Annotated in this window: 863 protein-coding genes, 8 tRNA genes, 1 other RNA gene, 8 pseudogenes and 4 riboswitches (1 of these 884 running past the window's edge); of the genes and pseudogenes, 414 read left to right on the top strand and 466 right to left on the bottom strand. The window is 59.4% G+C overall.

Annotated elements, in window-relative coordinates:
* Window positions 1–1,255, bottom strand: the 5' portion of a protein-coding gene (locus AC1DNI_RS04400) for a terminase large subunit (RefSeq protein WP_477690964.1). It extends 419 nt beyond the left edge of the window; 1,255 of the gene's 1,674 nt are visible here — the first part of the coding sequence; the start codon lies at window positions 1,253–1,255; its stop codon lies off the left edge, out of view.
* The gene (locus tag AC1DNI_RS04395; RefSeq protein ID WP_477690963.1) at window positions 1,255–1,683 is read right to left on the bottom strand and encodes a hypothetical protein; all 429 of its coding nucleotides are present in this window, start codon (window positions 1,681–1,683) and stop codon (window positions 1,255–1,257) included. The genes AC1DNI_RS04400 and AC1DNI_RS04395 overlap by 1 nt, the downstream gene beginning before the upstream one ends.
* A 166-nt stretch (window positions 1,684–1,849) precedes the next feature.
* Between AC1DNI_RS04395 and AC1DNI_RS04390 the strand changes: the two genes are divergently transcribed.
* The gene (locus AC1DNI_RS04390) at window positions 1,850–2,041 is read left to right on the top strand and encodes a DUF3606 domain-containing protein (protein ID WP_477690962.1); all 192 of its coding nucleotides are present in this window, start codon (window positions 1,850–1,852) and stop codon (window positions 2,039–2,041) included.
* A 513-nt stretch (window positions 2,042–2,554) separates the two neighbouring features.
* Here AC1DNI_RS04390 and AC1DNI_RS04385 read toward each other — a convergent pair.
* The 13 genes from AC1DNI_RS04385 to AC1DNI_RS04325 all read right to left on the bottom strand — a co-directional run bounded on the left by AC1DNI_RS04385 (window position 2,555) and on the right by AC1DNI_RS04325 (window position 10,309).
* Window positions 2,555–2,995 carry a hypothetical protein gene (locus AC1DNI_RS04385; RefSeq protein WP_477690961.1) on the bottom strand — a complete coding sequence of 147 codons (441 nt, stop codon included), beginning with the start codon at window positions 2,993–2,995 and terminating at the stop codon, window positions 2,555–2,557.
* A gap of 36 nt (window positions 2,996–3,031) precedes the next feature.
* The gene (locus AC1DNI_RS04380) at window positions 3,032–3,634 is read right to left on the bottom strand and encodes a DUF6362 family protein (RefSeq protein ID WP_477690960.1); all 603 of its coding nucleotides are present in this window, start codon (window positions 3,632–3,634) and stop codon (window positions 3,032–3,034) included.
* Window positions 3,606–4,022 (bottom strand): hypothetical protein, encoded by a 417-nt coding sequence (locus AC1DNI_RS04375; protein WP_477690959.1) that lies wholly within the window; start codon window positions 4,020–4,022, stop codon window positions 3,606–3,608. Before AC1DNI_RS04375 ends, AC1DNI_RS04380 begins: the two co-directional genes overlap by 29 nt.
* 492 nt (window positions 4,023–4,514) lie before the next feature.
* A complete protein-coding gene (locus tag AC1DNI_RS04370) occupies window positions 4,515–5,975 on the bottom strand; it encodes a replicative DNA helicase (protein ID WP_477690958.1) in 1,461 nt (486 codons plus the stop codon).
* The gene (locus tag AC1DNI_RS04365; protein WP_477690957.1) at window positions 5,972–6,610 is read right to left on the bottom strand and encodes a hypothetical protein; all 639 of its coding nucleotides are present in this window, start codon (window positions 6,608–6,610) and stop codon (window positions 5,972–5,974) included. The genes AC1DNI_RS04370 and AC1DNI_RS04365 overlap by 4 nt, the downstream gene beginning before the upstream one ends.
* Window positions 6,607–7,239 (bottom strand): hypothetical protein, encoded by a 633-nt coding sequence (locus AC1DNI_RS04360; RefSeq protein ID WP_477690956.1) that lies wholly within the window; start codon window positions 7,237–7,239, stop codon window positions 6,607–6,609. Before AC1DNI_RS04360 ends, AC1DNI_RS04365 begins: the two co-directional genes overlap by 4 nt.
* Window positions 7,220–7,516, bottom strand: a complete 297-nt coding sequence (locus AC1DNI_RS04355; protein WP_477690955.1) for a hypothetical protein — start codon at window positions 7,514–7,516, stop codon at window positions 7,220–7,222. Before AC1DNI_RS04355 ends, AC1DNI_RS04360 begins: the two co-directional genes overlap by 20 nt.
* Window positions 7,513–7,743, bottom strand: coding sequence for a hypothetical protein (locus AC1DNI_RS04350; RefSeq protein WP_477690954.1), 231 nt, complete (start codon window positions 7,741–7,743; stop codon window positions 7,513–7,515). The genes AC1DNI_RS04355 and AC1DNI_RS04350 overlap by 4 nt, the downstream gene beginning before the upstream one ends.
* Entirely contained in the window at window positions 7,740–8,429 is a 690-nt protein-coding gene (locus tag AC1DNI_RS04345; RefSeq protein WP_477690953.1) for a hypothetical protein, read from the bottom strand. Before AC1DNI_RS04345 ends, AC1DNI_RS04350 begins: the two co-directional genes overlap by 4 nt.
* A 109-nt stretch (window positions 8,430–8,538) precedes the next feature.
* The gene (locus tag AC1DNI_RS04340) at window positions 8,539–8,844 is read right to left on the bottom strand and encodes a LexA family protein (RefSeq protein ID WP_477690952.1); all 306 of its coding nucleotides are present in this window, start codon (window positions 8,842–8,844) and stop codon (window positions 8,539–8,541) included.
* Window positions 8,845–8,849: 5 nt separating this feature from the next.
* On the bottom strand, window positions 8,850–9,398 hold the full coding sequence (locus AC1DNI_RS04335) for a hypothetical protein (RefSeq protein WP_477690951.1): 549 nt from the start codon (window positions 9,396–9,398) through the stop codon (window positions 8,850–8,852).
* A gap of 63 nt (window positions 9,399–9,461) precedes the next feature.
* Complete coding sequence (locus AC1DNI_RS04330; protein ID WP_477690950.1) at window positions 9,462–9,824, bottom strand: hypothetical protein; 363 nt, start codon at window positions 9,822–9,824, stop codon at window positions 9,462–9,464.
* A gap of 257 nt (window positions 9,825–10,081) precedes the next feature.
* Window positions 10,082–10,309: a carph-isopro domain-containing protein gene (locus AC1DNI_RS04325; RefSeq protein WP_477690949.1), complete on the bottom strand. Its 228-nt coding sequence runs from the start codon at window positions 10,307–10,309 to the stop codon at window positions 10,082–10,084.
* Window positions 10,310–10,477: 168 nt separating this feature from the next.
* Here AC1DNI_RS04325 and AC1DNI_RS04320 point away from each other — a divergent pair, with 168 nt between their 5' ends.
* The 11 genes from AC1DNI_RS04320 to AC1DNI_RS04270 all read left to right on the top strand — a co-directional run bounded on the left by AC1DNI_RS04320 (window position 10,478) and on the right by AC1DNI_RS04270 (window position 18,222).
* Entirely contained in the window at window positions 10,478–11,260 is a 783-nt protein-coding gene (locus AC1DNI_RS04320) for a S24 family peptidase (RefSeq protein WP_477690948.1), read from the top strand.
* Window positions 11,261–11,271: 11 nt separating this feature from the next.
* Window positions 11,272–11,547: a hypothetical protein gene (locus AC1DNI_RS04315; RefSeq protein ID WP_477690947.1), complete on the top strand. Its 276-nt coding sequence runs from the start codon at window positions 11,272–11,274 to the stop codon at window positions 11,545–11,547.
* A gap of 831 nt (window positions 11,548–12,378) precedes the next feature.
* Window positions 12,379–12,684: a hypothetical protein gene (locus AC1DNI_RS04310; RefSeq protein WP_477690946.1), complete on the top strand. Its 306-nt coding sequence runs from the start codon at window positions 12,379–12,381 to the stop codon at window positions 12,682–12,684.
* A gap of 106 nt (window positions 12,685–12,790) precedes the next feature.
* Window positions 12,791–12,940, top strand: a complete 150-nt coding sequence (locus AC1DNI_RS04305) for a hypothetical protein (protein ID WP_477690945.1) — start codon at window positions 12,791–12,793, stop codon at window positions 12,938–12,940.
* Window positions 12,941–12,967: 27 nt separating this feature from the next.
* Window positions 12,968–13,966, top strand: coding sequence for a hypothetical protein (locus AC1DNI_RS04300; protein WP_477690944.1), 999 nt, complete (start codon window positions 12,968–12,970; stop codon window positions 13,964–13,966).
* Window positions 13,963–14,874, top strand: coding sequence for a recombinase family protein (locus AC1DNI_RS04295; RefSeq protein ID WP_477690943.1), 912 nt, complete (start codon window positions 13,963–13,965; stop codon window positions 14,872–14,874). The genes AC1DNI_RS04300 and AC1DNI_RS04295 overlap by 4 nt, the downstream gene beginning before the upstream one ends.
* 1 nt (window position 14,875) lies before the next feature.
* Entirely contained in the window at window positions 14,876–15,730 is an 855-nt protein-coding gene (locus tag AC1DNI_RS04290; RefSeq protein WP_477690942.1) for a hypothetical protein, read from the top strand.
* A complete protein-coding gene (locus AC1DNI_RS04285; protein ID WP_477690941.1) occupies window positions 15,727–16,419 on the top strand; it encodes a hypothetical protein in 693 nt (230 codons plus the stop codon). Before AC1DNI_RS04290 ends, AC1DNI_RS04285 begins: the two co-directional genes overlap by 4 nt.
* The gene (locus tag AC1DNI_RS04280) at window positions 16,419–16,823 is read left to right on the top strand and encodes an HNH endonuclease (protein WP_477690940.1); all 405 of its coding nucleotides are present in this window, start codon (window positions 16,419–16,421) and stop codon (window positions 16,821–16,823) included. The genes AC1DNI_RS04285 and AC1DNI_RS04280 overlap by 1 nt, the downstream gene beginning before the upstream one ends.
* Before the next feature lie 156 nt (window positions 16,824–16,979).
* Complete coding sequence (locus AC1DNI_RS04275; protein WP_477690939.1) at window positions 16,980–17,186, top strand: hypothetical protein; 207 nt, start codon at window positions 16,980–16,982, stop codon at window positions 17,184–17,186.
* On the top strand, window positions 17,173–18,222 hold the full coding sequence (locus AC1DNI_RS04270; RefSeq protein WP_477690938.1) for a tyrosine-type recombinase/integrase: 1,050 nt from the start codon (window positions 17,173–17,175) through the stop codon (window positions 18,220–18,222). Before AC1DNI_RS04275 ends, AC1DNI_RS04270 begins: the two co-directional genes overlap by 14 nt.
* A gap of 73 nt (window positions 18,223–18,295) precedes the next feature.
* On the opposite strand, the gene AC1DNI_RS04265 is transcribed toward AC1DNI_RS04270, so the two are convergent.
* Both AC1DNI_RS04265 and AC1DNI_RS04260 read right to left on the bottom strand, forming a co-directional pair.
* A tRNA-Gly gene (locus AC1DNI_RS04265) sits at window positions 18,296–18,369 on the bottom strand.
* A gap of 62 nt (window positions 18,370–18,431) precedes the next feature.
* The gene (locus AC1DNI_RS04260) at window positions 18,432–19,523 is read right to left on the bottom strand and encodes a 2'-deoxycytidine 5'-triphosphate deaminase (protein ID WP_477690937.1); all 1,092 of its coding nucleotides are present in this window, start codon (window positions 19,521–19,523) and stop codon (window positions 18,432–18,434) included.
* A gap of 77 nt (window positions 19,524–19,600) precedes the next feature.
* Window positions 19,601–19,680, top strand: a riboswitch (SAM riboswitch).
* 63 nt (window positions 19,681–19,743) lie between these two features.
* Between AC1DNI_RS04260 and AC1DNI_RS04255 the strand changes: the two genes are divergently transcribed.
* Window positions 19,744–20,937, top strand: a complete 1,194-nt coding sequence (locus AC1DNI_RS04255; protein WP_477690936.1) for an O-succinylhomoserine sulfhydrylase — start codon at window positions 19,744–19,746, stop codon at window positions 20,935–20,937.
* Between the two features lie 7 nt (window positions 20,938–20,944).
* On the opposite strand, the gene AC1DNI_RS04250 is transcribed toward AC1DNI_RS04255, so the two are convergent.
* A complete protein-coding gene (locus AC1DNI_RS04250; RefSeq protein ID WP_477690935.1) occupies window positions 20,945–21,283 on the bottom strand; it encodes an MmcQ/YjbR family DNA-binding protein in 339 nt (112 codons plus the stop codon).
* A gap of 134 nt (window positions 21,284–21,417) precedes the next feature.
* Here AC1DNI_RS04250 and apaG point away from each other — a divergent pair, with 134 nt between their 5' ends.
* On the top strand, window positions 21,418–21,810 hold the full coding sequence (gene apaG / locus AC1DNI_RS04245; protein ID WP_477690934.1) for a Co2+/Mg2+ efflux protein ApaG: 393 nt from the start codon (window positions 21,418–21,420) through the stop codon (window positions 21,808–21,810).
* Complete coding sequence (locus AC1DNI_RS04240) at window positions 21,810–22,106, top strand: hypothetical protein (protein ID WP_477690933.1); 297 nt, start codon at window positions 21,810–21,812, stop codon at window positions 22,104–22,106. Before apaG ends, AC1DNI_RS04240 begins: the two co-directional genes overlap by 1 nt.
* A gap of 12 nt (window positions 22,107–22,118) precedes the next feature.
* Here the strand turns inward: AC1DNI_RS04240 and AC1DNI_RS04235 are convergent, their stop codons facing one another.
* The 3 genes from AC1DNI_RS04235 to AC1DNI_RS04225 are packed head-to-tail and all read right to left on the bottom strand — an operon-like array spanning window position 22,119 to window position 25,261.
* Window positions 22,119–23,114, bottom strand: coding sequence for an Hsp33 family molecular chaperone (locus AC1DNI_RS04235; protein WP_477690932.1), 996 nt, complete (start codon window positions 23,112–23,114; stop codon window positions 22,119–22,121).
* Window positions 23,107–24,045: an ornithine carbamoyltransferase gene (gene argF / locus AC1DNI_RS04230; protein ID WP_027230345.1), complete on the bottom strand. Its 939-nt coding sequence runs from the start codon at window positions 24,043–24,045 to the stop codon at window positions 23,107–23,109. The genes AC1DNI_RS04235 and argF overlap by 8 nt, the downstream gene beginning before the upstream one ends.
* A gap of 10 nt (window positions 24,046–24,055) precedes the next feature.
* The gene (locus tag AC1DNI_RS04225) at window positions 24,056–25,261 is read right to left on the bottom strand and encodes an acetylornithine transaminase (RefSeq protein ID WP_477690931.1); all 1,206 of its coding nucleotides are present in this window, start codon (window positions 25,259–25,261) and stop codon (window positions 24,056–24,058) included.
* A gap of 503 nt (window positions 25,262–25,764) precedes the next feature.
* Here AC1DNI_RS04225 and AC1DNI_RS04220 point away from each other — a divergent pair.
* Window positions 25,765–26,280, top strand: a complete 516-nt coding sequence (locus AC1DNI_RS04220; RefSeq protein ID WP_477690930.1) for a GcrA family cell cycle regulator — start codon at window positions 25,765–25,767, stop codon at window positions 26,278–26,280.
* A 78-nt stretch (window positions 26,281–26,358) separates the two neighbouring features.
* On the opposite strand, the gene AC1DNI_RS04215 is transcribed toward AC1DNI_RS04220, so the two are convergent.
* Complete coding sequence (locus AC1DNI_RS04215; RefSeq protein ID WP_477690929.1) at window positions 26,359–27,624, bottom strand: ATP-binding protein; 1,266 nt, start codon at window positions 27,622–27,624, stop codon at window positions 26,359–26,361.
* A 138-nt stretch (window positions 27,625–27,762) separates the two neighbouring features.
* Between AC1DNI_RS04215 and ppk2 the strand changes: the two genes are divergently transcribed.
* Window positions 27,763–28,626 carry a polyphosphate kinase 2 gene (ppk2, locus tag AC1DNI_RS04210; RefSeq protein ID WP_477691478.1) on the top strand — a complete coding sequence of 288 codons (864 nt, stop codon included), beginning with the start codon at window positions 27,763–27,765 and terminating at the stop codon, window positions 28,624–28,626.
* A gap of 272 nt (window positions 28,627–28,898) precedes the next feature.
* Here ppk2 and AC1DNI_RS04205 read toward each other — a convergent pair.
* Window positions 28,899–29,741: pseudogene (locus AC1DNI_RS04205) on the bottom strand (glycosyltransferase family 2 protein); the annotation flags it as partial.
* 1,021 nt (window positions 29,742–30,762) lie between these two features.
* Between AC1DNI_RS04205 and AC1DNI_RS04200 the strand changes: the two are divergent.
* The 3 genes from AC1DNI_RS04200 to AC1DNI_RS04190 all read left to right on the top strand — a co-directional run bounded on the left by AC1DNI_RS04200 (window position 30,763) and on the right by AC1DNI_RS04190 (window position 33,789).
* A complete protein-coding gene (locus AC1DNI_RS04200) occupies window positions 30,763–31,602 on the top strand; it encodes a transporter substrate-binding domain-containing protein (RefSeq protein WP_477690928.1) in 840 nt (279 codons plus the stop codon).
* A 120-nt stretch (window positions 31,603–31,722) separates the two neighbouring features.
* Window positions 31,723–33,378, top strand: a complete 1,656-nt coding sequence (locus tag AC1DNI_RS04195) for a lysine--tRNA ligase (protein ID WP_477690927.1) — start codon at window positions 31,723–31,725, stop codon at window positions 33,376–33,378.
* 27 nt (window positions 33,379–33,405) lie between these two features.
* Entirely contained in the window at window positions 33,406–33,789 is a 384-nt protein-coding gene (locus AC1DNI_RS04190; protein ID WP_477690926.1) for a VOC family protein, read from the top strand.
* Window positions 33,790–33,909: 120 nt separating this feature from the next.
* Here AC1DNI_RS04190 and AC1DNI_RS04185 read toward each other — a convergent pair whose 3' ends face one another.
* From AC1DNI_RS04185 to AC1DNI_RS04160, 6 genes are all read right to left on the bottom strand, one after another.
* Window positions 33,910–34,827: a thermonuclease family protein gene (locus AC1DNI_RS04185; RefSeq protein ID WP_477690925.1), complete on the bottom strand. Its 918-nt coding sequence runs from the start codon at window positions 34,825–34,827 to the stop codon at window positions 33,910–33,912.
* An 11-nt stretch (window positions 34,828–34,838) separates the two neighbouring features.
* On the bottom strand, window positions 34,839–35,480 hold the full coding sequence (locus tag AC1DNI_RS04180) for a LexA family transcriptional regulator (protein WP_027230353.1): 642 nt from the start codon (window positions 35,478–35,480) through the stop codon (window positions 34,839–34,841).
* Window positions 35,481–35,630: 150 nt separating this feature from the next.
* Complete coding sequence (locus tag AC1DNI_RS04175) at window positions 35,631–37,850, bottom strand: 3-hydroxyacyl-CoA dehydrogenase NAD-binding domain-containing protein (protein WP_477690924.1); 2,220 nt, start codon at window positions 37,848–37,850, stop codon at window positions 35,631–35,633.
* A 14-nt stretch (window positions 37,851–37,864) separates the two neighbouring features.
* Complete coding sequence (locus AC1DNI_RS04170; protein ID WP_477690923.1) at window positions 37,865–39,073, bottom strand: acetyl-CoA C-acetyltransferase; 1,209 nt, start codon at window positions 39,071–39,073, stop codon at window positions 37,865–37,867.
* A 27-nt stretch (window positions 39,074–39,100) separates the two neighbouring features.
* Window positions 39,101–40,273 (bottom strand): acyl-CoA dehydrogenase family protein, encoded by a 1,173-nt coding sequence (locus AC1DNI_RS04165; RefSeq protein WP_477690922.1) that lies wholly within the window; start codon window positions 40,271–40,273, stop codon window positions 39,101–39,103.
* A 68-nt stretch (window positions 40,274–40,341) separates the two neighbouring features.
* Window positions 40,342–42,135 carry an acyl-CoA dehydrogenase C-terminal domain-containing protein gene (locus AC1DNI_RS04160; protein ID WP_477690921.1) on the bottom strand — a complete coding sequence of 598 codons (1,794 nt, stop codon included), beginning with the start codon at window positions 42,133–42,135 and terminating at the stop codon, window positions 40,342–40,344.
* Between the two features lie 458 nt (window positions 42,136–42,593).
* Here AC1DNI_RS04160 and AC1DNI_RS04155 point away from each other — a divergent pair, with 458 nt between their 5' ends.
* From AC1DNI_RS04155 to AC1DNI_RS04145, 3 genes are all read left to right on the top strand, one after another.
* A complete protein-coding gene (locus tag AC1DNI_RS04155) occupies window positions 42,594–45,935 on the top strand; it encodes an SEL1-like repeat protein (protein ID WP_477690920.1) in 3,342 nt (1,113 codons plus the stop codon).
* 223 nt (window positions 45,936–46,158) lie between these two features.
* Window positions 46,159–47,109 (top strand): sulfite exporter TauE/SafE family protein, encoded by a 951-nt coding sequence (locus AC1DNI_RS04150; RefSeq protein WP_172982534.1) that lies wholly within the window; start codon window positions 46,159–46,161, stop codon window positions 47,107–47,109.
* 23 nt (window positions 47,110–47,132) lie between these two features.
* Window positions 47,133–47,903, top strand: a complete 771-nt coding sequence (locus AC1DNI_RS04145; RefSeq protein WP_477691477.1) for a TIGR02186 family protein — start codon at window positions 47,133–47,135, stop codon at window positions 47,901–47,903.
* On the opposite strand, the gene AC1DNI_RS04140 is transcribed toward AC1DNI_RS04145, so the two are convergent.
* Both AC1DNI_RS04140 and AC1DNI_RS04135 read right to left on the bottom strand, forming a co-directional pair.
* Window positions 47,904–48,824, bottom strand: coding sequence for a methyltransferase domain-containing protein (locus AC1DNI_RS04140; protein WP_477690919.1), 921 nt, complete (start codon window positions 48,822–48,824; stop codon window positions 47,904–47,906).
* The gene (locus AC1DNI_RS04135; protein WP_477690918.1) at window positions 48,821–49,885 is read right to left on the bottom strand and encodes a hypothetical protein; all 1,065 of its coding nucleotides are present in this window, start codon (window positions 49,883–49,885) and stop codon (window positions 48,821–48,823) included. Before AC1DNI_RS04135 ends, AC1DNI_RS04140 begins: the two co-directional genes overlap by 4 nt.
* A 307-nt stretch (window positions 49,886–50,192) precedes the next feature.
* On the opposite strand from AC1DNI_RS04135, the gene AC1DNI_RS04130 reads away from it, so the two are divergent.
* The gene (locus AC1DNI_RS04130) at window positions 50,193–51,146 is read left to right on the top strand and encodes an NAD(P)H-dependent flavin oxidoreductase (protein ID WP_477690917.1); all 954 of its coding nucleotides are present in this window, start codon (window positions 50,193–50,195) and stop codon (window positions 51,144–51,146) included.
* Window positions 51,147–51,200: 54 nt separating this feature from the next.
* Here AC1DNI_RS04130 and AC1DNI_RS04125 read toward each other — a convergent pair whose 3' ends face one another.
* The 3 genes from AC1DNI_RS04125 to AC1DNI_RS04115 form a co-directional block, all read right to left on the bottom strand.
* Window positions 51,201–52,010 carry an FAD binding domain-containing protein gene (locus tag AC1DNI_RS04125; RefSeq protein WP_027230364.1) on the bottom strand — a complete coding sequence of 270 codons (810 nt, stop codon included), beginning with the start codon at window positions 52,008–52,010 and terminating at the stop codon, window positions 51,201–51,203.
* Between the two features lie 12 nt (window positions 52,011–52,022).
* Window positions 52,023–54,368 (bottom strand): xanthine dehydrogenase family protein molybdopterin-binding subunit, encoded by a 2,346-nt coding sequence (locus AC1DNI_RS04120; RefSeq protein ID WP_477690916.1) that lies wholly within the window; start codon window positions 54,366–54,368, stop codon window positions 52,023–52,025.
* 85 nt (window positions 54,369–54,453) lie between these two features.
* Window positions 54,454–54,942: a (2Fe-2S)-binding protein gene (locus AC1DNI_RS04115; protein WP_091919843.1), complete on the bottom strand. Its 489-nt coding sequence runs from the start codon at window positions 54,940–54,942 to the stop codon at window positions 54,454–54,456.
* Window positions 54,943–55,230: 288 nt separating this feature from the next.
* Here AC1DNI_RS04115 and AC1DNI_RS04110 point away from each other — a divergent pair.
* Both AC1DNI_RS04110 and AC1DNI_RS04105 read left to right on the top strand, forming a co-directional pair.
* Window positions 55,231–55,306, top strand: a tRNA-Thr gene (locus tag AC1DNI_RS04110).
* A 146-nt stretch (window positions 55,307–55,452) separates the two neighbouring features.
* Window positions 55,453–56,022 carry a hypothetical protein gene (locus tag AC1DNI_RS04105; RefSeq protein ID WP_477690915.1) on the top strand — a complete coding sequence of 190 codons (570 nt, stop codon included), beginning with the start codon at window positions 55,453–55,455 and terminating at the stop codon, window positions 56,020–56,022.
* Between the two features lie 13 nt (window positions 56,023–56,035).
* On the opposite strand, the gene AC1DNI_RS04100 is transcribed toward AC1DNI_RS04105, so the two are convergent.
* On the bottom strand, window positions 56,036–56,251 hold the full coding sequence (locus tag AC1DNI_RS04100; RefSeq protein WP_477690914.1) for a DUF3102 domain-containing protein: 216 nt from the start codon (window positions 56,249–56,251) through the stop codon (window positions 56,036–56,038).
* Window positions 56,252–56,800: 549 nt separating this feature from the next.
* Here AC1DNI_RS04100 and AC1DNI_RS04095 point away from each other — a divergent pair.
* Window positions 56,801–57,118: a DUF982 domain-containing protein gene (locus tag AC1DNI_RS04095; protein ID WP_477691476.1), complete on the top strand. Its 318-nt coding sequence runs from the start codon at window positions 56,801–56,803 to the stop codon at window positions 57,116–57,118.
* 13 nt (window positions 57,119–57,131) lie between these two features.
* Here AC1DNI_RS04095 and AC1DNI_RS04090 read toward each other — a convergent pair whose 3' ends face one another.
* Both AC1DNI_RS04090 and AC1DNI_RS04085 read right to left on the bottom strand, forming a co-directional pair.
* Window positions 57,132–58,649 (bottom strand): DUF1254 domain-containing protein, encoded by a 1,518-nt coding sequence (locus AC1DNI_RS04090; RefSeq protein ID WP_477690913.1) that lies wholly within the window; start codon window positions 58,647–58,649, stop codon window positions 57,132–57,134.
* Between the two features lie 389 nt (window positions 58,650–59,038).
* A complete protein-coding gene (locus AC1DNI_RS04085) occupies window positions 59,039–60,472 on the bottom strand; it encodes a DUF1254 domain-containing protein (protein WP_477690912.1) in 1,434 nt (477 codons plus the stop codon).
* Between the two features lie 1,460 nt (window positions 60,473–61,932).
* Between AC1DNI_RS04085 and AC1DNI_RS04080 the strand changes: the two genes are divergently transcribed.
* The 4 genes from AC1DNI_RS04080 (at window position 61,933) to AC1DNI_RS04065 (ending at window position 65,085) form a co-directional block, all read left to right on the top strand.
* Window positions 61,933–63,579, top strand: a complete 1,647-nt coding sequence (locus tag AC1DNI_RS04080; protein WP_477690911.1) for a GMC family oxidoreductase — start codon at window positions 61,933–61,935, stop codon at window positions 63,577–63,579.
* Window positions 63,580–63,958: 379 nt separating this feature from the next.
* Window positions 63,959–64,294 (top strand): hypothetical protein, encoded by a 336-nt coding sequence (locus AC1DNI_RS04075; protein ID WP_477690910.1) that lies wholly within the window; start codon window positions 63,959–63,961, stop codon window positions 64,292–64,294.
* Window position 64,295: 1 nt separating this feature from the next.
* Window positions 64,296–64,457: a hypothetical protein gene (locus AC1DNI_RS04070; RefSeq protein WP_477690909.1), complete on the top strand. Its 162-nt coding sequence runs from the start codon at window positions 64,296–64,298 to the stop codon at window positions 64,455–64,457.
* Window positions 64,458–64,866: 409 nt separating this feature from the next.
* Entirely contained in the window at window positions 64,867–65,085 is a 219-nt protein-coding gene (locus tag AC1DNI_RS04065) for a hypothetical protein (protein ID WP_477690908.1), read from the top strand.
* A 172-nt stretch (window positions 65,086–65,257) separates the two neighbouring features.
* On the opposite strand, the gene AC1DNI_RS04060 is transcribed toward AC1DNI_RS04065, so the two are convergent.
* Entirely contained in the window at window positions 65,258–65,488 is a 231-nt protein-coding gene (locus AC1DNI_RS04060; RefSeq protein WP_477690907.1) for a DUF6894 family protein, read from the bottom strand.
* 1,142 nt (window positions 65,489–66,630) lie between these two features.
* On the opposite strand from AC1DNI_RS04060, the gene AC1DNI_RS04055 reads away from it, so the two are divergent.
* The 3 genes from AC1DNI_RS04055 (at window position 66,631) to AC1DNI_RS04045 (ending at window position 70,072) form a co-directional block, all read left to right on the top strand.
* Window positions 66,631–66,858: an isochorismatase family protein gene (locus AC1DNI_RS04055; RefSeq protein ID WP_477690906.1), complete on the top strand. Its 228-nt coding sequence runs from the start codon at window positions 66,631–66,633 to the stop codon at window positions 66,856–66,858.
* Window positions 66,859–68,021: 1,163 nt separating this feature from the next.
* Entirely contained in the window at window positions 68,022–69,413 is a 1,392-nt protein-coding gene (locus tag AC1DNI_RS04050; RefSeq protein ID WP_477690905.1) for a sensor histidine kinase, read from the top strand.
* Window positions 69,413–70,072: a response regulator gene (locus AC1DNI_RS04045; protein WP_477690904.1), complete on the top strand. Its 660-nt coding sequence runs from the start codon at window positions 69,413–69,415 to the stop codon at window positions 70,070–70,072. The genes AC1DNI_RS04050 and AC1DNI_RS04045 overlap by 1 nt, the downstream gene beginning before the upstream one ends.
* Before the next feature lie 20 nt (window positions 70,073–70,092).
* Here AC1DNI_RS04045 and AC1DNI_RS04040 read toward each other — a convergent pair whose 3' ends face one another.
* The 6 genes from AC1DNI_RS04040 to AC1DNI_RS04015 form a co-directional block, all read right to left on the bottom strand.
* Window positions 70,093–70,566: a hypothetical protein gene (locus tag AC1DNI_RS04040; RefSeq protein ID WP_477690903.1), complete on the bottom strand. Its 474-nt coding sequence runs from the start codon at window positions 70,564–70,566 to the stop codon at window positions 70,093–70,095.
* A 308-nt stretch (window positions 70,567–70,874) separates the two neighbouring features.
* On the bottom strand, window positions 70,875–71,564 hold the full coding sequence (locus tag AC1DNI_RS04035; RefSeq protein ID WP_477690902.1) for a Crp/Fnr family transcriptional regulator: 690 nt from the start codon (window positions 71,562–71,564) through the stop codon (window positions 70,875–70,877).
* A 368-nt stretch (window positions 71,565–71,932) separates the two neighbouring features.
* Window positions 71,933–72,697, bottom strand: a complete 765-nt coding sequence (locus tag AC1DNI_RS04030; protein WP_477691475.1) for a glycoside hydrolase family 16 protein — start codon at window positions 72,695–72,697, stop codon at window positions 71,933–71,935.
* Window positions 72,698–72,801: 104 nt separating this feature from the next.
* The gene (locus AC1DNI_RS04025; protein WP_477690901.1) at window positions 72,802–74,283 is read right to left on the bottom strand and encodes a lipopolysaccharide biosynthesis protein; all 1,482 of its coding nucleotides are present in this window, start codon (window positions 74,281–74,283) and stop codon (window positions 72,802–72,804) included.
* Window positions 74,284–74,416: 133 nt separating this feature from the next.
* Window positions 74,417–75,661 (bottom strand): glycosyltransferase family 4 protein, encoded by a 1,245-nt coding sequence (locus tag AC1DNI_RS04020; protein WP_477690900.1) that lies wholly within the window; start codon window positions 75,659–75,661, stop codon window positions 74,417–74,419.
* Window positions 75,658–77,040: a glycosyltransferase family 4 protein gene (locus tag AC1DNI_RS04015; protein ID WP_477690899.1), complete on the bottom strand. Its 1,383-nt coding sequence runs from the start codon at window positions 77,038–77,040 to the stop codon at window positions 75,658–75,660. Before AC1DNI_RS04015 ends, AC1DNI_RS04020 begins: the two co-directional genes overlap by 4 nt.
* Window positions 77,041–77,350: 310 nt before the next feature.
* Here AC1DNI_RS04015 and AC1DNI_RS04010 point away from each other — a divergent pair, with 310 nt between their 5' ends.
* The 5 genes from AC1DNI_RS04010 (at window position 77,351) to AC1DNI_RS03990 (ending at window position 83,889) form a co-directional block, all read left to right on the top strand.
* Window positions 77,351–78,061 (top strand): sugar transferase, encoded by a 711-nt coding sequence (locus AC1DNI_RS04010; RefSeq protein ID WP_477690898.1) that lies wholly within the window; start codon window positions 77,351–77,353, stop codon window positions 78,059–78,061.
* A 91-nt stretch (window positions 78,062–78,152) separates the two neighbouring features.
* Window positions 78,153–79,892, top strand: a complete 1,740-nt coding sequence (locus AC1DNI_RS04005; protein ID WP_477691474.1) for a GumC family protein — start codon at window positions 78,153–78,155, stop codon at window positions 79,890–79,892.
* A complete protein-coding gene (locus AC1DNI_RS04000; protein WP_477690897.1) occupies window positions 79,889–80,893 on the top strand; it encodes a glycosyltransferase family 2 protein in 1,005 nt (334 codons plus the stop codon). The genes AC1DNI_RS04005 and AC1DNI_RS04000 overlap by 4 nt, the downstream gene beginning before the upstream one ends.
* Before the next feature lie 8 nt (window positions 80,894–80,901).
* A complete protein-coding gene (locus tag AC1DNI_RS03995) occupies window positions 80,902–82,353 on the top strand; it encodes a polysaccharide biosynthesis/export family protein (RefSeq protein ID WP_477690896.1) in 1,452 nt (483 codons plus the stop codon).
* 84 nt (window positions 82,354–82,437) lie between these two features.
* Window positions 82,438–83,889 (top strand): hypothetical protein, encoded by a 1,452-nt coding sequence (locus AC1DNI_RS03990; protein WP_477690895.1) that lies wholly within the window; start codon window positions 82,438–82,440, stop codon window positions 83,887–83,889.
* Window positions 83,890–83,915: 26 nt separating this feature from the next.
* Here AC1DNI_RS03990 and AC1DNI_RS03985 read toward each other — a convergent pair whose 3' ends face one another.
* Complete coding sequence (locus AC1DNI_RS03985) at window positions 83,916–84,221, bottom strand: hypothetical protein (protein ID WP_477690894.1); 306 nt, start codon at window positions 84,219–84,221, stop codon at window positions 83,916–83,918.
* A gap of 225 nt (window positions 84,222–84,446) precedes the next feature.
* On the opposite strand from AC1DNI_RS03985, the gene AC1DNI_RS03980 reads away from it, so the two are divergent.
* A complete protein-coding gene (locus tag AC1DNI_RS03980; RefSeq protein ID WP_477690893.1) occupies window positions 84,447–85,358 on the top strand; it encodes a glycosyltransferase family 8 protein in 912 nt (303 codons plus the stop codon).
* 161 nt (window positions 85,359–85,519) lie between these two features.
* The gene (locus AC1DNI_RS03975; protein ID WP_477690892.1) at window positions 85,520–85,879 is read left to right on the top strand and encodes a hypothetical protein; all 360 of its coding nucleotides are present in this window, start codon (window positions 85,520–85,522) and stop codon (window positions 85,877–85,879) included.
* A 103-nt stretch (window positions 85,880–85,982) separates the two neighbouring features.
* Here the strand turns inward: AC1DNI_RS03975 and AC1DNI_RS03970 are convergent, their stop codons facing one another.
* From AC1DNI_RS03970 to AC1DNI_RS03940, 7 genes are all read right to left on the bottom strand, one after another.
* Window positions 85,983–86,768, bottom strand: coding sequence for an FkbM family methyltransferase (locus tag AC1DNI_RS03970; RefSeq protein WP_477690891.1), 786 nt, complete (start codon window positions 86,766–86,768; stop codon window positions 85,983–85,985).
* 938 nt (window positions 86,769–87,706) lie between these two features.
* Window positions 87,707–87,946 carry a hypothetical protein gene (locus AC1DNI_RS03965; RefSeq protein WP_477690890.1) on the bottom strand — a complete coding sequence of 80 codons (240 nt, stop codon included), beginning with the start codon at window positions 87,944–87,946 and terminating at the stop codon, window positions 87,707–87,709.
* Window positions 87,947–88,355: 409 nt separating this feature from the next.
* Window positions 88,356–88,643 carry a DUF6074 family protein gene (locus tag AC1DNI_RS03960; protein WP_477690889.1) on the bottom strand — a complete coding sequence of 96 codons (288 nt, stop codon included), beginning with the start codon at window positions 88,641–88,643 and terminating at the stop codon, window positions 88,356–88,358.
* The gene (locus AC1DNI_RS03955) at window positions 88,630–89,172 is read right to left on the bottom strand and encodes a hypothetical protein (RefSeq protein WP_477690888.1); all 543 of its coding nucleotides are present in this window, start codon (window positions 89,170–89,172) and stop codon (window positions 88,630–88,632) included. The genes AC1DNI_RS03960 and AC1DNI_RS03955 overlap by 14 nt, the downstream gene beginning before the upstream one ends.
* A gap of 68 nt (window positions 89,173–89,240) precedes the next feature.
* Window positions 89,241–89,432 (bottom strand): hypothetical protein, encoded by a 192-nt coding sequence (locus AC1DNI_RS03950; RefSeq protein WP_477690887.1) that lies wholly within the window; start codon window positions 89,430–89,432, stop codon window positions 89,241–89,243.
* Between the two features lie 100 nt (window positions 89,433–89,532).
* Window positions 89,533–89,793 (bottom strand): hypothetical protein, encoded by a 261-nt coding sequence (locus AC1DNI_RS03945; protein WP_477690886.1) that lies wholly within the window; start codon window positions 89,791–89,793, stop codon window positions 89,533–89,535.
* Window positions 89,794–89,878: 85 nt separating this feature from the next.
* Window positions 89,879–90,118: a hypothetical protein gene (locus AC1DNI_RS03940; protein ID WP_477690885.1), complete on the bottom strand. Its 240-nt coding sequence runs from the start codon at window positions 90,116–90,118 to the stop codon at window positions 89,879–89,881.
* Window positions 90,119–90,241: 123 nt separating this feature from the next.
* Between AC1DNI_RS03940 and AC1DNI_RS03935 the strand changes: the two genes are divergently transcribed.
* Window positions 90,242–90,721 carry an Arc family DNA-binding protein gene (locus AC1DNI_RS03935; RefSeq protein ID WP_477690884.1) on the top strand — a complete coding sequence of 160 codons (480 nt, stop codon included), beginning with the start codon at window positions 90,242–90,244 and terminating at the stop codon, window positions 90,719–90,721.
* A 2-nt stretch (window positions 90,722–90,723) separates the two neighbouring features.
* On the opposite strand, the gene AC1DNI_RS03930 is transcribed toward AC1DNI_RS03935, so the two are convergent.
* A complete protein-coding gene (locus AC1DNI_RS03930; RefSeq protein ID WP_477690883.1) occupies window positions 90,724–91,971 on the bottom strand; it encodes a tyrosine-type recombinase/integrase in 1,248 nt (415 codons plus the stop codon).
* A 340-nt stretch (window positions 91,972–92,311) separates the two neighbouring features.
* On the opposite strand from AC1DNI_RS03930, the gene AC1DNI_RS03925 reads away from it, so the two are divergent.
* On the top strand, window positions 92,312–94,741 hold the full coding sequence (locus AC1DNI_RS03925; protein ID WP_477690882.1) for a glycosyl hydrolase family 28-related protein: 2,430 nt from the start codon (window positions 92,312–92,314) through the stop codon (window positions 94,739–94,741).
* Window positions 94,742–94,744: 3 nt separating this feature from the next.
* On the opposite strand, the gene AC1DNI_RS03920 is transcribed toward AC1DNI_RS03925, so the two are convergent.
* Window positions 94,745–96,316, bottom strand: a complete 1,572-nt coding sequence (locus AC1DNI_RS03920) for a CYTH and CHAD domain-containing protein (RefSeq protein ID WP_477690881.1) — start codon at window positions 96,314–96,316, stop codon at window positions 94,745–94,747.
* A 141-nt stretch (window positions 96,317–96,457) separates the two neighbouring features.
* Between AC1DNI_RS03920 and AC1DNI_RS03915 the strand changes: the two genes are divergently transcribed.
* The 4 genes from AC1DNI_RS03915 to AC1DNI_RS03900 all read left to right on the top strand — a co-directional run bounded on the left by AC1DNI_RS03915 (window position 96,458) and on the right by AC1DNI_RS03900 (window position 100,760).
* A complete protein-coding gene (locus AC1DNI_RS03915; RefSeq protein ID WP_477690880.1) occupies window positions 96,458–97,381 on the top strand; it encodes a bifunctional helix-turn-helix transcriptional regulator/GNAT family N-acetyltransferase in 924 nt (307 codons plus the stop codon).
* 155 nt (window positions 97,382–97,536) lie between these two features.
* Window positions 97,537–98,001, top strand: a complete 465-nt coding sequence (locus AC1DNI_RS03910; RefSeq protein ID WP_027230392.1) for a MarR family winged helix-turn-helix transcriptional regulator — start codon at window positions 97,537–97,539, stop codon at window positions 97,999–98,001.
* A complete protein-coding gene (locus AC1DNI_RS03905) occupies window positions 97,994–99,214 on the top strand; it encodes an HlyD family secretion protein (RefSeq protein WP_113279754.1) in 1,221 nt (406 codons plus the stop codon). The genes AC1DNI_RS03910 and AC1DNI_RS03905 overlap by 8 nt, the downstream gene beginning before the upstream one ends.
* The gene (locus AC1DNI_RS03900; RefSeq protein ID WP_027230394.1) at window positions 99,207–100,760 is read left to right on the top strand and encodes an MDR family MFS transporter; all 1,554 of its coding nucleotides are present in this window, start codon (window positions 99,207–99,209) and stop codon (window positions 100,758–100,760) included. Before AC1DNI_RS03905 ends, AC1DNI_RS03900 begins: the two co-directional genes overlap by 8 nt.
* Before the next feature lie 25 nt (window positions 100,761–100,785).
* Here the strand turns inward: AC1DNI_RS03900 and AC1DNI_RS03895 are convergent, their stop codons facing one another.
* The gene (locus tag AC1DNI_RS03895) at window positions 100,786–102,162 is read right to left on the bottom strand and encodes an FAD-containing oxidoreductase (protein ID WP_477690879.1); all 1,377 of its coding nucleotides are present in this window, start codon (window positions 102,160–102,162) and stop codon (window positions 100,786–100,788) included.
* A gap of 208 nt (window positions 102,163–102,370) precedes the next feature.
* Between AC1DNI_RS03895 and AC1DNI_RS03890 the strand changes: the two genes are divergently transcribed.
* Complete coding sequence (locus tag AC1DNI_RS03890; RefSeq protein WP_153666448.1) at window positions 102,371–102,511, top strand: hypothetical protein; 141 nt, start codon at window positions 102,371–102,373, stop codon at window positions 102,509–102,511.
* A 4-nt stretch (window positions 102,512–102,515) separates the two neighbouring features.
* Here the strand turns inward: AC1DNI_RS03890 and AC1DNI_RS03885 are convergent, their stop codons facing one another.
* Entirely contained in the window at window positions 102,516–102,692 is a 177-nt protein-coding gene (locus AC1DNI_RS03885) for a hypothetical protein (protein WP_153666449.1), read from the bottom strand.
* Window positions 102,693–102,959: 267 nt separating this feature from the next.
* Between AC1DNI_RS03885 and AC1DNI_RS03880 the strand changes: the two genes are divergently transcribed.
* The 3 genes from AC1DNI_RS03880 (at window position 102,960) to AC1DNI_RS03870 (ending at window position 104,637) form a co-directional block, all read left to right on the top strand.
* Window positions 102,960–103,886, top strand: a complete 927-nt coding sequence (locus AC1DNI_RS03880; RefSeq protein WP_477690878.1) for a transglutaminase-like domain-containing protein — start codon at window positions 102,960–102,962, stop codon at window positions 103,884–103,886.
* Window positions 103,887–104,075: 189 nt separating this feature from the next.
* Window positions 104,076–104,342 carry a hypothetical protein gene (locus AC1DNI_RS03875; protein WP_027230397.1) on the top strand — a complete coding sequence of 89 codons (267 nt, stop codon included), beginning with the start codon at window positions 104,076–104,078 and terminating at the stop codon, window positions 104,340–104,342.
* A 106-nt stretch (window positions 104,343–104,448) separates the two neighbouring features.
* On the top strand, window positions 104,449–104,637 hold the full coding sequence (locus AC1DNI_RS03870; RefSeq protein WP_027230398.1) for a hypothetical protein: 189 nt from the start codon (window positions 104,449–104,451) through the stop codon (window positions 104,635–104,637).
* 3 nt (window positions 104,638–104,640) lie between these two features.
* Here AC1DNI_RS03870 and AC1DNI_RS03865 read toward each other — a convergent pair whose 3' ends face one another.
* The 10 genes and pseudogenes from AC1DNI_RS03865 to ffs all read right to left on the bottom strand — a co-directional run bounded on the left by AC1DNI_RS03865 (window position 104,641) and on the right by ffs (window position 115,106).
* A complete protein-coding gene (locus AC1DNI_RS03865) occupies window positions 104,641–105,753 on the bottom strand; it encodes an extracellular solute-binding protein (protein ID WP_477691473.1) in 1,113 nt (370 codons plus the stop codon).
* Between the two features lie 20 nt (window positions 105,754–105,773).
* The gene (locus AC1DNI_RS03860) at window positions 105,774–106,934 is read right to left on the bottom strand and encodes a CaiB/BaiF CoA transferase family protein (RefSeq protein ID WP_091950555.1); all 1,161 of its coding nucleotides are present in this window, start codon (window positions 106,932–106,934) and stop codon (window positions 105,774–105,776) included.
* Window positions 106,931–107,482: a MaoC family dehydratase gene (locus AC1DNI_RS03855; RefSeq protein ID WP_477691472.1), complete on the bottom strand. Its 552-nt coding sequence runs from the start codon at window positions 107,480–107,482 to the stop codon at window positions 106,931–106,933. The genes AC1DNI_RS03860 and AC1DNI_RS03855 overlap by 4 nt, the downstream gene beginning before the upstream one ends.
* Before the next feature lie 116 nt (window positions 107,483–107,598).
* Window positions 107,599–108,597 carry a glutathione S-transferase family protein gene (locus AC1DNI_RS03850; RefSeq protein WP_477690877.1) on the bottom strand — a complete coding sequence of 333 codons (999 nt, stop codon included), beginning with the start codon at window positions 108,595–108,597 and terminating at the stop codon, window positions 107,599–107,601.
* 107 nt (window positions 108,598–108,704) lie between these two features.
* Window positions 108,705–110,378, bottom strand: a complete 1,674-nt coding sequence (gene ilvD / locus AC1DNI_RS03845) for a dihydroxy-acid dehydratase (RefSeq protein ID WP_477690876.1) — start codon at window positions 110,376–110,378, stop codon at window positions 108,705–108,707.
* 82 nt (window positions 110,379–110,460) lie between these two features.
* Complete coding sequence (locus tag AC1DNI_RS03840; RefSeq protein WP_477691471.1) at window positions 110,461–111,711, bottom strand: lytic murein transglycosylase; 1,251 nt, start codon at window positions 111,709–111,711, stop codon at window positions 110,461–110,463.
* A gap of 14 nt (window positions 111,712–111,725) precedes the next feature.
* Window positions 111,726–112,331: a recombination mediator RecR gene (gene recR, locus AC1DNI_RS03835; RefSeq protein WP_477690875.1), complete on the bottom strand. Its 606-nt coding sequence runs from the start codon at window positions 112,329–112,331 to the stop codon at window positions 111,726–111,728.
* Window positions 112,332–112,738: 407 nt separating this feature from the next.
* Window positions 112,739–113,062: a YbaB/EbfC family nucleoid-associated protein gene (locus AC1DNI_RS03830; protein WP_027230406.1), complete on the bottom strand. Its 324-nt coding sequence runs from the start codon at window positions 113,060–113,062 to the stop codon at window positions 112,739–112,741.
* 18 nt (window positions 113,063–113,080) lie between these two features.
* A pseudogene (locus tag AC1DNI_RS03825) lies at window positions 113,081–114,934 on the bottom strand (DNA polymerase III subunit gamma/tau); the annotation flags it as partial.
* Between the two features lie 75 nt (window positions 114,935–115,009).
* Window positions 115,010–115,106: signal recognition particle sRNA small type (gene ffs / locus AC1DNI_RS03820), an RNA gene on the bottom strand.
* Window positions 115,107–115,175: 69 nt separating this feature from the next.
* Here ffs and AC1DNI_RS03815 point away from each other — a divergent pair.
* Together AC1DNI_RS03815 and nudC are read left to right on the top strand one after the other, a co-directional pair.
* Window positions 115,176–115,580, top strand: coding sequence for an HIT domain-containing protein (locus AC1DNI_RS03815; protein ID WP_091921432.1), 405 nt, complete (start codon window positions 115,176–115,178; stop codon window positions 115,578–115,580).
* A gap of 54 nt (window positions 115,581–115,634) precedes the next feature.
* A complete protein-coding gene (gene nudC, locus AC1DNI_RS03810) occupies window positions 115,635–116,561 on the top strand; it encodes an NAD(+) diphosphatase (protein WP_477690874.1) in 927 nt (308 codons plus the stop codon).
* A 7-nt stretch (window positions 116,562–116,568) separates the two neighbouring features.
* On the opposite strand, the gene AC1DNI_RS03805 is transcribed toward nudC, so the two are convergent.
* Window positions 116,569–117,432 carry a prephenate dehydratase gene (locus tag AC1DNI_RS03805; protein WP_027230409.1) on the bottom strand — a complete coding sequence of 288 codons (864 nt, stop codon included), beginning with the start codon at window positions 117,430–117,432 and terminating at the stop codon, window positions 116,569–116,571.
* A gap of 2 nt (window positions 117,433–117,434) precedes the next feature.
* On the bottom strand, window positions 117,435–118,175 hold the full coding sequence (locus AC1DNI_RS03800; protein WP_477690873.1) for a 3-deoxy-manno-octulosonate cytidylyltransferase: 741 nt from the start codon (window positions 118,173–118,175) through the stop codon (window positions 117,435–117,437).
* A 260-nt stretch (window positions 118,176–118,435) separates the two neighbouring features.
* Between AC1DNI_RS03800 and AC1DNI_RS03795 the strand changes: the two genes are divergently transcribed.
* The 8 genes from AC1DNI_RS03795 (at window position 118,436) to AC1DNI_RS03760 (ending at window position 128,702) form a co-directional block, all read left to right on the top strand.
* Window positions 118,436–119,125 carry a c-type cytochrome gene (locus AC1DNI_RS03795; protein ID WP_091919876.1) on the top strand — a complete coding sequence of 230 codons (690 nt, stop codon included), beginning with the start codon at window positions 118,436–118,438 and terminating at the stop codon, window positions 119,123–119,125.
* A 140-nt stretch (window positions 119,126–119,265) separates the two neighbouring features.
* Complete coding sequence (locus tag AC1DNI_RS03790) at window positions 119,266–121,149, top strand: extracellular solute-binding protein (protein ID WP_477690872.1); 1,884 nt, start codon at window positions 119,266–119,268, stop codon at window positions 121,147–121,149.
* A complete protein-coding gene (locus AC1DNI_RS03785; protein WP_477690871.1) occupies window positions 121,146–123,017 on the top strand; it encodes an extracellular solute-binding protein in 1,872 nt (623 codons plus the stop codon). Before AC1DNI_RS03790 ends, AC1DNI_RS03785 begins: the two co-directional genes overlap by 4 nt.
* A gap of 63 nt (window positions 123,018–123,080) precedes the next feature.
* Window positions 123,081–124,184 (top strand): microcin C ABC transporter permease YejB, encoded by a 1,104-nt coding sequence (locus tag AC1DNI_RS03780; RefSeq protein WP_091919882.1) that lies wholly within the window; start codon window positions 123,081–123,083, stop codon window positions 124,182–124,184.
* A complete protein-coding gene (locus AC1DNI_RS03775) occupies window positions 124,184–125,323 on the top strand; it encodes an ABC transporter permease (protein WP_477690870.1) in 1,140 nt (379 codons plus the stop codon). The genes AC1DNI_RS03780 and AC1DNI_RS03775 overlap by 1 nt, the downstream gene beginning before the upstream one ends.
* Window positions 125,320–126,948 carry an ABC transporter ATP-binding protein gene (locus tag AC1DNI_RS03770; protein WP_477690869.1) on the top strand — a complete coding sequence of 543 codons (1,629 nt, stop codon included), beginning with the start codon at window positions 125,320–125,322 and terminating at the stop codon, window positions 126,946–126,948. The genes AC1DNI_RS03775 and AC1DNI_RS03770 overlap by 4 nt, the downstream gene beginning before the upstream one ends.
* Window positions 126,945–127,901 carry a 2-hydroxyacid dehydrogenase gene (locus AC1DNI_RS03765; protein ID WP_477690868.1) on the top strand — a complete coding sequence of 319 codons (957 nt, stop codon included), beginning with the start codon at window positions 126,945–126,947 and terminating at the stop codon, window positions 127,899–127,901. The genes AC1DNI_RS03770 and AC1DNI_RS03765 overlap by 4 nt, the downstream gene beginning before the upstream one ends.
* 67 nt (window positions 127,902–127,968) lie before the next feature.
* A riboswitch (FMN riboswitch) is annotated at window positions 127,969–128,131 on the top strand.
* A 79-nt stretch (window positions 128,132–128,210) separates the two neighbouring features.
* Window positions 128,211–128,702, top strand: a complete 492-nt coding sequence (locus tag AC1DNI_RS03760; protein ID WP_477690867.1) for a 6,7-dimethyl-8-ribityllumazine synthase — start codon at window positions 128,211–128,213, stop codon at window positions 128,700–128,702.
* Window positions 128,703–128,744: 42 nt separating this feature from the next.
* Here the strand turns inward: AC1DNI_RS03760 and AC1DNI_RS03755 are convergent, their stop codons facing one another.
* The 3 genes from AC1DNI_RS03755 to AC1DNI_RS03745 all read right to left on the bottom strand — a co-directional run bounded on the left by AC1DNI_RS03755 (window position 128,745) and on the right by AC1DNI_RS03745 (window position 131,404).
* Complete coding sequence (locus AC1DNI_RS03755) at window positions 128,745–129,620, bottom strand: C40 family peptidase (protein WP_477690866.1); 876 nt, start codon at window positions 129,618–129,620, stop codon at window positions 128,745–128,747.
* Window positions 129,617–129,967, bottom strand: coding sequence for a MarR family transcriptional regulator (locus tag AC1DNI_RS03750; RefSeq protein ID WP_477690865.1), 351 nt, complete (start codon window positions 129,965–129,967; stop codon window positions 129,617–129,619). Before AC1DNI_RS03750 ends, AC1DNI_RS03755 begins: the two co-directional genes overlap by 4 nt.
* A 66-nt stretch (window positions 129,968–130,033) precedes the next feature.
* Window positions 130,034–131,404, bottom strand: a complete 1,371-nt coding sequence (locus AC1DNI_RS03745) for a leucyl aminopeptidase family protein (protein ID WP_477690864.1) — start codon at window positions 131,402–131,404, stop codon at window positions 130,034–130,036.
* 164 nt (window positions 131,405–131,568) lie between these two features.
* On the opposite strand from AC1DNI_RS03745, the gene AC1DNI_RS03740 reads away from it, so the two are divergent.
* Window positions 131,569–132,372 (top strand): tetratricopeptide repeat protein, encoded by an 804-nt coding sequence (locus AC1DNI_RS03740; protein WP_244506739.1) that lies wholly within the window; start codon window positions 131,569–131,571, stop codon window positions 132,370–132,372.
* A gap of 74 nt (window positions 132,373–132,446) precedes the next feature.
* Here AC1DNI_RS03740 and AC1DNI_RS03735 read toward each other — a convergent pair whose 3' ends face one another.
* The 10 genes from AC1DNI_RS03735 to AC1DNI_RS03690 all read right to left on the bottom strand — a co-directional run bounded on the left by AC1DNI_RS03735 (window position 132,447) and on the right by AC1DNI_RS03690 (window position 141,987).
* Window positions 132,447–133,472, bottom strand: coding sequence for a type II secretion system F family protein (locus AC1DNI_RS03735; protein WP_027230424.1), 1,026 nt, complete (start codon window positions 133,470–133,472; stop codon window positions 132,447–132,449).
* A gap of 22 nt (window positions 133,473–133,494) precedes the next feature.
* Window positions 133,495–134,508, bottom strand: a complete 1,014-nt coding sequence (locus tag AC1DNI_RS03730; protein WP_477690863.1) for a type II secretion system F family protein — start codon at window positions 134,506–134,508, stop codon at window positions 133,495–133,497.
* Window positions 134,509–134,529: 21 nt separating this feature from the next.
* Entirely contained in the window at window positions 134,530–135,993 is a 1,464-nt protein-coding gene (locus AC1DNI_RS03725) for a TadA family conjugal transfer-associated ATPase (RefSeq protein ID WP_027230426.1), read from the bottom strand.
* A gap of 18 nt (window positions 135,994–136,011) precedes the next feature.
* Window positions 136,012–137,286, bottom strand: coding sequence for a CpaE/TadZ family protein (locus tag AC1DNI_RS03720; RefSeq protein WP_477690862.1), 1,275 nt, complete (start codon window positions 137,284–137,286; stop codon window positions 136,012–136,014).
* 28 nt (window positions 137,287–137,314) lie between these two features.
* Window positions 137,315–138,004 (bottom strand): CpaD family pilus assembly protein, encoded by a 690-nt coding sequence (locus tag AC1DNI_RS03715; protein ID WP_091919896.1) that lies wholly within the window; start codon window positions 138,002–138,004, stop codon window positions 137,315–137,317.
* 14 nt (window positions 138,005–138,018) lie between these two features.
* On the bottom strand, window positions 138,019–139,581 hold the full coding sequence (locus AC1DNI_RS03710; protein WP_477691470.1) for a type II and III secretion system protein family protein: 1,563 nt from the start codon (window positions 139,579–139,581) through the stop codon (window positions 138,019–138,021).
* 49 nt (window positions 139,582–139,630) lie between these two features.
* On the bottom strand, window positions 139,631–140,434 hold the full coding sequence (gene cpaB, locus AC1DNI_RS03705; RefSeq protein WP_027230430.1) for a Flp pilus assembly protein CpaB: 804 nt from the start codon (window positions 140,432–140,434) through the stop codon (window positions 139,631–139,633).
* A gap of 288 nt (window positions 140,435–140,722) precedes the next feature.
* Window positions 140,723–141,160 (bottom strand): VOC family protein, encoded by a 438-nt coding sequence (locus AC1DNI_RS03700; RefSeq protein WP_477690861.1) that lies wholly within the window; start codon window positions 141,158–141,160, stop codon window positions 140,723–140,725.
* A gap of 97 nt (window positions 141,161–141,257) precedes the next feature.
* On the bottom strand, window positions 141,258–141,782 hold the full coding sequence (locus AC1DNI_RS03695; RefSeq protein ID WP_477690860.1) for an A24 family peptidase: 525 nt from the start codon (window positions 141,780–141,782) through the stop codon (window positions 141,258–141,260).
* 4 nt (window positions 141,783–141,786) lie between these two features.
* Window positions 141,787–141,987: a Flp family type IVb pilin gene (locus AC1DNI_RS03690; RefSeq protein WP_228017117.1), complete on the bottom strand. Its 201-nt coding sequence runs from the start codon at window positions 141,985–141,987 to the stop codon at window positions 141,787–141,789.
* 279 nt (window positions 141,988–142,266) lie between these two features.
* Between AC1DNI_RS03690 and AC1DNI_RS03685 the strand changes: the two genes are divergently transcribed.
* The 10 genes from AC1DNI_RS03685 (at window position 142,267) to recF (ending at window position 152,476) form a co-directional block, all read left to right on the top strand.
* Complete coding sequence (locus AC1DNI_RS03685; protein ID WP_477690859.1) at window positions 142,267–142,707, top strand: pilus assembly protein N-terminal domain-containing protein; 441 nt, start codon at window positions 142,267–142,269, stop codon at window positions 142,705–142,707.
* Window positions 142,708–142,833: 126 nt separating this feature from the next.
* On the top strand, window positions 142,834–143,451 hold the full coding sequence (locus tag AC1DNI_RS03680) for a TadE/TadG family type IV pilus assembly protein (protein ID WP_477690858.1): 618 nt from the start codon (window positions 142,834–142,836) through the stop codon (window positions 143,449–143,451).
* 35 nt (window positions 143,452–143,486) lie between these two features.
* Window positions 143,487–144,104 carry a TadE/TadG family type IV pilus assembly protein gene (locus AC1DNI_RS03675; protein ID WP_477690857.1) on the top strand — a complete coding sequence of 206 codons (618 nt, stop codon included), beginning with the start codon at window positions 143,487–143,489 and terminating at the stop codon, window positions 144,102–144,104.
* Window positions 144,105–144,182: 78 nt separating this feature from the next.
* Window positions 144,183–145,427, top strand: a complete 1,245-nt coding sequence (locus tag AC1DNI_RS03670; protein ID WP_477690856.1) for a phosphopentomutase — start codon at window positions 144,183–144,185, stop codon at window positions 145,425–145,427.
* The gene (mutM, locus tag AC1DNI_RS03665; protein ID WP_477690855.1) at window positions 145,420–146,313 is read left to right on the top strand and encodes a bifunctional DNA-formamidopyrimidine glycosylase/DNA-(apurinic or apyrimidinic site) lyase; all 894 of its coding nucleotides are present in this window, start codon (window positions 145,420–145,422) and stop codon (window positions 146,311–146,313) included. Before AC1DNI_RS03670 ends, mutM begins: the two co-directional genes overlap by 8 nt.
* A 19-nt stretch (window positions 146,314–146,332) precedes the next feature.
* Entirely contained in the window at window positions 146,333–147,106 is a 774-nt protein-coding gene (locus AC1DNI_RS03660) for an enoyl-CoA hydratase (RefSeq protein ID WP_477690854.1), read from the top strand.
* A gap of 155 nt (window positions 147,107–147,261) precedes the next feature.
* Window positions 147,262–147,528 carry a 30S ribosomal protein S20 gene (gene rpsT, locus AC1DNI_RS03655; RefSeq protein ID WP_027230438.1) on the top strand — a complete coding sequence of 89 codons (267 nt, stop codon included), beginning with the start codon at window positions 147,262–147,264 and terminating at the stop codon, window positions 147,526–147,528.
* Between the two features lie 876 nt (window positions 147,529–148,404).
* Window positions 148,405–149,916 (top strand): chromosomal replication initiator protein DnaA, encoded by a 1,512-nt coding sequence (gene dnaA / locus AC1DNI_RS03650; RefSeq protein WP_051614816.1) that lies wholly within the window; start codon window positions 148,405–148,407, stop codon window positions 149,914–149,916.
* A 179-nt stretch (window positions 149,917–150,095) separates the two neighbouring features.
* Window positions 150,096–151,214 (top strand): DNA polymerase III subunit beta, encoded by a 1,119-nt coding sequence (dnaN, locus tag AC1DNI_RS03645; protein ID WP_113279731.1) that lies wholly within the window; start codon window positions 150,096–150,098, stop codon window positions 151,212–151,214.
* Between the two features lie 113 nt (window positions 151,215–151,327).
* Window positions 151,328–152,476, top strand: a complete 1,149-nt coding sequence (gene recF, locus AC1DNI_RS03640; RefSeq protein WP_477690853.1) for a DNA replication/repair protein RecF — start codon at window positions 151,328–151,330, stop codon at window positions 152,474–152,476.
* 3 nt (window positions 152,477–152,479) lie between these two features.
* Here recF and AC1DNI_RS03635 read toward each other — a convergent pair whose 3' ends face one another.
* Together AC1DNI_RS03635 and AC1DNI_RS03630 are read right to left on the bottom strand one after the other, a co-directional pair.
* On the bottom strand, window positions 152,480–153,643 hold the full coding sequence (locus tag AC1DNI_RS03635; protein ID WP_477690852.1) for an FUSC family protein: 1,164 nt from the start codon (window positions 153,641–153,643) through the stop codon (window positions 152,480–152,482).
* Between the two features lie 92 nt (window positions 153,644–153,735).
* The gene (locus AC1DNI_RS03630; RefSeq protein ID WP_477690851.1) at window positions 153,736–155,169 is read right to left on the bottom strand and encodes a DUF1254 domain-containing protein; all 1,434 of its coding nucleotides are present in this window, start codon (window positions 155,167–155,169) and stop codon (window positions 153,736–153,738) included.
* Window positions 155,170–155,553: 384 nt separating this feature from the next.
* Here AC1DNI_RS03630 and AC1DNI_RS03625 point away from each other — a divergent pair, with 384 nt between their 5' ends.
* A complete protein-coding gene (locus AC1DNI_RS03625) occupies window positions 155,554–157,215 on the top strand; it encodes an L-lactate permease (protein WP_477690850.1) in 1,662 nt (553 codons plus the stop codon).
* Between the two features lie 345 nt (window positions 157,216–157,560).
* On the opposite strand, the gene AC1DNI_RS03620 is transcribed toward AC1DNI_RS03625, so the two are convergent.
* Window positions 157,561–158,325: an SDR family oxidoreductase gene (locus tag AC1DNI_RS03620; protein WP_477690849.1), complete on the bottom strand. Its 765-nt coding sequence runs from the start codon at window positions 158,323–158,325 to the stop codon at window positions 157,561–157,563.
* A 210-nt stretch (window positions 158,326–158,535) separates the two neighbouring features.
* On the opposite strand from AC1DNI_RS03620, the gene AC1DNI_RS03615 reads away from it, so the two are divergent.
* Both AC1DNI_RS03615 and AC1DNI_RS03610 read left to right on the top strand, forming a co-directional pair.
* Window positions 158,536–159,246, top strand: coding sequence for a glutathione S-transferase family protein (locus tag AC1DNI_RS03615; RefSeq protein WP_477690848.1), 711 nt, complete (start codon window positions 158,536–158,538; stop codon window positions 159,244–159,246).
* 24 nt (window positions 159,247–159,270) lie between these two features.
* A complete protein-coding gene (locus AC1DNI_RS03610; RefSeq protein ID WP_477690847.1) occupies window positions 159,271–160,317 on the top strand; it encodes a LacI family DNA-binding transcriptional regulator in 1,047 nt (348 codons plus the stop codon).
* Here AC1DNI_RS03610 and AC1DNI_RS03605 read toward each other — a convergent pair.
* The 3 genes from AC1DNI_RS03605 to AC1DNI_RS03595 form a co-directional block, all read right to left on the bottom strand.
* Window positions 160,314–160,640: a MocE family 2Fe-2S type ferredoxin gene (locus AC1DNI_RS03605; protein ID WP_477690846.1), complete on the bottom strand. Its 327-nt coding sequence runs from the start codon at window positions 160,638–160,640 to the stop codon at window positions 160,314–160,316. The two genes, AC1DNI_RS03610 and AC1DNI_RS03605, sit on opposite strands and share 4 nt — an antisense overlap.
* Window positions 160,641–160,665: 25 nt before the next feature.
* Entirely contained in the window at window positions 160,666–161,742 is a 1,077-nt protein-coding gene (locus tag AC1DNI_RS03600) for a fatty acid desaturase (protein ID WP_477690845.1), read from the bottom strand.
* Between the two features lie 206 nt (window positions 161,743–161,948).
* On the bottom strand, window positions 161,949–162,221 hold the full coding sequence (locus tag AC1DNI_RS03595; RefSeq protein ID WP_027230449.1) for an usg protein: 273 nt from the start codon (window positions 162,219–162,221) through the stop codon (window positions 161,949–161,951).
* Between the two features lie 106 nt (window positions 162,222–162,327).
* Here AC1DNI_RS03595 and groL point away from each other — a divergent pair, with 106 nt between their 5' ends.
* Both groL and AC1DNI_RS03585 read left to right on the top strand, forming a co-directional pair.
* On the top strand, window positions 162,328–163,956 hold the full coding sequence (groL, locus tag AC1DNI_RS03590; protein ID WP_477690844.1) for a chaperonin GroEL: 1,629 nt from the start codon (window positions 162,328–162,330) through the stop codon (window positions 163,954–163,956).
* A gap of 135 nt (window positions 163,957–164,091) precedes the next feature.
* The gene (locus tag AC1DNI_RS03585; RefSeq protein WP_027230451.1) at window positions 164,092–164,385 is read left to right on the top strand and encodes a GYD domain-containing protein; all 294 of its coding nucleotides are present in this window, start codon (window positions 164,092–164,094) and stop codon (window positions 164,383–164,385) included.
* A 64-nt stretch (window positions 164,386–164,449) separates the two neighbouring features.
* On the opposite strand, the gene AC1DNI_RS03580 is transcribed toward AC1DNI_RS03585, so the two are convergent.
* Window positions 164,450–165,142, bottom strand: coding sequence for a winged helix-turn-helix transcriptional regulator (locus AC1DNI_RS03580; protein WP_477690843.1), 693 nt, complete (start codon window positions 165,140–165,142; stop codon window positions 164,450–164,452).
* Between the two features lie 162 nt (window positions 165,143–165,304).
* Between AC1DNI_RS03580 and AC1DNI_RS03575 the strand changes: the two genes are divergently transcribed.
* The 3 genes from AC1DNI_RS03575 to AC1DNI_RS03565 all read left to right on the top strand — a co-directional run bounded on the left by AC1DNI_RS03575 (window position 165,305) and on the right by AC1DNI_RS03565 (window position 167,561).
* On the top strand, window positions 165,305–165,829 hold the full coding sequence (locus AC1DNI_RS03575) for a DUF1801 domain-containing protein (RefSeq protein ID WP_477690842.1): 525 nt from the start codon (window positions 165,305–165,307) through the stop codon (window positions 165,827–165,829).
* Window positions 165,830–165,891: 62 nt separating this feature from the next.
* The gene (locus AC1DNI_RS03570; RefSeq protein ID WP_113279723.1) at window positions 165,892–166,314 is read left to right on the top strand and encodes a DUF1801 domain-containing protein; all 423 of its coding nucleotides are present in this window, start codon (window positions 165,892–165,894) and stop codon (window positions 166,312–166,314) included.
* Window positions 166,315–166,406: 92 nt separating this feature from the next.
* Window positions 166,407–167,561: an acyl-CoA dehydrogenase family protein gene (locus tag AC1DNI_RS03565; protein WP_477690841.1), complete on the top strand. Its 1,155-nt coding sequence runs from the start codon at window positions 166,407–166,409 to the stop codon at window positions 167,559–167,561.
* Window positions 167,562–167,620: 59 nt separating this feature from the next.
* On the opposite strand, the gene AC1DNI_RS03560 is transcribed toward AC1DNI_RS03565, so the two are convergent.
* Window positions 167,621–168,691 carry a DUF2778 domain-containing protein gene (locus tag AC1DNI_RS03560; RefSeq protein WP_477690840.1) on the bottom strand — a complete coding sequence of 357 codons (1,071 nt, stop codon included), beginning with the start codon at window positions 168,689–168,691 and terminating at the stop codon, window positions 167,621–167,623.
* 409 nt (window positions 168,692–169,100) lie between these two features.
* Entirely contained in the window at window positions 169,101–169,718 is a 618-nt protein-coding gene (locus tag AC1DNI_RS03555) for an ankyrin repeat domain-containing protein (RefSeq protein ID WP_477690839.1), read from the bottom strand.
* Between the two features lie 285 nt (window positions 169,719–170,003).
* On the opposite strand from AC1DNI_RS03555, the gene sugE reads away from it, so the two are divergent.
* The 4 genes from sugE to AC1DNI_RS03535 all read left to right on the top strand — a co-directional run bounded on the left by sugE (window position 170,004) and on the right by AC1DNI_RS03535 (window position 172,872).
* On the top strand, window positions 170,004–170,318 hold the full coding sequence (sugE, locus tag AC1DNI_RS03550) for a quaternary ammonium compound efflux SMR transporter SugE (RefSeq protein ID WP_027230456.1): 315 nt from the start codon (window positions 170,004–170,006) through the stop codon (window positions 170,316–170,318).
* Between the two features lie 118 nt (window positions 170,319–170,436).
* The gene (gene moeB, locus AC1DNI_RS03545) at window positions 170,437–171,222 is read left to right on the top strand and encodes a molybdopterin-synthase adenylyltransferase MoeB (protein WP_477690838.1); all 786 of its coding nucleotides are present in this window, start codon (window positions 170,437–170,439) and stop codon (window positions 171,220–171,222) included.
* The gene (locus AC1DNI_RS03540; RefSeq protein ID WP_477690837.1) at window positions 171,209–172,468 is read left to right on the top strand and encodes an aconitase X; all 1,260 of its coding nucleotides are present in this window, start codon (window positions 171,209–171,211) and stop codon (window positions 172,466–172,468) included. Before moeB ends, AC1DNI_RS03540 begins: the two co-directional genes overlap by 14 nt.
* Entirely contained in the window at window positions 172,465–172,872 is a 408-nt protein-coding gene (locus AC1DNI_RS03535) for an aconitase X swivel domain-containing protein (protein ID WP_477690836.1), read from the top strand. Before AC1DNI_RS03540 ends, AC1DNI_RS03535 begins: the two co-directional genes overlap by 4 nt.
* Window positions 172,873–172,881: 9 nt before the next feature.
* Here the strand turns inward: AC1DNI_RS03535 and AC1DNI_RS03530 are convergent, their stop codons facing one another.
* Window positions 172,882–173,883, bottom strand: a complete 1,002-nt coding sequence (locus AC1DNI_RS03530) for a 2-hydroxyacid dehydrogenase (RefSeq protein ID WP_027230460.1) — start codon at window positions 173,881–173,883, stop codon at window positions 172,882–172,884.
* Between the two features lie 182 nt (window positions 173,884–174,065).
* Between AC1DNI_RS03530 and AC1DNI_RS03525 the strand changes: the two genes are divergently transcribed.
* From AC1DNI_RS03525 to AC1DNI_RS03515, 3 genes are all read left to right on the top strand, one after another.
* Window positions 174,066–174,626 carry an SH3 domain-containing protein gene (locus tag AC1DNI_RS03525; protein ID WP_477690835.1) on the top strand — a complete coding sequence of 187 codons (561 nt, stop codon included), beginning with the start codon at window positions 174,066–174,068 and terminating at the stop codon, window positions 174,624–174,626.
* 66 nt (window positions 174,627–174,692) lie between these two features.
* A complete protein-coding gene (locus tag AC1DNI_RS03520) occupies window positions 174,693–174,938 on the top strand; it encodes a type II toxin-antitoxin system Phd/YefM family antitoxin (RefSeq protein ID WP_477690834.1) in 246 nt (81 codons plus the stop codon).
* Entirely contained in the window at window positions 174,935–175,321 is a 387-nt protein-coding gene (locus tag AC1DNI_RS03515; RefSeq protein ID WP_477690833.1) for a type II toxin-antitoxin system VapC family toxin, read from the top strand. Before AC1DNI_RS03520 ends, AC1DNI_RS03515 begins: the two co-directional genes overlap by 4 nt.
* A 59-nt stretch (window positions 175,322–175,380) precedes the next feature.
* On the opposite strand, the gene irrA is transcribed toward AC1DNI_RS03515, so the two are convergent.
* Window positions 175,381–175,812 carry an iron response transcriptional regulator IrrA gene (gene irrA, locus AC1DNI_RS03510; RefSeq protein ID WP_027230464.1) on the bottom strand — a complete coding sequence of 144 codons (432 nt, stop codon included), beginning with the start codon at window positions 175,810–175,812 and terminating at the stop codon, window positions 175,381–175,383.
* 315 nt (window positions 175,813–176,127) lie between these two features.
* Here irrA and fabA point away from each other — a divergent pair, with 315 nt between their 5' ends.
* From fabA to fabI, 3 genes are all read left to right on the top strand, one after another.
* Window positions 176,128–176,643: a 3-hydroxyacyl-[acyl-carrier-protein] dehydratase FabA gene (fabA, locus tag AC1DNI_RS03505; protein WP_027230465.1), complete on the top strand. Its 516-nt coding sequence runs from the start codon at window positions 176,128–176,130 to the stop codon at window positions 176,641–176,643.
* Between the two features lie 36 nt (window positions 176,644–176,679).
* A complete protein-coding gene (fabB, locus tag AC1DNI_RS03500) occupies window positions 176,680–177,906 on the top strand; it encodes a beta-ketoacyl-ACP synthase I (protein WP_091919939.1) in 1,227 nt (408 codons plus the stop codon).
* A 74-nt stretch (window positions 177,907–177,980) separates the two neighbouring features.
* Window positions 177,981–178,796, top strand: coding sequence for an enoyl-ACP reductase FabI (gene fabI, locus AC1DNI_RS03495; protein WP_477690832.1), 816 nt, complete (start codon window positions 177,981–177,983; stop codon window positions 178,794–178,796).
* Between the two features lie 65 nt (window positions 178,797–178,861).
* Here fabI and AC1DNI_RS03490 read toward each other — a convergent pair whose 3' ends face one another.
* From AC1DNI_RS03490 to rimP, 10 genes are all read right to left on the bottom strand, one after another.
* Window positions 178,862–179,878 (bottom strand): class I SAM-dependent methyltransferase, encoded by a 1,017-nt coding sequence (locus AC1DNI_RS03490; RefSeq protein ID WP_477690831.1) that lies wholly within the window; start codon window positions 179,876–179,878, stop codon window positions 178,862–178,864.
* A gap of 76 nt (window positions 179,879–179,954) precedes the next feature.
* The gene (pnp, locus tag AC1DNI_RS03485; protein ID WP_091919943.1) at window positions 179,955–182,099 is read right to left on the bottom strand and encodes a polyribonucleotide nucleotidyltransferase; all 2,145 of its coding nucleotides are present in this window, start codon (window positions 182,097–182,099) and stop codon (window positions 179,955–179,957) included.
* A 207-nt stretch (window positions 182,100–182,306) separates the two neighbouring features.
* Window positions 182,307–182,576: a 30S ribosomal protein S15 gene (gene rpsO / locus AC1DNI_RS03480; RefSeq protein WP_027230470.1), complete on the bottom strand. Its 270-nt coding sequence runs from the start codon at window positions 182,574–182,576 to the stop codon at window positions 182,307–182,309.
* A 208-nt stretch (window positions 182,577–182,784) separates the two neighbouring features.
* The gene (locus AC1DNI_RS03475) at window positions 182,785–184,035 is read right to left on the bottom strand and encodes a hypothetical protein (RefSeq protein WP_477690830.1); all 1,251 of its coding nucleotides are present in this window, start codon (window positions 184,033–184,035) and stop codon (window positions 182,785–182,787) included.
* An 86-nt stretch (window positions 184,036–184,121) separates the two neighbouring features.
* Window positions 184,122–185,093: a tRNA pseudouridine(55) synthase TruB gene (gene truB, locus AC1DNI_RS03470; RefSeq protein ID WP_477690829.1), complete on the bottom strand. Its 972-nt coding sequence runs from the start codon at window positions 185,091–185,093 to the stop codon at window positions 184,122–184,124.
* Window position 185,094: 1 nt separating this feature from the next.
* Window positions 185,095–185,547, bottom strand: a complete 453-nt coding sequence (rbfA, locus tag AC1DNI_RS03465) for a 30S ribosome-binding factor RbfA (RefSeq protein ID WP_027230472.1) — start codon at window positions 185,545–185,547, stop codon at window positions 185,095–185,097.
* A 77-nt stretch (window positions 185,548–185,624) separates the two neighbouring features.
* Window positions 185,625–188,357 carry a translation initiation factor IF-2 gene (gene infB, locus AC1DNI_RS03460; RefSeq protein ID WP_113279719.1) on the bottom strand — a complete coding sequence of 911 codons (2,733 nt, stop codon included), beginning with the start codon at window positions 188,355–188,357 and terminating at the stop codon, window positions 185,625–185,627.
* Window positions 188,354–188,995, bottom strand: coding sequence for an RNA-binding protein (locus AC1DNI_RS03455; RefSeq protein WP_036813405.1), 642 nt, complete (start codon window positions 188,993–188,995; stop codon window positions 188,354–188,356). The genes infB and AC1DNI_RS03455 overlap by 4 nt, the downstream gene beginning before the upstream one ends.
* Window positions 188,996–189,076: 81 nt before the next feature.
* Window positions 189,077–190,681: a transcription termination factor NusA gene (nusA, locus tag AC1DNI_RS03450; RefSeq protein WP_027230474.1), complete on the bottom strand. Its 1,605-nt coding sequence runs from the start codon at window positions 190,679–190,681 to the stop codon at window positions 189,077–189,079.
* A 51-nt stretch (window positions 190,682–190,732) separates the two neighbouring features.
* Window positions 190,733–191,404 carry a ribosome maturation factor RimP gene (rimP, locus tag AC1DNI_RS03445; protein WP_477690828.1) on the bottom strand — a complete coding sequence of 224 codons (672 nt, stop codon included), beginning with the start codon at window positions 191,402–191,404 and terminating at the stop codon, window positions 190,733–190,735.
* Between the two features lie 271 nt (window positions 191,405–191,675).
* On the opposite strand from rimP, the gene AC1DNI_RS03440 reads away from it, so the two are divergent.
* Entirely contained in the window at window positions 191,676–191,840 is a 165-nt protein-coding gene (locus AC1DNI_RS03440; protein ID WP_477690827.1) for a hypothetical protein, read from the top strand.
* Window positions 191,841–191,870: 30 nt separating this feature from the next.
* On the opposite strand, the gene AC1DNI_RS03435 is transcribed toward AC1DNI_RS03440, so the two are convergent.
* The 19 genes from AC1DNI_RS03435 to AC1DNI_RS03345 all read right to left on the bottom strand — a co-directional run bounded on the left by AC1DNI_RS03435 (window position 191,871) and on the right by AC1DNI_RS03345 (window position 211,841).
* A complete protein-coding gene (locus AC1DNI_RS03435) occupies window positions 191,871–193,388 on the bottom strand; it encodes a tripartite tricarboxylate transporter permease (RefSeq protein WP_153666505.1) in 1,518 nt (505 codons plus the stop codon).
* Window positions 193,389–193,402: 14 nt separating this feature from the next.
* On the bottom strand, window positions 193,403–193,885 hold the full coding sequence (locus tag AC1DNI_RS03430; protein WP_477690826.1) for a tripartite tricarboxylate transporter TctB family protein: 483 nt from the start codon (window positions 193,883–193,885) through the stop codon (window positions 193,403–193,405).
* Window positions 193,882–194,832, bottom strand: coding sequence for a Bug family tripartite tricarboxylate transporter substrate binding protein (locus AC1DNI_RS03425; protein ID WP_091919954.1), 951 nt, complete (start codon window positions 194,830–194,832; stop codon window positions 193,882–193,884). Before AC1DNI_RS03425 ends, AC1DNI_RS03430 begins: the two co-directional genes overlap by 4 nt.
* A 257-nt stretch (window positions 194,833–195,089) precedes the next feature.
* Entirely contained in the window at window positions 195,090–195,788 is a 699-nt protein-coding gene (trmB, locus tag AC1DNI_RS03420; protein WP_477690825.1) for a tRNA (guanine(46)-N(7))-methyltransferase TrmB, read from the bottom strand.
* 19 nt (window positions 195,789–195,807) lie between these two features.
* Window positions 195,808–197,073, bottom strand: coding sequence for a methionine adenosyltransferase (metK, locus tag AC1DNI_RS03415; RefSeq protein WP_477690824.1), 1,266 nt, complete (start codon window positions 197,071–197,073; stop codon window positions 195,808–195,810).
* Between the two features lie 176 nt (window positions 197,074–197,249).
* A complete protein-coding gene (locus AC1DNI_RS03410) occupies window positions 197,250–197,660 on the bottom strand; it encodes a helix-turn-helix domain-containing protein (RefSeq protein ID WP_027230482.1) in 411 nt (136 codons plus the stop codon).
* Window positions 197,661–197,760: 100 nt separating this feature from the next.
* Window positions 197,761–199,350, bottom strand: coding sequence for an apolipoprotein N-acyltransferase (lnt, locus tag AC1DNI_RS03405; RefSeq protein ID WP_477690823.1), 1,590 nt, complete (start codon window positions 199,348–199,350; stop codon window positions 197,761–197,763).
* Window positions 199,351–199,407: 57 nt separating this feature from the next.
* Entirely contained in the window at window positions 199,408–200,493 is a 1,086-nt protein-coding gene (locus AC1DNI_RS03400; protein ID WP_091950646.1) for a hemolysin family protein, read from the bottom strand.
* Window positions 200,494–200,498: 5 nt separating this feature from the next.
* A complete protein-coding gene (gene ybeY, locus AC1DNI_RS03395) occupies window positions 200,499–200,996 on the bottom strand; it encodes an rRNA maturation RNase YbeY (RefSeq protein ID WP_477690822.1) in 498 nt (165 codons plus the stop codon).
* A gap of 16 nt (window positions 200,997–201,012) precedes the next feature.
* On the bottom strand, window positions 201,013–202,032 hold the full coding sequence (locus AC1DNI_RS03390; protein ID WP_027230486.1) for a PhoH family protein: 1,020 nt from the start codon (window positions 202,030–202,032) through the stop codon (window positions 201,013–201,015).
* A gap of 27 nt (window positions 202,033–202,059) precedes the next feature.
* The gene (gene miaB, locus AC1DNI_RS03385) at window positions 202,060–203,499 is read right to left on the bottom strand and encodes a tRNA (N6-isopentenyl adenosine(37)-C2)-methylthiotransferase MiaB (RefSeq protein WP_477690821.1); all 1,440 of its coding nucleotides are present in this window, start codon (window positions 203,497–203,499) and stop codon (window positions 202,060–202,062) included.
* 11 nt (window positions 203,500–203,510) lie between these two features.
* On the bottom strand, window positions 203,511–204,356 hold the full coding sequence (olsA, locus tag AC1DNI_RS03380) for a lyso-ornithine lipid O-acyltransferase (RefSeq protein ID WP_477690820.1): 846 nt from the start codon (window positions 204,354–204,356) through the stop codon (window positions 203,511–203,513).
* Window position 204,357: 1 nt separating this feature from the next.
* Window positions 204,358–204,861 (bottom strand): ribosomal protein S18-alanine N-acetyltransferase, encoded by a 504-nt coding sequence (gene rimI, locus AC1DNI_RS03375; RefSeq protein WP_027230489.1) that lies wholly within the window; start codon window positions 204,859–204,861, stop codon window positions 204,358–204,360.
* Window positions 204,858–205,541 (bottom strand): tRNA (adenosine(37)-N6)-threonylcarbamoyltransferase complex dimerization subunit type 1 TsaB, encoded by a 684-nt coding sequence (gene tsaB, locus AC1DNI_RS03370; protein WP_477690819.1) that lies wholly within the window; start codon window positions 205,539–205,541, stop codon window positions 204,858–204,860. The genes rimI and tsaB overlap by 4 nt, the downstream gene beginning before the upstream one ends.
* A gap of 372 nt (window positions 205,542–205,913) precedes the next feature.
* Window positions 205,914–206,117 (bottom strand): type II toxin-antitoxin system VapB family antitoxin, encoded by a 204-nt coding sequence (locus AC1DNI_RS03365; RefSeq protein ID WP_228017173.1) that lies wholly within the window; start codon window positions 206,115–206,117, stop codon window positions 205,914–205,916.
* A 56-nt stretch (window positions 206,118–206,173) separates the two neighbouring features.
* On the bottom strand, window positions 206,174–206,989 hold the full coding sequence (locus AC1DNI_RS03360) for a DUF2066 domain-containing protein (RefSeq protein WP_477690818.1): 816 nt from the start codon (window positions 206,987–206,989) through the stop codon (window positions 206,174–206,176).
* Window positions 206,990–207,023: 34 nt separating this feature from the next.
* Window positions 207,024–207,533: a DUF3859 domain-containing protein gene (locus tag AC1DNI_RS03355; RefSeq protein ID WP_477690817.1), complete on the bottom strand. Its 510-nt coding sequence runs from the start codon at window positions 207,531–207,533 to the stop codon at window positions 207,024–207,026.
* A gap of 10 nt (window positions 207,534–207,543) precedes the next feature.
* Window positions 207,544–209,721, bottom strand: coding sequence for a malate synthase G (locus AC1DNI_RS03350; RefSeq protein ID WP_477690816.1), 2,178 nt, complete (start codon window positions 209,719–209,721; stop codon window positions 207,544–207,546).
* A gap of 101 nt (window positions 209,722–209,822) precedes the next feature.
* Window positions 209,823–211,841, bottom strand: coding sequence for a hydantoinase/oxoprolinase N-terminal domain-containing protein (locus tag AC1DNI_RS03345; protein ID WP_477690815.1), 2,019 nt, complete (start codon window positions 211,839–211,841; stop codon window positions 209,823–209,825).
* A gap of 151 nt (window positions 211,842–211,992) precedes the next feature.
* On the opposite strand from AC1DNI_RS03345, the gene AC1DNI_RS03340 reads away from it, so the two are divergent.
* The gene (locus AC1DNI_RS03340) at window positions 211,993–212,952 is read left to right on the top strand and encodes a cation diffusion facilitator family transporter (protein WP_477690814.1); all 960 of its coding nucleotides are present in this window, start codon (window positions 211,993–211,995) and stop codon (window positions 212,950–212,952) included.
* 20 nt (window positions 212,953–212,972) lie between these two features.
* On the opposite strand, the gene AC1DNI_RS03335 is transcribed toward AC1DNI_RS03340, so the two are convergent.
* Window positions 212,973–214,202, bottom strand: coding sequence for a DNA recombination protein RmuC (locus AC1DNI_RS03335; protein ID WP_477690813.1), 1,230 nt, complete (start codon window positions 214,200–214,202; stop codon window positions 212,973–212,975).
* Window positions 214,203–214,316: 114 nt separating this feature from the next.
* Here AC1DNI_RS03335 and def point away from each other — a divergent pair, with 114 nt between their 5' ends.
* The 4 genes from def to truA are packed head-to-tail and all read left to right on the top strand — an operon-like array spanning window position 214,317 to window position 217,059.
* A complete protein-coding gene (gene def, locus AC1DNI_RS03330) occupies window positions 214,317–214,847 on the top strand; it encodes a peptide deformylase (RefSeq protein WP_477690812.1) in 531 nt (176 codons plus the stop codon).
* A 9-nt stretch (window positions 214,848–214,856) separates the two neighbouring features.
* Window positions 214,857–215,786 carry a methionyl-tRNA formyltransferase gene (gene fmt / locus AC1DNI_RS03325; RefSeq protein WP_477691469.1) on the top strand — a complete coding sequence of 310 codons (930 nt, stop codon included), beginning with the start codon at window positions 214,857–214,859 and terminating at the stop codon, window positions 215,784–215,786.
* Window positions 215,783–216,274, top strand: a complete 492-nt coding sequence (locus tag AC1DNI_RS03320; RefSeq protein ID WP_477690811.1) for a GNAT family N-acetyltransferase — start codon at window positions 215,783–215,785, stop codon at window positions 216,272–216,274. Before fmt ends, AC1DNI_RS03320 begins: the two co-directional genes overlap by 4 nt.
* Window positions 216,274–217,059, top strand: coding sequence for a tRNA pseudouridine(38-40) synthase TruA (gene truA, locus AC1DNI_RS03315; protein WP_477690810.1), 786 nt, complete (start codon window positions 216,274–216,276; stop codon window positions 217,057–217,059). Before AC1DNI_RS03320 ends, truA begins: the two co-directional genes overlap by 1 nt.
* Here truA and AC1DNI_RS03310 read toward each other — a convergent pair.
* Together AC1DNI_RS03310 and dapE are read right to left on the bottom strand one after the other, a co-directional pair.
* Window positions 217,011–217,622 (bottom strand): hypothetical protein, encoded by a 612-nt coding sequence (locus tag AC1DNI_RS03310; RefSeq protein ID WP_153666522.1) that lies wholly within the window; start codon window positions 217,620–217,622, stop codon window positions 217,011–217,013. The genes truA and AC1DNI_RS03310 overlap by 49 nt on opposite strands.
* 13 nt (window positions 217,623–217,635) lie before the next feature.
* Window positions 217,636–218,823: a succinyl-diaminopimelate desuccinylase gene (dapE, locus tag AC1DNI_RS03305; protein WP_477690809.1), complete on the bottom strand. Its 1,188-nt coding sequence runs from the start codon at window positions 218,821–218,823 to the stop codon at window positions 217,636–217,638.
* A gap of 143 nt (window positions 218,824–218,966) precedes the next feature.
* Here dapE and AC1DNI_RS03300 point away from each other — a divergent pair, with 143 nt between their 5' ends.
* Window positions 218,967–219,992: a 2-dehydropantoate 2-reductase gene (locus tag AC1DNI_RS03300; protein ID WP_477690808.1), complete on the top strand. Its 1,026-nt coding sequence runs from the start codon at window positions 218,967–218,969 to the stop codon at window positions 219,990–219,992.
* A 5-nt stretch (window positions 219,993–219,997) separates the two neighbouring features.
* Here AC1DNI_RS03300 and dapD read toward each other — a convergent pair whose 3' ends face one another.
* Window positions 219,998–220,852: a 2,3,4,5-tetrahydropyridine-2,6-dicarboxylate N-succinyltransferase gene (dapD, locus tag AC1DNI_RS03295; protein WP_477690807.1), complete on the bottom strand. Its 855-nt coding sequence runs from the start codon at window positions 220,850–220,852 to the stop codon at window positions 219,998–220,000.
* A 128-nt stretch (window positions 220,853–220,980) separates the two neighbouring features.
* On the opposite strand from dapD, the gene AC1DNI_RS03290 reads away from it, so the two are divergent.
* Window positions 220,981–221,823 (top strand): LOG family protein, encoded by an 843-nt coding sequence (locus AC1DNI_RS03290; protein ID WP_477690806.1) that lies wholly within the window; start codon window positions 220,981–220,983, stop codon window positions 221,821–221,823.
* Window positions 221,824–221,827: 4 nt separating this feature from the next.
* Here the strand turns inward: AC1DNI_RS03290 and AC1DNI_RS03285 are convergent, their stop codons facing one another.
* On the bottom strand, window positions 221,828–222,553 hold the full coding sequence (locus AC1DNI_RS03285; RefSeq protein ID WP_027230506.1) for a pyrimidine 5'-nucleotidase: 726 nt from the start codon (window positions 222,551–222,553) through the stop codon (window positions 221,828–221,830).
* Window positions 222,554–222,711: 158 nt separating this feature from the next.
* On the opposite strand from AC1DNI_RS03285, the gene AC1DNI_RS03280 reads away from it, so the two are divergent.
* Complete coding sequence (locus AC1DNI_RS03280) at window positions 222,712–223,467, top strand: GGDEF domain-containing protein (protein ID WP_477690805.1); 756 nt, start codon at window positions 222,712–222,714, stop codon at window positions 223,465–223,467.
* 14 nt (window positions 223,468–223,481) lie between these two features.
* On the opposite strand, the gene phhA is transcribed toward AC1DNI_RS03280, so the two are convergent.
* Entirely contained in the window at window positions 223,482–224,315 is an 834-nt protein-coding gene (phhA, locus tag AC1DNI_RS03275; protein WP_477690804.1) for a phenylalanine 4-monooxygenase, read from the bottom strand.
* A 123-nt stretch (window positions 224,316–224,438) separates the two neighbouring features.
* On the opposite strand from phhA, the gene AC1DNI_RS03270 reads away from it, so the two are divergent.
* A complete protein-coding gene (locus AC1DNI_RS03270; RefSeq protein ID WP_477690803.1) occupies window positions 224,439–224,921 on the top strand; it encodes an Lrp/AsnC family transcriptional regulator in 483 nt (160 codons plus the stop codon).
* Here AC1DNI_RS03270 and argB read toward each other — a convergent pair whose 3' ends face one another.
* On the bottom strand, window positions 224,922–225,821 hold the full coding sequence (gene argB / locus AC1DNI_RS03265) for an acetylglutamate kinase (RefSeq protein WP_477690802.1): 900 nt from the start codon (window positions 225,819–225,821) through the stop codon (window positions 224,922–224,924).
* A gap of 163 nt (window positions 225,822–225,984) precedes the next feature.
* Between argB and AC1DNI_RS03260 the strand changes: the two genes are divergently transcribed.
* From AC1DNI_RS03260 to AC1DNI_RS03250, 3 genes are all read left to right on the top strand, one after another.
* Window positions 225,985–226,524: a sigma-70 family RNA polymerase sigma factor gene (locus AC1DNI_RS03260; RefSeq protein WP_091919986.1), complete on the top strand. Its 540-nt coding sequence runs from the start codon at window positions 225,985–225,987 to the stop codon at window positions 226,522–226,524.
* Complete coding sequence (locus AC1DNI_RS03255) at window positions 226,521–227,228, top strand: anti-sigma factor (RefSeq protein WP_477690801.1); 708 nt, start codon at window positions 226,521–226,523, stop codon at window positions 227,226–227,228. Before AC1DNI_RS03260 ends, AC1DNI_RS03255 begins: the two co-directional genes overlap by 4 nt.
* 89 nt (window positions 227,229–227,317) lie before the next feature.
* Window positions 227,318–227,869 (top strand): fasciclin domain-containing protein, encoded by a 552-nt coding sequence (locus AC1DNI_RS03250; RefSeq protein WP_477690800.1) that lies wholly within the window; start codon window positions 227,318–227,320, stop codon window positions 227,867–227,869.
* An 82-nt stretch (window positions 227,870–227,951) separates the two neighbouring features.
* Here the strand turns inward: AC1DNI_RS03250 and yihA are convergent, their stop codons facing one another.
* The 4 genes from yihA to rpmH all read right to left on the bottom strand — a co-directional run bounded on the left by yihA (window position 227,952) and on the right by rpmH (window position 231,284).
* Entirely contained in the window at window positions 227,952–228,635 is a 684-nt protein-coding gene (gene yihA / locus AC1DNI_RS03245; protein WP_477690799.1) for a ribosome biogenesis GTP-binding protein YihA/YsxC, read from the bottom strand.
* Between the two features lie 219 nt (window positions 228,636–228,854).
* A complete protein-coding gene (gene yidC / locus AC1DNI_RS03240; protein WP_113280274.1) occupies window positions 228,855–230,708 on the bottom strand; it encodes a membrane protein insertase YidC in 1,854 nt (617 codons plus the stop codon).
* A gap of 30 nt (window positions 230,709–230,738) precedes the next feature.
* The gene (rnpA, locus tag AC1DNI_RS03235; protein ID WP_113280273.1) at window positions 230,739–231,101 is read right to left on the bottom strand and encodes a ribonuclease P protein component; all 363 of its coding nucleotides are present in this window, start codon (window positions 231,099–231,101) and stop codon (window positions 230,739–230,741) included.
* Window positions 231,102–231,149: 48 nt separating this feature from the next.
* Window positions 231,150–231,284: a 50S ribosomal protein L34 gene (rpmH, locus tag AC1DNI_RS03230; protein ID WP_040853797.1), complete on the bottom strand. Its 135-nt coding sequence runs from the start codon at window positions 231,282–231,284 to the stop codon at window positions 231,150–231,152.
* Window positions 231,285–231,524: 240 nt separating this feature from the next.
* Here rpmH and AC1DNI_RS03225 point away from each other — a divergent pair, with 240 nt between their 5' ends.
* Window positions 231,525–233,024, top strand: a complete 1,500-nt coding sequence (locus AC1DNI_RS03225; protein WP_477690798.1) for a sensor histidine kinase — start codon at window positions 231,525–231,527, stop codon at window positions 233,022–233,024.
* A gap of 14 nt (window positions 233,025–233,038) precedes the next feature.
* The gene (locus tag AC1DNI_RS03220; RefSeq protein WP_477690797.1) at window positions 233,039–234,499 is read left to right on the top strand and encodes a phospholipase D-like domain-containing protein; all 1,461 of its coding nucleotides are present in this window, start codon (window positions 233,039–233,041) and stop codon (window positions 234,497–234,499) included.
* Here the strand turns inward: AC1DNI_RS03220 and AC1DNI_RS03215 are convergent.
* The 5 genes from AC1DNI_RS03215 to AC1DNI_RS03195 all read right to left on the bottom strand — a co-directional run bounded on the left by AC1DNI_RS03215 (window position 234,471) and on the right by AC1DNI_RS03195 (window position 240,389).
* A complete protein-coding gene (locus AC1DNI_RS03215) occupies window positions 234,471–235,334 on the bottom strand; it encodes an endonuclease/exonuclease/phosphatase family protein (RefSeq protein ID WP_477690796.1) in 864 nt (287 codons plus the stop codon). The genes AC1DNI_RS03220 and AC1DNI_RS03215 overlap by 29 nt on opposite strands.
* A 161-nt stretch (window positions 235,335–235,495) precedes the next feature.
* Window positions 235,496–235,870 (bottom strand): EF-hand domain-containing protein, encoded by a 375-nt coding sequence (locus tag AC1DNI_RS03210; protein WP_477690795.1) that lies wholly within the window; start codon window positions 235,868–235,870, stop codon window positions 235,496–235,498.
* Window positions 235,871–235,932: 62 nt separating this feature from the next.
* Entirely contained in the window at window positions 235,933–237,957 is a 2,025-nt protein-coding gene (locus AC1DNI_RS03205) for a S10 family serine carboxypeptidase-like protein (RefSeq protein ID WP_477690794.1), read from the bottom strand.
* Between the two features lie 123 nt (window positions 237,958–238,080).
* Window positions 238,081–239,364: an NAD(P)/FAD-dependent oxidoreductase gene (locus AC1DNI_RS03200; RefSeq protein ID WP_477690793.1), complete on the bottom strand. Its 1,284-nt coding sequence runs from the start codon at window positions 239,362–239,364 to the stop codon at window positions 238,081–238,083.
* Window positions 239,365–239,462: 98 nt separating this feature from the next.
* A complete protein-coding gene (locus AC1DNI_RS03195) occupies window positions 239,463–240,389 on the bottom strand; it encodes a LysR family transcriptional regulator (RefSeq protein WP_477690792.1) in 927 nt (308 codons plus the stop codon).
* Window positions 240,390–240,510: 121 nt separating this feature from the next.
* On the opposite strand from AC1DNI_RS03195, the gene hglS reads away from it, so the two are divergent.
* Together hglS and amaB are read left to right on the top strand one after the other, a co-directional pair.
* Complete coding sequence (gene hglS / locus AC1DNI_RS03190) at window positions 240,511–241,917, top strand: 2-oxoadipate dioxygenase/decarboxylase HglS (RefSeq protein WP_477690791.1); 1,407 nt, start codon at window positions 240,511–240,513, stop codon at window positions 241,915–241,917.
* A 122-nt stretch (window positions 241,918–242,039) separates the two neighbouring features.
* Entirely contained in the window at window positions 242,040–243,551 is a 1,512-nt protein-coding gene (gene amaB, locus AC1DNI_RS03185) for an L-piperidine-6-carboxylate dehydrogenase (RefSeq protein WP_477690790.1), read from the top strand.
* Between the two features lie 70 nt (window positions 243,552–243,621).
* On the opposite strand, the gene AC1DNI_RS03180 is transcribed toward amaB, so the two are convergent.
* Complete coding sequence (locus AC1DNI_RS03180; RefSeq protein WP_027230524.1) at window positions 243,622–243,855, bottom strand: hypothetical protein; 234 nt, start codon at window positions 243,853–243,855, stop codon at window positions 243,622–243,624.
* A 267-nt stretch (window positions 243,856–244,122) separates the two neighbouring features.
* Here AC1DNI_RS03180 and AC1DNI_RS03175 point away from each other — a divergent pair.
* A tRNA-Arg gene (locus AC1DNI_RS03175) sits at window positions 244,123–244,199 on the top strand.
* A 16-nt stretch (window positions 244,200–244,215) separates the two neighbouring features.
* Here AC1DNI_RS03175 and AC1DNI_RS03170 read toward each other — a convergent pair.
* The gene (locus AC1DNI_RS03170; RefSeq protein WP_477690789.1) at window positions 244,216–244,473 is read right to left on the bottom strand and encodes a DUF1127 domain-containing protein; all 258 of its coding nucleotides are present in this window, start codon (window positions 244,471–244,473) and stop codon (window positions 244,216–244,218) included.
* 330 nt (window positions 244,474–244,803) lie between these two features.
* Between AC1DNI_RS03170 and AC1DNI_RS03165 the strand changes: the two genes are divergently transcribed.
* Window positions 244,804–246,312 carry a winged helix-turn-helix domain-containing tetratricopeptide repeat protein gene (locus AC1DNI_RS03165; protein WP_477691468.1) on the top strand — a complete coding sequence of 503 codons (1,509 nt, stop codon included), beginning with the start codon at window positions 244,804–244,806 and terminating at the stop codon, window positions 246,310–246,312.
* Window positions 246,313–246,325: 13 nt separating this feature from the next.
* On the opposite strand, the gene AC1DNI_RS03160 is transcribed toward AC1DNI_RS03165, so the two are convergent.
* Window positions 246,326–246,718, bottom strand: a complete 393-nt coding sequence (locus AC1DNI_RS03160) for a GFA family protein (protein ID WP_477690788.1) — start codon at window positions 246,716–246,718, stop codon at window positions 246,326–246,328.
* A 166-nt stretch (window positions 246,719–246,884) separates the two neighbouring features.
* On the opposite strand from AC1DNI_RS03160, the gene AC1DNI_RS03155 reads away from it, so the two are divergent.
* Complete coding sequence (locus AC1DNI_RS03155; protein WP_477690787.1) at window positions 246,885–247,394, top strand: GNAT family acetyltransferase; 510 nt, start codon at window positions 246,885–246,887, stop codon at window positions 247,392–247,394.
* Window positions 247,395–247,573: 179 nt separating this feature from the next.
* The gene (locus AC1DNI_RS03150; protein ID WP_477690786.1) at window positions 247,574–248,833 is read left to right on the top strand and encodes a hypothetical protein; all 1,260 of its coding nucleotides are present in this window, start codon (window positions 247,574–247,576) and stop codon (window positions 248,831–248,833) included.
* 7 nt (window positions 248,834–248,840) lie between these two features.
* On the opposite strand, the gene AC1DNI_RS03145 is transcribed toward AC1DNI_RS03150, so the two are convergent.
* From AC1DNI_RS03145 to rfbA, 5 genes are all read right to left on the bottom strand, one after another.
* Window positions 248,841–250,253, bottom strand: a complete 1,413-nt coding sequence (locus AC1DNI_RS03145; protein ID WP_477690785.1) for a phosphomannomutase — start codon at window positions 250,251–250,253, stop codon at window positions 248,841–248,843.
* A gap of 105 nt (window positions 250,254–250,358) precedes the next feature.
* On the bottom strand, window positions 250,359–251,252 hold the full coding sequence (gene rfbD / locus AC1DNI_RS03140; protein WP_477690784.1) for a dTDP-4-dehydrorhamnose reductase: 894 nt from the start codon (window positions 251,250–251,252) through the stop codon (window positions 250,359–250,361).
* Window positions 251,249–252,319: a dTDP-glucose 4,6-dehydratase gene (rfbB, locus tag AC1DNI_RS03135; protein WP_477690783.1), complete on the bottom strand. Its 1,071-nt coding sequence runs from the start codon at window positions 252,317–252,319 to the stop codon at window positions 251,249–251,251. The genes rfbD and rfbB overlap by 4 nt, the downstream gene beginning before the upstream one ends.
* Window positions 252,320–252,332: 13 nt before the next feature.
* Entirely contained in the window at window positions 252,333–252,890 is a 558-nt protein-coding gene (gene rfbC, locus AC1DNI_RS03130; protein ID WP_477690782.1) for a dTDP-4-dehydrorhamnose 3,5-epimerase, read from the bottom strand.
* Window positions 252,883–253,767, bottom strand: a complete 885-nt coding sequence (rfbA, locus tag AC1DNI_RS03125; protein ID WP_153666569.1) for a glucose-1-phosphate thymidylyltransferase RfbA — start codon at window positions 253,765–253,767, stop codon at window positions 252,883–252,885. The genes rfbC (AC1DNI_RS03130) and rfbA overlap by 8 nt, the downstream gene beginning before the upstream one ends.
* A 258-nt stretch (window positions 253,768–254,025) precedes the next feature.
* Here rfbA and AC1DNI_RS03120 point away from each other — a divergent pair, with 258 nt between their 5' ends.
* Window positions 254,026–254,835, top strand: a complete 810-nt coding sequence (locus AC1DNI_RS03120) for an ABC transporter permease (protein ID WP_477690781.1) — start codon at window positions 254,026–254,028, stop codon at window positions 254,833–254,835.
* A gap of 35 nt (window positions 254,836–254,870) precedes the next feature.
* The gene (locus tag AC1DNI_RS03115; protein ID WP_477691467.1) at window positions 254,871–255,617 is read left to right on the top strand and encodes an ABC transporter ATP-binding protein; all 747 of its coding nucleotides are present in this window, start codon (window positions 254,871–254,873) and stop codon (window positions 255,615–255,617) included.
* Between the two features lie 17 nt (window positions 255,618–255,634).
* Here AC1DNI_RS03115 and AC1DNI_RS03110 read toward each other — a convergent pair whose 3' ends face one another.
* Window positions 255,635–256,549: a glycosyltransferase family 2 protein gene (locus tag AC1DNI_RS03110; RefSeq protein WP_477690780.1), complete on the bottom strand. Its 915-nt coding sequence runs from the start codon at window positions 256,547–256,549 to the stop codon at window positions 255,635–255,637.
* Window positions 256,550–256,789: 240 nt separating this feature from the next.
* On the opposite strand from AC1DNI_RS03110, the gene AC1DNI_RS03105 reads away from it, so the two are divergent.
* A tRNA-Gln gene (locus AC1DNI_RS03105) sits at window positions 256,790–256,863 on the top strand.
* A 171-nt stretch (window positions 256,864–257,034) separates the two neighbouring features.
* On the opposite strand, the gene AC1DNI_RS03100 is transcribed toward AC1DNI_RS03105, so the two are convergent.
* From AC1DNI_RS03100 to AC1DNI_RS03090, 3 genes are all read right to left on the bottom strand, one after another.
* A complete protein-coding gene (locus AC1DNI_RS03100) occupies window positions 257,035–257,250 on the bottom strand; it encodes a hypothetical protein (protein ID WP_477690779.1) in 216 nt (71 codons plus the stop codon).
* A gap of 267 nt (window positions 257,251–257,517) precedes the next feature.
* Window positions 257,518–258,633, bottom strand: a complete 1,116-nt coding sequence (locus AC1DNI_RS03095; RefSeq protein ID WP_477690778.1) for an NAD(P)/FAD-dependent oxidoreductase — start codon at window positions 258,631–258,633, stop codon at window positions 257,518–257,520.
* A 6-nt stretch (window positions 258,634–258,639) separates the two neighbouring features.
* Window positions 258,640–258,939 carry a hypothetical protein gene (locus AC1DNI_RS03090; protein ID WP_027230538.1) on the bottom strand — a complete coding sequence of 100 codons (300 nt, stop codon included), beginning with the start codon at window positions 258,937–258,939 and terminating at the stop codon, window positions 258,640–258,642.
* Window positions 258,940–259,290: 351 nt separating this feature from the next.
* On the opposite strand from AC1DNI_RS03090, the gene AC1DNI_RS03085 reads away from it, so the two are divergent.
* Together AC1DNI_RS03085 and AC1DNI_RS03080 are read left to right on the top strand one after the other, a co-directional pair.
* Window positions 259,291–260,811, top strand: a complete 1,521-nt coding sequence (locus AC1DNI_RS03085) for an oligosaccharide flippase family protein (RefSeq protein ID WP_477690777.1) — start codon at window positions 259,291–259,293, stop codon at window positions 260,809–260,811.
* Window positions 260,812–260,848: 37 nt separating this feature from the next.
* Entirely contained in the window at window positions 260,849–261,844 is a 996-nt protein-coding gene (locus tag AC1DNI_RS03080) for a glycosyltransferase family A protein (protein WP_477690776.1), read from the top strand.
* A gap of 23 nt (window positions 261,845–261,867) precedes the next feature.
* Here AC1DNI_RS03080 and AC1DNI_RS03075 read toward each other — a convergent pair whose 3' ends face one another.
* Complete coding sequence (locus tag AC1DNI_RS03075) at window positions 261,868–263,073, bottom strand: polysaccharide pyruvyl transferase family protein (protein WP_477690775.1); 1,206 nt, start codon at window positions 263,071–263,073, stop codon at window positions 261,868–261,870.
* Between the two features lie 306 nt (window positions 263,074–263,379).
* Here AC1DNI_RS03075 and AC1DNI_RS03070 point away from each other — a divergent pair, with 306 nt between their 5' ends.
* The 5 genes from AC1DNI_RS03070 to AC1DNI_RS03050 all read left to right on the top strand — a co-directional run bounded on the left by AC1DNI_RS03070 (window position 263,380) and on the right by AC1DNI_RS03050 (window position 269,973).
* Complete coding sequence (locus AC1DNI_RS03070) at window positions 263,380–264,576, top strand: glycosyltransferase family 4 protein (RefSeq protein ID WP_477690774.1); 1,197 nt, start codon at window positions 263,380–263,382, stop codon at window positions 264,574–264,576.
* Between the two features lie 123 nt (window positions 264,577–264,699).
* The gene (locus tag AC1DNI_RS03065; RefSeq protein ID WP_477690773.1) at window positions 264,700–266,070 is read left to right on the top strand and encodes a glutamate-1-semialdehyde 2,1-aminomutase; all 1,371 of its coding nucleotides are present in this window, start codon (window positions 264,700–264,702) and stop codon (window positions 266,068–266,070) included.
* Window positions 266,063–267,391 carry a glycoside hydrolase family 140 protein gene (locus AC1DNI_RS03060; RefSeq protein WP_477690772.1) on the top strand — a complete coding sequence of 443 codons (1,329 nt, stop codon included), beginning with the start codon at window positions 266,063–266,065 and terminating at the stop codon, window positions 267,389–267,391. The genes AC1DNI_RS03065 and AC1DNI_RS03060 overlap by 8 nt, the downstream gene beginning before the upstream one ends.
* 163 nt (window positions 267,392–267,554) lie before the next feature.
* Complete coding sequence (locus tag AC1DNI_RS03055; protein ID WP_153666578.1) at window positions 267,555–268,625, top strand: NAD-dependent epimerase/dehydratase family protein; 1,071 nt, start codon at window positions 267,555–267,557, stop codon at window positions 268,623–268,625.
* Window positions 268,626–268,671: 46 nt separating this feature from the next.
* The gene (locus tag AC1DNI_RS03050; protein WP_477691466.1) at window positions 268,672–269,973 is read left to right on the top strand and encodes a DUF4910 domain-containing protein; all 1,302 of its coding nucleotides are present in this window, start codon (window positions 268,672–268,674) and stop codon (window positions 269,971–269,973) included.
* 5 nt (window positions 269,974–269,978) lie between these two features.
* On the opposite strand, the gene rfbC (AC1DNI_RS03045) is transcribed toward AC1DNI_RS03050, so the two are convergent.
* Window positions 269,979–270,518: a dTDP-4-dehydrorhamnose 3,5-epimerase gene (gene rfbC, locus AC1DNI_RS03045; RefSeq protein ID WP_477690771.1), complete on the bottom strand. Its 540-nt coding sequence runs from the start codon at window positions 270,516–270,518 to the stop codon at window positions 269,979–269,981.
* 329 nt (window positions 270,519–270,847) lie between these two features.
* Here rfbC (AC1DNI_RS03045) and AC1DNI_RS03040 point away from each other — a divergent pair, with 329 nt between their 5' ends.
* The 6 genes from AC1DNI_RS03040 (at window position 270,848) to AC1DNI_RS03015 (ending at window position 278,295) form a co-directional block, all read left to right on the top strand.
* Window positions 270,848–272,143 carry a methyltransferase domain-containing protein gene (locus AC1DNI_RS03040; RefSeq protein WP_477690770.1) on the top strand — a complete coding sequence of 432 codons (1,296 nt, stop codon included), beginning with the start codon at window positions 270,848–270,850 and terminating at the stop codon, window positions 272,141–272,143.
* Window positions 272,140–272,952 carry a sugar phosphate nucleotidyltransferase gene (locus AC1DNI_RS03035; protein ID WP_091950741.1) on the top strand — a complete coding sequence of 271 codons (813 nt, stop codon included), beginning with the start codon at window positions 272,140–272,142 and terminating at the stop codon, window positions 272,950–272,952. The genes AC1DNI_RS03040 and AC1DNI_RS03035 overlap by 4 nt, the downstream gene beginning before the upstream one ends.
* Window positions 272,949–273,608 carry a PIG-L deacetylase family protein gene (locus tag AC1DNI_RS03030; protein WP_477690769.1) on the top strand — a complete coding sequence of 220 codons (660 nt, stop codon included), beginning with the start codon at window positions 272,949–272,951 and terminating at the stop codon, window positions 273,606–273,608. Before AC1DNI_RS03035 ends, AC1DNI_RS03030 begins: the two co-directional genes overlap by 4 nt.
* Window positions 273,609–273,978: 370 nt before the next feature.
* Entirely contained in the window at window positions 273,979–274,770 is a 792-nt protein-coding gene (locus AC1DNI_RS03025; protein WP_477690768.1) for a response regulator transcription factor, read from the top strand.
* Window positions 274,771–274,819: 49 nt separating this feature from the next.
* Window positions 274,820–277,024, top strand: coding sequence for a GumC family protein (locus tag AC1DNI_RS03020; protein WP_228017263.1), 2,205 nt, complete (start codon window positions 274,820–274,822; stop codon window positions 277,022–277,024).
* 8 nt (window positions 277,025–277,032) lie between these two features.
* Window positions 277,033–278,295 carry a polysaccharide biosynthesis/export family protein gene (locus tag AC1DNI_RS03015; RefSeq protein WP_477690767.1) on the top strand — a complete coding sequence of 421 codons (1,263 nt, stop codon included), beginning with the start codon at window positions 277,033–277,035 and terminating at the stop codon, window positions 278,293–278,295.
* 131 nt (window positions 278,296–278,426) lie between these two features.
* On the opposite strand, the gene AC1DNI_RS03010 is transcribed toward AC1DNI_RS03015, so the two are convergent.
* Window positions 278,427–279,416, bottom strand: a complete 990-nt coding sequence (locus AC1DNI_RS03010; protein ID WP_477690766.1) for a GDP-L-fucose synthase family protein — start codon at window positions 279,414–279,416, stop codon at window positions 278,427–278,429.
* The gene (gmd, locus tag AC1DNI_RS03005; RefSeq protein WP_153666584.1) at window positions 279,409–280,479 is read right to left on the bottom strand and encodes a GDP-mannose 4,6-dehydratase; all 1,071 of its coding nucleotides are present in this window, start codon (window positions 280,477–280,479) and stop codon (window positions 279,409–279,411) included. Before gmd ends, AC1DNI_RS03010 begins: the two co-directional genes overlap by 8 nt.
* A 370-nt stretch (window positions 280,480–280,849) precedes the next feature.
* On the opposite strand from gmd, the gene AC1DNI_RS03000 reads away from it, so the two are divergent.
* Genes AC1DNI_RS03000 through AC1DNI_RS02990 form a run of 3 tightly spaced genes read left to right on the top strand, consistent with a single transcriptional unit; the run spans window position 280,850 to window position 284,567 of the window.
* A complete protein-coding gene (locus tag AC1DNI_RS03000) occupies window positions 280,850–282,109 on the top strand; it encodes a glycosyltransferase family 4 protein (RefSeq protein ID WP_477690765.1) in 1,260 nt (419 codons plus the stop codon).
* Entirely contained in the window at window positions 282,106–283,362 is a 1,257-nt protein-coding gene (locus AC1DNI_RS02995; protein ID WP_477690764.1) for a glycosyltransferase family 4 protein, read from the top strand. Before AC1DNI_RS03000 ends, AC1DNI_RS02995 begins: the two co-directional genes overlap by 4 nt.
* Window positions 283,359–284,567 carry a glycosyltransferase gene (locus AC1DNI_RS02990; protein ID WP_477690763.1) on the top strand — a complete coding sequence of 403 codons (1,209 nt, stop codon included), beginning with the start codon at window positions 283,359–283,361 and terminating at the stop codon, window positions 284,565–284,567. Before AC1DNI_RS02995 ends, AC1DNI_RS02990 begins: the two co-directional genes overlap by 4 nt.
* 25 nt (window positions 284,568–284,592) lie before the next feature.
* Here AC1DNI_RS02990 and AC1DNI_RS02985 read toward each other — a convergent pair whose 3' ends face one another.
* The 4 genes from AC1DNI_RS02985 to AC1DNI_RS02970 form a co-directional block, all read right to left on the bottom strand.
* Window positions 284,593–285,183 (bottom strand): LbetaH domain-containing protein, encoded by a 591-nt coding sequence (locus AC1DNI_RS02985; protein WP_477690762.1) that lies wholly within the window; start codon window positions 285,181–285,183, stop codon window positions 284,593–284,595.
* A 61-nt stretch (window positions 285,184–285,244) separates the two neighbouring features.
* On the bottom strand, window positions 285,245–285,916 hold the full coding sequence (locus AC1DNI_RS02980) for a YdcF family protein (RefSeq protein ID WP_477690761.1): 672 nt from the start codon (window positions 285,914–285,916) through the stop codon (window positions 285,245–285,247).
* Window positions 285,913–286,725, bottom strand: a complete 813-nt coding sequence (locus AC1DNI_RS02975; protein ID WP_477691465.1) for a glycosyltransferase family 2 protein — start codon at window positions 286,723–286,725, stop codon at window positions 285,913–285,915. Before AC1DNI_RS02975 ends, AC1DNI_RS02980 begins: the two co-directional genes overlap by 4 nt.
* 43 nt (window positions 286,726–286,768) lie before the next feature.
* A complete protein-coding gene (locus tag AC1DNI_RS02970) occupies window positions 286,769–287,878 on the bottom strand; it encodes an MraY family glycosyltransferase (RefSeq protein ID WP_477690760.1) in 1,110 nt (369 codons plus the stop codon).
* A 541-nt stretch (window positions 287,879–288,419) separates the two neighbouring features.
* Here AC1DNI_RS02970 and AC1DNI_RS02965 point away from each other — a divergent pair.
* Window positions 288,420–289,187 carry a helix-turn-helix domain-containing protein gene (locus tag AC1DNI_RS02965; protein ID WP_477690759.1) on the top strand — a complete coding sequence of 256 codons (768 nt, stop codon included), beginning with the start codon at window positions 288,420–288,422 and terminating at the stop codon, window positions 289,185–289,187.
* A 15-nt stretch (window positions 289,188–289,202) separates the two neighbouring features.
* On the opposite strand, the gene AC1DNI_RS02960 is transcribed toward AC1DNI_RS02965, so the two are convergent.
* Window positions 289,203–290,387, bottom strand: a complete 1,185-nt coding sequence (locus tag AC1DNI_RS02960; protein WP_477690758.1) for an MFS transporter — start codon at window positions 290,385–290,387, stop codon at window positions 289,203–289,205.
* Window positions 290,388–290,506: 119 nt separating this feature from the next.
* Here AC1DNI_RS02960 and AC1DNI_RS02955 point away from each other — a divergent pair, with 119 nt between their 5' ends.
* Genes AC1DNI_RS02955 through AC1DNI_RS02945 form a run of 3 tightly spaced genes read left to right on the top strand, consistent with a single transcriptional unit; the run spans window position 290,507 to window position 291,511 of the window.
* On the top strand, window positions 290,507–290,878 hold the full coding sequence (locus tag AC1DNI_RS02955; RefSeq protein WP_228017277.1) for an ArsR/SmtB family transcription factor: 372 nt from the start codon (window positions 290,507–290,509) through the stop codon (window positions 290,876–290,878).
* Window positions 290,878–291,279 (top strand): (R)-mandelonitrile lyase, encoded by a 402-nt coding sequence (locus tag AC1DNI_RS02950; RefSeq protein WP_477690757.1) that lies wholly within the window; start codon window positions 290,878–290,880, stop codon window positions 291,277–291,279. The genes AC1DNI_RS02955 and AC1DNI_RS02950 overlap by 1 nt, the downstream gene beginning before the upstream one ends.
* 43 nt (window positions 291,280–291,322) lie before the next feature.
* Window positions 291,323–291,511: a hypothetical protein gene (locus tag AC1DNI_RS02945; RefSeq protein WP_027230559.1), complete on the top strand. Its 189-nt coding sequence runs from the start codon at window positions 291,323–291,325 to the stop codon at window positions 291,509–291,511.
* Window positions 291,512–291,514: 3 nt separating this feature from the next.
* Here AC1DNI_RS02945 and AC1DNI_RS02940 read toward each other — a convergent pair whose 3' ends face one another.
* Complete coding sequence (locus AC1DNI_RS02940; protein WP_477690756.1) at window positions 291,515–291,757, bottom strand: hypothetical protein; 243 nt, start codon at window positions 291,755–291,757, stop codon at window positions 291,515–291,517.
* A gap of 116 nt (window positions 291,758–291,873) precedes the next feature.
* Here AC1DNI_RS02940 and AC1DNI_RS02935 point away from each other — a divergent pair, with 116 nt between their 5' ends.
* Window positions 291,874–292,767 carry a LysR substrate-binding domain-containing protein gene (locus AC1DNI_RS02935; protein WP_113280240.1) on the top strand — a complete coding sequence of 298 codons (894 nt, stop codon included), beginning with the start codon at window positions 291,874–291,876 and terminating at the stop codon, window positions 292,765–292,767.
* On the opposite strand, the gene AC1DNI_RS02930 is transcribed toward AC1DNI_RS02935, so the two are convergent.
* A complete protein-coding gene (locus AC1DNI_RS02930) occupies window positions 292,764–292,925 on the bottom strand; it encodes a Thivi_2564 family membrane protein (RefSeq protein ID WP_091920228.1) in 162 nt (53 codons plus the stop codon). The genes AC1DNI_RS02935 and AC1DNI_RS02930 overlap by 4 nt on opposite strands.
* 164 nt (window positions 292,926–293,089) lie before the next feature.
* Here AC1DNI_RS02930 and AC1DNI_RS02925 point away from each other — a divergent pair, with 164 nt between their 5' ends.
* Both AC1DNI_RS02925 and AC1DNI_RS02920 read left to right on the top strand, forming a co-directional pair.
* Entirely contained in the window at window positions 293,090–293,506 is a 417-nt protein-coding gene (locus AC1DNI_RS02925) for a VOC family protein (protein ID WP_113280239.1), read from the top strand.
* A 6-nt stretch (window positions 293,507–293,512) separates the two neighbouring features.
* Entirely contained in the window at window positions 293,513–294,400 is an 888-nt protein-coding gene (locus tag AC1DNI_RS02920) for a DMT family transporter (protein ID WP_477690755.1), read from the top strand.
* Here AC1DNI_RS02920 and AC1DNI_RS02915 read toward each other — a convergent pair.
* Window positions 294,391–295,257 (bottom strand): protein-L-isoaspartate O-methyltransferase family protein, encoded by an 867-nt coding sequence (locus AC1DNI_RS02915; RefSeq protein WP_477690754.1) that lies wholly within the window; start codon window positions 295,255–295,257, stop codon window positions 294,391–294,393. The two genes, AC1DNI_RS02920 and AC1DNI_RS02915, sit on opposite strands and share 10 nt — an antisense overlap.
* A gap of 14 nt (window positions 295,258–295,271) precedes the next feature.
* A pseudogene (locus AC1DNI_RS02910) lies at window positions 295,272–296,208 on the bottom strand (LysR family transcriptional regulator).
* Window positions 296,209–296,371: 163 nt separating this feature from the next.
* Between AC1DNI_RS02910 and AC1DNI_RS02905 the strand changes: the two are divergent.
* Complete coding sequence (locus AC1DNI_RS02905) at window positions 296,372–297,556, top strand: MFS transporter (protein WP_477690753.1); 1,185 nt, start codon at window positions 296,372–296,374, stop codon at window positions 297,554–297,556.
* Between the two features lie 15 nt (window positions 297,557–297,571).
* Window positions 297,572–298,396 (top strand): aldo/keto reductase, encoded by an 825-nt coding sequence (locus tag AC1DNI_RS02900; RefSeq protein WP_477690752.1) that lies wholly within the window; start codon window positions 297,572–297,574, stop codon window positions 298,394–298,396.
* A gap of 115 nt (window positions 298,397–298,511) precedes the next feature.
* On the opposite strand, the gene AC1DNI_RS02895 is transcribed toward AC1DNI_RS02900, so the two are convergent.
* The 6 genes from AC1DNI_RS02895 to AC1DNI_RS02870 form a co-directional block, all read right to left on the bottom strand.
* Window positions 298,512–299,339: a D-alanyl-D-alanine carboxypeptidase family protein gene (locus tag AC1DNI_RS02895; protein ID WP_051614826.1), complete on the bottom strand. Its 828-nt coding sequence runs from the start codon at window positions 299,337–299,339 to the stop codon at window positions 298,512–298,514.
* Window positions 299,340–299,531: 192 nt separating this feature from the next.
* On the bottom strand, window positions 299,532–300,578 hold the full coding sequence (locus AC1DNI_RS02890) for an L-idonate 5-dehydrogenase (protein ID WP_477690751.1): 1,047 nt from the start codon (window positions 300,576–300,578) through the stop codon (window positions 299,532–299,534).
* Window positions 300,575–301,981 carry a TRAP transporter large permease gene (locus AC1DNI_RS02885; RefSeq protein ID WP_153666600.1) on the bottom strand — a complete coding sequence of 469 codons (1,407 nt, stop codon included), beginning with the start codon at window positions 301,979–301,981 and terminating at the stop codon, window positions 300,575–300,577. The genes AC1DNI_RS02890 and AC1DNI_RS02885 overlap by 4 nt, the downstream gene beginning before the upstream one ends.
* Window positions 301,982–301,984: 3 nt before the next feature.
* Window positions 301,985–302,557 (bottom strand): TRAP transporter small permease, encoded by a 573-nt coding sequence (locus AC1DNI_RS02880; RefSeq protein ID WP_091920240.1) that lies wholly within the window; start codon window positions 302,555–302,557, stop codon window positions 301,985–301,987.
* Between the two features lie 69 nt (window positions 302,558–302,626).
* Window positions 302,627–303,604, bottom strand: coding sequence for a sialic acid TRAP transporter substrate-binding protein SiaP (locus tag AC1DNI_RS02875; RefSeq protein ID WP_113280231.1), 978 nt, complete (start codon window positions 303,602–303,604; stop codon window positions 302,627–302,629).
* Window positions 303,605–303,627: 23 nt separating this feature from the next.
* Complete coding sequence (locus AC1DNI_RS02870; protein ID WP_027230571.1) at window positions 303,628–304,380, bottom strand: FadR/GntR family transcriptional regulator; 753 nt, start codon at window positions 304,378–304,380, stop codon at window positions 303,628–303,630.
* Between the two features lie 397 nt (window positions 304,381–304,777).
* On the opposite strand from AC1DNI_RS02870, the pseudogene AC1DNI_RS02865 reads away from it, so the two are divergent.
* A pseudogene (locus AC1DNI_RS02865) lies at window positions 304,778–305,099 on the top strand (transglycosylase SLT domain-containing protein); the annotation flags it as partial.
* Between the two features lie 201 nt (window positions 305,100–305,300).
* Here the strand turns inward: AC1DNI_RS02865 and thiD are convergent.
* The 11 genes from thiD to AC1DNI_RS02810 form a co-directional block, all read right to left on the bottom strand.
* Entirely contained in the window at window positions 305,301–306,095 is a 795-nt protein-coding gene (thiD, locus tag AC1DNI_RS02860; RefSeq protein WP_477690750.1) for a bifunctional hydroxymethylpyrimidine kinase/phosphomethylpyrimidine kinase, read from the bottom strand.
* On the bottom strand, window positions 306,092–306,754 hold the full coding sequence (gene thiE / locus AC1DNI_RS02855) for a thiamine phosphate synthase (RefSeq protein ID WP_477690749.1): 663 nt from the start codon (window positions 306,752–306,754) through the stop codon (window positions 306,092–306,094). The genes thiD and thiE overlap by 4 nt, the downstream gene beginning before the upstream one ends.
* A gap of 14 nt (window positions 306,755–306,768) precedes the next feature.
* The gene (locus AC1DNI_RS02850; RefSeq protein WP_477690748.1) at window positions 306,769–307,731 is read right to left on the bottom strand and encodes an ABC transporter substrate-binding protein; all 963 of its coding nucleotides are present in this window, start codon (window positions 307,729–307,731) and stop codon (window positions 306,769–306,771) included.
* Window positions 307,732–307,764: 33 nt separating this feature from the next.
* A complete protein-coding gene (locus AC1DNI_RS02845; RefSeq protein WP_477690747.1) occupies window positions 307,765–308,508 on the bottom strand; it encodes an ABC transporter permease in 744 nt (247 codons plus the stop codon).
* A gap of 108 nt (window positions 308,509–308,616) precedes the next feature.
* Window positions 308,617–308,719, bottom strand: a riboswitch (TPP riboswitch).
* A 48-nt stretch (window positions 308,720–308,767) separates the two neighbouring features.
* Window positions 308,768–309,727 carry a TadE/TadG family type IV pilus assembly protein gene (locus AC1DNI_RS02840; RefSeq protein WP_477690746.1) on the bottom strand — a complete coding sequence of 320 codons (960 nt, stop codon included), beginning with the start codon at window positions 309,725–309,727 and terminating at the stop codon, window positions 308,768–308,770.
* A gap of 147 nt (window positions 309,728–309,874) precedes the next feature.
* Window positions 309,875–310,636: an ABC transporter ATP-binding protein gene (locus tag AC1DNI_RS02835; RefSeq protein ID WP_153666608.1), complete on the bottom strand. Its 762-nt coding sequence runs from the start codon at window positions 310,634–310,636 to the stop codon at window positions 309,875–309,877.
* The gene (locus AC1DNI_RS02830; protein ID WP_027230578.1) at window positions 310,633–311,466 is read right to left on the bottom strand and encodes an ABC transporter ATP-binding protein; all 834 of its coding nucleotides are present in this window, start codon (window positions 311,464–311,466) and stop codon (window positions 310,633–310,635) included. The genes AC1DNI_RS02835 and AC1DNI_RS02830 overlap by 4 nt, the downstream gene beginning before the upstream one ends.
* Window positions 311,463–312,395 (bottom strand): nickel transporter permease, encoded by a 933-nt coding sequence (gene nikC / locus AC1DNI_RS02825; RefSeq protein ID WP_477690745.1) that lies wholly within the window; start codon window positions 312,393–312,395, stop codon window positions 311,463–311,465. The genes AC1DNI_RS02830 and nikC overlap by 4 nt, the downstream gene beginning before the upstream one ends.
* Window positions 312,392–313,459 (bottom strand): ABC transporter permease, encoded by a 1,068-nt coding sequence (locus tag AC1DNI_RS02820; RefSeq protein WP_027230580.1) that lies wholly within the window; start codon window positions 313,457–313,459, stop codon window positions 312,392–312,394. Before AC1DNI_RS02820 ends, nikC begins: the two co-directional genes overlap by 4 nt.
* A 22-nt stretch (window positions 313,460–313,481) precedes the next feature.
* Window positions 313,482–315,092: an ABC transporter substrate-binding protein gene (locus AC1DNI_RS02815; RefSeq protein ID WP_477690744.1), complete on the bottom strand. Its 1,611-nt coding sequence runs from the start codon at window positions 315,090–315,092 to the stop codon at window positions 313,482–313,484.
* Between the two features lie 35 nt (window positions 315,093–315,127).
* Complete coding sequence (locus AC1DNI_RS02810; protein ID WP_477690743.1) at window positions 315,128–316,183, bottom strand: dipeptidase; 1,056 nt, start codon at window positions 316,181–316,183, stop codon at window positions 315,128–315,130.
* A 341-nt stretch (window positions 316,184–316,524) separates the two neighbouring features.
* Here AC1DNI_RS02810 and AC1DNI_RS02805 point away from each other — a divergent pair, with 341 nt between their 5' ends.
* Both AC1DNI_RS02805 and AC1DNI_RS02800 read left to right on the top strand, forming a co-directional pair.
* Window positions 316,525–316,755, top strand: coding sequence for a toxin-antitoxin system TumE family protein (locus tag AC1DNI_RS02805; protein WP_477690742.1), 231 nt, complete (start codon window positions 316,525–316,527; stop codon window positions 316,753–316,755).
* Between the two features lie 73 nt (window positions 316,756–316,828).
* The gene (locus AC1DNI_RS02800; protein WP_477690741.1) at window positions 316,829–317,113 is read left to right on the top strand and encodes an HVO_A0114 family putative DNA-binding protein; all 285 of its coding nucleotides are present in this window, start codon (window positions 316,829–316,831) and stop codon (window positions 317,111–317,113) included.
* Between the two features lie 23 nt (window positions 317,114–317,136).
* Here AC1DNI_RS02800 and gyrB read toward each other — a convergent pair whose 3' ends face one another.
* From gyrB to AC1DNI_RS02785, 3 genes are all read right to left on the bottom strand, one after another.
* Entirely contained in the window at window positions 317,137–319,578 is a 2,442-nt protein-coding gene (gene gyrB, locus AC1DNI_RS02795; RefSeq protein ID WP_477690740.1) for a DNA topoisomerase (ATP-hydrolyzing) subunit B, read from the bottom strand.
* Between the two features lie 259 nt (window positions 319,579–319,837).
* On the bottom strand, window positions 319,838–320,260 hold the full coding sequence (locus AC1DNI_RS02790) for a hypothetical protein (RefSeq protein WP_477690739.1): 423 nt from the start codon (window positions 320,258–320,260) through the stop codon (window positions 319,838–319,840).
* Window positions 320,257–322,104, bottom strand: coding sequence for a S10 family serine carboxypeptidase-like protein (locus tag AC1DNI_RS02785; RefSeq protein WP_477690738.1), 1,848 nt, complete (start codon window positions 322,102–322,104; stop codon window positions 320,257–320,259). The genes AC1DNI_RS02790 and AC1DNI_RS02785 overlap by 4 nt, the downstream gene beginning before the upstream one ends.
* A 131-nt stretch (window positions 322,105–322,235) precedes the next feature.
* On the opposite strand from AC1DNI_RS02785, the gene AC1DNI_RS02780 reads away from it, so the two are divergent.
* The 3 genes from AC1DNI_RS02780 to AC1DNI_RS02770 are packed head-to-tail and all read left to right on the top strand — an operon-like array spanning window position 322,236 to window position 324,773.
* Window positions 322,236–323,615, top strand: a complete 1,380-nt coding sequence (locus AC1DNI_RS02780) for a cytochrome P450 (RefSeq protein WP_477690737.1) — start codon at window positions 322,236–322,238, stop codon at window positions 323,613–323,615.
* Between the two features lie 53 nt (window positions 323,616–323,668).
* On the top strand, window positions 323,669–324,052 hold the full coding sequence (locus AC1DNI_RS02775; RefSeq protein ID WP_477690736.1) for an antitoxin Xre/MbcA/ParS toxin-binding domain-containing protein: 384 nt from the start codon (window positions 323,669–323,671) through the stop codon (window positions 324,050–324,052).
* Entirely contained in the window at window positions 324,012–324,773 is a 762-nt protein-coding gene (locus tag AC1DNI_RS02770; protein ID WP_477690735.1) for an RES family NAD+ phosphorylase, read from the top strand. The genes AC1DNI_RS02775 and AC1DNI_RS02770 overlap by 41 nt, the downstream gene beginning before the upstream one ends.
* Here the strand turns inward: AC1DNI_RS02770 and AC1DNI_RS02765 are convergent, their stop codons facing one another.
* The gene (locus AC1DNI_RS02765; RefSeq protein ID WP_477691464.1) at window positions 324,774–326,405 is read right to left on the bottom strand and encodes an alpha-D-glucose phosphate-specific phosphoglucomutase; all 1,632 of its coding nucleotides are present in this window, start codon (window positions 326,403–326,405) and stop codon (window positions 324,774–324,776) included. It lies immediately after the preceding gene.
* A gap of 271 nt (window positions 326,406–326,676) precedes the next feature.
* On the opposite strand from AC1DNI_RS02765, the gene AC1DNI_RS02760 reads away from it, so the two are divergent.
* On the top strand, window positions 326,677–330,021 hold the full coding sequence (locus AC1DNI_RS02760; protein WP_477690734.1) for a GH92 family glycosyl hydrolase: 3,345 nt from the start codon (window positions 326,677–326,679) through the stop codon (window positions 330,019–330,021).
* A 76-nt stretch (window positions 330,022–330,097) separates the two neighbouring features.
* Here AC1DNI_RS02760 and AC1DNI_RS02755 read toward each other — a convergent pair whose 3' ends face one another.
* Window positions 330,098–330,715, bottom strand: coding sequence for a L,D-transpeptidase (locus AC1DNI_RS02755; protein WP_027230592.1), 618 nt, complete (start codon window positions 330,713–330,715; stop codon window positions 330,098–330,100).
* Window positions 330,716–330,895: 180 nt separating this feature from the next.
* Here AC1DNI_RS02755 and AC1DNI_RS02750 point away from each other — a divergent pair, with 180 nt between their 5' ends.
* Entirely contained in the window at window positions 330,896–331,390 is a 495-nt protein-coding gene (locus AC1DNI_RS02750; RefSeq protein WP_477690733.1) for an MmcB family DNA repair protein, read from the top strand.
* Between the two features lie 56 nt (window positions 331,391–331,446).
* Here AC1DNI_RS02750 and AC1DNI_RS02745 read toward each other — a convergent pair whose 3' ends face one another.
* The 4 genes from AC1DNI_RS02745 to AC1DNI_RS02730 form a co-directional block, all read right to left on the bottom strand.
* Window positions 331,447–332,010: an ActR/PrrA/RegA family redox response regulator transcription factor gene (locus AC1DNI_RS02745; protein ID WP_027230594.1), complete on the bottom strand. Its 564-nt coding sequence runs from the start codon at window positions 332,008–332,010 to the stop codon at window positions 331,447–331,449.
* Between the two features lie 67 nt (window positions 332,011–332,077).
* Window positions 332,078–333,379: an ActS/PrrB/RegB family redox-sensitive histidine kinase gene (locus AC1DNI_RS02740; protein ID WP_477690732.1), complete on the bottom strand. Its 1,302-nt coding sequence runs from the start codon at window positions 333,377–333,379 to the stop codon at window positions 332,078–332,080.
* A gap of 83 nt (window positions 333,380–333,462) precedes the next feature.
* A complete protein-coding gene (gene hrpB / locus AC1DNI_RS02735) occupies window positions 333,463–335,910 on the bottom strand; it encodes an ATP-dependent helicase HrpB (RefSeq protein WP_477690731.1) in 2,448 nt (815 codons plus the stop codon).
* Window positions 335,911–336,132: 222 nt separating this feature from the next.
* Entirely contained in the window at window positions 336,133–337,344 is a 1,212-nt protein-coding gene (locus tag AC1DNI_RS02730) for a hypothetical protein (protein ID WP_477690730.1), read from the bottom strand.
* Between AC1DNI_RS02730 and AC1DNI_RS02725 the strand changes: the two genes are divergently transcribed.
* From AC1DNI_RS02725 to fghA, 5 genes are all read left to right on the top strand, one after another.
* Window positions 337,316–339,052 (top strand): S10 family serine carboxypeptidase-like protein, encoded by a 1,737-nt coding sequence (locus AC1DNI_RS02725; RefSeq protein WP_477690729.1) that lies wholly within the window; start codon window positions 337,316–337,318, stop codon window positions 339,050–339,052. The two genes, AC1DNI_RS02730 and AC1DNI_RS02725, sit on opposite strands and share 29 nt — an antisense overlap.
* A 156-nt stretch (window positions 339,053–339,208) precedes the next feature.
* The gene (locus AC1DNI_RS02720; protein WP_477690728.1) at window positions 339,209–340,321 is read left to right on the top strand and encodes an S-(hydroxymethyl)glutathione dehydrogenase/class III alcohol dehydrogenase; all 1,113 of its coding nucleotides are present in this window, start codon (window positions 339,209–339,211) and stop codon (window positions 340,319–340,321) included.
* Window positions 340,321–340,794 carry a GNAT family N-acetyltransferase gene (locus AC1DNI_RS02715; protein WP_477690727.1) on the top strand — a complete coding sequence of 158 codons (474 nt, stop codon included), beginning with the start codon at window positions 340,321–340,323 and terminating at the stop codon, window positions 340,792–340,794. Before AC1DNI_RS02720 ends, AC1DNI_RS02715 begins: the two co-directional genes overlap by 1 nt.
* Before the next feature lie 23 nt (window positions 340,795–340,817).
* Window positions 340,818–341,477 carry a DUF1345 domain-containing protein gene (locus tag AC1DNI_RS02710; protein WP_477690726.1) on the top strand — a complete coding sequence of 220 codons (660 nt, stop codon included), beginning with the start codon at window positions 340,818–340,820 and terminating at the stop codon, window positions 341,475–341,477.
* Window positions 341,478–341,490: 13 nt separating this feature from the next.
* Entirely contained in the window at window positions 341,491–342,327 is an 837-nt protein-coding gene (gene fghA, locus AC1DNI_RS02705) for an S-formylglutathione hydrolase (RefSeq protein ID WP_477690725.1), read from the top strand.
* A gap of 299 nt (window positions 342,328–342,626) precedes the next feature.
* On the opposite strand, the gene AC1DNI_RS02700 is transcribed toward fghA, so the two are convergent.
* From AC1DNI_RS02700 to AC1DNI_RS02690, 3 genes are all read right to left on the bottom strand, one after another.
* On the bottom strand, window positions 342,627–343,826 hold the full coding sequence (locus AC1DNI_RS02700) for an Mrp/NBP35 family ATP-binding protein (RefSeq protein ID WP_477690724.1): 1,200 nt from the start codon (window positions 343,824–343,826) through the stop codon (window positions 342,627–342,629).
* 98 nt (window positions 343,827–343,924) lie between these two features.
* On the bottom strand, window positions 343,925–344,626 hold the full coding sequence (locus AC1DNI_RS02695) for a GntR family transcriptional regulator (protein WP_477690723.1): 702 nt from the start codon (window positions 344,624–344,626) through the stop codon (window positions 343,925–343,927).
* Window positions 344,623–346,005 (bottom strand): formimidoylglutamate deiminase, encoded by a 1,383-nt coding sequence (locus AC1DNI_RS02690; protein WP_477690722.1) that lies wholly within the window; start codon window positions 346,003–346,005, stop codon window positions 344,623–344,625. Before AC1DNI_RS02690 ends, AC1DNI_RS02695 begins: the two co-directional genes overlap by 4 nt.
* 84 nt (window positions 346,006–346,089) lie before the next feature.
* On the opposite strand from AC1DNI_RS02690, the gene hutI reads away from it, so the two are divergent.
* From hutI to AC1DNI_RS02605, 17 genes are all read left to right on the top strand, one after another.
* Entirely contained in the window at window positions 346,090–347,283 is a 1,194-nt protein-coding gene (gene hutI, locus AC1DNI_RS02685; protein WP_477690721.1) for an imidazolonepropionase, read from the top strand.
* Window positions 347,284–347,285: 2 nt separating this feature from the next.
* Entirely contained in the window at window positions 347,286–348,827 is a 1,542-nt protein-coding gene (hutH, locus tag AC1DNI_RS02680; RefSeq protein ID WP_477690720.1) for a histidine ammonia-lyase, read from the top strand.
* Window positions 348,824–349,627 carry an N-formylglutamate deformylase gene (gene hutG, locus AC1DNI_RS02675; RefSeq protein WP_477690719.1) on the top strand — a complete coding sequence of 268 codons (804 nt, stop codon included), beginning with the start codon at window positions 348,824–348,826 and terminating at the stop codon, window positions 349,625–349,627. The genes hutH and hutG overlap by 4 nt, the downstream gene beginning before the upstream one ends.
* On the top strand, window positions 349,627–351,297 hold the full coding sequence (gene hutU / locus AC1DNI_RS02670) for a urocanate hydratase (protein ID WP_091946833.1): 1,671 nt from the start codon (window positions 349,627–349,629) through the stop codon (window positions 351,295–351,297). Before hutG ends, hutU begins: the two co-directional genes overlap by 1 nt.
* The gene (locus AC1DNI_RS02665) at window positions 351,297–351,842 is read left to right on the top strand and encodes a HutD/Ves family protein (RefSeq protein WP_477690718.1); all 546 of its coding nucleotides are present in this window, start codon (window positions 351,297–351,299) and stop codon (window positions 351,840–351,842) included. Before hutU ends, AC1DNI_RS02665 begins: the two co-directional genes overlap by 1 nt.
* 78 nt (window positions 351,843–351,920) lie before the next feature.
* A complete protein-coding gene (locus AC1DNI_RS02660) occupies window positions 351,921–352,301 on the top strand; it encodes a hypothetical protein (RefSeq protein ID WP_477690717.1) in 381 nt (126 codons plus the stop codon).
* Window positions 352,302–352,383: 82 nt separating this feature from the next.
* Entirely contained in the window at window positions 352,384–353,745 is a 1,362-nt protein-coding gene (locus tag AC1DNI_RS02655) for a PepSY-associated TM helix domain-containing protein (RefSeq protein ID WP_477690716.1), read from the top strand.
* 23 nt (window positions 353,746–353,768) lie between these two features.
* Entirely contained in the window at window positions 353,769–354,293 is a 525-nt protein-coding gene (locus AC1DNI_RS02650) for a copper chaperone PCu(A)C (RefSeq protein WP_477690715.1), read from the top strand.
* Window position 354,294: 1 nt separating this feature from the next.
* Complete coding sequence (locus AC1DNI_RS02645) at window positions 354,295–354,885, top strand: SCO family protein (protein WP_477690714.1); 591 nt, start codon at window positions 354,295–354,297, stop codon at window positions 354,883–354,885.
* Window positions 354,886–355,320: 435 nt separating this feature from the next.
* Window positions 355,321–355,827 carry a hypothetical protein gene (locus AC1DNI_RS02640; RefSeq protein ID WP_027230612.1) on the top strand — a complete coding sequence of 169 codons (507 nt, stop codon included), beginning with the start codon at window positions 355,321–355,323 and terminating at the stop codon, window positions 355,825–355,827.
* Between the two features lie 12 nt (window positions 355,828–355,839).
* Window positions 355,840–356,034, top strand: a complete 195-nt coding sequence (locus AC1DNI_RS02635) for a hypothetical protein (RefSeq protein ID WP_027230613.1) — start codon at window positions 355,840–355,842, stop codon at window positions 356,032–356,034.
* 301 nt (window positions 356,035–356,335) lie between these two features.
* A complete protein-coding gene (locus AC1DNI_RS02630; protein ID WP_477690713.1) occupies window positions 356,336–357,367 on the top strand; it encodes a sulfate ABC transporter substrate-binding protein in 1,032 nt (343 codons plus the stop codon).
* A gap of 4 nt (window positions 357,368–357,371) precedes the next feature.
* Window positions 357,372–358,232, top strand: coding sequence for a sulfate ABC transporter permease subunit CysT (cysT, locus tag AC1DNI_RS02625; RefSeq protein ID WP_027230615.1), 861 nt, complete (start codon window positions 357,372–357,374; stop codon window positions 358,230–358,232).
* A complete protein-coding gene (gene cysW, locus AC1DNI_RS02620; RefSeq protein WP_027230616.1) occupies window positions 358,222–359,106 on the top strand; it encodes a sulfate ABC transporter permease subunit CysW in 885 nt (294 codons plus the stop codon). Before cysT ends, cysW begins: the two co-directional genes overlap by 11 nt.
* An 11-nt stretch (window positions 359,107–359,117) precedes the next feature.
* Window positions 359,118–360,155, top strand: coding sequence for a sulfate/molybdate ABC transporter ATP-binding protein (locus AC1DNI_RS02615; protein WP_477690712.1), 1,038 nt, complete (start codon window positions 359,118–359,120; stop codon window positions 360,153–360,155).
* A gap of 283 nt (window positions 360,156–360,438) precedes the next feature.
* A complete protein-coding gene (locus tag AC1DNI_RS02610; RefSeq protein ID WP_477690711.1) occupies window positions 360,439–369,072 on the top strand; it encodes a GH36-type glycosyl hydrolase domain-containing protein in 8,634 nt (2,877 codons plus the stop codon).
* A 113-nt stretch (window positions 369,073–369,185) separates the two neighbouring features.
* Entirely contained in the window at window positions 369,186–369,620 is a 435-nt protein-coding gene (locus AC1DNI_RS02605; RefSeq protein ID WP_027230617.1) for a Fur family transcriptional regulator, read from the top strand.
* 82 nt (window positions 369,621–369,702) lie between these two features.
* On the opposite strand, the gene ptsN is transcribed toward AC1DNI_RS02605, so the two are convergent.
* From ptsN to lptC, 6 genes and pseudogenes are all read right to left on the bottom strand, one after another.
* The gene (gene ptsN, locus AC1DNI_RS02600) at window positions 369,703–370,167 is read right to left on the bottom strand and encodes a PTS IIA-like nitrogen regulatory protein PtsN (RefSeq protein WP_027230619.1); all 465 of its coding nucleotides are present in this window, start codon (window positions 370,165–370,167) and stop codon (window positions 369,703–369,705) included.
* Window positions 370,168–370,230: 63 nt separating this feature from the next.
* The gene (gene hpf, locus AC1DNI_RS02595) at window positions 370,231–370,824 is read right to left on the bottom strand and encodes a ribosome hibernation-promoting factor, HPF/YfiA family (RefSeq protein WP_036813481.1); all 594 of its coding nucleotides are present in this window, start codon (window positions 370,822–370,824) and stop codon (window positions 370,231–370,233) included.
* 215 nt (window positions 370,825–371,039) lie between these two features.
* Window positions 371,040–372,671: an RNA polymerase factor sigma-54 gene (gene rpoN, locus AC1DNI_RS02590; RefSeq protein WP_477690710.1), complete on the bottom strand. Its 1,632-nt coding sequence runs from the start codon at window positions 372,669–372,671 to the stop codon at window positions 371,040–371,042.
* A 154-nt stretch (window positions 372,672–372,825) separates the two neighbouring features.
* Window positions 372,826–373,554: pseudogene (gene lptB / locus AC1DNI_RS02585) on the bottom strand (LPS export ABC transporter ATP-binding protein); the annotation flags it as partial.
* A 118-nt stretch (window positions 373,555–373,672) separates the two neighbouring features.
* On the bottom strand, window positions 373,673–374,269 hold the full coding sequence (locus AC1DNI_RS02580; RefSeq protein ID WP_153666650.1) for an LptA/OstA family protein: 597 nt from the start codon (window positions 374,267–374,269) through the stop codon (window positions 373,673–373,675).
* Window positions 374,270–374,325: 56 nt separating this feature from the next.
* Window positions 374,326–375,063, bottom strand: a complete 738-nt coding sequence (gene lptC, locus AC1DNI_RS02575; protein WP_091946859.1) for an LPS export ABC transporter periplasmic protein LptC — start codon at window positions 375,061–375,063, stop codon at window positions 374,326–374,328.
* 258 nt (window positions 375,064–375,321) lie between these two features.
* Between lptC and sppA the strand changes: the two genes are divergently transcribed.
* The 15 genes from sppA to AC1DNI_RS02500 all read left to right on the top strand — a co-directional run bounded on the left by sppA (window position 375,322) and on the right by AC1DNI_RS02500 (window position 391,863).
* Entirely contained in the window at window positions 375,322–376,308 is a 987-nt protein-coding gene (gene sppA / locus AC1DNI_RS02570; protein WP_477690709.1) for a signal peptide peptidase SppA, read from the top strand.
* 85 nt (window positions 376,309–376,393) lie between these two features.
* Window positions 376,394–376,678 carry an integration host factor subunit beta gene (locus tag AC1DNI_RS02565; RefSeq protein ID WP_027230624.1) on the top strand — a complete coding sequence of 95 codons (285 nt, stop codon included), beginning with the start codon at window positions 376,394–376,396 and terminating at the stop codon, window positions 376,676–376,678.
* A gap of 41 nt (window positions 376,679–376,719) precedes the next feature.
* On the top strand, window positions 376,720–377,052 hold the full coding sequence (locus tag AC1DNI_RS02560; protein ID WP_027230625.1) for a lipopolysaccharide assembly protein LapA domain-containing protein: 333 nt from the start codon (window positions 376,720–376,722) through the stop codon (window positions 377,050–377,052).
* A 33-nt stretch (window positions 377,053–377,085) separates the two neighbouring features.
* Window positions 377,086–378,063 (top strand): bifunctional Delta(1)-pyrroline-2-carboxylate/Delta(1)-piperideine-2-carboxylate reductase, encoded by a 978-nt coding sequence (gene lhpI / locus AC1DNI_RS02555; RefSeq protein ID WP_477690708.1) that lies wholly within the window; start codon window positions 377,086–377,088, stop codon window positions 378,061–378,063.
* A gap of 144 nt (window positions 378,064–378,207) precedes the next feature.
* Window positions 378,208–379,242 (top strand): RsmD family RNA methyltransferase, encoded by a 1,035-nt coding sequence (locus tag AC1DNI_RS02550; RefSeq protein ID WP_477691463.1) that lies wholly within the window; start codon window positions 378,208–378,210, stop codon window positions 379,240–379,242.
* Window positions 379,239–380,108, top strand: coding sequence for a TrmH family RNA methyltransferase (locus AC1DNI_RS02545; RefSeq protein ID WP_477690707.1), 870 nt, complete (start codon window positions 379,239–379,241; stop codon window positions 380,106–380,108). The genes AC1DNI_RS02550 and AC1DNI_RS02545 overlap by 4 nt, the downstream gene beginning before the upstream one ends.
* A gap of 12 nt (window positions 380,109–380,120) precedes the next feature.
* Window positions 380,121–380,624 (top strand): signal peptidase II, encoded by a 504-nt coding sequence (lspA, locus tag AC1DNI_RS02540; protein ID WP_027230629.1) that lies wholly within the window; start codon window positions 380,121–380,123, stop codon window positions 380,622–380,624.
* Between the two features lie 278 nt (window positions 380,625–380,902).
* Window positions 380,903–381,745 (top strand): l-ornithine N(alpha)-acyltransferase, encoded by an 843-nt coding sequence (olsB, locus tag AC1DNI_RS02535; protein ID WP_477690706.1) that lies wholly within the window; start codon window positions 380,903–380,905, stop codon window positions 381,743–381,745.
* Window positions 381,746–381,920: 175 nt separating this feature from the next.
* Complete coding sequence (gene mutS, locus AC1DNI_RS02530; protein ID WP_477691462.1) at window positions 381,921–384,578, top strand: DNA mismatch repair protein MutS; 2,658 nt, start codon at window positions 381,921–381,923, stop codon at window positions 384,576–384,578.
* An 87-nt stretch (window positions 384,579–384,665) separates the two neighbouring features.
* A complete protein-coding gene (locus tag AC1DNI_RS02525; protein ID WP_477690705.1) occupies window positions 384,666–387,479 on the top strand; it encodes a [protein-PII] uridylyltransferase in 2,814 nt (937 codons plus the stop codon).
* Window positions 387,480–389,078 carry a murein biosynthesis integral membrane protein MurJ gene (murJ, locus tag AC1DNI_RS02520; protein WP_477690704.1) on the top strand — a complete coding sequence of 533 codons (1,599 nt, stop codon included), beginning with the start codon at window positions 387,480–387,482 and terminating at the stop codon, window positions 389,076–389,078. It abuts the gene before it with no gap.
* Complete coding sequence (locus AC1DNI_RS02515; RefSeq protein ID WP_477690703.1) at window positions 389,075–389,473, top strand: VOC family protein; 399 nt, start codon at window positions 389,075–389,077, stop codon at window positions 389,471–389,473. Before murJ ends, AC1DNI_RS02515 begins: the two co-directional genes overlap by 4 nt.
* A 90-nt stretch (window positions 389,474–389,563) precedes the next feature.
* Window positions 389,564–390,643 (top strand): tryptophan--tRNA ligase, encoded by a 1,080-nt coding sequence (trpS, locus tag AC1DNI_RS02510; RefSeq protein WP_477690702.1) that lies wholly within the window; start codon window positions 389,564–389,566, stop codon window positions 390,641–390,643.
* A 54-nt stretch (window positions 390,644–390,697) separates the two neighbouring features.
* Window positions 390,698–391,186 carry a universal stress protein gene (locus AC1DNI_RS02505; RefSeq protein WP_477690701.1) on the top strand — a complete coding sequence of 163 codons (489 nt, stop codon included), beginning with the start codon at window positions 390,698–390,700 and terminating at the stop codon, window positions 391,184–391,186.
* A 98-nt stretch (window positions 391,187–391,284) separates the two neighbouring features.
* Window positions 391,285–391,863 carry a NifU family protein gene (locus tag AC1DNI_RS02500; protein ID WP_091946887.1) on the top strand — a complete coding sequence of 193 codons (579 nt, stop codon included), beginning with the start codon at window positions 391,285–391,287 and terminating at the stop codon, window positions 391,861–391,863.
* Window positions 391,864–391,907: 44 nt separating this feature from the next.
* Here AC1DNI_RS02500 and AC1DNI_RS02495 read toward each other — a convergent pair whose 3' ends face one another.
* The 5 genes from AC1DNI_RS02495 to xylF all read right to left on the bottom strand — a co-directional run bounded on the left by AC1DNI_RS02495 (window position 391,908) and on the right by xylF (window position 395,921).
* Window positions 391,908–392,327: a PIN domain-containing protein gene (locus tag AC1DNI_RS02495; RefSeq protein ID WP_477690700.1), complete on the bottom strand. Its 420-nt coding sequence runs from the start codon at window positions 392,325–392,327 to the stop codon at window positions 391,908–391,910.
* Window positions 392,324–392,572: a FitA-like ribbon-helix-helix domain-containing protein gene (locus AC1DNI_RS02490; RefSeq protein WP_477690699.1), complete on the bottom strand. Its 249-nt coding sequence runs from the start codon at window positions 392,570–392,572 to the stop codon at window positions 392,324–392,326. The genes AC1DNI_RS02495 and AC1DNI_RS02490 overlap by 4 nt, the downstream gene beginning before the upstream one ends.
* A gap of 109 nt (window positions 392,573–392,681) precedes the next feature.
* Complete coding sequence (locus AC1DNI_RS02485; protein WP_027230638.1) at window positions 392,682–393,461, bottom strand: ATP-binding cassette domain-containing protein; 780 nt, start codon at window positions 393,459–393,461, stop codon at window positions 392,682–392,684.
* 13 nt (window positions 393,462–393,474) lie between these two features.
* Complete coding sequence (locus tag AC1DNI_RS02480) at window positions 393,475–394,794, bottom strand: sugar ABC transporter permease (RefSeq protein WP_477690698.1); 1,320 nt, start codon at window positions 394,792–394,794, stop codon at window positions 393,475–393,477.
* Between the two features lie 83 nt (window positions 394,795–394,877).
* On the bottom strand, window positions 394,878–395,921 hold the full coding sequence (xylF, locus tag AC1DNI_RS02475; RefSeq protein ID WP_027230640.1) for a D-xylose ABC transporter substrate-binding protein: 1,044 nt from the start codon (window positions 395,919–395,921) through the stop codon (window positions 394,878–394,880).
* A 213-nt stretch (window positions 395,922–396,134) separates the two neighbouring features.
* Between xylF and AC1DNI_RS02470 the strand changes: the two genes are divergently transcribed.
* Genes AC1DNI_RS02470 through xylA form a run of 3 tightly spaced genes read left to right on the top strand, consistent with a single transcriptional unit; the run spans window position 396,135 to window position 400,163 of the window.
* Window positions 396,135–397,379, top strand: a complete 1,245-nt coding sequence (locus tag AC1DNI_RS02470; protein ID WP_477690697.1) for an ROK family protein — start codon at window positions 396,135–396,137, stop codon at window positions 397,377–397,379.
* 22 nt (window positions 397,380–397,401) lie between these two features.
* Entirely contained in the window at window positions 397,402–398,856 is a 1,455-nt protein-coding gene (gene xylB, locus AC1DNI_RS02465) for a xylulokinase (protein WP_477690696.1), read from the top strand.
* Window positions 398,853–400,163, top strand: coding sequence for a xylose isomerase (gene xylA, locus AC1DNI_RS02460; protein ID WP_477690695.1), 1,311 nt, complete (start codon window positions 398,853–398,855; stop codon window positions 400,161–400,163). Before xylB ends, xylA begins: the two co-directional genes overlap by 4 nt.
* A gap of 132 nt (window positions 400,164–400,295) precedes the next feature.
* Here xylA and AC1DNI_RS02455 read toward each other — a convergent pair whose 3' ends face one another.
* The gene (locus tag AC1DNI_RS02455; RefSeq protein WP_027230644.1) at window positions 400,296–401,045 is read right to left on the bottom strand and encodes an SDR family NAD(P)-dependent oxidoreductase; all 750 of its coding nucleotides are present in this window, start codon (window positions 401,043–401,045) and stop codon (window positions 400,296–400,298) included.
* Window positions 401,046–401,165: 120 nt separating this feature from the next.
* On the opposite strand from AC1DNI_RS02455, the gene glpK reads away from it, so the two are divergent.
* Window positions 401,166–402,656, top strand: a complete 1,491-nt coding sequence (glpK, locus tag AC1DNI_RS02450) for a glycerol kinase GlpK (protein WP_477690694.1) — start codon at window positions 401,166–401,168, stop codon at window positions 402,654–402,656.
* Window positions 402,657–402,701: 45 nt separating this feature from the next.
* Here glpK and AC1DNI_RS02445 read toward each other — a convergent pair whose 3' ends face one another.
* Window positions 402,702–404,885: a transglycosylase domain-containing protein gene (locus AC1DNI_RS02445; RefSeq protein WP_477690693.1), complete on the bottom strand. Its 2,184-nt coding sequence runs from the start codon at window positions 404,883–404,885 to the stop codon at window positions 402,702–402,704.
* A gap of 180 nt (window positions 404,886–405,065) precedes the next feature.
* On the opposite strand from AC1DNI_RS02445, the gene AC1DNI_RS02440 reads away from it, so the two are divergent.
* On the top strand, window positions 405,066–405,224 hold the full coding sequence (locus AC1DNI_RS02440) for a hypothetical protein (RefSeq protein WP_477690692.1): 159 nt from the start codon (window positions 405,066–405,068) through the stop codon (window positions 405,222–405,224).
* Window positions 405,225–405,569: 345 nt separating this feature from the next.
* Complete coding sequence (locus AC1DNI_RS02435) at window positions 405,570–406,685, top strand: acyltransferase family protein (protein WP_477690691.1); 1,116 nt, start codon at window positions 405,570–405,572, stop codon at window positions 406,683–406,685.
* A 24-nt stretch (window positions 406,686–406,709) separates the two neighbouring features.
* Here AC1DNI_RS02435 and AC1DNI_RS02430 read toward each other — a convergent pair whose 3' ends face one another.
* A complete protein-coding gene (locus AC1DNI_RS02430) occupies window positions 406,710–407,327 on the bottom strand; it encodes a ribonuclease D (RefSeq protein WP_477690690.1) in 618 nt (205 codons plus the stop codon).
* Window positions 407,328–407,344: 17 nt separating this feature from the next.
* Window positions 407,345–408,733, bottom strand: coding sequence for a M20/M25/M40 family metallo-hydrolase (locus tag AC1DNI_RS02425; protein ID WP_477690689.1), 1,389 nt, complete (start codon window positions 408,731–408,733; stop codon window positions 407,345–407,347).
* A gap of 479 nt (window positions 408,734–409,212) precedes the next feature.
* Here AC1DNI_RS02425 and polA point away from each other — a divergent pair, with 479 nt between their 5' ends.
* On the top strand, window positions 409,213–412,164 hold the full coding sequence (polA, locus tag AC1DNI_RS02420) for a DNA polymerase I (RefSeq protein WP_477690688.1): 2,952 nt from the start codon (window positions 409,213–409,215) through the stop codon (window positions 412,162–412,164).
* Window positions 412,165–412,176: 12 nt separating this feature from the next.
* On the opposite strand, the gene AC1DNI_RS02415 is transcribed toward polA, so the two are convergent.
* From AC1DNI_RS02415 to AC1DNI_RS02370, 10 genes are all read right to left on the bottom strand, one after another.
* Complete coding sequence (locus AC1DNI_RS02415; protein ID WP_477690687.1) at window positions 412,177–413,760, bottom strand: FGGY-family carbohydrate kinase; 1,584 nt, start codon at window positions 413,758–413,760, stop codon at window positions 412,177–412,179.
* Window positions 413,757–414,443: an HAD family hydrolase gene (locus AC1DNI_RS02410; RefSeq protein WP_477690686.1), complete on the bottom strand. Its 687-nt coding sequence runs from the start codon at window positions 414,441–414,443 to the stop codon at window positions 413,757–413,759. The genes AC1DNI_RS02415 and AC1DNI_RS02410 overlap by 4 nt, the downstream gene beginning before the upstream one ends.
* Before the next feature lies 1 nt (window position 414,444).
* Window positions 414,445–415,923 carry a mannitol dehydrogenase family protein gene (locus tag AC1DNI_RS02405; protein WP_477690685.1) on the bottom strand — a complete coding sequence of 493 codons (1,479 nt, stop codon included), beginning with the start codon at window positions 415,921–415,923 and terminating at the stop codon, window positions 414,445–414,447.
* A 55-nt stretch (window positions 415,924–415,978) separates the two neighbouring features.
* A complete protein-coding gene (locus AC1DNI_RS02400; RefSeq protein ID WP_091920346.1) occupies window positions 415,979–416,755 on the bottom strand; it encodes an L-iditol 2-dehydrogenase in 777 nt (258 codons plus the stop codon).
* A gap of 15 nt (window positions 416,756–416,770) precedes the next feature.
* Window positions 416,771–417,772 carry an ABC transporter ATP-binding protein gene (locus AC1DNI_RS02395; protein ID WP_477690684.1) on the bottom strand — a complete coding sequence of 334 codons (1,002 nt, stop codon included), beginning with the start codon at window positions 417,770–417,772 and terminating at the stop codon, window positions 416,771–416,773.
* A gap of 18 nt (window positions 417,773–417,790) precedes the next feature.
* Window positions 417,791–418,621: a carbohydrate ABC transporter permease gene (locus tag AC1DNI_RS02390; RefSeq protein ID WP_477690683.1), complete on the bottom strand. Its 831-nt coding sequence runs from the start codon at window positions 418,619–418,621 to the stop codon at window positions 417,791–417,793.
* Between the two features lie 4 nt (window positions 418,622–418,625).
* Window positions 418,626–419,498: a carbohydrate ABC transporter permease gene (locus tag AC1DNI_RS02385; RefSeq protein ID WP_477690682.1), complete on the bottom strand. Its 873-nt coding sequence runs from the start codon at window positions 419,496–419,498 to the stop codon at window positions 418,626–418,628.
* A 98-nt stretch (window positions 419,499–419,596) separates the two neighbouring features.
* On the bottom strand, window positions 419,597–420,916 hold the full coding sequence (locus AC1DNI_RS02380; RefSeq protein WP_477690681.1) for an ABC transporter substrate-binding protein: 1,320 nt from the start codon (window positions 420,914–420,916) through the stop codon (window positions 419,597–419,599).
* 121 nt (window positions 420,917–421,037) lie between these two features.
* Window positions 421,038–421,994 carry a sugar-binding transcriptional regulator gene (locus AC1DNI_RS02375; protein WP_153666682.1) on the bottom strand — a complete coding sequence of 319 codons (957 nt, stop codon included), beginning with the start codon at window positions 421,992–421,994 and terminating at the stop codon, window positions 421,038–421,040.
* The gene (locus AC1DNI_RS02370) at window positions 421,987–422,319 is read right to left on the bottom strand and encodes an Rdx family protein (protein ID WP_477690680.1); all 333 of its coding nucleotides are present in this window, start codon (window positions 422,317–422,319) and stop codon (window positions 421,987–421,989) included. The genes AC1DNI_RS02375 and AC1DNI_RS02370 overlap by 8 nt, the downstream gene beginning before the upstream one ends.
* Before the next feature lie 224 nt (window positions 422,320–422,543).
* Between AC1DNI_RS02370 and AC1DNI_RS02365 the strand changes: the two genes are divergently transcribed.
* A complete protein-coding gene (locus AC1DNI_RS02365; protein ID WP_477690679.1) occupies window positions 422,544–423,026 on the top strand; it encodes a hypothetical protein in 483 nt (160 codons plus the stop codon).
* Window positions 423,027–423,108: 82 nt separating this feature from the next.
* On the opposite strand, the gene AC1DNI_RS02360 is transcribed toward AC1DNI_RS02365, so the two are convergent.
* A complete protein-coding gene (locus tag AC1DNI_RS02360; protein WP_477690678.1) occupies window positions 423,109–423,327 on the bottom strand; it encodes a hypothetical protein in 219 nt (72 codons plus the stop codon).
* Window positions 423,328–423,332: 5 nt separating this feature from the next.
* The gene (gene lepA, locus AC1DNI_RS02355; RefSeq protein WP_477690677.1) at window positions 423,333–425,141 is read right to left on the bottom strand and encodes a translation elongation factor 4; all 1,809 of its coding nucleotides are present in this window, start codon (window positions 425,139–425,141) and stop codon (window positions 423,333–423,335) included.
* Window positions 425,142–425,282: 141 nt separating this feature from the next.
* Between lepA and AC1DNI_RS02350 the strand changes: the two genes are divergently transcribed.
* Complete coding sequence (locus AC1DNI_RS02350) at window positions 425,283–425,852, top strand: DUF2239 family protein (protein WP_477690676.1); 570 nt, start codon at window positions 425,283–425,285, stop codon at window positions 425,850–425,852.
* A 52-nt stretch (window positions 425,853–425,904) separates the two neighbouring features.
* On the opposite strand, the gene AC1DNI_RS02345 is transcribed toward AC1DNI_RS02350, so the two are convergent.
* The 5 genes from AC1DNI_RS02345 to pgi all read right to left on the bottom strand — a co-directional run bounded on the left by AC1DNI_RS02345 (window position 425,905) and on the right by pgi (window position 432,580).
* Window positions 425,905–427,887: a PhoX family protein gene (locus AC1DNI_RS02345; protein WP_477690675.1), complete on the bottom strand. Its 1,983-nt coding sequence runs from the start codon at window positions 427,885–427,887 to the stop codon at window positions 425,905–425,907.
* 91 nt (window positions 427,888–427,978) lie between these two features.
* Window positions 427,979–428,968: a threonine/serine dehydratase gene (locus AC1DNI_RS02340; protein ID WP_027230668.1), complete on the bottom strand. Its 990-nt coding sequence runs from the start codon at window positions 428,966–428,968 to the stop codon at window positions 427,979–427,981.
* A 115-nt stretch (window positions 428,969–429,083) separates the two neighbouring features.
* Window positions 429,084–429,824 (bottom strand): HAD family hydrolase, encoded by a 741-nt coding sequence (locus AC1DNI_RS02335; protein ID WP_477690674.1) that lies wholly within the window; start codon window positions 429,822–429,824, stop codon window positions 429,084–429,086.
* Complete coding sequence (locus tag AC1DNI_RS02330) at window positions 429,824–430,882, bottom strand: M14 family metallopeptidase (protein ID WP_477690673.1); 1,059 nt, start codon at window positions 430,880–430,882, stop codon at window positions 429,824–429,826. The genes AC1DNI_RS02335 and AC1DNI_RS02330 overlap by 1 nt, the downstream gene beginning before the upstream one ends.
* 45 nt (window positions 430,883–430,927) lie before the next feature.
* Window positions 430,928–432,580: a glucose-6-phosphate isomerase gene (pgi, locus tag AC1DNI_RS02325; protein ID WP_477690672.1), complete on the bottom strand. Its 1,653-nt coding sequence runs from the start codon at window positions 432,578–432,580 to the stop codon at window positions 430,928–430,930.
* Window positions 432,581–432,775: 195 nt separating this feature from the next.
* Between pgi and AC1DNI_RS02320 the strand changes: the two genes are divergently transcribed.
* Both AC1DNI_RS02320 and AC1DNI_RS02315 read left to right on the top strand, forming a co-directional pair.
* The gene (locus AC1DNI_RS02320; protein WP_477690671.1) at window positions 432,776–433,219 is read left to right on the top strand and encodes a CoxG family protein; all 444 of its coding nucleotides are present in this window, start codon (window positions 432,776–432,778) and stop codon (window positions 433,217–433,219) included.
* Between the two features lie 130 nt (window positions 433,220–433,349).
* On the top strand, window positions 433,350–434,963 hold the full coding sequence (locus AC1DNI_RS02315; RefSeq protein ID WP_477690670.1) for a GMC family oxidoreductase: 1,614 nt from the start codon (window positions 433,350–433,352) through the stop codon (window positions 434,961–434,963).
* A 5-nt stretch (window positions 434,964–434,968) separates the two neighbouring features.
* On the opposite strand, the gene AC1DNI_RS02310 is transcribed toward AC1DNI_RS02315, so the two are convergent.
* Complete coding sequence (locus tag AC1DNI_RS02310; RefSeq protein WP_027230674.1) at window positions 434,969–436,603, bottom strand: Na+/H+ antiporter; 1,635 nt, start codon at window positions 436,601–436,603, stop codon at window positions 434,969–434,971.
* A 257-nt stretch (window positions 436,604–436,860) separates the two neighbouring features.
* Between AC1DNI_RS02310 and AC1DNI_RS02305 the strand changes: the two genes are divergently transcribed.
* A complete protein-coding gene (locus tag AC1DNI_RS02305) occupies window positions 436,861–438,849 on the top strand; it encodes a long-chain-fatty-acid--CoA ligase (protein ID WP_477690669.1) in 1,989 nt (662 codons plus the stop codon).
* A gap of 15 nt (window positions 438,850–438,864) precedes the next feature.
* Here the strand turns inward: AC1DNI_RS02305 and AC1DNI_RS02300 are convergent, their stop codons facing one another.
* Complete coding sequence (locus AC1DNI_RS02300) at window positions 438,865–440,454, bottom strand: peptide chain release factor 3 (RefSeq protein ID WP_477690668.1); 1,590 nt, start codon at window positions 440,452–440,454, stop codon at window positions 438,865–438,867.
* Window positions 440,455–440,626: 172 nt separating this feature from the next.
* On the opposite strand from AC1DNI_RS02300, the gene AC1DNI_RS02295 reads away from it, so the two are divergent.
* Window positions 440,627–440,908 carry a type II toxin-antitoxin system RelE/ParE family toxin gene (locus tag AC1DNI_RS02295; RefSeq protein WP_153667298.1) on the top strand — a complete coding sequence of 94 codons (282 nt, stop codon included), beginning with the start codon at window positions 440,627–440,629 and terminating at the stop codon, window positions 440,906–440,908.
* A gap of 20 nt (window positions 440,909–440,928) precedes the next feature.
* The gene (locus AC1DNI_RS02290) at window positions 440,929–441,252 is read left to right on the top strand and encodes a HigA family addiction module antitoxin (protein ID WP_244506656.1); all 324 of its coding nucleotides are present in this window, start codon (window positions 440,929–440,931) and stop codon (window positions 441,250–441,252) included.
* A 141-nt stretch (window positions 441,253–441,393) separates the two neighbouring features.
* Here AC1DNI_RS02290 and AC1DNI_RS02285 read toward each other — a convergent pair whose 3' ends face one another.
* Entirely contained in the window at window positions 441,394–442,200 is an 807-nt protein-coding gene (locus tag AC1DNI_RS02285) for a class II glutamine amidotransferase (protein ID WP_477690667.1), read from the bottom strand.
* A gap of 163 nt (window positions 442,201–442,363) precedes the next feature.
* Here AC1DNI_RS02285 and dut point away from each other — a divergent pair, with 163 nt between their 5' ends.
* The 6 genes from dut (at window position 442,364) to AC1DNI_RS02255 (ending at window position 446,369) form a co-directional block, all read left to right on the top strand.
* On the top strand, window positions 442,364–442,849 hold the full coding sequence (gene dut / locus AC1DNI_RS02280) for a dUTP diphosphatase (RefSeq protein WP_477690666.1): 486 nt from the start codon (window positions 442,364–442,366) through the stop codon (window positions 442,847–442,849).
* Window positions 442,850–442,885: 36 nt separating this feature from the next.
* Window positions 442,886–443,704: an isocitrate lyase/PEP mutase family protein gene (locus AC1DNI_RS02275; protein ID WP_477690665.1), complete on the top strand. Its 819-nt coding sequence runs from the start codon at window positions 442,886–442,888 to the stop codon at window positions 443,702–443,704.
* Window positions 443,705–444,361, top strand: a complete 657-nt coding sequence (locus tag AC1DNI_RS02270) for an HAD family hydrolase (RefSeq protein ID WP_477690664.1) — start codon at window positions 443,705–443,707, stop codon at window positions 444,359–444,361.
* Entirely contained in the window at window positions 444,361–445,365 is a 1,005-nt protein-coding gene (locus AC1DNI_RS02265; protein ID WP_477690663.1) for a proline racemase family protein, read from the top strand. The genes AC1DNI_RS02270 and AC1DNI_RS02265 overlap by 1 nt, the downstream gene beginning before the upstream one ends.
* 63 nt (window positions 445,366–445,428) lie before the next feature.
* A complete protein-coding gene (locus AC1DNI_RS02260) occupies window positions 445,429–445,809 on the top strand; it encodes an ArsR/SmtB family transcription factor (RefSeq protein ID WP_477690662.1) in 381 nt (126 codons plus the stop codon).
* 17 nt (window positions 445,810–445,826) lie between these two features.
* Entirely contained in the window at window positions 445,827–446,369 is a 543-nt protein-coding gene (locus AC1DNI_RS02255; RefSeq protein ID WP_477690661.1) for an SRPBCC family protein, read from the top strand.
* Between the two features lie 16 nt (window positions 446,370–446,385).
* On the opposite strand, the gene AC1DNI_RS02250 is transcribed toward AC1DNI_RS02255, so the two are convergent.
* From AC1DNI_RS02250 to ubiE, 4 genes are all read right to left on the bottom strand, one after another.
* A complete protein-coding gene (locus tag AC1DNI_RS02250; RefSeq protein ID WP_477690660.1) occupies window positions 446,386–446,964 on the bottom strand; it encodes a GNAT family N-acetyltransferase in 579 nt (192 codons plus the stop codon).
* Between the two features lie 6 nt (window positions 446,965–446,970).
* Window positions 446,971–448,368, bottom strand: a complete 1,398-nt coding sequence (gene coaBC, locus AC1DNI_RS02245) for a bifunctional phosphopantothenoylcysteine decarboxylase/phosphopantothenate--cysteine ligase CoaBC (protein WP_477690659.1) — start codon at window positions 448,366–448,368, stop codon at window positions 446,971–446,973.
* A 68-nt stretch (window positions 448,369–448,436) separates the two neighbouring features.
* Window positions 448,437–450,014 carry a 2-polyprenylphenol 6-hydroxylase gene (gene ubiB, locus AC1DNI_RS02240; RefSeq protein WP_091947009.1) on the bottom strand — a complete coding sequence of 526 codons (1,578 nt, stop codon included), beginning with the start codon at window positions 450,012–450,014 and terminating at the stop codon, window positions 448,437–448,439.
* Between the two features lie 7 nt (window positions 450,015–450,021).
* A complete protein-coding gene (ubiE, locus tag AC1DNI_RS02235; protein ID WP_477690658.1) occupies window positions 450,022–450,798 on the bottom strand; it encodes a bifunctional demethylmenaquinone methyltransferase/2-methoxy-6-polyprenyl-1,4-benzoquinol methylase UbiE in 777 nt (258 codons plus the stop codon).
* Between the two features lie 102 nt (window positions 450,799–450,900).
* Between ubiE and AC1DNI_RS02230 the strand changes: the two genes are divergently transcribed.
* The gene (locus AC1DNI_RS02230) at window positions 450,901–451,920 is read left to right on the top strand and encodes an adenosine deaminase (protein ID WP_477690657.1); all 1,020 of its coding nucleotides are present in this window, start codon (window positions 450,901–450,903) and stop codon (window positions 451,918–451,920) included.
* A gap of 32 nt (window positions 451,921–451,952) precedes the next feature.
* Window positions 451,953–452,579 carry a uracil phosphoribosyltransferase gene (gene upp / locus AC1DNI_RS02225; protein WP_027230687.1) on the top strand — a complete coding sequence of 209 codons (627 nt, stop codon included), beginning with the start codon at window positions 451,953–451,955 and terminating at the stop codon, window positions 452,577–452,579.
* Between the two features lie 66 nt (window positions 452,580–452,645).
* On the opposite strand, the gene deoA is transcribed toward upp, so the two are convergent.
* The 7 genes from deoA to AC1DNI_RS02190 are packed head-to-tail and all read right to left on the bottom strand — an operon-like array spanning window position 452,646 to window position 459,410.
* Window positions 452,646–453,959 carry a thymidine phosphorylase gene (deoA, locus tag AC1DNI_RS02220; protein WP_477691461.1) on the bottom strand — a complete coding sequence of 438 codons (1,314 nt, stop codon included), beginning with the start codon at window positions 453,957–453,959 and terminating at the stop codon, window positions 452,646–452,648.
* Between the two features lie 6 nt (window positions 453,960–453,965).
* Window positions 453,966–454,766, bottom strand: coding sequence for a purine-nucleoside phosphorylase (locus tag AC1DNI_RS02215; RefSeq protein ID WP_477690656.1), 801 nt, complete (start codon window positions 454,764–454,766; stop codon window positions 453,966–453,968).
* Window positions 454,767–454,806: 40 nt separating this feature from the next.
* The gene (locus AC1DNI_RS02210) at window positions 454,807–455,217 is read right to left on the bottom strand and encodes a cytidine deaminase (RefSeq protein WP_477691460.1); all 411 of its coding nucleotides are present in this window, start codon (window positions 455,215–455,217) and stop codon (window positions 454,807–454,809) included.
* Window positions 455,217–456,188: an ABC transporter permease gene (locus tag AC1DNI_RS02205; protein WP_477690655.1), complete on the bottom strand. Its 972-nt coding sequence runs from the start codon at window positions 456,186–456,188 to the stop codon at window positions 455,217–455,219. Before AC1DNI_RS02205 ends, AC1DNI_RS02210 begins: the two co-directional genes overlap by 1 nt.
* Window positions 456,188–457,333: an ABC transporter permease gene (locus tag AC1DNI_RS02200; RefSeq protein ID WP_091947021.1), complete on the bottom strand. Its 1,146-nt coding sequence runs from the start codon at window positions 457,331–457,333 to the stop codon at window positions 456,188–456,190. The genes AC1DNI_RS02205 and AC1DNI_RS02200 overlap by 1 nt, the downstream gene beginning before the upstream one ends.
* The gene (locus tag AC1DNI_RS02195) at window positions 457,330–457,881 is read right to left on the bottom strand and encodes a cysteine hydrolase family protein (RefSeq protein ID WP_477690654.1); all 552 of its coding nucleotides are present in this window, start codon (window positions 457,879–457,881) and stop codon (window positions 457,330–457,332) included. Before AC1DNI_RS02195 ends, AC1DNI_RS02200 begins: the two co-directional genes overlap by 4 nt.
* Window positions 457,878–459,410 (bottom strand): ABC transporter ATP-binding protein, encoded by a 1,533-nt coding sequence (locus AC1DNI_RS02190; protein ID WP_091947024.1) that lies wholly within the window; start codon window positions 459,408–459,410, stop codon window positions 457,878–457,880. The genes AC1DNI_RS02195 and AC1DNI_RS02190 overlap by 4 nt, the downstream gene beginning before the upstream one ends.
* A 172-nt stretch (window positions 459,411–459,582) precedes the next feature.
* Between AC1DNI_RS02190 and AC1DNI_RS02185 the strand changes: the two genes are divergently transcribed.
* The gene (locus AC1DNI_RS02185; protein WP_027230695.1) at window positions 459,583–459,798 is read left to right on the top strand and encodes a SlyX family protein; all 216 of its coding nucleotides are present in this window, start codon (window positions 459,583–459,585) and stop codon (window positions 459,796–459,798) included.
* 10 nt (window positions 459,799–459,808) lie between these two features.
* Here the strand turns inward: AC1DNI_RS02185 and AC1DNI_RS02180 are convergent, their stop codons facing one another.
* From AC1DNI_RS02180 to AC1DNI_RS02170, 3 genes are all read right to left on the bottom strand, one after another.
* Window positions 459,809–460,450 (bottom strand): LysE family translocator, encoded by a 642-nt coding sequence (locus AC1DNI_RS02180; protein ID WP_477690653.1) that lies wholly within the window; start codon window positions 460,448–460,450, stop codon window positions 459,809–459,811.
* A gap of 93 nt (window positions 460,451–460,543) precedes the next feature.
* The gene (locus AC1DNI_RS02175; protein WP_027230697.1) at window positions 460,544–461,539 is read right to left on the bottom strand and encodes a BMP family lipoprotein; all 996 of its coding nucleotides are present in this window, start codon (window positions 461,537–461,539) and stop codon (window positions 460,544–460,546) included.
* A gap of 190 nt (window positions 461,540–461,729) precedes the next feature.
* On the bottom strand, window positions 461,730–462,053 hold the full coding sequence (locus AC1DNI_RS02170; protein ID WP_477690652.1) for a hypothetical protein: 324 nt from the start codon (window positions 462,051–462,053) through the stop codon (window positions 461,730–461,732).
* A gap of 366 nt (window positions 462,054–462,419) precedes the next feature.
* Between AC1DNI_RS02170 and AC1DNI_RS02165 the strand changes: the two genes are divergently transcribed.
* A tRNA-Ser gene (locus tag AC1DNI_RS02165) sits at window positions 462,420–462,510 on the top strand.
* 544 nt (window positions 462,511–463,054) lie between these two features.
* Window positions 463,055–464,023, top strand: a complete 969-nt coding sequence (locus AC1DNI_RS02160) for a DUF4238 domain-containing protein (protein WP_477690651.1) — start codon at window positions 463,055–463,057, stop codon at window positions 464,021–464,023.
* Window positions 464,024–464,480: 457 nt separating this feature from the next.
* Here the strand turns inward: AC1DNI_RS02160 and AC1DNI_RS02155 are convergent, their stop codons facing one another.
* The 9 genes from AC1DNI_RS02155 to AC1DNI_RS02115 form a co-directional block, all read right to left on the bottom strand.
* Window positions 464,481–464,816 carry a hypothetical protein gene (locus AC1DNI_RS02155; RefSeq protein ID WP_477690650.1) on the bottom strand — a complete coding sequence of 112 codons (336 nt, stop codon included), beginning with the start codon at window positions 464,814–464,816 and terminating at the stop codon, window positions 464,481–464,483.
* Window positions 464,817–464,985: 169 nt separating this feature from the next.
* Window positions 464,986–465,237, bottom strand: coding sequence for a hypothetical protein (locus AC1DNI_RS02150; protein ID WP_477690649.1), 252 nt, complete (start codon window positions 465,235–465,237; stop codon window positions 464,986–464,988).
* Between the two features lie 91 nt (window positions 465,238–465,328).
* Complete coding sequence (locus AC1DNI_RS02145) at window positions 465,329–465,613, bottom strand: hypothetical protein (protein WP_477690648.1); 285 nt, start codon at window positions 465,611–465,613, stop codon at window positions 465,329–465,331.
* Window positions 465,610–465,876, bottom strand: coding sequence for a hypothetical protein (locus AC1DNI_RS02140; protein WP_477690647.1), 267 nt, complete (start codon window positions 465,874–465,876; stop codon window positions 465,610–465,612). Before AC1DNI_RS02140 ends, AC1DNI_RS02145 begins: the two co-directional genes overlap by 4 nt.
* A 514-nt stretch (window positions 465,877–466,390) precedes the next feature.
* Window positions 466,391–468,079 carry an arylsulfatase gene (locus AC1DNI_RS02135; protein WP_228017428.1) on the bottom strand — a complete coding sequence of 563 codons (1,689 nt, stop codon included), beginning with the start codon at window positions 468,077–468,079 and terminating at the stop codon, window positions 466,391–466,393.
* 150 nt (window positions 468,080–468,229) lie between these two features.
* Window positions 468,230–468,418, bottom strand: coding sequence for a hypothetical protein (locus AC1DNI_RS02130; protein WP_091920409.1), 189 nt, complete (start codon window positions 468,416–468,418; stop codon window positions 468,230–468,232).
* A 103-nt stretch (window positions 468,419–468,521) separates the two neighbouring features.
* The gene (locus AC1DNI_RS02125; protein WP_477690646.1) at window positions 468,522–469,124 is read right to left on the bottom strand and encodes a DUF922 domain-containing Zn-dependent protease; all 603 of its coding nucleotides are present in this window, start codon (window positions 469,122–469,124) and stop codon (window positions 468,522–468,524) included.
* 68 nt (window positions 469,125–469,192) lie between these two features.
* Window positions 469,193–469,708: a DUF992 domain-containing protein gene (locus tag AC1DNI_RS02120; protein ID WP_153666715.1), complete on the bottom strand. Its 516-nt coding sequence runs from the start codon at window positions 469,706–469,708 to the stop codon at window positions 469,193–469,195.
* A gap of 236 nt (window positions 469,709–469,944) precedes the next feature.
* Window positions 469,945–470,730 carry an LssY C-terminal domain-containing protein gene (locus AC1DNI_RS02115; RefSeq protein WP_477690645.1) on the bottom strand — a complete coding sequence of 262 codons (786 nt, stop codon included), beginning with the start codon at window positions 470,728–470,730 and terminating at the stop codon, window positions 469,945–469,947.
* A gap of 149 nt (window positions 470,731–470,879) precedes the next feature.
* On the opposite strand from AC1DNI_RS02115, the gene AC1DNI_RS02110 reads away from it, so the two are divergent.
* Together AC1DNI_RS02110 and AC1DNI_RS02105 are read left to right on the top strand one after the other, a co-directional pair.
* Window positions 470,880–471,992, top strand: coding sequence for a calcium:cation antiporter (locus tag AC1DNI_RS02110; RefSeq protein ID WP_477690644.1), 1,113 nt, complete (start codon window positions 470,880–470,882; stop codon window positions 471,990–471,992).
* 10 nt (window positions 471,993–472,002) lie between these two features.
* Window positions 472,003–472,644: an alpha/beta hydrolase family protein gene (locus AC1DNI_RS02105; RefSeq protein ID WP_477690643.1), complete on the top strand. Its 642-nt coding sequence runs from the start codon at window positions 472,003–472,005 to the stop codon at window positions 472,642–472,644.
* Window positions 472,645–472,650: 6 nt separating this feature from the next.
* Here AC1DNI_RS02105 and AC1DNI_RS02100 read toward each other — a convergent pair whose 3' ends face one another.
* Window positions 472,651–473,430, bottom strand: coding sequence for an SDR family NAD(P)-dependent oxidoreductase (locus AC1DNI_RS02100; protein ID WP_477690642.1), 780 nt, complete (start codon window positions 473,428–473,430; stop codon window positions 472,651–472,653).
* Window positions 473,431–473,496: 66 nt separating this feature from the next.
* Complete coding sequence (locus AC1DNI_RS02095; RefSeq protein ID WP_051614672.1) at window positions 473,497–474,138, bottom strand: TetR/AcrR family transcriptional regulator; 642 nt, start codon at window positions 474,136–474,138, stop codon at window positions 473,497–473,499.
* 228 nt (window positions 474,139–474,366) lie between these two features.
* On the opposite strand from AC1DNI_RS02095, the gene AC1DNI_RS02090 reads away from it, so the two are divergent.
* From AC1DNI_RS02090 to AC1DNI_RS02035, 12 genes are all read left to right on the top strand, one after another.
* Window positions 474,367–476,466 (top strand): oxidoreductase, encoded by a 2,100-nt coding sequence (locus tag AC1DNI_RS02090; protein WP_477690641.1) that lies wholly within the window; start codon window positions 474,367–474,369, stop codon window positions 476,464–476,466.
* A 6-nt stretch (window positions 476,467–476,472) separates the two neighbouring features.
* The gene (locus AC1DNI_RS02085) at window positions 476,473–477,759 is read left to right on the top strand and encodes an MFS transporter (protein ID WP_091920436.1); all 1,287 of its coding nucleotides are present in this window, start codon (window positions 476,473–476,475) and stop codon (window positions 477,757–477,759) included.
* Window positions 477,756–479,774 (top strand): CocE/NonD family hydrolase, encoded by a 2,019-nt coding sequence (locus tag AC1DNI_RS02080; RefSeq protein ID WP_477690640.1) that lies wholly within the window; start codon window positions 477,756–477,758, stop codon window positions 479,772–479,774. The genes AC1DNI_RS02085 and AC1DNI_RS02080 overlap by 4 nt, the downstream gene beginning before the upstream one ends.
* A 37-nt stretch (window positions 479,775–479,811) precedes the next feature.
* Window positions 479,812–480,774, top strand: a complete 963-nt coding sequence (locus AC1DNI_RS02075) for an ABC transporter permease (protein WP_477690639.1) — start codon at window positions 479,812–479,814, stop codon at window positions 480,772–480,774.
* 1 nt (window position 480,775) lies between these two features.
* The gene (locus tag AC1DNI_RS02070) at window positions 480,776–481,687 is read left to right on the top strand and encodes an ABC transporter permease (protein ID WP_477690638.1); all 912 of its coding nucleotides are present in this window, start codon (window positions 480,776–480,778) and stop codon (window positions 481,685–481,687) included.
* Window positions 481,684–482,682 (top strand): ABC transporter ATP-binding protein, encoded by a 999-nt coding sequence (locus AC1DNI_RS02065; protein WP_477690637.1) that lies wholly within the window; start codon window positions 481,684–481,686, stop codon window positions 482,680–482,682. Before AC1DNI_RS02070 ends, AC1DNI_RS02065 begins: the two co-directional genes overlap by 4 nt.
* Window positions 482,679–483,704 (top strand): ABC transporter ATP-binding protein, encoded by a 1,026-nt coding sequence (locus tag AC1DNI_RS02060; protein WP_477690636.1) that lies wholly within the window; start codon window positions 482,679–482,681, stop codon window positions 483,702–483,704. Before AC1DNI_RS02065 ends, AC1DNI_RS02060 begins: the two co-directional genes overlap by 4 nt.
* 31 nt (window positions 483,705–483,735) lie before the next feature.
* Window positions 483,736–485,295 carry an ABC transporter substrate-binding protein gene (locus AC1DNI_RS02055; RefSeq protein ID WP_477690635.1) on the top strand — a complete coding sequence of 520 codons (1,560 nt, stop codon included), beginning with the start codon at window positions 483,736–483,738 and terminating at the stop codon, window positions 485,293–485,295.
* 44 nt (window positions 485,296–485,339) lie between these two features.
* Window positions 485,340–486,872, top strand: a complete 1,533-nt coding sequence (locus tag AC1DNI_RS02050; protein ID WP_477690634.1) for a trimethylamine methyltransferase family protein — start codon at window positions 485,340–485,342, stop codon at window positions 486,870–486,872.
* Window positions 486,873–487,046: 174 nt separating this feature from the next.
* Entirely contained in the window at window positions 487,047–488,225 is a 1,179-nt protein-coding gene (locus AC1DNI_RS02045) for a patatin-like phospholipase family protein (RefSeq protein ID WP_477690633.1), read from the top strand.
* A 39-nt stretch (window positions 488,226–488,264) separates the two neighbouring features.
* Window positions 488,265–489,023: an acetoacetate decarboxylase gene (locus AC1DNI_RS02040; protein ID WP_477690632.1), complete on the top strand. Its 759-nt coding sequence runs from the start codon at window positions 488,265–488,267 to the stop codon at window positions 489,021–489,023.
* Window positions 489,024–489,048: 25 nt separating this feature from the next.
* Window positions 489,049–489,831, top strand: a complete 783-nt coding sequence (locus AC1DNI_RS02035; RefSeq protein WP_477690631.1) for a 3-hydroxybutyrate dehydrogenase — start codon at window positions 489,049–489,051, stop codon at window positions 489,829–489,831.
* Between the two features lie 50 nt (window positions 489,832–489,881).
* On the opposite strand, the gene AC1DNI_RS02030 is transcribed toward AC1DNI_RS02035, so the two are convergent.
* Window positions 489,882–490,190: an MliC family protein gene (locus tag AC1DNI_RS02030; RefSeq protein ID WP_477690630.1), complete on the bottom strand. Its 309-nt coding sequence runs from the start codon at window positions 490,188–490,190 to the stop codon at window positions 489,882–489,884.
* A 35-nt stretch (window positions 490,191–490,225) separates the two neighbouring features.
* Window positions 490,226–490,672, bottom strand: coding sequence for a DUF1810 domain-containing protein (locus AC1DNI_RS02025; protein WP_477690629.1), 447 nt, complete (start codon window positions 490,670–490,672; stop codon window positions 490,226–490,228).
* Window positions 490,673–490,753: 81 nt separating this feature from the next.
* Between AC1DNI_RS02025 and AC1DNI_RS02020 the strand changes: the two genes are divergently transcribed.
* Complete coding sequence (locus AC1DNI_RS02020) at window positions 490,754–491,221, top strand: DUF2721 domain-containing protein (RefSeq protein ID WP_477690628.1); 468 nt, start codon at window positions 490,754–490,756, stop codon at window positions 491,219–491,221.
* Window positions 491,222–491,249: 28 nt separating this feature from the next.
* On the opposite strand, the gene AC1DNI_RS02015 is transcribed toward AC1DNI_RS02020, so the two are convergent.
* Window positions 491,250–491,651 (bottom strand): YybH family protein, encoded by a 402-nt coding sequence (locus AC1DNI_RS02015; protein WP_477690627.1) that lies wholly within the window; start codon window positions 491,649–491,651, stop codon window positions 491,250–491,252.
* 183 nt (window positions 491,652–491,834) lie between these two features.
* Between AC1DNI_RS02015 and AC1DNI_RS02010 the strand changes: the two genes are divergently transcribed.
* Entirely contained in the window at window positions 491,835–491,966 is a 132-nt protein-coding gene (locus tag AC1DNI_RS02010) for a hypothetical protein (protein ID WP_255453086.1), read from the top strand.
* 120 nt (window positions 491,967–492,086) lie between these two features.
* Here the strand turns inward: AC1DNI_RS02010 and AC1DNI_RS02005 are convergent, their stop codons facing one another.
* A complete protein-coding gene (locus AC1DNI_RS02005) occupies window positions 492,087–492,854 on the bottom strand; it encodes a hypothetical protein (RefSeq protein ID WP_477690626.1) in 768 nt (255 codons plus the stop codon).
* Window positions 492,855–493,517: 663 nt separating this feature from the next.
* Between AC1DNI_RS02005 and AC1DNI_RS02000 the strand changes: the two genes are divergently transcribed.
* On the top strand, window positions 493,518–494,153 hold the full coding sequence (locus tag AC1DNI_RS02000) for a transglutaminase-like cysteine peptidase (RefSeq protein ID WP_477690625.1): 636 nt from the start codon (window positions 493,518–493,520) through the stop codon (window positions 494,151–494,153).
* Here the strand turns inward: AC1DNI_RS02000 and AC1DNI_RS01995 are convergent.
* Window positions 494,146–494,568, bottom strand: coding sequence for a DUF4864 domain-containing protein (locus AC1DNI_RS01995; RefSeq protein WP_477690624.1), 423 nt, complete (start codon window positions 494,566–494,568; stop codon window positions 494,146–494,148). The two genes, AC1DNI_RS02000 and AC1DNI_RS01995, sit on opposite strands and share 8 nt — an antisense overlap.
* Window positions 494,569–494,796: 228 nt before the next feature.
* Here AC1DNI_RS01995 and AC1DNI_RS01990 point away from each other — a divergent pair, with 228 nt between their 5' ends.
* Window positions 494,797–496,020, top strand: a complete 1,224-nt coding sequence (locus AC1DNI_RS01990) for an MFS transporter (RefSeq protein WP_477690623.1) — start codon at window positions 494,797–494,799, stop codon at window positions 496,018–496,020.
* 157 nt (window positions 496,021–496,177) lie between these two features.
* Complete coding sequence (locus AC1DNI_RS01985) at window positions 496,178–496,432, top strand: DUF982 domain-containing protein (protein ID WP_036813520.1); 255 nt, start codon at window positions 496,178–496,180, stop codon at window positions 496,430–496,432.
* A gap of 51 nt (window positions 496,433–496,483) precedes the next feature.
* Here AC1DNI_RS01985 and AC1DNI_RS01980 read toward each other — a convergent pair whose 3' ends face one another.
* The 12 genes from AC1DNI_RS01980 to AC1DNI_RS01925 form a co-directional block, all read right to left on the bottom strand.
* A complete protein-coding gene (locus tag AC1DNI_RS01980) occupies window positions 496,484–498,139 on the bottom strand; it encodes a GMC family oxidoreductase (RefSeq protein ID WP_477690622.1) in 1,656 nt (551 codons plus the stop codon).
* 1 nt (window position 498,140) lies between these two features.
* A complete protein-coding gene (locus AC1DNI_RS01975) occupies window positions 498,141–498,905 on the bottom strand; it encodes a 3-ketoacyl-ACP reductase (protein ID WP_477690621.1) in 765 nt (254 codons plus the stop codon).
* Window positions 498,902–500,425 (bottom strand): GMC oxidoreductase, encoded by a 1,524-nt coding sequence (locus tag AC1DNI_RS01970; protein WP_477690620.1) that lies wholly within the window; start codon window positions 500,423–500,425, stop codon window positions 498,902–498,904. The genes AC1DNI_RS01975 and AC1DNI_RS01970 overlap by 4 nt, the downstream gene beginning before the upstream one ends.
* A gap of 12 nt (window positions 500,426–500,437) precedes the next feature.
* Window positions 500,438–501,553 carry an ABC transporter ATP-binding protein gene (locus tag AC1DNI_RS01965; RefSeq protein WP_027230744.1) on the bottom strand — a complete coding sequence of 372 codons (1,116 nt, stop codon included), beginning with the start codon at window positions 501,551–501,553 and terminating at the stop codon, window positions 500,438–500,440.
* A gap of 4 nt (window positions 501,554–501,557) precedes the next feature.
* Entirely contained in the window at window positions 501,558–502,439 is an 882-nt protein-coding gene (locus tag AC1DNI_RS01960; protein WP_027230745.1) for a carbohydrate ABC transporter permease, read from the bottom strand.
* Window positions 502,436–503,314 (bottom strand): carbohydrate ABC transporter permease, encoded by an 879-nt coding sequence (locus AC1DNI_RS01955; RefSeq protein ID WP_027230746.1) that lies wholly within the window; start codon window positions 503,312–503,314, stop codon window positions 502,436–502,438. The genes AC1DNI_RS01960 and AC1DNI_RS01955 overlap by 4 nt, the downstream gene beginning before the upstream one ends.
* Window positions 503,315–503,411: 97 nt before the next feature.
* Window positions 503,412–504,659 carry an ABC transporter substrate-binding protein gene (locus AC1DNI_RS01950; protein WP_477690619.1) on the bottom strand — a complete coding sequence of 416 codons (1,248 nt, stop codon included), beginning with the start codon at window positions 504,657–504,659 and terminating at the stop codon, window positions 503,412–503,414.
* Between the two features lie 107 nt (window positions 504,660–504,766).
* Complete coding sequence (locus AC1DNI_RS01945) at window positions 504,767–506,272, bottom strand: aldehyde dehydrogenase family protein (protein ID WP_477690618.1); 1,506 nt, start codon at window positions 506,270–506,272, stop codon at window positions 504,767–504,769.
* On the bottom strand, window positions 506,272–507,051 hold the full coding sequence (locus AC1DNI_RS01940; protein WP_477690617.1) for an enoyl-CoA hydratase/isomerase family protein: 780 nt from the start codon (window positions 507,049–507,051) through the stop codon (window positions 506,272–506,274). The genes AC1DNI_RS01945 and AC1DNI_RS01940 overlap by 1 nt, the downstream gene beginning before the upstream one ends.
* Window positions 507,044–508,645: an acyl CoA:acetate/3-ketoacid CoA transferase gene (locus AC1DNI_RS01935; protein WP_113281110.1), complete on the bottom strand. Its 1,602-nt coding sequence runs from the start codon at window positions 508,643–508,645 to the stop codon at window positions 507,044–507,046. The genes AC1DNI_RS01940 and AC1DNI_RS01935 overlap by 8 nt, the downstream gene beginning before the upstream one ends.
* A 17-nt stretch (window positions 508,646–508,662) precedes the next feature.
* A complete protein-coding gene (locus AC1DNI_RS01930; RefSeq protein ID WP_477690616.1) occupies window positions 508,663–509,664 on the bottom strand; it encodes a Gfo/Idh/MocA family protein in 1,002 nt (333 codons plus the stop codon).
* Window positions 509,661–510,698 (bottom strand): LacI family DNA-binding transcriptional regulator, encoded by a 1,038-nt coding sequence (locus AC1DNI_RS01925; RefSeq protein WP_477690615.1) that lies wholly within the window; start codon window positions 510,696–510,698, stop codon window positions 509,661–509,663. The genes AC1DNI_RS01930 and AC1DNI_RS01925 overlap by 4 nt, the downstream gene beginning before the upstream one ends.
* A gap of 217 nt (window positions 510,699–510,915) precedes the next feature.
* On the opposite strand from AC1DNI_RS01925, the gene AC1DNI_RS01920 reads away from it, so the two are divergent.
* Window positions 510,916–512,079, top strand: a complete 1,164-nt coding sequence (locus AC1DNI_RS01920; protein WP_477690614.1) for a dihydrodipicolinate synthase family protein — start codon at window positions 510,916–510,918, stop codon at window positions 512,077–512,079.
* A gap of 109 nt (window positions 512,080–512,188) precedes the next feature.
* Here the strand turns inward: AC1DNI_RS01920 and AC1DNI_RS01915 are convergent, their stop codons facing one another.
* The 9 genes from AC1DNI_RS01915 to AC1DNI_RS01875 form a co-directional block, all read right to left on the bottom strand.
* Complete coding sequence (locus tag AC1DNI_RS01915; protein ID WP_091947143.1) at window positions 512,189–513,913, bottom strand: ABC transporter substrate-binding protein; 1,725 nt, start codon at window positions 513,911–513,913, stop codon at window positions 512,189–512,191.
* Between the two features lie 71 nt (window positions 513,914–513,984).
* Window positions 513,985–514,266: a DUF2160 domain-containing protein gene (locus AC1DNI_RS01910; RefSeq protein WP_027230755.1), complete on the bottom strand. Its 282-nt coding sequence runs from the start codon at window positions 514,264–514,266 to the stop codon at window positions 513,985–513,987.
* A 111-nt stretch (window positions 514,267–514,377) separates the two neighbouring features.
* The gene (locus tag AC1DNI_RS01905; RefSeq protein ID WP_477690613.1) at window positions 514,378–515,283 is read right to left on the bottom strand and encodes a carbohydrate ABC transporter permease; all 906 of its coding nucleotides are present in this window, start codon (window positions 515,281–515,283) and stop codon (window positions 514,378–514,380) included.
* A gap of 1 nt (window position 515,284) precedes the next feature.
* Window positions 515,285–516,151 (bottom strand): carbohydrate ABC transporter permease, encoded by an 867-nt coding sequence (locus AC1DNI_RS01900; protein ID WP_153666749.1) that lies wholly within the window; start codon window positions 516,149–516,151, stop codon window positions 515,285–515,287.
* Between the two features lie 60 nt (window positions 516,152–516,211).
* On the bottom strand, window positions 516,212–517,276 hold the full coding sequence (locus AC1DNI_RS01895; RefSeq protein ID WP_477690612.1) for an ABC transporter ATP-binding protein: 1,065 nt from the start codon (window positions 517,274–517,276) through the stop codon (window positions 516,212–516,214).
* 9 nt (window positions 517,277–517,285) lie between these two features.
* On the bottom strand, window positions 517,286–518,368 hold the full coding sequence (locus AC1DNI_RS01890) for an ABC transporter ATP-binding protein (protein ID WP_027230759.1): 1,083 nt from the start codon (window positions 518,366–518,368) through the stop codon (window positions 517,286–517,288).
* Between the two features lie 77 nt (window positions 518,369–518,445).
* A complete protein-coding gene (gene glpD, locus AC1DNI_RS01885; RefSeq protein ID WP_477690611.1) occupies window positions 518,446–520,035 on the bottom strand; it encodes a glycerol-3-phosphate dehydrogenase in 1,590 nt (529 codons plus the stop codon).
* Between the two features lie 73 nt (window positions 520,036–520,108).
* The gene (locus AC1DNI_RS01880; protein ID WP_027230761.1) at window positions 520,109–520,873 is read right to left on the bottom strand and encodes a DeoR/GlpR family DNA-binding transcription regulator; all 765 of its coding nucleotides are present in this window, start codon (window positions 520,871–520,873) and stop codon (window positions 520,109–520,111) included.
* 92 nt (window positions 520,874–520,965) lie between these two features.
* Entirely contained in the window at window positions 520,966–521,991 is a 1,026-nt protein-coding gene (locus tag AC1DNI_RS01875) for a LacI family DNA-binding transcriptional regulator (RefSeq protein WP_091920505.1), read from the bottom strand.
* A 152-nt stretch (window positions 521,992–522,143) separates the two neighbouring features.
* Between AC1DNI_RS01875 and denD the strand changes: the two genes are divergently transcribed.
* The 9 genes from denD to AC1DNI_RS01830 all read left to right on the top strand — a co-directional run bounded on the left by denD (window position 522,144) and on the right by AC1DNI_RS01830 (window position 531,856).
* On the top strand, window positions 522,144–523,127 hold the full coding sequence (gene denD, locus AC1DNI_RS01870; protein WP_477690610.1) for a D-erythronate dehydrogenase: 984 nt from the start codon (window positions 522,144–522,146) through the stop codon (window positions 523,125–523,127).
* A gap of 3 nt (window positions 523,128–523,130) precedes the next feature.
* On the top strand, window positions 523,131–523,907 hold the full coding sequence (locus AC1DNI_RS01865) for an SDR family oxidoreductase (protein ID WP_477690609.1): 777 nt from the start codon (window positions 523,131–523,133) through the stop codon (window positions 523,905–523,907).
* A gap of 64 nt (window positions 523,908–523,971) precedes the next feature.
* A complete protein-coding gene (locus tag AC1DNI_RS01860) occupies window positions 523,972–525,036 on the top strand; it encodes an ABC transporter ATP-binding protein (RefSeq protein ID WP_091920511.1) in 1,065 nt (354 codons plus the stop codon).
* Between the two features lie 114 nt (window positions 525,037–525,150).
* A complete protein-coding gene (locus AC1DNI_RS01855) occupies window positions 525,151–526,464 on the top strand; it encodes an ABC transporter substrate-binding protein (protein ID WP_091920513.1) in 1,314 nt (437 codons plus the stop codon).
* 81 nt (window positions 526,465–526,545) lie between these two features.
* Complete coding sequence (locus AC1DNI_RS01850; protein ID WP_477691459.1) at window positions 526,546–527,472, top strand: carbohydrate ABC transporter permease; 927 nt, start codon at window positions 526,546–526,548, stop codon at window positions 527,470–527,472.
* 22 nt (window positions 527,473–527,494) lie between these two features.
* Entirely contained in the window at window positions 527,495–528,394 is a 900-nt protein-coding gene (locus AC1DNI_RS01845) for a carbohydrate ABC transporter permease (RefSeq protein ID WP_027230768.1), read from the top strand.
* 21 nt (window positions 528,395–528,415) lie between these two features.
* Entirely contained in the window at window positions 528,416–530,218 is a 1,803-nt protein-coding gene (locus AC1DNI_RS01840) for an IlvD/Edd family dehydratase (protein WP_027230769.1), read from the top strand.
* A gap of 18 nt (window positions 530,219–530,236) precedes the next feature.
* The gene (locus AC1DNI_RS01835) at window positions 530,237–530,989 is read left to right on the top strand and encodes an SDR family NAD(P)-dependent oxidoreductase (RefSeq protein ID WP_477690608.1); all 753 of its coding nucleotides are present in this window, start codon (window positions 530,237–530,239) and stop codon (window positions 530,987–530,989) included.
* A 27-nt stretch (window positions 530,990–531,016) separates the two neighbouring features.
* Entirely contained in the window at window positions 531,017–531,856 is an 840-nt protein-coding gene (locus tag AC1DNI_RS01830; RefSeq protein ID WP_477690607.1) for a fumarylacetoacetate hydrolase family protein, read from the top strand.
* Between the two features lie 631 nt (window positions 531,857–532,487).
* Here the strand turns inward: AC1DNI_RS01830 and AC1DNI_RS01825 are convergent.
* From AC1DNI_RS01825 to AC1DNI_RS01815, 3 genes are all read right to left on the bottom strand, one after another.
* The gene (locus AC1DNI_RS01825; protein WP_477690606.1) at window positions 532,488–537,092 is read right to left on the bottom strand and encodes a translocation/assembly module TamB domain-containing protein; all 4,605 of its coding nucleotides are present in this window, start codon (window positions 537,090–537,092) and stop codon (window positions 532,488–532,490) included.
* On the bottom strand, window positions 537,089–539,017 hold the full coding sequence (locus tag AC1DNI_RS01820; RefSeq protein ID WP_477690605.1) for an autotransporter assembly complex protein TamA: 1,929 nt from the start codon (window positions 539,015–539,017) through the stop codon (window positions 537,089–537,091). Before AC1DNI_RS01820 ends, AC1DNI_RS01825 begins: the two co-directional genes overlap by 4 nt.
* A gap of 283 nt (window positions 539,018–539,300) precedes the next feature.
* Complete coding sequence (locus AC1DNI_RS01815; RefSeq protein WP_477690604.1) at window positions 539,301–540,575, bottom strand: D-amino acid dehydrogenase; 1,275 nt, start codon at window positions 540,573–540,575, stop codon at window positions 539,301–539,303.
* Window positions 540,576–540,782: 207 nt separating this feature from the next.
* A riboswitch (glycine riboswitch) is annotated at window positions 540,783–540,869 on the bottom strand.
* Between the two features lie 104 nt (window positions 540,870–540,973).
* On the opposite strand from AC1DNI_RS01815, the gene AC1DNI_RS01810 reads away from it, so the two are divergent.
* Window positions 540,974–541,210, top strand: a complete 237-nt coding sequence (locus AC1DNI_RS01810) for an Lrp/AsnC ligand binding domain-containing protein (RefSeq protein ID WP_477690603.1) — start codon at window positions 540,974–540,976, stop codon at window positions 541,208–541,210.
* A gap of 164 nt (window positions 541,211–541,374) precedes the next feature.
* A complete protein-coding gene (gene ilvD, locus AC1DNI_RS01805; RefSeq protein ID WP_477690602.1) occupies window positions 541,375–543,228 on the top strand; it encodes a dihydroxy-acid dehydratase in 1,854 nt (617 codons plus the stop codon).
* A gap of 40 nt (window positions 543,229–543,268) precedes the next feature.
* Here the strand turns inward: ilvD (AC1DNI_RS01805) and AC1DNI_RS01800 are convergent, their stop codons facing one another.
* From AC1DNI_RS01800 to aptA, 9 genes are all read right to left on the bottom strand, one after another.
* Window positions 543,269–544,255, bottom strand: coding sequence for an ABC transporter substrate-binding protein (locus AC1DNI_RS01800; protein ID WP_153666764.1), 987 nt, complete (start codon window positions 544,253–544,255; stop codon window positions 543,269–543,271).
* Window positions 544,256–544,282: 27 nt separating this feature from the next.
* Window positions 544,283–545,407 (bottom strand): ABC transporter permease, encoded by a 1,125-nt coding sequence (locus AC1DNI_RS01795; protein WP_477690601.1) that lies wholly within the window; start codon window positions 545,405–545,407, stop codon window positions 544,283–544,285.
* Window positions 545,408–545,678: 271 nt separating this feature from the next.
* A complete protein-coding gene (locus AC1DNI_RS01790) occupies window positions 545,679–546,554 on the bottom strand; it encodes an ABC transporter permease (RefSeq protein WP_477690600.1) in 876 nt (291 codons plus the stop codon).
* Window positions 546,551–547,054, bottom strand: a complete 504-nt coding sequence (locus AC1DNI_RS01785; protein WP_477690599.1) for an N-acetyltransferase family protein — start codon at window positions 547,052–547,054, stop codon at window positions 546,551–546,553. Before AC1DNI_RS01785 ends, AC1DNI_RS01790 begins: the two co-directional genes overlap by 4 nt.
* Window positions 547,023–547,862 carry an ABC transporter ATP-binding protein gene (locus AC1DNI_RS01780; protein ID WP_477690598.1) on the bottom strand — a complete coding sequence of 280 codons (840 nt, stop codon included), beginning with the start codon at window positions 547,860–547,862 and terminating at the stop codon, window positions 547,023–547,025. The genes AC1DNI_RS01785 and AC1DNI_RS01780 overlap by 32 nt, the downstream gene beginning before the upstream one ends.
* The gene (gene hydA, locus AC1DNI_RS01775; protein ID WP_477690597.1) at window positions 547,862–549,316 is read right to left on the bottom strand and encodes a dihydropyrimidinase; all 1,455 of its coding nucleotides are present in this window, start codon (window positions 549,314–549,316) and stop codon (window positions 547,862–547,864) included. The genes AC1DNI_RS01780 and hydA overlap by 1 nt, the downstream gene beginning before the upstream one ends.
* A 48-nt stretch (window positions 549,317–549,364) precedes the next feature.
* On the bottom strand, window positions 549,365–549,826 hold the full coding sequence (locus AC1DNI_RS01770; RefSeq protein WP_477690596.1) for an endonuclease domain-containing protein: 462 nt from the start codon (window positions 549,824–549,826) through the stop codon (window positions 549,365–549,367).
* Window positions 549,827–549,829: 3 nt separating this feature from the next.
* Entirely contained in the window at window positions 549,830–551,077 is a 1,248-nt protein-coding gene (locus AC1DNI_RS01765) for a Zn-dependent hydrolase (protein WP_477690595.1), read from the bottom strand.
* Between the two features lie 11 nt (window positions 551,078–551,088).
* Window positions 551,089–552,414, bottom strand: coding sequence for an omega-aminotransferase AptA (gene aptA / locus AC1DNI_RS01760; RefSeq protein WP_091947194.1), 1,326 nt, complete (start codon window positions 552,412–552,414; stop codon window positions 551,089–551,091).
* 216 nt (window positions 552,415–552,630) lie between these two features.
* Here aptA and rutR point away from each other — a divergent pair, with 216 nt between their 5' ends.
* Window positions 552,631–553,284 (top strand): HTH-type transcriptional regulator RutR, encoded by a 654-nt coding sequence (rutR, locus tag AC1DNI_RS01755; protein ID WP_477690594.1) that lies wholly within the window; start codon window positions 552,631–552,633, stop codon window positions 553,282–553,284.
* A 4-nt stretch (window positions 553,285–553,288) separates the two neighbouring features.
* Here rutR and preA read toward each other — a convergent pair whose 3' ends face one another.
* From preA to AC1DNI_RS01735, 4 genes are all read right to left on the bottom strand, one after another.
* A complete protein-coding gene (gene preA / locus AC1DNI_RS01750) occupies window positions 553,289–554,599 on the bottom strand; it encodes an NAD-dependent dihydropyrimidine dehydrogenase subunit PreA (protein ID WP_477690593.1) in 1,311 nt (436 codons plus the stop codon).
* An 11-nt stretch (window positions 554,600–554,610) separates the two neighbouring features.
* Complete coding sequence (locus AC1DNI_RS01745; RefSeq protein ID WP_477690592.1) at window positions 554,611–556,065, bottom strand: NAD(P)-dependent oxidoreductase; 1,455 nt, start codon at window positions 556,063–556,065, stop codon at window positions 554,611–554,613.
* A gap of 206 nt (window positions 556,066–556,271) precedes the next feature.
* A complete protein-coding gene (locus AC1DNI_RS01740) occupies window positions 556,272–559,403 on the bottom strand; it encodes an efflux RND transporter permease subunit (protein WP_477690591.1) in 3,132 nt (1,043 codons plus the stop codon).
* A gap of 9 nt (window positions 559,404–559,412) precedes the next feature.
* Window positions 559,413–560,576: an efflux RND transporter periplasmic adaptor subunit gene (locus AC1DNI_RS01735; protein WP_477690590.1), complete on the bottom strand. Its 1,164-nt coding sequence runs from the start codon at window positions 560,574–560,576 to the stop codon at window positions 559,413–559,415.
* Window positions 560,577–560,832: 256 nt separating this feature from the next.
* On the opposite strand from AC1DNI_RS01735, the gene pncB reads away from it, so the two are divergent.
* Complete coding sequence (gene pncB / locus AC1DNI_RS01730; protein WP_036813531.1) at window positions 560,833–562,140, top strand: nicotinate phosphoribosyltransferase; 1,308 nt, start codon at window positions 560,833–560,835, stop codon at window positions 562,138–562,140.
* Between the two features lie 18 nt (window positions 562,141–562,158).
* On the opposite strand, the gene AC1DNI_RS01725 is transcribed toward pncB, so the two are convergent.
* Window positions 562,159–562,416, bottom strand: coding sequence for a BQ00720 family protein (locus tag AC1DNI_RS01725; protein WP_051614838.1), 258 nt, complete (start codon window positions 562,414–562,416; stop codon window positions 562,159–562,161).
* 56 nt (window positions 562,417–562,472) lie between these two features.
* The gene (locus AC1DNI_RS01720; RefSeq protein ID WP_027230792.1) at window positions 562,473–562,895 is read right to left on the bottom strand and encodes an Hsp20 family protein; all 423 of its coding nucleotides are present in this window, start codon (window positions 562,893–562,895) and stop codon (window positions 562,473–562,475) included.
* 134 nt (window positions 562,896–563,029) lie between these two features.
* On the opposite strand from AC1DNI_RS01720, the gene AC1DNI_RS01715 reads away from it, so the two are divergent.
* On the top strand, window positions 563,030–563,968 hold the full coding sequence (locus AC1DNI_RS01715) for a nucleoside hydrolase (protein WP_477690589.1): 939 nt from the start codon (window positions 563,030–563,032) through the stop codon (window positions 563,966–563,968).
* 141 nt (window positions 563,969–564,109) lie between these two features.
* Complete coding sequence (locus AC1DNI_RS01710) at window positions 564,110–564,673, top strand: L,D-transpeptidase (protein WP_477690588.1); 564 nt, start codon at window positions 564,110–564,112, stop codon at window positions 564,671–564,673.
* Between the two features lie 3 nt (window positions 564,674–564,676).
* Here AC1DNI_RS01710 and AC1DNI_RS01705 read toward each other — a convergent pair whose 3' ends face one another.
* From AC1DNI_RS01705 to rph, 13 genes are all read right to left on the bottom strand, one after another.
* Window positions 564,677–565,024, bottom strand: coding sequence for a 2Fe-2S iron-sulfur cluster-binding protein (locus AC1DNI_RS01705; protein WP_027230795.1), 348 nt, complete (start codon window positions 565,022–565,024; stop codon window positions 564,677–564,679).
* A gap of 5 nt (window positions 565,025–565,029) precedes the next feature.
* A complete protein-coding gene (locus tag AC1DNI_RS01700; protein ID WP_113279862.1) occupies window positions 565,030–566,055 on the bottom strand; it encodes an NAD(P)/FAD-dependent oxidoreductase in 1,026 nt (341 codons plus the stop codon).
* Window positions 566,056–566,086: 31 nt separating this feature from the next.
* Window positions 566,087–566,614 carry a DUF934 domain-containing protein gene (locus AC1DNI_RS01695; RefSeq protein WP_477691458.1) on the bottom strand — a complete coding sequence of 176 codons (528 nt, stop codon included), beginning with the start codon at window positions 566,612–566,614 and terminating at the stop codon, window positions 566,087–566,089.
* Window positions 566,615–566,619: 5 nt separating this feature from the next.
* Complete coding sequence (locus tag AC1DNI_RS01690) at window positions 566,620–567,375, bottom strand: phosphoadenylyl-sulfate reductase (RefSeq protein WP_477690587.1); 756 nt, start codon at window positions 567,373–567,375, stop codon at window positions 566,620–566,622.
* Window positions 567,365–569,035, bottom strand: coding sequence for a nitrite/sulfite reductase (locus AC1DNI_RS01685; protein ID WP_091947219.1), 1,671 nt, complete (start codon window positions 569,033–569,035; stop codon window positions 567,365–567,367). The genes AC1DNI_RS01690 and AC1DNI_RS01685 overlap by 11 nt, the downstream gene beginning before the upstream one ends.
* A 19-nt stretch (window positions 569,036–569,054) precedes the next feature.
* Entirely contained in the window at window positions 569,055–569,369 is a 315-nt protein-coding gene (locus AC1DNI_RS01680; RefSeq protein ID WP_027230800.1) for a DUF2849 domain-containing protein, read from the bottom strand.
* A gap of 18 nt (window positions 569,370–569,387) precedes the next feature.
* Entirely contained in the window at window positions 569,388–570,839 is a 1,452-nt protein-coding gene (gene cysG, locus AC1DNI_RS01675; RefSeq protein WP_477690586.1) for a siroheme synthase CysG, read from the bottom strand.
* A 377-nt stretch (window positions 570,840–571,216) separates the two neighbouring features.
* Window positions 571,217–571,582 (bottom strand): YraN family protein, encoded by a 366-nt coding sequence (locus AC1DNI_RS01670; protein WP_477690585.1) that lies wholly within the window; start codon window positions 571,580–571,582, stop codon window positions 571,217–571,219.
* Window positions 571,579–572,478 (bottom strand): 16S rRNA (cytidine(1402)-2'-O)-methyltransferase, encoded by a 900-nt coding sequence (rsmI, locus tag AC1DNI_RS01665; protein ID WP_477690584.1) that lies wholly within the window; start codon window positions 572,476–572,478, stop codon window positions 571,579–571,581. The genes AC1DNI_RS01670 and rsmI overlap by 4 nt, the downstream gene beginning before the upstream one ends.
* An 11-nt stretch (window positions 572,479–572,489) precedes the next feature.
* Window positions 572,490–573,650, bottom strand: coding sequence for a radical SAM family heme chaperone HemW (hemW, locus tag AC1DNI_RS01660; protein WP_477691457.1), 1,161 nt, complete (start codon window positions 573,648–573,650; stop codon window positions 572,490–572,492).
* A gap of 187 nt (window positions 573,651–573,837) precedes the next feature.
* Window positions 573,838–574,485: an RdgB/HAM1 family non-canonical purine NTP pyrophosphatase gene (gene rdgB, locus AC1DNI_RS01655; protein WP_477690583.1), complete on the bottom strand. Its 648-nt coding sequence runs from the start codon at window positions 574,483–574,485 to the stop codon at window positions 573,838–573,840.
* Window positions 574,482–574,889 carry a VOC family protein gene (locus tag AC1DNI_RS01650; RefSeq protein ID WP_477690582.1) on the bottom strand — a complete coding sequence of 136 codons (408 nt, stop codon included), beginning with the start codon at window positions 574,887–574,889 and terminating at the stop codon, window positions 574,482–574,484. Before AC1DNI_RS01650 ends, rdgB begins: the two co-directional genes overlap by 4 nt.
* Before the next feature lie 11 nt (window positions 574,890–574,900).
* Window positions 574,901–575,617 (bottom strand): ribonuclease PH, encoded by a 717-nt coding sequence (gene rph / locus AC1DNI_RS01645; protein WP_113279869.1) that lies wholly within the window; start codon window positions 575,615–575,617, stop codon window positions 574,901–574,903.
* Between the two features lie 127 nt (window positions 575,618–575,744).
* On the opposite strand from rph, the gene hrcA reads away from it, so the two are divergent.
* The 3 genes from hrcA (at window position 575,745) to AC1DNI_RS01630 (ending at window position 578,379) form a co-directional block, all read left to right on the top strand.
* On the top strand, window positions 575,745–576,815 hold the full coding sequence (gene hrcA / locus AC1DNI_RS01640; protein WP_091920566.1) for a heat-inducible transcriptional repressor HrcA: 1,071 nt from the start codon (window positions 575,745–575,747) through the stop codon (window positions 576,813–576,815).
* A gap of 66 nt (window positions 576,816–576,881) precedes the next feature.
* Window positions 576,882–577,586: a nucleotide exchange factor GrpE gene (gene grpE, locus AC1DNI_RS01635; protein WP_477690581.1), complete on the top strand. Its 705-nt coding sequence runs from the start codon at window positions 576,882–576,884 to the stop codon at window positions 577,584–577,586.
* A gap of 112 nt (window positions 577,587–577,698) precedes the next feature.
* Window positions 577,699–578,379: a trimeric intracellular cation channel family protein gene (locus AC1DNI_RS01630; protein ID WP_477690580.1), complete on the top strand. Its 681-nt coding sequence runs from the start codon at window positions 577,699–577,701 to the stop codon at window positions 578,377–578,379.
* Here AC1DNI_RS01630 and AC1DNI_RS01625 read toward each other — a convergent pair.
* Entirely contained in the window at window positions 578,339–579,331 is a 993-nt protein-coding gene (locus AC1DNI_RS01625; protein ID WP_091920569.1) for an adenosine kinase, read from the bottom strand. The genes AC1DNI_RS01630 and AC1DNI_RS01625 overlap by 41 nt on opposite strands.
* Window positions 579,332–579,485: 154 nt before the next feature.
* Here AC1DNI_RS01625 and AC1DNI_RS01620 point away from each other — a divergent pair, with 154 nt between their 5' ends.
* Window positions 579,486–580,202, top strand: a complete 717-nt coding sequence (locus AC1DNI_RS01620) for a sulfate transporter family protein (protein WP_477690579.1) — start codon at window positions 579,486–579,488, stop codon at window positions 580,200–580,202.
* Here AC1DNI_RS01620 and nth read toward each other — a convergent pair.
* The gene (gene nth, locus AC1DNI_RS01615; RefSeq protein WP_477690578.1) at window positions 580,195–580,953 is read right to left on the bottom strand and encodes an endonuclease III; all 759 of its coding nucleotides are present in this window, start codon (window positions 580,951–580,953) and stop codon (window positions 580,195–580,197) included. The genes AC1DNI_RS01620 and nth overlap by 8 nt on opposite strands.
* A gap of 22 nt (window positions 580,954–580,975) precedes the next feature.
* Here nth and AC1DNI_RS01610 point away from each other — a divergent pair, with 22 nt between their 5' ends.
* The 4 genes from AC1DNI_RS01610 to cueR all read left to right on the top strand — a co-directional run bounded on the left by AC1DNI_RS01610 (window position 580,976) and on the right by cueR (window position 585,515).
* The gene (locus AC1DNI_RS01610) at window positions 580,976–581,482 is read left to right on the top strand and encodes a DUF2244 domain-containing protein (RefSeq protein WP_477690577.1); all 507 of its coding nucleotides are present in this window, start codon (window positions 580,976–580,978) and stop codon (window positions 581,480–581,482) included.
* Between the two features lie 88 nt (window positions 581,483–581,570).
* On the top strand, window positions 581,571–582,470 hold the full coding sequence (locus AC1DNI_RS01605; protein WP_027230814.1) for a methylated-DNA--[protein]-cysteine S-methyltransferase: 900 nt from the start codon (window positions 581,571–581,573) through the stop codon (window positions 582,468–582,470).
* 146 nt (window positions 582,471–582,616) lie between these two features.
* Window positions 582,617–585,118: a heavy metal translocating P-type ATPase gene (locus AC1DNI_RS01600; protein WP_477690576.1), complete on the top strand. Its 2,502-nt coding sequence runs from the start codon at window positions 582,617–582,619 to the stop codon at window positions 585,116–585,118.
* A 7-nt stretch (window positions 585,119–585,125) separates the two neighbouring features.
* Complete coding sequence (gene cueR / locus AC1DNI_RS01595; RefSeq protein ID WP_477690575.1) at window positions 585,126–585,515, top strand: Cu(I)-responsive transcriptional regulator; 390 nt, start codon at window positions 585,126–585,128, stop codon at window positions 585,513–585,515.
* 7 nt (window positions 585,516–585,522) lie between these two features.
* Here cueR and AC1DNI_RS01590 read toward each other — a convergent pair whose 3' ends face one another.
* Entirely contained in the window at window positions 585,523–585,816 is a 294-nt protein-coding gene (locus tag AC1DNI_RS01590) for a Dabb family protein (RefSeq protein WP_091947242.1), read from the bottom strand.
* A 150-nt stretch (window positions 585,817–585,966) separates the two neighbouring features.
* On the opposite strand from AC1DNI_RS01590, the gene AC1DNI_RS01585 reads away from it, so the two are divergent.
* Both AC1DNI_RS01585 and AC1DNI_RS01580 read left to right on the top strand, forming a co-directional pair.
* Window positions 585,967–588,675 carry an ATP-binding protein gene (locus AC1DNI_RS01585; RefSeq protein WP_477690574.1) on the top strand — a complete coding sequence of 903 codons (2,709 nt, stop codon included), beginning with the start codon at window positions 585,967–585,969 and terminating at the stop codon, window positions 588,673–588,675.
* The gene (locus AC1DNI_RS01580) at window positions 588,672–589,358 is read left to right on the top strand and encodes a response regulator (RefSeq protein WP_477690573.1); all 687 of its coding nucleotides are present in this window, start codon (window positions 588,672–588,674) and stop codon (window positions 589,356–589,358) included. The genes AC1DNI_RS01585 and AC1DNI_RS01580 overlap by 4 nt, the downstream gene beginning before the upstream one ends.
* Here AC1DNI_RS01580 and AC1DNI_RS01575 read toward each other — a convergent pair whose 3' ends face one another.
* On the bottom strand, window positions 589,359–590,141 hold the full coding sequence (locus AC1DNI_RS01575) for an SDR family oxidoreductase (protein ID WP_477690572.1): 783 nt from the start codon (window positions 590,139–590,141) through the stop codon (window positions 589,359–589,361). It lies immediately after the preceding gene.
* Window positions 590,142–590,245: 104 nt separating this feature from the next.
* On the opposite strand from AC1DNI_RS01575, the gene AC1DNI_RS01570 reads away from it, so the two are divergent.
* The 4 genes from AC1DNI_RS01570 to AC1DNI_RS01555 all read left to right on the top strand — a co-directional run bounded on the left by AC1DNI_RS01570 (window position 590,246) and on the right by AC1DNI_RS01555 (window position 591,820).
* Complete coding sequence (locus tag AC1DNI_RS01570; RefSeq protein ID WP_477690571.1) at window positions 590,246–590,737, top strand: OsmC family protein; 492 nt, start codon at window positions 590,246–590,248, stop codon at window positions 590,735–590,737.
* Complete coding sequence (locus tag AC1DNI_RS01565) at window positions 590,730–590,924, top strand: eL24 family ribosomal protein (RefSeq protein ID WP_036813545.1); 195 nt, start codon at window positions 590,730–590,732, stop codon at window positions 590,922–590,924. The genes AC1DNI_RS01570 and AC1DNI_RS01565 overlap by 8 nt, the downstream gene beginning before the upstream one ends.
* Before the next feature lie 85 nt (window positions 590,925–591,009).
* Window positions 591,010–591,342 (top strand): ArsR/SmtB family transcription factor, encoded by a 333-nt coding sequence (locus AC1DNI_RS01560; protein WP_027230823.1) that lies wholly within the window; start codon window positions 591,010–591,012, stop codon window positions 591,340–591,342.
* 4 nt (window positions 591,343–591,346) lie between these two features.
* On the top strand, window positions 591,347–591,820 hold the full coding sequence (locus tag AC1DNI_RS01555) for an SRPBCC family protein (RefSeq protein WP_027230824.1): 474 nt from the start codon (window positions 591,347–591,349) through the stop codon (window positions 591,818–591,820).
* 9 nt (window positions 591,821–591,829) lie between these two features.
* Here the strand turns inward: AC1DNI_RS01555 and AC1DNI_RS01550 are convergent, their stop codons facing one another.
* Window positions 591,830–592,795 carry a DMT family transporter gene (locus AC1DNI_RS01550; RefSeq protein ID WP_477690570.1) on the bottom strand — a complete coding sequence of 322 codons (966 nt, stop codon included), beginning with the start codon at window positions 592,793–592,795 and terminating at the stop codon, window positions 591,830–591,832.
* A 395-nt stretch (window positions 592,796–593,190) separates the two neighbouring features.
* Between AC1DNI_RS01550 and AC1DNI_RS01545 the strand changes: the two genes are divergently transcribed.
* The gene (locus AC1DNI_RS01545) at window positions 593,191–595,032 is read left to right on the top strand and encodes a peptidoglycan L,D-endopeptidase MepK (RefSeq protein ID WP_477691456.1); all 1,842 of its coding nucleotides are present in this window, start codon (window positions 593,191–593,193) and stop codon (window positions 595,030–595,032) included.
* 61 nt (window positions 595,033–595,093) lie between these two features.
* Here AC1DNI_RS01545 and AC1DNI_RS01540 read toward each other — a convergent pair whose 3' ends face one another.
* The gene (locus AC1DNI_RS01540) at window positions 595,094–595,834 is read right to left on the bottom strand and encodes an SDR family oxidoreductase (RefSeq protein WP_477690569.1); all 741 of its coding nucleotides are present in this window, start codon (window positions 595,832–595,834) and stop codon (window positions 595,094–595,096) included.
* 124 nt (window positions 595,835–595,958) lie between these two features.
* Here AC1DNI_RS01540 and AC1DNI_RS01535 point away from each other — a divergent pair, with 124 nt between their 5' ends.
* Window positions 595,959–596,852 carry a LysR family transcriptional regulator gene (locus tag AC1DNI_RS01535; protein ID WP_477690568.1) on the top strand — a complete coding sequence of 298 codons (894 nt, stop codon included), beginning with the start codon at window positions 595,959–595,961 and terminating at the stop codon, window positions 596,850–596,852.
* Here the strand turns inward: AC1DNI_RS01535 and AC1DNI_RS01530 are convergent.
* Window positions 596,849–597,526, bottom strand: coding sequence for a TetR/AcrR family transcriptional regulator (locus AC1DNI_RS01530; protein ID WP_477690567.1), 678 nt, complete (start codon window positions 597,524–597,526; stop codon window positions 596,849–596,851). The genes AC1DNI_RS01535 and AC1DNI_RS01530 overlap by 4 nt on opposite strands.
* Window positions 597,527–597,559: 33 nt before the next feature.
* Here AC1DNI_RS01530 and AC1DNI_RS01525 point away from each other — a divergent pair, with 33 nt between their 5' ends.
* A complete protein-coding gene (locus AC1DNI_RS01525) occupies window positions 597,560–598,384 on the top strand; it encodes an NIPSNAP family protein (protein ID WP_477690566.1) in 825 nt (274 codons plus the stop codon).
* Here the strand turns inward: AC1DNI_RS01525 and AC1DNI_RS01520 are convergent.
* The 4 genes from AC1DNI_RS01520 to AC1DNI_RS01505 all read right to left on the bottom strand — a co-directional run bounded on the left by AC1DNI_RS01520 (window position 598,321) and on the right by AC1DNI_RS01505 (window position 600,982).
* Window positions 598,321–599,577, bottom strand: coding sequence for an acyltransferase family protein (locus AC1DNI_RS01520; protein WP_477690565.1), 1,257 nt, complete (start codon window positions 599,575–599,577; stop codon window positions 598,321–598,323). The genes AC1DNI_RS01525 and AC1DNI_RS01520 overlap by 64 nt on opposite strands.
* 289 nt (window positions 599,578–599,866) lie before the next feature.
* On the bottom strand, window positions 599,867–600,223 hold the full coding sequence (locus tag AC1DNI_RS01515; RefSeq protein WP_477690564.1) for a hypothetical protein: 357 nt from the start codon (window positions 600,221–600,223) through the stop codon (window positions 599,867–599,869).
* Between the two features lie 144 nt (window positions 600,224–600,367).
* Window positions 600,368–600,443, bottom strand: a tRNA-Ala gene (locus AC1DNI_RS01510).
* Between the two features lie 149 nt (window positions 600,444–600,592).
* On the bottom strand, window positions 600,593–600,982 hold the full coding sequence (locus AC1DNI_RS01505; protein ID WP_027230833.1) for a TIGR02300 family protein: 390 nt from the start codon (window positions 600,980–600,982) through the stop codon (window positions 600,593–600,595).
* Between the two features lie 234 nt (window positions 600,983–601,216).
* Between AC1DNI_RS01505 and aroA the strand changes: the two genes are divergently transcribed.
* From aroA to rpsA, 4 genes are all read left to right on the top strand, one after another.
* Complete coding sequence (gene aroA / locus AC1DNI_RS01500; protein WP_477690563.1) at window positions 601,217–602,572, top strand: 3-phosphoshikimate 1-carboxyvinyltransferase; 1,356 nt, start codon at window positions 601,217–601,219, stop codon at window positions 602,570–602,572.
* 85 nt (window positions 602,573–602,657) lie between these two features.
* Window positions 602,658–603,002: a hypothetical protein gene (locus AC1DNI_RS01495; RefSeq protein WP_477690562.1), complete on the top strand. Its 345-nt coding sequence runs from the start codon at window positions 602,658–602,660 to the stop codon at window positions 603,000–603,002.
* A 347-nt stretch (window positions 603,003–603,349) separates the two neighbouring features.
* Window positions 603,350–603,988 carry a (d)CMP kinase gene (gene cmk, locus AC1DNI_RS01490; protein ID WP_027230836.1) on the top strand — a complete coding sequence of 213 codons (639 nt, stop codon included), beginning with the start codon at window positions 603,350–603,352 and terminating at the stop codon, window positions 603,986–603,988.
* Between the two features lie 121 nt (window positions 603,989–604,109).
* Window positions 604,110–605,810, top strand: coding sequence for a 30S ribosomal protein S1 (rpsA, locus tag AC1DNI_RS01485; protein WP_027230837.1), 1,701 nt, complete (start codon window positions 604,110–604,112; stop codon window positions 605,808–605,810).
* 73 nt (window positions 605,811–605,883) lie between these two features.
* Here rpsA and AC1DNI_RS01480 read toward each other — a convergent pair whose 3' ends face one another.
* Complete coding sequence (locus AC1DNI_RS01480) at window positions 605,884–606,471, bottom strand: hypothetical protein (protein WP_091920608.1); 588 nt, start codon at window positions 606,469–606,471, stop codon at window positions 605,884–605,886.
* 425 nt (window positions 606,472–606,896) lie between these two features.
* On the opposite strand from AC1DNI_RS01480, the gene AC1DNI_RS01475 reads away from it, so the two are divergent.
* Entirely contained in the window at window positions 606,897–607,913 is a 1,017-nt protein-coding gene (locus AC1DNI_RS01475; protein WP_477691455.1) for a LacI family DNA-binding transcriptional regulator, read from the top strand.
* Between the two features lie 123 nt (window positions 607,914–608,036).
* The gene (locus AC1DNI_RS01470) at window positions 608,037–609,005 is read left to right on the top strand and encodes a complex I NDUFA9 subunit family protein (protein ID WP_477690561.1); all 969 of its coding nucleotides are present in this window, start codon (window positions 608,037–608,039) and stop codon (window positions 609,003–609,005) included.
* Window positions 609,006–609,043: 38 nt separating this feature from the next.
* Here the strand turns inward: AC1DNI_RS01470 and AC1DNI_RS01465 are convergent, their stop codons facing one another.
* Window positions 609,044–609,850, bottom strand: coding sequence for an undecaprenyl-diphosphate phosphatase (locus AC1DNI_RS01465; protein WP_027230841.1), 807 nt, complete (start codon window positions 609,848–609,850; stop codon window positions 609,044–609,046).
* 173 nt (window positions 609,851–610,023) lie between these two features.
* Here AC1DNI_RS01465 and AC1DNI_RS01460 point away from each other — a divergent pair, with 173 nt between their 5' ends.
* From AC1DNI_RS01460 to AC1DNI_RS01450, 3 genes are read left to right on the top strand one after another with little or no spacing between them, the layout of a single operon-like run.
* Complete coding sequence (locus AC1DNI_RS01460) at window positions 610,024–610,716, top strand: glutathione S-transferase family protein (RefSeq protein ID WP_027230842.1); 693 nt, start codon at window positions 610,024–610,026, stop codon at window positions 610,714–610,716.
* A gap of 50 nt (window positions 610,717–610,766) precedes the next feature.
* Window positions 610,767–611,909 (top strand): tRNA epoxyqueuosine(34) reductase QueG, encoded by a 1,143-nt coding sequence (gene queG, locus AC1DNI_RS01455; protein ID WP_477690560.1) that lies wholly within the window; start codon window positions 610,767–610,769, stop codon window positions 611,907–611,909.
* Window positions 611,909–612,778: an SDR family oxidoreductase gene (locus AC1DNI_RS01450; protein ID WP_477690559.1), complete on the top strand. Its 870-nt coding sequence runs from the start codon at window positions 611,909–611,911 to the stop codon at window positions 612,776–612,778. Before queG ends, AC1DNI_RS01450 begins: the two co-directional genes overlap by 1 nt.
* A gap of 9 nt (window positions 612,779–612,787) precedes the next feature.
* Here the strand turns inward: AC1DNI_RS01450 and AC1DNI_RS01445 are convergent, their stop codons facing one another.
* A complete protein-coding gene (locus AC1DNI_RS01445) occupies window positions 612,788–613,828 on the bottom strand; it encodes a zinc-dependent alcohol dehydrogenase family protein (RefSeq protein ID WP_477690558.1) in 1,041 nt (346 codons plus the stop codon).
* Window positions 613,829–614,007: 179 nt separating this feature from the next.
* Between AC1DNI_RS01445 and mepA the strand changes: the two genes are divergently transcribed.
* From mepA to AC1DNI_RS01405, 8 genes are all read left to right on the top strand, one after another.
* Complete coding sequence (mepA, locus tag AC1DNI_RS01440) at window positions 614,008–614,973, top strand: penicillin-insensitive murein endopeptidase (RefSeq protein WP_245273413.1); 966 nt, start codon at window positions 614,008–614,010, stop codon at window positions 614,971–614,973.
* Between the two features lie 115 nt (window positions 614,974–615,088).
* Entirely contained in the window at window positions 615,089–615,517 is a 429-nt protein-coding gene (locus AC1DNI_RS01435) for a methylglyoxal synthase (protein WP_091947299.1), read from the top strand.
* 79 nt (window positions 615,518–615,596) lie between these two features.
* The gene (locus AC1DNI_RS01430) at window positions 615,597–616,625 is read left to right on the top strand and encodes a glucokinase (RefSeq protein ID WP_027230848.1); all 1,029 of its coding nucleotides are present in this window, start codon (window positions 615,597–615,599) and stop codon (window positions 616,623–616,625) included.
* 183 nt (window positions 616,626–616,808) lie between these two features.
* Window positions 616,809–618,638 (top strand): ABC transporter ATP-binding protein, encoded by a 1,830-nt coding sequence (locus tag AC1DNI_RS01425; protein WP_477691454.1) that lies wholly within the window; start codon window positions 616,809–616,811, stop codon window positions 618,636–618,638.
* Window positions 618,635–619,468 carry a 4-hydroxy-tetrahydrodipicolinate reductase gene (gene dapB, locus AC1DNI_RS01420; protein WP_477690557.1) on the top strand — a complete coding sequence of 278 codons (834 nt, stop codon included), beginning with the start codon at window positions 618,635–618,637 and terminating at the stop codon, window positions 619,466–619,468. The genes AC1DNI_RS01425 and dapB overlap by 4 nt, the downstream gene beginning before the upstream one ends.
* Window positions 619,469–619,492: 24 nt before the next feature.
* Window positions 619,493–620,113, top strand: coding sequence for a 2,3-bisphosphoglycerate-dependent phosphoglycerate mutase (locus tag AC1DNI_RS01415; protein WP_477690556.1), 621 nt, complete (start codon window positions 619,493–619,495; stop codon window positions 620,111–620,113).
* Between the two features lie 169 nt (window positions 620,114–620,282).
* Window positions 620,283–620,367: transfer RNA gene (locus AC1DNI_RS01410), tRNA-Leu, on the top strand.
* A 213-nt stretch (window positions 620,368–620,580) separates the two neighbouring features.
* A complete protein-coding gene (locus AC1DNI_RS01405; protein ID WP_477690555.1) occupies window positions 620,581–621,525 on the top strand; it encodes an adenylate/guanylate cyclase domain-containing protein in 945 nt (314 codons plus the stop codon).
* A 4-nt stretch (window positions 621,526–621,529) separates the two neighbouring features.
* On the opposite strand, the gene AC1DNI_RS01400 is transcribed toward AC1DNI_RS01405, so the two are convergent.
* Complete coding sequence (locus tag AC1DNI_RS01400) at window positions 621,530–622,165, bottom strand: LysE family translocator (RefSeq protein ID WP_477690554.1); 636 nt, start codon at window positions 622,163–622,165, stop codon at window positions 621,530–621,532.
* Window positions 622,166–622,216: 51 nt separating this feature from the next.
* Window positions 622,217–623,182, bottom strand: coding sequence for an NAD-dependent epimerase/dehydratase family protein (locus tag AC1DNI_RS01395; protein WP_477690553.1), 966 nt, complete (start codon window positions 623,180–623,182; stop codon window positions 622,217–622,219).
* 287 nt (window positions 623,183–623,469) lie between these two features.
* Between AC1DNI_RS01395 and AC1DNI_RS01390 the strand changes: the two genes are divergently transcribed.
* The 3 genes from AC1DNI_RS01390 (at window position 623,470) to AC1DNI_RS01380 (ending at window position 630,802) form a co-directional block, all read left to right on the top strand.
* A complete protein-coding gene (locus AC1DNI_RS01390; RefSeq protein WP_477690552.1) occupies window positions 623,470–627,192 on the top strand; it encodes a glycoside hydrolase domain-containing protein in 3,723 nt (1,240 codons plus the stop codon).
* A 209-nt stretch (window positions 627,193–627,401) separates the two neighbouring features.
* The gene (locus AC1DNI_RS01385) at window positions 627,402–629,144 is read left to right on the top strand and encodes a cation:proton antiporter domain-containing protein (RefSeq protein WP_477690551.1); all 1,743 of its coding nucleotides are present in this window, start codon (window positions 627,402–627,404) and stop codon (window positions 629,142–629,144) included.
* Between the two features lie 131 nt (window positions 629,145–629,275).
* Window positions 629,276–630,802 (top strand): UxaA family hydrolase, encoded by a 1,527-nt coding sequence (locus tag AC1DNI_RS01380; RefSeq protein ID WP_477690550.1) that lies wholly within the window; start codon window positions 629,276–629,278, stop codon window positions 630,800–630,802.
* A 73-nt stretch (window positions 630,803–630,875) separates the two neighbouring features.
* On the opposite strand, the gene AC1DNI_RS01375 is transcribed toward AC1DNI_RS01380, so the two are convergent.
* From AC1DNI_RS01375 to uxaC, 6 genes are all read right to left on the bottom strand, one after another.
* Window positions 630,876–631,721 carry an ABC transporter permease gene (locus tag AC1DNI_RS01375; protein ID WP_027230858.1) on the bottom strand — a complete coding sequence of 282 codons (846 nt, stop codon included), beginning with the start codon at window positions 631,719–631,721 and terminating at the stop codon, window positions 630,876–630,878.
* Between the two features lie 3 nt (window positions 631,722–631,724).
* The gene (locus AC1DNI_RS01370; protein ID WP_477690549.1) at window positions 631,725–632,636 is read right to left on the bottom strand and encodes an ABC transporter permease; all 912 of its coding nucleotides are present in this window, start codon (window positions 632,634–632,636) and stop codon (window positions 631,725–631,727) included.
* Window positions 632,637–632,641: 5 nt separating this feature from the next.
* Window positions 632,642–633,709 carry an ABC transporter ATP-binding protein gene (locus AC1DNI_RS01365; RefSeq protein ID WP_477690548.1) on the bottom strand — a complete coding sequence of 356 codons (1,068 nt, stop codon included), beginning with the start codon at window positions 633,707–633,709 and terminating at the stop codon, window positions 632,642–632,644.
* Window positions 633,710–633,770: 61 nt separating this feature from the next.
* Entirely contained in the window at window positions 633,771–634,949 is a 1,179-nt protein-coding gene (locus tag AC1DNI_RS01360) for an ABC transporter substrate-binding protein (RefSeq protein ID WP_113280022.1), read from the bottom strand.
* 117 nt (window positions 634,950–635,066) lie between these two features.
* Window positions 635,067–636,551 carry a mannitol dehydrogenase family protein gene (locus AC1DNI_RS01355; RefSeq protein WP_477690547.1) on the bottom strand — a complete coding sequence of 495 codons (1,485 nt, stop codon included), beginning with the start codon at window positions 636,549–636,551 and terminating at the stop codon, window positions 635,067–635,069.
* 8 nt (window positions 636,552–636,559) lie between these two features.
* Window positions 636,560–637,957, bottom strand: coding sequence for a glucuronate isomerase (gene uxaC / locus AC1DNI_RS01350; RefSeq protein WP_477690546.1), 1,398 nt, complete (start codon window positions 637,955–637,957; stop codon window positions 636,560–636,562).
* A gap of 254 nt (window positions 637,958–638,211) precedes the next feature.
* Here uxaC and AC1DNI_RS01345 point away from each other — a divergent pair, with 254 nt between their 5' ends.
* The 5 genes from AC1DNI_RS01345 (at window position 638,212) to AC1DNI_RS01325 (ending at window position 645,352) form a co-directional block, all read left to right on the top strand.
* Window positions 638,212–638,982, top strand: a complete 771-nt coding sequence (locus AC1DNI_RS01345; protein ID WP_477690545.1) for a GntR family transcriptional regulator — start codon at window positions 638,212–638,214, stop codon at window positions 638,980–638,982.
* Between the two features lie 34 nt (window positions 638,983–639,016).
* A complete protein-coding gene (gene uxuA, locus AC1DNI_RS01340) occupies window positions 639,017–640,207 on the top strand; it encodes a mannonate dehydratase (protein ID WP_477690544.1) in 1,191 nt (396 codons plus the stop codon).
* Between the two features lie 488 nt (window positions 640,208–640,695).
* On the top strand, window positions 640,696–641,001 hold the full coding sequence (locus AC1DNI_RS01335) for a septal ring lytic transglycosylase RlpA family protein (RefSeq protein ID WP_051614846.1): 306 nt from the start codon (window positions 640,696–640,698) through the stop codon (window positions 640,999–641,001).
* Window positions 641,002–641,111: 110 nt separating this feature from the next.
* Window positions 641,112–642,053: a glutathione synthase gene (gene gshB, locus AC1DNI_RS01330; RefSeq protein WP_477690543.1), complete on the top strand. Its 942-nt coding sequence runs from the start codon at window positions 641,112–641,114 to the stop codon at window positions 642,051–642,053.
* A 1,766-nt stretch (window positions 642,054–643,819) separates the two neighbouring features.
* Entirely contained in the window at window positions 643,820–645,352 is a 1,533-nt protein-coding gene (locus AC1DNI_RS01325) for a YifB family Mg chelatase-like AAA ATPase (RefSeq protein ID WP_477690542.1), read from the top strand.
* Window positions 645,353–645,538: 186 nt separating this feature from the next.
* On the opposite strand, the gene AC1DNI_RS01320 is transcribed toward AC1DNI_RS01325, so the two are convergent.
* From AC1DNI_RS01320 to dnaK, 9 genes and pseudogenes are all read right to left on the bottom strand, one after another.
* Complete coding sequence (locus AC1DNI_RS01320) at window positions 645,539–646,153, bottom strand: transglutaminase-like cysteine peptidase (RefSeq protein ID WP_477690541.1); 615 nt, start codon at window positions 646,151–646,153, stop codon at window positions 645,539–645,541.
* Between the two features lie 318 nt (window positions 646,154–646,471).
* Window positions 646,472–647,752 (bottom strand): polyhydroxyalkanoate depolymerase, encoded by a 1,281-nt coding sequence (locus AC1DNI_RS01315; protein WP_477690540.1) that lies wholly within the window; start codon window positions 647,750–647,752, stop codon window positions 646,472–646,474.
* Between the two features lie 164 nt (window positions 647,753–647,916).
* Window positions 647,917–648,213 carry a DUF1330 domain-containing protein gene (locus tag AC1DNI_RS01310; RefSeq protein WP_027230871.1) on the bottom strand — a complete coding sequence of 99 codons (297 nt, stop codon included), beginning with the start codon at window positions 648,211–648,213 and terminating at the stop codon, window positions 647,917–647,919.
* A gap of 24 nt (window positions 648,214–648,237) precedes the next feature.
* Window positions 648,238–648,936 (bottom strand): orotidine-5'-phosphate decarboxylase, encoded by a 699-nt coding sequence (pyrF, locus tag AC1DNI_RS01305; RefSeq protein ID WP_477690539.1) that lies wholly within the window; start codon window positions 648,934–648,936, stop codon window positions 648,238–648,240.
* Between the two features lie 92 nt (window positions 648,937–649,028).
* A complete protein-coding gene (locus tag AC1DNI_RS01300; protein ID WP_091920643.1) occupies window positions 649,029–649,613 on the bottom strand; it encodes an NADPH-dependent FMN reductase in 585 nt (194 codons plus the stop codon).
* Window positions 649,614–649,657: 44 nt separating this feature from the next.
* Window positions 649,658–650,254, bottom strand: a complete 597-nt coding sequence (gene pmtA / locus AC1DNI_RS01295) for a phospholipid N-methyltransferase PmtA (protein ID WP_477690538.1) — start codon at window positions 650,252–650,254, stop codon at window positions 649,658–649,660.
* Window positions 650,255–650,338: 84 nt separating this feature from the next.
* Window positions 650,339–651,466 (bottom strand): molecular chaperone DnaJ, encoded by a 1,128-nt coding sequence (gene dnaJ, locus AC1DNI_RS01290; RefSeq protein ID WP_027230874.1) that lies wholly within the window; start codon window positions 651,464–651,466, stop codon window positions 650,339–650,341.
* A gap of 349 nt (window positions 651,467–651,815) precedes the next feature.
* Window positions 651,816–654,857: pseudogene (locus AC1DNI_RS01285) on the bottom strand (GH92 family glycosyl hydrolase).
* 1,003 nt (window positions 654,858–655,860) lie between these two features.
* Entirely contained in the window at window positions 655,861–657,783 is a 1,923-nt protein-coding gene (gene dnaK, locus AC1DNI_RS01280) for a molecular chaperone DnaK (protein ID WP_113279893.1), read from the bottom strand.
* 254 nt (window positions 657,784–658,037) lie between these two features.
* Between dnaK and AC1DNI_RS01275 the strand changes: the two genes are divergently transcribed.
* A complete protein-coding gene (locus tag AC1DNI_RS01275; RefSeq protein ID WP_477690537.1) occupies window positions 658,038–659,198 on the top strand; it encodes a zinc metalloprotease HtpX in 1,161 nt (386 codons plus the stop codon).
* A gap of 118 nt (window positions 659,199–659,316) precedes the next feature.
* Window positions 659,317–662,196 carry a S10 family serine carboxypeptidase-like protein gene (locus tag AC1DNI_RS01270; protein WP_477690536.1) on the top strand — a complete coding sequence of 960 codons (2,880 nt, stop codon included), beginning with the start codon at window positions 659,317–659,319 and terminating at the stop codon, window positions 662,194–662,196.
* A 72-nt stretch (window positions 662,197–662,268) separates the two neighbouring features.
* On the opposite strand, the gene AC1DNI_RS01265 is transcribed toward AC1DNI_RS01270, so the two are convergent.
* Window positions 662,269–663,255, bottom strand: coding sequence for a Gfo/Idh/MocA family protein (locus AC1DNI_RS01265; protein ID WP_477690535.1), 987 nt, complete (start codon window positions 663,253–663,255; stop codon window positions 662,269–662,271).
* 37 nt (window positions 663,256–663,292) lie between these two features.
* Window positions 663,293–664,183, bottom strand: coding sequence for a LysR family transcriptional regulator (locus tag AC1DNI_RS01260; RefSeq protein ID WP_477690534.1), 891 nt, complete (start codon window positions 664,181–664,183; stop codon window positions 663,293–663,295).
* 100 nt (window positions 664,184–664,283) lie between these two features.
* Between AC1DNI_RS01260 and AC1DNI_RS01255 the strand changes: the two genes are divergently transcribed.
* Window positions 664,284–665,279 (top strand): aldo/keto reductase, encoded by a 996-nt coding sequence (locus AC1DNI_RS01255; RefSeq protein ID WP_477690533.1) that lies wholly within the window; start codon window positions 664,284–664,286, stop codon window positions 665,277–665,279.
* Window positions 665,280–665,478: 199 nt separating this feature from the next.
* Window positions 665,479–666,291 (top strand): aspartyl/asparaginyl beta-hydroxylase domain-containing protein, encoded by an 813-nt coding sequence (locus tag AC1DNI_RS01250; RefSeq protein ID WP_477690532.1) that lies wholly within the window; start codon window positions 665,479–665,481, stop codon window positions 666,289–666,291.
* Between the two features lie 130 nt (window positions 666,292–666,421).
* On the opposite strand, the gene pheT is transcribed toward AC1DNI_RS01250, so the two are convergent.
* The 5 genes from pheT to infC form a co-directional block, all read right to left on the bottom strand.
* Window positions 666,422–668,830 (bottom strand): phenylalanine--tRNA ligase subunit beta, encoded by a 2,409-nt coding sequence (pheT, locus tag AC1DNI_RS01245; protein WP_477690531.1) that lies wholly within the window; start codon window positions 668,828–668,830, stop codon window positions 666,422–666,424.
* A gap of 86 nt (window positions 668,831–668,916) precedes the next feature.
* The gene (gene pheS, locus AC1DNI_RS01240; RefSeq protein ID WP_477690530.1) at window positions 668,917–669,999 is read right to left on the bottom strand and encodes a phenylalanine--tRNA ligase subunit alpha; all 1,083 of its coding nucleotides are present in this window, start codon (window positions 669,997–669,999) and stop codon (window positions 668,917–668,919) included.
* 111 nt (window positions 670,000–670,110) lie between these two features.
* Window positions 670,111–670,512 carry a 50S ribosomal protein L20 gene (rplT, locus tag AC1DNI_RS01235; RefSeq protein WP_027230884.1) on the bottom strand — a complete coding sequence of 134 codons (402 nt, stop codon included), beginning with the start codon at window positions 670,510–670,512 and terminating at the stop codon, window positions 670,111–670,113.
* Window positions 670,513–670,553: 41 nt separating this feature from the next.
* A complete protein-coding gene (gene rpmI, locus AC1DNI_RS01230) occupies window positions 670,554–670,754 on the bottom strand; it encodes a 50S ribosomal protein L35 (RefSeq protein WP_027230885.1) in 201 nt (66 codons plus the stop codon).
* Window positions 670,755–670,995: 241 nt separating this feature from the next.
* Window positions 670,996–671,532, bottom strand: coding sequence for a translation initiation factor IF-3 (gene infC, locus AC1DNI_RS01225; protein ID WP_036813559.1), 537 nt, complete (start codon window positions 671,530–671,532; stop codon window positions 670,996–670,998).
* Between the two features lie 219 nt (window positions 671,533–671,751).
* On the opposite strand from infC, the gene AC1DNI_RS01220 reads away from it, so the two are divergent.
* The 10 genes from AC1DNI_RS01220 to AC1DNI_RS01175 all read left to right on the top strand — a co-directional run bounded on the left by AC1DNI_RS01220 (window position 671,752) and on the right by AC1DNI_RS01175 (window position 680,966).
* Entirely contained in the window at window positions 671,752–672,552 is an 801-nt protein-coding gene (locus AC1DNI_RS01220) for an alpha/beta hydrolase (RefSeq protein WP_477691453.1), read from the top strand.
* 9 nt (window positions 672,553–672,561) lie between these two features.
* On the top strand, window positions 672,562–673,707 hold the full coding sequence (locus tag AC1DNI_RS01215; RefSeq protein WP_228017528.1) for a benzoate/H(+) symporter BenE family transporter: 1,146 nt from the start codon (window positions 672,562–672,564) through the stop codon (window positions 673,705–673,707).
* Window positions 673,708–673,824: 117 nt separating this feature from the next.
* Window positions 673,825–674,271: a DUF2852 domain-containing protein gene (locus tag AC1DNI_RS01210; protein ID WP_027230889.1), complete on the top strand. Its 447-nt coding sequence runs from the start codon at window positions 673,825–673,827 to the stop codon at window positions 674,269–674,271.
* A gap of 102 nt (window positions 674,272–674,373) precedes the next feature.
* Complete coding sequence (locus tag AC1DNI_RS01205) at window positions 674,374–675,132, top strand: M48 family metallopeptidase (protein WP_477690529.1); 759 nt, start codon at window positions 674,374–674,376, stop codon at window positions 675,130–675,132.
* Window positions 675,132–675,773 carry a YdcF family protein gene (locus AC1DNI_RS01200; RefSeq protein WP_477690528.1) on the top strand — a complete coding sequence of 214 codons (642 nt, stop codon included), beginning with the start codon at window positions 675,132–675,134 and terminating at the stop codon, window positions 675,771–675,773. The genes AC1DNI_RS01205 and AC1DNI_RS01200 overlap by 1 nt, the downstream gene beginning before the upstream one ends.
* Window positions 675,774–675,828: 55 nt before the next feature.
* Window positions 675,829–676,488: a phosphoribosylanthranilate isomerase gene (locus AC1DNI_RS01195; RefSeq protein ID WP_477690527.1), complete on the top strand. Its 660-nt coding sequence runs from the start codon at window positions 675,829–675,831 to the stop codon at window positions 676,486–676,488.
* Window positions 676,489–676,533: 45 nt separating this feature from the next.
* The gene (trpB, locus tag AC1DNI_RS01190) at window positions 676,534–677,784 is read left to right on the top strand and encodes a tryptophan synthase subunit beta (RefSeq protein ID WP_477690526.1); all 1,251 of its coding nucleotides are present in this window, start codon (window positions 676,534–676,536) and stop codon (window positions 677,782–677,784) included.
* Window positions 677,785–677,786: 2 nt separating this feature from the next.
* Window positions 677,787–678,626 carry a tryptophan synthase subunit alpha gene (trpA, locus tag AC1DNI_RS01185; RefSeq protein ID WP_477690525.1) on the top strand — a complete coding sequence of 280 codons (840 nt, stop codon included), beginning with the start codon at window positions 677,787–677,789 and terminating at the stop codon, window positions 678,624–678,626.
* A gap of 45 nt (window positions 678,627–678,671) precedes the next feature.
* A complete protein-coding gene (gene accD, locus AC1DNI_RS01180; RefSeq protein WP_477690524.1) occupies window positions 678,672–679,604 on the top strand; it encodes an acetyl-CoA carboxylase, carboxyltransferase subunit beta in 933 nt (310 codons plus the stop codon).
* Window positions 679,605–679,637: 33 nt separating this feature from the next.
* Window positions 679,638–680,966, top strand: a complete 1,329-nt coding sequence (locus AC1DNI_RS01175; RefSeq protein ID WP_113279908.1) for a bifunctional folylpolyglutamate synthase/dihydrofolate synthase — start codon at window positions 679,638–679,640, stop codon at window positions 680,964–680,966.
* A gap of 46 nt (window positions 680,967–681,012) precedes the next feature.
* Here the strand turns inward: AC1DNI_RS01175 and trxA (AC1DNI_RS01170) are convergent, their stop codons facing one another.
* The 12 genes from trxA (AC1DNI_RS01170) to AC1DNI_RS01115 form a co-directional block, all read right to left on the bottom strand.
* Window positions 681,013–681,336 carry a thioredoxin gene (gene trxA, locus AC1DNI_RS01170; RefSeq protein WP_027230897.1) on the bottom strand — a complete coding sequence of 108 codons (324 nt, stop codon included), beginning with the start codon at window positions 681,334–681,336 and terminating at the stop codon, window positions 681,013–681,015.
* A gap of 110 nt (window positions 681,337–681,446) precedes the next feature.
* The gene (addA, locus tag AC1DNI_RS01165) at window positions 681,447–684,944 is read right to left on the bottom strand and encodes a double-strand break repair helicase AddA (RefSeq protein WP_477690523.1); all 3,498 of its coding nucleotides are present in this window, start codon (window positions 684,942–684,944) and stop codon (window positions 681,447–681,449) included.
* Window positions 684,941–688,069 (bottom strand): double-strand break repair protein AddB, encoded by a 3,129-nt coding sequence (gene addB, locus AC1DNI_RS01160; RefSeq protein WP_477690522.1) that lies wholly within the window; start codon window positions 688,067–688,069, stop codon window positions 684,941–684,943. Before addB ends, addA begins: the two co-directional genes overlap by 4 nt.
* On the bottom strand, window positions 688,062–688,787 hold the full coding sequence (locus AC1DNI_RS01155) for a nucleotidyltransferase family protein (protein ID WP_477690521.1): 726 nt from the start codon (window positions 688,785–688,787) through the stop codon (window positions 688,062–688,064). The genes addB and AC1DNI_RS01155 overlap by 8 nt, the downstream gene beginning before the upstream one ends.
* Window positions 688,787–690,298 carry a tRNA (adenosine(37)-N6)-threonylcarbamoyltransferase complex ATPase subunit type 1 TsaE gene (tsaE, locus tag AC1DNI_RS01150; RefSeq protein ID WP_477690520.1) on the bottom strand — a complete coding sequence of 504 codons (1,512 nt, stop codon included), beginning with the start codon at window positions 690,296–690,298 and terminating at the stop codon, window positions 688,787–688,789. The genes AC1DNI_RS01155 and tsaE overlap by 1 nt, the downstream gene beginning before the upstream one ends.
* Before the next feature lie 7 nt (window positions 690,299–690,305).
* Complete coding sequence (locus AC1DNI_RS01145) at window positions 690,306–692,834, bottom strand: sensor histidine kinase (RefSeq protein ID WP_477690519.1); 2,529 nt, start codon at window positions 692,832–692,834, stop codon at window positions 690,306–690,308.
* 204 nt (window positions 692,835–693,038) lie between these two features.
* Window positions 693,039–694,439: an adenosylhomocysteinase gene (gene ahcY / locus AC1DNI_RS01140; protein WP_091921542.1), complete on the bottom strand. Its 1,401-nt coding sequence runs from the start codon at window positions 694,437–694,439 to the stop codon at window positions 693,039–693,041.
* A 160-nt stretch (window positions 694,440–694,599) separates the two neighbouring features.
* Complete coding sequence (locus AC1DNI_RS01135) at window positions 694,600–694,914, bottom strand: HPr family phosphocarrier protein (RefSeq protein WP_027230904.1); 315 nt, start codon at window positions 694,912–694,914, stop codon at window positions 694,600–694,602.
* Between the two features lie 9 nt (window positions 694,915–694,923).
* Window positions 694,924–695,325, bottom strand: a complete 402-nt coding sequence (locus tag AC1DNI_RS01130) for a PTS sugar transporter subunit IIA (protein WP_027230905.1) — start codon at window positions 695,323–695,325, stop codon at window positions 694,924–694,926.
* A gap of 175 nt (window positions 695,326–695,500) precedes the next feature.
* Window positions 695,501–695,968, bottom strand: a complete 468-nt coding sequence (locus tag AC1DNI_RS01125) for an HPr kinase/phosphorylase (protein ID WP_477690518.1) — start codon at window positions 695,966–695,968, stop codon at window positions 695,501–695,503.
* Window positions 695,968–697,755, bottom strand: a complete 1,788-nt coding sequence (locus AC1DNI_RS01120; RefSeq protein ID WP_477690517.1) for a stimulus-sensing domain-containing protein — start codon at window positions 697,753–697,755, stop codon at window positions 695,968–695,970. Before AC1DNI_RS01120 ends, AC1DNI_RS01125 begins: the two co-directional genes overlap by 1 nt.
* 146 nt (window positions 697,756–697,901) lie before the next feature.
* A complete protein-coding gene (locus AC1DNI_RS01115; protein ID WP_027230908.1) occupies window positions 697,902–698,621 on the bottom strand; it encodes a response regulator transcription factor in 720 nt (239 codons plus the stop codon).
* 296 nt (window positions 698,622–698,917) lie between these two features.
* On the opposite strand from AC1DNI_RS01115, the gene AC1DNI_RS01110 reads away from it, so the two are divergent.
* From AC1DNI_RS01110 to AC1DNI_RS01095, 4 genes are all read left to right on the top strand, one after another.
* Window positions 698,918–700,531, top strand: a complete 1,614-nt coding sequence (locus tag AC1DNI_RS01110; RefSeq protein ID WP_477690516.1) for a phosphoenolpyruvate carboxykinase — start codon at window positions 698,918–698,920, stop codon at window positions 700,529–700,531.
* A gap of 91 nt (window positions 700,532–700,622) precedes the next feature.
* Window positions 700,623–701,060, top strand: coding sequence for an alternative ribosome rescue aminoacyl-tRNA hydrolase ArfB (gene arfB / locus AC1DNI_RS01105; RefSeq protein ID WP_477691452.1), 438 nt, complete (start codon window positions 700,623–700,625; stop codon window positions 701,058–701,060).
* Window positions 701,061–701,179: 119 nt separating this feature from the next.
* The gene (gene lysM, locus AC1DNI_RS01100) at window positions 701,180–701,638 is read left to right on the top strand and encodes a peptidoglycan-binding protein LysM (RefSeq protein ID WP_477690515.1); all 459 of its coding nucleotides are present in this window, start codon (window positions 701,180–701,182) and stop codon (window positions 701,636–701,638) included.
* Window positions 701,639–701,696: 58 nt separating this feature from the next.
* Entirely contained in the window at window positions 701,697–702,311 is a 615-nt protein-coding gene (locus AC1DNI_RS01095; RefSeq protein WP_477690514.1) for an alpha-ketoglutarate-dependent dioxygenase AlkB family protein, read from the top strand.
* On the opposite strand, the gene coaA is transcribed toward AC1DNI_RS01095, so the two are convergent.
* The 7 genes from coaA to hisB are packed head-to-tail and all read right to left on the bottom strand — an operon-like array spanning window position 702,298 to window position 706,932.
* Window positions 702,298–703,254, bottom strand: coding sequence for a type I pantothenate kinase (gene coaA / locus AC1DNI_RS01090; RefSeq protein WP_027230913.1), 957 nt, complete (start codon window positions 703,252–703,254; stop codon window positions 702,298–702,300). The two genes, AC1DNI_RS01095 and coaA, sit on opposite strands and share 14 nt — an antisense overlap.
* A 47-nt stretch (window positions 703,255–703,301) precedes the next feature.
* Window positions 703,302–703,625 (bottom strand): phosphoribosyl-ATP diphosphatase, encoded by a 324-nt coding sequence (locus AC1DNI_RS01085; RefSeq protein ID WP_174208269.1) that lies wholly within the window; start codon window positions 703,623–703,625, stop codon window positions 703,302–703,304.
* A gap of 14 nt (window positions 703,626–703,639) precedes the next feature.
* Window positions 703,640–704,425 carry an imidazole glycerol phosphate synthase subunit HisF gene (hisF, locus tag AC1DNI_RS01080; RefSeq protein WP_477690513.1) on the bottom strand — a complete coding sequence of 262 codons (786 nt, stop codon included), beginning with the start codon at window positions 704,423–704,425 and terminating at the stop codon, window positions 703,640–703,642.
* On the bottom strand, window positions 704,422–705,165 hold the full coding sequence (gene hisA / locus AC1DNI_RS01075) for a 1-(5-phosphoribosyl)-5-[(5-phosphoribosylamino)methylideneamino]imidazole-4-carboxamide isomerase (protein ID WP_477690512.1): 744 nt from the start codon (window positions 705,163–705,165) through the stop codon (window positions 704,422–704,424). Before hisA ends, hisF begins: the two co-directional genes overlap by 4 nt.
* The gene (hisH, locus tag AC1DNI_RS01070; protein ID WP_477690511.1) at window positions 705,162–705,812 is read right to left on the bottom strand and encodes an imidazole glycerol phosphate synthase subunit HisH; all 651 of its coding nucleotides are present in this window, start codon (window positions 705,810–705,812) and stop codon (window positions 705,162–705,164) included. Before hisH ends, hisA begins: the two co-directional genes overlap by 4 nt.
* Before the next feature lie 2 nt (window positions 705,813–705,814).
* Window positions 705,815–706,309: a DUF2628 domain-containing protein gene (locus tag AC1DNI_RS01065; protein ID WP_477690510.1), complete on the bottom strand. Its 495-nt coding sequence runs from the start codon at window positions 706,307–706,309 to the stop codon at window positions 705,815–705,817.
* Between the two features lie 14 nt (window positions 706,310–706,323).
* The gene (hisB, locus tag AC1DNI_RS01060) at window positions 706,324–706,932 is read right to left on the bottom strand and encodes an imidazoleglycerol-phosphate dehydratase HisB (protein WP_477690509.1); all 609 of its coding nucleotides are present in this window, start codon (window positions 706,930–706,932) and stop codon (window positions 706,324–706,326) included.
* A gap of 204 nt (window positions 706,933–707,136) precedes the next feature.
* Between hisB and hslV the strand changes: the two genes are divergently transcribed.
* From hslV to AC1DNI_RS01040, 4 genes are all read left to right on the top strand, one after another.
* Complete coding sequence (hslV, locus tag AC1DNI_RS01055; RefSeq protein WP_027230920.1) at window positions 707,137–707,691, top strand: ATP-dependent protease subunit HslV; 555 nt, start codon at window positions 707,137–707,139, stop codon at window positions 707,689–707,691.
* Window positions 707,681–708,217, top strand: a complete 537-nt coding sequence (locus AC1DNI_RS01050; protein ID WP_477690508.1) for a GNAT family N-acetyltransferase — start codon at window positions 707,681–707,683, stop codon at window positions 708,215–708,217. Before hslV ends, AC1DNI_RS01050 begins: the two co-directional genes overlap by 11 nt.
* A complete protein-coding gene (hslU, locus tag AC1DNI_RS01045; RefSeq protein ID WP_027230922.1) occupies window positions 708,214–709,521 on the top strand; it encodes an ATP-dependent protease ATPase subunit HslU in 1,308 nt (435 codons plus the stop codon). The genes AC1DNI_RS01050 and hslU overlap by 4 nt, the downstream gene beginning before the upstream one ends.
* A gap of 163 nt (window positions 709,522–709,684) precedes the next feature.
* Window positions 709,685–710,653, top strand: a complete 969-nt coding sequence (locus tag AC1DNI_RS01040; protein WP_477690507.1) for a DUF1402 family protein — start codon at window positions 709,685–709,687, stop codon at window positions 710,651–710,653.
* Between the two features lie 9 nt (window positions 710,654–710,662).
* On the opposite strand, the gene AC1DNI_RS01035 is transcribed toward AC1DNI_RS01040, so the two are convergent.
* Genes AC1DNI_RS01035 through AC1DNI_RS01020 form a run of 4 tightly spaced genes read right to left on the bottom strand, consistent with a single transcriptional unit; the run spans window position 710,663 to window position 713,389 of the window.
* Window positions 710,663–711,025 carry a helix-turn-helix domain-containing protein gene (locus tag AC1DNI_RS01035; protein ID WP_477690506.1) on the bottom strand — a complete coding sequence of 121 codons (363 nt, stop codon included), beginning with the start codon at window positions 711,023–711,025 and terminating at the stop codon, window positions 710,663–710,665.
* Entirely contained in the window at window positions 711,022–711,576 is a 555-nt protein-coding gene (locus AC1DNI_RS01030; RefSeq protein ID WP_477690505.1) for a Smr/MutS family protein, read from the bottom strand. Before AC1DNI_RS01030 ends, AC1DNI_RS01035 begins: the two co-directional genes overlap by 4 nt.
* The gene (gene mltA, locus AC1DNI_RS01025; RefSeq protein WP_477690504.1) at window positions 711,573–712,673 is read right to left on the bottom strand and encodes a murein transglycosylase A; all 1,101 of its coding nucleotides are present in this window, start codon (window positions 712,671–712,673) and stop codon (window positions 711,573–711,575) included. Before mltA ends, AC1DNI_RS01030 begins: the two co-directional genes overlap by 4 nt.
* A 20-nt stretch (window positions 712,674–712,693) precedes the next feature.
* Window positions 712,694–713,389, bottom strand: a complete 696-nt coding sequence (locus AC1DNI_RS01020) for a Tim44/TimA family putative adaptor protein (RefSeq protein WP_027230927.1) — start codon at window positions 713,387–713,389, stop codon at window positions 712,694–712,696.
* A gap of 178 nt (window positions 713,390–713,567) precedes the next feature.
* On the opposite strand from AC1DNI_RS01020, the gene AC1DNI_RS01015 reads away from it, so the two are divergent.
* Both AC1DNI_RS01015 and secB read left to right on the top strand, forming a co-directional pair.
* Window positions 713,568–714,053 carry an FxsA family protein gene (locus AC1DNI_RS01015; RefSeq protein WP_477690503.1) on the top strand — a complete coding sequence of 162 codons (486 nt, stop codon included), beginning with the start codon at window positions 713,568–713,570 and terminating at the stop codon, window positions 714,051–714,053.
* Between the two features lie 147 nt (window positions 714,054–714,200).
* Entirely contained in the window at window positions 714,201–714,707 is a 507-nt protein-coding gene (gene secB / locus AC1DNI_RS01010; RefSeq protein ID WP_477690502.1) for a protein-export chaperone SecB, read from the top strand.
* 47 nt (window positions 714,708–714,754) lie between these two features.
* Here secB and dnaQ read toward each other — a convergent pair whose 3' ends face one another.
* The 5 genes from dnaQ to AC1DNI_RS00985 form a co-directional block, all read right to left on the bottom strand.
* Window positions 714,755–715,465 (bottom strand): DNA polymerase III subunit epsilon, encoded by a 711-nt coding sequence (dnaQ, locus tag AC1DNI_RS01005; protein ID WP_477690501.1) that lies wholly within the window; start codon window positions 715,463–715,465, stop codon window positions 714,755–714,757.
* Between the two features lie 85 nt (window positions 715,466–715,550).
* Window positions 715,551–716,138, bottom strand: a complete 588-nt coding sequence (coaE, locus tag AC1DNI_RS01000) for a dephospho-CoA kinase (RefSeq protein ID WP_477690500.1) — start codon at window positions 716,136–716,138, stop codon at window positions 715,551–715,553.
* Window positions 716,135–716,971, bottom strand: a complete 837-nt coding sequence (locus AC1DNI_RS00995; RefSeq protein ID WP_477690499.1) for a shikimate dehydrogenase — start codon at window positions 716,969–716,971, stop codon at window positions 716,135–716,137. Before AC1DNI_RS00995 ends, coaE begins: the two co-directional genes overlap by 4 nt.
* Window positions 716,964–717,557: a Maf-like protein gene (locus AC1DNI_RS00990; protein ID WP_477690498.1), complete on the bottom strand. Its 594-nt coding sequence runs from the start codon at window positions 717,555–717,557 to the stop codon at window positions 716,964–716,966. The genes AC1DNI_RS00995 and AC1DNI_RS00990 overlap by 8 nt, the downstream gene beginning before the upstream one ends.
* Before the next feature lie 34 nt (window positions 717,558–717,591).
* On the bottom strand, window positions 717,592–718,380 hold the full coding sequence (locus tag AC1DNI_RS00985) for a pyruvate, water dikinase regulatory protein (protein WP_477691451.1): 789 nt from the start codon (window positions 718,378–718,380) through the stop codon (window positions 717,592–717,594).
* Between the two features lie 444 nt (window positions 718,381–718,824).
* On the opposite strand from AC1DNI_RS00985, the gene hemE reads away from it, so the two are divergent.
* The 3 genes from hemE (at window position 718,825) to rho (ending at window position 721,888) form a co-directional block, all read left to right on the top strand.
* Entirely contained in the window at window positions 718,825–719,856 is a 1,032-nt protein-coding gene (gene hemE, locus AC1DNI_RS00980) for a uroporphyrinogen decarboxylase (RefSeq protein WP_477690497.1), read from the top strand.
* Between the two features lie 24 nt (window positions 719,857–719,880).
* Complete coding sequence (gene hemJ, locus AC1DNI_RS00975; RefSeq protein WP_477690496.1) at window positions 719,881–720,420, top strand: protoporphyrinogen oxidase HemJ; 540 nt, start codon at window positions 719,881–719,883, stop codon at window positions 720,418–720,420.
* Window positions 720,421–720,622: 202 nt separating this feature from the next.
* Window positions 720,623–721,888, top strand: coding sequence for a transcription termination factor Rho (gene rho / locus AC1DNI_RS00970; protein WP_027230937.1), 1,266 nt, complete (start codon window positions 720,623–720,625; stop codon window positions 721,886–721,888).
* Window position 721,889: 1 nt separating this feature from the next.
* Here rho and AC1DNI_RS00965 read toward each other — a convergent pair whose 3' ends face one another.
* Entirely contained in the window at window positions 721,890–723,896 is a 2,007-nt protein-coding gene (locus AC1DNI_RS00965; protein WP_477690495.1) for a thioredoxin domain-containing protein, read from the bottom strand.
* 69 nt (window positions 723,897–723,965) lie between these two features.
* Here AC1DNI_RS00965 and mnmE point away from each other — a divergent pair, with 69 nt between their 5' ends.
* The 5 genes from mnmE (at window position 723,966) to AC1DNI_RS00940 (ending at window position 729,719) form a co-directional block, all read left to right on the top strand.
* Window positions 723,966–725,297 carry a tRNA uridine-5-carboxymethylaminomethyl(34) synthesis GTPase MnmE gene (mnmE, locus tag AC1DNI_RS00960; RefSeq protein WP_477691450.1) on the top strand — a complete coding sequence of 444 codons (1,332 nt, stop codon included), beginning with the start codon at window positions 723,966–723,968 and terminating at the stop codon, window positions 725,295–725,297.
* Between the two features lie 139 nt (window positions 725,298–725,436).
* On the top strand, window positions 725,437–727,308 hold the full coding sequence (mnmG, locus tag AC1DNI_RS00955; protein WP_477690494.1) for a tRNA uridine-5-carboxymethylaminomethyl(34) synthesis enzyme MnmG: 1,872 nt from the start codon (window positions 725,437–725,439) through the stop codon (window positions 727,306–727,308).
* Complete coding sequence (gene rsmG / locus AC1DNI_RS00950) at window positions 727,305–727,949, top strand: 16S rRNA (guanine(527)-N(7))-methyltransferase RsmG (RefSeq protein ID WP_477690493.1); 645 nt, start codon at window positions 727,305–727,307, stop codon at window positions 727,947–727,949. The genes mnmG and rsmG overlap by 4 nt, the downstream gene beginning before the upstream one ends.
* A 49-nt stretch (window positions 727,950–727,998) precedes the next feature.
* Window positions 727,999–728,793, top strand: a complete 795-nt coding sequence (locus AC1DNI_RS00945; protein WP_477690492.1) for a ParA family protein — start codon at window positions 727,999–728,001, stop codon at window positions 728,791–728,793.
* Between the two features lie 41 nt (window positions 728,794–728,834).
* A complete protein-coding gene (locus tag AC1DNI_RS00940; RefSeq protein ID WP_027230943.1) occupies window positions 728,835–729,719 on the top strand; it encodes a ParB/RepB/Spo0J family partition protein in 885 nt (294 codons plus the stop codon).
* Window positions 729,720–729,737: 18 nt separating this feature from the next.
* On the opposite strand, the gene holA is transcribed toward AC1DNI_RS00940, so the two are convergent.
* The 4 genes from holA to AC1DNI_RS00920 all read right to left on the bottom strand — a co-directional run bounded on the left by holA (window position 729,738) and on the right by AC1DNI_RS00920 (window position 732,331).
* On the bottom strand, window positions 729,738–730,787 hold the full coding sequence (gene holA / locus AC1DNI_RS00935) for a DNA polymerase III subunit delta (protein WP_477690491.1): 1,050 nt from the start codon (window positions 730,785–730,787) through the stop codon (window positions 729,738–729,740).
* A gap of 138 nt (window positions 730,788–730,925) precedes the next feature.
* A complete protein-coding gene (locus AC1DNI_RS00930) occupies window positions 730,926–731,345 on the bottom strand; it encodes a PIN-like domain-containing protein (RefSeq protein ID WP_477690490.1) in 420 nt (139 codons plus the stop codon).
* On the bottom strand, window positions 731,342–732,034 hold the full coding sequence (locus AC1DNI_RS00925) for a hypothetical protein (RefSeq protein WP_477690489.1): 693 nt from the start codon (window positions 732,032–732,034) through the stop codon (window positions 731,342–731,344). Before AC1DNI_RS00925 ends, AC1DNI_RS00930 begins: the two co-directional genes overlap by 4 nt.
* Before the next feature lie 222 nt (window positions 732,035–732,256).
* Window positions 732,257–732,331: transfer RNA gene (locus tag AC1DNI_RS00920), tRNA-Gly, on the bottom strand.
* A gap of 200 nt (window positions 732,332–732,531) precedes the next feature.
* Between AC1DNI_RS00920 and AC1DNI_RS00915 the strand changes: the two genes are divergently transcribed.
* From AC1DNI_RS00915 to AC1DNI_RS00890, 6 genes are all read left to right on the top strand, one after another.
* Complete coding sequence (locus AC1DNI_RS00915) at window positions 732,532–733,041, top strand: prolyl-tRNA synthetase associated domain-containing protein (RefSeq protein WP_477690488.1); 510 nt, start codon at window positions 732,532–732,534, stop codon at window positions 733,039–733,041.
* 53 nt (window positions 733,042–733,094) lie between these two features.
* Entirely contained in the window at window positions 733,095–734,075 is a 981-nt protein-coding gene (gene trxA / locus AC1DNI_RS00910; protein WP_477690487.1) for a thioredoxin, read from the top strand.
* Window positions 734,076–734,134: 59 nt separating this feature from the next.
* The gene (locus tag AC1DNI_RS00905) at window positions 734,135–734,797 is read left to right on the top strand and encodes an LON peptidase substrate-binding domain-containing protein (protein WP_477691449.1); all 663 of its coding nucleotides are present in this window, start codon (window positions 734,135–734,137) and stop codon (window positions 734,795–734,797) included.
* Between the two features lie 15 nt (window positions 734,798–734,812).
* Window positions 734,813–735,007 carry a Trm112 family protein gene (locus AC1DNI_RS00900; protein WP_477690486.1) on the top strand — a complete coding sequence of 65 codons (195 nt, stop codon included), beginning with the start codon at window positions 734,813–734,815 and terminating at the stop codon, window positions 735,005–735,007.
* 74 nt (window positions 735,008–735,081) lie between these two features.
* Complete coding sequence (locus AC1DNI_RS00895; protein WP_477690485.1) at window positions 735,082–735,678, top strand: TetR/AcrR family transcriptional regulator; 597 nt, start codon at window positions 735,082–735,084, stop codon at window positions 735,676–735,678.
* A gap of 75 nt (window positions 735,679–735,753) precedes the next feature.
* Window positions 735,754–736,179, top strand: coding sequence for a metallopeptidase family protein (locus AC1DNI_RS00890; protein ID WP_091921544.1), 426 nt, complete (start codon window positions 735,754–735,756; stop codon window positions 736,177–736,179).
* 44 nt (window positions 736,180–736,223) lie between these two features.
* On the opposite strand, the gene AC1DNI_RS00885 is transcribed toward AC1DNI_RS00890, so the two are convergent.
* Complete coding sequence (locus AC1DNI_RS00885) at window positions 736,224–736,430, bottom strand: DUF1737 domain-containing protein (protein ID WP_027230952.1); 207 nt, start codon at window positions 736,428–736,430, stop codon at window positions 736,224–736,226.
* Between the two features lie 45 nt (window positions 736,431–736,475).
* The gene (locus tag AC1DNI_RS00880) at window positions 736,476–737,357 is read right to left on the bottom strand and encodes an HpcH/HpaI aldolase/citrate lyase family protein (RefSeq protein WP_477690484.1); all 882 of its coding nucleotides are present in this window, start codon (window positions 737,355–737,357) and stop codon (window positions 736,476–736,478) included.
* Between the two features lie 156 nt (window positions 737,358–737,513).
* On the opposite strand from AC1DNI_RS00880, the gene leuD reads away from it, so the two are divergent.
* Together leuD and leuB are read left to right on the top strand one after the other, a co-directional pair.
* Window positions 737,514–738,119, top strand: a complete 606-nt coding sequence (gene leuD / locus AC1DNI_RS00875; RefSeq protein WP_153666947.1) for a 3-isopropylmalate dehydratase small subunit — start codon at window positions 737,514–737,516, stop codon at window positions 738,117–738,119.
* A gap of 156 nt (window positions 738,120–738,275) precedes the next feature.
* Window positions 738,276–739,388 (top strand): 3-isopropylmalate dehydrogenase, encoded by a 1,113-nt coding sequence (leuB, locus tag AC1DNI_RS00870; RefSeq protein ID WP_477690483.1) that lies wholly within the window; start codon window positions 738,276–738,278, stop codon window positions 739,386–739,388.
* Window positions 739,389–739,458: 70 nt separating this feature from the next.
* On the opposite strand, the gene AC1DNI_RS00865 is transcribed toward leuB, so the two are convergent.
* Entirely contained in the window at window positions 739,459–741,345 is a 1,887-nt protein-coding gene (locus AC1DNI_RS00865) for an MFS transporter (RefSeq protein ID WP_477690482.1), read from the bottom strand.
* A gap of 337 nt (window positions 741,346–741,682) precedes the next feature.
* Between AC1DNI_RS00865 and AC1DNI_RS00860 the strand changes: the two genes are divergently transcribed.
* The 3 genes from AC1DNI_RS00860 (at window position 741,683) to AC1DNI_RS00850 (ending at window position 744,422) form a co-directional block, all read left to right on the top strand.
* Window positions 741,683–741,814 carry a hypothetical protein gene (locus AC1DNI_RS00860; RefSeq protein ID WP_255695232.1) on the top strand — a complete coding sequence of 44 codons (132 nt, stop codon included), beginning with the start codon at window positions 741,683–741,685 and terminating at the stop codon, window positions 741,812–741,814.
* Window positions 741,815–741,918: 104 nt separating this feature from the next.
* The gene (locus AC1DNI_RS00855) at window positions 741,919–742,953 is read left to right on the top strand and encodes an aspartate-semialdehyde dehydrogenase (protein ID WP_091947501.1); all 1,035 of its coding nucleotides are present in this window, start codon (window positions 741,919–741,921) and stop codon (window positions 742,951–742,953) included.
* A gap of 99 nt (window positions 742,954–743,052) precedes the next feature.
* A protein-coding gene (locus tag AC1DNI_RS00850; RefSeq protein WP_477690481.1) for an IS1182 family transposase occupies window positions 743,053–744,422 on the top strand; the annotation gives its coding sequence in 2 pieces (ribosomal slippage) (window positions 743,053–743,584 and window positions 743,584–744,422; 1,371 coding nt in all).
* A gap of 138 nt (window positions 744,423–744,560) precedes the next feature.
* Here AC1DNI_RS00850 and AC1DNI_RS00845 read toward each other — a convergent pair.
* Together AC1DNI_RS00845 and AC1DNI_RS00840 are read right to left on the bottom strand one after the other, a co-directional pair.
* Window positions 744,561–745,298 carry a haloacid dehalogenase type II gene (locus AC1DNI_RS00845; RefSeq protein WP_477690480.1) on the bottom strand — a complete coding sequence of 246 codons (738 nt, stop codon included), beginning with the start codon at window positions 745,296–745,298 and terminating at the stop codon, window positions 744,561–744,563.
* A 4-nt stretch (window positions 745,299–745,302) separates the two neighbouring features.
* A complete protein-coding gene (locus tag AC1DNI_RS00840; protein WP_477690479.1) occupies window positions 745,303–745,773 on the bottom strand; it encodes a MarR family winged helix-turn-helix transcriptional regulator in 471 nt (156 codons plus the stop codon).
* Window positions 745,774–745,933: 160 nt separating this feature from the next.
* On the opposite strand from AC1DNI_RS00840, the gene AC1DNI_RS00835 reads away from it, so the two are divergent.
* A complete protein-coding gene (locus tag AC1DNI_RS00835) occupies window positions 745,934–746,356 on the top strand; it encodes an organic hydroperoxide resistance protein (RefSeq protein ID WP_091947509.1) in 423 nt (140 codons plus the stop codon).
* Window positions 746,357–746,363: 7 nt separating this feature from the next.
* Here the strand turns inward: AC1DNI_RS00835 and AC1DNI_RS00830 are convergent, their stop codons facing one another.
* The 4 genes from AC1DNI_RS00830 to AC1DNI_RS00815 form a co-directional block, all read right to left on the bottom strand.
* Window positions 746,364–748,415, bottom strand: coding sequence for a M3 family metallopeptidase (locus tag AC1DNI_RS00830; protein ID WP_477690478.1), 2,052 nt, complete (start codon window positions 748,413–748,415; stop codon window positions 746,364–746,366).
* 136 nt (window positions 748,416–748,551) lie between these two features.
* On the bottom strand, window positions 748,552–749,775 hold the full coding sequence (locus tag AC1DNI_RS00825) for an argininosuccinate synthase (protein ID WP_477690477.1): 1,224 nt from the start codon (window positions 749,773–749,775) through the stop codon (window positions 748,552–748,554).
* 100 nt (window positions 749,776–749,875) lie between these two features.
* Complete coding sequence (locus tag AC1DNI_RS00820; protein ID WP_477690476.1) at window positions 749,876–751,579, bottom strand: ArnT family glycosyltransferase; 1,704 nt, start codon at window positions 751,577–751,579, stop codon at window positions 749,876–749,878.
* 80 nt (window positions 751,580–751,659) lie between these two features.
* Window positions 751,660–752,478, bottom strand: coding sequence for a phosphatase PAP2 family protein (locus tag AC1DNI_RS00815; RefSeq protein WP_477690475.1), 819 nt, complete (start codon window positions 752,476–752,478; stop codon window positions 751,660–751,662).
* A gap of 164 nt (window positions 752,479–752,642) precedes the next feature.
* Here AC1DNI_RS00815 and AC1DNI_RS00810 point away from each other — a divergent pair, with 164 nt between their 5' ends.
* A complete protein-coding gene (locus tag AC1DNI_RS00810) occupies window positions 752,643–753,284 on the top strand; it encodes a LysE family translocator (RefSeq protein ID WP_027230964.1) in 642 nt (213 codons plus the stop codon).
* Here AC1DNI_RS00810 and AC1DNI_RS00805 read toward each other — a convergent pair whose 3' ends face one another.
* From AC1DNI_RS00805 to AC1DNI_RS00790, 4 genes are all read right to left on the bottom strand, one after another.
* Window positions 753,285–753,719 carry a hypothetical protein gene (locus AC1DNI_RS00805; RefSeq protein WP_091947521.1) on the bottom strand — a complete coding sequence of 145 codons (435 nt, stop codon included), beginning with the start codon at window positions 753,717–753,719 and terminating at the stop codon, window positions 753,285–753,287. It abuts the gene before it with no gap.
* Window positions 753,716–754,954, bottom strand: a complete 1,239-nt coding sequence (rlmN, locus tag AC1DNI_RS00800) for a dual-specificity RNA methyltransferase RlmN (protein ID WP_228017565.1) — start codon at window positions 754,952–754,954, stop codon at window positions 753,716–753,718. The genes AC1DNI_RS00805 and rlmN overlap by 4 nt, the downstream gene beginning before the upstream one ends.
* A 112-nt stretch (window positions 754,955–755,066) precedes the next feature.
* Window positions 755,067–755,570, bottom strand: a complete 504-nt coding sequence (locus AC1DNI_RS00795; RefSeq protein ID WP_174208260.1) for an invasion associated locus B family protein — start codon at window positions 755,568–755,570, stop codon at window positions 755,067–755,069.
* Between the two features lie 265 nt (window positions 755,571–755,835).
* Window positions 755,836–756,225, bottom strand: coding sequence for a YkvA family protein (locus AC1DNI_RS00790; RefSeq protein ID WP_091947527.1), 390 nt, complete (start codon window positions 756,223–756,225; stop codon window positions 755,836–755,838).
* Window positions 756,226–756,359: 134 nt separating this feature from the next.
* Here AC1DNI_RS00790 and AC1DNI_RS00785 point away from each other — a divergent pair, with 134 nt between their 5' ends.
* On the top strand, window positions 756,360–756,830 hold the full coding sequence (locus AC1DNI_RS00785) for a low molecular weight protein-tyrosine-phosphatase (RefSeq protein ID WP_477690474.1): 471 nt from the start codon (window positions 756,360–756,362) through the stop codon (window positions 756,828–756,830).
* Here the strand turns inward: AC1DNI_RS00785 and thpR are convergent.
* Complete coding sequence (thpR, locus tag AC1DNI_RS00780; protein WP_091920792.1) at window positions 756,782–757,378, bottom strand: RNA 2',3'-cyclic phosphodiesterase; 597 nt, start codon at window positions 757,376–757,378, stop codon at window positions 756,782–756,784. The genes AC1DNI_RS00785 and thpR overlap by 49 nt on opposite strands.
* Before the next feature lie 171 nt (window positions 757,379–757,549).
* Entirely contained in the window at window positions 757,550–758,221 is a 672-nt protein-coding gene (locus AC1DNI_RS00775; RefSeq protein WP_477690473.1) for an arylesterase, read from the bottom strand.
* Window positions 758,222–758,300: 79 nt separating this feature from the next.
* Between AC1DNI_RS00775 and AC1DNI_RS00770 the strand changes: the two genes are divergently transcribed.
* From AC1DNI_RS00770 to AC1DNI_RS00755, 4 genes are all read left to right on the top strand, one after another.
* Complete coding sequence (locus AC1DNI_RS00770) at window positions 758,301–758,993, top strand: ABC transporter ATP-binding protein (RefSeq protein ID WP_477691448.1); 693 nt, start codon at window positions 758,301–758,303, stop codon at window positions 758,991–758,993.
* Window positions 758,990–761,557 (top strand): ABC transporter permease, encoded by a 2,568-nt coding sequence (locus AC1DNI_RS00765; protein ID WP_477690472.1) that lies wholly within the window; start codon window positions 758,990–758,992, stop codon window positions 761,555–761,557. The genes AC1DNI_RS00770 and AC1DNI_RS00765 overlap by 4 nt, the downstream gene beginning before the upstream one ends.
* A gap of 191 nt (window positions 761,558–761,748) precedes the next feature.
* A complete protein-coding gene (locus AC1DNI_RS00760) occupies window positions 761,749–762,525 on the top strand; it encodes a Bax inhibitor-1/YccA family protein (RefSeq protein ID WP_027230973.1) in 777 nt (258 codons plus the stop codon).
* Between the two features lie 153 nt (window positions 762,526–762,678).
* On the top strand, window positions 762,679–763,236 hold the full coding sequence (locus AC1DNI_RS00755) for a GNAT family N-acetyltransferase (RefSeq protein WP_027230974.1): 558 nt from the start codon (window positions 762,679–762,681) through the stop codon (window positions 763,234–763,236).
* A gap of 6 nt (window positions 763,237–763,242) precedes the next feature.
* Here the strand turns inward: AC1DNI_RS00755 and AC1DNI_RS00750 are convergent, their stop codons facing one another.
* The 3 genes from AC1DNI_RS00750 to acnA form a co-directional block, all read right to left on the bottom strand.
* The gene (locus AC1DNI_RS00750) at window positions 763,243–763,614 is read right to left on the bottom strand and encodes a DUF2794 domain-containing protein (protein WP_027230975.1); all 372 of its coding nucleotides are present in this window, start codon (window positions 763,612–763,614) and stop codon (window positions 763,243–763,245) included.
* A gap of 389 nt (window positions 763,615–764,003) precedes the next feature.
* Entirely contained in the window at window positions 764,004–764,777 is a 774-nt protein-coding gene (locus AC1DNI_RS00745) for a DUF1223 domain-containing protein (protein ID WP_477690471.1), read from the bottom strand.
* A gap of 187 nt (window positions 764,778–764,964) precedes the next feature.
* Window positions 764,965–767,652 carry an aconitate hydratase AcnA gene (acnA, locus tag AC1DNI_RS00740; protein ID WP_477690470.1) on the bottom strand — a complete coding sequence of 896 codons (2,688 nt, stop codon included), beginning with the start codon at window positions 767,650–767,652 and terminating at the stop codon, window positions 764,965–764,967.
* Window positions 767,653–767,941: 289 nt separating this feature from the next.
* On the opposite strand from acnA, the gene ccmA reads away from it, so the two are divergent.
* Genes ccmA through AC1DNI_RS00715 form a run of 5 tightly spaced genes read left to right on the top strand, consistent with a single transcriptional unit; the run spans window position 767,942 to window position 770,796 of the window.
* Window positions 767,942–768,550: a heme ABC exporter ATP-binding protein CcmA gene (gene ccmA, locus AC1DNI_RS00735; protein WP_477690469.1), complete on the top strand. Its 609-nt coding sequence runs from the start codon at window positions 767,942–767,944 to the stop codon at window positions 768,548–768,550.
* Window positions 768,550–769,215 carry a heme exporter protein CcmB gene (gene ccmB / locus AC1DNI_RS00730; protein WP_113279968.1) on the top strand — a complete coding sequence of 222 codons (666 nt, stop codon included), beginning with the start codon at window positions 768,550–768,552 and terminating at the stop codon, window positions 769,213–769,215. Before ccmA ends, ccmB begins: the two co-directional genes overlap by 1 nt.
* A gap of 47 nt (window positions 769,216–769,262) precedes the next feature.
* Window positions 769,263–770,030: a heme ABC transporter permease gene (locus AC1DNI_RS00725; protein WP_477690468.1), complete on the top strand. Its 768-nt coding sequence runs from the start codon at window positions 769,263–769,265 to the stop codon at window positions 770,028–770,030.
* Window positions 770,027–770,197 (top strand): heme exporter protein CcmD, encoded by a 171-nt coding sequence (ccmD, locus tag AC1DNI_RS00720; RefSeq protein WP_477690467.1) that lies wholly within the window; start codon window positions 770,027–770,029, stop codon window positions 770,195–770,197. Before AC1DNI_RS00725 ends, ccmD begins: the two co-directional genes overlap by 4 nt.
* Window positions 770,194–770,796: a DsbE family thiol:disulfide interchange protein gene (locus AC1DNI_RS00715; RefSeq protein WP_477690466.1), complete on the top strand. Its 603-nt coding sequence runs from the start codon at window positions 770,194–770,196 to the stop codon at window positions 770,794–770,796. Before ccmD ends, AC1DNI_RS00715 begins: the two co-directional genes overlap by 4 nt.
* 50 nt (window positions 770,797–770,846) lie before the next feature.
* Here the strand turns inward: AC1DNI_RS00715 and AC1DNI_RS00710 are convergent, their stop codons facing one another.
* From AC1DNI_RS00710 to dapF, 4 genes are all read right to left on the bottom strand, one after another.
* Window positions 770,847–771,515, bottom strand: a complete 669-nt coding sequence (locus tag AC1DNI_RS00710) for a septation protein A (RefSeq protein ID WP_477690465.1) — start codon at window positions 771,513–771,515, stop codon at window positions 770,847–770,849.
* The gene (gene ftsY / locus AC1DNI_RS00705) at window positions 771,515–772,936 is read right to left on the bottom strand and encodes a signal recognition particle-docking protein FtsY (protein ID WP_477691447.1); all 1,422 of its coding nucleotides are present in this window, start codon (window positions 772,934–772,936) and stop codon (window positions 771,515–771,517) included. Before ftsY ends, AC1DNI_RS00710 begins: the two co-directional genes overlap by 1 nt.
* Window positions 772,937–773,109: 173 nt before the next feature.
* A complete protein-coding gene (gene mtaB / locus AC1DNI_RS00700) occupies window positions 773,110–774,393 on the bottom strand; it encodes a tRNA (N(6)-L-threonylcarbamoyladenosine(37)-C(2))-methylthiotransferase MtaB (protein WP_477690464.1) in 1,284 nt (427 codons plus the stop codon).
* Window positions 774,393–775,286, bottom strand: a complete 894-nt coding sequence (gene dapF, locus AC1DNI_RS00695; protein WP_477690463.1) for a diaminopimelate epimerase — start codon at window positions 775,284–775,286, stop codon at window positions 774,393–774,395. The genes mtaB and dapF overlap by 1 nt, the downstream gene beginning before the upstream one ends.
* A 391-nt stretch (window positions 775,287–775,677) precedes the next feature.
* Between dapF and AC1DNI_RS00690 the strand changes: the two genes are divergently transcribed.
* From AC1DNI_RS00690 to lpdA, 9 genes are all read left to right on the top strand, one after another.
* Window positions 775,678–776,214: an AprI/Inh family metalloprotease inhibitor gene (locus AC1DNI_RS00690; protein ID WP_027230987.1), complete on the top strand. Its 537-nt coding sequence runs from the start codon at window positions 775,678–775,680 to the stop codon at window positions 776,212–776,214.
* 51 nt (window positions 776,215–776,265) lie between these two features.
* The gene (gene zapE / locus AC1DNI_RS00685; protein WP_477690462.1) at window positions 776,266–777,453 is read left to right on the top strand and encodes a cell division protein ZapE; all 1,188 of its coding nucleotides are present in this window, start codon (window positions 776,266–776,268) and stop codon (window positions 777,451–777,453) included.
* A 301-nt stretch (window positions 777,454–777,754) separates the two neighbouring features.
* Entirely contained in the window at window positions 777,755–778,717 is a 963-nt protein-coding gene (mdh, locus tag AC1DNI_RS00680; RefSeq protein WP_027230988.1) for a malate dehydrogenase, read from the top strand.
* A gap of 64 nt (window positions 778,718–778,781) precedes the next feature.
* Window positions 778,782–779,978, top strand: coding sequence for an ADP-forming succinate--CoA ligase subunit beta (sucC, locus tag AC1DNI_RS00675; RefSeq protein ID WP_477690461.1), 1,197 nt, complete (start codon window positions 778,782–778,784; stop codon window positions 779,976–779,978).
* A 3-nt stretch (window positions 779,979–779,981) separates the two neighbouring features.
* Complete coding sequence (gene sucD, locus AC1DNI_RS00670; protein ID WP_027230990.1) at window positions 779,982–780,896, top strand: succinate--CoA ligase subunit alpha; 915 nt, start codon at window positions 779,982–779,984, stop codon at window positions 780,894–780,896.
* A gap of 165 nt (window positions 780,897–781,061) precedes the next feature.
* The gene (locus AC1DNI_RS00665) at window positions 781,062–784,076 is read left to right on the top strand and encodes a 2-oxoglutarate dehydrogenase E1 component (RefSeq protein ID WP_477690460.1); all 3,015 of its coding nucleotides are present in this window, start codon (window positions 781,062–781,064) and stop codon (window positions 784,074–784,076) included.
* A gap of 30 nt (window positions 784,077–784,106) precedes the next feature.
* Window positions 784,107–785,402, top strand: a complete 1,296-nt coding sequence (gene odhB, locus AC1DNI_RS00660; RefSeq protein WP_477690459.1) for a 2-oxoglutarate dehydrogenase complex dihydrolipoyllysine-residue succinyltransferase — start codon at window positions 784,107–784,109, stop codon at window positions 785,400–785,402.
* Window positions 785,403–785,555: 153 nt separating this feature from the next.
* Window positions 785,556–786,080, top strand: coding sequence for a hypothetical protein (locus tag AC1DNI_RS00655; protein ID WP_477690458.1), 525 nt, complete (start codon window positions 785,556–785,558; stop codon window positions 786,078–786,080).
* 47 nt (window positions 786,081–786,127) lie between these two features.
* On the top strand, window positions 786,128–787,531 hold the full coding sequence (gene lpdA / locus AC1DNI_RS00650) for a dihydrolipoyl dehydrogenase (RefSeq protein WP_477690457.1): 1,404 nt from the start codon (window positions 786,128–786,130) through the stop codon (window positions 787,529–787,531).
* A 70-nt stretch (window positions 787,532–787,601) separates the two neighbouring features.
* Here the strand turns inward: lpdA and AC1DNI_RS00645 are convergent, their stop codons facing one another.
* The 3 genes from AC1DNI_RS00645 to AC1DNI_RS00635 all read right to left on the bottom strand — a co-directional run bounded on the left by AC1DNI_RS00645 (window position 787,602) and on the right by AC1DNI_RS00635 (window position 790,153).
* Window positions 787,602–787,928 (bottom strand): hypothetical protein, encoded by a 327-nt coding sequence (locus tag AC1DNI_RS00645; protein WP_175585032.1) that lies wholly within the window; start codon window positions 787,926–787,928, stop codon window positions 787,602–787,604.
* Window positions 787,929–788,046: 118 nt separating this feature from the next.
* Window positions 788,047–789,114, bottom strand: coding sequence for a TraB/GumN family protein (locus AC1DNI_RS00640; protein ID WP_477690456.1), 1,068 nt, complete (start codon window positions 789,112–789,114; stop codon window positions 788,047–788,049).
* 82 nt (window positions 789,115–789,196) lie between these two features.
* Window positions 789,197–790,153: a tyrosine recombinase XerC gene (locus tag AC1DNI_RS00635; RefSeq protein ID WP_477690455.1), complete on the bottom strand. Its 957-nt coding sequence runs from the start codon at window positions 790,151–790,153 to the stop codon at window positions 789,197–789,199.
* Between the two features lie 128 nt (window positions 790,154–790,281).
* On the opposite strand from AC1DNI_RS00635, the gene rimM reads away from it, so the two are divergent.
* The 6 genes from rimM (at window position 790,282) to leuC (ending at window position 795,532) form a co-directional block, all read left to right on the top strand.
* Window positions 790,282–790,863 carry a ribosome maturation factor RimM gene (rimM, locus tag AC1DNI_RS00630; protein WP_477690454.1) on the top strand — a complete coding sequence of 194 codons (582 nt, stop codon included), beginning with the start codon at window positions 790,282–790,284 and terminating at the stop codon, window positions 790,861–790,863.
* Window positions 790,860–791,564 carry a tRNA (guanosine(37)-N1)-methyltransferase TrmD gene (gene trmD / locus AC1DNI_RS00625; protein WP_477690453.1) on the top strand — a complete coding sequence of 235 codons (705 nt, stop codon included), beginning with the start codon at window positions 790,860–790,862 and terminating at the stop codon, window positions 791,562–791,564. The genes rimM and trmD overlap by 4 nt, the downstream gene beginning before the upstream one ends.
* Window positions 791,565–791,769: 205 nt before the next feature.
* Window positions 791,770–792,216 (top strand): 50S ribosomal protein L19, encoded by a 447-nt coding sequence (gene rplS / locus AC1DNI_RS00620; protein ID WP_027230999.1) that lies wholly within the window; start codon window positions 791,770–791,772, stop codon window positions 792,214–792,216.
* 169 nt (window positions 792,217–792,385) lie between these two features.
* Window positions 792,386–793,177, top strand: a complete 792-nt coding sequence (locus AC1DNI_RS00615) for a transporter substrate-binding domain-containing protein (RefSeq protein WP_477690452.1) — start codon at window positions 792,386–792,388, stop codon at window positions 793,175–793,177.
* On the top strand, window positions 793,174–793,992 hold the full coding sequence (locus AC1DNI_RS00610) for an amino acid ABC transporter permease (RefSeq protein ID WP_477690451.1): 819 nt from the start codon (window positions 793,174–793,176) through the stop codon (window positions 793,990–793,992). Before AC1DNI_RS00615 ends, AC1DNI_RS00610 begins: the two co-directional genes overlap by 4 nt.
* Window positions 793,993–794,122: 130 nt before the next feature.
* Complete coding sequence (gene leuC / locus AC1DNI_RS00605; RefSeq protein WP_477690450.1) at window positions 794,123–795,532, top strand: 3-isopropylmalate dehydratase large subunit; 1,410 nt, start codon at window positions 794,123–794,125, stop codon at window positions 795,530–795,532.
* Between the two features lie 66 nt (window positions 795,533–795,598).
* On the opposite strand, the gene queF is transcribed toward leuC, so the two are convergent.
* From queF to AC1DNI_RS00590, 3 genes are all read right to left on the bottom strand, one after another.
* A complete protein-coding gene (gene queF / locus AC1DNI_RS00600) occupies window positions 795,599–796,033 on the bottom strand; it encodes a preQ(1) synthase (protein WP_477691446.1) in 435 nt (144 codons plus the stop codon).
* Window positions 796,034–796,056: 23 nt separating this feature from the next.
* Window positions 796,057–796,245: a hypothetical protein gene (locus AC1DNI_RS00595; RefSeq protein ID WP_477690449.1), complete on the bottom strand. Its 189-nt coding sequence runs from the start codon at window positions 796,243–796,245 to the stop codon at window positions 796,057–796,059.
* 371 nt (window positions 796,246–796,616) lie between these two features.
* Window positions 796,617–797,003, bottom strand: a complete 387-nt coding sequence (locus AC1DNI_RS00590) for a hypothetical protein (protein ID WP_477690448.1) — start codon at window positions 797,001–797,003, stop codon at window positions 796,617–796,619.
* 209 nt (window positions 797,004–797,212) lie between these two features.
* Here AC1DNI_RS00590 and AC1DNI_RS00585 point away from each other — a divergent pair, with 209 nt between their 5' ends.
* From AC1DNI_RS00585 to AC1DNI_RS00565, 5 genes are all read left to right on the top strand, one after another.
* Entirely contained in the window at window positions 797,213–797,686 is a 474-nt protein-coding gene (locus AC1DNI_RS00585) for a GNAT family N-acetyltransferase (RefSeq protein ID WP_027231006.1), read from the top strand.
* A 370-nt stretch (window positions 797,687–798,056) separates the two neighbouring features.
* Window positions 798,057–798,455 (top strand): succinate dehydrogenase, cytochrome b556 subunit, encoded by a 399-nt coding sequence (gene sdhC, locus AC1DNI_RS00580; RefSeq protein ID WP_091920850.1) that lies wholly within the window; start codon window positions 798,057–798,059, stop codon window positions 798,453–798,455.
* Window positions 798,456–798,472: 17 nt separating this feature from the next.
* Window positions 798,473–798,856, top strand: coding sequence for a succinate dehydrogenase, hydrophobic membrane anchor protein (gene sdhD / locus AC1DNI_RS00575; RefSeq protein ID WP_477690447.1), 384 nt, complete (start codon window positions 798,473–798,475; stop codon window positions 798,854–798,856).
* An 8-nt stretch (window positions 798,857–798,864) separates the two neighbouring features.
* The gene (sdhA, locus tag AC1DNI_RS00570; protein ID WP_477690446.1) at window positions 798,865–800,697 is read left to right on the top strand and encodes a succinate dehydrogenase flavoprotein subunit; all 1,833 of its coding nucleotides are present in this window, start codon (window positions 798,865–798,867) and stop codon (window positions 800,695–800,697) included.
* 24 nt (window positions 800,698–800,721) lie between these two features.
* Window positions 800,722–801,501: a succinate dehydrogenase iron-sulfur subunit gene (locus AC1DNI_RS00565; protein ID WP_091920854.1), complete on the top strand. Its 780-nt coding sequence runs from the start codon at window positions 800,722–800,724 to the stop codon at window positions 801,499–801,501.
* A gap of 68 nt (window positions 801,502–801,569) precedes the next feature.
* On the opposite strand, the gene AC1DNI_RS00560 is transcribed toward AC1DNI_RS00565, so the two are convergent.
* Window positions 801,570–802,007: an OsmC family protein gene (locus AC1DNI_RS00560; RefSeq protein ID WP_027231011.1), complete on the bottom strand. Its 438-nt coding sequence runs from the start codon at window positions 802,005–802,007 to the stop codon at window positions 801,570–801,572.
* A 223-nt stretch (window positions 802,008–802,230) separates the two neighbouring features.
* Here AC1DNI_RS00560 and AC1DNI_RS00555 point away from each other — a divergent pair, with 223 nt between their 5' ends.
* The gene (locus AC1DNI_RS00555; protein WP_477690445.1) at window positions 802,231–802,692 is read left to right on the top strand and encodes a hypothetical protein; all 462 of its coding nucleotides are present in this window, start codon (window positions 802,231–802,233) and stop codon (window positions 802,690–802,692) included.
* Window positions 802,693–802,718: 26 nt separating this feature from the next.
* Window positions 802,719–803,759 (top strand): aldo/keto reductase, encoded by a 1,041-nt coding sequence (locus tag AC1DNI_RS00550; RefSeq protein WP_477690444.1) that lies wholly within the window; start codon window positions 802,719–802,721, stop codon window positions 803,757–803,759.
* A 41-nt stretch (window positions 803,760–803,800) separates the two neighbouring features.
* Here AC1DNI_RS00550 and AC1DNI_RS00545 read toward each other — a convergent pair whose 3' ends face one another.
* Window positions 803,801–805,024, bottom strand: coding sequence for a ubiquinone biosynthesis hydroxylase (locus AC1DNI_RS00545; protein WP_477690443.1), 1,224 nt, complete (start codon window positions 805,022–805,024; stop codon window positions 803,801–803,803).
* A gap of 96 nt (window positions 805,025–805,120) precedes the next feature.
* Here AC1DNI_RS00545 and tesB point away from each other — a divergent pair, with 96 nt between their 5' ends.
* The 6 genes from tesB (at window position 805,121) to AC1DNI_RS00515 (ending at window position 812,635) form a co-directional block, all read left to right on the top strand.
* Window positions 805,121–805,990, top strand: a complete 870-nt coding sequence (tesB, locus tag AC1DNI_RS00540) for an acyl-CoA thioesterase II (RefSeq protein WP_477690442.1) — start codon at window positions 805,121–805,123, stop codon at window positions 805,988–805,990.
* Between the two features lie 247 nt (window positions 805,991–806,237).
* Window positions 806,238–806,576, top strand: coding sequence for a P-II family nitrogen regulator (locus AC1DNI_RS00535; RefSeq protein ID WP_027231016.1), 339 nt, complete (start codon window positions 806,238–806,240; stop codon window positions 806,574–806,576).
* A gap of 23 nt (window positions 806,577–806,599) precedes the next feature.
* Window positions 806,600–808,012: an ammonium transporter gene (locus AC1DNI_RS00530; RefSeq protein WP_027231017.1), complete on the top strand. Its 1,413-nt coding sequence runs from the start codon at window positions 806,600–806,602 to the stop codon at window positions 808,010–808,012.
* A gap of 225 nt (window positions 808,013–808,237) precedes the next feature.
* Complete coding sequence (locus AC1DNI_RS00525) at window positions 808,238–810,862, top strand: DNA translocase FtsK (RefSeq protein WP_477690441.1); 2,625 nt, start codon at window positions 808,238–808,240, stop codon at window positions 810,860–810,862.
* A gap of 277 nt (window positions 810,863–811,139) precedes the next feature.
* Entirely contained in the window at window positions 811,140–811,742 is a 603-nt protein-coding gene (locus AC1DNI_RS00520; protein ID WP_477691445.1) for an outer membrane lipoprotein carrier protein LolA, read from the top strand.
* Window positions 811,743–811,828: 86 nt separating this feature from the next.
* Window positions 811,829–812,635, top strand: a complete 807-nt coding sequence (locus AC1DNI_RS00515) for an exodeoxyribonuclease III (RefSeq protein ID WP_477690440.1) — start codon at window positions 811,829–811,831, stop codon at window positions 812,633–812,635.
* A 10-nt stretch (window positions 812,636–812,645) separates the two neighbouring features.
* Here AC1DNI_RS00515 and AC1DNI_RS00510 read toward each other — a convergent pair whose 3' ends face one another.
* Both AC1DNI_RS00510 and AC1DNI_RS00505 read right to left on the bottom strand, forming a co-directional pair.
* Window positions 812,646–813,104, bottom strand: coding sequence for a cyclic nucleotide-binding domain-containing protein (locus AC1DNI_RS00510; protein WP_027231021.1), 459 nt, complete (start codon window positions 813,102–813,104; stop codon window positions 812,646–812,648).
* Window positions 813,105–813,142: 38 nt separating this feature from the next.
* Entirely contained in the window at window positions 813,143–813,826 is a 684-nt protein-coding gene (locus tag AC1DNI_RS00505; RefSeq protein ID WP_027231022.1) for a response regulator transcription factor, read from the bottom strand.
* A 129-nt stretch (window positions 813,827–813,955) separates the two neighbouring features.
* On the opposite strand from AC1DNI_RS00505, the gene AC1DNI_RS00500 reads away from it, so the two are divergent.
* Window positions 813,956–814,489: a L,D-transpeptidase family protein gene (locus AC1DNI_RS00500; RefSeq protein ID WP_477690439.1), complete on the top strand. Its 534-nt coding sequence runs from the start codon at window positions 813,956–813,958 to the stop codon at window positions 814,487–814,489.
* A gap of 3 nt (window positions 814,490–814,492) precedes the next feature.
* Here the strand turns inward: AC1DNI_RS00500 and AC1DNI_RS00495 are convergent, their stop codons facing one another.
* Genes AC1DNI_RS00495 through tsaD form a run of 5 tightly spaced genes read right to left on the bottom strand, consistent with a single transcriptional unit; the run spans window position 814,493 to window position 818,002 of the window.
* The gene (locus tag AC1DNI_RS00495) at window positions 814,493–815,170 is read right to left on the bottom strand and encodes a class I SAM-dependent methyltransferase (RefSeq protein WP_477691444.1); all 678 of its coding nucleotides are present in this window, start codon (window positions 815,168–815,170) and stop codon (window positions 814,493–814,495) included.
* Window positions 815,167–815,595: an EVE domain-containing protein gene (locus AC1DNI_RS00490; protein ID WP_091947655.1), complete on the bottom strand. Its 429-nt coding sequence runs from the start codon at window positions 815,593–815,595 to the stop codon at window positions 815,167–815,169. The genes AC1DNI_RS00495 and AC1DNI_RS00490 overlap by 4 nt, the downstream gene beginning before the upstream one ends.
* 12 nt (window positions 815,596–815,607) lie before the next feature.
* Entirely contained in the window at window positions 815,608–815,898 is a 291-nt protein-coding gene (locus tag AC1DNI_RS00485) for a YciI-like protein (RefSeq protein ID WP_027231026.1), read from the bottom strand.
* A gap of 41 nt (window positions 815,899–815,939) precedes the next feature.
* Entirely contained in the window at window positions 815,940–816,926 is a 987-nt protein-coding gene (locus AC1DNI_RS00480) for an NAD(P)H-dependent glycerol-3-phosphate dehydrogenase (protein ID WP_477690438.1), read from the bottom strand.
* A complete protein-coding gene (gene tsaD, locus AC1DNI_RS00475; RefSeq protein WP_477690437.1) occupies window positions 816,923–818,002 on the bottom strand; it encodes a tRNA (adenosine(37)-N6)-threonylcarbamoyltransferase complex transferase subunit TsaD in 1,080 nt (359 codons plus the stop codon). Before tsaD ends, AC1DNI_RS00480 begins: the two co-directional genes overlap by 4 nt.
* A gap of 95 nt (window positions 818,003–818,097) precedes the next feature.
* On the opposite strand from tsaD, the gene hemC reads away from it, so the two are divergent.
* The 6 genes from hemC (at window position 818,098) to AC1DNI_RS00445 (ending at window position 824,163) form a co-directional block, all read left to right on the top strand.
* Window positions 818,098–819,027 carry a hydroxymethylbilane synthase gene (gene hemC, locus AC1DNI_RS00470; RefSeq protein ID WP_477690436.1) on the top strand — a complete coding sequence of 310 codons (930 nt, stop codon included), beginning with the start codon at window positions 818,098–818,100 and terminating at the stop codon, window positions 819,025–819,027.
* Between the two features lie 86 nt (window positions 819,028–819,113).
* Window positions 819,114–819,737: a uroporphyrinogen-III synthase gene (locus tag AC1DNI_RS00465; protein WP_477691443.1), complete on the top strand. Its 624-nt coding sequence runs from the start codon at window positions 819,114–819,116 to the stop codon at window positions 819,735–819,737.
* Window positions 819,738–819,837: 100 nt separating this feature from the next.
* Window positions 819,838–821,121 (top strand): COG4223 family protein, encoded by a 1,284-nt coding sequence (locus AC1DNI_RS00460; protein WP_477690435.1) that lies wholly within the window; start codon window positions 819,838–819,840, stop codon window positions 821,119–821,121.
* Window positions 821,122–821,136: 15 nt separating this feature from the next.
* On the top strand, window positions 821,137–822,798 hold the full coding sequence (locus AC1DNI_RS00455; RefSeq protein WP_477690434.1) for a heme biosynthesis HemY N-terminal domain-containing protein: 1,662 nt from the start codon (window positions 821,137–821,139) through the stop codon (window positions 822,796–822,798).
* A gap of 115 nt (window positions 822,799–822,913) precedes the next feature.
* Window positions 822,914–823,390 carry a tellurite resistance TerB family protein gene (locus tag AC1DNI_RS00450; RefSeq protein WP_477690433.1) on the top strand — a complete coding sequence of 159 codons (477 nt, stop codon included), beginning with the start codon at window positions 822,914–822,916 and terminating at the stop codon, window positions 823,388–823,390.
* Between the two features lie 11 nt (window positions 823,391–823,401).
* Window positions 823,402–824,163 carry a glutamine amidotransferase gene (locus AC1DNI_RS00445; RefSeq protein ID WP_477690432.1) on the top strand — a complete coding sequence of 254 codons (762 nt, stop codon included), beginning with the start codon at window positions 823,402–823,404 and terminating at the stop codon, window positions 824,161–824,163.
* Here the strand turns inward: AC1DNI_RS00445 and AC1DNI_RS00440 are convergent.
* Complete coding sequence (locus AC1DNI_RS00440; protein ID WP_027231034.1) at window positions 824,160–825,401, bottom strand: MFS transporter; 1,242 nt, start codon at window positions 825,399–825,401, stop codon at window positions 824,160–824,162. The two genes, AC1DNI_RS00445 and AC1DNI_RS00440, sit on opposite strands and share 4 nt — an antisense overlap.
* 122 nt (window positions 825,402–825,523) lie before the next feature.
* Window positions 825,524–826,210, bottom strand: coding sequence for an aquaporin Z (aqpZ, locus tag AC1DNI_RS00435; protein WP_477690431.1), 687 nt, complete (start codon window positions 826,208–826,210; stop codon window positions 825,524–825,526).
* A gap of 251 nt (window positions 826,211–826,461) precedes the next feature.
* Between aqpZ and AC1DNI_RS00430 the strand changes: the two genes are divergently transcribed.
* Both AC1DNI_RS00430 and AC1DNI_RS00425 read left to right on the top strand, forming a co-directional pair.
* Window positions 826,462–826,752 (top strand): YggT family protein, encoded by a 291-nt coding sequence (locus AC1DNI_RS00430; protein ID WP_027231036.1) that lies wholly within the window; start codon window positions 826,462–826,464, stop codon window positions 826,750–826,752.
* Window positions 826,749–827,078, top strand: coding sequence for a DUF167 family protein (locus AC1DNI_RS00425; protein ID WP_477691442.1), 330 nt, complete (start codon window positions 826,749–826,751; stop codon window positions 827,076–827,078). The genes AC1DNI_RS00430 and AC1DNI_RS00425 overlap by 4 nt, the downstream gene beginning before the upstream one ends.
* A gap of 2 nt (window positions 827,079–827,080) precedes the next feature.
* Here AC1DNI_RS00425 and ppa read toward each other — a convergent pair whose 3' ends face one another.
* The 6 genes from ppa to AC1DNI_RS00395 form a co-directional block, all read right to left on the bottom strand.
* Window positions 827,081–827,620: an inorganic diphosphatase gene (gene ppa, locus AC1DNI_RS00420; RefSeq protein ID WP_027231038.1), complete on the bottom strand. Its 540-nt coding sequence runs from the start codon at window positions 827,618–827,620 to the stop codon at window positions 827,081–827,083.
* A gap of 161 nt (window positions 827,621–827,781) precedes the next feature.
* Complete coding sequence (locus tag AC1DNI_RS00415; RefSeq protein WP_477690430.1) at window positions 827,782–828,288, bottom strand: N-acetyltransferase family protein; 507 nt, start codon at window positions 828,286–828,288, stop codon at window positions 827,782–827,784.
* A 130-nt stretch (window positions 828,289–828,418) separates the two neighbouring features.
* Window positions 828,419–830,245, bottom strand: coding sequence for a translational GTPase TypA (typA, locus tag AC1DNI_RS00410; protein WP_477690429.1), 1,827 nt, complete (start codon window positions 830,243–830,245; stop codon window positions 828,419–828,421).
* Window positions 830,246–830,431: 186 nt separating this feature from the next.
* Window positions 830,432–831,817, bottom strand: coding sequence for a magnesium transporter (gene mgtE / locus AC1DNI_RS00405; RefSeq protein ID WP_477690428.1), 1,386 nt, complete (start codon window positions 831,815–831,817; stop codon window positions 830,432–830,434).
* A gap of 248 nt (window positions 831,818–832,065) precedes the next feature.
* Window positions 832,066–834,507 (bottom strand): GcvT family protein, encoded by a 2,442-nt coding sequence (locus tag AC1DNI_RS00400; protein WP_477690427.1) that lies wholly within the window; start codon window positions 834,505–834,507, stop codon window positions 832,066–832,068.
* Complete coding sequence (locus tag AC1DNI_RS00395; RefSeq protein ID WP_477690426.1) at window positions 834,504–835,421, bottom strand: phosphotransferase; 918 nt, start codon at window positions 835,419–835,421, stop codon at window positions 834,504–834,506. Before AC1DNI_RS00395 ends, AC1DNI_RS00400 begins: the two co-directional genes overlap by 4 nt.
* Before the next feature lie 375 nt (window positions 835,422–835,796).
* Between AC1DNI_RS00395 and AC1DNI_RS00390 the strand changes: the two genes are divergently transcribed.
* Together AC1DNI_RS00390 and AC1DNI_RS00385 are read left to right on the top strand one after the other, a co-directional pair.
* Window positions 835,797–836,570: a DeoR/GlpR family DNA-binding transcription regulator gene (locus tag AC1DNI_RS00390; protein WP_477690425.1), complete on the top strand. Its 774-nt coding sequence runs from the start codon at window positions 835,797–835,799 to the stop codon at window positions 836,568–836,570.
* Window positions 836,571–836,634: 64 nt separating this feature from the next.
* Entirely contained in the window at window positions 836,635–837,204 is a 570-nt protein-coding gene (locus AC1DNI_RS00385) for a methylated-DNA--[protein]-cysteine S-methyltransferase (RefSeq protein ID WP_477690424.1), read from the top strand.
* Window positions 837,205–837,219: 15 nt separating this feature from the next.
* Here AC1DNI_RS00385 and AC1DNI_RS00380 read toward each other — a convergent pair whose 3' ends face one another.
* The gene (locus AC1DNI_RS00380) at window positions 837,220–838,590 is read right to left on the bottom strand and encodes an aminotransferase-like domain-containing protein (protein ID WP_477690423.1); all 1,371 of its coding nucleotides are present in this window, start codon (window positions 838,588–838,590) and stop codon (window positions 837,220–837,222) included.
* 192 nt (window positions 838,591–838,782) lie between these two features.
* Between AC1DNI_RS00380 and AC1DNI_RS00375 the strand changes: the two genes are divergently transcribed.
* Window positions 838,783–839,172, top strand: coding sequence for a DUF983 domain-containing protein (locus AC1DNI_RS00375; protein ID WP_027231046.1), 390 nt, complete (start codon window positions 838,783–838,785; stop codon window positions 839,170–839,172).
* A 9-nt stretch (window positions 839,173–839,181) separates the two neighbouring features.
* Here the strand turns inward: AC1DNI_RS00375 and AC1DNI_RS00370 are convergent, their stop codons facing one another.
* Window positions 839,182–839,922, bottom strand: a complete 741-nt coding sequence (locus tag AC1DNI_RS00370) for an SDR family oxidoreductase (protein ID WP_477690422.1) — start codon at window positions 839,920–839,922, stop codon at window positions 839,182–839,184.
* 101 nt (window positions 839,923–840,023) lie between these two features.
* Between AC1DNI_RS00370 and AC1DNI_RS00365 the strand changes: the two genes are divergently transcribed.
* Window positions 840,024–840,632 (top strand): TetR/AcrR family transcriptional regulator, encoded by a 609-nt coding sequence (locus tag AC1DNI_RS00365; RefSeq protein ID WP_477690421.1) that lies wholly within the window; start codon window positions 840,024–840,026, stop codon window positions 840,630–840,632.
* A 3-nt stretch (window positions 840,633–840,635) separates the two neighbouring features.
* Here the strand turns inward: AC1DNI_RS00365 and AC1DNI_RS00360 are convergent, their stop codons facing one another.
* From AC1DNI_RS00360 to AC1DNI_RS00335, 6 genes and pseudogenes are all read right to left on the bottom strand, one after another.
* A complete protein-coding gene (locus AC1DNI_RS00360; RefSeq protein ID WP_477690420.1) occupies window positions 840,636–842,213 on the bottom strand; it encodes an alkaline phosphatase D family protein in 1,578 nt (525 codons plus the stop codon).
* 155 nt (window positions 842,214–842,368) lie between these two features.
* Complete coding sequence (gene rpsP, locus AC1DNI_RS00355) at window positions 842,369–842,788, bottom strand: 30S ribosomal protein S16 (RefSeq protein WP_027231050.1); 420 nt, start codon at window positions 842,786–842,788, stop codon at window positions 842,369–842,371.
* An 11-nt stretch (window positions 842,789–842,799) separates the two neighbouring features.
* Entirely contained in the window at window positions 842,800–843,117 is a 318-nt protein-coding gene (locus AC1DNI_RS00350) for a chorismate mutase (protein WP_027231051.1), read from the bottom strand.
* A 2-nt stretch (window positions 843,118–843,119) separates the two neighbouring features.
* On the bottom strand, window positions 843,120–844,697 hold the full coding sequence (ffh, locus tag AC1DNI_RS00345) for a signal recognition particle protein (protein ID WP_477690419.1): 1,578 nt from the start codon (window positions 844,695–844,697) through the stop codon (window positions 843,120–843,122).
* 247 nt (window positions 844,698–844,944) lie between these two features.
* Window positions 844,945–845,241: a BrnA antitoxin family protein gene (locus tag AC1DNI_RS00340; RefSeq protein WP_174208241.1), complete on the bottom strand. Its 297-nt coding sequence runs from the start codon at window positions 845,239–845,241 to the stop codon at window positions 844,945–844,947.
* Window positions 845,234–845,422: pseudogene (locus AC1DNI_RS00335) on the bottom strand (BrnT family toxin); the annotation flags it as partial. The gene AC1DNI_RS00340 and the pseudogene AC1DNI_RS00335, both read right to left, overlap by 8 nt.
* Window positions 845,423–845,832: 410 nt before the next feature.
* Between AC1DNI_RS00335 and AC1DNI_RS00330 the strand changes: the two are divergent.
* The gene (locus tag AC1DNI_RS00330) at window positions 845,833–846,651 is read left to right on the top strand and encodes a lytic murein transglycosylase (RefSeq protein WP_153667016.1); all 819 of its coding nucleotides are present in this window, start codon (window positions 845,833–845,835) and stop codon (window positions 846,649–846,651) included.
* Window positions 846,652–846,705: 54 nt separating this feature from the next.
* On the opposite strand, the gene AC1DNI_RS00325 is transcribed toward AC1DNI_RS00330, so the two are convergent.
* From AC1DNI_RS00325 to AC1DNI_RS00310, 4 genes are read right to left on the bottom strand one after another with little or no spacing between them, the layout of a single operon-like run.
* Entirely contained in the window at window positions 846,706–847,122 is a 417-nt protein-coding gene (locus AC1DNI_RS00325) for a DUF4440 domain-containing protein (RefSeq protein ID WP_477690418.1), read from the bottom strand.
* Between the two features lie 8 nt (window positions 847,123–847,130).
* A complete protein-coding gene (locus tag AC1DNI_RS00320; RefSeq protein WP_153667018.1) occupies window positions 847,131–847,799 on the bottom strand; it encodes a carbonic anhydrase in 669 nt (222 codons plus the stop codon).
* Between the two features lie 60 nt (window positions 847,800–847,859).
* On the bottom strand, window positions 847,860–848,741 hold the full coding sequence (pdxY, locus tag AC1DNI_RS00315; protein WP_228017607.1) for a pyridoxal kinase PdxY: 882 nt from the start codon (window positions 848,739–848,741) through the stop codon (window positions 847,860–847,862).
* A 55-nt stretch (window positions 848,742–848,796) separates the two neighbouring features.
* Window positions 848,797–849,045: a hypothetical protein gene (locus AC1DNI_RS00310; protein ID WP_027231059.1), complete on the bottom strand. Its 249-nt coding sequence runs from the start codon at window positions 849,043–849,045 to the stop codon at window positions 848,797–848,799.
* 137 nt (window positions 849,046–849,182) lie between these two features.
* On the opposite strand from AC1DNI_RS00310, the gene AC1DNI_RS00305 reads away from it, so the two are divergent.
* The 5 genes from AC1DNI_RS00305 (at window position 849,183) to AC1DNI_RS00285 (ending at window position 857,902) form a co-directional block, all read left to right on the top strand.
* Window positions 849,183–849,797 (top strand): LemA family protein, encoded by a 615-nt coding sequence (locus AC1DNI_RS00305; RefSeq protein ID WP_477690417.1) that lies wholly within the window; start codon window positions 849,183–849,185, stop codon window positions 849,795–849,797.
* A gap of 28 nt (window positions 849,798–849,825) precedes the next feature.
* Window positions 849,826–850,716 carry a TPM domain-containing protein gene (locus tag AC1DNI_RS00300; protein ID WP_477690416.1) on the top strand — a complete coding sequence of 297 codons (891 nt, stop codon included), beginning with the start codon at window positions 849,826–849,828 and terminating at the stop codon, window positions 850,714–850,716.
* 3 nt (window positions 850,717–850,719) lie between these two features.
* Window positions 850,720–851,352, top strand: coding sequence for a TPM domain-containing protein (locus tag AC1DNI_RS00295; protein WP_477690415.1), 633 nt, complete (start codon window positions 850,720–850,722; stop codon window positions 851,350–851,352).
* A 104-nt stretch (window positions 851,353–851,456) separates the two neighbouring features.
* Window positions 851,457–856,250 (top strand): NAD-glutamate dehydrogenase, encoded by a 4,794-nt coding sequence (locus AC1DNI_RS00290; protein ID WP_477690414.1) that lies wholly within the window; start codon window positions 851,457–851,459, stop codon window positions 856,248–856,250.
* Between the two features lie 257 nt (window positions 856,251–856,507).
* Window positions 856,508–857,902, top strand: coding sequence for an MFS transporter (locus AC1DNI_RS00285; protein WP_477690413.1), 1,395 nt, complete (start codon window positions 856,508–856,510; stop codon window positions 857,900–857,902).
* Between the two features lie 12 nt (window positions 857,903–857,914).
* Here the strand turns inward: AC1DNI_RS00285 and purH are convergent, their stop codons facing one another.
* A complete protein-coding gene (gene purH / locus AC1DNI_RS00280; RefSeq protein ID WP_477690412.1) occupies window positions 857,915–859,531 on the bottom strand; it encodes a bifunctional phosphoribosylaminoimidazolecarboxamide formyltransferase/IMP cyclohydrolase in 1,617 nt (538 codons plus the stop codon).
* A gap of 241 nt (window positions 859,532–859,772) precedes the next feature.
* On the opposite strand from purH, the gene AC1DNI_RS00275 reads away from it, so the two are divergent.
* Complete coding sequence (locus AC1DNI_RS00275; protein WP_477690411.1) at window positions 859,773–860,999, top strand: aminotransferase-like domain-containing protein; 1,227 nt, start codon at window positions 859,773–859,775, stop codon at window positions 860,997–860,999.
* Here AC1DNI_RS00275 and AC1DNI_RS00270 read toward each other — a convergent pair.
* From AC1DNI_RS00270 to htpX, 3 genes are read right to left on the bottom strand one after another with little or no spacing between them, the layout of a single operon-like run.
* A complete protein-coding gene (locus AC1DNI_RS00270; protein WP_091947752.1) occupies window positions 860,996–862,699 on the bottom strand; it encodes a heparinase II/III family protein in 1,704 nt (567 codons plus the stop codon). The genes AC1DNI_RS00275 and AC1DNI_RS00270 overlap by 4 nt on opposite strands.
* A 60-nt stretch (window positions 862,700–862,759) precedes the next feature.
* The gene (locus AC1DNI_RS00265) at window positions 862,760–864,142 is read right to left on the bottom strand and encodes an RsmB/NOP family class I SAM-dependent RNA methyltransferase (protein WP_477690410.1); all 1,383 of its coding nucleotides are present in this window, start codon (window positions 864,140–864,142) and stop codon (window positions 862,760–862,762) included.
* Window positions 864,139–865,113 carry a zinc metalloprotease HtpX gene (gene htpX / locus AC1DNI_RS00260; RefSeq protein ID WP_477690409.1) on the bottom strand — a complete coding sequence of 325 codons (975 nt, stop codon included), beginning with the start codon at window positions 865,111–865,113 and terminating at the stop codon, window positions 864,139–864,141. Before htpX ends, AC1DNI_RS00265 begins: the two co-directional genes overlap by 4 nt.
* A gap of 124 nt (window positions 865,114–865,237) precedes the next feature.
* On the opposite strand from htpX, the gene AC1DNI_RS00255 reads away from it, so the two are divergent.
* Entirely contained in the window at window positions 865,238–865,471 is a 234-nt protein-coding gene (locus AC1DNI_RS00255; RefSeq protein ID WP_477690408.1) for a DUF1674 domain-containing protein, read from the top strand.
* Here the strand turns inward: AC1DNI_RS00255 and AC1DNI_RS00250 are convergent.
* On the bottom strand, window positions 865,468–866,868 hold the full coding sequence (locus AC1DNI_RS00250; RefSeq protein WP_244506667.1) for an MATE family efflux transporter: 1,401 nt from the start codon (window positions 866,866–866,868) through the stop codon (window positions 865,468–865,470). The two genes, AC1DNI_RS00255 and AC1DNI_RS00250, sit on opposite strands and share 4 nt — an antisense overlap.
* A 187-nt stretch (window positions 866,869–867,055) precedes the next feature.
* On the opposite strand from AC1DNI_RS00250, the gene AC1DNI_RS00245 reads away from it, so the two are divergent.
* From AC1DNI_RS00245 to AC1DNI_RS00235, 3 genes are all read left to right on the top strand, one after another.
* On the top strand, window positions 867,056–867,367 hold the full coding sequence (locus AC1DNI_RS00245; protein WP_477690407.1) for a type II toxin-antitoxin system RelE/ParE family toxin: 312 nt from the start codon (window positions 867,056–867,058) through the stop codon (window positions 867,365–867,367).
* On the top strand, window positions 867,348–867,635 hold the full coding sequence (locus AC1DNI_RS00240) for an addiction module antidote protein (RefSeq protein ID WP_477690406.1): 288 nt from the start codon (window positions 867,348–867,350) through the stop codon (window positions 867,633–867,635). Before AC1DNI_RS00245 ends, AC1DNI_RS00240 begins: the two co-directional genes overlap by 20 nt.
* Window positions 867,636–867,984: 349 nt before the next feature.
* Window positions 867,985–869,250 carry a class I SAM-dependent methyltransferase gene (locus AC1DNI_RS00235; protein ID WP_477690405.1) on the top strand — a complete coding sequence of 422 codons (1,266 nt, stop codon included), beginning with the start codon at window positions 867,985–867,987 and terminating at the stop codon, window positions 869,248–869,250.
* Window positions 869,251–869,290: 40 nt separating this feature from the next.
* Here AC1DNI_RS00235 and acs read toward each other — a convergent pair whose 3' ends face one another.
* On the bottom strand, window positions 869,291–871,243 hold the full coding sequence (acs, locus tag AC1DNI_RS00230) for an acetate--CoA ligase (RefSeq protein WP_477690404.1): 1,953 nt from the start codon (window positions 871,241–871,243) through the stop codon (window positions 869,291–869,293).
* A gap of 293 nt (window positions 871,244–871,536) precedes the next feature.
* Between acs and AC1DNI_RS00225 the strand changes: the two genes are divergently transcribed.
* Window positions 871,537–872,073 carry a YcbK family protein gene (locus AC1DNI_RS00225; protein WP_477690403.1) on the top strand — a complete coding sequence of 179 codons (537 nt, stop codon included), beginning with the start codon at window positions 871,537–871,539 and terminating at the stop codon, window positions 872,071–872,073.
* Here the strand turns inward: AC1DNI_RS00225 and AC1DNI_RS00220 are convergent, their stop codons facing one another.
* Window positions 872,074–872,736, bottom strand: coding sequence for a YggS family pyridoxal phosphate-dependent enzyme (locus tag AC1DNI_RS00220; protein ID WP_477690402.1), 663 nt, complete (start codon window positions 872,734–872,736; stop codon window positions 872,074–872,076). It lies immediately after the preceding gene.
* A gap of 131 nt (window positions 872,737–872,867) precedes the next feature.
* On the opposite strand from AC1DNI_RS00220, the gene leuS reads away from it, so the two are divergent.
* Complete coding sequence (leuS, locus tag AC1DNI_RS00215) at window positions 872,868–875,486, top strand: leucine--tRNA ligase (RefSeq protein WP_477690401.1); 2,619 nt, start codon at window positions 872,868–872,870, stop codon at window positions 875,484–875,486.
* Entirely contained in the window at window positions 875,473–876,057 is a 585-nt protein-coding gene (gene lptE / locus AC1DNI_RS00210) for an LPS assembly lipoprotein LptE (RefSeq protein WP_027231076.1), read from the top strand. The genes leuS and lptE overlap by 14 nt, the downstream gene beginning before the upstream one ends.
* A gap of 146 nt (window positions 876,058–876,203) precedes the next feature.
* On the opposite strand, the gene fsa is transcribed toward lptE, so the two are convergent.
* Entirely contained in the window at window positions 876,204–876,857 is a 654-nt protein-coding gene (gene fsa / locus AC1DNI_RS00205) for a fructose-6-phosphate aldolase (RefSeq protein WP_027231077.1), read from the bottom strand.
* Between the two features lie 104 nt (window positions 876,858–876,961).
* On the opposite strand from fsa, the gene AC1DNI_RS00200 reads away from it, so the two are divergent.
* The 7 genes from AC1DNI_RS00200 to AC1DNI_RS00170 all read left to right on the top strand — a co-directional run bounded on the left by AC1DNI_RS00200 (window position 876,962) and on the right by AC1DNI_RS00170 (window position 884,911).
* Window positions 876,962–879,145, top strand: coding sequence for a primosomal protein N' (locus AC1DNI_RS00200; RefSeq protein ID WP_477690400.1), 2,184 nt, complete (start codon window positions 876,962–876,964; stop codon window positions 879,143–879,145).
* A 44-nt stretch (window positions 879,146–879,189) separates the two neighbouring features.
* Window positions 879,190–879,579, top strand: coding sequence for an AGROH133_08824 family phage infection protein (locus tag AC1DNI_RS00195; RefSeq protein ID WP_477690399.1), 390 nt, complete (start codon window positions 879,190–879,192; stop codon window positions 879,577–879,579).
* Between the two features lie 246 nt (window positions 879,580–879,825).
* Window positions 879,826–880,386, top strand: a complete 561-nt coding sequence (locus tag AC1DNI_RS00190; protein ID WP_477690398.1) for a F0F1 ATP synthase subunit delta — start codon at window positions 879,826–879,828, stop codon at window positions 880,384–880,386.
* A complete protein-coding gene (gene atpA / locus AC1DNI_RS00185; RefSeq protein WP_027231081.1) occupies window positions 880,386–881,915 on the top strand; it encodes a F0F1 ATP synthase subunit alpha in 1,530 nt (509 codons plus the stop codon). Before AC1DNI_RS00190 ends, atpA begins: the two co-directional genes overlap by 1 nt.
* A gap of 22 nt (window positions 881,916–881,937) precedes the next feature.
* Entirely contained in the window at window positions 881,938–882,816 is an 879-nt protein-coding gene (locus AC1DNI_RS00180) for a F0F1 ATP synthase subunit gamma (protein WP_027231082.1), read from the top strand.
* Between the two features lie 18 nt (window positions 882,817–882,834).
* Window positions 882,835–884,430, top strand: coding sequence for a F0F1 ATP synthase subunit beta (gene atpD / locus AC1DNI_RS00175; RefSeq protein ID WP_027231083.1), 1,596 nt, complete (start codon window positions 882,835–882,837; stop codon window positions 884,428–884,430).
* A gap of 73 nt (window positions 884,431–884,503) precedes the next feature.
* Window positions 884,504–884,911, top strand: coding sequence for a F0F1 ATP synthase subunit epsilon (locus AC1DNI_RS00170; protein WP_027231084.1), 408 nt, complete (start codon window positions 884,504–884,506; stop codon window positions 884,909–884,911).
* A gap of 66 nt (window positions 884,912–884,977) precedes the next feature.
* Here the strand turns inward: AC1DNI_RS00170 and AC1DNI_RS00165 are convergent, their stop codons facing one another.
* The 4 genes from AC1DNI_RS00165 to AC1DNI_RS00150 form a co-directional block, all read right to left on the bottom strand.
* On the bottom strand, window positions 884,978–885,496 hold the full coding sequence (locus tag AC1DNI_RS00165; RefSeq protein WP_113281644.1) for an RNA pyrophosphohydrolase: 519 nt from the start codon (window positions 885,494–885,496) through the stop codon (window positions 884,978–884,980).
* Window positions 885,497–885,528: 32 nt separating this feature from the next.
* Window positions 885,529–886,578: a divergent polysaccharide deacetylase family protein gene (locus tag AC1DNI_RS00160; protein ID WP_246272688.1), complete on the bottom strand. Its 1,050-nt coding sequence runs from the start codon at window positions 886,576–886,578 to the stop codon at window positions 885,529–885,531.
* 192 nt (window positions 886,579–886,770) lie between these two features.
* The gene (locus AC1DNI_RS00155) at window positions 886,771–888,096 is read right to left on the bottom strand and encodes a S41 family peptidase (RefSeq protein ID WP_027231087.1); all 1,326 of its coding nucleotides are present in this window, start codon (window positions 888,094–888,096) and stop codon (window positions 886,771–886,773) included.
* The gene (locus AC1DNI_RS00150) at window positions 888,086–889,456 is read right to left on the bottom strand and encodes a murein hydrolase activator EnvC family protein (protein ID WP_477690397.1); all 1,371 of its coding nucleotides are present in this window, start codon (window positions 889,454–889,456) and stop codon (window positions 888,086–888,088) included. Before AC1DNI_RS00150 ends, AC1DNI_RS00155 begins: the two co-directional genes overlap by 11 nt.
* 263 nt (window positions 889,457–889,719) lie before the next feature.
* Here AC1DNI_RS00150 and AC1DNI_RS00145 point away from each other — a divergent pair, with 263 nt between their 5' ends.
* Window positions 889,720–890,439 carry a glycosyltransferase family 2 protein gene (locus AC1DNI_RS00145; RefSeq protein ID WP_477690396.1) on the top strand — a complete coding sequence of 240 codons (720 nt, stop codon included), beginning with the start codon at window positions 889,720–889,722 and terminating at the stop codon, window positions 890,437–890,439.
* Here the strand turns inward: AC1DNI_RS00145 and AC1DNI_RS00140 are convergent.
* The 3 genes from AC1DNI_RS00140 to AC1DNI_RS00130 form a co-directional block, all read right to left on the bottom strand.
* A complete protein-coding gene (locus AC1DNI_RS00140; RefSeq protein WP_477690395.1) occupies window positions 890,381–891,862 on the bottom strand; it encodes a glycosyltransferase family 39 protein in 1,482 nt (493 codons plus the stop codon). The genes AC1DNI_RS00145 and AC1DNI_RS00140 overlap by 59 nt on opposite strands.
* 140 nt (window positions 891,863–892,002) lie before the next feature.
* Window positions 892,003–892,167 (bottom strand): DUF1328 domain-containing protein, encoded by a 165-nt coding sequence (locus AC1DNI_RS00135; RefSeq protein ID WP_027231091.1) that lies wholly within the window; start codon window positions 892,165–892,167, stop codon window positions 892,003–892,005.
* Between the two features lie 74 nt (window positions 892,168–892,241).
* Window positions 892,242–893,036, bottom strand: coding sequence for a response regulator (locus AC1DNI_RS00130; protein ID WP_477690394.1), 795 nt, complete (start codon window positions 893,034–893,036; stop codon window positions 892,242–892,244).
* Window positions 893,037–893,224: 188 nt separating this feature from the next.
* On the opposite strand from AC1DNI_RS00130, the gene AC1DNI_RS00125 reads away from it, so the two are divergent.
* Together AC1DNI_RS00125 and AC1DNI_RS00120 are read left to right on the top strand one after the other, a co-directional pair.
* Window positions 893,225–893,428: a NepR family anti-sigma factor gene (locus AC1DNI_RS00125; RefSeq protein WP_036813618.1), complete on the top strand. Its 204-nt coding sequence runs from the start codon at window positions 893,225–893,227 to the stop codon at window positions 893,426–893,428.
* An 11-nt stretch (window positions 893,429–893,439) separates the two neighbouring features.
* A complete protein-coding gene (locus AC1DNI_RS00120) occupies window positions 893,440–893,991 on the top strand; it encodes an RNA polymerase sigma factor (RefSeq protein WP_027231094.1) in 552 nt (183 codons plus the stop codon).
* Here AC1DNI_RS00120 and AC1DNI_RS00115 read toward each other — a convergent pair.
* The gene (locus tag AC1DNI_RS00115; protein WP_477690393.1) at window positions 893,974–894,390 is read right to left on the bottom strand and encodes a response regulator; all 417 of its coding nucleotides are present in this window, start codon (window positions 894,388–894,390) and stop codon (window positions 893,974–893,976) included. The two genes, AC1DNI_RS00120 and AC1DNI_RS00115, sit on opposite strands and share 18 nt — an antisense overlap.
* Before the next feature lie 136 nt (window positions 894,391–894,526).
* Here AC1DNI_RS00115 and AC1DNI_RS00110 point away from each other — a divergent pair, with 136 nt between their 5' ends.
* Entirely contained in the window at window positions 894,527–895,279 is a 753-nt protein-coding gene (locus AC1DNI_RS00110; RefSeq protein ID WP_477691441.1) for a Crp/Fnr family transcriptional regulator, read from the top strand.
* A 32-nt stretch (window positions 895,280–895,311) separates the two neighbouring features.
* Here the strand turns inward: AC1DNI_RS00110 and AC1DNI_RS00105 are convergent, their stop codons facing one another.
* Window positions 895,312–895,533, bottom strand: a complete 222-nt coding sequence (locus AC1DNI_RS00105) for a hypothetical protein (protein ID WP_477690392.1) — start codon at window positions 895,531–895,533, stop codon at window positions 895,312–895,314.
* Between the two features lie 164 nt (window positions 895,534–895,697).
* On the opposite strand from AC1DNI_RS00105, the gene AC1DNI_RS00100 reads away from it, so the two are divergent.
* Window positions 895,698–897,218 carry an HWE histidine kinase domain-containing protein gene (locus tag AC1DNI_RS00100; protein WP_477690391.1) on the top strand — a complete coding sequence of 507 codons (1,521 nt, stop codon included), beginning with the start codon at window positions 895,698–895,700 and terminating at the stop codon, window positions 897,216–897,218.
* On the opposite strand, the gene AC1DNI_RS00095 is transcribed toward AC1DNI_RS00100, so the two are convergent.
* The 3 genes from AC1DNI_RS00095 to AC1DNI_RS00085 form a co-directional block, all read right to left on the bottom strand.
* On the bottom strand, window positions 897,198–897,665 hold the full coding sequence (locus AC1DNI_RS00095; protein ID WP_027231099.1) for a hypothetical protein: 468 nt from the start codon (window positions 897,663–897,665) through the stop codon (window positions 897,198–897,200). The two genes, AC1DNI_RS00100 and AC1DNI_RS00095, sit on opposite strands and share 21 nt — an antisense overlap.
* A 1-nt stretch (window position 897,666) precedes the next feature.
* On the bottom strand, window positions 897,667–898,005 hold the full coding sequence (locus AC1DNI_RS00090) for an ElaB/YgaM/YqjD family protein (RefSeq protein WP_091920951.1): 339 nt from the start codon (window positions 898,003–898,005) through the stop codon (window positions 897,667–897,669).
* 258 nt (window positions 898,006–898,263) lie between these two features.
* A complete protein-coding gene (locus AC1DNI_RS00085) occupies window positions 898,264–898,422 on the bottom strand; it encodes a DUF3309 family protein (protein WP_036813626.1) in 159 nt (52 codons plus the stop codon).
* A 184-nt stretch (window positions 898,423–898,606) separates the two neighbouring features.
* On the opposite strand from AC1DNI_RS00085, the gene AC1DNI_RS00080 reads away from it, so the two are divergent.
* The 3 genes from AC1DNI_RS00080 to AC1DNI_RS00070 all read left to right on the top strand — a co-directional run bounded on the left by AC1DNI_RS00080 (window position 898,607) and on the right by AC1DNI_RS00070 (window position 901,446).
* Window positions 898,607–900,610 carry an AI-2E family transporter gene (locus AC1DNI_RS00080; RefSeq protein ID WP_477690390.1) on the top strand — a complete coding sequence of 668 codons (2,004 nt, stop codon included), beginning with the start codon at window positions 898,607–898,609 and terminating at the stop codon, window positions 900,608–900,610.
* A 254-nt stretch (window positions 900,611–900,864) separates the two neighbouring features.
* Complete coding sequence (locus AC1DNI_RS00075; RefSeq protein ID WP_027231102.1) at window positions 900,865–901,056, top strand: CsbD family protein; 192 nt, start codon at window positions 900,865–900,867, stop codon at window positions 901,054–901,056.
* Window positions 901,057–901,203: 147 nt separating this feature from the next.
* Window positions 901,204–901,446: a DUF768 domain-containing protein gene (locus tag AC1DNI_RS00070; RefSeq protein WP_027231103.1), complete on the top strand. Its 243-nt coding sequence runs from the start codon at window positions 901,204–901,206 to the stop codon at window positions 901,444–901,446.
* An 8-nt stretch (window positions 901,447–901,454) separates the two neighbouring features.
* Here AC1DNI_RS00070 and AC1DNI_RS00065 read toward each other — a convergent pair whose 3' ends face one another.
* The 4 genes from AC1DNI_RS00065 to AC1DNI_RS00050 form a co-directional block, all read right to left on the bottom strand.
* Entirely contained in the window at window positions 901,455–904,694 is a 3,240-nt protein-coding gene (locus AC1DNI_RS00065; protein WP_477690389.1) for an error-prone DNA polymerase, read from the bottom strand.
* Complete coding sequence (locus AC1DNI_RS00060; protein ID WP_477691440.1) at window positions 904,691–906,133, bottom strand: Y-family DNA polymerase; 1,443 nt, start codon at window positions 906,131–906,133, stop codon at window positions 904,691–904,693. Before AC1DNI_RS00060 ends, AC1DNI_RS00065 begins: the two co-directional genes overlap by 4 nt.
* Before the next feature lie 13 nt (window positions 906,134–906,146).
* Window positions 906,147–906,935 carry an ImuA family protein gene (locus AC1DNI_RS00055; protein WP_477690388.1) on the bottom strand — a complete coding sequence of 263 codons (789 nt, stop codon included), beginning with the start codon at window positions 906,933–906,935 and terminating at the stop codon, window positions 906,147–906,149.
* Window positions 906,936–907,020: 85 nt separating this feature from the next.
* Entirely contained in the window at window positions 907,021–907,449 is a 429-nt protein-coding gene (locus AC1DNI_RS00050) for an Lrp/AsnC family transcriptional regulator (protein ID WP_477690387.1), read from the bottom strand.
* A gap of 123 nt (window positions 907,450–907,572) precedes the next feature.
* On the opposite strand from AC1DNI_RS00050, the gene AC1DNI_RS00045 reads away from it, so the two are divergent.
* Window positions 907,573–908,676 carry a saccharopine dehydrogenase family protein gene (locus AC1DNI_RS00045; RefSeq protein ID WP_477690386.1) on the top strand — a complete coding sequence of 368 codons (1,104 nt, stop codon included), beginning with the start codon at window positions 907,573–907,575 and terminating at the stop codon, window positions 908,674–908,676.
* A 113-nt stretch (window positions 908,677–908,789) separates the two neighbouring features.
* On the opposite strand, the gene AC1DNI_RS00040 is transcribed toward AC1DNI_RS00045, so the two are convergent.
* The 3 genes from AC1DNI_RS00040 to AC1DNI_RS00030 form a co-directional block, all read right to left on the bottom strand.
* Window positions 908,790–910,040: an aminopeptidase gene (locus AC1DNI_RS00040; RefSeq protein WP_477690385.1), complete on the bottom strand. Its 1,251-nt coding sequence runs from the start codon at window positions 910,038–910,040 to the stop codon at window positions 908,790–908,792.
* A gap of 123 nt (window positions 910,041–910,163) precedes the next feature.
* Window positions 910,164–911,009 (bottom strand): SDR family NAD(P)-dependent oxidoreductase, encoded by an 846-nt coding sequence (locus tag AC1DNI_RS00035; protein WP_477690384.1) that lies wholly within the window; start codon window positions 911,007–911,009, stop codon window positions 910,164–910,166.
* A 74-nt stretch (window positions 911,010–911,083) separates the two neighbouring features.
* The gene (locus tag AC1DNI_RS00030; RefSeq protein WP_477690383.1) at window positions 911,084–911,512 is read right to left on the bottom strand and encodes a hypothetical protein; all 429 of its coding nucleotides are present in this window, start codon (window positions 911,510–911,512) and stop codon (window positions 911,084–911,086) included.
* Between the two features lie 259 nt (window positions 911,513–911,771).
* On the opposite strand from AC1DNI_RS00030, the gene AC1DNI_RS00025 reads away from it, so the two are divergent.
* Window positions 911,772–912,065, top strand: coding sequence for a DUF6074 family protein (locus tag AC1DNI_RS00025; RefSeq protein WP_153667059.1), 294 nt, complete (start codon window positions 911,772–911,774; stop codon window positions 912,063–912,065).
* A 52-nt stretch (window positions 912,066–912,117) separates the two neighbouring features.
* Window positions 912,118–912,396, top strand: coding sequence for a hypothetical protein (locus AC1DNI_RS00020; protein ID WP_477690382.1), 279 nt, complete (start codon window positions 912,118–912,120; stop codon window positions 912,394–912,396).
* A gap of 255 nt (window positions 912,397–912,651) precedes the next feature.
* On the opposite strand, the gene AC1DNI_RS00015 is transcribed toward AC1DNI_RS00020, so the two are convergent.
* From AC1DNI_RS00015 to AC1DNI_RS00005, 3 genes and pseudogenes are all read right to left on the bottom strand, one after another.
* Window positions 912,652–913,068, bottom strand: coding sequence for an HD domain-containing protein (locus tag AC1DNI_RS00015; RefSeq protein WP_477690381.1), 417 nt, complete (start codon window positions 913,066–913,068; stop codon window positions 912,652–912,654).
* Window positions 913,069–913,192: 124 nt separating this feature from the next.
* Window positions 913,193–913,897, bottom strand: coding sequence for a DUF899 family protein (locus AC1DNI_RS00010; RefSeq protein ID WP_477690380.1), 705 nt, complete (start codon window positions 913,895–913,897; stop codon window positions 913,193–913,195).
* Between the two features lie 485 nt (window positions 913,898–914,382).
* Window positions 914,383–914,522, bottom strand: a pseudogene (locus AC1DNI_RS00005) (IS110 family transposase); the annotation flags it as partial.

The following is a 914,522-nucleotide window of genomic DNA, read 5'->3' as shown; positions in this document are numbered from 1 at the left end:
CGTCGAGTTTGTCGTCGACGATGGTCAACTCTCCGGCGCTCTCAAAGTCCCGTAGCTTTGAAGCAATAGACTTGCGCCGATCGAGCACGCCGACATGGCACCAGGCATGAGACCAGCAGAGCCAATCTTTCGTCACGCGATGACGCCCGACAAGTGTCAGGCCGAACAAGTCGTCGAGACCCCCGCCGTCGACGCCGGGAACGATGACCTCGCACACCTCAAGAATGTGCTCGAGCGTGATGGTTTTGTCCGCCCGAGCCTCCCAGAAGTCGGCGCCCGGCCAACGATTGGCCCGCAAGTTCATGCCGATTTCGACGTTCAGGTGCTTGGCGAGGAACGTTCGCTTTGTGTCGCCGTCGCCGTTAAGTTCCTTTACCATCTCCTCCTCGAGCCATTCCCGGCTTACGGAGCGCTCGATATTCGGGTTCGTGATGTAGAAATTATCAGGGTCGAGGTAAGTCTCCGCCTCGACCATCCCCTTCGGAAACTCATAGAGCACGCCGAGGCTCTTGCGATCTGGGATTTTCCCGTCCCGAACGTCGCGGAAATAATCGAGTTTGGCCTTGAACACGCCAGCCGGCGGCGCGTCCGATTGCGTCGACAGGTAGATTACAAACCCCTCGGGTTTCGAGATCAGGCCGCCGGTCGCTTCTCGCAGCATCGCGTCGGCGTTCGGCTTCTTGCCGAACAGCCAAAGCTCGTCGACGAGGACGAATGCTGCCTTCTTGCCGCCGACCGTATCGGTGTCGGCCGCGACTACCTTTAAAGTCGCCTTGGTCAACCGGTGGGTGATCTGGCGAAAGTTGTCCTGAATGTGCAGGAGGTCCGTCAATTCAGGATCCGCCCGCACCATGTCGGCGGCCGGCTTATAACTGTTGTTCGCGACTTCAAGCGTCGGCGCGAGGATGAGCAATTCGCAGGAATGCCGCCAATTGCGTATCAACGCCGTGACCATGATTCCGGCGGCGATCGTTGACTTGCTGTTCTTCTTGCTGATGAGCAGGAAGAATTCGCGAATATGCCGCTTGGCCGCTTCGTGGTCATAGGCTCCGAAAATAGCCCGAACGAAGTCGAACGCCCATTCCTCGCAAGCCTCGCCAAACGTCGGCTGTCCAGGCGCATCAACAATCTTGAGCGACTTGAACACCGCGAGCGCTGCTTCCGCCTCGTCGGGAAACAGCGGCTCGAACGGTATCAGGGACTGCCGGGCAACAATGCGCTCCTCCCAATCGAGACAGCCAGTACTCCACTCCATCACTTGTTATGGACAACCAGTTTCGGTGCCGAAGGAGGAGCAAACTTGCCGCCGACGCCCTTCGCGGCCAACTGCTGCTCTTCTTTCTTGCCGAGTTTCGACCGCTTTGGCTCTTCACCTCCCTTGACCGCCTCGATAGCGTCGGCAGTCCTGCCCATCTCCTCGAGCTTTTTTTGTGCCGCGACGTTGCCCTCGCGTGCAGACTTAAACAGAAGTCCGATTACTTCTTTTCGGCGCTGCGCATGGCCGTCAGCCAACTCATCTGCGAAATGCTTTCGAAGGGTGTCAGGATCGATCCCCAGGGCGCGAGCAATCACGTTGTCGCTTTCGCCCACGAACTTCAATTCCTCGACCGTTTGCCGATCCGCGAGAGAAGGCCGATACGACGGGCGCCCTCTCTTGTCAGATGCTTTGCTTTTTTCGGTCATTTCGGTCCTTTGCCGGAAATTTCGATGTGGCGGAAAAAATTGTGCGAATGCGGGGCACGCGGGTCTAGCCGCAGGAGGGCATTGGACTTTCACCCACCCCCCGGGGCTTGTCATTGCTTCAGTTCCATTGTTCATTTGCGCTTTCATGCCGTTATGGAGGAAGCAAATGGCTGATGATCCGAACAAACGAGGCCGACAGGACCGAAACAAGATTGCTGCAAATCAGCCCTACGAAGTGAACTATTTCAAGAACAAGCACGGCATCACGAAGGAGCAGGCTCTCAAGATCATCGAAAGGCATGGCAACGATAGGGATGCAGCCAATGAGGCCGCAGATAGATTGAAGAAGAAGAAGTGATCTAGATGGAGGGGCTTCTCCGCCTCTCTTCCTTCTGCTTGGTGCTGTCATGGCATGGCTTGCATAGGGTCTGGAATGGACCTGACCAGAATGCTTCCTCGTTACCGTGATGCTGCTCTTTGTGGTCACACACCAACTGCGAGGTGTTGATCTCCAGTTTCTTGCACATCTGGCAGGTGAATAGATCACGGACGAGGATAGTCATTCGCAGCTTTTGCCAACGAGCCGTCTTGTACCACTTACGCCAAGGCTGGGTGTCATCCCTATACTGAGAGCGCTCTGCTTCGTTGCCTGGTGCATATCGCTTGAGGCGAGGAGCTATCATCCCGACCTTAGGCTTGAGGGTGGTCAATGCCATCTGGTTTAATCCCACTTTCCCAATTCACAGCCCGTACATGAATGTTCGCGGCGGCTGTTTCCGGCGATCCGGTACGATTGAAAGACTTGTTCCTATCGTGGGTTGGGTAGGTCAAAGGAGCGCCGCTTATTTATTAGGTGGAGACGACGACCGTTTCATGCTGCCTCCAGCCAATCGAGTTTCGCGAACTCTTCGTCTCCCGTAAGTCGGAAGATAACAGCAGCAGATGGATAATCTTCAGGATACGCGCCGATCGACTGCAGCCAGCGGCATTGAACCTCAATGGCCTGCTTTTCGCAGAATGGCCGATCGTTGAACTGCTGGACGTAGTGCGCCAGTTCGTGAACGACGACGCCCTGATCGAAGCATCCGCCGTTCCAGCGCTTGAGCGCGACCACCTGAATGTCGAAGATGAACTGACCAAGGCTGGTCATTCCCGTATCAAGCCTGATCTGCGGCAGCACCGCCGGACTCTGCATCCGAAGCAGTCTTGCAACGAAAGCCATCATCTCGGCGGCCTGATCAATGGTCAGGCGTTCAGCATGTTTGAGTGACACCCATAGTTCGAGCCTGGCAAGCGCTTCAAAGAAGTTCATGCCACTACTCCAAAAAGAAACCCCGCCGAAGCGGGGCTATTTCACCTGTCTGAGATGGGCGTGGCCCTTGGGCTTGGCGTCATCGGCCATCCAATGCACAGATGACCTCATCTTATCCAAATCACTAGCCTGATTTGGCATCAGTGGCGACACCCTAAACCAGTTAGGTGCTTGTAACGATTGACTATTTTTTCTTATCGCGGCTGAAATCTCAATGATCTGAGTATCTATGCGCCGCTCTGCCGTCCTACGAACTCTGCCCGTTTTCTTGCAGAATTCTCTGAACGAGCCGGCCACTCGGGGCACTGCTATGCACATAGCCCATTTGCCGAGGACTATGCGACGTTCATCATCATGCACATATTTCAGCATCCAGCCATAGCTCACTTCCTCGGCGCGGGAGATTGCATCACTGGAAGGCCGATACGGAACGACAAAATCGTTGTATCCGTAAGAGGCCGGGTCTGGCGTGATCGCTGGCCAGAAAGTGCGCATCTTTGCCGGACGTAGGCCACCGATGTCCATGTGTGCAATTGTATCGGCAGCCTCCAGAATACGACCTTTGACGATAAGGCTCATGTCGGAAAGTTCGGCCATCTGCTCGGAGATGTCATACTGCAAGGCGGTGCTCTGGCTCATCGAGAATGCTCTCCAATTGTTTGTAAATCAGGACGCGGAGTGATGGTCTAACTGGCCATGGACGTCTTGCCACCGCTTCACCACGCAGGACACCTAAACGGATGTTGTCGAAGGCATTGAGCAGCTCACCTGCCCTTTCCGCCCAATCGGGACGCTGAATGATGATATCGGAGATTGCACCGATGGTCTCACTCCACAGCTCATCGCGATTGTTCTTTGTCTGCTTTATGCACCGAAGAACGAAGATGAGGTGGCCGTCACCGTATTGATTCCGGATCTCATGCATCGTGCCGCGGGCGTGGCTTTGAGCCGCGGCACGACGGCGATATACCGGCACGAGCTTGATCCCCAAGCCATCAAGGAGCGCATCGAGCTTTCCTTTAGCCATCAGCGACCTCAAGCGGAAACCGCTCGCGCAGTCTTCCGAACATCGGCTCCCCGTCGCTTCCAATGCAATCGGCCGGGACGCGGACCAACGACGATCGCACGCGTTCATCGAGCAACGGTCCCCCGAAATTGGTCCTATAGACCACAGCTTCCCAAACGCCATTGTCAGAAAGCTCATAGCAAAACATCATCACGCCTTTACGTTCGTCCGTTCGATCGGGATGACCTTGCCGCCACCCACGAATATTCTCTCTGCTCGACGGATATTCGCCTCCCGCTTCGAGATCGTCTCCCCGCACCTCAGATAGTCTCCATTGAAATATGCAATGACTTCTCGGTGAAGCGCTCGATACGCCTCGGGCTCGGATCTGTAGATTTCCGGCTTATTGCCCTTCGCCATGATGGGATTTGGCTGCCCATCCTTAGCAAACCGCACCATCGCCCGCCATTGGCCGGGCAGTAGCTCTTGAACATAGAATGCGTATCGGTTCATTTATAGAAGCCCCATGGGATTGACCAAAACTTCGTTGCGGTAGCTGCTGGGCTCACTCGACATCGAGCCCACCTCGTAAAACGTGGTCGTTGGGCCGTCCCAGCCCACGTCGACATCGGCCGGCCATCTGGCTTCCCGAGACAGCGCCAGGACGAGCTTTGCCTTTGCCTGCTGGTCGGCGACCATCAATTCCCATATGCCGTGCAATTCAGTGCCTGGTGACGGCTCATGCTCCATAAGGAACACCGAGGGACGGAACGGGATGACGACGTGATCAGCATCTCGCTCGACGGCGCCGATCAGGTCGGTGTAGCGCGGCCGGCGCTGGAGTATCTGCTGGAGGAATTTCTCATTGAGCGGGCCGCGGTTCTCGCTGAACACGTTCTTTTTCAACTGAGCGCAGCCGATGACGGGACAATCCAACTCTCGCGCCAACTGCTTGAGCCGCATTGTGGCAACCTGGCCGAACTCCCAATCCGCCATGTTCTTCTCGTTCTTGCTCCGATCGAGCAGGCCTATGTGATCGATGATGATCAGGCCTTTGCCTTTCTTCTGGACGAAGTTGCGACACCGCTCGACCAGCATGTCGAGCGTCAAGCGCTTTTGTTGAATGTAAATTGGCTTGTCCCGGTTGTCGTTCCGGAACTGCATGAGGCGCTCGTACTCTGCCTCCTGCACCTTGCCGCGCTTCTGGCGGTTGACCGATATCTTCGTCTCGCGGCTGGATTCGCGCATGGCAAGTTCCATCGCCGTCATTTCTCCGGAATACCACCACACCGGCGTGCCCTCGGTGGCCGCGCCCATGGCAATCTGACCAGCGAGCGCCGATTTACCCTGCTTCGTGGCGCCGCCGAGAATGATCAACTGGCCGCCGCAAAGCGGGCCGACGAGGCGCTCGAGTGGTGGTAGCCGATACGTGACGCCGACCGCTTTCTTTCCGCTGTAGGCCGTGCTTGTGCCTGCCAACGCGTCGTCGAGAGCATCCGCGAACGAAGTCGCACCATAGATCGTGTCTTCATCCGACAGGGCGCTCGAGATTGCCGACATCGCCTGCTCGCCGAGTTCCTTCGGGCTCACATTGGGCGCGCGGTTCCGGACTGCCTTTATGAGATCCTCGGCACCATTGATCAGCGACCGATCGACAGCGAGATCGTAAATCTCGTTGGCATAAGTCGGCGCCATCATTGCCGGCATGGCCTCTGCCGCCATCTTGGCGAGGTATTGCGCCAGGCTAAGACCACCGACCTTTGCGTTCTCGTCGAGATACGACTTGATCGTGATCGGGTTCGCTACCTTGCCTGCGCGGATCATCTTCGACGCATTGTCGTAGATGGCTCGATGCAGCGGCTCATAGAAATGCTCGGGGAGGAGTTGCCTTGAGATAAGACCGAAGGCCTCGTTATTGATCAGGAGCGCGCCGAGGAGAAGCTGTTCAACCTCGATGTTGCAAATCTCGTTCATGCGGCTGCCTCAAACAAGTCTGTCGGGAATGGTCTGCCCCACTGGTCGGCCATCGCTTCGGCAATGCCGGGGAAGAAGCGGGAGCGCTCGCGCCAACGATCGGGACTGGGCGGCATGCGGTGAACGCGCTGCTCGCGGCCTTCAACTACATTCGTCGGTGTCAGTGGGGGAAGGTTCTTGAGCCAAAAGCATGTGCGCTTGGTTTCGCCATGGCCGAACTGCCACGGCTGGACCGATTGCGCTGGCTCCTGATAATTCTCGATGAGTGCTTTCGCATGCCGATGCATGACGGGATTTTCAACGCATATCCGGTCGATCGGTGCATTCCAGAATGCCGAGAACAGCGAAGCACCTTCGCGAAGCTCTTCCTGCATCTGTTCGGCAGTCTTACCCGGTGGCGGCACTGAAAGCCAGCGAACTCCTGAATTGCACAGTCGAGTGCAAGGTGGATGGGCGACCATCAGCAAATCCCAGCCATCATTCAGTATGTGGCGAGCATCGCCGACTATATGTTTGTTGCTGCAGTCATCGGCCGGCAGCAGATCGCATGACCAAGCATCATGCCCTCTTGCGGCAAATGCCCGACGCACCGTTCCAGAAAACTCGCAAGCGACGAGAACGCGAAGCTCTTTCATGCCGCCACCGCCAGGTCGAGTTTCTTCTGGGCCCGCTTCTCGGCAGTCTTGGCCTTCTTTTCAGCCTTGAGCCGGTCCTGGCGCTTCTTCCCGCCTTGGACCATCCAGAACATGATTCCGATCGCGTCGGCCTCGTTGTCGTTCTTGGGGAACAGCCGGCGCCGCTCACATTCTGCGAGAACGGCCTTCTTGAGCCAGTCGCGCCGTTCCTTTGTGTCTCTGATAGCCTTCGGCGCCTGAGTGACACCGATAAATGCCGCGCGCCAACCGGTTGTCGTAACCGTGCGGGGATAGGTGAGCCGCCGGCGCTCGGAGATAATCTCGAGGGTGGTCAGCCATCCCCCCGCCATCTGTCTGGACGCTTCCGAGCGCTGGGCGCCGTAAGCCTCGGCCTCGAGGACAATCTCGAGATCCTGCTCGTCGATGCCATGTGACCGGCGAAGGTCGGCGAGGCATTCCCAGAGCTTGAGATAGAACTGACCGCGGCGAAGGTTTTTCCCGAGGTTCCATGTCCCATAGAACAGGAGTTCATTGATTGCGTAGGGCTCGTCGCGCTCGGGCATCTCGTTTTTATCGAGGTAGAGACACCAGCCGAAGGCCGTTGATGGATCAAGCGCCAGTTTGTGCACCGTAATACTCCACTGCGTTTTGAAGGCTGAAAAAGTCGAGAGCGTCTTCCGACCGGATGAGGCTCAGGCCGTGATAAGCGATCTCGCGATTTATGCGGTTGACCGAGTGCGCGAACTGGACGTATGCGCCGACCGGATGCTCTGTCGGGCTGTCGAACCCGCAGGCTTTCATCGCCACGTTGCTATCAATCCACTTGCCTTTGCGGTCATAGAAGTAGGCCAGCAACGAGCGGTCGAGAGGATGATCAAGACGGTTCTGGTTGTAAGCGAGGTTCAAAGCTGCTTCTCCCCTTCAATCGTGAGGGTTTCCAAACCGGGAAGTGAAATGTTCAAGGTGACGGTGCATTTGAGCAGGCATGCCCAATTGGGGCCGCGCTCGATGATTGCGTGAAGGTCTGCTATTTCTTCGAAGAAATGCTCGACGTCGACCACGCCATGATCGGAGCGATATTCAAGCACCGCCCTCCAGCGCTTATCAGTGTGGAGTTGATTGTCGGTGCTCATGCGGCGTCCTCCCCGAAAAGGCTGCTTTGGCGAGCATCGGAATGGCGATCAAGCATGCGGAGAACGGTCTCGCCCTTATGCTTGCGATCCCAGACAAACCAGGCGTTGAGCATCGGCGGAGCGCCCTGCCCGGTGAAATCGACCTTCCAACGCATCAGGTAGACACGCGCCGGTGGATGCTGCGCCCAGAGCCGTTCGTGGCCGCCCGCGCCGGGCCATGACCAATTCATCAAGAGGGCCATATATTCGACCTGCAGCGTCTCCAACGCGTGCCAAATCCAACGGCCCTTGCCGTCGCGGCTGTTGCACTCATTGAAAGGTGGATTGGTCACGATCGCGTATGACGGGAACGTCTCGAGAGTGAAGTCGTAGAAATTCTTGATCACCGCGCCGAACCCGCGATCGACCAGATCGGACGCAAATACATCGAGGCCGAGGGCTTCCATCTCGCGGACCATGGCGCCATCGCCGGCGGCCGGCTCAGCTATGGTGCGGAAGTCACGCAGCCGCTCGATCTCGGCGTGAAGCAGTGCTCGGGTAGGCTCTGGCGGCGTCGGGTAAAAATCCTCAGTCTCGCGCTCGAGGTGCTCAACCTTTTCATAGGAGCCGTCGAGACTGCGCTGGACAACCGGCTTTGACTTCTTGCCGGTGGCGCGAAACAGCCCGCGTGCGGAAGGCGCGTTCATAGCTGCATCTCGAGCGCGACATATGGGAGGAGGATGAGGCTGGCGAGAATTGCGGATGCGATCAGTAAAACGACAATCTCCCAGGCTCTAACTGGCGTGCGATTGTCGTTCATGCCGCGTCCTCGCGCAGAACGATCGACCGACAACGATTCGACATAAGTTGGATATGCCCGCGCTCCTCGAGCCGATGAACCATGTTGAACGCCGCCGAAGGCGCAACGCCGAGCGCCTCCGCGGTTTCCCGGAAGGTTGGCGCGATGCCGTGTTTGTCGTGGAAGTCCTTTAAGAACTGCAGCGCGTTGGCTTGGCGCTTGGTCAATCCGACAGGTTCATGGCGATATTGCTTCACGATCTCTCGGGCCAGCGCTGGACTGACAGCTACGATGCGCTTGGCCCGTTCCTGAATGTCGTCCATTGCCGCTACTCCGCTGCGGCCGGAAAGTCCGGATCACCGGCCTCGTCGTCGTCTTCATCTTCGCCAGCGATCTTGGCGTTGATTTTCTCCATCGCGCTCTGGAGGTTGTCGCGCATGATGGCTTGGCCCTTGTCCCAGCCGCGAAGCCAGGCGAGATCCTCATTAGATCCCTTGTCGTAGGGGCTGATCGCATCCTTGCCAGCAAGACCAGCGAGCTCGCCCTCGCCTTCGATACGCTCGATCGCCGGCGCCCGGTCGCGGAGCAAGTCGGACTGAAAGCCGGGAATGACATTGAGCCATGTCAGCACCTCGCCGTGGGCAAGGAAGCGATCGGTAATCGTAACTCTGTCCTCGGCATTGAGGGTCTTGATCGCGTAATCGAGATCGCCGACCACGATCTTGTCAGCCTGGGCGAGCTTGGCGTCGGCCTTTTTCGCCGCGTTCACTTCCTCGATGACTGCATTGTGCGCGATGCGCTTGCGCATATGGTGGAAGAACAAAGCCTTCCGTTCGGTTTCGGTGAGTTCCTTCGAATTGTGTCCAGTCGTCGACATGCTCAATCCCTTCTACGTTGTTGCCGCTTCTCCCATTCGAGCAGCAGCCATTCTCGAGCCCGCTTAAGCAGACTTTTGATTAGCCTCATTGGTGATCCTTAGTGTCTGCCGCTGCTCGCGCATCGCGTCGGCGGCCTTCTCATTTCGCTCACACATATCCTCGTATGCGAGCATCAGTGACCGGTAGACTGAACCGGCCACGTCCTTCATCTCTGCAGTCTTGTATTGAAGTCGGTAGAGATAGCTTTCGGGAACGCCCGTCTTCTTTGAAAGCCGGTATCTGACAGGCCCGTCACGGTCTTTGCGACCGCGCCATTCGGCTTCCATCAGTGCATCAGCCCATTGTTTTGCTTCGGTTAACGCGGTTGTACTCATGCTGTCCTCGGAAATCCTTTTTCCGTTTTCGGAAACTCTTTTGCCGTACATTCTTCCCATCCTTCGATACGTTCTGAGGCATCGAAACGATGGGGTTTTGAAAGGAACTGAGATGAAGCTGCAGCGGACAAACGGTCGCCAAACTCAAAAGCCGATGCAGTTGGAATTGTTTTCACGGGCGGAACCTCGCCCGAGCAAAATGGAAAACTTGCGCGTGCCCTGCGGATCAAACGTTGCCGAGGCTCCTGTTCGGAGCCATCCCGGCGCTCTCGCAGCGGCACGCTGCATCTTCTTTCGCGCTTTGTTGCTCACGCCGCCACCTCGGAGGATGGAACTTCATGATCATTCAAAAAGTCAGTCACCTCGATCGTCATGCCGCAATCGCGAGCAGCATCAATCATCGGCAGCCAATGCTCTTGAGGAACCTTGCCTCGCTCTTTCCATCCCTGAACTGTGGAGATCGGTACGCCGATCGCCCTGGCCGTCTTGGTCAGACCTCCGAACTTTCCGATCACATATTCTGCGGGAGTTTGCATAGATGGTTTCCTGTCGTCGCACATCTTATGCGTACATATACGCATTAACCGTAAAGCATGTCAACGTGGAAAACGTAAAAACTGTGTGCGCACATACGCACCATGGATAATTCAGCGGAATCAATCACCGGACGGGTCAGAGCACTCCGAACGCGGGCCGGGCTAAATATGACCGAGTTCGCCAAGGCTCTCGGATATAAGAACGCATCCAGTGTTCAACGTTACGAAAGTGCGGTTGAGTATTCCGGCGGCTACTTGAAGCGCGATCTCGTGTCCAAGATAGAAAATGCTGTTTTGGGTAAAGGGGATCCTGCGATCCGCAAAGAAGAGGTTTGGGAGTTGGCCGGTCCTGAATTTGCGACGCGACCCATTTCGTCTCGACCCAGATTGGTATCGAGCTTTGATCCCGACGATCATCATCATCCCAATCGCGAACATGATGAAGGAATGACCATTGGATCTGAAACAGGATTCAATGGTGCTCCGGACGGGAGCTCCCCTCAGATCGACATAACAGCAGGTATGGGCGCCGGCGGGTTGGCCATCACTAATGAAGGCGTGCCCGGCAAACACGGAATGACCTTCTCTGCAGAATCAGTGAAGGACTACTGGAAACTTCCGCCTGCGATTCTCGTTACGCTGGGACTCGCCGCAAAGGATATCGCGATATTCCCCGTTCAAGGCGATTCTATGCAACCTACGCTTGATGAAGGCGACGTCGTATTTATCGACACTCGTCATCGCCGCCCTTCGCCCGATGGCCTTTACGCGATCATTGATGAGATCGGCGGCCTCGCTATTAAACGTCTTGAAGTTTCAAGTGAACCTGGTGCCGAGGAAACACTCGTATCCGTCATCTCGGACAATCCGCGCCATAAGACAAAATCCTGGAAGGCGGACGAACTCTACGTTGTTGGGCGAGTAATGAGGAAATTTGGCACGGTGAGGTAGGGGGAGATATCGTGAAATTGAACGCTATCGCATGGTCGAAGTATACAGGCTTCAACCATAAAATATTTGAGGGTGAAATCCCTGAAGCTGTTACTGTTTCACAAGACGGTAGCACGCTGTTTATGGTGAAAACCAGAAAACTTGAGATGACTGGCAATTTTCAATTATACCTTGAACTCACGAAAGCCGAAACATCGCGACTTAATGAGATGTCATTAATCGGGAAACTTAACGACCGCATTTCAGAGTTAGAACGAACGATCGCGGCTCTAAAACCTGTTAAATAGACACACATCGCCCTATCAAGACGTTCACCCTCAAGCACGAGGGGTTCCGCCCTTTCGCCCTGCCCTATGCTGGCAGACCGGGATGCTATGAAGTCCGGATATCCTGAGCTGCCTTTTTCACCAGTAGGCCAAACTGTCTCAAGCTTGAGGGTATGTTGCTCAGTTTACTCGTCAGACCGCATCCAAATCATTCAGACGGCGTCTACCCGTCCGGACCGCGTGATTAGCCTGGAATCACAAACCGCTTGGGAATTCATGCGCCGGATGATCGGTGCTGCGGGTCAATGCCCAGAAAAAGACCGCCGCCTCTGCGCTCCGACTGCTTTATCTTGGCGGGAACCTCCGAGCAGACCCAAGATATCGCGGCTTTCACGCACCTGAACGGTCACTTTTCCTTGCCGCTTCACTTGTAATGTGATACTTAAGGATTGACTTAAATGACGCCTCAGGCGCCGGCAGGATCATCCCTCCGGCGCTTTTCTTTTACGCGCCGTACGCATCGCGGTCAAATTTACTTTACGCACTGTTCGTAAATAATTCTTGCTTTTACGTTTCATGCGTATACAGTAGGCCCATCAACTCAGATGGGCCGACGATGACCAACCCTCACCAATACCTCTTAGGAACGGCGTTTGTCGTCGCCGCTGTCACTGCTTCGCTGCAGTTGAGCGGCCGCTCGACGATCGGTGACTACAAGCCCGACGCAAATGACAAGTGCATTGAGACCTACGTTTGGAACACAACTGCGAACAGCGGCGGTGGGCCATTGCTCTGCCCCGGCTGGTATCGCGAGCGCCAGACTTTAGACCGGAAGGTCGCGAGGGCCAGCAAATGAATACTGTTCTCGCCAATTCAGCGTTTCACGCCATCAGCGGTGCTTTGAAGCCCGTTACGATCGAGATGATCTGCTCAAAGTTGAGCAACGGTCGCCACACTCTCACAGTGCTTGAGCAAGCTTTCAACATGCCGCGGGATACCGAGGTCAATGTTGCGTTGCGCTGGCTCGATCGCCTGATCGAATCTCAGGTCGCTCTCAGGCAGGCAGGTCATCAAGCATACGACAGTCTGCGCCTCAAGAACCTTGTCGATCACAAGAACGCCCTCGGTATCGGGCTGCTGATGAGGAGTAAGCACTGATGGAACTCCTCCCAATCCTTATCGCCCTCGCCGGTCTGTTCGCTGCGGTTGTTTTCGCAGGCGACGTGGATGCGGCCTACGAAGCTTCAAAAGTGGAGATCGACCAATGAACCGCCGGTTCGAGCAGCAGCACGATCGCATCCTTATTCACGAAATCAGAGAGAACCGCGCTCACCGCGCCGCCTGGTGCTTTCACATCGCGATTGCGGTCATGGGGCTCTGCTTCATCGCCGGCTCGCTGGTGAAGATGCCGTAAGCCACTGCCCCGAAGAAGGAAATCAACATGACAGACACATTTCAATCCATCGGTGGCCTTTCGGCTGTCGTCGTCACGCGCTGGGCCTGGTGGCAGGAAGCTTTGAAGGGCAGATTTGGCCCGATCCATTCCGAGCCCGAACAGGGATATTTCCGCACCCGCAAGAAAGACGGCCCATGGGAGCCGGTTGCAATCTGGTGGGATGAGGAGGTCGGCGGCTGGCTGGCATATCGCAATGGCCGCGACGTACCGGCCGATGAGATTTGGACGTGGTGCTGCCGCAACCCGATCACCCATGAGGCCTATGAAAAGGCAATGGCCGGCGGCGGGTTTGACGACGAGCCGCAACAGGCCGCCGCGCCAGTCGGCCACAATTCCGGCGATGCTGATCCGTTCGAGGCGATCAAGATTGAGCTCGCCGGCGAAAAGGAAATGGCCGAATCCTTCCTCAAAAGCGAGGTGAAGACGCAGGCGCAAGCCGACAAGGCCGGCATCTGGGCGAAGCGGATGACCGATCTCGCCAAGCGCGCCGACAACCTCCGTGTCATCGAGAAGGAGCCGCATCTGGCAGCGTCGCGAGAGGTCGACGATAAATGGCGGGATCCGATCGCCGATGCGAAGGACTTTGCGAACACGCTCAAGCGCCACGTTGAGCCTTTCCTGATCGCCGAGAAGCGCAAGCAGGAGGAACAGCAGCGCAAGGCCCGCGAGGAAGCCGAGAAGCAGCGCCAGCAGGTGGCCCAGGCCGAGAGCGAGGAACAGCGCGTCGAAGCGCTCCAGAAGGCGGAACAAGCCGAAAAGCAGGCCGAGGCGCGCAACGCCAGCGCCGGGCGCACCGGTGCCCGCGTGTCGGTTCGGGTCGAGAAGGTCGGCGCCGTCACTGATTACGCCAAGGCCGCCGCCGCCCTCGTCGCCATGAACCATAAGGATCTCCTCACGGTGATCGACACTCTGGCCCAGCGAGCCGCCAAGGCCGGGATGCCCTTCGACGGCATGGAAATCAAGCAAGTGGAGAAAGTCGTATGAACGCGCTAGTCGAACACGAAACCCCGAGGCTTCCCTCGCTGCAGTCAGGCGGCCAGGTTCGAGCGATCGTCCCGCAGGACTTCGAAGGTGCATGGCGCATCGCAACGGCGGTCTGCAAGGCCGGGATGGCGCCGAAAGGCCTCGACACCCCAGAGAAGGCGATGGTCGCCATCATGCACGGAATGGAAGTCGGCATGACGCCGATGGCCGCCCTGCAGTCGATCGCGGTCGTCAATGGCCGCCCCACGATCTGGGGTGATGGGGCGATCGGCCTAGTGCGAGGATCCGGCAAGTGTGAATGGATCAAGGAGCGCATCGAGGGCGAAGGCGACAAGATGGTTGCCATCTGCGAGGCCAAGCGCAAGGGCGAGGCAGACCCGCTCAAGGGCCGGTTCTCGATCGACGATGCGAAAAAGGCCGGTCTCTGGGGTAAGTCAGGGCCATGGCAGCAGTATCCGAAACGTATGCTTTCCATGCGCGCCCGAGCCTTTGCGCTCCGCGACGGATTTGCCGATGTGCTTCGCGGCCTTGGAATTGCCGAGGAGGTTCAAGACCACCAGCCCATCCGCGAAGTCACGCCAGCCACGGCCCAGCGCACGCCACCTAAGCCGCCGGCGCCGCCCGCGATCGAACAGGAGGAGCAACCCGCCACCGTCGTTGACGCCGAGGTCGAGACCACTGTCGAGCAAGAGGACTTCAACGGAGACATCACCGAGAATGGCGAGATAGTCGACGACACCGCATTTTTCAAGCGCCTCGAGGAGGACCTGGCAGTCGCGCAGGACGAGGCAAGCATCGAGGAGGTCTGGACCGAAGCAGACCCGATGGCCCGCTTTGAAGGCGACGAGACCAGCCAGTCGATCGCGATGGCAATCGAGAAGCGCGCCTTGAAGCGGATCGGAGGCTGATGTGACCAAGCACGAAGCCCCGCCGTTCAACATGGTGATCGAGGCAGGCCGGTTGATTCCGGCCACGCCATACGATGCCGAACGCCTCGACAGCTATCGTCGCGGCACCAGGGTGAAGGTTCGCTTTACCGAGGAGAAAGACCGCGTTCTCGTGCGCAAGTGGTGGGCGATCGTCGGCAAAGCCGTGAAAGAGTGCAACACGCCTTGGAAGACGCGCGACGAGGCCAGCGAGGCGATCAAGCTTGCGCTGGGAATCGTCAATCTGGCGAAGACGGTCAGCGGCGCTTTCATGCATTATCCGAAGAGCCTCACCGAATTGACGGATCCTGAATTGCAGGAAGCCGTCGAGCAGATGATGGCGCTTATCCATCGCATCACTGGAGTCGATCCGGACGAGTGGCGCAAGGAAGTTGGCGACCTCGGCCGCGATGATGAACCCAATATCGAACCGTCGGAGACTCCCCATGCCTCCGATGCAGGAAACGATGCTGCCCCAAACGGCGTCGTTTCCGACCATTCCGCGCAAGCGGCCACAGAGCCCGGCGATTCCTCATCTCCTCCCACCGCGGAATTGTCGGGCTCTACCTCTCTAACCGATGAAGATAAGGGCCATCTCCTCGCCTTCATCCGGCGATTGAAAGCCTCGATCGGCGACGACGAGACTGTTGTTCTCGCGACCGGTCACAGTTTCGCGGCAGAGGGCCGAAAGCTTTCCCCATTGGGTGTCGCGAAGGCCAAGAAGCTCGTTGAGCTTTTCAAAGCTGTCTGCCGTGGCGGTCGCCGGGAAGCCGAGGTCATCGAGGAAGCCTGCGGCATTGCTCAAGTCGACGTGCTCGAATTGGGGATGAACCTATGACTGACCGTCCAATCCTTTTCAGCGCTCCGATGGTCCAAGCACTTCTTGCCGGCCGGAAGACGCAGACACGGCGGGTCATCAAGCCACGCGGTCACGCAAGCCTGTTCGATGGATCGTGGACGGATGACTATGTGCTCGATCCCGATAACGCCTCATGGCGCGCGAGCGAATTGCGGTTCGCCATTGGCGACCGGCTCTATGTCCGCGAGCATTGGCGCACGTTTGCCAGTCTCGACGTCACGCCACCTCGCGATCTATGGTCACCTAACTGCGGCCATGAGGCCGGCATCCTCTATATTGCGGATGGCTTCGGACTCGCGGTTACCCGAGAAGGTCAGCGTTGGTCTGGCGATCGAGACGATCCAGCAGCATTCGGCAAGCATCGGCACGCCATGCATATGCCGCGTTGGGCTTCCCGTCTCACGCTCATCGTCACCGATGTTCGCGTGGAGCGGCTGCAGGATTATAGTGAGGCGGACGCCCGGGATGAAGGCATCGACATCGTTGAGCATGACGATGGTAGCTGGGTTTTTCCCGTGCCGGGAACGGAAGACTACGAGCGCGATGCGGTGAAGGCGTACGCGTCCCTTTGGGACCGAATAAACGGCGCGGGATCATGGGAATCCAATCCATGGGTGGTCGCTGTCACCTTCGATGTCCTCAAGCAGAACATTGACGAGGTGCGCTGATGGCCCGCCAAGTCAACGAGTGGATCGGAAAGTCGGATGACACGAGGGCCCCGCCCCGCGTGCGCCAGCGCATCTATGACCGGGACAGTGGCGTCTGCCATCTCTGCAAGCTGCAGATCAAGACGGGCGAGACGTGGCAAGCCGATCACGTTGTGGCCCTGATCAATGGCGGGAAGAATGCCGAGAGCAATCTCGCGCCGGCGCATTCTCATTGTCACCTCGGCAAGACAGCGCTGGACGTCAAGGAGAAGGCCAAGGTCGCTAAGGTGCGCGCCAAGCACACCGGCGTCACTCGGCCGAAGGGCTCGGTCAAATCCGCCGGATTCGCGAAGGTTGTCAAAGCCAAGCCGGCTCACACCAAGTCCCTCACGCCTCGCCGTTTATTCGAAAGGATCGAACCATGATGTACGGGCAGCGCTTCAAAGGCTGGCTTACCGACTTCACCGTGATCGCCGGGCCGTTCGTTGTCGTCGGCCTTATCCTGCTGGCTGCTTTTGTGAGGTGCGTAGGATGAAAATCACCGATGCCCTTCGCGTTCTCATTTCGGAGGGGAAGCCCGAATGACAGAAAAACTCCGCTTCACCCGAGCCCAGATTCGCTGCGTAGCCTCGATCGCGAGGACTGAAGGTGTTGGGGTAAAGCTCAATCCTGACGGGTCGATTGTTGTTTTCCCCGATGTTCACAAACCGGAAACGGTTGACGAGAGCGACGATAAAGACCTTGATCGCGAATTGGCTGCGTTCGAGGCAAAGCATGATTACAATTAAATTGAAGGGCATCCATAAGGTTAAAGCCAAGGGGCGCGACTATTATTACGCCTGGCGTGGCGGCCCGAAGCTTGATGGCGAGCCGGGATCAGCCGAGTTCATGGACTCCTATAACGAGGCCATCGCAAGCCGGACTATGCCAGACACGGCAAAATTTCGCTCTCTGGTTGTAATCTACAAAGGAAGTCCAGATTATGCGAAGCTTGCCGATAGCACGAAACGCCAATGGTCGCGCTGGCTCGATCGCATCGCTAATCATTTCGGGACCTTGAGCATCGCTCAATTTGACCGGCCCCAGAAAATCCGTCCGATTATCCGAAAGTGGCGCGGGACGTATGCCCAGACGCCACGGACGGCCGATTATGGCATGCAGGTGCTATCGCGCGTCCTATCCTATGCGGTTGACCCCCTCGGAAAAATTACATCGAACCCGTGTGAAGGCATCAAACAGATTTATGGCAATGACCGCGCTGCTATCATCTGGACTGATGAGGATATCAAGCAGCTAAAGACTGCAACCGATGACAAGGGCAACGCGACTTGCTCGCTTGAGGTTGGGCTTGCTGTAGATCTTGCAGCGCATACCGGCTTACGAGTTAGTGATCTGGTGCGCCTGTCCTGGTCACATGTCGGCGAGGACGCAATCGTCATCACAACCGGAAAGAGCAATCACAAGCGCGAGGCCGTTATCCCGCTATACGAGGATCTCCGGACGCTGCTCGATCGCGTTCCTAAACGTTCACCCGTCATATTGACAAGCAGCCGTGGAACGCCTTGGACGAACGACGGCCTGGCATCGTCGTTCCACACGGCGAAGACTGATGCTGGGATGAAGGGAAAGGACCTTCACTTCCATGACTTGCGGGGCACGGCTGCGACAAAATTCTATACCGCCGGCCTACCGGAGCGTGTTATTGCTGAGATTCTAGGTTGGGAAGAGGACTCGGTGGCGAAAATTATTCGTCGCTATGTGGACAGGACAGCCGCCACAAAAGCCATCATTCGACAGATCGATGAGGCCAGAAAGAGAACATAGGTTGTAAAACTTTGTGTAAAACTCCCCCAAAAGGGGCATCGTAAAATATCAGTTAAATCATTGAAAAGATTGGTGGAGCGGGTGAAGGGAATCGAACCCTCGTATTCAGCTTGGGAAGCTGCTGCTCTACCATTGAGCTACACCCGCATTTTACTATCAGTGACCGTTGATAGCGGTCTTTGTCAAGGGGTCGCGAGCGGGCTCCGCCGTCACCGGAAGTGCTTTGAAAGCTTCAGGCCCTGCGCCTGGTAGTTGGAGCCGAGATCAGTTCCATAGAGGGCGCGCGGGCGCTCCAGCATATGCTCGTAGATCAGGCGTCCGACGATTTGTCCGTGTTCGAGAATGAACGGCACTTCATGGCTGCGCACTTCGAGCACCGCGCGGCTGCCGGTGCCACCCGCCGCCGTGTGGCCGAAGCCCGGATCGAAGAAACCGGCATAGTGCACGCGGAATTCGCCCACCAGCGGGTCGAACGGCGTCATCTCGGCGGCATAGAGCGGCGGCACGTGAACCGCTTCGCGCGAGACGAGGATATAGAACTCATCGGGATCGAGCACGAGTTCCCGGGCGCCGCGATCATGGATCGGCTCCCAGAAGTCGAAGAGATCGTGGACGCCGCGCCGGTCGACATCGACGACACTTGTATGATGCTTGCCGCGATAGCCGACAAGGCCATTCTGGTCGCCGGTCAGGTCGATTGAAAGGGCAATGCCACCCCCGGAAATATTGGGGGTTTCGGAGGCAACGAGCGTCTCGGCGGCGTGAAGTTCCGCAAGCTCTGTTTCCTCCAGTTGCGCGCGCCCGGTCCGGAAGCGGATCTGCGACAGGCGCGAGCCGGTGCGGGCAACGATCGGAAAGGTGCGCGGGCTGACTTCAAGGTAAAGCGGGCCATGGTAGCCGGCCGGAACCTTGTCGAACTCCTGCGCGCCATCGACGATGACCCGTGTGAAGATATCGAGGCGCCCGGTCGAACTCTTCGGATTGGCGGAGGCTGAAACCTCGCCAGGCAGCGCCAGGCTTTCAAGGAGCGGAACGATATAGACGCAGCCGGTCTCGAGGACCGCGCCCTCGGTCAGATCGATTTCGTGCAGTTTCAGGCGGTCGAGCTTGTCGATGACCGGCGTGCCCGGGCCCGGCATGAAGCTCGCGCGTACGCGGTAGGCGCGCTTGCCGAGGCGCAGATCGAGGCTCGCAGGCTGGATCTGGTCGACGTCGAATTCGCGCTCGGTCTTGAGTGCTCGCGCCTCAAACAGCGCCCTGATGCCGCTATCGGCCAATATGCCCGCTTCTCGTCTCGCCATGTCGACCATCCATACAAAGAGACGAAAAGCTTTAGCGCCTCACCCGATTGACGCAAGCGGCCAAGAGGATTAAAGCACTTTTATCCCGTGGTGATTTGGCCGGCCGGCTTGCAGCCACGTAAAATAATTTGCTAAAAGAGGCCCGGTCTCGTCCGGCCTTTTTGCGATACCCGCAAGGCCGGTTTTTTATTGGCCAGTTTTCTGGCAGATTGAGACAGCGATGACCAAGGATACCACCCGCAAACTGCGTCCCGCCACCCAGCTCGTCCATGCCGGCACCCTGCGTTCCGGCTTCGGGGAAACCTCCGAAGCCCTGTTCCTGACGCAAGGCTTCGTTTACCCGTCCGCAGAAGCGGCCGAGGCGCGTTTCAAGGGCGAAGAGCCCGGATTCATCTATTCGCGCTATGCCAATCCCACGACCGACATGTTCGAAAAGCGCATGTGCGCCCTTGAAGGCGCGGAAGATGCGCGCGCCACCGCTTCGGGGATGGCCGCCGTTGCTGCCGCAATCCTCTGCCAGGTGCGAGCCGGTGACCACGTGCTTGCCGCACGGGCGATGTTCGGCTCCTGTCGCTACATCATCGAGACCATGCTGCCGCGCTATGGCGTTGACTTCACGCTGATCGACGGCTCCAGGATCGAGAATTGGGAAAAGGCGGTTCGCCCCAACACCAAGGTGATGTTCCTCGAAAGCCCGACCAATCCGACGCTCGAAGTCATCGATATTGCAGCCGTCGCCAGGGTCGCGAACTCCGTTGGCGCCAAGCTGATCGTCGACAATGTGTTCGCAACGCCGCTCTTTCAAAAGCCGCTCGAACTCGGCGCCCACATCGTCATCTATTCGACGACCAAGCATATTGACGGCCACGGCCGCTGCCTCGGCGGCATGATCCTATCGGACAAGCAGTGGATCGACGAAAACCTGCACGAATATTTCCGCCACACGGGACCCGGGCTTAGCCCGTTCAATTCCTGGGTCATGCTGAAGGGGCTCGAAACGCTTGCCGTGCGCGTACACCAGCAGACGAACAATGCAGCCAAGATTGCCGACTTCCTTGCCGGACATCAGGCCGTCTCGAAAGTGCTTTATCCCGGCCGCGCCGATCACCCGCAGGCAGATATCGTCGCCAAGCAGATGAGCGGTGGCTCGACGCTGATCGCCTTCGAGGTCAAGGGCGGCAAGAAGGCTACGTTTGCGGTCGAAAATGCACTGGAGATCATCCAGATCTCCAACAATCTCGGCGATTCAAAGAGCCTTATCACCCACCCGACAACGACGACGCACAAGAACCTGACGGACGAGGCCCGTGCCGAGCTCGGCATATCCGATGGACTGCTGCGGCTTTCCGTCGGTCTCGAAGACGTCGATGATCTCATCGACGATCTCGATACGGCACTGAACGCATCGCGCTAGGGCCTGGCTATAGCTGGTGGCGCACCGACACTGATTTTGGCGCGGCCTTCCGCCACGCCATGGCCATGGCATGGCGCACGACATCTGGCTCGGCCATGGCGAGGATGACAAAGGTCGCACCTTTCTCGCCCCAGCCGCCCGGCACCTGTTCGAACATGTCTGCAGAGGTCTCGCGCATCATGGCCTGGTCGTCTCGCGTCAGCATCAGAACCCCGCGCTGCTTTTCCGGACGCAAGGTGGCGAAGATTTTGTTGCTCACACGAAAATCGGTTGTGCCAAAGTGGCTGCGTTGCGTGCTTTCCGGAAATGAGTGCGCCATGGCGGCGAAGGCTTCCAGGGTCATCATGACTGGCTCCTTTTGCATCCCCGATCCTACCAAATGAACCGTGACCGACGAAGGTTTTAGTTCGATCCGTGACCAGTAATGGTTGACGCATCGGCCGTGAGTGGCGATATCAAGGAGTGAAATCGAGAGCAGGCATGTACAAGGCGACAACGCGCGATATCGAAGTGACGGTCGAGCCGTTCTATCTGGAGGATCAATCCAACCCGGAGGAAAATCGCTATGTCTGGGGCTACCGGATAACCATTGCCAATGACTCGGACCTGACGGTGCAATTGCGCGCCCGCTACTGGAGGATCACCGATGGCAACGGCCATATCGAGGAGGTCCGCGGACCGGGCGTCATCGGCGAGCAACCCATTCTCGATCCGGGCGACTCCTTCCAATATTCATCCGGCTGTCCGCTGACGACGACATCAGGGGTCATGGTCGGGCGCTATTCGATGCAGACAACGTCAGGCGAGCGCTTCGATATCGAAATTCCGGCCTTCTCGCTCGACCTTCCCGATCAATTGCGGACCTTGAACTGATGGCCGAAACCGAACGCACCAACGCGCCCTATCTGAAGGCCCTCACCTGCTCCGCTATCGTCTTCGCACTGGCGATCGGCGCCTATTTCCTCGGCTATACCCTACCGAGTTTCACCAGCGCCTCCGACGCGGCCAGCCGATTGTTCGGCCTTGCCCTGGTCCCCGGACTGATTGTCGGCCTGTTTGCCAAGAAATCGCCAAAGCCATGGCCGTTATGGCTGATTATCGGCGGGTTCGTCGTTGTTCTGATCGCCGTCACCGTCATCCATGAAATGACGGCTTCGATGCGGGTCTGACCGCCGGATCGGTCAGTTTTTCGGCAGGAACTCGCCCGGATCGAACTCGTAGTGCGTCGAGCAGAATTCGCAGGTGACGCTGATCTTGCCGTCTTCGATACTGTCCTCGATCTCTTCGGCCGTGAAGCCTGAGAGCACGCCGGCAATCTTCTCGCGCGAACAGGAGCAGTCGTCGTTGACGCGGACCGCATCGAAGACGCGGACGCCGCGCTCGTGGAACAGCCGATAGAGCAGACGTTCCGCGCCAACCTGCGGATCGGTCAGTTCAGAGCTCTCGATCGTCGCGACCAGCGCCTTGATTTCGGCCCAGTCGTCATCCTCGAAAAACTCGTCCTCCTCATTGCTCGGCGCATCGCCGGCCGGCAGGTCCCGCTGGCGCATGCGAAGCTCGGATTCCGGCAGGAACTGCACGATGAGACCGCCGGCGCGCCATTGTTCGACAGGCTTGCCGTCCGGGCCTCGCTCCACGAGCTTGGCGACGGAGAGGCGCACATCGGTCGGAATCTGCTCCGACTGGCGGAAGTAGGTCTTGGCAATCTCTTCGAGGTTCGAGCCGTCGAGTGCGACGATGCCCTGGTAGCGTTGTGTGTATTCGCCCTGGTCCACGGTCAGCGCGAGCGTGCCGCTGCCGATCAATTCCTCCTGGGCGGTACGGTGCTCGGCAATCGCCTCCGCCAGACGTTCCTCGTCGTAGCGCGCATAGGCGCGCACGGAATTTGGCGTGCGGAAATCGACGACCAGCATGTCGACGGGGCCATCCGACTGCGACTGGAAGATGAACTTGCCGTCGAACTTCAGCGAGGTACCAAGCAGCACGGTCAAAACGATGGCTTCGGCGAGCAGCTTTGCAACGGGTTCGGGATAGTCGTGGCGATTGAGGATCTCATCGAGCGTCGGCCCCAATTGCACCGCACGGCCGCGGGCATCGAGATCCGCAACCTGAAACGGCACAACGGCGTCGTCGCCGGCAAATACATATTCGTCGGAACGAATTCCGGTATCAGACACTGGAACGTCCTCCTTCAAGACACCATGCGAGAATTGCCTTCTGCGCGTGCAGCCGGTTTTCCGCCTCATCAAAGACCACCGAATGCGGTCCGTCGATGACGGAGTCGGTTACCTCTTCGCCGCGATGCGCGGGCAGGCAGTGCATGAACAGAGCGTCGGGATTGGCATGCTGCATCAATGCATCGTTGACCTGATAGGGCATGAACACGTTATGGCCGCGGGCACGCCCTTCCTGTCCCATCGACACCCAGGTGTCGGTGACGATGCAATCGACGTCCTTGACCGCAGCGACCGGGTCGGTGGTTAGCTTGATCTTGCCGCCGGCGCCGCGGGCCCAGTCAAGATATTTGCTGCTGGGTTCGCTGCCATCCGGCGTTGCGATATTGAGATTGAAATCGAAACGGGCTGCCGCCTCGACCAGCGAGTGCAGTACATTGTTGCCGTCGCCCGTCCAGGCGAACGTCTTGCCCTGCACCGGCCCGCGATGTTCCTCGAACGTCATGATATCCGCCATGATCTGGCAGGGATGCGTGTCATCCGTCAAAGCATTGATGACGGGCACCGTGGCGTTTTGCGCCATTTCGGTCAGGCGGTCATGCGTCGTCGTGCGCATCATGATGATGTCGACATAGCGCGATAGCACCTTTGCCGTATCGGCAATGGTTTCGCTGCGGCCAAGCTGCATCTCCGAACCGGTCAGCATGATGGTTTCGCCGCCGAGCTGGCGCATGCCGACATCGAAGGAAACGCGTGTGCGCGTCGACGGCTTGTCGAAGATCATAGCCAATACTTTGCCGGCAAATGGCTTTTCGATATTGCCGGCTTTCAGCCGTGTCTTGCGTTCGCGGGCGTCGTCAAGGATCGTGCGCAGATCGCCGGACGAGAGCGCTGAAAGGTCGGTAAAATGCCGGAGGTCCTGCTTGATTGTCATGGCTGGCCCCTCACGCGCTCTTCTGTCTGGCGGCAACCGAAAGGCGTTCGGCCGCGGTCTCGATGCGTGAAAGCGCCTCGCGCGCCTCTTCTTCAGATGCAACCAGAGGTGGAAGCAGGCGAATGACGTTGTCACCGGCGCCGACCGTCAGAAAATGCTCGTCGCGCAATGCCTGGACCAGCGTCGTATTGGGCACGACGCTTTTAAGGCCAATCAAGAGGCCGCGGCCGCGCACTTCCGAAATTACGGCCGGATAGCGGTCGGCAATGGACGCAAGGCCCTGCTTCATCGTGAGGGCAATCTTCTGGACGTGTTCGAGGAAGCCCTCCTCCAGGATGACGTCGAGCACGGCGTTGCCGACGGCCATGGCAAGCGGATTGCCGCCGTAGGTCGTCCCATGAACCCCCGCGGTCATGCCCTTTGCGGCTTCGGCCGTGGCAAGGCAGGCGCCAAGCGGAAAGCCGCCGCCGATGCCCTTTGCGACCGCCATGATATCCGGCCTGATGCCCGACCACTCATGGGCGAACAGCTTGCCGGTTCGACCGACGCCGGTCTGCACTTCATCGAGGATCAGCAAAATACCCTCATCGTCGCAGAGCTTGCGCAGAGCGCGCAGATCTTCATCCGGGACGGGGCGTACGCCGCCCTCTCCCTGGATCGGCTCGATCAAGATGGCAGCCGTCTCCGGCCCGATGGCAGCCTTCAAGGCCTTTTCGTCACCGAAAGGCACCTGGTCGAAACCCTCGACCTTGGGTCCAAAACCTTCAAGGTATTTTTCCTGGCCGCCAGCCGCGATCGTTGCCAGCGTGCGGCCATGGAACGCGCCTTCGAAGGTGATGATGCGAAACCGTTCGGGATTGCCGTTGACATAGTGGTAGCGCCGCGCGGTCTTGATCGCGCATTCAAGCGCTTCCGCACCGGAATTGGTAAAGAACACCTTGTCGGCGAAAGTCGCGTCGACAAGACGCTGGCCGAGACGGCGCTGGCCGGGGATCTCGTAGACGTTGGAGACGTGCCACAGTTTTTCGCCCTGGCTCTTCAGCGCTTCGACGAGATGGGGATGCGAATGGCCGAGCGAATTAACGGCAATGCCTGCGGCGAAGTCGAGATAGCGCTCGCCGGTTTCGGTCACCAGCCACACACCCTCACCTCGCTCAAAGCGCAGATCCGCACGAGCAAAAGTGTCGTAAAGCGGTTGCGCGATTGCGTCCGTCATATCGTTACGGGCCTCCAATACCCTGTTTGCCGAAACTGCTGATTACAAAGAAGAAACGGCCGTGTTGAAATCAAAAAGCCGCCCCACAATGCCATTTTGAGGGCGGCCATATGCCAGTAATATCGTCATTCGAACCCCAATTGTCAAATGAACACTTTTGATCCCATTCATCACCAACACGAACCGGATGAGCCGATCCATTAACTACAACTTCTGCGCGTATTCGCTGGAATATTTGCCACCGACTCTGCAATTCGTCATTTCTGCAACAGTCTATCGCGCAAGTTGGGGAAAACCCAAAAAAGCACCCCTGGGATCGGCGCCCGACTCTTGTCACAGAGTCATCGCATATTGTAGCTTGGTAATCGAAAAAGCTAGATTTCGTACGGCGTCCTCGTCATCTGAATAGATATGGTATCGAACCAATCTGGAGCAATCCAGATGCGAGGAAGGATTCAGTCCGGAGTCTACATAAACAAGCCCCATATGGAGCTAGGAAAACGATGAACTGGACAGATGAGCGCGTAGAACAGCTGAAGAAACTTTGGGCCGAAGGTCTGAGTGCAAGCCAGATCGCAGCACAGCTGGGCGGTGTCAGCCGCAATGCGGTCATCGGCAAGGTTCACAGGCTGAAGCTGTCCGGGCGGGGCAAGACCACGTCCACCCAGACACGCAGCAAGAAGATCAACACGGGGTCATCCGGCGCGCGCAGCGGCGGTTCGTCGGGGCATGTCGCGACCCGCGTCGTCAGCCGCAGCATCGGCGCGACCGCTTTGCAGACCGAATACAGCACGGAACTCGTGCCGGTCATGAAGACTGTCACGGATGTCGTCGTGCCGATCTCGAGGCGCCTCGAACTGGTGCAGCTCAACGAGCGCACCTGCAAATGGCCGATGGGAGATCCGCTGCAGCCGGACTTCAATTTCTGCGGCAACGATGTCGGCGAGTCCGGGCCCTATTGCGGCTATCACTCCCGCCTAGCCTATCAGCCGGCGTCCGATCGCAGGCGCGTCCGCTGATCTCAGCTCCTTCTGACTGGGGCGCCATTCGGCGCCCTTTTTTTGTTGCGGTGCACCAAGCTCAACGAGCGGTTGGCGTCAGGCCTTCTGAGGTCCGAAGACGACGGTGAAGGTCGAGCCCTCGCCCACCCGCGAGCGAACGACCAGGCGGGCCCGATGCCGCGTCAGTATGTGCTTGACGATCGCAAGTCCGAGGCCGGTGCCTTTCTGAGCCCGGCTGGTTTCAAGATTGACGCGGTAGAAGCGTTCAGTCAGGCGCGGGATATGTTCCTCCGGTATGCCAGGGCCGAAATCCTGTACCATGGCCTTGATGCCATCGTCGCCGCGCTTGAGCTCAACGATGATGCGCTTGCCCGACTGGCCGTATTTCAAGCCGTTTTCGACAAGGTTCTGGAAGACTTGCGTCAGCTCATCCCTGTCGCCAAGCACGATGACGGGATCGGGATCGATTTTGCGTTCGATTTCGACGCCGAGATCATCCGCAAGCGGGCGCAACGAATCCACCACATGATTGATCAACGTCGTCAGGTCCACCTGGTCCTTGACCGCGATATGCGCCTTCATTTCGATCCGCGACAGTGACAACAGGTCATCGATCAGGCGGGCCATGCGCTCCGCCTGCTTCTGCATGATCTCGAGGAAATTGTCGCGCGCCGCCTCGTCGCGGCGGGCCGGCCCGCGCAGCGTCTCGATAAACCCGGTCAAGGATGCGAGGGGCGTGCGCAACTCATGGCTGGCATTGGCGATGAAGTCACTGCGCATGCGTTCAAGGCGATGCGCTTCAGTTTGATCGCGAAAGGAGAGAAGATATTGCCGGTCCTTGCCACCGGCCCGGTCGAGGAGGAGGACCGTCGCGCGATACCAGCGCTCGACCGGCACCCTTTCGGCAAAGTCTACCGACCGGGCTACACCATCGGCCATGACTGACTGAACCAGTGCTTGCAGTTCGGGGGCCCGGAAATGCAGGAGCAAAGCCCCGCCGCGCGCCAGCGGCCCGAACGCGCCATTGGCGACGGGATTGACGTAAAGGATCGTCCCGCCATGGTCGAAGATGATAAGGGGGTCGGGCAATTGCGCGGCAAGCTGCTGGCCGGACAGACGGAAAATTGCCGGATCGCTGGCGGGAGATTCCGCTGGTGCATCGCTGCGCGGCAGCGTCGCAGAAAGCGCAACGACCGCCAGGAGGACGAGCATGAGGACGGCAAAGCTCAGCCACCATGTCGCCTGAGTGCTGAGGACAAGAGCGGTAATGAAGGCGGCGGCGCCGAGCACGAAGCGTGCCTGGATCACACGCTCGACGGCCTTTTGACGAAACGTACGGCCCTCCTGCCCCAAAATGCTCATGCACTAAACTCCTGGCCCGGCGTCCTTTTTTGGCTCTGGACGATACAACGCTCTCTCAATAACATGCCATTGTGTCAATTGAGGACGATTGCTGTGGGTAAAGATTCGAAAAAGAAAACCGATAAACCCGTAGCGGGGATAGACACCACTCTCAAACTCAAGATCGACGGCAAGAAACGCACTTTCAATATAGACGATCCCAAACTGCCGGACTGGATCGATGACGGCGATCTTGCTTCAGGGGGTTATCCCTATAACGACAAGATGCCGAACGACGAATACGAGAAGACTGTCGAGCGGCTGCAGATCGAACTCGTCAAAATGCAGTACTGGCTGCAGGACACCGGCAATCGCGTCATCTGCGCGTTCGAGGGGCGTGATGCCGCCGGAAAGGGCGGCACAATCTTCACGCTGCGCCAATATATGAACCCGCGCTCGGCCCGCAATGTCGCCCTGCCGAAGCCCAGCGAGATCGAGCGCGGCCAATGGTATTTCCAGCGCTATATCTCGCATTTCCCGACGACAGGCGAGTTCGTCACGTTCGACCGTTCCTGGTACAACAGGGCCGGCGTTGAAAAAGTGCTGGGGTTCTGCACGCCCGAGCAGCATGAATCCTTTTTGGAAGAAGTGCCGGGATTTGAACGCCTTCTCGTTGCGGATGGCATTCATTTCTTCAAGTTCTGGCTCGATATCGGTCAACTCATGCAGCTGAAGCGATTTCACGACCGCAGGCACAGTCCGTTGAAGAACTGGAAGTTCTCGCCCATCGACATCGAAGGGGCCAAGCGCTGGGACGACTACACGAAGGCGCGCGACGAAATGCTGGCACGCACGCACACGGCCTATGCCCCATGGACGATTGTCAGGTCCAACGACAAGCGGCGCGCCCGCATCGCCGTCATCCGCAGAATTCTCTTGAGCCTGCCATATAAGGGCCGGGACATGGATGTGGTCGGCAATGAAGACGCGCTGATCATCGGCTCCGGCCATGAGTTTCTGTGAGGGCGCGGGCTGATTTTCTCCGGCAATAATGTCCCTGAAGGGTCGTGCGGCGTCTTTTCCCAAAGCGAGGGCGCTCGGCCGAGCTGCCAAATGGCACGCCATGCCGCCATGGCGGTAAGCAGCCAATAGAGCGGCAGCCACTGCAGGATCGATCCAGAAATCGAGGCGGCGACCGGTGTTCTTTGGCCGAGCCTGTGGAATGACAGGAAGCCCATGACAACGCACACGAGATCGAGGGCGAGTATCGCATTGTGCCAGGTAAAGGCGTCATCGCGCGCGATGTGGACAATCCCAAAGCCTATCCAGAGCAGCATGAACGGATAGACGATCGATGAGACGATGATCCCCGCAACCAGCGTCTGGAACACCATGAAGCGTTGCAATCCTACGTCGCGCAGGAAAGCTCTTGGATTGCGCATTTCGACGAGCCATGTGTGCGCCCATCCTTTCAGCCATCTCGTCCTTTGCCGCAGCCAGATATCGACGCGGACCGGTGCGTCCTCAAGGGTTGGTCTGGTGATCACACCCACATCATAGCCACAGCGCGCCAAGCGCGCGCCGAGCTCGGCATCCTCGGTGACGTTGTATGGATCCCAGCCGCGCACCGCTTCAAGGCAATGGCGCCTGAAATGATTGGAGCTTCCTCCGAGCGGCAGAATGAAGCCGTGGCGGGCCAGCCATGGAAGCAGGCCGCCGAAATGGGCTGCATACTCGAAGGCAAACAGCCGCGCCAGCAGACAGCTGCCTGCATTCGAAATGATCAGCGGCGCCTGCAGGCAAGCGAGCCTCACGTCGGATATGCCGAAGCGGCGCCAGGCCTCCAGCAACTGGTCGGGATGAGGCCGATCTTCCGCATCGTAGACCACGACAAATTCGCCCTTCGCCAATTGCAGCCCATAGTTGAGCGCCTTTGGCTTGGTTCGTGGGCCGAAATTGGCAACGGGGACGATCTTGAAACCCGGCGGTAAGGTCTGGTCTGCCAAAGCCTTCAATGTTGACGTGTCGTCTGCCTCGCAGAGAAAAAGCACTTCAAGCCTCGACTTTGGCCAATGGAGCCGCTGCATCGCCCTTACCAGTTGGGGCACCACCGCCGCTTCCTTATAAAGTGCGATCATGACGGTGTAGAACGGAAGTTCACCATGTCGTTGTGCAAGACAGCCGGTTTCGGCGGAAATTTCGCCGGTCCTGCCAGCTGCCAGGAAGCGAAGCGCTATGCATGCAAAGAAGAAGGGCAGCGAAAAATAGTGATAGCCATCCCAGAGGGTGGAAAGATGGAACATCAGTCCGATGATGCCGAGGCTTATCGCAATGCCTAGCATGATCCCCTGATTGCCACTCAGGACCACCCGGGACGTACGCTCAAGCCCGCCGATCTCCATCCTGTTCACGCAGTTCAGCAACAGTTCGCGCTCGCGGTAGGAATGGATGAATTCATGCAGCTGTGTTGGCGTTGTTATTCTTGTGCGCGCCTTCGCCGCCGGATCGGAAGTCAGGCTGTGCTTCAGGTCGCCTATCTCGGTAAGCGTCGGCGCCGCGAACAGCAAAAGTTCGCCTTCAGCTGTCACCACCATCAGCCGGCGTGAATGCAGATCCGGTGCAACAGCCGAACTTTTGCCGATGACTATCGCTCCCTCCGGAATTGAGGCAAAGCTCAGCCCAAGTTCCCCCGCTATGGCCCGACCAATCGCCGCCTCGTCCGCTACGCCGTATGCCGCAACTTCTTCGAGCAGCGAGGTGCGGTTGGCAACCGCCTCGCGAAAGGCCGCGATAATGGCGTGTTTCGCCGTTCCCGCCTGGCATAGTCTTGCAGCGAGGGCAGCCTCGATCTGCCGCATTGCGGCGCCCGCCTAAAGTAAGGGCCGATGATCAGGCCGACCGTTCTCGTTTCGGGATGCAATTCGCAATATATACAATAATACCATGATTAATTCTTTCAATTATAGATTGAATTTATAAATTGAAGTATACTCTTGGTAGTAATATATGAGATATATTGCAATTAGTAGAGATCAATGCGTGAAGCAAGTCAATATACCCAGCATGTTTTGCTTGCGAAGGCCCGCCAGCCAATTGCGCTTTTTGAGGTGAAGAGATCGTGTTAGCTTGGCTCCAAATCAAATCGCATCAAGGTATCGCATGCCTTTCCGCAAGATCGCCTCGTTTCTCGCCGCCTTCATTTTGGCAGTCCTGCCAGCTATGGCCGCGGAATCCGATTTTCCGCACTACTGGGATGGACGCGAGCATGTCGCCAAGCCCGATCTTTCGACCGTCGAGCGCATTCGCTTCGTGACGACCGTCGACTATCCGCCTTTTAACTTCGTCGATGCGACGGGGCGCATCTCGGGATTCAATGTCGATCTGGCGCGGGCACTTTGCAACGAGCTCGGCGTGACCGCCATCTGCCAGATTGAGGCTCGTCCGTGGAACGAGTTGCAACCAACGCTTGAAAGCGGCGAAGCCGAGGCGATCATCGCCGGCCTAAAGCCAACCGCAGCGCTGCGCGAGAAGTTTGCCTTTACGGCTCCCTATATCCGCCTGCCTGCGCGCTTCATGGCGCTCAAGGAAACGTCCTTTGCCGAACCCTTCGCAGATACGCTGAAGCAAAAGACCATCGGCGTAATTGCGGGTTCAGTGCACCAGGCGATTTTTGCCGATTATTTTCCAAACAGTCATTGGGTTGGTTTTCCGACGCGCGAACTCATGTTCAGGGATCTGCAGGCCAAGAAGATCGATGCCGTATTTGGCGACGGCTCGGACCTTTCCTTCTGGATCGGCAGCCCCGAGGCAAAGGATTGCTGCGCCTTTGTCGGCGGCCCCTACATTGCGCCGCAGTTCTTGGGTGAAGGGATGATGATCGCAACCACGCTCGAAAATAAAAAACTTGTCGATGCATTCGATTTCGCACTGAAGGCGATCGAGGAAAAAGGCATCACATCGGAACTCTATCTGCGATACTTTCCCGTCGATTTCTACTAATTGATCGTCTAAATCCCGAAATTATTGCCGATTGCGCCTCCGCGCGGCCCGTGCGATTGACGCGGACGACCCGCGGACGTAGAGCGTTTCATTAAATCCAAGCGTTAACAGGAATAACGAATGAACCCGCGCCTAAACACCGAAATCGAACTGACCCCCGAATTGATCGCGGCGGGGGCAGAGGCCAAAGCATGGCCGTTCGAAGAGGCGCAGAAGATCATCAAGCGTTACGCCAAATCCGGCTTTCCTGAAACGGTGTTGTTCGAGACCGGCTATGGCCCTTCGGGACTGCCGCATATCGGCACCTTCGGCGAAGTGGCGCGTACCTCAATGGTGCGCCATGCTTTCCGCGTTCTGACCGGCGACAAGGTAAAGACCAAGCTTCTCTGCTTCTCCGACGACATGGACGGCATGCGCAAAATACCGGACAACGTGCCGGATCCAGCATTTCTGGCGCCGTACCTGCACATGCCGCTCTCGGCAGTGCCTAACCCGTTCGGCGGCGACTACAAGAGTTTTGCCGACCACAACAATGTCATGCTGTGCCGGTTCCTCGATACGTTCGGCTTCGACTATGAGTTTGCGAGCGCAACGGAATATTACAAAGCGGGCCGCTTCGACGCCGTCCTGCTGCGTGCCGCCGAGCGCTACGACGATATCATGAAGGTCATGCTGCCGACGCTCGGGGAAGAGCGCCAGGCGACCTATAGCCCGTTCCTGCCGATTTCGCCGACAAGCGGGCGCGTGCTCTATGTGCCGATGAAGAAGATCGACGCGGGGAACGGCACGATCACCTTTGATGATGAGAACGGTGAAGAGACGACGCTCCCGGTCACCGGCGGCAATGTCAAGCTGCAATGGAAGCCCGACTTCGGTATGCGCTGGGCAGCGCTCGGCGTCGATTTCGAGATGTTCGGCAAGGACCACCAGACAAATGCGATCATCTATGACCGCATTTGCGAGATACTGGGTGGCCGGGCCCCCGAACATTTCGTCTACGAGCTTTTCCTCGACGAGATCGGCCAAAAGATTTCCAAGTCGAAGGGCAACGGCCTCAGCATTGACGAATGGCTGACCTACGCCCCGACCGAAAGTCTCGGCCTCTACATGTTCCAGAAGCCGCGCACGGCAAAACGGCTCTATTTCGACGTCATTCCCAAGGCGGTCGATGAATATTTCACCTATCTTTCGGCCTATGGACGTCAAAGCTGGAGGGACCGGCTGAACAACCCTGTCTGGCATCTCCATGACGGCAACCCGCCGACCGTGGACCTGCCGGTGCCCTTCGCACTGCTGCTGAACCTCGTCAGCGCCTCCAATGCTGAAAACAGCAGCGTGCTCTGGGGTTTCATTTCGCGCCATGCCAGGAATGTGACTCCGGCAAACAATCCGGAACTCGACGCGCTGGTCGGCTATGCGATCCGCTACTTCAACGATTTCGTCAAGCCGACCAAGAAATTCCGCGCGCCCGACGAGGTGGAACGCGGCGCCCTCGCTGCCATGGACGAGAAACTCGCGACGCTCGCGGACGATGCCGACGGGACCGACATCCAGAACGCCATTCTCGATGTCGCCCGCAGCATCGAGCGCTATCAGGACCACACGAAGAAAAGCCCGGAAGGCGGTCCAGGCGTCTCGGTGTCGTTCTTCCAGATGCTCTATGAGGTACTGATCGGCCAGGAGCGCGGCCCGCGCTTCGGCTCCTTCGTCGCCCTCTATGGCATCCCGGAAACGCGTGCCCTCATTGCAAAGGCCCTGGCCGGCGATCTGTCGTAGTCAGGGGCAAACCAGCGGGAGTCCTCTATGCTTGATCATACTGGAGTTTCAGTCAGCGATTTCGAAAAGAGCAAGGCGTTCTATCGCCATTTGTTCGCGTCAATCGGCTATGAGTTGATCCTTGAATTTCCGGCCTCGGTGACCGGCAGTTCGGACGTTGCGGGCTTTGGTGAGGGCGGCAAGCCGGATTTCTGGATCGCCAGCGGCGAACCCAACAGGCCAACGGTCCACGTGGCGTTTCGTGTTGGCAGCCGGAACATCGTCGATGCCTTCTATAATGCGGGAATTGCCGCCGGCGGAACCGACAATGGCGCGCCGGGGCTGCGGCCGCACTACCATCCCAACTATTACGGCGCCTTCGTTCGCGATCCCGACGGACATAATATCGAGGCCGTCTGCCACGAGGGTTGACAGGCGGGTTATTGCGACACCCCCTCATGGCTGCCCCATTTCCTCACAAGGGTCCTAAGGACAAATCGAGCCGCAAGTCTTTACCCGGGGGTCCTCACGGCTTGATCAGCCCTTGCACCCCTACTGCTGCGGTGGCGGCGGGAACGGCGCGCCCGGGACCGGCAACGGCGCAGGGACAGCCGGCGCCGCCAATTCCTCCGGCGGTAAACTATCCTGGAGCGGAGGCACCGGCAGTTCCTGCGTAATCGGGAGCGCTGGGGGTGGACTGCCGAATATGCCGAGCTTCGCCTCTTGCGCCTTCTTCATCGTTTCCGACTGGGGCGAACCATCCGGTGCGCGAGCCCAGCCGTTCTCGACCAGCCATTGCGCAAGATCGGTACCACCGAGCCGGCAATGGGTCGCAATGACAGCTTCGGGCGGCTGGCCCGGCACGTCGCATTCGACCGCACGCTGGCGTAGCCAGTTGCGAAACGCGGTGCGGGCCGCCATTCCGCAGGGCCAGGTCGTACCCTCGCTGGTGCAAGTCTCGTTCGGCCTGACCTCATCAATGCCGTCGAGCGTGATGCGATAGCCCGAAACTTCGAGCGAACCGGCCGCGACTGCAACGGGCCGGTAGAGCAAGGTCGGCTTTGCCGTATCGTCTACCGGCACCGGCGGTGGCGGGGGTGTGAGCGATGGCGGCGGTTCCGGTGGCGCCGGCGGTTTAGGCGGCAGGGCCTGGCCGAGTTCGCTCAAGGGCTGGCGCGGCGCGACCCTCTGCAATGGCGTTGCGTCACCGATCGAAGGCGACATCAGGTCCGGCTTGACCGTACGGGCCGCCTTCGGCGCTGCCTTTGGCTCATCCGGCGCCGGGCTCGCCTCATCGCTTTGCGCGTCCTGCATTTCCGCGGGCAATTCGAAATTCTCGGTCGTTACCGTTGGCTCGTCCCCGCTGGCTGGCCGCGCAGTCTCCAGCGCGCCGTTGAATGGGGCAACGAAGGCGTAAACAAGCGTCAGGGCAACCAGAACCGTCAGGATATAAAGCGGCAGCTGGCGCATGCGGATCAGTCCTATTGGCTTGCCCACAGGATCCTCGCGATCCAGTCGATATGGACCGCGTCAAAGGTGCGATTGGGATGTTCGGGATTCATCGACTGCAACTCGATCGTTCGGGCGGTCTGGCGGGCCAGAATCTTGGCCATGACCTCACCGTCCCTGGTGCGGACCACGACGCGGTCGCCGCGGCGAACCGCAGCACCCGGCGCGACGATGATCGTATCGCCGTCACGGTAAAGCGGCAGCATCGAATCCCCCGACACCTCCAGCGCATAGACGGAATCGCCTGAACCCACGGGAAATTCGACCACGTCCCAACCCTGCCCGACCGGAAAGCCGCCATCATCGAAGAATCCGCCGGCGCCGGCCTGCGCAAAGCCGAGAAGCGGTATCGAACGGATGGCCGTGCCGCCCGCCCGCACAGCCTTGCCCACGACCAGCATCATGAACTCATCGAGCGAGGCACCCGTGGCCTCCATGATCTTGGCGAGGGATTCGGTCGAGGGCCAGCGAGCCCGCCCGTCGACCGCAAAACGCTTTGATTTGTTGAAGGTCGTCGGATCAAGCCCCGCGCGCTTCGCCAATCCTGAAACGGAAAGCGAATGGCGTTCTGCCAATGCGTCTATGGCCGCCCAAATGCGGTCATGTGAGAACATGTTGGGTCTCGGATAAAAGGAAAAAATACCTTCAGAGGTGTTTTAAGAAGGAATTTTGGAAAAGTCGAGGGGAATTACGGAAAACTTTCTTATTATCCAAAGAAAAGTGGGCATAAGCTGCCCACTCTTTTCAGATTCATGCAGACGCCGTCAAGCAGCCTGCTTTTTCTCATCGACCGGATAAGGATTGAACCTTTCGTAGAAGGTCTCGCCCTTTTCCGCCATGTCGAGAAGGAGTTTCGGCGCCTTGAACTGGGCGCCATACTTTCGCTGCAGACCCTTGGCGATCTCGACGAACCTGGCTGCGCCCATCCCGTCGATATAGGAGAGCGTTCCGCCCGTATAAGGGGCAAACCCGAAGGCAAGGATCGAGCCGACGTCCGCTTCACGCGGGTCGGTAACAATGCCTTCCTCCATCACGCGGGCAGCTTCCAGGGCGATCGCAACGAGGAAGCGCTGCTTCAGCACCTCGATATCGATCTTGTCCGGGTCCTGCTGCGGGTAGAGCGTCTTCAATTCCGGCCAGAGCTGCTTCTTTGCGGGCTTCGCAGGATAGTCGTAAAAGCCCTTGGCGTTCTTGCGCCCGCGGCGGTCGTATTTGTCGACCAAGGTATTGACCAGTTCAACGTGGCGGGGATCGATCGCCTTGGGCCCGAGATCGGCGAGCGTCGCCTTCAGGATCTTCTGCGACAGATCAATCGCCGTTTCGTCGTTGAGCGCCAGCGGCCCGACCGGCATGCCGGCCATGCGCGCGACGTTTTCGATCATCACCGGCGGCACGCCCTCGATCAGCATGTTGTAGGCCTCGGCCATGTAGCGCAGCACGCAGCGGTTGACGTAGAACCCGCGCGTGTCATTGACGACAATCGGCGTCTTCTTGATTGCACGCACGTAGTCGAGCGCCACCGCAAGCGCCTTGTCCGAGGTCTTCTTGCCGAGAATGACCTCGACCAGCATCATCTTGTCGACGGGAGAGAAGAAATGGATCCCGACGAAATTCTTCGGGCGCTGCGAGACCTTGGCAAGCCCGGTGATCGGCAGCGTCGAGGTGTTGGATGCGAATACCGCGGCAGGCTTCAGTACGGCCTCGGCCTTCTCGGTCACCACACGCTTGACCTCACGGTCTTCGAACACCGCCTCGATGACAAGGTCTGCGCCTTCGAGATCGGCATAGTCGGAAGAAGGCGTTATCAAGGCGAGAAGCTTCTCCTTGTCCTCGGCCGTCGCCTTGCCCCGCTGCACATCCTTGGTGACAAGATCGGCGGAATGGGCCTTGCCCTTTTCGGCGGCATCGAGGCTCTGGTCGAGAAGCACCACCGGAATGCCGGCCTTGGCAGTGACATAGGCGATGCCGGCGCCCATGAAGCCGGCGCCGACGACGCCGACCTTTTTGAACTTTGTAGGCTTCACGTCCACCGGTCGGCGCGCACCCTTGTTCAGTTCCTGCAGCGAGACGAAGAGCGAGCGGATCATCATTCCGGCTGCGGTCGATTGCAGGATCTTGGTGAAATAGCGCTGTTCGATCTTCAAGGCGGTATCGAACGGGACCAGCAGTCCCTCATAGACAGCCTTGAGAATGGAGGCTGCGCCCGGATAATTGCCGTAGGTTTCACGGCGCAGGATCGCAGTTGCGGCTGGCCACAAATTGGCGCCTGCCGGCGAATAGATGGCGCCGCCTGGAAGCTTGAAGCCCTTTTCGTCCCAGGGCTGAACCGGCTTCAGGCCGCCTTTGATCATCTTCTTTGCGGCCTCCACAAGCTTCTTGGCCGGAGCGATCTCGTGCACCAGGCCCATGGCCTTGGCGCGCGATGCGGTCAGGCTGGAGCCAGTGGTCATCATCTGCAGAGCATCTTGCTGGTTTGTCAGGCGCGGGACGCGCTGCGTGCCGCCGGCGCCCGGGAAAATACCGACTTTGACTTCCGGCAGCGCCATCTTCACCGACGGATCGTCGGAGACGACACGGCCATGACAGGCCAGCGACATTTCGAATGCGCCGCCCATGCAGGTGCCGTTGATCGCCGAGACCCAGGGCTTGCCACAGGTTTCGAGCTTGCGGAAGAGCCCGCCCATCCTGCCGGTGTTCTCGAACAGCAGTTCGACCGCTTTCTTCGGGTCCCTTGCCTTTTCGGCCTGGAACATCTGGAACATGCGCTTCAGCATGGTGAGGTCGGCGCCGCCGGAAAAGGTATCCTTGCCGGAGGTGATCACCGCGCCCTTGACCGTATCGTCCTTGGTCACGCGATCGACGATCTGGTCGAGTTCCTTCATCACCTCTTCGGTGAAGACGTTCATCGACTTGTCAGGCATGTCCCAGGTGACGAGTGCAATGCCGTCCGCGTCGACGTCGAATTTGAAGTTGGTATAGCTCATAAGTCCGTTCTCCCTCAGACGCGTTCGATGATTGTTGCCGTGCCCATGCCCGCACCGATGCACAGGGTAACGAGGGCGACATTGAGATCGCGGCGTTCGAGTTCATCGAGAACCGTGCCGAGGATCATCGCGCCGGTTGCACCGAGCGGATGGCCCATGGCGATGGCCCCGCCATTGACGTTGATCTTGTCGCGGGGGATGTCGAATGCCTGCATGTAGCGGAGCACGACTGCGGCAAAGGCTTCATTGAGTTCAAAGAGGTCGATATCCGAGATTTTCATCTTGGCGCGCTTCAGGAGCTTGTGCGTCACATCCACCGGCCCGGTAAGCATCAATGCAGGGTCGGAACCGATATTGGCAAAGGCGCGGATACGCGCGCGAGGCTTGGCGCCAAGCGCCTTGCCAGCACTTTTCGAGCCGAGGAGAACGCCGGCCGCGCCATCGACGATACCGGAGGAATTGCCGGCATGGTGCACATGGTTGATCGTCTCGACCTCGGGGTGCGCCTGAATGCCGACCGCATTGAAGCCGCCCATTTCGCCGGGCATGACAAACGAGGGGTTGAGCGCGGCGAGCGCCTGCATATCGGTCGACGGGCGCATGTGTTCGTCATGATCGAGAATGGTCAGGCCGTTCTGATCCTTGATCTCGAGCACCGAATTCTTGAAATAGCCTTTCTTCCAGGCCTCGCCCGCACGCTTCTGGCTCTCGACGGCATAGGCATCCACATCGTCGCGGCTGAAGCCGTATTTGGTGGCGATCAGATCGGCGGAAACGCCCTGCGGCATGAAATAGCCGGGGAGCCCTACGGACGGGTCCATGTACCAGGCGCCGCCGGACATGCCCATGCCGACGCGCGACATGGATTCGACCCCGCCGGCGATAACGATATCGTCCGCGCCCTGCATGATCTTCGCAGCGCCGAAATTCACCGCATCGAGGCCGGAGGCGCAAAAGCGCGATATCTGCATGCCGGGGGCCTTGAAATCATAGCCGGCTTCAAAAGCCGAGGAGCGCGGAATGACGGCGCCCGCTTCGCCGACCGGATCGACGCAGCCATAGATAATGTCGTCGACCAACCCCGTGTCGAGGCCGTTGCGGTCGCGCAGCGCCTCGAGAACATGGGCGCCAAGGCGGACGGCAGGCACTTCGTGCAGGCTGCCATCCTTCTTGCCTCTGCCGCGCGGCGTGCGCACGTGGTCGTAAATATATGCCTCAGTCATTTCATTCTCCCTGTTCGAACCCGCGGCTCACAGGCTGCGGGCGATCAAAAGCTTCATGATTTCGTTGGTGCCGCCATAAATCCGCTGGACGCGGGCGTCGCGGAACATGCGGGCGATCGGGAATTCGTTCATGTACCCATAGCCGCCATGCAGTTGCAGGCATTCGTCGACGACCTTGTTCTGCAGATCGCTCAGCCAGTATTTCGCCATGGATGCGGTAAAGGGGTCGAGACCGCCGTTCACATGACGCTCGACGCAATGATTGTAGAAAACCCGGCCGATGGTCGCCTCGGTCTTGAGTTCGGCGAGCTTGAACTGCGTGTTCTGAAACTCCATGACCGACTTGCCGAACGCCTTGCGCTCCTTCACATAATCGATGGTCAACGCGATGGCGCGTTCGGCCATGGCAATCGCCGAACCGCCGATCTGCAGGCGCTCCTGCGGCAATTGCTGCATCAACTGGACGAAGCCCTGCCCTTCTTCGGTTCCGAGAAGGTTGGAGGTTGGCACGCGCACTTCGTTGAAAAACAGCTCCGAAGTGTCGTTGGACTTGAGGCCGACCTTGTCGAGGTTGCGGCCCCGCTCGAAGCCTTCCTGGCCATCGGTTTCAACGACGATGAGCGACGTGCCCTTGGCGCCCTGCGACGGATCGGTCTTGGTCACGACGATGATCAGATTGGCGAGCTGGCCATTGGTGATGAACGTCTTCGATCCATTGATGACGTAGTGGTTGCCGTCCTTCTTGGCGCTGGTCTTGACGCCCTGGAGATCGGAGCCTGCTCCCGGTTCCGTCATTGCAATGGCACCGATAAGCTCACCGGTCGCCATTTTCGGCAGCCATTTGCGCTTCTGCTCTTCCGAGCCATAGTGGAGGATATAGGGCGCGACGATGGAATTGTGGAGTGCAATGCCAAACCCGTCGGTACCGACGTGGCTGATCGCTTCGAGGATTGCGGTTTCATGGGCGTAGGTACCGCCGGCGCCGCCATATTCCTCCGGCATCGAAGCACAGAGCAAGCCATTCTGCCCGGCGAGTTCCCAGATGGAACGGTCGAAAATCTCCTGCTTTTCGAAGCGGTCGTAGTGGGGCACCACCTCGGCCTCAAGGAACCTTGTGGCCATATCCTCCAGCATTACGACATCATCGGTCTTCCACGCAGGCTTCGGAACACCCAATACTTCTTCCGGTCGCAGACCCATCACTAACCTCCCGATTTCGGTTACAGGAGCCGCGTGAGGCGCGGCTCGGAAAAGCGTTCGCCGGCAGCTTAGAATGCTTCGGCGGGCAGCGCCATCATCGTATCCGCTCCGGTCTGGATACGGGCGAGATGCGCCGACGTCTCCGGCATCACTCGCTCCATGAAGAATTTGCCGGTGGAGAGCTTCGTCTCGAAGAACGCCTTGTTCTCGGTGCCTTCCGCGAGCTTCGCATGCGACGCCTTCGCCATGCGGGCCCACATATAGCCGAGGCTGACAAGACCGAAGAGGTGCATGTAATCGGTCGATGCCGCGCCGGCATTGTCCGGATTGGCCATGCCATTCTGCATCAGCCACATGGAGGCGGCCTGCAGGTCGTTCAAGCCCTTCTTCAGGTGCTTGGTGAAGAAGGCGAGATTATCGTCGCTGCGATTTTCCTCGCAGAAGTCGCCGACTTCCTTGAAGAAGGCCATGACGGCGCGGCCGCCATTGAGGCCGAGTTTGCGTCCGACCAGATCCATTGCCTGAATGCCGTTCGCGCCCTCGTAAATCATGGCGATGCGCGCGTCGCGCACATACTGGCTCATGCCGTGTTCTTCGATGTAGCCGTGGCCACCGAACACCTGCTGTGCCATGCAGGCATGTTCGAAGCCCTTGTCGGTGAGGACACCCTTGAGAACCGGTGTCATTAGGCCGAGCATGTCATCGGCAAGCTGGCGCTCGGCCTCATCGCCGGAGCGATGCGCGACGTCGGATTTCAGCGCAGACCATAGAATGAAGGCGCGGCCCGCTTCATTGAACGACTTGATCGTCAAAAGGATACGGCGGATGTCGGGGTGGACGATGATCGGATCAGCCTTCTTGTCCGGCTCCTTGGGGCCGGTCAGCGCGCGGCCCTGAATACGGTCGCGGGCATAAATGGCGGCGTTCTGGTAGGCGACTTCACCGATCGACAGACCCTGCAGCGCGACGCCGAGCCGTGCTTCGTTCATCATGGTGAACATGGCGCGCAGGCCCTTGTTCTCCCCGCCAAGGAGGTAGCCGGTCGCCTCATCATAATTCATGACGCAGGTCGAATTGCCGTGAATGCCCATCTTTTCTTCGATGGAGCCACAGGAAACGCCGTTGCGTTCGCCCGGATTGCCGTTCGCATCGGGAATGAACTTCGGCACGATGAACAGCGAAATGCCCTTCACGCCCTCCGGCGCTCCTTCGATGCGGGCGAGAACGAGGTGAATGATATTCTCGGCCATGTCGTGTTCGCCGGCCGAGATGAAGATCTTCTGGCCGGAAATCTTGTACGAGCCGTCGCCATTCGGTACCGCCTTGCTACGCAAGAGCCCGAGATCCGTTCCGCAATGCGGCTCGGTGAGATTCATCGTGCCGGTCCAGATGCCGTCGGTCATCTTGGGAAGGTAGGCCTGCTTCTGCTCGTCGGTGCCATGCGTGACGATGGCAGCAATCGCGCCCTGGGTTAGGCCGGGATACATGACCAGCGCCATGTTGGCGGATGCCATGTATTCGCCGGCTGCGACATGCAGCGTATAGGGAAGGCCCTGGCCGCCGAATTCTTGCGGAACGGCAAGCCCAACCCAGCCACCTTCGCGATAGGCATCGAAAGCCTGCTTGAAGCCCTTGGGCGTCGTGACCGAACCATCATCGTGGCGCACGCAGCCCTCATGATCGCCGATCTGGTTCACTGGAAACAACGTGTTCTCGGCGAGCTTGGCGCCTTCGCCAAGGATGGCTTCCACGATATCCGGCGACGCATCGGCAAAACCCGGGAGGTTGTTGTAGCGTTCAAATCCCAGGACATCGTTCAGGACAAACAACGTATCTTCAACGGGCGCGCGGTAACTCGGCATCAGGTTTCCTCCAAAACATAAACGAGCAGATGCGGCGCCCACACGCGGCACCGCCGTATTTATATTTGTCTAGCAAACTTTGACGTTTCCGTAAACGTCAAAGTTTGTCGAAGTTCACAGGCAGTGCCAAGACTTGGGTGCACCCGTACAATTCCCAGTTGCAAACAAGGGCGCAACCGCGACGGCAGTAGCCAAGCAGATTTTTAACCTTTTAGCGCCTAATCTTAACGAGTTGTTTACCACGTTTCGCCAATGTCAACGTGTCGGTGATCCGTGTCTATGTGTGGTTGGTTTTTCACGGCTTGTCGGACTGTGTGGGGCAAAGGTCCCGGCTTTCCGAATTGGCCCGAATGATCGTCTTGCGGCGCATTCGCTTTTCGGCAGACCAAGGCCACCTTTTCCGCCCAGTCGAATCTGGAAGCGCCAGGCCGGCGCGTCAACTCGGGCAGCAGACATCCATGACAAACCAAAGGTCATTAATGGAACAGGTCAATGTGAACCGCGCACGCCGCGATGCGACGTCGCTCGACAGCCTCAACCGCACATTAGAAACCCTTGAAGCGCAGTTGCGCGGCTCGATGCAGCCGGAGGTCGGCGAGGAAACGCCCGACATCGCCGACCGTTTCGCCGCCCTCGCCTCACGCGCAGGACAATCGGCCCTGCCCGAACGCATCGCGCAGGCAGCACAACCTGCCACCTCTTCCGCGAGCCTACCTTCGGAAGAGAAGCACGACCTGTCCGCAATCGCCGCCCAATTGAAGCAATTGCGCGACGAGATGCGCGACGATATCGAGACTACTTCGCGCGGAGAGCTTCATGGCGAGACCATGAACCGGCTGCGCCATTCGACCACGCATGAGCGCGCGCCCTATGGCCGCAGCACTTCTTATGCGAATGAGGCCGAGGCTGCGCTGGGTTCGCTGGAACGCCGCCTCAATGAAATGCATCGCACCGTCGATGCGCCGTCGCACATGCTGCCGCTGCATAACGTCGAGGAAAAGCTCAACCTCCTCACCGGGGCCGTTGAGCAGATGTCGCGTCGCCACGGCTCCGGCATCCCGACGCAGTTCATGCAACAGATGGACGAGCGCCTTGACGAGATCAGCCGCGCCATCGTCGCCACCGCGCGGCCGGCTGCATTGCAATATGCCGAGGCCGATGCATTCGAACGCGTCGAGGCACGTATTTCGTCGCTTGCCTCGACAATTGAGTCAGCCACGCACGACAGAACCTCGGACGTTATTCTCAAGCGGATGGGTGAACTCGCGCATCATATCGAGCAACTCAACAAGCAGCATGGGACGACGACGCAGAATCTCGACATTCTGGCCGAACAGCTTTCGGCCGTGGCGCGGCATTTGCAGAGTGCGCCCGCCGCGATCAGCATTTCGGACTTCCGCGACCTGGAGGGCCGCGTACTGCAGATCATCAGCAAGCTCGATGCCGCGCGACAGCAGGAGGCGGTTGACCCGGCCTTCATCGAGAAGATGGATCAACGCTTCGAGGAACTCACCCGCCGCCTCGACCAGCATCATACGCTCGTCGAGCACAATGATATCCGCCTGACCGACAATCTCGAAGCACGCTTCGATGACATGGCCCGCTACTTTGCCGAGAACCTGCCGCAAGCAGACGGCACCAAGGACGCCATACGCAATCTCGAACTGCAGATTGCCGGTCTTGCCGAACGTCTCGCCCAATCCAACGATCGCGATGCTGAAATCGCGAAGATTTCGCCGCGCCTTGAAGCCATCGAAGTCGCCATCGCCGGCAATCGCGATCTCGTCGTCGAGGCAGCCCGTAATGCGGCGGCCGAGGCAATCCGCAATACAGCGAACTTCGGCAGCGATCATGACAATTCGATCGCGCGCGAGCTCGCCGACGACCTGAAGACGCTGGAGAAGCTGGCGCGACGGTCCGACGAGCGCAACGGCCGCACCTTCGAGGCCATTCACGATACGCTGCTCAAGATCGTCGATCGCCTGGCTTCGCTCGAAAGCGGCGCTGTTCCGATCTACAAGAATTTTGGACCCGCCGAAAGCACGGCGATCGCCGCTCCGGACGCGCCGCTGGCCGAAACAGCAGCGTTCACCAAGGAGACTGTCGCAGAAAGTGCGCCTGCCTTCGATGCGCCGCTTATATCCGCCCGGGAAGAACAGCCTGCGTATGACGAAATCGTCGACGCCGAAATTGCAACGGAAACGCCGCGGGAGCGCAAATCACTCTTCGGCAGCCTCGCACGCAGCCTCAAGGTACGCGGCAAGCGCGAGGCAGCGGCACAGGAACCGTCACTCGACCTATCGGACGACATCAAGGAAGAGCCGGCGACAGAGATCGACGCCGACATTCTTAACCGCCCGCTCGAGCCCGGGTCTGGCATGCCCGACCTCAATTCCATCCTCAAACGCGTCCGTGACGAACGGCGCGACATGTCGGCTGCGACTGACATCGCCGGCGGCAAGGCCGATTTCATTACGGCGGCCCGCCGCGCAGCGCAGGCAGCCGCCACAGAGGCCGAAAATCAGAAACGCGGCATCGCATTCGGTGACGGCGCGACCGACGGCACTGCAAAGAGCGGAATCTTCTCGCGTCAGCGCAAGCCCATCCTGCTCGCCATTGGTGCGATCATGATCGCGATTGCCGGTCTGCAGCTGAAAAATGCCTTTGTCGATCATCCGGGAACGGACCTCGCTTCCAAGGCACCGGAGCCAGCTACGCCGGAAGAGCCCGCGATCACGCAGGAGCAGCCACAGGCAGAGCCTCACACCAATGCTGCACCCGAAACACCTGCCGAAAACAATGCGTCGGCAGTGTCGCAGCCTGCGCCCGTCCAGGACCCGGTAGCCGGCGTCATCAATTCCGAGCGTATGATCGATCCGGTGCCCGCGACCGTGCCGGCAACCGGCGCGTCCTCCGCCGTGCTGCCGTTCATCCCGGTCGAGGCGGGACCGGAGCCGCTGCGCGATGCTGCGACCAAGGGCGACAGCCGTGCGCTGTTCGAGATTGGCAACCGCTACATGGAAGGTCGTGGTGTCGAAAGCGATTACGCCAAGGCCATCGAGTGGTACGATCGCGCTGCGGAACGTGGCTTTGCTCCGGCGGAATACCGGCTTGGCAACTTCTACGAAAAGGGCCTTGGGGTCACGCGCGATCTTGCCAAGGCGAAGTCCTATTACGAATTGGCGGCCGGAAAGGGCAATGCCAGCGCGATGCACAATCTGGCGGTGCTCTTTGCAGGCGGCGCCGATGGCGCCCCTGACAACGAGGCAGCCGCGCGCTGGTTTGCCCAGGCGGCGGAACTCGGTGTCAAGGACAGCCAGTTCAACCTTGCCATCCTTTCCGCCAAAGGCATGGGCGTGCCCCAGAACCTTGAGGAAAGCTACAAATGGTTCGCGCTTGCAGCCAAGGCTGGTGATGTCGACGCTGCGCAGAAGCGTGAGGACGTAGCGAAAGTCATGAAACCCGAGCAGCTCGAGCGAGCCCGGGCTGCTGTCGAACTCTGGAACGCCAAGCCCCTCAATCCCGACGCGAACGCCACCAATGTTCCGGCGGAATGGCGCGATTCCCCGGCTGTTACCGGCTCCGTGACCTCAGGAGCGCTCGACATGGAGAAGGCCATCCGCAACGTTCAGTTGATCCTCAACAAGAACGGCTATGATGCGGGCGGCTCGGATGGCAAGATCGGCACGAAGACACGCGATGCGATCATGGCCTTCCAGAAGGACAACGGCTTGAAGCCGACCGGCAATATCGACAAGGATTTCGTCAGGAACCTTCTGCAGAAAAACAAGCAGATCTGAACTGCGTTTCCCCTCCCGGTTCGACCGGGAGGGGAGCGCGTTTCAAGCGGCCTCCAAGTCAATCGGAAATGCGCTTCGTTTTAACGAAGCGACACGCATCTTCGCATTTGAACCGGCCCAATGCGCGCCGTTAAGTCAAAGTTTGACGTGAAGCCCGCAAGTGGGCAAGAAACCTTAAAGAATTACTGTCATTGTGCTGTCACGCCGCAGGCGTAGCACCGCAATGGTTTCGGGGTTTGAATTGGGCGTCTACCTGCCAATAGCCGAGATTTCGGTCAACATCTTCGTGCTTTTCTTCATGGGCGCGGCGGTCGGCTTTCTGTCGGGCATGTTCGGCGTTGGCGGCGGATTCCTGATCACGCCGCTGCTGATCTTCTACAATATTCCCCCCGCTGTCGCGGTGGCCACCGGCGCCAACCAGGTCATCGCCTCGTCCTTCAGCGGCGCGCTTACCCATTTCAAGCGCGGCTCGCTCGACGTGAAACTCGGGTCGCTGCTCGTTGTCGGCGGTATCGTCGGCTCGGCGATAGGCATCTATGTCTTCGTACTCCTGCGCCAGCTCGGTCAGCTCGATCTCATTGTTTCGCTGCTCTATGTCGTGTTCCTGAGCACGATCGGCGGGCTGATGCTCTATGAAAGCATCAAGGCGATGCGCCGTACCCGCGCTGGCCAGCTTGCGACGTTGAAGCGGCCCGGCCAGCACAACTGGGTGCACAAGCTGCCGTTCAAGATGCGTTTTCGCGCCTCCAAGATCTATGTCAGCATCATTCCGGTGCTCGTGCTTGGCGGTGCCATCGGCTTTCTTTCCTCGATCATGGGCGTTGGCGGCGGCTTCATCATGGTCCCCGCCATGATCTACCTCCTCAAGGTTCCGACCAATGTCGTTATCGGGACCTCGCTCTATCAGATCGTTTTCGTGACTGCGTTCACCACAGTCATGCAGGCGACGACCAACCAGTCGGTGGATATCGTTCTGGCGATGCTGCTGATGAGCGGCGGTGTCGTTGGAGCGCAATATGGCACACGCATAGGCCAGAAGCTCAGGGGCGAACAGCTGCGCGCACTCCTTGCAACGCTGGTGCTGGCAGTCGGTCTTCGCCTCGCCATCGAACTCTTCGTCACCCCGGACGACATCTATTCGGTAACGCTCGCCCTGGTCTCGGGAGGCTCATAATGCGCCTTGCCGTGATCCCGCTCATGATGCTGTGCCTGGTTGCCGGCCGGACTGCCCAGGCGCAGCAACCGGTCCCGGCCAGCAAGGAAACGATCGAGATCGGACTTTCCACCGACACGATCTCGATTACGTCGGGATTTCGGGGCACTGACCTTACCGTATTCGGCGCGCTAGACAATGCCGATCCGCTCATCCAGCGGCAGGGCCGCTACGATGTAGTCGTCATTCTTGAGGGTCCGCCCCGGAACTTTGTCGTCCGGCGCAAGGACAGGTATTTCGGCATCTGGGTAAATACCGAATCCGTTTCGTTCCAGAACATTCCCGCATCCTACTCACTGGCATCGACGCGCAGCCTGCAGGACATCACGACGCCGAAGATCTTCGCCCAGCTCAGCCTTGGCGTAAACAACATCTATTACGAACCGATGCCGGAAGGCTTCGATTCGAGCGCATCGTTGCGGGAGTTCACCAAGGAATTGCCGCGACTGAAACAGAAACAGCTCCTCTATAACCAGCGTGTCGGGGATGTGCAGTTTCTCTCCTCGACGCTGTTTCGCGCGACGCTGTCGCTCCCGGCCAATGTGCCCGTTGGCAAGCACGTGGCGCGCGCCTACCTCTTCCGCAACGGCGAGTTCCTGCGTGAAAGCTCGACCAGCCTCAACATCGTCAAGGCCGGACTGGAATTCCGCATCTTCCGTGCCGCCAACCAGCACAGCCTGCTCTATGGCCTCTTTGCAGTGTTTCTTGCTGTCGTCACCGGCTGGGCCGGACGCCTCGTCTTCCGCAAGGATTGATCAAAAGTGTTTCGCAACGACAATGAGCCCGCTAAGCGGCTCGCCGCGATCCATGCGAATCGTCTGGCGGTCAATGCTCACCGGCGTCATCGAATAGACCGCCAGAAGCCGGCGCACGTAAGCTTCGGAGTGCGTGTAGCGCAGCGAGTGCTGCAACACCAACCCGTCATCGCCGTCATGCGTCTCGACCGAGAAGGCAAACAGCCCATTCGCCGCAAGAGCAGAGGCAATCTTCGCGAAGGCGCGGTCGAGCGCTCCGACATAGACGAAGACGTCGGCGGCGATGATGAGATCAGCCTCATTCGCTGGAACATCGAGTTCGTTGACGTTGCCCTTGGCGAGGCTGTCGTAGACGTTCTTTTCCGCGGCACGTTGCAGCATGACCTCGGATAGGTCGATCCCGACGAGATGTTGGCACCTGGCACGCAGCAAAGGGCCCATCAAACCGGTGCCACAGCCGAGGTCGAGCACTGAGGCGAAGCGCCTGCCGGGCGCGGCGTTTTCCACCGCCGCTGCCAGAAGCCCCGGCACCCTGTAGTCGAGCTTTTCGAGGAGTGCGCTTTCGAAGGTTGGCGCATAGGCGTCAAAAAGTGTTTCGACATAGGCGCTAGGCGGCGTAACCGGGATGTCGCCTCTGCCGGAAGCGGCCAGCTTGAGGCGGGCGCCGAAACGGTCTTCGACGTCAAGTTCGACCAGCCTTTTCCAGACGATGGCCGCAGCATTGCCATTTCCGGCCGCTTCTTCCATTTCACCGAGGCGGAACAATCCCGCCGCCCATTCGGGGACAATCTCCAGCGCCTGCCGCATCAGATCCGCGGCGGCCGCATGCTCGCCGCTCTCGAACAGCATGTCCGCGTAGGAAGCACGACGATCCGCGATCAGATCGCCGGACGAAAGAAACGCCCGCGCCAGCTTGCTCAATTGGCGACCTGGGCGCGAATGGCGATGATATTGACAGATTTCCCTGACTGCGTGACATCCGAATTGAGCTTGATCACGCCGCCTTCGGCAGGCGCATTGCCCTGCGGGAACTGCACCTGCACCAGATATTCCTTGCTCGCATCCGAAACATCAAAGCGCTTGCGCCCGCAATCACCGAGATTGCCGAAGTCGCAACTCACGGCAATCTGCGAGTTCTTGCCGTCGTCAGTCTTGGCAATGATATCGAACACGGCGGTCTTGCCGGCGAGTTGGTCGAGTACGCCCTGTCCGACCTTGAAGCTGATCGTATCGGCATCCTCCGGCGACTGGATGCGCACGAATTTCTCCAGTTGGTCGCCTGCGATCGTCGCCGTCGCGCGGCCCTCGAGGGCAACCTGCGACATGTCAGCGGGATTGAACACCTCGATCCAGTTGCCCGTCGCCGACATCTGGCCTTCCTTCATCGGCTCCTGGCTGTTGCTGGAGGCCGGCGCGCTCGTGGTGTTCGATGCCCCCATGTTCGGAACCGGCTTGATGATGCCGGAAGCGACGACCCAGAAAAGGCCGATGGCCACAGCCAGCAGGGCCAAAAGGATCAGCGCCTTGGAAAAGCCGCTCGCCTTGCGCCGCTCGGCGTCCCGACGCACTTTCCGGCGTGTCTTGCCCGGCCGATAATTGTCGGAGCTCGGCTCCTCGGACGCAAGAGCGGGTCCTTCCACTTCTGGCGGGTCCATGTCGATCGATGGCTCGATCCGCTCATCGACCCCGTGTTGGCGCGCCGGATTTGCGACGAACATCGCTTCGCGCGGCTCCGCAACGGGCTCGGGCGCCGGCGGCGGGGTAATCGCGCCGGTTGCCTGCACTTCGTCCTCGATCCGCGTAATGGCCGCCTTCAGCATTTCGCGACGGTCGTCGCGCTGGCTCTCTTCGAGCGCGCCATTGGCCGCGAGCGAGCGCTCATGCGCACCCCATGCTGATTCGTAGATTTTCTGACGAATGGCAGGGTTCCTCGCGTCGGCTTTCGCCAATGCGTTCCGGATCGCTTGTTCGATCGCTTCCAACAGCCGCTTCCTTCAAATCATTTCGTCATGAATGGCTAGCCATAGCGCATTCGACTGCTTATTCAAGACTTTGACGGCGCAATGATGGCACTTCGCCCGCTGCCTGGAGGGTACAGGCCGCGGAGCCCCAGATACACCCCATAAAAGGGTTGAGGCGCCTTGCGACAAGAACAGACGCTTATTCATTAAGATCACTGCCTGCGGCGATGCGGCTTGATCCCATGGTTCTGGTTTCGCTTGCCGAATATCGCAGGTCTGGTACAAGAGTTACGTTTACGCAAACGTCAAAATTTTCTGGGAGTGGTCGATGGCTTTGCCGGATGTACTTAAGTCGAAATTACGCATTCCCGTCGTTGGGGCGCCGCTGTTCATCGTTTCGCATCCGCCACTGGTTCTTGCGCAATGCAAGGCCGGCATTGTCGGCTCATTTCCGGCGCTCAATGCGCGGCCCGAAGCGCAGCTAGATGATTGGCTCGCAGAGATCACCGAAGAATTGCGCAATCACGACGAAAAGAACCCGGACCGCCCCGCCGCGCCGTTCGCGGTCAACCAGATCGTCCATCGCTCCAACAAGCGCCTCGAACATGACCTCGGCATGTGCGTCAAATATAAGGTTCCGATCGTCATCTCCTCCTTGGGAGCAGTGCCCGAGGTAAACGACGCGATCCACTCCTATGGCGGAATTGTCCTCCACGACATCATCAACAACCGCCACGCCAATTCCGCAATCCGCAAGGGCGCCGACGGGCTGATCGCCGTGGCGGCAGGCGCCGGCGGGCATGCCGGCCCGCTGTCGCCATTCGCCCTCGTCCAGGAAATCCGCGAATGGTTCGACGGTCCGCTACTGCTCTCGGGCGCGATCGCCAATGGCGGCGCAATCCTCGCCGCACAGGCCATGGGCGCGGATCTCGCCTATATCGGCTCGCCATTCATCGCCACGGACGAAGCGCGGGCCATCGACGGCTACAAGCAGATGATCGTCGATTCGACCTCGACGGACATCGTCTATTCCAACTATTTTACCGGCATCCATGGCAACTATCTCAAGCCCTCGATCGCGAAGGCCGGAATGGATCCCGAGCACCTGCCGGAAGCCGATCCGTCGAAGATGGACTTCGAAGCGGCAACGACAGGTGCCAAGGCCTGGAAGGACATCTGGGGCTGCGGCCAGGGCATCGCAGCCATCAAGGAGATCGTTCCTGCCGGCGAACTTGTTACGCGGCTGGAGCGGGAATACCACGAGGCGAAGGCGAAGCTCTGAGCCGGGTGAATATGGCAACCGCCGCAACCACCCGATGAGTTGAAGTAAGGCAGGCTACATCGGCCGGCTGGCGATTTCGGCAACGGCGCGCTTGGCCATCACCTTCACCAGATTGGCGCGGTATTCCGCCGAGGCGTGCAGGTCGGACAGCAATCCGTTCGGATCGACTGTCAAATTGTCCAGCGCCGATGCGTGAAAATCCGCCGCAAGCGCCGTTTCGGCATCTTCCAGGCGGAACACACCGTTCTCGCCGGCGCCCGTCACCGCGACCCTCACCGTATCGCCGGATTTGGCGACGAACACACCGGCCATCGCGTAGAGCGACGCGGGGTTGGGGAACTTCTTGTAGGCAGCCCGGTCCGGCGCCGTGAACTCGACTGCCGTGATAATTTCGTCGGGTTCAAGCGCTGTTTCGAAGAGGCCGGTAAAATAGTCCGCTGCAGCTATCGAGCGGCGGTTCGTCACAATCGTCGCATCCAGCGCGAGAAGCGCCGAGGGATAGTCGGCAGCCGGGTCATTATTAGCGATCGACCCGCCGATCGTCCCCATGTTGCGAACCTGCGGATCGCCGATATGGCCGGCAAGGCTGGTAATCGCCGGACAGATTTTTGCCAGTTCCACGTTTGTCGATACGTCATAATGGCTGGTGACCGCCCCGATACGGACGGTGCGGCCGGTAATTTTTACGCCCTTCAACGCTTCGATACGGCGCAAATCTACAAGATCGCTCGGTGAGGCCAGGCGTTGTTTCATCGTCGGGATGAGCGTCATGCCGCCGGCAAGATACTTGCCATCCTCGGCCTCGCCCATCTGCCGGGCAGCGCCTTCGACGGAGGTGGCGCGATGATATTGTGTCTCATACATGGCGTGCCTCTTCTATTTCGCCGCCTGCAGTGCAGCCCAGACATTTTGCGGGGTCGCCGGCATGGCCAGATTATTGTTGTTGATGGCATCGGTTACAGCGTTGATGACGGCGGGAGGCGAGCCTATGGCGCCTGCTTCCCCGCATCCCTTGACCCCAAGCGGGTTGGAAGGACAGGCTGTCACGGTGTTCGTGACGGTGAAGGATGGCAGGTCGACGGCGCGGGGCATCGTATAGTCCATGTAGCTTGCCGTTAGAAGCTGCCCGCTCGCATCGTAGTGCGTGGCTTCGAGCAATGCCTGGCCTATGCCTTGCGCAAGACCGCCATGCACCTGCCCCTCGACGATCATCGGATTGATGATGTTGCCGAAATCGTCGGCAGCCACAAACTGGACGATTTCGGTCGTGCCGGTCTCGGGGTCGATCTCGACCTCGCAGATGTGGCAACCGCCCGGGAAGGTGAAATTCGACGGATCGTAGAATGCGCCTTCCTTCAAGCCCGGCTCCATGCCGGATGGAAGGTTGTGCGCCGTATAGGCGGCAAGCGCCACCTGGAACCACGGCACGCTCTTGTCCGTGCCGGCAACGCGCACATCGCCGTTCTTGATTTCGATGTCGGCTTCGTCAGCTTCAAGCAAATGGGCGGCAATCTTCTTGGCCTTGGCTTCGACCTTGTCGAGCGCCTTGGCGATCGCCGACATGCCGACGGCACCGGAGCGCGAACCATAGGTGCCCATGCCCATCTGCACCTTGTCCGTATCGCCGTGGACGATGGAAACACTATCGATGGGCACGCCGAACCGCTCGGCCGCTAGCTGGGCGAAGGTGGTTTCGTGGCCTTGGCCGTGCGAATGCGATCCGGTCAATATCTCGATCGTGCCGACAGCATTGACCCTCACCTCCGCGCTCTCCCAGAGCCCGACGCCCGCACCCAGCGAGCCGACAGCGGAAGAGGGCGCTAGGCCGCAAGCCTCGATATAGCAGCTCATGCCGATGCCGCGCAGCTTGCCGCGTTTTGCTGCCTCCTGCCGGCGATTCTCAAATCCGGCATAATCGGCGGCATTCATGGCCGCGTCGAGCGTCGCATCGAAATCGCCGGCGTCGTAGCACATGATCACCGGCGTCTGGTGCGGGAACGATTTTACGAAGTTCTTGCGCCGCAGTTCGGCGGGGGAAATTTTAAGTTCGCGGGCCGCTGTCTCCATGATGCGCTCAAGCACATAGGTCGCCTCCGGCCGCCCCGCGCCGCGATAGGCGTCGACGGGCGCAGTATTGGTATAGACGGTCTTCACATTGGCGTGGATTGCCGGAATGGCGTATTGCCCGGAGAGCAGCGTCGCATAGAGATAAGTCGGGACGCAGCTCGAAAACAGCGACATATAGGCGCCGAGATTGGCGATCGTCGCAACCTTGAGGCCAAGAATCCTTTGGTCGCTGTCGAAGGCGATTTCCGCGTGGGTGACGTGATCGCGCCCATGCGCATCGGTGAGAAAGCTCTCGGTGCGGTCAGCCACCCATTTGACGGGAACGCCGGCTTTCTTCGATGCCCACAGGCAGGTGATTTCTTCGGGATAAATGTAAATCTTCGAACCGAAACCACCACCGACATCCGGCGCAATCACACGCAGCTTGTTTTCTGGCGCGACATTATAAAATGCACTCATCACCAGGCGGGCAACGTGCGGATTTTGCGAGGTCGTCCAGCAGGTGTAGTGATCCTCACCGGAATCGTAGACGCCGAGCGTTGCCCTCGGCTCCATCGCATTTGGCACAAGGCGATTATTGACGATGTCCATGCTGGTGACGTGTGCCGCCTTGGCGAAGGCCGCATTCGTTGCTGCTTCATCGCCAAGATCCCAGTCGAAAATCAGATTGTCAGGCGCTTCCGCATGAATCTCCGGCGCGCCCTGCTGCATCGCGTCGAGCGCGTTGACGACGACAGGCAATTCCTCATAGGTCACCTCGACTGCCTCGGCAGCATCGCGGGCCTCGCCTTTTGTGTCGGCAATGACGATGGCGACAGCGTCGCCAACATAACGCACCTTGTCGGTTGCGAGCGGCGACCAGGCGCCCATTTTCATCGGCGTGCCGTCCTTGGAGTGGATCATCCACCCACAGATGAGGTTGCCTATGCCGTCGGCCTTGAGTTCGCTGCCCGTCAGCACCGCGACGACGCCGGACATCGCCTTCGCCGCATCGACATTAATGCCGGTGATCCTGGCGTGGGCGTGGGGGCTGCGCACGAAAGTCGCATGCTTCATGCCGGAGACGACCATGTCGTCGGTGTATTTGCCCTTGCCGGTGATAAACCTCTTGTCCTCCTTGCGAAGAACCCGTGCTCCGATACCTTCAACGCCCATGGTTAGTTCTCCCTGTCGCAGGCGGCCTGGCTGGAGAGATAATAGCGCTCCGGGGCGACGCCGCTGCTACACTTGAATCCGCTGATCAGGCAGCCTTTTCGGCGCCCTTCCCCATTTTTTCCGATGCGTCGAGCACGGCCTTGACGATGTTGTGGTAGCCGGTGCAGCGGCAGATATTGCCTTCAAGTTCGAGACGCACCGTGGCTTCATCGAGCCCGTCCGGGTGCCGCCGGATCAGGTCCGCCGAACTCATGAGCATGCCTGGCGTACAGAAGCCGCATTGCAACGCATGATGCTCGCGGAAGGCGGCCTGCAACGGGTGCAACTCGCCATTGAGGCCGAGCCCTTCGATGGTGGTGACCGTAGAGCCCGACGCCTGCGCCGCCAGCATCGTGCAGGATTTGACCGCCCTGCCATCGACATGGACGATACAGGTACCGCATTGCGACGTGTCACAGCCGACATGGGTGCCGGTCAATCCAAGATTTTCACGCAGGAAATGTACGAGCAGTGTTCGATCTTCGGCTTCGCCCTTGACGGCTCGCCCGTTCACGACCAGTTCAACCTTCGCCATAGGTTCCTCCCAGACCGTTGACTTGGCAGCAGACCGGCCTTCTCCCGAGACCCATCTGCGCGAAGAAGAGATTAATCGCTCCTACGCACTTGTCTATCGGCAAATAGAAAAATTCTAATGTGCGCCTTGTTGCATGCATCACATGGTGGAATCGCGCGCGCTTCTTCGAACGCCCCAAAAAAGCAGCGATCTCAAGGCTTGCATTCGGCGCGCAATGCGGGTATCAGGCGCGTCATCCTTCGGCATGATTGTCTCTGCCGAATTCAGGGATCGGGAAGCATCTTCCCTGCCGCTTTAGCTCAGTCGGTAGAGCACATCATTCGTAATGATGGGGTCGCGTGTTCGAGTCACGCAAGCGGCACCAATCTTTTCAGGTACTTAGTACAGATATCGGTCTCTCATTGAGTGGACGTGTCACCAACGTGTCACCACGCTGGACCATATGGCGTTCTCAATCGAATCTCTTCAACATGAGCGCGATATGGAAATGGGGCATGGGGAACACATTGAATGATGGAAACGGCCAAAGAGTTGCTGAACAACTCGATCGTGCAAGCGTTATTAATCGCTGCGGTAACAGCTATCTGCGCAAGGTTCTGGAGAAGCAAGGGCAAACTGGTTTGGTCTGTATCCCATCAGCATTTTTATGCCATGCCTCGCATCGACGAGAAGGGCTTATTTCCAGTCAGGACTCAACAGATTTGGGTTCAAAATGTCGGCGGCCTCCCCGTCGAGAAGATTGAGGTCGTGCTTAATTGGAAGCCTCAGCATTTCGAGGTTTGGGATCCAAGGCACTTCGACTCTGTCATTCTACCAGATGGCCGGTTAGCAGTGACATTCCCGACCCTCTCCAACGGAGAGTTCTTCACAATTTCGATGATCGACACGATCCAGGATTTGCCAGTGGTCCTAAACGTTCGGTGGCTTGGAGGAACGGCGAAGCAGATCCCTATGGGACCTCAACGCATCTGGCCCCATTGGTGGTTATTGTCGATGACAAGCATATGGTTCATCGGAATTATCACCATATTGTACTTATTGCTTCAGGTCGTTCTTAAGTACTGGCCCGCTGCTCAATGACCTGGCGAGGGCCTCACGCGGCCTCTTTGGCGGCGAGGCGCATGTATTTCATCGCAGTGCTGTGACAGACACCTGATTTCTTTTCGAGCCAGGGGCCAAACTGACCATGAGGCAATGAGGCCTTCACCTTGAGCAGCTTTCGCCCGGCCTCGATGGCCTCGTCGGGCGTGAGCTTCACCCGGCCAAATGCGCGGCGTATAAGGTCTGCAGATGGCTCTCGCTCGCTCATGCCCTCCCGGCTATATTGCGCAAGCACGAAATAGATGGCGCCGGCCCGTAATGGGCCTTCGGTGGTACACGGGGTGAATCAAATCGATCATGTGAATGCTCCCCCGGTTCCTTGATCCAAGGTGGCCCGTCGTTGAACACTTGCAACGGCGGGCTTTACATTGGAACTTCGTCTCGGAGACCATCGGCAGTAACCATCAGGTCACTCTTCTGTAGATTGAAAACGCACCGCAACGGTTCCCACAAGGTTATCCTCGTCATCGTGGACGCGAACGATAAACTCGATTGGGTCAAGAGACCTGATTCTTCTATCCTTGAGATTGTCCCATACTGCCTCGGCCGCAGCTTCAAGTGCGGCTTTGCCGTCAGCAACGGCAAATGTACGACCTCTTCTTCCAGTCGTCCTTGTTCTTGGAAAGTGAATTGAAAAAGTGGCATTTACCTCTCTCTGTGTCGCACGCCTGTGAAAGCAAGAGATGCGGGTAAAGTTCCCCAAATATGCAAATTGATTTATTCGGAATCTCAAAACACCGCTCCTATATTCCCGGCCATGGTTTACGAGGATTGTAAACATTCCCGCGAGTGCAGATTTTGGGCCGGCAGCCAAGCCCAATTGGTCAGCGTGTCGTCAGCGTATGACGCTGCAAGGTTCGTGCTCGAGCAATGGCCGGACACGACGGGCCCGAAGCATCTCATGGCGCGGGAAATATTGCTGAAGTGCCTTGAAGGCAATTGTTCGGCCACGGTGGCGCGTGTTGCCTTTATCGAGGCAGCGCGTGAAGCGGGTATACATGGAAGCACAACCCCGGCGGACGCCGTTTACCGGCAAATCTCATCCGAAGCGGGAAAAAAGCGCCCGCTAGACTGAAATAAAGATCGCATCACTGCATTAGCTCGATCTCGCCCGGCTTCCAAGCCTTGTTGAACCACGGTTCCAGCGGGCCATAGAGGCGAAGGATCATGAACCATCCTTTGCCCGGAATCGTCTGCACCCAGTTCTTCTCCATTCCTGTCGGCGCCTCGGGTCCGAAGTAGACGTCCACCGAACCATCCGCATTGACCTTGACGCCCTTGTTCTGGCTACTGACGCTTGGGGCTTGCTGGTCGGTTTGCACCATCGAGCGGGTCTGGTTGTCGTAGACAATGACCGACCAGAAATCGTTGACCGGGACATTTGGCGGCAGGCGCAGCTTATAAGTCTTGCCGCCATCAAAGGGATTGCCCTGTGAATCCTGAACCGACCAGGGATATTGCGAGCCCTTGCCCACCATCTTCTCTTCCATCGCCGGTGTGACGCCGATGGCGAAGTAATAGTAGAAGACAGCACCGTCCAAGTTGCTGACACCGGGCGCCGACTCGAACTTGTAGCCGCCGAAAAACGGCAGGCGCCACGTGCTTTCCGGATAGAAATACGCATCCTTCGCTCGAACCTTGAAGGCGATCGTCCGCGCCGTCACGGCGCCGATGTTGGCGGCGTCGGTGAGGATCTTCTTCATCCGCTCATCGGGATTGAAGGGCTGGCCCTTGACGATGCCGATCGAGGCGAACAGGCCTAGGGTAGTGGGATCGGAACCGTCCGCGGGCTCTTCCTGGATGACTTGGTTCAATAGGTTCCAAAACGAGTAGTCACCCGGGGCGACGAAGTTCGATGGAATTCCCGAGGCATTGACGAATTTCATCGGTGGCGGATTGGCGGCCTCGTCCAGACGATAGATCCGCAAATTTTTCTTGACCGAGTCAACCCCGGGTTTGGTGGAACCGTCCTCAACGAAGGCGCGGAATACTAGGTAGTTGCCGAAGGTGTTCGGCCGCAAAACATGATACCCCGGTGGTACGTCGCCCTTGAATCCAGGCGGCAACAGGAGGTACTTGCCGCCTTGGCCCTTGTCGGCCCCGGTGATGCCGATGTCGGCCACCCACTTGTACCAGAAGTCGTCGACCATCCCCAGGACCTTGGGCGGAATCTCGGCCACCAACGGTCCCTTGCTCGTGTCGACCCAAACGTAGTTGTAGATCGTGTTGTCGTTGGCCGTCAGCTCCACGGACTTCGGATCGACCAGATTTTCCCAGATCACGTCGGTCTGGTTATCAGGCCCGAACTTGCGTATCGAGTCACGCATGCCCGCCTGATTTACGATCGGAATCGCCAGGAGATAAGCCTGTAGCGCGCGCGAGCGATCCAGGTTGTCGTAGATTTTGTCAACGGTATCGGTCGACGGGTAGCCATAATCGAGATTCAGCGTGCCGATCGAGGAGTCGATCTTATCGGGCACGGCGACGCCAGACGAGAAAGGCGTCGTCATCTTGTAGGTCTTCGGCGCTGTATCGGCGGAAGCGGCGCCCAAACCCGTCAGGATCACCGCAGCGGTGGCACACAGCAATCTCGTCGTTCCTATCATTGCTCTCTCCTCATCGACATCCGGCACCGCGGATCATTCGCGAATAAATATTGCGGCACAATCGCCGGCGACTACCGATCATCATTTCTGAAGCGTCACGTCACGAGGCTACACGTCAGGTTGGATGGGGCCTATAACTACGCGCAATTGTTACTGTAAATTACTGTTTCGCATTAATCGCCATCCCTTATCGAAATGCCTTGGAGGTGGGTGGTTACTCATGCCGCTGTTGCCTTCGTCGAGCCGGCGAGGGAAGCCGGCATTTACATGGAGGCCGAGCCCTCGCGGACGGCCCACACGTGAAGGCAGACCCCAAAAAGGCGGCCCGCCGATGAAAACGATACCGCTCCAAGAGTACTATGTCCGTGCCTTCCGAGCGAACCTGAAGTTTACGAATTCACTACGACCGCCGGTGGCTCCCAGCTGCCTTCGCCGGGCGGCAGTATGGACGGTGCTTCCGTCTTCGGCCAGTACAAGCGCATTACAAGATAGATTGTGTCATCGGGCGCAGGCAGCCAATTTGGTTCCTTGTCCGCGCCAGGACTATCCTTCTGGAGATAGAGGGTGAGCGAACCATCCTCGTTCTTTTTCATGCCCGGCAACATCGGTGAGTTGATCAGGTAGCGGTTGATCGGATTCTTGATCAGAAGCTGGCTCTTGCCGTCGTACATCGTAACCGACCAGAAGGAGTTCACCGGCGGTAAGTGCCCTGCCGGAAAGGTGATCGTGTAGTCGTGCTTGCTGGCGTCGAGAGCCTCACCTTTGGCATTCGTTCGGGTAAAGGGGTACATCGCTTCTACGGCATCGTTTCCGTAAAGGCCTGCCTTAGCAGCTGCGGCACGCTTCAGCCAGTCTCCACTGTAAAATGAGCGATCGCCAAAAAACGAACCCACACTCCAGCCGTTAATGGTTTTCGTTCCGGTCGCGGCGAACTTGGCGACCTTATCATCGCCCTCCTTCATGCCAAGGCCGATTTCCAATTTGTGAGCGATCGGAAGGTCCTTGAAATCGAATGATCGACCCGGACCGACGCCGATGCGTGCGAGCTTCGCACGAATGGCCTTGTCCTCTTCCGTCGGCGGCACGAACTCGAGGGCAGCATCGAGATAATCGAAGAAGTTGTCTTTAATGCCCTGCGTTGTGGCCGGCACGAAGTCGATCTTTGCAGCAGCGGGCGGAGTCGGCTGCTTGAGGTGCACCGAAAGTGGCCTCACATTGTAGCCGGCCTGCACCTTTTCCACGTTCGGCATATCTTCGGCGTTGATAAGTTGGGTCCGAAAGTTAGCGAATACGAACGGGGTGGTGGAAGAAAAGACCTGCTTGATGCCGGTGGGCTTCTCGCCCTTCCAGCCAGGACCGACAACGAGATAGGAGCCCGAACCGCCCCCAGTAGCGCGACTGCCAATGTAACCGAAGTTGTAGGTATTGCCGTCTATCAATTGCACCGAATAATAGCGGTCCTTTGCCACCTCCGGCACAGAGATCACCATAGGCTCAGCACGCAAATCCAGCCACAGTATCGAGTATGGCGTGTCGCTGTTCGGCGTGACGACCGCGGTATCTTTGTAGGTCGCCACGTGATTGAGGTTGGCGATCTTGTTGAACGGCGCTTTGAATTGGCTGGACTTAGGATCGACTGCGAACTCATACATGACCGCATAATTCATCACGAGCGGCAGGCCGTAGATGAAACCTTCCTCGGCGATGTCCTTGGCCTCGACAATGTCTGGGTAGCTCTGCGCCATCAGAAGGCTTGGCTTTGCAATCGTTGCGACAGCTGCGATCGCCGCGGCGGAACGGAGTAGATCTCGCTTCGTCAACATTTGCAGTGTGCTCCTGTGGTGGCTGTCAGCAGCAAGTCCCGTCTTGTCGTCATGATGTTCCCCCATTTGAAAAATGTAACCGCGCAATATTCAGAAACCACTTGCGCCACCGATCGTGTGAAGCGCCACGCAAGGTGACAGCACCAAGTATGGATAGGTGGGGTTTGCAGGCTTGCCTAGGCCGGGACTATCGATGTTACGGTAAATTACTGTTTGCAATTAACCTCAATCTCTTGCTGAATTGCCTCAAAAGCGGTTCCTCAGCGGGCCTTGCATGCGTTGCTTTGTTGAGGCTGCAAGGGAAGCCGCCATCTATATGGAAGCAGAACGCTGCGGCCCGCTTGTACGGGTAAGCCTGATCCGAAATGGGGCAAAAGGAAAGCGTCAAGACGATGAGCGACGATCCTGCTGTGCAGTCCGCAACGTCTGTGGCTCTATCGACGTCAGCTAGCCTTGCGGCGCTAGTGTCCCACCTGAAGCGAAAGGACCTCATATCCGAGCAGGACGAGCGGGAGGTTTACGAGTTCGCACTCCAGTTGCTGGAACAGAACCAACCAGAGGGACCGGCAACAGTGTTCGAAATGGCGCGGAAAGTAATCGAGGAGCAACTGAGACCACGCCCTTCTTAAAAAAAGCCCGCCGGTTATCCGGCGGGAGTGGGTTTTGGCAACGCTAGCGGGAACAATATAATGAAAAATGAGTTGGAGCCTCCATCACCGGAAGGCGTCGCGTGTGATACAGAACTTGCGCGACCATTAGCAGAACGCTTAGCAATAAAACCGCATGAAGGCCCGCTAAAGAGAAAGCGGACTTGGTTTAAGCGAGGAATGAAACATCCAGAGTATGCTGACTTTGCTCTAACAGTGACCATCGACTTTGCCTACGGCGGGATGACATCCTTTTCACTGAAACCGGGCGAGAGTTGGCTAGTGCGCAGAGTCATCGATACTTTCCTGTGTGACCGTGTCCGCGCCCCGGTCCACCGTCACGACCACCACCTCGCTGGCTTGACATATCAACGGAAGGGCATCCACGACTGCACGGCAGGCCTCGCGCGTATCCTTCCACGCAATGAGGGCGGTATTGGTAGGAATGCGCTTTGCTCCCTTTGCCGCAACGAGGACAGGCCGACCAGCTTGCAGCACGAAATCTGAAAGCCAATTAAACTCATTCGCCCTGTAGCAACGCCGGCCATCATTTTCGTCGGTGACCCTTAACGCGATTAAGATAGAAAACGCGAACACTTGGAAACGTGTCGTTATCAGCAGCGATGAATTGCACCAAGAACGTGCTTAATAGGGCGACGCCGCCACCGTTCAGCCCTGGCGCATTCTGCCAATCCACGACTAGCACACCTGCCCAAACGGATGATTTGCCCAATGGTGTCGCGTTCAACTATACTCAGCGAGCCTTCAGGCTCAAATGCGCACTGAAGACCGAGAACAGAACTGGGGGATTTCATGTTCGTCGGTGATATAACCAACCTTCTGTCGAAGGTACACAATATTTGTGTGGTCGGTTCAGGACCGGTAGGAATCGTAACAGCATTGGAACTTGCGCGGCTCGGGCAATCGATAACGCTCATCGAGTCCGGCCTGTTCAAGCCTGATGCCGCCGCACAGGCGCTGTCGGATGCAGAACGCGCGGACATCCGACGCAACAGCGACATGACGCTTTCAGTTCAAAGAAGCTTTGGCGGGACATCAAATCTTTGGGGAGCGGGCTGCGTTCCACTTGATCCGATCGACTTTGCCTACCGTCCAATTACTGCAGACGCGATATGGCCAATAGCCTACAGTGAGTTTGCCGATTATCTGAAGATTGCCTGCCGTTATGCCAATTGCGGCGAGTCATTCCAGCAGCCTGTTCGCGGGCTGGAGCTCGTGGATAATAGCTTTTCTACCGGCAATTTGATGCGCTATGCTCAGCCTGTCAGCTTCGGCGTGGCCTATCGTAAGGAAATCGAGCGATCGCCTTTGATCACGGCATGCCTCGGTGCGACGGTGACCGATATGTGCTTCGCGCATGATGACGGTATAGAAGCAATCAAAGTCAGGGGCCGCGATGGCTCGATGGGGTTGCTTAAAGCCAAGGCTTACATCTTTGCTTGCGGTGGGGTCGAAACGACCCGTCTCCTACTGGCTGCACAAGCGGAAGCACCAAAACGTTTTGGGGGAGAAGAGGGTCCGCTCGGCAGATTCTATATGGGACATCTTTCCGGCGATGTTGCCGATATACATTTTTCTCATGCTGGACTCGACAAAGCATTGGATTTCTTCCGCGGGCCGGACGGTGCTTTCGGGCGCCGGCGGATTACCGGCAGCGGTGAGTTTCAGGCAAAGGAAAACCTGACCAATATTTCGTTCTGGCCGAAGCTTCCCGCCATGGCCGATGCAAGCCATCGAGATGCAGTCTTGTCGCTAGCCTATCTCACTCTATCCGTACCACCGGTGGGACGTGTTTTGGTAAGTGAGTCGCTGCGCCGCATTAATGTGGGCGACGGTGGGCATAAAGCGGCGCACGCACTCAATGTCGCTCGCGGTTTGCCGGCGATCGCGAAATTTCTCCCACGCTTCATATACGGGAGGTCGCTTTCCAACCGAAGGCTCCCTGGGCTGCATCTGCTCAACGGTGCTCGGCGTTACCCTTTGCATTATCACGCCGAGCATCTTCCCAACGTAGATTCGCGCATCCGTCTTGTTAATGAACGCGATGCGCTCGGTTTAAGAAAGGTGATTCTTGACCTGCGTTTTCAGTCGAAAGACGCCGAAGCCGTAGTCGACACTCATAATCACCTTGACCGTTGGATGAAATCAACCGGACTAGGAGAACTGATCTGGCATGGCCCACCGGAAGAACGTCAACCGAGTGTCATGGATCAGGCCGGTGATGGCGTCCATCAGATTGGAACCGCCCGAATGGCACTAAGCCCAAAGACCGGTATCGTCGATCGTAATTGTCGCGTATTCGGGGTCAGGAATCTGTTTCTTGCCAGCAGCGCCGTATTCCCCACTTCCGGGCAAGCTAATCCGACTTTAAGCGCCATCACGTTGGCCGCTCGCTTGGCACACACGATAGCAACCGAAATAACCACTCACCTGGTTTGAGCGTGTGACGCACCGGTTCGCGATTTCTGCGGAAGAGTTCTTGCAACTGGCGCTTCGCGTTATGTCGTCCGAAGAGGCTCGCCAAGTTCGGAGGACGAACAGGTACCTCGCGCTGGTGCTTCTGGGCATTATGTTGGGCGTTTTTCTTGCTTGGCTTTTAAAAAGAAAACCGATGTCTGAGACAGGACCGCCAAAGCCTACCTACCCGCAGAACGTGGACAAAGGCCCAGCGTCCATCGTCGAGCACTATTGCAAGCATCCTGGTTGTAGGGCTCATTCGGATTTGAAAAGCGATTTTGACTGGAATGGTATTGCGTGAGCACAAGCGGGATGGAGAAGAATAAGAACTCCGCAGCGACGGCGTAGCGAGCAGGAAGACATGAGCAAAAGTGCTGAAGAAAAAGCTGCCCTTCGCAAAGCGAAGAACGCCGAGAAGATGAGGCAGTGGCGTGCCCAGAATCCGCTCTCGGTCGAAAAGAAAGCAGAGGAAGCCGAGCGAGCAAAACAATGGCGGCTTGCAAATCCGGATAAATATCGAGAGCAGCAAAACGCGTGGTATGCTAAAAATCGCGAGCGGATACTGGCCCAGGACCGTGCGAAAAAACGCCGTACCGTGACGGATGATGGGAGCGCTTCACATGAAGATCGAAAGACCACGCAAGCCATCCGGCCACAAGGATCGATTGAGCGACTGCCAGAGAGCGATCGAAGATAAGTTGCTTGAACTCTTCGGTGAAGCGGTTGCAGCCGGATGGGCCGAAGACGAAGTCTTTGCTGCCATCGTTGCGGTTGCGGATACTACCCAACTTGCGATGCATCGCGAGCAATTACTTTCGGTCGAGACCCAATTGCAAAAAGTGATGAAGCGACGCACATGATACCCGCATTATTGACGCGACCAAGTCGGTTTAACGTTGTCTGTTACGATGACGGCGCTCTGCCTCGTCAAGCTGGTCGAGAAGTTTTTTGAAGCGCTCATCGCCAGGCACATTGCCGCACCGAGACCGCAAAGCCACTTTAAATGCCGGGTTCAGTAGGTGCTTTCTCACAACCCTGATCCGTTCATCTTTGCCGTCTTCATCCGCCATCTGTCGAAACTTTGGCGGAAGCAATGCGCTTCCTCACGACTACGTTCCGATACTTTTAATCTCCCATCGCCAATGTTCGAAGTGCACTCAAAATCTTGCGTGGGGCCGTGGTTAGCGTACATTATAAACGTCGCCAGGGATACAACGGCCGCTGGTGCTTGGGAGATGAGCTGAGCTCTCGCCTCTTGGAGAAGAAAGCGTGCCGCAAAAGCTGGACTTCGAGCTGACCTGCCCCAAGTGCGGAAAGATTTATCTGCGCATTCCGAAGACGCTGACCTATACGACAATGATCCATTGCAGCCTTTGCGAGACGCCGCTGGGAACGTGGCGTGAACTCGAAGATTCGTTCATTATCCAAGGCGGCTATGACGGAGTATTCGAATTGAAGAATGGCCAGATTGTGAAAAAGGACGACTAGGCTACGGAAATCGCAGGCGCTTCCCGTTGGCAGCCTGTTGGAACCATAGGATCTGCTTGATGCCACCCTTGCTCATCAAGCAGCAATGGGCTCGGACATGCGACCCTCGTCGTGTCCGAGCCCATTTTCATTTCCTTAACCATGTGAGCGTGCGCGACTATCACCCACCCGTTTATGTCATAACGTCGGAAATGCGCATCGTTCCGATAAGCCGGTTCGTATCGTCATATACATGAACCAGGAACTTGGAAGGATCGATATTCTTCCCGACAGCCTCACGAATGTTGTCGCGTGCGGCTTCTACGGCGGCGCGAAGGGCGGCCTCACCGTCGGCACATTCTATTTCGACCACATCAATAGGGAGCCCGTCTCCCTCGTGATAGGCGAACTGAAAGATTGGCATTGTGCCATAGCTCCCGTTGAAATGACCGCAAATCAACAAGCGTCCAGACAGGCTGCTGTTCCCTCGATAAATAAATTGATTGATGCGGAATCCTGTAACCCGCCAGGCGCGCCAAATACACCCCAGAAGAGGGCCAGCCTTCGAATCGAGACTGGCCTATTTCTTTTTGCGCTCCTCCGCTTCATCCAGGCGTCGCAGCAATTCTTTGAACTTCTCATCATTGGGTAACGGCTTGTGATATGCGCGGAGAGCTTCCGTGTAATCGGGCCTCACACATCTGACGTCGGAGCGCTCTGGTTTTTCGTCCTCACCAGTCATAAGCCACCTCCGCTCTAGCCTACACCCGTAACTTACGCCCCTCCGCATTGGTTCCGGGGCAATCGCCGCGGCGTCGTTCTTCCGATAGGTTTAACTGTACAAGATTAGAGACCAACAATATCATTAGTGTTGGTGATTTGCTGACAGTAGCGGGTATTGCCATGGAACGCTTGGATCACAAATTAGACTGTAAATCCTGCGGTACGATCTATCTAAAGATTCCTGACGATGTGCGCAGCGTCACGCCGATAAATTGCTCGACCTGCGGCCAATTCCTTGGCTACTGGGGAGAGCTCGAACGCGACTTCAATAGACAGGGTGGCCAAGATGGAGTGTTCGAAATGAAGAACGGCCAAATCCTACGAAAGACATAGGAACTATTCCAAAGACTTGATGGTGTGACTAATCTAGCACCGGCCTCCACACAGGCTTCTTTTTCGGGGTGGGCTCGGTTGACCCACCATCCCGAAAGGTCAACGGCAAATAAAATCAATCAGCAACGTTTGCTCTTTCCACGCAGTAAAAAAAAACCCTTCGATCCCGAACTAAAATGCCCTGAAAAGCAGGGTTTTTCGGTCATTTTGCCGTTTCCGCCAAAATTTCGTTTCAGGCAAAAAAATTGTGCGCATTGCAGGGACGCGGGTGCGGCGCGGCGAGAGGTTGTTAAGGGTTCAACCGCCCCCTCATCGGTACAGTCCTCTCCGCTTGTCCTCGCGATGCTTCTCGCTGTCGTGGTAGGCCTTACTAACCGTTGGGAGGTTGGAAGGATCGAAGATAGGGTCTCATCACCACCATGCAGACGGATGTGATCCGCTACTGGAGATTTGGATGCTGGCCAGGTTGATATCGTTCGTGAGCTTGCGCGGCATGTTCCGCCCGCGCGGACCTTTGACAAGGTTGTGTATTCGCTTTGGCAATCCGGCGAACTGTTTTTGCAGCTCAATCGGGTAGCTATCCGAACCCTTATCGTAAATGGCGGCGAAACCGATGTCTGTGTCCTCGCTTCGGTGCTGGCAATTGATCTCGGCTATTGTCGTCAGTCCCCGGTTTGATCGTTTGGCGCTTCAACAGGCTTTGATTCAGGCGAGCCACGATAAGGGCCGCTGCCGCATTTGATCCAGGTTGGCTATAGCCCTGCGCAACAAGACCGTGGTTAACCCGGCGACAACGGCACCGAGCCGCACTCCTATGACTCCGATTGCCAGCACCAAGCGAGGGGCCAGGGCTTGGATGCCGCCGAGCGCCAGCGCCCCACGTTGTAGGCGAGAAGGGTCGCATTAAAATTACTGCGCGGATGACCGTTCTAAAACGGCGGTGAGCTTACACCACCGCCAAGTCTTGAGCCCGAGGCCTCGGATGGCACTGAGCCAAGGGCGCCCAGCCGACCTGGATGCTCCGTCAGCAGCCAATAAACGTACCAAAAATTGATGATGTTCCGCGTTTGTCTGGAAATGGACCGTCGGACATAAAAACGGGCTCGGAAAGACGGGGGCGCAAATCCGAGCCCGATGCTGCTTGATGACAAAGGGGTAGTAGGCTATCAAGCAGATGCTGTTATCCCCAGCTTGCCTCAGAACGGCAAATTGGCCCAATAGTTCCATGACGTCCAGAGCAAACCTGATGCCTTACGAGGAGCAGAGGGCAATGATAAGAAGAAGCGTGTCATCTGGCGTCCGGTGAAGGAGTGAAGAGCGATAACGACGCGATTTGCGGGACGACCGACAACGATATGCCTTGTCGGCCAGGATCGCCGTCATTTTCGCAAGATTGATATTGAGAAACTGATCGCGAGGCTCGCGCACGATCAACCGCCTTATGCGCCCCGATTTGGTGCCCAAACTTTGAGAGCGAGGCTCGACGCGTGGGTTGGACGGCTAAGGGGTTGCCTGCTGCCGAACACTCTTGTGTCTTCCAAATAAAATGACGAAATCTTGCGAATGACGAAATGTTTGGAACCAAATCCCCCTAGGATCGGTTCATGGAATTGGGACTGCTTTAGTGCAACACCTGTTGTATGGCTTCGTGTTGCAAATGTCTGAAATTGACACTTAGCCCGTTGCCGTCGGCTTTTTTGTATTCCTTTGACTAAACGCAAGGGGATGGAGGAGACCATGAATGAGTGAGCAAGTTTGGGTACCGCGTCCGAAGTGGACATGAGGGGAAATCGGCACATGCAGATACCAACTGTCCATAGGCAAGACCATAGCGCGTTCTGATGCATCCGCTGGCTCGGTGGCACTCCCAGTCTCTAGCCAGGCAGTTTTTGCTAGCAGGAGGATTGGTGGCGCTGGGGGCGCTTTTCCTTGTAGGTATTTTCGTGACGACGCTCGTTGAAGCTGCTGTTACCCGCAATTCCGCTGCGGCTACTGCACTGTACGTTGACAGCGTCATCGCACCCATCCTACCGGACATGCAAACCAATCAGATACTAGACGAAACAGTTAACCGCGCCTTGGACGAAACGCTGGGGCACGGGCCTTTGGCAAGTAGACTTTTTTCTTTCCGACTTTGGCGTAGCGACGGACTAATACTCTATTCCAGCGACAAGAGCCTTATGGGCAAAACCATTCCTGTCAATGAAGATCTTAAGATGGCTTTCGCTGGCAAAATGGTCGCGAATTTCAATGAGATCGATGATGCCGAGAGCAGTGCCGAACGCGCCAGTGGTAAACCACTTCTGGAAATCTACAATCCGATCCTGCAACCATGGTCTGGCAAGGTCGTTGCCGTATCGGAGTTTTATGAAATTGCTGATGAGTTCCAGCACAGTCTAGATCAGGTGCGCTTGCGCAGTTGGTTAGCTGTGGTCCTTTTCACACTGGCATTTTTCCTTGTGCTGTCAGCTATAGTTTTTCGTGGGAGCAAGACAATCGACCGCCAAGGCCGAGACCTGAGGCGGCGGATCGGCGAACTTTCTGACCTGCTCATACAAAACAGGAAACTGCATGCCCGCGTTCAGCGAGCCTCGCAACGAACGGCTGCGTTAAACGAAAGTTACCTCAGACGTACCGGCGCCGACTTGCATGATGGACCTGCCCAGCTCATCTCCTTTGCCGCCCTTCGCTTGGACAGCGAAATTCTATTGGACGCTTCGGTAACACGCGAAGTTCGAGAGCGCGAAGTCAAGGCGATCAAGGAGAGCCTCGATGAAGCGATGCGCGATATCCGAAACATTTGCGAAGGTTTGGTGCTTCCACACCTCGAAAGCGCTGATCTAAAAGAGGTCCTTCAACGCACGGTTTCGGCGCACGAGTATCACACGGGAACCAGCGTGAGCTTGTCCACGTCCAAAAGCGTGACACAACTTGGGCCCTCGGCCAAAATTTGTATCTATCGCTTCGTACAAGAGGCGTTGAATAACAGTTTCCGCCACGGCGGCGGCATCAACCAACGTGTGGTGCAAGATTGGAAGGCGGAGTACCTTGTCATTGAGGTCGCCGACGATGGGCCCGGATTCGACCCAAAGTTGGTAGGCCACGGCAATATTGGGCTAGCTGCTTTGAAAGACCGGGTTGAGAGCCTAGGGGGGCATTTCGCCCTCGAAACTTCGAAAAATGGAACGATTGTTCGCATGTCACTCAACATAAATGCGATGGAGCAGGTGTGATGGCAATAAGAATAGCGGTGATCGACGACCATCCATTGTTTAGAGAGGGGGTCAAACGTAGCTTGAACGAATTTGACGACTTTCAGATTGTGGCTGAGGGTTGTAAGAGGGATGATGCAATCCGCATCGCGCGGGACCAGCGCCCGGACGTCATACTGATGGACATTTCCATGCCAGGTGGAGGGCTAAGTGCGATCTCACCGATACTTGATCTGTGCCCCGACCAGAAGATCATAATCCTGACTGTGTCAGAGGCGAGAGATGACCTGACCAAGGCGCTGAAGAGTGGTGCGAAGGGTTATGTACTCAAAGGCGTCGGGTCGCGCGCGTTGGCCGAAATAATCCACACAGTTGCATTTGGCGAAAGCTACATTTCCCTGGAGTTGTCGGCGCGACTGCTCTCCGACCTATCTTTGTCCGGCGGGCTAGAAACCGCTGACCCAATCGCAGATCTCACCGATCGAGAATCTGAAGTCTTAAACCTTGTGGCGGCGGGTCTAAGCAATAAACGTATCGCTTTAAGGCTCGACGTGCACGAAAAGACCGTGAAACACCATATGGGACGAATTCTTGCGAAGCTGAATGTTACAAACCGAACAGAGGCCGCTATGCTGTTACGCGACGCCACTTCAGTCAGCGAGGATAGATTAGGCGCATAAGGGTAACAAAAGGCCGCCGGCTATTGAGTAAGTGTTCGCAGCCTCAGTTGATCGGAGGGTGTTGCCTTGCGGTCGATTATAGTCCGGTTTTTTGCATCCTTCATCAGGTAGCGGCCGTTTACAATTGCTTCCATCATACCATTGGCGTGTTGAAACTTTCTGTCGGGTGTTCCATTCTCTAGGTTATCGATGGATTTGGGCGAAGATCCGCTAAAAGCTTTCCCTGCTCCCGTTAAGCCGCCACTGTTAGGAGCACTATCGTTTGCGCCGCGTTGATCGTTGGTGTTGCCCTTGTTGCTACTTTGCCCGTTGCCATTATTGCCGCTTTGACCCTTGCCATTGCCACTGTTGCCGTTTTGACCCTTGCCATTGCTGCCCCCTGCATCCTTCGCCCACGCAGATTGGATATGCAGATAGATCGTTCCATTATCGGAGTTCATCGCGTAAGGAGCCATTACGGTAGATACCGCCAGAAGGATCTTAAGAAAAGCCAAAAGCGGTTTGTCTACTCCAACATTGGGGCGCCCCCTAGGCCGCCCAGCCGAGTTATTGGATATTGGTATTATCATAGCAGTTCTGCTCCGCATGTCAGAAGTCGTCCCCAACCCTGCATAAAGTCATTTTTGGTCTGACCGCACAAGATCAACGCCGCAAGGCACAAGCGGGTTCAATCTCAATAGCATATCCGTCAAATCGCCCGCTAAGGGAGATAATAAAACGTTCGACGCAAAGGCGCTTGTAAAACTGGCCTGCCACGCAGTTGCGACGACTTCTTCGCCCAGCTCGCTAAGCTGCAGAATTTTTACTGGCATCCGCCCTCGGCATAGGCCTCTAGCGCCCTACGGTTGAGAACGTGTATCTTGCCTTGAGCGGCTTCGATAATCTTTTTCTCCCGGAAGCGACGCAGGCACTGATTGACCTTTTCGCGGGACGCCGGAAGCGTTGCGGCAAGATCGTGCTGCGAGATGGTTAGTTCGTCAGGACCTCTCGTCGTTTCATTGCCGTAAACTACGCAGAGGCGCAGCAGCACGCTTGCGAGCCGCGACTGCAATGACGCTGCTGCATTAGAAACGATGCGTAGCTCGAGTTCATAAACGCGCGCAAGTGCCCGGGAAAAAACCTTCGCTTGAAAGTTCGGGTCGGTTGCGCAGGCTTCGCGCAGAGTCCGACCTTCGAAAAAGTGCAGGTCGCAATCGGTACTAGCCTGGTATTCGAGATTTGATTCCTGACGGTGCAACACCTCGAGTTCACCGATTAGCCCGCCTTTAGGAACAATTTCGACAATGAATTCACGTCCGTCGGCTAAAGTCGTTCTGGCGCTGACAAAGCCGCGCTCCACGCGAGCAAACATGTCTATTAGGACACCCGCCCTCGCTATGACTTCCCCGCGGCGGAAACTGCGAGCGCTCGAATGCAAGAAAGGCAACTCCACGACTTCTGATATCGCTGAGCTGGCAGTGCCGTACTCTAGCGTGTGAATCGATCCGTCCATGGACAAACTCCCAAAATCAATTTGGTGGCCCTGGCGGATGCTTCAAAGCATCCACCATAGGTTGAGTGTCCCCTGTGGTGCGATCCCTCGGCAAGTTCCAATGCAAAAGCCGGCCAACGACCGAAATTGCAGGTATTGTTCTTGCGGATTTCTACCAAATATTTTTCGTCCCGAAATCGGACTTTAGTCCGACTAGCCATGCGGCATCGGTCCTACACTATCAGTCGGAACGCGACGGTGCGAAAACGTCACCGTCGCGGCAAAAGCGCCGCGAATGAGCCGGATGCTGCACTCGGCGAAATCGCCGTTCCTTTTCCGCGGATCGTCGCAACAAGAGGGAAGTTGGCGCTCATCGTCCAGCGGTAAGGTCACCGCTCGGTAACTGGCGCCTTTCGCTTGTAGACGTGAATGTAGTCGATGAGCAAATAGGACGGGTTTGGCGTTTCGTCCAGAGGCCATCCCGGTCCCAGCGCTAGATTTACTAAGGGGTAGAATGGCATATGGAACTCGCCCGGGGTAGCGAAACTCCATATGGACTTGCGATCAAGGTAGATCGTTGTTTTATCCGGTTTAATTTCTACGCCATAGTTATGAAACTCGGTGCTTAATGTTCCGCCTTCAACCGTAGTCCAATGGCCGTCCGTAGAATCTTTACCACCGTGACTCGCGCGCCATATGTGATATCCGCTACTGAATTCGTAGGGAGCCCTACCGTAATATTCCAGCACATCAATTTCTGCGGTTAGCTTCGAACGGTCGATCCCAATCAGCCAGAAGGCCGGCCAGACTCCCTTGCCTGGTGGTAATTTCATGCGCGCCTCAAAGTAACCGAATTGCTGCGAGAAGCCCTGCCCCTTAGGATTGGTTGACGCCAGAAGGCCCGAACGCCATTTTCCATCGGGTCCTTTGTTGGCCTCGATACGCAGGATTCCATTATCAACGGTGAAGGGAAATCCATCCGAAGGGTCGGTGAAACGGGCATCACCGAAATCGCCGTTCCAAGGTGTGTGAGCAATCCATCGCGAGCCATTCTCGCCCCAGGCGGATACGTTCAATTGGTCAAAGTTTTCCTCGAACGTCATCTCGAACTTGGCGATGTCGATCTGCTCCTGCGTTCTGGCGGGCTCGTTCATCGCGACCAGGAGAATGAAGGCAGCAACAATCATATTCCGTTTTGCGGACAGAGAGCTATGCATCTTTTTCGCCTCCCAGGCTAAGCGAACGTTACTTATTTCGATCATGGTGTGATCGCTCTCTTCTTCAGCGGCGAAAGCTTCTTAGCAACGATGGCTTCAAGGCCATCGGGTCTTTCGGTGCGTTGCCAAATCACCAAGGCACAGGCCCAAAAGATCATCAGAGCAGCGGCACCGCACAGTGCCAAACCTCCGACAAGATTGAAGCCAACCGGCAGGGACGCCAGGATGGGCTGCACGCAGGCCAGAAAGCCGATCATTGGCAAGCTGGCGGCTAGTGGCCTAACGAAGGCATTGAGTTGTGCGCCCAACGTCACTCCAATCAGCCGTTTTGCGATGAGCATTGACGCCGCATAGGCCACGAACATGGCCATGAGCCGAGAAACGATGGCTCCCACAAGGCCGAAATAGGCTAGGGCCACGAGCGTCACGGGAGCTCTTATGGCGAATTCCACTAACATTCTCAATGCGACGTAGCGTGTATTGTCCATTACCATGGCCAGCGCGGGCATCATGGTTGATGGTAGACCAATTAGGCTGACGACACAGAGCCATCGTAGGATCGGCGCTGCAAGGGACCAGTTTTCCCCGACAGTGATGCGCACGATCGGTTCGGCAAGAAAGGCTATAATTAAAAGAACGGGAGCAGCGACCAACGTGATGGCGCTTGTCGCTTTAAGATAGGCCGTCTCCAGTTTGCGATATTCTCCTACACTCGAAAACGCGGCCATCAGGGGTCGCATCAATGGTCCCACAAATGTCTGGTGTGGAATTCCGGCAAGATTGTCGGCCACGCTGAAAGCGCCAAACGTGGATAGGCTCGTAAAGCGGGGAAGCAGTAGCCTATCCAATTGCCAGTTAATGGAGCTCAGGACTTGAGAGACGGTGTTCCAACCAATCATGTCCCGAAAGCGGCTCCATTCAGACAGGGTCAAGTGCGGACGCATGGGTGCAAAGATATACGAGGTAACGGCCGCGGCAGATGGCCCCGCGATCGCTCCTACAGCCAACCCCCAATAACTGCTAGTCTTCAAGACAACAGTTAATGCGAACACGAGGGACGCTGCCTTAGTAACGATATCCAGGGCGAATTCGCGTTTGAAATCAAAACGCTGCATGAAAAGTACCATGCGAGGACTGATGAGGCTGCGCATGGAGGGCGCGATAGAAAGAGCGGCGACAAGCGAGACAAGTCGTGGGTCGCCATAGAAAAAAGCAATCGGCCAGGAGATGATGACCATTGTGAGGCTGATGGCCAATCCCCGAAGGACGCTCAGGGTAAAGGCGGTGTCAAGCATTCGATCTGTGAGGGCAGGTTGACGGATCAAAGCCTGATTTAGCGGAAGGTCGAGAATGGCTTCGACGATTACCAACACCGACGTTGCTATGGCGACCAGGCCAAAATCTTCCGGCCTTAGAAGTCTCGCCAGCACCAGCAGACTTACGAAATCCAGCATTCGGGCAAGTAGTTTTCCACCAATGGTCCACAAACTCGCCATCGCGGTCCGGTGCGATACGCTTGACACGGCTAACCTCGTCGATTGTACCAGCGAATGGATGGCGAAAAAGCTGCCAATCTCACGGACCTGCGAACGGGTGCGAGCACACCCCGGGTCCTATCAAGATCAACAATGCCCCGACCGCGGGATGTGCAGGCCATCAGCTGTGCCACCTTCGCAAAGAATGAGCGGAAGGTTCCCTTTGCCTGGACAACTCATTCTCGATCAAGGCGTTGAGCTGATTGCGGAATACCGCTGAGGCGAATTTCTCGGCATGGGCGCGGATAGCACGCGGATCGAAATCGTCTTCGACCGCCTCGAACGCTGCCATCGTTTCGATCAAGCCTTCCTTGCTCTGCGGTGCGAAGCGAAAACCGACATGGGGGGATGAGACGGTTTCCCGTGCACCGCCAGCGTCGTAAGCCAAAACTGGGCGCCCGGATGCCATGGCCTCGACGGGGAGGATTCCGAAATCTTCCGTTCCGGGAAACAACAGAGCCCTGCACCGTGCGAGATGGTCGCCGAGGACGTGGAAGGGTTGGTGGCCGAGAAATTCGACATTGGGTCCGGCGATCGACTTCAGGAAACCCACTTGCTCACCCTCGCCTATCACGACCAATTTCCTGCCGGTTTCGGTACAGGCCTGAACGGCAATATCGGCGCGCTTGTAGGCCGTCAGCTGCCCCGCATAGAGATAGAACTCACCCTTGCCTTCTTGAATCGCAAAATCTTCGATTGCAACTGGTGGATGGATGACCGCAGCACCGCGATCGTAAAAGCGTCGTATCCGGCTCGCCACGTAGTCGGAATTCGCCACGAAGACATCTACCCTTGAAGCGGTGGTCACGTCCCACGCACGCAATATTGGAGCAGTGACGGACATCAATACCCGACCCAGCCACGGAAGGCCACGTCGGTACACATGGAATTGATCCCAAATGTAACGCATCGGCGAATGGCAATAGCAAACATGAAGGGCATCGGCGCGCGTGATAACGCCTTTTGCTGGCCCAGATTCGCTCGACAGCACCAGATCGTAATCCTGCAGATCAAATTGCTCGAGTGCGAACGGCATCAGCGGCAGCATCTTTGCGTAGTGCCGTTTCGCGCCGGGAATCTTTTGCAGAAAGGAGGTGCGAATGTTGCGCCTTTTCAGGCGGTCGCTGAGCCGCTCCGGGTCGCATACAAGCGTGAAAATATCGGCTTGCGGAAACATTCGGCAAAGTTCCTCAACAACCTTCTCGCCGCCCCGCATTGATACGAGCCAATAATGCACAATGGCCACGCGAAGATGCTCGGTGTCGCCTTGGCTGCGGATTTTGCCGGCCGAACGTTTTGCCACCGTTTGTGTATCTGCCAGAAACGGCATTGCTGTCGGCAGGGGTGATCTCGCGTTGAAGGTCATATCGAGGCTCCCGATAAAATTAGAGCGTCCGACAGCCGGAGCCCCTTGCTTTCCGAAGTCAGGCTGTTGTATTGCGCGAGAAGAGCGTCGCGCCATTCTTCATGCGTCGATGCGAGGTTCCGCGACAGCCGGAAAGCCCGCTCGCTCATCAGGCGAACCTCGTTATTTGGCATTCGCCGGAACGTCGTCAAAGTGTCTGAGAAGGATTGCTCGTCCTGCGTATTGCAGGAAAGGGCTATGCCTGCAGTCACCATTTCCTCGGCCAGGAATGCACTTTCAGACATTATGACGGGGACACCGCACGCGGCAGCTTCAATCGCGACGAGGCCAAAGGGTTCAGGATAGCGCGAGGGCATTAAAAGTGCGCTCGCCTGGCGAATGATCGGTCCGATCTCCGCATGCGACTTCCACCCGAGAGCCCTCACATGTTCTCCAGCCGTTGCGACCCGCTTCATGAGAGGCCCGTCGCCAACCACGCATAGCCTCGCGCCTGCTTTGCGCGTTGCTGCCACAGCGTCTTCCACGCCCTTTTCCTCGTCAAGGCGACCGACAAATATGAACTCGTCATTGCTCTCCGCACAAACGCGTTCGGCAGAAAGTCTAGTGACGGGGTTCCGGACTGTTTTCAGGCGCTGGGCCCGATAGCCGGCCTTGAGGAAGAAGCTCGCCATTTTTTCGTGCGGCAGAATAATTCTGCCGAATTCGCCACGATTTCTCAGAAGGCGGACGATATTCGAGCTGCGGGCCGCTCTCCACAACTTGTGCCGATAGCTTCGCTTGTCGCAGGCAGTCGCCATGCAGCTAATGCTAAGCGGACGTCGGATACAGGTCTCTTGCGCCTGGTAGTCAAAGAACGCGCCGTTGGGGCAAGCCATGAAGAAATCGTGGGCGTGCACCACACATCGTCTGGCCACAGGCACCAGCGCATTGAAGATCGCAGGCGATAGGATCTTGGACCAACCGTGAACGTGATAAGCCGTGTTCGGAGTGTCGTTTGCAAGAATAAACGCTGCGATCATCCGTGCCGCATAAACGTTGTAGATGCCGGAAAAAAAGGCTTTGGTGCGTTCGGCGTTCATCAGATCGCGGCCGTGAAGTGGCATGACAGAGACCCCGATGTCGGCGAGCTCTGGATTCACGCCGTCGTCGCCGCAAATATAAGTCACGGAGATATCGAGGCCCCGAAAGAGTTTGGCAGAAAGCAGCGACAGCGCGGTCGCTCCACCTCGAGCGGTGGAGTAGTCATCAATAATGACCACACGGTCAAGACCAGTATTGAGCAAGTCCTGTCTGCGATCGCGCTGATAAGTTTCCAGTGGCAGTATGGTCGGATAAGCAGAGCGAACTGGATCCTCGTAGATTTGGCTTTTATCGTTCATCCTCTGTTCTCCAACAAATATTTTCATTCATCCTTGCACCAAATTCGAAAATACATTTCATCAAAGCGGCTAACTTATAAGTCCACTATTTTTAATTCTCCTAAAGATCCATTTAATATTACTGGACCAAGCCTAACTATTTTCATAGAACAAATGCAATCTAGTCTTGGCTGAGCTATTGGGGTATTTACTGTGGTTTGATTGCATTAGTAGCATCAATTTTTATCATCGATTATGACCCCGGTCACAGACAACCCTGTTGCGCTGCATCAAACTCTGCTTCTAACCGGATCATTCTGGGAGACGATTCATGACGTGGGAAGCACAGCGAATTGAAGTAGGCAAATCCTGGTCAGGTGTCGAAAAGACCGTACAAGGAAACGGCCAGCGAGCGTCTATATCTGAACCGATCGGCAAATCGTCCAAGCGTTTTGTAGACGTTATTTTAGCAAGTACCGCGCTGCTACTGCTGTCGCCGCTTCTCCTGATAGTCGCGCTTATCGTGAAGTTTAGTGATGGTGGCCCGGTGTTTTATTCTCACAGCCGGGTTGGCTTGGGCGGGGGTACATTTAGATGTCTCAAGTTTCGCACGATGAAACAAGATGCAGGCGCTCGTCTCACGGAATTGCTGAAAGCCAATCCAACAGCGAGGATGGAATGGGAGGCTACCAGAAAGCTAAAGAACGATCCGAGGATTACCGTCGTTGGCGCGATCCTTCGTGAATCGAGCATCGATGAACTGCCACAGCTGATCAACATCGTGCGCGGCGAGATGAGTCTTGTGGGCCCACGGCCGATCACCTCTGAGGAACTCCCGTTCTATGGAGAGCACGCTTCGTCCTATATGGCCGGCCGTCCAGGCCTGACGGGGCACTGGCAAATCAACGGACGTAACGATGTCAGCTACGAGCAACGTGTCAGTCTTGATGTTCAGTACCTGCAGAACTGGTCGCTCGCTTGGGACTTTGTGATCATGGCGAAGACGGTTCCAGTCCTGTTTTCACACCGCGGATCCTACTAACCCCAGCTCCAGGAAGAACGCCCCTCTTCCTGTCGAGTTCTCACCGTTTTTTTGCGGCGCAGATGGGCACCAGCGATTGGATGACAATGAAATGACTTCCAGCCACACATTCAGCGGTGTTTCATCGATATCCTTGCCCAGCGCGAGCACAGGGGAGAGCTCGCAGCTGACTCTCCGGGACATTCAGTTTTTCCTACGGATGCGGTGGCGTTGGATTGTCATTACAACCAGCATCTTCCTCGCAGGGGCCGTGATTTACGTCCTGACTGCCCAGCCCACCTATATTGCGACCACACAGCTGTACATCTCTCCTCAATTGAACAGTTCTGAAGCGCAAAAGGCATTCGCCGAAGACGCATTTTTGGAGGCCCAGTTGGAAATTGCTAGATCCAACGACGTATTCGGTGCAACGGCGAAATCGCTCGACCTTGTCAACGATCCCGATTTTGCCCGCAGTGCACCGTCGCTGCTTGACATCGGAAAGGATTGGCTGGCGCGCAGTTTGACCGTCGATCGGGATTCGCGTGGGACGACAGGCCCTGCCTCAGGGGCAACTGACAAATCAGATCGCGCCATCGCAAGATTACAAAACAACGTGGCGATGCGTCAGATCGGGCGTTCGATGATCCTCGAGATATCGGCCTCCGCATCCACCGCCAGGAAGGCTGTGGCAATTGCCGATACGGTTGCGCGCGAATACATCCGGAAAAACGTTCTTATGAAGGCCCAGGCCGCTCACCAGTATAGCGATTGGCTGGAAAAGTTCCTGGTCGAGCAACAGCGGGGACTAACCGATGCTGCCAACGACCTTGCCGACTTCAAGAGCAGCCCGCGTGATCAGTTTAAGCTCGTCCAACTGCAAAGTGCGGCTGCGGCCCGCCGCGCGCTTTATGAAAATACTCTTACGCAATATTCCGAAGCCAAGCAGCGAATATCCGATCCCGTATCCGATGCCACGATCGTCTCACCGGCAACCTCGCCGCTTTCCAAGGCAAGGCCGCGCAGTGCGCTCATCATCGGCTTTGCGGCGGTGTTGGGAGCGAGTGCAGGCGCGATGCTTGGCATGATTCGCCACGCCGGGGACCGCCGTATCATTCGGGTGCAACGGTTTGCGGATGCAGCAGGCTTGCCCTTCGTTACATCACTGGCGAAATCAGGGAAAACCCGGAAGGGCCGACCCGGTGGGCCTGTGGCTGCTGAGGCAGATAGTGGTAGCGCCATCACCTATCCGTTCATACCGGGCATGGCGGAATTAAGTGCAACGATGGTAGGGCTGCGGCGTAAACGGAAGGTTGTGGTCATTGGAATTGTCGGTGTCAATCGGGGGGGCGGAGCATCGACGATAGCCTGCGAACTTGCATTCTTGTGCGCCAAATCGGGGTCCCGAACACTTCTCATCGATGCGGCGGCCGACAAATCGTCCCTCAGCGGTTCGATTGCGCCCCACAGCACGATTGGCCTTAGCGACGTTCTCGAAGATGCGCACCTTCTTCATGACGCAATGTTGGCTGTTACACCAACATTGAGGTTTCTCCCCCTCGGCACTGTGCAGGGGGTTACCCCAGCTATTCGCTTGAGTTCCAACCGCACGCAGTTGAACTTCGACAGCCTGAAAAAAGTATTTGACGCCGTGTTCGTCGATATCTCGCCCTTGTCTCAATCACCCGACGCCAATGCAATCGCACCTGTGCTGGATGGCGTCTTGGTCGTTGCCTGGCACGGGCGCACATCCATCGATGAGGCAGTCAGAGCAATCGATAGTCTGCGCAATGTTGGCGCCGAGGTGCTTGGCGCTGTCATCAACAAGGCACCGCTGAGAATGCAGTCATGACCGTCACTATTTCAGATATTACCGGACAAGGGGCTTCAATTGAGCCATTCGTCCCTGCTGCGGAGCGCGCAGGCCCCCAGATCAGGACTGTCGTTGGCATAGCTTCGGCGGGACGCCCGACGGTTTTGCGAACGACTGTCGACTATCTTACGAACTTGGAAAATCGCCCCGAATCGATCTTCGTTTGCGTGCCAGACAGTGACGATGCTGCTGGTCTTGCCGATCGCCCCGGCGTCGTACTCATGATTGGCGCAAGAGGCTTGACCTGCCAGCGTAACCGGATTGTCCAGGCAGCGGTCCGCGACGCCGACATTCTTGTCTTTTTCGATGACGATTTCATCCCTGCCCCGCATTTCATACCCCGCATGGAGGCTGTGTTCGCTCGGGAACCAAATGTGATGATCGCGACGGGCGAGGTCTTAGCCGATGGCATCCTTGGTATGGGCATTTCCCTGTCCGATGCGCTGAAAGTCATTACAACCACCGCCGAGCGGCCTTTATTGGTCACGGATACTTACAACGCTTACGGGTGTAACATGGTCATCCGCTTGTCATGCGTGGTTCACCACCGCCTTGCCTTTGACGAGCAGCTCCCACTTCATGGCTGGCTCGAGGACGTCGACTTCAGCAGAATCATGGCCCGTTACGGACGATCCGTTCGTGTCGAGGGCGCGTACGGCGTTCATCTTGGAGTCAAATCCGGTCGCCAGCCTGGGCTGAGGCTTGGTTATTCCCAGATTGCCAATCCCACCTATCTCATCAGGAAGGGCACCATGTCGAGGACTCGCGCATGGGCCCAAATGGGCCGCAACATTGCAGCAAATGCTTTTGGCACGCTGTTTGGCGACGGCTCAATCGATCGGTGGGGGCGCATCAGCGGTAACATAATCGCTCTGGCGGATTTGCTTAGAGGGCGCGCGCATCCATCTAAGATCCTTAAATTCGATAATTTCCCGCTTCAGGAAACGGATTCATTATCCAGCGTAACAAGGCGGAGGTAGGAGACGCCATGCAATGCATTTCTTCGCTCAAACTCGATCGCCAGCCAACCGCAACGCCCTGTCCAGCACGCTCGAAATTTCGGATCGTGTCAGATAGCTTGGCCATTGTCTGCCATGTCCTGCTTGTTTTTTCCTCCATCACCTTTTGGGGAGTAGCGCACGCCGATCCTTACACGCTTGTCACCGAGGACAAGGTTAAATTGCGTGTTGTCGATTGGCAAACTTCTGAAACCCCTCAATATACTGGCTGGGAGGCGCTTCAGGGCGACTATCAAGTTGATGACACAGGCAGTTTGTCGATCCCGATAGCAGGACACATAAGGGCGGCAGGGAAAACAACTGAAAAAGTAGCGGACGAGATTGCTAACGCGTTGGCAGGAAATGCGAATCTTCCCGGAAAGCCATTTGTAGCCTTGGAGATCGCAGAACATGCCCCGATCTTTGTAACCGGATACGTGCAGACCCCAGGGCGCTACCCCTTTGAAACAAATATGACTGTAATGAAGGCGGTGAGCCTGGCGGGCGGTTTCATGCGCCCACGCGAAGGCAACGCCGCTTACTTCGAGCGCGACCGCATTCAGGCAGCGGGTGACTATCAGGCCGCCAACCTCAAATGGCGCGATCTGCTGATGCAACAGGCGCGTCTGCGGGCCGAGGCCGCTGGCCAACAGGATTTCGCGATTCCCCCTGAACTTGCGGGTACGCCCGATGTTGAGAAACTGAAGACTGAAGAGGCCAATTTGATGCGGCTCCGGCGTGTCGAAGCGGAGAGTCAGATCGCTGCAGCAGATGATCTCAGCCGCCTCTATAGCCAGGAAATCAAGTCGCTCGAAGCCAAGGTCGTCACGCAAACGCGACAGATCTCCCTTGCACAGGAGGAGCTGGACGCCGTCAGCAGCCTTACCCGCAAGGGCTTGTCGAACAATGCCCGTCAGTTTTCTTCGGACAGAAACCTGGCCGACGCCCAAAGCGCGATGCTCGATATCGAAGTCGCTCTGACAAAAGCCCGCCAGGAGCTCAGAGACAGCGAACGCGAAAAGGCCAAGATCATTGACAAGCAAAATTCCGACACCCAACAACAGCTGAACGCGACCGATCTGGCCATCAGAAAGGCCGCTGTCGAAATGCAGGTCGCACAATTGTTGGGCGAACATGCGGGATACAGTGCCGAACCAGCCCGGGCTGGAGCGGACGCCATGCCCCTCGGAAAAGCACAAAAGACTTTCAAAGTGACACGGCGCAGTGAGGATGGGACCAATCGCGATATAAAGGCAACTGAGACAACTGCCTTGCTGCCGCACGACCTCGTTGAAATCGGGGTTGGCGCGAGAGCTGATGAGTTGTCTTCGTCGCTGCCATCGAGTTCGTCGCAGTCCGTTGCCTCCAATTTGGCCCGACAGGACCCGCCATCTCGCGCTGATGTTTCAAGCGCTATCGAAGGAGGCGGCGGCCGTGATTGAAGCTTTGGGAGTCCTCTGGCTTAGCCCCATCATAGCGGCACCAACGAGGTCGGCGACGTTGCTTTCCAAATGGGATTGTGAAGCATGATAATAGAACCGCTTGGGTATATTGTCGTGCTGTTGGGCATGTTCGGTGTTGCCTATGGAGCGCCCTTGTCCATCGGGGCACTGTGTTTGTCGACGCTGTTCGGGGCCGCGGCCGCGCTCCAGCTACCTTGGCTCGGCGGTGCCAGCATCCAACCTGGCCATCTTATGGTCCTCTTTTTCATCGCAAGCGTGTCACTGCGCCCCGTCCAAGCTCAGGCATCCTTGGCCAGTGTTGCTTATCCGGGGCCGGGATTCTGGTTTGCCGCCTATGTCCTGTTCTCCGTCGCAACGGCTTTCTTTCTGCCGCGGATTTTTGCCGGAACCACCTTGGTTTATTCCTCAGCCCGCAACGTGCTGGGCACAATGTCGACGGTTGCCTCGCCGCTAGCGCCAGGTTCGTCCAATGTTACCCAGGCCATATATCTCCTCAGCGACCTTGCCTGTTTTGCCGCCGCCGGCGGGCTCGCTCGGCTCGGCTATGCGCCGGTGATTGCAAGAAGCTTGGTCGTAACGACAATGGCCTGCGTCGTCCTGGCGATTGTGGATATTGCGACGTTTCTGACCGACCAGTCGCAGTTGCTCGATTTCATACGCAATGCCAACTATACGATGCATACGGCCGAGACGATCGCCGGTTTTAAGCGCATTGTCGGCTCCTTTCCCGAAGCAAGCACGTATGCTGGCGCCGCATTGGCCCTCTTCTCATTCACGTTCATGCTTTGGCTAGAACGCTTTCCGACCCGCCTGGCGGGACTGGCGGCTGTGTCCATTGGCGTCACAATCCTGATCTCCACATCGACAACGGCATATGTTGGCGCTCTATTTGTTCTCTCTATCCTCGTGCTCTACTGCGTGAAACGTTTGCTCGGCGGCCGGGCCGGTCGCCCCCATGCGAGTTTCCTGATCATCACGCTGTTCATTGTTCCCTGTGTAGTCGCCACTATCATGCAGATGCCAGATGTCTGGAATACCATTACGGAACTTGTTGATGCTACCTTCACGGACAAACTCGATTCTCAATCGGGCGAAGAACGCACCGCATGGAACACCTTGGCACTGATCTCCTTCGTGGACACCTCGACTTTCGGCGCAGGGTTAGGGACAGTGCGGGCATCAAGCTTCATCGCCGCTTTGCTGTCCAATGTCGGACTATGCGGCTCGCTGCTTTTTGGCGCCTTCCTGTACAGCCTCTTGACTACCGCACGCCTGCAGCCATCCGGTAACCGGCAGCACCGAGCGATCGGAATTGCTGCTGTGTTTGCGTCGTTCGCACAGATCGTTGTGGCAATGATATCCGGAAGCGGTACTGATCTCGGCTTGCTGTTCAGCATTACGGCCGGACTGGCAACAGGTTGCTTGGCAGCGCCGCAGCCCCCATCGCAATTTGTGAGAGGATGGCCGAAAAGCGCGCGTACCCGGGAGGCATCGCCGATGCTCGTTGTCCGATGACCTGCCCTATGATCCCTTCTTCGGCCTTAACTACGGCGGTGCTTGCTTGTCGCCTGCGCCGGATCGGCCACCGAACCATCTTTCGGAACCTTGCGTGCACGGCGACAAAGTCCCGACACGAAGACTCCCACCAAATACGAGATTTCCATCAGCACAAGGACGCCGATGCTATAGATCGTCGCTGCAATCAGGGAAAAGCCCCCTGCGTAAGATACGCCCCCCCAGCCGGCCGACACGAGAAAAGCAAAGATTGCAAAACCCCAGACAGGGACGGCACTGCCGGCTGCGATCGAAATCAACACGACGATAATAGCGCCGTTCAGTATCGTCATTATCCCTCGCTGTGCAGGTCCGCCAACAGCGGCCCGATGATAATAAAGGGCTCTTGTCAACTTGCCATAGTTAAGCGCCCGAAAATCGTCGTCAACCAGCCACTTTTATCTGGGCGCGCTCACGCTTGCATTGGCAAGAATATGACGGACCACATTTCAATACGACAATATATTGATGCGTGCAATCACGAGCGCATCGGCAATCAACTATAGGCAGGTGGTGTCATGAATAGCCAATGTGTCGTCTATGTTACAGATCTCGAATACTCGTTTCCGACTATTCTTTCGGCGCTTCAGGCCCGAAAATTCACCAGCGAAGCGACCGACGTTTTAATCCTCCTGTCGGAGGGCCTCGACAATTTTGAACAGCTGAAAGGCCTTCTTGCCACTAGCCGGGTCTGTCTGGTCGATGCCACAGCCGCATTACGAGAGGCGCTTGGAAAGCTTGATACCACGTTTTTCCAGGGACGCATCAGCATCAGCACGATGGCCAAGCTAGTCCTTGGCGACGTTCTGCCTGCCAACTACACCCAGATCATCTATCTTGATGGCGACACGCAAGTAATCAGTGATTTGTCCCAGCTCGAGAACGCCAACGCCCCGGAAGGAAAGTTCTTTGCGGCCCGGGACTACACGGCGGTGATTGATTACCTGCGCACAGGAGTAGACAGACCCTATTTCAATGCAGGCGTGCTGAAGTTTCACCGTAACGGTTGGATTGGGCCGGAAGCACTGCAGATATTCTTGGAGCAACCGGAGGTCTGCGAAGGCAAGCACGATCAGGGAGCGCTGAACTACGTAGGCGGCTCCGCGCTCGTCATGATGTCGAATCGTTGGAATTTCCCTAAACAATTCCTCCATCTTGCGAACATGTCCTCCCTGTCCATTGTCCACTATATGGCACATCCAAAGCCATGGCATGGCACGTTCTTTCCATGGAGCGATGCTCAAAGCCGGGTGTACCGCGACTTGCGAAAGTCCGACCCGCTCTACGAGGCGCTCTATCACGGATTAACATTCGATCGTCTGATGCTATACAAATATCGCTCGATGGTGGAACGGCTGAAACACGCACTGCAGTCGGATTATTCTCAGCCACGCCTGCAACGGTTGCTCGTCGGAGACTACGCCATATGATCGTGACTCTTTTCGAACTGTGCCCTGGGGATACCGTCAGATCCGGGAATATTGGAGGAATTATCCCTAGACAAGGACACGGCAGTGAAACCGACCCTGATGGATTTCTATCTAGCGATGGTATCGTCATTGCGGACAGTTGGGTGAGCAGGGAGTGATCGATGGCTTTATTCGGCTTCCGTACAAGGAACCCTGAAAGGGATCGTCAAACGGACATCACGCGATTCCACAACGCCAGAGGGGCGATTAGGCGCGCCATTTCCGAAATTGAGCTGGAGCGAAGCGGCTTTCGCCGCCGATACGACGACACTGCTGCCGCCGCTGCTTTTTCCTTCGAGAACATGCAGAACGAAGGTGAAACACATCAGACGGCAGTTGACAAACTAGCTCATACTCTCATCCGGTTCTCCGAGCGCATCAATTTCCTTGAGAAGCAGATTGCTTTCATGCAGGAAATCGATGAAGCCATGACGAAATTTGAGAGCGAGAATGGTCTGGGACAAGACACCCTCCAGACTTGATGGCAAACACAACGGATCCAATTCGAGGCCCGTAGCTCCAGCACTTAGCAAGAAGTCTCAGCTTGCCGTAAATTTGCAGGGTCGCGGATCACATTAACTCTTGTTAGCCAGTTCCGAGAACTTGTGTATCAAAAAACATCAAGTTTTCGCCTTTTATGAGGGTATCAATCGGTCTGTCAGCTAAAATGGAGTATAAGCCCGAAATTGTATTCCTTCCAGGAAGCATGAAATCGTGCGGCTCGATTACAATACAGGGAAATTTGCTCACGACCGCTGCAGAACTTCGAAGAACCTCAGCCTCGGCGCCCTCGATATCCAGCTTTAGGATCAAAGGGTCCGCATTGGGGATCTCGGAGACGAGGGCTTCAATTGTGAAAGAAGGTGTTGTTCCTTCGTTTTCAACTGTTCTAGACCATGATGCCTTTGCAGTACTGCTAAGCCTCACACCATTTTGATGGTTCCAAATCGCCCCATAGATGGGCGAGATATTGCTAAAGGCTGAGCAATTGCTTTTCATTATAGCGAACGTTACTGGATCGGGTTCGACGGCTATAATGTGGGCTCCAGGATATGTTATTGCAAAGTATACCGCGCTATAGCCAACATTTCCGCCACCATCGATAATAAGAGGGGTTTTCCCGTTCCCAACGGATCTTTGCATCAAGCCCTTGAGCGCACGCTCGTTCCGCTCTCCTACGGAGTATTCTTCGGCGCCGAAAACCTGGCCGTAGACGAAAAGATCAGAATCTCGGCAACGCAGCTGGAGTTTATGAGGACCAACTCTAGTTGCGGCGTTGACTTTCAATGTTCGCTTTAACAGAATTTCCGCCGTTTTAGACCAGCCAACGCCGCGGACCAAATTCGAAATGTGTTTAATTATCCCAGGCACTGGCTCCTCCCGTTTGCATAATCGAATTACAAAACTAGGATGCTTTTTGGGCAATAAGGCGTCGAATGAACCGCCGTATCGTGTAGGGATGGACAACTCGCAACTTTCTCTCGCGCTAGGCTGGCGAAAAGAGCCGGGAAACATCGCTCATGCCGAAGTTGCGACGCCTGTGTTTAACGTCAAAGCGCCTTGCCTCCTATCGGTACAGAGGATGGTTGTCGAAGCAGAATAAGACACTTTCGCAAACCCTCCGCTCGATTTCGAACTGTCCATATAGGCGACGATGCCGAGCCAAAACTCCAGCCTGTCATCGACCAGCACCGGCTGCTTCCACTCACACTCTTTGATACTAAAAGCGATTTGCTCCACCTGATTCTCCGAGCGCGTTCGAGCATAGTCTTGTACGGCCTCAGAGCCGATACAACGCGGCCCAACCGGGTAAAGCAGCCATTCAACACTTATCACGGACAGGAAAAACCTCAATTAGATTGATGGCCGATTTTTTTCAGCAGGAAAAATTCTGTGCGTGCGGGGGGTGCGGCTTGAAACAGCTTCTAGAGATTTGCCGCCGGCTCATGCAAACAGACCCCTGCGTCTGTCCTGCTTCTGCTTCTCGGAGTCGTGGTATTCTTTCGACACAGCCTGCAGGTTTGTAGGGTCAAAGAAAAGCGTCTCGTCACCGTTGTGAGGCATGATGTGATCTACCACCGGGCTGTTGGGGGATCGGGCCTTGCCAATCAACAACACGCCTGTTTGCCGGCAAGTGTAGTTGTCCCTGATGAGGATCTGCAGGCGGAGCTTCTGCCAACGTGCTGAGTGATACCAGGCGCGCCAGTGTTGAGTTTTCTCTCGATGTCTGTCCCGCGCCTTACTGTCGCCAGGCGTGGGGCCGAGGCGTGGTGCAAAGGTACCGAGGCGGGGCTTAAGCAACTTGACCATCAAAGCATGCCCTCGTCCTTGAGGTATTGACGTATGTTTCGCTCGAGCTCGATCAATACCTGCGCCTTTTGGAGCGCAGTAAAGGCCTGCAGTTCGGCCGACGTTGCAGCTATGGTCTCGCGGCCTTTGCCATTCGCGATCATGCGATCGATGGACGCCTGCACCATTTCCTTCGACTTCTCATCGAAATGCCGGCTGTCCACTAGTAGGGCCTCGTAGATGAACTGTTTATTGTTCATTGATCAGCTCTCCCGCTAGGAACCCGATAACGCGGCTTCTGCTTTTTGACGCCAAGCTGCTGTTCGATGAGAAGCATCTCATGCTCAAGATGTTCGATCCGCTCAATCAACGCGTTACCTTGCGCTCCAGGTATCCTGGGGAATGCCGAATCGTTGCTCCGCGCACCAAGTTTCGATCATCTCATCCTCACGTCGCGGCTGCTGGGGCAAAGCGGGTGTCAGCGACGCCCTTAGCACCTGTAGCTCGGCAATGATCCCGTCTAGCTTGGCAAGTGGCGAGGTCAAGCGGCACCGCCATCGGTCATTTCTCTTCGAGATGCAGGGGTCTCACCCCCGCACCCCTGATTGGGGGATGATCCCCCAAACCCACACGACCCGCTGCGCGGCTCGTTTTTCGCTCTGAGGATGATCATGCCGCTCCATCCGTGCCGCGGTAATGCTGGCAAATATTAACTTCACGAGAGACGGCATCTGCAAATGCAGCAATCTCGGTTTCGATCATTGGGGCGCTGAGACCAGAAGCATGCATTTCTTTCCAAAGCCGATTTACAAGGCGTGTCCAATGCGACTTGCCCTGCAAGTAGCTTTTGGCGTTCAAGGCCCCAGCTGCATCAGTGACAAGTTTCCGTCTACGCGCGAGCGGGAATACGTGAACCGTTGCCGGCTTTCGATGTGTGAAAAGATCAAGCTGCATCATCGCCTCTCTCTTCTTGAGTATCTTCAAGGGTGAAGGGACAACTGGTGTCACCATGAATTGGACAACTGGTGTCACCATGATCGTTCGCGACCGGCAGCAATTCGTAGTGACAACTGGTGTCACCATGAATCTCACCGGGGATCCATGTTTTGACGGGAAGGTCTTTGGGTATAGCTAGCCGAATCAACCTCGATCGAACAAGTTTTCCATTGCGCGAACGCCTCCATCCTCGCTCGACAATGAACAGTCCGAGTGCGCAAATTGACGCCATATCGCGCTTGATGGTTCGCTCCGAGCATCTGCCGGCGCGCATCGCTATTGTCTCGTTTGTCGCCCAGAAAGTACCTGTATTCCAATGGACGAAGCGCTCCACAATGGCCATTACCCGAAAGCTCACGCCAGCTTGATTGCAGACCTGCATGGCTACGGCATGCCAGGCTTCGAAAGCTTCTTTCCGTGCTTTGCTTTCCTTGGGCCAGTTTATCGGTAAACGTGCCCGCGGAGCCAGGGTCGTGGCATTCTTTGGCACCTCGACTTGCCTTGGCAACGGAACGAAGACACGCTGTGCGGCCCCCTTCGTGGATTTTTGCCTATGGGTCATAACGCCCTCGCTTTGATCAGATGGGCCATCTTGGGCGCTTCACATGCCTGCAGGGCCGTGAGGCCAAAACGTTCGCGCAGTAGCACGACGCCGGGCGTGTTGAAGTCGCGAGGGGTGGTGGCGTACCAGCGGGCCGCCTCGTCGACGATATCGCTATGCTCATGCTCGGGAGGAGTAAGGTCAGTCATGAACCCTTCCTTTCCATACGATCGATGAGCCGGTCGGCGATCCTGTGACAACGGTTGCCGAGGTGGAGGAGTCCAATGGCGAGGTAAGCGCGGAACAGTCTCATGCGTGCACATCCTTCTGGTCCAGTGCAGCGAAATACTTCTTTTTCAGCGCTTCTGCCCGGCTGGTCGCGTCGTGAAAGGCGAATGACGCAAGATCATTCTCGATGCAGAGTAGTTCTTGATATTTTTGCAGGTCTTCGAACAAATTTTCAGCGATATTCGCCATGCTGACCAAGGCGTTAATATCGTATTCCATATCCTTGAATGCCTCGACGATTGTCACGTTCTGGGCATGTGTGCTATCAATCGACGTGTTCATAGACATTTTCCTTCCTGGGAAATTGAGAACGATGGCTCGGACGAGGTTGCTGCCTCTCCGAGCTTTTCTGTTTGAGCGGTGCGGCTCATGCTGCTGCGCTCCGTTCGGATGTCGATCGCACCGGCTGGGAAAGGCGTTCAGCCGCCCAGGCGTCGAGGTCTTCCGGGCGATACAGTGGAATGCGCCCAGCGTATTGCATGGCGGGCCCACCGCCGGTCGATGCGAGCTTGTTAAGCGTTGCGACTGCAACTGGGATGCCATGATTTTCCAGCATGTAGGCCGGCACCTCAGTGCGACGAAGGCGGGGACGTTCAAAATTCATCATGGGTTAACCACCTGACTAACTTATCATAGCATTAATGCTATGATTGGATTAAGAGAGATAATTGTGGTTAAGTCAAGCGCGATATATCATGCTTGCTATGATTAATGAAAAGGACCGGGGATAGTGAAGAGCCAGACAAGAGTTAAAGACTATGATCAGTTCCAACTGCGCCTCCCGCCGGGAATGCGAGAGCGCATCAAATCCAAAGCCGACCGGGCTGGCATGTCTATGAACGATGCAATTCTTTGGTGCTTGGAGCGGCACTTCCCAGCCCCCGCCACTCTCGAGGCCAAGATCAGTCATTTATCGACGCTTGTAGCGCTTCTGAAGCGCGGCAACGACTTCGAGCAACAGATTGACACTCTTATTGACGATCTGGATTCCACCCTGCGCGACGTTGCCAACGGAAAAATAAAGACATCAACTGATTTTCGCGCAAATGTTTTTTCGCAGATTGATGAGTGGGATGGCGATGCTGCCGAAGATGCGACCGATCCTTTTGATGACGAAAATTGGTCTTCCTATCGATCGGATGAGACACCCGAGTATGTTCCGGTAGCGGATGACGATCCATTTGCGGACCCCCCGAAAAAACAGAAATAGGTTCACAGCCCCCGCATCTGCTTCTCAACCTCTTTGGCAATCTTGTCCGCGGCAGCAATCAGAACCGTGTCCAGTCGGTGTGTATAGCGACTTGTGATGCCCACTCCGGAATGGCCCAGAATGGCGCCGATTGTGCTGTCGGAAAAGCCAATGTCAGCGCCGACGCTGGCAAACGAATGGCGAAGGACGTGCGGCGTCACGTCAGTTAGCCCGGCCGATTTGAAGATGTCGCGGTAGAAGCGTTTGATCCCAGCATAAGGCCTTTTGTCGAGAGTGACGGCCGGAAACACGAAGGGATTGCCCTCCTGCTGGCTGAGGCGCTTAAGCACCGCCTTGGCGGCCTTAGCCAATGGTCGAACTGACTTTCCCGTCTTCGTGTCGTCGAGGCGCAGGATACCCAACGAGAGATCGACCTCGGTCCACCTGAGGTTTTCAATCTCGCCTATGCGGCAGCCGGTAAGAGCGGCGAGCCTCAGCATGGCGCTTCCCTGCCATGCCTTCGTTTCGTCGTGCTCAGCGGCGCTCAGTTCCTTGCCAAACACCTTGTATTCATCAGGGGAGAGCCGGCGCTCTCGCTTACCTATGGCCGGCCGCTTAACGCCGTGTGTCGGATTGGTCGGGATGACGCCTTCGGACACGGCGTAGGATAGTATTGCTCCGAATGAGGCAACCGCGCGTGTTGCGGAACCGCCGCCACCCGAGACCCGTACTCGCCCCCGCAGCTTACCGGACAGTGTCTTTTCCTTGGCTGTTTTCCCGGCCGTCACGTCGCGGATGAACTTCACGATATCAGTCGGCTTCAAATCGATCACCAGTCGTTTGCCGAGCAATGGCCGCACATGCGCGCTCGTCATGCTCCGATCGGTATCAATGGAGGCCTTCTTTTTGGGTTTGCCCCCTCGCCCTATGAGAAGCCCTTTGTCCGCTGCTTCGAAATAGTGATCGCACAACTGGTCGACAGTGAGCGATTTCCGGCGGGTCTTTCGCTCCAGATGAGGATCCTCGCCTTTCAGCACATCGCCAAGAGTGATCTTGGCCATCTTGCGGGCGTCGTCGACCGTGAGCTTGCCATAGCTGCCCAGCGACATGCGCGTTCGCTGACCGTCCTGGTTGTAATAGTCGGCATAGAAGGAAATGCGGCCCGAGGGGAACACTCGAGCGCCGAATCCGGCCAAATCGCTGCACCAAAGAAAGTATGGCTTTTCTCGTTTTTCGACGTTGTCTATGATTGTTTTTGTGAGCTTCGGCACTGCGACCCCATCATTCAATTTTCCAAGTGTCACCACAGTGTCACCATAAAATAGAAAACTTGGGAAGAGGTACGGGCACACAAGCGAGCACAATACAGCAATAAGATGCTGATTTACCTAAGATAATATCGCATCATACAAAAGTGGATAACTTGCGCAAAGGGCGCATTCTGGCATTCGTAATGATGGGGTCGCGTGTTCGAGTCACGCAAGCGGCACCAGTTTCTCCTCGCCGCGCTTCTGTTGCACACGAACAATCACGTTCAATTTATCGAGCGCCTTCTATCAAATCGCCGCGTGCTCTGGCTTCATGCACGAACAACAGGGGGCGGAGTTCGGCATGCGCCATTTTCCACGGTCGATCATGGCGCTGATTGCGGGTTCCGTATTGGTGTTGGGCCTGATGGCCGGCGCCGCTGCGGCCCCCGCAGGAAACGCTGCATCGGCAGCGGCCGGCACCGGAACTGCAGAACCGGCGGATTTTGGCTTTCCCCTTCCGAACCCGGAACCGTCCTTGCCACCCGAAATCGATCGTTTTGCGCCACCGGTATTTGCCGCCGGCGCCGGCGCGCCCGCAATTGCCGAAATCTCGCGCACTGCCGGACCCGATGAAATCATCTCGATGACGGGTGTCGGGCTGGAAAAGCAAACCGGCTTTGGAATTTTCGCGCAGGCGCCCACCGCAATCGAGGGCACCCTCTCCTCGTCCAGGCCGCTACGCGCCGATGCGAGCGCAGCAACGCTGCTGCTCCCCGCCTCCCTGCCGGCATGGTCGATGTATCTCGTTTGGCCGGAACGCGACGGCGCGCGCGGCAAGCCCTTTGCCGTCAACCGTACCGAAGCCTGGTGGCTCGGCCCGGACAATACAACGGCTGGGACGGCCATTTCGCTCTACGGACGCAACCTTGCGCATATGAACGGCACGTCGACGGCCTTTATCTACATCAAGCCTGCGAACGCGCCCGGCCTGTTCGTCGCCCCCACATCCGTCAACCCCTTCCGGGTCGAGTTCAAGGTCCCGGATCTCGCGGCTGGCTCCTACGAAGTCTGGGTCCATAACGGCCATGGCGGCCGCTTCGGCTGGAGTGGGCCGCTGCCGCTGCGGGTACTCGGCAAGTCGCCCTGGGCGGGACAGGAAGAGCGCATCCTTGATGTAAAATCGTTTGGCGCGACAGGCAACGGCACCAGCGACGACACCAGCGCTATCAAAGAGACGCTCGAGGCTGCAGCAGCAAGCGCGCCCGCAACGGTACATCTTCCCGCCGGGACCTATCGCGTTTCTTCCACGCTGACCGCACCGGTCAATGTCCGTTGGCTTGGCGACGGCATGGACCAGACCGTCATAAGGCTCGATGCCAATACGGGCGCGAGCATGATCGACCAGGCGGAGCGCAGTGTGCAGTTCGAGCGGCTGACCTTCGACGCCAATGGCAATACCGGTTCGAAGCCGCTCATGAACCTCGGCGCCGTCTCGAATTTGCGGCTGCAATCGGTGCGGCTCATTGCATGGAACATTCCGGCGCTGGAAACGGACCGTTCGTCTGGCATCTACATCGATGGTTCCGAGCTTATCGAGAATGGATCATTTTATGGCAGCAGCAACCAGCTGTTCATGACCAATAACCGGTTCCGCATGACCGGCTATGGCGAATCGGTTGCTGCGCTCTGGGGCGGCCGCGACTTTTCGATGATCGGCAACGATCTTGCCAACGCCGATGAGACCCGCGACCACGGCCACGGCATTGGCCGTTTCTTCGTCGCGCAGGGGCATTTCGGCAACCTTCGGAACATGTATTGGGAGGGCAATCGCTCCCACAATGCCGCGCCGCACGACTGCAACACCGTCGATTGCAACAAGGGCGAACAGATCTGCTTCGAAATGGTCGGCAGTGAGCTCAAGGATGGCTTCATCGGAGCGACGCCGACCAGCGTCACGTTCGCCGAGTTGGCTGCAACCGATGAGCGGAGCGGCCGCGATCTGGTGATCGTCGGCGGCACTGGCGCAGGGCAACGTCGCCATATTGTTGACGTGAAAGCCAATACGGCGATGTTGGACCGACCCTGGAACGTCGTTCCCGACCGGTCGAGCCGGTTTGCATTCGCCGCCACCGCATCGCAGATCGCCGTCTACAACAACAGCTTTGAAGGCCGCGCGAGCTACGCCGAGCACGACTCGGATTCGACGGCGGTCCTGCTCTACGGCAATGTTTACGATGCCGTGGTGGACAGCAACCGGATTTCGCAAATGCGCCACGCCATGATGACCGTCGCATTGACGTCAACGTCGGGCCTCAGCCCCTACTTCCTGCAATATTCGAACAACAACATCTCCGACAGCAATAGTGGGCTCTATGTCGGAACGACATTCACGGATGCAGGAACAGCCGGGGTCTGGGGCGGTCTCGGCAATATCTACCGCAACAACACATTCGATCGGCTTGCCCATATCGGCGTCGAATACGAAAGCTGGAGCTACGAGGGCGCCGACTATAATGGCACGGTGTTTGAGAAGAACAGGTTTACCAACCTTCCCTTCGGGTTCATCGATGGCTTCCGCCTGATGTGGACCTATGATGGAAATTTTAAGGAAGCGCCGCCGCGCAGTTCGCGCAAATACAATACCATTCTCTATCGCAACAGCTTTGATCGCGGGGCCGCCCCCTTGCCGCGCAGCGTCGGTTTCAAGTCGCTGCAGCCGGCCAACACATGGCTGAATATCGATTCCACCTGGACCGGCTTTGCTGCCGACAATAGCGGTCCATCCCAATGAGACCTAATCCGAAAACAGCGGCTGGCGCTCGAAGTTTTTCCAATCGCTCAGCAATTGATCTGCCTTGCCGATTTGATAGCAGCGCTGCCAGCCTGCCACGGCACCAATCGCGCGGTGAACGCCGGGATCGGTCGTTGCCTCGGTGAGTTGGTGCAGCAGTTCGCGTGACGTCGCGATATCGTTTTCGGCGCCAAGGGAATCCTGCAAATGCGAGAGGCGCTTCAGATACTTGCCCGTCGCTCCATGACCCGCATAGAGCGGTAGGAAGAACTCCAGCGCATAGCGCAGCTTTTTCAGCGTGATTCGTACTTTGTGCCTTTGCTCGGGCGCCAAATGGCGGAAATGACGGCCAAGCTTGAGCGCCTTGCGCTCGATGCGGCCAAGGACGCGCGCACCAAGCTTGCCCACCGGCTCCGACAGAACGCCAAGGGTTCCCGCGCTGATGTCATTGCGCCAGTTGCGCTGCTCGATCACCAGACCGAGTGAAAGCAGGAAGCGATTGACGCCCGGCGAGGCGAGCACTTCACGCACCTTCACATAGGCCTCGTCCCTGAAGGGATGCGCAGCCATCCTCAGGCCGGAAAAGTCGATATCTTCGAGTTCGACCGTCTCGAGGTTGGCGATGGTCGATGAGATGAAGACCTCCCAATTGCGGGCAGGTCCAAGATTGCTGGCAAGCTGCTTGGCCTCGGCTTCGAGTACAGCCAGCGCCGGGGCGCCGATTTCGTGGCGCAGCAGCCAAAGCAATGTGCGCAGCCGGCGCAGTCCCACCCGCAACTGATGGACGCCATCCGGCACTTCGGAGAGCTCGGCGGGAACGAGATTGGCGAGAATCTGCTGGTGGCAATTGGCCAGGAGAGCCGCGATGGCATCGTCAACAATATCGTCGCGGCCGATCCCGGACTGCGTTGCCTTGAACGCCTTGGGCGTCTTGATGCAGGCGAGTGCATAGCCGCGATCCGATTTCGTCTGGACGCCGAGCCGGAGCGGCTCGGTTTCCATGAGGCTGAGGCCAAGTTCATAAAGCGCCGCGGGGCGCCCCTGCTTCAGCTCGAGTTCCACTTCCGAAATCGGCTGCTGCCAGGCGCCTGCCTCGACTTTCCCGTCATCGAAAGCGACCTCGATCTGGGCGCCCGGAACATCGACCATGAGTGCGTGCCGGCGAACATTGGTGGCGAATGCAGGAACGAGCGATTGCGGATCAAGCTTGTCGAATGGCGCGCCGATTTCCAGAAGCGGCAATGAACCCAGATCGGGCGCCATCGCATGGACTGGCGATTCCCATTCGTGGCGCGAAAGGGCTCCGTTGGAAGCCGTGCGCTTGACCGTCTGGGTGAAGCTCCGGCCGGTGCGCCTGACGCGCAATGTCAGTCCGGCGTCGAACAATGCATGCTCTGGGGTGTCGAAGTAGATCGCGTCGAGCCGGCGGATGATACCCTTGTTCCGCGCGGACAGGCGCTGCAAGGCACTTTCGCGAAAGGCAGCGAATCGTTCGACTGCCACGAGCAGTTTCAGTTCGGTCTCGACCGGCGGCTTCTGCTCACTGGTCCGAGGTTTATCGGTGATTGTTTCCACGCTTGCCACTTTCACGCCTTTTGGACCGAAACTAAACATATCACCGGTTGAACGACAATGCCGCATACCTCCGGTTGCAACTCACTTGCCTAAAGCCGACGACCCATTATATGTTGTCACCGACAACATTGAGGTCCAGCCATGAATGCCATCGAAGAATTCCGCCAGTTCAACCGATTTTTCACCAAGGAGATCGGCCTTCTCGACAAGCACCTGCTGGCCAGCGACTATACGCTCGCCGAGGCGCGCGTGCTCTACGAACTCGCCAATAATGGCGAGCAGACCGCGGCCGAGCTCGGTCGCAGCCTGGGGATGGACAAGGCGCATCTCAGCCGGATTGTCGCCCGATTTGCCAAGCGCAAGCTCATTGGTGTGCGCGTCAGTCCGGCACACGGCAAGCACCGCTTGATCGCTTTGACTCCGGCAGGAAAGAAAGCGTTCGCCGCGCTGGACCTCGGCTCGCAACAACAGATCGAAGGGCTGCTGGCGCCACTCGCTGCGGAGGCGCGCACGCAGCTCGTCGCCGCGATGCGCCATATTCATGCGCTTCTCGATTCAAGCGAGGCTGAGCGGAATGCAGTTACCTACCGTGGCCTGCGGCCAGGCGATATCGGATGGATCATCCACCGGCAGATGGCGCTTTATCATGCCGAGTATGGCTGGGACTGGACCTATGAGGGGCTTGTTTGCGACATCTTCGGCAAATTCGTCGCGCATTTCGATCCGGAGCGGGAGGCTGCGTGGGTAGCCGAACATAATGGCGCGATCGCCGGGTCGATCTTCCTCGTCAAAGGCGATGAAGAAGGCGTTGCCAAATTGCGGCTGCTCTATGTCGAACCTTCCGCACGTGGCTTGGGCATTGGCCGGGAACTCGTTGCAATGTGCATTGAAGAGGCGCGGGCCAAGGGATACCGCCAACTCAAATTGTGGACCAACGACGTACTGATTTCAGCACGCCGCATCTACGAAGCTGCCGGCTTCCGGTTGATCGATGAGGAGAAGCACCATTCATTCGGCCACGACCTTATCGGGCAGACATGGCTGCTGGAACTCCACCAGGACTGACCGTTAAACCGAGCCCCCCCGGGGCGCCTTCACAACAAATTGAGGGCAAAGCCCAAATTTTTGCAGGCTGAGGCAAGCTGTCATCTTTTTATTGCCTAGCATCATTGTTATATGCACCAATGTAATAAGCACCCTTATGAAATGCTTTCACACCCATGAACAACACAAAGACGCTTGGCTTCCTGCTGCACGACGTCGCGCGCCTGCTACGCAAGCGCTTCGAACAGCGTGCGAAGCATCTCGGATTGACGCGGTCGCAGTGGCAGACGCTGGCGTACCTTGCCAATAATGAAGGTATCCACCAGGCGGGACTTGCCGAGATACTCGAAATCGAACCGATCACGCTTGTCCGCATTCTCGACAAGCTCGAAGAGCGCGGCCTGGTCGAGCGCCGCCGTCATCCGACGGATCGGCGCATATGGCTGCTCTTCCTGCGCGACGAGACGCGCCCGCTTCTCGCCGACATGCGCGTGATTGGTGAAGCTACGCGGGGCGAGGCGCTCGCCGGCGTTTCGGTGGAAGATCGCGATCACCTCATCCGCACCCTTACCCTTATGAAGACGAACTTGATCGACGCATGCCAGACGCCGGTCGATGACAGAGAGAAAAATCATGGCTGATGGTTCACCTTCCATGCGCATTCCCGCCAATTCGGATCAGGCTCCTGCTCCTTCACAGCGCAGCGAGACAGTCCTGGAAAAGCGCGACACGACAATCGAGACGCCAGCAATCCCGGTGACCAAGGAAGCGCCGCCAGCACCGGCCCGGCCGCGCCGCAGCCTGAAGCGGCCGCTCCTGTTCGCGGTGCTGCCGCTCGCATTGATCGTCGGCGGTTATTTCTACGTTACCGGCGGCCAAGTCATGTCCACGGACAACGCCTATGTGCAGGCCGACATGGTCGGCGTCTCGACCGATGTTTCCGGGATGGTGCAGTCGATCGAGGTCCACGACAACCAGGTGGTCAAACAAGGCGACGTGCTCTTCCGGCTCGATCCAAGCGCCTATGAAATCGCCCTTGCCGGCGCGAAGGCTCAGCTTGGTGTCGTTCGCAACCAGATCCTGAACCTCGAGGCGAGCTACAAGCAATCGCTCGCGGAAATCACGCAGGCGGAAGCCGACATCCCCTTCTACAACAAGACGCTGCAGCGGCAGCAGGACTTGACCGCAACGGCGGCGGTTTCCAAGGCTGCCTATGACCAGGCGAAGCACGACCTCGACGCCGCCCAGCAGAAAGTGGACGTTGCCAAGGCGGAAGCCGCTGCCACGTTGGCACAGCTCGGCAATGACCCGAACCAGCCGGTCGAACAGAATCCGTCCTATCTTCAGGCTCAGTCGGCTGTTGACAATGCCCAGCGCAACCTCGACCGCACCATCGTGCGCGCGCCGTTTGACGGTATAGTCACCAATGTTTCCGCGCTGCAGGTCGGCGCCTATCTGCAGGCATCGCAGGCCGGGTTCAGCCTGGTCTCGACCACGCATATGTGGGTTGCGGCCAGCCCGAAGGAAACCGAACTCACCTATGTTCGCGAGGGCCAGCCGGTGACGATCAGTGTCGACACCTATCCGGGCGTCGAGTGGAAGGGCAAGGTTGCCAGCATCAGCCCGGCATCGGGTTCGAGCTTCTCGCTTCTGCCTGCCCAGAATACTTCGGGCAACTGGGTGAAGGTCGTCCAGCGCATTCCCATGCTCGTCAGTATCGACGATCTTTCCGGCAAGCCGCCGCTGCGCGTCGGCATGAGCGTCACCGCTGACGTCGAAACCGGCCACGCCCGCGGCATGCCTAAATTCATCTCAGATCTCTTTGGGGGCTTTGGTAGCAAGAGCCATGGCTAACACTGTCGCGCTTTCAGGTCCGGCCCCCGTGGTGGCGAACCGCGGGGCAATCACGGCCTGCGTTATCCTCGCCGTCATCATGCAGGCGCTGGATACGACGATCGCCAACGTTGCGCTGCCCTATATCCAGGGCAGCGTCTCGGCGAGCGCCGACCAAATCAATTGGGTTTTGACGTCCTATATCGTCGCCGCCGCCATCATGACGCCGCCCTCGGGGTTCCTCGCGGCGCGGTTCGGCCGCAAGAATGTGCTCCTGACGGCGATTGTCGGCTTCGTCGTTGCATCGGTCCTGTGCGGGCTCGCCCAGACGCTGCCGCAAATTGTGGTCTTCCGCCTGATGCAGGGCCTGTTCGGCGCCGCATTGGTGCCGCTCTCCCAGGGCATTCTCCTCGACATCTACGAAGTGCACGAGCGCGGCAAGGCGATGGCGCTCTTCGGCGTCTCGGTCATGGTCGGCCCTGTGCTTGGCCCCGTCATCGGCGGCTGGCTCACCGACAATATCAGCTGGCGCTGGGTGTTCTATATCAACGTGCCCATCGGCATGCTCGCCTTCTTCGGCATCGTCGCCTTCGTCTCCGAGACCAAGCGCGACATCGGCGCCAAGCTCGACTGGTTCGGCTTCGGCATGCTCAGCCTTGCGATTGCTACGCTGCAGCTTTTCCTCGACCGCGGCGAGCAGCTGAACTGGTTCTCCTCCGGCGAAATCCAGGTTGAGGCGCTAATCAGCGCCGGAGCCTTTTATCTTTTGCTCGTGCATACGTTCACGGCGAAGAAATCCTTCGTCAATCCGCGCCTTTTCCTCGACCGGAACTTCTCCGTCAGCATGTTCTTCATCTTCGTCATCGGCGTCACCTACCTCGCTTCGCTCGCCCTGATGACGCCTTATCTGCAGACGCTGATGGGTTATCCCGTCATTACCGCCGGCATCGTCATGGGGCCGCGTGGCGTCGGCACGATGATTTCGATGTTCATCGTCGGGCGCCTGATCGGCAAGATCGACACGCGTGCGTTGCTGATCTTCGGCTTTTCGCTCACCGCCTGGGCCATGTACGACATGACTGGCTGGACACCCGACATTTCACAATGGACGATCATTTCGGTCGGCTTCATCCAGGGTGCCGGGCTTGGCTTCCTGTTCGTGCCCTTGACGACGATCGCCTTTGCCACCCTGCCCGCCCATATGCGCGGCGAGGGCACAGGTCTCTACAATCTGTCGCGAAATATCGGATCGAGCGTCGGCATCGCCATCGTCTCGGCGCTGTTGACGGAGAACGTCCAGATCAACCACGCCTCCATCGCCGCCTATGTGACGCCGTTCAACCACGCATTCAATGCACCGGCCGTGATGCAGCATCTCGACCCGATGAAAGCTGCCGGCCGCGCCGCGCTCGACGGCATGATCACCGAGCAGGCGACGATCATCGCCTATATCGATGATTTCAAGCTGTTGATGATCATGTCGATCATCTCCATTCCGCTGGTCATGCTGCTGCGCAAGCCCGGTTCGGATGCGGCCCCGCCTGACCACAGCGCCGTCATGGAATGACCTTGCCGAAGCTGCAGATGCCCTATCAAGCAGGCTTCAGGTCGCCAAGCAGTGTCGGAATGAGTTCCGACACTGTTGGATGGATCGGCACCGCCCATTTCAACTGCGGATAGCCGACATCGGCATTCATCGTGTCGAGTATACCGTGGATCGCTTCGTCGCCGCTGGTGCCGAGAATCGCCGCGCCGAGGATCTTTTGCGTTTCGGCGTCCGCTATCACTTTCATGAAACCCAGCGTTTCATCCTTTTCTACAGCGCGCCCGACACGGGTCATCGGACGCTTTGATACGAGGAGGGATCGGCCAGACGTGCGGGCCTGGCTCTCGGTCATGCCGACGCGCCCAAGCGGCGGATCGATATAAAGTGCATAACCTGGAATACGCTCGCTGACCTTTCGGTTCTCACCATCCAAAAGATTGGCCGCGACGATCTCATAGTCATTATAGGCCGTGTGGGTAAACGCTCCGCGTCCGTTGCAATCACCGAGCGCCCAGATACCATCGACGTTTGTCGCAAGATGATCATCGACCTTGATAAAGCCGCGCTCGTCCACGGCGACGCCCGTCTTGTCGAGGGCAAGATCATCCGTGTTGGGACGCCGGCCGATTGCCATGAGCACGCGCGACCCAACGACGCTCGGGGCGCCATTTGTGCAATCCACGCCGACCTCGACGCCGTTCGGATGCGGCTTGAACGATATGCACTCGGCATTGAGCCGCATGGAGATGCCTTCTGCCTCGAGAATATTCTTGATGGCGTCGGAGACGTCCTCGTCTTCGCGGCTGACAAGGCGCGGTCCCTTTTCGACCACCGTCACCTCGGCGCCAAATCTGCGGTACATTTGCGCAAATTCGAGGCCGATATAGCTGCCGCCAACAACGACCAGATGTTCGGGCAGCTCATCCAGTTGAAGGATCGAGGTGTTGGTAAGATACTCGATGTCGTTGATCCCGGGCATGTCAGGTATGTTTGCCCGCCCGCCCACATTGAGGAAGATGCGGGGCGCCGTATACGTCTCGCTGCCGATTGCGATTTCGTGTGGAGCAGTGAAGCGCGCGTGGCCCTCGATCACCGTACAGTTTTCCATGCCGCGCAACCATTTTTCGACGCCGGTGCGCGCGTTGTAGGAGACCGTGTCGGCCCGCTGTTTCACCCGCTTCATGTCGATGCCAACTTCGGCGCCGACCAATATGCCAAAGTCGGAGGCGCGTCGCGCAAGGTGGGCAGCGTAAGCGCTGGCGACGAGGGTTTTGGTCGGCATGCACCCGGTGTTGACGCAGGTGCCGCCGAACAGCTTGCGCTCGACCATCAGCACTTTCATCCCGGCTCCGGTGAGCCGGCTGACAAGCGATGGGCCAGCTTGTCCTGCCCCGATGACGATGGCGTCGAATGACTTGCTCATGCCGGAACCTCCCTTGCCTGCGGGCTTCAAAGCGATGGATCATACAACTTTGGCGCAAAGCATAGATCAGCGGCGTTTCAGCGTCACGGTCGGAGCGCCCAACGTGTGAAGAATTCGGCAATCATTTGAACCGCCAGGTGAATGGATGGTTCAGCCAGCGTTCAGATGCCCTTGTCTAGTTTCAAGCAGTCACTGGGGAAATTTTGTCATGCTTGTTCAACGTCTTGGCATCGTATTTGCCATTTTCCTTGTCTTCGCATTGGGGTTTGGCAGCTTTATCAATTACACGAAATCGGGGCGCATCGCCCATCCGGACATGCACGGTAACCTTGTCTATCGTCAGGGCTAAGCGATCAGCTGCGCTTCTTGTTGCGGGTTTCGGCGATGTCGAGTTGTTCCAGCAAGTCGAGAAATTGCTTGGGCATCTTCTTTTCAACCCTGGCGGCGCTTGTCGTGCGGATAGCGTGCTGGAATTCCGGGCGCTGAAGCTGGTCGCGGACGACGCTTGCCGTAGGATGAGGCTTAGCCACTCGTTTTCCAGTCATAATACTTCCAATCGGCTCTGAAGCTGGCGCCATCATTTTCACTCCATGCTTCGACATCCATGACCCTATAAAGGGGTCGGAAGGCTTTTGTTTCAAATCCTATGGGTCTATGGTCAATAAATGCTGAATATGACCGGCGGGACCGGAATCCGAGCCGCATTCGCTCTTCAGCTTGCCATCGTATTTTAATGATCGGGTGCGGAACTCTAACGGAAAAGCGGCGTTGTCCTCCAAACATTAAAGGATATGCCAATGTTGATACGTGTCGGTTATGAGATTGCCATTAGGTGCAACCAGCCCACTCCAATGACCACCTATCTCAATCTCGAATCGGCGCGGACTGCCGACATCAAGTGCGAGAATGGGCCGGTAGCGAGCCCGGAACTGAAGCTTGAAAAATTCAAGGATCTGTTCGGCAATACCGCTATCCGCCTTCTCGCGCCGGCTGGCAATCTCACCTTGACCTATGATGCCGTGGTCAAGGACGACGGCCTGCCGGATCCGGTCCATGAAGATGCGGCCGAGATCACGGTCGACAAGCTTCCGACCGAATGCCTCGCCTACCTTTCCGCGAGCCGCTACTGCGAGACGGACGAGTTGAGCCAGCTTGCCTGGAACCTTTTCGGCCATATAAAGCCGGGCTGGACCCGCGTTCAGTCGATCTGCGACTACGTCAACCAGCGGCTAACCTTCAGCTATGGCTTTGCCCGCTCGACACGCACCGCCGCCCAGGCACATGAGGAACGGGTTGGCGTTTGCCGTGACTTCGCTCACCTTGCCGTTGCGCTTTGCCGCTGCATGAATATTCCTGCACGCTATGTGAACGGCTATATGGGCGATATCGGCGTGCCGGCCGATCCCGCACCAATGGATTTCAACGCCTGGATCGAGGTTTTCCTCGGCGACCGGTGGCACACCTTCGATGCCCGTCACAACCAGCGTCGCATCGGTCGCATCGTGGTCGCGCGCGGCCGCGACGCTGCCGATATCCCGCTGATCCATACGTTCGGACCGCATGAGTTGACCAATTTCAAGGTCTGGACGTTCGAGGAGCACGACCCTTCCTTCAACCGCCAGCGCTTCGATAAAGTGTCGTTGCTGACCCCATGGTTCAGCCCGCGCTGGTCGCGCCTGTCCCGTGCCATCCGTGAGCGCACCGAAGCCGAGCCGACGCTTTAGCGTCGGTTCCCCTTGTAATCAATTCGATTGAATGAGCGCGTCTGCCACATTTCGCAGCGCGCATTTCATTGCTGCTTTGCGGTAACTCCTTTAAATGACCTGAAAATCCGTTTCGATTTGCCATGCCACAATCCAGCGATTACGATTCTGGCCGTCGCTGGAGCAATAATAATGAAGAGGAACACCTCCATGGCTTTCGATAACCCTCTGAATCCAATGTACTCTCAAGACGACTGGGACATCATGCAAGCAGCCTACGACAAGGCCGCTGCGACGCTCGTGGTCAAGTCCAGTTCGGATGAAGAGGCGAAGGTCATTGCCGAGACCGTAATGACTGCTTTCAACCGCGGCAATCGCGATATCAATTCGCTTGCTGCGCTGGCGGTTGTGATTGCGGTGAACTCGCATCCAACGGTCAGCGGAACCAAGGATGGCACCGAGCAGCGCGTCGCATAATGCCTTCAGGCCCACCTTGGGTAGAGCGCGCTACTAATTGCAACTTTGACTTTCAACGCAGTTTCCGGCTATCAGGCTGCGAGGAATCTTGCAGCCGAGGCCGAGAATGAAATTTATGACCCTTGCCACTTTGCTCAGCAGTCTCGTCTTGAGCGCCTGCGGCGGTGGAACCTATGCGTCCTGGTCGCCGCGGCCGCCGGATGTGGCCCAGTCAAGCCCGGTCGATTGCCAGCGCGGCATCGGCATCTGCCCTGGCGCATACGGGCGCGCGGGCCAAATGCGCCGGAACATGTAGCCCTTAAGCCGAGAAGCTGTCCCGGAACAGTCGGTTTAAATCCGCGACAACGGCTGCCGCCTCATGTCCATTCATGAGCCCAGCATTGATCCGGTCGGAGGCCTTCTGTTGAAATGCCATGTAGCCATTGTGCCGGGGTCTGACCCAGGCGGACTCGAGTGTCCTTCGGGTTGCGGCGTAAAAATCGGTCGAAGCGGCATTTACCGCAGCATCCTCCCAGGCCGCGGCGTGGCCCGGTTGCCCGCCGGCCGCGGCATAGGGACCCCGCTGAACGTCGCCGCTTGCGATCCAATAGGCAAAGTCGCTCGCGGCATCGCGATGTGCCGAAAATGCGGAAACGGCAATGCCGGTACCGCCAAGCGCTGATCCAATGGGACCATTTCCACCCGCATCTGCGATGTCAGCGAAAGCAATCAGCGAGGGCCTGAAGCCTTCGATCGCATAACTGACATAGCCGTAAATCAGTGGCGAACAGGCAATGTGCGCCTCCGTTTGCGCCATCCGTTCGAGTACCGCGATCGGATCCATGTCGAAGCAGGCGGGATCGATCAGCGCTGAAATCTCGCGCATCATCTCGAATGTCCTGGCTCCTGCGTCTGGTGCTACGAGGTCACCGAATGTGGTCGCGCAATGCGAACCCAGATTGGAGCACAGCGTATAGTACGTCATCAGCGTATGTGGCGGGCGCAGCGGCAGCAGAACCTTGCCTTCGCGGGCGAGCCGCATCACCTCTGCCCATGTCGTTGGCGGCCGCTCGAGCAGGTCCGGGCGCCACGCCAGAACCTGGCTTGCCGTATCAATCGGGAACGCCCATTGGCGATCCTGCCAGCAATAGCTCTGGTAAGATTGTCCGACGCTGCCGGCAAGGAGCGCGTCCCGCTCCGCATCACGGCCCGGGACGTCCAGCGGGTGGAGGCAGTTCTCCGCGGTGATCTGCCCGACATGCGGATGATCGATCACGATCAGATCGTAGGCGCGGGCAAGCTCATCCACGGGAAAGGATTCGAAATCCTGCAGCGAGCGTTTTTCCCACTCGACGGTTACGCCGGATTTCTCTTTCCACATTTGCGAGCAAGCCACCATCGGGTCGTAGCCGCGCGGATGGCTCCACGTCATTCCCTTGAGAACAATGCCGCTCACAGCCCGAATTCCTTGCGAATCCGGTCGCTATGCTCGCCGATGCGTGGCGCGGCTCGATCGAACTTGGCCCGCTTGCCATTGACGCGGATCGGCGATCTCGTTGTCTCGATCGACACATTGTCGTCGCGCTCGACCGTCTGCAGCATATCGAGCACCTTGAACCCTTCGCTTTGCAGGAGCTCTTCCCAGTTCAACACCTTTGCGCACCATATATCCGCAGGTTCGAGGATGGCGAGCCAGTGATCGGTTGGCTCGGTCGCCAGCTTCTCAGCGATAATGCGTTTGATCGCATCACGTGCCGTAAACCAGGTTGCAGGTTGATCGCGGTAGGGAGCAAGCGCATCGAGACCAAGGAGATCCGCGAGCTTGGGCAAAGGTGTCATGGCGAGCGCGAGATAGCTGTCTTTTGTCTGATAGACGCCATAGGGTGCCGAGAGATAGGCGTGCGCGCTGCGGAAATCCGAGCGTTTCGGCAATCGGCGGCCATCATTGAGGTGCGTCGTCAGCACTTCGAACTGGAAATCGATCAATGATTCCATCAGGCTCGTCTCGATATGGGCGCCCTCGCCGCTGATCCCCCGCCGCACGAGGGCCGCGAGGATGCCCTGCACAATCGCCGCCCCCGCAAGCATGTCGCCGACGGCGAGGCCGAAGGGCACAGGTCCCTGGCTTTCATCACCGTTGAGCCACATCAGGCCGGAGCGCGACTGCGCCAGCAGGTCCTGACCGGGACGCGACACCCATGGCCCCTCCTCGCCGTAACCGCTGATGCTGGCATAGACCAGACGCGGGTTGATCGCCTTTACTGCCTCATAATCGAGGCCCAGCCGCTGGATGACGCCGGGCCTGAAGTTCTGGATGAGCACATCGGCACGCGCGAGCAACGCCTTAAGCGCCTTAAGGTCAGCCTCGTTCTTCAAATCGATCGCGAGGCTTTCCTTGGCGCGGTTGATCGCATGGAAAATCGTCGAATCCCCGCCGATTTCGGTGTCGCTGAGATAAAGGCGCCGTGAAAGGTCGCCCCCATCGGGCCGCTCGATCTTGATGACACGCGCGCCAAGATCCATCAGGCGCAGGGACGCATAGGGTCCCGACAGAAACTGGCTCATATCGACGACAAGCAGGCCTGTCAGGGGCAATTCGTTCGCAGTCATTATTTTTCGGTCTTTCCAACAAAATCAGCAGGATTCTTGTATTTCACCGTTTGCAGGTGTTCGCAGTAGAGGACGAGCTCCCCCTCATTCTTGAAGACTTCATAGCTGGCGCGGATAAGGCCAAGGTCCATGTAGCGCGGCCGTTTGTCGAGGTTGGTGCGGATGGTGTAGATCGTGTCATTCAGGAAGACGGGCTTGATGAACCGCAGCTTGTCATAGCCGTACGAGAAGGCGTTGACGCAATTGGTGGCTACCAGACCGAGGCCGGCGGAAAAGACAAAGGCACCCGCGACCAGACGCGTGCCAAACATGCCTTCGGTTTCCGCGAACATCTGGTCCTGGACATAGGGGTGGATGTCGGTGACGAGGACGTTGAAAAGATGGCTGTCGCTTTCGGATATTGTCCGCCGCAGCGATCTTATCTTCTGACCAACAGGCCAATCCTCATAATACCAGTTTTCCGCGTTCCATACGGGCAGGGCTGCATGGGCCTCCGGCATGTTTCTTGGATGCGTCGAGGATACGCCGACTGTAGGCGTAAGGCCGGTCATCGCCGCACGCTTTCCACGTGCGGATTGCTCCAGTTGCGTCCCATGATTGCCTCCCATATCTTCTCTTGTGAATAATATTTTCACATATGAGTGGAAATGGCAAGCGGTCTGGCTTACTAACCTTTGAAAATGCCCTTGCCCAAAAGGTGCTCGCGGTCGTGCGGCGCATCGAAATTCTGGTCCGGTCCAAGCGGAACAATGAGTGTCGGGTTGATGTGGGCAATCGAATAGTAGCCGGCCTTGATGTGGTCGATCTTCACAGTCGTGCGCACGTCCTGCCATTGGTATAGTTCGCGCATATAGTTGGAAAGGTTGTGGTAGTCGGCGATCCGCCGAATGTTGCACTTGAAGACGCCATGATAGGCAGCGTCAAACCGCACAAGCGTTACAAACAGCCGCCAGTCTGCTTCCGTGAGATATTGCCCGGCGAGATAGCGATGATCGGCAAGACGTGCCTCGATCTTGTCGAGGGCCTTGAAAACACTTTTGGCAGCATCTTCATAAGCCGCCTGCGATTTGGCAAAGCCGGCGCGATAGACGCCATTATTGACATTGTCATAGACGAGCCCGTTCCAGCGGTCGATTTCCGCGCGGAGAGGTTCGGGATAGAAATCCTGGTGGTCGCCGGTGAGTTCGTTGAATGCCGTATTGAGGATGCGGATGATATCGGCTGACTCGTTGTTGACGATCCGCCCTTCCTTACGGTCCCAAAGCACCGGAACAGAAACCTTGCCGGTATAGTTGGGCTCGCTCGCCGTATAGAGCTGGTGCAGGTAGCGAATGGGCGGCGCCTTCGGCCCTGCGTCCTGCGGGTCCGCGAAGGTCCAGCCATTTTCGCCAATTGCCGGCTCCGCGACGGATATCCGGATGATTTCGCGCAAGCCCTTCAAACTGCGGAAGATCAGTGTGCGCGACGCCCAGGGGCAGAGGTAAGAGACAAAAAGCTGATAGCGTCCGGGTTCGGCAGGCAGACCGGGTTGGCCGGACGGACCCGGCGCGCCATCCGGAGTGATCCAGCTATGGAAATGCGTCGCCTCACGATGGAACGCGCCATCCTTCATTTCGCTGGCGGCAACGTCGCCCTTGACCCATTCTCCATTCACCAATGCCGGCATGTGCTAAATCCTGATCTTCTGTTGAAAAGACCAAGATTGCACGTCGCGCGCGCGTTTCCTACCGGCGCCGTTTTGACAGACTGTATTCCGGCAAGGAACAGTGGCTGCTAACCCGTTACCGCGCCTTCGCTTGCCGATTTCGCCAATTGCGCGAATTTGGCGAGGACACCGCGCGTATAACGCGGCGGTGGCTGCTTCCAGTTGCTGCGGCGGCGTTCGATCTCGTCGTCGCTGACCTCAAGTTGCAGCAACTGCTTATGCGCATCGATGGTGATAGTGTCGCCTTCCTCGACAAGCGCGATGGTGCCGCCTTCGAAGGCTTCCGGCGTCACATGCCCGACCACCATGCCCCAGGTTCCGCCCGAAAAGCGCCCATCCGTAATGAAACCAACGCTTTCTCCGAGGCCCCGGCCGATGATCGCCGATGTCGGCGCCAGCATTTCCGGCATGCCTGGACCACCGCGCGGGCCAAGATAGCGCAGCACGAGGACATCCCCCGGTTTGATTTTGTCGGAGAGTATGGCGTCCATTGCCGAATGTTCGTCGTCGAAGACCCGTGCAGGTCCCTTGATGACGGGATTTTTCAGCCCGGTGATCTTGGCGACCGCTCCGCCCGTTGCAAGGTTGCCCTTGAGGATCGCAAGATGGCCTTCACTGTAGAGTGCCTTGGCGATCGGCCGGATAATGTCCTGGCCCTCGGGCGGCGCGTCGGGAACATTGGCGAGTTCTTCGGCCAATGTGCGCCCCGTGATCGTCAGGCACTCGCCGTGCAACAGGCCGGCATTGAGCAACAGCTTCAGGACCTGCGGTATGCCGCCGGCCTTGTGCAGGTCGACCGCCATGTACTGGCCGGAGGGACGCAGGTTGCACAGGACCGGAACCTTGCGGCGCACGCGCTCGAAATCGTCGAGCGTCCATTCGACTTCCGCAGCATGGGCAATGGCAAGAAAATGCAGGACGCCATTGGTGGAACCGCCTGTCGCCATGATCAATGCCACCGCATTTTCGATGGACTTGCGGGTGATGATGTCGCGAGGGCGAATATTCTTGCGGACCGCCTCGATGAGCACCCGCGCTGATTCCGCCGTGCTGTCGATCTTCTCCGCGTCCGGATTCGCCATGGTCGACGAATACATCAGCGACATGCCGAGCGCCTCGAAGGCCGAACTCATGGTGTTGGCCGTATACATGCCGCCGCATGAGCCCGTCGACGGGCAGGCATGACGCTCTATGCCCTCGAAATCCTCCTCGCTCATCTTGCCGGCCATGTATGAGCCCACCGCCTCGAAGGCCGAGACGATGGAAAGATCCTTGCCCTTCCATCTGCCGGGCTTGATCGTACCGCCATAGACATAGATTGCCGGGACATTGGTGCGGGCAATGGCAATCATGCCGCCCGGCATGTTCTTGTCGCAGCCGCCGATGACGAGCACGCCATCCATCCACTGGCCGTTGACGCACGTCTCGATGCAGTCGGCGATGACCTCGCGCGATATCAGCGAATATTTCATCCCCTCGGTGCCCATGGCCATGCCGTCGGAAATGGTCGGCGTGCCGAACAGCTGGGGATTGCCGCCTGCCGCCTTTACTGCGGCGACGGCCGCGTCGGCGAGCGGCTGCAGGCCGGCATTGCAGGGAGTAATGGTCGAATGGCCATTGGCGATGCCGATCATCGGCTTGGCGAAGTCTGATTTTTCATAGCCGAGCGCATAATACATCGCGCGATTCGGCGACCGCGCTATACCCTCGGTGATGTGCTTGGAACGCTCATTGGCTGCCATGGCCGCACCTCCTGTTCAGGCAAGCGATTTGACGCTCCTTGAGGACGGCTGTCAAACGGCAGACCGGCAATGTGCGATGGCATTAGCGGATCGCGGCAACCAGCGCCTTGTCGGGGAAGCATGTGGCCGCCATGCCCTGCTTCGATTGCCAATCGCCAATCGAGCGGCGCGTCTTGAACCCTGGAAATCCGTCGGCGCCGCCAGCGTCGTAACCCTTCTTTTCCAGCGCCCGTTGCAGGGCGGCAATGTCGGACCGGTAGAGCCCGCCGACATCGCCCCACCCTGCGGTAAAGTTCGCCGCGCCATTCGCGATGCGGTCGCTGACATGCCCGATGAACAGCGCATAGAGATCGCTCATATTGTACTCCTTGAGTACGTAGAAATTCTTTGTGACGATGAACGCCGGGCCGTGCCTCCCGGCCGGCATCAGAAGAAACCCTTCGCCCTTGGCTTCCGCCGCAGGAAATGGCTTGCCGTTGACGCGCTTGATGCCGAGCTTTCCCCAGGTGCTGAACGGCTTGCCCTGGTCCGGACCTTCCAGTGCACAACTGACGCTCTCGGGAACGCTCACCTCATAGCCCCAGTCACGGCCGCGCTGCCAGCCATATTGGGCAAGGTAGTGCGCGATCGACCCCAGCGTATCGGGCACCGAGTTCCAGATCTCGCGCTTGCCGTCGCCGTCGAAATCAACGGCATGCTCGAGGTAGGACGTCGGCATGAATTGCGGCTGGCCAAGGGCTCCTGCCCACGAACTCTTCATGCTGCCGGCGCCAATATAGCCTTTCTCGACAATTTCAAGCGCAGCAAGCAGCTCCTTGCGGAACATGTCCTTGCGCGTTGCGAGAAAAGCCTTCGTCCCCAGGACGGCAAAGGCATTGTACGGAATCTTGACGCTGCCAAAGCCGCTTTCGCGGCCCCATATGGCGAGGACAATCTCGCCGGGCACGCCATATGTCTTTTCGACCGATTGCAATATCCGCGCATATTGGCCAGCACGCGCCGTCCCGCCGGAAGTTACGTTGTTGACGGTCTTGTCGTTAAAGTACTTTCCCGGGGAGCCGAATTCGCTCTGTGCCTGCTTTTGCGGTGTCTGCGGCTTCTCGCCCGGCATGACAAGATCGGGCAGATCGAAGTTAAGCGTCACGCCTTTCAGGGCCTGGTCAAATGTCGCCCTGGATATCCCCTTGGCCTTGGCTTCCGGCCAAAGATCGTTGTCCAGCCATTGTTGGAACTCGGCTTCTACCTGGGGCCTGGACGCAGCGAGGCCTGCCGGCGTGTAAAGCATGACGATCAGTCCGATCAGCGCCCAGAGGGCATTCATCCATGGGCGCATGATCAAGTCATCTCCTATAGCGACGTTCGGGCCCGCAAGGCTGCGGCCAGGGTTCCTTCATCAAGGTAATCGAGTTCGCCGCCCACCGGAACACCGTGGGCAAGGCGGGTAATCCGCACATCGAAGCCGGCCAGTTGATCGGTGATGTAATGGGCGGTGGTCTGTCCCTCCACCGTGGCGTTGACAGCGAGGATGACTTCCTTGATTTCGCCCTCAGCGACCCGCCCGACAAGCGAAGCGATGTTGAGATCATCGGGGCCAATTCCATCAAGTGGGGACAGCCGTCCGCCGAGCACGTGGTAGCGCACGTTCATCGAACCCGCCCGCTCGAGCGCCCAGAGGTCGGACACGTCTTCGACGACGATCAGCGTCGAGGGTTCGCGACGCGGATCGGTGCAGATCATGCACGGATCCGCGGTATCGACATTGCCGCAGGTCGAGCAGACACGCACCTTTTCGGCGGCGTCCTGCATGGCCGAACCCAACGGGATGAGCAAGACTTCCTTCTTCTTGATGAGATGCAGCGCCGCCCTGCGCGCCGATCGTGGCCCTAGCCCCGGCACCTTGGCGAGGAGCTGGATCAGGCGTTCGATTTCGGGACCGGCGATTCGTTTCGACATAGCGTCGGTTTAGAGCAATTTGACGATTTATGGAATTGGCGGGCGCACAACCTCGACGGCCCGAATGCCAAAAGCGATAGAACCCTGCATTCGTTGCCATTCCGAATTGCACCACGATGATGCCGCGGTTCGAAGGCGAAAGCAGCAGTGCCGCACCAGCCGGCGCATCGGTAGAATGGGCTCCCCGACTGCGGCAACAGCCTTGCTTTCGAACTTGGAGTGAAACGATGCGGAAATTTCCGGGGAGTATCAGCCTTATCATGAGAAACCCGGACGAGCTGGTCATGGACCGTCCGGGTTCAATTCAGATAAAGCAAAAGGGAACGGGCGAAAGCTCGTTCCCGCTCCAAACTCGATATAGCTGAGTTGATCTCGCTTTCCAATAAGCTTCCAGTTGTGGACCGCGCTTAGAACGGAAGCTTGAAACCGGGAGGTATCGGAAGCCCGGCCGTCAAAGCTTGAGTCTTTTCAGCCATGATCGCCTCGACTTTCGATTTTGCCTCGTTGTGCGCGGCAATGATGAGGTCTTCTATGACTTCGATATCGTCTTCCTTAAAAAGGGAAGGATCGATGCTGAGCGCCGTCATCGCGCCCTTGCCGGAAAGCTTGACGGTAACAAGGCCGCCGCCAGCATGACCTTCGGCCTCCAGAGCCGCGATCTCTTCCTGCATGGCTGCCATCTTGGCCTGCATTTCCTTGGCCTGCTTCATCATGCCCATAATGTCACGCATGGGGAAAACTCCTGTTCGTCAATCGTCTTCTTCGACCGGTGCGAGCGTATCATCTCCCGCTGCGACGGCATCATCCATCTGTCCAGCCGGGGCAGTAATGCGCACGTTGATGATCTTGGCGCCCGGAAATTTTGCAAGGACCGCCGCGACATCCGGGTCGGAGCGCGCATCGCTGAGCAGCGTATCGCGCTTGGCCGTTTCTGTCTCGTTGACCGTAGCGTTTCCCGGTTCCCGCGACAGCGACACCATCCAGCGAATACCGGTCCATTCGCTGAGCTTTTGCGAAAGATCCGTCAGCAAGGACTTTGGAGCGTTTTCGGTCAGGTTGATTTCGAGCCGCCCGGGCTTCATGCTGACAAGCCGTACGCAATTCTTGACCATGATCTTGAATTGCATGTCGCGGTGCTTGTCGGCGAGCGCCACGATATCTTCGATGTTTTCAACGGGTACGGCTGGAGACTGCGGCTGCTCGACAACCACCGGAGGAGCGACACTCGGTTCGGACTTCGGCGCAGGCTCGACAAGACGCATCGTCGCGCCGCCATTCGAAGTGACGACACCACGTTGCGATGCCATCGCATCGACCTGGCCTGCGCGCGCGGTCGGCGCACCGCCATTTCCCGGACGTGATCCCTCGCTGCGATTCGGCGATGCCGGAATGCCGCCGTCCTCAAGGGACTTCAGCGCCTCGTCGAGCGTCGGAAGATCGGCGGCATGGGCAATGCGGATCAGCAACATCTCTGCCGCCTGGACAGGACGGCTTGATTCCTCGACCTCGGTGATCCCCTTCAGCAGCATCTGCCAGGTGCGCGAGAGGACGCGGATCGACAGCTTTTCGGCAAAATCCCTGCCGCGCAGCCTTTCGTCTTCCAAAAGCGAAATGTCGTCGGCGACATCGGGCGTGAACCGGATGCGGGTTACCAGGTGATTGAAATCCGCAAGGTCCGTCAGCACCACGGCAGGATCGGCGCCGACATCATACTGGGCACGAAATTCCCTAAGTGCCGAAGCGACGTCGCCGCGCATCAGCATTTCGAAGAGATCGATGATGCGGGCGCGATCGGCAAGGCCGAGCATCGAACGCACCTCTTCCGCCTCGACACGGCCCGCACCATGGGCAATGGCCTGATCGAAGATCGACAATGAATCACGCACCGAACCCTCGCCGGCACGCGCGATCATGCTGAGCGAAACGTCATCGACGGCAATCGATTCAAGGTCGGCGATTTTCTGCAGGTGGCGAACGAGGACACTGGTATCGATGCGCCGAAGATCGAACCGCTGACAGCGCGAAAGCACGGTAATCGGCACTTTGCGTATTTCAGTCGTTGCAAAAATGAACTTCACATGCGGCGGCGGTTCTTCAAGCGTCTTCAACAGGCCATTGAAGGCCTGGTTCGACAGCATGTGCACTTCGTCGATGATATAGACCTTGTAGCGCGCCGAGACCGGGCGATAGCGCACCTGCTCGATGATCTCACGAATGTCGTCGATGCCCGTGTGCGACGCCGCGTCCATCTCAATGACATCGACGTGACGGCCTTCCATGATCGCCTGGCAATGTTCGCCCGGAACGGTGAGGTCGATCGTCGGCTTGTCGATATCGGCGGTCTGGTAGTTGAGCGCGCGCGCCAGAATGCGCGCCGTCGTCGTCTTGCCAACGCCCCGAACACCGGTGAGCATCCAGGCCTGGGCAATGCGCCCCGTTTCGAACGCATTGGTCAGCGTGCGGACCATCGGCTCCTGGCCGATCAGATCGTTGAAATTCTGCGGGCGGTATTTGCGGGCGAGCACGCGATAGGCGCTGTCTGGCGTTCTTGTATCCATCGCGTCCTGTTTGGCTCCTGCGCTAAGGCTCCCGACCCTTGCCCTTCACGAAGTCTAACCGCATGCGCTGCAGCGTCAATGCCGGGGACGGCTTTGACACAGGCAAGGTGACAGGAAAAGGTGGGAGGCTGGCACGGCGACCCGTGCCTGGCTCGTTGGGGCTGCTTCCTTCCGGACCTGACCCGGTTGGCGAGTGGCTCGTCCACCACCAACCTCCCGAGGCTCATATCGTCAATCCGCGCGCAAAAAGCAAGCGAAACCGCGAAAAAACTGTTATCTCTTATCGATCATGACTTTTGTTCTGGATAACAAACTTGCAGCAGACACCTATTCAATTGCAAGGCTGGGCCTCTGCGATCTGCGCCTTATGAATGACCGTCGCTGGCCGTGGCTCATCCTCGTGCCGCAGCGGCCGGGGATATGCGAGATTCATGAATTGACCCCGCTCGACCAGACCATTCTGACTTTCGAGGCGGGCATTGCCGCGCAAGCCCTGAAATCCGTTGTGAATTGCGAAAAGATCAACACCGGCGCACTAGGTAATATCGTGCGTCAACTGCATCTTCATGTGATCGCCCGCAACAGTGGCGATCCCGCCTGGCCTGGCCCGGTCTGGGGCCATGGCACCCGTGAGCCCTACGGCGAAAAAGATGCCCGGGCCTTTGCCAGCGCCATACTCAACGCTATTTAATCCATCAACATCATCAATGCCCTGTCCCCCGGGTCCGTTTCTGGAGCTCCAAGCATGTCGTTTCGCCTTTTCGATATCCCGGAAAAGGAACCCAGCCATTTCGTCGGATTTGCCGGCAACCGGATCAACCGCCACGCTGAAAAGCGCAGCGATGACGCAGTCGATGTTGCGCTTGCCAATGCCGACGCACGGATGCTCCTGATCGGGCAAGGCAAGGTGTTGGTGGCTGACGGCAATGCTTTCTTTACGCTAAAGGACGCAGCGTCTTATCTGCCCGCGCAGTCTTCCACAGTTTATCTCGGCCTGCAGGACGGCGCGCCCATTCTTGCTGCACCGAGCGCTTTTGATTTCACCGCGCTGCCCGAGGCGGTCCAGGCAATCGACTACCGCTCCGTTTATACGCAGGGCATCATCCCGCCCGACCAGCTCGGCGCCATGGCGCACGCGGTTTCGCTCCTGACCTGGAACGAGAATCACAAATACTGCGGGCGCTGCGGCACAGAGACCCTGATGCGCGACGGCGGCTACCGGCGAACCTGCCCCAACTGCGAGGCGCAACACTTTCCCCGGACCGATCCCGTGGCGATCATGATGGTGGTGCGTGGCGACAAGTGCCTCCTGGCGCGCGGGGCGCATTTTGGTCCGGGCATGTATTCCTGTCTGGCCGGCTTTATCGAACCCGGCGAGACGATCGAAAACGCCGTGCGACGCGAAACGTTCGAAGAGACGAACCTCAAGATCGGCCGGGTGCTGTATCACGCGAGCCAGCCCTGGCCATTTCCCTACTCCCTGATGATCGGCTGTCATGCCGAGGCGCTTTCGGATGACTTTATCCTGGACCGGGCCGAGCTGGAGGACGGGCGCTGGTTCTCACGCGACGAGGTGGTGTCGATGCTCGACCGGACCCATCCGGACGGCCTGATCACCCCTCCTCCCGGCGCCATCGCCGCTCATCTCATTCGCAGCTGGGTGGAAGGTTGAGGGTACGCTACTCTTCCTCGGCCTGCGAACTGCGGAAGGTGGTGTCGGCCGGATAGACGCCGAGGATGCGGACTTCCTTCGAGAAGAATTCGAGTTCATCGAGCGCGTGTGCCACGTTCTTGTCGTCCGGATGACCCTCGATATCCGCGTAAAACTGCGTCGCGGTGAACTTTCCGTCGATCTGGTAGCTTTCAAGCTTCGTCATGTTGACCCCGTTCGTCGCAAATCCGCCCATGGCCTTGTAAAGCGCCGCGGGCACGTTGCGCACGCGGAAGACGAAAGTCGTCATCATCAGTTCATCAGAGGCCCGCGGGGCCCATTTCTTGGTCTTGTTGAGAACGACGAAGCGCGTGACGTTGTTTTCGGTGTCCTCCACATCCTCTTCGAGAATGTCGAGGCCGTACAAAGAGGCGGCAAGGCGGGGGGCGAGCGCCGCCATCGTCTTGTCCTTTACATCGGCAACGAGCCGGGCTGCGCCGGCCGTGTCGCCGGCGATCACCGGCTTCCAGTTGTTCTTGCGGATGTATTTCCGGCACTGGCCGAGCGCATGGATATGACTGTGCACGGAAGTGATGTCGCTGCGCTTGGTGCCGGGCAGTACCATCAATTGAAAATGAATGGGCAGGAAGTATTCGCCGACGATGTGCAGCCGTGATTCCGGCAGGAGGTGATGGATATCGGCGACGCGCCCCGCGATCGTGTTTTCAATCGGAATCATCGCAAGGTCGGCGGCGCCGCTCTCGACTGCATTGAACGCATCTTCAAAAGTCGGGCACGGCAGTGGTTCCATGTCAGGAAACATGTTGCGGCAGGCCGTATCGGAGTTTGCGCCGGGTTCGCCCTGGAACGAGATGCGGTTGGTCGTTGCCATTATTATCTGCCTTTTGAGGAAGTGAGGATTTCTCGCGCCCGTTCGAGATCTTCCGGCGTATCGACGCCGAGCGGCACCGAATCGACGATCTCGACGTCAATGCGCATGCCCGCTTCGAGCGCGCGCAGCTGTTCAAGACGCTCCCGGCGCTCCAGAGGCGAAGGCCCGAGGCTGACAAACCGCTCGAGCGCAGATCTCCGATAAGCGTAGAGCCCAATGTGATGGTAGAGCGGCCCCTCACCCCACGGCGCTGTGGCGCGGGTGAAATAGAGTGCCCGCATCTGGTCGGGACCAATCGGCGAACCGATGATCTTGACCACGTTCGGATTGGTCTTCTCGTCCTCGCGGCGGATTTCGACGCCGAGCGTCGCTATATCGGCAGGGCCGGATTGCAGGGGCTTGAGCGAGCGCCGGATGATATCGGCCTCGATGGTCGGAAGATCGCCCTGGACATTGACAACTGCATCGACGCTGCCGTCAGGATCGAGAGCGAGAAGCGCCTCGTGGATACGATCCGAACCCGATTCGTGGTCGGCCCGCGTCATGATCGCCTCGATGCCGTGCGCTTCTATGGCCGATTTGACGTCGGGACTATCTGTCGCAACGACGGTTCGCCCGAGACCGGCGGCGATCGCGCGCTCGGCGACATGCACGATCATCGGCTTTCCCGCAATATCGGCCAGTGGCTTGTTGGGCAGCCGGGTCGAGGCCATCCGGGCAGGGATCAGGGTCAATATTTTCATCGTTGCACACGGTCTAAGGTGTCAAAAAGTCTCAGGCAGAAGCGCCCTTATATGTGTTGCAAGTCTTCAGCAAAAGACCTAGTTTCCGCGCGATCACGAGGGGACTCTTGTCAAGAAATGCAGCGCACTGCATTGACCAGATATTGAGAACCTCCGCAAGTGTGCTGAACATCGAGCCCTGCAATTGCTCCAGGCAAGCGTCAGAGTGGACTTGATATTGAGCGCACTTGAACAGGACACAAGTGGAGCACTGATCGACGATGGAATCGACCCCGTTCAACAAATATGCCATGGCGTTTCTGGCAACCGTGTTCGTTGTCATGACGGCAGGTATCCTGTCCGATTCTATTTTCGACTCGCATGCGCCAGAAAAGCCCGGCTTCATCATCCAAGCCGCCGAGGCCGGTGGTGAAGGCGAAGCCGGCGCTGCTGCACCCGCTGCAGAAGCCGTGCCGATCGCGACGCTGCTGGCTTCAGCTGATGCAACCCGCGGCGAAGCCGTTTTCAAGCGCTGCGCTGCCTGCCACACCGGCGAAAAGGGTGGCCCGAACAAGGTCGGTCCGAACCTCTGGGACATCGTCGATCGCCCAATCGCGACACATGAAGGCTTCAGCTATTCCGCGGCCATCAAGGATTTCTCCAAGGGCGGACAGGAAAAGTGGACTTTCGACCATCTCAACCACTTCCTGACGTCGCCGAAGGGCTACATCAAGGGCACGGCAATGGGCTTTGCCGGCGACAAGAAGGATAATGAGCGCGCCGACCTCATTGCCTATCTGCGCACGCTGTCCGACAGTCCGAAGCCGCTTCCGACCGCTGATGCCGCACCTGCAGGCGGCGATGCCGCCAAGCCTGCCGACGCAGCAGCACCTGCCGCTCCTGCCGCGCCCGCTGCGGAGAAGCCGGCCGACGGCGCCGCTCCCGCTGCTCCGGAAGCACCGAAGAACTAAATCCGTCACTATTGCTTTCAAAAAGCCGGGCCTGCGCCCGGCTTTTTTGTATCAACTGCGCGTGTTTTTAACGTGAAGGCCTGTTCTCCGCCGCAATTTCTCTTAGACTTACGACTGTAGAGAACCCGTGGAGACCTGATTTGCGATTTCGCCCCCTCGTTGCCAGCCTTGCCCTTTTCGCCGCTTTCACCGTTGCTACCCATCAAAGTGTCCAGGCTGCGGAAACCGAATGGAGAAAGGCCGCGAGCGTCCTCGGCGAACCGAAATACGGCGACGATTTCAAGCACTACGACTACGTCAATCCCGATGCCCCGAAAGGCGGCACGCTCAACCAGACCGCCTACGGATCGTTTGACAGTCTCAACCCCTTTGTCGTGCAGGGAACGCCAGCAGCGGGGCTGCCTGCTACCGTCGGCGGCGGCTTGCTTTACGATACGCTGCTCAGCCAATCCCTCGATCAGCCAGCGACAAATTACGGGCTCATCGCCGAGGCTATCGCCTATCCGGATGACTATTCCTCGGTAAAATTTCAGCTGAACCCCGCTGCAATGTGGCACGACGGCCAGCCGATCACCGTGGACGATGTCATCTGGTCGTTCGACACGCTGAAGGCCCAAAGCCCCCTGTACAATAAGTATTATCACGATGTGACCAAAGCGGAGAAAACCGGCGACCACGAGGTAACGTTCACATTTTCGAGCGGCGGCAACCGCGAACTGCCGAGTATCATGGGCGATTTCCCGATCCTTCCCAAGCATTGGTGGGAGGGTAACGACGCGAGCGGCAAGAAGCGCGATATAAGCAAGCCAACGACAGAAATCCCGCTTGGCTCATCCGCCTACAAGATCGAGAGCGCCTCACCCGGCAATACCATCGTCTGGAGCCGTGTGGCGGACTATTGGGGCAAGGACTTGCCGGTAAATATCGGCCGCAACAATTTCGATCGTATTCGCTACGAGTATTTCCGCGACCAGAATGCCGAGTGGGAAGCCTTCAAGAAGGGAGGCTTCGAGGACTACCGCCCGGAAGCCAGTATTGGCAAATGGATGCGCGGTTATGACTTTCCGGCGTTCCAGCGCGGCGATGTGGTCAAGGCCGTGTTTCCGCTGCGTTCATCCGGGCGCATGCAGGGTTTCCTGATCAACACCCGGCGCGACAAATTCAAGGATCCGCGCGTCCGCCAGGCTCTGACCTGGGCCTATGATTTCGAGAGCATGAGCAAAAATCTCTTCTTCGGGCAATACAAGCGCATAAACAGCTATTTCTCCGGTTCGGAACTCGCATCGAGCGGCCTGCCGACGGGCAAGGAGCTTGAAATTCTCGAAACAGTGAAGGGCGACGTGCCGGAAGAAGTTTTCACCAAGGAGTTCAAGCTGCCCGTATACGATACGCCCCAATCCCAGCGGGACAATCTGCGCCAGGCCGTCACGCTGCTGCGCGACGCGGGTTACGAACAGAAGAACGGCAAGCTCGTCAATGCCAAGACCGGCGAACCATTCACCATCGAATTCCTGGCGGATGATCCGGCGGATGAGCGCTTTATCGGGCCTTTCATGGCCAGCCTTCGAAAGCTCGGCATCGATGCTCAGATCAGGGTCGTGGACAACGCCCAATATACCGCCCGGGTCAATGATTTCGATTTCGATATCACCACCCCGAACGTCGTTCTTTCCCAAAGCCTGTCGCCGGGCAACGAGCAACGCGATTTCTGGGGTTCGGGCGCTGCCGACACACCGGGCAGCCGCAACTATATGGGCATCAAGAATCCGGCCGTCGACAAGCTCATCGACCGAATCATCTTTGCCAAGGACAGGGATGAACTCGTCGCCGCCACCCACGCACTCGACCGGGTACTGTTGTGGAACTACTACGCCGTCCCGCAATGGTATGACGATCGCATCAAGATCGCCTACTGGAACAAGTTCGGCATGCCGGCAAAACAGCCGGACTATGCAGGTATCGACCCGTTTTCCTGGTGGATCGACACGGCCAAGGAGCAGGCGTTGAAAGCGCGCGCCGAATGACGCAGCTCAACCGGCGCGATCTTCTCAAGTTTTCGAGCGCAACACTTCTGACCGCTTTTTCGCCGCGCATCGCACTCGCCGAGATTGCCACCGGCGTGCCGCTGCACGGTCTATCGGCGTTTGGCGAGTTGAAATACCCGAAGGATTTCAAAAACTTCGACTATGCCAACCCGGATGCGCCGAAGGGCGGGACCTTCGCCTTTTCTCCGGCGAACTGGCTCTATAATCAGTCGCCACAGACCTTCAACACGCTCAATACCTATTCGGCCAAGGGTGATGCGCCGCCGCGCATGGAAATCTGCTACGACACGCTGATGGAGGAAGCGCTCGACGAGCCGGACTCGATCTACGGCCTCGTCGCGGAGAGCGTCACTGTCACGGCCGATCGCAAAACATTCACCTTCAAACTGCGCCCCGCAGCGCGTTTCCACGATGGGTCTCCCCTAACGGCCCACGACGTCGTCTTCAGTTTCCAGTCGATCAAGGAGAAAGGGCATCCGGAGCTTCTGCTGTTGCTGACCGAGATGAAGGAGATCGTCGCCGAGGATGACCAAACGCTGCGCATCGCGTTTACCGGCAAACATTCCGACCGCGCGATTCTCGATATCGCCAGCAACATGCCGATTCTTTCGAAGGCGTGGTTTGCGGGCCGCGCGTTCGATGCATCGACGCTCGAGACACCGCTCGGCTCCGGCCCTTATCGTGTCGGCCGGATGGCACCGGGCAAGGGCATCGAATACGAGCGTGTGGATGAATACTGGGCGAAGGACCTTCCGGTACGGCGCGGCCTGAATCACTTCGATACGATCAAGATTGAGTTCTACCGCGACCGCCAGCCCGAGTTCGAAGCCTTCAAGAAGGGTGACATATTCTGGCGCATGGAGCACACGGCAAAGACTTGGGTCACCGAGTATAATTTCCCGGCCATCCAGCAGAAGCGCGTGATCCAGCGCGAGTTTCCCGACGAGAAACGTCCGCACTTGCAAGCATGGGCGGTCAACCAGCGGCGGGAGCGCTTTCGCAATCCGAAGGTGCGGGAGGCCATTGCGCTGTGCTTCGACTTCGCGTGGACCCGGAAGAACCTGTTCTATGGCATGTACGAGCAGTCGCAGTCGCTGTTCGAGATGTCGGACTTTCGTTCGAACGGCATGCCCTCCCCGCAGGAACTTGCCATAATGGAGCCGCTGCGCGATCGCCTGCCGGAGGGCATTTTCGGCGAAGCGGTGATCCAGTCGACGACCGATGGCTCAGGGCGCGACCGCAAGAATTTACGCCGCGCTGTCGAGCTTCTACAGGAAGCAGGGTTCAAACGTGAGAACAACCGATTTGTCGACGGTGCCGGCAAATCGTTCGACCTCGAAATACTGATCCAGGCGGAGGTATTCACCCGCTCTTATTCGCCTTTCATCAACAATCTCCAGGCAATCGGCGTCAATGCCTCCCTGCGTCTTGTCGATCCGGCTCAATACCAGCTTCGAGTTCAGGATTTCGATTTCGACATTATCGGTGTGGCCGTCATGCTGAACGCGACCCCGACGTCGGAGTCGCTCACATCGATGTTTGGCTCGCGGTCCGCCTCGGCGCCGGGTTCCTATAACCTTCCCGGAATCGCCGATCCCGTTATCGACGCGCTGATCGAAAAGGTTGGCGAAGCGCGTTCCCGCGACGATTTGGTCACAGTCATGCGTGTTCTCGATCGACTCTTGCGTATAAGACGCGACTGGATTCCAAATTGGTACTCAGCGAATCACCTCGTCGCCTATTGGGACATGTTCGGCTTCAAGGAGCCCAACCCCGATTATGGCTTTCCGGTTGAGTCGCTGTGGTGGTTCGATGAAGCAAAGGCAAAGGCTATTGGCAAGGCTTGAAGATCAAGGGGACGTCCCGCGCGTTTCGTCTATCGATTTAATCTTGGGCGGAGCCGTTGCCTGATGGGAGCCTATATTCTCCGCCGCCTCCTGTTGATGGTTCCCACACTTTTCGGCGTCCTGCTTGTCTGCTTCGTGATCGTGCAATTCGTGCCAGGCGGCCCGGTCGAGCGCATCATCGGCCAGCTAACCGGCCAGGGCGGCAATGCCATGGACCGCATCGGCGGCGGTGGCGCTGACCTTGGCCAGTCACAGGAACAGCTTGGCCTCGGCGAAGGCAATTCGAAATACCGCGGCGCGCAGGGGCTCGACCCTGCATTCATCGCCAGCCTCGAGAAGCAGTTCGGACTCGACAGGCCCCCGCTCGAGCGGTTCGGGCTGCTGGTATGGAACTATGTGCGCTTCGATTTCGGCAAGAGCTATTTCCGCGATATCAGCGTCGTGAATCTGATCAAGGAGAAGCTGCCGGTATCGATATCGCTCGGATTGTGGATGACGCTGCTCTCCTACATGATCTCGATACCGCTCGGCATACGCAAGGCCATCAAGGACGGCTCGTCATTCGACATATGGACGAGCGGCATCATCATCGTCGGCTACGCTATACCAGGCTTCCTCTTCGGCATCGCGCTGATCGTATTCTTTGCCGGCGGGTCCTTCTTTGACTGGTTTCCAATTCGCGGGCTGACATCGAACGATTTTGAACAGCTGTCGCTGGGCGGAAAAATCATCGACTACGCATGGCACCTCGCCCTGCCGCTGACGGCCATGCTGCTTTCCGCCTTTGCGACGACGACGCTTCTGACCAAGAACTCGTTCCTCGACGAAATCCGCAAACAATATGTGACGACGGCGCGCGCCAAGGGCCTCAGTGAACGCCGTATTCTTTACGGCCATGTCTTCCGCAATGCGATGCTCATTGTCATTTCCGGATTTCCGAGCGCCTTCATCTCGATCTTCTTTACCGGCCAGCTCCTGATCGAGGCGATTTTTTCGCTCGATGGACTTGGCCTTCTCGGCTACGAATCGATTATCAACCGCGATTATCCCGTGGTGATCGCGACCGTCTACATCTTCGCCCTTGTCGGCGTCGTCGTCAGCCTGCTATCCGATCTTCTCTATACATGGATCGATCCGCGCATCGACTTTGAGCGGAGGGATGTCTGATGACCGATATTATCGGCACGAGCCCAACCCTTCCCGCCAAACGACCGCGACTTTCGCCACTAAATGCCCGGCGCTGGCAGAACTTCAAGGCGAACCGGCGCGGCTGGTGGGCCCTGTGGATCTTCCTCTTCCTGTTCGTTGCTTCGCTCCTTGCCGAGTTCATCGCCAACGACAAGCCGATCTTTGTTTCCTACAAGGGCGAGATCCTGTTTCCAGTCCTCGTCGATTATCCGGAAGAGAAATTCGGCGGCTTTTACGCCGTGACTGACTATCGCGATCCGGTGATCCAGGAGGAGATCAACCGCAATGGCTGGTCGATCTGGCCACCGGTCCGCTATTCCTATCGGACGGTCAATAATGAACTGCCCGATACGGCGCCATCCAAGCCGTTCTGGCTGTTTACGCCGGAGGAGCGCTGCGCCCGCTATCCGCAAGGCGTGGACGATCCAAACTGTGTTTTCGGCAACATGAATATTCTCGGCACGGACGATCAGGCGCGCGACGTCTTTGCCAGGGCACTCTACGGGTTCCGCATCTCGGTGCTCTTCGGCCTGATCCTGACCGCAGCCTCTGCCGTGATCGGCGTCACCGCCGGCGCACTGCAGGGCTATTTCGGCGGCTGGCTCGACCTCACCGCGCAGCGTTTCATCGAGATATGGTCTTCGGTGCCGACGCTTTACCTGCTTCTGATCATGGCTTCGATCCTGCCGCCGGGCTTCTGGATCCTCTTGTGCATCATGCTGCTGTTCTCGTGGGTGAGCTTCGTCGGCATCGTCCGCGCCGAGTTTCTGCGCGCCCGCAACTTCGAATATGTCAACGCCGCACGGGCGCTTGGCGTGCGCAACCGGACCATCATGTTCCGCCACCTTTTGCCGAACGCCATGGTAACGACGCTGACCTTCCTGCCGTTCATTCTCAACGGATCGATCACGACATTGACTTCGCTCGACTTCCTCGGCTTCGGCCTGCCCCCGGGATCGCCCTCGCTCGGCGAATTGCTCGCACAGGGCAAGAACAATCTGCAGGCGCCCTGGCTGGGGCTTACCGGCTTCATCGTGATTTCGCTGATGCTGTCCTTGCTCATCTTCGTCGGCGAAGCCACGCGCGATGCCTTTGACCCGCGCAAGGCATTCAAATGACCGCCCCGCTTCTTTCAGTTCGCGATCTTTCCGTAGCCTTCTCGCAGGGCGGCAAGGAGACGCTTGCCGTGGATCGCATATCCTTCGATATCGGCGAGCGCGAGACCGTGGCGCTCGTCGGCGAATCCGGCTCCGGCAAATCGGTCACGGCCCTGTCGGTCCTGAAGCTTCTGCCCTATCCGCCGGCGTCGCACCCGTCAGGACAAATTCTGTTCGGCGGCAAGGATCTTCTTGCGAGTAGCGAGAACGAGCTGCGCCGGGTGCGCGGTAACGACATCACCATGATCTTCCAGGAGCCGATGACGTCGCTCAATCCGCTCCACACGATCGAGGACCAGATCAGCGAAATCCTCAAGCTGCACCAGGGCATGGCTGACAAGGCGGCGCGGCAGCGCACCCTTGCGCTGCTGGAGGAAGTCGGCATTCGCGACCCGGAAAAGCGCATGAACGCCTATCCGCACCAATTGTCCGGCGGGCAGCGCCAGCGCGTGATGATCGCCATGGCGCTTGCCAACAAGCCGAAGCTCCTGATCGCCGACGAGCCGACCACCGCCCTCGATGTCACCGTGCAGGCGCAGATTTTGAAGCTTCTTGCCGATCTCAAGTCAGCGCAGGGCATGTCGATGCTGTTCATCACCCACGACCTCGGCATCGTGCGCAAGATCGCAGATCGCGTCTGCGTGATGACCGGCGGGAAGATCGTCGAAACCGGCCCGACGCGGGAGATATTCGAAAACCCGCAGCACCCCTATACGCGCCACCTTCTCGCCGCCGAGCCGAAGGGCAACCCGCCGGCGGCAAATGCTGCGGCGGCGCCGGTCATGCGCGGCGAAAATATCAAGGTCTGGTTCCCGATCAAGCAGGGCTTCCTGCGTAAGACGGTCGATCATGTAAAGGCGGTCGACGGCATCGATGTAACGATCCGCGCCGGCCAGACTCTTGGCGTCGTTGGCGAATCCGGGTCGGGCAAGACCACGCTCGGCCTGGCCCTGTCGCGCATGATATCGTCGGAAGGGGTCATCCGCTTCGGCGAGACGGACATCAACAAATTTTCATTCCGCGAGATGCGGCCGCTGCGCCGCGAATTGCAGATCGTTTTTCAGGATCCCTATGGATCGTTGTCGCCGCGCATGTCGGTGGCCGATATCATTGCAGAGGGTCTTGAAGTGCACGAACCAAAGCTCTCCGCCGATGAGCGCGACGCGCGGGTCGTCGCCGCCCTGAAGGAGGTCAACCTCGACCCGGAGAATCGCTTCCGCTATCCGCACGAGTTTTCCGGGGGCCAGCGCCAGCGTATCGCCCTCGCACGCGCCATGGTGCTCAACCCGCGCTTCGTCATGCTCGACGAGCCAACATCGGCGCTCGACATGAGCGTCCAGGAGCAGGTTGTCGACCTTTTGCGCACATTGCAGCAGAAGCACAATCTGGCTTATCTTTTCATCAGCCACGATCTCAAGGTGGTGAAGGCGCTTGCCAATGAGGTGCTGGTGATGCGCAATGGCAAGGCAGTGGAATACGGGCCGTCGGAGGAGATTTTTGCGCGGCCCAAGACCGAGTATACGAGAGCCCTGATAGCGGCGGCCTTCAGGATAGAAACTGCCGAACAGGGAGCGGTGAGTGAATGACTGGCAATGCAACCGATACGATCCTTTTGGCCGTGACGGGATGGGACCCGGACGTTTGGGTGTCCGAATTTGCCAAGGCCGCGCCGAAACGCAAACTGGTTCTCAACTCGACGGACAAGGATAAGATCCGCTACGCGCTCGTCTGGAAACAGCGCCAGGGCTCGCTGGCCGGCTTGCCTAACCTCGATGTTATTTTCTCGCTCGGTGCCGGCGTCGATCACATTTTCCACGACCAGCAGATACCGGACGTGCCGATCGTAAGAATCGTCTCACCGGACCTGACCATGCGCATGAGCGAATATGTGGTGTGGCAGGTACTCGACCATCACCGGCTCGGCATGCGCTATCGCCAGCAGCAGGGCCAGCGCGTCTGGCATGAAGATCGGCGCCAGCCCGCGGCGCACGAGGTGAATGTCGGCATTCTCGGGCTCGGCGTGCTTGGCCGCGATGCGGCGCAGAAGCTGCGCGCGCTCGGCTTCCGCGTCAGCGGATGGAGCCGCCGCCTGCAGACCATGGAAGGTATTACGACCTATTACGGCAAGGACGGCCTCAAGGACTTCCTCAAGGATGTCGATATCGTCGTCAGCCTCCTGCCGCTGACGCCCGACACCAAGAGCATTCTTTCCATGACCATGTTCGCGCAGATGAAGCAGCACGGGCCGCTAGGCGCACCGACGCTGATCAATGCCGGACGCGGCGGGCTGCAGAACGAGCCCGATATTCTCGCGGCGCTCGACCGGGGCATGCTTTCAGCGGTGACGCTCGATGTGTTCAACCGCGAGCCCCTGCCGAAGGACAGCCCGCTGTGGACGCATCCGCAGGTAACGATCACTCCGCACGCGGCGGCAAGCTCCAGCCCGCAGGCACTCGTTCCGGAGATCGTTGCCCAGATCGAATCCTTCGAACGCGGCGAACCGTTGAAGAATATCGTCGACCGCGCCGCCCAATACTAGAGTACCCGTGTTGCTCTAGGCAGCTTCGAGCTTGACCACCCGGACCAATTCACTAGGGTGCAACCGTTAGTGTTCTCAGGGCGGGGTGAGATTCCCCACCGGCGGTAATCACCTGGCATCACCCGATGTCTGGTGCGAGCCCGCGAGCGCCTCCCGGTCATCCGGAAGGGTCAGCAGATTTCGGTGCAATTCCGAAGCCGACGGTATAGTCCGGATGAAAGAGAACAATCGAAAGTGAAGGCTGGCCCCGTGTCAGCCTTGCGCCTTTTTGGTTGTGCCCTGATTCACGTCCACTCGAAGGAGAAAGACATGGATCAGTTCCAGAATAACGTTCCCCAAGACCCAGCCCCGCGTATCGCCTTTGTGCAGGCGCGATGGCATGCAAACATTGTCGACCAGTGCCGCCTCGGCTTCGAGGAAGAACTGCTCAGGCAAGGTGTGACACCGGCCCGCTTCGATGTCTTCGACGTGCCCGGCTCGTTTGACATCCCGCTCCTCGCCAAAAAACTTGCTGAAAGCGGCCGTTACGACGCCATTATCGCTACCGGGCTCGTCGTCGATGGCGGCATCTACCGGCACGATTTCGTCGCCGGCTCGGTCGTTAGCGCGCTTTTGACCGCGCAGATGCAAACAGGCGTGCCGATGCTGTCGGCCGTTCTGACGCCGCACCACTTCCAGGAGACCGAGCAGCATATCGATTTCTTCACGCGGCACTTCCTCGTGAAGGGTCAGGAGGCGGCGCGGGCCTGCCTCCAGATCATCCGCACCTTGCGGCAGGTGAGCGAACTCACCGCCGCCTGATTGCGCGAACGGGTTGTGCCCGCTGCGCAGGTGGCGGGCATATCACGTGAGGCGACGGACCACGGTCGGCTTGCCGTAGAGATAAGCGATGCGTTCGATCGCGTCGCGCAATGGCTCAAGCGTTACGGTCATCGTATGTCCGCTGGCGTGGAGCAGCGTCGAGTGGCTTGCCATCATTGCGGCGTGGCCCTTCCAGAAGACGAAATCGCCGCGCCTGAGATTGTGGTAGTCCGGGTCCGGTTCGATCGCCTGGCCGATCGAGGCGGCCTGCATGTCCGAATCCCGCAGGACGCCCTGCCCGGTCATGAGCAATGCCAGCTGAACGAGGCCCGAGCAATCGATGCCGAAGCCTGAAACGCCACCCCAGAGATAGGGCGTGTGCATCAGCGTCTCGGCGACGGCCACGTGGTCTTCCGCAACCTCGTCGATCGGCACCAGATGCTTGGCGATGATCGCCTCACCGCTCGGCAGCATGGCATAGAGTGTGCCCCGCCGTTCCTCACCGCCCGTAATCGTAACAAGCGAACCCATCGACAGGGCTTTGGTGCGCGGGAATTTCAGATCGGATCCGGGATAGACGAAGGTGCGCGGGGCAATGACGATATGCGTGGGATCGCCGGTTCGCCGGTCGAGACTCGTATCGACCACATAGCCCACATAGCCGTCGCGCTCATTCTGTATCCAGCACCAGCCATTGTCGTCCTCGAAAACGAGGACGTCGTCGCCATAAAGGAATTGCGTGGTGATGGGGGCATCGCCGCGCGGCTCGGATCTCACATCGACCACCGGGTCGGCAATGCGCATGGGCTTGCCGGGAACAAAGCGTTCCGCCTGCACCAGCCCACGCAGGCTTTCGTCGGCGAGGTCGGGCCGGTATGCATTCAGTCGTTTGTCGAGCGAGACTGTGGGATCTGTCAAAGCGGTAATCCTCTTGCCTTGGCGATCACGAGATCGCCAAGCTTTTCAACATAAAGCGCACCTTTTACCGTTCTCTTGACGAGAACGTTGCGCTTGTCCTTCTCATCGCGATGACGGTCAACCAGACCATAACCGCCCATCGTATCGAGCGCGCGGGTTATAACCGGCTTGGTAACGCCGAGTTTCACCGCCATGCCGCGTATCGTGTGCGGCGGCGGCTCGAGATACACCGTCAACAAGACAGCCATCTGCCGCAACGTAAGGTCATGCGCATCATCGCGCACCTCCGAGATCGCGATTTCCTTCCACAGCGTCAATGCCTGGATAGGCTTCAGTTCGATGAACATGGACGGCATCCGAGATCATTTCGGTTCCGTTCCATTTTACCCCCTTGGCCGACCCAGGCAAGCCGTTCATTTGCTGGGATAACGATGCTTCAGAAGATGGTAAAGGGCGCGTATCGCCTGGGCCTCGCCACCAACCGGGGAATGCGGTTTCTCGACGGGATTCCAGCCATAAATATCGAAATGCGCCCACACCTTGGCCTTGCCGACGAATTTCTGCAGGAAGAGCGCCGCGGTAATCGATCCGGCAAAGCCATCGGTGGTGACATTGTTGGTGTCCGCCACGCGGGAGGACAGTTTGCTTTCGTAGGCCTGCCACAACGGCATGCGCCAGACAGGATCGGCAACGGTGTCCGCGGCCCGCGCGACCTCGGCGGCGAACGTTTCATCATTGGTGTAGAACGGCGGAAGGTCCGGGCCAAGCGCGACGCGGGCTGCGCCGGTCAGGGTTGCCATGTCGATCAGGATTTCCGGTTCCTCGTCATCCGCAAGCGCCAACGCATCAGCGAGAACGAGGCGTCCTTCCGCATCGGTGTTGCCGATCTCGACAGTCAAACCCTTGCGGCTTGCAAGGATATCGCTTGGTCGGAATGCATTGGCCGAGATCGAATTCTCGACAGCCGGGATCAGGACGCGCAGCCGCACCGGCAACTTCGCATCCATGATGAGGCTCGCAAGCGCCAGGACATTGGCCGCTCCACCCATGTCCTTCTTCATCAAAAGCATGCTGCTCGAGGGCTTGATATCGAGCCCGCCGGTATCGAAGCAAACGCCCTTGCCCACAAGGGTCACACGCGGCGCATCCTTCTTGCCCCATTCGACGTCGATCAGGCGGGGTTCCTCGCTCCCCGCACGACCGACGGCATGGATCATCGGAAAGTTCTGCTTGAGAAGTGCGTCGCCCTTGATGACGTTCACCGAAGCCTTGTAGCTATCGGCAACCTTGCGGACTGCCTGTTCCAGCGCCTCGGGGCCCATATCGTTCGTCGGCGTGTTGATCAGATCGCGAGCCAGGGTGACGGCATTGGCAAGACGCCTCACATCGACCTTGTCGGCGCCTGCAGGCGAGGCAAGCGTCACATCCAGCTCGTCCTTTTTGCCATATTTTGTGAACTTGTAACCGCCGAGTAGAAAGCCGAGCGCGGCAAGGTTGGGCTCGCCCACGACATTGGCAAAATGCCAGCTCCCCTTGGGCAGTCCCGTTGCAAGCTTGCCGGCCACGAGACGTGCATCGTCTTTGCCGGTACCGAGCAACGCTCCGGCAACTTCACCCTTGTCGTTGGGAATGATTAACAGGCGCGCGGACTGACCATCAAAACCGTTTGCCTTGGCCCAGTTCAGCGCACGGTCGTCTAGTCCCGCATCGTTCAGTCCGCCGCTTCGCACCAGCCAGACGGGTTTGCTGCCATCGGGCATTTTGCCTTTGATTTCAATCGGCATCGGCGAATTTCTCCTTGGTCATTCTTGTGCTGCACCGCGCGTCGTTAACGGTCCGTTAGGGTTAACAGAATATTTCTAGTCCTGGGATTGGGTTAACACAGCTGATTTGTGTGGGTACGGGGCAAACTATGGTAATCGCAGGCATTATTCAACGTAATCGCCGCATGCTTTTCTCTGTGGCGATAGCGGGGCTCGTGGCAGGCATATCGGGCTGCACGACGACCGACAAGACGACGACAGGTTCCATTTCACCCGCTGTAGCGGCGACGGCAACGAGCGCGAGCGGCGATTTCGACCAGATGAACGAACAGCAGTTGATGCAGGCATCGACCAGCCTCGGTTCGCGCTATCAGGCTAATCCAAAGGACAAGGTCACGGCGATGAAGTTTGCCGCGGTCCTCAGGATGACCAACCGCAGCGATCAGGCCCTTGCCGTCATGCGCAGCCTCGCCATCGCCTACCCGCAGGATCGGGACGTGCTCGCCGCCTACGGCAAGGCGCTGGCAAGCGCCGGCGAGTTCGAAGCAGCGCTTGATGCGTTGCGACGGGCGCAGACGCCGGAATATCCGGACTGGAAGCTCTTGTCGGCGCAAGGCGCTATCCTCGACCAGTTGGGCAAGGAAAGCGAAGCCCGCGACCTCTATCGGCAGGCGCTGCAGATCAACCCCAACGAAGCCTCGATCCTTTCGAATCTCGGCATGTCCTACGTCCTCTCGGGCGATCTTGCCAGTGCCGAAAACTACATGCGCCAGGCGGTGAAGGCACCGGGGTCCGACAGCCGCGTCCGCCAGAACCTTGCGCTCGTGGTCGGTCTCCAGGGTCGCTTCGACGAAGCCGAGACCATTGCCAACCAGGAATTGTCGCCGCAACAGGCGCAAGCCAACGTCAAATATCTGCGCACCATGCTGGCCCAGCAGAATTCCTGGACCATGCTGAAAGACAAGGATAAGGCAAAGCCGAAAGGCTGAGTGCCACCAGGCCGACCAATAAAAAGAAAGCCGCCTGTATCGGGCGGCTTTTTCGTTGATGGAAACGCTTCGATTTATTTCGGTGTTGCGTCCCCAAAGATACCGCCTTGGGCGGAAATCTGGATGAAGGCCGGCCCCAGGATCACAGCGAATAGCACCGGCAGCAGGAAGACGATCATCGGTACGGTGAGCTTCGGCGGCAGCGCCGCAGCTTTCTTCTCGGCTTCCATCAGGCGGGCGTCGCGGCTTTCATCGGAAAGGACGCGCAGCGCACCGCCGATCGAAGTACCGTAGCGTTCCGATTGGGTCAGTGCCTGGACGACGGATTTGACCGGTTCGAGCCCGGTGCGGTTGGCAAGGTTCTCATACGCCTGCCGGCGCTCCGGCAGGAACGACAGTTCGGCATTTGTCAGTACCAGTTCTTCGGCAAGTTCTGCGGATTGCGCGCCGATTTCCTCGGAAACCTTCTTGAACGCTGCCTCGATCGACATGCCGGATTCGACGCAGATCAACATCAGATCGAGTGCATCCGGCCAGGCAAGCTTGATCGACTGCTGCCGCTTGGATCCGACGTTCTTGACGTAGAGATTGGGCAAGTAGAAGCCGACATAGGCACCGGCGAAGCAGGCGGCCATCCGTATCATGGTCGACTGTGCGGCAAGGCCGTCCATGCCGAAGATCCACAATGTCGTCAGGCCGAGCGTGACAAAGGGCAGGCCGAAGCGAGCCGCAAGGAAGATATTGAGGGCGTTTTGCCCGCGAAAGCCGGCAATACGCAGAGAGTTGACGGTGTTCTCGTCGGCAAGCGCGCGCTGGAGATCAAGCCGCTCGACCAGTTGCCTGACGCCCTGCCGCTCGGTCACGCGCAATGAACTTGCTCCATTCTTACGCCGCGTCTCCGCATCCGCGGCCATTCGGGCCCGTTCGCGCGACCTGATCTGGTCGCGTTCCAGGGCAACCGACTTCATCCGCGTCTTCAGGCTGGTGCCGGAGAACATCGGCATCAGAAAAGTCATGAGCGTAGCAAATATCGATATGCCAACGAGCACCGCAAAGATAAAGGCGGGGTTGTGCATGGCTTTGGCGATGGTGGTGATCATTGATGGGCCTCGACTTTCCCGCTCAGAACTTGAAGTTGATCATTTTTTTCATGACCAGGATCCCGAGTGACATCCAGACGGCGGCGCAGCCCATGATGACGTGACCAGTGTCGGTCGTGAACAGAACCATGATGTAATCGGGGCTCGACAGGTAGACGAGCAAGGCAACCGCAAAGGGCAGTGAACCGATGATATAGGCAGAGGCCTTGGCCTCCATGGACAGCGCCTGAACCTTGGCCGCCATCTTCTTGCGATCGCGGAGCACGCGGGAAAGATTGCCGAGCGCTTCGGATAGGTTGCCACCGGCCTGCGACTGAATCTGGATCACGATCCCGAAAAAACTCGCTTCTGGACAAGGCATGTATTCGGCCATTCGCATCGCGGATTCCGGGATGCTCACGCCGACCTGCTGCGCATCGACCATGCGGCGAAACTCGGCCTTGACCGGCTCTTGCGCCTCCTGGGCAATGAGCCGGATACCGTCATTGAGCGGCAGGCCGGATCGAAGCGCTCGCACGATGACATCGATCGCGTTCGGAAACTCCTTGAGAAACGCCTTTATCCGGCGGCCGCGGCGATAATAGACGAACCAGCGTGGCAGGCCGAAGATGCCGGCAAGCAGCAAGCCCGGTGCAAGATAGAGCGGCGAGCCGAGGAAAAGCCCGGCGAAAGTGACGACAACGCCAACCACTGCGGAGTAGATATAAAAGCGCTGAACAGTCACCTTCATCCCGGCCTGCATGAGCAGCATCTTCAAGGGCGGCGACTTGGCGTTCTTGTCCCGCTGTTTCTGGCGCTTCTCGATATCCTTGAGCGTATCCTGAACGGACCTCCGGCGCTTCTGCGCCTCTGCTAGCTTGTCGCGGACCACAAACTTGCCCATGCTTTCGCTGGCAGAGAGTTTCACGGAGTTCAGCCGTTCCTCCGTCCGCTTCTGCGATGCGATCGAATCGAAGAAGAAGACGTAGGCAAGTGCTGCGAAGGTCAACGCTACCAGGGCAACGAAGACGATCTGCGGAAGGCTAAGCCCAAACATGGTGGAATTCTCCCGGCGTCGTCATCCCTGCATGATTTCCATGGAATCAAGCGCCTGGGCGAGGCGGCGATCTTCGTTGAAATAGCGCGCGCGCTCCCAGAAATGCGGCCTCGCAATACCCGTCGAAACATGCTTGCCGATAAGGCGGCCATTCGCATCCTCGCCGGTGATCTGGTAGACGACGAGGTCCTGCGTGATGATGACGTCGCCTTCCATGCCGATGACTTCGGTCACATGCGTGATGCGCCGCGAGCCGTCCCGCAGACGCGCCGCCTGGATGATGACATCGACCGAGCCGACGATGATTTCTCGCACTGTCCTTTGCGGCAGCGAAAAGCCGCCCATGGCGATCATGGATTCGATACGGCTCAGGCACTCGCGCGGACTGTTCGAGTGGATCGTTCCCATCGAACCGTCGTGACCGGTGTTCATCGCGGAAAGCAGATCGAATACCTCCGGTCCGCGCACCTCGCCGACGATGATCCGCTCGGGGCGCATGCGCAGGCAGTTCTTGACGAGATCGCGCATCGTGACCTCGCCCTCGCCCTCAAGATTGGGCGGGCGTGTTTCGAGACGCACCACATGCGGCTGCTGCAGTTGCAATTCGGCCGAGTCCTCGCAGGTGATGACGCGCTCGTCCTTGTCGATATAATTCGTCAGGCAGTTGAGGAGCGTCGTCTTGCCCGAGCCGGTACCGCCGGAAATGACGAGATTGCAGCGGACGCGGCCAATGATCTGCAGCAGTTCGGCACCGGCCGGCGAAATCGCGCCGAAGCGCACGAGTTGATCGAGCGTCAGCTTGTCCTTCTTGAATTTACGAATGGTGAGGACCGGCCCGTCGATTGCGAGCGGAGGCGCAATCACGTTGACGCGCGAGCCATCCGGCAGGCGCGCGTCGCATATGGGGCTTGATTCATCGACGCGGCGGCCGACCTGGCTCACGATGCGCTGGCAAATATTGAGAAGCTGCTGATTGTCGCGGAATCTTACACCTGATTCCTGCACCTTGCCCTGCACTTCGATATAGGTCTTGCGCGCGCCATTGACCATGATGTCGGCGATGTCGTCGCGTGCGAGCAATGGTTCGAGCGGTCCATAGCCGAGTACGTCGTTGCAGATATCGTCGAGCAGTTCCTCCTGCTCGGAGATCGACATGGCAAAGTTCTTGATCGCGATGATGTCGTTGACGATATCGCGAATTTCCTCGCGTGCGACATCGGGATCGAGTTTCGACAATTGCGCAAGATCGATCGTGTCGATCAGCGCCGTGAAGACCTGCGATTTCGTGTCGTAATAGGCTTCGTTCTTCTCGCGGAGCACGACGATCGGCTTTGCGGCTTCAGCCGGTTGGCGTTTCGGCTCCAATATGTCGCGCGGCAAGCGGGATGCCTCGGCCGCAATATTGCCAAGCGGCAGCGCCGCTTCCATCGCCGGGGCACGAAACTCCTGGACCTGTTGATTTCCTCCACCGCGCTTACCGAACATGATGCCTCTTCGATCTCGCTATTTCTTGCGCGTCAGCTTGGAGAAGACGGCTTTCAGTCCCGGCTTCTTCCTGGCTTTGTGCGTCATGCGGCCCGTCAAGATATGGGCCATTTCATTGATGGTCTGAACAATGGGATTGGCCGCGTCCGTCTCAGCAAGCATCCGTCCATTGTTGGCGGCACTGCCGAACAGTGCCGGTTCAAAAGGAAGGGTCGCCATCGCCGGGATGCCGAGCGGACCACAGAATTCGAGCGGCGCAATTTCGGGACGCTTCGGCACGCCGACCTGATTGAGGATGAGCCGTGGCGGCGCATCGTTAGGGCGAAGCTGCTTAAGCGTGTCGAGGAGGTTCTTGGTGTTGCGCAGATTGGCAAGTTCCGGCGAGGCAACAATCACAACCTCGTCGGCACGGGCAAGCGTCGTGCGCGTCCAGCCGTTCCAGGAGTGCGGCACATCGAGGATGACATGCGGGACCGAACGCTGCGCGACATCGATCAGATGTGCAAAGGAGTCATCGCGGAAGTCGAAGACGCGATCGAGCGTCGATGGTGCCGCGAGGAGCGAGAGATTTTCAGCGCATTGCGCAAGCAGCCTGTCGAGGTAGACGTCGTCGATGCGTTCCGGCGAAAACACGGCTTCGGCAATGCCCTGTGCCGGGTCCTGGTCGAAATTGATGTTCGCAGTGCCATAGGGCAGGTCCATGTCAACGATGACGACCTCGCTTTTGAACAGTGAGGAAATCGACCACGCGATATTGTGCGCGAGCGTCGAGGCGCCGACGCCTCCCTTTGCACCTATGAAGGCTATTGCACTGCCCAGCGGCTTAGCCTCGGGATCGACGAACAGCGTGCCGATGACGCCGATGATGTCGGCCAGCTCGATCGGCGCGATCATATATTCGGAAATACCGTTCCTGATCAGCTCGCGGTAGAGGGCGACGTCGTTGAAATGACCGATAATGACGACCTTGGTGCTGGGGTCGCACACTTCCGACAGGGTGGAAAGGCTTTGCAGCATGTCCCGCGGCGCTGCCGAGGTTTCGAGGAGGATCAGATTGGGCGTCGGCACCGTCTGGAACATTTCAACGGCAGTCGCGACACCTCCCATGTGAATCTGGGCATGGGTCTTGGCCATGCGCCGGTCTTCATTGGCCTTGGCGATCTGGCGTGCGACCGCATCGGTCTCGCAAAAAGCTTCGATCGATATGCGCGGGACCGGACGATAGGCATGCAGGCCCGCTGACCGCTCTGTACCTCCGCCTGCCGGGTCTTCTATGTCAAAGGCTAGACTCATCTTCAGATTCCGCGTTTCAGGGAGTTGGTCACCACGAATAATCGACTTCTGCTGCGCTTGGCGTATGCGGCCTGTCGGACGGAACCCCGCGATAATCCTCGATCACGATGTTGCGGCGCTCCGCATCGATCGGCGAAGATGCCCGTGGTCCAAGAAGGTCGGCAGGGTTTGCAATCTGGGCGGCGAGATTATTCTGGCTGGCGCAGCCGAAATTCGCGTAGTGGCGATTATCGGCCGTCTCGAGCAAATCCTTCGGCCATTGACCGCAGGGGTGCGTGGAGGCCGTCATTGCCGAATAAGAAAGCCTGATCGGCGCTGAGTCCGAGGAGCCTGCGCTGTAGCGCTCACTGTTTATGTTGAACGGCTTGACCCCGCCCTTGCGCAGAACTGCGGCGATATCGTCGCGCAGGCCGGCCGCAGCGCGTTCGTTGGGCGAACCCGCCGGCAACAGGATGTGAACCATGCCGGAACCGTTGGCCCGATAATTGGCGATGACCTGTTCGACGATGCTTCGCTGCGTAATCGATAGTTTGCGGTCAGCATGGCCGACCGGAATATCGGCGACCTGCTCCTTCTCGGAGATGATTATCGGATGGTTGGTGCGATAGTCGTCCGGAATGCTCCCCGTCATCTCGCGTGGTGCGCAACCTGCAAGCAGGGTTACGGCGAGCAATGCAAGGACGGGCTTTATACGACGAATGGTGGTTGTGTCAGACATGTCCGCGTCCCTGCTTACTTGTAAATGTAACCGATGGTGCCTTCGTATCGACCTTCAGGCAGGCTGGCTTCCTTCGTGCCGTAGACACGATTGACCTTGCCGAGGAAGATGCCGGCGGCATCGCTGGCTGGATTGAGATTGTCGTCAGGCCTTGCAAGCGCTGTGCGGGCGACCGGACGCACCAGATAAGGCGTGATGATAATCACGAGTTCGCTCTCGTTGCGAATGAAGTCGCGGCTGCGGAACAAGGTCCCGAGGACTGGAATCTTGGAAATTCCAGGCAGTCCCGAGATCGCGGCGCGGTTGTCGTCGCGCATTAGGCCGGCGATCATCATCGAGCCGCCCGAGGGCAGTTCCACGGTGGTGTCGGCAAGACGTTTGCGCAGTGAGATGATGTTGGTGGCGAGGTTCTGGGCCTGGTTCTTGTTCGTCGTTCCGTTGTAGGTCGGATTGACGCCTGCACCGAGCGGGATCGATTGTTCAAGTGTCGGTTCGGAAACCGAGGTCCGTACCTTCAAGCTTATGCGTCCGGGTGAGAGGACGACGGGCAGGAACTCGAGGCCGATGCCGTATTCGATCTTGGTAAGCTGATACTGTGCACCCTGCGCATTCGAGGTTTGGCCGGTGATCATGTTGTATTCGCCGCCGACCTTGAACGTCGCCTGTTCGCCCGAGATGGCGGTCAAGGACGGTTCTGCGAGCGTCTTCATGACCCCCGCCACTTCCATGGCATTCAGGTAGGAATCGATGGTTGCGCTGCCGATCGATATCGGCACGGTAACGCCGGACGTTGTCAGGCTTTTGCCGGCCAGCGATGCGATGTTGGTCGAGCTGAAGAATATCCCGTCCGACTTGGTCTTGCCGACGAGATTGACACCAAGCTGCTTCATTACCGTGCGGCTGACTTCAGCCACTGTTACCTTCAAGGTAACCTGGTCGTCGCCGGCAATTTGAATGAGATTGACGATCTTGCTTTTCTGGCGCGCCTCGTCCGGGTCGCTGATGGCAACGTCCGACCCGCCGCCGCCATTGGTGCCGCCCTGGCCGGAGGCGGTGATCGCATATTGTCCCGTCGTTGCTTCACCGCCGGAAACGAGAAGGTTGGCGAGATCGCTTGCCCGCTTGGCGTCGAGCGGCGTTTGAACCGTTCCGGTGAGGATGACGTTGTCGTTCATCAACTCGACCTTGATGTCGGAGTCGGGAATATATTTCCGCAGGCTTTCCTCTAGCCCCGCAACATCGCGTTCGATGACGAGATCGAAGCTTGCGAGCTGCTCGCCATTCGGGCCAAAGACGAAGATGTTGGTCTGCCCGACCATCTTGCCGAAAAGGTATATCCGCCGCGCCGTACGGGTGACGGCATCGGCAACGGACGGATTGGCCACGAGAATGTCATAGGCATCCGCCGGCAGATCGATGACGAGCGACTTGCTCAGTCCGAGATTGATCCGCTTGCCAGCGGTCTGGCTGTGGTTGAGCCTTACGACAGCGTCTTCCGCAGCCGCCGTATTCTGCAAGGGCAGAACGGCGATGCTGCAGCCGAGCAGCACGCGGGCCGCCTTCATCAGCGGCGACATAGGGGATGCGCATTTGAGCTGCATGATGTTGATTTCGTGCCCCATTTTTTTATTTCCGCCCCATGACTTCGACCATGGTTCCAGACTTGATCAGTTTCACATTGCCGCTACGGCCCGGCGAATTGACGAGATATTCGGCGCCGGGTCCGGTCTGTTCCTGGGCGTCCTGAACCGAGCGGAGAACGAGCGACAGGCGCGCCGCCATCTGTTGCGCGACGGTGATGACTTCCGCCTGTTCCGGCGTCAGCTCGAGCGTTGCGGTGGACCCCAGCTTCGTCTTTTCACCGTTCTCGTCTTCTTGGATCGTCTGATCGATCGCCAGCACGCGAATGTTGCGAAGGACGGTTTCCGTAATGTATTGCTTCGCCTGGCCCTGTGTTTCGATCTCGTGGACCATGATGACATCGACATAGTCATCGGGAAGAATGAAGCCGCCCGCCGACGTCTCGGAGGCAATCTGCGTCGCCACAGCGCGCATACCGGCCGGGAGCTGCGCCGACATAAAGCTCTGACCCTTGCCAATGAGCTTTGCTTCACGAACCGGTTCGCCCGTGAATATGCGCAGTCGAACCGTGGAGCCCTTGAGTTCCTCGACGGCGTTCGGACGGTCGGCACGCTTGATATATCCGTCGGCAAGGGCATCGACCGGCCAAGGCTGCCAGCGCAGCTGGCCGTTCAGTTCCGTGCCGACGCCGAGATTGTCCGTGGCAACGAGAATATCCTGCAATTTCATCTGTGGTTGGGGTGCTGACTGCACGACGGTAACGTCGGGCTTCATCTGCGTCGCGATATAGCCCGCGGCGCCCGCGGCAGCGACCGCGACGGTCAAAATGACAAGTCGTGCTCTTTGCATTCAATGCACCCCGTTAGACTTTTGTCTAAGATTACCCACGGTTGCACTTTGACTTGCCAATCGTGTAATTATGGTTAACGCATTGCTTAAATCTATGCTTAACGGCGTTTAACCGTTAGACTTTCGATCTATGAATACTCAGCGGGTCAATTTGAGAACGTCAGTAGCTGGTCCGACGCAGCAGAACGTCGCGCATGGCGACATGGATCATGGCTTCTGAAACGTCGATGCGGGCCGCGTGGCTATCGTCATCCAGCCCGCTCCTCACGGTCTTATTTGTATCGCCGTTCAGCTTAGTTCTTGGGCAAGCCCGATGAGAAGCCCTTCAGGCCCGCGAATGTAGCAGAGCCGATACGCGTCTTTATACTGGACCACTTCGCCGACGAGTTGCGCGCCGTGGGCACTCAGTCTTTCAAGCGTCTCGTCGACGTCGTCCACGGTAAACATGGCGCGCAGGTAGCCCAGCGCGTTGACCGGCGCTTTCCGGTGATCTGCGACGACGGGCGGTGAAATGAAGCGCGAGAGCTCGAGCCGGCTGTGACCGTCCGGCGTGCGCATCATGGCAATCTCGACGTGCTGATCGCCCAGTCCGGTGACGCGTCCGGCCCATTCTCCTTCGATCGTCGCCCGCCCTTCGAGTTCGAGGCCAAGGTCGCGAAAGAAATCGATCGTCGCTTCGAGGTCTTCGACGACGATTCCGACATTGTCCATCCGCTTTAGCGCCATGTTCAAATCTCCAGGGTGTCGTTCCAATCTACAAGGTGACGCCTGGTCTAACAATGCACGCTCGGTTTGTATCCAAGAAAGACCCCTGATAGGTCAATCAGAGGTGGGCCAGGCGATCGATAACCCATTGGCACAGGGGAGAGCTTGGAAATGCAAGGAGGCCGGCGCCGCCAAGGGCGATGCCATAGGGGACGCCCTCTTCCTTGCGCGCGAGCCGCCGCATGAACTCGATCCGGTCCGCATACATTATTGCAGCATGGGAATTGCGGTAGTTGAGAATTGCGAGGGTAAGCAGGCCGCCCAGCACAGACATCATCAACAAATATTCGGCAAGGCCCATGTTCCAGCCGAGCCAAAGCGCCGTCGCCGACATCAGCTTGGCGTCGCCGCCGCCCATTGTGCCGGTCGCGAAAAGGCCGAATGTTACCGTGAGAACCGCAGCGCCCGCGGCAAAATGCATTGCATAGGCTTCCCAGCCCATGCCGGTCAGCGGCGCCAAAATCACAAACGAAACGACAAGGATGAGCGAAACGCGATTTTGAATTGTCATCGACAGGAGATCGGAGATCCCCGCAAAGGCCATTGCAAATGGAAAGATGACAAGGATGGCGGCTTCAATCATGACCTTACCTGTTTGGCGCCTGGGCAACCTTGTCTGCAAGGGAGCCGTAAAGGGTTTGTACCGATGATCCCAGCACGTTCGCGCCGGCCAGAATGGCGATACTTAGGATCGAAGCGATAAGCGTATATTCAATAGCCGTAGCGCCGCACCGGTTGTGCAGGAAGCGAGCGAACACGTCGAGGATCGCATTCATCGTGCCTGTCATCTGGAATGTCCTCGCTCGTACCACTGGTTGCGCTTGATCGAACGCTAGTGGCAGCGAATTTCATTCATCTTAAGGAACACCGTTACAAAATAGTAAAGCTTTGGCAACTCGAAATAGAGGTGACTAAAAGGTAAATCGTATAGTTAGATTTTGCATAAAATTTTATCGTTTGTACGTTGTCTCGCGCCGTTATGATTAACAAAAGCTTTGCGGGTTTAAGCTTTCCTTCACCAATCCACGCCATGTTTGAGAAGCATTCGTTTCGAGGGGCTCTTATCCATGGTCGGCACTAAATTCCACACTGTTTCTGCGTACGGATTGACCATCGCCTTGGCGCTTGTCGCCCTTGCGCTCGCCCCCGCCCCGGCGAGCGCCGATACGGGCATCCATGTGATCATGAACCAGGCAAGAATATTGAGGCTCGCGCGCCCGGCGGATACGGTCGTCGTCGGCGATCCCGCCATTGCCGATGCGGTCGTCAAGGATGCACGCACCGTAATTTTGACGGGGAAAGGCTTCGGCATGACCAATATTGTCATTCTGGACGCCGATGGCAGCCCGATTGTCGATGATCAGGTCATGGTGAGCCGCAGCGTTGCCAACACGACGCGCGTCTATCGGCGTGCTTTCGTGCAGACACTTTCCTGTACGCCCTATTGCGAAACGGCCCAGAAGACGACTGCCGAAACCGAATCCGATCAAAAGATCGGCGGCAACTGAGCTGGCGCTACTCACGGTTGAAAAATCGTGAAGGAATTTACTGCAATTTCCACCGCGGTTCGAACGGGATTCTAACTTCTGAATGCTAGGAATTTTCTTGCCTTAAGTGGTCGGGGAATTCCATCCATGTTCTACAACGATAAAAACAATCAATCGCATGAAGGTGTCGCGGCAGCCTCTGCAGCTCAATACGGCACAGGGCGCGTCAGGCAAAGCCGTCTCGTGGCCCTGCTTGCCCGCTTCAGGCGCAACCGACGCGGCACGGTTGCCATCGAATTCGCGATGATCGCGCTGCCATTCTTCCTGCTGATCTTCGTCATATTCGAAGTAGGAATGACCTTCATGGCGCAGCAGGTCATGGCAAACGCTACCGATGAAATCGCAAGGCGCTTGCGTACCGGCGAGTTAAGGGCAGCAAATATCTCGGGGAACCAGCTGCGCGATCGCATTTGCGCAAAGCTTATCCTGCCCGAAGCCGGCTGCGCCAACCTCGTCGTGGACCTGAAGACCTATGCGAACTTCACCAACGTTCCTGTCACCATCCCGCTAAGGCCGAATGGAGACGTCGATTCGACGGGTTTCAAGAACAATGTAGGCGGCGCGGGCACGATCAACCAGCTGCGCGTTTTCTATCGCTGGCCAATCCTCACCAATCTCATGCGCAATCGTATCGAGACAATCGACGGAACGGGGAGGACCCTGCTGTTCTCTACCGCGACCTGGAGAAACGAACCGTTCGTCTGATGCTCAATTCCGGCATAGCTTCGAAAGTGTGACGCATGAACAACCAAAAACAACAAAAGACCGCCAAACATCTGGCCCTCCTGGCGAAGCGCTTTATCGGCGACAAGCGAGGCGTCGCAGCGCTTGAATTCGCACTCATTGCCCCCGTCCTCATCCTGCTCTACCTCGGCACGGTCGAAACGACCGAGGGGATAAACGTCAACAAGGACCTCGGCCGGGCGGCGACGATGGTGGCCGACCTCGTCACGCAACAAACGACTGTGACGACTGCCCAGCTCGGCGACATCATGAAGATCGGGCAGGCGACGGTGCTGCCCTATCGCCGGGATACGCCGCAGATCACAATAACCTCCATCGATATATCCGCGGCCGGCAATGCGACCGTGCTCTGGTCGCGGCGGGTGGTAAATGGCACCGAGTCAAGGCCGTTCAACGCCGGCAGCGCCGCCACGCTCGACGCCAATCTGCGCATCCCCAGCACCACCGTGGTCCAGGTGAAGGCCGAACTTGCCTATGTGCCGATCATCCCCTGGACGATCACCGGACAAACGAACACCGCCGCCGGTGCTTCGGTTATCGGAATTCACATGTCGAAGAACACCTATGGCCGCATCCGGCAGGGTTCAAACGCGGTTACCTGCACCAACTGCTGAGGACGCTCCGCCACCATTGATTTGTCACGGCGCGCTGTTTGACCTATCTGTGATGTCTGATTTTACTCGGAGTATCGCATGGCTCGCGCTTTCCTTTTCGTTCTCGACTCCTTCGGCATCGGCGGCGCACCGGATGCCAAGGCTTTCGGCGACGAAGGTTCAAATACGTTTGCGCACATCGTCGAACGATGTGCCGCCGGCGAGGCCGACAAGGAAGGCCTGCGCCAGGGTCCTCTGCTTGTTCCCAATATGAGTTCGCTCGGCCTCTTCCACGCCGCCAATATCGCCTCGACTTTTCCGGTATCATCGCGGGCCCCTGCCCCGGTCGGTTTGTGGGGGGCGGCCGAAGAAACATCGAAGGGAAAGGATACCCCTTCCGGTCACTGGGAAATTGCAGGCGTTCCGGTGGCGTTCGATTGGGGCTATTTTCCCCAGACGGTTCCGACATTCCCCGAAACCTTAATCGCCGACACGGTTCGGCTTGCACAGCTTCCAGGCATCCTCGGTAACAAACACGCCTCGGGAACTGACGTGATCGAGGAACTGGGCGAAGAACACATCCGCACGGGCATGCCCATCTTCTATACGTCTACTGATTCTGTGGTCCAGATTGCCGCGCATGAGACGCATTTCGGACTGGAACGTTTGTACAAGCTTTGCGAAACCGTTCGCGAGCTGGTCGATCCGCTGAATATTGGCCGCGTTATTGCCCGGCCATTCATCGGTGAGGCGAAGGAAACATTCGAGCGCACCGGCAATCGCCGCGATTATTCCGTTCCGCCACCTGAGGCGACGCTGCTGGACCGCCTTACCGATGCCGGCCGCATGGTCATCGCCATCGGCAAGATCGGCGACATCTATGCGCATAAGGGCGTTGGTCAGGTGCGCAAGGCCAACGGCAACATGGCGCTCTTCGACGAAACCCTGGTCGCGATGGACGACGCACAGGATGGCGACCTCGTGTTTACCAATTTTGTCGATTTCGACATGCTCTACGGCCACCGGCGCGATGTCGCGGGCTATGCGGCAGCGATCGAGGCCTTCGACATGCGCCTTCCCGAGGCCATCGCAAAGCTGCGTCCCGGCGATCTTATGATTCTTACCGCCGATCATGGCTGCGACCCGACCTATAAGGGCACGGACCACACGCGCGAACGGGTTCCGGTGCTTTGCTACGGTCCGGACCTGCCCAAAGGCTCGTTCGGCGTACGCCCGACCTTCGCTGATATTGGCGAGACGGTCGCCGCCCATCTCGGCATTGCCCCCGGCCTCCACGGCAAGAGCTTCCTCAAGGGCACGGGAGAGCGCAGCCCAGATGCCTGAACTACCTGAGGTTGAAACCGTCCGGCGCGGTCTCCAGCCCGTCATGGAGGGCGCGACCATACTTGCCGTGGAGCAGCGGCGTCCCGACCTGCGCTTTCCCTTCCCCGAGCGCTTCGCCGAGCGTTTGACGGGCCGGCGCATCGAAGCGCTCGAACGGCGCGCCAAATATCTCATCCTTCATCTCGATAACGGTCTCGGCGTCATCAGCCACCTTGGCATGTCGGGATCCTATCGCATCGAGCAAGGCGAAGCGGCGGAAACGCCCGGCGATTTTGCCCATGAGCGCTCGAAGAACGCGCTGCACGACCACGTCGTGCTGCAGCTCGGTGCCAAGGATGGCAAGACGAGCCGTGTCGTTTATAATGACCCGCGGCGCTTTGGCTTCATGCTCTTTGCCGAGCCCGGCGAACTCAACAACCATCCGCTGATCAAGGGCCTTGGCACCGAACCGACGGGCAACCGCCTCGACGGCGCCTTGCTGGCGAAGCTCTTTCACAAGAAGGCGGCGCCCTTGAAGGCGGCACTTCTCGACCAGAGGTTGATAGCCGGGCTTGGCAACATCTATGTATGCGAAGCGCTGTGGCGCGCGGAACTCTCGCCATTGCGGCCGGCAGGGAGCATTTCCGGCACGGATGGCGCGCCGACCGATGATGCAAAACGACTCGCGACAGCAATCCGGGCTGTCATCGTTGACGCGATCAAGGCCGGCGGATCGAGCCTCAAGGATTACCGGCAAGCCGATGGCGAACTTGGCTATTTCCAGCATTCGTTCTCGGTCTATGACCGTGAAGGCGCCCCGTGCCCACGCAAGGGTTGCAGTGGCACGGTGTCGCGTATTGTCCAAAGCGGGCGCTCGACCTTCTATTGCCCCGTGTGCCAGCATTAGCGATTGAGGAGGATCAACCATGACCTATGAAAACATCATCGTCGAGACGCGCGAAAAGGTGGGCTTCATCCAGCTCAATCGTCCGCAAGCGCTCAATGCGTTGAATTCGGCGCTGCTCGCGGACCTTGCAGGCGCACTTGAAGCGTTCGACAAGGACAACGATATCGGCGCGATCGTCATCACCGGATCCGAAAAGGCTTTTGCCGCCGGCGCCGACATCAAGGAAATGCAGACGCTTGCATTCGCCGACGCCTATCTCGGCGACTATTTCAGCGAGTGGGAGCGCGTGACCCGGCTGCGCAAGCCGTTGATTGCTGCGGTCGCTGGCTATGCACTTGGCGGAGGCTGCGAACTCGCCATGATGTGCGACTTCATAATCGCCGCCGACACCGCGAAATTCGGCCAGCCCGAGATCACTCTCGGCGTAATGCCGGGAATGGGGGGATCGCAGCGCCTCACCCGTTCGGTCGGCAAGTCGAAGGCAATGGACCTGTGCCTGACCGGGCGCATGATGGATGCGGCCGAGGCCGAGCGTTGCGGCCTGGTATCCCGGGTGGTTCCTGCGGCAGACCTTGTGGCCGAGGCCGTCAAGGCGGCCGCGAAGATTGCCTCCTTCTCGCTGCCCGTCGTGATGATGACCAAGGAGACCGTCAACCGCGCCTATGAAACGACGCTCTCGGAAGGCTTGCGCTTCGAGCGCCGGGTGTTCCACTCGATGTTTGCGCTCGAGGACCAGAAGGAAGGCATGGCGGCCTTTGCCGAAAAGCGGCCGCCGTCCTTTAAAAATCGCTGAACGAAAATATCCCCGAATTCATCAGCGATTCCAAGTTGACGCAAAAGCAAACGTCATCTATAAGCCCCCCAACGTTCGGTGGCCCCTCGGCCACCCTATTATTTTGTGACGGCTGCTTTCAGGCTGCCGATTAGCTGACAGAAAAGAGAGGCATCATGGCCAACACTCCTTCGGCCAAGAAAGCGGCGCGCAAGATCGAAGCCCGCACCGAAGTCAACAAATCCCGCCGTTCGCGCGTGCGCACCTTCCTGCGCAAGTTCGAAGATGCGGTTGCAAGCGGCGACCAGGCGGCTGCCGCCATCGCCTTCCAGGCTGTCGAGCCGGAAGTCATGCGCGCTGCCTCGAAGGGCGTCCTTCACAAGAATACTGCCTCGCGCAAAGTATCTCGCCTCTCGGCTCGCCTGAAGGGCATGTCTGCTTAATCAGACCTTCATATTTATATTTGAAAACCCGGCATCTATTTAGCCGGGTTTTTTTATTTGGGCCTGATTCTGGGAATAAATTCGTTACCCGGGGAAAAGATTGTGGCTTATCAAAACCATGACATCTGGTGGTCACAAATCGATTAGGACAAAAAGCGTCAATCATCAATTTGTGTGTTTTTTCAACGAGTTATAAAAGGTAGTAATTATAACTCGGGACCGTCCGGTGGAATCTCCGACCACACCCGCTGTCAAGCGTAAATTTATAAATTTTTTTTCTGTGTGTCTGGTCGCAGTGCAACAAAATCTGAGCCTCAAAAAAAGCCTTGAATCCGAACGGTTTTTCCAAGTTGAGCCGGGGACACTTAAAAAAAATCAAATTCCATTAACCTTTTATTCATCAAAAAACCCTTGGGCCGGACTTGCTCTTCCTGCAAAGGTTTTTGTAAGGTCCAAGACATCGAAGGGGTGGGCAAAACCCATTTAACAGGCTTATTAAATAGTGGGTTCGGGCGCAGATTTGACCGTTTGCGTAACGAGTGGTTTTTGTCAGTACTCAGCCCATCGGGGTTGGGTTGTTTCATAAATCGAGCGGGTTGGCGACGCTGGCGTGAGCCGGGCGTAAGGCTTGACGCGCCTAACGAGAGGGATGCGAACGTGGTTGTGACAGATATTCTGAACAAGTCTTATTCAGTACAACACTGCGTGATCGCCAAATCCTCAATCTGTTAGTTACGGCATTAACCAGACGGGCCACTGGGGCGGCTCGTCGGTCATCACTGCCTGACGGTGATACGTCGGCAAATATAAAACACGGGCGTCTCTACGACCCGAATGAAATACCAGGATGAGGCGATGACAATGACCAGCGGAATAATGGAAAACGGCACAAATGCCATGGTCCCGCTCCATGTGGATGAGGGGAAAGACATGGCTTCGGCCGGCAGCGAAATGATATTCGAGCGTGTCAAAAGCAAGCTCAAGGCGAAACTCGGCAGCGAGGTCTATTCGAGCTGGTTCGGCCGCTTGAAACTCGACGAAACGTCGAAGAGCATCGTCCGGCTGTCCGTGCCGACCGCCTTCCTGCGCTCGTGGATCAACAATCATTATTCCGACATGATCACCGCGCTCTGGCGCGAGGAAGAAGAGCAGGTTCTGAAGGTCGAGATCGTCTTCCGCAGCGCCAGCCGTGCCATCCGGCCGATCTGTGACGCCGAGGCACCCCAGCGTGCCGAGACCCGTGCGCTGGCCCGTGAGAAGCCGGTGTTCCCGGTCGGCACCACCTCGCAGGAAAAGAAGGCTCCAGCGCATTTCGCCGATCGCTCGCAGAACTCGGTTTTCGGCTCGCCGCTTGATCCGCGCTATACGTTCGAGACATTCGTCGACGGTACGCCAAACCGCGTGGCGCTTGCTGCCGCGCGCACCATCGCCGATGCCGGCGCCAGCGCCGTCCGCTTCAATCCGCTGTTCATCCATGCGTCAGTCGGGCTCGGCAAGACCCATCTCCTGCAGGCTATCGCCGCAGAGGCGCTGAAGCGCCCGGAGCGCGCCCGCGTCGTCTATCTCACCGCCGAATATTTCATGTGGCGCTTTGCGACAGCAATCCGCGACAACAATGCGTTGTCTTTCAAGGAACAGCTTCGCGATATCGACCTTCTGATCATCGACGACATGCAGTTCCTGCAGGGTAAGTCGATCCAGCACGAATTCTGCCACCTGATCAATACGCTGCTCGACAGTGCCAAGCAGGTCGTCGTTGCTGCCGACCGTCCGCCTTCCGAGCTTGAATCGCTCGATGCACGCGTGCGTTCACGGCTGCAGGGCGGCGTTGCCCTGGAAATGATTTCGCCGGACTATGCGATGCGTCTCGAAATCCTCAAGCGGCGTCTCGCTGCTGCCCAGCTCGAAGATCATTCGCTGGATATTTCCATGGAAATTCTCGACCACGTCGCCCAGTCCGTGACCGGCAGCGGCCGCGAACTTGAAGGCGCGTTCAACCAGTTGCTGTTCCGCCAGACGTTCGAACCGAACCTTTCCGTCGACCGCGTTGATGAACTCCTCAGCCATCTCATGCGGGGCGGCGATGCCAAGCGCATCCGCATCGAGGAAATCCAGCGCATCGTCGCTCGCCACTACAACGTATCGAAGCAGGACCTCTTGTCGAACCGGCGTACACGCACGATCGTCAAGCCGCGCCAGATCGCCATGTACCTCGCCAAAATGCTGACGCCGCGTTCCCTGCCGGAAATCGGCCGTCGTTTCGGCGGTCGCGATCACACCACTGTCCTTCATGCCGTGCGCAAGATCGAGGACATCGTCGGCAAGGACCAGAAACTCTCGCAGGAACTCGAACTGTTGAAGCGCCTGATCAACGAACAGGCCCAATAGGACACATCTTATCAACAGAAAGCCTGTGGTATGGTACGCTGATGCCTGCCGCAGGCTTGCTTTTTAAGGCGAAGTTCTGCCAATTTGCTTGACCCTGGGGAATAAGCACCCCGCACCGGAGGAGGATTGCAGATACGCCGCCCTCCTGCCGGAATAGAAGTCAGCGAGACCGGTTTATCATGCGTGTAACTCTTGAACGTTCCAACCTTCTGAAGTCGCTCAATCATGTCCACCGCGTGGTCGAACGGCGCAATACCATTCCGATCCTGTCGAATGTCCTGCTCAATGCCGACGGCGCCAGCCTCGCCTTGAAGGCTACCGATCTCGATCTCGAAGTGACGGAAGCAACAAGCGCGCAAATCGAGCAATCCGGTGCGACGACTGTTCCGGCCCACCTCCTCTACGACATTGTCCGTAAGTTGCCGGACGGTGCCGAGGTGATGCTGGCCACCAATACGGATGGCAATTCCATGGCCGTCACGTCCGGCCGCTCGAACTTCCGCCTGCAGTGCCTGCCACAGTCCGACTTTCCGGAGCTGACCGCTGGCTCGTTCAGCCACACCTTCCGCATGCCGTCGAGCGCGCTGAAAAGCCTTATCGAGCGCACGCAATTTGCCATCTCCACCGAAGAGACGCGATATTATCTCAACGGCATCTATTTTCATGCCATCGAGAGCGACGGCAAGCTGAAGCTGCGCGCTGTCGCCACCGACGGCCATCGCCTTGCCCGCGCCGAACTCGAAGCGCCCGCCGGGGCCGAGGGCATGCCGGGGATCATCATCCCGCGCAAGACCGTCGCTGAATTGCAGAAGCTCGTCGACGATCCGGATATTACCGTGACGGTCGAACTCTCCGAAACCAAGATCCGCTTCACCATAGGATCGGTCGTCCTTACCTCGAAGCTCATCGACGGTACGTTCCCCGACTATCAGCGCGTCATCCCCTCGGGTAATGACAAGAAGCTGTCGATCGACAGGCAAAGCTTTGCTTCGGCTGTCGACCGTGTCTCGACGATCTCGAGCGAGCGTGGCCGTGCCGTAAAGCTCACCATCGGCGATGGGCTGCTGACGCTGACCGTCAACAACCCGGACTCCGGCAGTGCGACCGATGAGATTGCAGCAGATTACGACGCCGATCCGATCGAGATCGGCTTCAATGCCAAGTACCTTCTCGATATTACCGCGCAGTTGACCGGTACGGAGGCAGTGTTCATGCTGGCCGATGCGGGTTCGCCGACACTGGTGCGCGATACGGGCGATGAAAATGCGCTCTATGTCCTCATGCCGATGCGGGTTTAGGGCGATCGCCGCAGCATCCAATGGGTGATCTTGTCATAGTCCCATCACCCCCTTCTGCGGGGAAACGCAGTCGGGGGTCGAGCGGCCTTCTAGGGGGCATACAGTAGGCCTCCATGGAAAATAGTCTCGCACCTGCCCGCGTTTCGATCAGCCGGCTGAAGCTTGCCAATTTCCGCAATTATGAAAGCCTCTCGCTGCGGCTCGGGCCATCGCATGTGGTGTTGACGGGTGAAAACGGTGCGGGGAAAACCAATCTACTCGAAGCAATTTCGTTTCTTTCGCCTGGTCGTGGATTGCGGCGCGCCGTTTATACGGATGTAACCCGCAACGGAGCGCCTGACGGTTTTGCCATCCATGCCGCCATTGAGACGGAGGAAGGCTCGGTCGATGTCGGAACCGGCCTTGCCGGCAATGCGCCGGGCGAAAGCGGACGGCGCGTCCGCGTCAACGGTGTCACCGCCGCAAGCGCCGATGAACTTCTCGACTACGCGCGTATCCTCTGGCTCGTTCCGGCGATGGACGGCCTCTTTACTGGCCCTTCCGCCGACAGGCGTCGTTTTCTCGACCGCATGGTTCTCGCCATCGACCCCGCCCACGGCAAGCGCGTTCTCGATTATGAAAAGGCGATGCGCAGCCGTAATCGACTGCTTACCGAAGAGCGTGCCGACGACGCCTGGCTCGATGCAATAGAGACGCCGATGGCCGAACTCGGCATAGCGATTGCCGCAGCGCGCGCCGAACTGATGCGTCTGATCAATGACATGATCGAACGTTCGCCCGACGGCAGTCCCTTCCCCAAGGCCGATTGCCTCATCGAGGGCACACTTGAGCAGCGCATCGGCATCGAGGCGGCAACGGACGTGGAGGAGATCTTCAGGCGAGCGCTTCGTGATGGCAGAAGCCGCGACCGCGCTGCCGGGCGCACGCTCGACGGGCCGCACCGCTCCGATCTCCTCGTCCGCCACCGGCCAAAAGCGATGCCCGCTGAGCTATGCTCGACAGGTGAGCAGAAGGCGCTGCTGATCGGTCTTATCCTTGCGCATGCGCGGCTGACCGGAAAGCTTGCCGGCATGGCGCCCATCCTGCTGCTCGATGAAATAGCCGCGCATCTCGACGAGGGCCGCCGGGCCGCCCTGTTCGACATTATCGAGGAACTTGGCGGCCAGGCATTCATGACTGGCACGGACACTTCGCTGTTCGACAGCCTTCGCGGACGGGCGCAATTCTTCAACGTGTCGCATGGGGCAGTCGCGCCGAATTGATCGCTATTCCCTCGGCATGTTGTCGGGTTCGGTCGCCATTCCAACTTTCGGCGGCGATTTATCAGCGAAAAGCAGATGCCAGGCGAGCAGAACTGGTTCGAGGATTACGATACCGAGCAAAATTCCAGCCAGGCGGTTCAAACCCGGCTCTGGCGCGGCATTCACGTAGTTGTCGGGAACGAGAACGACAAGGAAAGCAAGCGCGAACTGGATGCCGATATAGCTCGTCGCCGGATTGCCGTTCTCGACGTGCCGTCCGATGATCACGGCAACGCAAAGGGCAAGCGTCATCAGCAACGGCGAGTGATGGCTGCTCAACAGTACAGCGATGGCAAGCACGCCGCCGGCGGCGCAACCGACAAAGCGCATCGCAATCTTCGAGCTGACCGGGTTCAATACGCTTGATTCAAGCGTTGCCACGGGCAACAGCATGACGGCCATGATGGTTACGCTCGACTGGCTGAGCGAGGCAAAGCCGGTCCACCGCCAGATGAACGGAATGAACGCCAGCGCGATCCCGGCCTGGAGCGCGTGGAGCGCAGCGCCCTTGTGCCAAAGCGTTGCAGCCGGCGTCGACAGGTGTGTCGCAGTCTTCGGCTCGTCTCGCCGCAGCGCCCGGCGAATGGTCAAATTGGACAAGGCGCTGACAATGATGCAGGCAAATGTGCCTGCAAGGATTTCGACGATGCGCGACCGGGCAAAGGGAAAGACCGAGCTCGCGGGCTGCATCATGCCTTCGATCAGGATCATGCAGAAGGTAAGTCCCGTGAAAAGCCAGGCATAGCTGCGCCGGCTGACAAGCGCGAAATAGAGCGTCGTTGACCCGATCAGCGCCAAAGCCATGGCGAGCGGAAAGGGTTTGTCGGCGATTAGCGGCGCGAGGATAAGCGCAACGATCGCGCCTGCTATCGTTCCCGTAATCCGCAGCGTCCCGCGCATGACACTTTCCGACAGCCGCGAGCGCATGACGGCATAGCCGCTGAATGCCGCCCATCCGACATATTGCGCCCCAAGCGCATGGGCGAAGACAATTGCAAGCAACACCGACAGGACGCATTCAAGCTCGTCGACGAGCCGGGGCCCCGGGCGGCCGACTGAACGGAGTTCATCCGTGATCGCCTTCCAAAGGCTGCGACAGACACCGAAGAGATGCCGAATGAAGTTCATGAGGGTGTTTTAGAGTTTTGCGCACTTAAATAGAAGCGCTCCAGAGATACAAACGCGCGGCGCCGTTTCCAGCGCCGCGGGCTGAGTTGCTGTTACTGCGTCACCAAGGGCTGCAAGGCAGGCGCGACAATGACGGCCGGCGGGTTCCATTTTCCCGTGAGGGCCTCGGATCGCGGCCCATAGAGCCGCATCGTCAGGTTGAACGGACCTTCAGGCGCGGGCAACCAGTTGGCTTCCTTGTCGGCGCCGGGGCTCGTGTTCTGGAAGTAGAGATCGAGCGAACCGTCTGCATTATAGCTGAACGGCATCCAGCTACTGACAGCAAAGCGATTGAGCGGATTGCCAACCTGGAAGCCTTCCATATCATAGAGCGTGACCGACCAGAATGCATCGACCGGCGGGAGTGATTGCTTGTCGAAATGCAGGGTGTAATTCCGGGCGCCGGTCAGAGGATCGCCTTTTTCATCAGCGAGATTGAGCGGATAGATCGCATCCTCGGGCAGGTTTGCACCGAGGCCAAGCTGGGCCACAATCGCCCGCTTCAGGTAGTAATTGCCGTAAACGCCCATCGTATCGGTATTCATCGACCAATAATTGGCGACGCGAGCAAGCGTCGGCACCTTCCACTCCATGAGCTTTCGCGCTTGGGCGGGCACGTTTTGCAGCCCTTTCGCAACGGCCGCATCGAGCTTATCCGCGTCGAAGCTCTTGCCGGGCTCGATGCCTATCCGCTTCATGCGTGCGATGATCGGCTGATCGGTGATATGCGGCGGATTGACTTTCAAGACGTCGGCCGCGTAGGCGAAGAATTCGTCTGCGGACATGCTGTCCACTGTCTTTTTCGGCGGCGTCTTCATATCGACCGAGGGATCGACGGTCACCTTGGCGGGTTCTGCAGTCTTGCCCCATTGCGATAGCGGAGTGATCTTGTAGCCCGCCTGGATCTTGTGAACCGCATCGTAGTCTTCGGGTCCATCGGTCTTGGTGCGGCCGATGATCCAGACATGGGGTGTCGGCGCGTCTATCCGCTGGAGGCCATCTGGCAGATCTTTGCCTTGCCAGCCGGGTGGCACCAGCACGTAGTCGGCCTTGGCCGTACCGGTGGTCCGCCAGCCGGGTGATGCGAAGACGTCCGACCACAGGTCGAGCATGGGAAGGAGATAATAGCGCCCGCCGGTGTCGGGTGCGGATACGACCATAGGCTCCTTGGTCATGTCGAGCCAGGCGGAAGAATAGAGCGTGTCGAAGTTGGGCCTCACCACATCGCGGTAGTCGGCGGTCGGAAATTCCGGAACGTTGACGAAGGTGTTGGCCGGCCCTCGCCCCATAACTTTACCGGGCTCGATATTTGTTGCTTGCCGCCGCGTCACGTCCATCGTCACCATGGGATAGAAGTAGACATAGGCATCTATGCCGATCGTCGCGGCCTCCTCCTCGGTAATGGCGTCAGCTGCTGCTGCGCCATGAACCAATGCGCCCATAACAATGAGCGCGGCAGCCACTTGGCTTATTATTCTCACTTTCATGTTGGCCTCCGTTGGAAGTCCGCGCGCCATTCATTGGTTCCAAGCAATGGGCTTGCGTCCGGTTTTCTTGAGATCATCTGTCCGCGTCACAAGCTGCGATGCCGATGCGGCATGAAACTGCGTGGAAGATTTGCGTGAGTTGGAACTGCATCCCCAGCAAAAGCATTCTGCTTCCATTGGTGACCAGCAACCCGTTTACACGCAAGTATGTTACGGTAACACACGTCTGGATTGTGTTGAGTTGCTTCGAGACGTCGGCGAAAGGCGCCAGACTTATCAAACGCTTTGTGAGTAAGTCGCCTTGCAATATTGGACTTTCGACGTACCAACTAGGGACAAGACCGATTCATCTGCCACATACATTCGTCATGGAGCGTATTCAACATGTGGAATCAGGTTTACAACCCCTTCAATAACGCCGTCCTATCGACTATCGCCGCATCGATACCCGTTGTCGTGCTGCTTGCGATGATCGCATCGAACAAGGTCAAGGTGCACATCGCCGCGATCATCGCCCTGGTCGTTGCCAATCTTGTCGCCATCTTCATCTTCACCATGCCTGCCGGCATGTCGGTCAGGGCATCGCTGCTTGGCGTTGTAACCGGCTTCTTTCCGATTGGCTGGATCGTCCTCAACGTCATATTTCTCTACAGACTGACCGTCGAGAAGGGCATCTTCGAGACGCTGCAAAACACGATCGGCGGCGTTACCCGTGACAGGCGCCTGCAGATCCTGCTGATCGCCTTTTCTTTCGGCGCCTTCTTCGAGGGCGCGTCGGGATTTGGCACGCCCGTCGCAGTCACCGCGGCGATCCTTATCGGCCTCGGCTTTTCGCCGCTTGCCGCATCAGGCCTGTCGCTAATTGCCAATACGGCCCCGGTCGCCTATGGCGCGCTCGGCACACCCATCGCCGGCCTGTCGAGCGTGACGGGCATTGACCCGTTTCTGCTCGGCGCCATGGTGGGACGGCAATTGCCGTTTTTCTCGCTGATCATACCATTCTGGGTCGTCTGGGCGTTTGCCGGCTGGCGAGGCATGAAGGAAGTCTGGCCTGCCATTCTCGTCACCGGCGTTTCCTTCGCCGTGCCCCAATTCCTGATTTCCAATTTCGTCAACCCCTGGATCGTCGATATCGGCGCTTCCCTGATCTCCATGGCCTGCCTCATAGGCTTTCTTCGCATCTGGCAGCCGCAAGTCATCTGGACCTCGGCCAAGCTGCGTATTCGCGACGACTCGGCAAAACAGGTCCCACCGGTGAAGACAACCAAACGCGAGCCGACGCGCAAGGAGGTCTGGGCCTCGCTGACGCCGTGGATCATCGTCTGCGCAGTGCTTCTGCTTTGGGGTACTGATTGGTTCAAGGGCATGGTCAATCCATGGGCGACGTTGAGCTACGAGGTGCCGGGCCTTAACAACCAGATCATGAAAGTCGCGCCGATTGCTGCCACTCCGACGCCGGAAAAAGCAGTCTTCGCCTTCACCTGGCTCTCCTTCACAGGGTCCGGCATGCTGATTGCAGCCATCATTTCCGGCTTCATCATGGGTTACAAACCACTTGAATTGATCACGGCCTATGGCCGCACGATCAAGCTGTGCGCCTACTCGCTGATCACGATCTCGGCGATGCTTGCCATCGGCACGCTCACCCGCCTCTCCGGCATCGATGCGACGCTCGGCCTCGCCTTCGCCGCGACCGGTGTGCTCTATCCCTTCTTCGGAACGTTGCTCGGCTGGCTGGGCGTCGCCCTGACGGGTTCGGATACCGCCTCCAACGTGCTCTTCGGCAATCTGCAGAAGATTACCTCCGAACAACTCGGCCTTTCGCCGATCTTGATGAGCGCGGCCAATTCCTCAGGCGGCGTCATGGGCAAGATGATTGATGCACAGTCGATCGTCGTCGCCTCCACCGCTACCAACTGGTACGGGCACGAGGGGACGATCCTGCGATTTGTCTTCAAGCATTCAATCGTGCTGGCCTGCCTCGTCGGTATTCTGGTCATGCTCCAGGCCTATGTGTTCACCTGGATGATTGTCACACCGCCTTGATTTCGGTCCTCGGGCCTGACCAGTGCGGGCCCGTTAGGCAAACCCGTGAAGCAGGCTGATCTCCCCCTTGTGGGGGAGATATCCGGCAGGACAGAGGGCGGTGAGTGGATCATCGGCCAATGATTTTCGAATGCAGGGCGCCGCCTTTCCCTCCCCCTTGTGGGGAGGGTGGCTGCGCAGCGGCCGGGAGGGGCGTGCCTGGTAGGAAACAAATCGCTTCGCTGTCGAAAGGACCCCGCCCCGGACCTTCGGTCCGACCCTTTCCACAAGGGGGAGGGAAGCACGGAACCCGCAGAGCCCAAGAATTTGACTTGTGAGACGGTCAGGATCAACGTCATGAGCACTTTACGTCCGTGTGATCGAGACACCGCCATCGACCAGCGAGGCCGTGCCGGTCACGAACGAAGCGTCGTCGGAGGCCAGGTAGAGGACCGAGCGCGCCAGTTCCTCCGCGGTCGCGACCCGCTTCAAGGCATGAAGGTTGGTGATGAATGCCTTTGACTCAGGTGTATTGTTCATCTCGCGGTACATGTCCGTATCCACGGCACCCGGCAGGATCGCATTGACGCGTATATTCTGCGGTCCGTACTCCGCGGCCAGCGACTGGGTGAGGCCTATAATTCCGGATTTGCTGGCGGCATAGGCAGCAACGCCCGGAAATGCGAAACTGTAGCCGACGAAGGTGGACGTGAAGATGATCGATCCGCCACCGTGCTTCAGCATCTCCGCGACCTGATGCTTGGCGGCAAGGAAAGAGCCAGTCAGGTTGATCGCAATGGCATCGTTCCAGCCTGCTTCAGAAACGCCGGTTGTTGGGCCCGCTTCTCCCATAACGCCGGCGTTGTTGAAGGCGATGTCGAGCCTGCCGTAATGTTCCGCGGCGAGTTGGACGAGGCCCTTGGCATAATCTTCCGAACGCACGTCGCCGGCAAGGGCAACGGCTTCGCCGCCATCGCTTTGGATTTCGCGCACCAATGCGTCAAGCTCTTCCTTGCGCCGCGCGCCGACGACAAGCTTTGCGCCCTCCTTGGCAAACAGTTTTGCCGTCGCCCGACCGATACCGGCGCTCGCACCGGTAACGATCGCCACTTTTCCAGATAGTCTGCTCATGTTCTTCTCCTAATGTCTGATACCGGCTGAGGTTCAGCCGCTTTTGTTGGACTTAATAGTGGCGATTGGCCTCAGTTCGAAGTAGGTGGCAGATGGCGGAACTGGTTTTCGGAAAAGCCGAACAATCACAGGAACCCGGCAACGTGGATGCGCGTTCGGCTGCATGCTAGCCTACCCGCTCCAGAATCAAATCCCCCCAAGGAGACGTGAATGTCCGATCTATCCGCTTTCCCCATTGCCAGCCGTTGGCCGGCACAATATCCGGACCGGCTACAGCTTTATTCTTTTCCGACCCCGAACGGGGTCAAGGTGTCGATCGCGCTGGAAGAACTTGGGCTGCCCTACGAGCCGCATGCGGTCAACATCGGCAAGAATGAAAGCTGGACGCCGGAGTTCCTGTCGCTCAACCCCAACGGCAAGATCCCCGCGATCATCGATCCCGATGGTCCGGGCGGCAAGCCGCTCGGCCTCTTCGAATCCGGCGCCATCCTGCTTTATCTCGCCGAGAAGACCGGCAAGCTCATTCCCGCGGACCCGAGACTGCGATACGATACCATCCAGTGGGTTTTCTTCCAGATGGCAGCAATCGGGCCGATGTTCGGACAGGTCGGATTCTTTCACAAGTTCGCGGGCCGCGAGATCGAGGACAAGCGGCCGCTCCAACGCTACGTCGATGAATCTAAGCGCCTGCTCGGCGTAATCGAGACGCGGCTCAGCGGGCGTGAATGGATCATGGGCGACGAATACAGCATAGCCGATATCTCCATGCTCGGCTGGGTGCGCAACCTTGTCGGGTTCTATGGCGCGCGGGAAATCGTTGATTTCGACAGTCTGAAACATGTCCCTGCCTGGCTGGAGCGCGGACTTGCCCGGCCCGCCGTGCAACGTGGCCTTGATATTCCGCAGCGTCCGGCAGCCTAGCGGCATCCAGCCTCGGAGCGGGTAATGTCGCGCAAGAAGGTCATACTGAGCGAGGTTGCCGAGCTTGCCGGCGTTGGTATCGCTACGGTCGATCGTCTGTTCAACGAGCGCGGCAACGTCAAACCGGAAACGGCGTTGAAGATCATTCGGGCTGCGCGACAGCTCGGTCTGCAGCGCATCCTGCCCGCGACCTATCATAAGGGCCTGCGCCTGGAGGTAATCCTGGCGCGGCCCTATTTGCCCCTGATCAAGCGCATGAACGAGGCGTTCATGCAGCTTGCACCCAGCCTCGACCGCTCGGTTACCATTCAGCGTAGCTTGCTCAAGGACGACAAGGCGGAACACATTGCCGAGCGTATCCGCGCCACGACTTGCAATGCGGTGATCATCTATGCGCAGGAGGATCCCGCGATCATCGGCGCCGTCGGCGCCATAACCGCAGCGGGTATTCCGGTGATAACCGTCATCTCCGACCTGCCAACCTCAGCGCGCTTCGCCTATGCCGGAATAGACCATTACGCTGCCGGGCGGACGGCGGGCTACTTCATGGCTAAGTTTGCGCGGCAACCGGGTCGAGTCATAGCCCTGTGCTATGACCTCGGAATCAGGGGCCATGCCGACCGCATTCGGGGTTTGACAGATGCAATGAATGTCCACGGCGCCGGGCTTACACTGGCGGAGCGTCTTGAGGGGCGCGACGATTCTGAAATTTCCGAGCGGCTCCTGGTCGATGCACTGAAGCGTCACCGCGATATTGTCGGCGTCTATAATGCCGGTGCCCCGAATGACGCCGTTGAACTCGCCCTTCGCAAGAGCGCGCTGCAGAACCAACCCATCTTCATCGGTCACGAGCTGACCCCGCAATCGTGTAAAATGTTGCGCGAGGGGACGATGACGCTCGCCATCGACCAGAACCCGCAGCAGCAGGCGCGGCTCGCGGTCGACATCCTGCTGCACCACTTCGGCTATGCCGAGCATCCCGAACTCAAGACACCCTATAGTGCGACGATCGACTTCACGCTGCACGGACCGGAGAATATCGGGAAGACATCTGATCGCACGGCGAGTTAACCAACGGAGATGAGGACTTTCCCGTCTTCGACTTTGACCGGATAGGTACGCAGGTTCACGCAGACGGGAGCGCCCTTGGCCGCGCCGGTTCGGTAATCGAAGCGGCCATTGTGCTTCGGGCACTCAATGACATGTTCCATGACCAGCCCGTCAGCAAGATGCACCTTCTCATGGGTGCAGAGGCCATCGGTGGCATAATACTCGTCGTCCGGCGAGCGGAAGATCGCGAAAGTGCGGCCGCCATGGTCAAAGCGGATAACATCCTCCGCGTCGATGTCATCGGCGTCGCACGCTTCGATCCAGGTCTTCGAGACAGCATTCATCGTCAGTTCTCCTCAAAATTATTGCTCACTCGGCGGGCGCAGCAAAGCGCATATCGGGTGCGGCCAGAATAGTTCCCGGCAGCGGCCGCTGGACAAAATAGCCGGGGTCCTTCACCTGCCTGATCAGCGCCGGGATGATTTCGCGGTAAACGGCCCAGATGGACGGATAGACCGGAGGGCACTGGTGCTTGATCATGGCATGCAGTTGCGGGAGGGCATAAAACGGCACCATAGGGAACATGTGGTGCTCGATGTGGTAGTTCATGTTGATGTAGAGGAAGCGGAACACAGGATTGGTGTCGAATGTTCGCGTGTTGAGCCGGTGGTCGTAGACATCCTCGTCGAGCCCCGCATGCTGCGTGATGTTGAAGAGCTGCGCCAGCGGACCGCCATAAAAGCGCGGCAGGACGATGAACAGGGCAGGCAGGATCGAGGCAAAATACCAGCAGGCGGCTCCGGTCGCGACGAAGATCGCAACGTAGATGCGTGACGACCAGAACACTTTCGGCTTTTCGCTGTCAGGAACGAAGTGACAGCCTTCCTCGTTCAGGCTGCCACAGGCGTGGCGCAGGATCGACGCCATCTGGATCAGGCCGGACTTCAGGAAGAAGAAATCGAGAATGATACCTGGAATATCGGGCGGACGCGGCACTGCAATTTCGGGGTCGCGGCCGACGATGATCGTGTCTGTATGATGCCGCGAATGGCTCCAGCGCCAGTAAAAACCCTCATGCAGGGTCATGAAGCCGTTGAGGTGGTAAAGCGCCTCATTGATCCAGCGCGTCTTGAATGGCGTGCCGTGCGAGAGTTCATGAGCGCGATGGTCGCTGGCAGCGTAGAGAACACCATAGACGGCGAAAAACGGAACGCACCAAAGCGTGCCCCATGTCAGAAAAGCGCCGGCACCCGATGCGGCAAGCAATGCGAGCCCGAGCCCAAAATGGCGCAGCGAGACCAGGTCTGAACGCTTCATCAGCTGCTTGAAGACCTTGCGGTCGACTTTTGCGGAAAACCATTCGGATTCGACGCGGTTCTCAAAGCCATCGTCGGTCAGTACCGCGGCTCGTGCTGCGTCGCCAACAAGCGCATAGCTTTTCGTCATTTGATTATCCTCCGCAATTACGCCCCGCCGGCCTCTTATTGCCTGTGCGTCGAAAATACCTTTACGGATGCCCCAGGGTCCATTTGGATATTGATGGTTTTCCATCATCTCGCCTGTGGCGGGCGGGATGGTCGGAGGATATTCAAACGGGGAGAACAAGCCCGATGCACCCTTATCGGCGCTCATGCTTTCGAAGAGCGCCGCAGTCAATGCAGCGATATGATGCCGTCCACGGCGCGCCATTCGCGCGGCGAAATCAGGTGCTGGTGGACGATCCGGACTGAGTGCAGCGGCCCCTCGATGTCCTTGCACCAGAAATCAAGAAAGCCTTTCAATTCCGGGAAAGACGGAGCAAGATCGTATTCCTGCCAAATGTAAAGCTGCAGAAAGCTCGGGTGGTCGGGAAGGCGATAATGTATCTCGGCCGTTGTCAGACCGTAGCCTTTTAGCTGAAGTTCGAATGCTCTGCTTGTTGTCATGAATATTTCCCTTGTGGATCAACTCATGCGTCACTGTGAATCTTGTCAGATTCCGCTGTGTTTTCAAGGAAAATTACAGAACTTGTAAAAGGGAGGAGTGAGGACCATGGCTGCAAAAGAAGTCAAATTCAGCGCCGAAGCGCGGGATCGCATGATGCGCGGCGTCGATATACTTGCCAATGCCGTCAAAGTGACACTCGGTCCCAAGGGCCGCAACGTCGTGATCGAGAAATCTTTCGGAGCGCCGCGCATCACCAAGGATGGCGTCACTGTCGCCAAGGAAATCGAACTCGAGGATAAATTCGAGAACATGGGGGCCCAGCTGCTGCGCGAAGTCGCTTCGAGGACGAGCGACGTTGCCGGCGACGGTACGACGACAGCCACCGTTCTTGCCCAGGCCATCGTGCGCGAGGGCGCGAGAGCTGAAGCTGCAGGCATGAATCCGATGGATTTGAAGCGCGGCATAGATATCGCCGTGGAAGCAGTTGTTGCGGAACTGAAGCGCAATGCCCGTAAAATCTCCAATAATTCCGAAATTGCCCAGGTGGGAACCATCTCCGCCAACGGTGACATAGAAATCGGTCAATATCTGGCCGACGCCATGGGGAAGGTCGGGCACGAAGGCGTCATCACTGTCGAGGAGGCAAAAACCGCCGAGACCGAACTCGAAATCGTCGAAGGCATGCAGTTCGACCGCGGCTACCTCTCCCCTTATTTCGTCACCGACCAGGACAAGATGCGGGTCGAATTCGAAGACCCCTATATTCTCATCCACGAGAAGAAGCTCTCGAACCTTCAGGCAATGCTGCCCATTCTCGAAGCCGTGATCCAGTCGGGAAGTCCGCTGCTGATCATCGCAGAAGATGTGGAGGGCGAGGCATTGGCAACGCTCGTCGTCAACAAATTGCGCGGCGGGTTGAAGGTCGCAGCGGTCAAGGCGCCGGGCTTCGGCGATCGGCGCAAGGCAATGCTCGAGGACATAGCGATCCTCACCGGCGGCACCGCGATCAGCGAGGACCTCGGCATCAAGCTCGAGAACGTCACACTCGACATGCTCGGCCGTGCCAAGAAGACGATCGTCGAGAAGGAAACGACGATCATCGTCAACGGCGGCGGCTCGAAAGCCGATATCGATGCACGAATTGTGCAGATCAAGGCCCAGATCGAGGATACGACATCCGACTATGACAAGGAAAAGCTGCAGGAACGGCTTGCCAAACTTGCCGGCGGCGTGGCCGTGATCCGGGTTGGCGGCTCGACCGAGGTCGAGGTGCGCGAACGCAAGGATCGCGTCGATGACGCGCTCCACGCGACGCGCGCGGCCGTGGAAGAAGGAATACTTCCCGGTGGCGGCGTTGCGCTCCTGCGCTCAGCCAAAGCGCTTGAGGGGCTGCAGGTCAAGAATGCGGACCAGCGCGTCGGTATCGAGATCGTGCGGCGGGCCATCGAGATGCCCGTGCGCCAGATTGCGGAGAATGCCGGGGCGGAGGGCTCGCTGATCGTCGGCAAATTGCGCGAGAATAGCGACTTTGCATATGGGTGGAACGCCCAGACCGGCCAGTATGGCAATCTTTACGAGATGGGCGTGATCGATCCGGCAAAGGTGGTGCGCAGTGCGCTTCAAGGGGCCGCGTCGGTTGCGGGTCTCCTCGTCACGACCGAAGCGATGGTCGCCGATATTCCCAAGAAGCCCGGGGCTCCGGCCATGCCTGCGGGCGGCGGCATGGACTACTGATAACTTCTGGGCCGGTGGGCGTGTCGCAGGCCTTGCATTGTTCCACCCTGCCAACAGGACTATAGTTAAACCGGGGATGCGGAGGGAGCAAAATCGCGGCCACCGGCACGAGCCGTGCCGCGGGGGAGGTTAGCGATGACCACGTATGTTGTTCTCTTGAACTGGACCGAACTTGGCCTCAAGAACGCGGGGGACTCGCCCAACAGGCTCGATGGTGCGAAGAAAATGCTCAAGGAAATGGGCGGTTCATTCGATCAGTTTTTTCTGACGATGGGCGAATATGACATGGTCGGCATTATGACGGCGCCCGACGACGCGGTCATGGCGCGCTTCACGCTGGGCCTTGGGCAGAAGGGCTTTGTGCGCACGCGGACGCTGAAGGCATTCCCGGAAGCGGCCTATCGCGAAATCATCAAATCGCTGGGCTGATTGTTTTCTGAAAGGCACAAAGGAAGCCGCAAGTCATTCTTGCGGTTTCCGCGCGGCGGCAATCCTATGAGACCATGCGTTGCTGTGGGGCGAATGTGCTGAGGCCGAGCCATTGCTGCATGGCGTTCGCAATGCTGGGGTCGCCGTCGAATTCGACGCGGCCTGCTTCGACCTCGCGCCTGACGGCTGAAAGCCCCATCCAGATCGCCGTCATGCTCTTCAGCGAGCTTGTGACCAGTAGATCGACATCGAAACCCGGATCGAAGCCGCAAAGGTCTATGGAACTGCCGTCGACAACCAGCCAGAAATTCTGCCTGGTTTCCGGCAGCTCGGGGTACAGAAACTGAATCGTGCAGCGCCGTTTCGGCAGCGGCTTCGGATTGAGGTTGCGGCGCATGTCCCACATCAGCAGGGAGGGGTCGAGATTGCGCAGCGACAGTTCCGATTCAACCCAGCGCTGCCCCCAGGAGCCAATGCCGAGCACGATTGCCCGCAGGTCTTCCCCAGCGGGCGACAAATGATATTCGGTCGTGCCGTTGGCGTTGGTTACGACCTCTACCACCCCCGCACGTTCAAGCTCTTTCAAACGTTTGGACAAAAGCGCAGGCGACATGCGCGGCACGCCGCGGCGCAGATCGTTGAAACGCGTCGTCCCCATCAGCATTTCGCGTATCACGAGTGTCGTCCAGCGCGAGCACAATATCTCCGACGCCATCGCAACCGGACAGAACTGCCCGTATCCTCCACGTTGTTCCATTGTTCCCACCGGTCTTCCTGACCCTTTTCTTAAGGCAAGAATACCCTAAAACGCGGTCGAATCCTACCGGCTGGACATTTCGGGTCGGAACGTTGCCTTGGGCCCAAGTCTGCGGATAAAACTACGCCCTGTCTTTTAAACGCTGCTCGAAAGGTTGGACGTATGACCGATACTTCGAATGAACCGCGTACGGTTGCCCAAAAGAAACCGGGCAAGACCGTCAAGAAGAAAGCGAAAGAACTCACCGCCAAATCACCGGCCCGCAAGCCCCAAGGCACTCCCGCTGAGCCGAAGCTCTTGTCCGGCGGAAACCCCCAGATTGCGAAAGCTGACGGCGACGCCCCCGTTCAGGCCTATATCGCGGCGATGCCCGGCTGGAAGAGCGAGGCCGGCCGACGCCTGGACGCGCTGATCGCTCGCACCGTTCCTGATGTGCGAAAGGCGGTGAAATGGAACTCGCCGCTCTACGGTATTGAGCGCCAGGGATTCTTCCTCGGCGTCCATTGCTTCGACAAATACATAAAGGTCGCCTTCTTCCACGGCGCGTCGCTGAACCCGATGCCGCCTGTCGCATCCAAGGACAAGAACACCCGCTACTTTCACATCCATGAGAACGACGCGATCAATGAGGAGGAACTGGCGGCGTGGATCCGTCAGGCCGCCGACCTGCCCGGCTGGGTCCCCTGATTTGATCAAGTAATATAGGCTTGCCTGCACGAATCGGGTCCGGAACTGGAGGAACAGTACCCATGAATCCCTCGGAACATATTGACCAGCTTATCGAAAAACTCGGCGACTGGCGCGGCGAGATGCTCGCAAGCCTCCGCAAGACTTTCCTTGAAGCCGATAAGGAGATCGTCGAGGAATGGAAGTGGATGGGTAGCCCTGTCTGGGAGCGCGACGGGATCATCGCGGTGGGCAATGCCCACAAGGAAAAGGTGAAGCTGACGTTCTCGCACGGCGCAAGCCTTCCCGACCCGGATAAGCTTTTCAACAATGGCTTCGGGGGCAAAGTGTGGCGCGCGATCGACGTCCACGAGGGCGACAAGGTTGACAAGGACGCTTTGAAAAAGCTCATTCGCGCCGCCGTCGAATTCAACCAAGCCAAGAAACTGGCAAAGAAAGCCACGCCACGCACACGGGCGAAAACGGCTAAGGGCGAAGCCGAATAGGCTAGTACATTTCCTGAACTGGACGAATTGCAGCGTTGAGAGGATCCTTTGCGCATGGGCTGTTGAAGCCCCAAGGAGGACCTATGAACAGCATGGCACATACATCATCCATTGCGGACGAAGCTTCGTCCGGGAGTGCCGTAGATATCGCGCACTCTTTGACACCAGCTCTCGCTGCGAGGGCAGCGGAATTTGACGAGACCGACACTTTCGTTGCGGAGAACTATAAGCTCCTCAAGGAGGCCGGCCTCGTCCATGCCGGTGTTCCCCAAGAACTTGGCGGGGGCGGCGCCGACGTTGGCGAGCTTGCCGAAATGCTGCGCGTGCTCGCGCATGGCTGCTCTTCGACCGCGCTCGCTTTCTCGATGCACACGCATCAGGTCGCGATCCCTGCCTGGCGCTGGCGCCACCAGAAGGCTTTGGCCGTCGAGCCCCTTCTGAAGCGTATTGCCGCTGAAAAGCTGATCCTGTTGTCGAGCGGGGGCTCGGACTGGATCGGCGGCTCAGGCGACGCAACGAAGGTCGAGGGCGGCTACCGCATCAAGGCGCGCAAGGTGTTCACCTCAGGCGCCAATGCCGGAGACATCCTGATGACCGGCGCGATCCTTCGCGGGGAAGACGGTTCGGCTCAGGTGATCCACTTTGGCGTTCCCATGAAGTCAGCCGAAGTCAAGGTTGTAGATACCTGGAAAGCCCTCGGAATGCGAGGAACCGGCTCCAACGATGTTGCGATCGAGGACTTCTTTGTGCCTGACGCCAGCGTCGCGTTTTCGCGCAAGGCGGGCGAATGGCATCCGGTTTTCCAGATCATCGCAACAACGGCATTTCCGCTGATCTATGCTGTGTATCTCGGCGTTGCCGAAAGCGCGCGGGACATTGCCATCCATCTTGCCAAGAAGAAGCAGCCGACCGAAACCTCCATGAACCTCGCAGGTCGCATGGACACCTCGCTGCGCGCCGCCCAGCTTGCACATCAGTGGATGGTGAAAATTGTCGAGCGCAATTCGCCTTCCGCCGAAAGCGTCAACGAGGTCATGATCGGACGTTCGCTGGTGGCGGAACATGCAATCAAGACAGTGGAGCTTGCTCTCGAGTTGGCGGGTGGTGCCGGTTTCTATCGTTCGAACGGGCTTGAACAGCGTTTCCGGGATATCCAGGGCGCGCGGTTCCACCCGCTCCAGCAAGGCCCGCAAGCGCGGTACGCCGGAGCGATGGCGCTCGGACAGTCGGTGAATACCGTATTCTAGAGTGCCCTACAAAGACGGGCGTTGGCAGGCGTGGGGTCGGCTTCCAGGCAGGAAGCGGATTACCGCGAGGCAACGCTCGTCGTCGATGCCGGCATCCGGGCGACGACGACAAGCTGCGTGACCTCACCCCGCTTGAAGGCCGCAAGGAACCGGCGGTAATCCTTGAACGACACGCAGCCATTTGAATCGCCGCGCGGGCCAAGCATGTAGGTATGGGCTAGCAGTCCGTCGCGGCCAAAAAGCTTGCTTGGATCGAGGGGATTGAGCCGGATCGCCTCGACGCCGTGGAAGAGGGCCTCGCGCATCGTCAGCCGGTAGGTATGTGGTGGCGTTGCGCCGCGCATCTTCTTGTGCACGGAGCGTGGATCGTCACGCAGCGGACCAAGTCCGGAATGCGCCTCAAGACGCTCGCCATTCGGCATGTAGACGGTCTTGGCCGAGATATCGTAGATCGCGGTGCGATTACGGGTAAAGAGCCGGGTCGCCGGCGGTTCGTAGGACGGCGCAACATCGCGAATGTCGTTGTCCTGCGGTGCATAGGCAAGAAGCTGCGGCGTTGCGCGCTTGGCCAGCCGCGCCGGACGGTTGGGACGGATGCCGGGCAGCGGGACTTCGGCCGCATCGTCGGCATCGTCAAGCCCCGGGTCCTTCTCAGCCAATACCAGGCTGAACGGACCGTCTGACGGATAACCCGCAGCGGCGGGCGCACCGGCCAAGGCGACTTGCGGTGAAGGCGGCTCATCGAAGGTGCTGTAGGACCGTACGGAAGCGACATGCATTGTATCGAGGCCCGACGCCCGGACGCCGAACGCATCCTCTTCAAGCGGTGACGTTGCCGCCAGAACGAACTTCGGCTTCGGCGGCGTGATGACGACGATTTCGCCGGTAGCCGAGATCACCGAGCCCTCGTCCATATCGGTAGCCTGCCAGGCCGTGCCGGTGAGTTCCGGAACGCGGGGATATTTGGGATTGACGCGAACCGGGACGAGGTTGGGTGCGAGCGCGATGCTGCTCGGGCCAAACGCCCGTTCACCCGGCCTGTAGCTGTCAGCGAGCGCGCTGCCCTCGGACCGCGAGGCCACGGCATGGTGCAGTGTAACGGCAAGAATGATCGCGCCGATCGCAGTCATGATTCCGAGACTTGCAAGAAAGGCGGCGGAGGTTAGTCCGGGACCCCGACGACGGCCATTTTTTTGCGAAGGCTTTCCGCCCGCCCCGACTGCAAACGCCATGATACTCGTACCCACACTGCTCAACCCACGCGACAGTCCGCGCAAAACCACGCTTACCGTGGCAAAACTGAGGCTGCGGGCAACAAAACCGCGTCCTCAATCCGCGACTGTCCTGCATGAACAATGAAGAATCTTGGTTACCAATTGATTGAGAGGGACAAGGATTTTTTCCATTTCCCGCGGCAGCGCTAACGCACATCCGCGATGGATCCTCGGGTCAGGCCCGAGGATGGTGGCAGGGGGTGTGCCGGCTGGCGGAGAGGTCGCTAGGAGGTAGCTGTGGCGAGCACAATGAGCAGCATGCCGTTTACTGCAGCAGCGTCACGATCTGCGCATAGCCTTTCGCGCGTGCGTGCTGCAGCGCCGTGACACCGTCTCTGTCGGCAAGCGCCTTGTTCGCACCGGCATCCACAAGCAGCTTGACGATCGCAATATGGCGGGGACCGCCGTCGCCGAGAATGACCGCTTCGAGGAGTGCTGTCCAGCCGAGCTTGTTGACATGGTCGACATCAACGCCGGCCTCGATAAGCGTGCGGACGGTTTCGATGTGACCGCGCTCCGACGCCGGGATCAGTGCCGTGCCGCCGTAGCGATTGGTGCTCTTTAGATCCGCACCATGGGCGAGCGTCATGCGAAGGATTTCGAGGTGACCGCGCGCACCGGCATAAAGATAGGGACTATCCTCGATCCTGTCCTTGGCATTCACATCGGCGCCGGCATCGATCAGCATGCGTGCTGCCTCGATGCGGTTGGCATGCGTTGCGACGAGCAGCGCCGTTTCGCCGCGTTCGTTCCGCACATCGGGATCAACCCCTTGGGCGAGCAACGACCGCAAGGTCGTCGTGTCGCCGCCATGCGCGGCTTCAATCAGTTCAAGTGCCTTCGTGTCAGCCATCGCAACTCCCCGCGTAGATATCAGCGTCATGCATACTAGGAGCGCCCGCCGGGTTAAACCGTTCGGGAGCTTCCGATTATTGTTCATCCTTATTTTTCTCCATGCTGTTGCGTGCCGGAACAGGTGAATGTGGCTCCCTGTCGCCGTTCATCCGCCTTGAACATAAACAACAAAATTAGTCATCGCGCGACAGGCTTGCCATTCACATTGCCGTTTCCTAAATAGACCTCGTGAGGACGACCTCAACGCCGCTGGATTTCCGGCGCTTCCAGACAAATCCGGGACGGCCCGAGCAAATATGTGAAGGAGGTCGTCATGGCCTGGATAATACTCGTCGCTGCGGGACTCTTTGAAATCGGTTGGGCCATCGGGCTCAAATATACCGATGGCTTTACCCGCCTTACTCCCTCGATCCTTACCGCCGGCAGCATGGTCATCAGCGTTGTGTTGCTTGGCCTGGCACTGCGCGATCTTCCCGTCGGCAGTGCCTATGCGGTCTGGACGGGGATCGGCACGGTCGGCACTGCGCTTCTTGGCATGTATCTTTTTGCCGAGCCCGCGACGGTCGTCCGTCTTGTCTGCATCGGCTTGATCGTTGCCGGCATCGGCGGGCTGAAATTTCTCGCCTGAGTGCAAATCGGCCGTGCATTTCGAGACGTTCTTGCTCTAGTGTCGATCTGGACGAGCGCCTCCAATCGCACCAATCGCATTGGAGGCTGACCGGCAAAGTGGATAGCCAGCGCAGAAAATGATCGACGAGCAAAACACCGCCCTCTCCCAAGCTGAAATCGAACGCTATGCGCGCCATATCATCCTTGGCGAGATCGGCGGTCCCGGCCAGCAGAAGCTGAAACGTGCCCGGGTGCTCGTTGTCGGTGCCGGCGGCCTCGGCGCTCCGGTGCTGCAGTATCTCGCCGCCTCAGGCGTCGGCACGCTCGGGATCATTGACGATGATCGCGTTTCACTCTCAAACCTGCAGCGCCAGATCATACATAGCTCCGACCTCGTCGGATCGGCCAAGGTCGAAAGTGCCGCGCGGGCCATCGCCGCGATCAACCCGCATGTCACCGTCGAGACCCATGAGACGCGTATCGCCAGGGAGAATGCCGCCGATCTCGTGCGCCGCTACGATATCATCGTCGACGGATCGGACAATTTCGACACGCGCTATCTGTTGGCCGACGTTTGCCTTGAGGAAAAGCGGCCGCTGATTTCGGCAGCGCTTGGACGGTTCGACGGTTCGGTCACGACTTTGATGCCCTATGCCGCGAACCCTGCCGGCGAGGCCAATCCATCCTATCGCGATCTCTTTCCCAATCCGCCACCACCGGGACTGCTTCCGGCCTGTGCCGAGGCCGGCGTACTCGGTGTCCTGCCAGGCGTCATTGGCACCTTGCAGGCGACGGAAGTCATCAAGCTCATTACCGGAATTGGTGAACCGCTGGTCGGACGGCTCCTGCTCTATGATGCGCTGACCTCGCGTTTCGAAACGATCAAGTACAAGGCGCGCAAGCGTTCGGATGATGCCGCTTGAACTGACTGCGGAACAGCGATCGATTGCCGAAGGTGCGGGCGGTGACGGCGCCGCGATGGCGATGCGGATCGTTGCAGCAACTGCGCGGCTGATGGGCGCGCCCTCCCTCATCCCCATTGCTTCAGCCCATATTGACGGTGCGCTTTACCACGGTGACTCCGGAACGCTTTTTGCCGAAAAGCTCGTTGAAGGCAGGGCAAAAGTCGCCGTGCGCGCTACACTCAATGTCGGCTCCATCGATCTTACCGGCTGTTCAAGGAACCGGCTGCCGCCTCACGAGCGGCTAATGGCGCGGCGCATGATGGACGCCTATCGCAAGCTCGGCTGCGAGCCGAGCTGGACCTGCGCGCCCTATCAGGCGGGCCATCGTCCGGCCCCCGGCACGGACGTCGCCTGGGGCGAATCCAATGCGGTCGTGTTCTGCAATTCGGTGCTGGGCGCCCGCACCAACCGCTATGGCGATTTTCTCGACATCGCCTGCGCGATTGCCGGCTTTGCGCCCTACTACGGTTTTCACCTCCGGGAGAACCGCCGCGCAACCGTGGTGTTCGATGTGTCGGGTCTCGACCCTGCCTTTCTGGCTTCCGAAGTGGCCTTTCCCATTCTTGGCAGCCTCTACGGCCGTGAGCTTGGCGGCGCGGTCGGCGTCGTTTCGGGGATTGCCCGCCATCCCGGCGAAGACGCTTTGAAAGCCTTTGGCGCCGCGGCCGCTTCAGCGGGAGCGGTCGGGCTTTTTCACGTGTCGGGCGTGACACCGGAAGCACCCGATCTTGACACCGCGCTCCAGCATCAGCCGCCGGAGATGACTATCCATGTCAGCGAGGAAATGGTCGCAGATTCGCGCCGGCGGCTCTCCACCGTTTCAGGCACAGACAGGCTCGATGCCGTCGCCATCGGCAGCCCGCATCTGTCGGGTGAGGAGTTCAACCAGCTTCAACAGCTCGTCGCCGGCCGGAAGCTTAAAATCCCGCTCTATGCCTGCACCGGCCGCCACGCATTGGCGGAGCTGGAAGCCAATGGCGGCCGCAAGTCTCTCGAAGACGCGGGGGTTGTCATCGTTGCTGATACCTGCGTCGTCGTCACGCCCATCTTGCCGGAGGCAGAAGGTGCTGTGCTCATGACCAACTCCGGCAAGTTCGCCCACTATGCGCCGGGCAATACCGGTTATGGCGTGCTCTATGGGTCGATGGCCGAATGTGTGGAAAGCGCCGTTGCGGGTCGGCCGCGTTTCGGAGCCGCGTCATGAAGGCGAAGGTTCTGGTTGCGGGCGCCGCAGCCGAGGGCCCGGCACTCGTCCTTTCTGCGGCGATCAGTTTCTGGGGCGGGGTCAATCCCAAGACGGGATTGATCGAAGACGTGCGCCATCCCGAGCACGGTGCCTCGATTGCCGGAACGATTCTTTGCCTGCCCGGGACAATCGGTTCCTCATCGGCCGCTGCAGTGCTGCTTGAGCTGGTTTCCGTCAATCTTGCGCCGGCGGCAATCATTCTGCACGAACCGGATGCTATTCTCCTTCTCGGGCTCATCGTGGCACAGGAGATGGGCTACCAAACGCCGATCGCCGTTGAACTCGACCGCGAGAAATTCGAAGGGCTGAATGGGGAGAAGGTCCGGATCGCCGTCGATGGTGATATCGCTGTCGCTGCGTGAATTCCGCCGTCAAACGCGATCGGGCAAGACGCGATCCGGTGGGCGGTGACCATCGATAAAGGTGCGGATATTGATGATCACCTTCTCGCCCATGTCGATGCGCCCTTCGAGAGTCGCCGAGCCCATATGCGGCAGGATGACCACCTTTCCCTGTTTGGCGAGCTTGCGCAGCTTGGAATTCACTGCGGGTTCGTGCTCGAACACGTCGAGCGCCGCCCCGGCGAGCTTGCCCTGTTCCAGCTGCTCGATAAGTGCGTGCTCATCGATGATCTGGCCGCGCGCCGTATTGACGATAAACGCCGTCGGCTGCATCAGCGCCAGGCGTCTTGCCGAAAGCAGGTGGAACGTGGCCGGGGTCGAAGGGCAATTGACCGAGATGATGTCCATGCGGGCCAGCATCTGGTCGAGGCTCTCCCAATAGGTCGCCTCTAGTTCCTCTTCGGTACGCGGATTGACCGGCTTGCGGTTGTGGTAATGTATGGAAAGGCCAAAAGCCTTGGCGCGGCGCGCCACCGCAGTGCCGATGCGGCCCATGCCGACGATGCCGAGGCGCTTGCCCCAGATGCGGCGGCCTAGCATCCAGGTCGGACCCCAGCCCTCCCACTTGCCATCGTCGAGAAGGATCGATGCGCCTTCGACCAGGCGGCGCGGGGCGGCGAGCAGAAGAGCCATGGTCATGTCGGCCGTGTCTTCCGTCAGAACGTTCGGCGTGTTGGTAACGGTAATGCCGCGCTTGCCGGCGGCAACGACGTCGATATTGTCGGTGCCGTTGCCGAAGTTGGCGATCAACCGGAGGTTGGGTCCAGCGGCAGCAATAATCTCTTCGCTGATGTGGTCGGTGATGGTGGGGACGAGCACATTGGCAGTTTTGACCGCCTCGATCAATTCGGCCTTGGTCAGCCGCCGGTCATCGACATTCAGCCGGGCCTCAAAAAGCTCGCGCATGCGGGTTTCAATGGGATCCGGCAATTTGCGAGTTATGACGACCAGAGGCTTCTTGCTCACCAATATTCCCCTCCCATTTGACAGCGCTATTGAGACCTCTTTAACCAAGTCATTGCAAACTGCAATTGCTCTTTGCGCTCCTCCACTTGTCTATCAAGGCGGCGCATCAAAGACAAAGAAAAATAGGGATCGTCCGCCATTCTGCCGAAAAACGCGCGGATTGAGGCCCGGACGACGAAGGACCGACCTTGTTGAATATTGGAACTTTTCGCCGTTTCCTGACTGCCGCCAGCCTCGCTGCAGCCGTGACGCTGGGGCTGCCATTCACCTTGCCGGCTTTCGCACCGGCGCAGGCAGCGCAGGTCGGGCCCAGCGGCCTGCCCCTGCCGCGATTCGTCAGCCTGAAGCCCGGTCGCGTCAATCTGCGCGTTGGCCCGGGCCGCGACTATGCGGTGACGTGGCTCTTCCTGAAGTCTGGCCTCCCGGTCGAGATCGTCCAAGAATTCGACAACTGGCGTCGCATCCGCGATTCCGAAGGCACGGAAGGCTGGGTCTATCAGTCATTGCTCTCGGGCAAGCGAACGGCTCTGACGGCACCATGGCAACGGGACAAGGACGGCGCCATGCTCAATGTCTATCGCAGCGCCGACGATCAATCCGCGCTCGTCGCCAAGGTCCAGCCGGGCGTGCTTGGAACTTTGAAAGCCTGTAACGGCACCTATTGCCGCGTCGTTTTCAGCGGTGCCAGCGGCTGGATAAAGCAGCCTGACATCTGGGGCGCCTACCCGGACGAGAAATTCGACGATTAAAACGTGTACTTGTTTCGCCCAAACGAGTAGACTAAGTCTAATAGACTAAGTCCGACAGGTGACACAATGCGAACTGTTAATATTCATGAAGCAAAGACGCACCTTTCGCGTCTTGTCGAACAGGCCTCAAACGGGGAACCGTTCATCATTGCCAAGGCCGGAAAGCCGATGGTCAAGGTGAGCGCAGTCGACCTTCAAGATACGCCGCAACCAAAGCGCCTTGGGTTTCTGGCTGGCCAGATCGATGTCCCCGACGATTTCAACGAGATGGGCAAAGAGGAAATAGAGGCTCTATTCAGCATTGCCAAATGAGGTTGCTGCTCGATACACATCTTATCCTTTGGGCGGCGGCGTTCGCCGACAGACTTTCCGTTGATGCACGATCGCTCTTCACGAATCCGGAGAACCAACTGGTCTTCAGCGCCGCCAGTCTATGGGAAATCGCGATAAAGCAGGGATTGGAACGCTCCGACTTTCGGGTGGATGCGCGCATCCTCCGTCGCGGTTTATTGGACAATGGCTATGCCGAGTTGGCGATCACGAGCGAACACACCGTTGCCGTCGCAGCGTTGCCGCAGATCCACAAGGACCCGTTTGACCGCATACTTGTGGCACAGGCCATGTCTGAGGGAATAACGCTCGTAACTTCGGATCCGATCGTTGCGCGCTATCCCGGTCCGATACGGCTGGTTTAAAGCTCGGCGGCCGGCGCTTTCGTCGACCTTCTGCTTCGCAGGGTGTATTGATAGATCGTTTAGCCGCGCTTCTTGCGCAGGCGGATCACGATATCGACGTTGACGATTTCCATTCCCTCTGGCACGGGCGGCAGGTGCCCGACCATCGCCGAACCATCGGGAATATCGATGACCTCATTGGCGCCTTCGACGAAGAAGTGATGATGGTCCGAAACATTGGTGTCGAAATAGGTCTTCGCACCCTCAACGGCGAGGATGCGCAGCATTCCCGCCTGGGTGAACTGGTGCAGGGTGTTATAGACGGTTGCCAGCGAAACCGGCACATTGGCGCCCTGTGCCTCTTCGTGCAGTTCCTCGGCTGAAAGGTGCCTGTCGCCCTTCGAGAAGATCAGGCTGGCAAGTGCGATGCGCTGACGGGTCGGCCTCAGACCAGCAAAGCGCAAGCGCTCCTGCAAGGAAACATCAGCTTCTATTTCGTAAGAAACATGCATGGCCCGTCTGCCACTCCGTTAACCACATCCAAAACCACACCACCGGCAAAGTGCCCCTCATGCGCACTATTTGATATATGCTGTCTTGCGAAATCGATCAATAGGCAGCATTTAGGCCATTCGTCTAAGTCGGATTCCGGCCGATATTCTGTCATAAGAATTTCACAGAAGGCACAACGAAGCCAAGGGTTCCATTTGACTTCGGATTGCTCTAGAGAGCGTTTTCAGGCGGAAACAGTCTGTGATAGGGTCCGCATGCGCAGGAGCGTCTTGCATTCCGTGCGCCAACGTCAAAAGCAGTCGATGGGAGAAAGAATGCCAGAACAGAAATCAAGCTACGGGTATGAGGAGCTTCTTGCCTGTGCCCGCGGAGAGATGTTCGGTCAGGGCAATGCGCAGTTGCCGGCTCCGCCCATGCTGATGTTCGACCGCATCACTGAGATTTCTGAGACAGGCGGCGAAAACGGCAAGGGCTATATCCGCGCCGAGTTCGATATCAAACCCGACCTCTGGTTCTTCCCCTGCCACTTCATCGGCGATCCAGTCATGCCCGGCTGCCTCGGCCTCGATGCCATGTGGCAATTGACCGGCTTTTACCTCGGCTGGCTGGGCGAGCCCGGCAAGGGCCGCGCGCTCTCGACAGGTGAAGTCAAATTTACCGGCATGGTCACACCAAAGACCAAACTTGTCGAATATGGTATCGACTTCAAGCGCGTCATGCGCGGTCGTCTCGTCCTTGGCATTGCCGATGGCTGGCTAAAGGCCGACGGCGAAACTATCTATAAGGCAACCGACCTGCGGGTTGGCCTGTTCAAGGAAAGCGCTGCCTGAGCCTTCAGCCAGCGCAACACCTTCAAGGAGATCGCGATGCGGCGAGTGGTTGTGACGGGCATGGGTATCGTGTCCTCTATCGGCAATAACACGCAGGAAGTGCTGGAATCCCTGCGGACTGCAAAGTCAGGCATCGTCTTTGCCGAAGAATATGCGAAGTATGGATTCCGCAGCCAGGTTCACGGCGCTCCGACACTCGATCCATCGACCCTGGTCGACCGCCGCGCCATGCGCTTCCACGGAGGCGGGACGGCATGGAACCATGTCGCCATGGACCAGGCAATCGCCGATGCCGGTCTCGAGGCGGACCTGATCTCCAACGAACGCACGGGAATCATCATGGGATCCGGCGGTTCATCGACGCGCACCATCGTCGAGGCCGCCGAGAAGACCATCGAATCCGGATCGAGCAAGAAGGTCGGCCCATTCGCCGTACCGAAAGCCATGTCTTCGACAGCTTCGGCAACACTCGCCACCTGGTTCAAGATCAAGGGCGTCAACTATTCGATCTCTTCCGCCTGTGCCACGTCCAATCATTGCGTCGGCAATGCGTTTGAGATGATCCAGTATGGCAAGCAGGACATGATGTTCGCCGGCGGCTGCGAAGACCTTGACTGGACCCTCTCGGTCCTCTTCGACGGCATGGGGGCGATGTCCTCGAAGTTCAACGATCGTCCGGCGGTCGCCTCGCGCGCATACGACAAGAATCGCGACGGCTTCGTCATCTCCGGCGGTGCGGGCGTGCTTGTTCTCGAAGAACTCGAACATGCCAAGGCCCGGGGCGCCAAGATCTATGGCGAACTCGTCGGCTATGGCGTCACCTCCGACGGCGCTGACATGGTCGCGCCAAGCGGCGAAGGCGCAGCCCGGTGCATGCGCATGGCGATTGCCAATGTCAAAGGACCGATCGACTACATCAATCCGCACGCCACATCGACGCCAGTCGGCGATCTTAAGGAAATCGAGGCCATTCGCGAGGTCTTCGGGTCCGGCAATCAGTGCCCGCCAATCTCGGCGACGAAGTCGTTGACCGGCCACTCGCAAGGCGCAACTGGCGTGCATGAGTCGATCTATTCGCTTCTTATGATGAACCACGACTTCATCGCCGAGAGCGCCAATATCGAGGAGATCGATCCCGCCTTCGGCGACATGCCTATTGCGCGCAAGCGGATCGACAATGTCAAATTGAACACGGTTCTCACCAATTCCTTCGGATTTGGCGGCACGAACGCTTCGCTGGTGTTCCAGCGCTACGACGGTTAAGGGGAGAGCCGAATGGATCGTCTCGTCAGCCGAGCAACAGAATGCGGCCAGCGTGGCCAGGAAAGGCTCTGAACATGGGTGATTTGATGAAAGGCAAGCGCGGTCTCATCATGGGGGTCGCGAACAGCCATTCCATTGCCTGGGGAATTGCCAAGGAACTTGCGGCCAATGGCGCCGAGCTTGCCTTTACCTATCAGGGCGAAGCGTTCGGCAAGCGCGTCGCGCCGCTGGCGGAACAGCTCGGATCAAAATTCCTGCTGCCCTGCGATGTGGAAGATATCGCCACGGTGGATGCTGTATTCGACACGCTGGAAAAGGAATGGGGCTCGCTTGATTTCGTGGTGCACGCCATCGGCTTTTCCGACAAGGCGCAGCTCAAGGGACGCTATGCCGATGTGACGACGCGCGACAATTTCAGCCGCACGATGGTCATATCCGCCTATTCCTTTACCGAAGTTGCCCAGCGCGCCTCCAAGCTCATGAAGGAGGGCGGCTCGATTCTGACCCTGACCTATGGTGGTTCGACGCGCGTCATGCCCAACTACAATGTCATGGGCGTCGCCAAGGCCGCGCTGGAAGCGATGGTGCGCTATCTCGCCGCCGACTACGGACCGGAAGGTATTCGCGTCAACGCAATCTCGGCGGGTCCTGTGCGCACGCTTGCCGGTGCCGGCATCGGCGATGCCCGCGCCATGTTCTCCTACCAGAAGCGCAATGCGCCCCTGCGGCGCACTGTCGACATCGAGGATGTCGGCCGCTCGGCGCTCTACCTTCTGTCGAATCTTTCGAACGGCGTTACCGGCGAAATCCACTACGTCGATTCCGGCTACAACATCGTCTCGATGCCGACGCTGGAAGAACTGAAGAAGTCCGACGACGACAAGGAATAAGATAAGGTTTGAGGTATTCAGAAAGGCCCGCCGGCGATGCGCTGGCGGGCCTTTCTGTTTCTATGTCACTTCTTTGCTTCGATGATCTTGTAGCCGGCATTGTCCTCCAGCGGTGTCACCGTGCGAAACAGCGCCTTCAGCCCGGCTTCGTAAGGCATCTGGCGGTTGGCGACGAGAAGGAGGCGACCGCCTGGCTTCAATCGCTTGGCCGCCGCCGCGATGAACCCCTGCCCCATGGTCGGATCGGCGCTGCGTGCGGCATGGAAAGGCGGGTTCATGACGATGGTGTCGTAGATATCCGCAATTGCTTCGCGGTTGACGTCGTGCCAACGGAACGACACCGGAATGTCGGCAAGTCCAACCACATTCTGGCGTGCCGCTTCCACCGCCTCGAAATCGGCTTCATAAAGCGCCAGCGACTTCATTTTGTCGGCGTGACCGAGAAGTTCGCTGGCAAGATAGCCCCATCCTGCACCGAAATCCGCAACATGGCCGCTGATGCGTCCTTCGAAATGCTTTGCAAGAAGCGCCGACCCCTTGTCGATCGCCATGTGCGAGAACATGCCCGGCGCTGTGGTGTATCGGTCTTCGACTCGAACAGAGAGCGGCTTCAGCGCTTCGACGCTATCGCTGGCCAGCTTTTCGGGGCGCGTCAGCCAGAAGGCGACGGCGTGGTGCTTGGAAAGGCGGTCCATGACTGGCGCAAAAGTCTCGACCGTCCTGCGGAAACTGTCGATACCCAGCTTCTTGTCGCCGGCGACGACAATCGTGCCTCCGGGCCTGACGTGGGTGAAAGCCTGGGCGAGCCAGGCTTCGTTACGGCCGCGGTGCTTCCCGATCAGGATCAGCGCACCATCAAATGTCTGCGGGCCGTCAAGGCGCGGAACCGTATTGAACCCGGCCTTTTCAAGGTCGATGAAATCCGGCCTGATAGGCTGGAGACAGGTCAGGATATCGCGCCATGCGAGAGCAATGTCCCGGTTCGCTTCGGCGCCGAGAAACAGCCAGCGTTGGCCCTCGGGAACCGGTAAGATTTCGTTTTCAAAGGGTAGAAAAAGCGTTTTGAGTGCGCCGTCGGTCATCGCCTTATCCATTCTGGTCGTTCAAGAAAAAAGCGCGCCACAAGGGCGCGCTCTTCAATTGCGTTCGCTCGAGAAGTTACTCTGCGTCTTCTTCCGCAGGCTTCTTTTCCTGAACGATTTCCTTGCCGGTTTCCTGATCGACGACCTTCATCGAGAGGCGAACCTTGCCGCGCTCGTCAAAGCCCATGAGCTTGACCCAGACCTTCTGGCCTTCCTTGACCACATCGGAGGTCTTGGCAACACGCTCGGAAGCGAGCTGCGAGATATGGACCAGGCCATCGCGCGGGCCGAAGAAGTTGACGAAAGCGCCGAAGTCGGCGGTCTTGACGACCGTGCCCTCGTAGATTTCGCCGACTTCCGGTTCAGCAACGATCGAATGGATCCACTTGCGCGCAGCTTCGATTTCCTTGGCCGAGGACGAGGCGATCTTGACCGTACCGTCATCTTCGATGTTGATCTTCGCGCCGGTCTTTTCGACGATTTCGCGAATGACCTTGCCGCCAGAGCCGATGACATCACGAATCTTGTCGGTCGGGATGTTCATGACTTCGATGCGCGGCGCGAACTCGCCGAGTTCCGAACGGCCTTCGGTGATGGCCTTCGCCATTTCGCCGAGGATGTGGACGCGGCCGTCCTTGGCCTGAGCCAATGCAACCTTCATGATCTCTTCGGTGATGCCGTCGATCTTGATGTCCATCTGCAGGGCGGTGATGCCACCTTCCGTGCCGGCGACCTTGAAGTCCATGTCGCCAAGATGATCCTCGTCACCAAGGATATCGGAGAGAACTGCGAACTTTTCGCCTTCGAGGATCAGGCCCATGGCAATACCTGCAACCGGACGAAGCAGCGGGACGCCTGCATCCATCAGGGCCAGCGAGGTACCGCAAACCGTTGCCATCGACGAGGAACCGTTGGATTCCGTGATCTCCGAAACGGTGCGCAGCGTGTAGGGGAACTGTTCCTTGGCCGGGAGCACCGGATGGATGGCACGCCAGGCAAGCTTGCCATGGCCGATTTCACGACGGCCGGGCGAACCCATGCGTCCCGTTTCACCGACCGAATAGGGCGGGAAATTGTAGTGGAGCATGAAGGTTTCTTTGTACATGCCGGTGAGCGAGTCGACATACTGTTCGTCTTCGCCGGTGCCGAGCGTGGCAACGACGATGGCCTGGGTCTCACCACGGGTGAACAGGGCCGAACCATGTGTGCGCGGCAGGATACCGACTTCCGAGACGATCGGACGAACGGTCTTCAGATCACGGCCATCGATACGGCTGCCCGTGTCGAGGATGTTCCAGCGAACGATCTTGGCCTGAACCGACTTGAAAACAGTCGCAATCTCTTCAGCCGAAAATTCCGGCTCCTCGACGCCTTCCGGGAAGAAATGCGCCTTGACCTTGGTCTTGGCGGCATCGACGGCTGCATAACGCTGCTGCTTGTCGGTGATCTTGTAGGCGGCGCGCAGATCGTCTTCGGCGACTTTCAGAACGGCGGCTTCTACGGCCGAAAGGTCTTCGGAGACGAAATCGCGCGGCTCCTTCGCAGCAACTTCAGCCAGCTTGATGATCGCGTCGATCACCGGCTGGAAGCTGCGATGACCGAACATGACTGCGCCGAGCATGACGTCTTCGCCGAGTTCCTGTGCTTCCGATTCAACCATCAGAACCGCATCGCCTGTGCCGGCAACGACGAGGTCGAGCTTGGATTCGACCATCTCATCGACCGTCGGGTTCAGCTTGTACTCGCCGCCGATATAGCCGACGCGTGCGCCGCCGATCGGTCCCATGAAGGGAACGCCGGAAAGCGTGAGCGCCGCCGAGGCGCCGATCATCGAGACGATATCGGGATTGTTTTCGAGGTCATGCTGGATGACGGTAAGGACGACCTGCGTGTCGTTCTTGTAGCCATCGGCAAAGAGCGGGCGGATCGGGCGGTCGATGAGACGCGAAACAAGCGTTTCGTTCTCGCTCGGACGGCCTTCGCGCTTGAAATAGCCGCCTGGTATCTTGCCGGCGGCATAGGTCTTTTCCTGGTAGTTGACCGTCAGCGGGAAGAAGTCCTGGCCCGGCTTCGGTTCCTTGGCGGAAACGACGGTGGCAAGGACCACGGTCTCGCCATAGGTGGCAAGCACGGCGCCGTCGGCCTGACGGGCGATCTTGCCGGTTTCAAGAATGAGCGGACGACCGCCCCATTCGATTTCAACCTTGTGTTGATTAAACATGTCTTGTCCTTCATTGGAAGGCAACGCGCACCCTTTGGTGCCGCGATGATCTTCCGTTTCGTTTCAGACCAATCACGGGCAAGACAACGTGCAACTCCCCAAGCCGAGTTGCCAGCAATCCTGCCCCATGATCTGTCTCATGGTAGTTTCACCCCGCGAGGGATGAAAAGAACCGGCGGCGCAAGGAGCGACCGCCGGTCCAGTCTGTTAGCGGCGCAGGCCGAGCTTTCCGATCAGCGTCTGGTAGCGCGTCTCATCAACCTTCTTGAGATAATCGAGAAGGCTGCGGCGCGTCGAGACCAGCTTGAGCAGACCACGGCGGGAATGGTTATCCTTCTTGTGGTCTTTGAAATGGTCGGTCAAATTGACAATGCGTTCCGTCAGCACCGCAACCTGGACTTCCGGAGAACCGGTATCGCCTGGCTTGGTTGCATATTCGGAGATCACTGCCTGCTTGCGTTCAGCGGTAATCGACATCGTATATCCTTTCTTTGGAAGGGAAAAACAGGATGCCCACGGCCGGGATGTCGTCCAGCGGGGGCCGGTTAAAGCGAGAGCAATGCTTGTCGCTGGGGGCCGTATAGTCGAAAACGCGGCAAATTACCAGCCGCAAATGATTCGATGGACAGGTGGTCCCAAGCGTGGGCCGGCGAAGGCACGTGTCATCGCTTTTTCCAGCTTTTAACTACGGCAGCTTCGCCACCCAGGGGGTCGGCCAGATAGGAACTTCGCAGGGCCGTTGGCATTTCGCGATTGCCTCACTCCAGGACGGATAGCCAGCCATGTCAGAACGCAGACGTGAGGTTGACAGCACGCCTTGCACGAGGATCAGCAACAGCAGACAAACTGTAGCCGGCCTCAATGCGCTCCTCGACGCGAGCAATATGAGGATAATTAGGGCGAGAAATCCTGTGGCAAAATATCTTGAACCGCCCAAGGCCGATATCTGCGCGATTTTAGCCTCTATGGTCCCGATGGAACCGAGCGTCTGGATGAGACTTACGAAAGCCCATATGCCCAATATCAACATGGCCTGTTTGCTGAATTTGTTGGCGACCAGCAAGAGCCACACAAAGCAGGCGGCGATAGCGGCGACTGCAAGCAATGCAACGCTACCAGACGGACCTCTTATAAGTGAACCAATCGCGTCTGTTGTCCGCACACCCAATATCGGGGTGAAAATGGTCTGCAACAGCATTGGAGCCAACAGGACTCTTGGGCCAAAGGTTGGGTCGCGGCTGCTAAGCCCGAATTCGATCATGACGCCCAATTGCACCAATGCACATAGTCCGAGTAGGACGCCCAATAAAAAGTGGTTTTTTGATCGGGTCAGGAACGCCTGTAAAATGTAGAAAGGCGCCAATAAAACGGACGGAATACCTGTAAGGCCACATGCAATGACCCAGGCGGAGACCCAGAAAACCCATGCTGGGCTTTTACCTTTGAGGTCCGAGAGGCAAAGGATCAGAATCGAGAGCGCGGCAATCCATTGCATATTTGTGGCCGTCGCATAAATCTCGACGAACGACGGCGATGTGGTCCAGGCCAACATCGCTAAAACGCAGAGCCAATAAGGAACTCCATTGGCTCTAAGAAAAAGTCCAAACTGCAGGACGACGCCAGCGAAAATGCCAACAGAAGTATAAGTCGTCACCCATGGGGCGTAGCCTGGCGTGACGGCAGCAGCCAATCCCGTCAGAAGATTGGTGAGAAACTGATAGTTTCCATTAAACACGAACGTAAAGACGTAGGGGAGAAAGTCAGTTTGAAGGGCGGCAGGATAGTAGCTGCTACCTTCTTCAGCCCAAAAACGGGGATCCGTGAACAGCTGTGGGGCAAGAAGGATCTGTCCCAGCAAGAACAGAATCGGTAGCAAGAACCAGATTGGCTCCCACAGCTTTTCGACAGTTTTGTTGGAAGAAAGGTCGATAAGCATCACTCTTTTCAAACGTAAGTTGGCATGCGCGAATAGCTGCGCGCTTGAATGCAAGATGGGTTTAGTAATGTCAATTGGCCTTGATGCTAAGCCGTAAACACCCGCTTCGGCTTGAACTGGCCCTGCTCGATGAAACCGATCGCAAGCAGCTTGCCGCGGCTCGTGACACAAGCTTCGTCAGCCTCGACCGGCGCGTCGCGGCCGCGCAGTATAACTGGATTGCCCATGCGGATGCGGTGCGCCTGATCGTCGGAAACCGCCACCTGCGGCAGGCAGTCGAGCGCAGCGCCTGTCTCGATGAGGAAGGCATCCATCACGGCAAAGCGCTCGGCGATTGCCTGATAGGATTGCTCGCCGGCCTCTTCGCCTTCGGGTACAGGCGGGTGCGCCGCCTCAAGTTCGGCCAAGGTCACGAAATCCTGTTCGTCGAACGGCGCGACTTCGATGCGGCGCAGATCCGCAATATGGCCATAGCAGCCCAGATCGCGTCCCATGTCGCGTGCGAGCGAGCGCACATAGGTGCCCTTGCCGCACTCGACTTCGAATATTGCCGTCGAATCGTCGGGCCGCTCTATGAGTTCGAGCCGGTCGATCTCGACTTCGCGGGCGGGTATTTCGATTTCCTCGCCGCCGCGGGCAAGGTCATAGGCACGTTCGCCAGCGATCTTGATCGCGGAGAACTTTGGCGGGACTTGCTCGATCACGCCGGTATATTTGGGCAGGATCGCCTTGATCGCGGCCTCGTCCGGCCGATCGGCCGACGTCAGCGTTACTTCGCCTTCAAGGTCGTCGGTCGTGCGTTCTGCACCCCAAGTGACCGTGAAGCGATACATCTTGGTTCCGTCCATCACATAGGGAACCGTCTTCGTCGCTTCACCAAGGGCAATGGGCAGCATACCGGAGGCAAGCGGATCAAGCGTTCCGGCGTGTCCGGCCTTTTCCGCCTTGAAAAGCCATTTGATCTTGGAAACGGCTTCGGTCGAACCCATGCCTTTCGGCTTGTCGAATATCAGCCAGCCGGATACCGGGCGGCCCTTCTTCTTACGCTGTCTTGCCATCCTAGTCGTTACCGTCGTGTCCGGGAACATCGCCGGGATTTGGCTCGCCGCCATCATCGTCATCATCGGCATGAAGGTCGCGGGTTACTTCCGGCTTGCGCAAAAGCGCATCGATCTTCGCGTAATTATCGAAGCTGGTATCGATGCGGAAGCGGAACTCCGGCATGTACTTCATCTGCTTCAGGTACGGCGCGGCGCGGCCGCGAATGAACTTGGCGCTCTTGTTGAGCGCCGTGATAACGCCTTCGCTGTCGGTGGCGCCGACCGGCGAGACGAAGCACGTCGCGATCTTCAAGTCCGGCGACATGCGCACTTCCGAGACGGCAACCACGGCATTTTCGAGCGTCGGATCACGAACCTCGCCGCGCTGGAGCACCTGCGCAACTGCGTGGCGCACCTGCTCGCTGACGCGCAACTGGCGTTGTGAGGGACCTGATGATGCAAAACGAGACATAACGATCTTATCCAAATAACGATAACGGACCGCCGGCTTTCATCCCGGCGGTCCCATCGATCTTAACAAAGACGCTTTTACAGCGTGCGGGTGACGTGCTCGACGCGGAAAGCTTCGATCGTATCGCCTGCGCGAATGTCGTCGTAGTTTTCGAACGCCATACCGCATTCCTGGCCCGCCGGCACTTCGGAAACTTCGTCCTTGAAGCGCTTGAGCGTCTTGAGCTTGCCTTCATGGATGACAACGTTGTCGCGGATGAGGCGTACGCCTGCACCACGTTCGACCTTGCCTTCCGTAACGCGGCAACCGGCAACCTTGCCGACCTTGGTGATGTTGAAGACTTCGAGGATCTCCGCGTTGCCGAGGAAGGTCTCGCGCCGTTCTGGCGACAGAAGTCCCGACATGGCTGCTTTCACATCGTCCACGAGATCGTAGATGATGTTGTAGTAGCGGATTTCGATGCCTTCGCGCTCGGCAAGGTCACGTGCCTGCTTGTTGGCACGCACGTTGAAGCCGATGATCGCAGCATTGGAGGCCTCGGCAAGCGCGATATCGCTTTCCGTAATACCGCCCGCGCCAGAATGGATGATCCGGGCACGGACTTCGTCGGTGCCGAGCTTATCCAGCGCGCCGGAAATGGCTTCGATCGAGCCCTGCACGTCACCCTTGATCAAGAGCGGGAACTCCTTCTGGCCTGACACCTGCAACTGGCTCATCATCTGCTCGAGCGAGCCGCGCGAACCTGCCTGCTTGGCCACGGCCTTTTCACGGGCAAGGCGCGTACGGTATTCCGAGATCTCACGTGCTTTGGCTTCGTTCTCGACAACCGCGAAGCGATCGCCTGCCTGGGGCGGACCCTGCAGACCGAGCACTTCCACCGGTGTTGCCGGACCTGCTTCCTTCATGTTCTCGCCGCGATCGTTGACCAGCGCGCGAACGCGGCCCCACTCGCTGCCGGCAACAATGATATCGCCAGGATGCAAGGTACCCTTCTGGACGAGCACGGTGGCAACGGAGCCACGGCCGCGCTCGAGCTTGGCTTCAATGACCACGCCCTCGGCGGTCCGGTGTGGATCGGCCCTCAGGTCGAGAATTTCGGCCTGGAGCAAGATGGCTTCAAGCAGCTTTTCGAGACCGGCGCCGGTCTTTGCCGACACTTCCACGTCGAGCGTTTCACCGCCCATCGATTCCACGAAAACTTCGTGCTGCAGCAGGCCATTGCGCACCTTCTGCGGATCAGCGGAAGGCTTGTCGATCTTGTTGATCGCCACGATGATCGGAACACCGGCCGCCTTGGCGTGATTGATCGATTCGATCGTCTGCGGCATGACGCTGTCGTCGGCCGCGACGACAAGGATCGCAATGTCCGTCGCCTGAGCACCGCGGGCACGCATTGCCGTGAAGGCGGCGTGGCCGGGCGTATCGATGAAGGTGATCTTCTGGCCGTTCTGCTCGACCTGGTATGCGCCGATATGCTGGGTGATGCCGCCAGCTTCGCCGGAGACGACGTTGGCATGGCGGATGGCATCGAGCAGCGAGGTCTTGCCGTGGTCGACGTGACCCATGATGGTGACGACCGGCGGACGTGGCTCCAGTGCTGCAGCGTCATCCTCAACGTTGAAGATGCCCTCTTCGACATCGGACTCGGCAACGCGGCGAACCGTGTGGCCGAATTCCTCGGCGATGAGCTGTGCCGTATCGGCATCGATCAGATCGCCCGGCTTCATCATCTGGCCTTCCTTCATCAGGAACTTGATAACGTCGACCGATCGCTCGGCCATGCGCTGGGCAAGTTCCTGAATGGTAATCGTTTCAGGCAGAATAACTTCACGCGCGATCTTCTCACGCGTTTCCTGTTGCATCCCGCGCTTGAACTTCTCCTGACGGCGACGCATCGCCGAGAGAGAACGGTTGCGGCCGCCTTCATCGTCAAGGGCAGCGCCCAGTGTCAGCTTGCCGCGACGGCGTTCGTCTTCACCACGAACAACCTTCGGCGCGCGCACTTCCGGCTTGGCCGGCACGGCGCTGGTACCGCGGCGGGCACCTGCTGGTCCACGGCGATCGTCTTCTTCCTCGGTAGCATTGGTCTTGCGCGCCGGAGCCTTCAGCGCCGAATCGTCGGCGGTCTTGAGCTCGGGCTGGCGCTTGCGCGATTCTTCCTCGGCCTTCTGCTTGGCTTCGGCCTCGCGGCGCAAACGCTCTTCTTCCTCGGCCTGGCGGCGGGCGGATTCCTCACGCTCCTTGGCGCGCAATGCATCTTCTTCCGCACGGCGCGTGGCTTCGAGCGCAGCTTTGGCGCGGTCTTCGGCGTCACGCGCCTTCGAACCTTCGAGCGCCTTGCGACGCGCTTCGAGCTCGGCGCTGGAGAGCGTGTTCAGCACCATGCCGGAACGGTCGTTCGGACGCTGGCCGGCGGGACGGTACGGCTGCTGCTGGCCGGAAGGACGCTGCTGCGGCTGCGCCGGGCGGGCGGTGGGCTGAGCGGCCGGCGCGGCAGTTGCCGTCGCTGCCGGACGCGGTGCAGCCGCAGGCGCGCTCACCGGCGCTGCCGCAGGCTGAACGGCTGGGCGAACCTGGGCCGGTGCGGGCGAAGGTGCAGGCGCCGGCGCGGCGGCAGCAGGAGGCGCGACCTCCGGCTTGTGATCCGGAAGATTAAACTTGCGCTTCTTGGTTTCAACCACAACAGACTTCGTCCGCCCATGGCTGAAGTTCTGGCGCACCGTGCTCTGTTCAACGCCGGGCCGCTTCAGGGTCAGGGTTTTCTTATTGACGCCAAGCGTCTTGTCGTCTGTCGATTTCGTATCGCTCATTCCGTTTCCGTTTCCTTCGCGGCAAATGCCGTTTTTGCGATGGCCTGATCCTCGGGGCCACCGCGAAAATGCTGAAGCAACCAGGCCCGCTTAACGAACCCGGCAGCTGCCATTCCCTTGAGTACGGCAGCATGTATCACATTTACCCCGCCCAATGCCAAATCCATTTCACTGCTTTCGAACAATGAAAGAGCGGGTATTTCCGGTCCGCCCGCATAAACTACCGAACGGCGGGCCTGGTCAAGCTTGCGAACACCATCTTCCGCCGCTTCATGGGCATGAAGAACGAGTGCGGCAGTACCGTTGCGGATGGCGGCGTCGACTTTTGCCGCCCCTGTTACCACAACCCCGGCCTTGCGCGCCAACCCAAAACTTCCCAGCGCGGATTTTGCGAGCATACGATCAACGACCGCTCCGAAATCGTCGGGGACGACAACGGCACCCTTCAATGCGCGCGGAAACAGCTTGCGCTTGACCGCTTCATCCAAATAGCGCCGCTCGGCCTTCACCCAGCATCCCCGGCCGGGAAGGCTGCGCTTCAGATCCGGCACAACCGTTCCGTCAGGGCCGGCGACAAACCGGATCATGTCGTCGACAGAACCGCTGTCACGCGTGACGATGCACGTCCTGTCGTTCATTTCCGGTTCCACGCCTCAATCGCCCTTCGATAATCCCGCATGACCCTTCCCGAATAGTCATGCAACTTTCGGGATCGAAGGTCAGCCGGCGACCTCTTCGTCGGAGGTGGCTTCCGCCGCCTCTTCCACAGCAAGGTCCTCTTCCGTGATCCAGCCTGCCTTCAGACGCGCGGCGAGGACCATTTGTTCCGCATCGGCGCGGCTGACATCAAACTGCGACAGGATGCCGGGGTAGTTGACCGTTTCGCCATCCTTGCGTTCGCGCCAGCCGGTGAGTTCGTCGACCGCATAGCCGGCGAAATCCTCGACCGTCTTGACGCCGTCTTCGCCGACCGCAACGAGAATGGCATTCGTCATTCCCGGCAGGTCGCGCAATTCATCGGAAACACCGAGTTCCTTGCGGCGCACATCCCGCTCTTCTTCGATGCGGGCAAGATATTCCTGGGCGCGCTGCTGAATTTCAGCCGCCGTTTCCTCGTCGAAGCCGTCGATTGAGGAAATGTCGTCGCTATCGACGTAGGCAATTTCCTCGACGCTGGCAAAGCCCTCGGAAGCAAGAACCTGGCCGACCATTTCATCGACGTCGAGCGCCTCCATGAAGAGGTTCGAACGTTCGACGAATTCCTTCTGGCGGCGCTCGGATTCTTCCTGCTCGGTGAGGATGTCGATATCCCAGCCTGTCAGCTGTGAAGCAAGGCGGACGTTCTGGCCACGACGACCGATCGCAAGTGATAGTTGGTCATCCGGGACCACAACTTCAATACGTTCGGCATCTTCATCGAGAACAACCTTGGCGACTTCGGCCGGCTGCAGCGCGTTGACGATGAAGGATGCAGGCTCCGGCGACCACGGAATGATGTCGATCTTCTCGCCCTGCAACTCGCCGACGACCGCCTGAACGCGCGAACCGCGCATGCCGACGCAAGCGCCGACGGGGTCGATGGACGAATCGCGCGAGATCACGGCGATCTTGGCGCGCGAACCCGGATCACGGGCAACCGACTTGATTTCGATGATGCCGTCATAGATTTCCGGCACTTCCATGGTGAAAAGCTTTGCCATGAACTGCGGATGCGTGCGGCTCAGGAAGATCTGTGGGCCGCGCTGTTCACGGCGCACATCGTAGACATAGGCGCGGACGCGGTCGCCATAGCGGAAGGTCTCGCGAGGGATGAGTTCGTCGCGGCGAATGATGGCTTCACCGCGGCCGAGATCGACGATCACATTGCCGTACTCGACGCGCTTGACGCTGCCGTTGATTATTTCGCCGACACGATCCTTGTACTCGTCATACTGACGATCGCGCTCGGCTTCGCGAACCTTTTGCACGATGACCTGCTTGGCGGACTGGGCAGCAATACGGCCGAAATCCATGGGCGGCAGCTGATCGGCGAGGAAATCGCCGACCTGCGCATCGGGATTGCGGTCGCGCGCTGCATCCATGCCGATCTGGGTGACCGGGTCTTCTACCGCATCGACCACTTCGAGGAGGCGCTGCAGCTTGATTTCGCCGGTCTTAGCGTTGATGTCGGCGCGGATATTGGTTTCCTGGCCATAACGCGAGCGGGCGGCCTTCTGGATGGCATCGGCCATTGCCGCAATGACGATCTCGCGGTCAATCGACTTCTCGCGCGCTACCGCGTCAGCGATCTGCAGAAGTTCTAGCCTGTTAGCACTGACTGCCATTTTCTTCTCCTTGGGTTCACCGCCGCGCTTCTCCCGCTGGCGTATGAAAGATCAATTCTTCTTTGTTTGTTCCTGGTCGGCGGCGGGCGTCGCATCGCTCGCTTCAGCCGCGTCCGCGTCGTCACCCGCGATGCGGCCTTCGCGCAGATCCTTGTCACGCCGCAGCGCGTCGCGGATAAGGTCGTCGGTCAATACCAGCCGCGCATCCGCGATCAATTCGAACGGGATTTCGACCACTGGACTGTCGCCATAGCTTGCCTGATCGCTTTCGACGGTAACCGCTTCATCAGATACCGCAGCGATGCGGCCGCGAAACTTCTTGCGCCCCTGGTGGATCGCCGAGGTATCGACCTTGACGATATGACCGGCCCAGGTGGTGAAATCCGACTTGCGGACCAGCGGGCGATCGATGCCGGGCGATGAAACCTCGAGATGGTAGTGGCGATCGATCGGATCCTCGACATCAAGCACCGGCGACAAGGTGCGGCTGACCAGTTCGCAATCCTCGACGGTCATGGTGCCGTCATTGCGCTCGGTCATGATCTGCAGGGTCAAGCCGTTAAGGCCCGTCAGACGGACCCGGACCAGCCGGAAGCCTATCGAAGTCAGGACCGGCTCGATGATACCGGCGACGCGCGCATCAACCCCGGTCTCGGTAATGATCCGCTCGTCGGTCGCGCCGCTTGCGGCTGCTTCCTGTTGTGTATTGGCGCTTTCAGTCACGCAGAAATGTTCCTTGTTTCGGCCTTAAGAAACAAAAAAGAGCGGGACCGGTCTGGACCCACTCCTGTTCTATCGACCAAGAATATGACTTCTATATACCGAATTGCCGTTAAGGTTTCAAGCGCCGAGACGCATTTCATCTTCTGGTACACGGCAGCGTGCATTGCAATGCATTTGCGCATGGCTGCCTTGCAGCGGTGGGCCTAACGGCGAAGGCTCAGCGTTCCTATCTTTGTTGCATCGCAGCATGGATGCGAGAAGGATGGAAAAAATGACCAGGAAAAATGAAACCAGCAGGATCGGCCGCTTCTTCAATGTATGGGGCAGTGCTGTCGCGGTGGCATCGGCCACGCGCACCGGCTACCAGCCGGCCGCCTCGGATCTGCGTGCGCTCGGCATCGATCCGGTCCAGTTCAACGCGATCCACCGGAACTAAAAAGTCCCGGCGGATCATCGATGACGCTGATCAGTCCTCGTTAGCCGCGAGGGCCGACAGGACCTTGCCTTTGCCGCGTGCCCGCATGATGAGCGGCACCACGACGGCGCAGACTGCGAGCAGCAGCAGTATCACCGCGATCGGCGAGTGCACGAGCACCGTCGGATCGCCCTGGCTGATGGCGAGAGCGCGGCGAAGCTGCTGCTCGGCCATCGGCCCGAGGATAAGCCCGACGACGACTGGCGCGATCGGATAGCCGAAGAGGCGCAGCACATAGCCGAGCACGCCGAAGGCCAGGAGCATGCCGAGCTCGAAAGTAGACGGGTTTGCCCCAATCGTGCCAAGCGTCGCGAAGACCAGGATGCCTGCATAGAGCCAATGCCGCGGGATCGACAGCAATCGTACCCACAGCCCGACGAGCGGTAGGTTCAAGACGAGCAGCATGAAGTTGGCAACGAGCAGGCTCGCAATCAAACCCCAGACGATCTGCGGATTGTTCGCAAACAAGAGCGGTCCTGGCTGCAGGCCGAACTGCTGGAAGCCGGCGAGCATGATAGCCGCCGTCGCGCTCGTCGGCAGGCCGAGGGTCAGAAGTGGTACGAGCGTACCGGCGGCGGATGCATTATTGGCAGCCTCCGGACCGGCCACGCCTTCAATAGCGCCCTTGCCAAACTCCTCCGGCCGTTTTGCCAGCTGTTTTTCCACCGAATAGGACAGGAATGTGCCGATCTCGGCACCGCCGGCTGGCATGGCGCCAATCGGGAAGCCGATGGCGGTTCCGCGCAGCCATGGTTTCCACGAACGCGACCAATCCTCGCGGCTCATCCACACAGAGCCCTTGACCGGCTCGATCTTCTCTTCGGCCGTGCTGCGCGAGGCGGCAACGGCCAGGGTTTCGCCGATGGCAAAGAGCGCGACCGCAAGTGTCGTCACCTCGATGCCGTCGAGAAGATCCGGAATGCCGAAGGCGAGACGCGCCTGCCCGGTTTGCAGATCGATGCCGACCAGTCCCATCGCAAGGCCGAGGAACAGCGCCGTCAAGCCGCGCAACGTCGAATCGCCGAACGCGGCCGAGACGGTCATGAAGGCAAGGATCATCAGGGCAAAATATTCCGCTGGGCCGAACGACAGCGCGAATTTGACAATGGTCGGCGCAATCAGCGCCAGCGCCATTGTCGCTATGAAGCCGGCAACGAACGAACCGATGGCGGCTGTCGCGAGCGCCGGACCACCGCGCCCGGCCCGCGCCATCTTGTTGCCCTCGAGCGCAGTGACGATCGAGGCGCTTTCGCCGGGCGTGTTCAGGAGGATCGACGTCGTCGAACCACCATACATGCCGCCATAGTAGATGCCGGCGAACATAATCAGCGAGCCGGCTGGATCGAGCTTGTAGGTAACGGGAAGCAGAAGCGCCACGGTAAGCGCCGGTCCGATGCCGGGAAGAACGCCGACGGCAGTGCCGAGTGTTACGCCGATCAACGCGTAGAGCAGATTGAGCGGCTGCAGGGCAACGGCGAAACCATTTGCCAGAAGAGTAAAACTATCCATAGCCGAACCTGCTTCTAAATGAGGCGTTCAAGGGGTCCCGCGGGCAGCGACAATTGCAGTCCCTTGGCGAAGATGACCCAGATAACGAAAGACAGAACAATGCCGATAGGAATGGTGAGCCAAAGCGGTCCGCGCCCGAATCCCCGCGCCGTCGCCGCAAAGAGCAGCCCTGTCGCAATGGCAAATCCGGTAATGTGGAGGAGCAGCATCTGCGCCGCGAGACCGCCAACGATCCAGATGATCGGGCCAACCTTTTGTTCTTCCCGCTCGGGAAAATCACCGCGAACCGCTTCAAATGCCGTCCAGATCGCCAAGACGAAGAGGCACGCGGCGATTGCATAGGGAAATGCTCCCGGACCTATCCGGGTCGCGCTGCCGCCACGAGCGGTGGCGGTGCTGTAGACGATCACAGCCGCAATGATTGCCAGGACGGCTGCGATTACCAGCGCCGCCCGGTCAGGGCGGCGCGTTTCGGTGCTCGGTGGCTGTTGCGTCATTTGACGAGACCAATGTCTTTCAGGATCGTGGAGGTTGCCTCGGTATCCTTCGCCAGCTGCGCCTTGAATGCGTCACCGGCGAGATAGGTGTCAGCCCAGCCCTTGGCCTTCAGCTGCTCCTGCCAGGTCTTCGACTTCACCAGCTTTTCGATATCGGCATTGATCGCAGCTTCCTGTTCGGCCGAGATGCCGGGAGCTGCGGCGACCATGCGCCAGTTCTGGATCGCGACGTCGACGCCGCCTTCCTTGAAGGTCGGCGCATCGATGCCTTCGACCTTCTGTTCGCTGGAAATGCCGATGATGCGCAGCTGACCGGCCTTGATCTGCGATTCAAATTCGCCGTAGCCGGAAATACCAACGGTTACCTGGCCGCCAAGAATCGCTGCCAAGGCTTCACCGCCACCGGAGAATGCGATGTAGTTGACCTTGGTCGGATCGACACCGGCCGCCTTGGCGATGAGGCCTGCGGTGATGTGGTCGGTACCGCCGGCCGAGCCGCCGCCCCATGATACTGAGCCGGGGTCAGCCTTGAGCTTGGCAACGAGATCGGCCATCGACTTGATGGGCGATGCCGCCGGCACAACCAGCGCCTCATATTCGCCGGTCAGGCGGGCGATTGGCGTCACCTGGTCGAGCGTAACGGGCGAAGCATTGGTGAGGATCGCGCCCACCATGACGTAGCCGCCGACGATCAGCTGCGAAGGATCACCCTTGGCCGAATTTGCGAACTGTGCGAGGCCAATCGTGCCGCCCGCGCCCGGGACATTCACGACCTGAACGCTGCCGGAAATCTTCTCGTCCTGCAGGGCCGTCTGCAAGGTGCGCGCGGTCTGGTCCCAACCACCGCCCGGCGCTGCCGGCGCCATGATCTTGTAGTCGGCCGCAAAGGCCTGACCGGAAAGCGCCAGCGCCCCGGCTGCAACAAAAGCGAGCAATATCTTACGCATTATGTAGTTCCTCCCATGACGGCCATCAGCCATCTGCGCCTATCGATTTCGAGGTCGCGGGAAGATATCGACAATCGAGCCCCTGAATTGACGGTCAGTCAAATCCAAACGCTCAACAATAAAAGCTGACAGCCTCCCAGCGGTCTCCTCACCGTCAAAATGATACTAGAAAACTGTCAGGAAGCTGTCACGCGAAATGGCGGCCGGTCGGCGGATCAGGGCGTTTCTTGCCTGAACAGAACCGTTGACGGCCTGCTCTAGACCCGGACGAATGTCAGATAGGCGCCGATGCGGCCCTCGCGATGCGCTTTCTGCTCGTAACGCGTGCCCGGCCAGGCCTCGTAGGGCGTATGCCAGTCGGCCGCGGTTTCCGCCTGCCAATCGAACCCGCCATGGGCCTGGCAATGCTGCAATGTCCAATTGACGTAGGTATCTATGTCGGAGGCGAAGCGAAATTTGCTGCCTGGCTTCAGGACCCGGGCAAAGCGGTCGAGGTTTTTCTGGCTGACGAAACGCCGCTTCCAGTGCTTCTTCTTTGGCCATGGATCGGGGTAGAAGAGGTCGATGCCGTCGAGGGATGCCTCCGGCAGCCAGTCGAGCACTTGCGTCGCGTCGTCATCATAGAGGCGGATGTTCCGCAACGGTTCGTCATGGAGATCGACCACAAGCTTCGCCATACTGTTGACAAAGGGCTCGACGCCGATGAATCCCGCCTTCGGATGCCTTGCTGCTTCGTGCAGCAGATGTTCGCCGCCACCAAAGCCAATTTCCATCCGCACTGCGTCGACCTCCGCAGTAAACAGCGTGCGGAGGTCGTCAGGTGCAGGTGAACCAAGATCGAGTTTCAGGAGCGGCAGCAACTCGTCGCGAATGGCTCGCTGCATCGGGCGAAGCGTCTTGCCGGCTCTTCTGCCGAAGAATGCCTCAGTTGAACGTTCTCGCCTTGGCTCGGTCATGGTAGGCAATGCTGGCCGCTCAGACGGCCAGTGCTGACTTCAATTGCTTGGCGAGATCGGTCTTCTCCCAGGAGAAGGACCCATCGCGGCCGGGCTTACGACCGAAATGACCGTATGCCGAAGTCTTGGCATAGATCGGCTTGTTGAGGTCGAGGTGCTTGCGGATACCCGACGGCGAAAGGTCCATGACCTTGCGCAGCGCTTCCTCAACCGCATCTTCCTTTACCTTGCCAGTACCGTGCAGATCGACATAGATCGACAGCGGCTGCGCCACGCCGATAGCGTAGGAAAGCTGGATCGTGCAGCGATCGGCAAAGCCGGCAGCGACGACATTCTTGGCCAGATAGCGGGCTGCATAGGCAGCGGAACGGTCGACCTTGGTCGTGTCCTTGCCCGAGAAAGCGCCGCCGCCATGCGGCGCAGCACCGCCATAGGTGTCGACGATGATCTTGCGGCCGGTCAGCCCAGCGTCGCCATCGGGACCGCCGATGACGAACTTGCCCGTCGGGTTGATGTACCAGGCGCAATCATCGGCGATCTTGAGATCACCCAGCGCTTCACGGATGTAGGGCTCGACGACCTTGCGAACCTTTTTCGAGTCCCAGCTTTCATCAAGATGCTGGGTCGAGAGCACGATCTGCGTCGTCTCGGCGGCAACGCCGTCGATATAACGCACGGTCACCTGGCTTTTCGCATCCGGGCCGAGCTTGGCGGCATCGCCTTCACCCTTATGACGGGCAGCGGCAAGAATCTCGAGGATCTTGTGGGAATAATAGATCGGAGCCGGCATCAGGTCAGGGGTCTCGCGGCAGGCGTAGCCGAACATGATACCCTGGTCGCCAGCGCCCTCTTCGCCCTGGCGGTCGGATGCATTGTCCACGCCCTGGGCAATGTCGGCGGACTGCGGATGCAAGAGGACGTCAATCTTCGCCGTCCTCCAGTTGAAACCGTCCTGCTCGTAGCCGATGTCGCGGATGGCGCGGCGTGCTGCCGCGCGGAAGCGGGACGGATTGATGACAGGATGCCCCTTGGCGTCCTTTACCACTGCGCCGCTCTTGTCTTTCTTCAACAGCGTGTCCGGAACACGTACTTCACCGGCAATGACCACGCGATTGGTGGTTGCCAGGGTCTCGCAAGCAATTCGCACAGTCCACGGGTCAACGCCCGTCTTCTTTGCCTCTTTATAGATCATGTCGACGATTTCGTCGGAGATGCGGTCACAGACCTTGTCTGGATGTCCTTCCGATACGGACTCACTGGTAAAAAGATAAGAACTGCGTGTCACGGGGAACCCCTCTTGAAAGCAAACGAAAGCCCACCAGACCAAGTCCAGTCTGGGCCGCATAGTCTTTGCCAAGCCAAAGTGGATCAGTCAATTGCTTTCATTTTCAAACATTCGGGGGACCGGGAATTTTTTTCCCGCCCCCTCCCGCCCCCAAAAGGCGTAATGCGTCGATGAAATCAATCTTCCTCTAGGCCGAGTGTGCGCACGAGATCGAGAATTTTGCGCCTGACCTTGGCATCGGTGATCTTGGCGAAGGCCCGCGCAAGCTGAATCCCTTCAGAACTGTTCAGCAGGCCGACCACATAGGTCGTCTCGCTCTCCTCGTCGAACCCCTTGGGCTTGTCATCCTGCCCGGGCATGTCGTCGAAGAAAAACGTTACGGGAACGTTGAGGACGTTGCCGATCGCCTGCAACCTGCTGGCACCGACGCGGTTCATCCCCTTCTCGTATTTCTGAATTTGCTGAAAGGTTATTCCGAGGCTGTCGCCAAGCTTTTCCTGGCTCAAACCGATCATATTGCGACGCAATCGAATCCTTGCGCCAACATGTACATCTACCGGATTTGGTCTCTTCTTATTATCAGACATGAAAATCTCATTCGTATTTAAATTGAACTAAAAAAGAATTTTATCACTAATGTATCAACGCACCAAATGGCGCATCATTGACAGGACAGGGCTTAAAATGTCAACCAATCCTTGTCCTCTGGCGCGAAAAATACGCCAGCGTTGCAAGCAAAGCAAGCCCCAGCACAATCGGAAATTGCAGCTTGCGAGCGCGCTCACCAAGCGGTAGCGCGACCTTTGACGGGAGGATCGAATCCGCCACACCCACGGCATCCAGCGCCAACCCGTCGATAATGCGGCCATAGGGGTCGACGGTCGCCGAAAGCCCGTTATTCGCCGCCCGGATCATCGGCAATCCCTGTTCCACTGCGCGCAATTGCGCCTGGCGAAAATGCTGGTAGGGGCCGGGCGTATCGCCATACCAGGCGTCGTTGGTGACATTGACGATCGCGTCGGCGCGCGGGCCGTCATAGCCCATTTCGGCCGGGAAGATCGCTTCATAGCAAACGAGCGGCAGGATTTGGAAACCGTCCTTCACGGCCAGCGAGCGACGGCTCGAGGCAGCGCTAAAGCCGCCCGGAAGTTCCACGACTTCACTCACGCCCAGCCTGCGCAGTACGTTCTCCATCGGCACATACTCGCCGAAAGGCACGAGATGGACCTTGTCGGCGGCGCCAATGATTTCACCATCGCTGTTGATGGCGTAGATCGCGTTATAATAGAGGGGGTCTACCCCTTCTCCCCTACTCTCCATGCGGACCGCTCCGGCAAGCAGGATCTGGCCGTCGTCGAGCTTGTCGGCAATCGCACCGAGCACTTCCGGCGACTGCGGCAGGACGTATGGAACAGCGGTTTCCGGCCAGACAATGATCTGCGGCTTCGCCTTGCCGTCCTTCGGCGCTTGCGCCGTCAGGGCAAGGTGCTGGTCGAAGATACTGCGCCGCGCGTCATCGTCCCATTTCAGATCCTGCTCGATCGAAGGTTGGACGATACGCACGAGCGGCCCTTTTGCATCTACGGTCGCTGTCGACAGCCGCCAGGCGCCATAGCCCACATGCGCGGCAACGAGGAGAAGTGCGAGCCCCAGTCCGGTCTTCAGGTCGCGGCGGCCGGAAAGCAGAGCCGGCATGGCGAAGACGATCACGGCAAGCACGTTCATTGCAAGAAGGCCGACGATCACCGACGACTGCATGAGCAGTGGTACGGGCATCGCCGCGTAGCCTATGGCGTTCCAGGGGAATCCGGTGAGCACAAACGAGCGCAGCCACTCGGCAATGCCAAATCCGACGGCCAGCGCAAAAATTCGCCCTAGTCCGTCGCTCCACAACAGCCGGGCGATCGCGGCGGCAAGGGCATAGAAGATCGCGAGAACCGCAGGCAGGCCGAGAAGGGCGAGAGGCACGGCCCAGGCGAAATTCTCCGCATCGACAAGGAGCGCGTTCCCGATCCACCAGAGGCCAAGCACAAAATAGCCGAAGCCGAACCACCAGCCGACCATGGCAGCCGGGAGCAGGCGGCGAATGGGGCCGGCGTCAGCATTGTCGACAGCGCCATCGATCAGCCAGACCAATACGGGAAACGAAATGAGGCAGACCGCAAAGAAGTCATAGGGCGGCAAGGCAAAGCTTGCGAGCCCGCCCATGAGAAACGCCAGCAGGACACGCTTCCAGCCCGACAGCAGAATGATTGTTCCGGCCAGACGCTCGATCATGCCTTGCCCCACGACTTCCGATTCGACGTCAGTCTTAAAAGGTGAGGCTTGCGTCAATCATTCGTCCGTTTCTGCGGGTTGGTCTGCTGCATCCTGCCGTACGGTGCGCGGTCGGCGGTCCGCGTGGCGCAGGGGCACGATGCGCACCTTGCGAATGCGGCGCGGATCGGCCTCAAGCACATGGAATTCATAATCGGGGACGGCCTGCAGCATCTCGCCGCGAACCGGGATGCGGCCGAGGATCGAGAAGATCAAGCCGCCGACCGTATCGACGTCCTCACCGTGCTCGCCGACGACAAAAGCAGGCCCTATTTTCTGCGACACTTCATCGAGGTCGGCGCGTGCATCGGCAACGAAAACACCTTCTGGCTCCTCGACGATCATCACCTCGTCGTCGTCGTGCTCGTCCTCGATATTGCCGACCACCATCTCGACGATGTCCTCGAGCGATACCAGCCCATCGGTGCCGCCATACTCATCGATGACGAGTGCGATCTGAATACGCTGCGCCTGCATGCGTGCCATCAAGTCGTTGGCAAGCATGGACGGCGGAACGAAGAGAATTGGCCGCATCAGGCTGAGGTCTGCAATCGTCTTGCCAAGATCGACATGGGACAGATCAAGCTTCGCCGACACGGGCGGTTTAGCGCGAGCGGCACCACGCCGCGGCGCCTTTACGCGCGAACTCCGGGTTATGTGATTCACCACGTCGCGGATATGGACCATGCCGCGCGGGTCATCGAGCGTTTCGGAAAAGACCGGCATACGCGAATGGCCGGATTTCTCGAACACTTCGAGGAGATCGCCGAGAGTCGTTGATATATCGACTGCCTCAATATCGGCGCGGGGGATCATCACGTCCTCGACGCGCAATTCGCGCAGCCGCAGGATATTGTGCAGCATGGCGCGTTCTTCCGGCGAAAACGCCGTGTCGCCGCTATGATCTTCCGCCAGCGCCGCGTCGAGATCTTCTCGCAAGGTCGTGCCCGGGCGGGCGCGCAGGAAAGGAAATATGGTTGAAAGGAGCGAGCGCTTTTCTGGGCCTTGCGCTCTGGTGCTACTTTGCCCTTCGGCATCACTCTCCTGCCCCGTAACCCCTCGTGCAGGCGCGGCAGGATCGTTCTGGTGCGACGTGTCAGACATGGTCCTCAATCGGATTGATCGTCAATGACGGATAGCGCATATGGGTCCGGGATTGCAAGACGCGCCAGAATTTTGCGCTCCAATCCCTCCATTTCCTCGGCTTCCGCATCGGAGAGGTGATCATACCCCAGGAGATGCAGAAATCCATGCACGACAAGATGGGTCAGATGGTGGTCGAAAGACTTTTCCTCATCGGAGGCTTCCCGCGCCACGGTTTCGCGGGCAATGACGATATCGCCAAGCATAGGCCCGGGCTTCTGTCCCGGTTTGAGGGTGAATGCCGGAAACGACAGCACGTTGGTCGGCTTGTCCTTGTCCCGCCAGTCGCTGTTCAGTTCCCTGATCGCGGCGTCGTCGGTAAAGACAAGGCTGAGTTCGCTCACCGGCTGCTCGCCGCCGTCAAGCTCGTCCCAGGCGGCCGCGATGGCGCTTGCCGATAATCGGCGAAGGCTGGACTCGTCGGCCCAGCCTTCCGTTTCCACCAATATGTCGATATCGATCACGATTGTGTCGCCAAGCTCAGGGCTTCGCGCCTTCCTTGTCGTAGGCCCGTACGATTGCCGCAACCAGCGGATGGCGCACCACGTCGACATCCGTAAAGCGAACGGTCACGATGCCGCTGACGCCGTCGAGGATACGCAAGGCTTCCACGAGACCCGACTTCTGGCCGGGCGGCAGATCGATCTGGCTTGGATCTCCAGTGATGATCATGCGGGCATTTTCACCAAGGCGCGTCAGAAACATCTTCATCTGCATCGATGTCGTATTCTGCGCTTCATCGAGAATGATGGCAGAATGGCCAAGCGTGCGCCCGCGCATGAAGGCGAGCGGGGCGATTTCGATGACCCCGGCGGCGATGGCCCGCTCGACCTTGTCGGCCGGCATCATGTCATAGAGCGCATCGTAGAGCGGGCGCAGATAGGGATCGACTTTTTCCTTCATGTCGCCGGGCAGGAAGCCGAGACGTTCGCCCGCTTCGACTGCCGGACGCGAAAGAATAATGCGGTCGACAAGGCCGCGCTCAAGCAGCATCGCGGCATGGGCGACGGCAAGATAGGTCTTGCCCGTGCCCGCCGGCCCGACGCCGAAGACCAGTTCAGACCGGTCGAGCGCGCGCATATAGGCGTCCTGCGTCGGCGTGCGCGCGAAAATCGTCTTCTTGCGGGTCGATATCTGGGCAGCAGCCATCTTGCTTTTGTTTTCCATGGTCGGGAGCGTCAACTGATCGTCGGCGGCGATCGCCATGCGCAGCGCGCCATCGACATCGGAAGCAGAAATATCATGTCCCTTCTGCAATTGCTCGTAGAGATGGTCCAGCGTCCGGCGCGCCTGCTCGGTTGCGGTGGGCTCACCGCGAATGGCAAGCTGGTTGCCTTTCGAGCGGACATCGACGCCAAGCTTTTGTTCTATACGGGCGAGATTTTCATCGAATTGACCGAAAAGCGCACTTGCCAACCGGTTATTGTCGAATGTCAGTACGATATGGGCCAGATCCGAGGCCCCTGAGGGAGCGGGTTTCAGCTTTTCGGTGGCGTTCAAACGGCTCTCCTAAAGAAGTGTTCAGCCCTATATAGTCCCATTCCTCTGCGAGTTCATCTCCCGCACGCCAATCAGGCTGTTCGTGCCCGTGTCGATGATTCGTACATTGATAATGTCGCCGATTCGACCGCCGTGTACATCGATAATTACAGGTTGTAACCAGGGAGATCGTCCGACCATCTGTCCAGGCAAGCGGCCAGCCTTTTCGATCAGAACATTCATGTTTTTGCCGATGAGGCTGCGCTGAAAGGCATATTGCTGTTCCGTGAGGAGGTTCTGCAACCGCTGCAACCGTTCATCCTTGACGCTTTCCTCGACGTGATCCTCCATGTCGGCGCCGGGAGTGCCGGGGCGCGGCGAATATTTGAACGAATAGGCGGCAGCGTATGTCACGTCGCGTACGATCTGCATCGTCGCCTCGAAATCTTCTTCGGTCTCCCCGGGGAAGCCGACGATGAAATCGCCCGATAGGGCAATATCCGGCCGTGCCTGGCGGATGCGCTCGATAAGCCGCAAATAGTCCTCGCCCGTGTGCTTGCGGTTCATCGTCTTGAGGATGCGATCTGAGCCCGACTGAACCGGAAGATGCAGATAGGGCATCAGCATATCGAGATCGCGGTGCGCCTCGATCAGGGCACCATCCATGTCGCGCGGGTGGCTGGTGACATAACGCAGGCGGGCAATGCCGGGGATTTCGGCAAGGCGGTAGAGAAGTTCGCCAAGTCCCCATTCGCGCCCGTCGGCGCCTTCGCCGTGCCAGGCATTCACATTTTGCCCGAGGAGCGTCAGTTCGCGCACGCCCGCATCGGCAAGTTTCTCGGCTTCCTTCACAATCTGGGCGACGGGCCGCGACACTTCCGAGCCGCGCGTATAGGGCACGACGCAGAAGGTACAGAACTTGTCGCAACCTTCCTGGACCGTGAGGAAAGCGGTGACGCCGCGGCTCCGGGTCTGCTCCTTGGGCGGCGCCGGCAAGTGGTCGAACTTGTCCTCGATCGCGTATTCGGTCTCGACGACGCGCTCGCCCTGGCGCACCCGCGCCAGCGCCTGCGGCAGCCGGTGATAGGTTTGCGGTCCGACCACCAGATCGACGACCGGTGCACGGCGGGTGATTTCGTTGCCCTCCGCCTGCGCGACGCATCCCGCGACCCCGACGGTCAATTCGCGGCCTTCCCTGGCGCGTGCATCCTTCATCTTGCGCAGCCGCCCGAGCGCCGAGTAAAGCTTTTCCGAAGCCTTCTCGCGGATGTGGCAGGTGTTGATGAGCACCAGATCGGCGTCTTCGGCGCTGTCGGTCTGGCTATAGCCCTCGGCGGCAAGGCTGTCGGCCATTCGCTGACTGTCGTAGACGTTCATCTGACAGCCATAGGTCTTCACAAAGACCTTGCGCGTGTTCGGCTGCGCCGACGAATGCGTCGTTGCTCCGGAAGCGGTCTCCGGCTCGTGATTGATACTGATATCGTCCATGGGCGAGGCTTCTAGCCGTTTTTGGCCGCCTTGAGAATAGGCTCGGCGTCGCTTTCCGACACGTCGAGGTAGTCGCGTCCCATCAGCGAAGTGTGTACCATGGCGCGCACGCGCTCTTCGGCTGTTCGCGCTAATGCCTTGCGGTCGCTCCTGGCATCGATCACCACCGGCTCGCCGAACCAGACATCGACATCGACCGCGCCTTCCTTCAGAAGGCCTATGAGGCTCGGACCAAGTGCGACATCGCCCGGCCACGCGACGATCGGACGATGGGTGCGGCCCATCGGCATGCCATGGATGCGCGTATAGGCGACGGCTACGGGTTGCACGGTCACGGTTTCGGCATCGGTATCGCGAATTGCCACTTGCGCCGCGCCGAAGAGCGAAGTCTTGAAGGGCAATACGCGGTTGCCATCGGATGTCGTACCCTCGGCGAAAAGCACCATGGCATCGCCCGCGGCAAGGCGCAGCGCGATTTCGCTCGCCTGATGGTGGGTCTTGCCGCGTTTCTCCCGCTCGATGAAGACCGTGCGTTGCAGCTTGGCGAGCATGCCGAAGAGCGGCCACTTCGCTACCTCGGCCTTGGCGATGAAGGCCATCTTGCGCAGCGAGCCGAGAATGACGATATCGGTCCACGAAGTATGATTGGCCGCCAGAAGAAGCGGACGGCCTTTTGCCATATCGCCATGAACATGGATGCGAAAGCCAAGCAGGCGGCATACGATGCGGTGGAACAGCATTGGGGTCCCGGCGCTCGGCCCGACACCTGTCTTCAGAAAGATGAATTGCGCCGGCACCAGCAGAATAATGGCGAGAACGAAGACGGTAGACGTCAGGGCGAAGCGCAACCAAGCCATTTCAACGTCCCGGCTTGAGATCGCGGCGCATCGTCAGGGCCGATGAGCGGCCGCTCGACGTTTCGTAATATCCCGGCCGCTTGCCGACCTGCTTGAACCCGAGGCGGCGGTAAAGTGCAACGGCCGGGCCATTGAGTTCGTCGACTTCAAGAAAAAGCATGCTGGCGCGCGCATTGTGGAGATGGCGGAGGATCGCATCCATCAAGGCATGGCCAAGGCCCCGCCGCTGTGCTGCGGGCGCGACGGCAATCGTCAATATTTCGGCTTCGTCCAGCACCAGGCGCGCGAGAACGAAGCCGCCCGGCTGGGCACGGCGATTGCCCTCCTCGCGGGCGACGAACCCGAACACATTCTCATCGACCAGGAGAGCGTGAAAATCTTCATCGCTCCAGGGCTGACGGAAGGTCAGTCCGTGAATATTCGCGATCGCGGCAGCGTCGGCCCGCGCGAGCGGCTCGATGACGAAACTGCGCGGACGCAGATTGTCGAACGGAAAGCCGATCATTCGGTTACCTTCCTCTGCATGACGAAACCCTGCTGCGGCTTGACGTCGAGCCCGCGCAGATAAAGCGGCTTAGGCGCCTCCGCCGGTGGCTCGCCTGCCGCGCCAAGGCGGGCAAAGGCTTCGATGCTTCCAGTCGCCGCCGTTGTTGCGACATCGAAGGGCTTATCCCGCCCCTCATTGACGAGCAGAGCGCCCGAGCCGGAAAGCACCATGTCACGCCCCGCCAATTCATCCAATATTGCCGGCAAGTCCGTCACGAGCGGTTTGGATATTGCCACCCCGTCTTTGCCGTAGAATTGGGCATAGACCTCGTCGCGCCGGGCATCGATGATCGACAGGACCGGTCTTCCGGGAAACGCACGGGCGCCGTCGAATGCGAGCGCCTGCAAGGTGCTGATGCCGATAACCGGGCATTTAAGCACAAGCGCAAAGCCCCGTGCCGTCGAGACCCCCACCCGAACGCCAGTAAACGAACCGGGGCCGACGCTGACAGCAATCCTGCCGATGTCTGTAAGCTCGACAGCGGCCCTGTGCAAAGTCTGCTCGATTGCGCCCATGAGCCGTTCGGCATGACCTTTGCCGATATCCTCGCTGTTCGAAGCCAGCACCACTCCCGTTTCGACATCGAAAACGGCAACGGAGCACAGATTGGCAGCGGTATCGAGCGCAAGCAATTTCATGCGCCTTCGCCTAAACAAGAATCAACCAGCAAACAAGTGGGCGCGGTGCGTGCATTCCTTCATTCGCTGCGAGGTCAGGTCAGATTTGCGTCCAGCTGCATTTCCACTGCAAGTCTCGCCAAGCGTTTATCTCTTGTCCATATCACGGCTCCGGGCGTCAGCCGCACCGCTGCAAGCAAGTGGGCGTCGACATATCCAACGCCAGGGCCGTAAATTCCTTCTTTTTCGATGAATCCCAGAACCTCCGCGTCATTGGCGATCTCTGCTCGAGGCAGTTCCAGGAGCACGGTTAGTGTCGCTGCTCGGGCCCTCGACTGACCAAGGAGCACGTTCACCAATAATCGGCCCAAATGGACGTGTCGACGAGACACATCAGTCAGGTGAGTGGTCGGGTCGGCGGCGAGGCGTAATATCTAGATCGGGCATGCTTCCGCCGAGGCGAGCAAGGCGTCGCGCGCTTTCCCGCTCAATTAGGGCGCGAAGCGCTTCGCGAACCAAGGCTGACTTCTCATTTAACCCAGTATAGGCTTGGGCTTTTGCAATCAGTTCATCGTCCAAAGCAATTGTGGTTCGCATCGTTGCCTCTAGAAGGCACATTATCAGCATCGAATGATGCCACAAACAATGCCGCGCTACGGCGGCCCGTTCCCTGACAATATCTGCGCTGCGCCGCGCATGCCATTGCGAAACGCATCGTCGAAGCCGACGCCTTTGATCTGCCAGCGGAAGGGCGTGCCACGATAGTCCATACGCCAATCGGCGATCCATCCGAGTGCGGAATCGCTCCAGCGCAGATCGCCGGCAAGCGCGACATCGCCCCCGGCATTGCGCGCCGCGCCATCGAGCGCGGAAAGTTCGGCGCTCGGCAGGGTCTCGACGGTCAGTTCGTACTTTTTGAGTTGCGCAACAGTCGGCAAGGCAACAGGCAAGCCGACCTTCCCGGCGGCCGCTGCCAGCGAACTGCGCATATCCGGTTCCTTCGAACCATCCTCAGCGAGCGCAAAACTTTCCTTTCGTCCGACAACATCGAGAAAGACAACGATACGCGGGCGCGGATCAAGCCAGGCTTTTCGTCCGAGCGAGTGCAACAGCGCATCGATCCTGGCCGGATCGAAACTGACGGTCAGGTCATGCGGGCGGTCATATGTCCCTTGCTCGTCATGGATCGGCACGCCGGACATGCGGTCGCGATACTGATAGGTCGCGACGAACTGCGCCGCTTGCTGTTTCAGCGCCGCGATCTTCGGGTCGCCCATCAGCCTTGGGTCGCCAGAGACCTTGACGAGCACATCCTCGAAAGTCTGCGCAAGCCCGATTGACCGGCCGGCTTCGCCCTGCCCCGAAACGACTGCGCTTGCCTGATAGAGATCGCCGTTGGCGGCCGGCGCCGCACCGCAAGCGAGCATGACCGTCAGGAACAGGCCGATTGGGCTCCACTGGCGAAACATCGCGGCCACCACCCTCCACATTTTCGGCATTCTATCAGGAAATGGGGCAGCTCCCAGTCGAAACGGTGAAGGTCTTCGATGCGAGTTCGATGCCCGCAAGATCCCGCAGCGAGATCGTCCAGCGGCCAGGCACCAGCTCGAAATTTTCTTCAAACACCCAGCCGGCGTAGCGGCGGGCGAGGATGGCACTGTCCGGCCAGCTGCTGTGTTCCATTGCCCGGCCGTCCGGGGTCCTGATGAGCGGATGATCCACAACGACCTTAATCGGAACCACAGACGCCTCGCCCGTATAGGCCGCCCGATAGATAATACCGAAGCTCGTTCCGATACAGGCGTGAATTTCGTTCGCTCGCGTCACATCGACCGGTCCTTCGACGAGGCGGTTGACGCCCGTCGGCGTATCCGGCGAAACCTCGGAACCAACCTCTTTTGCTGCGGTCAGGCCCCAATCGACAATCTCGATGACAGGTTCTTCCGCCGCGCCAACCGGTCCGGCCATCAAAAGGATGGCCCCAGCAAGCAAAGCGCGGCGGAAAGTTTCCATCGTTTCCCGTCTATGCCGCCTTTGCCTTGGCTTTCAGTTCGAGGCGGCGACGATGCAAGACCGGTTCCGTATAGCCGTTCGGCTGTTCGCGGCCCTTGAAGACGAGGTCGCAGGCGGCCTGGAATGCCACGGAGCCATCAAAATCGGCGGCCATCGGCTGATAATGCGGGTCGCCAGCATTTTGTTCATCAACGATCGCGGCCATGCGCTTCAGCGTGTCGAGCACCTGCTTGTCGCTGGCAACCCCGTGGTGCAGCCAGTTGGCGATGTGCTGCGCGGATATGCGCAGCGTCGCACGGTCTTCCATCAGGCCGACATTATTGATGTCAGGCACCTTCGAGCAGCCGACGCCCTGGTCCACCCAGCGCACGACATAGCCGAGGATGCCCTGGGCATTGTTGTCGAGTTCGTGCTGGATGTCTTCCGGCGTCCAGTTCGGTCGCGATGCGACCGGAACCGAGAGGATGTCACTGAGCTTTGCCCGCGCGCGCTGCTTCAGTTTGGCCTGAACCTCGGCCACATTGACCTTGTGATAGTGGGTCGCGTGCAGCGTCGCTGCGGTCGGCGACGGCACCCAGGCGGTATTAGCTCCGGCCTTCGGATGTGCGATCTTCTGCTCGAGCATGGCGGCCATGAGGTCGGGCATGGCCCACATGCCCTTGCCGATCTGCGCATGGCCGGAGAGGCCGCATTCGAGACCGACATCGACGTTCCAGTTCTCATAGGCGCCGATCCACGACGCCTGCTTCATGTCACCCTTGCGGATCATCGGACCCGCCTCCATGGAAGTGTGTATTTCATCGCCGGTGCGGTCGAGGAAACCGGTATTGATGAACACGACGCGTTCCCTGGCAGCGCGGATCGACTCCTTGAGGTTCACCGTAGTGCGACGTTCCTCGTCCATAATGCCCATCTTGATCGTATTCGGTTGAAGGCCAAGCAGCGCTTCGACGCGGCCGAACAATTCCGCCGCAAACGCGACTTCTTCCGGTCCGTGCATCTTCGGCTTGACCACATAGATCGAGCCGGCGCGTGAATTCATGTGGCGACCGTCCTTGCCGATATCATGCAGGGCAGCGAGCGTCGTGATCGCCGCGTCCATGATGCCTTCGGGGACCTCGTTGCCGTCACGGTCGAGGATGGCGGGGTTGGTCATCAGGTGCCCGACATTGCGGACAAGCATCAGCGAGCGGCCCGGCAATGCGAGCTTCTTGCCATCCGGGCCGATATATTCGCGGTCGGGATTGAGCTTGCGTGTAACGGTCTTGCCGCCCTTCTCGAACGTATCGGAAAGGTCGCCGTTCATCAGTCCCAGCCAGTTGCGATAGACGACGACCTTATCTTCCGCATCTACAGCGGCGACGGAATCCTCGCAGTCCTGAATTGTCGTTACCGCGGACTCGAGAACCACGTCGGCGATGTGCGCAGGGTCGGTCTTGCCGATGGAATGGTCGGCGTTGATAACGATCTCGACGTGGAGACCATTCTTGACGAGCAACACTGAAGTCGGGTTCGTCGATTCGCCTCGATAGCCCGCGAACTGGGTAGCGTCGACGAGTTGTACCTTTTTGTCCTTTGCCGTCAGCACCAGCTTGCCGCCTTCGATGGCGAGGCCCGTGACATCGGCCCATTGTGCACCCGCCAGCGGGGCGCTTTCATCAAGAAACGCTTTCGCCCATGCGATGACCTTCGCACCGCGCGCCGGATTGAATGCCTTGCCCTTCTCGGCGCCGCCATCGTCGGATATGGCGTCGGTTCCGTAGAGGGCATCATACAGCGAACCCCAACGCGCATTGGCGGCATTGAGGGCGTAGCGCGCATTCATGACGGGTACGACCAGCTGGGGACCGGCAATGACTGCGATTTCCGGATCGACATTATCTGTCGTCACCGTAAAGGCGCCACCTTCCGGCAGGAGGTAGCCGATTTCCTTGAGGAACGCCTCGTATTCTTCCTGGCTGTATCCGCTGTCACGCTTTTCCTTGTAGAAGGCGTCGAGCTTCGCCTGGAATGCATCGCGCTTGGCCAGGAGCTCGCGGTTTTTTGGCGCAAGATCGCTGACGATCTGCGCAAAGCCGGCCCAGAACTTCGCCGCATCGACGCCCGTTCCCGGGATGGCCTCATCGACCACGAAGTCATAGAGCTCCTTCGCTACCTTCAAGCCATTGATTTCGATGCTTTCGCTCATGATCGGTTCCTCGTCTTTACGTGATCCTACCCTTGATCATATAGAAGCATTCCCCGTCAATTCATCAATAGTGCACAGGATTTGTGCCGTAGCGGATAAAATCAAACGTAATGCGCGATTCTGGGCCTGCCGGAAGCTGTGGCGATAAGGACCGCCTCGATGAATTTGCGCTGATCTTCGACTGTCGCGGCGCTGATGTCCCTTGAAACAACGATCTGGCCTTCGTCGGTACCTGCTTGCAGGGCAAGGTCGGAAACTTGTTGGCGCAAGACGGTTTCTGCAAAGGCGATAGCATCCTCCTCGAAGGGCAAATCCTTCAACACTTCGCCGGCCATCACCCGGAATACGCCCTCGGCCGGCTGGCTGACATGCGCTTCCACCGAAACCCGCACCTGACCGACGACGGCCCCGAGCGCATTGGCAACATCCGTATCGGTCGGGACAACGCACTCTGCTCCAAGCATGGCGCCGACCGCGGGGTAATAGACCGGCGCCGAGGCGCCGAGACCAATGATCGGCCGGTCGATGGCGAGTTTGACACCGGCGATGCGCCCGTCGCCCGACAGCGCACGCTGGACAAGTGGGCTCGCAGCCGTCTCCGGGCCGTCAAGCTCGTCTTCGGCAAATGCCGTCTCCAGGACGACCTCGGACGAGCGCCGTATCAGGGCGTCATAGGTGCGATGCGCCACTTCCTCGGGCGTATCGCAGAGGGGCCGTCCGGCGCCATCCTTGCGCCGGGCATAAAGGATCGCACCATAGCGCGCGGCTTCAGCGTTCCAATTGTCCTGCAGGCCGAGCACGTGGCACGCATCCGAAGGCGTAAAGCCGGACACATGAACCAGACCGCGGGCCACGAGGCGATTGACGGTCGCAGCCTGTGAAATCGAAGCGAGAAGCCGGTCGAGCGGCTGCGGCTCGCTGGTTATGCGCTCGTAAAGTTCGGCTTCGCTCTTGCTCAGGCCGGAAGCGAGTTGGGCGGGAACCCCCGTGCGCAGGGCGAAACGGCCGTCGAGCCGCCCGACATTGGCTGCCTTGACCTGACGCTCAAGGTGGGCAAGCACGCTCTCGCCATGGTTGGCAGCAAGCAGCGACAGCGGCACCAGCCTGCGCGGTCCAAGCTTGATGCTTGGTGCCATGGCATTATCGTCGAGCGACACTTCGGAATCGCCACCGAGGCCGAAGGTGCGCATCGCCACGGCTTCCACCATCGTGCGAAATCCGCCAACCGTCGCGCCATTCGGATCGAGCCGTGGACGGCCCTTGTCAAGCACGGCGACGTCCGTCGTCGTGCCGCCAATGTCCGAAACGATGGCGTTGTCGAGTCCGGTCATATGACGCGCCCCGACCAGGCTGGCAGCAGGGCCGGAGAGGATCGTCTCGATCGGACGGTGGCGCGCAAAGGCCGCAGTGACGAGTGCGCCGTCACCACGGACCACCATCAAGGGGGCGTGGATGCCGCTGCGGTCGAGAAACCCTTCCGTCGCTGCCACGAGCCGGTCGATCATGGCGATCAGGCGTGCGTTGAGGACCGTCGTAAGCGCGCGGCGCGGTCCATTCAGCTTGGCGGAGAGTTCATGGCTGCAGGTGACGGGGAGCCCGGTCACGTTGCGGATGAGATCGCGCACGGCAATCTCGTGCTCGGGATTGCGGACCGCAAAATAGGCGCAGATGGCGAATCCCGTCACTTCACGGGCGAGGTTCGGCAGCGCCTCGGAAAGAGCAACCGTATCGAGCAGTTGTGGCCTGCCATAGACATCGTGACCGCCGGGGACAAAGACGACCGGGTCGGAACCAAGCGCGGTCTTGAGGTCCGCCTTTTCGAGATCCGCTTGCGAGAACCCGATCATGACAAGGGCGATGCGGCCCCCCTGCCCTTCGACGAGGGCATTGGTTGCGAGGGTCGTCGACATGGAAACAAGGCGAATATCCGCTGGGCGGATCGCGGTTTCTTCAACGATACGCTCGACGGCGCCGGCAATGCCGACGCTGAGATCATGCCGGGTCGTCAGCGCCTTGGCTTTCGCGATAACGCCATCTCTTTCCGACCACAGCACCGCATCCGTATAGGTGCCGCCGGTGTCGATGCCGAGAAAGATTGCCGTTTCAGTGGTGTCTGCCATGATGTCCTGCCTTGTTCGAGCAGGGTTAGCGCATGACGTCGGCAAGAGCTAGCGTCATTCCGACCAGATGCTGACGCATCGGCGCGGTTGAACGTTTCACGAGGAACCTGTTCAATCAAAAGACGTTTCGTCGGGCAGAAGGGGATAGTCGATGGCATCACAATCGGGAACACATGCCGGTTCGAAAAAAGTGATCTATGCCGCCATCCTTGGCAATCTCCTGATCGCAGCAACAAAATTCATCGCCGCCTTCTTTACCGGCAGTTCCGCCATGCTGTCGGAGGGTGTTCACTCTCTTGTCGACACCGGCAATGGTGCCTTGCTGCTTTATGGCTTGCGCCGTGCGGCGCGACCTGCGGACAAGTCGCATCCTTTCGGGCATGGGCGTGAGCTTTATTTCTGGAGCTTTATCGTGGCGCTCCTGGTTTTCGCCGTCGGCGCCGGCGTTTCCTTCTACGAAGGCGTCATCCACATCATGCGGCCGGAACCAGTTGCCAATCCGATCGTGAACTACGTCGTCATCGGCCTTGCGATGATCTTTGAAGGCGCGTCGTGGTTCGTGGCACTCAAGGAATTCCGGACGATGAAGGGCAAACTCGGCTATGTAGAGGCTGTGCAGGAAAGCAAGGATCCGAGCGTCTTCACGGTGCTGTTCGAGGATACGGCCGCGCTGCTCGGACTGATCATCGCGCTTGTTGCGATTTCGGCGGCGCAGATATTCGACATGCCGGCACTTGATGGCGTGGGCTCCATCGGTATCTCCATCATTCTCGCCGCGACGGCGATATTTCTCGCCCGCGAAAGCAAGGGCCTGCTCATGGGCGAGGCAGCGCTTCCTGAAGTGGAACAGCAGATCCTCCATCTTGCCAACAGGGATCCGGACATCCAGAAGGCAAACGGCGTGTTGACGGTCCATATGGGTCCGAAGCAGATCGTCGCCGGATTGAGCGTCGAGTTCGAAGACCATATCCAGGCTCCGCAGATCGAAGCCTGCGTCGAACGGCTCGAGGCGGTGTTGAAAACCGCCAATCCCGATATCGTCACATTGTTCGTCAAGCCGCAAACGGCACGAACATGGGAAGTTCGGCGCAAGAAGATCGAGGCGGCTTAAGCCGTTACCCCGCCTTTCTTCTATTCCTCGCCATCGACGACACGCAGGCGCAATTGCCCGGTTGACGAAGCGGCGGCGGCACGGTTGGGCTCGGTCTCCTTCGTGGGCGCCTCCGCAAATTCGAGCGCCTCGATCTTCTGGCCGCGCCTCGTGACCTTGCTCGAAGAGACAAGAATGTCATCGATATCCTTGTTCGCCTGGCCGAAATGCGTTTGCAGGCGGCGCACGCGGTCGTCAAGGCGGCCGACATCTTCCATCAGCCGGATCACCTCGCCCTGGATGAGATGCGCCTGTTCGCGCATGCGCACATCCTTGAGGACGGCCTGGATGACCTGGATCGAAAGCATCAGCAGCGAAGGCGAAACGATGACGATGCGCGAGCGATGGGCCTTTTGCACCACACCTTCGAAATTCTCATGAATCTCGGCGAAAATCGATTCCGACGGCACGAAGAGAAACGCCGTATCCTGGGTTTCGCCGTTGATCAGATATTTCTCCGCGACGTCGCGAATGTGAATCTCAACGTCACGGCGGAACTGCCCAAGAGCAACCTTCTTGGCTTCCGGGTTGTCGGCCTGGCGAATGGCGTTCCAGGCTTCCAGCGGAAACTTGGCATCGATCACGAGGTTCGGCGCTCCATTGGGCATGTGGACCACACAGTCGGGCCGGCTGCCATTGGAAAGCGTAGCCTGGAACTCATAGGCGCCCTGCGGAAGGCCGTCGGCGATGATCGCCTCCATGCGCGCCTGCCCGAAAGCGCCGCGGGTCTGCTTGTTGGCGAGAATGGCTTGCAACTGTACGACCTGGCCGGCCAGCGCCTGGATATTGTTCTGCGCCGTATCGATGACCGCGAGCCGCTCCTGCAGCTTCGCAAGATTCTCGTGGGTGGAACGGGTCTGCTCGGTCATGGTCTGCCCGATGCGGCTCGTCATACCGTCAAGGCGTTCGCGGATCGACTGGTTGAGTTCGGCCTGCCGCGAGCCGAAAAGCTCAGCCATCGTCTGCATACGGCCCTGCATTTCCGCCTGGCTCTTGAGAATCTCGCCCATGCGGAACTCGGCGTCGCGGGCGCGGTCCTCGGCCTGGAGTTCGGCAGTCAGCCGTATCTTCGACGAACGCCACAGGACGATAAGCGCGAGCAGCACGGCGCCCCCCGCAACCACAGCCCCGGCAATGAGCGCCGAACCCAGCGAAATTGAGCTCGCACCGAGATGCATAAGTGTTTGATCGAATGAAATTGATGTTTCCATACGAACCAGACTAGCCGATTCGGGCGACAAATGTGAGATCAAAACAAGAACATTTTTGCAAATGGATTTTGCGTCGGATTGACGGTTTATGGATGAACTATTAGGTGATGTTGCATGTCTATCAAACCACTTGTCATTCTTCCTGATCCGCTGCTGCGTCAGGTTTCAAAACCAGTCGAACGCTTCGATGCGGATTTGCGCAAGTTCGCCGCCGATATGCTCGACACCATGTATGACGCACCGGGTATCGGCCTTGCAGCGATCCAGATCGGCGAGCCCCTCCGCATGCTCGTTATCGACCTTGCCAAGGAAGACGAGCCCAAGGCGCCGCAGACGTTCATCAATCCGCGGATTCTCGCATCGAGCGAACAGCGCAATGTCTACGAAGAAGGCTGTCTTTCGATCCCGGACTATTATGCCGAGGTGGAGCGGCCGGCGGAGGTGCGCATTGCCTATTTCGATCTCGACGGCAAGGCGCAGGAAGTAGCCGCCGACGGGCTACTCGCCACCTGCCTCCAGCATGAGATCGACCATCTCAACGGCATCCTGTTCATCGATCATATTTCCCGCCTGAAGCGCGAGATGGTCGTCAAGAAATTCAAGAAGCTCGCCAAGGATCGTCCGCCGAGCCGGCTGGCGGTGTAGGCGATGAGTTTGCGCATTGTTTTCATGGGAACGCCGGACTTCGCCGTCCCCATTCTCACCGCCTTGATTGGCCAGGGTCACGAGATTGTTGCAGTCTACAGCCGGCCGCCGCGCCCCGCGGGGCGCAGGGGTCTGGAACTCACGCCCTCGCCGGTCCAGCGCAACGCCGAGCAGTTCGGCATCGAGGTGCGGACGCCGACAAGCCTCAAAAGCGAAGAAGAGCAGCAAGCCTTTCGCGACCTCAACGCCGATGTTGCGATCGTCGTCGCCTATGGGTTGATCCTGCCGCGCGCAATCCTCGATGGCACGCGGCTTGGCTGTTACAACGGTCACGCCTCGCTCTTGCCGCGCTGGCGCGGCGCGGCGCCGATTCAGCGGGCAATCATGGCCGGAGATCTCGAAACCGGGATCATGATCATGAAGATGGACGAGGGTCTTGATACCGGACCAGTCGCCATGGTCGAAAAGGTCAAGATCACCGCCGATATGACGGCGGGCGAATTGCACGACCAGTTGAGCGCGGCAGGGGCGGATTTGATGGTGCGCGCCATGGCCGCGCTTGAACGGGACAGCCTCACGCTTACGCCGCAAGCGGAAGACGGCGTCACCTATGCGTCCAAGATCACCAAAGCCGAAACACGCATCGACTGGAGCGAACCGGCAATCGACGTTCACAACCGTATTCGCGGGCTTGCGCCCTTTCCCGGCACCTGGTGCGAGATGGAGATCGGCGGCTCGCTCGAGCGCATCAAGCTGCTCCGCTCGGTGCTTGCGACCGGCGTCGGCGATGCGGGCACAGTGCTCGACGATAGCCTGCGCATCGCCTGCGGCGAAGGCGCGGTGCGCCTGCGTTCGCTGCAGCGGGCCGGCGGCAAGGTCATGGACAGTATCGAATTCCAGCGTGGAGCCAAGATCGCCCAGGGCACACGGCTGCCATGAGCGGCGTCGCGGTGCGACCTGCGCGGCCTGAAGACCATCCGGCTATCTCCACGCTGCTGAACGCCGCCTTCGGCGGTGCAGAGGAAGCCGAACTCGTGGAGAGCCTTCGCGGCGCCGGCGACGTGATCCTCGAACTGGTGGCGGTCGCGGGTGACGCGATTGTCGGGCAGATCCTGTTTTCCCGCCTCACCGTGGGCGATGATTTCGATGCTGTCGCACTCGCACCACTCGCGGTTCTCCCCGCAAATCAGCGCCATGGCGTAGGTACAGCGCTGGTAAAGGCGGCCCATGATCAACTCCAGGCCACCGGCGAAAGCCTTTCCATCGTCCTTGGCGATACTGCCTATTACGGACGTTTCGGCTACACGCATGCACGTGCCGCCGGCTACGACAGCACCTACCAAGGCGAGCATTTGCAGGCGCTGGCGTTTCGTGAGGCGCCGATAGCGGGCGCCCTGACCTATGCGCCCGCGTTCGGAGCGCTCTGATGCCCCGCTACAAGCTTCTGGTCGAATATGATGGGACGCCCTATGCGGGCTGGCAGCGCCAGGAAAACGGCCATACGGTGCAGGCGGCTATCGAGCAGGCAATCTTCAATTTTTGCGGCGATACGATTTCTCTGGGGGCGGCGGGTCGCACCGACTCGGGCGTGCACGCCTGCGCTCAGGTCGCTCATGCCGATCTTACCAAGAACTGGAGCAGTTCGAAGATCCGCGAGGCGCTCAACGCCCATCTCGTCATTGCCGGCGAAGCTGTCAGCATTCTCAATGTTGAACTCGTCAGCGATGGATTCGATGCGCGCTTCTCGGCAACGGGCCGCCACTATCTTTATCGAATCATCAACCGCCGCCCCCCTGCCCCGCTGGAGGCGCATCGCGCGTGGTGGGTGAAGAAGCCGCTCGATGCCGAGGCCATGCACGACGCGGCGCAGCGCCTGATCGGCACGCATGATTTCACCACGTTTCGCGCGACGCAGTGCCAGTCGAAAAGCCCGGTAAAAACGCTGGACCGCCTCGACGTAACGCGCAATGGGGAGATCATCGAGATCAGGGCGTCGGCGCGCTCGTTCCTGCACAACCAGATCCGTTCTTTCGCGGGAACGCTCAACGAAGTGGGATGCGGGCGCTGGGACGCGGACGATGTGAGCGCCGCGCTCGAAGCGCGCGACCGCCGGGCCTGCGGTCCGGTTGCGCCGCCCCACGGGCTCTATCTCATTGGTGTCGATTACCCGATCGTAACCGGGTCCGGCAGGGAGATGCCGAGGGCGCCCTGAAGCAGGATCATAACGAAAAGCGAACCGACCATCAGGACCACGAAAAACGCCGCCGTATAGGCGTGTGATCGTTTCAGGGCGATATGTGTGAGACGGTAGGTCAGGAACATGATGCCCGCATAGAGCAAAAGGCTGATCGCAGTCGTGAAGCCCGGCCAATCCGGCACGATCACCCGCACCAACGTGGCCGGGACCATGAGCCAGGCGCCAATTGCCGTTCCCCAGTTGCTGGCGACGACATAGGGGCTGAAGCGCTTGCTGAGACCGAGGCGGCGCGCACTGAAAGCAAGAACGACAAGAGGCGCGACCCAGGCGGCGAGATCGACGAAGGCGACGCGGCCCATGATCGAGAAGCGGTTTCCGGTTTCGGGCCGCAGCGCAATCATATCGTTGGCGAAGATGATCCAGCCAAGGATGAGCGGGGGCAGCGAGATCGTTATGGCGTGAAAGGATTGCCAGAAGCCGTCTTCGGAAAAATCGAGCATGTCGAGGCCGTCGGCATGACCGTTCATCATCCGCCATGCGCCCCACAAATATTGCTGAGTTTCATCGAAATCCGGCATTGTCACTCATGCTCTACGCAAGAAAATCCTCGATGAAGCGTTCATATATTTGGGTAAGCGTTTCAAGATCGGCAATGTCCACCCTTTCGTCAACCATGTGCATGGTTTTGCCGACAAGTCCAAACTCGACGACAGGGCAATAGTCCTTGATGAAGCGGGCATCGGACGTGCCGCCCGACGTTGAAAGCTGCGGGCGCCGGCCGATGACCGCTTCGACGGACTTCGTCAGCGTGCCGACGAGTTTGTCATCGTGGGTCAGGAACACGTGGCTCGGCCGGTCGCGCCAGGTCAACTCGTAGTTCACGGGCGTTTTCCGCCCGGGGCGGAGCTTGCGCCGTCCGGCGGCACGGTCGAGCCGGTTGTGGATCTCGGCCATCAGCGTTTCGTCGGTCCAGCTATCGTTGTAGCGGATGTTGAACGTTGCCGTCGCTTTGGCCGGTATGACGTTGACCGCAGGATTGCCGACATCCATCGTCGTGACTTCCAGATTGGTCGCCTGGAAATCTTTGGTGCCCTTGTCGAGCGCGGGATAAAGCAGGCTGTCGAGCAAGGTGACGAGCCCCCGCACCGGATTGTCGGCGAGGTGCGGATAGGCTGCGTGACCCTGAACGCCATTGACGGTTATCGTGCCGGAGAGCGAGCCGCGTCTTCCGATCTTTATCATGTCGCCGAGCTTGTCGGGATTGGTGGGCTCGCCGACGATCGCGGCATCCCAGCTTTCGCCCTTGGCCTTTGCCCATTCAAGAAGCTTGCCGGTCCCGTTGATCGACGGACCCTCCTCGTCGCCGGTGATCAGAAACGAAATCGACCCCTTGAGGCTGCCGTGCTTCGTGATGTGACGCGCGACGGCAGCGGTGAAACAGGCGACCCCGCCCTTCATGTCGACAGCGCCGCGGCCATACATCTGGCCATTGTGAATGGCGGCGGAAAAGGGCGGGAACTTCCATGCGGCCTCGTCGCCGACAGGCACCACATCCGTATGACCCGCGAACATTAGATGAGGTCCATTGCCTGAACGTCTCGCATAAAGATTCTCGACGTCGGGCGTGCCCTCCTCGCTGAAAACCGGTCTCTCGACCGAAAAACCGAGGGGCGCAAGAATGGATTCAAGAGCAGTCAGCGCACCGGCCTCGGCGGGCGTTACCGACGGGCAAGCGATGAGCTGGGCGAGGTTTTGTACGGGATCTGTCGCGGATTTCATGCAAGAAGCGATAATGGAAAAGGAAAGGCCTGTCACCTACTACTGCGGCGCGTGCCGGGGCACTGCGGTTCCCGGCATCGGGCGCTGGATTGAAGCACCCGCATCTGTTTAAATGCCGCGACCGATGAACCGGGAACAGCAACATGACCGAAAACGGAAGCCGTATCGTCATCGCTGGAGCCGGATCGATAGGGTGTTATGTCGGTGGTTGTCTCGCCGCTGCCGACAAGAACGTGGTTTTTCTTGTACGACCACGGGTCGATGAAGCGCTTCGCCAAGGGGGCCTCAACATCGTCGATCTCGACGGAACCGAGCGCCTCGTCAACCCGGAGAAGCTTCAGCTTGCAGTCGATCCTGCCGCAGCCTTTGCCTCGGCCGAGATTATTCTCGTCACGGTCAAGAGCGGCGCGACTGAAGAGATGGCAAAGCTGATTGCCGCGCACGCCCCTTCCAGCGCCGTCGTTGTAAGCCTGCAGAACGGCGTCGACAACGCAAAGGTGCTGCGTCGCACCCTCCCCAAGGGTTTCACGGTTGCTGCAGGCATGGTTCCCTTCAACGTCGTGCAATCGGAACCAGGAGAGGTGCCGCTCACTGTCCGGCGGACCACGGAAGGCACGATTCTCATCGATGACAAGCCCGGAGACCTTGCCGATGAACTCTCAGTCCCCGGTCTTAAGGTCGCAAATGACGAAGACATGCAGGGCGTTCTCTGGGGCAAGCTGTTGATGAACCTCAACAACGCAGCCAATGCCCTGTCGAACCTCCCGCTTGCGACCGAGCTGTCCGATCGCAACTGGCGCCGGCTGCTGGCGGACCAGATGAACGAAGGCATCAAGGTGCTCAAGGCCCATAAAATCGCGCCGGCAAAGATACAGGGCCTTCCGCCGGCGCTTCTGCCGTGGATATTGCGGTTGCCGGACTTCCTCTTCGGAATTCTCGCACGGAAAATGCTGAGCGTCGGGCCACACGCGCGATCGTCCATGTGGGAGGATCTGTCACGGGGGCGTCCGACCGAAATCGACTATCTGCAAGGCGTGATCCTTCGCCTGGCGCAGGAGAAGAACATCGACGTCCCCCTGACGCGCCGGATTATCGCCCGTATCAAGGAGGCGGAGGGCAAGCCGCTCCGCTCTCACACTGTCGAGGAAATCCGCAACGCGCCTGTGTGAGCGGCTCAGTCCCGCAACAATTCGTTGATCGACGTTTTCGAGCGGGTCTGTTCGTCGACCCGCTTGACGATCACGGCGCAATAGAGGCTCGGACTAGGCTGGCCGTTAGGGAAAGGCTTGCCGGGAAGCGAGCCGGCGACGACCACCGAATAGGGCGGCACTTCGCCGTAGAAGATTTCGCCCGTTGCACGGTCGATAATCTTCGTCGACTTGCCGATGAAAACGCCCATGCCGAGGACACAGCCTTCGCGAACGATGCAGCCCTCGACCACTTCGGAGCGGGCGCCGATGAAGCAATTATCCTCGATGATGGTCGGACCGGCCTGCATGGGCTCGAGCACGCCGCCAATGCCGACGCCACCCGATAGATGCACGTGCTTGCCGATCTGCGCGCACGAACCGACGCCGGCCCAGGTGTCAACCATTGTTCCCTCGCCGACATAGGCGCCGAGGTTGACGAAGGATGGCATCAGGATCGCGCCCGGCGCGATATAGGCCGAGCGGCGGACGATGGCGTTGGGCACCGTCCTGATGCCCGCCTTGGCGAACTCCGTCGCACCCCAGCCGTCAAACTTCGACGGCACCTTGTCCCACCAGACAGCGCCGCCTGGGGCTCCTTCGATGATCCCCATCGGATTGAGACGGAACGACAGAAGCACTGCCTTCTTCAGCCACTGATTGACTTTCCAGTTTCCGTCAGCCTGCTTCTCAGCGACACGAGCCTCGCCGCCGTCGAGCAGGAGAAGCGCTGCCTCGACAGCGTCGCGAACTTCGCCGCGCGTATCGGTATTGATGGCATCGCGTTCATCGAAGGCCTTCTCGATGGTCATTTCGAGGCTGGTGAGGTCAGGCTTGGACATTTGCAGGTCACTCCATTACACGGGCGGTTTAATTTAAGTCTGTGAGAGGGTCAATCTCACCATTACCATGCTGGACCGCGAAAGAATGTCTCAGAACGTCATAAGTGTCCGCACGAGGAGAAGCCGAATTGAACACCGATGAAAAAGACAGCTGGACACCGTTTTCTCATTCTTCCGAAGCGGTACGCCGTGTCGAGACTGCGCCGGAAACGCCGCAGACCCTGTCCAGCACCTATAAGCTGGCCTTCGCCGATCCGGAATTCATGACGCGGCGCGAGTTGCGTGCCGTGCGCCTGCAGCTCGAACTGTTGAAGCCGGAAATGGCGCTCGCCGAGCGCGGCATCCGCTCGACCGTGGTCCTGTTCGGCGGAGCGCGCATCCCCGAACCCGGCGGCGCCGCCTGGGCAGCGAAGAACGCGACCCAGAAAAAGAACCTCGAGGCCAATTCACGCTATTACGCCGAGGCGCGCAAGTTCGCCGAACTCTGCTCTACCTATTCGTCAACGACCTATTATCGCGAGTTCGTCGTCGTCACCGGTGGCGGTCCCGGCGTGATGGAAGCCGGCAACCGCGGCGCATCGGATGTGGGCGCGCCGACGATCGGGCTCAATATTGTCCTGCCGCACGAGCAGACGCCGAACTCTTATGTATCGCCGGATCTGTGCTTCAATTTCCATTACTTCGCCATTCGCAAGATGCACTTTTTGATGCGGGCGAAGGCCATGGCGATATTTCCCGGCGGTTTCGGAACCATGGACGAAACCTTCGAGACGCTCACCCTTATTCAGACCGGACGCATGGAACGCATCCCGCTTCTGCTCTTCGGCAAGTCTTTCTGGGAGAAGGCGATCAATTTCGACTTCCTCGCCGAGCAAGGCGTGATCTCGCCGTCGGATCGCGAACTCATCACCTTCGTCGATACCGCCGAGGAAGCCTGGGATGTGATCCAGGCCTTCTACAAGCTGGATTGACGCCTCAGACCGGCTCGCTCCTCTTGACCTGCCTTGGCAGGATCGCGTCGAGGAATGCGGCAAGTTCATCGGTCACGTAATCGACGTGGTCGGTGTTGCCGGGATCGCGCTCCCATATCTCGGAATAGGTCGGTTCGAAATTATGCGGAACGATGAGGACCGTGGTCATGCCGAGCGCCTTCGGCACGACGAGGTTGCGTGCCAGATCCTCGAACATGACGCAGCTCGCAGCGTCGATCTTGTGCATCGCCAGAAACCGATCATAGGTCTCGCGCGCCGGTTTGGGTGTCAGCTCCGCTGCCCTGATATCGAAAATGTCATCGAACTGCTCGAGCACGCCGAGCTGGCGCGCTGCGCGTTCAGCGTGGCCCCGGTCGCCATTGGTGAAGATGAATTTCCGTCCCGGCAGCTGCTTGATCGCCGTGGAGAGCGAGGGATCCGGCACCAGCCAGGAATAGTCGATGTCGTGGACCTTTTGCAGAAAATCATCGGGATCGATATCGTAGCGGTCCATCAAGCCTTTGAGCGTCGTTCCATATTCCTTGTAGAATCGCTTCTGGAGATCGCGTGCATCCGTATGCGAAAGCTTCAGCAGATCAGCGACATAGCCTGTCATCTTGACATCGATCTGCGAAAAGAGATTGGAATGATGCGGGTATAGCGTATTGTCCAGATCGAAGACCCAGTCCGTTATATGCGCAAAGTTTAATGGATCAGGCTGGTTTGTCATCCGGTACGGTTTCCGCTATTTATCTGCGCTGTTTATGCATCGATTTTATTAGTGCGTCTCATCAATAGACGAAAATGGTCGTAACTACGACCGATTTTAGATTTATCGCTTGCCTGCATTTTCCCAATTTCTAGCTTGATGCATTTTCCAGAGAAACGATGTCCAAAGTCATTTTCAAGTGCATATTGGTGACGATTGTCATGACTGCCTCCTGTGTGGTGATTATCAACGCGGTGCACGAGGCCCTACATTTGCCCGATAGCGTTACGAACCTTATCGCTATTGTCTGCCCGGTTCTGATCACGCCTCCAATGATCTATCTGTGTTTGCGCCAATCGGAAAAGTTGCGAGGAACGCTGAGCGAACTCAATCGCATCATGGAGGAACTTGAAACAACCAACGCCCGTCTGTTCGAGGCATCCCTGCGCGACAACATGACGGGGCTTCTCAACCGTGAAACGTTCTTCGACCGGATGGAGGCTTTGCGCAGGCAAGGACCGGGCTCCTTGCTGATCGTCGATGCCGACCACTTTAAGAAGATCAACGATAACCATGGTCACTACACCGGTGACGCGGCGCTCATTGCTATTGCACAGTGCATATTGCGTTGTATCGGTGAAAACGACTGCGCCGGCCGTATCGGTGGCGAGGAGTTCGCCATATTCCTCGCGACGGCGGATGAAACCGAGGTGCGCGGCGTGGCCGAATGCATTCGCGCGGAGGTTTGCAGCCACGCGTTGAAATCGGCGGATGGCGCCGAGGTACCACTCAGTGTCAGCATTGGCGGCGTTGCCGGCGTTGCCGCCGGCACGGTCAAGGAACACTTCCGGACAGCCGACCGGCGGCTCTACGACGCCAAACGTCGCGGCCGCAATTGCGTCAGCGTGCGCTCGCCTGCCAAGAACAGCGCCTGAACGCGGCGCGCGCATCAGACCGTCGCGGGTTCGAGCGGTTCCGCGTCCTTCCACCGCGACATCAGCGCAGGCATGTCCGCCCTCTCGAAAGCGTCGCGAAGGGCGGCGAAGGACGGCAGCACAAAATACGCCCGCTGAAACTTGTCGATCTCGTATCCTGTCCGCATGACCGTCTCGATGTCGAAGGGGACGTGGTGCGCATCGGGGCTCGTGACCGCGAATTGCAACTCACTGAAAGACGACATCAGCCCCGCGCCAAAGGCCTTAACCGGAGCGCCTTCCTCTTGCATCAAGCCGAACTCGGCGCTGTACCAGTAGAGACGAGCCGCCAGTTGCTCACCGCCCATCCGCGATGCTGCTCCACCCTTGACCCCGTACAGCTGCATGAAATCGGCAAACACGGGTTGGCTCAGAATAGGCACGTGGCCGAAGAAATCGTGAAACATATCGGGCTCGACGATGTAGTCGAGTTCCTTCTTCCTGCGCAGCCAGTTGGTAACGGGAAAACGCTTGTTGGCGAGATGATCGAAGAACGGCTCGTTCGGGATGAGGCCCGGCACCGCTACGATTTCCCAGCCGGTCAACTTGCGCAGCCGGTCACTGACTTCATGGAAATCCGGGATGCGATCCAGTAGGCCGAGCGCTTCCACGCCGTCGAGATAACTGCGATGCGCAAGCTTTTCCGTCAGCTTCGTCTGGCGATCGCACAGGGTACGCCAGACCTCCTGGTCTTCGTCCGAATAGTCATATTGCTGTTCGACCGTGAAGTCGGTGTTGCACACCGTATAGTCGCCGCGCAGACCCAGCTCAGCGCATTCGCGCGCATAGGCTTCAACACTGATCGTCATATTTTTCTCCTCCACAAGAATCTGCTACATGCACGATACCTTGAGGAGAGGAGAGGATTTGACCTAATCATCTCAAAAACGCATGCTCTCAGGCGAGATTTGATCTTTTTTGGAGGAAATCGGGTGACATCCCCTCAATTGAATGAGTTCGAGATCAAAATGCTGCAGATCCTGCAGGCCAACGGCCGGGTTGCCATCACCGATCTGGCGCAGATGATCGGGCTGTCCGCGACGCCGTGCGCGCGGCGTTTCGAGCATCTCCAGGAGAGCGGCGTGATCAAGGGTTTCGCAGCGGCGATAGACCGCCGCGCCATCGGCCTCATGGTCGAGGTGTTCATCCAGGTTCGCCTCAATACACACAGCGACGACTCGCCAGAGCGCTTCGTCGGAGAGATAGAGCGCATGGACGAAGTGTCGTCATGCTGGACCATGACGGGCGAACACGATTTTCTGCTGCATGTCATGGTACCGACGGTCGACGATCTCAACGATTTCGTCATGCATCGGCTGATGCGGCTGAAGGGCGTGCGCGACGTGCACACCCAACTCGTCCTGCAGAACATCAAGGGGCCAGGAAAGATCCCGCTCGAACACCTGAAGCGGTGATCAGGGAACGATCAACGTGCCGGCGCCGCGCTCGGTGAAAAGTTCGAGCAGAACCGAATGCGGCGTCTTGCCATTGAGGATGACGACGCCTTCGACGCCGCGCGTTATCGCATCGATGCAGGTTTCGACCTTGGGAATCATGCCGCCCGAAATGGTGCCATCCTTGATGAGCGCGCGCGCCTGGCCGATCGAAAGCTCCTTGATAAGCTCCTTGTTGGCGTCAAGCACGCCCGGAACATCGGTGAGGAACAGAAGGCGCGAGGCTTTCAGCGCGCCGGCGATGGCTCCCGCGAAAGTATCCGCATTAATGTTATAGGTATGCCCGTCGCGTCCCGGGGCAACGGGTGCGATCACCGGGATCATCTCGGAACGCGCCAGAAGGTCGAGCAGCGTGCGGTCGATCTCGACCGGTTCGCCGACGAAGCCCAGATCGACGATTTTTTCAATATTGGAGTCGGGATCGATGACGGTCTTCTTGGCCTTCTCGGCAAAGACCATGTTCCCGTCCTTGCCGCACAGGCCGATTGCCCATTCGCCTTCGGCGTTGATGAGCGCCACGATCTCCTTGTTGATCGAGCCCGCAAGGACCATCTCGACAATCTCGAGGGTCTTTTCGTCGGTGACGCGCAGACCGCCCTCGAACTTCGATTCGATCCCCATGCGCGCCAGCATCGAAGCAATTTGCGGTCCGCCGCCGTGAACGACGATGGGATTGATGCCAGATTGTTTCAGCAAGGCTATGTCCCGCGCGAACGCCTTGCCCAGCGCGGCATCGCCCATGGCATGGCCGCCATATTTCACGACGACGGTCTTGTTTTCATAGCGCTGCATATAGGGAAGAGCAGCCGAAAGCAGATTTGCCTGAATTTCGGCGGTTTGGTCGTCGGGCGTCAGGGACATGCGCGGGCTCCGGCTTTGGAAGGTCGTGGGGTTCTTAGCGCCAAAGGCGATCCCGGGCAAACATGATTTCGGCTTGCCGCCAAGGTTTTTGCCCGAAGCCATTGACAGCCTGCCGCACCGCCGGATTTAAATCATGCAACCAGCAGTTGGAAACGCCCTTCACATGACGCCCGAAGGCATATCGGAACTGATCTCACGCGTCTCCCTGCGGGACCGGGCGGCTTTCGATGCGCTCTATGCCTCCACCAGCGCGAAACTTTTCGGCGTGTGCCTGCGTGTCTTGGGTAACCGCACGGAGGCCGAAGACGCGCTGCAGGACATCTACGTCAAGATCTGGAACAAGGCGGACCGCTTTGCTGTCGCCGGCACCAGCCCGATTTCTTGGCTCGTCGCCGTTGCCAGGAACCACTGCATCGACCGCCTGCGGGCGCGCAAGGGCCGAACGGAGGATCTCGACGAGGCATCGGATATCGCCGAGCCTTCCGCCGATCCCGAACAATCCGCCATTGCGACGGGAGAGGCGCGCCGCCTTGGAGATTGCCTCGACCAGCTCGACGCTCCACGTGCGGCGGCCGTGCGCGGCGCCTACCTTAATGGCGACAGCTACGAGTTGCTGGCGCAGCGTCATAAAGTGCCTTTGAATACAATGCGAACCTGGCTGCGACGCAGCCTTTTGAAACTGAAGGAATGCCTGGAAGGATGAGCGCGACACCACCCGACGACACTGTTCCGGACGGCGACGATCTCGTTGCCGCCGAATATGTGTTGGGCGTGCTGCCCGAAGAGGAGCGCCGCGATGCCGCGCGCCGCATCGAAACGGACCCGGTATTCGCCCGCCTTGTCACCCGGTGGCAGGAATATTTCAGCGCACTCGATGAGGGGTTCACGCCGGTTTCGCCGCCGCACCATATCAAGTCCCAGGTCGATCATCGCCTGTTCGGAACCGATGCGCCGGCGCCGGCTATGCCGCTATGGACCAGCCTCGTATTCTGGCGCGGGCTTGCACTCGCGGCCCTGGTGCTGGCGATGATCGGTTTCGGCCGCGACCTTATTTTGCAGCGTCCCGCGCCCGCCCAGCTGGTGGCATCCATGGCTGCTGACAACAGCAAGGTTCGCACAGTCGCAGTTTATGACGAGCAGACCAAGCGCCTGAAAGTGAGCCTGGTTGCCGGTGATATGCCTGCCGACCGTTCGCTCGAACTCTGGCTGATTGCCGGGAATGAAGCGCCAGTCTCGCTCGGGCTGATGAAGTCGCCGCAAGTCACCGAATTCAATGTCCCGCAGGGTTTGGCCGACAAACTGCGTGACGGTACGACGCTTGCCATTTCGGTCGAACCGCTTGGCGGTTCGCCAAGTGGAGCCCCCACCGGTGCAGTCGTCGCCGCCGGTACGATCCGCGCAATCTGAAAAAATATCCCGCCGCTGAAACTTTGCCCTCAGCACTCCCGTATCTCCACCGACCTCTCAAGAGAGGCAATGCAACAGTGGAGATAGAGATGTTACGCAAATCACTGAGCCTGATCGCACTTTCGACGGTCCTGATTGCCGGAACTGCGTTCGCCAAGAATCCGACTGTGGGCGGTGCGTCCATGTATCCAAACAAGAACATCATCGAGAATGCGGTGAACTCGAAGGATCACACGACGCTCGTCGCTGCCGTCAAGGCTGCAGGCCTCGTCGAGACGCTCGAAGGCAAGGGGCCCTTCACGGTGTTCGCGCCAACCAATGAGGCCTTCGCGGCGCTGCCGAAGGGAACCGTCGAGACGCTGCTGAAGCCCGAAAACAAGGACAAGCTGGCCAAGATCCTGACCTGCCATGTCGTCGCTGCCGACGCATCGTCAAAGACGATCATGAAGATGATCGATGATGATGAAGGCGCGCATCCGGTGAAGACCGTGGGCGGCTGCGTCTGGACCGCGAAGTACAAGGGAAAGAACCTGACATTGACAGATGAAAACGGCACCGTCGCTCACGTGACGATCGCCAATGTCAAACAGTCGAACGGCGTCATCCATGTAATCGACAAGGTGCTGCTGCCAAAAATGTAAACCGCAGCACTGAAATGCGCAGACGGCATCTGCGCATCTTGCCCCGCGGCGATCTCCTAGCCCTAGGTCGTGCGGGGCCCTTTTATTTCTGGTTTTCTTCGAGCAGAAGCGCGATTGCACCGCGCAGTTCATCAAGCCCGGCGCCCTTCTCGGAAGACGTTGCCAGGATTTCGGGATAGGCGGCAGCGCGCTTTTTGATCGCCTGCGCCGTCTCCTCCATTAACCGGGGCACACCGGCCGCCTTGATCTTGTCGATCTTGGTGAGAACAAGCTGGTATGAAACCGCGGCCCGGTCGAGAAGATCGAGCACTTCGGCATCGTTTTTCTTGACGCCGTGACGCGCATCGATCAGCACATAGACCCGCTTCAAGGTCGAACGCCCGCGCAGATAGTCGAACACCAGACGGGTCCAGGCGTCGACCTGTTCCTTCGGCGCTTCTGCAAAGCCATAGCCCGGCATATCGACGACAGCGATCGGCGGCAGGTCCCTGCCCTCGCCCGAATAGCCATCGGGAACGAAGTAGTTGAGTTCCTGGGTGCGGCCGGGCGTATTCGAGGTGCGCGCCAGCTTCTGGCCGAGGATCGCATTGATAAGGGATGATTTGCCGACGTTGGAGCGGCCGGCGAATGCGATTTCAAGCGGTCCTTCAGGCGGCAGGAATTTCATCGACGGCACACCGCGAATGAATACCCAGCCCTGCGCGAAGAGCATCCTGCCCCTCTCGATCAACCCGTTGGTCCTGTCCTCGGCTTCAGTCACGTTCATTCCATTCCATTGCGCGTGCGGGATTGAGAAATGTGCATCAAGGTTTATCCTCGCCTTGTCAACACAGCAGGGGCAGACCGGCGCAACAGCTTATACCCTTATTGCGTCATGGCTTGCGTTCGGCTGCCGTCAATGTCCAGCGAAACCAGGCGCTGAAACGAGATCAGCCGGACCCTGTGAGGCCCGGCCGATGCAAAGAATTTCGCGAAATTCCGGCCGCTACTCGGCCGGTTTCGGTTTCTTCTTGAACATACCCGCCAGATTATCCCAGAGCTCAATCTTGACGCCCTGGCGCTTCATGATGACGCCTTGCTGGATGATCGACAGCGTGTTGTTCCACGCCCAGTAGATCACGAGACCTGCAGGGAAGCTTGCCAGCATGAAGGTGAAGATCAGCGGCATCCAGTTGAAAATCATCTGCTGCGTCGGATCGGGCGGCGTCGGGTTCATGCGCATCTGCAGGAACATCGTCACGCCCATGATCAACGGCCAGACGCCGATCATCAGGAAGGCCGGAACCGCCCAAGGCATAAGCCCGAAGAGGTTGAATACCGAGGTTGGATCGGGCGCGGCAAGGTCCTGAATCCAGCCAAAGAACGGCGCGTGGCGCATTTCGATGGTCACGTAAAGGACCTTGTAGAGCGCGAAGAAGACGGGGATCTGGATCAGGATCGGCCAGCAACCGGCGATCGGATTGATCTTTTCCGTCTTGTAGAGCTCCATTAGCGCCTGCTGCTGCTTGACCTTGTCATCCGCATATTTCTCGCGGATTTCGGTCATCTTCGGCTGCACCAGTTTCATCCGCGCCATGGAGGCGTAGGACTTGTTGGCGAGCGGGAAGAACAGGCCCTTGAGGATAACGGTGACGAGGAGGATGGCGATGCCGAAATTGCCGATCGCCTTGTAGAGCGTGTCGATCAGGTAGAACATCGGCTTGGTGATGAAATAGAACCAGCCCCAATCGATCAGGAGATCGAACTGGCGGATGCTGCGTTCCTTTTCATAGGCATTGATCGTTCCGACTTCCTTGGCACCGGCGAAGAGCAGGTTCTCAATCGTCGCAGACTGACCGGGCTCGATCGTCGTCGGGTCAGAGAGGTAGTCGCTCTGATAGCGCGGGCGTCCGTCGTCGAAATAGGACATGCGCGCCTGGAACGGCTTTGCTGCCGAGGGAACGAGGGTTGCTGCCCAATATTTGTCGGTGATGCCGATCCAGCCGCCGGTCGTCGCCTTGGGCGGGGACACTTCGCGCGCCTTTTCGATGGCGGCGAACTTGTATTCCACCAGACCTTCGTCGCCGATCACGCCGATCGGACCTTCGTGCAAAACATAGGTGCTCGGATGAAGCGGCTTGGAGAAGCGCGTAACGCGGCCATAGGAGGCGAGCGAAACGGGAGCGGACGTGCTGTTGGTTACCGTGTCCTTGACCGTGAACATGTAACGGTCGTCCACTGTAAAGGTGCGCTTGAACGTCAAGCCCTTCTCGTTGGTGAAGGAGAGCGTCACCGGATTTGCCGGCGTCAGCGTGCTGTTGCCCTCGACCGTCCATACGGTGCCCGGCCCAGGGACCGTACCGGTCAACTCGTTGCCGGTAAAGCCGATCTCGGCGAACTGGCCGTCCGCCATCTGCGCCGGGCTCAGAAGCTGGATGGCCGGCGAGTTGTCGTCAACGGTCTCGTGGTACTTTTTCAGCTGCAGGTCGTCGAGCCGGGCGCCGGTCAGGCTGATCGAGCCGCCGAGGCTCGGCGTGTCGATCTTTATGCGGGAGGTCTGGCCGAGCGCGGCGTCACGGGTCAGGCTGCCTGCCTGGGCGCCATCCTGGGATTGGCCGGGGATATTGGCGCCAGGCGTTGCCGGCGTCGACGACGGCAGGTTTGCCGCGGTGCCGGTGGTTGGCGTTCCGGCCGGCGTGCTCGCCTGTCCGTCAACGCGCGTCTGTCCTTGCCGCGTGGCCTCGATCTGGGCCTGTTCGCGCTGCGCTTCGATCTTGGGGTTCATGTAGAACACCTGCCAAAGCGTCAGGATCACAATGGACAAGGCAATGGTGATAAAGAAATTACGATTGGTTTCCATTGTAGTCCTTGGGTCGGGTCGGGTGCGCCATCAGGGCTTTGTCGAACGCCGGGTCTGTGTTTTCCTGGAAACCCGTTTTGAGAGTTCCCGTGTCAGGTCCGCGAACGGCGCGTCGAGCGCGTCACGGCGAGCAACGATCACATAATCGGTTCCCGCCTGCATGTCATCAGCAACATTGACGCGCACGGCCTCTTTCAGGCGGCGTTTGATGCGATTGCGGATGACAGCATTGCCGTTCTTTTTGGTGACGGTGAAACCGACGCGCGGTGGACCGGCCTGGTCCTCGCGCTCCTTGACCTCGAGCAGGAAGTAGGCGCCGCGGCGCTTTTCTCCGTTCCGAACAGTCAAAAACTCCGCTCTCTTGCGAAGGCGGAGTGGTTTTTGCTCATTCATCGTGTAGTGCCAACTTTGGCAACCGCACCAAGTCGCGCGGTTTTGCCTTTATGCCGACAACCGCTTGCGACCGCGGGCGCGGCGCGCTGCGATTACCTTGCGGCCGCCAGCCGTAGCCATACGGGCGCGAAACCCGTGGCGACGTGCGCGGACAAGCTTGGATGGCTGATAAGTACGCTTCATTTGTTAAATACCGCGGTGTGCGGCCCTTCTTGTGGTCTGTTCTTTGACAGGAGCATATCAGGACCGCCATTAGCGCATAAAAACACGCCGCCGGGGCGGTCAACCCGGACGTGCGCGGCTTATAGAGGCCCGATGCCGAGAAGTCAATTCGTTGCCGTGATTCAAAATAGGCAAAAACGGCCAAGTGAATTATTGTGCTAATTCGTCAGGCGGCTTACACCGCCTGACGACGGAGATCAAATGGCTGCACCGGAACAAAAGTCTGCCGAAACAAGCGTCACACGGCACGCCGGACGACGCTTGCCCGTCTTCAAGCGCCTTTCGGGCAAGCTGCTGCTGCTCACCCTGCTCTTCGGCCTCGTCGCCGAAGTTATGATCTTCGTGCCGACCATGGCCGACATGCGCATTCGCTGGCTGTCGGATCGCCTCAATACCGTCGCCGCCGCGAGCGTGGTCCTTGCGGCAAACGACAGCGAGGAAATTCCGCGCACGGTGCAGGACGACGTGCTCCTCGCCACGGGCACGAAAGCAATCGCCTTGCGCGAAAAAGGCGCCTCGCGCCTGCTCGCCGTAGCGGAAATGCCGTCGAAGGTCGATCGCCATGTCGATATCACGGTGACCGACCCGATCACCGTAATTCGCGACGCTTTCGATACGGTAATCAACGGCGGCAACCGGATCATTCGCGTCTACGGGCCGATCGGCGACACCGGCAAGGTCATCGAACTGCTGACCTCCGACGGGCCGCTGCGCAATGCCATGCTGCGCTATGCCGGCAATGTGGCGCTCATCTCGCTATTCATCTCGGCGATCACCGCCGGTCTCGTCTTCCTTGCCATAAGCCGTCTGCTGATCCGGCCAATCCAGCGCATGAGCGACAATATGCTCGCCTTTGCGCGCTCACCGGACGATCCGCAAAAAATCATCAAGCCCGAGAACCGCCAGGACGAACTCGGCATTGCCCAGCGCGAGCTTGCCGACATGCAGCGCCAGCTCCAGCGCACCCTTTCTGAACAGAAGCATCTCGCCGATCTTGGCCTAGCCGTCTCCAAGATCAATCACGATATGCGCAATATCCTCGCCTCGGCGCAGCTGATGTCCGATCATCTCGCCAACACCAGCGATCCGGCGATCCAGCGCTTCGTCCCCAAGCTCGTACGCACGATCGACCGCGCGATCAATTATTCACAGACGGTTCTCGCTTATGGCGGGACGCAGGAGCCCCCGCCGCAACGCCGGCGCGTGAAGCTGCGCACGCTCGTCAACGAAGTTGAGGAAATGCTCAGCATCGACCCTAAATCCGGTATTGAATTCAAGAATCTCGTGCCGGAATCCTTCGAGTTCGATGCCGATCCGGATCAGTTTTTCCGGATCATTCTCAACCTCTGCCGCAATTCGGTACAGGCCATGACCGGCGATACGCGCGATGACGACGCCATTATCAAGCGGTTGACAATAACGGCGGGCCAGATCGGGACGACATCGATCATCGGCGTCGAAGACACGGGGCCAGGCCTTCCCGCCAAGGCGCGGGAGAATTTGTTCAGGGCATTCAGGGGATCGGCACGCTCCGGGGGTACCGGACTTGGCCTTGCAATCGTACACGAGCTGGTACGGGCACATGGGGGAACAATTGAATTGCGTGACAATGAAGGGGCGGGAACGAGTTTCGAAATTCGCATTCCCGACCAGCCGATCTCGCTGGCCGAATGGCGTTCGCGTCGGGATTCGATTTCCTGATATGATGCGTTCGCATGTCTAATTTCATAACAACCTATTGGCCGCACATCTTTTTCGTGCTGTCGGTTCTTCTCGGTGTGCCCGCCGCTATCCATGCGACGATGACCAAGGAGGAGGTGCGCGCGGCGATTGGCTGGGTCGGCGTCATCATTCTCTCGCCGGTCATTGGCGCCGTCATCTATGCCGTTGCCGGGATTAATCGCATCCGGCGCTCGACCATCTCGTCGCAGCGCGAATTCCTGCGCGAGATCGGTCAGGATCAGCTCGTGCGCTTTCACGCGCGCGACCAGGATGTCCTTGCGCATTTCGAAAAGCGCCTCGCCACGATGAAGACGCTCGGCGATAGGGTCAGCCGCTGCCGACTCACCACGGCGAACGATATCGACATGCTGCAGGGCGGCGACGAAGCCTACCATGCGATGCTTGCGGAAATTCAGGGCGCGCAACGCAGCGTCCTCGTCGAAACCTATATTTTCGACCGCGACAAGATCGGTCTGCGCCTCGCCGACGCGCTCATTGCCGCAAAGAAGCGCGGGGTGGAAGTCAGGGTGCTTATCGATGCCGTCGGCGCGCGTTATTCGATACCGACGATCGTCGGCTATCTGGCGAAGCACGGGGTCAAGGTCGACGTCTTCAACGGCAACATCATCATCGGCCTGCGCCTGCCCTACGCCAACCTTCGCACCCACAGGAAGATACTGGTCGTCGACGGCAGGGTTGCCTTTACCGGGGGCATGAATATCCGCGCCGGCTTCTCGCGCGAAATTTTCGGCGAAGACAATGCGCGCGACACGCACTTCCGGCTGACAGGGCCGATCGTCACCGATCTTTTCCACGTGGCGGCAGAAGACTGGCGCTTCACCACGCGTGAGCACCTTGGCGGCGAGGCCTGGGCCATCGAGCCGCCGGCAAAGCAACCGGGCGAGCCGGTGTTCATCCGGGTGGTGCCGTCCGGTCCCGATCGCAGCGTCGAAGCCAATCATCGCATGCTAATGGGCGCTTTTTCGGTGGCGCAGCAACACATCCGCATCATGTCGCCCTATTTCCTGCCGGACCGAGAGTTGATCAGCGCGCTCGTGACCGCGGCGCGGCGCGGCGTCGAGGTCGATATCGTCGTGCCGTCGGTCAATAATCTCAAGCTGGTCGATCGGGCCATGACCGCGCAGTTCGATCAGATATTGAAGAGCCATTGCCGCATCTGGCGTGCATCCGGCAACTTCAACCATTCGAAACTGCTCGCAATCGACGGCGCCTGGTCCTATGTCGGATCGTCGAACCTCGATCCGCGCTCGCTGCGGCTGAATTTCGAGGTCGATCTTGAAGTCATCGATGCGCCATTCGCTGCCGAAGTGGAGGCGCTGATCGACACGGCAATCGCCTCAGCGAAACCGGTGCTCCTGCAAAAGCTGCGGGCCCGCTCGTTCTGGGCGAGGCTGATCGACCGGATTATCTGGCTAGGTTCGCCCTATCTTTAATGGCGTTCGTCTCGGCAATGGCTGCCTTCAGATCGATATGCGCCTTGATGGGAAGGTGATCGGAGGCGACGCGCGCAAGCGGCGTATCGTGCACTTCGATCGCCGTAACCAGGCTGTGCGGATGGCCGAGGACACGGTCGAGCGCGAGCACCGGAAAGCGCGACGGAAAACTTGGAACAGCATTCCTCGCCGGATCGAAGATCGGCTTCAGGAAGTGCAGGGACGATCCCTTGCCGACGCGCCATTCATTAAGGTCGCCGAGCAGGAGCGTCGGGCGCGAGGGGTCGGCATGCACCGCATCGAGGATCGCTTCCGTCTGCTGCTGGCGCGAATGCTTGAGCAGGCCAAGGTGGGCGGCAATAATGCGCAAGGGCCCCGCCTGAAGGTCGATATCGGCAACCAGCGCGCCCCTAGGCTCGAGCCCTGGCAGCACCAGTTGCTGTACGCGCTGCACGACGCCGGCGCGAAACAGCAGCAGATTGCCGTGCCAGCCATGGCCTTTCGGATAGAGTGACGCCACGGGCACGGGGATCAGCTTGTTCTCCCGTTCGAGGCGCGCCAGGTCGAGAAGGCCGCTGCGTTCGCCAAAGCGCTTGTCGGCCTCCTGGATAGCGACGACATCCGCGCCAATCTCGCTGATGACGTGCGCAATGCGGTCCGGGTCGAACTTCTTATCGATGCCGACGCATTTGTGAACATTATAGGAAGCGATGAGCAGATCGCTGCGCACGACCTTGGTCGCTCCGCTGGAGCGCTTGTTGCGGTTCCTGACCGCTGCGAGAATGCTGGCGGAGACGCTCGGTCTGAATGGCCGCGTCGGCTTCTTGCTATCCATCCGCTAGGAATATGTCGCAACGCGCAAGATGGCAAGCAAATGCGGACGAATGCACGCCGAACCGGTTTTCCACGGCAACGCGCCGGGCGAGGCGGAGCCATCAAAGTCGCCGCCGCAAAAAGCTGGCCTTCTCGCGGCGGCATTTTTCGTTACCAGTTACATCATTCGATGATCTGGATCGGCTTCTCGCTTGGCTTTTTCACGGGCGAACGCTCGTCCATGAAGTCCGACATTTCGGCGAAGGTGACAAAACCATCGCTATCCCGGTCGATCTCGGCAAAATGACTGACCGCGAAGCCCCAATTTGCCTCCCTTGCCACTTCGGGCGTCAGAAGGTGATTGGAGCGAGCGGTTGCTGCGTCAAATTTGGTCCGAAGCCGCTGCGTCAAGGCCGTCGCTATGTCGATGTCACCGGTACTCGGCGCCATCGGAAAGCGAGGACCATCGCCGGCAAGCATGACGGTATTGCGCGCCAGGGCGCCTTCCGTGACAATTGCAAAAGCGTGGGCCGGAGCAGCAATAGTCGTGCCCAGCATTGCGGCAGATAAGATTATGCCTCCACAGGTTCTCCTGCGCAGTTCTCGAATACAACAAGCCATCATTTTGCGGCAACCTCCGCAGGCGCAGGCGCATAGAACTCGGCGAATGCCTGCTTCAGCTTGGGGCGGGCAACCTCGGAGTAATACGACATGTGTCCGCCTTCGAATAATTTGACCGGGATCAGTTTATCGAGACCGGTGAGCCTCAATTGAGATTTAGTCGTAATAAAAGACGTTGCGCGATCGTAATACCCGTGCATGGCAACGATCCGGATAGACCTGTCGGTCAGAATCTGGGCGAGTTCAGTATAACCACCTATTTGCCCATCATAAATGTTCTGTCCGCTGCCTGAATAGGCCCGGTCAGGTACGCCCGAATCCGGCTTTGTGCTGCCGTTGACGACATAATTCATGTAGTCCGGTAAATGCTTAGTTAGCCTGTCCACCAGGACTTCCTCGTCGAAATTGTCGACACTGTAGTCATCGGCCACCATCCGTTGATCATAACGGCCCCCCCGTTTTCCGGCGGGAAGAGAGTTGAGCCACTTGGAGGTGTCGGTCCACATCATGTTCGGGTTGCCGGTTATACCGCGCAGTTCCCTCAGATCCGGTTCAAGCTGATAGTCGGTCTTTGGGGTGGGTGAGGCGGCGTATCTCTCCTTTGCAGGCAGATAGCGGAATTTGACGAACCCTTGGACATAGTCTGCATAGGCATCGACAGTCGGAATGCGCTTTATCGCGCTCCAACTCGTCAGAGGATTTTTGAGGTTCTGGAAGTATTGTTCCGTTAACGCGTCAATGGCGAGCCAACTGGGTTCGTCGGTGATGGGGCCCCTCATATATGGCGAGAACAGCACGATGCCCGACAACAGCTTTGCCGGGCGGCCGCTCGGATCGGGGTCGTAGTTGAGGTCGCCGGCCTCGATCATGAGCGATCCGGCAAGCGCAACGCGGGAAGCGCCCCACGATTCGCCGAACAGGTATTTAGGTGAACTGCGCCGGCTGTACTTGTTGCTGTAGCGCGTCACGAAATCGCGGACGATTTCCGCATCTGCTTGAGAATTGGCAAAATCGTTGTCAATATAAGGATCGATCGCGGTGGAAAATCCCGTGCTGACCGGATCGACAAAAACGAGATCGGAATATTCGAGTAGCGTTTCCATGTTGTCCATGGTCGGGAATTTGAGATCGGCCTTCTTGGGAGGCAGATACGGCACGTCGATTTTTGTCCGCACGGGCCCGAAACCTCCAAGATGCAGATAAATTGAGGAAGCTCCGGGGCCGCCGTTGAAGAAGAAAGTAACCGGGCGGTTTTCCGCCGGCAGATCATCGCGCGTATAGGCCATGTAGAAGATCGCTGCCCTGGCGTCTTTCTTCCCGTCCTTGTCCTTCGGGCTGTACGCGATCAAATGCCCTGCCCGGGCCGTGAACCGTATCGTCTTGCCGTCCAGCACAATTGAATGGCGCGCCGACGAGGCCTGCTCGCTTACATTCGGCGAATTGAACGGCGGATAATCCTTGCCGTTGAAGACAAAATCCGCCGGCGCAAAGACGCCATAGGCTTCATCATCGAGCCCGACGCTCTTCAGCAGATTGGACGCGTCGTCGCGCTTGCCGGCCTTGACGAGCTCCGCCGCCTGAATACGGGCGGCATCTTGCGATAGCGGCTCCGGTTCAACCGATGGAGTTACCGTAACCCGTCTGACCGGCGTGGACGCTTCCGGCTTGACGAGTTCCGCCGCCTGACTGCGGCCGGCAATTTCCGATAGCGGCTCAGGCTCAGCCGGTTGAGTTACCGTAACCTGTCTGACCGACGTGGGCCCTTCCGGCCTGACGAGTACCGCCGCCTGACTGCGGCCGGCAACTTTCGATTGCGGCTCAGGTTCAGCCGGTCGAGTTACCGTAACCTGGCTGACTATCCCTGGCTCTTCCGGCTGGACGAAGGTAGGAGAAGGCGCGGTCGCAACCGTCTGATCGGGCGCTCCTAAACTTGCTTCAGCCTTCGAAGTCTCGTGATCGTCACAGGCAGCAAGCGCCATTGCGGACAGCAGCGAGGCCGCCCGCGCCAAATGTAAAAATCTCATTTATTGAAATCCTAATCTTTAAAAACATACTCAAATCACATGGCAATAAATCAATGCATCATTGACATACGCTTAAATGCTAGGCGAAAAAACATGTCGAGTAAATAGTGGGCAGCCGGTTTTTTAGAACCGGTTCCCGACGAAATGCGCGAGTTGCGCGCCGACTTCGTAATAGCCTTCGCGAACGGTGCGGAGGCCCTGCTCCCGCGGCTTGGTGACTGGCAGCGGCAGGTCCGTTTCGTTGACCTTCCCTGCAATGTGCTCGGCAAGAATGCGGCCGAAGACCGTCCCGGGCGCGATGCCCCGACCGTTGTAACCGCTGAAACTGATGATCTTCGGAGCGAGCGTGTGGAAGCGGGGTAGGCTGTCGCTGGTCATGCCGATCTGGCCGTACCAGCCGGCTTCGAATTGCACATTCTTGATCTGCGGAAAAATCTTGCGGATCGAGCGCGCCGCCCAAGCCTTGTGCACGGCCATGCCGGTGCCGCGCAGGGCGCCGACGCTGCCAAACACCAGGCGTCCTGCCCTGTCCATGCGGAAGGAGCTCAAAATCTCCTTCGTATCCCAGCCACCCTGCCGCTCGGGAAGGACAGTTTTCCGAACGTCTTCGGGCAAGGGTATGGTCGCAAAGTTGAAATAGGGCAGATGCAGGAGTTCCGCCCGCAATTGCGGCCATGGCGAGGTCGTATAAGCGTTGGTCGCAACGATGATCCACTCGGCCGAGACGGTGCCCGTTGGCGTGCGCACCAGCCAGCGATCGCCGCTCCGCTCGGTGGCAGTGACGGGAGAGCCCGAATAGATCGCCGCGCCTCTGGAGAGCGCCGCACGCGCGAGCCCGCGCACATAGCCGAGGGGCTGGATCGTGCCCGCCCGGCTATCAAGAAGCGATGCGGCATAGGCGGTCGAGCCGACCTTTGCGGCGGTTTCCGCGGCGTTCAGCAGCCGCACGGCCGCTCCGCGCGCCAGCCATTGCTCAGCCCGCTGTTCGAGTTGTTTCACGCCATCATCGCCGACGGCACAGTGCAGCGTACCATTGCGTTCGAGCTCGCAATCGATTTCGAACCGGTCGACAAGGTTGAACACCGATTGCGGCGCATTGCCGAGAAGTTCGAGCAACCTTTCGCCGTGGACCTGCCCCAGAACGCCCGGCAGATCATTCGGCATCACCCACATGCCGGCATTGACCAGGCCGACATTACGGCCCGAGCCGCCGAAGCCAATCTCCACGGCATCGACGACCGCAACCTTGGCGCCGACATCGGCAAGGTGGAGGGCGGCAGAGAGGCCGGTAAAGCCCGCGCCGATGACCGCGACATCGACTGAAATATCGCCGCGCAAAGCATCCGTCCGAGGCGCAGGCGGGGCGGTCTTTTCCCACAGGCCGTGGGAGCGTTCGTCATTGAGCATGGGATCACCTGAACAGTCGGCCGAGGGGGCGCGGCACAATTACCTATGGTGGTTATAAAGCGCAATCTTGCAACCTGAAGTGAAATTCTTCGAAGACATTATGCGTTGAGCGAATGACCGGGCCCCGCGCGTTCGGACACCTGCTCGGCGATCCAGGTGACGAAGCTCTGCATCAGCGGATTTTCCTTCTTGTGGTCCGGCACGACGAGGTAGTAGCTGTTTTCCGTCCGCAAGGGCTGATCGAAGAGGACGATGAGCCGGCCGGATGCAAGCTCCTGTTCGATCAGGTAGCGCGGAAGGAGAGCAAATCCGAGCCCGGCAAGCGCAGCCTCGATAACCATGGAAAAATGCTCGAACCGGTGGCCCTTATAGGGACTTGCGACGCTCACCTGCGCCGCTTCGAACCAGGAGGCCCACGATTTCGGCCGCGTCGAAATATGCAAAAGCGGCGCATCGGCAAGTTGGGCCGCTGCCCTGATCGGATTGGCCGTGCAGAGTTCGGGACTGCCCACCGGCACGATCAACTCGCTGCACAGATAGGTGCAGGTGGCATGCGCCCATACCGGCTGGCCATAATGGATGGCGAGATCGAACGGCTCGTCCTCGAAATCGAAGGGCCGCGAGCGCGAGGCGACGCTCAGCGCCATTTCCGGGTTCCTGCGCACGAAATCCGGAAGGCGCGGCATCAGCCAGCGGCTGCCGAAGGTCGGCAGCGTGGCGATGCTCAGCGACGAGGCGGATTGCGAGGCGGCCATGGCCCGCAACATCGTCTCCTCGGTAAGACCGAGCAAGTGCCGGACCTCGGGCAGGAATTTCTGCCCTGCCTCGGAAAGCACCACGCGCTGGCGAACGCGCTCGAACAGCAGCACGCCGATCTGGCTTTCGAGTTCGCTCATCTGGCGGCTCACCGCGCTCTGGGTCAGGGAAAGCTCTTTCGCCGCCTGCGTGAAGCTGCCATGGCGCGCAGCGCATTCGAACGTCTGGAGTATGTCAATATCCGGGATCAATCGGCGGCTTAACTTCATTCCAATCTCGCATTAACACAGTTTGATTCTTCGCAATCCGCAGGCAAGTGACCACTCTATAATCCATAACATGCATGAACGGAAAGAAATTGCCGTCGCAAACAATAACGGAAGCAGAGTTATGAATTCAGCCACGTTTACTTCAACGGACGTGATCCGCGCATCCTTTTCGACAGCGATGTCGGCCATGTACAGGACCGAGGTTCCTGCCTACGGAACGCTTCTCGAGCTCGTGGCGCAGGTGAACGACGATACGCTCGCCGCTTCGCCGAAACTGCGCCACCGGCTGGAACAGACCGAGACGCTCGACCGCATCTCCGAAGAGCGGCATGGCGCTATCCGGGTCGGAACCCCCGCCGAACTTGCCATGCTGCGCCGCGCCTTTGCCGTCATGGGCATGTATCCGGTCGGCTATTACGATCTCAGCGAAGCCGGCGTGCCGGTCCATTCGACAGCTTTTCGGCCTGTCGGTGACGAAGCGCTGAAAATCAATCCATTCCGCGTATTCACCTCGCTCCTTCGCCTCGATCTGATCGACGACGGCGCATTGCGGGAGGAAGCGCGCAAGACCCTCGCAGCGCGCCAGATATTCACGGACAAGGCGATTCTCCTGATCGAAAAGGCTGAAGCCGCGGGCGGCCTCGACGCCGCGGACGCCACCCTGTTCGTCAAGGAAATCCTCGAGACGTTCCGCTGGCACGACCAGGCGAGCGTCAGCAGCGACCTCTACCGCCGCCTGCACGATGCGCACCGGCTGATCGCCGACGTCGTGTCGTTCAAGGGACCGCATATCAATCATCTGACCCCGCGCACGCTCGACATCGATGCTGTACAGAAGCTGATGCCGGCCCACGGTATCGCGCCCAAGGCCGTAATCGAGGGCCCGCCCACCCGCGAATGTCCCATCCTGTTGCGGCAGACCTCATTCAAGGCGCTCGAGGAAGCCGTGTCGTTCCGAGATGCCGAGGGCACGTGGGCAAAGGGTTCGCACACGGCTCGCTTTGGCGAAATCGAACAGCGCGGCGTTGCGCTGACGCCGAAGGGCCGCGCGCTCTATGACCGGCTGCTTGCGCAGGCACGCGAGGTCGTGCGTCCTGCTCCCGACGGTTCGAACGCGGCCGCCTACATCGCCGCCCTCGGCGAAGCCTTCAAAGCGTTCCCGGACGATTGGAACACGATCCGCCAGCAGGGCCTCGGCTATTTCCGGTATACGCCCGTCGAAGGGTTCCCCCGGGCAGCGCTGTCGACGCGCGAGCCGGCGAGCCTCGAAACGCTGGTCGCCATGGGCGCCGTCGTTTTCGATCCGATCGTCTATGAAGACTTTCTCCCCGTCAGCGCCGCCGGCATTTTCCAGTCGAACCTTGGCGATAACGGTGCGCAGAAATTTGCGGCGAGCCCGAGCCAGCAGGAGTTCGAAGCACATCTCGGCATGCCGGTCCTCGACGAATTCGCCCATTACGAAGGCCTCGAGAAGGCGTCGATCGCCCACTGCCGCCGCTATCTCCAGCCAGTCGCACTTGTAGATTGAGAAACTAAAACTTGGGGTCAGGACCTGCTAAGGTGGCTGACCCTCGAACATGACTGGCAAAAGCCCGTCACGCAGCCAATATCTCTGCCAGCCCGGCAGAAAGACAAATTAAGGGAAGCAAGATGACCATTGCTCAAGAAGTAAAGACCCTCCTTTCCAAGCTCGGCGTCGCCGAGGCCGCCTATACGGGCGGTGCGATGCCATCGTTCAGCCCGGTCACGGGCGAGAAGATCGCCGACATTGCCGTCCACTCGGCCGACGACGCCGCAAAGATCATCGACAAGGCCGATGCCGCATTCCGCGAATGGCGCCTTGTCCCCGCTCCGAAGCGCGGCGAACTTGTCCGCCTCTTCGGTGAGGAACTGCGCGCCCTGAAGAACGAACTCGGCCGCCTGGTTTCGATCGAAGCCGGAAAGATCCCCTCCGAAGGTCTCGGCGAAGTGCAGGAGATGATCGACATCTGCGATTTCGCCGTCGGTCTTTCGCGCCAGCTTTACGGTCTCACCATTGCCACCGAGCGCCCCGGCCACCGCATGATGGAAACCTGGCACCCGCTCGGCGTCGTCGGCGTGATTTCGGCCTTCAACTTCCCGGTCGCCGTCTGGTCGTGGAATACGGCGCTGGCCCTCGTCTGCGGCAATGCCGTCGTGTGGAAGCCATCGGAGAAGACCCCGCTCACCGCTCTCGCCTGCGCAGCCATCTTCGAGCGTGCCGCAGCCCGTTTCGGAGAGGTTCCGGCCGGCCTTTCGCAGACGCTGATGGGCGACCGCACGATCGGCGAAGCCCTTGTCGACAACCGTAAGGTTGCGCTCGTTTCGGCAACCGGTTCCACGCGGATGGGCCGCGAGGTCGGTCCGCGTCTTGCAAAACGTTTTGCCCGCTCGATCCTCGAGCTCGGCGGCAACAATGCCGGCATCGTCTGCCCCTCGGCCGATCTCGACATGGCGCTGCGCGCCATCGCTTTCGGCGCCATGGGAACGGCCGGTCAGCGCTGCACCACGCTGCGCCGCCTTTTCGTTCACGAGAGTGTCTATGACGCCTTGGTGCCGCGCCTGAAGAAGGCCTATGAGAGCGTGAGCGTCGGCAGCCCGCTGGAGACTTCGGCTCTGGTTGGCCCGCTGATCGACAAGGGCGCCTATGACAACATGCAGAACGCCCTCAGCGAAGCACGCGACCATGGCGGCAAGGTCACCGGTGGCAACCGCATCGAAAACGGCCATGCCAATGCCTATTATGTCCGTCCTGCCCTCGTCGAAATGCCCAAGCAAGCCGGTCCTGTTCTCGAAGAAACCTTCGCGCCGATCCTCTATGTCATGAAATATGATGATTTCGACGCAGCGATCGCCGACCACAATGCGGTTGGCGCCGGCCTCTCCTCCTCGATCTTCACGCTGAACCTGCAAGAGGCAGAGCGCTTCCTCAGCGCCGATGGCTCGGACTGCGGCATTGCCAATGTCAATATCGGCACGTCAGGGGCGGAAATCGGTGGCGCGTTCGGCGGCGAAAAGGAAACCGGCGGCGGCCGCGAATCGGGTTCGGACGCGTGGAAGGCCTATATGCGCCGCGCGACCAATACGGTGAACTATTCGACGGCACTGCCGCTCGCCCAGGGCGTCTCCTTCGACATCGAATAAGCCCAGGGCACAACAAGCCGTTCCCGGTTTCATGACCGGGGGCGGCTCTCGCAGCGGAAATTCTGTCGGCTTATTCGACGATGGTGACAGGCGCCTCGAGCTTGGCGTGCTCGCTGGCGATCTTGGCCTGCCGCGCTGCGACGATTTCCGCATTGCTCGGCTTGAACCGGCCCTGCACGTCGAGAAATGTCGAATAGAAAAGACCTGCCAGAAGCAGTATCGCCACGCCGTAGTCACACACCTTTACCAGGAACGAGCGCGCGTCTCTGCTGTCATCATCATAGTAGTCTCGAGTTTTTTTCATGGCCCCAGTGCCTTATTGTTATACCCGCATCTATATTTTACGCCTCGCCATGACATCGGACAATTAATCAGTTAGGGGGGCATCAGCGGTGGCCGGGGTATCCCATCGACTACTATTTGGATTGGGACAGGAGTTAGGGCCTAATACTGCGTGACCTCAAGCCGGCCCCTCGCGCGGTCGATGAGGACAATGCAAAATTCGCCATTGAAGCCTTGGCCCGCATCGGCTAGAAACGCTTCGCGCATGTAAGGCCAACGCCTTGTATCAGCACCCGTAGCTCAGCTGGATAGAGTGCTGCCCTCCGAAGGCAGAGGTCACAGGTTCGAATCCTGTCGGGTGCGCCATTCTTCGATCCCCACCTCAACGTCTCCAGAAGCGCTTGGCGATCTCTTCCTCGACCTGCCAACTCGTCAGGCCGATATCGTCGATCAAATGTGGATTGTCCTTCGCCATTTGCGCAAGTGCCCAGCGAAAGCGGGCCCGCTCGCTCCAGGCCGCCATGGTGCTGCGCAGCGCCGCGAGGCTGTAGTATCGGCGCGGTGCTTCCGCGGGCGCAAAGCGCGCTAGCTTCCGTACTAGCTGATGCGGGACCGGGGTAAAGGTGCGAATATCGTCCATGACAACCTCCTGATGGCTTCAGGACCTGATGGCCCTCGACCTCTAGTGGAGAATTGATTGTGCAGGATGCGGATGGCGCCGTAATTAAGCCCTGCCAAATAGTTCTCAAAACTTCCAAACGGAGCTGTAGCGGCGTGTTTGGCCATCGTTCGACTGCTGCTCAACGTTGTCGGCATCCAACGTCTTCCGCTTAGACACGTATAATTTCGGGCGGGCATCGGGAGCGCAAAGGTGCCAAGGGCGACGCTCGGAGGCCTCGTCAACGATGCGGTCTCTTTAAGGCGTGCCCAAAGAGTTCTCAAAAAGTTCCAAACCGGTTATATCCGCCATATGCAGGGATCGCGTTTTGCCTTTGGTCCATTCGTGCTTGATCCGGGTGCGGGAACGCTCCTTCGGAACAATGATCCTGTTGCCGTTGGCTACCGCGGGATAAAGCTGCTTGCGGCGCTCGCCGAACGGCCGGGCGAAATCCTCGGCAAGGCCGAATTGATGGACGCGGCATGGCCAGGCATGGCCGTTGAGGAAGGCAACCTTACCGTCCAGATCGCGCAGTTGCGGAAACTGCTTGGACCAGCAACGGATGGCGGCGAATGGATCTCCACCGTGCCGCGCGTCGGCTACCGCTTTACCGGCGCCATCGAAAGGCTCGATGGCCCGGCGCGAAAACCCCTGGCACTGCCCGATAAACCTTCGATAGCCGTGCTGCCCTTCGTCAATCTCAGCAACGATCCCGCGCAGGAATCCTTCGCTGACGGGCTGGCCGAAGACTTGACCACGGACCTCTCCAGAATCTCGGGCCTTTTCGTCATCGCCCGCAACTCGGCCTTTGCCTACAAGGGAAAGGCGACGAATGTGCGCGAGATCGCGCAGGAGCTTGGCGTGCGCTATCTTCTTGAGGGGAGTGCACGCCATGCCGGGGGGCGCGTGCGCATCAACGCCCAGCTGGTTGATGCCGTCAATGGCGATCACCTTTGGGCGGAACGCTTCGATCGCGGCCTCGAGGACATCTTTGCCGTCCAGGACGAGGTCACCGCCAAGATCGTCGAGGCCTTGCTCGGGCGGCTGCGCGCACCGCCGCCACGCAATCGGCCCAAGAGTCTCGAGGCGTACGATCTGTGCGTGCGCGCGCGCAAGCTGATCGACGATTCGCCGCAGACGGCGCGGGAAGCGCATCTTATGCTGACGCGCGCGATTTCGCTCGATCCGGAATATGCGGAAGCCTATCGCTGGCTTGCCATGAACCACTGGATGGGATGGGTGCATTGGGGCGATCCCATTGAACCGACGCGCCGCCTCGCCCTGGATCTGGCCCGCAAGGCCGTCGCGATCGACCCCAACGACGCCGGCTGCCGCTGGGTCCTCGCCAACCTGCTGGCCTACGAGCGCTGCTTTGCCGAGGCCGATGCGGAATTCGCCAGGGCGATCGAGCTTGACCCGAACGAGGCGGACACCTGGGCGACATTATCAGACATCGCGGTTCTGGCCGGGCGGGTCGAGGAAGGCCTTGAGTATATCCGCAAGGCGTTCCGCCTCAACCCGTTTCCGTCGGGCTGGTACTATCTGACGCTCGGCCAGGCGCAATATGCGGCCGGCGACTACGAAGCGGCTGTCGAGACGCTGCGCCGGGACGAGACGTATCGCACGAGCTCAAGGCGGTTCCTCGCCGCAAGCCTTGCGCAACTCGGCCGGCTCGACGAAGCGCGATCCGAGGTCCAACTCTTCCTTGTCGCCAATCCGCATTTCACGACAAGCCGCTGGGCCGCGACTGAGCCGTTTCGCGATGACGCGACACGTGCGCATTTTGTCGATGGCTATCTTAAAGCCGGCCTTCCGGAGTAACGCACCGACAGACCTAGTCCTCGGATCGGCTTGTAGCGTTGCGACCGCGTTCGTACCGCCTGGCGACCGGAAATGGCGGCAACCAGGACTCGCGCCGCAGCGTCCAGCTTTCGTAGGTCGGCATCAGTTGGTCGGGGGCATCGAGCGACCCGAGATGCACTTCGATCTCGTCTTTGGTGCGCGCGAAGACCGACGAGCCGCAGCGGGGACAGAAAAACCGTCCGCCATAGTCGCGCGTTTCGCCATCGATCGTTACTGCGTCCTCAGGGTACACCGCAGCAGCGTAAAACAGGGCGCCATGATGCTTGCGGCAGTCGAGGCAATGACAAATCCCGACCCGGTATGGGAGCCCTGATGCCACAATTCGGACGCTGCCGCACAGGCAACCGCCGGTGAATCGCTGCATGCCTTGCCTCCTTTTGAAATCAAGCCGCCAGAATGGTTACAACGAACCCTATCGAGCGTCCATGCACGATCCACCGCTCATCATGGCTGGTGCCCATTTTTTTGCTGTTCTGCAATGGCGAGAAATGCTTAAATATTCAATGGGATAGGAGAAGGGAACGTGGCCGATGATGTTTGACCGGATTACGCGCGTTGCGTTCGGTGTCGCAAGCGCATTCCTGATGCTTCTCGCGTTCGGGCTGATCGCCTATGCGGCCTATGAAGTCGTGCGCTCCCTCCTGATCGACAGAACCGACATTGGAGCAACGCTGCTCGAAGCCGTCGGTTATACGGTCATTGCCATTGCGGTGTTCGATGTCGGAAAATATCTTCTTGAGGAAGAGGCGATCCGTGGCCGCGAGATGCGGCAGGCCGCTGAAGCGCGCCGCAGCCTGACGAAGTTCATTTCCACGATCGCTATTGCCGTGTTCCTTGAGGGTCTCGTCGCCGTCTTCGAGGCCGGCAAGGAGGATCTGCGGATGATGATCTATCCGACGCTTCTGCTTTTTACCGGCGTCGCGCTTATCATCGGCCTTGGCATCTACCAGCGCTTGAGCGCCATGGTCGAGAACGAAACCAGCGATCCGGAGAGTTCAAAGAAGACACCGAAGGCAAGGACGGCGCGCGGAACGGCCTGACCGGCTAGCCCTTCAGGCATCACATATCGGAAGTCCTAACCCATTCGGCTAAGATTGCGGTCGGATCACCTAGCCTTCCGGCGCAGAAGGCGGTCTTTCGGTTTCCGTTACCCCTTATGGACAAATTGATTCCGGCTCCCGGCTGCGGTTGATTCAACGCTGCAACCGAGATTGGAAATATGGACTGGTCGGCGCTCTGGATTCTCACTCTGCTTTGTCTTGGAATGCTGGTTTACGGCCTGCTTGTGCCGGGGCGGTTCTATCATTTTCCATTTTTCGCAGCTGGCATCTTCCTCAGCTTCATCCTTCCGCAATTGCCCGGGCTTGCCAATAGCCGCTTCATTTCGGACGAGGCACTGACAAAAACCCTCCTGTTCTCGACGCTCTGCCTTGCTATGTGCGCCATAGGCTGGCGCTATGGCATGCGCGCCAGGCCGATGAAGGACCACGTTTACAGCGAAGACCATCTTTTGAAGGCTGCCGCAGTCCTCTCGGTGATCGGCGCCTATTTCTTCTATAAGTTCGGTCACCTTCCCGATGATCTTCGGCTGAAGGGCCAGCTTACGGGTCTTCCCGTCGCCTACCTGTTCTTTGCGCGGCTTCTCACCTACGGCCTCGCCATAGCGCTGGTCTGCTACGCACGGCGCAGTTCGCCGCTCGCGCTCGGCATCATACTCTTCGACACGATCTTTTACCTCGACCGCATCGTTATTGCGGGACGGCGCGGCGAGACGGCTGAATTTTGCCTGATGATCGCGCTGGCCTTCTGGTTCCAGAAGCGTTGGGTGGTGCCGCGTATCGCTGTCGTCGCCGGCCTATTCTTCGCTATCGTCGGCATGCTTGGCGCCGCCGAATACCGGCAGGCGACCTATTACGGGGCAACGCGCGACTGGAGCGCGGTGGCCGATATCAATCTTGCGGAAAACTGGAACCGTCTCCTCAAGGAGGGCGGACCGGAAATGACCAACGCCTTGATCGCCATCAACTACATCGATGAGACGCATGAATTCGACTATGGCATCGAACACTGGAACAGCATGGTCTTCACCTTCGTTCCGGCACAGATCTTTGGGCCCGAGTTCAAGAAATCGCTGATGATCCCGCAGGACTCCATGTTCGGGCGCTATACGCCGGGCGTCGGCGAAACGCCCACGGGCATGGCGGACGCCTTTGCATCATTCTGGTGGTTCGGATGCCTGAAATTCTTCCTGGTCGCCTATCTCATGGCGCGGCTCTATATGTCGGCGATGAAAGGCAACACCACCGCCCAGACAATCTACATGCTCTCGGCAGTGCAATCGATTCTCGTCATCACGCACTTTACCAACGAGATCGTCATCGCATGGGTCCATATGGCTATTTTCCTAGGGCCGGCGCTCTACTATGCGCGCATTCCCAATGCGCCGTTCTCCAAGTTCGCGGTGAACCCCGGTTGGTAGTCTTGCCCTATAGGGCAGTGGCCGCGCTCCTCAGTCCCCAGGCCAGAAGCTCCTCCGCGCGCGCGTCGGAGGACGCTTCGGCATAACAGCGCAATTCCGGCGCATTCCCCGACGCACGAAAATGGATGACCTCACCGCTCGCGAGGACGACGCGAACGCCATCGATCGAATCGCATTCCCGAATGGTCCCGACTTCGGCAAAGAACCGCTCGCGGGCCTCGCCGTCGAGGAGACCCTGGAGGAACGGACCGCTGGCGGTTGCGGAAACATGTTCAAGCCGCCCGCTGCGCGTGAAACGCGAAGGCAGGCCACCCAGAAGCTGCGATATCGTCGATCCGGTTCGTGCCGCGATACCGAGAACGCTCATGACCGGGAGCACCGCATCGCGGGTCGGGAGCGCGTCGAGCCTGTGGCCATCGAGGTCTGCCGGAGAGCCGAGAAGCACGCCGCCATTCGCCTCAAAGCCCACGACGCTCTGGTAACCGTCGTTGAGCGCCTGCTGCATGCCCTCAATGACGTAGGGCGAGCCGACCTTCGTCCGATAGACCCGCTTGAACAAGCCGCAAAGCTCGATCGCCGTATTCGACGTAACAGGCGTAACGACCGCATCCGCGCCGAGAAAATGCGCGGTCAGCAATCCAACACTGTCGCCACGCAAAAAGTTGCCGTGCTCGTCGGCGATAAGCGGACGGTCGGCATCGCCATCCGTCGATACCAGAGCATCGAGCGAGTTTTCTTTCGTTGCTGCGGCAGCAAGGTCCACATCCTCAGGACGCAGCGCCTCCGTATCCACGGGAATGAAAACGTCAGAGCGTCCTATCGCAACGACCGTGGCGCCTGCATTCGCGAGAAGATCGACGAGCACGTCGCGCGCAACCGAACTATGCTGGTAGACGCCTATGCGCTTGCCCGCCAGGGTTCCTTTTCCGAGGATTGCACGGCCTCGCGCCATATAATTCTGCAGCGCTTCCGGTGAGATAGCAGGGATGTCCGCCGGACCCGGAGTGGCTGTCTGGTCGACGTCGAGGACCGCGAGAATGCCCGCTTCGTCGGCCTTGTCGATTTCGCCGTCCGGACGATAGAATTTCAAACCATTGCGGTCGTCGGGTATGTGGCTGCCCGTCACCATAATGGCGGGTACCCCAACCCTCATCGCGCGAAGCGCCAGCGCCGGGGTTGGCAGCGGTCCGCAGTTTTCGGCCCGCATCCCGGCATCCGTTACGGCCGCCATGCAGGCGCCGGCGATACGCGGGCTGCTTGAGCGCAAATCATATCCGACAAGAACGGTGGCATCGGTAGCCGTGCCGAATGTGCGCTGCATATGTTGCAGGAAGGCGCACGTATAGGCCATGCAAACTGAATCGGTCAGATCAGTTACCAGTCCGCGCAGACCGCTCGTTCCAAATTTGAGACTGCTCATGGTTTTTCACGTTGGGGAAGAGGGTGACTATGGAAACGCTACTATATGCAGCATTTTCTCCCTTGGACACCCAGACGTGCGTCTACGACGGCCTAACAAGGCGTCTCAGCCCTTTGCCTCCGCCAGGAGCCGCGACACGGTGGCCTCGGTTGAAACCTGCCAATCCGGCGCGCGCCAACCGAAAACCTTGAAAAACTTGTCCGTAGAAAGCCGCGAATTGAAGGGGCGCTTGGCCTTGGTCGGATAATCGGCACTGGCAATGTCGGCGACCTCGGCAAAAGGTCCGCCGTTGTTGCGGCTCGATGCAAAGATTGCCCGGGCAAAGCCGCTCCAATTGATATTGCCGGTCCCCGCGAGATGATAGATGCCATAGCCTGTAAACGACGGTTCAACGTCGATGCGCCTGGCCGTCTCAATGATCGCGTCGGCAATATCGATTGCCGAGGTGGGGTTGCCCCATTGATCGCTGACGACCGAGACCTGGTCGCGCGTTTCGGCAAGGCGCAGCATTGTCTTGACGAAGTTCTTGCCGAAAGGGCTGTAGACCCAGGCCGTGCGCAGGATGATGTGCCGCGGATTGGCGGCGATTACAGTAGCCTCGCCATCAAGCTTGGTCCTGCCATAGACGCCCTGCGGACCTGTCGCGTCCGTCTCGGTGTAGGGCGCTTCACCGTCGCCCGCGAAAACATAGTCGGTTGAAAGATGGATAACCGGAACGCCGAGGTCGGCAGCGGCCCGCGCTACAGCACCGGCGCCAAGGGCATTGATTGCGTGGGCGAGATCAGGCTCGTCTTCTGCCTGATCGACCGCCGTGTAGGCGGCAGCCGAAACGACAATATCCGGCTTCGCCTCGGCAATGGCTGTGGCCACGGTTGACGGCACGGCAAGGTCGAGACCAGGGCGTCCGAGGGCAATGATTTCGATATCGCTATGGCCCGCAGCACGCTCGACGAGGCTGCGTACGACCTGCCCCTCGGTGCCGGTGGCAACGATCCTCATGCGCTCGCCTTGATGTCCGCGCCGAGACGCTCGCCTGCATACCGGCCGCTGCGGATCGGCTCCCACCACCATTCATTGGCGAGGTACCAGTCGATCGTCTTGGCAAGACCCGTCTCGAACGATTCCTGCGGGATCCAGCCGAGGTCGCGCTCGATCTTCGAGGCATCGATGGCATAGCGGCGATCATGGCCGGGCCGATCGGAAACGAAGGTGATTAGGTCGCGGTAGCGCCCGCCACCCTTGCGCGGCCGCTTCTGATCCAGAATATCGCAGATCGTTTCGACGACGTTCAGGTTGGTCTTTTCGTTGTGGCCGCCGATATTATAACTCTCGCCGACGGCGCCCTTGGTAACGACGGTCTCGAGCGCGCGCGCGTGGTCCTCGACATAGAGCCAGTCGCGGACATTGGCGCCCTTGCCGTAGACGGGCAATGGCTTGCCATCGAGGGCGTTCAGGATGACCAGTGGAATCAGCTTCTCCGGAAAATGGAACGGCCCGTAATTGTTCGAGCAGTTGGATAGCACCACCGGCAGGCCATAGGTCTCGTGCCAGGCGCGCACCAGATGGTCGGATGCCGCCTTCGATGCCGAATAGGGGGACGACGGTGCATAGGGCGTCTCTTCGGTGAAGATGCCGCTGTCGAAGGGCAGGTCGCCGAATACCTCATCCGTCGAGATGTGGTGAAAGCGGAAGGCGCTCTTTGCGTCAGCCGGCAGTTCGCGCCAATAGGCCAACGCGGCGTTGAGCAGGCGGAATGTGCCGACGATGTTCGTCTCGATGAAAGCGCCCGGGCCATCGATGGAGCGATCGACATGGCTCTCCGCTGCAAGATGCATGACAGCGTCGATGTTCTCGCTCCGCAGCAGGTCCAGCATCGTCGCATCGTCGCAAATATCGGCCTGCACGAAGCGGTAGTTCGGATAGTTTTCGATCTGGCGCAGCGATGTGAGATTGCCGGCATAGGTCAGCTTGTCGACGTTGACCACATGATTGCCCGGATTGGCTGCAAGCTGGCGACAAACCGCCGAGCCGATAAATCCAGCACCCCCCGTAACGAGAATCCGCATCAAATATACTCCGTTAAAAAATGAAGGTTTCAGCGTCGGCGAGCCGCGGCGCCCCGCGATCCTTGTCCGAAAGCTGGATCAAATCTGTGGCGACAGGCCAGTCGATGCCGATCTCCGGATCATCGAAGCGGATCGAACGGTCATGTGCCGGCGAATAATAATCGGTGACCTTGTAGACTACCTCGGTATTCTCCTCGAGCGTCATGAAGCCGTGGGCAAAGCCCTTCGGAACGAAAATCTGGTTCCATTTCGCAGCGGAAAGTTCGAGCGCAACCCACTTGCCGAAGGTCGGCGAGCCTTTGCGAATATCGACCGCAACGTCGATGATCGAGCCGCGAACGACGCGCACCAGCTTGTCCTGCGCCTTCGGCGGCAATTGGTAATGCAGCCCGCGCAGCACGCCCTTGGCAACCGAGAGCGAGTGGTTGTCCTGAACGAAGACGAGGTCAATTCCGGCATCCTTGAACAGGGACGCGTTATAGGTTTCCGAAAAGAAGCCGCGGTCGTCGCCGAAACGCTTCGGCGCGATCTCGAGGACGCCGTCGAGGCCGAGGGGGCGTATATCAAGCATCTGTCGCAAGCTCCGCAATACGCCGGCGCAGGTAGGCGGCATAGCCGGTCTTTCCAAGCTGCGCGGCCCGAGCCAGAACCTGCTCATCGTTGATCCAGCGGTTCTGATACGCAATCTCCTCCGGGCAGGCGATCATGACGCCCTGGCGGTGCTCGATCGTCCTGACGAAGGATGAGGCCTCGTGCAGGCTGTCGTGGGTACCGGTGTCCAGCCAGGCATAGCCGCGCCCCAACCTTTGCACGTGCAGATCGCCGCGCTCGAGGTAAATATTGTTGACGGCGGTGATCTCCAGTTCGCCGCGCGCCGACGGCTTGATGTTGGCCGCAATGTCGACAACGTCGTTGTCGTAGAAATAAAGGCCTGTGACTGCCCAATTGGATTTTGGCTTCTGCGGCTTTTCCTCAATCGAGATCGCCCGCTTGGTTGCGCGGTCAAACTCGACCACGCCATAGCGTTCGGGATCCTCGACGTGATAGGCGAAAACCGAAGCGCCCTTTTTGCGGTCGGCCGCCTCCTTGCACAATCGCGACAGGCCGTCGCCGTAATAGATATTGTCGCCGAGTACCATGGCGACAGGGTCGTTGCCGATGAATTCGCGCCCGATGATGAAGGCTTCCGCGAGGCCGTTGGGCTCCGGCTGCTCGGCAAATGTCAAATTGAGGCCAAAATCGCTGCCGTCGCCGAAAAGGTCGCGGAATACAGGCAGATCGCGCGGTGTCGATATAATCAGAATGTCTCGGATGCCCGCGAGCATGAGCACGCTCAGCGGGTAGAAGATCATCGGCTTGTCGTAGATCGGCAAAATCTGCTTTGACACCGCAATCGTCAGTGGATAAAGCCGCGTTCCGCTGCCGCCAGCTAAAATAATACCCTTCATGTAAGCAAAATTCCTACGTTATCGATAGCTTGGAACCGTTATCCTATCCGCTTGGCTAGGACAACTCCTCAATGGGCGATCGCCCGCCAAGAGGAGGTATGCCGCTTAAGGGGGAAAAGCGGCATGAAATCGACCGCACCGCCAAGCCGTCGCCATTTCCCGGTTCCGAATTGCGACAGGCAGTCACTATTAAGTCCCAATCTAATGTGCTAACCGCGAGGCTCTGCAAAAGGACGACAGAAGAGAGACTGCAATTCGATGGCCACAGCGACCTCGCAAAAGATGACGGCATGGCAAGATATTTCCGCGTCCCTTGCCAATTTTCGACTGGCGGCGCTGCTCGGATGGCAGGACGTTGCCCAGCGCTACCGCAGATCGAGCGTCGGCGCTTTCTGGCTCACGATCAACATGGGTGTGCTTATCGGCGCGCTCGGATTGGTCTTCGGCACGATCTTCAACACGCCCATGTCGGAGTTCCTGCCGTTCATATGCGTCGGCCTGATCATGTGGGGTTATTTCTCGAGCCTCGTGACCGAGGGTTGCGGCAGCTTCGTTGCCAATACCGAGACAATGCTACAGCTTCCGATCCCGTTTTTCACCTATATCCTGCGGACCTGGTGGCGCAATACCATCATCCTCGCCCACAACATCATCATCTTCCCTCTGGTCCTCTTGATCTTTGGCAAGTTCGTCAATTTCGACGCACTATTGGCCATTCCCGGCTTCATCCTGGTGTCGGTCAATCTGCTTTGGGTGATGGTCATTCTCGCGGTTCTGTGCACGCGCTATCGCGATTTGACGCAGATCGTCCAGAATATCATGCAGGTCGGCATGTATGTGACGCCGATCATGTGGATGCCGAAAAATCTTCCGGGCGGCGCGCGCTCGCAGCTCATGCTCGACTACAATCCATTCTATCATCTCATCAGCATTGTGCGCGAACCGCTGCTCGGCGGCGTTGCAACACCGCTCAACTGGATCGTCTCGATCGGCATGGCCCTTATCGGTTGGGTCATCGCACTGCTGTTTCTTAATCGTTACCGCACCCGGATTACTTATTGGCTATGAACATTACATCCCCGCTCCAATTTGCGCAGGCAGACATGACGTCGATGCACCTTGAAAATGTGACCGTGGATTTTCCGATCTACAACACGCGCAGCAGATCGCTGAAGAACCAGGTCATGAGCCTGGCGACGGGTGGCACCATCGGCTCGAACCCGGAAGGTCATGTCGTCATTCGCGGGCTCGAGAATGTTACGCTCAGCCTCAAGGAGGGCGAGCGGCTCGGGCTGATCGGCCATAATGGATCCGGCAAGACAACGCTCCTGCGCGTCATGAGCGGCGTCTACTACCCATCCCGCGGCAAGATCACCATCAATGGCAAGTGCACGTCGCTCATCAACATTTCGCTCGGCATCGACCCCGAGGCGACGGGCCGGGAAAATATCGGAATTCGCGGCGCGCTGCTCGGCTTCAAGAAAAAGGAACTGGCGGAACGGTTGGCGGAGATCGAGGAATTCTCGGAACTCGGCAACTTCCTCGACATGCCGGTGCGCACCTATTCAACCGGCATGCAGCTACGCCTTGCCTTCTCGATCTCGACAGTGATTCAGCCGGAGATCCTGATCATGGACGAATGGCTGGCGACCGGCGACGAAGGGTTCCAGCAAAAGGCCAATGAGCGCCTGCACGATCTCGTCAACAAGACCAAAATCCTGATCATTGCCAGCCATTCAAGAGACCTGCTCGTGAAGAACTGCACACGCATTGTCTGGCTTGAACATGGGCGGGTCAAGATGGACGGCGATGCCGAGACCGTGGCCAACGCCTATTTCGGCCATCACTGACAGCTGCATACCTTCGATCAGATCTTACCGAGAATCGCTGCCACATAGAGGCCAAGCTGCCCGAGCGCAGTCTGCCGATAGACACCGGATCGAACGAAATAATAGAGCCGTCGCAAGGGCCCGCGTCCTCGCGCTTTGCTGAACTCGTCGAGGATACCGCGCGATTCTGAGGTAAGAAGGTCGCGGCTTCGCTCAAGTCCTTGCAAGTTGAGGTCGGTCCACTCGGAAAGACGTCCCTTGAAGAGCAGGCGCAACCGCTGCATAGCGGCCATGACGCCTATATTGGTTCCGAACTGATTGCGCACATGCTGGCGGTAGCGCATGAGCATTTCCGGGCAATAGCGAACCTCGCCGCCCGCCCCCGAAACGATCAGGTAGATCCACCAATCATGGCTGACGAAGCCGGTGCGCCGTGAAGCGTCGGCAAGCAAGAGACGCGCTGCATGATTGAAGAGCATGGTGTTGCCGCCCGCGAGGCTCTGCGCCAGCGCATTTCTGAAGCTGGGTGAGCGCCTGAACAGCGCTGAAGGCGCGATGGTTTCGCCGTCTTCGGTTATCGCGAGGGTTCGCGAGCAGAACAAGGCGGGCGTCGACAAGGGAATTTGCTCGATCGAAGCCACTGACTTGGCTATCTTTTCTGGCTCCCAGATGTCGTCCTGATCGGAAAATCCGTAATAGTCGGAGATGATACCGGGATTGACGATCAGGGAGCGAAAGTTCTCCGCGTAACCCTTGCACGGTCCGGGCAGGATAGTGAACCTGCCCTTCGGCCACTTGCCGCGCCATACTTCCAGCACCTCCAAGGTGGTGTCGGTCGATCCGTCGTCCGAAACCCATATATCGATCGCGGGGTAGGTCTGGTTTTCGATCGAGGCCAGTTGCTCGTCCAGAAACTTGGCGCCGTTATAGGTTGCAAGGAGGATTGAAACCACTCCGGTGGATGGGGCGCCTGGCAATGCGTTAAAATCCCTGCTGAAGAATGTTCTGGCTGTCTCATGCAGATACAGCTTTTTTCCGTCGCGCATAGCCCAAAATCGCGATCGCCCCTCCTCGCCCCGCCGCCTGTTCCCGGCATTCGGCAAAACAAATGCCAAAAACATGCGATCGGGGGTTTGCATCCTCCAAGAATTCAACTATATGACGACCCGCACCGGCCGCTGCCGGTCGGCTGTTGGGGAATAGGTTAACGGTAGACCCACGGACTCTGACTCCGTTAGTCCTGGTTCGAATCCAGGTTCCCCAGCCAACTGATTTCAACACATTTTCTGATAATTGCAGCGCCAGGCTGTGCACTGCTCCGTGCACCACGTCTGTGCGATCTCCCCTGAAGTGAGCGCGCCATGGACAGGCGGGAAACCCGACCGAAACGGCGGCGGCACGGGCATCGGCGATCCACTGTTCCCACATTTATTGGAAACTAAACAACGGATTGGCCCTTCGCCTGTCTCAACGAAGTTGACCCTATCGTCACGTCGGAAGCCTGCTGTAAGTCAATAGTCGAACCGTACACAAGCGATTGCGCGTTGCCGTCGTTATTGGCGCTACGCAGGCTTATCACTCTTGCCAGTTCGGGCAGGAGGCCATCGCCGCGCCGCGCAGCGATTGCGTGCATGCCGGTCAACAGGTTCTCCATGGGTCTCCACTCCAGCTTGGATATGCCTTACCGTTGCACTCGCTCAAGCAGTGTGCCACCCGATTCCTGCACATGCCGGGAATTCAACCTGGGGAAACTGCACGCTACCGCCGCAACGGCGATGGACAGCACGGCTTTTGCCACCGCTCCGATAACCGTTGCCGGTAAAGTGGCGAGCGTGGCCTCGATAAGGACGGGCGCTGTTGCCTTACTGCAAATACGCTGGACGGGTCCGCCGGGCGTATCCGGCTTCCCAGCCAACAAATTTCAGGAAATTTCTATCATCTTCGAGACGTGCCTCGCGATGGCGAGGCAGGATGTGAGGCCAGGGCTCTCAATGCCGAAGAGATTGACGAGGCCCTTCACGCCGTGCGTTTCTGGACCTTCGATGACGAAGTCTGCAGCCGGCTCGCCATCGATCACAAGCTTTGGCCGTATGCCGCAATAGGCCGGCTGCAAGGCATCGTCCGCAAGCTCCGGCCAGTATTTGCGGATTTCGGCGTAGAAGCGATCGGCGCGCTGCGGGTCGACGGAATAATCGATCTCTTCGACCCATTCGACGTCCGGGCCAAACCGCATGCGCCCGTCGAGATCAAGGGTAAGATGCACGCCAAGCCCTCCCTCTTCCGGCACCGGATAGATCAAATGCCTGAAGGGCGTCCTGCCGGGTGCCGAAAAGTAGTTTCCCTTGGCATAGCGGGCCCGCGGAACGAACCTCTGCGGCAGGCCGGCAATCGTTGACGCCACCGCCGGCGCGTCGAGGCCGCAGGCGTTGACGAAGATCGACGTGTGCAATTCGTAGCGCCGGTCGTTCTCGACGCCGATGGTCTCGAGCCGCAGCCCGATATCATCGACCTCGCCGCCCACCACTCGTGTGCCAAAGGCAATCGCTGCACCGTGGTCCTGCGCGTCGCCAAGCAGCGCGAGCATCAGTCCATGGCTATCGATGATGCCCGTCGAGGGCGAAAGCAGCGCTCCATTGCAGGAAAGGTCCGGCTCCCGGCTTTTGGCCTCCGCTGCCGACAGTTCGACAAGATCGTCAACTCCGTTGGCGCGGGCGCGCGAGGCTATCGTCGCCAAAGTCCCGATCTGGTCCTCGTTGGTTGCGACGATCAGCTTGCCGCAGCGCTTGTGCGCAACCCCATGACTTTCGGCGAAAGCATAGAGCGCCCTGCTCCCAGCAACGCAAAACCGCGCCTTGAAGCTATCTTGCGGGTAATAGATACCCGCATGGATGACCTCGGAATTGCGTGAGCTGGTCCCGGTACCGATGGTTTCCGTCGCCTCGACAACGAGCGTCTCGATGCCGCGCAGCGCAAGTTCCCGGGCAATCGCCAGGCCGATGACACCGCCGCCAGCAATGACGCATTCGACGCGTTCCAACGTTTTTCAGTGCCTTCCATGCGTTGCGAGCGGAGCAAGCTTGCGTTCGAGGCTTTGCAGCGTTTCCATGATCTGCAGCCCGACCCGTTCATAGCATGGATAATGCAAAAGATGCTCGTTGTCCCAATCGGCAGGCGACAGGCCGTGGGGGCAGCAATCCTGGGGCGCGGAGTTCTTGAGTTCTGTAAGGTATTCCTGGACTGAAAAGGAGCTCGGCGGCGTGCCCGTTGCCACATGCATGAAAAGTGCACGCAGCCAGAACTGGGTGGCCATAAGTTCGATGCGTATTTGTTCGTCTTCGATCATTAAAATTCAGATCCCGCCGCAAGGGTTTAAAGCCATCTAACTAAAGACCTTTTTGTTATTGATTGATAATTCGGCTTGACGGATAGAGGACGCATCCAAAAGCGGACTGTCTGCATGCCCGCCACGGCAGTATTATAGCCGCGGTGCACGTTCGACCGATGTCAAGTGGCGTCTCGCTACATCCGATTGATCGCGCGGTCAGCCAGATTTCGCACGGCTTACCTCAAACGGCTTAGCGTGCGCTATCTCATTAGGCATCTTAAATGCCGTCCCTGCTACAGTTACCTTCGTTGGATCACGGGAGGCAAATCATCTCCTATTGCTGTGCGATCGCAAAACAATCAACAATCAATGCCCTTCGCACATGCGGCATCGAAGCGACATACAGGAGCGCATCAATTGGGCACAGTACGCCGGGCTTTTTTCATGGCGACCTTGGAGCAATATTCCCAAGTGATCGTAAGCTTGGCAATGATCGCCGTTCTTTCGCGTCTGTTGGACACGACAGCAATCGGTATTGCGGTCATAGGCCTCGGAATTGGTACGATTGCGTTCAATATCCGCGAGTTTGCCACCTCGGAGTATCTCATTCAGCGCATCGACGTTTCGCGTGAGGATATCCGCACCGCTTTTACGCTGATGTTCGGCACATCGCTTCTTATCTGCTGCTGCCTGTCTGCCTTCGCCCCGTGGATCGCGGAGTTCTACGCTCAGCCGGCCCTGAAGATGTTCATCATTATTCTGGCATTCTCCGGCGTTATCGATTCGTCCGTCAGCACCATCGCCGCCTTGCTGAAGCGGGATATGCAATTTGGAGCGATGACCCGTATCAACGCCCTCGGCGTCATCACCAATGCCGCCGTCACGGTCACGCTGGCCTGGTTCGATTTCGGCTTCATGAGCTATGCCTGGGGTACGCTGGTTTCCGCCTTGGTGCGGATGGTTCTTGCGTTTCACGCACGCCCCATTCTCTGGATGTATCGCCCATGCCTCAAGGGTTGGCGGTCCTTCTTCGTCTTCGGCGGTTATAAGGGAGCCTCGACCGTCCTCGACCGAACCTACGAAGCGCTGCCCCAACTCGTTCTCGGACATTTCATGCCGCTCACCGCCGTCGGCCTGTTCAACCGCGCCAATCTCGTATGCGGGCTCCCCGACAAGTTCATGCTGTCGGCGCTGTTCTCCATTGCTTTCCCGGCCTTTGCCGCTGAGGTTCGACAAAATCGCAGCGTAAAGGAAGCCTATCTCAGGTTGATCAGCTATATCACCGCCCTTTACTGGCCGGCTCAGCTTGTCCTCGCAATCCTGGCCTACCCCATCGTCCATATCGCCCTCGGACCGGCGTGGGATGGAGCGGTGCCACTCGTCCAGCTCCTGTCACTGGCCGCGATATTCTGGTTTCCGAATATTCTGACGTTCCCGGTTCTTGTTGCCTTGGGCGCCAACAGGGAGGCATTCGAGGCGAACTTCATCGGTCGAGGTCTGGCGATGGTGGTTATCTGCGTCGCAAGCTTCTATGGCCTTTACGCACTCGTCTTCAGCCAGTTCATCGTCCTGCCCTTCCAAATGGCGATTTCATTGATCTATGTGCGCCGGCATGTACCGTTCGCATGGACTGAGTTCGCTGCGATACTTTGCAACAGCGCGCTTGTCACCTTCGGGGCTGTCATAGGGCCACTCGGCGTATTGGCGGCACACGGTTTCGCATTCGACCTGTCGATCGGTCTTGCGCTCGTCGCGACCCTCCTTTCTGCGGCCGGGTGGCTAACGGCACTCGTCCTGACGAAACATCCTCTCCTTGACGAAATCATCCACATGGTCGAGCTGTTCATGCCCCGGCTGCTCGCAAACAGGCCAGGGGTCCCCGCCGAATGATGACCTGGCACCGACATCCGTTTCATAGGATCAATCGATGAAATCGGTCGATGTCGTCATACCGAACTATAACTATGCCCGTTACCTGCGAGGTTGTGTCGAAAGTGCCTTGAACCAGAATGTCGATGTAATTCGCGTGTTGATCATCGACAATGCTTCGACCGACGGCAGCCAACAGATAGCGCGCGATATCGCAGCGCAAGATCCACGCGTCGAACTCCTGCTTCGCGAAAAGAACATGGGACCTCATGCCTCATTCAATGATGGAATCGAGTGGGCCCAGTCGGACTATTTCCTCATCCTCTGCTCGGACGATCTCCTTGCCCCCGGGACACTCGAAAACGCGGTCGGTTGCATGGAGGCGAACCCGAACGTTCACCTGACGCATGGGGCAACGTTCTTCCAGATCGAGGGCAGAGGCAGCGATACCGCGCCGAACATTGGCGCAAGGGCGCAGTGGACGATCAAGGATGGCCCGACTTTTCTGAAAGACATTTGCCAGGCCGGCCTCAACTACGTGAGCGGGCCGACCGTCGTGGTCCGTACGTCTGTCCAGAAGCAAGTCGGATACTACAACCCCGAATTGAGCCACACTGACGATATGGAAATGTGGATGAGATTTGCATTGCGTGGCTCGATTGCATCCACCGAGGCGGTTCAGGCCATCGCGCGTGTCCATTCGAACAACCAGTCTGCGACTGTTGGAAACATTCGTCAATGGAGCATTGAGTTTGAGGATGCTTACAACGCGTTCTTCAATGGTGTCGGCGCGCACCTCGACAATTCCGAGGAACTGTTGCGCACGGCGCGTCTCGCGCTCAGCGACCGGGCCTACTGGTCGGCCATCGCTCTGATATGCCGCGGCGAACCCGGCGGACGCGAACTGTTTGCCAGGGCCTTGCACCTGCATCCGGCCGCCGCATTGTTGCCGCCCGTGGGATATCTGTGGAAGCGTGCTGGCGCCTGGTCTTTGGCCAAAGCCAGTATTGCATCGCTAACGCGGCGGATGACTGGAACTGCGATTGCAGATTGAAGCTCCGGCGGGCTACGCGCCGATCACCCGGCGATGACGCGATGTAGCAGGACGGCTTCCTGTTCCGCCAGCTTTTCTTGAAGCGAACGATTGACCCCCGCTATCTCTTGCTTGACGGCATCCACGTTGCCAAGCACCTGGTTGGTCTGCTGTTTGAGCTTTTCGACATCAAAGGTTTCAATGTGTTGGCAATAATGAGCCTGTCTGAACTGGGACAGCAGATAGTCGTTCTTTAAATTATAGCTCAAGGAAATTGTCGGCCGGCCCGATTTCAGCGCACAGACCACGTTGTGATAACGTGAGACAACGACGATGTCCGTCTGTGCGATTTCGCCCATCAGCTCGTGCAACGACCCGCCGTGACCGACCGCGATGCGCTCCATGGGAATATCGGGCCGTGTCGAGGAAATTGACTTCATCAACTGCTTTACGGCTCTGCCATCGCGCAGATCGCCGGTCAGAAGGCGTGCGTTATGTCCTTCGTCAATCAGCCAGCAAATATATTGGGTCAGTTTCGCAATATAGTCGTTGTGGATACGTTCGCCTTCCGCATTGTCTGCATTCGCCTTCTTCCATCCATGGTAATCCATCACACCGACCCCGACGGTCGTGCGCGCCGTGTCTTTCGCGGGTACCGAGACAGGCAAGGGAAGCCGAAAGGCAATGTCCGGATAGCGCAGGTCCGGCGTCACGTCGAGCCCAATCCCCTTCATGTATTCCAGTGAGAAATCATCGCGATACGACCTGTATTGCGCCATTCTGGCCGCAGATTTCAAAAACCAGCGACTTAAGGGGTTTTCAATGGGACCCGCTCCAATACTGACGAAGGCGATGCGCGCATTTTGCAGACGCGCAGCGAGGCACCAGCGAAATACAACGAAAGGCCAACCGAACGCGGTCTCCTGAAAGTCATCGAGAATCCCCGTGCCGGGGATGATCAGGACACTCACGCCGCGCAGTCCACTGATGACGGCATAAAGGCTGCCCAGCCTGCGTGGAAAATCCGCGAGCAACCGATTGAGCCTGTTGGACCAATTGCCTTCAAGCTTGACGCCGCCGATGCTGATTGCATCGACCTTGTAGCGTTCCGTGACGGCAGCTGGATTGGAACAGACGCAAAGCAGCGTGGCCTCCTGTTTGGAAGCGCGCAGGAAATCGAGCATGGCTTCGAGCGAACCGTCATTGCCGGTGTTTCCGCTGCCAAACTGACCTAGCAAGCCGATTTTCATTCAAGCCCTCAATTGTACATTTGCTCGGACCACCGATCGACGCATACTCAACACCTGACCCAAATTCTGTGGCGTGCCGTTGTTCGAACAAGCGGGGTCGATTGGGCACCGGATTTGATCTTGCTGCGCTGCGATGCAAAAAAACACATGGCTCTTGGAACACCGGGGGCACCCGAACGATGAAGGTGTTCCCCCAAAAGGCTACGGCATCTGCCCATCGCGGCAGGTACAGTCGCGAGCCAAATTGCCACTATTATTGCATTGTGGCCGGGCGATGTGGCGCGGACCCCAGCAGGATGAAGTGGAATGAAGTTCGCCTATTTTGTACGCCCGCATATCGGCGGAACCTACACGGTCTTCAAGCAGTTGCGCGAGGGGCTCGCGCCCTACGGCATCGAGGTCTGCTGGATGTCGATGGGCCATGCCGAAGCGCTGAAGGACCCGGAATGGTTCCCGGAATTTGCGCTTGGCACGGCAATCAGTACGGATGGACTGGCGAACGAGCGCGATCAAGCCCGGGCTCTCGCGGCCGCAATTGAAGCAGGCGGCTTCGACGGCGTATTCATCAACGTGCTCAGCGATCGAATCCAAACCAACATCGCGCGCTACCTGCCGGAAGCGATCACGCGTATCATGATCGTGCACAACATCACCGCCGGCACCTATGCAGCTGCGGTCGCCGTGCGTGATCATGTGCATGCCGCAATCGGTGTTTCGGATCGGATCCAGTCCGATCTCGTCAGGACCATGGGTTTTGATGCAGACCATACGTTCGCGATTCCGCACGCAGCCGAGACCCGATTGTCGAGACTGCTCAATCGTACGCCGCGAGCCACGGAACCGCTTCGCCTCGTGTTCCTCGGCCGCGTCGAGGACGCTTCCAAAGGCGTATTCTGGCTCGCCGACATTCTCGACCATCTCGACGCCTCCATTCACCTGACCATCGCGGGGGATGGCCCAGACCTACAGGCGCTGAAGCTCAAGCTTGCCCGCCATGGCAAGCGCGTCACCTTTCTCGGAGCCGTACACCCGAAAGAGGTTCACAGGGTCCTAATCCATCAGGATGTGATGATCATGCCGTCGCGGTTTGAGGGCTTTGGCCTCACGCTGACAGAGGCGATGGCAGTCGGCTGCATCCCCGTCGTTTCGCGCATCCGGGGCGTCACCGACACGATCATCGACGATGGCATCAATGGTTTTCTCTTTCAGATCGGCAACAGCGCAGAGGCCGCTCGGATCATTACCGGCATTGCGGCGAATCCGGAGGCGGCGCAGCTCCTTTCGAGTGCCGCACGAGACAAGGCGGAGCATGTCTTCACCCTCGATGCGATGGCGCGTCGCTATGTCGAGGTCATCCGGAACATCGGGGCCGCCCCCCCCGAAATCGCGCCTCCGCTCAGCTTTGCCGACTGGTCGTTCCCGAGAGGGCTTCGTCCGGGCCTGCGCACCTATATCCCGACTCCGATCAAGAACTGGCTGCGCGTCATGCGGGAAAGAACTTGAAGTCTAGGTCCCTACCCCTTTTGACGCTGCTGCTGACTGAATTGCCGAAGTGAATTTTCCCGGCGCCGCCGTCATATTTGATCGTGGGAGAAAACGCCCGCGTCGTGGTTATGAGGTTAGCAAATGTCGACATTGATCGAGAGCTTCGAAAAATCGGACCAGTTGCGCGGGCCGGCGCATCACCTCATCCCGGGCGGCGCCCATACTTACGCGAAGGGCGATGATCAATATCCGGTGCTATCCCCTGGCTTCATAGCGCGCGGGCTCGGCAGCCATATCTGGGACGTCGATGGCAACGAATATATCGAATATGGCATGGGCAACCGGGCCGTCGGGCTTGGCCATGCATACGCCCCGGTGCTCGAAGCGGTCACCCGGCAGTTACAGCGCGGCTGTAACTTTGTCCGTCCAGCAGATATCGAAGTCGAATGTGCCGAGACCTTTCTTGAAACAATCCCGACGGCCGACATGGTCAAGTTCTGCAAGGACGGATCCCACGCAACGTCAGGCGCGGTCCGTCTGGCACGAGCGGTCACGGGCCGGGACTATATTGCCCGCTGCAGTGACCATCCATTCTTTTCGACCGATGACTGGTTCATCGGTACGACGGAAATGAATGCCGGCATACCGCGAGCCATCCAGGAACTGACACTCGGGTTCAAGTATAATGACATTGCAAGCGTCAAGGCGCTGTTCGAGAACCATCCGGGAAAGATCGCCGGATTGATTCTCGAGGCATCGCGCGGAGACGATCCGGAAAACAATTTCCTGCATGAAGTGCGCAATCTTTGCCACCGCAACGGCGCGCTCTTCATTCTCGACGAGATGATCACCGGTTTTCGTTGGCATGTCGGCGGCGCTCAACAGTTCTATCGTATCGAGCCCGACCTCTCCTGTTTCGGTAAGGCACTCGGCAACGGCTTCTCCGTCTCCGCACTTGCCGGCAAGCGCGAATTCATGCGTCTCGGCGGGCTGGAAGAGACGGGCAAGCCCCGGGTATTCCTTCTGTCGACCACGCACGGGGCGGAAACGCACGCCTTGGCGGCGGCGATCGCCACGATGCGCATCTATCGGAACGAACCGGTCATCGAACATCTCTACGATCAGGGCCAGGCCTTGCGCGCCGGGATCGCGCAGGCAACGACGCGTCATGGTCTCAGCGCCTACGTCAAGGTAACCGGCCGCGCCTGCTGTCTGGCCTATGCGACGCTTGATCAGGATCGAGCCCCTTCCCAGGCATTCCGCACCCTGTTCCTTCAGGAAACCATCAAGCGCGGCATCCTCATGCCGTCGCTGGTGGTGAGCTACACCCATAGCGAAGAAGACGTGGCCCGCACGATCGATGCAGTTGACGGGGCGTTGGGCGTCTACAAGCAGGCGCTCGAAAACGGCGTCGAGAACTACCTCGTCGGACGCCCGTCAGACGTCGTCTTCCGTCGGTTCAACACCGGACCTGTGGAGCACCGCCAACTGGAACGTGCATCGAATGGCTGAATATATCCGGCGATGGGCATGCCTGTTGCTGGTGCTTTTTCCATTTACTAGCCATGCAGATCCGGTGGCATTTCCGCTGCGCGTTTCAGAAAATCACCGCTATCTCGAGGATGCTTCCGGCAAGCCATTCCTCGTCACCGGGGATGCCGCCTGGTCGCTGATTGGCGAACTGTCGCGCGAAGAGGCGGACAAGTATCTCGCGGACCGGCAAAAACGTGGTTTCAACACGATCCTCGTATCGTTGATTGAACACCGCTTCAGCCGCAAGGCACCGCGCAATTTCTATGACCGCGATCCGTTCCTCGCGAAGGGCGACTTCAGCCGGCCAAACGACGCCTATTTCGACGATGCCGACTTTATCCTGCAGAAAGCCCAGGAGCGCGGTTTTCTTGTCCTTCTCGTGCCGTCCTATCTCGGAGCAGGCGGTGGTGACGAAGGCTGGTACAAGGAAATGGAGGATGCAGGACCGGCAGCCCTCAAATCGTACGGGCGCTATCTCGGCCAGCGTTTTCGAAAGTACAAGAACATCGTTTGGGTTCAGGGTGGAGACTACAACCCGCCAGACCCCGTACTGGTCAATGCGGTCGCGGAGGGGCTGGCCGAAACAAATCCCGAAGCTCTCCAAACCGTTCACGGAAGTCCGGATACCGATATTCAGCGGATGTGGGCGGAGGCGAAATGGCTCAGTTTCGATACACTCTACACGTATGACGAGGTAGAGGACAAAGCGCTCGAACGCTACACTTCCAACGCAAAAACCCCATTCCTGTTCGTCGAAGGCGCTTATGAGGGGGAACACGACTCGACCGAGCAGAGCCTTCGTGAGATCGCATACGATGCCCTCCTCGGCGGCGCCTGCGGCCAGATATTCGGCAACAACCCCATCTGGCATTTTTCCGGGCCTGGACTTTTTGACACCAAGGACAATTGGGAAGTGGCCCTCGGAAGCCGCGGAGCACAAAGCATCGGCTATTTGAAGCAGTTCTTTGACGCATTGCCATGGTGGAAACTCGAGCCCGAACAGGGAAGGCTTCTGGTGTATCGGGACACACTATTTCCGGGCACCGCGTTTGGAAGCATGTCGAAGGACGGTAGCCTCGCCGTGATCTATGTTTCAGGGCGCAGCGACGTCGCCATCAATTCGGCGGCACTTGCGTCCCACGCCAAGCGCGCCCGCTGGTATGACCCTGCATCCGGCAAATATACGGATGCCGCCGAGCAGAAAACCCAGCGGCGTGAAACGGTAACATTTGAAGTTCCGGCTGCGCAAAATGCGGCCGGTTATACGGATTGGCTCCTCGTGTTTGAGGATCGCGGCTAGAGTCCGGTTTCGGTGAAAGTGCAATCGGGCAAAAGGCGTAGAGAGCCTCCCCAAAGTGTAGCCCTTGTTACACCCTGATCCACCGAACTCCTCTCTCGCTGTCGAACGCGCCGGGAAGTACCGTTTTTTACAAATCGAACGTAAATTTCAAAAGGATTGCGACATGAAAGTACTCGTGACAGGGCATCGGGGTTACATCGGAACGGTCATGGTGCCTTTCCTGATGAAGGCTGGCCACGACGTTCATGGCTATGACGCCGAACTCTATCGCAGCTGCGGCTATGCGCCGGGCGGCTCGATCAAGGATGTTCCGGGGCTCTGCAAGGACGTGCGCGACGTCGAGGTAAGCGACTTGAAGGGTTTCGATGCGGTCATCCATCTTGCCGCGTTGTCGAACGACCCCTTGAGCAACCTCAATCCGGATATCACCTACGAGATCAATCACCGTGGCAGCGTCAAATTTGCCGAGACCGCCAAGAAGGCTGGCGTTTCGCGCTTCCTCTTTGCGTCTTCCTGCAGCAATTACGGCAAGTCCGGCGAGGGCATGATCGACGAGACGGGCGAACTCAATCCGGTAACGGCCTATGGTTCGTCCAAGGTGCTTGCGGAAAAAGACATAGCCAAGCTTGCCGATGACAATTTCACCCCGACTTACCTGCGCCCGGCAACAGCCTATGGCCTTTCGCCGATGCTGCGCTTCGATATCGTCCTCAACAACCTTGTTGCATGGGCAGTGACCGAAGGCGTGATCCTCCTGAAGTCCGATGGTTCGCCATGGCGTCCGATCGTTCATATCGAGGATATTTCGCGTGCCTTCCTCGCCGCCATGGAAGCGCCGAAGGACAAGGTGCACAACGAAGCGTTCAATGTCGGCCAGTCGGCTCACAACTATCGCATCCGTGAAATCGCCGAAATCGTTTCCGAGGTCGTTCCGGGCTGCAAGCTCGAATTTGCTGCCGATGCCGGGCCGGACACGCGCTCCTATCGCGTCAGCTTCGAAAAGATTGCGCGCGTTCTCCCGGCTTTCAAGCCGGTCTGGGATGCGCGCGCGGGCGCCGAGCAGTTGCACGCGGCCTATGCGACTTCCGGCCTGACGTTGCAGGAGTTCGAGGGACCGCGCTACCAGCGCATCGCCAATATCCGCAAGTCACTGGAGGAAGGTACGCTCAACCAGAGCTTGCGCCGCGTTCCGTCCTCGAGCCGACATCCTGCCCTGGCAGATGCTGTCGTCTAAACGCAAAGCGCATGACATGAACACATTTATGGTCTCGTTCGAAAATATGCGGCCGGCGGCCGACGCGGAAGTGGATGTGGGTATCCGCATCTACGCGCTGGCGGCTCGCCTCTACCCGATCTGCCGCAGCATAACGGGCGAGGGCGTTCGCAAGACATTGCAGGTCCTTGGCCAGCAGATCGACCTGACCCAGCACGAGGTTCCGACAGGAACCCCGGCGCTGGACTGGACGGTGCCGCAGGAATGGAACATCCGGGGCGGTTATATCAAGGACGCCTCGGGGCGAAAGGTCGTCGATTTCGCCGACCATAATCTTCATGTCCTCGGATACAGCGCGCCGATACATCGGACGATGCCGCTGAGCGAACTCAAGGCGCATATCTACACCCTGCCAGACCAGCCCGATCTCATCCCCTACCGCACCTCCTATTACAGCGAACAGTGGGGGTTCTGCATAACGCATAACCGCTTCCTCGCCATGGAGGACGGGGAATATGAGGTCATGATCGATTCGCAGAAGGCCGACGGACACCTAACCTACGGCGAATATGTCCATAAGGGAGAGACCGGCCGCGACGTGCTGCTATCGGCGCATATCTGCCATCCCTCGCTCGCCAACGACAATTGCTCCGGCCTCGCGCTGCTTGCCTGCCTCGCCAAGGCGATGCGCGGGCGCAAGACCCGCTATAACTACCGCTTCCTCTTTGCCCCCGGCACGATCGGGGCGCTCACCTGGCTCGCGCATAATGAGGCAAATGCCGCCCGGATCGATCATGGCCTGATCGTCTCCTGCGTGGGTGACGGCGGCGGACCGAACTACAAACGCAGCCGGCGCGGCAATGCCACGATCGACAAGGCGATGGAATATGTGCTCAACCGGGAAGATCGCAAGGGCACGATCAAGGAGTTCAGCCCTTACGGCTATGACGAGCGGCAATATTGTTCGCCAGGCTACAATCTTCCTGTCGGCCTGTTTCAGCGCAGCGCGTTCGGCACGTTTCCGCAATACCACACATCCGCGGACAATCTCGATTTCATCGCGCCGGAGCATCTTGCCTCGTCCTACAGGATGATCATGGAGGCAATCGATATCCTCGAACTGAACTGGACGCCGCTCAATCTCTTTCCCAAGGGTGAGCCGCAGCTCGGACGCCGCGGCCTCTATTCGGCGCTCGGCGGCGACAAATCCGCAGGCGAAACAGCCATGGCCTATCTCTGGGTTCTCAACCTCGCCGATGGTCAGCACTCGCTGCTCGATATGGCCGAACGTTCGGGGATGGCCTTCAGCGATATCGTGCGCGCAGCGCAGTTGCTGAGGGAGAACGACCTTCTCGCTGAAGCTGCCTGATCCGGTCAGGCCGGCAATTTATTGAGGAGCGGCCAGGCCTGATCCTTCTCCGAAAGCACAGTCGGTTCAGCTGGCCAGGCGATAGCGAAGGCGGGATCGTTCCAGCGGACGCCGGTCGAGGCCTGCGGATTATAGAATTCCGAAATCAGATAGGCGACAACAGCATCCTCGGTGAGGGTCTGAAATCCATGAGCGAAACCCTTGGGGATGTAGAGCCGGCGATTATTGCTCGCCGTGAGCTCACAGGCGGTCCAGCGGCGATATGTCGGCGAGTTCGGACGCAGATCGACAATCACGTCGAGGATCGCGCCGCCAATGCATGACACAACCTTTACTTCGGCGTGCGGCGCGCTCTGGAAGTGCATGCCCCGCAGCGTGTGCTTCTTGACCGAATGCGAGACGCTGTGCTGAACGAAATTGGTCTCAAGGCCATGCTCGGCATATTCCGCGGCACAGAACGTCCGGGCAAACGAGCCGCGCTCGTCGGATATCGGCAGAGCCTCGATCAGCCAGGCGCCGTTCAGTTCTGTCTCGGTGAATCGCATGCTCAAGCCTCGCATCGGTTACGTTTCGCAAGGCCAATTCTGTCAAACTCTTGGCCCGCGCGAAACTCACAATTAGGGGTAGAATTTGCCGTCGGCTCTGGCGCCACAAGGCTCTGCAACCGCCAGTCTACGGCCGTTTTCCGTCAGATGCTGCCTCCGTTTGAACGACCTGATCCGCCTACGTTCCACCTTCGGATGACCCCACTGGTCGCATAGTCATATCGCCCCTGAAGCGCCGACGCCGTACCTTCTAGCCATGAACAGCAGTGATCGGTCCGCCGGGAACGTCTCCTTTGCGCGGATCGTGGCCAGTGACCGGGAGCGACCGCATGAACATTCAAACCAGCACGCTTTTGTTGGCAAACCGCCCGAGTGACAAAATTCACCATTGTCGCCTGTGCGGCACCGGTTTGAAGCACACCTTCATCGATCTTGGCATGCAACCGCCCTGCGAAAGCTTCGTGCCGCGCGAACACATCGACTCGATGGAAGCCTACTATCCACTGCATGTCTTCGTTTGCGAAGAATGCTTCCTGGTGCAGCTTGCTGAATATGTAAGCCCCCAGGCGATCTTCGAGGAATACGCATATTTCTCCTCCTACTCGACGAGCTGGGTCGCTCACGCCAAGAAGTACTGCCACCAGATGGCACGGCAGCTCGACCTCAATCGCAACAGCCTGGTCGTGGAACTGGCCAGCAATGACGGGTACCTGCTGCAACATTTTCTGCCGCTCGACATTCCCGTGCTCGGCGTCGAACCCGCAGCCAACGTCGCCAAGGTCGCGATCGAAAAGGGCGTACCGACACGCGTCGAATTCTTTGGCGAGAACTATGCACGTGAACTCGTTGCCGAGGGGCTGCGTGCCGATCTCATCGTCGGCAACAACGTCCTGGCACAGGTTCCGGACCTCAACGACTTCGTTGCCGGCATGAAGGTCCTGCTGAAGCCCGAAGGCGTCATTACGCTCGAGTTTCCGCATATCGAAAAGCTGATCGCCGAAAACCAGTTCGATACGATCTACCACGAACACTTCTCCTATTTCTCGCTGCTGACCATCGAGCATATGGCGAAACGCCATGGCCTCAGGGTCATCGATGTCGAAGAACTTGTCACGCACGGCGGCTCGCTGCGCATCCATTTCGCTCACGAAGACAGTGCACGCGAGATACAGCCGAGCGTTGCCCGCGTCCGCGACAACGAACTGAAGGCAGGCCTCGACACGCTCAAAGTCTACACGTCGTTTGTCGAGCGGGCGCGCAAGGTAAAGCGCGAACTTCTCTCCTTCCTGATCAAGGCCAAGGAAGAAGGCAAGTCGATCTGCGGCTACGGCGCGCCGGGCAAGGGCAACACGCTGCTCAACTATTGCGGCATTGGCACCGATTTCCTCGACTTCACCGTCGACAGGAACCCTTACAAGCATGGGCGCTATACGCCAGGCATGCATATCCCGATCGAACCTGTCGAAGCCATCGACCTGATGCAGCCAGACTACATCCTGATCCTGCCTTGGAACCTCAAAAAAGAGATCGTCAATCAAATGCGCCATGTCGCCGAATGGGGCGCGAAGTTCATCGTCCCGATCCCCGGCGTCAGCATCATCGATCCGAAGGAGTTGCAGCCATGAAAGTCGTCCTTTTCTGCGGCGGTATGGGAACGCGCATCCGCGAATACTCCGAGAACGTCCCGAAACCGATGATTCCGCTGGGCTCGCAACCGATCCTCCGGCATGTGATGCAGTACTATGCCGATTACGGTCATGACGACTTCGTCCTGTGCCTCGGCTACAAGGCCAATGTCGTCAAGGACTTTTTCCTCAACGTCCGGCCGCAGACCTTCTCGGACTGCGTGGTGTCCGGCAACGGCAATGTCGAACTTCTGGGCGAGTCGCAGAAGGATTGGCGGATTTCGCTGATCGATACCGGCATCTGGCGCAATATCGGCGAGCGCCTGTGGGCCGTGCGCGACCAGGTGAAGAGCGAGCCCATCTTTCTCGCCAATTACAGCGACGGCCTTTCCAATGTCGATCTCGACGACATGATCGCCAAGTTCGAGGCAAGCGGCAAGATTGGCTGCTTCCTCGCTGTACGCCCGCCCCTCACCTATCATCTTGCAGACATTGCCGAAGACGGGCGCGTGCGCGAATTCCGTTCATCCGACCGCTCGGATATCTGGATCAACGGCGGCTATTTCCTCTTCCGCAACGAGATCTTCGACTATATGCGCGAAGGGGAAGAACTCGTGCTTGAGCCCTTTACCCGCCTCATCGCCGAGGACAAGCTGATGGCCTACAAGCATGAAGGCTTCTGGCGATCCATGGACACCCTGCGCGATTGGCAGTCGCTCCAGGAGATGGTGGAACGGGGCGACATGCCTTGGACGGCCCATGGTGCTGCGCGAGACGGAACGAATATCCGAGTGGTCAAGGCACTATGAAGCAACTGCCTCTGGCAAAACGCGGTGAACGCCTGTCGATACTTTGCCTCGGCGCCCATTCCGATGACATCGAGATCGGCGCCGGAGGCACCATTCTAACGCTGATCGCGGATGGAGTGCTCGTCGATGTTCACTGGTGTGTGCTGAGCGCATCCGGGGTCCGGGCACGCGAGGCCAATGATTCTGCTGTGTCGTTCCTCCAGGGCGCTGCATCCTACATGATCGACCTCGGCCAGTTCGAGGACAGTTACTTTCCCGACCAGAGCCGGGAGATCAAGCAGTGGCTGACGGCGCTGCGCGACCGTGTTTCACCCGATGTGATCTTTACGCATGCGCGCGACGACGCGCATCAGGATCATCGCGAAGTCAATCGCCTCACCACCAACATCTTCCGCGATCATCTCGTGCTGGAATACGAGATCCCCAAATGGGATGGCGATGTCGGACAACCGAACACCTATGTGCCCCTGACCTCGAACATCATGGATCGCAAGGTGGAGCTGCTGATGAAGCATTTCGGCACGCAGCGTTCCAAGGACTGGTTCGATGAACTGACCTTCAAGGGCCTCGCGAGGCTGCGCGGCATGGAATGCCGGGCCACCGATCGCTTTGCCGAGGGCTTCACCGTTCGCAAGCTCGCGATCACATTCAAGTGAGCTTTCACGCTTGCAAACAGCAAGCCCACGATTCGGAGGCCATTGGCGACCGAATCGCCCTTCCCGCACGCCTCTGCTGTGCGTAAATTGATTATCCGTAAGTATAACCCGTGTAATTAAGTATTTAGCCCGTCCGATTCTTCGCAGTTTTATGACTAAACACCGCCTAAGTCGAACTAATCCTGACTAGGCCTAGATCTGGGCGCTGCCTAGATCGGCCCGTTTGCCCCAATCGAATGAATTATTCGAGGATTAAAGACACCCCGAAATAATCGGCGTAAATTGAAAACCGTGAAAAGAAGTGCGGCTGGGCGTGGTTAACACGTTCAATATATCAACTCGCAACAAATATAAAAACTGGGGTAGTAAAATGGAGAATACGCATCCGTCCCTTATGGGGAAACTCGAGAATGAATCCTTTACCCGCGAAATCGTTGTAAACAACAATCAGCACCATCACTCAGTATATAGCAACGATCGCCATTTCCAAAAGTATCAGCCTGAAGATTATCTCGCAATCGTCGACAAACGCGCCCTCGAACGCGAATGTCTTGCTCAGGCTCTTCACAATCATCACATCGGTCTTAAAGTATATACTTTCGGTAGCCTCGAAGAATGGCGCGCGTCAAAGCGCAGTGTTTCCCATCTTCGCGCTGTCCTGGTAAACGCCGGCAACCGCAACATGGATGATACCGATCTGACGGCGGAAATCAGCGAACTCGTCGCAACATTCGACAGCGCGGCTGTCGTCATCGTCGCCGAAAATGACGACCTCAACTATGTTCTGAAGGCGCTCGAAATCGGTGTTCGCGGTTATATTCCGACAACATGCGGCATCGAGATCTGCATGCAAGCCATCGAGCTTGCCATTGCCGGCGGCAAGTTCGTACCGGCAAGCAGCGTCCTTGCACTGCGCAAGATGCTCGGCAACCGGAACGACGAATTCCGCCACATCGCAACCTCGTTCACAGCTCGCCAGTCGGCCGTCGCCGAAGGTCTGCGCCGCGGCAAGGCCAACAAGATCATCGCTTACGAGCTGAACTTGTGCGAAAGCACGGTCAAGGTGCACATCCGCAATATCATGAAGAAGCTCGGCGCGACGAACCGGACCGAGGTTGCCTACAAGATTAGCGACATGATCCCGCATGAGACCAGATTCTGACCTGACCTGGGCCAGTTAACCGAAATCTGAACTTGCAGGGGGGTCAATCATGATCGTATCCGAAGTACCGTCCACCCATGGCAGCGGCATGGCGCTGCCTCGCATCGCCTCGCTACTGTGGCGCCGAAAGCTCGTTGTTCTGGCGGGAGTTGCAACAGCCGTCGGCGTGGCGCTCGTCGGCTATATGCTCACACCGGCACAGTATAGTTCCGAAGCGATCCTCGCCCTCAATGTACGTAAACTCCAAGCCTTGCCAACGGAGTCCGTGGTTTCCCCCTTGCCGCAGGAAAGTCCGGTGTTGCGGACGGAACTCGACATCATAACCTCGCGAACGATGGCAGAGAACGTCCTGGCCCGGCTCGATCGAGAGGGCTTCAACGCCAACGGGAGGCTTGTTCCCGAGGCGGAGCGAGCCGCATCGCGAGTGGAACCGCCAGTTCCGGACAGCGCCAATGCGGCGACGCTGGAGGATCAGAACCGCGATCGCATCGACAGGCTTCTGTCGGATGTGAATGTTGCCAATGACGGCCGTTCCTACACAATCTATATCAGCTACCGCTCGGATAACCCCGTCTATTCCGCAGCAGTGGCCAACGCCTTCGGCGAAGCCTATCTCGACTACCAGGTCGATGTTCAGACATCCGCCACGCGGCGCGTCGGCGACTGGCTTGGCGGCAAGATCGTCAGCCTGCGTGCAACGCTTGAACAATCCGAACGGGCCGCCGCTGACTTTCGTGAGAAGTCAGGCCTTGTGAAGGCCAATGGCATGACATTGCAGTCCCAGCAGATCGCTGCACTCAATGGCGAGTTGGCCAACCTTCGGGCAAAGCTTGCAGGGACGGAAGCCCGGCTTGCCACGGCGATCGACGCAGCAAACAACAAGGCCGGCGTCGCATTGACCGAAGTCCTGAATTCCCCGGCAATCCTGGCGTTGCGAACCGAGCAGTCCCGCGTCGAACGCGCCATTCTGGAAATCAAGCAGAGCGGCGCCACGCAAAGCGCACAGCTGCCGCAACTGAACTCTCAGCTGGATTCGCTGAACGTTCAGATCAATGAAGGGATCCAGCAGATCATCAACAGCCTTCGAAGCGAGATTGATGTGACGCATCGGCAACAGGCGGCGGTGGAAGCCAACCTGAAGGAGATTCAGGATAGCATGTCCACGGCCAACCAGGCGCTGGTACACGCGGACCAACTCGACCGCGAGGCGGCCGCCAATCGCGCCATCTATGAAAGCTACCTGACACGCTACAAACAGACGATCGAGCAGGATGGCATTGCCTCGGCTGACGCCCGCATGATCTCGCGCGCGCAGCCGGCATCGTCCAAATCGAGCCCGCGCCTCAAGAGCTGGCTCCTGCTCGGCATCATTGCCGGCACGGGTCTGGGCTTCCTCGGAGCATTCCTGATCGAATGGTTCGACCGGTCGATCCGCTCGCCTGAATCGCTCGAAACGATTACCCGCCTGCCGATCATTGGCCGTATTCCCGAGCTCACGCATCGCGAGCGCCAGGAAGTCGCCCGCATGGTCAGGGATGGCCACTCGAGTTTCGGACGAGCCATCGCTGATCTTCAGGCCCACTTGCTATTGTCGTCTTCGCCGAAAGCATCGCGAGCCATCGCAATTACCTCGGCCGGCGATCAGGAAGGCAAGACGCTGATCGTTGCCGGCCTGGCCCGGTCCCTGTCTGCGACTGGCATCCGGACCGTCGTTGTTGACGCCAATTTCCGTAACCCGATGGTCGCTCAGGAATTTGGCGACCAGTTCGGTCCCTATCTCGAAGAGGTCATCCGCGGCAGGCAGACATTGGAAGCTGCGGTTCAACACGATCTTGCATCCACCATCGATTTCGTCGCTTCGCAAAGCTGCGAAGTTCCAGCCGAGTATCTGCTTGGCCACGAACAATTCGCCAAGATGATCGCCCAGTTGAAGCGTCAGTATGATATCGTGCTGATCGATACGCCTGCCCTCAATAACGGCGCAGACGCGATCCGCGTCTCGGCGCTGGTCGATACGACAATCGTCGTCGTACGGCGCGACACGGCAAGAACCGATATGGTGGTTGCCGCCGTCAACAGGCTGCGTGCGGATGGCCGCAAGATCAGTGGCATCGTGCTCAACAGCGATCGCCGCAAAGGCAAGGCTGGCCATATCGATACCTCCCTCCCGAAGATCAAGCTTGCATCGCCTCAGGTGATCAAGAAGATCGCCGGGCATGTCAAGAAATCCCGCTCCTTCACAGCGAAGGCATGAGGTGAACCATGTCAATCAAACAAAAGAACAAAAGTAACGGCATCGGCTTTCGCATCAATCGCACCGTGGCAGCCTGGACTTTTTCGTCACTGTTGCTGCTCTCTTCGACGATGTCCCCGGCCTGGGCTGAAGAGCCTTACAAGATTGCGTCCGGAGATGTGCTGCAGATCACCGTCTATGGCGACGCGGGCCTCTCCGGGGTATTCCCGGTCGGTGTCGACGGAACGATCGGCTATCCGATCCTCGGCAACATTGCGGTCGCCGATCACAGCATCCCGGAAGTTACCGGCAGCATCAGCCAGGCGCTCCTGCAACACATACCAGGCCTTTCGGTATCGGTGGCGGTCAAGGAATATGCTCCGGTGTTCGTTATCGGCGACGTGCAGAAGCCGGGAAAATATGAGTATCGCCCGGGCATGATTGCGCTCGAACTCTTCGCCTTGAGCGGGGGGCTGAAACAGGAGGCGGGCAGGATCGACGCTGCCGGCGTGCAGCTTGTGGCGGCCCGCCAGGATTATTCCGACACCAGCCTCCAGCTCTTCGCGCAAGAAGTAAGGGAGGCGCGTCTGAAAGCGGAACTCGACGACAAGCCTTTCGAATATGTGCTCTCAAGCGATACGCCAACCGAGGACAGGGATGCCCGCCAAGGCGTAGTCGATTCGGAACGCAGACTTTTCGACCTGAGGCTTGCAACACTTGCGAGCCAGGAACAGGCGCTGAAAGCCCAGACGCAGAACTACCGCGAGGAGATTCAGACGCTCGAAGAAAGCACACGGCTGCGCAACGACGAAATTTCGCTCCTGGAGAAGAATGTCAACGCCTCGCAGACTCTGGTCGACAAGGGCCTTACGTCGCAATCGTCGCTGCGCGATACCCAACGCCAGCTCTCGGCAATGCGCCGCGACTCGCTGGAGTTTGGTTCGTTCCTCGCCCGGGCGAAGCAAAACGAGAATGCCATCCAGCAGAACCTGCTTGCACTGCGCGAGCAGCGCTCGAACGATGCAGCCAGTCAGTTGCGGGACATCGACCTCGACATTATGAGGTTGCGCAAGAAGCTCTCCTTCATCGTCCAGACCATGTCTGAAATCGGAGCAAGCGCGCAGCGTGCAAGCACCCGCGAGGAATCCATCAAACTGACGTTCAGTGTGCTTCGCAATGTGAATGGCGATTACAAGGAAACCGAACTTTCCGAGCATGATCCGATCAAGGCGGGCGATATCCTGCGCGCGCAGCTGACCATGCCGGGGCAGGTCGAAAAGAAAATCAATTAGCCAAGTAATTAAACCGAAGAAGCCCGCCGGCGGTTATTAACCCCGGCGGGCTTCTTCGTTCGATCGAGAGTGCAAAAAAAGATCAACCCGCCGGCGCAGGAAGCGCAGGCGGGTTGATCGAATTTTAGTTATTAAGCGGCAGTAACGATGCGCTTTTCGCTGAGAGATACGTGCATGGATTGCTGCCAGCGCAGATAGAGGTCGCTGATGCCGGCCTCGAGCGCCACGCTCGGACGCCAGCCCATGCTCTCGAGCCGCGCCGGATCAACCAGTTTGCGCGGGGTTCCATCGGGCTTGGTCGTATCGAAGACGATCGTGCCTTCGTAGCCCACTATCCCGGCTATGAGCCTTGCGAGTTCGCCGATCGAGACCTCGCGGCCAGAGCCGATATTGATGATCTCAGGACCGGCATGGTTTTTCATGATGAACACGCAGGCGTCGGCGAGATCATCGACATGGAGAAATTCACGCTTCGGCGTTCCGGTACCCCAGACGATTGCCTTGGGACTTCCCGCGATCTTCGCCTCATGCATCTTGCGGATCAATGCCGGCAGCACATGTGCGTTCTGCAGGTCAAAATTGTCGTTCGGACCGTAGAGATTGGTCGGCATCGCCGTAATGAACCGCTGGCCATATTGGCGCGCATAGGCCTCGGCAAGCTTCAGGCCGGCGATTTTCGCGACTGCGTAGGCCTCGTTGGTTGGCTCAAGCGCGCCGGTGAGCAGCGAGTCTTCGCTGATCGGCTGCTCCGCAAATTTCGGATAGACGCAGCTTGAGCCGAGCCACAACAGCTTCTGCACGCCGAGCTGATGCGCGGCGTGCATGATGTTCATGGCAATCATGGCATTGTCGTAGAGGAAATCGGCCGGATAGGTGGAGTTGGCGATAATGCCGCCAACCTTGGCCGCGGCAATGAAAATCGCGTCCGGGCGGGCTCTGGCCATCCAGGCCTCGGTATCTGCCTGGCGCGTGAGGTCGAGTTCATCATGCGAGACCTGCAGGAGGTCGCATCCCTCGTTCTGCAGGCGCCGCACCAGCGCGGAGCCCACCATACCCGTATGCCCCGCCACCCAGATGCGCTTGCCGCGCAGGTCAAAATGATGATCGCCGGTCTCAGCCATAGAAATCGTTCCGCCCTTCTTCGCGCATGATGTTCCTCAGATCAGATTCTACCATTTCCGTCACCAGCGAGTCGAACGAGACCGTATGCGTCCAGCCGAGTTTTTCCCGCGCCTTCGCAGGATTGCCGAGGAGCAGTTCGACTTCGGTCGGTCGGAAATAGCGCGGATCGATTTCGATGAGTTCCTTGCCCGACTTGCGGTCATAACCGATCTCGTCGACGCCGGAACCCGTCCACTCGATTTCCTTGCCGACGGCGCCAAAAGCCTTTTCGACGAATTCGCGCACAGTGTGGGTTTCGCCGGTTGCGAGAACATAGTCATCTGGCTGGTCCTGCTGCAGGATGCGCCACATGCCATCGACATAGTCCCGCGCGTGACCCCAGTCGCGCTTGGCTTCGAGGTTGCCGAGGCGGAGCTTCTCCTGGAGGCCGCGTTCGATTGCGGCAACCGCGCGCGTGATCTTGCGGGTGACGAAGGTTTCGCCGCGCAGCGGGCTTTCATGGTTGAAAAGGATGCCGTTGGACGCATGCATGCCGTAGGCTTCACGGTAATTGACGGTTATCCAGTAGGCATAAAGCTTGGCGGCGGCGTAGGGGCTGCGCGGATAGAAAGGCGTTTGTTCGTTTTGCGGCGCCTCTTTGCTCTTGCCGAACAGTTCGGAAGTCGAAGCCTGGTAGAACCGGCAGGTCTTTTCGATCTTCATGATGCGCATGGCTTCGAGCAGGCGCAAGGTGCCCAGCGCATCCGAATTGGCGGTGTATTCGGGGGTTTCGAAACTGACCTGAACGTGGCTTTGCGCACCGAGATTGTAGATTTCGTCCGGCTGGATTTCCTGGACGACACGGCAGAGGTTCGTTGCATCCGTCAGGTCGCCGAAATGCAGACGAAAGCGAATGTCTTCCTCATGCGGGTCCTGGTAGAGATGATCGATACGCGCAGTATTGAACGAGGAGGAGCGCCTCTTCAGGCCGTGAACGATATAGCCCTTCTTGAGCAGGAATTCACTCAGATAGGCGCCGTCCTGGCCTGTAACGCCAATGATCAAAGCGGTCTTCGCGGTCATATCTTATCCCCGGTCTCGTGCTCTCAGAGCTTCTTTTCATTTTGGCCTCCGGACCGGCTCCCCGAATGGAAACGGCAACCGAAAACAGTGAAGAATCCTCGTTTCACTATAGAGACCGCGGGCCGGGAGACACTTCGGCAATAGGTATAGGCGCGGCATCCAGGGCGATGGAACATAAGGCGTAGCGGGCTGATTCCGGTCGATAAAAGGGGCGACTATGGATGATGGCTTCTACGGAAGTGGTAGATCCGGGAAACGGGGCACCGACATTGGTAGTGCCTTTGTTGAACTGTCCGTGCCCGCTGCGAACTGCAACAATCGCAGCCAAGTTTTCAGGGCTGGGCACAGCCATGGCTCGAGGCAGGTCTACATGAAGATCGTATTTGCAAATCGCTACTTCTCACCCGATCAATCGGCGACGAGCCGCATGGTGTCAGGGCTCGCGTTTGCGTTGCGACGGCGCGGCTTCGACGTTGCCGCCATCGCCAGCCGCACCATGCACGACAATCCCAATATCGAGCTGCCCGCCGATGAGGTGGTCGGTGGGGTTACCGTCAAACGCCTCTGGGCAACGCGATTTGGGCGCAGCAACATTCTTGGCCGGGCAATCGACTACCTGACCTTCCATGTTTCCGCGTTCTTCTGGTGTCTCGCCAATCTGGAAAAGGGAGATATCTGCGTCGTCTGCACTGACCCGCCGCTTCTGTCCGTGACGACAGCGCTGCCAATCCGCTGGCGCGGCGCACGCATGGTCAACTGGGTCATGGACCTGTTTCCGGAAGTGGCGATGGAACTCGGCATGCTGTCGGAAAAGGGCATCGCCGGCAGGCTGAGCAAGGTTGCGCGCGACTGGTCGATGCGCAAATCCACCATGATCGTCTGTCCCACCGCTTCGATGGCGTCCTACCTTGCCGAACATGGGCTTAACGAGGACCGCCTAAGCGTCATGCATCACTGGTCCGACGGGGAAGAAATCTATCCGGTCTTTCCCGCCGACAACACTCTGCGCACACGCTGGGGACTCCAGGAAAAGTTCGTCGTCGGCTACTCGGGCAATTTCGGCCGTGCCCACGACTTCTCGACCCTGATCGAAGCCGCCGTGCTGCTCAGCGACCATGACGACATCCGGTTCCTCCTGATCGGTGGCGGCCAACAGCGCGCCCATGTCGAAGAAATCGTCCGCAACCGCGACCTCAAGAACGTAACGTTCAAACCGCTCCAGCCGTCCGAACACATCGCTGAAAGCCTCAGCACGGCCGACGCGCATATCGTCTCGCTCATTCCAAGGCTCGAACACTGCATCGTTCCGAGCAAGTTCTACGGCGTCCTTGCTGCCGGTCGTCCGACGCTGTTCATCGGCGACGGCAATGGCGAGGTCGCGCGTGTCGTTGCTTCGGCAGATTGCGGGGCGGCGGTCAGGATCGGCGAGGGCCAAAGGCTCGCCGATCACATTCTCAGATTGAAGAACGAGCCCGCGCACCGCGCGCAGATGGGGATCAATGCCAGGCACACGCTCGACACCGTATTCTCGCGCGACCGGGCGGTCGGAGCCTGGTCCGACGTCATGCACCAGTTCCGCCAGCAATCGGCGGCTTCATCACAAACCTCAGTTTTCGGGCCAGCAGAATGAGCGGTAGCGTCGTCGTCAGTCAGCTCGGTGCGCGCATGCATTACGCAGTGCCACGCATCTTCGCCTCGGAGGGGCGGCTGGCGCATTTCTATACGGATATCTGTGCCACCCAGGGATGGCCCCGGCTCGTGAACAAGCTGCCCCGGCGTCTGCTTCCGTCATCGGTCAAGCGCCTGACAGGGCGGATCCCGAAAGGCGTTCCGGCCGAACTCATCTCGACCTTCCCGAACTTCGGTGCCCGGTCGGCGGTTCGCCGGTTGCGGCAAAAGAACAGTATCGAGCACATGGCCCATACGGTCTGGGCCGGTTCCGAGTTTTCGCGCCTGGTGGCGTCCAGCGGCTTCCACGGCGCCGACGGCCTCTATGCCTTTGCCGGCGATGCATTGGAGCAAATGCAGGCCGCGAAACGGCAGGGAATGTGGACTGCGGTCGAGCAGATGATCGCGCCTTGGGACACCGTCGAAGAACTCGTCGCCGGCGAACACGCGCGCTTTTCCGATTGGGCGGGTCCCTATAGTGAGAATCAATATGCGCGGGCATTTGCCGAACGGGAAAAAGCCGAATGGGCGCTTGCCGACGTGATCGTCTGCCCTTCGGAATTTGTCCGGCGCAACGTCATTGCGCGCGGTGGCAGCGCGGAACGATGCGTCGTCGTGCCATATGGGATTGATCCGCAATTTCCGGCGCAGGACATTATCCGTATCGGCGGTCCCTTGCGCGTCCTGACCGTAGGCGAAGTCGGCCTGCGCAAAGGTTCGCCCTATGTCGCCGAGGCGGCACGCATGCTCGGCAAGTCCGCTACCTTCAGAATGGCTGGCCCAAGCAGACTGTCACCGGACGTCAAGGCCGAGATTGGCCGATCCGTCGAATTGCGCGGTATCGTGCCGCGCACTGAAATGGCCAAGGAATATGAATGGGCCGACGTGTTCCTCCTGCCATCCGTATGCGAAGGTTCGGCTACCGCCATCTATGAGGCGCTCGCCGCAGGTCTGCCAGTCATCTGTACCGAAAATGCCGGCAGCGTCGTGCGGGACGGCGTGGACGGCTTCATCGTGCCTATACGTGACAGTGAAGCCATCGCCAAAGCGGTGACTGATCTGAGCGAACACCCCGGCACCCGAGCCGCGATGTCCGAAAGCGCGGTGACACGGGCCGCAGAGTTTACGGTCAAGCGCTATGGCGAGCGCTTGCTCGAAGCACTTTCCCTGCTTCCATCGCAACAGCAGACAGTCAACCAGGCCGCGCTTTCATGAAAATTTATCACGTCGTCAGTTCGATCGATCCAGCGCAGGGCGGACCACAAGCCGGCTGCTTGCGCCTCGCCGCAGCACAGGCAGCCCTCGGCCACGAGGTCGAGATCATCAGCTATGGCGGGAGCGACATCCGGCAACGCGCGTTAAGCGCGGCACACGACGTGCCGCATCTTGCAAAAGTCCGTTGGCACCTTCTAGCCGACCCGGACAGAATCGAGCGCGTTCTCGGGCTCAGCGCAGCAAGAGTGCTTCGGAACGTATTGAAGGACGCGTCTTTCGTCCACATTCATGGCGTTTGGGAACCAATCCTGAAGCATGCCGCGCGCATTGCCCGGAGTTTGAAGGTACCATATTGCGTTCAACCGCATGGGATGCTCGATGTCTGGAGCATGCGGCAGAAGCGCCTGAAGAAGCGCGTCGCGCTGCTGCTTGGCTACCGCAAGATGTTGAATGGGGCAAAGTTCATCCACGCCCTCAACACGGACGAAGCAAACCTGCTCGACCCGTTGGGACTAACCCCGCCACGGCTGGTCATCCCGAACGGCATATTTCTCGAAGAGTTCGCCGATTTGCCAGGCAAGGGATATTTTGCCGAGCGCTTTCCGCAGTTGCAAGGCAAGCGGGTCGTATTGTTCCTGTCGCGCCTTCATACGAAAAAGGGGCTCGATATTCTGGCCGCGGCGTTTTCCATGTTGGCCAAATCCCACCCCGATGTCGATCTTGCCGTTGCGGGACCGGATGGCGGCGCGAAGGATGGTTTCGTCAGCCTCGTTAAGGACCTCGGAATTACGGACCGGGTTCATCTTACCGGACCGATCTATGGCGCGGAGAAGTTACGGGCGCTGATGGATGCGGCTTGCTTCTGCCTGCCGAGCCGCCAGGAAGGCTTTAGCGTCGCCATTACCGAAGCCCTCGCCTGCGGCCTGCCCGTGGTAATCAGCGAGCCTTGTCATTTTCCCGAAGTCAGGACGGCCCACGCCGGCGCAGTCGTTGCACTCGAGCCCGCGAATGTTGCCGCGGCGATCGGCGATATCCTCGACAATCCGGATATGGCCGCGATCATGGGCGAGAACGGCAAGCGTCTCGTGCACGAGAATTATACGTGGCCGCGCGTTGCGGAACTGACGCTCCAGGGCTACGCATCGCCGAGCTTCAGCGCAGCGACCGGTTCTGCCAATCTCCGCGTCGCTCCCGACCATTCATAGCAGCTTGGATATGCAGGGATGACACTCAGCCGTTGGCTGGTTGTTTGCGCGCCCTGACCGGCTGTGCCGGATTGCCGACATAGATCATCCAGGGCTCGAGCTTGCGCATGGCAACGCCCCGTGCACCAAGGACGGCACCTTCGCCGACGACGACGCCGGGGCCGACAAAAGCTTCGGACGCGATCCAGGCGTTGGTCTTGATTGTGATCGGCCGGCTCTTCAGCGGAAAATCCGCATCGTCCACGTCGTGCGTCCCGGTGCAGAGATGTGTGCGCTGCGAGACGATGGCGAAATCCTCGATCGTGATCTCGGCGACGTTGTAGCAGATCACGCCCGGCCCCATGGATGCGTGCTTGCCCATGATGAGGTTGCCGGGCCACCAGATCTTCGCGCTGCTCCTGACAATGGCAGAAGGGTCGATCCTGGCGCCGAACTTGCGCAGCAGCCAACCCCGCCATGGACTGAGCGGCGAAGGCGTCCACGATGCAAGGAGGGTCCACGATATCATCCAAAGGAGGCGCATGAGGCGGAACCTGAGAGCAAACGTCGCTCCGCCAAGACGCGGCAATGGCGCGCTCGCTGCGTCGAATGCCGGATCGTTGTACCGTGAACGCATTGTCTTACCCCGCCTTACCAAATTCTGTTTGATACCCTGTGCCACGTTTGCCGAGTTACGTTCATGCCCGGACCTCCCGGGACGGGAACGGCGCCGGCACGAATGTCGAATTGAGCCCCAGCCAACCGCGCACGGTATACCAGATCAATTTCGGGAATTCCTTTTGTAGGTAGGTGTCGGTGCCGATTGCCAGTTTCCACATGGGCTGCCGATTTGTCACCGGGACGGACAGCCAGCGAACATCCGGCGACGCGGCGTCGAAGCTTGTGATCGCGCGCCGCGAAGCATACCAGCTTGTCACCACGATTCCGCTGCGAGCGCCCATCTGTTTCACGTAGGGAGCCGAATAGAGCGCGTTTTCCCATGTCGTACCGGACTGACACTCAACGTCAATGGCCTTCTCATCGACGCCGCGCTCGACCATTGCGGTCTTGATCCAGTAGCAATCGCCATCGCCGCTGATAAGGACGCGCGGCGCAAACTTGCCGAGCCACAGGCTGGCCGCAAGCTTGGCGCGCGCCGGGCCGTCGCCGCCAAGGACGACGATCACATCGACTTTGGCCGGCTGGTCCTGAATGGTCAGGAACTTCTGCGCGAGGAGCGGAAGCGACAGCACGAACAGAACTGTCAGAACCGCAACAAGCCCGATGGCCGGAAAGAAATACTCCCGTAACGGCAGGCGTCGCACGCGCTCGTCCGATACCGTCACGGAATGCGCGTTGACTGCGGTCATATCGAAAGGCCAAGCTCTCGCCGCTGCAGTTCCCGCATTTTAATGACGATCATATATTCGTAGGACGCAATGAGGCGGCAGTAATGATAACCCTGCCATCCGTCGAGAAATCCGCCGCGCAGGAAGTACATGTAGGCAAATCGTGCCAGCGGCCGGAAAGGCAGGCGATAGGAGAATTCCTTGAGCGCCCTGCGCCTTGCTTCCGGCGTGGCGCTGAAGAAGCTGTGCCAGGGGATACTTTTGCTCCGCAGGATCTGCAGGGATTCGCGCGCTTCAAAGCCGGAATAGCGGTTGTGCTTGTCGAACCAGGCCGCCATGCCCTTGGTGAAGCTGTAGTGGATGAAATGCGACTTCAGGCGGCCTGTCGGGCCATCGCCAACCGGTCGGGAGTGGCACTCGCGCTCATATTGGATGCGTTCAGGACGGGCTAGCCGCGTGATCCAGGTCGGATAGAGGCTCGAGTGCTTGACCCAGCGCCCCATGAACATGTTCTTGTAGCGAGCGCTGAACATCGCCTCAGGACGGTTCGGATCAGCGGCGATCGCCAGCATCTCGTCGCGCAAATCGTCAGGCGTTATCTCGTCGGCATCGGGCATATAGACCCACTCGTGCTTGAACTCGATCTCCTTCAGCCCATACATGCGCTGCTTGGTTTCGGTTTCATATTTGTGCTGATAGACGCGGGCTCCAGCTGCCTTGGCGATCTCGACGGTGCGGTCGGTGCTGAACGAATCCAGCACGACGATATCGTCACACCAGCTGAGGGATGCCAGGCAGGCCGGCAGGCACTCTTCTTCGTTGAGGGTCATGATCAATGCAGAAATCACTGTCTCGCTCCGGTTTCTTAGGTCGTCAAACTGCGTCCGAAAGGATGCCAGGCCGGGTGGGCTTGGCCGGTTGCACGGACGTGTGGGTTAAATTGAGGTCGGGCCGAATAGCGCTTGCCGAAATGGCCGACATTTTCTGCACCGGCGCCAGCGGGCGCTGAACTGCCGTTGAGCGCCCCAACAACGTTACGTAGACGAAGGCGCTGTGCACGAGGAACGGCACCACCAGCGCCAGTGTCATGGCAAGGTTCGAGACACCGAGAATGATGCCGAGGCACCCTACGCCCCCGCACACCGCCGAAGCTGCAACGATCGTCAGTGTGGTTTTCGCAGGCGGGATCGCGCGGTCGAGCAGGAGATGGTGGAGATGCCAGCGATCAGCGGCAAGCGGGCTGCGGCCGGCATGGACCCTGCGCACGATCAGGCTCAACGTATCGATGACGGGAACAATGACGATCCAGAGCAGCACGGTGAACGCTATGTTGGCGTGGATGGACAGGGTTATGATGAAATAGGCAATGACCGCTCCAAGTGCGGTGCTTCCGGCATCGCCGAGAAATATCTTGGCGCGCGCGAGCCACGGGCTACGCATGTTGAAGGCCAGAAACCCTCCCACAGCCGCAAGAAGCACCAGCATTGGCAGGATCAGCTCCGTCACGCCCTTAAAGCCAGCAATAACCGACAGCCATAACAGGGCGACTGCGGCGCAGCCGCCAGCAAGGCCATCGACGCCGTCGATCATGTTCCAGGCATTGATAAGACCTATGACGAAGAGAATCGCGACGATGGTCAGAAGCGGAAACGATATGGCCAGCAGCGCGGGCGGCAGGGCAATGCCGGTGACAATGGTGACTCCGGAAAAAGGATTGACCAGCGTCAGGGCAACCAGAAACTGCGCAGCCAGGCGACGCACGGCCGGCAGATCGACGCGGTCATCGGTTATTCCGACCACCAACGTTACGAAAAGGCCTGCCCAAAAATTGACGGGAAGCGACGGCGCGTGGTCGTGCAACATCATGACGAGCGCAAAGGTTGCAAAGATAGCAATGCCGCCGCAGAGCGGAACGACGCCATCGTGCAACTTGCGCCGGTCGGGATGATCGACGAGGGCGAACACAGGTGAGACCCGTTTCAAGATTACGACAAGCGCAGCACTTACAATCAATGCTGCAAAACAATTGGTGATCCATGCAAACAAGGCGCACCCCCGCGAATTGAACACTCGCCATGCAAGGTGTGTTCACCTGTCACGGCCAAACCGAGTGGATTTTGGAAAACAGTACCGGCGGGAGTGATTCCGCGCCATTTAGGAGAAGTGAGAAGAGGTTCCACCTGATGGATGAACCCGGCTCGAACTTGTGTGTCCCTTTGGTGGAGTGAAACAACGTCGCCCGTGGGAAAACAAGCGCTTCCCGTGACCTGTTAGCCGAACGCGTCAACCCCGAAATGATCGGATTCTATGTGTCCGGCCTCGCGCGCGCGTACATCGCACCTTCGCGTCACGCCCGCGTCACGTTTGGTCCATTACCCTTGCCGATTAACATGAAATACAAGGGGTTAGCCGCAACGAATCGGCCTTGGGACTGGGGCGATTCCAATAGAATCATAACAAAATCTGGCGGCTTTTTTCTCATCAAATGGCGTAGGGTAGGATCATGAGTGTGACGGTGGCGCGTATGAGGACTGACCAAATCCAAAGCGGCTCCCCGAACGAGGGTGGAGCGAATTTCAAGAGCGGCATCCTCATCTATGCCGAGGCTGGAGTCGTTTTCCAGGGACTTGTGCAATCACTCGAACGAACGTTTCCCGATCTCAAGGTCGACCTTTCAAACAAGCTTGTCGACTCCGGCGAAAACGACGACGCAATCGGTCTGGTCATGATCCACGCCGATTTTGTCTCCGACCTCATCGACTGTATCGCGCGCTGCAAAATGCGCTTTCCCGATGCTTACGTGACATTGATGATCGATGACACGAGTGCGTCCATTCCAGAATTCAATACGCTCTTCGACAATAATCTGGTGCAGGGCCTCCTGCCTTTCAGCCTGAAGCTTGATGCGTGGCTGGCGGTCGTCTGGCTGATGCTCAACGGCGGCGAATATTATCCGTCAACGATTGTTCGCTCGATGGCAAAGGCTGCAAACGGCACACAGGTCAAGGCTCAGACGCCGTTCAGCGCCCAGCCGAAGCATACTTCAATGAATGCCTGGCCGGTAAAGACCCTGACCCTGCGCGAACATGAGATTTTGCAGCTTCTCTCCGAGGGCTTGCAGAACAAGATCATTGCCGACCGCCTTGCCCTTTCGGTGCATACGGTCAAGGTGCATGTTCACAACCTCATCCGCAAATTGCGCGCGCACAACCGCACCCAGGCGACGGCGATCTATCGCGACAGCATGGAGCATCACGGTCTGAAGCCCTTCGATACGACGGTCGTTCACTAGAGAACGAGGGCTGCGCTAGCCAAATCGAGCCATCGACAGTTTCTCCTTGCGGGACGTCGCGCCCGCAAACCGGAGCACTGCAAGCCCCAGCACCGGGAAGAGCGCGCCCAGCCAGCAAAGATGGACCAGCCCGACATGGGAAAGGATCTGGCCGCCTATCATCGATCCGAATGCGACGCCGAGGTAGAGCGCGGAGAAGTTGAGCGAGAGCGCCAATGGCGCGCTTTCCGGCGCGATGGTCAGGATCCGGCTCGCCTGCGCCGGCGGGAACATCCAGGCGATCACGCCCCAGACGAACATGTGCGCGATGAGAACGGGACCGGCGATTTCGTGCGGCAATTGCATGATCCAGCTTACAGTCGCCAGCACCGCGGCATTGAGGACCGAGGCAGCGACGACAGTGCGGGTCGCACCGAGCCGGTCAGCCAACTGGCCTCCCAAAAAATTACCGATGGCCGCGCCGATACCGAACGACAAGAGGACCACGGGCAGCATCGACTTGCCAAGGCCGACGCCGTCAACGGCAATCGCTGCAATATAGGTGTAAACCGCAAAAGCGCCGGTCATGTAAAGGAGCGTGGTCAGCAGCGCCGGCATGAGGCCGGGGTGGCGGATCACTGAAAGGCGCTGAGACAGCGTGAGTCGGTCTGCATAAAGTCCGCGGGGCAATAGCGACCAGACGACGACCGCCGCAATCAGGCCGATCAGCGCGATGAAGGCATAGGTGCCGCGCCATCCCGCGAAAGCGCTGATAGCAGCGCCAAGCGGCGCGCCGAACGCGACAGCAAGGGTGGTGCCACCGACGACGGCAGCAACCGCGCGGGCACGATGATGGGCTTCCGAAATGGCGACTGCCGTTGCCTGTGCCGTGGCCGCGTATAGACCTGCGGTCACCGCAATCAGAAGGCGTGCAAGCAGGAGAAGCAGATATGTCGGCGCAACGGCGGCGCACAGCGCGCCAATCACGAAAACCGTCGCGCTGCCAGCCAGAATCGTGCGGCGGTCGAGCGAGCCGGTGAGCGCGGCAATAGCCGGCGCTCCGATCGCATAGGCAAACGCATAAGCCACGACAAGATAGCCGGCCTGGACCAAAGTGACGCCCGTATCGCCGGCGATCTGCGGCAGAAGACTAGCCGCGACGAATGCCTCGATACCGATGGCGAATGCACCAAGCGCTAATCCGAAAAGACGAATGTCCATGGAGTCACCTAAATGTTCAATGAACGTTGAACTAACGCCTGGGCCTTGCAGGAGTCAAGCCTAAAGTTCAACAAATATTGAACATTGAAAACTCTCCTGCCAATTGCTATTAAATTCGTATGACAGAATATCTCGATCACCCCACGGCCGAAGACATCGCCCTGCCGGCCGTCCTGACTGCTCTTGGCGACGAAACCCGTCTTGCCATCATCGCCATTCTTGCCCGCAACGGCGAAAAGGCGATGACTTGCGGGCAGTTTCTGCAACTGGGTTCCAAGACGGCCATCAGTTATCATGTGGCAAAGCTGCGCGAGGCCGGCATTATTCATGTGCGCCCGGACGGCACACGCCGCCTCCTGACATTGCGCCGCGACGACCTGGAGCATCGGTTTCCGGGATTTCTCGATTCGGTGGTCACGTCGGCTGTGGCAATGCAAACGCCTGAGGTTTTGGACTATCCGGCAGCACCGGAAACTGCGCGAGGTATGTGATGGAAATCAAAGCAATTGGCTCGGTCGCTTCGCGTCGTGCCCCCGAGGAATATTTCACCGGAACGGTCTGGCAGGACCCGATCATCGAAACGCCAGCCCCGGCGCGGCTTCAAGCCGTTCTGGTGCGCTTCGAGCCCGGAGCCAGGACCGCCTGGCACACCCATCCGCTAGGACAAACGCTGCACGTGGTTTCGGGAAAAGGGCTCGTGCAGGTGTGGGGCGAACCGATCCGCGAAATCCGGGCCGGCGATACGGTGTGGATTCCGCCGGGCGAAAAGCATTGGCATGGCGCCGCGCCCGATACCTATATGGTGCACCTTGCCATGCAGGAGAGGCTTGAAGGCAAGGCTGCGGAGTGGATGGAAAAGGTCTCCGACAGCCAATACTCCGGCCAGGAATAATCTGTTATCATAACCTTCAGTGTACGGCGTGAAAGGACACAACATGGCATTCGAAGACATCAAGGCACAAATTGCCCTCTTGCTCGAAGCGATGGTCCAGCGGCCCACCGATGCCCATGAAATTCACGAGAACCTGCGTGAAAAGCTCAACGAACTCCGGGCCATGGGCATGCCCTTGCCCGATGACCTTGTTGCACTGGAAAAGCAGCTCGAAACCGATTTCGACTCCTAGACTCTAAAGAAACCGCTTCGGACCTTCTCGCAGCAACGCGCCAAGATCATCCTCCCCCGCGCGCTCGCCGCGGGCCGGACGTCCGTCAATCACGCCGATATCGCGCAGCATGTGATCGGAAAACTCTTCGGCGTCGATTCTGACGGGGCGGCGTTCGACCGGGTTTTGGCGCCCGGGCTTGGTCAGAAGGCCGCGAAGCGTCAAGTGGCCGACGGTACGAGCGGCGTGGGTTGTCATCGTGGTCATTGTCTCAACTCCAATGGCGATTTTAGTCTTGGGTGATGCGAACATGCGCCCGTTCCGCCTTGTTTTCCAACAAAACGCCAAGTAGCATGCATAAGCAGAGCTTATGTGAGACGTGAATGAACCTACCTCCGCTTGCTTCCATCCGGGTGTTTGAGGCCGCCGCCCGCCACGGCAGTTTCACCAAGGCCGCGGAAGAACTCGGCATGACCCAGGCTGCGGTCAGCTATCAGATCAAGCTTCTCGAGGAGCGCATCGGCGCGCAATTGTTCCTGCGCCGCCCGCGCCAAGTCACCCTGACGGAGGTCGGCGCCCGCTTGTCGCCGGTCATCAGCGACGCGTTCGACATGATGCGGGCGGCCATAGCTGCGACGCGCGAGAATGCCGACGGCGTATTGACCATCAGCACGATCCCGACATTCGCTGCGAACTGGCTCGTGCCACGGCTTGGATCATTCCAACTCGCGCAACCAAACCTGGCGGTGCGCCTTCAGGCGAACCGGGAAATCATTGATTTTTCAAGGCAAGACGCCGATATCGGCATACGTTCCGGCAGCGGCAAATGGCCGGGCCTCGTCGCGCACCGTATTTTCGATGCCGATTTCACGCCGATGCTCAGTCCCAAGCTTGCCGCGTCGATTGGTGGGGTGAAATCACCGGAGGATCTTCTGAGGCTGACGATCGTCGATCCCGGGGATCCGTGGTGGCGCCTGTGGTTCAATGCGGCGGGAATTGCCAATCCCGATCTGCGCGGCGATCCCCGCAGCCGTTTCGGCGATCAGCACCTTGAAGGCAAAGCGGTCATTGCCGGCCAAGGGGTCGGCATTCTTACCCCGGCCTTCTACGAGACCGAGCTTGCACAAGGCCTGCTTATCCAGCCGTTCAATATTGTCGGCACTGCCGACCACTATTACTGGCTTGTTTATCCGGAGGCGCGGCGCAACGTGCCCAAAATCCGCGCCTTCCGGGACTGGCTTCTCGGCCAGTTGGAGCCTGTTGCTGAAGAGGCTTAGAAGACCGCGAGATACTTCAGCAGCGAAATGATGCCGATCACAATGACGATGACCTGGGCGATCTGCTTCGCGCGCCCGTCAAGCGGCAGCATCTGGATGAGGTAAAGAACGAGGAAGATCACCAGAACGGTGATCAAGAGACTGATCAAAATCGACATTATAAACTTCCTGTTTTTGGGGAACCATATGAGTGTAGCCTCAGATAACTCCTTGCTTTCTATATTGGTTCCATGAAATCCATGACTTGGCAGCGGAATAGGTTTGTTTGGCTGCTTTTTTGCTGTTAGCGTCCGCCGCACCCCGCTATTGATCAGGATTTCCCATGCGCTCGTTGTTTCACCTTGCCTACCACGTCACCGATCTCGACGAGGCGAGGCGTTTTTACGGATCAATCCTCGGTTGCGAGGAAGGACGAAGCACGGACACGTGGGTCGATTTCGATTTTTTCGGCCATCAGATTTCGCTGCACCTCGGCAAGCCGTTCGAAACCACCAACACGGGCAAGGTAGGCGACCACATGGTGCCGATGCCGCATCTCGGCGTCATCCTGCCGCTTGACGCCTGGAACGATCTGGCCGCGCGCCTCGCCAAGGCGGATGTAGAGTTCGTCATGCCGCCGACCGTGCGCTTCAAGGGCGAGTCGGGTGAGCAATGGACCATGTTCTTCCGCGATCCTTCGGGCAATCCGATCGAAGTCAAAGGTTTTGCGGATTTCGCCGGAATTTACGCCAAGCAATAATTCATCATGCCGCAATCCACACTGAAGGCTGCCCTCTGGATGATGGGATCGCTCACGGCGATCCTCATGATGGCCATATCCGGCCGCGAGGCCTCTCGCGAGCTCAATGTCTTCCAGATCATGGAGATGCGCTCGCTGATCGGTCTTGCCATGCTTTATCCGCTCGTCCGTTCTTCGGGCGGCATCCGGGCCATGAAGACGAGCCGCATCTGGCAGCATCTCGGCCGCAACGCCGCGCATTATGCCGGACAATTCGCCTGGCTCCAGGCCCTGTCGATGATTCCGCTGGCGCAGGTCATCGCTATCGAGTTCACGACGCCGGCCTGGACCGCGCTGATGGCCGTGGCCTTCCTCGGCGAGCGCCTCAATATCTGGCGCATCCTCACAATCATCCTCGGCATTATCGGCGTGGTCATCATCGTCCGCCCGGGTATCGGTTCGGTCGAAACCGGACAATTGATCGTGCTTGGCGCGGCTTTCACCTTCGGCATTTCCTTTACGATGGTGAAATCATTGACGCGAACTGACAGCGTCGTGAAGATTATTTTCTGGATGCTGATCATCCAATCGGCGATCGGCCTCCTGCCCGCCCTGCACGTGTGGCAGTGGCCATCCTTGCACGTCCTCCCGTGGGTGGTCATCATCGCCTTTACCGGCACGTTTTCGCACTTCTGCATGGCGAAGGCGCTGCAATATGCCGACGCAACGGTGGTGATCCCGATGGACTTCCTGCGGGTGCCCCTGATGGCTGTTCTCGGCTGGCTGATCTATGCCGAGCGCGTGGATATGTTCACCGCACTTGGCGCAGTCCTCATTCTCTGCGGTAATCTTCTCAATCTCAAGAACCGAACGTCTGTCCGCAACAAGGATGCCGTTTCACTGTCTCAATCGTAGGCGAGACACCAGCCCTTTCCCTCAAGCCAGCAACGCTCGGGGGGTACATCGTTTGAACGGTAGAGGCGCGTCACGCGCTTGAGCTCGCCATTGCCGAATGCGATGGCAAGAGCTCTTTCGGACTCTGGATCCCGCATCCCTGCGCAGGGATAAATCGCTACGCCCGAGACCGCCCGCGCAGCGTACGCATCGCCTTTGCGGGTAATGAGGAATACGGCGCCGCGGGGACGCGAGCCACGGCCGATCAGGGTGAAGCCATCGTCGGTCGTGAGCGGCAGAAGAAGCCGGCCCCCGTCCTTGAGACGATCGAGCCAGCCATCATCAAGCCTGGTTGCGCCGGCATTGACGTAGATCACATCGGCGGGCTCGAACGATCGTTTCGTGCCATCCCCCCGAACGATCTCGACGTTGCGGTAACCGGCGAGATATTCCTTCGCGCGCGCCGCAAGATCCGCTTCGATTTCAATGCCGAGAACGCGTCCTGAAAGTCCCGCGAGATGCGCCATGATCGCGGTATAATAGCCCGTGCCGGTGCCGATATGAACGACACGCTCGCCTTCGGCAATGTTTGCGTGACAGAGGAGGTGGGCATGCAATGACGGTTCGCCATTGTTGATGTGCCGCTCCGGCGCGATGCCAACAAGATCATCCGTATAAAGGTGAACCGGATCGTCATCGGCGCTGAGACCAAAGCCCAGTCCGTACCTGATGATCGGCCATGGACCCGGACCGAGAAAGTCCTCCCGCGGCACCTCGGCAAAGGCCCGCTCGATGCGCGGGTCGTCCACGCCAACGCTTGCCAGCACCTTGCCGGCATAGGCTCGCCTTATGCGTTTCAAGTCTTCGGAATCAGTCATGGGCATGATCTCGATCAGCCAGCTTTCGCTGCTTCAGGAACTGAGAGTTCATCGCACGGTCCAATATTCTCTACCAGAAAATCGACGAAACTGCGGACTCTTGCCGCCAGATATTCATGACCGACGAAGACCGCATGGATGAGTTCAAGGTCGCCGGCATTATATGCCTCGAGAAGCACCTTCAGACGGCCTGCACGAAGGTCATCGATCACATGAAACAGGCCGAGCCGCGCAATTCCAAGTCCGGCGACACACATCTGCTGGGCCGTTTCACCGTTATTGGAGATGAAATTGCCAGAAACGGCCGAGTTCCGTTTCCTTTGACTGCGGGTTATGGAAAGGCCACTCGTTCAAGGTGCGGCGAAAGTTGAAATTCAGGCAATTGTGGTGCTGCAGGTCACTTGGACGCTCCGGTATGCCATGCCTGTCGAGATAGTCCGGCGAGGCGATGACCACGACGCGGCTTTCGAAGAGTTTGCGCGCCTTCAATGCCGAATTGCGCATGGGGCCGACGCGGATCGCTATGTCTGCCCGCTCCTCGATAAGGTCGACAACGCCGTCGCTCAGCGACACATCCAGCCTGACATCGGGATATTGCTCGAGAAACTTCGGCACGAGCGGCAAAACGCAGGTGACGCCAACAGGCACAGAGGAATTGACGCGCAGCAGTCCGCGCGGCTTGGCGGATGCACCATGGGCGACCGCCCGCTCCGCCTCCTCGATCTCGGCGACGATGCGCATTGCACGCTGATGATAGACCTCGCCTTCAGGCGTCAGTTGCAAGGTGCGGGTTGAGCGGACGAGAAGCCGTGTGCCAAGCCTCTCCTCGATGCGGCTGATCATCTTGCTGACGGCAGACGGTGACAGACCAAGGCGTCGTCCCGCCGCAGAGAAGCTGTTGAGCTCCACGGCTTGAACGAAGACGTCCATTTCTCCAGCCCGGTTATCCATCTAGAATCGCGCCATTTGTGAACTCACGTCACAAGTATTGCGCGTTGCACCCCGATTATCAAGGTAATCGCCGCAAGCCATATTCACTGCAACGAACTCAAGGTTCGACATACTCAATTTCGCGGCCGGTTCCCAAGATCGCCGTTTTGAAAAGGACAGCACAATGCCTCTTGCTCTTCTGGCGTTGACGATCAGCGCCTATGCCATCGGGACGACGGAGTTCGTCATCGTTGGCCTACTACCCACGGTCGCCAACGATCTCAACATCTCCCTGCCGCTCGCGGGGCTTATTGTCAGCGTCTACGCGCTCGGCGTGACCTTTGGCGCGCCGATCCTCACCGCTCTCACCGGTCGCATCGAGCGTAAGCCGCTGTTGCTCGGGCTGATGGTGCTCTTTATCATCGGCAACACGGCCGCGGCACTTGCGCCAAGCTATGAGCTGCTTCTCGTCGCGCGCGTGCTCAGCGCTTTCGCACACGGGGTTTTCTTCTCCGTAGGAGCGACCATTGCCGCCGATCTCGTTGCCCCCAACCGTCGCGCTTCCGCCATCGCCATGATGTTTCTCGGCCTTACCGTCGCGATCGTCACCGGCGTCCCGCTCGGTACCTTCATCGGCCAGCAGCTTGGCTGGCGCGCCACATTCTGGGCCGTATCTGGCCTCGGCGTCATCGCTTTCGCGGCGATCGCCATCCTCCTGCCTTCGCAGATCGCCAAGGCGGCGCCTGCCCGCCTGATCGACCAGGTGCGTGTCCTTGCGAACGGCCGTCTGCTGCTCGCTTTCGGCATGACCGCACTCGGCTATGGCGGCACCTTCGTCATGTTTACATTTCTCGCTCCGGTGCTGCAGCAGATCACGGGCTTCGGCGAATCTACCGTCAGCCTCATTCTCGTGCTCTATGGCCTCGCGATCGCGGTCGGCAACATGGTGGGCGGACGTATTGCCGACGGCAATCCGGTCGGCGCGCTGGTGGTCATGTTCGGCCTGCAGGCTGCCGTGCTTGCCCTTTTCACCATCACGGCCGTATCGCCGATCTGGTCGCTGGTGACGCTCGCCGCCCTTGGCGCGCTCTCCTTCTCCAATGTTCCGGGGTTGCAACTCTACGTAGTACAGCTTGCAAAGGTACACACGCCCGATACAGTCGATGTCGCCTCGGCGCTCAACATTGCCGCCTTCAACCTCGGCATAGCCGGCGGCGCATTCCTTGGCGGCACCATCGTCGCTTCCCCGCTCGGCCTTGGCGCAACGCCATGGGTCGGTGCAATTCTCGTCGTCGGAGCCCTCGGCCTGACGCTCTGGAGCCAGATGCTCGACCGGCGTGCTTCGGCCGCAGTACTGGCCACCTGTTAAGTCAAAGGAAGAACCATGTTCAACGTTAATGCCAATGGCGCAGAAATCCCCGCAATCGGCTTCGGCACCTTCCGCATGCCGGGCAGCGATGTGCTGCGCATGGTGCCGGCCGCATTGAAGCTTGGCTACCGCCACGTCGATACCGCACAGATATACGGCAACGAGGCCGAAGTTGGCGAAGCCATTGCCAATTCGGACGTCGCTCGCGGCGATGTCTTCCTGACCACGAAGGTGTGGGTGGACAAGTATCGTCACGACGCCTTCGTCAGGTCGGTGGACGAGAGCCTCAAAAAGCTGAAGACCGACTATGTCGATCTTCTTCTCCTGCACTGGCCGCAAAGCGATGTGCCGCTTGCCGAGCGCATCGGCGCGCTCAACGAAGTGCGCGATGCGGGCAAGGTTCGCCACATCGGCGTCAGCAATTTCAACACGGCGCTCATGGCTGAAGCGGTCAAGCTCAGCAAGGCGCCGATCGTCACCAACCAGGTCGAATACCATCCCTATCTCGACCAGAGCCCCGTGCTCGACGCGGCGCGCAAAGCCGGCATGAGCATCACCGCCTATTATGCCATGGCGGACGGCAAGGTCATCGATGACCCGGCAATCAAGGCGATCGCGGCTGCCCACGACAAGAGCGCGGCACAGGTGGTGCTGCGTTGGCTGGTGCAGCAGCAAGGCGTGGTCGCGCTGTCGAAAACGGTGAGCGCGGAACGGGCAAAGGCCAATTTCGACATCTTCGACTTCGAGCTTTCAAACGAGGAGATGCAAGCGCTGCATGCCCTGGCCCGTCCGAACGGGCGAATCGTCAATCCCGGCCATCTCGCGCCGAAATGGGATTGATCGGGCGCGCATTTTGCGTCCCTTCATGCTCTGGATAAGCCAATGGCGGCCCCTAAGGGACCGCCATTCGCGTTTAGCGACCATCCTGCCGCGTCTGCGGCGGCTGACCTCTCGATTATCGCGATGCCACTTGGGGAAGGTACTGGTTCACGAGGTTCACGACCTGCGCGTCGCGGCTTCTCGCGGTATCACCGCCCATCACGACGGCAACGAGCTGGCGCCCATTGTCGCTGACCGAGGTGACGATGTTGAAGCCGGAGGCCCGCACATAACCGGTCTTGATGCCGTCGGCGCCGTTGACCTGATCGAGGACGCGGTTGTGCCCGCGGATCAGTTTGCCGTTGAAGGCGAACTCATGCACGGCAAAGTAATAGTACTGGCCCGGATAGTGCCGTCGCAAGGCAAGGCCGAGCAGGGCCATGTCGCGCGCAGTGGTGATCTGCTGCGGATCAGGCAGGCCGGATGCGTTGTGGAAGTTGGTGCCCTTCATACCGAGGCGGCGCGCCTTCTCGGTCATCAGCGCCGCAAACTGCTCTTCGCTGCCACCGAGATATTCGGCAAGCGCGACCGCGACGTCGTTGGCCGATTTTACCACGATCGCCTTGATCGCCGTATCGACATCGATGGCCTGACCCGGGCGGACGCCGAGCTTGCTGGGCGCCTGCGAGGCGGCATGAGCCGACATCGGAATAAGCGTCGACTTCGTGATGCGACCCGACTGCAGGGCTTCGAATGTGAGGTAGAGCGTCATCATCTTGGTCAATGATGCCGGAATGCGCGGCAGATCGGCGTTGGCCGAATAAAGCACGACCCCGGTACTGCCATCGACGACGACAGAAGCATATTTCTCGGAATTCAGCGGCAGGACCGCTACTGCGGACGGCGTCGGATCAAGCGTCGCTGCAGTGGTGCAACCGCTTGCGACACCGAGGATCACACCCATCAAAGCCACGGATTTCGAAAACGAATACAAAGCCCTAAGAACTCGCCCCACGTTTGTCTTCCGGATCGTTCCACTCGCGACAGAAGCAGAATTCTATCGCGGGATCGTTAATAAATCGGCGTTACCGGCGCTTGGTAACCGATTTCATCGGCTTCGCCAAGCGCCGTAATGGGCACAAATCGCCGCTGCCGCCTACGCGGTCAAAACGACCTTGACGCTGCGCGAGCGGTCGAGCGCGGTCAGAAACGCCTCCGGAGCACCGCTGAGCGGATATTGAGCCGTCACCAGCCGCAGCACGTCGATCTTGCCCTCGACAATGAGTTCGACCGCCTCGAAGAACTCTTCGCCGAAGCGGAAGGTGCCGACGAGATCAAGTTCCTTGGCCATGACCGCGTTGGCAGGCACCGGGATGGTGCCGCCCGCAAGATTGCCGACCTGGACCACGGTTCCGCCGCGCCGCACGGTGCGGATCGCCGATGCAAGCCCCGCGGCGGTCCCGGAAATTTCGAAGGCGATATCGAACGGGGTCGCCTTGGCCAGCGCCGCCAGTTGCTCTTCGCCCTTCGACAGGTCGACGATCTGGTCGGCGCCGAGTTCTTCGGCAAATTTAAGCGGCGCTGCCGCCACATCGACCATCGTCACCGACCCCGCCTCGGCATGTTTCAACGCGAGCATTGTCAGAAGTCCGATCGGCCCCGCCCCGAAGACGATGGTCGAGAAACCCTTGACGTGGCCGGCGCGCCGCACCGCGTGCAGGCACACGGCAAGCGGCTCAGCCAGGGCGGCGGCCTCAAACGGCAAATCGGCAGGCACCTTGACGCATTGTGCGGCCGTCGCATCGAAGACGCTGGCAAATCCACCCTGCATGTGCGGGGTCTTCGAAGCCGAGCCCATGAAGTAGATATTCTCACACAGGTTGGGGCGCCCCTCATGGCAGTAGACGCATTTTTCGCACCAGCGCGACGGGTTGACCGCAACGTGATCGCCGACAGCCACCGAAGTGACGCCGCTGCCAACGGCGATCACTTCGCCAGCGATCTCATGGCCAAGGACGAGCGGTGAAGTAACGATGAAATCGCCGGTCCGCGCGTGGCGGTAATAGTGCATGTCCGAACCGCAGATACCGCCGGCGCCGAACTTGACCCGGACCATGTTCGGTGCGAGCTCGCCAAGATCGATGTCAACGACGCGCAGATCCTCCGCGCCGAAGAGTGTTGCAGCTATGCCTTTCATACTCATCGGATCAGACCCAATTGTGTTGGCAGCCAAAGCGTAATCGCCGGGATGAAGGTTATGGCGATCAAGGCGATAAAGAGCGGAACGAGCCAGGGCAGAATCGCCATGGTGGTGCGTTCCACGGAAAGTTTTGCGACCCGCGACAGGACAAACAATACCATGCCGAGCGGCGGATGCAGAAGTCCGATCATCAGGTTGAGCGTCATGATCAGGCCGAAATGCACGGGGTCGATGCCGAATTTGAGAACGAGCGGCAAAAGGATCGGCACAAGGATCGTGATCGCTGCGATCGTATCGAGGAAACAGCCGACGAAGAGCATCAACAGGTTGACGAGGATGAGGAACACCCATTTGTTTTCCGTGATGGAGAGGATCGCCGTTGACAGGAGCTGCGCTGCCTGGCTCACGGTCAACAGCCACGCGAATACCGACGCCGCCGTGACGATGAACAGCACCGATGCCGTTGTCTCGATGGTGTCGAAGCTTGCCTTGGCAAGGCTCGACAGGGTCATGGTGCGGTAGCGGACGAGCCCGAGGAACAGCGACCAGAGCACCGCGGCAACAGCCGCCTCCGTGGGCGTGAACCAGCCCATGGTCATGCCGCCGATCAGGATAACCGGGGTCATCAGGGCCATGACCGCCGAGAAGTCGAAATACCAGTCGGCGGCAAGAAGCAGCACGAGAGCGATGCCGACGGAGGCGTTGACCGATAGCCCAGTCAGGGTCAGGAGATAGATGACAAGCGGTACGCTGAAGACGACGACGATCTCAAGCGAGGCTTCGAGAAGCTGCTTGATTTCGAACGGCGCGTCGGAGCCCCAGCGCTTGACATAGGCGAAGATGGCGACCGTGAGCATCATCAGGACTGTCATTACAACGCCGGGCAGGATACCGGCCATGAACAGCGCGCCGATCGACACATTGGCCATCATGCCGTAGATGACGAAGGGCAGCGAGGGCGGAAAGATCGGGCCAAGGGTCGCAGAGGCGGCGGTCACGCCGACGGCCGCTTCAATCGGATAACCGTGATCTTTCATCGCCTTGATCTCGATGGTGCCAATGCCAGCAGCGTCGGCAAGAGCCGTCCCCGACATGCCTGAGAAAATGACCGAGCCGATGATGTTGACCTGCGCCAGGCCTCCCTTCATCCAGCCGACAAGCGCGACCGCAAAGGAGTAGATGCGTCCGGTGACGCCTGCCGAGTTCATCAGATTGCCTGCGAGGATAAAAAACGGCACGGCGAGCAAGGGAAAGCTCTCGACGCCGGCAATCATGCGCTGCGCGACGATGATGTCCGGCGCAACGCCAAAGAAGACGAGATAAAGCACCGACGCGACCGCCATGGAGATCGCCACCGGCACGCCGACGAGCATGAGGAAAAGAAATGTTCCGACGAGCAACAACATCGATCAATCCTCTACCTTGTGAAATTCTTCGGGCCGCTCGAGCACCGAATAGCCCCGGCGCATATTGGCGATGAAAACCTGAACCGAGCGGAAGAGCATCAATACGAATGCGACGAATACGGCGTAAAAGACCATATTGCGCGGCAGGTCGACGGTGACCATACGCTCCTCGGCAACGATCTGCGTGTAACGCCACATCAGCCACACGGCGTAGGCGAAAAAGCCGATGCGGACGATGTCGACGAAAGTCGACAGGGCCCGGGCAACGGAAGCCGGAAGATAGTGATAGAGCACGTCGACCTGGATGTGGCGGGACAGGCGCACGCACATCACAGAGCCGAGGAAGACGACCGCGATGAGACAGTTGGTAGCTATCTCCTCGGTCCAGGCGTAGCTGTTGTTAAGGACGTAGCGGGTGAAGAACTGCAGAAACACGCAGCCTGTCATGAGCCAGAATACGGCGAGCGTCAGCCAGTCTTCGATCGCATAATCCGAAACGTCGGCCACCGGCGCCGCATCCTCGAAGGAATGGGCGATCTCCTCGGCCGTAACCTGTGTGTGGACTTCCTTTGCCATTGGCATTCTCCGGTCTTCGCATCCAGGTGATGGAATGCCGGGCGGACCTACCGCCCGGCCCCCCGCGGATTATTCCTTGATGGCGCGAATGGCTTCCCAGTCGGACTTCTCGTAGCCGAAGTCCTCAAACTTCACCTTCTCCATCACCGTCTTTTCGAAGTCGGCCTTGTCGACCTCGGTCACGTTGATGCCCTTTTCCTTGAATGTCGCCACGAGCGCCTTTTCCTTCTCCTCGATATTCTTGGTCGTACGCTCGGCCGCTTCCTGCATGACGTCGCCGAAGATCTTCTTGTCCTCGTCGGAGAGGCTCGACCAGAGCTGCTTGGAGACGACCGTATTGAGATGATCGACAATATGGCCGGTCAGAACGATGTTCTTCTGCACCTCGTAGAACTTCTTGGCTTCGATCGTTGTCAGCGGATTTTCCTGGGCCTCGACCGTGCCGTTCTGCAGGGCGAGATAGACTTCAGCGAAGGCGATCGGCGTCGTATTGGCGCCGCAAGCGCGCGGCATGGCGAGATAGGCGGGAACATCCGGCACGCGGATCTTTAGGCCCTGCATGTCAGAACACTTGCTGATGGGCTTGTTGGACGTGGTCTGGCGGGTGCCGTAATAGCTGACGGCAGCGATGTGGTTGCCGGTCTTTTCCTCATAGCCAGCGGCGAGACGCTTGAAGACGTCACTTTTCGTATAGGCGATCAAATGCTCGGGACCGCGGAAAATATAGGGGAAATAGGTCACGCCGATCGGCTTGAAATCACGCGCTGCGAAGCTCGATCCCGAAATGATGATATCGACGGTGCCGAGCTTCAGGCCCTGGTTGATATCTGCTTCCTTGCCGAGCTGTGAGGCCGGAAAGACATCGATCTTGTAGCGCCCATTGGTACGCTTGTTGATTTCTTCGGCGGCCCAGACGGATTCCGTGTGGAACGGCTCCGAGGTTTCATAGACGTGGGCCCATTTCAGAGCGGTCTGGGCCTGTGCCGCCGCAGCCGAAAGTGCGAGCGCGGCCACCGCTCCCATAATGGCCATAAGCTTGATCTTCATGTCCTTCTCCTCCCAGATTGAAATCAGATCGTGGTGTTTCGTGTCGAGCCTTTCGGCGGATGACCTTTCTCGCTTTCGAGTTCCTCCTCGAAGCTCCTGGAAAATCTCGATTGTGATTGCTGCAGATGGAACTGCATCGCCGCCTTGGCGCGAGCAGGATCGCCCGAAGCGATCGCATCTCGAATTGCCCGGTGTTCGGCAAATGCCTCACGCCAGGAAACCGCGCTCTCGAAGTAGCTCGCAAGCCGCTCGAAAAACGGTGTCATGCGCTGGTCGAAGAGCTGCCCGACGAACCGCTCGAGCACGGCATTTTCTATGATGCCGGCGATGGTGGTGTGAAACGTCCGGTCGAGCGCAATCGAAGCATGCGGATTATTGAAGGTTTTCGCCATCCTGGTCAGAACGGCATCCATGGCTTCGACCTGAACCGGCGTCACCACTTTGGCGGCTTCCTCGACGATCGCACATTCGATGAGCGAACGGGCACGCAGCAGTTCGAACGGGCCTTCAAGGTCGTCCGAAGGGGCGAGCACAGGCTTTTCTTTGCGTTGATTGGTGACGTAAACGCCCGAACCCATGCGGATATGGATCAGTCCTTCGACTTCCAGCGCAATGAGAGCTTCGCGGATTGTCGGGCGGGAAACACCAAGTTCCTCGGCAAGTTCGCGTTCGCCGGGCAATCGTTCGCCAACGGCGAATGAACCGCATTCGATCAAATCACGGATCTGTTCCGCGACCTGCTGATACAGGCGGCGCGGCTGGATCGCTGCGAACATTGGACCTCCCCGCACGGCTCCTCTCCGCGCATGACTGGTAAACTGGCCTTACCAATCATTAACTGATACATTGATATATATGTTCGAGTCAACCCGTCAGACCTCGCGCCTCTACCTCAGGCAATTGTTACACATTGTATCGGAAAGTGATTGCCGTCGGCACACGCGAACAAGCTAAGAGAAATCTCGATACTCTGACTTCTTCGACCGGTGACCAATGCTGCCTCAAAACCGATTGCCGCGCGCCTTCGCCGCCCTGAGCCTTGCCTTGGTTCTGAGTGCTTGCTCGACAACCGATCCGAAGCTTCCGACCGCGGCGTCGATCCCGGTTCCCGAGGCTGCGCCACGCGTGGCGGCAACTGACTCTCGGCTTTTAGCCAAGACATCCGACAAATCCGTCGATGGCCTGATCACAAAATACTCGGTCGCCTATGCTGTGCCGGAATCCCTGGTCCGCCGTGTCGTGAAGCGTGAAAGCCGTTTCAATCCCCAGGCACGCAACGGGCCCTATTGGGGGCTTATGCAGTTGCTTCCAGCGACTGCACGCGGCCTCGGCCATGATGGCAACGCCAAGGATCTGCTCGATGCGGAGACCAACCTTAAATACGGGGTGAAATATCTCGCGGGCGCCTATAAAGTGGCGGACAACAATCCCGACCAGGCAGTCCGCCTCTATTCACGCGGGTATTACTATCAGGCCAAGCAGAAGGGCATGCTCGACGTGCTCGAACCTTCGGCAGAGCCCGTACAGACCGCTCTTGTTGCGACGTCATCGGAAGCAAGCACGCCCCCTGCCGCGCAGGCGACGAGCGCCCTCATGACGCCGACCGAACTTGCCTATGCCGACGGCAAGGTGGTGTTTCCGGCGGTGATCCCGCTGCCCTTCGAGCGGCAGGATTTGCTGGCCTCCACGATCGTGCCTACCACCACCGGTGGAAATGGTGCACGGGTCCGCGTCCCCGCCCCACTTTGAGCCCACTGCCCGCGAGCATCGCTGACGTCACGTAATCCTTGGCGTGCGCCACGGCATCGGCCAGAATCTCGCCCTTGGCCAGTTCAGCCGCGATGGCCGAAGCAAGCGTGCAGCCGGTTCCATGATCGTTATGGGTGGCGATGCGGGGGCTCGAAAACCATTCTTGCGTTTTTCCGTCGCACAGAAGATCGCTGCTCTCCGCTCCGCTGCCATGGCCGCCCTTGATCAAGACTGCTGAAGGACCGAAAGCCAGCAGAAGCTCGGCCTGGCGCACCATTTCGGCCGCATCGCCTGCGATGGGCCGCCCGGTCAGCAGGGCCGCTTCCGCAAGGTTGGGTGTAACGAGGACTGCGTTGGGGAGAAGCACCTGCCGCAACGCATCGATGGCTCCGGGGTCGAGTAGCTGATCACCTGAGGTCGCGACCATGACCGGGTCGATAACGAGCGCCCGGTCCCAGCCACGCAGGCCATTGGCAATGCTCTCGATCGCTGCCACTGCGGAGACCATGCCGATCTTGATCGCGGCGACGTCAATATCTGACAGAACGGCGTCGATCTGGGCGCTTATGATCGAAGGCGAGAGATTTTCGATTGCTGTCACGCCCTTTGTGTTCTGGGCGGTGATGGCTGTGATGACGCTCGCCCCATAGACGCCAAGCGCCGAGAAGGTTTTCAGATCCGCCTGGATACCCGCGCCGCCGCCGCTGTCCGAGCCGGCGATGGTCAATGCGATCGCGGTCATCGCCGCGCCTCGAGCGCTTTGTCCACGGCCTCGCGCAGTACTTGCGCAGCAGCTTTCGGGTCCACCTGCCGGAAAATCGCCGAAATGACCGCTATGCCATCGGCCCCGGCTTCGATGGCCGGTGCGGTGCGCGCGAGATCGAGGCCGGCAATAGCGCCGATCGGCAGGTCGGGCTTCTTCGCCCGAATGATCTGCGCCAGACGTTGATAGCCGTCAAAGCCGATGGGACCGTCGGGATTGTGCTTGGCCGGCGTTTCGAACAACCCGCCGATGCAAGCATAGTCGATATCGCCAGCGATGGCGGCTTCGGCATCGGATTCGTTCTTCACCGTCAAACCGATGATCGCATCCGGGCCAAGCAGACGACGGACGTCGGCGACCAGCATGTCCTCGCGCCCGACATGGACCCCGTCGGCACCCGTGGCAAGCGCCACGTCGACCCGGTCGTTGACGACGAAAGGAACGCCGCTGCCGCCCAGCGCTGCCCTGATCGCATTGGCACGTTCCACCATCTTTCGTGTTGGCGAATTCTTGTCGCGATACTGGATGATCGTGGCGCCGCCTCGCGCCGCAGCGAGCGCCAGAGCACCAAGGTCTTGCCCGCCGCCGATGGCGTCGACATCAACAATGGCATTCAGCCGGAAATCTACTTTTGGCATGATCTTCTCTTTCATTAGAGCGAAGGAGGTTGGGAGAGTTCGACGGCGAGATCGCCGACGGCGGGGATCGATTTGATAAGCCCTGCTTCGTGCAGGAAGACACCGAGGCGTTCGTAGCGGCTGCGATCGAGAGCCGCCGGCCGTTTGGCGAAGCGTGGAAGCGTGTCCGTCCACGCTTGCCTGTTCAGCGGATTGTCGAGATCCGGATAGGCCTTGATGAAAATCTGCCAGCTCTCGTCCGGGTGATTGGTCAGATAGATCGCCCCCTTTTCGACAGCGCCAAGAAAGCGGGGCAGGCGATTGTCGGTGACGAGATCCCGGTTTGTGACGAAGATGAGTTCGTCATAGACCGGCACGCCGTGCTCCTCGGGAAAGAAGGCGCGGCCGCTATGACCCTCCTGTGTCATCTGGGTCAGTTCGAAGTTGCGGTAGGCTCCGACAGTCGCATCGACCTGTCCCGCGATCAGCGAGGCCGAGAGGGCGAAATTGACGTTGATCAGTTCTACATCCTTGATGGACATGCCTTCGGACTTGAGCATTGCGCCGAGCATCGCGTCCTCAAACCCGGCGACCGAGAAGCCGACTTTCTTGCCCTTCAAATCCTTGAGGCTTTTGATCGGACCATCGGCCAGTGTCATCACCGTGTTGAGTGGTGTTTCCACCAGCGTCCCGAAGCGCACCAGCGGCAGGCCGGCGTCATGGTCGAGATAGAGATTGGGCTGGTAGTGAATGGCGATGTCGGCCTGCTTTGCCGCGATAAGGCGTGGCGGCGCGGCCGGGTCTGCTGGCGGCATCAGATTCACATCAAGACCTGCATCGGCGAAGAATCCCTTCTCGCGGGCGATGACAAGAGGGGCGTGGTCCGGATTGACGAACCATTCGAGCAGAACCGTCAACTTGTCGGCGGCTCTGGCAGGTGCGGTTGCGGCGCAGAGCGCAAGGCATATGGTGAGGATCAATGAGCGTATGCGGAACATCGGTTGTCCTTTGTTGCATCGATGAGGGAGAGGTCATGTTTCCGGCGCCCAAGGGGTAAGGCGGCGCGTCAGGGCGTCGACGAGAAAGCGCAGGATCACGGTGAGGGCGGCGAGGATCATCAGTGCCGCGAACATGGTTTCGGTCTGCATGCGGGCATTGGCTTGGAGCATGACAAAACCGAGCCCGCGCGACGAGCCGACCCATTCGCCAATCACGGCGCCGATCGGGGCAAAGACGGCGGCGACGCGCAGGCCCGATCCGAGCGAGGGCAAGGCGCTCGGAACCCGAACGAGAACAAGCGTTGCGAGCGGCGTCGCTTGCGTGAGCGAAGCCGCATCGAGCAGGTCGCGGTTGGTCCGCTGCAGGCCATCGGCAAAGGCCGACGCCACGGGAAAGAAGATGATGAGGCTTGCCATCACCACCTTGGAGGCAAGTCCAAAGCCGAACCACAGAACAAGCAGCGGCGCGATGGCAAACACCGGGAGTGCCTGCAAGACAAGAAGGAGCGGCCAGACGACATGGCGGAAGGCAGGAATGGCGGCGACGAGCAGCGCGATGACAATGCCGGCGAGCGCGCCGAATGCCAGTCCAAGCAGGATCTCGATGAGCGTGATCGATGCGTTGACGCCAAGATATTGCCGCTGTTCGACCAGTGCCGACACCACCGCAATTGGCCCAGGCAGAATGAATCGCGGAGGCTGGAACAGCCAGACCGCCACTTGCCAGCAAGCAGCGACGGCGGCAAGCGCCGCGACCATGCGAATAACGAGGCGCATGGTTGGCAGCTACCGCCGCAGTTCAAATGTCAGGATGTATGGCACGCTCTGGACTCCATTGCTTTTGAAGATCCGGTCATGCGCGAAGGTGAAGCTGAAAAGGCGCGAACTATGCTCAATTCCCGTTCCTACGCCGGCATGACCCGGATCAGGTTCAAGGGTCCAGCTCGACGCTATCTCAGCACTGTACAGTGCCCCCCTCGGAATGAAGCGATGATGGAGCGGCGCGAGATCAAAGTCAATCGCGCCGCGTCAGGTCCTAGTGGGTCAGGCGGACGTTCTCGCCATCGACCGATTTACAGGCGGCCGTGATCTTGTAGTAGAAGTCCTGGTTGGCCCAGCCGCCGCCGTCTTCCCACGCATGGCTATGGGGCGTGTTGTCACAATTCATCAGGTCGTCCAGTGGCGGCTTGGATCCCAATGGCAGTTGGACGCCATCGACGAACAGATGGTTGACCGTGTTCGGGTCGTCGGTTTTTAGCGTGGAATTGTATTTCGAATAGCCCGACTCATTTGTGGCAATGCAGTCGACGTATCGCGATTTTCCGGCGTTCTTGTCCTTGTAGCCGACATCGCAACCGTCATTTTTGATTTCCATCTTTAGGTACAGCTTGGTGTAGTCACCGAGATCGAATGTGATCGGAACATTGATATCCGGGTCTGTTTTACCGCCGCCGTTACCGTTGTAGAGGTTATGGTCGGTCGCGGTGTATTTGATGGTGCCGACAACAACGTCCTTGCCATTGCGCACGACGATGATGGAAACTTTCTTGAACCAGTAGCCCGTAACCTTGTCGATCGTGATCTTGGCCGTCGTCGGCTTCAATGGCGCCAGCGCCGTGGCGTTGACGTTGATCGGCATGTTGTCCTTGTTGAGAACATGCATGAACAGGGTGCTGGTCTGGCCGCCAAGGGTGATGGAAACCTTTTGATTTTCGGTACTGAAGTTCAAATTGATATCTTCGGCGCGCAGGCCGAGATTGGCCTGGAGGAAGGCACGTGCCCTCGCCTCGGCGGCCGCTTTGTTGGACCCGGTGAAAACCGAGGCTGCCGCAAGCGCCGCAGCGTCGGCCGCATTCTGCAGCCGCGAACGGTCATTGCTGGCGCGGCTATAATCCACGGCGAGCCCGGCAAACCCCAGGAGCGGTACAAGCAGCAAACCGAATGTGATCGCGGTTGCGCCGCGGCGGTCTTTTATGAATTGACGTAGATAGTTCATGGCCCCACTCCAGTCGATGAGCGCAACCATCAGTTGTCCGGCGTAAATGACGGCTTATGAAATTCGTTCAGATTTTCACGATCTGCCCTGGAACGGGCGTCGGTGAAGAAATGCGTCTGCAAATGGTAAATGTTTGATGAAGCTGCATTAGGCGTTTTGAACGACAGGGCGGACAAAACCCTGGCTCGCGACAAGGAGGTTGCGCGTGTAGTCCTGCGTTACATGGCGCCGGGCAAGTTCCGACGCGGTGAGCCGTTCGACCTCTGCGCCATGTTGCATTACCATCAGCCGGTCGCACATGTGCGTTACGACTGCGAGATCATGGCTGACCATGACGAATGTCAGCTTGCGGTCGCGGCGGATCTGCTCGAGAAGATTCAGCACCTCCGCCTGCACCGATGCGTCGAGCGCAGAGGTTGGCTCGTCCAGCAACAGGATCGATGGTTCGAGAATCAGGGCGCGGGCGATGGCGACACGCTGGCGCTGGCCGCCCGACAGCTGATGCGAGTAGCGGAAGCGAAAACTGGAACCGAGCCCGACCTCGTCAAGCGCCCGCAAGATGCGCCGCTCGATATCGCCGAACCCATGTACGGCGAGCGGCTCAAGGAGCAATCGGTCCACGGTCTGGCGCGGATGCAGCGAACCATAGGGGTCCTGGAACACCATTTGCACTTCGCGGTAAAAGGCCTTTGTGCGCGATGCGCCGAGCAAATTGCCATTGACCTCGATCGTCCCCGCGGTCACGGGTGCCAGACCCGCCACGGCGCGCAACAACGTCGATTTGCCCGAACCGGATTCGCCGACGAGACCGAAGGACTCGCCGGGCACCACCTCGAGGCTGACGCCGCGCAGCGCGCGAAAGCGATTGAACGTCACTTCGAGATTGTCGATCTTCAGCGCCGGCGTCATGCTGCCCACTCCGGTTTGCGGTCGAGCGTCGGCAGTGGATGCCGGTCGGCACCTATTTCAGGCATGCAGTTCAGCAGTCCCTGCGTATAGGGGTGCTTGGCATTACGCAGGTCCGTCGCGGCAATTTCTTCGACGATGCGGCCAGCATACATGACGATGACCCTGTCGCAGAACGACGAAACCAGCCGCAGATCGTGCGAGATGAAAATGAGGCCCATGCCCCTGTCGCGCACCAGATTGTCGAGAATGCCGAGCACGTCGAGCTGGACCGTAACATCGAGCGCGGAGGTCGGCTCGTCCGCAATCAGCAGTTCCGGTCCGGTGATCAGCATCATCGCGATCATCGCGCGTTGCCCCATGCCGCCCGATACTTCGTGCGGATGGAGATCGTAGACGCGCTCGGGATCGCGTATTTGGACCGCGGCCAGCATATCGAGCGCGCGTCTGCGCGCCTCGCGCTTGCTGACCTTCTCGTGGGTCCGGAGCGTTTCGACGATTTGCCTGCCGATGCTCATGACCGGATTGAGCGAATATTTCGGATCCTGCAGGATCATGGAGATGCGATTGCCGCGCAGCGCCCGCCGTTCCTTGACGGACGTCTCCAGCAGATCGATACCGTCGAAGTTCAGGGTCTTTGCGGTGATGGTTGCATGCGGCGGGGTGAGGCCCATGATGGCGCGGCCGGTCTGCGACTTGCCGGAGCCCGATTCACCGACAATGCCGAGGCGTTCGCGCCCCAGCGTGAAGGACACGCCGCGCACCGCGTTGACGGCGCCCGTGCGGGTCGGAAATGTGACGCGGAGGTCGTCAACCGTCAGCATCGTGCTCATTGGTTGTTGCCTCGCGGATCAAGCGCGTCGCGCAGCCCGTCGCCAAGAAGATTGAAACCAAGGCTGACGATGAGGATGGCAAAGCCCGGCATGGCGGCGACCCACCATTGGTCCATGATGAAACGTCTTCCCGATGCGATCATGGCACCCCACTCGGGCAAGGGTGGCTGTGCACCGAGCCCAAGAAAGCCGAGGCCAGCTGCGGTCAGGATGATACCTGCCATATCGAGCGTTACACGGACAATCAGCGACGACAGGCAGAGCGGCATGATGTGACGCAGCACGATGCGGGTCGGCGATGCGCCCATCAGCCGTACGGCGGCGATGTAATCGGAGTTGCGCACCGTCAGCGTCTCGGCGCGGGCAATGCGGGCATAGGGCGGCCACGAGGTTATCGCTATGGCGATAACGGCATTCTCAATGCCCGGCCCAAGCGCGGCGACGAACGCCAGGGCCAGGATGAGCTTGGGGAAGGCAAGGAAAATATCGGTGATGCGCATCAACACGGCATCGACCCAACCGCCGGCGTAACCGGCGATCGTACCGACGAGCAGCCCGATTGGCGCCGCTATGATCGCGACGAGGATGACGACATAAAGCGTCAGGCGCGAGCCATAGATGAGCCTTGAGAGGATATCGCGGCCCTGATCGTCGGTACCAAGCAGATATTCACCACCGGGTGGCAGCAGGCGGGCGTTGCGCAGGTCGCCAGCAACGGGAGAATGCGGCGCCAGCAGCGGCGCGAAGGCAGCAACCAGCAGCAGGGCGATGATGATGGCGAGCCCGACAACCGCAAGGCGGTTGCTGGCGAAACGGCTCCAGACGAGATAGGCGCGGCCAAGTCGCGCCTGCGTCCGCGATTGCGGGCGGTCGCTCATCAGCCATTCGCGGCGCGTAAGGGGCCGCGAGGTGTTGATTGCGTCTGTCATCGTGCGCGCGTCCGTGGGTCGAGGGCCCGATAAAGCAGATCGGACAGGAGATTGATGGCAACGAAGACTGTGCCGATGACGATGGTTCCGCCGAGCACCGCATTCATGTCGGCGTTCTGCAGGGAGTTGGTGATGTACATGCCGAGCCCTGGCCATGAGAAAACGGTCTCGGTGAGGACAGAGCCTTCGAGCAGGCCGGCATAAGAAAGCGCAATGACGGTGACGAGCGGAACGGCGGCATTGCGCAAGGCGTGACCCCAGATGATGCGCGTTTCGGAAAGACCTTTTGCGCGTGCGGCAACGATATATTCCTGCTCGAGTTCGTTCAGCATGAAGCTGCGGGTCATGCGGCTGATATAGGCCAGCGAAAAATAGCCGAGCAAAGATGCCGGCAGGATGATGAAACTGAAGATGTTGCGGAACGCTTCCCAATTGCCCTGGATCACTGCGTCGAGCAGATAGAAGCCGGTAATCGGTGTGAAGGTATATTCATAAACCACATCGATGCGGCCGGGACCCGAGGTCCAGCCAAGCTTGGCATAGAAAACCAGCAATGCGAGAAGGCCGAGCCAGAAGATCGGCACGGAATAGCCGATCAGGCCAATGATGCGGACGAACTGGTCAATCAGGCTGCCACGCTTGACGGCGGCGAGTACGCCGAGCGGAACGCCGATACATGCACCGATGAGCGTGCCCATTGTTGCAAGTTCCATCGTTGCCGGAAAAACCCGCCTGATATCAGTCATGACGGGGTTGGTCGTCAGGACAGAATTGCCGAAGTCGCCCTGCAATATGCCCTTTATGTAGAGAAAGAACTGCTCATAGAGCGGCAGGTTCAGCCCGAGCTCCTCCCGCACCCGTTCCACCACATGCGCGGGGGCACGGTCGCCGACGATTGCCAGCGCCGGGTCGATCGGTATTACCCGCCCAATAAAGAAGGTGACTGCGAGGAGGCCCAAAAACGTGATGACTCCGATCAGCAGGAAACGTCCGACTGCCCAGAGAAAATTACCAGCCCAGGCGCCGGAACGCCTGGACTCCATTTGTGTGTCGGTACTGCTCATTGCATCAGCCCTTGGGGCCCGATCACTTTGATACGTTGAAGACGTAGTTGGTGTCGAACGACGGTCCGAGCTTGAAGCCTTTGAGGTTCGAGCGCAGGGCCGAGACTTCCGTTTGCTGGAAGATCAGGACGAACGGGCTGGTCGCCAGCACCTTCTTCTGCAGATCCTGGTACATGGCTGCGCGCTTGGCATTGTCGCGTTCGAGCAGGGCAGCTTTGGTTTCCTTGGTCAGATCCGGCACATCCCAGGCGTTGCGCCATGCGAGGGTCTTGTTGGTGCCTTCATCCGAATTGTTGGGGTTGTTGGTGAAGGTGTCGGCATTCGAATTTGGATCCCAGTAATCGACGCCCCACTGACCGATATAAGAGTCGTGGGTACGAGCGCGATACTTTGTAAGCGTCTGCTTACCGTCACCCGGTATGATCTCCATCTTTACGCCGGCCTGCGCCATGGTCTGCTGAATGGATTCGGCGATGCCCGTCACCGGCTGGTTGTTGCGCACATCCATCGTGAAGGAGAAACCATCCTTCAACCCGGCCTTTTCCAGAAGCCCCTTGGCCTTGGCGACGTCGAGCTTGTAGGGGTTTTCGTCGAGTTCGCCGAGAATGCCCTTGGGCAGGAAGGTCTGGTGAATCTCGCCGATACCCTTGATCAGCTTTTCGCCGATCGCATCGTAATCGACGAGATATTTCAGGGCTTCGAGCACTTCCGGCTTGGCGAGGTTCGGGTTCTTCTGGTTGAGGCTGAAGTAATAGATCGTGCCCTTCGGGGCGCTCGTCGTGGTGATCTCGCCGTTCTTGACGACCTGTTCGAGATCGTTCGGCTCGAGATTGCGAGCAACGTCGATATCACCCTTTTCGAGCAGCAGGCGCTGCGCGGCGCTTTCCTTCACGTGACGATAAATAACGCGGTTCAGCGGCGCCTTGGTACCGTAATAATTGTCATTGCGCTCGAGGACGATGATTTCGTTGGCGCGCCAGTCGCGAATCTTCATCGGGCCGGAACCAGCGTATGCGGTCTTCAACCAGGCATAGCCGAAATCGTCATTGACGACATGTTCGGAGACGAGCTTCTTGTCGACCACCGAAGCGACCGTGGCCGTCAGACAGTTGAGGACGAAGCTCGGTGCATAGGCCTGATCAACCGTGAACACGAAGGTCGACGGGTCGGTTGCCTTGGCTTTTTCCGTGATATTGTCAGGCTTCAGGCCAAACTGCGTGAGGATAAACGCCGGGCTCTTGTCGAGCTTGACGGCGCGCTCGAACGACCAGGCGACATCCTCGGCGGTGATCGGATTGCCCGAGGCAAATTTCAGATCCGGCTTGATCTTGAACGTGTAGGTCAGGCCATCATCGGATACTGTCCAGCTTGAGGCAATATCAGCGACGATCTTCGAAGGGTCGTTGATGTCGAGCCGAACGAGCTTGTCATAGGTATTGCCATTGATTTCGCCGGTGGTGAGCTCGAACGCTTCAGCCGGATCGAGTGTGATCACGTCGTCGATGGCAAAGGCTTCGACAAGCGTATCGGCGGGCGTTGCGGCAAATGCCGGCACGCCGGACACCAGGATCGCGGAAAGTGCAGCGCCCCCGAGCAGAAGGCGGAATTTGGAGTCGATCTTGTTCATCAGCATTGGTCAGTTCCCTGTTCTAGAGCGATGTCGTCTTGTTATTGTTCTTCATGCCAGGCGGAACGCAGCACGCGCAGCCAGTTGTCGCGGCATATCTTGGCAAGATCCTCGCCTGCGTAGCCGGCATCGCGCAGGGCAGCAACGAGGTTCTGGTTGCCGCTCGCATCGCCGATCTCGCCGGGGATCTTGGCGCCGTCAAAATCGGAGCCCAGCGCCACGCAATCGATGCCCATGCGGTTCACCATGTAATCGATGTGGCGGATCATATCCGAAAGTGGGGTATCGGCATTTTCGCGCGCGTCAGGTCGCAACATGGCAACCGCGTAATTCAGGCCCACCAGCCCCTTGCTCTCGCGAATAGCATCGAGTTGCCTGTCGGTCAGATTGCGCGCGACCGGGGTCAGCGCATGCACGTTGGAGTGGCTCGCAACGAGCGGCTGATCGCTGATCCGCGCGACATCCCAGAAGCCTTTTTCGGTGATGTGGGCAAGGTCGATGAGAATACCCAGCCTGTTGCAGGCCAGGACCAACGCCTCACCCTCGGCGGTAAGGCCGGGGCCGGTGTCGGGCGACATCGGATAAGCGAAGGGCACGCCATGGGCAAAGATATTGTTGCGGCTCCAGACCGGACCAAGCGTGCGCAGCCCCGCCGCATAAAAAACGTCAAGCGCCGCCAGATCAGCGCCTATCGCCTCGCAGCCTTCCATGTGCAGGACAGCAGCAAAGGTGCCGTCGCGCATGCACGCTTCGATTTCGGCCGTCGTGCGGCAGAGTTTCCAGCCGCCGCTACGCTCCAGGCGCCAAGCGATGGACGCCATTTCGAGCGCGACATCCAATGAGGGAGCCCGATCGAGCGGCGCGGCCAAGGGCGTCGAGTAATGCCCATTGGCATCGGGGGCCTTGAATGCGAGATCGCCCGAGGGAACATAGATGGCGCAGAGCCCGCCCGCGAGCCCGCCCTTCTGTGCCCTTATCTTGTCGATGTGTCCGTAGGTCGTCCCCTTGACGAATTCTTCCACGGGATCGGCGCCGTCTCTCGAATGTTTCCACAACCGGTAAAGCACATCGTTGTGACCATCGAAGACAGGCTGCATTTCAATTCCCGATCAGGTTGGCAAAAAGCGACATTTTCGTCGGGCAAGCATCCCGCCATCCCGAGCCGACGTCGCCGAGTGACAAAAAATCATGACGCCAGCGAACAGGCAATAGCGTTGTTGTACAAAAGTATAAAGACTGTGAGTTGCACCCCAGAAAGTATTCAACGTCCGGCCGGTGGAGCCCCGCCGTCCTTAGCGCTACCGTCCAAAATTTAGAGAACTCCAAAACCGCTTGAGTGTTGGCATGATTGACAACGACCGGTCCCTCTTAGATGATTAGACGAGGCGCTTCGGAACTTCTGTTTAAAACCAAAAGCATGTTTTCCGATGGTTCAATCATGGAAATGTTCCTTTGGAAGGTTCCGGCGCCGATCGCGGGCGGTCGTCACACCTATAAGTACCGACTCTATTGGGGTCGCGACGGCATGCGGATCGTCGGCTTTGACAACGAACGTGGCAAAGGCGACCATTGTCATTTGGACGGCAAAGAGTATGCGTATGCATTCATATCACCAGAGGCCTTGATCGAAGACTTCTACGCGGAAATTCGCAGGAGAATGTCAAAATGAAAAAGGCGACCATCCGGATAAGAAGCAGCACGGACGAGACCCTCCGCGACGCGGCGCACGGTTTTGTAAGAGCATGGGAGAGCGGAGAATCCGATCCTGTTGCCACGTTTACATTCAGTTCGCCGGCTCAGCTACCATTCTCACGCCCAAGCGTTGGGAACTTATCGAACATCTGCCAAAAATCGGACCATCAAGCATTCGCGGACTCGCTCGATCACTTGGTCGCGATGTGAAGCGTGTGCATGAGTATGTAACGACGCTCATCGATTGGGGAATTGTCGAGGGAGTAAAGGACGCCAAGGTTTGCGTCCCTTTTGATGTGATCCATGCGGACTTCGATTTGCGCGCCGTCGCCTAGGGTTCGTTCCCAGGAATTAGCGCTTAAACGTCGAGGTTCGCCACACTCAGCGCATTGTCCTGAATGAATTCGCGCCGCGGCTCGACATCATCGCCCATGAGCCGCGAGAACAGGCTGTCGGCGTCGGTGGCGTCATTGACCTTGACCTGCAGCAGGGAGCGCGCGTTCGGATCGAGCGTCGTCTCCCAGAGTTGCTCCGCGTTCATCTCGCCAAGACCCTTGTAGCGCTGTAGCGAGAGGCCCTTGCGCCCCGCTGCAAAGACGGCGTCGAGGAGAGCCATCGGCCCGGCGACCGCGTCGGCCTTTTCCTTGCGGCGAAGCACTGGCGGCTGCGAATAGATATCATGGAGGCGGGAGGCGTAGCGATCGAGTTGGCGCGCATCGGCCGAACCGAGCAGGGCCATATCGAGGGTCACCGTCTCCTTGACGCCGCGCAAAGACCGCTCGAAGACGAAGCCGTCAACACCATCGTCAGGGGTGGCAAGGCGGCCGGTCCAGCCCTTTTCGGTTTCCTCGGCGATGAGGTCAAGCCGGGCGGCAACTTCGGCGACCAGTTCCTGCGCCTTGGCGGTATCGGATATCGCTTCCGGGTTGAGCGCGCCGGCGATGGTTGCCTGTTCGACGACCGCGCGGTCGTAACGCGTGTTCAGGCCCTGCAAGAGATGGCGAACTGCCAGCGCGTCATTGATGACAACGCGCAGGTCGTTGGTGGTGCGCACTTCCCCTGAAACCAGCTCCAACGAGGTTTCATCGAGCCCCGAGTCGATCAGATATTCCTCAAAGGCGGTTTCGTTCTTGATGTATTGCGAGGACTTGCCGCGCGTCACCTTGTAAAGCGGCGGCTGGGCGATATAGACGTGGCCCCGCTCAATCAGTTCCGGCATCTGGCGGAAGAAGAACGTCAAAAGCAGCGTACGGATGTGGGCGCCATCGACGTCGGCGTCGGTCATGATGATGATCTTGTGATAGCGCAGTTTGTCCGGATTGAACTCGTCCTTGCCGATGCTGGTGCCGAGCGCAAGGATCAGCGTGCCGATCTGGTCGGAAGAGAGCATCCGATCGAGTTTCACGCGCTCGACATTCAGGATTTTGCCGCGCAGCGGCAGGATCGCCTGGTTCTGGCGCGAGCGTCCGCCCTTGGCCGATCCGCCGGCGGAATCACCCTCGACGATGAAGATTTCAGACTTGGCCGGGTCGCGCTCCTGGCAATCGGCAAGCTTGCCGGGCAGCGAGCTGATGCTCAGCGAGTTTTTGCGGGTGATGTCGCGCGCCTTGCGGGCCGCTTCGCGTGCGGAAGCCGCCTGGATCACCTTCTCGACAAGCACCTTGCCTTCGGCCGGGTGCTCTTCAAGCCAGTTCGACAGCGCCTCGTTGACGAGACTTTCAACGACCGGGCGCACTTCGGACGAGACGAGCTTGTCCTTGGTCTGCGACGAAAACTTGGGATCGGGGACCTTGACGGACAGGACCGCGGTCAGGCCTTCGCGGCAGTCATCGCCGGTCAGCGTGACCTTCGACTTCTTGGTCTGGCCCGAGGCGTCGGCATAGCTGGTCATCTGGCGGGTCAGGGCACCACGGAAACCCGCAAGATGCGTGCCGCCATCGCGCTGGGGAATGTTGTTGGTGAAGCACAGAACATTCTCGTGGTAGCTGTCGTTCCACCACATGGCGACTTCGACCGTCGTACCGTCCTTCTCACCGCGAATGTAGATCGGGTCTGCGACAAGTTCCTTCTTGGTGCGGTCGAGATAGCGCACATAGGCGGTAAGTCCGCCTTCGTAGAAGAGCTCGAGTTCGACCGGATCGGCATGGCGGCGGTCGGCGAGCAGAATGCGTACGCCCGAATTCAGGAAAGCGAGTTCGCGCAGACGATGTTCGAGCGTGTTGAAATCGAACTCGACCATCGAGAACGTGTCCGTCGACGGCAGGAAGGTCACTTCCGTACCGGTCGCATCGCCGGCATCGCCTGTCACCACGAGCGGCGCGTCGGCCACGCCATGGGTAAAGCTCATTTCATGGATCTTGCCCTGGCGGCGAATCTTGAGTTTCAGCCAGACAGAAAGCGCATTGACCACCGAAACGCCGACGCCGTGCAGACCGCCGGAAACCTTATAGGAATTCTGGTCGAATTTACCGCCAGCATGCAGCTGGGTCATGATGACTTCGGCGGCGGAGACCCCCTCGGAGTGCATGTCCGTCGGAATGCCGCGGCCATTATCCGTGACCGTGCACGAACCGTCGGGATTGAGCGTGACGGTGACGCGGGTCGCGTGGCCGGCGAGCGCCTCGTCGATGGCGTTATCGACGACTTCGTATACCATGTGGTGAAGGCCGGAACCGTCGTCCGTATCGCCGATATACATGCCCGGGCGCTTGCGAACCGCATCCAATCCCTTGAGAACCTTGATGGACTCCGCACCGTATTCTGGCGAGGTTTCAACTGTCAGTTCCGGTGTATCGCTCATGTAGATTCAATCTTTTCTCGGGTCGCCAGGATCGGCGCGCCGTATTTATAGCAGAACCGGGCGAATCATGCCCGGTCCTTGGCCTAGATATAGTGCTTATCGCACGCTTTTCCAATTCTAAGGGGTGTGAATATCCACGGATCATGGCCAAATTGGCTCATCCGGGCGAGAAATACGACCAGAGGTCCGCACCCAGCAGCGCGCCTGATCCGGCGGGCTGTTAGTCACCCGCCAGACAGAGTCAAAGCCGCAATGCGCACTACTCGATGATCTGGACCGATCCCGACGCAGGTTTTGCGACAGGCGAGCGCGCGTCGAGGAAGTCCTTGACTTCGCTGAACTTCAAGCTGCCGTCGCGGTCGCGGTCAATCTCGGCGAAGTGATCGACAAAAAAGCCGAGCCCGGACTTTGAAGCGGATTCCTGCGTGACAAGATGGGTCGCGGGATCCGCGGCCCGGTCGAAGAGCGAGGCCGTGCGCTGGTCGACTTCGGTCGCGACGCTTGCCCGGGTCAACGGAGCCGCCGCCATCCGCGATGGCGCCTGACGCGGCGCGAAGCCCCGCTGCATTCTCATCAGGCCGCGCTGATGCCGTGACTCGCTGGCGAAATCACCCGCACTGGCGAGCGAGGCGCTGCAAATGACGCCAATCAGGATCGACGCACAGATATGATGTCGTTTCATTGTTTCACCTGTTCAAATGCGGGCGGGTTGGATGCTGCGAACATTGTCGCCAACGGCCCATCGTAGAAGGCGCCCAGATCTTGCATCAGGGTGGCATAAGAGCGGGTGTAAAAAGGCGCTACTCCGTGGCCACCCTCGTAAACCTTGACCGGCACCTTGTCGGTGAGGCCGCCTATTTGAAGGTCAACTTCCGACCGATTGAATGGCGTATTCAGATCGTAGTAGCCGTGCTGAACCAGAACCTTCAAGTTCGGATTGAGCGTTATGCTGAATGTCAAATGCGGAACGCTATTACCTGCCCGTTCCTTGTTGTCTCCGATCGTTTGAGGATCGGGTCGATAATCCCAGATATCGATGATCTTACCGTTGAAGCCAACATAAGGAGATTGAGATTCATAGCCGACGAACTTGGCGTGGTAATCTTTTCGCCAGGCGAAGTAATCGCTCGTGCGATCAAAGGCCGGATCTACCGCTTCCGGCTCATCAAAGTAGCGTCCATCATTGAGATAAAGCCGGCCCGTTCCAGGTGCAAATATATGAGTAAAGTCGACCGGGTTCAAATTAGGCGTCGCAATCCAAGGATTGTTATTGGCATTGTCGCCCGGCTGATATTGTTTGCCTATCCCTGTAAACGCATAAAGCTTGTCAAGAAACGCGCCACCTTCCGGCTGCCTAATATAAGCTTCCCAAGACTTTCTGTCGGGTATATTCGCATCCGTCTCTTTGAAAACCTTGTTATAGAGTCCATCGAACTCCCTGCCGAATGCGCGAGCACTGACCAAAAACTGTTCGGTTGACTGACCTTCACGAGCCGTCGACTTCTCATGAAAGTCCGCCACCATCGCGTAGGTCGGGATCGCACCGCCACAGCTTGTGTAGAACCGGTAGCAGCCGCTCGTTTGATTCAATGTCGGGGAATTCAGGACGAGCCCGGAAAGGACGTTTTTGCTCGTGGTGAATGTCGTGTATTGGCTGGTGCCGCTCTCCAGCAGCAGACGCGCCATGATTGGCGCCCGAAATCCGCCATAAGAGACGCCGTAAATATATTTGGGCGAGTTCTGGCGGTTGTACACGTTCACATAGCGCGTAATGAAATCCCGCAAGACTTTGGCATCGCTATCGACGCCCCAAAAATCACTGTTCCTGTTCGGCCAGATGGCGAGGGAATTGCCGGTCCCGACGGGATCGACGAAAACGAGATCCGTCTTGTCCAAAATCGTGTTGGGATTGTCTTTCAACGGCCCGATGACGTCCTCCGATGGGGCCGGTCCGTCTTGCTGCATGGGCCCAAGGAAGCCAATATCCAGTTCGGCGGATGAGCCGCCGGGCCCTCCGTTGAACACGAAGGTTATTGGGCGCGCATCCCGCGCCTGGTCGTCGCGCGTATAGGCCGTGTAGGAGATCACCGCTTCAGCATTGAACAGACCTGAGCCAGGTTTGGATGCAATCAGCTGACCGGCGGTCGCCGTGAAGGGAATGGAGGTTCCCTTAAGGGCGATCGTGTGCGCTTTGGCGGCCGAGACTTCGCGAGCGTCCGAATGATCCAGTCTTCCATCGGGGTCATAATCTGCAGCCGTTATCGGTTTGACCGGAATGGATGCGGGCGGAGGCGCTGGAACAGTCGACGTCGGCGCCTGCTGAGGCTTGACTGGCGCGGGTTGATTGAACGTCGGCGTCGCATCGGCGCTGTTGGAATCCGATCCTCCGTCGCACGATGCCAGGAAAACAGCCAGCAAAAGCCAGCAAAGGCGAAAATTCATAATTAAAAACCTCACAATATGGACCGGAACGATATCAGTGCAGGCGGTAAAAAAGAGGCAGTAGAAATCGGAATTTAAAATCACGTCGCAAGCTCGAGGCGGAGCACACCTTATCCAGTTTGCGACGTCAAGTACAAAATGGCTGGTGCCGCCCCAAAGAAACCATTGGCATTTCTGCACCCACATGCCCACATGGTCGGCAGGAGCCTGCTAATATGAATACTGTTCAAAGCGCCTTTATTCCTCCAGCGCCCATCCCGCGTACCGGGCCGGTCGGAACCTTGCGCCTTATTCGAACCATCTATCGCAACCCGCTCGAACTATGGGGCGAGCCTTCCTATAATGAGCCGTGGGTGTCGATCGACTGGTCCTTTGCCCACACGATCATCGCCAATGATCCCGGCCTCATCCGCCACGTCCTCGTCGACAATGCCAAGAACTACAAGATGGCGGCGGTTCGCCAGCGGATCCTCCGCCCCATCTTGCGCGCTGGTCTCCTAACGGCGGAAGGCGAAACGTGGCGCCGTTCTCGCAAGGCCATGGCGCCGGTATTTACGCCTCGCCACATCAATGGTTTTGCCGAGGCGATGAAGCGGACGAGCGAGACTTTCGCCAAGCGCTACGAGAACCTTTCCGGTCCTACGGACGTATCGCGCGACATGACCATGCTGACCTATGACATTTTGGCCGAGACGCTGTTCTCCGGCGAGATTGCGGGCGATCCGGACCAGTTTTCGCACGAGGTCGACCGCCTGTTTGAAACCATGGGCCGCGTCGATCCGCTCGACCTGCTTGGGGCGCCGAACTGGATGCCGCGCTTCACCCAAATCCGGGGCAGACGCGCCCTCGCCTTCTTCCGGCAGATCGTTGCCAACACCATGGAAATGCGTCGCAAGCGCATGGACCGGGAAGGCGACAAGGTTCCCAACGATTTTCTGACCCTGCTGCTCAAGGCGGAGGGCCCGAAGGGACTTTCGCGCGCCGAAATCGAGGACAATATTATCACGTTCATAGGGGCCGGGCATGAAACCACGGCGCGCGCACTGGGCTGGACGCTCTATCTCCTCGCCAAGGCGCCTTGGGAACGCGATCTGATCGAAGCCGAGATCGACGCCTTTATGGCGCAGGCGGACGTGCCGCCCCCGCATGCCTGGCTCGACGCATTGCCGCTCACCCGCGCCGCTTTCGAAGAAGCAATGCGGCTTTATCCCCCGGCTCCCTCCATCAACCGCGAACCGATCGAAGACGATCAATATATGGACCTGAAATTGCCCAAGGGGGCGGCTGTATTGGTTATGCCATGGACGGTCCATCGCCATCGGCTCTATTGGGACAATCCCGATGCGTTCATGCCGTCGCGTTTTCACCCGGAAAATCGCGACAAGATCGACCGTTTCCAATACTTGCCGTTCGGCGCCGGGTCGCGCGTGTGCATCGGCGCAAGTTTTGCGCTCCAGGAAGCGATCATCGCGCTCGCCACGCTGTTGCACCGCTTCAGATTCGATGTCGCCGGCGTCTACAAGCCCTGGCCGGTGCAGAAATTGACGACGCAACCCGATGGCGGGTTGCCAATGACCGTGCAGGCGCGGCGCTAACTTGATTTCCTAGGAAATATTCTATATATTTCTTTCCATTCAAAGGAATATTCATGGGAATCGCTGCTCAGCCGCTTTCAGAAATCCCGGATCGAACCGCCGTCGTTTCCAAGGCGCTGTTGCGGTCATCGGAACTGCTGGGCCTCACCGCAAAGGAACTCGCCCATATTGTCGGGCTTTCGGAGCCAAGCATATCGCGCTTGAAGCGTAGCCTCGATGGCGCGCCGCTCACCGGCAAGAGTTACGAACTCGCGCTGCTTTTCATCCGCCTCTATCGCTCGCTCGACGCTATCGTCGGCGGCGACGATGCGGTGGCGCGCACATGGATGCGAACTGACAACAGCATGCTCGGCGGCAAGCCGCTCAACCGGATCAAAACCATTGACGGCCTCACCCATGTCCTCGCCTATCTGGACGCCCGACGCGCTCCGATCTGAAGCCAGGGACAGCCATGGCGGCTGCTGGCGTCTGGTCGAAGCGCAACATCGCGTTTCAACGATGAAACTCGTCGATACGCTCGACGAGCAGGCCCTGCTTGAAGATGAACTCGAAGCCACGAAGCCGCCGCTGCCGCCCGCCTGCATTCATCTCGACTATCTGCTCGCGACCCCGTTTCGCTACGGGCGCTATCCAGGCAATTCGCGTTTTCGCCGCGAAGGCTATTCGCCGGGCGTTTTCTATTCGAGCGAGATGGTTGAAACGGCGGTTGCCGAAACCGCTTTTTACCGCCTGCTGTTTTTCATCGAAAGTCCGGGCACACCCTGGCCGCGCAATGCGCTCGAATTCACCGCGTTCGTAGCGCGCTACGCCACGACCCATGCCATCGATCTGACGGTCGCGCCCTTTGCCGAACATCGACGCCGCTGGACACATCCAACCGACTATTCCGCCTGCCTCGCCCTTGCCGACGCGGCGCTTGCGGCGGGCATCGATCTCATTCGCTACCAGTCCGTGCGCGATCCTCAAGGCGGCGCCAATCTCGCCCTGCTCTCCTGCGCCTGCTTCGCCATGCCCAACCCCGTGCGCAAGACGACATGGCGGCTGCATTTCTCCGACTACGGCGTCAATGCCATATGCGACATGCCGGACCTGCGGCTGGGCTTCACTCTCGCGACTTTTGGCGACGATCCGCGCGTTAAAGGTGCGGCGCGGCAATAATCAAGTGATCACGCTCGGCTTGTCGCGGCCCGTGTGAGCCTTGATCCCGGCAAGATCCTCCGCAGCGCGAATAAGGTCGGCAAGCGCGCTCTGTGTCTCCAGATCGTGGCGCTTCGGATCGGGCTCATAGCGTTCCACGTAGACACGGACGGTCGCGCCCGACGTTCCGGTGCCAGACAGGCGGAAGACGACGCGCGAGCCGCCTTCGAAGAGTACGCGTATGCCCTGGTTTTCGCTCACCGACTTGTCGACCGGGTCGTGATAGGCAAAGTCGTCGGCGGTTGCGATGGTCAGACCCTGGACCTTCGTGCCGGGAAGCGAAGCGAGTTTGCCGCGCAGATCGTCCATCATCTTGTTGGCGCCAGCCGTATCGACGCCTTCATAGTCATGACGCGAATAATAGTTGCGCCCGTAGGTCGCCCAATGTTCCCCGGCTATGTCAATGACGCTCATGCGGCGCACGGCAAGTATGTTGAGCCAGAGCAGCACGGCCCAAAGCCCGTCCTTCTCGCGCACGTGATTCGAGCCGGTGCCAGCGCTTTCCTCGCCGCAGATCGTCGCCATACCAGCGTCGAGCAGATTGCCGAAGAATTTCCAGCCCGTCGGCGTTTCGTACATGCCGATGCCGAGCTTTTCGGCGACACGGTCCGCGGCACCGCTGGTCGGCATCGAGCGCGCGATACCTTTGAGGCCGGCCTTGTAGCCGGGGGCCAGGTGGGCATTGGCCGCAAGCATCGCCAGCGAATCGGATGGAGTGATGAAGATGCCCTTGCCGATGATCAGGTTGCGGTCGCCGTCACCGTCGGACGCGGCGCCGAAATCCGGGCCGTCCGGCGACATAAGAAGGTCGTAGAGATCCTTGGCGTAGACGAGATTGGGATCGGGATGATGCCCGCCGAAATCGGGCAACGGTACGAAGTTGACGCATGTGCCTTCCGGCGCGCCGAGGCGCTTCTCGAGAATCTCCTTGCCGTAGGGGCCGGTTACCGCGTGCATCGAATCGAAGCGGAAGGTGAAACCGGACTTGATGAGATCGCGGATGGCGTCGAAGTCGAACAACTGTTCCATAAGCGCCGCATAGTCGGCAACCGAATCGATGATTTCGACCTGCATGCCGGCGATTTCGCGCTTGCCGATCGTATCGATATCGATATCTGCAGCTTCCGCGATGACATATTGCTTGATCGCCTTCGAGCGAGCAAAAATCGCCTCGGTGATCTTCTCCGGCGCCGGCCCGCCATTGCCGATATTGTACTTGATGCCGAAATCCTCGTTCGGGCCGCCGGGATTGTGGCTGGCCGAAAGAACGAGGCCGCCAAAAGCCTTGTACTTACGGATCACGTTCGATGCCGCAGGCGTCGAGAGGATGCCACCCTGCCCGACGAGCACGCGGCCGAAGCCGTTGGCGGCCGCCATTTTCAAGGCAATCTGCACCACGTCGCGGTTGTAGTAACGGCCGTCGCCGCCGATGACGAGCGTCTCCCCCTTATATCCTTCAAGCGCATCGAACACCGCCTGGATGAAGTTCTCGACATAGTTCTTCTGCTGGAAGACCGGGACTTTCTTGCGCAAGCCGGACGTTCCGGGCTTCTGGTCGTCGAATGGTGTGGTGGCAATGGTTTTGAACATGATGACCTTCCAGTTTCTGCGCATCTGCCTCAATCTATTGGGGCGGGACGTAGCAGGTCAACATGACGATTTTCAGATGAGCCGAGCATGTTTACGACCTTCGTAGAATTGACAGGCCATGCGCCTTAATGCCTTACACCAAGCAGGAGGTAAATTGGCTAAGCGCCCGTCCGGTCGCAGATTTGGCACCGGCCAACATATGGATGTTATCCGGCGATTAATGCCGGCGGATTTTGATCGTTGCACATCATATTTAATTCATTGGGAGGTAATTATGAGATCACGGACCGCATTCGCGGCGGGTCTGGTTGGAGTATCGTTGTTGGCGGGTTGCAACAACGACAGCAAGACAGACAGCAACAACGACACAAGCAGTTTCGAACAGACGATTGCCCAGCAGGCCGGCGAGATTCAAGGCCTGAAGGATGGCCAGAGCAAGCTCGAGGCGGCGGCCGGCAGTTTGGGCACAACGCTAACGCAAGGCGTTGCCGAACTGGAGCACGCGCAGACCGTCATCACCGAGATGCAGGCAAAACTTGCAGCCAAACCTGACGGCGATCCGGAGGCCATCAAGGCGCTGCAGGCGACGCTGACGCAATTGCAGAACGACCTTGCGGCAAAACCTGCCGGTGATCCGAAGGCGGTCAAGGCGCTTCAGGACACAATTACCCAGATTCAGAAAGACCTCGCAGCGAAACCTGCGGGCGATCCGGAAACGTTGAAGACTCTGCAGGCAACTCTGACGCAGGTTCAAGAAGACCTCCTGGCAAAGCCTGACGGCGATCCAGTCGCTGTCAAGGCGCTTCAGGACACACTTGCCGAGGTGCAGGCGAAACTTGCAGCCAAACCGGACGGCGATCCCGTCGCTCTCAAGGCGCTTCAGGACACACTTGCCGAAGTGCAGGCAAAACTTGCAGCCAAACCGGACGGCGATCCTGTCGCTATCAAGGCACTTCAGGACACACTTGCCGAGGTGCAGGCGAAACTTGCAGCCAAACCGGACGGCGATCCCGTCGCTCTCAAAGCGCTTCAGGACACAATTGCCGAGCTGCAGGCAAAACTTGCAGCCAAACCGGACGGCGATCCAGTCGCGGTCAAGGCGTTGCAGGACGCGCTTGCCCAGGTCCAGAAGGACCTTTTGACCAAATCAAGTGGCGACCCGGAAGCCATCAAGGCGCTGCAGGCGACGCTCGCGCAGTTGCAGAAGGATCTTGCAGCCAAACCGGCGGGCGATCCTGCGGCACTGAAGAACATCCTGGCGCGTCTTGCCGAAATCGAGGTGGCGTTACGCGTTAGCGAGGGCACCGATCTGGCCTTGACGCAATATGCCGATCCGATGATCGGAACCGGAATGGGTCTGATGTTCGATACGGACGCCCCTGAAGAAAAGAAGAAGGAGGATTGGAGCGGCATCTTTACCACGCCCGCGGCGACCGCACCGTTCGGGATGATGGCCTGGGGGCCGGACACGCCGAAAATGCCAAGCCCTATCTATAGCATTCCAGGTTACTATTATACGCGACCCGAGATCACAGGCTTCAGCACCACGCATCTCAGCGGCGTTGGCTGCAACGGCGGCGGCGTATTTAACATCATGCCGCAGATTGACAAAGCCGTCTCACAAGTGGCGTTCAGCCACAACGACGAACTTGCCAGACCCGGCTATTATCGGGTGAAGATGGCAAATGCCGTCGAGACCGAGTTGACTGCCACGACGCGCAGCGGCGTCGGCCGTTTCAGCTATCCGAGCGGCAGTCCGGCCTTGCTGAAAATCGACGCGAAAAGCTTCTATACGTCGTCGTCATCCTCCATCACCTATAATGAGCAGGACCGTATCGTGTCCGGCAAGGCAAGGAGCGGCAATTTCTGCAGCAATGGCCAGACATACCAAGTCTATTTTTATGCCACCTTCGACCAGCCGTTCACTACCCAAGTCTCAGGCAGCACCGCACTGCTTGCATTCAAGTCGCCATCCGCGACCGAGGCAACCAAGGTAACGATGAAAATCGGCCTGTCCTATGTCAGCGAGGCGAACGCAAAAAAGAACCTCGAAGCGGAGGTCGGGCCCTCCACCTTCGAACAGCTGCGTGCCAAGACGGATGCGGACTGGAACAAGCGCCTCAACACCGTCCAGGTGACCGGGGGATCGAAGGAGGACAAGGTCAAATTCTATACGGCCATGTATCACTCGTTCATCGCGCCTTCGGTGTTCAGTGACGTCAACGGCGAATATGTCAGCTTCAGCGATGCCGCGTCGACGAAGCAATCACCCGAGGGACACGTTCAATACACGACCTTCTCCACCTGGGATACCTACCGCTCATTAATGCCGCTTCAAGCGCTTCTTGCCCCTGAAGAGGCCGCCGATATGATGCAATCCCTGGTCCACGACGCGGAAGATTGTGGCGGCACATTCCCCATGTGGGCGGAAGGCAATACCAACAGCAACATCATGCCCGGCGACTCCACATCGATACTCGTCGCCCAGGCCGGCGCCTATGGCGTGGCCGGTTTCGACCGGCAGAAGGCCCGCAAGATCATGCTCGACACCGCCTTCGGGCGCGCCACCAAATGCCGCAGCAAAACCACTCTTCCGGGGCTCGCCGGTTACATCGAACTTGGCTACCTGACCATGGGCGGCGGCGAACGTCAGCCGACGTCGACGAACATGGAATATGCAAGCACCGATTTCGCGGTATCGCGTTTCGCAACCGCCGTTCCAGCCGCCGATCCCCAGATCGTCGCCGGAGCAGCAGCAGACGAACCGAAGACGCTGCTGAAGCGTTCCGGCAACTGGGCCAACCTGTTCAACCCGAACTGGCGCGATGTTGCCGGGCAGCCCTATCCGCAGTTGCAGCCACGCAACAAGGATGGAACGTGGGGTCCGTACCTGCCGGTATCGACCTGGGATAATGACTACCGCGAAGGCAATGCCGAGCAATACACGTTCATGGTCCCGCATGACATACGGGGCTTGCTGGCTAAGCTTGTGATCGACACCGACAAGGACAAAGGCACCGACAAGGACGGCCTTGCCCGGCTCGACGAGTTCACCAAGAATCTGAATTCGGGCTGGAAATATCAGCCTAGCCGGTTGTGGATGGGCAACCAGCCCGGGTTCCTGGTGCCCTGGCTCTACAACTGGACGAGCCAACCATACAAGACGCAGGCGCTCGTCCGCCGGGTACTCGACGAACTGTTCGCGGCATCTCCTTCCGGCCTTCCCGGCAGCGATGACGAGGGCGCCATGTCGAGCCTCCATATCTGGGGAGCCCTCGGCCTTTATCCGGAAATCCCGGCCGTGCCTGGATTTGCGATCAACAGTCCGATCTTCCCGGAAGCGCGGATCAAGCTCGGCAGCGGCAAGATCGTGACGATCGCGGCCGACAAGACACCGCTCAAATATATCCAGAAACTGACGGTGAATGGTGCAGCCCATGACAGTCCATGGATCGACCTCGACAAGCTATCATCGGGTGCGCGCCTGGAGTTCACGTTGAGCGACAAGCCAAGTTGCTGGGGTTCAAACCCACCGGCCGCGCTGCTGCCGCCATCCTTCGCACCGGACGGCACACAGACGCCGCGGCTGAAGCCGGAGAAGGAGTGCGCCCTCAACTGACGCACAAAGCGTTCGCAGGACAAAAAAGAGGGCTCCGACCGTGTCGGAGCCCTTCGCTTTTTATATGCCGGGAATGCTAGCGGACGATGACCTTGGCGCCAACTTCGGCGCGATTGTAGAGGTCGATGATGTCCTGGTTCATCAGGCGGATGCAGCCCGACGACATCGCCTTGCCGATCGACCACCATTCCGGTGTGCCATGAAGGCGATAGCCAGTGTCGCCGCCCTTGTTGAACAGATAGAGGGCGCGGGCGCCGAGAGGATTGCTCAGGCCCGGATCCATGCCGTCGCGGAACTCGGCAAGCTTCGGCTGGCGCGCGATCATTTCCCTCGGAGGGGTCCATGTCGGCCATTCGCGCTTCAAGGCAATACGGGCGCTGCCTGACCATTCGAATCCTTGCTTGCCGACCCCGATACCGTAGCGCATGGCGCGGCCGTCGCCGAGGACGTAGTAGAGGTATTTTGCCTTGGTATCGACAATGATCGTTCCCGGCGCTTCGCCGCCGTCATAATTGACTTCCTGGCGCAGATATTGCGGCGGGATCTTGGTGCGCGGAACCGCTGGAATGACGTATCCCGCGTCGACGACGGAGTTATAGGACGCGGTCGAATAGCTGAGCCCGATTGTCGAACAACCGGTCAAGGCGGTTGCACTCATCAGTCCAACCGCAAGGACGATAGTCTTCAGTTGCATGGTCACCCCAGTGAATAATTGTGCGCGAATCGGCGTTTGGTTTAGCTGTTGCCTCTCTTGCGCCAATATTGTTAATGCCTGATTAACTGTAAAGCGCAGTGTTTCGTTAACCATGTTTTGCTCAACCTGGCGATTGGTTTTCCTACCCATGGTTGCAGTTTTGTCGGTATTGTCTCGTTTATGCCACTCGTCTCCCTAGGTCAGACAAGTCCCCTGATAGATGGCCGCCAGTCGGAAAACGCCATGCTGGTGCGCCGCGGGGTGCAGCGGCTGTTCCTTGAACTCGGCCTCGCGGTCATGCCGGAACTGCCGCTCGCCTCTGGCCGGCGCGCAGATCTCGTTGCCCTGACGCGCAGTGGTGAAATCTGGATCGTCGAGATCAAATCCTCGATCGAGGATTTCCGGGTCGATCGCAAATGGCCGGTTTACCGCCAGCATTGCGACCGGCTGTTTTTCGCGACCCACCCCGGCGTTCCTGCCGATATTTTTCCGGACGATTGCGGATTCATCCTTTCGGACGGTTATGGCGCCGAGATCATTCGCGACGCTCCCGAGCACAAATTGCCCGGCGCTACCCGCAAGGCCATGACCCTGCGCTTTGCGCGGGTCAGTGCTGCGCGCATGACGCTCGCAGAACTCGCCGGCATCGAGTTGCCCGAGACCGACGTGGAATAGGCCGTTTCGTTTCAGATAGCTAAAGAACCAGTGAGTGCTTTAATCGTCACGACGATCTAACGCGGGGCGCGCTTGGCGAGGATGCGCTGCAGCGTGCGGCGATGCATGTTTAGGCGCCGCGCCGTTTCCGAAACATTGCGGTCGCACATTTCATAAACCCGCTGAATATGCTCCCAGCGCACCCTGTCGGCCGACATCGGATTTTCCGGCGGTGCTACTTTCTCACCGGTTCGGCGCGTCAACGCGGCAAAGACTTCGTCAGCATCGGCCGGCTTTGAAAGATAGTCTATCGCCCCGATTTTGACGGCGTTTACCGCCGTCGCGATATTGCCATAGCCGGTCAGGACGATCGCGCGCGTATCCTCGCGGCGGGCGCGGATCGCCTCGATAATATCAAGGCCGTTGCCGTCGCCAAGGCGCATATCGACGACCGCATAGGCCGGCGCATTGACCTTGACGCTCGCAAGACCCGCCTCGACCGAATCGGCAATGGCGACAACGAAGCCGCGTGACTCCATGGCACGTGCCAGCCGCTGCAAGAAGGGCTTGTCGTCATCGACCAGAAGAAGTGTTCGATCGCCGCCGATCGCTTCAATATCGTCCTGATCCGTGTTTTCCATCAGGTATTCCTGCTCATTCACTGTAAATATGGATGTTAATGGTTCGCAATGAACAAAAAGTCAAAGATTATCCATCAGTAAGCAATTGATGGCGAGGCCAGATAACAACGACTTCTGCCCCCTGCCCCGGATCGTTGCGATTGCGGAAGGTAATTGTCGCGCCTGAGCGTTCGAGCAATGTCTTGGCGATGAAGAGGCCAAGGCCGAGACCGCCACCATGCTCGTTGATCGCGCGGTCGCGGCCGGTGGTGTACGGCTCGCCGATGCGATCGAGGATATCGGGTGCAAAACCCTTGCCGTCATCGCTGATGACGATCTCGACGGTCCTGTCGCTCCACCCCCAATTGACGTTGATGGTTTCGCGGGCGAAATCGACGGCATTTTCGACGAGATTGCCAAGACCGTAGATAATGCCGGGATTGCGGCGGATAACCGGCTCACTGCCTTCGCCGCGCATCTTCGAGACGACGATGTTGACGCCGAAATTGCGGTTGGGTTCAATGACCTCCTCGATCAGCGAAGAAATCTTGAGGCGCGACATGTGCTCTTCACTGGTCGACGACAGGCTCGTCAGCCGCTTGAGAATTTCGCGGCAACGCTCGGTCTGCGAGCGGAGAAGCTCGATATCCTCGGCGAACCGGTCATCCTTCTTGAGACTGCGCTCCATCTCCTTGGCAACGAGTGCGATGGTTGCCAGTGGTGTGCCGAGCTCATGCGCGGCAGCGGCGGCAAGTCCATCGAGCGCGGAGAGATGCTGCTCACGCTGCAGGATGAGTTCGGTGGCGTTGAGCGCATCGGCGAGGAGACGGGCTTCCTCGGCGACGCGGTAGGCATAGACCGCGGTGAATGCCAGGGCCGAAACCACTGAACACCAGACGCCGGCGATCAGAACGAAAGGCAGTTGCATCGTCTCGCCCTCGTACCAGGGCAAGGGCAGGTAGACATAGGCGAGCAACGTTGCGCAGGCCGTTACCAGAAGGCCAAGTGCGGTCGTTGCATAGGCCGGCAGCGACGTCGCGGAGATGATGACCGGTACGATCATCAGCACGGCGAAGGGGTTCTGCAGACCTCCGGTCATGTAAAGCAGTCCCGCCACCTGCAATATGTCGAAGGCAAGCACGGTGATGGCGGCCCGCGGTTCAAGGCGATGATTTATCGGATAGCGGAACGACATGAGGAGGTTCAGCCAGGCCGAACAGGCGATCAGCGCGAAGCATATGCTGACGGGAAACGGAAACTTCAGGTAGAGCGCGACGAAGAGCACGGCGATGCTCTGTCCTGCCACCGCAAGCCAGCGCAGCCGGATCAGCGTCGTCAGCCGCAGCCGGCGCGAGAGATAGGATGAGCGTGTCTGGAAATCCTGGACCATGGGGGTGATTTAGAACAAAGCTCACGCAAATGGAAACATGATTCCTGTGAGCCGCTTCAGCGTTAATCGTTGGTTGTGACCGCTCAGGTTCCCCGCGGTTTCACGCGGGCAGTGGGCGCCGCATTGGCGGGGTCGTCCGGCCAGACATGCTTGGGGTAGCGGCCACGCATGTCGGAGCGCACATCGGCCCAGGAGCCCTTCCAGAAGCCCGGTAGATCGCGGGTGATCTGGATTGGCCTATGGGCCGGCGATAGCAACTCCAGCAGCAGGGGCACCGTTCCGCTGGCGATGGCCGGGTGTGCCCCGAGCCCGAACAATTCCTGCACGCGCACGGCGAGCACAGGCGCTTCCGCCTCATAGCGGATCGGAATGTTCGAGCCGGTCGGCACCTCGAAATGCGTTGGCGCCAAGGCATCGATCTTGCGCTGCAAATCATAGGGCACCAGCGCACGCAGCCCCTCGGCGATCGCATGTCCCGATATCTGGCCGAGCTGCGCCGCTCCCTTGAGATAAGGCAACAGCCAGTCTTCGAGTTTCACTTGCAACGACGCATCGTCCATCGCCGGCCAAGGATCGCCAAGACCCTGATGCAGCCAGGTGAGGCGACGCCGCAGGATCGCCGCTTCCCTGGACCATGGCAGGATGTCGAGGCCGTGGTCCCTGACGGCCGCAATGACGCCTCGGTCGGCTTCTTCGCCAGTCGGCGCCGGCAAGGTCTTCTCCGACAACGCGATGGCGCCGATACGCGTAACTTCGCGCGCCTGCAAGGCGTTGCGGGCTGGATCATAACTGACCTGCCTGCCATTGACGATGCGATCGCCGAGGGCGGCGCGTATGTCGGATTCGGAGATTTCCGCTGCCGAAAGAATGCGTGCGCGGCCCGCCCGCCCCGCAAGATCGGCGACGACGAGCCATGGCGATTTTGCCAGCGAGGTGGCGGGGTCGAGTTCGCCGCCACGGCCATTGGCGAGCGTGAACTGGCCATTGCCGCGCGCCTTGGCGATACGGTCCGGGTAAGCATCTATGAGAAGCCGCCCTGCATTCTCCTGCGCATCTGCCCGGCCTGTATCCTTGCCAGCGAGGCGTTTCGCCAGTCCGCGCGCGCGTGCCGCCCGCTCGCCGCGCTCGCGTTCAAAGCGCGCCAGTCGCGTTTCGATGTCGACGTCGTTGCCGCCGAGGCCGCGCTCCGTCAAAAGCATAGCGATTTCGGCAGCGCGCATGCCTTGTCCGCGGTCACGTGCCGCGAGCACCATATGGGCCAAGCGGACGGGCAAAGCGAGATTGCGCATGGCTTCGCCCATCGGCGTGATGCGATCATCGTGGAGCGCCCCAAGTTCGTTGAGCAGGGCCTTTGCTTCTTTAACCGCGGGCGCCGGCGGCAAATCGAGGAATGAAAGGCTGGCTGGATTAGTTACGCCCCAAGCGGCGCAATCGAGGACAAGGCCGGAAAGATCAGCCTCAAGTATTTCCGGCGGCGAGAAGGCTTCGAGTGCCGCAGTCTGTTCTGCACGCCACAGACGCAACGCAACGCCGGGCTCCGTGCGTCCGGCACGCCCGGCGCGTTGCTCGACGGCGGCGCGCGACGCCCGCACCGTTTCCAATCGGGTGAGGCCGGTGGCCGGTTCGAATTTCGGCCGCCGCGCCAGGCCGCTGTCGATAACGGCGCGCACGCCATCGATCGTTATCGACGTTTCGGCAATCGACGTCGCGAGCACCACCTTGCGTTTGCCGGGAGGCGGCGGGCTGATGGCGGCATCCTGGTCACGGCCCTCGAGCGCGCCATAGAGCGGCGTGACAAAGGTGTCCGCGGGAACACGCCCCTCGAGCGCTGCGATGGTCCGTTCGATTTCACGTTGTCCGGGGAGGAAAGCGAGAATGCTGCCACTCTCCCCGGCGAGCGTGTCCCGCACCGCCCGCGCCATTGCATCTTCGATCTTTTCATCGGGCTTGCGCTCGCGATAGCGGATATCGACGGGGAAGGACCTGCCCTTGCTTTCGAGGACCGGCGCACTGCCGAGGAGTTTGGCCACGCGCGCGCCATCGAGCGTCGCCGACATCACCAGAAGCTTCAAGCCGGGGCGCAATGCAGCCTGCACATCGAGCGCCAGGGCCAGACCGAAATCCGCATCGAGGCTACGCTCGTGAAACTCATCGAAAAGCACGACGGAAATGCCCGAGAGCCCCGGATCATCGAGGATCATGCGGGCGAACATACCTTCCGTCACGACGAGTATGCGCGTCTTCGCCGAGACCTTGTTTTCAAGCCGCATGCGATAGCCGACGGTTTGACCCACGCTCTCGCCAAGGAGGCTCGCCATGCGGTTGGCGGCAGCGCGGGCAGCGAGGCGGCGCGGCTCAAGCAGGACGATCGTGCCATCCCCCCGCCATGACGCACCAAGCAGGTGCAGCGGCACGAGCGTGGTCTTGCCCGCGCCGGGAGGGGCAACGAGCACGGCAGCGCTTCCATGCGCCAGCGCATCATCGAGCGCCGGCAGGATTTCGGTGACAGGAAGGGGCGGCAGTTCTTTCAATTGGGAGCATCTCACAATGTTGCTGAAGCGCTATTGCCAGCGTTTTATTGCATAGGCCAGCCGATCCGCATTCGATGTTGTTTCACAACACCAAATTCGGGCCCCAAAGCAAGCTAATATTCGTCGTTTAGACATTCGTCTAATTGTCATAATTCGCTCCTTCGAAAATAGTGCAAACGTTGCGCTGAAATTGAAACTTGCAGCAATTTCAAGAAAATCTTTTCAGAGGGAATATTTTAATGAAGTATCGTACCCTGTTTTTAATGGGGCTTGTAGCGCTTGCCGCGTGTGACGGTTCCGACTCGTCCACTGACCAAACTTCAGACGCAGCAATATCAGGCCAAAGCTCAACATTCGCACAGCCGGCAACGCCGTCCCCGGCGGTGGCGCAGACGTCCACGCCGCTGGTCGCGCCGGTCGTGGTGGCAACATCAGTTCCAGCCCACCGACCCCTTCTACAGAACCGCTCGAAGTAGTTTCGTCGAGGGTTTCCACGAAAGACTCGGCGAGGGCTTCGACCGCAACGGTAACTGATCCGGCGAAGCCTGCAACACCGGTCGTCGATCCGGTGAAGCCTGCCACGCCAGCCCAACCGGCCCCCTCAACGATACCGCTCGAAGCAGTTTCGACGCGGACTTCGACGAAAGATTCGGCGAGGGCTTCGACCGCAACGGTAACTGAACCGGCGAAGCCTGCCACGCCGGTCGTCGATCCGGCGAAGCCTACCACGCCAGCCCAACCGGCCCCCTCAACGATACCGCTCGAAGTAGTTTCGACGCGGGTTTCGGCAAAAGATTCGGCAAGGGCTTCGACCGCAACAGTAACTGACCCGGCGAAGTCTGCCACGCCGGTCGTCGATCCGGCGAAGCCTACCACGCCAGCCCAACCGGCCCCCTCAACGATACCGCTCGAAGTAGTTTCGACGCGGGTTTCGGCAAAAGATTCGGCAAGGGCTTCGACCGCAGTGGTAACTGACCCGGCCAAGTCCGCCACACGGGTCGTCGATCCGGTTAAACCTACCACGCCAGCCCAACCGGCCCCCTCAACGATACCGCTCGAAGTAGTTTCGACGCGGGTTTCGGCAAAAGATTCGGCAAGGGCTTCGACCGCGACGGTGACTGACCCGGCGAAGTCCGCCATACCGGTGGTCGAGCCGGTGAAGCCTGCCGCTCCAGCCCAACCGACCCCTTCAACGACACCGCTCGAAGCAGTTTTGACGCGGGCTTCGACGAAAGATTCGGCAAGGGCTTCGACCGCAATGGTAACTGACCCGGCGAAGTCCGCCACGCCGGTCGTCGATCCGGCAAAGCCTGCCACGCCAGCCCAACCGGCCCCCTCAATGACACCGCTCGAAGCAGTTTTGACGCGGACTTCGACGAAAGATTCGGCAAGGGCTTCGACCGCAATGGCAACTGAACCGGCGAAGCCTGCCACACCGGTCGTCGATCCGGCGAAGATCGCTCAAGCCGCAAGACTCGTCCGCGACGGAAAATCGAGTGAAGCTGCGGACCTAGTGAAAACCGCTGGCCCTTCCGGGTCGTTGGGATCGGTCCTTGCGACCGCGGGCTATGAGACAGAAGCTTTCCAGGTGCTGGCCCCTGCAGATCACGTCGTCGATGACAAGAACGTGTACGACACCACTATCAAGGGTTCGATCGCTGCCGAACTTGTCAATGAAGCCACCTCGGTCAAACGCCACACGCTCAAAATGGACGGCAAAACCGTGCCTTTCACTGCGAATGCCGGACACCTTGTCGCCAAGGGACCGAAAGGCGAGCCTGAGGTCGCAATCTTCTATACAGCCTACATCCGCGACGGCCTGCCCAAGGAGAATCGCCCCGTTACGTTCTTCTGGAATGGAGGCCCAGGCTCATCGTCGATTTGGCTACACCTCGGGTCATGGGCACCTTGGCGGATAAAGTCGGATGCGCCTAACATGCCGTCTGCGACGCAACCCGAGAGCCTGCCATTTGAAGAAAACGCCATCACGCTGCTCGACAAATCCGATCTCGTTTTTGTTGATCCCGCCGGAACCGGTTATTCGACCGCTATCGCGCCGCACACGAACAACGACTTCTGGGGCATTGACAGCGATCCTCGATCGGTCGCTGATTTCATTCTCCGCTACGTCAACGTCAACAACCGTCAGAGTTCTCCGAAGTATCTTTACGGCGAATCCTACGGCGGCATCCGCACGCCGATCGTTGCCGATATCCTGACACAGGCCGGTGTCAGCCGCTACGAACCTGATCCTTCCGGCAAGCCGGCCAAAACGTTGTCCGGCTTGGTTTTGAACTCGCCGATCCTGAATTATAATTCCAGTTGCGATCCATCCATGTTCTATACGAGTTGCGCAGGCTTCATCCCATCCTATGGTTTGGTGGCCGACGCTCTCGGCAAATCCACGGTGCGCGGCACAAGGTCGAGAAGCGAATATCTGGACTACCTGCGCGAATATACCAAGACGACATTTGCGCCAATCGCCGCGAAGTACGGATACGAATCCGAGTACGGCGTTGAGTGGGAAGATTATGCGCCGACCGACGAGGGGAAAGCATTTCTTGCTGAACTAAGCAGCTTGACCGGAATTAGCAGCAAGTCGTGGTCAGAGGATCCGGTCTATGGGCTTGTCTTCCGTCCAATACGATTTCGAGAAGGGCTTATTCCAGGATTCAAGCTCGGCCGGTATGACGCACGCATGATGGTTCCGGTGGACAGCAAGTTCGCCGCGGACGACTATATCGACGTGGCTTTCCTCAATCGGGCGAAAACATTCTTCCCCGACTATACCAACTATAAGACCAAGTCGGAATATGTCACCACAAACGAGGACGATACGTGGGACTGGAAGCACCGTGACCAATTCGTATCGCCCTCAAGCCTTGGCGACATGACCGAGGCGCTCCGCTACGAGCCGAAGCTCAAATTGCTCACCCTTCATGGATACGATGATATCGCAACGCCGGGGTATCAGACCGAACTCGATCTCATCAGCGCCGGCCTTGAGACTCGCATGCCCGTTAAGTGGTTCGAGGGCGGGCACATGATCTATAATACAGAGGAGTCGCGCGCGCCGCTCAAGACTGAACTCGACAAATACTATGACGATCCGAACTATAGTCTCCCACCGGCGACGAACTAGCTGACAGCTAGGCCCTGACAAATGGACCGGGCGGGTTGGCAGCTTCGCCTTCCCGCCCGGAAAATGTCGCGGTTCGGATTGACGACCCTGTGCCCCTTCCCGATAGTGCGCCAAAGCAAATCACATTGCTGATCGAGACGCATCAGGGAGAATTTCATGAAATCGCGCGCCGCCGTCGCCTGGGAGGCCAAAAGGCCGCTCACCATCGAAACGATCGAGATCAGCGGCCCCAAGCCCGGTGAAGTGCTCGTCGAGATCATGGCGACCGGGGTATGCCACACCGATGCCTACACGCTTTCAGGGCTGGATTCCGAAGGGAAATTCCCGGCTATTCTCGGGCATGAAGGCGCAGGCATCGTGCGCGAGATTGGCGCGGGCGTGACCTCGCTGAAGGTCGGCGACCATGTCATTCCGCTCTACACGCCCGAATGCCGCCAGTGCAAGACGTGCCTTTCGCAGCGCTCGAACCTTTGCACGGCCATCCGCTCGACGCAGGGGCAAGGCGTCATGCCCGACGGCACCAGCCGCTTTTCCTGCGACGGCGGTGAGGTCTTCCACTATATGGGCTGCTCGACTTTCTCCAACTTCACCGTGCTACCCGAAATCGCCCTTGCCAGGGTGCGCGAGGATGCGCCATTCGACAAGATCTGTTACATCGGCTGCGGTGTCACAACCGGCATCGGCGCCGTCATCTATACGGGCAAGGTGTGGCCCGGCGCGAACGTCGTCGTGTTCGGGCTCGGGGGCATCGGCCTTAATGTCATCCAGGGTGCACGCATGGTCGGCGCCGACAAGATCATCGGTGTCGACATCAATCCCGGCAAGGTGGCGATGGCGAAGAAATTCGGCATGACCGATTTCGTCAATCCGAACGAAGTGGGCAATGACAAGGTCGTGCAGGCAATCCAGGAGCTAACCGACGGTGGCGCCGATTTCTCCTTCGATGCCACCGGCAATACCAATGTCATGCGTCAGGCGCTCGAATGCTGCCATCGCGGCTGGGGCACCAGCATCGTCATCGGGGTTGCCGAGGCCGGCAAGGAAATTTCGACGCGGCCGTTCCAGCTCGTTACCGGGCGGAACTGGCGCGGCACGGCCTTTGGCGGTGCGCGCGGTCGCACCGATGTGCCGAAGATCGTCGACTGGTACATGGAGGGCAAGATCGATATCGACTCGTTGATCACTCACACAATGCCGCTCGACGAAATCAATACCGCATTCGATCTCATGCATGAGGGCAAGTCGATCCGTTCGGTCGTCACTTTCTGATGCAACCCGGTCCGTATAAAGTGATCCTCAGCGGGCTGGACGAACTCAGCCCGCGCGAACTCTATGATATGCTCAAGATGCGGGTGGACGTCTTCGTCGTCGAGCAGAAATGTCCCTACCCCGAGCTCGACGGCAAGGATGTCGATGCGCTGCACCTGCGCCTGATGGATGGCAAGACGCTCGTCGGTAGCGCCCGCATCCGCAAGCCGGAAAAGGACGAGCCTGCCGCCCGGATCGGCCGCGTCGTCGTCTCTCCGGACCATCGCGGCAAGCGTCTTGGCGAGCGGCTGATGGTCGAGGCCATTGCCCAATGCGAGCGGCTTTATGCCGAACGCCCGATCAATCTTTCGGCGCAGAGCCACCTCAAGGGTTTCTACGAATCCTTCGGTTTCGTGCCGGTGTCGGAGGAATATCTCGAGGACGACATTCCGCATATCGACATGCAGCGCCCCGCTGCGGTCGCAACAGACTAGCTGTCGTTCGACAAAGGCCCCACATGTGGAAACGCCATAATCCCTTTTACATTGCCGCCGTCGTCGGGATCGCCGTATTCGCAGTTGCGGTGTTTTTGCTTTCGTCGCGCATTGCCGCTGTCGTTGCTGCCAACGCGTTTTTCGTCATCTACCTGCTCCTGTCGGCCTTCAAGGTTCACAGGCTCACGCCCGACTACCTTCGCAACAATGCGGCCAAATCGGACGAGCCTGTGGGCATCATCTTCGCCGTCACTTTTTGCACTGTGCTCGTCGCCGTCGGCTCGCTGTTTGCGCTGATCAATTCCGGTCAGGACAAGCACCCGCTCGACCTGACGCTGACGCTATTCGCAGTCCCGCTCGGCTGGCTGACGATCCACATGATGACGGCGATCCACTATGCCCATATGTACTGGCAGCCGGAAGAAGACGCCGATGGCGTGAAAGACAAGCCGCGCCACCATGCCGGCGGTCTCGACTTTCCGGGCGACAAGGAACCCGGCGGCATCGAATTCGTCTACTTCTCCTATATCATCGGCATGACGGCGCAGACATCCGACACGGCGATCACCAGTTCGCAGATGCGTCGGATCAATCTCGTCCATGCCATCGTTTCGTTCTTCTTCAATACGGTCCTGGTCGCAGCTGCGGTGAATGTCGCCGTAGCCCTCGGCCAACCGCAATAAATCGGGATCACCCATGGAAACGCTATCGACCGCCAGAAGCTTTGAGGGAATTCAGGGCATCTATCGCCATCGCAGCGAAGCCTGCCAATGCGACATGACCTTTGCCGTATTCCTGCCGCCGCAGGCGAAGGACGGTCCGGTGCCGCTCCTCTGGTACCTCTCGGGGCTTACCTGCACGCATCAGAACGTGATGGACAAGGGCGAATATCGCCGCGCCGCCGCCGAACATGGCGTTGCCATCATCTGCCCGGACACGAGCCCGCGCGGCGAGAATGTGCCGGACGAAAAAGACAACTGGCAATTCGGCAGCGGCGCCGGCTTTTATCTCGACGCCACGCAAGCGCCCTGGTCGACCAACTATCGGATGGCCAGCTATATCGGCGACGAACTTCCGGCGCTGGTGGCGGCCAACTTCCCCGTGGATATGCAGCGTCAGGGTATATTCGGTCATTCCATGGGCGGTCATGGCGCGATCACACAAGCCCTGAAGCACAAGGGACGTTTCAAATCCGTTTCAGCGTTCGCGCCGATCGCGCGGCCCATGGTCGCCGGCTGGTCACGCCCGGCCTTCGAGAAATATCTCGGGCCAGACGAAGCTGCGTGGCGGGCCTATGACAGCGTTGCGCTCATCGAGGATGGCGCGCGCGTGGCGGAGTTACTGGTCGACCAGGGCAAGGCAGACGGATTTCTTGACGATGGTCTGCGCCCCTGGCTGCTGGAAGAAGCCTGCGCCGAGGCCGGCATTCCGCTGACGCTCAATATGCGCGACGGCTACGACCATTCGTACTTTTTCATCTCAACCTTCATGGCTGATCACATTGCCTGGCACGCGAAGCGCGTGAAGGGCTGAGAGTTTTAGCTTCAAAGCGGCGTAACGGCGCTGAACCGCCTCATTGCCGATAATTTGCTCGGCCGGCGCCGGCTAGGTCAGCTTCGATGAAATCCAGGCGGTCATACAGAGCCTAATCTGCACTCTAAGTCCCCATTGAATTCAACTTAGCCCTACCGGCACCCTCGGTTTTGACCCGAGGAGCCCGCGGCGGCAGCGTATGAGCGGAGAATTTGTAACGGAGGCGAGCGGGCGTCGGTATCCCGTGCCAAAGTCCGCAAATACCGAGCGGGCTTAAATGCGCCCTCAAGGAAACCGACCTACTCGAACACGATCGACGGGGCGGTGCGTCCGCCCTTGGCCGATTGCAACTCATCCCAGACTTTCGCCGCGATCTCGCGGTAGGCCTTGGCATGCGGACCATCGGGGTTGCTGACGACAACCGGCCTTCCGCTGTCGGATGTTTCGCGGATCTCCATAACCAGCGGCACTTCGCCGAGGAAGGGCACGCCAAGGCGTTCGGCCTCCTTGCGCGCGCCGCCATGGCCGAAAATATCGTAGCGCGCGCCGGTATCCGGAGCGATGAAATAGCTCATGTTCTCGACGATGCCGAGAAGCGGCACGTCGACCTTCTTGAACATGTTGAGGCCCTTGCGCGCATCTATCAGCGCCAGATCCTGCGGCGTCGAGACGATGACGGCGCCGGCAAGCGGCACCTGCTGCGCCATGGTCAATTGCGCGTCGCCGGTGCCCGGCGGCATATCGACGACCAGCACATCGAGATCGCCCCACTCCACCTCGCGCAGCATCTGCGTCAGTGCCGACATCACCATCGGCCCGCGCCAGATCATCGGCGTTTCCTCCTCGACGAGGAAGCCGATCGACATGACCTTGAGCCCATAGCCTTGCATCGGCTTCAGCACCCGGCCGGAAACCACTTCCGGCCTGCCATGCAGATTGAGGAGGCGCGGCATGGACGGCCCGTAAATATCAGCATCGAGAATGCCGACACGATGGCCATTGGCGCTGAGGCCGAGTGCGAGATTGACCGCGGTGGTCGACTTGCCGACGCCACCCTTGCCGGAGGCCACCGCGATGATCGCGCCAACGCCGGGCACGCCGGCCTTCACCGGCGCGGCTCCATGCGTGTGCGGCTGTGCGCCTTGCGCGGGAACGCGCGGCGGCGGCGTGGCCCCGGCGGGTGCGGAACGTTGCACGGGACGGGGTGACGGCGTTGCCTGCGGTGCGTCATCACTGGTCGGGCCGCCTTTCTTTTCTGCGGTCAAGGCGACGACTGCACCGGCAACGCCGGGCATCGCCTTGACGACGCGCTCAGCAGCGGACCGCAGCGGTTCCAGTTCCTGGGCGCGGGCAGCGGGCACAGTGATCGAGAAGAACACCTTGTTGTCGGCAATGAAGATATCCGAAACGAGGCCGAGTTCGACGATGTTGCTGTTGAAATCGGGGCCCGTCACTGTCTTCAGCTGTTCGAGAACCTGCTCTTTCGTCACGCCTGCCATTTAAAATTCCATCCCTGTCGTTCCTTGGGGACTCAAATAGTGCAGTTGGGACCAAACGCCAATGATCATTTGCATTGGAGCAGACGCGGCGGCGCCGATCAGAGCTGTGTCACCATGCGGTGCGAGCCGGGATGGATCATGCGAACGAAAGTGATTGGCTTTTGCGGCAGGTAGGTCAGGCGCTCGATGACGAACACGGGATCGTTCACGCCAAGATCGAGCATGTCGGCTTCGTCCGGGTCGGCGAGCCCAGCATGGAACACGATTTCAGCCTGCGAAAACGGCGAGTGGGTGACAAGCCATTCGTTCGGGCTGACGGTCTCGAAAGTCTCGTGGCGAATGGCCGGCACTGCGTCCAGATTGATCCAGCGGTCTTCATACTGGTAGGGCTTTTCATCGGAAAGGTGCAGACAGCGCACATGCAGCATGTCCTTGGCTTTGGTGATGCCAAGGCGCTTCGTCACGCCTGCCGGCGCCTTTTCCACCACATTGGAAACGAGGCGAAATTGATAGGCGCCGCCCTTGTTCTCGATCTCCTGGCGCACGATGGGGATGACGAAACGTGCCTCGCGCATCGGATGCAGCGCAACACGCGTGCCGGCCTTGCGCTTGCGCACCAGAACGCCGCCGCGCGCAAGCTCCTGCAGCGCCCGGTTTACGGTGGCACGGGCGCAGCCAAACTCGACTGCAAGCACCTCCTCGCCGGGTATCAGCGCGCCGGGCGCCCAGACACGCTCGGCGATGCGGCGCGCCATCTCGGCCTTGATCGCATGGAACGATTTGCGCGCGGTTGCCGTCACACTCTCTCCAGAATCGACCCAAGGCGCGCCTTGTAGGACTTGAATATTGCGGCGCGATCACGATGCCTGCCTTCGCGCACGACATGGCGTCCGGCCGACCAGACGTCGCTGACTGCCTCTCTGTCGCCGGCAAATATCCAGCCGTCAAGCAGCCTGTCGCCGGTAAGGCCTATAACGGCTGCGTTATCAACTTCAAGGGCAATCATATCCGCCCATTTGCCGGCTTCGAGGCTGCCACTCGCCCGCCCGAGTGCCTGAGCTCCGCCCTGCAGGGCGGCGTCGTAAAGCGTGCGGCCGCAGGATTTTCCGTCGCGCGAAAGCGTGACGCGTGAGACGTCGCGCAGACGCTGGCTGTATTCGAGCTGGCGCAGCTCCTCGGAAGGCGCAATACGAATATTGGAATCGGATCCGGTGCCGAACCGTCCGCCAGCGTTCAGATATTGGACGCCGTTGAAAATGCCGTCGCCAAGATTTGCTTCGGTGATCGGACACAGGCCGACAACCGCGCCGCTCGCCGCGACGCGCAGCGTCTCATCCTCATTCATGTGGGTCGAATGGATGAGGCACCAGCGCTCGGCGACGGGCAGATGATCGAGCAACCAGCTCATCGAGCGCTGGCCATAGGCGGCCTCGACTTCCTGAAGTTCTGGAATCTGCTCGGCAATATGGATATGGAAAGGAACGCCCGGAAAATGGTGTTCCAGCGCCTTTAAGTCGCGTTCGTTCACTGCGCGGATGGAGTGGGGCGCGACACCGAAGCCAGCATCGGGGCTGACGCTGGCCGCAGCTTTCTTTGCCTCTTCAGCCAGCCGCACATAGCGGTCGAGCTGGTTTCCGAACCGAAGCTGACCGCCGGCGAGCGCACGGCCATCGACGCCGCCCTGCATATAGGCGACGGGTAAAATCGTCAGCCCGATACCGGTTGCGCTGGCGGCGGCGGCGATGCGTTCCGACAATTCCCCGAGCTTTGCATAAGTCGCACCGCCGGGCTGATGGTGCACATAATGAAACTCGGCGACGCTGGAATAACCGGACTCCAGCATTTCGACGAAAGCGAAGGCGGCAATCGCCTCAATGTCCTCAGGATCGAGAATATCGAGAAAGCGATACATGACTTCGCGCCACGTCCAGAAGCTGTCGCGCCCGGCGGGGCTGCGTGCCTCCGACAAGCCCGCCATGGCGCGCTGGAAGGTGTGACTGTGCAGGTTGCTTTGCGCGGGGAGCAACGCGTCGACGGTATAAGCATCTGATTCTGCGATGGTTTCCGGTGTCACCGACGCGATGCGTCCGCTCGCGTCCACGCGGATGAGAACGTTGTTTTCCCAACCATTGGCGGTCAGGGCCCTGCGCGCAAAAACTGATTTCGTGGCCTCGCTCATTTCTTCTCCTGCACCCGATTGACATAATATGTATATACATAATAATGGTATGAGCAAGACCATAATGGGACACGGCCAACGCCAATGAGAAAAATCCTTTCGGGACTTCGGATCGCAACGCTGGAAGGCATCGGAGCGCCTTACGGCTTGATCGAGGAGGGCGTAATCGGCGTGGAAGGCGACCGCATCGCCTGGGTTGGCAAAGACGTTCCGGGCGACTGGAACCATGTAGAAATCGAGAATTTCGGTGGCAGGCTGGCAACGCCGGCGCTTGTCGATTGTCACACCCACCTCGTTTTCGGCGGCAACCGCGCCCGCGAGTTCGAAATGCGCCTTGAGGGCGCAACCTATGAGGAAATCGCGCGCGCCGGTGGCGGCATCGTGTCGTCGGTCAAGTCAACTAATGCGCTCAGCGAGGATGAACTGGTGGCGCAAAGCCTGCCGCGCCTCGACACGCTGCTGGCCGAGGGGATTTCGACGATCGAGATCAAGTCCGGTTATGGCCTGAATATCGAAGCCGAACTCAAGATGCTGCGCGTTGCGCGAAGGCTCGCGACGCTGCGCCCGGTTCGGATCAAGACGAGCTATCTTGGCGCGCACGCTGTGCCGCCCGAATATAAGGGACGTGCGGACGATTACATCGCCGAGGTCGCCCTGCCGGGTCTCGAAGCGGCACACGCGGAAGGACTGGTCGATGCGGTGGACGGTTTTTGCGAAGGCATCGCCTTTTCGCCGGCACAGATCGCGCGCGTGTTCGACAAGGCCAAAAGCCTTGGCCTGCCAGTAAAACTTCATGCCGAGCAATTGTCCAATCTCGGCGGCGCAAAGCTTGCGGCATCCTACGGCGCCCTGTCGGCCGACCATCTTGAATATCTCGACGCCGAGGGCGCCAATGCCATGGCCGAAGCCGGTACCGTTGCCGTGCTCCTGCCCGGCGCCTTCTATGCCCTGCGCGAGGAACGGGCCCCGCCCGTGAAGCTTTTACGAGAAGCAGGCGTGCGTATCGCCGTCGCCACCGACTGCAATCCCGGCACGTCGCCGCTCACCTCCTTGCTTTTGACGATGAACATGGCGTGCACTCTGTTTCGCCTCACCGTCGAGGAAGCACTCGCCGGCGCTACCCGCGAGGCAGCGCGCGCACTCGGCCTTCACAAGGATATCGGCACGATCGCGCCCGGAAAACGGGCCGAGATTGCGATCTGGAATGCAGAGCAACCGGCGGAGCTCTGTTACCGCATTGGCTTCAACCCGCTTCACCAGCTCTTCTTGAAAGCGTAACCATGACTGTTGTTCTCCACCCCGGCTCCGTGCCTATTTCAGTATTGGAAACCATCTATTGGCAGGGCGAGGCCGTACGGCTGGACCAGTCGTTCAAGGCCGGGATCGAGGCTGCAGCGGCACGCATTGCCGAGATTGCGCGGGGCAATGCTCCCGTTTACGGGATCAATACGGGCTTCGGAAAGCTTGCCAGCATCAAGATCGATGCGGCCGATGTGGCGACCCTGCAACGCAATCTCATCCTTTCCCATTGCTGCGGCGTCGGCAACGCGCTGCCCGAAAACATCGTGCGCCTGATCATGGCGCTGAAGCTGATCTCGCTCGGCCGCGGCGCCTCCGGCGTCCGTCCTGAGCTCATCAGCCTGATTGAGGGAATGCTCGACAAGGGCGTCATCCCCGTCATTCCGGAAAAGGGCTCGGTCGGCGCATCGGGCGACCTCGCTCCGCTCGCGCACATGGCCGCAGCCATGATCGGCGAAGGCGACGTCGTCTTCGGCGGCGAGCGTATGCCGGCGGGCGATGGCCTTGCCAAGGCCGGGCTGAAACCGGTCGTACTTGCCGCCAAGGAAGGGCTCGCGCTGATCAACGGCACCCAGGTTTCTACCGCGCTGGCTCTCGCAGGTTTGTTCCGTGCTCACCGGGCTGCCCAGTCGGCCTTGATCACCGGGGCGCTCTCGACCGACGCGGCAATGGGCTCGTCCGCGCCGTTTCACCCTGATATCCATACCTTGCGCGGGCATCGCGGCCAGATCGACACCGGGGCAGCGCTGCGCCGCCTCCTCGAAAATTCACCAATTCGCGAAAGTCACATCGAAGGCGACGAGCGCGTGCAGGACCCCTATTGCATCCGCTGCCAGCCGCAGGTTGACGGGGCGTGCCTCGATCTCTTGCGCATGGCCGCACGCACGCTCGAAATCGAGGCCAATGCCGTCACCGACAACCCGCTGGTCCTCAGCGATGGTTCCGTCGTCTCGGGCGGCAACTTCCATGCTGAGCCCGTGGCGTTCGCTGCGGACCAGATCGCGCTTGCCATCTGCGAAATCGGCGCGATCGCCCAGCGCCGTATCGCATTGCTGGTCGATCCAGCCTTGAGCTACGGCCTGCCGGCATTTCTTGCGCGCAAGCCCGGCCTCAATTCCGGATTGATGATCGCGGAGGTCACCTCCGCAGCGCTCATGTCAGAAAACAAGCAGATGTCGCATCCGGCTTCGGTGGATTCGACGCCTACATCGGCCAACCAGGAAGATCACGTTTCCATGGCCTGCCATGGAGCCCGACGGCTTCTGCAGATGACCGATAATCTGTTCTCGATCATCGGCATCGAGGCGCTGACGGCGGCGCAAGGCATCGACCTGCGCAGTCCGCTCGCGACGAGCCCGGAACTCACCCGCGCCCACAGCGTTATCCGCTCAGCGGTGCCGACACTTGACGACGACCGCTATATGGCGCCGGACCTTCAGGCCGTAAGCGAGCTTGTTGCCTCAGGCGCACTGAACGCCGCGATTTCGGCCGAAATTCTCCCAGTTCTGGATACGCGTCTATGAGCATTGTCGAGGTCAAACAGGGATCGCTGCCGATCATCCTCGGATTTCCGCACACAGGCACGGATGTGCCTGCCGAAATCTGGTCGCGTCTCAACGAGAACGGCCAGCGTCTCGCCGACACCGATTGGCATGTGGACCAACTCTATGATGGCCTCCTGCCAGGCGTCTCGACAGTCAGGGCGACGTTCCACCGCTACGTCATCGATGCGAATCGCGATCCTGCGGGTGGCAGTCTCTATCCAGGCCAGAACACCACGGCGCTCATTCCGGAAACTGATTTCGACGGGAAGGCCATATGGCGCGACGGCGAAATGCCGACGTCAGCCGATACGAAGCTGAGGCTCGAACAGTTTCATCGCCCGTATCATGAGGCCCTGTTTGAGGAAATCCAGCGGGTGCGCAAGACGCATGGGCTGGCCATCCTCTACGATTGCCATTCCATCCGCTCGCATATCCCGTTCCTGTTTGCAGGGAAGCTGCCGGATTTCAACATCGGGACCAATGAGGGCACAAGCTGCTCGCCGGAAATTGCCTCTGCGGTTGGCCGCATTGCTTTTGCCGCCCGCGGCTACGACGCCGTGATCAACGGCCGCTTCAAGGGCGGCTGGACGACACGCCATTATGGCAAGCCCTCCTCGAATATTCACGCCATCCAGATGGAACTGACGCAATCGTCGCATCTTGCGACTGAAGTGCCACCGTTCGACTATGACGAAGGCAAGGCCGAGAAGTTGCGCAGGCATCTTAAGGACATACTCGAAATCATCGCACAGACCGCCATTAAACTGGGGAGCAAGTAATGAACAATCCGCGGCACAATATCCGGGAAATCCGCAGTCCCCGGGGCAATGAGCTCAACACCAAATCCTGGATGACCGAAGCGCCCCTGCGGATGCTGATGAACAATCTCGATCCGGACGTTGCCGAGAACCCCAACGAACTCGTCGTCTACGGCGGCATTGGTCGCGCTGCGCGCACCTGGGACGACTTCGACAAGATTGTTTCGACGCTGAAGACCCTCAACGAGGACGAAACGCTGCTCGTCCAGTCCGGCAAGCCCGTTGGCGTATTCAAGACGCACTCCAACGCGCCGCGTGTTCTCATTGCCAATTCAAATCTGGTGCCGCATTGGGCGACCTGGGATCATTTCAACGAACTCGACAAGAAGGGTCTCGCCATGTACGGGCAGATGACCGCGGGTTCGTGGATCTACATTGGCACGCAGGGCATCGTGCAGGGTACCTATGAAACCTTCGTCGAGGCCGGCCGGCAGCATTATGACGGCAACCTCAAGGGCAAATGGATCCTCACGGGTGGCCTTGGCGGTATGGGCGGCGCACAACCGCTCGCCGCGGTCATGGCCGGCGCCTGCTGCCTCGCCGTCGAGTGCAATCCGGATTCGATCGATTTCCGCCTGCGCACCCGCTATGTCGACGCCAAGGCGGAGACGCTCGACGAGGCGCTGGAAATGATCGATCGCTGGACCAAGGCCGGCGAAGCCAAATCGGTTGGTCTTCTCGGCAATGCCGCGGATGTTCTGCCGGAACTCGTACGTCGCGGCGTACGGCCTGACATGGTGACCGACCAGACCTCGGCGCACGATCCGATCAACGGTTATCTGCCCAAGGGCTGGACCCTTGCCGAATGGCGTGAGAAGCGCGAGAGCGACCCTAAGGCCGTAGAAAAGGCCGCGAGGGCCTCCATGCGCGTACATGTGGAAGCCATGCTCGCGTTCTGGAACCAGGGCATTCCCACGCTCGACTACGGCAATAATATCCGACAGGTCGCCAAGGATGAAGGCCTTGAAAACGCCTTTGCTTTCCCCGGCTTCGTGCCGGCCTATATCCGTCCGCTCTTCTGCCGCGGCATCGGTCCCTTCCGCTGGGCCGCCCTGTCGGGTGATCCGGAAGACATCTACAAGACGGACGCCAAGGTGAAGGAACTGACGCCAGGCAATACGCACCTGCACAACTGGCTCGACATGGCACGCGATCGCATCGCCTTCCAGGGGCTGCCGGCGCGCATCTGCTGGGTCGGTCTCGGCGATCGCCACCGTCTCGGCCTTGCCTTCAACGAAATGGTGCGAAACGGCGAACTGAAAGCACCGATCGTCATCGGCCGCGATCACCTCGATTCCGGTTCCGTCGCTTCGCCGAACCGCGAGACGGAAGCGATGAAGGACGGCTCTGACGCCGTCTCGGACTGGCCACTGCTCAATGCGCTCCTCAACACCGCGTCGGGCGCCACCTGGGTGTCGTTGCATCACGGCGGCGGTGTCGGGATGGGCTATTCGCAGCATTCCGGCATGGTGATCTGCTGTGACGGCACGGACGACGCCGCGGAGCGGATCGGCCGCGTGCTCTGGAACGACCCGGCCACCGGCGTCATGCGCCACGCCGATGCGGGCTACGAGATCGCAATCGAATGCGCCAAGGAAAAGGGTCTTAACCTGCCCGGTATCCTCGGCTGATGCGTATATTGCGCGCCGGCGCCCACAAGCGCATGCCGTGGAAGAATGGCGCCGGCGTGACCACCGAGATCGCCATAGCGCCGAAAGGGGCTGCAATCGACAGCTTCGATTGGCGCATCAGCATGGCGAAGGTGCCGGATTCCGGCCCCTTCTCCGCCTTTGCCGGCATCGACAGGGTACTGGCGGTGCTTGACGGCGCCATGAATTTACAAGTTGGCGCCGGCACGCCCGTGAAACTGGACTCAACCTCACCGGCACTACCGTTTCCCGGTGATATACCGACGCGCGCCGATGTCATTGAGACAGTAACCGATCTCAACGTCATGGTGCGCCGCGGCCGTTTTGCCGCCCGTGTTACACCGCTCGAACGCCAGGAACTGACAGCGGAAGCCAAGGAAACATTTCTGCTGCTTCGCTCAAAAGCTACGTTGCATGCGGGCGAAACCGTCGAAATCGACGATGTGATCCACCTTGCTCGCGGTGAAACGCTGGCCTTCGTCCGCAAACCCGAAAGTTGCTGGCTGATCGAGATCGACGCCTCCTGATTTCATTGTCGCTTTGCCGCATAGATTTTGGGCTCACGCTGATGTATTTGATTGGCTCGAACTGGAATCGGGGCGTTGATGCGCGGAATTTGGCACGACTGGCGAACGGCATTGCGCATACTTTGCGCCATTGCGCTCGTATGCGTTGCCTTCGCGCATAAGCCGGTTGCCGCCGAAGCCCAGCCAATCGATCTTGCCGCCTATACGCTTCCCGACGGCACCGTTCCTGTTCTCTGCCTCCCCGGCAGCGGCGGCGAGGACAGCCACAAAAGCGTCTGGCATGGCACGGGCTGCGAAGCGTGCCGACTCGCCGCATCGTTTATTCTGGCGGTTCCGCCATTTGTATCGGAAGCGAAATTCCAGCCGGCGCAATCGATAGCGATAGCGCGCAAATCGATCCTGATCGCGCGCAGCCTCTATCCGCCTTCGGCGCCGCCGCAAGCCCCACCTTTCGCCTGACACAGTTCGTGCCGTAGCGGCACGTCACGACGGCCTGCGTTTGCAGTTCGTCATGCTTTATCGTCAGACGATTGGATTACCAATGACCATTTCGAGCGTGGCTTCCGCGAAGCCCAATACAATTAGCCTCTCCCTTTACCGGGCCGTGTGGCGCTGGCATTTCTTTGCCGGCCTGCTGGTCATCCCCTTCATGCTCAACCTCGCCATCACCGGCGGCCTTTATCTGTTCAATGACGAGATCGACAATACGGTCTTTGCCTATCGCAATGTCGTCGAGCCGACGGGGACCGCTCTTGCTCCCTCGCTCTTGACTGAAACCGCCAAGGCAGCCGTGCCGGGCTCCAAGGTCCTGCGCTATCGCGCGCCCGCCGAGCCAAGCAAGTCGGTGCGCGTCATTGTTGGCACGAAAGCTGGAAAAACCTACGTCTTTCTCAACCCATATACCGGCGCTGTTCTCGGTACGGTTGCAGAGAAGGAAGAGTTCAACTGGGTCGTCAAGAAGATCCACAGCCTCGAATATTTCGGCCTACCCTTCAATCGTATCGTCGAAGCGGTGGGCGGCCTCGCCCTCATTCTCGTCGTCACCGGTTTCTACCTCTGGTGGCCGCGCAAACAGACCGGCGGCGTCGTCAGTGTTCGCGGCACACCGCAGAAGCGCGTGTTCTGGCGCGACCTGCATGCCGTGACCGGAGCTGGCGCAGGGGCGTTGATCTTCTTCCTTGCGATCTCCGGCATGCCCTGGTCCGGCTATTGGGGCGATAAAGCCAACTCCGTCCTTGCCAATGCCGGCCTCGGTTATCCGACCCAGCTTTGGGACGAGGTTCCGAGTTCTGAGGTGCCGACCAAGGATGTCCTGACCAATGCCGGTTGGACGGTCGAAAACGCGCCAGTTCCGACATCCTCGCCGAGCAGTGCTTCGCCGGTAGGTCTCGACAGCATCGTGGCGTCGGCCAACGCGGCTGGCCTGACCCCGGGATTCGAGGTGTCGCTGCCCTCAGGCAAGACCGGCGTCTACACCGCTGCGATCTTCCCAGACGATATCGCAAAGCAGCGGACCATTCACTACGACCAGTACAGCGGCAAGCCCCTCATCGACCTGAAATTCGGCGATTATGGCGCGGGCGCCAAGGCGATGGAATTCGGCATCGGCGTTCACATGGGCCAGTATTACGGGGTCGCCAACCAGATCGTCATGCTCATGACCTGCCTCGCCATCGTCCTGACCTCGGTGACCGCTGTCGTCATGTGGTGGAAGCGCCGCCCGTCCGGTCGGCTCGGCCTACCGCCCATGCCCACGCAGAAAAGTGTTTTCGCTGTCCTGACCCTTGTGATCCTTGGCTTCGGCGTACTCTTTCCCCTCACCGGGTTCGCCATTCTCGCAATGTTGATCCTGGATCAGTTGCTCACGCGCATACCCTCGCCCCTCAAACGTGTATTCTCTTGAAATCCGAAGTGGAGACCCATTCCATGAAAACACTATCAACAATTGCCGCGGCGCTTCTCGTGTCCGCTTCTTTCGCCCTCACGGCGGCCGCCCATGATCACTCGGCAATGCAGGCTGGCACGGAAATGACTGACGCCGGCGCGATGGAGCCGGTAAAGGCCGGCGACCTCACCTTGAGCGATGCGTTCACGCGCGCCACGCTGCCCGGAGCCAAGGTTGGCGGCGGCTATGTGACGATCGCCAACGGATCGAAGGAAGCCGACCGCCTTATCGGCGGCTCCACGCCTGTTGCGGAACGGGTCGAGGTTCATGAAATGAAGATGGATGGCAGCGTCATGAAGATGCGCCAGCTGAAGGAAGGCCTCGAAATTCCGGCTGGCGAGACGGTAAAGCTGGCACCCGGCGGCCTGCACCTCATGATGATGGGGCTGAAATCGCCGCTCAAGGAGGGCGACATGGTTCCTGTTACCCTGGAGTTCGCCAAGGCCGGCAAGGTGGACCTGCAATTGATGGTCGGCGCGGCCAACGCCACCGACATGGGACATTGAAATGGGGATTCGGCTTCTGCGCTATGGGCTGTGGGCGGCTATTGCCGTCCTCTCCCTTTTGCTGATCATCACCTATGTCAATACCCGTCTCGGCAGCCAATCTGCGGGGGTGAAACTCGGCACGCCCTTCAACCTCACCGACCAGAATGGAGCGCCCATCACCGAAGCCGCATTCGAAGGCCATCCAAGCGTGCTCTTTTTTGGCTTCACGCATTGTCCCGAAGTCTGCCCGACAACTCTTTTCGAGATGTCGGGCTGGCTGAAGGACCTTGGCGAAGAGGGCAAGGACCTGCGGGTTTTCTTCATCTCCGTCGATCCAGAGCGTGACACACCGGATGTCATGAAAGGCTACACCACGGCTTTCACCGACAGGATCACCGGCATTACCGGCAAGCCGGACGAAATCGAGAAGGTGCTGAAAGCATGGAAGATCTATGCTCGCAAGGTGCCGACCGAGAACGGCGACTACACGATGGACCATACGGCCTCGGTAATCCTGCTCGATCGCGATGGAAGACTGAAGAGCACGATTGACTACAAGGAGAGCAAGGACGTCGCCCTCAAGAAGTTGCGCCTGCTCATCGAAAGCTGATGGCACGTGGTTTCTCGTCGCGCTTTTTCTGGCCCGGCGAGAAATCTTGCCACAGGAAGACCGTTCCAGATTTTGTGGCGTTTGGAACAATTGTATACTAAAATACTCATAATTTCCTAGAATAATTCTAACCTATTGATATTTTTAATAGTTTTAAAGATTTAGTGTTTGACTTTATCAGGTTCGCCAGCCTTTATGCGAACTGGCGCGAGGTGCGCCGGCATCCCACGGATGCATCCCTTTGATGTCTGGGCCTTGAACCCTTTCGATTGGAGGACCTTATGATTGGTCTTTTTCTGCCACGCCTGCGCGTGGTTTCCCTGCTGCCACGGCAGCAACTGCTTTTGTCCTCCAGTCCGAAGCGGCTGGCCGATATTCTTCCGGGTCGCCGCAAAGGCTCTTTCGCTGCAACACGCAATCACGAAAGGGCAGGCGATGTATCCGCATCTGACTGAATCGCATGGCGGCAACGGCTGCTATTTCGATCGAACTCCGGAAAAGCTCGTTCTCGAAGGTTATCGCCGTTGGACTGCGGGCTTCGAAACCGGATCGGTAATCGCCTGGGAGATGGCTTTCGGTCTCTACAGCGAACTGCTCGGCAGTCGCAACGGCAATCGGGCGCTCTCGGAACTGTCGTATTTCATCCGCACCCTGCGCCATTGCGCACTGTGCCCGTTGAAGACATTTCCATTCGGTTCGCACCATGTATGCCGGGAGGAATGCCTGACTTTGGGGCTGATCGCGGGCTTACAAAATTGTGACATGGTTGCGGCCAGAACTTGCCTCAATGCCATGGCATGTCCTTCCCGTCAGGAGGATGTGGAGAACGCTGCGATCACCTTTGCCGAAACGCTGGTCGAATTGGACCAAGTGCTTTTGCCGATACCGAAATTCGCAATCGACGACATTATTTCGCGCCCGCAGCGCGCGAGCCTGCACTAAAGGGACGAGACAATGATCATCAGTTCACGGCTGGAACGCCGCCTTTCCATCACTGCGACTGCGCTTCTGACGGCAGCCGCCTTCGCCATGCCGATCAAGACCCGGACATTCACTGAAAGCCGGCCATCCGCAAACTACGTGAATGTCGCCGAGGCCGGGACGAGCGACAGAACCTACCGCGACCACGGCAGGGCGCGGCCACGTTAAGAGCGGTTCGGCCCCGTGAATTGCGGGGCCGCTTCCGTAACGTCCGGCATCCCGTTAGACAACTATTCCACGATAGTATGATTTTTCAGGAACGGGGCGAAATCGGGCGCCGCGTTCCCAATTTTCCGATCGTGCCCGGCCCATCAGGAATCCTGTGCTCCGGCCCATTAGACGACCGTTTCGATAGACTAAGGCGCTTGCGGTAGAATATTCTAATTTTTCCCTGTAAAAGGAATTCTTTCTAACGCCCTTAATTTTGGGGCCTCTGCTACGCTTCAGTTCTCATCATACGGAGGCAGGCATGAAAGATTCCCGATTTTCCCTAACATTCGCGGCAGCGTTGCTTGCAGCAACGATCGCCGTCCAGCCGATGTCTGCTGCCTTTGCGGACACCACCCTTCTCAACGTCTCCTACGATCCGACGCGCGAGTTCTACAAGGATTTCAACGCGGCGTTCGCGGCGAAGTGGAAAGCCGACACCGGCGAGACGATCACCATCCAGAGTTCGCATGGCGGATCGGGCAAGCAAGCCCGCGCAGTGATCGACGGACTCGATGCCGATGTTGTGACGCTCGCCCTTGAAAGCGACATTACGGCGATTGCCGAGGCGACGAAGAAAATCAATCCCGATTGGCGCACCAAATATCCGCACAATGCAGCGCCCTACACCTCGACCATCGTGTTTCTGGTTCGCAAGGGAAACCCCAAGGGCATCAAGGACTGGGGCGACCTGATCAAGGATGACGTACAGGTCATCACTCCAAATCCGAAGACTTCGGGCGGCGCACGCTGGAATTATCTGGCAGCCTGGGCCTGGGCCTATGGCCAGTACGGCGGCGACGAAGCCAAGATCAAGGAATATATCGCGACGTTGTTCCAGCACGTTCCGGTCCTCGATACCGGCGCCCGCGGCTCGACGACGACCTTCGCCCAGCGCGAACTTGGCGACGTCCTGCTTGCCTGGGAAAACGAAGCCTATCTGTCGCTGGCTGAATTCGGCGAGGACAAATTCGATATCGTCGTTCCGCCGCAGTCGATCCTTGCCGAACCGCCGGTTGCTGTCGTCGATGGCAATGTCGATGCCAAGGGCACGCGCAAGGCTGCCGAGGCCTATCTCCAGTATCTCTACTCCGAAGAGGGCCAGACCCTCGCCGCCAAGCATTTCTATCGTCCGGCCGAACCGGAACTGGTCGCTCCAGATCTCATCAAGAAATTGCCGGAGTTGAAACTGGTGAAGATCGATGATCCTATCTTCGGCGGTTGGGCCAAGGCGCAGCCCTACCACTTCGGAGATGGCGGAACGTTTGACCAGATTTACAAGCCGAAACAGTAACAGCATGATTTCCAACCTCGCGAAAGCAGGTTGGCGGTTTAAGAGGCCGAGTGTCATTCCGGGATTTGGAATGACACTCGGCTTCACTCTTGCCTACCTCGCATTAATTGTTCTTATTCCTTTAACGGGTCTCGCATGGCGTTCCGCATCCCTTGGCTGGGCCGGGCTATGGCATGTCGCGACCGATCCCCGCACCCTCAACGCACTCAAGATCAGCTTTGGCACGGCCTTTGTCGCGGCGCTGATCAACGTCTTTTTCGGCGTCGTCGTTGCCTGGGTGCTGGTGCGCTATCGTTTTCCGGGTCGCCGCATCATCGATGCCATTGTCGATCTCCCCTTCGCCCTACCGACAGCAGTGGCCGGTATCGCGCTGACGTCGATCTACGCCAAGAACGGCTGGATCGGACGCTGGCTTGATCCGCTCGGCATCAAGGTTGCGTTCACGCCGATCGGCATCACCATCGCGCTGATCTTCGTCGGCCTGCCTTTCGTGGTGCGCACTGTGCAGCCGGTGATGGAAGAAATCCGAACGGAGGTCGAGGAGGCTGCGGCCACGCTCGGCGCCAACCGGTTCCAGACGATCACGCGTGTGTTGCTGCCCGGTCTTCAACCGGCGATTCTCACCGGCTTTGCCCTCGCCTTCGCCCGGGCAGTCGGCGAATATGGTTCGGTGATCTTCATCGCCGGCAACCTGCCTTACGTATCGGAAATCGCACCGCTCCTCATCGTCATCCGACTTGAGGAATTCGACTATGCCGGCGCGACGGCGATCGCAGCGATTATGCTGCTGATCTCGTTCGCCATGCTCTTCATCATCAATCTCATTCAGGCGTGGAGCCGCAGGAGGTATGGCTATGGTACATGACCTGTCCCAGACCGCAGCCCCCGCAGCGGCGACCTGGCACCCGGCAACGACCGAGAGCCGCGGCTCACGCTATGTGCTGATCGGCATCACACTGGTGTTTCTCGGATTGTTCCTCGTCCTGCCGCTCGTTTCGGTTTTCGTCGAGGCATTCCGCAAGGGACCGGCCGAATATTTCACCGCGCTCATAGAACCCGACGCGCAGGCTGCCATCCGCCTGACGCTGCTCGTCGCCGCTATCGCCGTGCCGCTTAATCTTGTCTTCGGCGTGGTCGCCGCATGGACCATCGCCAAGTTCGAATTCAAGGGCAAGGCGTTCCTGACAACGCTTATTGACCTGCCGTTCTCGGTCTCGCCGGTAATTTCGGGCCTGGTTTATGTGCTGCTATTCAGCTCGCACAGCTTGCTTGGGCCATGGTTCAAATCGCATGGCATCGAGATCCTCTTTGCCGTGCCCGGCATCGTGCTTGCGACGGTTTTCGTGACCTTCCCCTTCGTTGCCCGTGAATTGATCCCGCTGATGCAGCATCAGGGCACGACCGACGAGGAAGCCGCGCTCTCGCTCGGGGCGAATGGCTGGCAGACTTTCTGGCACGTGACATTGCCGAACATCAAATGGGGCTTGCTCTACGGCGTGCTTTTGTGCAACGCCCGCGCCATGGGGGAATTCGGCGCCGTGTCCGTCGTATCAGGCCACATTCGCGGGCTGACCAATACGATGCCGCTGCATGTCGAAATTCTTTATAACGAATATAATTTTGTCGCTGCGTTCGCGGTGGCTTCGCTTCTGGCGCTGCTGGCGCTGGTCACGCTTATTCTCAAGTCATTGCTTGAGATGCGATACGGCGCGGAGCTGCGGGCAGCAGGCGGACACTGAGAGGGTTTGAAATGGATGTTCGCGTAAGTGGTGTGCGCAAGGAATTCGATCGCTTTCCGGCGCTGCACGACGTTTCACTGGAAATAAAGTCGGGCGAACTTATCGCCCTGCTTGGCCCGTCCGGGTCGGGCAAGACAACTCTGCTGCGCCTGATCGCCGGGCTGGAATCCCCCACCGAGGGCAAGGTGTTCTTCGGCGATGAAGACGCATCGCTGAAGTCGGTCCAGGAGCGCAATGTCGGTTTCGTGTTCCAGCATTATGCTCTGTTCCGGCACATGACGGTGATCGACAATGTTGGTTTCGGGCTGAAGGTACGGCCCTCGAACACGCGGCCCGCCAAGGACGAGATCCGGCGCCGTTCATCGGAGCTTCTCGACTTCGTCCAGCTTTCAGGTCTGGAAAAGCGCTACCCCGCGCAGCTGTCGGGCGGCCAGCGCCAGCGCGTCGCCCTCGCTCGCGCGATGGCAATCGAGCCGCGCGTTCTGCTGCTCGACGAGCCTTTCGGCGCCCTCGACGCCAAAGTTCGCAAGGAACTCCGGCGCTGGCTGCGCGAAATCCACGACAAGACCAAGCATACGACCGTCTTCGTGACCCATGATCAGGATGAGGCGCTTGAACTTGCCGATCGGGTCGTGGTGATGAGCCAGGGCAGCATCGAGCAGGTCGGCACGCCGGACGAAGTCTACGACAAGCCAAACTCGCCGTTCGTCTATGGCTTCATCGGTGAATCGAGCCGCCTGCCGGTTCGTATCGAGAGCGGAACTGTCTGGATTGGCGAGAAGTCACTTGGCCTTAAGGCCGACCGGCCCGATGGCGACGGCATGCTCTATTTCCGCCCGCACGATGTCGAGCTGGTGGACGGCTCCAACGGCTGCATCGCGGGTACGGTCGTCGCGAGCCGCCGTGTCGGCGCAACGCGGCGCGTCGAACTGATGGTCGCGGGTGCTGACGAGCGTATCGAAATCGGCATTGATGCCGACCACCCTGCGACTGAACTCTCCGGCATCGCTTTCAGGCCGAGACATTTTCGGGTCTTTGCCCGCGATTGAAGCAGGTAATGCGGCGTTGGCGGGATCAATGCGATCCCGCCTTTTTTGTTTGGGGCCACCCCTTGCAACCAAAGCCTGCCTTAACAGTTTCCGGCTGAAATACGCCAAAAGCCCAATGGAAATCTGACTCATTTTCATCAAAACTGATCGCTAGAGGCGAAAGTGCTTCTAGCGTCATTGCCTTGAGCCGATTAGATCGTAAACTGTTCGTGAGGGGGAACGATCCCGAGCGAACCTTGTGCTGTAATCAGAAGATTATTTCTTCCAACCGAAATGATGGCAAATGCCCGCATTGAGTTTCATTCAAGCTTTCACATCCCAGAAAAACACAGCCGGCCAGGTCCTTTCTGCCCAGCCGAACCCTATCAGGGCTCATTACAAATCGATCGATGACTTGCGGGATCTGGGAGCGCGGGTAGCGAAGGGCGAAGACGTCCGCCTGCCCGACTATGAACCGATGGTGTTCGAGCAGCGCACCGTCGAAAACGCCAAGCTCATTCTGCATTCCTATCGCTCGTCCGATGCGGCAGCACGCAAAGGTGAAACGATCACGCCAGCCGCTCAGTGGCTGCTCGATAATTATTATCTCGTCGACCAGAATATCCAGCAGGTTGAGCGCGATCTGCCGAAGAAGTTCTTCCGGCAACTGCCGCCGCTCGCCAACAATCCCGGCATTCCGCGCGTCATGGCGCTTGCCTGGCTCTATGTCGCCCATACGGACAGCCAGTTTTCGCTGAACAGTCTCAGCGCAATCGTCGAAGGCTTCCAGACGGTCGAGCCGCTGCATATCGGCGAACTCTGGGCATTGCCCTCTGCGGTGCGGTTCATCCTTATCGAAAATGCCCGCCGGCTCTCCCTGCGCGTCGAGCGCGCCCGCCGCATGCGCGCCTTCGCCAACACGGTTGCCGACGAGATCACCCTTTACGCTGACAAGGACGCGCTGCCGCAGCTGCTTGCGCAATATGCGCCGGCGGCACGTGACAGCACCTTCGCCACGCACCTCCTCTATCGTCTGCGCGGCGGCGCGACCCATTCGGGCGCCGCTGTTGCATGGCTGGAAGAAGAGCTTGAGAAGAACGGCAGCGATGCCGAAGACGCCATCATCCAGGAACATACGCGCCAGTCCACCGGCGGCGTGACCATGGGCAACCTGATCCGGAGCCTCAAGTCCATCGACGACGTCGACTGGATCACATGGTTCGAGACGGTCAGCGGTGTCGATGCCGTCCTGCGCGAGAATTCGAATTTCGACGCGCTCGACTTCCATTCACGCAATGCCTACCGCGTCGCCATCGAAAAAATCGCCCGCCGCTCCGGCAAGAGCGAGCATGATATCACCCTCGAAGCGCTGGACCTTGCCCAAAAGAGCGCCGAAGAGACCGGCGGCGGCGATGCCGTCACCGAGCAGCGCAAGCGCGACGTCGGCTACTACCTCTCCGGCGATGGGCGGCCCGAACTCGAGGCGAAGTGCGATTATTCACCGACGGTGCTTGAGCGCTGGGTCCGCTTCTATCGGAAGCTGGGCCTTGCCGGGCTCTGGGTGCCGGCATCTTTCTTTTCGATCGCCATCCTGCTTCTGATCCACTACTGGCTCCGTCAGGCCGGTCTGTCGCACGGCATGACGCTGCTTTTCACGGTGCTTGCGGTTTTCCCGGCGATGGAAACGGCCAACGGCTTCGTCAACTGGATCATACCGATGTTCATGCCGCCGACGCGGCTTATCGGCTTCGAATACAAGAACGGACTGCCGCCCGAGGCAAAAACCCTTGTCGCCGTGCCGACATTGATCACCTCGCGCGACTCCGTCGACGAGCATATCCGCAACCTCGAAGTGCACTACCTTACCAACCCGCGCGGCGAGGTCTATTTCGCCCTCCTTACCGACTGGAAAGACAGCCAGAACGAGCAGACGGACGACGATCTCGACATATTCGACTATGCGCGCGAGAAGATCACCGCGCTGAACGAACATTATACGCAGGCCAATCCGCGCTTCTTCCTGCTTCACCGCAAGCGGCTCTACAACCCGCAGGAAGTCTGCTGGATGGGCTGGGAGCGCAAGCGCGGCAAGCTGCACGAACTCAACCTGCTGCTGCGCGGCGATAAGGACACGACCTATTTCCCCTCAAACGAGGAACTGCCGACCGACATCAAGTTTGTCATGACGCTCGATTCCGACACGCGCCTGACGCCGGATTCGGTCAATCGCCTCGCCGGCAAGCTGGTGCATCCGCTCAATCGCCCGATCTACCGGGCAAAATCCGGCCGTGTCGTCAGCGGCTATTCGGTTCTGCAACCGCGCGTGACGCCCTCGCTCACCACCGGTGACGACGCCTCGTTCCTGCAGCGCGTCTTTTCGGTCAACCGCGGCATCGACCCTTATGTCTTCGCGGTATCAGACGTCTATCAGGACGTGCTCGGCGAAGGCACCTTCACGGGCAAGGGCCTCTATGATGTCGATTTCTTCGAAGCGTCGCTCGACGGCAAGATCGGCGAGAACTCGGTGCTCAGCCACGATCTTCTCGAAGGCGGCTACGCGCGTGCCGCGCTCGTCAGCGACGTTGAAGTCGTGGAAGATTATCCCACCGGCTACAATGTCGATATTTCGCGCCATCATCGCTGGACCCGCGGCGACTGGCAGCTGTTGCCCTATCTCTTCAGCACCAAGCCGGGCGTTACGGCCGTAACGCGCTGGAAGATGGTCGACAATTTGCGCCGTTCGCTTGCGCCGATCTTTTGGTTGATTGCTGCCATTGCCGGCTGGACGTTGCTGCCGCCCGGTCTTGCCACGCTCTGGCTGTGCTTCCTCATCTTCAGCATGTTTATCGTGCCGACGATGATCCTGTTCACCAATCTTGTGCCGACAGACATGAACCTGTCGCTCAAGGGCCACTTCCAGGCGATTCTGACCGACATCTTCTCCGGCGCGGCCGATATTGCGCTTCGCATCACCTTCCTCGCTAATATGGCGGTGTTGATGGGCGATGCGATCGTGCGCACGCTTTATCGCCTCTTCGTCACGCGCAAGCACCTCCTCGAATGGCGGGCTGCCGCCCAGGCGAAGACGAGTTCGCCCGATACGCTGCAGTACTATATGCAACTGATGTGGCCAGCGACGGTCGTCGCGATCATCGCCATCGGCCTGCCCCTCGCCGGTCATAGCCGCGCATGGTTCCTGGCGGTGCCTTTCGCCTTAATCTGGTTCCTGTCGCCGATGATCGCCTGGCTCGTCAGCCGTTCCGCCAAGCCACTCGACGATCTCGCCGTCCGATCGTCCGACAAGAGCGAGCTGCGCCGCATCGCGCGCCGCACATGGCATTACTACGATACGTTCGTGACCAAGGAGCAGAACTACATTCCGCCGGACAATTTCCAGGAGGATCCGCATCCGGTCATTGCTACGCGCACGTCTCCGACCAATATCGGCATGTATCTGCTGTCGACGGTCGCGGCACGCGATTTCGGCTGGATCGGCTTCCATGAAACGCTGACGCGGATCGACCAGACGCTCAGCACGCTCGAGAAGATGGAGAAGTATCGGGGCCATCTCTACAACTGGTACGAGACGACGACGCTGCGGCCGCTGCTGCCGCTCTACGTCTCGGCTGTCGACAGCGGCAATCTCGCCGGCCATCTGGTTGCGCTTTCGTCGGCCCTCGAAAAATGGGCGGAAGCGCCTTCCGTCTATCTCCAGAGCGATCTCGACGGCATTCTCGATGTAAGCGACATTCTCGAAGAGGCGATCAACGATATTCCTGATGATCGCCGCGTGCTGCGGCCGCTGCGCCGCCGCCTTGAGGAGCGCGTCGCAAACTTCCGCCGTGCCATCACCACCATCAAGGAGGAGCCGGAGACGGCTTCGCTGCGCACCATCAACCTTTCCCTCTTTGCCGGCGATATCCAGCGCCTCACCGAGGAGTTGCATGGCGAGCTCGAAAGCCCCGCCAGCGTCACCGCCAATGAATGGGCGCTGCTGCTGGTCAAGACCTGTCAGGCCCACACGGATGACGCCATCGGCTCGCATGAGGGCACGGATGTCCTGCGCGAACGGCTGGTAACGCTCGCAACCCGCGCGCGCCAGCTGGCGTTCGATACCGACTTCACCTTCCTCGAGCGCAAGGAGCGCCGCCTGCTGTCGATCGGTTTCCGCGTCGAAAGCAACGAACTCGACGCAAGCTGCTACGACCTTTTGGCCTCGGAAGCCCGACTTGCGAGCCTCTTTGCCATTGCCAAGGGCGATATTCCAGTCGATCACTGGTTCCGCCTTGGGCGCCTGCTGGTTCCCGTCGGCTGGCGCGGCGCCCTGATCTCATGGTCGGGCTCGATGTTCGAATATCTCATGCCGCCGCTCGTCATGATCGAGCCGCTCGGCAGCATGCTCGACCAGACCAACAAGCTGATCGTCCAGCGCCAGATCGAATATGGCGCGTCGAAAGACCTGCCCTGGGGTATATCGGAAGCCGCCTATAATGCGCGCGACCCGGAGATGAACTACCAGTACACCAACTTCGGCGTGCCGACGCTCGGTTTGAAGCGCGGCCTGTCGAAGAACTATGTGGTGGCGCCCTATGCCAGCATCATGGCCAGCCAATATCAGCCGGCAGAAGCTGTAAAGAACCTGAAGCGCCTGCGCGCGCTTGGCGCCCTTGGCCAGTATGGTTTCTACGATGCCGTCGACTTCACCAAGTCGCGCGTTCGCGAAGGCGAGGACTACGCGGTGGTGCGCAACTACATGGCTCACCATCACGGCATGTCGATCGTCGCGGTGAACAATGTCGTATTCGAAGGGCGTATGCGCGAACGCTTCCACTCGGACCCGGTCATTGAAGCCGCCGAACTCCTGCTCCAGGAAAAGGCGCCGCGGGAAATCCCGGTTCTCCAGGCCAAGGCCGAGAACCCGATGCGCAAGGCCGTTGAAAGCAGCGAAGAAACTCCCTCGATCCACATCATCGACAATCCGCTCGGCGCTCCGCGCGCAACGCAGGTCATGTCCAACGGCCATTATTCAGTGATGGTCACCGCCAATGGTGGCGGTTACAGCCGCTGGAACGGGCTCGCAATAACACGTTTCCAGCCGGATATTCTCGAAAGCGGCTACGGCACCTTCCTCTTCCTGCGCGATATGGAGAGCGGCGACTGGTGGTCGGCGACTGGCGATCCCGTGCGGGCCACCGGCGAAAAGAGCATGACGATCTTCGCCGACTACAAGGCCGAATTCATCAAGGAGGCGGGCACGCTGCACACGACGGTGGAAACCATCGTCGCGTCGGATTCCGACGGCGAAGGCCGGCGCATCGTCATCACCAATACGGGCAGCAAGGATCGCATCATCGAAGTGACCTCCTATGCCGAACTCGTATTGACCAATGACGACGCGGATACGGCCCACCCGGCATTCGCCAAGATGTTCGTCGAGACCGAAATCGACAAGCGCGGCGATACTATCTATGCGACACGTCGCAAGCGCAACAATGACGAACCGGACATCCACGTCGCCCACATGGTCAGCGACAGTTCCGGAACCATGCGCGAAGTTCAAGCGGAAACCGACCGGCGGGCCTTCATCGGCCGCGGCCGTACGCTGCGCAACCCCGCCGCATTCGACGAGGGCGCGACGCTTACGGGCTCGCAGGGCTTCGTGCTCGATCCCATCGCGTCGCTGCGCTGCCGCGTCCGCGTGCCCGCCCACAAGAAGGTGACGCTCGTCTTCTGGACGCTCGTGCGCCCCAACCGCCAGGAACTCGAGGACGTCGTCGGCCGCTTCCGCCATCCGGATTGCTTCGCACGCGAATTCTCGCTGTCATGGACAAGCTCGCAGGTGCGTCTGCATCACATCGGCATCAACCCCGATGAAGCGCAGGTTTTCCAGCGTGTCGCAACTAGCCTGATCTATCCGGACAAGGCACTGCGGATGCCATCCGAAAGCATCGCCAGCGGCCTCGGCAGCCAGTCCGAACTCTGGCCGATGTCCATTTCCGGCGACTTCCCCATCCTTGCCCTGCGCATCGATGACGAAGCCGATATGGAAACGCTCAAGAATCTGTTGCGCGCCCACGAGTACTGGCGCGCGAAGGGCCTGGTCGTCGATGTCGTCGTCATCAACGAACGCTCCTTCTCCTATGCGCAGGATTTCCAGCGGGGTCTTGAAGCGATCTGCGAGAACAGCCGGGCGCGCGGCGCGCAGCTCGGACCGCGCGTTCATATATTCACGGTCCGCCGCGACCAGATGAGCGATGCCGGCTATAATACATTGCTCGCCTCGGCGCGCATCGTCATGCATGCGCAGAACGGCTCTCTGTCCGAACAGCTGAAGCGCATGGAGGGCCTCAGCGCCGACCTCGCGCCCACAGCGGACGCAGCCGCCGGCAAGGTCAACGCGACGGTCGACACGGGCAGCATCGAGGAGATGCGCAATATCGCGCCGGCGCCGACGCAATTGATGCGGACGCGCAACCCGAAGATATCGGGCGACGATCTGGCATTCTGGAACGGCTTTGGCGGTTTTGACCTTGCAAGCGGTGAATATGTGGTCCGCCTCGGAGCGATCACCCAGACCCCTCAACCCTGGATCAACGTCATTTCGAATTCCAGCTTCGGCTTCCACGTTGCCGCGGAGGGTGCTGGCTTTACCTGGTCCGGCAATAGCCGCGACTACCAGTTGACCCAGTGGTCGAACGACCCCGTCAGCAACCGTTCCGGCGAAGCGATCTATATTGTCGATCTTGACAAGAACGTCGCGTTCGCTCCCACGGCTTCGGTATTGCGTGATCCGTCCGTTCAGTACGAAGCGCGCCACGGCCAGGGCTATTCGACGTTCACGTCGCGCCACGGCAATGTCGGGCTTGAACTTACCCACACCATCCATGTCGAACTGCCCGTGCGCGTGTCGCGGCTGAAGCTCACCAACCATGGCGGCTCGGCGAAGCGCCTGCGCGTCTACGGCTTTGTCGAATGGATGCTCGGCAATTCCCGCGCCAAGACCGCTCCGTTTATCGTACCGTCCTGGGATGCCGAAACCGGCGTGCTCATGGCGCGCAATCCCTATGGTATCGACCGTCGCAACAATGTCGCCTTCTATGCAACGAGCGTGAAGCCGAATTCAGTGACGTCGGATCGCGCCGAGTTCTTTGGAACGCTCGGCTCCGTCGATCGCCCGGCTGCGGTTCTGCAGGCAAGGACGCTCTCCAACGTCGTCGAGGCAGGCGGAGACCCCTGCGCTGCGCTCAACGTCGATATCACGCTTGCGGCCGGCGAGACGAAGGAACTGCTGTTCTATATGGGCGATGCCGGTAGTGCCGACGAGGCACGGCGTATCCTGCGCGAACAGAGCAAACAGGGCTTCGACGAGACGCTCGGCGCCTCCAGAGCGCTGTGGTCGAACTTCCTCGGCGGCCTGCAGGTCGAAACGCCCGACGAAGCGTTCAACCTTATGGTCAATCGCTGGTTGCCCTATCAGAGCCTAGCCTGCCGCATCTGGGCGCGGTCGGCCTTCTATCAGGCAAGCGGCGCCTTCGGCTTCCGCGACCAGCTGCAGGATACGCTGTCGATGCTGATCCTCGATCCGTCGCTGGCAAGGAAGCAGATTCTCAACGTATCGGCGCGCCAGTTCAAGGAGGGAGATGTCCAGCATTGGTGGCTGCCGACGAGCGGTGCCGGCGTTAGAACGAAAATCTCCGACGATGTCGTCTGGCTCGGCTACGCGATCGCACATTATACGACGGTCACCGGCGACATGAGCATTCTCAACGAGCAGATTGCCTTCATCGACGGTCCGGCGCTTAACGAGGGCCAGCACGACGCCTTCTACCAGCCGACCATCACCAGCGAGAAGGTAAGCGTCTACGAACATGCTGCGCGCGCACTCGATCTCGCGGTGGCGCGGACCGGCGCACACGGCCTGCCGCTGATGCTCACCGGCGACTGGAACGACGGCATGAACCGGGTCGGCGAAGACGGCAAGGGCGAGAGCGTCTGGCTCGGCTGGTTCCTGATCAGCACGCTGCGCGACGTGATCCCGATTGCCAAAACCTTCAAGGACACGGCCCGCGTCGAGCGTTGGGAGGCCCACATAGAGCGCCTCAAGGCAGCCCTCGAAAAGGATGGCTGGGACGGCGAATGGTATCGCCGCGGCTATTTCGACGACGGTGCGCCGCTCGGCTCCAAGAAGAGCGAGGAATGCAGGATCGACTCCATCGCGCAATCCTGGAGCGTTCTTTCCGGCTATGGCGATCCGTCGCGGGCGCGCCAAGCCATGAAATCGGTGGCCACGCATCTGATAGATGACGAGGCCGAAATCATCAAGCTGTTCACTCCGCCGTTCAACAAGTCGCGGCATGATCCAGGCTATATCAAGAGCTATCCCGTCGGCGTTCGCGAGAACGGCGGCCAGTACACGCATGCCGCGACCTGGGCGGTGCTTGCCATGGCGAGACTCGGCGACGCCGACGAAGCCTATCGCTGGTTCAAGAAGCTTAACCCTGTGAACCATGCGCTGAGCGCCGAAAAGGCCGAGTTCTACCGTGTGGAACCCTATGTCGTGGCAGCCGATGTCTATTCGGTCGATCCAATGCGCGGACGCGGCGGCTGGACCTGGTATACGGGTTCGGCCGGCTGGCTCTACCGCGTTGCCACCGAGGGCATTCTCGGCATCACGCGGCAGAACGACCGCCTGTTCGTCGATCCCGCCCTTCCCTCGGATTGGGATGGTTTCAGCTTCGTGCTGCGTAATGGCGACGCCCGGTACTCGATCGAGGTCCGGCCTGCGGGCAAGGGTGGCAAGAAGATTACGGTCAACGGCAAGAAACTCACCAAGGCGGAAGGCGGCATTCCGCTTGAGACCAAGGGCGAACACAAGGTCGTTGTCGAGGTCCCGGCGGGCGGCGTATCGATCGACGCCGTCTCGACCGCGGCAAAATGAATTCTGACGTGCCGCCGGCTCAACGCCGGCGGCACACTTACCCAGCGGTTTACTCGCAAAATTCCAGTTGAGAATCTTTGCAACTGACGCGGATCTGACGCATAATCGCAGCCATGAAAAATATCATGAATCAGAAGCCGGATTACGAAAAGGAGTTGCGCAACGCTGGCATCCGCATCACCCGCCCGCGGCGCATCATTCTCGATATCCTGACATCGACCGAAGACCATCCGGACGCGATGAAGATTTTCCATCGCGCCAGCGAGATCGATGACAGCATCTCGCTCTCGACTGTCTATCGAACGATGAACTTGCTCGAAGAGATGGGTGCGATACACCGGCACGCATTCAGCGGTGGCCCATCACGTTTCGAACAGGCGCATGGCGAGCATCACGACCACCTGATCGATATCGATACGGGCGCCGTCATCGAGTTCAAATCGGAGAAAATCGAGCAGTTGCAGGAAGAAATCGCCCGCTCGCTCGGATACGATATCGTGCATCACCGGCTTGAGCTTTACGCGCGGAAGATCAACCGATCTTCATAGGAAATAGCTCGCCAATCCTCCACATGGCGTGGTCGACCGTCTTAGTCTGCGATTACCGCAATCCACTAAAGATCCGTCACTATCACGCCGCGTTCGACGTTGGCTGGTCCGTGAGAAGCTCATAGAGCAGGCTTGCATCGTGGGCCGTGCGCAGCTTGGCGACACGTTCCGGGTCGCGCAGCGTCCGGGCGATGCGCGACAGGGCCTTCAGGTGATCCGCGCCGGCATTTTCCGGGGCAAGCAGCAGAAAGACAATATCAACGGGCTGGTCGTCCAGCGCCTCGAAATCGATCGGCGCATCGAGCTGCGCAAAGACGCCGGTGATGCGCTTCACGCTATTGAGCTTGCCGTGAGGGATCGCAATTCCGTTGCCGACGCCGGTCGAACCGAGGCGCTCGCGCTGCAAGACCGTATCAAACACTTCGCGCTCGCTCAGGCCAGTCAAGGCGGCTGCCTTTTCCGACATGGCTTGCAGGAGTTGCTTCTTGGAGTTGACTTTCAATGCGGGCAGGACAGCATCGGGCTGAATGAGATCACCCAGATCCATTATCTCTCTTCCTTCCAGTTACCGTCCGCGCCCATTTCGGGCGCGGGCAGTAGTTCACGTTTGTTATCCACGGGCCGCACTTTGACCCGCTACGGTCGATGGATCGATCCAACCGATATTTCCGTCAGGGCGGCGATATACGATATTTACCTGCGTACTTCCAGAGTTGCGGAAGACGACCACAGGGCTGTCCTTCAAATCGAGCTCGACCACCGCCGAAGCCACACTCATGCTGCGAAGCGCCATCGACGTTTCGGCTACGATCGTCGGCGCGTAATCTTCAGGAAATTCCTCGTCATCGTCGGGTACCGGCGCCATGACGCGATAGGACACGTCATCGAAGACACCATTCGATCCCGGCGCCTGATGTGACTTCAAGCGTCGCTTATAGCGGCGCAGCCGCTTGTCCACGCGTTCGCCCGCAGCGTCGAAGGCAAGCAATGGATCCTGGGCTTCACCGGCCGCCTGGAGAACCGTGCCGGTATCCAGACGGACAAGGCAGTCTGCGATGAATCTCGAACCCTGTTTTTCCACTGTGACGTGGCCGGTATATCCGCCATCGAAGTACTTGGCCACCATCTCTCCGATCCGCTCTTCGATGCGGATGCGGAATGCGTCGCCAATGTCCATATGTTTCCCAGATACACGCAGACTCATGATAGCTCACCTTCATTGTGATTTCCGTTTACCAAATCAATCTACACCGATGTTGGAAGACGAGCAAAGCCATCCCGCACAATCCGTGCGAGCGCTCCATCACATTTCGCTTGCTGATTCTTCATGTCCAAACGCGCGCTTTCGCTCCGACCGTCGCAAAGTACCGGCGCTTCTCTCTCCCTGACCAGGCTTCTTTGGCCCAGTTCATTGCCCACTCAAAACGAGTCTACACCCGAGTGATGGAGTAATCTAGAGCCAGGATCTTTCTTGCGCACAGAAGCCTGCGCTTTCTTCTCGCGCCGCCTTTGCACCGAGGAGGCAATGTTCATCGCCTCGCGATACTTGGCGACCGTGCGCCGGGCGATGTCGATCCCCTGCTCTTTCAGCAGATCCACAAGCGTATCGTCTGAAAGGATCTCGCTTGGCGTCTCGGCATCGATGAGCTGGCGAATCTGGTGTCGAACCGACTGCGAGGAATGCTGCTCGCCGCCCTCGGTCGCCGATATGCCCGCGTTGAAGAAATAGCGAAGCTCGAAAACGCCGCGCTTGGTCAGCATGTATTTATTCGCGGTGACACGGCTTACCGTCGATTCGTGCATGCCGATGGCGTCGGCCACGGTACGCAGGTTCAAGGGGCGCAAATATGCTATACCCTGGAGGAGAAACTGTTCCTGCTGCCGCACGATTTCACTTGCAACCTTGAGGATCGTCTGGGCGCGCTGATCGAGGCTACGGGTCAACCAGTTGGCGGTCTGCAGGCATTCGCTCAGGAACGTCTTTTCCAGCGGCGAAGCCTTGGCCTTCGACAGGGTTGCGTAATAGCTGTTGTTGACCAGCACGCGCGGCAGTGCGTCAGGGTTGAGTTCGATCCGCCAGGTTCCATCGGCCGCCATGTCGACGATCACGTCGGGGACAATGCTGTCGGCGATCCCCGAGGAAAACGCCGTGCCCGGCTTCGGGTCAAGTTGCTGGATTTCCCGGAGCATATCGAGAATGTCGGCTTCGCTGACCTGGCAAAGTTTTTTCAAGGTGTGGAAATCGCGCTTGGCCAGGAGCTCAAGATTTTGCAGGAGCGCCTGCATGGCAGGATCAAAGCGATTTTTTGCGCGCAGCTGGATCGCAAGGCATTCGGCGAGGTCGCGGGCAAACAGTCCGACCGGCTCGAAGCCCTGCATGGCGCTGATCAATCGCTCCACATGTCCCGCCTCGACACCCAGCCTTTCGGCGATCTCGTCGATATCGGCGCGCAGATAACCCATTTCATCGAGATGGTCGACAAGTTCCGCGGCAATGAGGCGGTCGGCAGCGCTCTCGAAGGTAAAAATAATCTGCTCGCCGACATGATCCCTCAGCGTCAGCGGCGATGCCGTTACCTGTTCGATATTGTAGCCCTCGCCGGAAGACACATAGCCGTCTCCCACCGATGACTTCCACTGGGAGGCGAGATCGCCGCCGATCAGATCATGCGTACCGGGATCATCCGGGAAAATATTCTCAAGGGAACTATCGAAGGTTTCGGACATGGAGCCGGCGCTGATCGTTTCGCCGCTTTCGAGCCAATGATCGCCCTGACCGTTGGAGTGTTCGCCCGCGTCCCCATCTCCGGTGACGCTCTTACCACCGTCCTCACCGGAACTACGGTCGGAACTACTGGCCCGCTCCTCCATGCCAAGGTAGTCGCCGTTGGCCTCATCGCGATCAAGCAGAGGGTTCTTCTCGATCTCCTGTTCGATGAATTGTTCGAGCTCGACGTGGGTCAGCTGCAGCAGTCGAATCGACTGCATGAGCAGCGGTGTCATCACCAGTGCCTGGGTTTGCCTGAGATCGAGTTTTGGCGATAAAGCCATGAGGATGGGAGCACTCCTGTACCGAAGTACAAAACTGGCCCAATCCTTGCTTGTCAATCGCAAGGCGCTCAAAAATCGCTGGCTGCGGCATTTTTGAAGCGGTGAATTGGCAGTACGACAAAATTTTGCGCTGAATCGCGTATAAGTTGAAGCGTCAGAGGCTGAACTGGTCGCCGAGGTAAAGCCGCCGGACGTCCGGATTGGCAATAATTTCATCCGGGCGCCCATGGGTCAGAACTTGCCCGGCGTGGATGATATAGGCCCGGTCGATCAGCTTCAGCGTCTCCCGCACATTGTGGTCGGTAATGAGCACACCGATGCCACGTCCCGTGAGATGCCGCACCAATTGCTGAATATCCGCCACGGCAATTGGATCGACGCCGGCAAACGGTTCGTCGAGCAGCATGAAATTCGGGCGGGATGCCAATGCACGGGCGATTTCAAGACGGCGTCGCTCGCCGCCGGAAAGTGAAATGGCGGGGGCCTTGCGCAGATGGGCAATATGAAACTCTTCGAGCAGGGAATCGAGTTCCTGCGCCCGGGCGCTACGATCCTTCTCGACAATTTCGAGGACCGCCTTGATGTTGTTTTCTACCGATAGGCCGCGAAAGATCGACGCTTCCTGCGGCAGGTAACCAATGCCAAGGCGGGAACGGCGATACATCGGCATGGTCGTAACATCAAAACCGTCGATCTCGATCGTGCCCTTATCGACCGGAACAAGCCCGGTCACCATATAGAAGCATGTGGTCTTGCCCGCCCCGTTTGGACCAAGAATGCCGACCGCCTCGCCCGCGCGCACGCCAAACGACACGCCGTTGACGACCTGACGGCCATTATAACCCTTGGTTATGCCGCGCGCGACGAGCGTGCCCTTCATGCGGTCGATGGCTGCCGGATCGGCAGGACGCATCTCATGCGAAAGACTGGATTCCGGCCGCGCGGTGCTGTTGGCTTTTGTGCGACGTGAAAAAAATGACACTTACAGCTGTTCCGCCGGTTCAGTTCTTTGGTTGGTTGTTGGGGGCGACCACAATCGAGACGCGCCCGGTCTGGCCGCTCTTGCAGCTTTCAAGCTGGGCTTCGCCGGTCTTGAGTTGCGCGGTCAGCTTGCAGCCTACGGCGACATTGTCGCCCTGGGTCAGAACCACCTTATTGCCCGTCAGCACAAGCACCTCCGACTTCATGTCGAACGTGCCGTGATCGCCGGTTGCCACCTGGTCATTGGATTTGACGTAGACCTTGTCATTGACCTCGAGGTGATCGATATCCTGCGAACCGCCAAGTCCGCCCGTCTTCGGCGCATCCGCGGCGGGGGCCGGGTCGCCCTCTTTCTTCTTGACATAGTAGACGATCATGGAGCCGGCCTTGAGCAGGGTCGCGCCCTGGACGACGGTGACGTTGCCCGTGAAGGTAGCTGTCCCCTCCTTGTCATGGACGACGAGCTTGTCGGCGTCGATCTGGATCGGCTGATCGCCGGAGAGCTTGATGCCGCCGCCGGGCGCATTTTCCTGCGCGACGGCGGATGCGACCATCGATGATGCCAACAATCCCAATGCAACAGTCGAAATGCCTATCAGTCTTGCCCCGCGCGACATCGTTCTCTCCTAAAAATTCGGATATTCCCACAACCCTCAGTGAGCGAGCATCAATACTACTCGACTGATTTGACTGCGTCTGTACCTTCTTGCCGTTTTGTGGGCTGAATGACAAGCCTTACTCGCTTCTCAAAGGTCATTACCTTGCCGCTTTCGCTGATCTGCATCGTATCGGCGGTAATACTTGAAGTGCCGTTGCGTATAGTGACCGGATCTTTGGTGGACATGGAATTGCCGGCAATATCGATATCCGCCGATTTCATCTGGGCACTGATGCCATCAGACGTCGTGAAATTGATCTCGCTGTCGAGTTTCAACTGCCGGTTGGCATTGTCGAATACGCCGGACTTGGCCTGGACATTGGCGCGCATATCCTTACCGAGCGGAAGCTCGGCGCTGATGCCCTGCAGCGAGATGACGTTGGTGTTGCCAACTTCCTGCAACGCCTTGACCGCGCTCATCTTGTAGGGAAGCTTGTCCTTGGTGAAGCCGTCGAGTTTGGGGTTCGTCATGACGAGCTTGCCGTTTTCCAGCGCGGCATTCTCCAGCGAGATGTTGCTCGGCATGTTGGTCGTCGAAAAGAACGTGAACCAGGAAAAGATGGCCGCGCCGACGATCGCCGCTGCTGGGAGCGCAAATTTCAGGATTCGCACGCGGCGCGAATGGCGTTCCGCCGCACGAAAAACACCGGAATCCTTGTCGGACGCCGCAAATTGACGTGCCACCTCTGCGTGGTGATCGGCACCAGCGGCAGCCTGGACGTGCGGATGCGTATCGTTTCTCTGAACTGACATGGCCTGGCTGTTACTACGTAATGACAATAGTATGGCTACTTGGCGCCAATATGGTTATTTTTCGATGAAACGGGCGAATAGATAAACGCGCGAGTTGCACCGCACCACAAGTATGACGTTGGCGTGCGAGATACAAGGTCCTAGCGCATTTCTAATGAAGTGCGAGGAGATGCCGGCGCAGGAACCTTACCCTAGACTTCCCTCTCGTGATGTCGCAGAGATTGTTTTTACCGACGTTGAGAACGAATGGACAAAACGATGGCAAACACGGCTGACGCGATTATTGACAGACGGCGCCTACGCCGAAAACTGACATTCTGGCGCATCCTGGCGCTGTTGATTGTCGCTCTCGCACTGATTTTGTTTTATTTTTCGGTGGCAGGATCCGATGCGTTTTCCAGCAGGTCATCGCCGCACATTGCCAAGGTCCGCATTGAAGGCACGATCTTCGAGAACGAGGAACTGCTGAAGCGGCTCAAGGACGTGACCGATTCCAACGCCGTAAGGGGCGTCATCCTGTCGGTCGATTCCCCCGGCGGAACGACAGCGGGCGGAGAGGCGATCTATGAGGCCGTGCGCAAGCTTGCCGTTAAAAAGCCGGTGGTCGCGCAAGTCGGAACGCTCGCAGCGTCGGCGGGCTACATGATCGCCAGCGCATCCGACCATATCGTCGCGCGCCAGTCGTCGATCGTCGGCTCCATTGGCGTGTTGTTCCAATACCCCGACATTTCGCAGCTTCTGACCAAGCTCGGCGTCAAAGTCGAGACTATCAAGTCGAGTCCACTGAAGGCCGAACCCAATTTCTTCAATCCGGCAAGCGACGAAGCCAAGGAAATGATCCACCGCATGATCATCGATTCCTATGACTGGTTCGTCGGGCTCGTGCAGGAAAGGCGCAAGTTCACGCATGAGCAGGCGCTGGCGCTGGCGGATGGATCGGTCTTCACCGGCCGGCAGGCTATCGCCAACAAACTCATTGACGAACTCGGCGGCGAGGATACGGCGATCGCCTGGCTGAAGACCAAAGGCGTCAACGACAAACTACCGGTTGTCGAATGGAAGCCCGTGGAAAAATCCTCGCTCGGCCTGTTCTTCTCAAATTCAGCGACAAAAATGCTCGCCCGCTATCTCGGCCTGCCGGAGGAGAGCGCCGGAATTGTGAATCAGCTCACCGGAGACCGCATGTTCCTTGACGGACTCGTTTCTGTTTGGCACGTTGACGGCAAGCCTGCCGGGGCGCAATAAAAGAATATTAAACATATAAGATCAGTGACATAGTCTTGAGGTGGGGCCTATGTCCTCCTGGTCTTGAACCGAAAGGGAACTCGCTGTGATCAAATCAGAGCTCGTGCAGATCATTGCCAACCGCAACCCGCATCTGTTTCAGCGCGACGTCGAGAATATAGTCGGCGCGATCTTCGATGAGATCACGGATGCACTGGCAGAGGGCAATCGCGTCGAGCTTCGGGGTTTCGGTGCATTCTCGGTCAAAAACCGCCCTGCACGCAGTGGCCGAAACCCGCGTACCGGCGAAAGCGTCGAGGTTGAAGAAAAATGGGTGCCCTTTTTCAAGACCGGCAAGGAACTTCGCGACCGTCTCAATGCCAATAGCTGAGGTTCATCGAACGGGCGGGTGAAGCGCGCCGGGAGGAATACATGATCAATCGCATTATCATCGTCCTCGTGCTGGTGCCGCTTGCAATCGTTCTCATAGCGCTGTCGGTTGCGAACCGCGGGCCCGTTCAACTGACGATCGATCCGTTCAATCCCGGAAACCCCGCGCTTTCCTACACGGCCCCGCTCTTCGTGTGGCTGTTCGCTGCCTTGATCGCCGGACTCATCCTGGGCAGTTTTGCTACCTGGTTCAACCAAGGGAAACATAGGAAACTGTCGCGCCAGCGTAAACTCGAAGCGGAACTCCTGCGCAAGGAAGCCAAGAAAGCGTCGGTCGATAGCGGGGCGACGCCGAACCTGCCCTCGCTCCACTAGGGCACAATTACAAGAAAACCCAAGGAACAAGACATGAAACTGATCTCCCCGGCCGAGGTCGACAGGCTATTGAATTGGCCGGATATGATTGATGCCATCGAACAGGCGTTCCGCCAGGGCGTCATTCAGCCCGTACGCCACCACCACACGGTCGAGCGGCCGGATGGCGCAGCATCGACCTTGCTGCTCATGCCGGCCTGGTCGGATTTCGATGCCCTCGGTGACTCCTCCAAGGGCTATATGGGCGTCAAGATCGTCACCGTATCGCCCGACAACGGCGCCGTGGCGAAGCCCGCGGTCATGGGCGTTTACCTGCTTCTCGACGGCAAGACCGGCGAACCCAAGGCACTCATAGATGGGCAGCGGCTGACCATCTGGCGCACGGCCGGGGCATCGGCGCTCGCCGCACGCTACCTTGCGCGCGAAGACGCATCGAAGCTCGTCGTCCTCGGCGCCGGCGCGCTGTCGGGCTTTCTTGCCCGTGCCCACAGCGCCGTACGGCCGATCAAGGAAATCTCGATCTGGAACCGCAATTTCGCCAATGCCGAAAAGGTGGCGGCGGACCTTGCCGCCGACGGCTTCAATGCAAAAGCCGTTTCGGACAAGGATGCGGCAATCGCAGAGGCGGACATCATCACCGCCGGGACGCTCTCGACCGAACCGCTTGTCCTCGGCAGGCACCTGAAGCCAGGCGCACATGTCGATCTCATCGGCGCGTTCACCCCGACCATGCGGGAGAGCGACGATGAGTGCGTCCGCCGCGCCCGGGTGTTTGTCGACACCAGGGATGGCGCACTCAAGGAAGGCGGCGACATCGTACAGCCGATCAAAGCTGGTGTTGTCAGTAAGGAGCATGTCATCGGCGACCTGTTCGACCTGACACGCGGCACGATGAAAGGCCGTCAGTCCGACGAGGAAATCACGCTGTTCAAATCGGTCGGTGCCGCACTTGAGGATTTGGCGGCCGGAATCCTCGTTTTCGAGAAGGCAAACGCTGCATCACAAGCCTAACGGCTCGGATTTCGCTTTCGCCCTGCAACGTCTTGGCTTAGAGCGTTCTAGCCAAGACAGGGAAAGCGAGACTTGAAACCATCCGGCGGAAAAACGAGAAAGACCAAGGGCGCTGCCAGCAAGGCCAACCCCGCTAAGGGCGCTGTGCAATGGCAAAGCCCGGTAAAGCCGCGACCGCAATTTGCCAAGCAGGTGCGCACGCCCGCCATCGACGCTCCCGCGCAGGGTGGCGCACGCCAGGACGCGTCGCCACGACGCGTGCTCGTCCGCCGGTCCGGAGCACGTCCGGATGAGCGAACCGGCCTTATCCTCGAAACCCTGCCTTCGGAGGACTACGCGCTCCTCGATAGTGGCAATGGCCTGAAGCTGGAGCAATATGGCCCCTACCGCATCGTGCGTCCCGAGGGCCAGGCGATCTGGCTGCCGGCCTGGGACAAGGCCGAATGGGACAAAGCGGATGCGGTCTTTACCGGCAATACGGATGAGGAAGGCGTCGGCCGCTGGCACTTTCCTAAAGTGCCGCTCGGTGAAACCTGGCCGCTCGCTTTCGACGAGCTGCCGTTCTATGGCCGTTTCACTTCCTTCCGGCATGTCGGCGTTTTTCCCGAGCAGGGCACCCATTGGGCGCATATGGACAGGCTGATCCGAAACGCGAAACGGCCGGTCAAGGTGCTCAATCTCTTCGGCTATACCGGCGTTGCCTCGCTCGTTGCCGCGCGGGCCGGGGCAGAGGTCACCCATGTGGACGCCTCGAAGAAAGCCATCGCCTGGGCGCGCGAAAACCAGGAAATGGCCGGCCTTTCCAGCAAGCCCATCCGCTGGATCTGCGAAGACGCGATGAAATTCGTCATGCGCGAGGAACGGCGCGGCAGCACCTACGACATCATCCTGCTCGACCCCCCGGCCTATGGCCGCGGGCCGGGCGGCGAGGTCTGGCAACTTTTCGACAATCTCCCCGACATGGTCGATATCTGCCGCTCCATCCTCTCCCCCGATGCGCTCAGCGTCGTGTTGACCGCCTATTCGATCCGCGCCTCGTTTTTCGCGATCCACGAATTGATGCGCGATGCGTTCACCGGCCTCGGCGGTACGGTGGAGTCGGGCGAACTTATCCTGCGTGAACGTTCCTCCGGACGCGCGCTTTCCACCTCGCTGTTCAGCCGTTGGGAAAATACATGACGCGACACGACGACCACACCCGAGGCACCGGACTCGCGCGGCCCGGCAGGGTCAAGGAAGTGACCAGCCTCACCAACCCGATCGTGAAGGATTTGCGCGCACTCGCGATGAAAAAATATCGCGATCAGGAGGGTGTCTTTCTCGCCGAAGGGCTGAAGTTGATCATCGACGCGCTCGATCTCGGCTGGACGATTCGCACGCTTGTCTTTTCCAAGGCAGGCAAGGGCAATTCACTTGTCGAACAGGTGGCGGCGCGCACCATCGCCAAGGGCGGCGATGTCCTCGAAGTCAGTGAGAAGGTCATTGCCGCCATTACCCGGCGCGACAATCCGCAAATGGTAGTCGGCGTCCTCGAGCAGCGGAGCCAGCCGCTTGCTGCACTGAGGCCGCAAGGCAACGACGTCTATGTGGCGCTGGACCGGGTCCGCGATCCCGGCAATCTAGGGACGATCATTCGCACCGCCGACGCCGTCGGCGCCAAGGGCATCATCCTGATCGGCGATACGACCGATCCATTCTCGCTCGAAACCGTGCGCGCCACCATGGGTTCGGTCTTCGCGGTACCGCTCATGCGCGCCACCGAGGCCGAGTTCCTGGCCTGGCGCAAAGGCTTTGCCGGGCTGGTCGTTGGTACGCACCTCAAAGGGGCCGTCGATTACCGCACCATTCCTTATGCGAACCGCCCCGTTGTGCTCTTGATGGGCAATGAGCAGCAGGGACTGCCGGACCAACTCGCTGCCGGCTGTGACAAGCTTGCCCGGATACCGCAGGAGGGCCGCGCGGATTCGCTTAATCTTGCCATTGCAACCGGGATCATGCTGTTCGAGATAAGGCGCGACGCGCTCAAGCTCGATGGCGGAAACTGAAACAAGAGAACGATGAAAACCAAAGCCCTTTACAATCTATTGGCCGTCGTCGCCTTTGCGGTCGTCAGCGACCAGATCATCAAATATCTGGTCGAGACCGGGATGGACTACCAGCAGCAGATCGACGTGTTGCCGTTCCTCGCACTGTTTCGCGTTCACAACAATGGCATTGCCTTTTCCATGCTCAGCGGTCTGCACGACCTTGCGCTGATTGCGCTGACGCTCGTCATCATCTGCTTCGTCAGCTATCTCTGGTGGACGACGGCTGCGACCCGCTGGATTTCGCGCTTCGGCTTCGCCCTGATCATCGGCGGCGCGCTCGGCAATCTGATCGACAGGAGCATTCACGGTTACGTTATCGATTACGTTCTTTTCCATCTGCCGACCTGGTCGTTTGCCGTCTTCAATCTCGCCGATGCCTATATTTCAGTCGGCGCGGCGCTGGTCGTGCTTGAGGAAGTGCTCGCCTGGCTGCGCGAGCGCCGGGCTTCGAAGGGTGAACCCGGGAAGAACTGAGATAGGGGGTTCCTTGCGCTTGGCCCAAGGATCCGGGCCGGTGCTCTCGGGTCATCTTCCGATGCTTCCTTCTCCGTATTCCTTCGACCACAGGTCGTGTGATCCGAGGATTCACGTGGCGGCACGATAGGCCCCAAGCCTGCCACGGTCACGTCATGCTGCCGTCATCGATTTGTAGTATTCAGGAGGCGACCGAACCACCGATCAACCTCCCTTAAGAGCGAATCGACATGAGCATCGCCTTGCTTGAACGTGCTTCACCTACTAAAGATCAGCGCATGGTTTCGCAGGTTGATTCAACGCCCTCGCCTCTTGTGGCGCCTCACCTTGTTTCGGTGCTCGGTCGCATCGGCACGATGGAGGTCTGCCTTGCCCAGACCGAGGACGAGATCGAGTCGGCGCAGCAGCTTCGCTTCAAGGTTTTCTTCGACGAACTCGGCGCCAAGGGATCGGCGACGCTCGAACAGCGCGATGCGGACCGTTTCGATCCAGTCTGCGACCATCTTCTGGTCTATGATACCTCGATCGCCGGCCCCAAGCACAAGCAGATCGTCGGGACATACCGCCTGCTTCGTTCAGAGCGGGCTTCCGCATCGGGCGGATTCTATTCAGCCAGCGAATATTCAATCGAAAGCCTCGTCGACGCCAAGCCGGATCTGCGCTTCCTTGAACTCGGGCGCTCCTGCGTTCTGCCGGAATACCGCTCGAAGCGCACCGTGGAGCTCCTGTGGCAGGGGATCTGGACCTATTGCCGCCATCATTCGATCGGGGTGATGTTCGGATGCGCCTCATTCCAGGGAACCGTTCCTGCAGCCCATGCGCTGCAACTTTCGTTCCTGCAGCATAATTTCCGCGCGACGCCCGATTGGGACGTGCGCGCCTTGCCTGACCGTTACCAGGCAATGGACCTCGTTCCGGCCGAGGCGATCAACCCGCGTGTCGCCATGTTTGCCATGCCGCCGCTCATCAAGGGCTACCTTCGCCTTGGCGCGATGATCGGGGACGGCGCCGTCATCGATCACGATTTCGGCACGACAGATGTGTTGATCATCCTGCCGGTCAGCCGCATCGCTGAACGCTATGTCAGCCACTACGCCGCGGAAGCAAAGCGCTTCGCTTGAGATCATCTGTGGAGAAGAATGCAGGAAACCCGCTACAGAGGTGGGTAAATCCTGCGTTTGCGCATAGATTGCTCCAGACTGGACAAGGGTCTATCAGGAGAGCGCATTGGCGGAACTTGCAACCATAATCGAAACGGCTGCCTACGATGCCGAGCCATCGGCGCGGCCGACGCCGATGATGGAGCAATATATCGAGATCAAGGCGACGAATCCCGACAGCCTCCTGTTTTATCGGATGGGCGATTTCTACGAGTTGTTCTTCGACGATGCCGTCGCAGCATCGCGGGCGCTCGGCATTACGCTGACCAAGCGCGGCAAGCACCTCGGCGACGACATCCCGATGTGCGGCGTGCCCGTCCATGCCGCCGATGATTATTTGCAGAAGCTCATCGCGCGCGGCTTTCGCGTCGCTGTCTGCGAGCAGATCGAAGATCCAGCCGAAGCAAAGAAACGCGGCTCGAAATCGGTCGTCAAGCGCGATGTCGTCCGCCTGGTAACGCCGGGGACGATCACCGAGGAAAAGCTGCTCGATCCATCCGAGGCCAATTATCTGATGACGCTCGGCCGTGTGAAGGGCGCAGGCCAAGGCCAGTTCGCGCTCGCCTGGATCGATATTTCCACCGGCACCTTCCGCGTCGGCGAAACCGACCCGTCCCGCATGCTCGCCGATATATTGCGGGTCGAACCGCGCGAACTCATCGTCGCCGATCCCGTTTTCCACGATCCGGACCTTCGTCCGATCTTCGACATTCTCGGTCGCTCAGTCACGCCGCAGCCGCCAAGCCTTTTCGACAGCGCAACGGCGGAAAACCGCATCCAACGCTATTTCGATGTCGGCACGCTCGACGGGTTCGGCCAGTTTTCGCGGGCCGAACTTTCGGCGATTTCCGGCGCCATAGCCTACGTGGAAAAGACGCAGATCGCGGAGCGTCCGCCGCTGATGCGCCCGGAGCGCGAGTCGGAAGGCTCCTCGCTCTTCATCGATCCCGCGACGCGCGCCAACCTCGAACTCCTGCGCACCCTTTCCGGTAATCGCGATGGCAGTTTGCTCAAGGCCATCGACCGGACGGTTACCGGCGGCGGCGCGCGATTGCTATCCGAACGGCTCACCGCGCCGCTGACCGACCCGGAGGCCATTTCCACGCGTCTCGATTCTGTCTCCTTCTTTCTGCTGCAGCAATCGCTTGCCGACATTGTCCGGGAAACGCTCAAAGGGGTGCCGGATATGCCGCGCGCTCTCTCGCGGCTCGCCGTCGGACGGGGTGGCCCCCGGGACCTCGGCGCGCTCGCACGCGGGTTTGAAGCCGCCGACGAGATCGGCCGCGTCATCGGAACCGAGATCCTGCCGAGCGAGCTTGCGAGGGTCCGCGATTGCCTCGCCGGGTTGCCGCGCAATTTCCTCAGCCATCTGGAAGCGGCGCTTGCCGATGAACTGCCGCTCCTCAAGCGCGACGGCGGTTTCGTGCGGCCCGGCTACAATGCCGAGCTTGACGAAATGCGCGCCCTTCGCGACCACTCACGCCGCATCATTGCCGGCCTCCAGGCCGACTATATGGAGACGACGGGCATCAGGTCGCTGAAGATCAAGCACAATAATGTGCTGGGTTATTTCATCGAGGTGACGGCCAACAATGCGTCGGTGATGACCGATACGGATGCGGCCAAGGCAAAGTTCATTCATCGCCAGACCATCGCCAATGCAATGCGCTTCACGACGACCGAGCTTGCGGAACTCGAAACCAAGATCGCCAATGCGGCGGACCGCGCGCTCGGCATCGAACTTGATGTTTTTGAGCAGCTGACGCGGGAGACCGTCGAAAATGCCGAAGCGATACGCGCCGGGGCGGCGGCACTGGCGGCGCTCGACGTCTCGGTGTCGCTCGCGGTCCTTGCGGAGGAACAGGGCTATTGCCGTCCGCTGGTGGATGACAGCCTGGCCTTCGCGATCATCGCCGGACGCCATCCCGTTGTCGAACAGTCGCTACGGCGCCAGGCCGCAAACCCGTTTGTGGCCAATGACTGTACGCTATCTCCCGAGGGAACCAGCAAAGGCGCGATCTGGTTGCTGACCGGACCGAACATGGGCGGTAAATCGACGTTCCTGCGCCAGAACGCGCTGATCGCGATCCTAGCTCAGATGGGCTCGTTCGTGCCGGCGGGCTCGGCCCATATCGGCATCGTCGACCGCCTGTTTTCGCGGGTCGGCGCATCCGATGATCTCGCCCGCGGCCGCTCGACCTTCATGGTGGAGATGGTGGAAACCGCAGCGATCCTCAATCAGGCGAGCGACCGCTCGCTCGTTATTCTTGATGAGATCGGGCGCGGTACGGCGACCTTCGACGGCCTATCCATCGCCTGGGCCGCGGTCGAATATCTGCATGAGAAGAACCAGTGCCGGGCGATCTTCGCCACGCATTTTCACGAGATGACGGCGCTTTCCGAGAAGCTGCCGCGCCTCGGCAACGTCACGATGCGGGTCAAGGAATGGGACGGCGATGTCGTCTTCCTGCACGAGGTCGCCAAGGGCGCGGCTGACCGGTCCTATGGCGTTCAGGTCGCCCGCCTCGCCGGCCTGCCGGAAGCGGTCGTCAGCCGGGCCCGCGACGTTCTGCACCAGCTCGAGGCAGGCAATACGTCGGGCAAGGCCGATAAGCTGATCGACGATCTGCCACTGTTTTCTGTTGAAGTGAAGCGCCAGGCACCCAAGCCGGCACAGGGAAAAGACAGCGCCCTGCTCGCCGCGCTCACCGGCGTCAATCCCGATGAAATGACGCCACGCGAGGCGCTTGAAGTGCTCTACCGCCTGAAAGGCATTGCAGCAACGAATTCATGAAGGGCGTGTTTGACCTGTTTCAAATGAAGTCATTCCGTTTGAATTGATTTCGCGCTATAGCGAGCCATCATCCATAAAGTCGTGTTCATGAACGCCTCAGACCTGAAACTGGAACAGATCGTCAACCCCACCATACTTCATCGGCAGTTTGAAGATCTGGTCAAGGCGGCGAAGGACAATGGGGCAGCATCCGTCGATCGCAACGACGTGCTGCAGCTTGTCAAGCAAACGCTCGCATCCGGCCGCAAGAAGGCGGAAGAGCTGCTGATGAACGATGCCGGGGGCACGCGTTGCGCCATGCGGCTTTCCTTTCTGATGGATCAGATCATTTCGGCGCTCTACGAATTCGCGGTTGCTCATGTCTATCCTGCGGTAAACCCTTCGACAGCGGAGCGCATGAGCATCGTCGCGGTCGGCGGCTATGGACGCGGCGCCCTGGCGCCGGGCTCGGATATCGATCTTCTGTTTCTCTTGCCCTACAAGCAAACGCCGTGGGGCGAACAGGTTGTAGAGTATATCCTCTACATGCTGTGGGACGCCGGGCTCAAGGTCGGGCACGCCACCCGCAATCTCGATGAATGCATTCGTCTGTCGCTGGCGGACATGACTATACGCACCAGCATTCTCGAGGCGCGTTATGTCTGTGGCAATGAGGAGCTGTTCACTTCGCTGGAAAAGCGGTTCGACGACGAAGTGGTCAAGGGAACGGGTCCGCAATTCATCGAGGCCAAGCTTGCCGAACGCGATGCGCGCAACCGCAAGGCCGGCGCCACGCGCTACCTGGTCGAGCCCAACGTCAAGGAGGGCAAGGGCGGCCAGCGCGACCTGCATACGCTGTTCTGGATCGCCAAATACTACTACCGCGTCAAAACCAGCGATGAGCTGGTCAAGCTCGGTGTGCTGTCGCGGTCGGAGCACAACAAGTTCCGCAAGGCCGAGGACCTTCTATGGGCGGTGCGCTGCCACATGCATTTTTTGACCGGCAAGGCCGAGGAACGGCTCTCTTTCGATATCCAGAGCGAGATCGCACGGCGACTTGGCTATACGGCGCATCCCGGCCAGCGTGACGTCGAACGCTTCATGAAGCACTACTTCCTCGTTGCCAAGGAGGTCGGCGACCTGACGCGCATCATTTGCGCGGCACTCGAGGAAGAACAGGCCAAGCATGTGCCCGGCTTCAACAGGATTTTCCTGACCTTTTCCCGTCGCAAGCGCAAGATCGCCGGGACAAGCGATTTCGTCATCGACAACCATCGCATCACCATAGCCAATGACGGTGTCTTCGAGAAGGACCCTGTAAACCTCATCCGCCTGTTTCACTATGCGGACCAGCAGGGCCTCGAGTTTCATCCCGATGCGATGCAGCTCGTCACCCGTTCGCTGTCGCTGATCAATAGCGAATTGCGGGAGAACCCGGAAGCGAACCGGCTCTTTCTCGAAATCCTGACTTCCGAGCGCAATCCCGAGCTGATCTTGCGGCGCATGAACGAATCCGGCGTGCTGGGTAAGTTCATCCCGGATTTTGGCAAGATCGTCGCGATGATGCAGTTCAACATGTATCATCACTATACGGTCGACGAACACCTCCTGCGCTGCATCGCGGTGATGTCGGAGATCGACCATGGCGATCTTGGCCAGGAACACCCGCTGGCCAACCAGATCATGCCGGGGCTCAAGAAGGATCGCAAGATCCTCTACGTGGCGCTGCTCCTGCACGACATCGCCAAGGGACGTCCCGAAGATCATTCGACTGCAGGCGCCCGCATCGCAAGGCGGCTAGGACCCCGGCTTGGCCTCTCCAAGGCTGATACGGAGACCGTCGCCTGGCTCGTCGAGCAGCACCTGACCATGAGCCGGGTTGCGCAATCGCGTGATCTCAACGATCGGAAGACAATCGAGGATTTCGCCGAAATCGTGCAATCGCTCGACCGCATGAAGCTGCTGTTGATCCTCACCATCTGCGACATCAAGGCGGTGGGTCCGGGCGTATGGAACGGCTGGAAAGGGCAGCTGCTCCGCAATCTCTTCTATGAGACAGAATTGCTGCTGACCGGCGGCTTCTCGGAGGTTCCGCGCAAGGAACGCACCGAACATGCACGGTCTCAGCTCGAACACGCACTGTCTTCCTGGCCGCAGATCGAGCGCCAGTCCTACCTGGCGCTGCACTACCAGAACTATCTCCTGACCGTCAGCCTCGACGACCAGATCCGCCACGCGAACTTCATTCGCGAATCCGATGCGGCCGGCAAGACGCTGTCCACCATGATCAAGACCCATGATTTCGAAGGCGTCACTGAGATTACGGTTCTATCGCCGGACCATCCACGCCTGCTCTCGATCATTGCCGGCGCCTGCGCCGCGGCGGGCGCCAACATCGTCGATGCGCAGATCTTCACGACCAGCGACGGGCGGGCGCTCGATACGATCCTGATCAGCCGCGAATTTCCGACCGATGACGACGAGCGGAGGCGGGCGAAGAATGTCGGCCGCCTGATCGAGGATGTGCTTTCCGGCCGCAGCTATCTTCCCGAAATGCTGGCGGCGCGCACCAAGCCGAAGCGGGCGGTTCGCGCCTTCCGTATCGAACCCGGCGTCGAAATCAACAATACGCTCTCCAACAAGTTCACCGTCATCGAGGTGGAGGGGCTCGACCGGCCCGGCCTTCTTTCAGAGATCACCGGGATCATTTCCGATCTTTCGCTCGATATCGCCTCGGCGCATGTGACGACTTTCGGCGAAAAGGTCATCGACGTGTTTTACGTGACGGACCTCGTCGGCCAGAAAGTCACCAACACGGCGCGGCAAAACCGCATTCGCAAGAAGCTGCTCGCGCTCTTCGGCGAAGGCGACATAACCACCGCCCAGCCGCAGCGGCAAAACATCCTCATGACGGCGGAATAAATGAGTCTCGTCAAGAAATTTGCAACTGTCGCATCCGGCACGCTGATGAGCCGCGTCTTCGGCTTCACCCGCGAAATGCTGATGGCGAGCGCGCTCGGCACAGGGCCGATCGCCGACGCTTTCAACGCGGCCTTCCGCTTCCCCAATACATTTCGCCGGCTCTTTGCCGAAGGCGCTTTCAACGCTGCCTTCGTTCCGCTTTTTGCCAAGGAGATCGAGGCAAACGGTCTTGATGGGGCGCGGCGCTTCTCCGAAGAGGTATTCGGCGTCCTCTTCACGGTGTTGCTGACGCTGACGATCCTGATGGAAGTGTCGATGCCGCTGATCGTGCGCTATGTCATCGCGCCGGGCTTTGTCGAGGATCCGATGAAGTTCGACAATACGGTGCGCATGGCGATCATCATGTTCCCATATCTCGCCTGCATGTCGCTGGCGGCGATGATGAGCGGGATGCTGAATTCGCTGCACCGCTATTTTGCCGCTGCGATCGCCCCGGTCTTTCTCAATGTCATTCTGATCGGCGTCCTTGCCTATGCCTGGTATACGGGCCAGGACGGCAGGCAGGTCGGCTACGCCCTCTCCTGGGGTGTCATGGTCTCCGGCCTCGTGCAACTTGCGATCGTGTGGATTGCGGTGCGCAATGCCGGCATCACCATCGGTTTCCGCCTGCCGCATCTTACCAAGAACGTGAAACGCCTGCTGGTTCTGGCACTTCCCGCGGCGGTGACCGGGGGCATCACGCAGATCAACCTTCTGATCAACACCAACATTGCCTCGGCGAAATCCGGGGCCATTTCCTCGCTCGCCTATGCCGACCGCATCTACCAGCTGCCGCTCGGCGTCGTAGGCATTGCCGTCGCTACCGTGCTTTTGCCGGAGCTTGCACGCGCGCTGCGCTCGGGCAACCTCAAGGAAGCGTCGAGCCTGCAGAACCGCTCGGTGGAATTCACCCTGTTTCTGACGCTGCCGGCAGCAGCGGCACTGCTCGTCATGTCCGAACCGATCGTTCGCATGCTTTACGAGCGCGGCAATTTCTCCCCCACCTCGACGCATACGGTCGGCAATATCCTTGCCGTCTACGGGTTGGGGCTTCCGGCTTTCGTGCTGATCAAGGCGTTCCTTCCCGGGTTCTTCGCCCGTGAGGACACCCGCACACCGATGATCTTTGCGGCAATTGCCGTGGCGGTAAATGTCTCCCTCGCCCTCACGCTCTTCCCGATCATGTACGAGACCGGCATCGCCACCGCCGAGATCGTCGCTGGTTGGGTCAACGCCATCCTGCTCTTTGCGACCTTGGTTTGGCGCGGCCACTGGGGACGCGACATCCCTCTCCTCACCCGCATCCCGCGACTGTTCATATCCGCGGCTATCATGGCGGTCGGCCTTCATTACGCGATTATCTGGATGGGCCCTGCGCTTGCACCGCATGCGCCGCTCCACACGCAGGCCGTTGCCGTGCTGACGTTGGTCATCCTTGCGATGATCTCCTACTTTGCCCTTGCCTTCGGCACGGGCGGTGCCAGCCTTGCCATGATCCGCCGCAACGTGAAGCGCGGCGCGAAGGCCGCTGAAGCAACGCCGACGGATGCCGCACCATGAGCCGCCGCATCGGATTGATCACGCTTGTCGTGCGCGACTATGATGAAGCCATCGCCTGGTACACGCAGAAGCTCGGTTTTCGCCTCGTCGAGGATACGGCGCTTTCTGAATCAAAGCGCTGGGTGGTCGTGGCGCCTGGCGACGGCGGAACGCGTATCCTCCTTGCAAAAGCGGACGGACAAGCCCAGGAAGCCGCCACCGGCAACCAGACGGGCGGACGGGTTGCTTTCTTTCTTCACACGGACGACTTCGAGCGCGATCATTCGGCGATGGTCAAATCAGGCGTCATCTTCCTTGAAGAGCCACGCCATGAGCCATATGGCAGCGTCGCCGTGTTCCAGGATCTCTACGGCAACAAGTGGGACTTGCTCGAACTGAAGCAGCCAACGATATAGGGCTTGAATACTGCGTGTGGCTCTGCCAAAACCGCGCTTCACTGCCATCGGCGCCTGCAAGCCCGATCCCCGAACGATCAAGGACGATTAATGAGCACGTTTGAACAGCTCGTCTTTTCCGGTGTCCAGCCAACCGGCAACCTGCATCTCGGCAATTATCTTGGGGCTATCCGGCGCTGGATCGCTCTGCAGGAAGACTATAACTGCATCTATTGCGTGGTCGACCAGCATGCCATCACGCAGGCCATGTCCGTGTGGGGCGGCCCGGCCGAGCTGATGCGCAACACGCGCGAGGTGACAGCGGCGTTTCTGGCTTCAGGTATCGACCCGAAGAAGCACATCGTCTTCAACCAGAGCCGCGTGCGCCAGCACGCCGAGCTCGCCTGGGTGTTCAATTGTATTGCCCGCATGGGGTGGCTCAACCGGATGACCCAGTTCAAGGACAAGGCCGGCAAGGACCGCGAAAACGCGTCCGTCGGGCTCTTCACTTATCCGAACCTGATGGCGGCCGACATCCTCGCCTATCGCGCTACCCATGTGCCGGTGGGCGAAGATCAGAAGCAGCATCTCGAACTCACGCGCGACATTGCGCAGAAATTCAATACGGATTTCTCCGGCCGCATCGCCGAACTCGGTCTCGGCGTCGAGACGCAATCGGGCGACGAGACCATAGCCAGCTTCTTCCCGCTGACGGAACCTGTCATCGGCGGGCCGGCTGCGCGCGTCATGAGCCTGCGCGATGGCACCAAGAAAATGTCCAAATCCGATCCCTCGGATCTGTCCCGCATCAATCTCATCGACGATGCCGATACGATCTCGAAGAAGATCCGCAAAGCCAAGACCGACGCCGAACCGCTGCCGTCCGATGTCGAGGGTCTCAAGGACCGCCCGGAAGCGGACAACCTCGTCGGCATCTATGCGGCCTTGATCGATGCGGACAAGGAAAAGGTAATCGGCGATTTCGGCGGCCAGCAATTTTCCGTGTTCAAGCCGGCACTTGCCGACCTCGCAGTCGAGCGTCTCGCGCCGATCGCCGCGGAGATGCGGCGTATTTCGGCCGATCCGAGCTATGTCGACTCCGTCTTGAAGGACGGCGGCGAGCGGGCAGCCGTTCTCGCCGAGAAGACGCTGCGCAATGTGCGTGATATTATCGGCTTCCTGCAGGACTAGGACCGAGTGCTGCAAGGGGTGGACGATCACATCGGTTAGGGCAGGAACGGGCACATGGTATCGAGACGTCTCAGCCGGGAAGCGGGCCATCGCCGCAAATTTCTAGCCGTTATCGACGAGACGCCCGAATGCGAGCGGGCGGTAGCCTATGCCTCGCGCCGCGCCAAGACGACAGGCGGCGTGCTGCTCCTCCTTTTCGTCATCGACACGGCCGATTTCCAGGCTTTTCTCGGCGTCGAGCAGATCATGCGGGCGGAAGCGCAGGAGCGGGCAAGCGCGACGCTGAGCAAGTTCGCTGCCACTGTGCGCGGGACGATCGGTATCGAATCCGAACTCGTCGTGCGCGAAGGGCTCACATCGGAAGAGATCCAGAAGCTGATCGAGGAAGACCAGGACATTGCCATCCTCGTCCTTGCGGCAGGCTCGGGCAAGGAAGGCCCGGGGCCCCTCGTTCAGTCGCTGGCGGGACGCGAATCCTTCCCCATTCCTGTCACGGTTGTCCCATACAATCTCTCCGACGAGGATATCGACGCGATTACGTGATCCCGCCGCGAAACGTGATACAATCCTGACTTGAACAGTTGAGTTTTAAGGCCTATATCGCCTTTGAACAATTCTAAACTAGACACGCGAGATCCGTCATGTTTATCCAGACCGAAGCAACGCCCAATCCGGCGACCCTCAAGTTCCTGCCTGGGAAGGTGGTTCTGGACCAGGGGACGGCCGATTTCCGCGATGCCCAAAGCGCGGGCGCAGCTTCTCCGCTTGCCGGCAAGATCTTTGCAATCCCCGGCGTATCCGGGGTCTTCTTCGGCTATGACTTCGTCACCGTCACCAAGAGCGACGGTCCGGAATGGCAACACCTGAAGCCGGCCATCCTCGGCGCCATCATGGAGCATTTCATGTCCGGTGCACCGATCATGACGAGCGCCACGCAGGTTGCCGACGATGCTGAACGCGATTCCGAAGACGAGTTTTTCGACAGCGCGGACGCCGAAATCGTCGATACCATCAAGGAACTGCTTGAGACGCGGGTGCGCCCGGCAGTTGCGCAGGACGGCGGCGATATCACCTTCCGCGGCTATGAGAACGGCACGGTTTTCCTCAATATGCGCGGTGCATGCTCCGGCTGCCCCTCATCGACGGCGACCCTGAAGCACGGCATCCAGAACCTGCTTAAGCATTTCGTACCGGAAGTCCAGCACGTCGAATCCGTCTGAGCTTCCACGCTTTAATGTAAAAAAGGCCGCCTCGAGCGGCCTTTTTATCGGCGCCCCGGATCGACGGTGTCGATGCCGGAATCAATGAAATCTTTGACGTTCCTTGTCGCAAGCTTCGCTCCTCGCGACTGCGCGATGGCCGCAATTTGTGCGTCAAATTGGGACATGGTCTTACCCACACGGCGACGTTCACCAAGAATGTCGGAATACGACATCGCCGCAGACGCATCGAACGACAAAATCCGGTCGGCCAGGTCTTCGATAAACATAAGGTTGGCCGCTTCCAAAAGCGCCTGCTTCCTCCTGCCCTCGGGCAAGAGCGAGAGCCCGTAAAAGATTTCGGCCTGTGTGATGGTCGTCGTAAAGAGGGAAGCGACGGGCTGTTGGCCGAGCCAGGCAATTACCTGCTCGTCAGGTTCAGCCTTCATCAACTCCGAAACGACATTCGTATCGAGGATAATCATTCGCTGAAGTCGATAGGCTTTCGCACGCCCTCACGGGGAACAACAGGCAAATCCACCCCGCCGAGCCCTTTGAAGCGTTCAGCGATAATCTCCGCGAGATTTTTCGAAGGATTGCTTTCCTGTGCGAGGGCCGCGCGCAATATATCACGCGCCTCATCTTCCATGGATTTCCCATGCTGGGCAGCGCGAATGCGGAGACGAGATTTCAACTTCTCATCGAGGTTTCTGATCGTCATGCTCGCCACGTCTGCCTCCATCACCTCTCATGCCATATTAATCATTGATTGCAAATCAATCAATGATTGCATTTGCGTGGGAGACAGGGTGTCATTGGCTTTACACGCGGGGCTTGAGCTAGTTCACCGCGCCAGGCCCTGGAATTGCCCCGGGTGGGCATTTGCCGAGAATGATCATGCCGAGGACTTCATCCTCGGTCACGTCGGTGACCTTCGCCGTGCCGACGACCTGACCATTCTTCATCACCGCCACACGATCGGCGAGGTGGAACACGTCGTGAATATCGTGGCTGATCAGGAAAATGCCGATACCTTCGCTCTTGAGCTGCTTGATGAGTTCCCCGACTTGCGCCGTCTCCTGCGGCCCCAGGGCCGCCGTCGGCTCATCCATGATGAGAATGCGGGCATTGAAGAGGATGGCGCGGGCAATCGCCACCGATTGGCGCTGGCCGCCTGAAAGCGCCTTGACCGGGTCCTTGAAGCGTTGGAACCGCGGATTGAGCCGGCCCATCACTTCGCGGGCGCTGTGCTCCATTGCAACATCGTCGAGCGTTCCCCACGGCGTCATCAACTCGCGGCCAAGATAGAGATTGGCAGCCGTATCGACGTTGTCGGCAAGGGCAAGCGTCTGGTAGATCGTCTCGATGCCATAGGCCTTGGCATCGCGCGGATTGTTGATCGTTGCCTCCTCGCCATTGACGCGGATTGTGCCACTGTCGCGCTTGTAGGCGCCGGAGAGCACCTTGATCAGCGTCGACTTGCCGGCGCCATTGTGGCCAAGCAGTGCCACGACTTCGCCCGGATACAGGTCGACCGAGGCGCCATCTACGGCGCGTATGCCGCCAAAGGCGATCGAGACGTTTTCGATATCGACGAGAGGGGTTTGTGCATCGGTCATGTTTTAATCTCCCTCAAGCGGTACGGCGGCGATAGATCGTGTCGAGCCAGACGGCAACGACAAGCACGATGCCGACAACGATATTCTGCAGCGGCGTTTCGAGACCGAGCATGACCATGCCCGAATTCAGCGACTGCATCAGCAGCGCGCCGATCATCGCGCCGGCAATGGTGCCGACGCCGCCGGCGAGCGAGGTTCCGCCGATGACAGCGGCTGCGATCGTCATCAATTCATCGAGCGTGCCTTGCGCATTGGTGGCAGCGTTGAGGCGGGCGGTCGATATCGCGCCGGCGATGGCGCACAGAATGCCCATGATGATGAAGATTTTCATCGTCACCCAGCGCGTGTTGATGCCGGCAAGATCAGCGGCTTCCGGGTTGCCGCCCATGGCGAAAACGTAGCGGCCGAAACGCGTGCGCGTCGTCACGAAGGTCATGATGATGCCCGTTGCGACCGCGATCAGCACGGGGATGGCGATGCCATGCGGGATGAACAGGCCGCCATCCGGAATGGTGATGTTGCTGGCCTCGGCATATTTGCGGACGATACCGATCGGCCAATAGTAATGATTGGCGATCGAAACTGCGCCGAGGACGAGAAAACAGGCGATCGCCGCCATGAAGGCCTCGGCCCAGACCGGACGGCGGGGAAAGTTGAAACGCTTGCGCTGCCGCCGGCCGTTGACGATCATGCCGACAATGGCAAGGCAGGCGACAATGCCGACAACCCAGCTCCAGGTCGCCCCGATCGACCCTTCCGGCCCGCCGCCCATGAGGCGGAAGGTCGAATCCATCGGTGCCACCGTGCGACCTGACGTGACCCACCAGGCAGCACCGCGCCAGACGAGCAAGCCGCCAAGTGTAACGATGAAGGCCGGAACGCCGAGGAAGGCGATGACGAAACCCTGAAAGCCGCCGATGAGCGCGCCGACGACAATACCGAGCCCGAGTGCAATAACCCAGGTGAACGGCTGTTCGAAGCCGATCAGTTTCGGCAGGATTTCGGCCTGCGTCACGCCCATCACCATACCGACAAACCCAAGCACCGAGCCGACGGAAAGATCGATATTGCGTGTGACGATGATAAGGACCATGCCGGTCGCCATGACGGCGATGGAAGAGGTCTGGACCGAGAGGTTCCACAGATTGCGTGGTGTCAGGAACTGGCCGTTGACGAGGCCGCCGGTTAAAAACTGGAAGGCAAGCCAGATGATGACGAGCGCTCCGATCATGCCGAGGAGGCGGGTATCGAGCTCGGTCGCCTTGAAGAACCTGGCAACGAGACCGAGTTCGGAAGCGCGAGCCCGGTCAAGACTGATGGCCGGATCACTCATGTTAATCTCCCAGTTTTATTTTCTTTTAGAACGCCGCCGATCCAGTGGACCAGCGGCGCTCAATTCTATCAGACTTGAAGGTGTTAGTTGCAGGCCGGTACCGAGCCAGCCTTCACGCCCTGGCAGACGACGTCCTTCGTCACCCAGCCGGCATCAATGACGACGCCGAGATTATCCTTGGTGACCGGAACGGGCGTCAGGAACACGGCGCTGACCTCGACCTTGTTGGCGCCGCCGGCAAACTTCTGAACGTTCGGGATCTCTTCCATCTTCTTCCCGTCGGCAAGAGCCGAAGCGATGCCGGCAGCCTGCTTGCCGAGTTCGCGGGAGTCCTTCCAGATCGTTACCGTCTGGGTGCCAAGGGCAACACGGTTAAGCGCGGCAAAGTCGGCATCCTGCCCGGAAACCGGAACGGTGCCAGCAAGGCCCTGCGCCTGGAGAGCGGCAATGGCGCCCCCTGCGGTACCATCATTTGCCGCAACGACTGCGTCGACCTTGTTGTCGTTGGCGGTCAGGAACTGCTCCATGTTCTTCTGGGCATTGGCCGGCAGCCAGCCGTCGGTATAGGCTTCGCCGACATTCTTGATCTTGCCGCTGTCGATCGCTTCCTTCAGCACTTCCTGCGCGCCGGAAAAGAGGAAATCGGCATTCGGGTCAGCCGAAGAACCCTTGATGAAGACGTAGTTGCCTTCCGGCTTGACGGCGAAGACGCCGCGCGCCTGCATGCGGCCGACTTCCTTGTTGTCGAAGGTGATGTAGAAGGCATCCTTGTTCTCGATGAGACGGTCATAGCCGACGACCGGAATACCTTCGGCAACCGCCTTTTCGACGGCCGGGCCGATGGCGCTCGAATCCTGTGCAAGGATGATCAGCGCGTTGGCGCCCTGCGAGATCAGGCTCTCGACATCGGTGAGCTGCTTGGCGGCAGAGGATTGCGCGTCGGCGGAAATGTACTTGTCGCCATTTGCCTCGAGCGCCTTCTTGATCGCTGCCTCGTCGGTCTTCCAACGCTCTTCCTGGAAATTCGACCAGGACACACCGACGATCTTGTCTTTGGCCAGAACAGGCCCCGCGAAAGAGACAGCAAGGACAGCAGCGCCCGCGAGAGCGGTTGCATATTTCTTCATGGTAATCCTCCCAGTGCACACAGCACGATGACTGATGAACGAGGGCCTACACCTCCGACCCGCGTCTAAACCCCTTTTATTTCGAGGCTCGAAAAAAATAGTGACTTAAAAGCATTTCCATGTCAACATGGATTTTGATAGGCATAACCCATTGCAACGCAACAACATTTTTGCATTGCACAAAAAGTGGGTTATGGGGAGGAGTGGAGTTTGTTGATCGATGAGATCGCGCGTCCCGACGATGTCAGGCGCCAGAATCGTAGACTTGCGCTGATGGCTTTGCGCCGTCACGGCCTCCTGTCGCGCACCGATATCGTGGCCCAGACCGGGCTCAGCCCCTCGACTGTTTCCGCCATCACGACCTCGCTGATTTCCGAGGGCATTATCATCGAAGCGCGCGAGGGCGACCTCGGATCCAACCGGCGCGGGCGCCCGCAAATTGCCTTGGTGCTCAACCCCGACGTTGCGAGCGTGGTGACCGTGGAGCTCGCGCTTAACCTCGTCCATGCGGTTCTCTACGATTACAAGGGCCAGGTCGTCGCTGAAATTTCGGAGCGGGTGCCGACCCTTGAAATGTCGGCGGACGCGCTGTTTCAATCGATCATCGCCATGCTGGACAGCCTCATCGATACACGCCCTTCAGGGACCGGCCCGTTGATGCACATTTCCATGGGGGTCCAGGGCGTTACCGACGCCACGGGCGCCACCATGCTGTGGTCGCCGATCACGCCGGACACGAACATCGCCTTCGGCAAGGTCCTGTCGCAGCGTTATGGCGTGGATGTTTCGGTCGCCAATGATTGCAACATGATAGCTGAAGCGTTGCGCTGGACCGATCCAGAACACTACACGGAGAATTTCGCAGCAATCCTGCTGTCGCATGGCATCGGCATGGGCCTCTATCTCAAGGGCAAGCCCTTCGTCGGGGCGCACTCTTCGGCCGCAGAGTTCGGGCACATGTTGCACATCCCTAAAGGCGCGCTGTGCCGATGCGGCCGGCGGGGCTGCATCGAGGCCTATGCCAGCGACTATGCCATACTGCGGACGATATCGGGCGAGAATGAATCCACCCCGCCGCCGCAGGATATAGATCCCTCGACGTTCGCGGCCGCCGCCGTCCGGGCCCGTACCGGTGGCGGCGATGAGGGTGCCGCCTTCCGCAAGGCCGGCCAGGCGATCGGCGCAGGCCTTCGCAGCTTGTTTTCATTGATTGATCCCGTGCCGGTGGCATTGGTTGGACCCGGGGCCGGCGTGTTCGATCTCATGGAAGAGGAATTGCGCGGCGTCATTTCCGGCACTTCCGGCTGGGGCGCGACGCAGGATCTCAGCATACGCTGTTATCCGGACGAACATCCGCTTATCGTACAGGGCTGCCTGATGACGTCCTTGCTGCACCTCGACACGCAAATCTTCGCGCCGGGCGACCTCAAAGAACCTCAATTGAAGCACGCCCTCTAACACCCCAAGGAAGGAAGGCAGCATGTATCTCGGGCTCGACCTCGGCACATCCGGTGTCAAAGCACTTCTGATCGACGAGAACCAAAAGATCGTCGGCTCCGGCACGGGACATCTCGACGTTTCGCGCCCGCATTCAGGCTGGTCGGAACAGGATCCTTCGCGCTGGATCCGGGCGACGGAAGACGCTGTTGCCGCCCTCAAGGCGAACCATGGCCGCGAACTCTCTGCCGTCAAGGGCATTGGGCTCTCCGGACAGATGCACGGCGCCACACTGCTCGATGCCGGCGATCAGGTGCTTCGGCCCTGCATCCTTTGGAACGACACCCGCAGCCACGCGGAAGCGGCCGAGCTCGACGCCAACCCGAAATTCCGTAGCCTCAGCGGCAACATCGTCTTCCCCGGTTTCACCGCCCCGAAGATCGCCTGGGTTCGCAACAACGAGCCCGATATTTTTGCGCGGCTGCAGCGCGTTCTGTTGCCGAAGGACTATTTGCGTTTCTGGCTGACGGGCGAACATGTGTCCGAAATGTCCGACGCGGCCGGCACGTCCTGGCTCGATGTCGGCAAGCGCGCGTGGTCGCCGGAACTGCTTGCCGCAACCGGCCTCGATGAAAGCTACATGCCCTCGCTGGTCGAGGGAACCGAGGTGTCCGGCATCCTGAAGCCCGATGTTGCGGCGCGCTGGGGCATGGGCGACAAGGTGGTGGTAGCAGGCGGAGCCGGGGACAATGCGGCATCGGCCTGCGGCATGGGCACTGTCGGAGAAGGCCATGCCTTCGTTTCGCTCGGGACTTCCGGGGTGCTCTTTGCCGCCAATCGTGCCTATCTGCCCAATCCCGAAAGCGCCGTGCACACATTCTGCCATGCGCTGCCGGACACATGGCACCAGATGGGCGTTATTCTTTCGGCGACCGACGCCCTGAACTGGTATGCCGGAATCGTTTCCCGCAAAGCCGCCGAACTCACGGACGAACTTGGAGCAGATCTGCGCACTCCATCGGGCGTGACGTTCCTGCCCTATCTCTCAGGCGAACGCACCCCGCTCAACGATTCAGCGATCCGCGGGTCGTTCCAGGGGCTCGAACATGCGAGCGACCGGGCAGTTCTGACGCAGGCCGTGCTCGAAGGTGTCGCTTTCGCCTTCCGCGACTGCCTTCATGCCCTGGCCGCCGCCGGCACCAGGCTTGAGCGCGTCACGGCTGTCGGCGGCGGATCACGCTCCACCTACTGGCTTAAAGCCATTGCCACCGCGCTCAACATACCGGTCGACGTACCGGCGGATGGGGATTTCGGCGCGGCCTTTGGTGCTGCTCGCCTCGGGCTTATCGCTGCCGAAGGCGCGGACCCGCATGCCATCTGCGTCGCGCCGGCAACGGACACGACCATCGAACCGGACGCGAACCTGATCGGGGCCTTCGACGCGGCCTACAATCGCTATCACAACCTCTATCCAGCACTAAAGGGAGTTCAATCATGAGCAGCGGGTTTTTCGGAGATATCAAGCCAGTCAAATATGAGGGGCCGGACAGCAACAATCCGCTCGCCTACCGCTTTTACAATCCCGACGAGAAGGTCCTTGGCAAGCGCCTCGAGGACCATCTTCGCTTCGCCGTCGCCTACTGGCACTCCTTCGTCTGGCCAGGCGGCGATCCTTTCGGCGGCCAGACCTTCGAACGCCCCTGGTTCAACGACACCATGGAAGGCGCCAAACTTAAGGCCGACGTTGCCTTCGAAATGTTCTCCATCCTCGGCGCGCCCTATTTCTGCTTCCATGATGCCGACGTGCGTCCCGAAGGCGACACCATCAGCGAGAGCAACAGCCGCCTGCACGAGATCGCCGACTATTTCGCCGGCAAGATGGAAAAGACCGGCACCAAATTGCTCTGGGGCACGGCCAACCTCTTCTCCAACCGCCGCTATATGTCGGGCGCAGCCACGAACCCCGATCCGGATGTCTTTGCCTATGCGGCAGCCACCGTCAAAAGCTGTATCGACGTGACGCAGAAGCTTGGCGGTGAAAATTACGTGCTATGGGGCGGACGCGAGGGCTATGAGACCCTGCTCAACACCGACATGAAGCGTGAACTCGACCAGATGGGCCGGTTCCTGAGCCTCGTCGTCGAGTACAAGCACAAGATCGGCTTCAAGGGCACGATCCTCATTGAACCCAAGCCACAGGAACCCACCAAGCACCAGTACGATTACGATGCGGCGACGGTCTACGGCTTCCTGAAGCGTTTCGGCCTGGAGAACGAAGTGAAGGTCAACCTCGAACAGGGCCATGCCATCCTTGCCGGCCATTCGTTCGAACATGAGCTGGCGACAGCGGCGGCGCTCGGCATATTCGGCTCCATCGACATGAACCGCAACGACTACCAGTCGGGCTGGGACACGGACCAGTTCCCGAACAATGTTCCGGAAATCGCGCTCGCCTACTACGAGGTGCTGAAGGCCGGCGGCTTCACCACAGGCGGCACGAATTTCGACGCCAAGCTGCGCCGCCAGTCGATAGACCCGCAGGATCTTCTGATCGCCCATATTGGCGGCATGGATACCTGCGCGCGCGGCCTCAAGGCAGCGGCAAAGATGATCGAGGACAAGGCGCTGACGAGCTTCGTCGACGATCGCTATGCCGGATGGTCGACGCCCGAGGCTAAGGCGATGCTCTCGGGCAAGGAATCGCTCGACGCGATCGCCAAACGGGTCGAGGACAAGAACATCCAGCCGCAGCCGCGCTCCGGCCGTCAGGAATATCTGGAAAATATCGTCAACCGCTACGTTTGACCGTTCGAAGCCTTCGGTACGGTTGGTCGCCGACAACACTGCGGTGCCCGCTCCCTTCCCTCCCCCTTGTGGGGAGGGTCGGACGGAGGTCCGGGGTGGGATGAAACTTTCCCCCGCCCCATCGTACCTGCACTAAACGTGCTGGCCGCCGTTGATATGAATCTCTGAGCCGGTCACATAGGAAGAGGATTCGGTGCAGAGGAAATAGATCGTCTCGGCGACCTCGGCGGTCTTGCCGAGCCGGCGCAATGGCAGTTGCTCGACGAGCTTATCCGTCCCCGGTGACAGGATCGCCGTGTCGATCTCGCCCGGCGCGATCGCATTGACCCTTATGCCGTGAGGCCCGAAATCCGAAGCCATTTCGCGAGTCAGCGAAGCAAGCGCGGCCTTCGACGTGGCATAGGCCGTACCGGCAAACGGATGGACGCGGCTGCCAGCAATCGACGTGACGTTGACCACTGAACCTTGGGCAGCCTCGAGTTCATTGAACAGGCCGCGCGCGAGCATGATCGGCGCGAAGAAATTGACCTGGAACACCGTCATCCACGTCTGCATCGGCGTAACGATCGAATCGAGCCGGTCGCCGGCACTATTCTTCGGCGATATGCCGGCATTGTTGACGAGTGCGTTAAGCCTGCCGCCCTCGGCCGCGAGGCGGCTGCGGATCTCCGCGACAGCGTGATCGACGTCGGCAGGATCGGCAAGATCGACCTTGATATGGTCGTCAGGACCCGCAGGCCAAGGGCAGTTTTCGGAAAAATCCTGGCGCGAGCAAGTGATCACGCGCCAGCCGGCGCGCGAAAAGCGCTTGACAGTAGCGTGGCCGATACCGCGGCTTGCTCCGGTAAGGACAAGGACCTTGCGTGGCTCATCATTGGACATGGCGATACTCCGTTGCATCAGCCTTAGAGCAATGTCAGCCTAAATTCGAGGCTTATCATGTCGCAGCGATTGATCTGGCCCAACCAAGCAAATATCTTGGCGCCAAATCAGGGGGGAAGCATGAACGGATATGTTTTGGCCATCGACCAGGGCACGACTTCGAGTCGCGCCATCGTCTTCGATCACAATCGCCACGTGGTCGGTAAAAGCCAGCAGGAATTCACCCAAATCTACCCGCAGTCGGGCTGGGTCGAGCATGATCCCGACGAAATCTGGCAGTCGGTGCTCAGCACATGCGAAGTCGCCATCGAAAATGCCCGGATTCAGGCCGGCGATGTCGCCGCCATCGGCATAACCAACCAGCGCGAGACAGTTATCGTCTGGGATCGGACGACCGGCAAACCGATCCATAACGCCATCGTCTGGCAGGACCGCCGGACGGCGTCATTGTGCCAGAAGCTGAAGAAGCAAGGGCTGGAGAAGACGTTCACGCGCAAGACCGGGCTGCTGCTCGACCCCTATTTTTCCGGCACCAAGCTCGCCTGGCTGCTCGACAAGGTACCCGGTGCCCGCAAGCGCGCGGCCAATGGCGAGCTGTTGTTCGGCACCATCGACAGTTTCCTCATCTGGCGCTTGACCGGCGGCAAGGTGCACGCGACCGACGCCACCAATGCGTCGCGCACGCTGCTCTTCAATATCGCGAGCAATGCGTGGGATGACGAGCTTCTTGATATTCTGCGCATTCCGCGCGCGATGCTCCCGGAGGTGAAGGACTGCGCCGCCAATTACGGCGCTGCCGAAGCCTCGCTGCTCGGCGCGGCGATTCCGATACTCGGCGTTGCCGGCGATCAGCACGCGGCGACCATTGGCCAGGCCTGTTTCGAACCCGGCATGTTCAAATCGACCTTCGGAACCGGCTGCTTTGCCCTGCTCAACACCGGAAGCGATATGGTCCTTTCGAAGAACCGGCTGTTGACGACGATCGCCTACCGCCTCAACGGCAAGACCACCTATGCGCTCGAAGGCTCGATCTTCATTGCCGGCGCGGCCGTCCAGTGGTTGCGTGACGGCCTCAAGATCATCGGCTCGGCGCCGGAGACCGGCAAACTAGCCGATCAGGCCGATCCGAGCCAGGACGTCTATCTCGTGCCGGCCTTCGTCGGGCTCGGCGCACCGCATTGGGACGCGGAAGCGCGCGGCGCGATCTATGGCCTCACCCGCAACAGCGGCCCGGCCGAGTTTGCCCGCGCGGCGCTTGAATCCGTCGCGTACCAGACGCGCGATCTCCTCGACGCCATGCGCAAGGACTGGAAGGCATCGGACAAGAAGACGGTGCTGCGCGTCGATGGCGGCATGGTCGCTTCGGACTGGACCATGCAGAGACTTGCCGACATCCTGGATGCGCCCGTGGACCGGCCGGTAATCCTCGAAACAACAGCGCTTGGAGCCGCATGGCTCGCAGGGTCGAAAGCAGGCATCTGGCCCAACCGGCGCGATTTCGCCAAGACCTGGGAACGCGAGACGCAGTTCACGCCGAAGATGGACGAGAAGACCCGCAAGGCGAAGATCGCCGGCTGGAAAACAGCCGTCAAGCGGACCTTGAGCCAGTAACCAGTCATTGATGCTTGCGCGATGCAAAACCGCGCAAAACATCGATCAATTGCCCATGATCAGATCGAACAGGGTTGTCTTGCGCCCCTTGCCGCCACTGACACTGCCGGGCGGCACGGGATGGGTCGATCCAGTCTGATCGCCAAGGTCGGCTGGCGGCATCTGGCCTGCCGGATCGAGCTGGGCCGACGGCACGCCCTCGGCAGCGGGAACGCTGTCGCCTGATCCGGGAAGAACGTCATTGCCCTCGATGACCTGCTGATGCAGCTGATAATCGCCGGGAAGCTGCGCCACCGGCACGCCCTTATGCGCGGCGACCATGAAATCTTTCCAAGCGATGGCGGGCAGCGAACCGCCGGTGATCTTCTTGGTCGGCTTGCCGTCATCATTGCCGAACCATACGCCGGTGGTCAGGTTTGACGTATAGCCGATGAACCAGGCATCGCGAAAATTCTGGCTTGTGCCGGTCTTGCCCGCCGCCGGCCAGCCGAACTTCGCCTTGGTGGCGGTTCCGCTGTCAACGGTCTGGCGCAGCATGGCATTCATCATGCCGACATTGCGCTCCTCGATAACGCGAGACGGCTGCGGACGCTTGAACTCGTAGAGCACCTTGCCCTCGTTGGTCGTCACGCGGCGGATGATGTGGATCGGCGCCTTGTAGCCGCCATTGGCAAAGGGCACGAAGGAATCGGTGAGTTCGAGGAGGGTCACTTCGGACGTGCCGAGCGCGAGCGATGCATTGGCGGTAAGGTTCGATTCAATGCCGAGCCGATGCGCCGTCGACACAACCGTGCTCGGTCCAACTTCCATGACAAGCTGCGCCGATACCGAGTTCAGCGAGCGCGCCAGGGCTTCCGCAAGCGTCACCTTGCCGAAATACTTGCCGTTGAAGTTGCCTGGGGTCCAGTTGCCGATGCGGATTGGCGCGTCGTTGCGCACCGATTCCGGTGTGAATCCCTGCTCCAGGGCGGAGAGGTAAACGAAGGGCTTGAAGGCCGAGCCCGGCTGCCGCTTGGCCTCGCTGGCGCGGTCGAACTGGCTGTTGGCGTAGTCATAGCCGCCGATCAGCGCACGCACGGCGCCGGTGCCGTCGATCGACACCATCGCGCCCTGCGAAACATTGAGCTTTTCGCCGTTCTTGCTGATGAGGTCGCGTATCGACGCTTCGCCGAGCTTCTGCAACCCGAGATCGACCGTCGTATCGACAATGACATCGCTGCGCACGTCGCCGATCAGGCCCGGCAATTCCTCCATGACGCGATCAGCGACATATTGCTCCGAGCCGCTCCAATAGGAGGCGGCCCGGGTGGCCGGCTGCTTCATGGCAAAATTGAGCTCCTTGTCGCCGATCATGCCCTGTTCGCGCATGGCCGCGAGCACGAGTTGCGACCGCTCGCGGGCGGCTTTCGGGTCACGCGCCGGCGAAAGGCGTGACGGCGCCTTGAGGAGCCCGGCGATGAGCGCCGCCTCCTGCAGCGTCACCTCCTTGGCGGATTTGTTGAAATAGCGCCGGGACGCGGCCGCGACGCCATAGGAACCCGAGCCCAGATAGACCCGGTTCAAATACATTTCGAGGATTTGATCCTTGGTGTATTTGCGCTCCAGCCACAGCGCGAGCAGCACTTCCTGTACCTTGCGCTCGATGGTCCGGTCGGGCGTCAGGAACAGGTTCTTGGCAAGCTGCTGGGTAATGGTCGAGCCGCCCTGCACAAGCCGTCCGGAAATCAGATTGGTTGCCATCGCGCGGGCAAACCCGATCGGATCGACGCCGAAATGCGAATAGAACCGCCGGTCCTCGATGGCGACGACGGCCTCGGGAATATAGGGCGACATATCGTGCAGGCTGATGGCCTCGCCGCCGGAAGCGCCGCGATTGGCAATGAGATCGCCCTCAACCGAAACGATTTTCACGTTTGGCGGACGATCCGGGATGGCCCAGGTCGTCGTCTGCGGCATCTTCGCGGCAAAATAGATGACAGTGCCGGCAAGGCTGATACCGCCCCACAGGCAAAGAACCATCGACCAGTAGACCATACGGCGCAGGAGGCCGATGAAGCCGCCGCCACCTCCGCTACGACGCGTCTTGCGCCGCCTGGATGCGGCGGGCTTGCGCGTCGTCTTGCGTTTTGCCACTGGCCTGTCCTCCGGATCTGCGCGCAAATCGTCGCCCGAACGGCGATCCGAACCAAAGCGCGGTTCGATACGTTGCTTGCCCGTGCCGCGTGCCATGAATGAGTAGTCTCGCCCCGTATGCGTTCGAAGAATGATCCCGCGACCCGTTGCAGGGTAAATGCGGCGATTTAAGGTGCGGTTAAATTGTGCGTGATGTGGGAAAATCGCAGCCACGGGGTGGTTGAGAATGCTGTGGGCGATCGTTACGGTCGGGAAAGCATCACTCGGAGCATACACATGCGTCTTTTCATTCTGGCCGCACTTGGCATCCTGTTGAGCGGCTGTGGCGGCGGGGCTATCGAACGGCTGAACCCCAGGCCCGACGCGGAAGCGCAATACCGTCTTGGCGGTTGCCAGCTGCGCGGGCATGGCGTGTGCAAGGACCTGCCGCAATAGCGCCGAGGGCGCTCTAGAGAGAGCTTATGACTTGGGATCAAAGCCCCGCAGACCCTCTTCGCGATTTCCAAATAATGCCACGCGTAAAATATTATCTTGCGGCCCTTGAAAAGATTTGGGCCCGGTTCTATTTTAATTCTTGCGTAACGAGTGGTTCTCCTCCCATTTTTCGCTCGTTGCGTGTTCCCCTCTGGACGCATTAGCGTTCACAATTCGCCGGGCTCTTAGCCCGGCTCTTTTGTTTTTGGGGCTTGTTTGCAATCAGCTTCTGCTCATCACCTGAATTTTATTTCGATTTTTGTTTTTTCCTATATGTAGGTGCCAGTTGGCTCGGGAAGAACATTCATGAATACTGTTAAAAAGACGCGCGTCGATTGGGTCGATATTGCCAAGGGCATCTGCATAATCTTCGTTGTGATGATGCATTCGGTGCTCGGCGTCGAGAACGAGGCGGGCGCGCGCGGCTGGATGCATGCGGTTGTCGCCTTTGCCCAGCCCTTCCGCATGCCGGACTTTTTCATGATCTCCGGTCTTTTCCTCGGCCTTGTCATCGATCGCCCGTGGTTGCGCTATGCCGACCGCAAAATCGTGCATTTTGCCTATTTCTACGTGCTCTGGCTGACGATCCAGTTCCTGTTCAAGGCGCCGGGTATCGTTGCGGAAAGCGGCGGCGACGGCGCGATCTCCGCGTATCTCCTGTCCTTCATCCAGCCATTTGGAACCTTGTGGTTCATCTATCTGCTGCCATTATTCTTCGTCGTGACGCGCCTTATCAGACACGTGAATGTCTGGGTCGTGCTTATCATTGCCGCCGCTCTGGAGACGCTGCCGATTCACACCGGATGGCTGGTCATCGATGAATTCTGCAGCCGCTACGTCTATTTCTTTGCAGGCTACGCCTTCGCGCCTGTCATCTTCCATCTTGCTGCCTGGCTGCGGGAGCGTCCGGCAACGGCGCTCGGCGTGCTCGGCGTCTGGGCGCTCGTCAATGGCTGGCTCGTCTTTCACCCGGCAACGCAACCGTTCGCAGCGTGGATCCCGGAAGAATCCTATACGTCCGGCGGCCTTGGCGGCTGGAGCAGCGTGCCGATAATCTCGCTCGCCGCCGGCTTTGCCGGAGCGCTTGCCATCGTATCGGTTTCGGCACTGCTCGCCAGATTGGGCGCTTCGCAAGCCTGGCTGGTCAAACCGCTACGCTGGCTCGGCGCGCACTCGATCGTCGTTTACCTCGCCTTCTTCCTGCCGATGGCGCTTGCCCGCACGATCCTGTTGAAGCTTGACATCATCACCGATATCGGCACGATTTCGCTCCTCACCGTGATTTGCGGCGTGATCGGCCCGGTCATCCTCTATGGATTGATCCAGTGGACTGGCTACGGGCAATTCCTGTTCAAGCGGCCGCAATGGGCCCATATCGACCGCGCCCCCGCCCCACGTGAGGCGATGGCTTCGGCCGAATAGGTAAAAGCTGCGAACAGCTTTTATTCAGCTGTGGGCGAAAATATCCTGCTCATCCCAACCCATGAGGTCGAGCTTGGCGCGGGTCGGCAGGAATTCGAAGCAGGCCGCCGCCTCTTCCGCCCGCCCGTCGCGCACGAGACGCTGCTGCAGGATGGTGCGCAACCGATGCAGGTAAAGAACATCGGACGCAGCATATTCCAATTGGGCCTGCGACAAATCCGGCGCCGCCCAATCGGACGATTGCTGCTGTTTTGACAGGTTGACCTCGAGCAGTTCGCTGCACAGGTCCTTGAGGCCGTGCCGATCCGTATAGGTGCGCGACAGCCGCGATGCGATCTTGGTGCAGTATACGGGTTTTGGCATCACGCCGAAGGTGTGGAACAACACCGCAAGATCAAACCGTCCGTAGTGGAAAATCTTGGTAATGGCATCGTCGCCCAGAATCTTGACAAGATTCGGCGCCGTCTTCTGGTCCCGGTCGATCTGGATGACGTCGGCCGACCCGTCCCCGGGTGATATCTGCACGACACACAGGCGGTCGCGATGCGGATTGAGGCCCAGCGTCTCCGTATCTATGCCAACCGCATCGACCTGGTAGCGGCTGAGATCGGGAAGGTCGTTGCGGTGGAAGCGAATTGTCATCGGCCTGTCTCTTTCAATTAGCGGGCCAGCGCATCGAGGATGCGCGCCCAGGACCTCTGTCCCTTGTGGAACGAGGTGAGTTCGTATTTTTCGTTGGGGGAGTGAATTCGGTCATCCTCCAGGCCGTAGCCAACGAGCAGGGAATCCATGCCCAGCATGCGCTGGAAATCGCCGACGATCGGGATGGATCCCCCCATGGCGATGAGCACAGCCGGCTTCGGCCATTCGTCGCTCAACGCATTCTTCGCCTTGGTCAAAAGCGGTGATTCATAGGCAAGCTGGATCGCCGGCGAGCCGCCATGTTCGTGGAACTCCACCTTGCAGTCAGCGGGAATCCGCTCGCGGACAAAAGCGCGGAAGGCCTCGCGGATCTTCGCCGGATCCTGCTTGTGAACGAGGCGGAACGACACCTTCGCCGACGCTTCCGCCGCAATCACGGTCTTGAAGCCGGCACCGGTATAGCCACCGGTAATGCCGTTGATTTCGGCCGTCGGGCGCGCCCATACGAGTTCGAGGACCGAGCGGCCCTTTTCGCCGGAAGGGATCGAAAGACCGACCGGTCCGAGGAAGTTTTCCGGCGTGGTGCCAAGACCTTTCCACATCTGCAGGATCTGCGTCGGTGTTTCTTCGACGCCGTCATAAAAGCCGGGGACAGTCACCGCGCCGTTCTCATCGTGCAGATCGGCGAGAGCCTTCGCAAGAATGTGAATCGGATTGGCGGCGACGCCGCCGAACATGCCGGAGTGGAGATCACGATCAGCCGCCTTGACGGTGATGTTTTCGCCGACGAGGCCGCGCAGCCCAACTGAGATGGCCGGCGTTTCCACGTTCCACATGCCGGTGTCGCAGACCAGCGCGAAATCCGCCTTGAGCTCATCCTTGTGGGCCGTCAGGAACGGCTTCAGCGAAGGCGAGCCGGATTCTTCCTCGCCTTCGAAGAGGATCGACACCCTTACCGGCAGTTGGCCGTGCACTTGCTTGTAAGCGCGGCATGCCTCGACGAAGGTCATCAACTGGCCCTTGTCGTCGGACGTGCCGCGGCCCGTCAGTATCTTGCGGCCATTGCCGGCATCCTTGATCGCCGGGTCAAAGGGATCGTTTTCCCAAAGCTCCAACGGATCGACGGGCTGCACATCGTAGTGGCCGTAAAACAGCACGTGGGGCGCATCAGCGTCTGGACCATCGTGATGCGCGACGACCATCGGGTGCCCCGGCGTATCGCGCACGCTCGCGTCAAAGCCTATGGATTTGAGGTCGGCGACGAGCCACTCCGCCGCCTTGCGGCATTCATCCTTGTAGGCCGGATCCGTAGAGATCGACTTGATCCGCAACAGGTCGAAAAGCCGCTCCAGGCTGTTGTCGAGATTGTTATCAAGTGCGTTCAAGACGGGTTCGAGAGCTGGCATGGCATTTCCTGATTATCTGTGGACCGGGACTCGTAGAGGGAGCTCTTATTAGCGCATTTTATCAGGAGGGGCAGAAAAAACTGGCCATCCAGAAGGCCAAAAAGAAATGGTCGCCGTGGCGGGGGGACCACAGGCGACCAGATCACTACACTCATTTGCGGTCAACCCTGGAGAGGGGGATGAGGTTGGCCCGCAGTCCGGGGTCAGGCGGGGGACGAGCCTTAAATCCGGACATCGATCTAACGTCGACACCCTGAATTTGGGAGGCAAACCGTGGCAATTCAAGGGCACGGAAGATTACATCTTTGTAACAAACGCGTGATGGTCTGGTGAGCCGCCTCAGGCCCCGCTGGATGCCCTTGCTGGCTGTGGGAAGAACCGCACTCCTGTCAGGATGCGTCAGGTGCCTCCGGATCTTTCGTTGAAAGAAATCGCCATGTCATTCCATTTTCGAGGATCATCATTTAATCCTATCGCCCATGAAAAAAGGTGATCATCTCTTCCTCGTCGACGGCTCCGGCTACATCTTCCGGGCCTATCATGCTCTCCCTCCCCTGACGCGCAAATCCGACGGCCTTCCCGTTGGCGCGGTAGCGGGCTTCTGCAACATGTTGTGGAAGCTGTTGCGCGAGGCGCGCGACACGTCGGTGCGCGATACCCCGACACATTTTGCCGTCATCTTCGACTATTCCTCGGACACCTTCCGCAAGGAGATTTATCCGGAATACAAGGCCAATCGTTCGGCGCCGCCGGAGGACCTCATTCCGCAATTCGGTCTCATCCGCCAGGCGACCAAGGCCTTCAACCTGCCCTGCATCGAAATGAACGGCTACGAGGCCGATGACCTCATCGCCACCTATGCGCGCATGGCCGAGGAAGCCGGCGCCGAAGTCACCATCATTTCCTCGGACAAGGATCTGATGCAACTCGTGACGCCGAACGTGTCCATGTATGACAGCATGAAGGACAAGCAGATCGGCATCCCGGACGTCATCGAAAAGTGGGGCGTGCCACCGGAGAAAATGATCGACCTCCAGGCGCTGACCGGCGATTCGACCGACAATGTGCCGGGCATACCCGGCATTGGGCCAAAGACGGCCGCGCAACTGCTGGAAGAGTTCGGCGATCTCGATACGCTTTTGGCGCGCGCTGGGGACATCAAGCAGCAGAAGCGCCGCGAAAACATCATCGAGCACGCCGAGCAGGCGCGCATTTCGCGCCAGCTCGTCACGCTGAAAAAGGACACGCCCGTCGAGGTCGGGATCGAGGAATTCGGCCTCGAGCCGCAGGACGGAAAGAAACTCATCGCTTTCCTCAAGGCGATGGAATTCAACGCGCTGACGCGCCGCGCCGCGGAAGCGACCGGCGTAGACGCCAGCGCGATTGCCCCCGCTCAATTGAAAATCGAAGCGGTTGCCGAAGCCCATGGCCCGGATCTCGACGTCGAGGCTGGAGATTTCGAGCCTGTGGAGATCAAGTCGCCGTCGGCGGCATCGCCCACGGCGCGGTCGGGTACGGAGAATTTCACGGCAACGCCGGCTGACCTGGTCAAGTCGCGCACCGACGAGGCGCTTGCGGCGCGCTTCGACAGGAGCGCCTATGTTACCATCCGCGATGTCGCCACCTTGCAGGTCTGGATCGACGAGGCCATGACCTCCGGCATCATCGCCTTCGATACGGAAACGAATTCACCTGATCCCATGCAGGCCGATGTCGTGGGCATTTCATTGGCCACACGTCCGGGCCGTGCTGCCTATATACCGATCAACCATAAATCAGGCGACGGCGATCTTCTTGGCGGCGGACTGGTCGAGCGGCAGATACCCGAGCAGGAGGTGTTTGCCAGGCTGAAGCCACTCCTCGAAGACCGTTCTGTTCTGAAGATCGCGCATGGGATGAAGTATGAATGGCTGATAATGCATCGCCATGGCATCGACCTTCACCCGCTCGACGACACGATGCTTATTTCCTACGTGCTCGACGCCGGCGAGGGCAGCCATTCGATGGATGCGCTGTGCGATCGCTGGCTCGGTCACAAGCCCATGGCATACAAGGAGTTGATCGGCTCTGGTAAGTCATCGGTTACATTCGACAAGGTGCCTATCGAGCGCGCCGCCGAATATGCAGGCGAGGATGCCGATGTCACCTTAAGGCTATGGCGTCTTTTGAAGCCGCGCCTTGCGGCCGACAGCATCGCTTCGGTCTACGAACGTCTGGAGCGGCCGCTCATTCCCGTGCTTGCACGCATGGAAGAGCGCGGCATTTCGGTCGACCGGCAAATCCTTTCCCGCCTCTCCGGCGATTTTGCCCAGACGGCCGCAGCGATCGAGGACGATATCTACAAGCTCGCAGGCGAGCGGATCAATATCGGCTCGCCCAAGCAGATGGGCGATATCCTCTTCGGCAAGATGGGCCTTCCAGGCGGAACCAAGACCAAGACCGGCCAATGGTCGACAACGGCGCAATTGCTCGAGGAACTGGCTGCAGAAGGCCACGAACTCCCCCGCAAGATCGTCGATTGGCGCCAGCTGACGAAACTCAAATCGACCTATACGGACGCCCTCCCCGGTTATATCCATCCGCGCACCAAGCGCGTCCACACATCCTATGCGCTCGCCGCGACATCGACAGGCCGTCTCTCCTCATCCGAGCCGAACCTGCAGAATATTCCGGTGCGGACGGCTGAAGGTCGCAAGATCCGCACCGCCTTCATTGCAGAGCCCGGCAACAAGCTGATTTCGGCCGACTACAGCCAGATCGAATTGCGCGTGCTCGCACATGTTGCGGAGATTCCGCAGCTTACCCAGGCCTTTGCGGATGGCATCGACATCCACGCAATGACCGCTTCGGAAATGTTCGGCGTTCCGGTCAAGGACATGCCGGCGGAAGTGCGCCGCCGCGCCAAGGCGATCAATTTCGGCATCATCTACGGCATTTCCGCGTTTGGTCTTGCCAACCAGTTGTCGATCCCGCGCGAGGAAGCCGGCCAATATATCCGCACCTATTTCGAGCGATTTCCCGGAATCAGGGACTATATGGAGTCGACCAAGGCCTTTGCCCGCCAATACGGCTATGTGGAGACGATCTTCGGACGCCGCGCGCATTATCCCGAAATCCGCTCGTCGAATCCGCAGCACCGCGCCTTCAACGAGCGCGCCGCTATCAATGCACCGATACAAGGATCGGCTGCCGATATCATCCGCCGCGCCATGGTGCGGATGGAATCCGCCCTTGACGAAGCCAAGCTTTCAGCGCGGATGCTGCTGCAGGTGCACGACGAACTGATCTTCGAAACCGCGGAAGCGGAGGTCGAGGCGACGATACCGGTGATCCGCGACGTGATGGAGAACGCGGCAATGCCTGCCGTCTCGCTGTCCGTGCCGCTCAAGGTCGATGCGCGGGCGGCGCACAATTGGGATGAAGCGCATTAGAGCGCTGCCTGCCTAAAGCGAATCAAGTACGCGCCGCTGCGCGTGCATTTCAAGGAAGATGCGATAGTCACGGTCGAAACGCCGGCGGGCATCTGGATTTGGTTGCCGTTCGCGGCCGCCTTGCTTCATGGCGAGGCACGCCGACGGCAGATCCGGGTAAAGGCCAGCCGCCGTGGCGGCGACCATCGCAGTGCCAAGCAGCACCGCATCCTCGGCAGCCGATGTCACGACCGTGCAACCGGTGGCATCTGCGTATAGCTCCATGAGCAGCGGGTTCTTGATGTGGCCGCCGGTGACATGCATCGTGTCGATCGCATAGCCCTTGTCGTTCAGCGCATCGAGGATATGGCGCACTCCAAGGGCGATTGCGACGCAGGTGCGCCAGTACAGCCGGCAAAGACTGTCGAAGGAGGTGTCGAGCGTCAGGCCGCTGATGACGCCCACCGCATGCGGATCGGCAAGCGGCGAACGATTTCCATGGAAGTCCGGGAGCACGTGCAAGCGTCCCGCAAGATCCAGGCCTTCGCCGGCGCGCAGTTCCATGACACGGTCCGTTATTTTCTTGTGAAGCGCGGCATTCGGCTCGCCGACGGCGCCATGCCAGCGGATCATGTGGTCGAGCAGCGCGCCCGCGACGGATTGGCCGCCCTCGCTCAGCCAGCAATCCGGCAAGGCGACGCCGTAATAGGGGCCCCATCCGCCGCTGAAGGAGATCGGCTCCGGCGACAGCGCCATAAGGCAACTCGAGGTCCCGGCAATCAGCGCCAGGTGGCGGTCGATCTGCGACAGGTCGCCGGCGAACCCGGCAAGAACACCAAGCGCGCCCGCGTAAGCATCGATCAACCCCGCCCCAACGTGACATTGCGTCGTCAGTCCGAGCGCATCGGCGGCATGTTGCGTCAAGCCGCCGACATCGGTCCCGACGGGACTCGCGCGCTTCGGCAGGCTGCCGCGCTCGAGCATGTCGGCAATACCCATGGCCTCGAAAAAGTCCGGCTGCCAGCCCGGCTCCTCATGTGCCAGATAGGCCCACTTGCAGGTCAGCGTACATTGGGAACGGGCGAGCGAGCCTGTTGCCTTCCAGGTCAGATAGTCGGCAAGGTCGAAAAAGTAGCCAGCTTTCTTCCATGTTTCCGGAAGGTGCCGCTTAAGCCACATCAGCTTCGGCGTCTCCATCTCCGGCGACATGACGCCGCCCAGATGCTCCAGCACCTTGTGACGGCTTGCGGTGCATTCATCAGCCTCCGCGAGCGCCCTGTGATCGAGCCAGACGATCGTATCCCAGCGGTTTTCGCCCGATGTCGATACCGTGAGCGGAGCGCCGTCCGCGTTGCGGACCACAAGCGAGCAGGTTGCGTCGAAGCTTATGCCGGCGACATCCGAGCGACTGACACCCGATTGCACGATGGCGCCCTGGACGGCGATGCAAACGGACTTCCAGATGTCTTCCGAATCGTGCTCGGCATGGTCGCCAACAGGCCGGTTCATCAGGATCGGATGTTCGACACGCCCGAGCAGATTGCCCTTTACGTCAAGAATACCCGCGCGGGCGCTTCCGGTACCAACATCGACCGCACAGACGAATTTCGGCATCAACGAACTTTCGGTGTGGCTTCCTGCGAGGCGAGCAAGCCGGGCAATTGCAACATGTCGTTGAATATACGGTCTGGGCCGAGAGACGCAAGTGCCGCCTCCAGCCGGCCCCCGCGTGAGTGTGTGCCGCCGGTGAAGGCGAAGACCCGCATTCCGGCGCTTTTTGCCGCCTCGATGCCGGCGGGACTGTCTTCCACCACCACGCAATCTTCCGGATCAGCGTTCATGGTGCGTGCGGCGAGGAGAAAGAGGTCGGGCGCAGGCTTGCCATTCTTCACCATGGTAGCGCTGAAAATATGGGGGTCAAGCAGATCGATCAGCCCGGTCAGTTGCAGCGACAGGCGGATCCGATCGGGCTGGCTCGACGACGCGACGCAACGCGGTATGTCGAGCACCCGCAACGTATCGGCTATCCCGGGGATCGGCTTGAGGTCACGTTTGAATCGCGCGAAGAGATTTGCCCGCATCTCATCGAGATCGGCATCGCTTGCGGCAAAGCCGTAATCCTCGTGCAGGATCTTGCTAATCGTCGTCATGCTGCGCCCGAGGAAGCGATCATAAGCATCGTCCTCGGACAATGCCGTCCCACTCTTGGCTATCATATCGAGCAGGACCGCGATGGAAATGGGCTCGCTGTCGACGAGCACTCCATCGCAATCGAAGATGACGAGTGCGGGCTTGCCCATCTCAGAGCTTGCCCTGGAGATAGAGCGTCAGCGTCTCGCGCGTGCCCTTGTCCCAGAGTGTGCGCAGGTGGCGGGTAAAGGTTTCAACGAAAATCGGAGCGGTCCCGACCTCGCCGAAAATGTCGCTCATTGCGAGGAACGCCTTGGGGTCGTCCTTTGCCTTGAGCGCCTCTACCTTCAGCCGCTCGGCGCTGGCATCGAGATAATTCGTCGGCTTTCCCGTGTCAGTGGTACCCGCGCAAAAGCGGCACCAGAGCGCTGAAACCAGCGCAAGCCCGGTGATGCTTTTGCCGGCCCTCAACCGGTCGGCGGTGGTCGGCAGGATGAATTTCGGTTGCCGGTTGGAACCATCCTGGCAAAGGCGTTGGATCGTGTCGCCGATCTTGGGATTGGAGAAGCGCCGGACGATCAGGTCGAAATACTCGTCGAACGGCATGCCGGGTACCGGCGGCAGGACGGGAATGATCTCATCGCGCTCGAGCTTGGTGAGGAAATCACGGATCAGTGGCTCCTCCATGGCTTCGTGAACGAAATGAATGTCCATCAACGCGGCCGGATAGGCGATTGCCGCGTGACCGCCATTGAGGATGCGGATTTTCATGAGCTCATACGGCGCGACATCCTTGACGAAGGTAACCCCGACCTTTTCGAGTGCCGGGCGGCCGGTGGGGAAGTGATCTTCGAGCACCCATTGCTTGAACGGCTCACAGAATACCGGCCAATTATCCTCCACGCCGAAATCCGTCGCCAGCATCTGGCGCTCGCGGTCGGTCGTTGCCGGCGTGATGCGGTCGACCATGCTGTTCGGGAAAGCCACATTGTCCTTGACCCACTTCGCAAGGCCCGGATCGATCAGAGCTGCAAGTCCGCTCACCGCATCGCTGGTCACATGACCGTTGCCCGGAATATTGTCACAGGACATGACTGTGAATGGCTCGGTGCCCTCGTCGCGGCGACGCATCAACCCGGCAAGAATAAGGCCGAAGACAGTCTTGGGGCTCTTGATATTCGCCGCATCCGCCACGATCGCGGGATGTTTGGGATTGAACACGCCCGAGGCCGGATCGATGAAATAGCCGCCTTCGGTGATCGTCATCGACACGATGCGGATTATCGGGTCCGCAAGGCGCGAAATCGTAGCTTCCGTGTCAGCCGGTTCAAGATAGTCGATCATCGATGCCGTGATATGGGCGATGCGGTGGCCGCTATCCTGCTCGACAACGGTCGTCAGCCAATCCTGGTCGGAAAGCTTCTGGCGCATGGTTTCGTCTGAAGGAAGAACGCCCGCGCCGACGATGGCCCATTCGTGATCCGAACCGCCATTGAACAACTCGTCGAGATAGACCGCCTGGTGTGCGCGATGGAAATTGCCGATGCCGAAATGAACGATACCTGCCTTCAGATTGGCCTGGTCATAGCGTGGAACGCCGACATTCTGCGGCATCTGCTTGAGCGCTGCTTGCGAGAGTTTAACAGTCATCGGGCTTAACCCCTCTTCTTGTGTCATTTGAGCCGGCAAATCAGCGCCGGGAAAATCAGCTCATCCAGTTACCGCCATCGACATTGTAGGTCTGGGCAACGATGTAATCGCTCTCGCTGCTGGCAAGAAATATCGCCATTCCTGTCAGATCGTCGGCAGTGCCCATGCGCCCATAGGGCACCGCTTCACCAACGAGCTTCTTTTTTTCGCCGCGCGGGCGGTTTTCATATTTTGCGAACAGAGCATCGACACCGTCCCAATGCTCGCCGTCGACAACGCCGGGCGCAATGGCGTTCACATTGATGCCATGCTCGATAAGGTTGAGCCCGGCAGACTGCGTCAGGCTGATCACCGCAGCCTTTGTCGCACAGTAGATCGCAACGAGCGGCTCGCCGCGTCGGCCCGCCTGGCTCGCCATGTTGATGATCTTGCCGCCCTTGCCGCGTGCGATCATCGCCCTGGCGACAGCCTGCAAGGTAAACAGCGTGCCGGCAAAATTGACGGCAAACAGCTTGTCATAGCTTTGGCGCGTTATGTCGACGATCGGGGCCAGGTCGAAAAGCGCGGCGTTGTTGATAAGCACGTCGATCCCGCCAAACTTGTCGACGGCTTCCTTGACGGCGGCATCGATCGAAGCCTGGTCGGTTACGTCGAGGCGAACGGCATGGGCACGTTCACCAAGCTCGCTTGCCGTCTGCCGGGCCCGGTCGAGATCGATATCGGCAATCACCACATGAGCCGCGCCCTCGCGCAGATAGGCCTCGGCGAATGATCGCCCGATGCCGCGGGCCGACCCGGTGATGAATGCTGTCTTTCCTTGCAGTCTGTTCATTGGATATGCTCTTGGTTACTGGATGGCCTGTCCGTTCGCATCGAAGCGATGGACGCGACGCTCCTCAGGCGTGATGAAGACTTTCTGCCCGTGCTCGACCGGAAAATCGCCGTCGGTCCGCACCGTAATCTTGCCGATCCCGTCGGACTGAACATGAATCAAGGTGTCGGAGCCGAGATGCTCGGTGACGCCGACAGTACCCGGCCATGTGCCTTCGCTCGTCGAGATACGCATATGTTCGGGACGTATGCCCACCGTCGCGGCATTAAGCGTGGCGGCATGGGCGCCTTCGATGAAGTTCATGCGCGGCGAGCCGATGAAACCGGCGACGAACAGATTGCGCGGATTCCGGTAGAGTTCGAGCGGCGACCCCACCTGCTCGATCCGGCCGGCATTGAGCACCACGATCTTGTCGGCCATGGTCATCGCCTCGATCTGGTCATGCGTCACATAGATCATCGTCGTCTTCAGCTGATGATGCAGGTCGCTGATTTCGAGGCGCATGTTACCGCGCAATGCAGCGTCGAGGTTCGACAGAGGTTCGTCAAAAAGGAACGCCTTGGGCTGGCGCACGATCGCGCGGCCGATGGCGACGCGCTGGCGCTGACCGCCCGAGAGTTGGCCTGGCCGGCGATCGAGATAGTTGGTGAGGTTAAGAATGTTCGCCGCGTCGCGCACCTTCTTGTCGATAGCGGCCTTGTCCTGCCCATCCATCTTGAGTGGAAAGGCGATGTTGCCGTAAACGCTCATATGCGGGTAAAGCGCATAGGACTGGAACACCATGGATAGCCCGCGCTTGGCCGGAGCTTCGTTGGACATGTCCTTGCCGTCGATGATGATCCGCCCGCCGCTCAAGTCTTCGAGGCCGGCGATCATGCGCAGCAACGTGGACTTTCCGCAGCCTGACGGCCCGACGAAGACGACAAACTCGCCATCATTGATATCCAGGTCGATTTCCGGAATGACCGATGTCGTTCCAAACGACTTCGATACTTTCTGCAGTGTGATGCTTCCCATCATGTCCTCCCTGAAATCTTATTTCACCGCGCCGAATGTCAGGCCGCGTACCAATTGCTTTTGCGAGAACCAGCCCATGATCAGAATGGGGGCGATCGCCATTGTGGATGCAGCCGACAGCTTGGCCCAGAACAAGCCTTCGGGACTGGAGTAGGACGCAATGAATGCTGTAAGCGGCGCAGCATTCGCGGCGGAGAGATTGAGGGTCCAGAACGCCTCGTTCCATGCGAGAATGATATTGAGCAGCATGGTCGAGGCAATGCCGGGCACCGCCATGGGTGTCAGCACATAGACGATTTCCTTCATAAGCGATGCGCCGTCCATCCGCGCCGCCTCAAGGATCTCGCCGGGGATTTCCTTGAAATAAGTGTAGAGCATCCACACGATGATCGGCAGGTTGATCATGGTCAGGACCGCAACAAGACCAAGCCGCGTATCGAGCAGGCCCCAATCGCGGAAGATCAGGTAGAGCGGCACCAGAACGCCGACCGGCGGCATCATCTTCGTGGACAGCATCCACATCAGGACGTCCTTGGTACGCTTTGTTGGCGAAAACGCCATGGCCCAGGCGGCCGGTATGGCGAGCGCGAGGCCGATCAGGGTCGAACCCACCGATATCACGATCGAATTGGTCACATGCTTCATATAATTGGAGCGCGCCTGCACCTCGTGATAGTTCTCGAGCGTCCAGTCGAAGAACAGGAACTGCGGGGGCGTTGCAATGGCGGTGCCCTCGGTCTTGAAGCTTGTCAGGAACGTCCACAGGATCGGGAAGAAGATCAGAAGTCCGATCGCCCAGCCAAGAAAGGAGAAGGTCAGTTTGCGGCGTGTCGAGATTGCTCTGGCCATGATCTTACCTCTCGAGGTTCTTGCCGATGAGGCGAATGAGGAAGAAGGCGACGATATTGGCGAGGATCACCGCGACGATACCGCCTGCCGAGGCGCCGCCGACGTCGAACTGCAGCAGTGCCTGCGCGTAGATCAGGTAGGTGATGTTCATCGTCTGGATGCCCGGTCCGCCATTGGTCGTGACGAGGATTTCGGCAAAGACGCTCAAAAGGAAGATCGTCTGGATGAGGATCACCACGGTGATCGCACGCGACATGTGCGGCAGTACCAGATAGAAGAAGCGCGACAAGGCGCCGGCGCCATCCATTTCAGCCGCTTCGATCTGCTCGCCATCCAGTGATTGCAGTGCGGTCAGAAGGATAAGCGTCGCAAACGGCAGCCACTGCCAGGCGACGATGAGAATGATCGAAAATAGCGGGACTTCAGCGAACCAGTCGATCGGCTGAAAGCCGAACGATCGAGCGATCCAGGCAAAGAGCCCGTTCACCGGATGCATCAGCATGTTCTTCCACACGAGCGCCGAGACGGTCGGCATGACGAAGAACGGCGCGATGACGAGAAGCCGCACGATGCCCTGGCCGAAAAACGGCTGATCGAGCACCAATGCGAGAAGGATCCCGCCGATAACCGTGATGAGGAGCGTGCCACCGACAAGGGTGAGCGTATTTCCGAGCGCCGTGAAGAATGAGGGGTCGGTCAGAAAGTATTTGTAATTGAGGAAACCGACGAATTCCTCAGTTCCCGGCATGAGAAGATTGTAGCGCAGGAACGAGAAATACAGCGTCATGACGAGCGGCACGATCATCCAGAGAAACAGAAGGATGACAGCCGGTGACATCATGATACGGGCAGTTGCGCGCGTCTGGTGCGTGGCCATGGTCAGGTTCCGATGCGTTTGCCGTTACGATAAGCAAAGGAGGCTCGGGCGGCCCGCCGACATTTGCGTCAGCGAACCGTCCGAGGCCAGGAGGATCCCTATTTGATATAGCCGCCCTTGGTCATTTCGCGGGTGGTGAGCTGCTGGGCGCTCGTCAGTGCCTGATCGACCTTGACGGAGCCGGCAAGCGCTGCCGAGAACTGCTGGCCCACGGCCGTACCGATGCCCTGGAATTCAGGGATGGCTACGAACTGGCCGCCCGTATAGGGCACAGGCTTGACGGTCGGCTTGCTGGTATTTGCCGCATTCATCGCGTCGAGTGTGATCTTGGCAAAGGGCGCCGCCTTTTCATATTCCGGGTTGGCATAGAGCGACTTGCGCGTGCCCGGGGGAACGTTGGCCCAGCCTTCCTTGCTGGCGACGAGCTCCGTATAGGCCTTGTCGGTCGCCCAGGAGACGAACTTCTGCGCGGCTTCCGCTTTCTGGGTGCCGGCAGGAATGCCGAGATTCCAGGCCCAGAGCCAGTTGCCGTGATTGTCCGGCCCCGCATCACCGGTGGGGAACAGCGCATAACCTACCTTGTCGGCAACCTTCGAGTCCTTCGGATTGGTCACGAAGGACGCAGCAACCGTGGCGTCGATCCAGATACCGCACTTGCCGGTCTGGAACAGTGCAAGGTTTTCGTTAAAGCCGTTCGACGATGCTCCGGGAGGTCCGGCTTCCTTCATCAGGTCGACGTAGAAGGTAAGCGCCTTCTTCCATTCCGGCTGATCGAACTGCGGCTGCCACTTTTCGTCAAACCAGCGCGCACCGAAGGAATTGGCCATGGCGGTCAAAAGCGCCATGTTCTCGCCCCAGCCGGCCTTGCCGCGCAGGCAGATGCCGTAAGTCTCGGTGGACTTGTCCGTCATCTTCTTGGCGGCTTCGGCGATCTGGTCCCAGGTCGGCTTTTCAGGAATCGTGACGCCCGCCTTTTCGGCGAGATCCTTTCGGTACATGACCATGGCGCTCTCGCCATAGAACGGCGAGGCATAGAGTTTGCCGTCGACCGAGACAGCATCGCTGATGGCAGGCAAAAGGTCGGACTTGTCGTAGGCATCGCCAAGACCCTCGAGCGGCAGGAGCCAGCCCTGCTTGGCCCAGATCGGCGTTTCATAGGTGCCGATGGTCATGATGTCATACTGGCCGCCCTTGGTGGCGATGTCGGTGGTAACACGCTGACGAAGGACGTTCTCCTCGAGTGTTACCCATTCGAGCTTGATATCCGGATTTTTCGTCAAAAAGTCATCGGTCAATTTCTGCATGCGCACCATGTCGGCATTGTTGACGGTGGCGATGGTCAGCGTGGTTTCCGCGTGCGCGAAACTCGCCATGGCGAGCACCGATGCAGCGCCGAGCAGAAGCGTTCTCGTTAACATCTCATTCCTCCCGAATGTTATGAGCATTTGCTAGCTTGTTGAGCAAATACTCACACAACGGCAAAACAAGTCAAGCGCAATTCGTCGCTGCGTTGCAACATAAGACCAAGCAGAGTGATATTTACTTTTCGCCGAGAAGCATTTCCGCCGTTTGCTCATCGGTAATCAAGCCGTTGATAAGCCTGCCTTTTATGGCCGCGGAAATCCCTTGCATCTTGCGCGCGCCCATAGCCGTGGCGATTACCATGGCGGTCTCGCAAGAAGGTATCGGCGCGCTGGCCACGCGCTCGTTCGTCAGCCCTGCAATGGGCGATCCATTACGGTCGAAAGCGCGGCCGATGATCTCGCAGACGCCTCCAGCGCGGCGCAGGGCGTCGAGTTCCTCGCGCGAAATGAAGCCGTCGACAAAAAGCGGCGCCTCGTCGCCAAGATCACCGATGCCAAGAAACGCGACGTTGGCCATGGCGGCAAGTTCCAGCACGGGACGGATCATCGCCTGCGCATGCAGAAGTTCGCGCTCCTCCGGGGAAGAGGCAATGACCGGGAGCGGCATTGGGAAGGACCGCGCCTTGATCTTGTCGGCAATATTGAAAATGACGTTGTAATAGGCGGCCGAGCCATCCGGCGAAATATTACCGGTCAGTGAGACCACCTTGTGTTGCGGGCATTCGATCGGCGACAGCTGCTCGATCGCCGCCTTGAGCGTGCGCCCGGTGCCGATGCCGAGCACGATCGGGGTTTCTGATTTCAGCCAGCGCGTCATTTCGGCTGCGGCCGCATCGGCGACACCGAGTGTCGTCGAGGTCGAGCCCGGATCGGTCGGCACAACCTCCGTCATCTTCAGGCCGAAACGCTCGCGCAGTTGCGCGGCGAGGTCGAGGCAGCGCGCGATCGGATGGTCAAGCCTTACCTTTACGAGACCTTCCGAGACGGCGAGCGAGACCATGCGCTGCGCCGACTGGCGCGAAATGCCGAGCTTGGCTGCGATCTCATCCTGCGTATTGCCGGCCACATAATAGAGCCAGCCGGCACGGGCCGCATCGTCGAGCCGCGTTGTGGTAACCTCCGGCTTACTCATTGGCTGCCCCGCCCTTAAGCTCCTCGCTTTGCTCGGGGGCCTGGTGATGCCCATCTGAGTGACCGAGATCACGCTCGGGCCAGACAATGTCGCGCACGCGCTGCTTCAGGACTTTTGCCTCGGGAAAGCCGCCATCGCGCTTGCGCTCCCAGATGCATTTGCCATCGACCTGGATCTCGAAAATGCCACCGGTTCCTGGAACAAGCGCCACCTCACCAAGATCGGCGCCGAAGGTCGACAGGAGTTCCTGTGCCATCCAGGCGGAACGCAGGAGCCAGTTGCACTGAGTACAATATTGAATGGTGATGCGTGGTTTTGACGTCATGCTTCTTTAGATATCACTTTCCTTTCCTATTGGAAGCAGCAGCATGAAAAGGGGCACCCGATGGGGCGGGTTCGCTTATCGGTGCCTCCCCTCGCCAGCGCGTCCACCCACACGTAATCCCCGCCCGCAATTCCCAACTGTTCTTCCCGCCACCTCCTGACAGGAGGTTGTCAGGAGGCCTGCGCTATATTTCAGTTCAAAGATACCACGAGCGGGAGGGAACGATGATGGACGCGAGGCCCGAGACAATCGGCAGTGCCGCTGATTTCGATTTCCTCATCGGCGACTGGAGCATCCGCAATCAGCGGCTCAAGCATCGTTTTGTCGGCTCGGATGAGTGGGATGAGTTCCCGGCGACATCGCGCGTCCGCAAGCTCTTGCAGGACACCGCCAATATCGACGAGATGGATATTCCGGAGAAGGGCTTTGCCGGCCTGACGCTGCGCCTCTTCAACCCGCGCGATGGTTCCTGGTCGCTGCATTGGGCCGACAGCCGCAGTAATTGCCTGTTTCCGCCGGTCATCGGCCATTTCGATGGCGGCAAGGGTATCTTTTACGGTGACGACACGGATGACGGCGTGCCGGTTCGCGTCCGCTTCCTTTGGACCCCATCCCCCGAAAAGCCGCTGTGGGCTCAGGCCTTTTCCGCGGATGGCGGCGAGACCTGGGAAACCAACTGGCTGATGGAATTCACAAAGCGCGGCTGAACCGAGCCGCGTTTACGCCGAGCCTGACCGAAGTCGCGGACATCCTCCCAAGCCCGCACTTCGGCCGGCTTGGTGTAGAACCTCAACTGCCGCTCACCTGCTCTTCCTGTTCCACCGTCAGCGGCTTGATGCCGGGTGTCGGAGGTTCGGGGCGGTCGCCTTGGATGACCGGCGCGGGCGGTGGGGCAACGTTATTTACCGTCGTACAGGCGGAAAGCGCGGCGAAGATGAGCCCAACCGCTGCGACATGGCGGGCTTGCCGTAGCGCCGTTCCGAAATTGCCGCTGGCGCTGTCGCTCACCTTGCTCAGTTGTCGCTCATCTTCAGCGCCTGGATGAACGCTTCCTGCGGAATCTCCACCTTGCCGAACTGGCGCATGCGCTTCTTGCCTTCCTTCTGCTTTTCCAGAAGCTTGCGCTTGCGCGTCACGTCGCCGCCATAGCACTTGGCTGTCACGTCCTTACGCAGCGCCGAGATGGTCTCGCGCGCGATGACCGTGCCGCCGATAGCCGCCTGAATCGGGATCTTGAACATGTGCTTTGGGATGAGATCCTTCAGCTTCTCGCAAAGGTCGCGGCCGCGCTTTTCTGCCGCTGAACGGTGCACCATCATCGACAGCGCATCGACCGGCTCGGCGTTGACGAGCACCGACATTTTGACGAGATTGCCCTCGCGATAGTCAGACAGGTGATAATCGAACGAGGCATAGCCCTTGGAGATCGATTTCAGGCGATCGTAGAAGTCGAACACCACTTCGTTGAGCGGCAGGTCATAGGTGACCATGGCGCGCTTGCCGACATAGTTCAGATCGATCTGGATGCCGCGCCGGTCCTGGCACACCTTGAGGATCGCCCCGAGATAATCATCCGGCGTCAGGATCGTTGCGCGGATCCACGGCTCCTCGATCGAGGCGATCTTCATCACTTCCGGCATATCGGCGGGATTGTGCAGTTCACGCTGCGTGCCGTCGGTCATGTTGAGCTTGTAGACGACGCTCGGCGCCGTGGCGATGAGATCGAGATTGAACTCGCGCTCCAGCCGCTCCTGGATGATTTCGAGGTGGAGCAGCCCGAGGAAACCGCAGCGGAAGCCGAAACCGAGCGCTGCCGAGCTTTCCATTTCGAAGGAGAACGAAGCGTCGTTGAGGCGCAGCTTGCCCATGGCGGCGCGCAAATCCTCGAAATCCGCCGCATCGACCGGGAAGAGGCCGCAGAAGACGACCGGCTGCGCCGGCTTGAAGCCGGGCAGGATCTCGGCGGTCGGGCGCTTGTCCTCGGTGATCGTATCGCCGACGCGCGTATCGGCGACTTCCTTGATCGAAGCGGTGATGAAGCCGAATTCGCCGGGGCCGAGCTCATCGACAGCCAGCATCTTCGGCGTGAACACGCCGGTCCGCTCCACGGGATATCTGGCGTCCGTTCCCATCATGCGGATGGTCTGGCCCTTCTTCAGCACGCCGTCGATGATGCGCACGAGAACGATGACGCCGAGATAGGCGTCATACCAACTATCGACCAGCATCGCCTTCAGCGGCTTGTTGCGGTCGCCCTCGCGTGGCGGCGGCAGCTGGTTGACGATGGCTTCAAGCACATCCGGAATGCCAAGGCCGGTCTTGGCCGAGATCAGCACCGCCTGGCTTGCATCGATGCCGATGACTTCCTCGACCTGCTCGCGGATGCGCTCGGGCTCGGCGGCCGGCAGATCGACCTTGTTCAACACCACGACGATTTCGTGATTGTTGTCGATGGCCTGGTAGACATTGGCGAGCGTCTGCGCCTCGACGCCCTGGCTGGCATCGACGACGAGCAGCGAGCCCTCGCAGGCCGAAAGTGACCGCGACACCTCATAGGCGAAATCGACGTGGCCGGGCGTATCGATGAGGTTGAGGACGTAGTCCTCGCCGTTCTTTGCCTTGTAATTGAGGCGTACGGTCTGCGCCTTGATAGTAATGCCGCGCTCGCGCTCGATATCCATCGAGTCGAGCACCTGCTCCTTCATGTCGCGCAGATCGAGCCCGCCGGTCGATTGGATCAGGCGGTCGGCAAGAGTGGATTTGCCATGGTCGATATGGGCGACGATGGAGAAATTGCGAATGTGATCAAGTGGTGTGGTCATGAGCGCCACATAGAGCATTTCCCGCCGATTTGGAAGGGCGCGGCGGCAAGGCGGCATGGTTCAGCGCAGATAATTTTACCCGGGTATATTGACGACGCTATTTTACCCGGGTAAAAGAAGCCGTCGAACAAGGAAACAGTCATGGAAATTGCGCAAGAAACATACACAGCCTTCAAGGGCGTGGAGAAAATCGCCAGCGGGGCAGCGGCCGAAGTCGCGCTGAAGGCAAAGGGCGCAGGCAGCGACGGCGCCGCAGTCCTGATCTTCGAGGACTCCACGGGCCGGCAGGTAGACTTCGACCTCTCGGGGACTGAGGCGGAGACCGTCGCGCGGCTCGATCCCACCGCGCAGCGTGGACCCGGCCGGCCGAAGCTCGGCGTTACTGCCCGAGAAGTGACACTCCTGCCCCGGCAATGGGAATGGCTCGCACGCCAGCCCGGGGGCGCATCGGTTACGCTGCGCAAGCTCGTCGATGCCGCGCGCAACTCAACCTCGGCGCGCGAGCGCAAGCGGCAGGCGCAGGAAGCCGCCGACCGGTTCATGATGGCGATGGCCGGGGATCTTCCACACTATGAGGAGGCTGCGCGCGCGCTGTATGCAGCTGATTTTGCGCGGTTTAGCGAGCTCACCGAGGTCTGGGCTGAAGACATTCGCAACCATGCGCGACGGCTGGCCGAACCAGCGTTCGACTGGCCCGATGCCGCCGTGTAGTGGCAAAGGGGCGCCGGCGCCAGTGGGCGTCGGCGCCGAGCGCCACTAACGGTCAAACGCCGATCTTGCCCCCGCCCTTTTTGGTGATGGCAACGACGGAAGGGCGAACCGGCATATCATCTTTGAAATCCGGCCAGCGCGTCGACAGGTCCTCATAGTAGGAGGGGCGGCCGAAGCCTTCCCAGTCCTCGCCGCCATCGCCAGGATGCTGCACCGCCACCATCATCGTTGCCATGTCCGGCAGCATCAGCGGGCCGCACATTTCCGCGCCGACTGGCACACGGAAAAAGAGTTTCGATGTGGTGCGGGCCGGGCCAGCGATATCAACCGCCCAGATACCGTCGGTGCGGCCGGTTTCCTTCGGCGAGTTGCCGTCCGTCGCGACCCAGAGCCGGCCGTCGGCATCGACAGCGCAATTATCAGGCATGCCGAACCAGCCATTCTTGGTCGTGTCGGTAGAGAAGGACGCGCCGACACCCGCAACCGATGGATCGCCGCATTTCAACAGGATTTCCCACTTGCCCTTGGTGGCGGCAAAATCGCCGCCGTCCTCGGTGATTTCGATGATGTGGCCGAAGGCGTTCTTGGCGCGTGGATTGGCGGCGTCGATCTGGTCGTCCTTGCGCTTGGTGTTGTTGGTCAGCATCACATAGACCTTGCCGTTGACGCTGTTCGGCTGGATATCTTCGGGTCGATCCATCTTGGTCGCCCCAAGCAGATCGCCGGCGCGGCGTGTCTCGATGAGCACGTCGGCCTGCGAGGCAAAACCGTTCTCCGCGTTGAGCGGACCCGAGCCATGGACGATGGGAAGCCATTCTACGCCGCCTTCCGCATCGAATTTCGCGACATAGAGCGTGCCATCGTTGAGAAGGTCCATATTGGCGGCACGATCGTCCGGATTGAATTTGCCGGACGTGACGAATTTGTAGACATAGTCGAAGCGGGAATCATCGCCGAGATAAAAGACGACCTGACCGCCCTTCGCGACGATCGATTCAGCGCCCTCATGCTTGAAACGGCCCATCGTCGTGCGCTTCTTCGGTACCGACGTTGGGTCGTTGACATCCACCTCGACGACCCAGCCGAAGCGGTTGGCCTCGTTCGGCTCCTTGGCAAGATCGAAGCGATCGTGGAACTTGCCCCACTCATAGGCGGTTTCGGGAATGCCGAGCCGCTTGTAGTTTTCAGCTTCCTTGCTGTCCTTCGGCAGTTCACCGCTGAAGTAGCCGTTGAAATTCTCCTCCGACATCACATAGGTGCCCCAGGGCGTGACGCCGCCGGCGCAGTTGTTCATCGTGCCGAAGACCTTGGTACCGGAGGGATCGGCGTTGGTCTTGACGCGGTCATGGCCGGCAACGGGACCGGTAAGCTGCATTTCGGTATTGGCCGTGATGCGGCGGTTCAGCTTGCCATCCTTCACCACCTGCCACTTGCCTTCGACTTTCTTGATTTCGACAATGGTGCCGCCGTGGGCCGCCATTTCGATATCGACGCGTTTCCGGTCGGCCGGCGCGACTTCGATCTTGCCCTCGACGACCTTGACGATGCCGGGGAACATCAGATGCTCGTTCGTATATTCGTGGTTGACCACAAGCAGGCCGTGCTCGGAAGAGCCGTCGATCGGGATAAACCCGACATAGTCATTGTTGTAGCCGAACTGCTTCGCTTGGGCTTCGGGGCTCTGGTTCTTCGGGTCGAACTCCGGTGAATCGGGGAAGAGGGCGTCGCCCCAGCGCAGCAGCACATCCGCATCGTAACCGGAAGCCACATGGTGCTTCTGATCGATGCCGGCCTCGACTTCCTCAAAGACAAAAGCCGATTTTTCCTCGGCGCGGGCATCGTCAGCAAGCATGAGGGCCATCGGGCTGACGGTCGCCGCGATGGCCGAAACCGCGAGCGAGCCTTTCAGGAAACCGCGGCGCGAAAAACGCGAAGCGATGATCTCGCCCATCGTAGGGTTGTCGGTCTGGTTATGACCCGGCCCGTCGTTTTCTTCGAGCAGGCTGGTGCGAAACGGTTGGGATTGGTCGTTCATGGCTCACCTCTGGCTATCTGGCTGGGGGGACGAAACCCGAGCCTACCGCCCTCTTGTGACGACCAAGTAACAACCGCACCGGTCTTTTGCCTCAAGCCGCTGCGATCATCCCGCCATAGATGTCGAGATCGACATTTCCGCCCGAAAGGACGACGACGACGGTTCTGCCTTCGATATCGACCTCGCCGCTGGCGAGCGCCGCGAAGGCCGCACAGCCGCCCGGTTCGACGATCAGTTTCAGGTGATTGGCGGCGTCGCGCATGGCTCCGCGCACCGCGCTGTCCGACACTGCGATGGCGCCGGCGAGATTGTGCTTGTTGATCGGGAAGGTGAGTTCGCCCGGCTGCGGCGTCAGGATGGCGTCGCAGATCGAACGGTGGCCGGCCTCGTTGGTGACGCGCTCTCCGGCAATAAGCGAGCGGCGCAAATCATCGAAATGCTCCGGTTCCGCACCCCAGATTCGCGTCCTCGGCGAACCGGCCTTAACCGCGACCGAGATGCCGCTGATCAGGCCACCGCCCCCGGTCGGCACGAAGAGGTCATCGATTTCAAATCCGCGTTCCTTCGCTTCCGCCACGAGTTCGAGACCGATCGTGCCCTGCCCGGCCATGATCGAGGGGTCGTCGTAGGGTGGCACGAGAATCATGCCACGGTCCTCGATGAAGGGTGTCGCTACATCGTCGCGGTTCTGGTTGTAGCGGTCGTAGAGGACGACTTCAGCGCCATATGAGCGCGTATTGGCGATCTTGGTCTGTGGCGCATCGCTCGGCATGATGATTACTGCGTTGATGCCAAAGAGCTTTGCGGAGCTCGCAACGCCCTGCGCGTGATTGCCGGAGGAATAGGCGATGATGCCCCGTTCGCGCTCGGCTTCGTTAAACTGGCTTATGCGGTTATAGGCGCCACGAAACTTGAACGAACCGGTTCGTTGAAGGCATTCCGGCTTGAACAGGATGCGCGCCTTGTATTTGGCATTGAGCGCTTCCGATTCGACAAGCCGCGTCGATGCCAACTGTCCCTGAAGCCGCCCGGCCGCGGCCTTTACATCTTCTATACCAACGGCAAAATCCTGACTGTCCATGCGGCCCTCGCTGGCGAATAATGGCAATGGCGAATTCATAGCACTGCGATCGGCTCACAGCACCCAAATCATTGTCATCATTGTAGCAGGATCGGCGCTGGCGCGCCGGGGCTTCTCAAGCCCGATCGGCTTCGGCCCGACGCGCAAGAAACGCCGGCAGTTCGGCGATGGAACCGAGAATGGCGTCGCTCAACGGACCGAGATCATCGAGCGTGCTGTTGCCCGAGAGAACGCCGATTGCGAGGCCCGCGCCCGCGGCATGCGCCATCTCGAGATCATGCGCATTGTCGCCAACCATGGCGATGGCGGCGGGAGCGATACCGGTACGCTCGGCGAAGAGATGCAGCTGGTCGGCATGGGGTTTGGCGCGGGCGACAGAATCGTAACCGATTATAAGGGTAAACAGGGCAGTCAGCCCGAGTGCCTCGGCTGTTGCGCGTGCGCCGGCCTCGGAATCATTGGTGGCGATGCCGAGCACGTAGCCTTGCGCCACCAGCGCTTCCAGGGTTTCGCGCAAGCCGTCAATGCCGACAGCGCGGCGGGAGCCTTCGCTCACCGCATAATCGTCGTAGGCGCGAATGCGTTCGCGCTTTTCCTCAAGCGTCAGTTCGGGATGCCAAAGGTCGACGATATCGTGAATCGTTCCGGCAGCGACAACAGAGCCGCCGCGGAACTTTTCCATCTCCCAATCGTACCCGCCCGCCTCGACGAGCGCCCGCGCCTTTGCTTCATCGCCTGCAGCCGCCTCGCGGGCAATCTCCATGGTGATGCCGAACCAGGTGCGGTTGAAATCGACAAGCGTTCCGTCCTTGTCGAACAGAATTCCACGAATCTGCGCCGAGCGGGTGGTTGCCATCATGCCTCCAGGGAGCCCGGACGCGCCGTCTCCGAGCGCTTCGAGCCGAGGAGCTTCAGCAGGTCGTCGCCACGCCGGGTATAGCGGTGGCTGCGCCGCGTCAGAATCCGCCCGGCCTGCGGCGCGGTGAGGACAATGTCGCCGCCTGCATCGCCCGGAATGGTGACAACCGTCACGAGCTTGTCGCCCTCCTTAACCTCTGCGCCGATCTCGACGTGGAAGAGGATCATGCCGCCCTGCGGGGCGCGGATCATTTCGACATTTTCGAGCGGGGTCACCGGCCCTTTGAAATCGACATCGAGTTTTACTGCCGCATCGGTGATGACGCCGCGGTGCACGAGGAAACGGTAGAGACCAAGGGCATCCGACCTGCCCGTCTCAACGCCAACATCGGCAATTCCGCGAAACTCGACGGTCGTGACCGCCCGGCGATTCACATTGCGTTCCTCTTTTGACAGCTGGATCACCGGATGGGCGCAGGCCTCCTCGAATGCGGCATCTGCGGTGCTGCTCCAGGAAAGGATGACGGTCGATCCGAGCGCCGAGGCCAGATCGTACATTTCAGGCAGAAATGCCTGATGGATATAGACATAGCTTTCGCTTTCGTCATCGCAATGGAGATCGAGGACGATTTCATGCGGCAGCGCGAGGCGCAGAAGCTGGGCTTTCAGCCTTTCAGCCAGAGATTTTGGCGCATCCACGCCCGGAAGACCCGACGTGTCGAAGCCTTCAAGCAAGGGAAAGGAGCGGTTGAAATTCACGCTCGAGAAATAGTCGAAGCGGCCAAGATGCTCGTGCGCCAGCCATTGTGCCGAGGCGATCGGATTGGCTTGGGGGACGACCGTGATGTTGCCGGCTAGGCGACCATCGCGCTCGGCCTTCTCCAGCATCGGAATGAGAAAATGCAAGGCAGCCTGACCGGGAAGCTCGGAGCCGTGCAATGATGATTGCAGATAGGCAGTGACGGCCTTGTCGTCCTTGCCCTCAAAGCGCAAGACGCGCAGTTCAATGCTGTTGCCCGGCACATCACCGGCCAGCGTGATCGTTTCGGTCTTCATCGTTCTCTCCCGAGTATGCTTGGTATGATTGTTGGAACCTTAGGCCTATTTGCCACGCCTCTTGCGCAGGTGGGCGACAAGACCTTGCGTCGAAGCGTCCTTGTCCTTTGCCGTTTCCGCACCGGAAACCACGGGCAGCAACTCTGTCGCCAGTTCCTTGCCGAGCTCAACGCCCCATTGATCGAAGGCGTTGATCCCGAAAATCTGCGCCTCGACAAAAACGCGGTGCTCGTAGAGCGCGATCAGCCGGCCAAGCGTATAGGGATCGAGCTTGTCGTGAATGATGGTGATCGAAGGCCGGTTGCCGGTAAAAACGCGGTGCGGCGCAAGCCGCTTGACTTCGGATTTCGACAGGTTTTTGGCGGCAAGCTGCGCTGCCGCCTCCTCCAACGTGCGTCCCTTCATCAGCGCTTCCGACTGGGCAAGGCAGTTCGCCATCAACATCTCATGCTGGTTGTCGAGATTGGGCTCGTGCCCCTTGGCCGCAACGATAAATTCCACCGGAATCGTATCGGTTCCCTGATGCAGAAGCTGGAAGAACGCATGCTGTCCATTCGTGCCGGGCTCGCCCCACACGACAGGGCCGGTCGGACCGGCGACCGGCTTGCCGTCGATCGTCACACCCTTGCCGTTCGATTCCATGTCGAGCTGCTGCAAATAGGCCGGGAGCCGGGCGAGGCGTTGATCGTAGGGAATGACCGCGCGGCTCGTATACCCGGATATGGCGCGATGCCAGTAGCCGACAAGGCCGAGCATGATCGGCAGGTTTTTCTTCAACGGCGTCTTGCGGAAATGCTCGTCCATGGCGTGGGCGCCATCGAGAAAACGGCCGAAATTCTCCGGTCCTATCGCGATCATCAGCGGCAGGCCGATTGCCGACCAGATCGAATAGCGGCCGCCGACCCAATCCCAGAAACCGAAGATGCGATCGGCCGGAATGCCGAAAGCGTCGACCTTGTCGAGCGCTGTCGATACGGCCGCAAAATGCTGTCCGACAGCCTCTTCGCCAAGCGCATCGGCGATCCATTTGCGTGCCGCCTTGGCATTGGTCATGGTTTCGATGGTCGTGAAGGTTTTCGACGCAACGATGATCAGTGTCGTTGCGGGATCGAGTTTAGCGAGCGTATCGGCAATATGGGCGCCATCGACGTTGGAGACGAAATGAGCGCGAGGGCCGTCATGATAGGGCGATAGCGCAAGTGTCGCCATGGCGGGGCCGAGATCCGACCCGCCTATGCCGATATTGACGATATCGGTGATCGGCTTGCCCTTCGAACCCTTGATCGCACCCGAACGCAAGCCATCGGCAAACGCGCCCATACGGTCAAGTACATCCTTGACGCCGGGCATGACGTCTTCACCGTCGACCTTGATCGGCTTGCCGGACCGGTTGCGCAGGGCGACATGCAGCACCGCGCGGCCCTCGGTATTGTTTATTGGTTTGCCGGCAAACATCGCGTCGCGACGCTCTTCGACCTTCGCCGCCCTGGCGACGTCAGCAAGCAGAGCCATCGTATCGTCGTTGACAAGACACTTCGACCAATCGAGCAGGAGATCATCGAGTTCGAGGGAATAGCGGGAAAAGCGCTTCGGATCCTTGGCGAAGGCGCTGCGCATATTGCGCGGGGCGCCGTTTTTCCAGTGATCCTTGAGAGCCTTGACCGAACGTTTTACTTCGTTCGCTTGTTCTGACGCCATTTTCGTCTCCTGCAACAATGCTTCGGGCGTGGGCAAACTGCCACTCAAACGGTTTGAATTCAATTCATCGAAGGGAGAATCTCATGCTTTCTTCGCTGCGGCGAACATGCCTTGCCAATTGCGGGAAAACTGCGGCACGCGCCGCTTCATTTTCATCGCAAAACCATCTAGCCTCCGCTTCGGGAGGAGCCAATCATGGATTTGACTGGAGAGGAACGGATCGTCGCACCGCGCGATGCCGTATGGAAAGCGCTGAACGATCCGGAGATTTTGAAAGCGTGCATCCCGGGCTGTGAAAGTCTGGAGAGGATCTCAGATACCGAGCTTGCAGCAGTTGTCGGCGTCAAGATGGGACCGGTCAAGGCACGCTTCAAAGGCAAGGTCGAGCTTTCCAATCTCAATCCGCCCCAATCCTATACGATCTCCGGTGAAGGCACCGGCGGGATTGCGGGTTTTGCCAAGGGCGGAGCCGACGTAACGCTTATCGACGAGGGCGCGGAGACCGTGCTCGCCTACGTCGTCAATGCCGATGTCGGCGGCAAGATCGCCCAACTCGGCAGCCGCCTGATCGCATCGACCTCGAAAAAGCTCGCGACACAGTTCTTCGAGAACTTCAATGCGGCGGTGAGCGGCGGGTAGAGCAGGCAAGAAATGCGCGGATCCTTCTTCCTGTCGCATTTTCCATAGGCCGTGACGGAAAGCCGTTTGGGTTTAGGGGATCGAAGGCGGGTATCTTTCCCGGACATATTCGCATTCGGGCAAGGCAACTATGCGCTCCTTTGACTTCATCATCGTCGGTTCCGGTTCTGCCGGCTCAGTCGTTGCCAATCGCCTCTCGGAGAATGGGCGCTACTCCGTGCTCGTGCTCGAGGCGGGCGGCTCCGATCGGCGATTCTTCATCGCCATGCCGCTCGGCTACGGCAAGACCTTCTATGACAAATCCGTCAACTGGATGTACCGCGCCGAACCGGACCCCGGCCTTGCAGGCAATGCCGACTACTGGCCACGCGGCAAGGTGCTCGGCGGATCGAGTTCGATCAATGCCATGGTTTATGTCCGGGGCGCCCGCGAGGATTTCGACGAGTGGCGCGACCGCGGCAATCGGGGTTGGGGCGCTGCCGATGTCTGGCCGATCTTCAAGGCATTGGAGGACCATGACGGCCCGTCGGATACTCTCGGCCGTGGCGGGCCGCTGCATGTCAGCGATTGCTCCAAATTGTTTCACCCGCTTGCCAACAAGCTGATTATCGCGGCGCAGGAGGCAGGCCTCGCCTACAATCCCGATTTCAACGGCGCGAGCCAGGAGGGCGTCGGCGCCTTTCAGCTGACGACGAAGGGTGGCCGGCGCATGTCGGCGGCGCGGGCCTTTTTGCGTCCGGCGATGAAACGGCCCAATGTGACGGTACTGACCGGCGCCTTGGTGACCCGCATCCTCTTCGAGGGCAAGCGGGCCGTGGGCGTGGCATTTACGAGGAATGGCCGCAGCGAAACGGTTAAGGCGGGCCGCGAGGTCATTCTTGCCGGCGGGTCGGTGAACACGCCGCAGCTGCTCGAAATTTCCGGCATCGGCGATCCGGCGCGGCTTTCGCAACTTGGCATCGACGTCGTTTACGCAAACCCGAATGTCGGCGAAAACCTGCAGGACCATCTCGGCATAAATTATACCTATCGCGCCAACGTTCCGTCGCTCAATCAGGTGCTGCGGCCATGGTGGGGCAAGGCGATTGCCGGTATCGAGTATCTCCTGCTGCGCACGGGACCGCTTTCGATCAGCATGAACCAGGGGGGCGGGTTCTTCCGCACCGATCCGTCACGGACGCGTGCGAATATGCAGCTCTATTTTCAGGCGTTCTCGACAATTGTGCCGAAAAATGGCGAGCGTCCTATACTGACGCCAGACCCCTGGCCGGGATTTTCCATTGGCCTGTCGAACTGCCGCCCGACCAGCACCGGCTCGATTCACATCCGTTCGGCCGATCCGCTGCAAGCGCCGCAGATCGTGGCGAATGCCTTCTCGACCGAGCATGACGTTGCCGAAATGCTCGACGCGGTTAAATTCCTGCGCAAGGTAGCGGCGACGCCTACCATGTCGAAGCTGATCGTCGAGGAATTATTGCCGGGACCCGGCTGCCGAAGCGACGAGGAGTTGATCGCCGATTTTCGCAAGCGCAGCGGCACGGTCTACCATCCGGTTTCGACCTGCCGCATGGGACCGGATCCGGCCCGGTCGGTCGTCGATCCGCGGCTGAAAGTGCATGGCGTGGATGGCCTCAGGGTCATCGACTGCTCGATCTTTCCGAACATCATCAGCGGCAACACCAACGCCGCCGCGATGATGGTTGGCGCCAAGGGCGCGGCGCTGGTGCTCGAGGATTTGCAGTAAATCGCCTACCCGTACCGCGCCTCGAGCAAATCGATATCGCGCACCATCTTCGTTGCGACGGCAGTCTCTAGCCGCCGGGCGCGCACCAGCCGATAGATTTCCTGGCGCTCGGCTTTCAGCGCGGTGGTGAACAGCACTTTCTCAACTTCGTCGGTCTGCGCGGTCTGCTCGCGCTCTTCGCCGAGACGCATGCGGCCGTCAATGCGCTTGCGGTAGAGTTCCATGATCTGCGCCGCCACATCCGCGTAGAGATCGGCATCCGGCCGGCCAGCGGCGAGATCGTGCTGCGCGCGCTCGACCGCCATGATGGCCGCTTCTGCGGCGGCGATTCGGGCGTAATCTTCCTCCTTGCGATGCGAGGCCTCGACAGGAACCTCGATATTGTTCAGCAGGCGTGGAAGGGCGATGCTGGCAACCACAAGCGAGAGGATGATGACGCCGGCCGCAAGGAAAATAACGAGATCGCGTGCCGGAAACAGGCTGCCATCATAGAGGAAAAGCGGCAACGTCAGTATGCCGGCAAGCGTTATGGCACCGCGTACGCCGGCAACCGACATGGTGGCGACAAGTCGCCAGCTCGGCCGCACGAGGATCTGCTCGCGCGTTCCTGCCGTTCGTGAGAGGGTAATACTCCATGACGCCCAGACCCAGGCAAATCGCAGCGCGCCGAGCGCAAGCGTGATGACCACGATATACACGACTAGCCACCAGGGCGACGAGCGACCCGCGGCGATGTTCTCGACCGCTCCGGAAAAGATGCCGGGAAGCTGTTCGCCGAGCAGGACGAAGATTGCGCCATTGGCGGCGAACTGCACCGTATCCCAGACAGCCGTGCGGCGCACGCGCGTGACGGCCAGCGCCTGACCGGTGATCTCGGCATAGCTCATGGTGATGCCGGCGGCGACGGCGGCGAGGATGCCCGAGGCATGGACATGCTCGGCGAGAAGATAGGCGCCGAATGGAATGAGCAGGCTGATCAGGATCTGCGAGCCGCTTTCTTCACCGAGATGGCGGGCGAGAAAGGCCTTGCCCCTCGTTACGCCGAGCGTGACGCCGACGCCAATGGCGATGCCGCCGATCGCCAGCCAAAGGAAGGTGAAGAATGCGTCCGAAATGGAGAAAGCACCGGTCAGCATGGCCGCGACGGCAAAGCGCATGCAGACGAGGCCGGACGCATCGTTCAACAGCGATTCGCCCTCGAGAATGTGCATCATGCGCGACGGTATCGGCACCCGCGCGGCAATGCCCGACACGGCAATCGGGTCCGTGGGCGATACGATTGCCGCGAGCGCAAAGGCGACGGGAAGCGGGATCGAGGGAATCATCCAGTAAATGAGATAGCCGAGGCCTACCACCGTGAAGACAACAAGGCCGAGCGCCATTTCGAGGATAATGCCCTTATCGCGAAAGAGCCCCTCCTTCGGGATGCGCCAGCCATCGAGGAAGAGCAGCGGCGGCAGAAACAGGAGGAAGAAGATATCCGGATCGAGTTCCACGCGTATGGTCGTCACCGAGGCGATGAGTGCACCGAGCCCGATCTGCACCAGCGGCAGCGGCACTGGCAGGGGCAGCGCGCGCACGATGGAGTCGCTGACCACAACGGCAAGGAGCATCAACAGGATGACGGTAATGGTTTCCACAGTTGATCCGATTCGATCCGGTGATTTCAGGTTGCCACTGCTTTGTCGAGACGAACCTTGGCAACTTTGTGCCCGGATGTCACCAAATCGATGAATCGCCAGACTTGGGTAGAATGCCGGACATCCAGTTTTTACGTTTACGTTAATGTAAATACTTGCCAGCGCAGCGCCTCTCGCAATAGATAGCAGAGTTGGGTAGCATCGAACGCGGTGGGGAGATTGCGTTCGGGTTTGGGAAGCAAGCAGGGAGGTTTAGTGTGGCCAAAGAGACAACACGCAGGAGCAAATCCGCGCCGTCCACGGACCGTGAAGCAGCGAAGACTGCTACGGCGTCCGTAAAAAGGACGTCCGGAACCGCCGCCAAGGCGAGTGCCGATGGTGTGGCCAAGGCCGCGGGCAAACCGGCAGCGAGGACGAAGGCTGCCGCCAATACGACGAAGCCGAAGGCAGCTGCCAAGCCTGGCACGGCCGCGAAGAAGGCGGCCCCGAAAGCCGCGTCAAAACCTGTTGACGAAAAGCCGGCGGCGCGGCCGAAACAGGCAAAGCAGGCAGCGCAGCCAGTCGCCCACGCCCCGGCTCAGCCGACACCCAAGTTCTGGGTGAGCAATTATCCCGACGGCGTGCCGGCCGAAGTGACCTCGCCGTACGAATCGGTCGCCGATCTTTTCACGCGCGTATTCAGCGACTATGCCGAAAGGCCTGCTTTCAACTGCATGGGCGTGAGCATCACCTACACGCAGCTAAAGAATTATTCCCGTGCGCTTGGGGCATGGTTTCAGTCACGCGGGCTCGAAAAGGGCGACCGCATCGCGGTGATGATGCCCAACATACTGCAATACCCGATCACCATCGCCGCCATACTTCGGGCCGGCTATACGGTGGTCAATATCAATCCGCTCTACACGCCGCGCGAGCTCGAGCATCAGCTCAAGGACAGCGGCGCCAAGGCGATCGTCATTCTCGAAAATTTCGCGGCAACGCTGCAGAAAGTCATCACCAAAACGCCGGTCCAGCACGTCGTCGTCGCCGCCATGGGCGACATGATGGGTCTCAAGGGTCACGTCGTTAATCTCGTCGTGCGCCGGGTAAAGAAGATGGTGCCGACCTGGTCGCTGCCGGGGCATGTGCCGTTCAAGACAGCGCTCGCCAAGGGCGGCGCCCAAAGCATGCGGCATGTGGAACTCAAGGCGACGGATATTGCCTTCCTGCAATATACCGGCGGCACGACCGGCATCTCAAAAGGCGCGATCCTCACCCATGGCAATATCGTCGCCAATGTGGCGCAGATGAACGTCTGGTGCGACGTTGCCTATCGCCTCAAGGGCCGTCCGAAGGATCTCACCTTCATCTGCGCGCTGCCCCTTTATCACATATTCGCCCTGACGGTGAACGCGATGATGGGCATGCAGCATGGCGCGGTGAATATTCTCATTCCCAATCCGCGTGACATACCGGGCTTCGTCAAGGAACTGCGCAAGCACAAGATGCACATCTTTCCCGGCCTCAACACGCTCTTCAACGGCCTCATGAACAATGAGGATTTCCGCAAGCTCGACTTCAGGGAGCTTATCCTTTCGCTCGGCGGCGGCATGGCTGTGCAAAAGCCCGTTGCCGATCGCTGGAAGGAGATTACCGGATGCGTGATCACCGAGGGCTACGGCCTTTCGGAAACCTCGCCCGTTGCATCGGCCAACCGGCTCGATGCCACCGAATTTTCCGGAACGATCGGCCTCCCCGTCCCTTCCACCGACATTTCGATCCGCAATGACGACGGCAAGGAGCTTGCCCTGCACGATGTCGGCGAGATCTGTATTCGCGGCCCGCAGGTGATGGCGGGCTACTGGAACCGGCCTGACGAAACCGCAAAGGTGATGACGGCGGACGGTTTCTTCCGCTCAGGTGACATGGGTTTCATGGATGAGCGCGGCTTCACCAAGATCGTCGACCGCAAGAAGGATATGATCCTGGTTTCCGGGTTCAATGTCTACCCGAACGAGATCGAGGAAGTTGCGATGGAGCATCCCGGTATCCGCGAAGCGGCAGCGATCGGCGTTCCCAACGATCATTCCGGCGAAAGCGTAAAGCTCTTCATCGTGCGCAAGGACCCTGCCCTCACCGAGGAAGCCGTGCGCGCCTTCTGCGCCGAGCGGCTGACAAACTACAAGCGCCCGCGCTCCGTCGAATTTCGCGACGAATTGCCGAAGAGCAATGTCGGCAAGATTTTGCGGCGGGAACTGCGCGGCTAGAGCCTTGGCGGCCGGTTAGGCCGCCTTCTCGCGCACCTGATAGTCCTTGATCGCCGTGAAGCGGATCGCCTTCCAGCGTTCCGCCTCATAGGACAGCGAGAAGCTGTTTTGAGCGAGGAACACCGGATCATTATCCAGATCATGGGCGATATCGGCGCGGTGCGCATTGATGAAGCGCTGCAACTCAGCCGGATCGTCGGCCGATATCCAGCGCGCAACGGTAAAGCGTGCCGGCTCGAATCCGACCGGCAGGGTATATTCCACCTTCAGCCGCTCGGTAAGGACGTCGATCTGCAGCGCCCCGACCACGCCGACGATGGCCGGCGAGCCGTCATCGGGCAGGAACAGCTGCACGACGCCTTCTTCCGCCATCTGCTGCAGGGCTTCGCGCAATTTCTTGGCCTTCATCGCATCGTCGAGCCGCACCCGGCGCAGGATCTCCGGCGCAAAGTTGGGCACGCCACGGAAGAGAAGATCCTCGCCTTCCGTGAGGGTATCACCGATGCGCAGCGTGCCGTGATTGGGAATGCCAACGACGTCGCCGGCCCAGGCCTCGTCGGCGATCTGGCGGCTGCGCGCAAAGAAGAATTGCGGCGCCGACAAGCTCATCGGCTTGCCTGTGCGCACGAGCTTCGCCTTCATGCCACGGGAAAGCTTGCCCGAACACACGCGCAGGAACGCGATGCGGTCGCGATGGTTCGGATCCATATTTGCCTGAATCTTGAAGACGAAGCCGGTCATCTTCTCTTCTTCGGCCGCGACCTTGCGCGTATCGGCGTCCTGGTCGCGCGGGCTTGGACCGAAATCGCAGAAGGCTTCGATCAAATCGCGCACGCCGTAATTGCGCAGCGCCGAGCCGAAATAGACCGGGGTCAGATGGCCTTCGCGAAAGGCCTGGAGATCGAAGGCGTTGCAGGCGTCGCGGGCCAGCGTCACCTCGTCGATCCAGTCCCGGCGCTCATTTTCGGGCAAGAGCCCCGAGGCCGCATCCGCTTCAGGGCCGTTGACCGGCGTCGGCACTTCTTCCTCGTCGCGGCGGCGCACCGTATTGTCCTTGAGATTATAGGTGCCGGCAAAGCTCTTGCCGCGCCCGATCGGCCAGGTGATCGGCGCCGTGTCGAGCGCAAGCTTCTGCTCGATCTCATCGAGAATTTCGTACGGATCGCGGCTCTCGCGGTCCATCTTGTTGATGAAAGTTACGATCGGGATGTCGCGCATACGGCAGACCTCGAAGAGCTTCAAGGTCCGCGACTCGATACCCTTGGCGGCGTCGATGACCATGACGGCGCTGTCGACAGCGGTCAGCGTGCGGTAGGTGTCGTCGGCGAAATCCTCGTGGCCTGGCGTATCCAGGAGGTTGAAGATGCAATCCTTGTACTCGAAGGTCATCACCGAGGTAACGACGGAAATGCCGCGGTCGCGTTCGATATTCATCCAGTCGGAGCGCGTCTGCATGCGGTCCTTCTTGGCCTTGACCTCGCCGGCAAGCTGGATCGCCCCGCCGAACAGCAGCAGCTTTTCGGTGAGGGTGGTTTTACCGGCGTCAGGGTGCGCAATAATCGCGAAGGTACGGCGCTTGGTGACAGGATGGTCGGCAGAAGACATGAGGAAGGCTCGAACTTTATAGTGAAAGGATTGCGCGCCTTCTATCAGCCAATGCCTTCCACGTCGACACTTGGATTTGGCGAAGGGGTTACAGCAATATTGTATCACGGCGTGATACTCGGCCCTTGACCGCAACTTGTATCACGATATGATACATCTATTTGAGGCGGTGATGATATGTTCGTTCAAGGACAAGCAGACCGAGGCTATTGCATCAGGGAAAAATCCAAAAGGCTTTCCACCGGACATTGTGCGGCGCGCTCATCGGAAACTGACCATGATTGAGTTTGCAACGTCATTGGACGACCTCCGGTCGCCGCCGGCGAACCGGCTGGAAGCCTTGAAAGGTGCGAGGTCCGGCCAGCATTCTATCCGCATCAATGACCAATGGCGTATATGCTTCCGATGGACTCGCGCCGGCGCCATTGACGTGGAGATCATCGACTATCACTAGTTAACGCGGAGACCAGGACCATGACAATCAAGCACTCCTCGCCGCGTCCGGGTGACATGTTGCCCCCTATTCATCCGGGCGAAATCCTGCGCGAGGAATATCTCGTCCCGCTCGATATGAGCGCCGGCGCATTGGCCAAGGCACTTCATGTGCCCCGGACACGCATAGAGCGTCTCGTAGCGGAACAGACCTCGATAACGCCGGACACGGCGTTGCGTTTGGGAAAGTTTTTCAGCACCGCCCCGGAATTCTGGATGAATTTGCAGACGGGCTATGACCTCAAGATTGAGGCTCGTGCAAAGAGGGACGAAATCGAACAGATATTATCGTTGCAGGCCGCGTAGACAGCGAGGTGGAGTGGAGGATAACGGTGGAGAGGGCCGAGCCCCGACCGCGTGTGTGCTCCAGAGGTACTACAAGAAAAGCCGCAAGGTACTCCCGCCCGCTCGAATGCGCTTAAACTGCCGTCTCCTGCCTTGGCAGCGCTACACGACCTCGACACGCCTTGCCGCTTCTTCGGCCATGAATGGCTCGATGGCGATGCGCTTCGTGTTTCGCACAGTCACGAAACTGTTGGGTGGCACCGGCATCCAGTTGCCGGCCTCGCCGTCGAGCGGCTCGGAGACGACGCAGAGCCCGGCGCTCGGCGCAAGGCTAGCGGTATAGAGCGAAGGAGCGAAGCGGTCCGTGGCATAGCGCACGGCGTAAAGCTGCCGGCCGTCGGAAAAGGCGGCCGTCAGTCGGATGAAGGCGGGCACGCCCGCCCGCTCGGCTTCGGCAGTGATGGCGTTGACGGTGCCCGTCAGGGCCGTCGGGGCGTCATCGTCGAGACCGTGTTGCAGCATGAGCAGGAAGATCAGCTCTGAATCCGTGGAGCCCAGCTTTTGCGCATAGAGGCCATCGTCGAGACGCGCCTCCAACCCGCGCCGAAGCTTGTCGAAATGGCCTATCTGGCCATTGTGCATGAAGCTCCATCGACCCGACACGAAGGGATGGCAATTGGCGCGGCTCGTCGCCCCGCCGGTCGAGGCACGCACGTGGGCGAGGAAAAGGTGCGAGCGGATCTGCCGCGACAGGCTTTTCAGGTTCTGGTCCGACCAGGCGGGAAGGATATCGCGGTAGAGGCCGGGCTCGTCGCGTTCGCCATACCAGGCAACGCCGAAACCGTCGCCGTTGGTGCGGGTCTTGGCCTCGTGCGCATCATGGCTCTGTGCGATCAGGGAATGGCAGGGAGAAGCGATGACATCTTCAAGATAGAGCTGCGGTCCAAGATAGGCTGCCCAACGACACATGAATCACCTGGTTAAGAGCAAGTCGGCTCACAATAGCCTGCAATTGCGCCATTGTGAATCGCCTCGATTGGAGTAGCTCGGTAGAAGGGGATTGTGTGCAAAGGATGGATGCTGCAAATCTTGTGAGTTGACGCGTGCCGCCCACTGGTGAAAAAGGTCTCTCATGTCCCAAGAAAACGATTCCGTTCGCCCAAAAAATCCTGCTCTCGGCCTGGTCAGGCTGCCGCACGGTCAGGATATCGACCTGCCCGCCTATGAAACATCGGGATCTGCCGGAATGGATCTGCGCGCAGCGGTTCCGGCCGATCGTCCGCTCCTGCTGTTACCGGGGCGGAGGGCGCTGGTGCCGACCGGGCTGATCTTCGAGGTACCGCAGGGCTTCGAGGCGCAGGTGCGCCCGCGATCGGGCCTTGCCCTCAAGCACGGAATTACCTGCCTCAACACCCCGGGAACGATTGATTCCGACTATCGTGGTGAGGTAAAAGTAATCCTGATCAACCTCGGCGAAGACGACTTCTATGTGGAGCGCGGCATGCGCATCGCGCAGGTCGTCGTGGCGCCGGTGGTGCAGCTTTCGATCGAAGAGCGGCAACATGCCAGCGAGACGGCACGGGGTGCCGGCGGCTTCGGATCAACGGGAACATCATAACAGGACGAGACTCTCAGCGTCCAATTGGAGGCCGGTATGGACAAGGGTTTGGTTTTCCGTCAGCTGCATGAAAGTCCCGAGACCTTCATCATGCCCAACCCATGGGATCCGGGAACCGCTAAATTCCTTGCCTCCATGGGGTTCAAGGCGCTGGCGACCAGCAGCGCCGGGTTTGCCTTTTCGCGCGGCCTCCCCGATGGGGCGATCACCTTCGATGTGATGATGCAGCATTGCCGCGATCTCGTGGCGGCAACTGACCTGCCCATTTCCGGCGACCTTGAAAAGGGCAAGGGCGACAGTGCCGACAGCGCTGGAGAAACCATCTTTGCGGCGGAAGCCGCAGGGCTCGCCGGTTGCTCGCTCGAGGATTTTTCCGGCGATCCGGCACAGCCGATCTACGAGTTTTCCCATGCGGTCGAGCGCGTGGCCGCCGCCGCGGAAGCGGCGCGCGCCCTGAAGGGTGATTTCGTCTTCACCGCGCGGGCCGAAAACTTCCTGCACGGGCGCAACGATCTCGACGATACGATCAGGCGGCTGCAGGCATTCGAAGCGGCCGGCGCCGACGTGCTCTTTGCGCCCGGCATTTCCGACCGTGAAAGCATAGAAACGATCTGCAAATCCGTCTCGAAGCCGGTGAGCGTGCTTGCCCCGGCACCCTTGTCGGTCAGCGAACTCGCATCCATCGGCGTGCGGCGCATATCGCTCGGACCGCGCCTGACGACCGCCGCCTTCACCGCGATCCGGGATGCCGTGCGCGAGGTTCTCGACAAGGGCACCTTCGGGTTCTCTCAAGCGGGTGTGCCTTTCGGCGACCTGCAGCGGCTCTTCTCTCAAGGTATGGACAAGGACAACTGAATGACGCGCCCCGATCTGGTGATTTTCGACTGTGACGGGGTTCTGGTCGATACAGAAACGCTTGCAAACCGGCACCTCGTTAAGATGCTCAACGCCTGCGGCTATGGCATTACCTTCGAGGAAGCGCGCAAGAACCTGTGCGGCATGCCGATGCGCGCAGTCAAGGAGAGGGTTGAAGCCGAAGGCCATCTTCTCGGCGATGATTTTGTCGAGCGCTGGTACGGAGCCATGCCGATCATCTTCGAAGCGGGCGTCGAAGCTATCCCGCATATTGAAACCGTCATAACCGCCGTCAAGAAGGCCGATCTTTCCTACTGCGTCGCCTCATCCGCCAATGTCGAAAAGATGCACCTCACACTCGGCAAGAGCGGGCTGATCGCGCATTTCGCAGAGGTCCTCTACAGCGCCTCCATGGTGGCGCGCGGCAAGCCTTTTCCCGATCTCTTCCTGCATGCCGCGAGCGAAATGGGCGTCGAACCCGGCCGTGCGGTCGTGATCGAAGACAGTGTCGCGGGGACCACCGCCGGCACGGCGGCGGGCATGCGGGTATTCTCCTATTGCGGCGATGAGCATGCCGACCATGAGGGGCTGGCAGCGGCTGGCGGCATTCTCTTTGACGATATGCGAAAATTGCCGACGCTCCTGGGGATTGCCTGATGGCGGACCTCCTCAAAGTCATCGATATGCACACCGGCGGCGAACCCTTGCGGATCGTGACGTCGGGCTATCCCGCCTTGCCGAAAAGCACAATTCTAGAAAAGCGCGCCCAGGTCCGGGATGGCTACGACAATTTGCGCAAGATCCTGATTTTCGAACCGCGCGGTCACTTCGACATGTATGGCGCTGTTCTCGTGGAACCAAACCTGCCGGGGGCGGACCTTGCGGTCCTGTTCATGCACAATGAGGGCTATTCAACCATGTGCGGCCACGCGATCATCGCGCTCGGCCGCTATGCTGTCGATTACGGCCTGGTGCCCAAGGTCGAACCTGTGACGACCGTACATATCGAATGCCCCTGCGGCATGGTGGTTGCTTCCGTAGAAGTAAACGACGGCAAGTCCGGCGGGGTTTCCTTCGAAAGCGTTCCGGCCTTCCTTTTTGCCGCCGACCAGGAGGTGGACCTGCCAGCCTTCGGACCCGTAAAATTCGACGTCGCTTATGGCGGCGCGTTTTACGCGCTTGCCGATGCGACCCAGTTCGGCCTCGAATTCGGACGCCACCCGGCACGCAGGTTCATCGATGCGGCGACCGCCTTGACCGAAGCTGTCAAGGAAGGCGTCCCGCTCGATCATCCCGATCACAAGGACCTTGCTTTTCTTTATGGCTCGATCCTCACCGACGGCAACGACATGTGGAATGAGGCGCCGACGAAGAACGTCTGCATCTTTGCCGATGCGCAGCTCGATCGTTCGCCCACGGGTTCTGGCGTGACGGCCCGGCTTGCCGCCATGCACGCCAAGGGTCAAATCCGCGAGGGCAATGCGCGCATCTTCGAAAGCATCGTCGGATCGCGCTTTGCCGGATTTGTCGCCTCGCAGACAAAAGCGGGCAATTTCGATGCCATCACCGCTCGCGTCTCCGGCCACGCCTATTACAGCGGCAAGGCCGAATTCCTTGTCGAGGCGGACGATCCGCTCGGACAAGGATTCCTCGTTCTTTAACGAAGCACCAATATTATTAAACCAACTGGTTGACTATTATTTTCCGCACTGATATTAAACCGTATGGTTGAATTTCAGACGCCCCATCTCGACGCGATATTCCACGCTCTTTCCGATCCAACACGGCGGGCAATGCTGCACCGGCTTTCAAATGGCGAACACACGGTCAGCGAGCTGGCCACGCCATTCAACATGTCGCTGGCGGGAGCGTCGAAACATATCCGGGTGTTGGAATCGGCCGGGCTCGTGCGCCGCAATGTCCGGGGCCGCACCCATATATGCGAGCTTCAGGCGGCGCGGCTCGCCGAAGCTCAGGAATGGTTGCGGCATTACGAGCGGTTCTGGACGACGCGACTCGACGATCTCGAAAAGCTGCTTCGCGACGAAGATCGAACATCGGCGGGAGCAACTGGACCAACGCCGACCAAACCGGCAGAACCTTGAAATCAAAGGAGAACGAAATGCACCAGCATATTGGAAATGATCGTCTCGGCGTTGTCACCGCACCGCGAACGCTTCGCCTCGAACGTCTGCTGCCGGGCCCGTTGGAGCGAGTTTGGGCCTATCTTACCGAATCCGACAAGCGCGCCAAATGGCTGGCGAGCGGGCCCATGGCCGACTTTGTCGGTGGGCCAGTCAAGCTGACCTTCCAACATTCGCATTTGTCGCACGAAAACACGCCGGCAGAATTTCAGAAATATGAAGGCTCGGGCTTTGAGAGCAAGGTGCTGCGCTATGAGCCGCCGCATCTGCTCGTCATCACCTGGCCCGATGGTGGCCAGGATTCTGAAGTGACGTTCGAACTTTCAGCAAGTGGCAGCGATACGCTTCTGAAACTTACGCATACGCGCCTCGCCAGCACCGATTCGATGGTCAGCGTCGCAAGCGGATGGCACGCGCATCTCGGTGTCCTCATCGACCACCTTGAGGGCAAAGCACCAGTCGGTTTCTGGAGCAATTACCAGCGCGTTCGCGACGAATACAGCCAAGTCATCAAAAATTAATTGCGTTAGCTTCGACTTACCTAGCCGCAGGAGCCGGTGACAGGCCGGCTTCTGCTCCATTCACAAACTGGAACTTGCGCTCCAGAAGGAAAACCGGCTCGTCGGTATAGGTGGTCTCCAGAACCTTCACAAATCCATTCTTCGCCGCGAGCCGCTGAGAGGCAGTATTTTTCGGTGAAATGATGCACACCGCGCGCTCCTGGTTGAAGAACGTGTCGCCCCACGCCACGACGCGTGACAGCGCCTCGCTCGCGTAGCCCTTGCCGTGTGCGTTGGGCGCGAGAACCCAACCCATTTCCGGTGCGTCGCCGAAACCGGGCGTAATCTCGCGCCTGAAATCGGCATAGCCCATCTCACCGATGAATTCCCCGCTCGCCTTGTCTTCCATGGCCCAGAAGCCAAAGCCGATCATGTTCCACAGCCCGCCATAGCGCAGAAGCCGCGCCCAGGATTGCTCGCGGGTCGACAGCTTGCCCGTGATCTGTTCGTAGATCGCCGGATGCTGCCACATGGCATGCACTGCGTCGAAATCCTCGCTGCGGTGCGCGCGCAGGATGATACGATCGGTTTCGAGGATGGGAACTTCGATGGCCATGGGAATTTACTTTCGTCTGTCTAGACATCCACCGTTTGTAAGGCGGGCTGCGATCCTTGCGGCCAGCCGTTCTGCGACTTCATCCTTGCTCATGTCGGGCCATTCTTCGACGCCCGTGCGGGTGACAATGCGCACAGCATTGCGGTCGCCGCCCATGACGCCGGTTTCGTGGCTGACATCATTGGCGACGATCCAGTCCGCGCCCTTCTTGTCAAGTTTCACGCGCGCATTGGTCAGCAAATCCTGCGTTTCAGCGGCAAATCCGACGACGAGGCGCGGTCGCAACTTGCTATGACCAATGCCGGCCAGAATGTCGGGGTTCTCGACCATCTGCAGCGCCGGCGCGGTTTCACCCGGCTTCTTCTTGATCTTTTCGCCGGCCTCGTTCGCCGTGCGCCAATCGGCAACTGCCGCAACCATGACCGCTGCGTCGGCAGGCAAAAACTGCTCAACCGCATCCCGCATTTCCCGCGCCGATTCGACGTGAACAACGCTGACGCCTTCCGGATCCGGAATGGTGACGGGACCGGAAACCAGACGCACGGTGGCCCCAAGGCGCGCAAGCGCCGCGGCTATGGCGTGGCCCTGCTTGCCCGAAGACCGATTGGCGATGTAGCGAACGGGATCGATAGGCTCATGCGTCGGACCCGACGTCATGATAATCGTCTTGCCGGCAAGAGGCTTCGGCCTCCTGTCCAGCAATTTCTCGATTGCCGCCACGATTTCCAGCGGTTCGGCCATGCGGCCGGCGCCGCTCTCGCCGCTTTCGGCCATTTCTCCTGTGCCGGGTCCGACAAAGTGGATGCCGTCTTTTGCGAGGGTTGCGCGGTTGCGCCTGGTTGCCGGATGGTCCCACATCTTCGGATTCATCGCCGGCGCAATCAGCACGCGTTTGTCGGTCGCCATCAGTACAGCCGAGGCCAGATCATTTGCCAGACCATTGGCCATCTTCGCCATGAGATCCGCGGTTGCAGGCGCGACCACAATAAGGTCCGCCTCACGCGACAGGCGGATATGGCCGACGTCGTGTTCGTCCTCGCGCGAAAAAAGCTCGGTGAAAACCTTGTCGGCGGCAAGCGCGCCGACAGCAAGCGGGGTGACGAATTCCTCCGCCGCCTTGGTCAGCACTGGCTGGACGCGTGCACCGCGTTCCCGAAGCCGACGGATCAGATCAAGGCATTTATAAGCGGCAATGCCCCCGCCGAAAATGAGGAGGATTCGCCGGCCCGACAGCGAACCACGCTGGATCGGCGTCTCCGCAGCCACTGTCGTGGGAGCGTGCTCCACCAGATCGCCGAGGATGATACGTGCCTCCTCTTCCATAGAACGGCCATGGGCTGCGGCGCGCACCCGCAATCTTTCCTTGATGGAATCATCCAGATTGCGAATGGTGATACTGGCCATTTGATTGCACTCATTGGATCGCACGGATCGAATATGCAATCATTGCTATCACAAAACGCGGCGAAGGCTCAAGCAAAGAGCTTGTAGGTGATCAAAACAAAGCAGAGTGCAATCACCCAGAGCGCGATTCGCCCAGACCGCGTGTGACGCGCCTCGGCCTTGCCTATTGCCTTGGCGGTCTGCTCGTCAAAGCGAAGGCCGTTTGCCGCCATCGTATCGAGTTCGCGCGAAAGGCGATCGGCGCGCGCCACCAGATCCGGTGCCTGACGGGCAAGGTGCAGGATCGCGTGGGCGCCATCCCGCGCATCGATAAGGATGCCTTGCGGCCCGAGATTCTGTCTTATCCAGCCTCCCACAACCGGCTCCGACGCCTTCCACATGTTGAAATGCGGGTCGAGCGTGCGCGAAACGCCCTCCACCACCACCATTGTTTTCTGCAACATGACGAGTTCTGGACGAGTTTCCATGTCGAAGAGTTCCGTAACCTCGAAGAGCAAGGTCAAGAGCTTCGCCATGGAGATCGTCTCGGCCGGCTGGCCGTGGATCGGCTCGCCAATGGCGCGGATCGCCTGAGCGAAGCTCGCAACGTCATGGTGGTGCGGGACGTAGCCGGCCTCGAAATGAACTTCGGCGACGCGGGCGTAATCGCGGGTGATGAAGCCATAGAGGATTTCGGCGAGAAACCGCCGTTCCTTCTTGCCGAGCCGGCCGGTGATGCCGAAATCCACGGCGACGATATGGCCTTCGTCATCGACGAAAAGATTTCCCGGATGCATGTCGGCATGAAAGAAGCCGTCGCGCAGCGTGTGGCGCAGGAAGGACTGGATCAGCGTTTCGGCGAGGCCGATCAGATTGTGACCGGCCGCCCGCAGCCCCTCGATGTCCGACATCTTGATACCGTCGATCCATTCGAGCGTCAGCACATCCCGGCCTGTCCGCTCCCAGTCAACCTTCGGCACGCGAAAGCCAGGATCATCCTTGGTGTTCTCGCCGATCTCCGAAAGGGCGGCGGCTTCGAGACGCAGGTCCATTTCTATGCGCGTGGTCTGGGCGAGCGTGCGGGTTACCTCGATGGGCCGCAGGCGGCGCGTCGCCGGCACGTAGCGTTCCTGCCACTGCGCGACCAGGAAAAAACTCTCAAGATCGTTGTTGAAGCGCTGCCGCACGCCCGGCCGTACAACCTTGACCGCAACCTTCTCAACCGCGCCAGCAACATTGACATAAGCGGGATGAACCTGCGCAATAGATGCCGCCGCTATTGGTGCGTCAAAGCTTACATAAAGATCGTCGAGCCTCCGGCCGAGTGAACCTTCGATGGCCTTGACCGAGGCTTCCATCGGGAAGAAATCCAGCTGGTCCTGCAGCAACGCCAGATCGTCTGCAACCTCCGTGCCGACCACATCGGGACGCGTGGCCAGAAATTGCCCGAGCTTTACGTAGGATGGTCCAAGCTTGTTGATGGCCCGTGACATGCGCTCCGAGCGGCGCGCGGTCATGGCGCGCCGGCGTGCCAGAAGGCCGGCGACGCGATGGCCAAAGGCGGGAAGACCGCTGAGGCCGTCCGCGGGCAGGGCTGAAATCACGCCTTCACGCGTCATGATCCATCCGGCCCGCATCAGGCGGAATGTCGCTGCTAGCTTACTCATTCAGAATTCACAACTTCCAGCCGGAATGCAGGGCGGCCACTCCACCGGTGAAATTGCGCCAGGTAACGCGCTCAAAGCCTGCCTTGCGGATCATTTCGCCGAAATCGGCCTGGCGCGGAAACTTGCGGATCGATTCGACAAGATACTGGTAGCTGTCGGCATCGCCGGTCACCGCCTTGCCGATCTTCGGGATGGCGTTGAACGACCAGGCATCATAGACCTTGTCGAGGATCGGCAGTTCCACCTCGGAAAACTCAAGGCACATGAAGCGCCCGCCCGGCTTCAGGACACGGAAGGCCTCGGCAAGGGCACGATCAATGTGCGGAACGTTGCGGATACCGAAGGCAATCGTATAGGCATCGAAGTTCGCATCGGCAAAGGGAAGCTCTTCCGCATTGGCTTCGACAAACTCGAGATTCTCCGCGAGGCCCTTCTTCACGGCACGGTCGCGCCCGACGCCGAGCATTGAACCATTGATGTCGAGCACGGTTGCATGGGCGTTGCGGCCGGAGGCTTCCACGATCCGGAACGCGATGTCTCCGGTACCGCCGGCAACGTCAAGGACTTTCCAGTTGGCCGTGCGCGAGGGGGACAGCCAGGCAATCATCGAGTCCTTCCAGACCCGGTGCATGCCGCCCGACATGAGATCGTTCATCACGTCGTAGCGCTTGGCAACGCGGTGAAATAAATCGTTGACACGCGACTGCTTTTCGCCGTCGCTGACGTCCTGAAACCCGAATGAAGTTTCCATGCCGCCATGGGCGCCGGTGCGTTGCTGGCTCATCTCGATTACCTGATCTACTCTATTTGCGGCGAACCATAGAAGATTAGTTCGCGCAACGCTATTGTCCTCTTGCGCGATGAAGCGACGCGTTTGGGTGGCTTGATGGTTCTGAAAGCTGAGTTGCACTGCCATATAGAAGGCGCCGCGTCCGTGCCGCTGGTGCAGCGGAAGGCGGCAAAATACGGCGTCGATGTTTCCGGCTTCATACAGGACGAAAAATTCGTATGGGACGATTTCACGTCTTTCCTTCAGGCCTATGACCAGGCATCCATGCTGTTTCGCACGGAAGAAGACTATGCCGACCTCGCCGAAGATTACCTTTTAGCGCTGAGCCGGCACGATTGCATCTATTCCGAAGTGTTCATTTCCACTGATCACGCGATCAGCGCCGGTCTCGATCCGCGCGCCTACATCGAGGGCCTTGCCGAGGGCACGAGCCGCGCCAAGGCAGCAACCGGAATTGAGGGGCGCCTGATCGCGACGGGCCTGCGCCACAAGGGTCCCGAAGCCGTATTGGCGGCGGCCCGCTATATCGTGGAGAACCCGCATCCGCTGGTCACCGGCTTCGGCATGGCCGGAGACGAACGTATGCATCGCCCGGGTGATTTTGCCGCCGCGTTCAATCTCGCTCGCGATGCAGGCCTCGGCATAACTGTGCATGCGGGCGAGCTTTGCGGCTGGGAAAGCGTGGCCGCCGCGCTCGATGCCATCAAGCCCACGCGCATCGGCCATGGAGTGCGGGCCATCGAGAATCCGGACCTCGTCAAGCGCCTTGCCGCCGAGCAGATCGTCCTTGAATGCTGCCCGGGATCGAACATCGCGCTCGGCGTCTATCCTGACTTTGCCGCCCATCCCTTGCCGGCGCTGGCTCGCGCCGGCGTCCCGGTAACGCTCAATGCCGACGATCCGCCCTATTTCCATACGGATCTTACCCGCGAATATGCCATCGCGGCCAACAATTTTGGCTATGACGAGGCGGGCCTCGTCGCCGTGACCGAGACGGCCCTCAAGGCGGCATTCATCGACGAGGATACGAGGCGTTCATTGATCCAACGTCTCGCAGCGGACAAAACTGTGCGCGCTTCGGTTGAGATCTTTGCGGGACCGGCGCCGAAAGGCTAAGATCGCCGCGTAAAAGAGTGAAGGGGATTTCCATGGGCGTGACGCTCGTTTCTCATCCGCTTGTCCAGCACAAGCTAACCATCATGCGCGACAAGGATACCTCGACCGCCGGCTTCCGGCGGCTCCTGAAGGAAATTTCCCTGCTGCTCTGCTATGAAGTGACGCGCGACCTGCAATTGACCACGATCAAGATCCAGACGCCGCTGGCCGAGATGGATGCGCCGGTGATCGAGGGCAAGAAACTGGTCTTCGCCTCCATCCTGCGCGCCGGCAACGGCCTTCTCGAAGGCATGCTCGATCTCGTCCCGGCAGCGCGCGTTGCACATATCGGGCTCTACCGCGATCACGAAACGCTGCAGCCGGTCGAATATTACTTCAAAGCGCCGGAAGACATCGTTAACCGGCTTATTATTGTCGTCGATCCGATGCTCGCAACGGCAAACTCCGCCATTGCCGCGATTCAGAAGCTGAAGGACCGCGGCGCGAGCAACATCCGCTTCCTGTGCCTCCTCGCGGCCCCCGAAGGTATCGAGCGCTTCACTACGGCGCATCCCGACGTGCAGGTCTTTACTGCGGCGATCGACGATCATTTGAACGAAAAGGGCTACATCGTGCCGGGTCTCGGCGATGCCGGCGATCGCATGTACGGGACGAAATAGCCTTCCGGGGAACCTCGCCCCCTGCAAGGGTGAGCGTGAGATCACAAACTTCTGAAAGTTTGGTGCTTAACCGCCGACGCGCCGCAGGACGGGGCTTACGGTCCGCGGCTTGCGTTCCGAAAAGCTGAACGCCTGCTCGATGGCGCGAACGCCTGCTGCCGCATCGTCGTCGCTGCGTGCATGGACCAATGCAATCGGCTCGCCCGCTTCCATCCTGGCACCGATCGGCTGCAGATCAGTGATGCCTACGGCATGGTCGATGGGATCCTGGGGGCGGATGCGCCCGCCGCCGAGCGCGACCACAGCGACGCCGATGCCGCGCGTATCGATTGACGAGACGAAGCCCGGGGCCGGCGCTTTCACTTCACGGGTAATTGGCGCAATCGGCAAATAGTGGCGGGGCCGCGCCATCAAATCGGTTGGACCGCCGAGGGCAGCCACCATGCGCCCGAAGATCTCCGCCGCCTTGCCGCTGTGAAGCGCTTCGCGGGCCTTCTCCATTGCGAGCTTGTGGTTGGCAGCCAGTTTGCCCGAAACCAGCATTTCGGCGGCAAGCGCAAGCGTCACATCCTCGAGCCGGCTGTCGCGCTTGTCGCCGGTCAGGAAATCGACGGCAATCTTGACCTCCACGGCATTTCCAGCCGCCAGTGCCAACGGCTCGTTCATGTCGGTAAGCAGCGCCGTCGTCATGAGCCCGGCGCCCTGCGCCACCCCCACGATGCTTTCCGCGAGAGCAACCGCGTCGCGGGTCTTCGCCATGAAAGCGCCATTGCCAGCCTTGACGTCCAGCACAAGCGCGTTAAGCCCAGCCGACAGTTTCTTCGACAGGATCGAGGCGGTGATCAGCGGGATCGATTCCACCGTCGCGGTGACGTCGCGGATCGAATAAAAGCGCTTGTCGGCGGGCGCCAGGTTTGCCGTCTGGCCAATAATGGCGCAGCCCACGCTGTGCACCACCCTGCGAAACAAGGCATTGTCCGGCTGGCTGCGATAACCCGGGATCGCGTCCATCTTGTCGAGAGTGCCGCCCGTGTGGCCAAGCCCACGGCCGGAGATCATCGGCACATAGGCGCCGCAGGCCGCAGCGATCGGCGCCAGCATCAGCGAGACATTGTCGCCGACGCCGCCGGTCGAGTGCTTGTCGACAGCGGGCCCGGGCAAATCGGACCAGTCCAGAATATCGCCGGAATCGCGCATGGCGAGGGTCAACGCCACAGCTTCGTCGCGCTTCATGCCGTTGAAGAAAACGGCCATGGCGAATGCAGCGACCTGGCCCTCGGTGATTGAGCCCGAACTCATGGCATTGACGAAAGCGGTGATGTCCGCGGCGTCGAGTGTCTCGCCATCGCGCTTGCGGCGAATGATTTCCTGGGGCAACAGCATGGGTCAGCCAATCTCCCGGATCAGCACCCGGATAATCTTCTGCAGGCGCGCGCCACCCATCGGTGCGATGTCCTTGGTTTCCTCGTGCGAGAGTTCAGCGCCGGTCATGCCGGCACCGTAATTGGTGACGACCGAGCAGGCCGCAACGCGCAGGCCGAAGAACCGCGCGAGAATGACTTCCGGTACTGTCGACATGCCGACCGCATCGGCGCCGAGCGTGCGAGCCATGCGAATTTCGGCGGGCGTTTCGAAGGATGGGCCAGAAAACCACATATAGACGCCGGAGGTGATCTTCTCTCCCGCCTCGCTGGCGGCAAGGATGATGGCGTCCCTGAGCTTCTGGTCATAGGCTGTGGTCATGCCGACAAAGCGTTGATCAGAGGGTTCCCCGATCAGCGGATTGAGCCCCGAATAGTTGATGTGATCGTCGATCAGCATGACGCCGCCCGGCGCGATATCGTGGCGCACTGAACCTGCGGCATTGGTGAGGATCAACATCTCGATGCCGAGGTCCGCAAGCGCTGCAATTACCGGGCGCATGACCGATGCATCGCCCTTCTCGTAGTAATGCGATCGCCCAGCTAGCATAAGGACCGGCTTGCCGGACAAATAACCGGCAACGACTTCTCCGGCATGGCCGGAGACGCCGCTATGCGGGAAGCCCGGCAGGTCGGCATAGGGGATACGGACCGGATTTTCGACGGCATCGACCAACGAGCCGAGCCCCGAACCGAGCACCAGTGCCACGCGTGGCGCAAGGCCGTTGAGCTTCTTGATGAGAGCGCCGGTTGCTGGTGCGATCATGCGGCACCCACAGGGGCGAGAGCAACGTGATGGATGTTCATCATTCCTTTGCTCCTCCGAGGACTTCCGCTTCAAAGCCGAAGGGGAAAATCTCCTTCATCGTCAAAGTCTCGACAATCCCGTCATTGTCGCAAAGGTGGAGCAGCACATCGGGGCCGGCAAACTCCGCTAGCCGCTGGCGGCAGCCCCCACAGGGGGTGCATTTCGCCTTCTTCTCGGCGACGACAGCGATTTCGGTGATCGTGCCGCCGCCGCCCATGACGAAGTGCGAGAGCGCCGTCGTTTCGGCGCACCAGCCTTCCGGGTAGGAGACAACCTCGATGTTACAACCCGAATAGATGCGCCCGTCGCTGGTGCGGATCGCTGCGCCGACCGGGAACTGCGAATAAGGCGAATGCGTCTTCTGCATCGCGGCATAGGCCGCGTCGAAAAGGTCGTTGCTGTTGGTCATCATCTTTCTTTCACGTAGGCAACGCCCCCGGCCTTGGGCGGGATCGCCTTGCCGATAAAGCCGGCGAGCAGCACGATGGTCAAAATATAGGGAAGCGCCTGCATCAATTGCACGGGCACCTCGCCGATCAGGGGCATGGGATGGCCCTGCATGCGAATAGCAACGGCATCGAGAAAGCCGAAGAGCAGGCAAGCGAACATTGCCTGCACCGGACGCCATTTGGCGAAGATCAATGCCGCAAGCGCTATGTAGCCCTTGCCGGCCGTCATGTCCTTGACGAAGCCGGCGCCCTGGGCGGTGGCAAGATAGGCACCGGCAACGCCGCAAAGCACGCCGCAGCAGATGACGGCGCGATAGCGCAGCCAGGGTACAGATACGCCCGCGGTATCGACCGCCGCCGGGTTTTCGCCCACGGCACGCAGACGCAGGCCGAAGCGCGTGCGGTAGAGCACCCACCAGGTGAAGGGGACAAGCAGGAAGGCGAGATAGACCAGGATAGAATGACCAGAGATCAGTTCGTAATAGATCGGGCCGATGATCGGGACGCTTCGCATTGCCTCGGCGCCCGGAAGATTGATCGGATTGAAACGTGCCGTATTCGGCAGGGACGGCGTGCGCCCGCCCTGGCTGAACCATGCCTGTCCGAGGATGACGGTGGTTCCCGCCGCGATGAAGTTGATGGCAACGCCCGACACAATCTGGTTGCCGCGATGCGTGATCGAGGCAAAACCATGCACAAGACCGAGCGCGACGGATACGAGGACGGCAGCGAGAAGCCCCGCCCAGGCGGAGCCGTACCAGGCCGCAACCGTGCCGGCCGCAAAGGCTCCGGCGAGCATCTTGCCCTCAAGCCCGATATCGAAGATCCCTGATCGCTCGGAATAGAGACCCGCCAGGCAGGCGAGCAGCAGCGGCACCGAGAGGCGGATCGTTGAATCAAAGAGCTGCAGCAGGGTGATCAGAAAATCCATTATTGCCCGCCCCCAGCTGTGACCACCGATGCAGTCTCCCGCTTCACCCGGCCCACGCGCTGGAAAATGCGCTGCAACGACGGGCGGAACATATGCTCGAGCGCGCCGGCAAAAAGAATGACGAGACCCTGGATGATGACGATCATATCGCGCGAGATATTGGGCATGTCGAAAGCGATTTCCGCGCCGCCCTGATAGAGCATACCGAAGAGAATTGCCGCGAGCACGATGCCGACCGGATGGGAACGTCCCATCAGCGCGACGGCGATGCCAACGAAACCCGCGCCTTGCACGAAATCGAGCTGCATGCGGTGCTGGGCGCCCATGATCGGGTTCAGCGCCATCATCCCGGCGAGGGCGCCGGAAATCATCATGGTGATGATGATGATCCGCAACTCGCTGATGCCTGCATAGCGGGCAGCCTTCGGGCTGAAGCCCATGGTGCGAATTTCATAGCCGAGCTTGGTGCGCCAGATCAGCAGCCAAACCAGGAAGGCGGCCAGAAGCGCGAGCAGGAAACTGATGTTGAGAGGGGCCGAGCGCATGTCGAGGCCGATGATATTGAGCAGCCAGCCGAGGCCCGGCAATTGCCCGCCATCGCCGAAGACCCGGGTTTCCGGAGCCTGGCTGCCGAGCGGCTTCAGAACGCCGACCAGAAGGTAGACCATGATGCTGGCGGCAATGAAGTTGAACATGATCGTGGTGATGACGACATGCGAGCCGCGCTTTGCCTGCAGCCATGCCGGGATCAGAGCCCAGAGAGCGCCGACCAGTGCCGAGGCGAGGATCGCGAGCGGAAATACCAGCCACCAGGGCAGGGAATTGCCAAGTCCAAGGCCGACAATGGTCACGCCCAGGCCGCCAATATAGGCCTGACCCTCGCCGCCGATATTGAAGAGGCCGCAATGAAACGCGACCGCAACGCAGAGCCCGGTAAAGATGAAGTTGGTGGCGTAGTAGAGCGTGTAGCCGACACCGTCGCCGGAGCCGAAGGCGCCCTTTACCATCAGAACCGCCGCGTCGATCGGGCTTTCGCCGACAAGCATCACAACGAGGCCTGCCACAAGGAATGCAACGATCAGATTGATCAGCGGCAGAAGCCCGTAATCGGCCCAGGCAGGCAATTTGGCGAAGGGCTGGCTCATGGCAAGGTCTCGATGATGGCGTCAGTTATTGAAATGCGGGCATATTCGCCATCGAGAATGGCCAGTGACAGCGCATGCACGTCTTCGGCGCTCCACACTTTGCCGTTCCGATCCTTGCGGTCGATGCTTGCGACCGCATCCTCGGGGATCGTCACCTCGAACCCGAGGTTGCTGGCCATGCGCACCGTGGCATCGACAGAGTTTTCGAGAAGCACGCCGGCAATGACCAGGCTGCGGACCTGCAATTCGTCCAGCACATCCATGAGATCGGTGCCGATGAAGGCATTGTTGGTGCGTTTGTCGACGACGGGCTCGCCCAATTGCGGTTCGACCTCCGGCTTGAAGTCATTGCCGTCAGTGCCGGGCCGGTAGGGGGACTGCGGATCGGTGGAATCGTGGCGGATGTGGATGACTGGCAAACGCCGCTCGCGCCATGCGGCAAGCAAACGTGCTATCGCTGCCTCCGCACCGGGTTGGCCGCGCCGGCCCCATTTCGGATCATCGATCGCTTTTTGAACGTCGATGATGAGGAGTGCCTGGGTCGTCATTCGGCTGCTTCCTTCGCTTCGACACCCGCCATCAACAGTCCGAGCTCGCCTTCGCTGGCATCGGAATCCCTTTCGCCGACAATGCGGCCGGCGAACATCACAAGAATACGGTCCGACAGGGAACGTATCTCGTCGAGCTCAACGGAAACAAGAAGCACCGCCTTGCCGGCGTCGCGCATTTCGATGATGCGCTTGTGGATGAATTCGATGGCGCCGACATCGACGCCGCGCGTCGGCTGGCCGATAATGAGCACACCGGGATCGCGCTCCATCTCACGCGCGAGCACAATCTTCTGCTGGTTGCCGCCGGAGAAGTTCGCCGTCTTCAGGCGCGGATCGCCGGGACGGATATCGTATTTCTCGATCTTCTTGCGTGCGTCCGCCTGGATCGCCTCGATATCGAGAAACGGTCCGCGAAGATAAAGCGGGTCGTCATGGTAGCCGAGGATCGAGTTTTCATATTCCTCAAAGGCAAGAACAAGACCCATATGGTGCCGGTCTTCCGGCACATGCGCGAGGCCGCGATCGCGCAGTTCGCCAGGGTCGGCGGCGCCGGTGATGTCGATGACCTGGCCGTCGAGCAGCACGCGGCCCGAAACTGCCGTTCGAATCCCGGCGATGGTTTCGATAAGCTGCGACTGGCCGTTGCCGGCGACACCGGCAATGCCAACGATCTCGCCGGCGCGTACGGTGAAGGATGCGTCGTCCACCATGACGACGCCGCGGCTGTCGCGCACGGTAAGGTGCTCGACCGAAAGCTTGATCTCGCCCGGCTTTGCCTCGCCCTTCTTGACGCGCAGGAGCACGCGGCGGCCAACCATCAGTTCAGCGAGTTCCTCCACCGTCGTCTCGTCGGTCTTTCGCGTTGCCACGACGGAGCCCTGGCGCATGACCGACACATTATCCGTCACCGCCATGATCTCGCGCAGCTTGTGCGTGATGAGCACGATGGTTTTGCCCTGATCCTTCAATTGTTCGAGAATGCGAAAAAGGTGATCCGCCTCGGGCGGCGTCAGAACCCCAGTCGGTTCGTCGAGAACCAGAATTTCCGCGCCGCGATAGAGCGCCTTCAAAATTTCCACCCGCTGCTGCAAGCCAACGGGCAGTTCCTCGATCAGCGCGTCCGGATCGACATCGAGCTGGTATTCGCGCTCGAGCCGCTTCAGTTCCGCCCTTGCCTTGGCAATGCCGTTCTTCAGGAGGGGCGCGCCCTCGACGCCGAGCATGACATTTTCGAGGACCGTGAAGTTCTCGACCAGCATGAAGTGTTGATGCACCATGCCGATACCAAGGCCGATGGCGGCGTTCGGATCCGGTATCTTCACCGGCACGCCGTTAATGCGGATCTCGCCACTGTCAGCCTGGTAAAAACCATAGAGAATCGACATCAGTGTCGATTTGCCGGCGCCGTTCTCGCCGATAATGCCGTGGATCGTGCCCTTTTCGACAAGCATATGGATGTCGCGATTGGCGTGAACCGCACCAAAGCGCTTATCAATTCCAACAAGTTCGATTGCCGGTTCGGCCATATCCCCATCCGCTGTTTTGCAGCTTTTATCGTCTTTTCGCGTTTCGACCCTAACACGGGATTTTTTTCTTTCCAGTCAAGAAACGCAAGATTCAACAGCCATCGGGCGACGAGCCTTGCACCGGGATCGCCCACCGCCTAGAGAGTAAACCGCACGGCAATGGAGACGAGCCATGACGACGGAAGACCGGCCAGATCGTTTGACGCGCCTCGAGATTATCGTCACCGAGCAGGAGAAGACCATTGAGGAACTTTCCGGCCAGATCACCGAGCAGTGGAAGACAATCGAAGCCATGCGCCGCCAGCTCGGGGCGTTGACCGACCGCTTCCTTGTTCTCGAAGAACAGGCGACACCGGATATCCCAATTACCAAGCCGCCGCATTATTGAGGATTGACAATCAGGCCTTGGCCTTGATCGCTTCCGCCATCAACTTCACGCCGAGGGCGCCCATGACTGCGCCGGCGCCGCGGTCGATCCAGCGTTTCAAACGCATGTAGACGACGCGGGCGCGCGTACCGGAAAAGGCGAGCGCCACGATCGTGTACCATCCGGCCTCGACGCAAAAGAGCATGGGCGGAAGAGCGAGAAGCAGCCAGAGAGGCGGCGATTGCGGCATCAGAGCGGCAAAGATGCTGGCATAGACGATCGACGTCTTCGGATTGCTGAGCTGGGTGAAAAGGCCGACGAGAAATGCCCGCCGTACGGAAAGACCTCTACCCTCGCCGCTCGGACCCGGCACAGCGAGCGGTTCGGATGCGCCGCGCCAAATCTTGACGGCGAGGTAGACAAGATATGCCCCGCCAAGAAGCTTCAATACCGTGTAGAGCCATTCGAACTTCAGTAGCAGCGCAGTCAGTCCAAGGACGGCGAGCGCCGCAAAGAACGCGCCCCCGACGCCCATGCCGAGCGCCGATGCGAGCCCATGGCTTCGCGATGAGGCGACGGATATGCGCGAGACGAGGACAAAACTCGGGCCTGGGCTCATGGCGCCCATGGCGATGGCGGCGAGAATGCTGAGGAGTACGGCAAAAGCAGTCACGGCGAGCTCCCGGGGTTTGAATGCGTCCAGTACTAACGACGAAGCCGCCGGATGTCACCATCGGCGGCTTCTGAAGTGCTTATGGGTCAAGGCTTACTTGTAGGGGCAGGCATTGTCGGTGTTGTAATTGTGGACCTTAATCTTGCCCGAGATGATATCGGCCTTGGCCGCCTCGACCGCCGTCTTGACGTCGTCGGTCAAAAGCTTGGCGTTGTTTTCATCGGCCGCATAATCGACGCCGCCTTCCTTGACGCCAAGGACATTGACGCCTGCGGTGAATTTGCCGTCAGCGCCGTCCTTGAAGGCATTATAGGTTGCAACGTCGACGCGCTTCATCATCGATGTCAAAACTTTGCCCGGATGGAGACCGTTCTGGTTGGAATCGACACCAATTGCGAGCTTGTCCGCATCAGCGGCGGCCTGCAGCACACCGATGCCGGTGCCGCCAGCGGCAGCAAAGACCACATCCGAGCCCTGGTCGATCTGTGACTTGGCGATTTCGCCGCCCTTGGCCGGATCGTTCCATGCAGCCGGGGTATCACCGGTCATGTTCTGGATGACCTTTGCATCCGGGTTCGTGGCCTTGACGCCGCCGACATAGCCGCAGGCGAAATTGCGGATGAGCGGAACGTCCATGCCGCCGATGAAGCTGACCGTCCCGGTCTTCGAAGCCTTGGCGGCGATCACACCGACGAGGTAGGAGCCTTCATTGTCATTGAAGACGACGGAGCGAACATTGGGCTTCTCGACGACCGCATCGATGATGACGAACTTGGTGTCAGGAAATTCCGTTGCGACCTTTTCGATGGCGGCTGCGGCCGAGAAACCGGCGATGACAATCGGCGAGTTGCCGTCCGAAGCAAACTTGCGCAGGGCCTGTTCGCGCTGTGCCTCGTTCTGGATTTCGAACTCGCGATATTTGACGCCCGAGTCCGTCTTGTACTTCTCGGCGCCGTTGAACGCGGCCTCGTTGAATGATTTGTCGAACTTGCCGCCCAGATCATAGATCACGGCCGGCTTGTCATCGGCGGCAAAAGCCGAGACTGACAATGCTGTGGCGGCCATGAGACCGAGAAGAATGCGCTTCATTTGAACCAACCCTCTGGATTTTTGTTGAAAGAACCAACCTGCCGTCGATCCTCGAAATCGTGGCGGCAACCCAGGATGGCCCCCGCCCCAAAATTCAATCTGGCATGCCCGCAGGCAAAATTCACGCGGAATTTTGCTGACCGGTCAAATATTGCGCAAATATCGAGTTATGTCAGTTGGTTAGATCGGATCAGCGGGCTGCAAATCGCCCTGCCCGCTGCTCGCGCCGGTGGCCGAGCACGTAAAGCACAAAAGCCAGCGCCGCGAAGATGATGAAGGTCGGCGTTTCGAAGATCCACAGCATCAGGGGATCCCATAGCATGGGATAGAGATGCGAGCGGATATAGTCTTCGGTTGGGACAAGGGTTGAAGGCGAGAAGGACTGCCAGCTGTCGCGCAGCGATGTCATGACCAGACGCGACGCCCCGACGGAACGGGCAGCGTCCAGGACTGCGGCGATAATCGCCAGGCTCAGGGAAATATAGGCAAGCAGCCTTAGAAACGCACGGATCACTCAACCACTCCAGAATCTTGCGCCCTGATCGCGATCGGGCCGACAGGCATCGCCGGCGATCATAAGAGGACACGAATGAACGCGACCTTACCGGCATTTTGACGGCACGTGATGAAATTTTCGCGAAAACTCCCAGTAAAATCAGCGTCAAATTTGAGAAATTGCGGCAAAGCGCGATAAAACTGAAATAGGTGTTGAACAAGTGCCTGTTCTGACTATATTGCGCGCCGCACGGGGTCGCTGTCGGCTAACCATCGACAGCGCCGTGCATGCTTCAAAAAAGAGTGACCGATGGTTTGACGGTGCTCACGGCCGGCATTTGCGGCCGATATTATCGACCCGCCCGGCAGATGCCGGACGTTCTGCGGAGAGGTGGCCGAGTGGTTGAAGGCGCACGCCTGGAAAGTGTGTTTACGTCAAAAGCGTAACGCGGGTTCGAATCCCGCTCTCTCCGCCAGTTTCCATATTTTGCATATTTATTATGAAAATCATTAGCATAGAAAATATTTGCTCGATCATTTAGACCACTATTTATAGCAATATTCTAGACCTGCTCACGACATCAGTAACTCTCCCGGACATCAATTCTACTCACTGAGTAGTCCGTGTTTTGAACGGGGGATGTCCTTCGCCCAGTTCCCGTCAAGGTCGTGATACTACTTGTACCACTTCTCCTTGAACCCCAACTGTGAGCGCGGGTCTCAAGTACGAGAGAAAATCGGGGGATTGGTTTCTAAGGCATCGCTATGTGTTCCCTTACTGAATAGCTAAATCCGCAACAAGCGGATATCGGACGGACTCCTGCAAATCGAGCACAGTAGCAAATATTATTATTTCATTCCATATAGTTATGACACTTTAGAGCTGCTCGACCAAGGGATAGATTCTTTTGCGGTGGCGCTCCCGTCAATCGTGTGAGGTAACCGATACCTGTGGACTTTACATGCACCTGAAAGCGCCTGTAGGACGGTGGAAATGACTGAATTCTAGGCAACCCATCCATGAACGCTCCGGACAAACATCACTATATTCCTGCCTTCTACACCAAGAGGTGGGCGGGACCGGACGAACTAATCTGTGAGTTCAGTAGGCCGTACAAAACAGTGGTCCCCAAGCGGGTACACTCCAACGCGACAGGATTTTTGCGCCGGTTGTACACGCTCCGAGATTTTGAACCGGGCCTCGCGCAGCAAGTAGAAGAGAACTTTTTCAAACCTGTCGATGGATGGGCAGCAGACGCATTGGCTTTACTAGAAGGCGGGCCTCAGAAGCTTAGATGGAACAGCCACAATCGAAGTGCTTGGACCAGATTTATCTTATCGCTCCTATTGCGTTGTCCTGAGGATATCGATCACTTCAGAGCCCTCTGGTACGAAGACTTCAGAACAACGGATACTGACAGCGAGGCGCGGTACGCTGGGGTTCGAGAACACGACGATCCTCCAACGTTTGCAGATTTTTTGGCGGCTCAACCAATTGCCATGTTAGAGAAGACGCTGTTCGAGGTCTTCTTTGGATTAGTCGATAACACTTCAATCGGCGGGACAATCAACGAGATGCGGTGGAAGGTCCTCGACACTTCCTTTACCGGGTTAGAGCTTCTAACCTCGGACCGTCCGGTCATCCGAACTCACAATCTAAAAGCGCCGGGCGGACATATCGCCCTTCCCATCGGACCGACACGTCTGTTTATCGCTTCGCTGCATCCATCCACCATTCAGAGCATTGTGAATGTACCTCGACGCGAACTTGTAAAAGAATCCAACCGACAAGTGGTCAGTGGCGCCAAGCGCTTCGTATATGGCACGAACGATAAGCAGCTTAGTTTCGTGCAGAAATGGTTTGGTATCAGGCCACAAATCCGGATCATGGAACAGGTTGCTGTAGAACGCCGAAAGCGAAATCAGCCTACCGACACTCTAGAGATTAACAATAATGGTAACTACCCTCGAACGAGCTTGGTCGAGTAGTTGCAGCGCATCGTGACTTCACGGGGGGATGCTTGGGGAGATTACTAATATTCAACTTAGGCAAGAGCACCAATCGCCCATCGCTTCCCGAACATCCCGTTCGCGACAGATGCCTCGGCGGCTAGGGTCCGCGTCGCGGTGTCTTGCCATAAAACTCGATGCGGATGATTTGACCATTCGACAATTCGAACACGCCGTTTTGGCCGCCTTGCGCGGAAAATTCCGATCGGACATCCCGCCAACGCCCCATATATGCTCCGCATTCGCTGCAAAAGACCGGGCCGTCATCGTTGTCTATTCGGGGGATGCTCAGGTAGATCGTGCGGCATTCCTCGCACTGGAGTTTCCCGTCAATTTTTTGGGCCATGATGCGCCTCTAACACCGTGATCGCGCGGGCCTAGCCCACTTCTTTAGAAGTGGATGCCTGCCGCCAGCGACCAGTAAAAACCGGAACAGTCAGTGGTAACCGTCAAGGCTCTGCCCGCAGCCGGACAACCGGTATTGCCGCGCCTGCTCATTCGCGGGAACGAGCGTCAGAATCTTGTTCAGGCTGTACGAATGCTGGGCCTGGGCCCGTTCCGTCTGTGCGGCGACTGCCGCGATGATGGCTATGTCGCGATGCCCCAATTCAAACAGGCGTAAAACCTGCCTGGCCAAGCGGTCAGAGTAGCGGTGACCGTTCGGCGATCGACCAAGGTTCTTCGATGCGCTTTCATGGGCAGCCTGCAGCACAAGCCAGTCGGCGGCGCGCAGGTGATGGGGGCTGGTTATGGAATGATAGATAGGGAACATGTCTGTCTCCTCGCGGTTAAAAGGCGGGAGCAGATACTCTCAAGCGTCAGCGGCCATTGCATGCCTGACGACCACTGACTAACGCGCTCAAATCACCGTTAAGTCAATCATGCGTCGATCACATTGCTGTCGTTGGGTTTCCTGTGACCACGCGCTTTGGCATACCGGTTCAAAGTTTCGGCTGGACTTTGCGTGTCTGCTCATTCTCGAAGCGCAGGACGACGGCCTTATAGTGCGAGATGAGTTGCTTGTAGTGTGCCGCCGTTTCGACCGAAATGTCTACGCCTCCGTACTTTCCGGTGCTGAACACCTGATCGGTTCCGGCAATAAGGCGCTCCCTTGTTGCCTGGTACTCGGCAATGACAAGCCTTAGGTTTTCGATGAAAGTGTGGCGGGCTGTCCGCACGGTATTCCTCGCCAAAATACTAGTCCTTTCGCCATGATCTCCGCGTTGGATAAACCGCGCAGCAGTGTCCGCGCATCGGCTTTTTAAATGCCTGCTGTTGGGCCATTCATGAACGTACGTCTGCAAGTGCCCGCAGACTGTCGCGGTCGCCGCTGCTCCAGATATCGATGGCTTCAAGATTATCTTCAGTGGCCATCCGTTCGTGTTTCTCTGCTGCGTCACGGATACGATACTGGAACGAGCCACCCAGGGGCGGAAGCCTCGCCAGAATCTCGAAGGTGGCAGTGCTCTTCATCGCTGCGCCGCCGCCGCTGCGCAGGCGGACTTGCTGGCCGATTGCAAACCGATGCGGCGGGGTTACCGGCAACTTGTAGCGTCGGTGGATATTCATCTGTTTGTTTCCTGTTCTTTTTTCAGTGCCATTTCGAGTTCGTCATAATCGATTGCAACAAGCTGCGTTCGATGCGCTTTCGAGCCCCTTGCCGGAACGTGGACAAACGTCGCCACGCGGTGATAAGCGAGCCGGGACAGGCCCTCGATCATTTCCTCGTCTACATCGACATCGTATTCACCGGCGGGCTGAACGCCGTCCAATCCGCGCAAGGCGAAGGGTTCCCGAAAATGAGCAATCAAACGTTTGGTACGCGGGTTCATGCCAATTCCCCCATCACAAGCTGCACTCGGCGATTTGGAGGCAATGGCGGGTCGAGGATTTGCGCGAAGAGCCAGATTGTGGCCAATAGACGAGAGCAGCAGCCTGAGCGTCAATTGCGCTTTAATTGCGGTTTGTGGCCAAAAGATTCAATAATAAACCAAATATTGTAGACATGAATTTCAATTTTACTTGCAAGGCGGAACGGAACAAAAGTCTGATTGCTCAGTTTGAAATATGACATGCGCCGAATTCAAAAGCATAATTGTGAAAAATTCTAAAATGGCGCGATTATTTCCAAGATTGCAAAAACAATGATGACTTATTCAGCCAATGTCTTCTCGACAAATATTCTGAGCTACGCATTCGGCGCGATGTTTTTGATCGTGCTCGTTTGGGCCTTTTTCATCGTCCGGCGGCGAATGCGAGGACGACCTTCCAACGACGAATAGGCTACTGCGTGCACAGGCAACGGGCGGCCTTTTGAGCCGCCCGCCGCACACAATCCAGACCGGCCTAGTTGCCTGGTTTGTTCTTGATTGCGGCATCGATCTGCCGCTTGACAGCATCGAGGTTGAATGACGCCGGGTCCTGCATTGGCGGGTAGTCGACCGCCGTCAGCGCGAGTTTTCCGACCTCCTGCTGAACACTGACGAACCTCCAGAACTCGCGGGCGAAGAAGTCGTTCATATAGCCTCCGCCGAGATCGTTGAGGCTTTGCTCGCCAATCGACGGTGTCCGCTCGAACGGGTCCTGGCGGATATTGACCATGGTCGGCATGTCGGTCGTAACCTTTGCACCGGGCCAACCTTGTGGTTGCTGGAAGAACTGGAACTTGAAATCATCAATGCGTACTGCACCGAGTTGGGGTCCGCCGAAATAAAAGAATTCGTGCCGTGCGGAGGGGCCTTTGCCCAGCAAGAGATCCATCTGATTGTAGCCATCGAGATGGTTCTTGTAGGTAGTTTCACCCAGTTTCACACCCTTGAGCAACTGGTCGGTAATATCGGGGTTTCCAGCTGCCGCCACCAGCGTCGGGAACCAATCAAGCGCGGAATAGATGCCATTCTCGACCGTCCCGGGCTTGACCTTCCCCGGCCAACGGATAATGGCCGGTGCCCGGAAGCCGCCTTCCATCACGGTGCCTTTCGTGCCTTTGAAAGGCGTCATGCCCCCATCAGGCCAGGTAAATACTTCCGCACCATTGTCAGTCGTAAAGAGGACGATGGTATTGTCTGCCTCGCCCGAATCCTGGATGCATTTCAGGATGGCGCCGACGCTGTCATCCAGTTGCGCCATTCCGGCCTCTTCGAGCCCATAGTTGGACGTGCTGTTCATGAGCGCCTGGTATTTTGGCGACAGAAACGTCCAGACGTGCATGCGCGTCGTGTTGTGCCAAACGAAGAACGGTTTGTTTTCGGTCTTGGCCTTGTCCATGAAGTCGCACGAAGCCTTGACCAGCACTTCGTCAAACGTTCCCATGTCGTACTTCGCCTTGGGCGTTATGTCGTGCATGTTCGGCACATTGGACATGTCCGGGTAAGGCGCCAGTGGACCCTCGTCGACGATGCGCTGCTTGCCGACCTTGCCCCAACGCGGCTGCTCGGTCGCGTCATCGGTGTCCGTCGCAAAGCTATGCACGAGATTACGGGGCCCGACCTTGTCGCGGTATGACTGATCGTCGGGGAAGGAATACCAGTAGGGATCAGACATGGCATCAAGATGATAGAGATAGCCGAAGAACTCATCGAAGCCATGCAGCGTCGGCAGGAACTTGTTCAGATCGCCGAGATGGTTCTTCCCAAATTGACCCGTTGCATAGCCTTCGGTCTTGAGGGCGGCAGCAATGGTCGCGGCCTTGTCGGGCATCCCGACATCTGCCCCGGCCTGGCCAACCGTCGTCAGCCCGGTACGCAATGGTATTTCACCGGTAATGAAACTTGCCCGGCCGGCCGTGCAACTCGCTTCAGCATAGTAGTCGGTGAACATCATGCCCTCGGACGCCAGCTTGTCGAGATTGGGCGTTTTTCCGGACATGATGCCCCGGTGATAGGCGCCGATGTTGAACCAGCCCACATCGTCGCCCATGATGACGACAATATTGGGCTTGCTGTTTTGAGCCTGCGCCGTATTTGCGACCGGCGATAGAAACGTACCAGTCAATGCCACTGCCGCGGCAAAGTATTTGAGCCTACTTGAACCCATGACCGTAACCTCCGTTGGCGGCGGGCCCACGCTGCCGGGCAGAGGCTTTGGCTATGATGGGCCACGCGCATGGAAAGGTTACTGCAATAAGGAAGGCCAGACAGGTAACTTACGGTAGGCTACACCCGGAGCGCGCCCCCGCGTACCTTGTCACGGGTACTTTTTGATGCAGACAGCAGCCTTCCCATGGCCGTTGACCGCCGGCAAGCAACGTCCTGCCAGCCTTGCCTGCGGTGCCCCATAGATCGATGATTGCGGCGTGATATAGGGCGGTTCGATCTTGTTTCCCATGCAGCCGACGAGCGCGAGCGCTGCAAGCGTCAAGGCAAAGGCTTTCATTCGTGTATCCCCCGATCAAAACTTGATCGGGCTCAGAATATCACGCCGGCAAAGTGCCGTCAGGGCATCCCTTTGGGCAGGGTGGATTGACGAGCCGCGTGTCTCAGGACCCGTTTACGAGTTGCAGGATGAGACGGTGAACATTGCCGCCCTCGCTCATTTCGTCCTTGTCGAAATCCCGGCTCTTCTGCCGCTGCGCCAGCGACAATGCGGAAAGCCGTCTGGTCATCTCGGACCTGATCTTCTGGCATTTGGGATCATCGGGCACGGACAGTCCGACGGTAGATGCCTCGATTGCCTTGACCATGTCCTTGATTGTATCGCCATGGACCCTTTCATGGGTCTCGATGCCGCTTAAGAAGGTCTCCCAACCGGCTCGCACTGAAGGCGGCAGAGGTTCGGCAGGCTTCGGAAGCGTATAGGTGATGATCAGCTTCGGCTGCGCCGACACCAGCGTGCAGGCGGTGCCCTGATTCTGGTAGTTTCGCCGCCATGTCAGCTTGAAGTTGGTATGGGCGATGGTGCGGACCTTGCCACCCCCAAGTTGCGGACCGCGCTCTCCAATAGAGGCGTAGAGTTCGGCGCCCGACTTACCCCTGATTGCATAGGTTTCGACCTGTTCGACCGCCTGCCAGGCAGCGTTGGCCGTCGCTGGAAGCACAATAAGGCATACGGCAACGAGCGCGCGCTGGACGATCCTGTTCACGTGAGCCCCCGCTCAATTCGATATCGATGGAAATGCCCCTTCCGGCGAGCGGAAGGGGCAACTGAAGGTCAGTTCGCCGAAGCGAGCGTCATCGACGTTCCCGTTGCGGCCAGGTTCAAGCCAATCTGCCCGGTCACGCTGATCGCCTGCAAGTGAATTGAACCTGCGGTGCCGCCAAAGAGCACATTGGTGCCGATACCCGCGCCGATGGTGGCCTCCGCTGTCGCGCCGCTGTAGACGCCAGCCAGCGAGCCGCGATGATAGCCGGCCGTTGGTGCAAACACCGCCCACAGCAAGCGGCTTTGTGTCGTGAAGCCGAGGTCGACGCCGAGTTTCCTGATCGCACCGGAGTAGCGCTCCGAACGATCGCCGGTCAGGCTGGAACGGAAAATGCAGTCGATCTCTTTCGCCGAGCCTAGAAGATAGCCGACACCGCCGCCGATCGTGCAGTCGAGAAAGCCGATCCTGACACCGCCGCGCGCATCCGGGCTCTGGTAGCGCGCCATATCAGCGGCATTGGCGGAGCCCGCTCCAACACCTGCCAGCAAAGCTCCAGTAAGCACCATTGCAAAGGTCTTTTTCATGATTTTCTCCTTAAGATTCGGCCTGCGGACCTTGGGTATTTGATCGTCGGCTACGGTTGGGGCAACGGTTTCCACGCAGAACGGTTCCAATTGGGACAATTGGAACGGATGATGTCAACAGCATGTTTGGATGCGCAAATTTCAGACACTTGATGGTACCTCCTCCTTTGGGTCAATTTGAAGGCATCGCGTTGATAAGCTGCGGTAATTTGATTCGAGAAGCGCAACATCACGCATCAAAAGCCGAGCATGTTCTTGACGCCGTGCCAGGCCTGGTCCTTCGCCTCGATGAAAGGCGGAGGCGGCAGCACCTGCGGCGGCGCCGTGCGCTTCTGCCCGTCCTTGACCAGATCCAGCATGTGAATTTCACCGTCTGTGAAATATCGGCTGCCTTCGCCATTGCGCCCATTCAGCGTCGGGCCGACCCCGGAAACCTCGTAGATGGCGTTGACCATCCCGGCCTCGCTGAGACTGCCCGCGAAAAAGTCCCGCTCCCGGTCGACATCGGGTGAAATGTCATGCGTCACCTGGCCGGTATATTCGCTGACGCCAACATGCGCATCATACGTCGCAGAACCGAGCCATACCGGGCGTCCTTCCTCGCCCGACTGCAGCACTTCCCACAGGCGCACATGGTGGCGATGGCGGGCGCTGTCCCCCACGGGTTTTTCGTACGCAAGGTCCTCATGGCGCCCATCATAGAACAGCAGGCTTACGGGCGCGCTCTTATATGCCCGGTCGAAGACGACGCTGCCGATGATATCGATGCTCGAGCGCAGGGTGACCGGATCGGCAGGATACCATCCGGCAGCGTGCATGACGCGAACGACATCCTCGCGGCTGCCGATCAGTCCAACATTCAAGGGGTCGCCAGGCATTCCGCCGGCCGTCATCGTCACCATGGGGCGCCGTGCAAGACCGGGCTGGCGCTCGTAATGGGTCCAGGCGGCTGGCAGGATCACATAGGCCAGCAGGAGGTAAACCGCGACCACGACTCCAAGCCCGATGAGCAAGCGCTTCATGTTTCCCCCGCGTGGTTCCCCTAGATACGCAGATCGATCTTCGCACGGCTTGGCAAAATACGAAATGCAATCTCTGGATGCAGGTCGGGCTAGGCCTGTTCCGGGAGGAGTGGTAGGAATAGCGTGCACTCGCTTGACCCGGATCGTTCATGGCCCCACGACCCATTTCAATCCATCGCTATCTGATTCCGATTGCCTGCCTTGCCCTTGCGGTCGGCATTCAAGTGGCGAAGGTGCCGGTCGGCGCGGGGCGTCACGGCATCGGCATCGTCGTTTCCGCGCTTGCAATCGCCTTGCTCCTCGCCACCGTGTTTGTCGTCCTGCAGCATGCGGAAGGCCTGGCGCTACGCCTCGGGCAACCTTACGGCACATTGCTCCTTACCTTTGCCGTTACCACTGTGGAAGTTTCAATCATCCTCGCCATGATGCTGCATGGGGAAAACAACCCGACTCTGGCGCGGGAATCGGTGTTCTCGACGGTCATGATCGTTTGTGCCGGGGTCGTGGGTCTTTGCCTTACGCTTGGCAGTATGCAGCACCGCCAGCAGGAGATGAAACGGCAAGGCACGAGCGCGATTCTTTCCGTGCTTACGGCGCTTGCCGTCCTGACGCTGATCCTGCCGAATTTCACCCTGCATGACGCACCCGGCACATTTTCGCGTTTGCAGCTCACCTTCGTGAGCATTTGCTCTGCCTTGCTCTACGGAAGCTTCGTCTTCGCGCAGACGGTTCGGCACCCCGATGATTTCGTCGATGACATCGGTGACGCCGAAGGCACACACGCCGGGCACGCACATCCCGGCGAAGGTTCGTGGATCAACGCCGTCCTTTTGATGATCGGGCTTTTCGGCATTGTCCTCCTCGCTGAACGGGTGGCAATCGGCGTCGAGAACGGTCTCGATGCGATCGGCGTCCAGCAGGCGGACGCCATTGTCGGCGCACTCATTGCAACGCTTGTCCTCTTGCCCGAGGCCCTGTCGGCAATCCGCGCCGCCATGAACAACGAATTGCAGCGTAGTCTCAACATTGCACTCGGATCGGCGCTCGCGACGATCGGTCTGACAATACCGTCCATCGGCATTGCCAGCGTCATTACCGGCCGCGAACTGACGCTCGGCCTGCCAGGGGGCGACTCGGTGTTGCTTGCTCTTATTCTCGGCATCAGCATCCACAGTTTCGGAACGGGACGAACCAACGTGTTGACGGGTCTCGTTCATCTCGTGGTTTTCGTGGCCTTCATCCTCCTCGTCACCACCAAATAGGCAGACTGAAATGCAGGGCAGGTTCCTCTTCAACGGCAGTGACGATGCGCCGGTCACCATTCTCCTCGCACATGGCGCCGGCGCGCCGATGGACTCTGCTTCGATGACCGCAACGGCCAAGGCTCTCGCCGAAGCGGGCTTTCGGGTGGCGCGGTTCGAGTTTTCTTATATGGCGGCGCGACGCACCTCGGCAGGACGCAAGCCGCCACCGCGTGCCGAGACGCTCAAACCCGAATATGTCGACGCCATCGCCGCGCTCGGCAAACCGAAGCGCCTGATCATCGGCGGCAAATCGATGGGCGGCAGGGTTGCCAGCATGATCGCCGATGAACTCCATGCGGCTGGCGCGATCAGCGGATTGCTCTGCCTCGGCTATCCATTCCACCCGCCGGCCAAACCGCACCAATTGCGTACGAAGCATCTTGCAGGATTGATGACGCCGACCTTGATCTGCCAGGGAACGCGCGACGAATTCGGCAAGAGGGAGGAGGTTGCGGGTTATGACCTTTCCGACAAGATCGAAATCCTCTGGCTTGAAGATGGCGATCACGATCTCAAGCCGCGCAAGAGCATATCCGGCTTTTCGGCCGCCGATCACCTGAACACACTGGCCACCACAGTTGCGGGCTGGGCAGAGGGCCTGAAGCGTTAGGTCGTTTCAGGCGATTGACCAGCCGCCGTCGACGAGCAGGTTCAAACCCGTGACCATCGATGCGGCCGGTGATGCCAGGAAAACGACGGCGCCCACCACATCGCGGGTTTCGCCGATCCGTCCGAGTGGGATGTGCGCGAGCGTCTGGTCGTGGAAATCCTTGTCGGCAAGCGCGGGCCTGGTCCCGTCTGTCCAGATGAAGGTTGGTGCGACCGTGTTGACGGTTATGCCATAGGGCGCCCATTCGGCGGCAAGGCACCGGCTCAGATGGTTGATCGCGGCCTTGCTCATGCAATAGATCGCCTCGCCGCGCAGCGTAACGGTTCCCGCCTGCGAACTGATGCTGATGATGCGGCCTGCCTTGCGGTCGATCATGTGGCGGGCAACAGTCTGGGTCATCAGGAACGTGCCCTTGATATTGACCTGCAGAATCTCGTCAACCGCCGCTTCCGAGACGCGTTCGGCAAGATCGCCCGGCGCAACGCCGACATTGTTGACGAGCACATCGATGCGCCCGAATTGTTGCAGAGCGGCCTCGACCGCACTTTCTATGTCCGCGCGCTGCGAAATATCGAGTCGGACCGGCAGGACCTTGCGTCCCATGGCCTCGATTTCGGTGATCAGATCGGATGAACCCGAAATGTCGCGCAAGCCGAGGACGATGTCGGAGCCAGCGGCAGCACAGGCAAGTGCGCAGGCTCTGCCTATGCCGCGCGATGCGCCGGTGACCAGCGTTACCTTGCCGTCCAGACTGAAATTGGGTGCATGTTCACTCGGCTGTGCCACGATTTATCCTCCTCGTTCTCCCAAGGCCGACCATAGCATGGAGGTGTGAAATCGGCCTAGAGACGGTCAGGCGAAGGCACCGAGCCGCAATCCCTCGATCCAGTTCTTGCCGATCCGGATGCCTTCCTCAGGCTGGAATGCCTCGGGATTCAAGCACCAGGCGAGCCAGAGGCCGTCCATCAGCGCCGTGAAGCCAATCGCGGCAAGACGCGGACTGGCTATCGCGCAGCCCTCCGCCTCGGCATAGTCCGTAATCAGTTTCTCGACGGTGACGACATAGGCGGTATATTCGCCCTTCTGCGAGGCGCTCATGCGCGGCGAGTGCAGGATCAGGCCCCAGAAAACGACCCAAACGCCAAGCACGTCGCGATCGAACAGCGCCGGCGAGAATGAGTTCTCGACAAAGGCCTCCAGCCTCGCTTTGGGCTCGGGCAAAGCGCTGTCAACGGCCGTCATGACCGTATCAAGCATGCCATCGGACATGATGTCGAAGGCATGGGCCACCAATTCGTTTATCTCGCCGAAATGATGGGTGATCAGCCCTTGCGTGACGCCGGCCTCCATGGCGATCTGCCGCGCCGACACCCCGGCATTTCCATGCCGGACGATGCAGCGCAGAGCCGCCTCGGCCAATTGCCGGCGGCGATCCTCCGGAGCTTCACGGCGGAACCCGGCTCGCGTTCTGACACCTGATTTGGACTTGGCCAAAGTCATTTTCCCATTGCTTTATCACATCGATGAATCAGGGGCGAAGAGGTGAAAATCTTAACCAACCGACTCATCTGCTTCACGCTTATTATCAAAATAACATAACTAATTCAAATACTAATAGAGAAATTATACGATCATATAATTTCTCTTGCGGAACCGGCAATTCCTGCATATCCTTTTTCCAACGATCCGCCCCAGATGCGGACAATGGGAACGAGGTTTGGCATGAAGCGGGATCCCCGATACGACGTCCTATTTGAGCCGGTGAAGATCGGGCCGGTCACCGCGCCCAACCGTTTCTACCAGGTGCCGCATGCCAGTGGCATGACCAATGCGCTGCCCCGCGTTCGCGCTGCATTTCGCGAAACCAAGGCCGAGGGCGGCTGGGGTGTCATCTGCACCGGCGCATGCTCCACCGATCCGAGTTCCGACGATTCTCCGCTTCCCTTCGCTACCATGTGGGACACGAATGATATCCGCGCCCATGCGATGATGACGGAGGCTGTCCACCGCCACGGCTCTCTCGCCGGTGTCGAACTCTGGCATGGCGGTGCCTCGGTGATGAACCGCACCAGCCGCATTCCGCCCCTATCGCCCTCCGGCATTCCGTGGATGGCGACGCATGTGGGGTTTATGGGCAATGCGCGGCCGAAGACGATGGATAAGTCGGACATTCGCGATGTCCTGCGTTGGCAGGCCGAAGGCGCGCGGAAGTCGCGCACCGCGGGCTTCGACATCGTCTATGTCTATGCCGGCATGGGCTATCTCGGTTATGAATTCCTGCTGCCCGAATATAATCATCGCACCGACGAATATGGCGGTTCGCTGGAAAACCGCGTGCGCTTCGTCCGCGAGCTTCTCGACGTGACGCGCGATTCCGTTGGCAAGGATTGCGGCGTTGCTCTGCGCATCAGCCTTGAAGAGCTGCGGGGCCGCCCGGGCACGCACCAGCCCTCCGAGGCGCACGAGGTGATCGAACTCCTCGCCGACTACGCCGATCTCTTCGACGTCAAGATGGATTCGAGCCCGACTGACTGCTCCGCATCGCGTTTCACCGGCGAAGGCAGCCACGAACCGGTGATCGATTTCGTCAAGTCGCTGACCAAGAAGCCCGTCGTCGGGGTCGGGCGCTTTACGTCGCCCGATACGATGGTCTCGCAAATCCGGCGCGGCGTCCTCGATCTCATCGGCGGGGCGCGTCCATCGATCGCCGATCCCTTCCTGCCGGTGAAGATCCAGGAAGGCCGCCACGACGAGATCCGCGAATGCATCGGCTGCAATATCTGCATTTCCAGCTGGCATGACGGTGTACCGGTGCGCTGTACCCAGAACCCGACGGCGGGCGAGGAGTGGCGGCGCGGCTGGCATCCTGAACGGGTGGACGCAGCCAAGAAGCCGGAAAAGGTACTGATCGTCGGCGGCGGGCCTGCCGGCCTCGAATGTGCGCTCACCCTCGGCCGTCGCGGCCACGAGGTGACGCTCGCCGACAAGGGCACGAGCTTCGGCGGCCGGCTCACATTTGAGACACGGCTTCCGGGGCTCTCCACCTGGAACCGCGTCGCAGAATACCGGCTCGGCCGTCTCAACGAGATGACCAATGTGTCGATGTACCTCGAGAGCGATATTGGCGTCGACGAAATCATCGATCTCGCGCCCGATCACCTCGTCCTCGCGACCGGCGCCCGCTGGACCCGCATGCTCTACTCGTCCATGGAAATACCGGTTGGTGAGCTCGATCATCCGCGCGTCTATACGCCCGACGACATCGCGGCGGGGCGCCTGCCGGAAGGGCCGACGCTGGTCTTTGATTTCGACAACTACTACATGGGCGGCGTTCTCACCGAATATCTTGCGCAGCAGGGCAATGAGGTCACCTATGTGACGCCCGCCGGGCAGGCATCGGCGTGGACGATAATGACCAACGAATTGCCATTGGTGCATCGGGCGCTGGCGCGGCGCAATGTCCGGGTGACGACGCTGCACATGCTCACCGCCTTCGACGGTGCGATGGCAACGCTTACCCACCTCTTCACCGGCGAAACGTTCCGCATCAAATGCCGGTCGGTCCTTGTCGTCGGCCTGCGCATGCCGCGCAACGAACTCTTCGAGGCCCTGACCGCGCGTAGCGAAGACGTTTCGGCGGCAGGTATCAAAAGCATTCGCCGCATCGGCGACGGCCTTGCGCCCGGCGCTATCGCCCATGCGGTCCATAGCGGCCATACTTGCGCCCAGGAGCTTGGTGGCAGGCAATACGCGCCATATCGGCGCGATACGCCGATCGTCGATGCCGAGCCCGAATTCAAATCTCGCGCAGCGGCGGAATAGGCGGCCATGAGCGAGCGTCCCGCCCTTTCCCCCTGGTCGATCGCTTCGCCGCTTGCCGGCGGGGCGCTGCATGCCGCGGGGTCGGGGTTATTCCACACGTTGCTGCCGTTGCGCCTGATCGAGAACGGCTACGGCGCCGACGCCGTCGGTCTCGTGGTCATGGCCGAGGGTGCAGGCTTCCTCATCGGCTGCATCGGCTCGGTGCGGCTCATTCGCTCGGTCGGCGAGGTCCGCGCCTATGCGGCGCTCTCCGCTTCATCCTCCGTACTTGTGCTTGCGCTTGGAGCTGGGCCGGAACTCGCCGTGATGATGGCAATACAGGCGGTCGTCGGCTTCGCCAATGCCGGCCAGTCGGTCGTGATCGAAAGCTGGCTCAATGCGATGGTGCCCAATGAGGGCCGCGGCCGTGCGCTGACCCTCTATGTTCTGGTGCTCGGTCTCTTCTACGGTCTCGGGCAGTTGCTTGCCCGGGATATCGCGCCTGCCGGCAATGCCATGTTGATGATTACCGCGGCATTCTATGCCCTGGCGCTGGTCCCGGTAACGGCGATATGGGTCGGGGAGCCGCAACTCCATGCGCCGTTGGGCATCGATCTCCTCGGCGCCTTTCGCACCTCGCCGCTCGGCGCCCTCGCCTGCCTGCTGACCGGTCTCGTATCATCGACCTTCTCGAGCATCGGCCCGCTCTACGGGCTGGAACTCGGCTTCAGCCAAGACAGGATCGTCATCCTGATGGCGGCCGTCGCCCTTGGCGCTCTCTTTCTCCAGTTCCCGCTCGGCTACCTTTCCGACCGGCTCGACCGGCGCGGCATGATGTTGTGGCTTGCGCTCATCCTCGCCGGCGTCTGCGGCATGTTCCTGCTCGTCGACAGCAACACGCCGCTTTGGGCCTTCCTCATCCTGTTCTCGGTTTTCGGCGGCATTTCGGAAATATTTTACCCTCTCGGCGTGGCGCACGCCAATGACCGCGCCTCGTCGTCGCAATTCGTCACGCTCTCATCAAACCTTCTGCTGATCTGGGCCTTTGGCGGCACCATCGGGCCGGCCATCGCCGCGACCGGCGTCGAACATCTCGGCGCGCATTCCTTCTTCTGGTACGGGATTGGACTCTCGCTCACTTTCGCATCCTTCGCCCTCTGGCGGCAGTTCCGCCAGCCAATCGTCGGCACGCGCGATGAGTTCGTCACCTATCCCCAGACATCACCGGCGGTCTACGAGTGGGTGCCGCGCAAGGAGATCGGTTCCCCTGCCGAAACGGATGCCCCAGAATCCAGCGAGACATCAAAGCCATGACGCGCGTCATCGAGACATTCCCGCACAAGGTGCGCTGCATCGACCCTGTCTTCATACCGATGCCGGACGGAACGCGGCTCGCAGCGACGATCTGGCTGCCCGAGGATGCCGAGACGAAGAAGGTTCCGGCAATCCTCGAACTCATTCCTTACCGTCGTCGCGACGGCACGGTGTTTCGCGACCTCAAGATGCATCCCTATCTTGCCGGCCACGGCTTTGCCTGCTGCAGGGTCGATATTCGCGGCTCCGGCGATTCGGAAGGGCTGCTTGCCGACGAATATACCGAACAGGAGTTTGACGACGCCTGTGCGATCATCGATTGGCTGGCACATCAATCCTGGTCAACGGGCGCGGTAGGCATGACCGGCATTTCGTGGGGCGGGTTCAATGCGCTACAGGTGGCTGCACGCCGCCCGCCTGCGCTGAAAGCGATCATCGCGCTCTGTTGTTCCGACGATCGCTTTGCCGACGACGTGCACTATTTCGGCGGCTGTCTTTTGACCGAGGACGCCATGTGGTCCTCGTTCATCCTCGGGCTGGGCGCATTGCCGCCGGACCCGCAGATCGTCGGTGATCGCTGGCGCGACATGTGGCGGGAACGGCTCGACGCGACCACATGCTGGTCGTCCGAGTGGATGCGGCACCAGCGCCGCGACGCCTATTGGAAGCGCGGCTCGGTCTGCGAGGATTTTTCCGCAATCGACATCCCGGTCTATGCGATCAGCGGCTGGGACGACACCTATTCGAACGCGGTGCCACGGCTGCTTGAAGGTCTCACCGCGCCGTGCAAGGGACTGGTGGGTCCGTGGACGCACGCCTATCCGTTCCTTGGCGAACCCGGCCCTGCCATCAACTATCTGCAGGAAGCCATACGCTGGTGGCGCCATTGGCTCGAAGGCATCGACACCGGCATCATGGACGAGCCGAAATACACGGCCTGGATCAACGACCCGCACGCGCCTGCGCCGTTTTACGAAGAACACCCCGGACATTTCGTTGCGGAGGCGTCGTGGCCCTCGCCGAACATCAAGGAAAGCCGCCTCTATCTCAATCGCGGCGCCCTCGAGGAGGTTGCCGAGGTCGGGACGAGCATGGTCCTGCGCTCGCCGGTGACCGCCGGTCGGGATTGCGGGCGCTATGGCGGCTACGGCGGCATCGTGCCGGATCTTGCCGTCGACCAGCGGCGCGAGGACGGGATTGGACTGCAGTTCGAGACCGCGCCCTTGACGCAGGATATCGATCTCCTCGGCGCGCCAAGCATTTCGCTGGTCCTGACTTCCGACGCTCCGCAGGGCTTTGTCGTGGCACGGCTTTGCGATGTCGCTCCCGACGGAGCATCGACCCTCGTCACCTGGGGCGTTCTGAACCTCGCGCACCGCAACGGACATGAGCATCCGCAAGCGGTTGTTCCGGGCGAGCCGCTAACGGTGAGGCTCGAGCTCAATCATGTCGGCCGTCGCTTTGCCGCGGGCAGCCGCATTCGTCTCATTCTATCCAACCAGCACTGGCCGATCCTGTGGCCATCACCGACGATGCCGACATTTGCCATCGACACCGGCATCTCGACGCTCTGCCTGCCTTTGCGTCATGCGCCGGCAAACGATGTGCATCCGACCTTTGCGCCGGCAGAGATTGCGACGCCGGTGCAGATGATCGAACTCAGCAGCGAAGCGCATCGCCGCGACATTGCCATCGATGTCGGCGCATGCAGGGAAACGATCACGCTGACAAGCGACTTCGGTAGCCAGCAATTGACCGACCGCGCCATTGTCACATCGGCCTGTGTTGTTGACAGGATGGAAATCGTGGACGGCGACCCACTCTCGGCACGGCTCGATACCGGCTGGGTGCTTGGTTTCAAAAGCAGCGAAGCCGACACGGAAACACGCTCCTCGGTGACGCTTACGGCGGATGCCGAACGTTTCCGCCTGCAGTGGCGGCTCGAAGCCTATGAGCGCAACGAATTGATTTTTGAACGGGAGGGGGACGAATGGATCGACCGCGATCACCTGTAGCCCCCGATCGTGCAGGGGCCCATTGCGGATCCGCCCCTTGGCGGAGGGTCCGCCGGTGACGAGCTTCATCATGCGTCGCATTGGCCTTGCCGCCATCATCCTGCTGATCGTGGCAATACTTCTGTTTTCGATGATGCACCTTATTCCCGGCGATCCAACCGTGGTCGCGCTCGGGCCCCGCTCGACACCGGAAATGCGCGAGGCTTTTCGCGAGATGATGGGACTCGACCAGCCCATCCTGAAACAGCTCGCACTCTTCCTCGGCCGGCTCGCGGAAGGCAATCTCGGCGAAGACGTCTGGAGCAAGCGGCCGGTGCTGACCATGATCTTCGAGGTCCTGCCCTATACGGCGACGCTTGCCGTGGCAAGCTTCCTGTGGGCGGTAACGCTCGGCATATTGCTCGGCTGCTTTGCCGTCGTCCATCACGGCAAGTGGCCGGACTGGCTGATCGGCATCCTTTCGGTCGGTTTCGTCGCCGTTCCCTCCTTCGTCGTCGCGCTCTATTCGCTGCTGATCTTCGCGGTCAGCCTCAACTGGCTCCCGGCGATCGGCGCCGGCGCGCCCGGCGATATCGTCAGCCAGTTGAAGGCGCTCGTCCTGCCCTCCTTCGCCATAGGCCTCGGCTGGGTTGGCTACGTGGCGCGGCTGGTGCGCGCTGCGATGATCGAAGCCATGGGCGAAAACTATACCCGCACGCTGCGTTCCTTCGGCGTTTCCGAACGCCGCATCATTTTCCGCTACGCCTTGCGGCAAGCGCTGATTGCCGTGCTTTCGGTGATCGCGATCGGATTTGGCGGCCTGCTGACAGGCTCCGTATTTGCCGAAATCGTCTTTTCGAGGCCCGGGCTCGGCAAGATGACCTATGACGCGGTAATGTCGCGCAATTATCCGCTGGTCATGGGCACCGTACTGGTGACCTCCGGCCTTTACGTCACCTGCATGATCATCGCCGACGTCGTTACCGCCTGGATCGACCCTCGCGTCAGGAGCGCGCTCTGACATGGCGGTCATCGGCATAGATACGAACCCGCTCCAATCGCAAACCAGAGAGCCCGGCTGGCTGCGCCGATCGGGCCGCGTTGTCTCGGACATTTTTCACACGCCGCTTGGCGGCATCGGCATCACCCTCGTTGTCCTGATCCTTGTCGTCGCGGTCTTCGCCCAATGGATCGCGCCATACAATCCGACTGCAATCAGCGTCAAGGAACGCCTCGCCGGTCCGTCCTTCACCCACCTTCTCGGCACCGATCAATTGGGACGCGACCTCTTCTCACGGGTCATCGTCGGCACGCAAACGGCTATGATGGTTGCGATATCGGCGCTTACCATCGCCCTTGTCGCCGCGTTGCCGCTCGGGCTCATCGCCGGCTATGGACCGCGCTGGCTTGACGCCGCGCTGATCCTCGTCTTCGACAGTCTGAGTTCGCTGCCGATGATCATGCTCGGGCTCGCCATCGTCGTTCTTCTCGGCCCCGGCATCCCGACCGTCATCCTCGTAATCGTGCTCTATTCCGTTCCGAGCTATGCGCGCCTCGTGCGCACGCAGACGCTGAGCCTCAAGTCGCGCGATTTCATCAAGGCGGAGCAGGCCATGAATGCCTCGACGCCGCGCATCCTGTTCAACCATCTCCTGCCGAATGTCATCGGCCCGCTGCTCATCCTCGCTTGCCTCGATATTTCCACTGTCATCACGCTGGAGGCCGGGCTCTCGTTCCTCGGTCTTGGCGTCAAACCGCAGGTGCCAAGCTGGGGCAACATCCTGAGCGACGGGTTCTCGGTCATACGCTCGACCGCGCTCCCGGTCATTGCCGGCGGCGCACCGCTTATCCTCGCGACGATCGGCTTCACCTTCTTTGGCGAGGCGCTGCGCGATGCTCTCGATCCGAAGCTTGCCCGGGAGCGCAAGCCATGACACCTGGCCCTGCAACCGCAACGCCCGTCAACCCGGCACCCGTGCTCGAGCTTGCCGATGTCTCAATCAGCTATAGCGGCATCGTACCTGCCGTCGTCGGCGTCGATCTCAAGGTCATGCCCGGTGAAATCGTCGGCATCATCGGCGAAAGCGGTTCTGGCAAGTCGACGCTGGCACATTCGGTCCTTGGCCTCCTGCCAGACTCCGCCCAGATCTCCGGCAAGACACTTTCATTGAACGGCATCGACATGCTCGGCGCGCCGGAACAAGCCATGCGCCAGTTGCGCGGCCCGGCGGCGGCGATGATATTCCAGAATCCGATGACGACCTTCAGCCCCATGCATAAACTCGGTCGCCAGCTCATGGATCTGCTCTGGCGCGAGCGCGGCCTTTCAAATCAGGAAAAACGCCAGAAGATCCTGAAGGCCTTGCAGGACGTCGGCCTTCCTGACCCGGCCGCGCGGCTCGAAGCCTACCCGTTCCAGCTCTCCGGCGGCATGCTCCAGCGCGTTGCGATTGCCGCGGCGTTACTCATGCGCCCTTCGCTGCTTGTTGCCGATGAGCCGACCACCGCCCTCGACGTGACCATGGAAGCGCAAATCCTGCATCTCATGCGCGAGATTCGCCGCAGCGCCGGCGTTTCCATCCTGATGATTTCGCATCATCTCGGCGTCATTGCCGAAATCTGCGACCGCGTCGCGGTAATGTATGCCGGACGCATCGTCGAAGAGGGTCCGGTCGATGTCATTTTCGCCGATCCGCGCCATCCGTACACGAAGGCGCTGTTTGCCTGCGAGCCGGCGCTCATCGAAACAGGTGCGACGCGGCTTCCGGTAATCGGTGGCGAAGTGCCCCGCCCCGTTCGGATCGGGTGTGGTTTTGCGGGGCGCTGCCCGCAGGTGCTCGAATGCTGCTGCAACGCGACGCCTCCATGGGTCGCTGTCGGCGCGGGCAACGTCTCCCACTTCTCACGTTGCCACCGGAGCACGCCATGATTCGGGAGACGGCACTGATCGAGGCAAACAATCTTTCGGTCGCGGTGCCGCGATCATCGCGCTGGTTCCCCTCGAGAAAGCCGGATCTCGACATTCTGGTCGATGTCTCCGTCGCGGTAAAACCCGGTGAGATCGTTTGCATGGTCGGCGAGAGCGGCTCGGGCAAGACGACTTTCGGCCGGGCTCTGCTCGGCCTCGTGCGTCCCTCGGCGGGACAGATTGTCTTCGACGGCACGCCTCTGCCGGATTTCTCGCCTGCAAGTTTCAAGCGTATCCGGCGCGAGGCTTCACTCTTGTTCCAGGACCCGGTGACCTCGTTCGATCCGCGCCAGCGCATCGGGTCGATCCTCGCCGAACCACGCCGCATCGCCCGCAGCGGCAGTGTTGCGCGATCGGAGATTGAGGAGCTTGCGCGCAAGGCCGGGCTTGCGAGCCCGCTTCTATCGAAATTTCCGCATGCACTGAGCGGCGGTCAGGCAAGGCGGGCGGCGGTGGCGCGGGCCCTTTCGGTCGTGCCGCGGCTTATCGTTGCCGACGAGCCCACGGCCGGGCTCGACGTTTCGGTTCAGGGCGGCGTCCTCAACCTCTTCCTCGACATTCGCGAAGAATTTCGCACGTCGTTCCTTATCATCACGCACAACCTGTCCATCGCCCGCCATGTCTCGGACCGCATCGTCATTCTCTATCTCGGCCGCGTGCTCGAAAGCGGGCCGGCCCGCGAGATCTTTCGCGCGCCGCGCCATCCCTATACGCGCGCGTTGCTCGACTCCGAGCCTATACCCAACCCGGCGAAGCGGCGCGAAGCGCCCCCGGTGATCGGCGAGGTGCCTGGTCTCGCGGCACGTCCAAGCGGCTGCGAATTTCACACCCGCTGTGCCTTCGCACAGGATCGCTGCCGCCATGAACGGCCACTCCAGACGACGATTTCGGCAGAGCACGAAGTGGCTTGTCACTATCCGCTGACGCCGCGGCTGACCGTCGTCGGTCCGCCACAGCGCCTGCCGAAGACCGCAAACAGATAAAATCAAGCATAACAAAAGAGGGATCAGAACAATGCATGCAGTTTCGCTCAATCGCAGACACTTCCTTCTCGGCGCCGCGGCGGGCATGTCCGCCCTCGCCATGCGGCCGGGTCTTTCCTATGCCGTGGAGGGTGACACGCTCGTCGTACGCGGCGCGTCGGACATCGAAGTTCTTGACCCGGCTTTCCAGAACGGGCTGCTCGAGGAGGAGATCGGCCGTTGCCTCTTCGTCTCGCTCAATCGCCTCGATGATGTGCGCTCAGGCGCGGCGAACTGGACGCTTTATGGCGCAAGCGAACTCAACCAGAAGTCCCCGACCGAAATCGAGTTCAAGCTCAACGACTGGCTGGAATGGACCGGCGATTTCGGTCCTGTGACGGCGGAAGATGTCAAGTTCTCGTTCGAACGTGTCGCCAATCCCGAAAACAAATCCGCCTGGGCCTACGCCTTCGATGCACTGGACAAGGTGGAGGTGACAGGCGAGCGGTCCGGCATCATCCACCTGAAAGCGCCGTCAGCGCCGTTCTTCGTTACGACATTGCCCTATTACATGGGCCATATCGTCTGCAAGAAGGCTGTCGAGGCTGCCGGCGGTAAGTTTACCACCGAAGCTCCTGCCACCGCCGGTCCCTACATCATCGAGAAATGGGTACCTAAGCAGAACATCACCCTCGCGCCCAACCCGAAGTGGAAAGGGCCTGCTCCGACATTCCCGAAGGTGCGCTTCGAGATCGTGACGGACGACGACTCTGCCGCCCTCGCCTATGAATCGAAGTCGCTGCAATACACGAAGATCAGCCTCAATACGCTCGCGAACTATCGCGAAAAACTTCCCGCCGATACGGAACTCATCGAGATGAACGGCAATCGCTTCGTCTGGCTCGCGATCAATCTCGGCAACCCGAAGTTTGCCGACGAAAAGGTTCGGCGCGCCCTGCAATATGCCCTCGACGTCAACCAGATCATGGACGGTTCCTATTCCGGGCTGGCGGCCCCGGCGACGGGTGTCGTGCCGCCTTCGATGATAGGTCATCGGGAGGCGATTCTCTTCCCCGCCGACGCCGCCAAGGCGCAGGCCCTGCTCGAAGAAGCCGGTGTTTCCGATCTGAAGATCGAGCTTGCTGCGCAAAACCACAAGACCAGCCAGCTGACGTGCCAGATTATCCAGGCGGTGTTCGGTGCCGTGGGCGTAACCGTCGACATCAAGACCTATGATGATGGCGTCTACTGGACACTCGGCGACAAGAGTTCGGGCGATACCTACAAGACGCTCGAGATGGTGCTGATGAGTTTTGCCGGCGGCGTCGATCCATCCGAGAACCTTACCTGGTTCCGCCCGTCGCAGATCGGCGTCTACAACTGGTCGCAGTTCGACAGCCCGGAGTTCGAACAGCTTTACCTCGACGGCATGAAGGAAACCGACAAGGACAAGCGCTCGGTCATCTACAAGAAGATGCAGGACATCATGGAGCAATCCGGCGGCTTCATCTTCCTCACGCACGAGACTTTTGCTGCGGTCGTGCGCAAGGGGTTGAAGCCCTGCATCATGGCTGACGGCTATCTCGACGTAACGCGGTTCGGCAAGAGCTGATCCCCCCAGGGTTCGGGGCAACCCGGCATGAAAAGGAGGCCATCATGGCCCGGAGCATGTTGAACAGGCGCGAGCGCCGCCTTGCGAGCGCGGGGTCGGTGCGGCAGATGCCGTTTGGCGGTGTTACCAACCGCTACCCGCCGATTGCGATCATGAGCACGGACGAGATCGAAGCGATCCACCGCGCTTCATTGCGGCTTCTGTCGGAGACCGGTATCGAGATCCTGCACGACGAAAGCCGCACGCTTCTCAAAGCTGCGGGAGCGGACATCGACATGTCCAATCTGCGGGTGCGGTTCGATCCGGCGATGGTCGAGGAAAAAATACGGACCGTACCTTCCAGCTTTACGCTGCAGGCGCGCAATCCGGCACGCAATCTGACCGTCGGCGATGGCAGCCTGATCTTTGCCGCGACCGGCGGTCCGGCCTTCGTCCACGATACCGACCGGGGCCGGCGCGCCGGCAATTATGCGGATATGTGCGATTATATCCGGGTCGTCCAGCAACTGAATGTGATTCATCAGGAGGGCGGGTGTCCGTGCGAGCCGACCGATCTGCCGCCTGATTCGCGCCACCTCGATTTCTACCTTGCCGCGATCCGGCTCACCGACAAGAACTGGCAGTGCTGGGCGCTTGGCGGCTACCGCGTCGAGGATGCGATCGAAATGCTCTGCATCACGCTCGGCCAGACGCGCGAGGAACTGCGGGCAAATCCGGCGGCGCTCACCGTCGTCAACTCCAACTCGCCACTGCGGCTCGATATTCCAATGGGCGAGGGTCTCTGCGCCATGGCCCGCGCCGGCCAGCCGGTGGCGCTCACGCCTTTCACCCTTTCGGGTGCCATGAGTCCAGTGACGATCGCCGGCGCCCTGACCCAGCAAAATGCCGAAGCGCTTGCCCTGATGACGCTGTCGCAGGTCGTCGCACCAGGCGCGCCGGTGCTTTACGGCGGTTTCACCTCCAATGTCGACATGCGTACCGGTTCACCGGCGTTCGGTACGCCGGAATATGCCAAGGCGCAGATTGCGTCTGGCCAACTGGCGCGGCGCTATGACGTGCCCTTCCGCTCATCGAATGTGACAGCCTCAAATCTGGTCGACGTGCAGGCCGCCTATGAGAGTGGCATGTCGCTATGGAGTACGATCATGGGCGGAGTAAGCCTGATCGAACACGCCGCCGGATGGCTCGAAGGCGGGCTGACGGCTTCGTTCGAGAAGCTCATTCTCGATGCTGAAATGCTGCAGATGATGCGCAGCTTCCTCGATCCTATTCTCGTCGATGAGGACAGTCTTGCGGTCGATGCCATCAGCGAGGTCGGACCCGGTGGTCACTTCTTCGGCACGGGCCATACGCTCGCGCGCTTCGAGAACGCGTTCTACGAGCCGATGCTCTCGGACTGGCGTAATTTCGAAAACTGGTCGGAAAGCGGGGGGCGCAGCGGCACGGACCGCGCCAATGCGATCTGGAAAGACCTTTTGCGCACCTATGAGCAGCCGCCGCTCGACCCCGGTGTCGATGAAGCGCTGGACGCCTATGTGGCAAGGCGCAAGGAGGAAATCCACGCCGGCAAGTTTTGACCGTCGCGAGCCGATAGCAGCGAACAGGTCGCATCGATGTGGCCTGTTCGGCTTTTGATTTCCTGTATATAGTCCTGACAGTCTTGTGGGATCGATGCCGGCTGTCATCACACCAGCCGCAAACCTTTCCGCGGGCGTGATCGAAGCGACCTCTCATAAACCGGATTGGCCCGCATGACCGTCAATCGCACGCCGAGAAAAAAGACCCACCATACAAGCAAGCGTCCACCCTTCGAGCGGATCGCCCTGCTCCTTCAGGGCGGGGGCGCGCTCGGCTCCTATCAGGCCGGCGTCTACCAGGCGCTCGCCGAATCGGACCTTCACCCCGACTGGGTCGCCGGCATTTCGATTGGCGCCATCAATTCGGCTCTCATTGCCGGCAATGCGCCCGAGCGGCGCGTCGATGCGCTGCGCAAATTCTGGGAAGCGGTCACCGAGCCGCCGCTTGGCGTCGCGTCACTGGCTTCGGCCTGGCTCGGCAAGCTTGCTGCAAGGGGCGACATGGCCCATGGCTTCGTCAACCAGGCGCAGGCCTTTGCCACCATGGTGGGCGGCGCGCCGGGCTTTTTCATCCCGCGGCCGCTGCCGCCCTTCATCTCGCCAGCCGGAAGCATGGAGGCCGAGAGCTTCTATGATGTCGCGCCACTCAGGGCAACGCTCGAAGAGCTTGTCGATTTCGACCGGATCAATGAAGGGGGAACACGCTTCAGCGTCGGCGCGGTCAATGTTCGCTCTGGAAACTTCGAATATTTCGACAGCACGACCCACCACATCACGCCCGACCATATCATGGCGAGCGGCGCGCTTCCGCCGGGCTTCCCGGCGACGCGGATCGAAGGGGAATATTATTGGGATGGCGGGCTGATCTCCAACACCCCGCTGCAATGGGTGCTCGAGAGCTATCCGCGCAAGGATACATTGGCTTTTCAGGTCGACCTCTGGAGCGCACGCGGTGAAATCCCGCGCGACCTCGTAGGCATCGAGCTGCGCCAGAAGGAAATACGCTTTTCGAGCCGTACCCGCGCCGCCACGGACCAGTTCAAGCGGGCGCAGCGCCTGCGCCGGGCACTCAAGCATCTGCTCAAGATGGTGCCCAAGGAAACGCTGGCCGCCGCTGATGACGAGACCAAGCTTCTGATCGAGCAGGCCGATGAAACCGTCTACAACATCGTGCAACTGATCTATCGCGCACGATCCTATGAGGGAACATCCAAGGACTATGAATTCTCCCGCCTGACGATGGAGGAGCACTGGGCTTCGGGGTACAACGACGCGGTTCGTACGCTGCGGCACCCCGAAGTGCTGGAACGCCCGGATACGCCGGACGGTGTCGCCACGTTTGACTTAGCCTAAACTATCAAACCCGTCTCCCAACGAGCAGCGAGCACACCCATGAATATCGAAGATGTCCGCGCCAAAGCCTTCGCCATGCCGCTCAACGATCCGGCATATCCTAAGCCGCCTTACAAATTCTACAACCGCGAGTTTGTTGTCATCAATTACAGGACTGATCCTGACGCCTTGCGCGCCGTGGTGCCCGAACCGCTAGAAGTCATCGGCGATACTGTCGCCTATGAATTCATCCGCATGCCGGACTCGACCGGCTTTGGCGACTACACCGAAACCGGCCAGGTTATTCCTGTTCGTTTCAGGACTCCATCCGGCGAGGTGCAGGAAGGCGGCTATGTTCACGCCATGTATCTCGACGACAACTCGCCGATTGCCGGCGGGCGCGAGATATGGGGTTTTCCGAAAAAGCTTGCATCGCCAAAGCTAAGCCATGAACAAGAGACAATCGTCGGCACGCTGCAATATGGCAGCGTCCTCTGTGTCACCGCAACGATGGGCTACAAACACAGGGAACTCGATCTCGAGCCTTTGAGGAAGGCGCTCACCAAACCGGCCTTCATGATCAAGATCATTCCGCATGTCGATTGCACGCCGCGCATTTGCGAACTGGTGCGCTACTATTTCGAGGATGTGACCCTGAAAGGCGCATGGTCTGGCCCGGCAGCCCTGCAGCTCTACGAACACGCGATGTGCGACGTCGCCCGGCTTCCGGTGCGCGAAGTGATCTCGGCGAGCCATTATGTTGCCGACCTGACCCTTGGCCTCGGCGAAGTCGTTTTCGATTATCTGAAACAGGATTGATTTCCGAACAGCAAAGAGGTGGAGCATGTCTCGCTTTACAGGAAGAGTTGCAATCATAACGGGCGCTGCAAGCGGCATTGGCAAGGAGATCGCTCTGCGCTTTGCCGCTGAGGGCGGCACTCCCGTGATTGCCGATCTCAACATTGACGCCGCCAACGCCGCCGCCGATGAGTTCAAGGCAAATGGCGGTGACGCCTTTGCAGTGGCAATGAATGTGACCGACGAAGCGGAAGTGGAAAAGGGCGTTGCCGACGTCATCGCCAAATATGGCAAGATCGACATTCTCGTCAGCAATGCCGGCATCCAGATCGTCAAGCCGATTGTCGATTTTCCATTTGCCGACTGGAAGAAGCTCCTGTCGATCCATCTCGACGGAGCATTCCTGACGACAAGAGCCTGTCTCAAGCACATGTACGCAGCCAATTACGGCCGGGTCATCTACATGGGTTCCGTCCATTCCAAGGAAGCATCCAAACTCAAGGCGCCTTACATCACGGCCAAACACGGCCTTATCGGTCTTGCCAAGGTGGTGGCCAAGGAGGGTGCCGAGCACAATGTCAGCGCCAATGTCGTATGCCCCGGTTTCGTGCGCACGCCGCTGGTCGAGAAGCAGATACCCGAACAGGCCAAGGAACTCGGCATAACCGAGGAGCAAGTCATCAAGAATGTCATGCTGAAGGATACGGTCGACGGCGAATTTACGACCACCGACGACGTGGCGGACGCCGTACTTTACTTTGCCGGCTCCAAGACAAATGCTTTGACCGGACAATCGCTGGTGGTGAGCCACGGCTGGTACATGCAATAGATCGGGAAAGTGGGTCTTTCCAGTTCATGGGGAAGACTCCACGCGGGGTTCTACTCCTCCTGGCAGGTCGTGCTGCTGCCGTTGCGCGTTAGTTTCGCTTCCCTGCCCTTGGTCCAGAACTCGGTATTTTCATCGGCATAGCGTCCGCCGTCGGCCGAGAGCGCCTGCGGCAGGGTATAGGTATCGCCGCTGCCGGAGAAGACGAGATCGACCGTGCCGAAGCCATCGCCCGGTGGCGTGAAGCTGGCTGTCAGGTGGGAGCCGTCAGTGCACTTGTATTTCACGTCCTTTGCAAGCGCCGCTACCGGCACGAACGCCAGAGCAAACCCGCAGATCCCGAAGATCAACCTTGAATTCATACGCAATACCCCTCGGCTTAGATGTAAAAGGCGAGCTATCCGCCGTTGCCGTTGTCGATCAACGCCAGCGTGTATTTATCAGGTACACCGTCGCACCAATAGTCAAGCGCCCGTTGGTAGGGACTGTCGGTGTCGGGCGCTGCCAGCGAAAACAATGTCATGCTCGAGCGAAACTTTATGTCGTCGGGCGAACCGAATATCCCATGCAAGGTCGTCCCGCGGATAGCAAGGACCGTGTTGGTGCATTCTACGAGCCGGCTGCCGAGGAGCGGGTGGTCGAGATAGGAGCGCGCCTCATCAAGCGAAGCGACGCCATAGAATTTTGCAGTCGATGAACGGCCAAGTTCGCGCAGTTGCGGGAAGATGAACCACATCCAGTGGCTCTCCTTAAGTCCCGCACGCAATTCAAGCAGCACGTGCTGATAGACGGGGGCCTGCGCTGTCACAAATCGCGCGAGTTTGAAGGGATCCTCCGGCGGCATATGAACCTCCTCCGTGTTGCCCAAGCCATCTTGACTGGAATAATGTGCGGCGGCAACGATGTATACATTGGGGGAATGCTTATGGATGCCACGTCGTCGCCTGTCATCGTATCAATCGTCAACACGCTCGAGACGGCGCTGACGCCGGTCTTCCTGCTTGCCGGTACCGCGGGCTTCCTCAATGCCTTTATCTCCCGCCTCGCCCGGCTCTCCGATCGCGTCAATCAAATCTCGGACTTGATCGGCACCGACCACGAACTCAATACAGCACGGCTGACGCAACTCAGTTACCTGCGCTTCCGCACGCTCGCGCTGGAAATCGCCGTGGTTTTTGGCACTCTCGCCGGCGTGTTGACCTGCCTTGCGATCGTGTCGCTGCTCGGCGGTGCCATCGGGCGCTCAGGCTTTCGCGAACACGTGCTCTACTGGCTTTTTGCCGGAGCCGTCTTCGCCCTGGTCGGCGCACTCATCGCATTCCTGTTCGAAATTCTGACAGCAAGCCAAAGCATGTTGCGCCAGATAGCCCGCGACCAGCGCCAGCGCCGATAGGAGGACGCAGCGCAAATCCCATTCACTATCAGGCGAACGTGGAATAGGCCTCCTCCCGGCTGAGAAGATTGGCGTCGCGCGCCAAACGCCACCGGCCATCGCTTTCCTTGCGCAGGATCGTCAGCGTATAGCCGGAACGATGGACGGTAGCTCCGTCGGCAGGCGTAACTTCCAGCCTGATATAGTTACGCAAGTATGCCCATTCGCCAAGCACATTGACTTCCTGAATGTGATAGGCGCCGTCCATGCGAACCTGCTTCATCGATTTCATCGTCGCAGCAAATGCGGCTTTGCCAAACGGCTTTTGCCCGGAAACCATGAAGATAACATCGTCGGTCATGAGATCGAGAATGGTCGCGGTATCGCCAGATTTGCTTGCAGAAAACCAGGTTTCCACGAGGGTGCGAATCGCCTGCTCGTCGTCGCTCATCTGTCTCTCCCAGTCCACGTTAGCTCGGTCCTAAGAAATTATAGCGAGACGGCGATTAATTGAAGGGGCACCGACATGCGTGCACACTCAAACGGCTGATTGACCCCAGCAGGGGCCCGGTTTCCCATACCCCCTGAATATTTGCCTGGCCGGGCCTCTTTCATTCTTTTCGAGGTAGTGGAGATGGAACCGGATGATCCCACTCCGCCAAGGGCGGAGTACGAACCCTACCTTACGCCGGTGCTTCCCTACGTCATCGTCTTCATCATAACAACGACGCTCGTCATCTCCGCGGGGTGGATGCTTCGCCCGTAGGTCGTGCCGGCTGCGATCCTTCGCGGCGATTTCCGTGTTTGATAGTCGCAGTAAAAAAGCCCCGTCGCGAGAACGGGGCTTTTCTATTTTTCAAGCCTTATCGACCGACTGGATTAGCAATCAGTGACCGCCATTGCCGTGGCCGCCACCACCGCTGTTACCACCGCGGCCATTGTTGTCGCCCCGGCCGTTGTCACTCTTGCCGTTATCGCCTTTGCCGCGATCGTCCTTATCCTTGTCGTTCTTGTCGTTCTTGTCGTTCTTATCGTTCTTGTCGTTCTTGTCGTGGTTGTCCTTGTCCTTGTCGCCCTTGTGGTCACGATCATCGCCCTTGTGGTCCTTGTCGTCACCCTTGTGGTCTTTGTCGCCCCAGCCGCCCTTGTCGCCTCGGTCGCCCTTATGACCACGATCGCCATGGTCGCCCTTGCCGTGACCGTGCTTGCCGCCGTGTTCGCCCGGTCCGCAATTGCCTGGATCGCCGCCATTGTCGCCGGTACCACCGGTTCCGCCAGTGCCACCGTCACCACCCGTGCCACCCGTTCCGCCAGTACCGCCCGTTCCGCCAGTACCACCAGTGCCGCCGGTACCACCAGTGCCACCCGTTCCGCCAGTACCGCCCGTTCCGCCAGTGCCAGTGCCGCCTGTTCCGCCGGTGCCAGTGCCACCCGTTCCGCCAGTACCAGCACCGCCGGTGCCACCTGTTCCACCGGTACCGCTCGGGCTACCACCCGTACCGCCACCATTATTGCTTGCCGAATTCGTACCGCCGGACGTGCCTGAACCGCCCTTGCCGGCGCCGCCCTTTGAACGACCGCTGCGGCTATTGTCCGATACGTTGCCATTGTCATGGGTCCAGCTGGATGGCTGGCTGATGGCCGCCGTGGTCATGGGCGGGCACATGTCAAGTTGCTGCTTGCTGAGGATTGACCGTTTGTTCAAGGCATAGCAGCAGAGCCCAACATTACCGTCGTTGAGCTGCCTGCACTGTGCGGCGCTTGCAAACAATGCGCGCCGGCCCTCAGCATAGCTTGGCGCCGTCTGAAGGAGAGTTGAAACCAGACCCAAGGTTGAAATCGTCATAACGGCGAATAAAACGCTGCGTCTGCTTTGGTTTTTATTGTTGTTTGTTATACGCATGTGACATTTCCCCAAGTGTTATTGTTATTAAGCAACTCCACACATCAGGGTAATGTTGTTATCTATCACCTAGCCATTGATGGCTTTATTGCTTGCCAAATATGTAAACTTAAGGTTGTGGTATTGATACATAACAATGCTGCTTATAAACGATGTAAAAAGATTGATGCAAAACGGGGGGTTATACCGTATTATCTAACCCGGGAGTAAGCGCCGGGTAATGAGGCGTCCTGTGTTCCAGTACATACTTTCGTAACCATAAATAAGTACGTTTAAGAAAAAGACGGCGTCAAAGTCGCGACGATCAGTGCGTAACGCCGTGTTAACCATTGAATCACACATTCAGGATCTTAGACACGATTTTACCGCCCTGACGCGCCAATTCGTCCCTGCCGATCTTTGGGAGAACACAGCATGTTGCGCAAATTTTCGCTCGTGATCCTGTCCGCAGGCTGTTGCCTGGGGGTCTTTGCTTCAATACCCGCCCGTGCCGACGGGACCGAAATGGAACTCAAGGGCAAGGGATTTGGCCCGCCTGCCTTCCAGTCGTTCTGCAATCACTATGCGAGGCTTTGCAACACGCGCTCAGGCGCCAAGGTGGTGCAACTTACAGGTGAAAAGCGTAAGCAGTTGCAAGCCGTCAACATGAGCGTCAACTCCTCGATCCGACAACAGAGCGACATGCAGACGAACGGCGTCGACGATGTCTGGACGATCCCGACCAAGGCGGGTGATTGCGAGGATTTCGCCATCCTGAAGAAGCGCGAACTGATGCGGCGCGGTTGGCCCGCGGCCTCGTTGCTGCTGACCGTCGCGCGGCTGCCATTCAGCAATGAAGGCCATGTCGTCCTGACGGCGCGCACCTCCGACGGCGATCTCATTCTCGACAGCCGCAGCAATTCGGTGCGTGACTGGTCAAGCACGTCCTATCGCTACTATGCGCGCCAGTCGCAGACATCGGCAGGCTGGGAACGTATTGGAAGAGCAATTCCTGTGACGACCACCGCCAAGGTCAAACTCGACTACACCACCACCGCCAGCATCAAATAGCAGGGCCGGGTGCGGATTGGAGGATCTGCACCCCGTTGATCTTGTAGCCGCCGTCCGGTTGCTTCACCAGTTGGTAGATGGCGGTCCAGTCTTTGCCGTCCGGGCCAGTGATCAAGACTTCCTGTATGACCTGGTCGCCCTCGATCCTGCTGCGTCCAAACGCGAAGTTTCCCGGCCGGAAAACCGGCTGGTAAGCGCGCTTCACCATATCGAAGAAGAGGTTCTGGTTGAGAAACTTCTCCTGGATCGTGGGTGACGCAAACGAATAGGCGGTAGCTGCATCGTTGCTGAGGAAGGCGGCGATCTGGTTCCTGATGATAAGCTGCGCCGAATCGACAGGTTCCTCGGCCCGCAGCGGTCCGGCCAGGACAAGAGCAGCGCGTAAAGCCGCGCTAAAGCCGAATGCCCTGATCATTATGGTCTCCTCCTTACATCCCAGTGCCACTTGAAGTAGATGCGCGTATCACTGCCGCTGCTGGGTCTTGCGATTTGTTGCCGCCGAGAGCGCCAACTGCGATTGCTATTTGCGGCGCAGTGGTGAAAAACTACGCCCACAATCACGCTCTTGCAACGAGAGGCGCGCCAGGCTCCCGGCGCGAACTTGTTTCTCCATGCCCACCCGCACAAAGCCGCTTCACAGATCATGACTGACAATCGCCCGTCTTTGGGCCAAAGCGTAACGGAATCGCGTTATTGGCGGCAGAACCTCCTTGTCTGCCTGCTTGGCTCGTTTACCACCATCGTTGCAATGACGCTCATCCTGCCGTTTCTGCCGCTCTACGTCGAAGAGCTCGGCGTCAGCGACCACGCGGCGATCGTGCAATGGTCCGGCATCGCCTATGGCGCGACATTCTTCACCGCCGCACTCGTTGCGCCGCTGTGGGGCCGGCTCGCCGATCTCTATGGGCGCAAGCTGATGCTCATCCGTGCCAGCCTCGGCATGGCGATCGCGATGTCGCTGATCGGAATGGCGACAAACATCTGGATGCTCGTGTTCCTGCGCCTGCTCACGGGTCTTCTCGGCGGCTATGCCTCGGGCTCGACGGTCCTCGTTGCGACGCAAACACCAAAGGCGCGCACCGCCTGGGCACTCGGGACGCTTTCCGCCGGCATCATGGCAGGCAATCTCGTCGGTCCGCTCATCGGCGGCGCGCTGCCGCCGCTCATCGGCATTCGCCAGACTTTCTGGCTGGCTGGCGGGGTGATTTTCATTACCTTCCTCGCCACAAGCTTCTTCATCAAGGAAGAGTGGCGGCCGCCCAAGGCCCGGTCAGAAAAACGGTCAGGCGGATGGAGTACCATTCCCGACAAGCGGCCCGTTGTCGTGATGCTGCTTGCCGGCATGCTGCTGATGCTCGCCAATATGTCGATCGAACCGATCATCACCGTCTACGTGGCGCAGCTAGTCGCCGATCCGGCCAAGATCACGCTCGTCTCCGGCGTCGTCATGTCGGCGGCGGCGCTGGGCAGCATCCTTTCAGCGTCGAGGCTCGGAAAACTGGCTGACCGGGTGGGCCATTGGAACATCATCGTCGGGGCGCTCGGCGTATCGGCGCTGCTTCTCGTTCCCCAGGCCTTCGTAACCGAGAGCTGGCAGTTGATCGTGCTGCGGTTCCTGATGGGACTTTCCCTGGGCGGATTGTTGCCGTGCATCACCGCGGTGATCCGCCATAATGTCCCCGATAATGCGGCTGGCAGCATCCTCGGCTATGCCACCTCGTCGCAATATATAGGACAGGTTGTGGGACCACTGGCCGGTGGCTTCGTCGGCGGTCACATCGGCATGCGCGCGGTGTTCCTCGGCACAAGTTTGCTCCTCGCCGGTGCGGCCGTCTATGGCTGGTTGGTACGCCCCAAAGAACGGTGATACGCTCGCCGAAGTACCGAGTGATTCGTAAGCGATGACGATCACGAAAAATTCGCCAGATTGTCATGGAACCAGACTGACTCCCGACGCATTACCGTGGTCAGTTTAGCCTGCAACTTGTTGCAACTAGACTGTCCTACATTCCATGGAGGAAGTAATGAACGACAAGCGGTTTCCCATCCCCGTCATGATCACAGTCGGAGCGGCCGGACAACGCGCCGTGTCCACGGTATGGGAAGCGATAGAATGCCTGCGAACATACTGGCCCACGAAAAAGGGACCAAGTTACAGGCGGGCATTGCAAGCCTGCCTCGACGCACTCGACGGCTGGAAGCCTGCGCACAAGGCGCGGCATGCCTTCATCAGCGCCGCGCGTGAAGCCGGCGTTTTCCTCGACCCACATTTGCATTGATAAGGCGTTCGAGCCGATAAATGCGGGCGGCATCGGCCGCCCGACTCCCGTTCAGCGAATATCTGCCCGCGCCCGCGGACGCCTTTCATTCATTTCATGGCTGAAGATCGCCGGCGGCAATGGTGTGCGCTGGCGGATAATGTCTGAACCCTTCTCGCCCATCATGATCGTCGGCGCATTGGTATTGCACGAGGGAACGCGCGGCATCACCGAACTGTCGCACACGCGCAGGCCCTCGATGCCGCGGACTTTCAGTTCGAGATCGACCACAGCCATGTTGTCCGAACCCATCTTGCAGGTACCGACAGGGTGATGGTCGGTCTTCGCATTGGCGCACCCATATTCGAAGAGTTCCTCGTCGGAATTATACTTCGGCCCCGGCAGGCGTTCCGCCATCACGTAAGGCTTCAGGGCCGCCTGGCTCATGATCTCGCGGGCGATCTTCAGGCCTTCGATCGACATTTTCCGGTCATGCGGATCGCTCCAGTAATTGGGGTCGATCAGGGGAGCGGCATTCGGATCGGAAGACTGCAACCGCACCGTCCCGCGCGATCGGGGATGAAGATAGGCGGAGTTCAGGGTGACGCCGGCGTTCTTGAGCCGCTCGACGCCAGCTTCGATACCCGAGCCCAGTCCGAGATGGAACTGGATGTCCGGGGAGCGCGCATCGGGATCCGCATACCAGAAGCCGCCCGTTTCAAACAGGCTCGACGCAACCGGACCGGTCCGGAAAAGCACGTACTGGATGCCCGCCCACAGTGTGCGGTGCAGCTTGGCGACACCATCATAGGTGTGATCGCCCGTGCATTCGCAAATGACGAAAAGGTCGAGGTGATCCTGCATGTTCTCGCCGACGCCGGGCAGATCATGCGTTACCGGCACCCCTACGCTCTTCAGATGATCGGCCGGGCCGATACCGGACTGGAGCAGCAGCTTAGGCGATCCGATTGCACCCGAACTGACGAGAACCTCGCGTTCGGCGCGGATTGTCTCGCGCGCATTGCCCTTGATGATCTCGACGCCGACCGCCCGCCCCTTCTCGACAAGGATCCGGGACACCTGCGCGCCCAAGCGGATCGTCAGGTTCTTGCGCTCGCTGATTGGAGCGAGATAGGCCATCGACGCCGATGAGCGGCGGCGATTGCGCTGCGTCAATTGGTAGAACCCGACGCCCGCTTGCTGCTGGCCGTTGAAATCGTGGTTGTAGGGAATGCCGAGTTCCTGTCCTGCCCGGATATAGGCATCGCAGATCGGCAGGGTGGCGGCGGGCATCGAGACGCCGAGCGGCCCACCATAGGCGTGATAATCGTCGGCGTAGCGCTGATTGTCCTCGGCGCGCTTGAAATAAGGCAGAACGTCGCGATAACTCCACCCAGTACAACCATCCTCCCGTGCCCACAGGTCGTAGTCGGTTGCATTTCCGCGCGTATAAAGCTGGGCATTGATGCTTGACCCGCCACCAATGACTTTTGCTTGCGTATAGCGCAAGACGCGGTTGTTCATGTGCTTCTGCGGCACCGTCGACCAGCCCCAGCTAGCGACACCCTTGGTCATCTTCGCGAAGCCGGCAGGCATATGGAAAAGCGGGTTCCAGTCCCCGCCCCCTGCTTCAAGCAACAGCACCGAAACGTCCGGATCTTCGCTCAGGCGATTGGCGAGAACGCAGCCTGCGGGTCCGGCGCCAGTTATGATGTAATCATAGGTCATTCTAGAGCCTGCTTATCGAAAGGGCGCCATCGGCATTGATGATCGAGCCCGTGGCAAAGTTGAAATCGCCGCTGGCAAGAGCGGCCACGATACGGCCGAGATCGTCCGGCTCGCCCCAGCGCTTCATCGGAACAAGGCCCTCGGCAATAAGCTTGTCGTATTTTGCAGCGGCAACGGCGGTCATGTCGGAACGGATGATCCCGGGACGCACATCGAAAACGCTGATTCCCTGATCGGCAAGACGCACCGCGAGCCCCTGCGTGAAGGACGCGAGCGCCGCCTTCGTCAGGCAATAGTCGAGACGTTCGGGCGAAGTCATCTCGGCGGAAACCGAGGTAACGTTGATTATGGTGCGCGATGTGGCGCTTTCCTGTTGCGCCAGCATGACGCGCAAGGTGGCTTGCGTGAAGAAAACGGTGCCGCGCAGATTGACGGAGACGATGGCGTCGAAATTAGCCGGCTCAAGGTCGAGGAAGTCACCCCGGACCTTTGAACCGATGCCGGCATTGTTGACGAGACAGTCGATGCGGCCATGGGTGTCGAGCACGCCCTCAATCGTCGCGGCATGGCCGGCGAGATCGGCAATGTCGGCCGTGTGAAACGAGACCTTCGCCCCAAGGCCTGCCAGTGTGGCGACCGCCGCCTCAGCTGTTTCATCATTTGCGATATCCGTGATGGCGAGATCGAAACCCTTGCCCGCCAGCGCCCTGGCGATGCCAAGGCCGATCCCGCGGCGCGCTCCGGTGACGAGTGCGACCGGCTTCATGACAATTCCTTTCGGACGATATGATCCGCGACGCGCAGGGCCTGGGCCGCGATCGTCAGCGCCGGGTTGACCGCTGCCGACGTCGGCAGGAACGCGGCATCGACAACGAACAGATTAGGGTGGTCAAAAGCCCGGCAATAAATATCGAGCGGCGCGGTCGCGGGGTCGTTGCCCATTCGAACGGTGCCACACTGATGCGACGGCGTCTTGCGGTCGAAGGCCTTGGAAAGCACTAGCGGGAAGCCGGCCGCGCGCAGGGTCGACTTGATCCGCGCCACCAGCCTCAAATGGGCCGGCCAGTTGCTGCGGATCCACTCGAGAATGATCTTGTCGCCTTCAATGCGCACCCGGCTTTCGGGCTTTGGCACATCCTCGCTCATGGCAAGGAAATCCACCGTATGCGCGCAAAATCGGTCGAGCGCCCATTCCGGCACCATCCGAAGATCGGATTTCAAAACCGCGCCGCTGATCCGACCGAGCAATTGCACATTGCCGAGCGGCGCGCCGCCAAGGCCATCGGACAGATAGAAATCATTGAAGCCGAACGTCTTCTGGTAGACGCTGTCATTTTTGAAGCGTGGATCGAACCCGATGACGGCCGAAAGGTTGTGGTTCATAAAGTTGCGGCCAACCTGATCCGAGCGATTGGCGAGCCCGGCGGGATTGGCATCGTCGGCCGAGCGCAGCAGGAGTACGGCGGACTGGACCGCTCCGGCCGAGAGCACGACGAGCTTCGGTCGCGCGATATGCCTTGCGCCATTCTGCTCGTAATGCACTGCTGCGATTGACTTGCCATCCGCCGCGGTTTCGAGGCGGGTGACCCGCGCATTCGTTTCCAGCCGGACATTCTCGTGTTTCAGGGCGGCGGCGAGCGCGGTCGTTTCCGCGTCCATCTTGCCATTGAAGCTGTTCGGATGGGCATCCCAAGGCGTTTTTCCGTGCTTCAGCCAGGTGTCGATGTCGACGCCCAATGGCAGGGATGCCGGATGAACGCCAACCTTCTTCAACCGGGAGCGAAGCGCGGCGATGGGCGCTTCGTCTGGCACGGGTGGGAAGTTGTAGGGTGCTGAATGAAACGGCTCGGTCGGGTCTTCGCCGAGTGTTCCTCTCACCTGAAACAATTGTTCGGCCTTGCTGTACCAGGGCTCGAGTTCCTCGTAAGCAAAAGGCCATGCCGGGGAGACACCTTCGAGATGCTGCATCTCCGCGAAATCCTCGGCGCGGTAACGCGTCAGCACAGCTCCATAGAATTTCGAATTGCCACCGACATTGTAGTAATTGCCGGGGTTGAAGGGTTTGCCGAACTCGTCGTACCAGCTTTCCTTCGGCCGAAAGAATCCTCGCTGGAATATGGCGCGCGGATCGCGGTTCTCCGGCCGGTCCGCCAGGTGATCGCCCGCTTCCAGAATGATGATATTTGCTCCCGAACCGGCGAGCCCGGCGGCCATCGTGGCGCCGCCGATGCCTGAGCCGATGATAACGATATCTGCGGCCGCGTTCGGTGTGGGGCTGGTGGTCATGACGCGGGTCGATCAGGCCCCGATGCGCAATTGCGATTGCGGATCGAAGAAAACCGCCTTGTCGAGATTGAAGGCGAGCGCCGTTCTCGTGCCGGCGGATATTGGCGCATCCGCACGCAGACGTGCAACGACCTCCTTGCCGCCGAGCTTGGTGACCGCGAAAGTGTCGGAGCCTGCAGGCTCAACCACTTCGATGAAGCATTCGCCTTCGACGAGTGAACCCGCGTTGCGATCCGCGCCATCGGGATCGGTCAACGCTTCCGGGCGGATGCCGAAAATCACATCCTTGCCCGTGAACGCAACGAGGGCGCTATTGGTCTTGATCGGCAGGCGCAACGGTTCCATGTCGGGCCGCTCGAGCACGACCGCGAGGTCGTTGGCTCCGCCCTCGATCTTAGCCTTGAGCAGGTTCATGGCCGGTGAGCCCATGAAGTCGGCGACGAAGATGTTGGTAGGGTTGTTGTAGATTTCCGCCGGTGTACCGAACTGCTGCAATACGCCGTCTTTCAGGACAGCGATTTTTGTTGCCAGCGTCATCGCCTCGATCTGGTCGTGGGTCACGTAGACGATCGTCGTCTTCATGCGCTGGTGCAGGCGCTTGATCTCGGTACGCATATCGACGCGCAGCTTGGCGTCGAGGTTGGAGAGCGGCTCGTCGAAGAGGAACACCTGCGGATTGCGCACGAGCGCACGCCCCATCGCCACGCGCTGGCGTTGCCCGCCGGAAAGCTGGCTCGGCTTGCGGTTGAGCAGATGCCCGATCTGCAGCATGTCGGCGACCTGCTTGATGGCCTTTTCTCGCTCCTCCTTGGCGATGCCGCGAATTTCCATGCCGAATGCGATGTTTCCGGCCACGGTCATGTTCGGGTAGAGCGCATAGGATTGGAACACCATCGCGATGTCGCGCTTGGAGGGGTGCAGTCCGCTGATCGACTTGCCCTTGATCGAGATGTCGCCTGACGTGATCGGTTCCAGCCCGGCAATGGTGTTGAGCAGGGTCGACTTGCCGCATCCGGAGGGTCCGACGAGGACGAGGAAGCCGCCTTCATCGATCTCGATATTGATGTCCTTCAGGATCGGCACGTTGCCGTAGGACTTATGCAGGTCTTGGATCTTGAGAAATGACATTGATTTATCCCTTCACGGCGCCGGACATGAGGCCGCGGACGAAATACCGCCCGGAAACGATGTAGACGATGAGAGTTGGCAGGGCGGCGAGAATGGCGCCGGCGAAATGCACGTTGTATTCCTTCACGCCCGTCGACGAGTTGACGAGATTGTTGAGCGCAACAGTCATGGGCGTACTGCTGAAGCCGGAGAACGATGCGCCGAAAAGGAAGTCGTTCCAGATGTTGGTGAACTGCCAGATCACGGATACGACGATGATCGGCCCAGACGACGGCAGGAGGATGCGCCAGAATATCTGGAAGAAGTTTGCACCATCGATCTGCGCCGCGCGCACCAGTTCGGTCGGAAATGCCTCGTAGTAATTGCGGAAATAGAGCGTCGTGAAGCCGAGGCCATAGACGATATGGACGAGGATCAGGCCTTGGATGGTTCCGGCCATGCCGAGAAAGCCGAGGACACGCGCCATCGGTATGAGCACGATCTGGAACGGGATGAAACAGCCGAGCAGCAACATGCCGAACATGACGTTCGAGCCGCGGAAGCGCCATTTCGTCAGGACATAGCCGTTGAGCGCGCCGATCACCGTCGAGATGGCGACTGCGGGAATGACCATCAGGATCGAGTTGATGAAATAGGGGCGCAGACCCGTCGGCTGCACGCCGATTTGCGCGGTTGACCAGGCCGAGAGCCAGGGCTGGATCGTCCATTCATGCGGCGGCGACAGCATGCCGCCCTGACGAATTTCGTCGAGCGTCTTCAGCGAGTTCACCACCATTACGTAGAGTGGCAGCAGGTAGTAGAACGCGAAAACCAGAAGGGCGATATAGATGACGACGCGGGTGAGTTTGCCGCTGTTGATTACATTGTCGGGGCTTGGAGCGCTCATTTATTGCCTCCCCTGATTTCGGAATAAAGGTAGGGGATGATGATCGCAAATATCGTGATCAGCATGATGATGGCCGATGAGGCGCCGATGCCCATGGAATTGCGGGTGAACGTGTAGGAATACATGAACGTCGCCGGCAATTCGGTTGCCTGGCCAGGCCCGCCGCCGGTCAGGGCGATGACCAGATCGTATGCCTTGATCGCAAGATGCGCGAGCACGACGAAGGCGGAAAGAAACACGGGCCGCATCAGTGGAATGATGATGCGCCGGTAGATCATGCCGGTCGATGCGCCGTCGATCTGTGCCGCCTTGATGATCTCATTGTCGACGCCGCGCAAGCCGGCAAGAAACATGGCCATGACGAAGCCGGAGGATTGCCAGACAGCGGCGATAACGACCGTATAGATCGCCATCTTCGAGTCCTTGATCCAGTTGAACTGAAAGCTTTCCCAGCCCCACTGGTGCATGGTGTTTTCAAGACCGATGCCGGGATCGAGAAACCATTTCCAGGCGACGCCGGTAACGATGAACGACAGCGCCATGGGATAGAGATAGATGGGACGCAGGACACCTTCGATGCGGATCTTCTGGTCGAGAAGGATGGCGAGACCCAGACCGAGCACCGTGCAGATGATGATGTAGAGCGAGGCAAATATGCCAAGGTTGGTAATAGCCCGCCACCAATGCGGCAGAGCCCACAGCTTGCGGTAGTTTTCAAAGCCGACAAATCCATAGGACGGCAACATCTTGCTGTCCGTGAACGACAGAATGCCGGTATAGATGATAAAGCCATAGACGAAGATCAGGACGATCAGAAAGCTCGGTCCGAGAACCAGCTTGGGTATAAGGTCCTGTATGCGGCTGCGGGTATCCATAGCCTCACCTCTTAAATCAATATCGTTTTATATCGTTGCCGCGACGGGGCGGAGAATTCTATCCGGGGCATGTGCTGCCCCGGATAGAGGACCAAGCTTATTTCGCAGCGTCAACGGCGGAAACGAGTTCCTTCACCGCGTCTTCGGAGCTCAGTTCACCGTTGAATTCACGCGTGACGACGTCATAGATCGCGTTCTTCACGGCAGCAGGCACCGCATAGCCATGGGCCATGGAGCCGTAGAGCGTGCCGCCCTTGCTGGCTTCGGCAAGATCCTTGATGGCCTTCTTGCCGCAAGCGTCAAAAGCGGTATCCGGAACGTCCGTGCGAGCCGGAGCCGACCCCTTGACCACGTTGAACGCCGACTGGAAGGCAGGGCTCTCGATGGCCGATGCCATTACCAGCTGGTTCTTGTGGTCAGCATCGCTCTTCTTGAAGAAGAGGAACTGGTCGGAGTTGAAGGTTACCGACCCCTGGGTGCCCGGGAAGCGCATGCAGACGAAGTCCACGCCGGGCTCCTTCTTTGCCTTCACGAATTCACCCTTGGCCCAGTCACCCATGAACTGCATGCCGGCCTTGCCTTCGATAACCATGGTCGAAGCAAGGTTCCAGTCGCGACCGGAGAAATTGTCGTCGACATAGCTGCGCAGCTTGGTCATGCGGTCGAAAGCTTCCTTCATCTTGTCGCCGCCCAAGGCCTTGGGGTCGAGATCGATGAACGCCGCCTTGTAGAAGTCGTTGCCGAGGGAAAGAACGACGGCATCAAAGATGGTCGCATCCTGCCAGGGCTGACCGCCATGGGCGATCGGCGTGATGCCCTGTTCCTTGAACTTGTCGAGGAGAGCGATCAGTTCGTCCCAATTGGCAGGTTCCTTGCCGCCGGCCTTGTCGAGGGCCGCCTTGTTGATCCATACCCAGTTGGTCGAGTGAACATTGACCGGCGCGGCGATCCAGTGGCCGTCATACTTGGAGAACTTCTGCAGTGCCTCCGGAATGACGTCGCCCCACTTTTCCTTGTCAGCAACGTCATCGACATTGGTCAGTGCGCCCTGCTTTGCCCAGTCGGTGATGTCGAAACCGAGCGACTGCACCGACGTCGGCGGATTGCCGGCGGTAACACGAGCGCGCAGCACGGTCATGGCTTCTGAACCGCCACCACCGGCGACGGGCATGTCAGACCAGGTGATGCCCTTGGTCTCGAGATCCTTCTTCAGGACTTCGAGCGCCGTTGCTTCACCGCCGGAAGTCCACCAATGCAGAACCTCGACGTTTTCAGCAGCGCGGGCCGCCGTTGCAGTCCCGAGCAGCATCGCTGCGGCGGCGACCGTATTCATCCACTTTTTCATTTCAGGCCTCCCATTTGAAAAAAGAAAATATCCAAAATATCCGACTGAGATTCCTCAAGTCCGGAGCATTCTTACAATAGGCGGAAGGGGCTTTACAATCGATTTAATCAGCTCGCCCATACGACTTTCCTCCTACCCAGATGCATGTTGAGTGTCTTCGTTTCCGTGTAATCCTCAACCGCATGCCTGCCCAGTTCCCGGCCGAGACCGGACTGCTTGTAGCCGCCGAACGGCAATTCCGAAGCGCCGTCCATGAAGGTGTTCATCCAGATCGTCCCGGCACGAACCTGGCGCCCGATCGTCAGGCACGTATCAAAATCGCGGCTCCAAACGCCGGCTGACAGACCATAATCGATGGAATTGGCGATGCGAACCGCTTCATCGAGCGTTTCGAAGGTCAGGACGGAGAGTACCGGGCCAAAAACCTCCTCGCGTGCGACAGCCATGTCCGGCTGCACCGCCGACAGGATTGTCGGCGACATGAACTGTCCCATGCCGAGTTCCAGCGGCTCGCCGCCATGGCAGATATTCGCTCCGGTGGTTGCTGCATTGCGCACATAGCCGTCGATCTTCGCCAGGTGCTCCGGCGTGATGATGGCACCGACCTTGGTCTGCGGATCGAGCGGATCGCCGACCTTTACCTTGGCGGAATGAGCGGCGATGCGGGCGACGACGTCGTCAGCAATATCGCGGTGTACGATCAGGCGCGAACCGGCATTGCAGCATTCGCCGGCATTGAAATAGGCGCCGAAGACCGCCGCGTCGATGAAATCATCGAGTTCCGCGTCGGGAAACACAATCTGTGGGTTCTTGCCGCCGAGTTCCAGCGAGACCTTTTTCAAGGTCTGCGCGGCATTGGCCATGGTGAGCTTGCCGACCAGCGTGGAGCCGGTGAAGGACACCATGTCGACGTCAGGATGGACGGTCATGGGCGCACCGACTTCCGCGCCGGTTCCCGTCACGATATTGACGACACCGGCAGGAACGCCGGCTTCCATCAGGATCTCGCCAAGCACAAGCGTCGAGCCGGAAGTAAGTTCCGATGGCTTGACCACGGCCGTGCAACCAGCCGCCAGGGCGAAAGGCAGTTTCTGGCTGACGATAAGGAACGGAAAATTCCACGGCGTTATGATCGAGACGACGCCGATTGCTTCGCGCAGGACCACGCCAAGTGTGCATTCGCCGAGCGTATTATAGCTCTCGCCATGGAGATCCCGGCCGAGCGCAGCGGCATAGCGCCAAATATCCACGGCGCCGCCGAGCTCGGCCTTGGCCTGGCTGATCGGCTTGCCCGACTCGATGCAATCGAGATAGGCGAGTTCATCGGAACGCGCGGCAATCAGTTCGGCAGCCTTGAGCAGAATGTTCGAGCGCTCTGCGCCGGTCATGCGGGACCAGGTACCCGTATCGAAGGCGCGGCGAGCTGCGGCGATGGCGCGTTCCGCGTCGGCTTTCGTTGCGGCCTGATAGCGGGAGACGACGACACCATGTCCCGGGCTCTTGCGCTCGATGGAAGCGCCGCTGGAACCATCGACCCACCGGCCATCGATCAACAGCTGAAATTCGCGCACCTTGAAATCTTCGAGCGCCCGTGGGCGCACCAGAATCGTCATTACCATTCTCCTTTGAATGCGGGCTCGCGCTTTTCGGCAAAGGCCGAAACACCTTCCTTAAGGTCCGCTGTCTTTGCGACGAGGATCGAGCCCAGCGCTTCGACCGCCGTTCCATTGTCTTCGCCATTGGCCGAGGCAATCATGAGTTTAGCCACTTCGACGGCAGCCGGTCCGCGCTTGGCAATACGTTCCGCATAGGCCGTTGCCATTGCGACCGCGGCGCCGGTTTCGGCCACGTGGTCGACAAGGCCGAGGCCCAAGCCTTCGCCTGCACTGAAGATTTCACCGCCGAGCGCCATGCGGCGCACGACTTGCGCGCCGAAGCGCCGGACAAGGCGCTGCGTTCCCGACCAGCCCGGCACCATGCCTAGGCCGGTTTCCGGCAGGCCAAGCTTGATCTGGGCTTCCGCGATGCGGATATCAGCAGTTGCGGCAAGCTCGAGCCCGCCGCCCAGCGCATGACCATTGAGCGCGGCGATAAGCGGCACGCGCAAGGTCGCAAGGCGCTCGAACACGCGGTGGCCGAAGCGCACCCAGGCATGGCCGAACTCATTGGGCGTCATCGCTGCCCAAGCCTTGATATCGCCGCCGGCCGAGAACGCCTTGCCGGCGCCCGTCAGGATCGCGACGCGCGTTTCGGCGTTGGCTTCGACAGCGTCGCAGGCCGCACTCAGATCCTTCAGCATATCGAGATCGAAGGCATTCAGCTTTTCCGGGCGCGACACGGTGATCGTGGCGACGTGACCGGCGAAAGTGACGGTGATGCGCGGGTCAGCCATGGATCGTCCTCTGTGGCTTGTGCGGCAATTCGAGGCCGAGCGGCTGCGGCTGGAAGAGCCGGGCATCCATCTGTTTCAGGTCGCGCGCGACAACCAGAGGGAATTCGGACTGGTCAAGAATATGCGCCTGCAGATCGACGCCGGGAGCGATTTCAGTCAGCACGACGCCTTCGGGACGCAGCGCCATGACGCAGCGCTCGGTCACGTAGGTGATGTCCTGTCCCTGCTCGATGGCGCGGCGACCGGAGAAGGTGACGTGTTCAACCTCGTTGACCAGCTTCTTGAGCTTGCCTTCCTTTTCGATAACCAGCTTTCCGCCTTCGACATGTACTTTCGCCCCGGCATTGAACATGCCCGAGAAGACGATCTTGCGAGCGCGCGCCGTGATATCGACGAAGCCGCCGGCGCCAGCAGTCACATGCGGGCGGAAACTCAGCTTCGATACGTTGACAGAACCGCTCTTGTCGATTTCCAGAAACGAGAGCAGCGACGCATCGAAACCAGCGCCCTGGAAATAGGTGAACTGGTGCGGCGAGGGCACAAAAGCTTCGGCATTCGAGGCGCAACCGAAGGCAAAGTCGAGGAGCGGAATGCCGCCGACCGGACCCTGCTCGATGACCCAGGTGACGGCCCCGTGCAAACCCTCTTCGAGCAGGATGCGCGGCACGTTTGCCGAGATGCCGAAGCCGAGATTGACGGCACTGCCCGCCTCGAGTTCCGTCGCGACCCGTCGCGCGATAACCTTCTGGATATTGAAATCCGGCAGTTCGAAATCTTCGAGCGGATGGAAGATCTCGCCGGAAATGGCCGGATCATACAGCGTCTGTGTTGTCTGCTTCTGTTCCGGATCGACCACGACATAATCGACAAGGATGCCGGGAACGCGCACGTCGTGCGGCTTCATCGAGCCGCTCTTGGTGATCCGCTTGACCTGCGCAATGACGATGCCGCCATTGTTGCGCACTGCGAGCGCCTGGTCGAAGCCGCCGAGATAGGCGCCTTCATGCTCGTAGGTGAGATTGCCGCGCTCGTCGGCGGTCGTTGCACGGATGATGGCGACCTGCGGCACGATCGGCTTGAAGAACAACCATTCTTCGCCATCGAATTCAATCTTGCGCACCAACGGTTCCTTCGCGGCGGATGCATTCATGGCGCAACCCTGGCGGTCGGGATCGACGAATGTGTCGAGCCCGACCTTGGTCAAGACGCCCGGACGCTTGGCGGCAGCCTCACGGTGCATGTCGAAGAGAATGCCTGAGGGCACATTATATGCGGCAACCTCGTCATTGCCGATCATCTGCCAGATCAATGGAGGTTCGGCGCTGGACGGACCCGACGGGTAGGAGCCGCCGACGATCTTCTTCAAAAGGCCCTTCCTGGCAATGTAGTCGACGCCCTTGATCCCGCTCATGTCGCCGGCGGCTATCGGATGCAGGGTCGTCAGATCACGCGGGTGACCCGTAGCCTCGAAGCGCGCGCCGATCGCCTTCAGCATCAGGTCGGGGCAACCGAGCCCGCTCGACGATGAGACGGAGACGATGGCTTCGTCAGGAATGAGGTTCGCGGCCTCTTCGGGGGTTATGTGCTTGTTCATGCTCTTGGATCGTGCTTTCAAAGGCCTGGATTGATCTTTTGGGCGGTTCCCATCCGCGCCGCTTCCGTAACGGCGATGCCGGCAGCAAGCGACCAGACACCGTCCTCGCCCGACGCCGCAGGTCTGCCGTCGCCGGCAATGGCGGCGTGGAATTTGGCAAGGCCCGTCTCGTAGAGATTCTTGTGGTCGAGCTTGAGTTCGCTTTCGCCGTCTGCGTTGCGGAGTATGACCGTGCCGACCGGCTTTTGCGTCATGACATTATGCCCGACCAGCGAGCCTTCCGTGCCGTGCACTTCGAAGCCCGTTTCGGAGTATTTCGTGGTGAAGCCGTCATGAAACAGAGCAATCAGCCCCGACTTGAAGCGCATGACGCCCATCACACCGTCCTCGAGGCCCTCTTTGGCAAGTCCGCTCTTCTGGCCGAAGGCAACGGCCTCGACCGGGTCGTCGCCAAGCACGTAACGCAGCGTATCGGTGTCGTGGACCGTAATATCGAGAATCACGCCACCGCCTGCTTCCGGGCGATCCAGGCGCCAGCCCTGCAGATGCGGCGGAAGATAGACGGCATGGAAGACCTTGGCGGCGAGCGGCTTGCCGATCTTGCCCGCAGCAATGGCATCGCGCATCGCCGTATGGCTTGCCGCGTTGCGCAGGTGGTGGTTGGTGGCAAAGACGATATTGGCGGCGCGGCAGGCCTCGACCATGGCACGCGCATCCTCAAGGCTCGTTGCAAGCGGCTTTTCGCACAGTACATGCTTTCCCGCCTTCGCTGCGGCGAGCACCTGGTCCTTGTGCAGTTCATTGGTCGTCGAAATATAGACCGCATCGATCGGCTGTTCACTGAACAACGCGTCGAGCGTTGTGACCGAATGAGGAATTGCATGATCGTCGGCATATTTGCGCCCGCGCTCGGCATTGGTGCTCATGACCGAGACAATCTCGCCGCCACTGGCGCGGATCGCATCGATGACCCATTCATGCGCGATGGTGCTCGCACCAATCAGACCCCAGCGTATCATGCCAATTCCTCCGTTTGCCTGACAGGCGCGCCGCAGCTTTGGCGCACGACGAGACGCACCGACGTAACCAGTGTTTCCTGGTCGACCTGCCCGGCATTGATCTGCTTCATCAAAAGCTGTGCCGCCCGCTGGCCCATGCCCTGCGGATCGACCGAGACGGTCGTCAGGGCGGGAACCGCTGTCTTTGCCTCGATGACATCGTCGAATCCGATGACTGCAAAACCCTTGCCCGGCTCGATATTGTTGGAGCGAAGGCCATCGCACACGCCGAAGGCGACTGCATCGTTGAAGCACAGCGCCGCAGTGGGGCGCTCGTCAAAGAACATCATGCGTTCTACCGCGGTGGCGCCGCCGGCGCGCGAGGGCGCAGAATGAATGACGAAGTTCTGGTTGAGGGGAATACCGGCTTCCATCAGGGCATCCCGATAACCCCGCACCCGGTCGGATGACACGGCCGTGTCGGCAAAACCGCCCATGAAGGCGATGCGCCGGTGCCCGAGATTGATGAGGTGGCGGACTGCCGCTTTCGCGCCGGCGTAATTGTCGGAAAGCAGCGTCGATACCTTCGCACCCGGCAGATTGCGCACGACGACCACAACGGGAATGCCGCTGTCGGCGAGCGGCTTGACGTCACTTGCCTCGGTTCCGCGCGCCGGCGACAGGATAAGGCCAGCGATGCCGTTTTCACGCATCGAGGCGATGACCTGGCGCTGCCTGTCGACGCTTTCGCCGCTATGGGCGAGGAATTGCACATAGCCTGCCGACTGCACCACCATGTCGACGCCGACAGCCAGTTCCGCAAAGAAACTATTGGTCAGATCGTTGACGACGATGCCGATGATTTTCGATTTCGACTGGCGCAAATTGGCAGCCCCGCGATTGTAGACATAGCCCAGATCATTGATGAGCGCGCTGACCTTTTCGCGGGTCTTTTCATTAACCAGCGGACTGCCCTGGAGGACCAGCGACACGGTGGATTTCGACACGCCGGCGGCGCGCGCAATGTCCACAATACTTGTCCGTGTCTTGCTCAAGGTGATCTCTCCCAGTCGCCGCACAGTTAATTGGAACGTTCCAAATATGTCAAGAGATTTCTTTATGATGCCGTAAGGGCGCTGTTCTACGCGGGTTTTGCCCTCACCGCACCTCTTTCTGGGGGTTAGTCTGGCTCTTCCGATAATTTTTCGGCTTGGCTCTTGTATTTTGGAACGTTCCAAATTAAAAAGCCGACGTCAGTATGGGAGCGAACGCATGACAATCAGCCTCAACCTGCCGACCTCAGATGGAGCAAGCGCTGCCTATAGCCTGCGCGGCGAGCCGCTTGCCAAACCATCGTCCCCGCCCTCGTTCAATCGCATCGCCTATGCCGCGGCGCATGTCGTTTCCGATCCGCGCCGCGATGCCAATCCCTGGACCTCGCCCGTGATCGACTGGGATGCGACGATGGCATTTCGCCATCACCTGTGGTCGCTCGGCTTCAAGATTGCCGAGGCCATGGACACGGCGCAGCGCGGCATGGGGGTCGACTGGGCCACCGCGCAGGAGCTAATCCGCCGCTCCCTCGCGGAGGCGCGGACCGTTTCGGGCGCGGATCTTGCCTGCGGTGGCGGAACGGACCAGTTGTTGCCCCAGGATGCGAAGTCGCTTCAGGATGTCATCGACGCCTACGAGACCCAGATCGGCTTCATTGAAGGCGAAGGCGGACGCTCGGTGATGATGGCGAGCCGTGCGCTTGCTCGTGTCGCCCGCTCTGCCGATGACTACCGTACCGTCTATAATACCATCCTCTCGCAGACGCGGGAAAAGGTGACCCTGCATTGGCTTGGCGACATGTTCGATCCCCATCTTGCCGGCTATTGGGGTTCGGCAAGTTTTGAAGACGCGCTCGAAACTGTCCTTGCCGTCATCAACGACAATAGAGCCAAGGTGGAAGGCATCAAGATTTCGCTGCTCGACAATGCGAAGGAGATCGAGCTGCGCAAGCGCCTGCCCGACGACGTCCTCTGTTTTACCGGCGACGACTTCAACTATGCCGAGTTGATCGAGGGCGACGGAGAGCGCTACAGCCACGCTCTACTCGGTATTTTCGACGCCGTTGCCCCATCGGCATCGAAGGCTCTCGCGCACCTCGCAGCCGGCGATGCCGAGGCGTTTCGCGAGACGATCGAGCCGACCGTGCCGCTCTCACGCAAGATATTCGAGGCACCGACGCAATACTACAAAGCCGGTGTCGTCTTCCTCGCCTGGCTCAATGGCCACCAAAGCCACTTTGTCATGCCGGCCGGCATGCAGTCTGCGCGTGGCATCGTGCACTACGCCGACATCTTCCGGCTAGCGGATGCGGCCAATGTGCTCGACAAGCCTGACCTTGCGGTGGCCCGGATGAAGAGCCTTTTGCAGGTTTATGGGGTGTAATACACTTCCTCATGGGTTCTCGGGACAAGCCTGAGCACCCATTGCCACCCTATGATAGAAAAGGGACGGTGCCGGAGCACCGTCCCCTCCCCGCTCCAATCTTTGAAGCTTACTTGTTCCAGCTCTTGACCAGTTCGTCGTAGTTGACGGTCTGCGGCTTTTCCTTTTCGTTTTCGATCTTCAGCTGCGGCGCGAGATTGCCAGCCTTGACCGCTTCCGCGTTCCAGTAGGCAAGGTCATGCTCCTCGGCCAGCTTCGGACCGATATCACCCTGGACGCCTGATTTCTCGAGGCGGCCGAGCACCTTTTCCTGTTCCTCGCAAAGCGAGTCCATGGCTTCCTGAGCGGTCTTTGCACCGGAAGATGCGTCACCCACGGCCTGCCACCAGAGCTGTGCCAGCTTCGGATAGTCAGGAACGTTGGTGCCCGTCGGCGACCACTGCACGCGAGCCGGCGAACGATAGAACTCGATCAGACCGCCGAGTTCAGGCGCACGCTTGGTGAAGCTCTTGTCCTGGATGGTCGATTCGCGGATGAAGGTGAGGCCGACATGGCTCTTCTTCACGTCCACGGTTTTTGAGGTGACGAACTGCGCATAGAGCCATGCGGCCTTGGCACGATCCTCCGGCGTCGACTTCATCAGCGTCCATGAGCCGACGTCCTGGTAGCCGAGCTTCATGCCGTCTTTCCAGTAGACACCATGCGGCGAGGGCGCCATGCGCCATCTCGGGGTGCCATCTGCATTGACGACGGGAAGGCCTGGCTTGACCATGTCGGCGGTGAAGGCGGTGTACCAGAAAATCTGCTGGGCGATATTGCCCTGCGCCGGAACCGGACCCGATTCGGAGAAGGTCATGCCCTGAGCTTCCGGCGGTGCATAAGCCTTCAGCCAGTCGAGATATTTCTGGATCGAATAGACCGCAGCCGGTCCGTTGGTATCGCCGCCCCGGGCAACGCACGAGCCGACCGGACGTGACTGCGCATCGACCTTGATGCCCCATTCATCGACCGGGAGACCGTTCGGCAGGCCCTTGTCACCATTGCCAGCCATGGAAAGCCAAGCATCGGTGAAGCGCCAGCCGAGCGACGGGTCCTTCTTGCCATAGTCCATGTGACCATAGACCTTCTTGCCATCGATCTCGCGACCGTTGAAGAATTCGGCAATGTCCTCATAGGCCGACCAGTTGACCGGAACGCCGAGATCGTAGCCGTATTTCGCCTTGAAATCGGCCTTGTTCTTCTCGTCGTTGAACCAATCGTAGCGGAACCAATAGAGGTTGGCGAACTGCTGATCGGGAAGCTGATAAAGCTTCTTGTCCGGCGCAGTCGTGAACTTGGTGCCGATGAAGTCGTCGACGTCGAGACCGGGATTGGTCACGTCCTTGCCTTCATTGGCCATCCAGTCGGTCAGGTTGCGCACCTGCTGGTAGCGCCAGTGCGTGCCGATCAGATCCGAGTCGTTGACCCAGGCGTCGTAGAGGTTCTGGCCCGTCTGCATCTGCGTCTGGATCTTTTCGACGACGTCACCTTCCTGGATGATGTCGTGAGTGACCTTGATGCCGGTGATCGCGGTGAAGGCCGGGGCCAGCGTCTGCGATTCATAGCTGTGGGTCGTCAGTGACTCCGACACCACCTTGATTTCCATGCCCGCGAAGGGCTTGGCGGCATCGATGAACCACTGCATCTCCTTTTCCTGAGCAGCGCGATCAAGGGTCGACATGTCGCCGATTTCCTTGTCGAGGAACGCCTTGGCCTCATCGATTCCGGCCCAGGCACTGCCTGCGCCGAACAACAGCACCATTGCTGTCGTTGTCGTCAATAATCGCGTTCGCATGGTTGTCCTCCCAGAGTTGCTGCGATTGCATTGTTGGGACAGGGCGGAATGCCCTGTCTCAATTTCATAAGTCAGACGAAGCGGAACACGCCTATGGCGTAGACCACCGAAATTGCCAGAGCCCACCAGAGGTTGGGACCAACGAGGCCGAGCCAGGCAAGATGGATATAGGCGGCGCCGAGCAGCGACACGAAGAGCCGGTCGCCTCGCGTCGTTTCAAAGCGCAATATGCCGATGCGCGGATTGCCGCCCGGCGAGAAGTATTCCCACACCGCCATGCCGATCAGCAGAAGGAAGATCGTCATGAAGAACAGCGCGGTCGGCACGGTCCATGCCATCCATGAAAGGTCCATGTCAGGCCTCCTTCCGTGCAAATCTAAAGTCAGAACGGGATGCTATCCCTGGCGCATTCTCGGGCACGCGTGCCTCCGCTATCCGCAGCGCACGCTTCTCCAAGCCCGTCATTATACCCTCCCCAGGGCGAAGCCCTTGGCGATATAGTTGCGGACGAAGTAGATGACGATGGCGCCCGGGATCAGCGTCAACACGCCGGCGGCGGCCAACAGCCCCCAATCCATGCCAGACGCTGAAACCGTACGTGTCATCGTTGCCGCAATCGGCTTGGCATCGGTGGTCGTCAGCGTACGGGCGATCAGGAGCTCCACCCAAGAGAACATGAAGCAGAAGAACGCGGCGACGCCGATACCGCTCGCGATGAGCGGCACGAAGATCTTCACGAAAAAGCGCGGGAACGAATAGCCGTCGATATAGGCGGTCTCGTCGATCTCCTTCGGCACGCCTGACATGAAGCCCTCGAGGATCCAGACGGCGAGCGGCACGTTGAACAGGCAGTGTGCCAGGGCCACCGCGATATGCGTGTCTATGAGGCCGAATGCCGAATAGAGCTGGAAAAACGGCAGCGCAAACACCGCAGGCGGCGCCATGCGGTTGGTCAGCAGCCAGAAGAACAGGTGCTTGTCGCCAAGGAAGCGGTAGCGCGAGAAGGCATAGGCCGCAGGCAGGGCAACCAGCACCGAAATCACCATGTTCATGACGACATAGATGATCGAATTGATGTAGCCGCGATACCATGACGGATCGGTGAAAATCACCGCGTAGTTGTGAAGTGTCGGATTTTGCGGCCAGAGCGTGAAAGTGGTCAAAATCTCCTGATTGGTCTTGAAGCTCATGTTGACGAGCCAATAGATCGGAAGCAGCAGGAAGATGATGTACACCGTCGGGACCAGCCACCAGAATTTCGACTCGTCCCCACGCCGCCGCATCCTGCGGGCCAGCGCCTTGTCGATCTGCCGCTGCTCGGCAGCAGGCCGTCCGCTTGTGCGTGCAAGGGTTTCGTTCTGCACCGACATGTCAGCGCTCCGCATCGTAGTTGGTCATGACGGTATAGAATATCCATGACAGGAGAAGGATGATCAGGAAGTAGATGATCGACATTGCTGCTGCCGGCCCCAGATCGAACTGGCCAATGGCGATCTTGACGAGGTCGATCGACAGGAATGTCGTGGAATTGCCGGGACCGCCGCCGGTGACGACGAAGGGCTCGGTGTAGATCATGAAACTGTCCATGAAGCGCAGGAGCACGGCGATGAGCAGCACGCGGTTCATCTTCGGCAGTTGGATGTAGCGGAAGACCGCCCAGCGCGACGCGCCATCGATCTTGGCAGCCTGGTAGAAGGCATCGGGGATCGAGACGAGACCGGCATAGCAAAGGAGTACGACGAGGCTCGTCCAGTGCCACACGTCCATGATAATGACCGTGAACCAGGCGTGCAGCGGGTTCTGCACATAATTGTACTTAATACCAAGGCTTTCCAGCGTATGCCCGAGAAGGCCGATATCGTTGCGGCCGAAGACCTGCCAGATCGTTCCGACGACATTCCAGGGAATGAGCAGCGGCAGCGCCATCAGGACGAGGCAGACAGGAACGCCCCAGCCACGGCGAGGCATGTTCAGGGCGATGACGATGCCGAGCGGCACCTCAATGGCGAGGATGATGAAAGAAAAGACAAGATTGCGACCGAGCGCTGCGTGAAAGCGGTCCGAATGCAGGATTTCCTCGTACCATTCGGTGCCGGCCCAGAAGAACTGATTGTTGCCGAACGTATCCTGCACCGAATAGTTGACGACGGTCATCAACGGAATGACGGCCGAAAACGCCACCAGCAGCAGCATCGGCAGCACCATGAGCCAGGCCTTGTTGTTCCAGGTCTTATCCATGGCTGTTGCCTCCTGCCAGTGTGCGGAGGGTCGCGGACCAAAAGGTCATACCATGCATTGTCAGTTCCCTCCCACGCGCCAGGAATCGGCGTAGATATTGATGCCCTTCGGATCGAAGGCGATGTGCGGTTCGGCCGGAATTTCCTGGCCCTCGCCGACGATAACGGCGATCTCCTGAGTACCGAGGCGGGTGCGCACGATCTTGTGGCGACCAATATCCTCGACCTTGGCGATTTGGACGGGCATGCCAAGGCGGCCGAGCCGCACATATTCCGGGCGGATGCCGAGTTCGACCTTGCCTGCTATGGGAGCCGATGGCGACGGCAGCTGAATCTGATGCTCGCCAATGCGGGCGGCGCCGGACTCGATCTCGACCGGCATCACATTCATGCCGGGAGAGCCGATAAAATAGCCGACGAAAGTATGTTTCGGCCGCTCGAACAACTCTTCCGGCGTGCCGATCTGCACGATCTCGCCATCATACATGACCACCACCTTCTGGGCGAAGGTGAGGGCTTCGGTCTGGTCGTGGGTGACATAGACCATTGTGTAGCCGAAGCGCTGATGCAGCACCTTCAACTGGGAGCGCAGCACCCACTTCATGTGCGGATCGATGACCGTGAGCGGCTCGTCGAAAAGGATGGCATTGACGTCGGAACGGACAAGGCCGCGTCCCAGCGAAATCTTCTGCTTCTGGTCCGCCGTCAGGCCGCGCGCCTTCTTGTTGGCCCAACTCGCCAGATCGATCATCTCCAGCGTTTCCTTGACCTTGCGGTCGACTTCGGCTGCTGGAACGCCGCGGTTGCGCAGGGGAAAGGCGAGGTTGTCGTATACGGTCATCGTGTCGTAGATGACCGGAAACTGGAACACCTGGGCGATATTGCGTTCCTGCGTCGACAGATTGGTTACGTCCTCGCCATCGAACAGCAATTGTCCATGCGAGGGATGGAGGAGGCCCGAGATAATGTTGAGGAGGGTGGTCTTGCCGCAGCCGGAGGGTCCGAGCAGGGCATAGGCGCCGCCGTCCTCCCAGCTGTGGTGCACTTCCTTCAGTGCATAATCCTTGTCCGACTTCGGGTTGGGGACGTAGGCGTGGCGAATATGATTGAGGTCGATGCGTGCCATGGCCAGCCCCTATGCCGCGCGTTTCTGACCGCGGGTGACGGAATTGCCGGCCGCGTCAAAAATCATCAGGTTGCGTGGGTCGATGAAAATGTCGATCTGCTCATCGGGTGCGTAGATATGAATGCCGTGGGTCAGCATGGTCCAGCGCGCATCGGCGAAGGAAAGGTGCACGAAACTCTCAGAACCGGTGATCTCTGTCGCCGTGACCGTCGCCTTCAGGGCGATCTCATCTGGATGCGCCCGCGTCGTCTCGACATGGTGCGGCTGGAAACCGATCGTATAGGTCCCGTCGGCGAAATCCGCGAGATGCGGCGGCACCGGCAGTGTCACCCCGCCCTCGAGCTGGAAGGCCTTGCCGAACTTTGCCAGCGCGATGGTATTGAGCGGCGGGTCGGCAAAAGTCTGGGCAGTGATCAAATCATCCGGGCGGCGGAAGACATCGATGGTCGGCCCGAACTGGGTGATGCGGCCTTCAGCCAGCGTAGCCGTATTTCCGCCAAGCAGGAGCGCCTCATGCGGTTCGGTTGTCGCGTAGACGAAGATCGTGCCCGACTCCGCGAAAATCTTCGGCAGTTCCTGGCGCAGTTCCTCGCGCAGCTTGTAGTCGAGATTGGCCAGCGGTTCATCAAGGAGCACGAGCTTGGCATTCTTGACGATGGCACGCGCGAGCGCGGTGCGCTGCTGCTGGCCGCCCGAAAGATTGAGCGGCGTGCGGTCGAGATATGGCGTCAGCTTCAACAGCTCGGCCGCCTTGCGCACTTCGCGATCGATGGTCTTGGCGTCCAGACCGGCAACGCGCATCGGCGAGGCAATGTTCTCATAGACGGTGAAGGCCGGATAATTGATGAACTGTTGATAGACCATCGCAACCGAGCGCTTTTGCACCGGAATACCCGTCACATCCTTGCCATCGAACCAGACCGAACCCGAGGTCGGCACGTCAAGGCCGGCCATGATGCGCATCAGGCTGGTCTTGCCCGACAGCGTAGGCCCCAGCAGCACGTTTAGCGTGGCGTGTTGCAAAGTCAGCGAAATATCGCTGAGATGGGGCTTGCCTCCCACCACCTTCGATACATCGCGCAATTCAAGCATTCGTGGTCCTCCCTTTGAGCGACGCTTGCCGCCCCGGCGATGTGGACCCTCCGTCCCATCGCCCGATTTCATCCAGTCTATTCCGCCGCCAGCCTGCGCCGCCGGTCCACCGCATCTTCCATGAAGCGGTCGAGCGCGGCAGCCTCGTCGGCAGTCAGGTGCAAACCCTTCTTGGTTCGGCGCCACAGCACGTCCTGCGCCGTGACCGCCCATTCATGTGCAATCTGGTAGCGTACTTCGGCCTCGTAGAGATCGGAACCGAAATTCTTGCCCAGGTCCTCGATCGACGTGGCCTTGCCAAGCAGCGTGCGTGCCTTGGTGCCGTAAAGGCGGAACAGCCGCCGTGCATGCGCCGCATCAAGAAAGGGGTAGTCGGTTTTCAGTTTCTGCAATTCTGCGTCGAACGCCGTCGCGGCAAAATTACCACCGGGCAGCTTGCCGGCAGCGGTCCAGGGCTGGCCGCGCTTGCCGAGAAACGCTTCGATCTTTTCCAGCATATGTTCCGACAGCCGGCGATAGGTGGTGATCTTGCCGCCAAAGATGTTGAGAAGCGGCGCCTTGCCTTCCACCGCGTCGGCCTTGAGGACGTAGTCGCGGGTCGCTTCCTGCGCCTTGGACGCACCGTCGTCATAAAGCGGCCGCACGCCGGAATAGGTCCACACGACATGTTCGCGCTTGACCGGTTCGACGAAGTACTCGCTCGCCGCGGCGCAAAGATAATCGATCTCGGCGTCGCTGATTTTCACCTCGGCGGGATTGCCGTGATAATCCTGGTCGGTGGTGCCGATAAGGGTAAAATCCTGCTCGTAGGGAATGGCGAATATGATGCGGCCATCGGTGTTCTGGAAGAAATAGGCACGCGGATCGTCGAACTTCTTGCGCACGACGATGTGGCTGCCCTGCACGAGCCGCACATTGTGAGCGTCATTGGCGCCGACGACGCCCGTCAACACTTCATCAACCCAGGGCCCCGCGGCATTGACGACGAGGCGGGCGCGAACCTCCTCCGTCTCGCCGGTCAAACCGTCCTTCAGGGTCAAGGTCCAAGTCTCGGCGTCGCGCCGGGCGCTGACGACGCGGGTGCGGGTACGCACGACAGCGCCGCGATCCGCGGCATCGCGCGCATTGAGCGCAACGAAGCGCGCATCATTGACCCAGCAATCCGAATATTCGAAGGCGCGTGTATAGAGCGACTTAAGCGGCTTGGCTGCCGGGTCGCGGGTCATGTCAAGCGTGCGCGTTGCCGGCAGCTTCTTGCGCCCGCCAATATGGTCGTAGAGGAAGAGGCCCAGCCGCAACAGCCAGGCAGGGCGCAGGCCCGCATGGTGTGGCAACACGAAACGCATTGGCCAGATGATATGCGGCGCGTTGGCCCAAAGCACCTCGCGTTCCATCAGGGATTCCCGCACGAGCCGGAATTCGTAATATTCGAGGTACCGCAGACCGCCGTGGATGAGCTTGGTCGAACCGGAGGACGTGCCGCTGGCAAGATCGTTCATCTCGGCGAGGAACACCGAAAACCCACGGCCAACGGCATCACGGGCTATGCCGCATCCATTGATGCCACCGCCGATCACGAAGATATCGTAGATCTGTTCAGCCAAGCCCGGCAATCCCCACCCATGATTTCGCAGCGCACCATCTGTTCGCAATTGCGAAACATACATGAGGCGATTACGAAAGCAATACGAAACTGAAATGAACTATATAGCGCAACTGCTACGCGCACAAGAGCCCCAATCAAGCCGATGTTTCAATCAGGCGTACGTCGGCATCCGCGCAAATCCTGCGGATTGCCTCGCTTTCGCAGCGATCGGTGATGAAGGTGTGGACCTGCGAAAGATGCCCGATCCGTACCGGCGCAGTGCGCTCGAACTTGGTCGAATCGGAAACGAGAATCACATGACGCGCATTCGCCATTATGGCCTGCGCCACCTTCACCTCGCGAAAATCGAAGTCGAGAAGCGCGCCGTCGGCATCGATCGCGGAGGTGCCGATGACGGCAAAATCCACCTTGAACTGGCGGATGAAATCGACCGCCGCCTCACCGACAATGCCGCCATCCGAGCCCCGGACGACGCCGCCTGCGATGACTACCTCGATATCCGGGTAGACACGCAACTTATTGGCAACATTGATGTTATTGGTGATTATCATGAGGCCCTTGCGATCAAGCAGGGCCTGTCCGACCGCTTCCGTGGTAGTCCCGATGTTGACGAAGAGCGATGCATTGTCAGGTATCAGGCCGGCGGCGGCGCGTCCGATTGCTTCCTTCTCCGCTGCGGCAATCAGGCGGCGCGATTCATATTCCAGGTTCTGAATGCCTGACGGAAAAAGAGCGCCGCCATGAATACGGTTGAGCAGGCGCTGGTCGCAGAGGTCGTTCAGATCTTTACGGATCGTCTGCGGGGTCACATTGAAATGAAGCGCGAGATCGTCAACGAGGACGCGCCCATGTTCCTTGGCCATTTCGATGATTTCGGCGTGCCGGGAGGACAGGAACATGGACGTGGACTTTCATTTTCGTTTTTTCACGCATCATACGAAAACGAAAATGATCACATGTCAATCGAGCCCAATGCGAAACTGCGCCTTTTTCAGGCAGTGGCGCCCTCGATAATGTCGAAGCCCGTGTTGATAATCGTCTTTTCCTGCGGCCTTTCACGGCTTTCAATGAGTTTCTCGGCAGCAGTGAGCCCGATGAGAAAACGCCGGGACAGGATGGTCGAGAGTGGCATCGGCATGGCCTGCCCTATGTCGAGCCCGTTGAAGCCAAAGATACCGAGCTTTTCCCTGACTGCGATCCCGCTGTGCATGCAATGGAAAATGCCGCCCATCGCCATATCGTCGTTGGGAAAGACCACGACGTCGAGGGAAGGCTCGGCACCAAGGAGAATTTCCAGCGACTCCCGCCCCGCCTTCGTCGAACTCGGACCAGGCTGTCTGTGCTCGGCAATCAGCGAAAGCCCGGCCTCGCGCAAAGAGGTGCAAAGCCCTTCGTAGCGGGCGCTGGCGCGATCATCCGTAGCGACGCTATGCCCGGCATAGCCGAACCGGCGATAGCCGCGCTGAACCAGATGGCGGCCGGTTTCATAGCCAGCCTGCCGGTGTGACATGCCGACGGCGATATCGACAGGGTCGCCGTCTATGTCCATGAGTTCGGCGACGCGAAACCGTCCATGTTCGAGGTGACGGCGCGCGGTCGGAGTATGGTGCAACCCCGCGAGGATCACTGCCGCAGGCTGCCAGGCGAGGAACGATAGAAGGATACGTTCTTCGATTAGCGGATCGTAGTCCGTCACGCCGATGACGGGCTGATAGGCCGTATGGGTCAGCGCCGAATGAATTCCGCGCAGAACGTCTGGAAAGACGATGTTGGAGAGGGACGGCAGCAGCACGCTCATCAGTGTCGAGCCGGCAGAGGCGAGGCTGCCGGCGGCGCGGTTTGGAATATAGCCTAGCTCGGCGATCGCGGTGAGGACGCGCGTGCGGGTGGAATCGGCGATCGGTCCACGATCGCGAACGACACGCGATGCCGTGATTTCGCTGACGCCGGCAAGGCGCGCGACATCTGCCAGGGTCGGCAGGTCAGGGCTGCGATGAGCGTTGCGTTTGCGCGGCATGTGTCAATCCGGACGGCTGACGAAATTTATTTTATGACAGCGCTACCATAAAACGCTTGATGAATGCTAGTCAGTGTGCATAACTTTATGACAGCGCTGTCATTGTTAAGTGTTTCGGGTCTTGGGAGAGGCCCTTCGGAGGATTCTTGCCCATGCACGTACTGGTCATCGGTGCAGCCGGAATGGTTGGCCGCAAATTGCTCGACAAGATCGCATCGCAGCCCGGCGCGCTTGGCAGGGATATTGAAAAGCTCATTCTCGTCGATGTCATCAAGCCTGATGCCCCAGCTTCGCTCGCAAGCATTTCGACCTCGCGTGCTGCCGACCTTTCGGAACCCGGCGTCGCCGAATCACTGATTGCGAGCCGCCCCGACCTCATCTTTCATCTCGCTGCGATCGTTTCGGGCGAAGCGGAAGCCGATTTCGAAAAGGGCTACAAGGTAAACCTTGATGGGACCCGGCAGTTGTTCGAAGCGATCAGGCTCGAGAGCGCCAAGTCGCCCTACAAGCCACGCGTCGTCTTTGCTTCGTCCATCGCGGTCTTTGGCCAGCCCTTTCCGGAAAAGATCGGCGACGAGTTCTTCACGACACCGCTGACGAGCTATGGCACGCAGAAGGCGATTTGCGAACTTCTGCTCTCCGACTATAGCCGTCGCGGCTTCTTCGATGGCATAGGCATTCGCCTGCCGACGATCTGCATCCGCCCGGCCAAGCCCAACAAGGCGGCGTCCGGCTTCTTTTCCAATATCCTGCGCGAACCGCTTGTCGGCCAGGAAGCGGTATTGCCCGTGGACGAAAACGTTCGCCACTGGTTCGCAAGCCCGCGTTCCGCCGTCGGGTTCTTCCTTCACGCTGCAAGCCTTGATCTCGAAAAGGTCGGCGACCGGCGCAATCTTTCCATGCCTGGCCTCTCCGCCCTGGTAGGCGAGGAAATTGCGGCTCTGCAACGCGTTGCCGGGGAAAAAGCTGTAAGGTTGATCCGGCGCGAGCCGGATGCAACAATCCAGAAGATCGTTGCCGGCTGGGCCACGGATTTCGATACGAAACGGGCCACAGCATTAGGCTTCAAGGCTGAAACGGCCTTCGATGACATCATCAAGGCGCATATCGAAGACGAACTCGGCGGGAATATTTAGGGCATGGCTTACAATCAGGAATCCGGCAAGGGCAAGATTGCCCTCGTCACCGGCGGCGGCACAGGTGTTGGCCGGGCAATTTCCGCAGCGCTTCTCGGTGCGGGCTATACGGTCGTCATCTCGGGGCGGCGCGAGGATGTGCTTGAGGATACGGCAAAGGCGCTCGCCGCCGAGTCAGGCGGCAAAGTCAAGGCGATCGCGGCGGATGTCAGCGAACCACAATCGGTTTCGGATCTCTTCGATGCAATCAAATCGGAGTTCGGACGCCTCGATCTCCTCGTCAACAATGCCGGTGTGAATGTTCCGAACATTCCGATGGAAGAACTTACGTTCGATCATTGGAGCGCCATTGTTGGGGCAAACCTGACCGGCGTGTTCCTCTGCACGCAACAGGCCATGAAACTGATGAAGGCCCAGACGCCGCGCGGCGGACGTATCATCAACAATGGCTCGATCTCCGCGCAGACGCCCAGGCCCCATTCGGCGCCCTATACCGCGACAAAGCACGCCGTGACGGGCCTTACCAAAGCAACCGCGCTTGACGGCCGTCCGTTCGACATTGCCTGCGGGCAGATCGATATCGGCAATGCCGGCACGGAAATGACGTCGAAAATGTCCAGCGGCGTCCTGCAGGCGAACGGCGAGACGGCGAGCGAGCCGACGATCCCTGCCCACCATATTGGCGACGCCGTCGTGCACATGGCGAGCCTGCCGCTCGAAGCAAACGTGCTGACAATGACGATCATGGCAACGAAGATGCCGCTCGTCGGACGCGGCTAATACAATATCGACGGCGGCGGTCGGGAGAATCGCCGCCACAGGGACAAAATTTGGAGGAGAACGCATGGCATCGGTTGAATTCGCCAACGTACGAAAATCATTCGGGACGCACCCGGTCATCAAGGGCGTCGATATCGAGATTGCCGATGGCGAATTCGTTATTCTTGTCGGCCCGTCCGGCTGCGGCAAGTCCACGTTGCTGCGCATGCTGGCCGGACTTGAAAACATCTCGGCCGGCGAAATCCGCATTGGCGGCCAGGTCGTCAACGGCCTCGCGCCTAAAGAGCGCGATATCGCCATGGTATTCCAGAATTATGCGCTCTATCCGCATATGACGGTTGCCGACAACATGGCTTTCTCGCTCAAGCTCAAGGGCGCACCAAAGTCGGAGATCGACAAGCGGGTGAAGCCCGCTGCGGAAATCCTCGGCCTGTCGCATCTTCTGGAACGTTTTCCGCGGCAGCTTTCAGGCGGCCAGCGCCAGCGTGTCGCGATGGGGCGCGCCATCGTTCGCGACCCGCAGGTCTTTCTTTTCGACGAGCCCCTGTCGAACCTCGACGCGAAGCTGCGCGTTGCCATGCGCGCGGAAATCAAGGAACTGCACCAGCGCCTGAAGACCACGACAGTCTATGTAACGCACGACCAGATTGAAGCCATGACCATGGCCGACAAGATCGTCGTCATGCATGACGGTATCGTCGAGCAGATCGGTGCGCCGCTTGAGCTGTATGATCAGCCGGCTAATCTGTTTGTGGCAAGCTTCATCGGCTCGCCTGCAATGAACATGATCAAGGGCAAGCTCGACCCGAACGACAATGCGAAGTTCGTGACCGACAAGGGCATCGTCCTCCCCGTCGCGAAGGCGCCGGAGAGCGCCAAGGGACGCGCGTTGATTTATGGTCTGCGCCCCGAACACATGACCATCAGCAGCGGTGGCATCCCGGCAGAGGTTGTGGTCATCGAGCCGACCGGCTCGGAAACGCAGATGATCATGCGTATTGGCGGCGATGACATTACCGGCGTCTTTCACCAGCGCGTCAGCGCCAAGCCCGGTGAGACAATCGGGCTCTCCATCCATGCGGAAGCCACGTATCTGTTCGACGCGGAAACGGGCCAGCGCCTGGTTTGACAGCGGCTGCCTGCCGTTCGGGGCAGCAGGCGCCGTGCATAATTGTCCCCGAATGCAATTTGCCGGGAACGTGGGAGCGTTCCGGGAGAGGACTTAAACCATGGAGGAGAATCAATGACCATCAATAGAAGACATCTTCTTGGCGCGTCAGCAGGGCTCGTCGCGGCTGCCGGGCTCAATCGCTTCGGCCTCACCCCAGCCTTCGCCCAGTCGGCGCCGGCATACAAGCCGGAGGAAGGCGCCACGCTGCGTCTGTTGCGCTGGGTGCCGTTCGTTCCGGCCGAAGAGGCGGCCTGGCTCGCAAACACCAAGAAGTTCACCGACGCCACCGGCGTTCAGGTGCGCATCGACAAGGAAAGCTGGGAAGACGTCCGCCCGAAAGCCGCCGTTGCCGCCAATGTCGGCTCCGGTCCCGACATGGTCATGAGCTGGTTTGACGATCCGCAGCAATATCCTGACAAGCTCGTCGACGTGACGGAGCTTGGCGAATATCTCGGCTCGGCGCATGGCGGCTGGTATCCGGGTCTTGAAGGCTATGCCAAGCGCGATGGCAAGTTCATCGCGCTGCCGCTCTGCGCCATCGGCAACGCCGTCGTTTATCGCGACAGCCACATGAAGGCTGCGGGTTTCAGCGAGTTTCCGAAAGACACGGCGGGCTTCCTCGAGCTCTGCAAGGCCTTGCATGCCAAGGGAACGCCCGCCGGCTTCCCGCACGGCAAGGCTGTCGGCGACGGCAACAACTACGCCCACTGGCTGCTGTGGAGCCATGGTGGCAAGATGGTCGACGAGAGTGGCAAGGTTGTCATCAACAGCCCAGAGACGCTCGCATCGGTCAAGTACGCGCAGGAGCTGTACAAAACCTTCATTCCGGGCACCGAAAGCTGGCAGGACGTCAACAACAACCGTGCATTCCTTGCCGGCCAGGTATCGCTGACCGCCAACGGCGTTTCGGTGTATTATGCCGCGATCAAGGATCCGGCCATGAAGGCGATTGCCGACGACATGCGCTCGGTCAACCTGCCGATCGGTCCGGTCGGACAGTCGGTCGAGTTGCACCAGACTTCGACGATCTCGATCTTCAAGCACACCAAATATCCGGAAGCAGCAAAAGCCTATCTGCAGTTCATGTATCAGGCCGACAATATGAACGCCTGGATCACGGGGGCCAGTGCCTATTGCTGCCAGCCGTTGAAGGAATTTGCAGCAAATCCGGTTTGGACATCGAACCCGATCCATGCCGCCTATGCCAAGGCATCCGAGACGCTGCGGCCGAACGGCTATGCCGGTCCGCTCGGAACCGCTTCGGCCGGCGTGATGGCCGACTACGTGCTCGTCGACATGTATGCGACGGCCGTAACCGGCCAGATGTCGCCGGAAGACGCCATCGCCCAGGCGGAAAAGCGCGCCAACCGCTACTACACGCTTTAGGCATGACAGCGATCTTCCGCCGCCAACGCGCGGCGGAAGGTCCTCCAGCGCTGACGAGGAAACCGGAGACTTCCGATGACAATGACGCAAACCGAAAAGCAGGAATCCGCCTTCCGCTCCTTCGCGCGCAGCAATACCGCCATCGGCGCACTGTTCATGCTGCCTGCCGCGGTCTTTCTCCTGTGCTTTCTGACCTATCCGCTCGGCCTCGGGGTCTGGCTCGGCTTCACCGATGCGAAGATCGGGCGCGACGGCGTCTTCATCGGCCTTGAAAACTACGAGGCGCTGGCGGGCGACTCGGTGTTCTGGATGGCCGTCAGCAACACCGTCTTCTACACGCTCTTCGCCTCGATCCTGAAATTCATCCTTGGCCTGTGGCTCGCGCTCATTCTCAACGAGAACCTGCCGTTCAAGTCGTTTTTCCGGGCGATCATCCTTCTGCCCTGGGTCGTGCCGACCGTCCTTTCCGCCCTCGCCTTCTGGTGGATCTATGATGCGCAGTTCTCGATCATCTCCTGGTCGCTCATGCAGCTCGGCTGGATCGACACCCCGATCAACTTCCTCGGCGAGCCCAATAATGCGCGCGCTTCCGTGATCGCCGCCAATGTCTGGCGCGGCATTCCCTTCGTCGCCATCTCGCTGCTTGCCGGCTTGCAGACGATCCCGCAGTCGCTGCACGAGGCGGCCTCGCTCGATGGGGCAACGCCGTGGCAGCGTTTCCGCTTCATCACACTGCCCATGCTGACACCGATCATCGCGGTGGTGATGACCTTCTCGGTGCTCTTTACCTTCACCGATTTCCAGCTGATCTACGTTCTGACCAAGGGCGGCCCGGTTAATGCCACGCACCTCATGGCAACGCTGTCGTTCCAGCGCGGCATCCCCGGCGGCCAGCTCGGCGAGGGAGCCGCGATTGCGGTCGCCATGATCCCGTTCCTGCTTGCTTCGATCCTGTTCAGCTTCTTCGGCTTGCAGCGCCGCAAGTGGCAACAGGGCGGACAGGATTGAGCGGAACAAGGAGGACAGCATCATGAGCATTACCGAACAGAGCAACGCCCAGCCGCTTACCGACGATGCGCAGGGCATGAGCTATCTCAATCGCCTGCCGCGACGCATTGTGGTGCTGTACCTGCCGCTTGCGGTCTTCGTCTTCGTGCTGCTTTTCCCGTTCTACTGGATGGCGATCACCGCGGTGAAGCCGAATTCGCAGCTGACCGACTACAGCAATTTCAGCCCGTTCTGGGTGGTCGGCCCGACGCTCGACCACATCAAGTACCTCTTGTTCGAGACCTCCTATCCAGGCTGGCTGTGGAACACGGTGGTGATTTCCGTATGCGCAACCTTCCTTTCACTCGCCGCTTCGGTCTTCGCCGCCTATGCCATCGAACGCATCCGGTTTTCGGGGTCACGCTCGGTCGGCCTGATGATCTTCCTTGCCTACCTGGTTCCGCCTTCGATCCTCTTCATTCCCCTTGCCGTTATCGTCTTCAAGTTCGGCATCTACGACACGCGCTGGGCCTTGATCTTCACCTATCCGACGTTCCTCATTCCTTTCTGCACCTGGCTGCTCATGGGCTATTTCCGCTCCATACCCTTCGAGCTCGAAGAGAGCGCACTCGTCGATGGCGCGTCCCGCTGGCAGATCCTCGTCAGGGTCATATTGCCGCTGGCGGTGCCGGGAATGATCTCGGCGGGCATTTTTGCCTTCACATTGTCGTGGAATGAGTTCATCTATGCACTCACCTTCATCCAATCCTCGGAAAACAAGACTGTCCCAGTCGGTGTCCTGACGGAGCTGGTTCGAGGCGATGTCTTCGAGTGGGGATCACTGATGGCGGGCGCCCTTTTCGGGTCGCTGCCCGTCGTCATTCTCTACTCGTTCTTCGTTGACTATTACGTTTCCTCCATGACCGGCGCGGTCAAGGAGTAACTCACCAGGAGTTCTTTCAAAATGACGACGTCCAGCACCCCGAAAAAGCTCCGTTCGCAGGAATGGTGGGATAATCCCGACAATCCGGGGATGACCGCGCTCTATCTCGAACGCTATTTGAACTATGGCCTGACGCGCGAGGAATTGCAGTCGGGCAAGCCGATCATCGGCATTGCCCAGACCGGCTCCGACCTTTCGCCCTGTAACCGCCACCATATCGAACTCGCCAAGCGCGTGCGCGACGGCATCATTGCGGCCGGCGGCATTCCCTTTGAATTTCCGGTGCATCCAATCCAGGAGACCGGCAAGCGTCCGGGCGCTGCGCTCGACCGCAACCTCGCCTATCTCGGCCTCGTCGAAGTGCTTTTCGGCTATCCGCTGGATGGCGTCGTCCTTACCATCGGCTGCGACAAGACCACGCCCGCCATGCTGATGGGCGCTGCTACAGTCAACATTCCTGCGATTGCGCTCTCCGTTGGCCCCATGCTCAACGGCTGGCATCGCGGCGAGCGCACAGGCTCTGGAACCATCGTCTGGAAATCGCGCGAGAAGCTCGCCGAAGGCGAAATCGACTACAACGAGTTCATGGATATCGTGGCCTCGTCGGCGCCGTCCGTTGGTTATTGCAATACGATGGGTACGGCGACCACGATGAACTCGCTCGCCGAGGCGCTCGGCATGGAACTGCCCGGTTGTGCGGCAATTCCAGCGCCATATCGCGAGCGCGGCCAGATCTCCTACGATACCGGCAAGCGTATCGTTGAAATGGTGCGCGAGGACCTGAAGCCCTCCGACATCATGACGCGGCAGGCTTTCGAGAATGCCATCGTCATCAACTCGGCCATCGGCGGTTCCACCAATGCCCCGATCCACTTGAACGCAATTGCGCGCCACCTCGACGTGCCGCTCGACAATGACGACTGGCAGACACTGGGCCACGACGTTCCGCTGCTCGTCAACCTGCAGCCCGCCGGTGAATATCTCGGCGAGGACTACCATAGGGCGGGGGGCGTTCCGGCAGTCGTCGCCGAGCTGATGAAGGCAGGCAAGCTGCCGCATCCCGGCGCGCTGACCGTCAACGGCAAGAGCATCGGCAGCAATTGCGAGAATGCCGAGAACCTGAATACCGAAGTGATCAAGCCGTTCGAGGCGCCGCTCAAGAAGAAGGCCGGGTTCATCAATCTCAAGGGCAATCTCTTCGACAGCGCCATCATGAAGACCAGCGTGATCTCGGAAGAATTTCGTGAGCGCTATCTATCCAACCCGGATGATCCGGAAGCTTTCGAAGGCATCGCCGAGGTATTCGAAGGTCCCGAGGACTATCACCATCGCATCGACGATCCGAAGCTCGCGCTCAACGAGCACAGCATCCTGATCATGCGCGGTACCGGGCCTATCGGCTATCCGGGAGCGGCCGAAGTCGTGAACATGCAGCCACCGGCCTATCTGTTGAAGAAGGGTATCCATGCGCTTCCGTGTCTTGGCGATGGCCGCCAGTCCGGAACGTCCGGCTCGCCATCCATTCTCAATGCTTCCCCGGAAGCCGCGGTAAACGGCGGGCTCGCACTGGTACGCTCCGGCGATCATCTACGTATCGATCTCCTCAAGGGCACGGCCGATATCCTTATAGACGACGAGGAACTTCAGAAGCGCAAGGACGACCTGAAGGCCGCCGGCGGATACAAATATCCGGCGAGCCAGACGCCCTGGCAGGAAATCCAGCGCGGCATGGTCGGTCAGCTCGACGAAGGCATGGTGCTGAAGCCTGCGGTCAATTACCAGCGCATTGCCCAGACGAAGGGGTTGCCGCGAGACAACCATTGAGCGTTCAGGGAGGACACCATGGCGAATGCAATAAGGCGCTATGAAGGGCGGCATGCGGTCATTACCGGCGGCGCTTCGGGCATCGGCTTGACCACGGCGGCGCGCATTGTCTCGGAAGGCGGCACGGTCAGCCTGTGGGATGTCGACGCCGGCAAAATCGATGAAGCCCGCGCGGCGCTCGGCGATGGCGCCCACGGTATCAGGGTTGACGTCTCGGTTCCGGACGAAGTGGAAGCGGCTGCAAAGTCGACGGCAGAGAAGTTCGGCAAGATTGACGTGTTGATCTGCTCTGCCGGCATTACCGGTCCCAATGCCAAGGTCGCCGATTATCCGATTGACGCATGGAAGCGCGTGTTCGACATCAACGTCAACGGGCTCTTCTATTGCAACCGCTTCGTCGTTCCGATCATGCAGAAGAACGGCTATGGTCGCATCGTCAATGTCGCCTCGATCGCCGGCAAGGAGGGCAACCCCAATGCCTCCGCCTACAGCGCTTCCAAGGCGGCTGTGATCGGTCTCACCAAGTCGCTCGGCAAGGAGCTGGTCAAGGATGGCATTACCGTCAATGCGATCACGCCAGCGACGGTCGACACGCCGATCCTCCAGCAACTGCAACCGAGTTTCATCGACTATATGCTTTCGAAGATCCCGATGCAGCGTTTTGGCAAGGTCGATGAACTTGCCTCGCTGATCACATGGATCGCGAGCGAGGAATGCTCATTCACCACGGGCGCCGTATTCGATATTTCGGGTGGCCGCGCCACCTATTGACGCCCTCAGCCAGGAAAAGGTAAACCCATGAAACTCTTGCGCTATGGTCCTGCGGGCCAGGAAAAGCCGGGCCTTGTCGACAAGGACGGCAAGGTCCGCGATCTTTCTGCCCACGTGAAGGATATCGCTGGCGACGCCATATCACCGGAAGGCTTGAAGAAGCTTGCCGCAATTGATCCGGCGTCGCTGCCGTTGGTCGAGGCCGACCGCTACGGCCCTTGTGTGGCGGGAACCGGTAAATTCATCTGCATCGGTCTCAACTATTCCGATCACGCTGCCGAAACCGGCGCCAAGGTGCCGCCGGAACCGATCATCTTTATGAAAGCGACGTCGGCGATCGTCGGCCCGAACGACGATGTCGAGATTCCGCGCGGCTCGGAAAAGACCGACTGGGAGGTCGAGCTTGGCGTCGTCATCGGCAAGCACGCAAAATATGTGAGTGAGGTTGAGGCTCTCGATTACGTTGCCGGCTATTGCCTGATCAACGACGTGTCCGAGCGGGCGTTCCAGGCAGAGCGTCAGGGCCAGTGGACGAAGGGCAAGAGCTGCGACACGTTCGGCCCAACCGGTCCATGGCTCGTTACCAAGGACGAAGTCGCCGATCCGCAGAACCTCAAAATGTGGCTCGATGTCAACGGCCACCGCTACCAGAACGGTTCATCGGCGACGATGGTCTACGGCGTCAAGTACCTTGTCTCGTACCTGTCACAGTTCATGAGCCTGCATCCGGGCGACATCATTTCGACCGGCACACCACCCGGCGTCGGCCTCGGCCAGAAGCCGAACGTGTTTCTCAAGGCCGGAGACGTGATCGCACTCGGGATCGAAGGCCTCGGCGAACAGCATCAGAAGGTCGTCCAGGGTTAGTCCGGCGGATCGTCGCTTATCGCTTGGATCCTCGTGCTCTTGTCCCGAGGATCCACTCTTTGCATCGTGGCTCAGCCAGTGGCATGGATCCTCGGGACAAGGGCCCGAGGATGACGTCAGTGTGGTGGCGAGGATGACGGAGCGAGCCATGGCAGTAGCCGTGGCGGTGAGTCGTAGAAGACAGTCGCTAGGGATGCCGGCGCTTTGAAACACCCGCGATAATACCTATCAGCCGTCATTCTCGGCTGCATTTAACGGCGCCGGATACAGATGCGCACTTCTTATCCTCCCCCCATTGGCAACACTCAACCGCGAGACGCTAACCTCGCCGTCATCCTCTCCACGCCTTTAGCCAGTTGAAACAACGGTGCGGAGAACCGTGTGCTTATTTCCGTAGCCTCCTTCGCCCGTCATCAACTCTGTTGAACGAGTTTGTCCTGAGTCTCGCATTGAGCACGACAACGAGCTTTCACGTGACGGCCGCATGTCGAGCACGACGCTAGCCGTTGTGGACAAGGATGGCCACGGCAATGGTGGTGAACGAGGCTCGTAAAAATCGCGATGGACGAGGTGGGACGGCACAGAACGAAGGTGGAACGGCGGTGTGATGTGGACGCTGGCTGGTCAGCCCTCAATAATCCTTTTCGTAGAACAGGCCTGCGCCCGAATCGCCGTCGGCACCGACCGAGCCTCGCGCCTTCAGGTTCGGCGTGATGTCGAGATTGACGGTACCCTTGCTCGATCCACCCGAACCCGCCTCAACACCGAGGTAGACATTGTCGCGGATATAGCGCCCGGCGCGCACGCCTGTATTGCCCTTAGCGTCGGTAACGACGTCGAGATCATCAAGGCCCGTACTCTTGCGCAAATTATCCAGCAACGACGAACGCTGGCCGCCGGCGAGTTCCGCCGCGGCAGCAGCGAGGCGCGCCACCTGCAGCGGTGACAATTCGCCGATCGAACGCTTGAATATCAATCGGGCAAGAACCTCGTCCTGCGGCAGTTCCGGCTGCGACGAGAAGGTGATCTTGAGATCGGATACCCGGCCCCTCACCATGACATTGACGGTAATGTCGGACCCTTGAGTCGTTGCAACAAAGTTTATTTCGGGGTCGAGGTCGCCGACGAGCGTGACCTGGCCTTCGGTAAAGGTAATGCGCTGGCCAAGAATGCCAAGCCGGCCGCGGATAAGATCGAATGCGCCGACCGGCTGGATATCGGTGGCAGGACCAGTCAGGCGCACCGAACCGCCGATTTCGGCATCGAGACCGCGACCGCGAATGAAGATCTTGTTCGGCGCGTTCACGTTGATATCGAGACGAACGATGCTCGGCCGCGCAGTGGATGCGCCAGCCTTCCTCGTTCCATCGACGCCGGCGCGGCGCAACGTTTTCACCACCGCCTTCGAAGGGTCCTTGTGGCGCACATCGATCATGGCGGCCGAGCCACCGAAGTTTTCCGGCACGGTGATCTCGGCACGATTGACATCGATGTTGCCGGCAATGACCGGATCGCGTGTGAGCGGACCGCGGACTGTAAGCGCGCCCGTAACGGACGCAACGAGCAGGTCGTCGTCGACATAGCGCGCCTTATCCAGCCGGATATCGATATTGGCAGGGAAGTTTGCCGCAGCGTCCGTTGAAATAGTGCCGCTGGCGCTGATCGAGCCGCCGGTCGAAAGCGCGGCGTTGAAGGTGCGGATCGTCACCGTCGTTCCCGCCATATCGCCAAGCAACGTGATGCGTTGCAGCCGAAGATTCGTCTGCGGATCGAGCACCTCGGCGCCATTGGCGGAGAAGTTGCCGCGAATCTGCGGCTGGCTGAAGCTTCCCGAAACAGCGGCCGACACTTCAATGGTGCCCTTGGCCTGCGTCCCGCGCTCGGCAAGGGAGCGATTGACCAGCGAAAGCGGAATCCGGCCGGTGACGTTGACGCCCAGACCGGATCCGGAGAGCGGAACATTGCCGTCGGCCGATACGGTCAGTCCTTGCGGCCCGTCCACCTTGGCGGAAGAAAGGTTCAGCACATTGTTGGCAAAACGGCCCGCGGCGGCAAGCTGCAATGGCGCCAGTCCGTTATCCTGCAGGGGACGTGCGGTAAGGCCGGCACCCTTCAGGTTGAACTCCAGATCGGGCCGGCTCAATGTGCCGGTGACACGGCCGCTGCCCGAGATATCGCCGCCAAGATTCTGGTCCCTGACGACGCCGTTGAGCGCCCGCAGCGGCAGGCTGCGCAGGTTGAAATCAACGCCGAGCTGGCCACCGGCAAGCGGAACGGAGCCTTTTGCCGACGCATCGATACCGCCGGCGCCTGTCACATGTGCGTCGACGTTCAACTGGTCGGTGGTCGAGGTCCCCTTGGCATCGATATTGACTGCGTCGACACCCGCCTGCTTCAGCGCGGCAGCTGTAATGCCGCGTGCCTGCACATCGAAATTCACATCGGGTTTCTGGCGTGTGCCGCCGATCCGGGCCTGGCCGTTGATCTCGCCACCGAGCCCAAGGTCGGGCTTGATCAGATTGGCGATGCTGAGCGGCAATCGCTGTGCGGCGACGGTCAAGCTCAGCGTTTCGGCAACATCACCGCTGACGGTGACCTTGCCCCCGTCAATATCGAGCAGGATATCGCCAAAGGAAATATTGCTGCCAGCCACATTGATCGCGGCCGGCGCGGTCAGCCTCGCGGCAACGTCGCCGCGTGTGAGTTCCGCCTTGGCAAGCGACAACAGGAAGCCGTTGTCCGTGGGTTGCAGTGCGCCGGTCGTGGCGATGTGCGCGCTGTTGGCTAGGCTTGCGCCCACAACGAAATTGGTCGTTCGACCCGACTGCATGGCGCGCGCTTCGGCCACGGTGATGTCGATGCCGGCCGCCGATACATCGGTCGCAGTCACCGAACCATTGGCTGAAGGAACTTTGAAAATGTCCTGCGCCGTCAGGGCGACCGCTGCCTTGCCGACACGGATATCATTGGCCTTCAGGCCGTTGACCTGCCCCTTGACCTCGACATTCTGTTTCTCGTCATCGTGGGTAAGCGCAATCGTTGCATCCGCCTTACCGGTGGCGTTGACGAGGAACAGGGCCGCTGCCGTCGAAAGATCCGTCGAAGCAAGGGTAAAATTACCCTGCAGCAGCCCTTTCGGGTTCTGCGTGACATCGCCGCGCAGCCGGGTCCCGCCGGCGATGAACTGGATATCGCTCAAGCGCTTCTCGTCAGCACGGATTGCGATATTCGTGCTGAGGTCTGCCCGCTTGTCGTCGAGGAAGGCGAGACCGGAAACCCTGCCGTCGACATTGCCATTGAACAGCGTGCCATTGAAGGTCAGGGCTCCATCGGTCAGCTTGCGCCCCGAGAGCGCGCCTTGCGGCACGCCGGCATTGAAGGCGAGCGCTATGATATTGTCCTGGCCGCGTGCGCTGCCCTTCACCTTGAGAGCGCCCTTCGCCTTTTCGGAAAGCAGGGCGAGATCGCTCAGATCGAGGCCGAAATCGAAGTTCGCCGCGCCAGTCGCGAAGGTTCCGTTAGCCGTGAGAAGCGTTTGTGGATTCTCGACGCGGAAGTTCCTGGCGCTAAGACCGGCTTCGCCGCGGGCAAGGCCGCCGGTGAGGCGCGTCTCGCCGGCAAGCACCTTGTCGGCAGCGTCGATGCCGAGCTTCATGCCAGTTGCCTGCCCGTCGAGCATGAGATCGAACCCGCCCTTCAACATCTCGATCAAGCCATTGGCCTTGAGGTCGAGCGAGCCGGCAAGGTCACGCCCGGCAAGGGCGGAGAACGGTGCAAGGCTCGATGCCTTCACCACAATATCGCCCTGGTAGGCGAAATTCTGGATCGTGCCTTCAAGGCCAGCGCTGAACCCGTTCGCCGCGATGAGAGCCTGGCTGAGGTTGACAGGGGTACCTGCCTTCCAGTCGCCATTGATCTTGAGCTGGATCTTGTCGCCGAGCGCTTTGGCAACATCGGCGCGCGTCGCGGTAATGCCGGAAACGTCGCCCGTTACGTCAAAGGTGAGCGAGCGAGCGGTCGGGCTGTCGAGATTCTCGGCAATGCCCTTGCCGAGAAGATTGACGTTACGGGCGGCAAAGCTCTCAGTCGTCAGGTTGGTGATCTCGATGCTGCTCGTCCAGTCGTTGGTGGCGCTGGCGCCGAACGAGACGGCAAGCACGGCCTTGTCGACGGTGGTCTGCCCGCCTTTGACCGGAAGGATCACCTTCTTGCCGGACGGATCGGCAATAGTGCCATCGATCTTCAGGCGGCGCGGGAAGAGATCGTCGGTCGTATCGCCAGTGGCGTTGAGCGTGAGCGAATTGCTCCTGATGCTGAGCTGATCGAGCGCCACACCGCCACCGTCACGGGCGACGCCATCGACGACGAGTGCGGTCTCGTTGCCGAAGAAATCGCGGAAGATGGGCGGCACCAGCGTGGCGATTTCGCCGTTCATCGTTGCCTTGAAGGCGAGGCCATCCGGCTGGCGGTCGAATTTGGTATCGCCGGTGAGAACGCGCTTGCCAGCCGCGTCGAGCGTCAACTGCAGAGCAAGGTCGCTTACCGGGCCCGATCCCTTCAGCGCCAGCGCCACGGGGGGCCTGCCTTCAATATTGAGAAGATTGGCAACGATGCCGTTCTGCGGCTCGTTCAGGGTCAGATCGAGGTCGAGCTGCTGGCTCTGATTGGCATACGCCGCCTTGATGTTAAACTCGCCGCCGGGCCCATCCAGGCGTTTGACGGCAAGCGTCGTATCAAGCGATCCGCTTTCAAGCTTCAGGTTGCCCGCGATGGAGATTTCCGACCGAAGCCCGAATACGCCGTCGCCGAAGGCAATGCGCGCTACCTGCAAATCCTGGAGGATGACGGCAAGCGGGAGTTCCGGCAGACTGAAACCCTTGGCTTCCGGCGAAGGCAAGCTGTTGTCGGGAAGCGGCTTGCGGAAGACGTCGATACGGTCGGCGGCAAGCGTGTTGATATCGAGCCGGCCTCTCAGAAGCGCAAGGCGGCTCCAGACAATGCGGGCATTGGTGATCTTGAGCCAGACCCCTTCGCGGTCCGCCACAGTTATGCTGCCGATGCTCGCTTCGGAGGAAAGCACGCCCTGGATGTCCGAAATGACAATCTGCCGGTTAGGGGTCGAAAGCTGGTTTTGAACGAAGCTCAGGAAGTAGGACTTCTCCGCCTCGGCGCTATCCTGCGCCAGGGCCGGCGCTGCAAAAAGCAGCAGGAAGAGACTTACGAGGAACCGGGTCAAAACGCTTGTCCTATGCCAACATAGAGAGCAAAATCGGGGTCGTCGTGGGTGCGGTCGAGCGGTACCGCAAAGTCGAGGCGGATCGGTCCAAGGCCGGTATTGTAGCGCAAGCCTGCGCCAACGCCGACACGGAGCTGTTCGGAAAAGTCCGGATAGGACTGTTCGCCGACATAGCCTGCATCGACGAAGCCGACGACACCGATCGTATCGGTCATGCGTACCCGCGCTTCGACCGAGCTTTCGACGAGCGAACGCCCGCCAATGACGAAATCCTCGCCGTCGCGCGTCACGTTCACGCCTACATTGCGGTAGGCATAGCCGCGAATCGAGCCGCCGCCGCCGGCAAAGAACAACTGATCTGGCGGCAATTCGGCGATGTCGGCTCCTACAATGCTGCCGAGCTTCAAGCGTCCCGCCAGGATGAAGCGCTTGTCGGCATCGAAACTGTAATAGGTGCGGCCTTCAGCGGTGAACTTGCTGGCGAAATTGCCGTACTCGAACTCGTAGAAGGGGGTGATCAGGCCTTCGAGGTAATATCCCTTCGAAGGATCGACCTTGTTGTCACGGCTGTCATAGGTAAGCCCACCGATGAAGCCCGCCGTCAGAAAATCGCGCTTGCCGAAAAAGTCGTCGTCGAAACGGGATTTCGCGACGTTGGCCATGATCTTGCCGGTCAGTTCATCGGAGAAAATCCGCGTGAACCCGCCCTGCGCCGTAATCGACGTCTGCGTATAGGCATCGAGAACCTGGCGCTCGCCGATGAGCGACGTGACGAAATCAGTATCCGGATTGAAAACGCCGGGCTTGGTGAAGGTCACGCCAAGAAGATAATTATAGTCCTGCGGATTGAACGACTGGCCGCCAATGCCGCCGATCTTCGCATCGAAGCGCAATCGTTCTGCGTGACCGAAGAGATTGCGGTGCAGCCAATAGGCCTCGAAACCGGCGCCGTCGAGCGTCGAATAGCTGCCGCCGAGGCCGAACCGGCGCAGCTTCTGTTCCTGCACGGCGACGGTGATCGGCAGCAGCCCGTTCGGTGTGATCGCGTCGGCTTCTTCAATGCGGGCGGAGCGGAACACTTCGAGGCGGGAGAGCCGCTTCTTGGCGCGCTCGATCTCGTCCGGATCATACTCCACCCCCGGCTGCAATCCGGTGATGAAGGCCACGAACTCCGGATCCATCCGTTCGGTACCCCTTACGGTCACCGGACCGAAGGCGGCGCGGCGATCGGGATTAACATCAATGGTGGCATCTATCCTGTTGTCATCGTGATTGGCGACGACGTCGCGCGATACGATCCGGGCCTTGGGGTGGCCCTGTTCCCGCCATGCGTCAACCGCAAGGCGTTCGGCCTTGAGGATCGCCGTCGATGTCGCAACATCGCCTGGTGCGAAGCCTTGATCTTCGGGCCTGTCCACGACGTCCTTGGGGTCTATAGGCAGCGGCGCCATATTCTTTATGCGCGTCGATGCAAACAGAAATTGCGGTCCGGGATCGACGGCGATCACGACCGTGGAAGGATTGGGCAAATCGGCATCGGGCTGAATATCCGCAGCCTCCCTACCGTCGATCTTGATGCTGATCGTGCCGCCATAGCGGCCATCGGCATAAAGCGCGCCCAGAATGCGGCGGTAGTCTCCCCGCGCCTTGGCGATCAGGCCCGCTGCGCCGGAGGCAGGCTTATCCTCATCCTCGACAAGGCTCGATGCCCCCGCGACGAGCTTGGTTGTAGCCTTGTCCTCGCCTTGCGCATTTTCGACGCTGTAACGGTGGGGGTCGGCAATGACGGCATCCGCGTCATCGGTCTTCCGCTCGCCCCAAAGATGAATGCCGAAGAGGTCAAACGCCTGCGCCGGCGAAACAAGCGCGGTGAAGGCCAGCAAAGCGGCGCCGAAAAGCTTGGCCTGTGGGCGCCTCAATTCCATCAACCAGCAAAATCCTTACTCAAAAAATGACACACATTACGCCGCAGGCACGGAGACACATCCCCACGGATTGTTAAAAATCCTCTCCCGAGCTTAAGAAATTGATAACATGCCGGTCAGGGTGGGCCAACCCGCTAAGACCACGCTCTGGTCGCCTAGGGGTTTTCTTGTGGCCATATCGCCACAGAACTCTGCCGGGTGCGGATCACTTTTTGTTAGAGCAATGCAACAGACCGGCTTGAAACGACGAAGCGCCGGTCAGGCCGGCGCTTCTCAAGTTCAATTATTCCGCGGCGGCCAGCCACTCCGATTGCCCGGCTTTTTCCGCCGGCATCGCCGCGCTGATATGACGGGCAACGATCTCCGCGGTTGCGGCCGATAGTGTCCAGCCGAGATGGCCATGCCCCGTATTGTAGAAGACACCCGGCCGTTTGCCGCTGCCGACGCGCGGCAGCATGTTCGGCATCATCGGGCGAAGGCCAGCCCACGGCACCACATTCGATGTATCCATGCCCGGGAAGAGATCGCGGCTCCAATCGACCAGCGGCTTGACACGGTCATGACGGATGTCACGGTTTTCGCCATTGTACTCGGCGGTGCCGGCGACGCGCAGCCGTCCCGCGCCGAGGCGGCTGGTGACGATCTTGGCATCGTCATCGAGCAAACTTACCCACGGCGCCGCGGTACGGCTTGCCTCGTCGCCGAGGTTGATGGTGATCGAGTATCCCTTGACCGGATAGATGTTGACCCTGTCGCCAAGCTGCGCGGCAAATTTGCGGCTGGCAATGCCGGCGCAGATGACGATCGCATCGAAGCGCTCGCTCTCGACCGGCGAAAGCGCCTGTGAGGCGCTGTTCCAGGCAACAACGATGCCATCCTTCCCATGCCTGAGGGTCTGCACATTGGCGTCGCCTACGAAGCGAACGCCCCGGCGCGTCGATGCTTCGGCAAGGCCCCGGGTGAACTTGTGGATGTCGCCCGTCGAATCCGAGGGCGTGAAAAAGCCGCCATAGAACGTGCCGTCGAGCGCTGGTTCGATGTGGTGAATTTCCTCGTTCGTGACCGAGCGGCGGTCAAGGCCCCCTGCTTCGAGCAACTTGTTGACCTTGACGGCATGGTCGTAGCCATATTTCGAACGATAGATATGCAGGATGCCGCGCTTCTCGAGGTCAAAATCGATCTTCTCTTCGGCAGCGATTTCGAACATGCGCTTGCGCGCCTCGATGGCGAGCCTGGTTGTCGCAATCGTGTTCTTCTCATAGTGCGGAATGTTCATGACGAACTCCGCCATCCACGAATATTTGTGCCACGATGGCTTTGGATTCATGAGCAGCGGCGCATCCTTGCGCAGCATCCACTTCATGCCCTTGAGCACGGTGCCCCAACTGTTCCAGACTTCGGCGTTCGACGCCGAAAGCTGGCCGCCATTGGCAAACGACGTCTCCATCGCCGCGTAGCGGTTGCGGTCGAAAACGGTAACGGTGTGCCCCTGGCGGGCAAGCGCATAGGCGGTGGTGACGCCGGTGATACCAGCGCCGATAATGGCGATCGAGGTCATGGCAGTTTAGTCCTTCAGCACAAATGGTTCCAGTTTCGCCGCGAGCGGCACGAAACCCCATCTGTCACGGGACCTGAGAGTTTGGCCCTTACGCACCTGCCGGATGTTTGCCATCCCTTGTCTCGGCTGCGTTACCGGCTTGCGCCGGTCAGGGCTTTCTCCTTCGGTGGGCGAAGCCTTCGAAGCCACGCCACTCTCCAGATGTCCGACGCTAGTCTGGTCCTTTTGCCTGAGAGTTTCCGGGGCGGTTGCTCCATCGGCGCCGGTTTTACCGGTCTCTCCCAGATAGCCTGTGCGAACGGGCCGCTTATATCGCAACCGCGAGACGAGAACAACTGGCTAACGAAGCCCGGACCCATTATGTTGATTGCACCAGTTCAGACCACCGGAGCAGATAAATGAAACCCGTCTTCCTGCAGCTGCAGTGCTTTCCCGGCAAGACCTATGAGGTCGCAGCTGCCCTCTACGAGCGTGAAATCGTATCGGAGCTTTATTCGACGAGCGGCGATTATGACCTCCTGGCAAAGATCTACATCGCCGAAGACAAGGACGTCGGCAGGTTCATCAACGACAACGTGCTCGGAATTCCGGGAATTGCCCGTTCCTTGACGACGATGACTTTCACGGCGTTTTGAACGCGAGCCCCGAGACATTACGTCCCGTTTCGGGCAGAGATGAAGTCCACTATGAAATAAATGCAACAATTTGCACGCCCCGCAGGAAACAAATGCCATTTTGCCATTGGCTCTGTTTGTCTGTAGAGATGCTTTTTCGACCACTGCCATCAGGATGATCCCAAATGCCCCCCTATCGTTCACGCACAACCACACATGGCCGCAACATGGCTGGTGCCCGCGGGCTCTGGCGCGCGACCGGAATGAAGGACGAGGATTTCGGCAAGCCGATTATTGCAGTGGTCAATTCCTTTACGCAGTTCGTTCCCGGCCACGTCCATCTCAAGGATCTCGGCCAGCTCGTTGCGCGCGAAATCGAAAGTGCGGGCGGCGTCGCCAAGGAATTCAATACGATCGCTGTCGATGACGGCATCGCCATGGGCCATGACGGCATGCTCTATTCGCTGCCTTCGCGCGAGATCATCGCCGACAGCGTCGAATACATGGTCAACGCCCATTGCGCCGATGCGATGGTATGCATCTCCAATTGCGACAAGATCACCCCTGGCATGCTGATGGCTGCGCTGCGCCTCAACATCCCCGTCGTCTTTGTTTCCGGCGGCCCGATGGAAGCCGGCAAGGTCGTTTGGGGCGACAAGGAAAAGAAGCTCGATCTCGTCGATGCCATGGTAGCGGCGGCCGACGACCGCATTTCCGACGAGGAAGTCCAGGTCATCGAGCGTTCGGCCTGCCCGACCTGCGGTTCGTGCTCCGGCATGTTCACCGCCAATTCGATGAACTGCCTCACCGAGGCGCTCGGTCTGTCCCTGCCCGGCAATGGTTCGACGCTCGCCACCCATGCGGACCGCCGCCGCCTCTTCGTCGAGGCCGGCCATCTCGTCGTCGATCTCGCTCGTCGCTACTACGAACAGGACGACGAAACCGTCTTGCCGCGCGCGGTTGCCTCGTTTGCCGCTTTCGAAAATGCGATGACGCTCGATATCGCCATGGGCGGTTCCACCAACACGGTTCTGCACCTGCTTGCTGCGGCGCATGAGGCCGAGGTGGATTTCACCATGAGCGACATCGACCGGCTCTCGCGCCGCGTGCCGGTGCTTTGCAAGGTCGCCCCTGCCGTCGCCAATGTCCACATGGAGGACGTGCACCATGCCGGCGGTATCATGGGCATCCTCGGCGAACTCGATCGCGCCGGCCTCCTCGACACGTCGGTCTATTCCGTGCATTCGGCCAATCTCGCCGCAGCGCTCGACCGCTGGGACATTGCCCGCACCTCGAACAAGTCGGTGCACGACTTCTTCCGGGCGGCGCCCGGGGGTGTGCCGACGCAAGTCGCGTTCAGCCAGGATCGCCGCTTCGATACGGTCGATCTCGACCGCGAGAAGGGTGTGATCCGCAGCGCCGAGCATGCCTATTCTAAAGACGGCGGCCTTGCGGTTCTCTACGGCAATCTCGCCGAGGACGGCTGCATCGTGAAAACCGCGGGCGTCGACGACTCGATCCTGAAATTCTCCGGCCCGGCCCGCATCTTCGAAAGCCAGGACAGCGCCGTGCTCGGCATCCTGAATGGCGGCGTCAAGCCAGGCGACATCGTGCTGATCCGCTATGAAGGCCCGCGCGGCGGACCCGGCATGCAGGAAATGCTCTATCCGACGAGCTACCTGAAATCGAAAGGTATGGGCAAAGCCTGCGCCCTGATCACCGACGGGCGTTTCTCCGGCGGTTCTTCCGGCCTTTCGATCGGACACGTGTCACCAGAAGCCGCCGAGGGCGGATTGATCGGCCTCGTCGAGGAGGGCGATATGATCGATATCGATATTCCGAACCGCAAGATCCACCTCGCGGTGGACGATGCTGTACTTGCCGATCGCCGCGCCCATATGGAAGCCAAGGGCGCCGCCGCCTGGAAGCCTGCAGAAAAGCGCAAGCGCAAGGTAACGACGGCCCTACGCGCCTATGGCGCCATGGCGACCAGTGCTGCCCGCGGGGCGGTCCGGCAAATTCCCGACGATTGGAACTAGGCGGTAGACGGCCCTCCGCGAACAGGGAGGGCCGTTCCGGTTACTTCGCAGCGTCGGTGATCTTCGAGGTCCAGGCGCCTTCGGGCTTCTTGGTGATGACCGGATCTGAACCGCCGCCGAGCAGTGTTTCGACCGTCCGCTCTGCCGCCGCCACGTCGAGAACGCCCGTAGAGCCTTCCGTCAGCTTGTTGATCTCCGCGACCATTCGCTTCTGATGCTTCTCGGTCTGCGCGCCGCTTGCATCATTGTCGAGGACGATGGTCGCAGCCTCATCCGGATTGGCGCGGGCATAGTCCCAGCCCTTCATCGAAGCCTTGACGAAACGCGCAAGCTTGTCGACCATCTTCGGATCGTCGAGGCTCTTTTGCAGCACGTAGAGACCATCTTCCAGCGTTGCGACCTTTTCATCCTCATACTTGAACGTGACGAGCTGGTCCGCCGGGATGCCGGCATCGATCACCTGCCAATATTCGTTGTAGGTCATGGTCGAGATGCAGTCTGCCTGCTTCTGGATCAGCGGATCGACATTGAAACCCTGCTTGAGAACGGTCACGCCGTCGGGTCCACCATCGGTCTTGAGCCCGAGATGGTTCATCCAGGAGAGAAACGGATATTCGTTGCCGCCGAACCAGACGCCGAGCGTCTTGCCCTTGAAATCCTCCGGCTTGGTGATCCCTGTTTCCTTGCGGCAGGTCAGCATCATGCCCGAGCGCTTGAACGGCTGGGCGATATTGACGAGAGGCAGACCCTTCTCGCGGGTTGCGAGCGCCGAAGGCATCCAGTCGACGACCACGTCGGCGCCGCCGCCGGCGATGACCTGGGGCGGCGCCACGTCGGGTCCGCCCGGCTTGATCTCGACGTCGAGGCCGGCTTCCTCGTAGAAGCCCTTATCCTTGGCGACGTAGTAGCCGGCAAACTGGCCCTGCGTGACCCATTTCAGCTGCAGGACGAGCTTGTCCGCGGCAAGCGCCGAGCTGGCCATCAGGGTCATGGCGAGGCCGAGTGAGAGTGCCAACGTTTTCTTCATGCTTCAGTTCTCCTCTGTTCTTGTTTGTTACGCGCGATAGGACGGGTGCCAGAAGGTGACGGCCCGTTCGATAAGTGTAATCAGTCCGTAGGATAGCGATCCGGCGAGCGCCGCAACGAAGATTTCGGCCCACACCATATCGACATTCATGCGGCCAACCTCGGCCGATATGCGAAAGCCCATGCCGACGATGGGCGAGCCGAAGAATTCGGCAACGATAGCGCCGATCAACGCAAGGGTCGAATTGATCTTCAACGCATTGAAAATGAAAGGCATCGCCGCTGGCAGGCGCAGCTTGACGAGGATCTGCCAATAATTGGAGCCATAGGTGCGCATCAGGTCGCGTTCCATCGCGCCAGAGGCGGCGAGACCCGCGACAGTATTCACGAGCATTGGAAAGAACGTCATGATGACGACGACCGCAGCCTTCGATTGCCAATAGGACCCGAACCACATGACCATGATCGGCGCGATGCCAACAACGGGAAGGGCGGCGACCAGATTGCCGATCGGCAAAAGCCCCTTGCGCAGGAAGGGCACGCGATCGACGATGATGGCGGCAATGAACCCGGAGCCGCAGCCGATGGCATAGCCGGCGATCGCGGCCTTGAGGAATGTCTGCTGGAAGTCTGCCCATAGGGTCGGGACGGAGCCAGCAATGCGCCCGGCGATCATGGAGGGCGGCGGCAGCAGTATGGTCGGGACGCCGAAGCCGCGCACCACGATCTCCCAGAGGATCAGCAGCCACGCGCCGAAGAGGACGGGCAGCGCGAGATTGACGAAACGTTGCGCACCGGCAGATTTGAGGCGCAGCGCCGCAAGTCGCTGGACGGCGAGCCAGGCAAGCAGCCAGGCGGATACCACCATGCAGCCATAGCCAATCGCCGGACCGCTTATCGTGAAAGAGCCGAGGAGCGCGATGAGGCATGCCGCGGCGATATGGACGAGGACCAGCAAGGCAACCAGTGAGGCTAGAGACGGGGCCACGAAGAGCCCGACCGCCGCTGTTGCGAACAGGATGGCGGGTGCTACGAAGAAAAGGGCGCCCGGACCATCGGCGCCGGTCGGCAGTACCAGCGATGCAGCCGCAAGCACGAAGGCGAGGATGGCGAGAGGCGAGCGCTTCATGCCCGCACCCCGTTTGTGGAACATGGCTGCGGGTTCGCCCCCCACCCCGCCGCTGGGCGGCGACCCTCCCCACCTTGGGGGAGGGTAAGAGCGGTGCCCGCCGATGACGGGTGGATTGTTTCGTCCGGAGCGAGGTTTACACCTTGAGTTTGGAAGCAAGGCCGCAGTTCCACCCTGCCCCAGCGTGGGGAGGGTCGGATCGAAGATCCGGGGTGGGGGGAACGGCCCAACCAATGATCTTCGGGCCGGATGAAAGCCGTGCAGCGCGACGATCCGATGCTTGTCTTGCCCAGCCTCATGCCCGCACCCCCATGCGCCTGTTGACCAGGGTCGCGATCAGGCCGATCAGGCTGACAAGCACTGCTGCCATCAGCGCCGCCGCAATCAATGCCGCCCAGATTTGCACCGTTTGCCCGTAATAGGAGCCGGCCAGGAGCCTTGCGCCGATACCGGCCACGGCCCCCGTGGGCAATTCACCGACGATTGCCCCAACAAGGCTGATGGCAACGGCGATCTTCATGGAGGTGAATAGATAGGGCATCGAAGCCGGCCAGCGCAGCTTCCAGAAAACCTGCATTTTCGAGGCGTTATAGGTGCGCATGAGATCGAGGTGCATGATCTCCGGCGAGCGCAAACCCTTCACCATGCCGACAGCGACGGGAAAGAACGAAAGGTAAGTCGAGATCATCGCCTTGGGCAGCAGGCCGGTAATATTGACCGCATTGAGAACCACGATGATCATCGGCGCAATTGCAAGGATAGGCACAGTCTGCGAGGTGATGATCCACGGCATCAGGCTCTTGTCGAGGGTCCGCGAGTGGACGATGGCGATGGCCAGCAGGATGCCGAGCAGCGTGCCGAGCGCGAAGCCGAGCAGGGTCGAAGAAAGCGTAATCCAGCCATGGTAGACGAGGCTGCGCTTCGAGGTCGGGCTGATGTCGAAGACTGTCTTGTGTATTTCCGCTGCCACCTGGTGCGGCGCCGGCAGCACGGGCCGCTCCTGCGCCATGGTATTGGCGATGAGTTGCTGCGTCGAAAGGGTCGTATTGGCGCGCGCCGCCTGATCCCGCTCAAATGGCGCATTGAGAAAGACTGCGAATGCATACCAGAGCACCAAAATGGCGACGAGGACCGTCGAGACCGGAATGACACTGTTGCGGATGAAATTCATGGCGTGGCTCTCGCCCCGTCCTGAGGGCATACATAGAGGATATCGGGAAGCTGCTCCTCGTTATCGCCCTTGGTGCGCCGCACTTCCGTAAATCCTTCGTGCTTGTAGAACGCCTGGGCTGCCCGGTTGGCGACGAAGGTCCAGAGCTGCACGGGTCCTGTCGCCTCACGCTTGGCGCGGTCGAGCAGTGCCTTGCCCACCCCCTGCCGGCGCGCATCCGCGTGGACATAGAGCGCGCTCACCATGTTGTCCGGGGCCAGCGCAACCATGCCGGCGATTTGTTCGTCGCGGTCGGCCACGAATACCTCGAAGCGTTCGAAAACCGTATCCCGATAGAATTCGGCCACCTCATCAGGCGAATGCACGCGCGGCATCCAGTCGGTCGCATCGATCCATGTGTTGACGATATCCGCGCAGGCCGGCATGTCGCGCAATCTGGCCGCCCGGATGATCATCAGGCGACCCTCGTCATAGATGCGCCTCGTCGTAGGAATGGCCATGGCGCAGGCCTTCGCGCACCCGGTGGGCAATCTCGAGGAATTTCGGCGTCTCGCGAATATCGAGCGTACGCTCGCTGCCGAGGTCGCAATCGATTATCTCATGGATCCGGCCGGGGCGCGGGCTCATGACGACGATCTTCGTCGAGAGGAACACGGCCTCGGGAATCGAATGGGTAACGAAGATGACGGTCTTCTGGGTCTTCGCCCAGAGCTTGAGAAGCTCCTCGTTGAGGTGGTCGCGGACGATTTCGTCGAGCGCGCCAAAAGGTTCGTCCATCAAAAGCAGATGCGGATCGAAAGACAGGGCGCGGGCGATGGAAGCGCGCTGCTGCATGCCGCCCGATAATTGCCAGGGAAACTTCTTCTCGAAGCCGGATAAATTCACGAGGTCGAGATTCTTGGCGATACGCTGCCTGCGCTCCTCGCGCGGCACGCCCATCACTTCCAGCGGCAGCGAAACATTGCCGCCGATGGTGCGCCAGGGATAAAGCGCCGCCGCCTGGAATACATAGCCATAGGCGCGCTTCTGGCGGGCTTCGGAAGGCGACATGCCGTTGACGGTTATGCCGCCTGATGTCGGCTGCTCAAGATCGGCGATTACACGCAGAAGCGTGGTCTTGCCGCAGCCGGACGGACCGATGAAGGACACGAACTCGCCGGCATTGACCGTAAGATCGATATGGGAGAGCGCATTTACGGGGCCGTCATTGGTCTCGAAGACCAGCGACAGGTCCTTGACATCAATGACATTCTTGGGTGCCACTTCGGACATCGTCTTCGCCTTGGGCCTAAGGGCGACGACTGTCATCAGACGCCCGCCGGAATGTTCTTCGGATCGCGATCCACCTTACGCGGCGCCATCAACTCCTTCCAAGTGGAAAGTGCGCGGTTGGCAGGCGCGTTGGCCTCGCGCTCGACGAAACGGCCGCTACCCGTCGGGGCGAGAACTTCGCCGTCCTTGTAGGCGATGCGCCCGCGCGACAGGGTCATGCGCGGCAGACCCGTCACCTCGAAGCCCTCGAACACATTGTAATCGATGGCGGACTTCTGCGACGCGGCGGAAATGACTTTGCTGGCCTCGGGATCCCAGATGACGATGTCCGCATCGGAACCGGGCAGGATTGCGCCCTTGCGCGGATAGATGTTGAGAATCTGCGCAATATTGGTCGAGGTGACGGCGACGAACTCGTTGGGTGTCAGCCGGCCGGTGCGGACGCCGCGCGTCCACAACACCGGCATGCGATCCTCAAGTCCGCCGGTACCGTTCGGAATCTTGGTGAAATCGCCGACGCCGAAACGCTTCTGCTCGGTGGTGAAGGCGCAATGATCGGTCGCAACGACCTGCAGGCTGCCTGATGCGAGCCCGGCCCAGAGCCCGTTCTGGTTGATCTTGTCGCGGAACGGCGGCGACATGACGCGCCGCGCCGCATAGTCCCAATCCTCATTCTTGTACTCGCTTTCATCAAGGACGAGATGCTGGATGAGGGGTTCGCCGTAGACACGCATGCCCTTCTGGCGGGCGCGGCGAATAGCTTCGTGCGCCTGCTCGCAGGAGACGTGGACGATATAGAGCGGAACACCGGCCTGGTCTGCGATCATGATGGCCCGGTTGGCTGCCTCGCCTTCAACTTCCGGCGGGCGCGAATAGGCATGCGCCTCGGGTCCGTTATTGCCTTCCGCCAAGAGCTTCTGCTGCAGCTGGGCGACGACGTCGCCATTTTCCGCGTGGACCAGCGGCATGGCGCCGATCTCGGCGCAACGCGTGAAAGAGGCGAACATCTCGTCATCGTCCACCATCAGCGCGCCCTTATAGGCCATGAAGTGCTTGAACGTATTGATGCCGCGCTCGACCACCTTCGGCATTTCATCGAATACCTGCTTATTCCAGCCTGTGATCGCCATGTGGAAGGAATAGTCAGTGCGCGCCTTGCCCGCCTTCTGGAACCAGTCCTGCAGGGCGGCGAGCAGTCCATCGGCCCCGGGCAGAACGAAATCGACCACCATCGTTGTGCCGCCAGCAAGCGCCGCCGCCGTGCCGGTGTCGAAATCATCGGAGGAATGGGTACCCATGAAGGGCATTTCGAGGTGGGTGTGTGGATCAATGCCGCCTGGCATCAGATAGCAGCCGGTGGCGTCGATAACCTCATCGCCCGAAAGGTCAGTCCCAATCGCCGCGATGGTATCGCCATCGATCAGCACATCCGCCTTGTAGGTGCGATCCGCGGCGATGATGGTACCGCCCTTGATCACTTTCGTCGCCATGTGTCCGTTCCCCTTTTTGGTTTTTTCCCGAACAATCCTGCCTGGATCTTACAAATCAGCCTCATGCGAAACCCCGTTGGCCGTGCTGTTCGCGGGATAGAAACGCAGGATCTCACATCGAGCCGTATAATGTCCTTCAAGCGCTGCCAGGATTGTATCCAGCACCTGCCGGCGCTCGGCCAGGATTTCGTGATTCCAGAACCGGAGCAGTGAGTAGCCGTTAGCGTTCAGCCATTGCGTGCGTTTGTGGTCATGCATGCTATCGGCATGCTGAGCGCCGTCCAGTTCGACAATGAGCTGCCTAGCGCGGCCAACAAAGTCGCAGACGTAGGGGCCCAATGGGACCTGCCGCGAGAACTTGTACCCGTTCAGCAGCCGGTTGCGCAGGTCGCTCCACAAGCGAAATTCGGGCTCTGTATCGCTCCGCCGAATAAATTTCGCCTTTTGAGTGGCACCGGGCCGGCGTTTGTTGACCGGGTCGGATGAGGGGGGCAGCACCGACAAAATCATGGTTTAGCTGACAACCTCCGCGGTCTCCAGCACAGCATGCAGCAGCACGTCGGCGCCGGCTGTCGCCCATTCCTTCTTGATGTCCTCGTCTTCGTTGTGGCTGAGGCCGTCGACGCAAGGGCACATGACCATGGCCGTCGGCGCCACGCGGTTGATCCAGCAAGCATCGTGGCCAGCGCCGGAGACGATGTTGCGATGGCTGTAGCCGAGCCGCTCGGCGGCGTTGCGCACCGCCGTCACACAACCGGCGTCGAACGCGACCGGATCAAAATGACCCTCTTCCTCGATCTCGATGCCCAGGCCGAGTTCCTTGGCGATCCCGGCTGCCTTCGCCTCGATTTCTGCCTTCATGGCGTTGAGCGTGGCAATATTGGGCGAGCGAATATCGACGGTAAAGACGACTTTTCCCGGGATGACATTGCGCGAGTTCGGATAGACGTCGACATGGCCGATAGCACCCACGGCGCTCGGCTGGTGCGCCATCGCGACCTCATGGACAAGCTCGGTGACGCGCGCCATGCCGAGCCCTGCATTCTTGCGCATAGGCATCGGCGTCGAGCCGGTATGGCTTTCCTTGCCGGTCAGGGTGATCTGCAGCCACCACAGGCCCTGCCCGTGGGTGACGACGCCGATGTCCTTGCCCTCGGCCTCCAGGATCGGACCCTGCTCGATGTGCAATTCGAACAGCGCATGCATCTTGCGCGCGCCGACCTTCTCGTCGCCCTTCCAGCCGATCCGCTCCAGCTCGTCGCCAAATTTCTTGCCCTTGGCATCCTCGCGCTGATAGGCCCAATCCTGGTCAAGCACGCCGGCAAAGACCCCGGACGCCAGCATGGCCGGGGCGAAGCGCGTGCCTTCCTCGTTGGTCCAGTTGACGACGACAATCGGGTGCTTGGTCCGGATATTGAGATCGTTCAGCGTGCGGACGAGTTCGAGCCCGCCAAGGACGCCGAGAACGCCATCGAACTTGCCGCCCGTCGGCTGTGTGTCGAGATGACTGCCGACATAGACAGGCAGAGCGTCGGGGTCAGTTCCCGGGCGCATGAAGAACATGTTGCCCATGGTATCGACGCCCATCGACAGGCCGGCTTTCTCGCACCACTCCTGGAACAGGCGCCGGCCTTCGCCGTCCTCGTCTGTCAGGGTCTGGCGGTTGTTGCCGCCGCGCAGGCCCGGCCCGATCTTCGCCATTTCCATCAGGCTGTCCCAGAGACGGTCGCCATTGATCCTGAGATTTCCAGTGAGCGTCATCGGGCGTGCCTCTATGCGAGATTTTTCAGAACGTCGGCCAGCGTGTCGAAGAGGTGTTCGATCTGCCCCTTGCTGATGATCAGCGGCGGCGACAGGGCGATGATATCGCCGGTCGTGCGGATGAGCAGGCCTTTTTCGTAGGAATCGAGGAACGCCTGGAAGGCGCGCTTCGTCGGCGCGCCGTCGATCGGCTCGAGTTCGACGGCGCCGATCAATCCGAGATTGCGGATATCGACGACATGCGGCAGGCCTTTCAAGGCATGCAGCGCGTCGGCCCAGTAATCAGCAAGGTCAGCCGCCCGCGTCATCAGGCCCTCGTCCTCATAGGTATCGAGCGTTGCGAGCGCAGCGGCGCAGGCGACGGGATGGCCGGAATAGGTGTAGCCGTGGAAAAGCTCGATCATGTTTTCCGGGCCCGTCATGAAGGCCTCGTAAATTTGCCGCGTGGCAAAGACCGCGCCCATCGGGATGACACCACTGGTAATGCCTTTCGCAGTGGTGACGAGATCCGGAATGACGCCGAAATAATCCACGGCAAAGGGCGCACCAAGCCGGCCGAAACCGGTAATGACCTCGTCGAAAATCAGAAGAATATCGTGCTTGGTGCAGATTTCACGCAGCCGCTTCAGATAACCCTTTGGCGGTATCAGGACGCCGGTTGAGCCAGCCACCGGCTCGACAATGACAGCGGCGATATTGGAGGCATCGTGAAGCGCGATCACCCGTTCGAGATCATCGGCGAATTCGACGCCGTATTCGGGCTCGCCGCGCGTAAAAGCATTGCGTGCCGGATCATGCGTGTGGCGGATATGGTCGATGCCGCCGAGCGCATTGCCGAACGTCTTGCGATTGCCGGATATGCCGCCGACGGAAATGCCGCCGAAGCCGACGCCATGATAGCCGCGTTCGCGGCCGATCAGCTTGACCTTGGTGCCGTTGCCCTTGGCGCGATGATAGGCGATGGCGATCTTGAGCGCCGTATCGACCGCCTCAGAACCCGAATTGGTGAAAAACACATGGTCGATCGGCGACGGCAGCATGGCCGCGAGACGTGCGGCAAGTTCGAAGACCTTGGGATGGCCCATCTGGAAGGCGGGCGCGTAATCGAGTTCGGCAACCTGCTTCTGCACCGCTTCGACAATCTTCGGCCGGGCGTGACCGGCATTGCAGCACCAGAGCCCAGCGGTGCCGTCGAGAATCTCGCGGCCGTCATGCGATTTGAAATGCATGTCCTTGGCACTGACGAGCAGACGCGGGTCCTGCTTGAACTGGCGGTTTGCCGTGAACGGCATCCAGAACGCGTCGAGATTATTGGTCCCCATTGCCGCCTTGGACATGTGACTCGCCTCCTGATCGCAGATGGCCCGTTTGGGGCCGATTGTTTTTTGTTCCCGATTGACTGCGCGTCTGGCACAATCAAAAACTTGACTACTTGGTCAAAATGCAGGCTAGAAGAGCATAGGAAAGCGGTCAAGCGCTTTGTCGGTTTTTCCGGCTGTGGCGGCCGGCAACAGAACTGTCATCTTGTCGCGGTCTGAAAGGAGAGCGGGTGCATGGGGAGAGCGGCCAAAACCAGCGCAGGCGCGGTTCCTGAAAAGACGACGCGCATACAGGAAATCAATCGCCGCCTCATCCTCGACGCCGCGCTCGACGCTTTTTCCACCTATGGCTTTCGCGGCACCACGATCGACCAGATTGCCGAGAAAGCCGGCATGTCGAAACCGAACCTCCTCTATTATTTTCCGCGCAAGCAGAACATCTATGTGACGCTGCTCGAAGAGACGCTGGCGGAGTGGCTGGCGCCGCTTGCGGATATCGATCCTGACGGCGATCCGATCGAGCAATTGCGCAAGTATATCACGCTCAAGATCAGTATGTCGGAGAGCCATCCGGCGGCGTCGCGGCTGTTTGCCAACGAAGTGTTGCATGGCGCGCCGGCGATCAGCGAGTTTCTGACCACGCATCTTAAGCCGCTCGTCGACGAGAAGGCGATAGTCATTCGCCGTTGGGTCGGCGAAGGCAAGCTTGCCCCGGTCGATCCCTACCACCTGATCTTCATGATCTGGGCGACCACGCAGCACTACGCTGATTTCGATGTCCAGGTCCGGGCGATCATGGGCAGCCAGGTCGGCCGTCCGGGCTTTCGCGAACAGACGGCGCAGGCGGTGCTCAGCATCATCCTCAATGGGATAAAGCCGCGGGGATAGCTCCCTACTCCGCGGCGACCTTTGCCATCGGGTTGTTCGGATGGGTCGTCCAGTTGGCATACTCCGGCCTGATCGGCAGCTTCGTGCGCGGATCGACCCCTGCCGTCATCGGCACCATGCTGATGCAATTGTCGACCGGGCAAACATTGACGCAGAGATTGCAGCCGACGCACTCCTCATCAATCACTTCGAAGTGCCGCGCCCCATCGACCATGGAGGTGATGGCCTGGTGCGAGGTATCCTCGCAGGCGATATAGCAGCGGCCGCACTTGATGCAGAGGTCCTGATCGATCCGCGCCTTGGTAATGTAGTTGAGGTTGAGGTATTGCCAGTCCGATACGTTCGGCACCGCAAGGCCGCGGAAATCCTCGATCGTCTTGAAGCCGCGCGAATCCATCCAGTCGGAAAGACCGGAGATCATCTCCTGCACGATCTTGAAGCCATAGGTCATGGCCGCCGTGCAAACCTGCACATTGCCGCAACCGAGGGCAATATATTCCGCCGCGTCGCGCCAGGTGGTTATGCCGCCGATGCCGGAAATGGGCAGGCCCCGGGTTTCGCCATCGCGGGCGATCTCCGCCACCATGTTGAGCGCAATCGGCTTTACCGCCGGGCCGCAGTAGCCGCCATGCGAGCCGCGCCCGTCGATGGACGGGACCGGGGCGAAATTATCGAGATCGACGGAGACGATGGAATTGATCGTATTGATCAACGACACGGCATCGGTTCCACCCGCATTCGCCGCGCGCGCCGGCTTGCGGATATCAGCAATATTTGGGGTCAGCTTGGTGATAACCGGCATGCGGGTGTACTGCTTGCACCAGCGCACGACCATTTCGATATATTCCGGCACCTGGCCGACCGCCGATCCCATGCCGCGCTCGGACATGCCATGCGGGCAGCCGAAATTCAGCTCGATCCCATCAGCGCCCGTTGCCTCGACAAGCGGCAGGATCGCCTTCCACGCCTGCTCTTCGCACGGCACCATGATCGACGCGATCAAGGCGCGATCAGGCCACTTCTTCTTCACCTCGGTCATTTCGCGGAGATTTACTTGAAGCGGCCGGTCGGTGATGAGCTCGATATTGTTGAAGCCCAGAAGTCGGCGATCCGGCCCGTGTATGGCGCCATAGCGCGGGCCATTGACATTGACGACCGGCGGGCCCTCCTCACCAAGGGTCTTCCAGACGACGCCGCCCCAACCGGCCTTGAAGGCGCGCTCCACATTATAGGCCTTGTCGGTCGGCGGGGCGGAAGCCAGCCAGAACGGATTGGGCGATTTGATGCCGAGGAAATTCGTCGATAGATCAGCCATGTCGATCTCCTTCAGCCTGCCACGTGGCGTGGGTGACTGGGTTTGTGCGCGCTGTCGGTCGCCTTGGCATTGTCGGCCATGACGGCCTCGACAAAACCCGCGACCTTTTCCGGCTTCTGCATCAAGGCGCGATGAATGGATTCGGCGGCAATCTTGCCGTCCTGCACCGCCGCAACGGTCAGATCCTCGCCATCGGCCACGCAGTCGCCGCCGGCCCAGATCCCCGGGATCGAGGTTCTGCCTTCCTCGTCGACGCTGATACGGCCGCGCGAAAGCGCAATGCCGGCCTCTGCAAGAAGGGTGGCCGCCGGAGCCTGGCCGATAGCTTTGAAAATCTGGTCGCTGGCGAGCGTGATGCTTTCGCCTGTCACGCCGAGACGGCCATCCGTGATGGCGGTGTAATCCAGCGTAATGCCGCAGACTTCGCCATGTTCGTTGCGAATAAGTTCCCGGGGCTGCAGCCAATGGCGGATGATGACCCCGTTCTTTAGCGCTATTTCCTGTTCGAAGGCGCTGGCATTCATATGCTCCGGGCCTCGGCGGTAGGCGATAATGACATTTTCGGCGCCAAGCAGTTTGGTCTGCACGGCGACGTCGATAGCAGTCATGCCGCCGCCAATGACGACCACGTCGCGACCGACGGCAATTTCCGAAAGGTCGTCGCTCTGGCGCAGCACCGAGATGTAGTCGACCGCGTCGATACAGCCGGCCGCATCTTCGCCTTCGAGCCCGAGTTCGTTGACGGACGGCAGGCCGATGCCGAGAAACACGGCATCGAAGCCCGCGTGCAATGCATCGAGGCTGACATCGCGTCCAAGCGCCTTATCGTTCTGAATCGTGATGCCGCCGATCTCGAGGATGAATTCGAGTTCCTTCTGGGCAAAATCATCCGGCGTCTTGTAGGCGGCGATACCATATTCGTTCAGACCGCCGGCCTTGGGCCGCGCCTCGAAGATCGTCACGTCATGGCCGCGCATCGCCAGGCGATGCGCTGCAGACAACCCTGCCGGTCCTGCCCCGACTACCGCCACGGATTTGCCGGACGGTTCGGCGCGCTGGAAGGGATGTTTACCGTTCGCCATCAGGTGGTCGGTCGCATAACGCTGCAACAGCCCGATCTTCACCGGCTTGCCTTCGGCGATTTCACGCACGCAGGCCTGTTCGCAGAGGGTTTCTGTCGGGCAGACGCGGGCGCACATTCCACCGAGAATATTCTCCGATAAAATGGTCTTGGCCGATCCGGTCGGATTGTCGGCGTTGATCTCGCGGATGAAGAGCGGAATGTCGATGCCTGTCGGGCACGCATTCATGCAAGGAGCGTCGTAGCAAAAATAGCAGCGATCGGATTCGACGAAAGCCTCGTGCCGTGTCAGCGGCGGATGGAGGTCGGAAAAAACATCCCCATAGTCTTCGGCTGGAAGACGTCCGGTCCTGACGTCACGGATTGCAGAATCGATCGATCCCATAAAATCGCATCTCCTCTTTCCGGCCGCGTCCGGTTCCCAGGGATCGCTGCCATTTTCGTGGGCCGGTTTGTCCGGCTCCTCTAAGGGAAGAATGCCATATTTTGACAGAAGGTCAAATTTTTTATCAAACGGTCAATATTTTGCCGAGCAGATTGGAACCTACGCCCGTCTACGTCGACACAGGCGTTGGAATGTTGTGGAGGCAGCTATTCGGCGGCGAGGCGGGGTCGCGAATCGACTTCGAGCAATTCGCGATTGAGACGCGCCTCTTCCTCGATTTTCGGCTTGGAGAAGCCCGCGAGCAGGAGATAGGCAACCGGCGTCAGGAACAGCGTTGATGCGGTTGCGAGACCCAGCCCGCCGACGATCACCCAGCCGAGCGCGATGCGCGCTTCGGCGCCGGCGCCGCTCGCAAGGACGAGCGGAACGCCGCCGAGGATCGCGCAGAGCATCGTCATCACGACGGGACGCAAGCGGATGTTCGACGCCTCTTCGATGGCTTCGCGCACGCCTTTGCCCTGGTCGCGCAGGTGATTGGCGAACTCGACGATGAGAATACCGTTCTTGGCCATGATACCGACGAGCAGCACCAGGCCGATCTGGCTGTAGACGTTCATGCTGGTGCCCGTCATCACCATGGCAAAGACGGCACAGGCAAGACCGAGCGGCACCGTCGCCATGACGATGATGGCGCTGATGAAGCCTTCGAACTGCGCTGCAAGGACAAGCAGGATGATCAAGAGGGCGAAGCCAAAGGTCACCATCATGCTTGCCGAATTTTCGCCGAGCGTCGCCGCTTCCGCGAGCGGAATGAGACGGTAGCCGGGCGGCAACAACGGCGCAGCCACCTGCTGTGCTACCTTGTAGGCATCGCCGAGGGCAAAATCGGCACGCAGTCCGGCGGTGACCGCAACTGAACGCATCTGCTGTTCGCGGGTAAGTGCAGGCGGGACTGCCACCTCGGTGAGCTTGGCGATTGTCGACATGGGCACGAAACGACCATCGCCGGTGCGCAGGAAGACGTTCTCCAGATCGGTCGGATCGTTGATCGGGTTGATGGTCGCGACGAGCTTCACGTCGAAGCTGCGATCTTCGATATAGACCGAGCCGACCTTGTAGCCATCAAGGACCGACTGGAGCGCCTCCGCCAGCCCGCTGATGTCGATGCGAAGATCGGAAGCGCGCTCGCGGTCGATCGATACGGCGAGCTGGGGCTGGGTCGGCTCGTTGGTCAGGCGCGGCCGGTCGAATCGGGGGTCCTTCTCCAGTTCGGAGACGATCTTCGCCGCGGTGGTTCCGAGTTCCGAATAGCTGCTGCCGACGACGGCAAATTGCAGACCATTGCCGGCCCCGCGAATGCCAAGCGAATTGGGCTGCGCCGCAAAGACCTGGATGCCGGGAATATCGCGCACAAGGCGCGAAACGTCGGCGACAATTTCCTGCTGGCTGCGCTGGCGTTCCTTCCACTTGGCTAGGCTCAGCACCATGAAACCGCGATTGGTGTTGCCGTTCTGCCCGGCGATGGAGAAGGTGTTCTCGATCTCGCCGGCATCGCGCAACGGCTGGATGAGCGCCTCGATCTTGCGCATCTCATCGCCGAGATATTCGAGGCTCACGCCCTGCGGCGCGGTTATGCGCAGGAAGGCCGCGGCCCGGTCCTCGGTGGGCGTCAGTTCCTGCTTGAGCAGTGAAAATGCGCCGAAGGCGGCTCCCGCAAACAGGACTGAGACGATGACGACGATCCACGGGGCGGCGAGGCATGCATGCAGCATGCGCGCATAGAGGCCGCCAAACCAGCTGCCGATGCGGCCGACAACACCGGGCGCGTGGGCAACTTCCTCATGCCGCCGCTCGCTGGCGCTCAAGAGCCGCGAAGCGAGCATGGGGCAGAGCGTCAGGGCGACGACGGCCGAGAGCAGTACGCAGATGGCGAGCACGAAGCCGAACTCGCGGAAAAGCCCGCCGGTTTGGCCAGGAAGGAAGGAGAGCGGCACAAAAACCGCCGCCAAGGTGACCGTGGTGGCGATGACGGCAAAGAACACTTCCTGCGTGCCGAGCACCGCCGCGGCCCGCGGCCCCATGCCCTGGTTGCGGCGGCGAACGATATTTTCAAGGACGACGATGGCATCGTCCACGACGAGGCCGGTTGCGAGAACGAGAGCGAGCAGCGTCAGGATGTTGATGGAAAAACCAGCGAGATATATCGCCGAAATTGTGCCGATCAGAGCAACCGGCATGCTGACTGCGGGGATCAGGGTCGCCTTGAAATCCCAAAGGAAGAGATAGATGATCAGGATGATGATGAGGACCGACGCGCCAAGCGCGATCTCGACTTCGTGCACGGCGCCGTTGATGAAGTCGGCATCATCGCTGGTCACCCGAATGTCGACGCCCTTCGGCAGCGTCTTCTGCAGTTCTTCCACTGCGGCGCGTACGCCCTTCGAGATGTCGAGCGTATTCGACTGCGCCTGACGAATAATGCCAAGGCCGATGCCGGTCTTGCCGTTGGCGCGCAGCGACGAGGTGCCGATATCGGGCCCGAGCGTGACGGTGGCGACGTCGCGGATGCGCGTCTGGTTCTTGATGATGATGTTCTCGAAATCTTCGGGCGTCGTCACCGGCGCCTGCGCACGCACGACAATGCTCTGGTCATTGCTGTTGAGCTGGCCTGCCGGCGTGTCGAAGGCCATGGTGTTCAGCGCGTTGCGGATATCGGCGATGTTCATGCCGAGACCGGAAAGCTTGCCCTGGTCGATATCGATGCGGAAAATCTTGCTGCGGTTGCCGTTGATCTGAACATCGGCGACGCCGGGCACCGAGGCCAGCACGTCTTCGATCTGGTCTTCGACGAGGACCGTCATGTCCTCCACCGCCATCGTGTCGGACGTGACCGCGAGGCGCATGACAGCGTCGGAATTGGCGTCCGCCTTGACGATGCGCGGCGGGTCAGCTTCGTCGGGCAGCGTGTTGGAGATGCGGCTGATCGCATCGCGCATATCGGCGGCGGCGACATTGAGGTCGACATTGTCGTTGAACTCGACCGTCACGCGGCTATTGCCGAAGGACGAGCTCGATGAAATGGACTTGACCCCCGAGACGCGGGATACAGCGCCTTCGATGGCGGATGTCAGTTCGCGATCGACCGTTTCTGCTGCCGCCGAGGTGAAATCCGTACTCACGGTCACCACGGGACGGTCGACGTCGGGCAGTTCACGGACATCGACGCCGTAAAACGCCGCCAGTCCGGCAACGACGATCAGGGCGTTCAACACCAGCGACAGAACCGGACGGCGAATGAAAAGGGCGGTAAAGTCGGCTTGGCCTTTCGAACTGCTCATGGCGCTGCCTCAGCCCTGTTCGCCGACGGAAGCCAAAGGACTTGCCTGGTCAGGAGCGGGCTGGCCCTGAATTTGCACGAGGCCGTCCTGCCGCACCGACTGCACGCCTTCGGCGACGATCTGATCGCCCGGCTTGATATCGGCGTCGACGAGTACGTTGGTGGTGTTGCGCTGGACGATCCGCACCGGCACCCGGGATGCCTTGTTGTCGACAATGCGCCAGACATAGGCGCCATCCGTCCCCCACTGGATCGCCAGCGGATCAACCGTCGGATAGGTCTCGCCCGGAAAACCGAGCGACACCTGGAACGCCATGCCCTCGCGCAGCGTATCCTTCGGGTTGGTGATCTTCGCCTGGACGTGAAGCGTGCGGCTCGTCGGATCGACCCGGTTGTCGATGGCACTGACTGCGCCCTTGAAGGATTCTCCAGGGCGGGCAATCGAGCTTGCCGAAACCTCGGCACCAATGGTCACGGCTGGTGCAAAGCGTTCCGGTACCCAGAAATCGACAAGGAGTTCCGACCGGTCGTCGATGGAGGCAACCTGCGTCGTGGTGACGACGTAGTTGCCGGCATTGATCGGGAATATGCCGACGGTGCCGCCGATCGGCGCCCGGATGGCGCGGCGATCCAAGGCGAGTTCGGCTTCGCGCAGGTTCAGCCTTGCGTTTTCAACGACGAGTTCGGCGTCGGATACCTGGACCGCTGAGACGGTATTGGTCGTCGAGAGATTCTGGGCGCGCTTCAGCTTGGTCTCGGCATCCTTGAGAGCCGTCCGCGCCTTGTCCGCCAGGATGCTTTCCGATTCGGAATCGAGCCGGGCAATGACGTCGCCATTCTGCACGTGGCTGCCGGAGGTAACGAGTATCTCGGTAAGGCGGCCGGCGGCATAGGGCGTCACGGAGACGGAGCTCTTGGCCTTGCCCGTTCCGATCGCCGTCAGCCGGTCATTGATCTTCGCATCGGCGGCCGCACGAACCGTGACGAGCGGCAAGGGTTGTCCGCTGCGCTTTTGTTTTTGCCCGCCGGCCGGCGGCGTCGCCGCCGTGGTTGCGCCGCGATCGATGCCGGCCTTCTTCAGGAAATCACTTGCGCCAGGAAAGAGGTACAGCCAGCCTGCCCCGGCAGCACCAAGGATCACCAAAGCCAGAGCCAGTTGTTTCCAAACCTTCATACGTCACTCCAAAACGCCGGTCCCGCGTCACAGCAGAGCCAGCGCCTAAATTGATTATACCTCAACGCGTCATCGAGCGCGAACAGGCGAATGTGGAGCGAAGATAGGGTGCTTTGCCTGAACCGTTAATGACAATTCGGTGAGGTTACAAATATTTAATGGAAGAGCCGCTTCGCTGAATTTAGCCAGCTCCGCTTGAAGGCGGATAGTTGCCGTGCAACATGGCTGGCGGAATATTCGGAAGGAGAGCGGCCATATGGCGACCAAGACCGACATCGCACGGCGTGTGTTCAACCACACATGGAAGCTCGATCCCATCGTCCGCAGTCTGCTCGACACGGATTTCTACAAGCTTCTGATGCTGCAGATGATCTGGGGGCTCTATCCCAAGGTCGATGCCACCTTCACCCTGATCAACCGGACGACGCGCGTCCGGCTTGCCGACGAAATCGACGAGCATGAACTCCGCGCCCAGCTCGACCACGCGCGGACGGTGCGATTCAGCAAGAAGGAAATGATCTGGCTCGGCGGTAATACGTTCTACGGCAAGCGGCAGATCTTCGAGCCGGATTTCCTCGAATGGCTGACGAATTTCCAATTGCCCGAATATGAGCTGACGCGGCAGGACGGACAATACGTCCTGAATTTCTACGGGCCGTGGATGTACACGACGATGTGGGAGATCCCGGCGCTGACGATCATCAACGAGTTGCGCTCGCGCGCCGCCATGAAACAGATGGGGCGTTTCGAACTCGACGTCACCTATGCCCGCGCCAAGGCCAAGATGTGGTCGAAGGTCGAACGCCTGCGCGCGCTCCCCGATATCCGGATTTCTGATTTCGGCACGCGGCGGCGCCACTCGTTTCTGTGGCAGCGGTGGTGCGTCGAGGCGCTGAAAGAAGGGATCGGCCCTGCTTTCACCGGCACGAGCAATGTTCTGATGGCGATGGACAATGATCTCGAGGCGCTCGGCACCAATGCCCACGAGTTGCCGATGGTGCTTGCGGCGCTCAGCACGACGAGGGCGGAGCTGCTCAAATCGCCCTACAAGGTCCTGCAGGATTGGAACCGCTACTATGGTGGCAACCTGCTGATTGTGCTCCCCGATGCATTCGGCACCGCAGCCTTCCTGCGCGATGCGCCGGACTGGGTCGCTGACTGGACTGGTTTCCGACCCGATAGTGCGCCCCCGATCGAGGGCGGCGAAAAGATCCTCGCCTGGTGGCGGTCGAAGGGAAAGGACCCGCGCCAGAAACTGCTGGTTTTTTCCGATGGTCTCGATGTCGATACGATCGAGGAGACCTATCACCATTTTCGCGGCAAGGTGCGCATGAGCTTTGGCTGGGGCACCAACCTCACCAATGATTTCGAGGATTGCGCGCCGCGCTACAATGACCGCCTCAATGCCATCTCGCTGGTTTGCAAGGTCAGCGAAACCAATGGTCGGCCGGCGGTCAAGCTTTCGGACAACCCGAAGAAGGCGACCGGCGATCCGGCGGAGATAAAGCGCTACCTGGAAGTGTTCGGAGCGGAAGATCGCGTGGAACAGGCCGTCAAGGTCTGAACCACGCTTATCCGGTTTTTACTGCAGCATAACGGTGCGCAGTTCATGTTCCTGGGCGCCGACGAGAACATTGTCGCGCTCATCGGAGAGGACGATCGGATCGCCATTGGCGCCAAAGAGGGCCCAAAGCTCGACACCCGGCGTCATCGGCGGCAGCGCCGGAAAGCTGTGGGCGAGCTCGTCGGTCTTGACCTTGCGCATATAGGCGACCTGTCCGGCGCCAAGCCGTGCAAATTCAAGATCCGAGAACGGGCTTTTGTGAACAGTGTTTTGCATGTCAGCCTCCATATTCGGACAGTCTATTTCGAAGCCCTGTCCTGTTAGAGCTACGGTCAGTCCTCTACCGCAATGTTTATGCGCTTGACCAACCGTTCGGGTTCCGGCCGATCGAGGTCGATCGACAACAACCCATTCTTCAGCGAGGCAGCGCTTACGCGCATTCCATCGGCAAGTACGAAAATCCGCTGGAACTGGCGCGCGGCGATACCGCGATGCAGATATTCCCGTTCGCCTTCATCGGCCTGCCTGCCGCGAATGACCAACTGGTTGTCCTCCGTCGTGACTTCGAGGTCCTCGTTGGAGAAACCGGCCACTGCCAGAACGATGCGAAGCTGTTCGCGGTCGTTCGCGCCGCGTATGCGCTCGATATTGTAGGGTGGATAGCCGTCGCCGGATTTCGCTATGCGCTCCAGCGTCTTTTCCATCGAGTCAAAACCAAGCAGCAAGGGGCTTGAAAATGGCGTCATTCGTGTCATTGGTGCAGTCCTTGATAAAAGCGACCTAAAAGCGAAACCCGTGTTCGACAGCATTTCGCCTTTGCCAAATGATATGGTCGATCGAATCACGGAGTTCAAGAGAGGGCCGGATTCAGGTCGCGAGAAAGTAGGAAATGACGCGTAAAATCATAATCGATACCGATCCCGGCCAAGATGATGCCCTTGCCATCCTTCTAGCCTTTTCCAGCCCCGAACTTGACGTGCTTGGCATTACCGCAGTCGCCGGAAACGTGCCGCTGGCGCTGACCGAGCTCAATGCCCGCAAGATTTGCGAACTTGCCGGCCGACCCGATGCGAAAGTCTTTGCCGGCGCGGACCGGCCGCTGCTGCGCGCCCTGATCACCGCCGAACATGTTCATGGCAAGACCGGACTTGACGGGCCCGACCTGCCGGTGCCGACTATGCCGCTCCAGACGCAGCATGCGGTCGATTTCATCATCGAGACATTGCGCCGCGAGGAACCAGGCAGCGTGACGCTCTGCGCGCTCGGCCCGCTCACCAACGTGGCGCAGGTCCTCATCAGGGCGCCGGAACTTGCCCCGCGCATCCGCGAGATCGTGCTCATGGGCGGCGGCTTCTTCGAAGGCGGCAATATAACGCCGACTGCCGAGTTCAATATCCACGTCGATCCCCACGCGGCGCAGATCGTGCTGCAATCCGGCGTTCCCGTCACGATCCTGCCGCTCGATGTGACCCACAAGGCGCTTTCGACGGCAAAGCGGGTCGACCGCTTCCGCAATATGGGAACGCGCGCCGGCGATGCCTGCGTCGAACTCCTCGAATTCTTCGAGCGATTCGACGAGGAAAAATATGGAAGCGACGGCGGGCCGCTGCATGACCCAAACGTGATCGCCTATCTGCTCAAGCCGGAACTTTATGGCGGCCGGACCTGCAATGTGACGGTGGAGACAGCCAACGAGCTTACGCTCGGCATGACCGTGGTCGACTGGTGGGGCGTTACCGACCGGCCAAGCAATGCCTACTACATCCGTGACGTCGATGATGAAGGCTTCTTCGACCTTTTGATCGAGCGCATAGGACGTATCTCCTGACGCTCCGATGGCGGCCTTCCACGGCCGCCATTCCATCACAAAAAGTTGAGCCGGCGTAAACCATGGCTCAGTAATTTCCGGACAGAATCCTCCTGGAAGTGTAGTGTCCTTTGACGGACAGCAGCCAAGTTGGGGGATGAGATGCTGACGCGACGCTTATTCTTGACCGGTGTTCTTGCAGCGGCGGCAGCGCCGCAGGCAGCGCTTGCAAAGCCTGCCCGCAAGCCATTCGTCATCAACCCGGTCTTCCAGCCGCAATATGTTTCCTTCGATTCGTCCTATGCGCCGGGCACGGTCGTCATCGACCCGCGCAGCCGTTTTCTCTATCTGGTCGAGGACGGGTTTACAGCGCGCCGCTACGGTGTCGGCGTCGGCCGCGCCGGACGCGCCTTCCACGGCAGCGCCAAGATCGGGCGCAAGGAAGTGTGGCCCCGGTGGGTGCCGACCCAGGGCATGATCAACCGCCAGCCGAACAAATATGCGCGCTACGCCGGCGGCGTGTCGGGCGGACCGCACAATCCACTCGGCGCGCGGGCGCTCTACCTCTACCGAAACGGCCGCGACACCTATTATCGCATCCACGGCACGACGGAGCCGTGGAGCATTGGCCGCGCCGTTTCCAATGGCTGCATCCGCATGATCAACGAGCATGTGGTGGATTTATATGCGCGGGTGCCGCTCGGCGCGCGTGTCGTTGTGATCTAGAAGCTAGGCCGCGACGCTAGCGCGCTGCGTGTCTGGTGCGAGCGTTACTTCAAGTCCGTTGAGTTCCGGCGTCATGATCAGCTGGCAGGACAGGCGCGAATTATCCTCGACGTGGAACGTCACGTCAAGCTGGTCGATTTCCTCATCCTGTGGCTCGTAGAGCTTTTCCGTCCAATCCTCGCCGACATACACATGGCAGGTGCCGCAGGCGCAGGCGCCGCCGCACTCCGCCTTGATGTCCAGTCCCCAATCACGAATGACCTCCATCACCCGAAAGCCCTCGAGGGCCTCGAGCGTATGGCGTTTGCCGTGCTGATCGGTGACGTGAATATAGAGGGCGTCGTCGCTCATCAGTCCTATGCTGCCTTCAGCTTCTTCTGCAGGGAGGTGGATGATGTCGTATACTGGAAGATGATACGCTCGCCAGGCGATACGATCCGCTTTGCCGCCTGTGACATGAGCGCGGCCTCGTGGAAGCCCGAGAGGATGAGCTTCAACTTGCCGGGATAGGTATTGATGTCGCCGATGGCGAAGATGCCGGGTTCGGAGGTCTCGAACTTCTCCGTATCGACCGCAATCAGGTTCTGATCGAGATTGAGGCCCCAATCGGCGATCGGGCCGAGCTTCATGGTCAGGCCGAAGAACGGCAGCAGGCGGCCAGCTTCCAGATGCTCATCGCCCTCGGCGCCCTTGATGACAACCTTGGAGAGCTGCCCGTCGGCGCCCTCGAGATTGCTGACCTGGCCCATGCGAAACCTTACGCGGCCCTCCTTCTCCAGTGCCCACATCTTGTTGACGCTGTCGGGCGCGGCGCGAAATTCCGGGCGGCGATGCACGAGTGTTACCGATTTCGCCACAGGCTCGAGGTTAAGGGTCCAGTCGAGCGCCGAGTCGCCGCCACCGACGATGACGACGTCATGGCCGCGGAAGGCTTCGATCTTGCGAACCGCATAGTGGACGCTCGTTCCCTCATAATGCTCGATCTGGGGCACGGGGGGACGCTTCGGCTGGAATGACCCGCCGCCGGCGGCAATGACGATGACCTTCGTGATGAATACCTCGTCCGCATCGGTTTCGACGCGAAAGCGGCCGTCTTCGAGCCTGGTCAGCGCGGTTACCATGGTCGAGAAATGGAACTGCGGGTCAAAGGGCGCAATCTGCTTCAAGAGATTGTCGGTCAAGGCCTGACCGGTCACCTCGGGCAGGCCCGGAATGTCATAGATCGGCTTTTCCGGATAGAGCTCGGCGCACTGGCCGCCTGGCCGGTCGAGAATGTCGATGACATGGGCGCGAAGATCGAGCAGGCCGAGTTCGAACACAGCAAAGAGGCCCACGGGACCCGCGCCAACAATAACCACATCTGTTTCAATCGTGTCGGACATAAGTGCTTTCCAGGTGATGTCGTGAAGGGGTTCAGGCGACCGGGAGGCGGCGCCAGCTATAGGTTCCGGGGGCGGTATGCGATCCCCTGCCAGGCTGGTAGTAGACCGGCGCATCGTGAAGGTTGTGATCGGCAAGCCGCTCCAATGTGACCGCATGCGACACCTTCAGCGTATCGAAACCGGTCCGCAGCATATAGGCAACCTGGTCGATCAGGACATCACCCACCGCGCGCAGCTCGCCTTTGAAGTGACGCTGATTTTTCAGCATTTCAGCCTTGGAATAGGAGCGCCCGTCATTGAAGGCGGGAAATTCGAGGGCAATCAGCGGAATGCGGTCGAGCAAGCCGAGCAGCGGCTCGATGTTCTCGCCGGGCGCCACGGATACACCGATGCGCCGGTTCGTTGCAAAACGCACATCGTCCTCAAGACCAAGCCAGACCGCGAGCGGCAGGATGACCGCGGGCGCGTCGCCGGCCTCGTCGACAGACGCCGCCGTGATATAGGGATCTTCGCGAAATCCTTCGCGGCCCCAGAGCTCGCCGGCGGGCTTTTCGGAAATGTCGCTCATAAATTCGAATCCGTCAGTGAAATATTGCTCAACTGGTCGGTAAGGCCAGTCAGGTGAATACCGCATTCGGTCTTGTCCGACCCGGCCCAGCGCCCAGCCCGGTCGTCATCGCCGTCCTTGACCGGGGCCGTGCACGGCATGCAGCCGATCGAACGGTAGCCTTCGGCAACCAGCGGATGCGGCGGCAATTCATGCGCGCCCATATAGGCCTTGAGGTCGGCCGAGGTCCAGTGGGCGAGCGGATTGATACGGACGCGCGATCCGACCGACTCGAAAACAGCCAGGCTGGAGCGTGTCGAGGCCTGGAACTGCTTGCGGCCCGTCATCCAGGCGCGATAGGGCGCAACCGCGCGCGCCATTGGCTCGACCTTGCGGATATAGCAGCAGCGGTCCTTGTTTGTCATGGACAGCGCGCCAAAGGGATCTTCATCCTTCAGGCTCTGCTTGAGCGGGTGGATGTCATGCACGTCAGTCAAGCCAAGCTCGCTGACCAGCTGGTCGCGATAGCGCAAGGTTGCCGGAAAATGCTTGCCTGTCTCCAGAAAAAGCACCGGCGTTGCCCGATCGATCTGCGCGATCATGTGGAGCAATACCGAGGATTCCGCCCCGAACGAAGAGACAACCGCGATCTCCTCGTTGAAGAGGTGGTCGATGGCGAGTTCGATGACGTCCAGCGGCTCAAGATTGCCGTACCGGGCTTCGAGCGAGCGCGCTTCATCCGCCACCGTTTGCTCGTTGAACTCAAGCAGCATTTGCAGCCTCGCTATAGAGCGCATCCTTGAACGGCGCGGCTCCGACACGACGGTAGGCGGCGAGGAACGTCTCTTCCTTGTCGGTGCGGATTTCAAGATAACGATCGACGATGGTCTCGACCGCATCGACGATCTCTTCGGACGAGAAGCCGCGGCCGGTAATATCGCCGATGGTGCAGATCTCGTCGCCCGAGCCGCCCAGCGAAATCTGATAGAGCTCCTCGCCCTTCTTCTCGACGCCGAGAATGCCGATGTGGCCAACATGGTGGTGGCCGCAGGCGTTGATGCAGCCCGAGATCTTGATCTTGAGCTCGCCGATATCCGCCTGGCGATCCGGCTGGCCGAAGCGCTCGGAAATGCGCTGAGCCACCGGGATCGAGCGAGCATTGGCGAGGGCGCAATAGTCGAGGCCGGGGCACGCGATGATATCGGTGATGAGACCGGCATTGGCCGTTGCAAGGCCGTCGGTCAGAAGCAGGTCGTAGACGATGCGCAGATCGGCGATCGCAACATGCGGGAGAACAAGGTTCTGTTCATGGCTGACGCGGATCTCATCTTGCGAAAACTTCTCGGCAATATCGGCAACGAGGTCCATCTGCGCGTCGGTTGCATCGCCCGGAATGCCGCCGATGGGCTTGAGCGAGATAGTTACGACGCCATAATCCGGGTTTTTGTGCGGCGTGACGTTCTGGTCGACCCATGTCGCAAACGCATGATCCGCCTTGCGCGCGGCGGCAAGACCCGACCACCCTTCCGGGCGCTGTGGCAGGTTGGGCGCACGGAAATAGCTGTCGATTGCATCGACGTCCTGCTGCGGCAGCTTGAGGTCGCTATCCTTGAGCACCTGCCACTCGGTCTCGACCTGGCGGGTCAATTCCTCGGTCCCGGTCTCATGCACCAGGATCTTGATGCGGGCCTTGTACTTGTTATCGCGGCGGCCGTTAAGATTATAAACGCGCATGATCGCGGTCGTATACGTCAGGAGATCCTCTACCGGGAGGAAATCCCTGATTTTCTTGGCCACCATTGGTGTGCGGCCCTGCCCGCCGCCGACATAGACGGCAAAGCCAAGGTCGCCGGCTTCGTTCTTCTTCAGATGGAGGCCGATGTCATGCACCTGGATGGCGGCGCGGTCGCGCTCGGCCCCTGTCACCGCGATCTTGAACTTGCGCGGCAGATACGAAAACTCGGGGTGCATCGACGACCACTGGCGCAGGATCTCCGCATAGGGACGCGGGTCGGCGACCTCGTCAGCGGCGGCACCGGCGAAATGGTCCGCAGTCACGTTGCGAATGCAATTGCCCGAGGTCTGCAGCGCATGCATCTCGACCGATGCCAGTTCGTCGAGAACCTTCGGCATGTCTTTCAGTGCCGGCCAATTGTACTGCAGGTTCTGCCGCGTCGTGAAATGACCGTAGCCTCGATCGTAATGGCGGGCGATATGGGCGAGCTTGCGCATCTGGCGGCTCGACAGCGTGCCATAGGGAATGGCGACGCGCAGCATATAGGCATGCAGCTGCAGATAGACGCCGTTCATCAGCCGCAGCGGCCGGAACTGGTCCTCGGTCAATTCGCCGGCGAGACGGCGCTCCACCTGATCCTTGAATTGGTCCACGCGGGCAGAAACGAATGCGTGGTCAAACTCGTCATAGCGATACATGAATGCGAACCTTCAGGAATTAAGCGGCCGAAGCTTTGGGCTTTTCAGCCTGCTTGCCGAGATCGAGGCGGATGGTGGGGCCGAGCTGGCGAATACGCTCGCGCAGACGCAGCGGATACAGATTGGTGCCGCGCTCTTCAACATCGATCACGTTGACGTCGATAACGAGGTTGGACTTGATCGCTGCCTTGCCGGCTTCCTCAAGCGCGGTCACCGCTTCGGCGTGACGGGCGATCAGCGCACCATCGATCTGTTCGAGCCATTCGCCATTGGCGCCGAGCCAGACGGCTTCACCATCGGTCAAACGATTTGCGGTAAGAACTTTGACACTCATGATCGTGATCCTTCGCGTTCAGGCAGCATTGGTTTCAAGGTGGGGCAGCGCCACGGGATTCTGGTTCCGGGCGGAAAGCGCCTCGGCCTTGTCGATGGCGGCGCCAGCAACGGCGTCACCTATGACGACCATGACCGGACCGTTCAAATCTTCGCGCTGCTCAAGCGACGGCAGGTCGTTCAACGTGCCGTGGAACATGCGACGGTCGGTCCGGCCGGCATTTTCAATGACGGCAACCCCGGTATCGGCATGAAGACCAGCGGCGATCAGCCGTTCTGCGACCGAAGCTGCAACACTGCGGCCCATATAGACCGCGATCGTCGCGCCGGAGATGGCAAGGCGGGCCCAATCCGGCAGGACTTCGCCGGTCATGTCGTGGCCCGTCGTGAAGACGAGCGAGGAGGCAACGCCGCGCAAGGTCAAAGGCAGTTGCATATCGGCAGCCGCGGCGAAGGCCGAGGTGATGCCGGGAACGATCTCGAAGGAAATTCCGGCATCGCGAAGCGCGGCCATCTCTTCGCCGGCGCGACCGTAGACGAGCGGATCGCCTGACTTCAGCCGCACGACGCGCTTGCCTTCGCGGCCGAGCGCGACGAGCAGATCATTGATTTCGCCCTGGCTCTTCGAATGGCAGCCCTTTCGCTTGCCGACCGAAATGCGCGCGGCGTCGCGGCGGCCCATGCCGACAACCGCGTCCGGCACCAGCGCGTCATAAATGATGACATCAGCTTCCATGAGGACGCGATGAGCCCGCAACGTCAGCAGATCCTCTGCGCCCGGGCCCGCGCCAACCAGCCAGACATAGCCTTGGCTCGCTTCCTGGTTGCCCAGCAGCGCGGTCGCCGCCGCATGTGCGCCGTCAAGATCATTGTTGTAGACATTGCTTGCCACATCACCGGAAAAAAACGACCGCCAGAACAAACGGCGAGGCAAGCCCTTCCTGACCAGCCGTTCGACCGCGGGGCGATAGGCGTTGGCGAGGCGCGCAAGATCGCCAAGGCGGGGCGAGAACGCCGCATCGATGCGGGCGCGGATCATCTGGGTAAGAACGGGACCGGTGCCTTCCGAACCTATGGCGATTGCGAGCGGCGCGCGGTTGACGATGGCAGGCGTGAAGAAATCGCAAAGGTCCGGACGGTCGACGACGTTGACTGGAATGTGCTGGCGGCGCGCTTCGGCGGCAATCTCTCGATCCTGGTCTTCATCGCCGGTAGCGATGAAGACCAGTTTTGCACCGGTCAGTTGCTTGGGAGCAAATTTTTCCGCGACGTGTTCATATCCGCCATCGCGCAGGAAGGCCGCGAGTTCCGGTTCGGGGGCATCGGCGACAATACGGATTACCGCATTCGTCTGATCGAGCAGGCGCGCCTTGTTGAAAGCCTCTTCGCCATTGCCCACGACCACAAGCACTTCATTCCGCACGCGGAAAAAGGCTGGAAAGACAGAAAGCTGGGTCTTGCTGATGGACATGAATGCGATAATCCCAATGGTTGCAGGGATTATCCATGAAAGGTCAGCGGTTTATAAGGAACAGAAATGCGCCGAAACCGGAGGCGGAGCATGGAATTTCTGAAAAACCGGGGGCTTGCAGATTCTCGTTCTATCAATCCAACAGCACGCGGCCCCGCCCACCTAAGGGTGTAACAAAGCGGGCGCAAGTAGAACCAATACACGACCATGTTTATAGTGTTAATCGAAAAATGCAAGTACCCTTTTAAGTAGAACTTCGCGCAGCCGACTTTGCCATCTCGGCGATCGCAGCCATGAAATCTCAACGCTCTGAGCGGCGTCGCGATGGAACCAATCTGGAACCAGCCATCGTACACTGGGCAAATTGCAGCTGACCCTCAGCTTGTAAAGATTGCCGGCACATGTACAGGCCAGCGCCAGGGCAGGATCGCCACAAGATCGAACCGCACGGACAGCAAAGCCTGATCCGGTTGGCGCGCCAGCCATTGGTCGGCTGCCGCTTCGATGCGGCGCTGCGCGAGGACGTTTACCGAGTCCATCGCCTGGTCGAGCCGTGCCCGTGCCTTCACCTCGATAATGGCGACGATATTGCCGCGCCGGGCAATCAGATCGATCTCGCCGACCTTGGTGCGGTAGCGGCGGGTGACTATGCGATAGCCCTTCAGCATGAGGGCGAGCGCGGCGAGCCGCTCGGCGGAATGGCCGCGGCGGTATGCCTTGTGCCTGCCGCCCCGCTCGCTCATTTCATCGCCAGCAACCGTTGATAAAGTTCGCCCTTGGGCCGCCCGGTCATGCGCGCCGCCTCACCGGCCGCCTTTGCCGGCGACATTTCGAGGACGAGCGCCCGCAGCAACGCGTCGACATCTTCGTCCGAGCGGGGGATATTCGCATCCTCGACGGGAGAGCCGACCACGAGAACAACCTCGCCGCGAATACGATCCTCGTCCGCGAACGTCTCAGCCAGCTGCTTCAGCGGCAGGGTCACAACGGTCTCATAGGTCTTGGTCAACTCGCGGCAGAGGGAAGCCGGGCGTTCCGCGCCGAATATATCGGCCATATCCGCAAGCGTCGCGGCAGCACGGTTGGGCGATTCGAAGAAAACCAGTGCCGCATCGAGCGCCTTGAGTTCCGCCAGCCGGGCACGGCGCTGTCCCTGTTTCGACGATAAAAAGCCGGCAAAGTAAAATGAGTCCTTGAAGAGGCCCGATGCCGTCAGCGCCGCGAGGACAGATGAGGCTCCGGGGATGGGCACCACCCTGATACCGGCCGCCTTGGCCTCCGGCACCAGCCTGCCGCCGGGATCGGCGACGAGTGGCGTTCCCGCATCGGAGACGAGCGCAACGCTCTTTCCGGCAAGCAATGCCTCGATCAGTTTAGGGCCGGCGATTTCGGCATTGTGCTCGTGATAGGCGAAAGGGCGGCGTGAAATGCCATAGCGCTCCAACAGGACGCGGCTCACCCGGGTATCCTCGCAGGCAATGATGTCGGCGGCGGCAAGGGTTTCAATGCCGCGGATCGTCATATCGCCGAGATTGCCGATGGGCGTCGCCACGATGTAGAGCGCCGGCTCCAGCGGGCGAGCCCGGAAACTAGCGCTGCCGATCTGATAATGCCGGTCGCCGGTTTCAGCTTCGGACAATGTTTTTCCCCTCAAGCCGCGAGATCTGCGATGACCGCATTGAGAACGATCGCGCCCTGCGGGGTCGTGCGTATGCGGCTATTGCCGACATACTCGATAAGCCCCTGCTCGGCGAGGGAAATTACCCGCTTCTCCTTGACGCTGTGCCCGGTAAGGCGTTCGTAGCGCGCAAGGTCGATCCCCTCGACAAGCCTCAGGCCCATGAGCAGGAATTCGTCGCCTTCCTGCTCGCGATCAAGACGCTCTTCCTCGATAATGCCGTGTCCCGCTGCCTCGACCTTTTCGACCCAGGTTTCAGGATGGCGCTCGGTGATCGTCACGGCGCGGATATTGTCCTCGACAAAGCGCCCATGGGCGCCGGGTCCCACACCGACATATTCGCCGTAGCGCCAGTAGACGAGATTGTGCTGCGACTCGGCGCCGGGAATGGCATGATTGGAAATCTCGTAGGCCGGCAGGCCATGCTTTGCAGTCACATCCTGCGTTTCGGCATAGAGCGCGGCCGCATGATCGCCATCCGGCGTAACGAGCTTTCCTGCCTGCCAGAGATTGTAGAAGGGCGTGCCCTCTTCGATGGTCAATTGGTAAAGCGAGAGGTGATCGGCGGCAAAGGAGATGGCACGCACAAGTTCTTCACGCCATGCCTCGACGCTCTGGTCCGGCCGCGCATAGATGAGGTCGAAGGACAGCCGCGGGAAGATTTCCCGTGCAAGTCCGATCGCCGCAAGTGCCTCATCGACACTATGCATGCGGCCGAGGCGGCGCAGATCGGCATCATTGAATGCCTGCACGCCAAGCGAAACCCGGTTCACACCCGTGGCGCGATAGCCGCGAAACCGATCAGCCTCCACGCTGGTGGGGTTTGCTTCGAGGGTGATCTCGATGCCCTCTGGCACGTGCCAGTTCTGCGCGATCGCATCCAGAACCGAGCCGACCGTATCGGGGTGCATCAACGAGGGTGTCCCCCCGCCGAGAAATATGCTGGACACTGTGCGCTCGCCGGTGCGCTGGCGCATTGTCGCGAGCTCGCGGGCAAAGGCAGCGGCGAAGCGCTTCTGGTCGACCGGCTGATGCCGCACATGCGAATTGAAATCGCAATAGGGACACTTGGCCATGCAGAACGGCCAGTGCACATAGACGCCAAACCCGCTATCGCCCTTGTCGGGGTGCACTTTCGCGCGCCCTCCCTTAACCGCCAACGCGTGGGGGAGGTCGGACCGCAGGTCCCGGGCGGCAGGAATCACTGGCAAGGACGCCATCAGACCCGTCCCCCACCCCGTTGCAAAGCAACGACCCTCCCCACGAGGGGAAAGGGGAGCCAAACTACAAAACTCCGGCGTGTGATCGGATCGTTGCGGGTCATCCTGCGTCCAGACAATCCCTGGCGAAATGCTGGAAGGCACGGGCGCGGTGCGACAGCGCCTTTTCGTCGCCTGGCTTCCAGCCATGCTTCTGTTCAGCTGTCATCTCGCCGAAGGTCGCCTCGTAGCCTTCCGGCTTGAATACGGGATCGTAGCCGAAGCCAGCATTACCGCGCGGCGGCCAGACGATCTCGCCCTCGACTTCACCGCGATAGTAATTGGCCTCGCCGTCCGGCCAGGCGAGGCAGATGACGGAGACGAAACGCCCGCTGCGTTCGTCGGGGCTTGTCGCGCCCTTGTCCTGCAAGGCCTTTTCCACCTTTTCCATGCCGTGGCTGAAATCGCGCTTGCCATCGGGAAGTTCCGCCCAGTTCGCCGTGTAAACGCCGGGATCGCCGCCGAGCGCGTCGACGCAAAGGCCGGAATCATCGGAGAGCGCAACGAGACCGGTCGCCTTCGCCGCCGCATAGGCCTTGATATAGGCATTTTGCTCGAACGTGGTTCCGGTCTCATCCGGTTCCGGCAGCCCGAGATCGCCAGCGGAAACCACTTCGAAGCCAAATGGTCCCAGAAGGTCGATCATCTCATTGATCTTGCCCTGATTGTGACTTGCGACGAGCAATCTGCCCTTTTCGAGTTTTCTCATTCCAAATTCCATAATTTCGGTTCTGCGATTTCGATCGAGTTTCCGGCCGGATCGCGGAAATAGAGCGAGCGCGCGCCGTTCGGCCAATCGAACTCGCTTTCGATCTCGATGCCATTTGCCTCAAGATGGGTTTTCCATCCGGCGATTTCATCCCGTGTCGCCTTGAAACAGACGTGGCCCGGGCCTGTTGCCCCATGCGAGGGGATAGGCAGGCTGCCGGGCGGGCGCTCGTTGATCAGCACGGGATCGAACAGGATGAGGACACCGCTGCCGCAGCCAAAGAAGATGGACCGCTTCGGCGTCTCCAGTATGATTTCGAGCCCGAGAATGCCGGCATAGAAGTCCTTGGCGGCCGCAAGGTCCGTAACATAAAGCGCCGTTTCAAGGATACCGGATGGTCGCATGGTCTCGGCTTTTAGCTCACAGCCATCTGCTGCAGGTTGACCAGCCGCCCGATGCCGTTGCGGGCAAGGCTCATAAGGGCAAGCAGTTCTTCCTCAGAAAAGGGCTCGCCTTCGGCGGTTCCCTGCACTTCGACGATACCACCCTTGCCAGTCATGACAAAGTTCGCGTCCGTCTGTGCCGTCGAATCTTCCTGATAATCGAGGTCGATCACCGGCGTGCCATTGGAAATTCCGCATGAGATCGCCGCAACATGATCCTTCAGAACTTTTTCGACCTTGATCATCTGGCGCGCTTCCATCCAGCGCAGGCACTCGTGGAGAGCGACCCAACCGCCAGTGATGGCAGCCGTACGTGTGCCGCCATCGGCCTGGATAACGTCGCAGTCGACCGTGATCTGCACTTCGCCAAGCGCCTGGAGGTCTACGACCGCACGCAGCGAGCGGGCGATGAGGCGCTGGATTTCCAGGGTGCGGCCGCCCTGTTTGCCAGAGGATGCCTCGCGGCGCATCCGATCGCCGGTCGAGCGCGGCAACATGCCGTATTCGGCCGTTACCCAACCCTTGCCGGTGTTGCGCATCCAGCCTGGCACCTTTTCCTCAAGGCTCGCGGTGCACAAAACATGGGTGTCGCCGAATTTGACTAGGCACGAGCCCTCGGCATGCTTGGAAACGCCGCGTTCGAAGGAGATGGCGCGCATCTCGTCGGGGGCTCGCTTGGAAGGACGCATTGGAAAGACCTCTTTGAAAATCTGTGGTCCGGCCTTTTAGCCGTGATGGCAGATCGAAGCAAAGGCTTTGATGATTGCCCGGACAATGCTTATATCAGGGCTGTAACAAGCAGACATACGAGGCAAGATGAAACGGGCCGTGGTACCGGAGGCATATCAGTCGCTTGACCAGCGGTCGCGCGACATTTTCCGGCGCATCGTCGAGAGCTATCTCGGCGACGGCGAACCGGTCGGCTCGCGCAACCTTTCGCGGATTCTCCCCGTGTCGCTGTCGCCGGCGACGATCCGCAACGTCATGAGCGATCTCGAGCATCTCGGACTGGTCTATGCACCGCATATTTCGGCCGGACGCCTGCCGACGCAGCTCGGGCTGCGCTTCTTCGTCGACGCCTTCATGGAAGTCGGCGATCTTTCCGCCGCCGAGCGCAACTCGATCGAGGCACAGGTTCGTGCTTCAAGCGAAGACCAGTCGACTGAAACCGTGCTGACGCAGGCGAGCCAAATCCTCTCCGGCATGTCGCGCGGCGCCGGTCTTGTGCTTGCGACCAAGGCGGAAGGCGCGCTGAAACACATCGAGTTCGTACGCCTCGAACCGACCAAGGCCCTGGCCGTTCTCGTCAGCCAGAGCGGGGATATCGAAAATCGCGTTATCGATTTGCCCGTCGGCGTGACGCCCTCACAGCTCATCGAAGCTTCGAACTTTCTCAATGCGCATATCCAGGGCCGCACGATCAGCGAGGCGCGCCAGGAAATCGGTCGGCTCAAGGACGAGACCCAGCAGGCACTCGATGCCTTGTCGCAGCATCTGGTGCAACAGGGGCTCGCGGTCTGGGGCGGCGCAGGCAGCGGGCAGCCGCCGCGCCTGATCGTGCGCGGGCGCGGCAATCTTCTCGATTCGATCAACGCCGAGGCCGATCTCGACAGGCTGCGCCATCTCTTTGACGATCTCGAAACCAAGGAAGGAACGCTGCAGCTTCTTGACCTCGCCGAGGCGGGACCGGGCGTGCGCATCTTCATCGGGTCAGAAAACAAGCTGTTCTCGCTGTCGGGTTCGTCGCTGGTGATCGCGCCCTATCGGGACTCGGAGCAGCGCATCATCGGCGCCCTCGGCGTCATCGGCCCGACCCGGCTGAACTATGCCCGGATCGTGCCGATGGTCGACTATACCGCCCAGCTCGTATCCCGCCTTTTGCGATAAGACTTGATTTTCAAGAGCCGAACGTCGATATCCAGCGCAACTTCGAAAAATGAATGGACAGGATAGATGGCTGAAGACAAGAAACTTCACGACACCCCGGATCTCGATCAGCGCGACCTGAAGAATCCGCGCGATCGCGATGCGCTGAAGCGCGCTGCCGATGATTTTCTTAAATCGCGCAAGGCCGAGGAATATGCGCTTGCCGAGGAAGACCAGGAGCAGGCAACGACCGCCGAACTCGACGCGCTGCGCGCCGAAAATAGCGATCTGAAGGACCAGTTGCTGCGCCTTGCCGCAGATATGGAAAACCTGCGCAAGCGAACCGCGCGCGACGTCCATGACGCGCGCAGCTATTCGGTTGCGAACTTCGCCCGCGACATGCTTGCTGTTTCCGACAATCTGAAGCGCGCCATCGAAGCGGTTCCCGCCGACGCACTCGCAGGCGGCGATGCCGGCCTTAAGGGCCTCGTAGAGGGCGTCGAGATGACGGAACGCTCCATGCTCACCGCTATGGAACGCCACGGCGTCAAGAAAATCGAGCCGCAGGGCCAGAAGTTCGATCCGAATTTCCACCAAGCGATGTTCGAAATTCCGAATGCAGATGTTCCGCATAATACGGTGGTTCAGGTTGCGCAGGCCGGCTTTGTCATCGGCGACCGCGTGCTGCGGCCCGCCCTTGTCGGCGTGTCGCGGGGGGGACCCAAGCAGGCCGCCGGCGAAGCCCAGCCGGAACCCGGCCCGATCAATCCGCAGGCTGAAAAAGACGCCTGATCGGTCTTAACGACGTTCCAAGGAGCCGCATTTCCCTGACCGGAATGCGGCTCTTTTCATTTTCCGGTCATGCTCTATCGTGGGACAAAATAACGGCGAGGGGAAACTGCCGGTGACCATGATTCAGCTGTTCAACTATGCCGGTATTTTCCTTTTCGCCGCGACGGGAGCTCTGGCGGCCTCGCGGCGCCAGCTCGACATCATGGCCTTCATCTTTCTCGCCGCGGTCACCGGGATCGGCGGCGGGACGTTGCGCGACCTCATCCTCGGCGTACCCGTCTTCTGGGTGAAGGATCCGATGAGCCTCCTCGTCTGCGCCGCAGCGGCAATCCTGGTCTATTTCACCGCCAACCTGCTTGAATCACGCTATCGCGTTCTCCTTTGGCTCGATGCGGTCGGGCTTGCCGCCTACAGTGTGATGGGCGCGGCGAAGAGCCTTGCACTCGGCTTCGACTCGACCATTGCGGTGGTGACCGGCATCATGACGGCGACATTCGGCGGCATCCTCCGCGATATCATCTCGGGGGAGCCATCCGTGGTGATGCGCCGCGAAATTTATGTCACGGCGGCGCTCGCCGGCTCACTTGTCTATATCGTGCTGCACCGGCTTGCCGTCGGGACGGAGATTTCCGCGCTCGTCGCGGCGCTTGCCGCCTTCACGGTTCGAGGCGGCGCGCTCTATTTCGGCTGGTATCTGCCGACCTATCACAAGCCCGGCCGCAGTGCGGACGAGCTTGAGCGGGAAGGCTTGATCAGAGCAGCCCCGCCCGCTCCGCCGCGGCCTTCAGATTGATCTGCGGACGCGGACCGATCTGCTGGATGACAAGCCCCGCCGTCAGCGAGCCGAGGCGGGCGCAATCGGTCAGTGAGCGGCCGTTAGTGTAACCGAAGAGGAAACCCGCTGCATAAAGATCGCCCGCGCCTGTGGTATCGACCAGTTCCTCGATCTCGATGGCCGGGACCGCAACGGTCTCGTCGCCGGCAACGACGACAGAACCTTTTTCCGAGCGGGTGACGGCAGCGAGCTTGCAATCCCTGCGGATCAGTTCGAGGCCCTCCTCAAAGTTGTCCGTCTGGTACAGCGATTTCATTTCCGCCTCGTTGGCAAAAACGATATCGACCGTGCCGGAGCGCATCAGATCGAGGAACTCCTCGCGGTAGCGATCGACGCAGAACGGATCCGAGAGGGTCATCGAGACTTCCCGCTTGTGCTCATGAGCGATCTTTGCCGACAGGCGGATAGCTTCCTTGGCGCGCGGCGGATCCCAGAGATATCCCTCGAAATAGGTGACCTTGGCCTGGGAAACCTTGGAACTCTCGACATCCTCCGGCCCGAGCTCGATGCAGGCGCCGAGATAGGTGTTCATCGAGCGCTCGCCATCGGGCGTCACGAAAATCATCGAACGGGCGGTGGGCGGCGGGGAAGCCAACACACGCGTGTCGAAGGCGACCCCTTGCGAACGGATATCATGGGTAAAAACGTGGCCCAGCTGATCGTCCGCTACCTTGCCGAAATAGGCGGCGCGTCCGCCGAGGCTGGCAACCCCCGCCGCGGTATTGCCGGCGCTGCCGCCGGACGCCTCGATCGCGGGACCCATGCGCTCGTAGAGGAACTCGGCCCGATCGGCGTCGATCAGGTTCATTGCATTTTTGATAATGCCGTTCTTGATGATGAAATCGTCATCGGTGCGGGCAATGATATCGACAATGGCGTTGCCTATGCAAAGCACGTCATAAGTGGACATGGAAACTCCGGGATAGATCGCAAACCTGTTGGCGTTGTTTTGCCTGCTCTACCCCGTCGCGACAGAATTGACCACCCCCCACTTGGGCGAACACCTTGTCCGAAGGGTCAGTTGCGCTTATGTCGGATGCCTATGCCATGGAGCAAAATGCCCGATGATCGTCGAAAGCGCCCGCGCCGCCGCCAGTCACCTCTTCCGTCCGGAATTTCGCGCTGTCCTGTGGAAATCGCTGGGGCTGACATTGCTGCTGCTCGTCGGCGCATGGTTTGGGCTGCGCGAAATCTTCGAATGGCTCGCGCTCCCTTTTTTCGAAGGAATGATGCCGGATTTGCCATCCTGGACGGGCTGGATCGGCTTCATCGCCGGCCTCTTTGCCAGCATCGGGCTTGCATTGGGACTGGCGCTGCTGATTGCTCCAGTTACCGCAATCGTGGCCGGACTGTTTCTTGACGATGTTGCCGAGGTCGTCGAAAAAGAGGACTACCCTGGCGACCCGGCCGGAAAGCCGCTGCCTGCCATACGCTCGATGGTTCTTTCAATCCGCTTTTTTGGCGTCGTCATTCTCGGCAATATTGCCGCCCTGCTGATGTTGCTCATTCCCGGCGTCAACCTGATCGCATTCTTCATCGTCAATGGCTATCTGCTGGGCCGCGAGTTCTTCGAGTTCGCCGCGATGCGTTTTCGATCCGAAGCCGAAGCAAAGGCCTTGCGGGCGCAGAATGCCGGTACGGTCTTCCTCGCGGGCCTGCTCATCGCCGCATTTATGGCCGTGCCATTGCTCAACCTTCTGACGCCGCTCTTTGCCGCAGCGCTCATGGTGCACCTCCACAAAGCCGTCGCCCGTGCGGCACGGGCTGTACCTGTCAGATAGCCTGAGGCGGCAGTGGCACCAGCGGCGCCGGGATTTCCGAGGTCTTTTCCGCTGCCTTGCAGATATCGGCGATGACACAGGCCGGACATTCCGGCCTGCGCGCCTTGCACACGTATCGGCCGTGCAGGATCAGCCAGTGATGCGCATGATAGAGATATTCCGACGGAATGATCTTCATCAGCTTCGCTTCCACCTCGTCCGGGGTCTTGCCGGGCGCAAGGCCAAGGCGGTTGCCGAGGCGGAAGATGTGCGTGTCCACCGCCATCGTAGCCTGGCCGAACGCCATGCTGAGGACGACATTGGCAGTCTTGCGCCCAACCCCCGGCAGCTTGACCAGTTCGTCACGATCGTCGGGAACGACGCTGCCATATTTTTCGACCAGTGCTTGCGATAGCGCGATGACATTCTTGGCCTTGTTGCGCCACAGTCCGATCGTTCGAATATATTCGCCAAGCCTCTCTACCCCGAGGGCCACCATCTTTTCGGGCGTATCGGCGACCTTGAAGAGCGCGCGCGTCGCCTTGTTTACGCCGACATCCGTTGCCTGCGCCGAAAGCGCCACGGCAACAAGCAGGGTGAACGGATTGACGTGTTCGAGTTCCCCCTTCGGCTCCGGCCGCTGGATCGAAAACCGGCGAAATATCTCGTGGATCTCCGCCGCCGTGTAGCGCGTACCCGGAACACGCCGCTCTACCTTGGCGGGCCTGGCGGTCACAGCGTTCTGATCGATTTTCGGCTTGGGATTTTCCATGACCCCTCTATACTTGAGCCCCATGAGCCAAACAACAAACCCGATTGACCCGGCCGCGATCAACGAAGAAGAAATCTTCCGTGCGCTTCTTGTGCCACATCGATCGCTTGGCCGTTTCGGATTTATTGTTCTTATGGGAACGCTTGGGGTCAGCAGTTTTATGACCGGCCTTTTCTTTCTGTCGATCGGCGCCTGGCCGGTATTCGGCTTTTTCGGGCTGGACGTCGTCATCGTCTACGTGGCGTTCCGCATCAACTACGCTGCAGCGAAAGCACACGAAGAAGTCAGCATTTCGCGCGTTGCCCTGCACATCCGTCAGGTCGCGCCTTCGGGACGGGCAAAGCAGCACGAATTCAACCCTTACTGGACGCGCTTCAGCATTGCCCGTCATGCCGAGATCGGCATTACCTCGATGCGCGTCGAGGGACAGGGCAAGGCCGTCATCATCGGCTCGTTCCTCAATCCCGACGACCGCGAAAGCTTTGCCTCGGCCTTTCAGACAGCGCTTGCGACGGCGAAGGGACGCTGATCTTTCCAACTAGTCGAGCCGTCAAGAATCGGGTGGCGGCGACGGCAGGTGCGTGGTCATATATCCTCGACACAAGAGGTAAACGCTCATGAAACCGCACGCCATACTTCAAAAAGACATCACTCCGACCGGCGACGATTATGCCATCGTCAGCCACATCATCGAACGCATCAGCAAGGATTATCGCGACCAGCCTTCGCTTGAGACCCTGGCGCGCGACACCGGCCTTTCGCCGACGGCGCTGCAGAAGCTCTTTACGCGCTGGGCCGGGCTCTCACCGAAAGGTTTCCTGCAGGCGGTAACGATCGATCATGCGCGCAGGCTGCTCGATGAAGGCATGCCGCTGCTCGAAACTGCCTATGAGACCGGACTTTCCGGCCCTGGCCGGCTGCATGATCTCTTCGTTACCCATGAAGGCATGTCGCCGGGAGACTATAAGAGCCGCGGCGCAGGCTTGACGATCCGATATGGCTTTCTCATATCGCCGTTCGGACTGGCGCTCATCATGGTGACCGATCGCGGTCTTGCCGGCCTCGCCTTTGCCGACGCCGGCAAGGAGCGAGAAGCGCTCGCCGACATGTCCTCGCGCTGGCCAAACGCCACCTATGTCGAGGATCTGGCCGCCACAGCCCCCTATGCCGGGCGGATTTTCAATCCGGCGGAATGGCGCGCCGACCGGCCATTGAAAGTCGTGACGATCGGCACCGATTTTCAGCTGCGAGTCTGGGAAGCGCTGCTCAAGATTCCGATGGGCAAATGCGTCGCCTACTCTGATATCGCCGCTGACATCGGCTCGCCCAACGCCTCGCGCGCCGTCGGTGCGGCGATCGGCGCCAACCCTGTCTCCTTCGTTGTTCCCTGCCACCGGGCTGTCGGAAAGTCGGGAGCCTTGACCGGATATCATTGGGGCCTCACCCGCAAGCGCGCCATTCTCGGCTGGGAAGCAGGGCAGCTCGCACAGGATACGCCGCACAGCCAGGCAGGCTGAGAACCGTCTTCTCCCAAGACCGCCAGAAAGCCCGGCCGCGTGCCGGGCTTTTGCGTTGAAACTTATCGCAACGTGGCCCTTGACCTTCCAGTCACTGGAAAGATTACCTTTCGTGCATTACTTAGTTGAAGACGGAAAGCAGGACCATGAAGCACGAGCACGCGAACCACCAGCACGACGGCCATAATTGCTGCGGCGGACATCGATCCGCAGCAGCCGAGGTCGTTCGCGATCCGGTATGCGGGATGGTCGTGGATCCTGACGCGGGCAAGCCAACCGCCGAACATGGCGGGCGCGTTTTCCATTTCTGTTCGGCAGGCTGCGAGGCGAAGTTCGTCAAGGATTCGGAAGCCTATATCGAGGCGACGGATCCGGTCTGCGGCATGAAAGTCGACCGGGCCACCGCCAAGCATTTCCTTCGCCAGGAAGGCGAGAAATACTACTTCTGTTCGGCGGGCTGCATGGCGAAGTTCGAGAAAGCCCCGGAGGATTATCTCGGCGGCCGCCCCCTGCCGAAGCCTATGCCCGCCGGAACGCAATATACGTGCCCGATGCACCCCGAGGTCGTTCGGGACGGTCCCGGCGCCTGCCCGATCTGCGGCATGGCCCTCGAACCTATGGGCATACCGACCGGCGACGAAGGCCCCAATCCGGAGCTCGTCGATTTCACCCGCCGCTTCTGGATCAGCGCCCTCTGTTCGGTGCCGCTGCTCGTCATCACCATGGGGCCGATGCTCGGTGTCCCGTTCCGCGACTGGCTTGGCGAACGCCTCGCCGTATGGATCGAGTTTGCGCTGGCGACGCCGGTCGTCGTCTGGGCGGCTATCCCCTTTTTCGAGCGCGCCTTTGCCTCATTCGTCAATCGAAGCCCTAACATGTGGACGCTAATCGCCATCGGCGTTGGCGCGGCCTACGCGTTCAGTGTCGTCGCGATGCTGTTTCCGGATATTTTCCCGCATTCCTTCCGTGGCCATGGCGGCATGGTTCCGGTCTATTTTGAAGCCGCCGCGGTGATCGTTGCCCTCGTCTTTCTCGGCCAGGTGCTGGAGCTCAAGGCGCGCGAACGAACCGGCTCGGCAATTCGCGCCCTGCTCGACCTTGCGCCGAAGACAGCACGTCGCGTCGGCGTGGACGGTGCAGAGATGGACGTTCCGCTCGACGAGGTCGCGGTGGGCGACAAGCTGCGGGTTCGTCCGGGCGAAAGCATTCCGGTCGACGGCATCGTGCTCGAGGGCCGCACCTCGATCGACGAATCCATGATTACGGGCGAACCGCTGCCGGTTGAGAAAGCCGAGCATGACCAGATCACGGGCGGGACGCTCAATCGCAACGGTACGCTGCTCATCGAGGCCGAGAAGGTCGGCGCGGATACGGTGCTGTCGCAGATCGTCGGCATGGTGGCGTCGGCGCAGCGTTCGCGCGCGCCGATACAGGGCCTCGCCGACCGGGTTGCGAGCTATTTCGTTCCGACTGTCGTGCTCGTCGCCATTCTGGCATTCGCCGCCTGGGCGTTTCTCGGCCCCGAGCCGAGCATGATCCACGGCCTTGTCGCGGCGGTCTCCGTGCTCATCATTGCCTGCCCCTGCGCGCTTGGTCTGGCAACGCCGATGTCGATCATGACGGCAACGGGACGCGGCGCCCATGCAGGCGTTCTCATCAAGGATGCTGAAGCGCTCGAACGCTTTGCCGGCGTCGATACGCTGATCGTCGACAAGACCGGCACGCTGACCGAAGGCAAGCCACGGTTGACCGATCTCATCGCGCAGCCGCCTTTCAATGACGGCGAACTCCTGGCACTCGCCGCAGGCCTCGAAAAAGGTTCCGAGCATCCGTTGGCCGAAGCCATCGTCGACGGCGCCAGGGATCGCGGCCTCGCAGTCCCTGACGCAACCGGTTTCGAAGCCGTCACCGGCAAGGGCGTTACCGGTATTGTCGGCGGACGCAACGTTGCGCTCGGCAACCGCGCCATGATGCAGGATGCCGACGCCGATGTTCTGCCGCTTCAGGATCGCGCCGATGCGTTGCGCGCCGCAGGCAAGAGCGCACTGTTCATCGCCGTTGACGGCAAGGCCGCCGGCATTGTTGCCGTTGCCGATCCGATCAAGGCGACCAGCGCTGAGGCGATTCGCCTGCTGCACGCTGCGGGTCTGAAGATCATCATGGCGACAGGCGACAACGCCGTGACCGCTCGGGCCGTGGCTTCGCAGCTTGGCATCGATGAGGTGCGCGCCGATATGCTGCCCGAGAGCAAGAAAGCGCTGGTGGATGAACTGCGTCATGGCGGCGCCAGGGTTGCGATGGCTGGCGATGGCATCAACGATGCGCCCGCCCTTGCCGCAGCCGATGTCGGCATCGCCATGGGGACGGGCGCCGACGTTGCCATGGAGAGCGCGGGCATAACCCTCGTCAAGGGCGACCTCAACGGCATCGTGCGCGCGCGTCATTTGGCCGAGGCGACGCTTCGCAACATCAAGCAGAACCTCTTCTTCGCCTTCATCTACAACGTGCTCGGCGTGCCGGTCGCGGCGGGCGTGCTCTATCCGGTCTTTGGCCTTCTGCTTTCGCCGATGCTTGCCGCCGCGGCAATGAGCCTTTCGTCGGTTTCGGTCATTGCCAACGCGCTGCGCTTGCGCACCGTCAAACTGTGAGGTTGCCATGAATATCGGGACCGCTTCCGACAAATCCGGCCTGCCGCCCAAGACGATCCGTTATTACGAGGATATCGGCTTGCTGAAGCCCGGGCGTGCGGAAAATGGCTACCGCGACTATTCCATGTCCGATGTGCACAAGCTGCGCTTCCTGCAGCGCTCGCGCGGCCTTGGATTTTCCGTCGAGGAATGCCGACAGCTTCTTGCGCTCTACGAGGACAAGGAGCGCGCCAGCGCCGACGTAAAGGCAATCGCGCAATCGAAACTCGGCGAGATCGAACGTAAGATCCTGGAACTGCGCGAGTTGAAGCAAACGCTGCAACATCTGGTCGCCCATTGTCACGGGGACCAGCGGCCAGACTGCCCTATTCTCGAGACGATCTCAGGAAGGAACTGACAGAAGGTCAGACAAGCGTCGAAACAACATCGGCAGAAATGCGCAGTTCGCGCATCGGCCGGACCACTGCCGTCGTCTCGCTATAGATCGGATGCGCCTTGTAAGCCGCCAGCGCTTCGGCATCCTTGAACTCGCCATAGACAACGACATCGATCTCGCCGGAGATCGGATCCGTCTTCGTGTTCTGCATCACTTCGAACACATTTGAATGCGGAATTTCGCCGAGGCGCTTGAGGCCCTCGACAATTGCTCCCACGTCTTCCTTGTTCCGGGCACTGAAAAACACAATATGACGGATCACGGCTAGGCTTCCTGCTGCATAGTTTGCGCGGGACTTTCCACACTCGGCCGGTTGCGTCAATAGATGTGCTGTCGCAGCCCAGCCGATCCACGCCTTGGCTTTTCCGACGAAGCTGGGGTAAACGTTCTGGCCTGTCCCTGAGATTTGAGTATGGGCCGCATAAAACAGCTTGAGGCATCCATGGCCGATTACGGTCAAAAAAACAGACCCGATCCCGACAGACTTCTGCAACTTGCGACGCGCGAAACGCGCGGCAAGCTCACGGTGTTTCTCGGCGCGGCACCCGGTGTCGGCAAAACCTACGCCATGTTGCAGCGCGCCCGCCGCCTCAAGGAAGAGGGCGAGGATATCGTCGTCGGCATTGCCGAAACCCATGGACGCGCCGAGACCGCCGAATTGCTCAAGGGGCTGGACGTTATCCCGCGCAAGGAAGTGACCTATCGCGAGCGGCTCCTCGAGGAATTCGATATCGATGCAGCCATCGCGCGCAAGCCGAAAGTGCTCATTGTCGATGAGCTCGCCCATACCAACGTTCCCGGCAGCCGCCACCCTAAGCGTCATCAGGATGTCGAGGAACTGCTCTGGCTCGGCATTGACGTCTGGACAGCCATGAACGTCCAGCATCTCGAAAGCGTATCCGATATCGTATCGAGCATTACAGGCGTCACGGTGCGGGAGATTGTACCCGATACGGTGTTGAAACGCGCCGACGATGTCCTTCTCGTTGACCTGCCCCCGGCGGAACTGATCGAACGCCTGAAAGAGGGCAAGATCTATCTGCCCGGCAATGCGGAGCGGGCGGCAGAAGGCTTCTTCAAGCCTGCAAATCTCACTGCCCTGCGCGAGCTTGCGTTGCGGCGTACTGCCGATCGCGTCGACGATCAGATGATCGATATCCTGCGCCAGCAGGCGATCGAAGGTCCGTGGGCAACGGGCGAGCGCCTCCTCGTCTGTGTCGGCCCCGACAGTCTATCCGACAAGGTTGTGCGCACGGCCAGTCGCCTCGCTTCCGGTCTCAATGCGCGTTGGCTTGTCGTTTCGATGACGCAGACCAGCGATCTCGGCGGCGAGACCGGCAAGCGCATCGACGCCCTGCTCGATCTTGCCGAACGCCTCGGCGCAGAAACACGGCGCGTCATCGCCGACGACTTCGTCGAGGAAATCTTCCGCATTGCCCGACGTGAGAATGTCACGCAGATCGTTGTTGGCCGTCCCAAGCCAAGGCGGCTCGCCAATCCGTTCCGCCGGTCCCTGCCTGATGAAATCATCAAACGCTTTACCGATGTCGGCGTTCATATCGTCACCGGCGAAGAACAGGACGTTTCCTATGCGCCGCCCAGACTGCGCAAGCGCTCGCCGCTGGAACTTGCCCTCGCCGTTGGCGTGCCCGTGGCAACGACGGGTGCGACGACACTGCTCGGCCTGACGGCCAGCAATGTCGTACATCCGCAGAATCTGTCGATGGTATTCCTCGTTGCCGTCATCCTTTCCGGCATGATCTGCGGGCGTCTTTCGGCCGTGATCGCGGCTGGCCTTGCCTTTGTCTTCTATAATTTCTTCTTTCTCGAACCGATACACGATCTCAGCATCGCCAAGCCGCACCAGCTGCTGTCGCTGATCATATTCCTCGCCGTCGCGCTGATGATCGGCGACCTCACCGGCCGTTTGCGCGAACAGGTGGGCCGCTCTCGCCAACAGGCGAAGAACACGCAGGCACTTTACGAATTTTCGCGCAAGCTCTCGGGCACGGCGCGGCTTGACGACGTGCTTTTCTCGACGGCGACGCACTTGCACGCGACTTTCGGGACGAGCGCAGCCATCCTGCTTCCGGACGAGGGCGAATTGAGCGTGCAGGCGGCCTGGCCGCCGGATTCAAACCTCGATGGCACCGACATGACCGCGGCGCGCTGGGCTTTTGAGAAGAACGAGCGGGCTGGCCACGACACCGCGACCTTGCCGCAGATCGGGTGGGAATTCCTGCCCATCCTCACCTCGCATGGCGTTGCGGGGGTTATTGGTCTCCAAATGGACGACCGCGACGTTCTGACCGAGGAGGATGACCGCATGCTGACAGCGATCCTCGATCAGGCGGCCATTGCCATCGATCGCGCACAACTTGTTAAGGAAAACGCGAAGACGACCGCCCTGCAGGAGAGTGAACAATTGCATACGGCCCTGTTTTCATCGCTTTCCCATGACCTCAAGACGCCACTTGCCTCGATCACCGGTGCGATCACGACCCTGCGCCAGCTCGGCGATCGCATAAAGCAGGAGAGCCGGGATGACCTTCTGCTTTCGATTGAGGAAGAGGCCGGACGCCTTACACGTTCCGTCGCCAATCTCTTCGACATGACCCGTATCGAGGCCGGCACCCTGAAGATCAGGAACGTGCCGGTCGATGCGTCGGAGGTCATCACCGCCTCGATCGAGCGCATAAAGAAGCTCAAGCCCGATATTGTCGTCGATATCAGTGTCGCCCCCGACCTGCCGATGGTCAAAGGCGATGCCGCGATGCTCGGGCAAGTCCTGTTCAATCTCCTCGACAATGCAGCGAAATATGCCGGCGACGGCCCGGTTACGATCTATGCGCGCCAGGACGACAGCGCGGTGGCCATCAGCGTCACCGACCAGGGCAAGGGTATTCCGCCCAAGGATCTCGACAAGATTTTCGACAAGTTCTATCGCCGTACCAAGGGCGATGGCCGCGCACCCGGAACCGGCCTCGGGCTTTCGATCGCGCGCGGCTTCGTCGAGTCGATGGGCGGGACGATCAAGGCGGAAAGCCCTGCCGTGCGCAAGCGTGGCACCAGATTCATCATCCGCCTGCCCGTCGTCAATCCAGCGGGAGCGCAGGAATGAACCAGCATCGCATCCTCGTTGTCGACGATGAGCCGCAAATACAGCGGTTCCTGCATCCGGCACTGACGGCGTCGGGTTACGAGGTCATTCAGGCGGCGACCGGCGGCGAGGCGGAGCGCCTGGTTGCAACGAGCGCGCCGGACCTCGTCATCCTCGACCTTGGCCTGCCGGACAAGGACGGCAAGGACGTCATCGCGACTGTGCGCGCATTTTCCGATGTTCCGATCATTGTGCTTTCGGCACGCGACCGCGAGGCGGAAAAGATTGCCGCGCTCGATCTCGGCGCCAATGACTATGTGGAAAAGCCCTTCGGCATCGGCGAACTTTTAGCACGCATCCGCACCAGCCTGCGCCGTCAGGTGGCCGGGGCGAGCGTTCCCTCGCGCTTCGAGGTGAATGGTCTCGTCGTGGATACCGCAAAGCGCATCGTGACGCGCAACGATCAGGAAGTGCACCTGACGCGCAAGGAGTACCAGTTGCTGGTCCACCTTGTGCTCCATGCGGGCATGGTCGTGACCCATCGCCAGTTGCTCGCTTCCGTCTGGGGAGCGGCCCATGTCGAGGATCTGCAATATTTGCGTGTGTTCGTCGGGCAGTTGCGGGCAAAGATCGAAGACGATGCGAACAACCCGCAGTTCATTCGCACCGAGCCCGGCGTGGGCTACCGCTTCATCGCCGAGTGATCAACCGAGCGTCGAGTTGTAGGCGCCGCCGTCAAGCAGGAGATTCTGGCCGACGATGAAGCCGGAATACTGGCTGCAAAGGAATGCCGCGGCCGCGCCGAATTCCTCAGCCGTGCCATAGCGTCCTGCGGGATTGTCGGCATAGGCTTCTTTCCGCGCTTCCTCGATCGATATGCCCTTTTCCTTGGCGGAGCGCTCGATGAAACCCTTGGTTCGGTCGGTGTCATGCGATCCGGGCAGGAGATTGTTGATGATAACGCCATGGCGCGCGACCTGACGTGACGTTCCCGCGACAAAGCCGGTGAGGCCGCTGCGTGCGGCGTTGGAAAGCCCGAGCTGCGCGATCGGTGACTTGACGGAACCCGAGGTGATGTTGACCACACGTCCCCATTTGCGCTCGATCATACCCGGCAAAATCGCCTTCATGAGCAGGATCGGCGTCAGCATGTTGTTGTTGATCGCCTTCAGCCACTCTTCTTCGCCCCAGTCGGACCAGACGCCGGGAGGCGGACCGCCGGCATTGTTGATAAGGATGTCAGGCTGCGGTTCCGCCTGAAGCAAGGCTTGCCGCCCGGCCTCCATGGTGACGTCCTCCGCCACGATCTGAACCTTGACGCCGTACTTGCCCGCTATCGCATCCGCAGTCGCCTTGAGCGTCGACTCGGTGCGCGCATTCAAAGTCAGATCGACACCCGCCTCAGCAAGCTTTTCTGCTACGCCGCGCCCCAGCCCCTTCGAGCTCGCACAGACGATAGCGCGCCTGCCCTTGATACCAAGATCCATCTCATCCTCGCCGATTCTTTTCCGGGCACTGGTTATCGACAATTCTTGGCCGCTTTGACAAGCTCTGGTTGATCAAATCAGCGGCAGATCCGGGAAATGCAGCAATGACCACTTTCGGCGCGACAGTCCTTTGGGAAAAACAGGACAGCGAACCCTTCACCGACAACAAGTATAGCCGTGCCCATGTCTGGCAGTTCGATGGCGGCGCCGAAGTTCCGGCTTCGTCGTCGCCCCACATTGTCCGCGTTCCCTTCTCCGAGCCCGCGAATGTCGACCCCGAAGAAGCCTTCGTTGCATCGCTGGCGAGCTGCCACATGCTGTTCTTTCTTTCGATTGCAGCGAAGAAAGGCTTTGTTGTGCGCCAGTATCGTGACGCTGCAGAGGGCGAACTTGCCAAGAATGAAGGTGGCCGGCTTTATGTGAGCCGGGTTACGTTGAAACCGGGCATAACCTACGTTGGCGCGGCCCCAGATCGCGACACCGAAGCCGGCATACATCACGAAGCCCACGAACAATGCTTCATCGCCAATTCCGTGCTCACGCACGTCGTGGTCGAAGCCGTCGAAGGCGCCAGGGAGGAACAAGACGATGCATGAACTGAGGATTAGCGACGCGGTCAACAGGAATTGTCCCTGGTCGGGCGATCCGATCAAGGAGGATAGCCTCACTCTCTACAAGGGCGCGGTCGTTGGCTTTTGCAACCCCGGCTGCCGCGACAAGTTCGAAAAGGCGGTCAACCATTTCGAAGCGGCGCTGGCCCGCGTGGCGCACGCGAATCCTTAGAACCGGACTTGCTTTAACAACACCCGCCTGATTTTCCGACGACTCCGCCGATTGACAGCCCGCTCATATTGCGATACTTAAGTATATGCTTAACAAACAGGACAAGCTCGATCTCATGTTTCAGGCGCTCGCGGATCCGTCCCGGCGCAGCATGATCGAGCGGTTGAGCAAGGGACCAGCCTCGGTCAGCGAACTCGCCAAGCCCCTCACAATGTCGCTGCCGGCCGTGGTGCAGCATTTGCAGGTTCTCGAAGCGAGCGGGCTGGTGCGATCTGAGAAGGTCGGGCGCGTGCGCACCTGCCGTGTCGACTGGGTGGCACTGCAGACGGCCGAGGACTGGATGATGGATCGGCGCAGGACGTGGGAACTGCGCCTCGACAGGCTCGGCGATTTCCTCGCCGATCAAACAAAGGGATAAAAGCATGACCAAGCGATCCGTGACGCATGATACTTTTACTCTCGAGCGCAGCTATCCGGCCGCGCCAGCCCGGGTGTTCTTCGCATTGAGCGACCCGCAAGCGAAAGCAAAATGGTTCAAGGGCCCCGAGGAATGGGGGCCGGCACAGCACCAGATAGATTTCAGGGTCGGCGGACGCGAAGTCAGCATTGGCGGCCCCAAGGAAGGACCGCAGCACCGCTTCGATGCGATCTACCAGGATATCGTGCCGGACCAGCGCATTATCTACACATACGAGATGCATCTTGACGGCAAGCGCATCTCCGTTTCGCTGGCAACGCTCGAACTGAAGCCGGAGGGCACCGGAACGCGGCTGGTCCTGACTGAACAGGGCGCCTTCCTAGACGAGTTCGACGATCCGGCCGTGCGCCGGGGTGGGATGGACTCGCTGCTGGACGCACTCGGCGCATCCCTTGAAGCCGTGCCAGCAAACGCCTGAGCGAAATCACTAACCGTTGCCGGGTCCGGCGCCATCGCCGGATCCGGCAACCACTGTCTGATTGAGGGTTTTGATCCGCCCCTGACGCTTCAGCTGTTGTTCGCGGAAGAAGATGAAGAGGCCGGAAGCCACGATGAAGCCCGACCCGATCAACATCGACATGCGCGGAACGTCACCGAACACCAGCCAGCCGAAGACAATTGCCCAGAACAGCAACGTATACTGCAGCGGCGCTACGGTTGCCGCGTCCGCGAGCTTGAGAGCACGGTTGACAAGGACATGGGCGAGCATGGCGACGACGCCGAGAAGGCCGAGGAGCAGCAGATCGCGCAAGCTCACCGGCTTCCAGTCGAACACGATGGCAACCAGCCCCGCTGCACCGGCACCGACGATCTGCCAGAAAACCAACGTCGTATCAGGTGTCCCGCGCAAGGATCGGCCAAGCAGCAGCATGAAGGCAAACGCCACGCTACCGAAAATCGAGATGATTGCCTGTGGTGTCAAAGCCTGGGACGACGGTTCAAGTGCGATAACCACGCCGACAAAGCCGATGACGATGGCGCTCCAGCGACGCCAGCCGACGGGCTCCTTCAGGATGAAGGGCGAGACCGCGGCCACATAGATGGGCGCCGCCAGCCAGTAGGTCATCACGTCGGCAAGCGGCAGGTAGACCACGGCGAAATAGAAGGCGAAGACCTCCACGGTCGAGAGAACCGCGCGCAGCAACTGCAGGCGCGGGCGATCGACGTGAAACAGCTTCTCCGGTCCGTTGAACCAGATGAACGGCGCCAGGATGATGAGCGCGGCGACGCTGCGGATGAAAACCACTTGGCCGACCGAATAGGTCGATACCAGCCATTTGCCCATCACATCGTTGAGGGAAAACATAAGCATGCCAAGCAGCATCAAAACGACGCCGTTGCGGGCTGCAGGCGATGCGGATGCGTGAATATGGGTATCCGATGGAGCGGACATTCGGTTCTATCCTGGGGAGATTTTTGATCCGGCTGGTTTGCGCTATTTTTCTTGGCCAATCCAGCCCAAACAACCAAAAGCCCACCTGTGGCGCAAAAATAAGCAGATTTAGCGCAACCAATTGCAATGTCAGCCATAATCTCGACTTGAATATGTCCTTTTAGGGAAGACAGCCTGTCTGGGGAAGCGTTCATAAACATTTAAATCGGATGCTCGTGTGCATCAATAAAGTGGTCATTAACCAATAAATCGGATAGTCCAGCTATTCGGTGCTTTGGAAAACGGTCAGGATTGGAACGATATTGTCTAGCGTGAGTGAAGCAAAAAGCGGCCTATCGAAGACAGTTTTCCCGATCAGCGGCCGCTGGTTTGGACCCTTCGTCCTTTTCCTGTCGATGCTGTTTTCCTCCGCCGAGGCCTTTGCCGAGACCCGCACGCTGCGGCTCTATTTCGTCCACACCAACGAACGCGCCGAAATAACCTTCAAACGGAACGGCCGTTATCAGCAGGACGGCCTCAATAAGTTGAACCGTTTCCTGCGCGACTGGCGCCGCAACGAACCGACAAAGATGGACCCCCGCCTGTTCGATCTTGTCTGGCAGGTCTATGACAGGGTTGGCGGGCGCGATTATATCCACGTTGTTTCGGCCTACCGCTCTCCAGCAACCAATTCCATGCTGCGCTCACGTACGCGCGGTGTCGCCCGCAAGAGCCAGCACATGCTCGGCAAAGCCATGGACTGGTACCTGCCCGGCGTGAAGCTTGCGACCCTGCGTGCCACTGCGCTGCGCTACGAGGCTGGCGGCGTCGGTTATTATCCCCGTTCGGGATCCCCCTTCATTCACACCGACGTCGGCAATGTCCGCCACTGGCCGCGCATGAGCCGCAAGGAACTCCTCGCGGTCTTCCCGGACGGCAAGACGATCCATGTTCCATCCGACGGACGGCCGCTGCCCGGCTATGAACAGGCGGTCGCCGCCTATGAAGCCCGCCGTCGCAACGGCAGCTCGATGCAGATTGCAAGCTCGTCATCGGGCTCCAGCCGGAAAGGCAAGACCCTGTTCGGCCTGCTCTTTGGCGGCGGTGCGGACGAGGAAGAGGATTCGAGCGAGAGCTCTGTCGCGGTCGCTTCAACGGCCAAGCCCTCGCGCGCCGTTGCCCAGGCTCCGGCAGGCGAGGATGCGGACGATGGCGGTGCGGCACCGGCAGTGGCGGCACAGCCGCAACCGGCGGCAGCACCTGCGGCAACCGCAACTCCGGCTGCCCCGGAGCTACCCGCCCGGGTTCCGCAGCCTTTGGCCGCGCCGCGCCAGGAAGCACCGGCGCCCGTCGCCATAACGCCCGAAGACAATGCCGCTCTCGCCTTTGCCGTGCCGGTACCGCTGCGCCGTCCAGACTACGCGCCGACACCCGCGCCGGGCGATCCTTCGACGCTTAATGCGCTCGCGCAGAACACTGCCGCGGTCGCCGTGCCCGAGACGCGACCCGACGACAGCGCCAGCGCGATCCGCGAACTCATTGCAGCAAATATCGAGCAGCCCGCCGAGGCCGCCGATCAGTCCCAACCGGCCATGGCCAACGCTCTTGTTCCCGTGCCCTTCGACAAGCCGAAGCAGCCAGACATGAAGGTTGCTTCGGTTGTCCCGAGCCAGCGCCCGGTCCTGGCCGCAGCACCTGCCCCTGCCGCCGCAGAACAGGACGTCATCGCCGTTCCCGATGACAGTCTTAGCCCGGAGGCCATCATTGCCCAGGCGGATGTCGACCATGACGACGATTCCGCAGGCCTCGTCGCGCCAATGCCCACGACGAGCGGGACCACTGGCGGACGGTTGCAGCCGCAGCAGAATGTCCAAATGGCGGCAGTTCAACCACAGACGTCCCTCCGTCGCACAATGCTCGAAGCCAAGGGCGACCCGGTCGCCATGCTCGACAGCGGTGTGAAGACAACCAGCAAAAAGGCCAAGCCGCACCGCCAGGCAGCACAGGGGCAGACGGCAAAGGCAATCCAGGTGTCCTCCGACCTATCGGATAGGGCGTTATCCTCCGAACAGGTCGCCGCCACAGCGCCAGAGGTGGTGCCGGCGGTTCTACGCAACAGCTCGATGCGCAAGGCGCCGACGACGGTCTATACCGCCGGCTTCCAGCAAGCACTGCCTGTTGCTGACGCCAACAAGTTTACCGGCAAGGCCGTGACCTTCATGCAGATCGCGCGCTTCCAGCCGACCAGCGGCATGTAACGGCTGTAAGAACCCGAGATGAGCAACGGCGGCTTTCACAGCCGCCGTTTTCTGTTTGGGCTCAGACCAGCCCGCCATTGGCGCGCACGACCTGTCCGTTGATCCAGCCGCCATCCGGACCCGCGAGAAACGAGACGACGCGGGCGATATCATCCGGCTGTCCAAGCCGTTCCATGGGCGCAGCCTTGCTGAGCTGCTGGACAAGTTCCTCGCTCTTGCCTGCAAGGAAGAGATCGGTCGCAACCGGCCCCGGCGCAACGGCATTGACCGTTATGTTGCGGCCGCGCAGTTCCTTGGCGAAGATGCGGGTGAATGTTTCGACCGCCGCCTTGGTACCGGCATAGACGGCGTAGCCCGGAAGGTTGGTCCCGACCACCGAAGTTGAAAAGTTGATGATGCGGCTGCCATCGCCCATCCTGCCGGCAGCCTCGCGCATCGTGTTGAATGTGCCCTGAACATTCGTAGCGAACTGCTGTTCGAAAACCGCGTCGCTGGTTTCGGCAAGCGGCTGAACCTTCATGATGCCGGCATTGTTGATGAGAACGCTGACCTTGCCGAGTTCCGCCTCGACAAGATCGAACATCCGCCGCACTTCTTCGGCCTTGGCAACATCCGCCTGCACGGTGATCGCCCTTTGGCCCGCCTTGCCGAGCTTGGCCGCAAGCGCCTCGGCTTCCCTGGCGCTGTTCGCATAATTGATGACGACGGCAAAACCGTCATTTGCGAGCCGCTCTGCAACCGCCGCACCAATACCACGCGCTGCGCCTGTGACGATTGCGATCCTTTTATCGGTCTGTGTCATCGATGGAACTCCTGTCACGTTGACATTTGCTCCACTATGCCGCAAACCGCTTTCTGCATAATTAGCCAATAATTGGCATTACTATTCGATATTCTATAACAATTGAACGAGAGTAGGCGTCGGCATGGATCGCTTTCGCGATATGCAGATATTCGTACGCATCGTCGAGCGGCGCAGTTTCACCAATGCTGCGGACGATCTTCACATTCCGCGCGCGACAGTGACCAACGCTATGCAGCGCCTTGAAGAGCGCCTGGGGACGCGCCTGCTCGACCGCACGACACGCCAGGTAAACCCGACACTCGACGGCGAAGCCTATTACGACCGTTGCCTGCGCCTCCTCGCCGACATGGAGGAAGCGGAAGCATCGTTCCGCGACTCGGCGCCGAAGGGTCTTTTGCGGGTAAACCTGCAAGGCACGTTGGCGCGACATTTCGTGATACCGGCACTGCCCGATTTCCTCAATCGTTACGCCGCCCTCGAACTCAGCATCGGCGAAGGCGACCGGCTTGTCGATCTCGTTCAGGAGGGAGTCGACTGCGTCCTGCGCGCCGGCGACCTCAAGGATTCCACCATGGTCGGACGCAAGATTGCCGAGATGCAGCAGGTCACCTGTGCGAGCCCGGCTTACCTTGCCCGGCTTGGCGAGCCAAGGAGCCTGGATGACCTCACCGGACATCAGGCCGTCAATTATGCTTCCAGCGGTACGGGCAAGCCGTTTCCGCTGGAATTCGCCACGCAAACAGGTCTCAGACTTGTGAACTTGCCGGGACCCGTTTCGGTGACGGGCGCGGATATTTATGCCGCATCCGCAATTGCCGGCCTCGGGCTCATCCAGGTGCCACGTTATCGTATCGCGAATGAACTTGCTGAAGGAAGCCTGCGCGTCATTCTCCCCGGGAGCCCGCCACCGCCAATGATCGTTTCGGTGCTCTATCCGCAGAACCGCCAGCTTTCTTCGCGCGTGCGCGTCTTCGCTGACTGGCTGACCGAAATATTCGCCCGAGCGCCGCTCTAGGTTCTGCGCAGCAAGGTCTCGAGTTGGGTTGCGCAGGCGCGCAGCGGCGCCGCGCTCTGGCTGGTCTTGGCCATCGCCATCGCCCCCGAATAGCTGGCAACCACGAGCGTGGCGAGATCGTGCGCGCGTGCTTCGTCCATTTCCGGATGATCAGCGTGCAAGCGGAAGGAAAGCGCGGCGCGCCAACGATCGAAGACGGCGTTGACCGCTTCGCGAAAGTCTGGATCGGCCAGTGAAAGTTCGAGCGCGAGGTTGTTCAGCGGGCAACCGGTCACTGCCCGGTTATGTTCGAGCGTATCAGCAACACCGTTGAACACCGCACGAATCCCCGACGCGGCCGATGATGCATTTGAAACCGGCTGGATGGCGGTCGCCTCGACTTCCGGCGCCACCCGCTCGGCGATGACGGCAAGGCCAAGCGACTTCTTTGTCGCAAAATGATGGTGCAGCGCACCTCCGGTGGTGCCCGCTGCCCGCACCACGTCATGCACGCTCGTTGCATTGTAGCCGTGCCGCTGGAAAAGGTCGGCGCCAACATCAAGGATCCGGGCCCGCATTGCCTGCGGGTTATTGGTGCGCTTCGGCTTGCCTGCAGCAGCTACGGCCGGGGCTCCGGGGCGATGCTTTTCGCTCAGGGGCGCCACACCGCGCGTTTTCAGTTCGTTCTCGGCCACGATCAGTTCTCCTTTCCATCAAGGATAACGAGATTGACAAAACAGGACAACCGGTCTTTTATTAAAACAGGACGCCCTGTTTGTTTTGGAGGATCGATGATCACGACTGTTGAAACCGCCCATCCGACGGACGGCGAGCCGGGGCATAGCATCATGGAGCTACGCCGCTACAAGCTACATCCAGGGCGACGCGACGAATTGATCACACTCTTCGATGCTGAATTCATCGAAACCCAGGAAGCCTGCGGCATGCGTGTCATTGGCCAGTTCCGTGATCTCGACGATCCAGATGCATTTGTCTGGCTAAGGGGATTTTCCGGCATGCGAGAACGGCATGCTGCGCTGACAGCATTCTATGACGGGCCGGTCTGGGCAAGACATCGCGACGCTGCCAATGCGACCATGCTCGATTCCGATGATGTGCTTCTCCTGCATCCGACAGGTCACCCGCGAGGCTTCTGGCTTCCAGATACCCGGCCCGGGCACGGCTGCGAGCAGCCCTCTCTGACAATCTATCAGGCATTGACATACAGGCTGAAAGAGCCCGCCGAAAACGCGTTTCTCTCATTTCACCGCAATGTACTGGAGCCGATTCTGGACCGGATTGGCGATAGACGCCTCGCAATTTTGGCTTCGGAGCATAGCGAAAACACTTTTTCTCGGCTTCCCGTGCGGCTCGGAGAAAATGTTTTCGTGGTCGTCTCCCGCTTCGACAATCTTGCCGCCCATGCCGATTTCACAAGACGGCTGACAAACGACATTGCATGGCAAGCCGCGCAGGAGGCGCTGGAAAGCTATTTGATCGCGGATTCCATCGTAGCAAGACTTTCGCCGACGGGCCGCTCCGCGTTGCGATGAACCTGCGGCTGGCGCTCACCAGCTGCGGCGACCGACTCGCGTTCCCTGCGGTGAATTCTGCGACCGAGTTCGATGCCGGGCCGCTCGATCAGAACGTGCGCTGCCAGCGCCGCGAGAACCAGCACAACCATGACCACGCATATCATTAGCCAATAGTATGCGTCGGCGGCCAGAGCGAATCTACGCAACGGCGGGATGGCGAAGATTGAAAACAACGCGAGGCCCTGCATCAGATAAATGCAATAACTGATTTCTCCGAGCCGGATCGAAGGCCGCGCGACCAGCAGCCCGAAAAGCGTGCCGCCGCTTAGCACCAAGTAGAAGGACGCTCCGATAAAGATAGACACATCCGGGCGATAGGATGTTTCATAATTCATCCCTATGACTGCGAGTATCGCGGCAATGCCGATCGACGCAAACGCGGGATGCAGTCGCAGCACCAAACCTTCATCTTCAAGCGATGCGCACACCATACCGAAGCCAAAGAGCGAATAGAGTGCAAACTGGCGGTCCGGCGAGATCAAGGCAAAAATCAGCGCCAGCATCGTTGCGAGCACCGCGAAGGGCAAATGCAGGCGATCACGCCGCGCAAAAATTGCAAGGAAAGGCAGCGCGAAATAGAAAAGCCATTCATATTGCAAGGTCCATGTGACCCCCGCCGTCAGGGTGCCTATGCCCGGGGCACCGTTTATCTCGACAAGCGGAAAGATACCAAGGGACAGGTTTTGGACGAGTTCCATGAAAAGTTGCGACGCTGGCACGTTCAGCCGCGCGCCGGACCTGACGAACATGATGGCCATGGCGATCGAGGCGACAAGCAGGTAGACCGGGCCCAGCCTGAACAGGCGGCCTAGCATGAGACTGGCAAAATCAAGCGATCCCCTCGCCCTGACGATCTTGCCCCAGAACAGATAGCCCGTGATCACGAAAAAATAGGCAACACCCAATTGTCCGGTCAGGGTGTAGAAGCGCGACGGTGGCACTGCCCAGACGCCATTGCGCATGAACTCATAGTAAATAATGGAATGGTGGAGCACGACGGCAAGTGCCAGAAATCCCCGCAGCCCATCCACCGCATCGATGCGCCGACCCCTGGCTGGACCAGATCCCGCCCGATCGAAGACCGGCAGGCAAGCGAGCAGCATGACCAAGCCAATAGCGATGAATGATGGCCAAATGGCATAAACGGTCATTCAGGAGCGGCCCACCATGGAGAATTTACCCGCCATTCGCACATAAACCGGAGCGATGCAACGCCCGTGCGGGCGGCACATCTCCTCGTAGTTAATCACGATATATAAACGTCCCAGGCCACAAGCGGCAAATACGCAATTGTCAGCGCTGCGTATAGCTTGCGCGACCTGGCGAAGAAGGTTGCGACGGGCAGTACAATCATTGGAACGTCCGTCAAGGCCCATGCAGACAAAGGCGACGATTTGAAAAAGAAAATATTCACGAGGAAAGCGAGCAGGAGGAAGCCAGTCAGCGATAGGAGGGCGTATCGCCCGTCATGTTCAAAATAGACGCGCAGCCCGTTTTTTCATCCTCACTTCTGCTCGGCAGCATCAGCGCTGCCGATAGGAAGAGCATCAGTGTGAGGAGAACAAGGAAGATAAAATCTGGGAAAGAAAACGTTGGCTTCACAGATGGCAGCAGGGTAATGGCCCACCAGTATTGAAGTTGGATAGCGAACAGGATCGCCGCCCATGCGAGCGGCACCCAGTCAAGTGGACTTTCGCGCCGGATGCGGAACACAGTGACCAAGCCAAGCAGCAGGCGTGTCACCCCCAGGCCCAGGACCATTGAGAGAACGGTTACAATCCTGCCGAAGTCGGTCATAGGTACAGATCGCCGTTTTTCTCAGGAGAAACAACTCGCCCTGTTGTAAACTGGCATTCTTAACAAATCGCATTGGCACGCCAAACTGGGCTCGGGTGCTCCGATGTGAGATTTCCAAAAGAGATCGGATTGTTCTATGGAATTTGGTGGAGCCAAGCGGGATCGAACCGCTGACCTCTTGCATGCCATGCAAGCGCTCTCCCAGCTGAGCTATGGCCCCATTCCAATCGGCCGGAAAGGCCGCGCCGGGTAAACCGGCAAACTGTTCGGCAAGGTCTGGCGCCTTGCCCGGGCGGGTACTTATCTCCCGCCGCCGGGAAGATCAAGTCCTGTTCGCCGGTTATTTTCGACGAACAGGATTATTTGAAATCAATTCTCGTCGTCGTCGCCAATGCCGCCGCCGAGGATATCGGTGACGTCGTCGTCCTCGTCTTCCTCGTCTTCGGCAAGGAACGTATCGTCGTCGTCGGAATCTTCCACCTCGACATCGACATCGTCGCCGAGGTCCGGAACATCCTCGCCGCTGTCGGCATCCGCATCCTCAAGCGAAACGAATTCCGGCTTCTCGAGCGCGACGTCGAGTTCTTCGGTTTCGACTTCTTCTTCCTCTTCGCGCGCGGCGGCCGCGGTCGAATCGAAGTAGCTGAGCGGGTAGCTCTTGCCCGTATACGGCGAAACAATCGGATCGCGGTTCAGATCGTAGAACTTCTGCCCGGTCTCCGGGTCAATTCGCTTGGTGCCAAGTTTGGGATTTGCCACGTTTTGCCTCGCGTTCTGGCTGCGCCCGCATCCGGTCAACATTCAGGTCCTAAACCCGACCGTGCATGCAAGCGCTCATCAAAAATGGATTTCTGGTCCCATAAACGCAATTCAGCGTATTTGTCAAAGTGAAAAAAGCCCGCACATGCGAATGCATTTGCGAGATGACCGCATCTTCAAGCTGTGTTACCAACGCGGCCGCACCCTGCCAGCCCATTTCATTGTGATTGCTCCATGTCCCACGCTTCATTGCCCCGCCCCGCTACCGCCCGTCGCTCGAAGGCCCTTTCGGGCGATATCCGCATCCCCGGCGACAAGTCGATCTCGCATCGCTCCTTCATGTTTGGCGGCCTTGCCTCCGGCGAAACCCGCATTACTGGCCTGCTCGAAGGCGAAGACGTGATCAACACCGGTCGCGCCATGCAGGCCATGGGCGCGAAGATCGCCAAGGACGGAGATGCATGGAGCATTCATGGTACCGGCAATGGCTGCCTTCTCGAGCCGGAGGCTCCGCTTGACTTCGGCAACGCCGGAACCGGCGCACGCCTGACCATGGGCCTCGTCGGCACCTATGCGATGGAGACAACGTTCATCGGCGACGCCTCGCTCTCGAAGCGCCCGATGGGCCGCGTGCTCAATCCCTTGCGAGAAATGGGCGTGCAAGTCTCGGCCGCGGATGGCGACCGCCTGCCGTTGACGTTGCGCGGCCCCAAGGCGGCGGCGCCGATCACATATCGCGTGCCGATGGCGTCAGCGCAGGTCAAATCAGCCGTGCTTCTCGCCGGCCTCAACGCTCCGGGCATAACGACTGTAATCGAGCCGGTAATGACACGCGACCACACCGAGAAGATGCTGCAGGGTTTCGGTGCCAATCTTTCGGTCGAGACGGACAAGGATGGCGTCCGCCATATTCGTATCGAGGGCCAGGGCAAGCTTACCGGACAAGTCATCGACGTGCCGGGCGATCCCTCCTCGACGGCCTTCCCGCTGGTCGCGGCGCTGCTCGTCCCCGGCTCCGACATTACCATTCGCAACGTGCTGATGAACCCGACGCGCACCGGCCTGATCCTGACATTGCAGGAAATGGGCGCAAACATCGAGGTTCTCAACGCGCGTCTTGCCGGCGGCGAAGACGTCGCCGACCTGCGCGTGCGCTCGTCCGAACTCAAGGGCGTCAGCGTGCCGCCGGAACGTGCGCCCTCGATGATCGACGAATATCCCGTCCTCGCGGTCGCAGCGAGCTTTGCCATGGGCGAGACGCTCATGCACGGACTCGATGAACTGCGCGTCAAGGAATCGGATCGTCTCTCGGCTGTCGCCAACGGGCTGAAAGCGAATGGAGTCGATTGCACGGAAGGTCCTGAAAGCCTCAGCGTGCGTGGCCGTCCGGACGGCAAGGGCATTGGCGGCGGTACCGTCGAGACGCATCTCGACCACCGGATCGCCATGAGCTTCCTCGTCATGGGCCTTGCCGCCGAAACGCCGGTGACTGTCGACGACGCGACGATGATCGCGACGAGCTTCCCGGAATTCATGGAGATGATGACCGGCATGGGCGCGGAGATTTCCGAAGACGGCGCGCAAGGCTAGATCGGTGCCGATTGCGCATGATTGCATCTGAACAATCCGCAGGACTATCAGCATGCCGTGCGCCAGACCGGGAGCGCCTCGGGCAATGAGCGCGCTCCTTTCGGCCTTCACGGTCTATTTCCTCTACGCCATGTCGAGCGTTCCCTGCCTGGTCTGGGCGGGACGCAGCGCCTATGCCGGCGCGATCGCCAGCAGGGAGCCCCGGCCATGGCCGGGCACGGCCAGAACAATCCTGTGGGTTGCGCTTCCTTTGCTCTTGATCTTCCTTTATGCGTGGAATGTGTCTGACACTGCATCCGGTGCAGTGAATGCAGAGGCTGAAGGCGCCAGCGATTGGATGCCCTATCAGTTTCTGCTCTTGCCATCGGCGCTCGGTTCGATCGCCGGCTACGGCATAGGCTTTATCATGGGCAAGAGAAGGGTCGCTTGATGTTTTTCCTGCTGACGTCATTTGCCATCGTCGCCATTCCCTATGCGGTCGAACGCGCGGGCCTTCGGGTCCGCTTCGGCCTGTTTGCGCTGCTTTTCTGGCTCTTCATCTTTCAGTTCGTTCTCATTTTCCTCATCGATACGATACTGCAGAATTTTGCCGCCACCCTGCCCGGCTGGCTGGAATCAATGCTGTCGACCATCGGCGGGTTTGCTTTTGTGACGATAGGCATCACCCCGATCATCACGCTGGTTCTTGCGGCTGCCTACTCGCTGTTTGCGCTCTGGCAATGGGCTTTCGACAAGGAAGAAAAAGAAGACGCAGCACCGCCGCAGACGCATTTCACGATTGCGATCGACGGACCGGCCGCTTCGGGCAAGGGCACACTTGCCCGCCGTATCGCCGATGCCTATGGCTACCACCACCTCGATACAGGCCTTACCTACCGCGCGGTGGCGAAATCGCTCATGGACCAGAACATGCCGCTCGACGACGAGTTCCTCGCCGAAAAGGCAGCGCGCAGCGTTGATCTTTCGAGGCTCGACCGGGATGTCCTTGCCGCCCACGATATTGGCGAGGGCGCGTCGCGTGTCGCGGTGATGCCGGCAGTGCGGCGCACGCTCGTCGCTGCACAGCAGAGTTTTGCGGCACGCTCACCGGGCGCGGTGCTCGATGGCCGCGATATCGGCACGGTGGTTTGCCCGGATGCGCCGGTGAAGCTCTATATAACTGCCTCGCCCGAGGCGCGCGCCAGGCGCCGCTACGACGAGATCAGGTTGAATGGCGGTTCGGCGACGTATGAGGATATCCTCAACGATTTGCGGCGCCGCGACGCACGCGACATGGGCCGAACCGATTCCCCCTTGAAGCCCGCTGGCGACGCGCACTTGCTTGATACGACAGAAATGGATATAGAGACCGCGTTTCTCAGTGCCAAAACCCTGATCGATCAGGCCTTGGCGCGAAACACGCATTCTAAACGATAACATTTGCCGCCATCCCATGCACCGGATTGCCCTTCAAAGGGCGGGTTGGCATGCAAATGAACCGCAACACGAACCACCGGTGCTGTGTCCGATGTATTTTCCGGACACTCCAGGAGTATGTATGTCTCAAGCCAATCCAACGCGCGAAGATTTCGAAGCTCTTCTCGCCGAGTCCTTTGCCACCAACGACCTTGCTGAAGGTTACGTTGTAAAGGGCCGTATCGTCGCCATCGAAAAAGACATGGCGATCATCGACGCCGGCCTCAAGGTTGAAGGCCGCGTTCCGCTGAAGGAATTCGGCGCCAAGGCCAAGGACGGTTCGCTCAAGCCGGGCGATCTCGTCGAAGTCTATGTCGAGCGTATCGAAAACGCTCTCGGCGAAGCCGTTCTGTCGCGTGAAAAAGCACGCCGCGAAGAGAGCTGGGTCCGCCTTGAAGAGAAGTTCAATCGCGGCGAGCGCGTCGACGGTGTCATCTTCAACCAGGTCAAGGGTGGCTTCACCGTCGATCTCGACGGCGCCGTTGCCTTCCTGCCGCGTTCGCAGGTCGACATCCGTCCGATCCGCGACGTCACCCCGCTCATGCACAACCCGCAGCCATTCGAAATCCTCAAGATGGACAAGCGTCGCGGCAACATCGTTGTCTCGCGCCGTACCGTTCTTGAAGAGAGCCGCGCTGAGCAGCGCTCCGAAATCGTCCAGAACCTCGAAGAGGGTCAGGTCGTTGAGGGCGTGGTCAAGAACATCACCGATTACGGTGCGTTCGTTGATCTCGGCGGCATCGACGGTCTGTTGCATGTGACCGACATGGCATGGCGCCGTGTCAACCATCCGTCGGAAATCCTGTCGATCGGCCAGACCGTCAAGGTCCAGATCATCCGCATCAACCAGGAAACCCATCGTATTTCGCTCGGCATGAAGCAGCTCGAAAGCGATCCGTGGGATGGCATCGGTGCCAAGTACCCGATCGGCAAGAAGATTACCGGTACCGTCACCAACATCACCGACTACGGTGCATTCGTTGAGATCGAGCCCGGCATCGAAGGCCTGATCCACGTTTCGGAAATGTCCTGGACGAAGAAGAACGTGCATCCCGGCAAGTTGCTCTCGACCACGCAGGAAGTCGAAGTCGTTGTTCTCGAAGTGGATCCGGTCAAGCGCCGCATCTCCCTCGGCCTCAAGCAGACGCTCGACAATCCGTGGACGACCTTTGCAGAGAAGTTCCCGGTCGGCACGATCGTCGAAGGAGAAGTCAAGAACAAGACCGAATTCGGCCTGTTCATTGGCCTCGACGGCGACGTGGACGGCATGGTTCACCTCTCCGACCTCGACTGGAACCGTCCGGGCGAACAGGTCATCGAAGAGTACAACAAGGGTGATGTCGTCAAGGCTCAGGTTCTCGACGTCGACGTCGAGAAGGAGCGTATCTCGCTCGGCATCAAGCAGCTTACCGGCGACAAGGTCGGCGAAGCCGCTTCCTCGGGCGAACTGCGCAAGAACGCTGTTGTAACCGTTGAAGTCACCGGGATCACCGATGGCGGCCTTGAAGTTCGTCTGGTCGACCACGACCTCGACACCTTCATCCGTCGCGCTGACCTCTCGCGTGACCGCGACGAACAGCGTCCGGAACGCTTCACGGTCGGTCAGAAGGTTGACGCCCGCGTCATCGCCTTCGACAAGAAGACCCGCAAGCTGCAGGTCTCGATCAAGGCGCTTGAAATCGCCGAAGAGAAGGAAGCTGTCGCACAGTACGGTTCGACCGACTCCGGCGCTTCGCTCGGCGACATTCTGGGCGCCGCGCTGAAGAAGCAGGAAAAGAACTAAGCGTCTCTTCCAGCCGAAAACCAATGACCCGCCGGTGCAAGCCGGCGGGTTTTTCTATGGGCGTCTGGCAGTGTCAGATCGTGTCGAACTGCACGAGGATGAAGGCGATCTGGACTATAAGCGCGAGGCAGACGAGAACGATCTGCGCGTTCGGACGGCGAAGGTAAATGCCAAGGCCCGCAATGGCGATCAGGAACAGATTGCGGAAGGGATATTCGGGGCCGAGTGAGCCGAAATGCGCCTTGCCCTTCATCGCAGTATCGAAGAAATCGACGACAAAAATCGCGATCAATATGCCGAAATACCACGCTCTTCGTGACATGAAGTAGTCTTCATAGCCGGAATAACCCTCCATGCTGTCGGGGAAAAGCAGCGCGCAGGCAAGGAAGTGAATGCTCGCGAAGAAGATGACGAAGAGATAGGCCTCAAAAGTCCATTGCACGAGTTCGTGCAGGTAAAACTCGAACCACCAGAAGTGCACGACGGTCAGAAAAGTGAAGAGCACCCAGCCGAGATGCACGGCAAATATGTTTTTGCGCTGGGGGTGCTGGATGATACGTGCGACACCGGTCAGCAGTCGCGAGACGCTCAGGCCGAGGATGATGCCGATGATGACGCGCACATGGGTGAAGACTTCCGGATCGGGTATGCGGCCTTCCAATGCGTATCCTCCCCGTCGTAAGCATGAACTGGAAGCTTTATGCTAGCTGAGTGTAAGATTGATGCAAACCACTGGCTGACGCCCCCCGGCGAAGGTGTCAGGTTTCGTGCCTGCCGTTGCAAAGGCATCCGAAATAATTCTCTAGCTCAAAGGTATTAGCTTCACCCTCTTCGCAAGAATTAGTTTCATGATAATGTTTTCCAGGAATTGATCCGGAGTAATTAAGATCTTGACGCGCGTGAGGCTCTCTGCAACTTTCCGAAAAATTGATCGCGCCCCATCAATCAGGTGATGTATTGCGCCGTCTTAGTTTTGAGCAAAAAATCATTGTGATGATTGGCGGCAATTTCCGCACGCACCGGCTTTTTTGAGAGCAAGCTGACAGCAAGCAGGGAATCCAGACGGTGAAAAAACCTATCAAGACGATGGAAGATTTTTCCGAGTTCGTCGGGCTGTCGCGTCCGACGGTTTCGAAATATTTCAACGATCCGAATTCCGTCCGAAGTTCCACACGCGCCATCATCGAGGCCGCCGTAAAGCAGTCTGGGTTTCGGCCCAACATCTTTGCGGTCAATCTCAATCGCCGCCGCACCAACATACTCGGCATCATCGTGCCGAATTCGACCGATCCATTTTATATGGCCTTGACGCGCCGGATCGAAGGCATTGCCGAACAGGCGGGCTACCTTGCATTTGTCTTGAGTTCCGACGGCAAACCGGAACTTGAAGAACGCGCCATCGAGACCTTCAAGTCGATGAACGTCGCGGGCGTGATCATCGGCCCTCTCGGCGTGCAGTCGCATCATGAAAAGCTGCGCAAGCTCGGCGATTCAATTCCGCTCGTTTATGTCGATTCACCGCTCGATGCCACCTCGGCCTATGTCGGCACCAATAATCGCCAGAGCTTCAAGCTGATCGTCGATTATCTGACGCGTTCCGGCGAGCCGCCCTGCTATTTCGGGATGGCTCTCGTCAACAACAATGCACTGGAGCGGCGCGACGCCTATACGGAGGCGATGACTGACCTTAATTTCGAGCCCCGCGCCATTCCGATCGAGGAGCATGCCAATTGGGATTTCGAGAAATATGCCTTCGACCGGACGACCCGTATCCTGAAGGAAGGGGGATTCCCCACCAACACCGTATTTTGCGCCAATGACCGGATCGCGTTCGGCGTGGTGGCTGCTGCATACCAGGCGGGCCTGAAGGTTGGACGCGGGCCCGACTGCCAGCTGCGCGTTGCCGGGCACGACGACCAGCCGCTGTCGCGCTATATGTGTCCGCCGCTGACGACGGTGGCGCAAAACTACAACGAGATCGGCCGGCTTGCGATCGAACTGCTGTTCCATAAGCTCGGCGAGAACCAGGACTCCAAAACGCCCCTGCCGGTGGATTCCCGCATCCTTCTTAATGCGGAAATCAAGCTGCGCATGTCGGCCTGACCGGATGCCAGCGCGGCAACGCGCCGCGAAGAATGCGGCGCAACGACCCTTTGCCTTCATTCAAAAAGGCAGTAAACAGCTTGGAAATATGCGGCCGCAGTTTCATTCCCATAGGAGCGCTCGATGACAATCACCAAGCCAAAACTCGTCACCGTTTTCGGAGGCTCCGGCTTTATTGGTCGTTATGTCGTGCGTGCGCTGACGAAGCGCGGCTACCGGGTTCGCGTCGCGGTGCGTCATCCGGAGCTCGCCTTTCACCTGCAGCCGCTCGGCGGCGTCGGCCAGATCCAGGCTGTCCAGGCCAATCTGCGCTATCGCTGGTCGGTGGATCGCGCCGTTGCGGGATCGGACCATGTGATCAATCTCGTTGGTCTCCTGTTCGAAGGCGGCAATCAAAAGTTCAGCACGGTACATGATTTCGGCGCGCGGGCCGTCGCCGAGGCTTGCCGTGCGGCGGGCGTTCCGCTGACCCATATGTCGGCCCTCGGTGCCGACCCGAAGTCACACTCGGCCTATGCCAGCACCAAGGGCCGCGCCGAAGCTGCCGTGCGTGATATCCTGCCGGACGCCGTGATCGTCCGGCCGTCGATCGTCTTTGGTCCCGAGGATAATTTCTTCAACAAGTTCGCCAATATGGCGCGGTTGTCGCCGTTCCTGCCATTGATCGGCGGCGGACATACCAAGTTTCAGCCGGTCTATGTCGGCGATGTTGCCGAGGTGATTGCGCGCTCCGTCGACGGGACCTTGAAGCCCGGCGAGACTTATGAACTTGGCGGCAATGAAGTGCTGACGTTCAAGCAGTGTCTCGACATTGTCCTGCGCGTGATCGGCCGCAAGCGCTGTTTCGTCTCGCTTCCCTTCTGGGTTGCCCGCCTGCAGGGGCGGATCATGGGCATGCTCCCCAACCCGATGCTGACGCGAGACCAGGTTCTGCTGCTGCAAAAGGATAATGTGGTGTCGCATGCCGCCAAGGCCGAGGGGCGTACTCTCGAGGGCCTCGGCATTCAGCCGGAAACAGTCGAGATTATCCTGCCATCCTATCTCTGGCGCTTCCGCGTCCACGGTCAGTATTCAGCACAGAAGCCCGCCTAGGTCTCCCGCAACGGGAGACCCATTGACGGTCCGTCGTCTCAGCGCATGAGGATAAGGGCGACGAGGCCCAGCGTTCCAACGACCAGGCGCCACCAGGCGAACAGGCCGAAACCGTGGCGTGACACGTAGTCGAGCAGATAGCGAACCACGAAGACGCCCGAAATGAAGGCTGCGATAAAACCGACCACGATGAGCGATGCATCGTTGAAGGTCAGGATATGGCGGTTTTTGAATAGGTCATAGGCGAATGCGCCCGCCATGGTCGGCATGGCAAGGAAGAACGAGAATTCCGCCGCCGAACGCTTGTCCGCGCCGAGCAACAGCGCGCCGACGATGGTGGCGCCCGAACGCGACGTTCCCGGGATCATGGCGAAACACTGGATAAGCCCGATCTTGAAGCACAGCGACAGTGGATAATCCATGACGTTGGTATAGCGCGGCTTCAGGTCGAGCCGGTCGACCCAGAGCAGGATCAGGCCGCCAAGAATCAGCATCACGCAGATGAGCATCGGCGATTCGAACAGCACGGTCTTGATCAGGTCATGCGCGAGAACGCCGATGACCACGGCGGGCAGGAAAGCGATAAGCACGCCGGCGACGAAGCGGCGCGTCTTCGGATCGCTCGGCAGATCGCGTGCGATCTTGAGGAGACGGCTGAAATAGACGGTGAGGATAGCCAGAATCGCGCCGAGCTGGATCAAAACTTCAAAGGTCTTGCCGTTTGATTCAAAGCCGAGGAAATGCCCGGCAAGCAACAGATGGCCGGTTGACGAGACCGGTATAAACTCTGTTAACCCTTCCAGCAGACCAAGGAAAAGGGCTTCGACAATCGTCTGTGATTCCATGATATCGCTTTCATGACGGCGCCGGGAGCGGTTGGTAACCGGCTATTGGTGAAATCGTGTTTACTTGTCTCATGCAGCGCTTGCGCCTATAGCTTTGGGCGCAGACTCAAAGCGGTGCCGAGAAATACGACGACGCCGAATAAAATGCCAGTTTGAAAGATCCGCTTACAAAGATGCTGACGCTCTTCCATCATCCCATGTCCACCGGCTCACGCTATGCGCGCCTCATCCTCAATGAATATGACATCGAGGCGGAACTGATCGAGGAGAACAGTTGGGCGCGACGCAAGGAATTCCTGGCGCTCAATCCTGCCGGGACACTACCGGTGCTCCTCGCCGAAGGCGATGTGCCGATCTCCGGGGCCTCCGTCATCGCCGAATATATCGACGAGACGCGCGGCGCGCTGAAGCGCAGCCGCCGCCTGTTTCCGGAAGATTCGCTAAACCGCGCCGAAGTGCGGCGGCTGATCGACTGGTTCCTGTCGAAACTCGAAAACGAAGTAACGCGCCACATGGCGCGCGAGCGCATCTTCAAGCTGCACATGACGGCCGAACAGGGCGGCGGCGCTCCCGACTCCACCGCCATCCGCGCGGCACGCTCGAACATCACGCAGCACATGAAATATATCGACTGGCTTTCGGCGACCCGCAATTGGCTCGCAGGCCCAACGCCGAGCTATGCCGATATGGCTGCCGCAGCATCGATTTCGATCCTTGATTACCTTGGCGAGATCAAATGGGCCGAATACAAGGCCGCACGCGACTGGTATACGCGCATGAAATCGCGCCCGTCGTTCCGGCCTCTGCTTTCCGACCGCGTGCGCGGACTTCCACCTGCATCGCATTATGGCGATCTGGATTTCTGAGGCAAACCGCTGCAAGCTTGCGAGTTCAAGGGTCCACAGGACTTTGCCAGATGCGTGCCGGCCAACCGGATAAGCTGAAACAGTTCATCATCGATGAGGCACGTGCGCACGGCTTTGATCTCGTTGCGGTGACGCGTCCCGACGCCATTCCGCAAGCCGAGGAACGGCTCCGCCAGTACCTGGCGCTCGGCCGCCATGCCACGATGGATTGGATGGAGGAAACGGCACTCAGGCGGTCGCGCCCAGACGCGCTATGGCCCGAGGTGCGCTCCGTCATCGTGCTCGCCATGAATTACGGGCCCGACAGCAATCCGCTTGGGCTTCTCCAAGAACGGGACAAGGCGGCCATATCGGTCTACGCGCAGAACCGGGACTACCACGACATCATCAAAGGCAAGCTCAAGGGTATCGCCAGCCGTTTCGTTGCGCGCGCGGCAGGCGCGGACGTAAAGGTCTTCGTCGATACGGCGCCGGTGATGGAAAAACCGCTCGCCGAAGCCGCGGGCATCGGCTGGCAGGGCAAGCATACCAATCTTGTCAGCCGGAGCCACGGCTCCTGGCTGTTTCTGGGCACGATTTTCACGACGGCGGAACTTCCCGCCGACGAGCCCGACTCCGACCATTGCGGGTCGTGCCGCGCCTGCCTCGATGCCTGTCCGACGCAGGCTTTTCCCGCGCCCTATCAGCTCGACGCGCGCCGCTGCATCTCGTATCTTACGATCGAACACAAGGGACCGATCGCGCTGGAATTCCGCAAGGCGATGGGCAACCGCATCTACGGCTGCGACGATTGCCTTGCCGTGTGTCCATGGAACAAGTTTGCCGAAAGTGCGCGCGAGGCGAAGTTGAAGGCGCGCGAGGATCTAAAGTCGCCTGGTCTCGCGTCGCTGCTTGGCCTGGATGATGCGGCATTTCGCGAGCTCTTTACCGGTTCTCCGATCAAGCGCATCGGCCGCGATCGTTTCATCCGCAACGTCCTGATCGCCAGCGGCAATTCGGGCAGGTCGGAACTCATCGAACGTGTGGAAGCGCATCTCGCCGACCCTTCGCCGCTGGTGCGGGGCGCGGCAGTGTGGGCGCTCGGCGAACTCTCGGAACCGGGACCACTTTCGGCCTTGCGAATGCGCCACGCAGCTCATGAGAACGACTTGGACGTCTTGACCGAATGGCGGAATGCTGTGAAAAATCAATAATGCAGATTTTTCTTTTCGGGGCCGGATATTCGGCACGCGCATTCGCCAGGATCATGGCCGGTCAAGCGGACTTTATCGGCGGGACGACGCGTGACGCGAGCAAATTCGCCGCGCTTAAGCAGGACGGCATAACGCCATATCTTTTCCATGGGACCCATGCCTCGCAGGAAATTGTCGATACGCTCGCAAGCGTAACCCATATCGCCGTTTCGACATCACCGGGCCAAAGCGGCGATCCGGTACTGGCCCAGTTCACGCCGACCATTGCGCGCGGTATGCCGAAGCTGCAATGGATAGGCTATCTCTCGACGGTGGGCGTATACGGCAATCATGGCGGCGCGTGGGTTGATGAAACGACGCCGTGCCACCCGGTCTCTGCCCGTTCAGTCGAGCGCGTCGATGCGGAGAAAGGCTGGCAGGAGCTCGCGAACCGGCGGGAAGTGCCGCTTGCGATCCTGCGTCTGTCCGGCATCTATGGGCCGGGCCGAAATGCATTCGTCAATCTCTCGAACGGTACCGCGCGCCGGCTCAACAAGACCGGACAGGTTTTCAACCGTATTCACGTCGACGATATTGCCGGGGCGGTCCGCTTCCTCGCGACCCGCAACGAGGGCGGCATCTTCAACATTACCGATGACGAACCGGCGCCACCGCAGGATGTGGTCGCCTACGCGGCCGAATTGATGGGCGTCGAACCGCCCGAGGAATCCGACTTCGAGACAGCGCCGCTCACACCCATGGCGCGTTCCTTCTACGGCGAGAACAAACGCGTCTCCAATGCCAGGATCAAGGCGCTGGGCTATACGTTCCGCTACCCGGACTATGGAACCGCCTTTTCAGCCATGTGGCGGGGCGACAGCTGGCGCTGACGTGGGATGCTAGAACTTCGTGATCACATTGATGCCCGTGCCCTCAAATCGATCCATGGCCATCAGGGCGGCAGGAGCATCGTCGAGCGTGATCTCCTTGCCGATCAACTTCTGCGGCGCGAGCCTGCCGGTTTCGAGCATGTCCATCAGCGCCTTGTAACGGAACGCCTGCATGCCGTGGCTGCCATAGATTTCAAGTTCATGCGCTATGACCTTGTCCATCGGGATCGGTGCATGCGCATGGTCGCCAAGCATCAGTCCGACCTGCACGTGCCGGCCACGGCGGCGCAGATTGGCGACTGAGTTGAAGCAGGTCGATGGATGACCGAGCGCATCGATCGAGACGTGCGCGCCGCCCTTGGTGATTTCGCGGACCGCCCCGACGACGTCTCTTCTCCCGGCGCCGTTCACAATGGCGACAGCACCCAGCGTCTTCGCAAAAGCGAGCTTCTCGTCGGCAAGATCGATCGCGACGACATTGGCGCCCATGGCAGTGGCGATCATGATCGCCGACAGCCCGACACCGCCGCAGCCGTGCACCGCAACCCATTCGCCGGGCTTGACCCTGGCCTGATCGACGATTGCGCGAAACGAGGTGACGAACCGGCAGCCAAGGCTCGCCGCCGTCGCGAAATCGAGAGAATCCGGCAAGCCGACCAGGTTGGTATCGGCATAGTCGACAGCGACAAACTCGGCAAATGAACCCCAGGCGGTAAATCCCGGCTGGAACTGGTTCTCGCAGACTTGATGGTTGCCGGAATTGCACTCGAAGCAGTGACCGCAGCCGCCGACGAACGGCACTGTCACGCGCTGGCCGATCTGCCATTGCTTCACGTGCATGCCGACTGCCGCAATGGTTCCGGCAAGTTCGTGACCCGGCACATGCGGCAGGACGATGTCCGCGTCATGCCCCATCCAGCCGTGCCAGTCGCTGCGACAAAGGCCCGTGGCTTCGACCTTGATGACCACGCCGGTATCCGCCGGGCGTGCATCGGCGACGTCTGCAACGCGCGGCGTCTCGCCGAACTTTTCGAAGATGACAGCTCGCATAGTAAGTACCCCTTCGAATCAGAGTGTGGATTCGATCGCATATTGCGACTTGGCGGCGAATCTGGCCATCATAAAGCCCCGATCCTCGACGCAAATTTGCGGGGATCACTTGTGGGATAGCGATTATGACACCCAAAGTCCTGTTGCGCCTGATATTCGGCGCGCTCGTTTCACTCGGCATGACAGCGGGGGCGATTGCAGAAGACGGTCCGGCCAAGCAATTGTTCGGCGCGCAGCCGTTGCCGACCCTCGGTGCGCCGCAATCCGACGGATTCTATGCCAAGGGGTGCCTTGCCGGCGGTGTGGCCCTCCCGGTCGACGGGCCAACCTGGCAGGTGATGCGACTGTCTCGCAATCGGCGCTGGGGCCATCCGCGGATGATCAGCCTGCTGGAGCGCTTGTCGCGCGATGCCGCTGCCAAGGATGGTTGGTCAGGCCTGCTCGTCGGCGACATTTCCCAGCCGCGCGGCGGACCGATGCTCACGGGTCATGCGTCACATCAGGTTGGGCTCGATGCCGACGTCTGGTTGACCCCTATGCCAAAGCGCCGTTTCACCAACCAGGAGCGCGAAACTGTCGAGGCCACATCGATGCTCAAGGGCGACACGCTCTTCGTCGATCCGGACAAGTGGTCGGCCTCCCGCGCCGCCCTTTTGAAGCGTGCGGCGAGCTATCCGGAGGTCGAGCGGATTTTCGTCCATCCGGGCATCAAGAAGAAGCTCTGCGACACCGTCCAGGGCGATCGCAGCTGGATGGCAAAGATCCGTCCCTATTGGGGCCACTATTACCACTTCCATATCCGCATCAAATGCCAAGCCGGATCGCCCAATTGCAAGCCGCAGGAGCCGACCGGCATCGATGACGGTTGCGGCAAGCCGCTCGCCTGGTGGTTTACAGACGAGCCGTGGAAGAAAAAGCCCGAGCCGGCCAAGCCGGTCAAACCGCGCGTCATGATGCTTTCGGATCTGCCCAAGGTCTGCGCGCAGGTGCTCAATGCACCCGGACCGAATTCCGCCGCTGAGGTTACCTATGGCGCCGGCGGTACCGTCGCTGCGCCGGCCAAGGCCGCCGCTCCCGCCGCGGCCTATGCGCCCGACGATGAGACGCTGCCAGAGGACGTACCGGTTCCCGGGCAGAAGCCCTGAGACGGATCGTCTTTCCGCCGCGTGCCGGTCTTTTTTCGCTGCGGCCTTTTCATGCTGTCATGAATTGAGTATAGGGTTTCAATCGATTTAGGGCCGGACCCAAGTTAGAGATTTGATGACACAGCCTTTTCGCCTCGCGCTGATCGCTCACGACCAGAAAAAGGCCGACATGGTGGCGTTCGCCCGCACCTACGAAAAGCTGCTGGCACCGTGTGAAATCGTTGCCACGGGCACGACCGGCGGATTGATCCAGGAAGCGTGCCCATCACTCACTATCCGCCGCGTCAAAAGCGGACCACTCGGAGGCGACCAGCAGATCGGCGCGCTCATTGCCGAAGGCAAGATTGACGGGCTCATCTTCTTCGTCGACCCGATGTCACCGATGCCGCACGACGTCGATGTCAAGGCCCTGATGCGGCTCGGCAGTGTTTACGACATTCCAATGGCATTGAACCGGGCGACGGCTGAAGTTCTGGTGCAAAAACGAGGCTTGCTGCGCGATGACGCAGCAGACAACACAATCACTGCGGCGAGCGCCACTTGAGCGCAAGCGTGCAGCGACAAGGCTAAGAGCGTATGATCCAATGGTCATACTCAAGAAGGGGCGACGCGAGGAAAGCGATATGGTGACACAGGCAGATACCGACCACATCATGAAATTTCCGATTCTGGTCGGCGATATCGGCGGCACCAATGCGCGCTTTGCGATACTGGTGGATGCCAATGCCGAACCCAAGGAATTCCCGATTATCCAGACCGCGGATTACCCGACAATCGACGAGGCGATCCAGAATGCCATTCTCGATCATACCTCGATCCAGCCCCGCTCCGCTGTGCTTGCCATCGCCGGTCCGGTAGAAGGCGACGAGATCGACCTCACCAACTGTGCCTGGGTCGTAAAGCCCCGGCAGATGATGGAAACCCTCGGTCTCAGCGACATTACCGTGCTCAACGATTTCGAAGCGCAAGCGCTGGCTGTCGTCTCCCTCGAGCCGAAGCACCTCGAAAAGCTCGGCGGTGGTGCGGGCGACCCCCATGGCAGCCGGGCTGTTCTCGGACCCGGAACCGGGCTCGGCGTCGCCGGCATGGTGCGTTCGCGCAATAGCTGGGTTCCGGTGCCCGGCGAAGGCGGCCACGTGGACATGGGACCGCGCACGGCGCGCGACCTCGAAATCTTCCCGCATGTCGAACACATCGAAGGGCGCATTTCCGGCGAGCAATTGCTTTGCGGGCGCGGCCTTCAGAATATCTACCGGGCCATCTGCAAGGTAAGCGGTACCGACGCGACGCTGCAGACGCCGGCGGAAATCACGGCCGCTGGGCTTTCAGGCGAATCGCCCGAAGCCAAGGAAACGCTGGCGCTTTTCGTCATCTATCTCGGCCGTCTTGCCGGTGATTTCGCCTTGACCTTCATGGCGCGTGGCGGCGTCTATCTTGCCGGCGGCATCGTGCAGAAGATCGTGCAGCCGCTGAAGGATCCCTCGTTCCGCAAGGCTTTCGAGGACAAGGCGCCGCACGGCGAAATCCTGCGCGAAACCCCGGTCTATATCATCACTCATCCCCTGGCGGCGCTGAGCGGCCTTTCTGCCTTTTCCCGGACGCCCACCCGTTTCGGCGTCTCGACGGAAGGACGCCGCTGGCGCCGCGATTGAGCCGCCTCGCCGCTCTCGCGCGCGGTGCAGGCCGCAGCACAATGGCAACACTCGGCGCCCAGACGCGGTGCCGAGGCCCAAAACCGATAGGCAAGGCGGATCAATAAGGCTATAGGGACAATTTCAGCGGCAAGGGTCTTCCCTTGCCGGGAAGTCTTTTTGTACCAGCGAGTTGCCGCCTGCATGGATGGTCAGACCAAGAAGAAAAAGATCGATATGAACGAGGCGCGCCGCGTCATCGGAAGGGTTCTGCGCGAGAACCTTTATGAACAGCGCGGGTCGTATGCGGTCGCAGTGCCCGCCATGCTGGCGACGGCCGGCGCCATGGCTTTCGTCGCGATCATCTTCCGTGATGTGATCAACAAGATCTACTACGAGCAACGTGCGGACCTGATCATCCCAATCAGCCTCGGCGTGCTCGCCGCCTTCATTATTCGCGGTGTCGCCACCTATATCTATTCGGTCTACATGGCGAAGATCGGCAACAATATCGTTGCGCGCTATCAGCGCCGCATCTTTGACCAGCTTATGCGTCTTGGGCTCGATTTCTACCATGACAATCGCTCGGCGCAGCTTGCAGCGCGGATAAACCAGAACATTTCAGGCGTGCGCGACCTTCTGCAGCTGATCGTGACGACAGTCGGCAAGGATATTCCGACGCTCGTCTCGATGGTCGGCAGCATGATCTATCTCGACCCGGTGCTGTCGCTCTTTGCCCTTTTGATCGGGCCGCCGGTGCTGCTCACCGTCCGGTACCTCACAAAGCGCCTGCGTAGCATCCACCGCGAGTCGGTGACGCTGAATTCGCATCTTCTCGGCGCCATGCAGGAAGCGACGCAGGGGATTACCATCGTCAAGGCCTTCACGATGGAAGAGCAATTGCGCGGCAAGGTGACGACCCTGATCAACCGCGCCGAGGAGCGCTCCAACAAGATCGCACGGGTCGAAGAGCGGCTGACGCCGATCACCGACCTCATAGCCGGCCTCGCGATCGCCTCGATGATCGCCTATACGGGCTACCGCGCCGTTCTCAATGCGGAGCCACCCGGCGCAATGTTCGGCTTCATGACCGCGGTCCTCCTCGCCTATGATCCGGTGCGGCGTCTCGCACGGGTCCAGGTCGGGCTCGAGCGCGCGCTCGTCAATGCGCGCATGATCTACGAAATCCTCGACATCGAGCCCCGGCAGGCCGACAGCGTTGGCGCGGTACCGATCACCGTGCCCTCGGGCGAGGTGAAGTTCGACAATGTCCGTTTCAGCTATGGAGAAACCCCGGTCCTGCACGGAATCAGCTTCACGGCGGAAGCCGGCAAGTCCACCGCCATCGTTGGCGCATCGGGGGCCGGCAAGTCGACGCTGTTTGGTCTTGTCGAGCGTTTCTACGACATAGATGGCGGGCGCATCCTCATTGACGGGCAGGATATCGCCCATGTCAGCAAGCGTTCGCTGCGGCAATCGATCGCCTATGTGTCGCAGCAGCCCTACCTCTTCGAGGGTACGATCGCCGACAATATCCGCTATGGCCGCCCCGATGCCACCGATGAGGAAGTCATCGAGGCGGCAAAGCTCGCCAATGCCGACGAATTCATCCGGCGGCAGCCGCAAGGCTACGGCACCGAGATCGGCGAAAACGGGGCGAACCTTTCCGGCGGGCAGCGCCAGCGCCTTTCCATCGCCCGCGCCATTGTTCGCAACGCCTCGATCCTTCTTCTCGACGAGGCGACCTCGGCGCTCGACAATGAATCCGAAAAACGCGTGCAGCAGGCGCTCGACTATGTGATGCGCGGCCGCACGACGATCGTTATTGCGCACCGGCTTTCGACAATCGTCAATGCCGACCGCATCGTCGTCATGGAGGCCGGGCGCGTCGTCGAGGAAGGCGTGCACGCCAGCCTGCTTGCCATTCCGAATGGCGTCTACGCGCGTTTCTACCAGTTGCAAGGCAAGGAAGAGTCGCCCATCATCGACGATACCGAATTGCAGCCCGCAGAAATCACAGGAACCGCCACATGAGTGCCGAACAGCCCGCAACGCCGATGAAGCTTGCCGTCGTCGGCGCCGGCGGCCGCATGGGCCAGACGCTCATCCGTCTTATCAATGAGACACCCGGCGCCGTTCTCGCCGGCGCAGTGGAACGGGCCGGCTCGCCGCATATCGGCCGCGATGCCGGTGAGATTGCCGGAGTGGGGACCCTTGGCGTTGAAGTGACCGACGATGCGCTGGGTGTGTTTGTCGGCGTCGAGGGCGTCCTCGATTTCACCACCCCTGGCGCGACAGTTGAATTTTCCGAGCTGGCGGCCCAGGCGCGCATTGTCCACGTCATCGGCACGACCGGCTGCTCGGCTGACGACGATGCCAGGATCCACGCAGCCGCGCGCCATGCGGTCGTCATCAAGTCCGGCAATATGAGCCTTGGCGTCAATCTTCTCAGCGTTCTCGTCAAGCAGGCGGCAAAGGCCCTCGGCGCGGACGATTTCGACATAGAAATTCTGGAGATGCATCACAAGCACAAGGTCGACGCGCCATCCGGCACAGCGCTGCTTCTGGGTGAGGCCGCAGCGGATGGCCGCGATATCGGCCTCGGCCAGCACAGCGTGCGGGTTCGCGATGGCCACACCGGCCCGCGCGAGGCTGGCGCGATCGGCTTTGCCGCCCTGCGCGGCGGTTCGGTGGTCGGCGACCATTCGGTGATCCTCGCCGGACCTGGCGAACGCATCACATTATCGCACCACGCTGAGGATCGCAGCATTTTCGCCCGCGGCGCCATCAAGGCGGCGCTTTGGGGCAAGGGCCGCAAACCCGGCTTCTATTCGATGCTCGACGTGCTCGGCCTCAACCCATAACGCTTGTCTCACAGGAGTAATCCCATGTCCGGAACCCTCGTCCTTGTCCGCCACGGCCAGAGCGAATGGAATTTGAAGAACCTTTTCACCGGTTGGCGCGATCCGGGCCTCACGGAACTCGGCCATCAGGAAGCGATCGACGCGGGCAAGCGCCTGAAGGCGAAAGGGCTTAAATTCGACATCGCCTATACGTCGGTTCTTTCGCGCGCGCAGGCGACGCTCGACCATATCCTGGAAGAAGTCGGACAGACAGGCCTTAAGACCATTCGCAATCAGGCGTTGAACGAGCGCGACTATGGCGATCTTTCCGGTCTCAACAAGGATGATGCCCGCGCCAAATGGGGTGAGGAGCAGGTTCACATCTGGCGCCGCTCCTATGACGTCTCGCCTCCCGGAGGCGAGAGCCTGCGCGATACCGGCGCCCGCGTATGGCCCTATTATCTCCACGACGTGCAGCCGCATGTCCTGCGTGGCGAGACCGTTCTCGTTGCCGCCCACGGCAACTCGCTGCGGGCGCTGATCATGGCGCTTGACGGCCTGACGGGCGAAGAGATCGTCTCGCAGGAACTCGCGACGGGCGTTCCGATCGTTTACAAGCTGAATGCGGACTCGACGGTCGCCTCGAAGGAAGTGCTGGCGGGCTGACCGGTCTGGAGCCGCCCATTCTTACGAGCGAAGGCTGGCGCTGCGCCGGCCTTTTTCGGCACCCAACGAGGCGCAAAGGGCGCGAAATTGCATAACGCGTTCTATTTAAACGCGAAGCGCTCTAAATGGATTGACAGACTCAAAGCCGCCCCTTACATGAGACCCCGCTGCCCAGATGGCGGAATTGGTAGACGCGCACGGTTCAGGTCCGTGTGCCGCAAGGCGTGGAGGTTCGAGTCCTCTTCTGGGCACCATTTCCCAATATTTCAATTTCGTTCGACGTTTGGCCGTTCGATGTCGTTAGGCCGACGTTGGGCTTCTGACCCAGGCGATCGGAACCACCGTGGAGCGCGGTCGCGGCCATTTGAACCGTTTGCGCATTTACCCGGCCATCTTAAATCGCTATATCTCATGGCATGACTGGAGCCCTCTTGCTTCAGTCGCTCGCTCGCAACGAGAGTGAAACGATGTCCGAAACGCGCCGCAAGCTGACGACCATCTTTTCCGCCGATGTCCAGGATTATACCCGGCTGATGCAGGCTGACGAGGAAGGCACCCTCGATACGCTGAAGCAATATCGCGACGCCATGGCGGGCCTCATCGCATTGCATGGCGGGCGCGTGATCAACACCTGGGGGGACGGCGTGATCGCCGAGTTCCCGAGCGTGGTCGAGGCCGTGCGCGCTGCGATCGACGTCCAGAACGAGCTTGCCGGCTATAATGGTGACCGCTCCGAAGATGACCGCATGCTTTTTCGCATCGGGCTCAATCTGGGCGACGTCATTGCCGAGGGCGAGGACATTTATGGCGACGGCGTCAACATCGCTGCGCGCCTGCAAGCGAGCGCTCGGCCGGGCGGCATCGTCATCTCGCATACGGTCTATGATCAGGTGCGCAACAAGGTTGCGGTCGGTTTTGATTTTCTCGGCGCGCTCAATGTGAAGAACATCGAAGAGGGCGTGCCGAGCTATGCGGTGCGTATCGGCGAATTCGGAAACGCTGACGCGCCGCGGCAGCCGGAAAGCCCCTACGGACGTGATGCCCGGCCAGCGCCCTTACAGTCAGTGCTAAGGGAGCCGTCCACGGCACAATCGGCGCCCCGGCGCAGCTTCGGCGTGCTCGCAGTGGTTGCCGCCATGCTCGCGGGCATCAATCTTCTAACATGGGAAGGTGAATTCTGGGCGCAGTGGCCGATCCTTGCCCTTGCCACGTTGGCGGCGCTGATCTGGGTGCGCGGGACAAGGATGATCGACCGCGGCATCGGCACATTGGCCGTCATCGGGCTCGGCCTTGCGGCCATCAATCTGTTCTCGTGGTCGGGCACATTTTGGGCCGTGTGGCCGATGTTTGCCCTCGCCGTCATTGCAGGGCTCAAATGGGCCATGCGCCGGCAGGGCGCAGCCCGTTCATAAGCCCTCAGGCATTTGCGCGGCGATAGAACGCCAGCGAAGCCGCCAGCATCAGCATGGCCCCGCCGCACACGCGATCGAGCCATAAGGCACCGGACCGGCGCAGAAAGCGCGCAGCGCGCGAACCGAGCATCGCATATCCGAACATCACCATGAAATCGATGGCGGCGAATGTCGCGGCCAATACCATGTATTGCGGTAGCTGCGGCAAAGCTGGATCCACGAATTGAGGCAGGAAAGCCGAGAAGAACAGGTAACCCTTGGGATTGGTGACCGCCACCGCGAAGCTTTTCAGGAACACTGACCGTACCGAAACGGATGTCGCGGGATGTGCAGTCATATTGGATAGTTCGAGCCTTCCCTTTGATCGGATCAGCACCACACCCAGAAAGGTGAGATAGGCGACGCCGATCCACTTGACGACGGAAAACCAGAACTCTGACGCCGCGAGTAGCGCGCCAAGGCCAAGCGCCACCGCGCCGATGAGGGCAAAGTCGGAAAGCACCGCCCCCGCCATGCCGAAACAGGCTGCCCTGGTGCCGAAGCGCGAGCCATTCGTCAGGGCGAGGATCACGGTCGGACCGGGCGTCGCAATGCCAATGAAGGCAACTACGGCAAATGCCAGGACTGTCAGATGTGTCATCTATCCCCCCATCGTTGGTTCTGTGTAAACACTCTCACAGCTGTTCAAATGTCAAGATCGCCGTTCGGATCGTCCGGTTTCGACGAGGCCGCGGATTGTCGCCTCACGCGGAAACGCACCGAAAAGTTCGGTTTTCAATTTCGTATCGACCTGCAATGATCCGAGCAAGCGCTCCGCATCGCGCGACCTGCCAAGCAGGCGCGCCATGGTAAGCAACAAGGAAGGGGGCATGGGGAAAAGCCTCGCCTTGACGCCCATGCCCTTGGCAAAAGCGCGCAGCAATTCAGGTGTCGATACGTCATTGCCATCGGCGAGAAGCACGGTTTTTCCCGCTGCAGCGGGCAGATGCGCGGCCTCGGCGATGATCGCCGCCAGGTGACCAACATTGAGCAGACTGCGCCGGTTGTCGACTGAAGCCAGCGGCAGCGGCACACCGGTTTTAACCAAGCGCATGAGACGCGCCAAATTGCCGGGATTGCCCGGACCGTAGACGAGGGCCGGGCGAAGAACCACAAGTTCCATGGCGCCTTGGCGGCAGATATCCTGCAGTGCCTGTTCCGCCTGCCATTTGCTCGTGGCGTAGGCACTGGCAGGTTGCGGCAGATCGGCTTCGGTAAAGGGGCGTTGCGAAAAATCGCCCATTACGCCTGCTGAACTCACGAAGACGAAACGCTTCACCTTCGCTGCGAGCGCCGCGCGCGCCAGCGCAATCGTGGCATCGACATTGGTGCGCCGGAAGAGCGGCTGCGAAGCGTCGGGAGATTCGCCCGTCTTGTGTGCGCGCGCTGCAAGATGGGCGACGACGCGGCAGCCGGATACAAGTGGCGACCAGTCGGAAATAGTGCTGATGTCGCCCACCTTATGCAACGACAAACGGGCGTGCGGTTGAAGTTCACTATGCAGCTCGGAACGTATCAGCCCCCGAACGCGCCAGTCACTGGCCAGCAACTGTCTTACGGTTTCACGACCCACAAAACCCGCCGCGCCCGTTACCAGAATTTCGTCTCGATTATCCATGCGGCGAGACTGCTTTGACGGCGCGCAATGTTCAATCCCCGCGCGCAATGATTCGAAGGTCAGAGCCGTTAGACTTTGGGATAATTGACGCTTTTATAACAGGGGGATAATTGTCGCCAACTCTGGAGGACTGCGTGGGAAGGAAGGCCCAGGCACAGCCATACAAAAATTCGTAGCGTTAAGACGCAGGGGGCCCTTATGGGGTACTCGCTGCGAAACATTAGATCCGCCTGTAGATTAAATCGATTTAAACAACGGCTTTCATACCTATTCATTTGGAGGAATTCATGACCATAACACGGACGCTGCTTGCCGGGCTGCTCGGCTGCACCATGCTTGCCGGATGCAACTCGGATGACAAGAAAGACGCCGACGCCGCAGGTTCCAGCACCTTTGCCAGTGATGTCGATGCGCTGAAACAAGACAATGCCAAGCTCAACGCCAAGGTTGGCGAGTTGCAGGCGGCCGCTGCCGGCACAGCCACGGTGAGCGTCACGGCTGGCAAACTGCAGGGCGATCTGGAAAAAGTTATAACCGACTTGGGCACCTTGCAGGCCAGGGCGAGCGCAGGCGAGGCCGAGGGCGGCGCGCTGGCCGGTGAGTTCAAATTGCTGCAGGACCGGGTTGCCGCGCTCACCACCGCCCTTTCCAACCTCGACAAGTCATCCGCCACCAAGCAACAGCTGGATACGCTCAACGCCGTCCTTTCCGCCCTCGACAAGTCGTCCGCGACCAAGGAACAACTGGACACGCTCAGCGCCAGCCTTGCCGGACTGAAGACCACCCTTGGGGCCGATATTGCCGCGCTCGACCAGAAGTCAGCCACTAAGGAACAACTCGACACGCTCAACGCCAGCCTTGCCGGACTAAAGACTACCCTTGGCGCCGACATTGCCGCGCTCGACCAGAAGGCAGCCAGCAAGGAACAGCTCGACAAGCTGGCATCGGATCTTAGCGCATTGACGACGAACCTCACGACCTTGTCCGATCTGCAGCAGGCCGATCACAAGCTGACCGTTTCTGCCGCCGCCTCCAAGATCAGCACCATCGACTTTCCGGCCGCTTCCGACCGCCTGAATGCGGCTGACGCAGCCCGCCAGCCTTTCGCCGCGCTGCTGCCGCGCATCGATCAGACAATGAAGGATATCGCCGCGGTTCAGGCCGTTGCCGGCATTTCGGCCGACGACAAGGCCAAGATCGCCGAATTCGCCACGCAGACAACAGCGATCAATGACGACTTCACGAAATCGCTCGCCGAATTCGACAAGGGCATCAGCGACGCACGCGTGCTGACCGAAAAGGTCAGCGCCGCGCTTGCCAGCGGCGATACGGAGACCGCGGCCAAGCTTTCCGCCGAACTCGAAGCACTGCCGAAGACCCTCGAAACCCTCGCCAAGAACATCGCCGACACCACGGCAGCGCTCGACAAGCGCCTGGCGCCCTATTCGGGACCATGGGAAGAGAGCCTCGAATTCCTGCGCCCCCGCTCCGACGCGCCGCTGACGAAATATGTCAATCTCTACATAGGTACCTCGACCAACGGCGATAGCGGTTTCTCGGGCAATCTCAGCCCGAGCGCGCAATTGCCATTCGGCTGGGTCAATTTCGGCCCTTCCATGACCCGTGCAGGCTTCAACGGGTCAGGCGGCTACCAGTACAATTCGAGCACTATCCCTTACTTTTCGATAAAGCATCTCAACGGTCCCGGGTGCACGAACCACGGCGAAGTCGCAATGCTGCCCAGCAACTCGACTTCCACGATGAGCGGTTCGTTTGGTCCAGTCTTTGACCGGGCCAATGAACTCGCCCAACCGGGGTACTACAAGGTCAAGTTCAACGTCACCAACATCACAACCGAGCTGACCGCCACGCAGCGTACCGGTATGGTGCGTCTCACCTATGACAACAAGGACAAGGCCTTCCTGCATTTTGATGCGCGCGTCAATTCGCAGAATCGCTCGGGCGTTCCGGCAGACATGGTCGAACTGACCCTCGACGCCAGCGGCAAATCCATATCGGGCAAGACGGTCGTCTCCGCCTTCTGCGCGCCCTGGGGCGGGGGTTGGAACCAACCGGTTTATTTCTACGCGACCTTCGACAAGCCCCTCAAGCCTGCGGCCGATGGGGTCAACGTCGTTACGGCGAACAAGACCGTCGCCCTTCAGTTTGATCTGAGCGACGCCGACAAAACCGTGCAGGTCAAGATCGGCACCTCGTCCGTCAGTACCGCCAATGCCAAGCTCAATGTGGTTGGCGATGCCCAGTTCAAGGGCGAAAATCCCGGCTGGTCCTTCGACGATACTCGCAAACTGGCAGATGATACCTGGAACAAGCGTCTCAACACAATCCAGATCGATCTTGCCAAAAGCGATCCCGCCAAACTGACGGAAAATCAAAAGAACAAGATGGTGCAGTTCTATTCCGCCCTGTACCGCGTATTCGGCGGTCCGACGGTTTATAGCGACGTTAATGGCGAATATCGCAGTTTCCGCCAGGCAAAGGTCAAGGACGCCTCCGGCCAGGACGTGTGGCCGGCGTACGATGACGAGTCGAACGGAAAGAAGGTTTTGAACACCCCGATTCCCGCGCGCGAAACCGCAAAAGTCTCGGACTACACGTACAAGAAGGCCGACGGCACGACGGGCGGCTACAAGACCCACTATTCCGGTTTCTCGACATGGGACACCTATCGCACGCAGGCGCCGTTCCTGGCGCTCGTAGCGCCTGACGAGGCCAGCGAGATGATGCAGTCGCTGGTGGCGATCGCCAAGCAATGCGGTGCCTTTCCGCACTTTGCCGACGGCTCCGATGACGCATGGGCAATGTCGGGCGACAGCTCGATCACCATCGTATCGGGATCCTATGCCTTCGGTGCGAAGAGCTTCGACCTTGCCAGCGCGGCAAAGTTCTTCAAGCAGGCGACTTTCGATCCGAACAGCGCCTGCAACAACAAGCGCAGCTATAATACCGGCACCTGGACGACGGAAGCGCAGACGCAACACTATTTTACGAATGGCTATTTTGCAGACACCGCTGTCTCGACGGTGGATAGCGCCATCCACGACAGGTCGGCTGCCGCCTTCCTCAAGGGTATCCCTGCCTCTGCGCTCGCCGATTCGGGCGCAACCGCAGCTGATATCACAGCGCTCTTGGCTCGCGCGTCCAACTGGACGAATGTCTTCGACACCACATCGAAGACGCTCAAGGACCGCGCCGCGGTGACGGTAGATGCTGGGGTGGTGACGAAAGGACCATTCAAGGAAGGCATCAAATTCCACGAAGCCACAGAACCCAACTACTTCTGGTCTTTTGGGCACGCCTGGTCTGATCTGATCAACAAGCTCGGTACCGACCGATCTACCGCCAAGCTCGCAGCAATGACCAGGTTGAACACGCTGTTCTCTTTGACGCCCGACCTGTCCGGTCCGGAGCCGAGCTCGAGACAGCTCAATGGCGGCGAAAGCTCCACCAATTACTACGTCGGCAACGAGATGGCCTTCTCCGCACCATGGGCCTACAACTGGGCTGGATCGCCGAAGCACGCGCAATATGTGTTGAAAACCATTCTCGACAAGAACTTTTCCAACGATCCCGGCGGTCTTCCAGGCAACGACGACCTCGGCGCATTGACGAGCTGGTACGTCTTCGCGGCACTCGGCATCTATCCCATCATTCCTTCCGAGCCCGGCTTTGCCGTGTCCACGCCCCAGTTCGACGGCATCAGCTTCTGGATGCCCAACGGCAAGAAGCTTCGCTTCACGACAGGCGGCAAGAGCGCCCTTCTCGACGATGTCCGCTTCATCCAGGACATGAAGCTCAACGCCACCACGTATCAAGGTACCTGGCTGCCGCTCGACAAGATCAAGGATGGCGGGCAGCTGACCTACACCCTGTCCAAGACCCCGACGGGATGGGGCGAGGGTGAAGCTCTCACGCCGCCTTCGGGCCCGGCCGGCGATTACTCGAAGCCGACGGCCAATCCGGTGCCCGGCGTTCAGGTCATCCAGTAGGAAGCTCTATGGGGCCGCTTCGGCGGCCCCGCTTGCTCCTTTCGCATCCTCGATCGCTTCAGGCGTCGGAAAGCCCGGTACCTGTTGTCCGCATCTGAAAATTTTGATGGCAGCATCTACGCTTCAAGGTTAGGTTGTACCCCGAGGTGGCACGGTTGTTCGACCGCGACCTGCCTCGTGGGAAAACACCAAACAATCGAAGGCTGAGGGTGCACCAGGAAGTCGCATTGATCGCAACCGTTGCCGTCGGCTTCGTGTTCGCCGCCATCCTCGGCTATGCCGCGGACAGGCTGCGCCTTCCGCCCCTCGTCGGTTATCTCGTTGCTGGCATCCTCATGGGGTCCTACACGCCTGGCTTCATGGCGGATGCGTCGCTGGCCGGCCAACTCGCGGAAATGGGCGTCATTTTGCTGATGTTCGGTGTGGGCCTGCATTTTTCCGCAGCTGATCTCCTGGCCGTGCGCGGCATTGCCGTGCCGGGTGCGCTTGGCCGTATCGTGCTTGCGACCCTGCTCGGCATGGGCCTTGCGTCTCTATGGGGCTGGGGTATCGGAGCCGGGCTGGTCTTCGGTCTCAGCCTGTCCGTTGCCAGCACGGTCGTGCTCCTGAAGGCGCTGGAGGAGCGCAATCTGATCGAATCCGTCGGCGGCCGCGTGGCCGTTGGATGGCTCATCGTCGAAGATCTGGCGATGGTGCTGGCTCTCGTGCTCTTGCCTGCCTTTGCAGAAGTCCTGGGCGGCCATGCCGCCGCCCATGCGGCCAGCGATCTTTCGATTGCCGCAACGATTTCCATCACCTTGCTCAAGGTTGCCGCCTTTACCGGCATCGCCGTCTTTGTCGGGCCGAAGGTCGTGCCATGGCTTTTGACGCTGGTTGCCCGCACCGGCTCCTCTGAACTCTTCACCTTGTCCGTGCTCGCCCTCGCCCTCGGCATCGCCTACGGGTCCGCGGCAATCTTCGGCGTTTCCTTCGCGCTCGGCGCCTTCTTTGCCGGCGTCGTCATGAGCGAATCGCGCCTCAGCCACCGTGCCGCCGCCGATTCCCTGCCGCTGCAAAATGCGTTTGCCGTTCTGTTCTTTGTTTCCGTCGGCATGCTCTTCGATCCCTCGATCATCGTGCGCGAGCCGATCGCGGTGATCGCCGTTCTGGTGTTGATCATCATCGGCAGATCGCTGATCGCCTTTTTGGTAGTGCTCGTGCTGCGCTACCCCTTGGGCATGGGCGTGCGCATATCCACCGGTCTCGCCCAGATCGGTGAATTTTCCTTCATCCTTGCCGGACTTGGCGTCACGCTCGGCTTGCTTCCACGCGAGGGTCAGGACCTGATCCTCGCCGGGGCGATCCTGTCAATCACGCTCAACCCGCTGGTATTGCTCGCCGGTGAGGCCATCCAGAAGAAGCTCCAGGCAACCTGGCCAACAGCGTATGCAACGTACGGCAAGGTGAAGTTTGAAAAGCTTAACCACGCGGTCGAGCAGATTCGCGCCGCCAATGACGAGCGCAACCGGCAGCACCAGCTGGAGATGCAGCAGCTTTGCGAGACATTTCCGCTTTTCTCCCAAGTCGACGAGAATTCGCAGGAGGAACTCTTGCTGCTGTTCCGGCCGAAATCCGCATCACCCGGCGAGCGCGTTCTGCGCAAGGGTGATCGTCCGGACGGGCTCTATTTTATTGCTTCCGGCGCGGTCGAGGTTGAGCTGGCGGATGACAATGTCCGGCTCGACGCCGGCGCTTTTTTTGGCGAGATGGCGCTCCTCAGCGGCGGCAGACGTACGGCAGATGTTATTGCCGTCGACTTTTGCGCATTCCTCGTGCTTGAGCGCCGCGACTTCAACGTCTTTATGTCCCGTCACCCGGCACTGCGCAAGGCCGTGAGCAACATGGCGCGCGAGCGTGCGGAAATGAACGTCTCCCGCCGCAAACGGGACGACCAGTCACTCGATGTGACCTGAACCAGCCCGCGCCTTCTACAAGTTCTCGACCCGAAAGGTCCACGCGGTGCTATGATGCGGGCAACGCTAACATGACGCATTGAAACTGCTACCCTCTCCAACTAATATATTAATTCAACCTGGAGAATTTCATGGACACGCTTACCGCCCCTCGTCATTTGCGGCTGCACGCCAGCGACAACGTCGTCGTTGCCGTCGACTCGTTTCAGGCCGGGCAAAAAATCGAGGGCGTCACGGTTGCCGATCGGGTGCCGCGCGGCCACAAACTGGCATCGCGTGTCATCGCCGAGGGCGAGCCCGTGCGCAAGTTCGGCCAGATCATCGGCTCGGCATCGAAGCTGATCGAGCCTGGCCAATGGGTGCACGAACATAATCTGAACTATAGCGATTTCGTACGTGAGGCGGATGCTGGCCACGCGCCGCACGGGAGCGGTCTGCTGCCGCTGACTGAGCGCGCCACCTTTGAGGGCTTCCGCCGCGCCAATGGCCGTGCCGGTACGCGCAACTATATCGGCGTCCTTACCTCGGTGAACTGCTCGGCCTCCGTAGCGCGGTTCATCGCCGAGGCGGTGCGCAAGTCAGGGCTTCTCGATGAATATCCAACGATCGATGGCATCATACCACTCGTGCATGGCGGCGGCTGCGCCATGGATACGAACGGCGAAGGCTACGAAGTTCTGAAGCGCACGCAGTGGGGCTACGCCACCAACCCGAATATCGGCGCCGTGCTCATGGTCGGGCTCGGCTGTGAGGCATTCCAGATCGGTCGCTGGAAAGAAACGTATAATATCGTTGAGAACGACAGGTTCCGCAGCCTGACGATCCAGGAAGTGGGCGGCACCCGCAAGACGATGGAAGCGGGCATTGCCGCCGTGCGTGACATGCTGCCCGTCGCAGCGAACGTTCGGCGCGAAACCATTCCCGCCTCGGAACTCATGCTCGCTTTGCAGTGCGGTGGGTCCGACGGATATTCCGGCATTACCGCCAATCCCGCCCTCGGCGCTGCGGTTGATCTCCTCGTCAAGCATGGCGGTACGGCGATTCTTTCCGAAACGCCGGAGATCTACGGCGCCGAACATCTCCTCATCGAGCGCGCCTCGAACCCGCAGGCGGTCGAGCGGCTGCAATCCATCATTGCCTGGTGGGAGGATTATACCGCCCGCAACAAGATGGAGATGAACAACAATCCGTCGCCGGGCAACAAGGCCGGTGGTCTCACCACTATTCTCGAAAAGTCGCTTGGTGCTGTTGCGAAGTCGGGCACGTCGCCGCTCGAGGCCGTCTACGGCTATGCCGAGCCCGTCACTTCCCATGGGCTCGTCTTTATGGATACGCCCGGCTACGACCCCGTTTCAGCGACAGGACAGGTTGCCGGCGGCGCCAATGTACTTGCCTTCACCACCGGGCGCGGCTCGGCCTATGGCTGCAAGCCAACGCCTTCGATCAAGCTTGCCACCAATACGCCGATGTACAACCAGATGATCGAGGACATGGACATCAATTGCGGTGACATTCTCGACGGTGTCTCTATCGAGGCGAAGGGCCAGGAAATCTTCAAACGGGTTCTAAAGGTTGCTTCCGGCGCGCCGAGCAAGTCCGAACAGCTCGGCTATGGCGATGCGGAATTCGTGCCCTGGCAGATTGGCGCAACGATGTAGCCGACAAGGCTTCGAGATTGAAACAAAAACGGGAGCCAATGGCTCCCGTTTCCTTTCGTCCCTGCCTCTACGGTCAGGCGGCTGTTTGCTGATGCTTGGCGCGCGCCACGATCTGCGTCGGGTTGACGAAGCGCAGTGCGATGAGCAGCCAGACCAGCGTCGTGATCATGTAGACCACTGCCATGGCGTCGATCGATTGCACGGCGCGAACGCCCGACGCAAACACCGAATAGTAGAGCGCGACGACGAGTGTCTGGCTCGTCGGCCCGGCGGTCAGGAACGTCAGCTCGAACATTGCGACGGTGCGCACGAGCACGAGAAGGAGAGCCGCAAGGATACCCGGCAGAAGCATCGGCAGGAGAACGTGGATGAAGAGCTGGAACGTTCCCGCACCGAAGACGCGTGCGGCGGCTTCGATCTTGGGATCGATCTGTTCGATGAACGGGATCATGACCAGAATGACGAAGGGCACTGTCGGCACGAGATTGGCGAGGACCACGCCCCAGAACGTGCCACCAACGCCCGCCTGATAAAGCACCGTTGCGAGCGGAATACCGAAGGTGATTGGCGGGACCAGCAGCGGCAACAGGAAGAGCAGCATGACCAGTTTCTTGCCGGGAAAATCCCTGCGCGCCAGCGCGTAGGCTGCGGTCACGCCGAGTATCCCCGACAAGGCGACCACGGCGAATACGATCTGGAAGGTGACAAGCAGGACGTCGCCGAGCTGGAACTCGGTCCAGGCGGTGAAATACCACTTCGTGGTCCATCCGGCCGGGAGCCAGGTGCCGAGCCAACGGGTGGCGAAGGAGGAGAAGATCACGGTGGTGATCATCGCAAGGAGATTGAGGACAAAGAAGCCCACCAGTACCCAAACGGCGGTGATCCAGAGCTTTGCAGCAATTGTTGTGTCGCGGATCATGGATCAGCCCTTTCCGCCGGCGGTCGAGCCGCGATAGAACATGTTGCGAATGACGAGAATGGCGACGACGATCAACAGCTGCACAGCCGCCATGATCATGGCGATCGCCGATGCCATCGAATAATCATACTGCTCGAATGCCGCCTGGTAGGCCGCAATCGAAATGACGCGCGTCGGTCCGGCAGGCGCGCCCAGCAAGACTGCGGAAGGAAACACCGCGAAGGCCTGGACGAAGGACAGGCAGAAGGCGATGGCAAGGCCGGGAACCAGCAGCGGCAGCATGACATGGCGGAAGCGCTGCCAGCTGCTTGCGCCGTGTGTGGCGGCAGCCTGTTCCAGCGCCGGGTCGATGCCCGATACGTAGGACAGTGTCAGCAGGAACGTGAACGGGAAGCCGGTGATGATCAGCGACGCGAACACGCCCCAGTAATTGTTGGTGAGCTTGAGCGGCCGGTCGATCATGCCGAACTGGATGAGGGTGCGGCTAAACCAGCCTTGCGGGCCGAGATAGTTCAGGAGCCCTTCGGCGACGAGCACGGTGCCTAATGTGACCGGAAGAACCAGGATTGTCGTCAAGAGCCGCTGATGCTTCAGCAGCCGCACCCGCAGGGCAACCGGAATGGCGATGGCGATGCTGATGATCGTCACCGGTACGGCGAGCCACAGCGTGGTGAGGATCGTATAGTAGAGAAACGGGTCGGAGAAAAACTTCTGATAATTGCCAAAGAGGCCGCCTTCCTTTGGCGTGAAGGAAAGGACCAGGCCATAGATGAAGGGATAAACGAATACGGCCAGCAAGAACAGGAATGCCGGCAGGACCAGAAGCGTAACGCCATCAATGCCGCGCACCGCCAGCCGCTGGCGCAGCGGCAGGCGATACTCGGACGGAGAGGAGGATGCGGTAATGCTCGCCATGGCCGTCACGCCGCAAAAGCCAGCGCACGCGCCGGATCGACTGACAGCCAGATGGAACTGCCGAGTTCTGCGGTATGGCCGGCGTGGAAAACAAGTTCTAGACCGCCAGCGGTGCGCGCCGTCCCGACAAATTCGCGGCCGCGATACTCGATCGTCTCAACCACCGCCTCGACAGTCTGCGCCGACTTTTCGCCGGCAACGACATCGTCGGCACGGGCGGCAATGACGGCCGTATCTCCGGGCTTCAGGGATGAACGGGCGGTGCCGGTCAAGGTCGCATTGCCGACGGTGACGGTTGCGCGGTCGCCTTCCTTGGCGACGACTTTGCCGGTCAGGCGGTTGCGGTAACCCATGAATTCGGCGACATCCAGATGATCGGGGCGCTCGTAGAGATCGCTTGGGACGCCAACCTGCCTGATCTCTCCGTCGCGCAGGACCACGACGCGATCAGCCAAGGACAAGGCCTCATCCTGGTCGTGGGTAACGTAGATCGTGGTTGCGCCAAGCTGATTGTGAATGCGGCGTATTTCGGCGCGCATTTCGAGCCGGAGCTTGGCATCCAGATTCGACAAGGGTTCGTCCATTAGGACGAGCGGTGGTTCGATGACGATGGCGCGCGCGATGGCAACGCGCTGCTGCTGGCCACCCGACAACTGGCCCGGCAGCTTGTGGCCCTGACCTTGCAGGCGCACGAGATTGAGTGCCTCTTCGACCCGCTTGTCGATCTCGGCCTTCGCGACTTTGCGCATCTTCAGGCCGAAGCCAATGTTCTGGCGCACCGTCATGTGCGGGAACAGGGCATAGTTCTGAAACACCATGCCGAACCCGCGATCCTCGGGCTTCAAGGTGTCGATGCGCTTGTCGTCGATGAATATGCCGCCGCCCGTGGTTGCCAGGAGCCCGGCGATGCAGTTGAGCGCCGTCGACTTGCCGCAACCTGAGGGGCCGAGGAGGGCAATGAATTCCCCCTTGCGAATGGAAAGCGAGACACTCTTCAGCGCGTTATGCGCACCGAAGGCACGGCTCATTTGATCGAGACGAATTTCGCGAAATGGCGATGATGCAAGCAGCATCTGGAAACCTCATGGCTGTGCGCGGTCCGACATCGCCGGGCCGCGCCGATGAAACAATAAATTATGACTTCTTGGCTGCGACTTCCTCATCCCAGCGCCGGAATGCCACCACCATCGACGATGGTTCGAGCGGAACCTCGATCGGGTTGTTGGCAATCCAGTCGGCATATTCCTTACGGCCAAATTCGGCGATCGCGTCCTGGCTTTCCTGCGGCGCCATTGAAAGCGGCACGTCCTTCACCGCCGGACCCGGATAGAAGTAGCCCTGGTCGTAGGTGTAGGCCTGTTGCTCGGGCGTAAGCAGGAAGCTCATGAGATCGAGGAGCACCGCAACCTTCTCATCTGCGACGCCTTTCGGGACGCACATGTAATGCGCGTCGGCGACCCAATGGAAGCCCTTGAGCGGAGCAACTGCGGCTTCCTTCGGAACAACGCCGAGGACGCGCGGGTTGATATCCCAGCCAGTCGTCGACACCGTCATGTCGCGCGTACCTTCGCCGAGTTCCTTCATCAGCGCGCCGGTGCCTGTCGGGTAGTATTCGATATATTGGCCGAGTTCCTTGAGGTAAGCCCACGTCTTGTCCCAGCCCTTGACGGGATCGCGCGGATCGCTATCGCCAAGAAGGTAGGGCAGTCCCATCAGGAAGGTCCGGCCTGGACCGGAATTTGCCGGACGAGCATAAAGGAACTTGTTCGGGTTCTCCTTGGCCCACGCCAGCAATTCTTCGGCTGTGGTCGGTACCTTCTTCACCCGATCCGGCATGTATTCAAGCAGCGGCCCCGAGGGGTAATAGGTAACGACGACGCCATGGTCCTTGCCGAGCGCCAGCATGCGATGAGCCGGTTCGAGATAGATTTTCGCAAGATCAGGCAGCGATGCAGCGTGATCCGGGAGGAGCTTGATCCATAGATCCTGTTCGAGGCCAGCGGAGAGCGCGTCCGTACCGGTGAGCACGAGATCGATATCGAGCCGATTGGCCGCCTGCTGCGCCTTGATCTTGCCGGGCAGTTCCGGTGCCGGCGCCTTGGTAAAGGTGATCTTGGAAACCAGTTCCGGTTTCGCCTTCGCATAGTTCTCGATTGCGGCCTGCGTCAATGCAAGGTTGCCGGCAACGTCAGCGACGTTGATCGCGACCGGCGAAGTCGGCAGTGCCAGCTTCGACTGGGCAAAGAGCCGCGTGGCGGGTAGCGCGGCGACTGCTGCCAGACCGCCAATGGCCTGTCTGCGTGTAATGCGGATCATACTATTCCTCCCTTTTGATTTCCCAATGTCCTGCGGTGAGACTGCGACCGGCTTCCCGAACCGGCCTGTTTTGAGATTTGATATATTAATCTATCAGATCAGGATAGCAAGGCTTTAGTCTCTTACAGTTTTTGCTACAGTCAGAGCGGCGCCATCGCGCAGCAGTTGTTCCAGTGCCCCGCCAACGGCGCGGCGAAACTCATCATTGTCCGCAAGGTCTTTGCCAAAAATCTGCTGCATCCCTAGATAGGCGTCGAGCAGGTCAGCGGCCGAGGTTTTGCCGTGCGTGCGTTGGCGGAAATCGTTTGCCAGCGGATCACGAACGTCGATCGTCTGTCCGCGCTCGTCTATCCCCGTGGCGTAGCGCATCCAGGCCGCGACGCCGAGCGCCAGCCGTTTGAAGGGCTGGCCCTGTTCGATGCGCTTGCGGATCGTGTTCAACAGCCGCTGCGGCAGTTTTTGCGAGCCATCCATGGCGATTTGCCATGTGCGGTGGCGCAGAGCCGGATTGCGGAAGCGCTCGCGCAGCTGCGCCTTATAGGACCAAAGGTCGAAGCCTGAAAGCGGCGGCAGGGTCGGCGTAATCTCTTCGTCCATCATCGCTTCGATGAAGGCAGAAAAGCCTTCCGCCTCCATCACGTCGGATACTGTCTCGTGCCCAGCAAGATAGCCGAGATAGGCGAGAGTCGAGTGACTGCCGTTAAGGAGGCGCAACTTCATCAATTCGAACGCATCGACGTCTTCAACGAAGGTGACGCCGACGTTCTCCCATGCGGGACGTCCGGATGGGAAGTCGTCCTCCACTACCCATTGCGTAAACGGCTCGGTCATGATCGGCCACGCATCGCGCAGCCCGGTCGCCTGCTCGACGATTGCGCGATCCGTGTCGGTGGTTGCCGGAACAATGCGATCAACCATTGTCGAAGGAAAAGCGACGCTTTCGCGGATGAACGCCGCCAGATCAGGATCGCGCAATTCGGCAAAGCGCAGGACGACCCGCTTGAGGGTTTCGCCGTTCGCCGGAAGATTGTCGCACGACAGGAGCGTAAACGGCTCTGTCCCGTTTTCACGCCGGCGCGCGAGTGCCTCTACGATGAAACCAATCGCCGAACGCGGCGCAGCGGGATGCGCAAGGTCGTGGATGATATCCGGGTGACTTTCGTCGAGCGAGGCCGTCGCGGGCGCATAGCAATAGCCCTTTTCCGTTACCGTCAGCGAGACGATCTTGACGGAAGGTTCGACCATTGCCGACAGAACGGCTTGCGGATTTTCAGGCGCCACAAAAACGCTGGTGATACTGCCAACAACACTGAAGCGATCGCCGCTGCCATCACGGACGGCAACCGTATAGAGGCCGTCCTGCGGTTGCAGCGCATCTCGCGTGTCGGCACTGCGCAACGAAACACCGAGGGTGCCCCAGCGATTGTCGCCGCTCGCCAGCACGGCATCGGTATAGACTGCCTGATGGGCGCGGTGGAACGCGCCAATACCAAGGTGCACAATCCCGGTATTCATCTGATTTCGATCGTAAACCGGCCTTTGCACATCCTTGGCGAGGCGAGCCAGCGTGGCAGCGGACAGTTGATTTTGCTCGGTCATGTCCATTCCTAAAGCTTGTATGCCTGCTTCGCGAGGCGGTAGGAAAGGTCGACCGCCACCTCCTGCGCCTCGTCCTCATCAAGTCGATGATCGGCGACAAGGCGGGCGAGAAATGCGCAATCGACGCGGCGCGCCATATCGTGGCGGGCAGGGATCGAAAGATAGGCGCGCGTGTCGTCGTTAAAGCCCACGGTATTATAGAAACCGGCGGTTTCGGTCGTCAGTTCGCGGAAGCGGCGCATGCCTTCCGGACTGTCGTGGAACCACCAGGCCGGTCCGAGGCGCAAGGCCGGATAATGCCCGGCAAGCGGCGCTAGTTCGCGGCTATAGCTTGTCTCGTCGAGCGTGAACAGAATAAGCGTCAGCCGCGGATCGTTGCCGAATGCATCGAGCAAGGGCTTCAGCTCTTCCACGTAGCCGGTGGCGCGCGGAATGTCGGCGCCCTTGTCCGGTCCGAAGCGGCCGAAAATTTCCGGATTGTGATTGCGGAAGGAGCCGGGGTGGACCTGCATGACCAGGCCGTCCTCAACGCTCATACGTGCCATCTCGGTCAGCATCTGTGCGCGGAAGAGTTCTGCATCGGCAGCAGAGGCTCCTTGCAAAACGCGATCGAACAGGCTCGCAGCCTCCGCCGGTGAAAGATTTGCCGTTCGGGCCGTCGGGTGGCCATGATCAGTGGATGTGGCGCCCCGCGCCTTGAAATAAGCGCGGCGCAGGCGATGCGCTTCGAGGTAGCCGGCATAGTCGAGACTAACGCCAGCCAGCGCGACGAAATTTTCCACATTCGAGCGAAAAGCCGGCTGCGCGGCATCGACGACCGCATCGGGCCGGTAGGCCGGGACAACGCGGCCATCCCAACCTGAACGCAGGATCGCATCGTGTGCGGAAAGATCATCTGTCGCCGCGTCGGTGGTCGAAATGACCTCGATGCCGAACTGCTTGTAGAGCGCGCGCGGGCGCATGGCCGGATCAGTCAGGCGTTCGGCGATACGGTCGTAGAGCGTGTCCGCATTCTTTTCACTGAGCCGTTCATCGATACCGAAAACTGTTTCGAGCGCATGCTCGAACCACAGGCGGGAAGGCGTTCCCCGGAACAGGTGAAAATGCCGCGCGAACGTTTGCCAGATGGTGCGTCCGTCCGCCTCGACGGCCCCGCCATCCTTTCTCGGAACGCCAAGCGTTTCGAGGCGCACGCCTTGTGAGTAAAGCATACGAAAAATATAGTGATCTGGCTTGACGAAGAGGCTTGCCGGATCGGGGAATGCTTCATCATCCGCGTACCAGCGCGGGTCAGTATGGCCGTGCGGGGAGACAATGGGCAACTGCTCAACGGTCTCGAACAAGCGCCGCGCGATGCCGCGCGCGTCAGGCTCGATTGGAAACAACCGGTCGGGGTTGAGGGCCATTCTTCAACTTCCTTGCTGCGTCATACAATACCGGGACCCAGTGGCGCCAAAGCTTGGTGCCGATGCCCGCGAGGCCATTATCTTCAGAGATTTGCCGGTATTGGCCTTGGCGAACACTAGAGAATAATATATTAGTATGTCAACACCGATCGCGCGTGGAATGTCTCGCCGCTGCGGATCGAGGATCTAGGAATTTGGGTGGAATTCCATCATTGAGGGTTGAAGGATCCAAAATGAGGAAATGGAGCGCTTGAATGGCAGCAAAGCAGGCGGGAGAAAAAAGCGTCGTCCTTTTGGCGTCCGAGACGATCGTCACGCCCGGCGCTACCAATGTGCGGCCCGTTCGGCATGGGGGAGCAGCGCCTGTTGCCCGGGTCACCACGGCGACAGCCATTTATCGCGAACTCCATGCAGCCATCGTTTCGATGGAGATGACGCCCGGAACGCCGCTGAACGAAAAGGTGCTCACCGAACGCTTCGGTGTCAGCCGGACGCCGGTTCGCGAGGCGCTGATCCGCCTCGTTGAGGATGGCCTTGTCGACGTGTTTCCCCAGTCCGGAACCTTTGTTGCGCGCATTCCTGTTGCGCTGATACCTGAGGCTGTCGTCATCCGGCAGGCGCTCGAAGGCGCGACCGTGGAGCGGGCTGCATCGCGAGCGACCGCGAAGGACGTTGAACGTCTGGACGAGGTTCTGGCGCGGCAGCAATTCTTCGCCGACCGCCAGAACATGGGCGCATTCCACGAAGCCGACGAGGCCTTTCACGAGGCAATAGCCGCCATTTCAGGACATCCCGGCATCTGGCGCTACCTGAAGCCGGTGAAGGTACAGATCGACCGGGCGCGGCGCATGACCCTTCCCGCTCTGGGGCGCATGGAACACGTGCTTTCAGAGCACCGGATCATCCGCAATGCCATTGAGGCCCATGATGTGGAGGCAGCTTGCGCTGCCATGCGGAAGCACCTCGACGCCGTCATCCCCGATGTCGACGAATTGAGAAAAAGCCACCCGGAATCGTTCATCTGATCCGGACGAGATAAAACACACCACGGAGGAATGCATGCGTCAGGGATGGCGATGGTTTGGCCCGAAGGCGGGCGTGTCGCTGGATAATGTGCGTCAGGCCGGGGCGACCGATATCGTCTCCGCGCTGCACGACGTACCGATCGGCGAAGCCTGGACCACCGCTCAGGTTCAAGAGCGCAAGTCCATGATCGAATCGACACCGGACGGCCGCTCGCAGCTGACCTGGTCAGTGGTCGAAAGCATTCCAATTCCCGACGCCGTGAAACGGACCGGCGGGACGGCGAAGAACGAAATTGCCGCATGGATCGCCAGCATGGAAGCTCTGGCGGCCAATGACATCAAGGTCATCTGCTACAACTTCATGCCCGTTGTTGACTGGTGCCGCACCGAACTCGACTACGTCACGCCGACCGGGTCCACGGCGATGCGTTTCGACCACGACATGTTCGCTGTGTTCGATCTGCACATCCTGCAACGCAAGGGTGCCGCAAGTGAGTACTCGCAAGCCGACCAGGAGATCGCAGCCGAGCTCTATGCCGGCATGGGCGCACAGGAAATCGCTGATCTTACCCGCAATATCGCCAGCGCCCTTCCCGGCTCGACCACCGAGCCGCTGACGATCCCGGCGTTCCGCGACAAGCTGGAGGCCTATTCGGGTATCGATGCGAACAAGCTTCGCCAGCACCTCATCGAGTTCCTGCTGGCCGTGACACCCGTCGCCGATGATCTCGGCGTCAAGCTGACACTGCATCCCGACGATCCACCGCGCCCGCTGTTCGGGCTTCCGCGCATCGCCTCGACGGAGGCGGATTATGCCGCGCTGTTCGAAGCGGTGCCTTCGCCCGCCAACGGCATGTGCTATTGCACGGGCAGCCTTGGCGTGCGCGCCGGCAACGATCTGCCCGCAATCGCCCGGCGCTTTGCCGAACGCATTCACTTTGCCCATCTGCGGGCAACGACGCGCGAGGGGGACGGGCGCACCTTCCACGAGGCAGCGCATCTCGAAGGCGACGTCGATATGGTGGCTGTCTTGCGCGAACTCCTTGCCGAGGACCGCAAACGCGACAAGTCGCGCAGCATCATCTTCCGCTCGGACCATGGTCACCGCATGCTCGACGATCTCAACAAGGAGGTGACCCCTGGCTACCCTGCCATCGGCCGCTTGCGCGGCCTTGCCGAACTTCGGGGCATCATTCACGCCCTTGATCCACAAGCTCTCGTCTAAAAGCGATCACTTTTTACCAAATATTGCGCCCCGGCTTTCCCAAGCCGGGGCGTTCTAGTTCTTTATAGTTAATCCATTTTAACCATATTCATGAGTCGGCTCGTCCTGCTGGGCAAATAGAGCGCAATAATCCGGTGAATATCCATCACATTATCGCCATATTTTGCCTAACAGGCAGAATACGTTTCCCATAGAGAAGCATTTCCGATCACGTTTTGAATCATATTAAGACAAGCTTTTTTAGTAACTTGGCTGCTCGTTACGGCTCATCTCGACCGATCTTGCTTTGGCGGGCCACCTCAGGGCCACATTTCTCCAAAATAGAAGCAATTACTCGCTCACGCCGTGATCTACTTGCCCGGGGGTCAATCTTCAATGCGTGTGTCTTCAGTCCGGCAGTTCTGCCGCGGGCTACCACAAGTGCGAACATCACCATGGTATCTATCGCAAGCATCCGCACCGTCCTTTCGGCATCGGTGCTATTCCTCATGCTCGGCGCCGTTTCAGCACATGCAGGCTCAGCCTGCGGCGGCGCATCCTGGTATGCCTTGCGTTCCAAGACTGCATCCGGCGAACGGATGAACCCATCCGATTTGACCGCCGCTCACCGCACCCTGCCCTTCGGCTCGAAGGTCAAGGTTACCAATCAGCGCAATGGTCGTTCCATTGTCGTGCGCATCAATGATCGCGGGCCGTTCATCAAGGGCCGTGTGATCGACCTCTCCAAGGGTGCGGCCAACCGGCTCGGCTTTGTCGGACAGGGACACACCAACATCTGCATGGCCCAGCTCTGATAAGGCCTCTAAGCAAGCATGCGCCAGCGTTGGCGTATGATGGGATTGACGTTGACCGTCGAACGTGACATCGCCATGTGAGCATTTCCTGCTCGTTTAGGGGACGTTCGATGGTACTCCAAGTCGCGGTCCAGATGGACCATATCAAATCGATCCGGATCGGCGGCGACACGACATTCGCGCTTTGCCTTGAAGCGCAGAAGCGCGGGCACGTTCTCTTCCACTACACGCCCGACCGGCTCAGCCTGCGCGACGGCGTCGTGTCGGCGCGTATCGAGGAACTCAGCGTCCGCGATGTCGAAGGAGACCACTTCACCCTTGGTGAGCCGATCCGCCGTGACCTGTCGGAGATGGATGTGGTGTTGCTCCGCCAGGATCCGCCCTTCGACATGAACTACATCACGACGACGCATATGCTCGAGCGCATCCACCCGCAGACGCTCGTTGTCAACGATCCCGCCTGGGTGCGCAACAGTCCCGAAAAGATCTTCGTCACCGAGTTTCCGGATTTGATGCCGGAGACCCTGATCACCAAGGATCCTCAGGAGATTGTCGCCTTCCGCAAGGAGTTCGGCGACATCATCCTCAAGCCGCTCTATGGCAATGGTGGCGCCGGCGTATTCCACCTTGCCGATGGTGACCGCAATCTCACCTCGCTCCTCGAAATGTTCGGCCAGATGTTCCGCGAGCCGATTATCGCCCAGCGCTACCTGAAGGACGTGCGGGCCGGCGACAAGCGCATCATTCTGATCGACGGCGAACCCGTCGGGGCAATCAACCGTGTCCCGTCCGACAGCGATGCGCGGTCCAACATGCATGTCGGCGGCCGGGCTGAGAAAACGGAACTCACCGAGCGCGAGCGCGAGATCTGCGCGCGCATCGGACCGGCTTTGCGCGAACGCGGCTTCATTCTCGTCGGCATAGACGTGATCGGCGACTACATGACCGAGATCAACGTGACCTCCCCGACCGGCGTGCGCGAGGTGAAGCGTTTCGGCGGCGCCGACATTGCCGCGCTGTTCTGGGATGCCGTCGAGGCCAAGCGCGATTAAGGCTCACAGCCAATTGTGTAACTTACCGATCTACGATATGGGCAGTATCATAAATTTCCCCTTTCGCAGCCATGCGAATCGCCGCTCTGTGGGTGCTGGAACACACACCGCCAATCGCGATACGAATGGACAATTCATGGATAAGCTGTTTCTTGGGCTCTTTGAGAAAGTCAAGAAACCTATTATATTTCAAATACTTGAGAGTTGAAAAATGAAGGTGCTGCGGGATATATTGCCGCAGGCTTGACGCAGGGCCATGAATCCTCGAAAAGATTGGTGACACCTGAATAGCGAAACCGCCGCTGGTTGGCGCCGGCGACGGTTTCTAAAGTTCAGGTTCCGCACGAAGCTTTCGGACGCGGAGCCCACTCCCTTAACAAGAGTGTTTTGAGTCCCTTTCGCTCAAGTGTCAAGTCCGAAGACGCTTTTAATGTCAAAGGGGCTCGACAAATGCTCGACTCGCTTAGGATCGCTATCCGCAAACGGCGCATCATTCATCTGCGTTATTGTCCCGGTTTACGATTAATTGAACCCTATGTAGTCGGCTATGGTAAAGACGGCCGGTTGCTTCTAAAGGCTTTTCAACCAGGCGGCGCATCCCACTTAGGAGAGAGACCGGACTGGAAGCTTTTTCTTCTTGAGACATGCTCTCGCATTAAATTGACGGATTCGTCTTTTTCATCCCCACGGTCCGATTACATCCGTATTGACAATGCCATGAGGGGCGGAATTATTGCGCGCCTTTAATAGCCCCCAGTCTCTCGATAGCAACAAATTCAGCGAGGGATTCATCGGCTTTGCACTCTGGGGTCACTCCGATGAAGTCGTGCAATTACCTCTTGGCGTCTGCTTGTGATTTTGGCCTCATGGTAGAGCTTTCGCAATTGTACGATTTGAGAAGTAATCAAAATGGCAGCATTAATGTTTGCCATTTACCGCTACCTGTTTCGTTATACCTGAACTGTCCGACTCGCATTGCATATCTATCGAGCAGTTCGCTAAATCACATCCTTGAAAAACATCCCGACATACAAATGATGGACTTGCTCTGCCTACCCTGGATGTTGAAACGGGGTATCTGGCTCCCCGACAAGAAAAACTTTGCTTCGGTCCTGTACAGAGACCCTGAAACAAGCCGCCTCTTCAAAGGCGCAGTGAAGGTCGTCGCTAAATACGAAGCATATATTTCGACGTTCCATCGGTGTAAGGCAACTCAATGGGATTCGTTGCTGAAGCGAAACACGCCGATTTGTGGGCTTTAGGGGTGGGTGGACCTAAGAGGCCACCCACCCCTAATTAGCGCGGTAGGGCCTGCAATGAACCCTACAAAATACTCCCGTCAAAAGACGGTGTTACGGCATGCAGAATTTCACCGTGTCACACGCTCCCAAATACCTAACAGGCAGGCACGCGCGAATCATATCAAAATCGATTCCTCATGGGAATCCCCGCAATTCACAAGCGTAGATGGGGACATCATGCCCATCTTTGCCTGCTTTTCCACAAGGTGGCCCTATTCGTTTGAGCCCAGTATCAACGTTTTTCTTTAACCAGAAGTATTCGGGCATTTGGTGCCGAGCGAGGAGGGTGATTGATCTCCACGCGGGATCGGCGCACCTTTAAACACGAAGTTGCATCAGTCATATGGGCACCGCTGCATGCACATACCGCGTTCACTTAATGTTCTTGTGATGTGGAATGAAATGTGCTGATGTTGCGTCATTGCACTTAGCTCTTTTCATGCCCGCATTTTCAAGGACGAAATCATGGTCACCCGCGTTCGGACGGTCGCCTTCCAGGGTATCGATGCGCAGCCCGTCGATGTGCAGGTCATGATCGCGCCCGGCAAGATGGGCATGCATATTGTCGGCCTTCCGGATAAGGCTGTCGCGGAAAGCCGTGAGCGCGTCCAAGCCGCCTTGCATGCATCCGGGTTATCGATGCCGGTCAAGAAGGTGACCGTCAATCTCGCGCCCGCGGACCTTCCTAAAGAAGGCAGCCACTACGATCTTCCCATCGCCGTGGGGTTGATGGCCGGGCTCGGCGCCATCCCCGCCGATGTCTTGCAATCCTATGTCGTGCTTGGCGAACTCTCGCTCGACGGCACGATCACGCATGTGGCGGGGGTTCTCCCCGCAGCCATCGCCGCCAACCGCCAGGACAGGGGCCTGATATGCCCGGCCCCGTGTGGACCTGAGGCTGCCTGGGCAGGACCCGAGATCGATATCCTTGCGCCGCGCAGCCTCATTGCTCTCGCCAACCATTTTCGCGGCACGCAGGTTCTCTCCCGGCCCGAGCCGGCCATGCAGACGAGCGCGACCGGCCTGCCCGATCTTGCCGACATCCGCGGACAGGAAAGCGCCCGGCGCGCACTCGAAGTCGCGGCGGCTGGCGGGCACAATCTCCTTATGGCCGGGCCGCCTGGTTCCGGCAAATCCATGCTGGCGCAACGGCTCCCCTCGATCCTGCCGCCGCTTCTGCCGCGCGAATTGCTGGACGTGTCGATGATCGCGTCGATCGCCGGCGAACTTCTCGGCGGCAAGCTTACCGACCGGCGTCCGTTCCGCGCGCCGCATCACTCAGCCTCGATGGCGGCGATGGTCGGAGGCGGCATCCGTGCCCGGCCCGGTGAGGTCTCGCTCGCCCATCACGGCGTTCTCTTCCTCGATGAGTTCCCGGAATTCACGCCGCAGGTCCTCGATTCGCTGCGCCAGCCGCTGGAGACCGGCGAATGTCTGATCGCCCGCGCCAACCACCGCATCGTCTATCCGGCCCAGATCCAGCTGGTGGCGGCGATGAATCCCTGCCGTTGCGGCATGGCGGGCGAGCCCGGTCATCAATGTGCGCGTGGCCCGCGCTGCCGCCAGGACTATCAGGCACGTCTTTCCGGGCCGCTGCTCGACCGCATCGACATCAGGATCGACGTTCCTTCCGTGAGCGCGAGCGACCTCATCCGCCCGGCTGCGTCGGAAGCGAGCGTCACGGTGGCGGCGCGGGTCGCACGGGCGCGCGCCGTTCAAAAGCGGCGCTACGAAGAACTCGGCGCTCCCTCGATCACGACGAATGCGCATTCCTCCGTCGCCCTTATCGAAAAGGTCGCCGCACCCGATGCTTCCGGCATGGCGCTGCTGCATCAGGCAAGCGAGCAGATGCGATTCTCGGCCCGTGCCTATCACCGTGTGCTGAAGGTTGCGCGCACGCTGGCCGATCTCGACGGCCAGGATACGGTGGGGCGCATTCACCTTGCCGAAGCAATCTCCTATCGCATGACGACCGACAGGATGGGCGAGCCAGCGTAAGATCAGGGCAGAATGGCCGAGGGTGGCCAGGAAGCATCATGCCTGCGTCTGCACGAAAGATGCGGAAACGTTTATCAGGCGCGACCGTCCCGCCTGTCTGGTGCGAGAATCCTAGGTTAAGGACGGCGCAAATGAAAACTGCCGGACCCTTCGATCCGGCAGTTCGAGTTTCGTGGTCTCTCCCGATTACTGGACGGAACCGACGAGGATGTTGGACGGAGCTTCGATGCTGACCCAGCGCCCGGTATTGTTGGTCGCCTGGCGCTTCAGGTAGGTGTACTCGGTCTCCGACCAGTTCTTCACACCGTCAACCAGGTTATCGAGAACGAAATCACCCTTGTCGGTGCGCACGGTCAGGACCGCATGACCCTCGCCGTCAGGCTTGCGGACAACGGTGATCAGCAGATTGGCGGGCGAGATGCCGTGCTGCATCAGGTCGCGGCGCTTCAGGAGCACATAGTCTTCGCAATCGCCGACCTTGTCCGGATAGGCCCAGTATTCCTCGACCCCGTAAATTTCCTTGTCGGTGAGCGGTTTGATCTTCTGGTTCACGTCGCTGTTGACGTTGACGATCAACTGCCAGAAATCGTGGCTCATCTTTTCGGGCATGATATTGCGGCTACGGATCGAGCATTCTTCCGGCATACGCTTGCACAACTCGTAATGACCGATTGGTTGTGAGGTGAGGCCACCGGTGGTCATGAACGCTTCAGACGCCGAGGCGGAGTTTGCCCCAAATGCGGCCGTGAAGAGCGCTGCCGCGATCCCCATCGACTTCAAAACCCGCCCAATTCCGAACATGCCCTACTCCACACCAGCAGCCTTCGTTAACAAAACGTTAATGGCCGGACGGGACATGAGTCAATCACAATGGCGCCACGGTCTTGCCATTGTTAATATATGGTTAAAATTTGAGAAGCCGCCTATCCCCACGTTCGATTGATATGCGCAGACGTGGAATTGCTGCGAAACTCTATGGCTTGCAAAGCACCATACCTGGTGGGCAAAGGCCAATGCCGCTGCTCAACGCACTGAAAACAAACGATTATTGCTGGCGATCTTTCCGTGGAACAGACTAATCGATCTGTCTCACCACTGCCTGAGGCTAGACCGAAGGTTCTAGCCCGCCGCGCGCTTGCCGATCGGCGTAACGTTGCTCGTCTGGCGGTTCACGCGTGCGTGATCGTTAACGAATTTGACGATTCGTGGTGCAATTTCGGCACGGAAGCGCGAACCGTTGAACACGCCGTAGTGCCCAACCTTCGGCTGCAGGTAATGCATGCGCATCTCTTTGGGGATATTCACGCAGAGGGTCTGAGCTGCCTTGGTCTGACCTACGCCGGAGATATCGTCATTTTCGCCTTCCACCGTAAGCAGCGCCACATTGCGAATGGCGGATGGATCGACAAGGATGCCGCGGTGGGTCATCTCGCCCTTTGGCAGGGCGTGACGGACGAAGACGGTATCGACGGTCTGCAGGTAGAACTCGGCCGTCAAATCCATCACCGCCATATATTCATCGTAGAATTCGCGGTGCTTGTCTGCCGAGTCGCCATCCTCCTTCACGAGATGCATGAAGAATTCCTTGTGCGCCGTGATATGGCGGTCGAGATTCATGCTCATGAAGCCTGAAAGCTGCAGGAAACCGGGATAGACCTCACGCATAAAGCCCGCATGCGGCCAGGGAACCGACATGACGACATTGTCGCGGAACCAGTCGATGCCCTTTTCCTCGGCGAGTTTGTTGACCACCGTCGGATTCTTGCGGGTATCGATTGGCCCACCCATCAGCGTCATGCTCGAAGGCGCGAAACGGTCGCCATTGGCTTCCATGACTGAAACGGCGGCAAGCACCGGTACGGATGGCTGACATACGGCAACCACGTGCGTATCCTCGCCCAACGCATGGAACATCTCGATGACGTAATCGATATAGTCGTCAAGATCGAACTTGCCGTCAGTGAGCGAAACGGTGCGGGCGTCCACCCAATCGGTGATGTAGACCTCCGCATGCGGCAGAAGCGCTTCGACGGTGCCACGCAGCAGCGTCGCATAGTGGCCGGACATGGGCGCGACAATCAGAATCCTCGGATCGGCGGCACGCTTTGCCGGCAGGGCGCGTTTGAAATGGATGAGGTTGCAGAACGGCTTCTTCCAGACGATCTTCTCTTTGACGTCGGTCTCAACTCCGTCAACCACCGTGGTAGGCAGGCCGAATGCCGGCTTGCCGTAGGCACGGGTGGTGCGCTCGAAGAGCTCACACATCGCCGCGATGGAGCGGCCGACTACCGTCTGGGACAATGGATTGAGCGGGTTATCGTAGAACAGCTTGGTGGCATCGGCGAAAGCCCTGTAAGGCTGAAGCGCGGCATGGTTGAGTTCATAAAGTTGGTAAAACATTCCACTTTCCGATCAATCACCACAGCTGCAATTCAAGAACAATGACGCCCACATATGAAAATGTTCTTGACGGGTCAGTGACCGTAGCTGGTTTTACCGCTATTGCAATGCAACAAAGGTATGAGAGAACAGAAAAATGTTCGCAACGAAAGGCGTAGCCGCAGTTAGCCGGCTTCAGCGCCTTCAACCAGCAGCATCTCACCCTCGGCAACTGTCAGGCGGATAGCCTTGGCCGCCTGGTATTCCGGTGAATTATAGCAATCGAGCGCGGCCTGGAGCGAGGGAAACTCGATGACGACGTTGCGGCCGCGCGCCTGCCCTTCGAGCACGTGATAGGCGCCGCCGCGCGCCAGGAAATTGGCGCCATATTTCTCGAACGCAGGTTTCGCTGTGGCGATATAGTCCTTGTAGCGTTCGGGGTCTTTTACATCCATCCGCGCGATCCAGTATCCCTTGGGCATTTTTCTCGCTCCCTTGATGTCCAATTATGCCTTGGCCATTTCAGCCAGAATCTCTTCCGCTGCCGCACGGCGATCGCCCGCGCCGACAATGGGGCGACTGACCACAAGGTGGCTCGCTCCGGCGCGCAGGGCGTCTGCCGGCGTCATCACACGCTTCTGATCGCCCGCGGCGGAACCTGCCGGGCGAATTCCCGGCGTGACGATGGCAAGCTTCGGGCCGACGATCTTGCGCACAGCCTCGGCCTCCGTCGCGGCGCAAACGATCCCGCCCATGCCGGCGTTGAATGCCTGTTCGGCCCGGATCAGCACCAGCGTATGCGGGTCGTGCTCATAGCCGGCATCGACGAGATCCTGCTGGTCCATCGAGGTCAGCACTGTCACGCCGAGCAAGCAAAGGTCGGATCCCCGCGCTGCCTCGACGGCGGCCCGCATGGCTTTCGGATAGGCATGCAGCGTCAGCATCGACACGCCCATCTTGACGATATTCTCAACGGCCTTCGCCACCGTGTTGTCGATGTCGAGAAGTTTCATGTCGAGAAAGACTTTCTTGCCGGAACGGGCAAGTTCGCTGGCCAGACCAAGCCCGCCGGCGAAGGCGAGCTGATAGCCGATCTTGTAGTATGAAACCGTATCGCCGAGTTCGCTGATCACCTCTTCGGCGACGTCGAGCGTCGGCACGTCAAGGCCGACGATCAGGCGCTCGCGCAAAGCCGCATCCGTCATGACAATCATCCCTTTTTCTTTGATCGCATCCCATTGGCACAGATGCCGCCGATTGAAAACAGCTATTGCTGCGAGCGGCCGCAAAACGCCGACTATGCGCGGGATTTGGCAAAGCGCGTGTGGTCGATCAACGATTGGCAGACCCGTTCCATGGACTTTGCCGTGCGCTCGTTGCGAAACGATCCGTCCTCGGCGAAGGCTTCATGCGCATGGATTACCGAGCATTGTTCCGTGATGATCTGCGTCCCGACATTCATCAGGACCGACCGCAAATGATAGAGCCCGCGTGCACCGCCGAAATTGCCCTCGGATGAAGAGCAAAGTCCGACGACCTTCCCGGAATAGGGCTTAAGCGGCTTGTCGCCATCCTTCGAAATACGGCTGACCCAGTCGATGGTATTCTTGAGAAGCGGCGGAATGGAAGAATTGTACTCGGGCGAGGCAATCAGCATGCCGTCATGAGCGGCAAAGAGCCGGCCAAGCTTCATGGCATTGTCAGGAATTCCCTTTTTCTCTTCGAGATCCTCATCCATTAACGGCAGGGGATAATCGAAAAGCGCAATAAGCGTCACATCGGCGCCGAGTTCGGCCAATGTCTTGACCGCAGCGTTTGCTACCTTCTTGCTGTAGGCACCGGTACGGTTCGACCCGGCGAACACCAGAATCTTCGGCAGCATTCAAACCCTCTATCGAAATGGCAGCGCAGGGCAATTAAGCGGAGTCAATCGACCCTGCGGTAGACCCAGAGCCGTGCCGGCGGCACGTTGCGGATAATGAAATCGAGATGCTCAATCTTGTAGTTGCCGCGCCCGGCCGGCACCGGCGAAAGCGGCCCATAGGTAATCTGGACGACGGGCCGCCCGTGCGGAATACGCCGCAGCAGATCCTCGACGATGGCAACGCGGTCACTTACGGGGAAATTCAAGAGTGGAACCGCAGAGATGACGCTGTCGAATTTCTGGTCGCGCTTCTCGCCCAGCGTGGTGTCGAGATCGAACGCATCGCCCTCGATGATGTTGACGCCAGGGAAATCCTCGCGCAGATGCTCGGCAAAATCCGACGAATATTCGACGCTATAAAGATTGGCCGGGACAACGCCGCGATTGAGAATGGCCCGGGTGATTACCCCTGTGCCGGGGCCGAGTTCGAGCACGGGAAGCCCGGAATGCGGATTGACGACGCTCGCCATGCGCCGGGCAGTGATCGAACTCGTTGGGAGAATCGAACCCACCGCCTTGGGACCGTGCATCCAACCCTTGAAGAACCGGATTTCCTCGCCGAACTTCTCGGCCAGTTTCTTCCCCAAAGGTCTCGACATGCTCATCCTCCGTCGCAGTTAGACAAGTTTATGCCGCAACACGTGACGGAAGCAAGGCCGCCAACGGGAAAAGATCCAATAAAACTACTCGCTTAGACTTTCGAAGAACTCTTTCATGCGGGCAAAGAAGCCTGACGATTGCGGGCTGTTGTCCTGCGATGAAATGCGCTCGAACTCTTCGAGCAACTCGCGCTGGCGCTTGTTGAGATTCTGCGGCGTTTCAATGGCCATCTGGATGTAGAGATCGCCCATGGCAGGCTGGCGCAGCACCGGCATGCCCTTGCCCTTGAGGCGGAACTGCTTGGCATTTTGCGTGCCATCGGGAATCTTGACGCGCGTCTGCGTACCGTCGAGCGTCGCAACTTCGATCTGCCCGCCAAGCGCGGCAGTCGTCATCGAAATCGGCACCTTGCAATAGAGATCGGCGCCGTCGCGCTGGAAAAATTCATGCGGCTTCAGCGAGAGGAAAATATAAAGATCGCCCGCCGGTCCGCCGCGCAGGCCGGCTTCACCCTCGCCGGTCAGGCGAATGCGGGTGCCATCCTCGATGCCCGCCGGAATGTTGACGGAAAGCGCGCGTTCTTCGGTAACGCGGCCCTGGCCCGAGCATTTTGTGCAAGGGTCCTTGATGATCTGGCCGCGGCCATGGCAGGTCGGGCAGGTGCGCTCGATGGAGAAGAACCCTTGAGCAGCGCGCACGCGGCCTGAACCACTGCAGGTGCTGCAGGTGACAGGCGAGGTGCCGACCTTCGCGCCGGTACCCGAGCATTCGTCGCAGGTGATCGATGTCGGCACGCGGATTTGCGCTGTCTTGCCGGTATAGGCTTCCTCGAGTGTGATCTCCATATTGTAGCGCAGATCGGCGCCACGCTCGCGGCCGCCGGAGCGGCGCTGACGTCCGCCGCCCATCATCTCGCCAAAAATATCTTCGAAAATATCGGCGAAACCACCGGCGCCGCCGAAGCCACCACCGCCATTCATGCCGCCATGCTCGAAGGCCGCATGACCGAAACGGTCGTAGGCTGCCCGCTTCTGCGGGTCCTTCAGGGTCTCGTAGGCCTCGCCAATTTCCTTGAATCGGTGTTCGGCGGCTGCGTCTCCCGGATTCTTGTCAGGGTGAAATTGCATTGCCAGCTTACGGAAAGCGCTCTTGAGCTCTTTCTCATCAGCGCCTTTCGTGACGCCGAGGGTTTCGTAATAGTCAGCCTTCATCCAGACACTCGTTCCGTGAAAATCGCGTACGCTTCTTTAAGAAGCTTGTTTAATGCCGGTATTTAGGTGTTCGCCGCCATGAATGCCATAGCCAACTTACATTGATTCGCAAGAAATGCCGCATATTCGCGGATTATCGCGGGAATGTGGCGGGAAACACCTTTTGCTTCCGACTTTCTTTCGCGAAGGCTAGAAAAGCCCGGCGCGATCGCCGGGCTCCCCTGGTTTCTTCACAAGCAATTGGTCGCGACGTAGTGGCTCGCCGAAATCAACGGAGCGGCGGGCCGCCTGGCCTTCAGGAACCCCCGAGCCCCTCTCCACCAGATCCCGCGCCTGCACCGGACGAGGACTAGCCTCCTGAGGTTGAGGGCGGCGTGGAGGGCACGGGAGGCGCAGGTACGGGTGCTGCTATGGTGGTCGCCGCCGAAACGTCAGTCGAGCCAAGCAACTCGAACTCTGTAACGGAGACGTCATTGGTCCCGATAAACTCCAACCGGTATCTGGCATAGGCAGCCGGCACCTTCAGCGCGAACGGACAGGTCTGCCTGCGCCACGCGAAGCTCTGGCCTTCGCGGGTGTCGAGCGTGACCCACGCCAAACCGTCATTCGATCCTTTCAGGGTCCATCCAGTCGGGTCCTTCGTCGCGTCATTCGATGACGACAGGGTGTAGAGCGATACGGCGTCGATCATTGTCGGCGCTTTTTTCGCCGCCTCGATCCAGCCTGCGCCTGTATTGGTCCACGTGCTATCAGAGGTCCGATCGAAAATGGCATCCTTTTTATCTGGAGTACTCGCCGTGACGTCGTAGTTGCCAAGCGGCAACAGCGATTTCAGCGGGCTCGGAGCCTTGTTGTCTTGGGTAATCGATGTGGGAACTTCCTTGGCGCCAGTGCCCCATTGCGAAGGGTTGGGCCCCATGACGAAGTCCAGCGTCGCCCCGTCGGTTAGTTCCGAGTGCAAGAGATAGCTGCGCGTAAGATCCTTTCCGTTGAGCTTCACGCTTTGGACATAACGATTGGAAGAGCTGACATTTGGTGCCTTGATCACGATCTTCTTGCCGCTTTCCAGGGTCACAGTCATATCCTTGAAATAGGGCGCACCGATCGCGTATTCGGGGCGTCCCATGCTGACCGGTTAGATGCCCATGGAACTCAACAGGTACCAGGACGATTGCTCACCATTGTCCTCGTCGCCAATATAGCCTTCACCTGTCGAATTGCCGTTGGCGTCGAAACCGGAGAAGTAGAGCTTGTCCATGACATCGCGCAGGTACTTTTGTCCGCTCGAAGGAGAACCTGCGAAATTGTACATGTAGATGGAGTGATGGACCGTCTGGTTGGAATGCTGGTATTCGCCGACATTGGCAAGTTCATGGACCTTGGCGGCCTCCTTGACCTCATGGATCGCAAAGCCGTAGCTGCCGCCGTCCTGGCTCGGAGCAGTTGTAAAGAACTTGTCAAGCTTGGCTTTCAGCTTGTCACGACCGCCATAGAGATTGGCCAGGCCTTGGCCATCTTGCGGCGCCAGGAAGGCGTAGGACCATGCATTGCCTTCCGTATAACCGTAACCCCAGCTCTGCGGCGTGCTTGGGCCCGAAGCCCAGTTTCCAGCTTGATCTTTGGTACGGAACCAACCGTTCGCCCATGTTCCCGTCGACGTCCCATCGAACAGATTGGCGTAGCTGATCGCCCGATTGGCAAAATAGGCGTAGTCATCGTCTTTCTTGAGCATCTTTGCCATCTGGCCGATGCCGAAGTCGTTCAAGTCGGCTTCCAGCGACCATGCAACGTGGCCGGGAGCCGGGTCGTTGATGTACACTTCCTTAGGCGTGTAGCCGTAGAAAATGGACTTATCCATGCCCTTGCGCCCCTTGGCGCTGTCGGGGCTGTAGGTCGTCGCATTCTGCAACATCGACGCATAAGCCGCGTCGACGTCGAAATTGCGTACGCCCTTCATATAGGCATGGGCGATGATGATATCCGAACTCGTGGCAACCATGCTGTCATTGTAGCCTGGTCCAGACCAGCGGGTGACCCAGCCGCCATCCTTGTAACCATTGACGAAGCCGTCGATCATCTGTCCGGCCTGCGTCGGTATCAGCAGCGAATAGAGCGGCCAGTTTGTCCGATACGTGTCCCAGAAGCCGTTATTGACCCAGATCTTCCCATCTTTTTGCGTCGAGGGGCTGGTGTAAGGGCTCATATAAATGGGCTTGCCGGTCCCCTTTTCCTTTTCCCAAGCGGAATTGGGGTAAAGAAAAGCGCGATACATATTGGAATAGAGAATTGTCCTTTGTTCAGTCGTGGCATCCTTGACCCGTATTTGGCCAAGTTTTTTCAACCATGCAGCCTCGGCGAGATCCTTGATCTGGTCAAAGGATTTGCCGCCGATTTCGTCTTCGAGATTGGCTTTGGCCTGATCCACGCTGATGAAAGACGTGGCAATTCTCATCCCGACCGACTTGCTGCCCGTCGCATCGAACTGAACCCACGAAGTGTCCGCAAATACGGCCTTTGACTTCGTAACCGGAGCATCGAAGACAGCATGGAAGTACATTTGCGGCGAGCCGTGGGTCGTATAGCCCGATACCGCACCAGTGGCAGAATCATACGAAAACGTGCCGCCGGCGCTCAGCGTATCGAACAGAACCGTCACAACGTTTTTATCCGCCGGGACGGTAAAGCGGAAATAAGCTGCGTGGTCGGTCGGTGTGATCTCGGTCCTGGTGCCATTGTCAAAGGTCAGGCTGTAATAATGCGCCTGGGCGATCTCATTCTTGCGGTCGAATTTCTGCGCCGCAGCGCCAAGGCTGGTTACTGTTTCGCTCTCGATCGGTATGATGCCCAGGGTTTGCCGGTTGCCAATCCACGGGCTCGGCTCGTGGACTACCGCAAACGCCCGAACGGTATCGATCAGACTTCCATTTTCCCCGGTCTTGAACTGATAAAACCAATTTGCATCGCTCTGATTGACGGGGCTCCACATGTTGAACCCGAACGGCACTGCCGCAGCGGGGAATGTGTTACCGCGCGTGAAGTCGCCGCTCGACTGGGCGCCGCGCATAGTGTTCACATATTCCGCCAGATTCTGGCCGGTTAGATCGCCAATCTTCCTCTTGAGGTCGACTATGCCTTTGTCAAAGCCCGCCACACGGTCCTGAAGCGGCTTATAGTTGCTCTTGAGCGCCGAGAACAATGCACTGATACTGTCATCGATACCCGCCACTTCGTTAACGGTTGCGTTTGCGGGCAGTTCCCGGATCGATTTGAGGATACCATCACCTTGGGCTAGGCTGGCGGCAACGCTGCTTTTTTCGCCGGAAATGCTGTCGCCGAGCTTGGCAAGTTCTTCGATGTAGGCATCTACTGCGGCGACTTCTTCGGCCGACATCTCTTCTTTGTTGGCCTTTTCCGTGAGAGTCTTTACCGCTGCTATCCGGTCGGTCATCGTGCCGAGTGCCGCAATCGTCGGCGGTACCTTGCCGAGTTCAGCCTGCAGATCCGCAATATGCGGCTGCATAGTCTCAAGCTTTACAGTCTTGACGATCTGAGACAGCGATGTGAGAGCGCCCTGCAACTCTTTGACGGTTGCGGTCGTGGTTGCCGCTTCAGTCTTCAAATCGTCGAGTTGCTGGGAGAGGGCCATGATTGTAGTCGCGGCGGTCGATTGCTCCGTCTTCACGTCGCCGATTTGCTTTGCAAGATCAGAGAGCGACGCACTGGTCGTATTGCCGGCTGTTTGCAGTTCGCTGATCTGGCGAACCAGTTCGGCCAGCGAATTCGCATTCTTCTCATTGGTATTCTTTTGATTGTTGATCTGATCGGCAAGCGCACTCGCGGCGGCGCTGGCGGTCTTGTCCGCGTTTTGCAGGTTGCCTACCTCGGATGACAACCCGGCGATTTCTGTCGAAGCCTTGAGGTTGGCGTCCTTGAGCGCATTGACCTCGGCAGCAAGCGCGGACAATCCGACTGCCACTTCCGACGCGCCCTTGTTGGCGGCTTGAAGTTCGTCGACCTGTGCCGTCAGTGCAGCGTTGGTCTTGTTCAACGTGTCAATCTGCGAAGCGAATGTACCCTGGTCGTTACCGGCACTGGCCTTGTCGTTGCCGTCGTTGCAGCCAGCGAGCATCGTGCACCCGAGAAGGACGGTGATAAATGTCTTCTTCAAAATGACTTTCCTCCAATGAATTCAATATTGAATCCTGCTGAAACAGCTTGGAGGGCAAGGGTCCGAAATACGGACCTGGTTCGATTGCTCCTCCCAGTAGCAATTCAACCGATTGAATACGCCAGATACGCCTATTTTCCGCAGCGCTCAATTGAGCGAAAGTCTAACCCCGCAAACAAAAAGCCCGGCACGATGGCCGGGCTTTCCGTATGTTCTTTAACAGACGTCAGGCAGACTTCTTCTTGCCGTCCTCGTCGATTTCTTCGAAATCGGCGTCGACCACATCGTCGTCGGCCTTGGCCGTTGCCTCGGCGCCTGCGGCACCTTCAGCTGCTTCCGCAGCCTGCGAGGCTTCGTACATTGCCTGGCCAAGCTTCATCGAAGCTTCGGCAAGGGTCTGCGTCTTTGCCTTGATGACTTCGGCGTCATCGCCTTCGATTACAGACTTCAGGTCAGCAAGCGCGGTCTCGATGGCACCCTTGTCCTCAGCCGAAACCTTGTCGCCATAGTCCTTCAGCGACTTTTCGGTTGAATGGACCAGAGCTTCCGCCTGGTTCTTCGCCTCGACAGCCTCGCGACGCTTCTTGTCGCTCTCGGCATTGGCTTCGGCGTCCTTCACCATCTTCTCGATGTCGGCGTCGGAGAGTCCACCGGATGCCTGGATGCGGATCTGGTGTTCCTTGCCGGTGCCCTTGTCCTTAGCCGAAACATTGACGATACCGTTGGCGTCAATGTCGAACGTGACCTCGATCTGCGGAACGCCGCGCGGCGCTGGCGGAATGCCGACGAGATCGAACTGGCCAAGCGCCTTGTTGTCGGCAGCCATTTCGCGCTCGCCCTGGAAGACGCGGATCGTCACGGCGGACTGATTGTCCTCGGCCGTAGAGAAAGTCTGCGACTTCTTCGTCGGGATCGTCGTGTTGCGCTCGATCAGGCGGGTGAAGACACCGCCCAGTGTTTCGATGCCGAGCGAAAGCGGCGTGACGTCGAGCAGGAGTACGTCCTTGACGTCGCCCTGGAGAACACCGGCCTGAATGGCGGCGCCCATTGCGACCACTTCGTCCGGATTGACGCCCTTATGGGGTTCCTTGCCGAAGAAGGCTTTGACGATTTCCTGGATCTTCGGCATGCGGGTCATGCCGCCGACGAGAACCACTTCATCGATCTCACCAGCCTTGAGGCCGGCATCCTTGAGCGCCGACTTGCAGGGCTCGACCGTGCGCTGGACCAGATCGTCGACGAGGCTTTCGAACTTGGCGCGCGACAGCTTCATCGTCAGATGCTTCGGACCCGTCGCATCGGCGGTGATGAACGGCAGGTTGATTTCCGTCTGCTGTGCCGAGGAAAGTTCGATCTTTGCCTTTTCGGCGGCTTCCTTGAGGCGCTGCAGCGCGAGCTTGTCGTTCTTCAGGTCGATGCCCTGTTCCTTCTTGAACTCGGCTGCGAAATATTCGACCAGACGCATGTCGAAATCTTCACCGCCGAGGAACGTATCGCCATTGGTCGACTTCACTTCGAAGACGCCGTCGCCGATCTCGAGAATCGACACGTCGAACGTGCCGCCGCCAAGATCGTATACGGCAATCGTCTTGCCTTCCTTCTTGTCAAGCCCGTAGGCGAGAGCGGCCGCAGTCGGCTCGTTGATGATGCGCAGGACTTCGAGACCGGCGATCTTGCCGGCATCCTTCGTCGCCTGACGCTGGGCATCGTTGAAGTAGGCCGGAACCGTGATGACGGCTTTCTCGACCTTTTCGCCGAGATAGGCTTCGGCGGTTTCCTTCATCTTCTGCAGGACCATTGCGGAAATCTGCGACGGCGAATATTTCTTGCCATGGACTTCAACCCAGGCATCGCCATTGTCGCCCTTCACAATGTGATAGGGGACGAGCTTCTTGTCCTTCTCGACGGTCGGATCGTCGAAGCGGCGGCCGATGAGGCGCTTGACCGCAAAGACGGTGCCTTCCGGATTGGTGACAGCCTGGCGCTTGGCCGGCTGGCCAACGAGGCGTTCGTCGCTATCCGTAAATGCAACGATGGATGGCGTCGTGCGCGCGCCTTCCGCATTTTCAATGACCTTCGCGTTCTTGCCATCCATGACGGCGACGCAGGAATTGGTCGTTCCCAAATCAATACCGATAACTTTTGCCATTACTTCATCTCCATTCAGCAGGCTGCTGGGACCTCTGCCGAGCATTCCATTCAGCAGCCCCTAGGGGGTTTCAACAATAGGGGACCGCCGAGGCGAGCGGTACTTACATTGTTGGGGGCTATATAAGAAGGGTAAATTTGCCATGCAAGTTCTAAGCTACAGCATTTGTCGGGGGAAATGTTGCAAAAGAGTCGTAAAAACCGGGTCTGGGGCGCTCTATTGCCCAAATCCGGCGATGACCCCATATTTCGAGGATGACCGAAAGCGCGCTTCATCCCCATATTCCTGAGCATCGCCGCAGCCAGTTGATCAACATGTTGCACACCTGGTTGCTGCTCGCAGGCAGCCTTGCGCTGCTGATCGCCTGTGCCTGGACCCTGGCAGGGCCGGCAGGCATTGCTTATGCCCTCGTCTTCGGCGGCATCAGCCTTTATGCGATCAGGCGCATCAGCCCGCAAATGGTGCTTGCCATGTACAAGGCGCGGCCCGTCACCCAATCGGAATTTCCGCAAGGATTGGCAATCGTCGAGGAACTCGCCCGCCGGGCCGAACTTGCAGCCGTGCCGAAGCTCCACGTCATCCCCTCGAGGATGATGAACGCCTTTGCCGTCGGCTCCAGAGAAACGGCGGTCGTCGCTGTAACCGATCAGTTGGTCAGGACCCTTACCGCGCGCGAACTCACCGGCGTTCTCGCCCACGAAATAAGCCATATCCGCAACAAAGATTTGCGGGTTATGGCGCTTGCCGACACGGTCTCCCGCTTCACGTCCCTGATGTCGACGATCGGCATTGTCTCGCTGCTTTTCAATATTACCTGGCTCGCCAGCGGATCGACGCCGCAGATACCCTGGCTTGGGGTTCTGGTGCTGCTGGTGGCTCCGACGGTCGGCGGCCTCCTGCAAATGGCGCTTTCGCGCACGCGCGAATTCAATGCCGATCTCGGTGCCGCAATGCTCACCGGCGATCCTGAAGGCCTCGCGCATGCGCTGACGAAGCTCGAAAAGGCGCAAGGCAAGGTTTGGGAAAGCCTGATCCTGCCCGGCGGGCGCATACCCGATCCCTCGGTCCTGCGCACGCACCCGCTGACCGAGGCCCGCGTCGCACGGCTGCTGGCCTTGAAGGATGCGTGCGCCGTTGTGGCGCGCGGCGAAAAGATGCCGGACGACATTCTTGTCAAACTGGCGCTTGAGCCGCAGGAGCATATTCGCACCCGCCCGCGATCAGTCCCGCAGATTGGCCAGCAATATGGCCGCTGGAACTCCAACAACCTTGAGATCCTGTCACTCATCAATACGCAGGCGACGCATCCGGTCGTCGCCGACAAGGATGCCGACTGCGAGGCATGCGCTGCAAGCCTTTATACGCCGGACGGCGATCCGCGAGTCCATGTGACCCGTGGCGGAGTCTATTGGTAGGTACCCTCCCCCCAAAATAACCTCTGCTTTTGCTCAAAAAACATCCAGACCGCGACTTTGGTTGAATTGTCACCACCGTTTTCATCTGCTGAATTCGCCTTTTCATAGGGGAATTCAAATGAACTTAAAAATACTTTACCTTTTTCCACTTTTAGGCCTCGCTGCCTGCGACAATTCCGATAACCCGGCCCCCTCAGGTGCAGCGCTTCCCGTCGAAGTTTCCTCGGCGGCAACCTTTGAAGCATCGCCTCCGGCAGCGCCGCCAGAAACCGCTCAGGCGGTTGCGCCGGCAACCACTATCGTGGTGGCGCCGGAGGCAACCAAAGCAGGGGCGCCGGAACCAACTGCGGAGGTCACCCCGGAAACAACTGGAAGGGGTGTTCCGCACGCCACTACAACGCGAGCGCCGGAAACAACTGTTGCGGTGATCCCGGAGGCAACCAAGGTGGTAGCGCCGGAAACAGCTGTAGTTGCGGTCCCGGAAGCAACCACAACTGTTGCAGTGGTCCCCGAAACAACTGTAGCGGTGGCGCCGGAAACAATTGGAAGGAGTGTTCCGCAAGCAACTACAACGCGGGCATCGGAAACGACTAAAGCGGTGGTCGCGGAATCAACTGTTGCGGTGATCCCGGAACCAACCAAGGTGGAGGCGCCGGAGCCAACCAAAGCGATTGCGCCGGAAACAACTGTAGCGGTGGCGCCGGAAGCGCCTGGAAGGGGTGTTCCGCAAACCACTACAACGGCGGCGCCGGAAACAACCAAAGCGGTGATCCCGGAAACAACTAAAGTGGTGGCGCCGGAAACGACTAAAGCAGTGGTCCCGGAAACAACTGTAGCGGTAGTTCCGGAAGCACCTGGAAGGGGTGTTCCGCAAACCACTACAACGGCGGCGCCGGAAACAACCAAAGCGGTGATCCCGGAACCAACCAAGGTGGTGGCGCCGGAACCAACCAAAGCGATTGCGCCGGAACCAACTAAAGCAGTCGCCCCGGAAACAACTGTAGCGGTAGTTCCGGAAGCACCCGGAAGGGGTGTTCCGCAAACCACTCCAACGGCGGCGCCGGAAACCAAAGCAGTGATCCCGGAGCCAACCAAGGTGGTGGCGCCGGAACCAACCAAAGCGATTGCGCCGGAAACACTTGGACGGGGAGCGCCGGAGGCCACTGGAAGGGGGGCGCTGGAAGCCACGCGAGCCGGTGTGCCGTCAGCCACGAGAGCGGGGGCGCCGGAAGTATCTAAAGCGGTGACCCCGGAAACAACTGTAGCGGTGGCACCGGAATCCACTGGAAGGGGCGCGACGGAATCAACTGGAAGAGGGGCACCGACACCTCCGGCCGCGACGGTCGACCCAGGCGCGGTTGCTCGCCTGAAGGCTGCAGAATTGATGGCGGCAGGCAAGCCCTACGAGGCCGTGGACGCTCTGAAGCAAGTGGGTCTCGACGAAGAAGCCTACGCGCTGGTCGCTCCGGCGGATTATGCATTCAACCAAAAGGATCATCCCGCAAGTGACGCGACGCCGGTGGACGAAACGCCATCGTCGATGCGTCATTCAATGACGATCAATGGCAAGACGGTCTGGTTTACCGCCAAAGCCGGTCACTACATCGCCTATGCGCCAAGGGACTCAAAAAACCCTGACAAGAAAGACGCGAAGGCGGCGATTTTCTATATGGCCTATACGCGGGATGACCTGCCTCCTGAAAACCGTCCCGTCACTTTCTTCTTCAATGGTGGCCCAGGTTATTCCTCGGTGTTCTTGCATAACGCCTCCTGGGGACCGCAACGCTTGAAAATCGACACGCCCAATATTCCGAAACTTGAAAAGGACCTGAAATTTCCGCTTATCGAGACTTCGGATACGCTGCTCGACCAGACCGACATCGTCTTCGTTGATCCCGTCGGCACAGGTTATTCCAAAGCGATCGCTCCGCACAAGAATGAAGAATTCTACTTCTCCGACACCGACGCCGCGATCGTTCGCGACTTCGTGGCACGCTATGTCAGCAAGAACAGCCGGCAGAGTTCGCCCAAATACCTGTACGGCGAATCCTTTGGCGGATCCCGCGTCGCCTATGCCGGCGCGCTCATCGAAAATGCCGGCACCAGCCTTTACGAGCCCGACCCTTCCGGCAAACCGACCAAAGTGCTCACTGGCATCGTCTTTCAGTCGCCGTTGCTGATAGGGAATGGCTGCCCCCAGTTCAACTTTGGGTATTGCATTCTGAACTTACCCACCAAAGCCTTTACGGCCGATTATCTGCTTGGCCCGGCGAAGAGCTGGCGCGGCAAACTCACCCTGGATGATTATGCCGATTATCTGCGCGGGTTCTTCAAGGACAGGTTCGCCCCTACATATTTCAAGTATAACGACAAGATACAAGTATCTGGAGGTGGAGGAAAGAGCGGCCTGCCTGCGGCATATACGTTTAAAGATCCCGACACACCTGCCAAGGCGGAGGAAACGCTAAAGGAGCTGCGGAATATTTTCGGCGATCCTTCGCTAACGGCAGATCAAGCGTTCTCGAACTATGGCGATATACCCCTCAACGTATCTGGATACGGCGGCGGGCAGTACGACACGCGATTGAAAGCAGACTATAAGGTCGATCTTTTTGAAGAAAAGATTTTTGGCGAGCACCTTAGTTCGAGATTACCGGCATATCTCAATTATTTTCCCGAGGGTGAATATGCTACTTTCTGCGGCTGTACTTTTGATCCAAGACCCGACTGGGGCGGCGTGGTCGAAATAGCGCAGGCACTCAAGCTTGATCCTAAATTGAAAATGCTGGTCGTCCATGGTTACTACGACATGTCAACGCCATTCTTTAGTACCGAGTCATCATTGAAACAGGCCGGGCTCGACAAATCCGTACCCGTGAAAGTATTCGAGGGCGGGCACATGACCTACTATACGGAGGCGGCGCGGGGCCCAATGAAGAAAGCGCTGGACGAGTTCTACATGGCGCAGCCAACAACAACGGTTGCCGCGAAAAACTAGAACCTAGGCCCAAGCGGCAAGCAAGATGAAGACCGGCGGCGAGACCGCCGGTTTTTTATTAGAGTTTCCCACTCAAACCGTTTCCCAGGTCCCACTCTTATCGGCGCGGTAGATCGCATCGATGAGCTTCTGGTTGCGCACCGAGTCCTCCAGCGTGAATATTTGACCTTTCTCGCCTTTGGCGGCGCGGGCGAAGGCCTCGACCTCCAGACGGTAGTGGTTTGCATCGCTGAAGTTGAACTCGGTCGCGCTGCTATGGTTGGCATTGTGCAGCGTGATCTTGGCATGATCGTATTTGCCGGTGTTGAACGGCGCCAGCACCTCGATAAACCCCTTGTCGCCGTGGAATACGATCGACTGACGGGCGGCGAGTTGCGTGGCGACGTAGAAAGTGAGTTCGAACCCGTCAAAATCGGCCCGGACGCTTGCATAGCGATCGGTGCCGAATTCGGGATCGCGCTCGACGCTCGCGGCGACACGCAAAGGCTCCTTGCCGGTAACGAATCGTGTCGCGACCGTCGGATAGACGCCGATATCCGGCAGGGCGCCGCCGCCGAGCGACACCTGATTGCGCATATTGCCGGCGTCCTTGTTGAAATAGGTGAAGGCCGCCTGGACCTGGCGCAGCGTACCGATGGCGCCGTCGGCGACAAGCTCCCGCACCTTCAGCCATTGCGGATGATAGGTGACCATGAAGGCCTCCGAAATCAAAACGCCATTCTTGTCGCGCGCGGCCAGCAGCGCATCGACTTCACCGGCATTCAGCGAAATGGGCTTCTCGCACAGGACGTGCTTGCCGGCCTCGGCGGCTTTCAGCGACCATTCGACGTGCTGGGACGTCGGCAGCGGGATGTAAACGCCGTCGATTTCGCTGGACGCGAGCATATCCTCATAGGAGCCGAATGCATGTGGCGCGCCAAAACGATCGGCAACTGCGCGCGCCTTGGCAAGATCGCGGCTGGCAATCCCGGCGAGAACGCCATTTTCCGCGTCGCAAATTGCCGGAATGACGGCTGTCACTCCGATCTTGGCAGTTGATAAAACACCCCAGCGGAACATGACGGCTTCTCCTGTTTCGGCGAATGGAAGCACTGCTCTAGGTCGTAAAGCGGAAGAAATCAATGAAGGCGCGCAGCGCCGGGCGCATTTGCCGGCGGCTCGGATAATAAAGATAGACGCCCGGAAATGGCGCGCACCAATCTTCAAGGACGCAGCGCAGGCGACCGTCGGCAATCGCATCCTGCGCCATATGCTGGAGGAGAAAAGCGAGCCCGGCACCGCCAAGGGCGGCGGCGATAACCAGACCGTCATCACCAAGGATCAATGGGCCATTCACATCGATGACGATCTCCTCGCCATCCTTTTCAAACTCCCAGCGATACACCTGACCGCTTGCGAAGCGACGACGGATACAGCGATGCGCGGCAAGATCGCGCGGATGTAACGGCAGCGGGTGCGCATCGAGGTAGGCAGGGGTGCCGACGATATTGGCATGGATCGGACCGCTCAGCGGTACGGCGATCATGTCGGGCTCGAGGCTTTCGCCAAGGCGCATGCCGGCATCAAGACCGGCGGCGACGATATCATTGAAGGGTTCCTCGACCCTGAGTTCCAGCGTGACCCCGGGATAGGCCGCGCTGAAGGCGGCGAGCCGCGGCGCAAGCAGCCAGTGGGCGGCGAAGGGCGGAACACTGAGGCGCAGATTGCCGGCAACGCGGTTATTCGCTTCCTTGACCGCATCGAACGCAAGGTCTATCTCGCCGAGCGCCGGGCGCAGCCGCTTCAAGAGCAGTGCGCCTTCCTCGGTGACGGTGACGCTGCGCGTGGTGCGAGCGAGCAGCCTGACGCCCAAAGCCTGTTCGAGACTGGAAATGGCGTGGCTCACTGCGGATGGCGCTATGCCCAGTTCCTTGGCCGCACCGCGAAAGCCGCCGCAGGCGGCGACACTGGCGAAAACGGCAAGTTGCGGCAGGCGGGATCGTTCCATTGATCTACCATATCGAACAAGCTGTGCCACCAACAAGGAATTATCGAACACTCCGACAGGCCCTATCTTCGGCTCACCACACGAGACAAGGAGATCAGTGATGGAAAAACGCAAACTTGGAACGGAACTCAACGTCTCGGCCGTCGGTCTCGGCTGCATGGGCATGAGCTTCGCCTATGGCGGGCAGGAGGAAGCAGATGCGATCCACACGCTGCAGCACGCAGTCGATATCGGCGTCACCTTCTTCGACACGGCCGAGGTCTACGGCCCGTTCGAGAATGAGATTCTGGTCGGCAAGGCGCTGAAAGACCGCAGGGACAAGGTGGTGATCGCCACGAAATTCGGCTTCAAGATTTCCGACGAGGGCGTGGGCGCAGCGCGCATGGCCGGCGTCGACAGCCGTCCGGAGCATGTGAAAGCAGTCGCGGAGGCCTCGCTCGGACGCCTCGGCATTGAACAGATCGATCTCTTCTACCAGCACCGCGTCGATCCGAACGTCCCGATTGAGGATACGGTCGGGGCAATGGCCGACCTCGTAAAGCAAGGCAAGGTCAAGGCGCTTGGCCTTTCCGAAGCGAGTGCCGCCACGATCCGCCGTGCGCACAAGGTGCACCCTATCGCCGCTGTTCAGAGCGAATATTCCCTGTGGAGTCGCGATCCCGAAGACGAGGTTCTTGCAGTCTGCAAGGAGTTGGGCATCGGCTTCGTTCCCTATAGCCCGCTCGGGCGCGGCCTTCTGACCGGCACGATCAGCAAGCCCGACGAACTCGGAACGGATGACTGGCGGCGGACACTGCCGCGCTTCCAGGCTGAAAACATGGATGCCAATGCGGTGCTGATCGCCACGCTGAAGGGCCTTGCTGGCGACAAGGGTGTCACCCCGGCGCAGCTCGCGCTCGCCTGGGTGCTGCATCAGGGTGATTTTATCGTACCGATCCCGGGCGCACGCAAGATCAAGCACCTCGAGGAGAATGCCGCCGCGGCTGATATCGAATTGTCCACGGCGGACCTTGCGAAGATCGGGGATGCGCTATCTCCCAACCGCGTTGCCGGCAAGCGCTATACCGAGGCGGCTCTCGCCCTCGTCAACGGCTGATTGCAACCGCACGGCGTTTCCGAAAGGGCGCCCTGCCATTCCTTCCAGAGGCTTGACAGTCTATCACCCCTCGGTGCCTATACCTGACCGCTCTTCGCCACTTTTAAAAACGCGTCGGCGGTTGTATATCGCGCAGGATCGATTTGTCTCAACAAGCCGCGCCGTTGGCCAATCTATAATGGCGCTCAACTGGAACATCATGGAAAAAGCAACGAAAAAGTCGCTTAGGCGCTGGGGTATCGGATTGGTTGTACTGGCAATTATCGCCTGGTTCGTACCCTATCTGGTGATCTTCTATCTGATCTGCGGCATCTATGATTTGTCGCGCAACAAGAATCTCAACTTGCAGGTGATCGAACAGTATTTCTTCGGCAACGGCATTTTCACCTGGGTTCTTTCGCCGCTGAATATCGTTCTCGACCTTCTCTCGCTCCCTTATATCAACAAGGGCGTTTACCGCCTGCAGGACCTGCCTTCCGACTATCAGGCCGAGGTCAAGCGCCTGATTACGGCGACTCAGAAGGAGAATATCGTCGGCCAGTTGCAGCAGCGCGCCGAGCAGCAATCGCGCAGCATGTTCTTCTTCAAATGGTACGGCAAGGATCAGCCGAGCTTCGCCAACGTGCCTTCGTTCTACGAGAAGTACAACTTCGTGAAGACGATCGGGGTTTCGGTCTTCAACAAGAAGAATTCGACGTCGAAGCACTTCGGGCCGATGCGCGCAACGATCCGCGTCCTCTACAATATCAACGACATGAATGACCGCTCGGCCTATATCTGGTGCGGCGACACCACCAGTTACTGGAAGGACGACAAGCTCTTCATCTTTGATGATACGCTGATGCACCAGTCAGTGAACCAGACTGACCAGACGCGCTATTGCCTCTTCGTCGATATCCTGCGTCCGTCCTACGTACCGGGGTTCTTTGCCGCCGTCGTCGCCTTCATGGGCGTCGTGCTCAAGGGCAGCAATTCGGTATTCTACAAGAACTGGAAGGTCATTCAGAAGTAAGGCAAGGTTCGCCTCTGCTTCTTCTTTCGCCTTATAGACTCTGCCATTATCCTCGGGCTCTTGTCCCGAGGACTAGGCGGATCGCCAATGACCCGCGATAGCAGTGGGAACGACGTGGTCCGGGGAGGGGTTATCCCCGCAATACGCCCCCGGTCTGCTTGGCGACATTCTCGACAATCCGCTTCGAAAGCGCCTCCAGATCCTCGTCGTTCAGCGTGCGCTCCTGCGGCTGGATCGCCACCTCGATCGCCACGGACTTCTTGTCCGCGCCGAGCGATGCGCCTTCGAACACGTCGAAGACCTGAACGCCTGTCACAAGCTTCTTGTCGCCGTTGAGAGCGGCCTTGACGATCGCGCCAGCTTCAACGCCCTTGTCGACGATGAACGCAAAGTCGCGGCGAAGCGCCTGGAAATCGGACAGGTTGAGCGCAGGCTTGGTACGCGTCGCCTTCTGCTTCGGCTCCGGGATAGCGTCGATGAAAACCTCGAAGCCACACAGCGTGCTGCCGACGTCGAGCGTCTCCAGGGTCTTCGGATGGAACTCGCCAAAGGTGCCGAGCACCACTTTGGGACCAAGCTTGATTACCCCCGACCGTCCGGGATGATACCAGCCGGGAGCACCGGATTCGATCTGCAGCTTGTCCACCGGCGCGCCGCAAGCCTCAAGCACGGCGAGCGCATCGGCCTTGGCGTCGAAAACACCAACGGGCGCGGCATTGCCGGACCAATGGCGGCCTGAGCCGTCGAGACGGGCGGTGCCACGGCGAACGCCAGCGGCAACGCGCCGCTGCGCTTCCGGTGTGTCGCCCTCATAGGTTCCGGAAACCTCGAACAGGGCAAGATCGCTGAAGCCGCGATCGGCATTGCGCTGGGCGGCAGCAAGCAGGCCGGGCAGCAGGGAGGGGCGCATATCCGACATATCGGAAGCGATCGGATTGGCGAGCTTCAATTCCGGCTGGCCGCCACCAAATGCCTTGGCGGCCGTTTCGGAAATGAACGACCAGGTGACAGCTTCCATCATGCCCCGCGTTGCCAGTGCCCGGCGGGCGTGGCGGGTGCGGATCTGCAGGGTTGTCAGAATCTTGCCATTGACCGTCGCATGGCTCGGCAGCGCTTGCGGTTTGATGAGGTCGACGCCGTGGATACGCATCACCTCCTCGACGAGATCGGCCTTACCGTCGATATCGGGACGCCAGGAGGGCACGATCACGTCCACAGCCTCGCCCGTGCCTTGTGGCACGAAACCCAGGCGCGAAAGGATGTCGAGGCTGGTTGGGGCAGGCACCTCGATGCCGGTCAGGCGCTTGACGTCCGATAGCGGGAAGCGGACCACCTTCGGCGGGTGGCCTTCATAGCCGACGACCTTCGCCTCTGACGGCGTTCCACCGCAGAAATCGAGCACAAGCTGCGTTGCCAGTTCCAGCCCAGGAATCATGAACTCCGGATCGACACCGCGCTCGAAGCGGTAACGCGCATCGGTGATGATGCCGAGATTGCGGCCGGTACGAGCGATGTTCATCGCATCCCACAGGGCCGATTCAATCACCACATTGGTGGTGTTTTCGTCGCAGCCGGAATGTTCGCCGCCCATGATGCCGCCGATCGACTCGACCCCATCGGCATCGGCGATGACGACATTGTCCGGGCCGAGCTTATACTCCTTGCCATTGAGGCCGAGGATTTCCTCGCCTGCCCTGGCATGGCGAACAGTAAGATCGCCCTTCACCTTGTCGGCGTCGAACACGTGCAAGGGTCGGCCGCGGTCGAAGGTCAGGTAGTTGGTAATATCGACAAGCGCATTGATAGGTCGCAGGCCGATGGCGATCAGCCGCTGCTGCAGCCATTGCGGGCTATGGCCGTTCTTGACGCCCTTGACCGTGCGCCAGGCGAAACCCGGGCAAAGGTGGCTATCAACATCGAGCGAGACGCCAACCTGAGGCTCTCCCGTTCCCTTCACCGGCGCTATCGCCTGTTGCCTGAGCTTGCCGATGCCGGCGGCAGCCAGGTCGCGCGCGATGCCATAAACACTGGTGCAATCCGGACGGTTCGGCGTCAGATTGATCTCGATGACCGGATCGTCAAGCCCGGCATAGGCGGCAAAGCTGGTGCCCACGGGCGCATCTTCCGGCAGGTCGATAATGCCATTGTGCTCGTCAGACATCTGCAATTCGCGTTCCGAACACATCATGCCATGGCTCTCGACACCGCGAATCTTGCCGACCGACAGTGTAATATCAATGCCCGGGACATAGGTGCCGGGCGACGCAAACGCGCCGATCAAGCCGGCGCGCGCATTGGGTGCGCCGCAGACAACCTGTAGCGGTTTGCCGTCGCCCGTGTCGACGGTCAGAACCTGCAATTTGTCGGCGTCGGGATGGCGGGCCGCAGTCAGCACCTTGGCAATGACGAAGGGCTTCAAGGCCGCCTTGTCGTCGAGCGACTCCACTTCGAGCCCGATCATCGTCAGGGTCTCGACGATCTTGTCGAGCGACGCATCGGTTTCAAGGTGGTCTTTTAGCCAGGAGAGTGTGAATTTCATGATTTCACTCGTTTTCAGGTTTTAGCGTTGGAGCGTTTCGACAAGGCGAAGCCGCTCGCACCGGAAACAGGTTTCTAGCGCTCCGCTCACGCGCTGAGGCCCCCAAACAGGGTCGGCATGTCGAGCGGGCGGAAGCCGTAATGCGACAGCCAGCGCACATCCGCATCGAAGAAAGCGCGCAGATCCGGCATGCCGTATTTCAGCATGGCAATGCGGTCGATACCCATGCCCCAGGCAAAGCCCTGATATTCATCGGGATCAAGACCGCCGGCGCGTAGCACGTTCGGATGCACCATGCCGCAGCCAAGGATCTCCATCCAGTCATTGCCCTCGCCGAACTTCACTTCCTTGCCGGAGCGATCGCACTGAATGTCGACCTCGAGCGATGGTTCCGTGAACGGAAAATAGGAGGGACGGAAGCGCATCTTCAGCGACGGCACTTCGAAGAACGCCTTGCAGAACTCTTCAAGCACCCATTTCATGTTGGCGACATTCGCCGTCTTGTCGATGACGAGGCCTTCGACCTGATGGAACATCGGCGAATGGGTCGCATCGGAATCCATGCGATAGGTCTTGCCCGGAATAACGATACGAATCGGCGGCTTCTGGTTCTCCATGGTGCGGACCTGAACCGGGCTCGTATGCGTGCGCAACACACGCCGTTCGCCGTTGGCATCCGGATTGAAGAAGAAGGTGTCGTGCATCTCGCGCGCCGGATGGCCTTCGGGGAAATTCAGCGCGGTAAAATTGTAATAGTCGGTCTCGATGTCCGGACCTTCGGCAATGGAGAAGCCCATGTCGGCGAAAATTGCCGTGATCTCGTCGATGACCTGGCTGATCGGATGGATGCGGCCGCGCTCTACCGGAGCGGCGCGGACCGGCAGCGTGATATCGACCTTTTCCTTTTCGAGACGAAGAGCGATAGCCACATCCTTGAGGGCGGCCTTGCGGGCCGTCAGCGCTTCGGTGATCCGGTTCTTCAGGCCATTGATTGCCGGGCCCTGGAACTGGCGCTCTTCCGGCGACATTGCGCCCAGCGACTTCAGCTTCTCCGAGATCGAGCCCTTCTTGCCGAGTGCAGCAATGCGTACGGCCTCGATGGCCGCTTCGTCATTGGCTGCCTCAATCTGCGCGGCAAGCACGCTTTCCAGTTCTACCAGGTCGTCCATCGTTCATCACCTGTCTGATCGTCAATGACAAAAATCGAAAAACCCGCGCCAGCCGAGCCAGCGCGGGTTTCCCAAGTCTAATTTTCCGAAAATGCTTTGGGAGCGCTGGGCTTAGTGAACAGCGCCTTCAAAAGCGTTCGGAGTGGTGTTCTTGAGGTACTCAAGCGCCTTCTTGGCAGAAGCGACGAGTGCACCGAATGCTTCCGGCTCGTGGATCGCGAGATCCGACAGAACCTTACGGTCAACTTCGATACCCGACTTCGACAGGCCGTCGATGAAACGGCTGTAGGTCAGGCCATGCTCGCGCACGGCGGCATTGATGCGCTGGGTCCAGAGCGCGCGGAACGTGCGCTTCTTGTTCTTGCGGTCGCGATAAGCGTACTGCTTCGAACGGTCAACGGCAGCCTTTGCGGTGCGGATCGTATTCTTGCGGCGGCCACGGAAACCCTCGGCCTGCTTCAGAACTTTTTTGTGCTTGGCGTGGGACGTAACGCCCCGTTTTACACGTGCCATGATATGATCTCCTTGTCTTAAGGACTAAAAACGCGCCCGGCTTAGAGGCCGTTGGGCAAGAACTTCTTCACGATCTTGGCATCGGCATCGGAAAGAACCATTGTGCCACGTGCGTCACGGATGAATTTGTTCGAACGTTTGATCATGCCATGGCGTTTGCCAGCGGCGGCGGCTTTGACTTTGCCAGTCCCGGTTACTTTGAACCGCTTCTTGGCAGCAGATTTGGTCTTCATCTTGGGCATTTTGCTACTCCATTCTTCTAAAGGAGCTCTGTCGTTTCCATGAAACGGCGGCTCCTGTTTTTCCACTTCAGGCCGACCAAAGCCTGAAAGCATACAAAACCGCCACGGCATGCCCTGCCGGGCGGTTTGAACGGGGCCTTATTACCAGAAGTCTGAAAAAGCGCAACAACTGAATCGATCAAGGCCGATTGTAAATGAAAAAGCCGCCCGAAGGCGGCTCTTGGTCCGAGGCAAGCGCCTGTTAGCGCGGTGCGAGCACCATCATCATCTGGCGGCCTTCAAGCTTTGGCTCCGCCTCGACCTTGGAAATCTCGACAGTGTCTTCCTTCACCCGATCGAGCAGACGCATGCCGAGTTCCTGGTGCGCCATTTCGCGGCCGCGGAAACGCAGTGTTACCTTGACCTTGTCGCCCTCATCGAAGAACCGCTTGATCGCCTTCATCTTCACATCATAGTCATGCGTATCGATGTTCGGACGCATCTTGATTTCTTTGATTTCGACGGTCTTCTGCTTCTTGCGCGCCTCAGCGGCCTTCTTCTGGCCCTGGTACTTCAGCTTGCCCAGATCAACGATCTTGCAAACTGGCGGCTCGGCATTGGGGACGATCTCGACGAGATCGAGTCCGGCCTCATCGGCCATGGCCAGTGCTGCCTGAATGGTAACGATACCGTGGTTTTCACCTTCGGCATCGATCAATTGTACCTGAGGTACGCGGATATCGCGGTTCGAACGAGGTCCATCTTTCTGGACCGCCTGTGCTCTAAAGGGTCGGCGAATGGCAGTAGTCTCCTTGAATTATTTCGGTCAACGCAAATAGCACCGTCGGACCAGCGCCGCAATGCTTCTATGCGTCGGGCCCATGCGAATACCATTTTTTTCGGGATAAATCATCCATAACAGACATAGGATTGTTTCAGTTTTATGCAATATCGCGGGCTTTATTGCCAGGTGCGAACATGGCAAAAGGCAGTATAGCGATAGATGACAGGCATGCTCATGGACATTACCCCGCCCCAGTTCCACACCGTCGATGGAATCAAGATTGCCTACCGCAAGCGGCGTGGAGGTGAACCCGGTCTCGTCTGGCTCGGCGGCTATCGCTCGGACATGCTCGGCACCAAGGCCGAGTGGCTCGATCAATGGGCTGCAAGCAACGGCCTTGCCTATCTTCGGCACGACTATTCCGGGCACGGCGAATCCCGCGGTGAATTCCGCGACGGCACGATTTCGCTATGGCTCGAACAGACGCTGGCGGTGTTCCGCGAGTTCACCTCCGGGCCCCAGATCGTAATCGGCTCGTCGATGGGCGGCTGGATTGCCCTTCGCCTCATCGAGGAACTGCAGAAGGTCGGTGAAGGCGGACGGGTCGCCGGCCTCGTCCTTATTGCGCCGGCGCCCGACTTCACCTCGGAACTGGTCGAGCCGCAACTGACCAACAAGCAGCGGCGTCAGATCGCCGAGCTTGGCTATATGGAAGAGCCGTCGGAATATTCGCAGGAGCCCTATATCTACGCGAAGAAGCTCCTCGAAGACGGGCGTACCAACCAGGTATTGAAGGGCGTCATCCAGACCGACTGTCCCGTTCACATTCTCCAGGGCATGAAGGACGACGATGTTCCCTATCGCCATGCGTTGCGGCTCGTCGATCATCTTCCCGTCGACGACGTGACGATCACCCTCGTTCGCGACGGCGACCACCGCCTTTCCCGCCCGCAGGACCTTGAACTTCTTACGCGAACCGTGTCTTCAATGGTCGATCGCACCACCCATCCAAAGTCCCGCCCGCCCGTTCAATAGGTCACCCTCATGCGCTTTTCAGTGGTTGCTTCTGCCGTCGTTGCTGCGGTCGTCGGTTTCGGCGGTACGCTGGCACTGATTATCGCGGCAGCGCAGGCTCTGGGCGCGACACAGGCCGAGACTGCAAGCTGGGTCACCGCCGTTTGTCTCGCCATGTTCTTTGCCACCGGCTACCTCAGCTGGCGCTACAAAATGCCGATCATCAGTGCATGGTCGACCCCCGGCCTTGCGCTTATCGGCGGGTCGATCGGCTTTACCATGCCTGAGGCCGTTGGTGCCTTTATTGTCACCGCCCTTGCCATCATCCTTACGGGGTTGATCAAGCCGGTCTCGGCTTTCGTCTCGAAGATCCCGGCTTCCATCGCCTCGGGCATGCTTGCCGGCGTCCTCTTTGCCTTCCTCATCGGCGCGGCGCGAACCATACCGGTTGATCCGCTCTTTGTTTTGCCGCTGGCGGCGCTGTTCTTCGTCATCCGGCTCTATAACCCTGCCATGGCCGTGCTCGCGGTGCTTTTCGGCGGCGTGATATACGCCTTTGCCAGCGGGCGCGTGGCTAGCGTCCCCTCGGTTGAACTGTCGACGTTGACGCTGATCATGCCGGTGTTTGACTTGCGCGCCATGATCGGCCTTGCCCTGCCGCTATATCTCGTCACCATGGCTTCGCAGAACTTGCCGGGTTTTGCGGTCTTGCGCGCTGCAGGTTACGAGCCGCCCACGGCCGCGGCCTTGCAGGTGACCGGCCTCGTCTCACTCCTGAGCGCTCCCTTTGGTGGGCACACCAGCAATATGGCAGCGATCTCGGCCGCCATCTGCACCGGTCCCGATGCCCATCCTGACCCGCAGAAGCGTTGGCTGACGGGACCGTTCTATGCGCTTTCCTATCTGATATTTGCGATCTTCGGCGCCTCCCTCGTCGCGCTCTTCGCGGTTCTACCGGCGCCGCTGATCGCGCTCGTCGCTGGCCTCGCCCTCATCGGTGCATTTACCAACGCGCTGTCGCTCGCGCTCAAGACAGAAAAGGAGCGCCTTGCCGCAATCGTGACCTTCGCAGTCACTGCATCCGGCATCTCGATCGCCGGAATCGGCGCGGCCTTCTGGGCGCTCGTTGCGGGCCTGCTCGTCTATTGGCTCGATCACGTAAAGAAAGCGGTCTGATTCCAAAGGCTTGTCGCATTTGGAGTCACGTTTTCTTGAAAAGCCAAAATTTCCTTCCCATGTCGTAATCGATCGACCAATCGGGGTCGGGCTTTCTTCAGTAAGGAAGGGCTTTAGATGAACAATGCTGCTTTGATCCGGCCAGGCTGGACCCCGGCGACCATCGCTCTGATGATTATCGGTTTCATGCTGTTCTGGCCACTTGGCTTAGCCATGCTTGCCTACATTGTCTGGGGCAACCGGTTTGGCGGTTTCAAACACGAAATGAACAATGCCGCTGAAAACGTCTGCGGTGCGTGGCGCCGCAATCGCCGTTCGCAGCGTTTCGGCAGAGGTCCGTTCGGCACCGGCAACGTCGCCTTCGACGAATGGCGCGAGAAGGAACTGGAGCGCCTCGACGAGGAACGCCGTAAGCTCGAAGAGATGCGCGCCGAGTTCGAGACCTACGCGCAGGAACTGCGCCGCGCCAAGGACAGGGAAGAATTCGACCGCTTCATGGCCGACCGCAACGCCAGGAAGCCTTCGGGATCGGTTCCTGATGTGAATGAGGGCAACGGCGAATAACCCTGTTTCAATCGTTCGTTGCTGTATAAGGCGGCGCCGGGATGTCCCGGCGCCGCTCCTGTTTTGGCTGGCGACACCCCTCGAATCAACTAAAGTGGCCGCATGATCCTGTCCCTGTTTCGGAACCCGCCGAAAAAGTCCGCCACGCTTACGGCTGAACGCAGCTATGAGGTAGCCGGGCGCGTTCTGCCGCTGCGCGTCATGGAGAATCCGCGCGCTACACGCTTGACGCTGCGGATCGACGCCGGTGGCAAGGGGCTGCGCATGACCGTGCCGCCCGGCATGCCGGCGCGAGAGATAGACAAATTCCTCACGCGCCACGAGGGTTGGATCGAGACCCGTATCTCCAAGATGCCCGACCAGCCCAAGGTGCGCCCCGGCGTGAAAATACCGGTGCGAGGTGTGCCGCATCTCATCGTTCACGAACCCGCCAAGCGCGGCACGGTGCGGCAGGAGCCGGGACCAGACGGGCCATTGCTCATCGTCTGCGGTGACCGCCCGCATCTTGCCCGCCGCGTCGGCGATTTCCTCAAGCGGGAAGCCCGCCGCGACCTTGAAATGCTCGTCGCGCGCCATACTGCGGCTGTCGGCAGACGCGCAAAAACGGTGCGGTTGAAGGATACGAAAAGCCGCTGGGGCTCCTGTACCTCCGATGGCACGCTGTCCTTTTCCTGGCGCATCATGATGGCCCCGCCGCCGATCATCAATTATCTGGTCGCGCACGAGGTCGCCCACCTTAAGGAAATGAACCACGGTCCGAAATTCTGGAAGCTGTGCGGCGAACTTTGCCCGGATACCGAGCGCTGCAAGGCCTGGCTGAAGCGCAATGGCGGCGCATTGCAGGCAATCGATTTCAGCTGATGGCAGTGGAGCTTTCAACGCCGGTTTTGCAGGCCGCAAAAACGCTGTGGGAATATCACCACATCTACGATCCGCTCGCCAAGGCGGACCTGATCATCGGGCTCGGCAGCTACGATCTGCGCGTCGCCGACCATTGCGCCGCATTGTTTCGCCAGGGTCTGGCGCCGCGCATTCTCTTTACCGGCAAATCCGGCAACTGGACCGGCAACCTTTATGAAAACAGCGAGGCAGAGGCGTTTGCGCACCGTGCCGTCAATCTTGGCGTGCCCGCCGCCTCCATTCTCATCGAGCCTCTCGCCACCAATATCGGCGAGAATATCCGCTTCGCCAGGTCCATGGCTGGCGAGCATGTCCGGCGGGTCATTATGGTCACCAAGCCGCAGACCCAGCGGCGCGTCCGCGCCACGGCGGATGCACAGTGGCCTGAAGTTGCGACGCTGGTGACCGCACCGCCTACCCGTTTCGAAGACCAACCGACGACGGCCTATCCGCTTGAGGGGCTTATCAACGAGATGGTCGGCGACGTGCATCGCATGAGGATTTACCCCATCAAGGGCTATCAGACAGCGCAATCCATCCCCGTATCCGTCGCGGATGCGTTCGAATTTCTTGTCGCGAAGGGCTATCACCACCATCTGTGACAGAGTTCGATGCAAAATCCTCGACTTTGGCGCATTTTCATGCGAGTGGCGGGTCATGAGCCTTGATATAAAGATATGCGGATTGAAAACCGACGAAGCAGTTGCCGCTGCCCTCGATGGTGGCGCCACGCATATCGGCTTCATATTCTTTGCAAAGAGCCCGCGCAATATTGACCCTTCCGAGGCCGGTCGTCTGCGCCGCGCCGCTGCAGGCCGGGCAAAAGCCGTTGCCGTTACCGTCGACGCCGACGATGCCGCGCTCGATGCGATCGTTTCCGAAATGGCGCCTGATATGCTGCAGTTGCACGGCCACGAGAGCGTCTCGCGCGTGCGGCAGGTGAAAGCGCGTTATGGCCTGCCGGTGATCAAGGTGTTCTCGCTGCGCGAGCGCGGCGACCTTGCACAGATCGAGCCGTACATCGGCATCGCCGATCGGCTGATGTTCGATGCCAAGGCACCTGCAGGTTCGGCCTTGCCGGGTGGCAATGGCGTCGCGTTCGATTGGAAGGTCTTGAGTGAGCTTGACGGCTCGCTCGACTACATTCTGTCAGGCGGGCTGAATGCCGGTAATATCGGCCAGGCGTTGCAGGCGACATTGCCGGGCGGCATTGATGTTTCATCCGGTGTCGAATCGGCGCCCGGCGTGAAGGATGTCGGGCTTATCAAGGAATTTTTCAGGGCCGTGCGCGCTGCCAAAAGCGCCGATGCGGCTTAAGGCGGGCAGTCGTTTCGGCGACTATCCCAGGAACGGAGTGGAGCAGTGAACAAGGTGGTTGAGCCCAATTCATTCAAGACAGGTCCCGACGAAGAGGGCATGTTCGGCATTTTCGGCGGGCGCTTTGTTGCCGAAACGCTGATGCCGCTCATTCTTGAATTGCAGCAGGCCTATGACGACGCCAAGAATAATCCGGCCTTCAAGGCCGAGCTTCAGGCACTTTCCACACACTATGCCGGCCGGCCGTCCAAGCTCTATTATGCCGAGGGCCTTACCCGGCACGTGCGCCAGCTCGCCAAGGATCAGGGCGGCAATGGCGGCGCCAAGATCTACTTCAAGCGCGAAGACCTCAATCACACCGGCAGCCACAAGATCAACAATTGCCTCGGGCAAATCCTGCTCGCCAAGCGCATGGGCAAGACCCGCATCATCGCCGAGACCGGCGCCGGACAGCACGGCGTCGCCTCGGCCACCGTGTCGGCGCGCTTCGGGCTCCCCTGCGTCGTCTATATGGGCGCGACCGACGTCGAACGGCAGAAGCCGAACGTCTTCCGCATGAAGCTGCTTGGTGCAGAAGTGAAGCCCGTCTCCTCCGGCCATGGCACGCTCAAGGATGCCATGAACGAAGCGTTGCGTGACTGGGTCACCAATGTCGACGACACCTACTACCTGATCGGCACAGCCGCTGGTCCCCATCCCTATCCCGAACTCGTTCGTGACTTCCAGTCCGTCATCGGCATTGAGGCACGCGAGCAGATCCTCGAACAGGAGGGGCGCCTGCCCGACACGATCATCGCTGCCGTCGGCGGCGGGTCCAACGCAATCGGCCTGTTCCACCCGTTCCTTGATGACAAGAGCGTCGAGATCATCGGTATCGAGGCGGGCGGACGAGGGCTCGACGGTATCGAACATTGTGCCTCGATGAGCGCAGGCCGTCCCGGCGTTTTGCACGGCAACCGCACCTACCTCCTGCAGGATCAGGATGGCCAGATCCTTGACGGCCACTCGGTTTCGGCCGGCCTCGATTATCCGGGCGTCGGTCCCGAGCATTCCTGGCTGCGCGATACGGGCCGCGTTTCCTACGTGCCGATCCTCGACAATGAGGCGCTCGACGCCTTCCAGCTGACGACACGCGTCGAGGGTATTATTCCGGCGCTCGAATCCGCCCATGCCATCGCGCATGCGGTCAAGATCGCGCCGCAGATGGCGCAGGACAAGATCATGATCGTCAATCTATCCGGCCGCGGCGACAAGGACGTACACACGGTCGGCAAACTGCTTGGAATGGACATCTGATCATGACGACCCGTATCGACAGGAAATTTGCTGCCCTGAAAGCCGAGGGCCGTCCGGCGCTCGTGACCTACTTCATGGGCGGCGACCCGGATTTCGACACCTCGCTCAAGATCATGAAGTCGTTGCCGGTCTCGGGTTCCGATATCATCGAACTCGGCGTGCCCTTTTCCGATCCCATGGCTGATGGCCCCGCTATCCAGGCTGCGGGCCTGCGGGCGCTGAAAAAGGGCATGACCCTGACCAAGACCCTGGAGCTTGCCAGGCAGTTTCGCGCGAGCGACGATACGACCCCGATCGTACTGATGGGCTACTACAATCCCATCTACATTTACGGTGTCGACCGCTTCCTGAAGGATGCCGTTGCTGCGGGAATCGATGGTCTCATCATTGTCGACTTGCCGCCGGAAATGGACGAAGAGCTGTGCATCCCCGCTATCAAGGCCGGGATCAACTTCATTCGCCTGGCGACGCCGACGACGGACGAAAAGCGCCTGCCGAAAGTGCTGCAGAACACGTCCGGCTTCGTCTATTACGTATCGATGACCGGCATCACCGGCTCGGCGCTTCCTGACACGTCGAAGGTTGCGAGCGCCGTCGAGCGCATCAAGAAGCACACGGACCTTCCGGTCGTCGTCGGTTTCGGCGTCAAGACCGCAGAACAGGCGAAAGTGATCGGCAGCGCCGCCGACGGTGTCGTAGTCGGTACGGCGATCATCAATGCCGTTGCCAATACCATCCGTCCCGATGGCTCGCTGGTCGCCGATCCTGCCGAGGCAGTTGCCACCATGGTGCAGGGCCTCTCCAGCGGCGTCAGGGCTGTACGCCTTGCGGCGGCCGAGTAGAAGCTCTAAATCACCTGAACCTTTGACGGAAGAACAGGACCGATCATGAACTGGATCACGAATTACGTTCGGCCAAAGATCAACTCGATGCTTGGCCGCCGTGAAATGCCGGAGAATCTCTGGATCAAGGATCCGGAGTCCGGAGAGATGGTCTTTCACACGGATCTCGAAAAGAACCAGTGGGTGGTGCCGTCTTCCGGCCATCACATGCGCATTCCGGCTCGCGATCGTCTGCGCTTTTTCTTCGATGACGGGATTTTCGAGACGCTCGAGCAGCCCAAGGTCGCCGTCGATCCTTTGAAATTCCGCGATGAGAAGCGCTATATCGACCGCCTCAAGGAACATCGCACCAAGACCGGGCAGGACGACGCGATCATCAACGCGCTCGGCACCATCGAGGGTCTGCCGATCGTCGTCACGATCCACGACTTCAGCTTCATGGGCGGTTCGCTCGGGATGGCAGCGGGCGAGGCAATCATCAAGGGTTTTGAAACAGCGATCGCACAGAAGAAGCCGCTGGTGCTCTTTGCCGCGTCGGGCGGGGCGCGCATGCAGGAGGGCATTCTTTCGTTGATGCAGCTGCCGCGCACCACGGTTGCCGTGGAAATGCTGAAGGAAGCCGGCCTGCCATATATCGTCGTCCTGACCAATCCGACGACCGGTGGGGTCTCGGCATCCTATGCCATGCTCGGCGATATCCATATTGCCGAACCCGGCGCCCTGATTGGCTTTGCCGGGCAGCGGGTCATCGAACAGACCATTCGCGAAAAACTGCCGGAAGGCTTCCAGCGCGCCGAATATCTGAAAACCCACGGCATGGTCGACATGGTGGTACCGCGGCCGCAGCTCAAGACAACCATAGCCCGGCTCCTCAAGATGATGATGGGCCAGCCGGCGACGGAAATTGTCGAGGAGACCGATGTGCCGAACGGTCTCGCAACCACCGCTCTGCCGGTTCCGGCCAAGGCCGATTCCTGATGCCGCTGCGCCATACCTAAAGCCGGATGTGCAATGTCGTCGCATGCTGAAAAGGAAATAGAACGGCTGCTCGGCTTGCACCCGAAGGGCTTCGACCTGTCGCTCGGCCGGATCACACGCCTGCTCGACACCTTGGGCAATCCGCATCTGAGACTCCCGCCCGTGATCCATGTCGCCGGGACCAACGGCAAGGGTTCGGCGGTAGCCTTCTCGCGCGCACTGCTCGAGGCTGCGGGCTATACCGCGCATGTGCATACCTCCCCCCATCTCGTGCGCTGGCATGAGCGTTACAGGCTCGGTGCGCCGGGCGGCGGCAAGATTGTCGAGGATGCGGTTCTGGCTGAAGCGGTAAAGCGCGTTGCCGAAGCCAACGCGGGGCAGGCGATCACCGTTTTTGAAATTCTGACGGCAGTCACCTTTGTGCTTTTTTCCGAGCACCCGGCAGACGCCGTTGTTCTTGAGGTCGGTCTTGGCGGAAGGTTCGACGCGACAAATGTGATCCCGGAGCCGGCGGTCAGCGTCATCATGCCGATCTCGCTCGACCACCAGCCCTATCTTGGCGATCGTGTGGAGCTCATTGCAGCCGAGAAGGCGGGCATTATCAAGCCGCGTTGCCCCGTCGTTATTGGCGCGCAGGACGAAGAAGCCGTGCGCATGGTCCTGATCGAGACCGCCGAGCGCCGCGATTGCCCCTATGCCGTCTATGGCCAGGATTTCCTGAGTTTCGAAGAGCGCGGCCGCATGATCTATCAGGACAATACCGGCCTGATGGACCTGCCCCTGCCGAACCTTCTTGGCCGGCACCAACTGGCCAATGCGGCCGCGGCCATCCAGGCCGTGCGGACCGCCGGCTTTAAAGTTCCCGAACAGGCCGTTGAGCGCGCCATGACCACCGTGGAGTGGCCGGCGCGCATGCAGCGCCTCGTCAAGGGCAAGCTTGTTGAACTATCCGTACCCGGTTCGGAGATCTGGCTCGACGGCGGGCACAATCCCGGTGCGGGCCTCGTGGTCGCAGAGGCGATCGCCACCCTTGAAGACCGCAGCCAGCGCCCGCTTTTCCTCATTACGGGCATGATCAATACCAAGGACCCGGTGGGATACTTCCAGGCATTCACCGGCATGGCGCGCCACGTCTATACGGTGCCGATCCGCTCCAGCGGCGCCGGTATCCCCCACGACGAGCTGGCAATCGCGGCCAATGAAGCGGGTCTTTCGGCCGAGCCGGTGCATTCGGTGGAGAATGCCTTGAAAATCTTGCGCGATAGCTGGGACTCCAGCGAGCCCGCGCCGCGCATCCTCATCGGCGGCTCGCTCTATCTTGCCGGCGAAGTGCTCTCCGACAACGGCACGCCGCCGCAATAAAAAACCCGGCACAAGGCCGGGTTTTTTATTGTGCAGTCCGGATTGATCAGGCAGCCGAATTTCTGATCCAGTCGCTGAGCTTGCTCTTGGGAGCAGCACCAACGAGGTTGGCGGCAAGTTCGCCATCCTTGAACATCAGAAGGGTCGGGATGGAACGGACGCCGAACTGGGCGGCCAGTTCCGGATTCTCATCGATGTTGACCTTGGCGATCGTGACCTTGCCTTCCATCTCCGAAGCGATTTCCTCGAGGGCCGGCGCGATCATCTTGCAGGGGCCGCACCACTCCGCCCAGAAATCAACGACGACAGGCTGGCCAGCCTGGATTACATCGGACTGAAAATTGCTGGTGTCGATCTTGACGGTAGCCATAGGCTTTTCCTTGTAGGTTTGTTGAATGTGTTGCACATCATGTGGTGAGTCTATCCACACTCGTCAAGCTAGGTCTTGTCACGATTCAGTGCAAAGGTCTACGTGGGTGCCTATCGCAGACGCTCAAGTGCCTCGTTCATGGCCGCCTCGGGAATGTCGACAAGGTGGGGGCCCTCGGTGAAGAGCAAGGCGGTTTCGATGGTTTTGCCGGGATAAAGCGGCGAAAGCAGCTCGCGGTAGAGCGCAAGCTGGGCGACATAGGTTTCCGGTACTTTCGCCAGCGTTTGAGGTGCCGGCCGGTTGGTCTTGTAGTCGATGATGACGACACGCTCGCCCACGACCGCAAGACGATCGACGACGCCGGATACGGCGTGGTCCTTGCCGCGCAGATGCAACGTTCCCATGACGGCCACCTCGGCCAACGAGCCTTCGGCAAAGACGGCAGCGAACTTCGCATCGTCGAGGATCGCAAATACCGACCTCCGCGCCACGTCAAGCTCCTGTGGTTCCCAGTCGAACGCGGCCCGCGCCAGATAGCGATCCGCCGCTGCCATCCGCTGTTCAGCTGGGAGATCAGGCAGTGTCTGCAACAGAGCGTGGATGACGATGCCCCTGCGGATGGCAAAGGATGACGTGCCGCGATCCCCGGAGAGAACCGGCGATCCGGTGACCAGTGGGGCTTCATCGTCCGGCTCGATCACAACCGACACGCCTGACGGGGCGAGCGGTCGCGGCAGACCCAGTTCGCGCGGCATCGGCTTTCTGAAGGCAGCGGGAAACGCGACCTCGGTGGCTGCCGGCCGGTCTTCGGGAACCGCAATATCGCGATTGTCGGGCTGGGTGATGCGATAGCGCCTTGCGTTGACGCCTTCCACAGGATGATCGAACGGCAGGCTCGCATCGCCGAGACCGGCATCAACCAGATTGTGCCACGTCTCGGGGGCCTGTCTTATGCCGCGATAGCCGCAGACGATCAGGCGGTCTTCGGCGCGGGTCATCCCAACGTAGAGCAGGCGGCGATACTCCTCTTCAGCGCGCAGCTTCAAGGTGTCGAGCAACGTGCCCGTGAATGCTGTTGCGTGGAATTTCGACGGTACGAAAAGGAAACCCTTGCCGTGCCAGCCGTCCTCTTCGCGCATATCGAAGGAGACGAGGTTGGGATTTCGTCCGCCGGCCGAAGCCGCGCTGCCGGAATCGACGAGAAAGACCACGGCAGCCTCCAGGCCCTTCGAGGCATGGACGGTCATGATCCGTACTTCGTTGCGGCTCTGGTCGAATTCGCGCTTGATCTCCGGCGTTGCCGCCTCCAGCGTTTCGAGAAAGACCTGCAGGCCCGGCAATCCGGTGCGCTCGGTCGCGATCGCATAATTCTGGAACTCGTCGATGACGTCACCGGCTTCCTGGCCAAGCCGCGCCAGCAAGTCGCGCCGCGCACCGCCTGGTCCAAGGATATGAGCGTAGAATTCGAAGACAGGGAGCGTATCGGCGCGGCTGCGCCACTCCTTCAGGCGCTGGGCAATAGCATGGAACGTAAGGTCGTCCTCGGCACGGCTGTTCAGCCGGTCGAATAATGTCTCGTTTTCGGCGCGTCCATGGGCAAGGACGAAAAGTTCATCGTCTCCAAGCTTGAACAGCGGGCTCTTAAGCAGGGCGGCCAGAGAAAGGTCGTCGGCTGGCAGCAACATGAAGCGACCAAGCGCCATCAGATCCTTGATCGCGATGTGGTCGGTCAGCTTCAGCCGATGCGCCCCGCCGACCGGCACGTGCCGCCGTTTCAGTTCGCGCGACAGGGCATGCATGAACTGGTCGCGCTTGCGCACCAGCACCATGATGTCGCGTGCCTCGAGCCTGCGTCCCTGCCCCTGCAACACCTCGCCGTTCTTCAGCCAGAGTTCGATGGTCCTGGCGATCTGCTCGGCGAGCCGCACGGGTGGCGCGCGCAGGCTGTCGACCGGCGTGCGCCAGTCCTCCACCTCCGGCGTCGTGTCCGGCGTCAGCACGTCCCATATTTCGACTTCGCCCGGATCGCTGCCGCGTATCGCTGTGTGGACAGTCGATCCATGATCGCGGCCAAAGCCACGGTGCGCTTCGGCCCTTGCAAAAACCCTGTCTACAGCCGAGAGCACGTCCGGGGCGGAGCGGAAAGAGAAGTTGAGGCTGACCTTGGCGAAGCTCAGATCCGCCTGATCGGCATTGCGTTCCGTTGCCCTGCCGTGAGCGGCAAAATCCTCCGGAATGGCCCCCTGGAACGAATAGATCGACTGCTTCTCATCACCCACCGCAAACAGAGTGCGGCGTATCTCACGCGCTGTTTTGCCGGCAAAGAATTCCTCGCTGAGCAGCCGGATAACTTTCCACTGGTTCGGGCTCGTATCCTGTGCCTCGTCGACAAGAATGTGATCGATACCCTTATCGAGCTTGTACTGCACCCAGGGGCCCGCATCCTGGCGCTGCAGTAGATTGACCGTGCGCACGATAAGGTCGTCGAAATCGAGCAGTCCGCGAGACCGTTTCATTTCCTGATAGCGGCCGAGCAATTCGTCCACCAGCACGAATGCGGACAAGGTCAGTCCGATGAGCCTGTATTGCTTGAGGCGGTCAAGGCCGCCGCGCACCCGCTCCGCCGCCCTTCCGAAGCGATCCTCGAAGTCGGGCACCCTGTCGACCACGGCCCGGGTCGCGAGCTTGGCGCCGCTGACCGGTTCGCCGGACTTCAGGTAGAAGGCTTCCCGCAGAAAGTCCTCCAGTTCCTCGGTGCGGTTCGCCTGCTCGGCGGACCGGATCAGCCACGCGAAGTCGACTGCGCGCTTGGCGCCTTCGGAAATGTCGAGAAGCTCCCCGAGCACCCCATCATCGAGTTCAGGCAGCGGCCAGAACTCGGCGACTATTTCGTCTTCCGTTTCATCGCCTCTAAAGCCGAAGTGCCCGTAGAACGTCTGGCGACGCAATCCATCGTGGCCGACTTCGCGGATGAATGACGTGAGATCATGCCGTTTCAGGATGGCTTCATCGAGCAGCGCCTGCAGGCCGAATTCACCGGCCGCGTCGAGCACGTCCCCGAAGGCGCCTGCAAGCTCGACATTGTGATCGAGCCGGGCGGTTTGCAACAGTTGCCGGCGCGCTTCGCCGACGAGCGCGACCTGCATCAAATCGTCCATCAACTCGAAATGACCGGCGATATTCGCTTCGAGCGGAAACTGATGCAGGATCGCTTCACAGAAGGCGTGGATGGTCTGGATTTTCAGCCCGCCCGGTGTCTCGAGTGCGCGGGCAAAGAGGCGGCGTGCCTGCGTCAACCTTTTCGGACCTGGACGTTCGCCGTCGATTTTCTCAATCGTGCGGCTAAGCGCTGCCTCATCCATAGTCGCCCATTCCGACAGGCGGGCAAAGACACGGTTCTGCATGACCGCCGCCGCGGCCTTCGTATAGGTCAGGCACAGGATTTTGGACGGATCGGTCCCATCCAGCAGCAGCCGGATGACGCGTTCGGTGAGAACATGTGTCTTGCCCGAACCGGCATTCGCCGACACCCAGACGGAATCCTTCGGGTCGGCGGCGCGGTTCTGGTCGCGAATGGTTTCCACCGGAATGGCGAGCGGCTTCTTCATGACCCTTCGCCCTCGTCGTCGGCGCCGCCTGCCGACCATTCCAGCACACGGGCGAGGTGATCATAGTCGCCGGTCAGATCGCCCTCCTTGAACGGCAGGGCGCGTGACAGATAGCCTTTGCCGACATCGCGGTAGGCGTTCAAAAGTTCGCTCAGGCGATGCCATGCCAACTCACCAAGGTCCGGCGCGGATTTCCTGCTGTTGCGGGTTTCTAGAATCGATTCAGGGACGACCTTCCCTCGTGGTCTCAACCGGACATAGAGCAGGTCGGTTGCATTGCGCCGCCCGATCTCATGAAATCCTCCGCGGGCCAGCAACGCCGCTTCCAATGCGAGCTGCGGTGCCAGCAGGACATGTGCCTGCCGGACCGACGGTGTCGAACCGGTCTTGTAGTCGATGATGTCGACGGTCCCGTCGCGGCGGATATCGACGCGGTCGGCGCGCCCCGACAAGGTAACGCCGGTCGAATCAACCGCGATCTTTTTGGACGCGATTTCCGCATGGCGTTCGGCGATGAGTTGCGCACGCCCGCGCTCCCAATTGATGAACTCCGGTACCAGCATCTGAAATCGCGGCCACCAGACGGCGTCGATTTCCTCCGGGAGAGCGCTCGCATCAAAATGGCGCCGCCCGATGTTCATAAGCTTTGCCATGGCATCGGCATCAACCGGATCGATGTTTTCGCCAGTGAACGCTGCAAGGATGTCATGAAAGAGCGAGCCGCGTTCGGCAACATCGGGATCGCGGATCAAAGGCTCGATCGGGCGCAGGCGCAGGATGCGCCGCGCAAAAATTGCGTATGGATCACGCCGCAAGGTTTCGATTTCGGTCACCGAGAAATGCTTCGGCCGAGCATCGAGCGGCGGCTTCGGTTCCGGGCGCTTGACGAAATCTTCATCGACCGCGCGATCGATTTCACGCGCCCAGACAAGATACTTGCCGCCTTGCTGTCGCAATGTCGCACCGGCATCCTTGCCAAGCACCGTATCCAACCGCTGCAGCCAGCGGGAAGCCACCGTCGGTGCATTGGCTGAGCGTTGCGAACGTGTGAGAACGACCTTCCCCATGCCCATCGCCATCTGGAAATCATGGGCTGCAAGGCCGGTCCGCCTTTCCGGCGGTTCGAGCTTGATGATCGACTTCATCGGCCGCGACATGAAAGGATCGTTGCGCGTCTTGCCCGGCCACGAGCCTTCATTCAAACCGCCAATGACGACCGTATCGACGGTTTGCAGGCGGGCTTCGAGCGCTCCCCAGATGAAGAGGCGTGGATGGGCGCCGACTTTCGGCTTCACGACTTCGCCGGCGAGGAGCGCCTCGACCATGGCAGGCCATTCGGCCGGCGCAAATTCCAGACCGGTATCGGCCGAGACGAGGTTGCGCAAGAAAGCCGCAAACTGCTCGCCGGCCGGCCCCTCGTAGAGCGCGGAAATATCGCCATTGTCGTCGCGCACAAGATTTTCAAGCGCGGTAACACTCGCATGAATGATTTCGGGCAAGGCGACGGCGCCGGACTGACCTGCCATGGCAACGATTGGCGCCACGCATCCGCTCAGCGCATCGCAGATCGCTCGCGCCTCCTCGATATCCGTCGCTGACAGGTGCCGCAGCCACATCGGTTCGAAGGGCGTGCCGCTCGTTTCCGCGAGCCGGTGATTAAAGAAGGCTCCAAGGTCCGCAAGGGTCGCGCGTCCGGTCCCTCCACGCAGGGCGACGAGTTCGATGGTCTCTGCCACTTTGCGCACCTTGCCGCGCTGCCCGCCGATGCGCGTCAGCGGATGCTTGAGCAGTGCCAAAAGCGCAGCGGGATCGCCAGGGTTGAATACCGTCTCCAGCGCCAGGCGCATCAACGTCGCCGGCAAGGTCTCGCGGAGTGCATGGCCGCCGGAATCGTCGGCGATGATGTTGAAGCGGGCGAGTTCCGTCGAAACGCGCCGCGCCAGATCCCGATCGGCGGTTACGAGCGCTGCGGTACGACCCGAATCCTCAATCGCTTCGCGCAGGGCCAATGCGGCAGCGAGCGCTTCTTCGCGTTCATTCTCCGCCTCGATCAGACAGATATCGGCAGTGGCTTCGGAAAATGCCCCGCCCGCCCGGTCGAGATATGCCCAAGCCTCGCTGGTGTCGGCGGGTCGCATGGCCTCGCTGACAAGACGCTCACGCGCCCGCATTCCGGGTTGGGGCGTCCCCAGCGGAATGACATCATCGCGCAGAATGCCAAGCTCCCCCAGGAGTTTGCGCAGGCCGTATTGGGGGTGGCCAAACATGGAGGGGTTGTCGTCGACCTTGGTAAGGATATCCCAACTCGCTGCGTCGAGATCGCGATCGAGGCCGGGCAGAACGACCGCTCCTTGCGGCAAGGATGCGATCGCCGCAAGCAGCTTGGCGGTGGCCGGGATCGACCCTGTCGAACCGGCCGCGATCACCGGCCCCGAAGGCGGACTACGCAAGAGACGGTCGGCCTCCAGCTCGATAAGACGATTGCGATGCGCAGCGGGATTGGAACGACGGCGCTCCTCCAGGATTTGCGGCCAGACGCCGGTGACGATATCGAGGAATTCGAGCGTGACCTGCCACCAGTTCGGCAGGTCCTCAGCCACGATATTGCCAAGCGTCGCCCAGCCACTCGCCTCGGTTTCAACCTGGTCCATCAGTCCGGCAAGATCGCGCGCCAGCCATATGGCGTCGGCGGTTGTCGCCGGAATGGCAATTTCCTCATTGCCGAAGAGCGCACGCACATGGTCGGGCAAGCGCTCGCGCCAAGGCCTTACCAGGCTCGCCAGAAGCAGGAGCCGCTCCGTCGCATTGATGGGCGGCAGAAGGTCGAAGAACGCCTCCGAGCCCATGTCGAACATGGCGGCATCTTCGTCCACATCCCCGAGCGGCCGGATGACGGGGAGGATCGCCGATTTCACCGGGCTTTTTTCAACGAGCAGCGAGCGCAAGGTTCGCGCCGCGCGCCGCGTCGGAACGTAGATCGTTGCCCGCGCCAGCGCCATCGGATCGCGAGGGTCGGCGGGATAGCCCGGGATGAGTGCTCCGGACTGCATGGCTTCGATCAGCGCCGGCAGAAATGGGACGCCGGGCGCAATCGAAAATACCCGCGGCCGTCTGCGCTCAACCATGAACCTTATGTGCGGCGATGGCCGCTTCCGCCTCGCCGATTGCCGCCGGCGTACCCACCGTCAGCCAAAGGCCGTCCATCTGAAGGCCGTAGAGCCGGTCCGCAGCAATCGCTGCGTCGAAATAGCGATTGAGCGATGCCTTTCCTGGCGCGGCGCCGGCGAAGATGCGCGGGCGGATGATTGCGGCGCCGGCATAGATATAGGGAGATGTTTCGCCCTCCCCAAGACGACTGAGCCGCCCCTGCTTGTCCATATGAAAATCGCCGCGCCCGTCATAGCCCGTCGCCTGGTTCTTGTTCGCGATCATCAGAAGAATATCCATCCGATCATCATCCCACCCTTCCGCGAGCAGGACAAGATTTGGGCGCGCCCCATCGATCCAGAATGTGTCGGCGTTGATGACGTAAAACGGATCGTTTCCAATCTGATCCAGTGCACTGACAATGCCGCCGGCAGAATCCAGAAGTTCAGCCCGCTCGTCCGATACGATAATCGATGGCAGCCTGTACCCCGCGACATGCTGTTCAATCTGGTCTGCGAGATAGTGAACGTTGACGATTGCGCGCTCGACATCCGCAGCACGCAAGGCATCAAGGCCCCAATCCAGCAATGGTTTGCCGGCTACCTTAATCAACGGCTTTGGCGTCGTGAGCGTAAGTGGGGCCATGCGCGTGCCGAGACCGGCTGCGAGAACCATCGCCGTGCGAGGAGATTTCATCAATGGAACTCCGGATCGAGTATGCCGGCCTTCTCGCACCAATTTCTGATCGGCGCCAGAGCCTCGTGCTGCAAAGCACGGATAAAATACGCCTGAATGCGTGGTAGATGCTTTAGATAGGCCGGCTTGCCGTCGCGCTCGTCGAGGCGGACAAAAATGCCGAGTATCTTGGCGTTGCGCTGCGCAGCCATGATGGCGAAGGCTCTACGGAACTTCGCTTCATCAAATGTCGGATCGGCGGCCTGTCGTTCTGCCAGATATGCCAGGAGCAGATGATCTTGCAGTTCCGGAGAGATGGTCACCCGGGCATCAAGAACGAGGGACGCGACGTCATAGGCGGAAGGCCCGATCATCGCATCCTGAAAATCGATCAGCCCCACCCGCTCCATGCCTTTCCTGTCGGCGCGCCACAGAATATTGGGGGAGTGCACGTCCCTGAGGAGCAGGCTGCGCTCGGCGTCTTTAAGTTGGCTAAAGACTTCGTCCCATTTTGCCACGTAGTCCTGTTTCAACTCTTGCGGGAGCGTTGCACCACGCATTCGCGGCACATACCACTCGGAGAGGAGTTCCACCTCGATCATCATCGCGTCGCGATCGAAGCGGTGGATATGATGTGCATAACCGTCGGCGGCTTCGATGTCCTGCGGCCACGAATATTGATGCAATCTAGCCAGCAGGCGCACCGCTGCCTCATACCGGGCGAGCACCGGAAGTCCCTCAGCATCGAGGATGCCCTCGCTGCCGAGATTCTCTATAATCAGAAAGCCTGCATCGAGATCGGCGGCATGGATTTCGGGAACGGAGAAGCCATTTGCTTGAAGCAGTTTGTCGATCGCGACGAAGGCGGTCACCGACTGCGACAGATGCGCAATCTCCATGTAGGTCTTGCCGTCGCGCAGGATCGGACCGCCGGGATTGTAGGGCGAGTTCATCAGGATCAGCGGCGACTGACCATCGTTGGCAATCGTCTCGTAGCTGCGCGCAGAGGCGTCGCCGAGAAGATAGCGCCGCTCCGCCTTTGCAAAGCCCGACGAGGCAAGGAAAGCGCGAATGGCGAGGGAGCGTTCGACGCGAGCAAGTGCCGCCGCGTCTCCATCGATCCTGGCCTCTCGTCCCTCTCCCACATGGCTCAGCTCGATATGAAGGTTCTCGCGCGGCAGAGCGCCTGCGGCGCGCTCCGGCCACTCGACCAGCACGACGCCATCCTCCAGCGCTTCCTCCAGGCCAAGTTCGTCGACTTCCTCGGCCGAGGAGAGGCGATAGAGGTCGACGTGACTGACCGGGAGTCGCAATTCCGGGTAGGATTGAACCAATGTAAATGTGGGACTTGGAACCTCGTAATCATTGTCCGCTGCAATCGTGCGGATGAGCCCGCGCGCGAGCGTCGACTTGCCGGCGCCAAGATCGCCCGAAAGAGCCACGAGGTCTCCCTTGCGCAGCGCCAGGGCAAGGTCCTGTCCAAACCGTTCAGTATCCTCAGTCGTTGCCAGTTGAACGATGATCGGTGCCATGGACGCCTTATTCGGCAGCGATGCTGAAGGTCCGCGCCTCGAGCGGGAAGCGGCATGTCACCAGCGTGCCTTTGCCGGCGGCGCTTTCAATATCGACTGTGCCGCCATGCAGTTCGACGAAACCCTTGACGATGGAAAGGCCCAATCCGGCGCCGCGCTTGCGCCCGCCATTCGGATAGGGCTGGAATCGCTTGAAGATGCTGTCGAGCACATAGCCCGGCATGCCCGGTCCCTTGTCCTCGACGCTGAAGACCATTTCGGCCTGCTCGCGCCAGCAGGACAGGGTTACGGTGCTGCCTTCCGGCGCATAGTTGGCGGCATTGCTCAGGAGATTTGCCAGCACCTGCTTCACCCGGCTGGCGTCGGCCCGGAAAGAGCCCGCTCCTGGCGTAATGCGGATGTCGAGAAGGATATTGTGTTCCTTCAGTCGGTCGGCGACTTTTTCCGACGCGGTCGTGATCGCGTCCGCGACGGAAACATCGCTGATATCAAGTTCCATGATCCCCGCATCGACGGTGGCCAGATCTAGAATATCATTGACGATGGTCAAAAGGACCGACGACGAAGTTCCTATATGGTCGAGATAATCGCGTTGCTTGTCGTTGAGCGGTCCCGTCATGGGCGTCTGCAGGAGTTCGGTAAAGCCAATGATATTGGTCAGCGGTGAGCGCAACTCGTAGGAGACGTGCTGTACGAAGTCGTTCTTCAATTCGTCCGTACGTTCGAGCGCTTCGTTCTTCTCCTTCAGGGCTCGCTCAACCTGCACCGAGTCGGTCACATTGACGAAGGTCAGCATGGTCTGGCCGTTCGGCAGAGGCGCCGTCGCGTAGGACAATATCTTACCGGTGCTGAGTTCTATATGCCCGGAGAGCGACTGCCGCTCATCGTCAAAACCGGTGACGGTCGTAACGAAAGCTTCCCAATGCGCCGCATCCGAAACCGGTTCGCACAGGCGGCGGACAGCGGAAATGTGCATGCCCTCGGCGATCTGTTCCTTTTTCAGCGACCAGAGTGACGCAAAGGCAGGATTGAAAAGGCGGATCTTGCCGTCAGATCCAAATACGGCGACACCCTCGGCCAGGTGATCGAGCGTCTGGCCCTGCACCTTGATCAGCGTGTTATACCGGCTCTGGAGTTCGAGCTTTTCCGTGAGATTCTCGAAGACCCAGGTGACGCCGCCCTTCGGCTGCGGATTGACGATGACCCGCAGCGTACGGCCATCCGTCAGGTACCAGAGGTGTTCCTGCGGTTCCACCGAATGATAGGCCGAAAGAACCTGTTCCTTCCAGCGCCGCCAATCCGGCTGCTCCGGCAAAATGCCGTCACTGCGGAACCTGTCAAGCAGCATGGAATTGTCAGGGTGGCTTTCGAGAAACGCCGTTTCCAGTCCCCAGACCTTGGCAAAGGCCTGATTGAAGAACTGCAGCTTGCGGTTGGCATCGAACATTGCCACGGCCGAGTTCAACTGGTCCAGCGTGTCGGAATGATTGAGGACGGTTTGCTTGTATTCCTCGCGGATAAGCTCGACTTCGCTGATATCAACGGCGACACCGGCCGAGCCGGTCGTGCCGGCAACGTCGGTCACACGGAAGACGCGCCGGTCTCCGCCTACCACTGTCGACAGCTGTTCGTTGAAGCGCCGCGACGCGGCTTTTTCACGTTCCATGCGTTCGCGTGCCTGTGCGCCGAACAATTCACGCGCCTCACTGACGGCGGCGTGCGGTTCACGCGCCTCGACTGCCTTGGCGTAAGCAAGATTGGCCCAATTGAGCCGCCCATCGGCATCACGGCTCCATGCTGGCATGTCAACCGATTCGAGCAGACCGCGCAGCGTGCCGATCGCTTCGCTCAACTGGTAGTTCTCGGTCTTGAGCAGCGCTTGCTCGGCCCTTGCCTCGCCAAGATTGATGAAACGGACAATGGCATATCCGCCCGAGGTACGGCCCTGGATTTCCAGCGGTGCACCCTTTGTCGTTTCCACGGTGATATCGAAGGGGCGTGCCCTTTCGCGCAAAGCGGCGATGGAGCGATCGAGCAGGGTAACCGAATCCACGCGCAACCAGCGGCCAAATGCAAGGAAGAGCGAGCGGGGTTCCGGCACGCCGATCTCCGGCGGCAGATTGCCGATCAGGTTGGGTGTGCTCGATCCACCTTCCCAGACGATGATGCGCTGATCCTTCAGGTTCAGCATGGCCTCGTTGCGCTGCACCGTAACATTAAGATCGGCGACCTTGTCGCGCAACTGGCGGTTTTCATTGGCTATGCGACTGCGTTCACGGATCAGCCAGCCTGCCGAGAGCAGGGCGGCACCCATGGCGCCAAGGAACATGGCGAACTGGATGACCTCGAACGTGCCGACCTCGACCCCGAAAGGCGTGTTGATCTTGCCAAAAGCATCCTCGGCGCGGGCCGGAAATGAAAACGCCGAAAGAATTGCGAGAGAGGAGCAGGCGCGGCACGCCAAGATCCGCAGTTCCTTCAGCACCGGAAATGCCCGTGCCGGATGTCTCCTGCGAACACCGCTTTCAATCTTCATATCAACCGTCGCTACCCCGTCTGGCGAATGCCCGCTGCTCCTTCCCTTCGATTTTTCAATCGCTTGGCCCACCGGGAACAGCGCTATCCCGAATCACTAGAATAAACCTTGAGCGAATCGACGGGAAGAACTGGCTGGAAAAAAGAAAGCCGGAGAATTTGTCAATCCCCCGGCGTCCATATCTTGTGTCGTTACTAACGAGAATTAATATCTGTAGTGGTCAGACTTGAAGGGGCCCTTCGGTGTTACACCGATATAGGCGGCCTGTTCTTCGGAAAGCACCGACAATTTCGCGCCGAGCTTGTCGAGATGCAGGCGCGCGACTTTTTCGTCGAGGTGCTTGGGCAGAACATAGACTTCGTTCTTGTACTTCTCGCCACGGCTGTAGAGCTCGATTTGCGCCAGGACCTGGTTGGTGAAGGAGGCGGACATGACGAAGCTCGGATGGCCGGTGGCGTTACCGAGATTGAGCAGGCGTCCTTCCGACAGAAGCAGCATGCGCTTGCCATCCGGGAATTCGATCATGTCGACCTGCGGCTTGATGTTGGTCCACTTGAGATTGCGCAGCGCTGCGACCTGAATCTCATTGTCGAAGTGGCCGATATTGCCGACGATGACCATGTCCTTCATCTTGCGCATGGTATCGAGCGTGATGACGTCCTTGTTGCCGGTCGTGGTGATCACGATGTCAGCCGTCGGCGCTGCGTCCTCGAGCGTGACGACTTCGAAACCGTCCATGGCGGCCTGCAGCGCGCAGATAGGGTCGACTTCCGTTACCTTGACGCGTGCGCCGGCGCCGTTGAGCGACTGGGCAGAGCCCTTGCCGACGTCGCCGTAGCCACAAACGACGGCAACCTTGCCGGCCATCATGACGTCGGTAGCGCGGCGGATACCGTCGACCAGCGATTCCTTGCAGCCATACTTGTTGTCGAACTTCGATTTGGTGACGCTGTCATTGACATTGATCGCCGGGAAAGGAAGCAAGCCCTTCTTCTGCAGCTGATAAAGACGGTTGACGCCCGTCGTCGTCTCCTCCGTGACGCCCTTGATGGCTTCGCGTTGCTTGGTGAAGAAGCCAGGCGTTTCCTTCATGCGCTTCTTGATCTGCGCAAACAGGATTTCCTCTTCCTCGCTGCCGGGATTGGAAAGAACGTCCTCGCCGGCTTCGGCGCGCGCGCCGATAAGGATATACATGGTGGCATCGCCGCCATCGTCGAGGATCATGTTCGACGGCTGGCCATCCGGCCACTGGAAAATCTGGTCCGTGTAGGTCCAATATTCCTCAAGGGTTTCGCCCTTGACCGCAAAGACCGGCGTGCCGGTGGCAGCAATTGCAGCTGCAGCGTGATCCTGCGTCGAGAAGATGTTGCACGACGCCCAGCGCACCTCAGCCCCAAGCGCCTGCAAGGTTTCAATCAGAACCGCAGTCTGGATCGTCATATGCAGCGAACCGGTGATCCGGGCACCCTTCAACGGCTGCAACGGGCCAAATTCCTCGCGGCTCGCCATCAGGCCCGGCATTTCTGTCTCGGCGATCTCGATTTCCTTGCGGCCCCACGAGGCCAGCTCAAGGTCCTTGACGATATAATCCTGCTTCTCGGCCATCTGTGCCAACTCCATTTTTCGCAAATTCCGTATGGCCGCGCGCTTGAACAGCGTGGCCGGAGATGGAGTTGACTAGCAGATTAGGGCGCGCCGCACAATGGGACATAAAGAAATCCTTATGCGTGCATATCCAATTTTGAGCGATCTTAACTATCGACGCTCAAGCTTCTTCGCCGAACTTGTCGGCGATCAGCGAACCGAGCGCTTGCATCACCTCGCGCGCCTGAACGCCGGAGGCGCTAACCTTTATGCAGCAACCGGGCGAAGCGGCGAGCATCATCAGGCCCATGATCGATGTTCCGCCGACTGTCATGCCATCTTTCTCGACGCGGACATGCGCATCGAAACCATCAACCAGTTGAACGAACTTGGCGGAGGCGCGCGCGTGCAAGCCGCGGCGATTGATGATTTCGAATGACTCCACAAGCGCGTTGTCCGGGTTGAACGTACCGGTCGTTTCTGCAGTCAGGCGCATTCATGACCTCTATTTGGCTGTCAGCACCTGGCTGGCCACGTTAATATATTTTCGACCGGCGTCCTGGCCTTCGCGCAACGACGCCGCCATGTCATTGGTCAGGCGAACGCTGGAGAGCTTGATAAGCATCGGCAGGTTCACGCCCGCAATCACTTCGATTTTGCCCGATTCCATCACGGATATGGCGAGATTGGAAGGCGTCCCGCCAAACATGTCCGTCAGGATAATAACACCCGAACCATTGTCGGCGCGGGCAACTGCATCGACGATATCCCGGCGACGCTGTTCCATATCATCATCCGCACCGATCGATACGGTTTCCAAATATTCCTGCTGGCCGACCACATGCTCAACAGCATGATGAAATTCTTCGGCCAGTCTTCCGTGCGTCACAAGCACGAGTCCGATCATTCTGAAACTGCTCCTGTCGCGCCGCGCCCTTCAGCTTGGGCTTTTTTCCGCGCATTGAATGCCCCGTTTGGCAGGTGTCGCATTCTGGCAGGACGAATCGCGAAGGCAAGTGGAAAAATGGCGCCACCAAGACGCATAGTCATTTTATCGCAGTGCAAAAGGGCAACCATCTGGATTAGCTCGTTAATTTTTTCCATTGGGGCTCGAAAAGCCATGCCTCGACGGCCCTGCAAGCGGATTCCACCTCGCCTTCTGGTAGGCGGAGGCGCTGAATTGCGACGCCCTGAAGTTGTGTCGTCTCCTCACCAGCAAATCGAACCGCCTCTGCTTTATCGACGAGTTCGACAACAAGATGAATGACGGCAGTGCCTTCATGATCGACCGCGTGAAGCCCCGACCCACGCACCTCGATTCCGCCCCGCAGCGATGCCGGTGCCGAACAGATGAGACGTCCCGAAGATGGGTGCAATTGGCATTGGTCATCACTGACCAGCGCTGCGAACATACCCCTTGCGTTGGTACGCTCGATGAGTGCCCGCGCTATTGATGATTTCCCGGCACCGGACGGGCCCACGATCAGGACGCCGCGGTCGGCGACGATGAGAGCCGTTGCATGGATCAGTTCTCCCGGCATACGCGCCATCAAGCCTCAACCGGTAGAATGGCGGTAAAACGGGCGCCGAGATAATTCTCGGGATCCTTGGGATCGAGAATGTTTTCGGCATTGAGCGTGCCGCCATGCGCCTCGATGATCTGGCGGCTGATCGAAAGGCCGAGACCGGAATTCTGCCCGAACGCCTCCCCGGCAGGGCGGTCGGTGTAGAAGCGCTCGAAAATACGATCGATCTGCTCCACGCGGATGCCCGGGCCATTGTCCTCTACGAGAATGCGGATGCGATCCCCCATATGCTGCAGCGAAACGGTAATGACGCCGCCCTCTATCGGGACGAAGGATCGTGCGTTCTCGATGAGGTTGGAGACAACCTGGCCGAGACGAAGATCGTGGCCGACGACATAGAAGCCCTTGCGGTTGTTTGGAAGCTTGCCGACGACCAGTTCGATGCGCGTGTCCTTCTTGTTGCGGCGGACTTCGCGGGCCGCTGTCACGAGATTGCCGAGAAGCATCTTGAGGTCGACATGCTCGGAATCTTCGCGGGCCAGTTCAGCATCGAGACGGGAGGCGTCGGAGATATCCGTGATCAGGCGGTCAAGGCGCTTCACATCGTGCTGGATGACATCCATTAGGCGTTTGCGCGACTCGTCGTTCTTCGCAAGCGGCAAGGTTTCGACGGCGCTGCGCAGCGAAGTAAGCGGATTCTTCAGTTCATGGCTGACATCAGCCGCAAAGCTTTCGATCGACTCAATACGAGCATAGAGCGCGTTGGTCATGTCGCGAATGGAGGTCGATAGATGGCCGATCTCATCCTGGCGCTCGGAAAAATCCGGTATCTCCTCGCGGTTCTTAACGCCATGGCGCACGCGATCGGCCGCGGCGGCGAGACGGCGCAACGGATTGGCGATGGTGGATGCCAGGAACAGGGAAAGGATCGCCATGACCAGGGCCGCAACCGTGAAGACGCGGATGATCGCGTAACGTTCGCCCTGGACGATCTTGTCGATGTCGCCGCCTTCGGTGGACAGCAGCAGAACACCGAGAACAGCACGGAAACGCTGGATGGGAACGGCGACGGAAACGATCTGCTCGCCCTTCTCGGTCATACGCACGACAGTTGCCGGCGAACCGGTTAGCGCCTTGACGATTTCCGGATAGGACGAACCATTGCCGCCCGGCTGCTCCTGGTAGATCGGCAGGTCGCTGCGGCGCAGTAGCCTCGTCATGCGATTGGTCAGACGCTCGAAGAAACTCGGCTCTTCGCCGTCGATGGGCGGCAATTCATAACGCAGCACCTGTCCACGCGAATAAAGGTGGCGGGAATCGAGAAGCAGGTTCGAGTCGCGGTCGTAGATGCGGGCGCGCGTGCGCGTCGGCGAGATGAGGCGCCGGAGGACCGGCGCAACGCGTTCCGGATTGATAGGGAAATCGAGATTGTCGAGAACGTCCGGCGATGGCGTGATGCTTTGGCCGGCCTGGAGTTCAAGCAGCTTTTCCGGATCGATGGCGATCGAATTGGTATCGACGGTCGCTGATGAAGCAATGGCGCCTGCAATGATCTCGCCCTGCGTCATCAGGCTTTCGACGCGAGCATCGATCAACCCGTCGCGAAACTGGTTGAGATACATGATGCCGGACAAGAGAACGGCGAGGCCGGCAAGGTTGAGGAAGAGGATGCGCCGCGTGAGGCTCGAGAAAAGATAGTTACCGAAGACGCGATTAAGCGGCTTGAAGAAGCGACGCAGAGCAAGCGAACGCTTCCGGCGCATGACGGCGCTCTTGCGCGTAATATTGCCGCTTTGCAGCCCGGCTACCATTTATTCCTCAAAGAACCTTAATCGCGGCGTCTCATGGCATTCATAGCGCCACGAGACAACCTTGTTTTACAGCGGATCACACGCCTGTGAAAGCAAAGGGCCCGCTCAAGCCCATCCATCAATTAACCTATACCGCGGCTATTCTATCAGGTTTCGCGAAAACGGTAGCCCACGCCGTAAAGTGTTTCGATCATGTCGAAATCGTCGTCGACGACCTTGAACTTCTTGCGCAGGCGCTTGATGTGGCTGTCGATGGTGCGATCGTCGACATAGACCTGCTCGTCATAGGCGGCATCCATGAGCGCATCGCGGCTCTTGACCACGCCGGGGCGCTGCGCCAGCGAATGCAGGATCAGGAACTCGGTAACCGTAAGCGTCACCGGCTCGCCCATCCATGTGCAGGTGTGGCGTTCCTGGTCCATGACCAACTGGCCGCGTTCGAGCGATTTGGCCTGCGGGCTACCGGGCTTGACCGTGCCATCGCGCGCGGCGACGCGGCGCAGCACGGCTTTGACCCGCTCGACGAGCAGGCGCTGCGAGAACGGTTTGGTGATAAAGTCGTCCGCACCCATCTTGAGGCCGAACAACTCATCGATCTCGTCATCCTTGGAGGTAAGGAAGATGACCGGCAGGTCGGACTTCTGGCGCAGGCGGCGCAGCAACTCCATACCGTCCATGCGGGGCATCTTGATGTCGAAAATGGCAAGGTTCGGCGGGCGCGCCATCAGACCGTCGAGCGCGGAGGCGCCATCCGTATAGGTTTCGACGCGATAGCCTTCCGATTCGAGCGCAATCGAAACGGACGTCAGAATGTTGCGGTCGTCATCGACGAGCGCTATTGTTTGCATTGCGGGGACTTCCCTCATGCGCTGCCTTCCTTATGCCATTGGTCTGCACAGCTTGTGCAGTACAAATTAGGTACAAAATGTGGCATAGATCCGCGGCGGTGTCACCCGGGCCGGTCCAGGTCTGTCTTACGTAAACGGAAGAGCACGGAAATTTCCCCTTACTTAAACCGATTTAAAAATATTTAAATTCTTTAAATCGATTAAATATTTGAAACTATTCAATTTTTCTGCTTTTGACGAGACGTAGCCGCGTTCTTGTACGATGATGCAAGAATGCGGCGAATGCATCTATGGACCCTAACAACGGCGGACACATGACTAGAGAAACCGGTATCCACAACGCGTCTATCGCGCTCGGCAACTCAGGCTTGAAGGAACTTTCGGCGGTTTATTACAACCTCGAAGCAGCTGAACTTTATGAAGAAGTCGTACGCCGCGGCGAGGCACAGCTCACCGCCCAGGGTGCATTGGTCGCCCGGACGGGTCAGCACACGGGACGCTCGCCGAAGGACAAGTTCGTCGTGCGCGACGGTTCCACCGAAGCCCATGTCTGGTGGGACAACAACGCCCCGATTTCACCGGAAAAATTTGAATTGCTCTATGCCGACTTCATGGCGCAGGCGAAAGGCAAGGAACTCTTCGTTCAGGATCTCGTCGGCGGCGCGGATGACGACTACAAGCTCCACACCCGCGTCATCACCGAGTTTGCCTGGCACTCCCTGTTCATCCGCAATCTGCTGATCCGTCCCGATCGCGACAAGCTCGCGAGCTTCGTGCCGCAAATGACGATCATCGACCTGCCCTCCTTCCGCGCCGATCCCGCGCGCCATGGCACGCGGACGGAAACGGTCATCGCTGTCGACCTCAATCGCCTCATCGTACTTATCGGCGGTTCGGCCTATGCGGGGGAGATGAAGAAATCTGTCTTCACGGCATTGAACTATATCCTCCCCGCCAAGGGCGTGATGCCGATGCACTGTTCGGCCAATGAGGGTCCCGATGGCGATACCGCCGTGTTCTTCGGCCTCTCCGGTACCGGGAAGACCACGCTGTCGGCTGATCCCTCGCGCACGCTGATCGGCGACGACGAACATGGCTGGGGCGAGCACGGCGTCTTCAATTTCGAAGGTGGCTGCTATGCCAAGACGATCCGTCTGTCCGCCGAAGCGGAGCCCGAGATCTACGCGACGACGCAGCGCTTCGGCACTGTTCTCGAAAACGTCGTTCTGGACGCTAGCCGTCAGCCCGACTTTAATGACGGTTCGCTGACCGAAAACACACGCTGCGCCTATCCGCTCGACTTCATTCCGAATGCATCGAAGACAGGCAAGGCGAGCCACCCGAAGAACATAATCATGCTGACCGCCGATGCGTTCGGCGTCATGCCGCCCATCGCAAAACTGACGCCGGCGCAGGCGATGTACCACTTCCTCTCCGGCTATACCGCCAAAGTCGCGGGCACGGAGCGTGGGGTCACCGAGCCGGAGGCAACCTTCTCCACCTGCTTCGGCGCGCCATTCATGCCGCGCCACCCTTCGGAATACGGAAACCTGCTGCGCGAACTCATTGCCGAGCACGGCGTCGATTGTTGGCTGGTCAATACTGGCTGGACTGGCGGCGCCTACGGTACGGGCAAACGCATGCCAATCAAGGCGACGCGGGCGCTTCTCTCGGCAGCGCTCGATGGTTCCTTGAAGAACGTCGAGTTCCGCACTGACCCGAACTTTGGCTTCGACGTGCCGGTCTCCGTGCCCGGCGTCGACCAGTCGATCCTCGATCCGCGCTCGACCTGGGCTGACAAGGCAGCCTATGATGCCCAGGCGATGAAACTCGTCGATATGTTCGTTCGCAACTTCGGCAAATTCGAAAGCCACGTGGATAGCGATATCAGGGCTGCCGCGCCGCATATGCCGGTCGCCGCAGAATAGGCCAGACAATTCGTAAGAGCCCCGCCCACCGCGGGGCTCTTTGCATTTGATGCAGCTTTGCGCGAATCAAAGATTGGGTTACCAATCTGGCATGGAAGAGAGCCGCACCCGGATCAAAATCACCAACCGGATCTGGATCGATGAAAGCGATCTGGAGGAGAGCTTCATTCGCTCGGCTGGACCCGGCGGCCAGAATGTCAACAAAGTTTCGACCGCAGTGCAGTTGCGCTTTCTTGCGGCGAATGCGGGCCTGCCCAACGAAGTCTTCGAACGGCTCCTCAAGCTTGCCGGTCAGCGCGCGACGAAGGACGGCGATATCCTCATCGAGGCGAGCCGCTTCCGCACGCAGGAGCGCAACCGGGAAGATGCGCGCGAGCGGATGGTCGCGCTGATCGCCAAGGCGGCCGAGCCACCGCCACCGCCGCGCAAGAAGACCAGACCCACGAAAGGTTCGATCGAGCGTCGCCTCAAGGCGAAATCCGGCCGTTCCGACGTAAAGAAGATGCGTGGCAGGGTATCAGGCGACTAGAGTCTCGGTCGCCAATACCTGACGCTATAATCTGCTCGGGTGATTTTCTAGCCTTTTCAAGTCCTTCACGGAATGCCACAACTGCATATGTCGGTTTGAACAATTATCAGGAGCCAGTTATGGGACTGTTTGATTTCGTTAAATCCGTAGGCAAGAAAATCGGTATCGGCGACGACGAGCCAAAGGCCGAAGACCTGAAGAAGGAGCTCGACTCCCACGAGCTCGGCACCGAAAATGTCGAGGTCGCGGTTCAGGGCGACAAGGCCGTTCTCAAGGGAAATGTGACCAACCAGGAAATTCTCGAAAAGGCGATTATCGCCGTTGGCAATTCCCTTGGCATCTCCAAGGTCGAAACCGACGAGCTCAAGATCGACAATGCGCCGACCGGATCGATTGAAAAGGCCCCGGTGTTCTATACGGTCAAGAAGGGCGACAATCTCTGGAAGATCGCCGAAGCCCAGTATGGCAAGGGCAAGGGCGCCAAAAACACGCTTATTTTCGAGGCCAACAAGCCGATGCTCACCCATCCGGACAAGATTTATCCGGGCCAGGTGCTGCGCATTCCAGAACTCAAATAACCCCTTTCATTAGGCACGGCCCGGTCCTGCCGGGCCGGCAAGCTTTGCATTCAAAACGATGATCCTGCTCGCACCTGGAATTCGCTATTATCCCGATTATTTTGATCAGGCGGCGCAGGCTGCATTGTTAGAGGATATCAGGGCGGTGGTTGCACGGGCACCGCTTTATGTTCCGGCAATGCCGAAAACCGGCAAGGAGATGAGCGTGCGCATGACCAATTGCGGCGCGCTTGGCTGGGTGACGGACAAGGAGCGCGGCTATCGCTACCAGCCTGTGCATCCAGTCACCGGGGAACCTTGGCCCCCCATTCCCGAGCGCCTGCAACAGCTCTGGCATCATATCTCCGAATTCCCGATGCCGCCCGAAGCCTGTCTGGTGAATTTCTATTCGGACACCGCCAAGATGGGACAGCACCAGGATCGCGACGAGCAAAATCTCAAGGCGCCCGTCGTTTCGGTTTCGCTTGGCGATGCCTGCCAGTTCCGCTTCGGCGGCACAAAACGAACAGATAAGACGCAGTCGCTGCGTTTATCGAGCGGCGATGTCATTGTGCTCGGCGGCGAGGGACGCCTCGCCTATCATGGTGTCGACAGGATCTACCCCGGAACGTCGATGCTGCTCAAAGGCACGGGCCGCATCAACCTGACGCTTCGCCGGGTTACAGCTTCCTGAGCGCAACTTCCTCGATCAAGTGATTGTCGCCCTTGCGCAGGATAAGATCGGCGCGGGGCCTTGTCGGCAGGATGTTTTCACGCAGGTTCTTGAGGTTGATATTGGCCCAGAGGCTTTCGCCGATGGCGCGCGCCGCGTCTTCTGAGATCGTGGAATAACGATGGAAGAACGACGTCGGATCGCGGAATGCGGTCTCGCGCAGCCGCATGAAACGGCTGATGTACCATTTGTGGATCTGCTCTTCATCGGCATCGATATAGATCGAGAAATCGAAGAAATCGGAGACGAACGGCACCATCTTGCCATCTTCCGGCAGGTCGCGAACCTGCAGAACGTTGATGCCTTCGAAAATCAGGATGTCGGGTGCATCGACGGTCTGAAATTGCCCAGGCAGGACATCGTAGGTCAAATGCGAATAGAGCGGAGCGTTGACGTTGCGCTGGCCCGCCTTGATCGACGAGAGAAAGCGCAAGACCATGCCGACATCGTAGCTTTCGGGAAAACCCTTGCGTTCCATCAGGCCTTTGGCGCGAAGCACTTCGTTTGGATAGAGAAACCCGTCGGTGGTGACGAGATCGACTTTCGGGCTCGACGGCCAGCGCGCCAGCAATTCCTTCAACACGCGTGCCGTAGTGGATTTGCCAACCGCGACCGATCCCGCAATGCCGATGATAAACGGGGTCTTGAAGGATTCGCTGGTGTTGAGAAACCGGCGGCGCTGGTAGAACAGAAGCTGGCTCGCCTCGACATGGGCCGACAGCAAGCGTGAAAGCGACAGGTAGATGCGCGTAACTTCATCGAGATCGATCGGGTCGTTCAGCGAACGCAACCGCTTGATTTCGTCGTAAGTCAACGTCATGGGCGTATCGGCACGAAACTCCGCCCATCGCTCCGCACTGTAGAAGCGGTAAGGCGAAAACTCGCTGGGTGCCAATTGGTCCATGACTTCCCCTTCCCTCTGCCGTTCGCTCGTCGAAGACCGGAACACGATCAACCCTGCCCGCGCGCGGCTTTTTCCTCAAGCCCGGTTTGCGCCGTCCGCCGTTCGAGCTCGGCAAGCACGTCGTCAAGCTTGATGCCCGAGATTCCAAGAACAACGACAAGATGATAGAGCAAATCAGCACTCTCCGAAACAATCCCCTTGGCATCGCCGGAGACAGCCGCGATCACGGTTTCTACCGCCTCTTCACCAAGCTTCTGGCTGGCCTTGCCTATGCCCTTGGCGTAGAGGCTTGCCGTATAGGATCCGGCATCGGCGGAGGCGGCACGCTCTGCGACGATGCGTTCGAGGTCACTAAGGGTAAATGAGCTCATGGGTCGTCTCCCGCTCAGCGGATGGGCTCAAGGCGCATCGGAATACCCGCTGCGGCCATGTGGGCCTTGGCTTCGCCAATCGAATACGTGCCGAAGTGGAAAATGGATGCGGCAAGAACGGCGGAGGCATGACCTTCGCGTATGCCTTCGACCATATGGTCGAGATTGCCGACCCCTCCCGATGCGATGACGGGAACCTTGACCGCATCGGCAATGGCGCGCGTGACCGGAATGTCGTAGCCGATCTTCGAGCCATCCCGGTCCATTGAGGTCAACAGAATTTCGCCGGCGCCGAGATCGACGACCCTGCGGGCAAAGTCCACTGCATCAATGCCTGTGGCTTGCCTGCCGCCGTGGGTAAAGATTTCCCAGCGGTCCGCCTCGCCTTCGCCTGATACTTTCTTTGCGTCGATGGCAACGACGATGCATTGATTGCCGAACTTATCAGCCGCCTCGGCAATGAATTCGGGATTGTTGACAGCGGCTGTGTTGATCGAAACCTTGTCAGCCCCGGCAAGCAGCAGCTTGCGGATGTCGGCAACGGTACGTACGCCCCCGCCCACCGTCAGCGGCATGAAGCACTGCTCGGCCGTGCGGGCTACCACATCGAAAATCGTCTCGCGATTGTCCGAGGAGGCGGTGATATCGAGAAAGCAAAGCTCATCGGCGCCCGCCGCGTCATAGGCCTTGGCTGCCTCCACCGGATCGCCGGCGTCGATCAGATCGACAAAATTGACGCCCTTGACCACACGTCCGTCCTTGACGTCGAGGCAGGGAATAACCCGGGCCTTAAGGGTCATGCGGCGCGCTCCCTTGCTTGCCGAAGCACCGTCAGCGCTTCCGCCGGATCAATGCGGCCGTCGTAAAGTGCACGCCCGGAAATCGCGCCTTCGAGCCGTGCGGCATCGGGCATGGTCATGCGCACGATATCGGCGATCGAGGCAAGGCCGCCCGAAGCGATGACTGGTATGGACACTGCTTCGGCCAGTTGCAGCGTCGATTCCCAATTGATGCCGGCCAGAACGCCGTCGCGATCGATATCCGTGTAGATGATCGCGGCAACGCCCGCACCCTCGAACTTCTTCGCAAGCTCAATCACGCCAAGCGTCGATGCTTCCGCCCAACCTTCGACCGCAACCTTGCCACCCTTGGCATCGATGCCGACAGCAATCTTGCCGGGGTATGTTTTGCAGGCTTCGATCACCAGTGCGGGATCGCGAACGGCGACAGTGCCGAGGATGACACGCGCAAGGCCCTTTGCCAGCCACGCCTCGATGTGCGCGATGGTGCGAATGCCGCCGCCGAGCTGGACGGGATTTTTCGTCGCCTTGAGGATCGCTTCGACCGCCGCGCCGTTGACGGATTGGCCAGCAAAGGCGCCGTTGAGGTCAACGACGTGCAACCACTCGAAGCCCTGTTCCTCGAATTCCTTCGCCTGCGCCGCCGGGTCCGTATTGTAAACGGTCGCCTGCTCCATATCGCCGAGCCTCAAGCGCACGCATTGCCCGTCTTTGAGATCGATTGCCGGAAACAGGATCATGGGTCCCACCTCAGAAAATTGGCAATGAGAGCCAGGCCGAGCGCCTGGCTCTTTTCCGGATGAAACTGCGTCCCCGCCATATTATCGTTGGCAACAGCAGCCGTCACGGCGCCGCCGTAGTCGGTAACAGCGATCACGTCGTTTTCAAGCTCAGCATCGAGAAAATAGGAATGCACGAAATAGGCGTGAAGGCCTTCCGGCCCCGTCCTGATTCCGTCGAAGAGCGGATGCGGCCGCGTCAGGCGAATGGTGTTCCAGCCAATTTGCGGAATTTTCAGCGCCGGATCGGAAGGGACCATTTCGCGGACATCACCCTTGATCCAGTCGAACCCGACGGAGATCGTCTTCTCAAGCCCGCGCGACGACATGAGCTGCATGCCGACGCAAATGCCAAGGAACGGCCGCGCCTTGTCCATCACCACTTCATGGATCGCCTCGACCATTCCGGGAACGGCATCAAGACCTTTGAGACAATCGGCATAGGCCCCTACGCCCGGCAGGACGATGCGGTCGGCGCTCAACACCCGATCAGCATCCGCTGTGAGTTCGATCTCCGCATCTATTCCGGCTTCGCGCGATGCCCGCTCGAATGCCTTCGTGGCCGAGCGGAGATTGCCGGAGCCATAGTCGATGATGGCAACGCGCATGCTCAATTTTCTCCGCGATGGCTGACGAGCCCGACCATTCCGCCGAGCGGTGCCGGACGCGGCGTCGCCGCGAAACTCGGCGTATCGGAGGTCGGGAGGGGATTTTTAGCCGGGACCGGACGGAAACGCTCTGTTCCGAGAAACCAGATCGTTTCGGCGTCGCTTGCGTTGTGCGCATCGACGACGCCGGCAAGTTCGAAGCCGCGACGCTCAAGAGCGGCCGCGCGCCAATGGTTCGCCTCCAGCCCAACAAGCAGCGATACCAGAAATCCGATCAGCACGGCAGCTCCATCGTGGCCCGTATAGCTGCCGACCGCGGAAATCGCGACACCGACCGCAAGCACCATGGCCGCCTCGAACCATAATCTGTGAAAGAGCAGCCAGACAAAAGGCAGAAGGAGCGCGAGAAACGCAAAGCCGTCGCGGATGAAGACAGTCTTGTCCTCATTGCGCCCGCCATTGTCTGGTCGCGGTGTCAATACCAGGAAGCTCGCCATGACCCAAACCTCCGCTAGCCGTTGAGCGTACCCTTGGTGGAAGGGATCGCGTCCTTCTGCCTGGGATCGGTCTCGATCGCGTTACGTAACGTTCGTGCCACCGCCTTGAAACAGGTTTCGGCGATATGATGGTTGTTGGCACCGTAAAGGTTCGTTACGTGCAAGGTGATGCCGGCATTCTGCGACAGGGCCTGGAAGAACTCGCGAACAAGCTCAGTATCGAATGTGCCGATTTTCGGTGCCGAGAACTCGACTTGCCACACGAGAAACGGCCTGCCCGAAACGTCAAGCGCCGCTCTGGTCAGCGTCTCATCCATGGCAAGGTCGAGCGAGGCATAGCGATTGATGCCGCGCCGGTCGCCGAGGGCCTTGGCGATCGCCTGGCCGATGGCAATGCCCGTATCTTCCACGGTGTGGTGATCGTCGATGTGAAGATCGCCATTCGCCTTGATGTCCATGTCGATCAGAGAATGGCGCGAGAGCTGTTCCAGCATGTGATCAAAGAAACCGACGCCCGTTGCCACGTTGAACGTGCCGGTACCGTCCAGATTAACCGATACGGCAATCGAGGTTTCCTTGGTGGTCCGCTCGATCTTTGCCGTGCGTTTGTTAGAGCTGCTCATCTACTGTTTTCCCGCTACATGGATCCGCAAGCTGGCTTTCAATTGTGGCCTTCTAGAACATGGGCGGCGAATCTCCAAATGCTTTGATGGCGCTAATTCCGGCAGCATTTGCATTTCGGCGGCCGCGTCATACATAAGTGGCACAGAAGGGGTTCGATCTGCTGCCAATTGGAGCATAATCGGACCTGCTTGAAGGAGAACCCAATGCAAGAACACAATCCCTCCACCATGTATGGCACGACCATCGTTACGGTTCGCAAGAACGGCAAGGTCGTCATTGCCGGTGACGGACAGGTCAGCCTCGGCAACACGGTCATGAAGGGCAATGCACGCAAGGTGCGCCGCATCGGTAAGGGCAATGTCATCGCCGGATTTGCCGGCGCCACCGCAGACGCCTTTACCCTGCTCGAACGGCTTGAGAGCAAGCTTGAACAATATCCCGACCAGCTGATGCGCGCCTGCGTCGAGCTCGCCAAAGACTGGCGAACCGACCGCTATCTGCGCCGCCTTGAGGCGATGATGCTTGTCGCGGACAAATCGGTAACGCTCGCTCTCACAGGAACAGGCGATGTGCTGGAGCCGGAATTCGGCGTCATGGCGATCGGGTCAGGCGGCAATTACGCCCTTGCAGCAGCGCGTGCGCTTGCCGACACCGATCTTGGCGCGGAGGAAATTGCCCGCAAGGCCATGCAGATCGCCGCGGATATCTGCGTTTTCACCAATACGAGCGTTACCCTCGAGAGTCTCGATGCCGAATGAGCCACACTATCACTACCGCTTCATTCCGGTTGAGCCGCGCCACCTCAACATGATCATGGAGTGGCTGGGCGAACCGCATGTGGCGAAGTGGTGGGGCAAGAGCCCCGATGAAGAAATGGCCTTGATCATGGAAAGCATGGACAGCGTTTCGGTCGAACCCTTCATCATCATGCTTGGCGACGAAGCGATCGGCTATCTGCAGACCTATGATCCGCATCTGGAGGACGATCATCCCTACCAGGATCAGCCGACGGGAACGCTCGGTCTCGACCAGTTCATCGGCGAGCCCGACCTGATCGGGCAGGGCCACGGGCCGAGGCTCCTCGACGAATTCGTATCGCTTCTTTTCGAAGAGGGCGTGCCCCGGGTAATCGTCGATCCCGATCCGGCCAACGCCCACGCGGTCAAAGCTTACAAGAAAGCAGGCTTTATCGCTTTCGACACCCGCACAACCATCTATGGTCCCGCCGTCATGATGGCGCGCGACAATCCTGAACTTTCTTCAGATGAAACGAGAATACAATGACAACATTTTCTCCCCGTGAAATCGTCTCTGAGCTCGATCGCTACATCATCGGCCAGAAGGACGCAAAACGCGCCGTTGCCATCGCCCTGCGCAACCGCTGGCGCCGCCAGCAGCTGGAGGGCCAGATGCGCGAAGAAGTCATGCCCAAGAACATCCTGATGATCGGACCGACAGGCGTCGGCAAAACCGAAATCTCGCGCCGTCTTGCCAAGCTCGCCGGCGCACCGTTCATCAAGGTCGAGGCCACGAAATTCACCGAAGTCGGCTATGTCGGCCGCGACGTCGAACAGATCATCCGTGATCTCGTCGAGGTCGCAATCGGCCTTGTGCGTGAGAAGAAGCGCGAAGAAGTGAAGGCTCGCGCTCACGTCAACGCCGAAGAGCGTGTCCTTGATGCCCTTGTTGGCAAGACGGCCAGCCCGGCAACGCGCGACTCCTTCCGCAAGAAGCTGCGCGACGGCCTGATCGATGACAAGGAAATCGAGGTCGAGGTCGCGGAAACCGGCTCAGGCATGCCGAATTTTGAATTGCCTGGAATGCCCGGCGCCAATATCGGCGTGCTCAACCTCAGCGACATGCTCGGCAAGGCCATGGGCGGTCGAACCAAGACAGTGAAGACCACGGTCAAGGATTCCTACGGCGTTCTGATCAATGACGAGTCGGATAAACTGCTCGACCAGGAACAGATCACCAAGGAAGCCATGCGTTCGGCAGAGGATGACGGTATCGTCTTCCTCGACGAGATCGACAAGATCGCCGCGCGAGACGGCGGCGTCGGGGCGGGCGTTTCCCGCGAAGGCGTCCAGCGCGACCTGCTGCCGCTCGTCGAGGGCACGACTGTTGCGACCAAATATGGGCCGATCAAGACCGACCATATCCTGTTCATCGCCTCGGGCGCTTTCCATGTCGCAAAGCCCTCGGACCTCTTGCCGGAATTGCAGGGACGTCTGCCGATCCGGGTGGAGCTCAGCGCGCTTTCGCGCGATGACATGCGCCAGATCCTGACCGAGCCGGAGGCTAGCCTCCTGAAACAGTATATCGCATTGATGGAAACGGAAGGCGTGACGCTCAACATTACGGACGATGCCATCGACGCGCTCGCAGATATCGCGGTGGACCTCAATTCTACCGTGGAGAACATCGGGGCGCGGCGGCTGCAGACCGTCATGGAGCGTGTCCTTGACGAGATTTCGTTCTCTGCTCCGGACAAAGCCGGGACCGAACACACGATCGACGCCAAATATGTCCGCGAGACCGTCGGCGACCTTGCCAAGAATAGCGATCTTTCGCGCTTCATTCTCTAGTTTCCTGCAAGTGCGACAGCGGCGCATTTTGCAATCCGAATCAATGCCTCCCTGCCAGAAGGGGAGGCATTTTTCTTTTGGGGCAAGCGCTGACGATGAGGTTTTTCTGGCTTTCGCGTGAGCAAGAGGCTATTTGGAACGCCCGACGGAAATCTGGACCGCTATGAGAACCCACCTGATCTGCCTCACGACGAGCCTCGCGCTCGCGCTTTTTGCGGCCGTGCCGACGGCGACAGCCGTGACAGTCGTTCCGGAAGGAAATCGCAATGCGAGCCAGCCTGGCGTTCCGGCTGCGTCGGCAAAACGCACCCGCGATCTCAACACGACCTACGAAGCCAAGTACCAGAAGATCTACAATCTTCTGAAAACGGACTCCAAACTGCGCTCGAAAATCGCCAGCGTTGCCCGGACCTATGGCATCGATCCGGTCCATATTGCCGGCGCGTTGATCGGCGAGCATACCTATAATGTCGATGCCTATGACCGCCTGCAAACCTACTACGTCAAGGCGATTTCCTACGTGCAGCAGGGCCTCGCATTCGACTATCAAGGCGAGACCATCGGGACTTTCGTCAAGCGCCCGCAATTTTCGGAATGCGCGCAGTTCAAGGACAGCTTGCGTTTGTGGACCTGCCGGGAGGACGTTTGGGACCATGATTTTCGTGGCAAGACGGTCGGCGGCAAGCGCTTCCCCGACAACCGTTTCAGCACTGTGTTCTTCCAACCCTTCTATGCCGGCCAGAGTTTCGGCCTCGGGCAGCTCAGCCCGCTGGTCGCACTGCAGATGACGGATATGGTCAATCGGTATTCGGGCCTGCCCAAGCTCGATGCCGACCACGCGGCCGAGGTTTACAAGACCATCATGGACCCCGATCTGACGTTGCCCTACATGGCGGCAACGCTGAAGCACTCCATCGAAGTCTACCGGCGCGTTGCCGATTTCGACATTTCCAAGAATCCCGGCGTCACCGCGACGCTGTACAATACAGGCGGTGCCGATGCACGCGCCCGCGCGCTGGCCGACGCCAACGCCGCGCGTATCGCCAATGGCCAGGCGCCGGAGTTTCCGGCCGAAAATTACTATGGCTGGCTGGTGAATGAGAAGATCGACCAGCTGCGGGCATTGTTCTAGGCCACAGGTTCAACGCTTCGGCACGGTTTTCAACCGCTCGATCAGTTCGCGGGCGGTCGCATCGTCCATGTCGGCAATGGTGATCACCAGCAGGTTGGCAAGTTCTGTCGCTGCCGGCGAGAGTCCACCGGTATCGATGGTGACGCGCGGGTCCGAAATCATCGCGAGCCGCTGCAATTCCTCCGCCTCGTCCCAGATGATGTTGAAGTACTGGATGATGCGCTGCAGCTTGTCCCAGGTCGGTTGACCACGATTGCCGTGCTCGAGCGCCGAAAGGTAGGCAGCCGAGACGCCGATTGCCTTGGCCATTTCCTTTTGCGAGATTCCCCGCTCGCTCCGGAGATCGCGAAGTTTTTTCCCGAACGGTGTCATGGCGCATCGCTCAGGCGGCGCATGCGCACATAGATAGCGCCGCTGCCGCCATGGTTACGGGCCGCGTCCTCATAGCCATTGACCAGCGGGCGGAACGACGGCGTCGCAAACCATAGTGGCACAGCCTGCTTCAGCACGCCGTCGCTTCCGAATGAAGAACCCTTGCCGGTAATGACCAGCACGTAGCGCAGCTTGCGCAAATGCGCCCGTTGCAGAAATCCGAGCAGCAGCCCATATGCCTCGCTTTGCGTCAGGCCATGGAGATCGATCCTCGCCTCTATGTCGACGCGCCCGCGCGCGATCTTCTTGTGCGTCGGACGGTCGATCGGATGCAGACGATGCGGCGGCGGGGCTTTTGGAGCAGTAGGGCCGAGGGCCATCGGCTTTGTATTCTCCGGCGCGGACGGATGGACCTTGGCTTCCTTCTCTGGATCGTCGCTGAGAAAGAGCGGCTTGGTCTTGCCCTTCAACGGCCGTGCGGTCTTTGCCACCGTCTCCCAGAGGATCCGGTCTTCAAGCGTGGCAAATCCATCCTGCGGCCGCTTCCTCATCGCGCCCCGACCAGCAGCGAACGGGGCACCAGCGCATAAAAATCGGCACGGTTGCGGATGCCGCCGGCGATTTCGCCGGCCGCGTCGCCCGATCCGGCAAAAAGATCGCCGCGGGCCGGGCCGACAATTGCCGAGCCGGTGTCCTGCGCAATCATCAAACGGGCAAAGCCGTCGCCGCCAAACGCCTTCAAGTCCGGCGCATTTATATAGAACGGCGTGCCAAATGTATGCAGCAAGCGGTCGACGGCGAGCGAGCGACCATTGGTCAACGGCACTTTGGCTGCGGCGACAGGTCCAAGCGTTTCATCTTCGACATCCGCCTCGCGGAAAAAGATGTAGGAGCGATTGTTCCACATAAGCGCCTGGGCCTTGTCCGGATTTGCCGCCAGCCAGGCGCGGATTGCCTGCATCGACATTTTTTCAGGCGGAACTTCTCCGCTTTCGAGGAGAATCCTGCCGATACCGGTAAACCTGTGCCCGGTTTTCGCAGCATAGGTGATCCGCCGGAGGCGGCCATCGGTCATGTTGAGGCGAGCCGCGCCCTGTACGTGAATGAAGAAGGCGTCAACCGGGCTTTCGACAAAGGCGATTTCTAGACCCTGGCCGGCGAGCGCACCCTTCTCGATTGCCGGTCGGTCGAAGTATTCGGTCAAGCCTTCGGGCGTTTTTCGCGCAAAGGCGAAATAGGGATCGAAGCCTTGCGGTCGATTGCTGTCATTGACATCGACGAGATCGGCCGGGCGGCCGAGAAATGGGACAGTGAAACGATCGGTGCGTACGGGCGACGCCGCTACCTCTGGCTCGTAGAAGCCCGTTACAAATCCATCTTCGGCATCCGCCGGCCGGACCAGGGCCGGCCTGAACCAGCGCTCGAAGAACTGCCGCGCTGCCGCGTCGGTTTCTACCGATGTTTCACGTGAATCAGCAAAAATCGGCGCAAGCGCCTCAAAACTGATCCCAAGGGAGCCGCTCCTATAGGGTTTTTCCAGTACATGCTGCGCGGAGCGCCGGAAGGCCTCGAAAGCGGGAAGATGGTGATCGTCTTGCCAACCGGGGCAATCTGTAAAATCCACCGGCTTGAACAGGGGCGACAGCATGGCTTTATCTCAATCGCTGATTAGTCTTCCGCTTCGGTCGCCACGAGCTTCCAGTTCGGGTCCTTCGAACGCGTGTCGCGGGCGAACGTCCAGACATCCTTCACCTCGGCAACCGCTTCCTTGTCGCCGTCGATGACCGTACCGTTCTTGTCGAGCGTTGCGGAGATCAGTTCGCTGACAATGCGCACAGTGACGTGCGATTCCGTGCCCTTCATCTCGGCGCCGATAATATCGGCCTTGTTGATGCCAACGAAGGACGACTGAACCTTTTCGCCGCGCGACTCCCGATCGGCTATGGCGGCGACGAAACCGTCGAACACTTCGCGTGACAGGAGCGACTTCAACGTCTTGCGGTCGCCATCAGCAAAGGACATGACGATCATTTCATAGGCCATCTTCGACCCGTCGAGGAATTTTGCCGGCTCGAATGTCGGATCGGCATTCTGAATCGCCCGCAATCCGTCATTGAGCGGCGTACCCGGCTTGGCAACAGCATCGACCTTTTCGAAGCTGCTTTCCTTCACTTCGCCGCGACGCGGCAGCGAAACCACATTGTCGCTCGGCTTGGACTTGTCATCGACCTCGGCCGTGCGGGTGTAGGGATTGAACGGAGGGCGCTCGTTGCCGGTCCGCCGGCCAAGGACCTTGCGCAGCTGGAGGAAGATTACCACCGCCGCCACGAAGAAGAAAATCGTTCCAAAGTCCAGATATTCCATGTCGCCTGCCACTCATCCCAGCGTTCGTTAGGGTCTTCGATCTTCTGCCGAAATACCAAATTCATATAGATTGCCAATGGCAATCATACAAATGCTCATCTTGCTTGCCTATATAGGCATGAAATCGACGCGGGGAATGGATAATATCCCCATATGTCCTTTGAAAGGTAAATTAGTTTTGCGATCGCTTTTCGTTCCCCTGCTCCTGCTCGCCCTGCCGTTCCTGGAGATTGCAGGATTTGTCATCGTTGGCAGCAAGATCGGCGTGCTAGCGACGCTGAGCCTCGTGATCCTGTCGATCTTTCTCGGCGTCTTCCTTCTGCGTGTCCAGGGCTTCGGCCTCATCCAGCGTATTCGGTCCGAGACGGCAGCCGGTCGCACACCCGGGCGCGAACTCGTTCACGGTGTCATGTTGATCGTCGCGGCCTTCCTCCTGATCGTTCCCGGGTTCATTACCGATATCATTGGCCTGCTTCTGTTCATTCCGGCAGTGCGGGATGTCGGCTGGCGGCTGGTCAAGGACCGCATCGTCGTCGTCAAGCCCGGTATGCGCCGGTCGCCGCGTTCGGATGCCCCAAGTCCGAGGGACAGGGTGATCGATCTTAATCCGGAGGACTTTTCAAGAAAGCCGGACCCAGATTCGCCGTGGAACCCGAAACCTTGAGGCAGAGAGTTTTACGGCTCTGGGCTTCGGCTGCTGGAACTATAGGATTAGAGGTCGCGGCTTGCCTCGTTAAGGCACACATGCTAGCGAGCCACATCCAAATCGATAACCGCCGAAGCGGACGCAACAAAAGAAGGTTTCCAGACAATGGCTCAAAAGCCTGACGAGAATGCCGAAAACGGCAACGAAGTGACCAATGGGAATGGTTCGGGCCAGCAGCAGACGCTGAACATTCTGGCCCAATATGTAAAGGACCTTTCGTTCGAGAGCCCGGGCGCTCCGCTTTCGCTGCGTCCGCGCGACAAGGCCCCCGGGATCAGCATCAACGTGAACGTCAATGCCAACCCGATTGCCGAGAATGACTTTGACGTCGTTCTGACACTTTCGGCCAAGGCCGGTGAAGGCAAGGAAGTCCTCTTCAATGCCGAACTCGTCTATGGCGGCGTCTTCCGTCTCGTTGGTTTCCCGCAGGAGCATTTGCTGCCCCTGCTCTTCATCGAATGCCCACGCCTTCTCTTCCCGTTCGCGCGCCAGATCATTGCGGAAGCCACCCGCAACGGCGGTTTCCCGCCACTAATGATCGATCCGATCGATTTCGCGCAGATGTTTCAGCAGCGCATGGCCGAGGAACAGGCCAAGGCCAAGGTCAGTTGAGCCGAATACGTTTGATTTGAGAAGAACCCGGGCTGGTCCCGGGTTTTTTATTGGTGAACGGCCACGCGTTCGTTCCAGATAGCCTTTTCGCCGATCTTTGCGACGAGTTGTGCATGGGCGGATATTTCAGCCTCGGTCAGGCGCGGCTTCAGCGGCACAGGGCGCGGCGAAATCAGGATCACACGAGACTCGCCGCCCGTGCGGCCGCTGTCACTCTGTTCGGCGATGGTCAAACCGAGTGCCGCCTGTTTGCCGCCGATAAGTTCGATATAGACTTCGGCGAGCAGTTGCGAATCGAGAAGCGCGCCATGCATCGTGCGGTGGCTGTTGTCGATGCCGTAGCGCCGGCAGAGCGCGTCTAGCGAATTTGGACCCATCGGATGCTTGCGACGCGCTAGCGCCAGCGTATCAACGACCCGGTCCGTATGGATGGGGGGATGACCAAGCCGATTAAGCTCGGTATTGATAAAGCCGATGTCGAACATCGCGTTATGCGCGATCAGCTTGGCGCCATCGATGAAATCCAGGAAGTCATGCAGGATGCCGGCGAAAAGCGGCTTGTCGAGCAGCTTGTCGTTGCTGATGCCATGAACCGCCAGCGCATCGGCGTGAACAGCCTTGCCTTCAGGATTGATGTAGACGTGGAACGTACGGCCCGTCGGAAACCGGTTGATCAGTTCGACGCCGCCAATTTCGATGACGCGGTCTTCCAGCCGGTCGAGGCCGGTTGTTTCCGTATCGAAAATGATCTCGCGCATCGACTCACCTTTTTGCCCACGTTCCATGAAACCAGCGCGTGGGGCAAGTCCGGATTGTCAGTATCCCCTTTTCAACGACGAGGGCTCACGCCTCAGCGATCAGCGCCGCGATGACCTTGTTGACTGCGGCGCGCGTGATAGCAAAATCGTAACGCGTGTCGACGACGAAATCCGCCCGCCTTCTCTTTTCGGCATCGGGCATTTGTCGCGCCAGGATTGCTTCGAGCTTTTCCGGCGTCATGCCAGGCCGATCGAGGACGCGTTGGCGTTGAACCTCTTCCGGCGCAGAAACGACGAGAACCTTGTCCACGCGCTTTTCGCCGCCAGTTTCGAACAGCAGCGGAATGTCGAGGACGATCAACTTTTCCCCGCGCTCCCTCGCCTCATCGCGAAACCTGATTTCTTCGTCGCGAACGAGCGGGTGGATGATTGCCTCGAGCCGCTTCAACGCTTCGGGATTGCCGACGACGGCCGACGAGAGCTTCGTGCGATCAACCGTGCCGCCCGCCGTCGTCCCCGGGAACGCTTCTTCGATCAGGGGCACGGCGACGCCGGAATAAAGCCTGTGCACGGCGTCATCGGCCGAATGTACCGGAATTCCCGCGTCCATGAACATCTGCGCCGCGGTGGATTTGCCCATGCCGATCGATCCGGTTAGCCCAAGCACGATCATCGCTTTGCCATGTCCGCGAGCACAAGGTCGCGCAATTCTGCGGTTACTTCCGGCCTTTTCCCGAACCAGTGTTCGAAGCCGGGTACTGCCTGATGCAGCAGCATGCCGAGCCCATCGGCGGTCTTCAATCCGCAAGCGCGTGCGGCATGCAGCAGCGGTGTTTCGAGCGGAACGTAAACAATATCGGTAACGAGGGCGTCAAGTTTGGCACTTGCAAGATCAATCTCCAGCGCCTGCTTGCCTTCCATGCCCAGCGACGTCGTGTTTACGATGAGATCGGCGTCCCGTGTCAGTTCGGGCAGAGCCGTCCAGGAATGAGCGCTAACGCCTTTGCCAAATCGGTCGGCAAGTTCCTGCGCACGGCCAAGGGTACGATTGATGATGCGGATGTCGCTAAAGCCGCGCTGCTTCAACGCATAGACGATGGCGCGGCTGGCGCCGCCCGCGCCGAGAACAAGTGCGACCCTGCCCTTGTCCCAGCCCCGGCTATAAGCGTCGAGATTTGCCGCAAAGCCATAGGCATCCGTATTGCCGCCCCAAAGCGCGCCGTCACGGAACCAAAGGGTGTTGACCGCCCCAATCTCCTCTGCAGCGGCATCGAGCTGATCGGCGAGAGCGAAGGCTGCTTCCTTGTGCGGAAGCGTAATGTTGCCGCCCACCAAACCGGCCTGCCGCATCCCGGTGACGAAGTTCGCGAAATTATCAGGCGCAACTTCAATCGCCCGGTAGGAACCCGCAAGGCCGTGGATCTTCAGCCAATGGCCATGAATGAGCGGCGAGCGCGAATGGCGAATGGGATAACCAGCAACAAAGGCATGCAATGCGTCAGCCATCGATGGCACCTTCCCGGCGCAGCACAACAAGCAATGGCAGCAAGGGCAGGCCGACAATGGTGAAATAGTCGCCGTCAATCTTTTCGAACAATTGCACGCCCTCGCCTTCGATCTGATAGGCACCGACACTTTGCAGGGCAATCACGCCGGCACGGGAGAGGTAACGCCCGATAAAGCCCGAGTCGAGATCGCGCACCGTCATGCGCGCGACAGATACGTGTCGCCACAAGGTCTCTCCATCCCTCGCAAGGACCACAGCGCTGTTCAGATGATGCGTCTGGCCCGAAAGCTTGAGCAATTGCCGGCGGGCAGCATCCATGTCGGCAGGTTTGTGCAGCACCTCATCGCCAAGGGACAAGGTTTGATCCGACCCGATGACCAAGGCCCCGGGATTGCGTTCACTCACGTCGAGCGCCTTGGCTTCGGCGAGGACAAGCGCGACATCTTCGGGTGTTGCGCCGGTGTCGTAAAGCGGCGCTTCCACCGCGCGCTCTTCGATATTCGCTGCTTGCGCCGTGAAGCTGATGCCGGCGTTTTTCAAGAGCGTTGCGCGGAACGGGCTCTTGGAGGCTAGGATGATATCCATGGCGTCGTCCTCGTAAGATTGGTTGCTGCCTGCGTTATCGCCCCTCTGCCCGGAGGGCAAGAACCGCGGCTGCGGTTTCTTCGATGGAGCGGCGCGATACGTCTATCATTGGCCAGTTATGGCGATGACATATCTGCCTCGCATAGGTCAATTCCTCGATAATGTTGGCGCGATCGAGATACTGCTCAGCATCGAAATTCTGCGAAGCACCGAGCACCCGGTGCTGGCGCACCTGGGATATCCGTTCGGCAGATGCGACCAGTCCCACGACCAGCGGCCTTTGCGAGTGAACAAGAACGTCGGGTATCGGAACGCCGACAACGATCGGCACATTGACCGTCTTGATGCCGCGATTGGCGAGATAAATGCTTGTCGGCGTTTTCGACGTGCGGGAAATGCCGATGAGGACAACATCCGCTTCCTCAATATCGAGGGGCAATTGGCCGTCATCGTGTTCCATGGTGAAGTTCAGCGCATCGATGCGGCGAAAATACTCGGCGTTGAGGACATGTTGTGCACCGACGCGTCGCCCCGCCGGCGTGCCCAGATAAGATTGAAAAATTCCGAGAACGGGTTCCAGCACCGACACGCAGGGAACGCCAAGCGCCGCACAGCCATCGTGGATCATTGCCGCAAGGCGTTGATCGATAATCGTATAGAGAACAATCCCGGGTTCGGCATCGATGCTGTCGAGCACGCGTCGGATCTGCTTTTCAGTGCGTATCAGCGGATAAATGTGCTCGATCGCCCGCGCATGGGCATATTGCGCCGAGGCCGCTCGGCCAGCGGCGATGAGAGTCTCTCCGGTCGCATCAGAAATCATGTGGAGATGGAAGTAGTTTACCGGTTTCGTCACAGGAATTTCCAAGCTCTGTTGATGGCTGGGGATAAAACGCCTCGCCTCCCACAACAGATGGCAGCCATGTGAATTCTTGGCAAGTCATCCACAGCGGGCGCGCCTGTGGGCGTCTCTTCGCAGGGCTGCGGCACTGTGGGGAAATTCAAAACCTCTCCATGCTTGTCCGCCATTTCTTCACAGGAATTTCCACAGCTACCCTCAGCATAAACCATTGAATTATATTAAAAAAATCGACAGTCCTTACAAAACCTTCCAGAATCTGTTTGGCTATCCCGGACTAATCGTTCAATTTGTTAGCTGTGGGAAAGTTCTGGCATTCCGGTAATTCCCAGTACAAACAGACTCTAAGAATCAGAAAATCCAAAATAGATCTGAATTTCTTTTTTATAGAACAGGGTGGAGAGAACGATGGTTCGCAAAGTGATGAAAGTCCTTGGAGGCGAGACTGTCTTCCCTCCTCCAATCTGGATGATGCGCCAGGCGGGGCGCTATCTGCCTGAATACCGGGAGGTCAGAAAGAACGCTGGAAGTTTTCTCGACCTTTGCTATTCACCCGACCTTGCCGTCGAAGTGACCATGCAGCCGATCCGTCGGTTCGGCTTTGATGCGGCAATTCTGTTTTCCGATATTCTCGTCGTGCCGCACGCACTGGGTCGTGATCTTCGTTTTGAAGAAGGTCGCGGTCCGTTGATGACGCCGATCGATGTCGATGGAATATTCTGGCTTGAATCGGGTGGGGCGGCTGATCGCCTGGAGCCGGTCTACGAGACCGTTCGGCTTCTGCGGCAGCAGCTGCCTAACGAGACGACGCTGCTCGGCTTCTGCGGGGCGCCCTGGACCGTTGCGACCTATATGATCGCCGGACACGGTACGCCGGACCAGGCGCCGGCCCGTCTCTTCGCCTATCGCCATCCCGATGCATTTCAGAAATTGCTGGACGAGCTTGCCGATGTCTCAGCCGAATATCTCATCAGGCAAATTGGGGCCGGCGCCGATGCCGTGCAAATCTTCGATTCCTGGGCAGGTGTTCTCGACGAAGCGTCGTTCGAGCAATTCTGCATTGCTCCGGTAGCGCGGATCGTGGAGAAGGTTCGGGCGGTTCATCCGACAGTGCCGGTCATCGGCTTTCCAAAGGGCGCAGGCGCTCTCTATGCCAATTATCGTGAGCGAACTGGCGTTACGGCACTGGGCCTCGATTGGTCTGTGCCGCTTTCCATGGCGTCATCCTTGCAGGGTAGTGGTCCGGTTCAGGGTAATCTCGATCCCTTACGGGTCGTTGCCGGCGGCAAACCGCTCGACGACGGTGTCGATGCAATTCTCGAAGCTTTGGGACATGGCCCGCTGATCTTCAATCTCGGTCACGGCATTACGCCGGATGCCCCGGTCGCGCATGTGGAGCAGATGATCAACCGCGTCCGCCTCGCTTCTCCGCGGCCCTGATATGTCGATCACGGGGTTCGAGCGATGAGCAGTTCCGATTCAGGCAAAACGAAGTCGAGCAACGTTCCGCTTCTTCCGCGCGCGATCGTCGCGGCTGTTGCGCTGTGCCTGGTCGTCCTGGTTGTTTTCTATCCCGACGATGCTTACCTATGGGTCAAGGCTGTCCACGTCATCGCCGTGATCTCATGGATGGCCGGGATGCTCTATCTTCCACGCCTGTTTGTCTATCATTGTGCGGTTCAGCCGGGGTCGAGCGAGTCCGAGACCTTCAAGGTCATGGAACGAAGGCTGCTTAAGGCAATTATCAACCCTGCAATGGGGGTGACGTGGGTTGCGGGCCTATGGCTCGCCTGGAAGAGTGCGGCCTATATGGATGGCTGGTTCCACGTCAAGTTTCTGGCCGTTCTCATTCTTTCAGGCGTTCATGGATACTTTTCGAAGTCGGTAAAGTTGTTTGCCGAGGACCTAAATGTCAAATCTCAGCGCTTCTGGCGGCTGATGAACGAAGTTCCGACGCTTCTCATGGTCATTATCGTCATCATGGTCATCATAAAGCCATTTTGATTGATCACAGAAACTGCTAATCTAGCATCAAAACCAATCATGAAATCACTTGCCCTTGCTGGCTGGATTAGCTAGATAGGGGCCTCCTCTCCGGAAATACCGCCACAGCATCTTCAGCCAAATCTTTTTTCTGGCACTGCGTTTGGGCATCGTCATTTCCCTTTCCCATTTCTCAACATTAAAATTAAGAGTTCCGCCACACATGCAGGAAATGAAACTACAAGAACTCAAGAACAAGACGGCGGTTGACCTTCTCGCCTTTGCGGAGTCGCTTGAGGTGGAAAATGCCAGCGTCATGCGCAAACAGGAATTGATGTTTGCGATACTGAAAAAGCTGGCTTCGCAAGAAGTCGAAATCATCGGCGAAGGCGTCGTCGAAATCTTGCAGGACGGATTTGGCTTCATGCGGTCCGCCAATGCCAACTACCTCCCAGGTCCAGACGACATTTATATCTCGCCGTCGCAGATACGGCGGTTTTCGCTGAAGACCGGCGATACGGTCGAGGGTCCCATTCGCGGCCCGAAGGAAGGCGAGCGTTATTTTGCGCTGCTCAAGGTCAACACGATCAATTTCGAAGACCCCGAGAAGATCCGCCACAAGATCCACTTCGACAATCTGACGCCGCTCTATCCGAACGAGCGTTTCAAGATGGAGCTGGAAAATCCGACCACCAAGGATCTGTCAGCGCGCGTGATCGATCTCGTCGCGCCGCTCGGCAAAGGCCAGCGCGGTCTCATCGTTGCACCGCCGCGTACGGGTAAGACTGTCCTCCTCCAGAACATTGCCCATTCCATCACAGCCAATCATCCCGAATGTTATCTCATCGTTCTTCTCATCGATGAGCGTCCGGAAGAAGTCACGGACATGCAGCGTTCGGTAAAGGGCGAAGTTGTATCATCGACATTCGACGAGCCGGCCTCACGCCACGTTCAGGTCGCCGAGATGGTGATCGAAAAGGCCAAGCGTCTGGTTGAGCACGGACGCGACGTCGTCATCCTCCTCGATTCAATCACCCGCCTCGGCCGCGCCTACAACACGGTTGTGCCGTCATCGGGTAAGGTTCTGACCGGCGGTGTCGACGCCAACGCCTTGCAGCGACCTAAGCGCTTCTTCGGCGCGGCCCGCAATATCGAAGAGGGCGGCTCGCTGACGATCATCGCGACGGCCTTGATCGATACCGGTAGCCGCATGGACGAAGTGATCTTTGAAGAATTCAAGGGTACGGGCAACTCGGAAATCGTGCTCGACCGCAAGGTCGCCGACAAGCGTATTTTCCCGGCGATGGACATTCTGAAGTCCGGCACGCGCAAGGAAGACCTTCTCGTTCCGCGCCAGGATCTCCAGAAGATCTTCGTTCTGCGCCGCATTTTGGCGCCGATGGGAACGACCGATGCCATCGAATTCCTCATCGACAAGCTCAAGCAGACTAAGACCAATGGCGAGTTCTTCGACTCGATGAATACATAACCTAGCTGCCCGGTCGAAGCAGTGCAGACAGCGCTTCGGCAGAGGTTACAGGTGCAAGGCAAACAAACCCGCGGCAAAGATAGGCCGCGGGTTTTTCTATTGTGACGTCGCCGCCACCGGGTACGAGTTCAACCTTCTTGCCCTCGGTGAATTCAATCCAGACATCGCTTCGCCGCGGATCGGGGGAGCGCAGTGCGGTCTCCACCAGCGGATGATCGAAGATTGGCGTCACGATGACGAGTTTCATGGGCTCGAGCAGCAGGCTGGCGCTGTTGAGGACCCCGGCCTGGCCGAAACGCTGCTGCAGAACGCGGCCGATTGCACCTTCCGTCATCCGCTCCGTTCGTTCGCGCAGCTGGTCGTCGTTGGATAGCGTGGCAAGGCGCGCCATGGCCTCTATGATCTGGCCGGTCGCGCTTGGTATGGCCTCATCCTGATCGCCGCGGACGCGGATGATAACGTCTCCACTATCGGAAGCGGTCAGGGCATATCCTCCGTCCGGAGCTTGATACCAATTATCAAGCGCAGCAAGCCAGCGGCGAGCGTCGGCGATATAGGCGTGCTCATGCGTTACCTGATACAATGAAAGCGCGGCATTCATCATGGCGGCATAGTCGGACGACAATCCCGGAAATTGGCGCGAATTTCCCAAGACTGAGTGAGGAAGACGATCCTCGACCATCGATTCGGCAACGGAACGATAGGTTTCAATCGCAAGAGCCAGCCAATCCGGGCGATCAAATACCACCGAAGCTTCGGCAAGAGCGCGAATGGCAAGGCCATTCCAGTCGGTCAGCGCCTTGTCGTCTCGTCCAGGCCGCGGCCTCGCCTCGCGTAACTCAAAAAGCTGGCGCCGTTGGCGAGCGAGGTCTGCCTCTTCTTGGACGCTGCCCAATCGTGGCGTTCGCAATCTGTTAAGGATATTTTTACCCTCCCAATTACCGCCTTCGCTCACATCGTAGATTTGCCGGAAGGTCTCGAAATCCGCGTCGTCCGGGATGTCTTGGCTCGACCATACGTAGAAGCGTCCTTCTTCGCCCTCACTATCTGCATCGAGGCTCGAAGCGAACCTGCCATCGATACGCATTTCACGTTCCAGCCACGCCACCGTCTCTTCGATTCGTTCACGAAACAATTCTTCGCCAGTCGCCGCATATGCCCAGGTGGCATGGCGGATCATCTGTGCATTGTCATAAAGCATCTTTTCGAAATGTGGCGCGAGCCAGTTCTCGTCCACCGAGTAACGCGACAGTCCTCCGCCCAGGTGATCGTAGATACCTCCCTGCAGCATCATGTGCAGGCTGGTCAAAAAGGCGTGGCGATGGGTCTTCGCACCCCTACGCAGCCAAGACAGCCACAATGTATCCATGAACGGCGCACTCGGAAACTTGGGCGCACCGGCAATGCCGCCTTTCTCGAGATCCATCATTTCGTAAACATTTCGGGCGAATTGATCAAAGAGTGCTGCATCTAGCTTTGAAGGCTCGGCTCGCGCATCAAGGCGACTGCTGACATGATTCACCAGAGCCTGAACGTTTTGTTCGACGTGTATCGTGTCTTCGTGCCACACCTTGCTGATCAGACGCAGGACATCGAGAAAACCGGGCTTGCCATAACGTGAATGCTTCGGAAAATAGGTGCCGCCCCAGAAAGGCTTCGCTTCCGGCGTCAGAAACATCGTCAGCGGCCACCCGCCCTGTTCGCCCATGGCGCCGAGCGCTGCCATATAGATCTGGTCGATGTCGGGTCGCTCCTCGCGGTCGACCTTGACGTTGACGAAAAGCTCGTTCATCAGAGTCGCCACCTCGGTGTCTTCGAAACACTCGTGGGCCATAACGTGGCACCAGTGGCAAGCGGCATAACCCACAGATAGCAGGATTGGCTTTTGCACATCCTGTGCCTCGGCGAGCGCAGCAGGACCCCACGCCCGCCAATGGACCGGATTGGTGGCATGCTGACGCAGATAGGGGCTTGATTCCTGGCCAAGCAGGTTTCGTTGCTCAGTCATCTTCGCTGCAGCCTTTTCGAAGAAGCCCTTGAGTGGCTATTGAGGACCATTCTAGTACGGAAGTTGAAAATGAAACAGAGTTTCTCTGGCGAGACTATATTCGCACTCTCAAGTGGCAGACTGCCTGCCGGTGTGGCGGTCATCCGTCTGTCTGGCCCAAAGACTCGATTCGTTATCGAAACAATCTGTGGTAAGTTGCCAGCGCCACGCGTGGCTGCGCTGAGAACATTTGTCGATGGCGACGGTAATCCTATCGACAGAGGCCTTGTTATCTATTTTCCGGCTCCGAGCAGTTTTACCGGTGAAGAGTGCGGGGAATTTCATTTGCACGGCGGCAAGGCGGTAGGCGACGCAATGATTACCTGCTTGTACTCCTTTGAGGGTTGTCGGATGGCCGAGGCCGGCGAGTTTACCAAACGCGCCTATGCAAACGGCAAATTCGACCTGACGGTTGCCGAAGGGCTGGCGGACCTTATTGCTGCCGAGACCGAGGGGCAGCGGAGGCTCGCCTTGCACATCGCCTCGGGAGCGCAAGCGGCGCTTTACTCGGGTTGGCGCCAGGAACTCATTCGCGCGCGCGCCCTCATCGAAGCAGAACTCGACTTTGCCGACGAGGCGGACGTCCCCGGCTCAGTGTCGGATCAGGTGTGGACCAGTCTTAACGAACTCGGCCAACGGATTGGCAAGCACGTGGCGGACGGCAAGCGAGGCGTTCTTGTTCGCGACGGCTTCCGTGTGGTCATAGTGGGAGAGCCGAACGCAGGCAAATCAAGCTTGCTCAATGCGCTTGCGGGAAGCGATGTCGCCATCGTCTCCGACGAGCCCGGAACAACACGCGACCTGATTGAGATCAAACTCGACCTCGGGGGACTTCCCGTTCTCGTGACGGACACAGCAGGCTTGCGTGACACGGATGGGAAAGTCGAACGCATCGGAATTCATCGTGCACGCGAACGAGCGGCGGCCGCCGACCTGGTGGTCGCTTTGGTCGACCTCTCCAATCCTGCCGCCACCTTCCCCGAAGGTATAGATAACGCAGCCGTGCTGCGCCTTGGCACCAAGTTCGACCTGAACCCGGCCTATAAACGGGATGACTGCGACCTGGTGATTTCCGTACGAGACAATGATGGACTTGAGATGCTGCTCGCGTTCCTTGCAAACCGCGCCGCCGAGGCTGCGGGCAATTTGAGTGATCCATTACCCACGCGCCGACGCCATCTCGAGCTTCTGGCGGAAACGAGCCACGAACTTGAAATGGCCGTCACGCAAAACAATGCGCCTCTCGAAGTGAGGGCCGAGCTCTTGCGACGCGCTTCCTTCGCGCTGGGACGAATTACGGGCCACGTCGATGTTGAAGATATACTTGATGTCGTCTTCTCTCAGTTCTGTATCGGCAAATGATTCACGTGAAACATCGAGTCGAACGGGGCTCTCACAGATGGGATGTTTCACGTGAAACATAGTTTAGCGACTCATACTTGACTCCACACGGAGTTTTGCCCATCAAGGCGAAGTTTCGAATCTCTGAAAGCAATGTATCGTGCAAGACGTCTATGATGTCATCGTCATCGGTGGAGGCCACGCCGGCTGCGAGGCTGCGGCTGCTTCCGCGCGCTTCGGCGCAAGAACTGCGCTGGTAACACATCGCGCTGATACGATTGGAGTTATGTCCTGCAATCCCGCCATCGGCGGCTTGGGTAAGGGCCACCTTGTCCGCGAGATCGACGCTCTTGACGGCTTGATGGGCCGTGTGGCGGATGCTGCAGGTATTCAGTTCAGATTGCTCAACCGCCGCAAGGGCCCTGCGGTGCGCGGACCGAGAACGCAGGCCGACCGCAAGCTCTACCGCCTGGCAATGCAGCAAGCCATCGCCGAGCAGCCAAATCTGGACGTGGTCGAGGGCGGAGCCAATGACCTGATTATCGCTGACGGTAAAGTCACTGGTGTTCAACTCATGGACGGCCGCGTGCTCTCTTGCGGCGCCGTCGTGCTGACGACTGGAACTTTTCTTCGCGGTCTCATCCACATCGGTGAGAAGAAGATACCGGCGGGCCGAATGGGCGAAGCGCCGGCTCTCGGTCTCTCTGATACACTCATGCGTCACGCGTTTGCGTTGGGTCGGCTCAAGACGGGCACCCCACCACGATTGGACGGTAGAACCATTGACTGGAACGGACTGGACGTCCAGTCGGCGGATGAAGAGCCCCTGCCCTTCTCGCTGATGACGGACGCCATCAATAACCCGCAGATTGATTGTGGCATAACACGGACGACGCTTAAGACCCACGACATCATTCGAGCGAACCTCCATCGCTCGGCGATGTACTCTGGTTCGATCGAAGGGATTGGTCCGCGCTATTGTCCATCAGTCGAAGACAAAATCGTGAAATTCGGCGATCGTGACGGGCATCAGATTTTCCTGGAGCCAGAAGGTTTGGACGATCACACGGTTTATCCAAACGGTATTTCGACGTCGCTACCTGAAGACGTACAAATCGATATCTTGAAGACGATCCCCGGGCTTAAGCACGCCACAATGCTGCAGCCGGGCTATGCGATCGAATATGATTTTATCGATCCACGCGAACTTGACCGTGCTTTACAGACGCGGCGCATCGGCGGCCTGTTTCTGGCAGGGCAGATCAATGGTACTACAGGTTACGAAGAAGCTGGTGCTCAGGGTCTGCTAGCGGGCTTGAACGCAGCGCGCCTGGCAGGGGCTGGTGACCCGGTGATTCTGCAGCGGACAGAAGCCTATATTGGTGTGATGGTCGATGATCTGACTTCCCGCGGTGTGACCGAACCCTATCGAATGTTTACCTCCCGTGCAGAATTCCGGCTGTCCCTTCGTGCTGACAATGCCGACGAGCGCTTGACGCCGGTGGCTGAGAAGCTGGGCATTCTCGGTGCTGCGCGTCGCGCGCGCTTTGCAGCACGGACCCGCGACCTCGATTCGGCGCGTGAACTTGCTCAGAGCCTGACGATTACACCAAATGCCGCCGCGGCTCATGATCTTCATCTCAACCGCGATGGCATTCGCCGGTCGGCCTACGATCTCTTGGCATTTCCGGATATTGATCTTGGTCGGATCAAGCGGATTTGGCCCGAACTTGGTGAAGTCAATCCGCGCATTGCCGAATCGCTGGAGATCGAAGCCCAGTACGCTGTCTATCTCGACCGCCAGAAGGCCGACGTGGCGGCAATGGAGCGAGAGGAAGCTCTCGTGATTCCTGCGTCCGTTGACTTTGCAACGACTTCGGGACTTTCGAATGAACTCAAGCAAAAGCTAAAACAGCGGCAACCTCGGTCGATCGCGGAAGCCCAGCGCATTGACGGGATGACACCGGCTGCCCTTGCTCTGATCATTACCCAGATACGGAAGGTGACAACGGACACTCGAGACGTCGCGTGAGTGATCAGCGCGAAGCAAGTCTAAGAAAAGTGTTATCCACTGTTTCACGTGAAACAGTGGATAATCTTGTCGGGTTTGAAGACCTATTCCGCAAATGGTCAAAGGCGATCAATCTCGCCTCCCCATCTACGCTTGATCAGCTGTGGGATCGTCACATTATCGATAGCGCGCAGCTATTCAATCTCGCGCCTAATGCTAAGACGTGGCTGGATCTGGGGTCGGGCGGGGGCTTTCCAGGCGTTGTGATCGCGATTCTTCTTAACGAACGCCATGGCGGAAAAATTGACCTGGTTGAGAGCAACGGCAAGAAGGCGGCGTTCTTGCGGACCGCAATCGGGCAGTTCAAGGCACCCGGGATCGTTCACGCGGCGCGGATAGACAGTGTATGGAGCAAGATCGCAACGCCGGATATTGTGACGGCTCGTGCATTGGCATCTTTAAGCGACCTATTTGTTCTAACCGGCCCGTGGCTCAGAAGCGGTGCAACAGCGCTTTTTCAAAAAGGGCGGGATTACCGGCGGGAAGTCGCGGAAACCCGTGACGATTGGGTCTTCGATCTGGTAGAACACCGAAGTGCGGTCGACAAAGATTCGGTCATCTTGCAGATCAGCAATCTGCGACCAACCGAACCTCGCGTCTGACGCGCGATTCGTCCGCCTCTGGAATACGGTTCTGCTCAGGAAGATAGTGATGAACAGTCAGACTCGCATCATTACCATAGCCAATCAGAAAGGCGGGGTTGGCAAGACAACCACCGCAATCAATCTGGCAACGGCCTTGGCAGCTATCGGCGAGAACGTCCTGGTGGTCGATCTTGATCCACAGGGCAATGCTAGCACCGGGCTGGGTATCGATCGCAAAAATCGCGACGTTTCCTCGTATGATGTACTTATGCAGACGGCATCGGTGGAGGACGCTGCGGTTGCGACAGCAGTCCCGAATTTGTCTTTGATTCCATCGACGCTCGATCTCCTTGGTGTCGAAATGGAAATCGCAAATGCTGCGGACCGGGCCACGCGTTTGCGCAAGGCCTTCAGGGGAAATCCGGTTGCCTCGCCATATTCCTACATATTGATCGATTGTCCGCCTTCCCTCAATCTATTGACGATGAACGCAATGGCCGTTGCAGATTCGGTCTTGGTGCCTTTGCAGTGTGAATTCTTCGCGCTTGAAGGGCTCAGCCAGCTGCTGGAAACCGTCAGCCAGGTTCGTGCTTCGCTTAACCCGCAGCTGAATATACAGGGCATTGTCCTCACCATGTATGACGGCCGCAACAATCTGGCGACGCAGGTGGTTGACGATGTTCGCTCGTTCATGGGGGACAAGGTCTATCGAACCGTCATTCCTCGCAATGTTCGCGTTTCCGAGGCGCCCTCTTATGGTATCCCGGCGATTCTATATGATTTGAAATGTGCTGGCAGCCAGGCATACCTTCAGCTTGCATCGGAAGTCATCCAGCGCGAACGCCATCTGCGCGCGGCCTGAATATCGATTCGAAGACGAAATGATTATGAAAGTTGACGACTATGAATGAAGATCTCTCGAAAAAGCGCCTTGGCCGTGGACTTGCGGCGCTTATCGGCGAAATGGACCGCGTTCCCGAGGAAAGCGCATCGCATCCAGTGGCGCCGCAGGACCGAAACATTCCGATCGAATTCATAACGCGCAACCCACGCAATCCGCGCCGGCTTTTCACGGAAGGCGATCTTGAGGATCTGACACAGTCGATCCGTAAACATGGCATCGTCCAGCCGGTTGTCGTGCGTCCCGTCAGCGGTTCGCCAGATCACTATGAGCTCATTGCCGGAGAACGCCGCTGGCGTGCGGCCCAGCGCGCCGGTGTGGCATCGATCCCCGTGATCATTCGCGAGGTTAATGATCGCGTTGCGCTCGAGCTGGCGATCATCGAGAACGTCCAGCGCGCCGATCTCAATCCGATCGAAGAAGGCATGGGATATCAACAACTTATAGACGATCATGAGTATACTCAAGCTGATCTTGCGCAAGTGATCGGCAAGAGCCGCAGCCATGTCGCCAATACGCTGCGCCTATTGAAATTGCCGGAGCCCGTACGCGACATGATTACCAATGGCGCGCTCTCCGCCGGCCACGCGCGTACGCTTATTACTGCAGAAAACCCCGGCGCACTCGCGGACAAGATCGTGCGCGATGGGCTGTCAGTGCGCCAGGCCGAGGCTTTGGCGCAAAGCGGCGGCGAATCGCCGACACCGAAGCCGAGGGCCGAGCGCGACAGCGAAAAGGATGCCGATACACGGGCGTTGGAAAAGCTGCTTTCCGATGTGACCGGCATGCGCGTGACGGTCAATCATCAGAACAAGGGCGGCGACGTGCGCATTCATTACACGACGCTGGAGCAACTCGACGAGGTTTGCCGGCGCCTGCAAAGCTGATTTGCGAGCGAAATCCTGCTAGCGGCCGGGCCGTCCGGCCCGGGCCGCTTCCGCCGCCAGCGCAATGAGCGACTGACGGATGATTGGCACAGCCAAATCCGCGTTGCGACGACTTTCAAGTACGGTTTTCTGCAACCGCTCAATGGCGCGGGCACACGTCAGGGTCGACCAGCGCTGCAATGCCGTCTCCACGAGCTTTTTGCGCGCAAAGAATACGGGCGGCTTGGCCGTCGCAACGGCCGATCCCGCATTTTTGCCCTCCGTTTCCATGCCGTAACGTAACGTTTGTAACGACTGAAACTGGCGAATTGCGCTGCTCAGGATGAGAAAACTCGATGCGCCTGTCCCGATCACCCGGTCAAAGGCGTGGGTGAAATCGGCAAGATTGCCCACCATGATCGCGTCGATGATCGCTTCATAGGATACGGCGCTGACATCGCCAATGATGTCCCGCACGTCATCTATGGTGACGCGCTCGCTCCCGTGCGCATAGAGGCAGATTTTTTCAAGTTCGCCGCGCGTTGCCAGCCGGTCGCCGCCGAGGCTCTCCTTGAGGAGACTACGGGCGTCGAGGCTGATCTGCAGTCCATAGCGGGTCATCATCTCATCAATGGTCGCATCGAGGCTGCGCGCATCGTCGCTGTAACAGGGCAAGGCCATGGCGCTGGCGCTTTGTTCGACGATGCCACGCAGGCCAGCGCCCTTCTTCAGGTCGCCAGCTTCGATGAGAATGAAGGTCGCTTGCGGAGGGTTTTTTGCGAGATAGGCGACTGCGTCGGCGAGGCCCTTTTGGCCCGAGGCATTGCGCACCCAGATCAGCCGCTCACCGCCAAACATCGAAATGGTGTTGGCTTCGTCGGATAGTTTTCCGGGCTCTGCCTGAACCGCATCCGCATCGAGCCGGATGACGGCAAACGGGTCATCCGGGGAAAGGTCCGTAAGCTTGATGAATGCGGCTGCGCGTTCGCTGACGAGCCCCTTGTCGGGCCCATAGATGAGAATGATGGGATAGGCGCGATCGAGCCTTCTCAGGAACGACTCGACCTCGTGCGCTTTCTTCTGTGCCATGATCCTAGGATTTACCGCTTTGGCAGGAGATTGCAATGCGCGGTGGGTGACGCGGCTATCACCGTTGGATCGGCGGGCCTAAAAAGCAAGAAGGCGCCTAACAAACGGAGCTTGTATTTGACCCCGACAACTCGTTCGTCAAACCGGCAACTGGCGAAGCTTCGTCAACTTCCCTATTGGAATTTCGTGCATTGATGGTGCTGCGAGCAATTGCGTGATCTTAAGCATTTCAGGCCAACGCCATACCAATGTTGCAGCGACTTGGTTCAACGGAGTTCTCTGATAAGCGGGGGCCAATATGAAACCATGGAGCCCTGCGGACCGCAGCGCTGCTCGTTCCCCAGCATTTTTGAGGACGCGACCATCCCCGGAAACAAATATCCACTTTTCGGGTGCTTTTCGAAGGTGGTCAATCCATTCTATATCGGCGGAATGTCGACCGTTTGGCAGTCCAGGAACATCCTTTATATGGAATGCTGCGTCACCGTAATTGTTGATGAAGCCGTGAAGTGTGGGCGCTATGACTGTCGAAATGCAGTTATCAAATAAGACATTCACGCTGCGACCCGTTGCTCCATAGAATTCTCGAATTCAACAGACCTGCGGATTGATGCCTCGCTCACGTCATATGCTTGCGCAGCTCCTTCGATTCCCTCTTGTATCGCGGCCGCAGCGAGTACCGCAGTCGGTACGCTAGATGCAGCGTCAATTGGTTGCCCAAATGACCGCGCCGGATCTACGACGACGTTCAGCTTGCGACCACCTGGCCACCACAGTAGGGGATTGCCGTCATCTCCGAAATCGACAGTCTTGAGGATGGGATCAAGTATGCCCTTGAACTCATATTGCTTGCGGAAGAGATTCAACAGCCGTTCGCGCTGTTGCCCCTCCTCGTCCGTTTCTATGATGTGCAGAAAAATCTCACGCCCGTCGGTGCGAAACCTGTCGGAAGAGAGTGGATGATCCTGTCCAATCACCTCACGGGCGGCAACAATGGTGGATCGAACCCGAATTGCGGAAACACCAGCGCGAATAAACGCATCGGCGACCCGGACTTCCATAAGATCACGAAAGCCAAGGAAAACTCGTTCGTCGCCCAAGTTGATATTTGGCGTCCAAAGCGGCTCGTACACCTTGCCCTGCACCCGGTGACCACGAAGCCAACGTGATATTTTCGACGGACGGACGTGCAAAAGCCTCCCCGCTTCCGCAGGCGTATAGACCCCAACGCCAATCAAATTGTCCATCGCGACAAGCTCCTCTCTGTCAAGATAGATTCAGCATGTCTGGGCCGTGTCAATATTGTATAGCGGGAAATCGCAAAACTCAGCAAATGTCCAAAATTAATCCCACACCTAGGCTTACTGGCTGCTGAGAAGCAAGTAGCTATTTGGAAGTTCGCGCGCCCAAATAGCAAGAAGGCGCCCCGAAGGACGCCTCGCTTAAGTGCTTCAAATTATTAAGACAACTGGAGCGGGAAATGGGATTCGAACCCACGACCCCAACCTTGGCAAGGTTGTGCTCTACCCCTGAGCTACTCCCGCATGCGCCAGTCTGTCTTGCGAAGCGGGGCCTATATGGCCCAAGCGCCGGCTAATTGCAACAGGGTTTTTTCAACTTCTGAACGATATAGCGAAAAATCGGCAAAACACCTTGATCTGACTGGGCTTTTCGCTTGAGGCCGCTTCAGGGAGCCATTATCTACAACGCAGAAGCCCTCGCTAAACCCCTTGAGAACGTTGTCATGCCCAAGACTTTCGACGAGCTGCTGCAGTTTCTGCACGAACTCAACATCGAAATATCGACGATTCGCCATGCGCCGGTGTTCACAGTGGGCGAAGCCCAGGATCTTCGCGGTCAGATACCGGGGGCACATACGAAGAATCTCTTTCTCAAGGACAAGAAGGACAACTTCTTCCTTGTGACGGTCGACGAAGAGGCCGAGGTCGACCTGAAGACCATCCACAGCAAGATTGGCGCGGCGAGCCGTGTTTCCTTCGGCAAGCCGGAAAAGCTGCTCGAATATCTTGGCCTCGTTCCGGGTGCGGTGAGCGTTTTTGGTGTGCTCAATGATGCTCAGCATCAAGTGAGAGTGGTGCTCGACGAGGGGCTCATGCAGCACGACACTATCAACGCACATCCCCTCAGCAATGATGCTACGAGTTCCATCGGCCGCGATGATCTCTTGACGTTCCTCAAGGCGACCGGACATGATCCGCTGATCTTGAAAATAGACGGATCGGTCCCAAACTGATAGCTGGTGTCTTCGAGCTTTAGCGAACACCTGACGGATAACGGGAGAAATTGATGAGCAACACTGACAACCCGTTTGGCAGCAGCTATGGCGCTCCCACCACCGGCGCAACAACCGTGTCGTTCGGCGCAAGTGCGCCGAACGGTACGGCGGCCGCCGCTGAATTGATCAAGGACACGACAACGGCAGCTTTCTCCAAGGACGTGATTGCCGAATCAAAGCAACAGCCGGTTCTGGTCGACTTCTGGGCGCCGTGGTGCGGGCCTTGCAAGCAGTTGACGCCGATACTTGAAAAGGCCGTGCAGACCGCCGGCGGACGGGTAAAGCTGGTCAAGATGAATATCGACGATCATCCGGCCATTGCGGGCCAGCTTGGCATTCAGTCCATCCCGGCTGTTATCGCCTTTGCCGACGGCAAGCCGGTCGATGGTTTCATGGGGGCCCTGCCAGAGTCGAAAGTCACCGAGTTCATTAACCGTATCGCTTCGCCGGACGGCGGCAGGGATGCCGCCATTCAATCGGCGCTTGATACGGCAACCGAGGCGACGGAGACAGGCCATTTCGAGGAGGCAGCACAGATCTATTCCGCCATCCTCGGCGAGGTGCCGGATCACATTGCAGCTCTCGCCGGACTCGCAACCGCACTTGTCGAACTCGGCGACGTGGCGCAGGCGAGGGCGAGCCTGGATCTGGTACCGGCTGACAAGCGGCAGGATGCGAGTGTGCGCACCGCCGAGGCCAGGATTGCGCTTGCCGAGCAGGTTGCGACGCTGGGCGACGCCACAGCGCTTGAAGCCAGTCTTCAGGCAAACCCCAAGGATTATCAGGCGCGCTTCGATCTTGCGATGATCCTGAACGCGAAGGGTGAGCGGGATGCGGCAGCCGATCATCTTCTCGCCATCATGAAGGCCGATCGTGGCTGGAACGACGATGGCGCCCGCAAACAGCTGTTGCAGTTTTTCGACGCGTGGGGCCCAACCGATCCATCTTCCCTCACTGCGCGCCGTAAATTGTCATCCCTGCTGTTTTCCTGAGGAAAATCAGGCACTATAGCCGTCGGTCGCGACTTGTCCGATCCGGCTTGGAGAAAATGATGAAGGCAGGAAACGTGCGCTATCGGACGCTGGAAAATATTCCGGAGAGCGTGCCGATCTTTCCGCTGTCCGGGGCATTGCTGCTACCCGGCGGGCAACTGCCGCTCAATATCTTCGAACCGCGCTACCTTGCGATGATAGATGCGGCGCTCTCCGGCAAGCGCATCATCGGCATGATTCAGCCGCGCTTTGACCAGGAGGAGGGTGAAGAAGCGGAGTTGTGCGAAGTCGGCTGCCTCGGTCGAATCACCTCCTTCGCTGAAACGGGCGACGGACGCGTGCTGATCACGCTTCAAGGCATCTGCCGGTTTCGTATCGTCAAGGAACTTGGAACGCGAGCGCCCTTCCGGCAATGCAAGATCGCACCCTTGCGTGCCGATCTCGACGAAGCCGATGAGTCGGAAGTCGATCGCGCGGCGCTCCTGCGCGTCTTCCGCGCGTATCTCGACGCCAACAGCCTGGAAGCGGATTGGGATGGCATCGCCCGCGCCGGCAATGAGACACTGGTCAACGCATTGGCGATGATGTCGCCGTTCGGCGCGGCCGAAAAGCAGGCGCTGCTCGAAGCCGCCGACCTGAAGACACGGGCAGAGACCCTTATAGCCATCACCGAAATAGCCCTCGCCAAGGATGAAGATGGCTTTGAAGGCAGTCTGCAATAGGACGAGGACCTCGCAATGGCCGAAGAGAAACGTGATACGCCCATCGACGTCAAACTGCTGGAACTGCTGGTGTGTCCCTTGACCAAGGGTCCGCTGACCTACGATCAGGCGAACTCCGAGTTGATCTCCAAATCCGCTCACCTTGCTTATCCGGTTCGCGACGGCATTCCGATAATGCTTCCTTCGGAAGCCCGGGCGATCGAGGATTAGGCGGCTTCCCTGATGTCTCATCGTTCTAGCGATTGGCTTTCAGCCGGCTTTGCGTCATATTGCGAGTCAGTTGAATGACTGACCGAGCGCTGATGGCTAAGCAAAACGACAAACGGGAAATTCTGACTGCGACGGCTGCGCGGCTGTTCTGGCGCCAGGGCTATACCGTGACCAGTCTCGCCGATATAGCGGTCAGCTCCGGCATTCCCCTTGGCAACATCTACTATTATTTCAAGACAAAGACCGATCTTGCACGCAGCGTGGCGGACATTTTCGTTGCCGAAACCGAAGACATGCTCACCCAGATCGTCGGCTCGGACCAGGACCCCCGGCGTCGCCTGCAACTGCTGATCGACAAACTCGCCCAATCGCTCAAGAGCCGCGTCGAGCATGGTTGTCCGATAGCGCTGGGCATCCGCGATTTTCGCCGCGATTCACCTGAGGCGGCGAGCCGGGCGGCTGAAGCCTTCAGCCTCCTCATCGGTTTCATCGGCCGGGAACTGGGGCGCTCGGGCATTCGGCCATCCACTGCCCTTGCGATAGCACGCAACGCCGTAACCGAATGGCAGGGCGGTATTATGCTTGCCCATGGCCTTCGCGACCCTACCGTGCTTGCAGAAAGTTTCAGGCGTATGGAACGGCTGCTGCTTGGAGCCAAAGCCCACGCGTGACTGCTGGCAAGCACACACCTCGCATATGGCGGCAAAACGCACTATATGATGCCGGAACGTCATCATGGAGTTGTAATGGCCCGAAGCAACCAAGCTGCCGACTGGGGTAACCGATTGTCACCTTCGCTTGGCGAGATCGAATCGCTGGCGATCGAGGCTTATGCACATCTGCCGGAAACCTTCCGCAGCCTTTGCGGCGATATCACCATTCAGATCTCGGATTTTCCCGAGGACCAGATCGTCGAAGATATGGGCCTGGAATCGCCATTTGATCTTCTTGGGCTTTTTGAGGGAACGGGCATCGGTGAGCGTTTCTCGCTGCAGACCGGACAGCAGACAAATCGCATCACCCTCTACAGGCGTGCAATCCTCGACTATTGGGCGGAGTACGAAGAGGCCCTGGGCGATATCGTTACCCATGTCCTGATCCACGAGATCGGCCACCATTTCGGGCTTTCGGATGAGGATATGGAACGGATCGAGGCCACCGTCGACGGGTAGAGGCCGGCCGCAGGCCATGAAGCGCGGGCCGGCATTAGAGCGATTCAGTAGTCGCCGAGCTTGATACCCGGCTCATAGTCGACGCCATCGACATCCTTGACGACTGCCTGGCCGCACTGCATCACCCCAGTCGCCGAGTTGAAGGCGTAGGTTGGCGATCCGTAAATGTGCCATCCCTTGTTTATGGCGGCCGTAACCTTGTGACAGAAGCTCGCATCATCAGGGCCTGTCAGAAGCCGATAAAGTTTCATGGTGTTTTCCCAGGTTCAAAGCGAAACCAGCCGATCCGGCTTCGCTCAATTTCTGCCAAGAGCCTCCATCTTTGTCACGAGCTTTTGTGCCGTTTCAAGATGCAGGCGTTCGATCATTTTTCCGGCGAGCGAGATGACACCCTTGTTGGCGTTCTCCGGCTGTGCAAAGGCGGCGACAATGGCACGCGCTTCACTTAAGGCTTGTTCATCGGGAAGGAATGCCACACTGGCGCGCTCGATCTGCATGGGGTGAACGAGACTTTTGCCATCAAAGCCCATCGCTGCGGCCTCGGCGCATTCGTCGGCGAACCCCGCAAGGTCAGCAAAGTCATTGAACACACCGTCGATGACATCCAGCTTGCCGGCCCTTGCGCAGAGCATCACCTGCATGAGCCACGGAACGAAGAACGCGCGGCCTTTCTCCAAACGAGTTCCTGTTTCCTTCGCTATGTCATTGGTGCCGACGACGAGACAGTCAAGACGCGCGGTCGAACGCAGTCCAAGCTCGGCGATTGCATCGACGTTGAGGATGCCGCGGGCCGTCTCGATCATCGCCCATAACCGGATGTTCTCCGAAGCATCGGTATCGTCGAGAACCTCGGCAACGTCGGTCACGTCCTGAGGCGTCTGAACTTTGGGCAGGAGAATGGCGTCGGGCCTGCAGGCGCGGGCGGCGAGGAGATCCTCGGCGCCCCATTCGGTATCAAGCCCGTTGATCCGGATGATCCGCTCCGCTCTGGTTGCGGATTGGGCGTGGAAATAGTTTCGGAGACTTTCCCGGGCGGCCTCTTTCGCCTCGGGAGCCACAGCGTCCTCCAGATCGAATATGACGGCATCCGCTTGCAGCGAAGCGACCTTGACAATGGCCTTGGCATTCGATGCGGGAACGTAAAGAACTGAGCGACGCAGGCGAAAAGGTTTCGTCATGGCGGTTTTGTGCCTTGATCGCCGCATCATGACAAGTGCAATCCTGCGTGAAGCTGAGCAGGGCTCAAAGTGCCACAGGCGAAACGCTTTGATTCGCTGCAAAGCTGGTGTAAAGCGAACCATACGTCTCTTTCCGGAATTCTGCAGGCTGACACCATGGACAAATTCACCAAGCTCACCGGCGTTGCGGCTCCGCTGCCCATCGTCAATGTCGACACCGACATGATCATCCCGAAGGATTACCTGAAGACGATCAAGCGCACCGGTCTCGGTACGGGCCTTTTTGCCGAGATGCGCTACAACGAAGACGGCAGCGAGAATCCGGACTTCGTCCTCAACAAGCCTGCCTATCGCAAGGCGCAAATTCTGGTCGCCGGCGACAATTTCGGCTGCGGTTCAAGCCGTGAGCATGCGCCGTGGGCCCTGCTCGATTTTGGCATACGCTGCGTTATTTCGACGAGCTTCGCCGACATCTTCTACAACAACTGCTTCAAGAACGGCATTTTGCCGATCCGCGTCAGCCATGAAGATCTCGACAAGTTGATGGACGATGCGCAGCGCGGCGCCAATGCGACGCTTTCGATAGATCTCGAGGAGATGACGATCAAGGGACCGGACGGCGGCACGATCCACTTCGACCTCGACGCGTTCCGCCGTTACTGCATGCTCAACGGCCTCGACGACATTGGTCTGACGATGGAGAAGGCGTCCAAGATCGATACGTTCGAAACCGCGAATGCGGAAAAGCGCCCCTGGGCTTGAGTGTTTTTAAGATTGCTTATCGGGCCCGCTTCGGCGGGCCTTTTCATTTGCAGACCCGCCAAAGTTTCAGAAAATTGCGCGCGACGCTTTCCATCTTTGCCGAACTTGCGCTAAGGAACCGCCATTCCATTCAACCGCTCTAGAGGTTTTCCCCTGATGGCATCGAAAAAGCTCCTTCTTCTTCCAGGTGACGGCATTGGGCCCGAGGCAATGGCCGAGGTTCGCAAGATCATTGCCTACATGAATGCCGAACTTGCCAGCGAGTTCGTGCTCGATGAAGGCCTCGTCGGCGGCAGCGCCTATGACGCGCATGGTGCAGCGATTTCGGAAGCCGACATGGCTAAAGCACTGGCCGCCGATGCTGTGCTCTTCGGCGCAGTGGGTGGGCCCAAGTGGGACAGCGTTCCTTACGATGTCCGCCCGGAAGCCGGGCTTTTGCGACTGCGCAAGGACATGGAGCTTTTCGCCAATCTGCGTCCCGCCATCTGCTATCCGGCACTTGCCGACTCCTCGTCGCTCAAGAAGGACGTGGTCGAGGGCCTCGACGTTCTGATTGTGCGCGAGCTGACCGGCGGCGTCTATTTTGGCGAGCCGAAGGAGATTCGCGATCTCGGCAACGGTCAGAAGCGCGGCATCGATACGCAGGTTTACGACACCTACGAGATCGAGCGCATTTCCGGTGTCGCCTTCGAGCTTGCGCGCACCCGCGCCAACAAGGTGACGTCGATGGAAAAGCGCAACGTCATGAAGTCGGGTGTGCTCTGGAACGAGGTCGTCACGGCAACGCACAAGGCCAAGTATTCCGATGTCAAGCTGGAGCACATGCTGGCCGACGCCGGCGGCATGCAGCTCGTGCGCTGGCCCAAGCAGTTCGACGTCATCGTCACGGATAATTTGTTCGGCGATATGCTGTCCGACATCGCAGCCATGTTGACGGGTTCCCTCGGCATGCTGCCGTCGGCGTCGCTCGGCGCACCCGATGCAAAGACCGGCAGCCGCAAGGCGCTCTACGAGCCCGTGCACGGATCCGCGCCGGACATTGCCGGTACAGGCGCTGCCAATCCGATCGCGATGATCGCCTCGTTTGCGATGTGCCTGCGCTATTCGTTCAACATGATCGCCGAAGCCGATCGGCTGGAGGCTGCGATTGCCGGCGTTCTCGACGACGGCATCCGTACGGGCGACATCATGTCGGAAGGCAAGACCAAGGTCGGCACCGTCGAAATGGGCGATGCGATTCTCGCCAAGTTCAAGGCTCTTGCGGCCTGAGGAGCATCGCAGCAACAAAAGAAAAGCCCGGCGCGACAGAATCGCGCCGGGCTTCTTCATTTATGCGGGATCACTCTACGGCATGAAGATCCGTGCCTTTCGTATCGCGTACGAAAAGCACGCCGATGATGAGGGTCATCGCCGCAATCACGATCGGATACCAGAGGCCATAGTAGATATCGCCCTTGGCAGCGCTCATTGCGAACACCGTTGCCGGCAACAGGCCGCCGAACCAGCCGTTGCCGATGTGGTAGGGCAGGGACATGCCGGTATAGCGGATGCGGGTCGGGAACATCTCGACCAGGATCGCGGCAATTGGCCCGTAAACCATCGTGACGTAGAGCACGAGGATGAACAGAATACCGATAACCTTCGGCCAATTGACGGCCGCCGGATCAGCCACCATTCTGAATGCTCCAGCGCCCGGAATGGAGAAGACCGCAACTTCCGTCGCACCGGCTGCCTCATCAGCGGTGATCAGCTTGTCCTTTACCGCCTGCGCCACCGGCACCATGGTTTTCGTTCCGCCGCGAATGGCGGCCGCGTCAAGTGCGAGCTTCGGATTGGCCGCTACAAAGGCATCGAGCTTTGAATCAGCAACCTTGGCGGGGTCGCGGACCAGCGGATAGCCTCCGTCCTGGAGCGCGGTGTTGACTCCCTTGGTGAAGGCAGCCGTCTTCGCCGCTGCATCTGCGCCGGCAGTCGCGCCGTCGAACGATGAGACGGTTTCGCTACCGATCGTCACGGTTGCCGGCGTGCCTGCAGGTGCGGTCGCTACGATGTCATAGGGTATCGAGCTCTTGGCCAGGAAGTCGGTCGCAATATCGCACGAGCTGACCGGCTTGCGGGTTCCGACGGGGTTGAACTGGAAGTTGCAATCACCGGGGGCCGCTGTCACGGTTGCCCGCACCGTTTCCTGTGCCTTCGCCAGCGCCGGGTTGGCTGCCCAGGTCAATGCATGGAACAAAGGGAAATAGGTGATGATCGCCAGTGCGAGACCCGCCATGATGATGGGCTTGCGCCCGATCCTGTCGGATAGCCAGCCGAAGAAGACGAAGAAGCCTGTACCCAGCAAAAGGGCGATAGCGATCATGATATTGACCGATTGCCCATCGACCTTCAGCACGTTCTGCAGGAAGAACAGTGCGTAGAACTGGCCGGAATACCAGACGACGGCCTGGCCTGCGGTGAGACCGAAGAGGGCCAGAAGCGCGATCTTGGCGTTCTTCCACTGGCCGAAGGCCTCCGAAAGCGGGGCCTTGGAGCCTTTGCCCTCTTCTTTCATCCGTTGGAAGGCAGGCGATTCGCTCAAGGACAACCGAATCCAGACGGAAATGCCGAGAAGGACAAAGGACAGGATGAACGGCAAGCGCCAGCCCCATGCCGCAAACGCTTCCTTGCCGAGCCAATTCTGGATGACGAGGATGACGATAAGCGAGAGGAAGAGACCCAGCGTCGCTGTGGTCTGGATCCAGCTCGTGTAATAACCGCGCTTATTGTCCGGCGCATGTTCGGCAACGTAGGTCGCAGCACCACCATATTCACCGCCAAGAGCCAAACCCTGCAGCATGCGCAGGGCGATCAGGATGACCGGAGCGGCAATGCCCCAGCTCGCAGATCCTGGAAGGATACCGACGAGGAAGGTCGACAGGCCCATGATCAGGATTGTCACAAGGAACGTATATTTGCGGCCGACGAGATCGCCGATGCGACCGAAGACCAGTGCGCCGAACGGGCGGACAAGAAAGCCTGCGGCAAAGGCGAGCAGTGCGAAGATATTGCGTGTAGCTTCAGGATATTCGCTGAAGAAGGCCGCGCCGATGAAGGCCGCCAAGGACCCATAAAGATAAAAGTCGTACCATTCGAAGACGGTACCGAGCGAGGAAGCGAAGATGACCTTCTTCTCTTCCCGCGTCATTCCCCGACTGGACGAGTCGGCCAAAGACGTCGTTGCCATTGTATTCCTCCCAGAAAACGGCAGTTGAACCAAGAACACCCACAGCAAACCCCAATTGGTGTTCTCCACTGTCGACACTGCGCATGATCATATCCCCCGATGCACTTGGCTCGTGTTGACCATGCGCCGGTGAATGTCCTCCGGAATTTCTCCCCCCAAAGGTCATGCACCTCATGCACATGCAAATTGTTGACTAAATATTGAAGAAAGCAAAGCCCGCACCTTACGTAAATTGTCCAAAATCATGTGGAACACGACATATTCTTGTCATTTGAGCGGGCGATTGACTCTTTTACGAAAGTGCGTACAAGCACAGACGGATATGGAGACGCCTCTCGTGGCAAGCGAATCAATTGCTCTCGCCCTGATGAACCGTTCCGGCATGATCGCCGGACGCCTTGGCGTGCCCGCGTCCGTCCTCACCACCATGGCCAAACAGACTGCGAAAACGACCACCAAAACGGTCTGATTTCCCTTGGCCTGCTCGCCCCCTCCCGGGTCCGGCCCGGGGGTGAGACCCGCAACGGCCAGCGGGTTTTCCAAAGAGCAGAGAGGGGACAGGAGATTGCTAAAATGAGTTTCAAGGTTGCGGTTGTTGGCGCCACGGGCAATGTGGGCCGCGAAATGCTTACCATCCTCGAAGAGCGCGGCTTCCCGGTAAGCGAAGTTGTTGCCCTCGCATCGCGGCGGTCACAGGGCACGGAAGTGTCCTTCGGTGACCGGACGCTGAAGGTGAAGGCGCTCGACACCTATGATTTTTCCGACACCGACATCTGCCTGATGTCGGCGGGCGGCAATATTTCCAAGGAATGGTCACCGAAGATCGGCGCACAGGGCTGCGTCGTCATCGACAACTCTTCAGCCTGGCGCTACGACGCCAACGTGCCCCTGATCGTGCCGGAAGTGAATCCGGATGCAATTACCGGGTTCACGAAGAAGAACATCATCGCCAATCCCAATTGCTCGACCGCCCAATTGGTCGTCGCCTTGAAGCCGCTGCATGACAGGGCCAGGATCAAGCGCGTCGTCGTTGCCACCTACCAGTCGGTTTCCGGCGCCGGCAAGGAGGGCATGGATGAGCTGTTCGAACAGTCACGTGCCGTCTTCGTGGCCGATCCGGTGACAAACAAGAAGTTCACCAAGCGGATTGCCTTCAATGTCATCCCCCACATCGACGTCTTCATGGAGGATGGCTACACCAAGGAAGAGTGGAAGATGGTCGCGGAGACCAAGAAGATGCTCGACCCCAAGATCAAGCTGACGGCGACCTGCGTGCGCGTGCCGGTGTTTATCGGCCATTCCGAGGCGGTCAACATCGAGTTTGAAAGCCCGATGAGCGCTGAGGAAGCCCGCGAGATCCTGAGCGATGCGCCAGGATGCCTCGTCATCGATCGCGCCGAGGATGGCGGCTATATCACGCCTTACGAAGCCGCAGGCGAGGACGCCACTTATATTTCGCGCATCCGCGAAGACATCACCGTGGAAAATGGCCTGTCACTCTGGGTCGTTTCCGACAATCTGCGCAAGGGTGCGGCGCTCAACACAATCCAGATCGCCGAACTACTCGTTGCGCGCGGGCTGATCCAGCCGAAGCAGATCGCGGCCTGACAGGACGCGAACTTTCGAAATCAAGGGCGCGGGCAACCGCGCCCTTCAGACTGCTGACAAATCCCTGGTCACGACTGGGGGTTTGTGATTCACTGGGCCATGTTGAAGAAACCTGCTCCCGAACAGACAGCGCTCGAGATGGTGACGCTCGACAGCCTGGTGCCGAAAGACCACCTGCTTCGCAAGATCGATACGGGGATCGACTTCTCTTTCATTCATGACCGGGTTGCCGGCTTGTACTGCGCCGACAACGGCCGGCCGCCGCTCGACCCGACCTTGATGTTCAAGGCGTTGTTCATCGGCTACCTGTTCGGTATCCGCTCGGAGCGGCAATTGGTGCGCGAGATCGAGGTGAACGTCGCCTATCGCTGGTTTTTGCGCTTGAAGCTGACCGATGTGGTTTTCGATGCCTTGACGCTGTCGCAGAACAGCCGCCGCCGCTTCAACGATACGCCGGTTGCCCAGGACATCTTCGACGCGATCGTCGAACAGGCCATCGCCAGGGGCCTTGTGGACGGCACGGTGCTCTACACGGATTCGACCCACCTGAAGGCAAATGCCAACAAGGGCAAGTATGATGTTGAGATGCTGCACAAGTCGCGGGCCAATTACTGGGCCGATCTCGACCGGCCATCGAAGCGGAGCGGACAGCCCATGGCCAGAGGCCGTTGAAGGAGACGGCGCGTGCGCCCGGGACCAGGCAAACCAAGGTCTCGCGCACCGATCCCGACAGCGGCTACATGGTGCGCGACGGCAAGCCGAAGGGCTTCTTCTATCTCGATCATCGCACGGTGGATGGCCGCCACGCGATCATCACCGACACCCATGTGACGCCCGCCAACGTCCATGACAGCATTGTCTATCTCGAGCGGCTGGACCGGCAGCGGCACCGCTTCGACCTGAACGTCGGCGCCGTCGGCATGGATGCCGGTTATGCGACGGCGGGCATCGCCAGGGGGCTGGAGGAACGCGCGATCCTTGGCGTGACGGGTTACCGCAATCCGACCCCGCCCAAAGACGGCATGATGCGCAAGTCGACGTTCGTCTACGAGCCTGATGCCGATGGCTATCGGTGCCCTGGGGGTCAGTTGCTCTCTTATGCCGCCACTGACCGCAACGGTTACAGGCACTATCGCTCAGACCCGGCAATCTGCCAAAGCTGCCCGCTTCTGGCCTCTTGCACGTCAAATGCCAAGGCAGAGCGAACGATCACCCGTCATGTCTGGCAGGATGCACGCGACAGGACCGACGGCCATCGCAAGACGCTCTGGGGCAAGGCGATCTACAAACGGCGAAAGGAGACGGTGGAGCGCTCGTTTGCCGACGCCAAGCAACTGCATGGCCACCGCTATGCCCGCTTTCGCGGCCTGATCAAGGTCAGGTGGCAATGTCTGCTGGCGGCCAGTGCCCAGAACATCAAGAAGATCGCAATGGCACTGGCGAAAGCGCCCAAACCAGCCTGGGCGTGAGGCCCATCAGGTCAATACCGACAACACCGCACTGCCCTTAAAACACCGACAGAAAAGCGCATCACCACAAAACAAAAAACCGCAGCAAAATTTGCCGGGTTCGTCAGCAGTCTGAGGGCGCGGGCAACCGCGCCTTTTTTATGCGCCGAGCTTGTCCACCAGATCGACGAGATCGCTGGCAATTACGTCCCAATCTTCAAGAGGCGCGAGATCGGAAGTCTGTGACGGACCGTGCTCGGTTGGCCTCAGAATAAAGGCCGTACGCATTCCGCAGCGACGCGCTCCGGCAAGATCGTCATTGTGAGCCGCAACCAGCATGACCTGATCCGGTCGCAGTCCCAGGAATTCGCTTGTGCGCAAATAGGCTTGAGGCGCGGGTTTGTAGACCTCAACAACATCCGACCCGAGGATGACGTCCCATGGCAGTCCCGCGCGCTTTGCCATGTCGAGAAGGAGGCTGGTATTGCCACCGGATAGTGGCCCGATGAGGAATTTCGACTTCAATCGCGTCAGGCCGGAGATTGAGTCAGGCCAGGGGTCGAGGCGATGCCAGGCGAGGTTCAATTCATCGAGGTCGGCGCTCGGCAAGAGCTTTGGCTCTATATCGACGGCTTTGAGCGCCGCTTCGAGATTTTCCCGATTAAGCACGTCCAGCCGCGCGAAGGGGCGTTTGCCGCTGCGCACCGCGTCCGTCGCCTGATCGTAGAGGCGCGACCAAGTATCGGCGAAATCTGCTGCGTCGACGTGAAGGACTCCGCGCCGCTCGAGGAAAGAAGATACCTGCCGCGCGATCCCGCTGCGCCAATCGACGACGGTGCCCAGCACGTCGAACAACAATGCGCGTACTTCAAGCGGCGTGCTGTGGTTTGTGTTCATGCGGCTATTCCCTTGCCTCGATGCTCGCGATGAGATTGTCGCGCATGTCCAATAACTCTGTTCTCAGCGATTTGGCGTCTTCGAGCGTGCAGCCAAAAGCCTTGCCGATCGCTAGCGGCACCGCTTCTGCCTTTGCACGCAGGCTGCGCCCGCTGTCCGCCAGATTGATCAGGACCTGACGCTCGTCCACGGTGTCGCGGCGACGGGTGATAAGGTCCATTGCCTCTAGCCGCTTCAACAGTGGCGTCAGCGTGCCTGAATCGAGGTTGAGCCTGTCACCGATGGCTCTGACGGTCTGGTTCTCCTCCTCCCACAGTACGACCATGACGAGGTATTGGGGGTAGGTAAGTCCAAGCGCTGAAAGCCGTGGCTGATAGGCGCGGGTCACGGCATTTGCGGTCGAATAGATCGCGAAGCACAGGAAATTGTCGAGCTTGAGCAGCGAGTCCGATGCAGTTGGCGCGGTTTTCTTCATTCTGGAAACTCCTGCTCTTCGTGCAAGCACAATCTAATCGGCGTGCTTCGATTGCGCATCATTTAATTTTTTATCATCTATATCCGAAATTCATATTGCGCACAATTCAATTGTGTGCAATTTAAAGCGTGTCGAATGAATTCAGCCAGAGGTAACGACGATGAGCATTCTCTACACCACCAGGGCAACGGCAACCGGCGGACGCGATGGCAGTGCCAAGAGCGAAGACGGACGCCTCGAAGTGACGCTTTCAACGCCGAAGGAGCTTGGCGGCAACGGTGCCGGCGGCACCAATCCGGAGCAGCTGTTTGCCGCCGGTTATTCGGCGTGCTTCCTTGGTGCGATCAAATTCGTCGCTTCGCAACGCAAGGTTAAAATTTCGGAGGAAACGGCTGTAACCGCGACGGTTGGCATTGGCCCGCGCGCGGACGGCAAGGGTTTTGGCCTCGACGTTGCGCTTGCCATTACGATGCCCGGCGTCGATGCAACGCAGGCGCGTGAGATCGTCGACGCTGCGCATATTGTCTGCCCCTATTCGGAGGCGACGCGCAGCAATCTCGACGTGCGTCTTTCGGTTAACTGATCAGCGTTTACGCAAGCCCACGCTTTTCGATCATCGCATCGGGCGTGGGCATCTTGCCGCGGAACGCCTTGTAAAGCTCCTCCGGGTCGCGGCTGCCGCCGGCCGAGTAGATGAACTGCTTCAGCTTTTCCGCAAGTTCGGAATTGAATACGTCGCCGCTTTCTTCGAAAGCCTTGAAGGCGTCGGCATCAAGTACTTCCGACCACATGTAGGAATAGTAGCCGGCCGAATAGCCGTCGCCCGAGAAGACATGGGTGAAATGCGGCGTGCGGTGGCGCATGATGATGGCATCCGGCATTTCAAGCTGCTTCAATGTGGCGGCTTCAAATTCGATCGGATTGGATGGCGGCGTGCCATCGGCGTGGAATGCCATGTCGACCAGCGCCGATGACGTAAACTCCACCGTGTTGAACCCGGCGTTGAAAGTATTGGCGGCGAGCACCTTGTCCAGCAACGCCTTTGGCATCGCTTCGCCCGTCCGGTAGTGGACGGCATATTTTTCGAGAATGGCGGGTACGGTCAGCCAGTGCTCATAAAGCTGCGAGGGAAGTTCGACAAAGTCGCGCGAAACGGAGGTTCCCGATACGGCCGGCCAGGTCACGTCCGACAAGAGCCCGTGCAGGGCGTGGCCGAATTCGTGGAACAGGGTGCGGGCGCCATCGAGCGAAAGCAGCGCCGGCTCGCCCTTGGACGGTTTGGCGAAATTCATGACGTTGTAGATGATCGGCGCATGGTCGCCGTCGAGCTTATGCTGCGATTGCAGGGCGCTCATCCAGGCGCCCGAGCGCTTCGACTGGCGATTGAAGTAGTCGCCAAGAAAAAGGCCGCGCTTGCTGCCATCGGGATTGAACACTTCCCAGACACGTACATCGGGATGCCAGGTGGGAATCCCGGTCTTTTCGGCAAAGCGAATGCCGAAGAGGCGGGTCGCAACGTCGAAACAGGCTTCGATAATCTTTTCAAGCTGGAGATAAGGCTTGAGTTCGGTTTCGTCGAAGGCGAAGCGTTCGTTGCGCAGCTTCTCGGCATAGTAGCGCCAGTCCCATGGCTCGACCCTGTGGTTGCGGCCTTCCCCGGCAATGAGGCGCTGCAAGTCCACTTCTTCTTCCGCCGCCCGTTCCTTGGCCTTTTCCCACACCGGCTCGAGCAAATCCATCACCGCCTTTGGCGTTTTTGCCATGGTGTCGTCGAGCTTATAGGCGGCAAAGCTCTTATAGCCTAGGAGCCCGGCCTTTTCTGCGCGCAGCTTCACCATTTCGGCAACAATCGCAGTATTGTCGGTTTCGGCGCCGTTCTCGCCGCGTGCTGCCCAGGCGCGGAACGCCTTCTCCCGCAAGTTGCGGTTCTCAGAGAACGACAGGAAAGGCTCGATAATCGAGCGCGAGAGCGTGACGGCCCATGCATCATTGCGGCCGCGTTCCTCGGCGGCGCCTCGCATGGCGTCGCGCACGAAATCCGGCAGGCCGGCAAGTTCCGCCTCATCGGTGATGAAAAGGGCCCAGTCGGCTTCGTCCTTGAGCACGTTCTGGCCGAATTGTGCGCCAAGGCTTGCGAGCCGCTCGTTGATATCGGCGAGCCGCGCCTTGCCTTGTTCATCGAGCTTCGCGCCGCTGCGTACAAAGCCTTTCCAGGTCTTTTCGAGGACGCGGTCAGTCTCCGCGTCGAGTCCGAGCAGGTCGCGTTGCTCGTAGAGCGAATCGATACGGGCGAAGAGATGCGGATTCATCATGATCGATGAGGCATGCCGAGACATTTTGGGCGCGATCACGCGCTCCAGAGCCTGGATCGTATCATTGGTGTGCGCACCTGCACGGAGCCAGAAGATTGCCGAGACATGATCGAGGTCCTTGCCCGAAAGCTGCAGCGCCTTCAGCGTATTTTCGATGGTCGGCGCTTCGGGATGGGTAACGATCGCGTCGATGTCGGCCAGGTCCGAGATAAGGGCCGCGTCGAAGGCGGCGGCGAAATCGTCGTCGTTGAATGCCGTGAAATCGGGAAGTCCAAGTGGCCCGGTCCAGTTCGTCAGCGCATGGTTGAAGGCCGGTTTTTGCGTGGACATGGGAGCTCCCTGATCAAGTATGGAATTGCCTTTAAACATTTAGGGCGGACCCGCGGCCGTCACAAGCTGCGAAGTCCAACATATAAATCCCAAGTGAAAAGCGGAACAAAAGGTCCCGCTTTTCAATTCCCGTGGCTCAACTGCTGCGCTTGCGCGCGGCAAGGGTGCGCAGTCGCAGTGCATTGAGGCGGATGAAACCGGCCGCGTCCTTTTGGTCATAGGCACCGCGATCGTCTTCGAAGGTAACCAGCGCATCCGAGTAGAGCGACTTCTTCGATTTCCGGCCCGACACCATGACATTGCCCTTGTAGAGCTTGAGCCGGACCGTGCCTTCCACGTCGTCCTGGCTCTTGTCAATCATGGCCTGCAGCATTTCGCGCTCCGGTGAGAACCAGAAGCCGTTGTAAATGAGCTCGGCGTAGCGCGGCATAAACTCGTCCTTGAGGTGGGCCGCGCCACGATCGAGCGTGATCGATTCCATGGCCCGGTGTGCGGCAAGGAGAATGGTGCCGCCGGGGGTCTCGTAGACGCCGCGTGACTTCATGCCGACGAAACGGTTCTCGACGAGATCGAGCCGGCCAATGCCATTGTCCCGCCCAAGGTCATTGAGCGCCTTGAGCAGGGTTGCCGGCGAAAGCGGCTTGCCGTCGATGGCAACGGCATCACCCTTTTCGAAAGCGATCTCGATCTCGGTTACCCGGTCCGGCGCTTCCATCGGGGAGATCGTGCGCTGGTGTACATATTCCGGCGCTTCCTGCCACGGATCCTCCAGCACCTTGCCTTCGGACGAGGAGTGCAGGAGGTTGGCGTCGACCGAGAACGGCGCTTCGCCAAGCTTGTCCTTGGCGATCGGAATCTGGTGCTCACGTGCAAATTCGAGAAGATCGCTGCGCGACTTGAAGGTCCAGTCGCGCCAGGGCGCGATGACCTTGATGTCGGGATTGAGTGCGTAGGCGGAAAGCTCGAAGCGAACCTGATCATTGCCCTTGCCGGTCGCGCCGTGGGCGATCGCGTCAGCGCCGGTCTTGGCGGCGATCTCGACGAGATGCTTGGATATCAGCGGGCGGGCGATCGAGGTACCGAGCAGGTAGACGCCTTCATAGACCGCATTGGCGCGGAACATCGGGAAGACGAAATCGCGAACGAATTCCTCACGCACGTCCTCGATGTAGATTTCCTTGATGCCGAGCAACTCGGCCTTCTTGCGCGCCGGCTCCAGCTCCTCGCCCTGGCCAAGATCGGCTGTGAAGGTCACGACCTCGGCGCCGAGCTCGGTTTGCAGCCACTTCAAGATGATCGATGTGTCCAGTCCGCCGGAATAGGCCAGCACGACTTTCTTGACGTCTTTCCACTTGTTCATTTTGCTATCCCTGATGCCGGGAACCACACACGTTCCGTTGCGGTCTTTTAACAGTTAGCGCCATGTTGGCAAGCAGCGCGCCATGGTGAATCGACGCATTCTATGGGCGTGTCGCAATCCATCCGCGCTGGCCGTATTGGTTTCGGGCGCCAATCAGATCGCGAGCCCGAAGTGCCGCGTAAAACGGTGGCCATTCGACCCGCCGCCAGCCACCAACGACTTCTTCGACATTGAAGCCCAACGATTTCAGCCTGTCGGCCACCGGCTGCTCGTTGGTCATCACCAGCTTGATGCCGGGCGCAATGCCGGCCTCGGGGAAGCGGCGCATCTGCGGGAAGGGCGCTTCCCGATCCATATAAAGGCGCAGTTTGGCGGCGTCGAGGTGGGAGCCAATGAACAGCACCTGATCCTGCGGTAGGTGCACCGGCCCCGCCTTGGCGGCGATGACGGCACCGATATCCGGCAGCAGCAATCCGCGCAGCACCGGCGTGCTGATGAAGGCGGCACCGAGCAAAAGCAGCGCAAAGCACGCTGCCAGCCGCTCGGTGGTTGCACCCCTGCTGTAGAGCCACAGGCCGGCCAATCCGGCAACCGCGATGATAGCCAATGCGACGACGATGACTGGCGGCAGGAGCAGCAGGCCGAGCAGCAAGATCACGGCAAGCGCGCCCGCCATCAAAATCATCGAAATGCGCAGGATGACGCGAAGGACACTGTCGGCCCGCTGGTCCATGACGGATTGAAGCGCTACCGCAAGAAGAACGCAAAGCAGCGGAATGACGGGAATGATATAGCGATACGACGCATAGCGGGAGAGCGAGAAGATGATGGCAACCGTGACGATCCAGCCGGCGATGAACGGTGCGGCCGCGCCGAGGGACTGGACGGTCGGGCGCTTGCCGCTTGTCCTCGCCCCGACGAGGAGCATGACCAGCCAGAGAAGGACGGGCAGAAAAAGCCCGGCAATATTGCTGCTCAAACCATCGACGAAGGTGCCAAACCCGATCGCGACTTTTTCAGAAAGCTGGTCGCCGACGAAGTCGGATGCAAGTTCGCTCGAAGCCGTGAAGGATTGATAGGCGAACCAGGCGCCGAAGATGACGATCGAGGGCAAAACGACGGATGGTTGCCAGAGCCGCCGTGCGCGCGGGCGCACCGAGGCGACGCCAAGCGCATAGGCGATGACATAGGCAACCATGGCAAGCGGCAGCAGTCCCTTAGTCAGGACCGCAAATCCCGTGCCGCCATAAGCCAGGAGGGCGTAGGTCCGCTGGCGGTCGTCCTTGAAAAGAAGGCCAGTGAAACCGATGAAGCCGAGGAGCATGAACAAGGTCAGCGGCAGGTCCGGTATGGCATTGAAGCTGGCGCGCAGGAACGCGCCGTTGGCGGCCAGCAAGGCCGCGGCGAGCAGCGCGGTCTGGTCGTTGCGCGTCAGGATGCGGGTGAACTGAAACGTCGTGAGAAGGATAGCGGCCCCGCCGACGAGCCAGAAGAAGCGCGAGCCAATAACGGAGATGCCGAATATCTCCATGCCCGCCAGGCTCATCCAGTAGGTGAATGGCGGCTTCTTCAGGCGCACGTCACCTTCGGCGGTATGCGGCGTCAGATAGTCGCCACTCTGCATCATGATGACCGCGCCGTTCGAGTAGTAGCGTTCGTCCGGAAAATGCAGGATCAGGCTTGAGCCGAGCGGAAGCAGGCCGATGATGAAGGCGAGAGCGAGAAATATTGCGAGCTTCGTTCTGGAGGTGGCTGTGCTCGACGGACCCGGTTGCGCGGAAACCGTCATGGTGTCTTGAGGCATTGTTCTTCTTGGCACCTATTGTTCTTGTTCGGGCTACATAGCCGCTTTCGGTCATGCTCGCCAATACAAAGATGTAACGCCTATAAGGCGGGGCGGACGCCTGGATAAAACCTTCGCGTCAATAACTCCCCCGCCCATGCGACCGCCGAAAAGATGACCAGCGTGGACAGGGAGCCCAAAACGACATCGGACATATAGTGTCGCCCAAAGGCAACGCGGAGCATGTCCGTCGTGATCACGATCGCCAACATGATCCAGAAAACCCGCTGCCGCTGATGGTGCGGCCAAAGCGGCAGCAGGCAGATGATCCATGCAATACCGGCGGCTTCACCGGAAACAAACGAACAATTGTGAAGGCAGGCCTTCGACCATTCGGCGGCAGCAACAAAGGGCAGGTCGCCGCCAAAGAGCAGCGAATCTGCCGGGCGGGGCCTGCCGACGAACTCTTTCAAGTACCCATTCACCAGCAGTCCGGGTCCCAGCGCCAGCGTAATCAGCGACACGGTCGAGATGCGGATTCGCTCGTGGTTCCATCGAAGTCCGGAAGCGAGATCGCGTAGCGCGATCGTGACGACGACGCTCGCTCCGACCATCGGGAGGGCGTAGAACACACGGCGGAGCGTCTTCAGGAGGTGCACGGAACTTGCGGGAAAATCGCCGCATATCGAACTGACTGCTCCATTGGCGCATTGACGGGCGATAAAGAAAATCGATGAGACGTCCTTGTCGAACTCGGGGGCGCTGTTGAACAGGATGGCGAGCGCCATCCAGAGGATCAGGAGCCCTGCAAGGCAAGTTGCTTCGCTCCAGGCGCCGAATCCGTATTGGGCCGTTCCAGATGGCTTTGAGGTTGTCCGGTAGTAGACCATGGCTTCCCTGGAGGCCGACGATTCGAGCACTCTTGTGCAATGCTTATGTTGCAGCGGCATTACGGCGTGATCAGGAAGTTATCGTGCCCTTGTTATGGCAAGGTTTTTTCGTTCGTGTCGTCGAGACAGCTGAAATCTGATAGCCAAAATCGGTCTTTCGCGTTAATTTCCGCCCGCTTCGACGGAGTACTCTTATGAATTTCATTCCAGATTGGCCCACAATCCTGCAATTTGCCATCGCGACCTTCGTATTATCCATCACGCCGGGTCCGGATATGACCCTCTTCGTGGGGCGGGCACTGTCGGAAGGGAAGGCAGCGGGCTTTGCCTGCCTTGCCGGCGCCAGCACCGGCATCGTCGTCCATACGACAATGGTCGCCATCGGCCTCTCGGCGCTGATCGTCGCGTCGCCAACCGCGTTCTTCGCGCTGAAGATCGTTGGCGCCGGCTACCTCGTCTGGCTTGCCTTTCAGGCGATCCGCAACGGCTCAGCCTTCTCGCCGGAAAAGAAGATCGGCCAATCGCACACGCTCTTCCAGAATTGGCTGACGGGATTTGGTATCAACCTGCTCAATCCCAAGATCATTCTTTTCTTCATGACGTTCCTGCCGCAGTTCGTCTCTGCCAGTGATCCGCATGCGCCCGGCAAGCTGTTTTTCCTGGGTGTGCTGTTTATCCCCATGGCGCTGCCTGTGGTTTCGCCGATGATTATCGCGGCCGACAAGTTCTCGATGCTGCTCAAGAAAAGCCCGCGGGTCACTCGCATTACCGATTGGCTGTTTGCCGGCGTGTTTTCGGCCTTTGCCGCAAAGATCCTGATGGCCCAGGCGAAATAGCTAGATATTCCGGTTGGGAGCGCGCTGTGCTCCAAGCCCCGCCGTTCGCCCCGAAACCAGCCAATAGACAGCGCCGCCGACAACACCGGTGGCGAGGATCGCAGCAAATGTGCTGACATCCTCGGATTGCGGCCGCCATTTCCAGACGATGACGAAGAGCGCCGTCGCAGCGCCCCCGAGAGCGTAGAACAACCAATCGCGCCAGCCAGTCAGCTCGGCGTAAAGGATCAGCATTGCGGACGGCACGAAGACACTATAGCCGATCACGACCGCAAAGACCGGCACCGTCGTATAGAGAAAAGGCCCCTCGGTGCCGATCCACTCCGAACTGCCGAGAAGTAGCATGTTCAGGAAAATCGACGCGGCAATGATTGCGCAGATGAAGCCAAAAACGGCGAGGGCGAAGCGAAAGAGATAATGCAGAAGCTGGGTCAATCTTCGCCATGCCCGGCGATCATCGCCGCTTCGAAGGCGAGGCGCTCCGTCTTTTTCATGCGTTCCGATTCGGATTTGAGCTGACCGCAGGCGGCAAGAATATCGCGGCCGCGCGGCGTGCGGATCGGCGAGGCATAGCCCGCATTATTCACGTAATCGGCAAACTTTTCGATCTGTTCCCAATCGGAACACTGATAGTTGACGCCCGGCCAGGGGTTGAATGGAATGAGATTGATCTTGGCCGGAATGCCCTTCAGGAGGCGGACCAACTCCTTGGCGTCATCGAGCGAATCGTTGACACCCTTCAACATCACATACTCGAAGGTGATGCGCTTGGAATTGGAGAGGCTCGGATAGGCGCGGCATGCGTCAAGAAGCTCCTTCAATGGATACTTCTTGTTGATCGGGACCAGCATGTCGCGAAGATCGTCGTTCACCGCGTGCAGGGAAATCGCCAGCATGACACCGATCTCTTCCCCGGTGCGGTAGATTTCCGGAACGACGCCGGAGGTCGAAAGGGTAATGCGTCGCTTCGACAGCGAAAGCCCATCGCCGTCGGAGGCGATCAGCAGGGCCTTCTTAACATTCTCGAAATTATAAAGCGGTTCGCCCATGCCCATCATGACGATGTTGGACACCTTGCGGCCCTCGGCCGGCACGATCGCGCCGTCCGGCGTATTGCGATCGGGAAAATCGCCAAGGCGGTCGCGGGCAATGAGCAACTGCGCAAGGATTTCCTCAGCCGTAAGGTTGCGCACGAGCTTCTGGGTGCCGGTGTGGCAGAAGGAACAGGTGAGGGTGCAGCCTACCTGGCTCGAAATGCACAGCGTGCCGCGCCCTTCCTCCGGGATATACACCGTCTCGATCTCGACAGGCCGTCCGGCACCGCGCGGGGGAAAGCGAAAAAGCCATTTGCGCGTGCCGTCGTTGGAAATCTGTTCTTCGACGATCTCGGGGCGGGCAATGGTGAAATGGCGCGCAAGCAGCTCGCGCATATCGCGGGAAATGTTGAGCATGTCGGCAAAATCCGAAACGCCGCGCACATAGAGCCAGTGCCAAAGTTGCGCCACGCGCATTTTGATCTGGCGCTCGGGGACGCCGATGGCGACAAGGGCCTCGCCGATTTCTGCGCGCGTCAGACCGATCAGCGAAGGCATTTCTGCTGCCGCGGTCGGGCGTGCGTCACGGGATTTTTCCCGGGCAACAGAATGTGTCAGGTCAAGCGCTACAGACATGGGATTTTCTAACGTTCTTTCGTGAAGCGCGGCTCATATCACGTTCCGGGCCGACATGCAAAAGGCCGGACTAATTGCGTCCGGCCTTCGCAAACTGTTGATGTCGGGGTGGCTATTTGCAGGTGGCTATCGCCTTAAGCGCCGCCGAGACACCTTTTAGCGAATAGCCGTAACTCGTCTTTGTCCCGCGCTTCGACACGGCACTGATCGTCATCTTGTGGCCCGAGCGTAGGGCGGCAACGAGTTGAGGCTCCTCCGCGGCGTTTTCCATCCAGCCATGGCTGCCATTGGTAAACATGGAGAAGCTGCGTTCATCAATGGTCACGGTGACCTTTGAATCCTTCTGCAGTTCGTAGCCTGCCTTGAACTGAGGCTCGAAGCTGACATTCTGCCCCGGCTTCTGGCTTACCATGAAGAAATTGTCGCCATGGTCGATCTTAGCCGGCTGCTTGTCGACTGGAACGGAAAGTACGTAGCATACCTTGCCGTTGCCCTGCTGATAGCTATAGGCGCCCCAGGCATTGAACTGGCTGATCTGACTCGGGGTTTGGGCAAGAGCCGTTCCTGTCACTCCAACTATGATGACAGACGCCGCTACGATTGATTTTCCAAACATTTTACCTACCAGTTTCTGTCGTTCACTTCATAACTCGTGAACCGGCAATGGCCCGGAAAAATCCGATCGCGGCATTGTCCGGTTCGCTTCTCTTAATTTGACTTAATCTGGGTTACCAAACGGTGAAGACAGGGTCAAAAAAGCGATTGCAGGGAGTTAGAAGTTACGTCCTTTTTTCAAAGTCCCACACCGCAAGTCCAGCCAAAGAAAAGCGGCGACACTTTGACGATCTGCGACATCACGGGCTTGTGATGGGTAGCGGCCATCAACGCTTTGCCGGATCCCGATCGAGATCGTCGAGCGCTTTCTTCGCGGCGGCACGGTGCGCCGGCGTAATGTGCGTGCGGATCGCGGTCAGGGCAGCCATGAGAACGGCAGCGTCATCTGTGAACCCGAGACCGAATATGAAGTCCGGGATGAAGTCGAGCGGCAGGACGAAATAGGCGAGCGAGGCAAGGAGAATACCGCGCACCCGCGTCGGGGTTGCGGGGTCGAGGGCAGCGTAATAGGCGGCGATGACCTCATCGAGAAACGGCACGGCCTTTGCAGCCTTTCGCACGGTCTTCCAGAACTGCGCGCGCACGCGCTCCTCGCGGCTGCGTTGCTTTTCGTCGCTGCCAGGCTCGAGAATCTCACCGATCTTGACGTCGTCCATCCCTTTTCCTTCTGAGGTTTCAGGTTACACAACATGGGTAAGGCGAATGCGCCGTACAAGACTTGCGATCAATTCGCCGTGAGAATATCCATCAGGACCTGACCGATTGATCTTTCTCCACACCGGAAACCACCATGGTGCAACCACCCTACCGTTCCGTCCTCTTCGTCTGCCTCGGCAACATTTGCCGTTCACCGCTCGCGGAAGGCGTCTTTCGCGCCGTGCTTGCAGGAGAAGGCAAGGGCGGCCACGTATCGATCGATTCGGCAGGTACCAATGGCTATCACACCGGTGAAGCACCGGATCGCCGTTCGATTCGCGTTGCACGTCACCACGGCATCGACATCTCCGACCAGCGTTGCCGGCAATTGACACGGGGCGACTTTGCGAGCTTCGATCTGATCCTCGGCATGGATCGCGGGAATATGAAGGCCATAGCCGCGCGCCAGCCCGCTGGTGCTACTGCCACGGCCGGGCTTTTCAATGAATTGGCGTTGGGAGACCCGCAGGAAATCCCCGACCCCTACTATGGAACCGACGCCGATTTCGAGCGTGTCTACCGTATGGTCCTTGCTGCCTCGAAAGGTCTCTCGAGGCTGTTCTGAAACGACGAGCGAGGCGCTTCGAGAGGCCAGGCCTCCTCGACGATGTACGGTCCGCCGCCGACGGAGTCACGCGACGACATCAGCACGAAACGCCCGATCTTGAACGGCGTGGTCGCGAAATTGCCACGCGACGAGAGATAGTGAGCGACCTCTTCGTTGCGCACATTGCGCAGCCGGGCCAGCGTCACGTGCGGGGTAAACTTGCGCGGATCGGCGGGCAGCATCAGCCTTTGGCAGATGCGCTCGATCTCTGCCTGCAACGCCTGGATATCAGGCGAAGGCGATACGCAGGCAAAGATGCTGTGCGGCTTCTTCGAGCCAAACGCTCCAACGCCTGAAAGCTTGAGCGTGAATTCCGGTCGGCGAATGCGATCCAGCGCATTGGCGATCTCGTCGGCGACATGTCCTTCGACATCTCCGATGAACCGCAATGTGATGTGATAGTTTTCGACGTCAATCCATCGGGCGCCTGGTAGACCACCGCGCAAGAGCGACAGTGAGAGGGCGGCGTCCCTCGGGATTTCGAGGGCAGTAAAGAGACGCGGCATAAGGCATCCTCCCCGAATCGAGTTGTCATTCTAGAGAATCATCGAATGAGTCCGGGAGCAAGGCATTCCTTATGATTATCTTGGAGCGCGACATATTGGACACGCATTGTCCCCGGAAGTTGTGGCAAGCCTATCCTCGGGCAACCGCGGTCCAACTTTCGGAGGATGGTGCTATTGGGTTCCGCCGGCAGCTTCGCTCGATGCCGCGATGGTTTTTTCCATCACTGGCATGAAGCCTTCGACCATGCGGGCGACGCCCTTGGCGTTGGGATGCATGCCGTCTTCGAGCTGCAGCGATTTTTCCGTTGCGACACCGTCCATGAAGAACGGATAGAGCGGAACATCATATTTGGCGGCAAGACGCGGGAAAATGGAATTGAACTTGTCTTCGTAGTCGCGGCCCATATTGGGCGGCGCCAGCATCCCGGCAATGATCACCTTGACGTTGCGCTGCTTCAGCCGCTCGATGATTTCGGAAAGGTTCTTCTCGCTGATTTCCGGCGAAATGCCGCGCAGCGCGTCATTTGCACCAAATTCGAGGATGACCATATCCGTGCCGTCCGGCACCGACCAGTCGAGACGCGACAGGCCGTCGGTTGTGGTTTCACCTGCAACACCGGCATTGGCGATCGTGACGTCGACGCCCTTGTCCTTCAGGGCCTTTTCGAGCTGCGCAGTGAAGGAATCCTGGACCGGCAACTCAAAGCCCGACATCAGGCTGTCGCCGAAACCGACGACCGCGAGCGGTCGATCGGACACGGCATTTTGATTGGCCAAGGCCAGCGACGGCAAGGCAACAAGGCCAATTGAAACCAGTATTTGCATCAACGGTTTGAATCTCATTTCGGGCTACCCATATCAGACCAACTGCGGCGACTCGGCCCGACCATATCGCAAAGGATGTCAATTCGTGACTAATTCCATGATCGCGCTCGATCACATTGAGTTGACGCTTGGCAGCGGGGCGTCCTCGGTGCATGTGCTCAAGGGGGTTTCGCTCAATATCAACGCGGGCCAGTCAGTCGGTATCGTCGGTCCCTCGGGCTCCGGCAAATCGACCTTGTTGATGGTGCTTGCCGGGCTTGAGCAGGTCGACTCCGGCTCGGTCGAGATCGCCGGCGAAAGACTCGAAAAAATGAATGAGGACGCGACGGCCGCTTTTCGCGGACGCAATATCGGCATCGTCTTTCAGTCATTCCATCTCATTCCGAACATGACGGCGCTGGAGAATGTCGCTGTCCCGTTGGAACTAGCCGGCAATCCCGATGCCTTCGCCATTGCTGAGCGGGTCCTAGCCGCCGTTGGACTTGCCGACCGGGTGACCCACTATCCGGGCGAACTTTCCGGCGGCGAGCAACAGCGTGTCGCCATTGCGCGGGCGTTGGCGCCATCGCCGAAAATACTTATCGCCGATGAGCCGACCGGCAATCTCGACACGGCAACAGGCAAGCAGATTGCCGACCTCTTGTTCGAGAAGCAGCGCGAGCTTGGACTGACGCTGGTGCTCGTCACGCACGATGCCGCGCTTGCCGGGCGATGCGACCGGGAAATCCGCGTTCGGTCCGGCAGGATCGAAGCGGATGCGGATGCGCCGGAGCTGGCGAAATCCGCATGAGCGAGGCAGCATCGTCCGGGACAGCGCCGTCGCTCAAACTTGCTTTCACTTTTGCCCTGCGCGAAATGCGCAGCGGCCTGTCCGGTTTCTACATTTTCCTTGCCTGCATAGCGCTCGGCGTTGCCGCGATCGGCGGCGTCAACTCGGTGGCAAACGCGGTCAGCGCCGGCATCTCCTCGCAGGGGCAGAGCATTCTCGGCGGCGATCTCAGGTTTCAGCTCAATCAGCGTGAAGTGGATGCGCAAGAGCGCGCTTTTCTTGAAAGCAAGGGGCGCGTAGCGGTCAGCGCCAATATGCGGTCCATGGCGAGGCTACCGAATGGCTCGGACCAGTCGCTGGTCGAGCTCAAGGCCGTCGATGGCGCATATCCGCTTTACGGGTCGTTGGTGACAACGCCGGCGGGCGATGACAAGACGCTGTTTGGTGAGGTGAACGGGGTCTATGGCGCAGCTGTCGCGCAGGTTCTGCTCGACCGTCTCAACCTCAAACTTGGCGATCAGGTTCTGGTCGGAGGTGCGAAGTTCGAACTGCGGGTGGTCATCGGCAACGAACCCGATCTGCTTTCCGACGGCTTCGGCTTTGCGCCGCGCATGATGGTATCCCTGAAGGGGCTCGAGGCTGCCGGCCTCGTTCAGCCCGGAAGCCTGGTCGAGCACAGCTACAAGCTTGCGCTGCCCGCGGGGACCGATGAAGCCGCGCTCACCGCCATACGCGACGAAGCCAAGGAGAAGTTTCCGCAAGCCGGTTGGAGTATTCGGGGCCGGACAAATGCCGCGCCTTCGCTCAGCGCCAATATAGAGCGCTTTTCGCAGTTCCTGACCCTCGTGGGCCTGACGGCGCTGATCGTCGGCGGCGTCGGGGTCGCGAATGCGGTCCGCGCCTATATTGATGGAAAACGCGGGGTCATTGCCACGTTCAAGTCACTCGGCGCCCCCGGCTGGTTCGTGATAGCTGTTTACCTCTCGCAAATCTTGATGATTTCGCTCGTCGGTGTTGCGATCGGTCTCGTGCTTGCCGCGATCATCCCCTATGTGGCGGGCTATGCCTTGCAAAGCGTGTTGCCGATAGCGGCCAAAGGCGGTTTTTACCCCGGCGCTTTGGCATGGGCCGCCCTGTTCGGCTTCCTGACGACACTCGCTTTCGCTATTCTCCCATTGGGGCGGGCCCGCGACGTTCCGGCGACGGCGCTTTTCCGCGAGCAGGGCTTCGAGCAACGTGGTTGGCCAAAGCCCGCCTATATCATCGCCGCTGCCGCGGTCATCGCGGTGCTTTGCGCGCTTGCCATCTATTTTTCTTACGACAGGCGTATCGCCACGATCTTTATTGGCGCGGTGGCGTTTTCCTTCCTCGTCTTGCGCGGCGTCTCGGTATTCGTGCAATGGCTGGCACGCCGTGCCCCGCGGGTCCGCTCGACGGCGTTGCGGCTGGCGATCGGAAACATCCATCGACCCGGCGCGCTCACCCCCTCGGTTGTGCTGTCACTGGGGCTCGGACTGACGCTTCTCGTTACGCTTGGCCTCATCGATGGCAGCTTGCGTCAGCAACTCGCCGGGAATCTCCCTGAGCGGGCGCCGAATTTCTTCTTCGTCGATATACAGAGCCGCCAGGTGGACGAATTCAAAGGCGTTTTGCAGAAATCAGCTCCCAACGGCAAGATCGTCAGCGCTCCCATGTTGCGCGGGCGCATCATTGCCTTGAACGGCACGGACGTTACCAAAATGACCATTGCGCCGGAGGGCGCGTGGGTCCTGCGTGGCGACCGCGGCATTACCTATGCGAAGAACGTGCCGGAAAACTCGGCGCTGACCAAGGGCGAGTGGTGGCCCGCCGACTATTCCGGCGAACCGCTGGTTTCGTTCTCGGCGGAGGAGGCGACAAATCTCGGCCTCAAGGTCGGGGATACGGTGACCGTCAACGTGCTTGGCCGCAATGTAACGGCGCGCATTGCCAATCTAAGGCAACTGCAATGGGAATCGCTCGCGATCAACTTCGTGATGGTTTTCTCACCCAATACATTTGCGGGCGCGCCGCATGCCTGGCTGGCGACTTTGACGGACCCGACCTCCACTCCGCAGGAGGAGGCCGCAGTCATGCGCAACGTGACCCAGGCGTTCCCCGCGGTCACGACGGTACGGGTCAAGGATGCGATCACCATTGCCAACGAACTCGTCGGCCAGCTCGCCGTCGCCATTCGCGCCGCAGCTTCGGTGGCACTGATCGCCTCGATTCTTGTCCTCGGTGGGGCGCTCGCAGCCGGCAACCGCGCTCGCGTGCACGATGCTGTGGTTTTGAAAACGCTTGGCGCGACGCGGCGCACGCTGATCAAGGCATTCAGCCTCGAATATATGCTGCTCGGTCTTTCGACGGCTATTTTCGCGCTTCTCGCCGGCAGTGCGGCAGCGTGGTACGTGGTGGTGCGCGTTATGACGCTGCCAGCCTATTTCCAGCCCGAAGTCGCCGTCATGACCGTCATTATCGCGCTCGTTTTAACGGTCGGTTTTGGGCTTGCCGGAACCTGGCGAATTCTTGGACAAAAGGCTGCGCCGATCCTGCGAAACCTCTGAAATCGTTAAACGAGTGCGATTTTTACCAATTTACCCATAATTTGGCGCGCTAACACGCAATCTTGAGTAGTTGAGGTCTTGTTATGGACCCGAGGAATCCCCATAATTCGTCGCAAGGCATGCTGGGGTCCCGCCAGCGGCGCCTGGGGAATAACCCGACACCCGACGGGACGAAGCAAATGAGGAAAACCATGGCTGACTATCGCAATATCCAGGCCCGCACATCGGCCGGAATGCGTGTGGACGCGGGGATCGATCAGGGTCTGCGCAGCTACATGCTGAAGGTCTACAATCTAATGGGCATCGGTCTCGCAGTGACCGGTCTCGCTGCGCTCGCCACCGTTTATTTCGCGACAACCAATGACCCATCTCTCGCCGCCGCACAGTTGCCGAATGGCAAGATGCTGACCAATCTCGGTGTTGCCCTCTACGGCTCGCCGCTGCGTTGGGTTGTCATGCTCGCGCCGCTTGCCGCAGTGTTCTTCTTGAGTTTCCGCATTGAGCGGATGAGCGTATCTGCCGCGCAGACCACATTCTGGGTTTATGCTGGGCTTGTCGGTCTTTCGCTGTCCTCTATCTTCCTGATCTACACCTCGGGAAGCATCGTACAGACCTTCTTCATCACCGCCGCATCGTTCGGTGCTCTTTCGCTTTATGGCTACACCACGAAGCGTGATCTGTCCGCGATGGGCTCGTTCCTGTTCATGGGTCTGATCGGCATCATCCTTGCGTCGCTGGTCAACATCTTCCTTGCATCGAGCGCCCTGCAGTTCGCAATCTCGGCAATCGGCGTCCTGGTCTTCGCAGGCCTGACTGCCTACGACACACAGCAGATCAAGGAAATGTATTACGAAGGCGACGCTTCGGACACCTATGGCCGCAAGGCAATCATGGGCGCCCTGCGGCTCTACCTCGACTTCATCAACATGTTCATGTTTCTGCTGCAGTTCCTAGGTAACCGCAACTAAGCTTTCGAGCATTGAAAATAACAAAAAGGGCAGCGGAAACGCTGCCCTTTTTCGTTGAGTGTAATTCCTCGCCAGAGTGACGGGTTCCCACTTTAAATTGCCGGCAAAGACGTGCATGAAACGGGCACGATCATTTTATCCCTGTGAAAGCCAATGTCAGAGATTCATATCCGCCCGGCGCAGCCAGCCGACCTCGCGAGCATCACCGAAATTTACCGCGATGCCGTCCTCCACGGCACGGCGACCTATGAGATCGACCCGCCGGACCAGGCGGAAATGACGAAGCGGTTCCACGCAATCACCACGGACGGCTTTCCCTATATCGTCGCCGAACTGGATGGGGCCGTGATTGGCTACGCCTATGCCAGCTACTTCCGCACGCGTCCGGCCTATTGGTGGTCGGTGGAGGATTCGATCTATATCGCGCCCGACGCCAAGGGAAAGGGCTTGGGCAAGCAACTGCTCAGCCAGTTGATCAAGGACTGTACCGCCCTTGGTTTCCGGCAGTTTATCGCCGTCATCGGGGATGGCCACGAGGATTCCGCTTCCGTTAGGCTCCATACCCGCGCGGGGTTCGCATATTCCGGCACAATCAGAGCCTCCGGCTTCAAGCATGGGCGCTGGCTCGATACTGTGCTGATGCAGCTGGAGATGAATGGCGGGGCGCATACGCTTCCCGGAAAGCCGCCCTTGCGGAGCGAAGACGCTTAAAACGCGTCAGCCACGCACGAGGCTCAAACCCTTGTCGAACACCTTCAAGACGCGGTCGAGGTCGTGGCCGCGCTTGAGAATAAGACCGCTCGCCGCGATAACGCTGTAGGCGCCCTGCTTGCGCGCAAGTTTCGGGTTCTTTACCACCCGAAACATCGGAACCTCGCTGGCCCTGCGAAAGATGGAAAACACCGCCCGATCCATCAAGTGGTCAATGGCGTAGTCCCGCCATTCGCCGGCGGAAACCATGAAACCGTAGATTCGAAGGATCTGATCCAGTTCACGCCGGTTGAAGGTAACGGGCAACTCGCTACTGCGTGTGAGGGGGATTAAAGTTGCTTGCTGTTGCGCTTCGTCGCCACCTGCATTGCTGTCCATCAATCATCCGCCTTTGTATGCCGTGTGACACCTGGATGACATCAGGGTGACCTTTTCTGCGCCGATTTACAAGTCCGGAATGATTTCCGAAGGGCGACGACGAGGGTTAGGAACCGGTTTTGCGATGATGTCACGAAGAAATACGCACTGTCTCCAATGGTGATTATTGGACACATTCTCGCCATTTTCTGTTCGCATTGCCGCCCGATTCCGCACCCAACATCCCTCGCATGTTGTCTGAGACGGTTCGGTCTTGACAGTCCGATACCCCAAGCCCCCCGCCCAACGGGTTGTTTGGGCCGAACCATCAGTCTCCCTGAATGGCAACATGCCCCAATATCTCAGGCCGGATTTATCCGGCCTGTTTTTGTTTTGGAGAGCGTCTTCGGCTACTGTTTGGCGGCCATGATCGACGCGCCTATAATTGGTCCTGGCTGGCCCTCGCCAAGCATCTCCTGCAGAAGCACGGCACATCCGGTCGACTTCTTGCTGGCAATTTCGCTGATCGGTATTTCAATCTTCTGGGCCTTGCCGTCCCACATGCCGACGGTTTCCATCGCACGCACGCTGTTGGCATAGCTGACCTTGCGCCCGATGTTTTCGCCATCCGGAATGGCTACGATGGATTCGCGATTGAAATAGGCGAGGAGGACGCGAACAGGTTTTGTCGGCACTGGCCCTTGGTCGATATCGATGACGAGGCGGTCGGGCGTTGCCTTGGCAATATTGACCGGAATGGTAAGGCCTGAATCGGTATCACGCATCTCGGCGATGCGGCGGCGAATCTTCTGCCCGTCCTGTCCGTTGACGTGAACACGGCCGTTGATAATCACCTGAGGCGTGTAGACGCCGTTGAGGCCAAGTGCGACGCGATAAGCATTCTGGCGTTCGGTGTTTTCCGGCAGGGCGAGCGTGTCGATCCAGCCGCGATAATCCCAATAATCCACGTGAAAGGCGAGCGCGACGACCTTGCCTTCGGCGACGAGTTCCTTGAGTACCGCGTCCGCGGGAGGGCAGGATCCGCAACCCTGCGACGTATAGAGTTCGACAACGCCCTCGGGTTTCTTGCCAACATCATCAGCGCAGACCGGAAGCACATAGGCGGCCGCAGCAATGAGCGGTGCGCCGATCAGCAAGCGTCTGGAAAGTTTGCGCAGATACACGGGTTAGATTCTCTTCCCAATTCGAGTGGGATTGTTGTCGGATAAAAGGATTGCGAGAAGATTGATAGGAGCCGCCCTTTTCAAGGGGAAGTCACTTTGAGGTGAATTCGATCACGTTTTGGCTCACATTCATTCAAAAGGGCCGCCGATCACCCGGCGGCCCTTCAATACTCATGTCATTGGAGCCTCAGGCGGCGAGATCGCGCAGCACGTACTGCAGGATGCCGCCATTCTTCAGATATTCAAGCTCGTCGATCGTATCGATGCGGCAGATGAGCGGCACCTGTTTGACACTGCCATCGGCATAGGTGACCGTGGCGAATGTTTTCTGGCGCGGCTGGATCGTGGCAAGCCCGTCGATCGAGACGATTTCGTCGCCCTTGAGGCCGAGCGACTGCCAGCTCGTGCCGTCTTCGAGAACGAATGGCACGATTCCCATGCCGACGAGGTTCGAACGGTGGATACGCTCGAAGGACTGAGCGATAACGGCGCGGACGCCGAGAAGGCTGGTGCCCTTGGCCGCCCAGTCACGCGACGAACCATTGCCGTACTCGACGCCTGCGAAGATCACCAGCGGCACGTTCTCCGCACGATACTGCATGGCAGCATCATAGATCGGCATTTCCTCCTTGGAAGGATAATGGATCGTGTAGCCGCCTTCGCGGCCGTTCTCGCCAAGCATGTGATTGCGGATGCGGATATTGGCGAAGGTGCCGCGCATCATGACCTCATGATTGCCTCGACGCGTGCCGTACTGGTTGAAGTCCAGCGGGGCGACGCCGTGATCGGTGAGGTACTTCCCGGCAGGCGAAGCCGCCTTGATCGAACCGGCCGGCGAAATATGGTCGGTGGTGATCTTGTCACCGAAGAGACCAAGGATGCGTGCACCCTTGATATCGTTGACCTTGCCGGGCGTCTTGCCCATGCCCACGAAGTAGGGCGGGTTTTGCACATAGGTCGACTGATCGTCCCATGCGTAGGTCTGGCCGGCGGGCGCCTGCACGGCCTGCCAGTTCTCGTCACCCTTGAAGACGTCGGCATATTTCGATGCAAACAGTGCGCGCGTAACGTTCTTTGCGATGAACTCCTGGATCTCATGCGATGACGGCCAGATGTCCTTGAGGAAGACCGGGTTGCCGTTCTGATCTTCCCCGAGCGGCTCGGTGGTGAGATCCTTCGTTACGGTACCGGCGAGCGCATAGGCGACGACGAGCGGCGGCGAGGCGAGGTAGTTTGCCTGAACGTCCGGGGAGACACGGCCTTCGAAGTTGCGGTTGCCGGAAAGTACGGCGGCCGCGATCAGGCCCTTGTCGTTGATCGTCTTCGAGATCGGTGCCGGCAGCGGGCCGGAGTTGCCGATGCAGGTCGTGCAGCCGAAGCCAACAAGGTTGAAGCCGAGCTTGTCGAGTTCCTTCTGCAGTCCGGCGTTCTCGAGATAGGCGGCAACCACCTGCGATCCGGGGGCAAGCGATGTCTTGACCCAGGGCTTCGACCTCAGGCCCTTGGCGGCCGCGTTGCGGGCAAGAAGCCCTGCGGCGATGAGGACGCTCGGATTCGAGGTGTTGGTGCAGGAGGTAATGGCGGCGATGGCAACGTCGCCATGGCCGAGATCGTAGTCCTCGCCTTCAACGGCGTAACGGGCGTCGAGCTGCGTCGTCTTCTTGTATTCTTTCTGCAGGGACTCGTGGAAGCCGGAAGCAATGCCTTCCAGCGCAATGCGGCCTTCTGGGCGCTTTGGTCCCGCCATGGAGGGCACGACAGTACCGAGATCGAGTTCAAGCGTGTCGGTGAAGACCGGATCCGGCGAATCGCTCTCGCGCCACATGCCCTGCGCCTTGGAATAGGCTTCAACCAGGGCAAGGCGGTCTTCGTCGCGGCCCGACATGTGCATGTAATTGATGGTTTCACCATCGATCGGGAAAAAGCCGCAGGTTGCGCCGTATTCCGGACCCATATTGCCGATCGTCGCCCGGTCGGCCAGCGTCATGCTTTCGAGACCCGGTCCGAAGAACTCGACGAATTTGCCGACGACACCCTTCTTGCGCAGCATCTGGACGACGGTGAGAACGAGGTCGGTCGCGGTGACGCCCTCCTTGACCTTGCCGGTCAGGCGGAAGCCGATGACTTCCGGAAGGAGCATGGAGACCGGTTGGCCGAGCATGGATGCCTCAGCCTCGATGCCGCCAACGCCCCAGCCGAGCACGCCAAGGCCGTTGACCATCGTCGTGTGCGAATCGGTGCCGACGCAGGTGTCGGGATAGGCGACGGTGACGCCATCCTCTTCCTTCGTCCAGACACCCTGCGCCAGATATTCGAGATTGACCTGATGGCAGATGCCGGTACCGGGCGGGACAACCCGAAAATTCTTGAACGCCTGCTGACCCCACTTCAGGAAGCGGTAACGCTCGCCATTGCGCTCATATTCAAGATCGACATTGCGCTTGAACGCCTGCGGGTTGCCGAATTCATCGACGATGACTGAGTGGTCGATGACGAGGTCCACCGGCACGAGCGGATTGATCTTCTCGGGATCGCCGCCGAGATTGACCATGGCGTCGCGCATGGCTGCGAGGTCCACGACGGCTGGAACGCCGGTGAAGTCCTGCATCAGCACGCGCGCGGGCCGATAGGCGATTTCAGCGCCGGCGCTGCCGCGGTCGACGAGCCACTTGGCAATGTTCTCGATGTCCTTCTTGAAAACCGAGCGGTTGTCTTCGAAGCGAAGCAGGTTTTCGAGAAGAACCTTCATGGAAAACGGCAGTCTGGAGATGCCTTCCAGACCATTCTTTTCCGCTTCCACCAGGCTGTAATAGACATATTCCTTGCCCCCGACGGTGAGGGTCTTACGGGATTTGAAACTGTCGATTTGAGACATTCTGCGTTCGTCCTTATGCTACGGCCTAACCCGGGACGAACGCCTTTGCCGCGTTTCAAGGACGCGCTAAGGTGCGGGTGCAGTCATTTCCGCTGTCCGTCCCGACACAGTTCCCCAACGGGTGTCCGTATCCGAGATCGGCCAAAAATTGTTTCCACACCGACCGCTGGCATGGTTGAGGCCTATATAGAGTTTTTCGCCGATCTGTGCCAGACCGACATTTGGCAAAAATGCATGCTGCGTCGAAATGATCACGCGGCGATTGGGGATAGACGAGAGCGGGCAAAACATGCGGTTAGTCGCCGAAAAACTGGCTGGAGAGCGCGGCGGGGACACGCTGTTTTCCGATCTGGACTTCACGGTGGCGGCCGGAGAGGCGCTGTTGGTGACGGGTCCGAACGGCGCGGGGAAATCGACGCTCCTGCGAATCATCGCCGGGCTGCTTGCCCGCTCCGCTGGCTCGCTGCGCGTGGTCGAGGGTTCGGAAAACTCGGACGAGGTGGCGCCACTCGCCCACTACCTTGGGCATCTCAACGCCATGAAACCGGTGCTCAGCATTGAAGAAAACCTGGAGTTCTGGCGCGCGTTCAATGGAGCGGGAAAACGCTCCGTCATCGCCGCGCTCGATAAGGTCGGCCTTGGCGACATTGCGCATCTTCCCTTCGGCTATCTGTCGACCGGTCAGAAGCGCCGCGCCAGCATTGCCCGGCTTCTCGTCAGCGACCGTCCGCTGTGGTTGCTCGACGAGCCGACGGCAGGATTGGACAAGGCGTCGGAGCTGCAATTTGCGGGCCTGATGCAGGAGCACCTCGGAAATGGCGGTATAGTGATCGCGGCGACACATCTTCCGCTTGGCCTCGAGGTCGCGGGTGAACTCCGGCTGGGGGCGTCCACCTGATGGGAGCGCTCTTTGTTCGGGAAGTGCGGCTTGGCCTGCGATCGGGAGCCGGTGTCCTCATCGGCGTTCTGTTTTTTCTTGCCGTGATTGCTGTCGTTCCGTTCGGCGTTGGCCCCGATCTCAAACTGCTTGCACGTATAGGTGCGGCTATGTTGTGGATAGGGGCTCTGCTCGCCACCTTGCTCGGTCTCGACCGGCTGTTTCAGGCAGACCGCGACGACGGCTCGCTCGACCTCCTGATCATGGCCTCCGAACGGCACCTCTTGACGCTGACGGTGCTGGTCAAATGCCTCGCGCACTGGACGGTCAGCGTGCTGCCACTGGTGGTCGCCTCGCCGCTGCTTGGCCTCTTCATGAACATGGAACCTGCCGCCATTGGTGCGACAACGGCAACGCTGCTCGTCGGTACGCCGGCGATTACCCTGATCGGCGCCGTCGGCGCTGCCGTCGCCGTTTCCTTGCCCCGGGGCGGGCTCCTCGTATCAGTCATAGTCCTGCCGCTGACTGTGCCGGTCCTCATCTTCGGCGTCTCTGCGTCCTATGGCGCAGTTGAAGATCCCGCGCCGTTTCTGGCACCCTTCCTTATTCTCGCTGCGATTACTCTGTTTTTTGCAGTGCTGGGACCGCTTGCAGCAGCAGCGGCGCTGAAATCGTCGGCGGACTGACAGAGAGGTGAATTGCGCAACGGGAACCGGAAAGCTAAGAAACGAGCATGAGTGAGACTGTTTCAAAGACCGGACGCTGGATCGACTGGGCAAACCCCACGCGGTTCATGAGCTTTGCCGGGGTGATCCTGCCATGGCTTGCCGGGCTGACGCTGATCGTTCTGGCGGGAGGGCTGTGGATGTCGATGCAGGCGCCCGACGATTACCAGCAGGGCGCGACAGTCAGGATCATGTTCATCCACGTGCCCTTCGCCTGGCTTTCGATGATGTGCTATACGATCATGACCATTGCGGCCCTTGGCACGCTGGTCTGGCGTCACCCGCTCGCCGACGTTTCGGCAAAGGCCGCGGCGCCCATCGGCGCAGTCTTCACGGCTCTTGCGCTTATCACCGGCTCGCTTTGGGGCAAACCCATGTGGGGCACATGGTGGGTGTGGGATGCGCGGCTGACCTCGGTCTTCGTGCTGTTCCTTATGTATCTCGGAATCATCGCGCTCACCCGCGCCATGGATGATCCGGCGAAATCTGCAAGGGCGACGGCAATCCTGACGCTTGTCGGTTTCATCAACATTCCGATCATCAAGTTTTCCGTCGATTGGTGGAATACGCTGCATCAACCGGCTTCGGTTTTTCGCATGGGCGGTTCAACCATTGACGGTACGCTGCTGCGGCCGCTGCTCGTCATGGCCATCGGATTCACGCTCCTATTTTTCACCCTGCACCTGATGGCGATGCGCAACGAAATCTGGCGTCGCCGGGTTGTCGCCATGCGCCGTGTCGCGGCGCGTAATGCAGACCGGGGGCAGGTGCAATGAGCAGCCACGCAGGGTTTATCATAGCCGCCTATGGCGTATCATTTATTGCGCTCGCCGGGTTGATCGGGTGGGTCTTCATCGACCAACGCCTGCAAAACCGGGCACTGCGTGAGCTGGAGTCGCGCGGCGTGCGTCGTCGCTCCGAGGGGAAGGGGGCGCAGACTTGAGCCAGCAGGAAGGCCTTCAACCGCCGCGGGCCAAACGCAACTCGTTTTTCGTATTCCTGCCGTTGATCATCTTCATCGGCCTTGCCGCGATCTTTGCTTTTCAGCTCGCATCTGGGCGCGATGAATCGGTCATCCCTTCCGCGCTGATCGGTAAGCCTGCGCCGGCGTTGTCGCTGCCGGCAATCTCGGGATTGGCCCGGAACGGACAGCCGGTCGGCGGCCTGGATCCGGCAAGCTTCAAGGGCCAGGTGACCCTGCTCAACGTCTTTGGTTCCTGGTGTGTGCCGTGCCGAATGGAACATCCGCTGCTCATGAAATTGGGTGAGGACAAGCGGTTTCAGCTTGCCGGCCTCAACTACAAGGACAAGACCGAGAATGCGCTGGGCTTTCTTCGTGAGCTTGGCAACCCATATGCCGTGGTCGGTGCGGATGACAGCGGACGCGCCGCGATCGAATGGGGTGTTTATGGCGTTCCCGAAACCTTCCTGATCGGTCGCGACGGCAACGTCGCCTTCAAGCATGTCGGACCGCTCAGCGAGACGTCGATCCGCGACGAACTGATGCCGGCCATTGAGGCGGCGCTCAAGGCAAATCAATAATCGTCGAGCGCAGCGTAAATCAGCCCCGTCTTCCGCTGGAGTGTGGCGGGCTATTTGCCCTTGTTGCCTGCCTTTTCGGCAGCCGGCTGGTCGAGAGAATATTTCATGACCAGCGGCATCTGGGCAAAGGTGAAGATGAGGGTGAGCGGCATCGTGCCCCACACCTTGAAGGCGACCCAGAAGTCCGTCGAGAAACTGCGCCAGATCACTTCATTCAGCACTGCCAGGAACAGGAAGAAGATGCCCCAACGCAGCGTGAGTTTGCGCCAGCCTTCGGCGTTCAGCCGGAAGGCGCTGTCGAAGACATAGCCGAGCAGGGATTTGCCGAAGAAGAGACCACCAAGCAGGATGATGCCGAACAGCGTGTTAATGATGGTCGGCTTGATCTTGATGAAGGTTTCGTTGTGAAGCCATAAAGTCAGCGCGCCGAAGACGAACACAACGATGCCGGAAACGAGCGGCATGATCGGCAGGGTGCGCAAAAGGAGCCAGGAAGCGCCGAGGGCGACCGCCGTCGCCACCATGAACAAGGCTGTCGCGATGAAGATCGGGCCGCCAATATTGGCGAGGAAAGGAAGGTGTTCCACCAGCCATTCCCCGCGCGAATTGGCGAAGAAGAAGACCATGAGCGGGCCGAGTTCGAGCGCCAGCTTGAGGAATGGATTGACGTCCTTGTGTGCCGGATCCGACGGGTCGCGTTCGAATATTGACTGGTCCATTATGCGACTCCCGCGATGGCTTTGGCGAAATCTTTGGCGGCGAAGGGTTCGAGGTCATCGACCTGTTCGCCGACGCCGATGAAATAGACAGGCAATTTGTGCTTGGCCGATATGGCCACAAGAATGCCACCGCGCGCGGTGCCGTCAAGCTTGGTCATGACGAGGCCGTTCACGCCGGCGATGTTCTTGAAGATTTCGACCTGGTTGAGGGCGTTCTGACCGGTGGTGGCGTCGAGGGTCTGCAACACCGTATGCGGAGCCTCGGGATCGTGCTTGCCGAGCACCCGAACGATCTTCGCGAGTTCTTCCATCAGCTCCGCGCGGTTCTGCAGTCGGCCGGCGGTATCGATGATGAGGACGTCGCTGCCGGCTTCCTTGGCTTGTTTCCAGGCATCGAAGGCAAGGCCTGCGGCATCTGCGCCGAGCTTGGACGATACGACCGGCGCGCCGGTGCGCTTGCCCCAGATGTGCAGCTGTTCGATTGCGGCGGCGCGGAAAGTATCTCCTGCCGCAAGCATGACATTCAGTCCGCCGGCCGTCAGCTTGGCGGCAAGCTTGCCGATGGTCGTTGTCTTGCCGGTACCGTTGACGCCGACCACGAGGATCACATGTGGCTTGTGGGATAGGTCGAGCTCAAGCGGCTTGGCGACGGGTCCCAAAACCTTCTCGATCTCGGTCGCCATGATGGTGCGCACTTCATCGGTGCTGATATCCTTGCCATAGCGCGTCGCACTCAATGCATCGGTAACGCGAATGGCGGTTTCCATGCCGAGATCGGCCTGGATCAGGACATCCTCAAGATCCTGCAGCGTATCTTCATCGAGCTTGCGCTTGGTGAAGATCCCGCCAATCGAATCGCCGAGTTGCTGCGACGAGCGCGACAAGCCCTTGCGTAAGCGCTCGAACCAGGAGAGTCGCCTGGCCGGCTCAGCGGGCAAGGGCTCGTCCAGCTTCTTGTCCTCTACGAACCTGCTCACTGTCACTTTGTTGGTAGACGGCTTGGCGACAGGTGCCGACGTCTCGCCGCCTTCCGTGGGTTCGATATCCGCCGTCGGCGCTTCCGGGGCTGGAATTTCGACCGGCTCGATATCCGCGTCATCCATCGGGCCAGGGATCATGTCGATCGCGATCCCTGAAGGTTCGTCAGCAGCTTCCGGCTCGGGTTCAGGTTCCTCGGGAACGGGCGCGGATTCGAACGGGACTGCGCGTGGTTCGAAGGCTGGTATATGTTCGGGTTCGGCCCGCCCGCTCGCTTCCGCTACGGCTTCGACCTGCTCGACCACGACTGGGGCTATGTCTGGCAGAATTTCGGGTTCGGATTCCGCTACAGTTTCCGGCTCCGTCGCGGGCTCGTCGGCAACCGGCGATTCAACCTCAATGGCGCCGAGCGCTTCGGAGGGCAGAACTGCCGCCTCTTCCATCGCTTCCTCGACCGACGGTGCGGACGCTACGGTGTCATCGGCAGGCGCGGCGAGGCTCTCCTGAGCCTCCGCTGCGACCTGCGGTTCTTCTGCCGAAACCTCTTCGACCTCCTTCTTACCGAAGGAGAAAATCTTCTTGATGAACCCCAGAGCCATGAATGCTGCTTTGCCTGTTATGCTGCGCGCCGGTCGCGACCGTTTGCCAGCAGCTTGTTACCGTCGTGCCCGCCGATCGTCCGCTCGACTATTTGCCCCGCAACGCCGCCATCGATGTCGACGAGCGTGAAGCCCTCGGTGCGCCCGATGCCGTCGCGTTCAACGAGAACCTTCTGGGTCGTGCCGATGAGCCCGTCGAGATGCCTGTAATATGCCGCATCGCCCGCAGCACGCAGCCGAGCTGCCCGTTGTTTGACGATTCTGCGTTCGACCTGCGGCATACGGGCTGCGGGCGTTCCCTTGCGGGGGCTGAACGGGAAAACGTGCAGGTTCGTCAGGCCGCATTCTTCAACAATGCGGATGGAGTTTTCAAACATCTCATCCGTTTCGGTGGGAAAACCGGCGATGATATCGGCGCCGAACACGATGTCGGGACGGATGGTCCGGACTTCAGCGCAGAATGCGATCGAATTCTCCCGCGCATGCCGGCGCTTCATGCGTTTCAGGATCATGTTGTCGCCGGACTGGAGCGAGAGATGCAAATGTGGCATCAGCCGCGGCTCCGTCGCGAGCGCCTCCATCAGATCGTCGTCGGCCTCGATGGAGTCGATCGAGGAAAGACGCAGCCGCTTCAAATCTGGAACCGATTTCAGTACCGTCTTGACCAATTTGCCAAGGCGCAAGTTTCCCGGCAGGTCGGGCCCGTAGCTCGTCATGTCGACGCCGGTGAGGACCACTTCGGCATAGCCATTGCCGACCAGCCGCTTCACCTGTTCGACCACACCGCCCATCGGGACGGAGCGTGAATTGCCGCGCCCATAGGGGATGATACAGAAGGTGCAGCGGTGGTCGCAGCCGTTCTGGACCTGCACGAAGGCGCGGGCGCGGCCCTCGATGGCGTCGACCATATGCGAGGCGGTTTCGCGCACCTCCATGATGTCGTTGACCCGAACCTTCTCGAACTGGTTGACGCCGAAATCCGGCAGCATGCGGTAGGAGTTTGACTTGAGCTTTTCCTCGTTGCCGAGCACGAGGTCGACCTCGTCCATTTCGGCGAACGCTTCCGCTTCCGTCTGCGCGGCGCAGCCCGTGACGATGATCCGTGCGGCGGGATTGTCGCGCCTGGCCTTGCGGATCGCCTGCCGGGCCTGGCGTACCGCCTCGCTGGTTACGGCACAGGTGTTGAAAATGATGGCGCCATTTTCCAGCGTGCCCAGACCGGCTGCGTCGGCCTCGCGCTTCATCACTTCCGACTCATAGGTATTGAGACGGCAGCCGAACGTGACGACGTCGACGCCCATCAGGCGGCTCCCTGCGACGATGCCGCTTCTTCGCGCTGCCAAGCGCCGGTTTGCGGGTCGAGGCTGCCGGCAAATTCCCACTCGGCCGGTCCGGTCATGATGACATGGTCGTTGTCGAGCCATTCGATCAGCAAGGGGCCGCCGGGCACGGTAACGGTCACGGTTCGGTCGGTGCGTCCGGTGCGCGCAGCGGAAGCGGCAGCGGCGCAGGCGGCCGAACCGCAGGCGCGCGTAAGGCCGGCGCCACGTTCCCACGTGCGCAACGTCAGGGCATTGCGGCTGGTCACATGAGCGATGGAAATATTGGCGCGTTCCGGAAAGATGGGATGATTCTCGAGAAGGGGCCCGAAACGTTCGAGGTCGTAGGTCCAGACATCCTGATCGACCCAGAAGATGGCATGCGGATTGCCCATGCTGGCAACGGAGGGCGAATGCAGGACTGGCGCATCGATCGGCCCGATCTGAAGCTCGATCCGGCGCGTATCGTAGAACGGCTCGGCGAGCGGAATGTCGCGCCAGTCGAAGCGCGGAATACCCATGTCGACCGAAATCTGGCCATCCGCATGTTCCTGCGCGGTGAGGATTCCGGCGATCGTCTCGAAGGTGAAGGCGCGCTTGTCCGTTTCGGCGCTGAGGGCCTGCACGACGCAACGCATACCGTTGCCGCAGGCCTGCGCCTGGCTGCCATCCGAATTGATGATCTCGATATAGGCTTCGGTTCCGACGGTTCGCGGGTCGTGGATCGCCATGATCTGATCGAACTTTGTCGCCGGATCATGGTCGAGTGCAATGGCTGCGTGTGGGGCAATGCGATCAGCACGACCGCGCATGTCGGCAACGATAATTTCGTTGCCGAGGCCGTTCATTTTCGCAAATTGCACCTGTCCTGCCATGCCTGTTACTTGCCCGTTGCCGTCACTTCCCATTTATATGGGGCCTATATGGCGGAATTGGTGGAAAATTGCCAGTGCCGCCAGGAATCAATGGTGTCGCGGACGGAGGCGCTGGGCAAAGCGTTTCGATATAAGACTTTATTCACCTTGAAATGGTTGAATTGGTTAATGGCGCCAATATGCGTATGCGGGCGTCAGCACGTGCAAGGTGTGGCGATATTGTCATTTCCGGCTATTTTCGCGAAATCTTGCCGCCAATTAGACTTTGAATGCGGCTGTTTTTTCGATGTGCGGGTTGAAATTTCGCCGAGATCACCTTTGTATCGCGGTTAATATTTGCCGAATGGAATCGCATTCCGGAGTTCGAATGCGCAGATGGAGAGCTGAGGTTATGGGGTCTTTGAAAGTCAATTTGCTGACCGTTGCCGCGGTAGGCATGGTACTGGCAGGATGCCAGAGTTCGCGGCTTGACCCCGTGTCTTCGGGTCCCGCCCCGCTCCAGCCGGCACCGTCCGGCAGCGTAAGTTCGAGCCAGTTGCCGCCGCCTGGTGGCGCAAATCAATTTCCGACCGCTCCGACCACGGGCACCCCGGGGACCGGTACCCAGCCAAACACCCAGGTTGCCGCAATCCCGCCGGAAAATGCGCCGGATTTGACTGCAGGCAGCGTCGCCGGCGTCTGGAATGCTTCGATGGGGGGCCAGAGCTGCAAGATCGCGACGCCGCAGACAAAGTTCGGCCAAGGTTACCGCGCCGGTCCGTTGCGTTGCCCGGGCGAACTCGCCAACCTCTCGTCGTGGGCCGTGAGCGGCAAGCAGCTGACGCTGTTTGATGCGGCGGGCGGCACGGTCGCCAAGCTCTATTCTACGGGCCAGTCGAGCTTCGACGGCCAGACATCCGGCGGACAGTCGCTGCGTCTGTCGCGATAACCAAGCACGGCGCGCCGGTATCCGCCGGCGCCCGCGGAGACTGCACCGCGCATGTCGCACGACAATCTGAAAGTCTTTCCTTCGGTCCGCGAGCGCTATGACGCGCTTGTGGCTGCAGGCGACATCGAGGCCGACCCGGCGCAGCAACGGCTGGCAGATTGCTTCGACCGGCTGATCCATGAGCTTGCCACGACGCGGCTAGCGACGAAGTCGAGCGCCCTCGGCTGGCTTTTCGGCCGGAAGGCGCCGCGGCGGGATTTTATCAAGGGCCTCTATATCCATGGCGAGGTGGGTCGCGGCAAGACGATGCTGATGGACATGTTCCACCAGCTTGTTCCGGCAAAGCGCAAGCGACGCGCGCATTTTCTCGATTTCATGGCGGATGTGCACGAGCGCATCAATGCGCACCGGCAGGCGCTGAAGAACGGGGATACCAAGCAGGAGGACCCGATTCCACCCGTTGCCGAGGCACTGGCCGAGCAGGCCTGGGTTCTGTGCTTCGATGAATTTACGGTGACCGACATTGCCGACGCCATGATCCTGTCGCGGCTTTTCCGTGCCTTGTTCGAACGGGGCGTGGTTCTGGTCGCAACTTCGAATGTGGCTCCCGACAATCTCTATCGCGACGGTCTCAACAGGCAGCTGTTCCTGCCGTTCGTGGAGCTTCTCAAGACACATGTCGATGTCGTCAGTCTCGACGCGCGCACCGACTACCGCCTGGAAAAGCTCAATCATCTGCCGGTCTATCTTTCGCCGCTCGGCGACGAAACAAAACGGCAGATGGACGCGGCCTGGCATGCGGCGACCGATGGAGCCGTTGTCGCGCCGGATAGCCTGAAAGTGAAGGGGCATACGGTTTCGATCCCGCAAGCGGCGCGCGGGACAGCCCGCTTCAGCTTCGCAGACCTATGTTCGAAACCGCTCGGTGCGGCCGACTACATGGCGATTGTCGAACGCTTCCGTACGATCTTCATCGATGACGTACCCGTCCTCGACTACCCTCGTCGCAACGAAGCGAAGCGCTTCATCATTCTCATCGATGTGCTCTACGACAATCAGGTTCACTTGGTGATGTCCGCTGCTGCTTCCCCCGACCAACTCTACCACGCCAAAACCGGCACCGAGGCATTCGAGTTTGACCGTACGGCGTCGCGGCTCTTCGAGATGCAGAGCGAAGACTATATTGCTGCAACCGGCACAACACATTCGCGTGCAGAGCCGAAATCGGCAGGCGTCTAGGGAGCCGGGGGATGCCTGAAAACTCCCGGCAATTTCATCAATCTGACAAGTTCTGCGTGATAGAAATAGCCTTGAATGCGCTCGAAAAACTCAGAACTAATTGACGTTTACGTAAATCCCGTTAAATCTAAACGATTGAATTTATTGGGGTGAAAATTTTCGGTTGAGTTATTTTTCAAAGAGGAATATTCGAACGTCCCAACGCAAGGGCATGTTGTCATAAGTTTGCCGTCTGGCGGCTTGACTATCCAAATGTGTTCTTAGGCGTCCGTCAAGACTTCAGATCAAGGAAGCAACCAGCATGGCACGTAACAAAATCGCCCTCATCGGTTCAGGCATGATCGGTGGAACGCTTGCACATCTGATCGGGCTCAAGGAGCTCGGCGACATCGTGCTCTTCGACATCGCCGAGGGCATGCCCCAGGGCAAGGCGCTCGACATTGCCCAGTCTTCGCCAGTGGATGATTTCGACGCCAAGCTTGCCGGCGCCAATGACTACTCCGCCATCGAAGGCGCTGACGTCGTCATCGTAACGGCCGGCGTGCCGCGCAAGCCGGGCATGAGCCGCGACGATCTTCTCGGCATCAACCTCAAGGTCATGGAACAGGTCGGCGCCGGCATCAAGAAATATGCGCCCGGCGCTTTCGTCATTTGCATCACCAATCCGCTGGACGCGATGGTCTGGGCGCTGCAGAAGTTTTCGGGCCTGCCGAAGAACATGGTCGTCGGCATGGCCGGCGTTCTCGACAGCGCGCGTTTCCGCTATTTCCTGGCAGAAGAATTCAAGGTTTCGGTGGAAGACGTCACCGCGTTCGTTCTCGGCGGCCACGGCGATTCCATGGTTCCGCTGACGCGCTATTCCACCGTTGCCGGCATTCCCCTGCCGGATCTCGTCAAGATGGGCTGGACGAGCCAGGAAAAGCTCGACCAGATCGTGCAGCGCACGCGTGATGGCGGCGCCGAGATCGTCGGCCTCCTCAAGACCGGCTCGGCCTATTATGCGCCCGCGGCATCGGCCGTGCAGATGGCGGAAGCCTATCTTAAGGACAAGAAGCGCGTTCTGCCCGTTGCTGCCCACCTCTCCGGCCAGTATGGCGTCAAGGACATGTATGTCGGCGTACCAGTCATCATCGGTGCAGGCGGCGTCGAACGCGTTATCGAAATCGACCTCAACAAGACCGAGGAAAAGGCCTTCGAAAATTCCGTCGCATCTGTTGCAGGTCTTTGCGAAGCCTGCATCGGCATCGCTCCGAACCTCAAGTAAATCCGGCCCCGGACCATTCTGAAACAATCCTCCGCGCGGGGATTTTTCGAGAGGAAACAGCTAAATGAATATTCACGAATATCAGGCGAAACGTCTGCTGCACACTTTTGGTGCGCCGATCGCCAACGGCGTTGCCGTCTATTCCGTTGAACAGGCGGAAGAATGGGCAAAGACGCTGCCGGGCCCGCTTTATGTGGTCAAGAGTCAGATCCATGCGGGCGGTCGCGGCAAGGGCAAGTTCAAGGAACTCGGCCCCGACGCAAAGGGCGGCGTTCGCCTGGCCCGCTCGGTCGAGGAAGTCGTTGCCAACGCCAGGGAAATGCTCGGCAACACGCTGGTTACCAAGCAGACCGGCCCCGCCGGCAGGCAGGTCAACCGCCTCTATATCGAGGACGGCGCCGATATCGAGCGTGAACTCTATCTGTCGATCCTCGTCGACCGCTCGGTCGGCCGCCCGTCCTTTGTCGTTTCGACCGAGGGCGGCATGGACATCGAGGCCGTCGCCCACGATACGCCAGAAAAGATCATCACCGTCGCTATCGATCCTGAAAAGGGCGTAACGGCGGATGATATCGCCAAGATCAGCGACGCTTATGGCCTCACTGGCGAAGCGCGCAAGGATGGGGAGACGCTGTTCCCGGCGCTCTATAAGGCATTCACCGAGAAGGACATGAGCCTGCTCGAGGTCAATCCGCTCATCGTCATGAAGGATGGCCGCCTGCGCGTTCTCGACGCCAAGGTCTCCTTCGACGGCAATGCGCTTTTCCGCCACCCTGACGTCGTCGAACTGCGTGATATCTCGGAAGAAGACGACAAGGAGATCGAGGCGTCGAAGTACGACCTCGCCTATGTCGCCCTCGACGGCAATATCGGCTGCATGGTCAACGGTGCTGGCCTCGCCATGGCTACGATGGACATTATCAAGCTCTATGGTGCTGAACCGGCGAACTTCCTCGACGTCGGCGGCGGCGCGAGTAAGGAGAAGGTAACGGCGGCGTTCAAGATCATCACTGCCGATCCGGCCGTGGAAGGTATCCTGATCAACATCTTCGGCGGCATCATGAAGTGCGATGTTATTGCCGAGGGCGTCATCGCGGCGGTCAAGGAAGTCGGTCTCAAGGTTCCTCTCGTGGTGCGCCTCGAAGGCACCAATGCCGAGCTTGGCAAGAAGATCATCAACGAGAGCGGCCTTAACGTTACGTCGGCCGACGACCTCGACGATGCAGCGCAGAAAATCGTCAAGGCGGTGAAGGGAAACTAAGGCATGTCTATTCTTGTCAACAAAGACACCAAGGTTCTCGTTCAGGGCCTGACCGGCAAGACCGGTACTTTCCACACCGAACAGGCGCTCGCCTATTACGGCACGCAGATGGTCGGCGGCATTCATCCGAAAAAGGGCGGCGAGACCTGGGAAGGCAAGTTGCCGACCGGCGCCAGCGCACAGCTGCCGATCTTCGCCTCGGTTGCCGAGGGCAGGGACCGCACCGGCGCAAATGCCTCTGTGATCTATGTGCCGCCCGCAGGCGCGGCCGAAGCCATCATCGAGGCCATCGATGCGGAAGTTCCTTTGATCATCTGCATCACCGAAGGCATCCCGGTCATGGACATGGTGCGGGTGAAGGCGCGTCTCGATCGTTCGACATCGCGTCTGATCGGCCCGAACTGCCCGGGCGTTCTCACGCCTGAGGAATGCAAGATCGGGATCATGCCGGGTAACATCTTCATGAAAGGCTCGGTGGGTGTTGTATCCCGCTCTGGGACACTTACCTATGAAGCAGTGTTCCAAACGACGAACGAGGGCCTCGGCCAGACGACTGCTGTCGGAATCGGCGGCGATCCGGTCAAGGGTACCGAGTTCATCGATGTCCTGGAAATGTTCCTCGCTGACGAAGCGACGAAGTCGATCATCATGATCGGTGAAATCGGCGGCTCGGCTGAGGAAGATGCAGCGCAGTTCCTCGCCGACGAGGCCAAGCGTGGCCGCAAGAAGCCGATGGCCGGCTTCATTGCCGGCCGCACGGCCCCTGCGGGCCGGACGATGGGTCATGCCGGCGCGGTCATTTCCGGCGGCAAGGGCGGCGCGGAAGACAAGATTGCTGCCATGGAGGCAGCGGGCATCCGTGTGTCGCCTTCACCGGCGCAGCTTGGCAAGACGCTGGTCGAGGTCCTCAAGGGCTGAAACCGGCTGGCGCCAGACGCCTGATGAAGAAGAACTATCGATTGGGGCGGGCGCCGCCCCGATCAATCCCCGGGGCCCGATTGGCCTCAACCCAGAGCGTTTCCGGCTCAGAAGGCCCGGCGAGCTCGCACAAAGGGAGACGGAGTCGGTACTCCGGTCACACATATGGCACGTCAAGAACAGGCCAACGACATCTTCGCACTTACCTCGTTCCTCTATGGCGGCAATGCGCACTATATCGAGGAACTGCATGCCCAGTACGAAAAGGACCCGGCATCGGTCGGATCTGAGTGGCAGGAATTTTTCGCCAATCTCAACGATGCCAAGGACGACGTCATCAAGAACGCCAAGGGCGCGTCCTGGGAAAAGCCGAATTGGCCTATCGCCAGCAATGGCGAACTCGTCTCGGCGCTCGACGGCAATTGGGGCGAAGTTGAAAAGCATATCACCGACAAGCTCAAGGCGAAGGCCGCCAACGGCGCCCCAACCAATGGCGCTGCTGCCCCCGTTCTGACCGCCTCGGACAGCGATATCATCCACGCCGCGCGTGATTCCGTGCGCGCCATCATGATGATCCGCGCCTACCGCATGCGCGGCCATCTCCATGCCAAGCTCGATCCGCTCGGCCTCGCCGAGGTCAAGGAAGATTACAACGAGCTTTCGCCGGAGAGCTACGGCTTCTCGCCTGCCGACTACGACCGCAAGATCTTCATCGACAATGTGCTGGGTCTGGAATACGCGACGATCCCGCAGATGCTCGATATCCTCAAGCGCACCTATTGCTCGACGATCGGCGTCGAATTCATGCATATTTCTGATCCTGTCGAGAAGGCATGGATTCAGGAACGCATCGAGGGCCCGGACAAGGGCGTTGCCTTCACCAATGAAGGCAAGAAGGCCATCCTTTCCAAGCTCGTCGAGGCGGAAGGTTTCGAACAGTTCATCGACGTCAAGTACAAGGGCACGAAGCGCTTCGGTCTCGACGGCGGCGAAGCGCTCATTCCGGCGCTCGAGCAGATCGTCAAGCGCGGCGGCTCGATGGGTCTCAAGGAGATCGTCCTCGGCATGGCCCACCGCGGCCGCCTCAACGTGCTCAGCCAGTTCATGGGCAAGCCGCACCGCGCCATCTTCCACGAGTTCAAGGGCGGCTCCTATACACCGGACGACGTCGAAGGTTCGGGCGATGTGAAGTACCACCTCGGCGCTTCCTCCGACCGTGAGTTCGACGGGAACAAGGTGCACCTGTCGTTGACGGCGAATCCGTCGCATCTCGAGATCGTCAATCCGGTCGTCATGGGCAAGGCGCGCGCCAAGCAGGATATCCTTGCCGGACGCGAGCGCGACGAGGTTGTCCCCCTCTCCGAACGCTCCAAGGTGATGCCGCTGCTGCTCCACGGCGATGCGGCCTTCGCTGGCCAGGGCGTCGTTGCGGAATGCCTCGGCCTTTCCGGTCTGCGCGGACACCGCGTTGCCGGTACCGTGCATTTCATCATCAACAACCAGATCGGCTTTACCACCAATCCGCGTTTTTCGCGTTCGTCGCCCTATCCGTCGGACGTTGCTAAGATGATCGAAGCACCGATCTTCCACGTCAACGGCGATGATCCGGAGGCGGTCGTCTACGTTGCCAAGATCGCCACTGAATATCGCATGACCTTCCATAAGCCGGTGGTGATCGACATGTTTTGCTACCGTCGTTTCGGCCACAATGAAGGTGACGAACCGGCGTTCACGCAGCCGATCATGTACAAGAAGATCCGCAGCCAGAAAACGACTGTGCAGCTCTATGCGGCAAAGCTCATCGAGGAAGGCCTGATCACTGAGGCCGACCTGGAGAAGATTCGTGCTACGTGGCGCGAAACGTTGGAGCAGGAGTTCGAATCCGGCCAGGCCTACAAGCCCAACAAGGCAGATTGGCTCGACGGCGCCTGGAGCGGCCTGCGGACGGCGGACAACGCCGATGAACAACGGCGCGGTAAGACCAGCATTCCGGTCAAGACGCTGAAGGAAATCGGCAAGAAGCTTGCCGAAGTTCCGGCCGGGCTCAATGTCCACCGCACGATCCAGCGCTTCCAGGACAACCGCGCCAAGATGATCGAAACCGGCGAAGGTTTCGACTGGGCGACGGCTGAAGCTTTGGCATTCGGCTCGCTCGTCACGGAAGGGCACCCGGTCCGCCTCTCCGGCCAGGACGTCGAGCGCGGCACGTTCAGCCAGCGTCATTCGGTGCTTTACGATCAGGATACCGAGCAACGCTATATTCCGCTCAATAATCTGCAGAAGGGCCAGGCTCTTTACGAAGTCATCAACTCAATGCTTTCCGAAGAGGCGGTCCTTGGTTTCGAGTACGGCTACTCGCTGTCGGATCCACGCGCGCTGACCTTGTGGGAAGCGCAGTTCGGTGACTTTGCCAACGGCGCGCAGGTCGTCTTCGACCAGTTCATATCATCGGGCGAACGCAAGTGGCTGCGCATGTCCGGCCTCGTCTGCCTGCTGCCGCACGGCTATGAAGGCCAGGGTCCCGAGCATTCGTCGGCCCGTCTTGAGCGCTATCTGCAGCTTTGCGCGGAAGACAATATGCAGGTTGCGAACTGTACGACGCCGGCTAACTATTTCCATATCCTGCGCCGCCAGATGAAGCGTGACTTCCGCAAGCCGCTGATCCTGATGACGCCGAAGTCGCTGCTCCGCCATAAGCGGGCGGTCTCTTCGATCGGCGATTTCACCGGCGAATCCTCGTTCCATCGTCTGCTTTGGGATGATGCGCAGCTTCTCAAGGATCAGCCGATCAAGTTGCAGAAGGACTCGAAGATCCGCCGCGTCGTTCTGTGCTCGGGCAAGGTCTACTACGACCTTTACGAAGAGCGCGAGAAGCGTGGTATCGACGATGTCTACCTGCTTCGCGTTGAACAGCTTTACCCGTTCCCGGCCAAGGCGCTCATCACCGAGCTTTCCCGCTTCCGCAACGCCGAAATGGTGTGGTGCCAGGAAGAACCGAAGAACATGGGTGCCTGGGCATTCATCGATCCCTATCTCGAATGGGTCCTTGCACATATCGACGCCAAGCACCAGCGCGTGCGCTACACCGGCCGTCCCGCCGCCGCATCGACGGCAACGGGCCTCATGTCCAAACACCTTGCACAGCTCGAAGCATTCCTTGAAGATGCTTTGGGTTCCTAAGTAACTGACGATCAACGGAAGAGCGAACACATGGCTACCGAAATCCGCGTCCCTACGCTGGGCGAATCCGTTACCGAAGCAACCATTGGCAAATGGTTCAAGAAAGTCGGCGACGCGATTGCCGTTGACGAACCTTTGGTGGAACTTGAGACCGACAAGGTGACGATCGAAGTGCCGGCATCCGCTGCCGGTGCGCTGGCCGAAATCGCCGCCAAGGAAGGTGATACGGTCGAAGTCGGCGCGCTGCTCGGCACGATTGGCGCTGCCGATGGCGCAACTGCCGCCCCTGCTGCCAAGAAGGAAGAGCCGAAGCCCGCGGCTGTCGCCCAGGCGTCGGGTGCCGGTGCTGCCGCCTCCACCGCAGAGGCCGCAGCCAAGACCGCCGAAGTTGCCGGGGAGCCGCCGATTGCCGAACGCCGTCCCAGCGAAATGCCGGCATCTCCGGCCGCCTCGAAGCTGCTCGCTGAAAAAGGCGTTTCGGTTTCGCAGGTCGAAGGCTCGGGCAAACGCGGCCAGGTGCTGAAAGGTGATGTGCTCGATATCGTCGCCAAGGGTGTCCCGGCGCAGCAGCCGGCATCCGAAGCGCCAAAGGCCGTTGCGCGCCCCGCTTCGCCGGCCGACGATGCCTCGCGCGAAGAGCGGGTGAAGATGACCCGCCTGCGCCAGACCATCGCCAAGCGCCTCAAGGATGCGCAGAATAGCGCTGCCATGCTGACCACCTATAACGAGGTGGACATGTCGGCGGTGATGGAACTTCGCAACCGCTATAAGGAGCTGTTCGAGAAGAAGCATGGCGTGAAGCTTGGCTTCATGGGCTTCTTCACCAAGGCGGTGACCCATGCGCTGAAGGAGATCCCGGCGGTCAACGCCGAAATCGACGGCAACGACATCATCTACAAGAACTTCGCCCATGTCGGGGTCGCCGTCGGCACGGACAAGGGCCTCGTCGTTCCAGTTGTACGCAACGCCGACCAGATGTCGATCGCCGAGATCGAAAAAGAAATCGGCCGCCTCGGCAAGGCCGCCCGCGATGGCGCGCTGTCGATGGCCGACATGCAGGGCGGCACCTTCACGATTTCGAACGGTGGCGTCTATGGTTCGCTGATGTCCTCGCCGATCCTCAATGCCCCGCAGTCCGGCATTCTCGGCATGCATAAAATCCAGGAGCGTCCGGTCGTCGTCGGCGGCCAGATCGTTATCCGTCCGATGATGTATCTCGCCTTGAGCTACGATCATCGCATCGTCGATGGCAAGGAGGCGGTCACGTTCCTTGTCCGTGTCAAGGATACGCTCGAGGATCCGGAGCGTCTCGTACTCGACCTTTAGTGCCAATATTCAACCAAGCAGGATCGTCACCGGGCGGTCCTGCGGCCGGAGAATGAGCATGTCGCACTATATTTACGAACTCAATCACGCGACTGGATTGGTGTTCATTGGGCTGGGCATCAAGCTCGCAACGCAGCAGGCGAGCCAGAACTGATGGAGTCACTGAAACGTCTCCGCCATCTGCATCTCGCCGCTGTTCTTGCAGCGAGCCTGCCGCTGCTCGCAACGCCGGCCTTTGCCGCATGCACGCAGGATCGTGCCGTCTATACCGACAAGGACGACGACTATACGCTGACCTTCAAGCGCGTTCCCGATGATGCGGAGGATGCCTCCAACGAGTTTTCGCTCCAGTTGAACGAAACCGACCTTCGGCTTGATGGCGTCGTTGCCTGGACCGAAGAAGTTGCCCGGCCGAATGGGACGATCTCCTATAAATGTCCGCCTGCGAAGGCCGGTGAGGAGCTTGATGCCTGCACCGTTTGGCAGGGCGTCATCTATGCGCTGACCGAGGGGGCCGACGCGGACCTCCTGCCCAAGGCCAAGGAACCTGCGGCGCAGGCTTTGCTGCTGCCGGACCTTACCAGCGCCATGACCCGCTACAATTTCAAGCTCGACAAGCCTGTCGAAGCTTTTCCCTGGGAAGTCTTTCGTTTCAAAGAATGCGTGCCCGAGCAGTAATCGCGCCGGGCGGATCGCGCACATCGTCACAAGAGAAGGATTGAGTTATGGCATATGATGTCGTCGTCATCGGAACGGGTCCGGGTGGCTATGTCTGCGCGATCAAGGCTGCGCAGCTTGGCCTGAAGACCGCGGTGGTCGAGAAGCGCGCCACCTTTGGCGGCACCTGCCTGAATATCGGCTGCATCCCTTCAAAGGCTCTGCTGCATGCATCCGAGGTGTTCCACGAGGCTGGACATTCCCATGCCACGCTCGGCGTCGATGTCGGCACGCTGAAGCTGAACTTGCCGGCCATGCTGGCGCACAAGGATGCGACGGTGGAGGCCAACGTCAACGGCGTCGCGTTCCTGTTCAAGAAGAACAAGATCGATGCCTTCATTGGTACGGGCAAGATCGTCGGCGCCGGCAAAGTTTCGGTGACCGCTGACGACGGCACGGTCCAGGAGATCGAGACGAAGAACATTGTGATAGCCACCGGCTCGGACGTCGCGGGCATTCCCGGTGTAAATGTCGATTTCGACGAAAAAGTCATTGTTTCCTCGACGGGTGCACTCGAGCTTCAGAAAGTCCCCGAAAGCCTGATCGTTGTCGGGGGCGGCGTCATCGGCCTCGAACTTGGATCGGTTTGGAGCCGTCTCGGATCGAAGGTGACTGTCGTCGAATATCTGGACAAGATTCTCGGACCCATGGACGGCGAGGTGTCCAAGCAGTTCCAGCGCATGCTTGAAAAGCAGGGCATTGAGTTCAGGATGGGCGCCAAGGTCACCGGAGTCGAGAAAGCCGGCAAGGGCGCGAAAGTGACCTTCGAACCGGTAAAGGGCGGCGACCCCCAGACGTTGGAGGCCGATGCGGTACTCGTTTCTACTGGCCGCCGGCCCTATACCGACGCGCTCGGTCTGGAAGAGGCTGGGATTGCCACCGAGCGCGGGCGCGTCGCGATCAACGATCATTGGCAGACCAACGTTGCGGGCATCTACGCGATCGGCGATGTCGTCGCCGGACCGATGCTGGCGCACAAGGCCGAGGACGAAGGTATTGCCGTTGCGGAAATCCTCGCAGGGCAGGCCGGCCATGTGAATTATGACGCAATCCCGAGCGTCGTCTATACCCAACCCGAAGTCGCGTCGGTGGGCAAGACCGAGGAAGAATTGAAGGCGGCCGGCATCGACTACAAGGTGGGCAAGTTCCCGTTCACCGCCAACGGACGCGCCCGTGCCATGCTCCATACCGACGGTTTCGTCAAGATTCTGGCTGACAAGGCCAGCGACAAGGTTCTCGGCGTGCACATCCTCGGTTATGGCGCCGGAGAGATGATCCACGAAGCGACCGTGCTCATGGAATTCGGCGGTTCTTCGGAAGATTTGGCACGGACCACTCATGCCCACCCGACCATGTCCGAGGCTGTTCGCGAAGCCGCGCTTGCGACCTTCGCCAAAGCTATTCACATGTGACGGTGCGTTCCAAGGTTACAGAAAAGGCCCGGATATCCGGGCCTTTTTGCATTCATCGTGATACTCAAACTTACTGGGCAGGTGCCGGAGCAGCCGGTGCCGGCGTGGTCGTCGGGGCCGGAGCAGTTTCGGCAGGTGCCGGTGCTGGCGTTGCCGGAGCCATCGCGTTCGGTTCAGGCTTTGCCGGTTCCGGAGCTGTCGTTGTAGCGGGCGCAGTCGGTGCCGGTGCGGTCATCTCGTTGCTACCGCTGTTCAGATAGAAATAGCCGCCAACGATCAGTGCAGCGATTAGAATACCAGCGATAAGAAAACCGCCTGAGCTCGACTTAGCAGTCGCTCTCGGGTTCAAAGGTTCGGTTTCAATCGGCCGTTGCTGCAGGTTCGGATCATAGGTCATTTCGTGTCCTCCATGACGTTTCAGGGCGTCCAATGGAAGGAAAACGGCTGCTTTTCAAATAAGTTCCAAAAAGCGACCCACCTTATGCTGCAATGCACACATGCTCGAGCGATCGCGGTTACTCCGCGCTCACCTGATAGCCCTTGTTTCGCAGCAACGAAACGAGCCCATCCTTGCCCGGAAGGTGGAGGGCGCCCACGGCGATAAAGGCATTACCCTGATCTATTATCGGAGAAGCCCGATCAGCCATGACCCGGTTGCGGGCATTGACCATCGTTTCCTCAAAGGCGGCGTAGCTGCTGCCGCTTTCGATGCCATCGGGCGAGACGGAGCGCATCAGGGGGAAGATCATGCCGATTTCGCCCTTCGTGTATAGGACGGTCATCGTCTCGAAGATGTCGTTCAGTCTTGGGCCGAGAGCGAGCGTTTCCATGAGGCCATCGATATGGAACTGCATCGGCAGCGACGCCATGGCGCCAAGCTGGTCCTTTATCGTCTCGAGCCCCGCAACCTTTTTGCCTGCCGCCTGCGCATCCCGCGCCAGCTTGATGTCGAGAAAGGCGGTTCCGTCCTTGGTGCGGGCGAGCTCGCAAGCCGGCATGGCGAGCATGCTGGTCAGCATCCAGGGCTGCATGCGGTTGACCGCGGCGAGTGTCAGACCGCGTTGCTGAAGCGCCGCCTTGACGGCATCAACCTTGTCTTTCGGTATGAGCTTGTCCAGCGTGGTTGCATCCGTGAACATCATCAGTTCAGGAGTCTCGGCGAGAACTTTAAATTGCGCCTTGGGATCGAGGACTTCATCGGTTTCGATGACGACCGTATCGGCGCCCTGATAGGCAGCCTGCGTTGCGTCCGATAGTTTGAGCACGCGCGGATCGGTAAGATGCATGGTTCCGAAAAGATAGGACGGCCTGATGCCGGGCTTTTCAATCTTCCACAGGAGCCCCGTGCCGTTCTCAGTTGCAGCGGCCTGCTTTTGCAGTGTTTCAAGCTTGGCGGGCTCGGATTTCGCCATTACAGCGATAATATCGTCGCCTCCACAGCTTAAATCGTCCGCATGGGCGCGCGCTGCGCCAAGGGCAACGACGAAGAACGATGCGAGCAAGAGCCAGCTCAGTGCCACCAGCAACTGGAGCAGGCGATCTGCTATACGGTCGAATATGACGGAGATATCCAGATTATCCATGCCGGACTTTTACCAATGGGCCTGCCGAGAAAGTGTTAATCTCTACCTGCAAATTGTCTCGAATATGAATTGCCCCGACATTTCAAGCGCGCGGATGCGCCTTTTCGTAGATTTCCAGGAGTCGCTCGCTGTCGACACCGGTATAGACCTGGGTCGTCGAAAGGCTGGCGTGGCCGAGGAGTTCCTGAATGGTGCGCAGATCGCCGCCGCGCCCGAGAAGATGCGTTGCAAAGGAGTGGCGAAGTGCGTGCGGGGTCGCCGTATCGGGCAGCCCAAGCGCACTGCGCATTTTCTGCATGTCGCGCTGAATGATCGCGGGATGCAGCTCACCCCCGCGCGCACCCCGGAACAGCGGCGTTCCTTCCGCTAGGTCATAGGGGCAGAGCTTGCGATACTCGGCGACAGAGCGATGCACGATGGGAAGCAACGGCACCATGCGGGTCTTGCCGCCCTTGCCGGTGATAGGAATGGAACGCGCATCGGGATCGGTGAGCGCCCCGCCGTCAAGGCCGAGCGCTTCCGAGATGCGCAGGCCGCATCCATAAAGCAGCGTCAGTACTGCGGCGTTGCGCGCCGCAATCCAGGGTTCTTCGTTGAGCTGTTCGCCTTTTTCCACAACCCGCCGTGCATCGATCATGGTCAGCGGCTTTGGCAGGGATTTTGGCTGGCGGGGCGAACGGATGGCGATGGATGCGGCGGCATTGGCCATGCCCTGCTTTTCCAGAAAGCGCAGAAACGAGCGTATGCCGGCAAGCCCGCGCCCGAGCGTGCGGGCGCCTGCGCCATCGTTGCGCCGCCTTGCAAGGAAGGAGCGGAGGTCGACAATCCGCAACGTCGCAACATCCTTCAGCGCCGGCGGCTCGCCGAGATGTCCCGTCAGGAACTGGAAGAACTGGCGCGTATCGCGCTCATAGGCATCGAGCGTATTGGCGGCGAGCCGGCGTGTGTTCTTCAATGATTTCAGCCAGTTCTCGCGGGCGTCCACGAGATCCGGCCGGGCGGAGACAAGAAACTCGGCCGGCTTCGGTACTGCGCCCATTGCATCGCTCCTTTTAACCATCGCCGCGACAGTGCCACAGGAGTCCTTTCCGGTTCGTTTCTGGTTTTGCTTGGCGTTTCGCCGTAGAAAGGTTAATCCAAAAACTCGAAACTTCAGTACGGAACATCATGGCAAAGTTGAAAGATCCGGTGCAACTGGCAGTGATCGGCGCTGCACACGGCACACGAGGCGAACTCAGGGTGAAAACATTCACCGGCGATCCCATGGCGCTTGGCGATTACGGCATGCTTTACGACGAAACCGGCCGGCCCTTCGAAGTTCTCGATATCCGTCCGGCGAAAACCGTTGTCGTCGTGCGCTTTCGCGGCGTGAACGACCGCAACATGGCGGAAGCGCTTAACGGCACGACGCTGTTCATCGACCGTTCGCAATTGCCGCAGGACCTTGATGAAGATGAGTATTACCATTCCGATCTGATTGGACTTGATGCTGTAGACGCCGACGGCAACACGTTCGGCAAGGTGTCCGCCATGTTCGATTTCGGCGGCGGCGATCTCCTCGAACTGACCATGCAGGGCAAGCGCCCGATGCTTATTCCGTTCACGCAGGCAGCCGTGCCGAGCGTGGACGTGAAGGCGGGGCATGTCGTCATCGATCCCGTGGCCGCCGGTCTTATCCCCGACGCCGACGAGGCCGAAGAGCGGCGGCGGCAACTCGGGGGAGAATCCGGGGGAAACACCAAGCCATGAGCAGGGAGGGGTTCCGCGCCACGGTCCTGACGCTTTATCCCGAAATGTTTCCGGGCCCGCTCGGCATCTCGCTTGCCGGCAAAGCGCTGAACGAAGGAGCATGGTCGCTCGAAACGGTGCAAATTCGCGACTTTGCCACCGACAAGCACCGGATGGTCGACGATACGCCGGCGGGCGGCGGCGCAGGCATGGTCATGAAGCCTGATGTCCTCGGGCGCGCGGTCGATCACGTGGCCGATGGCCGGCCGAAACTTTTCATGAGCCCGCGCGGCAAGCCGCTCACGCAAGAGCGTGTGCGCCAGCTTGCCGACGGCCCGGGTGCCATTATCCTGTGCGGGCGCTTCGAGGGCGTGGACGAGAGACTGATCGAAGCGCGGCAGTTCGAGGAGGTCTCGATTGGCGACTACATTCTTTCTGGCGGCGAAACCGCTGCGATCGTCGTTCTCGATGCCATCGTAAGGCTTCTGCCCGGGGTGATGGGCAATGCGCTGTCAGGTGAGACTGAAAGTTTCGAGACGGGATTGCTTGAGCATCCGCATTATACCAAGCCTCAGGAATGGGAGGGGATTCGTATCCCCGATGTTCTCCTTTCCGGCAACCATGGGGCGATCGAGAAGTGGCGGCGTGCCGAAGCCGAGCGTTTGACGCGAGAGCGGCGGCAAGACCTCTGGGATGCCCATGGCAAACGGACGAAGCGATAGCTGGGCAAAAAGATTGACGCACGGAGGTGACAAACCGGCTTTAATGGTGTATCTGCCCGCCAACTCCGGAAAAATCCGGGTCCATTAATCAATGAATGGTGAATTCGCTCCTGCCTCCCTTGAGGCATAGAAACGCGGCCAAATGTGCTGCGTGCCAAGTGCCGAGCGCTCTGACTGTTCGAGAAGAACGTAAAGGATGAAGACGATGGATATTATTCGTCAGCTCGACGCAGAGCAGAAGGCAAAGATCGAAGCCAAGCGCACCCTTCCGGATTTCAAGCCGGGCGACACGGTCCGCGTCAACGTACGCGTTACCGAAGGTACGCGTACCCGCGTCCAGGCCTATGAAGGCGTATGCATCGCCCGCAGCGGCGCTGGCCTCAACGAGAACTTTACGGTTCGCAAGATTTCCTACGGCGAAGGCGTCGAACGCGTTTTCCCGATCTATTCCCCGTTGGTCGAGGGCGTCGAGCTCGTTCGCCGCGGCAAGGTTCGCCGCGCCAAGCTCTACTACCTGCGTGGCCTGACTGGTAAGGCTGCCCGCATTGCCGAGAAGAAGGACAACCGCAAGGGCAAGACCGCGGTTCCGGCTACCGGCACTGCCGAGACCGTTTCGGAAGCTACTGTCGCCAAGGCACCGGCGGCCGAATAAGCGCAGGCTCCATGGATTTGAACAAGGCGGTCTTCGGGCCGCCTTTTTCATTTTCGGAGTAATTTTGTCCCCGTTCACAACTGACGGTAGTATTGCGACCCTTGCGGGATTGACGGCTCATCGCCAAGGTGAAATCTGTTTCGCTTCAGACGAATGAGGGGCTGAGATAATGTTGCGATCCGTTTTGATAGCTGGGCTTATGCTCGCCGCGCTGCCGTTTTCCGCTTTTGCAGCAGACCTGCCTGACCTTGGCGGCAAGAAGGTTGCCGTCGTTACCGAGAACGCCTACCCGCCTCTGCAGTTCGTTGATCCCAAGACCGGCAAGCCGATTGGTTGGGAATATGACGCCATGAACGAGATCGCCAAGCGGCTCAACTTCCAGGTCGAATATCTCAATACGAGTTGGGACGCGATGATCCAGGCGGTGTCCGACAACCAGTATCAGATCGGCATGGATGGCATCACAATCAATGACGAGCGCAAGCAGAAGATCGACTTCTCAGAACCCTATATGCGATCCGAGCAATTCATGCTCGTGCGCAGCGACGAGAAACGCTTCACCGATCCGAAGAGCTTTGCTGAGGTCAAGGACACGCTGGTCGGATCGCAGCCGGGAACGACCAACTTCTACGTCGCTGTCTATAATGTGCTTGACGGCAATGAGCAGAATCCGCGCATCAAGCTCTTCGAGACATTCGGCGCGACAATCGAAGCGTTGAAGACGGGTGACGTCGACCTCGTCCTGACCGACAGCACTGCGGGCAAAGGCTACGTCGATGCGTCCGGCGGCAAGCTGAAGCTGATCGGCGGGCCACTTGGTGCCGAGGATTTCGGCTTCATATTTCCCAAGGGGTCGGACCTGAAAGCGCCCGTCGATGCGGCAATTGCGGCGCTCAAGGCCGACGGCACATTCGAAGCGCTCAACCAGAAATGGTTCCTCGACTACAAGCTCGGGCAGTGACAAGCGCCAGACCTTCACGCGCAGTCAAGCCGGACTTCCCATGGTGGCTGGTTGTTGCCGGAACGATTGCCATCGCGCTCGGCATCGCCATTCTCGTCAGCCCGATTTACGGGCAAGTCTTCGCGACCGTGTCGCAAGGCATCTGGATCACGGTCTGGGTGTCGCTTCTCGCATTTTGCCTCGCTTCCGTGCTCGGTCTGGCACTCGCGGTCATGAGCCTGTCGGACCATATCGCAATAAGGCAAGCTGCGCGCTTTTACGTCGAGGTCGTGCGCGGCGTGCCGCTTCTTGTGCTGCTGTTCTATATAGCTTTTGTCGGGGCTCCGGCGCTGGTTGCGCTGTGGAACTTTCTTTCTCAACCGCTGCAAAATGCTGGCCTGATCGAACCCGCCCTGGTGCGGGATTTTTCCTTGCTTTGGCGCGCGATCATTGCGTTGATGCTCGCCTATGCAGCGTTTCTTGCCGAGATATTCCGGGCAGGCATCCAGGCGGTCGACAAGGGACAGATAGAGGCAGCCAAGGCGCTCGGTCTCACACGGTTGCAGCGTTTCCGGCTGATCGTCATGCCACAGGCCATCCGTACGATCCTGCCACCTTACGGCAATGATTTTATCTCGATGGTGAAGGATTCGTCGCTGGTCTCGGTGCTGGGCGTGGTCGACGTTACGCAGATGGGAAAAGTCTATGCCTCCGGTTCATTCCGCTTTTTTGAAACCTATTCAGTCGTTGCCTATATCTATCTTCTCCTGACTATCAGCCTGTCCCTTGCATTGCGATGGATCGAACGAAGACTGGGGCGGTCCGACCGTCGCTAAACCTGCGCGAAGAGCGGCGCATTGTCGCCGGAATATTACTTTTCTCGCTTGTTTCTTGACGTAACTGGACCTCAAGTGCATATGTCCACGAAATAATTGAAAAGCACAAAACCGTGCCGAGGATAGAACTATGACTGCGCCACGCACACTTTATGACAAGATTTGGGATGACCATCTGGTCGATCAGCAGGAAGACGGCACATGCCTCCTCTATATTGATCGCCATCTTGTCCATGAAGTGACAAGCCCGCAGGCTTTCGAAGGTCTTCGCCTGACCGGGCGCAAGGTGCGCCATCCGGAAAAGACGCTTGCCGTGGTCGACCACAATGTTCCGACCTCGCCCGACCGGGTGAAGGGCATCAAGAACGAAGAAAGCCGCATCCAGGTTGAGGCGCTTGCCAAGAACGCTGCGGATTTCGGCGTCGAATATTATTCGGAGAAGGATATTCGCCAGGGCATCGTCCACATCATCGGGCCCGAGCAGGGCTTTACCCTGCCCGGCATGACGATCGTTTGCGGCGATAGCCACACCTCCACCCATGGCGCCTTCGGGGCGCTCGCCCATGGCATCGGCACGTCCGAGGTCGAGCACGTGCTCGCCACGCAGACGCTGATCCAGTCAAAGGCCAAGAACATGTTGGTGCGCGTCGACGGCAAGCTGCCGCAAGGGGTCACCGCCAAGGACATCATCCTCGCCATCATCGGCGAGATCGGCACGGCCGGTGGCACCGGTTACGTTATCGAATATGCTGGCGAGGCGATCCGCGACCTGTCCATGGAAGGCCGCATGACGATCTGCAACATGTCGATCGAAGGCGGAGCCCGCGCCGGACTCATAGCGCCAGATGAAACCACTTTCGCCTATGTCAAGGACAAGCCGCGCGCGCCGAAGGGCCAGGCCTGGGACATGGCGATCGACTATTGGAAGACGCTCCACACCGACGAGGGTGCGCATTTCGACAAGGTTGTCGTGCTCAATGCAGCGGAACTTCCGCCCATCGTTTCCTGGGGTTCGTCGCCGGAAGACGTCGTCTCCGTCACAGGCACCGTGCCCAATCCGGACGACATCGCCGACGAGACGAAGCGCAGTTCGAAGTGGCGCGCGCTCGACTATATGGGCCTGAAGCCCGGAACGCCGATCACCGACATCAAGCTCGACCGCGTCTTCATCGGGTCATGCACTAATGGCCGCATCGAAGATCTGCGCGCTGTCGCCAAGGTCGTTGAAGGCCGCAAGGTCAGCGAGCACGTCGATGCCATGATCGTTCCGGGCTCGGGCATCGTCAAGCAGCAGGCGGAAGCCGAGGGCCTCGACAAGATCTTCAAGGAAGCCGGGTTCGATTGGCGTGAGCCGGGTTGCTCCATGTGCCTTGCCATGAATGACGACCGCCTGAAGCCGGGCGAACGTTGCGCTTCCACGTCGAACCGCAATTTCGAGGGCCGGCAGGGCTTCAAGGGCCGCACGCACCTTGTTTCTCCGGCAATGGCCGCAGCGGCGGCGATCGCCGGTCACTTCATCGACATCCGCGATTGGAAATAATCGCTGTTGACCTCCCCTCCGGGGAGGGTGCTACTGTTTGTCGGCAGCGCCTTTCGGCTTTGAAGCTCAGCCCCGCCCGCGATAGGGCTGAACGCCCTGGTCAGGCAGCCAAAGCCCCTCGGGAGCCGGCCCCGATTGCCAGAACACATCGATCGGAATCCCGCCGCGCGGATACCAGTAGCCGCCGATGCGCAGCCATTGTGGCTTGATGGCGTCGACGATGCGCTTGCCGATGCCCACCGTGCAATCTTCGTGGAACGCGCCGTGGTTGCGGAAGCTGAACAGGAAGAGCTTGAGCGACTTCGATTCCAGCAAGAACTCACCCGGCGCATAATCGATCATCAGATGGCCGAAGTCGGGCTGGCCGGTAACCGGGCAGAGCGACGTGAACTCCGGGCAGGTGAAGCGCGCAAGAAACAGCGTTCCGGCCTGTGGGTTGGGGACGGCATCAAGCACGGCTTCATCCGGATGCTGCGGAATCCTGACGTCCTTGCCGAGCATTGTTGCCTCATCTGCATAGTGGCTCATGCTGCTGCCTTTTTTGTCTCGAACTCGGCATTGTAATCGCCCTCACCGCGACTGTCGCGGTACCTGCCGAGTGCTGCGGGGGATTTGACCACGCAGAGGTCGGTGATCGGTTCACGCTTCGGATCCAGGAAACTGTGGCCTTGCAGCCGCTGGTTCGCGTGGCCGTCGGGAAAGGAATGGGGCAAACGGTGCGCCGCTTCAAAGTGAAGTCGATGAGAATTCGCATGTTGTCCTCGGTCAGCTCTGGCGCAATACAGGCGCCCGCCAAGGCTTGTCTCTAGGGCAAGCCGATCAATTTATGTGTCTGCGTGCTCAGCCGCCAAAGCGGATAGGCGAGGCAATAGGCCGCTGCAGATGCACATACGCGGCGGTTTGCGCCCGATCACCGATGAGGTCAAGAGGTTCAGATGGAAATGCTCGAAGGAAAGCGTCGTAAAGCGCGAGCGGGTGACCTCGCCCTGTTTCTGCGGATAGACAAGTTTGAGCTCGTTGCCGCGGGTCTGGATCAGCTTCAGCGAAACGCCAATCCAGTCGAGCCCTTCAGGCGGCGGGGAGGCTACTCGCAGCCCGGGTGCGCGATAACGGGCGTCTCGTTCCAATCGAGGCCATACATATAGCCGCGTCCCTGGATGACGAGCGGACTGTCGCAGCCCGTATTGGGAGGGGGAACGGTTCCAACCACGCGCGGATCGCTGACAGGCGAGATCACCGCCGGACCCTTGCCACGCTTATAGACCGGAACCTCTCGCCGGATGTCCCGGCCAAGCGTATCGGACTTTGCCGCAGAAGCGCCGACAAAGATGATCTTTGGTCCGCCCTCTTCGTGCAGGACGACGTTGCCGTACTCGTCGCCAGAGGCGTTGCTGGCATTGTTGCCGTTCGCGGTCGCAAGTTGCGGAACCAGCAACAGCGCGAGCGCAACGGATGCAACTGACGATTTCAACAACACACTTTGCGTCAAGCACATTTGTCATCCCTCATCGGCTAGCTTGCTTGATCGCAGCATTAATCTTTTATTAACAATTGTCATCTGCCCATCGCTAATCAAATCGATTTTCATCCGCGCTGCTGGTTGACGGGCCCGGCAAATCAACCAATCCTTGGCGCCAACAAACCGGCTCGACCGGTGCGATCCAAGGGATGGAAGCCGAGATGACAAAGAAGACCACGGACGAGCACGCAATCGACATTTCGCAGCTCCATCTTAGCCATGCCCATGAGTTCGCGCCCCTGCTCGCCAGCTACGCGCAAGCATTGAAGCGCGGCGCACCGCGCCGCCCCGACGATTACTACGCCGAAAACCTGTTGCGCGACCGCGCCGCCGAGATCGCGGGTGCCCGCCTCGATGGTCAACTCGTGGGCTTTGTCATCTTCTACGATCTGCCGGAACCGGTTTCAGGCATGCGCGCCGGCCAGGTCGATCATATCTACGTGCATCACGATCACCGCGGCAAAGGCATCGCCAAGGCGCTGATCGATGTCCTCGCCGACAAGGCCGAGGAGCGCGGCTGGACCAAGCTGTCGCTCAATGCGCCGCGCATTCCAGAGGACGGTCGCAAGCTCTACGAGCAAGTCGCGGCGCCGGCCGACTGGACAAGCTTCATCATACGCTTTGGCAATCAATAGAGTGTCCGCAACGAACGGTTGTTTTGCGGTGTGACACGTCGCGCGCGAGACAGGCTGCGTCGCCACCAAAATAGCCGCGCAGTGCCTTCGGGACGGCGTCAGGGATATGAACTGGAGAGACTCATTCAAGTATTTTTTGCAGTGAACAATAATGGCGTTCCTATCAGTGACGGAGCCATTTTGCCGGTTTAAACGATTGAATTTTATGAATAAACCATAAGTGCTTGCTATTGGCGCCATTTCGCAGCATGAGGGTGCGGAAAGGGCTTTGACGCAGTGCAAAAACCGGATTAAAACCCTTCTAAATTGCCTCTCGCAGCCTTTCGGCCCTGCCCGCCATTCGAGGTGAGGCGCTCAATTTGGAAACGCCATGAGCAAGTCATCAATACATGCAAACCGGCCCCTTTCGCCGCATTTGCAAATCTACAAGCCAATCCCAACCATGGTCATGTCGATCGTCCACCGCGTTACCGGTGCGGCGCTTTATGTCGGCACGTTGCTGGTTGCCTGGTGGTTGATCGCGGCTGCGATCGGCGAAGACTACTTCAACTTTGTCAATGCGATTTACGGCTCGTGGCTCGGTCTTCTGGTTCTGCTCGGCTACACCTGGGCGCTCCTTCATCACATGATCGGCGGCATCCGCCACCTGATTTGGGATACGGGACGCGGCCTCGAAAAAGAAACCACCACCAAGATGGCCTGGGCTTCGCTCATTCTTTCGGTCACGCTGACGATCCTCGTCTGGATCGCCGCATTCACAATAGCCTAGAACAAGGAGGCGGAACGATGGGCGACATGCGCACGCCGCTCGGCAAGGTTCGCGGATTGGGTTCCGCCAGGGAAGGCACCGAACACTTCTGGCGCCAACGGCTGACGGCCGTTGCCAACGTGCCCCTGCTTCTGTTTTTTATCGGACTGATCCTCTCCCTGCACGGAGCCAGCTATGCGGAGACCAAAGCCGCGCTTTCCCATCCGCTGACGGCATTGGTCCTGTTGATGGTGATCATTTCCGCCCTATATCACATGCGACTCGGCATGCAGGTGATCATTGAAGATTACGTCCATGGCGAAGGGTCGAAGATCGTCCTTTTGATGCTCAACACCTTCTTCACGCTGGTGGTTGGCGTCGTCAGCATCTTTGCCATCCTCAAGCTGAGCTTTGGAGGCTGAGCCACATTATGGCAGCTACAGAAAATACGGCCGGCAAGGCCTACACATTCGTTGACCACAAGTTCGACGTGGTCGTGGTCGGAGCAGGCGGCGCCGGCTTGCGCGCAACGCTTGGCATGGCCGAGCAGGGCCTCAAGACGGCATGCATCACCAAAGTCTTCCCCACCCGCTCGCATACGGTCGCGGCGCAAGGCGGCATCGCCGCCTCGCTCAGCAATATGGGCCCGGATTCCTGGCAGTGGCATATGTATGACACGGTCAAGGGCTCGGACTGGCTCGGCGACACCGATGCCATGGAATATCTGGCGCGGGAAGCGCCGGCGGCCGTCTACGAACTCGAGCATTATGGCGTGCCGTTCTCGCGAACCGAGGAAGGCAAGATCTATCAGCGTCCGTTTGGCGGTCACATGATGAACTATGGCGACGGGCCTCCGGTGCAGCGCACCTGCGCCGCAGCTGACCGTACGGGCCACGCCATCCTGCATACGCTCTACGGCCAGTCCCTGCGCAACAATGCGCAGTTCTTCATCGAATATTTCGCACTCGATCTTATTCAGGATGAAGAGGGCACCATTACCGGCGTCGTCGCCTGGAATCTCGATGACGGCACGATCCATCGCTTCGCCGCGAAGATGGTGGTGATGGCGACGGGCGGCTACGGCCGGTCCTATTTCTCCGCAACCTCCGCCCACACCTGCACCGGCGATGGGGGCGGCATGGTGGCACGTGCCGGCCTGCCCTTGCAGGACATGGAGTTCGTTCAGTTCCATCCGACCGGCATTTATGGCGCCGGCTGCCTAATCACCGAGGGAGCGCGCGGTGAGGGCGGCTATCTCGTCAATTCGGAAGGCGAGCGGTTCATGGAGCGCTATGCCCCATCCGCCAAGGATCTGGCGTCACGCGATGTGGTTTCGCGTTGCATGACGCTTGAAATCCGCGAGGGTCGCGGTGTCGGCAAGAACAAGGATCATATCTTCCTGCATCTCGACCATCTTGATCCGGCCGTCCTGCATGAGCGGCTGCCCGGCATTTCGGAATCGGCCAAGATTTTTGCCGGCGTCGATCTGACACGCGAGCCGATCCCGGTCTTGCCGACGGTCCACTACAATATGGGCGGCATTCCGACCAATTATTGGGGTGAAGCACTGAACCCGACCGCAGCAGATCCCGACCGTATCCAGCCTGGTCTGATGGCGGTGGGCGAGGCGGGTTGCGCTTCGGTACACGGAGCCAATCGCCTTGGCTCCAACTCGCTGATCGACCTTGTCGTCTTCGGTCGCGCGGCGGCGATCCGCGCCGGCGAGGTAATCGACCGCAATGCCAAGGTGCCGGACATCAACGGCGCCTCCGTCGACAGGATCATGGATCGGTTCGATCGCCTGCGCCACGCCAGCGGCGGAACGCCGACAGCGGTGCTGCGCGAGAAGATGCAGCGCACCATGCAGGAAGACGCTGCCGTATTCCGGACGTCCGAATCGCTGAAGTCCGGTGTGGAACGCATGGAAAAGATTTGGAGCGAGCTACCGAACATCAAGGTGACCGACCGTTCGATGATCTGGAACTCGGATCTCGTCGAAACGCTCGAACTTGAAAACCTGATGGCAAATGCCCTGACAACCGTGGTTGCCGCCGAGGCGCGCAAGGAAAGCCGGGGTGCCCACGCGCACGAGGATTTCCCCAGTCGCGATGACGTCAACTGGCGCAAGCACAGCCTTGCCTGGCTGGCTCCGGATGGCAAGGTCACGCTCGGCTACCGCCCGGTCCATCTCGACCCGCTGGTCCGGGAAGAGGATGGGGGCATCAGCCTCGCCAAGATCGCGCCCAAGGCGCGCGTTTACTGAGCAAGGGAAAGGCTTTAGGGCATCATGGTTGAACTTGCACTTCCCAAGAACTCGCAGATGCGTCCGGGCAAGACCTGGGACAGGCCGCAGGGCGCCAACAATCTGCGTGAGTATCGTATCTATCGCTGGTCGCCGGATGATGGTGAAAACCCGCGTATCGATACCTACTATGTCGATCTCGACGATTGCGGGCCTATGGTTCTCGACGGACTGCTGTGGATCAAGAACAAGATCGATCCGACGCTGACACTCCGCCGCTCCTGCCGCGAAGGCATTTGCGGCTCCTGCGCGATGAATATCGATGGCACCAATACGCTCGCCTGCACCAAGGGCATGGACGAGATCAAGGGACCGGTAAAAATCTATCCGCTGCCGCATCTGCCGGTGGTGAAGGATCTGGTGCCGGATCTTTCCAACTTCTATGCACAGCATCGTTCGATAGAACCCTGGCTCAAGACGGTCTCGCCGGAACCCGCCAAGGAATGGCTGCAGAGCCACGAGGACCGTGCCAAGCTGGACGGCCTCTATGAGTGCATCTTGTGTGCCTGCTGCTCGACATCGTGCCCCAGCTATTGGTGGAACGGCGACCGTTATCTTGGACCGGCCGTGCTGCTGCAGGCCTATCGCTGGCTCATCGACAGCCGTGATGAGGCGACGGGCGAGCGCCTCGACAACCTCGAGGACCCGTTCCGGCTCTATCGCTGCCACACGATCATGAATTGCGCGCAGACTTGTCCGAAGGGGCTAAACCCCGCAAAGGCCATCGCCGAAATCAAGAAGATGATGGTGGAACGCCGGATCTGAGGCTACTGCCGTTGAACCTAGAGAAACGGGCGCCCTGAGCGCCCGTTTCATTATTGCATGGGTTGATATTATCCCAGCTTGGCGTCCAGCGTTACTTCGATCGCACCGAGCGCCTTCGAAAGCGGGCAGGTCGCCTTTGCCTGTGCGGCGAGCTTGGCGAAGGTCGCATCATCAATACCCGGAACTGTTCCGACGAGGGTAAGAGCGCTCTTGGTGATCTCGAAGCCGCCGCCGGCGGCAGGACTGATTGTCACCTTGGCCTTGGCGTCGAGGTTCTCGGCCGGCGTGCCGTTCTCGGCGAGGAAATGGGACAATTGCATTGCAAAGCACCCGGCATGCGCCGCTGCCAGCAATTCCTCCGGGTTGGTGCCGGACGTGCCGCTTTCGTCCTGAAAACGCGCCTTGAAATTATAGGGCAGGCTCTTGAGCGCACCGCTTTGTGTGTCGAGTGTGCCTGAACCTTCCGTGAGAGTTCCCTTCCAGATTGCGGTTGCCTGTCTGTCCATTGGTATCTCCCTGATTTGATCTGGAGTGATATCGAAAAGCGCTCCGCGCAAACGGCACGGTGTTTCCATCATAACCACCGCCCGGCATTATTCCATCGACTAATTTACCCAGCGCCTGCCTTGACGTAGAGATTGCCAATTTGCGCGGGATTTTTGGATCATGCATATTGTTCTGCTTGTGCTCGGGTTGCTGGGCGGCGGGGTTTTCTGGTGGTACAGGCTCATGTTCCTGGGCAGGGCGGCAAGCGACATCGCCGACGAGGCCGGGCGGATTAGGGGACATTTCCGGCGCCGAAAAATCAGGATGCAGGCGGAAAATTCGCCGATCACTGCAATCAACGATCCGGTACACGCTGCCGCTACGATAATTCTAGCTATTATCTCGGAAGACGAGATGATCGACGATCGGCATACCGGTGCGGTCAGAAAAGTCCTGCTCAAGGTCACAAATTCCCTGCAGGTTGACGAAGCGGTCATCTATGCCCGATGGGCATGCGACCAGATCGGCGATACAGTCACGGTGATTGAGAAAACCACGCCTTTCATCAATCAAAGATTGAGCGAAGTGGAAAAGTGCGAATTGCTTGATATGCTGGAAGCGACCGCTGCGGCCGTGCCTCCCACACAGCACTACAAGCAGCGGGTCAGAAAGCTCAGGCAAAGGCTTGGCTTTCAAGTCAACTGATCAACGACACCGAACAGGAAAACCCCGTGAAACTGAAAAAGCTTGGCCGGACGGATATAGACGTCACGGAAATTTGCCTCGGCACCATGACCTGGGGCGTGCAGAACACCGAAGAAGACGCACATCGACAGATCGACTATGCGCTCGATAACGGGATCAATTTCATGGATACGGCGGAGGTCTACGCCATACCGGCGAGCCCCGCGACCTATGGCAAGACCGAGACCTATATCGGCACATGGTTCAAGAAGACCGGCAAGCGCGACAAGTTCGTCCTCGCCACGAAGATCTCCGGCGGCGGCAATGGCTGGATCCGCGATGGTGCCAAACCGAGCCGGCGTTCGGTCCACGAAGCCGTAGAAGACAGCCTCCGGCGCCTGCAGACCGATTACATCGATCTCTATCAAGTGCATTACGCCGCCCGCGGCCACTATCATTTCGGCAATGGCTGGCACTATGCGCCGCACACGCAGAACAAGGCCGAGGTGCCCGTCCAGATCGAGGATGCGCTGCAGGGCCTCGACGATATGGTCAAGGAGGGCAAGATCCGCCAAATCGGTCTTTCCAACGAAACCGCTTGGGGCATTGGCCAGTGGCTCAAGCTTTCCGAAAGGGAGAACCTGCCGCGCGTCGCCTCGGTCCAGAACGAATATGGCTTGCTGCAGCGCGCTTTCGATCTCGACCTTGCCGAACTCAGCCATCATGAAGACGTTGGCCTGCTCGCCTATTCCTCGCTGGCGTCCGGCGTTCTCACCGGCAAGTATCTCGGCGGCAAGGTGCCTGACGGGACCCGCGGCTCGATCCAGCCGGGCGGCCTGTGGCGTAACAATGAGCATTCGGCGCCGGCGGTGCGAGCCTATATCGATCTCGCGCACAAGCACGGTATCGATGTGGCGCAGCTAGGCATCGCCTTTGCCCTCACCCGGCCATTCATGAACTCCGTCATAATTGGCGCGACGACGATGGAGCAGTTGAAGGTCGATATCGGTGCGGCAGACCTAACGCTCTCGCCGGAGATCCTGACGGAGATCGAAACTATTCATCGTCGCTTTCCGCGGCCGCTCTGATTTCTGCCCGGAATGTGCGCGGCCTGTGCCGCGCACAATCATTAAATCGCCTGCCCCTGCAACAGCTTTGGCGCCGAGGTCGAGAGGCCGGCAGCTTGGCGAATGAAGAAGCCCTTGAGGCGCGGCATGCGTTCGACAAGGCCGAGGCCAAAATCGCGCAAGGCGCGCACCGGCAAATTGTCATTCGAGAACAGCCGGTTCAGCACGTCGGTGGTGACCCCCATCTGCACCGTGTCGAAGCGTCGCCACGTCTGGTAGCGCTCGAGCACGGCCACCGAGCCGATGTCGAGCCCCAGCCGGTCCGCATCCACAATCGTTTCGGCCAGCGCTGCCGCGTCCTTGAAGCCGAGGTTGAGCCCCTGTCCGGCGATCGGGTGGATGCCATGCGCCGCATCGCCGGCGAGGGCGAAACGCGGCTTGACGAAATCGCGCGCCAAGGTCAGACCGAGCGGGAAGGCCTTGCGCCCACCTTCAACATGGAGTTCGCCAAGTTTGAGCCCGAAACGCTGCTCGAGTTCTGCTTCGAAAAGGAAATCATCCTCCTGGATAAGGCGCTCGGCATCTGCCGTCCGTTCGGTCCAGACCAGAGACGAACGGTTGCCCTTGAGCGGCAAGATTGCGAATGGACCGGCGGGCAGGAAATGTTCTTCAGCGCGGCCGTGGTGCGGGCGTTCGTGGCTAACGGTGCAGACTATGCCGGACTGGCCGTATTCCCAATTGACCGTCTTGATGCCCGCCATGTCGCGCAGCCGCGACCTGACCCCATCAGCGGCAATCAACAGCCTCGTATCGAGGGTATTGTCACCGGAATGACGGACGGTGAGATATGCCTCGCCATGCTCGAATCCTTCGACTGGCGCTCCTTCGATAAAAGTAACGCCAAGCGCTTCGGCCTTCTTGCGCAACGACGCATTGAGGATGCGATTTTCAACCATATGAGCGAAAGGCTCGCCGGGCTCCACCTCGCCATTGAATGTGAGGAATACCGGGCGCACGGGGTCAGATGTGCGCGAATCGGTGACGATCATCTCGGTGATAGGCTGTGCCTCTGGAAGTATCTCGTCCCAGCAGCCAAGCCTGTCGAGCATGCGGCTCGCCGCGGCTGCAATAGCCGAGGCACGCGTATCATTGCGCCAGACACCCTTGGGCGCCGCGTCGATGACAGTGACGCCAAGATGAGCGGCAGAAGATTTGAGGGCGACTGCAGTGGCAAGGCCGACATAGCCTGCACCGGCTATGATAATATCGGTGGTACGTTGCGCCATGTTTGCCTCCTCTTGCCGCCACTGCAAACGCTTGACTTGTCGGTCCGTTCCTGTTGCAAGCGTCAGGTAAAACGCCTCGTAGGGAGATGACCGTCCATGTCCAAAGCCATGAAAGAGCTTTTGTCCATACTCGACCTTGAGACGCTTGAACACAACCTGTTTCGAGGTCGCAGTCCGCAGGTCGGCTGGCAGCGCGTCTTCGGCGGACAGGTCATCGGCCAGGCGCTGGTCGCTGCGCAGCGGACAGTCGATTCTTCGCGCCACGTTCATTCCCTTCACGGGTATTTCATGCGCGCTGGCGACCCGAAAGTGCCCATCATCTATGAAGTCGATCGCATACGCGATGGTTCCAGCTTCACGACCAGGCGCGTGGTCGCAATACAGCATGGGCATGCGATCTTTTCGCTCGAAGCCTCCTTCCAGATCGAAGAGGGCGGCCTGGAGCATCAGGTTCCACGTCCGCTCGATATTACACCGCCGGAGCAATTGATCAGCGACAAGGATCTGAAGGAACAGTACCTGCAGAATGCTCCTGAAAACATTCGCAGATATTGGGAGCAGGATCGTCCCATTGAATTGAAGCCGTTGTCGCTGACGCATTATTTCTCGCGCGAGAAATTGCCGCCGGAGCAAAACGTATGGATCAAGACGACGGGCCCCGTGCCGGCCGACCGGGCAGTGCAGGCAGCCGTCCTCGCCTATCTTTCCGACATGACCCTGCTCGATACATCGCTTTACGCGCATGGGCGCTCGATATTCGACCGCGACCTTCAGGTCGCGAGCCTTGATCACGCCATGTGGTTCCACCGCCCCTGCAACTTCGACGACTGGCTGCTTTATACGGCAGACAGCCCTAGCGCATCAGGCGCACGGGGCCTTACCCGTGGCACGCTTTATGGCCGCGACGGCACCCTCATCGCCTCCACGGCACAAGAAGGCCTAATTCGTGTGCATGCAAAGGTGTGAGATTTAACCAGTCACTTACATTTGCCTATAATTTAATCAGCGCGCATGGAAAAATGGGCAATAGCACCTTTCCGTGAAAAATACCCGTTAAATATCAATGGTTTAAATCTCTCATCTGATTCTGGCACGGAACTTGAATACTCCTGACCAGTCACCAATGGCGCATGCTTGAGGCGATGGGTTCAACGCGGTCATGCCTTCAGGTAATTCCACTCTGAAGGTGCCGCGCTAGCGCAGGGGTAGTTGAATGAAAATTGTGATGGCTATCATCAAGCCGTTCAAGCTGGATGAGGTGCGCGAAGCCCTCACCGCTGTCGGCATCCAGGGCCTGACCGTCACCGAGGTGAAGGGATATGGCCGCCAGAAGGGGCACACCGAAATTTATCGCGGGGCCGAATATGCGGTCAGCTTTCTTCCCAAGCTGAAGATCGAAATCGCAGTCGCGTCAGAGCTCGTCGACACCGCGGTTGAAGCTATCACCACGGCTGCCAAGACCGGCCAGATCGGTGACGGCAAGATATTCGTCCTCAGCATCGAGCAGGCTGTTCGTATCCGTACCGGCGAAACCAATACCGACGCGCTGTGAATTAGGGGTTCAAGGAGAAAATAATGACAATTCTGCCAAGTTTGAAATCTGCGGCGCGCACTACCCTTCTGGGGTCGCTGGCGCTTTCAGCGTTCGGCGCGATCGCCGCCTTCGCCCAGGAAGCCGCTCCCGCTGCAGCGCCCGCCATGACGGTCGACAAGGGCGACACCACCTGGATGATGATCTCGACCGTCCTTGTGCTGCTCATGACCATTCCCGGCCTTGCTCTGTTCTACGGTGGTCTCGTCCGCGCCAAGAACATGCTGTCGGTACTCATGCAGGTGTTCACGATCACAGCGGTCGTCATGCTGATCTGGGTGTTCTATGGCTACAGCCTTGCCTTCACCCCCGGCAATGCCTTTGTCGGCGGCTTTTCCAAGGCGTTTCTTTCCGGCGTGGACGTGACCACGATGTCGGAAACCTTCTCCAAAGGGGTCGCCATTCCCGAACTGGTCTATGTCTGCTTCCAGATGACCTTTGCCTGCATCACGCCGGCGCTGATCGTCGGCGCCTTTGCTGAACGCGTCAAGTTCTCGGCCGTGATCCTCTTCGTCATCCTTTGGGTAACGTTCGTTTACTTCCCGATCGCGCACATGGTCTGGTTCTGGGGTGGCCCGAGCGCCTATTCCGACCCCTCCGGCCTGATCTTCGGCTTCGGCGCGATCGACTTCGCCGGTGGTACCGTCGTTCACATCAATGCCGGTATCGCCGGTCTTGTGGGCGCCCTGATGATCGGCAAGCGTGCCGGCTACAAGAAGGACATCATGGCACCGCACTCGATGACGATGACCATGATCGGCGCCTCGCTGCTGTGGGTGGGCTGGTTCGGTTTCAATGCCGGCTCCAATCTTGAAGCCAATGCCTATGCCGGTCTTGCCATGATCAACACCTTCGTCGCCACGGCCGCAGCTGCGGTCATGTGGATCATCCTCGAAGGTTGGCTGCGCGGCAAGGCCTCGATGCTCGGTGCAGCTTCGGGTGCCGTTGCCGGTCTCGTTGCGGTAACGCCCGCCGCTGGCTTCGTCGGCCCGATGGGTGCGATCGTCCTCGGCGCCTTCGTCACGTTAGTCTGCTACTTCTTCGTAGCCGTGGTGAAGAACAAGTTCGACTATGATGACAGCCTCGACGTCTTCGGCATCCACTGCGTCGGCGGCATCATCGGCGCGCTTGGAACCGGTATCCTTGTCAATCCGGCTCTTGGGGGCGCTGGCATCGTCGACTATTCGACCGCCGACTTTGCCGCTTCCTATGCCGGCACAGCAACCCAGCTCTGGGCACAGTTCAAGGGCGTTCTCGTGACGTTGCTGTGGTCCGGCATCGGCAGTGCGATCCTGTACAAGATCGTCGACCTGGTCATCGGTCTGCGTGCATCGCCTGAGTCCGAGCGCGAAGGTCTCGACCTCACGTCGCATGGTGAAGCCGCCTACCATATGTAATCGGCAGAAGCGGCACATTGCCGACCTGACAAATGAGTGCGATGGGCCCGGAAATTCCGGGCCCATTTTGTTTTGGGCCAGACTTGTCTCGGTGCCACCAGAAGCAAATTTGGCCCGCTGCTTCCCATGGTTAATGCCCCCTTAACCATCGGCATCTTAACGTGAGAATCAAATCTGCGGCTGGGGCTCAGCCGCTGGGCATGCATTTACGCGGGGCAAGCATTCATGCGTCAAGGATATTCAGCCTCTTATGCCATCGATGGCGAACGGCACGGGTTGACCACCATATTCCGGCGGCAGATTCTCCTGCTTTGGGGGCTAGCGCTGTTTGGCTTCGTGGCCTTCGCCGTCGGAAGCCTCGCGACATGGAATGTCCTCGATCCGAGTTTCAGTCACGCGACGTCCAATCCGGTCCACAATGCGCTGGGCTATCCGGGCGCCGTGTTCGCCGATCTCGGTATGCAGTTCTTCGGCCTCTCCATGGTGGTGGCTTTGATGCCTGCGCTCTTCTGGGGCGGCTTTCTCGTTACCGGCCGCAGCATCGACCGCATGCCGAAGCGCGCCGTCGCCTGGTTCTGCGCCTCGCTGATGGCTGCGGCGATGGCAGGTTGCTTCGCCATACCCTCAAGCTGGCCAATGCCGATAGGCCTCGGCGGGGTCTTCGGCGACATGGTTCTCAAGATACCGGCAATTTTCATCGGCACGTTTCCCCGGGGCGGGTTGGCAATGATCGTTGTTGCCGTGCTCGTATTGCCGAGCCTTTGGGTATTCTCTTTTGCCAGTGGAATTATCTATCGCGACAGCGAGCCTCCGGTCGCCAAGAAATCGACGCGCCACGTCGCCGATGAAGACGATTATGATGACGAGGACGACGATGAAGACGATCGCGAAGGCGGTGGTCTGCTTGCCCTCGGCGCCTTGACCCACTGGTTCCTGAGCGCAAAAGCGCTGTTCCGACGCCTGACCGGCCATAGCGGCGCAGGCAATCTGCGCGGACGCCAGCGGGCTGATGACTTCCTCGACGACGTTGGAGGCGGTAAGCAAAAAGCCGGTGCGAACGGCGTCCGCCGTGAGCCCGGCTTTGGCGATGCGGCGCCGCGCATAGAGGCTCCTTCGATCGACATCGGAAACGACGATTTCGACGCACGCTCGGCGCGATTTGATCCAGTAGCATTCAGTGATGACGACGAAGACGATGACGACTGGGCGCCGCAGGCCGCCCCGGCACGTTCCGCTCCGGCACGGCCTGTGACGGCGCGAATCGATACGCCGGCACCTGCACCGAAGGCTGGAGCGCGTGTCCAGCGTGAAGCGCAGGCCTCGCTGATCAAGTCGGATGACTTCGAGATGCCGTCGCTGCATTTCCTGAGCGAGTCGAAGAATGTCGTCCGCAATCCGAGTCTCTCGAAGGAAGCACTTGAGCAAAATGCGCGGCTGCTTGAGGGCGTGCTGGAGGATTTCGGCGTGCGCGGCGAGATTATCCACGTTCGCCCCGGCCCGGTCGTCACGCTCTATGAGCTTGAGCCCGCACCAGGCATCAAGTCGTCGCGGGTCATCACGCTTGCCGACGATATTGCCCGCTCGATGAGCGCCATCGCCGCGCGCGTCGCGGTTGTTCCTGGCCGCAACGCCATCGGCATTGAATTGCCCAACCAGACGCGCGAGATGGTCTATCTCAGGGAATTGCTGGCGAGCCGGGATTTCGAACAGACGAAGACGAAGCTCGCGCTTGCACTCGGCAAGACCATCAATGGCGAGGCAGTCATTGCCGACCTTGCGAAAATGCCCCACCTTCTCGTCGCAGGCACGACGGGCTCAGGCAAATCCGTCGCCATCAATACCATGATCCTGTCGCTGCTCTATCGCATGACGCCGGAGCAGTGCCGTCTCATCATGATCGACCCGAAGATGCTGGAGCTGTCCATTTATGATGGCATCCCGCACCTTTTGACGCCCGTTGTCACTGATCCGAAGAAAGCGGTCGTCGCGTTGAAGTGGACGGTCAAGGAGATGGAAGACCGCTACCGCAAGATGTCGAAGGTGGGCGTGCGCAACATTGACGGCTTCAACCAGCGCGTCGAACAGGCACAGAAGAAGGGCGAGCGCATCGCCCGGACGGTCCAGACAGGATTCGACCGGGCGACCGGCGAGGCCGTCTACGAGACGGAGGAGCTCGACCTGAAGCCCATGCCCTATATCGTCGTCATCATCGACGAAATGGCCGATCTGATGATGGTCGCCGGCAAGGATATCGAGGGCGCGGTCCAGCGCCTCGCGCAGATGGCGCGCGCTGCGGGCATCCATGTGATCATGGCGACGCAGCGACCCTCCGTCGACGTCATCACCGGCACGATCAAGGCAAACTTCCCGACTCGTATCTCCTTCCAGGTCACGTCGAAGATCGATAGCCGCACGATCCTTGGCGAGCAGGGCGGCGAGCAACTGCTCGGCATGGGCGACATGCTCTACATGGCCGGCGGTGGCCGCATCCAGCGCGTGCACGGCCCGTTCGTCGGCGACGATGAAGTGGAGAAGATCGTCCAGCATCTGAAGCTGCAGGGTGTGCCGGAATATCTCGATTCCATTACCGAAGAGGATGACGAGGACGAAGGTGCTGGTCCGGCCGGAACGAGCAATCTCGAAGATTCGGACGATCCGTACGATCAGGCGGTCGCCGTCGTCCTGCGCGACAAGAAGGCGTCAACGAGCTATATTCAGCGCAGGCTCGGCATTGGCTACAATCGTGCCGCGTCCATTATCGAGCGCATGGAGCAGGAGGGTCTGGTCGGCCCGGCGAATCATGCTGGAAAGCGCGAAATTCTCGTGCCGACACAGGATGACGAGTTCTAGGAACGTTATGCCAGGCGCGTGCCGTAACATCAAGAATTTGCGGCGTTATGGAATGCTGCCCAGCGAGTTCCTATCTGTAAGGGGGCAGGGCGGTTACGTAACGTCCTTGCCTAGCTCACATTGAGGAACGGAAACGGTTTTGTGCCGTTTCTTAGCCACAGTGAAGCCAAACTGGGTTTCTAAATACCGTTCGACGACGATAGGAGATATGACCATGATGACGACCGCACCGTTTCGCGCAATTGGCTCGCTTATGAGAGCGTCGGCGGTCGCCTTGATGGTCGGTACCGCATGTGTTACCGGAGTGGTGGCGGTTGCGACGCCGGCGCTGGCCCAAGCTGCGCCCGGTGGCGTCAGCGCAGCCCAGGAAATCGCCAACAAGTTCTCGGGCGTTAAGACCCTGACCGGCAGTTTCGTCCAGTTCGGCCCGCGCGGCGACCAGACGGAAGGCACCTTCTACATCGAGCGTCCGGGCAAGATTCGCTTCAACTACAACAAGCCCTCGCCCATCCGCGTCATTTCCGATGGACAGTCGGTGGTGATCAACAACCGCAAGCTCGACACCTGGGATCTTTATCCGCTGTCGAAGACGCCGCTGAAGCTGCTTCTCAGCGATTCGATCGACCTCTCCGGCGGCAAGGTAAAGTCGGTCAAGGAAGAGCCCGACATGACGACGATTGTCCTTGGCGACAAGTCGATCTTCGGCAATTCCACGATTACCATGATGTTCGATCCGAAGACCTCGGATCTGCGTCAGTGGACCATAACCGATGCGCAGGGCCTCGATACCACGGTCATGATCACCAATGTGCGCACCGGCGTGCGTTTCGCTGACGACATGTTCAAGATCGACTACACGCGTATTGCGATGAAGAAGTAATCACCGGCGGCTTGAACTCTGGTTGATCTTTTGGCATGACCGCGCAGCACCTTTGCTGCGCCTCCCATGCCTTTCCGCGAGTGTTCATGCCCTTTTCCGTTGCCACCTGGAACATCAATTCCGTTCGTCTGCGCCTGCCGCTCGTCCTGCAGTTTCTGCGCGACTATCAGCCGGACGTTCTGTGCCTGCAGGAGACCAAGTGTCCGGACGATCTATTTCCGCGCGAGGCGCTGCACGCGGCAGGTTATGGCCATATCGAGATCAGCGGCCAGAAGGGATATCACGGTGTTGCGACACTGTCGCGCCGGCCGCTGACGGAGCCGGCACGGGTTGGCTTCTGCGATATCGCCGACTGCCGGCATCTAAGCACAGTCGTTACCGCAGGAACCAAGCGTCTGCGTATTCATAATTTCTACGTCCCTGCAGGCGGCGATGAGCCGGACCCCGTGATCAACCCGAAGTTCAAGCACAAGCTCGGCTTCCTCGACGAAATGAAGGCGATGAACGCCGTCTATGGCGACGGCCATGCCTCTCTGCTGGTCGGTGATCTCAACATAGCGCCGCTGGAGACCGACGTCTGGTCGCACAAGCAATTGTTGAAGGTCGTCAGCCACACACCCATCGAAACCGAAGGCCTCGAAACCTTGCGCAAGGATGGCGGCTGGAGCGACCTCATGCGCCACCACATTCCGCCACACGAGAAAATCTACACGTGGTGGAGCTATCGGGCGATGGACTGGGAAGCGGCGGATCGCGGCCGGCGTCTCGACCATATCTGGGGATCACCCGACCTCGAAAATGACCTGACGGATATCACGGTCCTGCGCGAAGCACGCGGATGGGACCGACCGTCCGACCACGTCCCGGTCATCGCCCGCTTCAACCTGGATTGATATGGATACTCTAGCGCTCCTGGAACAGGTGCTCGTATTGCGTAATCGCGTCGATCAACTCGCTGATGTCTGACGCGATCTTGTCGTGCAGCGCGGCGGCGATCTCCGGATATTCCTCGAGGATGCGCCGGAACAGGGACCGGTTGAGGCGGATAACTTCCGTCTCCGCTTCGGCCATGGCGCTTGTCAGCCGTTTCGTCTGAGCAATGATCGCCATTTCGCCAAGCACGGCCCCGGGTCCGACCGTTTTCAGGATGACGCGCCCGGTCGTACCCTCACGAAAAAGCGAGATTTCGCCGCGGTCGATGACATATGCGCAATCGGCAGACTGACCTTCGCGGTAGAGTTCGCGCCCCTCTCTGAGGACAAGACGTTCCGTGCCGAAGGCAAGCAGTCGCAACTGGTCGCGCGTAAACGTCTCGAACAGCCCCACCGTCTCCAGTATGCGGATATCATCTTCAATTGCCATGCATGAACAGACATATACCTAGATTGGCCCCACCGGCATCAAGGAATGAGCTTGTATCCCCCGCTTTCCGTGACGAGTATGGTTGAATTCGAAGGATCGTGCTCGATTTTCTGGCGCAATCTGTAGACATGCGTTTCAAGCGTATGGGTGGTAACGCCGGAATTGTAGCCCCAAACTTCTTCGAGAAGCACATCGCGTGTAATGACCTTCCCGCCAGCGCGGTAGAGGTACTTGATGATCGCAACCTCTTTTTCCGTCAGCCGGATCTTGCCGCCCTTGGCATCGATGAGCATTTTCTGCCCGGGCTTGAACGTATATGGCCCGACGACAAACGTAGCGTCCTCGCTCTGCTCATGCTGCCGCAACTGGGCCCGAATGCGGGCCAGAAGCACGGCGAAGCGAAACGGCTTGGTCACATAGTCGTTGGCGCCCGATTCGAGCCCGAGAATTGTGTCGGAATCAGTGTCGTGCCCGGTCAACATGATCACCGGCGCCTTGAAGCCGCCTTTGCGCAGAAGCTTGATCGCTTCGCGCCCGTCCATGTCGGGCAGACCTACATCCATGATCAGCAAATCGACGACGCCGTTCCGTGCAGCCTGTACGCCCTTGGTCGCGTTGTCTTCCTCGATGATCTGGAACTCCTCGTAGAGCCCGAGTTGCTCGACGAGAATGGCTCTCAGATCCGCATCATCGTCAACGATCAGAATAGTACGCGCTGTCATCAGATCTCCCGCAAGTGCAAAGAAGTGATTGGAATTTAAGTCGAATTACGGAGGAAAGAAAGGGGATCGACTTGATATTGCCTGTGAGGCGCATCAGTCTGACACAAAAAGGCTTTTTATGAGGCAATCATGAGTCGAAAGCGGTTGCTGGTCATCGATGTACGCCCCCGCCCCGGCCATGCAACGCAGGGGCAACTCATCGCCGGCGGAATGGTGCTGCGCTGTGCGCTCGGACGCGGTGGAATCACGGCTTTCAAGCGGGAGGGCGATGGTGGGACACCCTTGGCGCAGATGCGATTGCTCCACGGTTACAAGCGCCCGGACAAGCGCGTTCAGGGCGGCGGTGGCCTTAAGCTGCGCGCCCTGCGCCAGAATGACGGGTGGTGCGAAGTCGGCAACGACCGCAACTACAACCGGCATGTGCGTATTCCCTATGGCGCAAGTCACGAGACCATGTGGCGCGAGGACGACCTCTATGATGTGTGTATCGTCATGGACTGGAATATTCGGCCGCGGCGGCGGGGCAAGGGCAGCGCTATTTTCTTTCACCTGGCGCGGCCGGGCTATACGCCGACGCAAGGCTGCATCGCTTTGAGTCGCGGCGACATGGACAGGCTCTTGCCGCACCTTTCCGATCAGACGGTTATTCGCGTGCGGCGGTAAAGGCTACGCAAAGCGCCAGACGGTGGTGCGCTTCACCTCGGCATCTTCGAGGACGCGCGTCACCGGCACGGTGTAGACGGCAAGCTCATGCAGCAGGTTCTTCGGGAAATAGGAACGGCCGGGATCGCCGACGATAACCTCGGCGCCGCGCGAAGCCAGACTGGTAAACCAGGGGATCAATTGATCCGCAAACGCCTTGTCGTAAAAGACATCACCGGCGAGGACAACGTCCCAGCCGCCGTCGCTGCCGATCAGGTCGTCTCCCCGAGCTTCCAGGGAAACGCCGTTGGCAGCCGCATTGAGTGCGATAGCCGGCAACGCGAACGGATCAATGTCGCAGGCAACCACATGCCGGGCGCCGGCCAGCGCCGCCGCAATGCCGACAAGCCCGGAACCCGAAGCGAAATCGAGGACGTTCTTGTCCCTTACGCTCGCCGGGTGGTCGAGCACATAGCGCGCCACCCCCTGACCGCCGGCCCATGCAAACGCCCAGAAGGGCGGGGGAAGGCCGAGCGTCGCGAGTTCCTCTTCGGTCCGGTGCCAGAGATCATGCGCCTCATCGGCGAGATGAAGCTTGATCTCGGGAACATGCGGCGGCGATTGCAGCGCTGTGTTGTTCAACACAAATCGGCGGAACCGATCGCTTCCGGGCTCGAGAACAGGCGCCTCCGCAGCGGTCATTCCGGTGCGGGCGTCAGGCCGCCCATGCGGCAGACTTCGACCCATTCGTCGGGCATGACCGGCTGAACCGATAGCCGCATCGAGGTTACCAGCGCCATCTTGGCGAGCTTTGGGCTCGCCTTGACGTCCTTGAGCGAAACCGGATTCGGCACGTCCTTGACGGCGCGAATATCGACGCATTCCCAACGTGGGTCGTCCGTACTCGAATCATGATGGGCGAGCGCGCAGACTTCGACGATGCCGACAATATCGAGGCCTTCGTTCGAGTGGTAGAAGAAACCCTTGTCGCCGATCTGCATCGCCCGCATGTTGTTACGGGCCTGATAGTTGCGCACGCCCGTCCATTCGGTGCCCTTGGCGCCGGCAGCCTTCTGCTTTTCCCAGGACCATGCGTCAGGTTCGGATTTGAACAGCCAGAATGCCATATTGGACCTCGCTTAACTGTTTGCCGGATTTTTAATGGCCCAGTTCCATGGGCGAATGTCGACCGAGGCGAAAAGGCCCGCCTTGGCGTAAGGATCGTTGGCCGCAATATCCTTTGCGGCGGCAAGATCGCCTGCCTCGATTACAACGAGGCTGCCATTCGGCTTGGCGTCATCGCCGAGGAAGGGACCAGCAAATTTCAGCCGGTCGCCAAGGCCCGCCAGATAGTCGAGATGCGCGGCGCGCGTATCGAGTCGCACCTGCAGGTGATCGGGCTTGTCGTTGCAAAGCAGTGCGTAAAGCATTCATGTCTCCCAATTCTCATCAGGCCAGCAGCCTAGTCTTCCTAGTCTTCGGTCTTCAACGGCCGGGAAAGCAGCGCTTCCATGGCTTCGTCTATGGTGATGTGACGATCGAGTATCCGCGCCACGGCGGCGATGATCGGCGCTTCGATACCGTGTTTCATTGCAAGTTCAGCTGCGATGGCGGCTGTGGCGACGCCTTCCGCCAGGGGTCTCGCAGACAGGTCTTCGCCGCGTCCGAGCGCAAGCCCGTAGGAATAGTTGCGCGATTGCGGGGTCGAGCAGGTCAGCATGAGATCGCCGAGACCGGACAAGCCCATGATCGTCTCCGGCCTGGCGCCGAGTGCCTGGCCGATCCGGCGCAGTTCGACGAATCCACGGGTGACGAGAGCCGCCTGCGCGCTTGCCCCATAGCCGCGGCCCACCGCCGCCCCTGCAGCAATGGCGAGGACATTCTTGAGCGCGCCACCGATCTCCACCCCTATCAGGTCATCGGTCGAATAGCAGCGGAAAGTCGGGCCAGAGAGCGTCGAGGCAATACGATCTGCGATGGCCTGGTCGGCTCCGGCGACGGTCACCGCCGTCGGCAGCCCCTTCGCGACATCGCTGGCAAAGCTTGGGCCGGACAGCGCGGCGATCGTTTGGCCGGGCAGAGCTCTTGCAACGACTTCCGACATGAGGAGGCCGCTCGTCCGCTCGATGCCCTTGGCGCAGATCACAAACGGTACGCCGGACGGGATGCTGTCCTTGAATTCATCAATGGCGGCAGACAGGGCCTGTGCCGGAACAACACACAGAATGAAGTCGCTGTTTGCCAGAACCGAAGCGGCATCGGGGCTCGCTCTCAGTGCCGGATGAAGGCTGATCCCCGGAAGGTAGCGATCGTTGCGATGGTCGATATTGATCGCGTCGACTGTCGCCGCATCTCGAGCATAGAGCCGGACATTCATGCCATTGCCGGCTGCCATCGTGGCAAGGGCCGTCCCCCAGGCCCCGCCACCCAAGACCGCGATATTGACGCTCGAAGTCATGCCTTGGCGCCTCGGCGCCCCGCACCGATCAACGGCGCAGACCGCAGATCGAGTGGCCAGCGCGACCGCGGTGCGATGTCGAGCGGGTCGGCGGCATTCTGTTTCGCCCGCTCGGCTCCGGCCCAGGCGATCATCGCGGCGTTATCGGTGCAAAGCGCCATCGGCGGCGCGATAAAGCGAAAGCCATGCTCGGCGCAAAGCCGCTGCAGGCCATTGCGGATGATCTTGTTGGCGGCAACGCCGCCGGCAACGACAAGGGCGGGCGCTGCAACATCCGGAAAGCGGCGGCGGAACAGGGCAAGCGAGCGCGCAACGCGATCATCGAGCGTGTCCGCTACTGCACTCTGGAAGGCGGCGCAAATGTCGTTGACGTCCGTCTGTGACAACGGCTGAAGCGATGTGGCGAGTTGGCGTACGGCGGTCTTGAGCCCCGAAAACGAGAAATCGAGCCGTTCCTCACCCTTGAGCGGGCGCGGCAGGAGGAAGCGCGCAGAATCGCCAAGGCGGGCCGCCTTTTCCACCTCCGGTCCGCCTGGGTAGGCAAGCCCGAGGAGTTTGGCCGTCTTGTCGAAGGCTTCGCCAAGCGCGTCATCGATGGTCGTGCCGAGCCGCTCATAGTCTCCGAGGCCCTTCACCAGCACCATTTGCGTGTGTCCGCCGGAGACGAGCAGCAGCAGGTAGGGAAAGTCGATCTGGTCAGTGAGCCGGGGGGTTAACGCATGACCTTCCAGATGGTTGATCGCATAAAACGGCTTGCGGCCGGCCATGGCGATGGCTTTGCCGGTCATCAAGCCAACGATCAGTCCGCCGATCAGGCCGGGCCCTGCGGTTGCGGCGACGGCATCGATATCATCGAGCGACATCTGCGCCTCATGCAGCGCCTGGCCGATCAAACGGTCGAGGACTTCGACATGGGCGCGCGCAGCGATCTCTGGCACAACGCCGCCATAGGGTGCGTGGTCGTCAATTTGGCTGAGAACGACATTCGACAGGATGCGGCCGCGGCCGTACGCGTCGCGCTCGACGATGGCGGCGGCCGTTTCGTCACAACTTGTCTCAATTCCCAGAACACGCATAGATAAACCTGATATCCTTCGCCGCATTGCCGGTCGAATAAAACTTCGCTAGGCAGACGTTTCTATTCAAGATCGCGTAACACGGACAGCAGCCAATGCAAACAAAAACGCTCAAGATCGGTACACGTGGGAGCGCGCTTGCGCTCGCACAAGCCCGTGAGACGCGCAGCAGGCTGATGCAGCACCACGGAATGCGTGAAGACGACATCGAGATCGTCGTCATTTCGACCTCCGGTGACCGGATTCAGGATCGTCCGCTGGCCGAAGTCGGCGGCAAAGGCCTCTTTACCCTTGAGATCGAAGAGCAGCTTGCCGACGGCCGGATCGATCTTGCTGTCCACTCTTCGAAAGACATGCCGACCTTCCTGCCGGAAGGGCTGCATCTGTCGATTTTCCTCGAGCGTGAAGACCCGCGCGACGCGTTTATCGGGCGTTCGGTGAAGACCCTACTCGAATTGCCGCAGGGCGCGGTCGTCGGCTCCGCATCGCTGCGCCGCCAGGCCCTCATCCGGCGCGTGCGTCCGGACCTTAAGGTCATCAATTTCCGCGGCAATGTGGAAACCCGCTTGCGCAAGCTTGCGGATGGCGAGGTGGATGCGACATTCCTTGCCTATGCGGGCTTGCGGCGGCTCGGATTGGGCGAAGTCGTGACCGAACTTATGGATGTGAGAACCTTTCCGCCAGCGCCCGGCCAGGGCGCGATCACGGTGGAAAGCCGTATCGGCGACGAACGCGTGGATAGCCTGCTCGCGCCGTTGGATCACCTACCGACATCGACAGCACTCGCGTGCGAGCGGGCGTTCCTCGGAGCGCTTGACGGTTCCTGCCGCACGCCGATCGCCGGCCTCGCCACGGTTTCTGGAGACAAGCTCTCCTTCCACGGCATGATCCTTTTGCCCGACGGCAGCGAGGCGCACGAGGTGTCTGGCGAGGGTGCACTGGCTGATGCCGCCGAGATTGGCCGAGACGCGGCCCAGCGCGTGCGTGCGCGGGCTGGCGCGCACTTCTTCACGGATTGGCTTTGATGAAGACGGTTCTGGTCACGCGGCCCCAGCCCGGAGCGACCAGAACCTCCGAGCGCCTGCTGTGCAGCGGGTTCCTGCCGCTCGTATTGCCGCTCACAAAAATCGTTCCTCTCGACGCGTCGAGGCCAAAAGCCAAGTTTTGTGCCGTCGCCGTGACGAGCGCCAGCGCATTGCGTGAAGCCTCCGACGAACTGTTGCGCCCGCTCCTCAAAGTGCCGTGTTTCGTTGTCGGCGAAGCGACAGCCGCCGCCGCGCGAGCGCGGGGTTTTGAAACGGTGACGACGGGCGACGGCGACGGAGCGACGCTCGCTCAAATCGTGATCGAGGAACTGCCATCCGGCGGATGCCTCCTCTACCTGACCGGTAAGGTCCGCTCGCCTGATTTCGAACAGAGCCTCCGCAAATCCGCAATCCATTTCCGCTGTAGTCTCACCTACGATACGGTTTCAGTCAGTTATACAACTGAATTTTTGCACGATTTTTTCGCACAGAAGCGTATCGATTCCTGTCTGATCTATTCGCGTTGGGGCGCCGAACTATTTGCATCTTTGGCAAGTCGGCCAGAGCTGGTTCAAAACTTTGATAACACAGCAATATTCTGTTTATCGCAACGAATTGCCGACGTGCTGACGGATTGGAAGCAGGGGCGGGTTTACGCCGCATCGAAGCCGGATGAAGGCGCTTTGTTGCAACTCATGCGCGAAGCTTAAGCGGGAGACACCTTCAATTCGCCAATATTGGCCGTTTCGCAGCAGGAACTTCCTTGCTAGCGTGGCGTTCACCCGCTTTTGATCACGAAAGAGACAGCTCATGGCAAAATCGTCCGTTCCACGTCATTCGAAATCCGCCCGCAAGCCGGTGACGATCGATTTGGAGCCGTCGGCCGTCAGCAAACCCGAAGCAAAGGCCAAGGAAACACCTGCCGCGGAGCCCGTAGGTTTCGATCCAGCAGCTATTGGATCGCAAACTGCCCCGATCCTAGAGGCGGGGGAAGATGCGGGCGAGAAGCCCGAGCAAACCTCGACGGGAAGTTCAGCGCAGCCAGAGCAATCGTTTGGTCGCCCGGGCGCTGCGAGGCCCGCTACCCAAACACCGGCCGCGCCGGCGCCAAATTCCGGCGATCAGTTCGGCCGAATTGCTGCAGGCGTCATTGGCGGTTTGGTAGCCCTGGTGGGTGTTTCCGCCTTGCAGTGGGCGGGACTGATGCCGTCGCCGAAAGCCGACCTTTCAAATCTCGAACAACAGATTGCCGCCTTGCAAAGAACACCGCCATCACCCGACCTCGGCGATGGTGCTGAACTGGCGCTCAATGGCGCGGTGGAAAATTCCAAGAATGCCGTGGAACAGGTATCGGCGCTTGCCCATGAGATGAGCCTGATCAAGCAGAGTGTGGACGAGGTCAAGAAAAGCGTGGGTGCCGCCGGTTCGGCCGATACGAGTGCCATTGACGCGCGCATCGCGGCGCTTGAGACCAAACTCAATGCGAGCCAGCAGCAGGTCGAGCAGGCATCAGCTGCAACCGACAGGTTGGCGGCGCTCGAAGCCAAGGTCAATGATACGTCAGGCCAGGCCAATATGGCGTTGGCGATGGCCGCCACCGGACTGAAAGCTGCGCTCGATCGCGGCGCGCCCTTTACCGCCGAGCTTGATACCTATGCGGCCGTGGCACCGCCAACAGAAAACATCGAAAGCCTGCGCGCCTTTGCTGCCAAGGGAATACCGACCGTCGGAACGCTTGCGACGGAGTTCGGCGACGTTGCGGCAAAGATTGTCGCGACCACGCGGACCGTCGATCCGAATGCCAGCATTCTCGACAAACTCTGGGCGAGCGCCGGAGGTCTGGTCGAAGCGCGGCCGGTTGGCATGGTTGCCGGCGACAGCGTTGATGCGATTACGGCGCGTATCGAAGCCAACCTTGGCTCTGCAAATCTTGGCGGGGCCATAGCCGAATGGGAAAAGCTGCCCGATAGCGCCAAGTCAGTTTCGGCCGATTTCGCGGAGGCCATGAAGGCCCGGCAAAAGGCCGACGAGGCGCTTGCGAAGGCTCTGTCCGAGGCGCTTGCCGGGGCAAAGGCCCCCGCGGCTTCAAACTAGGAGTTCACGACGATCATGGCGCGTCTTCTTACATTCATCGTTGTCGTTCTGCTTCTCGGTATCGGATTTGCGTGGCTTGCCGACCGGCCCGGCGATCTGTTGGTCACTTTCGGCGGCATGCAATATAAGGTAACGCTGATGGTCGCCGCGTCGGCCATTGTTGCAGTCGTGGCCGCTGTGATGCTGGCCTGGTGGGCGATCAAGAGCCTCGTCGCATCACCCTATGCCTTGCGCCGGCATTTCCGTGCGCGAAAGCGTGATCGCGGCTATCAATCGCTGTCGACGGGGCTGATCGCGGCGGGTGCCGGCGATGGACCGACAGCATTGCGGATGGTCAAACAGGCGGAGAAGCTGCTTAACGTCGACCAGGAACCGTTGATCAAGCTGCTTGATGCCCAGGCGGCAATGCTCGAAGGGCGCGCCGACGATGCGCGGGCAAAGTTCGAGGCGATGCTGGATGATCCCGAAACGAAGCTGCTTGGCCTGCGCGGTCTCTATCTGGAAGCGCAGCGGCTCGGGGCGCGCGATGCCTCGCGCCATTATGCCGAGGAGGCTGCGCAACTCGCGCCCAATGTCGAATGGGCAACGTCGGCGGCACTCGGCCAGAAGACAACCCACGGCGACTGGGACGGAGCGCTGGCGCTGCTCGAGAAGCAGAAGGCAGGCAAGCAGATCGACAAGGATCAGGTGAAGCGCGAGCGGGCGGCGCTGCTGACCGCCAAGGCCATAGACCTCTTCGAGGCAGATCCGATCAGCGCACGGCCGATCGCACTCGAGGCGAACAAACTTGCGCCGGATTTGATCCCGGCAGCGATTATCGCGGCCAAAGTGCTGTTCCAGCAGAACGAACTTCGCAAGGGATCCAAGATCCTCGAATATGTCTGGAAGAAACAGCCGCACCCGGACGTCGCCGAGACGTTCGTCCACGCCCGGCTTGGCGATTCGGCCATTGATCGATTGAAACGTGCACGCCACCTTGCGGCGCTCTATCCGCACCATCCGGAATCCAACCTCGCCATTGCCAATGCAGCCCTTGCGGCCGGCGAACTCAGGGAAGCGCGCGAAGCTGCCGAGGCCGTTTTGCGCAGTGCGACGCGCGAGAGTGCCTACCTGCTGCTCGCCGATATCGAGGAAGCGCAAACCGGCGACCAGGGCCGCGTGCGGCAGTGGCTTTCGCGCGCGGTCAAGGCGCCCCGCGATCCCGCATGGACGGCCGACGGCTATGTATCCGACCAATGGGCGCCCGCGTCGCCTGTCACCGGCAAGCTCAATGCCTTCGAATGGAAGGTTCCAGTAGAACAACTCGGGCCTGTGATCGATTACCAGCGCGAATTCGACGAAGCGATGGCCGAAACTCCGGCGGCATCCGCGCCACCTCGCGAAGATGTGAAGCCGCTGATACCTCCAAGGATCGAAGACCGCGGCAAGCCCGCCGCAAAGGTTTCGCGCGACGATGCGGAGGTCATCGATGCGGAGATCGTCCAACTCCAGCCAGCGGCAAAGCCTGAGGAAGATACAGCTTCGAAGACGCAACCTGCGGAAAAAACAGCGAAAATACCGCCGACCCCGGACGAACCGCAGCAAGATGCTGAACTCGTCATCCCGGTTCCTGACGATCCGGGCGTGCGTCCGGAATATCAGGAAGAGCGCGCAAACAAGAAGTTCCGGCTGTTCTAGTTGCGGGTTTGCAGTCGTGCTCGCCTTTTGCGGCAACATGTACAGTGGCAGGACCATGCCTGCCACGCTATCTGTTGACTGATCTGCCCTCCCACAAGATACCGAAAGAATCTATATGCTTGATCGCCTCGTGACATTCTTCAAGGCCCTGCCGTCCGGCGAAGGCGACAAGGATCATTTTTCCAAGAACGATCCGCGGCTGGCAGCTGCGGCGCTTCTGTTCCACGTCATGGACGCCGATGGTGAACGGCGCAAATCCGAGCGCAAGCGCGTGTCGCAGCTAATATCGGAAGCCTATGGCCTGAAAGGCGAGGCCTTGAAGCGTCTTCTCGACGATGGTGAACAGGCCGACCAGGAAGCCGTCGATCTTTACAGCTTCACCAGCATCATCAAGCGCAATCTTGACGAAGAGGCGCGCATTCGTTTCATTGAACTCATGTGGGACGTGGTCTATGCCGACGGCACCGCGCACGAACTGGAGAACAACGTGGTCTGGCGCGTGGCGGAGTTGATCGGTGTATCGACGCGTGATCGCGTGACCATGAAGCAAAAAGCTGCCGAACGCGCCAAGCAGCCGGTTGTCGAGGAATAGGATCGGAGCGAATGTTCCAGACGGACTGGATGGAAAACAGGCAGCCGCAGCGGCCGAAGATCCTTACGGTACTGCATCAGGAACGTTCAAGCCCAGGCCGCGTCGGCCATCTTTTGATAGAATCGGGATTCGCACTCGATATCCGCAGGCCGCCGCTCGGCGATCCGCTTCCGGAAACGCTGGAAGACCATGCCGGCGCCGTCATTTTCGGCGGCCCGATGAGCGCCAACGATCCCGATGATTTCGTCCGCACCGAAACCGATTGGCTGGCCGTCCCGCTCGCCGAAGACAAGCCTTTCTTGGGCATTTGCCTCGGTGCGCAGATGCTCGCCAATCACCTTGGCGGCAGGGTTGGGCCGCACCCGCAAGGGCTCGTTGAAATTGGCTGGTATCCGCTGCAGGCAACCGGAGCAGGCAGCGCCCTGATGGACTGGCCCTCGATGGTCTATCATTTCCATCGCGAGGGTTTCGAACTGCCGCAGAGCGCCACGCTGCTTGCGACGGGCGAGAGCTATCCCAATCAGGCCTTCCGCTATGGCAACAATGCCTGGGGCGTCCAGTTCCATGCGGAGCTGACCCGCGCGATGATGCAGCGGTGGGTCGTTCGCGGGTCCGAGCGTTTTGCACTCTGCGGCGCCCAGCATGGAAGGATGCATCTCGAGGGCCGCATGATCCACGATGCCGTGCTCAAGGTCTGGCTGCACGGCTTCCTGGCGACGATCTTTGGCGTTCCGGCCCCGTCCAACAAGCTGTCGAGGCGAGAAGCCCTCTAGGTTCTGCCCTGAAGATTGCGCGCCTTGCGCAATTGCGGAAACCAGTAGGCCCAAAGACCGGCAACCGCGACGGTGCCGATGCCACCGAAGACGACGGCAGGTATGGTGCCGATCAGCGATGCCATGATGCCGGCGCGGAACTCACCGAGTTCGTTGGAAGCCCCGACGAAGACCATGTTGACCGCATTCACCCGGCCACGGACATGGTCTGGTGTCCACAATTGCAGCAGCGTTTCGCGGATATATACGCTCACCATATCGGCGGCGCCCATCAGGGCGAGAACGACGATCGACAGCCAGGCGATGTTCGAAACGCCGAACATGATCGTCAGCAGGCCGAACAGCGCGACGAAAGCGAACATGATTATCCCGGCGTGATCGCGGATCGGGTGCCCGGTGAGCCACACGGCGGTCAAAATAGCACCGATCCCTGGCGCTGCGCGCAGCATGCCGAGACCCCAAGGCCCAAGCTGCAGGATGTCGCGGGCATAAACCGGCAATAGGGCGACCGCGCCGCCTAGCAGAACGGCGAAGAGATCGAGCGAGATTGCGCCGAGGACAACCTTCTCCTTCCAGATATAGTGAAAGCCGGCAAGAAGCGTCTGCAATGAGCGAGATTCGGAGAGCGTATGCTGGGCTGGCTTGGGAATAGCGAATGTGCAGGCGGCGGCGGCCGCAAGCATGGCGCTCGCTATGCCATAGGCGACGATCGGCGAAATGCCGTATAGCAGGCCACCGACCACCGGACCGACAATCGCGGCAATCTGCCATGCGGACGAGTTCCAAGAGACGGCGTTGGAGAAAACCTCGGTCGGGACGAGGTTGACGACAAGCGACGCCGACGCCGGTCCAAGGAAGGCGCGGCCAATGCCAAAGCCCGCGAGAATGACGAAAACCAGTGCCGGCGAAAACATGTGAGCGATGGTGAGAAGGAGCAGCAGCACGGCGCAGACGAGTTCGACGCAGAGCGAAAGCCCCATGATAAGTCGGCGCCCGAAGCGATCGGCCGCTGCACCCGTGATCAGCACCAGGAGCAGGGATGGGGCAAATTGCACAAGGCCGACAATGCCGAGATAGAAGGGATCGCGCGTCAGGTCGTAGATCTGCCAACCGACCGACACGCTGATGATCTGGATGGCGAAAGAGCCGCAAAAGCGGGCTAGCCAATAGAGCGTGAAGGACGAATGGCGAAAGGCGGCGTAGCGGTCATGCGCCGCTGTCGTTTCTGGCGAGGACATTTTGCTTGAAAGGCTCCGGAATCTGGAGGCCCTTTTAAACCAGTTCGAGCCGAAATGGGATAAGCAATTGCGAAATAATCCAAGGAGGGCCGGCGCGCCGCCCTGCTTGTGATCGTTGAAGATCAATCCTTCCCGAGCAAGGCTTTCCAGATGATTGCGCCGAGCGCGGCGCCAATCAGGGGCGCAACCCAGAACAGCCACAACTGGCTGAGCGCTGCCGTCTCGGCAAACAGGGCGACACCGGTGGAACGTGCCGGGTTAACCGACGTATTGGTGACCGGGATCGACACAAGGTGGATCAGTGTCAGGCCGAGCCCGATGGGGACAGGCGCGAATCCGGCCGGTACCGCAGCCGATGTAGCGCCGAGTATGATAATGAGAAAGAAAGCGGTCATGACGATCTCGATCACCAGCGCCGAAGTGAGCCCGTATTTGCCGGGCGAAAGATCGCCATAGCCGTTCGACGCGAAGCCCCCAGCGGCAAAACCGGCCTTGCCGGAGGCAATGAGATAAAGCACTGCGGCAGCGCCGATTGCGCCCGCCAGTTGGGCGACCCAATAGAAAATGACGTCCTTGAAGTCGAACCGGCCGACAATGGCAAGTCCAAGTGACACGGCGGGATTAAAGTGTCCGCCGGAGATACTGCCGACGGCAAAGGCCATGGTAAGAACCGTAAGACCAAAGGCGAATGCAACGCCGAGCAAACCAATGCCGAGATCTGGAAATGCTGCCGCAATAACAGCGCTGCCGCAGCCACCGAGTACAAGCCAAAACGTTCCGAAGAATTCGGCAGATAGTTTATTCAGCATGGAAACCCCCTTAAATAAAAATCTAAACAAAATAGATCGAATCATATGAGCAAAATTAATCATAGTTTTAATTCAAAAATATTCCCACACAAGTAGGCTCTCCAAGGATGGGGTATTTGTAATCATTAAAGTACTAAATCGATACTACGTTAGTATAATGATTAATCATCGCAAAGCGCCATGACCACGACGGCCTCTTGCCCCTAGCCGGGTCAATCGCTACATGTCGGCGTGACTGTTAGGAGAAACGAATGCTCGCCCTTATCCGCACCATCGATCTTGCCCTCGATATCTACACCTGGATCATTATTGCCAGCGCCATTTTCTCGTGGCTTTACGCCTTCAACGTCATCAATTCGAGCAACCGGTTCGTTGCATCTGTCGGCGATTTCCTGTTCCGCGTCACCGAACCGGCGCTGCGCCCAATCCGCCGCTTCCTGCCTGATCTCGGAGGCATCGACATATCGCCGATCGTGCTCCTGCTGATCATCTTCTTCATCCGCCAGCTGTTGTGGACGACAATCGCGCCGCTGCTGGTTTGATCGACCGGCAGAGCTGCTTCCGTGAGGTGACGGACGGCGTCATCGTATTTGTACGTTTGACGCCTAAATCCGCGAAGGATGCGGTCGAAGGGGTGGAGCTTGCAGCGGATCGGCACGCTCACTTGAAGGTGCGCGTCAGGGCAGTCCCCGAGGATGGCAAGGCGAATGCGGCGCTGGAAAAGCTTCTGGCAAGGGAGCTTGGCGTTGCCACGCGTGAGGTAGCGATCGTAGCGGGAGCGACGTCCCGGCTCAAACAGGTAAAAATCCTGGGCGACCCGCACGCATTGGCTCCGAAGCTCGAAGCACTGGGATCGCCCAAGGCATAGTTTTACGAGGCGGTCTTGGCCTTGTGGCGCTCCATGGCCTCGGTGATGAGCTGGCGGGCGGCATCTTCATCGCCCCAGTCACCAATCTTCACCCATTTGCCCGGCTCGAGATCCTTGTAGTGCTCGAAGAAGTGCTGGATCTGTTTGAGGGTGATATCCGGCAAGTCCGTGTAGTTGTGGACCTTCTCGTAGCGAAGGGTAAGGTGCGGCGACGGAACGGCGATGATCTTCTCGTCCTGGCCCTTATTGTCCTCCATGACGAGGACACCGATCGGGCGGACATTGATGATGCTGGTCGGCATAAGCGCGCGCGTGTTGCAGATCAGAACGTCGATCGGGTCGCCGTCGTCCGACAATGTGTGCGGTACGAAGCCGTAATTGCCCGGATAAGTCATCGGCGTGTGCAGGAAGCGATCGACAAACAGCGCGCCGGAATCCTTGTCGAGTTCGTACTTGATCGGCTGACCGCCGACCGGAACTTCGATGATCACGTTGACGTCTTCGGGGGGATTGTTGCCGACAGGAATGGCATCGATGCGCATATTTTCAAAGTCCTTGTTGGTTTGGGAGTGCTGTACTGACTTTTAGGAGCCGGCGCAACAAGAGCGTCGCCTGAGCCGCGGCGAGCGCATGAGAGGCAGGCCTTGCAGCCGGTAAAGAAGTGTATCGACTTCAGTCTGAAGGGCTGGCATTGCGGAAGCCGTCAATTCCACACGAAGGCGAGTTTCTTCAGGGTCTTGCCTTCGAAACATTCAACGCCTTCCGCGACATCGCGGCCGCCGGCGCCCTCGTAGAATGAGGTGGCAAGGCCATTGTCTTCGAGCGCCCAGACGACCAATCCCTTCATCCCTTGGTCGACCAGGCTGCGCTTTGCCGCGCCGAGAAGGCGTGTGCCTAGGCCAAAGCCCTGATATTCCGGCCTGATATAGAGCTCGTAGACCTCGCCCTTCTGCGGCAATTGTCGCGCGCGATTTGGACCGAGGGTCGCATAACCGGTCACCACGCCACCAATGTCCGCGACAAGTATTTGCGTCGAGCGCTGGATGGCGCGCGCCCACCAAGCCGATCCTCGGCGCTGCAGCATGGTATTGAGCGCGCGATGCGGAATGATGCCGGTATAGGCACCTCTCCAGGCGGCAACATGAATGTCCGAAATCGCCTCGGCGTCGGCCAGTTCAGCCCGTCTTATCTCGATCACATGGGTGTTCATGGTTTCTTAACCATAGACCCGAGGGCCGACCTTGGGCAACTGGGATCGCGACCGAAATTTGGCTGAGTTCACGAAAAAGAAAGGGCGACCAAATGGCCGCCCCTGCAATTGGATATTTGGTCCGGCTGGCTTATGCCGCGCCGGCGGTCTTGCTCTTTTCGAAGCGCTTGCGCTCGTTGGAATCGAGGTAGAGCTTGCGCAGGCGGATTGACTTCGGCGTCACTTCGACGAGTTCGTCGTCCTGGATCCATGACAGGGCGCGTTCCAGTGTCATGCGGATTGGCGGCGTCAGCTTGACGGCCTCGTCCTTGCCGGCGGCGCGGATGTTGGTGAGCTTCTTGCCCTTCAGCACGTTGACTTCGAGATCGTTGTCACGCGAGTGAATGCCGATAATCATGCCTGCATAGACTTTGACACCAGCGTCGATGATCATCGGGCCGCGATCTTCGAGGTTCCACATGGCAAAGGCCACCGACTCGCCCTGATCGTTCGAGATCAGAACGCCGTTGTTGCGGCCGGCGATTTCTCCCTTGTAGGGTTCATAGGCGCGGAACAGGCGGTTCATGATGGCGGTGCCACGCGTGTCGGTCAGAAGCTCCGACTGATAGCCGATGAGGCCACGCGTCGGCGCATGGAAGACAAGGCGTACGCGATTGCCGCCGGAGGGGCGCAGCTCGACCATCTCGGCCTTGCGCTCCGACATCTTCTGCACGACCGTGCCAGAATATTCTTCGTCGACGTCGATGAGAACTTCCTCGATCGGCTCGAGCATGTTGCCATTTTCGTCTTTCTGCATGACGACGCGCGGACGCGACACGCCAAGCTCGAAGCCTTCGCGGCGCATGTTCTCGATCAGGACCGCCAGCTGCAATTCGCCGCGGCCGGATACGTAGAACGAATCCTTGTCGCTCGATTCCTCGATGCGCAGCGCAACATTGCCCTCGGCCTCCTTGAACAGGCGATCGCGAATGACGCGGCTCGTGACCTTGTCGCCTTCGGTGCCGGCAAGCGGCGAGTCGTTGACGATGAATGACATGGTGACGGTCGGCGGATCGATCGGCTGCGCCTGCAGGGGTTCGGTAACTTCCGGCGAACAGAAGGTATCAGCCACGGTGCCCTTCTGCAGTCCGGCGATCGCAACGATGTCGCCTGCCTGGGCTTCTTCGATCGGCTGGCGTTCAAGACCGCGGAAAGCCAGGATCTTGGAAATGCGGCCGGTTTCGAGCTGCGCCCCGTCGCCATGGAGAACCTTGGCCTGCTGGTTCGACTTGACGGTACCGGAGTGAATGCGGCCGGTGATGATGCGGCCGAGGAACGGATCGGCCTCGAGGATCGTACCGATCATGCGGAACGGGCCTTCGCCGACGGTCGGCTCCGGCACGTGCTCAAGCACGAGGTCGAACAGCGGGGCAAGGCCCTGGTCCTGCGGGCCTTCCGGGTTCTTCGCCATCCAGCCGCTGCGGCCGGAACCGTAGAGGATTGGGAAGTCGAGCTGTTCGTCGGTCGCGTCGAGGGCCGCAAAGAGATCGAAGACTTCGTTGACGACTTCTTCGTGGCGCGCGTCGGGGCGGTCGATCTTGTTGATCGCGACGATGGGACGGAGCCCAACCTTCAGCGCCTTGCCGACGACGAATTTCGTCTGCGGCATCGGGCCTTCGGCAGCGTCAACGAGAACGATCGCGCCGTCGACCATGCTGAGAATGCGTTCGACCTCGCCGCCGAAATCGGCGTGTCCGGGCGTGTCGACGATGTTGATGCGCGTGTCCTTCCAGACGACCGACGTGGCCTTGGCGAGAATGGTGATCCCGCGTTCCTTTTCGATGTCGTTGGAATCCATCATGCGCTCGGCGACGCGCTGGTTGTCGCGGAAATTGCCGGACTGTTTCAGGAGTTCGTCAACGAGCGTGGTTTTGCCATGGTCAACGTGTGCGATGATCGCGATGTTGCGCAGTTTCATTGGGTTCTCTTTGGAAAATTAGGGACGCCACATATGATGCGCCGCTTTACATTTGCGCGCTCCATACATGTTTTTTCGCAAGTGCGAAAGGGGTCAAAGCATTTGGGGCCTGCATTGCAGCCATGCAGATGCGCTTCTGCGCGGGGGTCGTGGGCGGCGGCTGAGAGGCGTCCGCCGCGCACAGTTTCAAAGCAATGTTCCCGACAGTATCATCAGGGCGATGCTGAAGTAGATGATGAGGCCGGTGACATCGACCAGCGTTGCCACGAAGGGCGCGGAGGCGCTCGCCGGGTCGAAACCGATCTTCTGCAGGATGAACGGCAGCATGGAACCGGCCAGAGATCCGAAGGTGACAATGCCGACAAGGGCCGTGCCGACCGTTGCCGCGACGAGATGCCAATGGACGCCATAATCGTAGAGGCCGAGCATCTGCCACGTCGAGATGCGAATGACGCCGATCAGGCCAAGGAAAGTGCCGAGCACGATGCCGGTCGGGAGTTCCCGTAGCGCGACCCGCCACCAGTCCTTCAGCCGCAACTCCTGCAGGGCAAGGGCGCGGATCAAGAGAGAGGTCGCCTGCGAGCCTGAATTACCGCCCGAACTCATGATGAGCGGGATGAACAGGGTCAGCACAACGGCCTTCTCGAGTTCGCCCTCGAAGTGTTGCATGGCACTCGCCGTCAGCATTTCGCTGAGGAATAGGACGCCGAGCCAGCCCGCGCGCTTGCGGATCATCTGGAGAAAGCCGATCTGCATATAAGGCTTGTTCAAAGCCTCCATGCCGCCGAACTTCAGCGTATCCTCGGTCATCTCCTGGGTCATGGCGTCGATCACATCATCGACGGTCACGATGCCGATGATCTGGTTGCCGTCATTGACTACGGGAACGGCGAGGAGGTCGTGCTTGCGGAACAGGCGGGCGACATCCTCCTGATCGGTGAGCGGTCCCACGGTGACCGGCGCCACATCGCGACCCACGGTCATGATCAAGGCTTCCGGCTCGCTGGCGATCAGGCGGCGAAGTGCCACTGCGCGTAGCAGGCTGCGGTTCTCAGGATCGATCACATAGATGGCGTAGACCGTCTCGCGGGACCGTTCAACCTCGCGAATGTGTTGTAGCGTGCGCGCAACGCTCCAGTTCGCGGGGACGCTGACGAATTCGGTCGTCATCAGGCTGCCGGCTGTATGGGGCGGATAGCGCAGCAGTTTGGCGAGGGCCTGCTGGGTTTCGTGGCCGAGGTCTGGAAACAGCCGGTCCCGCGCCTCGGCATCGAGTTCGTGGAAGATATCGGTGACGCGGTCTGCCGACATGGCGTCGAGCAGTTCGCATGCGATGACGTCGGGAAGCGCCTCGATGATGGCGCCTGCCGAATGCAATTCCGGCTGGTCAAGAATAAGCACCGCATGGTCGCGCGGCATTTCGGCAATGATGCCGACGGTATCATTCAGTTCGAGCTCGTTGAGAAGCTCGACGGCATCGGCAGCCTGCATGGTTGCCAGCTGTTCGGCAATGGTTGCGGCTGGTGCCGAACCGGCATCAACCACTCCTTGGGTGAAGCGAAGGTCGTTCATTTTGCTCGCCTTTCTGTCGATCCGCCGTCACGGGGACCGAGGCGAGCTGATCTCTCAACAGGCCACGATCGCCGATGACGGCGCAAACAATCGACTTCGACTGTCGTCGTTGGGCATTAGAGATAAACTCCGGTTGAAAGATACGTTGGGCGCAAACGAGCGACCCAGCGCGCTGTCATTTGGTCTTGTCCAGGATTAATGTCAAGCCCCGGCGGAAAGCGGCAGGGAACACATCTTCGTGCGCCGCTTCAGGCTCTTATTCGCTCATTGCGTGGGTCGTAAAGTGGCTCGATGTGGACTTTTGCGGCGAACGGTTCGTTGGCGACAATGAGCTCGTACTTGCCTTCGGCGAGGAATGTGTCGTCGACACCTTCTGCATTGCGGATATAGCCGTAACCGATGGGGCTGTCGACGGTATAGCCAAAGCCGCCGCTGGTGAGATAGCCCACCGGCTCGCCATTGCGCAGGATCGTTTCGCGTCCAAGCAGAACGACGTCCCTGTCGACGACCGTGATCCCCACCAGACGTTTCCTGAGCGGGCTGTTTCGCGTGGCCTCCGCTGCTTGTCTGCCGAGAAAATCGGTGTTGCTCTTGAGCTTGACCGCCCAACCAAGGCCGGCTTCAAAGGGAGAGTCATTCGGGGTGATGTCGCTGCCCCAGGCGCGATAGCCTTTTTCGAGACGCAGCGATTCGAGCGCGCGGTAACCTACCGGCCTGATGGCGAAAGGCTCGCCCGCCTGCATGAGCGCATCGAACACCGCGCCGGTCGCGGCGATTGGAACGTGCAATTCCCAGCCGAGTTCGCCCACATAGGTGACCCGTAGCGCCCGGACCGTGGTGCCGGCGATGTCTGTCTCGCGCACGTGGCCGAACGGGAAGGCGGGATTGCCAACGTCGCTTGTCGTCACCCTGGCCAGCACGTTGCGCGCGTCCGGCCCCATCAACGAGAGCGTTCCGAAGCTCTCCGTAATGTCCTCAAGCGTCGCATCGAGATCGCTGCCGATATGATCCCGGATCCAGGCAAAATCATGCGTCCGGAAGCCGGTGCCGGTGACGATGTAGAACCTGTCGTCCGCGAGCCGGGCCACAGTCAGGTCGCACTCGATGCCGCCGCGCGTGTTGAGCATCTGCGTATAGGTAAGTCGGCCGACTGGCTTCGAGATGTCGTTGGCGCAGATGTAGTCGAGCGCCTTGCCGGCATCCTTGCCGCTAAGCTCGTACTTGGCAAACGACGACTGATCGAAGATGCCGACTTTCTCGCGCACGTGCCGGTGCTCATCGCCGACGGCCTTGAACCAGTTCTGCCGGCCCATGGAATAGATGTCCTCGGCCGGAGTCCCTTCAGGTGCGAACCAGTTCGGCCGCTCCCATCCAAGCTTCGAGCCGAACACGGCACGATGCTGCTTGAGGCGATCATAGAGCGGCGAGACGATGGCCGGTCTGCCTGAGGTGTATTCTTCATAGGGAAAGCCGATGGTGTAATGCTTGCCATAGGCTTCGAGCGTACGGTCGAGCACCCACTGGCGATCGCGGTGCAGATTGGAAAAGCGGCGGATATCGACGGCCCAAAGATCAAGCGGCGATTCTCCGTCGACGACCCATTGCGCCAGTACCCAGCCGGCGCCGCCGCCCGAGGCGATGCCGAAGGCGTTGAAGCCGGCGCCGACGAACATGTTGGCGCATTCGGGTGCGATGCCGAGAATGAAATTGCCGTCGGGGGTGAAGCTTTCCGGCCCGTTGATCATCTGCTTCACGCCAACGTTTGCCATGGCGGGTATTCGATCGATGGCCTGGACCATGTGTTGTTCGAAATGGTCGAAATCATCGTCGAACAGGCGGAACTGCCAGTCATTGGGCACGTCCGCCGTCGTCCAGGCCTGCGGATTCGGTTCATAGCCGCCCATCACCAGCCCGCCGACCTCTTCCTTGAAATAGGTACGGCGGTCGGGATCGCGGATCGTCGGTGCCTCGGCCGACAGGCCCTCGATCCTGTCGGTGATGATGTACTGGTGCTTGACCGGCTGCAGCGGCACATTGATGCCGGCCATTTCGCCTACCTGCCGCGCCCATTGGCCCGCACAGTTGACGACCTTCTCACAGGCGATGTCGCCCTTGTCGGTCTTCACCTTGACGATGCGGCCGTCGTCCATCTCAAATCCGGTGACCCGGACATTCTCGATGAGCTTGGCGCCGTGCATGCGCGCGCCGCGCGCCAGCGATTGGGTGATGTCCGAAGGGCTCGCCTGACCATCCGTTGGCAACCAGCTCGCGCCGATGAGATCGCCCACCTCCATGAGCGGGAACATGGATTTAACGTCCTGCGGGGAAAGCAGATGCATGTCCATGCCGAAGCTGCGCGCAGTGGTCGCCAGCCGGCGAAACTCGGTCCAGCGATCTTCATTGGTGGCGAGGCGCAGGCACCCGGTCATCTTCCAGCCGGTGGCGAGACCGGTTTCAGCGTCGAGCCTTTTGTACAAGTCGACGGAATATTTAAGAACCCGCGTGATCGAGGCCGACGAGCGCAACTGGCCGACAAGTCCCGCCGCATGCCAGGTCGAGCCGGACGTCAGCTGGCCCATTTCGAGGAGAACCACATCGGCCTTGTGGTCCCTGGCGAGATGGTAAGCTGTCGAGCAGCCGATAATGCCGCCGCCGATGACGACGATCTGCGCATGGGTTGGCAGGCTCATGATGTGGTCTTTCCGTATAACGTTCTGTAGTGGTCCAGCGCCTCGTCCAGCCGCTGTAAATTCTCGGTCGTATAGGCGACGTAATCGACGCCTGGCGCCTTCAGATGCAGTTCCGAGACCATGCTCCACATCGCCTCGCGCAGCAGCGAAGCGCATTGCATGGCGGCGTGCGCGCGGGTCAGTACGGTATCGGGCCTCGCCCGGAAATAGGCATCGAGCAATGCCTCGGACTCCTCTGCATCGAACCCTGCGTTTGAGGCCAGTCCCGCAAGGTCAAACATCGCCGTCGAGAACCCGGCATATTCGAAATCGATGAGCCACAGCCTTTCCCCGTCATCGAGGATATTGGCAGGGAGAAGATCATTGTGGCTGAAGATGATCGGCAGGGGCTTTTGCGCCGCCTCCATTTCGTCGGAGATCGCCAGATAGACGGGAAGTTGATGCGCCAAGCGGCTTTTGCCGGCTTCCAGCGTTCGGGCATAGTCGCGAATGACATGGAAAACCCAGAACATGAATCCGGGTCCGCGAATATGTTCAGGCATGCGCATATGGAACTGTCGGACCATGTCGGCAATTCGCGGAATATTGGCGCGCACATCGCGAGCGTCATAGGTTCGAGCACCAAGGAATGCCGTCACCATGACGCCGTCACCGGCGTGAAAGACTTCCGGCGCAAATCCGGCAAGGTGCGCAGCACGCGCGGTCATCACCTCGCGCTGGCGGAACACGTGGTGAAACGGATAGTCCGTGCCGAAGCGCACCACATATTTGCGGCTCGCATCCTCTACCACGTAGCTTTCATTGCTGATGCCGCCCTTCAAAAGGGCAATCCTTATCTCGCCTTGCCAGATGGGAAGCGCCGCGATGCGCTGCGCTACGGGCTCACCAGAGTGCACGTCAGGCGCGGGAGCCATTGGCGACGCCTACCGTGTATGGCCCGGCAGGAACGCGCCGGTCGGCGAGCAGAAAAAAAGTGCGCGGTCAGACTGACTCACCACGAGGAAGGCAACCTGTCCCCTGAAGGTTGTGGACTCTCCGGTAACAGGCAATCCGTCTATGGCAAAGACTTTCACTCAGGATCCTCGCGGTATCTTGGGTACCTGCAAGGATGGCCCTCCTCATGGTGAGCCAGTCTAACCGCGCACTACCACCAACCCCATTAACGTGATCGTCTGCCAAGTTCGCGCATCTGTCAACATATTTATGTGGCATAATGTGGCTTTATCGCCTGATACTGGTAAAATATGTGGTAATAGTGCGGTTTAGGCATCAAATTTTGAGGTTTTGGCATGAGTGCAAAACGGCGCGGTGAAATTCGGCGGTTACTGCAAGAGGAAGGCACGATCTCGATCTCCGATCTTGCGAACAAGCTCGGCGTTTCGCTCGAAACCATCAGGCGCGACGTCAAGCCCATGACGGATTCGGGCGTTCTCACGCGCATCCATGGCGCCGTCGGGCTGCCGCAGCACATTGGCGAGGCGCCGTTCGAGTTGCGCATGCGCGAAAATGCGAGCGCCAAACGGGTGATTGCGCAATGGGTCGCAGCGACAATCCGCGATGGTGAGTCGGTGATGCTCGATACAGGCACGACGACAAGCTTTCTTGCCCGCGAGCTGCTGCAGCACCGCAACCTGACGGTGGTCACGAACTCCTCCGATATTGCGCGCACGCTTGCGACGGTGAACGGCAACAGGGTGTTCATGGCGGGCGGCGAATTGCGCAGCGACAGCGGCGCCGCCTTTGGGGTTTCCGCTATCGAATTCGTCAGCCGCTTCAGTGTTGCCCATGCGGTCATCTCGGTGGGCGCGCTCGACGCGCCGGGCGGCCTAACGGACTACGACCTCGAAGAGGCAGAGTTTGCCCGCACGGTGCTATCGCGCGGTGCAAGGACAATAGCGATAACGGACGCATCAAAGTTCGGACGGCGCGGTCTCGTGCAGGTTTGCGACTTTAACGGCATCGACGAGCTTGTGACCGACCGCGATCCCCCGAGCGACATTGTGCAGGCGCTTCACGCCGCGGGCACCACTGTGACCGTAGCATCGGCGACGGCGCACGCTTGACAGGAATCGGATTGGCTGGCCTTGGCAGAATGGTACGATCCGGACCGAATCAGGAGGCCGCTACATGACCAGGCTCTTACTTCGCGACACGATCGAAACACAGCTTGGGCCAATGATCGCCATGGCAAGCGGCGAAGGGCTGTCCCTGCTCGAATTTTCTGACCGCCCCGCTCTTCCCTCGGAAGTCGAGGAGTTGCAACGACGCTATGGCTATATGATCGAGCCGGGGCGAAATGCAGTCCTCGACCAGATCGAGGCGGAACTTGCTGCTTATTTTGCGGGGGAATTGACCGTATTTGAAACGCCGCTCGTCCTGCCGGGGAATGCGTTCCAGAATGACGTCTGGGGGCGGCTCCGCGAAATACCCTACGGCCAGACCCGGAGCTACGGGGAGATGGCACGCGCTATGGGTCGCCCGAATGCCAGCCGCGCTGTCGGCGCCGCCAATGGCCAGAACCGCGCCGCTATCGTGGTTCCGTGCCACAGAGTAATCGGTGCGGATGGATCGTTGACGGGTTATGGCGGCGGCCAGCGGCGCAAGCGGTTCCTCATTGACCTTGAGCATCGCACCTTAGCCGCAACGGCAAGCCGTCCAGCATTCCATCCGATAACCGCTCAGGGCTCTCTGTTCTGAGAACTGTCGCAGCGCCTATACAATCATACCAGGGCTGAACTTCGGCTCGCGCAGCAGGCGGTCGAGCAGGACCAGACCCTGTTCCAATCTGGTCCTGTCGGGGGCAGCGCCGAGGGAAACACGGACCGCTTCCATGCTTGGTGCCCCGATGCTGAACGCCGAGGCTGGCACGACACCCAGCCCGGAGCGAATGGCGAGCGCGGCAAATTCTCCGGCGTGCCATTGCTGTGGCAGCGACAGCCAGAGATGATGTCCGCCAGGTTCGGCTCTAAAGGTCCAGTCTTTAAGGATCCGTGCCGCGAGGGCCTGGCGTTCCCGGCTTTCCGATCTGATGGTGGTCGCGATCTCACGGAGCGTTCCCGTCTGAATGAAATCGGCCGCGAGCGCGGTGAGTAGCGGCGATGGACCTGGATTGCTGGCACGCAGGCTGGAACCAAGCTTCAGGGCATCGAGCGCCGAAGGACAGGCGACAAAAGCAATGCGCAGTGCCGGAGCCACGCATTTCGACAATGTGGCGATGTGCCATGTCAGGTCGGGGGCGAGCGTTGCAAGCGCCGGTATCGGCTTGTCGAGCAGTTCCGCGTAGGGATCGTCTTCGATGATAGCTACCCTATGGCGAGCGGCGATTGCAGCAATCGTTCGCCGCCGCCCGAGCGGCATCGTCGCGGTGGTCGGGTTGTCTATGGACGGAATTATGTAGAGTGCTTTGGGCGGCTCATTCCGGCAGCATTCCTCGAAGCTTTCTGGCGTAATTCCGGCTTCATCCATGGCGAGTGGGTACAGCTTGAGGCCAAGGGATGACGCTGCAGATTTGAGCCCCGGATAGGTTGACGCGCCCGCCACTATGGTTGCGCCGGAGCCGAGAAGATTACAGACGGCAAATAGGGCGCTCTGAGCCCCGCCGGCAACGACGAGGCGATCCTTTTCGGGCGCAGCACCGAGACGCGGAGCGAGCCAGGACGCTGCCGCCGCCCGGGACGACACGCTTCCGGCCGTTTCCTGGTAGGACAACAGCCGGTTTTGTCCATTGGCGAGAAGGGCGCCGATGCCGTTTGCGATGCGAGCGGGCAGGTCCGCGGGTTGCGGAGGTATGTTCATGGTCAAATCGAGTTCATTTGCCTGTGCTGCCACAGTCGCCTGAACGGCAGGCGCCTTTACGAATGTGCCGGAACCGATGCGGCCCTCGATGTGGCCCGACCGACGCACCTCGTTAAGGGCACGTGTTACTGTCGTCAGATCAACGCCGAGTTCGCGCGCAATTTCGCGCTGTGGCGGCAAGGCATCGCCGGATTTGACCGCGCCGGACGCAATATCGGCTCGCAATGCATCCGCGATGCCCTCGTGCTTGTAGCGGGCGTCAACAGCAATTCGGGGCTTCCATGTCATCAAGGTCACCTAATTGTATGGATATATTCTCCATACAATTAGGTGAGATGCTGTAGGATAGCAAGGCCATTTTGTCGCTATTGCTGAGCTGTGGCTTTAAGTTTCGCGAAAATGGCGTATATTGAGTTGAAACATCGATTACTTGTATGGATAGAAACACCATACAATCTGCAGCCGCGAAAGGCCATGCAAATGTCAGACGCTCACTATCATGCGACAGAGAATCCGATGAAGACGGGCATTCTCGGACGGTGCCCGCAATGCCAGCAGGGGCATTTGTTCAATGGCTTCCTGAAACTTGCTCCGTCCTGCGAGGTCTGCGGTCTCGACTATTCCTTCGCCGATCCCGCCGACGGGCCCGCCTTCTTCGCCATGACGATCGTTGCTGTTCCAGCGATGCTTTTCGCGCTGTGGCTGCAGACGACCTACGAAGTATCGATCTGGCTGCATCTCATCACCACACTGCCGCTGACGCTGCTCGGCAGCCTGATCCTGTTACGGCCGTTGAAGGGCTGGCTCGTCTGCTCGCAATATTTCCACAAGGCCGAAGAAGGCAAGCTTGTTCGCAAGGGTGACCTTTAACCTGCACGATCAGATGTTGGTGCCGCCGTCGACGGTCAGCGATGCCCCTGTGATGAAGCGACCTTCCTCGCCCGAAAGAAAGGCGACCACCCCGGCAATATCCTGAGCCCTACCGAAGCGCGGAATGGCCATGAGGGCGCGCTGGGCGTCGGCATGATCGCCGTCGGCCGGGTTCATGTCCGTATCGGTGGAGCCGGGCTGCACGATATTGACGGTAATCTCCTTCGGGCCAAGGTCCCGCGCCAGCGCTTTCGTCAAGCCCGTCAGCGCAGCCTTGCTGGTCGCATAGATGCTGAGCCCCGTGAACGGTACACGCTCACCGAGATTGCTGCCGATCGACACGATACGTCCGCCGGCACTCATGAGGGCTGCGGCCGCTTTGGAGGCGACGAAGCTGGCACGGACATGGATGGACATGACGCGGTCGAACTCCGCAAGGCTCGCCGTTTCGATCTGGTCCACCGAGAAGACGCCGGCGCTGTTCACCAGGATATCGAGCCGCCCGAACCGCGCGTGCGCTTCCTGGACAGCGGCCTCGACGGCCGCGGCGTCAAGATTGTCCGCCCTGATGGCGATTGCCTTACTTCCCAGGGCCTCGATTGAATTGACTACAGCCTCGGCCTTCTGCGCGCTGCTGGAATAGGTAAGGGCGATATCGGCACCATCCTCCGCTAGTTTCAGAGCGATCGCAGCGCCGATGCCGCGGCTGCCACCGGTGACGAAAGCGACCTTGTTGTTAAGACGAGACATATAACCTTCCTTTATGTAATGATCGATACATAAACACCTAAGAGGCTTGCGTCCCACCGTCAAGCTATTTATATATTGATCACTACAGAAAGGTCCTGACGATGCCGCCACGCGGACGACCGCGCTTATTCAACAGGGAAGAAGCTCTGGCTCGCGCCATGGAGCTATTTTGGTCGCGCGGCTACGAAGGCGCCTCCATGACCGACCTTACCGAGGTGATGGGGATCAACGCGCCTAGTCTCTACGCTGCTTTCGGCAGCAAGGCCGGGTTGTTCGAGCAGGCGCTTGAACTTTACCAAAGGAATGTCGGGCTGGAGATCTGGGAGGCCCTGGAAGCGTCCACGGCGCGTGAAGGCTTTTTCAATTTTCTCAAAGAAACGGCGGTCGCCTATTCGCAGCCCGATCAGCCGCACGGGTGCCTTGTCGTTCTTGGCGCGCTTCACGGCGAACGCGGATCGGAACCGGCCTGCGCTCTTTTGAAGGAACAACGCCTCGGCAACGCTGTCAAACTGCGCGGCCGGCTGCAACGCGCAATCAGCGAGGGGGAGTTACCGTCGAGCATCGATTGCGATAAGATTGCCGAGTTCTACGCGACGGTCCAGCATGGCATGTCGATCACCGCCCGCGACGGCGCGTCGCGCGAGACGCTGATGCGCACCGCCCAGGCCGCCATGGCGGCCTGGGATTCGCTGATAGCCGTCGCTGGTTAGCACCTACGAAGAGAAAACAGGGTCGAGCGTGATCTTGTAAAGCTCGACATCCTCACGGTCCATCAGGCGTACTGTGAGTTGCTGGCTGGCGCCCTCGATATCGACCAGCCCGAAGAACTGGAGACCGGCTGAGGGCGGCACGTTCTGCCCTTGCTCGGCAGTCGGTGCCTTGATGAATTTGAGCTCGGGTCCAAAAGTCTGGTCGAGGTCATTCGGTCCGAACGTTCCGGCATGGATGGGGCCCGAAATGAACTCCCAGAAGGGTGCGAAATCCTGGAACTGCGCCTTGTCGGGATTATAGTAATGCGCGGCGGTGTAGTGTACGTCGGCCGTCAGCCAGACGGTGTTGTTGATGCCAGCGGTCTTGATGAAGCGCAGCAGATCGGCGATTTCGAGTTCGCGACCCTTGGCCGGACCGTTATCGCCATTGGCGACGGCCTCTGCGCCCTTCTTGTCCTTGGCATTGTCCCAGACGATAACGCCGAGCGGCATATCAGAAGCAATGACCTTCCACGTTGCTTTCGAATTGAGCAACTCGCGCTTGAGCCACCGCAGCTGCCGTTCGCCGAGAATTGACGATTCCGGAGTAATCGCCTCTTCCATGTCGGGTCCATTCGGGCCGCGATAGGAACGCAGGTCGAGGAAGAAGACGTCGAGCAAAGGCCCGTAGGCAATCTTGCGATACACCCGGCCCGGCTCCGCAGGCGTATAGCGGATGGGCGTCATGTCGTGAAAAGCACGAGCCGCGCGCGCTGACAGCAGCGCGATAGATTTCTCCTTGTAACGATCGTCTGCGGCAAGGTTCTTCGAGGACGACCAGTTGTTGGTCACCTCATGGTCGTCCCATTGAAAAAACGTCGGGCAAACCATGTTCAGCGCCCGTACGTGATCGTCAAGCAGATTGTATTTCCATTGGCCGCGATACTCGTCGAGCGTCTCGGCAACTTTCCGCTTCTCATCGGTGACGACGCGGTTCTTCCACTTGGTCCCATCCTTGAGATCGACTTCCTCAACGAGGGGCCCGTCGGCGTAGATTGTGTCGCCCGAATGCAGGAAGAAGTCCGGCTGGTGTTTGGCGATCGACGCATAGGTCTTCATGCCCGTCTCATCGATGCCCCAACCTTGACCGACCGTGTCGCCCGACCACGCAAAGCGAATGTTGCGCTTTGACATCGGCGCGGTCTTGAAACGGCCGACAATCGGTTCGGATACGCCGTTGAGATCGTTAAGATCGACTGCAGTGAGGCGGTAAAAAACCTCCTGGTCGGAGGCAAGATCGGTAAGGAGTTGCTTGGCGGCAAAGTCAGTATCGGGAAGCGCATTGAGCGGTGGCAGGCGAACAGAATCTGCAAAGCTTTCCGTCGTCGAAACTTCGATGTTGATCCGGGTCGGGCGATCGGTTCGCGTCCAGATCATGCCCGTTGCGGAATCGACGTCACCGGACTGGACACCGTGCGTAAACACCGGGCGCGATGCGGCGCGTGAAATTGCCGGACAGGAAAGGCCGGAAGCGGCGGTCAGGGCCAAAGCCCCGGAAGACGTGAGAAAACTGCGGCGGGTGTAGGCAAATCGATTCGACATGAAACTGTTCCCTTGGCTTGCAATTGGCTGGCTAACCCGCCTCTTGTGCACCGGGATTGTTTCGGTTTTTTTGCAGGCGCGTGAAATTATCGCGGGCCAAAAAGAAAACGGGCGGCCAGAGCCACCCGTTTCCAACAAGACTGCAGTGTGACAGCTTATTCGCTGGCAGCAGCTTCCTCAGCCGGAGCTTCGGCAGCGGCCTTGGCGGCTTCAGCTTCCGCAGCGGCCTTAGCCTTCGCATCTTCTTCAGCCTGCTTGGCAAGGGCAACGCGTTCCTGCGCCTTCTTGCCCGGAACAGCCTTTTCAGGGTTGCTGCGCGCGTCGCGCTTGGCGATACCGGCCTGGTCGAGGAAACGCAGGACACGATCGGTCGGCTGTGCGCCATGGCCGATCCAATACTGGATGCGCTCTTCATTCAGCTTGATGCGGTCGCCGTCCTTGGGGAGCATCGGGTTCCAGGCACCGACGTTCTCGATGAAGCGGCCGTCGCGTGGGGCGCGAACGTCAGCAACGACGACGTGGTAATAAGGACGCTTCTTCGACCCTGCGCGGGCCAGACGGATTTTCAGTGACATTGTTATTCTCCTTAGGTGTTAGATGGGGCGCCGTTTTCCTCGGCGGCCGTTGTTTCGTGATGTCTGATCACTTCCTTGACGATGAAGTTCAGGAACTTCTCGGCAAAATCGGGGTCGAGATCGGCTTGCTGGGCGAGGGCACGCAGGCGTTCGACCTGCCGCCTCTCCCTGGCCGGATCGGCCGGAGCAAGACCGTTCTTTGCTTTCAGAACGCCGACTGCCTTGGTGCAGCGAAAGCGTTCGGCAAGCATGTGGATAAGCGCTGCATCGATGTTGTCGATGGAGGCGCGCAGATCGATGAGTTCCTTCGGGAGGGATGATGAGGACATGATTATCCTTTCTTCTTCGGAAGGCCTGGCAGACCACCACCAAGCCCTGGCAGGCGCGGCATTCCGCCCATGCCACCAAGTCCCCCCGGCAAACCGCCGAGCCCGCCAGGCAGACCGCCGCCCTTGCCGAAGCCGGCGGCTTCCGCCTGCTTCTGCAGGGCTTCGAGCTGTTTCGGGTCCATCTTGGAGAGGTCAGGCATGCCGCCCATCCCGCCGAGACCGCCAAGGCCCATCTTGGCGCCAAGGCCGCCCATCATCTGTTTCATGATGCCGCCTTTGCCCTTGCCGCCCATGGCCTTCATCATGTCGGCCATCTGGCGATGCATCTTCAAAAGCTTGTTGATGTCCGCAGCACTGGTCCCGGAGCCCTTGGCGATGCGCTGCTTGCGCGAATGCTTAAGCATGTCGGGATTGCCGCGCTCGGCCGCGGTCATCGAAGAGATGATCGCAAGCTGGCGCTTGAAAATGGAATCGTCGAGGCCGGCGGCGGCCATCTGGTCCTTCATCTTGCCCATCCCGGGCATCATGCCCATGATGCCGCCCATGCCGCCGAGCTTCTGCATCTGGCCGATCTGGTCGGCAAGATCGTTGAGATCGAACTTGCCGGACTGCATTTTCTTGGCCATCGCCGCGGCTTTTTCAGCGTCGATGTTTTCAGCAGCCTTTTCGACCAGCGAAACGATATCGCCCATCCCAAGGATGCGGTCGGCGATACGGCGTGGGTAGAATTCCTCCAGCGCGTCCATCTTTTCGCCGGTGGCGATCAGCTTGATCGGCTTGCCGGTGACGGCACGCATGGACAGCGCCGCGCCGCCGCGGCCATCGCCGTCCATGCGGGTAAGGACGAGCCCGGTTATGCCGACGCGCTCATCGAATGAACGGGCAAGGTTGACGGCGTCCTGACCGGTCAGCGCATCTGCGACGAGAAGAATTTCATGAGGACTGGCCTTCTTCTTGATGTCGGCCATTTCGACCATCAAGGGCTCGTCAATATGGGTGCGGCCCGCCGTGTCGAGGATGACGACATCGTGGCCGCCAAGTTTCGCTGCCTGAACGGCGCGAGCGGCGATCTCAACCGGCGACTGGCCGGCGATGATCGGCAGCGTATCTACGCCGGTCTGCACGCCAAGCTGGCGCAACTGTTCCTGAGCGGCCGGGCGGCGCGTATCGAGAGAGGCGAGCAGCACTTTCTTGCGCGCGCGCTCGGTCAGGCGCTTGCCGATCTTGCCGGTGGTCGTGGTCTTGCCCGAGCCCTGCAGGCCGACCATCATGATGACGACAGGCGCGGGCGCATTGAGGTCAATGGAAACGCCTTCCTCGCCAAGCATGCTGACCAGCTCGTCATGGACGATCTTGACCACCATCTGGCCGGGCTTGATGCTTTTGAGGACTTCGGCGCCGACAGCTTTCGCACGCACCTTGTCGGTGAAGGAACGGACGACATCAAGCGCAACGTCGGCCTCGAGCAGGGCCCGGCGCACTTCGCGCAAAGCCGCTGCGACGTCGGCTTCCGACAGCGCGCCGCGACCGGTCAGGCCGTTCAATATCGAACCTAGTCGTTCCTGTAAGCTCTCGAACATCCAGTTTTTCCTTCTTCCTTCCAGGGACCTGTTTCCGCGAAAGGTAGGCACAAACCGCGCCCTGGCCAATGGCTCAAAGCAAAAAGGCACCCGAGGGCGCATGGCGCTGTCGGGTGTTGACCTCCGGGATCGTCGAACCCTTGCGGGGTCCCGGTCGGCTGCTCGGAGTTCCAGACTCGTCGCGGATTGATGCGCGGCTTAAACAGGAATTCGCCCCGGGAGTCAAGGCTGCGCGCGTCCAGGACCGTCACGCCCGCTTCTTGAGGCCGGCAGCCTTGCGCAAGGCATCGTCGATGCGGCCCTGCCAGCCGGGTCCGGTGGACCGGTAGTGGTCGAGGACATCAGGGCTGAGACGGATCGAAACCGGCGTCTTGGTGACTTCCGCCACGGGCCGGCCGGGTCGGCGCTTTGTAAGTTCAGTGATGAGCGCGGTGTCAGGGTCTTCGGATGCCGCGTTTGTGAGCGCAGCGTCTTCCGCGGGTGAGATCTTGTTCAAGGCGGCTTCAATGCGCGCTCGATGTGCAGCGCGAACCTTTTCACTCATAGGCTTTTGCATATCTTTTGATCTCTGCGGTCGTGGATTTTCGCAACGAGATAATCCGGATCAACCCGTTGCGTTCGGTATATGTCATTGTGTGTAAAACCTCGCCAATGAACCCGATCGAAACTACTCTCTCTTCGCCGTAGTTTTCCCTGTCGTCGATGAATTCTAGAGCCGAAGGAAATTCAAACGCTCGCCTGCCCGAAACGAGACGTCATGTTTGCTTAAATTGCGGTTTGCCTTTTCGGGATCCCACTCAAATCTAGTCATGAAATCGCTTCTGGTCAATGATTATCGTATATACAAAAATTATGATGGAAGACTAATCGAAAACCTCGCAGACCACCAGCCGTACGCCTTTCTCTCTAATGATGGGCGGGGAGCCAGCGCTTGATGCATGCGCGAATGCCAACTCTCGGTTGTGGCCCCAATGTCTATCGTCACATGGGGCAGGGGGCGATTTTTGCGAAATTGACAACGACCTTGATAAAATTGCGTCCTTTTAACCTTAAGGCGCGCGATTCTGCCGGATGACACGGTTGCAGAAAAATGGCAGATAGGGCCAACCACGATTCAACTTTTAAGGAGCTCTTCATGGCATCTGTTGCCAAAAGCAGATTTTTTGCGGTCGCAACGGCCGGCCTCCTCTTGATGGCGGGCGCCGCACAGGCCGCTCCCTCCTGCGGAAACAACTCCGCCGGATTTCAGGAATGGGTCCAGGCCTACAAGCAGCAAGCGCAGGCGCAAGGAATTGGCAGCAGGGGCATCAGTGCGCTCGATGGCGTTTCCTATGCGAGCAAGACCATCAATGCCGACCGCAACCAGAAGAGCTTCAAATATTCGCTCGACAAGTTCATGCAGGTGCGCGGCGGTCAGACTATTATCTCGCGTGGGCGCGCGCAGAAGGCGCAAAACGCCGCCTTGTTTGCCAGCATCGAGCGCCGGTTCGGCGTTCCGGCCGGCCCGTTGATCGCAATCTGGGGCATGGAGACCGGTTTCGGCAGCTTCATGGGTAACCAGAATACCCTTTCCGCCGTGACGACGCTTGCCTTCGACTGCCGCCGCCCGGAATATTTCCGCGAGCAGCTGAATGCTGCGTTGAAGCTGGTCGATCAGGGAACGCTGTCGTCCAATTCCGTCGGGGCCATGCACGGCGAGATCGGGCAGACCCAGTTCCTGCCGCTCAACGTCCTTCGCTACGGCGTCGACGGCGATGGCAACGGCCGCATCGACCTGCGATCCAAGGCGGATGCGCTGGCCTCGACAGCAAATTTCCTGCGCGGCCATGGCTGGCAGACAGGCGCTGGCTATCAGCCGGGGCAGGCTAATTTCGCTGCAATCCAGGGCTGGAACGCGGCAAGCGTCTATCAGCAGGCAATCGCCATCATAGGCGCGAAGATCGACGGCGAATAGCCGGCCTCGCGTCAGACTAAATTTCAAGGCCGGTGCCCATCGCGCCGGCCTTTGTCATTCGAACCCTTCGCAGGCCTCGCCGACCGAACTTTGCGCGCTTTCGATGATCTTCTCGCCGCGGAAACTGAAGATTTCGCGCATGTAGGTAGAATTGCTCGGGAATTGATAGCAGACGAAGACGGTGACCGTCCCGTCGCCGGCGCTGGCGATACGGTGGCGCAGCCTCGCGCCGTGCACCGCATTCTTCCATTCGTCGAGGCTTCCAAGAAACTCGTCCTTCGTCTGGATCGAGTCTATGTCTTCGAGGATCACCCTTGCATCGTCGGCCAGGAGCTTGTCGAACATGGCGTGGTCGGCGGTTGCAAGGGCTGAATACCACTGTTCGACCAGCTGTTCATGGCTATCTGCCGCGCGGCCAGCAAAACTCAGCGAAACGATGAAGGCGAAAGCAAGAACAAGCCGCGCCAACATCGAAGGGCCTACTCCAGGGTTGGCGCGCCGACCTCTTCAGGGTCGGGGCGAACGAAGTCGCCGGTTTCGGGATTCATGATCCAGAGTTCGCCAGTCGAAATATCGAACCATGCGCCGTGGAGCGTCAGCCGCCCCTTCTTCTCCAGAATGTCGATGCAGGGGAAACTTCGTAGATTTTGCAGGGAGTAACGGATCGAGATACGTTCCAGCGCGGTCTGGCGTTCCAGCGTGGTCATGAGTTCGTTGGCGGAAATGGCTTCGGCCGCCGGTGCTACTAGGCTCATCCATTTCCCAATGAAATCGCCCGGCGACAAGGGCTCGCTGGACGTATCGAGAGCCGCCTTGATGCCGCCACAGCGGCCATGGCCGAGGACGACGATATTTTTGACCTTGAGGCTTTGCACTGCAAATTCAAGCGCGGCGGATGTTGAGTGATACTCGCCATCCGGTTCATACGGCGGCACCAGATTGGCGACATTGCGCACCACGAAGATCTCGCCCGGCGCGGTGTCGAAGATGATCTCAGGCGCCGAACGGGAGTCGCAGCAGGCGATGACGAGCGTCTCGGGGGTTTGACCTTTTTCGGCAAGCTGCCTGTAGCGCAACGTCTCATTGGCATAGCGATGCGCCATGAAGTTGCGATAGCCGGTAAGAAGTTTATCGGGAAGCAGGGTCATGGCTTTGCTGTAGTCCTCATCATCGCGAAGATCAATTGGTCTTCAGGTGTAAGATCGCGGTCAAGCCCGGATGCCTTTGCTCGGATGCACTAGGCGGCGCATCTGCGTCATGGCCATTGGCGTGGATAGACTTGAGGCATCCGCTTCCAGCATCAATTCGTCGGCACCGCGTTTGGCGGCGCGTGCCATGATCTCAAACACCGATGCGGTGGTTCGCTGCAAGACCTGCTCGGGTTCGAGCCCAGACAGCGTCCTTGCGAGGAAAAGCGCAGACGTCAGGTCGCCAAGGCCATTGGTCGGACCGTTGACGAGGCGGTGCTCGGCAAGCAGGGCCAGCGAATGGGTCACCAGCAGATTGCCGGTGCCGCCGGCAATCATTGGGTGGGCCGAGGTGACGAGCATCGTGCCCGGCCCCGCATGCAGGGCCGCCTGCATGATCGCCTTGTTGTCCGGAAGATCCGCCCCCGCAAGCCATGCGAGTTCGAAACGGTTCGGCGTAGCGATATCGGCGAGCGGCATCAGTTCGTCGCGAATGGCTGTCGCCGTCGCTTCGGGAACATAAAGGCCTTTCTCGTCGCCGATAACCGGATCGCAGAGATAGCGCACCGATTTCCTGCGTGCCTTGATTGTCTTTACGAGCCGCGCAACGCTCGCGGCTTGCGAAGCATGACCAAGATAGCCGGTCATGATGGCGCTGACCTCGTCGAGCCAAGGCGCGCGCTCGAGATCGGCAATGAGGTCGTCGAATTGTTGGGGCTCCGGCACGATGCGCTTGGCCGGTCCATGGCCGGGATGCCACGGAAGTATGACGGTAGGCACCGCCCAGACCGGATGGCCGAGCGTTTCCAGCGCAAAAACCGCGCCGCGATTGCCCACGGCGCCCCGGACGACGTGGCTCGAAATGACGATGACAGCGTTGGAGGAAACAGCAGGACCGGTCATTGAAAATACTCGTGCGAGGGCATTGGAAAGAAAGGGTCGGCGGTAGCGCCGAACGTCATCCCTTTCCGGATATGGAGACAATCAACCAAATAAACATTGCGATTAATACTAGCAATCCCAGCAGGCGGCCGATGCGCGTGCCCCAGACTTCAATCGGGTCGGCGGCGTCGGCATCCTGTGCAGAAAAATGGCGCTTCGCGCGGCCGACGATGGCGTTGCCATGAACCGCGGTCTCACGCTCGATACGCTCAAGAATCCGTCTCGATTCAGTATCCGGCCGCCGATTGTCGTTCTGTTCGGGCATGAGGCATCCATTCGATTCCAAGGCAAATCAGCATAGCGCTTTGCCAGTTCCTTTTGCAGAAAAAAATGTCTAGGCTCGCATTGCTTCGTTTTGATGCCGCTGGCCCCGTGTATCCGTATTTTGGGAGATGATTTTCGATGCAATATTTGCCTTCAGTCGCGATGCCGCGCCGTGCGCTCACCGTTCTCGCCGTGGCGCTTCTCCTGCCGCTGCTTTCGGCCTGTGGATTCAACGTCATCCCGACCAATGAGGAACGGGCGAAGGCTGCATGGAGCGAGGTGCTCAACCAATATCAGCGCCGTGCCGATCTCATTCCCAATCTGGTCGAGACCGTCAAGGGCTATGCGGCCCAGGAAAAGGATGTGTTGACCTCCGTCGTCGAGGCGCGCGCCAAGGCGACCCAGGTACAGGTTACACCGGAAACGCTGACAGATCCCAACGCCTTTAAGGCCTTCCAGGACAACCAGGCGAACCTGACCGGCGCTTTGTCACGCCTGCTTGCCGTCGTCGAAAACTATCCCGATTTGAAGTCGAACCAGAACTTCCTCGCCCTGCAATCGCAACTTGAGGGGACGGAAAACCGCATTGCCGTTGCCCGCCGCGACTATATCGAGGCCGTGCGCGTCTACAACACCTCGCTCAAGACCATGCCGACGATGATCTGGAGCTGGATCTGGTTCCGCGGCAACGAGCCTTACCAGACCTTCACGATCGACGACTCCGCAAAGCAGACGCCGCAGGTGAAGTTCTAGGCAACAGCCGGAAAGAAGGGCTTGTGTGATGTTTGCAGTCGCTGCTGCCACGCGCATATGCTCCCGGGAGTTGCGTGAGGTGAAACGTATTCGACCGGCGCTGCAGGTCGTTTGCGCGGCCATTCTCCTGGCATTTCTGTCGGTCAGCGCTTTTGCTGCCGAACTTCCAGCGCTGACCGGGCGCATCGTCGATGGCGCCAACATCATCGACACCGCTACCCGCGCCGCAATCACGGAAAGGCTCGCGGCTTACGAGGCAAAGTCCTCCGACCAAGTGGTGGTCGTCACCGTGCCGAGTCTCGACGGGGAAGAGATCGAACCATATGCCAATCGGCTCTACCGCTCCTGGGCGATCGGACAAAAGCAGGAGAACAATGGTGTTCTTCTCGTCGTTGCCCCAAACGAGCGCAAGGTGCGCATCGAAGTCGGATATGGGCTTGAGGGCACGCTGACCGACCTTCTTTCCAAGCTGATCATCGAAAACGCGATCATACCCGGCTTTCGTTCAGGCGACTATTCCGGAGGCATCGCGCGCGGTGTCGATGACATACTGACCGTGCTCTCCGGCGATAAGGCCGAGGTCGAGGCGCGGGCCAAGCGCAATATCAAGGAGCCGACTTCCGATATTGACTGGTTCTTTGTAATTTTCATAACCATCTGGGCGCTCATCTTTTTCGGCGGTTTCGCCACCGCTGTGCTTGCGCCGGCATTTGGTCGCAAAATCGGCCCCGGCCAGTACGAATGGCTCGGCATGCGCTTTGACAATCGCACCCGCGGGCGATCGGGCGGTGGGTGGTCAGGCGGAGGAGGCGGCTGGACTGGAGGCGGTGGTGGCTGGTCGTCGGGCGGCGGCGGTGGCGGCGGCTTCTCCGGGGGTGGCGGGTCCTCCGGCGGCGGCGGCGCATCGGGGAGCTGGTAGGCCATGCAGGTAATGAACGAAGCCGATCATGCCAATATTGCTGCGGCAATTCGCGAGGCGGAGAGCCGGACAAGTGGCGAAATCTATGCAGTTCTGGCGCGGCGCAGCGACAGCTATTTCTTCGTTGCCGGCTTCATGGTCGCCTGCGGGATATTGTTCGCCGCCGTACTCGTCGCAGTCGCGGCCCATTGGTTCTGGTATACGATTCCCCTGCCGGTCTTCGGCCTGGGGATCCTGTCGGCCCTTGTCACCGCCCTGCTTGTGTTGCGGCTGCTGCCGGACCTCCACATGTGGCTCGTGCCGAAACATATTCGTTATCGCCGCGCCCACCTCAATGCCTCCCAGCAATTCCTGGCACGCAATGTTCACCTCACCACGCAGCGCACCGGGGTGCTGCTGTTTGTTTCGCTGGCGGAACGATATGCGGAGGTCGTTGCCGACGCCGGCATCAACGCCAAGGTGGGGCAGCAGGAATGGAACGATATAGTTGCGATTCTGATCGACCATGCCGGCAGGGACGAATTGCCCGGCGGATTCCTCAAGGCCATCAAAAAGGCAGGCCTGCTCCTGGAAGAACATTTCCCGGTGAGGCCCGGCGACATCAACGAACTGGATGACCATCTGGTCGAATTGTAATTTTCTTGCGTGTCATACGATTTTCACCGCATCGGTGCAGTTTGGGGTCGAAAACGGCTTCCGAATGGCTATGATCATGCAAAATACGCAATGAGGGGGGAATTTTGATGGCTTCACAGACTGCATTGGACCGAAAGGCCGCCCCGAAGCCCAAATCACCCAAGGCCAAAGACAAGAAGATTGACGCTGGTCTGTTCGAAGAGTTGCTCTTTGCCCGAGCGCCAGACGAAGACCTTGCCGGCTACGATGGAAGCGCAATTCAGACTTCGGCGAAGCTTGCAGAGGAGGCACTCTCTCGTTTCAAGAGCGGGCAGTCTATCATTGATGTAAGCGAGGGGTCGCTTGTCTATCGCGACGGCCGTCCGGTCACCGTGATCACGTTGATCAACGACAATATGCCTTTCCTGCTCGATTCCGTTCTTGGTGAAATAAGCGACCGGGCAAACGCTGTTTACCTCGTCATGCACCCCGTCATGGATGTCGATGCGAAGACGAACAAGGCGATTGGCCCGGCCGGACCCGACAAGCCAGGCAAGGATGTGGCGCGCGTCAGCGTCATGCAGATCCATGTGCCCGCGCTCGACGGACCTTCGCGGGAAATCATGCATGCAGCACTCACGACGGTGCTGAAACAGGTGCGGGAGGCCGTACGCGACTGGAGGCCGATGCTCGACCGTCTCGGCGAAGCGATCGATGCCTACAAGACCGGAAAGCTGCCGATGAAAAAGGCGGCGATCGACGAGGCGGTCTCATTCCTCGAATGGCTGCGTGACGACAATTTCACGTTCCTCGGCGTGCGCGAATACGACTACCTCGGTGATAATAACCAGGGTGAGCTCGAACGCTCCCGCAAGACAGGACTTGGCATTCTCGGCGACCCCGATGTCCGCGTGTTGAAGCGCGGCAATCAGGGCGTCACCACGACGCCGCAGATTATCGCCTTCCTCACCGGCCCCGAGCTTTTGATCGTTACCAAGGCGAACACGAAGTCGCTGGTGCATCGCCGCGGCTATATGGACTATATCGGCGTCAAGACCTTCGATGCGGAGGGGCGGATCACCGGCGAGCTTCGCTTCGTCGGTCTCTTTACGTCCGGCGCCTATACGCGTTCGGTACTCAAAATCCCCTATCTGCGTTCAAAGACGGAAGCGGTCATCAGCCGCCTCGGGTTCAATCGCGAAGACCATTCGGGCAAGGCGCTGCTCAACGTTCTCGAGGGCTATCCCCGCGACGACCTGTTCCAGATCGACGTCAAGACCTTGACCCGCTATGCGGAGATCATCCTTGCGCTCGGCGAGCGGCCGCGCGTGCGGGTCCTGCCGCGTGTCGATCCCTTCGGCCGCTTTGCCTCGATCATCGTCTTCGTTCCGCGCGAACGCTACGATTCCGTGGTGCGCGAGAAGATGGGCGCTTACTTCGCCGCGCTCTATGAAGGGCATGTCTCGGCCTATTATCCCGCTTTCCCGGAAGGCAACCTTGCACGCGTCCACTTCATCATCGGCCATGCCGAGGATGATTTTCCAAAGGTCAAGCGTGAGATGCTCGAAGAAGGCGTCCGCGCCATCGTTCGTACCTGGGACGATGCCGTCGCCGAGGTTGGCGACCGTACGGGCACGTCGCAATATACTGCGCTGGCGGCTGCATTCCCCGATTCCTACCGTGAGAACTTTTCCGCGGATGAGGCGCTTATCGATGCGAGCCGAATTGCCGGTCTGTCGCGCAGCAATCCGCTCTTCGTCGATTTCTACCGCCACCGCACTGACGGGCCCCATGCGGCATCGCTGAAGATCTATCATTATGGCTCGGCTGTAGCCCTGTCGCAGCGCGTGCCGCTGCTCGAAAACATGGGCTTCCGCGTCATCAGCGAGCAGACATTTGCCTTGCCTGCGGCGGATGCCAGCCCTCTCTACGTTCACGACATGGAACTCGTCAGCACTTCGGGTGCGGCCATCGATCTGCGCGACAATGGCGCCCTGTTCGAGGACGTCTTCCGCAACATCTGGAGCGGCGCCTCCGACAATGACGGCTATAATGGACTGGCACTGAGCGGCCAACTCACGGCGCGCCAGATCATCATCCTGCGCGCTTATGGGCGCTACCTGCAGCAGGCGGGCATTCCCTATTCGCAGGATTTCATCGCAATCACGCTCAATCGGTACCCGGCGATCGCGCGTCAGCTTTATGATCTCTTCGAGCAACGGCTAAGCCCGGCCAAGGCCAAAGGAGCGCAATCGGAGCGTAAGGAGGCTGCGATCCGTGCGGCCATCGAGGAAGCCTTGCAAGGCGTTCCGAGCCTCGACGATGACCGGATTCTGCGCCGCTACCTCAATCTTATCGAATCGACGCTGCGCACCAATGCCTTCTCGCCAGAGGAGGATGGCAGCGAACGCGCCTCTCTCGCCTTCAAACTCGACCCGCGCGCACTCGACGAGTTGCCGGAGCCCCGTCCCTACCGCGAGATCTTCGTCTATGGGCCGGAGGTCGAAGGCGTGCATCTGCGCTTCGGACCAGTTGCCCGCGGCGGACTTCGCTGGTCAGACCGCGCCCAGGATTACCGCACGGAAGTTTTGGGCCTCGTCAAGGCACAGCAGGTCAAGAATGCCGTCATCGTGCCCGTTGGCGCCAAGGGCGGTTTCTATCCGAAGCGCCTGCCGACGGGCGGCGATCGCAACGCCATCTTCGAGGCCGGCCGCGCTGCTTACATCACGTTCATCTCGACACTGCTCTCGGTCACCGACAATCTGAACGGCGAGACCGTCGTGCCGCCGGCCGACATGGTGCGGCGCGATGGCGACGATCCTTACTTCGTCGTTGCCGCGGACAAAGGCACGGCGACATTCTCGGATACCGCCAATGCGATCAGCCAGGCGCATGATTTCTGGCTCGACGATGCCTTTGCCTCGGGTGGCTCAGCCGGCTACGACCACAAGAAGATGGGTATTACCGCACGCGGCGCCTGGGAAGCGGTCAAGCGCCATTTCCGCGAAATCGGAACTGATATCCAGAAAACCCCGTTCACCGTGGTCGGCGTCGGCGACATGTCGGGCGACGTGTTTGGCAATGGCATGCTGCTGTCGCCACAGACAAGGCTGATTGCTGCCTTCGACCACCGCGATATTTTCATCGATCCGGAGCCGGACATCAAGGCGACGCTCAAGGAGCGGCAGCGCCTATTCAACCTGCCGCGGTCGAGCTGGCAGGATTTCGACAAGTCGAAAATATCGGTGGGCGGCGGCGTATTCTCGCGCTCGCTGAAGTCGATCACGCTGTCCAAGGAAGCCGCGAAGGCCATCGGCCTCGCCAAGACGACGGCAACGCCTTACGAGATCATGACCGCGATTCTCAAGGCACCGGTTGATCTCCTGTGGTTCGGCGGCATCGGCACCTATGTCCGCTCGATGGGAGAGAGCGATGCGGAAGTCGGCGACCGCGCCAATGACGCGATCCGCATCACCGGCAGCGACGTCAGGGCCAAGGTCATCGGCGAGGGCGCCAATCTCGGCGTCACGCAGAAGGGCCGCATCGAGTTCGGCCTGCTTGGCGGACGCTGCAATTCAGATGCGATCGACAATTCCGCTGGCGTCAACACCTCGGACGTGGAGGTGAATATCAAGATCGCGCTGGCGCAGGCCATGCGCGCCGGCAAGCTCAAGCGCGATCAGCGCGACAAGATCCTGGAATCGATGACAGCAGAGGTTGCAGACCTCGTCTTGCGCAACAACTATCTGCAGACCCTGGCTCTCTCGCTGGCGCAGCGGCGCGGCCTGGCCGATCTCGCCTATCAGGCCCGTTTCATCAGCGACCTCGAGGCGCGAAAGCTTCTGAGCCGCAAGGTCGAGACCTTGCCCGATGACAAGGCCCTCGCCGAACGGCAGGTCGATGGCGTACCATTGACGCGCGCCGAACTCGGCGTCCTGCTTGCCTATGCGAAGATCGTGCTATCAGATCAGTTGTTGGCAAGCACCCTGCCCGACGATCCTTATCTCGATCGCGAGCTGATGGATTATTTTCCGAAGCAAATGCAATCGGGATTTGCCGATGAGCTGCATACGCATCGTTTGCGCCGGGAAATCATCGCAACGCAGCTCGCAAACGACATCATCAACCGTGGCGGCCCGACCTTCGTTAGCCGGCTATCCGATCTTACAGGCCGTTCCGGTCCGGAGATCGTGCGCGCCTACGTCATTGTGCGTGACGGCTTCTCGCTCGACGGTGTCTTTGCCGCGATTGACGCCCTCGACAATGCCGTAGCAGGGGACACACAGAACGGTTTCTACGCCAAGGTGGCGCAGATGCTGAACTGGACGACCGCATGGGTTCTACGCAATGGCACCGCAGGGGCCAGTCTCGCGACGGCGATCGATGAGATCAAGAAAGCCCGTGACGCGCTGCAGCCAAGGCTAGAGAAGCTGTTGCCAGCCTCCATGCTGGGGTTGATCCGCGACGACACCGCCAGCAACGTGGCGCTCGGCGCACCACCGGCTCTTGCCGCGCAATTGGCACGCCTGTCTGTTGCGCCGATCATTCCGGATATAGCGGCGGTGGCGCAGCAGGCGAATATCGACATAGCCACTGCCGGCAAGGCTTATTTCGATATTTCCGAGGCGTTCCGTATAGGCCGTATCGAAGACGCCGCGCGTGGGGTTTCCGTTGCCGACTACTATGACGGCCTGGCGCTTGCCCGCGCGACGGATTTGATCTCGCAGGCGCGGCGCGGTATCGCCGTCGCAGCCCTCAGCCGGCACGGCAAGAACGCTGATCCGGCCAAGGATTGGCTGACCAGCCGTGGCGCGCGTGTAGACGAAGTGCGCCAGCGCATGGCGAACATCGTCGAGAGCGGTGATTTGACCGTATCGCGGCTGGCCGTAGCTGCCGGCCTGCTTTCGGATTTGTCGTAGTCGTGGTAGCCCCTTGCCCTCTCCCTTGGGGAGGGCGGGCCGAAGGTCCGGGGAGGGGAATGCTTGAACTAATTCGGGCCTGGGATAAGCTTCCTCAAAATTCCCCCACTCCGCTGCTTCGCGGTGACCTCCCCCGAAGGGGAGGGAGTTTGCGGTCACGGCTACAAAATGCCTGGAGGCAAAATGGCGCCAGTCTCGATGAAGCCCGCTTTCGCCGCTTGTGGGGGAAGCTTCAGGCGGGGCGGAGGGGCGTGGCAATGACCGCCTCCCCGCTGACCAGCGAAACCGCTGTCTCGACCAAGTCCGGCATATGGGGGTGGATGCTGTTCGACTGGGCGGCGCAGCCGTTCTTCACGGTCGTCACCACCTTCATCTTCGGGCCGTATTTCGTCTCGCGCATGGCGAGCGATCCGGCATTGGGGCAGGCTGCCTGGGGCTATGCCATCGCGGTATCCGGCCTGTTCATCGCCGTGCTGTCGCCTGTGCTCGGCTCCATCGCCGACGAGACCGGCAGGCGCAAGCCGTGGATCGCCTTCTTCGCCGTCATCAAGATCACCTGCCTCGTCATGCTATGGTTCGCGGCGCCGGGCTCGGGCCTGATCATGCCGCTCATCTTCTTTTCGCTGGCCTCTATTGCGGCGGAATTTTCGATCGTGTTCAACGATTCCATGATGCCGCGCCTCGTTGCGCCGAAGGACATCGGCCGTATATCCAACATTGCGTGGGGTCTCGGCTATCTCGGTGGCATGATCGCGCTGATCTTCGTCGTTGCCTTCATGGCCGGGTCGCCCGAAACGGGCAAGACCATGCTTGGGCTGCAACCGATTTTCGGGCTCGACCCCTCAGCCGGCGAGGGCGACCGCGCAGCCGGACCGCTCGCCGCCTTGTGGTACCTTGTCTTCGTGCTGCCGATGTTCTTCTTCACGCCTGATGGCGCGCGCGGCTTGCCCATCCGCCCCGCCATTGCCTCCGGACTTGGACGTTTGCGTTCGACCTTGGCCGAGGTGCGCCAGCGTCCCGGCATTCTCCGCTTCCTGATCGGGCGAATGATCTATCAGGACGGGGTCAACGCCCTCGTCGTGCTTGGCGGCGCCTTCGCCGCGACGATGTTCGGTTGGGCCACCGCCGAAATCGGCATTTTCGGCATCATCCTCAATGTCGTCGCCATCTTCGGCTGCCTTGCAGCAAGCAGGCTCGACACGATGCTCGGGTCGAAGACTGTTGTAGTGGTATCACTTATTGTTCTTGTGATCGCCACGATCGGAATTGTTTCGACCGGGCCCGGCTACACGCTCTTTGGTTTCATACCGCTTCCCGGCGCTGACAGCGGCGGCCTGTTCGGTACGCCTGCCGAGAAGGCCTATATCTGTTTCGGCCTCCTCATCGGTGTTGCGTTCGGCCCGGTCCAGGCTTCGTCGCGGTCATATATGGCGCGGAGTGTTTCAGTTGAAGAAGCCGGCCGCTATTTCGGCATCTATGCGCTCTCGGGTCGGGCGACGAGTTTCCTTGCGCCCTTCCTCGTGGCGACGGCAATCGCGTTAAGCGGGTCGCCGCGCCTTGGCATGGCGACCATCATCGTTTTCCTTCTGGGTGGGTTGGCGATTCTCGTGCGAACGCCCTATCCGGCCGCGATGCCCAGGAGTTCTACCTGATCTAGATTTGTTCTAGTGCCGGAAGTGACGCATCCCGGTAAACACCATGGCGATGCCGTGCTCATCGGCTGCGGCGATGACTTCATCATCGCGCATCGATCCGCCCGGCTGAATGACAGCGGTCGCTCCAGCGGCGACGGCTGAAAGCAAACCATCGGCAAAGGGGAAGAAGGCATCGGAGGCAACCACCGAACCCTTGGTGAGGGGCGTTTCTATGCCTGCGGCTTCAGCGGCATCCTCGGCCTTGCGGGCGGCAATGCGGGCGCTGTCGACACGGCTCATCTGCCCCGCGCCAATGCCGACTGCAGCACCATCCTTGACGTAGACAATGGCATTGGATTTGACGTGCTTGGCGATGCGGAAGGCCAGCTTGAGATCAGCCATCTCAATTTCGGTGGGCGCGCGTTTCGTCACGACCTTCAACTCGAGGTCGTCCACCACGCCGCTGTCACGCGACTGGACGAGAATGCCGCCAGCCACCGTCTTGGCGCTGATGCCGGACGCACGGGGATCGGGCAGTCCGCCGGTTACCAGCAGGCGCAGGTTTTTCTTCGCCGCCACGATTTCCTGCGCTTCAGGGGTCGCGTCGGGAGCAATAATGACCTCGGTGAAGATCTTGACGATCTCCTCGGCAGCCTCGGCGTCGAGCGTGCGGTTCAAGGCGACGATCCCGCCAAAGGCAGACACGGGATCGCAGGCCAGCGCCTTGAGATAAGCCTCCTTCAACGTGGCCGCCTCGGCGACACCGCATGGATTGGCATGCTTGATGATCGCGACGGCAGCCGTACGAGCCGGGTCGAACTCGGCGACGAGTTCGAAGGCCGCATCGGTGTCGTTGATGTTGTTGTAGGAGAGCTGCTTGCCCTGGAGCTGCGTCGCGGTGGCAACACCCGGACGCTTTTCGCCGGTCAGGTAGAAGCCGGCGGACTGGTGCGGGTTTTCACCATAGCGCATCACCGAATGCAGGTGACCGCCGATAGCGCGGCGGGACGGCGTCTCCGTCATCAAGGCTTCGGCGAACCATCCGGAAATCGCGGCGTCATAGGTTGCGGTGCGGGCATAGGCTTTGGCTGCGAGACTTTGACGGAACGAGTAGGGCAGCGATCCTTCATGCTTGTCGAGCATTGCGATCACCATGTCATAGTCGCCGGGATCGGTGACCACACCGACATAGGCATGGTTCTTGGCAGCCGCGCGGATCATCGCCGGCCCGCCAATATCGATGTTCTCGACGATATTGGCATAGTCGGCGCCCGAATGGCGGACGTCTTCGAAGGGATAGAGATTGATGACGACCAGGTCGATCCCGCCTATCTCATGCGTCTTCATCGCTTCGACATGTTCAGGGTCGTCGCGGACGGCCAGGAGACCGCCATGCACCTTTGGATGCAAAGTCTTGACGCGTCCATCCATGATCTCGGGAAAGCCGGTTAAATCGGAGACGTCGCGAACCGGAATGCCCTCTGCCGCGATCGCTTTCGACGTGCCGCCGGTGGAAAGGATCTCGACCTCGTGGCGGTGCAGCGCGTGGGCAAGGGCCGTCAGGCCCGCCTTGTCGGAAACCGAAAGCAGCGCGCGACGGACGGGAAAAAGGTTCGGCGGTGTAAATGATTTTGCGGCGACGGCCATGGGAGTTCGTCCTTAGCAGAATGTGGATGCGTGGATTTGGCGGCTCTAACACAGGCCTTCGCGGAATCCTACTTCGGATCGCGCATTTGCCGGAATTATGCCGGGCTTGCTGCGAAATTAGGTCAGATACATTGACATATCTCGCTTGATGGCGTCATATCCGCCGGGCTTATGCGACGTTCGAGGAGGAGTTTCCGGACGGTGGGCGCACAGGCACGAGAGGCAATCAAGCGAGTAGAAAATGAGCAACTGGGAAGCCAGATACGCAACGCGTGCAAACCGGATGCGCGCTTCGGAAATCCGTGAACTCCTGAAACTGCTCGATCAGCCGGACATCATTTCCTTTGCCGGTGGTATTCCGGATCCGGCCTTGTTCCCGACCGAGGCCTTTCGCAAAGCCTATGAACGGGCGCTCGCCGACGGGCAGGCCGGCCCGGCGCTGCAATATTCGGTCAGCGAAGGCTATGCGCCCTTGCGCGAGTGGATCGCAACACGCCTCGCGGCGCTCGGCATCGTCTGCGACATCGATAACATCGTCATCACATCGGGATCGCAGCAGGCGCTGGACTATCTTGGCAAGCTCTTCCTTTCGCCATCCGATACCGCTTTGGTGACGAGCCCCACCTATCTCGGTGCGCTGCAGGCATTCAATGCATATGAACCCCAGTATGATCAATTGACGCCCGAGTTGGGCAATATGACGCCTGCGGGTTACCAAGATACAGCGGCTCGCAATGGCGGACGCCCGAAGTTCGCCTATATCAACCCGGATTTCTCCAATCCCGCCGGCGAAACCCTGGATCGCGCCGGTCGCGAACGCCTGCTCGATCTTGCCGACGAACTCGACATTCCCATCATCGAAGACGCCGCCTATCAGGGGCTCCGCTATGACGGGGAGCCGGTTCCGCCGATCCTCGCGCTCGATATTGCGCGCAAGGGCGATATCGATGCAACGCGCACGATCTATTGCGGAACGTTCTCGAAGACGCTGTCGCCCGGATTGCGCCTCGGTTTCGTCTGTGCAGCAAAGCCGGTCATCCGCAAGCTCGTTCTGATGAAGCAAGCGGCGGACCTCCACAGTCCCACCATCAACCAGATGGCGATGTATCATGCGGCCGTCGATATTTACGACGCGCAGATCGAGCGCCTGCGCGCCACCTATGGCGCGCGCCGCGACCATGTCCTGACGGCGCTTGAAAAATATATGCCGGAAGGCGTGTCATGGACCAAGCCTGAAGGCGGCATGTTCATCTGGGTCACCTTGCCGGAAGGGATCGACGGGGCGAAGCTTCTTGCCCGTTCGATCGAAACCGAGCGCGTCGCCTTCGTGCCGGGCCAGGCCTTTCACGCCGACGGCAGCGGGGCAAATACCATTCGCCTGAGCTTCTCGCTCGCGTCCGAAGAGCTTGCCGATACCGGTATTGCCCGTCTTGGGCGCCTCATTCGCCAGGTGATGGCGGAGCTCTAAACGCCGAGGCTTGTGCGGGTAAACTGCCACTCGACTTCGGACCGCTGGGCGGCACTGAAGGACAATGTGATCTGGCGGGTCCTGACGGGCCCGCGGAACCCGGCAAAGAACAGTGAATCCTCGACGAAGGGCTGCACCGTTGCCGAGAACATCCAGATATCGTCGTTTTCCGCCTGAAGGATGATCAGGCCATTATCGTCCACAGAGACGTGGACGGCAGGATGCAAGTGAAAACGCACGACGACATTTTCGGCGCCAGTATCACGCAGCGGATTGCGACCGGCGGCAAAGAAGCTGTCGATGCCTTCGATGACGCTGCCATTGTGCGACAATACGATCTGGCGTTCGTGATAGATGCCGAACGGTCGAACGTAGCCATTGTGGTTGGCAACGAAGCCGACGGCGCCTTCCCGCTCTATACGCTCGATATTTACCCTGGTGGGCCCGGCAATGATCGGCGTTCCGATCATGTTTGAAAGTCCGGAGGTATTGCTGAAGCGGCAGGAGGACGTGTCGTTGAGCGTTGCCGTCGAATGAGCGGCGGTCGAGCGGGCGAGCGGCCGAAACTCGGGCGGGCCATAGCGATCGACGCCGGCATTGACGATATAGCGGTTGCGGCCCGATGACATCTCGAACGACAAGCAGCCGGCGTGGGCATCGCGCGAGGCAGTGACCGGCGGTGCGAGACCGGTGTCGGCAATGATCGTCGTCGAATCCATGGAAAGGCGCTCATAGCCCGAATGCGGCGCGTGAATGAGCGGCAGGCCGCCAATATCGTCATGGCGGAGCACGGCGATGACCCGTTCCGGCATGGTGGCGCCGACCCCGTTGAACAGGGCAAGGCTGCCGTCATGATGGCGAAAAAAACGCAGTGCCGGCAGCATCCGCTCGATGGCTTCGATCAGCGCTTTGGGCGGTGCCTCCTGGCCGCTGGCATAGGTCTGGCGCAGCGGCAGAAGGTCTGCGAGCAGTTCGAGAATAATGAGGGGATTACGCGAGATGTGGCCGCCGTCGGGGAGGATCTGGCGGGTGAGTTCATATTCGAGGTTGCGGCGGGCCGAGCGGCTGGTGCTCGACGCCACCGGCAGGGCGAGCGCCGCAAGTGCGAGCGCGATGCGGGCGCGCAGCTTCTCTTCGCCGTCATCCATGACCGCCGCCATCGTCCGCAAGTAGCGAACCTGAACGGCGAGCGATCGCATGAACTGGCGATAGGCGCGCAGGTCTGCGCCCGCCAGAATGAGGCTCGAATGCTGCAGCCAGGCGATGATGCGCTGGGCCGTGACCTCCGGCACCCATGCCGGCCCTGCGACCGAGCGGCCATGCGTGGTGATCCAGTCACTGAGGAGGGCGCGGGCGTTGGCAGTGGCAAGGTCCGTGCCTGCCGCACGCAAGTGGCGGAGCCAGCCGAAATTGTGCAGAGCCGCCTGCCAGGCGGCATTGGGTGGCTCGACCAGGAACGGCGAGCGGCCGCCGGTTTCGACGACCTTGCCGGCCAAGGCGAAGCGACCATGGTAAAACTCTTCGGCAATTTGCGGATCGGCCGGGCGCAGATCTTGCGGGGCAATAAGCACGCGCTCGGGCGTAAAGCCGGTAAAGCGCCAGCGGTAGAGCGGGCCCATGCGCACGCGCCTGCGGAAACGGCGCCACAATTGCGCCGTCGCTAGTCCCCACAATTGCGGTGTTTCGCTGAGCGCGACCATATTGTTTTTGCTTCGAATCGTCGACGACAGCCTAAACTATCCGGTCAAACAGTTAAAATTTTAGTATTTGCGCCGGAATCGAGCCGCAAAGAAGCCATCCATGCCGGACAGCGCCACATCCTCATTGGGAAGATCTGCGGGCGTAGAGCGCACAAAACCTTCTTCCGTAATGAGCTCTCCGAGGCCACCGATCTCTTCGGCGACGACAGGAACGAGTTCGATGGCGGGGTTCTTGGTAATCAGTTGCCTTGCGACCGTTTCGCCTTCGGAGGGGTCGAGAGAGCAGTTAGAAAACACGATAATCCCGCCGGGCCGAACGAGGGTGACGGCGTGGTCCAAGAGCTTGGCCTGAAGCGCGGCGAGTTTGGCGATCTCTTCGGGACTTTTAGTCCACGGAACGTCGGGATGGCGTCGTACCGTCCCCGTCGAGGAGCACGGTGCGTCGAGCAGGACAGCATCGAAGGGCTCGGCCGGTTCATAGGCCGCAAGATTTGCTTCGACGGTGTCGGCAGTGAAATGCAGGCGCTCGAGATTGGCGCGGAGCCGCTTCAGGCGATTGGCGGAGAGATCGAGCGCGGTCACGTTCGCACCCGCCAAAGCAAGCTGTGCGGTCTTGCCGCCGGGCGCGGCGCAAAGATCGGCAACACGTTTTCCGGTGATGTCACCAAAGAGCTTTGCCGGGAGGCTCGCCGCCGTATCCTGCACCCACCACTCACCCTCGGCAAAGCCCGGGAGGCTGGTCAGGGCGCCTTCAATGTTGGCAAGCCGAACCGAGCCCGTTGGAAGGGCGAGACCGCCAAGACGCTCGGCCCACACTTGTGGGTCGCCCTTGACCGTGAGATCGACGGCTGGCTCCTTCGCTTGGATTTCAAGGATGGCGCCTGCCTTTTCCTTGCCATAGGCGGCAACGAGACTTGCCTCGAACCATGAAGGAACATTGACTGCAGCCCGATTGGCGAACGTCTCCTTTTCCCGCGACAGGCGCCGCAGGACGGCGTTTACCATCGACGCAAAGCGCCGGTTGCGTGGGTCGCCATTCGCCGCTGTCACGGCAAGATCGACGGCGGCGCGATCCGGCAGGTCGAGATAAAGGATTTGTGCGGCCGCCACGTGCAAAAGATGCTTCAGGGCCACGGCATTTTCGGGTAGAGGCCGATCGATCATCTGGCTGATGGCGGCTTCAATTGCGCCGCGATTGCGCAGCGCAGCCCCGAGAATGGCGCGCACCAGTGAGCGGTCACGGTCGTCGAGCGCCATATATTGCGGATGCCCGTTATTGTTGTCGGTCAGGCCGTCGAGCGACGTATGCTTCTCGATGACAGCTCCCAGCAGACGTGTTGCGCATTGACGCGCGGCGAGGCCAGGCCGATCCTCTCCGTCAAAAGATTCCGTAGCTTGCTGTTTTCTGGAGAAGTTCCGCTTGGCTGCCCGTTCCGCGCTCATGCCCAGGGGCCTTTGCGGCTTGCGCCATTGCGGCCCCACGGCGTCGGACGGTCGTCCCGCGGTTCCTCATCGTCGAGCGGCTGTTCGACACCGCGCGCCGATTTCGCGGGCGCCTCGGTCCGGGTGAATTCCGAGGCCATGGCCTCCAGCGCCGCAATGCGATTTTCGGTGTTTGGATGCGTGGAAAACAGGTTGTCGGCGCCACGACCGCTCAAGGGATTGATGATAAAAAGCGGTGCCGAGGCGGGGTTTCGCTCCGCATCCTCGTTGACAATCTGCTTGGCGCCGCGCGCGATCTTGTTGAGGGCAGATGCGAGCCACAGCGGATTGCCGCAGATCTGTGCGCCGCGCCGGTCGGCGGCGTATTCCCGTGTCCGGCTGATCGCCATCTGCACGATCATTGCGGCAAAGGGCGCGACGATCATGGCGATCAAAATGCCAATGAAACCGAGCGGATTATTGTTCTCGCGGTTGCCGCCGCCGAAGAACAGGGCGAAATTGCCGAGCATCGAAATGGCACCGGCGAGTGTCGCGGTAATGGTCATCGTCAACGTATCGCGGTGCTCGACGTGGGCAAGCTCGTGCGCCATCACCGCCGCGACCTCCTGCGGCGAGAGGCGCTGCAAGAGACCGGTACTGGCGGCGACAGCCGCATTCTGCGGGTTGCGCCCGGTGGCAAAGGCGTTGGGCTGATCCGCCTCGATGAGATAAACCTTCGGCATGGGCAGGTTGGCACGCGCTGCAAGATCGCGGACAATGCCGTAATATTCGGGCGCGGTGCGCTCATCGACCTCGACGGCGTGATGCATGCGCAGCACCATCTTGTCTGAATTCCAGTAGCTGAAAAGGTTCATGCCGGCGGCCATGACGAGCGCGATCATCATGCCGCCGGACCCGCCGATGAGATAGCCAACGGCCATGAACAGAGCGGTCATGAAGGCAAGCAGCATCGCAGTGCGCATGATGTTCATGGTTGCATTCCTCCCCTCGGAAATGAAGCGTTAGAGTCCATGGCTGGCAAGGTCATTCCTTTTGTTGGCCATCTTCCGCTATATGATGGTGCTTTATACAGCAAGCTTCAATGACGAGTGTCACATGACGGACGAAGAGACAGCAAAAACGCCGCACGCCGACAATGACGATAAGCGCCGGCACCCCGCCTTCGACCAACTGCCGCCGGCAGCCCAGCGCGCGCTAAGGGAAGCGGAAGCGCGGCGGCAGGCCGAAAAGGATGCCGCCGAGAAACCGCGCGAAATCGGCGGACGGGGCGGCAAGGATCCTGCCCGCTACGGCGATTGGGAAATCAAGGGCCGCACGATCGACTTCTAGTGGCGGATAACTTCAATTCCAAGTTGTTCACGCCGGAGCCAACGGCTGAGCAACAGGATTGCCGCGGCGGCAAGACCGCAGACGAGCCCGAGCCAAATGCCTGCACCCTTCATGTCCAGCCAGAAGCCAAAGGCGATTGAGAGCGGCAGGCCTATGCCCCAATAGGCGATGGCCGCATAAATCATCGGCACTGTCGTGTCATGCAGGCCACGCAACATGCCGCTCGCGACCGCCTGACCACCGTCGAAAATCTGGAAGAGCGCTGCAAACGCCAGGAACGAGACGGCTAGCGATATGACCTCGGCGTTTGATGGGTCGTGCAGGTCGATGAAGGCGCTTATCAGCTGGTATGGCGCAAACAGCATCAGCATCGCGGTGAGCACCATGAAGCCGGTTCCGCCGATGAAGGCGACCCAGCCGGCGCGCCTTATTCCGTCACCATCCTGTGCCCCGTAGGCCCGGCCCACGCGGACCGTTGCCGCCTGGCCAAAACCCATCGGCACCATGAATGCAATGGCGGCAATCTGGATGGCAATTGCGTGCGCCGCAAGGTAATCCGCGCCGAGAATTCCCATCAGGAAAGCCGCTGCATTGAAGATTGTAACTTCAAAACTCATGATCGCGGCGATCGGCAGGCCAAGGCGGAGCAGTTCGCCATAGCGTGGCCAGTCGGCACGCCAGAAGCGACCGAACAGATGGTAACGGCGGAACTGGCGATCGCGCATGATGATGACGACGAGGCCGATGAACATCATCAGCGACGACAGGGAGGTCGCGATGCCCGAACCGACGATCCCAAGCTTGGGGAATCCCAGATGTCCGAAGATCAGGCACCAATTGGCAAGGGCATTGAACCCGACGCAAAAGAGAGCAACGAACAGCGCCCAGCCGGGACGTTCGAGCGCCGCGATAAAGGACCGCAATACGATATAGCCGTAGAACGGCAGGACCGCCCACTGCAGCGAACGAACATAGGCTTCGGCAGTATCGGCAAGGGCCGGATTTTGCCCCATAGCAATGAGAATCGGTCCGGTGTGCCACAACGCGAACCAGATCGGAATCGATATGGTGACGGCGAGCCAGAGGCCCTGCCGCACGGTGCGGCGAACCTCGCGCACCGAAAAGCGATTGCGGCCGAGTTCCTTTGCCATCATCGGCGAGGTGGCAAGCATCAGGCCGAGACCGAAGATCATCGGCATATAGTAGAGGTTGGTGCCGAGGGCTCCGGCTGCGAGCGTATCCGCGCCGACCCATCCCATCATCATGACGTCGGTTGCCGTCATCGCTGTTTGCGCGAGATTGGTAAGGATCATCGGCCAGCTCAACGCCAGCATCGCAATAATTTCTTCACGCCACGCGCGCCGGGACGCGGCGTTTTGGGCTAAGGCAACCGACATGTCTTGGTCTTTCAGAGGATTTTGCCTCGCATTGAGGCAGGATGCACCGATTTCAGGCAAATTCTTGGTATCATCAAATTTCGGCAAGAGCAAAGGGGCCACCTGCAACCTGGCATTGGTGGTTGGCTTCCCTTCCGGAGGATACTATCGATCATATTGACATTTGTAATTTAAAAACTACATTATCATGATAAAACTGAAACAGACCTCCGTTTATCGTAAGTGGGAAAGCAAGCTAAAAGACGAGAGGGCGAGGGCCGTCATCGCTGCGCGCCTCTTCCGCTTGGCCAACGGCCTTGGGGGCGACATTGCATCTGTGGGTGGTGGCGTAAGCGAACTGAGAGTCCACTATGGGCCGGGATATAGGGTTTATTTCCGGCGTCACGGCGAAGAGATTGTCATCCTTCTTTGTGGCGGTGACAAGCAGACGCAAGACCGGGACATCCGCGAGGCTCGGCGACTGGCAATAGAATGGAGGGATGATGACGAAGCTCTATGACTATGACCCTGCCGACGCACTCAAATCTGACGAGGCAATAGAGTTATTTCTTGCCGACGCATTTGAAACTGGCAATTCTGCCTACATTGCCAAGGCCATCGGAGTAGTCGCAAGATCGAAGGGCATGGCAACGATCGCCCGCGAGACTGGATTGTCCCGGGAACAACTTTACCGCTCAATGAGTGAAAGTGGAAACCCCACACTGGCCACAACGATAGCCGTGTTGAAGGCAGTCGGTTTTCAACTGAGTGGCAAGCGGGCGGCTTAAACGGAAAGGGCCACCCCGAAGGGTGGCCCCGCAATTCCGTCTGGCACAAAGCTGTCTTTGGCCTTTTGCCGGCTTTCGCCGGACGCTTATTCAACGGAGAGACAATCCCCGATGGAAAGCATCAGACGCCTTGTGGCAGATTGCGAAATCACGAGACATCGGATCACCTCCTTTTCATTCGTTGAACACAATTGGAGAATGGGGTGTCATGACCCACGTTTCAAGAGAAAAAAGCAAGGCCATGTGTGCATGGGTTGCAAAGAGGCTCAGGCAGTCATAAGCCAAGCAGACTGAATGAAGCAACGCACGCGACGCGCAACTTGCTGCGCCCCGTGCCCGGGGGCAGAGAATGGCAGCTGAAGACAAGGCGGCGCGGATCATCCGCACGGTGGTCGACGTCATCGAACCGCAATTTGCGATTGAACTTTGGGACGGAACCCGCATCGGTGATTTTGATGGCCCTATACTTGCCATCAATGATCCTATGGCCGTGCGCCAGATCGCTCTCAAACCCAATATCGGCTCTGTCGTCGAGTTGTGGGTGTCGGGCCAGATCGACATCAGGAACGGCACGCTGTTCGATCTCGTCGAGCGCGGTCCCAAGGGAAAGTTCAAGCACCGGCTGAAAAGCCTGCCAAAGTGGCAGCTCTTGAAGGATGTGCCTTCGCTTTTGCTAAGCGGAGCGAAAGGCGGCAGTTCCGGGCTCGGCGGCAAGAATCCTTACGTCAGCGGGTCCAACAAGGAAGCAATCACGCATCATTACGACGTGTCGAACGCCTTCTATCAGCTCTTTCTCGATGAGCGCATGGTCTATACCTGCGCCTATTTCACCGACTGGGCCAACAGCATCGACCAGGCGCAGGCCGACAAGCTCGAATTGATCTGCCGCAAGCTGCGCCTCAAGCCCGGCGATCGCCTGCTCGACATAGGCTGCGGCTGGGGGGCCATGCTGATTTATGCGGCAAAGAATTATGGCGTGACCGGCACGGGCGTATCTTTGTCGGAGGCGCAGACGGCCCTTGCCCGCGAGCGGATCAAGGCGGAAGGCCTGGAGGACAAGATCACGATTCACGTGAAATCCTATGAGCATCTCGAGGGGCAGTTCGACAAGATTTCCTCGATCGGCATGTTCGAAGCGGTGGGCATAGCCCACTACGACACCTATTTTTCCAGTGTGCACAGGTTGCTGAAGCCGGGTGGCCTTTATCTCCACCACGCGATCACGCGGCGCATGAAGCGCAACAAGAAGACCTTCGGGCGCAAGAGCGCCGAGCACCTCGCCCTGGTCAAATACATCTTCCCAGGCGGCGAACTCGACCATCTCGGCATGACAGTCGAGAATCTCGAAGGCTACGGTTTCGAGGTGCACGACGTCGAGAATCTGCGCGAACATTATGGCCGCACTTGCCGCATGTGGGCCGACCGTCTCCATGCGCGCTTCGATGAGGCGATCGCGGAAGTGGGGGCTCCCAAAGCGCGGTTGTGGCTGCTGTACCTCACCGGCTGTGCCCTTGCGTTCGAGCGTGGCACCGTACAGATCAATCAGACGCTGGCGTCACGCCGCAAGCGCGGAATCTCGGCCGTGCCGCAGACACGCGCCGATCTTTACCGCTGAAGGAGGGTGTCCCCCCTTGTTGGGGGGGAGGACACGATTTTCAGCCCTTGCGGTTCTGGCGATTGGCGATCAGGTCATCAACGACGGCCGGGTCGGCGAGCGTTGAGGTGTCGCCGAGCGCGCCAAAATCATCTTCTGCGATCTTGCGCAGGATGCGGCGCATGATCTTGCCGGAACGGGTCTTCGGCAGGCCCGGCGCAAACTGTATCTTGTCTGGCGTGGCGATCGGGCCGATCTCCTTACGTACATGCTTGACCAGTTCGGCGCGCAGATCGTCGCTGCCCTCAAGCCCGGACATCAGCGTTACATAGCAATATATGCCCTGGCCTTTGAGGTCGTGCGGATAGCCGACCACGGCCGCTTCCGAGACCGTATCATGGGAGACAAGCGCGGACTCAACCTCGGCAGTTCCCATGCGGTGCCCCGAGACGTTGAGAACGTCATCGACGCGCCCGGTGATCCAGTAGTAGCCATCCTTGTCCCGCCGGCAGCCATCGCCGGTAAAGTACTTGCCCTTATAGGTGGAGAAATAGGTTTCGATGAAGCGCTTGTGATCGCCATAGACCGTGCGCATCTGCCCCGGCCAGGAGTCCGTGATGCAGAGGTTGCCGTCGGCGGCGCCTTCGAGCACGTCACCCTCATTGTCGACCAGTTGCGGTTGCACGCCAAAGAACGGCCTTGTGGCCGAGCCGGGTTTGGGCGGCGTTGCGCCGGGCAGCGGCGTGATGAGGATGCCGCCGGTCTCCGTCTGCCACCAGGTATCGACGACAGGACTGCGCTTGTCGCCCACCACCTGATAATACCATTCCCAGGCTTCCGGATTGATCGGCTCTCCAACCGAGCCGAGGATGCGCAGCGATTTGCGCGATGTCTTCTTGACCGGTTCGTCACCGGCGCTCATCAGCGCGCGGATGGCGGTCGGGGCGGTGTAGAAGATGTTGACCTTGTGCTTGTCGATGACTTCCCAGAACCGCGATACCGAGGGGTAGTTGGGCACGCCCTCGAACATCAGCGTCGTCGCGCCATTGGCGAGCGGGCCGTAAACAATGTAGGAATGGCCGGTTACCCAGCCCACATCGGCGGTGCACCAGTAGATGTCGCCGTCATGGTAGTCGAAGACATATTCGTGGGTCATCGAGGCATAGACCAGGTAGCCGCCGGTCGTGTGCAGCACACCCTTGGGCTTTCCGGTAGAGCCAGAGGTGTAAAGGATGAAAAGCGGATCCTCCGCCTTCATCTTTTCAGGTTTGCATTCCGCCTTAACGCTGGCAATCTCATCGTGATACCAGAGGTCGCGATTGCTGGCCCAGCCGGTCTTGCCGCCGGTGCGGCGCACGACGAGTACGTTCTTCACCATGACGTGGTGACGCGCGGCTATATCGATTGCCTTGTCGGTATTTTCCTTAAGCGGCACCGGCTTGCCGCCGCGCATGCCCTCATCGGCCGTGATCACGAAAGTGGATTCGCAGTCGACGATACGGCCCGCGAGCGCATCGGGGGAGAAGCCGCCGAAGACGACGGAGTGGATCGCGCCGATGCGCGCGCAGGCCAGCATCGCATAGGACGCTTCCGGGATCATCGGCATGTAGATCGTCACCCGGTCGCCCTTCTTGACGCCGTGTTTCTTCAGGACATTGGCGAGGCGGCAGACCTGCTCGTAAAGCTCATTATAGGTGATCTTCTTGTCGAGATAGGGATTGTCGCCTTCCCAGATGATCGCGACCTGATCGCCGCGCTTTTTGAGGTGGCGGTCGATGCAGTTATAGGAAACGTTGGTAACGCCATCCTCGAACCATTTGATCGAAACCTTGCCCTCGAACGAGGTGTTCTTGACCTTGGTGAAGGGCTTGAACCAGTCGATGCGCTTTCCGTGCTTGGCCCAGAACTTTTCGGGGTCCTTGATGCTCTGCTTGTACCAGCTGAGATAGGTATCATTGTCGATGAGCGCGTTTTTCTTCGCGCTTGCCAGCACCGGATAAACCTTCTCGGACATCAATTTCCTCCAGAATCTTAAATATCGGGCCTCCACCCGGATACCTCCCCGGGCGGGAGGCGCACAGGTTCATTACCACCAAGCAAATCAATGCGTAAATATCCGAATTGGCCCTGAGGGCATGGCGTTCGGTCGCATTCTGCAGCGGCCAATATCGTTTTCGGTCGCGTTTTATCGTGAAATCGGTCCATTTTGACCACATTTCGGCTTATAGGGTCGCTGCCTTGACTTGGGAGGACAAACTATCGGCGCCAAAGAATTGTTGTTTCCGGCGCCGCACCAAGGATCGAGGAATGCGAATAACTGTCTTGCGCAGCGTTGCGTCACGCGCAAAATTCACATGGTTCACCCTAGCCGCTTTGAGCCTTGCCATTCCGGCAGGCGCCGGCACGCTTCCCGTGCCATCCAATCCGCAGGACCGTATCGGCGCAAAGCTTTTTGGCGAGGAGCATGCGCATCTGCTCAAGGATTCGGTATTCGACAAGATCAGTCCGCTGGTATTGGCGGCCATGCCGCGCGGCAAGGCCTATATAGACTACAAGGCGCCGTCGAAATGCGTTCCCGAAAGGCTGAAGAACGTGCTGAGCCGCGTTTCCGCCAAGTATGGGCCGATCACGGTAAATTCGACCGTGCGCACGCGCACGCGCAACAATCGCGTTGGCGGCAAGGACCAATCCTACCACCTGAGCTGCCAGGCGGTGGATTTCCGGGTCCACGGCGGCTCGTCCGGCCTCATGAGCCACCTGTCGTCCAGCGGTGACGTCGGCGGGTTGAAACGCTATCCGGCCGGCTATTATCACATCGATACCGGACCGCGCCGCAGCTGGTAATTATCGAGTTCCGAAAATCGCGGAACCGACCCTGACTGATGTCGCGCCGAAGCCGATGGCGAGTTCGTAGTCACCGGACATGCCCATGGAAAGCTTGTCGATTCCGGCCTGCCGGGCGATCTTTTCAAGCAGGGCAAAGTGCGGGCCGGGATTCTCATCGGCCGGCGGAATGCACATCAGGCCCTCGATCCGGAGGCCGTGAACCTCGCGGCAACGCTTGATGAAAGCTACCGCCTCTTTTGGATCTATGCCCGCCTTCTGCGGTTCAGAACCGGTGTTCACCTGGACGTAGAGTTTGGGAAAGCGGCTCTGCTTTTGCATTTCCTTGGCAAGGGCATCGGCGATCTTTTCGCGGTCGACCGTCTCGATCACGTCGAAAAGCGCCACCGCATGCTCGGCCTTGTTGGATTGGAGCGGCCCGATCAGGTGGAGTTCGATATCCGGAAATTCACCGCGCAGGGCCGGCCACTTCGCTTGCGCCTCCTGGACGCGGTTCTCGCCAAAGACGCGCTGGCCGGATTCGAGCACGGGACGGATTGCGTCTTCGCCGAAGGTTTTCGACACGGCGACAAGCGTGACGGCGCCTTCCGGGCGACCCGCTTCCGCTTCAGCCTTGTGAATAGCATCCCTGACGGCAAAAAGTTGATCGACGGCATTGGGCATTGGCTGGTTCAGTCCTATTTATCGCCTGACGGCCCGATTTCGCGGGCTCCTTCAGCTTCAAGTGGTTGACGGTCCCACCAATCCATGGTGAAGGTCCCCGCATCACTATCCTTTGCAAGAGAATCCCGTTCATGGCAACCGAACGCTATAATCCCCGTGTAGCCGAGAAGCATTGGCAGAGAGTTTGGAACGACGCCAAGCTCTTCGAGACGAACAATGACGATCCTCGCGATCCTTACTACGTCCTCGAAATGTTTCCGTACCCCTCGGGCCGCATTCATATGGGCCATGTGCGCAACTATGCGATGGGCGATGTCGTTGCACGTTACAAGCGCGCCAAGGGATTCAATGTGCTGCATCCAATGGGCTGGGATGCTTTCGGCATGCCGGCCGAAAACGCCGCCATGCAGAACAAGGTTCATCCGAAGACCTGGACCTACCAGAACATCGCGACGATGCGCGACCAGCTCAAGTCCATGGGCCTGTCGCTCGACTGGTCGCGTGAGTTCGCCACCTGCGATGTCGAATATTATCACCGCCAGCAGATGCTGTTCCTCGATTTCGTCGAGAAGGGTCTGGTGACGCGCAAATCGTCCAAGGTCAACTGGGACCCTGAGGACATGACGGTCCTTGCCAACGAGCAGGTCATCGACGGTCGCGGCTGGCGGTCCGGCGCCCTTGTCGAGCAGCGCGAGCTGACACAGTGGTTCTTCAAGATCACCGACTTCAACGAGGAACTGCTGGGCGCCCTCGATGGGCTCGACCAGTGGCCGGAAAAGGTGCGCCTGATGCAGCGCAACTGGATCGGCAAGTCTGAGGGCATGCTGATCCGCTGGGCGTTGGACAAGCAGTCGCACGTCGAAGGCGAGAGCGAGGTCGAGGTCTACACGACGCGGCTTGACACGCTTTTCGGCGCGTCCTTCATTGCCATTGCCGCCGACCATCCGCTGGCGAAGAAAGCCGCCGAAAACAACGCGGCGCTGGCGCAGTTCAACGAGGAATGCCGCCATGCGGGCACTTCGGTCGTTGCGCTCGAAACCGCCGAGAAGAAGGGCTTCGACACCGGCTTGCGCGTCACGCATCCGTTCGACCCGGAATGGACGCTGCCGGTCTACGTCGCGAATTTCGTGTTGATGGACTATGGCACCGGCGCGATCTTCGGTTGTCCGTCAGGTGACCAGCGCGACCTCGACTTTGCCAACAAATACGGCCTGCCGGTCGTGCCGGTGGTTATGCCGAAGGACGCCGACGCGGCCACGTTCCAGATCACCGAAACCGCCTATGTCGATGACGGCGTCATGATCAATTCGCGCTTCCTTGACGGGATGTCGCCGGCCGAAGCTTTCGACGAGGTGGCGCGGCGGTTGGAAAAGCAGACGGTCGGCAACCGCCCGCAGGGCGAGCGCAAGATCAATTTCCGCCTGCGCGACTGGGGTATTTCCCGGCAGCGTTACTGGGGTTGCCCGATCCCGATGATCCATTGCGATGATTGCGGCGTGGTTCCGGTGCCGAAAGCCGACCTGCCGGTCAAGCTGCCGGACGATGTCGAATTCGACCGGCCGGGCAATCCGCTCGACCGGCATCCGACCTGGCGGCACGTCAACTGCCCGCAATGCGGCAAGCCGGCACGACGCGAGACCGACACGATGGACACCTTCGTCGACTCGTCATGGTATTTCGCGCGCTTCACCGCTCCCTGGGCCGAGGAGCCGACCGAGCCCAAGGTCGCGAATCATTGGCTGCCCGTCGATCAGTATATTGGCGGCATCGAGCACGCGATCCTGCACCTGCTCTACTCGCGTTTCTTCACACGGGCGATGAAGGTGGCGGGTCATCTCGATATCAGTGAACCGTTCAAGGGCATGTTCACGCAAGGCATGGTCGTTCACGAGACCTACAAGGGCAAGGACGGCTGGGTCACGCCAGCTGACGTTCGGGTCGAGGAGACGGATGGCGCGCGCCGCGCAACGCTGATTGCTACAGGCGAAGAGGTCGAGATAGGCTCGATCGAGAAGATGTCGAAATCGAAGAAAAACGTGGTCGATCCCGATGACATCATCGCTTCCTACGGGGCGGATACCGCGCGCTGGTTCATGCTGTCGGATTCGCCGCCGGAACGCGATGTGATCTGGACTGAATCCGGCGTCGAGGGCGCACATCGATTCGTTCAGCGCGTCTGGCGCCTGATTTCGGAAGCGGCCGAGACGTTGAAGACGGTCGATGCCGCAGCCGCGACCGAGGGCGAGGCTTTGGCGATTTCGAAAGCGGCGCACCGGACTGTCAAGGCTGTCGGCGAAGATATCGAGAAGCTGAACTTCAACAAGGCCGTCGCGCGCCTTTACGAGCTCGTCAACACCTTGGCGCCTTCGCTGCAGAAGCTGGCGGCGGGCGAGGCTGACATGGCGACGATCGCAGCAAGCCGCGAAGCGACGGCCATGTTGATTGCAATGATCGCGCCAATGATGCCGCACCTTGCTGAGGAGTGCTGGAAGGCGCTCGGCGGCGCAGATCTTGTGGCTCATCAACCGTGGCCGTCATACAACGAGACGTTGATCATCGAGAACGATGTGACCATGCCGGTTCAGATCAATGGCAAGAAGCGCGGCGATTTGACAATTGCCCGCGATGCGGATCAATTGGCGGTCGAAAAGGCCACCCTCGCGCTTGATTTCGTCAAGGCCGCGCTGAATGGCAATTCACCGAAGAAGGTCATTATCGTACCGCAGAGGATCATCAATGTCGTTGCCTGATCGTTTTCAGCCGGGTTCCGTCGTCAAGCGGCTGCTTCCCTTCTGCGTTCTTGGCTTGGCATTGATTGCAGGCGGTTGCCAGGTGCGGCCGCTCTACTCCGATCCCGGTCCGGTCGGCAGCACGGCCGCCGGCGTCTCGGGCAGCGTCCGCTCCCGGCTCGCGACCGTGTCGGTCAATCCGGCGGGCGATCGCGTCACCCAGGAAGTGCGCAACAACCTGATCTTCCTCTTCGGTGGCGGTGCGGGCGAGCCGACGCATGTCGCCTATACGCTGCAACTTGCCATTGCTTCGCAGAACATTTCACTGGCGCTGATCCAGAATGCGACCAATGACAAATCGGGTCAGCCGACCGCAGGCTCCATCCGCATGACTGGCAACTACGTTCTGACGCGCGTGTCGGACGGTCAGGTCATCGGCCGCGGCAGCCGTCTTGTAAATGCGGGCTACGATGCGCCAAGACAGCAGTTTGCTGTCCAGCGAGCCTATCGCGATGCATATAATCGTGCGGCGGCGGAAGTTGCGCAGGCGATTCAGCTCAGCGTTGCCCAGGACCTGACGAAGAACCAATAGTCATACTGCGCATGACCTCGCTTGGCGAACGGCCGGGCGTACCGTTCATGATTCCTGCCCCTAACCGGATGCGCGCTGCGCAGGCGCACAAGAAAAAACGCCCGCCGGTCTTGCAACAGGCGGGCGTCATTGACCAGGGCGCCTGATCAGGCGATCGACTGGCCCGTCTTCTTCCAATCGGCAAGGAAAGTCTCAAGGCCCTTGTCGGTCAGCGGGTGCTTGACCAATGCCTTCAGCGTTGCCGGCGGAACCGTCGCGACGTCGGCACCGATCAGAGCGGCTTCCTTGACATGGTTCACGGTGCGGATCGAGGCGGCAAGGATCTGCGTCTGGTAATCGTAATTGTCGTAGATTGTTCGGATCTCGGAAATCAGTTCCATTCCATTGATGCCGGTATCGTCGATGCGGCCAATGAATGGCGAGATGAACGTGGCGCCGGCCTTGGCGGCAAGAAGTGCCTGGTTGGCGGAGAAGCACAGCGTCACATTGACGAGATGGCCATCCGAGCGCAGGGCCTTGCAGGCCTTGAGGCCATCGAGGGTGAGCGGGACCTTGATGCAGATATTGTCGGCGATGCGGGAGAGCACTGCGGCCTCCTTCATCATCTGCTCATATTCGGTTGCCGCGACCTCGGCGGATACCGGGCCGTTGACGATGCTGCAAATTTCCTTGGTGACTTCGATGATGCTGCCACCGGACTTGAGGATCAGCGAAGGATTGGTGGTTACGCCATCGAGCAATCCGAGATCGTTGAGCTCGCGGATTTCCTTCACGTCGGCGGTATCGACAAAGAATTTCATGGGAACATTCCTTCCTGATATGCGGGTGTCTAAATGAGAGATCAATTCTATCTCCCGGAAAGTGACTTTTCTTTATCCGAAAGGCGCGCCAAGGTCACGTATATATGAGTCAGGATTCGTTCATCCCGCAAAAAACCGTTCCCGTGCTTGTGCCGATGCCGGCAGAGCGGCCCTACAGCTATGCCGTGCCGGACGGCATGAACGTCAGGGCCGGGTCAATCGTCCGGGTGCCGCTCGGTCCGCGCGAAGTTGCAGGCATCGTCACGGACGGCACGACTGACAGCATCGATGCGAAGAAACTGCGGCCCATATCCGAGCTCTTCGATTGTCCGCCCGTGGACGACGACATGCTGCGCTTCATGCGCTGGGCCGCCGATTATACACTGTCCCCACCCGGCATGGTGGCGCGCATGGTGCTGCGCGTGCCCGCGGCTTTCGATCCCGAGCCGCCGGTGCCGGGCTTGCGCTTTGCCGGCCGTGAACCTGACCGCATGACCGGGGCCCGGGCCCGCGTGCTCGAGCTCGCTGAGGGCGGCATGGCATGGACGCGCACGGGGCTTGCCCACGCGGCAGGCGTCTCCGCAACCGTAGTCGACGGTCTGATGGCGCAAGGCGTATTCGAACAGGTCATGATCCCGGCGCGTCCCGTCGTTGCCGCTCCCGATGTCGACTATGCCAAGGCGTCGCTTTCAGGCGACCAAAGCGAGGCGGCGGATCAACTCGTTGAAGCCGTGGCGTCCGCAAGTTTCTCGGTGTCGCTGCTTGACGGTGTGACCGGCTCCGGCAAGACCGAAGTCTATTTCGAGGCGGTGGCCAAAGCCATCGAGCAAGGCAAGCAGGTCCTGATCCTGCTTCCGGAAATTGCGCTGACGCAGCAGTTTCTCGATCGCTTCCATGATCGCTTCGGCACCAAGCCGGCCGAGTGGCATTCCGATCTTGCGCCGCGCATGCGCGAGCGGGTCTGGCGACAGGTCATGGAGGGCCAGGTGCGTGTCGTTGCCGGCGCGCGGTCAGCGTTGTTCCTGCCATTCCAGGAACTGGGGCTGATCGTCGTCGACGAGGAGCACGATCCCGCCTACAAGCAGGAAGATCGCGTCTGCTACAATGCCCGCGACATGGCAGTGGTGCGCGGCCATATCGGCGGCTTCCCGGTCGTACTTGCATCGGCCACGCCGTCGATCGAAAGCCAGGTCAACGCCAATCAGGGCCGGTACAACCGCATCCGCCTTTCCGGGCGCTATGCCGAGGCAGCAATGCCGGATCTGAAGTCCATCGACATGCGCAGGTCGCCGCCACGACCGGGCGGGTTTCTCTCGCCCGCGCTCGTCGAAGCGATCAATCAGACATTGCAGCGCAAGGAACAGTCGCTGCTCTTCCTCAACCGGCGAGGCTATGCACCGTTGACGCTCTGCCGGGTGTGCGGCCACCGCTTCCAGTGCCCGGATTGTTCGAGCTGGCTGGTCGAGCACCGCTTTCGCGGCCAACTCGTCTGCCACCAATGCGGACACCATGAGGCGCGCCCGGAAGCTTGTCCCTCCTGCGGAACGCTCGATCACCTCGTCGCCTGCGGGCCGGGCGTCGAGCGGATCGCCGAGGAAGTGGAAAAGACCTTTCCGGACGCCCGCATCATCGTCCTCTCATCCGATCTCATGGGGGTCAAGCGCCTGCGGCTTGAGCTCGACGCGATCGCCAAGGGTGAGGCCGAGATCGTCATCGGCACGCAGCTCGTTGCCAAGGGGCACAATTTCCCGAACATGACGCTGGTCGGCGTCGTCGACGCCGATCTCGGACTGGCCAATGGCGACGCCCGCGCCGCCGAGCGCACGTTCCAGCTGTTGAGCCAAGTGACAGGCCGCGCGGGACGCACGGGCAAGAAGAGCCTCGGCCTTTTGCAGACCTACCAGCCGGATCATCCGGTGATGCGTGCCATCGTTTCGGGCGATGCAAAAGCCTTTTACGAGCGGGAGATCGAAGAGCGCGAGCGCTCAAGCCTGCCGCCCTTCGGCCGGCTCGGCTCGCTCATCATTTCGGCAGCGACGCGCCAGGAAGCGGAGACGCATGCGCGGGCCTTGCGCCGGGCGGCACCGGCATCGGATCAGATCAGCGTCCTCGGACCGGCGGAGGCGCCGCTTGCCCTCGTGCGCGGGCGGCATCGTTTCCGTCTCCTCGTCCACGGCACGCGCAAATCGGATATTCAGGGCTTCATCCGCGTCATGCTGGCGGATGGGCCAAAAGAACGGGGATCGACGCGGGTGCAGGTTGATATCGATCCGCAAAGCTTTCTATAAGATCTGCATCGCGGTTAACGCTTCGGCGGAAGGGGCAGGGGATCATGGAACTCTATTGGCCGGCAAGTCAGGGCGAATGGATGGCATGGCTGTCGGCGGCAATTACCGTCGCTTTCGGGCTCGTCCTGTTCTTTGCGCCGCGCGTTGCCATGAGGATAATGCGCTTGCAGACGAAGCCGGAGCGCCCCGAGGCGCTTTCCGAGATCCGTGCGACATTCGCCGGCTTCTACCTCGGACTTGGACTTAGCGCCCTTGTATTTGCACAACCTTTTCTCTGGATCGCGCTCGGCGTTTCCTGGGGCTTCACGGTCTTCGGCCGGCTGATTTCGATGATGTCCGACGGCGGCAACAAGCCGTACAACTGGGCCTGGGTCGTCGTTGAACTGCTGCTTGCGGCGGGTCCGCTTCTATTTGCCTTCGGCTTTGTCGCCTGAGCCGCCGAGCATTAGTGGAATTGGTTACTCATAATTATCCGAAGCTGCGGCGATTCTGCCTCCTCATTTAGCGGATTCGCGTGTTGCGAGTCCTGTCTTCCTATGCTAGACGGCATTCAAATCACGTCTAAGGCAGCTTCAGGGCTTCACCCAAGGCGGTAAAAAAATCAATAATGCCAAAGATTTGACCGAAAACTTCCTTCCGGTTTCCTGATTTTTGGCTTCAAACCAGAGAGCTTGTCGTTCGTGGCAGAAACTACGTCGCTCATTTCCGGTGTTGCCCAGCGTTACGCGGGTTCGTTGTTCGAACTTGCGCTGGAAGCGAATTCGCTTGCCGAGGTCGAAAAGGATCTCGATCGTTTCGAGGCTCTGGTCAATGGCAGTCCCGATCTGAAGCGCCTGGTAGCAAGCCCGGTATTCTCGTCCGGCGATCAGGTGCGCGCGATCTCCGCGATCCTGGCCGAGGCCAAGATCGGCGGGCTGGTCGGCAATTTCTTGCGCGTCGCCGCGCAAAATCGCCGCCTCTTCGCCGTACCATCCATGATCCAGTCGTTCCGCCAGATTGCCGCCGCCCATCGCGGAGAAATCGCGGCGGACGTTACTTCCGCGCATGCCCTTACGGCAGCGCAGGAAAATGAATTGAAGGCCACGCTGAAAAGCGTCGCCGGCAAGGACGTGACAATCAATGTCACCGTTGATCCGTCGATCCTCGGCGGCCTCGTCGTCAAGATGGGGTCGCGCCAGATCGACACTTCACTTCGCACAAAACTTTCTTCGCTTAAGCTTGCACTGAAAGAGGTCGGCTGATGGACATCCGCGCCGCGGAAATTTCCGCAATCCTGAAAAAGCAAATCGAGAATTTCGGCCAGGAGGCAGAAGTCTCCGAAGTCGGCCAGGTTCTGTCCGTCGGTGACGGTATCGCCCGCGTCTATGGTCTGGACAATGTTCAGGCCGGTGAGATGGTCGAGTTCCCGGGCGGCACCCGTGGCATGGCCCTGAACCTTGAAAGCGACAATGTCGGCGTCGTTATTTTCGGTTCCGACCGTGACATCAAGGAAGGCGACACCGTCAAGCGTACCGGCGCCATCGTTGACGTTCCCGTCGGCAAGGAACTGCTCGGCCGCGTTGTGGACGCGCTCGGCAATCCGATCGACGGCAAGGGTCCGATCAAGGCGACGCAGCGTTCCCGCGTCGACGTCAAGGCGCCGGGCATCATCCCGCGCAAGTCGGTGCATGAGCCGATGTCGACTGGCCTCAAGGCCATCGACGCCCTCATCCCGGTTGGTCGCGGCCAGCGCGAGCTCGTCATCGGCGACCGCCAGACCGGCAAGACCGCGATCATTCTCGACACGTTCCTTAATCAGAAGCCGGCTCACGATGCCGGCAATGAGACGGACAAGCTCTATTGCGTCTATGTCGCCATCGGGCAGAAGCGTTCGACTGTTGCGCAGTTCGTGAAGATCCTCGAAGAGCGCGGCGCTCTCGAATATTCGATCGTCGTTGCTGCAACCGCCTCCGATCCGGCACCGATGCAGTACCTCGCTCCATTTGCGGGCTGCACGATGGGCGAATATTTCCGCGACAATGGCATGCACGCGCTGATCGGCTATGACGATCTGTCGAAGCAGGCTGTCGCCTATCGCCAGATGTCGCTGCTGCTGCGCCGCCCGCCGGGCCGCGAAGCTTATCCCGGCGACGTTTTCTACCTCCATTCCCGTCTGCTTGAGCGTTCGGCCAAGCTCAATGACGAAAACGGTGCCGGTTCGCTGACCGCGCTCCCCGTCATCGAGACCCAGGCGAACGACGTTTCGGCTTATATTCCGACCAACGTGATCTCGATCACCGACGGCCAGATCTTCCTCGAAACGAACCTCTTCTACCAGGGTATCCGTCCGGCTGTTAACGTCGGCCTCTCGGTTTCCCGCGTTGGTTCGGCCGCACAGATCAAGGCGATGAAGCAGGTTGCAGGTTCGATCAAGGGTGAGCTTGCGCAGTACCGCGAAATGGCAGCGTTCGCTCAGTTCGGCTCCGACCTCGATGCTTCGACGCAGCGCCTCCTCAACCGCGGTGCTCGCCTGACCGAACTCCTGAAGCAGCCGCAGTTCTCGCCGCTGAAGACGGAAGAGCAGGTTGCGGTGATCTTTGCCGGCGTCAATGGCTATCTCGACAAGCTTGCCGTCAATCAGGTCGGCAAGTTCGAGCACGGCCTCCTCACCTGGCTGCGTACCGAGAACAAGGACATTCTCGAGACGATCGCCAAGGAGAAGCAGATCAGCGACGACACCAAGGGCAAGCTGAAGGCAGCAGTCGACGCCTTTGCCAAGTCTTTCGCTTAAACTTCATTGACGGGATGAACGGATGCCTTCGTTAAAGGATCTGAGAAACCGGATCGCCTCGGTCAAGGCGACGCAGAAGATCACCAAGGCGATGCAGATGGTCGCCGCGGCCAAGCTGCGTCGTGCGCAGGACGCTGCGTTGGCGGCTCGCCCGTACTCGCAGCGCATGGCTGCGGTGCTGGCGAACATCGCCTCCAACGTCGACGGCGCCGATGCGCCGGTGCTGATGAGCGGAACCGGCAAGGACGATGTGCATCTGCTCGTCGTGTGCACTTCCGAACGCGGCCTTTGTGGCGGCTTCAATGCGCAGATCGTGCGTCTGGCGCGTGATCATGCCCGCCGGCTGATCGCCGACGGAAAGACCGTCAAGATCCTGACTGTCGGCAAGAAGGGCGCTGACATTCTGCGCCGTGATCTCGGTCGCCATATCATCGACCACGTCGATCTTCGCGAAGTGAAGCAGGTCGGCTTTGCCAATGCCGATGCAATCGGCCACAAGATCATCGCGCTCTACAACGAGGGCGGCTTCGATGTGGCAACGCTGTTCTACTCGGAATTCAAGTCGGTGATCGCACAGATCCCGACCGCTCAGCAGCTCATACCGGCCAACTCCATCAGCGAAGTTGAACCGGAAAGCGCAGGCGACGCAGTCTACGAATATGAGCCGGATCCGGCATCCATTCTGGGTGACCTCATTCCGCGCAATATTTCCGTCCAGGTTTTCCGCGCTCTCCTTGAAAACGCGGCGTCGGAGCAGGGTGCGCGCATGTCCGCCATGGACAATGCAACCCGCAATGCCGGCGACATGATCAACAAGCTGACGATGTCGTACAACCGCCAGCGTCAGGCCCAGATCACCAAGGAACTGATCGAAATCATTTCGGGCGCGGAAGCGCTCTAATCGCGAAGGTAAGGATCGATGGCAAAAGCAGCGACCCCGAAGACACCCGCAGCCAAGCCGGCTGCGTCAGCAGCTAAGCCCGCAAAGGCAGCTGCACCAAAGGCGGCGGCCGCAAAGGCGGAAGCCGCTGCGAAGCCCGCAGCAAAGACAGCTGCTCCCAAGGCCGCCGCACCGAAGGCGACGCTTAAGGCCAGCGGCGCAGCTGGCCGCGTCAGCCAGGTCATTGGCGCCGTCGTCGACGTTGCGTTTGAAGATGGCAATCTGCCATTGATCCTCAACGCGCTCGAAACCGACAACCTTGGCAACCGCCTGGTTCTCGAAGTGGCGCAGCACCTCGGCGAAAACACCGTTCGCACGATCGCCATGGACTCGACCGAAGGTCTCGTCCGCGGCCAGCCGGTCTATGACACCGGTTCGCCGATCATGGTTCCCGTCGGCGACGAGACGCTCGGCCGTATCATGAACGTCATCGGCGAGCCCGTCGATGAAGCAGGTCCGATCAACACCAAGGTGACCCGCGCCATCCACCAGTCGGCGCCGGAATATGTCGAGCAGTCGACGGAAGCCCAGATCCTTGTGACGGGCATCAAGGTTGTCGATCTCCTCGCTCCCTATGCTCGCGGCGGCAAGATCGGCCTCTTCGGCGGTGCAGGCGTCGGCAAGACCGTTCTCATCATGGAACTAATCAACAACGTCGCCAAGGCGCACGGTGGTTATTCAGTTTTCGCCGGCGTTGGCGAGCGTACGCGTGAAGGCAACGACCTTTACCATGAAATGATCGAATCCGGCGTGAACAAGGAAGGCGGCGGTGCCGGCTCCAAGGCCGCGCTGGTCTATGGCCAGATGAACGAGCCGCCAGGTGCGCGCGCCCGCGTTGCCCTTTCGGGACTGACGGTCGCCGAGCATTTCCGCGACCAGGGCCAGGACGTTCTGTTCTTCGTGGATAACATCTTCCGCTTCACCCAGGCGGGTTCTGAAGTGTCGGCCCTGCTCGGACGTATCCCGTCCGCCGTGGGTTACCAGCCGACGCTTGCGACCGACATGGGCGCGATGCAGGAACGCATTACCACGACCCACAAGGGCTCGATCACGTCGGTTCAGGCGATCTACGTTCCCGCCGACGATTTGACCGATCCGGCGCCGGCAACATCCTTCGCCCACCTTGATGCGACGACGGTTCTTAACCGCGCCATCTCGGAAAAGGGTATCTACCCGGCCGTGGATCCGCTCGACTCGACGTCGCGCATGCTCGATCCGATCATTGTCGGCGAAGAGCACTACCAGACTGCTCGTCAGGTTCAGTCGATCCTGCAGCGCTACAAGTCGCTCCAGGACATCATCGCCATCCTTGGCATGGACGAACTTTCCGAAGACGACAAACTGGTTGTTGCCCGCGCCCGCAAGATCGAGCGCTTCCTGTCGCAGCCGTTCTTCGTTGCTGAAGTCTTCACCGGTTCGCCGGGCAAGCTGGTCGATCTCGCCGACACGATCAAGGGCTTCAAGGGCCTTTGCAACGGCGACTACGATCACCTGCCGGAAGCTGCCTTCTATATGGTTGGCTCGATCGACGAAGCCATCGAGAAGGCACAGCGCCTGGCAGCGGAAGCTGCCTGATCCAGAGACTGATGGCGGGCTCCGGCCCGCCCTTGTCGATCTCGATCAAGACCACGGGAATTGAGTGAATATCATGGCAGAAGCCTTCCAGTTCGAACTCGTATCGCCAGAGCGCCTGCTTCTTTCGGAACAGGTCATTGAAGTCGTGGTTCCGGGCACGGAAGGCTACATGACGGTCATGGCGCACCATGCGCCGCTGATGGCAACCGTGAAGCCCGGCGTTGTCACCGTAAAGATGGCGGACGGCAAGCCGGACAGCTATGTCGTCTTCGGCGGTTTCGTTGACGTGACGCCTGATGGGTGCACCCTCCTCGCGGAATCGGCAGTGCACGTCACCGATATAAAGGCCGATGAATTGCAGCGCCGGATCAAGGACGCGAAGGAAGATTTCGAGGATGCGACGACGCGCGAAGAACGTGCCCGCCTGGAAGATCTTCTGGGCCAGCTGACGACGCTCGAGGAAGCCATCAAAGCCGCCTGAGGCGGTATCCGCTTCAATTTGGAAGTTTAAAAGCGGGCCAAGTGCCCGCTTTTTTCATTAAAGTTACTAACTGGCCAGATGCCGGAATGCTGCAACGACCTCTTCATAGACCTTGCGCTTGAATGGCACGATGAGATCGGGCAATTGCGTCATGGGTTTCCAGGCCCATTCATCGAATTCGGCGGTATGGCCACCCGGAGGCGGGTTGATGGCGATTTCGCTTGGGTCACCTTCAAAGCGGTAGGCGAACCACTTCTGCGTCTGCCCGCGGTATTTGCCCTTGAGCGCGATGCCGACGAGATGTGGCGGCAGTTCGTAATTGATCCAGTGCGGCGCTTCCGCCAGCAATGAAACGCTCTTCATGCCGGTTTCTTCGTAGAGTTCGCGCAGGGCAGCGGGTTCCGGCTCCTCGCCCTTGTCGATGCCGCCTTGCGGCATCTGCCAGAGTTGCGTTGCACCATCCATTTCATCGCCCGGTATCATGATGCGATGGCCAGCCCAGACGAGGCCCTCCTTGTTGAGAACCATGATGCCGACACAGGGCCGGTAAGGCAGGGATTGTGGATCGACCGGCTTCTTGCTCATGGCGAAATCTCCAAATGCTTGCTGCCGCCCTGCTAGCCGTTTTGGGGATCGCGGACAAGGGCCGAGATGGGAACGATCTCGATGCCACGCGCCTTCGCTTCATTAACCCATGACGTTACCGCCTCGACCGTGACGTCAAAGGCAGAACCGGTGCCAATGGCGCTGCCCTTGGCACGGGCAATGCGCTCGAGTTCATCGAGCTTTTTCAAGATGTTCCCACGATCCTGCGACGCATCGATAAGGACATCGGATACCGCGAAGGGCGCGCCCTGCTGCCCAGCGATTGCGTCAGCCGTGCTGCGCGCCGATGTGCCATCGTCGAGGTAAAGCAGGCCCCGCCGTGCCACATCCTGGATGACGGGCGTCATGGCGTTGGCGTCGGCGGTGAAGCGAGCGCCCATATAGTTCATAACGCCGGTATAATTGGTAATACGGCCCATCGTCTTGTGAAGGTTTTCAAGCGTCACTGGTGCTGGCGCATCCACCGTCAACGTGTTGCGGCCGGGGTTGACGCGCGGATAGTCGAAGGGTTCGAGCGGGATCTGCATCAGGATCTCATGGCCATCCTGGCGGGCCGCCTGCATCCACCGGCCGAGGCTGTTGCCCTCTGGCGAGAAGGCCAGAGTCACCTCACCGGGCAATGCGCGAATGGCATTCTGCGAACCGGTCTGCGAAAGCCCGAGCCCGCCGATCACGATTGCGACACGCGCGCCGCGTGCACCAGACCAGGGCCGGGCATAGACGTCGAGCGGACGCCTGCCGTCAGGTGCAACGGTCGGGAGAGGGCCTTGCGGTGACTGCTCGATCAAGTCCTGTTCGGGAATGTGTGCCGTGCGCGGATCCTGCGTGCGCTTGTTCGGATCGCCGACCACGATCACCTTCGGCCCTCCTTCGGGGGAGATGACCTTGCCGGGAAGATTGTTCGCAGTCTGCGGCGGCGCCGGAGCAGCACTTGGCGGGGCGGGCGGCGGAGGTGCCTCAGCGACCTGCGGCTTCTCGGGTTCCGGCGCGGGATTGCGGAAGCCCTGATGGCTGGTGAACGAAATCAGGGAAGACAGTCCGACGATACAGGTGGCTACCAAGAGAGGCGGTAGCCAGCGTCCTGGTGTTAGATTGCCGGATTGTCTTGGCCGTTTGCTGTTTCTTCCCAGCGGCCGGTTGAGGTCGACGTTCACGCGTGAGGGCCGGAGAGATGGAGGAAAGAGAGGAAATTTTCACGTTGCGAATATGGAGCCAGACTGCTTGCTGATCGCCTGGCCCCACATGTCGTCATATTAGTTTGGCACGCCCTTCTTGGGGTCGGCCGGGAAGGCCGCATTGGCCTGTTCGCCGCGCAGGAGCTTCAGCGCCTGGATCAGCTGCAGGTCGTCCTTCGGATCCGGCGGCACATAGGCGATGGAGCCCGAACCTTCGGCATCTTCTTGCACGCCCTTGATATGGCCCTTGAGATCGGATTCACCGCGGGTGATATCCTGGCCCTTGAGCTCGTCGGGCAGCGGCTGCTCGACGGCGATATCGGGAACGATTCCCTTGCCCTGGATCGACTTGCCGGCCGGCGTGTAATACAGCGCCGTCGTCAAGCGTAGCGCGCCATTTTCCCCGAGCGGGATGATGGTCTGGACCGAACCCTTGCCGAACGAGCGGGTGCCGAGCACGGTCCCGCGACGGTGATCCTGCAACGCACCGGCGACGATCTCGGACGCGCTTGCCGAACCGCCGTTGATGAGAACGATCAGCGGCTTGCCGTTGGTGAGATCGCCCGGGCGGGCATCAAACCGGGTGATATCCTGCGGATCGCGGCCACGGGTCGAGACCACCTCGCCCTTGTCGAGGAAGGCATCGGAGACCGCGACAGCCTGATCGAGCAGGCCGCCTGGGTTGAGGCGTAGGTCGAGGACGAAACCCTTCAGCTTGTCGTTCGGAACCTTGCTCTGGATGTCCTTGATCGCCTTCTGCAAGTCATCAAAGGTCTGCTCGGTGAACGAGATGACGCGGACATAGCCGACATCGTTCTCAACACGGTACTTGACCGCCTTCACCTTGACCACGTCGCGGACGATCGTGAGCTTGATCGGCTTGTCGGCGCCCTGGCGGATGAGGGTCAGTTCGATAGGCGTATTCACTTCGCCGCGCATCTTGTCGACCGCGTCGGTTAGCGTCAGGCCGCGAACATCAGTACCGTCAATCTGCGAGATATAATCGCCGGCAAGAACGCCAGCCTTGGCGGCCGGGGTGTCCTCGATGGGGGCGATAACCTTGACGAGTTCGTTCTCCATGGTGACCTCGATGCCGAGGCCGCCGAATTCGCCCTTGGTCTGAACGCGCATATCCTGCGCCTGCTCGGCATTCATGTAGGATGAATGCGGATCAAGCGAGGTCAGCATGCCGTTGATGGCGCTTTCGACGAGCTTCTTGTCATCCGGCGGAGTGACATATTGGGCGCGGACACGCTCGAAGATATCACCAAAAATTGAAAGCTGTTTGTAGGTGTCGGTGCCCGCAGCTTCTGCAGCGGTTGTGGGCAGAGCACCCTGCACAACGACCATCGCTGTTGCGCCCATCAGTGCGCCAGCCATGAGAAGCGTTAGCCTACGTATCATTTGCGGTCCTTCCAGCAAGCCGATCCGCCCACCAGGGGGCGGGATTAATAGGTTTTGTATCCTTTCGGAACTCAATGTAAAGCATTGGAGCTCCATTTCCCATCGGAACGGGTGCCGTACTGGCAACTAGTTGCTCGTTCATCACACCGACCGGTTCTCCCGCCAGAACAAACTGATTTTGGGAGACATTGATTTTCTTCATGCCCGCCAAGACGACATGATATCCATTCCCGGCATCAAGTATCAAGAGCTGACCATAGGAACGAAATGCGCCGGCATAAAGGACGACAGCGTCCATCGGCGCCGTTATGGTCGCCCCCGGGAGGGTCTCGAGCGTGTCACCTTGCAGGACGCCGCCAAGGCCATCGTCATCGCCAAAATGCTTAACAAGTTTCCCCGCTGCTGGCAGAGCCAGATGGCTTTTTAAAGACGCAAAGTTGACCTGGGCCGAAAGGCGGTTCTGGTTGGCGGCAAAATCGTCGGCGCGCTGTTGGCTTGCCTGGAGCTTCTGCTGTTCCTGGGCGCTGGCGGCGCTGGCGGCTTTCTGGACCTCCTGCATGTCCTTTTCAAGCGAGGCAATGAGATCGCGCAGCGATGTCGCGCGCTTCGCCAGCTCCTCCGACCTTGCCTGTTCGGCCATGCGTGTTTCTTCGGACGTCGTCTGCAACTTCTGCTTTTCCGCCAGCAGAAGGTCGAGCCGCTTCTTTTCCTCGGCCTGGCTTGAAAGAGCAGCTGTCAGGCGCGTCTGCTCTTCCGCAATCGAGTTTTTCACCCGGTCGAGTTCTTTCAGGTCGGCGATAAGGACTTCGGTCTGCTGGCGCATTTCCGGGACAACAGCGCCAAGCAGGACGGCGCTTCGAACCGAGGCGAGGGCATCATCGGGACGAACGAGCAGGGCGGGCGGGGGGCTGAGACCCATGCGCTGGAGTGCTGCAAGCACTTCCGCCAGCGCGCCACGCCGCTGTCTCAATGAGGTGCGCACGGTGTCTTCCTGACCCCGCAGATCGGCCAGCTTGTTGGTGAAGCCCGCTATGTCCTGTGTCAGCTTCTTCTCGGTTTGCGCTGACTGGATCAACGCCGCGGTGATTGTCGTCTGGTCCTTCTTCAGCCCGGCAATTTCATTGTCGAGGGCCGTGACGCGTTCCGAGGAAAGCGAGATCTGGCTGGTGAGATCCTCAAGCTCCTTGAGCGACTGAAGCCGCCGCGCGTCGAGCGACTCGGCGGCCGGCGGCGTCGGAGCTGGCGGGGTCTCCTGGCCGCGGGCAGGCGCGGTGCAGCAGAGCGCGAAGGCAAAAAGGGCCGAACACGTCAGGCCAAGCCTGCGTGTGTGGAATAGTGCCTTTGATGCCTCAAAAATCATTCTCGGACCGGAACATGCGTATGGTTTGTTCCCGACTCTAGGGAGACTTCGATTAATGAAGTATTAACCATAAACCAGCCGCGTCGAAAGCTGCGCATTTTGTAGCAAAAAAGGCATGGCGGAATTGCGGCAATGGATCGGCGTCGGCGGGACCGGCATAGGAGAAGTCACGTAACCGCTTCTCATCGCAAGGGAAACACTCTATGTGAATGCCACCGACGCGGTTCGCTGAACGTGCTCGCCGGTCCACAATGGCTCGCGTGATGACTGATCTGACAATAATCATTCCTGTGCACAATGAAGCCGGAAACATCGGCGCGCTGATCAAGGAGATCGACGCGGCGCTGGCGAGCGGGCCGGATTATGAGATCATCGTCATTGATGATGGATCCTCTGACGATTCGGCTGAAGAGGCGCTGGCGGCGGGGAACCGCGCCTATGTGCTGCGCCACGAAAGGCGCACCGGGAAGTCGCGGGCGCTCGTTACGGGATTTCGCGCAGCCTCAGGTCGGTGGGTCGCAACCCTCGACGGTGACGGCCAGAACGACCCGAAGGATCTAGCCCGGCTCTGGCCGCGCATTTCCAACGCGGAGCCGGCTCTCTTTGCCGGCATTCGCAAACGGCGCAACGATGGCATTGTGAAACTCCTCACCTCGAAATTTGCCAATTTCGTGCGCCGGCGCTTGCTGAAGGACGACTGCAAGGACACCGCCTGCGGGTTCAAGGTCCTGCCCCGGGACCTTGCGCAGGGTCTGCCATATTTCGACAATATGCATCGTTTCCTGCCGGCGCTGACACGCCGCGCGGGGCTGCCGGTCATCGAGGTCGATGTTGAGGATCGGCCGCGACGCTCGGGTGTTTCCAAGTACGGCTTCTTCGACCGGGCTGCGGTCGCCTTCCTCGATACGGTCGGCGTGTTTTGGCTTATCCGCCGCTATTCGGAACCTGGGTCGGTGGCGCGACTGAATAACGCTGGAAATTGAAGGTTCGGAGCTGACCGCTGAAGTTCCTGACCGGCGCGGTGACCCGCACGGCAGGCCCGAGGAGCAGGGCATCGGCTGGAAGGTCTGCGGAATGCGGTGCGGATTCATCCCCATGCCAGACCAGGACGACATCTTTCGCCGACCCTTGTTCCGGCGGCCAATGCAACTGCACGGCAACATTGGCGGCATCATCTTGCCGGTTTGAGATAATGCGCGCTGGTGTAGGATCCTGCGCGCGGATGGAAAGGGCTACCGCATCAAACGGAAAGGTAAAGCGGGGCGTTTCGAACAAGGCGATATATGCGACGGCGACTGGCGCAAGGATGTAGACGAAACCGGCAATCGCAAGAAGGTTGCGGGCTCCCAGAACCTGCGGCAGGCAGAGCGCAAGCAGGATGGCGGTCGGCGCCAGGATCGGAGCCATGTATCGCTCGGCCACCGAATGATAATCACCGGCAAGCACAAGCGTGGCGAAGGCGGCGAGACCGATCAGCACCGTGCGCAGGAGCAGGATGCGCACCTCCGCATCGCCATCGGGTGCGGGACGCGGATGATCACGGGTTCTGCCGATGATGAAGATGATAAGGGCTGGCCCCGCCCACAGCGCCGTGGACATGCCGAGGCTCAGCAATCCGTCGATCCCGAGGTGTGGCACATCGAATACCAACAGGTAATCGATCGAACTTGCGAGCTTTTCCATCCGCCCGGCCGTTGCCGCCAGCGGAGCGCGCAACGAGGCAATGACGACGGGCGCGAAACTAACGACAAAAATGGCCACTGACAGCCAGATTTGGCGCCGGAACAGCTGGCGGCGAATACCGGGGGTCAGAGCGGCCGCGATCAGAAAACTGACAAGGAAGATAAAGAAATTATACTTCGCAAGGGCGCCTGCCGCGGCCCAAAAGCCGAACCAGGCAAAACCGACCGCCCCGCGCCCCGCCCTTATCATGGCAAAGGCATGGACGATGCCGATGGCAGCAACCATGACGAGAATCGTATGAGCCGTGGTCTGGATCGACATCCAGACGATCTGAGGCAGGAAGGCCGAGGCGGTGATTGCCAGAATACCGGCGCGATCTCCCGCGAGTCGGCGAGCGGTGTCGAAGCAGAGCCAATGGTAGAGACCAAGGAGGGATAGCCTGACAAGCGCAACCGAAAAGACCCAGTTCCACTGCGTGATTTCCAAAGCCAGACGAACGAGCCAGTTATAGAGAGGCGGATGAGAATTGCCGTAATTCCAGGCGAGATAGACTTCGCCGACGAATTGAGCCTCGTCGATTTCCATGAAGCGGGAGAGGGAGAGGCGCAAAAGAATGAGGGCGGTAATGTAGACGACGATCGCGGCGGGAACGCGCTTGGCGAGCTTGGACCATTTGATCGGTGCGCCATCGAGCCAGGCAAGATCGAATTTTCGCCGGAACAATCGCGCTTCACGTGTCATGCAGCCGTGAGTACTACAGGAATTGCGGTTCCCGCAAGTTTTCGGACGAGATTTTCGACCCTCTCACGCCAAAAGAAAACCGCCGGCTTGTGGCCGGCGGCTTGGTGCTACTCAGGCGAAACTTAGGCGCGCCTGATGATGCTTGCGATGAGCGAGATCAAAAGCAGTGCCAGGAACACGTAGAAAATTATCTGGGCTATACCGGCGGAAGCGCCGGCAATACCACCAAATCCCAACGCACCGGCGACAAGCGCAATGATCAGAAATATTACAGCATAGTAAAGCATTTAGCGTTCTCCCTATCTCGTCGGGGGTGTAACGGATTGAACGAGATTTGGTTCCCTGCTGCGGAGCGTTGTTGTTATGCTTTGGCTTTGCTGCTTTCCTTGAAGAAGAGAGCTTGCGTGATCAGCGCCTTGACCATGTCGGGGTTGAACGGCTTGGTAACAAGGAACGTCGGCTCGGGACGCTCTCCGGTCAACAAACGTTCGGGGAATGCGGTGATGAAGATGACTGGAACCGCATCCTGGCTCAGAATGTTGTTGACGGCATCGATGCCCGAACTTCCATCGGCCAGCTGAATATCGGCCAGAATCATGCTCGGCTTGGTTGAAGCGTAGAGCGAAACGGCTTCGTCTTTGGTTCGGGCAATGCCAACCACGCGGTGGCCGAGGCTATCAACCATATGCTCGATATCCATGGCGATCAGCGGTTCGTCTTCAATGATGAGAATGTCGGTAGCAATCTGCTTGGAGATGCCGACGGATGCCTCATCGAGGAGTTCGTAGAGTTCGCCTTCATCGACATCGAGAATTTCCATGGTCTCGGCCTTGCTGAAGCCTTCGAGACTGATGAGCAGGAAAGCCTGCCGCGCCTTTGGGGCAATCGACGTCAGATTGGCGGCCGCATGTTTTTCCCATCCATATTCCGACTGCAGTTCCAGCGGGCGGATATTGACCGAATTAAAATGTTTGACCAGCAGCTTATAAAGGCTGACACGGTCCGACCCGGCATTCGGGAACAAGGAAACGTCGGCAATGAGAATTTCAAGGGTCGCTGCGACGTAGGCATCGCCCGATGACTGCGAGCCGGTGATGGCGCGCGCAAATCGGCGAAGGTAAGGCAAGTGTGGGGCTATCCGGGTGGATAATGACATAGTGAGTTCCCTGTTCTCCGGTGAATATGATGAGCCGGCCTGATATAAGCGACGAACAGAAACACATTCGCAAAAAAAAAGTTCCCGACAACGGAACTTTTCCTCTCGTGAAGAATTATCACTGCTAATGTGCTTAACTTATTGGATGAATCCGAATTCGCTCTGCGCCAACAGCAAAGATCCTACGAATGAACGCAAGAAAATCCTCAATTGACGCGCCTGAAAAAGCGCGGGTCCGTCGCCGCGATATCAGGAATGCCGAGACTGAGATTGGATTGAAGCTACGTGCGCTTTATGCATCCGTACAGGAGGAAGAGATTCCGGCTCGTTTTCTGGACTTGCTCGAGAAGCTTGACGAGGCTGAACGTAACCACGCGCAAACCCCTGAATAGCAGGCTGGTGAATGGTCCACGAATCGACTGATTTTAAGAGAGACTTGATTGCGTCGCTGCCAAAGCTGCGCGCATTTGCCGTATCGCTCATCGGCAACCCCGACAGGGCCGATGACCTTGTGCAAGATACGATCATGAAAGCATGGGCCAAGCAGGACTCCTTTGAGCCCGGCACGAATATCAAGGCCTGGCTGTTTACGATCCTGCGCAACGAATTCTACAGCCAGATGCGCAAGCGTGGCCGTGAGGTGCAGGATTCCGATGGAACGTTCACCGAGCAGCTGTCCGTTCATCCGGCGCAGTACGGATCGCTGGACCTCCAGGATTTTCGCAAGGCCCTCGACAAACTTCCCGACGATCAGCGTGAAGCTATCATTCTCGTGGGCGCCTCCGGATTCTCCTACGAGGAGGCAGCAGATATTTGCGGCTGCGCCGTCGGGACGATCAAGAGCCGGGTTAGCCGTGCACGGACGCGATTGCAGGAACTTCTCGAAGTTCAGGGCGAGGTCGATTATGGCCCGGATTCAATCGCGACGCAGGTCACATCAAACAAATTCGCCTGAGGCGCCGTTTCGGCGCGAGGCGGAATTGCGCTGGGAGTTGGCCAGCGCCTTGGCGACTGCCTGGAGGATCTGCGCTTTTCCATAGGGCTTGGCGACAACGGGAATATCCGGAAAACCCGGAACACCGTTGGCCTGGCTGTCATAGGCGGTGGTGAAAACGATGGGCAGGCCGCGTCGCTGCATTTCTGCAGCCGAATCAAGCGACGAGACACCTCGCGCCTGAACCTCAAGAATAGCCAGATCATAGTCGGTCTCGTTGGCAATCTGAGCCTGCAATTCACCAACAGTTGCAATAAGTTGTACCGACTGCGCCCCAGATTCCTCTGCTATGCGTTCAAGATCCAACCCTATCAGATATTCATCTTCCAGGACCAGAATCCGCATGCCGGTCATTTCCATTTCTTTGCTCCTTATCGGGGAGCCGTTATGAGCGGAGTGAGGACAAGTGTCATTTAACTAAGACATGCCGATTGCAAAGATCGCGCGAGCAATTTACCGGCATCGTGGTAGCGTAAATCCGAACGGGGATACGGGCATGAACACAGCCGCATCGACAGCACGGCAATACCCGTGCGACAAATGCCCTTTGCAGGGTTTTGCGCACCTGCAGCCGCATCAAAAGGACGAGATAGATTTTTTATCAACCTTCAAGACCGGCGAACTTGTGGCCGATACCGGCACCACCGTGCTGGTCGAGGGGGCCAACAGCGCGCATCTTTTCACGGTCCTGTCCGGATGGGGCTTTCGCTACAAGATGCTCGAGGACGGCCGCCGGCAGATTCTCAACTATGTTCTTCCCGGTGATCTGATCGGCTTGCAGGGATCGCTAATGCGGGAGATGTCTCATTCGATCGAGGCACTGTCCCCGATGATCCTGTGTGTTTTCCAGCGCGACAAGCTTCCAACCCTGTTCGGCAACTTTCCGAGCCTTGCTTACGACATTACATGGATAGCATCGCGCGAGGAGCAGATGCTGGATGAGATATTGCTGAGCGTAGGTAGGCGTACTGCGCTCGAGCGGGCGGCCTATCTCTTCGCCTTCCTTTTTCAACGCGCCAAGAGCGTCGGATTGGTGAAAGGCGATACGCTGGTCATGCCTCTCCGGCAACAGCATGTCGCCGATACGTTAGGGCTTTCCATCGTTCATACCAACAAAACCTTGAAAAAACTGGCAGGTCGCGGTGCCCTGCGCTGGCTTGACCGCGGCTGTGAAGTGCTCGACGAGACAGCACTGCTCCAGATCTCGAAATGGTCAGGGCTGTCATCGATCCCGAGACCATTCATTTAATAAGTTTGCAGATGCAGTTTATGCCGCAACTGCTAAAGCGTTGCGGCGCCGGCTTCCGGCTGCTCCGCATTCAAGTGGTCGAGAGCCAGTTCAATATCTCGAAGGTTGCGTGTCACACCGTCATCCGGGTCCATGCCGCCCTCAGTGGCCGCTCTTTGCAATCCCCTTGCTTCGCTCAAGAGTTCCTTGAGCCTTGCAATTTTCTGCTCCCTACTCAATCCCGCATCGGTGAGAATATCGTTCGCTTCGAGCATGGGTCTCTCCATTTTATGCCCAACAAAAGCATTGAACACTCAACCAAAACGGGGAGGCCGATTATTTGTTCCCGTCTGGAACCATGCTTAAAGGGTGGCGTTGATGGACCATGATGTAGTAACGATTGATGTGGGGAGCGGGGTGTGGAGTGCCTCATAGAGATATGAAATCACCGCCAATATCAGAAAACCTTTTTCAGGCAATGTCCGAGCCTGGCCGGCTCGATGTCCTTTCGAGCCTGACGCCGTTGGCAATCGAGAACGACACGGATTTTGATAACATCGCTGCACTTGCGCTCACCACGTCAGGCGCGAAGGCTGCTCAAATCTCGCTTGTCGATGAACGGCAGAGCAAGGTTCTTGCGCATAAGGGAACGCTTGGACGGGCCAACATGTGGACCTTTGAAGCCGCGGCTTTGACGATTCCTGAAGCCAGTTGTCTTGTCATTCTCAATGCAGCAGAGGATGTCCGTTTTTCCGAACTTCATTGCGTTACCCATGCGCCGCACCTCAGATTCATTGCGGTGGCGCCCATCTGCGTCTCGGATGAATGTATTGGCGCGGTCAGCGTCATGTCGGACGAAACACGAAGGGACTTTACCGCCGCGCAGCAGGAGCAACTGGCAAGCCTCGCCAAGGTGGCGGGGTCACTGATCGAGCTTAAGCGAGACTCGCGGCAGGGAGATGAGCGCGTCGCTACGCTGCATCGGGATGACGATCGCAATGCCATGGCGCTTGAAGTCGGAAATGTCGGAAGCTGGGTCTGGGATCTGCGAAACGGCCGGTTCACAGGCAATCGCATGGCCTATGAAATGCTCGGACTCGATTCGGATCACACAGTCAGCGGCGAAGATGTGTTTCGGGCTATGCATCCCGACGATTTCCCTGCCATGAAGTCAGCCTTCACGCGGGCACTGGCGCAGAACCAGGACTATGTCGGCGAGTTTCGCGTCGCTTCGTCGGGCCAGTGGCTGCTTGGCCGCGGCCGCATTTTCGAGCGAGACTCGTCCGGCAAGCCGGTCGTCGCTGTCGGCGTCAACATCGATATCACCAAAAACAAGACGGCGTCGGAGAAGACGCGCTTTCTCCTGCGTGAACTCAATCACCGGGTCAAGAACACGCTCGCCATGCTGCAATCGCTGGCAAGGCAGACGCTAAGCCGCACGTCCGATCCGGCAGAATTCATGGAAGCCTTCTCAGGCCGTCTGCGCGCAATCTCTGAGGCTCACACATTGTTGTCGGATCGGGAGTGGAGCGGCATCAGTCTGGTCGATCTGATCACGAAACAGGTGGAGCCTTACGCGATCTTCGATATTGGCCAGATTGAACTGGTGGGCGAAGATATCATGCTGCCTCCGGATCATGCCCTCGGGCTCGGGATCGCCTTGCATGAGCTTGCCACCAACGCCGTAAAACATGGCGCACTGTCGGTTGCAAGCGGTCATGTGCGTATCGTCTGGCAACTGGAAGTCGGGCTGCACGAGTCGCGCATCGTCATCCGCTGGACGGAATCCAATGGCCCGCGCGTAACGGCGCCGAATACCCGAGGGTTGGGTTTGAAATTGATCGAACGCAGTCTGGACAAGGTGCTGTCGAGCAGTGTGCGGCTAAGCTACCCGGAGACCGGCATAGAGGCAATTGTCTCCATGCCGATCGGGGATCAGTCAGATCCCGCCGCCAGCTGATGGGTCGTTGCGGGGGCGACGCTTTTTCTTCTTGCCTGCGAGAGACAGGCCACCAAAGGCCACAAGCGGGACCGTGAGCATCAGCAATGCTCTCGACCGAAGCAGCGCTGGCGCCACGGCCAGGGCCGCGATCGTCAACACGGTCGACGTATCGACCTTCGCCCGTTCTTCCTGGCGGCGTCGTGCCGAGGAAGAGGCGATTTTCATTGCAATATACGCAATGATCGCGAGGCCAAAGGCTGAACCCGCGATGATCAGGGCCGCATATAACGGGCCGTAATGTTCTGCCAGGCTGATCTGCGCCGCCACCAACAGGAAAACGGCGCCAATCGTCACCAGAACCGCGATGATTGCGGCGAAGATGGCGCTTTGTTTGGCTCGGCTGACGACCAAGCCGACCTCTCCAGCCGCCAAGCTGGTTAAAAGTGGGGCCAGCAGCTTCAGCATGTCAGCGGCGAGCGATAAGCGCGAGAAGGAAACCCACGCCGGCTGCGACTGCGAGGGTGGTCAAGGGTTTTTCCCGCACCGTCTCGACGATCTGGTCTTCCAGTTCACGCGCCTGCAGCCGCAAGTCTTCGAAGGTCTCTTCGCCGCGCAATTTCGCGGATTCAAATGAACTTGCCGCGCTTCTCCGGGCATCCTGGGCTCTATTCTTGCCGATCTTGCCGAGTGTCGCCGTGATGTTCGCAATGTCTTCCCGCAGCGCAGCTACCTGTGCCTGCAGATCGGGATTGGATTCGGTCGCATCGTCAACCGCCTTGCGAACCTTCGAGGAAACAGAGGCCATGGGAAAACTCCTTTTAGAAAATGGCTGCATATGCTGCGGGAAACGCCGCGTGGCGACATTTGTTCCATGCTTGGGAGCGCATCGCAAGCTGGCAAGCCGAAGATGGATAACAAGACGCCGGCCAGACGGCCGGCGCTAAATGAGGAATTATTTAAGAAAGATAGCCGAGCAACCAAAGTATGAGGATGATCGGAAGTGGCAATCCTATAAGCCAAAGTAATGCACCACGCATCATGTCTGAAATCTCCTTGCTAAACGTTAGATCCTGCCCATCAAGAGCAATATGAGAACGACGACCAGGACAATGCCGAGCAGACCCGAAGGCCCGTAACCCCAGCTTCTCGCATGCGGCCAACTCGGAAAGACGCCGATCAATGCGAGAATGAGAATAATGATTAACAGTGTCCCTAGTGACATTCCGCGTCTCCCTGTAAGTGGCAAATCTTTCAGTGCAAAACACGCGAAATGAAATTTGGTTCCTGTCGAGGTTGCAGGGAGTGGAGCGAGGTGTTGAATATGCAACCAATTTGAGCCGGCTTCGTTTCTAGTCCGGGTTGTAACGGGAGCGTACTATTCATGAACCTCAGATTGGGGGATTCTCATGCCGTCTGAGGATAGCGGGGCAAAGGTCTCGCGCGCGGTCGAGCGGATCAGTTTACGTCCGGTTCCAGCGCCCGAAGCAGCCGATCCCCAACAGCAGTTTCCGCCGGTTGTCGTCGCAATCGCCATTGTCGCTGCGCTTTATTTCGCCCGCGATGTCTTCGTGCCGCTGGCAATGGCGCTACTCCTGACCTTCGCCCTGTCGCCGATGGTCACGAAGCTGCATCGTTCCGGCATTCCCAAGGCCTTTGCGGTCATCAGCGTCGTCGCTATGGCGTTCCTCGCCATATTCATCTTTGTCAGCATCGTCGTCAGTCAGCTGACGGTGCTCGCGCAGAACCTGCCAAGCTATCAGTACAATATTGAAGCCAAGATCCGCACGGTGAAGGAAGCGCAGTCCGGCAACAGTATTTTCGACCGCGGGGCCAGGATGCTGAAGCGGTTCAACGACGAAATCGGCCGCTCGGACGAGGTCGAGCGTTTTGCCGTAGAGCCGGAGAAGAAGCCCGAGCCGCAGCACGAGCGGCCGCAAAATGTCGAGAACAACCAGCCGGCCGGCGGATCCCCGCTGCAGGGCAATGATCCGAACAAGCCGGTTCCCGTGGAGATCAAGTATCCGCCACCCGACCCGCTGAGCCTGCTCCAGACTTTCGCAGGCCCGCTCATCCAGCCTCTTGCTACGGTTGGCATCATCATCGTTGTCGTCATCTTCATGTTGATGCGCCGCGAGGATCTGCGCGATCGCTTCATCAAGCTCGTCGGTGCGAGCGATATCCACCGAACGACGACTGCGCTCCACGACGCCGGAAAGCGTGTTGGCCAATACCTTTTGATGCAGCTGATCATCAATATCAGTTTCGGCGTTCCGATTGGCATCGGGCTCTGGGTTATCGGCATCCCAAATCCGATGCTGTGGGGCATGCTGGCCATCGTCTTGCGCTTCGTTCCCTATATCGGTCCGATCATGGCCGCCGCCTTTCCGCTCATTCTGTCGCTGGCGGTCGATCCCGGCTGGATGCTGCTGTTCTGGACCGGCGCGCTGTTCATCGTCCTTGAACTTGTCAGCAGCAATGTCATGGAGCCGTTGCTCTATGGATCAAGAACGGGTCTGTCGCCTGTTGCTATCCTGATGGCCGCGATCGTCTGGACCTGGATATGGGGGCCAATCGGACTGATCCTTTCAACGCCGCTCACTGTCTGCCTCGTCGTTCTCGGCAGACATGTTCCGAAGTTCGAATTTCTCGACGTTCTTCTCGGCAACGAGCCTGTTCTTTCACCGCCGCAACAGCTTTACCAAAGGCTTCTTTCCGGCGATCCGGACGAAGCAACGGAAAGGGCGGAGGAGTTTCTGCAGTCTTCCACGATCGAGGAATACTATGCTTCGGTCGCGATCCCGGCGCTGTTCCTCGCCGAGAACGACCGGGCGAGAGGCGTCCTTGATTCGACCCGCCGCAGCCGCGTAGCTCAGGGAACCGTTCTTCTCGTTGAAAATCTCTCGGAACATCACGACGACGAGGAGGAAGAGGAAGAAAACGGCAAGCCGGAAGAGACTGAAAAGAATGCTGATCGGCCGGGCGCTAAGCCAAAGGCAGCCAAAGCCAAGGCCAAGGAGCCGCCGCCCGAAGAAGAGGCGCGCGTCGCCATTTCCGCAGGCGGTCGCGGCGAATTCGACGATGCGGCAGCCGTCATCCTTGGCGATATCCTGGAACGGCGTGGCTTCGAGGTGCGCGATATTTCCCACGACGAACTGGAATCCGGCAGCATCGGTAAGCTCGACCTTACGGGCGTCAGTGTCATTCATATCAGCTATCTCAATGTCTCGTCGGTGGCCCATGCGCGGTATCTGGTCCGCCGCATCCGGCGCAGGAACGGGCGCGTCAAGATCGTCATCAGCTTCTGGTCGGAAGATCCCGAGAATGTCGATGGTGAGAAGATCGTCGGGTCGACGCGCAACTGCCATTTTGCGTCGTCCGTGGAGGATGCGCTGGACCTGATCAGTGCGTGAAAGGTCACGTCTTGTCAGGAGACGTCACCGGGAGATTTCAGGCTTGGAACCAAGACAAGGCTGACACGTTTCGAGGTTGCTGGCCAACCCCAGCCAGTAGCGTAAGGACCCGGTGCCTGTTCCCCCGTGGGCGCCGGGTCACACTCTTTTAAAATATTGTCGAATGTTTTCAAGGAATTGAATATCTCAGTCGCGGAACCTTTACAAGTTCCCGCCGTTTCAATGGGGTAAATGCAAATTTCAAGGAGCACAGGATGGGTAGCACCAGCGATAAAGTTTCGGGCACGGCCAACAAGGCTGCAGGCAATCTTAAGCAGGCTGCAGGCAAGGTGTCAGGATCACGCAAGATGGAAGCCGAAGGCAAGGCCCAGGAGCTTAAGGGCGATGCTCAGGTAGCCAAGGGCAAGGCTAAGGACGCGGTCAAAAAGGTTGTCGACAAAGCTTGATGTATACATCGCTTTTTAATTTTTGGCCGGCTCGTTGAAGCCGGCCAAATGCTTTCATGGGCCCATCATCGCACTGGATATATGGCGGATAAGGGCATATTTTGAAGGCAAGCCAAACCGTGTTGGGAAGAGGTAAAGGAGGATTGGATGAGCCAGAGAGCGATCGATTTTGTCAATGACTGGATCTCGACCAACGTGGATGCAAGCAAGCCGGCGGACATGGCGCATCATGACCGGCGGCCCAAACAGCTGGCAGAGAAATGTGCGGCGGATGCTGAAGCTGCGGGCATTTCGTTTGCAGAAATAAAGGATGGCCTGGGCGATCTTGAGATCTGCATGATCACCGCCATCGATCGCGCGGCCCTCGCCAAGGAAAGCAAGCAGGCCTAAGCGATCGGCTAATGAAAATCCCGTGATTTCGGCAAGATGCGCACATTGCGCGGATGGCGGCCCCGCGATTCTTCTGAAACAGGGTGGGCGACTTCATCGCTGTGCGAGACCGGCAGTGTTGCGAGTTGTTCGGATAGAAGGTAAAGCGCGTTGGTTCTGTCGGTAAGCCTGGTTGCCACGACATGGACGACGTTTTCGGCGCTCTGGACAGTGCCCTCGATAAGGATCAGCCGGGCGCCCATCACTTCACGGCGGTACTTCTCCAGCATCTTCTTCCACACGACAATATTGGCGATGCCCGTCTCATCCTCGATGGTCATGAAGACAACACCCTTGGCGCTTCCCGGCCGCTGCCGGACTGTGACGACACCCGCAACCTTGACGCGGCGATTATTGCCGAGATTGTTGGCTTGCCTGCAGGTCAGGACGTTCTCGCGAGCAAACATCTCGCGAAGAAACTGCATGGGGTGGCCCTTGAGGGAAAGCCGCGTCGATTCGTAATCCGCAACGACATGTTCGGACAGTTTCATTGAAGGCAGCCTGGTCTCTGCTTCCTCCGGAAGTTCGTTGCTGTCGGCCGCCTGAAAAAGCGGCAAAGTCTCGTCGTTCGGCAGGCGCCGCACCGCCCAAAGCGCCTCGCGTCGGGCAATGCCGAGCGAACGGAACGCATCGGCATCGGCAAGGAGGACATAGGCTCTTCTCTCGAGCCGCGTCAGGCGACGAAACTCTTCGATGTTCGTATAGGCCGAGCGGCGTTTGGCCACGATGATATTTGCCCAATCCTTGGAAAAACCACCGATCTGACGCAAGCCCAAGCGCGTGGCGAGGCCGTCCTCCGTCTTTTCGAGCGTATTGTCCCAGCTGCTGAAATTGATGTCGGCAGCCCGGATTTCCACGCCATGCTCGCGGGCATCGCGAACGATCTGCGCCGGCGCGTAAAAGCCCATGGGCTGCGAATTCAAAAGCGCAGCAGCAAAGGCTGCCGGATGATAGCATTTGATCCAGGAGGAAATGTAGACAAGGATGGCAAAGCTTGCAGCATGGCTTTCGGGAAAGCCGTATTCGCCAAATCCCTTGATCTGATTGAAGCAATTTTCGGCAAAGCTGCGCTCATAGCCGCGGCGGACCATGCCATCCACCATCTTCTGCTCCATCTGGTTGATCGTGCCGACGCGGCGGAAGGTTGCCATGGCCCGGCGCAACTGATTGGCTTCGTCGGGCGTGAACTTTGCAGCTTCGATGGCTATGCGCATCGCCTGCTCCTGAAAGAGCGGCACGCCGAGGGTCTTTTCCAGAACGTTGCGCAATTCGTCCTTGTCGCCATGCTCGGGCGAAGGGGCGGGATAGAAGACAGGCTCGATCTTGTTGCGGCGGCGAAGATAGGGATGCACCATGTCACCCTGGATCGGGCCTGGACGGACAATGGCGACCTCGATAACCAGATCGTAGAATTTTCTGGGCTTCAGGCGTGGCAGCATGTTCATCTGAGCCCGGCTTTCCACCTGGAACACGCCAAGGGAATCGGCATTGCAGAGCATGTCGTAGACTTTCTCGTCCTCCTTGGGGACGGTTGCCAGTTCGAACCGATCGCCGCCATGAAGATGGATGAGGTCGAACGCCTTGCGGATGCAGGTCAGCATGCCGAGCGAAAGCACATCGACCTTCATGATGTTGAGCGCGTCGATATCGTCCTTGTCCCATTCGATGAAAGACCGCTCGGCCATGGCGGCGGGACCGATCGGCACCGTCTCGTCGAGCCGCTCCTGCGTCAGCACGAAGCCGCCGACATGCTGCGAGAGGTGGCGGGGAAAGCCGATGAGTTCGGTGGCAAGCCGGACCGCGCGGCGGATCATCACATTGTCAGGATCGAGACCAGCCTGCCGCACCTCCTGCTTTTCAACGGCCGAACCCCAACTGCCCCAGACCGTATTGGCAAGCGCTGCGGTGACGTCCTCAGTCAGTCCCAGAGCCTTGCCGACATCGCGAATGGCACTGCGCGGGCGATAGCTGATGACGGTGGCGACGATGGCGGCGCGATGGCGCCCATAGCGTTCATAGACCCACTGCATCACCTCTTCACGCCGCTCGTGCTCAAAGTCTACATCTATATCGGGAGGTTCCTTGCGCTCGGCCGAAAGGAACCGCTCGAACAGGAGATTGATCTTGACGGGATCGACCGCGGTAATGCCGAGGCAATAGCAAACCGCCGAATTTGCCGAAGAGCCGCGTCCCTGACACAGGATCTTCTGCGATCGGGCGAAGGTGACGATGTCGTAGACGGTCAGGAAATAGGGCGCGTAATTGAGCTGGCCAATGAGGGCGAGTTCCTTTTCAAGGAGTTCGCTTACCTTGCCGGGAACACCTTCCGGATAGCGCTTTGCCGCACCCTTCCAGGTCTCGTCGATGAGATGCTGCTGGGGCGTTTTGCCTGGCGGCACAGGTTCGTCCGGATAGTTGTATTTCAACTCATCGAGAGAGAACCGGATCGGCTCGATGAAGCGACGGGTTTCAGGAAGGGCGCCGGGAAAATGCCGGAAAAGCCGCTGCATCTCCTGCGGCGATTTCATATGCCGCTCGGCGTTCCTTTCGAGCCGCCTGCCCGCCTCATCGATCGTCACATGCTCGCGAATGCAGGTCAGGACATCCTGAAGCGGGCGACGGGAGGGCGTGTGATAAAGGACATTATTGACTGCCAGAAGGGGAATATCCGCCTTGGCTGCCATGCGGGCCAGCCTTTCACCATAGCGCCTGTCTGCACCTTGATGCGGCATGGCAAGCCCAAGCCAGACCGAACCTGGAGCCGCCAGCGCAAGTGTCTTGAGGAACGGCGTTAAGTCCCTGCTGCCGCGGGCCGGCATGACGATGATCTGGAAGTCCCTCGCCCGAAACTGAAAATCCTCGAAACGGAGATGGCATTCGCCCTTTATCTTCGCTCGATCCTTGCCCTCGCTCAAAAGCCGGCAAAGCTGGCCATAGGCCGGGCGGTCGCGGGGATAGACCAGCAAATCCGGCGTATCGTCTATGAAAACCAGTCTGCATCCAATGAAAAGCTTGAGATTGATTCCCGCAGCCTTGTGCAAATCCCTGTGCGCAGAATAGGCGCGGACGACCCCGGCAAGCGTATTGCGGTCGGCAATGCCAAGGCCGTCAAGGCCGAGAAGGGCGGCGGCCTTGACCAGTTCCTCCGGCTGCGACGCGCCTTCCAGAAAGGAGAAATTGCTGGTGACGGCAAGCTCGGCATAATTCATGCGAAAAGCCCATGAAGATACCAGCGCGGGTTAGGAGTGCCGCGCTCTAGCAAGCCTTCCCTGAAGACCCAGAAGCGTTTGCCGGAACTATCCTCCAGCCGGTAATAGTCCCTTGTCAGCGCACCGGAATGCTCACGCCACCATTCCGGAGCGATGCGTTCCGGGCCTTCGGCGAGAACGACATTGTGCCTGACGCGGCGCCAGATGAATTGCGCGGGCGGCGAATCCGGAACCTCGAAAGTCGCCTCGATGCGTTCAGGCGGCTGGAAAAGCCTGACCGGCCGCTCTGGTGGATCGCCTTGAGGCTGCGCAATCCATTCGCCATTGCTTTCGCGCTTGGTCTTTGATGCGGGCTCGAGAGCGACCGTTCGCTCCGGAATATGGGTGTCGACAGGGGTTGGCCGCAGGACGCGGCTATTGCCGAGGCGGATGGAAAGCCGGTCGATCAACCTTTCCACCTCTTCGGTTTCCTGCTCGCGGTCATCGAGACTTTTCTGCTGATGCCGGGTACGGTCCGTGCGCAGGGCACCGAGGCGGATCATGTCAAAGCCGAAGCCGGCATCGAGCGGCTCGGCAAGTGTAGACAAGCGCTCCTTCATCAGGCGCATCAGGGTTTTCCTATCGGTCAAGGGTCTTCCTGCCTCGATGCGCAGCCGGCGCACATTGCCGTCAGTACGGAAAAAACTAGCCTCGATTTCGCGGGCGCCTTCGACGCGCTGCCCCAGGCGGATGAACAACTCGTCTGCCAGCTGAACAAGCACGAGCTCGACGGCTTCCATCGCAATCAAGGGCTCGGCCATGCGCCTTTCCACCATGCAGACGGGTACGATGCGGCGCGGCGAAATAGGCTTGCTCTGCCGGCCAAACAGCGCATCGAGAACCGCAACCACACCATTTCCGAAGCGGGCTGTCAGGGCTGCACGAGGCAGAACATCAAGATCACCGACGGTGCGCAAGCCGGCACGCCTGAGACCGGCAATATGTGCGTCTTCGAGATCGAGGCTGACAAGAGGAAGCGCATAAAGCCGCCGGCTCTGGTCTGAGGGCTCGACGATGCCGCCCGCAGAATGGCGGGCGAGCGCGCTTGCCGCTGCCGCATTGCCGGCAAAGGCCGTCTTCACGATCATGCCATGCCGCTGCAATTGCCGGTGAACGTCCTCAAGCAATGTGGGTTCATCGCCGAAAAGGTGGATGCACCCGGTCATGTCGAGAATAAGCCCATGCGGCGCATCGAGTGCAACCAGCGGCGTATAGCGGTCGCACCAGTCGGCAAGCTTTTCCAAAAGCTCGCCATCCTTGCGCGGCGAGGCGAAGGCGATATCGAGCTTGTCGAATTGCGCGCGGGCATCGGTCAGTGCCATGCCCTTGTAAAGGCCGGCCTTGGCTGCTTGTTCGTCTACAGCCGTCAGCCTTAAGGCATTGGCAATCTTGTCCACCACGATCAGATGCTGGTCAGTAAGAGCGCGTACCGGACTTTCGTGTTTGAGGCGGTCGGTAGGCAGGTGCGGGAACCACATTGCCAGAAAGCGGTTCGATCTGTCGGAACACATGGTCTTCACTCTCCCATTGCAGGATCCAATGGCCGGTCATGCCCTGCCGGTTGCGAATGAGCGTCGCATCGAACACAGGATGGCCGGGGGCATTTGCCCCGCTCGATTGCGATGCGGCGGAACGGATAAGCCAGCGCGTCGTCGCGGCGTTTTCGGCGGGCTGAGCGCCGAGCCGCAGGAGAAAGGCAGGCACATTTGTCTGCTGGGCGGAAAGCAGCAATTTGCGCGAGGCCGTAAGGTCGAGACACTTCGGATTGCTCCAGGGCGCGATAATCACCGCACCTGTTCCACGAATGCCCAGGCTATCCGCAGCCGCCTTCAGCACATCCTGTGGCGTGGCACAGCGCACGATGACGAGGCGTTGCGGGTCGAGACCGATGTGCCTGAGGCCGGGCGCATAGGGAAACCCATGTTCCTGGGCTGCGAAATCCTCTTCAAGCCACAAGATGAGGCTTTGGGCGGAGGCAGCGCGCAGGGCAAGAGCGATGACGAAGCCTGTTGCCGCACCAGCGTCGCCGGCCTCATAGGCAAAGACTTCATGGACGGCGCCCCGCTCGATTCCGTGGCGGAACACACGGTCGAGCGTTTCGATGCCGAAGGCAAAGGCAGAGCGCTTGGCAGCAGGCGAAATGCCCGCGCTCAAAGACGCAATATCACGCCGCAACGCCGTAAGATCGACGGTTGTCGCCACCTACTCAACCCCTGAATGTTCACGATATGTTCTATTATGGAATCCAATGACGGTGAGAGTCAAGCAGTTGCCTGAGTTTACGTTCTCAACGATCGATGCGCGTCGAAAGAATAATCGACGACATGGTGCGCTCAACGCCCTCAAGCGCACCGATCTCGTCAAGCAGACGGTCGAGCTCCTGGATCGAAGGCGCTTCGACGATGACGATCATGTCGAATTGTCCGCTGACCGAATGCAGCGTCCTCACCCAGGCAATCTTTTTGAGGGCCGCCTCCACCTTGACGGCAAGCTTTGGCAAGGCGGTGACGAGCACATGCGCCTTAACGAGATGCTGCTCATACTCCGGCGAAAGCTGCACGCCATAGCCACGGATCATTCCGCGCTTTTCCAGTCGCTCGATGCGGCTTTGCACTGTCGTGCGCGAAACGCCGAGCTTGCGGGCGAGATCGGCGGTGGAGGTCCTTGCATTCTCACGCAGTAGGGAGAGCAGGGCATGATCGGCGTCCGTCAGCATATTGTCTAATCCATTCGTCGAAATACTAAAAATTAGCATGTCATATCGTCAGTTTACATACTTCATTTCGCCGAACAAGCCTGCGACATTCGCGCGAGATTATTTTGTCCATTGGGGAATCATATGAAAAATATCGTTGTCGTAGGCGCAGGCAAAATCGGCGGAACAATCGCCAATCTGCTCGCCAATACCGGGGATTACAGCGTCACCGTCGTTGACCGCTCGCAAGCCCAGCTCGATGGGCTCGACGTATCGGCGAACGTTGCAACGAAATGCATCGAAATCGATGAAGCCGGCGCGCTTGAAGGGGTTCTTGCAGGAAAATTCGCTGTATTGAGCGCTGCGCCGTTCCACCTAACCACGCGCATTGCCGAGGCAGCTGCCAAGTCCGGCGTCCATTATCTCGACCTTACCGAAGACGTCGCCAGCACCCGCATGGTCAGGCAGCTTTCGGCAACGGCAAAGACTGCTTTCATCCCTCAGTGCGGTCTTGCGCCAGGCTTCATCTCTATCGTGGCCAACGACCTCGCCAAGCGTTTCGACTCGCTTGAAAGCGTGCGCATGCGCGTCGGCGCATTGCCGCAATATCCGTCCAACGCGCTCAACTACAACCTGACCTGGAGCACGGACGGCGTCATCAATGAATATTGCGAGCCTTGCGAAGCCATTGTCGATGGCGAACTGATCGAAGTTCCAGCCCTCGAAGAGCGTGAGGAATTTTCCCTCGACGGCGTCACCTACGAGGCGTTCAATACCTCGGGCGGTCTCGGCACCCTGTGCGAATCGCTGCTAGGCAAGGTGCGCACCCTCAACTATCGCACCATCCGCTATCCCGGCCATGCGGCCATCATGAAGGCGCTGTTGAACGATCTCGGCCTGCGCGATCGCCGTGATGTGCTGAAGGACATTCTCGAGAATGCGCTGCCGTCCACCCTGCAGGACGTCGTCGTCATCTTCGTTACCGTCAGCGGCCGCAAGAAGGGCCGTCTCCTGCAGGAAACCTATGCCAACAAGGTCTATAGCAACCATATCGGCGCGCAGCTTTACAGCGGCATCCAGATAACCACGGCATCGGCAATCTGCGCCGTGCTCGACATGCTGGCCAAGGGTGACCTGCCGCAGCAGGGCTTCATCCGCCAGGAAGACATCGCGCTCGACACTTTCCTCGCCAACCGCTTCGGCAGGGCATACGCCCAGGCCGAATCGGCAGGGCGTCTCGTTGCGTAAATTCCCTCAACGCCAGACATGAGAAAAGAGGAGTTGGCCCCGGCCAGCTCCTCTTGTTTGTATAAAGGCGAGGACTCACTGATTTGCCGTCTCGCTGCAGCGTTATACGCTAATTAGACCCACTCGCCCTTGCGCATGACCGACACGGCGGAGCCGTCCTTGTTGATTCCGTCGACGTCGATCTCACCCGAACCGATCATCCAGTCGATATGGATGAGGCTTTTGTTTCCGCCCCGCGCCGCAACTTCATCCGGCGTCAACCTGTCGCCATTGATAAAGCACTTCGAATAGCACTGTCCGAGCGCGATGTGGCTGGCGGCGTTTTCATCGAACAGCGTGTTGAAGAACAGGAGGCCCGAGGCCGAGATCGGTGACGAATTCGGCACGAGAGCGACTTCGCCGAGGCGCCGCGCGCCTTCGTCCGTGCCGAGCACCTTGTTGAACACTTCTTCGCCGCGCGTTGCCTTCGCCTCTATGATCTTGCCGCCTTCGAAGCGAACCTTGATGTTCTCTATCAATGTTCCCTGATGCGAGAGCGGCTTGGTGCTCGATACGTGACCATCGACGCGCAGGGCATGCGGGGTTGTAAATACTTCTTCGGTCGGGATGTTGGGGTTGCAGGTGATGCCGTTCTTGGCAACCGATGCGCCGCCATGCCACTCGTGCCCGTCGGCGAGCCCGACGGTCAGATCGGTGCCCGGACCCTTGAAATGCAATGCGGAAAAGGCATGGGCGTTGAGCCAGGCCGTGCGGCGGTGCAGGGCGGCGTTGTGATCGCGCCAGGCGCTGACCGGATCCTCGACATCGACACGTGATGCGGCGAAAATCGCATCCGCGAGCATCGCGACCGCAACGTCCGGATCCTGATCCGGGAAGACCTGCTTGGCCCAGGAGGGGTTGGGATAGGAAACAATGTTCCAGTTGATATCGAACCCGGCAATCTTTTCGAGCGCCGGCTGATAGGCGCGCGATTGCGCTCGGTTGGCGCGGGCGACCTTCTCCGGATCCTCGGCGGAAAGCAGCATGGGATTATCGCCGGCCACGGCGAGCCGTGCGGTGTTTTCTGAGAACGCCTTGGCCATGCCTTCATAGAGCCAGCCTGCAGAGCGGTCGAAGCTGTCGTTCGGCGCGTTGCGATAACGCATCAGCGTCGTTTCTTCGTCGTTGTAAAGCGCCGTCACGAGGCCGGCGTCGGCCTTATATGCATGTTCGGTGATACGGCGCACGAGCGGCACCGCCGCAAGCGGCGCGGTGATCAAAAGATCCTGCCCCGGCTGCAGCTGCAGGCCGATCTTGACGGAAACTTCCGCCAGACGGTCAAGCTTGATGGGATCGACGGACGGGATTTTGGGGGACGAGGTCATTGGAGATCCATGCTAGTCAAAACGATGCTCCAGCATAGAACCGGACCAACGGCCGCATCAAGGCAATGATACGAATTAAGTTCAGTCCGCATGGACCCGGCTATGATCGCGGGGTTGTGCTGGTCAGTCAGCGCCCTTCAGGAATGCGGCGAATTTTTCCTGATAGTCCGGATGCCAGCGCGAAAGCGGCGGGCGGTTCTCGATCATGTCGTGCGCGGCCCAGAATATGCGCTTTTCATCCAAGGCGCGGGTCACGTCGTTATCGGGACAAAGAATGTAGAAATCGCCGGCGGACACGCGCTCGAGCATGAAATCGACCGTCTGTTCGGCTGTCCATGCGCCCGCTGGTTTCTTTGTACGACCGCCTGCGGCGAGCGGCGTATAGACGAATCCGGGAATGAAAAGATGTGCCGTTACGTGACAGTCCTTCGTGTTGCGTAACTCGTGCTCTAGGGCCTCGGTGAAGGTTTTGACGCCGGATTTGGAGACATTGTAGGCCGGATCGCCCGGCGGTGTGGTGATCCCCTGCTTGGAACCCGTATTGATGATAAGGCCGGGTTTCTGCCGCTTTATCATCGATGGACCGAAAACCTGGCTGCCGCGGATGATGCCAAAGAGGTTGACGGCGAGGATGCTGTCCCAGTTTTTCGCTTCGAAGACGCTGCTGCCGGGCTGGATGCCGGCATTGTTCATCAGAATATCGGCCCCGCCGAATTTGGCGTCGACCGCCTCTCTCAGGTCCTCGAGCTCTGGCACATTGGTAACATCCGTCGCGACGGCCAAGACATTCTCACTGCCGGCCTCGGTCGCCAACGTGGCGCGGGCCGTCTCGAGCTTTTCCCCGGCAAGGTCAGCAATTGCGACTTTGAGACCCATCCTGGCGAAGCGCCTGGCCGCCGCAAACCCTATGCCCGATGCGCCTCCTGTTATGACTGCAACGTTGGATGGTAAAAAAGCCGGATGCGCCATGTCTTTTCCCTCCAATGAGATCGCGTCGAAGCCTGAATCTAGCAGACGCCAGACACGGAAGTAAAACCATTCGGTCAGCCGAAGTTCGGCACGCGCATATAGTGCGCAAGCGGGCCTATCTGATCCTGCGAATCATAGCCATGAGTCTGTTGCGCTGCCTCCAGCGCTTTTTGCCGGAGCGCTTCGACAATCTCTTTTTCGGTACTTTCGCCCATGCACAGCGCCTGCAGGAGGACAATCCTCGCCGTATCGGCAATGCCGGAGCGATCTTCATTGAGAGCGATATCGAGAATAACCCTGCTGAAGTCGATGCGCTCCAGCGAGAGGGCCGTTATGTAACGTTCGCGATGCGCGTTTTCCGCATCGATGAGGGAATAGAGCTTTTCACGAAGGTCGGCACCGACGTTTTCATACTGCGTTGCCAGATCCGGCGTGGCGGCGGCAAGTTTCTGCTTTTGCCGCTCGCGGTGCCGCCGCTGTCTCTCCGCATTGCTAAGTGCCATGTCTCACTGTCTGCGCCGTAACTAACGAAAACGAATCACTTGTCCCTCACTTGATAGGCCCGCATGCCATGACGGGCAACATTTCGAGGCCGTTACGCACAGACTGTTCCCGCTACTATTGCCCCACAGGACGTTACGTAACCAGTCCAACAGAGATCGGAGAGGGGCCCAAAGGCCTGCGGAAACAAATTGTTAGGACAATTTCCACTATCGTCAGGCGAATCGATTGCCAACCGCGCCTGCGGGAACCGGGAAGAATATGAGCATGTTTGAAGCCGAAGCCACCACGCCGTGCCGGGTCATCGCATTTCCGCTTACGCGGAGGGCGGCGAAGATTCGCGAAGTGGCGGCAAGGATCGCCGAAAAGGTCTCGGACCGGCAGGCCGGTGCCTATCGAAACCAGGTGGCAGAAACGCTCTTCAGACACCTCAGCAAAATCGGCATCGCCGAGGAAGAGCAGGACGAACAGGTCGGCGCCTTCTTCACGGCCGTTGAACGCGAGCTTGCGCGCCTATCTTATTTCGACGATGCCAACGGCGAAACGGCCTATTGAATCTTCGACAAGCAAAAGCCCGCCAATTCCGATGGCGGGCTTTTAATTTTCATTGTTAACATTACCTAACGGCAACAACATCGCCTGTGCGACGGTCGATATCGACACGGATATCGTCACCGCGGCGGTCTATGCCTTCCACGACGAAGCGCGAACCTCTGCGCCTTACGTCGTCTACGTCGCGAACACCTTCGCTTCGCGCGATCCGAACTGCATCACGTTCGGAAATTTCCCGCGAACGATAGGCCGGTTCCCTCTGTGGCTCAGCCAGTCGGACGCCATCGGGGCCAATTACGATAGATTGCGCAAATGCCTGTGGCGCGGACGTTAGCGCGACCAAGGCGGTCGCTCCAATGATCAACAGTTTTCTCATAACTCTTCCCTCATAGTTGTTGAATGTTCCGCCCATTCAGCGAGTCAACGTTCAAGTTGCGGGGTGGTTCCTTGCATTCATGTGCGACAAACCTAACACCGCGCAAAAATCCCTCGGGCAGTATAGACGCCGGTCGGGGCGGCAAGGTGCACTGCACAAAACGGTCAGAAATATGTCCCCGACGACCGGCATGCGGCTGAATAACAGAAATGCTCACTCAAGCCGGACAAGGGCCTCTTCATATTTTGCGAGCTTTTCTTCGGCTTGCGATGATTTACGATTGTTCCTGACCTTGGCGATATTATCCTTCAAATCCATGATCTTGACCCGCCTGCCGAGGTCGTTGTCGCGCGTGCGCTGCACGAAATCAAAGTAATCCTCGTTGTGGCGGCGGGTCACGGCGTCAACCGCTGCGATAATCTGTTCGGAAAAACCTTCATTGCGCAGATTGTCGAGTGTCCAGCCGGTTTTCTCGACAACGTCGTGGAGAACAGCGACGATTCGCTCGTCCTCATCGTGGAGGCCAAGCATCACCCGAAGCGGGTGCAAAATATAGGGCTCATCATTTTCAGTGCGGTAACCAGCATGGGCACTCGCAGCAATGGATATGGCTTGCTCGAGGGATGGCATGGCAGAACTCCCGGACGTTTTTGATGAAGATCATAACTGCCCGGGAGTGAAACTGTTCCACCCGCGAAACCCTGTAATCACACTGCAAAAAAAGCGCATTTGAGCGATGCGTTTTTCGCCCGCTCTAGTAGTTCAACTTCGGATACCAGTCCGAACCTCGGCCCTCCGGGGTGCAGTCAAGGATCGTCCAGATCGGCATCAGATCCGGCGCGCCGCGCGGATCCTGCCCGGGGTCCGCCGTGACAAACCCCATCTCGCCACCCCAGAAATGGCGGATCGTTCCGTCGCGCCGCGTGAAGACATTGAAGGCCGCGTCATCCCCGCCTTCCGGCGGCCAGGCATGATAGTCGCGGCTGAACGCACCACTGGTGTCGGAATAGAGCTTCAAAGCCTGCCAGCCGCGCTCCTTTTTGAAGGAAGCGAGGCGTTCGATGGGCGAGCGAGCGACGACCGCCAGCGCAACGCGCTGTTCGACATCGCGAGCTTCGCCGTCCCAGGCACTCAGCAGCGAGGTGCACATGGGGCAAGGACGTTCACGCTCCGGTCCGAACATGTAATTGTAGACGACAAGCGTCTGCTTGCCGCTGAACAAATCGGCAAAACTGACGGGTCCGTCCTCGCTGTCAAAGCGATAGTCCTTTGCAACCTCGCCCCCCGGCGGCAAGGCCCGCCGCTGTTCGGCGACGCGTTCGATATGGCGCCTCAGTTCAATCTCTTCCGCCAGAAGGGCATCGCGTGCCTGGCGGTAGGCGGCGCTCTCGTTGGGATAGCGTACGCCATTGCGGCTGGCGAGTTCGGCTGCGGGAGTAAGCGAATGGGATATGCTCATGGCTCGATCCTCTGAAGTTGGCGCCTTGCGCGTGCATTGCGGCAGTCTGGCATCAAATGCCATTCTACCGTGCTGAAGCTTCCGCCCAATAAGGTTGATATCAACATATTGCGCAAATGGCAAACATTGATGGCCGGTATGGTTTCCGGGCGGGAGGGGGGTGAAGGGGGACGGGAGGGAGGGCCGCGAGCGTGACGGCAGGGACGGGGCGGGGATGGACGCCTAAGAGGGCGTGTGGAACCGCGGCCATTGTGAACGCCCCGTTGGTGAGAACGCGCCAACAGGCACCACCCTCGTGCACCCCCCGTCCTCGCGACAAGAGCCTGAGGATGACGGCAGGAAGGCGCGAAGGGGAACGGCACGGGCGGGCGGGGATGACGCCTGAGGGGGCGTTTATGGTCTCGTGTGGAACAGCAGCGATTCTGACCGCCTCGCTGGTGAGAGCGGGTCAATAGGCACTACCCTCATCCACCTACCCGCCGTCATCAACTCTGTTGAACGAGGTCGTCTCTCAGTCTCGCATTGAGCACGACAACGATCTTTCGCATGACGGCAGCGAGAGCGACGATCGGCTTTTTGCCACTGGCGACGAGACGTTTGTAGAAGGCGGCGAACTCGCCTTTGC

The sequence above is a fragment of the Phyllobacterium sp. 01N428 genome (assembly GCF_056399405.1).
The sequence above is the reverse complement of the archived record's forward strand: the minus strand, read 5'-3'. Positions and strand labels throughout refer to the sequence as shown.

Coding starts and splice junctions, on each gene's coding strand:
- AC1DNI_RS03080 (WP_477690776.1), top strand. CDS start 260,849: ATGAAATCGGTCGATGTCGTCATACCGAACTATAACTATGCCCGTTAC.
- AC1DNI_RS03010 (WP_477690766.1), bottom strand. CDS start 279,416: ATGGCTGAGACCGGCGATCATCATTTTGACCTGCGCGGCAAGCGCATC.
- AC1DNI_RS01875 (WP_091920505.1), bottom strand. CDS start 521,991: ATGCCGCGCAAACGCAACGCTCATCGCAGCCCTGACCTGCCGACCCTG.
- AC1DNI_RS02205 (WP_477690655.1), bottom strand. CDS start 456,188: ATGGATTTTCTGATCACCCTGCTGCAGCTCTTTGATTCAACGATCCGC.
- sucD (WP_027230990.1), top strand. CDS start 779,982: ATGTCTATTCTTGTCAACAAAGACACCAAGGTTCTCGTTCAGGGCCTG.
- AC1DNI_RS02425 (WP_477690689.1), bottom strand. CDS start 408,733: ATGCCAGCTCTCGAACCCGTCTTGAACGCACTTGATAACAATCTCGAC.
- AC1DNI_RS03575 (WP_477690842.1), top strand. CDS start 165,305: ATGACCGATACTTCGAATGAACCGCGTACGGTTGCCCAAAAGAAACCG.
- AC1DNI_RS00555 (WP_477690445.1), top strand. CDS start 802,231: ATGTTCCTGGGCAGGGCGGCAAGCGACATCGCCGACGAGGCCGGGCGG.
- AC1DNI_RS01995 (WP_477690624.1), bottom strand. CDS start 494,568: ATGATCAGGGCATTCGGCTTTAGCGCGGCTTTACGCGCTGCTCTTGTC.
- AC1DNI_RS01325 (WP_477690542.1), top strand. CDS start 643,820: ATGGTCACCCGCGTTCGGACGGTCGCCTTCCAGGGTATCGATGCGCAG.
- AC1DNI_RS03075 (WP_477690775.1), bottom strand. CDS start 263,073: ATGAAAATCGGCTTGCTAGGTCAGTTTGGCAGCGGAAACACCGGCAAT.
- AC1DNI_RS01255 (WP_477690533.1), top strand. CDS start 664,284: ATGGAAAAACGCAAACTTGGAACGGAACTCAACGTCTCGGCCGTCGGT.
- AC1DNI_RS00365 (WP_477690421.1), top strand. CDS start 840,024: ATGCCGCCACGCGGACGACCGCGCTTATTCAACAGGGAAGAAGCTCTG.
- AC1DNI_RS03915 (WP_477690880.1), top strand. CDS start 96,458: ATGAATGCCATCGAAGAATTCCGCCAGTTCAACCGATTTTTCACCAAG.
- AC1DNI_RS02045 (WP_477690633.1), top strand. CDS start 487,047: ATGACCGTCAATCGCACGCCGAGAAAAAAGACCCACCATACAAGCAAG.
- xylB (WP_477690696.1), top strand. CDS start 397,402: ATGTATCTCGGGCTCGACCTCGGCACATCCGGTGTCAAAGCACTTCTG.
- AC1DNI_RS02990 (WP_477690763.1), top strand. CDS start 283,359: ATGAAAATTTATCACGTCGTCAGTTCGATCGATCCAGCGCAGGGCGGA.
- AC1DNI_RS01050 (WP_477690508.1), top strand. CDS start 707,681: ATGCCGAATGAGCCACACTATCACTACCGCTTCATTCCGGTTGAGCCG.
- gmd (WP_153666584.1), bottom strand. CDS start 280,479: ATGACCGCGAAGACCGCTTTGATCATTGGCGTTACAGGCCAGGACGGC.
- AC1DNI_RS03945 (WP_477690886.1), bottom strand. CDS start 89,793: ATGAACACGTCGATTGATAGCACACATGCCCAGAACGTGACAATCGTC.
- AC1DNI_RS02480 (WP_477690698.1), bottom strand. CDS start 394,794: ATGAGTGATCCGGCCATCAGTCTTGACCGGGCTCGCGCTTCCGAACTC.
- AC1DNI_RS03430 (WP_477690826.1), bottom strand. CDS start 193,885: ATGACGCAACAGCCACCGAGCACCGAAACGCGCCGCCCTGACCGGGCG.
- AC1DNI_RS00235 (WP_477690405.1), top strand. CDS start 867,985: ATGGCAGCTGAAGACAAGGCGGCGCGGATCATCCGCACGGTGGTCGAC.
- AC1DNI_RS04385 (WP_477690961.1), bottom strand. CDS start 2,995: ATGAACTTCTTTGAAGCGCTTGCCAGGCTCGAACTATGGGTGTCACTC.
- AC1DNI_RS00495 (WP_477691444.1), bottom strand. CDS start 815,170: ATGACCGCTGCGGAGGCGCCTGTTCTCGAGCCCGGAAGCGATCGGTTC.
- AC1DNI_RS00645 (WP_175585032.1), bottom strand. CDS start 787,928: ATGACCTATGATCCGAACCTGCAGCAACGGCCGATTGAAACCGAACCT.
- tsaD (WP_477690437.1), bottom strand. CDS start 818,002: ATGCGTGTTCTGGGAATTGAGACAAGTTGTGACGAAACGGCCGCCGCC.
- AC1DNI_RS00255 (WP_477690408.1), top strand. CDS start 865,238: ATGACGGACGAAGAGACAGCAAAAACGCCGCACGCCGACAATGACGAT.
- AC1DNI_RS03610 (WP_477690847.1), top strand. CDS start 159,271: ATGTCGCGCAAGAAGGTCATACTGAGCGAGGTTGCCGAGCTTGCCGGC.
- AC1DNI_RS01550 (WP_477690570.1), bottom strand. CDS start 592,795: ATGTCCGCTCCATCGGATACCCATATTCACGCATCCGCATCGCCTGCA.
- AC1DNI_RS03365 (WP_228017173.1), bottom strand. CDS start 206,117: ATGCGAACCACAATTGCTTTGGACGATGAACTGATTGCAAAAGCCCAA.
- AC1DNI_RS03775 (WP_477690870.1), top strand. CDS start 124,184: ATGACCGATATTATCGGCACGAGCCCAACCCTTCCCGCCAAACGACCG.
- AC1DNI_RS00545 (WP_477690443.1), bottom strand. CDS start 805,024: ATGGCGCAACGTACCACCGATATTATCATAGCCGGTGCAGGCTATGTC.
- AC1DNI_RS01785 (WP_477690599.1), bottom strand. CDS start 547,054: ATGGCCATTCCTACGACGAGGCGCATCTATGACGAGGGTCGCCTGATG.
- lspA (WP_027230629.1), top strand. CDS start 380,121: ATGAAAACCAAAGCCCTTTACAATCTATTGGCCGTCGTCGCCTTTGCG.
- AC1DNI_RS02455 (WP_027230644.1), bottom strand. CDS start 401,045: ATGTCCAATGATGAGCCACGCAAGGTCCTTGTCCTTACCGGAGCAAGC.
- AC1DNI_RS02000 (WP_477690625.1), top strand. CDS start 493,518: ATGTTGCGCAAATTTTCGCTCGTGATCCTGTCCGCAGGCTGTTGCCTG.
- AC1DNI_RS02375 (WP_153666682.1), bottom strand. CDS start 421,994: ATGAGTAAGCCGGAGGTTACCACAACGCGGCTCGACGATGCGGCCCGT.
- AC1DNI_RS04185 (WP_477690925.1), bottom strand. CDS start 34,827: ATGCGCCAGCTGCCGCTTTATATCCTGACGGTTCTGGTTGCCCTGACG.
- typA (WP_477690429.1), bottom strand. CDS start 830,245: ATGAAACTGCGCAACATCGCGATCATCGCACACGTTGACCATGGCAAA.
- AC1DNI_RS02710 (WP_477690726.1), top strand. CDS start 340,818: ATGTGGAAACGCCATAATCCCTTTTACATTGCCGCCGTCGTCGGGATC.
- atpD (WP_027231083.1), top strand. CDS start 882,835: ATGGCAAAAGCAGCGACCCCGAAGACACCCGCAGCCAAGCCGGCTGCG.
- AC1DNI_RS01715 (WP_477690589.1), top strand. CDS start 563,030: ATGACGCGTAAAATCATAATCGATACCGATCCCGGCCAAGATGATGCC.
- AC1DNI_RS01935 (WP_113281110.1), bottom strand. CDS start 508,645: ATGAACAAGCACATAACCCCCGAAGAGGCCGCGAACCTCATTCCTGAC.
- AC1DNI_RS04350 (WP_477690954.1), bottom strand. CDS start 7,743: ATGAGCACCGACAATCAACTCCACACTGATAAGCGCTGGAGGGCGGTG.
- ccmA (WP_477690469.1), top strand. CDS start 767,942: ATGCGGTTAGTCGCCGAAAAACTGGCTGGAGAGCGCGGCGGGGACACG.
- ftsY (WP_477691447.1), bottom strand. CDS start 772,936: ATGGAAGAGGCGGCAGTTCTGCCCTCCGAAGCGCTCGGCGCCATTGAG.
- AC1DNI_RS01910 (WP_027230755.1), bottom strand. CDS start 514,266: ATGGACCTTTCATGGATGGCATGGACCGTGCCGACCGCGCTGTTCTTC.
- AC1DNI_RS00100 (WP_477690391.1), top strand. CDS start 895,698: ATGAAATCACCGCCAATATCAGAAAACCTTTTTCAGGCAATGTCCGAG.
- dnaK (WP_113279893.1), bottom strand. CDS start 657,783: ATGGCAAAAGTTATCGGTATTGATTTGGGAACGACCAATTCCTGCGTC.
- AC1DNI_RS02870 (WP_027230571.1), bottom strand. CDS start 304,380: ATGTTCGCAGCGATCCAGCCGCGCCGCCTGTATCAGCAGGTCGCGGAA.
- AC1DNI_RS01475 (WP_477691455.1), top strand. CDS start 606,897: ATGGAAGATTTTTCCGAGTTCGTCGGGCTGTCGCGTCCGACGGTTTCG.
- AC1DNI_RS03100 (WP_477690779.1), bottom strand. CDS start 257,250: ATGGAGAACCTGTTGACCGGCATGCACGCAATCGCTGCGCGGCGCGGC.
- glpD (WP_477690611.1), bottom strand. CDS start 520,035: ATGTATGTTTCGCAATTGCGAACAGATGGTGCGCTGCGAAATCATGGG.
- rlmN (WP_228017565.1), bottom strand. CDS start 754,954: ATGTCTGTAGCGCTTGACCTGACACATTCTGTTGCCCGGGAAAAATCC.
- AC1DNI_RS00270 (WP_091947752.1), bottom strand. CDS start 862,699: ATGGTCGCGCTCAGCGAAACACCGCAATTGTGGGGACTAGCGACGGCG.
- AC1DNI_RS00515 (WP_477690440.1), top strand. CDS start 811,829: ATGCCCTTTTCCGTTGCCACCTGGAACATCAATTCCGTTCGTCTGCGC.
- AC1DNI_RS04165 (WP_477690922.1), bottom strand. CDS start 40,273: ATGGGTCTGCGACCGGAAGAAGTATTGGGTGTTCCGAAGCCTGCGTGG.
- AC1DNI_RS01540 (WP_477690569.1), bottom strand. CDS start 595,834: ATGACACAGACCGATAAAAGGATCGCAATCGTCACAGGCGCAGCGCGT.
- AC1DNI_RS00400 (WP_477690427.1), bottom strand. CDS start 834,507: ATGAGCCTGCCAACCCATGCGCAGATCGTCGTCATCGGCGGCGGCATT.
- AC1DNI_RS03990 (WP_477690895.1), top strand. CDS start 82,438: ATGATAATAGAACCGCTTGGGTATATTGTCGTGCTGTTGGGCATGTTC.
- miaB (WP_477690821.1), bottom strand. CDS start 203,499: ATGGACGATATCAGTATCAATCACGAGCCGGAGACCGCTTCCGGAGCA.
- AC1DNI_RS03750 (WP_477690865.1), bottom strand. CDS start 129,967: ATGTTCATCGAACTGAAGCCTATCCAGGCATTGACGCTGTGGAAGGAA.
- rdgB (WP_477690583.1), bottom strand. CDS start 574,485: ATGAGAAAACTCGAAAAGGGCAGATTGCTCGTCGCAAGTCACAATCAG.
- AC1DNI_RS02635 (WP_027230613.1), top strand. CDS start 355,840: ATGATCATCAGTTCACGGCTGGAACGCCGCCTTTCCATCACTGCGACT.
- AC1DNI_RS01300 (WP_091920643.1), bottom strand. CDS start 649,613: ATGCTGCCGAAGATTCTGGTGTTCGCCGGGTCGAACCGTACCGGTGCC.
- hslU (WP_027230922.1), top strand. CDS start 708,214: ATGACAACATTTTCTCCCCGTGAAATCGTCTCTGAGCTCGATCGCTAC.
- rutR (WP_477690594.1), top strand. CDS start 552,631: ATGGGGAGAGCGGCCAAAACCAGCGCAGGCGCGGTTCCTGAAAAGACG.
- ahcY (WP_091921542.1), bottom strand. CDS start 694,439: ATGGCCGAGAAGCAGGATTATATCGTCAAGGACCTTGAGCTGGCCTCG.
- AC1DNI_RS03715 (WP_091919896.1), bottom strand. CDS start 138,004: ATGTCTGACACAACCACCATTCGTCGTATAAAGCCCGTCCTTGCATTG.
- AC1DNI_RS03985 (WP_477690894.1), bottom strand. CDS start 84,221: ATGACGATACTGAACGGCGCTATTATCGTCGTGTTGATTTCGATCGCA.
- AC1DNI_RS00120 (WP_027231094.1), top strand. CDS start 893,440: ATGGTCCACGAATCGACTGATTTTAAGAGAGACTTGATTGCGTCGCTG.
- AC1DNI_RS02755 (WP_027230592.1), bottom strand. CDS start 330,715: ATGCAACTGAAGACTATCGTCCTTGCGGTTGGACTGATGAGTGCAACC.
- hisB (WP_477690509.1), bottom strand. CDS start 706,932: ATGAGCAGCTCTAACAAACGCACGGCAAAGATCGAGCGGACCACCAAG.
- AC1DNI_RS01820 (WP_477690605.1), bottom strand. CDS start 539,017: ATGGAATTGAGGCGCCCACAGGCCAAGCTTTTCGGCGCCGCTTTGCTG.
- AC1DNI_RS02080 (WP_477690640.1), top strand. CDS start 477,756: ATGACGCGCGTCATCGAGACATTCCCGCACAAGGTGCGCTGCATCGAC.
- AC1DNI_RS03170 (WP_477690789.1), bottom strand. CDS start 244,473: ATGGACGATATTCGCACCTTTACCCCGGTCCCGCATCAGCTAGTACGG.
- AC1DNI_RS03855 (WP_477691472.1), bottom strand. CDS start 107,482: ATGACCGGCCTTACGCCTACAGTCGGCGTATCCTCGACGCATCCAAGA.
- AC1DNI_RS03435 (WP_153666505.1), bottom strand. CDS start 193,388: ATGGATAGTTTTACTCTTCTGGCAAATGGTTTCGCCGTTGCCCTGCAG.
- AC1DNI_RS03025 (WP_477690768.1), top strand. CDS start 273,979: ATGGAGAATACGCATCCGTCCCTTATGGGGAAACTCGAGAATGAATCC.
- denD (WP_477690610.1), top strand. CDS start 522,144: ATGCACGTACTGGTCATCGGTGCAGCCGGAATGGTTGGCCGCAAATTG.
- AC1DNI_RS00200 (WP_477690400.1), top strand. CDS start 876,962: ATGAGTCAGGATTCGTTCATCCCGCAAAAAACCGTTCCCGTGCTTGTG.
- AC1DNI_RS04295 (WP_477690943.1), top strand. CDS start 13,963: ATGAACGCGCTAGTCGAACACGAAACCCCGAGGCTTCCCTCGCTGCAG.
- rimM (WP_477690454.1), top strand. CDS start 790,282: ATGGCAAAGTTGAAAGATCCGGTGCAACTGGCAGTGATCGGCGCTGCA.
- AC1DNI_RS01310 (WP_027230871.1), bottom strand. CDS start 648,213: ATGCCCAAGGGATACTGGATCGCGCGGATGGATGTAAAAGACCCCGAA.
- AC1DNI_RS00360 (WP_477690420.1), bottom strand. CDS start 842,213: ATGTCGAATCGATTTGCCTACACCCGCCGCAGTTTTCTCACGTCTTCC.
- AC1DNI_RS04120 (WP_477690916.1), bottom strand. CDS start 54,368: ATGGGCGTTGAAGGTATCGGAGCACGGGTTCTTCGCAAGGAGGACAAG.
- AC1DNI_RS02185 (WP_027230695.1), top strand. CDS start 459,583: ATGACGACGGAAGACCGGCCAGATCGTTTGACGCGCCTCGAGATTATC.
- AC1DNI_RS02200 (WP_091947021.1), bottom strand. CDS start 457,333: ATGAGCCAGCCCTTCGCCAAATTGCCTGCCTGGGCCGATTACGGGCTT.
- coaA (WP_027230913.1), bottom strand. CDS start 703,254: ATGGACCAATTGGCACCCAGCGAGTTTTCGCCTTACCGCTTCTACAGT.
- AC1DNI_RS00390 (WP_477690425.1), top strand. CDS start 835,797: ATGAGTGCAAAACGGCGCGGTGAAATTCGGCGGTTACTGCAAGAGGAA.
- AC1DNI_RS02835 (WP_153666608.1), bottom strand. CDS start 310,636: ATGACGCCGGCGCTGAAGATCGACAATCTCGAAGTGACGTTCAATCGC.
- AC1DNI_RS01095 (WP_477690514.1), top strand. CDS start 701,697: ATGATCCTGCTCGCACCTGGAATTCGCTATTATCCCGATTATTTTGAT.
- arfB (WP_477691452.1), top strand. CDS start 700,623: ATGGAAGAGAGCCGCACCCGGATCAAAATCACCAACCGGATCTGGATC.
- yidC (WP_113280274.1), bottom strand. CDS start 230,708: ATGGAAACCAATCGTAATTTCTTTATCACCATTGCCTTGTCCATTGTG.
- AC1DNI_RS00665 (WP_477690460.1), top strand. CDS start 781,062: ATGGCACGTCAAGAACAGGCCAACGACATCTTCGCACTTACCTCGTTC.
- AC1DNI_RS01365 (WP_477690548.1), bottom strand. CDS start 633,709: ATGCTGCTTGCATCATCGCCATTTCGCGAAATTCGTCTCGATCAAATG.
- AC1DNI_RS02975 (WP_477691465.1), bottom strand. CDS start 286,725: ATGACCCTCAACGAAGAAGAGTGCCTGCCGGCCTGCCTGGCATCCCTC.
- AC1DNI_RS03595 (WP_027230449.1), bottom strand. CDS start 162,221: ATGACAACAAGCAGAGCATTCGAACTTCAGCTAAAAGGCTACGGTCTG.
- AC1DNI_RS02770 (WP_477690735.1), top strand. CDS start 324,012: ATGTCCTCGCCTATCTGGACGCCCGACGCGCTCCGATCTGAAGCCAGG.
- AC1DNI_RS03710 (WP_477691470.1), bottom strand. CDS start 139,581: ATGTCGCCGCTGATGAAGGCGGCCCGCGTGCTGCTCGGCTGCAGCATC.
- AC1DNI_RS04175 (WP_477690924.1), bottom strand. CDS start 37,850: ATGAGCTATACCAACTTCAAATTCGACGTCGACGCGGACGGCATTGCA.
- AC1DNI_RS03735 (WP_027230424.1), bottom strand. CDS start 133,472: ATGATCACCACCATCGCCAAAGCCATGCACAACCCCGCCTTTATCTTT.
- AC1DNI_RS00845 (WP_477690480.1), bottom strand. CDS start 745,298: ATGAACACAAACCACAGCACGCCGCTTGAAGTACGCGCATTGTTGTTC.
- AC1DNI_RS03070 (WP_477690774.1), top strand. CDS start 263,380: ATGAAGTTCGCCTATTTTGTACGCCCGCATATCGGCGGAACCTACACG.
- pmtA (WP_477690538.1), bottom strand. CDS start 650,254: ATGTCGAGACCTTTGGGGAAGAAACTGGCCGAGAAGTTCGGCGAGGAA.
- AC1DNI_RS02380 (WP_477690681.1), bottom strand. CDS start 420,916: ATGTTAACGAGAACGCTTCTGCTCGGCGCTGCATCGGTGCTCGCCATG.
- AC1DNI_RS01020 (WP_027230927.1), bottom strand. CDS start 713,389: ATGGAATATCTGGACTTTGGAACGATTTTCTTCTTCGTGGCGGCGGTG.
- AC1DNI_RS02350 (WP_477690676.1), top strand. CDS start 425,283: ATGGAAATTGCGCAAGAAACATACACAGCCTTCAAGGGCGTGGAGAAA.
- AC1DNI_RS00615 (WP_477690452.1), top strand. CDS start 792,386: ATGTTGCGATCCGTTTTGATAGCTGGGCTTATGCTCGCCGCGCTGCCG.
- mltA (WP_477690504.1), bottom strand. CDS start 712,673: ATGCTGTCGCCCCTGTTCAAGCCGGTGGATTTTACAGATTGCCCCGGT.
- AC1DNI_RS03680 (WP_477690858.1), top strand. CDS start 142,834: ATGTTCTACAACGATAAAAACAATCAATCGCATGAAGGTGTCGCGGCA.
- AC1DNI_RS00825 (WP_477690477.1), bottom strand. CDS start 749,775: ATGAACAAGTGGAAAGACGTCAAGAAAGTCGTGCTGGCCTATTCCGGC.
- AC1DNI_RS00065 (WP_477690389.1), bottom strand. CDS start 904,694: ATGAATTATGCCGAGCTTGCCGTCACCAGCAATTTCTCCTTTCTGGAA.
- AC1DNI_RS00090 (WP_091920951.1), bottom strand. CDS start 898,005: ATGGCCTCTGTTTCCTCGAAGGTTCGCAAGGCGGTTGACGATGCGACC.
- AC1DNI_RS00915 (WP_477690488.1), top strand. CDS start 732,532: ATGCCCAAGACTTTCGACGAGCTGCTGCAGTTTCTGCACGAACTCAAC.
- truA (WP_477690810.1), top strand. CDS start 216,274: ATGCCCCGCTACAAGCTTCTGGTCGAATATGATGGGACGCCCTATGCG.
- AC1DNI_RS02250 (WP_477690660.1), bottom strand. CDS start 446,964: ATGGCCATCGAAGTTCCCATCCTCGAAACCGATCGTATCATCCTGCGC.
- rpsA (WP_027230837.1), top strand. CDS start 604,110: ATGTCTCAAGCCAATCCAACGCGCGAAGATTTCGAAGCTCTTCTCGCC.
- AC1DNI_RS02890 (WP_477690751.1), bottom strand. CDS start 300,578: ATGAGTATGAAAGGCATAGCTGCAACACTCTTCGGCGCGGAGGATCTG.
- AC1DNI_RS02805 (WP_477690742.1), top strand. CDS start 316,525: ATGGAAATGTTCCTTTGGAAGGTTCCGGCGCCGATCGCGGGCGGTCGT.
- AC1DNI_RS04125 (WP_027230364.1), bottom strand. CDS start 52,010: ATGTATGAGACACAATATCATCGCGCCACCTCCGTCGAAGGCGCTGCC.
- rfbC (WP_477690771.1), bottom strand. CDS start 270,518: ATGCGATTCACCGAGACAGAACTGAACGGCGCCTGGCTGATCGAGGCT.
- xylA (WP_477690695.1), top strand. CDS start 398,853: ATGAGCAGCGGGTTTTTCGGAGATATCAAGCCAGTCAAATATGAGGGG.
- AC1DNI_RS02085 (WP_091920436.1), top strand. CDS start 476,473: ATGAGCGAGCGTCCCGCCCTTTCCCCCTGGTCGATCGCTTCGCCGCTT.
- AC1DNI_RS03670 (WP_477690856.1), top strand. CDS start 144,183: ATGGCTCGCGCTTTCCTTTTCGTTCTCGACTCCTTCGGCATCGGCGGC.
- AC1DNI_RS04375 (WP_477690959.1), bottom strand. CDS start 4,022: ATGGCTAAAGGAAAGCTCGATGCGCTCCTTGATGGCTTGGGGATCAAG.
- AC1DNI_RS03000 (WP_477690765.1), top strand. CDS start 280,850: ATGAAGATCGTATTTGCAAATCGCTACTTCTCACCCGATCAATCGGCG.
- sugE (WP_027230456.1), top strand. CDS start 170,004: ATGGCCTGGATAATACTCGTCGCTGCGGGACTCTTTGAAATCGGTTGG.
- AC1DNI_RS01975 (WP_477690621.1), bottom strand. CDS start 498,905: ATGAAGCCGGTCGCACTCGTCACCGGAGCGCGCCGCGGGATCGGCCTT.
- AC1DNI_RS02560 (WP_027230625.1), top strand. CDS start 376,720: ATGATCAATCGCATTATCATCGTCCTCGTGCTGGTGCCGCTTGCAATC.
- AC1DNI_RS03085 (WP_477690777.1), top strand. CDS start 259,291: ATGCCCTTCGCACATGCGGCATCGAAGCGACATACAGGAGCGCATCAA.
- AC1DNI_RS03410 (WP_027230482.1), bottom strand. CDS start 197,660: ATGTCTGATAATAAGAAGAGACCAAATCCGGTAGATGTACATGTTGGC.
- recR (WP_477690875.1), bottom strand. CDS start 112,331: ATGTCGAAACGAATCGCCGGTCCCGAAATCGAACGCCTGATCCAGCTC.
- AC1DNI_RS00485 (WP_027231026.1), bottom strand. CDS start 815,898: ATGCTTTACGCACTGCTTTGCAACGACAAGCCCGATCACCTGCAGGTG.
- AC1DNI_RS03780 (WP_091919882.1), top strand. CDS start 123,081: ATGGGAGCCTATATTCTCCGCCGCCTCCTGTTGATGGTTCCCACACTT.
- AC1DNI_RS03925 (WP_477690882.1), top strand. CDS start 92,312: ATGCGCCATTTTCCACGGTCGATCATGGCGCTGATTGCGGGTTCCGTA.
- AC1DNI_RS01650 (WP_477690582.1), bottom strand. CDS start 574,889: ATGCGACCATCCGGTATCCTTGAAACGGCGCTTTATGTTACGGACCTT.
- AC1DNI_RS04045 (WP_477690904.1), top strand. CDS start 69,413: ATGGCAATAAGAATAGCGGTGATCGACGACCATCCATTGTTTAGAGAG.
- AC1DNI_RS04160 (WP_477690921.1), bottom strand. CDS start 42,135: ATGCCGAGTTACCGCGCGCCCGTTGAAGATACGTTGTTTGTCCTGAAC.
- AC1DNI_RS04030 (WP_477691475.1), bottom strand. CDS start 72,697: ATGAACGAGCCCGCCAGAACGCAGGAGCAGATCGACATCGCCAAGTTC.
- AC1DNI_RS03400 (WP_091950646.1), bottom strand. CDS start 200,493: ATGTCTGACACGTCGCACCAGAACGATCCTGCCGCGCCTGCACGAGGG.
- AC1DNI_RS02190 (WP_091947024.1), bottom strand. CDS start 459,410: ATGGCCGAACCGGCAATCGAACTTGTTGGAATTGATAAGCGCTTTGGT.
- AC1DNI_RS01345 (WP_477690545.1), top strand. CDS start 638,212: ATGGCAGCAAAGCAGGCGGGAGAAAAAAGCGTCGTCCTTTTGGCGTCC.
- AC1DNI_RS01450 (WP_477690559.1), top strand. CDS start 611,909: ATGCAGATTTTTCTTTTCGGGGCCGGATATTCGGCACGCGCATTCGCC.
- AC1DNI_RS03115 (WP_477691467.1), top strand. CDS start 254,871: ATGACGTCGATGCACCTTGAAAATGTGACCGTGGATTTTCCGATCTAC.
- aqpZ (WP_477690431.1), bottom strand. CDS start 826,210: ATGCTGAATAAACTATCTGCCGAATTCTTCGGAACGTTTTGGCTTGTA.
- AC1DNI_RS02290 (WP_244506656.1), top strand. CDS start 440,929: ATGACAATCAAGCACTCCTCGCCGCGTCCGGGTGACATGTTGCCCCCT.
- AC1DNI_RS00105 (WP_477690392.1), bottom strand. CDS start 895,533: ATGCTCGAAGCGAACGATATTCTCACCGATGCGGGATTGAGTAGGGAG.
- AC1DNI_RS00690 (WP_027230987.1), top strand. CDS start 775,678: ATGGGGTCTTTGAAAGTCAATTTGCTGACCGTTGCCGCGGTAGGCATG.
- AC1DNI_RS00015 (WP_477690381.1), bottom strand. CDS start 913,068: ATGCCATCCCTCGAGCAAGCCATATCCATTGCTGCGAGTGCCCATGCT.
- pgi (WP_477690672.1), bottom strand. CDS start 432,580: ATGGCGTCAGAACAAGCGAACGAAGTAAAACGTTCGGTCAAGGCTCTC.
- AC1DNI_RS00765 (WP_477690472.1), top strand. CDS start 758,990: ATGAGCGAGGCAGCATCGTCCGGGACAGCGCCGTCGCTCAAACTTGCT.
- AC1DNI_RS04240 (WP_477690933.1), top strand. CDS start 21,810: ATGGCCGAAACCGAACGCACCAACGCGCCCTATCTGAAGGCCCTCACC.
- AC1DNI_RS03020 (WP_228017263.1), top strand. CDS start 274,820: ATGATCGTATCCGAAGTACCGTCCACCCATGGCAGCGGCATGGCGCTG.
- AC1DNI_RS00180 (WP_027231082.1), top strand. CDS start 881,938: ATGCCTTCGTTAAAGGATCTGAGAAACCGGATCGCCTCGGTCAAGGCG.
- AC1DNI_RS00565 (WP_091920854.1), top strand. CDS start 800,722: ATGGTTGAACTTGCACTTCCCAAGAACTCGCAGATGCGTCCGGGCAAG.
- AC1DNI_RS01700 (WP_113279862.1), bottom strand. CDS start 566,055: ATGTCCGACACGATTGAAACAGATGTGGTTATTGTTGGCGCGGGTCCC.
- AC1DNI_RS01740 (WP_477690591.1), bottom strand. CDS start 559,403: ATGAGCAGTTCGAAAGGCCAAGCCGACTTTACCGCCCTTTTCATTCGC.
- AC1DNI_RS04005 (WP_477691474.1), top strand. CDS start 78,153: ATGACTTCCAGCCACACATTCAGCGGTGTTTCATCGATATCCTTGCCC.
- AC1DNI_RS02110 (WP_477690644.1), top strand. CDS start 470,880: ATGGCCCCACGACCCATTTCAATCCATCGCTATCTGATTCCGATTGCC.
- AC1DNI_RS00220 (WP_477690402.1), bottom strand. CDS start 872,736: ATGCCCAATGCCGTCGATCAACTTTTTGCCGTCAGGGATGCTATTCAC.
- AC1DNI_RS03335 (WP_477690813.1), bottom strand. CDS start 214,202: ATGGAAACATCAATTTCATTCGATCAAACACTTATGCATCTCGGTGCG.
- AC1DNI_RS03675 (WP_477690857.1), top strand. CDS start 143,487: ATGAACAACCAAAAACAACAAAAGACCGCCAAACATCTGGCCCTCCTG.
- AC1DNI_RS00710 (WP_477690465.1), bottom strand. CDS start 771,515: ATGGACCAGTCAATATTCGAACGCGACCCGTCGGATCCGGCACACAAG.
- AC1DNI_RS04115 (WP_091919843.1), bottom strand. CDS start 54,942: ATGGCGAAGGTTGAACTGGTCGTGAACGGGCGAGCCGTCAAGGGCGAA.
- AC1DNI_RS01335 (WP_051614846.1), top strand. CDS start 640,696: ATGCTCGGCGCCGTTTCAGCACATGCAGGCTCAGCCTGCGGCGGCGCA.
- groL (WP_477690844.1), top strand. CDS start 162,328: ATGGCTGCAAAAGAAGTCAAATTCAGCGCCGAAGCGCGGGATCGCATG.
- AC1DNI_RS03630 (WP_477690851.1), bottom strand. CDS start 155,169: ATGAAAGTGAGAATAATAAGCCAAGTGGCTGCCGCGCTCATTGTTATG.
- AC1DNI_RS04105 (WP_477690915.1), top strand. CDS start 55,453: ATGATGGAAACGGCCAAAGAGTTGCTGAACAACTCGATCGTGCAAGCG.
- addB (WP_477690522.1), bottom strand. CDS start 688,069: ATGGTTGAGCGCAGACGGCCGCGGGTATTTTCGATTGCGCCCGGCGTC.
- AC1DNI_RS02405 (WP_477690685.1), bottom strand. CDS start 415,923: ATGACTGTTAAACTCTCGCAAGCAGCGCTCAAGCAGATGCCGCAGAAT.
- AC1DNI_RS02395 (WP_477690684.1), bottom strand. CDS start 417,772: ATGGGAAGCATCACACTGCAGAAAGTATCGAAGTCGTTTGGAACGACA.
- AC1DNI_RS00350 (WP_027231051.1), bottom strand. CDS start 843,117: ATGTCCTCATCATCCCTCCCGAAGGAACTCATCGATCTGCGCGCCTCC.
- trmB (WP_477690825.1), bottom strand. CDS start 195,788: ATGACCGAGCCAAGGCGAGAACGTTCAACTGAGGCATTCTTCGGCAGA.
- AC1DNI_RS01705 (WP_027230795.1), bottom strand. CDS start 565,024: ATGAGCGACGACGCCCTCTATATTCACGTCACCGATCAGCACGGCAAA.
- AC1DNI_RS00150 (WP_477690397.1), bottom strand. CDS start 889,456: ATGATTTTTGAGGCATCAAAGGCACTATTCCACACACGCAGGCTTGGC.
- AC1DNI_RS02830 (WP_027230578.1), bottom strand. CDS start 311,466: ATGAGCACGATGCTGACGGTTGACGACCTCCGCGTCACATTTCCGACC.
- thiD (WP_477690750.1), bottom strand. CDS start 306,095: ATGACCGCGATCGCATTGACCATCGCCGGCTCGGACAGCGGCGGCGGC.
- AC1DNI_RS01030 (WP_477690505.1), bottom strand. CDS start 711,576: ATGAGGAAGCGGCCGCAGGATGGATTTGCCACGCTTGAAGACCGGATC.
- lptC (WP_091946859.1), bottom strand. CDS start 375,063: ATGTCAGTTCAGAGAAACGATACGCATCCGCACGTCCAGGCTGCCGCT.
- AC1DNI_RS03090 (WP_027230538.1), bottom strand. CDS start 258,939: ATGATCGAAGACGAACAAATACGCATCGAACTTATGGCCACCCAGTTC.
- AC1DNI_RS01985 (WP_036813520.1), top strand. CDS start 496,178: ATGAACGACAAGCGGTTTCCCATCCCCGTCATGATCACAGTCGGAGCG.
- AC1DNI_RS02955 (WP_228017277.1), top strand. CDS start 290,507: ATGACAGAATATCTCGATCACCCCACGGCCGAAGACATCGCCCTGCCG.
- AC1DNI_RS00135 (WP_027231091.1), bottom strand. CDS start 892,167: ATGCTTTACTATGCTGTAATATTTCTGATCATTGCGCTTGTCGCCGGT.
- AC1DNI_RS04345 (WP_477690953.1), bottom strand. CDS start 8,429: ATGAACGCGCCTTCCGCACGCGGGCTGTTTCGCGCCACCGGCAAGAAG.
- AC1DNI_RS02715 (WP_477690727.1), top strand. CDS start 340,321: ATGCAACCCGGTCCGTATAAAGTGATCCTCAGCGGGCTGGACGAACTC.
- AC1DNI_RS03875 (WP_027230397.1), top strand. CDS start 104,076: ATGGCTTTCGATAACCCTCTGAATCCAATGTACTCTCAAGACGACTGG.
- AC1DNI_RS01195 (WP_477690527.1), top strand. CDS start 675,829: ATGAGCCTTGATATAAAGATATGCGGATTGAAAACCGACGAAGCAGTT.
- irrA (WP_027230464.1), bottom strand. CDS start 175,812: ATGCATGTTTCTTACGAAATAGAAGCTGATGTTTCCTTGCAGGAGCGC.
- AC1DNI_RS00040 (WP_477690385.1), bottom strand. CDS start 910,040: ATGACCTCGTCCCCCAAAATCCCGTCCGTCGATCCCATCAAGCTTGAC.
- queG (WP_477690560.1), top strand. CDS start 610,767: ATGCGTGCCGGCCAACCGGATAAGCTGAAACAGTTCATCATCGATGAG.
- AC1DNI_RS01780 (WP_477690598.1), bottom strand. CDS start 547,862: ATGACAGTCGTCGCCCTTAGGCCCAAGGCGAAGACGATGTCCGAAGTG.
- AC1DNI_RS01210 (WP_027230889.1), top strand. CDS start 673,825: ATGAACAATGCTGCTTTGATCCGGCCAGGCTGGACCCCGGCGACCATC.
- cysW (WP_027230616.1), top strand. CDS start 358,222: ATGGTACATGACCTGTCCCAGACCGCAGCCCCCGCAGCGGCGACCTGG.
- AC1DNI_RS02160 (WP_477690651.1), top strand. CDS start 463,055: ATGAACGCTCCGGACAAACATCACTATATTCCTGCCTTCTACACCAAG.
- AC1DNI_RS03040 (WP_477690770.1), top strand. CDS start 270,848: ATGAACATTCAAACCAGCACGCTTTTGTTGGCAAACCGCCCGAGTGAC.
- AC1DNI_RS00325 (WP_477690418.1), bottom strand. CDS start 847,122: ATGTTGGCGCGGCTTGTTCTTGCTTTCGCCTTCATCGTTTCGCTGAGT.
- rfbC (WP_477690782.1), bottom strand. CDS start 252,890: ATGCTTGATATACGCCCCCTCGGCCTCGACGGCGTCCTCGAGATCGCG.
- AC1DNI_RS02610 (WP_477690711.1), top strand. CDS start 360,439: ATGCCCGCATTGAGTTTCATTCAAGCTTTCACATCCCAGAAAAACACA.
- mnmE (WP_477691450.1), top strand. CDS start 723,966: ATGAAACAGAGTTTCTCTGGCGAGACTATATTCGCACTCTCAAGTGGC.
- coaBC (WP_477690659.1), bottom strand. CDS start 448,368: ATGGCCAGTATCACCATTCGCAATCTGGATGATTCCATCAAGGAAAGA.
- AC1DNI_RS00370 (WP_477690422.1), bottom strand. CDS start 839,922: ATGTCTCGTCTTAACAACAAGGTCGCTTTCGTCACCGGTGGCAGCCGC.
- AC1DNI_RS00560 (WP_027231011.1), bottom strand. CDS start 802,007: ATGGACAGACAGGCAACCGCAATCTGGAAGGGAACTCTCACGGAAGGT.
- AC1DNI_RS02495 (WP_477690700.1), bottom strand. CDS start 392,327: ATGATTATCCTCGATACGAATGTCGTTTCGGAGTTGATGAAGGCTGAA.
- hisF (WP_477690513.1), bottom strand. CDS start 704,425: ATGACCCTTAAGGCCCGGGTTATTCCCTGCCTCGACGTCAAGGACGGA.
- AC1DNI_RS00895 (WP_477690485.1), top strand. CDS start 735,082: ATGACTGACCGAGCGCTGATGGCTAAGCAAAACGACAAACGGGAAATT.
- AC1DNI_RS03475 (WP_477690830.1), bottom strand. CDS start 184,035: ATGCTTATCGACCTTTCTTCCAACAAAACTGTCGAAAAGCTGTGGGAG.
- AC1DNI_RS00275 (WP_477690411.1), top strand. CDS start 859,773: ATGAGCAACTGGGAAGCCAGATACGCAACGCGTGCAAACCGGATGCGC.
- AC1DNI_RS02950 (WP_477690757.1), top strand. CDS start 290,878: ATGGAAATCAAAGCAATTGGCTCGGTCGCTTCGCGTCGTGCCCCCGAG.
- AC1DNI_RS01850 (WP_477691459.1), top strand. CDS start 526,546: ATGACGCAAACCGAAAAGCAGGAATCCGCCTTCCGCTCCTTCGCGCGC.
- rfbB (WP_477690783.1), bottom strand. CDS start 252,319: ATGCGGATTCTCGTTACGGGGGGTGCTGGATTTATCGGCTCGGCGGTT.
- murJ (WP_477690704.1), top strand. CDS start 387,480: ATGAGTCTCGTCAAGAAATTTGCAACTGTCGCATCCGGCACGCTGATG.
- AC1DNI_RS02700 (WP_477690724.1), bottom strand. CDS start 343,826: ATGGCAGGCGTGACGAAAGAGCAGGTTCTCGAACAGCTGAAGACAGTG.
- AC1DNI_RS00030 (WP_477690383.1), bottom strand. CDS start 911,512: ATGGCACTTAGCAATGCGGAGAGACAGCGGCGGCACCGCGAGCGGCAA.
- AC1DNI_RS03035 (WP_091950741.1), top strand. CDS start 272,140: ATGAAAGTCGTCCTTTTCTGCGGCGGTATGGGAACGCGCATCCGCGAA.
- AC1DNI_RS00900 (WP_477690486.1), top strand. CDS start 734,813: ATGGCCGAAGAGAAACGTGATACGCCCATCGACGTCAAACTGCTGGAA.
- AC1DNI_RS04130 (WP_477690917.1), top strand. CDS start 50,193: ATGGCTTTGCCGGATGTACTTAAGTCGAAATTACGCATTCCCGTCGTT.
- AC1DNI_RS02140 (WP_477690647.1), bottom strand. CDS start 465,876: ATGAACCCGCGTACCAAACGTTTGATTGCTCATTTTCGGGAACCCTTC.
- AC1DNI_RS03975 (WP_477690892.1), top strand. CDS start 85,520: ATGGCTTTATTCGGCTTCCGTACAAGGAACCCTGAAAGGGATCGTCAA.
- AC1DNI_RS04330 (WP_477690950.1), bottom strand. CDS start 9,824: ATGTACGGCAAAAGAGTTTCCGAAAACGGAAAAAGGATTTCCGAGGAC.
- apaG (WP_477690934.1), top strand. CDS start 21,418: ATGTACAAGGCGACAACGCGCGATATCGAAGTGACGGTCGAGCCGTTC.
- AC1DNI_RS01835 (WP_477690608.1), top strand. CDS start 530,237: ATGGCGAATGCAATAAGGCGCTATGAAGGGCGGCATGCGGTCATTACC.
- AC1DNI_RS02935 (WP_113280240.1), top strand. CDS start 291,874: ATGAACCTACCTCCGCTTGCTTCCATCCGGGTGTTTGAGGCCGCCGCC.
- AC1DNI_RS02895 (WP_051614826.1), bottom strand. CDS start 299,339: ATGGGTGTGATCCTCGGTGTCGCAAGCGGTTGCACCACTGCAGCGACG.
- AC1DNI_RS02965 (WP_477690759.1), top strand. CDS start 288,420: ATGAGGACTGACCAAATCCAAAGCGGCTCCCCGAACGAGGGTGGAGCG.
- AC1DNI_RS03850 (WP_477690877.1), bottom strand. CDS start 108,597: ATGCCGGCATTGGTGAATGGAGAATGGGTCAAGGGCGACGTTGCCGCC.
- AC1DNI_RS02295 (WP_153667298.1), top strand. CDS start 440,627: ATGATATGTTCGTTCAAGGACAAGCAGACCGAGGCTATTGCATCAGGG.
- pyrF (WP_477690539.1), bottom strand. CDS start 648,936: ATGACGGATGCGGCTTTGCGCGAGCGCCTGATCGTCGGCCTTGACGTG.
- AC1DNI_RS00385 (WP_477690424.1), top strand. CDS start 836,635: ATGACCAGGCTCTTACTTCGCGACACGATCGAAACACAGCTTGGGCCA.
- pdxY (WP_228017607.1), bottom strand. CDS start 848,741: ATGACCGGTCCTGCTGTTTCCTCCAACGCTGTCATCGTCATTTCGAGC.
- AC1DNI_RS03455 (WP_036813405.1), bottom strand. CDS start 188,995: ATGAACGACAGGACGTGCATCGTCACGCGTGACAGCGGTTCTGTCGAC.
- AC1DNI_RS02850 (WP_477690748.1), bottom strand. CDS start 307,731: ATGTTCCGCATACGCTCATTGATCCTCACCATATGCCTTGCGCTCTGC.
- AC1DNI_RS01430 (WP_027230848.1), top strand. CDS start 615,597: ATGGTGACACAGGCAGATACCGACCACATCATGAAATTTCCGATTCTG.
- dapB (WP_477690557.1), top strand. CDS start 618,635: ATGAGTGCCGAACAGCCCGCAACGCCGATGAAGCTTGCCGTCGTCGGC.
- hutU (WP_091946833.1), top strand. CDS start 349,627: ATGAACAATCCGCGGCACAATATCCGGGAAATCCGCAGTCCCCGGGGC.
- AC1DNI_RS03520 (WP_477690834.1), top strand. CDS start 174,693: ATGCGAACTGTTAATATTCATGAAGCAAAGACGCACCTTTCGCGTCTT.
- AC1DNI_RS02920 (WP_477690755.1), top strand. CDS start 293,513: ATGCCGCAATCCACACTGAAGGCTGCCCTCTGGATGATGGGATCGCTC.
- AC1DNI_RS00075 (WP_027231102.1), top strand. CDS start 900,865: ATGGGTAGCACCAGCGATAAAGTTTCGGGCACGGCCAACAAGGCTGCA.
- AC1DNI_RS02820 (WP_027230580.1), bottom strand. CDS start 313,459: ATGAGCAGTACCGACACACAAATGGAGTCCAGGCGTTCCGGCGCCTGG.
- AC1DNI_RS01725 (WP_051614838.1), bottom strand. CDS start 562,416: ATGCAAAACACTGTTCACAAAAGCCCGTTCTCGGATCTTGAATTTGCA.
- AC1DNI_RS02440 (WP_477690692.1), top strand. CDS start 405,066: ATGCGTCTTTTCATTCTGGCCGCACTTGGCATCCTGTTGAGCGGCTGT.
- AC1DNI_RS01770 (WP_477690596.1), bottom strand. CDS start 549,826: ATGATTTTGTCGGTGCTGCCCCCCTCATCCGACCCGGTCAACAAACGC.
- AC1DNI_RS03570 (WP_113279723.1), top strand. CDS start 165,892: ATGAATCCCTCGGAACATATTGACCAGCTTATCGAAAAACTCGGCGAC.
- AC1DNI_RS01920 (WP_477690614.1), top strand. CDS start 510,916: ATGACAATCAGCCTCAACCTGCCGACCTCAGATGGAGCAAGCGCTGCC.
- AC1DNI_RS03425 (WP_091919954.1), bottom strand. CDS start 194,832: ATGCGTAAGATATTGCTCGCTTTTGTTGCAGCCGGGGCGCTGGCGCTT.
- AC1DNI_RS02885 (WP_153666600.1), bottom strand. CDS start 301,981: ATGTTGTTGCTCGTCGGAACATTTCTTTTCCTCATGCTCGTCGGCGTG.
- AC1DNI_RS02665 (WP_477690718.1), top strand. CDS start 351,297: ATGCGTATATTGCGCGCCGGCGCCCACAAGCGCATGCCGTGGAAGAAT.
- AC1DNI_RS03355 (WP_477690817.1), bottom strand. CDS start 207,533: ATGGAAACTTTCCGCCGCGCTTTGCTTGCTGGGGCCATCCTTTTGATG.
- AC1DNI_RS01880 (WP_027230761.1), bottom strand. CDS start 520,873: ATGTTCCTGTCCTCCCGGCACGCCGAAATCATCGAAATGGCCAAGGAA.
- AC1DNI_RS03745 (WP_477690864.1), bottom strand. CDS start 131,404: ATGCCGATTGAAATCAAAGGCAAAATGCCCGATGGCAGCAAACCCGTC.
- AC1DNI_RS03490 (WP_477690831.1), bottom strand. CDS start 179,878: ATGACCGACGGCGCACTCAAAACGCTTTTTCTACCCTTTGAAAACGAA.
- AC1DNI_RS03015 (WP_477690767.1), top strand. CDS start 277,033: ATGTCAATCAAACAAAAGAACAAAAGTAACGGCATCGGCTTTCGCATC.
- AC1DNI_RS02010 (WP_255453086.1), top strand. CDS start 491,835: ATGGAACCGGATGATCCCACTCCGCCAAGGGCGGAGTACGAACCCTAC.
- AC1DNI_RS02500 (WP_091946887.1), top strand. CDS start 391,285: ATGTTTATCCAGACCGAAGCAACGCCCAATCCGGCGACCCTCAAGTTC.
- AC1DNI_RS01845 (WP_027230768.1), top strand. CDS start 527,495: ATGAGCATTACCGAACAGAGCAACGCCCAGCCGCTTACCGACGATGCG.
- AC1DNI_RS01155 (WP_477690521.1), bottom strand. CDS start 688,787: ATGAAATCTCCTCGCACGGCGATGGTTCTCGCAGCCGGTCTCGGCACG.
- AC1DNI_RS01905 (WP_477690613.1), bottom strand. CDS start 515,283: ATGTCGGTGCAGAACGAAACCCTTGCACGCACAAGCGGACGGCCTGCT.
- AC1DNI_RS02925 (WP_113280239.1), top strand. CDS start 293,090: ATGCGCTCGTTGTTTCACCTTGCCTACCACGTCACCGATCTCGACGAG.
- AC1DNI_RS03350 (WP_477690816.1), bottom strand. CDS start 209,721: ATGAGCGAAAGCATCGAAATCAATGGCTTGAAGGTAGCGAAGGAGCTC.
- AC1DNI_RS03280 (WP_477690805.1), top strand. CDS start 222,712: ATGTCCAAAGTCATTTTCAAGTGCATATTGGTGACGATTGTCATGACT.
- AC1DNI_RS01270 (WP_477690536.1), top strand. CDS start 659,317: ATGAACTTAAAAATACTTTACCTTTTTCCACTTTTAGGCCTCGCTGCC.
- zapE (WP_477690462.1), top strand. CDS start 776,266: ATGTCGCACGACAATCTGAAAGTCTTTCCTTCGGTCCGCGAGCGCTAT.
- AC1DNI_RS02525 (WP_477690705.1), top strand. CDS start 384,666: ATGAACGCCTCAGACCTGAAACTGGAACAGATCGTCAACCCCACCATA.
- AC1DNI_RS03960 (WP_477690889.1), bottom strand. CDS start 88,643: ATGATGCAGCTTGATCTTTTCACACATCGAAAGCCGGCAACGGTTCAC.
- pheS (WP_477690530.1), bottom strand. CDS start 669,999: ATGGACGACCTGGTAGAACTGGAAAGCGTGCTTGCCGCGCAGATTGAG.
- AC1DNI_RS01580 (WP_477690573.1), top strand. CDS start 588,672: ATGAACCAGCATCGCATCCTCGTTGTCGACGATGAGCCGCAAATACAG.
- AC1DNI_RS01315 (WP_477690540.1), bottom strand. CDS start 647,752: ATGTTTTACCAACTTTATGAACTCAACCATGCCGCGCTTCAGCCTTAC.
- fsa (WP_027231077.1), bottom strand. CDS start 876,857: ATGAAATTCTTTGTCGATACCGCCGACGTGAAGGAAATCCGCGAGCTC.
- AC1DNI_RS00125 (WP_036813618.1), top strand. CDS start 893,225: ATGAACGCAAGAAAATCCTCAATTGACGCGCCTGAAAAAGCGCGGGTC.
- trxA (WP_477690487.1), top strand. CDS start 733,095: ATGAGCAACACTGACAACCCGTTTGGCAGCAGCTATGGCGCTCCCACC.
- AC1DNI_RS00725 (WP_477690468.1), top strand. CDS start 769,263: ATGAGTGAGACTGTTTCAAAGACCGGACGCTGGATCGACTGGGCAAAC.
- AC1DNI_RS01445 (WP_477690558.1), bottom strand. CDS start 613,828: ATGCGAGCTGTCATCTTCGAAAAGTTCGGCGAGACGCCGCGCGTTGCA.
- ccmD (WP_477690467.1), top strand. CDS start 770,027: ATGAGCAGCCACGCAGGGTTTATCATAGCCGCCTATGGCGTATCATTT.
- AC1DNI_RS01065 (WP_477690510.1), bottom strand. CDS start 706,309: ATGGCGAGCTTCCTGGTATTGACACCGCGACCAGACAATGGCGGGCGC.
- AC1DNI_RS00450 (WP_477690433.1), top strand. CDS start 822,914: ATGCTTGATCGCCTCGTGACATTCTTCAAGGCCCTGCCGTCCGGCGAA.
- AC1DNI_RS02365 (WP_477690679.1), top strand. CDS start 422,544: ATGATGGACGCGAGGCCCGAGACAATCGGCAGTGCCGCTGATTTCGAT.
- nikC (WP_477690745.1), bottom strand. CDS start 312,395: ATGACAGACGCAATCAACACCTCGCGGCCCCTTACGCGCCGCGAATGG.
- AC1DNI_RS01765 (WP_477690595.1), bottom strand. CDS start 551,077: ATGACGCTCACTGGAAATCTCAGGATCAATGGCGACCGTCTCTGGGAC.
- AC1DNI_RS03900 (WP_027230394.1), top strand. CDS start 99,207: ATGGCTAACACTGTCGCGCTTTCAGGTCCGGCCCCCGTGGTGGCGAAC.
- AC1DNI_RS04195 (WP_477690927.1), top strand. CDS start 31,723: ATGAACCCGCGCCTAAACACCGAAATCGAACTGACCCCCGAATTGATC.
- AC1DNI_RS01830 (WP_477690607.1), top strand. CDS start 531,017: ATGAAACTCTTGCGCTATGGTCCTGCGGGCCAGGAAAAGCCGGGCCTT.
- AC1DNI_RS00025 (WP_153667059.1), top strand. CDS start 911,772: ATGAGCATGTTTGAAGCCGAAGCCACCACGCCGTGCCGGGTCATCGCA.
- AC1DNI_RS03635 (WP_477690852.1), bottom strand. CDS start 153,643: ATGAACTTCATTCGGCATCTCTTCGGTGTCTGTCGCAGCCTTTGGAAG.
- AC1DNI_RS03160 (WP_477690788.1), bottom strand. CDS start 246,718: ATGCAGCGATTCACCGGCGGTTGCCTGTGCGGCAGCGTCCGAATTGTG.
- AC1DNI_RS00795 (WP_174208260.1), bottom strand. CDS start 755,570: ATGTTTGGAAAATCAATCGTAGCGGCGTCTGTCATCATAGTTGGAGTG.
- AC1DNI_RS04000 (WP_477690897.1), top strand. CDS start 79,889: ATGACCGTCACTATTTCAGATATTACCGGACAAGGGGCTTCAATTGAG.
- AC1DNI_RS04090 (WP_477690913.1), bottom strand. CDS start 58,649: ATGATAGGAACGACGAGATTGCTGTGTGCCACCGCTGCGGTGATCCTG.
- AC1DNI_RS01865 (WP_477690609.1), top strand. CDS start 523,131: ATGGCTTACAATCAGGAATCCGGCAAGGGCAAGATTGCCCTCGTCACC.
- AC1DNI_RS03785 (WP_477690871.1), top strand. CDS start 121,146: ATGACGCAGCTCAACCGGCGCGATCTTCTCAAGTTTTCGAGCGCAACA.
- AC1DNI_RS03535 (WP_477690836.1), top strand. CDS start 172,465: ATGAAGGCGAAGGTTCTGGTTGCGGGCGCCGCAGCCGAGGGCCCGGCA.
- AC1DNI_RS01275 (WP_477690537.1), top strand. CDS start 658,038: ATGACCGAAAGCGCGCTTCATCCCCATATTCCTGAGCATCGCCGCAGC.
- hutG (WP_477690719.1), top strand. CDS start 348,824: ATGAGCATTGTCGAGGTCAAACAGGGATCGCTGCCGATCATCCTCGGA.
- AC1DNI_RS02345 (WP_477690675.1), bottom strand. CDS start 427,887: ATGAACGACCAATCCCAACCGTTTCGCACCAGCCTGCTCGAAGAAAAC.
- AC1DNI_RS04305 (WP_477690945.1), top strand. CDS start 12,791: ATGAACCGCCGGTTCGAGCAGCAGCACGATCGCATCCTTATTCACGAA.
- AC1DNI_RS01610 (WP_477690577.1), top strand. CDS start 580,976: ATGAGCCAAACAACAAACCCGATTGACCCGGCCGCGATCAACGAAGAA.
- AC1DNI_RS03880 (WP_477690878.1), top strand. CDS start 102,960: ATGTTGATACGTGTCGGTTATGAGATTGCCATTAGGTGCAACCAGCCC.
- AC1DNI_RS00640 (WP_477690456.1), bottom strand. CDS start 789,114: ATGGATAATCTGGATATCTCCGTCATATTCGACCGTATAGCAGATCGC.
- AC1DNI_RS04155 (WP_477690920.1), top strand. CDS start 42,594: ATGACAAACCAAAGGTCATTAATGGAACAGGTCAATGTGAACCGCGCA.
- hemJ (WP_477690496.1), top strand. CDS start 719,881: ATGAGCAGTTCCGATTCAGGCAAAACGAAGTCGAGCAACGTTCCGCTT.
- AC1DNI_RS03540 (WP_477690837.1), top strand. CDS start 171,209: ATGATGCCGCTTGAACTGACTGCGGAACAGCGATCGATTGCCGAAGGT.
- secB (WP_477690502.1), top strand. CDS start 714,201: ATGGCTCAAAAGCCTGACGAGAATGCCGAAAACGGCAACGAAGTGACC.
- AC1DNI_RS03250 (WP_477690800.1), top strand. CDS start 227,318: ATGTTACGCAAATCACTGAGCCTGATCGCACTTTCGACGGTCCTGATT.
- fghA (WP_477690725.1), top strand. CDS start 341,491: ATGGAAACGCTATCGACCGCCAGAAGCTTTGAGGGAATTCAGGGCATC.
- mgtE (WP_477690428.1), bottom strand. CDS start 831,817: ATGAACGACCTTCGCTTCACCCAAGGAGTGGTTGATGCCGGTTCGGCA.
- recF (WP_477690853.1), top strand. CDS start 151,328: ATGGAAAATAGTCTCGCACCTGCCCGCGTTTCGATCAGCCGGCTGAAG.
- fabB (WP_091919939.1), top strand. CDS start 176,680: ATGCGGCGAGTGGTTGTGACGGGCATGGGTATCGTGTCCTCTATCGGC.
- AC1DNI_RS03225 (WP_477690798.1), top strand. CDS start 231,525: ATGGCTGCACCGGAACAAAAGTCTGCCGAAACAAGCGTCACACGGCAC.
- AC1DNI_RS01965 (WP_027230744.1), bottom strand. CDS start 501,553: ATGTCATTTCTCAAGATCCAAGACCTGCATAAGTCCTACGGCAACGTG.
- AC1DNI_RS00535 (WP_027231016.1), top strand. CDS start 806,238: ATGAAAATTGTGATGGCTATCATCAAGCCGTTCAAGCTGGATGAGGTG.
- AC1DNI_RS01555 (WP_027230824.1), top strand. CDS start 591,347: ATGACCAAGCGATCCGTGACGCATGATACTTTTACTCTCGAGCGCAGC.
- AC1DNI_RS02195 (WP_477690654.1), bottom strand. CDS start 457,881: ATGACGACCCAGGCACTCCTCATCATCGACGTTCAAAAAGCGATCGAT.
- AC1DNI_RS02815 (WP_477690744.1), bottom strand. CDS start 315,092: ATGCTGATGAACAAGATCGACTCCAAATTCCGCCTTCTGCTCGGGGGC.
- AC1DNI_RS00095 (WP_027231099.1), bottom strand. CDS start 897,665: ATGCTGAAGCTGCTGGCCCCACTTTTAACCAGCTTGGCGGCTGGAGAG.
- AC1DNI_RS02985 (WP_477690762.1), bottom strand. CDS start 285,183: ATGCGTTCACGGTACAACGATCCGGCATTCGACGCAGCGAGCGCGCCA.
- AC1DNI_RS01040 (WP_477690507.1), top strand. CDS start 709,685: ATGAGAACCCACCTGATCTGCCTCACGACGAGCCTCGCGCTCGCGCTT.
- AC1DNI_RS04285 (WP_477690941.1), top strand. CDS start 15,727: ATGACTGACCGTCCAATCCTTTTCAGCGCTCCGATGGTCCAAGCACTT.
- AC1DNI_RS00810 (WP_027230964.1), top strand. CDS start 752,643: ATGAATTTCATTCCAGATTGGCCCACAATCCTGCAATTTGCCATCGCG.
- AC1DNI_RS01495 (WP_477690562.1), top strand. CDS start 602,658: ATGAGCGCGCTCCTTTCGGCCTTCACGGTCTATTTCCTCTACGCCATG.
- AC1DNI_RS01470 (WP_477690561.1), top strand. CDS start 608,037: ATGACAATCACCAAGCCAAAACTCGTCACCGTTTTCGGAGGCTCCGGC.
- mutM (WP_477690855.1), top strand. CDS start 145,420: ATGCCTGAACTACCTGAGGTTGAAACCGTCCGGCGCGGTCTCCAGCCC.
- rimI (WP_027230489.1), bottom strand. CDS start 204,861: ATGATCGGCTTTCCGTTCGACAATCTGCGTCCGCGCAGTTTCGTCATC.
- AC1DNI_RS03220 (WP_477690797.1), top strand. CDS start 233,039: ATGTCTAATTTCATAACAACCTATTGGCCGCACATCTTTTTCGTGCTG.
- AC1DNI_RS02135 (WP_228017428.1), bottom strand. CDS start 468,079: ATGGGTTCAAGTAGGCTCAAATACTTTGCCGCGGCAGTGGCATTGACT.
- AC1DNI_RS02050 (WP_477690634.1), top strand. CDS start 485,340: ATGGCCCGGAGCATGTTGAACAGGCGCGAGCGCCGCCTTGCGAGCGCG.
- dnaN (WP_113279731.1), top strand. CDS start 150,096: ATGCGTGTAACTCTTGAACGTTCCAACCTTCTGAAGTCGCTCAATCAT.
- AC1DNI_RS03910 (WP_027230392.1), top strand. CDS start 97,537: ATGAACAACACAAAGACGCTTGGCTTCCTGCTGCACGACGTCGCGCGC.
- AC1DNI_RS00835 (WP_091947509.1), top strand. CDS start 745,934: ATGAGCATTCTCTACACCACCAGGGCAACGGCAACCGGCGGACGCGAT.
- AC1DNI_RS01945 (WP_477690618.1), bottom strand. CDS start 506,272: ATGACGATTCTGGTGCGCCCACGGGCGCTCGAAGATTTCAAGGTGCGC.
- hemE (WP_477690497.1), top strand. CDS start 718,825: ATGGTTCGCAAAGTGATGAAAGTCCTTGGAGGCGAGACTGTCTTCCCT.
- AC1DNI_RS04190 (WP_477690926.1), top strand. CDS start 33,406: ATGCTTGATCATACTGGAGTTTCAGTCAGCGATTTCGAAAAGAGCAAG.
- AC1DNI_RS01620 (WP_477690579.1), top strand. CDS start 579,486: ATGATCGTCGAAAGCGCCCGCGCCGCCGCCAGTCACCTCTTCCGTCCG.
- coaE (WP_477690500.1), bottom strand. CDS start 716,138: ATGATCGTGCTTGGGCTAACCGGATCGATCGGCATGGGCAAATCCACC.
- AC1DNI_RS01465 (WP_027230841.1), bottom strand. CDS start 609,850: ATGGAATCACAGACGATTGTCGAAGCCCTTTTCCTTGGTCTGCTGGAA.
- hslV (WP_027230920.1), top strand. CDS start 707,137: ATGCAAGAACACAATCCCTCCACCATGTATGGCACGACCATCGTTACG.
- AC1DNI_RS00010 (WP_477690380.1), bottom strand. CDS start 913,897: ATGAGCATATCCCATTCGCTTACTCCCGCAGCCGAACTCGCCAGCCGC.
- AC1DNI_RS03605 (WP_477690846.1), bottom strand. CDS start 160,640: ATGAATGCTGTCTCGAAGACCTGGATCGAAGCGTGCGACGCCGATGAC.
- nudC (WP_477690874.1), top strand. CDS start 115,635: ATGTCGTTTCGCCTTTTCGATATCCCGGAAAAGGAACCCAGCCATTTC.
- AC1DNI_RS03685 (WP_477690859.1), top strand. CDS start 142,267: ATGGTCGGCACTAAATTCCACACTGTTTCTGCGTACGGATTGACCATC.
- AC1DNI_RS04225 (WP_477690931.1), bottom strand. CDS start 25,261: ATGACGGACGCAATCGCGCAACCGCTTTACGACACTTTTGCTCGTGCG.
- AC1DNI_RS00760 (WP_027230973.1), top strand. CDS start 761,749: ATGGCTGACTATCGCAATATCCAGGCCCGCACATCGGCCGGAATGCGT.
- AC1DNI_RS03065 (WP_477690773.1), top strand. CDS start 264,700: ATGTCGACATTGATCGAGAGCTTCGAAAAATCGGACCAGTTGCGCGGG.
- AC1DNI_RS01215 (WP_228017528.1), top strand. CDS start 672,562: ATGCGCTTTTCAGTGGTTGCTTCTGCCGTCGTTGCTGCGGTCGTCGGT.
- AC1DNI_RS03565 (WP_477690841.1), top strand. CDS start 166,407: ATGGCACATACATCATCCATTGCGGACGAAGCTTCGTCCGGGAGTGCC.
- AC1DNI_RS04325 (WP_477690949.1), bottom strand. CDS start 10,309: ATGCAAACTCCCGCAGAATATGTGATCGGAAAGTTCGGAGGTCTGACC.
- AC1DNI_RS00380 (WP_477690423.1), bottom strand. CDS start 838,590: ATGACATGGAAGCCCCGAATTGCTGTTGACGCCCGCTACAAGCACGAG.
- AC1DNI_RS03865 (WP_477691473.1), bottom strand. CDS start 105,753: ATGACGTGGAGCCATCCGCGCGGCTACGACCCGATGGTGGCTTGCTCG.
- leuD (WP_153666947.1), top strand. CDS start 737,514: ATGGACAAATTCACCAAGCTCACCGGCGTTGCGGCTCCGCTGCCCATC.
- AC1DNI_RS04300 (WP_477690944.1), top strand. CDS start 12,968: ATGACAGACACATTTCAATCCATCGGTGGCCTTTCGGCTGTCGTCGTC.
- fabI (WP_477690832.1), top strand. CDS start 177,981: ATGGGTGATTTGATGAAAGGCAAGCGCGGTCTCATCATGGGGGTCGCG.
- AC1DNI_RS02370 (WP_477690680.1), bottom strand. CDS start 422,319: ATGACGTCAAAACCACGCATCACCATTCAATATTGTACTCAGTGCAAC.
- AC1DNI_RS02300 (WP_477690668.1), bottom strand. CDS start 440,454: ATGTCTTCTGCCGACCATCCTGTCACCAAGCGCCGTACCTTCGCGATT.
- AC1DNI_RS00820 (WP_477690476.1), bottom strand. CDS start 751,579: ATGCCTCAAGACACCATGACGGTTTCCGCGCAACCGGGTCCGTCGAGC.
- AC1DNI_RS01415 (WP_477690556.1), top strand. CDS start 619,493: ATGTCCGGAACCCTCGTCCTTGTCCGCCACGGCCAGAGCGAATGGAAT.
- AC1DNI_RS00635 (WP_477690455.1), bottom strand. CDS start 790,153: ATGGGCGCAGTACCGAAGCCGGCCGAGTTTCTTGTCTCCGCCCGGCCG.
- AC1DNI_RS00080 (WP_477690390.1), top strand. CDS start 898,607: ATGCCGTCTGAGGATAGCGGGGCAAAGGTCTCGCGCGCGGTCGAGCGG.
- AC1DNI_RS02215 (WP_477690656.1), bottom strand. CDS start 454,766: ATGATCGCACCAGCAACCGGCGCTCTCATCAAGAAGCTCAACGGCCTT.
- AC1DNI_RS04150 (WP_172982534.1), top strand. CDS start 46,159: ATGGTTTCGGGGTTTGAATTGGGCGTCTACCTGCCAATAGCCGAGATT.
- dapD (WP_477690807.1), bottom strand. CDS start 220,852: ATGTCCAAGCCTGACCTCACCAGCCTCGAAATGACCATCGAGAAGGCC.
- AC1DNI_RS02060 (WP_477690636.1), top strand. CDS start 482,679: ATGATTCGGGAGACGGCACTGATCGAGGCAAACAATCTTTCGGTCGCG.
- ccmB (WP_113279968.1), top strand. CDS start 768,550: ATGGGAGCGCTCTTTGTTCGGGAAGTGCGGCTTGGCCTGCGATCGGGA.
- dut (WP_477690666.1), top strand. CDS start 442,364: ATGTCCCAAGAAAACGATTCCGTTCGCCCAAAAAATCCTGCTCTCGGC.
- AC1DNI_RS03805 (WP_027230409.1), bottom strand. CDS start 117,432: ATGGCAACGACCAACCGCATCTCGTTCCAGGGCGAACCCGGCGCAAAC.
- AC1DNI_RS03800 (WP_477690873.1), bottom strand. CDS start 118,175: ATGAAAATATTGACCCTGATCCCTGCCCGGATGGCCTCGACCCGGCTG.
- rpsO (WP_027230470.1), bottom strand. CDS start 182,576: ATGTCGATTACCGCTGAACGCAAGCAGGCAGTGATCTCCGAATATGCA.
- AC1DNI_RS04280 (WP_477690940.1), top strand. CDS start 16,419: ATGGCCCGCCAAGTCAACGAGTGGATCGGAAAGTCGGATGACACGAGG.
- AC1DNI_RS02505 (WP_477690701.1), top strand. CDS start 390,698: ATGGTATCGAGACGTCTCAGCCGGGAAGCGGGCCATCGCCGCAAATTT.
- polA (WP_477690688.1), top strand. CDS start 409,213: ATGAAAAAAGGTGATCATCTCTTCCTCGTCGACGGCTCCGGCTACATC.
- mepA (WP_245273413.1), top strand. CDS start 614,008: ATGACAGCGGGGGCGATTGCAGAAGACGGTCCGGCCAAGCAATTGTTC.
- AC1DNI_RS01380 (WP_477690550.1), top strand. CDS start 629,276: ATGGACACGCTTACCGCCCCTCGTCATTTGCGGCTGCACGCCAGCGAC.
- AC1DNI_RS02945 (WP_027230559.1), top strand. CDS start 291,323: ATGGCATTCGAAGACATCAAGGCACAAATTGCCCTCTTGCTCGAAGCG.
- AC1DNI_RS02725 (WP_477690729.1), top strand. CDS start 337,316: ATGGCAACTGAACCGGCGAAGCCTGCCACACCGGTCGTCGATCCGGCG.
- aptA (WP_091947194.1), bottom strand. CDS start 552,414: ATGTCCAAGGCGGCAATGGGGACCAATAATCTCGACGCGTTCTGGATG.
- mdh (WP_027230988.1), top strand. CDS start 777,755: ATGGCACGTAACAAAATCGCCCTCATCGGTTCAGGCATGATCGGTGGA.
- AC1DNI_RS02255 (WP_477690661.1), top strand. CDS start 445,827: ATGCACCAGCATATTGGAAATGATCGTCTCGGCGTTGTCACCGCACCG.
- AC1DNI_RS02035 (WP_477690631.1), top strand. CDS start 489,049: ATGTCTCGCTTTACAGGAAGAGTTGCAATCATAACGGGCGCTGCAAGC.
- AC1DNI_RS00265 (WP_477690410.1), bottom strand. CDS start 864,142: ATGAGCGCGGAACGGGCAGCCAAGCGGAACTTCTCCAGAAAACAGCAA.
- gshB (WP_477690543.1), top strand. CDS start 641,112: ATGGTACTCCAAGTCGCGGTCCAGATGGACCATATCAAATCGATCCGG.
- rfbD (WP_477690784.1), bottom strand. CDS start 251,252: ATGAGGATCGTTGCCACCGGCACCGAGGGGCAGGTCGTACGCAGCCTC.
- AC1DNI_RS02210 (WP_477691460.1), bottom strand. CDS start 455,217: ATGACCAACAGCAACGACCTTTTCGACGCGGCCTATGCCGCGATGCAG.
- olsA (WP_477690820.1), bottom strand. CDS start 204,356: ATGGCTTGGTTGCGCTTCGCCCTGACGTCTACCGTCTTCGTTCTCGCC.
- AC1DNI_RS02545 (WP_477690707.1), top strand. CDS start 379,239: ATGACGCGACACGACGACCACACCCGAGGCACCGGACTCGCGCGGCCC.
- AC1DNI_RS04340 (WP_477690952.1), bottom strand. CDS start 8,844: ATGGACGACATTCAGGAACGGGCCAAGCGCATCGTAGCTGTCAGTCCA.
- AC1DNI_RS00300 (WP_477690416.1), top strand. CDS start 849,826: ATGTTTGCAGTCGCTGCTGCCACGCGCATATGCTCCCGGGAGTTGCGT.
- AC1DNI_RS01560 (WP_027230823.1), top strand. CDS start 591,010: ATGCTTAACAAACAGGACAAGCTCGATCTCATGTTTCAGGCGCTCGCG.
- AC1DNI_RS00775 (WP_477690473.1), bottom strand. CDS start 758,221: ATGAGATTCAAACCGTTGATGCAAATACTGGTTTCAATTGGCCTTGTT.
- nusA (WP_027230474.1), bottom strand. CDS start 190,681: ATGGCAGTCAGTGCTAACAGGCTAGAACTTCTGCAGATCGCTGACGCG.
- AC1DNI_RS00990 (WP_477690498.1), bottom strand. CDS start 717,557: ATGGATATCATCCTAGCCTCCAAGAGCCCGTTCCGCGCAACGCTCTTG.
- AC1DNI_RS00245 (WP_477690407.1), top strand. CDS start 867,056: ATGATAAAACTGAAACAGACCTCCGTTTATCGTAAGTGGGAAAGCAAG.
- AC1DNI_RS02800 (WP_477690741.1), top strand. CDS start 316,829: ATGGGAGAGCGGAGAATCCGATCCTGTTGCCACGTTTACATTCAGTTC.
- AC1DNI_RS02330 (WP_477690673.1), bottom strand. CDS start 430,882: ATGAAGACCGAAACGATCACGCTGGCCGGTGATGTGCCGGGCAACAGC.
- AC1DNI_RS00945 (WP_477690492.1), top strand. CDS start 727,999: ATGAACAGTCAGACTCGCATCATTACCATAGCCAATCAGAAAGGCGGG.
- AC1DNI_RS03030 (WP_477690769.1), top strand. CDS start 272,949: ATGAAGCAACTGCCTCTGGCAAAACGCGGTGAACGCCTGTCGATACTT.
- AC1DNI_RS04365 (WP_477690957.1), bottom strand. CDS start 6,610: ATGAAAGAGCTTCGCGTTCTCGTCGCTTGCGAGTTTTCTGGAACGGTG.
- AC1DNI_RS03285 (WP_027230506.1), bottom strand. CDS start 222,553: ATGACAAACCAGCCTGATCCATTAAACTTTGCGCATATAACGGACTGG.
- AC1DNI_RS03440 (WP_477690827.1), top strand. CDS start 191,676: ATGACCAGGAAAAATGAAACCAGCAGGATCGGCCGCTTCTTCAATGTA.
- AC1DNI_RS01545 (WP_477691456.1), top strand. CDS start 593,191: ATGCTGTTTTCCTCCGCCGAGGCCTTTGCCGAGACCCGCACGCTGCGG.
- AC1DNI_RS01815 (WP_477690604.1), bottom strand. CDS start 540,575: ATGACCTCGATCGCCATTATCGGCGCTGGTATCACCGGCGTCACCACC.
- AC1DNI_RS04270 (WP_477690938.1), top strand. CDS start 17,173: ATGATTACAATTAAATTGAAGGGCATCCATAAGGTTAAAGCCAAGGGG.
- AC1DNI_RS00755 (WP_027230974.1), top strand. CDS start 762,679: ATGTCAGAGATTCATATCCGCCCGGCGCAGCCAGCCGACCTCGCGAGC.
- AC1DNI_RS02845 (WP_477690747.1), bottom strand. CDS start 308,508: ATGCGCCTCGTTATTCGCATGGTCGCGGCGCTTGCCGCCGTCGCTGCT.
- AC1DNI_RS03795 (WP_091919876.1), top strand. CDS start 118,436: ATGGAATCGACCCCGTTCAACAAATATGCCATGGCGTTTCTGGCAACC.
- AC1DNI_RS02655 (WP_477690716.1), top strand. CDS start 352,384: ATGACCATTTCGAGCGTGGCTTCCGCGAAGCCCAATACAATTAGCCTC.
- AC1DNI_RS03695 (WP_477690860.1), bottom strand. CDS start 141,782: ATGATTGAAGCCGCCATCCTTGTCATCTTTCCATTTGCAATGGCCTTT.
- AC1DNI_RS02810 (WP_477690743.1), bottom strand. CDS start 316,183: ATGCAGCCTGTCTTCGATGGTCACAACGATGTGCTTTACCGGTTGTGG.
- AC1DNI_RS03165 (WP_477691468.1), top strand. CDS start 244,804: ATGCAGGGATCGCGTTTTGCCTTTGGTCCATTCGTGCTTGATCCGGGT.
- AC1DNI_RS02645 (WP_477690714.1), top strand. CDS start 354,295: ATGGGGATTCGGCTTCTGCGCTATGGGCTGTGGGCGGCTATTGCCGTC.
- nth (WP_477690578.1), bottom strand. CDS start 580,953: ATGGAAAATCCCAAGCCGAAAATCGATCAGAACGCTGTGACCGCCAGG.
- AC1DNI_RS03890 (WP_153666448.1), top strand. CDS start 102,371: ATGCTTGTTCAACGTCTTGGCATCGTATTTGCCATTTTCCTTGTCTTC.
- AC1DNI_RS03730 (WP_477690863.1), bottom strand. CDS start 134,508: ATGTTTGGGCTTAGCCTTCCGCAGATCGTCTTCGTTGCCCTGGTAGCG.
- rplT (WP_027230884.1), bottom strand. CDS start 670,512: ATGGCACGTGTAAAACGGGGCGTTACGTCCCACGCCAAGCACAAAAAA.
- AC1DNI_RS02270 (WP_477690664.1), top strand. CDS start 443,705: ATGACGCGCCCCGATCTGGTGATTTTCGACTGTGACGGGGTTCTGGTC.
- AC1DNI_RS02720 (WP_477690728.1), top strand. CDS start 339,209: ATGAAATCGCGCGCCGCCGTCGCCTGGGAGGCCAAAAGGCCGCTCACC.
- AC1DNI_RS02410 (WP_477690686.1), bottom strand. CDS start 414,443: ATGGGCAAGCCCGCACTCGTCATCTTCGATTGCGATGGAGTGCTCGTC.
- AC1DNI_RS01685 (WP_091947219.1), bottom strand. CDS start 569,035: ATGTATCGCTATGACGAGTTTGACCACGCATTCGTTTCTGCCCGCGTG.
- AC1DNI_RS01125 (WP_477690518.1), bottom strand. CDS start 695,968: ATGGCGCGTATGCCGGGAGAACTGATCCATGCAACGGCTCTCATCGTC.
- AC1DNI_RS04050 (WP_477690905.1), top strand. CDS start 68,022: ATGCATCCGCTGGCTCGGTGGCACTCCCAGTCTCTAGCCAGGCAGTTT.
- AC1DNI_RS02740 (WP_477690732.1), bottom strand. CDS start 333,379: ATGGTCCAGGATTTCCAGACACGCTCATCCTATCTCTCGCGCCGGCTG.
- AC1DNI_RS02385 (WP_477690682.1), bottom strand. CDS start 419,498: ATGGCCACGCACCAGACGCGCGCAACTGCCCGTATCATGATGTCACCG.
- AC1DNI_RS04250 (WP_477690935.1), bottom strand. CDS start 21,283: ATGATGACCCTGGAAGCCTTCGCCGCCATGGCGCACTCATTTCCGGAA.
- AC1DNI_RS03360 (WP_477690818.1), bottom strand. CDS start 206,989: ATGTTTCGCCAGTGGAGCCCAATCGGCCTGTTCCTGACGGTCATGCTC.
- AC1DNI_RS01810 (WP_477690603.1), top strand. CDS start 540,974: ATGAAACCCGTCTTCCTGCAGCTGCAGTGCTTTCCCGGCAAGACCTAT.
- hglS (WP_477690791.1), top strand. CDS start 240,511: ATGAATTCAGCCACGTTTACTTCAACGGACGTGATCCGCGCATCCTTT.
- AC1DNI_RS04020 (WP_477690900.1), bottom strand. CDS start 75,661: ATGACCTTCAACGCGAGATCACCCCTGCCGACAGCAATGCCGTTTCTG.
- hisA (WP_477690512.1), bottom strand. CDS start 705,165: ATGATCCTGTTTCCGGCAATCGATCTCAAAGACGGGCAATGCGTGCGC.
- AC1DNI_RS00490 (WP_091947655.1), bottom strand. CDS start 815,595: ATGGCATTCTGGCTGTTCAAATCCGAACCTGACGCATGGTCCTGGGAA.
- AC1DNI_RS03980 (WP_477690893.1), top strand. CDS start 84,447: ATGAATAGCCAATGTGTCGTCTATGTTACAGATCTCGAATACTCGTTT.
- rho (WP_027230937.1), top strand. CDS start 720,623: ATGCAGGAAATGAAACTACAAGAACTCAAGAACAAGACGGCGGTTGAC.
- AC1DNI_RS02960 (WP_477690758.1), bottom strand. CDS start 290,387: ATGGACATTCGTCTTTTCGGATTAGCGCTTGGTGCATTCGCCATCGGT.
- AC1DNI_RS00885 (WP_027230952.1), bottom strand. CDS start 736,430: ATGAAACTTTATCGGCTTCTGACAGGCCCTGATGATGCGAGCTTCTGT.
- AC1DNI_RS00505 (WP_027231022.1), bottom strand. CDS start 813,826: ATGACAGCGCGTACTATTCTGATCGTTGACGATGATGCGGATCTGAGA.
- AC1DNI_RS02020 (WP_477690628.1), top strand. CDS start 490,754: ATGGATGCCACGTCGTCGCCTGTCATCGTATCAATCGTCAACACGCTC.
- cueR (WP_477690575.1), top strand. CDS start 585,126: ATGAATATCGGGACCGCTTCCGACAAATCCGGCCTGCCGCCCAAGACG.
- AC1DNI_RS03615 (WP_477690848.1), top strand. CDS start 158,536: ATGTCCGATCTATCCGCTTTCCCCATTGCCAGCCGTTGGCCGGCACAA.
- rbfA (WP_027230472.1), bottom strand. CDS start 185,547: ATGTCTCGTTTTGCATCATCAGGTCCCTCACAACGCCAGTTGCGCGTC.
- AC1DNI_RS04395 (WP_477690963.1), bottom strand. CDS start 1,683: ATGACCGAAAAAAGCAAAGCATCTGACAAGAGAGGGCGCCCGTCGTAT.
- AC1DNI_RS01515 (WP_477690564.1), bottom strand. CDS start 600,223: ATGACCGACTTCGGCAGGATTGTAACCGTTCTCTCAATGGTCCTGGGC.
- hisH (WP_477690511.1), bottom strand. CDS start 705,812: ATGCGCGTTGCCATCATCGACTATGGCTCCGGCAATCTCCGCTCGGCC.
- AC1DNI_RS03760 (WP_477690867.1), top strand. CDS start 128,211: ATGGATCAGTTCCAGAATAACGTTCCCCAAGACCCAGCCCCGCGTATC.
- AC1DNI_RS02275 (WP_477690665.1), top strand. CDS start 442,886: ATGGACAAGGGTTTGGTTTTCCGTCAGCTGCATGAAAGTCCCGAGACC.
- AC1DNI_RS00110 (WP_477691441.1), top strand. CDS start 894,527: ATGAACACAGCCGCATCGACAGCACGGCAATACCCGTGCGACAAATGC.
- AC1DNI_RS00750 (WP_027230975.1), bottom strand. CDS start 763,614: ATGGACAGCAATGCAGGTGGCGACGAAGCGCAACAGCAAGCAACTTTA.
- trmD (WP_477690453.1), top strand. CDS start 790,860: ATGAGCAGGGAGGGGTTCCGCGCCACGGTCCTGACGCTTTATCCCGAA.
- grpE (WP_477690581.1), top strand. CDS start 576,882: ATGGCTGAAGACAAGAAACTTCACGACACCCCGGATCTCGATCAGCGC.
- AC1DNI_RS00520 (WP_477691445.1), top strand. CDS start 811,140: ATGGTCGGTACCGCATGTGTTACCGGAGTGGTGGCGGTTGCGACGCCG.
- AC1DNI_RS01200 (WP_477690528.1), top strand. CDS start 675,132: ATGGCAGTGGAGCTTTCAACGCCGGTTTTGCAGGCCGCAAAAACGCTG.
- dapF (WP_477690463.1), bottom strand. CDS start 775,286: ATGGCAGGACAGGTGCAATTTGCGAAAATGAACGGCCTCGGCAACGAA.
- preA (WP_477690593.1), bottom strand. CDS start 554,599: ATGGCTGATCTATCGACGAATTTCCTCGGCATCAAATCGCCCAATCCG.
- AC1DNI_RS03585 (WP_027230451.1), top strand. CDS start 164,092: ATGACCACGTATGTTGTTCTCTTGAACTGGACCGAACTTGGCCTCAAG.
- AC1DNI_RS02485 (WP_027230638.1), bottom strand. CDS start 393,461: ATGACCGATGCACAAACCCCTCTCGTCGATATCGAAAACGTCTCGATC.
- AC1DNI_RS01035 (WP_477690506.1), bottom strand. CDS start 711,025: ATGACACCGTTCGGGAAAAAACTTCGCGATCTCCGGAGCGAGCGGGGA.
- AC1DNI_RS03310 (WP_153666522.1), bottom strand. CDS start 217,622: ATGCCGGATTTCGATGAAACTCAGCAATATTTGTGGGGCGCATGGCGG.
- htpX (WP_477690409.1), bottom strand. CDS start 865,113: ATGAACATCATGCGCACTGCGATGCTGCTTGCCTTCATGACCGCTCTG.
- AC1DNI_RS00890 (WP_091921544.1), top strand. CDS start 735,754: ATGGCCCGAAGCAACCAAGCTGCCGACTGGGGTAACCGATTGTCACCT.
- AC1DNI_RS00965 (WP_477690495.1), bottom strand. CDS start 723,896: ATGACTGAGCAACGAAACCTGCTTGGCCAGGAATCAAGCCCCTATCTG.
- AC1DNI_RS01600 (WP_477690576.1), top strand. CDS start 582,617: ATGAAGCACGAGCACGCGAACCACCAGCACGACGGCCATAATTGCTGC.
- rpmH (WP_040853797.1), bottom strand. CDS start 231,284: ATGAAGCGTACTTATCAGCCATCCAAGCTTGTCCGCGCACGTCGCCAC.
- lysM (WP_477690515.1), top strand. CDS start 701,180: ATGGGACTGTTTGATTTCGTTAAATCCGTAGGCAAGAAAATCGGTATC.
- hemC (WP_477690436.1), top strand. CDS start 818,098: ATGCAAACAAAAACGCTCAAGATCGGTACACGTGGGAGCGCGCTTGCG.
- AC1DNI_RS04095 (WP_477691476.1), top strand. CDS start 56,801: ATGGTTTACGAGGATTGTAAACATTCCCGCGAGTGCAGATTTTGGGCC.
- odhB (WP_477690459.1), top strand. CDS start 784,107: ATGGCTACCGAAATCCGCGTCCCTACGCTGGGCGAATCCGTTACCGAA.
- dapE (WP_477690809.1), bottom strand. CDS start 218,823: ATGAAATCCGCGACAGATCCCGTACAAAACCTCGCCCAGCTCATCGCT.
- AC1DNI_RS01895 (WP_477690612.1), bottom strand. CDS start 517,276: ATGGCACGCATCGACCTCAATCATATTCGCCACGCCTACGTCCCCAAC.
- AC1DNI_RS00320 (WP_153667018.1), bottom strand. CDS start 847,799: ATGACCCTGCTTCCCGATAAACTTCTTACCGGCTATCGCAACTTCATG.
- AC1DNI_RS01405 (WP_477690555.1), top strand. CDS start 620,581: ATGTCCGAAACGCGCCGCAAGCTGACGACCATCTTTTCCGCCGATGTC.
- AC1DNI_RS01205 (WP_477690529.1), top strand. CDS start 674,374: ATGATCCTGTCCCTGTTTCGGAACCCGCCGAAAAAGTCCGCCACGCTT.
- AC1DNI_RS03965 (WP_477690890.1), bottom strand. CDS start 87,946: ATGAACAATAAACAGTTCATCTACGAGGCCCTACTAGTGGACAGCCGG.
- AC1DNI_RS03255 (WP_477690801.1), top strand. CDS start 226,521: ATGAGCGCGACACCACCCGACGACACTGTTCCGGACGGCGACGATCTC.
- AC1DNI_RS00395 (WP_477690426.1), bottom strand. CDS start 835,421: ATGGCTCCCGCGCCTGACGTGCACTCTGGTGAGCCCGTAGCGCAGCGC.
- AC1DNI_RS02640 (WP_027230612.1), top strand. CDS start 355,321: ATGTATCCGCATCTGACTGAATCGCATGGCGGCAACGGCTGCTATTTC.
- AC1DNI_RS03145 (WP_477690785.1), bottom strand. CDS start 250,253: ATGAGCAGTCTCAAATTTGGAACGAGCGGTCTGCGCGGACTGGTAACT.
- holA (WP_477690491.1), bottom strand. CDS start 730,787: ATGGCACAGAAGAAAGCGCACGAGGTCGAGTCGTTCCTGAGAAGGCTC.
- acnA (WP_477690470.1), bottom strand. CDS start 767,652: ATGTCTCAAATCGACAGTTTCAAATCCCGTAAGACCCTCACCGTCGGG.
- AC1DNI_RS02430 (WP_477690690.1), bottom strand. CDS start 407,327: ATGACAATTCGCTTCCACCGCAACGACCTTCCCGATCTCAGCCGCTAC.
- AC1DNI_RS00880 (WP_477690484.1), bottom strand. CDS start 737,357: ATGACGAAACCTTTTCGCCTGCGTCGCTCAGTTCTTTACGTTCCCGCA.
- AC1DNI_RS01460 (WP_027230842.1), top strand. CDS start 610,024: ATGCTGACGCTCTTCCATCATCCCATGTCCACCGGCTCACGCTATGCG.
- AC1DNI_RS02120 (WP_153666715.1), bottom strand. CDS start 469,708: ATGAAAAAGACCTTTGCAATGGTGCTTACTGGAGCTTTGCTGGCAGGT.
- AC1DNI_RS02760 (WP_477690734.1), top strand. CDS start 326,677: ATGAGATCACGGACCGCATTCGCGGCGGGTCTGGTTGGAGTATCGTTG.
- AC1DNI_RS00785 (WP_477690474.1), top strand. CDS start 756,360: ATGGTGCAACCACCCTACCGTTCCGTCCTCTTCGTCTGCCTCGGCAAC.
- AC1DNI_RS03950 (WP_477690887.1), bottom strand. CDS start 89,432: ATGACTGACCTTACTCCTCCCGAGCATGAGCATAGCGATATCGTCGAC.
- AC1DNI_RS00340 (WP_174208241.1), bottom strand. CDS start 845,241: ATGAGTGAAAAGGTTCGCGCTGCACATCGAGCGCGCATTGAAGCCGCC.
- AC1DNI_RS00085 (WP_036813626.1), bottom strand. CDS start 898,422: ATGTCACTAGGGACACTGTTAATCATTATTCTCATTCTCGCATTGATC.
- AC1DNI_RS04010 (WP_477690898.1), top strand. CDS start 77,351: ATGACGTGGGAAGCACAGCGAATTGAAGTAGGCAAATCCTGGTCAGGT.
- cpaB (WP_027230430.1), bottom strand. CDS start 140,434: ATGCAAAGAGCACGACTTGTCATTTTGACCGTCGCGGTCGCTGCCGCG.
- AC1DNI_RS03560 (WP_477690840.1), bottom strand. CDS start 168,691: ATGACTGCGATCGGCGCGATCATTCTTGCCGTTACACTGCACCATGCC.
- AC1DNI_RS03050 (WP_477691466.1), top strand. CDS start 268,672: ATGCGGCCGGCGGCCGACGCGGAAGTGGATGTGGGTATCCGCATCTAC.
- AC1DNI_RS02340 (WP_027230668.1), bottom strand. CDS start 428,968: ATGGACAGTCAGGATTTTGCCGTTGGTATAGAAGATGTAAAGGCCGCG.
- AC1DNI_RS02335 (WP_477690674.1), bottom strand. CDS start 429,824: ATGGCAACCACCCGCTCGGCGCAGATTCGTGGAATTCTGTTCGACAAG.
- amaB (WP_477690790.1), top strand. CDS start 242,040: ATGACCATTGCTCAAGAAGTAAAGACCCTCCTTTCCAAGCTCGGCGTC.
- AC1DNI_RS02145 (WP_477690648.1), bottom strand. CDS start 465,613: ATGAATATCCACCGACGCTACAAGTTGCCGGTAACCCCGCCGCATCGG.
- AC1DNI_RS01370 (WP_477690549.1), bottom strand. CDS start 632,636: ATGGCGAGCATTACCGCATCCTCCTCTCCGTCCGAGTATCGCCTGCCG.
- AC1DNI_RS02285 (WP_477690667.1), bottom strand. CDS start 442,200: ATGTGTCGTTGGGCAGCCTATCTTGGACCGCAGCTCTATCTTGAAGAT.
- AC1DNI_RS00865 (WP_477690482.1), bottom strand. CDS start 741,345: ATGGCAACGACGTCTTTGGCCGACTCGTCCAGTCGGGGAATGACGCGG.
- AC1DNI_RS00430 (WP_027231036.1), top strand. CDS start 826,462: ATGCTCGCCCTTATCCGCACCATCGATCTTGCCCTCGATATCTACACC.
- AC1DNI_RS01375 (WP_027230858.1), bottom strand. CDS start 631,721: ATGATCCGCGACACAACAATTGCTGCAAAGCTCTGGATCACCGCCGTT.
- lepA (WP_477690677.1), bottom strand. CDS start 425,141: ATGACCACACCACTTGATCACATTCGCAATTTCTCCATCGTCGCCCAT.
- AC1DNI_RS00525 (WP_477690441.1), top strand. CDS start 808,238: ATGCGTCAAGGATATTCAGCCTCTTATGCCATCGATGGCGAACGGCAC.
- AC1DNI_RS04255 (WP_477690936.1), top strand. CDS start 19,744: ATGACCAAGGATACCACCCGCAAACTGCGTCCCGCCACCCAGCTCGTC.
- AC1DNI_RS02690 (WP_477690722.1), bottom strand. CDS start 346,005: ATGAGCGAGGCCACGAAATCAGTTTTTGCGCGCAGGGCCCTGACCGCC.
- sucC (WP_477690461.1), top strand. CDS start 778,782: ATGAATATTCACGAATATCAGGCGAAACGTCTGCTGCACACTTTTGGT.
- thiE (WP_477690749.1), bottom strand. CDS start 306,754: ATGCCAAAAGTAGATTTCCGGCTGAATGCCATTGTTGATGTCGACGCC.
- AC1DNI_RS00070 (WP_027231103.1), top strand. CDS start 901,204: ATGAGCCAGAGAGCGATCGATTTTGTCAATGACTGGATCTCGACCAAC.
- AC1DNI_RS01800 (WP_153666764.1), bottom strand. CDS start 544,255: ATGAAGAAAACGTTGGCACTCTCACTCGGCCTCGCCATGACCCTGATG.
- AC1DNI_RS00050 (WP_477690387.1), bottom strand. CDS start 907,449: ATGCTGACGGACGCCGATCATGCCCTGCTCTCCCTACTGCGTGAGAAT.
- queF (WP_477691446.1), bottom strand. CDS start 796,033: ATGCTCGGCAAGGACGTCAGGATTCCGCAGCATCCGGATGAAGCCGTG.
- cysG (WP_477690586.1), bottom strand. CDS start 570,839: ATGTCCATCAGCAAGACCCAGCTTTCTGTCTTTCCAGCCTTTTTCCGC.
- addA (WP_477690523.1), bottom strand. CDS start 684,944: ATGAAGAAGCCGCTCGCCATTCCGGTGGAAACCATTCGCGACCAGAAC.
- AC1DNI_RS02905 (WP_477690753.1), top strand. CDS start 296,372: ATGCCTCTTGCTCTTCTGGCGTTGACGATCAGCGCCTATGCCATCGGG.
- AC1DNI_RS03600 (WP_477690845.1), bottom strand. CDS start 161,742: ATGACGAAAAGCTATGCGCTTGTTGGCGACGCAGCACGAGCCGCGGTA.
- AC1DNI_RS02940 (WP_477690756.1), bottom strand. CDS start 291,757: ATGACCACGATGACAACCCACGCCGCTCGTACCGTCGGCCACTTGACG.
- AC1DNI_RS00295 (WP_477690415.1), top strand. CDS start 850,720: ATGCAGGTAATGAACGAAGCCGATCATGCCAATATTGCTGCGGCAATT.
- AC1DNI_RS04080 (WP_477690911.1), top strand. CDS start 61,933: ATGTTCGTCGGTGATATAACCAACCTTCTGTCGAAGGTACACAATATT.
- AC1DNI_RS01980 (WP_477690622.1), bottom strand. CDS start 498,139: ATGACCTATGATTACATCATAACTGGCGCCGGACCCGCAGGCTGCGTT.
- AC1DNI_RS00145 (WP_477690396.1), top strand. CDS start 889,720: ATGACTGATCTGACAATAATCATTCCTGTGCACAATGAAGCCGGAAAC.
- AC1DNI_RS01720 (WP_027230792.1), bottom strand. CDS start 562,895: ATGACACGAATGACGCCATTTTCAAGCCCCTTGCTGCTTGGTTTTGAC.
- AC1DNI_RS03205 (WP_477690794.1), bottom strand. CDS start 237,957: ATGAGATTTTTACATTTGGCGCGGGCGGCCTCGCTGCTGTCCGCAATG.
- AC1DNI_RS01860 (WP_091920511.1), top strand. CDS start 523,972: ATGGCATCGGTTGAATTCGCCAACGTACGAAAATCATTCGGGACGCAC.
- AC1DNI_RS01565 (WP_036813545.1), top strand. CDS start 590,730: ATGCATGAACTGAGGATTAGCGACGCGGTCAACAGGAATTGTCCCTGG.
- AC1DNI_RS02750 (WP_477690733.1), top strand. CDS start 330,896: ATGCCACTCGTCTCCCTAGGTCAGACAAGTCCCCTGATAGATGGCCGC.
- AC1DNI_RS00305 (WP_477690417.1), top strand. CDS start 849,183: ATGCAATATTTGCCTTCAGTCGCGATGCCGCGCCGTGCGCTCACCGTT.
- sdhC (WP_091920850.1), top strand. CDS start 798,057: ATGAGCAAGTCATCAATACATGCAAACCGGCCCCTTTCGCCGCATTTG.
- AC1DNI_RS02105 (WP_477690643.1), top strand. CDS start 472,003: ATGCAGGGCAGGTTCCTCTTCAACGGCAGTGACGATGCGCCGGTCACC.
- hutI (WP_477690721.1), top strand. CDS start 346,090: ATGAGAAAAATCCTTTCGGGACTTCGGATCGCAACGCTGGAAGGCATC.
- AC1DNI_RS00985 (WP_477691451.1), bottom strand. CDS start 718,380: ATGATTTCTGATGCGACCGGAGAGACTCTCATCGCCGCTGGCCGAGCG.
- AC1DNI_RS01085 (WP_174208269.1), bottom strand. CDS start 703,625: ATGAGCTCATTTACCCTTAGTGACCTCGAACGCATCGTCGCAGAGCGT.
- AC1DNI_RS04215 (WP_477690929.1), bottom strand. CDS start 27,624: ATGAGCATTTTGGGGCAGGAGGGCCGTACGTTTCGTCAAAAGGCCGTC.
- tesB (WP_477690442.1), top strand. CDS start 805,121: ATGTCCAAAGCCATGAAAGAGCTTTTGTCCATACTCGACCTTGAGACG.
- AC1DNI_RS02790 (WP_477690739.1), bottom strand. CDS start 320,260: ATGAAACGACATCATATCTGTGCGTCGATCCTGATTGGCGTCATTTGC.
- AC1DNI_RS04380 (WP_477690960.1), bottom strand. CDS start 3,634: ATGAGCCAGAGCACCGCCTTGCAGTATGACATCTCCGAGCAGATGGCC.
- gyrB (WP_477690740.1), bottom strand. CDS start 319,578: ATGAGCGATACACCGGAACTGACAGTTGAAACCTCGCCAGAATACGGT.
- hpf (WP_036813481.1), bottom strand. CDS start 370,824: ATGAGTCTGCGTGTATCTGGGAAACATATGGACATTGGCGACGCATTC.
- thpR (WP_091920792.1), bottom strand. CDS start 757,378: ATGCCGCGTCTCTTTACTGCCCTCGAAATCCCGAGGGACGCCGCCCTC.
- AC1DNI_RS03055 (WP_153666578.1), top strand. CDS start 267,555: ATGAAAGTACTCGTGACAGGGCATCGGGGTTACATCGGAACGGTCATG.
- AC1DNI_RS01855 (WP_091920513.1), top strand. CDS start 525,151: ATGACCATCAATAGAAGACATCTTCTTGGCGCGTCAGCAGGGCTCGTC.
- rnpA (WP_113280273.1), bottom strand. CDS start 231,101: ATGAATGAGCAAAAACCACTCCGCCTTCGCAAGAGAGCGGAGTTTTTG.
- AC1DNI_RS02315 (WP_477690670.1), top strand. CDS start 433,350: ATGCGCTCCTTTGACTTCATCATCGTCGGTTCCGGTTCTGCCGGCTCA.
- AC1DNI_RS00445 (WP_477690432.1), top strand. CDS start 823,402: ATGTTCCAGACGGACTGGATGGAAAACAGGCAGCCGCAGCGGCCGAAG.
- AC1DNI_RS00840 (WP_477690479.1), bottom strand. CDS start 745,773: ATGAAGAAAACCGCGCCAACTGCATCGGACTCGCTGCTCAAGCTCGAC.
- AC1DNI_RS02065 (WP_477690637.1), top strand. CDS start 481,684: ATGACACCTGGCCCTGCAACCGCAACGCCCGTCAACCCGGCACCCGTG.
- AC1DNI_RS00480 (WP_477690438.1), bottom strand. CDS start 816,926: ATGACTTCGAGCGTCAATATCGCGGTCTTGGGTGGCGGGGCCTGGGGG.
- atpA (WP_027231081.1), top strand. CDS start 880,386: ATGGACATCCGCGCCGCGGAAATTTCCGCAATCCTGAAAAAGCAAATC.
- AC1DNI_RS03345 (WP_477690815.1), bottom strand. CDS start 211,841: ATGGCAGACACCACTGAAACGGCAATCTTTCTCGGCATCGACACCGGC.
- AC1DNI_RS03995 (WP_477690896.1), top strand. CDS start 80,902: ATGCAATGCATTTCTTCGCTCAAACTCGATCGCCAGCCAACCGCAACG.
- AC1DNI_RS04085 (WP_477690912.1), bottom strand. CDS start 60,472: ATGTTGACGAAGCGAGATCTACTCCGTTCCGCCGCGGCGATCGCAGCT.
- dnaJ (WP_027230874.1), bottom strand. CDS start 651,466: ATGAAGGCTGACTATTACGAAACCCTCGGCGTCACGAAAGGCGCTGAT.
- AC1DNI_RS01970 (WP_477690620.1), bottom strand. CDS start 500,425: ATGACCACCAGCCCCACACCGAACGCGGCCGCAGATATCGTTATCATC.
- AC1DNI_RS00155 (WP_027231087.1), bottom strand. CDS start 888,096: ATGATACGTAGGCTAACGCTTCTCATGGCTGGCGCACTGATGGGCGCA.
- AC1DNI_RS00510 (WP_027231021.1), bottom strand. CDS start 813,104: ATGGCAATTGAAGATGATATCCGCATACTGGAGACGGTGGGGCTGTTC.
- pncB (WP_036813531.1), top strand. CDS start 560,833: ATGGCGACCAAGACCGACATCGCACGGCGTGTGTTCAACCACACATGG.
- AC1DNI_RS04320 (WP_477690948.1), top strand. CDS start 10,478: ATGACCGAGTTCGCCAAGGCTCTCGGATATAAGAACGCATCCAGTGTT.
- AC1DNI_RS01355 (WP_477690547.1), bottom strand. CDS start 636,551: ATGACCGAGCAAAATCAACTGTCCGCTGCCACGCTGGCTCGCCTCGCC.
- mtaB (WP_477690464.1), bottom strand. CDS start 774,393: ATGGGCGTCGACGTCGTCACGTTCGGCTGCCGTCTCAATACCTATGAG.
- AC1DNI_RS04310 (WP_477690946.1), top strand. CDS start 12,379: ATGAATACTGTTCTCGCCAATTCAGCGTTTCACGCCATCAGCGGTGCT.
- AC1DNI_RS01940 (WP_477690617.1), bottom strand. CDS start 507,051: ATGGCTGACCCGCGCATCACCGTCACTTTCGCCGGTCACGTCGCCACG.
- AC1DNI_RS00530 (WP_027231017.1), top strand. CDS start 806,600: ATGACAATTCTGCCAAGTTTGAAATCTGCGGCGCGCACTACCCTTCTG.
- AC1DNI_RS00455 (WP_477690434.1), top strand. CDS start 821,137: ATGGCGCGTCTTCTTACATTCATCGTTGTCGTTCTGCTTCTCGGTATC.
- AC1DNI_RS04370 (WP_477690958.1), bottom strand. CDS start 5,975: ATGAACGAGATTTGCAACATCGAGGTTGAACAGCTTCTCCTCGGCGCG.
- AC1DNI_RS03155 (WP_477690787.1), top strand. CDS start 246,885: ATGATGTTTGACCGGATTACGCGCGTTGCGTTCGGTGTCGCAAGCGCA.
- acs (WP_477690404.1), bottom strand. CDS start 871,243: ATGTCCGAGAAGGTTTATCCGGTGCTGGCAAGCGCGAAGAAAAACGCG.
- AC1DNI_RS01175 (WP_113279908.1), top strand. CDS start 679,638: ATGTCGTCGCATGCTGAAAAGGAAATAGAACGGCTGCTCGGCTTGCAC.
- AC1DNI_RS03625 (WP_477690850.1), top strand. CDS start 155,554: ATGTGGAATCAGGTTTACAACCCCTTCAATAACGCCGTCCTATCGACT.
- AC1DNI_RS02260 (WP_477690662.1), top strand. CDS start 445,429: ATGGTTGAATTTCAGACGCCCCATCTCGACGCGATATTCCACGCTCTT.
- AC1DNI_RS02265 (WP_477690663.1), top strand. CDS start 444,361: ATGGCGGACCTCCTCAAAGTCATCGATATGCACACCGGCGGCGAACCC.
- olsB (WP_477690706.1), top strand. CDS start 380,903: ATGGTTTCGCAGGTTGATTCAACGCCCTCGCCTCTTGTGGCGCCTCAC.
- ilvD (WP_477690876.1), bottom strand. CDS start 110,378: ATGGCAGCCAATGAGCGTTCCAAGCACATCACCGAGGGTATAGCGCGG.
- AC1DNI_RS00790 (WP_091947527.1), bottom strand. CDS start 756,225: ATGGACGACGTCAAGATCGGTGAGATTCTCGAGCCTGGCAGCGACGAA.
- ptsN (WP_027230619.1), bottom strand. CDS start 370,167: ATGGATCTGGGTGATCTCATTCAGCCCGATGCTGTCCTGCCCGCATTG.
- AC1DNI_RS03200 (WP_477690793.1), bottom strand. CDS start 239,364: ATGCTCAATGACGAACGCTCCCACGGCCTGTGGGAAAAGACCGCCCCG.
- AC1DNI_RS02915 (WP_477690754.1), bottom strand. CDS start 295,257: ATGACTGATTCCGAAGACTTGAAACGCATAAGGCGAGCCTATGCCGGC.
- AC1DNI_RS00585 (WP_027231006.1), top strand. CDS start 797,213: ATGACAAAGAAGACCACGGACGAGCACGCAATCGACATTTCGCAGCTC.
- AC1DNI_RS00285 (WP_477690413.1), top strand. CDS start 856,508: ATGACCGCCTCCCCGCTGACCAGCGAAACCGCTGTCTCGACCAAGTCC.
- AC1DNI_RS01900 (WP_153666749.1), bottom strand. CDS start 516,151: ATGGATAAGACCTGGAACAACAAGGCCTGGCTCATGGTGCTGCCGATG.
- AC1DNI_RS01795 (WP_477690601.1), bottom strand. CDS start 545,407: ATGTTCCACAAACGGGGTGCGGGCATGAAGCGCTCGCCTCTCGCCATC.
- rph (WP_113279869.1), bottom strand. CDS start 575,617: ATGCGTCCTTCCAAGCGAGCCCCCGACGAGATGCGCGCCATCTCCTTC.
- rpsP (WP_027231050.1), bottom strand. CDS start 842,788: ATGTCACTGAAAATCCGTCTGGCCCGCGCAGGGTCGAAGAAGCGTCCT.
- infB (WP_113279719.1), bottom strand. CDS start 188,357: ATGAGCGATACGAAATCGACAGACGACAAGACGCTTGGCGTCAATAAG.
- AC1DNI_RS01435 (WP_091947299.1), top strand. CDS start 615,089: ATGACACAGCCTTTTCGCCTCGCGCTGATCGCTCACGACCAGAAAAAG.
- AC1DNI_RS00375 (WP_027231046.1), top strand. CDS start 838,783: ATGTCAGACGCTCACTATCATGCGACAGAGAATCCGATGAAGACGGGC.
- AC1DNI_RS04180 (WP_027230353.1), bottom strand. CDS start 35,480: ATGTTCTCACATGACCGCATTTGGGCGGCCATAGACGCATTGGCAGAA.
- AC1DNI_RS01250 (WP_477690532.1), top strand. CDS start 665,479: ATGGAAAAAGCAACGAAAAAGTCGCTTAGGCGCTGGGGTATCGGATTG.
- AC1DNI_RS03180 (WP_027230524.1), bottom strand. CDS start 243,855: ATGAAAAAAACTCGAGACTACTATGATGATGACAGCAGAGACGCGCGC.
- AC1DNI_RS00330 (WP_153667016.1), top strand. CDS start 845,833: ATGGCATCTGTTGCCAAAAGCAGATTTTTTGCGGTCGCAACGGCCGGC.
- AC1DNI_RS01585 (WP_477690574.1), top strand. CDS start 585,967: ATGGGCCGCATAAAACAGCTTGAGGCATCCATGGCCGATTACGGTCAA.
- AC1DNI_RS00115 (WP_477690393.1), bottom strand. CDS start 894,390: ATGGAAATGACCGGCATGCGGATTCTGGTCCTGGAAGATGAATATCTG.
- AC1DNI_RS03870 (WP_027230398.1), top strand. CDS start 104,449: ATGAAATTTATGACCCTTGCCACTTTGCTCAGCAGTCTCGTCTTGAGC.
- AC1DNI_RS00240 (WP_477690406.1), top strand. CDS start 867,348: ATGATGACGAAGCTCTATGACTATGACCCTGCCGACGCACTCAAATCT.
- argF (WP_027230345.1), bottom strand. CDS start 24,045: ATGACAATCAAGCAGGACCTCCGGCATTTTACCGACCTTTCAGCGCTC.
- AC1DNI_RS00830 (WP_477690478.1), bottom strand. CDS start 748,415: ATGTCCACGCAAAAACCGGCCTTCAACCATGCGCTGACGAACTGGACC.
- tsaE (WP_477690520.1), bottom strand. CDS start 690,298: ATGGCACCGATCATCGTTCAACTGGCAACGACTGAGGATACTGAACGG.
- AC1DNI_RS00035 (WP_477690384.1), bottom strand. CDS start 911,009: ATGGCGCATCCGGCTTTTTTACCATCCAACGTTGCAGTCATAACAGGA.
- AC1DNI_RS01535 (WP_477690568.1), top strand. CDS start 595,959: ATGGATCGCTTTCGCGATATGCAGATATTCGTACGCATCGTCGAGCGG.
- AC1DNI_RS01990 (WP_477690623.1), top strand. CDS start 494,797: ATGACTGACAATCGCCCGTCTTTGGGCCAAAGCGTAACGGAATCGCGT.
- uxuA (WP_477690544.1), top strand. CDS start 639,017: ATGCGTCAGGGATGGCGATGGTTTGGCCCGAAGGCGGGCGTGTCGCTG.
- AC1DNI_RS03725 (WP_027230426.1), bottom strand. CDS start 135,993: ATGTTCGGTAAGCGCGGTGGAGGAAATCAACAGGTCCAGGAGTTTCGT.
- hydA (WP_477690597.1), bottom strand. CDS start 549,316: ATGGCGACGAAAGTGATCAAGGGCGGTACCATCATCGCCGCGGATCGC.
- AC1DNI_RS02130 (WP_091920409.1), bottom strand. CDS start 468,418: ATGAAAGCCTTTGCCTTGACGCTTGCAGCGCTCGCGCTCGTCGGCTGC.
- AC1DNI_RS04200 (WP_477690928.1), top strand. CDS start 30,763: ATGCCTTTCCGCAAGATCGCCTCGTTTCTCGCCGCCTTCATTTTGGCA.
- AC1DNI_RS03660 (WP_477690854.1), top strand. CDS start 146,333: ATGACCTATGAAAACATCATCGTCGAGACGCGCGAAAAGGTGGGCTTC.
- AC1DNI_RS01135 (WP_027230904.1), bottom strand. CDS start 694,914: ATGCGCCTGACTGCAGAAACGACCGGTACGTTCAACCCGGACAACGCG.
- fabA (WP_027230465.1), top strand. CDS start 176,128: ATGCCAGAACAGAAATCAAGCTACGGGTATGAGGAGCTTCTTGCCTGT.
- AC1DNI_RS02055 (WP_477690635.1), top strand. CDS start 483,736: ATGCATGCAGTTTCGCTCAATCGCAGACACTTCCTTCTCGGCGCCGCG.
- AC1DNI_RS03740 (WP_244506739.1), top strand. CDS start 131,569: ATGCTTTTCTCTGTGGCGATAGCGGGGCTCGTGGCAGGCATATCGGGC.
- AC1DNI_RS03120 (WP_477690781.1), top strand. CDS start 254,026: ATGGCCACAGCGACCTCGCAAAAGATGACGGCATGGCAAGATATTTCC.
- AC1DNI_RS02090 (WP_477690641.1), top strand. CDS start 474,367: ATGAAGCGGGATCCCCGATACGACGTCCTATTTGAGCCGGTGAAGATC.
- AC1DNI_RS01425 (WP_477691454.1), top strand. CDS start 616,809: ATGGATGGTCAGACCAAGAAGAAAAAGATCGATATGAACGAGGCGCGC.
- AC1DNI_RS02445 (WP_477690693.1), bottom strand. CDS start 404,885: ATGGCACGCGGCACGGGCAAGCAACGTATCGAACCGCGCTTTGGTTCG.
- rplS (WP_027230999.1), top strand. CDS start 791,770: ATGGATATTATTCGTCAGCTCGACGCAGAGCAGAAGGCAAAGATCGAA.
- ubiB (WP_091947009.1), bottom strand. CDS start 450,014: ATGAGTAAGCTAGCAGCGACATTCCGCCTGATGCGGGCCGGATGGATC.
- AC1DNI_RS02980 (WP_477690761.1), bottom strand. CDS start 285,916: ATGACCGCAGTCAACGCGCATTCCGTGACGGTATCGGACGAGCGCGTG.
- AC1DNI_RS02515 (WP_477690703.1), top strand. CDS start 389,075: ATGAGCCGCCGCATCGGATTGATCACGCTTGTCGTGCGCGACTATGAT.
- yihA (WP_477690799.1), bottom strand. CDS start 228,635: ATGAACGTGACTGAAGCCGAGGACAGGACCAACGGGTTGATCGAGAGG.
- AC1DNI_RS04075 (WP_477690910.1), top strand. CDS start 63,959: ATGAGCAAAAGTGCTGAAGAAAAAGCTGCCCTTCGCAAAGCGAAGAAC.
- hutH (WP_477690720.1), top strand. CDS start 347,286: ATGACTGTTGTTCTCCACCCCGGCTCCGTGCCTATTTCAGTATTGGAA.
- AC1DNI_RS02580 (WP_153666650.1), bottom strand. CDS start 374,269: ATGTCGCGCGGGGCAAGACTGATAGGCATTTCGACTGTTGCATTGGGA.
- AC1DNI_RS00655 (WP_477690458.1), top strand. CDS start 785,556: ATGGAGTCACTGAAACGTCTCCGCCATCTGCATCTCGCCGCTGTTCTT.
- AC1DNI_RS04390 (WP_477690962.1), top strand. CDS start 1,850: ATGGCTGATGATCCGAACAAACGAGGCCGACAGGACCGAAACAAGATT.
- AC1DNI_RS00500 (WP_477690439.1), top strand. CDS start 813,956: ATGAGTCGAAAGCGGTTGCTGGTCATCGATGTACGCCCCCGCCCCGGC.
- AC1DNI_RS04170 (WP_477690923.1), bottom strand. CDS start 39,073: ATGACTGAGGCATATATTTACGACCACGTGCGCACGCCGCGCGGCAGA.
- AC1DNI_RS01955 (WP_027230746.1), bottom strand. CDS start 503,314: ATGGATACCCGCAGCCGCATACAGGACCTTATACCCAAGCTGGTTCTC.
- ppa (WP_027231038.1), bottom strand. CDS start 827,620: ATGCGCATCGATGCCATTCCTGTCGGCAACAATCCCCCCGAAGACGTC.
- AC1DNI_RS00310 (WP_027231059.1), bottom strand. CDS start 849,045: ATGCCCGAACAGAACGACAATCGGCGGCCGGATACTGAATCGAGACGG.
- AC1DNI_RS04100 (WP_477690914.1), bottom strand. CDS start 56,251: ATGAGCGAGCGAGAGCCATCTGCAGACCTTATACGCCGCGCATTTGGC.
- AC1DNI_RS02630 (WP_477690713.1), top strand. CDS start 356,336: ATGAAAGATTCCCGATTTTCCCTAACATTCGCGGCAGCGTTGCTTGCA.
- AC1DNI_RS02040 (WP_477690632.1), top strand. CDS start 488,265: ATGAATATCGAAGATGTCCGCGCCAAAGCCTTCGCCATGCCGCTCAAC.
- glpK (WP_477690694.1), top strand. CDS start 401,166: ATGAACGGATATGTTTTGGCCATCGACCAGGGCACGACTTCGAGTCGC.
- rfbA (WP_153666569.1), bottom strand. CDS start 253,767: ATGAAGGGTATTATTTTAGCTGGCGGCAGCGGAACGCGGCTTTATCCA.
- AC1DNI_RS03555 (WP_477690839.1), bottom strand. CDS start 169,718: ATGACGCTGATATCTACGCGGGGAGTTGCGATGGCTGACACGAAGGCA.
- AC1DNI_RS00195 (WP_477690399.1), top strand. CDS start 879,190: ATGGAACTCTATTGGCCGGCAAGTCAGGGCGAATGGATGGCATGGCTG.
- AC1DNI_RS02025 (WP_477690629.1), bottom strand. CDS start 490,672: ATGCCGCCGGAGGATCCCTTCAAACTCGCGCGATTTGTGACAGCGCAG.
- AC1DNI_RS01570 (WP_477690571.1), top strand. CDS start 590,246: ATGACCACTTTCGGCGCGACAGTCCTTTGGGAAAAACAGGACAGCGAA.
- AC1DNI_RS03340 (WP_477690814.1), top strand. CDS start 211,993: ATGGCATCACAATCGGGAACACATGCCGGTTCGAAAAAAGTGATCTAT.
- AC1DNI_RS00045 (WP_477690386.1), top strand. CDS start 907,573: ATGAAAAATATCGTTGTCGTAGGCGCAGGCAAAATCGGCGGAACAATC.
- AC1DNI_RS02005 (WP_477690626.1), bottom strand. CDS start 492,854: ATGACCACGGCGGCCATCAGCCAGCCATCCAGCTGGACCCATGACAAT.
- AC1DNI_RS03770 (WP_477690869.1), top strand. CDS start 125,320: ATGACCGCCCCGCTTCTTTCAGTTCGCGATCTTTCCGTAGCCTTCTCG.
- AC1DNI_RS00165 (WP_113281644.1), bottom strand. CDS start 885,496: ATGAGCAAGAAGCCGGTCGATCCACAATCCCTGCCTTACCGGCCCTGT.
- uxaC (WP_477690546.1), bottom strand. CDS start 637,957: ATGGCCCTCAACCCCGACCGGTTGTTTCCAATCGAGCCTGACGCGCGC.
- AC1DNI_RS02880 (WP_091920240.1), bottom strand. CDS start 302,557: ATGGCAAAGGAAGTCCACACACAGGTTACGGCCGAGGAGATCGCCCAT.
- AC1DNI_RS00225 (WP_477690403.1), top strand. CDS start 871,537: ATGCGAATAACTGTCTTGCGCAGCGTTGCGTCACGCGCAAAATTCACA.
- AC1DNI_RS04015 (WP_477690899.1), bottom strand. CDS start 77,040: ATGAACGATAAAAGCCAAATCTACGAGGATCCAGTTCGCTCTGCTTAT.
- AC1DNI_RS03905 (WP_113279754.1), top strand. CDS start 97,994: ATGGCTGATGGTTCACCTTCCATGCGCATTCCCGCCAATTCGGATCAG.
- truB (WP_477690829.1), bottom strand. CDS start 185,093: ATGGCAAGACAGCGTAAGAAGAAGGGCCGCCCGGTATCCGGCTGGCTG.
- pnp (WP_091919943.1), bottom strand. CDS start 182,099: ATGTTTAATCAACACAAGGTTGAAATCGAATGGGGCGGTCGTCCGCTC.
- AC1DNI_RS01735 (WP_477690590.1), bottom strand. CDS start 560,576: ATGAAGGTTTGGAAACAACTGGCTCTGGCTTTGGTGATCCTTGGTGCT.
- sdhA (WP_477690446.1), top strand. CDS start 798,865: ATGGCAGCTACAGAAAATACGGCCGGCAAGGCCTACACATTCGTTGAC.
- AC1DNI_RS02780 (WP_477690737.1), top strand. CDS start 322,236: ATGAATACTGTTCAAAGCGCCTTTATTCCTCCAGCGCCCATCCCGCGT.
- rpsT (WP_027230438.1), top strand. CDS start 147,262: ATGGCCAACACTCCTTCGGCCAAGAAAGCGGCGCGCAAGATCGAAGCC.
- AC1DNI_RS01710 (WP_477690588.1), top strand. CDS start 564,110: ATGCTGACGCGACGCTTATTCTTGACCGGTGTTCTTGCAGCGGCGGCA.
- AC1DNI_RS01670 (WP_477690585.1), bottom strand. CDS start 571,582: ATGAGCGAGCGGGGCGGCAGGCACAAGGCATACCGCCGCGGCCATTCC.
- AC1DNI_RS01220 (WP_477691453.1), top strand. CDS start 671,752: ATGGACATTACCCCGCCCCAGTTCCACACCGTCGATGGAATCAAGATT.
- AC1DNI_RS04220 (WP_477690930.1), top strand. CDS start 25,765: ATGAACTGGACAGATGAGCGCGTAGAACAGCTGAAGAAACTTTGGGCC.
- AC1DNI_RS01130 (WP_027230905.1), bottom strand. CDS start 695,325: ATGATCGGACTCGTGCTTGTGACGCACGGAAGACTGGCCGAAGAATTT.
- AC1DNI_RS02390 (WP_477690683.1), bottom strand. CDS start 418,621: ATGGCCAGAGCAATCTCGACACGCCGCAAACTGACCTTCTCCTTTCTT.
- upp (WP_027230687.1), top strand. CDS start 451,953: ATGGGCGTGACGCTCGTTTCTCATCCGCTTGTCCAGCACAAGCTAACC.
- AC1DNI_RS01840 (WP_027230769.1), top strand. CDS start 528,416: ATGACGACGTCCAGCACCCCGAAAAAGCTCCGTTCGCAGGAATGGTGG.
- dnaQ (WP_477690501.1), bottom strand. CDS start 715,465: ATGCGCGAGATCATTTTCGATACGGAAACAACCGGCCTCGACCGGCTG.
- AC1DNI_RS02320 (WP_477690671.1), top strand. CDS start 432,776: ATGGATTTGACTGGAGAGGAACGGATCGTCGCACCGCGCGATGCCGTA.
- AC1DNI_RS02660 (WP_477690717.1), top strand. CDS start 351,921: ATGCGCGGAATTTGGCACGACTGGCGAACGGCATTGCGCATACTTTGC.
- AC1DNI_RS01115 (WP_027230908.1), bottom strand. CDS start 698,621: ATGAGGGAAGTCCCCGCAATGCAAACAATAGCGCTCGTCGATGACGAC.
- AC1DNI_RS04060 (WP_477690907.1), bottom strand. CDS start 65,488: ATGCCAATCTTTCAGTTCGCCTATCACGAGGGAGACGGGCTCCCTATT.
- AC1DNI_RS02605 (WP_027230617.1), top strand. CDS start 369,186: ATGAAAAATATCATGAATCAGAAGCCGGATTACGAAAAGGAGTTGCGC.
- AC1DNI_RS02400 (WP_091920346.1), bottom strand. CDS start 416,755: ATGAACAGACTGCAAGGAAAGACAGCATTCATCACCGGGTCGGCCCGC.
- AC1DNI_RS02775 (WP_477690736.1), top strand. CDS start 323,669: ATGGGAATCGCTGCTCAGCCGCTTTCAGAAATCCCGGATCGAACCGCC.
- trpA (WP_477690525.1), top strand. CDS start 677,787: ATGACGACCCGTATCGACAGGAAATTTGCTGCCCTGAAAGCCGAGGGC.
- AC1DNI_RS03210 (WP_477690795.1), bottom strand. CDS start 235,870: ATGCTGGGCACGACTATTGCTGCTCCGGCCCACGCTTTTGCAATTGTC.
- AC1DNI_RS01605 (WP_027230814.1), top strand. CDS start 581,571: ATGAAACCGCACGCCATACTTCAAAAAGACATCACTCCGACCGGCGAC.
- moeB (WP_477690838.1), top strand. CDS start 170,437: ATGATCGACGAGCAAAACACCGCCCTCTCCCAAGCTGAAATCGAACGC.
- AC1DNI_RS00460 (WP_477690435.1), top strand. CDS start 819,838: ATGGCAAAATCGTCCGTTCCACGTCATTCGAAATCCGCCCGCAAGCCG.
- AC1DNI_RS01390 (WP_477690552.1), top strand. CDS start 623,470: ATGACCATAACACGGACGCTGCTTGCCGGGCTGCTCGGCTGCACCATG.
- hrcA (WP_091920566.1), top strand. CDS start 575,745: ATGAAACGGGCCGTGGTACCGGAGGCATATCAGTCGCTTGACCAGCGG.
- AC1DNI_RS03765 (WP_477690868.1), top strand. CDS start 126,945: ATGACTGGCAATGCAACCGATACGATCCTTTTGGCCGTGACGGGATGG.
- ubiE (WP_477690658.1), bottom strand. CDS start 450,798: ATGAGCCAGCAACGCACCGGCGCCCATGGCGGCATGGAAACTTCATTC.
- AC1DNI_RS02930 (WP_091920228.1), bottom strand. CDS start 292,925: ATGTCGATTTTGATCAGTCTCTTGATCACCGTTCTGGTGATCTTCCTC.
- AC1DNI_RS02115 (WP_477690645.1), bottom strand. CDS start 470,730: ATGAAGCGCTTGCTCATCGGGCTTGGAGTCGTGGTCGCGGTTTACCTC.
- AC1DNI_RS01575 (WP_477690572.1), bottom strand. CDS start 590,141: ATGGATCTTGGTATCAAGGGCAGGCGCGCTATCGTCTGTGCGAGCTCG.
- AC1DNI_RS00855 (WP_091947501.1), top strand. CDS start 741,919: ATGAGTTTCAAGGTTGCGGTTGTTGGCGCCACGGGCAATGTGGGCCGC.
- dnaA (WP_051614816.1), top strand. CDS start 148,405: ATGGAAAACGGCACAAATGCCATGGTCCCGCTCCATGTGGATGAGGGG.
- AC1DNI_RS01960 (WP_027230745.1), bottom strand. CDS start 502,439: ATGAGCGCTCCAAGCCCCGACAATGTAATCAACAGCGGCAAACTCACC.
- AC1DNI_RS04145 (WP_477691477.1), top strand. CDS start 47,133: ATGATGCTGTGCCTGGTTGCCGGCCGGACTGCCCAGGCGCAGCAACCG.
- AC1DNI_RS01110 (WP_477690516.1), top strand. CDS start 698,918: ATGACTAGAGAAACCGGTATCCACAACGCGTCTATCGCGCTCGGCAAC.
- leuC (WP_477690450.1), top strand. CDS start 794,123: ATGACTGCGCCACGCACACTTTATGACAAGATTTGGGATGACCATCTG.
- AC1DNI_RS03060 (WP_477690772.1), top strand. CDS start 266,063: ATGGCTGAATATATCCGGCGATGGGCATGCCTGTTGCTGGTGCTTTTT.
- lnt (WP_477690823.1), bottom strand. CDS start 199,350: ATGATCGAGCGTCTGGCCGGAACAATCATTCTGCTGTCGGGCTGGAAG.
- AC1DNI_RS00250 (WP_244506667.1), bottom strand. CDS start 866,868: ATGTCGGTTGCCTTAGCCCAAAACGCCGCGTCCCGGCGCGCGTGGCGT.
- AC1DNI_RS01120 (WP_477690517.1), bottom strand. CDS start 697,755: ATGGTAGCCGGGCTGCAAAGCGGCAATATTACGCGCAAGAGCGCCGTC.
- AC1DNI_RS01690 (WP_477690587.1), bottom strand. CDS start 567,375: ATGCTGCTTGAGTTCAACGAGCAAACGGTGGCGGATGAAGCGCGCTCG.
- AC1DNI_RS03690 (WP_228017117.1), bottom strand. CDS start 141,987: ATGACAGGCACGATGAATGCGATCCTCGACGTGTTCGCTCGCTTCCTG.
- AC1DNI_RS02745 (WP_027230594.1), bottom strand. CDS start 332,010: ATGGAAAACACGGATCAGGACGATATTGAAGCGATCGGCGGCGATCGA.
- AC1DNI_RS03300 (WP_477690808.1), top strand. CDS start 218,967: ATGACCGAAAACGGAAGCCGTATCGTCATCGCTGGAGCCGGATCGATA.
- tsaB (WP_477690819.1), bottom strand. CDS start 205,541: ATGAAATTGCTTGCGCTCGATACCGCTGCCAATCTGTGCTCCGTTGCC.
- AC1DNI_RS00905 (WP_477691449.1), top strand. CDS start 734,135: ATGAAGGCAGGAAACGTGCGCTATCGGACGCTGGAAAATATTCCGGAG.
- ilvD (WP_477690602.1), top strand. CDS start 541,375: ATGCCCCCCTATCGTTCACGCACAACCACACATGGCCGCAACATGGCT.
- aroA (WP_477690563.1), top strand. CDS start 601,217: ATGTCCCACGCTTCATTGCCCCGCCCCGCTACCGCCCGTCGCTCGAAG.
- AC1DNI_RS01320 (WP_477690541.1), bottom strand. CDS start 646,153: ATGTTCGGAATTGGGCGGGTTTTGAAGTCGATGGGGATCGCGGCAGCG.
- AC1DNI_RS01890 (WP_027230759.1), bottom strand. CDS start 518,368: ATGCTTGAATTGCGCGATGTATCGAAGGTGGTGGGAGGCAAGCCCCAT.
- AC1DNI_RS00770 (WP_477691448.1), top strand. CDS start 758,301: ATGATCGCGCTCGATCACATTGAGTTGACGCTTGGCAGCGGGGCGTCC.
- cysT (WP_027230615.1), top strand. CDS start 357,372: ATGATTTCCAACCTCGCGAAAGCAGGTTGGCGGTTTAAGAGGCCGAGT.
- xylF (WP_027230640.1), bottom strand. CDS start 395,921: ATGAAGAAATATGCAACCGCTCTCGCGGGCGCTGCTGTCCTTGCTGTC.
- rpmI (WP_027230885.1), bottom strand. CDS start 670,754: ATGCCCAAGATGAAGACCAAATCTGCTGCCAAGAAGCGGTTCAAAGTA.
- AC1DNI_RS00415 (WP_477690430.1), bottom strand. CDS start 828,288: ATGAACACCCATGTGATCGAGATAAGACGGGCTGAACTGGCCGACGCC.
- AC1DNI_RS01745 (WP_477690592.1), bottom strand. CDS start 556,065: ATGGGATCGATCGATTCTGCAATCCGTGACGTCAGGACCGGACGTCTT.
- AC1DNI_RS03260 (WP_091919986.1), top strand. CDS start 225,985: ATGACGCCCGAAGGCATATCGGAACTGATCTCACGCGTCTCCCTGCGG.
- AC1DNI_RS03895 (WP_477690879.1), bottom strand. CDS start 102,162: ATGAGCAAGTCATTCGACGCCATCGTCATCGGGGCAGGACAAGCTGGC.
- lptE (WP_027231076.1), top strand. CDS start 875,473: ATGTCGTTGCCTGATCGTTTTCAGCCGGGTTCCGTCGTCAAGCGGCTG.
- AC1DNI_RS01790 (WP_477690600.1), bottom strand. CDS start 546,554: ATGAATTTCATCCGCAACAGTGTCATTCCGGTCTCGACGGTCCTCGTC.
- AC1DNI_RS02995 (WP_477690764.1), top strand. CDS start 282,106: ATGAGCGGTAGCGTCGTCGTCAGTCAGCTCGGTGCGCGCATGCATTAC.
- AC1DNI_RS02175 (WP_027230697.1), bottom strand. CDS start 461,539: ATGAAGCGCATTCTTCTCGGTCTCATGGCCGCCACAGCATTGTCAGTC.
- purH (WP_477690412.1), bottom strand. CDS start 859,531: ATGGCCGTCGCCGCAAAATCATTTACACCGCCGAACCTTTTTCCCGTC.
- pheT (WP_477690531.1), bottom strand. CDS start 668,830: ATGAAATTCACACTCTCCTGGCTAAAAGACCACCTTGAAACCGATGCG.
- AC1DNI_RS03580 (WP_477690843.1), bottom strand. CDS start 165,142: ATGGAACAACGTGGAGGATACGGGCAGTTCTGTCCGGTTGCGATGGCG.
- rpoN (WP_477690710.1), bottom strand. CDS start 372,671: ATGGCTTTATCGCCAAAACTCGATCTCAGGCAAACCCAGGCACTGGTG.
- phhA (WP_477690804.1), bottom strand. CDS start 224,315: ATGACGATCAGTGTTGAAGCCTATGCGCGCGAATGCGCTGAGCTGGGT.
- AC1DNI_RS04275 (WP_477690939.1), top strand. CDS start 16,980: ATGACAGAAAAACTCCGCTTCACCCGAGCCCAGATTCGCTGCGTAGCC.
- AC1DNI_RS01680 (WP_027230800.1), bottom strand. CDS start 569,369: ATGAGTGTCAAAGTTCTTACCGCAAATCGTTTGACCGATGGTGAAGCC.
- AC1DNI_RS00130 (WP_477690394.1), bottom strand. CDS start 893,036: ATGTCATTATCCACCCGGATAGCCCCACACTTGCCTTACCTTCGCCGA.
- AC1DNI_RS02230 (WP_477690657.1), top strand. CDS start 450,901: ATGGTTCTGAAAGCTGAGTTGCACTGCCATATAGAAGGCGCCGCGTCC.
- AC1DNI_RS03940 (WP_477690885.1), bottom strand. CDS start 90,118: ATGATGAATTTTGAACGTCCCCGCCTTCGTCGCACTGAGGTGCCGGCC.
- leuS (WP_477690401.1), top strand. CDS start 872,868: ATGGCAACCGAACGCTATAATCCCCGTGTAGCCGAGAAGCATTGGCAG.
- AC1DNI_RS01950 (WP_477690619.1), bottom strand. CDS start 504,659: ATGAAAAAGTGGATGAATACGGTCGCCGCCGCAGCGATGCTGCTCGGG.
- AC1DNI_RS03700 (WP_477690861.1), bottom strand. CDS start 141,160: ATGGCGCTAAAGCGGATGGACAATGTCGGAATCGTCGTCGAAGACCTC.
- AC1DNI_RS03195 (WP_477690792.1), bottom strand. CDS start 240,389: ATGAAGTTAAGCCGCCGATTGATCCCGGATATTGACATACTCCAGACG.
- AC1DNI_RS04260 (WP_477690937.1), bottom strand. CDS start 19,523: ATGGCGAGACGAGAAGCGGGCATATTGGCCGATAGCGGCATCAGGGCG.
- AC1DNI_RS00995 (WP_477690499.1), bottom strand. CDS start 716,971: ATGGCTGACGCATTGCATGCCTTTGTTGCTGGTTATCCCATTCGCCAT.
- AC1DNI_RS02650 (WP_477690715.1), top strand. CDS start 353,769: ATGAAAACACTATCAACAATTGCCGCGGCGCTTCTCGTGTCCGCTTCT.
- AC1DNI_RS01915 (WP_091947143.1), bottom strand. CDS start 513,913: ATGCGAACGCGATTATTGACGACAACGACAGCAATGGTGCTGTTGTTC.
- AC1DNI_RS00440 (WP_027231034.1), bottom strand. CDS start 825,401: ATGTCCTCGCCAGAAACGACAGCGGCGCATGACCGCTACGCCGCCTTT.
- AC1DNI_RS01520 (WP_477690565.1), bottom strand. CDS start 599,577: ATGACCGTTTATGCCATTTGGCCATCATTCATCGCTATTGGCTTGGTC.
- AC1DNI_RS01145 (WP_477690519.1), bottom strand. CDS start 692,834: ATGAAGATTGAAAGCGGTGTTCGCAGGAGACATCCGGCACGGGCATTT.
- AC1DNI_RS01400 (WP_477690554.1), bottom strand. CDS start 622,165: ATGACACATCTGACAGTCCTGGCATTTGCCGTAGTTGCCTTCATTGGC.
- accD (WP_477690524.1), top strand. CDS start 678,672: ATGAACTGGATCACGAATTACGTTCGGCCAAAGATCAACTCGATGCTT.
- AC1DNI_RS00925 (WP_477690489.1), bottom strand. CDS start 732,034: ATGGACAATTTGATTGGCGTTGGGGTCTATACGCCTGCGGAAGCGGGG.
- lpdA (WP_477690457.1), top strand. CDS start 786,128: ATGGCATATGATGTCGTCGTCATCGGAACGGGTCCGGGTGGCTATGTC.
- AC1DNI_RS02875 (WP_113280231.1), bottom strand. CDS start 303,604: ATGAAGATCAAGCTTATGGCCATTATGGGAGCGGTGGCCGCGCTCGCA.
- AC1DNI_RS01265 (WP_477690535.1), bottom strand. CDS start 663,255: ATGTTCCGCTGGGGTGTTTTATCAACTGCCAAGATCGGAGTGACAGCC.
- AC1DNI_RS04335 (WP_477690951.1), bottom strand. CDS start 9,398: ATGTCGACGACTGGACACAATTCGAAGGAACTCACCGAAACCGAACGG.
- AC1DNI_RS03215 (WP_477690796.1), bottom strand. CDS start 235,334: ATGGATAGCAAGAAGCCGACGCGGCCATTCAGACCGAGCGTCTCCGCC.
- AC1DNI_RS00940 (WP_027230943.1), top strand. CDS start 728,835: ATGAATGAAGATCTCTCGAAAAAGCGCCTTGGCCGTGGACTTGCGGCG.
- AC1DNI_RS03830 (WP_027230406.1), bottom strand. CDS start 113,062: ATGCGTGACATTATGGGCATGATGAAGCAGGCCAAGGAAATGCAGGCC.
- AC1DNI_RS03720 (WP_477690862.1), bottom strand. CDS start 137,286: ATGAGTCTAGCCTTTGACATAGAAGACCCGGCAGGCGGAGGTACAGAG.
- AC1DNI_RS02615 (WP_477690712.1), top strand. CDS start 359,118: ATGGATGTTCGCGTAAGTGGTGTGCGCAAGGAATTCGATCGCTTTCCG.
- lhpI (WP_477690708.1), top strand. CDS start 377,086: ATGAAACTGATCTCCCCGGCCGAGGTCGACAGGCTATTGAATTGGCCG.
- AC1DNI_RS03150 (WP_477690786.1), top strand. CDS start 247,574: ATGGACTGGTCGGCGCTCTGGATTCTCACTCTGCTTTGTCTTGGAATG.
- sdhD (WP_477690447.1), top strand. CDS start 798,473: ATGGGCGACATGCGCACGCCGCTCGGCAAGGTTCGCGGATTGGGTTCC.
- AC1DNI_RS02840 (WP_477690746.1), bottom strand. CDS start 309,727: ATGAACTATCTACGTCAATTCATAAAAGACCGCCGCGGCGCAACCGCG.
- AC1DNI_RS01260 (WP_477690534.1), bottom strand. CDS start 664,183: ATGGAACGATCCCGCCTGCCGCAACTTGCCGTTTTCGCCAGTGTCGCC.
- leuB (WP_477690483.1), top strand. CDS start 738,276: ATGGCATCGAAAAAGCTCCTTCTTCTTCCAGGTGACGGCATTGGGCCC.
- AC1DNI_RS01625 (WP_091920569.1), bottom strand. CDS start 579,331: ATGTCCACTTATGACGTGCTTTGCATAGGCAACGCCATTGTCGATATC.
- mutS (WP_477691462.1), top strand. CDS start 381,921: ATGATGGAGCAATATATCGAGATCAAGGCGACGAATCCCGACAGCCTC.
- AC1DNI_RS03620 (WP_477690849.1), bottom strand. CDS start 158,325: ATGAGCAGACTATCTGGAAAAGTGGCGATCGTTACCGGTGCGAGCGCC.
- AC1DNI_RS01395 (WP_477690553.1), bottom strand. CDS start 623,182: ATGGATAATCGAGACGAAATTCTGGTAACGGGCGCGGCGGGTTTTGTG.
- AC1DNI_RS03515 (WP_477690833.1), top strand. CDS start 174,935: ATGAGGTTGCTGCTCGATACACATCTTATCCTTTGGGCGGCGGCGTTC.
- trpS (WP_477690702.1), top strand. CDS start 389,564: ATGAGCACGTTTGAACAGCTCGTCTTTTCCGGTGTCCAGCCAACCGGC.
- AC1DNI_RS01930 (WP_477690616.1), bottom strand. CDS start 509,664: ATGATACGCTGGGGTCTGATTGGTGCGAGCACCATCGCGCATGAATGG.
- trxA (WP_027230897.1), bottom strand. CDS start 681,336: ATGGCTACCGTCAAGATCGACACCAGCAATTTTCAGTCCGATGTAATC.
- AC1DNI_RS04035 (WP_477690902.1), bottom strand. CDS start 71,564: ATGGACGGATCGATTCACACGCTAGAGTACGGCACTGCCAGCTCAGCG.
- AC1DNI_RS03840 (WP_477691471.1), bottom strand. CDS start 111,711: ATGCGCCCATGGATGAATGCCCTCTGGGCGCTGATCGGACTGATCGTC.
- AC1DNI_RS02030 (WP_477690630.1), bottom strand. CDS start 490,190: ATGAATTCAAGGTTGATCTTCGGGATCTGCGGGTTTGCTCTGGCGTTC.
- argB (WP_477690802.1), bottom strand. CDS start 225,821: ATGTCCCTGACGCCCGACGACCAAACCGCCGAAATTCAGGCAAATCTG.
- AC1DNI_RS00170 (WP_027231084.1), top strand. CDS start 884,504: ATGGCAGAAGCCTTCCAGTTCGAACTCGTATCGCCAGAGCGCCTGCTT.
- AC1DNI_RS02435 (WP_477690691.1), top strand. CDS start 405,570: ATGAATACTGTTAAAAAGACGCGCGTCGATTGGGTCGATATTGCCAAG.
- sppA (WP_477690709.1), top strand. CDS start 375,322: ATGGCAAACACGGCTGACGCGATTATTGACAGACGGCGCCTACGCCGA.
- ffh (WP_477690419.1), bottom strand. CDS start 844,697: ATGTTCGAGAGCTTACAGGAACGACTAGGTTCGATATTGAACGGCCTG.
- AC1DNI_RS02155 (WP_477690650.1), bottom strand. CDS start 464,816: ATGTTCCCTATCTATCATTCCATAACCAGCCCCCATCACCTGCGCGCC.
- def (WP_477690812.1), top strand. CDS start 214,317: ATGTCTATCAAACCACTTGTCATTCTTCCTGATCCGCTGCTGCGTCAG.
- AC1DNI_RS02900 (WP_477690752.1), top strand. CDS start 297,572: ATGTTCAACGTTAATGCCAATGGCGCAGAAATCCCCGCAATCGGCTTC.
- AC1DNI_RS02070 (WP_477690638.1), top strand. CDS start 480,776: ATGGCGGTCATCGGCATAGATACGAACCCGCTCCAATCGCAAACCAGA.
- AC1DNI_RS03320 (WP_477690811.1), top strand. CDS start 215,783: ATGAGCGGCGTCGCGGTGCGACCTGCGCGGCCTGAAGACCATCCGGCT.
- AC1DNI_RS02015 (WP_477690627.1), bottom strand. CDS start 491,651: ATGAGCGACGACGAGCAGGCGATTCGCACCCTCGTGGAAACCTGGTTT.